Here is a 915,152-nt window from a genome sequence, read left to right on the forward strand (position 1 = left end):
GCGCGGACGCGACGCCGGCCTCATTGGAGTACGGTTCCAACGCGTAACTGGTAGCCGGGCCCATCACGAACGCCAACCCGGCGCAGGCGCTGGCGACCGGCAGCATATACGCCAGCCAGTGCGCTTGCGCCGCCGCGGGCAGCAGCATGACGCCCAGCAGCAGGCCCAAACAGCCCAGCCCCATCAACATGCCGCCGGTCGCCAGGCAAACCGGACGGCCGACCTTGTGGATGATGCGGTTGGCGAAGAAGCTGACCAGCATGATCCAGAAACCGTTGGCGCCGAACACCAGCGAGAATTGCAGCGGAGTCAGGCCGGCGGTGCCCATCAGCACGTTCGGTGCCAGAGAAACGTAGGTCAGCGCCATGCCCATCGCTCCAGAGTTCACCACTGCAAAGGAGAGAAAACGCCGTTCGCTGAGGATGCGCGCGTATTGGCGCACCGGCAGCCCCTTGACCGGCACGGTGTCGGCAGGGCGGGTTTCCGGCAGGCGCAGCGCGATGAGCACCAACACCAGCAACGCGTAGCCGACCAGGAACCAGAAGGGGGCACGCCAGCCGAAGGCTTCGGCGAGCAGGCCGCCGAGCAGCGGCGCCAGCGCCGGGATGATGTTCAGCGTGCCGTTGAGAAAGCCGAAAGCGCGGGCGGCGTCGTCGCCGTTCAGGCGATCGCGCACGCCGCTGAAGGCGACGACGGCGGTGCAGCAAACCGCCACGCCTTGCAGCAGACGCGAAGCGATGAAAACCGTTGGACTGGTGGCCAGCGCCGCCATCGCGGCGCCGATCATGTAGAGGATAATGCCGGCCAGTGCCACCGGCTTGCGGCCATAGTTATCCACCAGCGGGCCGGCGATAACCTGGCCGAGGCCGAGCACCAGAATAAACAGCGATATGGTGGATTGGATCAGCGCTTCGCTGCTGCCCAAACCGACGGCAATGGCGGGAATGGTCGGCAGATAAAGATCGATGCCTAATGGGCCGAGCAGCACCAGGCTGAGAAGCATAAACAGAAACTTTTGCATAACAGGAAAGGCACGTCCGAGTGACAAAGAGGGCTAGAGTAGAGACTCTGGCGGCAAATGAAAAGGGGCAAAGCGGGTCAGCGCTGCGCCCCTTGGCGGTAATAGAGCGCCGAGACGGTATCGGCCACATAACGGGCCTGGTGGCGAGCATCATCCAGCGCCCGATGCGGCATACCTTCGAACGGGCGGGCCTTTTTCGGGTTAAAGCCGTGGAGTTCCGCCAGCGTGATCACCGTGCGCACGTCCTGGGTATCCCAGAATTTCCACGGGCAGGGCATTTCCAACTGCTGGAAGGCGTGTTCGAGGATCGCGCAGTCGAACTCTTTGCCGTTGCCCCAGACTTTCACCGTGTCAGTGCTGTTCATATGGATGAAGCGGCTAAGGCTGCTCAGCACGCGCTTCAGGCTCTCGGTGCCGCCGAAGGCCTGTTTGCGCGCTTCATCGGACTGTTTCGCCCACCAGGCGACCGTGTCCAGGCTGATGGTACGGCCCGGTTGGTCTTTCTGGCAGCTGACGGCGGCTTCGAATTCGGCGCCCAGTTCCCCGGTTCGGGGATCGAAAAATACCGCCGCAACCACCAGAATGACGGCGCTGGGTTTTATATCCAGGGTTTCAATGTCTAACATCAGATGGTGCATCGGCGTTTCCGGTGGTGGGCGTAGTGGCTTAATGTTACTACAGAACGTGCGCCGATGCGGTCGATGCGCGCATGAAATCCTTTTAAAGCGCCTCATTCAGGTTATGATGCTCGGGATACTCTTGTCAGGTTGGTCGCTATCGGTGAGAACGCTTATCTTTATTCTGTGCATGGTCGGCTACTTGCTGTTGCTGGGCTACCTTAGCATGTTCGTCACGGACAAGATCTGTGAGAAGGCGGGTAACTACACTAAAATATGCCGCATCGTAGACATTTCCGAACCTCATATCCCTTAATAGCCCTCTGTTTATCCCAGATAGTCGGTGGTAATCAGCGGCGTCAGGATGGCCGCCAGCGCCGTTAGCGCCCCCCATTGCCGCCAGCCCAGCCGCGCCAGCCAGTCATGCCGCTGCGGTGGCGTGGCCAGTTGCCCGACGGCCACGGCGCCGGTAAGCAGCAGCGTCAGTATCAGCAGCACCAGGCCGCGGCTCACCAGCGTGAACTCGACATGCAGCACATTGGCGTAATACAGGCGCATCAGAATAAAATAGCTCAGCAAGATCCAGGCGAAAACGACGTTCTTCTTGAGCACCTGTTGCAGCATCAGCGCGAGGAACAGGCTGTGAAACAGCGACAGTAGTGGAGCCTCGATCGGATGCCGTACGCAGACGTTGTAGACCGCCATGTAAATGTTGAAAACCAGCAGGATATAGATCACATAAATATACCAGCCGTAGATGATTTTGAGCTTTTTCGGGTTCGGCGGCAGGGAGAGTGCGTCCGGTTTCATTAATGCCTCCTGATGATGCTATGCAAACGCTGTGGTTGAAGACGGCGCGGCGACATCGTAATTTAAAATCCACAGGGTATATATCACCCGCGCGCTAAATGACAATTAAACGCAGGATCGGCTTTATTTCCGCGTTAGCCTGGAACTCTTTTGCGTTCGCGGGGTCGATTGGCGTGCGAGCGCCTGGCGGTTTCTGCACCATAATGAAAAACGTAATGTATTGATATGAAAGATTATAAAAACTCTTCGGGCACAAAAATTTTGCTGCTGTTCAGCCTGGCATTTTACACGCTGTTGCCACCGTTACTGACGACGGCCGTGTTCAACCGTTTCAATCTTAACCCGTTCGCAATCGTTAAATTTTTTCACTTTAACCCGTTTTTGGCCGATCGGGGCATACCCGGTTATCAGACTTTCTTTTATTTGCTGATGCTATGGTTGGGGCTGAATGTTTTGCTCTGGCTGCTGGTGTGGGGGGCGGGGCGATGGTATCAGCGCTGGCGAGCGCCGCGCGGCTGATATTTTCCCAAAGGAGATAAGTTGCGTAGGGAAATGACTTTACATTCAATAATGAGACGTATTATCATTCGCGGCACCGGTGAGGGGAAAAGGGTTGTCTCCTTCTGTGCCCCCCGATCCGGTACGACATTGCTCACATTGCTTCCAATTTTCATGCCAGCCTTGCGCTGGCTTTTTTTATCCCACGCCAAAAACCCTGACGTCGGTGGTCAGTCTCTTTTCATTAGCATGACTGTTTAAAAACCCAAGCCCGCCGCGAGGTCTGTTGGGGGGATTAGAACAGCGAAAACAGCAACACGACCGGCAGACTCAGCGGCCAGGTTAACCCGATGGTCAGTGCGCTGATACAGCGAATTTTGACGGTGTCCCGGCTAACCAGGTAGGTGAAAACCATTGAAACTAACAGACCAATAAAATAACAGTATTGCGTTGCAACCCACAGCGACGACATGAAACCCGATCCCAGTTGTATTTTTACGCGCGAATTCTAGGAGCTTGGCGGGTGATAATCAATGACCAAAGGCCGTTTATTCATACCTTTATCCATAAGAATGCATAATTTATTTCTATAAAGAACGTAGGGTTATTAACGGCTTTCCGGTTATTACAAAAAGAAATCAACAACATAGTTACCGGTAACATTTTGCGTCGGGCAAGCCCTCTCTTTGGGTGGGCTGCGCCAGGTCAGAAAAAAGTCGACGAGGGATGCAGAAAGGGGATAGGACTATTATCCGTAAATATTATTGATGTATCTGTGGGCGGAAAGGTTAAGGCGAGATGGCGTCAGATTTCGCTTTCATTGGCGCTTTGGGGGCCGGTTTTAGCGCATCGTCCCGATGCGCTGCTTGCCAGTCGGGGAGGGGTATTTATTGCCGCCGCAGGTTTAATGAATGTTAAGACCGTAGACGAACAGCCACGAAAACAGCAGCGCCAGCAGGCATGCCATAAAAACGATGGAGATCATTTCCTTCACAACTTCATTCCTTTTCCCGGTGAGCTAAATTTACTTCTCTTTGTTTTTGCGCGAAATTTTAGATCGGTATGGGTAAAAATCCTAGTTTTAATCCCTTTTTTTCTCTGGCCTTACGGCGTAAGCCGCTTCGATAACGCCGTGGCGACGCCGGAGGATCGGGGCGGTTAACCCGTCGTAGCTATTGCTGAACGCCATGGGGCTGACTATATAAAATGGGGACTACGTGGCGTCGAAGGCAGCCAGGCACTTTCCTTAATCGGGGCTGTTCATCTGCCTGCGGTGCTTTACTATGAGGTGAAGGAGTCGGCAATGAGCACAAAACCCACTATCGTGCTGGTACACGGATTCTGGGGCGGCGCGGCGCACTGGAGTAAGGTCATCCTCGAGTTGTCGCGCAGGGGATATACGGCGATTCATGCGGTGGAAATGCCGTTGACATCGCTGGCTGAGGATGCTGAGCGCACGCGCAAGATGGTCGCACAGCAAGCGGGACCGGTATTGTTGGTGGGGCACTCTTACGGTGGTGCCGTGATCACGGCAATGGGCAACCAGCCTAACGTGGTCGGTCTGGTCTACATCGCCGCCTTTGCGCCGGATGTCGGCGAAAGCCCCGGCGGCATTACGCAAGCGCATCCTCCTGCGGCAGTCGCGAATCTGGCGCCGGACAGCGACGGCTATCTGTGGATCAAAGCCGACAAGTTTCACGAGAGTTTTTGCCAGGATCTTACCCCCGACGAGGCGCTGGTGATGGCGGTGGCGCAGAAGGCCCCGCTGGCCGATACCTTCGGTAACACCATCGGCGAACCGGCATGGAAACATAAACCGTCATGGTATCAACTTTCCAGCGACGATCGCATGATAGCGCCGGAGAATCAGCGGCGAATGGCGCAGCGGCTGCAGGCCAAGAAAATCATGGTGCTGAATGCCAGCCATGCCTCGCTGGTTTCCCATGCCGATGAGGTGGCGGGTTTGATTGACGAAGCGGCCGGTTTGAAATAAAGCAGGGGCAGGAAGGTTTGCCGGACTAAAGGGGGGCATTCTGCGACAGATTATCCCTTCGCTGCCTATTACGGCGGACTAAAGAGCCGGTGTAATAGGAGCGCATTAGGGATAAGCGCTGATATCGCTATCGATATTAATGATTAACAGCATCATTAACACCACGAGGGCGGCAATAGTCTGCCTTACGCATATCGCCTTAGCGCCCGTTAACGCCGATCATTTCTATTGCCGCACGATGCAACCGCTGAAAATAATCGTCGGGCTGTTTTTCTATCTCCTGGATAAGGCTGGCGAGCAGGTTCTGTTTGGTTATCGGCTTGTTGGCGGTCAGTACCAGCAGCACGTTTTTGCCGAGCAGGCAGCATATTTGCTTATGGTATTCATCAACATCGTGCTTGTTGAGGCCATAGAGGGTGTAGTCGATCATGATGTCTAACCTGCTGACAGGTAAATGCCCGCCGCAGCGGGCTGAGAAGCCATATAAAAATAAAGTGAGGCAAATTTCGCTTAGGAAGAGACTTAAGCGATGGAGTAACGATAACTGAATGGGAATATTCCTATCAAGCCGTGTGGGCGTAGCGGCGAATGTTTAGGAATAACCTCAGAAGAACAAATAATAGAGAGGACCGTTCTGGGGAATCTGACTTATTATTTGTGTTGCTATTGTTTAAAAATCAAACATACGTGATGTAAATATATAATGCGAAAAAGAAACAGCCGGAAAACGGCGTTTTCCGGCTGTGGTGACATTTACGCGATGTTATTCACACGGTCTGCTTGCGGAACAGTTCGCGGAATACCGGATAGATATCGTCCGGTTCGCGGATATGCTGCATGGCGAAGTTGTCGAATTTCGCCTGCAGATCCTCGTATTCACGCCACAGCGTTTGGTGAGCGCGGCGAGTGATTTCTATGTAGCTGTAATAACGTACCATCGGTAAGATCTTCTTCGCCAACAGCTCATGACACAGCGGTGAATCGTCGGCCCAGTTGTCGCCGTCCGACGCTTGCGCGGCGTAGATATTCCATTGCGCCGGGTCATAACGCTCTTCGACCACGTCATTCATTAACTTCAGCGCGCTGGAGACGATGGTGCCGCCGGTTTCCTGCGAATAGAAGAACTCCTGTTCGTCCACCTCTTTCGCTTGGGTGTGATGGCGAATATAGACTACCTCAACGTTTTTGTAGGTTCGGCTCAGGAACAAATAGAGCAGAATGTAAAAACGCTTGGCCATGTCTTTGGTCGCCTGGTCCATCGAGCCGGACACGTCCATCAGGCAGAACATCACCGCCTGGCTGGAGGGCTCCGGCCGGCGCTCATAGTTTTTGTAGCGCAGGTCGAAGGTATCGATAAAGGGTACGCTTTCGATTTTCTTGCGCAGTTCGGCAATTTCCTTGCGCAGCCGCTCCTCTTCCAGCAATTGCACGGGTTCGGTGTTTTCCAACTGGGTCAGCGCATCTTCCAGCTCGTGCAATGCGCGTCTTTTACCGGCGGTCATGGCGGTACGCCGCGCCAGCGAATTCTGCAGCGAACGCACGACGCTGATGTTGGCCGGCACGCCGTTGGCGGTATAGCCGGCGCGGTGGGTTTTGAACTCGGTCAACTGCTTGTATTGGTTCTTTTTCAGGTTGGGCAGGGCGAGATCCTCGAACAACAGATCGAGGTATTCGTCTTTGGAGATCTGGAAGACGAATTCATCCTGGCCTTCACCGTCCTGGCTGGCGTTGCCCTGGCCGCCGCCACCGCCTGCGCCGCCCTGAGGCCGCTCAACGCGATCGTTCTGCACGAAGTGGTCATTGCCTGGGTGAACGCGATGGCGAGTGCCGCCGCGCCCCTGATGAAACATCGGTTCGTTGATATCGTCAGTGGGGATGGAGACCGACTCCCCGCTGTCCACGTCGGTGACCGAACGCTTGTTAATGGCTTCGGCAATCGACTGTTTGATTTGCGACTTATAACGGCGCAAGAAGCGCTGGCGGTTCACCATGCTCTTGTTTTTGCCGTTCAGCCGTCGGTCAATGAAATAGGCCATACTTCCCCCAAACGACGTTGCCAACTCTTCATGTCCCGGCCGCGGCAGCGCAATAAGCCAGCCCCTCCGTGGGCTTCGCTGCAACGTCCATGACTGTGGACATGGCCCTGATAATGCCGCTTACCTGAGGCGTTATGAGGATTTTCTTACCCGCAGATACCATTCACACAGCAGGCGCACCTGCTTGCGGGTATAGCCTTTCTCCATCATGCGGTCGACGAAATCGTCGTGTTTTTTCTGCTCGTCCGTCGACGTTTTGGCGTTAAACGAGATGACCGGCAACAGCTCTTCGGTATTGGAGAACATTTTCTTCTCGATCACGGTACGGAGCTTCTCGTAGCTGGTCCAGTTCGGATTGCGGCCGTTGTTGTTGGCGCGGGCACGTAGCACGAAGTTCACGATTTCGTTACGGAAATCTTTCGGGTTGCTGATACCGGCCGGTTTCTCAATTTTCTCCAGTTCGGCGTTCAAAGACTCGCGGTCGAACAGCTGACCGGTGTCGGGATCGCGATACTCCTGATCCTGGATCCAGAAGTCCGCGTAGGTCACGTAACGGTCAAAAATGTTCTGTCCGTATTCCGAGTAGGATTCCAGATAGGCGGTCTGGATCTCTTTGCCGATAAACTCGGCGTATTTCGGGATCAGATAGCCTTTCAGGTGTTCCAGGTATTTCTCGGCCAAATCCTGCGGGAACTGTTCGCGTTCGATCTGCTGCTCCAGCACATAGAACAGGTGTACCGGGTTGGCCGCCACCTCGGCGTGATCGAAGTTGAATACCCGCGAGAGGATTTTAAAGGCGAAACGGGTGGAGAGGCCGTTCATGCCTTCGTCAACCCCGGCGTAGTCGCGGTACTCCTGATAGGACTTGGCTTTCGGATCGGTATCCTTGAGGCTTTCGCCGTCATACACGCGCATTTTCGAGTAAATGCTCGAGTTTTCCGGCTCTTTCAACCGCGACAGCACGCTAAACCGCGCCAGCGTTTCGAGGGTGCCCGGCGCGCAGGGCGCATGGGTCAGCTCGCTGTGATCCAGCAGCTTGTCGTAAATCTTGATCTCTTCCGACACGCGCAGGCAGTAAGGCACCTTGACGATGTACACGCGGTCGAGGAACGCTTCGTTGTTCTTGTTGTTGCGGAAGGTCACCCACTCGGATTCGTTGGAGTGCGCCAGAATAATGCCGCTGAACGGCAGGGCGGAGATGCCTTCGGTGCCGTTGTAGTTGCCTTCCTGGGTCGCGGTCAGCAGCGGATGCAGCACCTTGATCGGCGCTTTGAACATCTCGACGAACTCCATAATCCCCTGGTTGGCGCGGCACAGGGCGCCGGAGTAGCCGTAGGCGTCCGGATCGTTCTGCGCGTGGTTTTCCAGTTTGCGGATATCCACTTTACCGACCAGCGCCGAGATGTCCTGGTTGTTCTCATCGCCTGGTTCGGTTTTGGCGATGGCGATCTGCTCCAGGATGGAAGGGCGCACTTTCACGACTTTAAACTTGGTGATGTCGCCGCCGAACTCATGCAGGCGCTTCGCCGCCCACGGCGACATGATGGTGCCGAGATAGCGACTCGGGATGTTGAACTCTTTCTCCAGGATCGAGGCATCTTCCTGCGGGTTGAACAGGCACAGCGGATGATCGTTGACCGGGCTGCGCTCGCCGTTGGCGCTGAGGGTGTAGATGGGCACGCGCTGCATCAACGCCTTGAGACGTTCCGCCAGCGAGGATTTACCGCCGCCCACCGGGCCCAGCAGGTACAAGATCTGTTTCTTCTCTTCCAGGCCCTGCGCGGCGTGTTTCAGGTAAGAGACGATCTGTTCGATGGCCTCTTCCATGCCGTAGAATTCTTCGAAGGCCGGATAGCGTGCGATCACGCGGTTGGAGAACAGGCGCGACAGGCGTGACTCTAGCGCAGTGTCGACCATCACAGGTTCACCGATAGCCATCAGCAGACGTTCGGCCGCGTTGGCATAGGCACTGCGATCTTGCCGGCAAATGGTAAGAAATTCCTGCAGTGTGAACTCTTCGTCCTTGGCAGCCTCGTAGCGCTGGCGATAGTGGTCAAATATGTTCATGATGCCCGTCCTTTCGTTATTAGCACAGGTTAAAGAGAGCGTGTGATAGTGTTCTGGCCCCCGGAAGATGAGAATACGCCTGAGTACAGCAACCCGTATGCCAACTTGGTGCGCTTATTATCGCGAGTTGCGCTGTATGCCGCTGGGCCCAGGATAAATTCGCCTTCTGATTTAAGCTTAGTTTGCTTGCCGGAAAATTTCCTGCCGCAGAAAAAGCTTTTTTTAAGTCATATCAATGACTCAGTTATTACTGTGTAAGCCAAATGCCTTGTCTGGCGCGGCCTGCGGGATGAAACGTCATCGTTCCGCCATGATTAATTCATAATTCCGCTATAAGTTATTCGATCTTGGTCGTTTTCTATTGTAAAGATTAGGCGCGCAACTAAATTTTCACATAAACTATTGCGGCTATTAACCCTGTAATTTATGGAAAAAGAACCAGTGAAGATTTCAAAACTCAAAACGCTAGCAATTATCGCTTCCGCAATGGTTTGTGCGCAAAGTGCTCAGGCGGGAACCTGGTCACTTGGCGCTGCCGCGCTGGTTAGCCCGGACGCGTATCGCGGTTATCAGGACCGCGTTTATCCGGTGCCCGTCATCGACTATGAAGGTGACGACTTCTACTTCCGTACTCTGACCGCCGGTTACTACCTGTGGAAAGATCAAGAAAACCAGCTGAGCATCATGGGTTACTACACGCCATGGGGCTACCGTCCGGGCGACAGCGACGACGATCGCATGAAGCGCCTCGACAAGCGTCGCGGCACGCTGATGGCCGGCCTGGCCTATTCGCACAACGCCCAGTGGGGCACTATCCGTACCACTTTCACCGGCGACACGCTGAACAACAGCAACGGGCTGGTGGGCGATGTGGCTTATCTGTACAAGTTTGATCTGGACGCGCTGACGCTGGTCCCGGGCGTGGGCGTGATGTGGAACAGCAAGAACCAGAACAAATATTACTACGGCGTCAGCGCCAATGAATCGCGCCGCAGCGGCCTGGACAGCTACACCCCAGGTGATAGCTGGGCACCGTATCTTGAGCTGAGCGCCAATTACCAGATCAACAAAAGCTGGAATGCCTTCTTCGTCGGCCGCTATGTGAAGTTGTCGGATGAAGTGAAAGACAGCCCGATGGTGGATAAATCCTACACCGGTTTGTTGATGACGGGTGTGAGCTACACCTTCTAATCACGCATTGCACGATTATCGTGCGTGACGTGCATCAAAAAGGGGCGCTGGCGCCCCTTTTGCACATCTGCAGTGCGCTTTCGCGCACGGCTCCTCAGGCCTTCTTACGGCTGCGGAAGGTCACACCCAAACGGGCAGGTTGCTCGCCGGCGGCGACCAGCGGTTTGCTGACGCGCCCAGTCTCGATGCAGACCATGGTCTTGTAACCGTCGTTCGGCATATCCCCCATGCTGCAGGAAAGCTCCACGCCGGGGTTCCACGCGATGACGTCGCTCATATGATGGTGGTGAACCTCGATGGTGCGTGCGAGCGCCGAATCGCGGATCTGGCTGAAGGCTTCCGGGCGGGTATAGACGCGGTCAGTTTGGCCTATGAAGGTCACTTCGCCCGCCTGGCGCGCCTCTGCGCCGCCCGCCACCTTGTCGATATAAGGCTCGCCCAGGCCCGCCACGCTGACCCGATCGATATCGCCGACCTGGAAGTAGCTGTGCAGCGCCGCCGTGGCCTGATAATCGCCGTGCGATTCCAGTTCGATCTCGCACTCCGCACCCAGCTTGAAGCGGGCAATCAGCGTGAAGGCGTGCGGCCACAGTTTGCGGGTCTGCTCATTGTCTTTCAGCGTAAAGGTCAGGATGACGCCGTTGTCATCTTCATCGTGCGCCGTCAGGCTCCAGGGTTGGTTGCGGGCAAAACCGTGGGAGGGTTGCGCCACCGGGCCGAACCACGGCCAGCAGATTGGCACGCCGCCGCGGATGGCCTTGCCTTTGGCGAAGGGGGTATTGCTGCTGAGCCAAATCACCGGTTGCTCACCGCTGGGCTGCCAGGCCAGCAGATGGGCACCTTGCAGCGCGACGGCCGCGCGCACTTTCGGGTGCGACACCACAACCACGCCCAGCTCATCGAGTTGACGCTGGCTGATGTAAGGCGAAATCTGTTCGGAAACGGGCAGGGTGAAAATTTTCTCGTTCATTTCATGACCTATTGTTTGCCGGAGATACAAATAAAAAAGGGCGACAAAAATGTCGCCCTCATTATCAGCTTAACATCATGCCATTACTTGGAGATGTGAGCGATCAGATCCAGAACCTTGTTGGAATAACCGGTTTCGTTGTCGTACCAGGAAACCAGTTTCACGAAGTTGTCGTTCAGTGCGATACCGGCTTTGGCATCGAACACGGAAGTCAGCACTTCGCCGTTGAAATCGGTGGACACCACGTCGTCTTCAACGTAGCCCAGAACGCCTTTCATAGAACCTTCAGCGGCATCTTTGATGGCTTTCTTGATTTCTTCGTAGGTCGCCGCTTTTTCCAGACGCACGGTCAGGTCAACAACGGATACGTTTGGCGTCGGTACGCGGAATGCCATACCGGTCAGTTTGCCTTTCAGCTCTGGCAGAACAACGCCAACCGCTTTCGCTGCGCCGGTAGAAGAAGGGATGATGTTCTGGGATGCGCCGCGGCCGCCGCGCCAGTCTTTGTGGGACGGGCCATCAACGGTTTTCTGCGTGGCGGTGGTCGCGTGAACGGTGGTCATCAGGCCTTCAACGATACCGAAGTTGTCGTTGATGACTTTAGCCAGTGGCGCCAGGCAGTTGGTGGTGCAAGAGGCGTTGGACACGATGTCCTGGCCGGCATATTTATCAAAGTTGGCACCACGCACGAACATTGGGGTCGCATCTTTGGATGGGCCAGTCAGAACGACTTTTTTAGCGCCAGCGGTGATGTGTTTACGTGCGGTTTCGTCGGTCAGGAAGATACCGGTCGCTTCAGCAACCACGTCAACACCCACTTCGTTCCACTTCAGGTTAGCCGGGTCTTTCTCTGCGGTAACACGGATGGTTTTGCCGTTAACAACCAGATGGCCGTCTTTAACTTCTACCGTACCGTTGAAACGGCCGTGAGTAGAGTCATACTTCAGCATGTAGGCCATGTACTCCGCGTCCAACAGGTCGTTGATTGCAACGATCTCGATGTCAGAACGCTCTTGAGCAGCACGGAAAACAATGCGACCGATACGGCCAAAACCGTTGATACCTACTTTGATAGTCATATATTCCACCAGCTATTTGTTAGTGAATAAAAGGTTGGTTGTAAAATTACAAAAACCTTACCCAGCGTCAAGCGGAATCGTGTCAATTCTTGCGGCAAGTCAAACCGGAAGGGTGGTTTTGCACGCTTATTGCACAGTCCATTTGCGCTCGGCCTCATCCGTTATATGGGGACAAGCCGCCAAGTATAAAGTCAGCATACGCAAGATGTGTGATCGCTATCACATATCATCGTGACGTGGCCTTTATGGGCTACAGTTTAGGCCAAAAATCCCTGCAGCGGTGTTAATTTTTTGTTATTATTAATCATTGTTTTCGTTGACATTATCCACATTCAGAGATAAGCACAAATGGCTAAAGAGACAACCCCCGGTCATCCGGTCACGGAACTGAATGAAATCCAACGTTATGTGACGCAACAGCGCGGTACCGAAGCGCCGTTCAGCGGCAAATTGCTGCACAACAAACGCGAAGGCGTGTACCATTGCCTGTGCTGTAACCAGCCGCTGTTCTATTCCGAAACAAAATACGATTCCGGCTGCGGCTGGCCGAGCTTTTATGAGCCGGTTTCCGCCGATGCAATCCGTTATCTTGATGATAATTCACATAATATGCATCGTATTGAAATCCGCTGCGGCCACTGCGATGCGCACCTGGGGCATGTTTTCCCCGATGGCCCGCAGCCGACCGGCGACCGCTATTGTGTCAACTCCGCCTCGCTGAGTTTCACCGATGGCGAAAATGGCGACCAAACGGCCGGCTAAGTAGTAATTTAACCAACAAAATCGATTCAGCTAATTATTCATCCGTAAGCGAGAAGGGCTCTGATGGACGTGAAAGATCTGATTGCGGCGATGACGCCCGAGATATACCAGCGTTTGGTACAGGCGGTTGAGCTGGGCAAATGGCCGGACGGCGTGGCGCTGACGCCGGAGCAGAAAGAAAACAGCCTGCAGGCGGTGATGCTGTGGCAGTCGATGAACAACGTCGATCCGCAGCACATGAGCATCGGCACCGACGGGCAAATCGTGATGAAGAGCAAGCAAGAGCTGAAACAGCAGTTCGTTGCCGAGCCGCTGGCCAAACTCAAACCGCAGTAAGGCTGCCCTAAAGCGGGGCGATGTCGACATCGCCCCGTCGATTTACCGTTTTTCGCCCTTAATCCCCAGCGATTCCGCCAGTTGCTGTGCCAGCCGGTTGTTGTCGTCTGCGCCGTACTCCCAGAACATCGCCCCTCCCAATCCCTGGTTTTTGATGTACTCGGCTTTGAGAGCTACCGAACGCGGGTTCTCGTAGGAGATAGCGAACAGCGATTTGCCTTCGGCAGATTGCAGCGTCAGGTAAGGCACCTTGGCGTCGTCATCCCAGTGCTCGCGAAAACGATGCTGCGGATCGTTGAGCAATTTGCTGACGATATCGTGGTATTTAACGTAAGTGTCTTTGCTGAGATCCAGCCCCAGCGCGTTGAACAGGGCGGTTTCTCGCGTGCTGAAGTCAGGCTGCGTCACCGGATGCTTGGCGGCATCCGGTTTGTCCCAGTCGATGCCCGCCTCGGTCGCCCGTTTCGGTACCCGGCCGTAGAAACCGATACCCAGGTTCATCTGTGCCGGTTTCAGTCCGGCAGCCAGATAATTCTTTACCACGAAATCGGCGCTGTAGCGGTCGGCGGTCGCCACGGTTGGCCAACGCTTTGAATCGTACAGGTTGGCATTGAAGTACTGTGTGCCGTAAGCCATGTCGTAAGTCATCAGATTGATGTAGTCGAGGTAAGGGGCAATGCTTTTCACATCGACCCATTCTTGCGGGCTTTTGACGTTGGCCCCGACGGCGATGGTTAACAGCTTGCCTTGCCCCAGCGCCTGGTGAAGCTCTTTCAGCAGCAGGGTGAAGTTGTCGCGATCCGCCGGTTGGCTTTCCACCAGCCCCCAGGCGCCGTTCACCGGATATTCCCAGTCCAGATCGATGCCATCCAGCCGATACTTCGCGATCACCTGCAGCGCGGAGCGAATGAATATCGCCCGGTTTTCCTCGGTAGCGGCGGCGGCGGAGAAGCCCCGTGCGCCCCAGCCGCCGACCGACAGCAGTACTTTCAGCTCGGGGTTCTGTTTGCGCAGCACCGGCAGCCGTTGCAGATCGGCCGTGACTTTCGGCGACAGGTAGATCTGGTGGCGGCGAGCGGGGTCTTTCAGCGCCGCGTTGGTTTCGTCTTTCTCGCCGTTGTAGATCAGGCAGAACGAATAGTTGAGGTGGGTGATTTGCGTGACGTCCAGCTTGTCGATGTCGCCACCGGGGCCGGCGGTGACGTCTCCGCCGCCGTTGAAGTAGCCGACGGAGAGATAAGCCGCCTGGGCCGTGCCTGCGCCGGCCATAGCCAACTGCACCGCCGCCAGCAATGGCAGCAGTTTTCGGGTTATTTTCATGTCTGTCTCCTTGGGTCGGCAAGGCCGACCGTACCGCCATAGGCGGTTACAATAAAGCCGGGCTCAGCGGGCCCCGGATGCGTATAACCGATTGACGCCAAAAGCGTCGCAGCCATAACAGCAAAAGCGCCTGCCGGTCACAAGCCGTTGGGGAAGAAGAAGGGCGGTATTGTGAGCGGCGTCGATATTTTCGCCGCCGCGCAGAGAGGGCGCCGGTGGCGCCCTGGAGGATTTAGTTGGCGAGAAATTGTGACAGGGTAACCAGTTGCGCACCGGCGCGCGCCATGTCCTGCAGCGCCCGCTCGCTGTCGCCTGGCTGCAGATTCACGCCGCGGCAGCCGTCGACGATCACCTGCGTTGGATAGCCGGCAGCCAGCGCATCCAGCACGCTGAACTTCACGCAGTAGTCGGTCGCCAGGCCCATGATTGCCAGCCGCCGGACGCCCTGCGATTGCAGCCAGCCGTGCAGCTCGGTCTGCGCACGGTGGCCGTTATCGAAGAACGCGCTGTAGCTGTCGATGTCCGTCTCCTGCCCTTTGCGAAAAACGGCATTGATGTGTTGCCGCTGCAACTGGGGGTGAAAATCGGCGCCGTGGCTCCCTTGCACGCAGTGTACCGGCCACCATACCTGCGGCAGGCCTTCCAGCTCGCCGAGGGTACCGACCTGCGCATGAGAGTTCACCGCAAAGCTGCGGTGATTGGCGGGATGCCAGTCCTGGCTGGCCACGATCGGCTCGCCACGCGCCAAACAGGCGGCGATCGCCTGATTGGCAACCGGGATGACGGCGTCGCCCGCCGTGACCGCCAGCGCGCCGCCGGGGCAGAAATCGTTTTGCAGATCGATCAACAACAGGGCCGTTTTCATCGCCGCTCCAGAGTTCAGTAGGTTAACCGTTGATGCTCAGTTCGCCGCGCAGATCTTGCTGCATCAGGGCGCGGATTTGTTCCGGCGTCAGCGGCTGGCTCAGCAGGTAGTGCAGCTTGGTCAGGGCGGCTTCCACCGTCATGTCGAAACCACTGATCACCCCGGCGTGCGCCAATGCGTTGCCGGTGGCGTAGCCTTCCATATTGACGCGCCCGGAGATGCACTGCGTCAGGTTGACCACCACGATGCCGCGTTCGGAGGCCGCACGCAACTCGTCGATCAGCTCGGCTTTCTGCGGCGCATTACCGACGCCGTAGGAGCGCAGGATCAGCGCCTTGACCGGCTGCAGCAGGAAGTTACGCACCACCGCGCCGGAAATGCCCGGATAGATGGTGACCACGCCGATCGGCTGCGGCGTGATGTCGTGCACACGCAGCGCGCCGTTGCAAGCCGGGCTGTCGATGCCGTGCTGGCGGCGAATGTGGATGCCGGCTTCCAGCAGCGGCGGCAGATTCGGGGAGGCGAAGGCGTCGAAACCGTCGGCGTGCGCTTTGGTGGTGCGGTTGCCGCGGAATAGTTTGTTGTTGAAAAACAGGCTGACTTCGTTCACCGGATGGTTGGCCGCCAGATACAGCGCGTTGAGCAGGTTGGTCTGGCCATCGGAGCGCAGCTCCGCCAGCGGAATCTGCGAGCCTGTGACGATCACCGGTTTGGCCAGGTTTTCCAGCATGAAGGAAAGCGCTGACGCGGTGAACGCCATGGTGTCGGTGCCGTGCAGGATCACGAAGCCGTCGTAGCGATCGTAGTTCTGCTTGATGTCGTCGGCGATGTGCTGCCAGTCTTCCGGCGTCATGTCCGAAGAGTCAATCAGTGGCGCGTATTCGTGAATGGTGAAATCCGGCATTTCCGGGCGGTGGAATTCGGGCATCAGCGCCAGCTGGCGCTGCAGGTGGCCAGAAACCGGGATATAGCCGTGATCGGAACGCTGCATGCCGATGGTGCCGCCGGTGTAGGCGACGTAAATGGATTTCTTTTGCATGGTCATGATTTTAACAAAGATAAGATGGGCTGAATTATAGGGGCATAGCGGCAGAAAAAAAGCCCGGCGATGGCCGGGCTGCAGAATTATTTGTTAGCGGACTTCTCCGCAGGTCAGACAGATAGCATAACGGTTCTGCGGATCGTTCAGGTTATTGAACAAGCCCGGCTGCTCTTTCACCGCGTTGGCGACCGAAGCCAGCGGGGCGGGCAACATGGCCTGAATTGCCGCCGGCAACATGGCGTGAATGGACACGCCGAACTGGCTGAGCACCATATCGCTCAGGCTTGGGGTATCGACGAACCAGTCGAGCTGCCACTGCTGCAGCTTCGCCAGCTCGGCGGCTTTCTTCACCGCGTCGTCGAAATCGCCCAATTGATCGACCAGGCCGTTGGCCTTGGCGTCGCTGCCGAGCCAGACGTGGCCCTGGGCGATTTGGTCAACCTGTTGCGGGGTCATCTTGCGCGATTTGGCAACCAGATCGAGGAAGTTCTTATACCCGTTTTCGATATTCAGCTGCATCATCTGCGAGAACTCCTGCGGCAACGCCTTGGTGACCGCAATATCGGCCAGCGGCGAGGTCGCCACGCCGTCGGTGTGCACGCCCAGCGTATCCAGGGTTTTCTCGTAGGTATTGATGATGCCGAAAATGCCGATGGAACCGGTCAGGGTGCTCGGGCTGGCGATGATGTAGTCGGCCGGCGTTGAAACCCAGTAGCCGCCCGATGCGGCCATGCCGCCCATCGAGACCACCACCGGTTTGCCGGCGGCGCGCACGGCGGCCAGTTCGGAGCGGATCACTTCGGATGCGCTGACGCTGCCGCCCGGGCTGTTGACGCGGAACACCACGGCTTTGATGGCGGGATCCAGACGTGCCTGACGCAGCTCGGCGGCGGTGGTATCCCCCCCGACGTTACCCGGCGTCTGCGGGCCGTCCATGATGGCGCCGTTGGCGAAGACGACGGCGATCTTGCCGCCCTGGTTGGCGTCCGGCTTCGGCTGATAGTCGTAGATGCTGATGGCGTTGAAATCGTTCGCCTGTTTGTCCCAGCCGAAGGTCTTGACCAGCTGATTTTCGATCGCGGTGCGCGACGCCAGTTCGTCCACCAGCTTATTGTCCAACGCATAGCGAGCGGTGTCGCCACCGGCCGCCTGCAGGCCGCTCAGTACGCCGGCGGCGCCCGGGAACAGCTGCTGCGGTGTCAGTTGGCGGTTGGCCGCGACGGTCTCCAGGTAGTTCTGCCACAGACCGCCGATCCAACGGCTGTCCGCTTCGCGCGCCGCCGGGGACATATCGTCGCGGATCAGCGGTTCGACCGCCGATTTATAGGTGCCGACGCGGAAGATATTGGTGGTGACCTTGAGCATGTCCAGCAACGACTTGTAGTACAGGTTGTTGGTGGCGAAACCGTGCAGATCGACCGCGCCCTGCGGCGACAGGTAGACCTTGTTGGCGTAGCTGGCCAGATAGTATTGCGTCTGGTTGTAGCTGTCGCCGATGGCGAAGATCGGTTTGCCGCTGTCGCGGAACTCGCGCAGCGCTTTGCCGATGTAGCGCAGCGACGGCTGATCGGCGCCGGCGAAGTCATTCAGCTGCAACACCATGCCGGTAATGTTTTTGTCGTCTTTGGCCTTGCGGATGCTGTCCACCACGTCGAACAGCGAGTTTTCCTGCAGACGGCTGCTGGAGGCACCCAACAGCTCGCGGCCCCATTGCCGCACCCGGTTGTTTACCGAAGGCTGATCGACCACCACGCCGCTTAAATCGACCAGCAGCGCACCGCGCGCCGGGGCCGTCGAGGTGGAGGAACTTTGGAAGGACAGATAGATGCCGACCCCAACCAGGATCAGCAAGACCAGGAACAGGTTAAGGATCAGTTCCCTGATAAAATTCAGCAGACGCCATGTCCACCGGAAAATGCCGGCAATAATTTGCCACAATGTGCGCATGTGCTCTCCAACAAGAGTCGAGAATGTTCCGCTATCCTAATGAGCGGCCGGGTAAATGTCAGCTTTAAATCGTGGCACTCAGACGCTATCGCCGAGGCTGTAACTCGTCGTTTAGCTATGTTAACGTGGCCGGAATGAAAATTGTTATCAGGAGTTTACGATGGATGCTCTGGATCTTTTATTGAATCGCCGCTCGGCTTCGCGCCTGGCGGAACCGGCGCCGGCGGGGGAAGTACGCCAAAATATCATCAACGCGGGCCTGCGTGCGCCCGATCACGGCGCGCTGCAGCCGTGGCGTTTCGTGATGATCGAAAATCAGGGTCTTGAGCGCTTCAGCCAGCTGCTGCAGGCGGCGGCGAAGCAGGATCAACTGGACGAAGCGGCGATCGAAAAGGCCACTAAGGCGCCGTTCCGCGCACCGCTGATCATTACCGTCATCGCGCACTGCACTGAAGAAACCAAGGTGCCGCGCTGGGAGCAGGTGGTTTCTGCCGGCTGCGCGGTACAGGCAATGCAAATGGCGGCGTTGGCGCAGGGCTTTAACGGCATCTGGCGTACCGGCGCCTGGACCGAGCATGCGCTGGTGCGTGAAGCCTTCGGCTGCCGCGAGCAGGACGAGATCGTCGGCTTCCTTTATCTGGGGACGCCGCAGCTGAAGGCCGCCACCAAGGTGACGCCGCCGGACAACACGCCTTTCGTTAGCTATTTCTAAGTTTTTTCCAATGGGGCGCGGCGAAAATGCGCCAAACCCCGCAGAATTGCATGGTTTCTGAGCAGGCCGCTCGCTTATCGGCGGCCCGCTCTTATCAATCCCCTCGGCAAGCGCTACCCTATGTTATCTTGAGTGCCGTTACCGAAGGGAGTGGACTATGACATCGCCAGCGATCCGTTTAACCCAGTACAGCCATGGCGCTGGCTGCGGCTGCAAAATCTCACCGAAAGTTCTCGAAACCATCTTGCACAGCGAGCGGGAAAAGTTTGTCGATCCGCGCCTGCTGGTCGGCAATGAAACCCGCGACGACGCGGCGGTGTACGACATCGGCAACGGCGTCGGCATCATCAGCACCACCGACTTCTTCATGCCGATCGTCGACGATCCGTTCGATTTCGGCCGCATTGCGGCCGCCAACGCCATCAGCGACGTGTACGCCATGGGCGGTAAACCGATCATGGCGATCGCCATTCTCGGCTGGCCGATCGCCAAACTGCCGCCGGAAGTGGCGCAGCAGGTGATCGACGGTGGTCGTTTCGCCTGCCAGCAGGCGGGGATCGCGCTGGCCGGCGGCCATTCCATCGATGCGCCGGAACCTATTTTTGGCCTGGCGGTCACCGGCGTGGTCAATACCGAGCGGGTGAAGAAAAACAGCGCCGCGCAGGCCGGGGCGAAACTCTATCTGACCAAGCCGCTGGGCATCGGCGTGCTGACGACCGCCGAGAAGCAAAGCAAGCTGCGCCCTGAGCATCAGGGCCTGGCGACGGAAGTGATGTGCCGCCTGAACAAGCCGGGCGCCGACTTTGCCGAGGTGGCGGGCGTCACGGCGATGACCGATATCACCGGCTTTGGCCTGCTGGGCCACCTGAGCGAGGTGTGCCAGGGCTCCGGTCTGCAGGCGACGGTCTGGTTCGATCGGGTGCCGAAGCTGCCGGACGTCGAGGCGTATATTGCCGAAGGTTGTGTGCCGGGCGGCACCGGGCGCAACTTTGACAGCTATGGCCATCTGGTAGGCGAGATGAGCGGTTTGCAGCGCCAGCTGCTGTGCGATCCGCAAACCTCTGGCGGCTTGCTGTTGGCGGTAATGCCTGAGTCGGAGGCGCAGGTGCTGGCGATTGCCGGGCAGCACGGTATCACGCTCAACGCCATCGGGGAGCTGCATGTGGCATCGGCCGGTAAGCCGCTGATCGAGGTCGTGTAGTGTCCAACATGCAAGGAAGGCCGGACAGCGACGATTACCCACGCATTTTCCTGCAGGACGTGCCGCTGATTGACGTGCGCGCGCCGATCGAGTTTCAACAGGGCGCCTTCGCCCAGGCGTTGAACCTGCCGCTGATGGTCGACAGCGAACGCCAGGCGGTCGGCACCTGCTATAAGCAGCATGGGCAGCAAGCGGCGATCGCGCTCGGCCACAGCCTGGTGAACGGCAAGCTGCGCGAACAGCGCACCGCCGCCTGGCTGGCGGCCTGCGCAGAGCGGCCCGAAGGCTATATTTACTGCTTCCGCGGCGGGCTGCGCTCGCAGCTGGTGCAGCAATGGCTGCATGAGGCCGGCGTGGATTACCCGCGTATCATTGGCGGTTATAAGGCACTGCGCCATTATCTGCTCGGTGTACTAACGCAAAGCGCGGCATTGCCGATGGCCCTCGTGGGCGGCAATACCGGCAGCGGCAAGACGCTGCTGGTCAACGAACTGGCCGACGGCGTCGATCTGGAAGGCGCAGCGCGCCATCGCGGTTCATCTTTTGGCCGAACGCTGGCGGGACAGAGCTCGCAGATAGATTTTGAGAATCGTCTGGCTGTGTTATTGCTGAAAAAACAGCATGGTGGCAGCCGCCGTTGGGTGCTGGAAGACGAAGGGCGGATCATCGGTAGCAACAATCTGCCGTTGCCGTTGTTCAACGGCATGCAACAGGCGCCGGTGGCGGTGATCGACGATCCGTTCGATATTCGCCTGGCACGCCTGCAGGCCGAATATATCGACGGTATGCGCGAACAGTTCGAACAGGCCTATGGCGTGGAAGAAGGCTGGCGGCAGTACGACGACTATTTGCATCACGGCCTGTTCGCCATCCGCCGCCGTTTGGGCCTGGAGCGCTTCCAGCAGCTGACGCAGCGGTTGGAGGCGGCGCTGCGGGCGCAGCGCCTCAGCGGCCAGGGCGACGCGCACCGCGAATGGTTGGCGCCCCTGTTGCAGCAGTACTACGATCCGATGTATTGCTATCAGTTGGAAAAGAAAGCCCAACGGATCGTCTTCCGTGGAAACTATGCAGAAGTAAGAGAATTCTTGATGACGTTCAGCCAGAAAAACGGTGATTAATGCGACTGTTCATAGCCGAGAAACCGAGTTTGGCGCGCGCCATTGCCGACGTCTTGCCCAAGCCGCATCGCCGCGGCGACGGCTATATCGCCTGTGGCAACAACGACGTGGTGACCTGGTGCGTCGGCCACCTGTTGGAGCAGGCTCAGCCTGACGCCTATGACAGCCGCTATGCGCGCTGGTCGTTGGCAGATCTGCCGATCATCCCCGAAAAATGGCGCTTGCAGCCGCGGCCTTCGGTCAGCAAACAGCTCAACGCCATTAAAAAGCTGCTGCTCGAAGCCGATGAAGTGGTTCACGCCGGTGACCCGGATCGCGAAGGGCAACTGCTGGTGGATGAGGTGCTGGACTACCTGGATTTGACGGCGGAGAAGCGCCAGAACGTGCGCCGCTGTCTGATCAACGATCTCAACCCGCAGGCGGTGGAGCGTGCGGTCGAGCGCCTGCGCGACAACCGGGACTTTATCCCGTTGTGCGTGTCCGCGCTGGCGCGTTCGCGCGCCGACTGGCTGTACGGCATCAATATGACCCGTGCCTATACGCTGCTGGGCCGCAACGCCGGTTACGACGGCGTGCTGTCGGTGGGCAGGGTGCAGACGCCGGTGCTCGGATTGGTGGTGCGTCGCGACGAAGAGATCGAAAACTTCGTGCCAAAAGACTTCTTTGAGGTCAAGGCACACATCGTCACGCCGAAAGAAGAACGCTTTGTAGCGCTATGGCAACCCAGCGACTCCTGCGAACCTTATCAGGATGAAGAAGGGCGTTTGCTGCACCGGCCGTTGGCGGAGCACGTGGTCAAGCGCATCGAGGGCCAGCCGGCGCTGGTCACGTCCTATAACGATAAACGGGAATCAGATACCGCGCCGCTGCCGTTTTCGCTCTCCACGCTGCAAATCGAAGCGGCCCGGCGTTATAACCTCAGCGCCCAACAGGTGTTGGACGTTTGCCAGCGGCTGTACGAAACCCACAAATTGATTACCTATCCGCGTTCCGACTGTCGCTATCTGCCTGAAGAGCATTTTGCCGGCCGCCACGCGGTGCTGAACGCCATCAGTGTGCACCAGCCTGAACTGTACCCGCAGCCGGTGATCGACAGCGATCGCCGCAACCGCTGCTGGGACGATAAAAAGGTCGATGCGCACCATGCCATCATCCCCACCGCCCGCGCCGGCAAGATTAATCTGACGCAGGATGAACGGAACGTGTATGGGCTGGTGGCGCGCCAGTACCTGATGCAGTTTTGTCCGGATGCGGTGTTCCGCAAATGCGTGATCGAGCTGGATATCGCCGGCGGCAAATTCATCGCCAAGGCGCGTTTCCTGGCGGAGGCCGGTTGGCGTACGCTGCTGGGCAGCAAGGAACGCGACGAGGAAAATGAAGGCGCACCGTTGCCGGTGGTAGCTAAGGACGATGAGTTGCTGTGTGAGCGCGGTGAAGTGGTGGAGCGCCAGACGCAGCCCCCGCGGCCGTTTACTGACGCCAGCCTGTTGTCGGCCATGACCGGCATCGCGCGGTTCGTACAAGATAAAGCGTTAAAGAAAATCCTGCGAGCGACCGATGGTTTAGGAACGGAAGCGACGCGAGCGGGGATCATCGAATTGCTGTTCAAACGGGCGTTTCTGTACAAGAAGGGACGCTATATTCACTCCAGCGAAACCGGGCGCGCGTTGATTCACTCGCTGCCGGATCTAGCTGCGCGCCCTGATATGACGGCCAACTGGGAAGCCACGCTGACGCAAATCAGCGAGAAATCCTGCCGCTATCAGGATTTTATGCAGCCGTTGGTCGGCACGCTGCAAGAGCTGATTTATCAGGCCAAACAGAGCCGGGCGAGCATGGCGTTTCGTGGATTGCCGCCGCCGCCTTCCAGCGGAGGCAAAAAACGCAGGAAAAGCGCCGGCAAGGCGCAGGAGAAGAGTGAATGAAGCGTGGACTCAGTGGGGTATTGGCTGCCGCTGCCTTGATGTTTTCCAGCCTGGCAGCCGCCAATCGCGGCGATGTGGACGTGTTGTTACCGGTTTCGCCGGAGATTTGGGGCACGGCCAAAAGCGGCGTCAACCCGCCGCCGGCGCAGCCCTGCAACCGCTGTTGCGTCTACCAGAATCAAAACTATTCCGAGGGCGCGGTGCTTAAAGTGGAAGGGGAAGTGCTGCAGTGCGTGCGTGAGCCTAACACCATCGGCACCAACCCCTTGATTTGGGTGCGATTGAAGAAGTGACGATGTAACCTATCGCCGCGCTTAGCGCGCATCGCCTTGCGCGGCGATATAGTCCGCCAGCAGTGGAACGTCGGCGGGCGCCAGGGCGTATTCCTGCGCCTGTTGCGGCGTGACCCAGACCAGGGCCGAGTGACAATGCAGCTGCAATTCACCGGAGAACTCCGCGACTCGCCAGGCGTGCAGCCGGATGATGCGTTCGCCTTGCTGCCACTGATTGCTGCCCACATAGTCGCCAATACGGACGCAGATCCCCAACTCCTCATCCAACTCGCGCGCCAGCGCTTCTGGCTGGCTTTCGCCGGCTTCAACTTTGCCGCCGGGAAACTCCCACAGGCCGGCTTGATCGCTGCCTGCGCCGCGCTGAGCCAGCAAAATGCGGCCATTTTGTTCCAGAATAGCGGCTACCACGTCGATAATTTTCATTGGCTTCACAGAGTAAAACCCCGGCGAGCGCCGGGGCGATGGGGTTACAGCGTAAATTCCGCCCAGACCGGCGCATGGTCGGAAGGTTTCTCCATACCGCGGGTTTGGTAATCGATGCCGGTGGCGATGCAGCGCGAAGCCAGCGGGGTGCTGGCCAGCAGCAGATCGATACGCAGGCCGCGGTTGTCGTCGAACCCTTTGGAACGGTAGTCGAACCACGAGAATTCGTCGTTGCGCCCCGGGTTGGCGTGGCGATAGGTGTCCACCAGGCCCCAGTTCAGCAGGCGGTCCATCCATTCGCGCTCTTCCGGCAGGAAGGAACACTTGCCGGTGCGCAGCCAGCGTTTACGGCTGTCTTCGCCGATGCCAATGTCATAATCGCTCGGGCTGATGTTCATGTCCCCCATGATCAACACTGGGGATTCTGCCGACAGTTGTTGCTCCAGGTAGTTTTGCAGATCCTGATAAAAGCGCGTTTTAGCCGGGAATTTGATCGGATGGTCGCGGCTTTCACCTTGTGGGAAGTAGCCGTTGATCACCGTCAGCGTGCCCTGTGGCGTAGCCAGATCGGCCATGATGATGCGACGCTGCGCGTCTTCTTCATCGGTCGGGAAACCGCGGCGCACGGCCAGAGGCTCCGCTTTGGTCAGCAGCGCAACGCCGTAATGGCCTTTTTGCCCGTGATAGAACACGTGATAGCCGTGCTGGCTGACTTCTTCCAGCGGGAACATGTCGTCGTGAACTTTAGTTTCCTGCAGACCGATCACGTCGGGCTGGTGCTGTTCGATAATTGCCGCCAGCTGATGCGGACGCGCGCGCAGTCCATTGATATTAAAAGAGACAAACTTCATGAGCGGTGCCGTTTTCACGAGAAAAATGTGCTGTGATAGTAGCAGAGTTTGGCGGGGAATGTAACGCAGACAGCGGAGGGACCGCTGACTGCGCAGCGGGTTTATTTCGCCCAGCGGTCGTAATTTTTAGGTTGATAGTCGTCAAACTGTTGCAGCAGCGTTTGTGCCGATTCACTGATGTGCAGGGTACCGAGATAGTCGTGGCGCATAAAGCCCTGATCGGCGACGTGCTCGAGGAACTGGCTCAGCGGGCGGTAGAATCCGTTGACGTTCAGCAGGCCGACCGGTTTGTTGTGATAGCCGATCTGCCCCCAGGTCCAGATTTCAAACAGCTCTTCCAGCGTGCCGATGCCGCCGGGCAGGGCGATAAAACTGTCCGCCAGCGTCGCCATACGGGCTTTACGCGTATGCATGTCTGGCACCACTTCCAATTCAGTCAGGCCGCGATGCGCCGTTTCCGCTTCAACCAGGCGCTCGGGGATAATGCCGACAGCTTCACCGCCCGCTGCCAACACCGCGTCCGCCACGATCCCCATCAATCCTTTTTTGCCGCCGCCGTAGATTAAACGGCGCCCCTGTGCGGCCAGCAGCTGCCCCAGTTGACGAGCCTGCTCGGCATAAGCGGGATTGACGCCTTCGCTGGCACCACAAAAAACGCAAATATTGTTTCGCATCCACCTGTTCCTTACTGCACTAAAGAAGCCAGTGGTATAGCGAATTGTCGGCCGGAGTTCAAGTTACGGCTGGGAGTGAGGAAATAAAACATCGAGGTGAAAGCGGGGAATAAGGGGAGATACATTGAGTTTTATTGATACGAGAGCATTAGGGATGCGATGTGTTTTAAGGATGTACTTTAAGTGGGTTTGGGATTTTCTATAAAGAGAGGGTGGTGGGGGAAGGATGATTCGTCGCTGTGCGACTCACCCTGCGGGCCGCGCTGAAGCGCGTGGTCTCACTGCGTGAGACTCGAACCTTGTCGAAGCTTCTCATCCTCCCCAGTGCGGAGCAATATGGATGCGATGTGCTTTAAGTCGGTTTGGGATTTTCTATAAAGAGATGGTGGTGGGGGAAGGATTCGAACCTTCGAAGTCTGTGACGGCAGATTTACAGTCTGCTCCCTTTGGCCGCTCGGGAACCCCACCATGGTATTCATGGATTTACTGATTTTTTAAGGAATGGGCTAAATTCCTGTTGTGTGCTTCTAAGGATTACCGCGCTAAAGCGCGTTGTCTCGCTGCGCTCGGCTCGAACCTTGTCAAAGCTTCTCATCCTCCCCTCGGCGTTAAATGATATTTCAGCTTTCGCTTCAAGTTCATCAACAAAGAGAAGATGGTGGTGGGGGAAGGATTCGAACCTTCGAAGTCAGTGACGGCAGATTTACAGTCTGCTCCCTTTGGCCGCTCGGGAACCCCACCATATACATGGCTATTTAACTGGCCTAGCTTGCGAGAGCGCTGTCTCGGTAAGCGGGGCGCATCATACCAAATGAAGCGGATGTGTAAAGCATTGAAATGCAGAAAATGAATCGTTTGCCGTTTTTTTATTCTTGGCGGTGCATCCCTGAACGAAATGCACCGATTTATTGAGCGATTACAGAATAACGGTGCGGTTGCCGTAGACGAAGACGCGCTGCGCCAGCACCTGATACAGCGCGCGGCTGAGCACATTTTTCTCCACGTCGCGGCCGGCGCGCATCATATCCTCGGCGGAATAGGTGTGATCGACATGGATCACGTCCTGCATGATGATCGGGCCTTCGTCGAGATTGTCGTTAACGTAGTGGGCGGTGGCGCCGATGATTTTTACCCCGCGCTCGTAGGCCTGGTGATAAGGGCGCGCGCCGATAAACGCCGGCAGGAACGAATGGTGAATGTTGATCACCTGATTCGGATAATGTTGCACGAAGGCCGGGGTCAGCACGCGCATATATTTGGCCAGCACTACGTAATCCGGCTGATATTGATCGATCTTGGCCGTCATTTCGCGGTCATGCTGTTCACGCGTCAAGCCTTCGTGGCTCACCAGATGGAAAGGAATATCGAAACGCTCCACCAGCGATTGCAGCGTGTCGTGGTTGCCGATCACGGCGGCGATTTCAACGTCGAGGCCGCCATAGGCGCTTTTCATCAACAGATCGCCCAGGCAGTGGGCCTCTTTGGTGACCAGCACCACGATGCGACGGCGCCCGGTGCTGTGCAGCTCACGCAACGAACCTTCCGGCAGCGCGCTGTCCAGATCGGCCAGCAGCGTGTTGTCGTTGAAAATGCCTTCCAGCTCGGTGCGCATGAAGAAACGCCCGGTGCGGTGATCGACGAACTCATTATTCTGAACGATATTGAGTTCGTGCTTGTAACAGATGTTGGTGATCTTGGCGATCAGCCCTTTGGCGTCCGGGCAGATGGTGCGTAACACTTTTCGTTGTACATTTTGGTGTGGCATGGGTTTGAGGATCCTGTCTGATACTGAACGGCCTGTCTTCGCAGGCGTAAACGTGAAGCGCCGGCCGGCTAGCGCCCGCAGCACTTCTTGTATTTTTTCCCTGAGCCACAGGGACAAATCGCATTTCTGCCGGGCTGGGGTTTGGTGCCGTCGATATAATACCAACGTTGATCGCGACGAAGGAAGCGCGAGCGCTCATGCATCGCCTGCGGTTCGCCGCTTTCGCCATCGATAAAGCGGGCGATGAATTCGACGAAGCCTTCATCCGGCTCATGACCGGCTTTCTCTTCCACGATCGTCAGGCCCAGCCATTCGGTATTTTTAAAGCTGTCGACGATTGCATTGCGCCACGCTTCGGCGCCGCAGTCGGGGTGCCAGGTGGCGATCAGATAGTCGACGTTATGATTTACGTAGGCGGTGAAGCGTGAACGCATCAGCTGGCCGGGCGTCGGCGCCGGCTGATTGCCGCTGATAAAGGGGGCGCAGCACGCGTTATACGCCAGTCCGCTGCCGCATGGGCATGATTCGGGCAAAATAACTCCTGAGAACACGAGGCAGAAAATGAATTTAGCGCATATGTTACCTAACAATATTCGTCAGTGACAATCTACCCTGAAAGCAGTGAATACCTTTCACCGAGAGGATGGCGCTATGCGGCAAATCAAGATCGGACTGGCGCTGGGGGCGGGATCGGCCAAAGGCTGGGCGCACATCGGCGTGATCAATGCGTTAAAGAAACTGGGAATTGAGGTCGATATCGTTGCCGGCTGCTCTGTCGGCGCGTTGGTGGGCGCGGCGTTCGCCAGCCATCGCCTGCCGGCGATGGAGCAGTGGGTGCGGTCGTTCAGCTATTGGGACGTGATTCGTCTGATGGATTTTTCCTGGCAGCGCGGCGGCCTGTTGCGCGGAGAACGGGTGTTTAACGCTGTCGGACAGCTGTTGAAGATCAATGATATCGCCGAATGCGCGTTGAAGTTCGGCGCCGTGACGACCAATCTCAGCACCGGGCGCGAGCTGTGGCTGACCGAAGGCGATATTCATCAGGCGATACGCGCTTCCTGCAGCATGCCTGGCCTGTTGGCGCCGGTATGGGCCGACGGCTATTGGCTGGTGGATGGCGCGGTGGTCAATCCGGTGCCGGTGTCGCTCTGCCGCGCTATGGGCGCCGATATCGTCATCGCGGTCGATCTGCAGCATGACGCGCACCTGATGCAGCAGGATCTGTTCTCGATACGCATTGAGGAAGAAAACCCGGACGATGCGCCTGCCGCCACCTGGCGCGGGCGTTTGCGGGAGCGCATCGGCAGAATGCGGCAGCGCAAACCGGCGACGGCGCCGACGGCGATGGAGATCATGGGTACCTCGATTCAAATGCTGGAAAATCGCCTGAAGCGCAACCGCATGGCGAGCGATCCGCCGGATGTGTTGATCCAACCTTTTTGCCCGCAAATCTCGACGCTGGATTTCCACCGTGCCGATGAAGCGATCGAGGCAGGGTTACTGGCGGTGGAAAAACAACTGGATCGGTTGTTGCCGTTGATAAAAAATAGATAATTCTCGGTTCTCGGTTGGCAATGCGTGGTCAGTCTGTTTCAGACGAGCATAAGTGACCTTTTTGAGCCACTATTACACTATGGAAAGGGACGAGGCTCGGCTGATGGCATTACCACTTACTCACAAGCGCATCTTGATCGTTGAGGACGAACAGGTTTTTCGTTCAGTGCTGGTCGGTTATTTGGCCTCGCTGGGTGCTGAAACCGGCGAGGCGACCAACGGTTTAAAGGCGTTGAGTGCCGTCGACGACTTCAAGCCGGATCTCATCCTGTGCGATCTCGCGATGCCGGAAATGGGCGGTATCGAATTCGTTGAACACCTGCGTTTGCAGGGGATACAGATCCCGGTGCTGGTGATCTCGGCCACCGACAAAATGGCTGACATCGCCAAGGTGTTGCGCTTGGGTGTGCAGGATGTGCTGCTCAAGCCGCTGACCGATCTCAATCGCCTGCGTGAAGCGGTGCTGGCGTGCTTATACCCCAATATGTTCACCTCCCAGGCGATTGAAGAGGTTGAGCTGTTTCAGGATTGGGATGCGCTGAGCAAAAACCCTTCCGAAGCCGTCAAACTGCTTAAACAACTGCAACCGCCGGTACAGCAGACCATTGCGCATTGCCGGATCAACTATCGGCAGTTAACCACCGGTGAAAATCCCGGCCTGGTGCTGGATATTGCCGCGTTGTCAGAAAAAGACCTGGCATTCTATTGCCTGGACGTCACGCGCGCCGGCGATAATGGCGTATTGGCGGCATTGCTGTTGCGCGCATTATTTAATGGCTTGCTGCAAGACCATCTGGCTAATCAACAGCATCGCCTGCCGCAAATGTCGGCATTGTTAAAGCAGGTTAATCAATTATTGCGGCAGGGGAAATTAGACGGCCAATTCCCGCTGCTGTTGGGATATTACCACGCCGAAAATAAAAACCTGATCCTGGTGTCCGCCGGGCTGCATGCCAACGTCAATACCGGCGACAATCAAATTCAGCTGAGCAATGGCGTACCGCTGGGGACGCTGGGGGCTACCTACATGAATCAGATCAGCCAACGTTGCACCGCCTGGCAATGTCAGGTATGGGGCAGCGGGGGCCGATTGCGGCTGATGCTCAGCGCTGAATAACAGGCAGCGATCGGCGAGATCTTAAGCTATTCACTTATCTGCAATTAAACCGTTTATTTATTCTCCGGATTATCCGAACGGGTAATAGTCCTAAATGTTTTCGATTTGTGTTCTGGCTAATGCTCGGCGCGCATAAGCTGGTATACTCCGGAGGTTTTTTTATATCGAGCCCAGGCTCATAAAATGAGCGCTTTAGCTTTAAGAGAGGAAATAATGCCTGCTGTAAATCGCAAAGTCAGAAAAGCCGTGATCCCGGTTGCAGGCTTGGGTACGCGGATGTTACCGGCCACCAAAGCCATTCCAAAAGAAATGCTGCCGCTGGTTGATAAACCGCTGATCCAATACGTCGTCAATGAGTGTATTGCGGCAGGGATTAACGAGATTGTGCTGGTCACCCACTCCTCCAAAAACTCGATCGAAAACCATTTTGATACCAGTTTCGAACTGGAAGCGATGCTGGAAAAACGCGTCAAGCGCCAATTGCTGGATGAAGTGCAATCGATCTGCCCGAAAGGCGTTACCGTGATGCAAGTCCGTCAGGGGAATGCCAAAGGTTTGGGGCACGCTATTATGTGCGCCTATCCGATGGTGGGTGATGAGCCGGTTGCGGTGGTGCTTCCGGACGTGATACTCGACGAATACAGCGCCGATCCGAAAAAAGACAACCTGCGCGAAATGTTGCAGCGCTTCGAGACCACCGGCGTCAGCCAGATCATGGTTGAGCCCGTGCCGCATAAAGATGTCGGAAACTACGGCGTAGCCGATTGTAAAGGTGTCAAGCTGCAACCGGGCGAAAGCGCGCCGATGGTCAGCGTGGTCGAGAAGCCGTCGCCGGATAAAGCGCCTTCCAACCTGGCGATTGTCGGTCGTTACGTGCTGTCCGCCGATATTTGGCCGCTGTTGGCGAAAACGCCTCCAGGCGCCGGCGACGAAATTCAGCTGACTGACAGCATCGAAATGTTGATGCAGCAGGAAACGGTGGAAGCGTATCACCTGAAAGGCGTGAGCCATGACTGCGGTAACAAATTGGGTTACATGCAGGCATTTGTGGAATACGGCATGCGCCATGCCAGCCTGGGCAAAGAATTTTCTCAGTGGCTGCAACAGGTTGTTGCCGCTGACAAGAAATAATTGCGTGATGTTTCGTCTTAATTTGAAAAACTAGGATTTTCACATGAAAGTAACAGTTTTTGGTATTGGTTATGTGGGTCTGGTGCAGGCCGCCGTGCTGGCTGAAGTTGGCCATGACGTTATGTGCATTGACGTCGATGAGCGAAAAGTCGAAAACCTGAAAAAAGGCAATATCCCGATTTTTGAACCGGGTCTGACGCCGCTGGTGCAGCAAAACTATGAGGCCGGCCGTCTGCATTTCACTACCGATGCCAAAGCGGGCGTGGCGCACGGGAACATCCAGTTCATCGCCGTCGGTACGCCGCCGGATGAAGATGGTTCCGCCGACCTGAAATACGTCACTGCGGTTGCTCGCACCATCGCTGAGCACATGACCGATCGCAAAGTGGTGATCGACAAATCTACTGTGCCGGTCGGCACGGCGGACAAGGTGCGTCAGGTGATGGCGGATACGCTGGCGAAGCGCGGCAGCAACGTGCCGTTCGATGTGGTGTCCAACCCTGAATTCCTGAAGGAGGGCGCTGCGGTGGCTGACTGCATGCGCCCCGAGCGCATCGTGATCGGTACCGATAATAAAGAGGTGATCGAACCGATTCGCGAACTGTACGAGCCGTTTAACCGCAATCACGATCGTATGATCATGATGGATATCCGCAGCGCGGAGCTGACCAAATATGCCGCCAACTGCATGCTGGCGACCAAAATCAGCTTTATGAACGAAATGTCCAATCTGGCGGAAATGCTGGGCGCGGACATCGAGAAAGTGCGCCAGGGCATCGGTTCTGACTCACGCATCGGTTATCACTTCATCTACCCTGGCTGCGGCTACGGTGGTTCTTGCTTCCCGAAAGATGTCCAGGCCTTGATCCGCACGGCCGAGCAGATCGGTTATCAACCGAAGCTGTTGCAGGCGGTAGAGCAGGTCAACTATCAACAGAAAGACAAGCTGAACAGCTTTATCAAAGACTATTTCGGCAGCGATCTGAAGGGTAAAACCTTCGCGGTGTGGGGGCTGGCGTTCAAGCCGAATACCGATGACATGCGTGAAGCGTCCAGCCGCGTGCTGATGGAGCATCTGTGGGCTGCTGGCGCCACCGTTCAAGCCTACGATCCGGAAGCGATGAACGAAGTTCAGCGCATCTATGGTCAGCGTGACGACTTGAAGCTGATGGGAACCAAAGAAGCTGCGTTGCATGGCGCCGATGCTCTGGTGATCTGCACCGAATGGCAGAATTTCCGCGCGCCGGACTTCGACGTGATCAAGAGTGCGTTGAAACAGCCGGTGATCTTCGATGGACGTAACCTGTACGATCCGGAGCGTTTGGAAAATCGCGGCTTTACCTACTACGCGATTGGCCGCGGAGCCTCGATTAAACCGGTTATTTAAGGAGTGGGTATGAAATTCCTGGTTACAGGCGCCGCAGGGTTTATTGGTTATCACGTTGCAGAGCGTTTATTGGCTGCCGGGCATCAGGTTGTCGGCATCGATAACCTGAATGATTATTATGATGTGGGCCTGAAAATGGCTCGTCTGGACAGACTGACGGATAAGCCGGGATTCCGCTTTATCAAGCTGGATTTGGCTGACCGTGAAGGTATGGCGGCATTGTTTGCCGAGCAGCAGTTCCAGCGAGTCATTCATTTGGGTGCTCAAGCCGGCGTGCGTTATTCGCTGGTTAACCCGTTGGCTTATGCGGATGCCAACCTGATCGGCCATTTGAACGTTCTGGAAGGCTGCCGTCATAATAAGGTCGAGCATTTACTTTACGCTTCCTCCAGCTCTGTTTATGGCCTCAATCGCAAGCTGCCGTTTGCTACCGAAGATTCTGTCGATCACCCTGTGTCACTGTATGCGGCCACCAAAAAAGCCAATGAATTGATGTCACACAGCTACTCGCATTTATACGGTCTCCCGACGACGGGGCTACGCTTCTTTACCGTATATGGTCCTTGGGGGCGTCCGGATATGGCGCTGTTCAAGTTTACCAAGGCCATATTGGCGGGGGAGAGTATCGATGTATATAACCACGGTGAAATGCACCGTGACTTTACTTACATCGATGATATCGCCGAGGCGATTGTGCGGCTGCAGGCGGTTATTCCGCAGGCAGATCCGTCATGGACCGTTGAACAGGGATCGCCGGCGACCAGTTCCGCGCCGTATCATGTTTATAATATCGGCAATAGCGCTCCCGTTAAACTGATGGAATATATCACGGCGTTGGAGCAGGCTTTGGGGGTAACTGCCCGCAAGAATATGCTGCCGATGCAACCTGGCGACGTGATGGATACCAGCGCGGATACCGCAGAGCTTTATCGTGACATTGGTTTTAAGCCGGAAACCAGCGTTGAAGAGGGTGTGAAGCGCTTTGTTGATTGGTATAAGGCATTCTACCGGGTTCAATAATTGAACGAGGTATATGCGATAAAGGGGCCTTAGGGCCCTTTTTTTCGCTGGAACTTCATGCAAGGAGGAAAATGCGAATTAGGATATTTACTAAAAGGAAAGGGATGAGGCGGAGCACGGCTATAAGCTTTAAAATGAAAAGGCCCCCCGCAGGGAGCCTTTCAGATACGGGCTGAATCGCTATTACAGCAGGAAATCATCCAGAGATTTACCTTGCTCTTCGATAGCTTTCTTAATCACCGCAGGAGTACGGCCTTGGCCGGTCCAGGTTTTCAGCTCGCCGTTTTCGTCTTTATATTGGTATTTAGCAGGACGTGCTGCACGTTTTGCTTTACCGGCAGCCTTGTTGGCAGCCATGGTTTGCAGCAGTTCATTCGGATCGATACCGTCAGCAATCAGCATTTCGCGGTATTGCTGCAGTTTACGGGTGCGTTCTTCGATTTCTGCTTGAGCCTGGCTGTCTTCTTCGCGACGTTCGTTCACAACAACTTCCAGTTTCTCGAGCATTTCTTCCAGCGTTTCCAGCGTGCATTCTCTTGCCTGGGCGCGCAGAGTGCGGATGTTGTTCAAAATCTTTAATGCTTCGCTCATTGTCCTAGTCTCAAATTATATTGGTGGGGGGCGTCTCGATAATAATAGAGTGCTATTTTCTTTTCTGCAATAGCCAAATTGACTTGAATACTCAAATTTACCTTTTAAAAAACCGTTAATCGGATCTGTCCGACTAATATAGGAAGGGCTGTTAACTATTACCCTCGCTGCACTTAAGTCAAAATTTCAGCAGACATGCTTTAAAAGGCGCGCGTCGCAAGGCTTTCATCGATAAGTTATCGACGTAATTTATATCAATATTACAATGGGTTCTGTGGGCTTAATCACGTCATGGCAAGGCAGACATTGTAAACAATAGGGGTATATAGGTAAAGATTGCGTCAGTAAACGTCGGGGACAGCGAAGGTGATTAAATGCCCTGTGTTGGCCCCGTGTATAATAGACTAGCGCACCGCTGCGGCTGCGGCACCTGCCGCGGTGAAAGGGTGACTATGCATTAATGGGCAAATGATCGCGGTTAACCATTAGCAAGAATTAATAGTGATGACAGGCATACATTATCCTGTAAATAGCTGTAAAAAGAACGGGCCGACAGAACGATATGTTTCGCTTGAAAGCGCATTATTACCGCGAACGCAATATTCGTTCGCTTTGGGCTGAGCCGGGGGGGCGGCTTATGGTACACTTGCCGTCCTAATCAACATTTGAATATTTCTTATACCATCGGAGTTGCGGGGCCATGGCTCAACTTTATTTTTATTACTCTGCGATGAATGCCGGCAAGTCCACCGCGTTGCTACAGTCTTCATATAACTATCAAGAACGTGGTATGCGCACGCTGGTGTTCACCGCGGAGATCGATCACCGTTTTGGCGTGGGTAAAGTCAGCTCGCGCATCGGTTTATCCTCGCAGGCCCAGCTCTATAACAACGACTCGATGCTATACGCCATGATTCAGCAAGAGCATCAACAGCAGCCGGTGCATTGTGTGCTGCTGGATGAAAGCCAGTTCCTGACCAAGGCGCAGGTTGAGCAATTGTGCGATGTGGTGGACCAACTGGACATTCCCGTATTGTGCTACGGCCTGCGTACCGATTTTCTCGGTGAGTTGTTCATCGGCAGCCAATATTTGCTGGCCTGGGCCGATAAGCTGGTGGAATTGAAGACCATCTGTCACTGTGGGCGCAAAGCCAATATGGTGTTGCGGTTGGACGAGAATGGCAAAGCGATGCATGCCGGTGAGCAGGTGGTGATTGGCGGTAACGAGAGCTATGTCTCTGTCTGCCGCAAACATTATAAAGAGGCGATTCACTCCCTGGAGTAGGGGAGAAAACGCCGCCAAAGCCCGCTGGGGCGTTTTGGCGGCATGAGTCGAAATGCAGCGCCGCAGGCGCAATAAAAAACCCGCCGTTTGGCGGGTTTTTTTATCGGTTCACGGAACCGTTATTTCTTGGGCTTCTTTACCGCGGCTTTGGCGGCAACCGGAGCCGCCGCTTCCTCTTCGACCGCTTCGCTGAATTCGCGGCCGTAGAAGGTATCCAGCATGATTTGCTTCAGCTCGGCAATCAGCGGATAGCGCGGGTTGGCGCCGGTGCATTGGTCGTCGAACGCGTCTTCCGACAGCTTGTCGACTTTCGCCAGGAAGTCCGCTTCCTGCACACCCGCCTCACGGATGGAGGTTGGGATGCCCAACTCGGTTTTCAGCTCGTCCAGCCAGGCCAGCAGTTTCTCAATCTTCTGCGCAGTGCGGTCGCCCGGTGCGCTCAGGCCGAGGTGGTCGGCGATTTCAGCGTAGCGGCGGCGCGCCTGAGGGCGGTCGTACTGGCTGAAGGCCGTCTGCTTGGTCGGATTGTCGTTCGCGTTGTAGCGAATGACGTTGGAAATCAGCATCGCGTTGGCCAGGCCGTGCGGAATGTGGAACTCCGAACCCAGCTTGTGCGCCATGGAGTGACAAACCCCGAGGAAGGCGTTGGCGAAAGCGATACCGGCAATGGTGGCGGCGTTGTGCACGCGTTCACGGGCAACCGGATTTTTCGCGCCTTCTTTATAGCTGGCCGGCAGATACTCTTTCAACAGTTTCAGCGCCTGCAGCGCCTGGCCGTCGGAGTATTCGTTCGCCAGCACCGAGACGTAGGCTTCCAACGCGTGGGTGACCGCATCCAGACCGCCGAAGGCGCACAGGGATTTCGGCATGTTCATCACCAGGTTGGCATCGACAATTGCCATGTCCGGGGTCAGCGCATAGTCGGCCAGCGGGTATTTCTGTCCGGTGGTGTCGTCGGTTACGACGGCAAACGGCGTGACTTCCGAACCGGTGCCTGACGTGGTGGTGATGGCGATCATTTTCGCTTTCACGCCCATTTTCGGGAACTTGTAGATACGCTTGCGGATGTCCATGAAGCGCAGCGCCAGATCCTCGAAGTGGGTTTCAGGATGTTCGTACAGCACCCACATGATTTTCGCGGCGTCCATCGGCGAGCCGCCGCCCAGCGCGATGATGACGTCCGGTTTGAAGGAGTTCATCTGCTCTGCGCCCTTGCGCACGATGCTCAGCGTCGGGTCGGCTTCCACTTCGAAGAACACTTCGGTTTCGATGCCGTGAGACTTCAGAACCTTGGTGATCTGGTCGGCATAGCCGTTGTTGAACAGGAAACGGTCGGTCACGATGAAGGCGCGTTTCGCCCCGTCGGTCGCCACTTCTTCCAGCGCGATAGGCAGCGAACCCCGGCGGAAGTAGATCGATTTCGGAAGTTTATGCCACAACATGTTTTCTGCTCGCTTCGCTACAGTTTTCTTGTTGATCAGGTGTTTAGGTCCGACGTTTTCAGAGATGGAGTTACCACCCCAGGAGCCGCAACCCAGCGTCAGCGAAGGCGCGAGTTTGAAGTTATACAGGTCGCCGATACCGCCCTGAGAAGCCGGGGTGTTGATCAGGATACGAGCCGTTTTCATTTTATCGCCGAAGTAGGCGATGCGAGCCGTTTGGTTGTCCTGGTCGGTATACAGGCAGGAGGTGTGGCCGATACCGCCCATGGCGACCAGTTTTTCAGCTTTGGCGACGGCGTCTTCGAAGTCTTTGGCACGGTACATCGCCAGGGTAGGCGACAGTTTTTCATGGGCGAAAGGTTCGGACTCGTCGACCAGCTTCACTTCGCCGATCAGCACTTTGGTGTTGGCCGGCACTTTGATGCCTGCCATCTCGGCGATTTTCGGTGCGGATTGGCCGACGATGGCCGCGTTCAGGCCGCCGTTTTTCAGGATGATGTCCTGAACCGCTTTCAGTTCTTTACCCTGCAGCAGATAGCCGCCGTGGGAAGCGAAACGTTCGCGTACCGCATCATAGATAGCGTCAACGACGATGACCGACTGTTCGGAAGCGCAGATAACGCCGCTGTCGAAGGTTTTGGACATCAGGATAGAGGCGACCACGCGCTTGATGTCTGCGGTTTCGTCTACCACCACTGGCGTATTACCGGCACCGACGCCGATGGCCGGCTTGCCGGAGCTGTAGGCAGCCTTCACCATGCCCGGGCCACCGGTGGCCAGGATCAGGTTGATGTCCGGGTGGTGCATCAGCTGGTTGGACAGCTCGACGGTCGGTTGGTCGATCCAACCGATGATGTCTTTCGGCGCGCCGGCGGCGATAGCGGCCTGCAGCACGATATCGGCGGCTTTATTGGTGGCATTCTTCGCACGCGGGTGCGGCGAGAAGATGATGCCGTTACGGGTTTTCAGGCTGATCAGCGCTTTGAAGATCGCGGTAGAAGTTGGGTTGGTGGTAGGAACGATACCGCAAATCAGGCCGATAGGTTCGGCGATGGTGATGGTACCGAAGGTGTCATCTTCAGACAGGATGCCACAGGTTTTTTCGTCTTTATAGGCGTTGTAGATGTACTCGGAAGCGAAGTGGTTTTTGATCACTTTGTCTTCGACGATACCCATTCCGGATTCTTCCACGGCCATTTTGGCCAACGGGATACGGGCATCAGCAGCGGCGAGGGCGGCAGCGCGGAAGATTTTATCCACCTGCTCTTGAGTGAAGTTGGCATATTCGCGCTGGGCTTTTTTGACACGTGCGACAAGCTCGTTCAGTTCAGCGACATTCGTTACAGCCATAATGCTCTCCTGATAATGTTAAACTCTTTCAGTAAATAAGCCGTGCGAGCCACTAGTATAGTCGTAACGGGGATAAACGGTGATTCGAATACCGGGGCTTTCCCGCGTTATTTCTGCGCATGCTGCTGATTTGCTTAAAGAGCTTCACCCTACGCCAACCGGAGGGGCAGGCAGTGAGGAGAAAGGAACCGGCGATGCTGCTGCCGATTTTGTTCTACTCCCTGACTACGACTAAGAGCTTACCTACTGTTGGGTAGTTGATTTGTGATCTAAATCATGAAAACTGCAAGCTGACACCTTTCAGCTCGCTGGTGTTGGGAATTATTCTCGATAACTGTGAGCAAAGACTCTTTTTTCAACATAAAAAATCAAAAGGCCACACATCACTTTAACAAAGGACATTTGTTTTGTTGCATAACCTGCTGACAGTCAAAAATGCTGCTCTGGCCGGATGGATTACCCGCGGCAATTCCATTACATTAGCGCGCATAGGCAGCACACCTTTTATAGTACTTAACGCGGAGCCATCTGTGGGCCAATCTCTGTTGGATCTTTCCGGCTTTATCAAGTTCTTTGTCGGTCTGTTTGCGCTGGTCAACCCGGTGGGCATCTTGCCGGTGTTTATCAGCATGACCAGCTACCAGGCGGAAGCGGGGCGCAACAAAACCAACCTGACCGCCAACCTGTCGGTCGCCATCATTCTGTGGACGTCGCTATTTCTGGGCGAAGGGATCTTGCGGATGTTCGGCATCTCTATCGATTCGTTCCGCATCGCCGGCGGTATTTTGGTGGTGACCATCGCCATGTCGATGATCAGCGGCAAGCTGGGGGAAGACAAACAGAACAAACAGGAGAAATCGGAGAGCGCGATCCGCGAAAGCATCGGCGTGGTGCCGTTAGCGCTGCCGCTGATGGCGGGGCCGGGGGCGATCAGTTCTACCATCGTGTGGAGTTCACGTTATCACAACTGGCAAAGCCTGCTCGGCTTTACGGTGGCGATCGCCTTGTTCGCCTTTTGCTGCTGGCTGTTGTTCCGCGCCGCGCCGCTGTTGGTGCGTTTGCTTGGGCAGACCGGCATCAACGTGATCACCCGAATCATGGGCCTGTTGCTGATGGCGCTCGGGATCGAGTTTATCGTTACCGGCATTAAGGCGATATTCCCCGGCCTGTTGTAATACTCTTTGTTTAGCCGCGCACCTTTCGCGTTAGCGCGGCTAAAATTAATTTTAAAGTTTAAATTATTTATTGGTTCGCATTATTATAGTGCAGAGGATGAATAAAATTTATGCGGTTGCACTCTTATGTTGCATAAATCTCATGTTGCTGTGCAAAAAAAACGCTAAGCGTTATTTCAATCACTTTTCCTCCCCCATTTCCGCGCATTTTGTCCCCGTTCAACGGTAAAGCTGTTGTTAAATTAATCACATCATTCTGTGGGGCTTGTCTCACTTTCATCCAGGTGTTATTAGTGATTAACCGACTATAGGCAGGTGTTTGTTCTTTGAATGGCTGGATTGTTAACTGAATGTTTCTTTGTGCGGCGATGAGATTGCGCCGAGGGTTTCAAACGAAATGATTTCTGTTTTTTTATCTTTAAAATCAAAGTGATGATTTTGCTTTTCTGTGGCCCCGACCTCGGGGGACGGATCGGGCTTCGTGCGATAAAAGAGAATTGCTTAACATTTTCGTAAAATTTATTGGCTATGGAATTTGGCTTCTGCTAATTTCCGAGCAACTTTCCCGTGGTCAATTAACTGAAATGCGCCATAAAAACGGGAATGATTTTTGCTGGTATCCGTTTATTTAGAATTCTTATAAACACTTCACAAACTTCGATAAGCGGTGCTTGTCGGTGAAAAGGAGCCTCGATTATGCAGCAAACCCTGAAGCGTACTTCTTTGACCTTGTTGATTAGCGGCGCGCTGGGCGCCGGCGCCGTAAATAGCAGTTTGGCGGCAGAGGTTCCGGCCGGCGTCCAATTGGCGCAGCAGCAAAATATTGTGATCAACAACGGCAGTGAAGTGGCTTCATTGGATCCGCATAAGGTCGAGGGCGTACCGGAAAGCAATATCATTCTTAACCTGCTGGAAGGGCTGGTGAGCACCGACGCCAACGGGCATGTGGTGCCGGCGGCGGCGGCGAGCTGGGAAAACCAGAATTATCAGCAATGGACCTTCCACCTGCGTCCCGGCGCGGTGTGGAGCGACGGCAGCCCGGTGACCGCGCAAGATTTCGTCTACAGCTGGCAGCGTCTGGCCGATCCGAAAATCGCCTCGCCCTATGCCAGCTACCTGCAATACACCAAAGTTGAAAATATCGACGACATCCTGACCGGTAAGAAGCCTCCGCAGACCCTCGGCGTCAAGGCGCTGGACGACCAGACGCTGCAGGTGACGCTGAGCGAGCCGGTGCCGTATTTCATCAGCATGCTGAGCCACACGTCGCTCAAACCGGTGAAACGGGCGGTGGTGGAGAAATTCGGCGACAAATGGACGCTGCCCGCCAACTACGTCGGCAACGGGGCTTACCGCCTGAAAGAGTGGGTGGTGAACGAGCGCATCGTGCTGGAGCGCAGCCCAAGCTATTGGAACAACAAGCAGACGGTGATCAATCAGGCGACCTTCCTGCCGATTACCTCGGAAGTCAGCGACGTTAACCGCTTCCGCAGCGGCGAGATCGACATCACCAACAGCGCCATTCCGCCGTATCTGTACGTCAAGATGAAGCGTGAAATGCCTGAACAGCTGCACGTGAACCCTTATCTGTGCACCTTCTATTACGAGCTCAATAACAAACAGGCGCCGTTCACCGATCCGCGCGTGCGTACGGCGGTGAAGATGACGCTGGATCGCGACATCATCGCCAACAAGATCATGGGCCAGGGGCAGATCCCGGCCTACAGCTTCACGCCGACCTTCACGGAAGGCGCCAACTTCACGCAGCCGGCGTGGGCCGGCTGGAGCCAGGAACAGCGCAACGCCGAAGCCAGGAAGCTGCTGGCGGAAGCGGGCTACAGCGATGCCAAACCGCTGAAATTCTCGCTGCTGTACAACACCTCCGATCAAAACAAACAGCAGGCGATCGCCGCCGCGTCGATGTGGAAGAAGAACCTGGGCGCCGAGGTCACGTTGCGCAACCAGGAATGGAAAACGTCGCTGGAGAGCCGCCATCAGGGGCAATACGACGTGGCGCGCGCCACCTGGTGCGGGGATTACAACGAGCCCAGCGCGTTCCTGAACCTGGTCCTGTCCAACAGCAGCATCAATACCGTGTTCTATAAGAGCCCGGCGTTCGACGCCATCATGGCCGCCACGCTGAAGGCGCCGGATGAGGCCGCGCGCGCCGCTCTTTATCAGCAGGCGGAAGCGCAGCTGGACAAAGACTCCGCGTTGGTCCCGGTTTATTACCGCGTCAGCGCGCGGTTGATCAAGCCGACGGTGGGCGGGTTCACCGGCAAAGATCCGCTGGACTATACCGACGTTAAAAATCTTTACATTATCAAGCAGTAAAGGGGTATTCCTCACGCCGAGGCGCTGGGGAATATAGGGAAGGCCGGCCGCCGCATTCGTTCCGCGGCGGCGGGAAAACAGAGTCCGCTTACGGGCAACGCAGGTTCCACGAAGAGCCTGTGATAATAAAAAACTGGAGTCGATAAGTATGACCAACATCACGAAGAAAACGCTCATTGCCGCCGGCGTTATCGCCGCGCTGGGTATCACAGCAACCACCAGCGCTTTCGCCGCTGACGTCCCGGCGGGCGTGCAGCTGGCCGACAAGCAAGAAATCGTCAAAAACAACGGTTCCGAAGTGCAGTCGCTGGATCCGCACAAAATCGAGGGCGTGCCGGAAAACAACGTCACGCGCGATCTGATGGAAGGCCTGGCGAACAACAGCCCGGACGGTTCCATCGTGCCGGGCGTCGCGGAAAGCTGGGATAACAAGGATTTCAAAGTCTGGACCTTCCACCTGCGTAAAGACGCAAAATGGTCCAACGGCAAGCCGGTGACGGCACAAGATTTCGTCTACAGCTGGCAGCGCGTGGTGGATCCGAAAACCGCGTCGCCTTACGCCAGCTACCTGCAGTACGCCCATGTGGAAAACGTCGATGACATCATTGCCGGTAAAAAAGACAAGTCGACGCTGGGCGTGAAGGCTATCGACGACCACACCTTCCAGGTGACCCTGAGCGAGCCGGTGCCTTATCTGGTTGAAATGACCCCGCACTACGCCATGAAGCCGGTTTACAAAGACGCGGTGGAGAAGTTTGGCGAGAAATGGACGCTGCCGGCCAACTACGTCAGCAACGGCGCCTACAAACTGAAAGACTGGATTGTCAACGAGCGCATCGTACTGGAACGCAACCCGGAATATTGGGATAACGCCAAAACCATCATCAATAAAGTGACGTTCCTGCCTATTTCGTCGGAAGTGACCGACGTCAACCGCTACCGCACCGGTGAAATCGACATGACTTACAACAACATGCCGATCGAACTGTTCCAGAAGCTGAAAAAAGAGATCCCGAAAGAGGTGCATGTTGATCCTTACCTGTGCACCTATTACTACGAAATCAACAACCAGAAGGCGCCGTTCACCGATGCGCGCGTGCGTGAAGCGCTGAAGCTGGGCATGGACCGCGACATCATCGTCAACAAGGTGAAAAACCAGGGCGATCTGCCGGCCTACAGCTTTACGCCGCCATACACCGACGGCGCCAAGCTGACCCCGCCGGAGTGGTTTGGCTGGACGCAGGAAAAACGCAACGAAGTGGCGAAGAAACTGCTGGCGGAAGCCGGCTATGGCCCGGGTAAACCGCTGACCTTCTCCCTGCTGTACAACACTTCAGACCTGCACAAGAAGCTGGCGATCGCCGCCGCCTCCATCTGGAAGAAAAACCTGGGCGTGGACGTGAAGCTGGTGAACCAGGAGTGGAAAACCTTCCTGGATACCCGCCATCAGGGTACCTATGACGTGGCGCGCGCCGGCTGGTGCGCCGACTACAACGAGCCGAGCTCGTTCCTGAACATGATGCTGTCCGACAGCAGCAGTAACACCCCGCACTATAAGAGCGCCGAGTTCGACAAGCTGATGGCCAACGTGTTGACCGCGAAGAGCAAAGACGAGCGCGCCGATCTGTATCAGAAAGCGGAAGTTCAGCTGGATAAAGATTCCGCCATCGTTCCGCTGTATTACTACGTGAACGCCCGTTTGGTGAAACCTTACGTCGGTGGCTACACCGGCAAAGACCCGCTTGATAACGTGTACGACAAAAACCTGTACATCATCAAGCATTGATACGGTAAGAGCCGGCGGCGTAGGCCGCCGGCCCATGTTGAGAATAATAAGCCGTCATCAGGCTGTCGCACAGGGTTAGGGCAATGCTTAAATTTATACTTCGTCGCTTGTTGGAAGCGATCCCGACACTATTTATCCTTATCACCATCTCATTCTTCATGATGCGCCTGGCGCCCGGCAGTCCATTTACCGGGGAACGCGCATTGCCGCCGGAAGTTATGGCGAATATCGAAGCCAAATATCATTTGAACGACCCGATCTGGAAACAGTACGGTCATTATCTGGCGCAGCTTGCGCAGGGAGACTTCGGCCCGTCCTTTAAATACAAGGACTATTCGGTGAACGATCTGGTCGCCAGCTCTTTCCCGGTTTCCGCCAAACTCGGCCTGGCCGCGTTTCTGCTGGCGGTGGTGCTGGGGGTGAGCGCCGGCGTGATCGCCGCGCTGAATCAGAACACCAAATGGGACTACACGGTGATGGGGTTTGCCATGACCGGGGTGGTGATACCCAGTTTCGTGGTGGCGCCGCTGCTGGTGCTGATCTTCGCCATCACGCTGAAATGGCTGCCGGGCGGCGGCTGGAACGGCGGCGCGCCTAAGTTCATCATCCTGCCGATGGTGGCGCTGTCGCTGGCCTATATCGCCAGCATCGCCCGTATTACGCGTGGTTCGATGATTGAAGTGCTGCACTCCAACTTCATCCGCACCGCGCGCGCCAAAGGCTTGCCGATGCGTCGCATCATTTTCCGCCACGCGCTGAAGCCGGCGCTGCTGCCGGTGCTGTCCTACATGGGGCCGGCGTTCGTCGGTATCATCACTGGTTCGATGGTGATCGAAACCATCTACGGTCTGCCGGGGATCGGCCAGCTGTTCGTTAACGGCGCGCTGAACCGCGACTACTCCCTGGTGTTGAGCCTGACCATTCTGGTGGGCGCTCTGACCATTCTGTTCAACGCAATCGTCGATGTGCTGTATGCAGTCATCGATCCGAAAATCCGTTATTAATCTGGAGCACGCGAATGATGTTGACTAAAAAGAACAGCGAAGCTCTGGAACACTTCAGCGAGAAGCTGGAAGTGGAAGGACGCAGCCTGTGGCAAGACGCGCGCCGGCGCTTTATGCACAACCGTGCGGCGGTCAGCAGCCTGTTCATTCTGGTGTTGATCACGCTGTTTGTGGTGCTGGCGCCGATGCTGTCGCAGTTTGCCTACGACGATACCGACTGGGCGATGATGTCCGCCGCCCCAAGCCTGGAATCGGGGCACTATTTCGGCACCGACTCCTCCGGGCGCGATCTGCTGGTGCGCGTGGCGATCGGCGGGCGCATCTCGCTGATGGTCGGCGTGGCGGCGGCGCTGGTGGCGGTGGTGGTCGGCACGCTGTACGGCGCGATGTCCGGCTATCTGGGCGGCAAGATCGACTCGGTGATGATGCGTCTGCTGGAGATCCTCAACTCCTTCCCGTTCATGTTCTTCGTGATCCTGCTGGTGACCTTCTTCGGCCAGAATATCCTGTTGATCTTCGTGGCGATCGGCATGGTGTCGTGGCTGGATATGGCGCGTATCGTGCGCGGCCAAACCCTCGGTCTCAAGCGTAAGGAGTTCATCGAGGCCGCGCTGGTGTGCGGCGTCTCCACGCGCAATATCGTGCTGCGGCATATCGTGCCGAACGTGCTCGGCGTGGTGGTGGTGTACGCGTCGCTGCTGGTGCCGAGCATGATCCTGTTCGAATCCTTCCTCAGCTTCCTGGGGTTGGGCACGCAGGAGCCGCTCAGCAGCTGGGGCGCATTGCTCAGCGACGGCGCCAACTCAATGGAAGTTTCACCGTGGTTGCTGCTGTTCCCGGCGGGTTTCCTGGTTGTCACTCTGTTCTGTTTCAACTTTATCGGCGATGGCCTGCGTGACGCCCTCGACCCGAAAGATCGTTAAGGAGTGCAATCATGAGCACCATTGAACATCCTCAACTGCAAACCGGCGCCGGGGTCAAAACGTCGCCGCTGCTGGACGTGAAAGACCTGCGCGTCACGTTCTCCACCCCGGACGGCGACGTGACGGCGGTGAACGATCTGAACTTCGATCTGCGCGCCGGCGAAACGCTGGGCATCGTCGGTGAATCCGGTTCCGGTAAATCGCAGACCGCGTTCGCTCTGATGGGGCTGCTGGCCAGCAATGGCCGCATCGGCGGCTCGGCCAAATTCAACGGCCGCGAAATCCTCAATCTGCCGGAAAATCAGCTCAACAAGCTGCGGGCCGAAGAGATCTCGATGATCTTCCAGGACCCGATGACCTCGCTCAACCCTTATATGCGCGTTGGCGAACAACTGATGGAGGTGCTGATGCTGCATAAGAAAATGAGCAAAAGCGAAGCCTTCGAAGAGTCGGTACGCATGCTCGACGCGGTGAAAATGCCGGAAGCGCGCAAGCGCATGCGCATGTATCCGCACGAGTTTTCCGGCGGCATGCGCCAGCGCGTGATGATCGCCATGGCGCTGCTGTGCCGGCCGAAGCTGCTGATCGCCGACGAGCCGACCACCGCGCTGGACGTGACCGTCCAGGCGCAGATCATGACGCTGCTCAATGAGCTGAAGCGTGAGTTCAACACCGCCATTATCATGATCACCCACGACCTGGGCGTGGTGGCCGGCATCTGCAACAAGGTGCTGGTGATGTACGCCGGCCGCACCATGGAATACGGCAGCGCGCGCGAGGTGTTCTACCAGCCGAGCCATCCGTACTCTATCGGTCTGTTAAACGCGGTGCCACGTCTCGACGCCGAAGGCGAAGCGTTGCTGACCATTCCCGGCAATCCGCCGAACCTGCTGCGGTTGCCGAAAGGTTGCCCGTTCCAGCCGCGCTGCCCGTACGCCATGGAGCAGTGCGCGAGCGCTCCGCCGTTGGAGCAATTTGGGGAAGGGCGCCTGCGCGCCTGCTTTAAACCGGTGGAGGCGTTGGTATGACAGCGGTAACCGACAAGAAAGTGCTGCTCGAAGTGGCCGATCTGAAAGTGCACTTCGACATTCATGACGATAAACAGTGGTTCTGGCAGCCGCCGAAAACCCTGAAAGCGGTCGATGGCGTCACGCTGCGGCTGTTCGAGGGGGAAACCCTGGGCGTGGTCGGCGAATCCGGCTGCGGCAAATCCACCTTCGCGCGCGCCATCATCGGCCTGGTGAAGGCCACCAGCGGGCGCGTCGCCTGGCTGGGGAAAGATTTGCTGGGCATGAGCGACGCCGACTGGCGGAAAACCCGCAGCGATATCCAGATGATCTTCCAGGATCCGCTGGCGTCGCTCAACCCGCGCATGACCATCGGCGAGATCATCGCCGAGCCGCTGCGCACCTACTACCCGAAAATGCCGCGTCAGGAAGTGAAGGACAAGGTCAAGGCGATGATGCTGAAGGTCGGCCTGCTGCCTAACCTGATCAACCGCTACCCGCATGAGTTCTCCGGCGGCCAGTGCCAGCGTATCGGCATCGCGCGCGCCCTGATCCTCGAGCCGAAGCTGGTGATCTGCGACGAGCCGGTCTCCGCGCTGGACGTGTCGATTCAGGCGCAGGTGGTGAACCTGTTGCAGCAGCTGCAGCGTGAGATGGGGCTGTCATTAATCTTTATCGCCCACGATTTGGCGGTGGTGAAGCACATTTCCGATCGCGTGCTGGTGATGTACCTGGGCCATGCGGTGGAGCTGGGCACCTATGACGAGGTGTACCACAATCCGCAGCACCCTTACACCAAAGCGCTGATGTCGGCGGTGCCGATCCCGGATCCGGACAAGGAGAAGGAAAAGCAGATCCAGCTGTTGGAAGGGGAGCTGCCTTCGCCGATCAACCCGCCGACCGGCTGCGTGTTCCGCACCCGTTGCCCGATCGCCGGGCCGGAGTGCGCCAAGACGCGCCCGCTGCTGGAGGGCAGTTTCCGCCACGCAGTGTCCTGCCTGAAGGTCGATCCGCTGTAATCCGCCGCTAGCCGGCAACAAAAAGCCCCGCTGGATGAGCGGGGCTTTTTTTATCCGATATGCTATCGGCGAATCACTCTTTCCACAGAATATGGCACAGCTTGTGGTCTTTCTCGCGGCAGATCAGCACGCGGGCGAACACGTCGTTGATCGGCTCGCCGTCGCTGTCCGCCAGACCGATCACCACCTCGGCGAAGAAGTCCGGGTTCAGGTCGTAATCCACGTGCTCGCGCCAGTCTTCGGAGGGATCGTACAGTTCGGCGCCGCCGCGCTCTTCAAACTGCAGGTTGAACAGCAGAATATCCGCCGGATCCAGATTGTCGCCGGCCAATTCGAGGAAGATGTCGTAGGCCTGTTCCAGCGTTTCGTCTTCGGTAAGGCGGTTATTCAAATCCATAAAAAAATCCTGATAACAAATGATTTGGCGCTATTAAAGCACGCTCGCCGCGGCTTTTACAGCAGCGGGCTGAAAAAGTAGAACAGGCGCTCGACCAGGCGATGCCAGAACGGCCGCTTCAGCCACTCTTTGGCGTTCAGCAGCTGGGAACGGGCGATGTAATCTTCCTGCACGCAGGCCAAATCGCTGCCGAAGCCGTCATCATCGATCACCAGCGTGATCTCGAAATTCAGCCACAGGCTGCGCATATCCAGATTGACGGTGCCGACCAGGCTGAGCTGGCCGTCCACCAGCACGCTCTTGGTGTGCAGCAGTCCGCCTTCGAACTGATAGATCTTGACGCCGGCCTCCAGCAGCTCGGAGAAGAACGCGCGGCTGGCCCAGCGCACCATCATCGAATCGTTGTCGCGCGGCACGATGATGCTGACCTCGACGCCGCGCAGGGCGGCGGTGCAGATGGCGTGCAGCAGATCGTCGCTCGGCACGAAGTACGGCGTGGTCATGATCAGCTGCTCGCGCGCGGAATAAACCGCGGTCAGCAGCGCCTGGTGGATCATTTCCTCGGGGAAACCGGGGCCGGAGGCGATCACCTGAATGGTATGGCCGCTCTCCTGCTCGAACGGCATGATGTTGACGTCCGGCGGCGGCGGCAGAATGCGCTTGCCGGTTTCAATCTCCCAGTCGCAGGCATAGACGATGCCCATGGTGGTGGCCACCGGGCCTTCCATGCGCGCCATCAGATCGATCCATTGGCCGACGCCCGCATCCTGTTTGAAGTAGCGCGGATCGACCATGTTCATGCTGCCGGTATAGGCGATGTAGTTGTCGATCAGCACCACCTTGCGGTGCTGGCGCAGATCCATGCGGCGCAGGAACACGCGCAGCAGGTTGACCTTCAGCGCTTCGACCACTTCGATGCCGGCATTGCGCATCATCGCCGGGTAGGGGCTGCGGAAAAATTGCAGGCTGCCGGCGGAATCGAGCATCAGGCGGCAGTGTACGCCGCGCCGGGCGGCGGCCATCAGCGATTCGGCCACCTGATCGACCAGGCCGCCGGGCTGCCAGATATAGAACACCATTTCGATGTTGTGGCGTGCCAGCTCGATGTCGCGGATCAGCGCTTTCAGCGTGTCGTCGGTGGTGGTGAGCAGCTGCAGCTGGTTGCCCTTGACGCCGTCGATGCCCTGGCGGCGGTTGCAAAGCTGGAACAGCGGTTCGGCGACCTCACTGTACTCGGTGGCGAAGATGCGGCGGCTCTCTTTCAGCTCCTTCAGCCAACGGGCGGTCGACGGCCACATGGCCTTGGCGCGCTCGGCCCGGCGTTTGCCCAGATGCAGCTCGCCGAACGATAAATAGGCCACGATGCCGAACAGCGGCAGAATGTAGATAACCAGCAGCCAGGCCATGGCTGAGGGAACCGCACGGCGTTTCATCAAAATGCGCATCGTCACGCCGGCGATCAGCAGCCAGTAGCCGAACACCATGAGCCAACTGATTACGGTATAAAATGTTGTCATAAAGGCGAAAAATCCCGTTCGCAAACCACCAATGATGAGTGTACGCACAGATCGGGCAAGGCGAAACCTTTTATCGGCGCTTATGTTACATAAATATGATGAAGTTAAGGCACTTGCTGAAAATGAAAGGGCGGTTTTTTCCCGCACGGCGCCCGCTGTGCCGCCGATAACTGCGGCTTGGATCACGGGCGGAAAGGGCTATAATGCCCGCGGTTGGCATTAGACGAACGAGTGACGGAATTATGAGACGCAGTAGAAATGAAGTGGGTCGCTGGCGCATGTTGCGGCAGAGCCAACGACGCCGGCATCGCTGGCTGGAACGCCAGTCGTGCAGCAATCGCCATATTATCCGGGTGCGCCGCCGCCTGGACGATCAGCATCGGCGCGCGCTGCTGTTTGCGGTATCCTGCGAGTGGTAAAACGAAAACAGTCCCGTGAGGGACTGTTTTGTTATGGCGCCTGGGTTATTTGCCCAGATAGGCGTTGAGCATCCAGACCTGTTTTTCCTGCTCTTTGATGTAATCGCTCATCAGCGACGCGGTGCCTTCGTCACCGGCATCTGCCGCGACCGCGAGCAGCTCACGCTGCTGTTGCAGCAAGACTGAATACCCTTCCAACAGGCCGCGCAGCGTGCCTTTATCATCGGTCACATTGGTGTGTTCCTTGATGTCGGCGGTTTTCAGATAGTCGCTGAAAGCGTGGCGCGGCTGCGAGCCCAGCGTCAGAATGCGTTCCGCCAGCTCATCCACCTTGGTCAGCAGATCGTTATATGTCTCTTCGAATTTCGCGTGCAGTTCAAAGAACTGCGGGCCGGTAATATTCCAGTGATAGCCGCGCACATTCATATACAGCACCTGATAGTTCGCCAACAGCGCATTCAGCGCCTCGGCGAGTTTTGCCGATTGTTTACTGTCGAGGCCGATATGGGTTTTCGCTGCTTTCTTTGCCGTTGCCATAATAATCTTCTCCTGATTATTTGTTCCGATAGTAGACAGAATCAATTTCCATAGCTGTTACAGTAACCGGATTTATCGCAGGGTTAAACACGATAACAGGCATTATTGCCATCGCTCAAACCGATGACGATAAATCCGTCGAGCAAATTGCCGAATCAGTTTACGCAGGTTCCGCAGGCGAAAAAAGCCGCTTTTATCGGTTACTTGCGCAGCGCCAGTTTTACCGCGCCGGCGCCCAGCGCCATTAACAGCGCGGCGGCGATCAGCACCGTAATAAAGGCGCGATCAAAGGCCAAGCGCGCCAGCTGTGTCAGCTGCTGCGCGCGATCGGCCGCCAGCCCGGCCGCCAGCCGCAAAGCTTCGTCGATGCTGTCGTAGGCCAAATCGCTGACCGGCAACTCCGCCGGCAGCGCCAGGCTGTGGCTGTAAACCGCGGTCATCAACCCGCCGAGCAACGTCACGCCCAGCACGCCGCCCAGCTCGTAGGAGACGTCTTCGATAGATGCCGCCATGCCGGATTTCTCTTCCGGCGCGTTCAGCATGATGGCGGTGGAGGCGGCGGTGATCACGCCGCCGAGGCCAAAGCCCACCAGCGCCAGGCTGACCAATTGCGGCGCCATGCCGCTCTGGTACCACGCGGCAAGACCGGCGATGCCGAGGGTAGTCAGGACAAAGCCGCCGAGGATGATGCTGCGTTCGCCGTAGCGCGGCAACAGCAGGCCGGCTACGGGCCCCGCCAGCGCCGAGGCCAGCGGGATCGGCAAAATAAACAGCGCCGCCTGCAGCGGGCTGAGGCCGAGCACCAGCTGCAGGCGTTGGCTGAGCACCAGCTCGACGCCGATCAGCGCCACCATCGACAGCAACGCCACGCCGATGCCGCCCGCGAACAACCGGTTGCGGAACAGGGAGAAATCGATCATCGGGTGGGCGCTGCGCTGCTGACGACGCACGAACAGCACCAGGAACAACACGCCGATCGTGGCCGCCACGAGGAGGGCGATCGCATCAGGCGTTGGCTTGCTCAGCTCCTTCAGCGCATAGATAGCGCCGACCAGGCCAATCATGATCTGCACCGAGCCGACGATGTCCGAAGGGCGCGGGTTATCGCCACCGCAGCGCGGGATCAGTTTCCACGCCAGCGGCCAGACCAGCAGCACGACCGGCACATTGATCAGGAACACTGAACCCCACCAGAAATACTCCAGCAGCAGGCCGCCGACCACCGGGCCGATGGCCGCGCCGCCGGAGGCCACCGAGGCCCAGATGCCGATCGCCAGCGCGCGCTCGCGTTCGTCGGTAAAGACGTGGCGCACGATGGACAACGTGGCGGGCATCATCATCGCCGCGCCAACGGCGAGGAACACGCGGGCGGCGATCAGCCACTCGGCGGTGGGCGAGAACGCGGCGCACAGCGACGCGACGGCAAACACCGGTAGCCCGGCGAGAAACAGCCGTTTATGGCCGATGCGATCGCTCAGCATGCCGGCACCGGGCAGCAGGCCGGCCACCACCAGCGGATAGGCGTTGACGATCCAGAGTTTTTGCGAGGCGCTGGCGTCCAGCGCCTGGGTTAAGCGCGGCAGGGCGGTATATAACACCGTCATATCGATGACGATCAGGAACAGGGCGCTGGCGACCATCGTCAGGATCAACCAGCGGTTCTTGGCGTACATAATTCATATCCAGTTAACGTGGGCGGCGCGGAGGCGCCGCCATTCGGGTAAGCCACCGGCGACGCCGGGTGGTATACTGATGATAATATATATCCATACGTTCGTATTGAAAAGAAGGGTTTCTTAATGGGACGTCAACGCAGCATCGATCGCGACAAGGTTTTGGACACCGCCGAAGAGATCGTCGCCACCCAGGGTGCCGCCGGCTTGACCATCGACGCTGTCGCCAAAGCGATGGGGATCTCCAAGGGCGGGGTGCAGTATTGCTTCGGCAGCAAAGACGCGCTTATCGATGCCATGTTCGATCGCTGGGGCAGTGCCTACGAGGCGCTGTTCGCCGCTATCGCCGGCGACGATCCTTCGCCGCAGACCGCCGTGCGGGCGCATATGCTGGCCACCCACAGTTCGGATCAGACCGCCAGCGCCAAGGCCGCCGGGCTGATGGCGACGCTGATCCAAACGCCGGAGCATCTGGCGAGTACGCGCGAATGGTATCGCAGCCGCATCGCCGGTTTGGATTTGACGACGGAAGAAGGCAAGCGCGCGCGCCTGGCGTTTCTCGCCACCGAAGGCGCCTTTATGCTGCGTTACTTTGGTTTGATGGATATCAGCCAGGCGGAATGGGAAACGATGTTTACCGATATGCAGGCGTTGATTTTAACTGAGGGTGCCTATCGCACTGATAGCTAGCAAAGCCCGCAGTGAAAGGCGTATGTTTATCGAACAAGATATTCCCTCGAAGAACTTTTAAGCCAGCCACTCCGTGCTGGCTTTTTTTTGCAGGCAAGCGCCCAGGCAGGGCCCCCTGGAGCCAGGGGGCGGGGGGGTTATTTGCGGGCGTCCAACAGCGCTTGGGCGTTTTCTGCGGTAACGACGGTCCACGGAATGTAGTAATGCTTCTGCGTGCCACCCTCCCATTTCAGATCCTTGGCGTACTGCTTCCAGATGTCCGACTGTGGTTGATAGCTTTCACCTTTCACGGCGCGCAGCGCGACGTCAATGGAACCCTGCATCTGGCCTTTGGCATCTTGCAGAATAGAGACCATTTCACCGGCCTGTACCGCATGAATCGCGTCGGAAACGCCGTCAACGCCGGCAATTGCGAAGTCCTTCACATTCAGGCCGGCGCCTTTAATTGCCTCGATAGCGCCCAGCGCCATCTCGTCGTTTTGGCCAATCACGCCGTTGATTTTACCCCGGTGTTTCTGCAGCCAGTTTTCCATCAACGGCTGCGCTTCCGCGCGTGACCAGTTGGCCGTTTTGCGCTCAAGTACCGTGACCTGGCCGGCGCCGCACTCGGCAATCGCTTTATCGTTACCCTTGCCGCGCTGGATCTCGCCGCTGCCGCCTTTCGGGCCTTCGATAATCACTACGTTCACCTTCTGGTTCTTGCAGTCGAGTTTGTCCAGTACGGCTTTGGCTTCCAGATACCCCCCCAACTCGTCATTAGACACCACTTCAGACGTCATCGCGTCCGTGTTCAGGCGCGCGTTGGTGACCACCACCGGGATTTTGGCTTCGTTGGCATTAGTGACGATATCGATATTGGCTTCAAAATCCATAGGGTTGACGATAATGGCATCGGCGCGCGTTTGGATAGCGGTGGCGGCCTGATCGTTTTGCACCGATGCATCATAACGCCCATCGTAGAACGTCAGCACGGCTTCGCCGCTTTTCACCGCCGGGTGTTCCTTCCCGAACCTTTCCATCAATTGCACGAACTCGGCTTTGTTGCCGTACATCAATACCGCGATTTTAACCGGGGCGGCCTGAGCAGCCGACAGGCTGCCCAGCATCAGGGCAGAGGCAAACAACGCTATCTTGGTCTTATTCATGGTTTTCTCCTGGTAGAGTTGGGTCTGATGTTATTAATCGCGCTGTTGCTTACGCGAGGGGTCGAGCAAGACGGCAAGGACGATCAATGCGCCTTTGATAATTTGTTGGTAATACGATTGCACGCCGAGCAGATCGAGGCCGTTATTCATCACCCCGATAATCAGCACGCCGAAGAAGGTGCCGACCAGCGTACCGACGCCGCCGGCCATGCTGGTGCCGCCGATCACTACCGCCGCGATGGCGTCCAGCTCATACCCTGCGCCGGCGTTGGTCTGCGCCGAACCGGTGCGCGCCGTGAGGATCAGGCCGGCGATACCGGCCAGCGCGCCGCACAGCGTATACACCAGTATTTTGATGCGGGTCACGTTAATCCCCGAGGTGCGCGCGCTTTTCGGGTTGCCGCCGACGGCGTAGATGTAGCGCCCGAAGAGGGTTTTATTCAGCACGAGCCAGGCGAGGGCGAACAGCACGATGAAGATGATGACGGGCACAGGAACGCCGCCGACATAGCCATTGCCTAACCAGCGGAAATCGCTGTTCAATTGCGATACCGGATTGCCGTTGGTGGTCAACATGGTTAAACCGCGCGCCGCGGAGAGCATGCCCATGGTGACGATAAACGGCTGCAGCCGGTAGCGCGCCAACACGGTGCCGTTCACCAGGCCGCAAACGATGCCGATACCCAGCGCCACAATCAGCGGCGCCATGACGGCGGTCGCGGTGTCGCCGATAGCCAATCCGCTGTTGTTGGTGGCGAAGCGGGCGGCGACGATCCCGCTTAAGGCCAGCACCGAGCCCACGGAGAGATCGACACCGGCCGTAATGATGACAAAGGTCATGCCGATGGCCAGAATGCCGTTGATCGAGACTTGGCGCAGGACGATCAGGGTGTTTTCATTGCTGAGAAAATAGTTGCTGCTCCAGGCCCCCTGAGCGACCTGATATTCGCCAATCAGCGCCACGATCAGGCACAGTGCGAAAAAGGCGATGATAATGCCGTATTTGTGCATACGGCGCTTATTGCGGGTGAAAAATGAAATTCCTGGTGATAAGGAGTGGGCGCTGCTCATTTTTTTTCTCTCTCTGTTAAACCGCAAGTTTCATCAGTGCTGCCTGGGTCGCATCGGCTGCCGAAAGCTCGCCGGCCAACTGCCCGTCACGAAACACCAATATGCGATCGCTCATGCCGATAATTTCCGAAAGCTCGGAGGAAACCATAATGATCCCTTTGTTTTGCAGGGCGAACTCCGACATAAATCGATAGATCTCTTTCTTGGCCCCGACGTCGATACCGCGCGTCGGCTCGTCGAGCAGCAAAACCTCCGGATCCAGCAGCGCCCAACGGCCCAGCACGACCTTTTGCTGGTTGCCGCCGCTCAGGTTGCCCACGGGCTGTTCGCCATCGTGGGTTTTAACGTTGAAGCGCTGGATCATGTCGCGGGTTCGCGCCTGCTCCCGTTTCTCGCTGACAAACCCCATCCGGCTGATGGTGGCAAAAGAGGCGATATTGATGTTTTCACTGACGGAGCGGCACAGCACCAGAGCGGTTTCCTTGCGATCTTCCGTCACGTAGGCAATACCGCTGTCGATGGCCTTGCGCGGAGAATGGCGGTTCAGCGTCTTGTCGCCCACGCGGATCGTGCCGCTGTCGGCATGCTGAACGCCGAAGATAAGATCGAGAAACTCGCTGCGGCCCGATCCCACCAGCCCATAGATGCCCAGGATCTCACCGTGCTTCAGTTGCAGGCTGATATCTTTTATCTTGCTGCGCCAACACAGGTTGTTGATCTCCAGCAAGATCTCTTCGCCGGGCTGATTGAATTTGGCGAACTCGCTGTCGTACTCGCCGCCAATAATGTGTTCGATCAGCTGTTCACGAGTAATGTCGGCGATATAACCTTCATGGATATAGGCGCCGTCGCGGAAGATGGTGTAGCTGTCCGCGATTTGGAATATCTCTGACAAACGGTGGGAGACATAGATAATGCCTTTACCTTTCGCCGCCAGTTGCTGAAGCGTCTGAAAGATTTTTTGCGCATCCTCTTCGCCAATCGCCGAGGTGGGTTCATCCATGATGATGATGTCGGCATTGGCATGCGACAGCGCCTTGGCGATCTCGACCAGCTGTTGCTCGGCGACGCTCAGGTTGCGCATTTTTTCTCGTGCGTCGATCTTGAAATCAAGTTCTTTGAGCAGGCGGGTCGTGCGCTGGTTGAGCGTTGTGAAGTCGACGAATCCCAGGCGTCGCGGCTCACGGCCCAGCCAAATGTTTTCGGCCACCGTCAAATCCGGGATCGCGCTCAGTTCCTGCTGCACGATGGCGATGCCGGCATTGAGGGCTTCCCGAGGATGATGAAATTCGCAGCGTTGGCCATTGATAAAAATGTCGCCGCCATCGGGTTGAATAAAACCCATCAGAATGCTGAGAAAGGTGGATTTACCCGCGCCGTTGCCGCCGCACAGGGCATGAATGGATCCACGCCGCAGGCAAAACTCCGCATTCTTCAGCGCCACGACCGGGCCAAAGGCTTTCCTGACGCCGCTGACCTCCAGCAGATAGGCGGGCGCTGGCGTATGGGGATCTCGCGTCACAGTTGCACCTCCGGGTAGGTCTGCTGCAAGCGTTGCAGGTAACGTTGATAAAGCGTTTCGTATTGCGCCTGTCTGTCGGCGTTTGGCCGTGTGCGCGTGGCTTCATCCAGCGCAACAAAGCGTTGGCACAGTTCGGCCAGCAGCGCGCCGGCGTTCCGGCGCGGATCGTCGGCCAACATCGTCGCCCACATCGCCTGAACGGCGCCGCCCAGCGCGGCGGTCTCTTTGGCTTTCAGACAGACCACCGGGCACCCCATTACGTCCGCGACGATGTGTCGCCAGGCGGTGCTGCGGGCGCCGCCGCCGGTGAGGCGGATCTCGCGCGCTTCGATGCCCTGACGGCGAAACAGCTCGATGCCGTAGCGCAGGCCGTAGGTGGCGCTTTCGACCACCGCCAGGCAGAGATTGGCGCGGGTAAAGTTGTCGCTATCGAGGTTATGCAGGCTGGCGCGCGCGTGGGGCAATGGCGGAACGCGTTCGCCGTTGAAGAACGGCAGCATCTCAACACCGCCTGCGCCGGGCGAAGCCTGTGCCAATAAACCGTTAAAGCCGGCAAGGTCTTCGTCCAGCAGCGTTTGTACCGCAGTGGTGGCCGAGGTGACATTCATGGTGCAAATCAATGGCAGCCACCCGTTGGTGCTGGAGCAGAAGCCGGCAATCATGTCCGATTCCGCCGTGACGGGGGCGGCGGACCAGGCGAATAGCGTGCCGGAGGTGCCCAGGCTCAGGGTGAGGGTGCCGGCCTCGATGTTGCCGGAACCGATGGCCGCCATCATGTTGTCGCCGCCGCCGGTCGAGACCCGAACTGCCGGGCCGAGGCCGAGCTTCTCTGCGGCAGCGGGGCGCACCGTGCCGATGCAGCAGTCCGCGCTTTTGAGCGGCGGCAGGGCATGCCACAGGCGGCCGCTGTCGTCGATGAGATCGACGGCGGTTTTGCTCCAGCGACGGGTGCGCACATCGAACAACCCGGTGCCGGAAGCGTCGCCATACTCCGCTACGCGCTCCCCGGTCAGCCAGAAGTTCAAGTAGTCATGGGGCAACAACACGGTATGCAGTTGTGCCCACAACGCCGGATGGTGCGTCTTGAACCAAAGGATTTTTGACGCGGTATAACCGGTGGCGATCCGCAGGCCGAGTGTTTCCAGCGAGCCGTTGGCCCCGCCGAGCTGTTGCAGGAGCCGTTCGTTTTCCTCTGCGGTTTCGGTATCGCACCACAGCTTGACGCTGTGCAGCACGTTGCCGTCTGCGTCCAGCGGTACAAACCCATGTTGTTGGCCAGAGACCCCCAGAGCATGAATCTCCCGTGCATCAACGCCGGCGTTAGTCACGGCTTGGCGAAAAGCGATGACTAACGCCTCTATCCACCAGTCGGCCTCTTGTTCGCGCCGGCCATTGGCTTGGCTGATGAGGCGGTGAGGGGCATTGCCCTCACCGAGGATCACGCCCTGTGCGCTGTCGACAATCACGACTTTCGTGCCTTGCGTACCGCAGTCTATGCCAGCATAGAGCGCCATAGGATCACTCCATTTCCAGCATGATTTTGATGTCTGAGGCATGTCCCGCCGCCGCGCGCTCGAAGGCGGCTACACTGTCGGAGAACTTGTAGGTTTGGCTTATCAATGGCTGGACGCGCAACTTGCCGCTGCTCAACAGCCGCAGCGTGCGCGGGTACATGTTGGCGTAGCGGAAAATGGTCTTGAAGGTGATTTCCTTGGCCTGTGCGGCGACGATATCCAGCGGCGCAGCATCTATCGGCATGCCGACCAGCACGGCGGTCGCCCCTGGCGCCGCATGTTCGGCCAGCGTTGCAATAGCCGGTTTTGCGCCGCTGCATTCAAACACGACATCGGCGCCATTGCCGCTGGTGAGCGCAGCCACTTTCCCCGCCAGGTCGCCGGTTTTGATATTGACGGCGTGCAGCCCCTCGTAACTGGCCGCCACGGCGAGTTTTTCGTCGAACAGATCGCAAATAATGACGTCCGAGCAGCCGCCCGCCAGCGCCGCGAGGGCGGTGACCACGCCGATCGGCCCGGCGCCGATCACCAGCGCGATATCGCCGGGTTTGATCCCGGCTTTGGTGGCCGCTTGCATGCCGATAGCTAAGGGTTCCACCATGGCGCCTTCAGCGAAACTGACGTTGTCCGGCAATTTGAACGTGAAGGCGGCAGGGTGGATGACGGTTTCGCGCAGGCAGCCGTGCACCGGCGGCGTTGCCCAGAAGCGAACGGCCGGGTCAAGGTTATAAATACCGGCGCGCGTCTGCGTCGAGTTGAGATCGGGAATGCCGGGCTCCATGCAAACGCGATCGCCGATGCTGAGGTGAGTGACGTTTTTACCTGTCGCGAGCACCACCCCGGAGGCCTCATGGCCGAGCACCATCGGAGCATTAACCACGAACGGGCCAATGCGTCCATGCTGATAATAGTGAACATCACTGCCGCAGATGCCCACGGAATGAATTTTTATCTGCACATCATCGGGCCCCAGCGTTTCGGCAAGCTGGACGTCCTCGATAGCGATTTCCCCCGCTTTGGCCAACACTAATGCTTTCATATTGCCTCCTGGTGAATCATTTTTATGGTAACGGTATCATTTCAATGCGGCGATAGTGAGCTAAAGCGGGTGGTTAAACTGTGATCGATGTTGGAATTACTCGACTGGAGTTAATTTTGCTGGTGGGTTGTTATTCAATATAGGGATGAAGATCACAAAATCGGCGGGGCAATGACGGTTTTAATATCAGCATGCTGATATCGATACCGTTACTTTGCAGGGGAAGTGATGAAAAAACAACAAGGTGCCATAGCCGCTACGCTGGAATATTTGCGCGAGGCGGACATTGTTTTGACCGAAGAAGAACAGCAACGCATTGAAATTGCGACATTTGGCCTGGCCGACTATCCCGTCTCAGGGCTGCAGCTGCTGACCTATGTCAACTCACCTCGGTATTGTGCGAAAGAGTTGGTGCTGTTTCCGGGGCAAACCTGCCCGGAACATTTGCATCCTCCTTTCGCCGGCACGCCCGGCAAGCAAGAGACGTTCCGCTGCCGCTGGGGCGAGGTGTTTCTGTTTGTCGATGATGAAAACCTGACGCTTAATGACGCCGGCGGCGAACCGGTATGCCGAGTACCAGAGGGGGCGGAGCCTTGGTATACCTGCAATCGCTATATCCTCCTGCGGCCTGGCGAACAATACACCATCGCGCCCAATACCCGGCACTGGTTTCAGGCTGGAAAGCGCGGGGCGGTGGTGTCCGAGTTCTCTTCCGAGAGCCGTGATGAGTTGGATATCTTTACCGATCCCCGGATTAACCGCCTGGCAGGCGTAAACCATTAGCGCCACGATGAAAGTTCTGTCATGATGTTGTTAATGGTACAAAATGATACTCTAAGCTAAGGAGCTGCATTTGGCAGTGGGTCGAGGACGGAAAGCGACGCTGGCTAGCGTGGCCGCACAGGCAAACGTCAGTAAAATCACCGCGTCGCGGGCATTTTCACAGCCGGACAAGGTTCATCCGGAAACGCTGCGCCGTATTCGGGAGACCGCTGCCGAACTCGGTTATGTGGTCAATGCCGCGGCGCGTAACCTGCGTGCGAAAAGCAGCAGAACCATCGGCATCGTCAACCCTGATATGGCCAACCCGTTCTTTGGCGGCCTGACACGCTTGATGACGCTTGAAGCGCAAAAAATGGGGTATGACACCCTGGTGTTCGACTCCTATGAGTCTCAGGAAAGCGAAGACAGAATCATCGACAAACTGATTGGCTACAACGTCGATGCGATCATTCTCTCGGTTATCTCCAACGATCATCTGTACCAGCCTTCCTATCTAAAACGGTTGGAAACATTGAATATCCCGGTGGTACTGATCGATCGGGAGCTGGATAATCGCCACTGCAGCGGGGTGTACATCGATAACCTGGACTGCGGCCTCCAGGCGGGGCGCTGGCTGCTGGAACAGAAAGCGCAGCGGGTGGTGGTGGTATCCGGGCCGGAGAACTCCAACGTGGCACGGGACAGGGTCACAGGGCTGCAGGCGGCACTGCAAGGGAAAGTGGCGTCGCTTGAAGTGCTGTATGCCGATTTCTTTATGGATGTCGCCTGGCAAGAGACGAGCCGATGGCTGGCCAATAACCGCGCGCCGGACTTTTTCGTCGGCTGCAATAACCAGATCTCTCTGGGCATTATCAAGGCCTGCATCGAACATCGGCTGCCGTTGATGCAGGACGTAGCGCTGTTCAGCATCGATGAGGTTTCGCATGCCGAGATCTACGGTTTTCATTTCCCCTGCGTGTCGCACGATTTGCAAGAGATCGCCTGGCAAGCGTTGAATCTGGCGATCCGTCGTATTGCCGACCCCGAGATCAAACCGGGCAAGGTGGTGGTGCGGGGAAAACTCGTCGCGTAACGGCGCCGCCGTTCGCCTTATCCGTCATTTTTCAGCGCGTTGCACTATTTTTGGCTCATTCCGCCCGGCGGGACGGATGAGCAGCCACAAACCGCTTCCTGCCGTCGCCGCGCCTAGCAGCATGGGCCAGGAAAGGGGTTCATTGAACATTAACCCCGCCCAGCAGAAGGTGACGAAGGGACTGAGAAACAGCAGGCTCGTCACGCGCAGCGCAGAAGTGAGCCGTAGACACAACCAGTACAGACCGTAACCGGCCAGCGTCGCCAGTAGCGCGGTCCAAAGCACGCCGCACACAAACCCCGTCGTTACCGTTGGCAGCAGCGGGCCTTCATTGCCGGCCAGCGCGGCGAAAGCCAGCGCGGAAACCGCGCTTTGTATCCCCAGCGTGGCCGGCAAACTCATTACGTGCGCCCGCGGCAGCCGTTCCTGCCACAGCGTTGCCAGCGCGAGCGATAGCATCCCCGCCAGCGGCAACAGGTAACTCCACAATGGGGCGTCTCCCCATGAGATGGCGCTGCCGGTCGCCAGCGTTACCCCGCTAACCCCCAAGGTTAAACCGGACCAAACGCGACCATCGGGCAGGCGGCGTTGCAACAACATGCTCAGCAGTGCCGTGCCGAGAGGGAGCAAATCGGCGATGAGTGCGGCCAACCCGGCCGGCACGCCATATTCGATGCCTTTGCTGACGCCGGTCAGGTAACCGGTCATGGCGAGCAACCCAATCCCGGCGTGAACAGCTATCGTCAGCGGAGATGCGCGCCTGATGGCGCTCAGACTAAACGGCAGCAACGCGAACGTGACCACCACGCAGCGCCAAAACGCCACCAGCAACACCGGCGCGTAATCAGCGGCGAAGCGGATGCCGACGAAGCCGGAGCTCCAGGCCACGATCAGCAGGACCTCGGCCACAGCCAGCCAGAGGGCGGCTTTGCCGTGATGTTTGCCGCAGTGGGAAGAGGGGCGAAATGATGGCAGGGACATGATGGTCACCTCCTTTCCGCCCGATGGTAGTGTGTGGCTATAATTTAATAAATCGAATAATTTTCGTTCAGTTGTTTAATGGAGTTAAATCATGCGACCGACATTGGATATCGATCTCTTGCGCACTTTTCATGCCATTGCACGTTTGGGGCAATTTCGCGCGGCGGCGGCATTTGTCAATCGCAGCCCCGCCGCCGTGAGCGTGCATATCCAGCGCCTGGAACAGGTGGTGGGTGGGCGCCTGCTGGAGCGTGACAATCAGTCCGTGGTGCTGACGCCGCTGGGAAGCAAGCTGCTGGCCTCGACGCTCGGGCTGCTGAGCGCTCATGACGATATTCTGCGGGAACTGCAGGGCGCGCCGCTAAGCGGCCATATCAAATTGGGATTGCCTGATGAGTACGCCTCTCATGTGATACGTCATATTTTGCCGCGGTTTGCCGACAGTTTTCCCGCGGTGGAGTTGGAGGTCTCTACCGCTGCCAGTCAGGCGCTGGTGGAACAAATTGGTCGTAATCGGCTGCATCTCGCGCTGGTGGTTCAACCCTCGGGGAGACACTGTCAGACACCGGTCGCGGTGACAGTACCCGTGTGGGCCGGAGGCCGTTCGCTGGCGCTGCAGGCTAACCGGCCGCTGCCGCTGGCGTTGCATGCCGCCGACTGCCCTTATCGCGAAGCGATGCTCGAGGCGTTGACGTCGGCGGGGCGACAATGGCGGGTCATTTTAAGCAGTCCCTCGGCCAGCGTGGTGGCCTCTTGCGTAGAGGCGGGGCTAGCCGTCACGTTGCTCGATCGGGCACGACTCTCTGGTGCGATGCGGATACTCGAAGCGTTGCCACCGGTCGCGCCGTATGAGGTGCAACTGCTGCGATCTTTCGCCGCCGACGGCGAGCCCGCGACGGCGATGCTGGAGAAAGTCATCGGCGAGTATTTTAAGGGCGGTGAACACATCGTGCAGTAAACGCGGCCAAACCTATGTGGGCCGCTTCACATCCTGCAGCCCAAACAGCGTAGCCGCATTGCGAGCCAAAATAGCGTTCACGTCTTCCTCCGGCAAACCCGCGCGCCGGATGTAGTCCAGCGTGGTTTGAAACAGTTCGCCCGGTTGGAACGGGAAATCGGTGCCGAACAGCAGTTTCTTAATGGACGTCGCCTGGCAAGAGACGAGCCGTTGGCTGGCCAATAACCGCGCCCCGGACTTTTTCGTTGGCTGCAATAACCAGATCTCCCTGGGCATCATCAAGGCCTGTATCGAACATCGGCTGCCGTTGATGCAGGACGTGTCGCTGTTCAGCATCGATGAGGTTTCGCATGCCGAGATCTACGGTTTTCATTTCCCCTGCGTGTCACACGATTTGCAAGAGATCGCCTGGTAAGCGTTGAATCTGGCGATCCGCCGTATTGCCGATCCCGAGATCAAGCCGGGCAAGGTGGTGTTGCGGGGAAAACTCGCCGCGTAACGGCATCTCTGCTTTTGTATGGGGGATAAAAGGAGCAGAAGGAGGCGTTACATCCAATAGGCCGGTATGTTCGGTGGGCAATAGAACAACACTCCCGCTATTGATGCAGGGTTCATTCGTTCATAGAGTTATATGGCTGTATATAAATACAGTAACTCTGTGAGGATAATATGATGAATACCTGCCCTGATATCGCTACGTTACGAAACACTCTTCCTGGCGCAGTCGGCGAATTGATCGCCGTGACCGCATACTACGGCGATTGGAATGCCGGCAATCGTCAACCCATCGGCGGCGGTATCTTCGTCGCCAAAGCACAATCGACACCGATGGATGATGGCGGGATGTTCATCCGCCCCAACGCTGCTTGGTTGTGGGTGCGCGTCTTGGATGTTGCTGGCACGGTGTCGCCTTATATGTTCGGCGCGAAAGGTGACGGTATTTCAGAGGATGCCGCTGCCATTCAAGCCGCTCACGATTATGCCAGTTCGCAGGCTGTATCCAGCGGTTCACGCGTATTGAAAAACGGGAATCTGCAGTTCGGGAGCGGGCAATTTAAATGTACGGAAACGCTGAAGCTGGATTTGAAAACCGTCGATTACGATTTCTCCGGCGCCTTGCTGGATTTTAGCGCCATGACACAGGGCAACGCCACCGACCGTAAAGTCGCGATTCAATGGCAAAACAACGCCGGTTATACCCAGGGCAATCTCAGCGTGAAAAATTTGCGTATGATTGGCCCTGGCGCCAATTCATTTGTCGATGGCATGACGTTTTCTACTTCGCTCTCGGCTAGCTATGGCCGCAATTCGCTGACCTTTATCGGCGGTGGGATCGAAGGTTTTGCCTATGGCATAACCGGCACTACCGATTTCTACTTCCTGCGTATGTATGGCTTTAGTTTCAATCACTGCGACATTTGCTATTACTTCCCCGACAATACTTCCAATTCCGGTGAAGAGATGAATTTCCACAGCTGTATTTTCGCTCAGAGCAATTGCGGTGTGAAACTACAGGGGGGCTACAGCTATTTCTTAAACTGTTCCTTTGATTACATTTACGGTAAGAACGGGCCGCAAGCCTCCTCCAGCCATGTCGGAAAGTATATGCATATCGAGGGTGGGCAACATATTTTCCGCGATTGTCACGTTGAGGGCTATGGCCCACAAAATTACATCCTGAACATTCCGGATGCTAAACGGTGCAAGGTCAACATTATCGGCGGTCTGTTTACCTTCAAAGCCGGCGGTAGCCCAACGGCCTATCCGACAACCTCTAACCCATTCTATGTGGGTGATTTGGCGCGAGTGGTATTTGATAAAGTCAATATCGGTCAGATGCAACAAGGTGGTGACACCAACGTCAGTGGTTGGATTGATGGCACGGGTTCTGTCTCTTTGCGTAATACGCAATTGCCTATCGCCTGGCCTTATCTGTTAACTCAGGTGCGAACCGATACCGCTGTGCAGGACAATTGGCTGGATGGCACGACGTATAGCAACGGTAGCGACAAATGGACTGAGGAAGTTTGGGTTCTGCCGCCGGGAGGCGTTAATACGGTACGCAAATCTCGCTACGGGTGGGGTACGACTAACAGCACCAATTTCAGCCTTATCCGCCAGGCCGATTTCGTTTCATTGGGGCGCAACGCGGCGGCTGGTAATGGTGTGTTCCAGGCGGTGCTGGGAACCGTCAGCCTGAAAGGCTATGGCAGCGTTATTCACCATGTTCGCGCCAACACTTACGCGGGTGATGGGCAACGCTGCCAGGTCAAAATCCTATGGGCGAAACTGCGCGAATATGGTCCGCAACAAGACGTTGAACCCCAAATTCTCAAGCAGCAAACCGGTCACGTTTACACCTATCAATTTAGCGGCAATGAATCTGATCTGAAGAGCGTTATCATCCCAGGCCAAATGCAGGGCTATCCTACGCAGCCTCCCGCCTTCGAGCGAGCGCCAGACTGGGCTACGCACGCTTTCTTGCTTATTGACGTCACCGAAATGAAAAGCAACTTTGACCTGCGCATTACGGATGTTTACCTGCGACAGGTCTGACGCAGTTTCCCAACATTGACCGGTTCACGACATGTCGCACATCCCGTTATTACGAGGGGTGTGCGACATTGAGGACGCAGCGTTTTGCGCGGCTGTCGCTGGCCTGCGTGAAGCGCAACGTGAAAGAACCGCATAAAACCCACTTGGGCTAGCCGAAATCCGGGGCCGGAATGGGGTCTCCTGCCTGTTACTGAATGAGGACGGATCTTCAGTCCGCGCCCAGCCCAAACAGCGCAGCCGCATTGCGATCCAAAATGGCGTTCACATCTTCCTCCGGCAAACCCGCGCGCCGGATGTAGTCCACCGTGGTTTGAAACAGTTCGCCCGGTTGGAACGGGAAATCGGTGCCGAACAGCAGCCGCTCAGTGCCGAAAGTCGCTGCCGCCGCTTGCAACGCGGGCACCTGATCGTGGCCTACCGTGTCGTACCACATGCGCAGGGCGGCGCGGCTTGGGGGTTCCGGCGTATTCGGCGCCTCCCACGCGACGGTTTGGTCGAGGCGTTCCAGCGTCATCGGTAGCAGGCCGCCCAGATGCGGCACAATGATTTTCATCTCCGGAAAGCGTTGGGGGATGCCGTTGAGGATAAAGTGCATGGCGGCGACCGTGTCTTCGATCGGCGCGCCGATCGACCAGGTCAAGGCGTAATCGGCGATGAGCGGCGAGTGCGCGCCGCGGCCGGCGGGATGAATGGCCAACACGCTGTGGCGGCGATTGAGTTCCTGATAGAGCGGCTCAAACAGCGGGTTGGCGATAGACAGCCCGAGCACTGAGGTGGTGATGCAGGCGCCCAGCATATTGAGCTGGGTAAGGGCCCTTTCAAGCTCGCGTAACGCAGCGTCGATATGCGGCAGCGGCAAGGAAGCGATAGCCCGAAAGCGGGTGGGATAACGCGTTACCAGTTCCGCATATTCATCATTGATCCGGCGCGCGGCATCAACGGCCGCCTGTTCGTCTTCCAGATGCGGCGACAGCGGCGTCGCCGACAGGATTTGCATGTCGATACCGGCGCTGTCCAGCAGGGCGAAGCGCGCGTTGAGTTCACGCTCGCTGCGGCCGGCGCCCAATTGCCGATAGGCGGCGACTTCGTGCACGCCATGCGCTTGCAAAAGATCCAGATACTCTGTGCTCCACAGGTGAGCGTGTACGTCGAGTCGCATCGGTCGATCTCCGGAGTTCGCGGCGATGCCGCAGGTTCAGGAGAGTATAGGCGGGCGACGCGGCAGCCCCTGGCGGGAGGGCATTTTTTCTACCGACGGGTTAGGATGAGAGCACGCATTGATCCGGGAACGGCGCGCGGACGGGCGTTCCCGGTATTGGGCGGGCTGGAGATCAGAACACCTGTTTGAACGGTTTCACCGTCACGTCGGCGTAGACGCCGGCGGCGATATAAGGATCCTGCTGCGCCCAGGCCTGAGCTTCCGCCAGCGACTCGAATTCGGCGATCACCGTCGAACCGGTAAAGCCGGCCGCGCCGGGATCGTTGCTGTCGATGGCCGGGTTAGGGCCGGCGACCACCAGGCGGCCGGCGTCGCGCAGCGCCTGCAGACGCGCCAGGTGTGCCGGGCGCACCGCCAGACGGTTTTCCAGCGAGTGGGGGACGTCTTGCGCGTAGATCAGATAAAGCATGTTTCACCTTTAAAATCATGGCAATAAAACGGTGCTACCAAGGTAACGCAAAAGGCGCAGCAGGGGAACGGTGCGCGGCGAATTTCCCGGCGGATTGGCGCTTATGCCTTGAAGCCGCTACTTTTTATTCGTATAGTGCGGCGCGCTTAAACTGATATGCCATTGAGGTGAGGATATGACGGAACTGGTAAGGGAAAAACTCGATTTGCCGGCGGGCAAAAGTAAACTGCTGCTGCACTCTTGCTGCGCGCCGTGTTCCGGCGAGGTGATGGAAGCGATCCAGGCTTCCGGGATCGAGTACGCCATTTTCTTCTATAACCCCAACATTCACCCGCAAAAAGAGTATCTGCTGCGCAAGGAAGAGAACATCCGTTTCGCCGAGCAGCACGGGGTGCCGATCATTGATGCCGATTACGACACCGACAACTGGTTCGCCCGCGCCAAGGGGATGGAGAATGAACCGGAGCGCGGCATTCGTTGCACCATGTGTTTTGACATGCGTTTCGAGCGCACGGCGCTGTATGCGCATGAGCACGGTTACGACACTATCTCCAGCTCGCTGGGCATTTCGCGCTGGAAGAACATGCAGCAGATCACCGACTGCGGCATCCGGGCGGCGGAAAAATATCCCGATCTGGTGTACTGGGATTACAACTGGCGCAAGAAGGGTGGTTCGTCGCGCATGATAGAGATCAGCAAACGCGAACGTTTCTATCAGCAGGAATACTGCGGCTGCGTCTATTCGTTGCGCGACACCAACCTGCACCGCAAGGCACAAGGTCGGCCGCTGATTAAGCTGGGCGTGCTTTACTATGGCGATGAAGAATAACGCTTAATCACCGCAATCAACCCGCTACGGCGGGTTTTTTATTTTTTGACGCCCGGCCAAACGTTAATCAAGCGTGTCGTCCTGGCGATAAAAAAGCAACGGCCAGGTTAATATCCTTATGAGTTTGCTGGTTTTAGCCGCGCATACTGACGATTAAAGCGATAGTTTGCCTTTCGTTATTGAATATGATTGCTATTTGCATTTAAACTTGGCGAACCAGAGGAAACAGAATCATTATGCCGCTAAAAAAGATGTTCCTTAATCGCCGTATATCCGTGCCTTTCGTCTTGTCCGTAGGCCTGCACAGCGCCCTGGTGGCGGGATTGCTTTACGCTTCGGTAAAAGAAGTGGTGGAGTTGCCGAAGCCAGAGGACGCGCCGATCAGCGTCATGATGGTCAACACCGCCGCGATGGCCGAACCGCCGCCACCGGCGCCGGCCGAGCCGGAGCCGCCACAGGTCGAACCTGAGCCGGAGCCAGAACCGGAACCTATCGTGGAGCCGCCGCCGAAGGCGATCGTGAAGCCGGAGCCGGTCAAGCCGAAACCGAAACCTAAGCCGAAGCCAAAGGTCGAAAAACAGGTTAAACCGGAACCGAAGAAGGTTGAGCCGCGCGAGCCTTCGCCGTTCAACAATGATTCGCCGGCCAAACCGATCGATAAAGCGCCGGTGAAACAGGCGCCTGCCGCGCCGGTGCAGGGCAACTCGCGCGAGGTCGGGCCAAGGCCGATCAGCCGCGCCAATCCGCTCTATCCGCCGCGGGCCCAGGCTTTGCAGATCGAAGGCAACGTGCGGGTACAGTTCGATATCGACAGCGATGGGCGCGTCAGCAACGTGCGTATCTTGTCGGCCGAACCGCGCAACATGTTTGAGCGTGAAGTGAAGCAGGCGATGCGTAAATGGCGCTATGAGGCCAAAGAAGCGAAAGATCGTACCGTCACTATCCGCTTCAAGCTGAACGGCACGACCGAATTGAACTGAGTTTGGTCTCCACCAAAAAAAGGGTCGCCTCGGCGACCCTTTTTGCATTTGCGGCGTAGCGTCAGTTTATTCTTCGAAGCCGACACGGAAATTCATTTTGCCCTCAGGCAGCGCGCGCGAGTTGCCTTCCGCATCGACCGCCACATAGGTGAACACCGCTTCGGTCGCCCGGTAGCGCTGGCCGATCGGGGCGGAGGAGACTTTCTTGACCCACACTTCGATATTGATGGTGATCGAGCTGCGCCCGGTACGGATGCAGTGCGCATAGCAGCAAACCACATCGCCTACCGCCACCGGTTTCAGGAAGGTCATGCCGTCCACGCGCACGGTCACCACGCGCCCTTCGGCGATCTCTTTTGCCTGGATGGCGCCGCCGATATCCATTTGCGACATCAGCCAGCCGCCGAAGATATCACCGTTGGCATTGGTATCGGCCGGCATCGCCAGCGTGCGCAGCACCAGCTCGCCGCTGGGTAAAGGTCGTTGTTGTGTCATAGCAGTCTGCTTTTAAAAGGAGGGAATAACATCATACTGCCCGCGGCAAGCGCCGCAGGCATTAACAATTTTGTAACTATTTTTTCTGTTCTTCCGGCATGTGCCGGTAAATATAGATACCGCTGAGGAGGGTGAAGACCAATGTCAGTACCGTCAGGCCAAAGACTTTGAAATTGACCCAGACGCTTTGCGGCAGCCAGAAGGCGACATAGATGTTCGCCAGGCCGCAGGCCAGGAAGAAGACCGCCCAGGCGAGGTTGAGGTTGCTCCACACGTTGTCCGGCAGCGTCAGCTCTTTGCCCAGCATGCGCTGGACCAGCGGTTTTTTGAGCACCCACTGACTGATCAGCAGCGCCAGCGCGAACAGCGCGTAAATCACCGTGACCTTCCATTTGATGAACAAATCGTTGTGGAACACCAGCGTCAGGGTGCCGAACACCAGCACCATCAGGAAGGTGATCAGCGTCATCTTCTCGACCTTGCGGTATTTCACCCAGGTGAACACCAGTGCCAGCGCGGTGGCGACAATTAACGCGCCGGAAGCGACGTAAATGTCGTACAGCTTGTAAAAAGCGAAAAAGACAATTAACGGGAGGAAATCAAGAAACTGCTTCATAAATCAATCCATCATCTGTTCATCGGCCGACTATACCGGATTCGGCGAGCTCTGTGTACCGCCGGGCGTTGCCGATTATCGGCGTTTGGCCGGCGGATTTCTGCCGCGAAAGCAGGAATTTGCATAAACTTACGCGAGAAAGCGCGGGCGCATTGCCAGCGCGGGCCGCAGGCCGCATAGTAAGTATCATAATAACCAGATAATTTACCGCGGAAAACAGCATGCAGTGGAAATCTCTCCAGGCCCTGACGCCGGGTTTGACGCATTTATTGGGCTATCAACGCAGCTGGCTCAAGCCGGATATTCGCGCCGGCCTTTCCGTCGCCGCCGTCGCCTTGCCGGTGGCCATCGCCTACGCCGAACTGGCCGGGGTCAGCCCGGTGGTGGGGCTCTATTCCTGTATTTTTCCGATGGTGGCCTATGCGCTGTTCGGCTCGTCGCGCCAGCTGATCGTCGGGCCCGACGCCGCCACCTGTGCGGTGATCGCCGCGGTGGTGACGCCGCTGGCGGCGGGCAATATGGAGCGCCATTGGCAACTGACCATCATGATGACCGCGATGATGGGCGGCTGGTGCCTGCTGGCCAGCCGATTCAAGCTGGGGGCGCTGGCGGATCTGCTGTCGAGGCCGATCCTCAGCGGGCTGCTGAACGGGGTGGCGATCACCATTATCGTCGATCAGATCGGCAAGGTGTTGGGATTCACGGTGCGCCCGGCGCAGCTGATCGAGCGCATCTACGCGCTGCCCGGTAACCTGCTGCACAGCGACTGGCTGACGATGGCGGTGTCGTTGTTGACGCTGGTGACGCTGCTCGGATTTAAAAAATGGCGGCCTAACTGGCCGGCGCCACTGTTCGCCATCGTAATGGCGGCGTTCGTCACCTGGGCCGGCGGTCTGCAGCAGCATGGCGTGGTGACGGTGGGCGGTTTCAGCGGCGTGTTGCCGATCGTCCAGTGGCCGGACTTCCAGCCCGGTTTGCTGCGCGACATGGTGATCCCGGCGCTCAACCTGGCGGTGGTGAGCTTTGTCAGCATGATGCTCACCGCCCGCAGCTTCGCCGCCAAGAACGGTTATGAGGTGAACGCCGACGCCGAGTTTCGTGCGCTGGGGCTGGTGAATATCGTCTCCGCGCTGTCGCAAGGTTTCGCCATCAGCGGTGCGGATTCGCGCACTGCGGTGAATGACGCCAACGGCGGCAAGAGCCAGCTGGTGTCGGTCATCGCAGCCACAGTAATCGCCTTCGTCTTGCTGTTCCTGATGGCGCCGCTGCAGTTTATCCCGGTGGCAGGATTGGGCGTGGTGCTGATGTATGCGGCCTGGTCGCTGCTGGACATCCGTGGCATCTGGATCTTGCGCCGCCGCAACGCGCAGGCGTTCCGCCTGGCGCTGTTTACCTTCCTCAGCGTGCTGCTGGTGGGGGTGATCAGCGGCATCGGGCTGGCGGTGTTACTGGGGCTGATGCAGTTTCTGCGCACTGTCTTCCGGCCGACGGAACAGCTGCTGGGCGTCAACGACGAAGGCATGATCCATTCCATGGGCAACAACAATGGGGTGAAGGCGGTGCCTGGCGTCATGATGTATCGCTTCAATTCGCCGCTGACCTATTTCAACGTGGCGTACTTCAAACGCCGTATTCTCAATTTGGTCGACGGCACGCCGTTCCAGCCGCGCTGGGTGGTGGTGGATGCGGTAGCCAGTTTTACCCATGCCGATATCAGCGTGCTGGCGGCCATCGACGAACTGAAACGTGACTTGTTACAGCGTAACGTTAGGCTGGTGCTGGCGGGGCGCCGCACCGAGCTGACGCGTTGGTTCCGCATCAACCGCTTAGGACGCGACAAAGAGCTGATTTTGGTGCCGGACCTGTATCTGGCGCTGAAGCTGATTCAGAGTAAGGAGCAGGCGGAAGCCACCACGGCGGGGTAAACAAAAAAGGGGCGCGCCGAAGCGTGCCCCTTGGGTTTTGGTTGCGTCGGCGTTAGCCGCGCAACAGCATGTACAGGCGGAACAGGTAGATCAGCAGCAGGGCAGATACCAGGTTGCTCAACGCGGTCAACACCACGCTGGCGACGTTCGGCGTCAGCACCGACAGATGGCTCACCAAAAACAGCACCAGCAGTTTGGCCGCCAGCCACAGCATCATCGCCGGCACCAGCACGCGCGCATTGGCGAAGGCCAATTTGCTGCTCAGCTTGAGCGAAGCGAACACGCCTTTTTTGTCGACGGAGGCGATCACCGGCGCCAGCGCGAAGGCGATAGCCATCAGCACGCCCGGCACCACAAACAGCGTCAGGCCGAGCTGGATCAGCAGGGTGCAGATAAACAGCAGCAGCAACAGACGCGGCAGATCGGGCGCCGAGGCGCCGAGCGCGCGCAGGGCGCTGGTGCGGTCACCTTGCGACACCAGACGGATCAGCGTCAGCATCCCGCCGACCAGCAGCACGTTGCCGACCAGCGCGGAGAAGGTGGCGGCCGCCGACACTTTCAGCAACACCATCTGCTGTTCCGGCGTCATCTGCTGGATCACTTCTTGAATGCCCATGCCGGTAGACGAAGCGAAATCGCTGGTGGTGGCAGCGAGCGTCGCCAACTGTTCGGCATCGGGGCTGAAGGCCTGATTCAGCAGCACGGAGATAAACGCCGTCAACAGCGCCAGCATCAGGATGCTGGCCAGTTGGTTGCGTAAAAAGTTAAAACTGTCACGGTACAAAGCGTTGGCCGTGATAGGCATGCAGACTCCTTGGCGTCGGGAAAACAGAGATAAATCAGTGGGTGATTGTACCCTGTTCCACGCCGCTGTGGCACCCCGCGAATTGCACTACGCCTATTTCTTCAACGATCGTCGTCTCAGGCAGCGAGAGCGGCAGGGGCACCGGCAAGGGCGGCAGGCCGTAGCGTTCGCGAGCGCGATCGCAGGCTTCGTTGCGCAGGCCGTTTTCACCGGACTGATCGAACTCCCGGCACGGGCTGGGCCGATTGAGGTAGATCGAGCAGGACACGGCTTTGCCAATCTCGCCATCCAGCGCGTTGCAGCGGGGGGACTTGCTGTTGGTCCCCTGCATGCAGCGCAGGAACGGGGTTAAAGGCTCCGTCAGGGAAAGGGGGACGATGCCGCCGCCGTCTTCGGCTTCGGCCCAATAGAATGACACTCGAAAATAACCGCAGCATGCGCCGCAGCTGACACAGGGATTAAGGATTTCGCTCATCTTGATTGCCCACCGACTCCTCACGGCACCAACCAAAACCAACACGGAAAATGAAATTACCTCAGCCGCATTTTTCTCCGCAACCGAAATTTGAACATGTAGATAATTTGCAACAAAATCGATTTTTTGATGCAGATCAATCCTTGATTTATTAGGCGGTTAGGTAACCTTGTTTTTAGTAGGATTTTAAATTTTTACACATAAGATGTGATCTCGATGGGATCACAAATACCCGAAAGTAGGTATATTCCCCCTCGAGCGATTAACCACACAAATGGAATGGATAATGAAAAAGACAACTCTGATGGTATTGGCGACGATGATGGCGCCTATGTTGGCAAGTGCGCATCAGGCCGGTGATTTCCTGTTCCGCGCGGGAACTGCGACGGTGCGTCCAAATGCAGGTTCGGACAACGTGTTGGGGTTGGGGTCGCTGGATGCGAAAAACAACACCCAGCTCGGTCTGACCTTCGGTTACATGGTGACGGACAACATCGGCGTTGAGTTGTTGGCCGCAACGCCATTCCGCCATAAGGTTACGCTGGGCGGCACCGATCTGGCGACCGTTCACCAATTGCCGCCTACGCTGATGGCGCAATACTACTTCGGCGACAAGCAGGACAAACTGCGTCCTTACCTGGGCGTCGGCGTTAACTACACCACCTTCTTCGACGAGAAGTTCAACGATTACGGCAAAAGCGCCGGGTTGAGCGACCTCGATCTGAAAGACTCTTGGGGTGTGGCGGCGCAGGCTGGCCTGGATTACAACCTGGATGAGCACTGGATGCTGAACATGTCGGTGTGGTGGATGAACATCGAAACCAAAACTCGCTTCAACGATGCGAATGGCGGGCACCACAGCTTCGATACGCGTCTGGATCCGTGGGTGTTCATGTTCGGGGCGGGTTATCGCTTCTGATGAAGGCCGCAATCAGGGAGGCGTTGCGCCTCCCTGTGTCGGTATTATTTAATCTGCATTACGTTTTCAACCGATTTCACACCGGCCACGCCGCGTGTGACCTGCACCGCACGGTTAGCGTCATCGCTGGACGTCACGAAGCCGCTCAGCTGCACGCGACCTTTAAAGGTTTCCACGCTGATCTCGCGTGACTTGATGTTTTTATCCGCCAGCAGTGCCGATTTCACTTTGGTAGTGACCACCGTGTCATCGATATAACCGCCCGTTCCCTCAGATTTTGCCGTCGGCGCACAAGCGCTCACCGCGACCGCCACAACGGCTGCCATGCACAAGGCCGAAAGGGTTTTAAACAGCTTCATAAATTACTCTCCATGCAATGTTATGGTTGAAATTCGCTACGGTTTATCGCCGCAGCGAGCGCATTCCCCAAATCAAACGAAGAAATGCATAGCGAACAACGTTCATTGTGAGACAAGACCTGGGTTTGTTCAAATTTTTGCTGTAAATAAATGGAACAAACTTTGAGGGGAAACAAGCTGTTAAAGCGAGCGCCGGCAGGGCGCTCGCTAAAGAGGATCACACCCGGGTGGCGCGCTTCATATTGCTGACGAAGGCCGCCAGCCTGGTCAGCATCTCCGCCGGGTTGGCATGGTGCTGTTCGATGATTTTGACGATTGCCGAGCCGGAGATCGCGCCGGCGGCCCCGGCCTGCAGCGCGGCCTTCACCTGCTCGGGTTCGGAGATGCCGAAGCCCTGCAGCGGCGGCGCGGCGTGATACTCGCGCAGCTTGTTCACCAGGTGATGCAACGGCAGCTGCGCCCGGCTTTCTGTGCCGGTCACCCCGGCGCGCGACAGCAGGTAGGTGTAGCCGCGGCCGTGCGAGGCGATTTCACGCAGCAGATCGTCATCGGCGTTCGGCGGGCAGATGAAGATCGGTGCGATACCGTGGCGTGCGGCCGCGGCGCGGAACGGCGCAGACTCTTCAAACGGCACGTCGGCGACCAGCACCGAATCCACGCCCACTTCGGCGCAGCGTTGGTAAAACGCATCGATGCCTTTATGGAACACCAGGTTGGCGTACATCAGCAGGCCGATGGGAATGGTCGGGTGCTTCTGGCGGATGGCCGCCAGCATCTCGAAGCACTGGGTCGGCGTGACGCCGGCGGCGAAGGCGCGCAGCGTCGCGCTTTGGATGGTTGGGCCGTCCGCCAGCGGATCGGAGAAGGGGATACCCAGCTCCAGCGCATCCGCGCCGGCTTCGATCAGGGTGTCGATAATCTGCAGCGACAGCGCCGGATTAGGATCGCCCAGCGTCACGAACGGGACGAAGGCGCCTTCCTTGCTGCTTTCCAGACGCGTGAACAGTTGCTGATAACGTTCCATCAGATTTCTCCCCGTGCTTTCAAAATGTCGTGAACGGTAAATATGTCTTTGTCGCCGCGGCCGGACAGGTTGACCACCAGGATCTGCTCTTTCTGCGGCGTTTCACGGATCATTTTCAGCGCGTGCGCCAGGGCGTGCGAGGATTCCAGCGCCGGGATGATGCCTTCATGGCGCGACAGCGCCTTGAACGCTTCCAGCGCTTCGTCGTCGGTGATCGACACGTATTCGGCGCGGCCGGTGCTGTTCAGGTAGGCGTGCTGCGGCCCGACGGACGGGAAGTCCAGCCCGGCGGAAATTGAATAGGATTCTTCAATCTGGCCTTCGGCGGTCTGCATCATCGGCGCTTTCATGCCGAAGTAGATGCCGACGTGGCCGTGCTTCAGCGGCGCGCCGTGCTGGCCGGTTTCGATGCCCAGGCCGGCGGGTTCCACGCCGATAAGCCCAACGTCAGCGTCATCGATAAAGTCGGCGAACATACCGATGGCGTTGGAGCCGCCGCCGACGCAGGCGATGACCGCATCCGGCAGGCGGCCTTCGCGCTCCAGCATCTGCGCTTTGGTTTCTTCGCCGATCATGCGCTGGAATTCACGCACGATGGTGGGATACGGGTGCGGGCCGGCGGCGGTACCGAGCATATAGTGGGCGGTTTCATAGCTGCCTGACCAGTCGCGCAACGCTTCGTTGCAGGCGTCTTTCAGGGTGGCGGAGCCGCTGTGCACCGGGATCACTTCCGCGCCCATCAGCCGCATGCGGAATACGTTCGGCGACTGGCGCTCAACGTCTTTGGCGCCCATATAGATGCGGCACTTCAGGCCGAGCAGCGCGCAGGCCAGCGCCGACGCGACGCCGTGCTGGCCGGCGCCGGTTTCCGCGATGATCTCGGTTTTGCCCATGCGCTTGGCCAGCAACGCCTGGCCCAGCACCTGGTTGGTCTTGTGCGCGCCGCCGTGCAGCAGATCTTCGCGCTTCAGGTAGAGCTTGGTGTTGCTGCCGGCGGTGAGGTTTTTGCACAGCGTCAGCGCCGTCGGGCGGCCTGCGTAGTTCTTCAACAGATCGATAAATTCAGCCTGAAATGCCGGATCGCGCTGAGCGCTGACAAAGGCTTCTTCCAGTTGTTTCAGGGCCGGCATCAGAATTTGCGGCACATACTGGCCACCAAATTCGCCGAAGTAGGGGTTAAGCAGCGTCATGAGAGTTCCCGTTATTATCCGTTATTAATATAGAGCCGTATTCAGTAGGCGCGCAGGGTCTGGAAGACCGAGGCCAGGCGCGCGGGATCTTTGATGCCCGGTTCGCTTTCCACGCCGGAGTTGAAGTCCAGCCCGGCGCAGCCAAGCTTGGCCGCTTCGACGCAGTTGTCGGCGCGCAGGCCGCCCGCCAGCATCACGTTAGTCAGATCTTCGTCTTGCAACACCGACCAGTCGAAGCGTTGGCCGGTGCCGCCGGCACCGTTGTCGAGCAGATAACGGTCAACATGCTGCAGATCGCGCGCCGGCACCCGATCTTTCACGCTCAGCGCCTTCCAGATACGGCAGTCGGCCGGCAAGCGGGCGCGCAGGGCGCTGATATAGGCCTGGTCTTCCGCGCCGTGCAATTGCACCGCATGCAGCCCGAGGCGCTCAACGGTTAACGCCACGGTATCGACCTGGGCGTCGCAGAACACGCCGACGTATTTCAGCGGCGCGCCGGAGATCACTTCGCGGGCGCGGGTGATGTCCACATAGCGCGGCGAACGGCCGACGAAAATCAGCCCGCCGTAGATGGCGCCGGCCTGATAGGCGGCGGCGGCGTCTTGCGGACGGGTCAGACCGCACACTTTGTTGTCGCCCAGGACCACGCGGCGCACGGCGGCGCGCAGATCGGGTTCCGACATCAGTGCGCTGCCGATCAGGAAGCCGTTGGCGTAATGGCTCAGCTCGCGGATCTGCCCGTAGTTGTTGATGCCTGACTCGCTGATCACCGTCACGCCATGCGGCACGCGCGGCGCCAGCTGACGGGTGCGGTTCAGATCGATGCTCAAATCGCGCAGATCGCGGTTGTTGATGCCGACCACGCGCGCTTCCAGCGCGATCGCGCGCTGCAGCTCTTCTTCACTGATCACTTCGGTCAGTACGCCCATATTCAGGCTGTGGGCCACCGCGGCCAGTTGGCGGTACTGCTCGTCGGTCAACACCGACAGCATCAGCAGGATGGCATCGGCCTGATAGTAGCGCGCCAGGTAAATCTGATAGGGATCGATGATAAAGTCTTTGCACAACACCGGTTGGCTGACGGTTTTACTGACCAGCGGCAGGAAATCGAAGCTGCCCTGAAAGTATTTCTCGTCGGTCAGCACCGAGATCGCTGAAGCGAAATCTTTATACACCGTGGCGATCTCTACCGGATCAAAGTTCTCGCGAATCAGTCCCTTGGAAGGCGAGGCCTTCTTGCATTCGAGAATGAAAGCCGTCCGGGTGCCCTGCAGCGCGTGATAGAAGCTGCGTTCGCTCGGCGCGATGTCATTCTGAAAGCCGGCCAGGGGCTGTTGCTGTTGTCGCGCCGCGATCCATTGCGCTTTGTCGCGGACAATCTTGTGTAGCACGGTTTCCTGCATCATTTATCCTCTTGCCGCCAGTGCGATGACACGCTCATAGGCCTGCCCGCTGTTGATCATATCCAGTGCCTGCCGCGCATTTTGGCGCAGGTCTTCATGTCCGAATAACTTCAGAAGCAACGCGACGTTGGCCGCGACCGCCGCAGCGTGCGCCGGCTCGCCTTTACCTTGTAACAGCCGCGCCAAAATGTCACGGTTTTCTTCCGGCGTGCCGCCCAGCAAGGCTTCCAGCGGATAGGTTTCCAATCCGAAGGACTGCGGCGTGAGCTGGTAGCTGCTGATTTCGCCGTTGTTCAATTCCGCTACGTGCGTCGGGGCGTGGATCGCCACCTCGTCCATGCCGCCGCCGTGAACCACCGCCGCACGTTGATAACCCAGCACGCGCAGGGTTTCGGCAATCGGCAGCACCAGTTCCGGGCTGTAAACGCCGATCAGCGCCAGTGGCGGGCGCGCCGGGTTGATCAGCGGACCCAGCACGTTGAAAAGCGTGCGGGTTTTCAACTGCTGGCGCACCGGCATGGCGTGACGAAAACCGGTGTGGTACTGCGGCGCGAACAGGAAGCACACGCCGAGATCGTCCAGCGCCTTGCGCGCTTCTTCCGCCGGCAGATCCAGGCGGATACCGAACGCCGCCAGCAGATCCGACGAGCCGGAACGGCTGGAGACGCTGCGGTTGCCGTGTTTGGCGATCTTCGCACCGCAGGCCGCCGCCACAAAGGCGCTGGCGGTGGAAATATTGATGCTGTTGGTGCCGTCGCCGCCGGTGCCGACGATATCGGCGAACGGGTAGTCAGGGCGCGGGAACGGCTGAGCATCTTCCAACAGCGCTTTGGCGGCGCCGGCGATCTCTTCCGGGCGCTCGCCACGGACTTTCATGCTGATCAACGCCGCCGCCAGTTGGCTCGGCTCCAGTTCGCCGCGCACGATGGCGCTGAACAGCTGTTGGCTTTCCTGCTGGCTCATCGACTCGGCGCGGTACAGTTTCTCAAGAATAGGTTGCATCGTCGTGTTCCTTATATTACTTCGCCAGCGCCCAGGCGAGGGTCTGCTCAAGCAGGCGTGCGCCGTGGGTGGTCAGAATCGATTCCGGATGGAACTGGAAGCCGCACACGCGACGTTGGTCGTCGCGCACCGCCATCACCATCTCGCCGAAACGGGCGTTAACGGTGAGATCGGCCGGAATATTGCTGCCGACCAGCGAGTGGTAGCGCGCCACCGGCAGCGGGTTGGCCATGCCGGCGAACATGCCTTCGCCATCGTGAACGATCGCCGAGGCTTTGCCGTGCAGGATCTCGCCCGCCTGGCCGACCTGGCCGCCGTAGGCTTCGACGATCGCCTGGTGGCCGAGGCAGATGCCGATGATCGGCAGCCGGCCGCGCAGGCGCTGCAGCAGCTCCGGCATGCAGCCCGCTTCGGACGGCGTGCCGGGGCCGGGCGACAGCATCAGCACCGGCTGGGCCATGTGTTCCAAGCGTTCGATGATCACCTCGGCGGCGATCTGGTTACGGTAAATCACCACCTGGTGGCCGCTGGCGCGCAGCTGATCGACCAGGTTATAGGTAAAGGAGTCGACGTTGTCGAGCAGCAGGATATCGGCCATCAGAACACCTCCTTGGCATGGTGCGCAGTGGCGATGGCACGCAGCACGGCACGGGCTTTGTTGCGGGTTTCGTCGGCTTCCGCCTGCGGGACGGAATCCAGCACCACGCCGGCACCGGCCTGCACGGTGGCGATGCCGTCTTCAACGTAGGCGGAACGAATGACGATGCAGGTATCGAGATCGCCGGTGGCGGTGAAATAGCCTACTGCGCCGCCGTAGCTGCCGCGGCGCGCGCCTTCGGAGGCGGCGATTAGCTGCATAGCCCGCACTTTCGGCGCGCCGCTCAGAGTGCCCATGTTCATGCAGGCCTGGTAGGCGTGCAGCACGTCGAGATCGGCACGCAGCGTGCCCACCACCCGGGAAACCAGGTGCATGACGAACGAATAGCGGTCCACCTTGGTCAGATCGGCCACGTAGCGGCTGCCGGCCTGGCAGATGCGTGCCAGATCGTTGCGTGCCAGATCGACCAGCATCAGGTGCTCGGCCAGCTCTTTGTGATCGGTGCGCATTTCCAGCTCGATGCGGCTGTCGAGATCCAGATCCAGCGAACCGTCGGCACGGCGACCGCGCGGGCGAGTGCCGGCGATCGGGTAGATTTCGATTTGGCGATTGCCCGCGTCGTATTTCAGCGCGCTCTCCGGCGAAGCGCCGAACAGAGTGAAGTCATCATCCTGCATGAAGAACATGTACGGGCTGGGGTTGTTGTCTTTCAAGGTCTGGTAGGCCGCCAGCGGCGCCGGACACGGCAGGGAGAAGCGGCGCGACGGCACCACCTGGAAAATCTCGCCCTGGCGGATCGCTTCCTGCAGCCCGCTGACCACCGCGCCGTACTCTTCGTCGCTCTGGTTGCAGCTCAGCTGCATGTTTTCCAGCGTTTGGTGCGGGATCGGCTGTGGGGTTTGTTGCAATTCGGCCTGAAGTTGTTCCAGACGTTGCTGCAAACGCTGCGCTTCACTCGCTTGTTCACTGAAGACGCTGGCCTGCAGACGGGCCGTACCGCGTTGGTGATCAAGCACCAGCAGGGTTTCTGCCAGATAGAAGCAGAAGTCCGGGCAGCGTTGATCCTGGCGCAGCGCCGGCAGGTCTTCGAAACCGGCGACCAAATCGTAGGCGAACAGGCCGCCCAGCATCACGGCTTCGCGCTCGTCCGCCGGGGAGTCCACCAGGGTCAGCAGCGTGCGCAGTGCGTCGAACACCGACAGTGAACGCAGGCGGGCGTCTTCGTCCTGCACCGCGTCGATCGCCGGGAAGGTCAGCTCGCGGCCGTTGGGGCGTGCCTGATTGCGCACCTCAGGCGGCAGCGCTTCGTCCAGCAGCGGCAGCAGCGCCGCGCCGTTGGCGCTCAGCGCCTGCACGCTGACGGTGTGGCCCAGTGCGGTAATGCGCAGCGCGCTGTCGATCACCAGCAGGCTCTGCAGATTCTGTTTGCTGTTGATTTCCGCCGATTCCAGCAGCAGAGTGGCCGGACGGGCGCCGCACAGCTGGTGGAAAATGGTGGTGGGGTCGCCCCGGTAGCTGGCTTGCGCCTTCAGCAATGTCAGTTGTGGTTTGGTGTTCATCATCGGTGGTTCCAGTGAATTCTGTCCATAAAAAAGCCCGCATCAGGTGCGGGCTCAGGAAATCTGCATTGTCAGATGACAGCTATGCGCGATTACACCGCCCGCAAGAGGGAGGTACGCCACCAACCGTGAAGAGAAATGTAGTTGTTCATTTGCAGACTCTCTCTGTTAACGCTCATCCGACACGGCCGTTGCCGTGAACTTGTGTACTAGTTAACTGGTTCGCGAAGGCAAAGTCAACCCTCTTTTTGCACAATGTTTTAGCGGTCAGCGTGAATTCTATTCATCATCCACCTGGCGCCTGTGGCCAGGACAGAATAGATTTCCGTCCGGCCGCCGATAACGGGTATGATAGGAAACCAAGCCATTGCCGGATAGCCGTTTTGACAGACAGTAACTCCCCATCTACCGCTTTTACTCTGTACGATCTCCACAGCCACACGACCGCCTCCGACGGCTATCTGACGCCGACGCAGCTGGTGCTGCGGGCGGTCGAGATGCGCGTGGGCGTGCTGGCGATCACCGATCACGACACCACCGCAGGCTTGGCCGAGGCCGCCGCCGCCATTGCGGAGCAGGCGTTGCCGCTGCGGTTGGTCAACGGGGTGGAAATCTCAACGCTGTGGGAAAATCATGAAATTCATATCGTTGGCTTGGGCATGGACGTCGCGCACCCGGCGCTGGTGGCGCTATTGGCGGAACAAACCGAACGTCGCAATCGGCGGGCGCAGGAGATCGGCGTGCGCCTGGGTAAAGCGCGCATTCCCGACGCCTATGTCGGCGCCCAGCGGCTGGCGGGCGACGGCGCGGTAACCCGCGGCCATTTCGCCCGTTACCTGGTGGAGATTGGCGTAGCGGACAACATGGCGCAGGTGTTCAAGAAATACCTGGCCAAAGGCAAAACCGGCTACGTGCCGCCGCAGTGGTGTACAATAGAACAAGCCATTGATGCGATTCATCAATCGGGCGGCCAGGCGGTGGTAGCGCATCCCGGCCGTTACGATCTGACCGCGAAGTGGTTGAAACGTTTGCTGGCGCATTTCGCCGAACACGGCGGCGACGCCATGGAAGTGGCGCAGTGTCAGCAGGCACCGCATGAGCGCTCGCAATTGGCGAAATACGCCCAGGACTATCGCCTGTTGGCCTCGCAAGGTTCTGATTTTCATCAGCCTTGTTCGTGGATCGAACTGGGGCGCAAGCTGTGGCTACCGGGCGGCGTCGAGCCGGTGTGGCGCGATTGGTCGCAGCCGGGCCAGGCGGTCTGATTTTACGCGCGTGGCAACGCGCGCGAGCATCATTTAGGAGCAAGTCATGAGTCAGCTTTTTTATATTCATCCGGACAACCCGCAGCCGCGTTTGATTAACCAGGCGGTCGAGGTGCTGCGCAAGGGCGGGGTGATCGTTTATCCCACCGATTCCGGCTATGCGCTGGGTTGCATGCTGGAAGAGAAGGCGGCGATGGAGCGCATTTGCCGTATCCGTCAGTTGGACGGCAGCCACAATTTTACCCTGATGTGCCGCGATCTGTCCGAGTTGTCGACCTATGCGCACGTCGATAATACGGCGTTCCGCCTGATCAAAAACAATACGCCGGGCAACTACACCTTCATTCTGAAAGCGACCAAAGAAGTGCCGCGCCGCCTGATGAATGAAAAGCGCAAAACCATTGGCCTGCGCGTGCCGTCGAACCCGATCGCATTGGCGCTGCTGGAGGTGCTGAACGAGCCGATGATGTCCACCACCCTGATGCTGCCGGGCAATGATTTTGCCGAATCCGATCCGGAAGAGATCAACGATCACCTGGGCAAGGTGGTCGATCTGGTGATCCACGGCGGCTTCCTCGGCCAACAGCCGACTACGGTTATCGATCTGACCGAATCCTCGCCGGAAGTGGTGCGCGAAGGGGCGGGCGACGCGGCGCCTTTCCGCTGATGTCAAAGGTTGCCACCTTGCCCATTGTCTGAAAATCGGCTGAAGCGACGCTATTTCGCGTGAAAGCCGCTATTCTTGATTACTTCAGAATTGATAATGGGCAGGATGCGCAGCAATGATTAAACAGGTTTCTTTTTTAGCGGCCTTATTATTTTCCTCAATGGCAAATGCGGGGTTTTATTCGGGCAGCGGTTTGCTGGCCGAATCCGGTGGTTACGTAAAAAATAAAAGCGGTGAAGCCACCGTGGCCGAAGCGCTGAATGGCGGCATGTTCATGGGATACGTTGCCGGCGTATTCGATACCTATTCCATGCAGGGCAATCGCAATATCTGCCCGGCGGCCGGGATGAGCATCGGCGTAGCCGCCGACGCGGTGATGCAGTATTTGAACGAGCACCCTGAACAACTGCATTATTCCGCACCGTCGGTGATCATGCTGGCGTTAAGCGCCGCCTATCCCTGCGTGCGCCATTAAGTTCCCATTCCAATTAGTGCGCATTTTTTCATAAGGTGCGCTCGGGGCGCTTTCCGCACGAACTTCAATAGATCAATGCCTGCTGCGCTGTCACCTTATCCCCGTCGGTATTTCCCGAACGGGTCGGGGAGAGACGCGCAGGAGGTAATATGACCGCATTTCACAGTGCCAACATGATGCTCGACTATCAGGATATCGGCTCAGGGCCACTCACGCTGGTGTTGCTGCCCGGCTGGTGCGAACCGAAAACGGTATTCGAACCGTTTATCGCCTTGGCGGCCGAACGCTATCGGGTGATCAGCATCGACTGGCGTGGCCACGGCCTGTCGTCAAAAGCGGCGGAGATGTCGCTGGCGGCGGACGATTTGCTGGAAGATGTGCGTCAGCTACTGACGGCGCTGCGTTTGGATAACGTGGTCACCCTGTCGGTGGCGCACGCCAGCTGGCTGGCGGTGGCGTTGGCCGAAGCGTTGCCGCAGCGGGTGCGGGGCATGGTGTTTCTCGACTGGATCATGACGCAGCCGGAACCGGCGTTCTTTACGGCGGTGAGCCGCATGCAGCAGCCGCAGCAGTGGCTGGCGGCGCGCGATGCCTTGTTCGACTTCTGGCAGGGCGGCATCCGCCACGATCGGGTCAAACGCCATTTGGAGGTCGAGATGGCGCAGGAGGATTACCGGCTCTGGCGTGCCGCCGGCGTGGCCATCGAACAGGCCTACCGGCAATTCGGCTCGCCGCTGCAACGCCTGGCGGGCATGAGCGCGCCGCCGCCGTGCCGACATATCTACTCGTTGGATCGCCGCGACGACTATCTGCGGCAGCAGCAGGCATTTGCCGCCGAGCAGCCGTTTTTCTCCGTGGTGCGCCTAGGAGAGGCTCGCACTCACCTCGGCATTCTGGAACGGCCTGACGCGGTGCTGTGGGCGGTGGAGGATTTTTTGGCGCCGTGAACGCCGTCTGAAGGGGGCCACCGCCGATAAAGTGGGTTTCAACACCTTAGAAAGCCTGTATAATACGCGGTTCGATCCTGATAAACGTATTATGACCGTTGTGGCGCTTGGCCGCGGCGGTATCCCCCCGACGCCTGTGAAGGCGACATTAGAGGTTGCTCAATGAGCGAAAAGTTACAGAAAGTTTTAGCGCGCGCCGGGCATGGCTCGCGTCGTGAAATCGAAACCATGATTGAAGCCGGGCGCGTCAGCGTCGACGGCAAGGTCGCCAAGCTGGGCGATCGCGTTGAAGTGACGCCGGCGATGAAAATTCGTCTGGACGGTCATGTCCTGTCGATCAAAGAATCCGAAGAGGTGGTTTGCCGGGTGCTGGCTTACTACAAACCGGAAGGCGAGCTGTGTACCCGCAGCGATCCTGAAGGCCGCCCGACGGTGTTCGATCGTCTGCCGAAGCTGCGCGGTTCACGCTGGGTGGCGGTAGGGCGCCTGGACGTCAACACCTCCGGTCTGCTGCTGTTCACCACTGATGGCGAACTGGCCAACCGTCTGATGCACCCGAGCCGTGAAGTGGAGCGCGAGTACGCGGTACGCGTGTTTGGCCAGGTTGACGATGCGAAAGTGAAGCAGCTGAGCAAGGGCGTGCAGCTGGAAGACGGCCCGGCTGCCTTCCGCACCATTAGCTTCCAGGGCGGGGAAGGCCTCAACCAGTGGTACAACGTGACCCTGACCGAAGGCCGCAACCGTGAAGTACGTCGCCTGTGGGAAGCGGTGGGCGTGCAAGTGAGCCGCCTGATCCGCGTGCGCTACGGTGACATCGATCTGCCGAAAGGCCTGCCGCGCGGAGGCTGGGCCGAACTGGATCTGCCGGCGATCAACTACCTGCGCGAGCTGGTGGAACTGAAACCGGAAACGGTCAGCAAAATGCCGGTGGAGCGTGAGCGCCGCCGCGTGAAGGCCAACCAGATCCGCCGTGCGGTCAAGCGACACTCACAGGTGGCCGGCAGCGGCCGCCGCAGTGCGCCAGGCAGCAAGCCGGGTAAACCGGGCAAGCCAAGCAAACGCAGCTAATCTCTCATTCTGGCCCCGTTCGGGGCCAGAACTTTGTGTTACCAATCGATCCCCTGTTGTGCCTTCACGCCTGCATCGAACGCGTGTTTCACCGGCCGCATCTCCGTGACCGTATCCGCCAGTTCCAGCAGATCGCGATGGCAACCGCGCCCGGTCAGGATCACCGTTTGGTGCGCAGGGCGCCGCAGGAGCGCTTCCTTCAGCTCTTCCAGTTCCAGATAGCCGTAGGTCAGCATGTAGGTCACTTCGTCCAGCAGCACCAGATCCAGGCTGTTGTCGGCCAGCATGCGCTTGCCGTGCTGCCAGACCGCTTGGCAGGCGGCGGTATCGCCGGCCTTGTTCTGCGTCTCCCAGGTGAAGCCGGTGGCCATCACCTGAAATTCAACGCCATGTTGCTGCAGCAGATTTTTTTCGCCATTGGGCCACTCGCCCTTGATGAACTGGATCACCCCGGCGCGCATGCCGTGGCCAACCGCCCGGGTGACGGTGCCGAAGGCAGCGGTGGTTTTACCCTTGCCGTTGCCGGTAAACACCAGCAGCAGGCCGCGGGTGTCCTGCGCCGCGGCGATGCGCGCATCGACCTGTTCTTTCAAACGCTGCTGACGCTGTTGATGACGATCTTCCGCCATGAAACGCTCCTTATTATTCGGCCGCGCCGGGTTTACGATTCGGCTGCGCGTCGAAGCTCATGCCGGTTTTCCGGCGGCTGTCTTCGCCCATCAGATACAGGTACAGCGGCATGATATCGGCCGGAGTTTTCAGCTTGTTCTTGTCTTCGTGCGGGAAGGCGGATGCGCGCATTTTGGTGCGGGTGCCGCCAGGATTGATGCAGTTCACCCGCAGATTACGGTTTTTATACTCGTCGGCCAACACCTGCATCATGCCTTCGGTGGCGAATTTCGACACCGCATAGGCACCCCAGTCTGCGCGGCCGGTGCGCCCGACGCTGGAGCTGGTGAACACCAGCGAACCGGCGTGGGATTTCAGCAGCAGCGGCAGCAGCGCCTGAGTCAGCATAAAGGTAGCGTTGACGTTAACCTGCATCACCTCTTGCCACATGGTCATCGACAGGTCGGCCATCGGCGCGATGTCGCCGAGCAGGCCGGCGTTGTGCAGCACGCCGTCAAGGCGGGGGATCTGGCGCGCCAGATCGTCGGCTATCTGCCGGCATTGCTCCTGAGTGGCATGCAGTAAGTCCAGCGTCACTACCCGGGCCGGGGTGCCGCCCTGGACCGCGATCTCTTGTTGTACCGCCAGCAGTTTGCTCTCGGTGCGCCCCAGCAGCACCAACTGGGCACCGAAGCGCGCGTAGGTCAGCGCCGCTTCGCGGCCGATGCCGTCGCCGGCGCCGGTGACCAAAATAATACGTTGTTCGAGCAGATCTTGTTTGGGTTGGTAATGCACGATAAATCCTCGCCTGGGTGGCTGTTCTCCCGCAGATATCGGGGAGCAAGGGTGAAACGCGCGGCCGGGGAGGGAGCGAAGGCTCGACCGTCTGCGGGCCGCGCAGCGAATCCGTCTCATCATATTGATGAATAATGGGTGTTATATGCCTTAATCCGCGGGCATTTTCAATGCGTAGCAGGCTGAAATGGCATTCTTTTGTAACAAAAGCGCGGCAGCGGCGCCTTGGTTCGACCGTAAATCGTCCCCATAGTGATGCTCTGTGCGCAATGAATTTTCATTTAGCCGCGACAGCAGCCGCTGCGGTTGGCTAAAATGGAAATAAGCATACTAACAACCTGTAAATAAAGGCGGAATCTGTGGAGTTTATATCTGTTTATGGCCTGTTTCTGGCCAAGGTCGCCACGGTGGTGCTCGCCATCGCCGCGTTGGCCATCCTGGCGGTCAGTTTGGGGCAACGCAAGAGCCGCCAGAAAGGGGAGCTGCAGCTGACCGATCTCGGCGAACAGTATCGTGAGATGCAACGCGATATGCGCCTGGCGCGCATGGATGCCTCCGAACAGAAGGTTTGGCTGAAACAGTTCAAGAAGCAGACCAAATCGGATGACAAATTGAAGAAACAGCGCGCCAAGTCCGGCGCGGTGGAAGTGGCCAAGCCGTGTCTGTATGTGCTGGATTTCAAAGGCAGCATGGACGCGCACGAGGTAACCTCACTGCGCGAAGAAATCTCGGCGGTGTTGGCGGTGGCGTCGGCGCAGGATGAAGTCCTGCTGCGCCTGGAAAGCCCTGGCGGAGTGGTGCACGGCTACGGCCTGGCGGCTTCGCAGCTGGAGCGCCTGCGCAAAGGCGGCATTCGCCTGACGGTAGCGGTGGATAAAGTGGCGGCCAGCGGCGGCTACATGATGGCCTGCGTCGCGGATCGCATCGTGGCGGCGCCGTTCGCCATCATCGGCTCCATCGGCGTGGTGGCGCAGATCCCGAACTTCCACCGCCTGCTGAAAAAGAATGACATCGACGTAGAGTTGCACACCGCCGGGCAGTTCAAACGCACGCTGACGCTGTTCGGTGAAAACACCGAACAGGGGCGCGAGAAGTTCCGCGAAGATCTGAACGAAACCCACGAGCTGTTCAAGCGCTTTGTGCATGAGCAGCGCCCGTCGCTGGATATCGACAGCGTCGCCACCGGTGAACACTGGTTCGGTTCACAGGCGAAAGAGAAGGGCTTGATCGACGCCATCGGCACCAGCGATGACTTGCTGATCGCCGAGCTGGATAACCATGAAGTGATCGCCGTGCGCTATACGCGCCGCAAACGCTTGATGGATCGCTTCACCGGCAGCGCGGCGGAAAGCGTCGATCGCTTGCTGTTGCGCTGGTGGCAGCGTGGAGAAAAGCCGCTGCTGTAACGGCGGCGATAGCGTGAATCAACGGGGGCCAGGTGCCCCCGTTTTCTTTTCTCAATCGACCAGGTGGTATTTTTCCGAAAGCAGATGGGCCAAATGTTTAAACATATTAAATACCGCGGTGGTTTTGGCGGTGGGCAATCCGTCGGCATCCAAAAAGTATTCGCCGCGGAAAACTAAAACGCCGCTTTTTTGTTCAACATCAGTGGCGATCATGCCGTGCAGATAATCTTCGTGTTGGCGGATGATGTTATTTGCTTCCGCCAGCAGGGCCTCGCGGCCGATAGGGGCAGTATTCGTGTGCATTTATTAGACTCCAAACTAAAAACTCTGCGCATATTCTAACGCCGGTTCGCTTTTATCCGCAAACCGACTAAGGTTTATTTGCCGTCTGGATGGCCACGGGCGGCCGCCGGTTGGCGAAATCGGTCTTTCCGTGCTAATTAGGTTGCGTGACGCTTTTTATCAGGTACAGTGTGGGATTTTGCGGCGTCGGGTGGAAGGTTTTGTTTACGCCATGAATAAAACTCACACAGCCATACTTCTGGGGCATGAGTGAATAGCAGGCAGGATCAACAACTTGCGTTCAGGTTGAGCAGTTGGGCAACCAAAAGAAAAAAATCTGTTGATCTCTTGCCAGACTGCCGCAATATAAAAAAAGAGACACGAATTGCCGCGGCACGGCGAGATAAAAGACTTCTTTTTAGAAGAAATAAATTAGGTAAAGGTAAATATGGGTAAAGCTCTCGTAATAGTTGAGTCCCCGGCAAAAGCCAAAACTATTAATAAATATTTAGGAAGTGACTACGTGGTGAAGTCCAGCGTCGGTCATATCCGTGATTTGCCGACCAGTGGCTCAGCCAGCAAAAAGAGCGCTGACTCAACCGAAGACAAAGCCAAGAAAAAAGTTAAAAAAGATGAGAAGGCGGCGCTGGTAAATCGCATGGGCGTCGACCCTTACCACGGCTGGAAAGCGCATTATGAAATCTTGCCGGGTAAAGAAAAAGTGGTCGCCGAGTTAAAATCGTTGGCGGAAAACGCCGACCACATTTATCTCGCAACCGACCTTGACCGCGAAGGGGAAGCCATCGCCTGGCACCTGCGGGAAGTGATCGGTGGGGATGACAAACGCTTTAGCCGCGTGGTGTTTAACGAAATCACCAAAAACGCGATCCAACAGGCGTTCAAACAGCCGGGCGAGCTGAACATTGACCGCGTCAACGCGCAGCAGGCCCGCCGGTTCATGGACCGCGTGGTGGGCTATATGGTCTCGCCGCTGCTGTGGAAGAAAATCGCCCGCGGCCTGTCCGCTGGCCGCGTGCAGTCGGTGGCGGTGCGCCTGGTGGTTGAGCGCGAGCGCGACATCAAGGCCTTCGTGCCGGAAGAGTACTGGGAGCTGCATGCCGATCTGCTGGCGAAGGGTGAAACCGCGCTGCAGATGGAAGTGACCCACGCGCACGACAAACCGTTCAAGCCGGTCAATCGCGAGCAGACTCACGCCGCGGTCAAGCTGCTGGAAAAAGCCCGCTACACGGTGCTGGATCGCGAAGACAAACCGACCAGCAGCAAACCGGGCGCGCCTTTCATTACCTCCACGCTGCAACAGGCCGCCAGCACCCGCCTGAGCTTCGGCGTGAAGAAAACCATGATGATGGCGCAACGGCTGTATGAAGCCGGCCACATCACCTATATGCGTACCGATTCCACCAACCTGAGCCAGGATGCGCTCAACATGGTGCGTGGCTACATCGGCGACAACTTCGGCGCCAAATACCTGCCGAAGGCACCGAATCAGTACAGCAGCAAAGAGAATTCGCAGGAAGCGCACGAAGCGATCCGACCTTCGGACGTGAACGTGCTCGCCGAGCAGTTGAAAGACATGGAAGCGGACGCGCAGAAGCTGTATCAGCTGATCTGGCGCCAGTTCGTCGCCTGCCAGATGACGCCGGCGCAATACGATTCCACCACGCTGACGGTGAAAGCCGGCGATTATCAGCTGCGCGCCAAGGGCCGTACGCTGCGCTTTGACGGCTGGACCAAGGTGATGCCGGCGTTGCGCAAGGGCGATGAAGATCGCACCCTGCCATACGTCGAAATCGGCAGCGAGCTGGATCTGCAGAAACTGATCCCGAGCCAGCACTTCACCAAGCCGCCGGCGCGCTACAGCGAAGCCTCACTGGTGAAAGAGCTGGAAAAACGCGGCATCGGCCGCCCGTCCACCTACGCCTCCATCATCTCGACCATTCAGGATCGCGGTTATGTGCGGGTGGAAAGCCGCCGCTTCTATGCCGAGAAAATGGGCGAAATCGTCACCGATCGCCTGGAAGAAAACTTCCGCGAGCTGATGAACTATGACTTCACCGCGCGCATGGAAGACGGTCTCGATGAGGTCGCCAACAACCAGGCCGAGTGGAAAGCGGTGCTGGACGAGTTCTTTGTCGACTTCAGCGAGCAGCTGGAAACGGCGGAGAAGGATCCGGAAGAAGGCGGCATGCGGCCTAACCAAATGGTGATGACCAGCATCGACTGCCCGACCTGCGGCCGCAAGATGGGTATCCGTACTGCCAGCACCGGCGTGTTCCTCGGCTGTTCCGGCTACGCGCTGCCGCCGAAGGAGCGCTGCAAAACCACCATCAACCTGGTGCCGGAAGCGGAAGTGCTCAACATCCTCGAAGGCGACGACGCGGAAACCAACGCGCTGCGCGCCCGCCGCCGCTGCCAGAAATGCGGTACGGCGATGGACAGCTACCTGATCGACAACCAGCGTAAACTGCACGTTTGCGGTAACAACCCGGCGTGCGACGGCTATGAGATCGAAGAGGGCGAGTTCCGCCTGAAAGGCTACGATGGCCCGGTGGTGGAGTGCGACAAGTGCGGCTCGGAAATGCACCTGAAAATGGGGCGCTTCGGCAAGTACATGGGTTGCACCAACGAGAACTGCAAAAACACCCGCAAGATCCTGCGCAACGGCGATGTCGCGCCGCCGAAGGAAGATCCGGTGCCGTTGCCGGAGCTGCCGTGCGAGAAGTCCGACGCCTATTTCGTGCTGCGTGACGGTGCTGCCGGCGTGTTCCTGGCGGCCAACACCTTCCCTAAATCGCGCGAGACCCGTGCGCCGCTGGTGGAAGAGCTGGCTCGCTTCAAGGATCGCCTGCCGGAGAAGCTGCGCTATCTGGCCGATGCGCCGGTGGCGGATGCCGAAGGCAATAAAACGCTGGTGCGTTTCAGCCGTAAAACCAAACAGCAGTATGTCTCCTCTGAAAAAGACGGCAAGGCGACCGGTTGGTCTGCGTTTTACGTGGACGGCAAGTGGGTCGAAGGCAAGAAGTAAGGCCGCAGCCCTGCCTGCAAGATGAAAAACCAGCCCTGGCGGCTGGTTTTTTATTGGTGAAAAGCGGCAAACGGATCTATCCTTTGCTGTTTTTATCCCTCCGCTACCGTCGTTTCACGTTGATACCAATGCAAAATAATCGTTATCATAGTGTGACGCGGATCTATACTTGAAGCTGCAACGTGGTATAGTGGTTATATAAAAAGTTTTTTTATTATTAAAGCTTATTAACAACGGCGCTTTCTTCACCATCAGGGTAGAACACGGTGTTTATGGCTTGTGAGTTTCAGCATACCGGGGCGACACCGATATACCTGGCTGCGGGTAAGCCGCAGTGTTTAACCTAGGATGGTATAAGATATGAAATTGCAGCAGCTTCGTTACATTGTGGAAGTGGTTAACCACAACCTGAATGTCTCCTCGACGGCAGAAGGGCTCTATACCTCGCAACCCGGCATCAGTAAACAGGTGCGTATGCTCGAAGATGAGCTGGGCATCCAGATTTTCGCCCGCAGCGGCAAACACCTGACCCAGGTCACCCCGGCCGGCCAGGAAATCATTCGCATTGCGCGTGAAGTGTTGTCCAAAGTGGACGCCATCAAAGCCGTTGCCGGTGAACACACCTACCCGGACAAAGGCTCGCTGTACGTCGCCACCACGCATACGCAGGCTCGCTACGCCTTGCCCAACGTGATCAAGGGCTTTATCGAGCGTTACCCGCGTGTCTCGCTGCACATGCATCAGGGCTCGCCGACGCAGATCGCCGAAGCGGTCTCCAAGGGCACCGCCGATTTCGCCATCGCCACTGAAGCGCTGCATCTGTATGACGATCTCATCATGCTGCCGTGCTACCACTGGAACCGTGCGGTGGTGGTGAAGCCCGATCATCCTTTGGCGGGCAAAAGCAGCATCAGCATTGAAGAGCTGGCAGCTTATCCGATCGTCACTTACACCTTCGGCTTTACCGGCCGCTCGGAGCTGGACACCGCCTTCAATCGCGCCGGCCTCACGCCTCGCATCGTCTTTACCGCTACCGACGCCGACGTGATCAAAACCTACGTGCGTTTGGGATTGGGGGTGGGGGTGATCGCCAGCATGGCGGTGGATCCGGTGCAGGATCCGGATCTGGTGACGGTGGATGCGCGCGATATATTCACCTACAGCACCACCAAGATCGGTTTCCGCCGCAGCACCTTCCTGCGTAGCTACATGTACGACTTCATTCAGCGCTTCGCGCCGCACCTGACGCGCGACGTGGTCGACAGCGCGGTGGCGCTGCGCTCCAACGAAGAAATCGAGGCGATGTTCAAGGACATCAAGCTGCCGATTAAGTAACCGTTGACGATATCAAGTCAATCCCGGTTAGGTGCGTGCCTAACCGGTTTTTTTTTGCCCGGAAATCCGTGCCATCTTGTTTCTCAGGATCATCCTGAAAAGTCGCTGCCCTCTTTTCAACCCGTTAGCGTCTGAGTAGAGTGCAAACGTTCGGATCATTGAATAAGGAAATTCAACGTTATGCAGATATGCAGGCTTAACTACGCTGATTTATCAAGTGATGGCAAGATAGTGAAATTACGATGCTATGGGGTGGGGACATTCGACGTGTTATCGGGTATTGAGTATTACATTAACAACCCAAACTGTTCGGATCGTGAGAAAGCCGCCATTCCTCCCGGAACATACTGGATCGTCGACAGACCAAAGGGCAGTATTGCAAATCAAATTCGCTCTGAATTGGTTGACCTGTATCATCTCTACAAGAATCGCCATTCGAAACAGTTTTAGACTGCATCCACTCAACACAGATGGCACAGGTGTTTCTTGGGGATGTATTACTCTCTATCAGGCATCTGACTTTCAGATCCTTCGGGATGCGCTGCTAAGGCGTAGAAAAGTGAGAGTGCCTGGAGGTCAAGGGCTGATGGCGTACGGTCGTATAGATGTTCAAGGCGTGCCTGATTACAGTAAATGCGTGGTATCACGATGAAAAAAAGTCTCTGGATTGTTCTGTTCTCGTTGCTCATCCTTTTGTTGTTGCGCTACCTACCAGACGGAATTTTCGACACTTTCGTTTCCAACAACATAGAAATTAGCGGAGATGGTGAAATAGGGATGAATAATTTCGACTCGGTTGTCATTGCTATTAAATTGGGTGTTTCTGCCATCATTGCGGCGGTTGTACTCATAGTCTGTCGCCGCCTGGTGCGTAAACCCCGCTAAAGCCGCGGGATTTTCCCTGCCAAAACGCCGCCTCGTTGCGGCGTTTTTGTTGGCGCATTGCCTAACCCCTTGGCGGCGCTCGTACTTCCTTCCTGCTGATTGTTCCCGCCTATCGTTGTGATCAAATCGTGTTGTTATCAAAACGTTAACTTATCTTTGTGGTATCTTTAAACAAGACCTCACTGATTACCCTGTTTTAGTCACAATAAGAAATGGAGGAGCTATGTCGTCCGATCTTCGTGAAACGAGTCTGGATAAGCTGGTTGCGCTGAATAGCGAGTATTACTACTACAGCCTGCCGCTGGCGGCGAAGCAGCTGGGTGATATCGACCGGTTGCCGAAATCAATGAAAGTGCTGTTGGAAAACCTGCTGCGCCATGTGGATGGCGACACCGTGCAGGTTGACGACCTCAAGGCCATCGTCGCCTGGCTGCAAACCGGCCATGCTGACCGTGAGATCGCCTACCGTCCGGCGCGTGTGCTGATGCAGGATTTTACCGGCGTTCCAGCGGTGGTGGATCTGGCGGCGATGCGCGAAGCGGTACGGCGGCTGGGCGGCAACGTCGACCAGGTGAACCCGCTGTCGCCGGTGGATCTGGTGATTGACCACTCGGTTACCGTTGATGAATTTGGCGATGACAACGCCTTTGAAGACAACGTACGTATCGAAATGCAGCGCAACCACGAGCGCTACACCTTTCTGCGCTGGGGGCAGAAAGCCTTCAACCGCTTCCGCGTGGTGCCACCGGGCACCGGCATCTGTCACCAGGTTAACCTTGAATACCTTGGCCAAACGGTCTGGCACAGCGACGAAAGCGGCCGCCGCGTGGCTTATCCCGATACCCTGGTGGGCACCGATTCCCACACCACCATGATCAACGGTCTCGGCATCCTCGGCTGGGGCGTCGGCGGCATCGAAGCGGAAGCGGCTATGCTGGGCCAGCCGGTGTCGATGCTGATCCCGGACGTGGTCGGCTTCAAGCTGACCGGCAAGCTCCGCGAGGGGATTACCGCCACCGACCTGGTGCTGACCGTTACCCAAATGCTGCGCAAGCACGGCGTTGTCGGCAAGTTCGTCGAGTTTTACGGCGATGGGCTGGCCGATCTGCCGCTGGCGGACCGGGCAACCATCGCCAACATGTCGCCGGAGTTCGGCGCCACCTGTGGTTTCTTCCCGGTGGATGACGTTACGCTCGGCTATATGAAGCTTAGCGGCCGCAGCGCCGAACAAATCGCGCTGGTGGAAGCCTACGCCAAAGCGCAGGGCATGTGGCGTAACCCGGGTGATGAACCGGTCTTCACCAGCTCGCTGGCGCTGGACATGTCGACGGTGGAAGCCAGCCTCGCCGGGCCGAAACGCCCGCAGGATCGCGTTGCGCTGCCGAATGTGCCACAGGCGTTCAAGGCCGCCACCGAGCTGGATATCGGGGGGCACAAGGCCAATACCGACAGCAAAACCTTTACGCTGGACGGGCAGCAGCACGAACTGCGCGACGGCGCGGTGGTGATCGCGGCGATCACCTCCTGCACCAACACCTCCAACCCGAGCGTGATGATGGCGGCTGGCCTGCTGGCGAAAAACGCCGTCAAGAAAGGGCTGCGCAGCAAGCCCTGGGTAAAAACCTCGCTGGCGCCGGGATCCAAAGTGGTGACCGACTACTTCGACAGCGCCAAACTCACCGCCTATCTGGAAGAGCTGGGGTTCAACCTGGTGGGGTATGGCTGTACCACCTGCATCGGTAACTCCGGCCCGCTGCCGGACCCGATCGAGCAGGCGATCAAAGAGGGCGATCTGACCGTGGGCGCCGTGCTGTCGGGTAACCGCAACTTCGAAGGGCGCATCCACCCGCTGGTGAAAACCAACTGGTTGGCCTCGCCGCCGCTGGTGGTGGCTTATGCGCTGGCGGGCAGCATGAAGACTGACCTGACTAAAGAGCCGCTGGGCGAGGGCAACGACGGTCAGCCGGTCTATTTGAAGGACATCTGGCCGAGCAGCCAGGACATCGCTCGGGCGGTGGAAGAAGTGCGCACCGAGATGTTCCACAAGGAATACGGCGAAGTGTTCGACGGCGACGCCAACTGGCAGGCGATCCAGGTGACCGGTTCGGCAACCTATCAGTGGCAGGAGGATTCTACCTATATCCGCCATCCGCCGTTCTTCAGCACCATGAAGGTGAAGCCGGACCCGGTGCAGGACATCAAAGACGCGCGTATTCTGGCGATTCTGGCCGATTCGGTGACCACCGACCACATCTCGCCGGCGGGTAACATCAAGCGCGAAAGCCCGGCGGGGCGTTACCTGAGCGAGCACGGCGTGGCGCCGCAGGATTTCAACTCCTACGGCTCGCGCCGCGGCAACCACGAAGTGATGATGCGCGGCACCTTCGCCAATATCCGCATCCGCAACGAAATGGTGCCGGGCGTGGAAGGCGGCTATACCCGCCATATCCCGTCGCAGCAGCAGCTGTCTATCTACGACGCCGCCATGCAGTATCAGCAGGAAAAGGTGCCGCTGGCGGTGATCGCCGGTAAAGAGTATGGTTCCGGCTCCAGCCGCGACTGGGCGGCGAAAGGGCCGCGCCTGCTGGGCGTGCGTGTGGTGATTGCCGAGTCCTTCGAGCGTATCCACCGCTCCAACCTGATCGGCATGGGGATTTTGCCGCTGGAGTTCCCGCAAGGGGTGACGCGCAAAACCCTGGGGCTGACCGGGGATGAGCAGATCAGCGTCGGCGGCCTGCAGCAGCTGCAGCCGGGCCAGACGGTGCCGGTGCACATCACCTATGCCGACGGGCGCAAGGAAGTGATCGACACCCGTTGCCGTATCGATACCGGCAATGAACTGACCTACTACGAAAACGACGGCATCCTGCACTATGTGATCAGGAAAATGCTGTAATTAAGCAATAAAAAGGGCGCCGCAAGGCGCCCTGATTGTTTCCGCGGCGGCGATCACTTCTGGTCAAGCAAATGGCCCATTTTGGCGGCCTTGGTCGCCAGGTAGTGCTCGTTCTTCGGGTTGCGGCCGACGATCAGCGGCACGCGCTCGCTGATGTTGATGCCGGCTTCGGTCAGGATCTCGACCTTTTTCGGGTTGTTGGTCAGCAAACGCACCGCGTCGACGCCCAGCAGTTTGAACATGTCGGCGCACAGGGTGAAGTCGCGCTCGTCGGCGGCGAAGCCGAGCTGGTGGTTGGCTTCCACGGTGTCTGCGCCTTTATCCTGCAGGGCATAGGCGCGGATCTTGTTCAACAGGCCGATATTGCGGCCCTCCTGGCGATGATAAAGCAGGATGCCGCGGCCTTCTTCGGCGATTTGCTCCAGCGCGGCTTCCAGTTGAAAACCGCAGTCGCAGCGCAGGCTGAACAGGGCATCGCCGGTCAGACATTCGGAATGCACGCGCGCGAGCACCGGCGCTTCGCCGGAAATATCACCGAATACCAACGCCAGATGGTCATGCCCGGTCGCCAGTTCTTCGAATCCTACCATCAGGAAATCGCCCCAAGGTGTCGGCAGTTTAGCCTCTGCCACCCGTTTAAGCTGCATGTCACTCTCCACAAAAGCGTACGATTCAATCATTGTCGCGCATCCTAAGTCCGGTTCGGTAAATTGACCAAGACTAAAACGTGCTACGCCGATCTCTATTTCGTTAATTATCGGCTATTTTGCCACAACTTCTTGCCGGGCGGTGCTCAGCAAACCAGCAGATGGCGTTTTCCGGCCGCCTATTATTGCGATAGGTTGCCTATCTGTTTAATTTTTCGCGTGTTATCAAGATTACACTCTTGTTACACTGCAGCCTGATTCACGCAGAGGAAAACAGGAATGTATGAGATAGCAAAACGTACGGCGGGCGGCGCGCTGCTGTTGCTGTTGATGCCGCTGGTCGTCTGGGCATCCGGCTGGCACTGGCAGCCCGGCGGCAATGAGCCGCTGCTCAAAGCGCTGTACTGGGTGACCGAAACCGTGACCTCGCCGTGGGGCATTCTGACCAGCGCTATCCTCTGCGGTTGGTTTTTGTGGTGCCTGCGCTTTCGGCTGAAAGCGGCCATCGGTCTGGCGCTCCTGCTTTTCGCCGCGCTGGTGATCGGGCAGGGGGTCAAGTCGTTAATCAAGGATCGGGTGCAGGAACCGCGGCCGTTTGTGGTATGGCTGGAACAAACCCACGGCGTGGACGGCAAATACTTCTATTCGCTGCATCGCAAAGAGCGCAGTGCGCTGGTGCGCGAGCAACTGCAGGATCAGACGCTGGTGCCGAACTGGCTGCGCAAGCACTGGCAGTTTGAAACCGGCTTCGCTTTCCCATCGGGGCACACCATGTTCGCCGCCACCTGGGCGCTGTTGGGCGTAGGGCTGCTGTGGCCGCGCCGCCATTATAAAACCGTCGCGTTGCTGATGGTGTGGGCGACCGGCGTGATGGGCAGCCGCCTGCTGTTGGGCATGCACTGGCCGCGCGATCTGGCGATGGCTACGCTGATCAGCTGGCTGCTGGTGGTGGTCACCTGCTGGTTGGCGCAGCGCTGGTTCGGCCCGCTGACGCCGCCGCCGCAAGAGCAGCAGGAAATCGCGGCACGCAAGCCGGAGATATGATCGCTATGTGACTATGTCACAAAAAGGCGGCGTCGGATTGGCGCCGCATTAACCGCTTACATTTTCCCGCCATTGCAATCCGCCCGGTCGCCCCCATATCCTTATAAATTCGACGTTTTGAGAAGCTTTCTCATCAATTTGTTCGCTAAGGCCGTTTACTGCCGAATATGCCAGCAGATATGTGGTTTTATCGTGCCGCAGGGTTTCCCTGCCGCAACGGGAAATGCTAACTTAAGGGTTAGGGACGCCACGTTTTGGCATCGTTCATCCGATTCACTCGGCATCGCGGGAAAGAATGTGAAATATTTGCTGATTTTTTTGTTGGTTCTGGTGATCTTCGTGATTTCCGTCACCTTGGGTGCGCATAACGATCAGGTGGTCAATTTTAACTATCTGGTTGCGCAGGGCGATTATCGCGTATCGACCCTGTTGGCCACGCTGTTTGGCGCCGGTTTCGTTCTCGGTTGGATCATTTGCGGTCTGTTCTATCTGCGCACGCGCATTGCGCTGGGCCGCGCCGAGCGCAAGATCAAAAGGCTGGAGCTGCAGCTTGAGCAGCCCGCTGAACCGGCGGCTCAGCCCGTTGTCAGCAAGGAATAATCCTCTATGTTAGAACTGCTGTTTCTGTTGCTGCCCGTGGCTGCCGCGTACGGTTGGTACATGGGGCGCAGAAGCGCTCAGCAGGATAAACAGCAAGAAGCCAACCGCCTGTCGCGCGAATACGTGGCAGGGGTGAACTTTCTGCTTTCCAACCAGCAGGACAAGGCGGTCGATCTGTTCCTCGACATGTTGAAAGAGGACAGCAACACCGTAGAAGCCCACCTGACGCTGGGTAACCTGTTCCGTTCGCGCGGTGAAGTCGACCGCGCCATCCGCATCCATCAGGCCTTGATGGAAAGCGCCTCCCTGACCTTCGAACAGCGCCTGCTGGCGGTACAGCAGTTGGGCCGCGACTATATGGCGGCCGGGCTGTACGATCGCGCGGAAGACATGTTCAGCCAGTTGACTGACGAAGCGGATTTTCGCGTATCGGCGCTGCAGCAACTGCTGGTGATCCATCAGGCCACCAGCGATTGGCAAAAAGCGATCGACGTGGCGGAAAAATTGGTCAAGCTGGGTAAAGAGAAACAACGCGTCGAAATCGCACACTTCTATTGTGAACTGGCGCTGCAGGCGATGGGCAGCGACGATCTCGATCGGGCGATGAGCCTGCTCAAGCGGGCGGACGCAGCCGATAAACAGTGTGCGCGCGTATCCATCATGTTCGGGCGCATCTACATGGCGCAAAACGACTACGCCAAAGCGGCAGAGTCGCTGCAACGCGTACTGAGCCAGGATAAAGAGTTGGTCAGCGAAACGCTGCCGATGCTGCAGGAATGCTACACGCATCTGCCGGAACAACAGCACAACTGGGCTGAATTCCTGAAGCGCTGCGTGGAGGAGAATACCGGCGCCACCGCCGATCTGATGCTGGCCGAGATCATCGAGCAGCACGAAGGGCGCGACGTGGTACAGGTCTATATCAACCGCCAGCTGCAACGCCATCCGACCATGCGGGTGTTTTACCGGCTGATGGATTATCACCTGGCGGACGCGGAAGACGGCCGGGCGAAAGAGAGCCTGCTGCTGTTGCGCGATATGGTCGGCGAGCAAATTCGCACCAAACCGCGTTACCGCTGTCACAAATGCGGCTTCACCGCGCACTCACTCTATTGGCATTGCCCGTCGTGCCGCGCCTGGTCATCGGTCAAACCGATCCGTGGTCTGGACGGCCAATAACGCGGCGGCGCGACAAAACAAAACGGGGCGATTTATCGCCCCGTTTTTTATGTTCGTCTGTTCGTCGCTTACTTTTTCTTGCCGCCTTTGGCGCCGGTTTTCAACAGCTGGCGGAGTTTCTTCAGCTCTTTCTGGCTCAGCGGCTGTTCAATTTCTTCTTCGGTGCTTTGATTGTCGATCTCGCCGTGGTGCAGCTCATCCGCCTTTTTTGCCGGTTTTTCTGCTTTGGTGGCGGGCGCGCTGAAGCTGCTTTCCAGTCGCTGGCACACTTCCACGCTCAACGAAAATTCGTTTTCAGCGGCGGCGGCGCGGATTTTTTCCTTGAGTTCCAGAGGAATTTTAATGGTAAGTGTCGATATCTCGCTCATTTTGAAAGCCTTTCTGCAGGAAGATGCCTTCAAGCTAAGCCACTGGCGATCGGGTGTCTAGTGTGTAATAAAAATTTAATTTTTCTGTAACAAATGAGGGCGAGGCAAACGCGGGTTTTTTAGGCGAGAAACAGAGGCAGAGCCCGAGCGTGCGGGCCCTGTACCGGAAACATTATTTGTAGATGATCGCGGTGCCGCTCAGCATGTTGTTACCACCGGCGGAGATGATGCGGTAGCTACTGGCGCCCTGAGCGTCGGCTTTAGCGGCCAGCTTTTTCTCCAGGCTGCTGAGGGTGGTCGCGTGGCCTGCGGAAACGATGCCGGTGGCGGTCAGGTTATCGGCCTGCTGGCTGTTGATCGGTTCAGCGGCGAAAGTGGCGAAAGAGGTCAGTGCGATAGCGGCAGTGGTTGCAAAATATTTGATGGTTTTCATAGGTGACTCCAGTCTGTTTATTTAGGAAGGAAGCCATTCGCTTCCGATGGGTTGAATAATAAAGCATCTGCGCCGATTGAAAATCTGATAATGCTGAGCAAATCATTCAAAATATTTGATTAACAATTTACGCATCTTTACGGCGTTTTACGCTGCGTGGTTTATCGCTGACGCGCTTTCGTTGACGCGCCATGACAAAGGTGAGAGGTAACATGACGGAGCGCCGATGTGCGCTGCGGCTGGGATTTCTGGCCCCCGACAGGTAGAATGCGGCGGTCAGTTTCGCGGGTGAGTCCCTGATTATGTCTATTTTACAGAAGGTAGAAGAAATGAAGTCTGAAAATAACGCTAATAACAATGACTTAAAATCATCTCCACTCGTTGTGGCGTTAGATTACGCCGATAAGAACGCTGCGCTGGCGTTCGCCGACCGTATCGATCCGCAAGACTGCCGGCTGAAAGTGGGCAAAGAAATGTTCACGCTGTTTGGGCCGCAACTGGTGCGCGATCTGCATGGGCGCGGCTTCGACGTGTTTCTCGACCTGAAATTTCACGATATTCCCAATACCACGGCGCATGCGGTCGCGGCGGCGGCCGAGCTGGGCGTTTGGATGGTCAACGTCCACGCCAGCGGCGGCGCGCGCATGATGACCGCCGCTAAAGAAGCGCTGGCGTCATTCGGGGCGGATGCGCCGCTGCTGATCGCCGTAACCGTGCTCACCAGCATGGAAGCGGAAGACCTGCGCGGCATCGGCATTGAGGCCAGCCCGGCGGAACACGCCGAGCGGCTGGCGCGCCTGACCCGCGACTGTGGGCTGGACGGCGTGGTGTGTTCGGCACACGAAGCGCAGCGGCTGAAAGCGGCCTGCGGGCAGGCTTTCCAACTGGTTACGCCGGGGATCCGCCCAGAAGGCAGCGCGGCGGGCGATCAGCGCCGTATCATGACGCCGGTGCAGGCGCAGGCCGCCGGCGTGGACTATATGGTGATTGGGCGTCCGATCACCCAATCTGCCGATCCGGCCGCGACGCTGCGCGCGATCCGCGCCTCTTTGGCCTGAGGAACCGCCGATGAATGACGACAACAGCCGCCTGGTGTATTCCACGGACACCGGCCGTATCAAACAGGAAGAGGCTAAACCACAACGCGCCAAGGGCGACGGCATCGTGCGCATCCAGCGTCAGACCAGCGGCCGCAAGGGGAAGGGCGTATGCCTGATCGCCGGCGTCGATCTGGATGATGCTGCGCTCGACAAACTGGCGGCAGAGCTGAAAAAGAAATGCGGCTGCGGCGGTTCGGTGAAAGACGGGGTCATCGAGATCCAGGGCGATAAACGCGATCTGCTCAAGCAGCTGCTGGAAGCTAAAGGCATGAAGGTCAAACTGGCGGGTGGATGAGGTGAATCGCCATGCCGCGGTGCAATGCCGTGGCATGGCTTGAGGTTGTTGCTGCCGGGGGTTAGCCCGTTAACGGCAAAAGAACCATAGACTTAAAGTAAAACAGACCTGAAATCATCGTTATTCTGGTTAATACGTCAAAGCGCCGAAGCGCTTTTGCCAGCCTGTCGGCTGAGGTCTCTCGGTCAGGTTATTTGCCAACCTGGTGACCGATGATGCCCCCTACCGCAGCCCCACCCAGCGTGCCCAACGCGCTGCCGTCTGTCAGCACTGCGCCGCCGACTGCACCGGCGCCGGCACCGATAGCGGTGTTGCGATCGCGTTTGGACATGTTGGAACAAGCACTGAGTGAAAACGCCAGAGTCAGTGCCAGAGCCGCGGTGGCGAAACGTTTATTGATAATCATCATAATGACTTCTCCTTAGCATTGGCTATATGGAAGTGCCCTATAAGTATAGGCGTTAACCATAAATCAGGCCTGCTGTTGATTCCCATACAGTATCGATATAAAAAATGACATTTTTTGTTAACGGCCGAATAATTAGCAAGTTACGGCCCAAAAGTCGCCAAAACTGAGTATAGGTTTCTCGGGAGGGATAAACAGGTAAATAGTCTTAAAATCCTGCGGTGCAAGGGGAAAGACGCGCGGGGTAGCCCGCGCGGTGCGGTGGTGGTCTGCGCTATTCGTTGACCAACTCCACCTGAACGCCCTGGCGTTTCAGCTGATGCTGATACTCCAGCGCCAGACGCGAATCGGTGATCACCCGGCTGATCTGGCCCGGCTGCGCCAGCGGATTGGGCTGGATCTGGCCGAATTTGCTGGAGTCCGTCAGCACGATATTCTCCACGCCCTTGGCCAGCACCGCGCTGACCACGTCGGCGCGCATCATGTCGCGGCCGGTAAAGCCGGTTTCGGCCTGAAAGCCGTCAATGCCGATAAACGCCTTGTTGAAATGCACCTGCTGAATGCACAGCCGTGTAAGCGGGCCGACCACGGTCTCGCTTTTCTTCTGGTACATGCCGCCCAGCACAATCACATCACAATCGGTTTCTTTCAGCAGGTTGGCGATGTAGTGGCTGACGGTGATCAGCGTAATGCGCTTGCGTTCGGCGATGTAGCGCGCCAACAGGGCGTTGGCGCTGCCGCTCTCGATAAATATCGTCTCGCCGTCGTTGACCTGCGCGGCGGCGTATTGCGCCAGCCGTTGCTTGAGAGTGAAATTGGACATCATGCGGGCGTCGACGTCATCGCTTTCCAGCGCCACGGCGGAGCCATGTACCCGCTTCAGATAACTGCGCTTTTCCAGCAGGTTGAGATCCTGCCGGATGGTGACTTCCGAGACGCCCGAGGCACGCGCCAGCTCATTGACGCTGATCCGCCGGCGATCGTTAACCAACTGCAATATGGTCTGTTGTCGTAAATTCATATCGGCCTGATGATGCGGCCGCCAAGGCGCGGCCGCTAAGAGTCAAAGGTTTAAAGAGTATGTTCTGTGCGCGCAATAATATCATCCTGCGCTTCAGGGGATAATGCGGTAAAGAAGGCGGAATAGCCAGCTACGCGAACCACTAAATCACGATATTGGTCAGGGTGTTGCTTCGCCGCCAGCAGCGTTTCGCGCGACACGATGTTGTACTGCACATGCCAGCCGCGGTAGCTCTCGAAGAAGGTGCGCAACATCAGCATCAGCTTTTCCCGATCGCGCGGGTTGTCCAGCGTCGTCGGGTTCAGCTTTTGATTGAGCAGCACGCCGCCGAGGATCGCCTCGGTCGGCAACTTGGCGAGCGAATTGAACACCGCCGTCGGCCCCAGGTGATCGGTGCCGGACGCCGGGCTGGCGCCTTCCGCCAATGGCGCATGCGCCTTACGGCCATCCGGGGTGGCCAGGGTGGCAGCGCCGAAGGGCACGTTGGCCGAGATCGACGACGTGCCGGCGTAATAGCCGCCGCCGATCGGCCCGCGGCCGAAGCGGGTGTTGCGATATTGCTTCAGTTCCTCAATGTAGGTTTGGTAGGCGCGCACCAGAAGTCGATCGACGTCGTCCACGTCGTTGCCGTATTTGGGCGCGGCGTTGAGCAGCCGCTGGCGCAGCTGTTCGCCATCTAACCCGGCGAAGTCGTCGGCCAGCGCCGCCGCCAGCTGCTGCTGGCCGATTGTCCCTTGCTCGAACACCAGTTTGCGCACCGCCGCCAGGCTGTTGCCGAGGTTGGCGATGCCGACCTGCAGGCCGGAAACCCAGTCGTACTTGGCGCCGCCTTGCTTGATGCTTTTGCCGCGTTCGATGCAGTCATCCACCAGCGCGGAGCAGAGGATATCGTGGGCGTTCTCCTCCAGCACGCTGTCCACCACGCATTCGATCTCAATTGACTTGCGCGTGTAGTAACGGATTTGCCGATCCCATGCGGCCATTACCTGCTCGAAATCGGCGAAGTTTCCTTTGGACAGCGCCTGTTCCTGCGGCAGGAAAATCTGCCCGGAGGTGGCGTCGCGCCCCTGTTCCAGCGCCGCCAGCAGCACGCGGGCGAAGTTGATGAAGCTCATGCCGGTGCAGCGATAGCCCCATTTGCCGCCGACGGCGGTCTCTATGCAGCCGATGGCGGCATAGTCGTAGGCGTCCTGCGGCTCAACCCCCAGCTTGATGAACTCGGGAATGACGATTTCGTCGTTGTTGAACGCCGGCATGCCGAAGCCGCAGCGGATCACCTGCACGCAGGCGTCGAGGAAATCGGCGCTCATTCCGGCGTGGTAACGCACGCTGAGGTTGGGTTGGGTGGAGCGCAGGCGGCCGCAGGATTCGAGAATGGCGTAGGACAGCGGGTTGACCGCGTCGCACGGCCTGCCGTCGATCAGTTTTTGGCCGCCGATGGTGACGTTCTGGTACAGCGGGCTGCCGGCGGAGGCCTTGGAGTGTGAGCCGGAGCGGATCTTGTTGACCTCCAGCAGCTTCAGCCAGCAGCTGTGCAGCAGCTCGATGGCGTCTTCCCGCGCCAGGTTTTGCTCCAGCTCGACGTCGCGCCGATACCAGGGATAGAGATATTGGTCGAGGCGGCCGAAGGAAACCGAATGGCCGTTGGATTCGATCTGTAACGTCAGCTGGATGAAATAGCACAGCTGTAGCGCCTGCCAGAAGGTGTGCGGCGGGCGATGGGCGATCAGGTCGCAGTTGTCTGCGATAGCCAGCAGCTCGGTGCGCCGCCAGTCGCGGGGTTCGCGTTGCGCCATGTCGCGCGCCAGGCGAGCGAAGCGCAGGATGTGCTCGCTCAGCGCCGCCAGTACGATGTCGATGGCGTTGAGAAACTGCGCTTTGTGCAGATCTTCCCATTCGGTCAGGTGCAGGCGGCTGCGGCGCGCGTTCACCTTTTCACGCAGGCCGTCGAGGCCAAGCGCCAGCAGTAGCGGGAAGTTGACCGCCAGGTGGGCGTCGCCGGAGGTCATGTTGCCCTCGGCTTTGATGATGCCGGTGGCGAGCAGCGCCTTTTGTTCGTCGGTAAACATGCCGTAGCAGCGATCCTGCACCGTTTGGCCGCGCCACCAGGGGCAAAGACGGTGCAAAATCGCTTTGTTCTCTTCGCTGACCGAGAAGCCGGCGCCCGGCCGGTCGGCCAACTGGTCTATCTCATTTTCTATCCAGCCGACGGTGTATTCGGGGAAGATTGGCGCGGCGCGCAGCTCGCTGGCCTGGTTGCCGACGATCAGCTCATCGTTGGCGATCCAGATGCTGCGCTTCGCCAGGTGGTTGGACAGTGCCAGCGCACGGCGCACCGGCAGCGGCCGATCCTGATGCTGTTGATAGGCTTCGGTATAGTGCTGTGCGCGTTCGGTGCACACCGGCGGTTTGACGATGTGGATCAGCGCATTCTTATGCGCCTGAATACGGGCGCTGAGGGTGGTCAAATCCAATGTGGTCATGGCGTTATCCTCGCAAAATGGCGGTCAGGCCTTTGGCGCCAGCGTACGCTTCGGCGAAGGCCAGCAGATCGGGCGCGTCCAGCGGCGTGCTGGCGGCGCAGTAGGGCTCGCCGAGCAGGTGATACTTGTTGATGCCCAGCGTGTGGTATGGCAGAAAATGGATCTCCGATACGCCGATCTCGTCGGCGGCGAAGTCGACAATCGCGCGGACAGCGTGGCGATCGGCGTTGAAATCGGGGATCAGCGGCACGCGCACGGTCATTGGCACGCCGTGTGCCGCCAGCCGGCGGAAATTGTTCATCACTCGGCGGGCGGAGCCGCCGGTCCAGGTTTTGAAACGCGCTTCATCGGTGTGTTTGAGATCGGCCAACAGCAGATCCAGCCAGGGCAACGAAGGGGCGATGTAGCGCCAGGGAACGTGCAGACAGGATTCGACGGCGGTGTGGATGCCGGCTTCCCGGCCGCGCCGCAGCAGCTCCGCCGCGACTTCCGGCTGCATAAAGGGCTCGCCGCCGGACAGCGTTAAACCGCCGCCGCTGCGCAGGTAGAAAGGCTTATCCCGCATCACCTCGGCCATGATATCGTCGGGGTTGACCGCGCTGCCGCACAGGCTGAGCGCGCCGGTCGGGCAGGCGGCGGCCAGCGCCGCGTAGTCGTCTGCGCTGATGACGTCGCGCCGCAGCGTCAATGCTCCCTCGTCACGCCACAGACCTTGCGGGCAGCGCTCGGTGCACAGCGTACAGTCGCTCAGGCACAGGCGCTCGTCAAACAGCAGATCTGCGTGGCGCGAGCGGCTTTCCGGGTTCTGACACCAGCGGCAGCTCAGCGGGCACCCTTTTAGAAAGACCACGCTGCGGATGCCGGGGCCATCATGGGTCGAGTAGCGCTGCAGATTGAAGTACATGAGTCACCCGTTTGGCGTTGCTGAATCTTTCGCCATTAAAGATGTTTCGAATGAAAGTTGAATTGATTTTGATCAAAAGTTGGCGGGGTTTTTGCCCTATGATGATCAGAGTTTGAATCCGCCCACACAACATGACACAGGAGTCCGTGATGGAGCTTTATCTCGATACCGCCGATGTGACTGCGGTAAAACGCCTGGCGCGCATTCTGCCGCTGCACGGCGTCACCACCAACCCGAGCATCGTGGCGAAAGAAGGCAAGCCGATCTGGGAAGTGCTGCCCGCGCTGCGTGACGCCCTCGGCGGCACCGGCAAGCTGTTCGCGCAGGTGATGGCGACCGATGCCGAGCGCATGGTGGCGGAGGCGGCGCTGCTCAGCCAGCGCGTACCGGGGCTGGTGGTCAAGATCCCGGCGACCGCCGAAGGGCTGGCGGCGATCAAGAAGCTTAAAACGATGTCCATCCCGACGCTGGGCACGGCGGTATACGGCGCCGGGCAGGGGCTGCTGGCGGCCTTGGCCGGGGCGGAATATGTGGCGCCTTACGTTAATCGGGTAGACGCGCAGGGCGGCGACGGTATCGAAATGGTGCACGAGCTGCAGCAGTTGCTGAGCCTGCATGCGCCGTCGGCGCAGGTGCTGGCCGCCAGCTTCAAAACGCCGCGTCAGGCGCTGGAATGCCTGCTGGCGGGCTGCCAGGCCATCACGCTGCCGGTGGATGTGGCGGAGCAGTTCCTTGGCGCGCCGGCGGTGCAGGCTGCGGTCGAGAAGTTCGAGCAGGATTGGCAGGGAGCTTTCGGCTCCACGCTGCTGGGTTAAAGCCTGGCCAGTAAAAAGGGCGCCGCGGCGCCCTTGCTGGATGATCGAAACGCTAGCTGCGGCCGGTTTCTTCCCTAAGCGCGGCGCTGACCTCATGCGCCGTTGGGTGTTCGGCACGCAGCGCCCGACGGATCGCGAAGAAGGCGGCGATCAGCATGGTTACCGCCACCAGCATAAAGAACCCGCACAGCGCGGCGTTGATTTGGTTGCTGAACACGATGGTTTCCATGTCTTTCAGCGACTTGGCCGGCGCAATGATCGTGCCTTGCTCGATGCCGGTGGAGAATTTCTTCGCCTGCGCCAGGAAGCCGATGCTCGGTTTCTCGTGGAAGATTTTCTGCCAGCCGGCGGTCATGGAAGTCACGAACAGCCAGGCGGTCGGCAGGATCGTAACCCAGGCGTAACGCTGTTTTTTCATCTTGAACAGCACCACGGTGCCGAGGATCAGCGCCATCGACGCCAGCATCTGGTTGCCGATGCCGAACAGCGGCCACAGGGTATTGATGCCGCCGAGCGGATCGACCACGCCCTGATACACGAAGAAGCCCCAGCCGGCCACGGCCACCGTGGTACCCGCCAGATTGCCGAACCACGAACGGTTGTTGGCCAGCTGCGGCACCGCCACGCCCACCAGATCCTGAACCATAAAGCGGCAGGCGCGGGTGCCGGCGTCGACGGCGGTCAGGATGAACAGCGCTTCGAACAGAATGGCGAAGTGGTACCAGAAGGCCATCATCGCCCGGCTGTTGAACACCTCGCTGATGATGTGCGCCATGCCCACGGCGAATGTCGGGGCGCCGCCGGCGCGCGACAGGATGGAGTTCTCACCTACCTCTTTGGCTATCAGCGCCAGCGTTTCCGGCGTGACGATAAAGCCCCAACTATTGATGACCTGCGAAGCATTTTCCACCGTGGTGCCGATCAGCGCCGCCGGGGAGTTCATGGCGAAGTAAACGCCCGGATCCAACACCGAGGCGCAGATCAACGCCATGATGGCGACGAAAGACTCCATCAGCATGGCGCCGTAACCGATAAAGCGAATGTGGCTTTCACGTTCCACCAGCTTGGGCGTGGTGCCGCTGGAGACCAGCGCGTGGAAGCCGGAAATGGCGCCGCAGGCGATGGTGATGAACAGGAACGGGAACAGGGCGCCAGCGAACACCGGGCCGCTGCCGTCGATGAAGCGCGAGACCGCCGGCATTTTCATCTCCGGCATGGCGAAGACGATGCCGATGGCCAGGCCGATGATGACGCCGATTTTCATAAAGGTGGAAAGGTAGTCGCGCGGTGCCAGCAGCAGCCACACCGGCAGCACCGAAGCGACGAAGCCGTAGATCACCAGCACCCAGGTCAGGGTGGTGCCGTGCAACGTGAAGAACGGCCCCCAGTAGGGATCTTGTGCCACGTTGCCGCCGTAAATGATCGCCAGCAGCATCAGCACGAAGCCAATCACCGAAATTTCAGCGATCTTGCCCGGCCGGATAAAGCGCATGTAGATGCCCATGAACAGGGCGATCGGGATGGTGGCGGCGATGGTGAACAGCCCCCACGGGCTGTCGGCCAAGGCTTTTACCACCACCAGCGCCAGCGCCGACAGAATGATGATCATCACCCCCAGCGCGCCAAGCATGGTGATTACCCCGGCGAATGCGCCCAGTTCTTGCTTGGCCATTTCCCCTAGCGAACGCCCGTCGCGGCGCGTGGAGATGAACAGCACCAGGAAATCCTGCACCGCGCCGGCCAGCATGACGCCGACCAGGATCCAGATGGTCCCCGGCAGGAAACCCATCTGCGCGGCCAGAATCGGCCCCACCAGCGGCCCGGCACCGGCGATGGCGGCGAAGTGGTGGCCGAACAGCACCCATTTGTTGGTGGGCACGTAGTCCAGGCCGTCATTGTGGCGTTCTGCCGGGGTCAGACGGCGGTCGTCCAGTTCAAAGACCTTGTCGGCAATGAACCGGCTGTAGAAGCGGTAGGCGATGCTGTAGCAGGCGACGGCGGCGACCACCAGCCAGACGGCGTTGACGTGTTCGCCGCGGCTGAGCGCCAGCATGGCGAAGGCGAAGGCGCCGACCAACGCCACCAGCAGCCAGATAAGTCCTGACCTGATGTTTTTCATGAAACAACTCCTTGGCGTACAGAGGTAAAAATCGACGTTGTTATTAGGAATGACGTTTTAACAGTAGAAGTTTTGCCGCCGAACCGCGGCAGGTCGGATGAGAAATGTGAAGCAGGTGGGGTTTTAGTGTAAAAACAACGTGATGAAACCACGTTGGTGCAGGCTGTCGCCCACGCAATCCCCGGCAGTTATTCATTCTGCATTTTCACGCTGCGTACAGCGAATCATCGTCGTTTTTTATCTGGGTACGGTGTCTGGCGGATTATTATTTTATCTGTCGAGGCGTGCCGAAATAAAATCATCCATGCCGTGTTATACCTTTATTTTCACCCGCAGGTTTAATCATTCATCAAATAAATAATAAATCTACGAAAGGAATTTAATTATGATAAATAAAATCATCGAAGGGTATTTACCGCAGCTTACGGCCATTCGGCACGATATTCATCAACACCCTGAATTGGGTTTCGAAGAGTTTCGCACCAGCGATCTGGTGGCGGATTATCTGAGTTCGTGGGGCTATGAGGTGCACCGCGGATTGGCGGGAACCGGCGTGGTGGGCACGCTGCGGGTGGGTGACGGCGTTAAACGCCTCGGACTGCGCGCCGATATGGACGCCTTGCCGATCGAGGAGAACAACGGCAAGCCCTGGAGCAGCAGCGTGGCCAACCGCATGCACGCCTGCGGCCATGATGGTCACACCACCATGTTGCTCGGTGCCGCCCGTTACCTGGCGCAAACGCGCAACTTCAACGGCACGCTGCACCTGATTTTCCAACCGGCGGAAGAGATGCTGAACGGTGGTGCGCGCATGGTGGAACAGGGGCTGTTCGAGCGCTTCCCCTGCGACGCCATCTTTGCCATGCACAACATGCCGGGGATGCCGCTCGGCGAGTTCTTCTTCCAGCACGGCCCGTTTATGGCCTCGATGGATCAGTTCAACGTCCGGGTGCAGGGGCGCGGCGGCCACGGTGCCATCCCGCAGCTGACGGTCGATCCGGTGCTGGTGGCTTCGCATATCACCGTCGCGCTGCAGAGCATCGTTTCGCGCAATATCGATCCGCTGGAGGCGGCGGTGATCACCGTCGGTAGCATCAAGGCCGGTGAGGCGGCCAACGTGATCCCGGACAGCGCGGAGATGAAGCTCAGCGTGCGCTCGCTGGATCGCCAGGCGCGCGCCACTTTGCTGGCGCGCATTCCGGCGCTGATCGAGGCACAGGCGGCAAGCTTCGGTGCGCACGCGGTGGTGGAACACGTTAACGGCACGCCGGTGCTGGTCAACGACGAAGCGATGACCCGTTTCGCCCACTGCGTGGCGGAACAGCAGTTCGGCGCCGCGCGCGCGCACTACGGCGCCCGGCCGCTGATGGGCAGTGAAGATTTCGCCTTCATGCTCGATGCGCATCCGCAGGGCGGCTACCTGATCATCGGCAACGGCGATGGCGAAGGCAGCTGCATGGTGCATAACCCGGGATATGACTTTAACGACGGCTGCCTGGCGACCGGCAGCCAGTATTGGGGAGCGTTGGCGGAAGCGTATTTGAAATAAACTCGAAAATAATAACAGGGAAGGTAATGATGAGTGAAAATACGGCTGAAACTCAGGCGGAAATAATATCGGCCCCGAGAGCCGGTGGCAAAAAGGTTATATTCGCCGCCTCCTTCGGCAATGCGCTGGAGTTTTTCGATTTCGGTATTTATAACTTCTTCGTTATTTACATCAGCGTATTGTTCTTTCCGCCGTCCAGCGATCCGCATCTGGCGTTGCTGTTGGCGTTTGCCACGTTCGGCGTCAGCTTCTTCATGCGGCCGCTGGGCGGCATTCTGATTGGCGCCTATGCCGATCGCCATGGCCGCAAGCCGGCGATGATCCTGACGATTTCCTTGATGAGCCTGGGCACGGCGATGATCGGCTTTGCGCCGACCTACGCCAGCGCCGGCTATTGGGGAACCGTCACGCTGGTGGCGGCGCGCCTGATCCAGGGCGTGGCGGCGGGCGGCGAGGTGGGGGCATCGATGTCGTTGCTGGTGGAGTCGGCGCCGCCCAACCGGCGCGGCTTCTATTCCAGCTGGTCGCTGGCGACGCAGGGCATCGCCACCGTGGTTGGCGGCGTGACCGCGCTGGCGCTCAGCGCGGCTTTGCCGGTGCTTTCCGGCGAGCCGAACGCCATGGCCGAGTGGGGATGGCGGATTCCTTTCTTTATCGGCGTGGCGCTGGCGCCGCTCGGTTGCTGGCTACGTCTCGGGTTGGAAAGCGATCGGCCATCGGTGTCGCGGGCTCACGAGCCGCCTGTGCAGTTGCGTAAGCACTCGCGGGCGGTGGTGCTCGGCGTGATGTTGACCATCGGCGCCACCGTCGCCACTTACATCTCGATGTATTATCTCGGCACCTACGCGGTGAAATACTTGGGGATGGTGCAGGCCTACGGCTATGCCGCGATGCTGCTGGCGGGGCTCGTCACTTTCGGCGGCAGTCTGCTGGTCGGGCACTGGTGCGATCGTTACGGCCGTTTGCCGCTGATCCGTGGTTCGCGGATTGCGATTCTGATTGTGGCCCTGCCGGCATTTTGGTGGCTGAGCGCGATGCCGCACCCGGCGGTGCTGCTGCTGATTGTCGCGGTGCTGGTCGGGTTGACCACGCTCGGGTCGGTACCGACCATGCTGATGATTTCGGAGCTGTTCCCGCAGCGCATTCGCGCGCTGGGGTTTGCCTTGGTCTACAGCCTGGGGGTGGCGATCTTCGGCGGCTTCGCCCAGTACATTGCCTCCCAGTCGATCGCGCTGAGCGGCTCGCTGCTGGCGCCCGCCGTCTATCTGATGCTGGCGACACTGGCTTCATTGGCGGTGCTGCCCTTGCTGCGTGAAACCGGCGGCGAGCCGCTGCGCTAGCCGAAAAAAAACGCCGGCGGTTTTCACCGTCGGCGTTTTGCGTTGCTGCCGTTTCAGGCTGGCGTTCAGGCCGCCGGACGGGCGATCACGCTGCGGGTTTCCATGCGCACTTCGGCGATGGTGACCTGCAAGGTGTCGCTCTGGCGGTAAACCACTTCACCCTTGATCTGCACGGTGCCGGTTTCCTGGCTGCACTGCATCTCGTCGCGCACCGCGTGAATAAACGGTGCCGGGATGAAGGCGACCGCACCGTTGTCCAGCAGGCGCACGCGCAGGCCGCCGCGGGTCACGTCGATGATCTCGGCGTTGAAGCGGGTGTCAGTACCTGCCTTGTCCTGCAGGAAACGGGCGTACAGCCAGTCGCCGACGTCGCGTTCCGCCATGCGGTTCAGGCGGCGGCGTTCCGCCAGCTGCACCGTGACGTCATCCTGCGGTTTTTCTGCCGGCTGCTGGTTGATGATCGCCTTCAGCAGACGATGGTTGACCATGTCGCCGTATTTACGGATCGGCGATGTCCAGGTGGCGTAAGCCTCCAGCCCCAGACCGAAGTGTGGCCCAGGCGTAGTGCTGATCTCCGCGAAGGTCTGGAAGCGGCGGATGCGGCTGTCGAGGAACTGGGTCGGCTGCGCGTCCAGGTGGCGGCGCAGTTCGCAGAAACCGTCGAGGGTCAGCAGTTTGTCGGCTTCGGCTTCCACGCCGTTGGCCTGCAATACGGTGACCGCTTGCTCGACCAGCGCAGGATCGAAACCGGTGTGCACGTTGTACACGCCGAAGCCCAGGCGATCGCGCAGCACGATGGCGGCGCAGACGTTGGCGGCGATCATGCACTCTTCAACGATGCGGTTGGCGCTGCGGCGCTGCTCGGTAACAATCTCCAGCACGTCGCCTTTTTCACCCAGCACGAAGCGGTAGTCCGGGCGATCTTTGAACACCAGCGCATGCTGATGGCGCCAGGCGTTGCGCGCGTCGCAAACGCGTTTCAGCAGGGTGATTTGTTGCGCGATGGCATCGCTCGGCGGCTGCCAGCCGGCAATGCCTTCCAGCCAGTCGGAGACTTCGTCGTACACCAGCTTGGCTTTGGATTCGATCTCGGCGGCGAAGAACTGAATATCGTCGCCCAGCGCGCCGTCGGCGGCGATGGTTACGCGGCAAGCCAGCACCTGTCGGCGCTCGTTAGGGCGCAGCGAGCACAGGTTGTCCGACAGATCGCGCGGCAGCATCGGGATGTTGAAGCCCGGCAGGTAGTTAGTGAAGGCGCGCACGCGGGCGATATCGTCCAGCTTGCTGCCTTGCTCGACGTAGGCGGTCGGATCGGCGATGGCGATAGTCAACTGCAGCGAACCGTCACCGTTGTCGGTCACATACAGCGCATCGTCCATGTCTTCGGTGCTGGCGCTGTCGATGGTGACGAATTCGAGCGCGGTCAGGTCTTCACGCACCAGCCCAGCGGCCGGCTCGCTGAGAGCCTGCATCTCTGGCGCCTCTTTCTCCAGGTTGTGACGTGCGAGCGTCACCCACCACGGGGCGAAATGGTCTTCACCTTCAGTGATAAAGTGAGTCAGATCGGCGTTGAAGCCGCGATCGCCTTTCAGCGGATGACGGCGCATTTCCGCCACCGCCCAGTCACCGGCCTGGAAGTTGTGGGGCAATTCACGCACCGGGCGGCACGGAATCGCATCTTTCAGCAACGGATGATCGGGCACGATGGACAGACGGTCGTCGCGCTTTTGCACGCGGCCGACAAAGCGCGACAGAAACGGCTCGACCAGGGTTTCCGGCTCGGCGATTTCGCGCTCTTTCTCGGTGTGAAGGGTGGCGATAATGCGATCCCCGTGCATGACTTTCTTCATGTACGGCGGCGGAATGAAGTAACTTTTTTGACCGTCTACTTCAAGAAAGCCAAAGCCTTTCTCAGTCCCTTTCACGACGCCTTCAACGCGCGGGGTCTGAGAGTGAAGTTGCTGTTTAAGCTGCGCCAGCAGCGGGTTATCTTGAAACATATCGTCCAGTGAATGGGTTGTGAGTGGCAAGATTTGCGGCTGACAGTTTTACGCGAATCACCCGCTGCGAGCAAGCCTAACGTCACGGAACCCCGCGTTGCCGCGCGATTTTGCGCAAGAATGGTCAATCGGAGTGCTATCGAGGGAAAACCCCGGCGCGAAGGCCGGGGTGAGGGGCGGGAGACTATCAATCCTGCAGCGGCGTTGGCTGCAGGATTTCAATCCAGTAATCGTCCGGATCGCGAATGAACGCCACGTAGTTCATGCGGCCTTCATGCAGGCGCTTTTGGAAGGTGACGCCGAGGCGCTCAAACCGCTCGCAGGCGGCGCGCACGTCTGGCACCGTGACGCACAGGTGGCCAAAGCCGCGCGGCTCGCCGTTGCCGTTGTGGTAGTGGAAATCGGCCTGATTTTCGGTGCCGTGGTTATGGGTCAGCTCGAGAATGCCCGGCTGGCTCAGCGCCCAGCGTTTGCGCTCGTCGTCGTCCAGCGGGATCTGTTCACGCGGGCTGCGCGTCAGGTAGCAGATGGTAAACGCGGCTTCTTCGAACGTTTCCAGATAGACCGGGGTAAAGCCCAGCACGCGGGTGTAGAAATCCAGCGCTTTGGTCAGATCCTTCACGCGGATCATGGTGTGGTTGAACACGTAACCGTCGGTTACCGCGTCCGGTTGGGCCGCCACGCCGGGCAGCGTCAGTAGATCATTCAGTGGCATCAGAGATCCTCCTCAGGGTGTCAGCAGACTGTAGGTGAAATCGATGCTAATCTAAAGTGATTGTTTTTAACTAAAACACTAACTAAAAGTGAATGATAGATGAAGCTGAGCCAGCTGAAGTTTTTCTGCACCGTGGTGGAGCACAAAACCATCGCCGCGGCCGCGCGCGAGCTGCACTGCGTGCCTTCCAACGTCACGCTGCGGCTGCGCGAACTGGAGGAGTCGCTGGGCGGCGAGCTGTTTTTCCGCGACAAGAACCGGCTGTACGTCAATCCCAAAGGGCGGCTGTTCTATCAGCAGGCGCGCGACATTGTGGCGCAGGCGGAGCGCAGCAAGCAGCTGTTCGCCGGCGAGCATCAGCATGGGCTGCTGAACCTCGGGGCGCTGGATTTCTCGCTGGTCAGCCATTTGCCGGCGCGCATTGCCCGGCTGCGCCGTTTACAGCCTCATCTGCACATCAACGTGCTGAGCCGCGACTCGCTGGTGCTGGAACGCATGCTGATCGACAGCGATCTTGACCTGGCGATCACCGACGGCCCGATTGAACATCCGCTGCTGGCCAGCCAACAGGCATTCGATGAACGGCTGGTATTGCTGATGCCGGCCGATGCCGGGGAACCCGACGCCGCGACGCTGGCACCGCTGGAGTTTTACACCTTCAGTCGCGAATGTTCGTTTCGCCTGAAGGTGGATCACTGGTTGGCCTCGCGCGGGCTGAAACCGCGCATGACGCTGGAAATGGAGTCTTATGCCGCGATGGCGGCCTGCGTGCAGGCCGGTTGTGGCGTCGCCTGCGTCCCCGGTTCGTTGCTGCCGCTGATCTTGCCGGCACCGGGGCTGAAGGTGGTGGAAATGGGCGAGGAGGGGGTGAGCGACCTGTATTTCGTCTGGCGACGGCATCAGCTGTCGGACGAGCTGCAGACCATTCTGGCGATATTGGCGCGCCCGGCGTGAACCGGGCGCGCGTTTTCAGGCGATGCGCAGTGAAGGTTGCTGTTCGCTGCGGCGAATCACTACCGGGATCGATTTCGAGGTCGGGGTACCGGTACCGTCGCCGAAGCTGGCCAGCGGTACCAGCGGGTTGGTTTCCGGGTAGTAGGCCGCCAGGTTGCCACGCGGAATGTCGTAACTCACCAGCTTGAACCCATCCACTTTGCGCACCACGCCGTCGTTCCACAGGGTTTCTATCTCTACCCGTTCGCCATCCTGCAGGCCCAGCGCCGCCAGATCCTCAGGATGGATGAACAACACTTCACGCTGACCGTAAACGCCGCGGTAGCGGTCATCCAGACCATAGATGGTGGTGTTGTACTGATCGTGTGAGCGCAGCGTTTGCAGGGTGAACGGCGCTTTCTCGCTGCCCAGCTGCGGGAACAGGGTGGTCGGCAGCGCGGCGGCGCTGAACTCTGCCTTGCCGCTCGGCGTGGCGAAGCGCAGTTCGGCGGCGGCATTGCCGAGGTAGAAACCGCCGGGCTGGTCGCAGCGCCGGTTGAAATCTTCGAAGCCGGGAATGGTGGCGGCGATGTGATTGCGGATCAGCGAATAGTCGTCGGCCAATTCCAGCCAATCCAGCTGTTGGGTACCCAGCACAGCGTCGGCGATGCCGCAGACGATCGCCGTCTCCGAACGTTGGGTCTCCGCCAGCGGCTTGCCGATGCCTTCCGAGGCGTGCACCATGCTGAACGAATCCTCGACCGTAATGTACTGCGAGCCGCTGGCCTGCATGTCCAGTTCGGTGCGGCCGAGCGTCGGCAGGATCAGCGCATCTTTGCCGGTCACCAGGTGGCTGCGGTTAAGCTTGGTGCTGATATGCACCGTCAAATCGCAGTTGCGCAGGGCGCGGGCGGTGCGCTCGGTGTCCGGCGCCGCGGCGGCCAGGTTGCCGCCCAGCGCGATCAGCACTTTCACTTCGCCGCGCAGCATCGCTTCGATCGCTTCCACCGTGTTGTGGCCCAGCGCGCGGTTGGCGGTGAAGTTAAAGTGGCGTTCCAGGCTGTCGAGCAGCGCTTTGGGCGACTTCTCGTCGATCCCCATGGTGCGGTTACCCTGGACGTTGCTGTGGCCGCGTACCGGGCACAGGCCGGCGCCCGGTTTGCCCAACTGCCCGAACAGCAGCTGCAGGTTGGTGATTTCACGCACCGTCGCAATAGAGTGTTTATGCTGCGTCACGCCCATCGCCCAGGTGCAGATCACCCGTTCGGCGCCCTGATAGGTGGCCGCCGCCTGGCGCAGCTGCGCCTCGCTCAGGCCCGACTGCGCAGTAATGGTCTGCCACTCGGTGGCGTCTACCTGCGCCAGGTAAGCCTCTACGCCGACGCTGTGCCGTTCGATAAACGCCAGGTCGAACAGGGCGGGCTCGCCGGCGGCCAGGCGCTGACGGTGGGTTTCCAGCAGGGCTTTCACCATGCCGCGCACCGCCGCCATATCGCCGCCCAGATTCGGTTGGTAATAGGAAGAGCTGATCGGCGAGGATTTTGGCGTCAGCATCTGCACCGGATCCTGCGGATCGGCGAACCTTTCCAGCCCGCGCTCGCGCAGGGTGTTGAAGCTGACGATGCGCGCGCCGCGTCGAGCGGCGTTTTTCAGGCTGTGCAGCATGCGCGGGTGGTTGGTGCCGGGGTTTTGACCGAACACGAAGATGGCATCGGCCTTTTCGAAGTCATCGATGCGGATGGTGCCTTTGCCGACGCCGATGCTCTGTTTCAGCCCAACGCCGCTCGCCTCGTGACACATGTTGGAGCAGTCGGGGAAGTTGCTGGTGCCGAGCATGCGGCCGAACAGCTGATAAAGATACGACGCTTCGTTGCTGGCGCGGCCCGAGGTATACAGCTCGATCTGGTTCGGGTTGTCCATGCCGTTGATGTGTTTGGCGATCAGCGCCAGCGCATCCGGCCAATGGATGGGTTCATAGTGGTCGGTTTCGGCGTTGTAACGCATCGGGTGGGTGAGGCGCCCCTGATACTCGAGGAAATAGTCGCTCTGCTGCTGCAGGGTGCTGACGCTGTGGGCGGCGAAGAACTCCGGTTCCACGGCACTGCGCGTCGCTTCCCAACTGACCGCTTTGGCGCCGTTTTCGCAGAAGCTGAAGGTGCTGTGATTGTCGTCGCCCCAGGCGCAACCGGGGCAGTCGAAGCCGCGAGCCTTGTTGACGCGCATCAGGTTGCGCATGTTTTTTAGCGTTTGTTTACTGTCGAGGACAAAGCGGGTGGTGGCTTCAAGCGAACCCCAGCCGCCCGCCGGGCCGGTATAAGGCTTGATTGACGGTTTGAATTTCATGGTGACACTTCGCAGGTGGTTGTAGCTAAAAAGTAAACGCTTTTTTATGCGTCTTGCGTATTTATGTCACAAGTTTAGGGGCGCTGCGGGCTGGCGTCTAATCGAATGGGGCAATGGCGGCATAGAGCGCATCTATCGCCGGCGAGCGGTGCCGTAAACAAATGGTTGCATAAAGACACCCGCTGCAAAAGAGTAATGGTTTCGTCTGAAAGTGAATTCATGCAGTCTATCTCGCGGATTATATTGGAATTTTATTCAGCCTGCAGGCCTGAGGAACACAGCGTGAAGCGTTCAGTATCAGTGGTAATCGGCGGCATATTGCTGCCTTTAGCGGCGCAGGCGGTGGAAACGACGCCCAATTTTCCTACCATGACCCCGCCGGCGATAGACGCCGCCTCTTACGTTTTGATGGATTACACCACCGGCCAGGTGTTGGCCGGTGGCAATGCCGACGAACGGCGCAACCCGGCCAGCCTGACTAAACTCATGACCGGGTTGGTGATCGACCACGCGCTCGACCAGCACAAGATTGGCCTCGACGATGTCGTCACCGTGGGGAAAGACGCCTGGGCGCAGGGCAACCCGGTGTTCAAAGGATCTTCGTTGATGTTCCTGAAGCCAGGTGACAGGGTCACGGTGCGCGATCTCAGCCGCGGTATCATCATCGATTCCGGTAACGACGCCTGCGTAGCGATGGCGGATTATGTGGCGGGCAGCCAGGCCAACTTCGTCAAGCTGATGAACGAGAAGAGCGCGCAGCTGGGCCTGCAGAACACCCATTTCGAAACGGTACACGGGCTGGATGCGCCGGGGCAGTTCACCACCGCCGGCGATCTGGCGGTGATTGCGCGCGCCATCATCATGAGTGAACCGGCGGAATACCATATGTACAGCGAGAAGTCGTTGACCTGGAATGGTATCACGCAGCAGAACCGCAATGGCCTGCTGTGGGATAAGACGCTGCACGTCGATGGGCTGAAAACCGGGCACACCGCCTCGGCCGGCTTCAACATCATCGCCTCCGCCACCGAAGGGGATCGCCGCCTGATCGCCGTGGTGATGGGCGGCAAAAGTGCCAAAGGGCGTGAGGAGCAGGCGCGTAAGCTGTTGACTTGGGGGCTGCGCGACTTTACCACCGTACACCTGTTCAGCGCCGGCCAGAGCCTGGGGGAAGAGCCGGTCTGGTACGGCGAGGATCACCGGTTACCGGTCGGTAGCGCGCAAGAGCAGGCGCTTAGCCTGCCGAAAAACGAAGCGGACAAGCTGAAGGCGCAGTACGTGATCAATGCCGCGCGGCTGGAAGCGCCGATTGGCAAAGGGCAGACCGTTGGCGAGATCCGCATCAGCGACAATGGCCAGGTGGTGAAAACCCTGCCGCTGGTAGCGCTGCAGGCGGTGCCGCAGGGCGGCGTGTTCTCGCGCCTGGTGGATTACGTGAAGCTGAAGCTCTGACTCGCCGGGCGGGCGACGGCGCCCGGTGGTATACTGGTGCGAATGCCGATCATTGAGCCGCGCTATGGATATTAAACAACTGATTTATTTGTGTAATTTAGAACGAGAACGCCACTTCGGCCGGGCGGCGGAGGCCAGCTTTGTTAGCCAGCCGACGCTATCCATGCGATTGAAAAATCTGGAAAAAGAGCTGGGCGTATCGCTGATTAACCGCGGCAACCATTTCGGCGGTTTTACCGCCGAAGGCGAGCGGGTGCTGGCGTGGGCGCGTGAGATCGTCTCGGTTTACCAAGGGCTGAAGCTGGAGGTGGAGTCGCTCAAGCACGGCTTGCACGGCACGCTGCGCCTTGGCGTGGTGCCGCAGTGCAGTATTTCGGTATCGGAAATGCTCAAGGCGGTCAGCGAGCGTTACCCGCATCTCGATTACCGGCTGGCGGTGCTGAGCGCCGATCAGCTGCTGGAGGCGCTGACGGCGCATACCGTCGACATCGGCATCGGCTTTTTCGAGCTGTCGACCTTAAAGGAGCTGCATTTCCAATCGCAACCGCTGGTGGAAACCGGCGTCGAGCTGGTATTTCATCCGCAACACTTCCCGAAGCTGGTGGGCGATACGCCAATGCCGCTGGAAGCGGTGGCCGCTTTGCCGCTGTGCCTCGCCGAGCCGACGCGTTATTTTCGCCGCTATCTCGATCAACACTTCCGCGACGCCGGGTTGACGCTGCACACACGGCTGGAGACCGCCTCGATCTTCCAACTGCTGGAGGGGGTTTTCGTCGGCCTGGGCTGTGGGCTGTTCCCGCGCGGCCAGCTGCAATCGCCGCTGATGCCGGCGTTGCAGCGCCGTCCGGTAGCTATCGGCGCCATGCCGCGGCATGCAGCGGTAGTGGTCGATATGGCGGAGCGCGCCACGCCGTTGGCGCAAAAATTCTTTGACGCCGCCAGCGAGTGGCTACGTCGGCGAAATGAATAGAGACGTTTAAGTTTACCCGATGTTTCCGCAATGATTATGGCCCCGCGGGGCCATAATCATTCGTTGTCTAACGGCCGACGGAATAAGGTTAATTGCTGATGGTAATGGTCGGATCCCAATAGAAATAACCCAGTAATTTTTGATCGCCGCCGTTTGGCCGATAATAAAGGCCAAATTGGATGCAATAATTTTCCGTGCCGGTATTGCTGATGTCCGCCTGTATGAACCAATAGGTTTGGTTGGTGAAGGTGACGGGGAACACGGTATTTTGCGCCGGCATCATCGAACTGCGGGTGTACATTTTGAAGGTCGGGTTGGAAAAGACCTGGGTACCGCTGCCGAACTGCGGCAGCCCGTAGATCAGCACACTGGCGTCGAAATTGGCGGATTCTGAGGTGCCAGTCCAGCGAATGACGTCGCCGACATTGGCTTTAAAGTTCAGGTCTGCCGTGCCGGAGCCGCCGATCACCTGATCGGAGGTGACGACCATATAGGCGTATTGATGGCCAATACCTGTTGGGTTGCCGGAGTCCTGACTGGGGTTGTTATTCTCGAATGCTTCTATCAGGGCATCGGTATCGATGACGACAATCACGTTAACGATACTGTTGCTGGATTTAAGTTCTTGCACAGACATACGGTTACCTCACAATATTTTTTGCTGTGATGGAAAATAAAAAATAATGGGGTTGACGGCGAACGTTTATTTTTTGTGAATATTTTAAATGGGCAATCACAACGTCGCTATCGGCTTAATCATAGAAACGAAATAGCAAGGCGACCACTGTTGAAAAGTTAGAGGTGTTAATGTGTTTTCCTATTAATTAGCAGGGTTAAAACCTTGTTTTACTGCTTCTGCGATGAGAATGGTTACATAATTGAGCGATGGCGCAATCTGCCTATTGCGTTGTTTGCAGACATAATTTTGACGATCCGTTATTTTCGCAGGTGGCAGAATAAAATGAATCATAATTCTAATAAATTTTGATTTTTCGGATTTTTAGTTTACGGGTTCATCTTTTGGTGAAGTTTTTAGCCAAAATAGAAGAGGGTGAGTTAACGGCGAAGTTAACCGTTAACTCAGTGAGAGGTTACAGCGCCGGCAGTGTCGGTTCCGCATCGCCCAACGTTTGGCGCAGGCGATTTTCCCAGGCGTAGAGTGCAGCGGTAAGGATCACTTCCAGCGCCTGCGCCTGATTCAGGCCGCTGTTGAACAACGGCTGCACGCTCTGCGGGGTAAATTTCTCCGGTGCGCGCGTCAGCTCGGCGGCGGTGTGGATCACCGCGCGTTTGACGGCATCCTTGGTCAATGCCAGCCCCTGAGCCAGCCCGGTGAACAGCGCCTGGGCCAGCTCGTCGTCCTGTAGCTCTTGCGCCACCGTAGCCGCGCAGTAGCGGCTGCCGTTGATGCGCGAGACCACCAGGGTCGCCAGTGCTTTCAGGCGGCTCGATAACCCATACCCTTCGGCATTGATGCCGTTGAACACCCCGTTGCGCTCGCGCAGTGCGGCGGCATCGTGCGCCAGCAGCAGATAGTAAGATTCGGCGCGCGCCTGCGGGTGGCTCTGATCCAGCACGTCAAGCTGTTCGGCGGCGGCGGCTTCCGTGTCGATTGTCGGCAGACGCGCAGTCCAGCTCAACTCTTCGGCACTGAAAGCGACGCCATCGGCGTCTTCGACGTTCGGGAAACCGGGCACCACCACCGCCGGTCGGCCGGCCAACGCCGCGATGCCCGCCACCACGCGCGCTTGGTAGCTGACAAAACCGATGATTTGCGAAAAGGTGACGATATCCGCCGGGCTCAGCCCGACGTCGACTAGCTGTTGCAGCGCCTTGCGGCAAATCAGCGTGGGTTGGCTGGCAAGCTGGCGGGCATATTGGGTGATCTGGGCGAGACGGATATTGCTTTCCCGAGAGGCGTCCGGGCTGTGCAGCGGGGCGAGGCGGGCGGCGTAGTGGCTACAGAGGGACTGCACGCCCGTTACCTGAGCGACGGTCAGCGCGGTGCTGAGGCGATCGTAGGGTGACAATGTCACGTATCGTGACAGCGACACCTGGTCGGGAAACAGGGCGTGGTAACCGGTCAGCGAGGCGTTAAATACCCCGGCGCGGACGCCGAGCGCGCTGTTTAACGCTTCATCGGCGAAGGCGCCCAGCCCCAGCAGAAAACGATCGCGCAGGGTAGCCGCCTGCGGCTCCAGCGGGGCATCGCCACGCACGCTGCTTTGGGTTTCGTGATACCACTGGGCGTTATGTTGTCGACGGAGTCGTTCCATAGGGTCAATCCTTAATCATGATCAACAACCACCGCTGCGTGCGGCAGCGGCGGCTGGACAAAGAGGCAACATGCCCGCAAGCGGGGCGAAAGGCGGATTTAGCGCAGCTCATCGCAGTACAGCGCGTGGCCGTAAACAGAGAAACCGGCGGCCAGCGTGAGCAGAAACTGCGTGAGGCGGCGATGGCGAAGGCTGTTCATCAGTGCGATATCCTGTCGTATGAGAGGCTCAACGTAGGGGATATCCTCACCGATCGCCCAGGCGAGATAAAATAATGTTACGGACTAATCAATAACTGAAAGGAATAAAATATAAGGATATATAACAAGAATGTAATTTGTATGTGCGCTTTCTTGCTAAACGGCAGGCGTGTACGGCAATAAAAAACCCGCCGCAGCGGGTTTGTTGCAGGCCAGAACGTGGATCAAAAACGGCCGCCGTCGCGTCGCCAGGCGTCGGCGGTCAGCGCCTCACCGAAGTGGCTGGCGATAAGGCGCTTGGTCAATTCGTGCAGCGGCGCCGCCAATACCTCGGCGGTGCTGCCGCGTTCGACGATTTCCCCTTCGTGCATCACCAGCACCTGGTCGCTGATATGCTTCATCATGCCGAGGTGCTGAGTGACGTAGATATAGGAAATACCGTGTTTTTCCTGCAGCTCCAGCATCAGGTTGATGATTTGCGAGCGCATTGACATGTCCAGCGAGGCCAGCGCCTCATCGGCGACGATCACCTTCGGCTGCAGGATCAGCGCACGCGCCAGCGCGACGCGCTGTTTTTGCCCGGAAGCCAGCATGTGCGGATAGTAGTAGGCGTGATCCGGCAGCATGCCGACCTGACGCAGCGTCTGGTTGATGCGCTGCTCGCGCTCGGCGGGCTCCAGACTGGTGTTCAGCCGCAGCGGCGCGTCCAACAGTTGGCCGATGCGCTGGCGTGGGTTGAGCGAGGTGCTCGGATCCTGAAAAATCATGCGAATGCGCTGGCTGCGATAGCGATAATCGCCGAATTCCAGCGGATGATCGTCGATCAGCAGTTCGCCGGCGGTCGGTTCCACCATGCCGGAGAGCATCTTCGCCAGCGTGGATTTGCCGGAGCCGTTCTCGCCGATCACTGCCAGCGTCTGGCCTTCGCGCAGGGTAAAGCTGACCGACTTCACCGCCTCGACGTGCTGGCGGCGGAACAGCCCGGTGCGGTAGCGGTAGGTTTTGCTCAGGTTGCGCACTTCCAACAGCGTTTCCATGTTATTGCTCCTCCATGTTCAGCGGGAAGTGGCAGGCGAAGAAGTGGTTTTTGACCGGGCGCAGGCGCGGCGTTTCGATGCACTTCTTCTGCGCGTAAGGGCAGCGCGGCCCTAGGCGGCAACCGATCGGCAGGTGTTCCAACGAAGGAATGGCGCCCGGCAGCGTGTTCAACCGGCTCTTGTGCGGCAGCGAGCGGCCGAAGTCCGGCATGGCGCGGATCAGCGCCTGGGTGTAAGGGTGGTGCGGCGCCGCCAGCAGCTCTTCGCACTGGGCGCTTTCCACCGTTTGCCCGCAGTACAGTACGTTCACCCGGTCGGCCCATTTGCTCATCATCTGCAAATCGTGGCTGATCAGCAGGATGGTGGTGTTGTTGTTCTGATTGAGGCGCGCCAGCAGGCGGAAAATCTGCGCCTGGGTGGTCGGCTCCATGGCGTTGGTTGGTTCATCGGCGATCAGCAGGCGCGGTTGGTTGGCCAGCGCGATGGCGATCATCACCTTCTGGCACTCGCCCTCGGTCAACTCGTACGGGAAGCTGCCCATGATGTCGTCGTGATCCTTGATACCGACGCGGTGCAGCAGTTCGATGGCGCGGCGTTTGCGCCAGTTGAAGCGCTGCCACCAGCGGCCCTTGTAGGTCCAGCCCGGGATCGCCTGCGCCAGCTGGCGGCCGATGCTCTCGGAAGGATCGAGACAGGACTGCGGCTCCTGGAAAATCATCGAAACGTTGTGACCCACCAGCCTGCGCCGCTCGCGCGGGCTCAGTTGCAGCAGATCGATGTCGTCGAAGCGGAAACGGTCGGCGGTGACGCGCCAGTTGTCTTTGGTTACGCCGCAGATGGCTTTGGCGATCAGGCTCTTGCCGGAGCCCGATTCGCCCACCAGGCCGCGCACCTCGCCCTCGGTCAGCGTCATGCTGACGCGATCGACCGCCTTGACCGGCCCTTCGGCGGTCATAAATTCAATCGTCAGATTGCGGATATCGAGTAACGGCATTATTCCACCCCGGCATTGATTGCGCGGCGCATACCGTCGCCTAACAGGTTAACCAGCAGCACGCTGACGAGGATGGCCGCGCCGGGCAGCATCACCGTCCAGGGTGCGACGTACACCAGCTCGAGCGAATCGCCGAGCATCGCTCCCCATTCCGGCGAAGGCAGCTGCGCGCCGAGATCGAGAAAGCCGAGCGCGGCGATGTCCAAAATGGCCATCGACAGCGCGCGGGTGAACTCGGTCACCAGCACTGCGGCGATGTTCGGCATGACGGCGTACCACAGGATCTGCAGCGTGGAAGCGCCATCGAGCCGCGCCGCCACCACGTACTCTTTCTCCAGCTCGTCGTGCACCGCGCTGTAGATGGTGCGGACCATGCGCGGCAGCAAGGCGAGCCACACTGCCAGCATGGCGTGTTCAAGTTTGGGGCCGATAAACGCCACCACCACGATCGCCAGCAGCAGCGACGGAATGGACAGCAGGGTATCGAGGATGTGGTTGAGCACCGCCGAACGCAGCCCGTGAGTGACGCCGGCGAACACGCCGAGGATCACCCCGCAGAACGCTGCGGCCAGCGTCACCGCCAGCGCCGAGCCGAAGGTGGCGGCAGTGCCGGTCAACAGGCGGCTGAGGATGTCGCGCCCGAGATCGTCGGTGCCGAGAAAGAACGACACGTTGCCGTAGCGCGACCAGGACGGCGGCAGCAGCTGATAACCGAGGAACTGCTGATCCAGCGCGTAGGGCGCCAGCAGGCTGCCGAACAGCGACAGCAGCAGCAGGGCGATCACGCCGTAAAAACCGATCATCGCCAGCGCGTCGCCGTAGAAAATCCGCCAGGTGTAGCGCAGCGGGCTCGGCATCTTTTTCTCGCGGTATACGTTATCGAAGGGCATACCATTCCTTATGTTTCAGCGGGTTGGTTGCCGCACCCAGAATGTCGGCCAGGACGTTAATGGTAATCACCAGCGTGCCGACCACCATGACGCCGGCGGAGATCGCCGCATAATCCTGCTGGCGAATGGCGTTGATCAGCCACCGGCCGAGGCCCGGCCAGCTGAACACCACTTCGGTGATCATCGCCAGCGTGAGCATGGTGGAGAACTGCAGCCCCAGTTTGGGCACGATCGGCGGCAGCGCATTGTGCAACACGTGGCGGCGAATGATGGTGAAGCGCGACAGGCCGCGGGTGGCGGCGGCCTTGATGTAGTTTTGGCTCAGCACGTCGTCGGTGCTGATGCGCATCAGGCGCACCACTTCGGTGGTGGGCGCCACCGCCAGCGCGGCGATCGGCAGGATCATGTGGCGCAGGGCGCTGCCGATCATTTCGGCGCGGTATGGCGAGTCCGACAGCCAGGCGTCAATCAGCGCGAAACCGGTGATCGGCTTCACCTGATACAGCAGGTCGAAACGGCCGGAAACCGGCAGCCAGCCCAGGTGTAGCGAGAAGAACAGCATCAGCAGCAGCGCCAGCCAGAACACCGGCATCGAAAAGCCCAATAGCGCGAAGGTGCTGATGGCGGTGTCCTGCCATTTGCCGCGCAGCACGCCGGCTATGATGCCCAGCGGAATGCCGATAAACAGCGCCAGAGCAAAGGCCAGCAGGCACAGTTCCATGGTGGCCGGGAACACTTCGCGCAGCTGTTCGCTGATCGCCTGGCCGTTGATGCTGGAGACGCCGAAGTCCCAGTGCAGCAGGCTGACAAAGTAGAACTGATAGGCGTCCAGCAGGGCGGCGCCGTTCAGCGGCGCACGCGGCGTGAAATAGCTCAGGCTGAAGCTGACCAGCGTCAGGAAGAACAGCGTGATCAGCAGCAGCAGAATGCGGCGCAGGGTAAAGATAATCACTTATTCACCTCCGGCGCGGATTCACGGTACACCCCGGCGAACGAGGCGTTGCCGAACGGGCTCAGCACCAATCCCTTGATGTCGTAGCGGTAGGCCTGCAGCCGCAGGGAAGAGGCCAGCGGCAGCACCGGCAGTTGCTGCTCGAGGATCTTCTGCGCCTTGCGGTAGCTGTCGATGCGTTGAGATAGCTGCTGCGACAACAGTGCGTTCTGCAGCACCTCGTCGAAGCCCGGGTCACACCAGTGAGCATAGTTGGTTTGCGAACGGATTGCCGCGCAGCTCAGCAGCGGCCGGAAGAAGCTGTCCGGGTCGTTGCTGTCGGTGGCCCAGCCGGTCAGGGTCAGATCGTGGTTCATCTCCATCAGGCGCGCCTCCTGGAAGCGGCCCTCTACCGGCACGATGGTGACGTTGATGCCCACCTGGCCGAGATCGGCCTGGATCAGCTCGGCGGTCTTCAGCGGGCTCGGGTTGTAAGACTGCGAGGCGGTCGGCACCCACAGCTTCAGGTTCAGATGGCCGACGCCGGCCTGCCGCAGCATCTCGCGCGATTTGGCCGGATCGTACTCGGTGACGTGCGCGTCGTTGTCATAGGCCCAGGAGGCGCGCGGCAAGATCGAGGCGGCGGTTTCCGCCGTGCCGTAATAGATCGACTGCATCAACCGCTGGTTGTTGATCGCCAGAGAGATCGCCTGGCGCACGTTGAGGTTGTCGAGCGGCGGTTTGCGGGTGTTGAACGCCAGATAGGCGATGTTCATCCCCGGGCGCAGCGTCAGGCGCAGGCGCGGATCGTCGCGCAGGATAGACAGCTGGCTCGCCGCCGGATAGGCCAGCACGTCGCACTCGCCGGTCAGCAGCTTGGAGAGGCGACCGGTGCCGCCGGCGCCCAGATCGATCACCACCTGCGGCATGCGCGGCAGGCCTTTCCAGTAGGCGGCGTTGCGCGCCAGGCGAATATATTGCCCCGAGCGGTATTCGTTGAGCAGGAACGGGCCGCTGCCGACCGGCTCTCGGTCAATCAGCTCCTGATGGCCTTCGCGCGTCAGCGTGTCGGCGTATTCGGCGGACAGCACCGGCGCGTAATGCGTTGCCAGATGCCACAGGAACGAGGCGTCCGGCGACTGCAGGCGAATCTCCACCGTGTAGTCGTCGAGCTTTCTCACGCTCTGCACCGAATCGCCGAACTGCAGGCTGTCGAAATAGGGGTATTCGCCGCCGTTGACGTCGTGATACGGGTGTTTTTGGTCAAATACGCGCGCGAAGCTGAACACCACGTCGTCGGCGTTCATCTTGCGGGTGGGGGTGAACCAGGCGGTGGTCTGGAACGGTACGTCCTTGCGCAGATGGAAGCGGTAGGTGGCGCCGTTGTCCAACACTTCCCAGCTTTGCGCCAGCTCGGGGATCAGCCGGTAGGTGTAGGGGTCGACGTCCAGCAGGCGATCGTACAGCTGGGCGGCCAGGGTATCCACCGTCAGGCCGCTGCTGGCCATTTGCGGGTTGAAGGTATTCAGTATGCCGCTGACGCAATAGACAAAGCCGCTCTGGCGAATGTCCGGCAGCGGCGCCGCGGTGGGCGCGGGCGGTGTTGTTGCGGCCAGGGCGGAACTGGTAAAGCACAACGACACTATCCAAAGGGGTAAACCACGCATAGAGGCTCATGGGTTGATCAGCAATAGCGTTAGTGTATCGCACTCTGACCGACAGCCCAATCCATTGAACAAAATCGCTGAGTTTTCTGCGACTTGATTAATCAGGTCGCCCACGGCGTGAAAAAAATTTTATTTGATATGTTATAACATAACAAAATCATGTTACCGTTCCCCGGCAAAGTCACAATAACGCAAGGGGATGTATGAACGAAGTTGCACTTCCACCACGTCGTTCGCTGCCGGACGCTCAGGCATGGCGCGGCGAAATGAGTGATGTCGGGCTCGATTGGGTCGGGATGCAAGGGATCGCACTGCCGCTGGAGCTGGCCGGCAAGCCACTGATGGCCAAAGTCGACGCCGGCATCAACCTGCGCGCCGAAGCGGCGGGCGAACGCGGCATTCACATGTCGCGGCTGTATCTGGCGCTGGACGAATTGACGCAGGGCGAGCTGACGCCGCAGCGCATCGGCCGAACGCTGCAAGCCTTTCTGGATTCGCAGCCGGAACACAGCGATCGCGCCAGCCTGGCGATCAGCGGCGAGCTGCTGCTGTCGCGCCCGGCTTTGCTGTCGCCGCAGCGCGGCTGGAAGGCTTACCCGCTGCGCATCGAGGCGACCCTGACGAGCACGCTGACGCTGGCGTTGACCGTCGGCGTACCTTACTCCTCTACCTGCCCGAGTTCGGCGGCGCTCAGCCGTCAGTTGGCGCAGCAACAGTTTCAGTTTGATTTCGAACAGGCGGCGGAGCGGGTCAGCCAACGCCAGATGAGCGAGTGGCTGTTGGAGCAGGGAATGCCGGCCACCCCTCACAGCCAACGCAGCTGGGCCTGGGTCACCGTGACGCCCGAGAATGAACGGGCGTTCGAACCGGTGAAATTGATCGACCGCATCGAACACGCGCTGGGCACGCCGGTACAAACGCTGGTGAAACGCCGCGACGAGCAGGCCTTCGCGCTGGCCAACGGACAGAACCTGATGTTTTGCGAAGACGCGGCGCGCCGTCTGTATCGCATGCTGCGCAGCCAGTGCGATTATCGCGCCTTTTCACTGCGCGTCGAGCATCAGGAGAGCCTGCATGCCCACAATGCGGTGGCGGAGCTGAGCTGGCGGGGAGAAAATCATGCTGCGTAAAAATCCCAGCGGCCATCTGCCGCAGGTCTCGCCGCTGGCCTACATCGACCCTACCGCCATTATTTGCGGCCGGGTGATCGTCGAAGATTTCGTCTACGTCGGCCCTTATGCGGTGATCCGCGCCGACGAATTGAACGCCGCCGGCGACATGGAGCCGATTGTCATCGGCTCGCACTCCAATATTCAGGACGGCGTGGTGATCCACTCCAAGAGCGGGGCGGCGGTCACCATTGGCCGTTACAGTTCGATCGCCCACCGCGCCATCGTCCACGGCCCGTGTCGCATCGACGATCGGGTGTTTATCGGTTTCAACAGCGTGCTGTTCAACTGCTACATTCAGTCCGGCTGCGTGGTGCGTTACAACGCGGTGGTGGACGGCGTGACGCTGCCGGAAAATCGCTATATCCCCTCGACCGAGCGCGTAGGGCCGGACAGCGACCTGTCGCGCTATTCCCAGGTCGATCGCGGCGCGCTGCAGTTTTCGGAAGAAGTGGCCGCCACCAACGTCGAACTGGTGCGCGGTTACCAGGCATTACGCAATGAATTTTAATGAGGCTCCCATGAAACAACTTCCCGTGACCGTGCTTTCCGGCTTTCTCGGCGCCGGCAAAACCACGGTGCTGAACCACATCCTGAACAACCGGCAGGGCATGCGCGTGGCGGTGATCGTCAACGACATGAGCGAAGTCAACATCGACGCCGCATTGGTTGAAAATGCAGTGCATCTCGATCGCCAGGAAGAGAAGCTGGTTGAGATGAGCAACGGCTGCATTTGCTGCACGCTGCGCGAAGACCTGCTGGTTTCGGTGCGTGAACTGGCGCAGGACGGGCGTTTCGATTACCTGCTGATCGAGTCGAGCGGCATCTCCGAGCCGCTGCCGGTGGCGGAAACCTTTACCTTTGAGGACGAAAAGGGCGAAAGCCTGTCGCAGTTCGCCCGGCTGGATACCCTGGTGACGGTGGTCGACGGGGTGAATTTCATCCAGCAGTACCAGCAGGCACAAAGCCTGCAGGAGGCCGGCCAAAGCCTGGGCGAGGACGATCTGCGCAGCGTGGCGGATCTATTGATTGAGCAAATTGAATTCTGCGACGTGATCCTGGTCAGCAAGACCGATCTGTTGACGCCAGCCCAGCAGGGCGAAGTGATGGCGCTGCTGGCCAGCCTGAACCCCGATGCCCGCATAGTGCCGATCGCGCCGGGCAAACTGCCGCTGGAAGCGGTGCTGAATACCGGCAGCTTCAGCTTTGAAAAGGCGCAGCAGGCGCCCGGCTGGCTGAAAGAGCTGCGCGGCGAACACGTGCCGGAAACGGAAAACTACGGCATCAGCAGCTTCGTCTATCAGGCGCGGCGGCCGTTTGCGCCGGACAAATTTTACCGCGTGATTAACGGCGACTGGGGCGGCGGTAAGCTGCTGCGCTCGAAAGGCTTTTTCTGGCTGGCGACGCGGCCGCGGCAGGCCGGGCAGTGGAGCCAGGCCGGCGGCATCGCCCATTACGGTCTCGCGGGCACCTTTTGGCGCGCTATCCCGCAAGACAATTGGCCGCAGGATCCCGAAGCGCGGGCGCATATTCAGGAAAAATGGGTAGAGCCGTTCGGCGACATGCGACAGGAGCTGGTGTTTATCGGCCAGCATCTGCAGCAGGCGACGATCGCACGTTTGCTGGACGACTGCCTACTGAGCGACGATGAAATGGCCGCCGGCGTGGACTATTGGCTGGACATGGCAGACCCGTTCCCTGAGTGGTAATTGCGCAATCTTCGTGTGGAAATGAGAAAAATTCTCAACAAAGTGCTTTACAGACGATACTGATAACTATTATCATCGCCTGGCAGTTCACGGAAGGCCACAGTTTGCGGCTCTGATGTGGAAGGCACGACATTGCTCACATTGCTTCCAGTGTTTTTTAAGCCAGCTCGGGTGCTGGCTTTTTTTTTGCCTGTCTAAGACCGGAAATCTCGCTTGGCGAGCCGCCATGATCCACTTCTCTTCTCTTTGCGCCGCGTAACCTGGACGATCTCGACAGAAGTTCGGGGTTTCATGCATTCACAGTCACGTGACGGAATTTCATACTTCTTCTCATCGACGCGCTGGCTGCGTTTGGCCGGTCACTGTTAACCGTGAGGAGAATGCCTGTGATTACCCAACAAACCCCCATCAAGTCAGGATTTGGGTTCAAAACGACCGCCGACGAGGTGCTCGCAGGCCTGGATCTGTCAGGCTCGCAGGCCATCGTCACCGGTGGTCATTCAGGTCTCGGTCTGGAGACGACGCTGGCGCTGGCCGGTGCCGGCGCACGTGTCATCGTTGCTTGCCGGGCGCCGGCGGCAGCCAAAGAGGTGTTAGGACAGAGCGCCGGCGTCGAGATCGCCGAACTCGATCTCGCCGATTTGAACAGCGTGCGCCGCTTCGCCGCTGACTTTTCCGCATCGAGCCTACGGGCGGATATTGTCATCAACAACGCCGGAGTGATGGCATGCCTGGAGGCGCGGGTGGGGCAAGGTTGGGAAAGACAGTTCGCCACCAACCACCTCGGCCACTATGCGCTGACCAACTTGCTGTGGCCGGCCATTGCCGATGGAGGGCGGGTGGTCACCGTCTCCTCCGCCGGGCATCACCATTCGGCGATCCGTTGGGAAGATGTGCAGTTCGAACGCGGTTACGACAAGTGGCTGGCGTACGGTCAGTCGAAGACGGCGAATGCCCTGTTCGCCGTCAGGTTGGATCTTCTGGGCCGCTCGCGGGGGATCCGCGCATTTAGCCTTCACCCTGGCAGTATCGCCACGCCGCTGCAGCGGCACATATCGAGAGCAGAGATGATAGCCCTGGGCTGGATGGACGAAGACGGCAATCCGGCCGATCCCGACGCTCTTAAAACGCCTCAGCAGGGGGCCGCTACTCAGGTGTGGGCCGCCACTTCACCGCAATTGCAAGGTTTGGGGGGCCTTTACTGTGAGGATGGCGATATTGCCGGCATCGCCGCGCACGACAGCCAGGCGCTGGTCGGCGTGAAGGAATACGCGATCGACCCGGAACAGGCGCAGCGTTTGTGGGCGCTTTCGGCATCGCTGACCGGCATTGATGCTTTCGCCTGACCAGGCCGCTAATCGGATAAGGGGGCGACCATGATGTCGATGATGAAAGAAAAAAACTTGGCGATATCCAGCATGTTTTTCATGCTGGGGCTGTGTTTCGGTAGTTTGAGCTCAAGGATGGCGACGATCAAAGGAGGGCTTGCGTTGTCTGACGGCGTATTCGGCAGCGTACTGTTCGCCATGTCGGCCGGGGTGGTCTTGTCTCTGCCGATATCGGGATGGGCGATCGCCAAACTTGGCAGCAGGGTGGTCGGCGTCGCGGCCATTCTGATCAACGCCATGCTTTTGCTTCTGGTGCCCTTCGCCGCGACGGTCCCTCAACTGGCGGCATTGCTGTTTTTCTCCGGGTTCGCTTATAGCGCGGTCAATGTCTCGAACAATATGCAGGCCAGCATCGCCGAGGCGGTCAGCGGTAAAACCAGGTTGCCCTTTTTTCACGGCATATGGGGCGTGGCCGGGTTTGTCGGCGCAGGGATCGGGGCATTAATGATCGGCCGGGATGTCGCCTTGCCGCTGCACTTTGTGGGAATAGCGGCGGTGGCGTTGATATCCGCCTTGCTGTGCCGGCGTGCGTTGTTCGACAAACCGGAGCTGGAACAGACCGGGCGTGCTTTTGCCATTCCTGACCGATCGTTGTTCAACTATGGCCTGATCGTTTTCTGCTCGATGGCTTGTGAGGGCATCATGTACGACTGGAGCGTCGTTTATTTTCAGGATGTCGTCTCGGTCGATCGAAAATACATCGGACTGGGTTTTACGGTATTTATGGCTGCCATGACCATCGGCCGGCTCATGTTGAACCGGTTCGTTGATCGGATAGGAGTGAGAAGAACGTTGCAGTGGGGCGGGATGCTGGCGTTCATCGGCATGACGCTAACGACCTGGTTACCGGGGTTGGTGACATCGATAATCGGTTTTTTCCTGGTCGGCCTGGGCATTTGCGCCATAATTCCGCTGGTTGCGGGGGCGGCTGCAAGGTCTTCTTCCATGGCACCAAGCGCCGCCATCGCGGCGGTGCTGACCATCGGCTTTCTGGGCACGCTGATCGGGCCGCCGTTAATCGGGTTCTTATCCGAAACTTTCGGTCTGCGTTATGCCTTTCTGGTCTGCGTCGCGTTGTCGCTCGGCGTCATTTACCGGGCAGGAAAAATACCGCAGTGATCTTGCAAGAAGGTGATTCATCGGCGGGACATCCCCGCGCAGTGAAGTGACCGTCGGGAAAGACCGACATCTCCAGGCGGCCGTTCTCAGGCCACATCTCTCAACCTGGGGTTAATAGCTGACGGCCGGGAAAGACCGGCACCCCATCTTCACGTTGTTATTCCTCGTCCGCTTCGCCGTTTTGCAGCAGCGCATGCTTTTTCAGCATACCGCGCAGCTGGTGATAGGTGAGCCCCAGCAGCTGCGCCGCCTTGCGCTGATTGAACCGCCCCTGCTGCAGCGCTGCTTCGATTAATGCCTTCTCCTGCTCCAACTGCCAGTGTTTCAAATCCAGCGGCAGCGGCGGTAACGCGCCGGCGTCTTCAGGAACGGGCGCGACCGGCGCGGCCTCGCGTGGCGCAAACGGGTTGATGACGATCTCATCCAGCGGGCTGTCGCTGTCGCCGTGGCGATAGACGGAACGCTCCACCACGTTTTTCAGTTCACGCACGTTGCCCGGCCAGCCATACTCGAGCAACGTTTGCCTGGCGCGTTCGGTAAAGCCGGGAAACAGCGGCAGCGCCAGCTCGCGGCACATTTGAATGGCGAAATGCTCGGCCAACAGCATGATATCGGGCCGCCGTTGGCGCAGCGGCGGCAGTTGCACCACGTCGAACGCCAGCCGATCCAGCAGATCGGCGCGGAATTTGCCCGCCGCCGCCAGCGCCGGCAGATCGTCGTTGGTGGCGCACACCAGGCGAACATCCACCCGCAGTGGCTGACTGCCGCCCACGCGCTCCAACTGGCCGTATTCGATCACCCGCAGCAATTTCTCCTGCACCAGCATCGGCGCGGTCGCCAGCTCATCGAGGAACAGCGTACCGCCGTCGGCGCGCTCGAAACGCCCCAGATGGCGCTTTTGGGCGCCGGTAAAGGCGCCGGCCTCGTGGCCGAACAGTTCGGAGTCCAGCAGGTTTTCATTCAGCGCCGCGCAGTTAAGCGAGATGAACGGCCCTTGCCAGCGGTTGGAGAGGTAGTGCAGACGGTGCGCGATCAGCTCCTTGCCGGTGCCGCGCTCGCCGATCACCAGCACCGGCTTGTTCAGCTTGGCGACCTGGGAGACTTGCTCCAAGACTTCGACAAAGGCGTTTGCCTCGCCCAACAAATTCTCTGGCTGCTCGTTCATGATGAAATTCGCCAATGTTTGGTTAAAATAATCACTCTACAGCAAGCATGCAGAGAGTCAAAAAATAATATTCTTTACTTTTCAGTAATATAAAAGTTGGCACGGGTTTTGATTATATCTTTGGGCAAGCTGTACGACTTAACGCGGCGCTTCAGACGCCATCAGAACCAAGAGGAAGTGAATTATGGGTATTTTTTCTCGTTTTGCCGACATCGTGAACGCCAACATCAACACCCTGCTGGACAAGGCGGAAGATCCGCAGAAGCTGGTGCGCTTGATGATCCAAGAGATGGAAGACACGCTGGTTGAAGTTCGCTCTACGTCGGCGCGCGCGCTGGCGGAGAAAAAGCAGCTGCTGCGTCGCATCGAGCAGGGTGAAAACCAGGTAAGTGACTGGCAGGAAAAAGCCGAACTGGCGCTGCGCAAAGATAAAGAAGACTTGGCCCGTGCGGCGCTGATCGAAAAACAAAAGGTGGCCGATCTGATCGCCACGCTGACGCAGGAAGTGGCGACCGTGGAAGAAACGCTGGCGCGCATGAAGAGCGAAATCGGCGAGCTGGAAAACAAGCTGACCGAAACCCGCGCGCGGCAGCAGGCGCTGGCGCTGCGTCATCAGGCCGCGTCTTCTTCCCGTGACGTGCGCCGCCAGCTCGACAGCGGCAAGCTGGATGAGGCGATGGCGCGTTTCGAACAGTTCGAGCGCCGTATCGACCACATGGAAGCCGAAGCGGAAAGCATCAGCATCGGTAAAAAGAAGTCGCTGGACCAAGAGTTTGCCGAGCTGAAGGCCGACGACGCCATCAGTGAGCAACTGGCGGCGCTGAAGGCTAAGATGAACCGCTCCGAGTAAGGCGAACCGCGGCCACACGCGGAGGTGGCCGCCAATTCAGGACCCGATAAGAAGGAATAACAATGAGTGCTTTATTACTTGCCATTCCGCTGACAATTTTCGTGCTGTTTGTCGCGCCGATTTGGCTTTGGCTGCATTACAGCAATCGGCAACAGACCGGCATCCAGCTGAGTCAGCAAGAAATGCAGCGCCTGGCGCAGCTGGCGGAAGACGCCAAACGCATGCGTGAACGCATTCAGGCGCTGGAAGAGATCCTCGATGCGGAACACCCGAACTGGAGACAGTCCTGATGAGCACGACGCTGGGCAGTAAAAAGCTTTATCGCGTTCCCGAAGAAGGCATGGTGAAAGGCGTCTGCGCCGGTTTGGCCCACTATTTCGACGTGCCGGTACGCCTGATCCGCGTGATGGTGGTGCTGTCGCTGTTCTTCGGGCTGTTCTTCTTCACGCTGGTGGCCTATATCGCGCTGGTGTTCGTGTTGGACGAAGCGCCGGCCAGCCGCTTCGAAGGCGAGCATCAGAAGACGCCGCGCCAGCTGCTCGATCAGCTAGAGTATGAGCTGGGCAGCGGCGAGCAGCAGCTGCGTCAGGTCGAGCGCTACGTGACGTCCGATACCTTCGGCGTACAGAGCCGTTTCCGCAAGCTGTAACCCTTCTTGCGAGACCCGGCCTGGGCAGGCCGGGCATCTTCGCCGCCGTAATCCCGTGAATGTAACCTTAATCGTCTTGTGCCGGAGGGCATTGTCATGAATAAAATCGATGTCGCGAACACCGCCAGAACGGGTGGATTTAAACGAGGAGCGGCGGCAATGTTGAAGACATTGGCTAAAGTCATCATCATAGCGTTATTGAATTATGGCCCGGCGGGCGCCGCCGGCTGGCTGTTGAAGACCGTCGGCCGCAAACCGGTGCGCTTCGTGCTGGCACTGGTGCTGGAACCGCTGTTCCGTAAAGGCCTGAACAAGGCATTCGGGCGTTACGTCAAGGAGAGCAATGAAACGACTGCAAAATGAGTTAACCTCGCTGGTCAACCGCGGAATGGATCGCCATCTGCGCCTGGCGGTGACCGGCCTGAGCCGCAGCGGCAAAACCGCCTTTATCACCGCCTTCGTCAACCAACTGCTGCATGTGCACAGCGGCGCGCGCATGCCGCTGTTTTCACCGGTGCGCGAAGAGCGCCTGCTGGGCGTCAAACGCATCCCGCAGCGCGATCTCGGTATCCAGCGTTTCACCTATGACGAAGGGCTGGCGCAGTTGTACGGCACGCCGCCGGCCTGGCCGACGCCGACGCGCGGCGTCAGCGAAATCCGTCTGGCGCTGCGTTACCGTTCCAATGACTCGCTGCTGCGCCATTTCAAAGACACTTCCACGCTGTACCTGGAGATCGTCGATTATCCCGGTGAATGGTTGCTGGATCTGCCGATGCTCGAGCAGGATTACCTGGCCTGGTCGCGCCAGATGACCGGGCTGCTGCAGGGCGAACGCGCCGAATGGGCCAAGCCCTGGCTTGAGCTGTGCAAGGCCTGCGATCCGCTGGCCCCGGCCGATGAAAACCGCCTGGCGGCGATCGCCCAGGCTTACACCGATTATCTGCTGCGCTGTAAAAGCGAAGGGCTGCACTTCATTCAGCCGGGGCGTTTCGTGCTGCCGGGCGATATGGCCGGCGCGCCGGCGCTGCAGTTTTTCCCGTGGCCCGACGTGGCCGCGATCGGCGAATCGAAGCTGGCGCAGGCCGACAAACACAGCAACATCGGCATGTTGCGCGCTCGCTTCAACTACTACTGCCAGTCGATCGTCAAAAACTTCTACAAAGAACATTTCGTCCGTTTCGATCGGCAAATCGTGCTGGTCGACTGCCTGCAGCCGCTCAACAGCGGCCCGCAGGCATTCAACGACATGCGTCTGGCGCTGACCCAGCTGATGCAGAGCTTCCATTACGGCAAACGCACGCTGTTTCGCCGCTTGTTTTCGCCGACCATCGACAAACTGATGTTCGCCGCCACCAAGGCGGACCATATCACCGCCGATCAGCACGCCAATCTGGTGTCCTTGCTGCAACAGCTGGTACAGGAGGCGTGGCAAAACGCGGCGTTCGAGGGCATCAGCATGGATTGCGTCGGCCTGGCCTCGGTGCAGGCGACCGAGAGCGGCATCGTCGATCATGAGGGGCAACGCATTCCGGCGTTGAAGGGCAACCGCCTGAGCGACGGCGCACCGCTGACGGTGTTCCCCGGCGAAGTGCCCGCCCGCCTGCCGGGGCCGGCGTTCTGGCAGAGTCAGGGGTTCCACTTCGATGAGTTTCGTCCGCGCGCCATGAGCGTGGACAGCCCGTTGCCGCACATCCGTCTGGATGCGGTGATGGAGTTTTTACTGGGAGACAAATTGCGATGAGCGAGCCGATCAAACCGCGTATCGATTTTGACGAACCGCTGCAACCGCCGCAGGAACCGGCGTTGCGCGCCGGCGTCGCTTTCGATGCCGAGCAGGCGGAAAGCTTTTTCCCGGCGGCGCCGGAGCTGCAGCAGGAAGAGGAAGAAGGGCGCGCCGAAGGCATCATCAACGCCGCGCTGAAACCTAAACGCAGCCTGTGGCGCAAAATGGTCACCGCCGGCCTGGCGCTGTTCGGCGTCAGCGTGGTGGCGCAGGGCGTGCAGTGGGTGCATACCGCCTGGGTGCAGCAGGACTGGATCGCCATGGGCGGCGGCGTGGCCGGCGGCCTGATCGTGTTCGCCGGCGTCGGTTCGGTGGTCACCGAGTGGCGGCGTTTGTATCGGTTGCGCCAGCGCGCAGAAGAGCGCGACGTGGCGCGCGAGCTGTTGCACAGCCACGGGCTGGGGCAAGGGCGCGAATTCTGCGAGAAGCTGGCGCGCCAGGCCGGGCTGGATCAGGGGCATCCTGCGCTGCAGCGTTGGCAGGCCTCGTTGCATGAAACGCAAAACGATCGTGAAGTGGTGGAGCTGTACGCCAAACTGGTGCAGCCGGTGCTCGACAACCAGGCGCGGCGCGAAATCAGCCGCTCCGCCGCCGAATCGACGCTGATGATCGCCGTCAGCCCGTTGGCGCTGGTGGATATGGCGTTCATCGCCTGGCGCAACATCCGTTTGATCAACCGCATCGCCGCGCTGTACGGCATTGAACTGGGCTACTTCAGCCGCATTCGTCTGTTCCGACTGGTGCTGTTGAACATCGCTTTCGCCGGCGCCTCCGAGCTGGTGCGCGAAGTGGGCATGGACTGGATGTCGCAGGATCTGGCGGCGCGGCTGTCGGCGCGCGCGGCGCAGGGCATCGGCGCCGGGTTGTTGACCGCGAGGCTGGGCATCAAGGCGATGGAACTGTGCCGCCCGCTGCCGTGGCTGGAAGGGGAAAAGCCGAAGCTTGGCGATTTCCGCAGCCAGCTGATCGGCCAGTTGAAAGACACGCTGAAAAAGAGCGACGGCAAGGCCAAATAACCCCCACGACGGCGCTCTCAGGAGCGCCGTTTTCTCAACGGCGCCGACGCCGGACGTAATCGAGACTTGACGAAAGTCGATCCCCCTGTGAGTACGTGATAAATCTCTGCAAAATTAATTCTGGTTGTGATAACTCTCTGTTTGTAGGCTAAAATGACGCCGATGCTGTTATCCGCTTGCGTTTAAAATCAGCAACCACGGCAATAAATCGGAGTTCTGTCAACTTTTGCTGACAGACTGCTTCTACCGCCCGGTGCGAGGGAGTATCATCATCGTCAATGATCCCCGCACCTGCAGAGATAAGGCCAACACTGATGCGTTTGGAAGTATTTTGCGAAGACCGCCTCGGTCTCACTCGAGAATTACTCGATCTTTTGGTATCGCGCAGCATTGACTTGCGTGGCATCGAAATCGATCCCATCGGCCGCATTTACCTCAATTTCTCCCAGCTGGATTTCGATACTTTCCGCGCGCTGATGGCGGAGATCCGCCGCATCGCCGGCGTGACCGATGTGCGCACCGTCAGCTTTATGCCTTCCGAACGCGAGCATCGCGCGCTGCGTGCGCTGCTGGAATCGATGCCGGAACCGGTATTCTCTATCGATATGAAGGGCAAGGTCGAGCTGGCCAACCCGGCGGCGCAGGCGCTGTTCAGCCTGAACGAAGACAAGATCCGAAACCAGACCGCCGGGGCGCTGATCGGCGGCTATAACTTCAGCCGCTGGCTGGAGAGCGAGCATACGGCGCCGCATTCCGAGCGGGTGGTGATCCGCAGCCAGGACTTCCTGATGGACATCACGCCTATCTACCTGGAAGACGAACAGCAGCAGCCGGCCGCGGTCGGCGCGGTGGTGATGCTGAAGTCCACCGCGCGCATGGGCCGCCAGCTGCAAAATTTGTCGGTGAACGACGATACCGAATTCGACCACATCGTCGCGGTGAGCGCCAAGATGCGTCACGTGCTGGAGCAGGCGCGCAAGTTGGCGATGCTCGATGCGCCGCTGCTGATCGTCGGCGATACCGGTACCGGCAAGGATATTCTGGCCCGCGCCTGCCATTTGCGCAGCCCGCGCGGCAAACAGCCGTTCCTGGCGCTGAACTGCGCCGCACTGCCGGATGACGTGGTGGAGAGCGAACTGTTCGGCCATGCGCCGGGCGCTTATCCCAACGCGCTGGAAGGCAAAAAGGGCTTCTTCGAGCAGGCCAACGGCGGCTCGGTGCTGCTGGATGAGATCGGTGAAATGTCGCCGCGCATGCAGACCAAACTGCTGCGTTTCCTCAACGACGGCACCTTCCGCCGCGTTGGCGAAGAGCATGAGGTGCACGTCGACGTGCGCGTGATCTGCGCTACCCAGAAAAACCTCACCGAGCTGGTGCAGCGCGGCGAATTCCGCGAAGATCTCTATTATCGCCTCAACGTGCTGACCATCACCATCCCGCCATTGCGCGAGCGTCCGCAGGACATCATGCCGCTGACCGAGCTGTTCGTGGCGCGCTTCGCCGATGAACAGGGCGTGGCGCGGCCCAAGCTGGCGAACGATCTGGGCGGCTTCCTCAGCAAATATGGCTGGCCGGGCAACGTACGCCAACTGAAAAACGCCATCTACCGCGCGTTGACGCAAACCGAAGGCTACGAGCTGCGGCCGCAGGATATCGTATTGCCGGAGTTCGAGGTGGAGATGTCATTGGGCGACGAGGTGCTGGACGGTTCGCTGGACGACATCAGCAAGCGTTTCGAGCGCTCGGTGCTGACGCGCCTGTATCGCACCTATCCCAGCACCCGCAAGCTGGCGAAGCGACTGGGCGTTTCCCATACCGCCATCGCCAACAAGCTGCGCGAGTATGGCCTGAGCAGCCGTAAAGGCGGCGCTGAGGGCGAGGAATAAGAAAGGCGCCGTGCGGCGCCTTTTATGGGTATCCAAAGCCGGCGAACGCCGGCTTTGTTATTTCAGCGCAGCCAGCGCCGCGTCGTAGTCCGGCTCGGTGGTGATTTCGTTCACCAGCTCGCTGTACAGCACGTTATCCTGGCCATCCAGCACCACGACCGCACGTGCGGTCAGGCCTGCCAACGGGCCTTCGGCGATTTCGACGCCGTACGCCTGCTTGAATTCGGTGCCGCGCAGGGTGGACAGGGTAACCACGTTGCTCAGGCCTTCCGCGCCGCAGAAGCGAGACTGCGCGAACGGCAGATCGGCGGAGATGCACAGCACCACGGTGTTATCCAGGCCGCTGGCCAGCTGGTTGAATTTACGCACCGAAGTCGCGCAGACGCCGGTATCGATGCTAGGGAAGATGTTCAGGACTTTGCGTTTACCCGCGAAGCTGCTCAGCGCCACGTCTGACAGGTCTTTGGCAACCAGTGAGAAGGCCTTGGCCTGTTCGCCCTGCTGTGGCAGCTTGCCCGCTACGCTGACCGGATTGCCTTGAAAATGTACTGTCTGAGTCATTGCTAGATTCCTTTTACAGGTGTTTATACAAAGGGTATGAACCTGATGAAACGGTGCGCCGGTAACGGCATTTAACATCAGGTTCACACCCTGGCGCCAGTTTATGACAACCGGGGCGGATTGGATATCAAAGTTTGCTAAATAGTTGTATATATTAGGCTGTTCTATAAAACATCACCGGCGCATCAGCCTGGCTGAATGCGCAGTTTTCGCTCAGGAGCCGTTATGAGAGACATGCGTTTTTACCCGGAAGCCTGGCCGCTGCATACCGCCTTCGTGATTGCGCGCGGCAGCCGCACCGAAGCCCGGGTGGTGGTGGTCGAAATCGAACAGCAGGACGTGCGCGGCATCGGTGAATGCACGCCGTACCCGCGCTACGGCGAGAGCGAGGAATCGGTGATGGCACAGCTGGCAGAGATGGCGCCGGCGATCGCACAAGGCATGACCCGCGAACAGCTGCGGGTGCAGATGCCGGCGGGCGCCGCCCGCAACGCGCTGGATTCGGCGCTGTGGGATCTGGAGTGCCGCCTGCACGGGCAGAGCCTGTGGCAGCGCAGCGGCGTGACGGCCCCGGCGCATATCCGTATGGCGCAGACCGTCAGCATCGGCACGCCGGAAGCGATGGCCTTCGCCGCGCGTGAACTGGAGCAGCAGGGTGCCACGCTGCTGAAGATCAAACTCGACGATCACTATATCAGCGAACGATTGGTGGCGATCCGCGCTGCGGTGCCGCAGGCGACGCTGATTGTCGACGCCAATGAGTCCTGGCAGGCAGAAGGGCTGGCGGCGCGCTGTCAGTTGCTGGCCGATCTTGGCGTGGCGATGCTGGAGCAGCCGCTGCCGGCCGGTGACGACGCCGCGCTGGAGCACTTTATTCATCCACTGCCGATCTGCGCCGATGAGAGCTGCCACACCCGCGCCGATCTGCCGCGGTTGGCGCAGCGCTATCAGATGGTCAATATCAAACTGGACAAAACCGGCGGCTTGACCGAGGCGTTGGCGCTGGCGCAGGCCGCGCGCGAACAAGGATTCGCTATCATGCTCGGCTGCATGTTGTGCACGTCGCGGGCGATATCTGCCGCCTTGCCGCTGGCGCCGGCGGCCCGCTTCGTCGATCTGGACGGCCCAACCTGGCTGGCGCGGGACGTCGAACCGGGCCTGGCGTTCGAATGCGGGGCGATCGTCGATATCGCCCCGTAGGGATTAATTCGGGTAGGTCAGCAGCTCGGTCATCGCGTCGATGTAGCGCTCGCTGGCGGCATCGGCGGAGATCGGCGGGAATTCGGCGGTGATGCACGGCAGCGACAGATCCGCGCACCAGCTGCCGAACGAACCGGGCGTTTCATAACCGACGCTGGTCACCAGCGGCAGCTCGAACTTATGCGCCAGCCAAACGCCGAGTCGCGAGCTGGCGGGATCTTCGATGCAGGCCAGCGGCTCATGGAACGACACCACCCAGTGCGGCTTCAGGCGATGGATCAGGTGACACAGCGCCTGAGTTTCCGGTTCGGAACCGGGGCGCCCGCCGGTGGAAAGCTTGACGTCGCGCACCGGCGCCGCGCTGTTCCAGCGGTAGACGGTGTCGCCGGAGCGCCAGTTGGCGGCCGGGAAGTTGCGGTTCAGATCGACGCCGTTGGCATTGGCGCGCAGCCCCAGCTGGCAGCCGTCGGGGTTGACCGCCAGCACCACGTGGTGACGCAGTTGCTCGGGCGCAATGCTGCGCAGCGCGCAGGACAGGGTCACGATGGCGGCGCTCTCATCGCCGTGGGTGCCGGCGATGATAAGCCCAGTCTCCGGGCCGCTGACCGCCGCCGGGAAATAGAGCAGCGGCGCGCCCAGCAGCGAGCTGCCGTAATTCTCTCCTGCGACGGCCAACTGGCCACGTTCACTGCGCGGTCGATGTTCGGTCATGGTGTTGTCCCTGAGTAAAAGGCCGAGAGTCATTGTCATTTTATTCAGTGTATTACGCTTTGAGGCATCTTTCCCATCGCAATTGTGCGGCGTTTGCGCGATCTGTGACGCGGCGGCGGCGAAAACGCCAATTAAACCGCACCTGGCCTGACGCTGTTGTTATACTAACGGCAGTGCTAAGCCAATCACCCGCAAGAGGATTTAACATGCCAGTAGCCAGAATCATCGCCAGCTATAGCGAAAATGAAAATGATACCATCACGCTGCTGTGCGGCGTGGACGCTGAAAACCAGATCCGCCAGGGGGAGTGGTTCGGCGTGGTGAAAAACGACGACGGGCGCGGGGACGAATCGAACTATCCGTTCACCCTGCATATCGATTACCAGAAAGATGTCTTCTACCTTGATTACGGCTACGACGACGCCGACGCGCGTCAGCTGCAAAAAACCGATATTTCGGCCCGTCCGCTGGCTGAGAAAGGCTTTTTCACCGTGTTCGATGAAGAAGAGGGCGAAGAGTTCAGCTACCGCATCGACAGCATCCACCTGTACGACTGACGGTCGCTGCTGCAAACACCGCCCGTGCCGCCCTGCGCCGCACGGGTTTTTTTATCGCCTGAATCGCACTTTTTGCAACTTCTCGGCCGTGAGCGCTAGGCCGGACGGATCTTGTGCTATATGATAAAAAATTCAGATGGTTAACGGGGGAACATCATAATGACGGGAAGAAAAATGCAACGGGGTTTTCGTTTGGCGCTTTGCGCGGCGGCGATCGGCGCCTGTATGAGCAGCGCCATGGCGGCGCAGGTTCCCCCGGGCACCGCGCTGGCGGCCAAACAGGAAATCGTGCGCCACATTAAAGACGAACCGGCCTCGCTCGATCCGATCAAAGCGGTTGGCCTGCCGGAGGCCCAGCTGGCGCGCGATCTGTTCGAAGGGCTGGTCAATCAGGACGCCAACGGGAAAGTGATCCCCGGCGTCGCCACACGCTGGCAGACCAGCGACAACCAGACTTACATTTTCCATCTGCGCAAAGACGCGCGATGGTCAAACGGTGACCCTGTCACGGCGAAGGATTTCGTCTACAGCTGGCAGCGGCTGGTAGAGCCGAAAAATCTGTCGCCGTTCGCCTGGTTCGCACAGCTGGCGGGGATCCAGAACGCCGAACAGATCATCAGCGGCAAATTGCCGGCCGATCGCCTGGGCGTGTCGGCGCCGGACGACTACACGCTTAAAGTGCAGTTGGACAAACCGGTGCCTTACTTCGTCAGCCTGACGGCCAACTTCAGTCTGTTCCCGGTGAATAAGGCGGTGGTGGAAAAATACGGCAACGACTGGACCAAGGTCGGCAATCTGGTGGGCAACGGCGCGTTCAAACTGCAGGAGCGGGTGGTGAACGAGAAGCTGGTGCTGACGCCTAACGATCATTACTGGGATCATGCGCATACCGTGCTGACCAAAGTGACCTTCGTGCCGATCAACCAGGAATCCAACGCCACCAAGCGTTACCTGGCGGGTGACATCGACATCACCGAATCCTTCCCGAAAAACATGTATCAGAAGCTGCTGAAAGACATTCCGGGGCAGGTGTACACGCCGGACCAGCTCGGCACCTATTACTACGCGTTCAACACCCAGCGCGCGCCGACCAACGACGTGCGGGTGCGCCAGGCCTTGTCCTACGCCATCGATCGCAAGATTATCGCGGAAAAAGTGTTGGGCACCGGCGAAAAACCGGCCTATCACTTCACGCCCGACGTGACCGCCGGGTTCAAACCGGAGGCGAGTTTGCTGCAACAGCAATCGCAGGCGGAACTGGACGCGCAGGCCAAGGCGTTACTGCAGGCGGCCGGCTACGGCCCGAACAACCCGCTGAAGCTGACGCTGCTGTATAACACCTCGGAAAGCCACCAGAAGATCGCCATCGCCGTGGCCTCGATGTGGAAGAAGAAGCTCGGCATTGACGTCAAGCTGCAAAACCAGGAGTGGAAAACCTATATCGATAGCCGCAACACCGGCAATTTCGACGTGATCCGCGCCTCCTGGGTGGGTGACTATAACGAAGCGTCGACCTTCCTGTCGCTGCTGACCTCCACCCACAGCGGCAACATCGCCAAGTTCAAGAATGCGGATTACGACAAGCTGCTGGCGCAGGCGGGGCGGGAAACCAATCCCGCGGCGGTGACCGCCGATTACAACAAGATGGAGCAGATCATTGCCGATCAGGCGCCGATCGCGCCGATTTACCAGTACACCAACGGCCGCCTGATCAAACCGTGGGTAAAAGGCTACCCGATCACCAATCCGGAAGACGTGGCCTATAGCCAAACGATGTATATTATCAAACACTGATTGGGCTTATTTTCCGCCCCCGCGTAATGCGGGGGCTTTATTTTTTCGACGGTGCAACGAATAGGGTAATTAATTTCTCCACGCGATAAACCCCGTTTAATAATAAACAGGGTTGCCATCATCACATTATTTTCGCTATTTCAGAGAGTGGTTACGCTTATAGACAGTCCCGCATGGCATCCACTACCACCCGGCCGCTCATGTCGGTTTGGGTGATGCGATAGCTGGTGGGATAAGAGCGGCGAGTGCTGAAACGATCGTGGACGGAGACCTTGCCAATCTGCAGGCCGGCGGCGTTTTTCACCACAAACTCACTGATCTCTTCCTGGCCCTGGTTTTGCAAATGGATATTGCTGATTTTTTCCAGCGTGTCACTGGCGTTTATTTTTAAATGGTCGCGTAACATAACTACCTCCTCGTAGTGAGAAAAGTATATGCCCCTAAAATTTGCGCTGAAACAGCTTTGTGTTGATTTATTATTATCATTTTGAATTAAAATTGATAGCAATATGTTAAGTCATAATAATAACGGCATTGCCAGCGCTTTATCGGCGATATTGTCTGATTTATCGGCAAGGGTTTATTTCATTGCCGTTATTATTAGTCTGCATTAATGGGGAAAAGTGCCCGCCTGGCCGCCGGGGCGGGAAATACGCAGGCGACGTTGTGCCCGCAGCCGGGAACGATCGTTAACCGATGCGGCTTCTCCGGCGCCAGATAACGCCGATCGTAGTCGGCGTAGGCCAGGGCGCGTTGTAAACGGTAGGGGCCCTGCAGCTGGGCGGCGCAGGATTTGTCGAGTACTCGATAGTAGGCGCCCGGCGCGGTACCGGTATCCTCGGCGGCGGCCAGATAGGTGATATCGGCCGCCACATAGCGCAGGCGGGCCGCGTTTGCGGTGCGCTGCAGGTGAGCGGGAAGCGCTTCCAGCCCGTATTTCCATCGGTTGGCCTGTGGGCACTGGCCGGCGTTCACCGTTTGCCAGCGGAATCGACACGTTTTTTCACTGCTGCAGCGCTCCCCGTTGGTTGGCTGGGGGCGCAGATTATCAAAGTAGAGCCAGCTGCCGGGGTCGGCTACCACATAGCGCAGACGCACTCCGCCTGGCGGATGGGCAAAGCCGACATAATGCTGCACGAACTGGGCGCCGGCGGAAAAACCGGCCACGGTTATCGACTGCAGCGACGGCCAGCGCCGTTTCAGGTCGGCCAGCAGGCTATCCATGGCGTTGAACGAGCCGGTTTTGCCGTCATTATCCAAACCGCCTGCGATCCAGGAGCCGCAGCGCCACAGAGCGTCGCCGTCTTGCGGCTGGGGCAGACCGGCGGAATGGCAGTGGGCGGCGAGTTTTTCCGGCACCGGGAACAGCGGGGCGACCAGCAAGCCGTTGTCTCCCGCTCCCTGCGCGGCGTCGATCGCCGCTTGCAACGACTTGGCGGCGTCGCGTGGATGCCCGTGCATCACCACCAGTGCGGTGCGTGGCTGGGGGGATTGAGCGTGAGCGACAAAATAAGGCAGTGAACCCGCCGCCGTCGGCGCGTGATAGGGCGTGGCGAGACGCTCCAACAGCGGCTCTGCACGAACCGATTGGCTCAACAACAACAGAGCGGCCATTGCGATGCAGCGCAGGCGGCGCATCCTCGTCAGGTCCGGCGCAGCGCAGTGCGCATTTGTTTCAGAACCTCCCGGCATCGTTGTTCCTCACGCGCTCGTTGATAGTAGCGATAAAAGGCGCGTTCCGAGCTGAGGTTACCCGCGCGTGCCAACTGCCTGAAGGTCAGATATGTCAGGCTGAGCATAATGATAATAAATAATAAGCCAGGGAACAGCAGCTGCCAGCCGTTGGTTATGCGTGCATTAGGCAGATAGCTGAGTGAATAGGGCGTAATCAATACCCCTAACTGCTGGAGTCCCCATTGAGTCAAAGCGGGGAACAGCACCAGCAGCGTAACGAACACCAAATACAGCAAAAAGTAGCGGCAGGAAAGCAGGAAACGTTTGAAAGCGTTATTGGCGCTTGGCCGCAAAACGAAGCCTGCGGACGTGGCGCGCAAGATTTGCTGGCGGCCACCGGTGAAACGATAGCGTTCCAGCGCCGCTACGCTGTCCGGCAATGCCAGCAGCAGCTGCAGCGCAACAAGGCCGGCGCTGCTGTTGCCGATATAGTCGCGAAAGCGCAACAGGCGTATGGGAGCGCTTTGGGGCTTCTCGACGGATTCGAGCAGGTTTAGCAGCTTATCGTGGTTTTCCCGCCGAATGCGAAAAGGGGTTTTGACGACGGCGATAAACAGCGTAATGACGGTCGGTAAGACGATTTTCAAGATATCTGCGGCGCTGATTTGTAACATGCGAGTCTCCTCTCGGGCTGTCTTGCGTTCCTTGCGGCAGAAGTATAGACCACGCTTATAGGACAATGTGAAAACTGGCGTTACAGCTTGGCCTTTGATCTCCAAGGCGTTAACGCTAGACTCAGCAACATAAGCAAGACTGAGGGGATAAATGAATGGATGTGATTGAGGGGAGCGAGCTGCAGATCGCCGATGCGGTTTACGCTTATCAGCTGGACGGTAAGGGGGGCGTAACGCCGATCGAGCAGGATGACAAGATCACCTGCGACGCGCCGTGCTGGCTGCATCTTGATTACGCGCACCCGGCCAGCGCTGAATGGCTGAGTACCACGCCGCTGCTGCCGGACTCCGTGCGCGAAGCGCTCTCCGGCGAAAGCTCACGGCCGCGAGTCAGCCGCCAGGGCGAAGGTACGATGATCACCCTGCGCAGCATCAACTTCAACGCCAACTCACGGCCGGACCAGCTGGTCACCATCCGCGTATACATCACCGATAAACTGATTATTTCCACGCGGCACCGCAAGGTGTATTCCATCGATCAGGTGGTGAACGATCTGCAAAGCGGCGCCGGGCCGACCAACAGCGGCAGCTGGTTGGTGGAGATTTCCGATGCGTTGACCGATCACACCAGCGAATTTATCGAGGATCTGCACGACAAGATTATCGATCTGGAGGACGCCTTGCTGGAGCAGCAGGTGCCGGAGCGCGGCCAGCTGGCGTTGATCCGTAAACAGCTGATCGTGCTGCGCCGTTACATGGCGCCGCAGCGTGACGTCTTCGCACGGTTGGCCAGCGACCGCCTGCCGTGGATGAGCGATGACGATCGCCGCCGCATGCAGGACATCGCCGACCGTCTGGGGCGGGGATTAGACGATCTGGACGGCAGCATCGCGCGCACCGCCATCTTGTCCGACGAAATCACCACGGTGATGGCCGACGCGATGAACCGCCGCACTTACACCATGTCATTGTTGGCGATGGTATTTCTGCCGACCACCTTTCTGACCGGGTTGTTCGGGGTCAACCTTGGTGGTATTCCGGGCGGCGGTAATCCCCTCGGATTTGCGGCATTTTGCCTGATGCTGGTCGGGTTGGTGCTTGGCGTCGCCTGGTGGTTGAAGCGCAGCCGCTGGCTGTAGGCAAAAATGACGAAAACCCGGTTAACATTGAGCAATATCAACATTTAGCTGGGGGAAATGGGGCATGATCTCTCTCGCAGGTGAATGCAACGTCAAGCGATGGGCGTTGCGCTCCATAATTGTCTTACTTTCTTATTTTTGAATTACTGCATAGCACATTTGATTCGTACAATGCCGGTTTAATCACCGGCATTTTTTTATTCGGCTTCTACACTTCTTCAGGCCGCGCTTTCATCCCAGAAGCTGGCTTCAATCTTGTGCCCATCCAAATCCCGAACAAAGCAGCCGTAGTAAGCCTCACCGTAGTGCGGCCGCGAACCGGGCGCGCCTTCATCGACGGCGCCGGCCAGCAGCGCCTGACGATGGAATTCATCCACCTGTTGCTTGCTGGTGGCGAAAAAACCGACGTGCGTACCGTTGCCGGGCGAGGCCGGGCGGCCGTCGATCGGCACCTGCAGCCAAAACTCCGGGTAATCGCGGCCGTAACCGATGGCGCCGGGATGTTCCAACACGCGTCGGCAACCCAAGGCGGCCAGCGCACGATCGTAAAAGGCCGCGGCGGCCTCGAAATCGTTGGAGCCTAGCGAGACGTGGGACAGGCAGGGGGTAATATTCATTGCGCGCTCTCCAAGTGACTGTATAAATAAACAGTATAGGGTAAAAACGGCACCGCCCAGTAAATTTTGCGCAAACTGTGAACAGGATCGAGATCGTCGAGAAAGGGAAATGTCGCCGCTCGCAGGATGGCAAGCGGCGAGGGGGCTTATTTGATTTCCAGCACGTTCAACCGCTCCGGCGCAGGCAGCGCGTCGTCCGAGTCTTCCGGCTGCCAGCCGACCGGCTGCATCGGGATGTCTTCACGATCGAAGGCCAAATCGCCGCCGTCCACCACGGCGCTACCGTGGTGAATGCCTTTGAAATCGAACAGGTTGATATCGCTCAGGTGCGAAGGCACCACGTTTTGCATGGCGCTGAACATGGTTTCCAACCGGCCTGGGTAACGCTTGTCCCAGTCGCGCAGCATGTCGCCGATCACCTGGCGCTGCAGATTAGGCTGCGAGCCGCACAGGTTGCACGGAATGATCGGGAAGGCTTTGGCGATCGAGAAACGCTCGATGTCTTTCTCGCGGCAATAGGCCAGCGGACGAATGACTACGTGCTTGCCGTCGTCGCTCATCAGCTTGGGTGGCATGCCTTTCATCTTGCCGCCGTAGAACATGTTGAGGAACAGCGTCTGCAAAATGTCGTCGCGGTGGTGGCCCAGCGCGATCTTGGTGGCGCCCAGTTCGGTGGCGGTGCGGTACAGAATGCCGCGGCGCAGGCGCGAGCACAGTGAACAGGTGGTTTTGCCTTCCGGGATCTTGTCTTTGACGATGCTATAGGTGTTCTCTTCGACGATCTTGTACTCTACCCCCAGGCTTTCCAGGTAGGCGGGCAGAATATGCTCCGGGAAGCCGGGCTGTTTCTGATCGAGATTGACCGCGATCAGCGAGAAGTTGATCGGCGCACTCTGCTGCAGGTTGCGCAGGATCTCCAGCATCGTGTAGCTGTCTTTACCGCCGGACAGGCAGACCATGATGCGGTCGCCTTCTTCAATCATATTGAAATCGGCGATCGCTTCACCTACGTTGCGGCGCAGGCGCTTTTGCAATTTGTTCAGGTTGTACTGCTCTTTTTGGCTAACGGATTGCTTTTCTGACATTTAAATCGTGCTCATTCTCAATGGGGGGCACTAGGGGCATGGCGTTGTAGACCGCGAGTTTACCATTCAACCGGCCGATTTTGATCATTATTCATCATCCTGCCGCCACGCGCCCGACGCGAGGCCTGTATGGTACGGATTGCGCGCAGGAATGCCAGCAGGTTTTATTGCTGCGGCTTACGCCGGCGGTAAAAGAACAGGGCGCGAATCGCTCGCGCCCTGAAGGGGATTACTCAGTGGCGGATTTTTCCGCCTTGCCGGCCAGCAGGCTGAGGAAGTCGTATTTCTCCTTCAGCTCTTTCTCGGCGGCCTGATACAGCGCGCTGGCCACTTCCGGCTGCTGCGAGTTCAGGCGGCGGAAACGCTGTTCTTTCAGCAGCGTTTCCGTCAGGCTGCTGTTCGGCGGCCGTGAGTCCAGCGCCAATGCGGCCTTGCCCTCGGCGCTGCGGCGCGGATCGAAGCGGTACAGCGGCCAGAAGCCGGTGGCGGTCAGCTGTTTCATCTGATCGTGACTGAGCGCCAGATCGTAGCCGTGCTCTTCGCACGGGCTGTAGGCGATGATCAGCGACGGGCCCGGATAGGCTTCGGCCTCCTGAATCGCTTTCACCGTTTGGTTAAGCTGCGCCCCCAGCGAGATCTGCGCGACGTAGACATGGCCGTACATCATCATGCTGACGCCCAAATCCTTGCGTGCCTTGCGCTTGCCGTGTTCACCGAACTTGGTCACCGCGCCGAGCGGCGTGGCCTTCGACTGCTGGCCGCCGGTGTTGGAGTAGCACTGGGTGTCGAGCACCAGCACGTTGACGTTCTCCGTCAGGCTGAGCACGTGATCCAAACCGCCGAAGCCGATGTCGTAGGCCCAGCCGTCCCCGCCGATCAGCCAGATGGATTTATCCACCAGGTAGTCGGCGTCGGCCGCCAGCTGGCGTGCGTCTTCGCCTTCGAGACTTGCCAGCAGCGCGCGCAGTTCGGCGATCTGCTGACGGCGCGGCTCCGGCGCCACATCTTCCATCTGCAGGGCATTGACCAACTGCTCCGGCAACTGCGGTGCCAGCGAATTCAGCAGGCGCAGCACCCGCGCGCGATGTTGATCGACCGTCAGGCGGAAGCCCAGGCCAAATTCGGCGTTGTCTTCGAACAGCGAGTTGGCCCACGCCGGGCCGCGCCCTTCGGCGTTGGTGGTGTACGGCGTGGTCGGCAGATTGCCGCCGTAGATCGACGAACAGCCGGTGGCGTTGGCGATCAGCAAGCGGTCGCCATAGAGCTGGGTCAACAGCTTGATGTACGGCGTTTCACCGCAGCCGGAGCAGGCACCGGAGTACTCGAACAGCGGCGTGATCAGCTGCGAGGTGCGAATATCGATGCGCTCCAGCTGCGTCGGATCGATTTCCGGCAGCTGCAGGAAGAAGTCGTAGTTGTCTTTCTCCGCCGTCAGATTATCGAGGCGGGAAGCCATGTTGATGGCCTTGACCTCCGGGTTCTGGCGATCTTTCGCCGGGCAGACCTCGACGCACAGGTTACAGCCGGTGCAATCTTCCGGCGCTACCTGCAGCACGTATTTCTGGCCGCGCATATCGCGCGCTTTGACATCCAGTGACTGCAGGGAGGCGGGGGCGTGCTCCATCTCCGCCGGCTGAACTACCTTGGCGCGAATGGCGGAGTGCGGGCAGGCGGCGACGCAGTGGTTGCATTGGGTGCACAGGTCGGGCTGCCAGATCGGGATCTCTTCGGCGATGTTGCGCTTTTCCCATTGGGTGGTGCCCACCGGCCAGGTGCCGTCCGGCGGGAAGGCGGAAACCGGCAACGCATCGCCCAGCCCGGCCAGCATCGCGGCGGTAACGGTTTTGACGAAGTCCGGCGCGGCGTCCGAGACCACCGGCGGGCGCATCGGGCTGCTGGCGTCGATCGGCTGCAGCGGGATCTCGGTCAGCGCGGCCCGGGTGGCGCCCAGCGCCTGCCAGTTGCGTTCGACGATCTCCTGGCCCTTGCTGCTGTAGCTGCGGGCGATGGCGTCCTGCAGCTGTTGCAGCGCCACGTCGCTCGGCAGGATCTGCGTCAGGTGGAAAAACGCCATCTGCATGACGGTGTTGATACGCGCGCCGAGCCGGCATTCGCGCGCCAGCTTGGCGGCGTTGATGATATAGAAACGCGCCTGGCGTTGGTGCAACAGCGCCTGAACCTCCTGCGGCAGGCTTGACCAGACCTCGTCGGCGCCGTAAGGGGTATTGAGCAGGAAGGTGCCGCCGGGCTTCAGGCGTTCGACCATTTGGTACTTATCGATAAACTGCAGCTGGTGGCAGCCGACGAAGTCCGCGCGGCTGACCAGGTAAGCCGAATTGATCGGCTGCTCGCTGACGCGCAGGTGCGACACCGTCAGGCCGCCGGCCTTTTTGGAGTCGTAGACGAAATAGCCCTGGGCATACAGCGGCGTGGCGTTGCCGATGATCTTGATGTTGTTCTTGGTGGCCGAGACCGAGCCGTCGCTGCCCAAACCGTAGAACAGCGCTTCCAGCGAGGCGCGCTGCGGCAGGATTTCGTCGCTCAGCGGCAGCGAAAGCCCGGTGACATCATCGAAGATGCCGACGGTAAAGCGCGGGCGCGGCTGCGGCTGGGCCAGCTCACGGAACACCGCCAGCGCGCAGTCGGGGCCGAACTCTTTCGACGACAGGCCGTAACGGCCGCCGATCACCCGCGGCAGCGTGGCGCGTTCACCCCGGCTGTAGGCTTCCGCCAGCGCGGTCATCACGTCCAGATACAGCGGCTCGGCCAGCGCGCCCGGTTCTTTGGTGCGATCGAGCACCGCGACGCTGCGCACGCTGTCCGGCAGGGCGTCGAGCAGGTATTTGGCGGAGAACGGCCGGAACAGCCGGACTTTCAGCACGCCGACTTTCTCGCCGCGGGTCAGCAGGGTGTCGATCACCTCTTCGCAGGTGCCGGCGGCGGAACCCATCACCACCACCACGCGTTCGGCCTGCGGATGGCCGTAATAGTCGAACGGCCGATAGTGGCGGCCGGTGAGGGCGGCGAAGGCCGCCATGGCGTCGATCACGTGCTGGCCGGTGGCGTCATACCACGGGTTGGTGGCTTCACGCGACTGGAAATAAGTGTCCGGGTTGGCGGAAGTGCCGCGCACCACCGGATGATCCGGCGACAGCGCCCGGCTGCGGTGAGCGTCGATCGCCGCCTGCGGCAACATTTGCCGCAGCGTATCGTCGCTGAGCGGCACGATCTTGTTGATCTCGTGCGAGGTGCGGAAGCCGTCGAAGAAATGGATAAACGGCACGCGCGCGTTGAGGGTGGCGGTCTGCGAGATCAGCGCGAAGTCCTGCGCTTCCTGCACGCTGCCGGCGCACAGCATGGCGCAGCCGGTCTGGCGTACCGCCATCACGTCAGAATGGTCGCCGAAGATAGACAGCGCGTGCGTGGCCACGGTGCGCGCGGCGACGTGCAGCACGAACGGCGTCAGCTCGCCGGCCAGTTTGTACAGCGTCGGGATCATCAGCAGCAGACCCTGCGATGACGTGAACGAGGTCGACAGCGCGCCGGTTTGCAAGGCGCCGTGCACGGTGGCGATCGCGCCGCCTTCCGACTGCATTTCCACCACCCGCGGGATGTCGCCCCAGATGTTTTGCCGGCCATCGCCGGACCAGGCGTCCGCCTGCTCCGCCATGGTAGAACTTGGCGTGATAGGGTAGATGGCAATCACTTCGTTGGTGCGGTAGGCCACGGAAGCGACTGCGTTATTACCATCTGTAGTTATCATCGACATTACCTTTTCATTGCTCACAAAGCCGCGAAAGCGCACTTCCGCAGTAATGGGAAAAAGTCTAACAGAGGGTTTGAACGTGGCTTTATCGTGTTTGTGTGGCGAGTGATAAATCGCCAAGGGCGTATTTCCTCGCCGATTGGGGACCGGCGGCAATAAATTGTTTTCACCGTTTAAAGACAATTTATTTCCGGCGCGTCATAATTGCGCATCAGCAAACTGACAGAAGAAAACCATGAGCGCATTTATGTATTTGACGATGGCGATAGTCGCGGAAGTGATCGCCACCACCATGTTGAAAGCCTCCGAGGGCTTTACCCGCCTGTGGCCGTCGCTGCTGGTGGTGCTGGGCTACGGCGTGGCATTTTGGGGGCTGTCGATGGTGGTCAAGAGCATGCCGCTGGGCATCGTGTATGCGATTTGGTCGGGCATGGGGATTGTGCTGGTATCGATCGCCGCGGTATTCGTTTATCAGCAAAAATTGGATTGGCCGGCGATCGTCGGCATGGGATTAATTATTGCCGGCGTGCTGGTGATTAATTTACTGTCCAAAGCCTCGGTACACTGAGTGTTATTTTAATGTGAAAAAAGGCCGGCGTGACAGCAAGTCGCGCCGGTTGAAGAATTCAGCCATCATTCACTGAAAATAGTGGAATGCTAATTACTTAGCGCCGCCAGCATAGACGTAAATATCCTTCTCTCCGGTAGCAAAAAATGCGCCGTCTCACTCAAAGCACGCGAAGATAATGAATACCGATATCGCGAGAGAAACTTCCTCATCGGCAGCGGTGACGTTATCACTTTCTGCGTGCGGCCGGGGCCTGGCTGCGGGTGGCGCCGTCACGTTTGGCACCGCGCGCCGGTGCGGAAATATTCTGCAAACAAAATAAATGTTCGGCCGGTGCAAAAAAATGACAAATAATGGCTGGAATATATTTTCATTATTTATATATCGAGCTAGATTAAACAAGTTTGCATCAAAGATAGCGAAACGTGTCCGCCAAGTGACGCGCGTTATCAGCAATGGCGATTTTACACAGCGCAGTTCCGGGTTCAGGAGTGGAATAATGACGACATCAAAATGGCTGCTTGCCAGCGCCGTGCTGCTTTTAGCCGCGTGCAGCAGCAATAACGAAGAGCCAGTACAGCAGGGCAACAGTGCCAGAATCAATACGTTGCAGACCAGCGCCGGTTGCGCGGCGGTCGGCGGCGTCACCACCATCGCGCACAACCTGAACGGTGAAGCGCTGCGCATGTGCCAGATGCCGAACGGCAAGCAGTGCGAAGAACGCACGCTGGGCCTGGGCAGCTGCGCCGGGTAAGCCCGCGGCGCCAGGCCTGGCGTGCAGGATCAATACACCCAATCGCGCAGGGTATAGATAAGCGTGTGGCCGCTGCCGTTGAGCGTCAGTTGCTGGGCGTTTAGCGTTACTTCGGCGCCGTTTTCCAGCACGGTGCCGATCACCCGATCCCAGCGGTTGCGCTGTTCATCAGGGCACAGCCTGCGGGTCGTGGCCAGCGGTTTCACCGTCAGCACGCCGTCGCGTAATTGCCCCTGGCCGAAGAAGCGGTTGCACATCGCGCCGGAGACATGCAGGCTCTCGCCGAACTCCAGATTGAGCAGGCCGCCGCCCGCCGGTGACATCGCCGTTTCGCCATCCACGCTTTGCAACACGAAGTTGTGATGCAACAGATCGCCTGGCGTGACGGCCGTGTGTGGTTTCATGCTGCACCCCGCTAAGGCCAGCGCCGCAAGGGCGGCTACCGTGGTTTTTCTCATCGCGCGCTCTCAAATAAACAGGGCGCCGCAAGGGCGCCCCGAGGTTACGCTCAGGCGTTCAACTGGTTCGGGCAGGTTTCGCCGCGATCCAACTGGCTGATGTTCTGCAGCGTGGTTTGCGAAATGCTGGTCAGCGCCTCTTCGGTCAGGAAAGCCTGATGGCCGGTAAACAGCACGTTGTGGCAGGCCGAGAGGCGGCGGAACACGTCATCCTGAATCACGTCGTTCGACTTGTCTTCGAAGAACAGATCGCGTTCATTCTCGTAAACGTCCATCCCCAGCGCGCCGATTTTCTGCTGTTTCAGCGCATCGATGGCGGCGGTGGAGTCGATCAGCGCGCCGCGGCTGGTGTTGATCACCATCACGCCGTTTTTCATCATCGCGAAGGCGTCGGCATTCAGCAGATGGTGGTTTTCCGGCGTCAGCGGGCAATGCAGGGTGATCACGTCGGACTGCGCGTACAGCGTTTTCAGATCGACATATTCCGCGCCCAGTTCCAGCGCCTGTTCGCTCGGGAACGGATCGTAGGCCAGCAGCTTCATGCCGAAGCCTTTCAGAATGCGCATCGTCGCCACGCCGATTTTACCGGTGCCGATCACGCCGGCGGTGCGGTTGTGCATGTTAAAGCCGATCAGCCCTTCCAGCGAGAAGTTGGCGTCGCGCGTGCGTTGATAGGCGCGGTGAATACGGCGGTTCAGGCACATCATCATGCCTACCGCGTGTTCTGCCACAGCTTCCGGCGAGTAGGCCGGCACGCGCACCACCTTGATGCCCAGTTCTTGGGCGGCGTCCAGATCGACGTTATTAAAACCGGCGCAGCGCAAGGCGAGAATTTCGACGCCCAGCGCCGCCAGTTCTTCGAGCACTTCACGGCTGCCGTCGTCGTTGACGAAGAGGCACACCGCCTTGCAACCGGCGGCCGTTTTGGCGGTTTTTTTACTGAGTAAAAAGTCGAAGAATTCCAGCTCATAGCCAAACTGCTGATTCACCAGTTCGAGATATTTACGGTCATACTGTTTGGTACTGTATATCGCCAATTTCATCGTGGTTTCTCCACCGTGATTTTGTGATCAATTTAACAGATTTTAGTAAATTCGACAATTGGTTAGCAGTTTGTCCAGTGCGGGGTTTGTTCGATCAGACAGCGGAATGAAACCGGCCCGCATTGGGCCGGTTCACGCGATGTTAGCGAGCGATTTCCGTGTAATGATGCTCATCGTAGTCATGGGTCAAATACCCGTTGACGGCATCGTTAAAGGCGATCCAATGCGGTGTTTTCTGGTGCGCCGCAAGCGACGCCTTATCGTCCCAGTTTTCAATCAGCGCATAGCTGTTTTCATCGTTCTGGCATTGCCAAAGCTGATAAAAAGAGCAGCCGGTTTCTTTATTGGATTCCTGCACCATGGTGTTGAGCAGGCTGAGAAACGCGGGTCGCTTGGCCGGGTTGACCTGAAAAAAGACGTTAAGCGTGATCATGGTTTATTTCCTCGGTCGGGAATGAAACTGGATATCTCCAGGGGGCAGCATTGTGCTGACAGCGAGGATTTTACGGGCTTGATGACTGACTAAAAGTGAAATAAAGTTCGTGAGTTATTCACTTTTGGTGAAGGCTTGATATGTTTAAACGTGCCCAGTTAGCCACCTTTTGCATGGTGGTGGAGTCGGAGAGTCTGACGGCAGCGGCGGAGAGGCTGTTTTGCGTGCCCTCTAACGTGACCAAGAAATTAAAAGAGTTGGAAACGGCGTGTGGCGTTACGCTATTTGATCGTGAGCGCAATCGGTTGTCGCTTACGCCGGAAGGCCGAGCGCTTTACCAAAAGGCCAAGCGCTTTTTGGCTATCGAAGAGCGGGCGCGAGCGCAGCTTGAACAGGATCCGGTGCAGGGTGAACTGAAGCTTGGCGCGCTGGATATCGCCTTGAGCCATCATCTGCCGCAAAAGTTGGCGCATTACCGTGCGCAGAACCGCCGTGTTCAGTTGAGTGTGGTGCAGGGCTATTCGCTGGATCTGGAGTTTCAATTGCAAAAAGGGACGCTGGACGTGGTGTTTTCTGATGGGCCGATAGAACATCCGCAGTTGCAGAGCCGGCGTGCTTTTCAGGAGCGTTTGGTCTTCATTGGCGGGGCGTATCAGCCAGCGTTGTTGGCAAAAAGCGATCTCTATGTTTATTCGCGGCAATGCCACTATCGCCATCTGGTGGATGCCTGGTTGCAGAAGCAGCAACTCATCCCCGCCGCGCTGCTGGAGGTGGAATGCTACGACGTGATATTCGCCTGCGTCACCGCGGGGTTGGGGTATGCGTTTGTCCCTGAAAGCCTGGCGCGACAGCGAGAGGTTGCGTATATCGAGTGCGGGAATGAAATGCGCAGCGATATTTATGCTATCTGGCGTAAAGCGAGCGACAGCCACATAGTACAGGCTTTTATTGAGGCCGTGATTTGAAATTAGCGGCAAAAAAATCCCCACGGGGGTGTGGGGAATGGCTTCTCTAGTACACAGTTAGCTAGCAGCTGAACTTTTATTAGAATGGTTGCAAGACTATTAATCATCAACGGTAACGACAATAACAAAAGTCTGAAAACTGTCCTATTTATGTGATGTATATGTAACGAAAATCTACAACCCGCACACGTTTGCGCCAAAAAGGTGCAAATCGCTTCTGCGACCGCACTCAGCTTCACCCTATGTCAAATTCGTGCCATCATTATTGTCAATTCAGGCATAGACTTAATGGATGCCTAACTCAGGAACGAAGCAATCATTTAATGACCAGGCGATTGAAAGTATTCATAGGGACGGTGGCGGGCTGCGCAATTCTGGTGCTGGCGTTGTGGCAAACTTTGCCGCGCTGGCTGCCGGGGGTGTTATCGCATTGGTTGCCGGCGGGGAGCCGCCTGGAGTTGCAGGGTAAATTGCATTGGCATCAGGGCGGCCTGGCGCTGGCGGGGGCGCGTTTCACCGCGCAAGATTGCCTGCTGGCCAACGTCGGGCCGACGCGGCTGGCTTACCGCCAGGGCCGTTGGCAGCTGTCGAGCGATAAGGTCAGCGTCGATAGCGCCTGTTTGTCAAAACTGCCGAGCGGCGACGCCAACAGCGCGCCGCTGGCGCTCGATCAATTGCAGCGGCAACTGCCGTCGCTGGATCTCACCATTAATGATCTGACGCTCATTCCCTGGCAGCGCTATGCCGGCAAGCTGCAGCTTTCCTCCGGCCCTGACGGGCAACGCCTGCATTATCGGGGGCCGAATCTCAGCGCCGAGGCACAGCTGGATGAAAAACAGCAGCTGACGTTGCAGAGCCTGAGCGTCGTCCCACCCAACAGCGCGCAACCGCTGCACCTCGCCGGCAAGATAACTCTTCCGCTGGATTTGGCCAGCCTGCCGACGCAGGGCGCGCTGCAGGGGGAAATGCAGACCGCCTATCTGGAAAAACCGGTATTGCTGGACATGCGCTGGCAACAGCAGCAGGGCGTGTTGACGGTAAGCGAAAAAGGCGACGATCGGCCGCTGGCGGTGTTGCCGTGGGAAGTGACCCCGCAGCGGGTCAGCATCAAGCAGGGCGAGTGGCGTTGGCCATACAGCGGGCAGCCGTTGAACGGCGGCCTGAACATCGCGCTGCACGACTGGAGCAAAGGGTGGGATGAAACGGAGATCAGCGCGCGGCTGAACGTGATCACCGCCGGCCACAACGGCAAGGGCAATGCGGTGCTCACCCTCGGGCCGGGCAAGGTAGGGTTGACCGACAGCGATCTGCGCTTCCAACTGACCGGCCAGGCCAATCTGGCCGACTTCTCCACCACCGCGTCAATCCCGGGCGTGATCGGCGGCAGCATTCTTAATCCGACGCTGGTGCTTCAGCCAGGTTCGCTGCTCCGTCTGTGGGGCAAGGTGACGCCGGAAATGACGCTGGAAGAGGCGCGTTTGCCGCTGGCGGGCGTGAAGGTGACCGCCGCCGGCATCACCGGCCGCCTGCAGGCGATTTTGAGCGCCAGCGACAGTTATTGGGGGCGCTTCAAGCTGCACCTGGACGGCCAGGCGCAGGATTTCTGGCCGGACAAGGGCGACTGGCAGTGGCGTTACTGGGGCAACGGCCGGTTGCCGCCGCTGCAGGCTGCCTGGGACGTCGCCGGCAGCGGGCGCTGGCAGGACAGCGAGCTGGTGCTCGACAAGCTCTCCACCGGCTTCGACAAGTTGAAGTACGGTCTGGTGACGGTCGCCGCGCCGCGCCTGAGCCTCAACCAACCGCTGCGCTGGCAGCGTGATGAACAAAGCCCGCAGCTCAACGGCGAACTCCAGCTGGCGGCGGATAAGGTCAGCTTCAGCGACGGCGGCCATCTGCCGGCGCCGGTGCTGGCGCTGCAGCTGAGCGGCCGTTCGCCGGACAGTTTCCAGCTGCAGGGCAAACTGCAGGCGCAGCAGATCGGGCCGATCGCGCTGCGCGGCCGCTGGGACGGCGAACGCCTGCGCGGCGAAGCCTGGTGGCCGAAACAGTCGCTGAAGGTCTTCCAGCCGCTGCTGGCACCGGATCTCAATCTCACGCTGCGCGACGGCGAGTTTTACGCGCAGTCGGCGTTTTCCGCTGCCCGTGAACAAGGCTTCGAGGCCGGCGGCCACTGGGTGGTGAAAAACGGCGGCATGTGGCTGAAGGACGGCGAGATGAGCGGCCTGGACTTCATCCTGTCGTACCGGTTCAAGCAGCATCAGTGGCTGCTGGGTGCCAAACAGCCGGTGTCGCTGCGCATCAAGTCTTTCAGCAACCTGTTCGAGATGCAGAACATTTCCGCCGATCTGCAGGGCACCTATCCTTATAGCGAAAGGCAGCCGCTGACGTTGAGCAACGTCGGCGTGGACATGCTCAACGGGCATATCAGCCTGTCGGCGCTGCGGTTGCCGCAGCATGACGCTGCGGTGCTGAAACTGGACAAGGTCGATCTCAGCGCGCTGTTCACCGCCCTGAAACCGAAGCAGTTCGCCATGTCCGGCCGCGTCGACGGCGAGCTGCCGCTGTTCCTGAACCACCCCAAGTGGCTGGTGCAAAACGGCTGGATCGCCAATGCCGGCACGTTGACGCTGCGGCTGGACAAAGACATGGCCGACGCCATCGGCAGCAACAACCTGGCGACCGGCGCGGCGATCGACTGGCTGCGCTATATGGAAATCAATCGTTCGCACGCCCGGGTCGACCTCGACAACCTGGGTGAGCTGACGCTGAGCGCGCGCATCGACGGTATCAACCCGCAGAAGAGCGCTAAGCGTGAGGTGATCCTGAACTATCGCCATCAGGAAAACGTGTTTCAGCTGTGGCGCAGTTTGCGCTTCGGCGACAATTTACAGGAGTGGCTGGAGCAGGCCCTCTCACAACCTGGGGAGCAACAATGAAAATCATGAGTGTGTCGGCGCTGGCAGCGGTGCTGTGCGTTTCGCTGCTGAGCGGCTGCGTGCCGCGCATCGAGGTGGCGACGCCGAAGGATCCGATCACCATCAATATGAACGTCAAGATCGAGCATGAAATTCATATCAAGGTGGATAAGGACGTCGAAAACCTGCTGAAAACCCAAAGCGGTCTGTTCTAGGAGCCGACATGAAAAAACGTTATTTGTGGCTGGCCGGCGCCGCCTGGTTGTTCAGCAGCGTGGCGATGGCGCTGACGCTGGATGAGGCGAAGCAGCAAGGGCGGGTGGGCGAAACCCTGAGCGGCTACATCGCGCCGGTGAAGCAGGACGCGGAAACGCTGGCGCTGGTGAAGCGCATCAACGCCGGCCGCACCGAGAAGTATCAGGAAGTGGCGGACGGCAACCATATCGCCGTCGACGAAGTGGCGCGCATGGCCGGGCAGAAGCTGGTGACGCGCGCGCAGAGCGGCGAGTATGTGCGCGGCATCAACGGCCAGTGGCTGAAGAAATAAAAAAAGCGCGCCGTCTGGCGCGCCAAAAGATACGGATAGATGATTATTATGAGGGTAGTGCAGGTTTGACAGGACTTGCCTCTTGTCCGGCAGGGGCTTGGCGCCCCTGCGCAGAGTCTTAGGCAGCAACCACCTGAGACAGGGCCGCTTTCGCGTCTTCCTGTGCTTTGGTCGCCACTTCCGGGCCGTAGGCGATACCTTCCGCGAAGACGAACTCCACGTCGGTGATGCCGATGAAGCCCAGGAACAGACGCAGGTAAGGTTCTACCAGGTCGGTTGGGGTGCCTTTATGGATGCCGCCGCGGCTGGTCAGGATCACGGCGCGTTTGTTTTTAACCAGGCCTTCCGGACCGTTTTCGGTATAACGGAAGGTCACGCCGGCGCGGGCAACCAGGTCGAAATAGTTTTTCAGCTGGGTCGGGATGTTGAAGTTGTACATCGGTGCGGCAATCACGATGACGTCATTGGCCTGCAGCTCGGCGATCAGCTCGTCCGACAGGGCCAGCGCTTCTTGTTGACGTGGAGTCAACGGCGCATCGGAAGGACGCAGCGCGCCGACCAGTTCACCGTCCAGCACCGGAATTGGCTGCGCGGCCAGATCGCGCACGGTGATGGTGTCGCCGCTGTGGGCGTTGCTCCATTGCTCTACGAAGAAATCGGCCAGTTGGTTAGACTGAGAGTAGGTCGCCAGGATGCTTGATTTCAGAACCAATACGTTGCTCATCGATAATTCCTTACGTTGTGACAGTGACATCAGGACTCAGCGTCCCTTGCATGAACTACATGCTATTCACATTCCCCCCACAGTGATAGCGCAATATTTCGAGACCTTCGTTCGATTTTATTGAATGACATGGCGACGCTTTACTCGCGGAAGTAGGGGGAGAAAGCCGTTTGTGATAGGCTGTACGGCTAAAGCAAAAAAATCGCTAAAAAAACACCAAACCGTTGCCAAGCCTGGCCTTGGCGGCGAAGAAACAAGGAACACCGAACGTGAAATCTCCGCTCGAGGCACTGCCGGCCCAACTGGGTGAGCTGATGCTCCGCGATCAACAACGCCTGCGTCGTCGCCTGCAGGGCGCACGAAAAATCAAAAATCCCGATGCTCAGCTGGCGGTTGCCGCCGAAGTAGAAAGCGACATCGCGGCGGCGCGGCAAAAAGTGCAGGCGCGCGCCGCGTCTTGCCCGCGTATTACCTATCCGGAAAGCCTGCCGGTCAGCCAAAAAAAGCAGGACATTTTAAACGCCATTCGCGATCACCAGGTGGTGATCGTCGCCGGGGAGACCGGCTCGGGGAAAACCACCCAGCTGCCGAAGATCTGCCTGGAACTGGGGCGCGGGGTGAAAGGGCTGATCGGCCATACCCAACCGCGCCGCCTGGCGGCGCGCACCGTCGCCAACCGCATCGCCGACGAGCTGGAAACCCCGCTCGGCGGCAGCGTCGGCTACAAGGTGCGCTTCAACGATCAGGTGGGAGAAAATACCCTGGTCAAGCTGATGACCGACGGTATCTTGCTGGCCGAAATTCAGCAGGACCGCCTGCTGATGCAGTACGACACGCTGATCATCGATGAAGCGCACGAGCGCAGCCTCAACATCGACTTTATTCTCGGCTACCTGCGTGAACTGTTGCCGAAGCGCCCGGATCTCAAGGTGATCATCACCTCGGCGACCATCGATCCGCAGCGCTTCTCGCGCCATTTCAACAATGCGCCAATCATCGAGGTTTCCGGCCGCACTTACCCGGTAGAGGTGCGCTACCGCCCGGTGGTCGACGACGGCGACGATACCGATCGCGACCAGCTGCAGGCGATTTTCGATGCGGTGGACGAGCTTGGGCGCGAAGGACCGGGCGACATTCTGATCTTCATGAGCGGCGAGCGCGAGATCCGCGATACCGCCGACGCCCTGAACCGCCTCAATCTGCCGCACACCGAAGTGCTGCCGCTGTATGCACGCTTGTCGAACAGCGAGCAGAACCGGGTGTTCCAGTCGCACCACGGCCGGCGCATCGTGCTGGCCACCAACGTGGCGGAAACCTCGCTGACGGTGCCGGGCATCAAGTACGTTATCGATCCGGGCACCGCGCGCATCAGCCGCTACAGCTTCCGCACCAAGGTGCAGCGCCTGCCGATCGAACCGGTGTCGCAGGCCTCCGCCAACCAGCGTAAAGGGCGCTGCGGCCGCGTGTCGGAAGGGGTGTGCATCCGTCTGTACTCCGAGCAGGATTTCCTCTCGCGGCCGGCGTTTACCGATCCTGAAATTCTGCGCACCAACCTGGCGTCGGTTATTTTGCAGATGACCTCGCTGGGACTGGGCGATATCGCCGCGTTTCCGTTCGTCGAGGCGCCGGACAAGCGCAACATTCAGGATGGCGTGCGCCTGCTGGAAGAGCTGGGGGCGATCACCACCGCCGACAACGGCCATTACCAGCTGACGCCGCAGGGCCGCCAGCTGGCGCAGTTGCCGATCGACCCGCGTCTGGCGCGCATGGTGCTGGAAGCGCAGAAGAGCGGCAGCGTGCGCGAGGTGATGATCATCACCGCCGCGCTGTCGATTCAGGATCCGCGTGAGCGCCCGATGGACAAGCAGCAAGCCTCGGATGAGAAACACCGCCGCTTCGCCGACAAAAACTCGGACTTCCTGGCGTTCGTCAACCTGTGGGATTATCTGCAGGAGCAGCAAAAGGCGAACTCTTCCAGCCAGTTCCGCCGGCTGTGCCGCAACGATTTCCTCAACTACCTGCGCGTGCGTGAGTGGCAGGATATCTATACCCAGCTGCGCCAGGTGGTGAAAGAGCTGGGGCTGCCGATCAACAGCACGCCTTCCGACTACCGCAGCGTACACACCGCGCTGCTGACCGGTTTGCTGTCGCATATCGGCCAGAAGGATGCGGACAAACAGGAATTTACCGGCGCGCGCAACGCCCGTTTCTCCATCTTCCCCGGCTCTGGCCTGTTCAAGAAGCCGCCGAAGTGGACCATGGTGGCCGAACTGGTGGAAACCAGCCGCCTGTGGGGGCGCATCGCCGCACGTATCGAACCGGAATGGATCGAGCCGCTGGCTCAGCACCTGGTGAAACACAGCTACAGCGAGCCGCACTGGTCGAAGTCGCAGGGGGCGGTGATGGCCAGCGAAAAGGTCACGCTGTTCGGTCTGCCGATCGTCGCGGCGCGCCAGGTCAACTACGGCGCCATCGATCCGCTGCTGTGCCGCGAGCTGTTTATCCGCCATGCGCTGGTGGAGGGCGACTGGCAGACGCGCCACGCCTTCTTCCGCGAAAACCAAAAGCTGCGCGCCGAAGTGGAAGAGCTGGAGCATAAATCGCGCCGCCGCGACATTCTGGTGGACGACGAAACGCTGTTCGGCTTCTACGATCGCCGCATCCCCAACGACGTGGTTTCTGGCCGTCATTTCGACAGCTGGTGGAAGAGCGCCGCCAAACAGCAGCCCGACCTGCTGAACTTCGAAAAAGAGATGCTGATCAAAGACGGCGCCAACAAGATCAGCGCGCTCGACTACCCGAACTTCTGGCATCAGGGCAACCTCAAGCTGCGGCTGAGCTACCAGTTCGAACCGGGCACCGACGCCGACGGCGTGACGGTGCACATTCCGCTGCCGATCCTCAACCAGGTGGAGGAGCAGGGCTTCGAATGGCAGATCCCCGGCATCCGCCGCGAGCTGGTGATTGCGCTGATCAAGTCGCTGCCGAAGCCGGTGCGCCGCAACTTCGTGCCGGCGCCGAACTACGCAGAAGCGTTCCTTGGCCGCGTAACGGCGCTGGAATTGCCGCTGCTGGACGCGCTGGAGCGCGAGCTGCGACGCATGACCGGCGTGACCGTGTCACGTGATGGCTGGCAGTGGGATCAGGTGCCCGATCACCTGAAGATGACCTTCCGCGTAGTGGGCGAGAAAAACCAGACGCTGCGCGAAGGCAAAGACCTGGCGGCCTTGCGCCTGCAGCTGAAAGAGAAGGTGCAGGAGACGCTGTCGGCGGTGGCCGACGACGGGCTGGAGCAGAGCAACCTGCATGTCTGGAGCTTTGGCCAATTGCCGGCGTTTTACGAGCAGAAGCGCGGTGGCTATTCGATGAAGGCGTACCCGGCGCTGGTGGATGAAAAGGACAGCGTGGCGATCCGGCTGTTCGACAGCGAAAGCGAGCAGCAACAGGCGATGTGGCAGGGCACTCGCCGCCTGCTGTTGCTGAATATTCCTTCGCCGATCAAATACCTGCATGAAAAGCTGCCGAACAAGGCCAAGCTGGGGCTCTATTTCAACCCGTACGGCAAGGTGCTGGAGCTGATCGACGACTGCATTTCGTGTGGCATCGATAAGCTGATCGCCGAACACGGCGGCCCGGTCTGGCAAGAGGAAGGCTTTGCCCGCCTGCAGGAGCAGATCCGCGCCGAGCTGAACGACACGGTCGTCGAGGTGGCCAAGCAGGTTGAGCAGATCCTGACGGCGGTCTTCAACATCAACAAAAGACTGAAAGGCCGGGTGGACATGTCGTTGGCGCTGGCGCTGTCGGATATCAAGACCCAGCTCGGCGGGCTGGTTTACCGCGGCTTCGTGACCGGCAACGGCTGGAAACGCCTACCGGACACGTTGCGTTACCTGCAGGCGATCGAGCGCCGGTTGGAAAAACTGGCTATCGATCCGCACCGCGATCGCGCGCAGATGCTGCGGGTGGAGCAGGTGCAGCAGGCCTGGCAGCAGTGGCTGAACAAGCTGCCGCCGAAGCGACAGCAGGAGGAAGAGGTGAAAGCGGTGCGCTGGATGATCGAAGAGCTGCGCGTCAGCCTGTTCGCGCAGCAGCTGGGCACGCCTTACCCGATCTCCGACAAGCGCATTTTGCAAACTATCGAGCAGCTTTCGGGTTAAGCTCGGGCGCACCGGCCGGCAAGCGGCCGGCGCACCACAGGCTCAACAGGCCGCACAGCAGCAGCGTGGCGGCCAAATCCTGCCCGCGTGCCGCGATCGTCAGCCCTAGGCCGATCAGCAGATAGTACAACAGCCCGAATAACGCGCCGGCGGTGCCGAGTTGCTGCCGGTAGCGGCTCAGCGCCTGGCTCAGCACATTCGGAATAGCCAACCCGAACGCCAGCATCACCAGCGCGCAGGGAAGCAGCATCCACAGGCTGTGTTGCCACCAGAACAATGCCACGCCGCTGGCCACCGCCAGCAACCCGCCCAGCAGGATCTGACGTTTGGCGCTGACGCTGCGCGCCAGCAGGTGGCGGTTCAACAGCGCCCCCGCCAGGCTGCCTAAAGCCAGCATCACCCCCGAGTAGCCAAACTGCTGGCTGCTCAACCCCAGCCTTTCGAACATGAACGGCGCCAGGCTGAAGTAGCTGAACACCATGATATTGAAGCTGGCGACCAGCAGCGCCGAACACCAGATGTGCCGATCGCGCAGCATCGTCATCAGGGCAATACCCGGTGCGGCGGCCGTTGCGGTTTGCCGCTGCCGCGTTTCCGGCAATGTGCCGTAGCTCCACAGCAGCAGCGCCAGCGCCCAGACCGCCTGCGCGGTGAAAATCGCCGCGCTGCCGCCCCAGGCGACCAGCGCGCCGCCGGCAAACATTCCCAGCAGCGGGCTGATGGAGAGCGCGACGCCGACCAGCGCGAACATGCGCCCCAGCGCCGGGCCTTGATAGACATCACGCAGCATGGTTTGCGTGACGATTGAGCCGACCGCTGCGCCGAAGGCGATCAGCGCACGGGCGGCCAGCAACAGCGTGAAACTGCCGCTCAGTAGGGCGATGCCGGCGCCGGCGAGATAAAGCGCCAGGCCGGCCAGCATCGCCGGACGGCGGCCGAATCGATCGCAGAAGGCTCCCCAAAAGGCGACGCCGAGAGCGAAGGCGAAGAAATAGATGGATAACGTCTGCCCGGCCTGCGCGGCGCTGATGCCGAAATCGCTGCGGATGGCGGTGAGCGCCGGGCTGTACAGCGTTTCCAGGATCTGCGGCGTCATGATGGCGGTGACGAGCAGCGGTAAAGATAAGCGTTGCATGATGCACATTCTCCCTAAAAGTTAATGCGGCCAGTATAGGGAGCGGCGCTTTGTGCGATTACAATCATTAGGACAAAAAACAACGGATATAGGACAATTTGATGGCGCTGATTCAACAGCATCACCCGTTCGACCCGGATCGGCTGCCGGCCCCGGTGCTCGGCATTGCGGCTGAACTGGCGGAGCACGACTCCGGGCTGCATTGGCATCAGCGTTCGCAGCTGCTGTATGCGCCGCAGGGGTGCATGACGGTCACGCTGGCGCAGCAGTGGTTGATTCTGCCGCCGACGCGCAGCGTCTGGATACCGGGCGGCATTGCGCATCGGGTGCAACTGCGCGGCCGCGTCGCGTATCGCTCGCTGTATTTCGATCCGGCGCTGACGGCCGCCATGCCGCCACAGGCTGCGGCGCTGGCGGTGAACCCGCTGTTGGCGGCGATCGTCGAGCGCATCGCGCACTGGCCGCTGGACTATGCGTTGGCGCAGCCCCAGGCGCGCGATTTGCTGGCGGTGCTGATCAATGAGCTGAGCGAGGCGCAGCGCGAGAATACGCAGCTGCGGCTGCCGCAGGATAGGCGTCTTGCCGCCTGGCTGGCGACGCTGCCGGAGCGCGACGAATTGCCGGGGTTGGCGGCGTTGGCGCAGTGCTTGAATCTGCACGCCAAAACGTTGACGCGGCTGTTTGTGCGGGAAACCGGCCTGAGCTATCAGCAGTGGTGCCAGCAGTGGCGGCTAATGCGCGCGATCGAACTGCTGGCGACGTTGCCGTCGGTTAGCGCGGTGGCGCAGCGGTTGGGGTTTTCCAGCGACAGCGCATTTATCGCTTTTTTCCGCCAGTTCACCGGCACCACGCCACGGCGCTATATGCAAGGGGGCCGATAAAGCACAACGGCGCATAATGCGCCGTTGAGAGGGTTATTTGCCTGCCGCCAGGGCGTCCAGCGCTTCGCGGATGCCGGGCACCGCCAGGGCGCGGTTATCGGCGCGGTAGCGATCTTTCGCCGCCGGCGCCGAACTTTGGATGGCGATCAATTGCCAGCCGTCGGCGGTTTTCAACAGCAGCGGTGAGCCGCTGTCGCCGGGCAGGGTATCACATTGGTGCGACAGTACGCCTTGCTGGGCCCAGCCGGTGACCTTGCAGTTTTGGTGACTGTAGAGGTCATCCAGGTGGTCTTCCGGGTAACCCGCCTGAGTTATCAGCCGTTTGGCCTGTTTCAGGGCCTGGGTCAGCGCCTTGCTGTCGCCTTGCCACAGCGGCAACGGTGCGATCGGCAGCGGCTTTTTGTCTTTCAGACGGATCAGCGCAAAGTCATAAGCGGCCGCGGCGGGCGGGACGATCCAGCCATCACCGTCCGGCTTCAGCTTATTGCCCAGCTTGCTGTCGACCAGGGTCTCGATATTGCCGGTTTGATACTGCCAGGATTTATCGCCTGCCACGAAGCGCAGAGCGATGGCTTTATCCAGTTGTCCGGGCGGCGCCAGCACGCAGTGGCCGGCGGTCAACGCCAGGTGCGGGGAGATCAGCGTGGCGGTACACAGATTGCCGCTGGCGGTTTCGACCTGGCCGATGGCCTGCCACGGCTGGGCGGCGGTATCCGTGACCTTTATTCGTTCATCTTTGCCGAAAAACAGACGCGTTTGCTCGGCCTTGGACGGGCCGTCGGCGCGTGCCGCCTGAGCAGCGATGAGCGGGAGTGAGCACAGCAACAGTAAAACGGATATGCGCATAGATCTCTTGCCTGACAAATACGGATCATCCATAAACACACTGAATGCTAACTATAGACTGATTTAGCAGCCATGTGGATGGGCAATAACTGATTTTTCAATAATTTCCCGCCGTCAACGCGGCAGGCTACAGGTAAAAAAAGACGGCGATCAGTCCGCAAAGGATCAGGGCGGTCAGAACGATCTCAAACAGGTAGCGGCGCAGCATCAATGAGAATCCCCCGATGAAAAAACACCCGGCGAACCGGGTGTCGTAAACGTCAAGCCTGAAGCGGTGAGGGGACCCTCACGTCATTATGCTTTTTTGTGGCTGGCTTTTTTGTGGTGCTTTTTTGCCGCCTGGGCTTTTTGAGCCGGGGCTTTCTTAACGGCTTTTTTGTGATGCTTTTTGGCCGCCTGAGCTTTCTGAACCGGAGCTTTCTTGCCGTGGTGTTTCACCTGAGCTTTAGCCGGCGCAGCGGTGGCGGTGGTTGCGGTAGCCGCAGGTGCGGTGGTGGCCGCCTCGGCAGCGAAAGCCACGGAAGACAGACCCATTGCAGCGGCAACAACCAGAGCTAATACTTTTTTCATCGCAGAATCCTCAACATGACTTTTTGGGTATCAACCCCACTGCGGGGCCGTTGAGATGATAGTAGGCAAACGGCGCCCGGCTTTCCGTGAGTGATTGGTTTCGGCTTGTAACCTAATGTACAGGGCGGCGGCGGCAAGGGGGATTGCTGCTATAATGACCGCCAGGCGCGATAAAAGGGATTTAAAATGAACGAGATAACGATTCGTTGTGGCGTGACCGAACAGGGCGAGGTGCCGCTGGCCTATGAGGACTGGGGCGATGAGGCGCACCCGCCGCTGCTGCTCATCATGGGCATCGGTGCGCAGCTGTTGCTGTGGCCTGACGACTTCTGCCGCGCACTGGTGGCCAAGGGGTTTCGGGTGATCCGTTATGACAACCGCGACGTTGGCCTTTCCGGCAAAACGCAGGCGCAACGCACGCAGCCGTTGTGGCTGCTGATGCTGCGCGCCCAGCTCGGTTGGCAAACGCCGGTGCCTTATACCCTGGCGGACATGGCGGCGGACGCGGCGCATCTGCTCGATCACTTGCGCATCCCGCGGGCTCACGTACTGGGTGCTTCGATGGGGGGGATGATCGCCCAGGTGCTGGCCGCCGAATACCCGCAGCGCGTCGCCTCGTTATGCATCTTGTTCTCCAGCACCAATCAGCCGCTGTTGCCGCCGCCGGCACCTTCGCTGCTGTGGCTGTTGGTGCGCCGACCGGCGGCCGATTTGACGCTGCAGCAGCGCCACGAGGGGATGAAAACCTTCCTGCGCGCGCTCGGTACCCGATTTTACCCGCCGGAGGAGGCGGAACTGGATGCGTTGGTGCATCGGCTGTTGAAGCGGGGCGTGGATCCGGAAGGCATGCAGCGGCAACTTTCCGCGTTGCTCGGCAGCGGCGATCTGCGTCGCTACAGCCGGTGTATTGCCGCGCCGACGCTGGTCATTCACGGCGATCGCGATCGGCTGGTACGTAAGGCGGGGGGAGTCGCGATCGCCCGCACGGTCGTCAACGCCAAATTGCATATTATGCCGGGCATGGGGCATGACCTGCCTGCTCCGTTGAGGCCGCAGCTGGCGGCGATGGTCGCCCGTCATGCGCTGGGATGAGAGATCGGATCGCCGGCGTCTTTCACTATTTTAGTTACAACATACTAATGGTAAGTGACTACCCGACACTCTGCGGCCAAGGCGATGTCGGCACAGAACGTGCGTTATGAAGCATTATCCGGTCTTGCAGGCGGGAAAAGGGCGCGGCAGAGCCGCGCCAGGGGAGATTACAGGTAGCGGTTTTCCAAATGCTGACGGAAGTAGCGTGGGTTGAGCGCTTCGCCGGTCGCGTTGGCGATCAGCGTCTCGGTCGGGAAACGGCTGCCGTGGCGCCAGATGTTGTGCTGCAACCAGTGGAACAGCGGCTGCAGGTTGCCGGTGGCGATATCCTCGTTCAGCGAAGGCAACGCCTGACGCACGCTGTGGAACAGCTGCGCGGCGTACATCGCGCCGAGCGTATACGTCGGGAAGTAGCCGAAAGCGCCGTCGGTCCAGTGAATATCCTGCATGCAGCCGTTGCGGTAATTGCCGATGGTGTCGAGGCCGAGGTAAGCATGCATCTTCTCATTCCACAGCGCCGGAATGTCTTCCACTTCGACCTCGCCTTCGATCAGCGCTTTTTCAATCTCGTAGCGCAGGATGACGTGGGCAGGATAGCTCACCTCGTCGGCGTCGACGCGGATCAGGCCCGGTTTAACGCGCTGGTTGAGGCGAATGAAGTTGGTTTCTTCCAGCGCCGGCTGTTCACCAAACTGCGCAGTGACCAGCGGGCGCAAGATTTTCAGGAATTCATTGCCGCGCGCCAGCTGCATTTCGAACAGCAGGCTCTGCGATTCGTGGATGGCGGTGGAGCGGGCCAGGGCGACCGGCTGGCCGAGCAGATCGCGCGGTAGATTCTGCTCGTAGCGGGCGTGGCCGGTCTCGTGCACGATGCCGAGCAGCGCGGTCAAAAACTCTTTCTCGTTGTAGCGCGTGGTGATGCGCACATCTTCCGGCACGCCGCCGCAGAATGGGTGGGCGCTGACGTCGACGCGGCCGTTGTCGAAGTTGAAACCGAGCAGCTTCATCACGCTGAGGCTCAGCTGGCGCTGGGTGTCCACATTGAACGGCCCCTGAGGCGTCTGGCAAGCTTCATTGGCCTGTTTGGCCACCACGCGCTGCAGCAGATCCGGCAGCCAGGTTTTCAGATCGCCGAAGATGCGGTCGAGATCGCTGCTGCGCATGCCCGGTTCATACAGGTTGAGCAGGGCGTCGTAACGGCTAGTGCCGGCCGCCTGTGCGCGGATCTGCGCTTCTTCCCGACTCAGCTTAACCACCTCGCGCAGGTTCTCGGCGAAGCCGTCCCAGTCGTTGGCCGGGCGCTGGGCGCGCCAGGCGTGTTCGCAGCGCGCGCCGGCGAGCGACTTGGCTTCGACCAGCGACGCCGGCAACAGCACGGCGTCTTCATATTGGCGGCGCATTTCGCGCAGGTTGGCGCGATCGAGTTCGTCCAGCGTCTCTTGCTGCGCGCGATCCAACAGCGCGCCGGTGCTTTGTGCCGTTAAAATCTGGTGCTGCAGCACGCTCAGCTCGGCCAACGCTTCGGAGCGCGCCTTGCTGCCGCCCGGCGGCATCATGGTTTGCATGTCCCAACCGGCGATGGCGGACAGGTGGCCGAAACGCGACAGCCGGCTGAACAGGGCGCGCAGGTGATCGTAAGCAGACGTGTTGGAATGTGCAGATGTCATTATTATTCGGCTCCAATGAGAAGGTCCGGCGGCATTACGCCAGATCGGCTTTTAAACTGAATGTCGGCTTCACCGGCCAGCAGAAACGGAAGCTGGCGCCGCCGAGCGAACTGCCTTCGACGAACACCTGTCCCTGGTAGGCGACGGCGATGGAATGGACGATGGCCAGCCCCAACCCGCAGCCGCCGGTAGCGCGATCGCGGCTGGGGTCGAGACGGACGAAAGGTTCAAACACCCGTTCGCGTTCTTCCGGCGGAATACCCGGCCCGTCATCCTCGACCTGCAAGCAGGCGAGGTCGCCGTCAAACCACAGGCCAACGCGCAGGCGCTGTTCGGAATAGCGCAGCGCGTTGTTGACCAGGTTGTCGAGCACGCGCTCCATCAGGCGCAGATCGACGCCGCCAAAGTCGCCGACGTGCGGGATATCGAGCTGGATGTCGCGTTCCTGATGAATAAGACGGATATCATCGACCTTGTCCTCGAGCCACTTTGGCAGATCGATGGGTTCAATGTTTAACGCAACCTGCGGACGGTCCAGACGGGCATAGGTCAGCAGCTCGTCGATCAGTGACTCCAACTGGCCAATATCGCGGTTCAGCGCCTGCTGCTCGCTTTCGGACAGGTTATCGCTCATTTCGAGCCGGTAACGCAGGCGCACCAGCGGCGTGCGCAGTTCGTGCGCGATGCCGTCGATCAGCTGTTTCTTGCTGGCGATCAGGGTGTTGACGTTGTCGGCCATCTGGTTGAACGCCACGCCGAGCCGGCTCAGGCTGGAGGTGGGATCGAAGTGGGTGCGTTCATCCAGATGCCCGGCGCCGAGCCGCTGGGCGGCGTTTTCCAGCTTGAGCAGGTCTTGCCAGTGCGGCCGCATCCACAGAAACACCGGCAGCGCCAGCGACATGCCGATAAACACCAGTAACACCAGATCCAGCAGGCGCATCTGGTGCAGATAGAACAGATAAGGAATGGGACCGACCACCAACACGTAGTGGCTGCGTGGAATGCGCTGCATAAAGGTGTACTGATCGTCGAGGGCGATGATTTCCCCCAGCCGCAGCCGTTTTTTCAAATCCTCGCTCAGCTCCTGTTTGCCGAGCGGTTCGATATGCAGCTTGAACGACAGGTTGAGATCCAGCGTGGCGATGGTCTTGTTCCAGTCTTTCAGCGGGATTTCGCGCAGCTCGCTGCGCATCAGGTACAGCGAACTTTTCATCAGATCGTCCATCGACTGGCGGCCGGCGCGCTCGGCGGTCACCTTGTACACCAGGCCGACCAGCATCGCCATCACCAGAAAACAGACGAACAGCAGCAGGAAGAACTGGACGAAAAGTTTTCTCATTGTTGCACCGATGCCCAGGCGTTAGGGGCGAACAGATAGCCTTTATTGCGCACGGTCTTGATGCGGAACGGCTCCAACGCGTTGTCGTACAGCTTGCGACGCAGGCGGGAGATCGCCACGTCGATGCTGCGGTCCATGCCGTCATAGCTCACGCCGCGCAGGTTTTGCAGCAGCGCCTCGCGATCCATGATCTGCCCGGCGTGGGTCGCCAGCTCCCACAGCAGATCGAAATCCGAGGTGGACAGCGTGACAGTTTCTTCGCCCAGCGTGACCTGCCGGTTGACCGGATCGATGCACAATAGCCCGAAATGCAGCGCGTTGTGCTGGGTGAGCGGCTGAACCGACTCTTCTTTCGGCTGTTGGCTGTGTTGGCGCAGGTGTAAACGCAGGCGTGCCAGCAACACCGCCGGCGGCGTGGTTTTCAGGATATAGTCGTTGGCGCCCATCTCCAGCGACAGGATATGGTTCATGTCGCTGTCGAGCGAGGTGAGCAGCACGATCGGGCCGGGGAAGGTGGGGCGCAGATCGCGGCACAGCGTCATGCCGTCTTTGCCGGGCAGCATGATGTCCAGCAGCACCAAATCGGGTTGCTCGCGCTCGATGCGCGCTTGCGCGCTGTCGCCGCGCGGCTCGATCAGCACCTCGATGTCGTGTTTGCCCAGATAGGCGGCGATCAGCTTGCCGACTTCAGGATCGTCTTCCACAAAAACAATTTTATGCATATGCCCGTGTTTTAATAATAAAAGCGGATTTCAGCATAGCGCGGCCCGCAGGGATGCGCCATGCGGATCTTTGCCTCAGCGCAGCGGCCGCCCGCCGTCGACGCCGTGGGTGCGGCCGGTCACGTAGCGGCTCTCCAGCAGGTAGTTCACCAGATTCACCACTTCGCTCTCGCCCGGCGCGACCTTCATCAGCGACTTCGCCAGCGCCTGCTGGCGATAGGCTTCATCGTCGCCCGCATTGAAGATGATCAGCGCCGGCGCAATGGCGTTGACCTTGACCTCCGGCGCCAGCTTGCGGGCAAACGATCGGGTCATATTGTCCAGCGCGGCCTTGCTGGCGGCGTAGGCGATGTGTTTGTCGCTGCCTTTTTCCACCACGTAGTCGGTCAGATGGATGATATCGGCGCCGGCCTGGCCCTGGCCGGTCAGGCAGGATTCGAGCAGCTGATTGAGCAAATAGGGCGTGTAGACGTGAATTTGCAGCATCGCCGCCATCACCTGCTCCGGCGGGACCTCCGGCGACTCGGCCTGCCAGGCGCTGGCGTTATGGATCATCGCGCGCAGTTTGGGGGCCACCTGCCGCACCTGGTCGGCGAAACGGTAGATGCCTTCGTGCGTGGAAAAGTCGCCCTGAATGCAGCAGGCGCCCAAGGCTTTCAACTCGGCCATCGCCGGATATTCGCTGCGGTAGGCGATGATGACGGGAACGCCGCGTTCGAGAAACGCTCTGGCGAGCGCCAGCCCGATGCGCCGCGCGCCGCCGGTAATCAGCACCGGGGCAGAGTTGGGGTGTTCCATTGATTAAAGCTCCTGGACAGACTGGCAAACAATAGGGGAATTATGCCATCATACGGCGGAAAGTCGTTAAAGCTTCGCATGATTATCCATTTCTGGATGTAAGATCCCCAATGCATTTCAGGTTGCCGTCCGGCGGCGGCTTGAAAGACCACGGGTTAACACTGGCCATGAGAGGAATAAGGGGATGAACAGCAATCACCTTGCATCCATCGCGCGCAGTGAGAAAATCTGTTTCGACTACATGGATTTTCTGTCCGCATCGTGCAGGAAGCACTGGCGCTTTGTTGATGCTATTTATGGTGTGATGCCGATCTTCGGCATGGTGTTGAAATCGCGCGTGACCACGTCACAAACGCGCAAAGAGCAGTTGAAAGAGCTGGCGCTGCAGGTGGTGTCAACGCAGGTCAGCGATGAAACCAATATCGTGCGCCTGATTGACCTGGCGCAGCAGCAGGGTCTGACGGTGTTTGATATTCAGCTGCCCTATGCGCTGGAAGCGCAACAGCTGGCGGCCATTCAGAAAGAGTGCGCGGAAGGCATCGCGATTGCCCTGGTGGGTGAGCGTATGACCGTCACCATTCCCTCTAAAAGCTGACCGGGAATCAACCCGGCCGCCCGTTCATGGTTAGGCAATTGACCTCGCGCGATAGCCTAACCATGAACGTGATATTCCGCGCCACGTAGCGCTCGGCCTCTAAAGCCGGGTCCCGGCATTGGGGCCGGAACGCAGGGTATAAATGCTGTCTATATGAATCAGCACCGCGTATTTCGGCGGCTTCATTCCATTTTTTTCTGCAAATTCCAGCGCATCGTCAAACGGCTTGCCCGCCAGGAACAGTTCCGGGGTGCCGACGAAGCGGTAACCGTCCAGCGCCTCGCGATCGATGACCACGACGGCCATTTTCGATCCTTCCCTGATATTTTTCAGCGTCTGGCCACCGGTATTTTCGTTGTAAATCAGCGTACGGTCATCATAGAGGCGCAGAGAACGCTTGGGGCCGATATCGGGCACGCCGCTCGGGCTGCTGGTTGCCTGCACAGGCAGCTGTTTGGCCAGCATTTTCTTCATGTCGTCATTCAATTCATTCATTGACAGATTATCCCTCAGGTCGTGGTGTCGTTGTTAATGCACGGTGGCGGAATGGTTTGCCGCGGGTGCGCAGACGCTGGTTTCCGGCAGCCGGTGCTCGCGCAGCACCTGCAGCGTCTCTATTCGGAAACGCAGCAGGTGCCGTTCGGCGACCTGCTGCATCTGTTCGCACAGCGAGGTATCGTCCATCACCTGCTCGATGGCGAGCCGGGCCTGATGCACGTGCGGCTCAACGCCGCGCAGGGGCTTTTGCCGCAGGCGCAGATGGGTCATGTTGTTGAACGTGACGATCAGCGCGGCAAGGGCAGACTCGAAAATATTCAGTGCTTCAAATCTGGCGGCATAGTCCGCATTCAGCCAGGGTTTCTCGGCGAGGATCGCCTGAGCGACATCCAGCGCCTGCTGATAGTGCGTCATTGCCAGGCGATCGCGCCGCTGATTGAATTCCGTGTTGCCCTCGGCGATCAACGCTTCCCAAGCGGCAAACAAGGGTAATGCGTGCAGCAGTTTCTCAGCCATGAAATGCCTTCCATTTTCAGCCAGTCTTCATCCGCCGCCTGACGCTTTTCGCCAGGGGCACTCGCGTCTTACCGTTAATATTTAGATGATAATGATAATTAATTGCATTTAAGATCGCAAGCGTGGAAATTGACCGATCAACAACGGGGAGAGAGGTAAAAAAGAGGAAAGAGGGGAAGCGAAATGCGGCTGACGGGCAGCCACATTGGCAGGCGATGTTAGTGCAGCATAAACCAGCCGGCAGGCAGCGTGGCCACCAGCAGCAAGAAGATGCTGCTCTTTTCCAGGCGGTTGAGCAGATTGATATCCCGATGGCCGCGACGGGCATACATGAACACCAATAGCCCTGGCGCATACAGCAGCACTGACATCAGCAGGTGCATCAGCCCGGACGCGTACAACAGCCACAAACCATAGACGCAGGCACCGGTCGCGGCGAAGATCAGGCGCTTGTCGCGGCGGCGATAAGCCACCTTGAACAGAAACGCGCCGACCAGGAAGTAAGGCACCAGGATCATTTCTGAAGCGATGGTCAACAGCGAGTTGTAGTTGCTGCCGGTCAGCCAGATCAGCACCAGCGCCAGCTGCACCGCGATGTTGGTCAGCCACAGCGAAGAGGACGGGGCGTGATGGCGGTTCTGCTTGCCGAACACGCGCGGAAACGCGCCGTGCTGCGCGGCCAGCAGCGGCACTTCCGCCGCCATGATGGTCCAGCTCAGGTAGGCGCCGCACACGGAAATGATCAGGCCGGCGGCAATGATCACGTCCCCCCACGGGCCGATCAGTTCCACCATCAGTACCGCCATCGACGGGTTGCGCATGTCGGCCAGTTCGCTGCGCGGCACCACGCCCAGCGACAGCAGCGTGACCATCAGATACACCGCCAGCGCCGACAGCACCGCCAGCATGGTGGCGCGGCCTACGTCTTTCTTATTGCGGGCGCGGGCGGAAACCACCACGGCGCCTTCCACGCCGATAAACACCCACAGGGTGATCAGCATGGTGTCCTTGACCTGTTCCCACACCGGCTTGCCGAGGGCGATACCTTTGAAATCCAGCGTGAATACGTCCATTTTAAAGGCGATCGCCGCCAGAACGGCGAACATTCCCAATGGCAGCAGCTTGGCGAGGGTGGCCGCCAGATTGATGCTGGCGGCAGTTTGCACGCCGCGCAGCACCAGCGCATGCACGATCCACAGCAGGGCGGATTCGGCGATCAGCGCCTGCCAGGTATTGCCGTCACCGAGAATAACGTTGCCGCCGCGATCGGTGAAAATACTCAGCGCCGCGAACACGATCACCAGATACGAGACGTTGGCGATCACGGCGCACAGCCAGTAACCCCAGGCGGAGCAGAAGCCCATCAGCTCGCCGAACCCTTCTTTGGCGTAGGTGAAGATGCCACCGTCCAGATCCGGACGCAAACGCGTAAGCAACAGCATGGCGAACGCCAAAAACAGAATGCCGACGCCGGTGATCCCCCAACCCAGCAGCAGCGCGGCGGGGCTGGCGACCTGCGCCATGTTTTGCGGCAGACTGAACACGCCGGCGCCCAGCATTGAGCTGAGCACCAAAGCGGTTAGCGCGGTAAGACCGAGTTTTTTTTCCAATGACGGATCCTGAACGCAGAATAAACAACTGGAAGGGAACTGCTTGGCGGCAACAATGTATTAACAACCACTGCGCGAATAGACAATAGCCCTAAAAATTGGCGCAAATTCTACGGAGGGATGCTTAGAGATGCAATGATTGAATATGCGGAATTTACAAAAAACTATTCAACGAGTGGTGAAAAGAATGGCAATAAAAACGGGCAGCTCAAGGGCTGCCCGATGGTAAACCGAAAAGCGGGTTTTATTTGAACAGATCGGCGCTGACGGTCAGGTTGCCGCCGCTCTTGTTCTGCCATTGGCGAGTGACGTGATAGTACTTGGCGCCTTTCTCGGCCGCGCGTTTCGCCACTTCGGTGGACACGTCGGTCATACTGTTGAAGTGGCCGGTGAAGGTGACGGAATCGAACGGCACCATCTGCGCGGCGGTCACGTTGTTCACTTCCTGGATTTTGGTGCCGTTAGGCAGCGTGACGGTATAGCGCTGGCCGGTAGAGGACTGGGTTTCGAAGAAACGGCCCACTTCGCGGCTTGGCGAACCGGAAGACGCGACGCCAGGAATTTCGACTTTCGCTGCAGCGGCACCGCCGGCGGCCAGCGCGGCGCGGCCGGCGTCAGAATCGGCCGGAATGGCATCCGGGCTCTGCACGCGGCGTTTTGGCGCATCGGCCTTATAGATGTAGGCGGTAACGAACTGGTTGCCGCCGGAGTTGGCGTCAACCTGGCGCACGATGAAGAACGAGGCCGCGCCTTTTTTCTTCGCTTCTTTGGAGATGGCGTCGTTGATGTCCGGCTGGCTGCGGTAGAAACCGCTGACGCTCACGGTATCGTAAGGCTCCAGCAGATAGGCTTCCTCTTTAGGCAGTTCGTTCACGCCGTTAAATACGCGGTATTTTGGTGTTTTGCTCACTTCTGGCGCATCTTTATGATAAAGGTCTGCGGTGACGCGCCAGTTGCCGCCGTTGTTGCTGTTGTTGCTGTCCTGGATATAGAAGGAATCGGCACCCAGTTTGTCTGCACGGCGGGATACGGCGTCGACGGCTTCATTGATGGCATTGAAGCGGCCGGTAATCGTGATGCGATCAAACGGCTTCAGCGCCGCTGCTTTCTCAGGAGTTAACTCTTGCGCCGCATGAGCAGACAGCGCGGTGAGTGATAACAAGGCTGACGCGATGATCGTGGTCTTCAGCTTCATAAAAAATCCTTTCGCCTAGCGCATTAACGTTTATAACGTACTGAACTGTTTAAGTGTAATTCAGCCGTCGATTATTACATGTAATTCTGAAAACTGTCTCAGCATTTTATGTTATCCCGTGCGACAAATCGCCGACGGTGACGCGGGTCGCACGGATGGCGCCATCGTCATAAGTTTCCATAATAAAGGCTCTGGTGTCATTAATGTTAATTATTCACAAAATGATAACTTTTATGCTTCTTCGCCGCGCGTGGCCATAAATCGTTACGCCGGGCGTAAACCTCTTGTCACGCAGAATGTGCTGTTCTGTATGGATTTTTTCACGGTAAATTGCGATTTGTCATATCACGCGCGGCATTTTTATGTAAAAACAGAGCTGAATGCGTAAGCAATTATGGATCATCGACCTTATTTTCAGTAGGTTATAGTTGGCGTCTGAAATCAGTGTGGGCAAGTTAACCCCCTCGCTCGCCGGCGGCGTCATGCTATGGGCAGGAAAATAATAAACATCATCCAAGACAGGTGAGAAGGGAACATTATGCGTATTGGTGTACCAAGAGAGCGGTTGGCCAATGAAGCCCGGGTCGCAGCCACGCCGAAAACGGTGGAACAACTGCTGAAGCTGGGTTTTACCGTCGCGATTGAACGCGGGGCGGGCAAACTGGCCAGTTTTGAGGACGTCGCCTACGAAGCCGCAGGCGCGGCACTGGTCGACGAAAGCGAAGTGTGGCAGTCGGATTTGATCCTGAAAGTCAATGCGCCGCAAGACGACGAGATCGCCTTGATGCGCGAAGGCAGCACGCTGGTCAGCTTTATCTGGCCGGCGCAAAACCCCGAATTGATGGCCAAGCTGGCGGCGCGCAACGTCACCGCGCTGGCGATGGACTCGGTGCCGCGCATCTCGCGCGCCCAGTCGATGGATGCGCTGAGCTCGATGGCCAACATCGCCGGCTACCGCGCGATCGTCGAAGCGGCGCATGAGTTCGGCCGTTTCTTCACCGGCCAGATCACTGCCGCCGGCAAAGTGCCGCCGGCCAAGGTGATGATCATCGGGGCCGGCGTGGCCGGCCTTGCGGCGATCGGCGCGGCGGGCAGCCTCGGTGCCATCGTGCGCGCCTTCGATACCCGCCCGGAAGTGAAAGAGCAGGTGCAGAGCATGGGCGCGGAATTCCTCGAGCTGGATTTTGAAGAGGAAGCGGGCAGCGGCGACGGTTACGCCAAAGTGATGTCTGAAGCCTTTATCAAGGCCGAGATGGCGCTGTTCGCCGCGCAGGCGGCGGAGGTGGATATCATCGTCACCACCGCGCTGATCCCGGGTAAACCGGCGCCGAAACTGATCACCAAAGAGATGGTGGCATCGATGAAACCGGGCAGCGTGATCGTCGATCTGGCGGCGCAAACCGGCGGCAACTGCGAACTGACGGTGGCCGACACCATTAGCGTGACCGACAACGGCGTGAAAATCATCGGCTATACCGACCTGCCGAGCCGCTTGCCGACCCAATCTTCGCAGCTTTATGGCACCAACCTGGTCAACCTGCTGAAGCTGCTGTCGAAAGAGAAAAACGGCGAGATCGACATTGATTTCGACGATACGGTGATCCGCGGCGTTACCGTGGTGCGCAGCGGTGAAATCACCTGGCCGGCGCCGCCGATCCAGGTCTCCGCCCAGCCGAAAGCGGCACCCGCCGCCGCACCGGTCGCCAAACCTGAAGCCAAACCGACCTCGCCGTGGCTGAAGTACGGCCTGATGGCCCTGGCGATCCTGCTGTTCAGCTGGCTGGCGGATGCGGCGCCGAAAGAGTTCCTGTCGCACTTTACCGTGTTCGCGCTGGCCTGCGTGGTCGGTTACTACGTGGTCTGGAACGTCAGCCATGCGCTGCATACCCCGTTGATGTCGGTCACCAATGCGATCTCAGGGATTATCGTGGTCGGTGCGCTGTTGCAGATCGGCCATGGTGGCTGGGTGAGTTTCCTCTCCTTTATCGCCGTGCTGATCGCCAGCATCAATATTTTCGGTGGGTTCACCGTCACTCAGCGCATGCTGAAGATGTTCCGCAAGAACTAAGGGGTAACAAATGTCTGGAGGATTGGTTACAGCTGCATACATTGTTGCCGCTATTTTGTTTATTTTCAGCCTGGCGGGCCTGTCGCGCCATGAAACGTCGAAGCAGGGCAACCTGTTCGGCGTCGCCGGTATGGCGATCGCGCTGATCGCCACCATTCTGGGGCCGGATTCCGGCAACGTCGGCTGGATCATCATCGCCATGATCATCGGCGGCTCGATCGGCGTCTATCTGGCCAAGAAGGTCGAGATGACCGAAATGCCGGAACTGGTGGCGGTGCTGCACAGCTTCGTTGGCCTGGCCGCGGTGCTGGTCGGCTTCAACAGCTACCTGGATCACGGCGCACCGATGGAGCCGGTGATGGCGAATATCCATCTGACCGAAGTGTTCCTCGGCATCTTTATCGGTGCGGTGACCTTCACCGGCTCGATCGTCGCCTTCGGCAAGCTGCGCGGCATCATCTCTTCCAAGCCGCTGATGCTGCCGAACCGCCACAAGCTGAATCTGGCGGCGCTGGTGATCTCGTTCCTGCTGCTGGTGGCGTTCGTGCGTACCGACAGCGTGGGCTGGCAGGTGGTGACGCTGCTGCTGATGACGGCGATCGCACTGGCGTTCGGCTGGCATCTGGTGGCCTCGATCGGCGGCGCGGACATGCCGGTGGTGGTGTCGATGCTCAACTCCTATTCGGGGTGGGCGGCGGCCGCGGCGGGCTTCATGCTGAGCAACGATCTGCTGATCGTCACCGGCGCGCTGGTGGGCTCTTCGGGTGCGATCCTGTCTTACATCATGTGCAAGGCGATGAACCGCTCGTTTATCAGCGTGATCGCCGGCGGTTTCGGCAGTGACGGTTCGTCCACCGGCGACGCCGAAGAGATGGGCGAATACCGTGAAACCACGGCGGAAGAGGTGGCCGAGCAGCTGAAGAACTCCACCTCGGTGATCATCACCCCGGGTTACGGCATGGCGGTGGCGCAGGCGCAATATCCGGTGGCGGAAATCACCGAGAAACTGCGGGCGCGCGGCGTGAAGGTGCGTTTCGGCATTCACCCGGTCGCGGGGCGTTTGCCGGGCCACATGAACGTGCTGCTGGCGGAGGCGAAGGTGCCGTACGACGTGGTGCTGGAGATGGATGAAATCAACGAAGATTTCCCGGATACCGACACCGTGCTGGTGATTGGCGCCAACGACACGGTGAACCCGGCGGCACTGGAAGATCCGCGCAGCCCGATCGCCGGCATGCCGGTATTGGAAGTGTGGAAGGCGCAGAACGTGATCGCGTTTAAACGCTCGATGAACACCGGCTACGCCGGCGTGCAGAACCCGCTGTTCTTCAAGGAGAACACCCAGATGCTGTTCGGCGACGCCAAAGACAGCGTGGAAGCGATTCTGCGGGCATTGCAGAAGTAGTTGAGCAACCAAAAAAACGGGCCGCTTATTAGCGGCCCGTTTTTTTATGCGCGAGGGTTAATCTTCGTCGTCGTGCTCATCGTCTTCATCCGCCTCGATCGGGCAGTTGAAGTTCTCCGGCTTAATCACCAGCAGATCGCATTTCAGATGGTCGATCACATGTTCCGCGGTGTTGCCGATAAAGGCCGCCGAAATGCCGGTGCGGCCCAGGGTGCCCAGAACCACCACGCCGGCCTGCAGGTGTTCGGCCAGATCGGGGATCACCTCTTCCGGCAGGCCTTTTTCCACGTGGGTGAACTCTTCCTTAATGCAGAATTTCTGCCGCAGCGCCTTCATGGCGATCAGATGCTGGCCGCGGATGGCGTCGTTGTAGACGCTCGGATCGAAATCGGGTAGCTCGATGGCGATGTTGATCGGGGTGACAGGATAGGCGCCAACCAGGTGAACCTCGGTCTGGTTGACGTTTTCCGCCAGTTCGACGGTTTCTTGCACCAGTTTGATATTGAGCGGGTCGTGATAGGGTTCTTCGCTGGCCAGATTGACCGCCACCAGCGCTTTTCCGCCTTCCGGCCAGGGCTGGTCTTTTACCATCCACACCGGGCAAGGGCATTTGCGCAGCAGGTGCCAGTCGGTGGGGGTGAAGATCACCGATTCCAGCCGATCGTGCTGGTGCGCCATTTTCAGCAGCAGGTCATGCTGGCCTGAAAGCACTTCCTGAATGATGGCTTCGAAGGGGCGGTTATGCCAGACCACTTTGATTTCGATCGGCACGCCGTCGTTGAGATAGAAGCGGCACTGCTCGTTGATCCAGGCGGCGCGTTGGCTGATCACACCTTGCCGCATCGCCGTTCTTTCGTCCGGGGAGAGCAGGGTCGTCATTTCGTAAGAGAAGTCATAAATGGGCAGGAAGGCTTTGATGCGCCCGCCGTTCCGTTTCACCAGGTACACGGCGCGGCGCAATGCCGGCTGATCGTCCTGATTGGGGTCAATAGCCACCAGAAGATTCTGATACTTCGCCATAGGGCCTCCTTACAGCTGAAATCAACAGTCTGTTAATTTACAGAGTAACCCAACATTGAAAAACAGAACAACAACAGAAGCGTGCCGGATCAACAATTTCGGTGAAATGTTGATCCGGCAGGGGAATCAGGCGTTGACGGTCACGTTGATGCGTGGCGTACCGGCCAGCACCGACAGGGCGTCGGCGTTTTCGATGGTGATGTATTTGCCTTTCACGCTGAGGATTTCGCTTTTCTGGAAGCGGCCCAGCAGGCGGCTGATAGTTTCCACCGTCAGGCCGAGGTAGTTGCCGATGTCGCCGCGGGTCATGGTCAACCGGAACTCGCGCGGCGAGAAGCCACGCTCCGCAAAGCGGCGCGACAGGTTGTAAACGAACGCCGCCAGGCGCTCTTCGGCGTTTTTCTTCGACAGCAGCAGGATCATGTCCTGGTCGCCTTTGATCTCGCCGCTCATCAGCCGCATGATCTGCTGACGCAGATTAGGCATTTTGCCGGACAGGTCATCGAGGGTTTCGAACGGGATCTCGCACACCATCGAGGTTTCCAGCGCCTGAGCGAAGCTCGGGTGCTTCAGGCCGCCGATGGCGTCGAAGCCCACCAGATCGCCCGCCAGGTGGAAGCCGGTGATCTGCTCGTCGCCTTGCTCGGTGATGGTGTAGCTTTTGATGGTCCCGGAACGGATCGCGTACAGAGACTTCAGCTCGTCGCCGGCCTTGAACAGGGTCTGGCCTTTCTGGATGGGCTTTTTCCTCTCGATAATGTTGTCGAGCTGGTCCAGCTCGTGGGCATTAAGGGTGAAAGGAATGCACAGCTGGCTGATGCTGCAGTCCTGGCAATGGATCGCACAACCACCAGACTGGATACGACGAATCACGCGTTTTTCCGGGATCATAGATTACGCTCATTCAATAATTGATATGAGTCAATTTTAACATCTTTTGCTGCAGCTGATAAGGGTGGCATTAGCATGAATAGGGGTATTGTGTGCGAATTTTGCGCACACATGCCGCCGATTATTCTGTATCGGACTGAAGTTATGAGTATTATTTGTGACTTATGCGTTTTATTCACACAGGTTATTGATAGTGCCAAAGCGGGCACGAGCGCGGCGTAGAGCAACGTGCTTTATTAAGCAGCGCCAAACAATGGCGCTGGATGAGCTCATCGCCGCGGCTACAGCAAACTTTTCGGTAGGTAACCTTCGTGCTGCAGCAGCCACTGCTTGCGCTGTACGCCGCCAGCATAGCCGGTCAGCGCGCCCTGCGAACCGATCACCCGGTGGCAGGGCACCACGATGCTGATCGGATTTGAACCGTTGGCCATGCCGACTGCGCGCGAGGCGGTCGGACGACCGATGCGTTGCGCCAGTTGGCCGTAGGTCAGGATCTCGCCGCAGGGGATTTGGCGCAGCTGTTGCCACACGGTGCGTTGGAACTCGGTGCCGGCGGTCATCACCGGCAACCGATCGATAATGCCCAGTTCACCGGCGAAATAGCGTTGCATCGCGTCGGTCAGCCCGCTGGGATCGCGCTGCTCGCGCAGGGTGAAGCGATCGGCGCGGTAGTGGGTATTCAGCAGCTTCATCAGGCGCGCTTCGTGATCGGTCCAGTCAATCGCCCGCAGGCGCCCCTGTTCATCGGCAATCAGCACCAGTTCTCCCACCGGCGTGGCGGTACGATCAATCAAAAAAGTCTGCATCTGGATCACTCCTCGGTTTGGTGTGGCGATTATCGCATGAAAGCGGGGGAAGCGATGGCGGATTTCGGACATGCTGATGGGCAACCGCAGGGCTGCCCAAATAGCTGGCTCAGGGTAAGCCGGGGAGTCATTGCACGTTAAATTTATAAAATAAATTTATAAGTCATCAAGGCAAGTTGTGTCTTGTTTATTATTTCATCAGACATTAACGCTTTGGCGTCACTTATAGCTGATGGTCACGCGCTTTAAATGGGGATCGTTATTCACTATTTCGCTGGTGACGGCAGAGACTAATTCTTTTGGCATCGCTTTTAACGAAGAGGAAATATACCCATTCTGATATTCCGTCACTTTACCGAAGCAGTTGGAGATAAGCTGTTCATCCTGATGTGTGATGGTGCAGGCCGGGGTGGTAATGGCGCCGGTGAAGCGAACGACGCCGGAGGCGACCTGGCTGCCGGAAAGCGGTTTTGCTTGCAGAGCGAAGGGCAGAATGACCAATGCGCTTAATACAGCTAAGTAATGGTTCATACGCTGTTCCTCTTAGAGTGAAAAATACTGCCAATTAAAAAACAAGCACGCTTGTTTTCATCAAATAAGCTATTTCGCCTGGCGAAATAAAAACGAATGGGCAAAATTCCTACTGCCTGCATCCAATGAATTTGATAATAGGGAGGTAGGGTGAGCAAAACCATGATTTGGATCATAGTGAAGAGCGGTTAATGGTTTCCGGCATGGGCAGGGTAAAAGGCTGTGATCGCTCTCTCAGGAAAGCAGGGCATGGCGGGATGTTTTCGCCCCCGTGGTGCGGCCGCAGAAACCGGGGGCGAGAGCGGGCTTACAGCATGCCGCTGCTGCCGCAGATGCGGATCTTTTCCGCCACCACTTCTTTCATCGCCAGCTTGCCGGGGACGATGTATTTGCGCGGGTCGTTGGCATCCGGGTGCTGTGAAAAGTAGCTTTTCACCGCATCGGCGAAGGCGATTTTCAATTCGGTGGCGACGTTGACCTTGCAGACGCCGAGCGAGATCGCGCGCTTGACCATCGCTTCCGGAATGCCGGAGGCACCGTGCAGCACCAGGGGCACGTCCACCTGTTCGCGGATCAGCGCCAGGCGCTCGAAGTCCAGCTTCGGCTCGCCGTGATACAGGCCGTGGGCGGAACCGATCGCCACCGCCAGCGAATCGATGCCGGTGGCGGCGACGAACTCGCGTGCCGCCACCGGGTCGGTATAGAAGCTGTCCGCCGTATCGACGATCAGATCGTCTTCCTGCCCGCCCAGGCGGCCCAGTTCTGCCTCCACGCTGGCGCCATAGCGGTGGCACAGGGCCACTGCGGTGGCCACCTTGGCGATATTCTGCTCGAACGGCAGATGGGAACCGTCGATCATCACCGAGCGGATGCCGCTTTTCACCTTGTGCTCGATGTCGTCCAGCGCTTCGTGATGATCCAGATGCAGCGCCAGCGGCAGATCGTAGCGGTGCGCGGCCGATTGGCAAATGCCGATCAGGTAGTCGGTTCCGGCGTAGCTGAAGGTGCCGGGCGTGCCGGCCATGATCACCGGTGAGCGCAGCTCGGCGGCGGTTTCCGCCACCACCTGCACGGTTTCCAGATTGTGGACATTAAACGCCGGGACGGCGTAACCCTGGCGCTGCGCCTTGAGCAGCATTTCTCGGTTGGCTATCAGATACATGGGATCTCCTTACAGCTCTGGGGAAGGAAAACGGTAAATCGTCACGCCTTTCACCACCCGGTTGACCTCGCCGGTCGGGCAAGGGTTGTCCGGGGTCAACCCCAGCGCCAGCGAACTCTCGAAGGCCAGCATCTGGGTGAACAGCAGGTACGGGAACAGCAGCCAGATATCGTCAGCCGCGTCGTGCATATGCAGCAGGGCATCGGACAGGGGTTGGCGTTCGCCGGTCAAACCGACCAACTGCATCGCCAGCCCGTCGCGCTGCAGTTCGTTCCACAGATCGCGGTCATACTGGCGGGCATAGTCGCCGTGGGAGAACATCAGCACCACCAACGTCTGGCCGTCGACCATGAATTTCGGACCGTGGCGCAGGCCGAGCGGCGAGTCGTAGCGCGTAACGATGCGCCCGGCGGTCAGCTCCAGCATCTTGAGCGAGGCCTCTTCCGCCAGGCCGGTAAAGCAGCTGCCGCCGAGGGTGATATAGCGGCGGAAACCGCTGGCGGCCAGCGCCTTTACCTGTGGCTGCAGCGTTTCGCGCAGCGCGCGGCAGCGCTGCACCATGGCGTTTAACGGCGCCTGAGCGGCCTCGAGCGAAAGCGGGCCGAGCAGCAGCGCGACGCTCAGCATCATGCAGCTGAAGCTGGAGGTCATGGCGAAGCTCTGATCGTTGGAGCCTTGCGGCATCACCAGCGAACAGACGTTGTCGCGCCGATGCGCATACTGCGCCAGCTTGCTGTCCGGGTTGCAGACCAGCATCAGGTGGTAGCTTTCCGGCAGCAGTTGGTCGGCCAGCTCCACCGTCGCCACGCTTTCCGGGCTGTTGCCCGAGCGGGCGAAGGAGACCAGCAGCGTCGGCCGCTCAGGATCGAGATACTGCCGCGGGTTGGCGACAATATCGGTGGTGCCGTAGGCCGCCACGTCGCTGCCGGTTTGTTCGCGCAGCCAGGGTGCCAGGGCGCGGCCGGCGAACGCCGAGCTGCCGGCGCCGCACAGCACGATTTGCAGGCGCGGATTGGCCAGCAGCGGCGCCAGGAACGGCTGCCACTGCGCCTGTTGATCCTGCAATTGCCGGTGCAGCGCGGCCCACAGATCCGGCTGCTGCCAAATCTCTGCGGCGGTGTGCCAGGCGTTGCGCTGCTTCAGCCAATCCGCCTCGTAAGAGAAATACGCGTTCATGATGACAACTCCTTAAAAGCCTCGGTTAACGGTCGGCGATAATCACGTCGATCCCTAAATGGTGCAGCGCCTGCAGATAGTGTTCCGGAATGCGGCTGTCGGTGACCAGGCGGTGGATCTGGCCGATTTCGCGGATCATGCAAAAGCTGGTGCGGCCGAATTTGCTGGCGTCGGCGATGGCGATCACTTCGCGCGCCACCTCGCACATCACGCGGTTCAGCTGCGCTTCGCCCGGATCCGGCGTGGTGATGCCGCCCGCCAGATCGAAACCGTCGACGCCGAGAAACAGTTTGTCGAACCGGTATTGGCGCAGCTGCTGTTCGGCGGCGGGGCCGTACAGGGACCAGGCCTTGCGGCGCACGCTGCCGCCGACCACCATCAGATCGATCTGCTCGTTGTTGGCCAGCTCGAAGGCGATGTTCAGCGCGTTGGTCATCACCACCAGATCCTTTTTCCCCGCCAGCTGCGGCGCCATCTGGCTGGTGGTGGAGCCGGAGTCGAGGATGACGGCGTCGCCGTCTTCAATCAGCGCCGCTGCCGCGCAGGCGATGGCGTGTTTTACATCGCGATTGATGCGGCCCTTGTCCTGCAGCGGGCGATCGAAGGCGAACTGTTTGTTCAACATGGCGCCGCCGTAAGCGCGCACCGCGCAGCCGTGCTTTTCCAGCTGGCGCAGATCGCTGCGGATGGTGACGCTGGACACCGAAAACTGCTGGCTGAGCTGTTCCACGCGCACCGAGCCTTCGCGGCACAGCTGGTCGATAATTAATTCCCGGCGTTTTGCGGTATTGATCATTAACGCAGACTCCTGATTTACCTGTAGCCGTGCCCGACCGCGGCTTAATAAGCCGCAGCGATACCGACCGGAGCGCTTTCAGTTGTTCGTGGCGAATTACAGCAAACGAAACACTGAAATGCAATCGATTAATTTTAAAATATCTATATCTATCAGTTGGTTATATTTTATTTTGCTTTCGATTGAGCGGCAACCGAAAGCGGTGTCAACGCAAAGTGAAAACGGCAAATTCGTTATTTTTCAGTCGACAATTATCGCGTTGGCTTTATTCGGCCCTGCGGCGGCGAAAGCCGCAGCGATAATTCGGCAGTCGCCGGGCTTTCACTGTTTTTTTATGCCGCCGCCTGTAATAGCGCCGCGCCGCGCACGCCGCTGCTGTCACCGTGCACTGGCGGGAATACCGCTGCCGGTTCCACGCCCGGCAGCAGCCAGCGCCGCATCGCCGTCGGCAGCAGCCGATACAGCTCGCCGACGTTCGACAACCCACCGCCCAACACGAAGGCATCGACGTCCAGCAGCAGCTGCAAACCGGCCAGCGCGCTGGCCAGAATGTCGACGTAGACGGTCATCAGCCACTGTGCGAGCGGATCCCCCGCGCGGTAGCTGGCGACCAGCGCCGGCACGTCGGCGGCGGGATGGGCAACGTGGCGGCTCAGCGCCAGCAGCCCGCTGCCGGAGACGTAGCGTTCAAAGCAGCCGATCAGCCCGCAGTTGCAACCGAACAGCGGCAGATCGTAACGCTGCGCCAGCTGGGCCGAGATCGGCATATGGCCCCATTCGCCCGCCAGCCCGTTGCGCCCCTTGTGCAATTGCCGGTTCACCACCAGACCACCGCCGGCGCCGGTGCCGATGATGGCGCCGAACACCAGCGGCAGATGGGCGGTTTGCGGCGTGCTGGCTTCCGACAGCGCGAAACAGCGGCAGTCGTTCTCGATGGCGATCGGCCGCGCCAGCGCCTGCGTCAAATCATCCGCCAGGCAATGCCCGGTCAGGCAGGGCACGTTGACTGCCAGCTGGCGGCGGCTGACGGGATCGGTGATCCCCGGCAGGCCGATGCCGATGCTGCCGCGCGTATGCAGCTCGCGGTCCGCCTGCTCGACCAGCCCGGCGATGCAGGCCACGAACTCGCCATAATCGCCGGTTGGGGTGCGCACGCGCTGAAGCAGTACCTGATTGAGCCGGCGATCGTAAGCGGCCATTTCGATCTTGGTGCCGCCGATGTCGAAACCGTAACGCATCTCTCTCGTGCTCATGGTCAGGCTCCGTTCAGGGCGATCACCGCCGCTTCGCGGCGCGCGCGTTCGGCGGCGAACACCATCAGGTGGCTCTCCAGCGCTTCCGCCGGGCCGGCCAGCACCTGGCTCGGATCGTTGGCGCGAATGGCCGCGATAAAGTGCTGCATCAGGTAGTAGTCGCCGCCGCCGTGGCCGGCCATGGCGTGCAGATCCTGGCCGGCGTCGGTGTCGTAATGCGTTTCGCCGTCGTCGAGGAACGAGGTGATGCGGATATGGCGGCCATCGCCCTCCAGGCAGCCGCGGCTGCCGAAGATGCGGGTGTGGCGATCTTCGTGGCGGGTAAAGGCCGTCATGGTGAACGACGCGGTGCGGCCGCCGGCGAACTGCATGTTGACCACCTGATGATCGACCACGTTATTGTCGCAGCGGTAGACGCAGCGGCCGTAGGGCCCGTCGCGCAGCGCCGCCCGCAGCGTCGTCTGGTCGGGTTCCGGCGTCAGCACGCGCAGAAAGCCGGGCGTGGCCTTGTGGTCGTCGCCCAGATAGATGCGTTTGGCGGAATAGGGGCAGGACGCCTCCACTGCGCAATCCAGGCAGTTGTCCGCCGCGCCGGCCGGTTGGTTTTCCCGGCGGAAGTGGCGCAGGTTACCGAAGGAGCTGACCTGCTCGCAGGGCTGTTCCATCACGTAGCGGATCCAATCGATGTCGTGGCAGGATTTCTGCAACAGCATGAACGCGGCCTGCCGATCGTTGCGCCAGTTGCCTCGCACGAAGGAGTGCGCCTGATGCCAGTAGCCGACCGGCTCCAGGTGTTGCAGGCTGACGATGTCACCGATCGCGCCGTCGCGCAGCAACTGCTTGAGCTTTTGGGTATAGCGGGTGTAACGCAGCACGTGGCCGACCGAGAAGATCAGCTTTTGGCGCACCACCTCGGCGACGATGGCGCGGCACTCGTCGGCGTCCGGCGACAGCGGCTTTTCCAGCAGCATGGCGTAGCCCTGGCGGGCGAAGGCCAGCGCCGGTTCCAGGTGCATCTGATCCTGAGTGCAGATCAGCACCGCGTCGGCCAGCTTGCCGGCATCGGCGGCCTGGCGCCAGTCGGTGAAGACGTTTTCCGGCGCGATGGCGTGCTGCGCCACGAACGGCTCGCGGTAGGCGTCGCGCGGTTCCGCCACCGCCACCACCTGCATCAAATCGGGGTGCGCCAGCGCATAGCGCGAGTAGATTTCACCGCGCGCGCCGGCGCCGACCACCAGCACCCGCACCGGGCGCTGGGCAACGTTGTTGGGTTGTGTTGACGACATTGCTGATACTCCGCTGTTGTTATTTGAGGTTTTGGCCGCTGAGCTCGTCGAACAAATGCGCGCGCGTCAGATCGAATGCCAGATGAACGCTTTCGCCGAGGCGCGGCTCCCAGTCCGGCAGCGACGCCATGCGCAGTACGAAGCGCAGGTCGGCCAGCTCACAGTGCAGCAGTTCTTCGTTGCCCATGCGCTCGATGGTGACGATCTGCGCTGGGAAGCAATTGGCGCTGCCGGGCGCGCACAGCCGCAGGGACTCCGGCCGGATACCGAGGCACACCCGCGCATGCGGATAGTCCGCCAACTGCCGTTGCAGCGCGGGCGGCAGCTCGAGCGGGTGCTGCAGGCCGATGCGCAGCCGCACCGTTTGGCCGTCGCGCACGATCGCCAGATCGTGCAAATTCATCGACGGGCTGCCGATAAACTCGGCAACGAAACGGTTGGCGGGGTGGTGGTACAGGTTGATCGGTTTATCCACCTGCATGATGGCGCCGCGGTTCATCACGCAAATGCGATCGCCCATGGTCATCGCCTCGACCTGATCGTGGGTGACGTACACCATGGTGGCGGCGGCGCCTTCCTGCTTCAGCTGGTTGTGCAGTTCGATCAGCTGTACGCGCATCGACACCCGCAGCTTGGCGTCGAGGTTGGACAGCGGCTCATCGAACAGGAACACTTTGGGCTTGCGCACGATGGCGCGGCCGACCGCCACCCGCTGGCACTGGCCGCCGGAGAGCTGGCCCGGCTTGCGCTGCAGCAGGTTGGTGATCTCCAGTTTTTCCGCCGCGTCGCGCACCCGGCGGTCGATCTCGGCCTTGCTCTCTTTGCCGATCAGGCCGAACGCCATGTTCTTGTACACCGTCATGTGCGGGTACAGCGCATAGTTCTGGAACACCATGGCGACGCCGCGATCCTTCGGCATGCTGTCGTTGACGCAGCGATCGTGGATCAGGATCTGCCCCTCGCTGACGCTCTCCAGCCCGGCGATCATCCGCAGTAGGGTGGATTTGGCGCAGCCAGACGGGCCGACGAACACCATAAATTCCCCGTCCTCAATGTCCAGATTGACGCCGTGCAGCGCGTGGAAACCGTTGGGGTAGACTTTTTTAACGCTGTTTAACTGAATTCCGGCCATGTCGTTTACCTTGTCTGCGCGTTAGCCTTTCACCCCGGCGCTGGCGATGCCCTGGATGAAATAGCGTTGGAAAATAATGAACAGCATCAGCATCGGGATCACCGCCATCAGCGCCCCGGCCATCAGCAACGGGTATTCCACCCCGGCGCGGCTGGAGAGCGAGGCGAGGCCAACCGGCAGCGTCAGCTTCTCGGTGGTGGTATTGACGATCAGCGGCCACATCAGGTTGTTCCAGCTCCACAGGCCGTTGATGATGACGCAGGCGATAATGCCCGGCCGGATCAGCGGCAGCATGATGCGCCAGAAGATGGCGAAGTAGCTGTAGCCGTCGATCAAGGCCGCTTCTTCCATCTCCTTCGGCACCGCCAGAAAGAACTGGCGCAGCAGGAAGGTGGCGTAGACGCTGAAAATGCCCGGCAGCACCAACCCGGTGATGCTGTTGACCAGCCCCAGCTTCTGTACCACCAGGAATTGCGGGATCAGAAACGCCTGGCCGGGCACCATCAGGATCGACACGCACACCAGAAACACCGCGTCGCGGCCGCGAAAATGCAGGCGCGAGAAGCCATAGGCGGCCAGGGTGGCGATCGCCATCTGCAGGGTGACGGTGAAGAAGGTCGCCAGCAGCGAGTTGAGATAAAAACCGGCGAACGGAATTTCGTGCATCACCCGGCCGTAGGCCTGCAGGCTGGGGTGCGCCGGCAGCAGCGTCAGCGGGATCTGGATGCTTTCGGCCTGGGTTTTCAACGAGGTTACCAGCATCCAGATAAAGGGCACCACCGAGGCCAGCGCCGCCAGCCCCATAAACAGGTACACCAGCGTTTTCTTGCTTGCGTTCATGAGCAGCTCCTCAGCTGACTTTCAGGCGCTTGCCGATCGCCATTTGAATCAGGGTGATCACCAGCGTGACGGCGAACAGCACCACGGTGATGGCGGAGGCGTAGCCTTTTTCCTGCAGGTAAAACGCGTACTTGTAGAACAGGTTGGTGACGGTCATCACGTCGTTTTCCACCAGCGCGCGGTCGAACATCAGGAACACCACGTCGAAGATTTGCAGGATCTCGATAAAGCTCATCACCGACACGAAAAACAGCGTCGGTACCATCATCGGCAGCGTGATGCAGAAGAAGCGCCGCAGGGTGCCGATACCGTCGATATCCGCCGCCTCATACAGCTGGCGCGGAATGCTCTGCAGCCCGGCCAGCAAAATGATGATCTTCAGCGCCAGCGACGACCAGATGATGATGATGGACACGCTGATGCGCACCACGTCCGGATCGGACAGCCAAGCGACCGGCGCAATGTGCAGCAGGCCCAGCGCCTGGTTGATCAGGCCGAAATCCTTGTTGAACAGCCATTGCCACACCATGGCCACCGCCGCGGGCATGGTGACCGCCGGCAGGAACAGCAGGGTGCGCAGCAGGCCTTTGCCACGGATGTTCTGGTTGAGGCCGATCGCCAGCAGCAGCGACAGGCTCAGACTGATCGGTACGCACACCACCACGTAGAACAGGGTGTTGGCGGCGGCGGTGTAGAAGTCGTCGTCTTCGAACAGGTTGAGATAGTTATCGACGCTGATGCTGCTCCAGCGCATGAACTGGTTCAGATCGGTAAAGCTGTAAAAAATGTTCTGCAAAAAGGGGACCAGGTAAAACACCGTGACCCCTAACAGCAGCGGCAGGATCATCACCCAGCCCCAGAAGCGTTCGGCGCGTTCGAGCCGATTGAGCGCGGGGCGGGCGGTGCGCCGGGATGATTTCAGGGTGACCGTAGCCGTTTCTGCCAGCGACATGTTGCCATTCCTCACCTATCACTTTCAGCGTGGGTCCACCGCGGCGCACGCTCGGGGCAGCGCGCCGCAGCGGGGCGATTACTGCTCCATGACGCGCGCGATCTTCTTGACCGACTTGTCCATTTCCTGCTTGGCGTCCGCGCCCATAAAGATTTTCTTCAGGCTGGCGATCCACATGTTCTGCCATTTCGGCGTATTGGTGCCGGCGGTGGGGTAAGCCTGGGTCACTTCAAGGGTCTGGATGTAAGGCGAGACGTCGACTTTCTGGATCTGCTGCGCCCAGACCTTGGCCGCCGTCTTGTTGGCCGGGATCACCACCTTGGCCAGCTCCGCCTGCGAGGCTTCGCTGCTCATGAAGGCGATATATTTCCAGGCGGCCTGCTTGTGGGCGCTTTTGGCCGACATGGCGAAGGCCAGGCTGTGCGCTACGCCGGACTGCCGTTCGATTTTCGGCATCATCACCACGCCGATGTGATCGTTGATCAGCGGGTTGTTGGCGAACGGCGCCGCCAGCCAGGAACCGGCATAGACCATCGCGGCGCGGTTGGACTGGAAGATGTTCTCGGTTTTGACTTCGCTCATTTGCTGGGCGCTCGGCATCAGGCCGTCTTTCATCATGCCCTGCAGCTGCTGGTAGACCCAGATGGATTTGTCGTTGGCGATGTCGGTGGGCTGGCCGTCTTTCGGCACGATGTGATTGCCGTTTTGGAACAGCAGGTTCATGTAGCTGTCCTGGCCGTCGATGCTGAGATCCATCACCAGCGGGAAGGCGGCGCCTTTCAACCCGTTTTTTAGCGCGGTAGCCTTGCTTTTCAGATCGTCCCAGCGCCAGTCGCTGGTGGGGTAGCTGACGCCGGCCTGATCGAACAGTTTTTTGTTGTACCACACGGCGATGGAGTCGACGTCGCGCGGAATGGCCATCTGTTGGCCGTCGTACTGGTAGGCTTTCACCGAACTGGCGACCACGTCGTCCAGTTTAAGGCCGCTGTCCTTAATATAGGGCGCCAGCGGCTCCATAATGCCGTTTTTGGCGTATTGCACAAAATAAGGCATATTGATCCAGAATATATCCGGCGCCACGCCGCCGGCGGCAGCAGAATCCAATTTAACGAAATACTGCGCAGAGGGCGTTAATTCTATTTCTATTTTTATATCCGGGTTGGCCTGTTCAAAGCGTTTGGCGATTTCCTGTTCGGCAGGTAATTGGTTCCTGTCCCAAACGGCATAGCGCAATGTTATTTTATCTGCGGCGTGAAGCAGGGTGGGTAATAATAATGCGCTGGCAAGAATAGAGTGCGCCAGCAGGCGTCCGGTATTTTTTATCGGTGACATTGCTTTCCCCTCGGTGAGCGACGAATAACGTTTTTCGCAACGTAAATTCTTTCTATCCCTTAACTTTCAATGTGTCAATACACCCCCGAACGCCCAAAAATGGGGCGCTAATGTTTCATTGTTGTTAAAATCGAAAGGCTTTTACGGTCAAGTGAAAGGTGGGTTTATTCACATTTCGTTAACCTTTTGGTGGGTTTTCTCCCTGCTGCCGCGGCATTTAGCGGCCCTCGCAGGCATAGGAATAACTGATAACCCTTGCACCATAATGGGGATTAAAAACATTTTTATTGTGCAAGCATCAGCTTCTTTCATTTTTGTGATGCAAATAAACAAAAAAATCGGGTTGCGGCAGTCAAAGAAGGGCGTGGGAACGATTTTTATTACCGGCTATTGTCTGTGGCGATAAAAGGCGCTAGCCTGAATTTCACCGTGTTTATTCGTCCAAAATAAAGAGGGCAGAACATTATGCACCTGTCTCTGGTATTTACCCATTGCCTGGAGAAAGTATTTCACCGCCACAGCGTGCCATCTATTTCCGTGGAGGAACGGCTGAGCGGGTTAAATAACGAGGTGCTTTCCTGGCAGGCGGTGTACTGTTTGCAAACGCCGGGTAACGAAACCCGCCATGAGCTGTGTTATCAACTCGACGGGCCGCTGGCGGAGTATATCAGCGTGCGCCAGGTGCAATCGGTGCCGAGCGGGTTTCCCTGTTATCGCGAGACCGACGAGAATTACCTGACGACCGAGCCGGGCTTATTTCCCGATCCGCTGATACCGCTGCCGCAACGGCGTTTTTTCGCCGCCTGCCGCTATTATGGCAGCCTGTGGTTGACCCTGACGCCGCCGGCCGACGCGCAACTGGCCGGCGACTTTCCGTTGACCCTGCGGCTGCTGGATGCCCAGAGCGGCGAGGCGCTAGCCGAGGCCACGCTGACGCTGCATCTGGTGCCGGTGGCGTTGCCGCCGCAAACGCTGTTGCACACCGAGTGGTTGCACACCGACTGCCTGGCGGATTACTACCGTCTGGCGGTGTTCAGCCCGGATTACTGGCGCGCGGTGCGCCACTTTGTGCGCTGTGCGGTGCGGGCCGGGGTCAATATGCTGCTGACGCCGCTGTTTACGCCGCCGCTGGATACCGCCGTCGGCGGTGAGCGCACCACGGTGCAGCTGGTGAGGGTGACGCGATCGGCGCAGGGGTATGGCTTCGATTTCAGCCGCCTGGCGCAGTGGGTGGCGCTGGCGCAGGAAGAGGGCATCGAGCACTTCGAAATCGCGCCGCTGTTTACCCAATGGGGCGCGGCGCATGCGCCGAAGATCGAGGTGGAAGAGCAGGGTGAGCCACAACGGCTGTTCGGCTGGCATACCGATGCGCAGGGCGAAGCGTATCAGCGTTTTCTGCAGGCGCTGCTGCCGGCGTTGACCGCCTGGTTCCGCGAACGAGGGCTGGAACGGCAGGTGTGGTTCCATGTTTCCGATGAGCCGACGCTGGACAACCTGGCGGCCTACCGGTGCGCCGCCGCCGCGCTGCGGCCGTTGCTGGACGGCTTCCGCACCTTTGACGCGCTGTCGGATTTCGCTTTCTATCAGCAAGGCCTGGTGGAAACCCCGGTTGCCGCTACCGACCATATCGATCCCTTTATCGAACACCGGGTGCCCGGCCTGTGGGCCTATTACTGCTGCGTGCAGAAGACCGAGGTCGCCAACCGGTTCTTCGCCCAGCCTTCGGCGCGCAACCGCATATTGGGCGTGCAGCTGTATCTATATCGCATCGCCGGCTTTCTGCATTGGGGATTCAACTTCTATAACAGCGCCCATTCGCGCGAGCGTATCAATCCGTACGCGGTGACCGACAGCGGCCATGCGTTTCCCTCCGGCGATCCGTTCGTGGTCTATCCGGGCGAGGATCTGCAGCCGGTGGAGTCGCTGCGCCTGCGGGTGCTGCACCAGGGGCTGCAGGACATGCGCGCGCTGCAGCTGCTGGAGAGTTTGACCGACCGGGCGACGGTGGAGGCGCTGATCGAACGCGAGCTGGGCATGCGCATCACCTTCAGGCGTTATCCGCACCAGGCGGGGCCGCTGCTGCGTCTGCGCGAAACGGTGAACCGCCGCATCGAAGCGTTGCTGGCGCCGATGTGAGGGCAAGTGGGGGCGAAAATGCGTCTTTCGCTCCCAAATCGCCATTACTTTGCTATACCTGATAGTCGATGGATTCATTTTATTGTCATGTAACTGACACGTCAGAGTCACGGCTCTGGCTTAAGTTTGCAGCGACTACGTCAGGAGATAACGCGATGTTCAGCCTGGATTCTCTGTTGCAAGATGCATTTCCACACCGCAATACCCCTGCCTGGCAGCGCAGCCTGCTAAGAACCCTTCTCTTCGAAAAAGAATTCAAACAGTTCGCCGCCGACTATCCCCACCTGAAAGGGCTCGATCTGATCGAGCAGGTGGTGGACTACTTCAACCTCAGCTGCGAGCTGGTGGACGGCGATCTGGAAAACATTCCGAGCCAGGGGCCAGTGGTGCTCGTCGCCAATCACCCGATCGGCTCGCTCGACGGCCTGGTGCTGCTGCGTGCCGTCGCGGCGGTGCGTCCGGATGTGAAAGTGGTGGCCAGCCAACTGCTGACCTACATCGAACCGCTGCGCAACCTGTTCGTGCCGGTGGATAACGTCGCTTATAAAACCAGCCGCAAGCAGATTGAAGGCATGCAGCAGCAGTTGGACAATCAGGGCGCGCTGATCCTGTTCCCGGCCGGCGAAGTGTCGCGCATGAGCCCGAAGGGTATCCGCGACGGCCACTGGCATACCGGCTTTCTGCGCCTGGCCGCCAAGGCGCGCGCGCCGATCGTGCCAATCCACATCAGCGCGCGCAACAGCAACCTGTTCTACTTTACCTCGCTGGTTTACCGGCCGCTGTCGACGCTGCTGCTGGTGCGTGAAATGTTCCAGCAGCGGGGCGGACGCATCAAGATCCGCGTCGGCGGCCGTGTGCCGTTCGCCAGCTGGCACGACGGCCACACCAGCGCCAAGGATCTGGCGGAGCGTTTTCGCCGCCACGTGTATCGCCTGGGCCAGGGCAAACCGGGGCTGTTCGCCAGCGAGTCGCCGATCGCGCTGCCGGAAGAGCGTCTGGAGCTGAAAAAGGCGTTGGCGAACTGCGAACGGTTGGGGGTAACGCCGGACGGTAAAACCATCTACCTCTATCGCCGCCGCGACGAAGCGCGCACGCCGATCCTGCGCGAGCTGGGGCGTCTGCGCGAGATCGCCTTCCGCGCGGTAGGGGAAGGTTCCGGTCGCCGCCGCGATCTGGACAGCTACGACGACGACTATTATCACCTGGTGCTGTGGGATGAGGAGGAGCTGGAGATCGTCGGCGCCTATCGCTTTATCCCCACCGCCGAACAAATCGAACGCAAAGGGCTGGAAAGCATCTACAGCAACAGCCTGTTCCACTACGACCGCGATATGGAACCGATCCTGGCACAGGGCATCGAGCTGGGGCGCAGCTTCATTCAGCCGGCCTATTGGGGCAAGCGCGGGCTGGACTATTTGTGGCTGGGCATCGGCGCCTACCTGTCGAAATACCCGCAGTATCGCTATCTGTTCGGCCCGGTGTCGATCTCCGGCGGCATGCCGCTGGCGGCGCGCGATTTGCTGATCGCCTTCTATCGGCTCTATTTCTCGCCGGATCACGCGTTCGCGCAGTCGCGTCGGCCTTATCCGGCATCGCTGCCGCAGGTGCTGGCGCAGTTTGCCGGGGACAACTACCAGGAAGATCTGGTGCGGCTGAAGAGCCTGCTCAGCAACATCGGCTGCTCGATCCCGACGCTGTACAAGCAGTACACCGAATTGTGCGAGCCGGGCGGGGTGCAGTTTATCGACTTCGGCACCGATCCGGCGTTCAACAACTGCATCGACGGGTTGGTGCTGGTGGATACCACGCGGCTCAAGCCGTCGCGGTATCAGCGTTATATCGCGGTGCACCAGCCGCAGCCAGCCGAGACGGCATGACTACAGTCTGACTCATGCCTTTTTGATCTAAGCACGACCTTGGGGCCGGCGACGGGATAGCGCTACGATAAACGCTTTGCTTTCCACCGCCGGAGCCCGTCATGCCTCACTCGTTTATCCCGCCGTTATTGTCCGCCGATGAACCTTCTGCCGCTGCCGTTGAAATCCCGCGCGGCAAAGCGCCCTTTTTGCTGCTGTGCGATCACGCCGGCAAGGCGATACCGCAATCCCTCGGCGATCTCGGTTTGCCGCCGGGGGAGATCGAACGCCACATCGGCTGGGATATCGGCGCGCTGTGCGTGTCGCGCCATCTGAGCCGTCAGCTGGACGCCACGCTGATCCACCAGCGTTACTCACGGCTGGTGATCGACTGCAACCGGGCACCCGGCATTGCCAGCTCGATCCCGCATTTGTCCGAGCTGACGCCGATCCCCGGCAATATCGGTATCGACGCCGAGCACGCGCTTGCGCGCGAGCGCGAGGTGTTTTTGCCGTATCACCACGCCATCGACGATCATCTGGGGCAACGCCAACTGCGCGAACTGCCGACGGCGGTGATCGCCATGCACAGTTTTACGCCGGTGTTCAAAGGGGCATCGCGCCCCTGGCAGGTGGGGCTGCTGTTTAACCGCTACCCGGAATTTGCCCATCTGCTGGCCGAGTTGTTGCGCGAAGAGGGGGATTTGCAGGTGGGGATCAACGAACCCTATGCGATGACCGACGCCACTGACTACACGTTGCCGGTCCACGCAGAACGTCGCGGTTTGCCTTATGTCGGCATCGAAATCCGCCAGGATCTGATCGCCGACGAACGCGGGCAACAGGCGTGGGCGAAACGTTTCGCACGCCTGTTGCCGCAGGCTTGGCAGCGTTGGCAAATTTGACTTTAGGAATATTCCCAGAGATGATAACCGTAAGGAATACGTAATACGTCATTAGAAAAAAAGTCAGGAGAGACGTGTGGAGCACAGCGATAACGGACTGTTTATCAAACGGGAGCGTTTTGAAGTTCTGGCGATTCTGCGTGAAATTTGCAAACAACGCACGCCGCTGCGCGTAGAAAATCAGCAGCACCGGTTTCAAAGTCTGTTATTGAGCGTCGGGCCGGACAATATCGTGTTTAGCGGTGAGGAGGCGGAAAACGCCATCGACGGCGCCTGCACCATCGTGATTGAAAGCAACGACGCCAAAATCGAGTTTTCCGTCGGCCAGGCGGAACTGACCGAACATCAGGGCGTCCAGGCCTGCTCGACTCGGCTGCCGCAGGAGTTGGTCTACATCCAGCGCCGTCGCCAGTTCCGCATCACCACACCGCACTGGCGCCAATTCTTCTGTACCGGCGAATACCCGGACGGCACGCCTTATGAGCTGCGGATCCACGATCTGTCCGCCGGCGGCGTCGGTTTGCGTTTCGACGGCCCGCTGCCAGATTTCTTTCAGCCGGGTCTGCAGTTCAAGAAAGCGGAGTTGGATCTGGGCAGCTACGGCAGCTTCAAGGTCAACATGGAGCTGGTGGTGGTCAACGACGATCAGGAAACCGACGATAACGACCAGGTGGTGCACTTCTCGCGCCTGTCGTGCCGCTTCCTCAAGCTGGGGCTGGCGATGGAGCGCAAAATTCAGAGCGCGGTGTTCGCCTTCGAGCTGGATTTCAACAAAAAGAAAAAACGCTGATATTTATCAGGGGCGGCACGCTGCCCCTGACTCTCCACAGGCCTTACGGTTTTAACGCCCGCAGGCTGCCGATTTCTTCCCAACCGAAATGCGCCGCTTCGGCCAGCACGTCGCACACTTCGCCGCCGGCGGCGACCACGGCTGCGTCGAGCGCGGCGCCGTGCAGCAGATGGCTGACCAGCAAGGCGGCGAACAGATCGCCGGTGCCTTTGACCGCCGATTTCACCTTCGGATGGGTAAAGCACTGCGTTTCCTGCCGGGTGACCAGCATCAATCCCACCTCGTCTTCGTGCTGCGCGACGCCCGGCGCGCTGGTGACCAGCACCCATTCGGTGGTGTCGTTCAACAGCGCCTGCGCGGCGTGCTGCGTCTGCTCTTGGCTGCTCAGTTGCCGGCCGCACAGCTGTTCCAGTTCGAAGCCGTTCGGCGTCAGGCCGTTGGCCAGCCGCAGGAACGGCGAGCGATAGCAGCTGACGATGCGCTCATCCACGTAGATCCCTTCGCCGTAATCGCCCATCACCGGATCGATATAGATTTTTATTTGGGGATTGATCGAGCGCACCCGCTGCAGCCAGTTGGCCAGAATATGGCACTGCATCGCGTCGCCCAGGTAGCCGACAATCACCGCCCGGGTGCGCTTCATCACGCCACGGGCGATCAGATCGTCGAGAAAGCCGCCGAACCACTCGCCGGAGATGACGCCGCCGTGCGGCTTGCCGTAATAGGGCGGGCAGCCGAACAGTACGCTAGGCACCTGCAGCGCTTCCAGCCCCTTTTTCAACAGGGCGCGGTAGGCGATACCGTTGCCGACGCTGCCGTAGACCACCTGAGATTGAATGCTGATCACATCGATGGACGGTGATCGCAAGGGAGCAGTTTGTTGCATGAGTTACATCCTTGGTTCGTTATTATCCAGCCAGCGTGCGAAAACCTGCCGCGCGCGCTGTTCCAGCTGTGCGCCGTGGCGCGCCGCCTGTTCGCGCAGGCTCTGGGGCGCGACGTCGGCCAGTTCCAGCTCGCAGGCATGGCCAATCAGCCAGCGTTCGATATCGCGATGATCCGCCTCCAGATGGAACTGCAGGCCGAGCGCGAACCCCTGATAGTCAAAGGCCTGATGCGGGCAAACCGCCGTGCCGGCCAGGCAGTGGGCGCCCTCCGGGATCATGAACATATCGCCGTGCCAGTGCAGCACCGGCGTATCGGCCAGCGGCGCCAGCACCGAGTCGTCTTGTGCCGTGAGCGTGGTCAGCGGGGCGAAGCCGATCTCTTTGACGCCGAGCGAGATCACGTCGGCGCCCAGCGCCTGAGCGATCACCTGGGCGCCAAGACACACCCCGAGGGTCGGGCGCCGCTGCGCCAGGCGCTGTTTGACCAGCGCCAATTCATGGTCGAGAAAATCATAGCGCAGCGCGCCGGAAAAGTGCTGGGCGGCGCTGATCGGCCCGCCGAGCACCACCAACAGATCGGTCTCTTCATTATTGATAGCACGAATATCATCACGCCCGGCATCGTAATAGTCGATTTGATAGCCACGCAGCGAGAGCAGGGAACCGAGGATGCCCAGGTTTTCGAAATTGACGTGTCGAATAGCGACGGCTTTTTTCATTGTTTAACCTCGTGAGCGTGGGTGAACGGCGTCAGCGCCAGCGATTCGCCCAGTACGGTGATGCCTTGCGCGCCGCTCTGGTAGACGATGCGGCGTTCGCTGATCTGGCTGAGTTGCACCTGATACCCCTGCGCGGCCGGAAACAGCGCGCACGCCTGCTCCAGCTGATCGGCCGCCCAGGGCGTGAACATCTGCAGGCGGGCAAAGGCTTTTCCTGCATACTGAATGTCGAGCACGTAATGTTTATCCATGGAACCCCTTACTTTTGGCCGCGGAAACGGGTAATCTATTTTGAACTAGTACAAAAGGATTTATGTATGACTTCATTGTATGCAAAAGGCGGCGGCGCTGTCCAGATTGCCGAGCAGATCGCCGCACGCATCAAAGACGGCGCACTGCGGCCGGGCGAGCTGTTGCCGCCGGTACGCCAACTGGCGGCGGAGCTGGAGGTCAACCCGAATACCGTCGCCAGCGCTTATGCCCGATTGCGTGATGCCGGCCTGGTGGCGACGCGCGGGCGGGCGGGAACGGTGGTGCTGGAACCGCCGCTGGCGGCGGTGAGTGCGGCCTATGTGCCGCGTCAGGTGCCGGCGGGGATGTGCGATCTGGCCAGCGGCAACCTGGATGCCGCCCTGTTGCCGGCGTTGGCGCTGGGTGCGACGGAGGTGTTCCCGCAGCAAAACGGCTATGACATCAGCGGCGATCTGCCGGTATTGACCGGTCTGGGGCGTGAGTGGCTCGGCCGCCAGGGCGTTAGCCTGGGGGAACCGGCGGTGTTCTCCGGCGCGCTGGACGCGATGGAAAAGGCGCTGCGCTGCCATGTGCAGCCGGGCGCGGCGGTATGGGTGGAAGATCCCTGCTGGCCGCCGCTATTGACGCTGCTGCGCCACCTGCGTCTGCGGCCACTGCCGCTGGCGATGGATGAACAGGGGTGCCGGTTGCCGGAAAGCGGAGCGGCGGGCGCGGTGATCCTGACGCCGCGCGCCCACAATCCGACCGGCGCCTCGCTCTCTGCGCCGCGCGCGCAGCAGTGGCGGCGTTTTCTCAGCGAAAATCCGCAGTGTCTGGCGATCGTCGACGACTTCTGGGGGCCGCTGTCGCAGCAGCCGCTGCATCTGCCGTTCGACGGCGATGGCGGCCTGTACGTGCTGTCGCTGAGCAAGTTTCTCAGCCCGGATCTGCGCATCGCGCTGGCCTGCGGCAACCCGACGTTGCTGCAGGCGATGCGCGCCGATCAGTACATCAGCGAGCGCTGGGTCAGCCATATCTTGCAGCAGATTGCCGCCAGACTGTGGGGGCAGGCCTTGCAGGAAGGGCAGCTGCAGCGGGCGCAACAGGCGTATCAGGCCAGAAGGGATGAACTGGTGCGGCGGCTCAATGCGCTGAATCACACGGCGCTGGCGGTAGGTGAAGGGCTGCATCTGTGGTTGCCGGTGCGGTCGGAAACCGCCGCCACGCAGCTGATGGCGCAGCGGGGGTGGTTGGTGCAGGGCGGCGAGCCTTTCCGCCTGAAGGGCGATCCTGCGATCCGCGTCAGCCTGGCCAACGTGGTGCCGACGCAGCGGGCGTCGTTGGCGCAGGATCTGGCCGACGCCATGCGGATCCGCGCGGCGATCAACTAGGCCGGCGTCAGGTTCTCCTCCGCCAACTGTCGTAGTGAGGTTAACCGGGCGGTCGGTTCGGCGATCGGCGTGTCGATGATGAACTCGTCCACGCCGTACTGCAGCTGCAGCTGCGCCAGTTGCTGATGCACCTGCTGCGCGGTGCCGAGCAGGATATGGTTTTCTCGCGGCTCGATGCGGTAGTCGGTGGCGCCGGCCTGCTGCACGAAACTTTCCGCCTGCGCCAGGCTGCCGACGGTCACGCTCTGCTCACCGGCGACATGTACGCGGTATTGCTGTATATCCGCCGCCAGCGCCGCGGCCTGTTCCGCACTTGGCGCCACGATCGCCGCTACCGCCAGCAGCGCCTTGCGGCCACCGCTCAGTGCGGCATAGTGCGCCAGTGCCTCCCGGATATCTTGCGGATTGCCGTTCAGATGCGCGGCGAACACGAAGGCCCAGCCGGATTCGGCCGCCAGCGTCGCGCTCTCTTTGCTGGCGCCGAGCAGGAAGCGCTGGGCGGCATGCGGCGGCAGCGGCGTGGCGCTCAGGCCCGGTTCGGCGTCGTCGTTCAGATAGGCGGTCAGCTGCGACAGCTGCTGTGGAAAGGCCGGTTTGTGTTGCCGGTCATGGGCGGCCTGCAGCGCCTGGGTGGCGAGCGGCAGCCCGCCGGGCGCTTTGCCCACCCCGAGATCGACGCGCCCCGGCGCCAACGCCGCCAGCAGGTTAAAGTTTTCGGCCACCTTGTAGGCGCTGTAGTGTTGCAGCATCACGCCGCCGGAGCCGATGCGAATGCGCGACGTCTGGCCGAGCAGGTAGCCGATCAGCACTTCCGGCGACGGGCAGGCGAGCTGCGGCGTGTTGTGGTGCTCCGCCAGCCAGAAACGCCGATAGCCCCAGCGTTCCGCCTGCTGCGCCAGATGCAGCGTGCGCGCCAGCGCCTGCGCGGCGCTTTCCCCGTCGGCGATCGGACTCTTTTCCAATATGCTCAAGGCATAAGCCATTTTCCCGCTCCTTTCCTCATCAGATATGCCTGACAAATACCATGCGGACGGCGTGCGCCTTAATACTGATTGGCGATAGGATATTCCATTGATCCAAAACGAATTTGGATATGCGCAGAACGGTAAAGCGCCGCGATGTTATCCCTCGAGCCAGGCCTTCAGACGAATGGCGTCACGGTAGTGGCCGTAGCGCGGCTGCGCGCCGAGCAGGATCATCACCACCGGCTGCCCTTTGATGGTGGTGCGCATCACCAGGCAGTGGCCGGCCTCGTCGGTAAAGCCGGTTTTCTGCAGCTGAATTTTCCAGGCCGGATTGTTGATCAGGCCGTTGGAGCTGCGGTAGACCAGCTGGCCGCGGCCAGGGCGCACGATCTGCTGCTTGTCGGTGCTGAAGCGGCGAATCGACTGATAGCGATAGGCGTGATTGACCATCTTCAGCAGATCGTTGGCGGTCGCCACATTGCGCGGCGTCAGCCCGGTCGGATCGTAGAAGCGGCTGCGTTTCATGCCGATGGCGCGCGCTTTCTGGTTCATTTTCGCCACGAATGCTTTGCGCCCGCCGGGATAACTGCGGCTCAGCGCCGCAGCGGCGCGATTCTCCGAAGACATCAGGGCGATGTGCAGCATGTCGCGACGGCTGAGCACCGAGCCGATGGTCAGGCGCGAATGGGTTTTTTTCAGCAGATCGCGATCGGCGGCGGTGACTTTCAGCCTGCTACCCATCGGGCGTTTACTGTCCAGGGCGACCATGGCGGTCATCAGCTTGGTGAGCGAGGCAATCGGCAGCACGCGGTTTGGCTGCTTCTGATAGAGCGTCTTTCCGGTGCGTTGATTGACGACCAGCACCGATTTGGCATTCAGCACCAGCGGCGGTGCAGCGGCATGCACGGGCGCCAAAACGAACAGCAGGCTGAACAGGAGAGCGGCGCCGAAGCGCCGGGCAGGCAGACGGAGAAAAGCGTGAGATAAAAGCATAACGGCGGCAATAGTGACCCTAAGTGATTAAAAAATATCAAAAGAGTCTGCCCGGCAAATGTGAAGAAAATAGGGCGATAATCGCTCAAACTGTTACAACAATCCCTTTTGTCGCAGCGTGAAGCGGGTGGCCTCGTTCAGATCGTAGTCCGCGAGACGCTCGCGCGGCACCCAGGCGTAGTCGTCGAACTCGTCGTTGATCGTCACGTCGCGGTTGGCGGCCTGGCAGTCGAAAATCAGGTAAATCATGTAGATTTTCTCCCGGCTGCCGTCGGCGTAAGTTTTGATGCGCACGTCGTCGCGGAAGGTCCAGGGCGTGATGCTGTCGAGGATCAGCCCGGCGCCCAGCTCTTCGCGCACTTCGCGCCGCAGCGCCTGTTCTATTTGTTCACCCGGCTCGACGCCGCCGCCGGACAGCGCCCACTGGCCGGGAAACACGCCCTTGTGCGCCGCCATTTTGCACAGCAGGAAGGCGTTATCGTTTTCAATCAGCGGGCAGACAATGATGCGTTGGCGCATGGAGGACTCCGGTCAAAATGGAAAGCAACCACTTTAACATGGGGTTTGGCCCGTTAGCATGAGAGAAATCAACGCGTTGTATTTGCGCAGAGAAGCGGCAACCGCCTCTCTGCGCTAAGGTCAGTAGATTTCCGGCACCACCATGTTGTCCGGCACCGGGCTGCGGTGGTACTCCGGGCTGCGTTTGCGCTGCGGCAGCGTGATGACGTTGCCTTCAGCTTCCTCATAAGGCACCTGCTGCAGCAGGTGGGTGATGCAGTTCAAACGGGCCTTTTTCTTGTCGACGCCCTGAACCACCCACCAGGGCGCTTCGGCAATGTTAGTGCGCGCTAACATGATTTCTTTGGCCTCGGTGTAGTCTTCCCAGCGGCGGCGGCTTTCCAGATCCATCGGGCTGAGCTTCCACTGCTTGAGCGGATCGTGAATGCGGCTGAGGAAACGCAGCTCCTGCTCCTCATCGGTGATCGAAAACCAGTATTTGACGATTTGGATGCCGCTGCGCGTCAGCATTTTTTCGAATTCCGGCACGCTGCGGAAAAACTCCTCATACTCTTCGTCGTTGCAAAAGCCCATCACGCGCTCCACGCCGGCGCGGTTATACCAGCTGCGGTCAAACAGCACCATTTCGCCGGCGGCGGGCAGATGTGCGATATAACGCTGAAAATACCACTGGGTGCGTTCGCGATCGTTCGGTGCCGGCAGCGCCGCTACGCGGCAGGTGCGTGGGTTGAGGCGCTGGGTGATGCGCTTGATCACGCCACCTTTGCCGGCGGCATCGCGGCCTTCAAAGATGATCACCAGCCGGTGGCCGGTGCGCATCACCCAATCCTGCAGTTTCACCAGCTCGCCCTGCAGGCGCAGCAGCTCGCGGAAGTAATGCTTGCGCCAGGCCTTTTTCTGGTCGCTGTCCACTTCCGTCGCGTCGAAGCGCAGATCGTCCAGCTCCATTTCCAGCTCTTCGTCGTAGCTGTCGTAAAATTCTTGCAGCAGGCGCTGGTTGAAACCGTCATCGCGGTTGAATTCATGCATGGTCATCAGATTTTCTCCGTATCAGCCCGGTGTTAGAAATGGTTGAAGATCCAGTACAGCACCGCCGACAACAGCACCGAGGCCGGCAGCGTCAGCACCCAGGCCATCAGCAGATTGCGCAGAGTGGCCATCTGCAGGCCGGAGCGGTTGGCGGCCATGGTGCCGGCGATGCCGGACGACAGGACGTGCGTGGTCGAAACCGGCAAGCCGAAGGCATCGGCCGCGCCGATGGTGGTCATCGCCACCAGTTCGGCGCTGGCGCCCTGGGCGTAGGTCAGGTGCGATTTACCGATCTTTTCGCCCACCGTCACCACGATGCGGCGCCAGCCGACCATGGTGCCGAGCCCCAGCGCAATCGCCACCACCACCTTCACCCAGAAGGGAATGAAGCGGGTGGCGTTGTCGAGTTCGCCCTTCAGCGCGTCGAGGTTGCGCTGCGCGTCAGGATTGATCTGCAGCTGTTGCTCTGCCTTCAGGTGCTTGATGGTCTCGGACGCCAGATACATGTCGTTGCGGGTGTTTGACACCGCCTGCGCCGGGATCTTGTCGACCGATCCGTATTGGCGGATTTGATCGCCGATCGCGCCGGTCAGCTGCGCCAACGCCGGCACCACCTCCGGCGTCAGCTCGCTGGTGCGCACATAGCCGGTCAGGACCTCGCGCGGTGGCGTTTGGCCGCCGGCCGGGAACTGGCGCAACAGCTGGTTTTTGGTCACCTCCGCCAATGCCGCCACCCGGGGAATTTGCTCCGGCGGCATCGAACGGTTCAGGGCGTAGGCGATCGGCATGGTGCCCACCAGGATCAGCATGATAAGGCCCATGCCTTTCTGCCCGTCGTTGGAGCCGTGGGCGAAGGAAACGCCGGTGCAGGTGAGGATCAGCAGCCCGCGGATCCACAGCGGCGGCGGGGTATTGCCTTTAGGGGCGCTGTACAGCTGACGGTTCTTGACGAACAGCTTCAGCGCCAGCAGCAGCAGGCCGGCGAACACGAAGCCGATCACCGGCGACAGCAGCAGCGCGTAGCCCACCTTGATCGCCTGGCCCCAGTCCACGCCGCTGGTGCCGGTGCGGCCGTGGATCAGGGCGTTGGCGACGCCGACGCCGATAATCGAGCCGATCAGCGTATGCGACGACGAGGCGGGCAGCCCGAGCCACCAGGTGCCGAGGTTCCAGATGATGGCGGAGAACAGCAGGGCGTACACCATGGCGAAACCGTTGCCGGTGCCGGCCTGCAGGATCAGCTCGACCGGCAGCAGCGAAATGATGCCGAAGGCCACCACGCCGCTGGAGAGCAACACGCCGAGAAAGTTGAAGAAGCCGGACCACACCACGGCGACCATCGGCGAGAGCGAATGAGTGTAAATCACCGTCGCGACCGCATTGGCGGTGTCGTGGAAGCCGTTGACGAATTCAAAGCCCAGCGCGATCAATAGCGCCAGTCCCAATAATAAAAACGGAATGTAACTGGTATAGACGGCGCCGGCGTCGCTGACGTCGTTAAATAAGTTCACCCCGGCGAATGCGATCCCCAGAATTAATAAAAACACAAAAAAAAGAACAGTGAGTCGACTGTTCTTCTGGTGCAGTTTTGGCAGGCTGGAGGCGGCCGGCGTACTCGTTTGAACGGCGCTGTTATCGCTCATAATGACCTTCCCGAGATGTTTGAATGCGGTATCTTTCGCCTGAAAAGTATTCTGAATGAATGTGGCTTTTTTATGACGAAAATATTAATCATCGAGAAAGATGAAAAGAATTAACGCAGGCAATTAAAGATTGCTATAACAGCGGAGAATGTTGGGTTAACGGCGGTAAGCGAGATAACGCGTTATGGCGCAAATGTTAGCAGAAAAGATGCACAAGCTGGATTTTGATGATGAAGTGACCGGGCTGATCTACGGCCACGTGTTTCGTTCCGGTGAGCCGCCGGCGCGGCTGAACTCGCAGCAGGTCTGTCAGGCCTATCAGGCACTGCCGCCCGGCGACGGTTTTATCTGGCTGCACCTCAATCTCAACCACGCGGCGGCGGAGAAGTGGCTGAAAAACCATTTCGCCATTTCCGATTTTTTCTTTCACGAGATCCGCCACGGCTCCCACACCACACGCATCGAGCGCCAGGGCGACGATCTGTTCGCGGTGCTCAACGATGTGATCTTCCACCCTGAGGAGAGCAACCCGGAAACGGCGACGCTGTGGCTCTATTGCTGCCGCGGGCTGGTGGTGACCGTGCGTCACAAACCGGTGCGACTCATTGAACGGCTGCTCGGCCGCCTGACGGCGCTGCAGTTGGCCTCGTCCACCGAACTGCTGGCGCACCTGCTGGAAGAGCAGGAGGACGTGCTGGAGCAGGTGGTGCGGCAGGCCAACCAGTATGTCGATACCATTGAGGATCGCCTGTTGACCCGCCGCGTCAAACGCAACCGCGCCGAGTTGGGGCGCATGCGCCGCATGTTGCTGCGCTTTCAGCGCCTGCTGGCGCCGGAGCCGGCCGCGCTGTTTCGCCTGTTGAACCGCCCGCCAACCTGGCTGAGCCGTGAGGTGGTGCAGGATCTGCGGCAGTTTACCGAAGAGTTCACCGTGGTGTTGAACGATCTCGCCAGCCTGACCGAACGCATCCGGCTGCTGCAGGAGGAGCTGGGCGCCAAGCTGATGGAGCAGAATAACCGCACGCTCTATACGTTGACGGTGATCACCGTGCTGGCGCTGCCGATCAATATCGTCGCCGGTTTCTTCGGTATGAACGTGGGGGGGATCCCGCTGGCCAGCAATCACCACGGTTTTATCCTGCTGGTGTTGCTGGTCGGCAGTTTTACGCTGATCGCCGGTTATCTGGCGTTCAGGCGCAGGGACGAGACGTAATTACAGGCGGGCGCGGTACTCTTCTTCCAGCCGGGCATGGGTGCTCCAGAACGGCTGCGGCGCCCGATCGTGCAGGCGATCCAGCAGGATATCCAGATGGGTGTGCCAGCCGCCGGCGACGCTGAGCATCTCGTCGCGGTTGGCCAAGCGCCGGTGGGTGACCGTCAGCAGCACCGCGTTTCCCTGTTCCGTCAGTTCGAAGGTCACTTCGGAAGGGCGGCCCTGATCCTGCTCGGCCCAGGTAAAGCTCAGCAGACGCGGCGGGAACAGGCAGGTGATGTGGCCGCGGTTGCTGACGCAGCCGCCGTGCTGTTTGTACTTGGCCGGCGGTGGTTCATGCTCGCCCGCCAGATCGGAGTTGCGAAACTCCAGCTCCAGCGGCGCGCCGTTCTCCAGCTTCATGGCGCCGGCCGCCAGCCAGGTGGCGCGCTTGTCGGATTCGGTCAGGTAAGCCCACACCCGTTCGATGGGGCCGGGCAGCAAGCGCTGGATGCGCAGCGTGCCGGGTTCGATAATCATGCCGTAATCATTCATGGTTCACTCCTTGGGAGGAAGCTGTTCGGGCTGCAGCAGCGCCTGTTCGAGCGCATCCAGCCGTTCAGTCCAGAAATGTTCATAGGTTTGCAGCCAGTGCATGGCCTGCGCCATAGGCTCGGGTTCGAGCCGGCAGATATGGTTTCTTCCTTGCACGGTGCGTTGCACCAGGCCCGCATGTTCCAGTGCTTTCACGTGCTTGGAGGCGCCGGCGAACGACATCTGCAACGGCGCGGCCAGTTCGCCGATGCTGCGTTCACCGCCGGCCAGCGCGCGTAACATCGAGCGGCGGGTCGGGTCGGCCAGCGCATGAAAAATGGCGTCCAGCTGTGAGGAAGATAATTCAACCATATGGTTGAATATAGAACAGGTGGGCTAATATTCAACCGTTTTGTTGAATATTTTTTGCCCCGGCGAAAAACCGGGGCGAGGATCAGGCGCCGGTGTGCGCCAGCAGTGCGTTCAGCAAGACGTCGGCACCGGCGGCGGCCCAGTCGGGGGTAATGTCTTCCCGTTCGTTGTGGCTGATGCCGTCCACGCAGGGGATGAAAATCATGGCGGTCGGGGCGACGCGATTAAGATAACAGGCATCGTGGCCGGCGCCGGAAATCATGTCGCGATGGCGATAGCCCAATGCTTGCGCGGCGTAGCGTACGCTGTCGATGCAGCCCCGATCGAAAGCGACCGGGGGATATTGGAAGATGCGCTCGGCGCGAGCGGTCAGGCCGCCGTCGTTGATTTGGTTTACCGCCGCCAGCAGGCGCTGCTCCATCTGCTCCAGGGTAGTCTCCTCAGGGTGACGGAATTCGACGCTGAAAAAGACCCGGCCCGGCACCACGTTGCGTGAATTGGGGGTGATGTGCGCCATGCCCACCGTGGCGCGCGCATCGGGCGCAAAATCCCAGCCGATGCGGTTGACCGCCGTCACCAGCTCGGTGAAACCCAGCAGGGCGTCGCGGCGGCGATCCATCGGCGTGGTGCCGGCATGGGCGCTGAAGCCGACGACCTCCAGTTCGTACCAGCGCTGCCCTTGTGCGGCGGTCACGACGCCGATGTCGAGGTGTTCCGCTTCCAGAATCGGCCCCTGTTCGATGTGCAGCTCGAAGGCGGCGTGGATCGGCATACCGCCCACCGGATGCTCACCGGCGTAGCCGATGCGTTCCAGCGCCTCGCCGAGGCTGACGCCATGCTCGTCGCGGCGCGACAGGCCGTATTCCAGGTCGAAGACCCCGGCGAACACCCCGGAGGCGATCATCGCCGGCGCGAAGCGCGCGCCTTCTTCATTGGTCCAGTTGATCACTTCAATCGCGCGTTCGGTGACGATCTGCCGATCGTTAAGGCTGCGAATAACCTCCAACCCGGCCAGCACGCCGTAGATGCCGTCGAAACGGCCACCGCGGGGCTGCGAGTCGCCGTGAGAACCGGTAACCACCGGCGCCAGCTCGGGCCGCGAGCCTTCGCGGCGCAGGAACATGTTGCCCATCCGATCGACGCGCACGCTGCAACCGGCCTCCAGCACCCAGAGACGCAGCTGGTCGCGCGCCTGCCGGTCCTCTTCGCTGAGCGCCAGCCGGGTGACGCCGTTGTCGGCGATGGCGCCGAACTGCGCCATCACGTGCAGGCTTTGCCACAGGCGCTCGCCGTTGACCCGATACGTCATTGCTCTTCTCCCGGCGTTTTGGCGGTGTAGCGGAAATCGCAGCAGGGGGCGCCGGACATGATGGTTTGGCTGCGCTGCAGCTCGACCTCCGGGGCATAGCCGACGATAAACTGGCTGTCACGTGCGCAGGAGAGCAGGTGGCCGATTTCCCCCAGCCCCATCTCGTGATACATCTCGGCATAGCGGCAGCGGGTGACGTTATAGTCGAAGTGCTGTTCATCCTGGTTGATCACTTCGACGCGCAGCGCATCATCTTTTTCCCACAGGTACTGCAAGGCGGCGAAGCTGCGCAGATCCGCGCCGCCAGGCTCTTGCGCGGCGAAGCGTTTACCCGCCTCGATGGCGGCATTCTCGATGGCTTCGCCGATCACCGCCTGAGCGCGCACCTTGCCGATTTCACGCACCAGAATCTGGTAGATGGGTTTGATGATCTCCGCTTCGATCTTTCTGCGGGCCAAAATGCCCAATTCGTTGTTTGCACAGCTCATCGCCTTGCTCCTCTTGATTTATTGTGGTTTGGCGCCGCCCAACACGGTTTGCGGCTGCCATTTGCCGTCCACTACCCGGTACAGGGTGAAGCTCGGCTGTTGCAGGTTGCCCTGCGCATCGAAGGCAATGGCGCCGGTCACGCCCTGGTAATGTATGGTGCGCAGTGTTGGCAGGTAATCGGCCGGATTGGCCGAGCCGGCCTGTTCGATGGCGGCGATCAGCACCCGGGTGGCGTCGTAGGCGAAGGGCGCATGCAGTTCGATGTGGGTGTGGTAACGATCGCGGTAGGCTTGTTCAAACGCCTTGCCGCCCGGCATCTGTTCCAGCGGCAGCCCTGGCTCCAGCGCCACCACGCCTTCGCCTTCTCGCTGCGCCAGCGTCAGGAAGGTCTGGCTGACAAAGCCGCCGGCGCCCATCAGCTGCGCGTTCATGCCCAGCTGTTTCAGTTTGCGCGCCAGCGGCGCCGCCTGGGAGTCCACGCCGCCGAAGAAGATCAGATCGGCGTTTTTGCTGCGCACGGTGGTCAGCACGGCGCTGAAATCGACGGTCTTGTCGTCGACATACTCGCGGGTGACCGGCTGCACGCCCTGGGCCTGCAGCGATTTGATGAACTCGTCCGCCAGGCCCTGGCCGAAGGCGGTGCGATCGTCAATCACCGCGATGCGCTGGGCTTTCAGCGTTTTCACCGCATACTGCCCGGCATAGTTGCCGCCGTCGTCGTCGTGGCCCATCACGCGGAAGCTGGTGTCAAAGCCTTGCTGCGTGTAGCCGTGGCCGGTGGCGACCGGCGCCACCTGGGCGATGCCGGCGTCGTGGTAGATGCGCGCCGCCGGGATGCTGGTGCCGGTGTTCCAGTGGCCGACCACGCCGGCCACGCCTTCATCGACCAAACGCTGCGCGATGGCCACGGCGGTGCGCGGATCGGACTGATCGTCCTCGGACAGCAATTTGAAGGTGACCGGTTTGCCGTTCAGCGTCGGCTTTTGTGCGTTGGCGTCGGCGATCGCCAGCCGCGCGCCGTTTTCGAGATCTTTGCCGATGCGCGCGGAAGGGCCGGTCAGCGGCCCGGCCAGGCCGATCAGCACGGTGTCGTCCGCCAGCGCCGAGAGGCTCAGGATCATCGTCACGGCGGCCAGCGCCAACGGCTTGATGCGAAAGTTCTGCTGCATGTCATACTCCTGGTGCGGTTAAAGGTAACAACGGTTATTCACCCAAATAGATCTGTTTGATTTTTTCATCGTCCAGCATGTCGGCGGAGCGGCCGCTGTGGCTCAGGCTACCGCTGTCCAACACATAGGCGCGATCGGTAGACTCCAGCGCCAGGCGGGCGTTCTGCTCGACCAGCAATAGCGTGACGCCGTCACGGGCTAACTGTTTGATGACCGAAAAAATGGCCTCCACCACAATCGGCGCCAGTCCCATCGACGGTTCGTCCAATATCAACAGGCGCGGGCGGCTGAGCAGCGCGCGGCCCATCGCCACCATCTGCTGTTCGCCGCCCGAAAGCAGCCCGGCCGGTTGATGCAGGCGCTCGTTCAGGCGCGGGAAGGTGGCGCATATCCGTTCGAAATCGTGCCGCACCGCCGGTTTGTCACGGCGCGCATAGGCGCCCAGCTGCAGGTTTTCTCGTACCGTTAGGCGGGTAAAAATGCCGCGTCCTTCCGGCACCATCACCAGCCCTTGCTGCAGCAAGCGGTGCGGCGGCACGCCGCGAATCGAACGGCCGTCGAACAGGATGTCGCCCTCGAACGGCTGCAGCCCGGTCAGCGCCCGCAGGCTGGAGGTCTTGCCCGCGCCATTGGCGCCGATCAGCGTGACCTGTTCGCCGGCGTTGACCGTAAAATCGATGCCTTTGACCGCATGGATGCCGCCGTAAGACACGTTGAGTTGTTTAACGCTCAGCAGGGCTTCAGACATGCGCGCTGCCTCCCAGATAGGCCTGAATGACCGCCGGTTCACGCCGAACCTGCGCCGGTTCGCCTTCGGCGATCGCTTTGCCGTAATCCAGCACCGTCAGGCGATCGCACAGGCCCATCACCAGCTTGACGTCGTGTTCGATCAACAGCAGCGTTTTGCCGCTGTCGCGAATGCGCAGCAGCAGTTCGCGCAGCGCCACTTTTTCTCCGGCGTTCATGCCGGCCGCCGGTTCGTCCAGCGCCAGCAGCCGGGGCTCGGTCGCCAGCGCGCGGGCGATCTCCAGACGGCGCTGGTGGCCGTAGGCGAGATCGCCGGCGCGGTAATGGGCGAATTGGCCGATGCCGACATACTCCAGCAGCGCATGGGATTTATCGCGCACCGCCTGTTCCTCCTCCCTGGCGCGGCGATGGCGGGCGATCGCCGCCCACAGGCCGTTGCGGGTGCGTACGTGGCAGCCGACCATCACGTTTTCCAGCACGCTCATTTCGTTGAACAGCCGCAGGTTCTGGAAGGTGCGGGCGATGCCGGCCTGCGCCACTTTATCGATCGCCTGGGGCCTGTAGCGCTGGCCCGACAGGCGAAACTCGCCCTCGTCGGCACGGTACAGGCCGGTGATCAGATTGAAGCAGGTGGTTTTACCGGCGCCGTTCGGCCCGATCAGGCCGTAGATCTCCCCCTGGCGGATGCTCATGCTGACGTCATCCACCGCTGTCAGGCCGCCGAAGCGTTTGCTGACGTGGTGTAAAGCGAGCAAAGGCGTCATGCGGCGTTTCCTCTTAGGTGACGGGCCGGCCACAGGCCCGCCGGGCGATACAGCATCACCAGGATCAGCGCCAGGCCGTAAAACAGTTGGCGGATAATTTCCGGGTCGATCAGCACCTGGCCGAACAGCGCCTGCTGCAGCGGCCCCATGCTGCTGCGCAGCAGCTCCGGCAGGGCGACCAGCAGCAGCGCGCCCAAGATCACGCCGGGGATGTGCCCCATGCCGCCGAGCACCACCATCGCCAGCACGGCGATCGACTCTTGCAGGGTGAACGATTCCGGCGACACGAAGCCCTGAAACGCGGCGAACAGCGCGCCGGCCACGCCGCCGAAGGTGGCGCCGATGGCGAAGGCCAGCAGCTTGAAGTTGCGGGTATTGATGCCCATCGCCCGCGCGGCGTCCTCGTCTTCGCGGATCGCCGTCCACGCGCGGCCAATGCGTGAGTTTTGCAGCCGCAGGCTGATAAACAGGATCGCCAGCAGCAGCGCGGCGAACAGGTAGTAATAGAGGTACAGGCCGGAGAAGCGCACACCGAACCACTCATGCATGCCGGAAAACTTCAGGCCGAACAGGCTGACCGGGTCGATGCCGGAAATGCCTTTGGGGCCGTTGGTGAGGTTGAGCGGGCGATCGAGATTGCGCATCAAAATACGCACGATCTCGCCGAAACCGAGCGTGACGATCGCCAGATAGTCGCCGCGCAGCCGCAGCGTCGGCGCGCCGAGCAGAATGCCGCACGCCGCCGCCAGCAGCGCCGCCAGCGGGATCAGCCACAGCATCGACAGGTGCAGCCCGTCGGGGAACCCCTGCAGCAGCAGCGGGAACTGCTGCGTCAGATGCGGTGACGACAGCAGCGCGGCCAGATAGGCACCAACGGCGTAAAAAGCGATAAAGCCCATGTCCAGCAATCCGGTCATGCCTACCACGATGTTCAGCCCGAGCGCCAGCATCAGGTACAGCAGCGCGAAGTCGACGACGCGCACCCAGTAGTTGCCGCCGGCGGCGCCCGCTACCCAGGGTGCCAGCAGCAGGGCGAGAATGAACAGCGTGAGCCCCAGCCTGGCGCGCCGAGGCGTGGCCAGGGGAAGCGTGGAAGTTAAAACGGTCATTGTGATGTCCTTATGCGCGCGTGGCGATGCGTTCGCCCAACAGCCCGGAGGGGCGGAAGACCAGCACGGCGATCAGCACCAGAAACGCGAATACGTCCTGGTAGTTGCTGCCGAAGACGCCGCCGGTCAGCTCGCCGAGATAGCCGGTCCCCAGCGATTCGAACAGTCCCAGCAGCAATCCGCCGAGCATCGCGCCGCGCAGGTTGCCGATGCCGCCGAGCACGGCGGCAGTAAAGGCTTTGATGCCGGGCAAAAAGCCCATCGAGAAACCGGCGTTGCCGTAATTGCTGGCCATCATGATGCCGGCTACCGCCGCCAGCGCGCCGCCGAGCGCAAAAGTCAGAACGATGATGCGGTCAGGACTGATGCCCATCAGGCCGGCGACCTGCGGGTTTTCCGCCGTGGCGCGCATGGCGCGGCCGAAACGGCTGTGTTCGACCAGCAGCCAGAGGCCGGCCATGACCGCCACGGCCACCGTCAGCGTGACGATCGCGGTGCCGGTGATCACCGCCGGTGCATGTTCGGCGCTGCCTGCGGTCAGGGCGATGGGCGTCATCGGCAACAGCTGCGGAAACATCAGGGGATTGCGTGACCAGATCAGCATCGCCAGGGTTTGCAGCAGCAGCGAGACGCCGATGCCGCTGATCAGCGGGGCCAGGCGCGGCGCAGTGCGCAACCGGCGATAGGCCAGACGTTCGATCGCCATCGAGGTGATGGCGCAGACGGCCATGGCGAACAGGGCCGCCAGCAGCAGCGTGGCGTAGGGCGAAAGCGCGGGAAAATGATGCTGCAACGCGCCGATCGCCGACAGCGCGCTGAGCGCCCCGACCATCAGCACGTCGCCATGCGCGAAGTTGATGATGCGCAGGATGCCGTACACCATGGTGTAGCCGAGCGCGATCAGCGCATAGATGCTGCCGAGCATCAAACCGTTGACGGTCTGCTGTACCAGCGTATCCATAGGGAGAGTCCGGAGATAATGAGTCAGGAGGCTCACAGTAGAGAATTTAAAAAAATTGTAAAATACGGAAAAATACTTTCTTATACAAAAAACGAGTGATTTTAATGCTTTGATTTTTATGTATATTAAATAAAACCTTCTCCCTGACTTTCCATAAAACAATCGATATATGAAAAAAACAGAACAGTACGATGAGCCGTTGCCGATGTTGCCGAACGATCCGCCGCTGCGCGCCGTGCGGGCGTTCGAGGCCATCGCGCGCCTGGGCAGCATCAGCGCGGCGGCGAAGGAGCTGATGATTTCGCCTTCGGCGGTCAGCCATCAGCTGAAAACGCTGGAGGCATTCTTGCAGATGCCGTTGACCGAAAGGCAGGGGCGCCATCTGGTGCTGCGCGGCGAGGGGCGGGAATATTACCGCTCGATCCGGTCGGCGTTTAACGTGCTGCGCCAGGCGACCGAACACGTTCGCGAGCAGCCCGCGTCGCGGCAGGTCACCATCAGCCTGATCCCGCTGTTCGGCATGGGCTGGTTCATTCCGCGGCTGCGCGGCTTTCTGCGGGAAAATCCGGATATCGACATCAATGTGGTTTACGCCAACCACCGCAATTACCTGAGCGACGCCGCCGATCTGTCGATCCGCTTCGGGGTTGGGCAGTGGACCGGCTATCGCAGCGAAAAGCTGATGTCCGGCCAAATGGTGCCGGTGTGCAGCCGGGCATTCAGTAAACTGCACGGTTTGCTCGATACGCCGGATCAGCTGGCGGCGCTGCCGCTGCTGCATGACGAGGAGCGTAATACCTGGATGCAATGGTTTCAGCTGGCCGGCGTTAAACGCCCGCTGCGCAGCATCGGGCCGATGTTCGAAGACGGGTTGCTGACGCTGGCGGCGGTGCAGGCGGGATTGGGGTGTGCATTGATGCGCGAGCCGTTGATCGCCCAGAACCTTGAAAGCGGCGAGTTGATCAAAATGTTCGATCTGCCGATAGACGACGGTCGGGATTATTACCTGTGCGCTCGCCTGGATAGCGAACTGTCGCAGGAGGGTGAAAACCTGCGGCAATGGCTGCGGCGTGAGGCGGTGGCTCAGAACGCCGGGGCATAATCTACAACCAACGCGTCTTTCAGCACGTGACGGCTTTGCAGTAGAGTGCCGGTTCCTCTGTAGCGATAAGGTATGACGATGCTGTTTGATTTAAACCTGCAGGCGGCCGAACTGCCCGAGGCCTGGCGTTCTGCCGTGCTGGGCCGCGTCGGTGCGGCCAATATCAAAGTGCTGCGCATGGACGCGCGCAGCATTGCGGATGAAGTGCATGATTACAGCGAAGGGTTGCTGGTGATCAGCGGCCACCTGCGGCTGCAGGTGGCGGGGGAAGAGGTGGTGGTGCGGGCCGGTCAACTGTATCAGGCCGCGGCCGGCGTGCCGCACCGCGTGTTGCCGGGCAGCGAAGGCACGCTGGTGATTGTCGATCTGCCGGAGGATTAAGCGCCGCCCAAGGCCGTGAGCGCCACGTTCACCGCCGCCAATAGTCGCGCTTCAGTGACGCCGTCACGCGCCTGAATCGACAGGCCGTGCAGGAAGACGGCGAAAAAGTCCCCCATGCTATCGGCGTCGGTGCCGGCCGGCAGTTCGCCGGCTTGCACCGCCTGCCGCAGCCGTTCGACGATCTGCTGGGTGCGCTGCAACCGATGCTCAGCCAGCCAGGTTTTGAGCCCGTCGTTTTCTGCACTGACGCTGGCGGCGGAGGAGACCACCATGCAGCCCTGCGGCAGATCCGGCCGGCTGTAGAGCCGCACGGCGTCTTCCAGCAGGCGTTTGATCGCCGGGCGAATGCCGCTTTCCTGCGCGAAGGCGCGATCGGCGAAGCCGCCTTCCTCGGTTTCATAACTGGCTATCGCCTCGCGGAACAGCTGTTCTTTGGAACCGAACGCCTTGTAGATGCGTGCGGAAGCAATGCCCAATTCCGCCACCAGATCCGACATCGAGGTGCCTTCGTAACCCTGGCGCCAGAATAAGTTTCGCGCCTTCAATAGCGCCTGTTCGCGATCGAACTCGCGCGGTCTGCCTGCCATTCGCTGCTCCAATTTACCGGCCATTCAGCGACATAGGATCGCTTAAATCGGCGGGAATACCAATGTCTTTATAAATTTCGCTTGCGGTCATCGCACTTTGCTCCTATTGTTTGTCAATCGACAACTAATAGGAGTTTACGATGAAAACCCTCAAAGGTCCAAGCCTGCATCTTGCGCAGTTCAGCGATGAGAACGCGCCATTCAACAGCCTGCCCGCCATCGCCGAGTGGGCGGCGCAGACCGGCTTTAGCGCGCTGCAGATCCCGGCCTGGGATCGGCGTTTATTCGACGTGGCCACCGCCGCAGAAAGCCAAACCTACTGCGATGATTTGACCGGCATGTTGGCGGAACAGGGGTTGGTGGTCAGCGAATTGACCAGCCATATCTTCGGCCAGCTGATGGCGGTACACCCGGCTTACGATGCGCTGTTTGACAGCTTTGCGCCGCCGGCGCTGCAGGGCAATCCGCAGGCGCGCGGCGAGTGGGCGCGGCAGCAAATGCTGTTGGCGGTGAAGGCGTCGGCGCGGCTCGGGCTCAGCGAGCTGGGCACCTTTTCCGGTTCGCTGGCCTGGCCCTATCTGTTCCCGTTCCCGCAGCGCCCGGAAGGACTGATCGATACCGCGTTCGACGAGCTCGCCAAACGCTGGCTGCCGGTGCTCAACGCCTGCGACGAGCAGGGCATCAACCTGTGTTATGAAATTCACCCGAGCGAGGATCTGCACGACGGCGTGACGTTCGAGATGTTCCATGAGCGCGTCGGCCATCATCCGCGCTGCCGGGTGCTGTTCGATCCGAGCCATATGGTGCTGCAGCAGCTCAACTATCTGGAGTTTATCGATATCTATAAAGAGGTTATCGGCATGTTCCACGTCAAGGACGCCGAGTTCAATCCGACCGGTCGCCAGGGCATTTACGGCGGCTATCAATCCTGGATCGATCGCGCCGGCCGCTTCCGCTCGCTGGGTGACGGCCAGGTCGATTTCAACGGCATCTTTTCACGGCTGACGCAGTATGGCTATTCGGGGTGGGCGGCGCTGGAGTGGGAATGCTGCCTGAAAAACCCGCAGGACGGCGCGCGCGAAGGCGCAGCTTTCATTCGCGATCGCATTATCCGCGTCACCGACAAAGTGTTCGACGACTTCGCCGGCGCGCCGGTCAACCCACAACAGATCAATGCCTTGCTCGGCATTCGCTGAGCCTAATCCTTCAGGGAGTCACCCCATGCAATACCTACAGAACGAGGTCCCGTTGGCGGTTCTCGCGGCGGAACACGTCTATCTCCAGGTCAACGGCCGACGCATTCACTGCGTGGTGGCCGGTGAAGGGCGGCCGGTGCTGCTGATCCCCGGTTGGCCGCAAACCTGGTACACCTGGCGCCATGTGATGCAAGCACTGGCGGCGGCTGGTTTTCAGGCGATCGCCGTCGATCCGCCGGGCATCGGCGATTCTGACAAGCCCGCTGGCGGCTATGACACCGGCAGCATCGGTGCGACATTGCACGCGATGATGGCGCAATTGGGCCATGAACGTTACCAACTGGTTGGCCACGACATCGGCATGTGGATCGGATACGCCATGGCGAGCGATTTCCCGCAGGCGGTGGAGCGTCTGGTGCTGACGGAGGCGGTGATCCCCGGTCTGGCGCCGCCGCCGCCGATTTTCGTCGCGCCGGAGGAGAACATTTTCCTGTGGCATTTCATGTTCAATCAGCTGGCGGATTTGCCGGAGACCCTGACCCAGGGGCGTGAGCGGGAGTATCTTGGCTATATCTTCAACCGCTGGTCCTATCGGCGCGATCGGGTGGCGGCGGAGGTGTATATCGCGGCTTACTCAGCGCCTGGCGGCCTGCGCGCCGGGTTCGACTATTACCGGGCGATCCCGGAGACCGTGCGGCAGAACCGCCTGCGCGCCGCCAGGCCCCTGACGATGCCGGTGTTGACGGTGGGGGCCGAGCACGCCACCGGCGACGCGCCGCTGACGACGCTGCGGGGCAATGCGCACGATCTGCGGGGCGAAACGGTCGCCGGCTGCGGGCATTTCATTACCGAGGAGTGTCACGAGGCGTTTATCACACTGATTACGCCGTTCCTGGCAGGAGAGCCGCATGCCGCTCGATGAACGCATTGCCGCTTTTTTGACGGCATCGGCCGATGCGCCGCCCCCCGCGTCGCTGGCGGAAATGCGCGCGGCCACGGAAACCGGTTTACGCCAGCTGCAGGGCGAGGCGGAACCGAGCGGCGGCGTCAGAGACGTTACGGTGGTCGCCGCCGATGGGTATCGGATCGCGCTGCGCGCCTATCTCCCAGCGGGGGAAAACCGCGCCGCCGCGCAGCCGGCGATGCTGTTCGCCCACGGCGGCGGTTGGTGCCTCGGTTCGCTGGCGCTGTACGATCGGCCCTGTCAGGCGCTGGCCAACGCCACCGGCCGGGTGATCCTGTCGGTCGACTACCGTCTGGCGCCGGAATACCCGTTTCCGCAGCCGCTGGAAGATGTCTATCAGGCGCTCTGCTGGGTGGCGCAACAGGCGCCGCAGTTGGGGATCGACGCGCAGCGCCTGGCGGTGGGCGGCGACAGCGCCGGGGGCAATCTGGCGGCGGCGGTCGCGCTGCTGGCGCGGGATCGCGGCGGCCCGCACATCGAGCGCCAGCTGCTGCTGTACCCGGCGCTCAGCCGCGAGATGGCGACGACCAGTTATCGCGAGTTTGCCGAGGGGCACTTTCTGACGCGCGACGCGATGGTATTTTGTTGGCAGCAGTATCTGGCCCAGCGGCGCGATCCCGGCGCCGAACCGCTGCACGCCGCCACGTTGCGCGGGTTACCGCCGGCCACCATCCTGAGCTGCGAATATGATCCGCTGCGCGATGAGGCCGAGCAGTATGCGCAGCGGCTGCGCGAGGCGGGCGTGCCGGTGCGCTGCGAACGGTTGCCGGGCATGGTGCATGCCTGCATTCACATGCTGGGGCTGACCCCGGCGGCGCGGCGGCTGTTCGAACTGGCTCGCGAGTAAAAAAAAGCCCCGCACTGCGGGGCTTTTGGCTATTCATCCGACACGCGGTTAACGGCCGGCGACGGTGACGAAGCGGGTTTCCAGGTAGGATTCGATCGCTTCGCTGCCGCCTTCGGTGCCGTGACCGGAGTCTTTCACGCCGCCAAACGGCGTTTCCGGCAGGCCGAAACCGATGTGGTTGATGCTCAGCATGCCGCTCTCCACGTCGCGCCCCAGCGCATTGACGGTGGCGATGTTGCGGCTGTAAGCGTAGGCGGCCAGCCCGTACGGCAGGCGGTTGGCTTCGGCGATCGCCTCGTCATAGGTGGCGAACGGGCGCAGCAGGGCGACCGGGCCAAATGGTTCTTCCGACATGGCGCGGGCGCTCAGCGGTACGTCGCGCAGCACCGTCGGCTCGAAGAAGTTGCCTTTGCCAGCCACGCGCTTGCCGCCGGTGCAGGCTTTTGCCCCGTGGGCGACGGCATCCTGCACCAGCGCCTCGATATTGTCGACGCTGCGGCCCAGCACCATCGGCCCCATGGTCACGCCGTCTTCCAGCCCGTTGCCGAGTTTGAGCTCACGCACGGCGGCGGTGAATTTCTCCACGAAGGCTTCATAAACGCCTTGCTGGATCAGGAAGCGGGTCGGGGCGATACAGACCTGGCCGGCGTTGCGGAACTTGGACTGCGCCAGCTCTTTGGCCGCCGCGTCGAGATCGGCGTCGTCGAAGATCAGCACCGGGGCATGGCCGCCCAGCTCCATGGTGGCCTTTTTCATATGCTGGCCGGCCAGCGCCGCCAGATGCTTGCCCACGCGGGTAGAGCCGGTGAAGGAGATCTTGCGAATGGTCGGATGTGGGATCAGGTATTCCGAGATTTCCGCCGGGGTGCCGTACACCAGCGCGATCACCCCGGCCGGGATCCCAGCGTCGGCGAAGGCTTTGATCAGCTCAGCCGGCGAGGCCGGCGTTTCTTCCGGGCCTTTGACGATGATGGAACACCCCGCGGCCAGCGCGGCGGACAGCTTGCGCACGATCTGGTTGATCGGGAAGTTCCACGGTGTGAAGGCGGCCACCGGGCCGACCGGCAGTTTGAGGGTTTGCTGCTGCACGTCACGGGCGCGGGACGGAATGATCTGCCCGTAGGTGCGGGTGGCTTCGCCGGCGAACCAGTCGATGACGTCGGCGGCGTTGAGAATTTCGACTTTGGCCTGTGCCACCGGTTTGCCCTGTTCCTGCGTCATGACGGCGGCGATGGCGTTGGCGCGTTCGCGCAGCAGCGCCGCCGCTTTGCGCATCAGGTTGGCGCGCTGGTGCGCAGCGGTGTCGCGCCAGACGCTAAATCCGCGCTCGGTGGCGGCCAGCGCCAGATCGAGATCCTCTGCGGCGGCGTGCGCCACCTGACCGATTACTTCGTCGGTGGCGGGGTTGGTGACCGGCAAGGTTTTCCCGGCCAGTGCGTTGCGCCATTGTCCATCGATATACAGTTGAGTATCCGGATACATTGTTGCCTCTTGTTTGCGGAGTGTCAGGGGCCGATGAGCTTCGCGATGCGGCTCGCCTGAAAGGGACAGGGACCTTAACCCTACGCCGAATGGCGGCGATCGTCCAGGCGAGGGGCACGAAAGCGCCAGGGCGGCTACTCAACCGGCGATGTTTTGGCTATGCTGAGCAGATTGTCAGCACGGACGAGGAGGTCGGGTGCAAGGGGTACCACAACAGTTTCCGTTCGAGAAGGATTGCGCGCAGTTCCGGCATTTGTCGCATCTGCCGGGCGTCGAACTTTATCAGGCGCATATCGAACGCTATGCCTTCGAGCCGCATACCCACGACGCCTTCGCCATCGGCACCGTAGACACCGGGGCGGAGCGTTTCCGCTATCGCGGCACGCAGCACCTGGCGGCACCGGGCGCGCTGGTGCTGATGAACCCCGACGAGCTGCATACCGGCGAAGCCGAAACGCCGGGCGGCTGGTGTTATCGCATGCTCTATCTGGCGCCCGAGGCGCTGGAGCAGCTGTCCGGCGATCGGAGCCAGTGGTTCACCGATGCGGTGCGCCACGATCCGCGGGCGGCGCAGCGCCTGTCCGCCATTCTCGCCACGCTGTGGCAAACCGACGATCCGCTCACGCTCGACGGCCTGCTGTTGGAGGCGGTCGAGCTGCTGCACCCGCATATCCGCACCGGGCAGCGGGAAAAAGCCGAGGCGGCGCACCGTTTCGAGGTGGTGAAAAGCTACCTGCACGACAACTTCGCCGAGGCCGTGACCCTCAGTCAGCTGGCCGAGCTGGTGTCGCTCAGCCCGTACCATTTCCTGCGCAAGTTCAAGGCCGAATACCACGTTTCGCCGCAGCAGATGCTGATGGCGATCCGGCTGTCGCAGGCCAAACGCATGCTGGAGCGCGGCATGCCCGCCGCACAGGTGGCGGCGGCGGCGGGGCTGACCGATCAGGCGCACCTGACGCGCGCCTTCGCCAATCGTTACGGCGTCACGCCAGTGCGTTTCCAGAAACAGGTGAAATTGGGCTAAAACAGCAACCTGCTACAATAATTCCTTCCCGCGTTTTCGCTACTCTGCCGCTGTCTCGTCGGGCGGGTTGGCCGCACCGGCCGTTTGTTGGAGTCGTTATGTTCATTGGCGTTGTGTTTGCCCTGGCCGCCGGGCTGATGTGGGGATTGATCTTCGTCGGCCCGCTGCTGGTGCCGGATTATCCCGCCGCGCTGCAGTCCACCGGGCGCTATCTGGCCTTCGGGCTGATCACCTTGCCGCTGGCCTGGCTCGATCGCCGCCGCCTGCGCAAGCTGCGGCGCCAGGATTGGCTGGAGGCGCTCAAGCTGACGGCCATCGGTAACCTGCTGTACTACCTGTGCCTGGCCAGTGCCATTCAGCGTACCGGCGCACCGGTATCGACCATGATCATCGGCACCTTGCCGGTGGTGATCGCCCTCTGCGCCAATCTGTTTTACGGCCGGCACGACGGGCGGCTGGCCTGGGGCAAGCTGGCGCCGGCGCTGTTGCTGATCGTCTGCGGGTTAGCGTGCGTGAACGTCGCCGAGCTGCGCGGTAATGCGCTGCCGGTCGATGGCTGGCGCTATCTCAGTGGCCTCGGGTTGGCATTGTTGGCGGTGGTGTGCTGGACCTGGTTCCCGCTACGCAACTCGCGCTGGCTGCGGGAGAACCCGACGCAGCGGCCGGCCACCTGGGCTACGGCGCAGGGGCTGGTGACGCTGCCGCTGGCGCTGCTGGGCTATCTGGCGGTCTGCGGCCAATTGGCGCTGAGCGAACCGGCGTTCGCCTTGCCGTTCGGCCCGCGCCCTGAGGTGTTTATCCCGCTGATGCTGATCATCGGCGTGTTCTGCTCCTGGCTGGGGGCACTGTGTTGGAACGAAGCCAGCCAGCGCCTGCCGACGGTGTTGGTGGGGCCACTCATCGTGTTCGAAATTCTGGCGGGGTTGGCCTATACCTTTCTGCTGCGCCAGGCCTGGCCGCCGCTGCTGACGCTGGCCGGCATCGTCTGCCTGATCGCCGGCGTGGTGTACGCCATGCGCATCAAGCCGCAGCCGGTGGTGGTGGCGCTGGAGGACAAGCCGGGGTGACGCCCGCCGCGAAGGCGGGCGCGAGGGTTAACGCTTGCTGTGGTGAATGATCTCTTCGGCCACGTTGCGTGGCGCTTCGGCGTAGTGGCTGAATTCCATGGTATAGGTGGCGCGGCCCTGCGACATCGAGCGCAGGGTCGTCGAGTAGCCGAACATCTCGGACAGCGGCACCTTGGCGCGAATTTCCTTGCCGCCGCCGCCCGGTATCTCTTCCATACCCTGCACCAGACCGCGGCGTGAGGAGAGGTCGCCCATCACGTTGCCGGCGTAATCCTCCGGTGTTTCCACCTCCACCGACATGATCGGCTCAAGGATCACCGGATCCGCCAGGCGGCAGGCTTCCTTGAAGCCGAAGATCGCCGCCATGCGGAACGCCTGTTCCGACGAGTCGACATCATGGTAAGAACCGAAGGTCAGGTGCACCTTGACGTCTACCACCTGATAACCGGCCAGTACGCCGTTGTTCAGCGCCTCGAGCACGCCTTTTTTCACCGCCGGGATAAACTCGCCCGGAATGACGCCGCCCTTGATCTCATCGAAGAACTCGAAGCCTTTGCCGGGTTCGTTCGGTTCGACGGTCAGCACCACGTGGCCGTATTGCCCTTTACCGCCGGACTGGCGCACGAATTTGCCTTCCACGTCGGCCACCCGCTTGCGGATGGTTTCGCGGTACGACACCTGCGGCTTGCCGGTGGTGGTCTCCACACCGAACTCGCGGCGCATGCGATCGACGATGATCTCCAGGTGCAGCTCGCCCATGCCGTAGATGATGGTCTGGCCGGATTCTTCATCGGTGCGCACCCGGAACGACGGATCTTCCGAAGAGAGGCGCTGCAGCGCGATGCCCATTTTCTCCTGGTCGCCCTTGGTCTTCGGCTCGATCGCCTGGGCGATCACCGGCTCGGGGAAGGTCATGCGTTCCAGCGTGATGATGGCGCCGGGGTCGCACAGCGTATCGCCCGTGGTGACGTCCTTCAGACCGACGCAGGCGGCGATGTCGCCGGCGTGCAGCTCGTCGATGTCCTTACGATCGTTGGCGTGCATCTGCACGATGCGGCCGATGCGCTCCTTTTTGCCCTTGATCGGGTTGTAAACGCTGCTGCCTTTGGCCAGCACCCCGGAGTAGACGCGCACGAAGGTCAGCTGGCCGACGAAGGGGTCGGTCATCAGCTTGAACGCCAGCGCCGAGAATTTTTCGTTGTCGTCGGCTTTGCGGGTGATGATTTCATCATGTTCGCCGTGGCCCTCCATCGGCGGCACGTCGAGCGGCGAGGGCATCAGTTCGATCACCGCATCCAGCATGCGCTGCACGCCTTTGTTGCGGAACGCCGAGCCGCACAGCATCGGCTGGATTTCGCCGGCGACGGTGCGCACCCGCAGCCCGTGGACGATCTCCTCTTCGCTCAGCGGCACCTGGTTGAGGTATTTCTCCATCAGCTCTTCCGAGGCTTCGGCGGCGGCCTCAATCATGTTTTCGCGCCACTCCTGCGCCGAATCGCGCAGCTCGGCCGGGATCTCTTCGAAGCTGAAGCTCATGCCCTGCGAGGCCTCGTCCCACAGGATGGCCTTCATCCGCACCAGATCCACCACGCCGCTGAAGTGATCTTCGGCACCGATCGGAATAACGATCGGCACCGGATTGGCTTTCAGGCGCTCGATCATCATTTTGCGCACGCGGAAAAAGTCCGCGCCGATGCGGTCCATCTTGTTGACGAATGCCAGCCGCGGCACCTTGTATTTATTGGCCTGGCGCCAGACGGTTTCCGACTGCGGCTGCACGCCGCCCACCGAGTCATAGACCATCACGGCGCCGTCCAGCACGCGCATCGAACGCTCCACTTCAATGGTGAAATCGACGTGCCCGGGGGTGTCGATGATATTGATGCGGTGCTGCGGATAATTATGCTGCATGCCGTTCCAAAAGCAGGTGGTGGCCGCCGAGGTGATGGTGATGCCGCGCTCCTGTTCCTGCGCCATCCAGTCCATGGTCGCCGCGCCGTCATGCACTTCGCCCAGCTTGTGGCTGACCCCGGTGTAAAACAGAATCCGCTCGGTGGTGGTGGTCTTGCCGGCATCGATATGCGCGGAGATGCCGATATTGCGGTAACGTTCGATAGAGGTGGTGCGAGCCATAATCAACCTTTCTTAGCCGCGTGAAGGAGAGCGGCTTAAACAGCATGAATAATGGTGATAATCCTCATAGGGTTATCCGCCGGATCGCAGAGCCTCGCTCTGGTCACAAACTAATCGTAGTTGAAGGCGTTGGTTTTTTTTAGCGATGGCTGTGATAGATGAAAGTTTGCGCGCAGGGGAGAAAAGGGTGAAAAAAAAGGCCCGTAACGGGCCTATTGTCGAGCGGCGCCTTCGCCGCTTATTTGCGTCCCAGCAAGAAGCCGAAAACGATGCCGACCGCTGCCGCAACGGCCACGCCGGCCAGCGGGTTGGCTTCCACCTGGGTTCTTACGCTGTCCGCTGCGTCTCGGGCGGCATAGCTGGCCTGGGAGGCGTATTTGCGCGCCGCGCCGCGCACCTGATGCTCAGGCGAATCGACGGCTTTGCCGAACGCTTCTTCTACCGCGCCTGCGGCTTCATTGGTTTTGTCTTCCGCTTTACCAAACATGCTGCTCTCCTGTTCCTTGTGGGTTAACGAACCCTAAGCCTAGCAGGTGAACGGTAATTTTTGCAGCATTCTGTGCGTTATAAGAGCAATCCGAGCAGAGAAACGTCTTGCCGGGTGCGCGGTGACGGCTTCACCCGCGCGGCTTTTTGTGTTCTATTGGCTAGCGGTTTAACCGGGTATCGTTAACCTTTGACCGATTCGTTGAGTTGAAAGGACTCCCCATGTCAGTACTGCGTATTCTGGCGCTGCTCGCCGCAACCGTCGCCGCGTTGCCCGCCCAGGCCAAGCCTGTGCTCCACGGCGCGGCGGCCGAGAACGGCATTCGTTGGCAATCTTGTCTCAACAGCGGTTTTCAGCGCTGGTTCGATGAGCCGCCGCCGGCGGGGCTGCGCTGCGGTTACCTTGAGGCGCCGCTGGCCTACGCCACGCCGCCCGCTCATGCGGCGCAGGCGGGCGAACAGACCGTGCGTTTGGCACTGACCCTGCTGCCCGCCACCGGGCCGAAAAAGGGCAGCGTGGTGATGATCAGCGGCGGGCCGGGCCTGCCGGGCATCAATCCTTATTTGGGCAACGACGCCCACGTCGCCAGACTGCGAAAATCCTACGACATCATCGGTTACGACCCGCGCGGCGTCGGTCAGTCGACGCCGAAAATTTCTTGTCAGCTGGCCGAAGGCGACGAAACCCCGACGCCGGACGATAACGACGTGGCCGGCGCGGAGAATCAGACGCGCACCCTGATTGCCGCCTGCATCAAACAGACCGGCGCGGACGTGCTGCAACATATCGGCACCGACGAAGCGGTCAACGATCTGAACGCGATCCGCCACGCGCTGGGCGAACCGGGGCTGACGGCGGTGGCGTACTCTTACGGCACCAAGGTGGCGGCGCTGTATGCCGAGCGTTTTCCGAAGAAGACGCGCGCGCTGGTGCTCGACGGGGTGGTGGATCTGGCAGAGGACGATTTCACCCAGCGCATGAATCAGGAGCGAGGCTTTCAGCAAAGCTTCCTGCGCTTCGCTGCCTACTGCGGCAAAACCGACAGCTGCCAGCTGGGCGGCGGCGCCAATCAGGCGCTGCAGCGCTATCACGCTTTGCTGCGCAAGCTGCATGAGCAGCCGTTCGTTACCGCGGCGGGCTATGAAATCTCCGCCGACGACGTGCTGACGGTCACGCGTTCGCTGCTGCTGTGGCCGGAGCGCTGGCATGAGCTGGCGACCGTGCTGCGCCAGCTCGATGCCGGCATTGCCGGGCAACAGGTGTCCGATCTGATCGACGAAAGCTATTCGCCGGATGCCGATGACGCCCTGAACGTCATCACCTGCGCCGACGTCGCCAACCCGACGGCCGATCCGCAGCTGTTGCGCCGGCAGCGGCAGGAGATCAATACCGCCGCTTTGTATGCCCACTATCTGCCGTTGCACGAATACCCGCTGGAAATGTGCGATCTGTGGCCGTACCGCGGCAAAGATCGGCCGCACACGCCGGTGGCGTCCGCCGCGTTGCCGCCGCTGCTGTTCGTCGCGCAGCGCTACGATCCGACCACGCCGTACCGCAACGCGCAGGTGATGGCCGCCGCCTTTAAAAGCCCGCTGATCACCCGCGAACGCGACGGGCATACGCTGGCGCTGAACGGCATCGACAGCTGCGTTGACGAAAGCGTGGTGGATTATCTGCTGGCGCCGAAAAAGCCGCGCCACGACAGGATTTGCCGTTGAGGAGGTCGGGCGGAAGCCCGGCCTGACAGCCAACAGCCAAGTCGCCCCGCGTTTTAGAATTTCACCTCTTCCGCCAACGCCAGCGTCACGAATGGGCCCGACAGGGTCTGGTTATGGTGACGGATAATGGCTTCGGCGCTGAGCGCCTCCGTGTCCGAACAGCTATGAGCGTCGGCGGCCAGCACCATGTCAAATCCCAATTCCGCGCCGCGACGACACGCGGTGTCCACGCAGTATTGCGTTTTCATTCCCGAAATCACCAGCCGGCCGATGCCGGCGTGCTTTAGCCGTTCCGCCAGGCCAGTCTGGTAAAAACAGCTGGGGTGGGTTTTATCGATGAACCAGTCGGCACCCGCGGCGGTTTCCAGGCTGGGGTGAACCTGCCATAGCGGGCTGTTTGCGGCGATGGGGGAACCTGCCGGCCCTGTATGGCGGATAAACACCACGGCTGCATTTGCCAAGCGCGCGGTGCGTATTAACGCATTGGTCTTCGCCAGAAGTGTTTCGGCGGCGAACGGCGGATCGTTCGGCGAGGCAAACAGGCCGACCTGCATGTCGATAAGCAGCAGGGCGCTGCGCGGGGAGGGTTGTCATTGGGATTCTCCGTCATGAAATTGCCGGCAAGTACGGAGAAACAAAACCCCGTCCATGGCTGGCGGGGCTTAGGGATACATCGTTAGCTGATGCGCACCCGTGCAGCCCGCCATGGTGTGGCGGTTGCGGTGGTGGTAGCGAGGACGTGCACGAAGTGTTTCATCGCGTTGATAATGCGCGGTGGTGAGGGGGACGTCAAGAGGCTCCCCCCCAATGTCAGCCGGCGAAAATATGCGCCTGGCCCATCACGTTGAGATTGACCTGAGCGCCGGGCTGCAGGCCTTCGCGGCTGACGGTTTTGATCTCGATTTGCGCGCCGCCGGCGGCCATTTGCAGGTTGAGCGTAGAGACGAAGCCGGCGAAATCGATGCCGGTGATCACCGCCTGGCCGCGCTGCGCCGGATCGGACAAACCAATTTGAATCTGCTCCGGGCGCAGCATGATGCGCGCCGGGCCGCTGCGTTGCCGATCGTCGACGGCGATGCGCCCCAATGCGCAGTCGGCCCAGCCGTGCGCCAGTTCGGCGGTCAACACCAGCGTTTCGCCAAGGAAGCTGGCGGTCGGCTCATCGACCGGCCGCAGATAGAGATCTTGCGGCGCGCCCACCTGCGCCAGCCGGCCGCTGCGCATCACCGCCACCTGATCGGCGAACGACAGCGCTTCGCTCTGATCGTGGGTGACCAGAATCGACGCCACCTTGGCCTCCGTCAACAGTTCGGCGACCGCTTTGCGGGTGGCGGCGCGCAGGCCGGTATCCAGCGCCGAGAAGGGTTCGTCCAGCAGCATCAACCGGGGTTGCTGCGACAGGGCGCGCGCCAGCGCCACCCGCTGTTGCTGCCCGCCTGACAGCTCGTGCGGCCACAGCGCGGCCAGACGGCGATCCAGCGCCACCATCTCCATCAGCGCCTCGATGCGCCGCTGTTTCTCACGCTTGCTGCCTGTAAGGCCAAAACCGATGTTGCCGGCGACGGTAAAGTGCGGGAACAGCGCGCCATCCTGCGGGACGAAGCCGATGCCGCGCAGATGCGCCGGCACCCAGCCGCCACCGTTACCCATAGCTTGCCCCTGCAGCAGGATCTGGCCGCCGTCGGGGATTTCAAAGCCGGCGATGATGCGCAGCAGGGTGGTTTTGCCGGAGCCGGAAGGGCCGACGATCGCCGTGCGGCTGCCGGCGGCAACCTGCAGGTCGATGTGTTCCAGCACCCTGATGGCGTTATAAGATTTTTCGATACCGTGCAGTTCGAGCGTGCTCATAGTCCCGCCGTGCGTTTAGATTGAGAATAAAGAAGCCAGGTGAGCGGCAATGACAGCGCCACCATAATCAGCGCATAAGGCGCGGCGGCGACGTAGTCTATCTCGCTGGTCAACGCCCAAAATCCGGTGGCCAGCGTGCGGGTGCCGTTCGGCGCCAGCAACAGCGTGGCGGTCAGCTCATTGGCGATCGCCAGGAACACCAGCGCGGCGCCCGCCGCGGCACCCGGCGCCGCCAGCCGCAAGGTGGTGCTCCACAGCGCCTGCGCCGGCGATTTGCCGAGGCTGCGCGCCACGTTTTCCAATTCCACCGGCGCCTGCGCGATGCCGGCGCGCAGATTGATCAGCGCCCGCGGCATAAACATCAGCAGATACGCCAGCAGCAGGGTGATTTCGGTTTGGTAAATCGGCCGGAAGCTGTGAATGGTGATGGTTACCAGCGCCAGTGCCACCACGATGCCGGGCAGCGAGCTGGTCACGTAGTTACAGCCCTCCAGCACGCGGTACAGCCGGGCCGGATAGCGCACCGACAGCCAGGCCATCGGAATGGCGCACAGCGTGATCAGCAGCGCGCCGGCGGCGGACAGCGACAGCGTTTGCCACAGCGCAGGCCACAGTTCGGCGTTGCGCCACGCCTCCAATCCCCCCAGCCACAGCCAGCGGGCCAGGGTGATGAAAGGCACGCCCAGCGCCAGCGCGGTCAGCGAAATCGGCAGCAGCAGCGCCAGCGCGGCGAGCGGTAGTGAAAGGCGACGCGGCGTTTGGCTGCGGGCGCTGCCGGAACCGACGCGGGCATAGCGCGCGCGGCCGCGGCTGAGAGCCTCAAGCAGCAGTAACCCGAGGCAGCACAGCACCAATACGCCGGCCAGCATGTTGGCCGCCGGGCCGTTGAAGGTCGACTGGAACTGATCGAAGATCGCGGTGGTGAAGGTATCGAAACGGATCATGGCGTACAGGCCATACTCCGCCAGCAGGTGCAATGCGATCAGCAGGGAACCGCCCCAGACCGCCAGCTTCAGCTGCGGCAGCACCACGCGGAAAAACACCGCCGGTGGCCGGGAACCGAGCGAAGTAGCGACGTCTTCGATGCCGGGATCCAGACGGCGCAGCACGGCGGCGGCCGGCAGGTAAATGAACGGGAAATAGGCGAGCACCGAGATGAAGACGCCGGCGCTCAGGCCGTGCATCGACGGCACCAGGCTGATCCAGGCGTAGCTTTGCACAAAGGCCGGCACCGCCAGCGGCGCGGTGGCCAATACCGCCCAGAGACGGCGGCCCGGCAGCGTGGTGCGTTCGGTCAACCAGGCCAGGGCCACGCCCAGCACGGCGCAGATCGGCAGCGTCAGCACCACCAACAGCAGGGTGTTCAACAGCAGTTCCGCCACGCGCGGGCGGAAAACCAGAGCGTTGACCGTTTGCCAGCCGGTTTCAAACGCCACGCCGATAACGAATCCCAGCGGTAACAGCGCCAGCAGCGACAGCAGCACGGCGCTGGCCACCACGATCGCCCCCGGCTGCGGGTGACGGGGAAGAACAGAATAACGCCGCGCGGTCTGCGCGGCGTGGGTACTCAGGTTTGACATAACGATCAACAACTCTCGGTTTGCCGCAGGCCTTACAGCAGGCCGGCTTCGGTCATCAGTTCGACCACCTTTTTACTGTTCAGCTGCGCGGCGTCTACCTTCGGCGCGTCCAGATCTTTCAGCGGCACCAGTTTCGGGTTGGAGGCCGCGCCGACGCCGACGGCGTATTCGAAGGCATTGTTGGTGCGCAGGATCTCCTGGCCCTGTTTGCCGGTGATCCACTTGATGAACGCCTGCGCCTGCTGCTGATGCTTGCTGGAAGCCAGCACGCCGCCGCCGGAGATGCTGACGAACGCGCCCGGATCCTGATGTTTGAAGTAATACAGCTTGATGTTGTTGCTGTTTTCGCCGGTTTTAGCGCCGTCCACGAACGGGTAGTAGTGATAGATCACGCCGCTGTCGACCTGGCCGGCATTGACCGCTTTCATCACCGTGCTGTTGCCCTTATAGGCGGTGAAGTTGGTTTTCATCGCTTTCAGCCATTCCAGCGTCGCTTTCTCGCCTTTCAACGCCAGCAGCGCGCTGACGATAGCCTGGAAATCCGCGCCCGACGGCGAGGCGGCCCAGCGGCCTTTCCATTCCGGCTTGGCCAGATCCAGCAGCGACTTCGGCAGCTGCGCGTCGGTCAGTTTGGCCGGGTTGTAGACGAACACGGTAGAGCGGGCGGCGATGCCGGTCCAGCGGCCGTGGCTAGGGCGATACTGCGGTTCCACCTGGGCTAGCGTCGCGGCATCCAGCGGGGCGAACAGCTTGGCGTTATCCACCAACACCATCGCCGGGGAGTTTTCCGTCAGGAACACGTCGGCAGGCGAAGCGCTGCCTTCCTGCACCAGCTGATTACCCAATTCGCTGTCGCCGCCGTTGCGCAGCGTGACCTTGATGCCGGTATCTTTGGTAAACCCATCGACCCAGGATTTCACCAGGTTTTCATGTTGGGCGTTGTAAATGACGATGCCCTGGTCGGCGGAGGCCGCCTGAGCGCCGAAGGCCAGCATCATCGAGGAGGCGAGCAGGGCGACGGGGCCGAGAGATGAAATACGCAGCTTCATGCAGTTATCCTTTTTAGCGTTCGAATGAGGAAAACGAATATCGCCTGGCAAGCGCAAGCAGGCCGATTTTAGCCAAGAACATCAATAATGATAGTGAAAACGATTCGTATTAAATTATTTTTGACGATCGCTCACAAAGTGAATTGCCCTAAGGATAAGTTAAGTTTCGGCTGGAATAATCTGTATTGATTGCCTGAATAGAATTGGGACGTGTTATCTCACAGTGAGCGGCCAACCTGCCATCGCAGGCGGCCGCCCGTCAGGCTTGCTTCTTGTCACGCCGGCACGAACTCACCGTTGCCGACGCCGAAGAATTGCCCGTTGATGCTGCCCGCGTACTGCGGCGGATGAACCAAAGAGGCCAGCACCCGACCATTCTCCAGCAGCGTCAGGACGATCGAACCGGGGTTGATGGCCAATTGCAGGGTTAACGGCACGCCGATCAGATTTTCGGCATCGGGCACGGTGCCTTGTAGATAGATCGTCGGGATGTTGATGTTACCGCCTGAGCCAGTGCCGGTGGCCTGGCCGATAAAACGCACCGATGTACCGCTTGATGGGGCATTGGGACCAATATTGGCGAGCTGTGCGGAAATTTGCACGGTCTCCGCATGTGGCGCGCAGCCACACCCGCATCCACAGCCCTGGAAGCTGAAGTAGCCGCAGATATTTTGTTGGCACCCGCATCCACACAAGGATTGCGGATGCACTTGCTGGTTGAACGCCGGTTTCAATTGCGGATGTTGGTTGAGCAGCGCCTGTCGGCTCTGCACTTCCGCGCCATAGGCGTCACGTGATTGTTTATTCAATGCGTTAGCCTGTTCAGGCGTAATATCTTGCAATGAAGGCATAGGTAAACTCCTGTGATTTTTGCTGAGTCAGTCTGAAGTGCATATCACGCTGAATCCGGTTAGCCACCAGACAGGTAATTGCATCTGAATGGAAATAGTCATTGCCCTCGAAAGAAAAACGGTATGGCAAGCAGACCGTTGCATCTTATCCTCACGGCAAGCGTTTATATTTCCGGTTTTCTCTTTCGGTAATTATTTTTGATTCAATCATTCGCCAGTTATTGATTTTACAACCGGCAGTAGCTTCATGTGTATCTCGAAGCCATTTAAAGGTAGTTAGGTGTCATGGAGATATCAAGTGAGGTTTTTAATGTTATTTTTAAATTGAAATGCTACTGGTTTACCTTGCCCATTATTTTACCGTTAATCTTTTTCTGCAACCAATTAATTAATATGAGTTAATTGATTATTATATTTTATCCTGTTGATTTTTAGTGAATTATTTTTTGTGTATTATTTTTTAAATATTGTCAGTGTATTCATGGAGGTGACAGTTAAGTGTGGATTTACATTTGACTTACATCAGTTCCTTGTCAACGCTGTAATGGCAATTAAGCAGTTGCAATGTTGACATCTTGTTATCGATTGGCGTTCTTTTTCTTCAGTCTTTTCATATCGTTCTTCAGCGTCTCGTTCAGGTATTAATAACTCGGACTGTCAACGCGAATGACGAGCCATATTCAGTAAAAATCGTGAGAGAGGTGCCTATGTCTAATGGACCGTTTTATACCAATCCTATCGTGGTCATCGATGTAGCTAATGATTGCGTGCATGTGGAAATGGCGATCGATGGAGGATTATACGAAAACGTGTTTCCGCTGTCGGTAGCGGCTAATGAACCCTATCCGAAATTGCTGGTGAATCTGGCGATCCAGGCGCAGGCGAGCGGCAAATCCTTAATGGTATGGGGAGAACCCGGCCCAGAGCCGGTTAAAGGCCTGCCGTTGTTTGGTATCACGACCGTGAACATCAAGTAGAGGACGGCAACGCACATTGGGTTTGAAAGCGAAAAACGCGGTGAGGGATATTCCTTTGATAATGAAAGAAATTCAACACCGCTTTTGGTTATGACTCATAGCGATTAATGATTTAATTTATTCCACTGCCACATTGCATATTGAACGCGATAAAACACTTAACAGGGATATCGACGTGAAATATTCATTTAATGGCAAGAATTTGGCTGGTTTAATCCTCCTGGCTTTTAACGCGACGGTCGCACAGGCGGCCGATGTGCCGGCGGGCGCTAAACTGGCGGCGGTGCAAGAACTGGTGCGCGCCAACGGGTATGAACCGGCGACGCTGGATCCGAATCTGGCCGAGAGCAATGTGGAGTTCTACATCTTCAACGATCTGTTCGAAGGCCTGCTGCGCGTCGGGAAAGACGGCGAAGCGATCCCGGCGCTGGCGCAGAAATGGGAGCATCAGGGCAACGTCTGGACCTTCCATCTGCGGCCGCAGGCCAAATGGTCGAACGGCGATCCGGTGACCGCCGACGATTTCGTCTACAGCTGGCGGCGCCTCACCGATCCGAAAACCGCGTCGCCGTACGGCAGCTATCTGGCTTCGGCCTACGTGCTGAATGCCGCGGCGATCAACGCCGGCAGCAAGCCGCCGAGCGCGCTGGGCGTCAAGGCGCTGGACGCGCACACCCTGCAGGTGACGCTGTCGGAGCCTAACTCCTACCTGCTCAAGCAGCTGGTGCATTTCCCGGTCTTGCCGGTTAACCGTAAGGTGGTGGAGCAGTACGGCAAGAACTGGACTCAACCGGCGCATTTTGTCGGCAACGGTGCATTCCGCCTCAGCCAGTGGGTGGTGAACGAAAAGGTGGTGGTGGAGCGTAACCCGCAGTATTGGGACAACGCCAACACCGTGCTCAACAAGGTGACGTTTTTGCCGATACAGGGCTTCCCGGAAGTGGCGCGTTTTCGCGCCGGCGAGGTTGAGTTGGGGTATACCACGCCGCCGGAGCTGTATCAGCAGCTGAAAAAAACGCTCGGCGAGCAGCAGCTGGTGACCTATCCGCTGCTCTCTACCAGCTATTTCGCCTTCAACAACCGCCAGGCGCCGTTTAACGACCTGCGGGTGCGTCAGGCGCTGAATCTGGCGCTGGACAAAGAGATTATCGCCGGCAAGGTGCTGGGATATGGCCAACAGCCGGCCTGGACCTTTACCCCAACCGGCGCGGGAGGCTATAGCCTGCAGCCCGGCGCCGCAGCCGGCTGGACGCCGGAACAGCGGCACGCCCAGGCGAAACAACTGCTGGCGCAGGCCGGTTTCAACGCCGAAAATCCGCTGCGCTTTACCGTGCTGTACAGCAACGACGCCACCATCAAGAAGATCGTCATCGCCGCCGCCGCCATGTGGAAAAAGAACCTTGGGGTAGAGGCCAGCTTGCAAAGCCAGGAGCGTAAAGTGACGCTGGATAATATCAACCGCGGGCAGTATGGCGTGGCCTTTACCCGCTGGCTGGCGGATTACAACGATCCGTCTACTTTCCTGAACGTGTTCCGTTCCGACAGCAGCGAGAACAGCGCCAAATACCGTAACCCGGACTATGACCGCATTCTGCACCAGGCGACGGCGGCGCAGACGCCACAGCAGGTGCAGCAATATTTCCAGCAGGCCGAGGCGGTGCTGGCCGCCGATACGCCGGTGGCGCCGGTGTACTACGAGGCCAACGCCACGCTGGTCAAACCCTACGTGAAGGGGATCGATTTTACCCGTCAGGGCGCGCTATACGATAAAAATGTCTATATTCTTGAGCACTGAGAAATAAAAAAGCGGCTGATTTATATCAGCCGCTTTTATAGATTCGTGTTTAATAACATTATCCTAAATACTCCATAAACGACGGGCAATCTTTTCTTCCCGCTGAAGAAAACACCGCCTATACTGCGCCGGTAGTTTATATGCAGTATCTCGTTTGGCGAGGCTCCTATACAAACACAGGTTACTGATCTGACGACATCGAGAGATGCCCAAGGTTAAGACAGGCTTTATCGGATTAAGGTTCAGCCCAAAGTAACTTCCGAGCAACAATTCGGATACGTTGTATAGTGCTAAAACCTGGACGCGGAGATAGGCAGTCTGCACTCCCTCTGTGGTTACGCCCCTATGCGATTCGCTGTTGAAGTTCAAAACAGAAATAGGGACTGACAATGATCAAGTCACATCAACATTATTCTTCTCCGGCGCTGAGCGCGACTGAAACTCTCGACGAGACATCGGTCGCCGGCTATATGAACGCCGATTTTATTACTGTTCCCGCGACGATGACGGTCAATCATGCCCGGGAATATTTACTTTCACAGCTTAAAACGGACGAAATTCCCACCCGGGTATTTATTACCGCGGACGATTATCATCTGCGCGGCACGCTGTCGGTGAAAAAACTGCTGCAGTGCGACGAGCAGGATAAAGCGGTCGGCGTGATGATGGATCACAGCTATTTCCAGGTTTCACCCGACGACGATCGCAACGACGTGGCGCATCTGCTCGGCAAGGGCGGCCTGGACGTGGTGCCGGTCGTGGCGAACAACACGCTGGTCGGCGTACTGGGTGAGCGCGAGATTGCCCGGCTGGTCGAGGATGAAAATACCGAAGACGCGCAGCGCCAGGGCGCGAGCCTGCCGCTGGACAAGCCTTATCTGGAGACCAGCCCGTGGGCGCTGTGGCGTAAACGTTCGGTGTGGCTGCTGATGCTGTTCGTCGCCGAAGCCTATACCGGCAACGTGCTGAAGGCATTCGAAGAACAGCTCGAAGCGGCGATTGCGCTGGCGTTCTTCATCCCGCTGCTGATCGGCACCGGCGGCAACAGCGGCACCCAGATCACCTCGACGCTGGTGCGTGCCATGGCGCTGGGCGAGGTCAGCCTGCGCAATCTGGGCGCGGTGATCCGCAAAGAGGTCACGACCTCGCTGCTGATCGCCGTCACCATTGGCCTGGCGGCCTGGGTGCGCGCCTGGATCATGGGCGTCGGCATGGAGGTGACGTTGGTGGTCAGCCTGTCGCTGGTGGCGATCACCGTGTGGAGCGCCATTGTTTCGTCGATCATTCCAATGCTGCTGAAACGGCTCGGCATCGATCCGGCGGTGGTATCGGCGCCGTTTATCGCCACCTTTATCGACGGCACTGGCCTGATTATTTATTTCAAAATCGCCCAGCACGTTTTGGGGATTTAAACGGTTCCCGCTCTAAACAGGGCGGGAATGTGACAAAAAAGAGGAGGGCGTTAAAAAACCATGGATACCGACCAACCCCGATATTTAACGCAAGGGGCTTTTATCGATAACATTTAACCTGAGGGCAAAATAATGGGAAACATGACTATTTTTATGGGATTCCTGGCAATGATCAGCTCGCTGGGCCTGTTGGCAGCCTATATGAGCACCAAATGGGATGATTGATGAACGCTAAAGATCCGCCTAGATGCATCCTCCCCGTAGCCGCTATTTATTATGGGGAGGATTTAGTGGCGCGCTGAACGCGCGGCCTGATACGGGAGTTGATAATAATGACGATTCTTATTCTGGGATTGCTCTACGCCATTTTAATGATCTCGGTGGGCGTTAATGAGATTTATTTTTATTCCACCGGAAAATCCAATTTTCTTACTAGCCTCATGCTGACATTCTCTGGCAGTATGCTGCTGATCGCCTTTGTCTGGCAATTATCCGCTAAAGTAAAAAAATAAATCACCGTTCGAATGTGAGCAGCATCATGCAAAATGAAAAACAGGCCGTGGCCAGAAACTCGATGATTGCCAGCGGGTTGTTGGCTACGGGCAAGTTCGTCGCCGGCATTTTTACCGGCAGTATTGGCCTGATATCCGAAGGGATCCACTCTTTTACCGATTTTATCGCCACCAGCATCACCTGGCTGGCGGTGCGCATCAGCGATAAACCCGCCGATGACGATCACCACTTCGGCCACGGCAAGGTGGAAAACCTGGCGGCGCTGTTCGAGGTGCTGCTGTTGTTGGGCGCCGCCGGCTGGATTGTCTATGAGGCCGGCAGCAGCCTGCTCGGGCAACCGCATGAGATCGTCGCGGCGCCGGTGGTGATTGCGGTGCTGTTGATTTCCATCTGCGTCGATTTCTTCCGCGTGCGGGCGCTCAACCGCGTCGCCAAAGCGACCGACAGCGCGGCGCTGGAAGCGGATGCGTTGCATTTCTTCTCCGATATGCTTTCGTCCGGCGTGGTGCTGCTGGGTATGGTGTTTGTGCTGCTGGGCTTTGGCCGCGCGGACGCCATTGCCGCGCTGATCGTCGCCGGCTTTATCTTCGTCGCCGCGATCAAACTGGGTAAACGCTCCTTCGACTCGCTGATGGATGCCGCGCCCGCCGGGGCTACCGAGGCGATCCGCGCCACGCTGGCGCGTTTTCCGGCGGTGCTGGCCTGCGACAGCGTGCGCATTCGCAACGCCGGCGCGGTGCTGTTCGTCGAAATCACGGTGGCGGTGTGCCGCACCTTGCCCCTGGAACGCATCGACGCGCTGAAGCGAGAGATCGTCGAGCAACTGCGGGAGCTGTACGCCAGGGCGGAATTCACCGTCATCGCGGTGCCGCAGACCCGCAGCGATGAAGACATGGCGACGCGCATTCGGGCGATCGCCGCCAACCACGGCGCGCAGGTGCAGAATGTGACCTTGCAGCAGCTGCCGACGCGCATGGCGATCGGCATGGATTTGGCGGTGCCGGCCAACGCCAGCGTGGCGCAGGCGCATGACATCGCCACGGAGATAGAAGGGATCTTGCGCCAGGCGATCGGTGAAGACACCGAGATAGAGACGCACCTGGAACCGCAGACGCCGCATTGGCTGACCAGCGAGGATGTCGATGCGCCGGAGCTGGCCGATATTCGTCGCATCCTGCAGTCGGCGCTGGAGCAGGGGGAGAGCGTGCAAGACGTACACAACGTCCGCGCGCGCAAGAGCGACGGCGGCATCATCGTCAACTTCCACTGCCGGGTGTCGCCGGCGGTCACCATCGCCGCCGCGCACGATGCGGTCGATCGTGTCGAGCGCCGGCTGCGCTCGCTTTATCCTGCCATCACGCGCGCGATAGGGCACGTCGAGCCGATCAAACCCGGCATTTGAATCAGCTCGGCCAACTGCGGGTAGAGCGCCGCGTTGGCCAGCAGCAGCGGGTTGCCGCGCCGCAACCCGTCGTTGTGCATAAAGTCATTCGCCACGCCGCCGGCTTCGCGCGTCAGCACCCAGCCAGGCAGGCTGTCCCAGGCATTCATGTGCGGTTCGTAATAGCCCAGCAGCCGACCGGCGGCCACCTGGGCGGTCATCAACGCGCCGGAGCCGCTGCGCACAAACATCCCTCCCGCCTGCAGCAGGCGACAGAGAAAGCCGCTGAATTCCGCCGCTGAAGCGCGCGGTGAAATCCCGACGCCCATCACGCCATCCGCGACGCTGCGCCCGGCATGCACGCCGATCGGTTCCCCGTTGAGAAAGGCGCCGTGGCCGCGACAGGCGCGGAACATCTCGCGGTGGTTGGGATCGTAGACCACGCCGATCGTCGGCTCGCCGTCGATCACCACGCCTATCGAGATACACCAGGTATGCAATCCGTTCAGGAAGCAGGCGGTGCCGTCAATCGGATCGACGACCCAAACGCAGGCGGCGTTTTCGCCGGTGCTGCCGCTTTCCTCGCCGAGAACCCCGTCCTGAGGAAAGCGCCGGCTGATCATGCGGCGGATCAGCGCTTCGACGCGGCGATCGGCCTCGCTGACCACGTCCTGCAGCCCCTGTTTGAAGTCGACAGCCAGAGTTTGCCGCCGTTGATAAAAGCTGAAAGCGAGATCGGCGGCGGCGCGGGCGATCTCACGCGCAAAGCGGTAGCGCGCCTCGATGTCCCGTGGGGAAAGTGAAGTCATGGCAGGCTCGATAGCAAAGAACGAATCGGGTTACCCTGCCATAAAAGGATGAAGGTAATGTGTCGCTCAGCGCGGCGGGGATGAAAAACGCAGCTGTATCACGGCATCGGGGGCCGAAAGCGGTTCGGTCGTGGCCCCGGCCGGTATTACCGCGCGCCAAAATGCCAGCCCGCGCGGATTATCCGGGCTGACCGACAGCGACCAACTGCCGGGGTGCTGCGCGAACAAGGCGTGGGCGGCCCGTTGCCCCAGCCCGGTGCGCCGCCATTCGGGCTTGATGTAGAACTCCGCCATTTCGACGGTGGCGCTGTCCAGGCGCCGGACCAACGCGAAACCGGCCGTTTGCCGATCGCTCAAAATCAAATAGGGGTAGCGGCCGGCCTCGCGCCAGTAGAGTGGCAAATAGGGGTAATCGCCATCGGCGCCCAGCTCGTGAAGGCAATCGGACAGCATGACCGCCAGCAGCGGCCGCTGCGCGAGCGAGGCTTGCTCCAGGGAAAATGTCATGTTGCACTCCGTCAAAAAACAGGCCGCCGGAAGGCGGCCTGTCAAGGTTAGCCCAGATTCAACCGGGCGGTGATGTCGGCAATCTCGCGGCGCCAACGCGCCTGAAGCGCCGGTTTCTGGTGCTTCGGCTTGCGCGCCAGGTCGTCCTCCAGTTTGCTTTCGAGGGCAAACAGGGCGGTCAACAGCGCTTCTTCGCTTTCCGGTCGCTCATGTGGCGTCGGGGCGTTTGCGTTGGCCTTGCCCGTCGCCGGCAACGTCGGCGCTTCACCCGCCAGGCGCTGATACACTGGCGCCAGATCGTGCCACTCCTCCAGTTTTTGCTGGTCGATCAGCCAAAAGCGGTTGCAGCTCTGTTCGATCAGCATCCGGTCGTGGGTGACCAACATGACGGCGCCGGCGAACTGGCGCAGCGTTTCCGCCAGCTCTTCTTTGCCCGCCATGTCCAGGTGGTTGGTGGGTTCGTCCAGCAGCAACAACGAATGGTTGGCCAGCGTCAGGCCGACGAACAGCAACCGTGAACGCTCGCCGCCGCTCAGCGAACGGATCTGCTGATGGTGGCGCAGGTAAGGGAAACCGGCGCCTATCAGCGCCATTTTCCGCTGTTCCTCGGTTAGCGGCGCAAACTGCGCCAGCGCTTCGCTCAACGTGTCCTCATCGTGCAGCTGTTGCAGGCTCTGATCGTAATAGCCGATGCGCACGCGCGGATGGAAGATCGCCGGGCGTTCCGAGGGAAGCTGATACGCCTGCCACAGCAAGCGCAGCAGCGACGATTTGCCACAGCCGTTGCGCCCGACGATGGCAATGCGATCGCCGCTTTTGACGCGCAGATGTTCCAGGCTGAACAGCACCGGCGCATCCGGCGCCGGGCGCACGGCCCATTGCGGCAGCGCCAGCAGGCGATCGGCGTCCAGCGCCTCTCCCTGCAGCCGCAGCCGCCACGGGCTGCCGGCGGTCAGGGTGGTCTGTTCGTCTTTCAACCGATCGACGCGCTTTTCCATTTGCTTGGCTTTGCGCGCCAGATCTTCGTTGTCGTAGACCTTGCCCCAGGTCGCCAGGCGTTTGGCGCTTTTTTCCACCCGATCGATCTCTTTTTGCTCGGCCTGGTGACGGTGCTCGTCCGCAGCGTCCTGTTCCGCCAGCGCGACGCGCGCAGCGGAGCAGGGCAAGCGGAAGAACTGCAGCGTTTTGTCGCGCAGGATCCAGGTGCAGTTGGTCACCTGATCGAGCAAATAGCGATCGTGCGACACCAGCACGAAGCTGCCGTTCCAGCTACGCAAGAACTGCTCCAGCCACAGCAGCGTGGGCAGATCCAGGTGGTTGCTGGGCTCGTCGAGCAGCAGCAGATCGGGCTGGCGGATGAGCGCGCGCGCCAGCAGCAGGCGGGTGTGCTGGCCGCCGCTGAGGGTGCCGGCGGTCAACGTCCAGCTCACAGGTTCAAATCCCAGTTCGGCAAGCAGCGCTTCACAGCGCCAGCGTTCGCTGAGGTGTTGGCCCGCGGGCAACTGCGCCAGTACCGCATCCAGCAGGGTGCTGGCGTGCAGCTCAGGCGGCAGGTGTTGTTCGATGCGCGCCATCAGGCATTGGTGTGACAATGTCACCGTTCCGCTGTGGATGGGCAGGGCGCCGCTGAGCAATTGCAGCAGGGTGCTTTTGCCACAGCCGTTGTCGCCGATCAAACCGATGCGATCGCCTTTTTTCAGGCTGAAGGAAATCTCGCTCAGCAGGGTGCCGAACGCGTTGTCGTAACCGACAGATTGTGCAGACAGTAGTGTGCTCATTGCTTACTCAAGAGTTACAGGCATGACAATGCCTATCGTCAAACATCGCTGACGACAACCCGGTAAGCCGGAGGGAAGATCCTGGATTTTAGTAAGCTTCGCTCAAGCTGGGTTATCGCAGCACGATACCGGTAATGCTTGAGCGACGACGATTACCAAAGAAGTGTGAGTGAAAAAACAATTCACACGTCAGCATAGTCAGTCTCCTTTTATTGGTTGCAGGTTAATCGGTGGCAGGAGTATAGAGCGCTTTGCGCCGCGCCGCCAGTGTAAAAGCGCCTGAATAATCAGCAAGCTAAGTACGACGGGCGCGCGTGGCACACAATGGGAATAATTACTGTATTTCGGCCGACATTAAGCAGCTATTATAATTAGCGTTTATGGTTAAGCGACGGTTCATCCGCCGCCTGTTCGTCTGTCTATCAGATAATGATGCTGAGCACTGAATTTATGTTAAAGCCTCGCCCGTTCCTGCTGTTGTTGTTATTGCTGTTGGGTTTGCAATTGACGCCGCTCGCCGCCGTCGCCGCCACCCAGGATGATCCCGCTGCCGAAAGCGCGCCCGATCCCGCTACGCAGCTGAAAGCCGCGCAAAAGCAGTTGGACAGCATGAAGCAGCTGGTTTCCAAAGCGACCACCGATACCCAGCTCAGCAAATTGCGGCTGGCGACCGACGATCTGGTCGCCGGCATGGAAAAGCTCGCCACCGATCTGCAGCCCGAGCAGGACAAACTGAAAGCGCAGCTGGACGTCCTGGGGCCGGCCCCGGCGGCCGGCGCGCTGCCGGAAACCCCGGCGGTAGCCCAGCAGCGCAACGCGCTGAACAACAGCAAGAAACAGCTGGACGATGCGGTAAAACGCGCGCAGGCCATCAAGACCAGCGCTTTCGATCTGGGGCAACAGATCGGCGATCTGCGCCGGGTGGCGTTTAAAACCCAGTTGGCGCTGAATACCGGCAGCATTTTGGGCATCAAATTCTGGGCGCCGGTGCTGCAGCCGTCCGAGAATGACGTGCAGCGGTTGGATCAGTTCAACGCCGAGATGAAAGCGGCCTGGGATGCCAGTTGGCAGGAGGAGTGGCGTTACGGCACGCTGGCGCTGTTGGCGCTGGCGGTGATTGTCTGGTCCTGGGGGCGCTATTTCTCCGAGCGTTTCCTCGCCTGGGTCAGCATCCGTTTCCTGCCGGACGGTCGTCTGCGCCGCAGCTTTATGGCGCTCGTCACCGTGGTGGTGACGGTGATCACCACCTCTATTGCGCTGAACCTGCTGTATTACGTCTTTGTTCGCGTGCAGCCGCTGCCGGTGATGCTGGAAGACTTCGCCGAAGGCTTCAACCGTCTGGGGATTTTCTGCGCGCTGATCGCCGGGCTGGGGCGTGCGGCGCTGTCGCTGAATCGCCCGTCGTGGCGTTTGGCTTCGCTGGACAATGAGGTGGCCGCCGGGCTGCGTTACTTCTCGCCGCTGCTGGCCGGCCTGGCGATGGCGTTCGGCACCGTGGAGCTGATCAACAACGTCGTCAGCGCCTCATTGGCCACCACCATCTTCGGCAACGGCCTGGTGGCGGGGCTGATCGGCATGGTGTTGCTGGCGGCGCCGCTGCGCGGCCAGCGCATTCGTCGCCGGCTGGAACAGCAGGGCGCGCACCTGGAAAAACGCACGCTGGTCGGCGGGCTGGTGCACATCGTCACCCTGGTCTGTTCGGTGGTGATCCTGCTTTCTCTGCTCATCGGCTATATCGCTTTCGCCCGCTTCCTGACCTACCAGCTGATCTGGGTGGTGCTGGTGCTGATGGCGTTCTATTTTATGGTGCTGTTCGCCACCGATTTGTGCGCCGCGCTGTTTTCGCCGCAGACCGTCAGTGGCAAGATGCTGAAGAAAACGCTCAGCTTCAAGGATCGCCATCTGGAGCAGATGGCGATCATCACCACCGCGCTGGCCAAATGTTCGCTGCTGCTGTTGATGATCGTCGCGTTGTTCAACGGCTCATTCGGCAGCACCACGCCGGGCTCGCTGATGAAGAAAATCGTCTCCATCCTGACCGGTGAAGGGCTGCAGCGTTTCAACATCGTGCCAGGTAACCTGCTCAACGCCGTGATCTGCCTGGCGATCGGCATCTATATTTTGCGCGCGGTGCGGCGCTGGCTGGGTTCTGAACTGCTGCCGAAAACCATCTCGGACGTCGGCATCCGCGCCTCGCTGGTGACGCTGTTCAGCAATATCGGCTATGTGCTGGTGATTCTGATCACCCTGGCGGCGCTGGGCATCCAGTGGAGCAACCTGGCGTGGATCGTCAGCGCCCTGTCGGTCGGTATCGGTTTCGGTTTGCAGGAGATCGTGAAGAACTTTATTTCCGGCCTGATCCTGCTGACCGAACGCCCGGTGAAGGTAGGGGATATGATCGGCATCGGCGGCGTGGAAGGCGACGTGCGGCGCATCAACGTGCGCGCCACCGAAATCCAGCTCAGCGACCGTTCCACCATGATCGTACCGAACTCGCAGCTGATCTCGCAGAACGTGCGCAACGCCACCATGGGCAACGCGCAAGGGGTAGTGACCATCGCGCTGACGTTCCCGACCTCTATCGATCCGGAGCAGGTGCGCAATATCTTGCTCAGCGCCTATAACGACTACGAAACCATTCTGGAAACGCCGGCGCCTTACGTGCGCTTTAGCCAGCTGGGGCCGGACGGCATTATCCTGAGCGTGACCGGCTACGTGCCGAGCCCGCGCATGGTCGGCGCCACCAAGAGCGAACTGCTGTTCAATATCCTCAAGCTGCTGCGCGCGCAGGAAGTGAGCCTGTCCAGCCCGCAGGAAGTGGTGTTTATGAAACAGCAGGCGACGCGATATCAGGCCAACGAAGAGGAACACTCCTCCTAGTCCTTCCTAAGGCGGCGGGCCATTAAGCGAAGGCCCGCCGAACGCGGCTAGTACATCGACGGCTCCACCGATTGCGAGCAGTCGCTGTTGGCGCTGGATTTGGTGCAGGTATAAGGCTCATTCGGCGATGCCGACGGCGCATTCGACGGGCCGCCGCCACCGCCGATACACCCACTCAGCATCAGCATCAAAAACACGAGAAGTAGTTTCTTCATCTCACCGTCCTCCATAGCAATTCCTTCTTTAAGTATATGTCGGGAAAGCGAACGGCACCGCTCGCCGGTGCTATCTATACAGCGGTATCTGTAGTGTCCTGATATCTCCCGATGACTTACGTGATACAGCAGACCATAAGTCCGCGGGTGGAGTCGCACACAAGACGGATCACTTTGGTATACAACGGTTGTACCGTTCGCAATATGTGTGTAAATCTGCACATTCGGCTCCTGGCTGTCTCTCTGCTATCGCTCCGTGATTGTCCATTAATGCACCTAATGCACCTAATGCACCGCACAGGGTAGTACGCCATACTGGTGGAAAACGTTATGCGACCAGTAAAAGTTGGGCAATAGCGCCGAGAAGCCGATCGCCGTTGGTCTAAATACTCGGGACATCGCCGATCCGTAATGTCTTCTGAACAAGCTGGAGGATTGCAGGAGTTTGATGAAGAACGCCTATGAAAAAGCCATCGAGCCGAAACCCGATCTGACGATGGGTTTCTTGCTGATGAAGCAATTTACGCTGGCTTCGGTTGCCGGTCTGGTGGAATCTTTGCGCTTTGCAGCGGACGAATCCTTCTCCAGCCGGCAGATTTTTTGCCAGTGGGAGTGGATGACCTGCGACGATCGGCCGGTCACTGCCAGCTGTGGTTTGCCCGTATCACCGACGGCGAAGCTCGATTTCTCCAGAGACTGGGACTATTTCGTGGTCGCAGGCGGATTGCTCGAAGAGACTCGCAACCCGCCAGAATGGTTGTTACAGGCGCTGCGGGATCTGCACGCCCGCAATATTCCAATCATTACGCTGTGCAGCGGAGCGTTCGTTGCCGGTAACGCCGGGCTGCTGGATGATCATCACTGCGCGATCCACTTCACTACCCGCGACGAGTTTCGGCTTCGTTTTCCAAAAGCCATTCCGGTAATCGACAAAACCTATATTAAAGACGGCGGGATTATCTCCTGTCCGGGCGGCATGGCAATTGACCTGGCGGCCGATCTGATCCGTCAGCATTGCGGCCTGGTACGCTCGCAGAAGGTACTGAAGTATCTTCTGATGGACGCGCCACAACCTGCCGGAAAGGCGAAGCAGAAAGCCCCGCTTAATGCACCGGATGTGTACGAGAACGAACGGGTCAGTAAGGTAATTGAATTTATGAAACAGCACCTTGATTCACCGATCCCGCTCGCCGACGTGGCGGATTTTGCGGGTGTAACCTTTCGTCAGCTCAATCTGATATTCACCAAATGCACTGGCTATTCAGCAGCCGTTTACTGGCGCAGTATGCGGCTGGAGCAGGCGCGGAAGCTGATGGCCGATTCAAGTAACAGTATTAACGACATTGCCACCGCGACCGGATTTTCGGACGCGTCGCATCTCATTTCGTGGTTTCGTAAGCAATACGGTGAGACACCGAGTTCGTTCCGCAAGCGACGTAGGGAAGTGGAAAAGTTGGTGAAGGAGTAAAAAGGGCTGCAGTTATGCAGCCCCGGTGAATCAAAGAGAGTGCCGTTTCGGTATTACCCCCTGCATTGAAACCTTGTTACGCGGAGGTTCATCCTCTAACGAGGAGGCATCTTCCAGACTGCGTGCATTGGTTTCCGGTGCCATGAACCACGACACTATCAGACCAAAGAAAGTGATCGCTGCAGCGATATACATCGTCGGACCAATCCCAATATTCTGTAGAGAAAGCGGCACCAGCCAGGTACCCACCGCCGCGCCGATGCGCGACAGCGACGTCCCTACGCCTACGGCACCGGCGCGAATTTCAGTCGGGAAGATCTCATTGGGATAGACCAACTGCAGCACCTGCGCTCCTCCGATGAACAGCGCGTACAGACCGAACATCAGCAGGATCACCGCAGACGGCCCATCACGCAGAAAGCCTAGCAGCAACAGCGCAAGGCCTGACCACAGGAAACTGTGCAGCAGCAGCTTACGGCGTCCCAGGACATTAATCAGGCGAGTCGCGATGACGCAGCCCACCACGAACAGCAGGGTAATAGCAACCGACCCGTAGGATGCCCAGCCGCCTCTAAGGTGCAGCGCATCCAGCACCTTAGGGGCAAAGGCATAGACGGCAAATACCGGAATGACGGAGCAGGTCCAGAAAATCGCCACAAACGCCATGCGCTTGCCGTAACCGGAGTGGAGCAGGTTGGCAAAGGAGAGGTTTTTGCTTTCAGCCTGCACCGGTAAGTTATCCAGACCAAATTCAGGGCCGTAAACGCGGCGGATGATCGCCTCTGCCTCGGCATGGCGGCCTTTGCTTAACAGCCAGCGCGGGGATTCCGGGGTGCCCAGACGCACGATGAACAGCACCGCGCCAATGATGGCCGTACTCGCCAGCGTCAGGCGCCAGGCGTCAGGTCCACCAAAATTAAGAATGGCTTCGCCGGCCAGGTACGCCACGGCTGCGCCCGCGAACCAGAGGATGGTCAGCGTCGCGAGGCAGGGGCCACGGTTTTTCTTCGGCAGAAACTCCACCAGGAAAGCGGTCGCGACCGGGTATTCAATCCCGACGGCGACGCCATTCATAAAGCGCAGCGCAAACAGCACTTCACCGCTTTGCACCCAGTATTGCGCCAGAGAGCAGACGACAAACAGCGTCGGCCCAACGAAATAGAGTACGCGGCGGCCAAGACGGTCAGTCAGCGCACCGCCGATAAAACCACCGAAGAAGATACCGATCAGCGCCGAGGCGGCAATCAATCCTTCCCAGAATGCGTTCAGGCCGAGTGCTGGGGAGACTTTCATCATGGCGATGCCGATAATACTGAGCACGTAGCCATCGACAAAGGATCCACCTCCCGAACGCACGGTCAGCAACCGGTGAAAGCGGTTAAGGGGGACATCTTCTACAGAAATGGTATTTGACATGGTAACTCCTGTCTTTCCCCGATGTCGTCGGATTAACGACCTGCAACGGGTACACGAAACCATTGCCGCTAATCCGACGATCGCGGTTTAAATGTAGGTGAGTTAATATTGTTGAAGCGAACGTAATGAATATTTTTTCTGTTAATTTCGGTCGTTCATTATAAATACTCCTCCGGTGCAGGATGGTCGGGTAAGATGTTTTTATTGTTAGGGTCTTACTTACTTTCTTTTATTGCAGGTGAGGCTTTCGGCGCAGTGCTGCGGGTAGACCACCAGCAGAGCAGCGAGCCCAGACTCACCATGGCAGTGCCTTGCCAGAACGCGATGTTCAGGTGTGACTTCAACATAACCGCAGCCAGTACCGCCGAGATAATCGGGATAAAGTACGAAGCGGCCGCCAGCACTGTCACATTGCCGTGTAGAATGCCGACGTTCCAGGCGGCATAACCAAACCCCATGGCGATGGCGGCCAGCAATAAACTTATCCATGTATGCCAGGAGAGAATAAATTCTGGTTGCGGTGAAATGAGGTATTTCCCCCATAACGTTAGTGCGGTCAAAATAAAGAACAGGGTAATGCCGTTATTGCCATTGGCGATGATTTTGGTGACCACGCAATATATTGCCCAAATAATGGCACCACTAAATGCCAGGCCATAACTGAGCGGATTTTCCATTACGTTATGGGTCATCTCCGTGAAAGAGAAACCCCGTTCGCCTCCTAATACCCGGCAAATTCCGGCGACGGCTAAAATGACGCCTGGAATAATCAGCGGGCTGGTCTTTTGTCGGTTCACGATAACCGACAGTAATATGGTCATACTCGGCCAGAGATAGTTCACCATCCCGACCTCAATTGCCTGACGGCCGGAATGGGTGAAGCCCAGCGACAGCGACAGACAGAGTTCATAACAGACAAACAGGATGCTGCCGAGGATCAGATAGCTCGGTGGAAACAGCCGCAATTTCGGGAAGCCAACGGTGAATAACAGCAGGACTGCGCTACAGGTGTAGATCAGCGCCGCGCCGCCCACCGGGCCGAAACCTTCGCTCACGCTTTTGATCAACCCAACGATCGCGCTCCACAGCAGGATGGCTATCAGTCCGATGAGCGTCGCTTTTTTCTGGGGCATACCCTGTACCTCTGTTTACATTTTCATCACAAACGAAGCCGTTTGCTGTTAAATTCTGGTTAAATCCTGCCTTAAAGCTATGCCTCCGTTTTGGCGCTGTAAATATGCCTCAGGAGGCAAAAATTCCGGAATGTGATCGTTATCTGAAATCATGTAGAAAATTACTACGTCAAAAACTAAATTTTAACTAATTGATTTTTAAAAATTAAAAATTAAATTCGTGTAGAATTTTTCTATTCATTGGTATTTATGTTGTATTTTTAATGTATACAAAAAATATTCATTCATTGACCCCTTTCACATCCGTGTGCAAATTCTTAACAAACGCAGCCTGGCGGGCTGCTGAACAGACCATCACGGTCGTGAATTCCCTTGGAGGTTATCGTGTTGACATTTGAAGGTATCTACACCCCGGCAATTACCCCTTACGCGGCCGATGGCAGTATTGATTTCGCCCGCTTTGCGGATGTGCTGGAATCCCTGATTGAAGGTCGAGTTCACGGCATCATCATTGGCGGTTCAACCGGCGAATACTATGCCCAGAGCGCCGAAGAACGTAAGGCGCTGGCCGAGCATGCGCGTCAAGTCATTGGCAACCGTCTGCCGCTGATTGTTGGAACCGGGGCAATCCGCACCGAAGATGCGGTGGACTACGCGAAGCATGCCCGCGAGATTAAAGCCGACGCTATTCTGGTGACCTCGCCGCCGTACGCGCTGCCTACAGAGCAGGAAAACGCCCATCACGCGCTAACAGTGGATAAAGCCGCGCAGCTGCCGATCATGCTCTACAACTACCCAGGCCGTATGGGGATCACCATGGGTGAAACCTACTTCCACGAGGTAAGCCGCTCGTCCAACGTGGTCGCCATTAAAGAAAGCTCAGGCGATTTCAATAACCTGCATTTGCTGGCCTGTAAATTTCCGAACATTGCGCTTTCCTGCGGCTGGGACGATCAGGCGCTGGAGTTCTTTGCTTGGGGAGCACGCAGCTGGGTGTGCGCCGGTTCTAACTTTATTCCGCGTGAGCACGTGGCGCTGTATGAGGCTTGCGTGGTGGAAAAAGATTTCGCGAAAGGCCGAAAAATTATGGCCGCCATGATGCCGTTGATGAACTTCCTCGACGGCGGCAAGTTTGTGCAGTCCATCCGCTATGGCTGCGAGCTGAACGGCCTGACCTCGGGTCAGGTGCGTGCGCCGCTGCAAAGTCTGGACGAAGAAGAGAAAGTGCAGCTGAAAGCGGTGATTGCCGGGGTGAAACGCAACGTAGCTGCGGTCACGGCGGCGTAAGGGGGCAGGATGAAACAGCTTCAGACACTCAACGAAGTAACGCGCTTGGCGCATGAACTTACGCTTCCTGACAAGGCGTTTATCAATGGCCGTTTCGCCCCGGCGCATTCCGGTAAAACCCTGACGACGTACAACCCGGCGACCGGTGAAGCCATCGGAAATCTTGCATCCTGCGATGAATCCGACGTTAACGTGGCGGTGAGCGCGGCTCGCATAGCCTTTGAGGCCGGAAGTTGGAGTAAGTTGGCTCCGGGCGAACGCAAGGCGGTGCTGCTAAAACTGGCGGCGCTGATGGAACAGCAGCTCGCATCGCTGGCGGTGCTTGAAAGCCTCGACAGCGGCAAGCCGGTCAGCGAGTGTCTGGCAGTGGACGTACCGGAGACTATCCATGTGCTGAAGTGGCATGCGGAAGCCATCGACAAGCTTTACGATCACACGGCGCCGGCAGGCAATAATGCGATGGCGCTGATAGTACGTGAACCGATAGGCGTAGTGGGCTGCGTTCTGCCGTGGAACTTCCCGCTACTGATGCTCGCCTGGAAAATTGGCCCGGCGTTGGCGGCAGGGTGTTCGGTGGTGGTGAAACCGGCTGAACAGACTTCTCTGACGTCGCTGCGCGTGGCTGAACTGGCGTTTGAAGCGGGCGTTCCTGTGGGCGTGTTGAATATTGTGACCGGGACCGGAAAAGAAGTCGGCGAGCCGATTGGTTTGCATCCGGATGTTGATATGGTGAGCTTTACCGGGTCCACCGCGACCGGACGTCGCTTCCTGCACTATGCGGCGGAATCCAATCTCAAAAAGGTCGTGCTGGAGTGCGGTGGCAAAAACCCGGCGCTGGTGTTTAACGATGCCGACGATATCGCTGCGGTTGCCGGACATGTGCTTAACGGTGCGTTCTGGAACATGGGCGAGAACTGCTCCGCGACCTCGCGCCTGCTGGTGCAGGAAGAAGTGAAGGAGACGCTGTTGGCGGAGATGGCGAAGCAACTCGGCAGCTGGACGATGGGTAACCCGTTCGATCCGCGCAATCGGCTGGGTGCGATGATCTCTCCAGAGCACTTTAGTAAGGTGAGCCGTTATCTTGATATCGCGCGCCAGGAAGGGTTACCTATTCTGCACGGAGGTAACACGAAGCAGGGGGCTTACGTGCAGCCGACCATTATCGATGGCGTGACGCCGGAAAGCGCGCTGTTCCGGGAGGAGATCTTCGGCCCGGTGCTGTGCGTCACCACGTTTAAAACCGAAGCCGAGGCCATCGCGCTGGCCAACGACACCCCATACGGACTGGCGGCATCGGTTTATACCGGCAAGCTTAATCGCGCCATTCGCGTTTCTCGCGCTATTCGCGCCGGAACAGTGACGGTGAACTGCTTCGGAGAGGGGGACGCAACCACGCCGTTTGGCGGCTACAGGCAGTCCGGTTTTGGCGGTCGCGATAAATCAGTGTTTGCGCTTGACCAGTACACCGAGCTGAAGACCATCTGGGTTGATGTTGCTGAAGACGACGCCTGAAGCCGTGCTTAGCGGCCTGGAAGACAGAATTCATTTCTATTTCTGTCTTCTGGTGGCGGTGGGGCTGTCGAAGAAGCTGGGACGCATTACCGCTAACCGGCAAAAAAATGCCTTTATTATTAAATGGCTAAAGAATGCTCGGGAGATGGGATCTTTCCATCAACGCGCCGACAGTGAAATTGTCTGGCTGCGTGGGGAGATCCTGCGTCATTCGCCCGATCGGGATCCGGAACCGGTTCTGATGCTCATTTACCGGACAGCCAGTAAAATGCACAGAACGTGATCGCCGTTGCGGATAAATTTTGCCGTAGCTTACCTTTATCTGTAGGTTAAGCAGCATCATAGTTAAGTATCACGGGTCGATTTTCAGGAGGCGGTAATGAGAACGGGTAAGACAGCGCTGTACGAGGATCTCAAGCGGCTTATCTTAACGATGGAACTCGACCCGGATGCGCTGCTGGATGAAGCCAGTCTGACCGCTCAGTACGGCCTGTCACGGACACCGGTGCGCGAAGTGTTTCAGCGCCTGGCAGGTGAAGGGTATCTCGAGATCGTTGAAAAGCGTGGCGTCCGCGTGATCCCCATGAGCCATGCCACGCTGCGCAACTTCTTCCTCGTGGCACCGATGATTTATGCAGCCACCGGGCGCCTTGCAGCTCAGCACTACAAACCCGCGCAGTTGAAGGCGCTTAAAGAGACGCAAAAGCGCTTTCGCAAAGCGGTTCAGAGCCATGATGCCGAAGCGCTGGCTCTGGAGAACAACCGCTTTCACGAGATCATGGGGGAAATGGCGGCTAACCCCTATTTGCAACCGAGCCTCGGACGCTTGCTGATCGATCATTGCCGTATCGGTCACACGTTTTTCCGTCCACGTAATGATGACATGGAGCGGCGTTTACAGCTGGCTGCCGATCATCACGATGCATTTATCGTCGCGCTGGAAGCGCACGATGAGCAGGCGGTGGTGGATCTGGTGTTCGAACACTGGGAACTCTCTCGGGAAAACATGGAGATCTTTATTGCGCCGCAGGCGCTTAAGGCTGATGAGCGCATCCAGTCACCTGAATAACCTCACCTGATAACGTGCCTCCAGGCGTTCGCTGGGGGCCTATTTTCAAATCGTCGCACGCCCTGAGCGTTACTCGCGCGGGGCTTTGCCACGTCGTAATTAACCGGAATTTAACTATTTTTATACTTGTTGTATACGTGGGATATTCATCACGTATTCATTTTTCCGGCATGGATAACATGAGTCCATACCGCGCTTACTGACCTGCTAAGCGCAAAGAAAAATAACAGCGAACCGGAGTAAACAGCGTGCAAAAGATCACTTCTCTCCCTGCTGATGACGCCCTGCCAGGGTGGTATCACACCAGCCCATCACGCCCCCCACGGCCTGCTCACGTGGGGCAAAAACAGGCTCGCTGGGCTATTGTAGGGGCTGGGTTAACCGGGCTGGCAGCCGCCCGCCAGATGGCGATCCACTTTCCTGACGATGAAATTGTACTGATTGAAGCACAGGAAGTGGGCTATGGCCCCTCCGGACGCAATGCGGGTTTTGCTATTGATGTACCGCACGATATCGGCGCGAAGGATTACATCGGCGATGTCAGAACCGCCAGGCTTATCCTGCAGCTCAATACGCTGGGGCAGAACTATCTGCGTGCTATTGTGCAGGAGCACGGAATTGAGTGTCAGATGTCAGAATCCGGGAAATACCAAGCTGCGGTGGGCGAGCAGGGCGTAGCGATTCTTGAGGCCTACCGCCGTGGGCTAGAGAAGATTGGCCGCGAAACGCAGATGATAACGGGCGAGGATCTATCTGACCACATCGGCACCCGTTACTACAAACAGGCGCTTTATATTCCCGGCACGATCCTGCTGCAACCGTCGGCGTTGGTGAAAGGGCTGGCGAACAATCTGCCATCGAACGTGACGCTTTACGAGTATACGCCGATCACGGCTATTAATTATGGTGACAAAGTGACGCTGGTGCATGACAAAGGCAGCATCTCGGCGGATAAGTTGATTCTGGCGAACAACGCGTTTGCGTCACACTTTGGCTTCCTGCGCGGACGCCTGCTGCCGACCTTCCTATATGGCAGTCTGACCCGCCCGCTGACAGTCGACGAGCAGGCCCAACTAGGCGGCAAGCCGGTCTGGGGGGTTATCCCCGCGCATCCGTTTGGCAGCACCGTCCGGCGGACGGTGGATAACCGTATTCTGGTGCGCAACAGCTTCAGCTTCCATCCAGATGGCCACCCGCGCGAGCACCATCTTAGGCGCTTTATCGTTAACCACCGTAAATCCTTTGAGCGTCGCTTCCCGATGCTTAACCAGGTTGATTTCGCCTATTCCTGGAGTGGGGCGATTTGTCTGTCGGAGAATCATGAGGGTTTTTTCGGCCAGCTGGCACCCAACGTGTACGGCGCGCTGTGCTGTAACGGGTTGGGCATCACTCGCGGCACGGCCACCGGCAAACTGCTGGCGGATATGATTGCCGGTGAGAGCAATGAGTTGATCGACTTCCTTGTGGCGTCACCGGGCCCGAATAAAACCCCGCCAGAGCCTTTCCTCTCCGTTGGCGTTAATTCGGTACTGAAATGGGGACAATATAGAGCAGGCCTGGAGGTTTAGTCTTTCTCACCCGAACCATGATCATGACCAAGCCGATTTACAAAACCATTCATTTGAGACATTTCTCGGTTGGACCAGGGCTGCTGTTGCCGCCCTGGCAAACGTAAATTCTCGCCGATGTGATGCCGCCGCCTGCGCGTTGACGTGCGCTGTTCTATGCTGGAGGCGGGGCATTTTGACATCATCGGGAGGGCTTCATGAGCGAAAGCATCGTGGTCAGGCCGCTGGAAGCGCGGGATTACGCCGCCTGGCTGGCGCTGTGGCGAGGGTATAACGCATTTTACGGCCGTGAGGGAGCCACGGCGCTGCCGGACGAGGTGACGCAGACCACCTGGCGGCGTTTTTTCGACGCCTACGAACCGATGTTTGCGCTGGTCGCGGAGCATCAGGGTCAGGTGGTCGGGTTGACACACTATCTCCTGCACCGCAGTACCAGCCAGCTGCAGCCTAACTGTTATCTGCAGGATCTGTTCACTGCGGAGACGGTGCGCGGCAAAGGCGTAGCACGGGCGCTGATCGCGGCGGTCTACGAGCGTGCGCAGCAGCTGGGGTTGCCGCGCGTTTATTGGAATACCCACGAAACCAACCAGACCGCCATGCGGCTGTACGACAAGGTGGCGGAGCGCCCCGGTTTTGTGATGTACCGCAAGGCGCTTTGACGTGGGGTGAAAAAATCTCCGCTCATTGCCCAATCTTATTTTATTTTTTATGAAAAAGGCGGCGATTTTTGCCGGTAACAGGCCGGCTGGGGCGCGGAATGCTCAGAGTGGCGCGGCCGCTTCAGCAGTTTCTGCGCCAGACGAGTAACTGCTATCAATACATTGATACACAAATGTATTTTCCCTTAATGAATAAACAGGTGCTCGGGCCGCCAAAACTGGCAATAATAGGCGGGTCGGCCGCTTATCTTCTCCTCATCGTCGACGGTTGTGACACGAACAAATTGTCACCTTACGCAGCAGAAGTCTCTGGATCCAAGATGCAAACCACCTCGTTGTCCGATACCCGGAAAATCTGGCCCGCACTCACCGTCTTTTTATTGGTGTTCGCAGTTTGCCTGTTGGGCATCGTCAGCCGTCCCGTCGGATTTTTGGCGGTATTCTGGCCGGTCAACGCCGTATTGCTGGCGGTTCTGGTACGCCGTCCGCAGTGGGCCACGCGCGCCGGCTGGGGCATGGCGGTGCTGGGGTATCTGGCGGCGGATCTGTTGACCGGCAGTTCGCTGCAAAAAGCGTTGCTGCTGAACGCCGCCAATCTGACCGGCGTGGTGGTGGGGCATCTGCTGTTCATGCGGCTGTCGCCATCGGCGCGCACGCTGCAGCGTGGCGCCTCCAGCATGTACCTGTTCGGTATCTGCCTGGCTGCCGCCGCCGCGACCGGCGTGGTGGGCGCGGCGGCCTCGCAGTGGCTGTTCGGCAGGCCCTATTTGACCTCGCTGGCGCTGTGGTTCTCGTCCGAATTTACCAACTACGTCACGCTGATGCCGTTCATTCTGGCGTTTCCCGCCGATTGGCGGCATCGCCTGCGCGCGACCTGCGCCATGCTGATGCAGCGCAGCCAATGGCCGCATGCGGGGGGGAAACTGGCGGTGTTGGCGCTGCTGGCGCTGGCGGCGGTCTGCAGCGTGCTGATCGGCGGCCCCGGCGCAGTGATCTTTCCAATGCCGGTGCTGCTGTGGCTGGCGATGTCCTTTTCGCTGTTCAGCACCATGATCGCGGTGCTGGTTTATGTGCTGTGGTGCCATCTGGCGATCGATTTCGGGTTGCTTAGCACGACGCTCGACATGAAGGTGCTGCAGAACACGGTATCGATGCGCCTGGGCATCGCGCTGCTGGCGCTGGGGCCGATCGCCGTCGCCAGCATGAACTATGCGCGCAATGCGCTGCTGCGCACGCTGGAGCACGTGGCGAATCACGATGCGCTGACCCACGTGCTGACGCGCAATGCGTTTATGCAGCGCGGCGAGCGGGTGATTGATCAAAAGGGTGAGCTGGTGTGCGTCATGATGCTCGATATCGACTATTTCAAATCGATTAATGACCGTTTCGGCCACGACGGTGGCGATCAGGCGCTGATGGCCTTTACCCGCGCCATCGCCGCCGATCTGAGCGTCGATGACCTGTTCGGCCGCATGGGTGGGGAAGAGTTTGCCATCGTCTCGACGCTCGGCCAGCCGCAACAGGGGTTGCTGCTGGCTGAACGGCTGCGGCAACGCATTGAGACGGAATCGATCACCATGCCGGCCGGCCATCCGCTGCAGATCACCGTCAGCATCGGCATGGTGACCTGTCTGGGCGGTTCCGGCCACAGCCTGACCGACCTGCTCAAACTGGCGGATCTGGCGGTATACAAAGCGAAAAACGCCGGCCGTAACCGGGTTGCCACGCCGGAATCTTACCTGCCGAACGATCCTGACCGCTGAACTTCCGATCCGGGCCGCGCGCCTGCCGTCTAAACTGGTAGGGGAGCGCGGGCAACGTTGCCCGTGCTGAACCGACTGTCCTTAATCAGACAAGAGGATACCAGAATGAAATACGTAGACGGGTTTGTGGTGGCGGTGCCGGCCGCCAACAAGGAGGCTTATCACCGGCTGGCGGCTGCAGCGGCGCCGCTGTTCAAAGAGTTTGGCGCCACGCGCATCGTAGAGTGTTGGGGCGATGACGTGCCCGACGGCAAACTTACCGACTTTCGCGGCGCGGTGAAGGCGCAGGAGGGCGAAGTGGTGGTGTTCAGCTGGATAGAGTATCCCTCCAAGGCGGTTCGCGACGCCGCCAACGAGAAAATGATGAACGATCCGCGCATGAAGGCGCTGGGCGAGATGCCGTTTGACGGCAAACGCATGATCTTCGGCGGGTTCGCGCCGATCCTCGATGCGTAAAGGAGGCGCAGATGGCCAGAATTACGCAACATCTGTGGTTCGAAAAAGACATGGAAGCGGCGCTGAATTGCTATGTCGCGCTGATCCCCGGTTCGTCTGTGAACTGGTTTTCCGATCTGCCGGCGGATACGCCGAGCGGCCCGGCCGGCAGCGTGAAGCTGGCTTCCTTCACCCTGGGCGACCAGCGCTATGCGGCGATCGAAGCCGGACCGTTGGATCCGTTCAATCACAGCTTCTCCGTGATGGTGGAATGCGACGATCAGGCGGAGGTCGACCGGCTGTGGGACGCGTTGAGCGGGGGCGGTGAGGCGGAGCAGTGCGGCTGGCTGCGCGATCGTTGGGGGCTGTGCTGGCAGATCGTGCCGCGGCGCCTGACCGAGTTGATGAACGATCCCGACGCCGCCCGCGTGCGGCGGGTCACGGAAGCGATGCTGCTGATGGACAAAATCGACATCGCCGGCCTGGAAGCGGCGGCGCGGGGCTAGCGGAAAGAGAACGAGGAAGAGAAAGGATGCATCGAGAGCGGCACAGTATTGAACGCATCGGCTGGCTGCGGGCGGCGGTGCTCGGCGCCAACGACGGCATCGTCTCAACGGTCAGCCTGCTGCTGGGCGTGGCGGCGGCCAGCGCCTCGCATTCCGCGCTGATGATCGCCGGCGTCGCCGGGTGGGTGGCGGGCGCGATGTCGATGGCCACCGGCGAGTACGTGTCGGTGTCGTCGCAGGCGGACACCGAAAAGGCCGCGCTGGCGGAGGAACAGGCGGAGCTGCTCGAAGACTATCCGGGGGAGTTCCGCGAACTGACGTCTATCTACGTGCATCGCGGGCTGGACCCGGTGCTGGCCCGGCAGGTGGCGGAAAAGCTGATGGCGCATGATGCGCTGGAGGCCCACGCGCGCGACGAACTGGGCATTTCCGCCGCCACGCGCGCCCGGCCGCTGCAAGCCGCGTTGGCATCGGCCCTCAGTTTCTCTCTCGGCGCGCTGTTGCCGCTGCTGGTGGCGCTGTGGGTGCCGGTTGCCTGGACACGGCCGGCGCTGGTGGCATCGGCGCTGATGTCCCTCGGCATTCTCGGCGGCATCGCCGCGAAAACCGGCGGTGCGCCGATCTTGCCGGGCGTGGCGCGTATCCTGATCTGGAGCGCCCTGGCGATGGCGGTCTCCTCCGGCGTCGGCATGCTGTTTGGCGTCGCGGCCGGGTAGCGCCGTGTTTGCATTAATCTGGTACACCTCAAGCTCAGTATTTATCATTTGTCAGCCGCCGGCGTTCACGGCATGGTGACGGCAACGCCAAATCAGTCAGGGACTCTTATGCAAAAATCACAGATTCAACCGTGGATTGCGCAGCATCCGCTGTTGCAACGAATGGTCGCCCTCGAGCCGATCACCTGGTTCAATCCGCGTGCGACAACGCTGGCCGCAGGCTTGCCCCATGTTGGCCTGACCGCCGCCGACGTCGCCGAAGCGGAGCAGCGCCTGGTGCGCTTCGCGCCTTATCTCGCCGCGGCCTTCCCCGAAACCCAGCCCACTGGGGGGATCATCGAATCGGAGCTGGTGGCGATCCCCGCCATGCAGCAGGCGTTGGATCGGCGCTATGGGCAGACGTTGGGCGGGCGCCTGCTATTGAAAAAGGACAGCCATCTGCCGATCTCCGGCTCAATCAAGGCGCGCGGCGGCATCTACGAGGTGCTGACGCACGCGGAGACGCTGGCGCTGGAGGCGGGGCTGCTGCAGACCGGCGACGACTACGCCCGGCTGTTTTCCGACGAGTTTCGTCAGTTCTTCCGCCAGTACCGCATCGCCGTCGGCTCGACCGGCAACCTGGGGCTCTCGATCGGCATCATCAGCGCGCGGTTGGGGTTTGACGTCAGCGTGCACATGTCGGCGGATGCGCGGGCGTGGAAAAAGCAAAAGCTGCGCGATAACGGCGTAACGGTGGTGGAGTACGCCGAAGATTACGGCGTGGCGGTCGAGCAGGGGCGCAAACAGGCGGCGAACGATCCGCGCTGTTTCTTTATCGACGATGAAAACTCGCAAACCCTGTTCCTCGGCTACGCGGTGGCCGGCGGCCGCCTGAAGCGGCAGTTCGCCGAACAGGGCATCGTGGTGGACGCGCAGCATCCGCTGTTCGTGTATCTGCCGTGCGGCGTTGGCGGCGGGCCGGGCGGCGTGGCGTTTGGCCTCAAGCTGGCGTTCGGCGATCACGTTCACTGCATTTTCGCCGAGCCGACCCATTCGCCCTGCATGCTGCTCGGGGTTTACAGCGGGCTGCATGACGGCATTGCGGTGCAGGATCTTGGCATCGACAACCGCACCGCGGCGGATGGGCTGGCGGTGGGGCGCGCCTCCGGCTTTGTCGGCCGGGCGATGGAGCGCCTGCTAAGCGCGTTCTATACCCTGAGCGACGAAGAAATGTTTGCGCTGCTCGGGTTGTTGGACAGGCACGAGCATCTCCAACTGGAGCCGTCCGCGCTGGCTGGTATGGCCGGGCCGTGGCGTGTTGCAGCCCATGCGAAGGCGCTCAGCGAGCAAGGCATCAGCGCCGAGAGTCTGGCGCAGGCGACGCATCTGGTGTGGGCGACCGGTGGCGGCATGGTGCCGCCGGCGGAAATGGCGAAGTATCTCGCCGCCGGGCAGACGGCGGATTAAGGCGCAGTAAAAAGGGGCGAAAATCGCCCCTGATTGTCTGTCGTGCGGTTACAGCTGTTCGCCGTTGCTGGCGATCACCCGGCGATACCAGTCGAAGCTCTTCTTGCGCGAACGCTCGAGCGTGCCGGTGCCGTCATCATGCTTGTCGACGTAGATGAAGCCGTAGCGTTTGCTGTACTCGCCGGTGGTGAATGACACGCAGTCGATGCAGCCCCACGGCGTATAGCCGATCAGGTCTACGCCGTCTTCAATCACCGCTTTTTTCATCTCTTCGATATGGGCGCGCAGATAGTCGATGCGGTAGTCATCGTTGATCCGGCCGTCCGCTTCCACCTTGTCGAAGGCGCCGAAGCCGTTCTCCACGATAAACAGCGGCTTCTGGTAGCGTTCATACAGCACGTTCAGCGAATAGCGCAGCCCGACCGGATCGATCTGCCAGCCCCAGTCGGAGGCCTTGACGTGCGGGTTCGGCACGTTGCCCGGGAAGCCGAACATGCCGTCGCTGCCGTCCACCGCGTTAGCCTGCAGGGCGTTGCTCATGTAATAGCTGAAGCCGATGTAGTCGGTGCAGCCTTCGCGCAGGATCTGCGCGTCCTGTGGCTGCATCTCGATTTTCAGCCCTTTGCGTTCCCAATCGCGCAGCAGGTAGCTTGGGTAGTAGCCGCGCATCTGCACGTCGGTGTAGAGATAGCGTTGGTGCATCGCCTCGACGGCGTACATCACGTCGTCCGGCTTGCAGGAATACGGGTAGAACGGCACGCAGGCCAGCATGCAGCCGATCTTGAATTCCGGATTGATCTGATGACCGAGTTTGACCACCTGCGCGCTGGCGACGAACTGGTGGTGCAACACCTGGTACAGCGCCTGTTCCGGGTTGTCTTCCTGGGTGTAATCCACGCCGGAACAGCAGTAGCCGAACAGTGGATAACGGTAGTTGCTCTGGTTGTTGATCTCGTTGAAGGTCATCCAGTACTTCACTTTTTCGCGGTAGCGGCGCATCACCACCTCGCTAAAGCGCACGAAGAACTCCACCACCCGGCGATTTTTCCAGCCGCCGTAGGCTTTCACCAAATGGTAAGGCATTTCGAAGTGGGACAGGGTGATCACCGGCTGGATGCCGTATTTCAGCAGTTCGTCGAACAGATCGTCGTAAAACTGCAGGCCGGCCTCGTTCGGCGCCGCTTCGTCGCCGTTCGGGAAGATGCGCGTCCAGGCGATTGAGGTGCGGAAGCATTTGAAGCCCATCTCGGCGAACAGCGCCACGTCCTGCTTATAGCGGCCGTAGAAATCCACCGCTTCGTGGTTGGGGTAACGGTAGCCGTCGAGCACGCCGTCGGTCATCACGCGATCCACGCCGTGCGAGCCGCCGGACAGCACGTCGGCGATGCTGGGCCCTTTGCCGCCCCGATCCCAACCGCCTTCAACCTGGTGCGCGGCGACCGCGCCCCCCCACAGAAAATCCTTCGGCAACTGTTTCATCGTCAATGTCTCATCGGTTTATTTAATGAAGGGTAATAACGCTGCGTTGAGAATAGAGTAGCAAGACCGAAAGAAATGTCACGATATAACAAATCACCGTGAAAAGTGATTTGTCACAATAAAAAAACAGCCTGTTTTATTTTGCCGAATTAATATGCCCGAGCCGTTTACCGATGGTTTCAATAATGTAAAGTACGGGGATCTGCGTGGTGATATTGTGATGCCCGCCGATCAAATGCTGCGGAACGTGGTAGGAGAGGTTGAAGTCCGCCAGCCGCGCCAGCGAAGAGGTTTCGTTGTTGGTGATGCTGATGATCTTGCAGTGGTGCAGGCTGAACTGGCTGGCCAGCCGCAGGATCTCTTCGGTTTCGCCGGTGACCGACAGCATGATCGCCACCGCGTTTTTATACATGTCGCTGTTGACGGGATAATAAGGATCGTCGATGTGGGTGCTGAATTTCCCGACGTTGGAAAAGAAACGCGCGCCGTATTTCCCCAATGCGCCTGAGGTGCTGATACCGACGAAAATAATCCGCTCGGCGGCGGCGATATGGTGCACCGCCTGATCGATCAGCTGATTAAACTCTTCGTTGCTGACGCTTTTAAAAAAGCTGAGGATTTCGCCGATGCCGGAATCGACCGGCGGCGCGTCGGTTTGTTCCAGGTACAGCTTGAAACGGATGCGAAATTCCGAATAGCCATCACAGCCCATTTTCTTGCAAAACCGCAGCACGGTGGTGGTGGACACGCCGGCGGCCTCGGCCAGTTCGCGGATGGTCATGTACATCACTTGATTCTTGTGTTTGCTGACGTAGGTATAAACCATCAGCTCCAGGGCGTTGAGCTCAGCGATTGCTTTATGGGTAAACATGAGTCGGTCCGGCGGCTGAAAACGGGAAGCTTATCTGCGGGTTAACATAGCAAAATTCACCGCTGCTGGCACTGCCAGGCAAAAAGAAAAGCCGCACCAGTCAGGCGCGGCCCAGGGTTCACGACGAACAAATAAAGCAAAACGTTCCGGAAGACATGCCATGAAAACGCGTTTCATCACACCGGGTTAGCATAGGTCAGCGGATCCCGGCGGCAAAATGCCGGTTTCTGCTTTCTAAAGTTAAAGAACGGCAAAGCTATGGCGCCGCATCCCTGGCGCGTGAGCGCGCCAGCAGCGGCGGCACCAGTAGATACAGGGCGGCGGCCAGCGCCCACACCAGGCCGGGCCAGACATCGCGCGTGGCGGCATACAGCGCCGTCGCCACCAGCGGCCCCGCGACGCCGATCAGGCTGCCCATGCTGGCGAGCGTCCCTTGCAGCTCGCCCTGATGGTCGTCGTCCACCTTGTGCGCCATCAGCGCCTGCAGCGCGGGCAGCGCCATGCCGCCCGCGGCGAAGAACGGCAGCAGGGCGAACGGCGCCCAGCCGCGCGTGGCGACAGACAACAGCGCCAGGCCCACGGCGTCGGCCGCCAGGCCGATCAGCAGCGCTTTGCGCTCGCCGAGCCGCGCGACCAGCGGGCCGATGGCGAAGGCCTGCGACAGCGCGTGACAGGCGCCGTAGCCGGCCAGCGACAGGCCCGCCACCATCATGCTCCAGCCGAAACGATCCTGGCCGTATAAAATCCACAGCGTGGCCGGCGCCTGTGAAACCAGCGCCATGATCAGGTAAATGCCGGCGAGCGGCAGCAGGCCAGGCTTGCCGTGTAGCCGGCGCAATGACGAGAAGGGGTTAAGGCGAATTTTCTCGGCGGCGCGGGGGCGGGATTTACGCGATTCGGGCAGCAGGAAAAACGCCATCACCAGGTTGAGGGCGTTCATCACCGCCGCCGCCAGGAAGGGCGCATGCAGATGCCATTCGCCGAGCGAGCCGCCGAGCAGCGGGCCGACGATAAAGCCGATACCGAACACCGCGCCCACCAGGCCGAAACGCCGCGCGCGCTGGCCGGCAGGGGTAATATCGGTAACGTAAGCGGTGGCGACCGCCATGTTGGCGCCGGTAATGCCCGCCAGCAATCGCCCCAGATAGAGCCAGGCCAGCGTCGGCGCGAACGCCATCAGCAGGTAGTCGGCCGCCGCGCCGGCGAGCGAAATCAACAGCACCGGCCGCCGCCCGAAACGATCGCTCAGCGCGCCGAGGATCGGTGAAAACAGGAATTGCATCAAGGCGTAGGCCGCCAGCAGGGCGCCGTAATGCACGCTGCCGGCATCGAGACCACCCAGCGAGCGCAACAGCGCCGGCAGAATAGGCATGATCAGACCGATGCCCACCGCATCCAGCAACACCGTCAACAAAATAACCAGCATAGGTTTTTTCAAAATTGTGACTCTAACAGTGATAGAGTATTGAGTATTCCACAGTTACCCTATCAGTGATAGAGAGATGAGCGAAAAAAATACTGCGGCGCGTTTAACGCGTGAAACCGTCCTGCGCGGGGCGCTGGCGTTACTGGATGACATCGGCATCGATGCCCTGAGCACCCGCCGCCTGGCGCAACACCTGGGCGTGCAATCCCCCACGCTCTATTGGCACTTCAAAAACAAGGCCGAGCTGCTGAAGGCGATGGCGGAAACCATCATGTTGGATCACCGCGAAGAGGTGCCCGTCGACATCCCCTGGCAGGCCTGGGTGACCGCCAATGCAGTCAACTTCCGCCGCGCGTTGCTGGCTTACCGCGACGGGGCGCGCCTGCACGCCGGCACCCGGCCGCAGGAACCACAATTCGCCATCATCGAGGCCAAGGTGGCGCTGCTGTGCCGGGCGGGCTTTACGCCGGAACACGCCGTTAATCTGCTGTTCGCCGTCGGGCGTTTCGTGGTGGGTTGGGTGCTGGAAGAACAGCAAATGCAGCCCGATGATGCGCTGAACGAGGCCGATCGCCGGCGCTACCCGCTGCTGTGTGGAGGCTGGGCAAAGCTGCAGGAGAAGGGGGCAGACGCGTTGTTCGAAGCCGGCCTCCGGCTGTTGGTCGACGGTGCCGAGGCCGCGTTGACGAACGCCAATAATCACGGCGCGCAATCATAAAACCGGGCTTATCTATAGGAAATTTATAGAAAATACCCACTTTTCGTTAAAGCCATGGCGGCTACATTCCCTTAACATTATCAAGTCTTTTGATGATAATTATTAGCACGCTGCGCAATTATTCATCGCAGTGATGTTACGGATTAAATCCGTTTGCTTAAGGGATAGTTTCACCATGGAAATCAATGTTAACGGCCGGGTGGTTCCACTCGGCGATATCTCGCCCGAGACCCCGCTGCTGTACGTTTTACGCAACGATCTGCAATTGAATGGCCCCAAATACGGCTGCGGCCTGGGGGAGTGCGGCGCCTGCACGGTGCTGATCGACGGCGTCGCCGCACGCTCCTGCTCAATGCCGCTGTCCGCCGTAGGAAAAAAATCCGTCACCACCCTGGAAGGCCTGGGTACACCGGAGGCGCTGCATCCGGTTCAGCAGGGGTTTATTGATGAGCAGGCGGCGCAGTGCGGTTACTGCACCAACGGCATGATCATGACGCTGGTCGCGCTGTTCGAACGTGAGCCGGAGGCCGACGAACAAACCATCAAGAAAGAGCTGGCCTACAACCTGTGCCGCTGCGGCACGCATATCGAGATCCTGCATGCCGCCGAGCGCGCCCGCGATCTGCTGGCCGCGCGGAGGCAAGCATGAGCCGCCTCGAACTGACCCGTCGGCAGCTGTTGCAGGCCGGCGGTGTGGTGATGGTCAGCAGCCTGCTGCCTGCGCCGTTTAACGCCTTCGCCGCCGAGTCGGTTGCATCGCCTGCCGATCTGCCGCTGGATCGTGTGGACAGCTTTATCAGCCTCACCGCCGACGGCCGGGTGACGGCGTTCAACGGCCACGTCGATCTGGGCACCGGCATTCGCACCGCGCTGGCGCAGATCGTCGCCGATGAAATTTGCGTGCCGTTCGAGCAAGTCACGATGATCCTTGGCGATACGCAACGCACGCCGGATCAGGGGCCGACCATCGCCAGCGCCACCCTTCAGGTGACGTCGGTGCCGCTGCGACAGGCGGCGGCGCAGGTGCGAAACATGCTGACGGCGCTGGCGGCCAAAGCCTTCGAACTGCCGGCCGAACAGCTGACGGCGGCGGCGGGGCAGGTATTTGTGACCAGGAACCCAGGGCGATCGCTGCGCTATGCGCAGCTGGCGAGTGGGCAAAATCTGCACGTGATGCTGGATAAAAACGTGCCGCTGAACAGCGAACGGCAGAACCGCTATGTCGGCCGCGCCGTGCCCCGGGTCGATATTCCGGCCAAAGTGAGCGGTGAGCTGACCTACGTACACGACCTGCGCTTGCCCGGCATGCTGCATGGCCGGGTGGTGCGCCCGCCATACGTAGGCGCCGACAGCAGCGCGCCGTTGGGCGGCGGCCTGCTGTCGGTGGATGAAAGCTCGATCGCGCACCTGCCGGGCATCGTGAAACTGGTGGTGATCAACGATTTCATCGGCATCGTGGCCGAACGCGAGGAGCAGGCGATCGCCGCCATGCGCCGGCTGAAAACCACCTGGGAGCCCTGGGCCGGATTACCGGATCTGTCGCCGGAGGCGCTGCCCGCCGCGCTGGAGGCCAATCCGAAAACCGACCGCGTGCTGCGCGACGACGCGGGAACGGACGCCGCGCTGGCATTGCTGCATACCGAAGTGCAGGCCGACTATGTCTGGCCTTACCATCAGCACGCCTCGATCGGTCCTTCCTGCGCGGTGGCGGAGGTCAAAGACGGGCGGGCGCAGGTGTGGTCCGGCACGCAAAACCCGCACGATCTGCGCAAAGATATCGCCAGGCTGCTCGAATTGCCGCCTGGGCAGGTGCACATCACCCGCATGGAGGCTTCCGGCTGCTATGGCCGCAACTGCGCCGACGACGTCTCGGCGGACGCGGCGCTGCTGGCGCGGGCCACCGGGCGACCGGTGCGCGTGCAATTGATGCGCGAACAGGAATCCGGTTGGGAGCCGAAGGGTACCGGCCAGCTGATTCGGGTGCGCGGCGGCCTCGACGCGCAAAACCGGGTGGCGGCCTACGAGTTGAAAACCAGCTATCCCTCCAACAATGCCGTGACCTTGCCGCTGGTGTTGACCGGTAAGGTAGCCAATCGGGCCGACGTGCAGCAGATGGGCGATCGCACCGCCATTCCGCAATACGAATATCCGCACATGCGAGTGATCTGCCAGGACGCCGCGCCGATCGTGCGGGCTTCGTGGATGCGCGGCGTTTCGGCACTGCCCAACGTGTTCGCCCATGAGTCCTGGATCGACGAGCTGGCCTGGCGCGCCGGTGAGGATCCGATCGCGTTTCGTTTGCGCTATCTGAACGATCCGCGTGCGGTGGCCTTGATTGAAGCCCTGAAGCAGCAGGCAAACTGGTTAGATGGTCCGGCGCACCGGTCGCGCGCCGCCGGCGCCGAAGTGGTGAGCGGCCGCGGCTTCGCCTATGCGCGCTATTTCCACAGCAAGTTCCCCGGCTTCGGCGCCGCTTGGGCTGCCTGGGTGTGCGATCTCAGCGTCAATCGCCGCTCCGGGCAGATCACGCTCGATAAAATTTTCGTGGCGCATGACTGCGGCCGCATGATCAACCCGGCCGGGGTACGCCATCAGGTGCACGGCAACGTCATCCAGTCCGCCAGCCGGGTGCTGAAAGAGTTTGTAACCTTCAACGAGACGGGAGTGACGTCTTTGGACTGGGGCGGCTATCCGATCCTGCGTTTCGACGAACTGCCGCAGATCGATATCCAGCTGATCGATCGCCCGGAGGAAGCGCCGATGGGCGCCGGAGAATCCGCCTCGGTGCCGAGTGCGGCGGCGATCGGCAACGCGCTGTTTGACGCGCTCGGCGTGCGGCTGCGCGAGGTGCCGTTTACGCCGGCGCGGGTGCTTGCCGCACTGCGCGCTCAGGCCGGCCATTAACTCCCGTCACGAACAAGGACAGCAAAAATGAGTAAGATGAAAAAAATCGTCGGGTGGGGTGGCTTCACGGCGATCGCCGTGGTGGTGGCCGGCGTTGTCGCCAGCTGGCAACCGGAAATCACACCGCTCCCCGCCGATGCGACGCACCGTTTCAGCGAGACGCAGATCGCGCGCGGCAAAACGCTGGCCGATCTCGGCGACTGCGCGGTGTGCCACACCCGTTCGGGCGGCGAGCGCAACGCCGGCGGTTTGGCGATGGAGATCCCCTTCGGCACCATTTACACCACCAACATCACGCCGGACGTGGAAACCGGCATCGGCAGTTGGAGCTACGCGGCGTTTGAACGCGCCATGCGACACGGCGTCGATCGGCAGGGGCGCTACCTTTATCCGGCGTTTCCTTATACCGCCTTTACCCGCACGAGTGACGACGATCTGCAGGCGCTGTACGCCTACCTGATGTCGCAGCCGCCGATCAATTACCGGCCGCCGGCCACCGATCTGCATTTTCCGTTCAATATCCGCCAGGGCATCTTCGCCTGGAACCTGCTGTTCCTGACGCCGGGCGCGATGCAGGAAAACCCGGCTAAAAGCGCCGCCTGGAACCGCGGCGCTTATCTGGCCGAAGGGCTGGGGCACTGCAGCGCCTGCCACTCGCCGCGCAACGTGCTGTTCGGCGAGAAAACCGGTGGCGACCACCTGGCCGGCGGCGTGGCGGAAGGCTGGACGGCGCCGGCGTTGACCGGCCGCTCGCCTGCGCCGCTCGATTGGACGCAGCAGGATCTGGTCGATTTTATGCGTACCGGCTACTCGGCCAACCACGGCGTGGCCGCCGGCCCGATGGCGCCGGTGGTCGAAGAAGGGTTGTCCCGCTTGCCGCAGGCCGATCTGCAGGCGATCGCCGTCTATCTGCGCAGCTATCATCCTGAAACGGCGGCGGGCGCGACGGCGGCCACGTTGAACGCTCAGGCGGAACGCCAGGTGGAGCCCCTGAACTCGCAAGGCGCGCGGCTGTTTTCCGGCGCCTGCATGGCTTGCCATGCGCAGGAAAAAGGCGCGCAGATGGCGGGAGTGCGGCCTTCTCTGGCGCTGAACACCAACCTGTTTGCCGAGGTGCCGGACAACGCCATTCGCGTGGTGCTGGATGGCATACAGCGGCCGGCGAACGCCGAACTGGGCTATATGCCGGGCTTCCGCCATAACCTGGATGACGCGCAGATCGCCATCCTGCTCAACGACCTGCGGCAGCACTATGCCGGTCAGGCGCCGTGGCCCGATCTGGTGGCGCAGGTCGGCCGCTTGCGCGCCGAAACCGCGCAGAAATAGCCGCCGGGGCTGGACAGGCGCGCCGCGTTGGCGACAATAGGGCCTTTCACATGGACAGAGGCAGTAAAATGAATACGTTAGACGCAATCCGCCAGCGCCGCGCCACCAAGCAGTTCGATACGCAGCACGTGATGACGCTCGAAGAGAAAAAAGCGTTGCTGACTATCGCGCTGCAGGGCGCGCCCAGCGCATTTAACCTGCAGCACTGGCGCCCGTTGCTGATCGAAGATCGCGCCCAGCGTGAGAAAATTCGCGAGGCGGCGTGGGGGCAGGCGCAGGTGACCGACGCATCGATGCTGGTCGTGCTGTGCGGCGATCTGTCGAGCTGGGAGTCACAGGTAAAAAACGTTTGGGCCGAGGCGGCGGAGCCGGTTCAGCAGTTCATGATCCCGGCCGTCGATCAGTATTATCGCGGTAAGCCACAGGTGCAGCGCGACGAAGTGATGCGCAGCAGCGGCATCTTTGCCCAGACGCTGATGTTGGCAGCCAAGGCGCAGGGCTACGACTCTTGCCCGATGGACGGGTTTGATTTCGACGCCGTGGGTGAGATCATCAACAAACCGGCGCACTATCAGATCGCGCTGATGGTCGCCATCGGCAAGGCGGCGGGGCAACCTTATCCGCGCATCGGCAAACTGCCTTTCGACGAGGTGGTGAAAACCGACCGTTTCTGATCCGAGCGGTGAATGACAAAAGGGAAGGCTTGCGCCTTCCCTTATTTTTTGCGACGCACAGTTCGTTCCAGTAGCTGAAACGGATGCGCCGTTGCAGGCGGTGATGCCACATAGAAAACTCCTTCTACCCTACACGGTTTAAATAAATAGCACCGCGCCGGGCGCAAGACGAATGTCTTATTGTGCATAGCTTGCCCACCGGACGGGATTAACCGGTTTTATCAACCCGCCGGATGATCGGCGAGAGCCGCCAGCCGAAGTTCATGCCCGCTGCGGCGCCCAGGATTGCCAGCGTGCCCAGCAGCTGCAGCAGACTGAGGCGGTGGCCGAACACCGCCCAGTCCACCACGATCGCCACCGCCGGGTAGATGAACGACAGGGCGCCGACCAGGGCCGTGGGGATCTTCTGAATGGCGCCATACAGCAGTGTAGACATCAAGCCGGTATGCAGCAGGCCGAGGGTCGCCAGCAGCAGCCAGTCGAGGGGGGCCGCAGGCGGCGTGGCCAGGCCGGCGAACGGCGCCAGCGCCAGCGTGCCGACGGTCAGCTGAATCAACACGATCAGCTGCGGCGGCAGCGCGGCCAGTTGTTTGACGATCGCCGCCGCAATGGCGTACATCAGGGCCGCGCCGAGCGCCAGCGCCACGCCGAGCAGGTAGTCATCGCCGCCGCCGTTTTGCCGGCCGGTGACGATCAACACCATCCCCGTGAACGCCAGCAGAAGCCAGCCCAGCCGGTTAGCCGTCAGTTTTTCGCCAAACAGCAGCGCCCCCAGCGCCACCAACATGAACGGCTGAACGTGGTAGGTGACGGTGGCGACCGCGATCGAAGCATGCTTGTAGGCGGCAAACAGCAGCGTCCAGTTGAGCACCAGGGCGATCCCCCCGAGGATGGCGAAAGCCAGCTGGCGCCGGTTGATCGCGCCTTGCTTTAACTGACCGAGTGCGGCGCAGGTCGCCAGCATGGCCAGCGCGCCGAACGCGCAGCGCCAAAACACCACCGTCGCGGGCGGCTGCCCCAAAACGAGTACCGGCCACCCCACGGTGCCGGAAATGGTCATGGCGAGGATCATTTGCACTGCGCCGCGCGTTTTCGTTTTCATGTCGTTTCCCTCGTTGCCTGACCGGACTTGTGGTGAAGCGGTTTAATCATTAAAATGAACAATCGAACATTATGATGAACATGGATACGGGTGTTCGTCAAGCCGAACAAATGGATGGCATAACGAACATGAGTGACAATCGGATGCAGAACATCACGCCCATCGGCCTGCTGTCGGCGGCGATCCGCCGCGAACGGGAGCGGTTGAACCTGTCGGTGACCGAGCTGGCGAAGCGCGCGGGCATCGCCAAATCCACGCTGTCGCAGCTGGAAGCCGGCAGCGGCAATCCCAGCCTGGAAACGCTGTGGGCGCTGGCGATGGCGCTGGACGTGCCGGTCAGCCGGCTGATTTCACAGCCGAGCAGGCAGGTGCAAGTGATCCGCGCCCATGAAGGCACGCCGGCGCTGTCGGAGCAGGGCAACTACGCCGCCACGCTGCTGGCCACCTGCCCGCCGGGGGCGCAGCGCGACATTTACCGGCTGCGGGTGCAGCCCGGCGAAGCCAAACTTTCTCGGCCGCATCCCCCCGGCACCGTCGAGCATGTGATTATCAGCAGCGGGCGAGCACGCCTCGGGCCGGCGGACCAGCCGCTGGAGCTGAGCGCCGGCGATTACATCAGCTACTCCGCCGATCGCGAGCACGTTTTCGAGGCGCTTGAGCCGGAGACCACCGCCGTGATGCTGATAGAACAGGGTTAGCAGGGCGTTGAAGGTCCGTTTATTGAAAATGATTCTCAATTATATTAGTGTGCCCGCCTGTTTTGACGCCGGGACGGGCGCGTAGCCCGGCGTCGCCGTTTATTGCCCTTCAAGGACCGAAGATGAAAATCGCTATTCCTTCCCTGCTGTTACTCGCCGGTTTGACGGCAACGCACCCGGCCACCGTGTTGGCCGTTGCACCGCCCGCCGCGGCGGATCAGGGCCAGAACGACACGGCCAACAACGATTTCAGCTTCGTACGCTATCGCGCGGATTACCGCGTTAACGCCAACGCCACCAACGTGAAGACGGAAAGCTACGAAGTGCTGCTGAAGACTAAGGCGGCGGTCGAGAAATTCAGCCAGATCCGCCTGAGCTACAGCGAAAAAATGGAAACGCTGGAGGTGGTCGCCGCCTACACGCTGACCGCCGACGGCCAGCGCCACGACGTGGCGCCCGATCGCATCTATACCCAGGAAAGCTACTCCAGCGCCACGGCGCCGCTGTATGCCGACCGCAAAGTGCGCGTCATCGTGTTCTCCAACCTGGCGCCGGGATCGCGCGTGGTGTATGAGCTGCGCCGCACGCAAAACACCCCGTATTTCCCCGACTATTTCGGCCTGTGGGAGACGTTCAGCGTTTTCGATCAGTTCGACGACGCCGAAGTGACGCTACAGACGCCGGCCAAGCTGCCGATGCATATCTTCACGCGCGGCGTGGAAGGCGGGGACCAGCCGCAGATCCGCGACGGGCAGGCGCACTGGCGCTGGCATTATTCGCGCAGCGCGCCGATGAAATCACAAAACTGGGCGGCGGACAGCTGGACCTTCAGCCCGACCATCATGGCCAGCACCTACCGCGAGTGGCCGCAGTTGGCCAAGGCCTACCAGCTGAAGGCCGGCGCGGCGGCGAAGGTGACGCCGGGCATTCAGGCGCTGGCGGACAACATCACCGCCGGCATCAGCGATCGGCGCGAGCAGGCGGAAGCCCTCTATCGCTGGGTGGCGCAAAATATTCGCTACGTGGCGGTGTACCTGGGCAACGGTGGGCTGGAGCCGAATTCGGCGCAGAGTATTCTCGACAACCACTACGGCGACTGTAAGGACCACGTGGTGATCCTGGAGGCGCTGCTCGCCGCCAAAGGCATTGCAAGCTCGCCGGTGCTGATCGGCATGGACGAAGGCCCGATACTGCCTAAGGTGCCGCTGCTCAGCCGCTTTAACCACGCCATCACCTACGTGCCTGAATTCAAACTGTACCTGGACTCCACCAATCCGTGGGCGCGGTTCGGGCAGCTGCCGGAAGGCGACCTGGGGGCACCGGTGCTGCTGACGCGCGACGCCAAGCTGGCGCGCACGCCGGGCAGCGACGAGCAGCCGGTCAAGAGCGCGCTGAGCGTCGATTTCGTGTTCGACAAAGCGGGCAATCTGCACGGGCAAACCGAGCGTCGGCTGAGCGAAGTGGAAGAGATTGACCTGCGGGGCTACTTCTCGCAGATCAACCGGCAGAACCGGGCGCAGGCGGAAGCGTCGATCATGTCCGCCTCCGGCATCGACGGCAGCGGCGAGGTGGCAATGAACAGCGATCCGCTGGATCTCAAAAAACAGTTCGGTTACCGCTTTCGCTTCAAGGCGGATGACTACGTCGATTTCGGCGTGGTGGGCGGCATGACGCTGCCGAATCCGCCCGGCGGCAAATCGTTCCGCACGCTGTATACCACCACGCCGGCGCCGGACAACGAAACGCCGTTCTACTGCAGCGCGCAGCGCTACGACGAAACCTACCGTCTGCAGCTGCCGGCCAACGTGCCGATCATCGCCATTCCGCAAGACAAGCAGTTCCGCAATGCGGCGGGCGACTATCGCGTGGCGTGGCGGCGCGACGGGCAGCAGGTGATCGTCAATCATCGCCTGCAGGTGAACGCCATTCGCGGCAAGGAAGCGCTGTGCCAGGCGCAGGATTACCCGGCGTTCCGCGAGCTGTTCCAGCAGGTGCGGCGCGGTTTCCGCGGCCAGGTGGTGTACGGCGAATTGGCCACCGGCAAGTAAGCCGCTGCCCGTAGCTGGATAAAAAAATGGCCCCCAAACAGACAAGAGTTTGGGGGCCCGTAGCGTTCCCTCTAGGCGATACTGACCGCGCGCACCTCTTTGGATCTCAGCGTCACGCGGATCGGCACCGATTTGTACGAAGGCGTGCCGCTTTCCTCATCGATGTAATGCAACGGCACCAGCACGTTGGCCTCCGGATAGTAGGCGCCGACCGAACCGGCTGAAATGTTATAGGCGATCACCGTGATGCCCTCCAGGCGCTGAGTGCAGCCGGGCAGCGCCGTTTCCAGGTCCACCACGTCGCCATGCTCCAGCCCCAAACGTTGCAGATCGCTGTCATTCATGAACAAAACGTCGCGCCGGCCGAAAACCCCGCGGTAGCGATCATCCAGGGCATAGATGGTGGTATTGTACTGATCGTGGCTGCGCAGCGTAATCAGCCGCAGCGTGTCTTGGTCTGCGATAGTCTCGTCTTCATGCAGCCCGCTGAACACGGAAAACATCGCTTTGCCCGTCGGCGTCGGCCACCGGCGCTCGGTCGGCGGCAACGGCATGCGGAAACCGCCCGGCTGGCGGATGCGCACATTGTAATCGTCGAAGCCCGGAATGGTTTTTTCGATCAGATCGCGGATCACATCGTAATCTTCGATCAGCTCATCCCAGGGCACCTTACTGGCGGGCATCACCGCTTTGGCTATGCCGGCCACGATGGCGGGTTCCGAACGCAGCAGTTCCGACGCCGGTTTGAGTTTGCCGGACGAGGCATGCACCATCGACATCGAATCCTCCACCGTCACCGATTGGCGCCCGCCGGCCTGCATGTCCAGTTCGGTACGGCCCAGGCAGGGCAGAATGAGGGTTTCTTTTGCTACCAACAGATGGCTGCGGTTGAGTTTGGTGCCGATATGCACGCTTAATTCCAACGCTTTCATCGCCGGGAAACTTTGCTCGGGGTCCGGCAGTGCCACGGCGAAGTTGCCGCCCAGGCAGATCAACGCCTTCGAGGCGCCGTCGATCATCGCCTGCATGCATTTCACGGCATCATGCCCGTGGGCTTTGGGCGGCGTGAAGCCAAACACCGTTTCCAGTTTCGCCAAAAAATCGGCCGACGGTTTTTCAGTGATGCCGACGGTGCGGTTGCCCTGCACGTTGGAGTGACCGCGCAGCGGGCAGATGCCGGCGCCCGGTTTGCCTATGTTGCCGCGCAACAGCAGCAGATCGGCAATCAGGCGCACGTTGGCGGTGCCTTTATTGTGCTGCGTAATGCCCATGCCGTAGGTCACGATGGTGGCGTTGGATTTTGCGTAGGCGGCGGCAACCTGTTCCAGATCCCGGCGCGCCAGGCCGCTCTCCGCTTCGATAGCCTCCCAATGGGTGGCCGCCAGATCGGCGGCGAAAGCCGCAAATCCTTCCGTGTGCTCGGTAATGAAAGCGTGATCCATGGCATTGCCTTGTGTTTCATCCAGCTGCAGCAACGCCTTGGCGATGCCTTTCAGCGCCGCAGCGTCGCCGCCGGCTTTGACCTGATAGTAGGTTGAAGCGATGGGGGTCGAACTGTAGGTCGCCATTTCGATGACGTTTTGCGGATCGGTGAAACGTTCAAGCGCCCGCTCGCGCAGCGGGTTGAACACGATGATCGGCACCTTTTTGCGCGCCAGCTCATGCAGCGTGCCCATCATGCGCGGATGATTGGTGCCCGGATTGTGCCCGATGGAGATAACCAGCTCCGCGCTGTCAAAGTCATCCAGCGACACGGTGCCTTTGCCGATGCCGATCGACTGCGGCAGGCCTACGCTGGTCGGCTCATGGCACATATTGGAACAGTCGGGGAAGTTATTGCTGCCGAACTCCCGCGCAAACAGCTGGAACAGATAGGCCGCCTCATTAGACGCCCGGCCGGAGGTATAAAACTCCACCTGCTCCGGCGGCAGCGTCTGCAAGACGGCGGCGATGCGTTGAAACGCCTCGTCCCAGGCCAGCGGGCGCAGGGTGTCCGTCCCGGCGTCATAGAACAGGGGCGTGGTCAGGCGGCCATAATCCTCCAGCTCATAATCGGTCTTCTGTAGCAGCGACGTCACGGTGTTTTGCGCCAGGAATTCGGGCGTCACGCGCTTGCTGGTTGCTTCCCAGGTCACGGCTTTGGCGCCGTTTTCGCAGAACTGGAAGGTGGAGCGATGTTCTTTATCCGGCCATGCGCATCCCGGGCAATCAAAACCGTCGGGTTGATTGGTGCGCATCAGCGTCACCGGTGCTTCTAAGGTGTCCATTTGCGTGCGCACGGCGATGGCCGTCGCTTTCAGCGCGCCCCAACCGCCGGCGGGCCCATCGTAGGGATGAACCCCGGGTACTGCTCGTCTTTTCGCCATTGTTGATTGCCTCCGACACCGCTTACGATAACTGCAGGTGATTGGTTTACTGTGAATATTATTTTTATCGTCCAAGACGGAACGCAGACACCGTCGCCGTTAAACGCGGGCCTGTCGATTCAGTATAGATGAGTGAAAAATGGGGCCGCGGCAGTCAGTGCGGAGAGAGCGGCGGCCCGTTTAACCGGAGACGGGCCGCCGGGGCGTTACTTTTTCACCACCAGGCCCACGCCGCGGCCGCGCGGATCGGACGCGGTTTCCGGCGTGCGGCCATCGATGCGGATGGCCTGAATATCCCCCATGTTCCAACCCTGATCTTCGAGGGTGTAGCCCATGGCCTTCAGCTCGTCCGCCGGTTTGCCGGTCAGCGGCGCAAAGCTGTCATAGTAGAGGGTGTCCTTCGGCAACAGCTGATGGTGCACGCGCTGGGCGGCCACCGCCTGCGCCAGCGGCAGATGGTAATCGTAGAGGTTGTTGATCACCTGGAAGATCGACGTGAAGATGCGCGAGCCGCCCGGCGTGCCGATCACCAGGCTGACCTCGCCGTCGCGAGTGATGATGGTCGGGCTCATCGAGGAGAGCATGCGTTTGCCCGGCTCGATGGCGTTGGCGTCGCTGCCCACCACGCCGAAGGCATTGGCGACGCCGGGTTTGGCGCTGAAGTCGTCCATCTCGTCGTTAAGCAGGAAGCCGGCGCCTTTGACCACCACGCCGCTGCCGAAGTCCCAGTTGAGCGTATAGGTGTTGCTGACCGCGTTGCCGGCGGCATCGACGATCGAGAAATGGGTGGTTTGGTGGGTTTCCAGCCCCGGCCGCACCTGTTCGGTCGGTGAGATCGCCGTCGGGTTGATTTCGGCGGCGCGTTTTTTCAGGTAATCGGGAGCGATCAGCTGCGCTTCCGGCACGTGAGTGAAATCCGGGTCGCCGAGGTAGTCGGCGCGATCGGCGAACACGCGTTTTTCGATTTCCGCCAGCAGGTGGATATAGCGCGCCGAGTTCAGCGGCACGCCCTTGAAATCGGCGGCGCGATCTTCTTTTATCCCCAGCAGCTGCGCCAGCGCAATGCCGCCGGAGCTGGGCAGCGGGGCGGTATATACGGTGTTGCCGCGCCAGCTGATGCGCATCGGCTCACGCCATTTCACCCGATAGTCGGCCAAATCCGCCGCGCCAATCAGCCCGTTATCGCGCTGCATTTGCGCCACCAGCAGGCGCGCGGTTTCGCCGTGATAAAAATCGTCGGCGCCCGATTTGGCGATGCGCTCGAGGGTGGCGACCAGCTCCGGCTGTTTGAACACCGTACCGGGCTTCATGGTGCCGAAATAGTCGCCAAAGTTGGTTTTACCGGCGAACAGCTTGTTGGCGTCTTCACGGTACTGATACTGCTGATCCGCCACGGTGAAACCTTGCCGGGCGTAGCCGATCGCCGGCGTCAGCAGTTTGGCCCACGGCAGCTTGCCGAAGCGCTTGTGGGCTTCCCACAGCCCCAGCACGGTGCCCGGCACGCCGGCGGCGCGACTGCCCACCAGGCTGAGATTTTCGATCACTTCGCCTTTCTCGTTCAGGTATAGGGTTTTGCTGGCAGCCTTGGGTGCCACTTCGCGGTAGTCGAGGAAATAGGGTTTGCCGTCGACGTACAGCGTCATAAAGCCGCCGCCGCCGATATTGCCGGCTTCAGGGTAGGTGACCGCCAGGGTGAAGGCGGTGGCGACCGCCGCATCGACCGCGTTACCGCCGGCCTGCAGAATGTGCGCGGCGACTTTGGCGCCATACTGATCCGGAGCGGCGACCGCGCCGGCGGTCAGGTCGGCGGCAAAGGCGGCGGGAACGGTGCAGGCCAGGGCCACGCTCAGAGCTATCGTTTTCAATAAACCGGCAGACATAGACGATCCTTTTAGCGATTTTCAGTTATCAGGTGAATTCAACTAATTATTTTGAAACAGCAGGTTAGCGCGTTTTCTTTGGGCTGTTGCGGCGCTTTATTGAAGGTAGCAGCGGTCAGGCAGGGCCGCCTGACCAGAGTAGCGAAGCGTGACGTGGCGCGTTATGCGCCGGCGGGCAACGCCGACTGCAGCCATTGGCAGAAGTGCCGGGCGAGCGGGTTGTGTTCGCTGTCGCGGTGCAGCAGCCACGCCCAGTGGGCGCCGCGCACGCGTTGCTCGGTTAACGGTTGCAGCAGCCCAGCGTCGCGCGCGTGCTGCGCCAGCAGTTGGCTGACCAACGCGATGCCGAGGCCATTGCAGGCGGCGTCCAGCAGCAGACCGGGATCGGAGAAGTTCAGCCCGCTGTCGCGCTGGCCGACGTGCGCGCCGCCCGCCACCGTCCAGTGGCTCCAGTCCATCTCCCGTTCGCCATGCAGGGTTACGCGCTGCTCTGCCGCCAACGCCAGCAGGCTGGGGTGGCAGGCGGGATAGAGCCGGTCGGTGCAGAGCACGTTAAAGGTGCAGTCCGCCTGCGCGCTGAGATCGTCGCGGATCGCCAGATCGATACTGTCCGTCGCCATATTCGGCGGTTCAAAGCTGGTGAACAGCCACAGGTCGACTTGCGGATGCTGCCGATTGAAGTCGCCCAGCCGCGGCATTAGCCAGTGGCGGGCGAAAGCCGGGGTGGTGTTGACGATCAGCTGATTGGGTTTGCGGTACTGATCCAAACGGCGAATGCCAACGGCCAGCTGTTGCAGCATCACCTGCGCGGTGCTGAACAGATCGTGGCCGGCGTCGGTCAGCACCACGCTGCGGCCGGTGCGGAAGAACAACGGCTGCTCCAGAAATGCTTCGAGGCTGCGGATCTGCTGGCTGATGGCCGACTGGGTAAGGTGCAGTTCTTCGGCAGCCTGATGAAAACTGCCCAGGCGCGCCGCGGCTTCGAAACCGCGCAGCGCGCTCAAGGGGGGCCAGTGTTTTAACATTATCGATAAGCCTGTCTAATCAGATATCCACTAAATATATCGTTTGTCGCGGTGGCAGGGGAAGACTAGCATAAGATTCAACCGCATAAACGTGAATTATTCGGTTAACTTTTTGAATTATAAATGATTAAAAGAGGTCTTTAATGTCAACTCGCCGCGTGTTTATTAAACAGCTTTCCGCCGTCGCCGGAGTCGGTCTGACGGCTTCGTTGGGCATTCCGTTACGCGGTCACGCAGAAGCTACGCTTAATCCGGCCTGGCGGATGCCCGACGAAGGGGAACCGCAACAACGGGCGTTTCTCGCCTTTGGCGCGCAGCGGGCCATCTGGGGCGAATTCACGGCGGATGTGCAGGCGGCGCAGGGGCGTATCGCCCGCGCTATCGCCGAGTTTCAGCCGGTGACGGTATTTTGCCGCGAGCGCGAACGACAATTGGCCGAGGCCACCTGCGGCAGTCACAACGTCAGCTATGTCGTCACCGAGCTGGATGACATCTGGGTGCGCGACTTCGGCGCCAATTTCGTGGTCAACGGCGCCGGCGAACTCGGGGCGGTGGATTTCAACTTCAACGGCTGGGGCAATAAACAGCGGCATGCCAAGGATGCGCGCCTGGCGGCGTTTGCCGCCAATCGTTACGGTGCCGCTCAACTGCGCCGCAGCGCACTGACAGGCGAAGGCGGCGGTATCGAAGTGGATGGGCACGGCACCGGCATCATGACCGAAAGCAGCTGGGTGAATGCGAACCGTAATCCGGGCTGGAGCCGGGACCGGGTAGAGCAGGAGCTGAAAGCGATGCTCGGCTTGCGCAAAATTATCTGGCTGCCGGGCATTAAAGGCCGAGACATCACCGACGCCCACGTCGATTTTTACGCCCGCTTCGTGCGGCCGGGCGTAGTGGTGGCCAACCTGGACACCGATCCGGCCTCTTATGACCATGCGGTTACCCAGCAACATCTGGCGCTCCTCAAGGCGGCGACCGACGCCGACGGCCGCCGGCTGCAGGTGCATACGCTTTCGCCGCCGCTGGCGCCGCGCGACAGCCGATTCAGCCGCAACAACCCGGATTTTGCGGCGGGCTACATCAACTATTTCGTCATCAACGGCGCGGTGATCGCCCCGGAGTTTGGCGATCCGCAGGCGGACCGGGCGGCGCTTGAGCTGCTGACGGCGCTCTATCCGCAGCGCAAGGTGGTGCAGCTGGAGATCGACGCCATCGCGGCCGGCGGCGGCGGCATTCACTGCGCAACCAACCAACTGCCGGTGCATGGCAAGCCGGAACGGTGAATGTTCAAAAAATGCGCACGCGGTTGTTTGTCGCCATAGGGTGTGGTTGGCTGAGTGGAAACATAAGGAGGCCATAATGAACGACTCACCCTTGAGCATTCCCACCTGGTATCGCGATCCGCACGCAGAACAGGCCATGGCCGATGGCCATGCGCCTATTTGGCGCCATCTGATCGGTTTGGTGCCGGAAAATGAACTCTCCGGTGTCAGCGTGCTGGACTTTGGCTGTAATCAGGGCGGCTTTTTGCGTTTACTGCACCAAATTCGCCCATTCCAGCAGGCGGTTGGCGTCGATATCGCGCGCCAATCCGTCGATGAAGCCAACCGGCTAAAAGGGAACCTGCCGGTGGTTTATCAAACCGACACGCGGCTGTACGGGTGGGATAGCCACTTTGATATCGCCTTCAGCCATGAAGTCATCTACCTGATCGAAGACATTGCGCAACATGCCGCCGATATGCTGCGGGCGCTGAAGCCGGGCGGCGTTTACTATGCGGTGACCGGTTGCCACACCGGCAACCCGCTGTGGCCGCAGTGGCGCGAAAGGGTAGCTGAGCAGACGCATACCGTGGTGCAGGATCGCTCGCTGGCCGACTATGCGCGCATTTTCTCCGCCGCGGGGTTCCAGGTCTCTGCCCGCCGGTTGGGCTTTTCCGGCTTCGTGCCTTATGAGCCGGACGGCTGGATGCCGGATATCGCGGCGGCGATCGATTACTATTGGCGCACCAAAACGGTGTTCAGGTTGGTCAAACCATAAAATCCTACGCGGCGCTCGGTACGCCGCCGCTGACGAGATAAGATGGCGAAATTTATGATGGATTAGGATACGAAAACAATGGACTTTCGTTTGAACACCCGGTTATCCCTGCTTATGGGCTCGCTCTTGGCGCCCGCTATTGGGGCTAGTGCCGCTACGCTTACGCTCGATAATCAGGATCCGGCGGCGGTGTATCTCATTCAGGACGCGAAGCTGATTCAAGAACGTGAGGGGGTGAAAATCGCCGGGCAGTCATACCGTTATTTTGTGCTTCAGCTTGCCGACAATCTCCAGTATGAAGGTTATATCACCCGATGCGCCGACGACGATGCCGATAAATTGAATGAACAAGCGCGGCGACAATTAAACCGTTGTACCGAACAGGTGATCGACGACCTGGATCGGTTGATGGAAAAGACCGCCAACTTGGCATTCGACTACGGTGGCACGCAAAACGTTTATCGCGGCGAAGAACATTCAACGTCTTATTATTACTATTCGTTTGCCCGCGTGGCCCACTATTATCAGACCGAAGACGGACGTCATCCCCTGTATGGCCTGGTTTATCGTTGCAAGCAGCCGGCGAGCGATGCTCATCGGGAGCAAGAGCCTGCTACGACTGAAACGACGCAGCCGCCGGCTGAAGTGGAACGCTTTATTGCATTGGCTAAAAATCGCTGCGGCAATGTGCTGAAACCACGCTGAACGATATTGCTCCTCCGTTTCCCGCTTCGACAAGATTTTACTCAATCCTTACGCAACCCTTTCAGAAGCGCATTCCGGCATTCGATATATTGAGAATAGTCATTCTCAACAGGATCGTATTGCAATGCAGAGGAAAACGCTTTTGGTGCTGGGGCTGTCGCTGTTGCTGGCCGCCTGCGATGGGCAAAACGCCGGTGCGCCAGCCGGCGCGGGCGGTGAGCAGGAGGTCGGCGTGGTCACGCTGCGCGGCCAGTCAGTGACCCTGAGCAGCGAGTTGACCGGCCGGGTCAACGCCACCATGACTTCCGACGTGCGGCCACAGGTCGACGGCATCATCAAGCAGCGGCTGTTTACCGAAGGGGCCGAGGTCAAGGCCGGGCAGGTATTGTATCAAATCGACCCTGCCAGCTATCAGGCCAGCTACGATCAGGCCGCCGCCCAGCTGAAAAACGCCCAGGCCACGGTGCAATCCACCCGGCTCAAGTCGCAGCGCTATGCGGCGCTGGTGAAAGAGAACGGCGTTTCACAACAGGATGCGGACGATGCCAAAGCGGCCTATCTGGCGGCCGTGGCGTCGGTGGCCCAGTATCAGGCGGCGCTGGAGACGGCGCGCATCAACCTCGCCTATACCCAGGTGCGGGCGCCGATCGCCGGGCGTATCGGCATCTCGTCGGTGACGCCGGGTGCGCTGGTTACCGCCAGCCAAACCGATGCGCTGGCCACCATCCGCGCGCTCGATCCGATCTATGTCGATCTGACCCAGTCCAGCGCGCAGCTGCTTAAACTGCGGCGCCAGCAGGCGGCGTTACAGCGCGGCGCGGTCACGCCGGTCGCCATCAAACTGGAGGACGGTTCGCCTTATGCCCACGCCGGCAAGCTCGAGCTGACCGAGGTGGCGGTGGACGAAGCCACCGGTTCGGTCACGCTGCGCGCGGTGTTCCCCAACCCCGAACATGAGCTGCTGCCCGGCATGTATGTCCACGCCACGGTGGATAACGGCGTCGATCCCAAAGCGATTCTGGCGCCGCAGCAGGGCATAACCCGCAACGCCAAAGGGGAAGCCACCGCGTTGGTGGTGGACGAACAGAACAAAGTGGCGCAGCGCACCGTCAGCGCCGAACGGGTGGTGGGCAGTAATTGGCTGATCGGCAGCGGGCTGAACGAAGGCGATCGCCTGATCGTCGAAGGCACCAGCAAGGTCGCGATCGGCGCCGCGGTGAAGCCGGTTGAAGTCTCGGTCGACAAAACCCAACGCGAGGAGCAGTGATATGGCGCAGTTCTTTATCCGGCGGCCGGTATTCGCCTGGGTGATCGCCATCATCATCATGCTGTGCGGCCTGATGTCGATCAATTCGTTGCCCGTTTCGCAGTACCCGGACGTCTCACCGCCGCAGATTTCCATCTCCGCCACCTACCCGGGCGCAGACGCGGAAACGCTGGAAAACAGCGTCACGCAGGTGATTGAGCAACAGCTCACCGGCCTGGACGGCCTGCTGTATTTTTCTTCGACCAGCAGCTCCAGCGGCTCGGTCAGCATCAACGTCACCTTTGATCAGGGCACCGATCCGGATATCGCTCAGGTGCAGGTGCAAAACAAGGTGCAGCAGGCGGAAAGCCGTTTGCCGAGCGCGGTGACCGCGCAGGGCGTGACGGTCAAGAAATCCCAGAGCAGCTTCCTGCTGATCGTCGGGCTGTATGACGAAAGCGACAAGGCGACGATGGCCGATATTTCCGACTATCTGGTCAGTAACCTGCAGGATCCGCTGTCGCGCATCGAGGGCGTGGGGGACGTGCAGGTGTTCGGCTCGGAATACGCGATGCGTATCTGGCTGGATCCGACCAAGCTGGCAAGCTATGCGCTGATGCCTTCCGACGTGCAGACAGCGATCGAAGCGCAAAACACCCAGGTGTCCGCCGGCAAGATCGGCGATCTGCCGGCCGCCGCCGATCAGCAGCTGACCGCCACGGTAAAGGCGCAGTCGCGGCTGCAAACACCGGAACAGTTTCGCAATATCATCCTGAAAAGCGACAGCAGCGGCGCGCTGGTGCGGCTGGGCGACGTGGCGCGAATTGAGCTGGGCAACGAGGACTACTCCGCCAGCGCGCACCTCAACGGCCACCCGGCGGCGGGGATCGCGGTCAAGCTGGCGGCGGGCGCCAACGCGCTCAACACCGCCAAGCTGGTGAAGGCCAAGGTGGCGGAATACCAAAGCGCGATGCCACAGGGCTACAAGGTGGCCTACCCGAAAGACAGCACCGACTTTATCAACATTTCGATCGAGGAGGTGGTGAAAACGTTGTTCGAAGCGGTGGCGTTAGTGGTGGTGGTGATGTTCGTGTTTCTGCAAAACCTGCGCACCACGCTGATCCCGACCATCACCGTGCCGGTGGTGTTGCTGGGCACCTTCGGCGTGCTGGCGGCGTTCGGCTATTCAATCAATACCCTGACGCTGTTCGGCATGGTGTTGGCGATCGGGCTGTTGGTGGACGACGCCATCGTGGTGGTGGAAAACGTCGAACGCGTGATGCGTGAGGATAAGCTGCCGCCGCGCGAGGCGACGGAAAAATCGATGCGCGAAATCACCGGCGCGCTGGTCGGCATCGCGCTGGTGCTGTCGGCGGTGTTTCTGCCAATGGCGTTCTTCGGCGGCTCCACCGGGGTGATCTATCGCCAGTTTTCGATCACCGTCGTCTCCTCGATGGTGCTATCGGTGGTGCTGGCGTTGACGCTGGCGCCGGCATTGTGCGCCACGCTGCTAAAACCGGCGCACGACGCGCAGACCGACAAGGGCTTGCTGGGCAAATTCAACCGCGGCTATGACCGGCTGCAGGAGAAGTACGCCGACAAAGTCGGCGGGGTGATCCACCGGCCGACGCGCTATCTGCTGCTGTACGGCCTGCTGTTGATCGCCGCCGCCGTGATGTACCTGCGTTTGCCGACCGGCTTTCTGCCCAACGAGGATCAGGGCACGGTGATGGTGCAGTACACCTTGCCGGCCGGCGCCACCAACGCGCGCACCTCGGCGGTGAGCGAAGCGGTGACCGCCTATTTCCTCGACCAGGAAAAGGCCAACGTCAGCACCATTTTCACCATCAACGGTTTCGGCTTCAGCGGCAGCGGGCAAAACGCCGGCATGGCGTTCGTCAGCCTCAAAGACTGGAGCCAGCGCAGCGGCAGCGCGAACACCGCCGACGCCATCGCCAAACGCGCCATGGCGCACTTCGCCTCGCTGCGCGACGCCCAGGTCTTCTCCATGAGCCCACCGGCGATCGACGGTTTCGGCCAGTCCGACGGCTTCACCTTCGAGCTGCAGGCCAAAGGAGCGACCACGCGCGCCGAGCTGCAGGCGATGCGCGACCAGATCGTTGCCGACGCCGGCAACAACCCGGCGCTGCTGGCGGTGCGCGCCAACACCTTGCCGGACACCCCGCAGCTGCAGGTGGAGATCGACAACGGCAAGCTGCAGGCACTCGGCCTGAGCGCCGCCGACGTCAACAGCACCCTCAGCAGCGCGTTCGGCAGCACCTATATCAACGACTTTATCGATCGCAACCGGGTGAAAAAAGTCTATATGCAGGGCGATGTGCAGTACCGCGCCAAGCCGGAAGACCTCGAGCGTTGGTTTGTGCGCGGCACCAACGCGTCGGGCACCAGCAGCATGACGCCGTTCTCCGCCTTTGCGTCTTCGCACTGGATCTACGGGCCGGAAAACCTGTCGCGCTATAACGGGCTGTCGTCGTTCGAGATCACCGGGCAGGGCGCCGCCGGCGTCAGCTCAGGTACGGCGATGAGCGAGATGGAGAAGCTGGCGGCAACATTCTCCGCCGGCAGCAGCTATTCCTGGAGCGGGCTGTCCTATCAGGAGCGGCTGACCAGCGGCCAGGCGTCGTCGCTGTACGCCATTTCGCTGATCGTGGTGTTCCTGTGCCTGGCGGCACTGTATGAGAGTTGGTCGATTCCGTTTGCGGTGATGTTGGTGGTGCCGATGGGCGTGGTGGGTTCGCTGCTGGCGATCACCCTGCGCGGGCTGGAAAACGACATCTACTTCCAGGTGGCGCTGCTCACCATCATCGGCCTGTCGGCGAAGAACGCCATTCTGATCGTCGAGTTCGCCGAGGAGATGCACCAGCGGGGCGAAACGCTGATTGGCGCGGCGGTCCACGCGGCCCGCATGCGCCTGCGGCCGATCCTGATGACCTCGCTGGCGTTTACCGCCGGGGTGCTGCCGCTGGCGGTATCCAGCGGCGCCGGCGCCAACAGCCGCATCGCCATCGGCACCGGCATTATCGGCGGTACCATCACCGCCACCGTATTGGCCATCTTTTTCGTCCCGCTGTTTTATGTGTTGGTGCGCCGCATGTTTACCCGTCGGCCCGCCAACCCGCCGTCACAGGCAGGAGAATAACGTGTTGCAACGAGTCATGATGTTAACTTTACCGCTGCTGCTGACCGGCTGTCTGTCGCTGGATCCGCACTACCAGCGCCCGGCGCCGCCGGTGCCCGCCAACCTGCCGCAGGGCGAGGCCGGCGGCAACCAGGCGCTGAGCTACCCGGACGTCGCCTGGCGCGACTATGTCCAGGATGCCCGGCTGCGCCAGGTGGTGGCGCTGGGGCTGAACGGCAGCCGCGATCTGCGCGAGGCGATCGCCAATATCGCGTTGGCGCGCGCCCTGTATGGTGAGCAGCGCTCGGCGCTGTTCCCGACAATCAATGCCACCGCCGACGGCAGCCGCGGGCGGGCGCTGACCGGTAACGGCAACGCCACCGCGCTGAGCCAAAGCTACGAAGCCGCGGCCGGCGTCAGCGCATTCGAGTGGGATCTGTTCGGCAAAAACGCCAGCCTGTCGCGCGCTGCGTTCGAAACCTATTTGGCGAACTCGGAGGGGGCGAAAAGCACCCGTCTGACGCTGATCGCCGATATCGTCACCGACTGGGTGGCGGTGGCGGCCGAGCGCAGCAATCTGGCGGTGGCGCAGCAAACGATGGCGAGCGCCAAACGATCGCTGGACGTCACGCGTAACAATCAGCAGCACGGGATTGCGTCGCTGGTTGACGTGGCGTCGGCGGAAACCGTCTATCAGCAGGCGCGATCGGACGCCGCCAGCTACGCCACCAGCGCTGCACAGGCGAAAAACGCGCTGGATTTGGCGGTAGGGCAAAGCGTGCCGGAAAACCTGCTGCCGAGTGGCATCGAGGCGCTGGGCGGGATCATGCGCGATCTGCCGGCCGGCGTTTCTTCGCAAGTGTTGCTGAAGCGGCCGGACGTGCTGCAGGCCGAGCATAACCTGAAATCCGCCAACGCCGATATCGGCTCGGCGCGGGCGGCGTTCTTCCCGTCGATCAGCCTGACCGCCAGCGGCGGCGTGGGCAGCGGTGAACTCTCCTCGTTGTTCAGCCATGGAGCCGGCGTCTGGTCGTTCGCACCGAGCATCAGCCTGCCGATCTTCAGCGGCGGCTATAACACGGCTCAGCTCAACTACAGCCAGGCGCAGAAAGACCTGTATGTCGCCACCTATGAGAAAGCGGTGCAGACGGCATTTCAGGAAACCGCCGACGCGCTGGCGCGCAAAGCCACGCTGCAGGAACAGCTGGCGGCGCAAACCGGCTATGTGGCGGCGGCGCAGCAATACTATCGCCTGGCCGAGCTGCGTAACCGCCAAGGCGTGGACAGCTACCTGACGCTGCTGGACGCGCAGCGCACGCTGTACACGGCGCAACAGGCGCTGATCGCCGCGCAGCAGACTGCATACGACAATCAAGCCACTCTGTATAAAGTGTTGGGCGGCGGCGTTACCGCTGAGCGGCAGGGGGATGGCGTCATCGCCGACAAGACGACGCTCAGCCGCTAACCGTCGACCGCGCGCGCCAGGAGTGTGGCTACGCGCGGTTTTTTTATGGAAAGTGTAAAGAAACGGAAAACCCGGCCGGCGGTCAGAACTCGCCGCGGTGAGCAGAGTCAGACAGAGAACCGCATTCATCTTTTATACATACCGGCTCGAGGTCGTCATGGCAGAAGACATTCAGCAACAGGTCATCGCGCTTATCGCCGCCTTCAACGCATCAGGGCGGCTGAAGAAGGGCGTAGCCATCACCCCGGAAACCGAGATTAACACCGCGCTCAACCTGTCGTTCAGCGATTCCAATACGCTGATGCGCCGCTACTTCGATACCTTCGGCGTCGACAGCGGCAACTATAATCACGAACTGTATTTCCCGCCCCCGACCAACACCGGGCGCTGGTTTTCCCCCTCAGCCTGCAAAGAACACCCCCGGCCGCTGTGCGTGTCGATGCTGGTGCGTTCCGCGCGCGCCAAACGCTGGCTGTACGACATCCACTTCCTGATCGAGCAGCTCCGCTAGCGCCGCGTTACTGTTCCAACACCTCGGCGAACTTCGCCAGCCACTGCGGATGCGCCGGCCAGGCCGGGGCGGTGACCAGATTGCCGTCGACGTGCGCCTGATCGATGCCGATCTCCGCATAATGACCGCCGCCCAGCCGCACTTCCGGCGCGCAGGCCGGGTAGGCGCTGCAGGTGCGGCCTTTCAACACCCCGGCCGCCGCCAGCAGCTGCGGGCCGTGGCAAACGGCGGCGATCGGTTTTTTCGCGGCGTCAAACGCCTGCACCAGCGCGATCACGTCGGGGTTCAGGCGCAGGTATTCCGGCGCCCGGCCGCCGGGGATCAAGAGCGCATCGTAGTGCTCTTCTTTGGCGGCGGCGAAGTCGGCGTTCAGGGTGAAGCGGTGGCCGGGTTTCTCGCTGTAGGTCTGCGCCCCGTCAAAATCGTGGATTGCGGTCTGGATGTAATCGCCGACGGCTTTGCCGGGGCACACGGCGTCCACCCAATGACCGATCATCTGCAATGCCTGAAACGGCACCATGGTTTCGTAATCTTCGGCGTAGTCGCCGACCAGCATCAGGATCTTTTTCTTGCTCATGATCACAACTCCTGCGGGATAGGGATTGCCTAAGGTATAGCCCAGTGCCCCTGGGAATGCGAACCACAAAGCGCCTATCTATACTCGTGATACTGCGGCGCTTTTCTCGCCGCTCAACCCCAGGGAGGATCCCCGATGCTGAATCTGGCTACCTTGCTTGAAGAGAGTGCGCGCACCTGGCCGGAGCGGCCGGCGGTGATACAGGACGACAACCCGCTCAGCTATCGGGCGCTTAACGACATGGCCAATCGGGTGGCGAATTTGTTGGCTGCGCGCGGCGTGCGGCCCGGTGAACGGGTGGCGCTGGCCTGCCCGAACCGGCCGGAGTTTCCGGCTATCTATTACGGCATTCTCAAAAGCGGCGCGGTGGTGGTGCCGCTGAATATTCTGCTGAAAAGCGCAGAGTTCGACTATTACCTGACGGATTCGGCGGCGGTGGCGCTGTTTTGTTTTGAGGGCAGCAGCGGCCTGCCGCTGGGGGAGGAAGCGCTGCGGGCGGTGGCGAAGGCGGAGCAGTGCCGCGAGGTGTTTATCATCGGCGATCGGTTGCCGCTCGAGGGGGAGCGTTTCAGCGCGGCGATAGCCGAGCAGGCTACCGAATTCGCTTCGGCGACGACGCTCGAAAGCGACACCGCGGTGGTGCTGTATACCAGCGGCACCACCGGCCGCGCCAAAGGGGCGGAGTTGACCCACGCCAATCTGGTGCTCAACGCCTTGGGATCGGTGCGGCTGTTCGACGGTTCGGAGACGGCCCCCGATCGTCACCTGGTCACGCTGCCGCTGTTCCACACTTTTGGTTCGACTGTGCAGATGAACGCCGGGTTTGCCGCCGCCGCCACTCTGGTGCTGGTCGAGCGCTTCGACGCCGCACAGGCCATCGCGCTGATGCAACGGCACGGCATCACCTTTTTCGCCGGAGTGCCGACCATGTATTGGGCGCTGTTGAATGCGCTGGATGAACACACGGATATCGAACGCTTGCGCAGCACGCTGCGTATAGCGGTGTCCGGCGGCGCCAGCCTGCCGCTGCAGATCCTGGAGGATTTTTCGCGCCGCTTCGGCGTCAACATTCTCGAAGGATATGGGCTGTCGGAGACCAGCCCGGTCGCCACCTTTAACCATCCCCACCGCGTGACCAAACCCGGCTCCATCGGTCAACCGATCTGGGGCGTGGAGGTGCGCCTGCTAGACGCCACCGGGCAGCCGGTCGACGGCATCGATCAGGTCGGGGAGATCGCGGTGCGCGGTTACAACATCATGAAAGGTTACCTGAATCGCCCCGAAGCGACGGCGGAGGTGCTGGAAAACGGTTGGTTCCTCACCGGTGACCTGGCGCGCCGCGACGCCGACGGCTTCTATTTCATCGTCGATCGGGCCAAGGACATGATCATTCGCGGCGGGTTCAACGTCTATCCGCGCGAGATTGAAGAGGCGCTGATTCGCCATCCGGCGGTGTCGTTGGTGGCGGTGATCGGCGTTGAACACCCGTCGCTGGGCGAAGAGATCAAAGCGGTAGTGGTGTTGAAAGAGACGGAAGAGCCCATCGAGGAGGAAACGCTTATTGCCTGGAGCCGGGAGCGGCTGGCGGCGTACAAGTATCCGCGCATCGTCGAGTTCGTCGAGCATTTGCCGATGACCAGTACCGGTAAGGTGTTGAAGCGCTGTTTGCGCTGAGGAAAATCCGGCCTGCCGGGGCAGGCCGGGATACGGGCATCAACCTGGGTAGATGCCGCGCTCTTTACGTGCGGTCAGGATGCGCTCACAGGCCACGATGTAAGCGGCGGTACGCAGGCTGCACTCTTTTTCGGCCGCCTTGTTCCAGACGTGGACCATGGCGTCGGTCATGATTTTGTCCATACGCTCATTGATCTCGGACTCGCTCCAGAAGTAGCTCGCCATGTCCTGCACCCACTCGAAGTAACTGACCGTTACGCCGCCGGCATTACAGATAACGTCCGGGACCACGGTGATGTTACGGGAACGCAGAATGTCGTCTGCCTCTGGGAAGGTTGGGCCGTTGGCGCCTTCCAGCACCAGTTTGGCGCTGAGGATTTCAGCGCGCTGGCGGGTGATCTGGCCTTCCAGCGCAGCCGGGATCAGGATGTCCATGTCGACTGACCAGAACGCTTCGCTTTCGATCTCGCTGGCGCCCGGGAAGCCGGCGATCTGCTTGTGCTTGACCTGGTATTCGGTCAGCGCGGCCAGATCGATGCCATCGGCGTTGAACAGGGTGGCGGAGTGGTCCTGGATGGTGACGACGCGTGCGCCGACGCCAACGAACAGGCGAGCCGCTTCGCTGCCCACGTTACCGAAGCCTTGTACCGCCACTTTGGCGCCTTCGATTTGCACGCCCAGACGTTTGGCCACTTCGCTGCCGGTGACGAACACGCCGCGGCCGGTCGCTTTCTCACGGCCCAGGGAGCCGCCGAGGTGGATTGGCTTGCCGGTGACCACGCCGGTGATGGTGGTGCCGTGGTTCATGGAGTAGGTGTCCATCATCCAGGCCATCACTTTGGCGTTGGTGCCGACGTCCGGCGCAGGAATGTCTTTCTGTGGCCCGATGATGAAGCCGATTTCGCTGGTGTAGCGGCGGGTCAGTCGCTCCAGTTCACCTTCAGACAGTTTGAACGGGTCGACGCGGATGCCGCCCTTGGCGCCGCCGTACGGCAGGTTGACCGCGGCACACTTGATGGTCATCCAGGCGGACAGGGCCATCACTTCGTTCAGATCGACGTCAGGGTGGAAGCGGATGCCGCCTTTACCCGGCCCACGCGACAGGTTGTGCTGTACGCGGAAACCTTCGAAGTGGCGGATGGTGCCATCGTCCATCTGCAGCGGGATATCAACAATCAAAGCGCGCTTAGGGTGACGCAGCGTATCAACCCAGCGTGACAGCTCGCCGAGGTAAGGGGCGACGCGATCGATTTGTTGCAGATATGTAGCCCAAGCGGTGGTGCTGCTGTCTGAAGCGTAGGATAGCTTTTCCATAACCAACCTTTATATATTAGAGGTATTTATTTCGTTTAACCGTGGATTAGCAAGCGCATAACACTTTGCGACGCTAAATTTACCACTAATTATGCCGGTTGTTAGCCCCCCTCTCATCGGGCCAGCGGGCGGTTTTTCGCCGCCTGCAGGGCGATAAATGAATAGTTAATTACTTTTTGTCGGCGGTGAGCGAGCACATGCATAATTTATGCATATAAAGCGCATAAAAACCCTTTTTATCTATTTTTCAGAAGCTTGAATGTGATCAAAAAGTTTCATTTTATTTAACTGCCATGTTGACAATGGCATTTCCCCTCGCCAGAGTTAAATTAATGTTAAAACGGCTCCGGCGTCGTTTTTTTGTTGCACAAGGGAAAGTATAACCATTTGATATTGTAGTGTTTACCCACCACGCTCAGGCTTTGTACGCCAAACGTGGGCGCTACGCGGCTCACGAGAGCATTTTCTCGGCACCCATTATTATTACCTCCCTGTTACAACGGGGCGGGCAGCGTTCGGTCTCAATTTTATTGCCGGTTAGAGCGCCCACGGGCGTTTCACTCCTGCTGCAGCCGCACATCGGTTGCTTAATCGCCTTAATGACGGACAGGTAATACCATGAAAAAAAATCACTGCGATCGGCTGAACCCAGGTTCAGCCGAAGGGCCAAACTGTGCCCAAACCCTGCAGCGCGGGCTGAGCGCGCGCCATATTCAACTGATTTCGATCGGCGGCGCCATCGGCACCGGGCTGTTTATGGGCGCCGGGAAAACCCTCGCGCTGTCGGGCACCTCCATCGTACTGACTTACGCCATCGTCGGCTTTTTCATGTTCATGGTCATGAGGGCGATGGGGGAGCTGCTGCTCACGCGGCTCGATTATCGTTCGTTCGCCGATTTCGTCTCCGAATACCTGGGGCCGCGCGCCAGCTTTTTTCTCGGCTGGTCCTACTGGCTGAGCTGGGTCGTGACCTGCATTGCCGACGTGGTGGTGTGCGGCGGCTACGTGCAGTATTGGCTGCCTAACGTCTCGCCCTGGCTGCCGGCGCTGCTGACGCTGGGGTTCTTGTGTCTGTTCAACATGCTATCGGTCAAGATGTTCGGCGAAGCCGAATTCTGGTTCGCGATGATTAAGGTGGTGGCGATCGTCGCGCTGATTGCCACCGGCGCCTGGATGGTGTTCAGCGGCTGGACCTCGCCGGACGGCGTGACCGCTTCGCTGCATAACGTCACCGATCCCGCCATTTTCATGCCACACGGCATCTTCGGCTTCTTCGCCGGTTTCCAGATCGCCATTTTCTCCTGTACCGGCATCGAGCTGCTGGGCACGATGTCGGCGGAGACCAAAAACCCGGAGAAGGTGCTGCCAAAGGCGATCAACGCGATCCCGGCGCGCATCATCGTCTTCTACGTGTGCTCGATGCTGACCATTATCGCCGTCACCTCGTGGAGCCACATTTCACCGGACAGCAGTCCGTTCGTGATGCTGTTCGATCGGGCGGGGCTGCCGGCCGCCGCGGCGGTGATCAACTTTGTGGTGCTGACTTCGGCGATGTCCTCGGCCAACAGCGGGGTGTATTCCAGCACCCGCATGCTGTACAGCCTGTCGATGGAAAAGCACGCCCACGGCCAGTTCCGCATTCTGTCCCGCACCACGGCCATTCCGATCCGCAGCCTGCTGTTTTCCTGCTTCTGCATGGTGTCCGGCACCTTGCTGCTGGTGCTGGTGCCGAACGTCATGACGCTGTTCACCCTCGTCTCTACCGTGGCGGCGATCCTGGTGGTTTACAGCTGGGGCATGATATTGGTCGCCTACCTGGTATATCGCCAGAAACGGCCGGATCTGCACGCCGGTTCCCACTTCAAAATGCCGGGCGGGGTCGCGATGGCCTGGCTGACGCTGGCATTTTTCGCCTTTACGCTAGTGCTGATGGTGTTCGATCGCGATACGCTGATCGCGCTATGCAGCATGCCGCTGTGGTTTACCACGCTCGGCCTGATCTGGCGCTATCGGGTCCGTGACAGCGTGGCGCGCGAGAGCTACGTGTTTTATCGGCGTGGCGCCGAGGCGGAATAACCGGCGAAGGATGCGCAGTTGCCGCCGCTCGACTCGGCAAGCGGCGGCAACTGCGGTATGCTAAGCGGCTGAACCGCAAACCAAACCGGGCCATACGGAGACACCCCAGCGTGCCGAACTCTTCTTCTCAACTCGAACTTTTGCGATCGGTCGCCGACGGCATCGCCGCGCTGTTTTTCCCGAATGCAGAAGTGGTGATCCACGATCTGGCCACCAACAAGATTGCCTATCTGGCGAACAACCTGTCGAAGCGCAAACCGGGTGACGACGCCGGGCTGGAAGACGTCGAGCTCGCCGGCGGCGCCGGCGTGACCGGCCCCTATGAGAAGCTGAACTGGGACGGCAAAAAGATGCGCTCGGTGAGCATCGCCGCGCGCGACGAGCAGGGCAAGCCCAGCTATCTGCTGTGCATCAACCTGAGCACCGCGATGTTCGAGGACGCCCGCAACGCGCTGGACATGTTCCTGTCTGTCACGCGGCTGCAGCCACAGCCGCAAGCGCTGTTCAAAGATGACTGGCAGGAGAAGATCAATACCTTCCTGCACGATTGGCTGCGGCGCGAAAACGCCGCGCTCGGCGCGCTGAGCCGCGAACAGAAACGGCGGCTGGTCAGCGATCTCTATCATCAGGGGGCGTTCAAGGCCAAAAGCGCGGCGGATTACATCGCCAACGTGCTGTCGATGGGGCGCGCCACGGTGTACAAGCATTTGCGGGAATTGAAGCAGGAGTAAAGGCGGCGGGAAAGGCGGAAGAAATGGGCGGCGCTGGCCGCCCATTTTTGTTACCAGCGGTAGTTGACCGAAGCGATGATGCTGCGGCCGCTGCCGTAGAAGCAGGCGTACTCGCCGCTGCAGGATGAAACGTATTTCTTGTCCGTCAGGTTCTGCACGTTGAGCTGAAGCGCCGCACCGCGCAGCGCTGACGAGGCCTGGCCGAGGTCATATTTCACCATGGCGTCGTACAGCGTGTAGTGCGGCACGTCGTACTGGCCGGTGGCGTCGGCCGGCGCATCGCCGATGTAACGCACGCCGCTGCCGACGGTCAGGCCGTTCAGCCCGCCGCTCAGGAAGCTGTAGCTGCCCCAGGCGGATGCCGCGTGGCGCGGGATGCCCGCCGGGCTGTGGCCAATTTCGTCCGCCGAGTTGGAGTCTTTGGTGACTACGTCGGTGTAGGTATAGGCGGCGGTCAGCTTGATTTCCGGCGTTGGTTGGGCGTGCACTTCCGCCTCAATCCCTTTGGATTTCACCTCACCGATCTGCTCGTAGGCGGAGGTGAGACGGTTGTAAGACGCCACATTGCGCTGGGTAATGTCGAACCAGGAGAGGGTCAGCAGGGTGTTGCCGCCCGGGATCTGGTATTTCACGCCCACCTCGGTTTGTTTGCCGGTGGTCGGCTTGAGCGGATCGGCGCCCGGCGCGCTCGGGTACAGGTTAGGATCGAACGAGGTGCAGTAGCTGACGTACGGTGAAATGCCGTTGTCGAAGGCGTAAAGCAGGCCCGCGCGGCCGGTGAACTGGGCATCGTTGTAGGTCTGCTCTTTACCGCCGCTGGTGCGATCGCGGGTGTTGACCTGCGACCAGTCCTGACGGCCGGACAGCAGCAGGTTCCAGTTATTCCACTCCAACTGGTCCTGCAGATACACCCCGACCTGATTCAGCGTCTTCAAATCGCTGGAAGCCAGCGCCAGCGTGCTGCCATCGATGCTGGGGCGAACCGGGTTGGCCCAGTCGATCGGGTAATCGTTGCCGCGATCGCGATACATCTTCGAATCGATATGGCTGTAGCGGTAATCCAGCCCGCCCAGCACTGTGTGCTTCACCTCGCCGGTGTCGAACAGGCCCTTCAGCTGGTTATCCACGCCAAACTCGTTGGTCATCTGCGTTTCATGCTGCGCCATGCGGGTGACGGTGTGGTCGTTAACCTTCGAGTTTACGTTATAAACCAGATATTTATAGTCTTCATCACGGTGGGTGAAGCGCAGGTTCTGGGTAAACGACAGCGCATCGCTGAAGTTATGCTCGAGGCTGTAGCCGATCGACGCCTGCTCGCGCCGCGACTTGTTGAAGCTGGGTTCGCTGACGTTGAAGTCATAGGGCACATAGCCCGCGCTGGTCGGGAACAGCGTGCCGGCGCGCGGCAGGAAGTTGCGCGATCCGGCTTTCGGATCGTTCTGGTAGCTGGTCAGCAGCGTAAAGCTGGTGTCTTCGTTCGGCAGCCAGGTGAAGGCCGGGGCGATGGCCACCCGTTGCTGCTTGCTGTCTTTGACAAACTCATGTTCGGTTCTGGCGATGCCGTTCAGGCGGTAGAACAGGGTATTGTCGTCGTTGAGCTTGCCGCCGAAATCGAACGCCGTTTCCGCCAGATGGCGGTTGCCGGTGCTGAATTTGACTTCGTGAATGCTCTGGGCGGTAGGGCGTTTACTGGTCATCACCACCACGCCGCCGGGGCTGACCTGGCCGTACAGCACGCCGGCCGGGCCATGCACCATCTCCACGCGCTCCAGCAGCCAGGGATCGATCTGCCCGGCGCCGCCGTTTTGGCTCGAGAGGCCAAAGTGCAGGCCGTCGAGCAGCTTGGGCGCATAGCGGAAGCCGCGGCTGATCACTTCGTCATTGCGGTTGGAGTTGCCACGGTAGGTGGTGATCACCCCACTGGTGTAGTTCAGCGCGTCGGCGACCGACGCCGGCTCCTGGTCGTTCATCTGCTCGCGCGTGACCACCGAGATGGACTGCGGCGTTTTGCGCAGAGGGGCGGCGGTCTTGGTGCCGGCGGCGCTTTCTTTGGCGACGATCCCTTTGACCGGCGCGGTCACGCTGTTTTGCGCGTCGGCGGTCACCAAAATCGTCTCGTCCGCCGCGGCGGACGCGTGTTGCGCCAAGGGCAGTAAGGCCAGCGCCGATCCCAGCAACAGACGCTTGGCGGCCGTCGCCTCCGCATTTCCGTTTGCTATCCCTTTGTTTTTAATCTTCATTATCTCTCCTGCATACCTGCGTTGTGTGTCATGCCACCCTGATAAACCCCGAAATGCCGACAAGCGGTCTTCTCCCGTCGACGCGGAAACGCCGTGTGTGCACGACGGTAAAAATCCGACAAATAGTATTGAAAATGATAATGAGTATCAATACGATTGTCAGGTTTTGTAAAAATCACTCGTGTTATGTAAGGGGCGCTATGGAGTTTTTGCCGGAAAAGAGGCCAGAAAGCGGTCATGAGGGATTGGCGGCGCAATGGCTGCGTGAAGAGGCGGCAGGACAGCCTGCGTGGTGGCAGAAGGTGGCCTCACACGGCACGCCCATCGTCGAGCCGCACGATGACCGCCACGTCAAAATGACCTGGCTGTGGCGCGATCCCGCCGGCGATGAACGGCACTCGCCAATACGCCGCGTTTACGCCGATATCAACGGCATTACCGATCACCACAGCACGTCCCCCAGCAGCCTGACCAGGCTCCCCGGCACCGACGTTTGGTACGGCGCCGCCGTTATCGATCGCCGTTGGCGCGGCAGCTATAGCCTGATCCCTATTACCGATCGGGATCTTCCCCCCGTATTCAGCGACGACGAAACGTTGCGCGACCGCCAGCAGCGCGCCTGGTGGGTATCGCTGTTCCCATTGGCCATCGCCGATCCGCTGAATCGCGTATCGCTGGGGCCGTCTCATCGCCCGCGCCCGGTTTCCCTGGCGCAAGGGCCGGATGCCGACGATCAAAGCGCCTGGCAGGCCGCCGATCGGCCATGGGATGAGGCGCGGCTACAGCTTTTTCAGTGGCGCAGCGAACATCTGGATAACCAGCGGCGCGTCTGGCTGTATGCCAGCGGCGACGCGGCGGTGAAAGCGAATCGCCCGTTGGTGTTATTGCTCGACGGCCAAAACTGGATCGAAAGGCACGCGCTGTTGCCGGTGATCGAGCACGAAACGGCAAGAGGGCACCTGCCGCCCGCGTGCTGGCTGCTGATCGATGCGATCGACGGTGAACACCGGGAAAACGAGCTGCCCTGCAACGCCGCCTTCTGGCAAGCAATCATCGATGAGTTGCTGCCGCAGGCGCAGAAGCGCGAACCGTTCAGCGAGGAAGGGACGCGCACCGTTGTCGCCGGCCAGAGCTACGGCGGGCTGGCGGCGTTATATGCCGGTGTGCACTGGCCGGAACGCTTTGGCCACGTGTTGAGCCAGTCCGGCTCCTTCTGGTGGCCTACGGTGCAATTCGTTACCCAGTTCGAAAAACGCCACGAGCTGGAGGAAGGCTGGCTGATACGCCAGGTTCGGCAACGCAACGCGGCGTCGCCCACGCTCACCGTGATTCAGCAAGCCGGCGATCGAGAGGCGGACATCGAATTCGTTAATCGCCAAATGCATCAGGCGCTGACGGCGGCGGGGCACCGCGCCGAATACCGCGTGTTTTCCGGCGGGCACGATGCGCTCTGCTGGCGCGGCGGCCTGGTGGACGGCGTGCGCCAGCTGCTTTCCGCGATGAAATAACCCACACATTTTGACAGACAGGTAATGAAAATGACTCAGGAACAACAAAACCCGTTCGATGACGAAAGCCTCCGTTTCACCGTTTTGGTCAACGCGCAGCAGCAGTATTCGCTGTGGCCGCAGTTTGCCGACACGCCGCAGGGGTGGCGCGTGCTGATGGGGCCGGCGTCGCGCGGCGAATGCATCGACTACATCGAAACGCACTGGCAGGACATGCGGCCGGCGGCGCTGAAAGCGGCGGATGCGGCGCGTTAAGCGCCAGGCAGCCACATCGATACATTCCGTTTGAGGAAAAGGACAGACACCATGTCAGAAACGCTTTCTTTGCCGGATACTCAGGTCGAGTATCGGGATTATCCGCTGGTTGCAGCACAACCGGGGATCTGGATCGCCGACCAAATCGCGCTGCGCCGCAACGGCTTCGCCGTGGCGCACTACACCGAACTGCACGGCGCTATCGACCGCTCGGCGCTGGAGCGCGCCATCCGTCAGGGGCTGGCCGAAGCGGATACGGTTCAGGCGCGGTTCTTTGAGGCGCAGGACGGCCAGCCGGTGCAGCGTTTACCGTTGATAGCCGACCCTGCACGCGTGCAGGCGCCGGAGTGGTTCGATTTCAGCACGCAGCCGGACGCCGAACAGGCGGCGCTGGCGCTGATGAACGACGATCTGGCGCAGGATCTGCCGGCGGACGGCGAACGGCCGCTTTATCGCCATGCAGTGATCCGCGTCAGCGCCGAGCGCTGGTTCTGGTACCAGCGCTTTCATCATCTGACCCTGGACGGCTTCAGTTTCGAAGCCATCACCCGCCGGATCGCCGATATCTATCGCGCGCTGCGCCACGGGCTGTCGCCGGCGGCCTCGCCGTTTACCCCGTTCGGCAAGGTGGTGGAGGAGTTTCAGCAATGGCAAACGTCGACCGCACGTGAGCGGGCAGCCGAATTCTGGCGCCAGCATCTGCGCGATTTGCCGTCGCCGCTGTCATTATCGACGGAGAGTCGGGAGGTTGAACCGGGTGCCCGGCCGCTCAAACAGGCGCTGGTGCTGCCTGAATCGCTGTTTGACGAAGCGCTGCGCGATGATGCGCTGCAGTCGCTGCAACCGGCCGATATCGTCACGGCGGCGCTGGCGATGTATCTGGCGCGCATGAGCGGTGAAACCCGCTTCTCAGTCGGCTTTCCTTTCATGCGCCGGATGGGGTCGCAGGCGCTGGCGGCGGTCGGCCCGGTGGTCAACGTGCTGCCGCTGCTGCTGAACGTGACGCCGGCGATGTCGCTGGCGGACGTCTGCCAGGCCACCGTGGCGGAGATCAAGCAGGCGCGCCGCCATCAACGCTATGAGGCGGAGCAGATCAAACGCGATCTCGGCCTGGTCGGCGGCCATCAGGAACTGTATGGCCCGGTGGTCAACGTCAAGGTCTACCACAGCGCCTTGTCGTTCGACGGTCAGGCGGCCACCACCCATACGCTGGCGATGGGGCCGGTTGACGATCTGGAGTTTGAGATCGGTTTTCGAAGCGGCGTGCTGACGCTGTCTTTGGTCGCCAACCCGGCCAAATACTCGCCGCGCACCTTGCATCATCACGCGGAGCGCATCGGCCATTGGCTGCAGCAGCTGGCGCGGCAGCCGCGCCAGCCGAACGGCCAACTGGCGCTAATCAGCGATGGGGAACTCAGACAACTCGCGGCCTGGGGGCGCGGCGCCGAGCTGACGCCGCCGGCGGGCATGGTCTCGATTATGGATGCGTTCCAGTGCCAGGTCGAGCGCCAGCCCGAGGCGTTGGCGGTGGCCTGCGGCGACGTGCGCCTCAGCTACCGGCAGCTCTCCGAACGGGTGATGCAACTGGGGCGAGTGCTGATCGAAAACGGCATCGGCGCCGAAGACGTTGTCGCCATCGGCATTCCACGCTCGGTGGACACGCTGGTCGCGCTGCTCGGCGTGCTGGCCAGCGGCGCGGCCTATATGCCGCTCGATCTGGACTATCCGCGTGAACGTTTGGCGCTGATGTGCGACGACGCGCGGCCGGTAATGTTGCTGACCCACCGCGCCACGCGGGCCAACATGCCGGATCTGCCGCAGATATTGTGCCTGGACGACGCCCCGTGCCTGGCGCGCTGCGCGGCCGCCGAGGCCACGCCGATAACGGATGCCGAACGGCGTGTGCCGCTGAGCGAGGCGCATCTCGCCTACATGATTTACACCTCCGGCTCGACCGGCAAACCCAAGGGGGTCATGTCCACACACCGCGGGCTGCTGAACCTGTTCCTGTCGCACCAGGCTTCTCTGTTTGGCCCGGCGATCGAAAAATTCCAGGCTCGCCACGCGCGCCGCTTGCGCGCCGGCCATACCGCCTCGTTTTCTTTCGACTCCTCTTGGGAACCGCTGTTCTGCATGATGATGGGCAGCGAACTGGTTATCTTCGATGAGGAGCTGCGCCGCGACCCCTGGGCGCTGCTGGAACAAACCCAACAGACGCCGATCGATCTGCTGGACATCACGCCGTCGTTCTTCTCGCAACTGGTGGACTGCGGCCTGCTGAAAGGGCAGTTCCCGCTGCCGTCGTTCGTGATGATCGGCGGCGAGGCGGCGACGCCGACGCTGTGGAACCTGATGCAGCAGCATCCGGAAGTGGAGATCCACAACTATTACGGCCCGTCCGAATACACCGTCGATACCCTCGGCGCGCCGGTGACGGCCGCAGACCAGCCGGTGATCGGCCGTCCCCTCGCCAATACCTCAGTTTGGCTGCTCGACAGCCGCCTGCAGCCGGTGCCGATCGGCGCGGCGGGCGAACTGTACATTTCCGGCAAAGGCATCGCGCGCGGTTACCTGCGGCGCCCGGATCTGACGGCGGCGCGCTTTGTCGCCAACCCGTTCGCCGAAGGCGAGGTGATGTACCGCAGCGGCGATCTGATGCGCTGGAGCGCGGAGGGCCAGCTGGTGTTCATTGGCCGAACCGATCATCAAATTAAGGTGCGCGGCTTCCGCGTCGAGCTGGGTGAGGTGGAAAGCGCCTTGGCCGCCTTGCCGGACGTGGGGCGAGCGGTGGTGATCGCCGAGCCGATCGGCGCCACCTATCGCCTGATCGGCTACTGCTCGGTGCAGGATGACGCGCGCCGCGCCTCGCCGACGCTGCAAAACGAGCTGCTGGGGCAGCTGGCGCAGCGTCTGCCGGATTATATGGTACCGGCGATCCTGGTGGTGATGCCGGAGCTGCCGCTCAACGTCAACGGCAAGATTGACCGCCAGGCGCTGCCCAAACCGCAGGAGACGCTGGCGCAAAGCATTCGCGAACCGGCCACCGAGCAGGAAAGGCTGATTTGCCGCGCGATGGCCCACCTGTTGGGGATGGAGCGCGTTGGCGCCGACGACGATTTCTTCGCGCTCGGCGGCGACAGCATCTCGGCGATGGGGCTGGGCACCGCCCTGCGGCGCAACGGTTATCTGTTGCGGCCGCGCGAGATCTTCGCGCTGCACACCCCCGCGCGCATGGCGCAGGCGATGCAGCCGCTGGTCGTAGACTCTCAGACCCCACGCAGCGTGCGGCAAGGCCCGATCGACGGGCTGCCGATCCTGCACTGGTTTGCCGAGACGGGCGATATGCATCGCCGCTTCGCGCACGGCGTTTTCCTGCGCGTGCCTGCCGAGCTGCAACCGGAACAGCTGCGTGATGCGTTGGAACAGCTGCGCACGGCCCACCCGGCGCTGGGCGCCCGGATCCGCGATGGCCAGTTGGTGGCTGAAGAAGCCGCTAGCGCTGAGTTCATGCAGGTTCAGACCGTATCCAGCGAACTGGAGCCGGCGGCGGAACAGGCTTTCGATGCCGCACTCGAGCATCTCGATCCGGCGGCCGGCGCCATGATGCAGGCGATCTTGTTGCAGCGTGACGGGCAGAGCCTGGGGCTGGTGCTGGCGATCCACCACCTGGTGGTCGACGGCGTTTCCTGGCGCATCCTGCTCGAGGAGCTGCGGCAAGTGGCCGACAGCGCCATGCAGGGGCAGCCGATCACGCTGCCGCCGGAAGAAACCTCGCTCTATGAGTGGTCTGCGCGTTTACGCGCAGACGTGGAGCGCCGGGAAGCCGAGCTGCCGTTCTGGCGGCAAATGCTGGCGGACGGCGTGCCGCGTTTGGGCCGGCGCGCGCTGGAACCGCAGACCGATCGCATCGCCTCGGTGAACGAACGGCGCACGCTGCTCGACAGCCGGTTGACCGCCGCGCTGCTCGGCACATTGCCGCAGGGCTATCGCGCCCAGGTTGAAGAGATCATGCTGTGCGCGCTGGCTCAGGCCTGCCGCCGCCGTTTTCAGACCGCTTCGCTGCGTTTCTCTCTGGAGTCGCACGGCCGCGCCGAACTGGACGACGGCCTCGATCTGGCCCGCACCGTCGGCTGGCTGACGGCGGAGTACCCGCTGCGCATCGAACTGCATGACGCCGAGCACAATGAGGCCGTGCGCGCGGTGAAACGGGCGACGCGAGCGGTGGCCGATCGCGGCATCGGCTACGGCCAGCTGCGTTATCTGCATCCACAGCGCGACGACCTGGCGGCGCTGGCGCAGCGCAACGCCCCGGAGATTTTATTCAACTACCTCGGGCGCTTCAGCCAGGATGAAGGGCACTGGATGCCGCAGCGCAGCCAAACCCGCTTCCGCGACGCCTTCGCCGTGGCGCAGGATGCGCAGCAGGCGCTGTCTTACGGGCTGGAAGTGAACATCTTTGTCGAGGAACGGCGCGACGGCGCCTGCCTGGCGATTAACTGGAGCTGGCTGGAGGCGATTTTCAGCGAGAGCGACATAACGCAGCTGCACAGCGGCATTGAGCAAGCGGTGCGTTCACTGTGCGAATTTGCCGAACGGCATCCCGAACGCGCGGCGGCGACGTTGGTGGCGGCCGAGATCGCCCAGCCGGGCGTCGATGATGAGGCGGTGCGCGCCTGGGAGCGGGAGTGCGGGCCGTTAGCCGCGGCGCTGCCGCTGTTGCCGCTGCAACACGGCCTGCTGTTCCATGCGCAGACGGCGCAGCAGGGCGGCAGCTATAACTCGTTGACGCGCCTGAGCCTCTGCGGCGAACTGGACGCGCTTCAACTTCAGCAGGCGCTGGATGCGGTGATCCGCCGCCATCCGCAATTGGCCGCCCGATTCAACCGCGAGGGCGAACCGCTGCAGCTGATACCGCAGGAAAGCCAATGGCCGTTGGACAGCCACAGGCTGCCGCCGCTGGCCGAAGAACAGGAGGCACAGGCACTGCACCGGCTGGAGCAGCAGGAACTGCAGCGCGATCTGTTCAACCAGCCGGGCGCGATGCTGCATGCGCTGTGGGTCAAACACGGCGATAGCGAACGCTACACGCTGTTCCTTAACGCGCACCACCTGATCGTCGATGGTTGGTCGACGCCGGTGGTGCTCAACGATCTGATGCTGGCCCTGCGTGAAGGCGAACAGGCGTTGCCGCCGCTGCGTTCGAACTATGCCGATATCGTGCGCCGTCTGACCGCGCGGGATGCCGAAGCCTCGCGCCGCCTGTGGCGTGAGACGCTGCAGGATGTGCGCCCGACGTTACTGTTCGGTGACGCGCAGGACGATCGCGTGCATGAGCTGGAAATGACGCTGCCGCCGGCCGAGGAAAAGCGCTTGCTGACCCTGTGCCGCGAACGCGGGTTGACGCTCAATACCGTGATGCAGGGCATTTGGGCGCTGCAGCTGGCCAGCTGTTGCGGCCAGCAGGACGTGGTGTTCGGCTCGCCGGTGTCCGGCCGCTTTGGCCAGATAGAAGGGGTCGAGGAACACGTCGGCCTGTTCAGCAACACGTTGCCGGTGCGAGTTCGTCTGCAGCATGACCGTTCGTTGACGGAACAGCTGACCGACCTGCAGCACCGGCAGATTGCACTGCTGGAGCACGACGATTTGGGGTTGGGGGAAATTCAGCACCTGGCCGGGGCGGGCACGCTGTTCGATACGCTGTTGGTGGTGGAGAACTACCCGGACAACGACGCTCTGTTGGGCGGCGCAGGATCGCTGCGTTGCGACGCCATCCGCAACAAAGGCTATACCCACTATCCGCTGACGCTGCTGGTGCTGCCGGGCGAACGTCTGCGCCTGCTGATGGAGTACCGCGCCTCGGTGCCGCAACCTGAACGCTTCGCCGCGCGGCTGATGGCGCTGCTGCAACAGTGGATCGTCCAGCCGGATCTGCCGCTGCCGCGCTGGCAGTTGCAAACCCCGCAGGAGCAGGCGCTGATCGCGGCGGTCAACCGCACCGGGCAGGCGGTGGCGGACACCACCTTGCATCAGGCGATCGCCGATCAAGCGCGGCGCACACCGGAACGCATCGCGCTACAGGATGCCGGGCACAGCCTCAGCTACCGTGACATGCAGCGCCAGGCCGCGCTGCTGGCCGAGCGGCTGACGGTGGCCGGCATTCAGCCGGGGGACATTGTCGCGGTCGCGTTGCCGCGTTCCGTGCGCCTCAGCCTGGCGTTGACGGCGATTGTGCAGACCGGCGCCGCCTGGTTGCCGCTGGACACCGGCTACCCGGACGAACGTCTGGCCTACATGGTGGAGGACGCCAAGCCGCGGCTGATTATCACCGAAAGCGCGTTGGATGCCCGCTTCGCCGCGCTGGCGCCGACGCTGCTGTTCGATGCGCTGGACGAGAGCGGGCGCGAACCGGCAGCGCGCCAATCGGCGGGGAACGGCGATTATCCCGCCTACGTGCTGTATACCTCCGGCTCTACCGGGCGGCCGAAAGGCGTGGTGGTGAACCACCGGGCAATCGTCAACCGCCTGTTCTGGATGCAGCACGAGTATGCGCTCGATGCGCAGGACGTGGTATTGCAGAAAACGCCGTGCAGCTTCGACGTTTCCGTCTGGGAATTCTTCTGGCCGCTGATGGTTGGTGCGCGCCTGGTGATGGCGCCGCCGGAGGCGCACCGCGATCCGCAGGCGCTGACGACGTTGATCGACGACTATGGCGTGACCACGCTGCATTTCGTTCCGTCCATGTTGGCTATCTGGGTAGAGGCCTTGAACGAACGGGCGCCACAGCGCGCCGCCGCCAGCCTGAAACGCGTGTTCTGCAGCGGCGAAGCGCTGTCGTGTGAACTGGCTTCCCGCTATCAGGCGTTGGTTACCGCGCCGCTGCATAACCTGTATGGCCCAACGGAGGCGGCGGTCGATGTCACCTACCAACCGGCGTCCGGCGCGGCGTTGGCGGCGGTGAACGGCGCCGGCGTGCCGATCGGCAAACCGGTCTGGAACACCCAACTGAGCATTCTCGACGCCATGCTGCGGCCGGTGCCCGTCGGCTGCGCCGGCGATCTCTACCTGCGCGGCATTCAGCTGGCCGATGGCTATCTGCATCGGCCGGGGCTGACGGCGCAGCGGTTTGTCGCCGATCCCGCCGGCAACGGCGCGCGCATGTATCGCACCGGCGATATCGCCCGCTGGCTGGAAGACGGCAGCGTCGAGTATTTGGGGCGCAGCGACGATCAGCTGAAGATCCGCGGCCAGCGCATCGAGCTGGGCGAAATCGAGCAGGCGCTGCTGGCGCAGCCGGGGGTAGCGCAAGCGGCGGTGCACGCCATCGAACTGGGCGAGGGTGCGACGGGGCTTGGCGGCGCCGATATGCGCCAGCTGGTTGCCTGGCTGATCGCCCAACCGGGCGTGACGCTGGATACCGGCGTGCTGCATCAGGCGCTGGAGCAGCGTTTGCCTGCGCACATGATGCCGGTCAGCTATGTCATGACCGACCGTTTCCCGCTCAGCGCCAGCGGTAAGCTGGATCGCAAGGCGTTGCCACGGCCGCAGCGCCGCCATCAGAGCGGCCGCATGCCGGAGAGCGACAGCGAGCGCCTGCTGGCGGCGCTGTTTGGGGAACTGTTGGGGCGCGAGACGGTGTATGCCGACGACGACTTCTTCGCGCTGGGCGGCCATTCGCTGCTGGCGATGCGTCTGGCGGCGGAGCTGCGTCGGCGCGTCCCTCGGCCATTGAGCGTCGGGCAGATCATGTTCGCCCGCAGCCTGGAGAAGATGGCGCACCTGCTCGATGACGCGCAGGCGGCCAATTCGGCCGAGAGCCGCGGCGTCGGCGAGTGCCTGCAACTGCGGGCCGGCCAAGGCCCGGCGCTGTTCTGCCTGCATCCGGCTTCCGGTTTCGCCTGGCAGTATTCGGGGCTGAGCCGTTATCTGCCGGGGAGCTACCCCATCATCGGCCTGCAGTCGCCAAGACCGGATGGCGCTATCGCCACCTGCGAGGATATCGAGCAGATGGTCGATCGGCATCTCGCTAATCTGCGCCGCCTGCAGCCACAGGGGCCTTACTACCTGCTGGGCTATTCGCTCGGCGGCACGCTGGCGCACTCGATGGCCGCGCGCCTGCAGCAGCAGGGCGAAGAGGTGGCGTTCCTCGGCATGCTGGATACCTATCCGCCGGAAGGCCAGGATTGGACAGGCCCCAGCGAGGAGGACGCGCAGAAAGAGGTGGCGCAGGAGCAGGCCGAGTTTATGGCGGAAGATCATGGCGATCCGGCGCTGATGGCGGAGAAGGCGGCGATGTTCGACAGCATCGTCGCCAACTACCGCGACGCGGTTCGCATTCTGTCTCAGGCGCGCAGCCGGCGTTTCCACGGCACGGCGACGCTGTTTGTCGCCGACCAGACGCTGCCGCCGGAGATGGATATCGACGCCGTGTGGGCGCCGTATCTGGATGGGCTGATCTGCCATCACCAGCGCTGTGAACACGCGGACATTCTGTCGCCGGCTTCGCTGGAGACGCTTGGCCCGCTATTGCACGAGCTGCTGACGCGGCAATACGGGTTGGTATAACGCAACCGGGCCGGGGGCGTGCGTCCCGGCCCGTACTAAAACATGATATGCAGGACACTATGGCCAGACCTTCTTTTTTTCTTGATTTCAGTTTGCTGAGAAGCAATGCGCATTTCCGCGCGATTTTCTGCGCCCGCATGCTGTCGGTGTTTTCCCTCGGCATGTTGGCGGTGGGGGTGCCGATTCAGATCCAGGCGATGACAGGCTCCACGTTGCAGGTGGGCGTGGCGGTGGCACTGGACGGAGTGGGCATGTTTATCGGCCTGATGCTGGGCGGCGTGCTCGCCGATCGCTACGATCGCCGTAAGCTGATCTTGTTTGCGCGCGGCACCTGCGGGCTGGGCTTTGTCGCCCTGAGTCTGAACGCCTTCGCCCCGGCGCCGTCGCTGTGGGCGCTCTACCTGCTGGCGGCCTGGGACGGGTTCTTCGGGGCGCTGGGCATGACGGCGCTGATGGCGGTGATCCCACTGCTGGTCGGGCGTGAAAACCTGGCGGCGGCGGGGGCCTTGAGCATGGTGACGGTGCGCATCGGCGCGATCCTGGCGCCGGCGCTGGGCGGGATCATTATCGTGTTCGGCGGCGTGGGGCTGGCGTTCGCCGTGGCCGCCGCCGGAACGCTGGGCACCCTGGTCCCGCTGGTGCGCCTGCCGACGCTGTTACCGCAGCAGCAGGAGCCGGAACACCCGCTGCGCGCGCTCGCCAGCGGCTTCCAGTTTGTCTGGCGCAATAAGGTGGTGGGGTCGGTGGTGTTGCTGGGGATGCTGATGAGCATCGTCGGCGCCGTCAGGGTGCTGTTCCCGGCGCTGGCGCAGGACGCTTACCACGTCGGCGCGTCCTCTATCGGCCTGATGTATTCTGCGGTGCCGCTCGGCGCGATGCTGGGCGCGCTGACCAGCGGCTGGGTGGGGCGATACGCTCGTCCCGGCGTGCTGATCCTGGTCGCCGCCATCGTCGCGTTTACCGCTATCGCTTCGCTGGGGCTGTTCAGCCACCTGGCGCCGGCGCTGCTGGCGCTGGTCTGCTACGGCTACGCCAATGCCATCGCTTCGCTCCTGCAGTTCATGCTGATCCAGAGCAACACGCCGGATCATCTGCTGGGGCGGGTGAACAGCCTCGGCACCGCGCAGGACGTAACCGGTGATTCGATCGGCGCGCTGGGGCTCGGCGTACTGGGCAGGGTGTTTACTCCATTGATGAGCGTGCTGTCGTTTGGCGCATTCGCCGCCGCGCTCGGCGTGCTGGTGGCCTTCAGCGTGCGTACGCTGCGCCAGTGCCGGCCGGCGGACGCGCTGGTCGAGCACGATGAGCCCGCGCCGGCAACCTCAGCGGCGGCGGACAACTAACCCCTCATGGCACCGGCTGTTCCGGCCGGTGCTGTTCCCCCCAGTCGCACATCATGTCGATCACCGGGATCAGCGAACGCCCGCGCTCGGACAGGCTGTACTCCACCTTGGGCGGGATCTGCGGATACTCCTTTCTCACCACCAGGCGATCTTTTTCCAGCTCTTTGAGCGTCGAACTCAGCGTTTTGTACGAAATGGTGCCGATGCAGCGCTGCAGCTCGTTGAACCGCAATACCGGCTTATACAACGCCAGCCAGTAGAGAATAATCATTTTATATTTGCCGTTGATCACCGACAGCGTATAGCCATAGCCGGTGTCTTCGAGGCTGATGCCCGTTGGGCTGCAGTGGGATTCGGCGGTCATTGGGTACTTTCTCCAGAGTAAGTATGTGTCGCGAGTGTGCGTATTTTACATTGTTCCAGCATAACCTATGATGCGCCGGTAGACACCTGACTGGAGAAATCGATATGAAAACCTTGGTGGTGGTGACCCATCCCGATATGGCGAACTCGGTGGTCAACAAACGCTGGCTGGAGGAGCTGCGGCGCTATCCGGAGCGGTATACCGTGCACGAACTGCATCAGGCCTATCCGGATTGGCAGATCGACGTCGCTCAAGAGCAGCGGCTGATTGAAGCCCATGACAACATCGTGCTGCAGTTCCCGATTTTCTGGTTCAGCAGCCCGCCGCTGCTGAAAAAATGGCTGGACGACGTGCTCACCTACGGCTGGGCCTACGGTTCCCGCAGCGGCTACAAGATGCAAAACAAGAAGCTGGCGCTGGCGGTCACGGCGGGGGTGCGTGCAGAGGATTATGCGCGCGACGGGCGCTATCGTTACTCGCTGGAGGAAATCTTCCGGCCGTTTGAAGTCACCGCCGGCTACGTGCGGGCCGACTATGCCTCGTTCTTCGCCTTTTACGGCAAGGAGGCCGCTTCGGACGGGACGGTGGAGCCGCTGCAATCCCACGAATTGGATCGCAGCGCGCAAGGCTACCAGGCATTTCTCGCCGCCCTGAATTAACGGCACGCCCCGGATGCGCCAGGGCGTGCGCGTCCGGCTACTCGATATGAACGCCGAAACCGTTTTGCCCCGGCGCGAGATGCGCTTTCAGCGTCAGCTGCGGGATCAGATAGTCACCGGCGTTTTGCCGCCTGAAGCGGATTGGCTCGGCGTTCCACAGATTATCCAGCCGCTGCCCGAGCTGCTCGCGCAGGGCGGCAAAGCGTGCCTCATCGGTTTTGCCGGCGCGGTAGGTGACGAACGGCGGCAGCACCTCGAAGCCCGGGTAGTGCAGCATGCCGTGCTGGATCGGGAACAGGATATCGTCGATCGGCCCGTTGATGCCACGCGGGGCGTAATGGGACTCCCAGCCGCCGGCGGTGACGATCAGCATCGCCCGTTTGCCCGCCAGCGTCCCCTCGCCGTAACGGTCGCCCCAATGGGTGTCGGAATACTCACCCACGCCGTAGGCAAAACCATAGGCATACACACGCTCCACCCAGCCTTTGAGGATCGCCGGCATCGAGAACCACCACAGCGGAAACTGCAGCAGCACCGCATCCGCCCAGCGCAATTTTTGCTGCTCCCGTTCGATATCGGCGCTCTGCATGCCGTTGGCGAACGCACGCTTCGAATCCAGCGAAGGATCGAAACGAGCCGTTGCCGGGTCTTCCAGGCTGTCGCTGGCATCGAGCACCGCTTTCCACTTCATGGCGTACAGGTCTGACACCTGTACCTGATGGCCGGCCTGCATCAGGCGTTCAACGGCGAAATTTTTCAGTGAGCCGGTCAGCGACAGCGGCTCCGGGTGGGCGTAAACAATCAGCACATTCATAACAGCTCTCCTTGGTGTGAGAGCTGCAGAGTAGGGCGTTAGTCGGTATATTAGAAATGAATTACCGTTATCCCAGGTATAACTATGAATAATTTAAGGCGGCTGGATCTCAACCTGCTGGTGACGCTCGACGCGCTGCTGGCGGAGCATAACGTCACGCGCGCGGCGCAGCGGCTCAATTTCTCCCAGCCGGCGGTCAGCGTGCATCTTGCCAAACTGCGGGCGATCTTTGACGATCCGCTGCTGTTGCCCGGCCCGCGCGGCATGCGCCCGACCGCCAGAGCGGAACAGCTGCGGGAGCCTTTGCGCCAGGCATTGGCGGCGCTCGAGTTGGCGGTGACGCCGGCGACGCCGTTCGATCCCGCCGTGGCGAGTGATACCTGGCGCGTAGCCGCCTTCGACTACGGCGAATCCACCATCGTGCTGCCGGCGCTGAACGGGTTGCGCACGGCGGCGCCCGGCACCCGGCTGGCGGTGCTGGAGATCGCACCGGCGCGCCTCGCCAAACGGGCGGAGCAAGGAGAGATCGACCTGGCGTTTCATACCCGCGAAGGGGCGCCATCCGGCCTGCGGCAGCGCACGCTGTTTAGCGAACGCTATGTGCTGGTGGGCAGAATCGGCCACCCCAAACTGCATGCCAGGCTGACGCCGGCACAATTTTGCCAATTGGAGCAGGTCATGGTCTCGCCGGACGGCGGCGGGTTCTATGGCATGACCGACAGGGCGTTGGCGGACGTGGGGCTGACGCGGCGCGTAGTGCTTTCCGTGCCGCATTTTCTGTTCGTTATCTCGGTGCTGACGCAGTCCGATTTGGTGGCGATGCTGCCGGAACGGCTGGTGCGCAACCAGCCTTTATTGCAACAGCTTGAGCCGCCGCTGGCGGTGCCGGGCTTTGAAATGACCATGCTCTGGCACGAACGAACGCACCGGGATCCCGCTCACCGGTGGCTGCGCGAACATATCGTGCGTTCAGTGTGAGCGGGTTGGCGGGTTAAAGGGAGAAGCGTTTTTTGATTCTGTCGACCGGCGTGCCATCGCTGAGCGGCACCTGCGGCAAACGATCGTAATCGCGAAAGCCCATTTTGTGATAGTAGGCGAGGCCACCGACGTTATCCGCCCGAATGGTGGCGTTGATGTGCTTGAAACCGTGCGACTTCGCCGCCGCTAATGTGGCAGGGAACAGCGCACTGCCGACGCCAGGCACCTTCGGCGACAGGCGGGAGAAGGTGGCAATATCTGCGGTATCGGGCGGCAGGGCATCATCAGCGCTCAGCGACTGGAAGCCCACTAACAGCCCGTCCACCTCCGCGACCTGGCAGCTCAGCGCATTGCTGCCGCTGATGAACCATTCGCTGAATTCAGCGGGGGTGAGGGGCGTTTCTATCGCCGTCGTGCCGCCGGCGTCGATCACGTCATTCAATAACTGCGTCAGGGCTTCAGCGTCTGGCGGGGTTACCGTTCTGATCTTCATTGCGTTGCTCTCTCCTATGATGAATCGGCTGGAACCATCGAAAGAAGATAGACGCAGGCGTCCGATAATGAAATACCGGAACGTGCCGGACAAAAAACCGTGAAGGGAATTACATGAACAGGAAGCGGTCGGCCAGCGGAACGCCACGCTCAAGGCGCGGTGGCAACGCGTCGTCGCGATCGTCAGGCTGGGCAGCCTGCGGCGCGGCGTCTTCGGCTTTTTCAATCATCAGCTCGCCGAGCAGGGCCAGAAAACGAGTGAGCTTTTGCATATTCCCTCCGGATCGGTGATTACGTTGAGAGTGATAGTAATCGCCGCTCAACCGAATGGGAAAAACTTAAAACTCATATCCTAAGAACCGGATCGCATATCACCTGACCGGGCGACGGTTGCCCATCGCCCGGTGAACGGTTTAGAAGGTGACGTTAACCTTGGCCCACAGGGTGCGGCCCGGTTCATTCACCGCGCTGTTGGCCGAATACCCGAAGGCGCTGTTGCCCGCCAGGTTGAGGTGTTCGCTGTAGGTCTTGTTCAGGATGTTATCCAGACCGGCGCTCAGCTTGACGTTTTTATTCACCTTGTAGGCGGCGTTGGCGGAAAGCACGCCGAAGCCGGCGCTTTCGGCAAAGTCTTTGCCTACCACGTTGCCTTCGTTGATCGCCACGCGGTGTTGGCTGCTGACCAAACGCCACAGGCCGGTGCCGCTCCAGTCGCCGTACCCATAGGTGAGCCCCAGACGCGCCTCCAGCGGCGGGATCTGCGGCAGCGGCCGGCCGTCGCGGGTGTTTTTGCCCCAGGAGTAGGCCAGGCTGGCGTCGGTTTTCCAGTGCTCGCTCAGCTGGTAACCCATGCCCATTTCGCCGCCCATGATGTTGGCGTTGACGTTATCGGCCTGGCTGAGACGCGCGTTGTGCGGATCGTATTTGAACAGGATGAAATCATCGACGCGGCCCACGTAAGCGGAGACCCAGCCGTTGAAGCGCTTGCCGTTGTACTGCGCGCCGATGTCGAGCTGCGTGGTTTTCTCGCTCTTGACGCTGGAGAACGGATCCTTGCTGCCGTTCGGGCCGAGCTTCGGCGAGAACAGCTCCCAATAATCCGGGAAACGCTCGGTATAACCGACGCCGGCATACAGCATCAACGGCAGGTCGGCCAACGTATGCTCAAGACGCATAAAGCCGCTCGGCAGGGTGTCCGAACGCTCCCCGTCGCTGCCACTGCGGAAATTCTCCACCAGGGTGCGGTCGAGGCGCGCGCCGCCGATCAGTTTATCCTGTTCGCTGGTGGACCAGGTCAGTTCGCCGAAGGCGCCATAGCTGTTGAACTGGGCGTCTTTTTCCCAACTGCCGCGGCTCATGCTGCGGTGGGTGTTGGTTTGGGTATCCACACCGCTTTCAAGCTTCACGTCCTGCCACTGCCAGGTGCCCATCACGCGGCCGCCGACGGTGCGGCGATCGAGCTGCATCGTCATGCCGGAGGACATCATGTGCCCGCCGTGCCCGCCCATGCTCATACCGCCATGGCCACCCATGCCGCCGCTGCCCGGCGAACGCAGGGTGACGTTGTCCATCACGTGGTTGGCGTAGTTGTAGTAGACCTGCGCTTCCAGCTTATCCAACACCTCGCCGATGTTGGATTTTTCCACCCGCATGCCCAGGCTTTCGCGCTTGAACTGCGAACCGTCCATGCTGCGGCCGGCATAGCGCGCTTCGCCGTTGCCGCGGCCCATGGTCACTTCCAGCAGCGTGTCGTTGTCCGGCGTCCAGCCGAGCGCCAGATCGCCGTTCCACTTGTCCCAGCGCGACGGCACGCGCGTATTCGTTCCGTCCTGATAGTCGTTGGAGCGGGATTTGTTGGCCATCACCCGCAGGTAGCCTTGTTCGGCGCCGAGGCTGGCGTCGATATTCTCGTCCCAGCGGCCATTGGATCCGGTCAGCACGCTGGCGCTGCCCTTGATCCCCGGCTTGTCGAAGCGCGGGCGTTCACGCTCGAAACGCACCGTGCCCGCCGACGATCCCGGCCCCCACAGTACCGTCTGCGGCCCCTTGGTGATGGTCAACAGATCGAAGCTTTCCGGCGAGATGTAAGAGGTCGGCGCATCCATCCGCGCTGGGCAGGCGCCCAGCATTTCCGAACCGTCGGTGAGGATCTTCAACCGCGAACCGAACATGCCGCGGAACACTGGATCGCCGTTGGTACCGCCGTTGCGGATCTGCGAAAAGCCGGGGATGGTTTTCAGGTAGTCCGAACCGTCGCTGGCCGGTACCGGCTGGCGCGGGGTTTTCGGCGAGGTGACGATGGTCAGCGGAGAGTAGAGCGGCGCGGTGACGGTGATCACGTCGCCATCATTAACCTGTGCGTCGGTAGGGTGCTGATGCGCCTGCGCCGCGTGGCCGGCCAGCAGGAACAACGGCATGGCGGTGGTGATGGCGCGGGTAACGGCGTTCTTTTTATAAGTCGGTTTAAACATCATCTTTCCTTAAGCTAACTCTTTTCCGTTCTTGACCGAAGGATTATTCAGGCGTGGGGCGGCCTGGCGAAAATCACCATCGGAAAATACGGGGGTTAATTCCCTCAACGTGGAATAACCGGATTAATAATGACGTCTCGATGATTAACCGTTGGGCGAATTAATTCCGCCGGGTTGAAGCGAACAACGGCAATACAGAGAACGGCAATGGGCTTATTGTTAAATCAGAGGAAAGAGACGGGGGGCGCGCGCGGCTGTAATTCGGTGTGAACGACGTGGGCAAAGAGAGGAACGAGATAGTGAATCGGCGGCGGGTGCGAAGCCAGCGACTGGGACCAGAACAGCGGGGCGTGGCTCACGTCCAGCAGCGGTGCGTGCAGCAACAGCACGCAGTAGCCGCAGGCGCTGTCGTCCATCATCATCGCCATGTTGTGATGGCCGCCGCCGTGCTGCATCAGCGGCTGCGCGGTTTTTTCAGGCTCAGGCGGCGGCGAGTGCATCCCGTGATGCATCGGCATCTCCATGCCGCAATCCGCCATGACGGTCGTTCCAGCACTTCCGGCGCGTACATGCTCCAGGGATCGCGAGACCACCGGCGCAATGAACAACATCAGAATGGCAAACATCCCTAACCAGGCGGCGGCCCGATGTCGCGATGCAGAGCGCTGAATTAACGACACAATCAACCTAAAAAAGGGTTAACACAGGGTAGGGAATTGTACTGGTTTATGTCGAAATGTTAAAACCTTTTATTTCTGGTCAACGGTCTGTTGATGAATATATTATCGGATAAGCGCTTTAATTCTGACCAAAGGCTATTTTTTTTGCGCCAATCACGTGACGGGGACAATATTAATGACGGAAAAACTGGCGAGCACCATTATTCCGCTTTATGTCGAACATGCCGCCGCCTGGGAACGCCTCAGACCCACCACGCTGTTTGAACGGCCGTGGCTCGACCGCTTTTTGCAGCTCACCCCGGCCAATGCGCGGCTGCTGGATCTTGGCTGCGGCAATGGCGTGCCGATTGCCGCCTATTTTATCGAACAGGGGCATCGGGTCACCGGCATCGACGGTGCGCAGGCGATGATCGCGCGCTGCCGGCAGCGTTTTCCGCAGCAGGAATGGCGGCAAATGGATATGCGCCAGCTGGATTTAGCAGCGAAGTTCAACGGCCTGCTGGCCTGGGACAGCTTCTTTCATCTGGCGCGCAACGATCAGCGCCGGATGTTTCCGCTGTTCAGACGACATGCCGGGCCGCACGCCGTACTGATGTTCACCAGCGGCCCAGCCGACGGCGTGGCGATCGGCAGCTTCGAAGGACAGCCGCTGTTTCACGCCAGCCTGGCACCGGAGGAGTACAGACGTTTATTGCAGGAGAACGGCTTCCGCGTGGTTGACCATGTGGTGGAAGATCCCGCCTGCGGGGGAAGAACGGTCTGGTTGGCGCAGGGTGTTGAGTGACAATGTCACGGGCAGATCCCCCAAGAACCTGCCCGTTAACGTTATTTAGCGCTGACGCGCCAAACGGTGTTGCCTACGTCATCTGCAATCAGCAGGGCGCCGGCCTTGTCGACCGTTAATCCTACCGGTGCGCCATAGAGTTCCTTCTCGTCGTCGGAGACAAAGCCGGTGACCACCGCTTTGAGTTTGCCGACCGGTTTGCCTTGCTCAAACGCCACGTAGCTGACCCGGTAGCCGTTCAGCGGCGAGCGATCCCAGCTGCCGTGTTCGCTGACAAAGGCGCCGCCGCGATACTCGGCCGGCAGTGCGTTCGCGGTATAGAACAGCAGCCCCAGCGGCGCGACGTGCGAGCTGAGGGCGTAGTCCGGCTTGATGGCTTTCGCCACCCGATCCGGCCGAGCCGGTTGCACCCGCCGATCGACGTGCTGGCCGAAATAGCTGTAAGGCCAGCCGTAGAAGCCGCCGTCCTGCACAGAGGTCAGGTAGTCCGGCACCAGATCGGCGCCGATCTCGTCACGCTCGTTGACGATGGCCCACAGCTTGCCGCTGTGCGGTTCCCACTGCAGCCCGGTCGGATTGCGCAGGCCGCTGGCGAAGACACGGCTGGCGCCAGAGGCGGTGTCCACTTCCAGCACGGCGGCGCGCCGGTACTCTACGGCCAGGCCATTTTCGGTGATGTTGCTGTTGGAACCGACGCCGACATACAGCTTTTTACCGTCCGGGCTGGCCAGCAGGGCCTTGGTCCAGTGGTGGTTGATGGTGTCCGGCAAGTCGGCCAGCTCTTTACCCGGATCGCTGATGCGCGTTGCGCCGGGCTGATAGGCGTACTGCATGATGTTGCCGGTGTTGGCCACGTACAGGGTGTTGCCAATCAGCTGGACGCCGAATGGGGAATCGAGCCCCTCGAGGAAAACATGCTTTTCCCAGCGGCCGTCGGCGGTTGGGCGCAGCAGGGTGATGCGGTTACCGCCTTTGCCGCCTTTACCGGACTGGCCTTTCACCAGCCCGGCGATCAGCTGCTTGGGCGTGCTCACCGCCTCCGTGCCCGGCCCGTTGGCTTCCACCACCAGGACATCGCCGTTGGGCAGGGTAAGCAGCTGGCGCGGATGCAGCAAACCGTCCGCCACCTTGTCGATTTTTAAACCCTCGGCCACTTTCGGCATCTGGTTCTGTTGCCAGCCGACGCCCTTTGGCACCTGCATCGGCGGCATCAGGAAGTCTTGTGCCGCCGGCAACGCAGGATCCGGCCCCATTTGTTGTTCCGGCAAAATGACGGCGCTGTTATCGCAGCCGGCCAGCGCCAGCACGGCAGAAAGCGCAATCGCGGTGGATGATAGCTTCATGAAAACCTCCTTATTTTGCGCGGGCGCCCACGGCCAGCAGAATGTTGGCGAGGCTCAGCAGCGCGACTACGATCGCAGACAGCACCAAACCTTGCGGCACCACGGCATACGCATCCCGGCTATGCACGAAAGCGTTGATGATGGCGAGAACGATGGCGATCAGATTCAGCCAGAAATGGAGCTTGACCGGTGAACCCTGCAGCCGGCCGCTGCCGAACCACACCTGAACCAGGTTAATCAGCCGGGGAATAATGGCAAAAACCAGGCCGATGGCGATCAGCCAGCTGGCACCATTGACCCACTGAATATTCGCCGTGCAGGCATAGATGATGTCGAAAATCAGCGCTGCGGTGAAAAACCCATAAGGTATTGGGTTGAGCCATTCATAGACGGCCACCGCGACCGTTGAGGGCCTTGCTGTCGTTTGCGTGGTCATGCAGGTATCTCCATGAAAAATGATAGGTAAAAAAGGCGTAGGCCCCTTAAAGCTTTGTTCAGATTCACCGATTTGAACAATTTTGATTCTCATTTTTAGCATGCGATGTTAAAACCGAAACCCTCACTGCGGCATTATCAATGGCTTAGCAACGTCGGGAGGTAGGGCATGAGTATAGAGCGCGTTCAGCGATTTCTGGCCGAGCACGCACCGGAAACGGCGGTGACGGTGCTGGCAAAGAATACCGCCACGGTGGTGCTGTTGGTGATGGCGGGAACCGCCAGAATCGATAACAAGAAGTACAAACAATTCTTCGGCGTAAAGGCGCGCATGCTGCCGGCAGAGGAGGTGGAGGCGCTGACCGGCTATCCGCCCGGCGGCGTTTGCCCCTTTGCCGCACCGGCAGCGGTGAGAATTTACTGCGATCGCAGCCTGTGCAGCTACGGTGAAGTGCTTCCGGCAGGTGGCAGCGATAACTCAGGTGTGAGAATTGCGCCACAACGCCTGGCCAGCATTACCGGAGCAGAGTGGATTGACGTGACGGGGTAACGTTAAGTGACGATGTCACAATTGTATTATGTTAAATACAATGCGTTACCTCGTGGTTAATGTGCTGTTTTAACAGGAAAAATCACTAGCTCATCGGGTTATGACAAACCGCCTCGATATTGTGACCATCCGGGGCTATCACAAATGCCGCATAGTAGTGGGCATGGTAATTGGGCCGTAAACCAGGTGCGCCATTGTCTTTGCCCCCGGCATTTAGCGCGGCGTGGTAGAACGCATCGACCTGTTCACGGCTGCCTGCGGCAAATGCCAGGTGCAGATGCGCCGGCTTTTCATCGGTTTGAAACAGGCACAATGACACGTTACCCCGATCGGAACACAGCTCGACGCCATAGCCGGGCTCGCCTTCGGCAACGATCTTTACGCCCAGCGGCGCCAGCGCATTGAGGAAAAACGCTTTGCTAAGGGCAAAGTCGCTGACGCCAAATTTCACATGGTCAAACATGGGGAGACTCCAGCAGCGTGGAAGAATGTTCCCATTCAGTATAGCCAACGCCGCGGCGGGCGCCGAAAGCGATGAAAAAGGACGCCAATACGCATTTAACGTGCAAATACTGTCCGTTTATATGACGCATTTTGGAGAAATCTGCAGTGTCGAAGTAGCCACGTTTTATCAGATTTCACGTAGCGCGATCAAAAAAAGCAGGGGATTTCTGGCCAATACCGGCAGGTAGCCGCCTTAGAAAATCATGTCCGGTCATCATTACTGGAGCGGGAAATGGCAGAGCGCATACTGGCTGGTTAACGGAAATTCATCATATCGTCAGTACTGCAGTGCCTGCGCTGGTAGCCGAACCAGCGATTGATATTTTGCTGCAGGTTGAAAGTCTGGCGGCGTTGGATAGTGTGAATGACAAGATGCATGATATGAGATCTACGCCGCGCGGCGAGAACGGCATTACCGGCAGGCGTTACTGCAGCAAGCGCACAATGCATTTACTGCAGCAAGTGAACAGGCGATCAGGCAGTTGGCGTTCAGAGATTTCCTGCGCAAACATCATGGTGTTGCTCAGCACAATCAAACGCCAGGAGCCAGCAGGCAAAACCCGGCGGCTTATGGCCGGTTGAAAACGAATACTTAGCAGCATGAGCAGCATGAGCAGCATGAGCAGCCGGCGCCGGCATGGTTGGCCGCGGGAGAAACCCCATGATCAAGCCTGGACGGCAGAACCCACCTATCACTACCTAGGTGCGCATAATGTATATTATGTTAAATGAAACATGATAAATGCTAACCGCCATAGCGTGGAGATTTCCTAAGTACGTAACTCTCTGCTGCTTATCGGGGCTCTTCCATAGAACCCCTAACCTCTTCTATTCTTTAGTGGCTAAGGTATTCGTCAAATATATGCGAACCTAAAGTACGAATCACCGCTGAGCGTTCATCCAAAGAGGTATCCGCTTTTCTCACATAGATGCTGATGAATACAGGATCATGATTATTTGACCAGACCATCGAAGTTATCCCTCTGACACCATAATCACTTGCACCTGACCTATCGGCGATTTTCCATCCTTTAGGAAGAGACGCTCTAAGCATATTATCAGCGACTTTGTTATTGACCATCCATTCTTTCAATTGCGCTTTTGATGAATCACTGAGAACTTCGCCGGTCAAAATTTTCTTGATACTCTTGCTCATCGCATCAGGAGTCGTTGTATCTCGCAAATCATCCACGGGATTGACAGTCAATTCTGGCTCATATCGGTCAGAGCGAGTAACCGTATCTCCTATAGATCTCATAAATGCGGTCAGAGCCTCCGGTCCCCCACCGGAAAAAATAGCAAAATTAGCTGCTGTATTATCACTGTATTCATTGGCAGCTTTGCAAGCTTGCTCAAGCGTAAATGGCTTATTCATATAATCTTTAGCAACGGGTGAATAGGTCACAAGGTTTTTTTCAGTCACTACCATAGAATGATTTAATGAAAGCTTCTTTGCATCAACCTTTGCCAGAACATTGGCGCAAGCAATTGATTTAACCGTGCTATCTAAAGGGAAACGCTGGCTTCCATTTATAGAAATCGTTTTATCATCTGAAGATAGAATTGATAACCCTACCTTCCAGCCCTCTTTTTCGTACTGTTTAACTTGATCTTGTAAAGTCAAAGCAAAAGCAGAGGGTACAATAGGTATACTTAAAACCAATGTGGCAAATATTTTAAATCGCAAATTCATAGCAAACCTTTTATAATCAATGTTTATATAATGAAATTATTTCAGCATAAATATAAGATTTAATTTATGCAGGGCTTTATTTTTCCTCATGATTATATTTTATTTTTTATGGTTAACAAATGATGATAATTTTTAGTAGCCTATAGAAAAACTTATAGCGTGAGTTAAATGACTCCATTCGATCAGCTTTTTTAAACTCTGCTCAACCCTCTGCCGGCGTGCCTTGATGAAAGCGCATCTGCCAACCTGCCTTGGCTGTCAGAAGCCAAATCGATGAGCGTTCGGTGCAGCGAACGGCGTGGCCCTGCGCGTCACGCTGAAAACTTTTATACGTCAGCAACACGACGCCTTCACTGATTTGCGCCAGCTTAAAACCTTTGGCGAAAATCTGCGGATAATCCGTTTCCATCTCTAGCGCCGCAACGGTTTGGCATTTGTCATAACGCAGACCTGAGCGGCCAATCTCTTCGAAGTCTTCATGCAGCAATGCCGCGACACGCTTCGGATCGCAGCGTGTCGCGGGCTGGTGCAGTTCAACCTCAAGCGCCTGGACTTGGCGAAGCCACTCTGCAAAATGGGTCAAAATGCCCTCCTTTTGATCGCGCTACGTGAAATCTGGCAAACTTCGGCAGTCAATCTACATCTGAATGACACTCGTGAAACCTGACTATTCCCAGGATTCCTTCTCATAGGGTTTTTGCCAGTTTTTTTCCGTGACGGGCACCAGTTCCCCGTTGAACGTATAGGTACAACAACGGCACCTCACCGGCACATCTTCTGCGGTGAATGCCGGGTTCACTTTCTGCAGTATCCCGTGCTCATCTATGCATAGCCCGCTGTAATAGCTCGACTCACCACAGCAGACATAGCTCTGCCAGTTTTTACGGTGCAGTGCCACCAGGTAAAAAATAGGTGCTTTTTTATCCAACCGACTAACCGCTTCGCTGTGCACGTCACTCCAGGGTTGGCCCACTTTACTGAGCAAAAATTGAAATAGCGGCGTGTAATCCATGCCATGTTGTATCCGCCCATGCATGCTTTCACGCAGCGGCAACTGCTCATCGTCCGCCTGTTTGCTATGCCGTTCCCAGCGGTACTTGCCACCGCTGGCCATGGGGCCTCTGGATGTAACACTTTCTCTTCTATAGAGTTTTTTCTTTTTATCTCGATGTGTTCTCATCAAGTCTCAATAGTGACATTGTCACACAAAAAGAAATCCTTACGCCGGTTTCCCAGCCAAATGCGACCGCCGAACCCGCAACTCCCCGTGCCGCCAGGCACCATCTACCGTGGCGCGATTGTCGAGCAGGCGATTCAAGGCCTCCTCGACCAGCCGGTCGATACGTTGGTTGTAGCTGGTCAGCGCCCAATTGGCTGAGCCGGCCTCGTCGATATCGTCGAAGCCTACCACGGCCATCGCAGACGCCGGCGCCGTTTGCCTGAGCGCTTCGAGCGCCCCCAGCGCCAACACGTCGTTCTCGCAGAACAGCGCCTCAACCCGCTCGCTTTCCGGCGTTGCCTGCAGGTATTCGCTCATCAGCTGGAAACCACGTTGGCGATCGTAGTGGCCGGCGGTGAGCACCCGATCCAACTGAAAGCCGGCGGCCATCAGTTTGTCGCGGTAGCCTTCCATACGCAGCAAATGGCTACTTTGCGTGTCCGGCCCCTTCATGTAGCCAAAGCGCTGATAACCTTGTTCTATCAGCAACCCAGCAATCTCTTCGCCGGCGCGGTAGCCGTCGATATTGACCACATCGATATGTTCACTTTCCGTATTGCGGCATACCTGCACCAGCGGGATCTGATGCAGATCTTGCGCGATGGCCGCCCACTCTTGGGTTAATACCGTCGCCAGGAACAGAATGCCATCGACCTGCAGCTGATCGGCCATCGCCATCACCGCCCGGTAGTTTTCCCCGGCGGTGATGTTCAGCAGCAGCGCCATATAGCCGCGGGTTTGCAGCTGTTTGGTGACCATATCGAGCATCATCATCGAATGCGGGTTCTTCATCTCGTCGATGGCCACGCCGATGATGTGCGTGCGTTTTTGCGACAGGCTGCGCGCCAGCAGGTTTGGCCGATAGCCCAGCTCGGCCGCCGCCGCCAGTACGCTTTCACGCGCGTTGTCTGAGATCGACGCGCCGGGCGTAAAGGCGCGCGATACCGTCCATTTAGAGACGCCGGCCTTTTCGGCGACGTCGCTGGCGGTGGCTTTGTGGTGTTTCGTCATGGTTGCGTCGATCCCGGCTTCGGTGAAGTCACACTATACCCTGCTCGCTCAGATCCCCTAAGCGCCTGCCGGCATGCCTGCTGCAATTATGTCCCGTTTTTGCACCCGATTGCAATTTGTTATGCAACCGGGTGCAAAAAGTAAAGAGTTTGTGATCGTCCACGCTGTTTTCACCTTTCCCCAGTTGACCGAATTTTATCCATAGCCGACATTCACGGTGGCATTCAGAGACTCATCGCCGTCTTGTCTCTTGTTTTGCACCCGGTTGCAAATACACTGCTTTAACACAACACCTCTCATCTCGACAGGATACCGTAATGAAAAAAACCAGACTGCTGTTGATGTTAGCCTGCTCGCTGTTTGTCGTGACCGCCCAAGCCAAGACCTACCAGGTCGGCGTGGCGCTGGCCAACTTCGATCTCAATTTCGTCTCCATCCTGCGTAGCCAAATGGCACGTGAACTGGCTGCGCAGCAGCTGCAAGGCCAGTTTGTCGATGCCAAAGGCGATGTCGCCCTGCAGGTGCAGCAGGTGGACGATCTGATTAATCAGGGTGTGGACGCCATTATCCTCAACCCGGTTGATACACAAGGCGTCCAGCCGATGATAGTGGCCGCCCACCGCGCCGCGATCCCCCTGGTCTTCGTCAACCGCAAACCCGAAGTGCCACTGACCGGTGCGACGGCCTACGTCGGCTCCGACTCGGCGCTCAGCGGCCGCCTGCAGATGGAGGCCCTGGCGAAAAAAATGAATTATCGCGGCAACGTGGCGATCCTGATGGGCGCCCTCTCCAACGAAGAAACCCGCGAACGCACCCGTGCGGTGGAAGCGGTGATCGCCAAACATAAAGACCTGAAAGTGGTAGAGAAACAGACCGCCAAATGGCAGCGCAATGAAGCAGTCGACGTGGTTTCCGGCTGGTTGCTGAACGGCACGCCGATCGATGCGATCGCCGCCAACAACGATGAGATGGCCATCGGCGCGATCATGGCGCTGAAGCAGGCCAAAAAGAATGGCGTGCTGGTCGCCGGTATCGACGGCACGCCAGACGGCCTGCAATTTATCAAAAACGGCGACCTGGCGGTGACCATTTTCCAGGATGCCAAATCCCAGGCGCTCGGCGCGGTGCAAGTGACCCGAGCAATGTTGGATCACGCTAAAACTGAGCCTTACAACTGGGTGCCTTATGCCACCGTGATGCGAGAAAACTACCCGCAATTTGCACAGATGAACCAGAAATAAACCGTTGCCACTCTCTTTTTCAACCCATTTTGCACCCGAGTGCAAAGCCACAAGATCAGGAGTCAGCATGTTAAATGGTGAAAGAAGCATCCCTCGCCCGCTGCGTTGGGCGATGATCGGCGGCGGCCGCCTCAGCCAGGTGGGCTACAAGCACCGTTCCGGCGCGTTGCGCGACAACACCGCCTATCGGCTGGTTGCCGGCGCTTTTGATATCGACGCGGCGCGCGGACGCGAGTTTGGCGTCAATCTCGGCGTGCCCGCCGACCGCTGCTATGACAACTATCGACAACTGCTGGAGCAAGAAGCCAACCGTGAAGATGGCGTTGAGGTGGTGACCATTGCCACCCCCAACGGCACCCACTATGAAATCACGCGCGCCGCGCTGAGTGCCGGCCTGCATGTCATCTGCGAAAAGCCGCTGTTCTTCACCACGGCGGAGGCGAGAGAAATCAAGGCGCTGGCGGCGGAGAAAGGCCTGATCGTCGGCGTAACCTACGGCTTCTCCGGCCATCCTCTGCTGATGCAGATGCGCGCTATGATCGCAAACGGCGACATCGGCGAAATACGCATGGTCGAATTGCAATACACCCACGGCTTCAATGCCAACGAAAGTGCGGACACGTTCGAGGCGCAAAAGTGGCGCGTCGATCCGAAAATCGCCGGCCCCTCTTTTGTGCTGGGCGACATCTCCACCCACACCTTCTACATCTCGCAGCTGGTGATGCCCGATATGAAGATTGCCTCCCTGCTGTGCGATCGCCAGAGCTTTATTCCTTCACGCGCCCCGCTGGAAGACAACGCCATGGTGCTGATGCACTACGAAAACGGCGCCGTCGGCCGCATGTGGGCCTCCGCCGTCAACGCCGGCGCGATAGACAGCCAAAGCATCCGCGTGGTGGGCTCACGCGCCAGTCTGCAATGGAGCGATTCCACGCCCGGCGAATTGCGCTATGAGATCCAGGGGCGGCCCAACCAGATCCTGCACCACGGCATGCCCTATCTGGACGACAGCGCCCTGGCCGAAGAGCGGCTCGGTGCGCTGCATACCGAAGGCCTGGCCGAATCCTGGGCCAATATTTACCTCAAGTTCGCCATCGCCATCAGCGCCAGCCAGCGCGGCGATCGGCAGACACTGGCCGCGCTGATCTATCCGGATATCGACGCCGGATTGGAAGGTGTGCGCTGGATTGAAAACTGCGTTCGTTCCGCCGACAACGGCGCCACCTGGGTTAATTACCAATAAGGAAAGCACCATGAAACTTTCATTCTGTACCGATAGCCTGGGTCATTTACCCTTCGAGCAGATGCTGGATCGGCTGCTGGAGCTGGGGGTGCGCGGCGTGGAAATGACCACCGGCGGCTGGTCTCCGGCGCCCCATCTGGATATCGACGATCTGCTGGCCAACCCTGCCAAACGCCGGCAGCTGCAGCAGGCGCTGGCCAGCCGCGGCATGGAGATCGCCGCGCTCAACGTCTCCGGCAATCCGCTCGATCCCGGCGAACTGGGGCAACGCCATCAGCGCCAAACCGACAATACGCTGGAGCTGGCCGGGCTGCTGGGAGTGAAAAAGATCGTTATGATGAGTGGCCTGCCCCCGGCCAGCCCGCATGACACCATCCCCAACTGGATCACCTATACCGTCAGCTGGCCGCCGACGGTGAAAAACTGTCTGGACTATCAATGGAATGAAGTGGCGATCCCCTATTGGCAGGCGCTGGTCACCCGGGCGAAAGCGTGCGGCGTCGAGCGCTTTGCGCTGGAAAACTTCAGCGCCATGCTGGTGTGGAACCCGGAAACGCTGTTCCGGCTGCGCGAGGCCGTTGGCCCGATGGTGGGCTTGAACCTCGATCCCAGCCATTTGATTTGGATGGGCGCGGATCCCATCGCGGTGGCCCGCGCCCTCGGCCCCGCCATTCACCATGTGCACGGCAAAGACGTGCGCCTTGAGCGCGGCGTCGTCGAGGTTAATGGGCTGCTGGAAACCAAACCGATCGACGACGTGGCCGGCCGGGCCTGGAACTATGTCGCCGTCGGCTGTGGGCGGGACCTGCAGTGGTGGAAGGAATTCTTCTCGGTGGTGCGCATGATGGGCTACAACGACTGGGTGTCGCTCGAAATGGAAGACCTGACCATGTCGGTCGATGCCGGCATCGCCTCCTCCGTTCAGGCGTTGCAGCAGAGCATCAGCCAGTAAAGCCAGGCGCGGCGGCCACGGCCGCTGCGCAGACCCGTGCATTGCCAACAGCTTATAAACACCATACCGGCCGGGCGCCGACCGTAGCACTGGCGTGCCCCGCACCATGGCTCAGGCACAGCGTTCTCAGCCCGGCGGCGGCGCCGGAATACCAGGCGCCGCCGCGCATCAGAATGCGTTCACCGTAATTACGCAGGTAAACCTGATCGCCGTCCTCACACCGGTGATGAGGAACAATGCCAAGAATTTTCAACACATCCGGTAACGGTGCCCCGCTTGCCATGCGAATACGATCGAACGCATCGTCCATCAAGCCAGGCGGATATCCGTTATCCTGCGGGTCGCCGTTAAAATGCTGAATAGAGTCGGTAATAAGCGGCGCACCGGCATTGCCTGTATGAATGGGTGAGACTGCATCGAATTTAGCCGTCCCTCCACTGCCGGGCGACACCCATGCCCCCGTCGCCAGGTCGACCGCGCGCCAGCGTTCGTCTTCATCGTCGGTCATTGGCATCGCGGCGTCATTATCCGGCAAGAGCAGAATTTCCCCCGCGACCAATTTCAGCCCGTGCTGCCATTCCCACAAATTACCGCACAGATCGCCGATGCCGTACGGCGTACCGTCGTGATACCAGGCTCCCGGGCCGGATGCGGTAAAGGTTGTCGGATCGCCCTGTTCATCGCCCACGGCACCGCCGTCGCATCGTTTACCATACTGACGGCGATCGTGATGCGACCGGCCGCTCTCGGTATTGCCCAACTCCGGCCATCCTTGATGGCGGCACCAGAACATCAGCGCGGCCCATTCCGCGTTGGTGCCAATATGCCATCCGGCGCCGTTGCGCGCCACCGCCCGACGAAATGTGGCCAGATCGTGCCGGCTCGCCGGAGCCGTATCGGGTTGGCTGACCAGTTCTCCATCGACCAGAGTTCCCGGATAGCAGCCATAAAAAAAGGCGTCTTTAAGCTGGCCGTTGACGATAAAGGCAGGATGAACCGCCTCTCCTAACCCTGATGTGACCTCTTGCAGCGTAAAGCGAGAGATCACATGCATATAACTGGGTTGACCACTTGCGGTATACAGCACGGTGCGGTGCCCCTGTGACTCGGTTTCCACTTTGCTCCGCAAAGCGTCTTTTACGATGATCATGAATTTATACTCGTTAAACAGCCAAGGCCGGGAAGCGCAGGCTTCCCGGCCCATTGTTACGCCACCATGGCGGCGGATTTTATCGGTTGCAACAATTGCCCGACATCGCAATTGAGCAGTTGAGCACGCTGCAGCAACTCCTCAGTCTTGGCGCCAATCACGGAATGCACATAGGCATTGACCTGTTCCTGATTCATTTGGTTATACCGGTCGGTGAACGCCATTTCGATGCTGTCGCAGATCACCGCGCCGGCATTACTGACATAGTCCGGCAGATAATGGATGCCGCGCGCCAGCAGCCGCTGTTCTGCCTGCGGCGTACTGAACGGCGAATTGGCGCTGCTAATCACCCAACGCGTATTCAGTTGTTCAACGTTCTGCGCATTTAATATGTTGGACAAGGATGCAATGCACAGCACCTCGCTGGGTTGCGCCCAGAGTTCGTCTTCACTGACGCGGCGGACCCCAGGCGGGAACTGCGCCGCAGGATTGATGTCATACGCCGTCACTTCGCAACCGAACAGCAGGCTTTGTTTCGCCACTTCCGCCCCGACTTTACCCATGCCGTGAATAGCAATGCGGGCCCGCGGCAAATGATTGAGCCGCAGCGTCAACACCTTTTTCATCGAGCTCCAGACGCCGTAGCCCGTCGCCACCGACGTGTCGACTTGCGGGCTGTCCATGGCATTCAGGATCCATGGCGTAAACTGCCGCAAATAGTCCATCTCTCGATTGCCAGTATTGATATCGCATCCGGTAAACATGGTGCCGCCATAACGGTTGAGCAGGTCGCCGATCGCTTCAAGCACCGCCGGTTGCTCTTGGGGAGAACGCTTGCTGTTGACCACGATTTTTCCGCCGCTGAAACCGGTATTGTACAATCCATGCTTCAGCGACATGCGCTGCGCCAGCATGATCGCCTCTTCTTCCTGCTGCTTACGGGACGCATAGTTGCGCCAGCGGATCCCGCCATTGGCCGGCAGCAGCTTGATCTGCGACGAGTAAGCCAGGGTGAATGACGTTTCGTCGTCGATTACGATCGTTTCTACCTGATATTGGTTGTGCGTATTCAGCAATTCATTGTTAACTGACATAATTTGCCATCCTGTTTTAATGGGATTCTTGCTCGAATGCTCCAGCCTGGTCTAACTGTTGTTTTATGCCCCACGGCGTTGGCCGCTTAAGGAAATCGGCCATGCCTACCGACCGGCCAAACTCTTGTTCCAACAAGGCCATCAGCCGCAATGCCATCAGCGATTGCCCGCCGGCGTCAAAAAAGTCGCAGTGGTTGGAATCAGGGTTCACGCCGGTCACGTCGCCCCAAATGCGCCAGATGCGCGCCATCTGCGGATCGGGTTTATCCGCTGTCGTCGATGTTCGTCCGGCTTCCGGCCCCTGCATATCTCGCTCGCCCAACCACCATTGCGCCGGATCGAAGGGATACATTGGCAATGCAATGCGGGAAGGAGGCTGTTGCCACAGGCGGCGCCAGTTAACGTTGACGCTGGCACGCCAGATTTTTTGCAGCGCCTGGATCCACACGGCGGTTTCGCTCTGGGCTTCGTCGCGGCGAGGCAAGGTGCGCACCGCCGTTACGGTGCCGGCGGATTTTAGCTGCGCGACCAGCGCAGTGAGTGTCGATCCCGGCCCTACCTCTATGAAAAGCGTTTTTCCGCGCCGCGGTAGGTGTTGCAAGGCGCGGTGATAATCCACCGGTTCACGGGCATGGCGCGACCAATAGCGGGCATCGAGCGCTGCGGGAGCGACTTCGGTCGCCAGCAATGCGGAGACGTAGCGGACCCTCGACGTCGATTCACGCGGCGGCGGCGCAATGCTGGCCAGTTCATCAAGAATGGGATCCATCAACGCCGAGTGGAACGCGTGCGAAACGCTCAGCACCTTGCAACGTACTCCCCTGTCCCGCATCTGTCCTTCGCAGGCGCGAATCGCCTCCGCCGGGCCTGAAAGCACGCAGCCGTTCTCACTGTTTTCCGCCGCCAGAGACAGCCGATCGCCAAGCCAGGGTTGGGCTTGCTGAGCGCTCAGTTCTACCGCCAGCATCGCACCAGGCTGCAGCCCGGCCATCAGATGCCCGCGCCGGGCGGCGAACACCAACGCGTCTTGCGCCGAGAACACACCGGCAGCCCAGGCGGCGGCAATCTCACCCAAACTGTGCCCCACGACCCAATCCGGCTCGACGCCGTAATGTTTCAACAGTTCGGCCACGGCGATCTCGACGGCGATCAGGGCCGGCTGCGTCAAGGCCGTGTTGTTAATTGTTTCGGGGGCCGCCTGGCCGGTAAACAACGGGGAGAGATCCAGTGCAGCCTGTGTTTGCAATATCTGCAGCTTGTCATTCATCAGCGTTTTGAATATCGCATCCTGCGTCATCAGTTCGCTGGCCATACCGATAAACTGGCTTCCCTGGCCGGGAAATTGGAAAACTACCGACAAACGCCCTTTTCCCGTATCCACCATGCTTTCTTTCATGCTCAACACGCCCTGCTCGCCGATATGCAGAGTGCCGCGATAACGCAGCGACTTTCTTCCACTTTGTGCGCTCCAGGCCAGGCGTTCGTCGTTCTCGCCGCATGGCCGCTGTTGGTAACGTTTGACCAAGCGATGCCAGGCCTGCTCCGATTGCGCGCTGATCGGCACGACAGTCGCCAACGGCGCTATCGCCGCCCGCATTTGAGGCGTTTTCGGCGGCCTTGCCAGCACGACATGCGCATTGGTTCCGCCGATGCCGAAGGCGCTAACGCCGATGGCGTTGCGTGGATCGTCACGATCCCAACGTTGAGCGGAGCACAGAAACTCAAACGGGCTTTCCGCCAATGCCATTTCCGGATTCGGCGAGCCAAAGTTGATCTGCGGCGTGAGCCAACCGTGTTTGATTTGCAGCGCGGCCTTGATCAGTCCCGCCATGCCGGCGCAGGTTTCCAGGTGCCCGACGTTGGCCTTGACTGCACCGATGGCGCAGAAAGCCCGGTGCGTCGTCCGCTCGCGGAAAACGCCGTTCAGCGCCTCAAATTCGATGGGATCCCCGGCCAACGTTCCCGTGCCGTGCGCTTCGATGGCACGAAAATCTTCCGGTGCCAGGCGGGCATCGTCCATAGCTTGGCGCAGCAGGCGTTGCTGGCCGTGCAAACTGGTGGTGGTAAAACTGACTTTGCGCGCGCCGTCATTGTTCATCGCTACGCCTTTGATCACCGCAATGATGTCGTCGCCGGCCGCCTGTGCGTCAGACAGCCGTTTCAGCACGACAATGCCGACGCCGCTGCCGAACACCGTGCCGCTGGCATCTGCAGAAAACGGTCGACAGTGCCCATCGGTGGAAAACACCATGCCTTGCTGCGCGAAATATCCTTCATGTTGCGGGAGCCTGAGGGTACAAGCGCCGGCCATAGCCATATTGCAACGGCCACTGCGCAACGCTTGAACCGCTTCGTAAACCGCCACCAGCGAAGTGGCACAAGCGGCCTGTACATTACACACCGGCCCCCCGATGCCCAGGTGCCAGGCCACTCGGCTGGTGAGGTAATCTTTGTCGCTCGCGATTTGCCGTTCGAACGGCGAAGGGTTGAGTTTGTCGAGCAACGCAGAGCCCTGTGCCTGACGCAAATAATCGGAACTGCTACAGCCGGCAAACAAGCCCGTATCGTCAAGCTCACCCGGCGTTACCCCGGCGTTTTCCAGAGCGTGCCAGGCGCACTCTAAAAAGAGCCGTTGCTGGGGATCCATCAGCAGCGCTTCGCGCGCACTCAGGCCGAAGAATCCCGCGTCGAAGCGGGATATGTCGCCGGCCACCGGTGCCCGGTTCCACGGCCTTCACGCATTGCTGGAACTGGAATTCCACGCCGGCCTCGCTAGCCAGAGAGTAAAGCGACGTCAGGGTACCTTTAACGTCGATTACCCCGCCGTCTTGCTGCAAGAACCCTTCATAGTTGCTGTCCAGCCCGGTAAAACCGTAGCGCCGTTCGATTTCGCGCATCGTCAGACGTTCATAAGGCAACCTCATCTCATCCATCGACAGCATGGTTTGACGGATCTGCCCCTCATTGGTCCAGACATCCGCATCGCCGAACCACAGGCTGCCAATGCGGTGGATCAGTTTTCTGTCCGCCTGTTGTTCCAATTGCCGCCATAATTTGTCGGCTTCCAGGGTAAGGCGGAAGATTTCCAGTTCCGAATATTGCAAACGCCAATGGCGCTCCTCCCCGCTGGTACCCGCTAATTGCGTAAATAGCGCATATTGCTCCAGCACCAAAATTTTATGATCCTGATGTTCACGCGCATAATTCCACGCGGCGGCCAGCCCTATGGGGCCGGCACCGATAATAATGACATCCCAGTGTACTGACGTGCGCATACCTATCCCTCGCAATGGATATTGTGTGTGTTTAGTAGAATTATTTTTTAATCAAGCTTTTAATCTGATCCAACGGCAACAGAACGATCAGCGTCAGATATTTTTCTCGCGGAATATCCTGATAAAGCTGACGAACGCCGATTTTCCCCATGACATCCCCGCTAACGCCGGCGGCGAACAGCGATTGCCATTGTCCTGCCCAAATGGCGCTGGAGTTCCAAATGCCGGCGGTTTCGATCCGTCCCAGTGGCGTTTCAGCGGTTTCGTGATACCAGGAAATCACGCTGTCGTCAGGCAGTGACGCGATTTTCCACCCCTGGCCCTTCATCGTGCCGATATCATGCCCTTGCTGATCCACCAGCAGGTCAGTATGTGAATTGGCATCACCCACGTTAGGCGCATTATTCGTTTTCGCTTTGAAGGTAATATTGGCCATTTCTATAACGGAAAGGATCGTGACATTTTTATAGCCGTCTTTCGATGCCAGAACACGTTCAATTTCCGCAGTGTCTTTGCCGGAACTGATTAATTCGCGAACATAATCGCCAAGCGTAATCAACTCAGCCAATACATTATTATTGCCCTGTATAATTTCCATAAAACATTCCTTTCAAACGTTGTTAAACGGTTAATGCTTCAGATTGTTTAAACCACTCGCGCCCTTTTTCTCGGTCGATATCGGAACCCGCGTCGGCAAAGAGCGTGACAATGCGTTGATCTGCGCTCAACGTTTCAGCCAGCTTACAGGCCGTTTTCCAGTTGGCGGCGGAAGAGGCACCGATTTTGACACCGGTTAGTTGATGGAACTCATGCATCGCACTGAGTGCTTCCCGATAAGAAACCGGATTGAAAGGTGGCTCTTGCGGCATCAGCTTACTGATGAAAGGCTGACGGAAACCGAAACCCAGTCCACCGGCGCCGGCGAATTTCGGTTCTCCATTCGGGGCGGACAACGTACCGTAAGGCAGTTCGCGCGGCGTGCTGCCCCACACGATCAGCTGTGGGTTATCCTGACGTAGCGCCGCCGCGACGCCAGACAGTGTGCCACCAGTACCGACCGCGGAAACCCAACCATCGACACGCTCGCCGTTCAGCTGCCGCCGGATCTCTGCGCCCGTCGCATGCTGATGTACGGCGGTGTTAACCAGGTTGAGATGCTGGGATAACAGCGTCCAACTCCCATCTTCATGCGCAATCTGCTGGCTGCGCGCAATGACGCCGAGCAGGAACTGATTGCGATCGACCAAGGTAACGACGGCGTTGTCCCCCTTCAGCGTGTCGATCAACGGTTGCGGTGATGAATCCGGGATCACAACTTGCACCGCTATCCCGCACAGGTTGCCGAGCTTAGCCAGCGCTTTCGCCATATTGCCCCCCGAGGAATCGAGCAATTTTAATTCACCGGCGGCGAAATCGTGTTGATTGATAGCATCGCAAAACAGGCCGAACGCAGTGCGATCCTTCACCGAGCCAAACGGATTTTCAAACTCGAACTTGGCGTAAATCGACGCCTTCCCCTTTGGCGAGGGCACTTCAACCAGCGGGGTGTTGCCTAACGCCGCATAGAATTTTTTCAACTGGGGGAACAGAGTAAAGGCTTTCTCCGTATCCGGTGCGCTATCCTGTGGGTTAAACAGCTCAAAATTCATCAGAGGTTCCTTTAAAGCCATACGTTGACAAATAAGCCAGCGTTACTGAAGCAGCCGGCGGAGAAATGCAGCGGTATCCTGCATGAAATAAAAGTGATCGCCCGTCAGGAGTTGAACCTGGCTGCCGGGGAGTTCTTCTTTCCACTGCGACAGCGCGGAGCGGCTAACCAAAGGGTCGTTGTTGCCGCCCAAAATGCGCGGCTGCAGGCCGGGCAACGGTTCTGCGCTGAGTTCACCCAACAGCCGTAGGTCTTGCTGTATCAATCGGGTGACAAGCGGGCGAGTGAGCTCATCCAGCGTCAACGCGCCGCTGCTTTCACTGAATGCCAGGATGTGGTCCAACACTTCTTGCCGCTGGCTTTCCTGCCGGAGTAATTTCAGTTCTGACGGCGCGCGCTGGGCCGACAAAACGGTGTCGATGCGAAAGCGCGACGTTTGCAGCGCCGCGGCAACCTGCAGGGCAAGCAGCGAACCCATGCTGTGACCGAAAATCACCGCCGGCGCGATGCCCAGCGAGGCATGCAGCGCATCGACGCAGCGCGCAATGGCGTGCTGGGCCGTTTCCCAGGCCGGCGCGTCTTGCGCTTCTTCCCGGCCGGGATATTGCATGATGAACAGATCCACCTCGTCCGGCAGCAGCTCGCGCCAGTGCTGGTAGAACGCTACGCCGCCGCCGGCATGCGGAAAGACCACCAATTGTTTGGTGACCGGCGAACTGCGCGGGCGGCTGAGTCTCACCGCGCAGCCGAGAGAAGTGCGCAATTGCGTCATGAGTTCAACCCCGCCGTGTTTCTGACGGACGGCTCCTGGCGCAGCAAATCGCGCAGCGTCAGGCGATCTATCTTGCCGATGCCTTTCATGGGAATGGCGTCGATGACGATCAATTTTTCCGGTGCCTTGAACGCCGCCAGCCCTTCTTTCTCAAAGAAACGGCGCAATGCGCTGAGGGTCAGCGTGTCATCCGTACTGGTGACAAACAGACACGGCACCTCACCGTACAGATCGTCCGCCATGCCCACGCAAGCGGCTCGCACCACGGCAGGATGTTGTTCTGCCAGTTCTTCTATCTCGTTCGGACTGAATTTTTCTCCCCCACGGTTAATCGAATCGTTGACGCGCCCATCGATGAAAATATTGCCTGCGGCATCGACGTGCGCCAGATCGCCGGTGCGGTAGAAGCCGTCAGCGGTAAACGCGGCAAGGTTCGCCTGGGGATTTTGGTAGTATTCGGTGAGCGTATAAGGGCCACGGGTGATCAGTTCACCTGATTTACCCACGGGCAAAGAACAGCCATTTTCATCGACGATTAGTACTTCATCATAGGGGCTCAAAGGCCGGCCCTGAGAGCTGAACCGCACCGCATCGTCGTCGTCAACCGCGTTAAAACACAACAGCCCTTCGCTCATGCCATAACATTGCTGCAGGGTAATGCCGAGACTGCGGGACGAGGAGGCCGCCAGCTCTGGCGTCACTCTGGCCCCACCCACCTGGACATGCCACAACGTTGTCAGGTTGCGCGGCGTTTTTTGCTGCAGTTCGCTCCATTGCGACAGTAGAGCAGGCACCAGCGTGGTATGCGTTACGCCGCATCGCTCGATCACGTCCAACGCCGTTTCCGCCGAGGGCGCATCGGCGAGCGCCACAGCGCCGCCGCGAGAAAGCGTACCAAGTATGCCGGGACAATTGATGACGAATCCATGTGAAACCGGCATCGCAGCGAAATAGACCGACTGGCTGTCCAGAGCAAACACGTCACAGCCGCATTCAATCATATAGCTGTAACCGCCATTCTTGCGTGCGATCGCCTTGGGCAAACCGGTGGTGCCACTCGAAAGCAACATGACGGCGGTATCCGACGGGGTCATGATGACGGCGTGAAGTGGCGGCGAAGGCATCAGGGGTGAACAGAAATGTTGCAGGTTCAGGTAGCGAGTATCGTGCCCGGCGTCATCGTAATCTTCGACCAGTATCACATCGATATTGAGACCTTCCGTCAACAGCGTCTGCAGAGCGGCAAGTGGGTTATAGCGGCGGGAACCGCGCTGCAAGGCGAATACTTTCGGCGCGGTCAGATGCAGAATGTGCCTCAGCTCTTTCTCACGATAAGAAGGTAATATCGGCACCGGGATCGCGCCGAGCATCAACGAAGATAGCATGACGACAACCGCTTCACGGGTATTGCGCAATTGATACGCGATCCGATCGCCTTTCTGCACGCCTAATTGGCGCAATTTCAAGGCGGCTGAAGCGACCGCGCCGTTCAGCCAGTCGTAACTGTAAACCTCCCCGCGTTCAAAAAGCGCCGGGCGCTGTCCATGTTGTTGAAGGGCCTTTAATAAACGTTGATTGATTGAATCCCCAACACTAACCATAGCGACTCCATAATGAGTTAACTCACTGTTTGACTGTTATCTTTCTCAATCACAATTCGTTAAACAAACAGCTTTCGGCACCTCGGTCAGGCGGCGCCGTCACTTCTGTATTGGCTCACAATGAACAGCAAAATGGACTCAAAAACACTTCATTTTCTGGTCGCCATCAAACACTACGACCGACCGTCAGTCAATTACTTTGGGGTTAATTATTTGTATATCTTATGTTTCATACGGACCATTCTGTCGTAAATTTGTTTTTAAACATAAGGTTATAAAAAATGTCTTTTTCATAGTTGCTTATGATATTTCAGAAATAAGCTGATCTAATGAATAGTCTTGCCCTCCCCACAGCGAGGGCGCATCGACGCAGCGGGCCTTCAACAGAGCTTGCAACGCCACGGTTTCCGCCGAACTGAGCGCTAAATCCTGGCGCAGTTGCCAGCTGCCATCCGCCGCTTGCAGTACGTCTTCAGGTACGCCCACCTCCGCTAACAGCGCCAATAAATCATCCAGAGTCTTCATAATGTTATCCAATCGTTAAATGGTATTGATAATTATTCATATTGACCGTCAGTCGGTCAATGGGTATTTTAACGCTTGCCTGAGATGGCCAGGCTCCCGCCCCACAGCGAGACGCTTACTTGAAGAGGGATTATTTTTGAATAAATTCAACGGATTTCATTTGCGACACGCTTATCTTTGCCCGTTTTTTTTGGGCATGGTGCCTTGCCTGACTCTGGCGGCAGGCGAAGAGTCGATATGGGTGGTCGCTGACGGTTCGTCCTCGGGCAACGTTCCACAGGGCTACGCGGCCCAACAAGCGGAGGTGGCAACCAAAACCCGTTCACCGCTGGTCGACGTGCCGCAATTCGTCTCGGTGGTCAATCGACAGCAAATGGACGTGCAATCAGCCGATACGGTCAGCCAGGCGCTGCGCTACAGCGCCGGCGTTGCCGTAGAACGCTTCGGTGCATTTTCCAGCGGCGTGGACTTCGCCAGAATGCGCGGCTTTGAGGCGGACTACTATCTGGATGGTTTACGCGTCATCGGCAATACCGGCATTTGGGGGCCACAGATTGAAACCTGGGGGTTGCAAAGCGTCGAAGTCTTGCATGGCCCCTCCTCCTCGTTATACGGCCAGGGCGGTGCCGGAGGCGTAATCAATATGATTTCCCGACGGCCTTCCGCTACCGAGTCGAATCAGCTTAAATTGGATGTCGGCAACGACCGTACGCGTTCCCTCAGTCTCGATGCCACCGGCGCACTGACCGATGACGAACAGTGGTTGTATCGTTTCGATGGCCTGGCGGCCACGCGTGGCTCGCAGATAGAAGATACCCGGCAGAAGCGTCTCTATCTGGCACCTGCCATCACCTGGCAGCCCAACGAACGCATGCGTTGGACCGTGCTAACTCACTATCTGCGTGAACCCGAGTCGGGCTATTACAACACCCTGCCCGCCCAGGTTCTGGGGCTGTTGCCCAATGCGCGCGGCAAGATAGATACCGATAAAAATTACAGCGATCCGGCGCACGAGAACTCAAGCCGCACGCAATATGATGTGACCTCACTGTTTGAAGTGCAGTTGAACGATCGCTGGCGATTAAAACAAAACCTGCGCTATTCCCATGTAGACTCTGCGGTGCGGCGCGATTTTACCCGCGCCATCACGCCGGACAACCGCCTTTTGACGGCGGTCTACCAAGATTCCCCGAGTCAGGCGGACAGCCTTGTGATGGATAACCAGGCCGAGGTGAAATTCGCTACCGGCGCCATCGCCCACCAAGGGTTGGCCGGCATCGACTACCAGACCGGTAAACTGGATAAAGACTGGTGGGGATCGCAGACCGTGACGTTCGATCCCTGGTCCGGTCAGTACCGCCCTTCATTCGATCCTGTTGCGGTTTCACGCACGTCGACAACGCAACGTTTCCACCGCACCGGCTTATACGGGCAGGACGAAGCCAGCTGGCGCGGATGGCATTTGCTGTTGGGCGGCCGTCATGACTGGTCGCGTATGCGTACCGGTGACAATCTGGCCCATACCCAAACGCAAACCAATGACGCCGCCTGGAGCTATCGTGCCGGATTGAGCCACCCGTTCGACAGCGGCCTGGCGCCGTGGGCCAGCGTCTCTACCGCCTTCGATCCGCTGACCGGCACTGACGCTCAGGGCTCGCCGTTCAAACCCACCCATTCCACTCAGTATGAGATGGGTTTGAAACTGCAGCCGCCCGGCAGCGCAATGATGACCAGCCTGGCGGTTTACCAACTGACGCAGCGCGATGTGAACACCATCGATCCCCTCAATCCCAGCTATTACACCCAGACTGGCGAAGTACGTTCTCGCGGCGTGGAGCTGGAATCGCGTACGGCGCTGACCGATAGCCTTAACCTGATGCTGGCCTATGCCTGGGTCAACAACGTCGTGACTCAAGCCAACGATAACACCCAGGGGCGACACCCGGTCGGTGTTCCGGCGCAAACCGGCTCGATGTGGCTGGACTATCGCTTTACTAAAGGGCCGCTGCAGGGGCTGCTGATCGGCGGCGGCGCTCGCTACCTGGGGGCCAGTTGGGGAGATGGCGCCAACACATTCAAAGTGCCTGCCGTTTGGCTCGGCGATATGACCGTTCGCTATACGCCGGGTGCCTGGGATCCGCGCCTGTATAACCTCGAATTGGGGTTGACCATCAACAACCTGACCAACAAATCTTATGTCGCCAGTTGCACCAGCGCGCCTTACTGCAGCATCGGCATCGAACGCAGCGTCACCGGTTCGATAAGTTGGTATTTCTGATGCGCAGACGGCGTTTTCTGCAGGTGGCCACTTTGCTGGCGCTTTCCTCGCCGTTGCGATCTCTGCGCGCGCAGGCCGATACGCAGGCCGTGACCGATATCGTCGGGCGGACGGTGACCTTACGTTATCCCCTGCGGCGTATTTTCCTGGCGGAAGGCAATCTGTTTTATACCGTCGCGGCGCTTAATCCCCGCGCGCCGATGGAAAGATTGGTAGGCTGGCGAGACAATTTTCGCACCGCCGACCTGGATAGCTATCGGCTGTATCTGCGTCATTTTCCGGAGCTGGCGCAGTTGCCGACCTTTGCCGGAGTGCAGCAGATGCAATTCGATCTGGAAAGGCTGATCGCCTTGCGGCCCGAAGTCATGTTGCTCAATGCGAATACTCGCTCGGCGCTGGAAGCGAGCGGTTTGATGGCTAAGCTCACGGCGGCGAATATCCCCGTGGTATTTGTCGATATGAGCATCGGCCTGATGAACAACAGCGCCAGAAGCATCGCCATCATGGGCCAGCTGTTTGATAATCCACAAAGCGCAGACAGCTTGATTCGCTTCCGTCAGCGACATCTCGATACGATCCTCGATACGCTGGCGAAACGGGCTCCGCCGCGCCCACGCGTAATGATGGAGCGCGCCGCCGGGTTGTACGACGATTGTTGTCTGTCTTGGGGAAATGGCAACTACGGTGAAATGGTGAATATCGCAGGTGGATTCAACCTGGCCCAGAGGCATATCCACGGCGTTTACGGTTCACTAAGCCAGGAAACGGTGATCGCTTCCCGGCCCGATAAAATCGTCGTGACCGGCAGCAACTGGAGTCATTATTCACCTGGAGGTGACTGGGTCAACCTTGGCCCCGGCGCAGATTTGGCGCTGGCAAAAACGCAGTTGGAAAAATTGATGCGACGCCCGGCTTATCGCACCCTGGCCGCGGCAAAGAGCGGAAAAGCGTATGCCATCTGGCACCCGTTTTACGATCATCCCTTTAATTTCGTCGCTATCGAGCGACTGGCCACCTGGTTCCATCCGTCGCTGTTCGCCGGCGTCGATCCCGAAGTGACCTTTGCGGAGCTTTTCGCGCGTTTTCTTCCCATTCCGTATCAGCCCGGTTACTGGGTATCGCTCGATGCGGAGCCGTGAACGATCAGCGGCATCCCAGCAAACGCATGAACTCCTGCGCCAGCGCCGCCCCCAGTCCTTGGCGGTCGGCGTTGGGGTTGACCATGACGTCATCCACGGCGCCGTGCATGCCGTGATACATCAGGATGGCGGTCAAGTGCGGATTATTCAGACTCCAGGCGCCCGCCGCGGCGCCATCGTTTAAAATCGTCAGGATCTGTTCCAGCACGGCATCACGATCCTGATTGCCCCGGGTATGATAATGATGATCGTGATACAGCGCATCGTGCAATTCCATACCTTCAAAATAGGTCGCCACGCCGGCATCACACCAGGCTCTCAGGCGCGCCAACCAGTCATCTTGCGCACATTCATCGATAGCCAGCTGAATTTTCTCGATAAAGTGATTGGTGAACCGTATACGTAAAGCGGACAACATTTCGTTTTTGGACGGAAAATAGTGGTAGAACGTTCCTTTGGCGACGTTGGCGTCACGGACAATATCGCTGATGGTGGTCGCTTCAAATCCTTTTTCGATAAACAGCTTCTGCGCCGCATCCATCAATTCATCCAGGCGCACTTCTGCCGGTTTGGTTCGAGGCTGTGTTTCTTTCATCTTTTCTTTTGTCTTCATATCAACGTCCAGTGTGGATCCAGCGGCCATCGTAACCAATGTTGTTGCCATTGACCAGCCGACCTAGCGCAGTGAAATCAATATTCACACTCCATTGACCGACGGTCAGTCATAATATAAGGTGAGAATAGTTTTCACTATCACCTTCTCTCAATAAGGAGCCCCTTTATGTCCGGTATGCGCAGGATTTCGCTCGTTGCCGCCATCTGTCTGGGTACATTTATGGCGTCGCTCGATATCAGCATCGTCAATGTGGCGCTGCCCACGATGCTGGAATCACTGCAAACCGACATGTCGGGCTTGCAGTGGGTCGTTGACGCTTATGCCCTATGCCTCTCCGCGTTGATCCTTTCGTCCGGCCCGCTGGGCGACAGGTTTGGCCGTAAACGCATTTGGCTCTTCGGCGTCGCCCTGTTTACCGTTGGTTCGATCGTTTGCGCATTCGCGACCAACCTCGGCATGCTGCTGACCGGTCGCGTGATCCAGGGTATCGCCGGTGCAGCCGTCATCCCGGGTGCGCTGTCCCTGCTGACCCACGCGTTTCCGGAAGAACAGCTGCGGACCCGCGCGATCGGCATTTGGTCCTCGGTCAATGCGCTTTCGTTGGTGATCGGCCCGGTTTTGGGCGGCCTGCTGGTACACACCACCGGTTGGCCGGGCATTTTCTGGATCAACATTCCGGTCGGGATCGTCGCACTGGTATTGGGCGGTTGGGGATTGAGAGAGAGCTCGCATCCGGAACACGCTGCGCTCGATCCGCTAGGGCAAGGGCTGAGCATCTTGTGGCTCGGCGCGCTGACCTATGGGCTGATTGCCGCCGGCGAGTTCGGCTGGCACAGCGTGCAGTCGCGCCTTCCGCTGTACGCCGCCCTGGTGCTGTTTGCGCTGTTTCTATGGGTGGAAACCCGGGTCAAACGCCCCTTGCTGCAGCTGAGTCTGTTTCGTCACGCCGACTTTACCGGCTACAACTTCGCCTCTTTCGTGCTTGGCTTCTCCGCTTACAGCAGCGTCTTCTTCGTCTCGCTGTTTCTGCAACAGGCTCAGGGTTGGAGCCCCGCCGACACCGGTTGGCGCATGGCACCGGAGTTTCTCGCCATGGCGCTGGCCGCTTCGGGTTTTGGCCGCCTGTCCGCCAAACTGAGTGTGAACTCGCTGATGATCGCCGGCTATGGTCTGATGGGCATTGCCCTGCTGTTACTGACGCAGCTGCACGCCAGCTCGTCTTACCCCCTGATGGCGCTGTATTTGGCACTACTCGGCTTCGGCATGGGGTTGTCGATGCCGGCGACCAGCGCGCTGGTGATGCGCACCGTCGCGCCGCAGCGCTCTGGGATGGCATCGGCAACGATGAACGCGCTGCGACAAACCGGCATGACGCTGGGCATCGCGCTGCTGGGCACATTGATGAGCATGCAAGCGGTCACGACGTTGACAGCGGCGTTGCACACGCAGGGGGTGGAACAGGCCGCCGAAATCGCCCGGGTAGCGGTGATAGAGCAACAGCAGACGGCCGTGGACACGCTGGGCGCGAATCGCCTGCAAGATCTGACGCACAGCGCCTTCGCCGACGGTTTCGGGATCGCCATGTTTTGGGCCGGATTGCTCAGCATCGCGATGACCGTGTGGCTGCTGATCATGCTGCATCCGCGTTTCCGTCTGCATCCGCAGGCTGAAAACGCCCTGCTGAGCAAGTCCGCTGAACGACTGAACGAGGAATAAACATGACAAAATTATCGGTCGACCCGATCGAGGAATTGATCGCTTTCGCTTCACAGATAGATGCATGCATGGTTCCCCCCGCTGTCCTGGCATTCCAATGCAAACGACTGATGGATAATCTTGGCTGTCTCGCCGCAGGCTATGACCAAAGTGGCGTTGATGCGGCGCTCTCGCTGGCCAGACGCTGGAGCGGCAACGCCGAGGCCAGCATTATCGGCAGTGAAGAACGCCTCGCCGCGCCGCAGGCGGCGTTCGTCAACGCCGTGCGAGCTCGTGCGCTCGACTACTGCGACGTTCTCTCCCCCGGCTGGCATCCCAGCTCTTCGGATATTCCAGTCGCGCTGGCGGCGGCGGAGCTGTCGGGTGCTTCCGGATTGGATATGTTGGCGGCATTGGCCGTCGGCCAGGACTTCGCCCAACGCATCAACCTTGCCGCGCAGGCGAACGGCTTTTTCTACCGCGGATTCGACTCGAATATCCTTGGCCTGTTTTCAGGCGCAGCGATCGCCGCCCGCTTGCTGCGCCTGGATCAGCAAGCTTTCGCCGACGCCATCGGTCTGGCGTTCGATTTCGGCATCGGCACCTTCCAACACTATCAGGACAAGACGCTGGCGGTGCGCATCAGCCAGGGATTGGTGGCGCGCCATGCGCTGGAAGCCGTCTTGATGGCTCAGGCGGGGATAAGCGGCCCCAAACGCGTCCTGAGCGGCGAGAACGGTTTTTTCAATCTCTATGCGCCGGGCGAACCCGATCTGGGGATGCTGACCCACCAACTGGGCATTGCCTTTCTGGGGGAAGAAGCGACCTGCTTCAAGCTATACCCACATTGCAGCATTCTGCTGGCTTTGACAGAAACGCTCTTGAACGACGGGCCACACCGGCAATTGCCCGATCCCGAACGAGCGAAGATCACGCTGCACGCGTCACCGACCATGCGCATGGTGTGCGGTGCACCTTACGAGCCGCAGAAAACGGCCGAAATCGATGCGCAATTCAGCGCGCGTTACATCATCGCTAACGCGCTGCTGCGCGGCCAAGCCAGCGCTCTCGAATTCAGTGCGGCCTTCGCGACAGAACCTGCGGTCGTTGCGCTAGCGCAGCGTATCGAGGTCCATGAACAACACGGCTTCGAACGGTTTGACCGCTTCGAACTTCATATCACGCCCGAACAAGGCGATACGCTGCGGCTCGAAGCCGAGTTCGGCCGCGGCTGGCCGGAGAACCCGGCGGATATGCAGGATATTCGGGATAAATTTCTTCTCTGCTGTGAGCAGTCGCCGAATCATGGATTAAAGCATAACGCGCGACGGCTGATGGCCTGTATCGAGAATCTGGTCGAAGCGCCCTCGTTACAAGCCTTGTTGGCCGCAACTCAGGAGGGACGCTAGTCAGGCTTAGCAAGCGCAGATCGCCGGAGTTAACGCGGCGGGGTGCGCCCTGTCACTTCGGCGTGTAAATCTCTACGAGCGTGGCGATCACTTTCGCCACGTTTGGGTTATCGAGTGGCGGTGGCATTCGCCGGCCTTACAGCATCCACTCGATAGGCAGCCAGCCGGCCACGGTAAGAACGATGCGTTTTACCCAGCCGGCGCCGGGCTCCTGCTGATGCACCTCGGTATGGCCGTCTTCGAAGGCTTCGTTCCAGACCATTTTGCCCTCGGGCGTCAATACCGGCCGATAGGCGGCGTATTCCAGCGGGCCATCAAACAGTTGGCGGGTGTCGGCCGCCAGCGTCGGGCTGTCGATCAAGAAGCCCATTTCGCAGTTCAGGTGCGCCGAACGCGGATCGAAATTGAACGAACCGATAAATACCCGCTTATCGTCGATGGCGAAGGTTTTCGCGTGCAGCGCCGCGCCGGACAGCCCCAGCGGCTTGAGTTCCTTGCGCCCGGTCGGTTGACCGGCGCGCAGCTTCAGCTCGAACAGCTCGACGCCGGCCTGCAGCAGCTCACGCCGGTATTTGGCGTAGCCCGCATGTACCACCAGCACGTCGGTGGTGTTCATCGCGTTGGTCAGCACGCGAATGGATTTCCCCTGTTTGGCAAGCGATTCAAAGAAGCTCGCCCCTTCCCGGCCCGGCACGAAATAGGCGGAGACCAGATCCAGTTGTCGGCTGACGCCGCCGATGATCTTGCCGAGCTGCGTCACCATCAAACGATCGCGCGAAGCGTTGCCCAACCCTTTCGCCGGATCGTCGGCCACCAGCTCTACCTGGGTGAACTCCGGCTGCACGACGCCATCGCGAAAGCGCACCGCGCTGGTTTCCAGCTGCACCGCCAGTTTGCGAGCCCGATCGCTGCTTTCGGTGGCGGTGGCCTGCGCCAGGAAGGCGGAAAGATTGCCTTTGCCTCGGATAATCTGCTCAACGCCGAACACCGACGCGCTGTTCCAGTAGCGATCGAAGACCTCGGCCGTTTCTGCCACTACGCTGCCGACGCTCAGCACGTCGAGATCGAGGAAATAGTTTTCGTCGCCGACCTGGAAATACTCGTCGCCGATGTTGCGGCCGCCGATGATCGCCACGGCGCCGTCGACGATGTAAGACTTGTTATGCATGCGCCGATTCATGCGCATAAAGTCAAAGGCGTAGCCGGCCAGCTTCGGCGTGCGCACGGTCGATGGGTTGAACAGGCGGATCTCGACGTTTTCCTGGGCGTTCAGCGCCGCCAGGGTTTCGTCCATGGCGACGCCGTTATCGTCCAGCAACAGCCGCACGCGCACGCCGCGTTGGGCGGCGTCATACAGGGTTTTCAGCAGGATCTGCCCGGAGGTGTCGTTATGCCAGATGTAGTACTGGGCGTCGATCGACCTTTCCGCCATCCGCGCCAACGCCAGGCGGCTGGCGAACGCATCGTGTCCGCTAGCCAGCGGCACCACGCCGCTCAGGCCTGGGTGCGCCGCCATCAGTTCGGCGGCCCGTGCCGGCAATTGGGCGGCAGGATCCGCCGGCAACGCCGCCTGCGGCAGACGCTGGGAGATATCCGGCAAACGAAAGAGGACTCTTGCCGCAATAATGGCGATCGTCACGGCGAGAATCAGATACACGACAATTTTTATCACGGGAAGCGGCCTCGGAGGTTGACTGCTTTGCTTTATACGTCATTAGGTTGCTTCAATCTATAGGAGAAACGCGCTCTGCCATAAGGCTATAGCGTAAAGCGCGAAGGCGAAACGCCAAACAGTTTTTTGAACGCCACCGAATAGGCGCTGTGGCTCTCGTAACCGCTTTCGAAGGCGGCGTGGATGATCGAGTGGCCGGCCAGCAGCAGCGGAATGGACGACAGCAGCCGCAGGCGCTGTTTCCACTGGCCGAAGGTGATGCCGGTTTGTTGGCTGAAATGGCGTTGAAAGGTCTTTACGCTGATCGACAGTGAATCGGCCCAGGCCTCAATGCCGCGATCGTCGGCCGGCGTGATGACCAACTGCCGGCAAATCTCGGCCATTCTCGCCTCTGCCGGCCAGGGGAGATGCAACGCCAGCTGCGGCTGCAGGCTCAGCTCCTCGAGGAACAGCGCTCTGAGCAGCGCGTGCCGTTTGGTCTCCGCCCCTTCGGGCGCCAGCGTCGCCAACTGCGCGATCAGTTCTCGCAGCAGCGGTGAGACCTGCAATACGCCGTCGCGCAGCGGCAAACGCGCGGCGGTGATTTCGTCGACCAAAATCCCGTAAACGCAAATGTTGCTCTGCATAACGATCTGATGTTCTACCCCCGGCCGCAGCCAGACCGCGGTGGTGGGCGGCACGATCCAGCGCCCGCTGCTCGCCTCGACCGCCATAACGCCCTGCTGCGAATAGAGCAAATGGCAGCGTTTATGCGAGTGGTAAGGAATGACAAAGCCCGCCGGATAGTGTTTCACCAGCCCCGTCACCTCGAACGAGGAGTTTTCGTGGCTACTGAGGTCGATGCGTTTCGTTTCGGCGTTGTCGACTTCGAATCCCATGGTCGTTTGTCCCTTTTGATAACGCGAATGTCTTTTATTTGATAGAGAGGCCGCATGATCCTCCATATAGTGACGTTCTCGCAAGCCACACCAGGGGCCTTATGCGAAGAAACTCACTATTTACACCAAAATTTCATCGTTCTGCGTAAAACAAAGGCGATGACATTGCGCATGCGCTGCGCGATGGCGGCTCGTTGCGGGGGCGGCGTGGCCGAAAGTGATGGAAAGGGAAAGCGTGGTAGCATAAGTCAGGAGGTATACGCATCAATCAGCAGGTAGCTCAGCCTGGGGGCGGCTTAATGTTGCAGGGATAGGGAGAGCACCTAGGCTCTCCTCTATCCATTAGTGTTATCACCTCAACGGGCCAACTCGGCGCCGTCCAGTTCGGAAATCGCCAGACAAATCACTTCAGTAATGGCCTGTACCGTATAGGCGGTATTGGCAGGAATGATTAACATCTCATGGGGTTGCAACGTCTGATCGTCAACCTTCAGTTCACCGCTCAGCACCATCAGTTTCACCCACCCCGGATGAAAACGCGCCGGTTGGCGGCTGCCCGCATCCAACTTCAGCAACGCCGTATGGCCAGGCGTCTCCCGTTTCAAAATGTGAAAACGTACCCCATCGTAAGGCATGTTTTCGTAATGCAGTGACGCCAGTGTTCTCTTATGCATGGTAAGTGTCCTCGTGACCTGTGAGTAGCTGCTCCGCCTTCGGTCGCCGTAAAACGGTTGGCGGCTGTCCCTACCGAAAGCACAGGCTCGCAGCCTCTTGGCGAACGGATTAACTGTCGTACTTGCAGCGGCCCGACCGACCGCCGTTTCATGCCTAACCTGCCTCAGGCATGCTACTAAATATATAAGAGCCTCGCCGACGGCGCAAAAAACCGCTGCCAGGTTGAGCGTATATTCACTTCCCGTCGTCAAATCGCGCGGGGCGATAAGCGTGTGGAATGGCGGGATTGGCGCCATACAGCAGCTCGTCGCTGACCAGCCGGCCAAGCGTCGGCGCACACATCACCGCCGGATGCATCACCGCCACATAGAGCCGAGTAGCGCCCAGCGCTCCGATGATGGGATAACCGTCGCGCGGCCGGGGGCGCATCCCCACCGAACACGCCTGCAGTTGCAAAGGCGCCGCGCCTGGCAGGCGCCCTTCAATCGCCGATTGCGCATCGCTTTCCACCCGTTTGACATCGCCGTGTGCAGGGTGATCCTCCGCCGCCAGCAGATCGCCGTTTTGCGCATGGCGCACTTCAACGTCATCGCCCGCGATCAGCGTGTTCACCGCCTGCGTTGCCGCGTGATAGCGCAACAAAATGGCCGGCGACGCCTCGATCGGCAGCGTGAATCCGCTGCCGTCCAGCAGCGCGGAGATTCCCGTGCCGCAGGCGAGCACCACCCGTTCGGCGGCGATCGCGCCTTCCTCGGTAACGATGCCGGTTATCTGCCCCTCTTCACGCAAAAATCCGGTGACGATTCGCCCCAGGAGCAACTCCCCTCCCCACGCGCTCACGCACTCGAGCAACCGCTGTGTCACTTCTTGCGGATCGACGGCGCCGTCACGCGCCGCAAAATAGGCTTGGCTATCGGGCTGCCTGAGCTCCGGTTCCAGCGCGTTCATCTCGGCGGAGGGCAAAAGCCGATTGTCGGGGTTTTGCGTCGCCGGCGCCTGACCATAGCTGAGCGCGCCGGACCAATTCACCCAAAGAGCTGGGATCTCCTGCGCGAGGCGCCTCCAGTCGGCCACGATCTCGCGCCGCAGAAATTCGTCGGGAGCGCCCTCCGGCACGCCTTCGCTGATCCAGCCGAACGATCTGCCCGTGGCCCCCGCCGCAGGATACGCTTGCTCAACGACGATAACGTGCTGCCCCTGACGCGCCAGATGATAGGCGATCGATGCCCCGACAATCCCGGCGCCAACGATAACAATGCGTGATGTTGTTCCATTCATTTAATGATGCCCGTGCCTCATTTCAGGTATTGTCGCCAAAACAGCCCTGCCGCCAGACAGGCTACCCCACCGCCGCCGGCCAACACGGCATAAGACGCCCCCCAGCTCTGGGTGGTGTCCATCACGACGCCAAAGGATAAAGGAGCGAACGAACCAATGCCAAACCCCAGTAACGATCGCCAGCCCATCACGCTACCGAGCTGTTGCGGCGGCACATTGTCCGCCATCGCGGCCGACAGCACGCCGGAGTCGCCGAGAATAAAGAAACTGCCGATGCTGACGGCCAGCAGCGTCCAGCCCGGCCCCCAGTTCGCCGACCACCCCATCAGCAGCGATCCCAGCGCGCCGGCGGCGCCCATAAACATCAGCACCGATGCGCGATTGAAATAGTCGGAAACGGTGCCGACAATCAGCGTGGCAGCCATGCCGGCCAGGTGGATCACCGCCGCGACGATCAATCCGGCGCTCAGCGGATCCAGAGAGAAACCGCTCAATGCCTCGCTGACCAGGCTGGGCGCCCAGGCCCAGTTGCCGAGCAGCTCCCAGCTGTGGGCGATATACCCGATCAGCAACAGCAAGGTTGCATAGGTGATAGCATGGTTTTCACGTTTCGTCTGCCTCCCCAGCGTGCGCAGCTGCGGTTCCTGATAACCGATCAGGGCCAACGAACCCGCCAGCGCCCCCAGCAACGCGCCAGCTGCACACAGGAAAAACGCCACGCCGGCGCCCCATCGCATGGCGCTCCACCCGGCGATGAAAACCGACAGAAAATACCCCAACGAACTGGCCGCTAGCATCATGCCAATGGCGTAACCGCGCCGGGCCGGGCCGTTCATCCCCATCGCCAACAGCAGCGCCGGCGTATAGGCGCCCCCCTGCGTCAGGCCGACGAAGGCCATCAACACCAGCGCGCCGACATAAGAATGGGCAAACACGGCGAACAGCATCAGCGCAGCGGCGCCCAGCCAGGAAAACAGCAGATAAACCCGGCGCGCGCCCAATGAATCACACCACCAGGAGGCCACCAGCAGCGCCAAGGCGTTGGTCAGGCTGAACACCGTTTGCACCGTACCGGCGGAGGCGGCGTCGAGCAGCCACTCGCTTCTGATGGTCGGCAGTGCACCGGCGAACATCATGGTGCCCAGGCAGAGGCCGGCCCGGCTCACGCAAAGCAGAAAGAAAGCACGCATCTCAGCGCTGCCTCCCTGCCCATCGCGGGGTGAGGATGACTCGACTAACACGGGCGACAGACGGGGAAAATCGCTGCATGACACACTCGGCAAACCGGGAAAGATGCGTGATAATAGTGAGAAAAATCAACGGCTGACAAACGATCTTTCCTCGCTCATTTGGTTGAGCTAGACTCAACCTATGAAAAAAATTCACTCCCTGCCGCACCTGTCCGCTTTCGAAGCCGCCGCCCGCCTTGGCAGCTTCAGTGCCGCTGCGGATGAGCTGTTTCTCACCACCGGCGCGGTCAGCCGCCACATTCGCAGCCTGGAAGAACAGCTGGGGATCACACTGTTTTATCGCGGACACAAGTCCGTGCGGCTGACGCAGGCCGGCGAGAACTTTTCCCGCACCGCGTCCCGGGTGATAAGCGAACTGTATGCCGCGGAAAGTGCACTGAAAGCGAGCGCGGGCCGGCAGCGGCTGGTGGTGCACAGCCTGCCGACGTTCACCATGCACTGGCTGATGCCGAAGCTGGCGGCGTTCAATGAGATTCATCCGGAGGTCGCGATTGATATCACCACCAGCACAGGGGCCGTCGATCGCAATACGCCGTTTGATCTGGCGATTCGGCGCGATCCTGCGCACTTCTCCGGGCTGAAAGCGCTCCCTTTTCTGCAGGAAGAGAGCCTGTTGGTCTGCAGCCAGAGTTATTTGCGCGCCATGCCGGTCAGTGCGCCCGGCATGCTGGCTGGGCATACCGCCATCCGCATCCGCGCCCGTGAGGATTTATGGCACAGCTGGCTGAACACCTACCCGACGGCGCTGGACGCCTCGCCGCCGCCGCTCACGCTCGACCATACCTTTGCCGCCATTCAGGCGGCCGAGGACGGCCTGGGGCTGGCCGTCGTGCCTTACCTGTTCTGCGCCAAACATCTGTCGTCCGGCCGGCTGGTGTCGCCTTTCCCGGCGTTGACTATCCGAACCGGCGTTTACTCCCTGCTGTTGCGCGATCGGGACGATGAGGTCGTGAGAACATTCGCCGACTGGCTGCAGGCGTTCCAGGCTTAGGTCCCGATAGGGTTAGCCGTGGAGCGCCAGGCCTTTTATCGCCTTATCCACCGCTTTCTTCGGCCCGCGTAGAGCCAGACCGACCAAATCCAGATTGTCCGCATCTTCAGCGAGAAAAACCTGCCGGTTGGCTTCATCGTGCCCGGTCGCGAACATGGCGTGCACATAGGGGATCAGCGTCAATTCCCGCTCCAGCCCTTTACGATGCACATTTTGCAGGCTCGGTAAATCCGCGGCGAAAATCAGCATCGGCTGCCCGGAAATGCCGCCGTAGCGTCTGCCCTGCGCATCCACGTAACACTCGCCGATGATCTCCGGGGCCGCGGCGGCGATCCCCGTCGCCAGAAAAGCCACCACGTTCAGCCGCTGCCAGGCCTGCAGATCGTCACGCACGATAAACGCTATTTTAGTCTCAAACATCTTCCGCTCTACTCCGTTGTGCTGTTAAAAGCACATCATCGGAAATGGCAAATCAGCGGTATAGAACATTTGTGCACTGGCGTTGATAGGCCGCCGGTGATAAACGGTAGGCGCGCTGGAACCAGCGACCCAAATGGCTCTGATCGGCAAAGCCCACCTGCATGGCGACCTGCGCCGGTTCTTCCCCCTGCGCCAACAACAAGCGTGCGGCGCGCAACCTCAGCCGAACCAAATACGCATGCGGCGACTGACCGAAAGCCCGGGTGAATTGGCGAGTCAGGCGGAAACGGTCCAGTCCACACTGAAGCGCCAGGTCATCCAGACTGGGATTATCCGCCATATGTGCATGCAAATAGTCCCGTAAGCGGTTCATCTCAACCAAAGCGTCATCGTGTTGGGAAGCCGGCCTGACTCGGACATGCCGTGACAATAGCGTCAGCAGATGGTCCAGGCTTTGATCGCGCGCCAGTCGCCCCTCTCTATGGTGCAACGAGAAAAAGGCCTGTTGTATCGCAGCCGCCAGCATCGGATCGTCGGTCAACGTGCTGTGGAAGGCGCCTTCCAGCACGGAGGCGTCTCCCATTCCACGGCGGTGCATAGCGGCGGATACCCAATGCTGGGGCAGATAAAGCATGGCATAGGTAAACCCTTCGGCCTGCGGCGCATGGCCATCGTGCACCGCGCCCGGCTCGATCAGCATGGCGCGCCCCGGCCGGCTGGTATGCAATGAGCGGTGGCAATTGAAACGCTGCAAACCCTGCTGCGTGACGCCCACCAGCATTTCGTCATGATCGTGAGGATCGTAGGCATGCCCCTGAAAGTGGGCATTGACGCTCTCGATGCCGGTTTCGTCATCGCGTCGCAGTTCGAGCCAGTCTTTGTGTTGATGATTAGACGCCATACAATAAGTCCGGAGTTCTGCTCACAGGAAAAGAAAAACAACTTACCCGGAGACGGTCACCGCTGCACGCTCACAACTCGCAGATGGCGAAAGTGCCCTTTCCGGCCGATTTCGCCTGATACATCGCGCCGTCGGCGCGGGTCAACAGCATCTCCTCCGTCACATCGCCGCGTGGGGAAATGGCCGCGCCGATGCTGGCGGAAAGCCGCACCTTCTGCGGCCCGATCTGCGTAATTTTGGCCAGATGCGCCAACACGTTTTCGCAAAACTCGCTGACTTCGCGCCGCGGATCCGTCAACGGCCACAGGATCACCGTGAACTCGTCACCGGCCAAGCGCGAGACGCTGTGGCGCTCGCCGGCGCAGGCGCTGAGCAATGTGGCGAACGTCTTCAGGATCAGATCGCCGAACTCATGGCCATAGCTGTCGTTAAGAGCCTTGAAACCGTCGAGATCGATAAACAACAGCGCCATCTGCCGCTGATGGCAACAGGCCTGCAGCGTGCCCGACAACCGGCGTAGAAACGCGCGGCGATTGGTCAATCCGGTCAGCATGTCGTGGGTTGCGTCATATTCCAACCGCTGCTGCAGCCGCTTAAGCTCGGTGATGTCCATGGCGAGAATGTAAAAGCCCTGAGCTTCGCACGGCACCAGCGTGGTGTGGATCATCAGCAGCCCCTGCCGGGTCTGCAGCTCATTCTCAAAACTCACCATTTCGCCGGCGAGGGCCCGTTCGATCATCGGTTTTGCTATCCGATAAACGCTTTCTCCCATGAAATCGCGCACCGTCATTCCCCTGAGGCTGGACTCCTCCAGACCAAACCAGGTTTTGTAGGCGCTGTTGGCGAACAGGTAGCGTTCATTGCCGTCGATCTGGCTGATTAAGGCCGGCATGTTGTCGGTAATGGCGCGCAAACGCTCCTTCTCCGCACTGAGCTGATATTCGGCGAGCACCCGGGTTTCAATCTCTTCGTTGAGCTTTTTCACCACCACGTTCAGCTCCCGCGTGCGAATTTCGACGCGTTCCTCCAGCTCATGCTGCAACGCGAACAGATCGGCCTCGGCCGCCTTGCGCTCGCTGATATCGACGATAACCGAGATGAAATGGTCCGGTTTGCCGTTAGGCAAGCGATTGAGCGCCACCGTCAACTGCACCCAAACGATCGAGCCGTCGGCGCGGAAATAGCGTTTTTCCATCGAATAGGTGCTGATTTCATTTTTCAGCAGCTGCTGCAGCTTTTCCAGGTCGGTGTTGAGATCGAGCGGATAGGTAATGTCCTGGAAGGTGCGATCCATCAGCTCACGTTCGGAATAATGCAGCATTTCGCAAATGCGCGGATTTACCCGCAGCCAATACCCCTGCAGCGAAACCAGCGCCATCCCTACCGCCGCCTGGGCGAAGGTCTGTTCGAACAGGGCCTCCGTGCGCTGCAGGTCGGACTTCAGGTTTTCGGTATAGACGTGGCGTTCAATGCTTTGCAGGTACTCCTCCACCACGGCGGCGAAATCATGCAGATCGGCCAGTTGTTCCGGGGAAAACGGCTGCGGCTGGCTATCGATAATGCACAGCGTGCCGAGCGGCAACCCGTCGAGCGACAGCAGCGGCTGCCCGACGTAAAAGCCGATCCGCGGCCCGCCGATCACCAACGGATTATCGAAAAAGCGCGGGTCTTCGGCGGTATCGGGTACCACCAACGCTTCGCGTTGCAAGATGGCATGGCCGCAAAACGAGATATTGCGCGGCGTTTCCCGGGGATCCAGACCGTAGCGCGACAAAAACCATTGGCGATCCCGGTCGATCAGCGACACCAGCGCAATGGTCACGCCGAAGTATTTCGCCGCCAACCGCGTGATGCGATCCAGTTTTTCCACCGAGTTCGAATCCAGCACGTTCAGCGAATTCAATACCGACAGGCGTTCGGCTTCGTTTTCGGGGAAGCAGGGTTCGAGCATGTTGTCTCCCATTGTGGCACCCACGGATCCGGCAGTAAGTCCGTTCAGCGTTTCCGTCGGTTAGCGGCAAATATCCTTGTCCATCATAGACTCACTCAGTATCAATCCGATTGTGCATTCTCGCCAGCTTTGCCGGACGTTGCGTTTGCCACCGCGCTGCGCTACAGTCGTTCACAAGGTGATGGTGTTCCACCTTTCCCAACCGCCGCGTTCACTCGAACCGGATGATGACGCCTGATATACAACTTCGCTTTATTTTTAGGCAGGTATGTCAGGAGTCGCTATGAATGAAATCTCACGTCTTACCCCTTTTCCGACCCAGCCCGATCTCGCCGTGCGGGAAATGCCCCTGTACGTTTTCGGCCATAAAAATCCCGACAGCGACAGCATCTGCAGCGCACTGGTGGTCGCGGACTGGCTCAATCACCTCGGCAAACCGGCCGTGGCTTTCCGCCTTGGCGACCTGACGCCGGAAACCCGCTACATACTGGCCGCCGCCGGCGTGCAAGCGCCTGCGCTGCTGAAAGGCGATCTTCGTGACCGTAAAGTCTGGCTGGTCGATTTTACCGACGTCGAACAAGGGCCGGCCTCATTGCCCGACAGCGACGTGGTCGGCGTTATCGACCATCATCGGCTGGGCACGTTAGTCACCCGCAACCCGCCCGATGTCTGGGTGCGCGCCGTCGGCTGTTGCGCCACCGTGATCCTGCAGATCCTGACGGCAGAAAAGCCGATGCCACTTAACGCCGCGCAGGCCACGCTGCTGCTGTCGCAGATAGAAGTGCGGGCCATGCGCGACATCGATCCGCTGTTGCCCGCCCTGCAACAGGCGCTTGAACAAGCGAAGCAGGAAGCCGGGCTGGAGATGACCGCGCTGCTGGTCACCGATATCACCCGCCGCCGCTCCACTCTGTATTTCTCGTCAAACCGGGTGCTCGACATTCGTCAGGTATCGCTGCCCGATATGACGAGCCGGAAAAAAGAGGTTTTACCGTGGTTAACCCTCCAGATCGCTAACGCAGGGAGATAAGTCATGTCGCTCTATCAACATGCTTTACTGCTGGTGCAGGATGAACGCGACGGCCGGCGGCTGTTGCGCCATGCCGAACACCTCAATCAGCAGATGAATACGCACATTACCGTGGCGCACATCAGCGCCGACTATGCCGAGCTGGACTACCTCAGCGATTCGCTGACCAAAGATCGCCAGTCCAGCGAGGTGATCGCCGCCAAAGCCATGCTCAGCCGCCTGGTGGAAGACTGCTCAATCCCCTTGGAGGTGCGCGCAATCGTCAGCATCCATCGCTTCAAAGACGTTGAAGCCCTGATTGCCCGCGAAGGCATCGATCTGTTGCTACTCGGCCATCAGAACCGACCGTTTGGCGTCTTTGCCTCCTTCGGCTTCGAATTCATCAACCATTTGTCGATCGACGTGCTGATAAAGCACGTGCCTACTCCCTAGAATGAGGTGATCATCCATGAGCTATGAGATTGAAAACGTAACCGCCAGAGAGATCCTGGATTCGCGCGGCAACCCAACCGTCGAAGTCGACATGAGCGCGGGGGGCGTCGTGGCCCGGGCTTCGGTGCCTTCGGGAGCCAGCACCGGGTCGCGAGAGGCGGTGGAGCACCGCGACGGCGATCCGCACCGTTTCGGCGGCAAAGGCGTGCTGGAGGCGGTGCACAGCGTCAAAACGGCGATCAATGAGGCGCTGCGCGGGGTGGATGTGCGCCAACAAGCGGAGATTGACCGCCGGCTGATCGCGCTGGACGGCAGCGAGAACAAGAGCCGATTGGGGGCCAACGCCCTGCTCGGCGTTTCTCTGGCCGCCGCCCGCCTCGCGGCGCAATTGTCGCAACTGCCGCTGTATCGTTATCTGGGTGGCATCGGCGCCAACCTGTTGCCGGTGCCCTGCATGAATATCATCAACGGCGGCGTGCACGCCCGCTGGCAAGGAGCAGACTTTCAGGAGTTTATGATTGCCCCTCTGGGCGCGCCGTCGCTGCGCGAGGCCGTGCGCTGGGGCAGTGAAGTCTATCAGACGCTGCGCCAAATCCTGTTGGCGCAAGGCCTGTCGGTCGGCGTCGGCGACGAAGGCGGTTTCGCGCCGGCGGTCGCCTCAAACCGCCAGCCGCTGGAGCTGATCGTGCAGGCGATAGAGAAAGCCGGCTACCGGCCGGGAGAAGATATCGCGATCTGCATGGATCCGGCCTCGAGCGAATTCTACGCCGACGGCCAGTACCGCCTGCGCAGCGAGAACCTCGAGTTGGACGCAGCCCAGATGACGGCCTATTACCAGCGGCTGGTGCAGGACTTCCCCATCGTGCTGATTGAAGACGGCTTGGCCGAGGACGATTGGGCCGGCTGGCGTATTCTGAGCGACGCCCTGGGCGATCAGGTGGAGCTGGTCGGCGACGATCTGTTCGTCACCAACGTGAAATACATCCAGCGCGGGATTGATGAACGGTTGGCCAATGCGGCGCTGATCAAGCTGAACCAGATCGGCACGCTGAGCGAAACCTTCGCCGCCGTACAGCTCTGCCAGGCGAACGGCTGGGGCACCTTTATCTCACACCGCAGCGGCGAAACCGTCGACAGCTTTATCGCCGACATGACGGTCGCGATGCGAGCCGGCCATCTGAAAACCGGCGCGCCAAGCCGCGGCGAGCGCATCGAAAAATACAATCAGCTGATGCGCATCGAAGACCAATTGGGCGCCGCGGCGGTGTATGCCGGGCGTTCCGCCTTTAAACGCCGCTAAGCTTTGCCGGCCGGGCCGGCGATGCGTCGGCCTGTTTTTCGCCCTTGGCTTGGCACAGCCCGGCGACACCGGACTCCAATAAGGTCAGCCGGGTCGTCAACAAGGTTTCTCGTTGTTCATCCAGCGTGGCCATCATCAGCTCGATCTCCGCCAGCCGTTCATCGACGCCACGTATCAACCCATCCTGATAAGCGCTGCCCTGCAGCGCCAGCACGCGTTGGATCGCCTGCAGCGAAAACCCCAGATTTTGGCCGATTTGGATCAGGTGCAATCGCTCCAGCGCGCTATCGCCGTAGACCCGATAGCCGTTGACGCCGCGCACCGGTTTCGGCAGCAACCCCAACTGCTCGTAGTAGCGTATCGCTGAGGCAGCCACGCCGGCGCGCTGCGCCAATTCTCCGATCTTCATGCCCTATTGACCTTAAAGTTAACTTTAAACCTAGTATAGCGCCATTCCCCTTACGACAGGAGCGCAAAACCGATGTTTACCCCACTGACACTGCCCAACGGCAGCCGCCTGACCAACCGTCTGGCCAAGGCGGCGATGGAAGAAAATCTGGCCGGGCCGGGCCAACTGCCCGGCCCGGCGCTGTGGCGCTTATACCGCCATTGGGCCGAAGGCGGCGCCGGCTTGATCATCACCGGCAACGTGATGATCGACGGCCGCGCCATGACCGGCCCCGGCGGCGTGGTGCTGGAACAAGACACGCCGCTCGCCCCGTTCGAAACCTGGGCCAAGGCCGCACGCCAGGGCGGCGCGCAGGTGTGGATGCAGCTTAACCACCCGGGCCGGCAGGTGATGGCGAACATGGGCGGCAACGCATGGGCGCCCTCCGCCATCCCGCTGGCGATGGGCAAGCACAGCAAGCTGTTCGCCCAGCCGCAGGCGATGGATAAAACGCAGATCGCCGAGGTTATCGCGCGCTTCGCCGCCAGCGCGCACGCCGCCGAACAGGCCGGTTTTACCGGCGTGGAGATCCACGCGGCGCACGGCTACCTGATTTCCCAGTTTCTCTCGCCGCTGACCAACCAACGCAACGATCGTTGGGGCGGCGAGTTGGCGAACCGCGCCCGCCTGCTGCTGGAGGTGGTGCGTGCGGTGCGTGAGCGCGTCTCGCCAGGCTTTTGCGTGGCGGTCAAACTGAACTCCGCCGATTTTCAGCGCGGCGGTTTTTCATCGGACGATGCCCGCCAGGTGGTGCTGATGCTGAACGACCTGCCGGTCGATCTGATCGAACTGTCCGGCGGCAGCTACGAAAGCCCAGCGATGCAAGGTGAAACGGCGGACGGCCGCACCCTGGCGCGGGAAGCCTATTTTTTGTCCTTCGCCCGCGATCTTGCCGCAGTGGCCCGCATGCCGGTGATGACCACCGGCGGTATCGCCCGTCCTTCGGTGGCGCAGCGGGTGCTGGACAGCGGCGTCGCGGTCGCCGGCATCGCCACCGCCATGGCGGAAGTGCCCGATCTGCCGCGGCGCTGGCAAACCGGTGCGGCCCCCCATGCGCTGCCTGCCCCGGTTACCTGGCGCAGCAAAGCGATGGCGTCCCTCGCCCGCATGGCGTTGGTCAAGCGCCGAATGCGCGCGCTGAGTGACAATCGGCCGCGCAGCGTGCGCTACTCCCCGCTGTTCACGCTGATCGTCGATCAGTGGCGTACCCGCCGCATCCTGCAGCGCTACCACGCCTGGTTACGGCAACGTTAACGACAACGGCGCCGGCGAACCGGCCGGCGCTGCGTAAAAATCGCGCTTTTTTGATCGCGCTACGTGAAATCTGAAAGAAATCACCGATCTGGATGCTGCGCTTTTAACGGTTGGCCATTTATATTCATCACAAATTTTGTGTATATAAACGCTATAGGACTTAAGGTGGTGAATAGATAAAAATAAGCCGCTATTTCCTATTTATGTTATTAATCGGAAATTCACCTTATTAATAAGCGTATTAAAGCCGCCTGCTGGTTGGCGACGGAACGGATTTTTGTGCCATGTTAACGATATGTTGTTTTTTGCCGGCAAAACCAACGGTCAACAAATCAACAACATATTGATGAGCCTAAGAAAAAAGCAAACAATTCAAAACAAAATCGGCTATTGAGTCCCGGGCGAAAAAGCCATATATTGGTCGCGCTTTTCACAAGGCAGTTACTTTTCTAATTCATTAATTCAATCGGAGCGTGTTGAGACCTTCGGTTGTAGGAGAGATATGATGACGGATAAAGTCCGTATTGATACTTTAGTTGCAAACTCATTAAACGGAAACAATGAAACCTATTTGGCGCGCCAAGCCGAATTTGAGTCGAATGTTAGGAGTTATCCGCGCAAATTGCCGTTGGCAATTGCGAAAGCCCAGGGCGTTTGGATCACTGATGTTGAGAATAATCAATATCTTGATTGCCTGGCCGGGGCGGGAACGTTGGCTCTTGGACATAATCACCCCGACGTCCTGCAAAGCATCCAAAATGTCATTACCAGCGGCTTGCCGTTACATACCCTCGATCTCACGACCCCGTTAAAAGATCGTTTCTCCGATTACCTGCTCTCTCTGTTGCCGGGCGAAGGCAAAGCGTATTGCCTGCAGTTCTGCGGCCCGTCCGGCGCCGATGCGGTGGAAGCCGCGCTGAAGCTGGCGAAAAAGCACACCGGCCGTTCCGGCGTAATCAGCTTCTCCGGCGGTTATCACGGCATGACCCACGGCGCGCTGTCGGTCACCGGCAACCTGTCGCCGAAGGCGGCGATCAACGGCATGATGCCGGAAGTGCAGTTCATGCCTTATCCGCATGAATACCGCTGCCCGCTGGGCATCGGCGGTGAAGCCGGCGTCAAGGCGCTGACCTACTACTTCGACAACCTGATCAACGACGTGGAAAGCGGCGTGCGTAAACCGGCGGCGGTGATCCTGGAAGCCGTTCAGGGCGAAGGCGGCGTTAACCCGGCACCGGCCGAGTGGCTGCAGCGCATCCGTAAAGTGACGCAGGAACACGGCATTCTGCTGATCATCGACGAAGTTCAGGCCGGTTTCGCCCGTACGGGCAAACTGTTTGCTTTCGAACACGCAGGCATCGAGCCGGACATCATCGTGATGTCGAAAGCGGTCGGCGGCGGCTTGCCGCTCGCGGTACTGGGCATCAAGAAAGAGTTCGACGCCTGGGAACCGGGTCACCACACCGGCACCTTCCGCGGCAACCAGCTGGCGATGGCCACCGGCCTGACCACCCTGCAATACCTGAAAGAACACAAGGTCGCCGACAAAGTAGCCGCGCAGGGCGAATGGCTGAAAGGCAAACTGGCCGAGCTGCAGAAACGTTATCCGGTGATCGGTCACGTCCGCGGCCTGGGCCTGATGATCGGCATCGAGATCGTCAAGCCGAACGAAGCGCAGGATCACATGGGCTGCTACCCGGCCGATGGCGAACTGTCTGCGCTGCTGCAGAAAAAATGCTTCGAATCCGGTTTGATCCTGGAGCGCGGCGGGCGCAATGGCTGTGTGCTGCGTCTGCTGCCTTCCCTGTTGATCACCAATGATGAGCTGGGTATTTTCCTGGATAAATTTGAGCAGGCGCTGTTGGCCGCCGGCGTCAAGCCAGTCTGATTGGAGCGAATGACCGCGATGTCCAAGTTAAACCCGATTCTGGCTTCCTCGGCGCACAGCGCCGAGGCTTACCGCCAGGCGATCGCGCAGAGCAGTGAAGCCGTCGTGCAGTGGCTGCAACAGCCTGAAATGTATCAGGGCAAAAGCGTGGCCGAACTGCGCGAGCGCATCACGCTCGACTTCACCCCGCAAGGCCTGGGCAACCAGGCCGCGATCGAGCGCGCCATCGAGTACTTTTTGAAAGACAGCCTGTCGGTACACCACCCGCAGTGCGTGGCGCACCTGCACTGCCCGAGCCTGGTGATTAGCCAGGCCGCCGAAGTGCTGATCAACGCCACCAACCAGAGCATGGACTCCTGGGATCAAAGCCCGTCGGCTACGCTGATCGAAATGAAGCTGATCGAGTGGCTGCGCGCCCAGGTCGGTTACCAGCCCGGCGACGCCGGGGTGTTCACCAGCGGCGGCACCCAGAGCAACCTGATGGGGCTGATGCTGGCGCGCGATGCGTTCTTCGCGCGTCAGGGCCACTCCGTGCAGCAGGACGGCCTGGTAGGCGATCTGCGCAAGCTGAAGGTGTTCTGTTCTGAAAACGCCCATTTCTCGGTGCAGAAGAACATGGCGCTGATGGGCCTCGGCTATCAGTCCGTCACCCTGGTGAAAACCGATCGCTTCGCCCGCATGGACGTGAACGATCTGGCGGAAAAACTGGCGCAGGCCAAGGCCAACGGCGAGCAGGTGATGGCGATTGTCGCCACCGCCGGCACCACCGACGCCGGTGCCATTGACCCGCTGCGCGACATCGCGCGACTGGCGTCGGAGCAGCAGATTTGGGTGCACGTGGATGCGGCCTGGGGCGGCGCGCTGCTGCTTTCCGAGCAGTACCGCGACTACCTGGACGGCCTGGAACTGGTGGACTCCATTACCCTGGACTTCCACAAGCAGTTCTTCCAAACCATCAGCTGCGGCGCCTTCTTGCTGAAAGACGAGCGTCACTATGAGCTGATGCGTTATCAGGCGGCCTACCTGAACTCCGAGTTCGACGAAGCGCAAGGCGTGCCGAACCTGGTGTCCAAGTCGCTGCAGACCACCCGCCGCTTTGATGCGTTGAAGCTGTGGATGGGGCTGGAAGCGCTGGGGCAGAAGCAGTACGCCGAGATCATCGATCATGGCGTGACGCTGGCGCAGCAGGTGGCGCGTTACATCGCCGATCAGGAATCGCTGGAACTGGTGATGCAGCCGCAGCTGGCCAGCGTGCTGTTCCGCTACCGTCCGGCGCAGCTGGCGGCGAACGGCGACGCGGCCGTCGCGCTGTTCAACCAGCGCATCGGCGACGCCCTGCTGGAATCGGGCCGCGCCAACGTCGGCGTGACCGAGTTCGATGGCGTGACCTGCCTGAAGATGACGCTGCTGAACCCGATCGTGACGCTGGAAGACATCAAGCTGTTGCTGGCGCTGGTCGAGAAAACCGCACAGCAGCTGCCGTCGTAACGTCGTCCAGCCTGCCACTCAAGCCGATAACCTCCGTTATCGGCTTTTTTATTGATCCTCCATCGCAGGAGACGCAGCGTTTACGCTGATATACTGCAGCAAACACCTTCCCGCATTTCCAGCACAACAGGACACCCACGCATGACCGATCCGGATTTCAACCTGTTGATCGCACTCGACGCGCTGCTGACGGCGGGCAGCGTTGCCGGCGCCGCACGGCGTCTCGGTTTAAGCGCTTCGGCGATGAGCCGCACCCTCAGCCGGCTGCGCGCGGCCACCGGCGATCCTCTGCTGGTGCGCGCCGGCCGCCATATGGTGCTGACGCCCTATGCCGAAACGCTGCGCGAGCGGGCGCGGCACGCAGCGTTCGAAGCGCGCGCGGTGCTGCGCCCGGCGCAGGGGGCATTGGATCCCGCCGTGCTGGATCGGACTTTTACGCTGCGCGCTAATGACGGCTTCGTCGAAGCCTTCGGCCCGGCGCTGATCGCCGCTGCTGCCGAACAGGCGCCGCGTGTGCGACTGCGCTTTGCGCCCAAGCCGGAGAAAAGCGACCGCCCCCTGCGTGAAGGACTGGTCGATCTGGAGATTGGCGTGCTGGGTGACATGGGCCCGGAAATCCGCCTGCAGGCGCTGTTCCGCGATCGCTTCGTCGGCGTGATGAGAACCGCGCACCCGTTGGCGCAGCAGCCGGAGATCGGCGCCGCCGACTACGCCGCCTGCGGCCACGTGGTGGCCTCGCGCAGCGGGCGCATCCTCGGGCCGGTAGACGCCGCGCTGGCGGAGCTGGGGCTGACGCGCCAGATTGCCGCCGTGGTGCCGAGCTTTCCGGCCGCGCTGGCGGTGGCGCAGGCCTCGAACCTGCTGGCGCTGCTGCCCGCCTCCTTCCTGCATACTCAACCGGCGGGCGGCCCGCTGCGCGTCTTCGAGCTGCCGGTGAAAACGCCGCCCATTACCGTCTCGCAAATGTGGCACCCGCGCCTGGATGCCGAGGCGGATCACCGCTGGCTGCGGCAGCTGGTGTTGGGCGTTTGTCGTTAAAGAAAAACGGAGTGACATCGTCACTCCGTTCATAATCGTAAAGTAAACAGCGAAGGTTTAAATAGATAATGGGAATTTCAGGAGGAATAACCCTGAAACTCCACGGTCACTGCGCATTAGTTATCGCAATGGCCGCCCTTGGCAAGTTTTACCGCAGCTTTAGAGATAACACGTTTGCCTTCGTCCTCTGTCGATTGACTCAGACCGGCACCACCGACGAATACTCCCATCTTAATGTATTGTCTTACGAAGTAATTTTTCCCCGCTTCGGTATAGATGGAAAGATCGTTAGGAGAAAATTCAGATTCGGTAGAGATTTTATGCTGTTGTCCGCCGTCAACCTGGGTATAGAAAAACGTTTTATCCGCGGTCTCACCCACGCATTTGCCGTCAAGATAAACATCTTTCTTCAGCGCCTTGCCGACAAAACTGTCACGATAAATATAGAGGCCCGCTTTGTTTTCATCCAGCGCCGGGAAACTTTTGGCGTGCGCTGATTCTTGATCTGTTGCGAGGGGGATGCTTGCACACCCGCTTAACAATAATGCGCTCGCCAGTGAGGCGCAGAGGAGTAGTCTTTTGGTCATGAAAAATCCTTCGGTATAAAAATGAAGCAAGGAACAACGCTTAATACACTGTGAACATTTAATTATCACATTAAACATAACTAACAGTTATTATATTGATGGTGGATAAATTCATTTTCAAACAGTGAGTTAGGGGATAAATCGTGCCCAACAGACACGCGATGACGATATTGCCACAAATAAAATTTGATTCAAGAATCAATGTCTAAAATATTACAGAATCATCAACTTAATTGGCCTAATCAGCGCTGATTCGCACGTTTAAACTTCCTTGGCCACTGGCCGAAAATAATTTCGTTCAGGTTAATCTCCGTATGTCCACTGCATTCAGAATCTCCCCGCTGCGCGGGGGTTGTTCCCCCTCGCTCGATGGGAGAACATAGCGTTCACGATGCCTGACTCAGTGAAATGCCCATGACGCTTCCCCCCCTCTGGCCGGTGTTCGACGGCCATAACGACCTGCTGCTCAATCTGTGGCTGCAGCACGACGACGATCCGGCCGCCGCCTTCTATTCCCGCGTCACGCCGGGCCACCTCGATTTTTCCCGCATGCGGCGCGGCGGATTTTTCGGCGGACTGTTCGCGGTATTTATTCCCCCGGTCAGCTACATCGCCCAGATGCGCAACCAAACGCAGGACGAGGCGCAGGCCACCTTCGATCCGCTGGCGATCGCCGAACGGCAAATCGCCATCCTGCAACAGTTGGAGCAGGCTTCTCAGGGGCAGCTGCGCATCTGTCGCACCGCCACCGAGATAGAGCAGTGCCGCCTCAACCGACAAATCGCCGCGGTGCTGCATATTGAAGGCGCCGGCATGATCGATGCGGAGTTGACGCAGCTGGAGGCCTTCTACCGGCTTGGCGTGCGCAGCATCGGGCCATTCTGGAATCTGCCGAACGCCTTCGGCACCGGCGTTAGCGGGTCGTTCCCCGGCTCACCCGATACCGGCCCTGGCCTGACGCCGGCCGGCGAGGCGCTTATCCGCGCCTGCAACCGCCGCCGCATCATGATCGACGTCTCGCACATGAACGAAAAAACCTTCTGGCAAACCGCCGCGTTGAGCCGCGCGCCGCTGGTCGCTACACACTCCAACGCCCACGCCCTCTGCGCGCAGCCGCGCAACCTGACCGACGCACAGCTGGGAGCCATCGCCCAGAGCGGCGGGATGGTCGGCGTCAATTTCGGCACCGCCTTCCTGCGTGCGGACGGCAAACGTGACAGTGCAACAACCGGCTTAACAGAAATTGTTAAACACGTTGAGTATTTGATCGCTAAACTTGGTGAAGATCGCGTGGGATTTGGCTCTGATTTTGACGGGGTCAACGTACCGCAACCGTTGGCGGATGTCGGTGGCCTGCCGCTGCTGACGCAAGCGCTGGCACAGGCCGGGTTCGATAACCGGCTGCTGGAGAAGCTGACCTGGCGCAACTGGCTGAACGTGCTCGCCGCCACCTGGGGTGAATAACCCGGTTACGCTTTAAAGGTTGCGATCTCCGTCACATTTCGTCAACATTGGGCCAGCCTAATGCGAACGTTTCTCATTAGGCTCGACATATTACGATGCATGCTAAGGAGCACCGCTATGACTACCTGGACTAAACCTGAGTTTGTTGACCTGCGTCTGGGGCTGGAAGTGACGCTGTACATTTCCAACCGTTAATCGCCCGTCTGCCCGCCTTTCGCGCGGGCATTTCTTTCCCTCTCTTTCTGGTTTAGACATGCAGATAAAAGTTCTCGGCTCGGCGGCGGGCGGCGGCTTTCCCCAGTGGAATTGCAACTGCGACAACTGCCGGGGCGTTCGCGACCACAGCATCAGCGCCAAGCGCCGCACACAGTCTTCTATCGCCGTCAGCGACGACGGTAAAAACTGGGTGCTGTGCAACGTTTCCCCGGACATTTGCCATCAGTTGCTGGCCTCGCCCGAATTGAATAATCCCGAGGTGCTGCGCGGCACCGGCATCGGCGCGATCGTGCTGACCGACAGCCAGATCGATCACAGCGCGGGCTTGCTCAATTTGCGCGAAGGCTGCCCGCATCACGTCTGGTGCACGCCCGAAGTGCATGACGATCTCAGCACCGGCTTCCCGGTGTTTCCCATGCTCTCCCACTGGAACGGCGGGCTGATTCACCACCCGATAACGCCCGGCGAGCCGTTCCACACGGCGGTCTGCCCGACCGTGCGCTTTACCGCCATTCCGTTGCTCAGCAATGCGCCGCCCTATTCGCCGTACCGCGATCGCCCGTTGCCGGGCCATAACGTGGCGCTGTTTATCGAAGATATCGCACGCGGGGTCGGGCTGCTGTACGCGCCGGGCCTGGGTGAGCCGGACGAGGCGCTGCTGCCGTGGCTGCGCCGCGCAGACTGCCTGCTGATCGACGGCACGCTGTGGCGCGACAACGAGCTGGCCAATGCCGGCGTGGGCCGCAATACCGGCAAGGACATGGGGCATCTGGCGCTGGCGGAAGAACACGGGCTGGCGGCCCTGCTCGCCACTTTGCCCGCCAGGCGCAAAATCCTGATCCACATTAACAATACCAACCCTATCCTCAATGAAGACTCGGTAGAGCGGCAAAGCCTGACCGACGCCGGCATCGAGGTGAGCTGGGACGGCATGAATATCGAACTGTAGGGAACCGCCATGACGCAACCACTGCCCCTGACTCCGCCGGCATTTGAAGCGGCGCTGCGCGCCAAAGGCGCTTATTACCATATTCACCACCCGTACCACATCGCGATGCACAACGGCGAAGCGACCCGTGAGCAGATCCAGGGCTGGGTGGCCAATCGTTTCTACTATCAGACCAGCATTCCGATTAAGGATGCGGCGATCATGGCTAACTGCCCACAGCCGGAAACCCGCCGCAAATGGGTGCAGCGCGTCCTGGATCACGATGGCTACGGCGGCAGCGAAGGCGGCATCGAAGCCTGGTTGCGCCTGGGCGAAGCCGTCGGGCTGCAGCGCGACACCCTGCTCTCTGAAGCGTTGGTGCTGCCGGGAGTGCGCTTTGCGGTGGACGCCTACGTCAATTTCGCGCGCCGCGCCTGTTGGCAGGAAGCGGCCTGCAGCTCGCTGACCGAACTGTTCGCACCGCAAATCCACCAGTCGCGCCTCGACAGCTGGCCGCAGCACTATCCGTGGATCGACGCCGCCGGCTACGACTATTTTCGCAGCCGCCTCGGCCAGGCCAACCGCGATGTGGAACACGGCCTGGCGCTGGCGCTGGACTATTGCGACACCGTTGAAAAGCAGCAGCGCATGCTGGAGATCCTGCAGTTCAAGCTGGATATTCTGTGGAGCATGCTGGACGCCATGAGCATGGCCTATACCCTGAACCGCCCGCCTTACCACAGCGTGACCGCCGCGCGGGTATGGCACAACCAGAGGCTGGTGTAATGACGCTGAACCCTGAACACACCCCCGTCTTCCGCCGCGGCTACCGCCTGCAATGGGAGCAAGTGCAAAACAGCCACGTGATCCTCTACCCGGAAGGTATGGCCAAGCTGAACGACAGCGCCGCCGCCATCTTGCAGCTGGTCGACGGCCACACCACGCTGAACGGCATCATCGCGCAGCTGAACGCCCGCTTTCCCGGCGCCGAGGGGTTGGCGGATGACGTGCTGGAATTTTTCCAGCGCGCCTACGAACAAAAATGGGTGACCTTCCGTGACTGATGCACGCGCGCCGGCGGTGAACCCGCCGCTCTGGCTGCTGGCGGAGCTGACCTACCGCTGCCCGCTGCAGTGCCCCTATTGCTCCAACCCGCTCGATTTTGCCGCGCAGGAAAAAGAGCTGACCACCGCGCAGTGGATCGAGGTGTTTCGCCAGGCGCGGGCGATGGGCAGCGTGCAGCTCGGGTTTTCCGGCGGCGAGCCGTTGGTGCGTAAAGACCTGCCCGAGCTGATCGCCGCCGCGCGCGATCTCGGCTTTTACACCAACCTGATCACTTCCGGCATCGGCCTGACCGAGAAGAAGCTGCAGACCTTCGCCGACGCCGGGCTGGACCATATCCAGATCAGTTTTCAGGCCAGCGACGAAACGCTGAACGCCGCGCTGGCGGGATCCGCCAAGGCGTTTCAGCAGAAGCTGGCCATGGCCAAGGCGGTCAAGGCGCTCGGCTATCCGATGGTGCTCAACTTCGTGCTGCATCGCCATAATATCGGCCAGATCGACCGTATCATCGAACTGGCGATCCAGCTGGACGCCGACGACGTCGAGCTGGCGACCTGCCAGTTCTACGGTTGGGCGCACCTCAACCGTGAGGGCCTGCTGCCAACCCGCGAGCAGATCGCCGACGCGGAAGCGGTGGTGAAACGCTACCGCGAACGCATGGCCGCCGACGGCAAGCTGGCCAACCTGCTGTTCGTCACGCCGGATTACTACGAGGAGCGCCCCAAAGGCTGCATGGGCGGCTGGGGAGCGATCTTCATGAGCGTGACGCCGGAAGGCATGGCGTTACCCTGTCACAGCGCCCGTCAATTGCCGATCGCCTTCCCGTCGGTACTGGAGCATGATCTGCCGCATATTTGGTACCACTCGTTCGGCTTTAACCGTTATCGCGGCTATGACTGGATGCCGGAGCCCTGCCGTTCCTGCTCGGAGAAAGAGCAAGACTACGGCGGCTGCCGTTGTCAGGCGTTCATGCTGACCGGTAACGCCGACAACGCCGACCCGGTATGCGGCAAATCGCCGCACCACGGCACCATTCTGGCGGCGCGGGAAGCGGCGAACCGTTCGCAGATCGGTATCGATCAGCTGCGTTTTCGCAATCAAACCAACTCTCGTCTGATTTTCAAGGGTTGACGATGACGCTCACCGCCGCCTCGTGGCAGCTCGACAACGGTTTGGCCGTCAAGGCGATAAGCGATCCTGCCGTCGCCGCCGCCGCCGCGCTGGTGCGCATTGAGGCAGGCAGTTTTCAGGCGCCCGTCGCCTGGCCAGGCCTGGCGCACCTGCTGGAGCATATGTTGTTTCGCGGCAGTGCGAACTTCAGCGCGCAAGATGGCCTTATGGGCTGGGTACCGTCGGTGGGTGGCCGACTGAACGCCACCACCCAGGCTACGCAAACCGCGTTTTTCTTCGAGGTGAGCGCCGATCATTTGGCGCAGGGGCTGGCGCGCCTGAGCGATTTGCTCGCCGCCCCACAGCTGGCGGCCGAAGCGATCGCACAGGAGGTTGAGGTCATCGACGCCGAATACCGCCTGCTGCGCGCCGAGGTTGAAACCCGCTGCGAAGCCGCACAGCGGCAGATGTTTGGCGGCCTTGACGCAATGCATCGCTTTCATATCGGCAGCCGCGCCGCTTTCGGCAACGACATTTTCGCCTTGCATCAGGCGCTGCGGCAGTTTCACCAGCGCTATTTTCGCGCGCCTAATATGACGCTGTGGCTGCAAGGCCCGCAGTCGTTGGCGCAGCTGCATGCGCTGGCACAGCGTTGCGACAGCCGCTTGCCATCGGGCAACGCCGCCCCGCACGAAGCCTCACCGCCGCTGACCGCTGCGGAAGATTACACTCTGTCTCTTCCCGGCACGCCGCAGCTGAGGCTGGTGTTTGCCCTGCCGCGCTCCCATTCGCGCGGTTGGCTGCGGCGGCTGGAGCGCCTGCTGCTGGACGAAGCCCCCGGCGGATTGCTGGCCCGGCTGCGCGCTCAGGCGTGGTGCGACGCCGTTCGTCTCGATTATTCGCGCTGCAGTGAGAACAACGCGCTGCTGAGTTTTATCTTTACCGTCAATCACGGTTCCGCCGCTGAAGCTGCCCACATCGAAAGCGCGCTGCTGGCGTGGTTGCAGGCGCTGCAGATGCTGGCACCGGCTCAACTTGCGCATTACGAGCGGCTGGCAAATCGCGATTTCCACCGTTTGGCGCCGCTCGATCAGCTGCGCGCCAGAGCGTTTGGGTTACCGCCGGTGGAGCCGAACGACGATTGGCCACGGCATATTGCGGCGCTGATTAGCGCGCCGCGCCGTCGCCTGGCCGTGCGGCCCGATGGCAGCGGCGAACCCCGTGAAATTCAAGGGTTGCCGCTGGCGCTTAGCCCCTTCGCCGGCGCCGCGCTGACGTCTACACTGGAACCTTTCCGCTTTTTCTCCTTCTCGACGGCGCTGCCGAGCCCGACATTGCCTGCCGGCCTGGCGCCGCTGCGGCATCTGCTCCCCGACGAGGCGCAGCCGGTGCTGCTACTGCGGCCGACGCCGTCCAGCCCCTTCAGCGATGAACAGGCCTACGGCTTACAGGCGGCGCTGCGCCCCGGGGCGGCAGATCTGGCGCATCGGGAGGGGCATTTAAGCTTCGAACGCCACCAGGGCGTGTGGCTGCTGCAGCTGGCGGGCAGCCACGCGCTGCTTTGCCACGGGCTGAGCGTCGTAAACCGGGCGCTGGCGGTGTTGCCGCCGGCTATCCTCAACGAGGCGGCAAGAAACCTGCGCCATACGCAGCTGAAAGAACAAAACGATATCGCCATTCGCCGCCTGTTAGCCCAATTGCCGGCGGCGCTCAGCACGCCAACATCAGCAGCGGCACAATGGCATGCCACCTTGATCGGCGGCGATGGCGAGTTAAAACAGTCGCTGTCGCACCTGCTGTACGACTTCCCCTATTCCGTAGCCGCGCAGCCGCCGCGGCCGGCACATCAGCATCATCGCCCCGTCACGCTGACGGAAAGTGGCACCGAACACGCCTTGCTGCAGTTTTACCCGCTGCCGAACGACGAAGCCGAAGGCCGTTGGGCGCTGCGCGTGCTGGCCCAGCTTTACGCGCCGCGCTATTTTCAGCGGTTGCGCGTGGATCGCAACGTTGGCTACGTGGTCCAATGCGCCTTCCATCGCTGCGCCGATGCCGAAGGCCTGCTGTTCGCCCTGCAATCCCCGACGTTCAACGTTGAACAGCTGCAGCAGTTAACCGACGAATTCTTACTGCAGATGCGTCATGAACTGACGCACGTGGGCGCAAGCGAGCTGGCGCAAACGCAGCAGGCGCTGCGGCAAAGTTTGCAGCGCCTCAGCACCGAATCGTTGCAGCGTGCCCGAGAAATTGCCTTGGAAGATCGCGTGGCCATTGCTGACGCTGCGCCAGTCACGCTGACCCAACTGTCGCACTGGCAGCAGCGGCTTTTCCAGGGCGATGACATTTAAAGCTGCACTGCCCAGTTAGCCCGTCGTGAACAACACAATGGATAGGCGATACCGGTCAGTACCATGCTGATCACCCAGGAAATGTCTGCGCCCGGGATCAGATTGGCGTAAGGGCCGGAGAAGAACGCGTTCTCGACGAAAGGCACCTGCACCGCAATACCGCCGAAATAAACGCCGAGCGCGCGGGTGTTGAGCAGACCATAGCGCCCGCCGTCGGCGCTGAAAATGGCCGAGATGTCATAGCGTTGGCGGTTAAGCAGGTAAAAATCGATCAGGTTGATCATGCACCACGGGATCAGCACCGAGATCAAGGCAAAGATCAGGTTCAGGAACAGATGAACGAAGTTGGCCGAGGCAACCAGCGCCACCCACACCGAGCCCAGCAAAATCACTGCGGAGAACAGCGTACGTATGCGCGCATTAGGCATCCACTGCGGTAAGAAGGTCTGTGCGGCGGTAATCAACGAGAGCACCGCACCGTACAAATTCATCGAGTTATGGCAGATGATGTTGATCAGAAACAGCACCATCAGCACCGGACCCAACCCTCCCGTCGCCTGGCGCACTGCCTCCATGACATCGTCGCTGCCGGCGACCAGATTGACCGCCACCATGCCGAACACGAAGGCTAAAATGGTACCGCTGCAGGCGCCGAAGTAGGTATACAGGAAGGGTTTGGCAATGCCGACTTCCGCCGGCAGGTAACGCGAATAGTCTGACGTGTAGGGCGAGAAGCTGATTTGCCAGACGGCGCCGATGCAGAATGTGGCGAACCAACCGGCAATGCTGAACGATCCCCGCTGCCAAAAATCCGCCGGCAGCGGTTGAGAAAACATCAATACCAATCCGAGAATCAGCGCGCTGCCCATCACCCAGGCGCCGACTTTATTGATCTTGTGGATGAAACGGTAGCCCACCACCCCGATCAACGTCGCCAGCACCGCGCCAATCACCGTCGCAACACCTATGTTCAATGACGGAATAACGTTATGGATGACCTTGCCCGAAAGCGTGATGTTAGAAATAAAGAACCCCAGATAGATCACCGTGGCGAACACGATCACCAACAACGAACCATAGCGGCCGAACTGCGCCCGGCTTTGCACCATTTGCGGTATCCCGACCTGCGGCCCCTGGGCCGAGGTCAGCGCCAGAAAAATGCCGCCGAACAGGTGGCCGGCGATAATCGCACTCAGCGCCGAGAGAATATCGAGATGAAACGTCTGCGTGGAGATGGCCCCGGTCACGACCGCCAGCGGCGCAATGTTGGTGCAAAACCACAGGGTGAACAGGCTGCGGGCATGGCCGTGGCGCTCCCCGGCGGGAACAAAATCGATCGACTTGTCTTCAATAAACGCGGTCTGCTCTGGCTGAGAATTCATATATCCCCCGGTTAACCTGGATTCTTATTTTTTGCAGCCTGTAGGGTGCGAATACGCCGAAAAAAGCGTGCGTTTGCCCCGGCGACATTGCGGTCGCCTGTATCAACGCGATAAAAACAGGGCTGCCGGCGCGATCCGAGATCGCGCCTGATTGCGCTGAGTCAGCGCATGACGAAGGGATCGTCTATCGGATCGTCACTGGTACGCAGCCACACCGTCTTGCTGGTGGTGTACTCCAGCGCGGCGTCAATCCCGCCCTCGCGGCCAAATCCCGACTTGCCGTAACCGCCGAACGGCGCCAGCGGCGATACCGCTCGATAAGTATTCAGCCACACCACGCCCACCCGCAGGCGACGGGTCACCCGATGCGCGCGCGTCAGGTTCTGCGTGAAAATGCCGGCCGCCAGGCCATAGGCGGAATCATTGGCAAGCTGAATCGCCTCCGCTTCATCCCTGAAGGTCAACACCGACAATACCGGGCCGAACAGCTCTTGCTTCACGCACTCGGCGCCGGGTTGCACGCTGCAGTCGACGATCGTCGGCGGGTAGTAAAAGCCCGGTGAATCGATCGCCGCGTGGCCAATCACCAGTTTCGCCCCCTGCTCCAACGAGCGGCTGACGATAGCGGCGATCCGTTCTTGCTGCTGCCGGGTGCAAAGCGGCCCGAATTGGGTGTCTTGGCGATCCGGCGGCCCGATGCGGATACTGCGCACCTTCTCCGTCAGCCGGGCCAAAAACGCGTCTTTGATGCTTTCCGCCACCAGCAGGCGCGAACCGGCGACGCAGCTCTGGCCCGACGCGGCGAAAATGGCCGCCACCTGCGCATTCGCCGCGCTCGCCAGATCCGCGTCGTCGAAGACGATAAACGGCGATTTCCCGCCCAGCTCCAGCGAAGTACTGGCGAGGTTTTCCGCACTGCCGCGAACGATGTGCTTCGCGGTTTCCGCGCCGCCGGTAAAGGCGATGTGGTCTACCTGCGGATGCGCCGTCAGCACCGCGCCGCAGTCGGCGGCAAAGCCGGTGATCACATTGCATACGCCGCGTGGAAAACCGGCCTCGTCTATCAGTCTGGCGAACGCCAGCAGCGGCGCAGGCGCGGTTTCCGCTGCCTTGACCACCAGCGTGCAGCCGGCGGCGATCGCCGGGCCGATTTTCACCGCCGCAAGAAACAGCTGGCTGTTCCAGGGAACGATCGCTGCCACCACCCCGATCGGTTCGCGTCGCACCCAGGTTTCCATGTCGGGTTTGTCGATCGCCAGCACGCTGCCTTCCATCTTGTCGGCCAGGCCGGCGTAGTACCGGTAGTATTCCGCCACATAGGCGATCTGCGCCTGGGTTTCACGGATGATCTTGCCGGTATCCAGCGTCTCCAGCCGCGCCAGCTCGGGGGCATGCTGCTCCAGCAAGTCGGCCAGCCGCAACAACAGCTTGCCGCGCGCGCCGGCGGTCATGTCGCGCCATTCGGCCCCCTGAAATGCCCGGCGCGCCGCCGTAACGGCACGATCCACATCCTGGGCGCGGGCTTCCGCCACCTGCGCCCAGGGTTCGCCGGTCGCTGGATTGAGCGAGGCGAAGGTCGCCGAGCCGGCGTCAAACCGGCCGTCGATGTAGAGTTTGAACGATTCCATCAGCGCCTCCGTCAGTGAAATTCCGGCATCACGCAGCGAATAAACCGCTCCAGAGAGGCCTTTTTACGCGCAAAACTCATGCCGCTGTCGATCCACAACGCAAACTCGTCATAACCCAGCGCCTCATATTTTTTCAGCCGCGTAATGACCTCATTGGCGGTACCGATAGCCAGGTTATTGCGCATCATGTCGGCGGAGTAATAAGGATTGGCGGCGATCTCTTCATCGCTCAGCGGCTGAATCAGCCCTTGCCGCACCGGCCGCTGGTTCTTGAACCAAGCGCCGAAGTAGTGGTAGAAACGGTTGAGATCTTCCGCCGCCAGGCGGGCGTCCGCCTCGTCTTCCGCCACGTAGCCATGCTGCAACAGCATGATCTTCAGCGGCTGCTCGGCGGCGAAGCGTGCACGCGCCTCGTTGAAACAGGTCACCAGCCGCACGATCTCCTCTTCCCCCTGATGCAGCGGCGTAACCTGAACGTTGCAGCCGTTTTGCACCGCAAATTCGTGGCTGTTAGGATCGCGTGCCGCCACCCAAATCGGCGGATGCGGCTGCTGTTTCGGCAGCGGCGAGGAGGTGGTCGCCGGGAACGACCAGTATTCCCCCTGATGGGCATAGTCGCCCTGCCAGAGTTTTTTCACCGCCGGGATCAGCTCGCGCATGCGCTGCCCGGCATCCCAGGCGGTCAAACCGGGCATCAGCCGTTCGTATTCATAGGAATAGGCGCCACGCGCGATCCCCAGCTCCAGCCTGCCGCCGGTGATGATGTCGGTCATCGCCGCCTCGCCCGCCAGACGGATCGGGTGATTGAACGGCGCAATGATGGTGCCGGTGCCGAGCCGCACCCTGGAGGTGCGCCGGGCAATATCCGCCAGATTGATAAACGGATTCGGCGCGATGGTGAAATTCATGCCGTGGTGCTCACCGGTCCAGATGGCGTGCATGCCGCCACGATCGGCGATTTCACACAGTTCGATCATCTCCTGGTAGAGCTTTTCCTGCGGTTCGTCGGGTAACGTTCGTTCCATATGCACGAATAAAGACAGTTTCATCACACTCTCCCGTTCAGCCTCAACCGGCGAATTGCTTGATGGCACCGCTGTGCTCATCGCCATAATAGATACCGTAATTGCCCACGGCGTTTTCTTTGACGAACCGGCCCAGCATCGACCGCAGCGCCGGATCCTTGATCGGCAACCGCGCCAGCGTCGGCATGTCGAACCATTCCGCCGTGCTCAGCTGCGGCGTCAGGCTGCCGGCGTCGGTCGGCAGCGCGCACAGAAAAACGATGTGCTGTTGGTGTTTCTGCCGGTCGTCATAAACGGAATAGACGAAACCCGGATGGGCGTTGATGCCCAACTGCTGCAGTAAATCCCCCAACGTTTCGCTGACGCTGCGTTTCTCCACCGCGCTGGACGGCAGCTGATAGCCGCCGTCGCTTTGCCGCACCATCACGGCGTGCCCTTCAAACTCGATCAGCGCGCTCACTACCACCTGCGGCCCGCCAATCAGCGACTGCGCGTTTTGATAAGGCGTGAAATACGCGCCGCGGTAATACCCCAGACCGGCGGTGGCGTTGGACGCGAACCCTTCGACCTGGCCGATCAGAATGGCATGGTCGCCGGCGTCCACCACCTGATGCAGCGAGCAGTCGAACCATGCGGAACTGTTATCGATCAGCGGCACCCGTGATGCACTCCAGCGCCAATCGATCAGCGCAAAGCGGTCTTCGTTTTTTTGCGCAAAAATGGTTGAAGCCTCTTTTTGCTGTTCCGCCAGAATATTGATGGCGAAATGGCTGCACTGGGTAAAATGCGCCAGGTTCGCCGAACGTTTATCGATGCTCACCAACAGCAGCGCCGGATCCAGCGACACCGATGAAAACGAATTGGCGGTAAAGCCAATCGGCCGCCCCTGCGTGTCCACCGAGGTCACAATGGTGACGCCGGTCATAAAGGCGCCGAAAGCGTCGCGCAACTGCCTGCGTTTATCCGCGTCCATTTGCCGCTCCTAATAAAGTCAAAGGTTGCTCTGCGGTCAGAAAATCGAGCATCAGCGCGTTGACGCGTTGCGCATCAGTCAGACTGACCATGTGTTTGGCGTTCTCAATGATCACCGCGCGCCCGTTCGGTGCGGCCTGCGCCATTTGCCGTGCCATCTCTGGGCTGGAATTGGCGTCGTGCTCGCCGGTCAATACCAACACCGGGCAGCGGATAAGGTGCCAACGCTGGGCATACACCCGATCGCCGGTAGCAAACGCCTGATACGCGCGGGCGTAGCCCGTAACGTCCACCTGTTGCAACCAGCCGCCCACCTGCCGGCGCAGACGCTGTTCGGCGGGATCGGCGCCAAACCATCGGCTCAGCGGCGAGTCGAGCTGCGTCTGGCCGCTGGCCAACGCGCTGGCGCGTTGCGCGACCGCGGCGCTGGCCTTTGCTGAGCGCTGAAACACGCCGCTCATCACCACCGCGCGGTTGACCCGCTCCGGATAATCGATTGCCAAACCGGCGGTGATCAGTGCCCCCATCGAGTGCCCCGCCACCGCAACGCTCGGCGTATCCAGGGTGTTTAAGAAGGCCGCCAGCCAGCGCACGTAATCCTCCAGCGTCGCGGCGTGGGCGAAGCCTTCGCTTTCGCCGTGACCCGGCATATCGACGGCGATGACCCGAAAGCGCGCGCTAAGCGCATCGAGCTGGGGATACCAGGCCTCCGCGTTCATGCCTACGCCGTGGATCAACACCAGCGGCTCGCCACGCCCGGCCTCCAGATACCCTACCCGCAGAGCGGGTTCAGACAGCTGCCGGATTGTTCTGATCATGACCCAGCTCTTTCAGATCCAAATAACGGTTGCCGATACGGTGATGCGGCCGCCCCCCCAGCGCCGCGCCCAGTGCGATGACGATTTCATCGTCGAAAGGCGCGTCGTTGATGTTGAACTGGAATGTCAGGTAGTGCTCGCGGCTGCCTTCGTCGTTTTTCCCCATCATGGGGATCAGGATCGGCGCGTTGGCCGGCCCGCGGGTATTGTTGAACGCCAGATAGCTCTTGCCGTTGACCGCCGAGCGGTAGTGGTTGCCGAAATGCAGCGTGTGGATCAGCGCCGAAGCGTGTTCCAACTCGCCGCCCAGCCCCACCACCGCGCTTTTGCCGAAGGCTTCCACCCGCTCGCCGGAGCCAGCCTCTTTGAGGATCAAACCGGTCAGCAGCTCACCCAGCACCGGCGCCATTTCTCGAATCTTTGGCGCCAGATCCTCAACAAAGCCCTGCCCGGCCCAGGGGTTTTTAATTACCGCAGCCGCGGCGATCATCACCAGCGGTTTGGCCGCCGACTTGCCACCGTCGGCGTAGAGGGTTTCTGTCAAAACCAGGGTCTTGCGGATGTCTTGATGCATAAGGGACCTCGAAAAGTAAATCAAATGTTAATCAGATGTCGCGAGTCGAGGGTATAGCATCGGGCAGATTGGTATGTCAAAGTCTGGTATACCATAATACGGTATTCTTATTTTTATCTGGGATGGTAAAGAGGAATTGAAAATAATCGTTATTAATCAATATATTAAAAAACCAGCAAGGGCTTTGGTCGGGGGTAAAACGCCGGCCATGACCGCCTCCGCTCAGCGGCCGGTGCCCGTGCCAAACCCGTTGAGCCAGCGGGTATCAGCAACGAAAAGCGGTTTTTTTAGGCTATCTTTCGATTTTGTGAGCTGCTGCAACATTCGCCGTTTTGGCGATGCGGCGCGAAATCGGCCGCCGTTGCTTTGCGGGTTGGAAAGATGTTAATAGTACCGGGCAAACGGAAATACGCGTCGTTATCCGGATTAATGATGATCCACAAAAAATAGAGACAATTATGGTTCAGGCGTCATTGAAGATTGAGAATGCACCGGTCACCTTGCGCGAATTGGCATTGGCGAAAATTAGGCAGGCGATTATCTCAGGGTATTTTCAGGCCGGCGATCGTTTAGTGGAACGCAGCCTGTGTGAGGAGCTGGGCGTCAGCCGCAGCGTGGTGCGCGAGGTGATCCGTTATCTCGAAGCGGAGGGGCTCATTGAAACGCTCGGCAAGAAAGGGCCGATTGTCGCTATTCTGACCTGGGATATTGCCGAGCAGATTTATACCATTCGTCTGCTGCTTGAACAGGATGCCGCTCACGACTGCGCCTTGAAAGCCGGGCCGGAAGATAAAAAGAAACTGCATGAAAAATTAATTGCGATTAACCAGGCTTCGGCCGGGCAGGATGATATTCAGCGCGTTGAAGCGTCGCAGGCCTTTTATGAAACCATATTCCAGGTGGCTCATCACGCCATCGCCTGGGAAATCGTCCAACGGCTGAATAGCCGCATCAGCCGCCTGCGCGCCCTGACCCTGAAAACCCCGGAGCGTCAGCTGGCCGGTTTCGAGCGTATGACGCGGATCTATCACGCCATCGAACAAAACAATCCGGCGCAGGCCAGACAAGAAGTCATCGATCATCTGACCGAGGCCGCCGCGCTGGCCAAGCGCATTCTACAACAGGAGTCCTGAGATGCCCGCTTACTGGATTGCCCATGTCACCGTGAAAGATCCGCAGCAATATCAGCATTACATGGATTTGGCGCCCCAGGCGTTTCGCCAGTTCAACGCCCGTTTTCTCGCCCGCGGCGAACAGGCGCAAACGCTGGAAGGCCCGGCGTTTGTGAAACATGTGCTGATCGAATTCGACGACTACGCCACCGCGTTAGCCTGCTACCATTCGCCGGCCTATCAGTTGGCGAAACAACAGCGGCGCCACGTGGCGGAAGCCATGATTGCCATCGTCGACGGCTTGCCGACCGCCCCATAAAAGCCCCCACCGTTACGGCGGAGGCTGGGTGGCGTGAGGTGGAATAACCGCCGGGTCAGGCCGGCGTTTTCCGCTAGTTATTTCTCTTCAGGATCTTTCCCGTCTCGGCCCAGATTTGACTGCGGTAATGATCGTCTTCCTGAGAGAAGAAAAGTACGGTCAGCCCTTCCTTGTCTAACAATGCAATGCCATCGGGTGCAGGACGCCACGCCACTGGCTCTTGCGGCAAGACGTCGGGCGTGCAATCAGACAAAAATTTCAGGCTATAGCCGCCGACCGATTCCACACTCTCCGTGTTGAGCTGTACAACACAGGACTTTGATTTATCGCTGACCGTCCACTGCCCGGAGAGCGTTTCGGCGGAAGGTAAAACCAGACTGCTTGCCATAGAGGCTCCTGAAAACAAGAAAATTATTCCGACAAGAATAGATTTACACATAGCTGGCCCATGCAAAACGGTGGGCATCATCGCCCACCGTTGCCGTTTTACACGATAAAGTCAACAGCGACGTCAGCCTGCCCGACGATGTGCACCAGGAAGTCTGGATTTGCACCGCCATGGAGGTTTAAGGCCAGTTCGCTCAGATTGCTTTGGGTATCATAGGATACCAGCGCCTCACCGGCCTGCCCGCTGAAATGATCGACAAACTGAATAAAATCATTGCCTTTATCGCCTTGGTTGAAGAAGGACAGATCGATCTTGTCCTTGCCTGACTCAAAGTCCCAAATTGTATCAGGAGCCTGAACAGGCGAGTTATTCAGGTCAGAGAAGACAAAAATGTCGTTACCTTGCCCTCCCCACAATTGATCCTGGCCCGCTCCACCGTAAATAACGTCGTTGCCGGCGCCGCCTTTGAGCGTATTGTCTGCGTGATTTCCAACAATGACGTCATTACCTGCCCCCCCTATCGCGTTTTCGATGGTGACGCCGGCAGCGATGGAAACATTCCCTTTTAATCCACCGACGTCGGAGAAAGCGCCCTCGTTCAAATTGATACGTTGATTTTGGCTATACCCCGAGAAATCGAGGGTATCATTGCCACCTGCATCCCAAACAGACATCACCAGCTTGTCGTGGCTGTCCTTGAGCGTATAGAAGTCTCGGCCTGTATTTGAATTAAACCCGTAAACGGTGTCGCCGGTTCGGGTGGTCATGTTGGCGCCGTAAAGATGCTGGATGGCCGCGATATCATCAACCAGCGGTGCAGCGGCATAGTAATGGCCATGATCCGCGTTGGTAATGGATTCATTCCAGTAACTCATTACGCTAAACTGCCGGGTATCTTCGGCGTAAACTGCCTTGGTATAATTTGGGCTGCCTTGCCCCGCATTATAAGTGCCCGGGTGATCTAACCCGAGAGTATGGCCAACTTCATGGGTAATGGTTAAGCGGCCGTAATTACCTAGCTCAGGATGCAAATTTTCGGAGTGATTCTTAATGTTGTACCAACTTTGCCCATCAGAATTGTATCCTCTGTAATCATTGCCATTATATGAGTACGGTTTCAAAGCATACGCTTGTCCCGTCCCCTCATAATTCCCAAAGGTAATATTGGAGGGTTGACCTGAAGCCACTTCGACAAATTTGATGTTGGCAACATCGGCCCAGGATTGTAAAGACAGCTTCGCCTGTTCTTGTTGCTGTTGCGTGAACGCACTCAGCCCCGTATCGCGCTCCGGGGAGCGGTGGCCCAGGTTCAGTTCGTTATAATCCCAATCCGGGAAGGAATAGGTCACCGTTGCCTCTTTTCCCGTGACGTGAACGCCATTCCAGGTTTTATCGCCGCGCGCTATCTGCAACCCCGCCTCATTTATGTCATAAGACGGTTTGTTATTTATCGTCAGGCCATTCCCGCGCTCATGGTAGTGAATAAGATCGTTAACACTGTCCCAACCCGTTTCGTTTCCATTCATGGTATTACCCATAACTTTCTCCACAAAGTAGCTAGTATTAATATGACATCCGAAATGTCTCTTAGGGATAATCAAAATCCTGAGAATAGCGATAGCCCGATATGCCCCACTCTTTTTCCTATCCCTTTACACCCAGAGAGTAAATTTACTTTTAACTACCCGAGCCTCCTTACCCATGATTGAGAACTGATGCAACTGCATGAGATCGCGATATGTCCGTACAAAATGCGCGAAAGTAACAGGCCGCATTGATCCGGCAAGGGTGTGATTCCAGTGTCTGCGCGTTGAGGCTACGTTGAGATGCCGCTCAAGAGGTCTAATGACAACGGCCGTTCGGTGCATTGTCTCGTTGCCAGAGACCACATCAGGCAGGGTCTTGTGCTGTGAATCTGGCCTGTTATCCGAACGGTTACCCGGAGATAATTGCGTGAATGCATTTGCGCCACCATCCAGTTTTGCTAATGATTATCATTCGCGAGGCTATCTCACACGTAAGTAAAGTGTCAACATATGAAACAAAACATTTCTTGATTTGCATCATGATTTTTCCGCTAAGCCCCAGTGAACGGGCGCTGCAGAGTGCATAAAATGGCGTTTATCCCCGTCTGGAGTGCGGTTTTTGTCAGTATTGTCGCATAGGGCAGGCAGAATGCCGTTCGGGTGTACATGATGGCGACTGAACATTTAGCCATAGAGAAACATCAAGAATGATTAATTTTCACGGCAATAACACGGCGTGGTCCGATCACTTATTTTTCTCTGCAATATAAGGGATGCTTATAAATAACAGGAGTATTCCTAATGCGTTCACGCTGGATGTATTCCATGCTAGCGGGCCGATTTTTAGCCGCACCCGCTGGCTATTCCCATTTTCATTGGCAAGACTATATTGAAAGAAGCTCTGCTCTAGAGCGAGAATATGGGTAATTTTCCGAGGAAATACCGCATGACCCTGTTGCCCAAGCAGAGCAATAACAAAAATCCGATTGATCTCTATAGCGAAATCGTAGATGACTTGCCCGGCCTGATTTGCTTCGGCAACCGCCTTGGCGGTTACTTCAATAACCAGTGGCGCGACTATACCGGCGCCATCGCCGGTGAACACGGCGCCGCTGACTGGCTCGATGCCCTGCATCCCGACGATCGCGAGCGGCTGGCCGCGCAATGGCGCCAGGCGATCGTTGCCCTCTCTTCATTTGCCGGCGAGGCCCGCCTGCGCGATCGCAGCGGCGCCTACCGTTGGTTTATGCTGGCGTTTAACGCCCGTCAGGACGGCATGGCGCTGGAACCCAGCTGGTATCTCACGGCGACCGACATCCATCCGCAAATGCTGCAGCGCCAGCAAAACGTTCAGGCGCTCTCTATCCAGCAAGACATGCTGGACGCCAGCGTCGACTGCATCAAAGTGATCAATCACGATGGCACGCTGCGCCATATGAACCGCTCCGGCAGCCTGGCGCTCGGCCTTGATCCGGCGCAAAAAGAGTTTGGCATGCCCTGGCTGGGGCTACTGTCGCCCGAGATCCGTCGCCGCGGCAGTAAGGCGCTGCGCAGCGTCAGAGCGGGAAAGAATGCGCGCTTTACGGGATTGAGCGTGACGCCGCAGGGTAAAAAACAGCACTGGGACAACATTCTCACGCCGGTCAGCGATGAGCACGGCACCGTGGCCGAGATCTTGTGCGTCTCGCGCGACGTGACTTCGCAGCGCGTGATGGAGCAACGTCTGTTGCTCGCCAGCGAATATGACGAATTGACCGGCTTGCCCAACCGGCGCCTGTTCAAGAAAAAGCTGAAGCAAGAGATGAAGCGCGCCCTGCACGGCAATAAGTCACTGGGGCTGATGTTGCTGGATCTTGACCACTTCAAGCTGGTGAACGACACGCTGGGCCACGCGGCGGGCGATCATCTGCTGCGGGTCTTGGGTAAAAGGCTCAGCGCTTGCATGAATGCGCATTCGTTCGTCTCCCGCCTCGGCGGCGACGAGTTTGCCGTGGTGATCAGCGACGTCGAAAACGAGCAGGACATTTTCCGCATCGCCAACAAGTTTCTGCTGCAGCTGGAGACGCCGATCACCCACGGCGGCAAGACGCTGCATTGCGGCATGAGCATCGGCGGCGCCATCTACCCCAAAGACGCCCGCGATGCTTCAGAGCTGATGAAATGCGCCGATACCGCGCTGTATGAACTCAAAGACGGCGGCCGCGGCGGCGTCTACATGTTCGATCGCAAGATGATGGACAAGGCCCGCGCCCGCGCCAGCCAGCTCAACTACGCGCGCCAGATCGTGCGCGACAACTGCATCCGCCCGAGCTATCAACCGAAGGTCTGTCTGATCGACGGCAGCATCGTCGGCTTTGAAGCGCTGCTGCGCTGGCACTGCCCGATCAACGGCGTGCAGCTGCCGGCGACGGTAAGCGAGGCGTTCAACGACTACGAGCTGGCGACCAAGATCAGCGAAGCCATGCAGCTGAAAGTCTTCGCCGATATCGCCCGCTGGCGCGCGGCAGGCGTGGCGGTGCGGCCTATCTCGCTGAACGTGTCGCCGATCGAGTTTTTACGCGACAACTACGCCGAAACTTTCCTGCAGCGCCTGCTGAAGTTCCACATTCCCCACCACCTGATCGAACTGGAAGTGACCGAGCACGCGTTCAACAAGCACGGCTCGAAGTACGTGTTGCGCGCGTTGCAAATGCTTAAGGAGATGGGCATCCGCATCGCGCTGGACGATTTCGGCACCGGCCACTCCTCCTTCAGCCATATCATGGATTACCCGCTGGACTGCATTAAGCTGGACTGCGACTTCGTACAACGTATGAACACCGAACCGGCGATCCTGGCGATCGTGGAAAGCATCGGCATCCTCGGTCAAAAGCTGTCGATCGATATCATCGCCGAGGGCGTGGAAACCGAGCAGCAGCGGCAAACGCTGTGCGAAGCCGGTTTCCATATCGGCCAGGGTTTTCTGTTCAGCCGGGCGGTGGACTCCCAGCGGGTGCCCGAGCTGCTGCAAGCGGTGCCGCAATCTGTCGACGGCCGTTAAACACCCTGCCGTGCGCCGAACGGCGCCAGCTGCATACCGATAAGCGTCACCACGCAGATGAGTGCCCCGGCGTAGAAGGTGGAGGCGGAACCGAACAGCTCCCACAGGGTTCCAGCCCCGAGACTCGCCAGCAGCAGCGCCACGCCGCTGATCAGATTGAACATGCCAAACGCGGTGCCGCGCAGATGAGCCGGCGCGGTATGCGCCACCATCGCCGCCAATAGCCCCTGGGTCATGCCCATGTGCACTCCCCACAGCGCTACGCCAAACAGCACCCCGCCCCAATGATCGCTCAGCGCCAATACCAGGTCGGCGGCGATCAGCACCAGCAGCCCGGCTTTCAGCAATCCTTCATGCCTCATGCGATCGGACAGTTTTCCGAACGGATAGGCCGAGCAGGCGTAGACCAGATTCATGGCGACCATCACCAGCGGGATCAGCGCCAGCGGCGTGCCGCCCTGCTGCGCCTTCAATACCAGGAACGCTTCGCTGAAGCGCGCCAGCGTAAAGATCGCGCCGATGCTCACCACCCACCAATAGCTGCGCCCCAGCAGCCGCAGGTTGGCGCGGGTGATCGGGTTGGTGCGCTTGTGGGTTATCGCGGCTGCCGGCTCTTTCAGCCCGAAAAACAACAGCGCAATCGCCAGTGCCGCCGGGATCGCCGCCACCCAGAAGATGGCGCGAAAATCGTTGTGCCACAGCAGCATCAGGCCGACGGCCAGCAGCGGCCCTAAAAAGGCGCCGACGGTATCCAGCGACTGCCGCAGCCCGAAGGCCGCGCCGCGAATTTCCGGCGGCGTCACGTCGGCCACCAGGGCATCGCGCGGCGCCCCGCGGATGCCTTTGCCCACGCGATCCAGCAGGCGCGCGCTCATCACCATGCCGGACGACGATGCGATGGCGAAAAACGGCTTGCTGATGGCGCCCAGCCCGTAGCCCAGCAGCGCCAGCCCTTTGCGTTTGCCGAGGTAATCGCTGAGCACGCCGGAGAACACCTTGACGATCAACGCCGTCGCCTCTGCGAGCCCTTCGATCAGCCCGATGACGATCACGCTGGCACCGAGCGTCGTCGCCATAAACAGCGGCAACAGGCTATGGATCATTTCCGAGGAAACGTCCATCAGCAGGCTCACGCCACCCAATACCCACACGCCGCGCGGTATGCGGCCCAACGTAGCGAAACGCGACGACATGGTTCATCCCCGAAAGATTCAGCGCCGCCAGAGGCGCCTCATGATTTTTCCAAGATTGGTTAGTTGATTTTATTCGTTCACAGATCTGCAGCCTTTAGAGATAGTGCAACGACCGTGTGACACCCATAATAATGAAGGTAATTAACATAATGATAGATAGCAAAAAGATGATAGTGATGGCGGCGCTGCTGAGTTTTTCCGCCGCCGCCGCACCGGGCGTGGATCTCGTCGCCAACGAAACGCCTATCCACACGGTGAAGAGCGCCGAAGCCGTGGCCAAAATCCCTACCGGCTTCCGGTTCGTGGAACCCGGCACGCTGACGGTCGCCATTTCTCTGCTGGGCAGCGGCCCGCCATTCGGCCTGTACGCCCGCGACAATAAAACGGTGATCGGCAGCGAGGCGGACATCGCGCGCCTGGTGGCCGACGGTTTGGGGTTGAAACTCAAGCTGGTGCCCACCTCGTGGGAAGACTGGCCATTGGGGGTGGCCTCCGGCAAATATGACGCCGCGGTTTACAACATCACCGTGACCAACGAACGCAAGACCAAATTCGATTTCGCCACCTATCGGCAGGATACGCTGGGCTTCTACGTCAAGTCCGACAGCAAGATCACCCAGATCAAAACGGCGCCGGATATCGCCGGTAAAAAGATCATCGTCGATTCCGGCACTAATCAGGAAGCGGTGCTGCTGGCCTGGGACAAGGAGAACCGCGCCAAGGGATTAGCGCCGCTGCAGCCGGTGTACGTCACCGACAAGGCCGCCTCCACGTTGGCCATTCAATCTGGCCGCGCCGACGCCACCTTCGGGCCCAACGTCTCCGGCGCTTATCAGGCGCGGCTGACCGGCAAAACCCGGCTGGTAGGCATCGTGCCCGGCGGCTGGCCGAAGACCGCCAACATCGCCGTCACGCTGAAGAAAGGCAACGGTCTGGTGGACGCGGTGCAGGCTTCGCTCAACAGCGCCATCGCCAACGGCAGCTATCTGCAGGTGCTGGATCGCTGGGCGGAAAGCGACGAGAAGATCGCCCATTCGGAGATTAACCCGCCGGGACTGGGGGATTGAGAGAGCAACATGCCCCGTACTGCGGGGCTTTGATGAACCGCTCGATACTATGCCTGTCGAATATTCCCAGATAGCCCTCTATTTGTTTTGTTTGTCTTGCCTGCTACCTAAAACTTTTTCCTGTTAATCGCTACCGATCCTCCACCTTCCATTACCGTTAATTTTCAGACAGTTTTGTGCCAAAAACAACACAAATGATAATTATTATCAATTATTGAGTTCTGACCTAGCCGCATGTAGATTCCCACTTACTGTTTATTAATACAGTACTTTATTGCTAACATCTAAGGAATCAACATGAAGAAACACAGTTCAACTATCAATTATGATCCCTACCGTTACAACGGTGGCATAGCGCCTGAAGCGGGTCTGGTCTGGAGCGGTGAAAGTTGGGGATGGCCGACTACCGGCATCAGCATTGGTGGTGCGGAAGAAACTCTGGTTGTCTGGCCAACAGGTGACACATCACTTTCCGAAGAAACCAAAGAGCTGTTGGATAACGACATTTGCTTGGTCTGTGGTAAGAAAAACTGTCCCTATATCAAAACGGAAAAGTCATACCAATTGTTGCGCGATGCGATAAGAGCCGGTGATATGAAGACTGCAAAAAAAATCCACATGACCAAATTCGCGCAATTTAGCGGTATGAATCGAGCAAATTTCGCCGATGCGTTGAAAAAAAAGCGAGAAGCCCAAGAGAAAAGAGACAAAGAGTTTTTGTTATCTGCATCGGCTATCGTTGCCGACTCAGCCAAAGAAATCGCTCAGCATCTCGGCAAGCGCTATCAAGACTTCGCCAATGAGATCGCGAGCGATATTAAAAACTTCCAGGGCAAGAGAATACGCACCCTTGATGACGCAATGAAATCACTAGAAAAAGTGCTGGCTAATCCCAACATGAAGGTTAAACCTGCAGATAAAGAAGCGTTGCTCAATGCCTGGCGAAATATTAATGCCAATGACATGGCAAGCAAGCTGAGTAACGTTGGCAAGTTTTTCAAAGTGGCAGATGCAGCAATGAAAGTAGAGAAAATTCGGGAGAAAAACCTGGTAGGTTATGCCACGGGCGACTGGAAGCCCCTGTTGCTTGAAGTTGAATCCATGGCCATTAGTGGACTGGCTTCTGGTGTCGCGTTAGGGATATTGGCCACGACGCTCTCTTTATTTTCTTTGTCAGGATTAGTGCTGACAGCGCTCACCTTTGCCGGCATCATCGCGATTAGCCTGTTAAGTTCGCTCATCGACGAAAAGTTGGTGGATAAACTTAATCGCGAGCTCATTCCTTCGGCTTATTAAGCACATCAGGCGGCAATTGCCGCCTTTTTCTTTGGTTTCATTCCGCCGCTGCTTTCTGCCTCCCCAGCTTGCGGTACAGCGTGCTGCGCGAAACGCCGAGCGCCTTCGCCGCCCGGCTGAGATTGCCGCCCGCCCTGTCGATCGCCGCCTGCAGCTCTCCCAGGTCGGTATCGGCGTTCTCCTGGCGCGGCGCCAACACCGCGATGGACTGCGGCAGATCGTCCAGGGTAAGCACCGCATGATCGTCCGCCAATGCCAGCAGCACCTTGAGCGTACTCAACAGCTGCCGCACGTTTCCGGGCCATGGATACCGTGCCAGCATCGCCAGCGCCTCCGGCAGCAGGCGAATGTCGCGCCGCTCGCCGCCCAGCTCTCGCCACAGCTGCAAAATGAAAGCCTCCAGCTGCGCCCGCTCTCTGAGCGGCGGAATGCGCAGGCTGTATTCCTGTATGCGGTACAGCAAATCCTCGCGAAACGCCCCCGCCTGTACCTGCCGAGACAGATCGTGGTGCGTGGCGCAGACCAGCGCGAATTCGACCGGATAAGCGCTGCGGCTGCCGAGCGGCGTGACCGTTTTTTCCTGTAACACCCGCAGCAGGCGCGTCTGCAGGCCCGCCGGCATGTCACCGATTTCATCGAGGAACAGCACGCCGCCGTCCGCCTCGCGGATCTTGCCGATATACCCTTTCGGGTTGGCGCCGGTAAACGCCCCCGGCGCATAGCCAAACAGCTCGGACTCAATCAGCGGCTCAGGCAGCGCCGCGCAGTTGATCGCCACGAAGTTGCCGTTGCGCCAGCGGCTCTCTTGAAACAGGCGTCGGCTGAAGTGCTCTTTACCGCAGCCGGTTTCGCCGGTCACGCACAGCGAAAGGCCGGCATTGAGGATCCGCAGCGCTTTCTGATGCTGTTCGTCATGCCTTTCCGCCGGCGGTACCGAACGCAGGGCGCTGATGCGGCGCTGCGGCGCCTCGAGCAGCGAATAATAGTGCCGTTGATTGCCGGCCAGCGTCTGGTGCGGTGCGCCGGAAGGCTGTCGCAGCAGATCGGGGAACAGCTGGGCAAACTCAACCGAGCCGAATGCGGCCGGTGGGAGCTGGAACTCCAGCATCGCCAGCCGATTGGCGGCGACCAACACTTCGTCGTGAAACACCAGCAGCAGCTCCTGCGCGCTGCCCAGGCTACCGGCGTCGGCATGCAGGCGCAGCGTCCAGTGACGATCGGCGATCGCGCTCCTGACCCAGCGGTGTTCGATATGTCGCACCGCCTGCATGATCAGGTGCCGCGCATCGCGGTACGGCCGCTGCGCGGGTGCGGAAAGATCCAATATCCCGGCAATGCAGCCATCCGGCCGGTAGATCGGTGCGGCGGTGCAGTTCAATCCGGCATTTTGGTTGAGGTAATGCTGGTCGCCGCGCACTTCACAGAACGCGCCCAGCGCCAGCGCGGTGCCAATGGCGTTGGTGCCCCGCTCCGCTTCTCCCCACGGGTTGCCGGGCGCCAGCGCAAAGCGCGACGCCTTGTGCAGAAAGTCGGTGTTGCCGCGGGTTTCCAGCACCAGCCCATCGGCGTCGGCGATCACCACAATGGCCGGCTGGCGCGTAATTTTCGCACCCAGCTGCTCGATCAGCGGCTGTACCCGTTGCGGTACCCAGTCGTTGCGGCTGCGCAGCTCATCGAGCAACCCGGCTTTGATGAACGAGATATGCTGATCGGCGCGCGTCAGGCCGTAGCCCCGGCTGCGCTGCCAGGATTCCGCCAGCGGGTGGGTCAACAAACTGGCGCCCTCGGTGGGCAAGCGGTCGTCAGGCAACATGCGTTTCTCCCCCGTTCGCGAGTGTTGCAAATATGTATCACGAATGTGTATCAGGCGTTGCGACACGGGACACAAAAAACATCGACGGCGGTGGCTCCGCTCGATTCGCTAAGCTATACCCATTTTTAACGCTCTAATAAATAAAGTCTTTTAATGAGCACCCTCGCCCCTCGTTAATCTGGCACGCGCCGTGCTTCTCCGTGCTGCGGCGGTATGCCGCACTCACAGGCGCAGCCCAATAGCGCTGATTTTCATCTGCAGAGAGGTGCTTCACATGAAATATGTCCACCCCGGTTTGCCTGGCTCGCTGGTTTCGTTCCGCAAACGCTATGGCAACTACATTGGCGGCAAATTCGTCGAACCGGTATCCGGCAACTACTTCACCAACACCTCGCCGGTGACCGGCCAGCCGATCGCCGAATTCCCGCGTTCCGACGCCAAAGACATCGAGCTGGCACTCGACGCGGCGCACGTGGCGGCGGATGCCTGGGGCAAAACCAGCGTGCAGGAGCGTTCCAACGTGCTGTTGGCGATCGCCGATCGCATCGAGTCGCGGCTGGAGATGCTGGCGCTGACCGAAACCTGGGACAACGGCAAACCGATCCGCGAAACCCTGAATGCCGATCTGCCGCTGGCTGTCGACCATTTCCGTTACTTCGCCGGCTGCCTGCGCGCGCAGGAAGGCACCGCGGCGGAGATCGATCAGAACACCGTGGCCTACCACATCTATGAGCCGCTGGGCGTGGTCGGCCAGATCATTCCGTGGAACTTCCCGCTGCTGATGGCCGCCTGGAAACTGGCGCCGGCGCTGGCGGGCGGTAACTGCGTGGTGCTGAAACCGGCGGAACAGACTCCGCTCGGCATCAGCGTGCTGATGGAAGAGATCGGCGATCTGCTGCCGCCGGGCGTGCTCAACGTGGTGCAAGGCTTCGGCGCCGAGGCCGGCGAAGCGCTGGCGCGCAGCAAACGCATTGAGAAGATCGCGTTCACCGGCTCCACACCGGTCGGCCGCCATATCCTCGCCTGTGCGGCGGAGAACATCATCCCCAGCACCGTCGAGCTGGGCGGCAAATCGCCGAACATCTATTTTGAAGACATCATGCAGGCGGAGCCGGAGTTTATCGACAAGGCGGTTGAGGGGCTGGTGCTGGGCTTCTTCAATCAGGGCGAGGTCTGCACCTGCCCTTCACGCGCGTTGATCCAGGAATCCATCTATCCGCAGTTTATGGAGAAAGTACTGGCGCGCATCGCCGCCATCCGCCAGGGCGATCCCTTCGACACCGAGACCATGATCGGTGCCCAGGCGTCAAAACAGCAGTACGACAAGATCCTGTCCTACATCGACATCGCTAAAAACGAGGGAGGCAAAATCGTGGTGGGCGGCGAACCCGCCCAACGTGGCGACGAAGTGCAAAACGGTTTCTACCTGCAGCCGACGTTGATTACCGGCAACAACAGCATGCGCTTCTTCCGCGAGGAGATCTTCGGGCCGGTGATTGGCGTCACCACCTTCAAGGATGAGGCCGAAGCCTTGGCGCTGGCCAACGACACCGAGTTCGGGCTGGGTGCCGGGCTGTGGACCCGCGACATCAACCGCGCCTACCGCATGGGGCGTGCGATCAAGGCCGGGCGCGTGTGGACCAACTGTTACCACCTGTATCCGGCGCACGCCGCGTTCGGCGGGTACAAGAACTCCGGCATCGGGCGCGAAACCCACAAGGCGGCGCTGTCGCACTATCAACAGGTGAAAAACCTGCTGGTCAGCTACGACGCCAAACCGCTGGGCCTGTTCTGATTAGGGCGTAACAACAAGAAGGCCACCCGCGGGTGGCCTTTTTTAGCGATGCTTATTTCGCCATGCCGAGATCGATCACCATGCGACCGCGAATGGTGCCCGCCTTCATCTCGTCGAAGATGGCGTTGATATCGCCCAGTGGCCGTTTGGTCACTTTCGGCGTCACTTTTCCTTCGGCGGCGAACTGGAACGCCTCTTTCAGATCTTCACGCGTGCCCACCAGCGAGCCCACCACCTGAATGCCGTCCAGCACCAGGCGCGGAATGCTCAGATCCATGCTCTCCGGCGGCAGCCCCACGGCCACCACTTTACCGCCGGCGCGCACCGCATTCACCGCCGAGTTGAAGGCCGCTTTCGCCACCGCCGTCACCACCGCCGCGTGAGCGCCGCCGGTTTGCTGTTGAATGATCTCCTCCGCGTTTTGCGTTTTGGAGTTGATGGTCAGATCGGCGCCGATCTGTTTGGCGAACTCCAGCTGGCCGTCGTTGACGTCGATGGCGATCACTTTGGCGTTAAACACGTTCTTGGCGTACTGCAGCGCCAGGTTGCCCAGCCCGCCCAGGCCGTAGATGGCGATCCACTGCCCCGGCTTGATATCGGAAATCTTCACCGCCTTATAGGTGGTGACGCCGGCGCAGGTAATGCTGCTGGCGGCGAAAGAATCGAGCCCGTCCGGCACTTTCACCGCGTAGTCCGCCACCACGATGCACTCTTCCGCCATGCCGCCGTCAACGCTGTAGCCGGCGTTTTTCACCGAACGGCACAGGGTTTCGTTGCCGCTGACGCAGTATTCGCAATGGCCGCAACCCTGGTAAAACCAGGCGACGCTGGCGCGGTCACCCACTTTTAACGAGGTGACGCCCTCACCGACGGCGGAGACCACGCCGATGCCCTCATGCCCCAACGTAATGCCCGGCACCTCGCTGAAATCGCCGTTTTTCACGTGCAAATCGGTGTGGCACACCCCACAACACTCCATTTTCAATGCCGCCTCGCCGTGTTTCAGCGGGCGCAGCACTTTATCCTGAATGTCTACAGTATGGTTTTTCGTCACTACGGCAGCTTTCATGGTGTTTTCCTTAGCAGAATGGGAAGTACAGTTGTTAATGTAGTGACTGTATTCAGTGAGGGCAAGCGCCGCGTGTTTTGTGTAAAAACAAATAATTAAATATGAATCAGCATGATTATTTCATAAAAAACAATTAACAGACGGCGCGATCTCATTCGGATTGACCGCCGCCCCAGCGGCGGGGAACGATCGCGCCTCTCTGGCTTGATTCACCCCTTAAATCGATTCACGGGGATTTTCAGATAGTGTTGCCCATCGTCTTCGCAGTCAGGCAGAACGCCGCCGCGAATATTGACCTGCAGCGCCATCAGCATGAGTTCCGGGTGCGGCAGCGTGGCGTCCCGCTGTTTTCTTTGCGCAACGAACCGGGATTTATCCATGTTGACCACCCAGGGATTGTTCTCGCGCTGCTCTCTCACGGTGCTTTCCCAGCGGGCCTCACGCCCCGCCGGGCGGTAATCATGGCCGGTAAACAGGCGGGTATCCGCCGGCAGGCTCAAGATGCGCTGCAATGACTCCCACAAGGCTTCCGCATTGCCACCAGGAAAATCGGCCCTTGCGGTACCGCTGTCCGGCATGAAGAACGTATCGTGGATAAACGCCGCATCCGCAATGTAATATGTGACGGACGCCAGCGTATGCCCGGGAGACAGCAGGACTTCAGCGCGCAGGTTGCCGATAAAAAAGACGTCCCCATCCGCGAACAGCACATCCCAGACGGTATTGGCCGCAGGCAGGCCTTTTAAATTATAGATCTCTTCCCACAGCCCCTGAACGGCGGTAATTTTTTCACCGATGCCGGTGAAGGCGCCGGTTTTCTGCGCCAGCCAGGTGGCGGCCGAAAAATGATCGGCGTGCGGGTGCGTATCCAGCACCCAGGCCACTCCCCACCCCCGTTGATGGATAAAATTCAGGATATTCTTGGCCTGTTGATGCGAGACCGTGCCCGATCGGCGGTCAAAATCCAGCACCGGGTCAATAATCGCACAGCGGCGCGCCTCGGGATCGGCGACAACATACTGCAGGCTGCCGCTTTCCGGCTCATAAAACGCGTGAACTTCCGCAGTGGCCCGCACGGACCGATGCTTGCCATACCAGCTGAGCGCCTTATCGGCGTCCGCGCCGTAGTTGTCGCATTGGCGGCGAAACTGCGCTTCATCTATCTGACCTTCGCGCAGCGCATACAGCAGGGAAAGGCAGGCAGAGCGAGCCCCGCTCCTGCAGTGCGCCAGGGTCTTCCGGCCTTGCCGCAGCAGAAACTGGAAGCTGTAAACGGTCTCCCAGGTCAGCGTATCGAACGTGTAAGGGAGATAGACGTAACGCATTCCCCCTTGTTCAGCCAACGCTTTCTCTTGCTGATGGTCAAGATACTCCCCCGGCTCTTCGTCCGGCCGATTGTTGACGATAAGGCGGTAGCCCTGTTGAGACAGCGCCTTGAAATCACTCGCTTCAGGTGCGCCTGAAAAGGAGAGCTGAGGGTGGTAAGTGCGGATGCGCATGTTTTTTTCCTTCCGTTTCATAGGCTTTTAAATAACATATACAGGGCCAGCGCCAGGAGCATGACGGCATAGAGCACATTGATAATGTCCTCGCGTTTTTTCAGGCGCTCGGCGAGCGCCACCCCTACCACGCCCCCCAGAACGCCGCCGACGATGAGCCAGCACGTAATGGCGATCGACACCTTTCCGGACATGGCGTAGCTGGCGCTGGTCGATAGCCCCATGGCCGCCACGACCACCAGTGAAGTTGCCACCGCCTCAACCATCGAGAAGCGGAAAAACCAGACCAGCGCCGGCACAACCAAAAATCCGCCGCCAATGCCAAGAAAACCCGCCAGCCCCCCCAGAGCGAGGACGCCAGGCCATACGATGGCGGGATGAACGGCAGAATGGGAGGACGACAAGGGGGTGTCGGCAAGGTGATTTCTTTTTAGCGTCAATCCGGCGACAACCAGCATCAACAGGGAGAAAGGCAGGGTTAAGTAGTGTCCGTCCGTGATTTTTCCCATCTGAGATCCCGCCAGAGCGCCCATGACAGCGACCAGCGAAACGACAAGCCCGGTCTGCCACCTGACATTGCCTTTGGCAGCGTGCGCGGCCAGGTTGATCAGCGCGTTAATGGCCACCGACATGGCGCTGGTCCCTATAATCAAATGCGTATCCGGCACTTTCACCATATACAGCAATAATGGCACGCAGACGATTGACCCGCCGCTGCCGGTCAGGGCCAAGAGGAATCCCACAATTCCCCCGGTGACCACTAACAGCATCACGATATAAAAACTGAAATGGAAAAAATCCACTGCCTTAATCCCTTAATGATGCTCATGCCAATTATTAACGATCAGTTAACCGACAATGTCAAATAACTTATTTCTATTTGTTATTACATATAGCAAAATGGAATATATGATTTTTTATATAACCACAAGTTCTATGAATTCGCTTTTAATCTGGACGGCAACCCCCTACTTTCTTATGAAAGGAGGCCTGCATGAAATCAGAAAAAATAAACACCCAGAAAAGCGTCGTTGTTATTGGCGGCGGTTCATCCGGAATAGGTATCGCGGCAAGCATAAGGAAGCGAGTTAAAGACATTGATATAACGGTCGTGGAGCCTAACGACTGTCATTATTATCAACCGGCATGGACTCTGGTGGGCGGCGGGCTCTTTGATATCAATAAAACACGGCGCTCCATGCGCGCTGTCCTGCCCTCAGGAACCGCATGGGTACAGGATAGCGTTGTCAGGATTGAGCCCCGTCAGAAATACATCGAGACCCGCCAAGGTCAGAAAATAAACTATGATTTTCTTATTGTTGCGTGCGGCCTCGTTTTACGCTGGGATAAAATAGAGGGCCTTGAAGACACCCTGGGATTAAACGGCGTCACGTCTAATTATCGCTTTGATCTTGCCGAATATACCTGGAAACTGGTCCGGGAAATGAAAGGCGGCCAGGCGATATTTTCCCAACCAATGTTACCTATAAAGTGTGCCGGCGCACCGCAAAAAGCCTTGTATCTTTCATGCGACCACTGGCGCCGTCAAGGCATCCTGAATAATATTAACGTCAATTTTTGCCTTGCGGGCGCGGCGGTTTTCGGCATTCCGCAATTTGTCCCCCCGTTGAGCGAGTATTTGGAAAAATACCGTGCGCAGGTCAATTTCCATCATCATTTAATCCGTGTTGATGGCAAAAATCGGCGAGCGACATTTGCCGTAGAGACAAATGAAGAGGGAAAACGCGAGTTAACCCTGCCCTTCGATATGCTCCACGTGGTGCCGCCTCAATCGGCCCCGGCGTTTATTTCTCAGAGCGGGCTCGCTGAGGGATCAGGCTGGTGCGATGTGGATAAATTGACGCTGCAGCATAGGCATTGGCCGGATATTTTTGCGGTAGGCGACTGTTGCTCAACGCCAAACGCCAAAACCCTGGCGGCAGCCCGAAAGCAGGTGGTGGTGGTGGCGGAAAACGTCGCGGCGCTGATTCATGGCGCGCCTCTCACTGCCCATTATGATGGTTACGGTTCCTGTCCTTTGACGGTCGAGAAAGGCAAAGTTGTGCTGGCGGAGTTTGGCTATGACGGTAAATTGCTGCCCACGTTTCCCCTGCTCGACGCAACCCAGCCCAGCCGCCTGGCCTGGTGGTTGAAAGCCTGGTTTTTACCCCGGTTTTATTGGGCGGGCATGCTGCGTGGGGTTGAATGGTTTGCCGGCAGCAAGCGGCCGTGACGCACACTCGGCCCCCCTGGCCGCAGCAGACGCTTGACTATTTGGCGAGACAAAGCCACCATCGCTTGCAGGTCCCTCAGGCTGAGTGCAAGCCGTTACCACTACCGGTCGATCATCGATGAAAAATGCCCCCGCAGTGACGATCCACTACTGTTCACAATGCAACTGGCTGCTGCGCGCCGGCTGGATGGCGCAAGAGCTGCTGAACACCTTCGGCGACGATCTCGCCTCCGTCACCCTGATGCCGGGCACCGGCGGGGTCTATCAAATCAGCGTCGATGGCGTGATGATTTGGGATCGCAAGATTGACGGCGGCTTCCCCGATGCGGCGCAGCTAAAGCAGCGGCTGCGCGATCACAGCTTCCCCGATCGTTCTCTCGGCCACAGCGACGGTAAAAAAGCCAGGCACTGAAGGCCGTCAGCGCCCCGTCGGCGGCTGCGCGCCGATAATGCGCGGCATCGTTTCTTTCATCATTTCCATGAATTTACGTAAACGCGCAGGATAATAGCTGGCGTAGGGATACAGCAGGTAGATAGGCAGTGGCTCGGCTCGCCACAGGGGTAACAGCGTCTGCAAGGATCCTCGCGTCAATTCTTCTTTCACCACCCAAGACGACACGATCGCTACGCCCAGCCCTTCCAACGCCGCTTTGCGCGCCGCATAAAGGCTGTCGGTGCTCAACCTGGGCGCGATATCGAAACGCCGCTGTTCGCCGCTGGTCGCGTGGGTCAGGACGACCTCATTGCGATAAAAACTGTTTACCGCCAGCCACGGCAATGATGCCAAATCATCGAGATTGGCGATCGCCGGTCGTCCAGCCAACAGTGCGGGTGACGCCACCGTGCTACGCGGCACTTCCGCCAACAGTACCGCCACTACCGAAGGATCGGTCACCGCGCCCACATGAATGGCGCAGTCAACGCCTTCGGAAATGAAGTCGGGAGAGTGATCGTTGAGTGTCCACTCCACGCTGGTTTGGGGATAGCGGCGCAGATACTCCCCGAGCGGCCCGATCAGCTGATCCTGCCCAAAGGCGTGCGGAGCGCGCACGCGCAGTGCGCCGACCGGTTCGTCGCGCGCGCCGCGCAGCGTATCTTCCAGACTTTGCCATTGCGCGAGCAGGCCACGCGCTTGCTGATAGCAGCGTTCGCCATCATCGGTAAGATGGAGCGCATGCGTCGTCCGTTGGATCAACCTGGCGCCCAACAGCTGTTCCAACGCCCGCAGACGTCGGCTGATGGTCGGCTGCGAGGTGCCCAGCTGCTGCGCCGCCGCCGACAGGCTCCCGCTCTCGACAATACGCACCAGGGTTTGCAGCAGGTTTATACGGTCGCCGTTGGACAAATTAATTTTATTCATACGCATTACGTATAACAGTTTTACCCGCATCGGGTCTACCCACCGATAACATTCACGACAAAAATAGCCGCACATCCACCTTGCCAGGAATTATCGAATGAGCCTTTCACCCACCGGCGGTGCGCTTTCTGCCAAAACCGTTTTCCTGTTGGCCACCGGTGCCGGTCTTAGCGTCGCCTCTATTTACTACAGTCAGCCGATGTTGAGCGTCATGGGCGCCGACTTCCATGTCGGCGTTGGCGATACCGGATTCGTGCCGACCCTGACCCAATTGGGGTATGCCTTGGGTATTTTGTTGCTGGCGCCGCTCGGCGATCGCCACGATCGCCGCGGGATCATTCTGGTGAAGGGCGTGCTGCTGGCCATGATGCTGCTGTTGTGCAGCCTGGTTTCCTCTTTTTCGCTGCTGTTGCTCAGCAGCCTGACGCTCGGTCTGGCTGCCACCGTCGCGCAGGACATCATCCCCGCCGCTGCCGCTCTGGCTCCGGACGCCCGACGCGGTAAAATTGTCGGCACTGTGATGACCGGGTTGCTGGCCGGTATTTTGCTGTCGCGTGTGTTCAGCGGGCTGGTCGCCGATTATTTCGGCTGGCGCAGCGTTTATGCGCTAGCCGCGCTGGCTGTTTTACCGATCACGCTGGTGATATGGCGAGCTTTGCCGCGCTTTCAGCCACACAGCACGCTGAGCTACCCCGCCTTGCTGCGTTCGATGAGCCGGCTTTGGGCCGCCTACCCTGAATTGCGGCGCGCAGCGTTGTCCCAGGCTTTTTTGTCCGTCGCCTTCAGCGCCTTCTGGTCCACGCTCGCGGTGATGCTGGCCGATCGCTATCAGCTGGGCAGCGCAGTCGCCGGCGCGTTCGGCCTGGCCGGCGCAGCGGGTGCACTGGCTGCACCGTTGGCGGGTAGTTTGGCTGACCGACATGGCCCTGACGCCGTCACTAAAATCGGCGCTGCGCTGGTAACGGTTTCTTTCGCCCTGATGTTTTTATTGCCACTGCTACCGCAATCGGCACAATTGGGACTGATCGCGCTGAGCGCCATCGGGTTTGATCTCGGCATTCAGGCCACGCTGATCGCGCACCAGACCATTATTTACGGCCTCGATCCGGCTGCCCGCAGCCGCCTTAACGCCGTTTTGTTCACGTTGGTGTTCATCGGCATGGCCACCGGCGCCTTACTGGGCAGCCGCGTACTGGAACACCTGGGATGGCCGGGCGTAGTGGCGCTGACGACGGCCGCGGCGGGCGTTGCTTTGCTGATCCGCATGACGCGCCACTCTTTGCGTGCAACAGCCTGATCCGCGCCGTGATAGGCGCTCGGATAACGCAACCGGTTGATTTCGCCCGGGTCTCCTGCGTTATACTGAGCGCTCTTTTAGCCACGTAATTAATAAAATTTTATGATTGAACGCTTGCTCGAAAACACGATGTACGCCTCCCGTTGGCTGCTCGCACCGGTTTATGTCGGCCTTTCACTGGCCCTGGTCGCCCTGTCGATCAAGTTTTTTCAGGAGATCCTGCACGTCCTGCCCAACATTTTTTCTATCGCCGAAGCCGATCTGATCCTGACCCTGCTGTCGCTGGTCGACATGGCGCTGGTGGGCGGGCTGTTGGTCATGGTGATGTTCTCCGGGTATGAAAACTTCGTCTCGCAGCTGGATATCACCGAAGGGAAAGAAAAACTGAGCTGGCTGGGTAAAATGGACGCCACCTCGCTGAAAAACAAAGTCGCCGCCTCCATCGTCGCCATCTCTTCCATTCACCTGCTGCGGGTGTTTATGGACGCCAAGAACGTGCCGGACAACAAGCTGATGTGGTATGTGATCATCCATCTCACCTTCGTGCTGTCCGCTTTCGTGATGGGCTATCTGGATAAAGTGACCCGCTCCAAGCACTAAAACGCACTGCCACACCCGGTCGTCATGATCGGGTGCATCCCTCACGCCCCCTTCTTCGCCGTCGTTTTTCATCTGGCACATCTGATGATAATTTTATTATAATGTTATTACACTCATCATGGACTGAACGCCGGCCCTCGCACCGGTTTCGCCGCAGACAGGATCACGCTTTCCCATGCCATTGACTGGTCACCCCCTGCAATTCAACGATATTCAGGCGATTTTGCCTCATCGTTATCCCTGCCTGTTGGTCGATCGCGTGCTGCCCGCCGGCACCTGCATTGCCGAAGGGAGGCTGAGCGCCATCAAGAACATCACCGCCAATGAGCCGACGTTCTGGAACGGCCACGCACACTTCGCCGGTTTTCCCGGCGTGCTGTTGGTGGAAGCGCTGGCGCAAAGCACCGGTCTGTTGGCCCATTACTATCTCGGGGCGCTGAACGAGGGGGAGCATTACTATTTCGCGGCCATTCAGCGCGCGCGGTTTTATCGCGCCGCCCGCCCCGGCGACCAGGTGCTGATGGAGGTCGCCTTTGTGCGCCGCCGTGGGGCGATCGCCCGCTTTACCGGCCGCGCCAGCATCGACGGCCGGCGCATTTGCACCGCCGATTTCATGTGCGCCCGTAAATAGGCCGCTTGCCGAAGGAGCCCTGCGAATACCATGTCTCTGGTTGACAGCTTACTCAAAACCCTCGATTTCTCTCCGCGCGGCCAGGTGATCGCTCGCGAAACCGACGCCTGGGGCGAAATCATCGTTTCCGACCACAAGGACTATCGCACGCTACGGTTTGACGGCATCTGCGAACAGAGCAAGATGAGCCTCAGCAACCCCGCGCAGCCGATCCACAACTACATCAAAGCGATGCTGATGGCGGTGGCCTGGCAGCCGCCGGCCTCGGCGTTGATTTTGGGGTTGGGCGGCGGCAGCTTGCTGCGTGCGCTGCACGCACTCGATCCGGCGATGCGCCTCGACGTTGTCGAGCTGCGCGCTGCGGTGATCGCCGTCGCGCGCCGCTATTTTACGCTGCCGGCCACCGACACCATCAGCCTGCGCACCGCCGACGCTATGGACTTTGTGCGCCCGCCCGCCGAGACGCGTTACGATCTGATCTTCTCCGATCTCTATTCGGCGTTCGCCATGGATCCGCAGCAAGGCACCCAGACATTCCTGGAAAACTGCGCCGCGCGGCTGAATGACGGCGGTTGGCTGGTGCTGAATTATCACGATCTGCCCGACGAAAGCAGCCTGCTGTACCACAGCCTGCACCGGATATTCGGCACCGTATTGTTTTGCGTCGCCCCCAGCGGCAACGTGATCATTTACGCCACGCCGGGCAAGGTGACGTTGCCGCTGAGCGCGCTGCGCAACCTGGCCGCCGGTAGCGGCGAGCTGTTCAACTGCGAACTCGGCTACCTGTCGCGTAAAATAGAGCGGCTGCATTTCCGCTAAAGACGAGCGGCGACGCGGTCTGGCTGGCCGCTTCGCCCACGTGGTATTATCATTCAGTTATCATTCTCTGGAGGATCCTGATGGAAAAGAAAACGGCGCGGCTAACGGTGCTGATTGACCCGGACAAGAAGAAAGCCCTGGAAGAACTGTGCCTGCAGCAGGACGTCACCCCTTCCCAGGTGGTGCGCCAGCTGATCCGCGATTATCTGCACAAGCATCAGGTGGACTATCCCAGCCAACCGACTCACGCCAATCCGCGCGTCGAAAGCAATTGAACGGCGGCCTGTCCCGCCTACCGTGAAGCGCGCTTTGCCCCTGCGCGCGTCCCTAATCCGAATCCTCCGTTGCGGTCTGTCCATTCTGCAATATCGCTGCTACTGTTTCCGTTCATACTCTCTCTTCGGAAAGGAAGCGCCATGTTCAGCCATATTACCGTCGGCGTCAGCGATCTGGACGCCGCCGCCGCCTTCTACGACGCCATCCTGTTGCCGCTGGGATTACAGCGGCGAGAAGTGACGCCGGACGGCGGCCCCGCTGCCCGCTGCTGGGTGAGGCCGGGCCAAACGCTGCCGCGTTTCTACGCCTACCAACCCTTCGACAGGCAGCCCGCCAGCGCCGGCAACGGCAGCATGCTGGCCTTTCTCGCCGCCGATGAGCTGGAGGTCAAACGCGCCTACGCCGCTGGCCTGCTGGCGGGCGGCAGCAGTGAAGGCGAGCCCGGCGAACGCGCGCATTACGGCAAGGGTTATTTCGGCGCTTACCTGCGCGACCCCGACGGCAACAAGGTCCATGTGGTATACCGTGGAGATCTCGCCTGATGAAATGTTCGGTTTATATCGCCACCAGCGTGGACGGGTTCATCGCCGGTGCGGACGGCGACATCGACTGGTTGCTGCGCCCCGAGTACGCGGTTTCGTTACTTAACGGCCTGAGCTATGAGGCGTTTATCGCCGACATCGACGCGCTGGTGATGGGCCGCCATACCTATGAAAAAGTCCGCGCCTTTCCCGAGTGGCCCTATCGCGACCTGCCGGTGGTGGTACTGTCGACGCAGCCGCCCGCACAACAAGATACCGGGCACGTTCGCTGGATGACTGGCGAACCGATGGCCATCGTGACGCAGTTGGCCGATCAAGGCTGCCGTCACCTGTATATCGACGGTGGCCAGACCATCCAGCGCTTCCTGCAGGTCGGGTTGATCGACGAGCTGACGATTACCCGCGTGCCGCTGCTGCTGGGCGGCGGCATTCCCTTATTCGGCGCCGCTGGCCCGGAGCAGCGCCTGCGCCTGCTCGCCGTCACCCCCTCGGATAACGGGTTCGTGCAAGAACGCTACGCGGTTCAGCGCGCGTCGTAACGCAGCATCAGCCGGCGGCCGCCGAAGGCGATGAGCAACGCCGCCAGCGCCAACAGCGCCGCCACGCCGTAGGTCATCTGCATCCCGTAAGCCGCAGCCGCCGCCGCGGTGCCCGCCACCCGCAGCGAAGCCAGATAAAACAGCGCCCCCATCGCCGAAGCGCCGGTGATCGCCCCGAGATTGCGCGCCAGGTTCACCATGCCGGCGATAAGCCCACGTCGCTCGGGAAACAGATCCTTCATCAGCATGGTGTTGTTGGCCACCTGAAACAGCGCATAGCCGGCGGTCAGCAGCGCGATGGGGGCGACATAGCCGAGCACGCCCCAGCGGCTAAGCAACGACAACAACGCCGCCCCGGCGGCCACCGCCGCCAGCCCAAACTGGGCGATGCGCTGCGATCCAAAACGATCCACCAGATAACCGGCCGGAATGCCGGTCAGGATAGCCACCGCCGGCCCCGCCGACATCACCAGCCCGACCTGCGCGGCGCTAAGCCCCAGCGCGCGTGACAGGTAGAACGGGCCGACCACCAGCGTGGCGGTCATGACCGTCATCACCAGCGCGCTGGCCGCCAGCCCCGCCGTCAGGGCCGGATGGCGGAACATCGTCGGCGCCAACAGCGGCGATGCGGCGCGGCGTTCCACGCCGATGAACAGCCCCCCCGCCAACAGGGCCCCCAGCATCAACGCCAGGTTGAGCGCGCCGAAATTGCCGCGCCCAAGGGTCATCGCCAGCGAATAGCAGAGCAATGCGCCGCCCAGCAGCAGCGTACCGGCGCGATCGAACGGTTCCTGGCGCGCTGCCGGGCGAGCCCCCTCCGGCAAGTATCGCCAGGCGAGCCACAGCGCCAACAGGCCCAGCGGCAGATTGATCAGAAACATCGCCCGCCAGCCGAAACCGGCGATCAGCACGCCGCCCAACGACGGCCCCAACGCGGTACCCACTGCCGACATCGTGCCGAGCAGCCCCATCGCACGGCCGATTTTTTCCGTGCCCAGCGCTTCGCCCGCCAGCGCCATGGCAATCGACATCATGACCGCGCCCCCCAGCCCCTGCGCCAGGCGCGCCGCCAGCAGCAGCCAAAGCTGCGGGGCCAGCGCACAAGCCAGCGAAGCGGCGGTAAACAGCGCGATACCCGCCAGCAGAAGCCGGCGGCGATTAAGGCTGTCGCCCAAGCGGCCGATGCCGATGATGCAGGTGGTGACGGCCAGCAAATAACAGAGCAATACCCACTGTGCCGCCTGGAACGAAGCATGGAACGCGGTGGCGAGCGCCGGCAGCCCGACGTTGGCGATGCTGATACCGAGCGATGACAGTAGCATGCTCAGAGACAGTGCGGCCAATATGCCGCGGACGCCCTGCGGCGAAGGATGGGATAACATGATAAACACTCCTGACATAGACTGAGGGTTAGCCTATGCCAGGGGTTGGGATGGCGGAAGACGCACGGCATGCACTGTATCCATGCGTCTGACGCCTTATCTGACGCGAGCCGTTACCAGGCGGCGATCTCCGCCTCGGTGAGCGGCAGAGTTTGGGTGACGCCGGTTTCCGCCGCCAGGGTGGCCGCCTCCAGCACCGCCATCACTGCCAGCGCCTGCGGGGCGGTAACCGGATTGCTGCCGGCGCCGCGCAGCGCGTCGCGCACCTGGACGTAATACTGACGCTGATCGCCATCCGGCGTCGGCAGCGTGCGTACCGGCTCTGTGCCGATAAACAGGCTCATCGCGTCGTCGTCTTTGCCCCACTCCGCCGAACCCGGCGTCACGCCGGCCAGCAGTTGGCTCTCCTGCCCGTCGGCGCGCGCTTTGACCACGCTGCCTTTCTCGCCGTGCACGGTAAAGCGCGACACGCCGCCCGCCACCAGCATGCTGCCGTGCAGGATCACGCGGTGCGTCGGGTAGTTGAGCACCACGTGGGCCCAGTCGTTAATCTGCGCGTTGGGGCGCAGCGTGGCGATGTTGGCCTGCACGCTGTGCGGCAAGCCGAACAGCTGCAGCGCCTGATCGACCATGTGCGGCCCCAGATCGAACCACAGCCCGCTGCCCGGCAGGTTCTGCTCGCGCCAGCGCACCCGCACTTCAGGGCGGTAGCGATCGATGTGCGACTCAAAGTGCGTCACCTTGCCGATCAGCCCCTGTTCGATCACCTGCTTCACGCCCAGGTAGTCGCTGTCCCAACGGCGGTTCTGGAACACCGACAGCAGGCGTTCGTGTTTTTCCGCCGCCGCAATCAGCGTGCGCGCCTGCGCCAAATCCAGCGTAAACGGCTTATCCACCACCACGTGCTTACCCGCCTCCAACGCGGCCAGCGCCAGCGGCGCATGGGTGTCGTTCGGCGACGCGATCACCACCAAATCCACCTCCGGCCGGCGGATCGCCTCCAGCGGATCGGCGATCACCTGCGCGTGCGGCAGATCGGCATGCACCTTGGCGGCATCGCGCGAAGCCACCACGCTCAGTTCCAGCCCCGGCACCGCGTTAATCAGCGGCGCGTGAAACGCCTTGCCGACAAAGCCGTAGCCAATCAGCGCCACCTGCAACGGTCGAGCGGTATCGTTCATCAGTGTTCTCCTCTAGCGGTCGTCGGCGACGACACAAAGTTCAATCAATGACTGTTCGTCCAGGTTGTCCCACGGGCGATCGGTAAACAGACGTTGGATCTGCGCCAGATCCGCAACGTGATGCGGTTCGCAGCGGTCCAGTTTCATATGGTCAGCCACCAGCCAGCGCTCACCGCTGTTGGCCAGCATGGCGCGTTTGACCTCTGCATCGGCCTCTTCGCCGGCGCTCAGCCCCAGCTGCGCATGCACCGCACAGGCGCCCAGCAAGGCGATATCCGCGCGGTAGCGCTGCAGCAATGCCAGGGTGGCGCTGCCGGCGAACAGCCGCTGGCGCGCATCCCACTGGCCGCCAAGCAGAATCAGGTTGACCTCCGGCCTGTCGCTCAAGCACTGCGCGATATCCAGCGAAGCGGTGATCACCGTCGCCGGCCCGCGCAGCGCCTGCGCCACCGCCAGCAGCGTACTGCCCGCATCCAGCATCAGGGTGCTGCCGGGCGGGATCTGCGCGGCCACCGCGCGGCCGAGCCGCTGCTTGACCTGCGGCAACAGCGCCGCGCGCGCCTGGCGCGGCATATCGGACGGTTCGAGCGCGATCGCCCCGCCGTGATGTTTCTGCGCCAACCCTTGCCGCTCGAGATCGGCCAGATCGCGGCGCACGGTATCGACCGAAACGCCGATGGCGCCGGCCAATTCCGCCACCGCCGCCTGCCCGCGTTCGCTGAGCAAATCCAGTAAATGGCGCTGTCGTGCCGCTTTGTGCATGGGTTTATTCCGCAGTAAAAAGCATAAAACAGCAATATACAGCAGAAAACAGCATCAGAGAAGCCGCAATGATGCGCACCGGAGATCAAACATCTTTTCGCCTGCGGGACGATGATGAAGGCATAACGCATAACAATCCGGAGAAGTGATGAGCATCGATCTGACGTTTGAAGACCTGAGCGCACGCGCCATGCAATACAACGCCCGCGCTTCGGTGGAGGATTTTGACGCCTGCATGGCGGAATACACCGCGCTGGCCCGGCACGCCAGGGCGCAGACGCCCGGCATTTACGACCTGCGCTACGGCATGAGCGCCGCAGAGCGCCTCGATCTGTTCCCGGCCTGCACGCAGCCCGCCCCGCTGCTGATCTTTATTCATGGCGGCTACTGGCATTCGCAGCGCAAAGAGGAAGCCTGTTCGATGGCCGCCGCGTTTGCCCGTCGCGGCGTGGCGGTCGCCACGCTGGAATACACGCTGGCGCCGGAAGCGACGCTGGCGGAGATCGTGCACGAGGTGCGCAGCGCCGTCGCCTGGCTTTATCATCACGGGGCACCCTTCGGCATCGATCCGGCACGCATTTTCGTCAGCGGCAGTTCGGCCGGCGGCCACCTGTGCGGCATGCTGATCGCCGACGGCTGGCAGCCACGCTATCGCCTGCCGCCCGACGCGATCAAAGGCGCGCTGGCGCTGAGCGGCCTCTACGATTTGCGCCCGCTGTGCGATATCTACATCAACGACTGGCTGCACCTGACGCCCGAGCAGGCGCAAACCCTCAGCCCGCTGTTTTTACTGCCGGCGAAGGACCATGCGCCGCAGATATTGCTCGACGTCGGCCAGCGGGAAACCCAAGGGTTTAAAAACCAGACGCAGGCCTATTATGACGCCTGCCTGGCGCGTGGCCTCGACGTCCAACTGCTGGCCGATCGCCACTGCAATCACTTTACGTTGGTCAATGAACTGGCCGATGCGGAAAGCGCGATGTTTCGGCAGGTGATGGCGATGATTGACGCAACGCAAGCGTAGCCTGCCGTTGCAGCCATAGCCTGGCGGCGATCGCGATCGCCGCCAGTGCGGCAAACATGGCACCGCACAGCAGGCTGCCCTGTAGCCCCCAGGCGGCGATAAACCAACCGCCCACCAACGACCCCACCGCCACGCCCAGGTTGATAAAGGCGATATACAGCCCGGTGGCGAACGCCGGCGCCTGCGGCGCTTCGGAGGTCAGCCAAATCTGCGTCACGATCAAACCGCTGGTGTGCGCCGCCCCCCAATACAGACAAAGCGCCGTCATCGCGCCGATATTCGCGCTGCCGTAGCGATACAGCAGCGCATAGGCCGCCATCAAGGCTATCGGATGCAGCTGCACCGTCACCGCACGATGGCGGCTCAGCCATCTGCCGGCCAACAGGTTGCCCACGACGCCGCCCACACCGAACGCCACCAGAAGCAAGCCGATGACGCCGTCGCTGAGGCCGATTTCACGGCTGAGGTACTCGGCCGCGTAAGCATAGACGGCAAACATGGCGGCAAAGATCAGCACGCAGGTAGTGATATTCAACCACAGCGTGCCGCTGCGCAGGATTGCCAACTGTTTGCCGTAGCTGAGACGCTGCACGGCCGTATCAGGCAAGCGCCACAGCAATCCCAGCGCCGCCAGAAGGTTGACCAGCGCGCAAAACCGGAACGACGCCTCATAGCTGAACTGCCCGGCGATCCATTGCGTCAACGGTATCCCCAACACCATGCCCATGCTGGTGCCGACAAACGCATAAGCGGTTGCTTTGGTGGCCTGATGCGGCGGATAAAGCGCCGCGGCCGCCACCATCGCCAGTGAAAAGTAGATCGGATGAAACAACGCCGGCAAAATGCGCAGCAGCATGAGCATGGCGAAGCTGTCGGCCTGCGCGGCCAGCGCGCTGGCTACCGCAAACACGGTCAACGCGATCAACAGCATGCGTTTGCGATTGAACCGCGACGCCAGCAGCACCAACAGCGGCCCGAACAGCGCAATGGTCAGGGCGAAGACCCCGACCAGCCAGCCGGCCTGCGCCGTGGAGATGTCATAGCGCACGATGATCTGCGGTAAGATGCCCACCACGCCGAACTCGATGCAGTAAACGCCGAACAGCCCCAGCGCGATGAAGAAAATCGGTGGCATCAGGCCCATGACGGCACTCCCGTGGCGGCATAAACCGCCTGACAAATCTCGCCGACAAAGGTGCCGGACATCCCTTCCAGCGCCGTGTTGGTAAACGCCACCACGCTGAGCTGCCGGGCAGGATCGACGAACCACGAGTGGCCATAGGTGCCGCCCATTCGCCAACTGCCCACAGACTCCGGCGTTTGCGCAGCGACGGGATCTTTCAGCACGGTGATACCCAGGCCGAAGCCGCGCCCTGGCCAAAACGGCATCGGCAGATCGCCGATTTGGTTGGTGGTCAGCGCCGCCACCCAATCAGCCGGCAGCACCTGCCCGCCCCCCTGGCGCAACGTTTCCAGCAGGCGCAGGAAATCCTCGGCCGAACCGACCATGCCGGCGCCGCCGGAGGCGTACGCCTGCGGATCCAGCGCACGCGCCGGCGACAGATGAAAACCGGCGCTGCCGTCGATGAACGGTAAACGATCCGGCTGGCGCAGGCGGCGTGGCTCGCCGGGATGGTCAGCGTAAGCGGCCGCCAGGCGCGCGGCGTCCACCGCCCGGAAATCGGTATCCGTCATCGCCAGCGGCCCGGTCACCCATTTTTTGACCGCCTGCGCCAGCGGCAGGCCGCTCGCCCGTTCAATCACCGCGCCCAACACATCGGTGGCGATGGAATAACGCCACTCCGCGCCGGGCGATACCAGCAACGGCGCGGAGGCAATGCGCCGCACATTTTCCGGCAGGCTGAGCGCCGCCTCATCCATCCCGTCGGAGACGCCCAATCGGGCGTAGCATCCGCCTTCCGGCTGAAAAAAACGGTAGCTTAGCCCGGCGGTGTGGGTCATCAAATGCCAGAGCGTCATCAACGGTTGGGTGCCATCCGCCAGTCGCGGACGAAAATCCGGCAGCCAGCGGGTAACGGGATCGTCCAATTGCATGTCTCCTCTCGCCATCATCGCCAGCGCCGCCGTGGACACGATCGGTTTGGACACCGAAGCCAGCCGAAACAGCGTATTGCACGCCATCGGTTTGCCCGCTTCGCGATCTGCCATGCCCGCCGCGCGTCGATAAACGATCTCACCGCCCTGCGCCACCAAAACGACCGCGCCAACCAATCGTTTTTCGCGCAAGGCTTTCTCTATCACGCCGTCGATCGCGTTGGCGGAGGATCCGTATTCACTCATCTTTATTGCTCCAGGTAGTCAGCCCATGCTGTCGCCACCGAGCATAGAGCGTGGCGATTAATGGAAAAACAGGCTAGATTTCCTTTCATAGCGGACATTCACGTCCGTAATGGGGTAAGCAATGGATAATCTGTCTGGGGTGAGCGTCTTTGTGCAGGCCGCCGAGACGCTGAGTTTCGTTGAGGCCGGCCGCGTGCTCGGCATTTCCGCTTCCGCGGTGGGGAAAAGCATCGCCCGCCTGGAAAATCGGCTGGGTGCACGCCTGTTTCACCGCAGCACGCGCAGCATGACGTTGACCGCCGAAGGCCGGCTGTTTCTGCTCCGCTGCCAGCGTATTCTCGGGGAATTAGCGGCAGCGGAACGGGAAATCAGCGATACGCACAGCGCGCCGCGCGGCAAGCTGCGCGTCAGTTTGCCGCAGGTGGGCGGCCTGTTGAATCCGGTGCTGGCGGAATTTGTCCGGCGTTACCCGGAGATTGAGCTGGAAACCGATTTTTCCGACCGTCGGGTCGATGTCATCGAAGACGGCTTTGATGCCGTGGTTCGCGTCGGCGAGACCGAGGATTCACGGCTGATGAGCCGCCAGCTGGGCACGTTTCATCTGCAACTGGTGGCCTCGCCGGATTATTTGCGCCAGATGGGGATCCCGCATCAACCGGCGGAACTGCAAGGCCATGCCTGCCTGCTGTACAAATTTCCCTCGACCGGCAAAGTGGAACCCTGGCCGATCGCCGGATGGGAAAAGCTGCTCGCCGAGGGGATCAATGCCCGGCTGGTCTGCAACACCGTCGATACCCTGATTTACCTGGCGGAAAGCGGCCAAGGCATTGCCTGTTTGCCGGATTTTGCCGTGAAGCGCGCGCGGGAACAGGGGCGATTGCAAGCGATCTTGTCTGAGCATTGTCACCACAGCGGCAGCTTTAAAGTTCTGTGGCCTTCCAGCAAGCATCTGACGCCGAAACTCAGGGTGTTCATCGATACGCTGAGCGCCCGGCTTTTTCGGGATTAGAGGGGGATTTACGCCAGGGAACAAGGATGGGGCAGGAAAATGCGGGGGGAGCCGGAGGACGAGAGCCGCCCCCTGGCGTGCCATTAGCCGTTTTTGCGGCCGATAGCGGAAAAGACGTTGAACACTTCACCCAGGCCGTAAATCGCGCCGAGCAAGACGGCCACCATTACCGGCACCAGGACCACTACGGTGGCCAAGCTTTCAATCATTTCTAACATCGTTCTCTCCTGGTTTATAAGCACAGCGAATCTGTGCCGGAAGAAAAGGTTTCCGGCCAATCGGTTGAGTATCGTGGGGAGGCAGTCTAAAACGTGAGCTACATCACACTTGATGCGAGCTAATGTAACTTACACAATTACATTAACGCAATGCAAAAAATGCTCTGCGCGAGGCAGGGATTGGCGTGTTTTTTTATTGCGTATCCGCTTGATATTGCGGTGAACAAGGGACAAAAGGATAGCCTGCGCGCCGCTCGACCTGCCCGGCCATTTCGGCGATGCTGGTTTGCGCTAGGCTGGCTTCCAACGCGTGACCAACGCGCTCGAACTCTTGCTCCAGCACCGGGGTAATGGCGTGGCCGATATAGCACGCATCGTTAGGCCGGGCACGGTGCAGCATGAAATACGGTTGATCCTCTACCGCGCGATACACGTCCAGCAGCGAGATCGCTTCCGCCGGCCGCGCCAGCAGCGCCCCGCCACCTTGTCCCATCTGTGAATAGGTCAGCCCGGCCTCCGCCAGTGCGCCGAGGATGCGGCGCACCACCGTCGGGTTGGTGTTGACGCTGCGCGCGATATCTTCGGAACGCACCGTCTGGCCGCGACACAGCGTGATGTTGGTCAGAATGTGGATGGCAACGGCAAATCGCGTAGAGGTAGACACCTTGGCACCTGCTCAGAGTTTCGTTTATGTCGGATTAAAACATAAGGAAAGCGTATCAATTCCCGGTAATACACATAATGAGTAGGGATAATGAGAATGTCAACCTGCCCCCGCCCGATGCCCGCTGCGGCTCACGCTTCGGTACGGATCTCCGCCACTTTATCGGGATAAAATGCCAGATGATCCTTGATTGCCAGCACGGCGTTATAGGGCATTTCATAGCTCCAGGCCACATTGGCCCCCTGCTCGCCGTTCAACACGCAGGAGAAATAACTGCAGTCACCCTTATAAGGGCAGTAGCTGACGTGCTCGTTTTTCTGCAACAGCGCCCTATTCACGTCCTCACGCGGAAAGTAAAACACCGGCGGATAGGTGGCTTCCTGCAGGATGAGCGCGTTGCGGCTGTCGGCCAGGGTTTGCCCGGCGGCACGCACGACAACCCGCGCCGGATGACGGGTCAAGGTGATCGGGTGGTCCGGGCCGGGGATTTTCACCGGTTTGCCGGATGCGGAAACGAGATCGGACATGGCGGCCTCCAGAGTGTGCGCCCCGCCCCCCGCGAGGCGTCTTTCCAGTATAGACCCACGATTTTATCGGCGGCCGCACATTCGGCGAGCAATCGCTTTTCACCGCCGCAAAATTAAGAATTTTTACCTGTTCGATTTTCTTGCAGAGGAATACATTCATCCCAACTTCTACCGGCGGATTAATCGGATTATTTTTAATCCATTAATCAGTCAATTTACCAGGAACTCATTATGAATATTAAACGTGCCGCAGGTGTGTTGGTGGTGGTGATGGCAACGCTTTCCGTTACCGCATGTGGGCATATGTCCAATCGCGATCGCAACACGGCGATCGGCGCGGGCGTGGGCGCCGTCGGCGGCGCGGTACTGACCGACGGCAGCACGCTGGGCACCCTTGGCGGCGCAGCGCTCGGCGGCATTATCGGCCACCAGACCAGCCGTTAATCATCCCGTCAAAAATAATCTCTGCAGGCCGGCGTTTTTTTAACCCATAAACACCGGCCTGTTCTTTTATTTAACCGCAGAACTTTCTCTGGGCATGAAAAATAATAAATAACGTTAAGCGCAGCTTTATTATTCATTAATCTGCGTCAGGGTTATTTATTGCGCCGGCAGCCTGAAACGCGCCATCGCTTTTTCCAACCGTTCCGACTCGCTCTGCAACAGCTGCGAAGCCTCGGTCACCGCGTTCACCACCGTACCGGTTTGCCGCGCTACCTGATTCAGCGCCGAGATGCGCGCCGTCACGTCCTGAATGCTCTCCCCCTGATTGAGCGACGCCAGGGAAATTTCCCCCATCAGCGCACTGCATTTGTTCACCAGATCGATAATCTGGTGCAGGTTGCCCGTCAGCAGATCCACCGCCTGCGAACCTTGATCGATTTGCTGCAGCGAACGGTTGATCAACTGCTGAATATCGCGCGTCGAATGGCTGCTCTTTTGCGCCAGCAAACCCACTTCTTTAGCGACAATGGCAAAGCCGCGGCCATGAACGCCGGCGTGCGCCGCCTCGATCGCCGCATTCAGCGCCAGAATATTGGTCTGGAACGCCACGCTGTCGATCAGTGCGACGATGCCGCGCATTTCGGCCGATTGGTTGACGATCCCTTGCATCGAAACATTGACGGTTTCCATCATCTGCTCACCGGCGCCGGCGCACTGCCGGGCCTGTTCGGTTCGTTGGCTGGCCTGCTGCGCGTATTGGCCGTTTTCCTCCACCCGCGCCGCCAGCTGCTGCACGTGCTCGGTCGCCAACTGCAATTCGCCGTCCTGCTTCGCCGACTGCGCCGTCAACTGTCGATTGCCGTCCGCCAGCCGCCCGACGCCGTTCAGGATCCCACTCGCCGCATCGCGCACCTCGCTGACCAGGCGCTGCAGGCCGCCCTGCATGTGGCCCATGCTGGTCTGCAGCTGGCGCATCTCGCGGTTGCATGCCCGCTCGGGCGGCAGCGGCCGTGAAAGATCGCCGGCAGCCAGCACGTTGAGGTGTGCGATTGCCCGCTGCAGCGGTGCGATCACCCAGCGAGAAACACCGAACCATACCCCCACGGCGATCAGCGCCAGCGTGGCCAGCGCGCCGAGCGCAAAGGTCCTCGCCTGCTCCAGCGCCGCCAATTGCCGTACCTTGACGTCATCGCCACGCCGTTCGTTCAGCGCCTGGTAAGCGAGATACTTCTCGTTGAAATCCGCCTGAAATGCCTGGATCGGCACGGCGAAAAACGCATCGATGCTGTTGTCCTGTAACCCCTGCGCCTGCTCTTTCAGGCCGTCATAGAACAGGCGATAGCTGTCTTTCAGGGCGCCCGCCGCCTTGGGCGCCTCCGCGCTCAAATGCTCGAACTGGGTGAAGGCCTGCGCTGAAGCCTGCAACGCTGCCAACGACTCATCCAGCAGGCTGTGCCAACTGCCGTCGGAGCCGGTGGCTTTGTCCTGCAGGTAATAGATGCCCGCACGATTCAGACTGTCGCTGGCCGTCAGCAGAGACAGTCTGGCGCGATCCATCGTCGCCTGTTGGCGATGCAGCGCGTCGCCCGCCACCAGGTTAACCTTGGCGTCGCGCAGAATATTGGAAATAAATACGGTGGAAAACAATTGCAGCAGAGAAAATAGCGCGATAACGCAAATTACGCCGCTTAATAAGCCCATGCTCTGGCCGAAGCCAAACGCGCGCGGCAGCGCCGCCGCAGATTTTACCCTGCGGCCCAGTGTCAGTTTTATGTTCATGATTTTTAGTCAGTAATACCAGGATGACGCGAGTCTAACGGGCATTGATGACACTATTATTTCAGCCTGCTCTGTGTCGCCCCCGCCGACCAAAACAACCCAATAATCGGTATTGCCCGTCAACTCTCATTTTTATTTCTTGACTTGTTTAATACCGGATTTATAGTTTTCCCATTAAAAAAGAAACAAAGTTTCATATATTAACCGGCGCTAAATTTAATATATGAAACGCTCGATAAAATCGTCTCAAATATAAAACCGATGCGCGTAAACACCTTGTTCACAGGTGAAACTCGCTCGCCTTAATAAACAGTCTACTTTCTTCAGGGGCCAGGCATGCGCAAGATTACGCTTTGTTTTTTCCTTTTTTCACCAGTGAGTTATGCAACCGTCGCCGCATTGCCCAACGACGCTGCCGCCACCGCGGCGCCGGTAAAAAAAAGCCGTCCGGCATTTCCGCATATTCATTGGCAAAGCGAGGATAATAAAAAGAATATTGATATCGGCGGCGCACTGCGCGCCAATTATCGCTATGAAGACTGGCACAGCAGCAATTATCGGAATCCTCCGCATTTACGCTTTGACGCCTTTCGCATCGATACCGCCGGCCAGGTAAACGACGCATTTTTCGATAGCGGATTCTGGTTTCAGGATCGGCGCAAATACGCCATCGACCGCGCCTATGTCGGTTACCACCTGTCTGAGCGTTCCGCCGTGCAGCTCGGCGCGCCGTTCAAACCGTTCGGCCTGATGCCCTACCCGCAGTTCGGCTGGTCGTACGGCATTCCGTTTTACCTCGGCTTTGGCGTCAACACCGGACTGGGCGCCAAATACCAATACCAGCATGACGATTGGGCCTTCGACGCCGCCTACTACCCGCGCATGATGCCGACCGGCGTGCGTTATGCCCCCGACGTCGCCAGCTACGACGATCTGAAAAACACCAACTTTGCGTCGCAGCACCTGCAGCGCAACGAAAAACGCGATCAGGTAAACCTGCGGCTGACGCGCGCTTTCCATCAGGGCGGCTGGGCCAATGAGCTCGGCGGTTCGCTGGCGGCCTCGCGGCTCTATAACCAGGCGACCGGCGATAACGGCAGCTTCTGGGCGGCGGGTTTACATACGCTGGTGAATTACGATCCCTGGCATCTGTCCGGCCAGGTGATCCGCTACGGTTACGATGCCAAAGGCCCGGCTGGGGCCAACAATTCGGTGATCCTGATGGGGGGCAACGGCCTGACGCCGGCCTATCTGATCCCGTCGCAGGCCACCACCGCCGCCATCAACCTGGCGCGTGACGTCGACGTGCCCTGGGGACCGGTGAAAAAGCTGCGGTTCTACAACGACTACAGCGTGCTTTGGAAGGACCGGCACGGCGGATCCGACTCTAAAATGAACACGCTGGGGGTGCAGGTGTTCGCCATGCCGGTGATGCTGTGGGTAGATCTGACCTGGGCGCAAAATGCTAACCCGTGGGGCGGCGTGGAAAACGCCACCGGCTGGACCGGCACCCAGTCCTCCGGCAGCAATAAATGGTATTTTCGCACCAACGTGAACATCGGTTACTACTTCTGAGCGCGGCGGGATCTACACTGAAACATCGCCGCCAGCCGGGCATGGTCGACGCGCTGTTCGCCCACGACGCCGGGCTGGTGAACGCCGATCAGCAGGCGCTGAAGCGCCTGCTGGAATCGCGCTAATCCCCATCACCCCTTGACCGACGACACCACGTTAAGCGGCTGGGCGTCCGGCAGAATATTCATGTGCTCCAGCACCTGGGCCATGATCTTGCCGAACACCGGCCCGGCCACCGAACCGCCGAAGTGCTTGCCGGCTTTCGGGTTGTTGACCATCACCACCAGCGCCACCTGCGGATCGCTGGCCGGCGCCACGCCGGCGGTGTAGTTGATGTAGCCGCCGTCGTATTTGCCGCTCGGGCCCATTTTCTCGGCGGTACCGGTTTTGATCGCCAGCCGGTAGCCCGGCACCGCGGCGCTCACCCCGCTACCGCCCGGCAAGGCGTCGCTCTCCATCATATGCACCACGGACCGTACCGTATCCGCCGGCAGAATACGTTGCCCCATCACCGGCGGCGTCACCTTGGTGATCGACAGCGGCCGATAAATGCCGAAGGAACCGATAGCGGCGTACTCGCGCGCCATCTGCAGCGGCGTCACGCGCAGCCCATAGCCGAAGGAGAAGGTAGCGCGTTCGATATCGGCCCAGCGTTCGCGGTGCTGCGGCAGGTAGCCGCTGCTCTCGTTACCGATGCCAAGCTCGGTCGGCCGCCCCAGGCCAAAGCTGCGATAGACCGCCGGCAGCACCGTGGCCGGCAGCGCCAGCGCAATGTGCGATACTGCGATGTCGCTCGATTTTTGCAGCACGCCGGTGATGGTCAGCTTCGACCAGTGGCCGACGTCTTTGATCAGGTGACCGTTCACCCGATACGGCGTGGTGTCCAGCACCGTATCCGGCCGGATCAACTTATGCTCCAGCCCCACCATCACCACCACCGGTTTCACCGTCGAGCCCGGTTCGAAGCTGTCGCTGCTGCACACGTTGCGAATGTCTTTCGCCGGGGTGCTGCCATAGTTGTTCGGGTTGAACGACGGGTAGCTGGCCATGCCGAGGATCTCGCCGGTGTCGATCTTGACCAGTACCGCACAGCCGGAGTCGGCCTGGTTGGCCACCACGCCGTCGCGGATCTGCGCATAGAGCACGTACTGGATAAATTTGTCGATGCTGAGCGTCACGTTCGGCGGCGGCACCGGATCCACGCTTTTTAGCACGCCGATCACCGCGCCGCTGCCGTCCTTCTGATAGACCCGCAGGCCGTTTTTGCCCTGCAACAGCGGGTTGAAGCCCAGCTCGATGCCCTCCAGACCCTGATTGTCCTGGCCGACGATGCCGATCAGCCCGGCGGCGTCCTGGCCCATCGGATAAAAGCGGCTGAAATCCTGCTCGGTGCTGACGCCGGTCAGGTGCAGTTTGCTGATATAGGCGGCGTTGTCGTCCTCCACCTTGCGCGCCAGATAGACGAAACGCTTATGCGCGTTGCTTTGGATCAGATGCTGCACGTCCGCCAGCGGGATCTTCAGCACGTTGGCCATGCCCTGCCAGCGCTCGTTACCGGTGTCGGTCTGGGTATCGAGAATGTGTTTCGGATCCAGCACGATGTCTTTGGACGACACGCTGACCGCCAGCGCCTCGTCATTGCGATCGGTGATCATGGCGCGGTTGGTCGGCACCACCTGGGTGCGGATCGAGCGCTGGTCAGCCTGATCCGCCAGTTGCTGGTGTTCCAGCAGCTGCAGATAGCCGACCCTGAACGCCAACAGAAAAAAACAGACCAGCATGCCGGCGCAAATCCAGCCGAAACGAACTGTGGAATAGGTTTTACCGCTTTTTTTGGTCGATGGCGCCACTGTTGTGTTAACCCTGCGTTTTTATTCGGTTTATGGTGTTATTTCAGTCTACCTTGCCGGAAATGGTCAGGAGATTGCAGTTTGTAAGAAAGTAAAAACAAACCGCATCACCGTTGCACATCCGCACTGTCGTTTAACTGCGGTTTACTTTGCACCTGATCGCCGGGCTGCGGCGCGTTGGCCGGGTCAAAAATGTGGTCGAGGATCGCACGCGCGGTCGGCCCCGCCACCACGCCGTCGCCGCCGCCGTTTTCCAGGATCAGCGCCATCGCCACCCGGGGGGTTTTGTAAGGCGCGAACAGCGTATAGAAGATGTGATCGCGCAGCCGCACCGGGATCATTTTGGCGTTGTAGGTCTGGTTTTGCTTCAGGCTGAACACCTGCGAGGTGCCGGATTTGGCGGCAATCTGATACGGCGCGGTGTGGAACAGTTTGTAACCTGTGCCGTTCGGCAAGTTGGCCATGCCGTACATGCCGTTGCGCACGATGCCCCAATAAGGCGAGTGGGGATCGCCGATCTGCGCCGCTTGCGCAGGCGGCTGGTAGCGCGTCACCCGGTTGCCCTGCTGCAGCGAATACAGCAGATGCGGCGTTTTCACCTGGCCGTTATTGATCAGCGTGGTCAGCGCTTTCACCATCTGGATCGGCGTCGCCACCCAATATCCCTGGCCGATGCCTACCGAAACCGTATCCCCCTGATACCAGCCCTTTTTGTGCACCTTCAGCTTCCAGTCGCGGCTCGGCAGCACGCCGCGGTACTCTTCGTTCAGATCGATGCCGGTGGACTGGCCGTAGCCGAACTGGCTCAGCCAGTGGTGGATACGATCGATGCCCATTTCATATGCCACCTGATAAAAGAAGGTGTCGGCGGACTCCTCGATCGCTTTGGTGACGTTGAGCATGCCGTGGCCGGTTTTCAGCCAGTCGCGGTAGCGGCGCTCGGTGCCGGGCAGCGTCCAGGTCGGCGCGCCGAAAAAGGTGGTGGTGGGCGTGATCACGCCGGCGAACAGCGCCGAAACGGCCATGTAGGGCTTCACCGTCGACGCCGGCGGGTACAAGCCCTGAGTGACGCGGTTGATCAGCGGCAAATCCGGGTTGGTCAGCAGCGCCTTATAGGCCTGATAGCCGATGCCTTTGACGAAAGGATTGGGATCGTAGCTGGGGCTGGAGACCATCGCCAGGATGCCGCCGTCGCGCGGATCTTCGACCACCACCGCGGCGCGCTGCCCCTTCAGCACCGATTCGATGTACTGCTGCAACGGCAGATCCAGCGTCAGGTAGATGTTTTTGCCGGCCTTCGGCGGCTGCTCCTTCAGGAGGCGGATCACGCGCCCGTGGTTATCCACCTCCACCTCCTGATAGCCGGTGGTGCCGTGCAGTTCGGACTCGTAATAGGCCTCGATCCCCTGTTTGCCGATGTTGCGGTCGGCGGCGTAGTTCTCGCTCAGCCCCGCCTTGTCCAGGCGCTTGAGATCGCTGTCGTTGATCTTCGACACATAGCCCAGCACGTGCGCCAACTGGGCGCCGTAAGGATATTCACGCTGTTGATAGGTATCGATTGTTACCCCGTCGAAACGGTATTGATTGACGGCAAAGCGCGCCACCTCGGTGTCGCTCAGCCCGGTTTTCAGCGTTACCGGCTTGTAGCGGCTGTTGTGGTGCATGTCGTCGCGAAACGCGCTGATGTCTTCCGGCGTCAGGTCGACGATTGGCGTCAGCGCCTGTAGCAGCGCCGCCATGTCGGAGATTTTGCTGGGCGTGATCTCGATACGATACAGTGTCACGTTTCGCACCAGCGGAATGCCATTGCGATCGAAGATCAGCCCGCGGCTGGGGGCGATCGGCAGCATCTTGATGTCGTTCTGATTGGAGCGCGTCTGGTAAAAGCCGTGCTGGCGGATTTGCAACCGATAGAGGTTGACGATCAGCGCGCCAAAACAAACCACCACCAGCGCCAGCGCCACGCCTGCCCGGCGGATAAACAGCCTTTCTTCCGCAGAGTGGTCGCGAATCTTTTCTTTTAACAGGGCCATGCGGTGCCGTTACCTTTTGCGTCACATTTCCCCGCAAAATCAGGGGACTGAAAAGCCGGCAAGCATAGCGTTATCGGGCGCACCGCCCCATGAAAAGGTTGCTAATGAAATAGCATAACTGTTTCAGCATATTGGAATGTTACCGTCGGCGATTTTTTCACCGCAACCCCCATTGAGCCGCCGTTCGCCCCAATGCTACAATGTGATCTTAATCACACTATTCCCGATATTCCCCCGCATTTCCCTGTCGGCGCCCTGCCGGATGCGGCTTTTTGTTACATAGGATCGAGTTCGATGAGTACCATTGCCACCGGTTTAGTCATGATGCGCTGGGAGTTGCTGAGCGCCGTGATGATGTTCTTCGCCAGCCAGTTAAACGTCGTTTGCCGTAATACCAGCCGCAACGGCATGGCGTTCATGTTCAGCAGCCTGGGCCTGTTTACCGCCTGCTGGTTCGTGATGGGCCTGATGGGCATCCACCTGACCCTGGAAGCCTTCACCCAATTCTGGTCTTCGGCCTGGGATCGCTACGTGGACGTGGTCAGCACCATGCCGGTCGATTGGCCGATGCCGTAACCTCGCCGCGGGGCGGCCATACCGGCCGCCCCGTCGATTATTCCGTTTCCGTTGACGGCGCCGCCGCCAGCCGCGCCATCAACGCGCCCGCCTCAATCAACAGCGCCTGCTCGTGCTCACTTAGGCAGCTCTCCATCGCCGCCAGCAGCCACGCCTCGCGCCGGCTGCGGCTTTGCTGCAGCAGGCCCAGCCCGGCGGGCGTCAGGCGCACCCGCACCCGGCGTTTGTCTTCGGCATCCGGCGTGCGCACCAGCAGCCCATCGGCCTCCAGCTCACGCAACGCGGCCGCCAGGTTAGAGGAGCGCATGCGCTCCGACTCCGCCAGCAGCGACGGCGTCGCCTCGCCGCCGTGGCGATCGATAGCCCCCAACAGCATCAGCTGGGCCCAGGATTTTTCGTCGCTGCGCGACTCGCGCCGCATACGGCGCACCAGCGACATTAACTGCGTGCGCAGCAGCGTCACGTCTTCAGGGTGATCTTTTTTCATTGGCGTCAATCTAGCGTTCAGTTTATCCCTGCTTTCACACCGCCGGATCGCGCGGTGCCCTTCCTGGCTACCGCGCCGCTCTGGCTTAACCTAGTTACCTATGATAATATAGCTATTAATATATAGCAAAAAAGACACTGCATCGGCAGGGTTACGTTTGCTCACGCATTTGCCCCTCGCCGATTAATTTGCAGTGTTATTATTATTTTGCTTAGCAAATCCCTCCTTATTCAACGTGGTACGGTAAGCCGATGGAAGCGTGGAAAGTCAATCTGATCTCGGTCTGGCTCGGGTGTTTCTTCACCGGGCTGGCGATGAGCCAAATCCTCCCTTTTCTACCGCTGTACGTCGAACAGCTCGGCGTCAGCGATCCGCAATCCCTCAGCCTGTGGTCCGGGCTGGTGTTCAGCGGCACCTTTTTGGTCTCGGCGGTAGTCTCACCGCTGTGGGGCAGCCTGGCCGACCGCAAAGGTCGTAAGCTGATGCTGCTGCGCGCCTCGCTGGGCATGGCGATCGTCATCGCGCTGCAGGGGCTGGCCACCAACGTCTGGCAGCTGTTCGCGCTGCGCGCGCTGATGGGGCTGACATCCGGCTATATTCCCAACGCCATGGCGCTGGTCGCCTCGCAGGCGCCGCGCGATAAAAGCGGCTGGGCGCTGGGCACGCTCTCTACCGGGCAGATCTCCGGCGTGATCGCTGGGCCGCTCTTGGGCGGGCTGATGGCCGATCATCTGGGGCTGCGGGTGGTGTTTTTCGTCACCGCCGGGCTGATGTTCGTCAGCTTCCTGGTGACGCTGTTCCTGATTAAAGAACGGCGCATCACGGTGAAAAAAGCGGATCAGCTGAGCGGCAAGGCGGTGTTCCGTTCGCTGCCCTATCCAACACTGATCGTCACCCTGTTCGTTTGTACCCTGATGATCCAGCTGGCCAACTCGTCCATCAGCCCGATCCTGACGCTGTTCATCCGCGAGCTGTCCGGCGACGTCAGCAATATCGCCTTTGTCAGCGGCATGATCGCCGCCGTGCCCGGCATTGCGGCGCTGATCTCGGCACCGCGCCTCGGGCGGCTCGGCGATCGCATCGGCACCGCACGCATCCTGATCGCCGCGCTGCTGTTCACCACCGGCCTGTTCGCCGTGATGGCCTGGGTCAATACGCCGCTGCAGCTGGGCATTCTGCGCTTCCTGCTTGGCTTCGCCGACGGCGCACTGATGCCGGCGGTGCAGGCGCTGCTGCTGAAGTATTCCTCCGATCAGGTGACCGGGCGCATCTTCGGGTATAACCAATCCTTTATGTACTTGGGCAACGTGGTTGGCCCGCTGCTGGGTTCGGGCATTTCGGCGATGATGGGGTTCCGCTGGGTGTTCGCCGTGACGGCGGTGTTGGTGCTTTGCAATGCGCTGCAGCTGCGCCATCAGTTCAAAAAAGTGGAGAATCAACGCGCGGGATAACGGAAAATGCGGGGAAACGCCTCAAGCAGTGGTGGGACAATGACGCCCATCAACCGTGCCACCACTGCCAAAGGCGGCCGTAGCCTACTCGACGCGGCGGTCATTTAATATTTATGTAAGTAAATAAAGTGTTGCGGGCGTGTTGAGGGCCGCCGCAGCGGCCCTTGCGGATCAGAACATGGTATTGTCGTTGGCCGATTTTTCCGGCACATCCTGATTGACGTCCCAATGCTCGGTGATTTTCCCCTGATCGTTCACCCGATAAATATCCACGCTGGCGGTGCCGCGATCCTGCGGGTTATTTTGATATTTGACGTGAACGTAGACCAGATCGCCGTTGACCGCGCTGCGGTATATTTTGGCGCTGTACTGCGGATTGTCTTTAAAGGTCTGGCTGAAGAAATCCAGGAACGGCTTGATGCCATCGCCGACGAACGGGTTATGCTGCTTGTAGTTTTCCACAATCAGCCTCTGCGCCACGCCGATGTCGTGGCGGTTGAAGAAGCCCGCGTACAGATCTTCCACCACCTTCAGCTTCTGCTGGGCATGATGATAACCGCCTTTGCCGGTCGATTTGTAAGACGCCGCCTGATCCGTTGACAGCGCCGGGTAACTCGCCAGCAAGCCGCCGACGATCGCACAGGTGATCAATGCCTTTTTCATAACTGCTCCTTATTTTCCTGAGTGACCTACGATTTTCAGCTGCCCTTTCAGATGGGTGAAGCTGCCGTCCCTGGCGGCGATGTTGGTGTACACCTCGCCGCGCTCGAAGTCCTCGATATGCGTCACGTTGTCGCCGGACTGAGGTTCGTGCCAATAGACCATATAGACCTTCGGCCGAATCTCCACCGCAGTGTATTGCACGGTGTCGGTGATGCCCTGCGACGCCTCGCCGATGCCGGTGAAGGTCATGGTCTTGTCATCGGTAAAATCCAGCTTGAAGGCGAAATCGCCGAAGGTCACCTGCACCACTTTACCGACCGCAATGAACTGCCCGTGTTTTTCCGTCATCGTTGCCGCCTTACTGTTAGTCAGGGAGGGTTGCGCCGCCGTAGCGGCGGGCAATGCCAGGGGGAAAGTCAGGGCTATCGCCAGCGCGATGCCCGTTCGCTTCACTGTTTTCATCGTTCCTTCTCCTTTCCGTGGTTGAAAACGAGAATCATTATTATTTCTTAACGATTGGCAGAAACATAAGAATAATCTCTATTCCTATCAGGCACCTGGCGGCAAAAAAAGACAGGGGGAAATCGCCGTAAAATGCCATGGCAATAGCGCGTTCTGGCCCTTGGTTTTTACGCAATGAACGGAATTTCTGCTTTCAGGAAGGGAAACCACTCGGGGATTTGATGGGTCTATAGCGCAGATCGCTTTAAGCTAATGCGTATTTGTTCTTAAGCCGCCCACCGCCGGCAGGCGGCGGCGAACGGCGTGGCGTTTACCGCAGCCAGGGCGTATAGGTGACGCCGACCAGCAACCCTTCCGGGCTGAGCAAACGGGTAACACTCTGCCCCCACGGCTCTTCGCGATTGGCGACCAACAGCCGATAACCGCGATCGACCAGCCCCTGGGTGGCGGCCGCCATGTCGGCCACGTCGAACTCGATCCATGCCTGCGGCACCGCGAGATCCGCCGGCCAGCGATCGTCGCCAAAGCAGGACTGCGCCGCCTGCGCCAGCGGCCACAGGGCAAAATGCTTAACACCGTCCAGCGCGCCTTGCTCCGACAGCAGATAGGTTTCGTTGCCCGGCATCGGCTTGAGCGGCAGCCCTAGCGCCTCGACATAAAACGCCTTGCTCTCGTCGCTCTCACGCGTGACGGGCCCGAATCCGGCGACAAACAACACGCCCAGCCCGGCAAATTGTTGATCCATGCTGCTCTCCCTTCCGGTTAGCGCCCCTGCCGCACCTGCAGCGGAGCAAATCCATAGGCCACCTTGAAGCGGTTGCTGAAATGGCTGGCGGAGCTGAAGCCGCACGCCAGCGCGATCTCGGTGATCGGCTGTTGGCTGTGCCGCAGCAGCCGTTCCGCGCGTTGCAGCCGTGCGCGCATCACAAACTGGTGCGGCGCCAGCCCGGTGGCGTGCTTGAACATGCGAGCGAAATGGTATTCGCTCAACCCGGCCTGCGCCGCCAGATCCGCCAACAGCAAAGGCCGATCGAGGTGGTTTTCGATATATTCCCGCACCCGCCTGGCCACCGCAGGCGCCAGGCCGCCGCGCGCCTGCGGCAACTTCCACTGCAGCTGGCTGTAACGCTGGATCAGATGCGACATCAGCAGGTTAGACGCGCTGCTGAGCGCCAGCAGATTGGCGCTGTCTCGCCAGTCGCAGTTGAGCAAAAACTGGCGATACAGCAGCGTGATCTGCGGGTCTTCGCCGAAGCTGCGCGGCTCTACGTTGATCGCCGCCGGGCTGCGATCCCAGGTCTGCTCCGCCAGCTGCCGCAGATGCCCGTCGGTGCAATACAGATGCACGAACGACAGATCGCTGCGCACGTCCCAGGTGGAGGCGTATTGGCGCGGCATGATGCAGAACCGATCCGGCCCGCCGCCGTTGCGCCAGCCGCCCGGCACCTGCTGGTAGCACTCATAGCCGTCGGCGACGTACAGGCTCAGGGTATGGTGATCGGCGCTTTCCTGCGTGACGCGATCGTTGCAGTTTGACCAGGCGGCCAGCTCCACGCCGGTGCCCAGCAGCACGCTGCTGTGCAGCCGCGCCTTGTGCTCACGCAGTGTTTCAAACGCCTGATAGTTGGACATCGCCGGCCCCGTTGTTCGACATGCCGACAGTGTAAAGAGTGGCGCCGCCGCATACCAGCCGCCGCCCCGCGCTTTTGGCAAAAAAAGCGCAAGAATATGCAACTGGGCGCAAAGCGCTGCAAGCGCCGCCGCGTGCCAAAGCGGATACTGCGCTATCGGTTTTTTCGGAGTAACAAATAGAATGAATGCGCTGTTGTACTTCGCCGTGGTGCTGATTTGGGGCACCACCTGGATTGCGATCACCCTGCAACAGGAAGGGCCGGTGGCCATTCCCGTCTCGATCGCTTACCGCTTCGCCATTTCCGCCGCGGTGATGTTCGCCGTGCTGCTGCTAACGCGCCGCCTGCGCCGCCTCGCTCCGCGCGATCATCTGTTCTGCGTGCTGCAGGGCTGCTGCGTGTTCGGCTTTAACTTCTTCTGCTTCTACCACGCGGCGGCCTACATCAGCAGCGGACTGGAATCGGTGATCTTCTCGATGGCGGTACTGTTCAACGCCCTCAACAGCCTGCTGTTTTTCCGCCAGCGCCCCAGCCCCAACCTGCTGCCGGCGGCGCTGCTGGGGTTGACCGGCATCGTGGCGCTGTTTTGGCAAGATCTGGCCGCCACCCGCATGGCGCCGGAGCTGCTCAAAGGCATCGGCCTGAGCGCGCTCGGCACCTACGGCTTCTCGCTGGGCAACATGATCAGCACGCGCCATCAGCGCCGCGGGCTGGATATCTTTTCGACCAACACCTACGCCATGACCTACGGCGCGCTGTTGATGGCGCTGATCGCCTTGGCGCAGGGCGCCTCGTTCCAGATGGAATACAGCAGCCGCTATATCGGCTCCCTGCTGTACCTGGCAATTTTCGGATCGGTGATCGCCTTCGCCGCTTACTTCAGCCTGCTCGGCCGCATCGGCGCTGGCGCGGCGGCCTACAGCACCCTGTTGTTCCCGCTGGTGGCGCTGACCATCTCAACGATCTACGAAGGCTATCAGTGGCACTTCAACGCCGTGCTGGGCCTGTGCCTGATCCTGCTGGGCAACCTGGTGATGTTCACCAAGCCGGGGCTGAAATGGCGACGGGCAGGTATCTCAAAACAAAACTCAACCCTTTGAAGTCATTGGTGAATATCGTTATCATCAGGTTTTGTTGATAACGGATGATGGCCAATGCTCAGAAGTGATGATGTGACACCCCGCGCCTACAAACAGGTGGACGTGTTTACCCGTACGCCGCTGCAGGGCAACCCCGTGGCGGTGGTGCTGGAGGCCGAGGGGCTGAGCACCGCGCAAATGCTGGCATTGGCCCGTTGGACCAACCTTTCGGAAACCACCTTTGTGCTTAAACCGACGCACCCGGCGGCGGATTATAAGGTGCGCATTTTCACCACCGAAAAAGAGCTGCCCTTCGCCGGCCACCCGACGCTGGGCACCGCCCACGCCCTGCTGGAAGCCGGATTGACGCCTAAACGGCCTGGGACGGTGATGCAGGAATGCGGCGTCGGCCTGGTGGCGGTCAATATCCAGCCGGAAGGCACATTGGCGTTCGCCGCACCCGAAGTTGAGTTTCGCCCAATGGCGGCTGAGGAAACAGAACGGCTGATGGCCGCTTTACGGCCCGCGGTGATTGAAGGAGGCCCCCTGCCGGTGATTGCCGAGATGGGCATTCGCTGGCTGATGGTGCGCCTGCCGGACGCACAATCCTGCCTGGCGGTGACGCCGGATCAGGCCACGATTAAACGGCTGCAAACGGCTTGCGATGTGGATGGCGTGGTGATCTATGGCGCCTGCCCCACAACCGAACCGTCCGATTACGAAATGCGCGCGTTTATGGTGGAATGCGGCGCCTTGATTGAAGATCCGGTAACCGGCAGCGCCAACGCCTGCCTGGCGCGCTTATTGAAGGCCAACCGCTTTCCCGACGGCGGCCAGACCGCACAGGGCTACCAGGTGCGCCAGGGCACCCAACTGAATCGAGATGGCCGCGTGAGCGTGAGTTTTATTGACGGCGAACCCTGGATCGGCGGGCACTGCCGCACCCTGATTGATGGCACATTGGGTATTTAGTTTTTGGGGTAAGAAGATAGTGAGCATCTTTTGGGAACGTCAATTAGCAACGCTCAAAGCCTATGTTTAGCTGTTCTTCATTACATAGGTCAACAAACTGCTGAGAGACAATTATTCTTTCACAATAGATGCTATCCCTGGCAATAAAGAACTCCCTGTCACACTTGTAAGCAGGCACATCAATGAGCTTGCTTCCATCTTCAAGTTCTCTGAACGTCGAAGCTTCCTCATTAATAATTGGAAAATAATTATTCACTTTACACAGAAAAATCGTTTCAGTTACGTTTTCTACCGCGCACTCATAGAATGACATCTCAGACGAAACCTTACGTTCAAATACAGCCTTAGCCCTTTTTGAAAAAATTGGAATTCCGAGACTGGCAGGAAAATAGTCATGCAAATTAAAAATATCGCTACTCAAAACGCTTGGCACTTTCCCTTTTGGCAGTGAGTAGAATAGGAACTTACCATCACCTTCATTCCAAATAAAAAAGCTGGACAATCTTGATTTCGGATCGGGAAAGCAAATCAAGTTATCGCCAAATGTAAAGCTACTGAAAGTATAGAAGTTCATGTCACTCTCACTCAACCTAATTTAACGATGTTGCATTTTATTTTCTTTCTTGCCAAGCGCTCTTTAATTAGAGAAAAAATAGCATCCCAATCACCACCTCCCAATCCTGCACCAATCATAGGCAATTGTATACTAAGCCTTTCTTTTTATGCATAATCAGAAACCAGACTTAGACATTCTTTAAGTGCTTCATATGAAACATACTGAGCATTATCATCTTTACTTTTCTTTAGTCCATCCTGAGCCAACACATTTGCAACATATACCCGCTCATTTTCGTTCACACAGATGAACTGTACATTCCCAAGAAAAAAATCCTTTTTTTCAGAGAACCACTTTAAATATTCTTCCTTTACTGCTGGATAGCGTTTTGATAGAGGAACAACAAAGCCTTTTCCCCACTTACCCTTGTTATTCACAATATGAATGATCATTTTAGATTTTGACAAAGGAATAGATACATCACCATAGCTAAAACTGACATAATCATTCAAAACATCAGAGGTGATTGTCTTATTCCATTCACTTTCAAATTCAAGACTAGTTATCAACTTTGACTCAGAAAGATCAAGCTCACTTTTCTTACCATCATAAAGTAAAAAACCTATATCTTCGTGCCAATCTTCCAGAGATGAGGATGAATAATACAAATCATTTATTATAGTTATTTGTCTTGTTGCAACATTGCCATTAAACTCGGTATAGATCCTCCCTTCGCCAGAAATGAGTTCACATGTGCCTTTATAATAATTCTTATCGGACTCCACAGTTCTTTCCTCCTCCTACGACAGATGGAATAAGTTATTTATAACAGTCAATCACCATGTTACTTACAATAACCCTCTAATTTTCAATACCACTATCAAAAAACTCAAAGCTTCAATTAACTACTAGCATTCAATAATCTCGAAATCCTTTTAACTATGAAATAAGAAAACCGAAAAAATTATTTGATTCTAAAGACAATAGCCGCTCATCGTCACCTGCCTTATATTTTAAGAAAACCCCTGAGAACGGATCGTCACTATAATTTACTCCAACTATGCTAACCTCCTGCTCAGTTTTAAATGACTGGGAATAAATTGACATCATGGAAAACTTATCATCCTCATCCACCTCAAACCATGGAACGATGTTTTCAACTAAACGTGAATTAACAATCCCATCATTACCGATGTAAACCTCAAAAATAGCCTCACCTGATATAAAGTAAATCCTGTCATACATCGGGTGAAAAACCGGCGGCGTATCCGAAGCTATGTAGCCAGTGACAACTATATCACTCACCCCAAATTTAATTACATGCCCACTAAACTTACTCATATACTCCATAAGCTAACGCCAGAATGAAAAATCAGATATGAAAATTTCGTTTATTATCACCCCGGCAGGAATATAGTTTATCGCATCGGCGATCTCATCATATGGAGGTGGGAGGATAAACGAAACACCAAAGTCATCATTAATAATGATTGAACCATTGTATATTTTCTGTGATGTCGTCAGCTTGATTATATCTATTATTTTCATTCCTGGGAATATGATTCCATTGTAGCTTCCTTGATAATGAGCATTACATCCAAGTGACAAAATGACACCGTTTTTATCAGTTACGACGGTCAAGGTATTGTCGACTGTATATGACTTTCGCTCACTCCCGTCAGGTAGGAAGTAGCTTTTAATCTTAACGCTAAATCTGGAGTGCATTTCATTAATATATAATGAAATATTTCCATTTATAGCGACATTTCCCATGGAAACACCCGACACAATCCTAGCCTTAAAATCAATCATATTAGACACCGTAATATTAAATTATTTATCAATGTATACGGATGGATATTTCAAAATTATCAAACCTGCTCTTTTAGATACTTTTCATTCTAGACATTCTGAATCGACTGAGAATTGCAGACTCTAACAACATCACTTGTTTTGATCATTAAAAGCCAGTGTGTTTCTCTCAAGCTTGTGATCTTTTATATAACCACCCTCCCATTCAAAATAATCATTCGGTGCTGTACGAGGAAAACCCTTCTCAAAATATCTATCACCATGTGACATTACCATACCCCAATAATATTCATCCTCATGACCTAACATACAGGCCTCCATAAAACTCTTGGGTGGTGTTGTAAACATAGGTGTATTGTTAATTATGTAACTTGCTTCCTCTTCACTTTTTCTTCCATAAAAAACAATCACTCCATAAATAATATGGACCCAAGAATAAAAATTCATAATGACACTTTCATTTTTATTAGATTCATTCAAAAATATCAGCTTATCAATTAATCTATTATTTTCAAACATATTAATCATTACCCACCTAGATTATACACCGTGTCACTTACTTCCAATAACGCACTAATCCGATCAATGTAACACCAGAAAATATCCGCCGAACAGTCGCCGTTGTCACATCACTCCTGCGACAACCGACGGTGCTGCCACAGGAGGCTTATAAACTCTTCGAACTATGTGGTTAGTAAGAGAGAGTATTACCCTCCTATTAAGACACTTATCTTGGTTTAAATGGATGAAGACATTGTTTAAAGACCTCCCTCATAGTCTCGTCACTCATTTTACTTAAAGAATCATGTTGATATTTATTAATTTTGTTCATTACTGCAATCTCATTATCCGGGTTTTGTATGTCATAAAACTTTCGCTCAAACTCTCCAAGATAATCAATATCAATCAACTTATCAAAGAAACTATTGATTGCATAACTGCCAGCATACTCTAATGACTCAACATCATTACAAGAAAACTTAACATACATTATAAGTTTCTTCAGTGCACTAATTTCAGCCTGAGTAACAATCATTTTCTTTTTATTTTCATCCACCACAACTCCCCCTTGCCTTAATCTGATTAAAGGTTAATTTACTTCTCGTTTCATAATTCATTTTAGATACTATGGAATAAGGATTTCCACCAGAGTAAAGGACGTCTTTTAATTTCAGCCTTCCATTATGAATGTATTCAAGGGCGGATGACTGTTTTATGTTACTCATTTGCACAGGATCTGCTTTAAAGATAATGGCATAATCACCTCTTCCTACATGCTTAGGATCATTAATAAGAATGTCCCGCATGACATCGTTAGGTGACATAAGTATATCTGTTATATAAACCTTCCCCTTGGCGTTAGCCTCGAGAACTCCTGTTTTCATTATACTCTCAAAACCGCTTTTATCCGTATAATGTATAAAGACACTATCACCACTCAACCCCAGCGGATCCACCCACATCAGCGGGTTCGGCGCATACTGATAAAGGTTCAACCCGCCACGCAACCCTATCGGATCCTGCGTGGTGAAACGCCCCACCTCGGGTTCGTAGTAGCGGAACAGGTTGTAGTGCAGGCCGCTTTCGTCGTCCTGATATTGCCCGGCGTAGCGCAGCGGCTGCTGATATTGCGCGCCCTGCCGCTTCGCCGCGCCGGCCACCGTCTGGCCCTGCAGCTTGCCGAAGGTATCGTATTGCCCGGACCAGCACAGGTTGCCCGCCGCGTCGGTCACCTCCAGCGGTGCGCTGTTCAGATCGGTGTGATACCAGTAAATATCTGCCGAGCGGCTGTCGCCCGCCTGCTCCAGCGCCGCCAGCGGGCTCCACGGGCTGACCGGATCGTAGCTCCAGCTGCGGCGGCTGCCGTCTTCGCGCTGCTCCTGCAGCAAACGGTAACCCTGCCACAGGAAACGGGTCGTCTGTTCGGTTTTGCCCCTGTAGCGCACCGCCTTGCGGCTGCGGCGGCCCAGCGCATCGTAATGGTACTGCGCCTCGAACTCGCCCTGCGGGCCGCGGCCGTGCGCCTGCACCAGCCGGTTGTCGGCGTCGTAGCGGTAGTGCTGTTCGTACAGGCCGTTGCGCCGGCTGATCAGGTTGCCCCAGGCGTCGTAACGGTAAAACAGTTTTTGCCAGTGCGTCAGCCGGTTGTCGGCGATCGGCGCCAGCGGCAGGTGCGCGTCGATGTCGCTCTGCGGGCTGCGCTCGCCCAGCAGGTTATCCGCAAGATCGTACACCAGCCGCGCGCCCGGTTTGCCCTGATTAGGTTCGCGGTGTTGCAGCAGGCGGCCTTCAGCGTCGTAACCGTAGTGCACTTCGCCGCGCAGCGCGTCGCTCACCCCGGCGAGCTCGCCGCGGCCGGTATAGCGATAAGCGCGCCACAGCACGCCGTCTTCCGGCCGGGTCAGTTTGTCGTGGCCGAAGGCGCTGCTCTGCCAGCTGCGGCGGCCCATGGCGTCGTAACGCCGCTGCTGCTGCAGCGCGCCCTGGCTGCGGCCGGTTTCCCGGTGCAGGCGATCGCGGGTGAATTCGCTCACCACCTGCTGGTTGAATTTAATGGCGCTGGCGTGGCCGGAGCCGTAATACAGCCACTGCAGGCGATCGCCCTGCGGCAGCGTCAGCGCCTGCAGGTTGGCCAACGCATCCCACTGGTATTGCAGCTCGCCGTTCACGCCCTGCTCGCCGAGCAGCCGCCCGGCGGCGTCATAGCGCATCTGCACGCTGTCCGGCTCGATGCCCAGCGCCGCACCGCTCGCCGTCGGCAGGCGGTTCAGCTCGCGCAGCCGCCCCATGGCGTCGAAGCGGTAATGCCATTCCGCGCTGGCGTTGCCGCGCCAGACCAGTTGCCCGGCCTCGTCGAAGCGGAAGCGCTGTTCGCGCTGCGTCAGTTCACCCGCGCTGCCCGGCAGGCCGACCTCGCGGTGCTCCTCCAGCAGCCCGGCCGCGCCGTAGCGATAATAGTGGCGAGTGTCGTCCGGGCGCTCTTCGGCCAGCACGCGGCCCACCGCATCGTAGCTGAAGCGGTATTCGCCGCCGTTGCCGTTCTCCAGCCGCGTCAGCCAGCCCTGCGGGCTGTAGTGATAGCGCCGGGTGCGGTTAATGCGGTCGGTGATGCTGACCGGCAACCCCAGGGCGTTGTACTGCCAGCGGGTCAGGCTGCCCAGCGCGTCCTGATGTTCGGCCAGCTGGCCGTGCGCATTCCAGTTAAAGCGCTCTTCGCCGCCGTCCGGGTGGATCAGGGTGTGCAAGCGCCCGCCGTTATCCCACCGGTAGCGCGTCTGGTGGCCTTCGGCATCGGTCTGCGCCGTCAGTTGCCCCAGCGCATCGTAGGTATAAGCCGTCACGCTGCCGGAACAGTCGGTGTAGCGCGTCAGCTGGCCGCGGGCGTCCCACTCCAGCTTCACTTCCCCGCCCAGCGCGTCGATCACGCCGGCCGGCAGGCTCTCTTCGTCATCCGGATAGCGGTACAGCGTGGCGTGGCCCAGGGCATCGACATAGCGCGTCGGGCGCCCCAGCGTGTCCCAGTGCTGCGCTTCGCTGCTGCCGTCCGGGTACGCGACGGCGAACAGTCGGCCGCTGTTGCGCGAATATTGATAACGCGTCACGCGGCCGAGCGGATCGGTCTCCGACAGCAGGCGGCCGTAAGGATCCCATTCGCTCTGGCGCTGCGCGCCGCCGGGCAGCAGCACGCTGCACAGCTCGCCGCGTTGGTAGATAAAGCCGTAGCGGCGCTGGTCGAAATCGGTGTACTGCGCCACGTTGTCGTCGTCATCCAGCCGCCACTCCGCCCGCTTGCCGTCGCCGCGCACCGCGCTGCGGCGCCCGCCGGCGAAGTCATAGCCGAACTCCAGCGATTCTCCGGCACTGTTGCGGTAGGCCGTCACGCGCGGCACGCCGTCGATCTCTTGCCATTGGTATTCGTTCAGCAGCCCGGCGGCGTCCTGGTGGCTGATCATCAGACCGTCGCGCCAGCCGAAGCGGCGCGTTACCTCACCGGCGCGGTTGCTCACCGTCGTCAGTTGGCCCTGCTCATCGTAGCCGTAGCGCGCCAGCGTCCGTTCGCCTTCGGCGGTTTGCAGCGCCACTTCGCGCAGGCGGCCCTGCGCATAGCGGCACATCAGGCGCTGCCCGGCGCTGTCCACCAGTTCGCTCAGCAACCCTTCGTCGTCGTAAAACAGCGAGGTGGCGTTGCCGATGGCGTCGGTGATCATGCTGAGCCGACTCAGCTGGTCGCCCGCCAGCGGCGGGTAGTGGAAAATCTGTTCGCCGACGTCAAACAGCTGCCAGCTGCCGTCGTCGTTGTGCATCAGCCAGCATTTTTCGGCTTCGCAGTAGGTTTTGTGGCCGCGCGGCACCCTGGGGAAAGCGACGAAGTCGCCGGAAGGCGCGCGCCACACCAGGCCGTCCTGATACGGCTGCAGGCTGCTCTCCCAGAACAGGTTCCAGCCGCGGCCCAGTACGCTGTCGCCGGGGTTGCCGCTGCGCCAATAGCGCTGCCAGGCAACCGGCAGGCGCGAAGGCAGCACGAAATCGAGATCGTCTTCGCCGTCGAGGAATTTCTGGCCGCTGACGATATCCACCGGCCGGGCGATAATGCCGACGGCGGCAGTCGCGGTCATCAGGGTGCCGGCGCGACAGGCGATGCGCGCCAGCTTGTTGATGCCGGGCAGCTTGCCCAGCAGTTTGCCCAGCGCCCCCAGCTTGCCGGCGGCGCCGCCCACGCCGCCCACCAGGCCGGCGAACAGCAGCGTCAGATCAGAGACCTTGTACAGCCAATCCGGCACTTCAGGCTTGATCGGCAAGGTGGTGACGGTGCCGCCGCCGATAAACACGTTGGGCGAGCCTTCCATCACCTGCGCGTCGCAGTTGGTTTTGTCCCCCACGCGTGAGGCGGGTTGGCCGTTGATGCTGACCTTGTCGGAGCCCTGCGCCATCTGCATGCTCGGGCCGTCGTCGCTGCAGGCCACCTGGCTATTGGTGGCGAGCGCGGCGGGTTTGCCGTTGATGAAGACGTTGGGGGAGCCGGTGACGATATTGCCTTTGGGGGTCAGGCTACCGGCACCGGCGTCAGCAATGCCGTCGCGCGCCGCGGTGGCCGCCTCCCCGGTGAGATACCCCACCGCCAGGCTGGCGCCGATCAGCAGCACACCGACGCCGATACAGGAAGCCGCCAGGCCGGCGACGAACAGCGCACCCGCCGCCACCGCGCCTGCGGCGGCGATCAGGCCGCCGACAAGGGTGCCGGCAATCATGCCGGCCAGGGCATGGGAGTGCCCGATGGTATCGCCGACGCGGGCCGCTTCGGTCATCGTAAGGTCCTTTTACGTGAAGAGTTCATCGTTATGCCGCCCGGTAGCTGTTCAGCACCTGCAACAGCAGGGCGTCGTCTTGCGGCGTCAGCTTGCGCGCCATCGCCAGGGTGAACACCAGCACCCGGCCTTCCGCCAGCGCGAACACCGCCTGGTTTTGCCAGATGCGCTTGCCGTCGCGCAGGTAGCTGGCGCGCACCCATTCACCGGCGGTTAATCCATCGCCCAGCGTCGCCGGCTCGCGGCTTTTGAACGCCCAGCCTTTCAGCCCCTGCGCCAGCGCATCGAGCTGACGGGTGACGTAGCCTTCCAGGTTCTCCGCCGGCTGCAGCGCATCGCGGGAAATATTGATTGAGGGGGAAACATCATCGCCGGCCAACAGCACGTTGACGGTGCGATCGGCATAGCCTTCCGGCAAAGCGACGCTGCCTTCGCTGAAAGCGCAGCGGGATAAAGCGGACATGCGAGGATCCTTTTGCATAAATAATGCTTAAGCATCGCATAACTTAGCCTTGAAATAAAACCATCAGGCACCGCCAATGTTGCGCGGCGTGACCGCGTTCACTGTGTACAAGGCCGTGGCCGGAACCTTGCCCGGGATCGGGCCGTAACATTACAGAATTATCTGAAACCATCGGCGCGCCGACGCCCTGATTATGGCTATACTCGGCTATCGCCCTTTTCAGGAGATCAGGATGCTGAGATTCACCCGTAGCGCGCTGCTGTGCACCACGCTGGCCGCGTTCCCCGCCGCCGCCGAAACGCCGAAGTTCGGCCCGGAGCTGCAGGGTTTTCACTACCCTTACCCGTTACAGCAGTTCAGCTTCACCTCGCAGGGGCAGCCGTTAAAAATGGGCTATATGGACGTGCCGCCGGAAGGCACCGCCAATGGCCGCACCGCGCTGTTGCTGCACGGTAAAAACTTCTGCGCCGCCACCTGGCAGGACACCATCAAGGCACTGAGCAAGGCCGGCTACCGCGTCATCGCACCGGATCAAATCGGCTTTTGCTCCTCCACCAAACCGGCGCATTACCAGTACAGCTTCCAGCAGCTGGCGCAAAACACCCACGGCCTGTTGCAGAACCTGAAAATCAGCCGGACCATCGTCATCGGGCACTCCACCGGCGGCATGCTGGCCACGCGCTACAGCCTGATGTATCCGCAGGCAGTGGAGCAACTGGTCATGGTCAACCCGATCGGCCTCGAGGACTGGAAGGCCAAAGGCGTGCCGTGGCGCAGCGTCGATCAATGGTTCAAGCGCGAGCTGAACACCACCGCCGAGGGCATCCGCAACTATGAGCAGCGCACCTACTACGGCGGCCGCTGGAAGCCGGAGTACGATCGCTGGGTGGATATGCTGGCCGGGCTGAACAACGGGCCGGGCCATCGCCTGGTGGCGTGGAACTCGGCGCTGATCTACGACATGATCTTCACCCAGCCGGTGTATTACGAGTTCAAGGATCTGCAAACCCCCACCACGCTGATGATCGGCACCGCCGACACCACCGCCATCGGCAGCGATATCGCCCCGCCGGCGGTCAAGGCCAAAATCGGGCATTACGCGGAGCTGGGCAAACAGGCGGCGAAGCTGATCCCGCACGCCACGCTGATCGAGTTCGCCGGGCTGGGCCATGCGCCGCAAATGGAGGAGCCGGCGCGTTTCCATCAGGCACTGCTCAAGGCGCTGCAGCCCTGAGCGGCCGGTTGGCGCAGCCGCCGCGCGGCGGCTAAACTTTCAGCTAGCACTCAACGGCAGGAGACAGCCATGCGACAGATTATTGCCAGCGCCTTCGTCAGCCTCGACGGCGTGATGCAGGCGCCGGGCGGGCAGGACGAAGACCGCAGCGGCGGCTTTCGCTTCGGCGGCTGGACCGCGCCTTACTGGGATGACGCCATTGCGGAAACGATGAGCGATCTTTTCTCGACGCCGTTCGATCTGCTGCTGGGGCGGCGCACCTACGACATTTTCGCCGGCTACTGGCCGCAGATCACCGACGAGGCCGATCCGTTTTCCGCCGACATCGCCCGCGTGTTCAATCAGGCCACCAAGTACGTCGCCACCCACCACGGCGAGACGCTGGCGTGGGAAAACAGCCAGTGGCTGGGGCGGGACATCCTCGCCCGGCTGCGCGAGCTGAAGCGCACCCAAGGGCCGGTGCTGCTGGTGCAGGGCAGCAGCACGCTGATGCAACAGCTGCTGGCTAACGATCTGGTGGACGAACTGCGCCTGCTCACCTACCCGGTGCTGCTTGGCGGCGGCAAGCGGCTGTTCGATGACAACGCGGCGCCGGCGGCCTTCACGCTAGCCCATTCGGTGGTCTCGCCCGGCGGCGTGATCGTGGCCCACTACCGCCGCGCCGGCGCGGTGACGACCGGCTCCTTCGTGGCGGAAAGCGCGGCGGCGGCCCAGCCGTAAAAAAAGGGCCGTTCGGCCCTTTTCTCTTTCCCCTTCATCACCCTCAGGCAAACAGAATATCGCTCTGCTCCACCTGCCCGACCACATGGATCTTGAAGTCGGCGGCATAGCTGTTGCTCTGGGTGTTCATCAGCAGATCGGTGGTGCCGTTGAAGGCGTCGAAGTTGAGCTGGATCTCGCCTTTCTGGCCGCTGAAGGCGCTGCCGCTGTCGATAAAGCGCAGCTCGCTCAGGCTGTTGTTGAAGCGCAGGCCGGAGAGATCGATCTTGTCGATGCCGTGCTCGAAGTCTTCAATCACGTCGAACGCCGCCACCGTGGACTCTTTGGCATTGAGATAGACGAAATAGTCGGTGAAGTTGTTGGCATCTTTGCCGCCCCACAGATGATCCGCCCCCAGGCCGCCGTACAGGATGTCGGAACCGGCGTTGCCCGCCAGCAGGTTGTCCTGATCGTTGCCGATGATCACATCACGCCCGCTGCCGCCGATGGCGTTCTCGATGATCGCCCCGCGCGCGATGGCGACGTTCTGCGTGCCGCCGCCGACGCTGGAGAACGCCCCGTCGTTCAGGTTGATCATCTGCTGCTGGCTGTAGCCGGAGAAGTCCAGCGTGTCGTTGCCGCCGGCGTCCCACACCGCGAAGTTGACCGGTTTGCCGTTGTCCGCCGTGGCGGTCAGGAAATCGCGCCCGGTGTTGGAGTTGAAGCCGTACACCGTGTCGCCGGTGCGGGTGCTCATATTGGCGCCGTACAATTTTTGGATCGCGGCGATGTCATCCACCATCGGGCCATAGCCATACATCCCTTTGGTGTCGGCGCCGGTGTAACCGGCGTTGAAATAGCTCATGATCGAGTATTGCAACGAATCCTGATAGTAAGCCGCGTCGTTCTGGTAGCTCGGATTGCCCAACGAGGCATCATAAGATCCCGGGTGCGCCAGCCCCAGGGCATGCCCCAGCTCGTGGGTGAAGGTCTGGCTGCTGAAGTCGCCGCTAACCGGCACCTGATGGGTGGCGAAGTTTTTGTTGAACCACACCGTGCCGGCAAAGGCGTTATCGCTACCCGGTTTGGAACTCGGCGGGTAATAGGCGTACGCGTTGATGGCATTCGGGCCGCTGCCCTCAGCGGCGCTGCCGTCGGCGCGCTGGGTGAAATACGCGAAGGTGATGTCCGCGCGGTGGTTGATATCGGTGGATGCCGTTTCGGTAAAGGTCACGTTCGCCACGTCGGCCCACGCCTGCATCGATTTCAGCGCCTGTGCCTGCGCCGCCTGAGTCAGCGGTTGCAGCCCCTTGTCACCGTCACCGGTCTGGCCGATGCGGTTCAGTGCGCTCTGCGTCAGGAAGGAATAGGTCAGCGCCACCGGCTGGTGATACACCTGATCGCCGTTGTGCGTCAGGCCCGGCCGCGTCAGCTGATCGGCGGCGCGATCGAAGCTGAAGTTATCGCGGATTTTACCCAGGTTGTTGATGGCTGCCCCGCCGCGCTGGTTGCTGTACAGGTTGGCGTTGTCCAGCGTAAACAGCGCGCCGTAGCCCAATCCGTCATAGCGGCTGCCGGGCTGGTGATAGTAAAACTGATAGTTATGATCGTTGGGGGATGTGGCGGACAGGCTGGTGAACTCATCATCATCTTGCAAAATGTCGTTGTGGCGACTGCTCATTGCATTCTCCTTTTACACAGTAGGAACCCACTCGCTTTGTAAGACTATTCATCAGTCGTTCTAATCTAAGCCAAGGCTTAGGAATGACCAGTATAGTGACTCACCCCGGCGACGCGAGCCGGCGGCGCCGCGCATCATCGCGCCGGGCATTAAGACGGAAATAATCATAACGATTTGTATTAGCGCGGTATTAATGAGAAAGATAAGCGTATCGGCGGGCTAATGACTCGTCTTTTTGGACATGTTATCGCCGGTTAGATCAGAATAATCGAGGATTAAAAAACCTAATCCTTGCCTCATCATCCCGCAGGGAACATGCTAAGGTGTGAACGGACAGCCGAAAGGAGTGACCCGATGCCAATCCATTTTCTTATGCGCGCCTTGCGCCGCGCCAGCCTGACAGGAGTCGTTATGAGCGTATTGTGCAGCAGTGCCCTGGGCAGTTCACTGCCGTTGCTGGAACCCGCCGCGCTGAAGGGCGACTGGCTGCTCGCCGCCATCGGCGACGGTAAAGCCGTTTGCGAGGTGCAACTGAGCGACGAAGCGGTAGCCAACACCAACGCCTTCCGCTTCAGCGCCTCCGCCCAGTGCCTGCAGCCGCTGGCGCTGCAAACGTTGCCGGTCGCCTGGCGGCCGACGCCGGACGGCATGACGCTGACCGACGCCGAAGGCGGCATGGTGGCGTTTCTGGCCCTGACCGCGCCAAAGCGCTATGAGCTGATCGATCGCAACGGCCCTTCACGCTTTATGCTGATCCCGCGCTAATCCCTCAGGCGAACAGCAAGCCGAGCAGCGCGCCGCCCGCCAGCACCCACAGCGGATGGAGGCGCTTGCTCATGCTCAATCCCGTCGCCAGCGCCACGATCGCCGCCAGCCGCCAGCTGGGTGCGGAAGCCTCGGCGATCAAGATACCGCTGGCCGCCACCAACCCCACGGTCAGCGGCACCAGCCCGGCCTGCACGATGCGGCGCCACGGGCGATCCTTAAAGCGCCGCCAGGCGCCCATCACCAGCAGCGTGACGATGGAAGACGGCCCGAACTTGGCGACCGAAGACACCAACAGCCCCGCCCAGCCGGCCACATGCCAGCCGACCAGCGGCACGATCATCATGTTCGGCCCCGGCGCGGCCTGCGCCATGGCGAACAGCGCGCTGAACTCCTGGGCGCTCATCCATTGATGCACCTCCACCACCTGCCGCTGCATCTCCGGCAGAATGGTCATGCCGCCGCCAAACGCCAACAGAGAAAGCTCGGTGAAGATCAGCGCCAGCGCAATCAACACCCCACTCATGACGGCCACCGCCACATCAGCAGAATGCTCAGCGGCGCCAACACCAGCATGGTCGGCAGCAGCGGCAGGCGCAGCCAGGCGATGGCGATCAATGCCAGCGCGACGATCGCCAGCGCCGGCCATTTACCGCGCAGCGGCAGCAGCATCTTGATCCCGGTCGAGAGCAGCAGCCCGGCGGCGGCGGCGGCCAGCCCGGCGAACACATGCTGCACATGCGGATCGTTTTGGAAGCGGGCGTAGACCACGCCCAGCCCCACCACGATCGCCGTCGGCGCGCTGATGAGGCCCAGCAAGGCGCACAGCGCGCCGCGCAGCCCGCGAAATTCCATGCCCACCGCCACCGACAGGTTGATCACGTTGCCGCCGGGCAGAAACTGGCACAGCCCGAGCAGCTCGGTGAACTGTTCGCCGCTCAGCCAGCGCCGGCGCTCCACCAGCATGCTGCGCGCCAGCGGCAGCACGCCGCCGAAGCCAATCAGCCCCAGCCACAGAAAGCCCACAAACAGCTCCGCGTTGCCCGGCGCGGCCGCCGGGTGCGGTTTTAACGTATTGATATCTGACATGACATTGCCATTCCATATCGCTTTTTTTGATGTCTGGTATCATGCGCGCCGCCGTGCCATGATGTCTAATGCATTCCGGAACAACTAAAGATACCTTTGAGGTATGGCTATGATCGAACTGCGTCGCCTGCGGGCATTCGTCACCGTGGTGGAAGAAGGCAACATCACCCGCGCCGCCGAGCGGCTGTTTATCCAGCAGCCGCCGCTCACCCGCCTGCTGCAGGGGCTGGAAGATGAACTGGGCGTCACCTTGTTGCAGCGCCTGCCGCGCGGCGTGCGCGTTACCGAAGCAGGCGGCGTGCTGTTCGAAGAAGCCCGCGCCCTGCTGGCGCGCGCCGAACGCCTGCGCGAAGCGGTGCAGCGCGCCGCTCGCGGCGAACAGGGGCACATCGCCATCGGCTTCACCAGCTCCGCCGCGCTGCACCCGTTCGTGCCCAACCTGCTCCGCCGCTACCGCGACATCTTGCCGGGCATCACCACCCAGCTGGAAGAAGCCGGCAGCGGCGAACTGATGGAGGCGTTGCTGGAACAGCGCCTCGACGCCGCCTTCGTGCGCTCGCCGGCCAGCGGCATTCCCGGCCTGAGCGTGGAGCCGGTGCTCAGCGAACCGATGATCGTCGCCCTGCCGCTGGGCCACCGGCTGGCACAAGAAACGCAGCCGCCGCTGCCGCTGGCCGAACTGGCCCACGAGGCGTTTATTCTCTATCGCCGCCCAGCCGGCCAGGGGCTGTACGACGCCATCCTGGCCGCCTGCCACCGCGCCGGCTTCAGCCCGCGCATCGTGCAGGAAGCGCCGCGCCTGCCGGCCACCCTCAGCCTGGTCGGCGCCGGGCTGGGGCTGTCAGTGGTGCCCGGCTCAATGCGGCGGCTGGGCGGCGACGGCATCGTCTACCGCACCCTCGCCGAAGAAGCGCAGCTCAGCGCCCCGCTTTACCTGGCGCTGCGCCGCAGCCCGGCTTCGCCGATCGTTGAGCGCTTTCGCGAACTGGTCGCCGAAGCGGTTCAGGCCTCCGGCTGATCGGTGATGCGCGTCAGGTGGATCATCAAATACAGCAGCTCATCGTTCGACATCTCCATTTGCAGCAGATTCTTCACGTAATCGCGGATCAGTAGCGCGCCGCGATAGGCGTGCGGGTACTCGGCGGTCATCTGGGCAAACAGAAAATCGGCCTTCGAGGCCATCTGCTTGCCGTCAATCATGCGCTGGATAAAGAACTGCATATGCACCAAAAAGCGCGCATAGTTCAGCGAATCGGTGTCGATATTGATGCGAAAGTGATACTTGATGATATTGAAAACATCTTTCAGCATCTTCACCGCCAGCAACGTGTGCTCCATGTTTTGCACTTCGGTCTGGCCATTGACCAGATGAAAGGCGATATTGCCCGCTTCCTCTTCGGGCAGATGGATATTCAGCCGCTGGTTAATGTATGCCAAGGCCTGCAGCCCCACCGCAAACTCTCGCGGGTAGAAGCGCTTCACCTCGAACAGCAGGCGGTTTTGGATGGCAATGCCCTTGTGATGACGCTCAATAGCGAAACTGATGTGATCCGCCAGCGTAAAGAAAATCTGTTCATTAATGTTGCCGTTCAGTTGGCGGTTGGCCTCACTGAGGATCATCTGCACAATTTCGATGTGTTCCGTCGGGGCAGTTTCAATCAGCCGCAGGTAATCGCGCCCCTTTTGCCCCTCCTGCACCACATACACTTTCTCAATGGCGGCCGGGTTGATCTCGTCTCCGGTTTTGCTGTTAAAACCAATTCCCTTACCCATAGCGATAACCTCACGGTTATCGTCGTCCGCGGTTAACACCAGACTGTTGTTGAGAACCTTAATGACTTTCATCGTCTCGGCCGTCACCCTGCTTATTTGCCTAACCGGCCATTGGCGGCGATAAGCCGCCGATACCAGTCAAAACTGCGTTTTTTGATGCGCCGCAGATCCTTAAGATCCCCTTCTCCGCGGTTCACGTAGATAAATCCATAGCGCTTGGCGTAGCCCTGATGCGTACTGACGACGTCAATCGCCGCCCACGGGCAGTAACCGAGCAGCTCGACGCCGTCGTTGATCGCCAGTCGCATCTGTTCGACATGCTGCCGCATAAATTCAATGCGATAGTCGTCGTCGATGGTCTCATCCGCCCGTAATTCATCCGGCGCGCCAATGCCGTTCTCCGTGATGAGTATCGGCAGGTGATAACGTTCGAAGGTTTTGCGCAGCGTTAAGCGCAAGCCAACCGGATCGATCACCCATCCGTAGCGCGTCTTGCCGACAAACGGGTTTTCCGCCGCACGATAAACACCCGGTTCGCCGAGCATGATTTGCTGATCGCCGGCGCGTGCGCTCACGTCTGAACCGTCGCCGCGGCTGGCGGCGATCGTGGCGGTGGAATAGTAATTGATCGCCACGTAATCCGGCCGCGCCGCCAACAGCAGCGCCGCGTCCTCCGGCTCGCGGTCCGGCGCCCAGCCCCGATCCTCGAGGTAACGCCAGGCCAGGGCGTTGTAGCGGCCATGCACCGCCACATCGAGAAAGCTCCAACAGCGCAATGTCTCCCAGTTGTGGGCGGCAATGGCATCCAGCGGATGGCAGGTCTCCTGATACATCGACGTGGTATTGATCGCCGGGCCAATTTTCCCGCCGGGACAGCGCTGATGGCATAATGCCATGACTTTGGCCTGAGCGACCAACATATGATGACTCTGCTGATACAGCGTCCGCTTGTCAGGCAACGCGCCGCCTTTGGGCATGCCGATGGCGCCGGGGTGCAGGATCATGGTGTTCTGTTCATTGATGGTGAGCCAATACTTCACCCGATCGCCGAAGGCGTCGAACAACACGCCGGCGTAGGCGACAAAAGCGTCGATGGTGGCGCGATTGGACCAGCCGCCCTGCTGCTCCAGCACATAAGGCAGATCGAAATGGTACAGCGTCACCACTGGCTCGATGCCGTGCGCCAGCAATTCGTCGATCAATTGCCGGTAAAACGCCAGCCCCGGCGCATTGACTGCGCCGACGCCATCGGGCAATACGCGCGTCCAGGCAACCGAAAACCGGTAGGCCTTTAACCCCAGTTCAGCGAACAGCTTCACATCCTCGCGAAAGCGATGATAGTGATCGCTGGCCACCGTAAAATCCGCCGTGCCTGCGGGATGTTCCAGCATATCGACGATCGACGGGCTTTTGCCGTCTTCATTCCATGCGCCCTCCACCTGATAAGCGGAAGTCGACGCGCCCCAGAGAAACTCGGCGGGAAAATCGTGCAAGCGTTGATAAATCATGCCGGCTCCTTATTGGCCTTCAGCGCCATAATCGTCTCACCGGCATGAACGCCATGCGGCTTAGGTAACGCCTGAACCTGAAACGCTTCGCTGTTGACTACCAAGACCGGCGTCGTCAAATCGAAGCCTAATGCGGCGATCGCGTCGATGTCAAAACGCACCAGCTCGTCGCCGACCTTGACGCGATCGCCGACCTGCAGTTCGGAGTCAAAGTGTTGGCCCCCCAGGTTTACCGTGTCGATGCCGATATGCAACAACAGCTCCGCACCGTTGTCGCCCTTGATGCCTACCGCATGTTTTGACGGCAGGAAAGTCACGATCTCGCCGTCCAGCGGCGCGCGCAGCACACCTTCCGAGGGTATGATCGCCATGCCCTGGCCCAACAAGCCTTGGGAGAAGACGTCATCGTTGACCTGATCCAACGTCACGGCTTTGCCGGTCAGCGGGCTGAAAACCGGCGATACTTCGTCGGCCGCCGCCACCTGAGTCTCTTCGTTCGCCTCCTCGATCGGATCGTCGAAGCCAAGGATCCAGGTCAGGGCAAAGGTCACGACGATGGCAATGGCGCATGTGATCAGCGCATGCACGATATTCATCGGGTTCTCACCGATAAACGCCGGCAAAGCGGCCAGGCCAGGAGAAACGAAGGCATAGCGCACCAACCCGCTCAACCCGGCGTAAATGCCGGCGCAGCCGCCGCCGATCATCGCCGCGATCAACGGCTTGCGCAGTTTCAGCGTTACCCCGTACAGCGAGGGTTCAGTGATCCCCAACAGCGCGGTAAAACCGGCGGAGGACGCCAACTGGCGCAAATTCGTGTTCTTGGTGCGGAATGCCACACACAGCGTCGCCGCGCCTTGCGCAATATTGGATGCCAACATGCCCGGCCCGTTAATCATCTCAAAACCGTTCCTGGTCAATTGGCCGGTGGCGATCGGTGTCATCGCCCAGGCGGTGCCGGTGATCACCAAAAACGGCTGCAGCCCGCCCATCAACATCGGAATCAGCCAGCCGGCCTTGCCATCGACGATCGCCGCCCCGGCGGCCACCATGTCATTGAGGAAAATGCCGAACGGCCCGACCACCACCAACGCCAGCGGCGCGGTGACCAGCAGCACAATCATCGGTTTGGTGAAGAACTTGATCATCGTCGGCGAAACCTTCTCGGCAAACCGCTCGATATAAGACATCAGCCACACGGTAAAAATGATCGGCAACACCGAGCCGGCATAATCCGCCAGCCGCACCGGAATGCCGAGAAAATCAATCGCGGTGCCCGCCGCCAGCATCTGAGCCAGATTAGGGTGCAGCAAGGCGCCGGCAAGAGTCATCGCCAGGATGGGGTTGCACTCGAATTTTATCGCGGCGCCGTAAGCCAACAGCACCGGCAGGAAGAAAAAGGCCGCATCGGCGACGGTATCCAGTAATCGATAGGTCGTGCCGGCGGGATCTATCGCCCCGGCCAGCTTGAGGATCGCCAGCAGCGCCTTGATCATCCCCGCGCCGGTAATGGCCGGGATCACCGGGGTAAAGGTCGTGGAAATCACGCTGATAATCCGCGACACCACGCCGCCTTTCGGCTGCTGCTTTTGAGCGCCCGTTTGCGGCTGGCCAATCTCTTTTTGCAGCACGCGGAACGTTTGCTGCACGTTATTGCCGACCACGATCTGAAACTGGCCGCCGCGCACCACTACGCTGATGACGCCCGGCAGGGCTTCAATCGCCTTCGAATCCACTTTGCTGTCGTCGTTGAATTCCATGCGCAAACGGGTCGCGCAGTGCGTCAGCTTGCTGACGTTGCCTTTACCGCCGACCCGCGCCAGTATTTCTAAGCCAAGTTTTTGATAGTCCATCGTTTTCCCCGATAAAATGCAAAAAAAAAGACCAAAATGGAAATGCGCCTCGTCACAAGGAGAAGTGCATTCCTATTTTGGTCTTGCCTGCTTTAGCAGTAACACGCCGCAATAAAAATGGGTGTGCGATCTTTTCGACCGCGCTAAAAGTATCGCCATACTTACGAATACTCGGCAATAGCCACGCGTCAGTGTTGTGAAAGGCGTCACGATTTAGCGTAAATGCACTGCAATGTCGCCACTGCACACTTTTTGCGCCCGCCTATAGCGCAATCGGAGAAAAACGCCCAAAAATAATGTGTTTCATTGACGCTTCATTTATTTAATCGCAGAGAAAGATTAATTCATCGCCATGACTATATAGATTAACAATGAATAATCAAACCCGCTCTCACTTAGTAACAAACGCAAACAAATAAGCGCCTACCCAATAAATTCCAGCCGCTAGGATTTAAGGGTCACAGCCTATTCCCGCCGATGACAAAAATACCTCTCAAGGGTAATTACACCTTCCCTGTCGCCTGCCACTGCAGGCGCACGGTTTTATATTGGAGAAAATGCTATGCTATCGCGTCGTGATATATTGAAAGTCTCCGCCGTCAGCGCGGCCGCCGCCGGCATGATCGGCGGCATCGCTAAAAATGCCGCTGCCGACGACCACCGCAATATCGTGCCTCCCAGCAGCTACCAGCCGCCTGCCGATGCGCAGCATCTCTACAAATACAAATTCACCGACAGCAAAAAACGCAGCCTGCCCAGCGGCTGGGCGCGCGAGGCTACCGTCGAGCAATTTCCGATCTCCGAAGGCGTGGCGGGCGTCGACATGACGCTGGAGCCGGGCGGCGTGCGCGAACTGCACTGGCACGCCATCGCCGCCGAATGGGCATTTATGCTGGAAGGCCATGCGCGCATCACCATCCTCGATCCCGAAGGCAAATGCGAAGTGGCGGATTTCGGCCCCGGCGACGTGTGGTATTTCCCGAAAGGCTACGGCCATTCCATTCAGGCGCTGGCGGACGGCGCGCATTTCATTCTGGCATTCGATAACGGGCACTTCTCCGAATTCGGCACCTTCAGCATCACCGATTGGGTGGCGCATATGCCGAAAGAGGTATTGGAAAAAAGCGTCGACATGCCGGCGGCGGTATTTTCCAAGGCCAAACAGGGTGAGGCCTATATTGTCGGCGGCGCCGTCCCGCCCACCTTGCCATTACCGAAAAACGACGGCGGATTAAATAACGCTCCGTTGACCCACCGTTATGAATTAATGAAGCAAAAGCCGTTCTTTGAAAATGACGCCGGGAGCGTGCATTTGGTGTCATCGAAAGAATTTCCCATTTCCACCACCATGACCGGCATCATCGAGATCGTGAAACCCGGCGCGATCCGGGAATTGCACTGGCACCCCAATGCCAACGAATGGCAATACTATATTGCCGGCAAAGGCCGCATGACGGTGTTCAGTTCGCACGGCCACGCGCAGACGGAAGAGTACGCCCCTTCAGACGTCGGCTACGTGCCGCAGGGCTTCGGCCATTACATCGAGAACATCGGCGATGAAGATTTGAAGGTGCTGATCGTGATGGACAACGGCATTTATCAGGATATTTCATTGTCCGACTGGCTGGCGAAAACCCCGGCCTACCTGCTGGCGGATAACTTCAACAATCAGGTTGAGGACTGGCAGGATCGGCCGAAAGACAAGCGAGTCATGTCACGGCGCAGCCGCTGACGCCACGGCGAGGGAGAGACTCCCTCGCCCTCCGGCCTGCGCTTACAGCGTGGCGTTAAAGAACGGCACCAGCTTCTCCAGCGCCTGGGCTACCGGCTCCGGTTTGTCGTAGAGATCGTAATGCGACCAGCCTTCCACCACCACCAGCTCTTTGTGCTGCGATTTGGCGCGGCGCACGATCTCATAGCCGTCGCGCAACGCGCCGAACAGGCCGGGTTTGCTGCCGACAATCACCAACAGCGGCTGGGTCAGCAGCACTTCCGCCAGGTGGAACGCATCCCAGCCCACGGCTACCGCATTATGGGAATACAGCGTCTTGTTTACGCCGTTCGGCTTCTCGCCGCGCGCCGTCCGGTAGTATTCCGTCGCCTCGCGCAGATCGATATCGGCGCCGTCTTTTTGCGCCGCCTCAACGCTTGGGTACAGGCCTACGTCCACGCGCAACGCCGCGCCGCGCGCCTCTGCGGTGCGCTGCCGGGCAATATCCTCCAGAAAAGCCACAGGATCGCCATTGGCCAACACGCCTTCGCGCATTACCCGGCCATAGTTGGCGCCGGTGATGGTCGCCACCGCTTTGATGCGCCGCTCCGTCATCGAAGCGTTGATGGCGTAACCGCCGCCGCCGCAGATGCCGAGCACGCCGATACGCTGATCATCAACGTAATCCAGCGTCACCAGATAATCGGTCACGACGCGAAAATCTTCCACGCGCTGAGCGGGATCTTCAATAAAGCGCGGTTCGCCGCCGCTCTCGCCCTGGAAGCTGGCGTCGAACGCGATGACCACAAAGCCGGCTTTCGCCAGCGCCGCGCCATAGACGTTGCCCGAGGTCTGCTCTTTGCAGCTGCCGATCGGGTGGGCGCTGATGATCGCCGGGTACTTTTTCCGCTCGTCGAAATCCGGCGGGAAATGGATATCCGCCGCGATGTCCCAATACTGACGCTTGATTTTGACCGTTTTCATCATGAGTTCCTCACAGGGTTGCTGGCTCGGGAAACGCGCTCGGCATCGCTTCCGCTGGGATAACGCTTACTTTAGACACCGTATTGTTCTTTGAGAAGCACAGGGAATGGACTACAGTGTTAAGCTGTGGTTTACAATGCGGAGCATATCGATGGATCCTTCCCTGCTTCCCTCACTGGCGTGGTTCGCGCATATCGCGCAGCACCGCAGCTTTACCAAAGCGGCGGCCCAAATGGGCGTTTCCCGCGCCGCGCTGTCGCAAAACCTGAAGGCGCTGGAAAAACAGCTGAACGTCAAGTTGCTCCACCGCACTACCCGCGATATGTCGCTCACGGAGGAAGGACAACGCCTGCTCGAGGCCCTGGCCCCCGCCCTCAGCGCGATCGAACACGCCGTCGGCACGCTGGAAGAGAGCCGCCACGAGCCGGCGGGGCTGCTGCGGATAAACGCCTCGCGCACGGCCGCCAAGCACTTTATCGAACCGCATGTCGGCGAATTTCTGGCGCGCTATCCCAGATTGAAGCTTGAACTGGTGATGGACGACGGCATGGCCAGCATCATTTCCGAAGGCTACGACGCCGGCGTGCGGCTGGGTGAAAGCCTCGCCGAGCATATGGTGGCGATCCCCATCACCCCGCAGGTGGAACTGGTGGCGGTGGCCACGCCTCAGTACCTCAGCCGTAACGGCACGCCCGCCACGCCGGCGGATCTGGTCAACCACAACTGCATCGCTTTTCGCCACGCAACCAGCGGCGCCATTTATCAATGGGAGTTTTCCACTATCGAGCGGCACGCGCGCCATACCTTTTCCGTCGAGCCGCAAGGCAGCATGATCACCAACGACGACGACGGCATGATCCGCGCCGCGTTGCAACATGTCGGCATTATTCAGCACTTTGATTTCGCCGTGAAGGCGCTGGTGGAACGCGGTGAACTGGTGCGGATCCTGCAGCCCTGGTCGCAGCCGTTTCCCGGCTTCTACCTGTATATCCCCTCCCGTGAGCACATGTCTTCCAAGGTCAGGGCGCTGCTGGACTTTCTGGTCGAGAAGCGCGCAGGCTAAGCCGGTTTATCAGTTGAACATTACAGAGATTTTTTCAGGTAGGAGCGTGTTATTTCATTGCCGCAATCCAACTCGCCAATCATTTGAAAACCCTGTTTCAGGTAGAAATTGGGCGCCTGAAAGCTAAACGTGTCCACGGCGACGCTGACGCATCCCAACTGTCTGGCATGAGCCTCTGCGGCTTCCAGCAGACGGTGACCTAAACGCCGGCCGCGCTGCGCTTCATCAATCCAAAGATAATGGATGTAAAAAACTGCCCCGTAAGACTCTGCATAAAGTCCCGCGATTATTTTCTCATCGTCGTCTTTATAATAAACACCATACTCGTGAGCATTTAATCCCATGAACTTTGAATTAAATCTATCGAGCTGGCCCTCCAGAAAGGAGCGTGCATCATTGTCATAATGCAACGTTAAATTTTCATTTTCCACAACGTGTTCCGCATATATAAAATAAAAAAGGAGGATTGGTTAATGCTTTATGGCCCGGCTGAATTCGGCAAAACGCATCAATAATCAGACTGCACAGGGGAAACACTGTACTCAATATTCGCTAAACAAACAGCAAACACATCTATCGATTTGGATTCGCACGCCTGCGGTTCGTTAAATCCTACCTGATATCTTCCCCCCTTCTTCAATGCTCATTCAGAGGCCTCCGGAAAGGCCTCTTATACACTTATACACTTATACACTCAGACGTTGTCGATAGAGACGAATTACGCCAACGACAGCAGCTTCGCGAGCAGCAACTCCGACATATTAAGCTCGGTGCTTAATACCACATGGCAGTTGGCATCGGGCTGCGGCGGATAGTTCCTATATCGTCCCCGCATATCGCACAGAGTTTGCCCGCGGCCTGGCCCGTCAGAATCATCGATCGTCACCTTCACGTTAGGTGCAAGGCAGGCGCCGATGCCCTGCACCGCCAACACCGCAGCCACCGGATCGTGCAGCGCGCAGGCTTTGCGGCCGTAGGTATTGATATAAAACTGGATATACCGCTCCAGCATTTGCCCTATCGCCTGCGCAAACCGGCTCTCGGCCGACAGCAGTTTGAGCCGATCCGCCTCTTCAAAAGTATGCGACATGGTGACATCAAGCGGCACCATCACGATATTCTTCATCGCCTTAAACACCATGGTCGCCGCCTCCGGATCGCAGGCAATATTCGCCTCCGCAACGGGCGTTCGGTTGCCGGGCGCCAGTGCCGCACCGCCCATGATCGTCAGCGTGCCGATAAGCTCCCCTAACGCGGGCTCAAGCTGCAAGGCTTTGGCGATGTTGGTCAGCGGGCCGGTCGCCAAGATGTCCAGCTCCCCCGGGTGCGCTCTGGCCAGCTCAACCAACAGGTCGGGGGCCGACAGCGGCGCCAGCTTGGCGTGTGAGGCTTCCAGCGCGATGTCGCCGATGCCGTTGTCACCGTGTATATGCTGCACATCGCAAAGATACGCCTGGCGCAGGTAATCCCGTTCCCCCACGGCGACGGGGATCTCGGGAAAACCGGCCAGGCGGGCAAGCTCCAGCGTATTTCTGGCTCCGGCATCGGCGGCGACGTTGCCGCAAACCGTGCCGATCGCCAGAATATCCACCTTGTCGCTTTCTGCGAGCAAATAGCCCAGCGCCATCGCATCATCGATGCCGGTATCGCAATCAAAATATAATTTTATTTTCTTCTCGCTCACCGCTTGTCTCCATTTTCTGTATTAAGAGAAGCAACCCAAGGAGCCATTTTCTTTCGATACTCCGTTTTTGCCTCGTCGCCGGCGAAACTGGCGGCAAAAGCATTCAGGGCCACATCGACGATATCCTGGGTGGAAAATGCAAATTCGCTCTGACAGATCAGATATTCATCCACCAACGTGGTGTGCAATAAGACCGGGTCGTCGGTATTGATGGTCGCGATGACCCCGGCATCCCGCAGCCGGCGCAGCGGATGCTCCGCGTAGCCGGGATAGACGCCCAGTTTGATGTTCGAGGTCAGGCATACGCCGATGGGGATACGCCGTTCAGCCAACAGTTCCACGACGGCCGGGTCGTCTATCGCCCGAACGCCGTGATCGATGCGGTCGGCCCCCAGCAGCAAGATGGCGTCGCGCACGCCCTCTGCGCCGCTCGACTCCCCGGCATGCACGGTTCGCTTCAACCCGGCCCTGCCCGCCTGGGCGAAAGCCTGCGCGAAACGCGCACCGCTGCCTTTGGTGACGGCCTCATTGCCATCGACGGACAGCGCGACCACTCTGGGGTGCCGCAGCGCGGTTAAAAAATCCACCAGCTCACTCGCCTCGGCGGCGGTTTGCCGGCGGAGCAAACTGACGCACAGCCCAACGGACGCCAATCCATCTTCTTCGGCCGCGCGCAAACCGGCGTCAATCGCGTCGATCATGTCACCGAGCCTGCCGCGCCACGCTTTCCAATGGGTCGGGTTGAAAATCAGATCGGCGTACAGCCCGCCATCCCGCGACAGCCGTTGTGCATAGGAGTAGCTTAACTGCGCCAGGCGTTCACGGCTGCTCACCAGGCTGCAGGACCAATCGAGGAAATCGAGAAAGTCGGCAAGCCCGTTAAAATTCAGCAGCTCGTCCTGCTTTCTGGGCATCGGTATCCCCGAGGATAACGCCCAGGCCGAGAGCTGTTCCGGCTCAAAGCAGCCCTCCAGATGCACATGCACTTCCGCCTTCGGCAGGGAAACCATCTGCGCTCGAGAGAGCGTGGTTTGGTTTACATTCCATTCCATAAAATGGCTCCCAAGGGTTATTTATGCAGGCCAACGAGCACGTTTTCGCGCACCGTGAGTGACGGCATGGGTGCGAAGGCCTCGTTGAAGGGGGAGTGAATGCGGTAAAAAACGCGGTGAGACGAGGAATGATCTAGGGTAAGCATCACAATATGTTAATCCTGTAATGAGTCAGACGGCAGGCCATCCAAAAATTCATCAACAGGTCAGTAACCTATGCATGCGGCAACCGGTGAAGGCGGACACACCTCTCATCACCGAAGCCGACACGGCATCACCCCATCCTCACTGCAACGCCCGATTTCCGTGGGCGCCGGCAATCATCGATGGGGCCGTTCTCTTACCTGAACCTATGTAAAACATGGCGTGTTAAAGCAGAGTCGCCGGGCAGCCGCTGTTATGCGCGGTAATCGCCAGCAATCAGCGCCAAAACACGCCGCCAAGCTTATGGAAGCCAGGGGGGCTTGTAAAGCCCTTCCCAACGCCGGGAACGTCAGGCCTTTCTCAGCAACAGCGCCCACAGCGCCAGCACGGCAAAGGCGATGTATATCGCCATAAAAAGGACAATGGCGGCGAACAAGGCGCTCACTACCCCTATTTTATCCGCCAGCCAACCTGCGGCCGGCGGCATGATATTGAACAAATAGACGATAAAGTAAAACTTCGACACCGCGTTCCACCCTGGCGCCGCAAGAGAGAGCTTATTGACCAGGATGGCACCGCCCACAAAAACCGCGCCGTACGAGAAGCCGGACAGCGCCAGACTCACCGCCGCGCTGGCCACAGAACTGCTTTCGAGCGCCATGGTCATCATCACCATGGAGAAAACCTGCGCAATCAGCCCTAACACCAAAGAAAACTCAGGCTTCAGAAAACGCGGGATCGTGAACTGCACCACGCCGGCCACCAGTAAATAACCGGTGGCGATATAGCCAAAGCCCGCGGGTGACTGAAGCCCGAAGACCTGGATCGCGGCCGTCGGCCCCAACGACAGGATCAGCGCGGCGTATGACCAGGAGATAAACACGCACAGCGCAAGCAGATAGAACAGCGGTTGGCTAAAACCGGCGCCCTTTTCTGCCGTTTTCGTGTCCGCAACGCCGAGGGTAGGCAATCCCTTCTTCGGCCAAAGCAGGACGATGGCGATCGCGGAGAGGAAAACCAACGCGGCGATGGTCACCGCCGGCGAAGTGAGCGGGTAAAACGCCAACTGGGCGTAAACGCTGCTGATCACCGGGCCCAGCGCCAGGCCGGTCACCAAAGCCAGGCTGCCCAACAGCGCGGCGCGTTTGGCGCTGTCGCCGCGGCTGACGTTGATCAACAAGATGTTGATGATGGCCGTGGCCGTACCGGCCCCTAAACCGGAAATAAACCTGAACAGGCACAGCGCCTGCAAAGAACGAGCAAAGGAAAAACACAGCGTTGGCACCACCACCACCATCAGCGACACCACCACCAGCAACCGGGCATTTTTATCGGTGATGGTGAGCCTGCGTGATAAAAACAAGGACAGCAATACGCCAAACCCGTAGGAAGAGAAAATGAAGGTCAGGTCAATATTGCTCAGATCAAGGGTTTCTTGATAGAGGGGATATAACGGCGTGGGGGAGCCGCTGTTCAACAAGATAAAAAATAAAGCGATCGTCAACGCCGCCAATAGGCTCACCTGGCTGCGGTTTGTCTGGTCAGAAGTCATTATGCCACCATCATGGAAAATACCGATCGTAGCACCCGGCCGGATCGCGAACTTTCGCGTTCGCACTTTTTTTCTTATCGTTCGGACAGGACGGCGGGTTAGCCTGTACACCGGCTGGCGCCTCACCCATAATGCGTTCATCTCGCCGCACTGTCGGGATCGTGCATAACGCTGGCGCAATAGCGACTATGCTCAACAGTAAACGCATCAAACAAGCAGGTAATAATGGATCCGTTATCCGATATTGTTTCCAGGCTAAAAATCAGCAGTCAGAAAATTGTGACGTTTGACATGAGCGCCAATACCAAAGCGCTGTTTCCCGACTATTCCGGGATGAAAATTTATATCGCCAAGCGCGGATCTTTTTTCATTAAACTGGCGGGCGACGCCAATAGTTACCCGATTGAACAAGGCGATGTGCTGATCTTATCCAGCGGACGCGAATTCAGCATTTTTGATAACCCTAACGCGCCGGCCATCGATATAACAAAAATTCACGTGATGAAAGACCGCTCCTCCTGCTTCAGCAACGGCGGGTGCGATTTCTCCTTTGTGGGTTGCCGCTTCGTATTTCAGATCAACGATACCTTCCGCTTTATTACCAGCCTGCCCGAACCCATCGTGATCAAAACGCAGCGGGAGGAGAACGCCGGCATCAAGGATTTCCTGAGCCGCCTCTCGTCGGAGATAGAAAATCCCGGCCCGGGCAGCGAGCTCATCACCGAGCATCTGCTGCAGATCATTTTGACGCAGGCGCTGCGCATGCTGCTCTCTTCCGGCGCGCTCGGCCGCGGCGAGGGTTGGTTTTACGCGATGGCGGACAAACATATCGGCCTGGCGCTGACCCGCATACACGACCAGCCGGGCAGGAAATGGCGCCTGGACGAGCTCGCCGGCATGGCCGGCATGTCGCGCACCGCCTTCACTACCCGCTTCAGAAAGCTGGCCGGCTACAGCGTCAACGAATACATTCGCATCTGGCGTTTTAGCCTGGCCATCGAGCGAATGGTCGCCAATAAAGAAAAAATATCCCAGATCGCCTTTGACCTGGGATATGAATCGGAAAGCGCCTTCAGCACCGCGTTCAAGAAAAGCATGGGCGCGTCGCCAAGGAGTTATATCGGCAGCCACATTTCCTGACGCGGCCAACGGCGGCACGTCCCTGTGCCGATCTTATCCTTATTCTGCAAACCAGGCCGCGGGCAGATCCGTCTGCAGCGTGATGGTTTTTATCTGCGTGTAGGCATTAAGCGTTTCCTTGCAGAACTCGCGGCCGATCCCGCTATTCTTGTAACCGCCGAACGCGGTGCCATCGGTAATGTTCGAGTAGCGGTTGATCCAAACGGACCCGGCTTCCAGCCGGTCTGCGGTCGCCAGGGCGTTTTTCAGGCTGCGGGTGTAGATCCCCGACGCCAGCCCATATTCGCTGTCGTTAGCCTGGGCGATCATCTCGTCGTAGTCTGACCATTTGATCAACGTCAGCACCGGCCCGAAAATTTCTTCCTGGCAAATGCGCATGCCATTTTCCGCAGCAAAGATCGTCGGCTCAATGAAGTAGCCGTGCTCACAGCCGGCGACGGCGCGGCGTTTGCCGCCGGTCAGCAGGGTAGCGCCCTCCTCGAGGCCGGTCCGAATATAAGCCAGCACCCGCTCGCCCTGCTTCTCAGAAACCAGGCAGCTGACCCGGGATTGCTCGGCCAGCGGTGAACCGACGCGCACCCGTTCGAAAGCCGTCACCAGTTTGGCGCTGAAACAGTCGTAAATGTCCGCGTGCACGAACAGCCGGGTGCCCGCCAGGCAGGACTGGCCGTTATTGTGGATGGCGGCAAAGGTCACGTTGTCCACCACCGCATCCATGTCCTCGATGTCCGGGAACACAATATTGGGGCTTTTCCCGCCCAGCTCCAGCGTGACGGGCACCAACCGCTCCGCGGCGGCTTTGGCCACCCGCTTGCCCACCTCCGTGCTGCCGGTGAACGAAAGTTTGCGCACCTTGCGGTTGCCGGTCAGCGCCGCCCCCGCCACGCTACCCAGCCCGGTAATGATATTGACGACGCCGGCAGGGAAAATGTTGGCGATCATCTTGCCCAGCTCCAGCGTGGAGAGCGAGGCGTTTTCATCGGCCTTCAGCACCACCGTGTTGCCGGTCACCAGCGCCGGCGCCAGCTTGAACGCTGCCATGATCGCCGGCGCATTCCAGGGGATAATCTGCCCACAGACGCCGAGCGGCTCGCGTTTTGCCAGGCTGTAGCCGTCCGCGATGCTTCTGCCGCTGTCTTCGTGCCCCATGACAACCGCGGCGAAATAGCGATAGTGTCTGACCGCCGTTTGATAATCGCGGCGCACTTCGCTGATACAGCGGCCCACATCCCGCGCGTCGATTTGCGCCATTCTTTCCAGATCGCTTTCCAGCACATCCGCCAACTGCGCCACCAGGCGGGCGCGGGCCTGCTGCCCTAATGCCTTCCAGGCGGGGAAAGCCGCTTCCGCCGCCAACACGGCCCGCTCGACGTCCCGTTCGTTGCAGTAGTGCAAATCCGCCAGGCGCTCCCCGGTCGAGGGGGAAATAACGGGATGAATGTCCGTGCCATCCAGCTCGAATACGCCGTTAATCAGTGGCCCGTAGGCTTTATCTAATGTCATTTCTGTTCCATTCTTCGCTAAATTAATGCAAACCACCGCCGACGATCAGGCTCTCGCCGGTCACCCAACCCGCCTCGTCCGAGGCGAGATAGGCCACGGCCGGGGCGATATCCTCCGGTGTGCCGATGCGCCCCAGCGGGGTGATGGATTCAATGTGCGTTTTAAAATCGGTATCGAAAAAGCCGCTGTCATGCACGCCTTCCGTGATGACCAAGCCAGGATTGACCGCATTGACCCGGATCTTGCGCCCGCCAAGCTCGTTGGCCAGCGTCTTGGTGATCGAATCCACCGCGGCTTTGGAAGCGGTATAAACCAGCGAATTGGCCGGCGTAAACGAGGTCACGCTGGAGCTGATATTGACGATGCTGCCGCCCGATTCAGGCATGGCGGCGACCGCCGCCTTGCAGCAATAAATCAGCCCTTTGACATTTAAATTGAAGTGCCTTTCATATTCCGCGTCGCTGAATGCTTCCAGGCTATTGGTGGCATAAACCCCGGCGTTATTGACCAACACGTCCAGGCGACCATACTGCTCGACAATGTTTTGCATCAGGCCATTGACTTCGGCCTCAATGCCGACATTGGCCTGCAGCGGAAAAGCGACGCCGCCCTGCTCATTGATCTCTTTAACCAACCGGTTAGCATCTTCACGCCCGCGGGAATAGTTAATGAAAACCACGGCGCCTTCGGCCGCCAGGCGTTTAGCAATGGCGGCGCCAATGCCCTTTGAACTGCCCGTCACCAGGGCAACTTTATTTTCAAAGCGTTTCATTCGTCATTCTCCTCAGTGTCTGTGAAACTCGGGAGAAGATTACGGTAAATGCTCGCCGTGCAGCATAGCGGGGCGAACATAAAACCTTATCGAACGAACAACTTCGCCCAAAAGAGAAGTGACACTTTTAGAGTAAACGCGCTGCCAAAATGGCGCAGGCTAATAACAGAATGACGCTACCGAAGCATTTATTGATATAAATCCCGATGACCGGACGCCGTTTTATCCTCAGCGCGATCTTTCCCGCCAGAAATACCAGGGGAATTTCAATCAGAAACATGATGACGATGAGTTCAATGCCTAATATCAGCATCTGCATTCCCGGCCTGCCCGCCTCCACCCGAATAAACTGCGGAATAAACGCCAGCATGAAAATAATGGCCTTGGGGTTAAGCAGATTGGTCAGGAATCCTTGCGAATAGAGCCTTTTGCGGCTTTTGCGCTCGCCGTGGCTTTCCAGGCCAATCGCATTTGCCTGGGTAAAAATGCCCAACCCGACCCACATGATGTACAGCGCGCCGCCGATAACGAAAAGCTGATACAGCAGCGGCGAAGAGGCGATCAGCGCCGTGACGCCGACAATCGCAAAACAGATATGGCATATCACCCCGGTCACCGCCCCCAATACGGTAATCAGCCCCGCTTTCGTTCCCTGGCTGACGGCGTTGGACAGTGCGCAAAGCATATCGGCGCCGGGAATAAGCGTTAAGACGGCGGCCGAAAGGGCAAATAAACCCAGCGTGGATAATTCGATGACCATGATTTTCTCGCGTCGTAAATAGGCGTATTGTCGGCCCCCGTAAGTCGGCGAGATAGAACGATATTGCTCACAGGCAGCGATCGCGATAGCCGCGCGGCGTCACGCCGTAACTCGACTTGAACGCCCTGCCCAGGTGCGACTGATCGGCGAACCCGCAGGCGACGGCAATTTCCGCGATGTCGCCGCCCCGGGATAGCAAGGCCTTCGCCTGCTGCAGCCTCAGCTGCCGCTGATAGCGGCTCGGCGACAAGCCGAATGTTGCCGAGAACTGGCGGCAAAGGTGATACCTGGACAGACCGGCGGCCTGCGCCAGCCTCTCCAGACGCACTTCCCGCGCCGGGTTATCGTGCAGATACTCTTTCGCCCTGCGCAAGCCCGGCGCGATGCCGGCGCCTGCCAATGACGCGCGCCGCGGGGAGCACACCGCCAACAGATCCGCCACACAGTGGCTCCAGACCACCTCCCGGTCGAAACGGCTGGATTGCGCCGCGGTCAATACCGTCGCGGCCTCACACAACCGGGTGGCGAAAGGCGCATGGTCGATGCGCTTCCCCTTCACTGCCGGCGGCAGAGGCATCTCCATGTTTTCCGCCGCGTCCAGCAGCATCTCGTGGCTGGGATAAAACATGAAATAATGGCATCCTTCTTCACCCAGCACCGTCCCGGCATGCATCTGCCCCGGCGCGATGAGGCTGACTTGCCCACGGCTGACGATACCGTCGGCATCGCCTTTAGCGCTGTTGTTATTGGCGCCGCGCAGGACAACGCCAATCGACCAGGTATCATGCCAATGCACGTCAAACCGATGGTCTGAAAAGTCCGCGACGAGCAGTTCAAGCCCGCCCAATGCGTCAAAACGATGCATAAATGCCGAATTGCCCATCCTCTTTTACCCGATTGCCGGTTATCCACAGCGGCCAAAATAACACACAACGTACGGCGTGAAAGCCCTGCGCTCTGCACGGAAGCGGCTTTCTGAACGTCAGAAAAAAGGGGCCGCCTGGCCCCTTCACATTGTTTATTTGCCTTCTTGCCTTGCTCTCATGCCGATTAATGAGGACTCATCGCGCCATAGTTCAACGGCTGCCAGTCGTAACCTTTCCCCTGTTTATTGATGTAGCCAAGGCCCGGGAAGGACAAATGCGCCCCTGCGACCAGCGCCCTTTGCTGCGCGAGGTCATCGAACAGCCGCTTGCGCTGCGCAACGGCGGCGGGGACGTCGATATCATAGGCGATGGCGACATTCGGATCGGGAAACTGCACGGAGGCGACGTGGATTATATCCCCCAGAATCACCATCTTTTTCCCTTTGCTTTCGACGGCGAACACGCTGTGCCCTGGCGTGTGCCCACGCGTATCGACAGCCGAAATGCCCGGGGTGAGCGCCTGATTGCCTTCGAACGTTTTCAGTTTCCCCGCCGTGACGTAAGGCTGCAGTGAGGCGATGGCGGCATCGAAGAAACGTTTATCTTTCTCTTCCGCCTGCCGCTTTTTCTCTTCGCTCAGCCAAAAGGCGACTTCGTCTTTTTCCACCCAGACGGTGGCGTTCGGGAAGGCGAGACGCTTGTCCGCCATCAACCCGCCCACATGATCGGGATGCAGGTGCGTTAAATAAATCTCATCCACCTGCTCCGCCTGATAGCCGGAAGCGTTCAGGTTTTTCATCATTTTTCCCAGCGTTTCGCCATGCAGCGCGCCGGTGCCGGCATCGACCAGAACCAGCTTGTTTCCGGTATTGATCAGGTAGGCGTTCACCGAGGTCGGCAACGGCAGCGACAGGTTGTTGGCCGCCATCGCCTTTTCAAGCTGCTGCGGCCGGGTGTTGATCAAGATTTTATCGGCGGGCATCGGGCTGATGCCGTCAGACAGGGCCGTCACTTCCACATCGCCCAGCATGATCCGGTAAAACCCGGGATTGTCTATTGCAGAAAAAGGCGCCGCGGCCATTGCAGCGGCAGAAAAAGCGGCGAAAAAGGTGCCAATAAGCAAATTGCGACGCATACGCATAGAAAACCTCGTAACGGTAAGAAAATACGGCTAAAAATTCCGGGAATGCCCCTGGCGATTTAAAACTCCTGCACGGTCGGCCTGATGACAATCTCACTCACGTCCACGTCCGAAGGCTGCTCGATCGCATAGGCGATGGCGCGCGCGATGGCATCGGCGGAAATTGCCTGGCTCTGGTAGAGTTCGCCAACGGCCTGCAAACTTTCCGCGTGCGAACTGCCTTGTTTCAGTTCGGTGTCGATCAGGCCGGGGGCGATCGTCGTGGTTCGGATCTTCCCGCCGACTTCGTGACGCAAACCTTCGGCGATCGCGCTGACCGCGAATTTCGTGCCGCTATAGACCGTGCCGCCGGGGCTGAACACCTTCTTGCCGGCAATGGAGGAAATGGTGATGTAATGACCGAATTGCTGCTTTTCGAACAGCGGCAAGGTTGCCGCGATGCCGTACAGTACGCCTTTCACATTGATATCGATCATCCGTTCCCATTCATCGACCTTCACGGCACTCAGCGGTGCGATCGCCATCAGCCCCGCGTTGTTGACCAAGACATCAATCTTGCCAAACTGCCTGACGGCCTGGGCGATCATCGCTTCGACCTCCTGACGCTTCGTCACATCCGCCTGCAGCGCCAACGCGGTGCCGCCGTCGCCAACGATTTTCCGAACCAGTGCGTCAAGACGATCTTTCCTGCGCGCCGCCACCACCACCGTTGCCCCCTGCGCGGCCAGATGTATTGCGGTCGCCTCGCCCAGCCCGCTGCTGGCGCCGGTAATCACCACCACTTTGCCTGAAATACGGTTCATCTCTCGTTCCTTTTGTTAGGGTCAGTGCGAATACTTTACCCACCGTTTTCGCCCGGTAAATGGAAGTGTTATGCTTTGAGAATTCCATTTTTTGGAACAAAGAGGTCAACGTGCAAAACAGACAAGAAGCCTTGCGCATTTTCTGCGCCGCCGCCGAGGAGATGAACTTTAAACACACGGCGACCAGGCTCGGCATTTCCCCGCAAAAAGTCACCCGAGCCATCAAAGAGCTCGAGTCGGTGCTCGGTGAGCAGCTGTTCCACCGCAATACCCGCAGCGTGAGAATCACGGATTTCGGCCTCGGCTTTCTTGAGCAGGCTAAAGCGGCGATGGATCAGTTGAACAGGCTGTTTCAGCCGCAGGGGAAAGCGGCGGAAGATCTCGGCGGCGTGGTGCGCATTACGGCGCCGCATACCTATGGCAGCGAGGTCGTCATGCCGATACTGGCGGAATTCGCGCGCCAGTATCCCGCGATCACGATCGAGTTCCACCTGTCGAATATCCACAGCGATCTCGTCGAAGAAAGAATTGATATCGGCATTCGCATCGGTTTTCTGCACGACCAAACCTGCATCGTTCGCCAACCCAGAACCATGCCTTTCCATCTGGTTGCTTCGCCGGCGTTGCTTGATCGCCTGCCGCCGCCGGAGCAGGTAGACCAGCTTGCCCATCTGCCGATTGTCGCGCTGGTGAACCGCAAAACCGGGCGCTACTGGCCCTGGGAGTTTAGCCAAAAACGTTATTTCTACCCGAAGTCCGCCGCCTTCGTCACCGATACGCCCGATATAGAGCGTAAAGCGGTGCTCGCCGGTTTAGGCTTTGGCCAACTGGCCGGGTATTTGGTTGAAAAACACCTCGCCGCGGGTGAGCTGGTGGCCGTTCTGCCGGGCGACGCTCCGCCGCCCTGGCCGGTCAACCTCTATCATACGCATCAGCATGCCTGCCCGGCGCGCGTGCGCGTAGTCTTTGACTATCTTTTCAATCAATTAAGCCAGGGCGATTAACCGCGGCTCACCTACAGGCCCCAAGCGGCTTAAATAATCATTTTGCAGGCGAAATAGATCAGTACGGCGGCCATGGTGATATTTACCGCTCTAAAGTGCCTCAGATAAGCTTTTTTGAGAAACGCCCCTGCGACCGCCCAGGTCAGCGTGCCCAAACACGCTATCAATGCAGTGACCAGGCATGCCCCTAAAATGAACAACAGGCCGCTACCGACCGGAATGATAAAAGCGGAAATGGCCGTTATGGTGAACAGTATGATTTTTGCATTGATAACCTGAAGAACAAAACCGCTGAGGAAACCATAACCACCTTCACGTTGTTCCTCGTCAAAACGGCTGCTGGTGGCAATTTTATATGCAAGCCAGACCAGATAAATAAAACCCAGCCCTCTTAAATAAACGACAGCCGCCGGAAAGGTGAGCAAGATCCAAGAGGTCAATGTACCCGTGACCAACATGGTCACGCCCATTCCGGCGCCTATTCCCAATAAAAAGGGGACACTGCGCCTAAGACCGAGCGCCATGACCGATGCCAACGCAACGATATTGTTGGGGCCAGGCGTGAAGGCAGTTGCAAAACTGTATGAAACCAAATCAATCATATTCCCTGTCATACCCGCCTCTTTGCGTTCGGTTAATGTCTTTATCGCACGTGCATAAATGCGCACAACGTTCACGATGAGAAAAACAGAAAGCGAGAGGGAGAGATAGAATGAAATTGCGCCTTCACGCGCGACGTCGATCGTTCTATGCAGAAGGAAGAAGCTGATTTACCTTGCTTTATAAAAAAAAGCGGCGATATCCGCGATATCGCCGCCTTTACCCTGCACGCCACCGTGGCGGCCGCGATGCGCTACTGCTTGCGTTGCTCCGCCACCTGTTTGGCGGTGACGTTGCCCTGCTTATCGCCGAAGTGGCCGACCACGAAGTTGGCGACCGCCGCCACTTCCTCGTCGGAATAGGCGCTGCCGAACGCCGGCATCATTTCATGCCGATCGCCGATGCTGATGCTCGTCCCCTTCAGAATGGCCTGCACCACGCTGCGCCCCTGCGGATCGTTCACCGCCGTACTGCCCACCAGCGACGCGTACTCGCTCTGGCGGCCCGGCCCGTTCCACTGGTGGCATCCGCTGCAGTCGTTGGCAAATACCCGGCGCCCGAGCGAACTGTCTTGCCCGCCCGGCAGGATCGGCGTGGAAGCCCCCGCGCCCTTCGGCTGCAGGTTCACCGCCGCCGCGCCGTCGCCGGCGATCGGTTCGATATCGCGCAGGTATTTCACCAGTGCCAGATTATCTTCCGGCGTCAGGAACTGCAGGCTGTTTTCCACCGCTTCCGCCATCGGGCCGGCGGCGCTGCTGCGCCCCGGCGCATGGCCGGTGGCCAGATATTGCGACAGCTGCTGGTCGCTCCAGCCGCCGATGCCGGTCTGTTTGTCCGGCGTGATGTTGGCGGCGAACCAGCCCTGCACCACTTCACCGCTCAGGTGCTTGCTCTGGTTGAGGCCGAACCCCAGATTGCGCGGCGTATGGCACTCGCCGCAGTGGCCCAGCGCCGTCGCCAGATAGGCGCCGCGGTTCCACTGCTCATCCTTGTTGAGATCCGGCGCAAAGCGCTGCTCATGGAAGAACGCCAGGTTCCAGAATTTCATGCCCCAGCGCTGGTTGAACGGGAACGACAGGTCGTTTTGCGGGTTGGTCTGTTTCACCGGCGGCAGGCTGAACAGATAATCCTTGATCGCCAGCACGTCGTCGCGGCTTAGTTCGGTGTACGAGGTATAAGGCATCGCCGGATACAGGTTGCCCTGCGGACCGATGCCCTCACGCACCGCGCGCACGAACTGATCGTCGCTCCAGTTGCCGATGCCGGTCTCCTTGTCGGCGGTGATGTTGGTGCCGTAAATGGTGCCGAACGGCAATTTGAAGGCGAAGCCGCCCGCATAAGGCGTGCCGCCCGGTGCGGTGTGGCACGCCACGCAGTCGGCAGCGCGCGCCAGGTACTCGCCGCGTGCCAGTTTATCGGTCATGCCGGCCGGCGCCCCGGCGATCGGCGCCGCAGGCTCCGCGCCGGTGGGCCGTAGCAGCGTGTACAGCGCGTATCCTCCCGCCAACACCACCACGGCGATAATCAGCCATAACAGCCCTTTCAAGGCGTTGCTCATCGCATCTCTCCCTAACCCAACGCCTTGGCGGCCTGGTGGATGGCGGCGCGAATGCGCACATAGGTGGAGCAGCGGCAGACGTTGCCGCCCATCGCCGCGTCGATGTCCGCATCGCTCGGGTTCTTGCTTTGCACCAGCAGCGCGCTGGCGCTCATGATCTGGCCGGACTGGCAGTAGCCACACTGCACCACGTCCAGATCAAGCCAGGCTTCCTGCACCGCCTTGCCTTCCGGCGTGGCGCCCACGGCTTCGATGGTGGTGATTTTTTTGCCGACGGCGGCCGAAACCGGCGTCATGCACGATCGCACCGGCACACCGTCCAGATGCACGGTACAGGCGCCGCACATGGCGATGCCGCAGCCGAACTTGGTGCCGGTCAGGCCGGCTTCGTCACGCAAGAACCACAGCAGCGGCATGTGCGGATCGCCCTCGAAGGTCAGCGGCTGCTCGTTTACGGTTAATTGAATCATCAGGTTCTCTCCTTGTCAGACGCCGGGTTCGCAGTGGGATTATGCAGCGGCAGGCTCAGCGAGGTGCGCGGCCGCCCGAGCAGCGCCAGCGCGTTGCCGACCGCCGGGGCGATGGTCGGCACCCCCAGCTCGCCCACGCCGGTCGGTTTCTCGCTCGAGGGCACGATGATCACCTCGATCTCCGGCATCTCATCGATGCGCAGCGGGCGGAAGTTATTGAAGTTGGACTGTTCGACCACGCCGTCTTTCAGCGTGATATTGCCGTACAGCGCCAGGCTCAGGCCGTAGCCGATACCACCCTCGATCTGCGCGCGGATCACGTCGGGGTTCACCGCCACGCCGCAGTCCACCGCGCACCACACCTTGTGCACTTTCGGGATGCCGCCTTCGCCGATCGACACCTCGGCCACCTGCGCCACATAGGTATCGAAGGCCTTGGCGACGCCCACGCCGCGCGCGCGCCCGTCCACCACTTTCGCACCCTGCCAGTCAGCGGCTTTCGCTACCGCGCGCAGCACGCCCGCCGCGCGCGGCGCATCGCCCATCAGCGCCAGCCGCCCTTCGACCGGATCCTGGTCGGTTTCCTGCAACAGCTGATCGATAAAGCTCTCCACCGCGTGGCCGGTGTGGGTACTGGCGACCGACCGCAGCGAGGTGGTCGGCACCTTGCCGGGCACGATATGCGCATCGCAGCGGAAGGCTTCGAAGGTGTATGACACCTCGCTGGCGCCCTCGACCATCATCTGATCGAGGCCGTTGACCACCAGCGCATCCATCGCGCTGTGGCGCGTCCAGGAGTGGCCGACCACGGTATCGGTCCAGCCCACCACCTTGCCGCCGCGAATGGCGCCGCGCAGGCGGTGCAGGATCATCGGGCGATACCAGCCGTTGCGGATGTCGTCCTCGCGTGTCCATACCACCTTCACGCCGTGGCCAGGGCCGATGCCCTTGGCCGCCGCCGCCATGTCGGCCGCCAGATCCGGCCCCAGCGTCGGGTTGCCTAAATCGATGCGCCGGCCGAAGCTGCCGCCCGCCAGAATGGTTTCAATCTGCACCTTGTCCGGCGGCAACTCGAACAGATCGCACAGCTGCTTGTGATCGAGCGTTTGGATTTGGCAGCCGTAGCGCGCCTTGACGCTCTCGCCGTCCCAGAACAAATAGCCGTCCAGTGGCTCCATCGGCGCGTGCGCGACGTACGGGAAGGTGTATTCGGCCTCGATCACCTTGTCGGCCTTGTCGAACACCTCGTCCGGCTTACCGAGACTCTTCGCCACCACGCCGGTTTTCTGCGCCACCTGGCGGAATTCGGCGTAGATCTCCTCGGTGTTGCGCCGTTCGGCCTGCGCGTCGTCCCACGTCACCTTCAACCGTTCCCGCCCCTGGATCGCCGCCCAGGTGTTTTTGGCGTAAACCGCCACGCCGGTGGCGACCTGCTTCACCGCCACCACGCCCGGTACTGCCAGCGCCCGCTCGGCGTCGAAGGTCGCCACCTTGCCGCCGAAGCGCGGCGGCTTCTTGATGGTGACGGTCAACATGCCCGGCTCGTGGATATCCTGCGAGAACTGCGCGCTGCCGTTGGTTTTCGCCAATGAATCGACGCGGTGCAGGCCGCGCGTTTTGCCGATCAGGGTGAAATTGGCCGGATCCTTCAACGTCAGGCTGGCGGGATCGGGCGGCGGCAGCGTGGCGGCCAGCGCGGCAAATTCGCCGAAGCCCGCTTCGCGCCCGCTGGCGGCATGGCGGATCTTGCCCGCCTGCACGGTAATTTCCTGCGCCGAGGTTTTCCAACTCTGCGCGGCGGCCTGTACCAGCAGCGCGCGCGCCATGGCGCCCATGCGCCGCATTTGCTCATAGGCATTGGCCACCGAGCTGGAACCGCCGGTGCCCTGGAATCCGAAGGTCAGGTTTTTGTAGATATTGGTGTCCACCGGCGCGGCGACGACCCGTACCTGCGCCCAGTCGGCATCGAGCTCTTCGGCGACCAGCGTCGCCATGCCGGTATAGACCCCCTGGCCTACCTCGGTGTGTTTACTGATCACGGTGACGACGCCGTCGGCGCCAATCTGAACGAAGGCGTTGGCGTCAAACGCCGCCGCGCCAGAGGTGGCCGGGGCAGCCGAACGCGCCAGCGCACCGGTGGACGGCAGATAGGCGCCGATCACCAACGCCCCGGCGCCGACGATAAACCGCCGCCGCGAAAGCGGAACTTGGGATATGCTCATTGCTCATGACTCCAAAAAAGCCGAAGGCGTCACTGCCTTCGGCGAAACAAATCTTGTTATGGAATGGCTTGTCGCGCCCGTCAGGTGATATAGCGCAACAGAGCAATAATTAGCGTAGCCTATTATTCAGTAGGCTTAATGTTGAAGAGGGATTTTCTATTGGAGAATCGTGCGGTGCACCGGCGGGGCTGCTATCGGCGCGCCGTCTGGCCATAAAACTGATCGACGCCGTGCACGGCTTCTGGCCCGTCGAGCAACAATGCGTTGCATTACCTTCAGGTTTACGTTCCCGGCCTTGGAATAGGATATACTCCCGGCCAAAATACATCGTCACCATTTGGTTAATTTTGGATGTTTTTCATGCAGCAACCCGCCATATCGAAAAAAAATCATGATATTGAAGTATTGAGAACCGTCGCGATCGTTTTCGTCATTCTGGCGCATGTCGCGGGGATACTCAGCCCGGATTCGCGCTACTGGCGAATTCTGGACTATGCACGCTTCGGCAGCGGCGTCGATCTCTTCTTTTGCGTATCGGGCTTTATTATCACTTCGTCAATTTTGTCAACGGTGCCAAAAGACAAAAGCCTCAGTGCTTTTGTCAATTTTACCGTGCCATTCTGGAAAAAACGTTTTTGGCGACTCATGCCTTCGGCTATTTTCTGGATCGTTATCGTTCTGCTGCTGGCCGCTATTTGGGGCGGGAAAGGTCAGATTATTCCCTTTGAGAGCATGTCCTCCTCGGCGTTGCATGCCCTTACTCAAACACAGAACTTTTACTTTATCGAGTGTCGGCCGGCGGGCACCTGCGGCGAACTTGGCATTTACTGGAGTTTGTCATTAGAGAATCAGTTTTATCTGCTCTTACCCCTACTCGCTTTCTTCTTGACTGACAGGAAGCTTGCGATCTTTTTCTTTATCGTTTTCATCACCCAAGTTTTCTTGCCGAGAACATTGAACGCGGCAACGCCAGTCATGTGGCCGTTACGAACGGATGCGGTCGCACTGGGCGTCATTATTGCCATCTTTGCACATAACACCCCCTCGTCACGCCCCTGCCCCAGACTGCTTGAGAGCAAAACCTTCTGCGCCGGGGCTTTCATGATCGCATTGCTCTTACTGGCGTTGCTTTCCAGCCCTCAACCGCTCCTCAGTTTTTCGGTCGGTATCACCGCCATGGTTTCCGGCTTTTTAGTGTTACTCGCCAGCTATAACTGCGGTTGCTTTTCAAGCTATCCCGCCGTCCGCGTGTTTTGCGATTACATCGGGTCCCGATCGTACTCTATCTATTTAACCCATGTGGTCGCGCTGGCCCTAACCAAAATCCTCTTTTTTTCCGCCGCCACCCGCTACGACGGCCTGCATACCGCCCTGTACCTGACGTTTTTCTTGACCGCAACGCTGCTGATGTCGGAATTCAATTACAGAATCATTGAAATGCCGTTAAGAGCGCTTGGCAGGAAGAGTAAGCCGAAAAAAACGGTGGCACCTTTCGTTTAGCGCACACCGAGCGTCAGGCGGTGCCGCCCGCCGCCAGCCGATCGAGCAGCGGGCCCAGCGCGGTGCGCGCATGCTGCTGGAAGCCGCTGACGCCTTCAGCACTCAGCAACGCATCCAGCACCGCGTATTCGGTGGCGTCCGCCGCCGCCGCAAACAGCGGCTCCAGCCTTTCGTCCGGCAGCGTGGCTCCCAGCAATCGGGTGGAAAACGCCAGCGCGATATCACCGGAGCCGTGCCCCCAATGGCTACCCACCCGCCCCAGGCCCGCACCCGCTCGGCGGGCGATGCGGTTCAGCTGGCGACTGTCCAGCGCCCGATCGCAGGCGATGATGATAATGACCGAGCCGGCATCCACCTGCGGCGGCGGATCCGCCAACAGCTTGCCCAGCGCCGGGCCAACGCGCACGCCGCTCAGCGTCAGCGAGTCGAGGGTGCCGAAGTTGGCCAGCACCAGCACGCCGAGCATGGTGCCTAATCCCGGGCAATAGCGCGAGGTGGTGCCGATGCCGCCCTTCAGGCCGAAGCTGCTCATGCCACGCCCGGCGCCGACGCTGCCGCGCGCAAAGCGGGTGGAATGGTTATCCAGCGCGCTGAAGACGTGCTCCTCGCGCACCGCCATCGCCTGAATATCGTTGAGGTAGCCGTCGTTGCACTCCAGCACCAGCGGATTGATGGTGGCGCTGCCGCGGCCGATCTGCGGGTAGCGCAGGCAGCTGCGCCGCACCATGGCGTTGAACAGCGTGCCGACGGCGAAGGTGTTGCTCAGCAGAATAGGCGTCTGCAACTCCCCCAGCTCATTCAATTGCACCAATCCCAGCGGCTTGGCGAAGCCGTTGAGCACCGCGCTGCCGCACGGCAGCGGCTGGTTGAACAGATCGCCCGGCGGCACGATAGCGGTGACGCCGGTCTGGCATTCGCCGTCGGCCAAGGTGTGATGCCCGACGCTGACGCCCGGCACGTCGCACAGGCTATCGGTCGGGCCGGCCGGATAGCGCGCGCCCGGCAGGCGGCGATGACGCCGCCAATAGCTCAGCAGATTGTCGAGGCTTTGTTGTTCAAACGCCTGGCTGTCTGTCATGGTTCCCTCATCCGCCGTTAGCCCATCAGAAAACCAGAATATCGCGCAATGTAAGCGCCCAGTAAATTGAAAACCGGAGCGGGCAGCAAAAATAGCCTTGCCTCATCGCCGTTCAGACCAACTCACAGGGCATCGAAGACGCCCTGCTGCGTTATCAGGATGCGGGTGAAAGATCTGGTGCTGAAGGTGCGCAAACGCTGCGACGTGACGCACGGCAAAGACATGGCCCCCAAAACTGGTATCTCGCCGGCATGTGGAGACCATTTTAGGCGTCCCGCAGGCCTGAGCCTTATTGGGTTTTTAGGGGGCAAAACAGGGTAAACGGCCGGTGCCGCTGGTGATATCTCCCCTTATCCAAAATGTATTACCCGATCTGCCGACGCAATGGTCGTTTCACGGTGGGCAATGATCACCTTCGTGATATTGAGTCTCTTGATGGCCTGATTCACCACAGCTTCGCTCTCCTTATCCAGTGCGCTGGTGGCCTCATCCAGGAACAAAATCGCCGGCTTCTTGTAAATCGCCCGGGCAATGAACAGGCGTTGCTTCTGCCCGCCGGACAATCCTTCCCCCAACTCGCCGATCGGGGTTTCATACCCCATCGGCATACGCATGAGCACGTCGTGCAGATAGCTGGCACGGGCACAGGCTTCCATCCAGGCGTCGTCCACCTCGTCCACGAACCCGCAGATATTTTCCCGGATCGAGCCGGAGAACAGCTTGTCGTCCTGCATCACACAGGCGATCATCTTGTGGTAGTTATTGATGCCAAGCTGCCGGATATCGACGCCGTTCACCTCAACCCGCCCTGAGTCCGGGGGAAACAACCCGCACAGCACCTTCATCAATGTGGTCTTGCCGGCGCCGGACGGCCCCACGATGGCCACGCTCTCGCCCGGCGCAACATTGATGTCCAAGGCAGCGAAGACCGCCGGTGACTGCCTGTCGTAACGATAGCTCAGGGCATGGGTCGTCAATCCCAAAGGTTGCAGGCCGGCCGCGTAGGGAAGGTCTGGTTTACGGTTTTCTCGTGGGTGCAAGGCGATATCGGCAATGCGCTCGTTATGCAAGCTCATCATGCGCAGCTGCAGCAAAAATTCCGTCAGCGACCCGATGCATTCGGAGAACTGCCCGCGAAAGGCGCCGAACGCCACGAACATGCCGAGGGTCATCTGGTTATCGATCACCAGACTGGCTCCCAGCCAAAGAATAACGACCTGATCGCAGGCGGCAATGAAGGTGTTGATCCCACCAAACAGCATGTCCATGCGGGTGACCCGGATACCGGTATTGATGGTGTCGATTTCAAGGTTGAGCCAATGGGCAATACGACGTTCCGCCATGCCCTGCATCTTGACGGTGGCGATACCGTACAGCGTCTCCATAAAATACGAGCCGGCACGGGCCTCCCTGACCAGCGCTTCTTCGGACAGTTGGCGATAATAGCCGTAGGTCAGCAGCCGCATCAGCACGTAGAGCGCGGTGAACGCAATCACCACCCAGGTCAACCAGCCGCCATACAGCACCATCATCACCAGCACGCCGATCACCATGATGCCGTCCATGATGGCGCCGACAATGCTCGTGGTGAAGGTGCTGCGCAACGTATCCAGCGAGCCGAAGCGTGACTGAATGTCACCCAGTTTGCGTCGTTCAAAGTAGCCCAGCGGCAGGCGCAACAGGTGGGTAAACAGACCGGATTGCCACTGCACGTTGATGAGCGTCGACATGACCAGTCCGGACCAGGCGCGCACCATGCCGACAGCTGCCCGTAACAGGATGAACAGCATCAGACCAACGCAGATGAGCGTCAGTAACCCGCGATCCCCGGCGGGAATAGCGTGATCCATCACCAGCTGCGTGCCGATGGGCATCACCAGGTTGATGGTTTCGAACACCAGAGACAGGCAAAAGATTTTGCCGAGCGCCCCCTTAAGACCGTGTACGCTGCCAATCAGCGTGCGCAGGTGAATACGGTGGCGGACGCTGTCGGCGGTGAAGGCGCTGCCGGGCCAGGCCTCAAGCGCCACGCCGGTGAAACTGTGCGACAGTTCCGTCAGGCTGACGGCCCGGCGCCCGCGCGCCGGATCATGCAGCACCGCGCGGTGACCTTTGATACTGACCAGCACCACGAAATGGTTGAACTCCCAGTGCAAAATACAGGGGAGTTTCAGCGCGCTGAGCTCGCCAATATCAAGTGATAGAGGGCGAGTGGCCAGTCCCAGCTGTTCGGCTATACCGGTTAACCCGGTCAGCGTGGCGCCGCGGGTCGACAGGCTGAACTGCCGGCGCAGCGCGATCAGGTCGACGTTTTTACCGTAGTAACCGCAGATCATCGCCAGGCAGGCCAGCCCGCATTCTGACGACTCGGTCTGGTGCACCATTGGAACCCGGTGGCGCAGCCGCAGGTCCAGCTGGCTGATCCGCTGTTTGAATGTGGGCTTACTCATTGACCGGCCCCGTCGCGCTGTGTTTCATGTCGTAGAATGGTGACAACATCCACTGATAAATCTTCCTTTTTTCCAGAAACAGGGTGCTTTGCGCTTTCATGCCGTTTTCCAGGCTCAGACGTTTACCGTCATAGGCAATGGATTGTTTTTCCGGAATGACGATCACCTTGTAGTACGGCACGGCGGCGGTCAGCGCCGCTTTGGGCGCCCCCTGGTAGGTCAGCATTTCCTGCGGCGAGGCCGGGGCTTTGGAGATGACGGCTACCGTACCGGCAAACTGCCCGAATTTCTCCGCCGGAAAGGCGTCATAACGCACATTGACTTTGTCACCGGCGGCGATGTAGGGGATGGCGTCGTTGGGCACCCATAGCACCAGGGCGTAGTGATCGATATTGTGGGGGATCACTTGCAGCAGACTGTCACCGACGTTGACCATCTGGCCAACCGTGACGCTCAGCGAATCGATGCGGCCATCGGCCAGCGCGCGAACGATGATCGCCCCGCCGGCATCAATGTTGAGCCGCTCCTTCTGCAGCTCGTGGCGCTGCAGCTCCATCTGGTAAATCTGGTTGTCGAAGTTAGCGGCCTGGATATGGATCTGGCTTTCCAGCGCGGAGATCTGCAGCGCATTCTGTTCGTTCTGGCCGGACAGGCCCAGCAGGTTGTTCTGCTGCTGGTAATACAGCGCCACCTGGTTGGTGAGCTGATCCTTAGTGATCAACCCCTTGGTTTGATAGTGCCGGTAATTCTCCATATTTTCCTTCATGATGCGTATCCCTTCCTGGGCGCGTTTGAGGATGTCGGTTGAACGGGTGAACGCGGCGATATATTGCGCCTTTTGTTTTTCCAGCATGGTAAGCGTGGCCTGCTTGCTGCTTTCCAGTCGGCTGATGATTTGCGCAATGCGCGCCAGCTGGCCATCAATATTCCGTTGCTGGTTATCGCTGACTACACCGCTGCGGGTGCTTTTGCTGACGTCAATCTGGTAAATGGGCGCTCCGGCGGCGATCACCTGCCCTTCGGTGACGAATTGTTTAACCACCACGCCTTGGACGGCGGAATAGACGTTGGCGGCCCGGGGATAGGTGCTGATCTCGCCGGTCACGTTGACCCGCCGGGTATAGGTGCCGGCGATTGCGAAGGTGAGAAAAGCAATGAGAAAAAACAGGCAGAGCCCTGCCGTGAGCCAAAAGGGAATGCCGGGTAACAGGAGGGCCCGACCACGCCATTTCATTTTCTGATTATCGATCGCTTCCTGGCGAAACATGATCAGCGTCCCTTATTGAAAGCTAATATTCAAATTCACAGGCCATTGCATTGATCATAAAACAAGCAGAACGTCAGTTAATCTGCATTTCAAGCCATTCTTTTTTATTTGCGCCACGTGGAATAAGCACCATCAGGGGTATCTATGGTGTGTTGAAACAATGCAATTCCAAAATCAGGATTTTGCATATATTCCGCAATGCTGGATGGCTCAATCAGACACCCAATATTAAAGACCTCATAAGTCAATCCCAATAAAACCTCAACAATTAAACCCGGCCCGGTTAAGACCGAGGTAACACAATAGTCCCTTGTGATTAATTCGGTTCTCCATGGTAAGATCCTGGTCAGATAACACCTTGATCCATCATCAGCATAACAGTCAAATATGCAATTGTTTTTTTCTAAAAAACGGTATCTTTTTTTCATTGCTCTGAGGATGATCCTTACCGTCTTTGATTTTTGGTGAGAAGATATGAAATTGTTAAAATAAACACCTTTAAATCTTCTGAGCGATCCTAGCGCCAACAAATTTTTATGAACGTAGGTTTCACCCAATGGCAATATCATATCCATAGAAAAATCATAGAGATCCAGTTCGATAAGCCTTTTTATTTCTTCAAATCCAACAGTGTCTAATCCTAACTCATTCTCATCGAAGTTAATCACGTCTTCAGACAACACCCCTTCTGAATTTATCTTTTTTAAAAGACAGATAGTCTTAAACAATAGAAACGAGTCACTCTCGACAATACCCTCTTTTTCTATATATTTATTTGATTGACAATATATATTGTCAATGTATGGGAGCGTATCAACATCTATATAAGTGCCACCATACTGATAGATGATTAAAAGCCTGACAATGTCACTCGCACTGGCAATGTTATGCCTTAGTATAATCTCATAATAATAATACTTCATAAAATCATCGAAATCATTGCAAAAAAGCTCCGTTATACACTTTTTTATAAAACCTCTGTTGCCAAACCATGAGTCTTCAATCGCTTTTGGCGGTCTCTGATAAGGGATTTTACTCTTGATTAGGAATTGAATAACGAGCTCATCAAAAGAAATACCTGTCTTTATTTTTGGGTATATATATTTAAAGGCGCTATTTTTTATTTTTAATTCAGCCTTGATTTTATTTTTAATTTTTTTAACGTTGACGAACTCGCGTATAGCATTGTTTAGTAAATGGCACAGTGAAGAGTCTTGGTCACACCAAAAGAATATCTGCTTATCTTTGTTCGTTTTTTTCCATATGTCAATATAATGAGTATTTACATCATTTAAGTCACCAATCCATATAAAGTGCAGGATATTTGGAACGGATGATTTTTCTATCTTTGATAAATCGATACCCAATGCCTGATGGCTCATTTAAATTACCACGAAAATATAGTATGGGAAACTTGAATGATTAAATACTGGATCATGGCTTAGCTCAAAAAATAGACTATCGCCATAGCAATAACACAAATAGAACAGAACCATAAATCACCGGAAAAATTTCTCAATGAGTCCAAGTAGTCATTGCTGTTCTTATTTAGTTTGTTAATGGCATCGTTTTCGTCCTGAGCGTCTACTTCAACATGATGCTTTCTGAACCCCTTCCGCTTCATGTCTTTAATTATTTCTCGTGTAACCACTTCCTTTCTCAGCACCCTTGATTCATCGCTCTTTATAAAAACAACATATCTATTCATCATATACCCCATAAAAGCACAGAATGTTACTTCTGTGCTAGGATTACCTCTGCTAATTAGCGCTTGGTTCCAAACTCTCTGGTCTCTCTCGGTCCAGTGCCATTGCCACCGTAACCATTTCCTGCAGCCATTGAATTACCATTCCCCCAGAAACCGCTAGCGCCGGAACCGCTGCCATACGGGCTATTTTTTGACAAAAATGACTGAAGCCCACGATCGCTGCCGTTATTTCCACCGCGATTTGAAGAGCCAGACCCTCCGTTATCAGACGATCTTTTTCCACTCCCATCTCGATCCTGCCATCCACCCGACACCGCATCGAATTGGCTGCTTAAAATTTCCTTCATCAATATTCTCCTATAGATTCACCGGGGTTACCCCGTTTTAAACGGGTTGTAGTTGAAAAAGTAAAATACACTAATAACAATCTATAACCACTCTGTATTTCATAAACAAACCAATAAGCAAAGTGTATTTTAAATATCGAAAGCAATCATATTAGAATAAAACCCAGAATAATATACCGAACCTAATTACACATAAATGCTATCGATTTAATTAATTGAACGCCAAACAATCTCAACGCCCAAGATTAATAACCCAATAAAGAAAAGGCGACGAAAAATCAGCGGGCTGCTGTGACGACGTACGATACCGCCCAGCCACATGCCGCCCAGCGCCGGCAGCAGCGCCAGCAGCGAACCGCCGAGCAGCGCGCCGGGCAGCGCTTGATGCCAGGCTAGTCCGGCGGCCAGCGCCAGCGTCGAGACGGTGAACGACAGCCCCAGCGCCTGCACCAGATCGTCACGCGCCAGGCCCAAGGCATTCAGATAGGGCACCGCCGGTATGACGAATACGCCGGTGGCGCCGGTCAGCGCACCGGTCACCAGGCCGCACAGCGGCCCCAGCCAAGGCTCCGCCGTGGCGGAAACGCGCCAATCGAAACGGGTGAATCCCAACAGCGCATAGCCGATCAGGCAAACGCCCAGCGCCAGCGGCGCCAGGCGGCCGTCGGTGGCGGTGAGCGCGCCGGCGCTCAGCAACGTGCCCAGCGTGACGCACAGCATCATCGGCCAGAGCCGGCGGCACAGCGGCCCCAGCCGCGGCCCGCACAGCAACTGCCACAGATTGGTGACCAGCGAAGGCAACAGCAGCAGCGCGGCGGCCTGTCCCGGCGGCATCATCAGGCTGAGCAGCCCCATCGACACCGTCGGCAAGCCCAGGCCGATCGCTCCCTTGACCGTGCCGGCCAGCGTAAAAATGCCCGTCAGGGCGATAATCTCGAGTAACGTCAGCGGCATACGTCTATCCTTATGGCAATCAACGGCCCGATTGTGGCCGGCGGCACGGCGCGGCACAATGCGGCAATGGCAGAGCCTGCCTGCGGCAAAAACAGAGGAAGAACGCATGCATTTTGACTTTATCGATCTGCGACTGTTGGCGGCGGTGCTCGAGACCGGCAGCATCACCGCCGGCGCCGAGCGCGTCGGGCTGTCGCTCGCCGCCGCCAGCGCACGCATGCGCGGGCTGGAGCAACAGGCCGGCGTGGCGTTGCTGACGCGCAATCCGCGCGGCGTCCAGGCGACGCCGGCCGGTGAGCGCCTGTTACAACACGCGCGCGTGCTGCTGCAGCAGCGCGACCGGCTGCGCGGTGACATGGCCGAGTTTGCGCCGGGCCAGCGCAGCCAGCTGCGCATCGTCGCCAATACCGTCGCCGCCGACGCCTTTTTGCCGGAGCTGTTGGCGGATTTTCTGGTGCTGCACCCGCACACTGACATCGCACTGGAGGAGCTGCCCAGCCCGGCCATCGCGCAGGCGATCGCCGAACGGGCGGCGGATATCGGCATCGTGGCGGATCACGCCGATCTGCGCGGGCTGGCAAGCTACCCCTTCCGGCAGGATCGTCTGGTGCTGGCGCTGCCGCCGGGGCATGCGCTCAGCGGCCGCCGCCCACTCAGCTTTGCGGATGCCCTGCCTTTTGATTTCATCGGCCTGCCGGAACAGAGCGCGCTGCAACAGCATCTGGAGCAGCTGGCGATACGCAGCGGCGGCCCGATGCGGCTACGGGCGCGCGCCGCTAATTTCGACGCCATCTGCCGCATGGTGCTGCGCGGCGCCGGGCTGGCGGTGGTGCCGGAAGAGAGCGCCCAACGCCATCCGGAGATCCGGCATGGCGCTCTGCCGCTCACGGACGACTGGGCGACCCGGAACCTGTCGATTGTGGTACGTGAACGGGCGCAGCTGCCGCTGCCGGCGCAGCGGCTGGTGGCATTCCTGCGCCAGGGGGGCGACGGTCTTACAGGTGATCGTTGAACCAGGCGATCTGACGCCCGATGATGCCGGCGAAATGCGGGCCGGCGTACATGTCATAGTGCTTCGCATTCTGCTCGACATGCAGCGCCTTCTTCGCGCTGCCTACTGCCTCATACAGCGCGATGCCCTGCTCCGGCGGATTGACGGTATCGCCGCCCGCCACCACCACCAGCGCCGGGCATGTGACTTGCGCCGCATTGTCCCGCGGCTGATAGCGCAGCGTTTCGCGCACGGTCAGGAACGGGATCTTGATGTCCATCGCCGGGTAACGCGCCTTGTTCTCCTCGAAGAACGCCTTCGACTCGTCATCGCTCAACACCCGGGTGACGGCGACAAACATCTCTTTGCCGGTGGCCTGCTTCTTCTCCGCCATTTTGTCCAGCGTGGCGATGAACGCCTGTTTTTCGTCGGCGGCCATTTTCCCCGTCACGATGGTTTCCCCGTCGGCGAAAGCCAACTGGCTAACGACGCACTTGATGGCCGGATCGGCCGCGGCAGCGCCGAACACGTGGCAGCCGCCAAACGACGTGCCCCACAGGCCGATGCGCTCGCTGTCGATCTGCGGCTGCGTTTGCACCCACCGGCTCACCGCCAGGATATCCTCAATCTGCAGCGCCGGTACCAGCCGCCCGCGTTCACCCTCGCTGGCGCCGAAGCCGCGATAGTCAAACGTCACCGCCGCAAAACCGGCGTTGACGAAGGCCTCGGCAAAGGCCGGCAGCAACAGCTCCTGAATGCCGCAGAAGCCGTGACACAGAATAATCGCCGGAACCTTGGCCGGGTTCTCAGGTAAACGAACTGTTACGGCCAGGCCGCTTTCCATTTTGTGCGTGGTTAATGCCATGTTAACATCCTGTTTTTTATAGGTAAGGTAAAAATCAGGCTCACATTAATCCCCGAATGAACGTCGCCAGTCAATAACCCAATGTAACAATTTACAATGTTAATGATTCCCCGGCTCCGCGCGCAGCCGCGCCACCTGTGCCTCCACGTCGCGCCAGGCCGGTTTGTCGCCGGCATAGCGTTGGCGCAGATAATTCACCAGCGCCGTCACCTGCCGATCGGAAAAACTGTCCTTAAAGCCCGGCATAAACCCCAATTCAGCGGTGGCCGGTTGGGGGATCCCTTGCAGGATCACCTTGATCAGGTTATCGGGGCGATCGCTGAAGATATTGGTGTTATTGGCCAGATCCGGGCTGACGCCGAACAGCTGCGGCCCCCCGGCGGCGGCGCTGTGGCAGGCCTGGCAAGCGCCCTGAAACAGCCGCTCGCCGGCCAGTTGCCCCGTCGCCGGCAAGGCGCGGGCCGCCAACTGCGCCTGCGGTTCCACATTCAGCGTCGCCTTGGTGCTCAGCGACATCACATAGTTGGCCATCGCCCGCAAATCACTCTCCGGCAACGTCGCCAGTTCACTGACCACCGGCCCCATCGGCCCGGCCGCCACGCCGTGCTCGGCGGAATGCCCGCTGCGGAAGTACTGAAACAGCTGTTCCTCGGTCCAGGGTTTGTCCGCATTGGCCAATTGATTCAGCGCCGGTGCTTCCCATCCGTCCACCATCCCCCCCGCCAGGAAAGCCGCGCCGCCCTTTTCCGCCCCCAGCAGATTGCGCGGCGAATGGCAGGCGGCGCAGTGGCCGAGCCCGTTGACCAGATAAGCGCCGCGGTTCCATTGCGCGCTTTGTTGCGGATCGGGTTGATATTCTCCCTGGCGCAGAAACAGCGCGTTCCAGCCGGCCATCAGCGGCCGCAGGTTAAACGGGAAGCGCATCTGATTGGCCGGATTGCTCTGGCGCACCGCCGGTTGCGACATCAGATAAGCGTACAGCGCCTGCATGTCACCGTCGGTCATCTTGCTGAATGCGGTGTAAGGAAATGCCGGATACAGATGACGGCCGTCGCGGGCGATGCCCTGGCGCATCGCCCGATCGAACGCGGTAAACGACCAGTTGCCGATGCCGGTTGCCACGTCCGGGGTAATGTTGGTGCTGTAGAGCGTGCCGAACGGCGTCGCCATCGCCAGCCCGCCGGCGTTGGTCGCCCCTTCCGACGCGGTATGGCAAACCGCGCAGTCTCCGGCGGCGGCCAACTGGCGGCCGCGCTCCAGGGTGGCGGCCGACCAGGTGCCGGCGCCGGGCGTCGCCACCGGCGCGATCTCCGTCCGCCACGGCAAGGCGCTGCCCGCGATGCCCAGCACCGCGCCGAACAGCCCCGCCGCACCGCCGAACCACCATTTGCCGCGCTTCTTTTTCTTGGGCGGTGCGGCCTGCCGCTCGGCGTCCGGTCCGTTCAGCGCCTCTCGCAGCTTATCCGAGGTGATCGGCAGCTCGCGAAAACGAATGCCGGTGGCGTCGAACACCGCGTTGGCGATGGCCGCCGCGCTGGGTACCGACGCCGACTCCCCGGCGCCCAGCGGCGGATCGTAAGGGCGCGGCATCATCACCACGTCCACTTCCGGCACCTCCGGGAAGGTCAGGATCGGGTAAGCCCCCCATTCTTTGGCGGAGACCGTCGATTCCTCAAAGGTCACGCGCTCTTTCAACACCCGGCTGGTCGATTGCAACACGTTGCCGTGAATTTGGTGGCGCACGCCGTCCGGGTTGACCATCATGCCTGCGTCGTGTCCGACCACGATGCGCGTCACCGCCACTTCGCCGCTGGCTTTGTCGATCGCCACGTCGGCCACCCAGGCGGCCCAGGCCGCGCCAAAGCCGGGAAACTTGCTGTGGATGTAACGGGCGTAGGCAAAGCCGCGCCCGCGCAGCACGCCGTCTTCCGCCGGGGTTTGCATCGGTTCGGTATGCGGCGTCCAGCCGGCGCGCTCTGCGGTGCTGCGCATCAGCTCACTGGCGCGTTCGTCATGGATATAGCGCAACCGGTATTCCAGCGGATCGACGCCGGCGGCGTGGGCCAGCTCATCGATATAAGATTCGTGGGCGAAGGTGTTCGGCAAGGCGGAAACGCCGCGCATCCAGGAGGCGCGCACGATCGGCGCCATGTCTTCGATGCTAACACGCAGCGCCGGATACTCATAAGGCGGCACCGAGGTGCGGTCGCCCATTTCATAGGCCACCGGCAGCGGCTCGACCCGGCCGGTCAGCAGCAGCGCCAGCGTCGGCGCGCCGTTGGAAGGATAATAGGTGCGAAAATCGTAGGCGACCGGGTGCCCGGCGGCGTCCAGCCCGCCGTCCACCTCCATCAGCTGTGCCGTGCCCTTCGGTTCCCACACATGTTCTTGTTCGCGGGTCAGCTGCACCCGCACCGGCCTGCCCACGGCGCGCGACAGCAGCGCCGCGTCGGCGCAGACGTCATCGGCGCAATTGCGGCCATAGCAACCGGCCGCCTCCATGCGAACGATCTCGATCTGCGCTTCCGGGTATTCCAGCAGCCAGGCCAGATCGGCGCGCAGCAGGTGCGGGTTCTGGCTGCCTGACCAGACCTGCAGGCGCTCCGGCCGGTAGTCCGCCAGCGCGCAGGAAGGGCCAATCGAGGCATGCAGCTGATACGGCCACAGGTAGCTACGGGTGAAACGCCGGTCGGCCGCCGCCAGCGCAGCGTCCACATCGCCGGTATCGTGCACCACCCGGGTCGAATGCGGGTTGTCGCGCAGCGCCTGCGCCACGTCGGTCATCTGCGGCAAATTACGCCGCCAGTCTTTCCAACTGACCTGCAGCGCCTGCGCCGCCTTGATCGCCTGCTCTTCGCGCTCGGCGACAATGCCGATGAAATCGCCAATCACCACCAGTTTGACGATGCCGGGAATATGCGCGATCGAGGTTTCGTCCACCGCCAGCAGGCTGGTGCCGACAAATTCGCCGCTGTCGTAACCGGCATAGGGCGGCCGCACCACCCGACCGTGCAGCATGTTTGGCAGGCGCATATCGTGTACGTAGGTGGTTTCGCCGGTCGCCTTGGCCGGAATATCGACGCGCGCGGCGCTGGTGCCCACCAGGCGATATTCTGCCTGCGGTTTCAGCGGTGCGTCGCCGGAAATCGACAGCTCGACATGACCGCCGGCCACCAGCTCGGCGTAGCTGAGCGCCTGCCCCTGCGGGCTGCGGATCACGCCCTCCTCCAGCGTCAGCTGTTCCACCGGTGCATCGAAGCGCTGCGCCGCCTGGCGCAACAGCCAACGGCGTGCTTCGGCGGCGGCGTTGCGCAGCGGCACGGCGGAGATCTGCAGCGTGGCGCTGGCGATGGTCGCGCCCTGATTCGGCGCGCGCTCAGTATCGCCCAACACCATTTGCACCTGATCCATGCGCAGGTACAGCTCTTCGGCGACAATCTGGCCGAGCGCGGTGCGCACGCCGGTGCCGAGATCGACATGGCCGTTAAAGGCATAGATTTCGCCGCTGCCGCACAGGGCGATAAACAGCCCTTGCTCCTTGGGCTTCAGCATCGGAACTTGCCCTTTGGGCACCGGCCCCGACGGCGGTTGCACGCTGTCGACGATCAGCAGCACACCGTCGCGCTGCAACAATTCGGCCTGGCTCGGCGATGAGGGACGGGAATCAGTCATGGGCGTGGGCGTCCTCATCGCGGCAGAGAATGATGGCGCGCTGAACCGCACGCAGGATTTCGAGATGGGTGCCGCAGCGGCACAGGTTACCGGACAGCGCCTGACGGATCTCCGCCTCGCTTGGGGCGGGATTGCGATCCAACAGGGCTTTGGTGGTCATGATCATGCCATTGAGGCAGTAGCCGCATTGCGCCGCCTGCTCTTCGATAAAGGCACGCTGCACCGGATGCAGGCGCTGGCGATCGCCAAGGCCTTCCAGGGTCACGATCGCCCGGCCGGACACGCCGAGCGCCGGGATCACGCAGGAGCGCGCCGCCACGCCGTCGATCAACACGGTACAGGCACCGCATTCGCCCAGGCCGCAGCCGTATTTCGGGCCGTTGAGCGCCAGATCGTTGCGCAGTACCAGCAAGAGCGGCGTATCCGCCATCACCTGCGCATGAAGCTGTTCGCCGTTCACCGACAGCATCAGCGGATGCTCCGTCAGCCTGGTGTTCGCGCCTTCCCTGGGCGACTGCACTTCAGATATCGCCATTGTTCGCGTCTCCGCCTGCACGTGATGGTCTTATGGGCTGGCCTCTCGCCACCGACCACCAGGCAACCGACGTTGCGCGGGCGAATCAGCCGGTGGGCGGATCTTCCAGCATTTTATTCAGCAGGAATATCAGCGCTATCCGTTCGGCCGGGTTGAGCGTTCCGAACGTCAGCTCCGTGATTTTCGCCGCCTGCGGTACCGTTTCCGTCAGCAGCACGGCGCCGGCGTCGGTCAGGCCGACCACCACCTTGCGCCGATCGACCGGATCCGGCGTCACGGTGATCAGATCGCGCGCCTTCAGCCGCTCGACGATGCCGCGTATGGTGGCCTGATCCACCGCCGTCACCTGCACCAGCTCGGTCAGCGAGCTCGGCCCCATATCGCGCACCGCGCACAGGGTGATGAACTGCACCGCCGTCAGCTGCGAATCGCCGACGTTTTGCTGGAAAATCGCCAGGTGGCGCTGATAAACCTTGCGCAGCAGGTGCCCGACTTGCTCGGTAAAATGATAATTTTCGGGTTGGCCGCTCACGGCTGACGGGTATTCGGGGGGCGTCATTGCGTTACTCTCACCATCTATGGAATCCACGAGAATAGTACAAACCCCCGCCGTTGGCAGCAACGATTACGCCCGGCGCACGCGCGAGGCCTCCGGCGCCACCACTTCCCCGTCCGCCACCACCGTTTGCCCGTCGAGGCGGATATCGCAGCGGCGCAGCGCGATATCCATATGGCAAGGCGTTTTGCGCGTGCCGCCCACTTCGGTATTCGGCCCGGTGGAGAACAGGAAGTTGCCGTAAAACGCGCGCGCGTCCATGCACATGCCGTCGTTCTTGTCGTGCAGGCCCATCGCCGTCCACTGGGCGCGCGGCTGCAGGCCCCAGCCGATGTGCGAGATGCCGTACACCTCCGGATCGTCAAAGTATTTCATGTATTCGCGCAGGTATTCCGCCTCGAAGCCGCCGTGAATGCGGGTGACGAACCCTTGTTCGATCTCCAGCGTGATGCGTTCGCGCGCATAGCTTTTGAACGGCAGCAAGATATCGCCGACCTCCAGCACCAGCACCCCTTCCGCCTGCTCCTCATTCGGCCAGGTGAACAGGAAGCCGCTCGGCCAGTGATCCCAGCGCCCCGGTTCATCGGCATAGCCGTACTCGGTCACCGTCGGGTATTGCCCGAGCGGCGCGCGGAAATCACTGCCGGCGCTGGAGGTCACCTGCATCAGCTTCGCCTGCTCCAGCACGGCGGCGGCGGCCAGCACCCGCGCCTTGTCCTCCGCGTTGGGCAACATGCGTGCCAGTACCTCCGGCGGCTCCACCGCCAGCAGGATGCGGGTGCCGGTTTTCAGGATCTGCTCCTGCTCCGGTGAATGCAGCAGCATCATGGTATCGACGATCAGGTCGGCGGCCTCCAGCGCACGCTGCGCCGCCAGGTTGCCGGTCAGCGCGGTGTCGCCGCAATAGGCGGTCATGTCGTTGCCCATCGCCCGCGGATGGTTGAACGCCGGCAGCTCAACGGCATACACCCTGGCGCCCAGCCGCAGCGCCGCGTCGGTCGCGGCACGCACCGTGCGCGCATCGGAATAATGGCTTTTCAAAATCGCCACGCTCTGCGAAGCATCGACCTTCGACAGCGTAAGCACCTGCTCGAACAGCTGTACCAACTGGGTTTCATTGACCGCCATGGCCTGTCTCCTGTCTCGTCAAGGGTGTCCGACGCCCGCAAGGCGGCGGTTATTTCTCAAGCAATTTAAAGTGAATACACTCGTTTTTATCTAAGTCAAAAAAGCAAAGGAAAGCAAGCCGCGAATATCCATCATAAGAAAGTCCTATTTCATCCCTCTGCAATCCTGTGATTAACATGAGCTTAACAGTAATGCGCCGTCAATTAGCGTGAGCAAGATCTGATTTAACACTTTTGCAACTTTGCGTTATCTAGTGCATACACTATAAATCGATCGTCCAGCCACGCGTTGGGCCTACGCTGAAAAAAGCCAACAGACAGGGGAAACATGATGAGCAAACAACCACGCATCGCCGTCGTCGGCGCCGGGCTGGGGGGCGCCGCCGCCGCCGGGCTGCTGCAAAAAGCCGGCTTTACCGTCGATCTGTATGAACAGAGCCCGGCGTTCTCACGCCTCGGCGCCGGCATTCACATGGGGCCGAACGTACTGAAGATTTTCCGCCGTCTCGGTATTGAGCAGCGGTTGGAGCAGATGGCGTCTCATCCCGATTTTTGGTTCAGCCGCGACGCCGAAAGCGGCGACTACCTGTCGCGCATCGAACTGGGCGCTTTCGCCCGCCGGGAGTACGGCGCCGCCTATGTGACGGTGCACCGCGGCGATTTGCAGGCGTTGCAGCTCTCCGCGCTGCAGCCCGGCACCCTGCACTTCGGCAAATGCCTGAGCAAGATTGAAGATCGCGGTGACGAGGTGGTGCTGAACTTCGTCGACGGCACCTCGGCCCACGCCGACATCGTGATCGGCGCCGACGGCATCAACTCGCGCATCCGCGAACATCTGCTGGGGGCGGAAGCGCCGACCTACAGCGGCTGGGTGGCCCATCGCGCGCTGATCCGCGGCGAGAAGCTGGCAAAATACAATCTGACGTTCGAAGACTGCGTGAAGTGGTGGTCGGCGGATCGCCATCTGATGGTCTATTACACCACCCAGCGGCGCGACGAGTATTACTACGTCAGCGGCGTGCCGCACCCGGCCTGGGATTTCCAGGGCAGCTTCATCGACAGCAGCCGCGAAGAGATGTTCGAGACCTTTGCCGGCTACCACCCGATCGTGCAGGCGCTGATCGAATCCAGCGAGCAGGTCACCAAATGGCCATTGCTGAACCGCAAACCGCTGCCGCTGTGGAGCGAAGGCCGCCTGGTGCTGCTCGGCGACGCCTGCCACCCGATGAAACCGCACATGGCGCAGGGCGCGGCGATGGCGATCGAAGACGCCGCCATGCTGACCCGCTGCCTGCAGGAAACCGGCCTCGGTGACTACCGTACCGCCTTCCAGCTGTATGAAGCCAACCGCAAGGAGCGCGCATCCAGGGTGCAGGCGGTGTCCAACGCCAACACCTTCCTGCGCACCCAGGAAGATCCGGCCTGGGTCTACAGCTATGACCTGTACGCGCAAGCGCTGAAATCGGAGAACGCCGCATGAGCACCTTCCTCTACGGCGCCCACGTTCACGCCAACGGCATTCGCCAACACTATCTGCGCTACGGCGGCCGCGGCCCGGCGCTGCTCCTGATCCCCGGCATCACCAGCCCGGCGATCACCTGGGGCTTCGTCGCCGAGCGGCTGGGGGAAAAATACGACGTCTACGTGCTCGACGTACGCGGCCGTGGTTTGTCGTCCAGCGGCCCGGAACTGGCTTATGACGCAGAGACCTGCGCACAGGACGTCAACGCCTTCGCCGCCGCGCTGAATCTGGACAGTTACGCCCTGCTCGGCCATTCGATGGGTGCCCGCTTCGCCCTGCGCGCCACCGTTTTGCGGCCCGCCGGCGTGCGGCGGCTGGTGCTGGTCGATCCGCCGGTTTCCGGCCCCGGCCGCCGCGCCTATCCCGGCCAATGGCCATGGTACGCCGACTCGATCCGGCAGTCGCTGCCGGGCATGAGCGCCGAGCAGATGCGCGCCTTCTGCCCGACCTGGAGCGAAGAGCAGCGCCGGCTGCGCGCCGAGTGGTTGCACACCTGCTATGAGCCGGCGATCCAACGCGCCTACGACGATTTTCATCAGGTGGACAGCCACCGCGACTACCCGCTGCTGACCCTGCCGACGCTGCTGATCGCCGCGGGCAAAGGCGGCGTCATTCAGCCCGAAGACCGGGCGGAGATCCGCGCGCTGCAGCCGGAGATCGCCATCGTCGAGGTCGAGAACGCCGGACACATGATCCCGTGGGACGATTTCGACGGCTTCTTCCGCGCCCTGGGCGATTTTCTGGATTAACTGAGGAACACCGACATGAGCAACCACTACCGCATCGGCCAGATCGTGCCCAGCTCCAACACCACAATGGAAACCGAGATCCCTGCGATGCTGGGCGCGCGCCAGCTGATACGTCCGGAGCGTTTCACCTTTCACTCCAGCCGCATGCGCATGAAACACGTCAATAAAGAAGAGCTGGCGGCGATGGACGCCGAGTCCGATCGCTGCGCGCTGGAGCTCTCCGACGCGCGGGTCGACGTGCTCGGCTACGCCTGCCTGGTGGCCATCATGGCGATGGGGCTGGGCTACCACCGCGAATCGCAGGCCAGGCTGGCGCAGGTGACGAAAGACAATCAGGCCGCCGCGCCGGTTATCAGCAGCGCCGGCGCGCTGGTCAACGGCCTGAAAGTGATCGGCGCCAAACGCATCGCGCTGGTGGCGCCCTATATGAAACCGCTGACCCAGCTGGTGGTGGACTACATCCAGCACGAAGGCATTGAGGTCAAGGTATGGCGCGCGCTGGAGATCCCGGACAACCTCGACGTCGGCCGGCACGATCCGGCCAGGCTGCCGGGGATCGTCGCCGAGATGGATTTACGCGAGGTCGACGCTATCGTGCTGTCCGCCTGCGTGCAGATGCCTTCGCTGCCGGCCGTTCCGACGGTGGAGGCCCAAACCGGCAAACCGGTGATCACCGCCGCTATCGCCACCACTTACGCGATGCTGACCGCGCTGGAGCTGGAGCCGATCGTCCCCGGCGCCGGCGCCCTGCTGTCCGGCGCCTATTGAGGAGGCAGAATGAACGACACCCTCAGCGACAACTATCGCGGCGTCTGGGGCCAGCGCCTCGGCTTCGGCCGGCGCCCGGCGCTGCTGGCGATCGACTTTATGCAGGCCTACACCACCGAAGGCGCACCGCTGTTCGCGCCGGGCGTGGTGAGCGCGGTCGAGGAAAGCCGCGAACTGCTGGCCTGTGCGCGCCGCACGGGAATTCCGGTGATCCATACCCACATCCGCTATCATGCAGGGCATTTTGCCGATGGCGGCCTGTGGGTCAAGAAAGCGCCGGTAATGAAGGACATGGTGGCGGGCAACCCGCTGGCGGCGTTCTGCCCGCCGGTGGCGCCGCTGGCCGATGAGGTGGTGCTGAGCAAGCAATACGCCAGCGCCTTCTTCGGCACCGCGCTGGCGCCGCTGCTGGTGGCGCAAGGGATCGACACGCTGCTGATGATCGGCTGCTCCACCAGCGGCTGTATCCGTGCCAGCGCGGTGGACGCGGTGCAACACGGCTTTCGCGCCATGGTGGTGCGCGAGTGCGTCGGCGATCGTCACCCCGGCCCGCACGAAGCCAACCTGTTCGACATCGACAGCAAATACGGCGACGTGGTGCACAAACGGGAGGCGCTCGACTACCTGAACCGGTTATGAGTCAACGATTCACCTGCAACGACAATAACGAAGGCGCAGACAGCGCCTCACGCGACCGCCCGAAACAGGGCGGCGCCCATGCAACGCAAACACAACAGGCGCCTCCTGCGGAGGCCAACACGCACCACCTGGAGACAACATCATGGCCATTGTCGACACCCCGCTGGCGGGGAAGGCGGACGCAGAATCGCTGCTGCTGTACCGCAAAATCACCTGGAAACTGATCCCGTTTCTTTGCCTGTGTTACCTGGCGGCCTACCTCGATCGCATCAACGTCGGGCTGGCCAAGCTGCAAATGGCCGACGCGCTGCAGCTGAGCGAAGCGGCCTTCGGCCTGGGCGCCGGGCTGTTCTTCGTCGGCTATATTCTGTTCGAGGTGCCGAGCAACCTGATCCTGCAGCGCGTCGGCGCCAAGATGTGGATCGCCCGCATCATGATCACCTGGGGGCTGCTGTCCACCGCCACCATGTTCGTCACCACGCCGACCCAGTTCTACGTCATCCGCTTTCTGCTCGGCGTGGCGGAGGCCGGTTTTCTGCCCGGCGTGCTCTTTTACCTGACGCTGTGGTTCCCGACCTATCGCCGCGGCCGCATCATCGCGCTGTTCATGATCGGCCTGCCGCTGTCCAGCGTGATCGGCGGGCCGCTCTCCGGCTGGATCATGGGCCATTTCGACATGCGCCACGGGCTGCACGGCTGGCAGTGGCTGTTTTTGCTGGAGGGCATTCCCAGCGTGCTGTTGGGCGTGCTGACCTTCTGGCTGTTGCCTAATACCTACCAGCAGGCCAAGTGGCTGACGCCCGAGGAGAAACAACGCATCGCCGACGATTTGGCGCGCGACGACGCCGAGGCCGATCACGGCAAGCACAGCTTCCGCGACGGCTTCTTCAATCTGAAAGTGTGGATGCTCGGCGGCATTGACTTCGCCATTCTGCTCAGCGCCTACGCCATGGGCTTTTGGATGCCGACCTTCATCAAAACCGCCGGCGTCACCGATATCACCACCATCGGCTACCTGACGGCGATCCCCAGCGTCGCCGCCCTGCTCGGCATGCTGCTGATAGGCAGCAGTTCCGACCGGCTGCGCGAACGGCGCTGGCATATCATCGTGCCGTTTATCGTCGGTGCGCTGGCGATGGCCGGCAGCACCTTCTTCACCCACAATGCGCTGGCCACGGTGCTGCTGTTCTCCATCGCCCAGGCGGCGATCATCGGCGCGGTGCCGGTGTTCTTCAGCCTGCCGGCTACCTTCCTGCGCGGCACGGCGGCGGCGACCGGCTTCGCGCTGGCCTGTTCGCTGGCCAACATCGCCGGGCTGGTGAGCAATTCGCTGATGGGGCTGGCGCTGGATCTGACCGGCAAGAGCGGCGGCGCGCTCTGGGCCTTCGCCGGCTGCCTGCTGCTCAGCTCGCTGCTGGTGGTGGCCCTGCCGGCCAAGGTGGTGAACCGCTGAATGTCGGCCAAGCCGAAAAAGACCAAGGGCGCATAACGCGCCCTTTTGTTTACTTACCGGGAATGGCCGAACTTACTCGTCCTTCAGCCCGCGGTTGATCAGCATCGGCTCGATGCTCGGCGCTTTGCCGCGCCAGTCGATGTACAGCTTCTCCAGATCCTGACTGTTGCCGCGCGACAGGATCATGTCGCGGAAGCGCTGGCCGTTTTCGGCGGTCAGGCCACCGTGTTCGGTGAACCACTGGAAGGCGTCGTCCGCCAGCATTTCCGTCCACAGATAGGCGTAGTAGCCCGCGGCGTAGCCGTTACCCCAGATGTGCTGGAAATAGCTGGAACGGTAGCGCGGCGGCACGTAGCTGAGATCGACCTTGTCTTTTTGCAGCGACTCAGCCTCGAACTTGTCCACGTCCTGCTGCGGCTGATCGGCGGTCAGCATGTGCCAGTGCATGTCCAGCAGCGCGGCGGACAACAGCTCGGTCATGCTGTAGCCCTTGTTGAACTTGTCGGCCTTCTTGATCTTGTCGACCAGTTCCTGCGGCATCGCCTCACCGGTCTGGTAGTGCTTGGCGAAGTGGCTGAACACTTTCGGATCGCTGACCCAGTGCTCGTTGAACTGCGACGGGAACTCGACGAAGTCGCGCGCGGTGTTGGTGCCCGACAGGCTCGGGTATTCCTGATCGGCGAACATGCCGTGCAGCGCATGGCCGAACTCGTGGAACAGGGTGATTACGTCGTCATACGACAGCAGCGCCGGCTGACCCGGCGCCGGTTTGGTGAAGTTGGCGACGTTGTAAATCACCGGCTTGGTGCCGTTGAGCTTCGACTGATCGACGAAGTTGCTCATCCAGGCGCCGCCGCCCTTGTTGTCGCGCTTGAAGTAGTCGATGTAGAACAGCGCCAGCGATTTGCCGTCCTTGTCGAACACTTCATACACCTTGACGTCCGCCTGGTAGACCGGGATGTCCTTGCGCTCTTTGAAGCTGATGCCGTACAGCAGGTTGGCGGCGTAGAACACGCCGTTGTTCAGCACGTTGTTCAGCTCGAAGTAAGGCTTGATCTGCGACTCGTCCAGATCGTACTTGGCCTTGCGCACCTGTTCGGCGTAGAACTGCCAGTCCCAGGCCTGCACCTTGAAGTCGCCTTTCTGCTGGTCGATCACCGCCTGAATGTCTTTGGCTTCACGCTCGGCGCGCGCGGTGGCCGCCGGCACGATATTGCGCATAAAGCTCAGCGCGGCATCCGGCGTCTTGGCCATCTGGTTTTGCAGTTTCCAGGCGGCGTAGTTCGGGTAGCCCAGCAGTTTGGCCTGCTCGGCGCGCACCTTGGCCAGACGGGAGATGGTTTGGCGGGTATCGTTGCCGTCGCCCTTCTCCGCACGCGTCCAGGAGGCGTCGAACAGCGCTTGGCGGGTGTCGCGATCTTTCAGGCTCTGCAGCAACGGCTGTTGCGTGGTGTTTTGCAGCACCAGCAGCCACTGTTTCTCCAGCTTGCGTTCGGCGGCCGCCTGGGCCGCCGCAGCCAGCTCACCTTCCGACAGGCCGTCCAGCTTCGCCGGGTCGGTTATCGCCAGCGCGCCGTTTTTGCTCGCCGCCAGCAGTTTGTTGGTGAACTGGGTGCTCAGCGTCGCCGCTTCCTGGTTCAGCGCCTTCAGCTTGGCCTTGTCGGCGTCCGACAGGTTGGCACCCGCCAGCTCGAAGTTCTTGTAGGTCACTTCCACCAACCGGCGCGATTCCGGATCCAGCTTCAGCGCATCGCGATCCTGATAAATGGCCTTGATGCGCGCGAACAGCTTGCCGTTGAGCATGATGTCGTCGTTCAATGCCGCCAGCGTCGGCGAGGTTTCTTCATCCAGCTTCTGCAGCGCATCGCTGGTGTTGGCCGAGGTCATGGCGCCGAACACGTTCATCACCCGCGTCAGCAGCGAACCGGCCTGCTCCAGCGCCACCAAGGTATTTTTGAAGTTGGGCTTGGCCGGGTTGTTGGCGATCTTCTCCACCTCTTCCCGCTTTTGCTTGATGCCCGCTTCGATCGCCGGCGCGTAGTCGCTTTCCTTGATCAGGTTGAACGGCGGCGCCTGGAACGGCAGACGGCTTTGATAGAAGAACGGATTCTGAGTCTTTTGCTTGTCGTGCTGATTGGCTTCACCGGTCACGGTAGCCTCCTTCGCCTGGCCGCTGGGCAGCGCGCTATGGTCGGCGTGAGGTTGGGTTTCTGCTGCCTGTGCCTGCGAGCCCAGCGCCATGCCGATCGCCAGCACCAATGTGGATAAACGCATCAAATCGAAACTCCTCCATGTTCACGGAATAAGGTCTCGGGGAATCGCTCCCTCTGAATCACCTCCTAGCTTAGGTGCAGTTGGCAGTTTGAGCAAAAACAAGTGATTAGAAGTTAGCCGCCTCGCCGGCCGCAGCCAGAAACGTCGGTGACATCTTTATTTTTTTCATTTCCAGCACATAGTCACCAAATGTAATCATTTTATGATTAATTAATTCAATGCCATGATAAATAAAGAAGAATCATAAAATACCCTGTTGACTTATCCGGTTACCCAATGTAACTTGATGTAAATTTTGATTAATGGAGCTAATCAAATTGCAGCTTATAACGGAAATAGTTCTTATTGTCATTTTCATCCTCATTATCAGTGCGATTTATAAAAACGCGAAGAAAAAAGGCTTGCGCACGTACCATATCGTCATGCTGTTCTTGATATTCCCCCTTGCCGTATTTTTAGACTATTGCCTGCAGCGCCAGGCGATCCTTTTGGATACGGCGGCCCTTAAAATCACGGCAATGTATGGTTTGCCGATGGCGGTTATTTTTTCGCTTGTGTTATCCATTACCTCTCGCAAGAAGGAGCTTAAATGAGAGCCTTAACGGAAGTTGAGTTGTCATGTATTAACGGATCTGACGGCAATGATTCTTATAATCCGACTTCGCTTATTGTCGGCAGCCTGAGCACAATAGCGAAATTGCCCACCCCCGTATCATTAGCCGTGGGCGTGGGCACGGAAATCGCTATTCAGGCCGCACCGCACATGCCGGTTAACGTTGCTATTCCACAGGTTCCCATGGGCCCAACATGGAATGGCAGTGGCGGTGGTCGCCCTTCACCGTCGTCGTCACTTTCAACACCGGATTCTTCAAATTAAAAAACGCGGCCTTATTACCCCTTGTATAATAAGGCCGGTATTTAACTTGCCCTGCACCCATAAAAATAACGATTTAAAAAATGAAAAACCTCGCCATGCTTCACGAAAGCTTGATTCCTTTCGTCGCAAAAAAGACAGGTTCTCAATTACTCTGGCACAACGGATTAAACCCTGCAGAGCAGAGCGAACTGAAAAATGAGACCAGCTATCTCATCGAAGAAAATAATCGTCATGCTATTTTTGATGACGGCACGCCGCTCTTAAACGATGAAAAAGTCTTTTTCGCCGAACGTTATGGCGGCGGGGCTATTTCGCGCAACGGCGGCGGCGCACGCTGTGGCTTTGATGGGCGATGGCAGGTTAAAGGCATCGGAGCCAATGCGTTAGTCGGTCAAGGGGCGAAGCATGTCGATGGCGAGTTGACAATGACCGGCGCAGTATTGGAGGCATTATGGGGAAACGTCATGGCCAAACTGCTGCCTTACGGCGCCGTGCCCAATAAGGCGATCTTGCTGACCGACAACCCCATCGCCACCCTCTCTCCTGCATCGGCGGGAGGCGTCCATAACCGCAAGGCGTTGCTGGTGCGCGAACCCGTCGTGCGCCCTGCACATTTTTGCCGCGCGCCCTACTATCATCCTCATGATGCGATGCAAAGGCAGCCTTCGGATATTGAGCGGACCAAAAAGCTCATTGTCGCCGCACCGACCTTTCTGCCTCGTCCCTCTGAGTTTGACGCTGCGCGCTGGTTGGCGTTGCCGCAGGAAGAACGAGCCTTCTACGGGCTCTGCGAGCTTGCACGGCGCCTTGCGACGCAGATAGCTTACTGCCGTACCCGCCATTTGGTGATGATGACCTCACCCTCCAATTGCGATATGGCCGGCAGGCTGCTGGACTTTCATGGTGTTCGCAGTGTTTTTCCCGCAGAACGTCGCGATCCCGGCCGCAGCTACATTCAGCACAACAAACTCAACGAAGACGCCCCTTTGTTGCTGAGAGGCGTGCAAGATCTCGCTTTTTATTTAGCCAAGCATCAATTTGGCCCGGCATTTCTCGCGGCAGCGCACCAAGGCATCGGCGCGGCCTTTAATATGGCCTACACGCGAGCCTGCCTGCTGGATAATCTCGGTATGGCGGGTTTTGACTCTGCATTTTTACAACGCCTGCCTCTCACCGCCGACTGGTTCGCCTTAGGCGAACGCTTGCAAAAAATGTTCGATTTGGCTCCCGGCATCTTTAGCCGTCGACAAGGTCTGGGCCAGGGGAATGCTCATCCGGCGATTGCCCTGTTACATCGGCTCATCGACTCGCCCGTCAGGGTTTCCGCCGAACAACAGGGTACGACAGCGGAAGAGAGATTTTCTCTGGCATTCCAGCGGTTATACGCGAAGTACCTTCAGGAAACATCAGCGGATCAAACCGCCGCCCGATTACAACAGGCGATGAAGCAGACCGTCACCAGAAGGTTGGGCTCCCGCGCGTTCATGCGCCGTGAAGTGATTTTTCAAGAAATTGCCGGCTGGCGCGGTGAATTCAGCGAGATCAGCGAACAGTTGCAAATCTATCTGGATCGTTTCGAGCGTCAGGCGATCAACGTATTACAATAATAACGCTGAGGATATTTCGTGAGTTTTATCAAAGAAAACCAGCAGGGTAAAAGTAAGTTCAGTCAATACGAGAGCCTGGGCTTCGCCGTTAGCTGTATGTTGATGAATAAAAATTACAGTTTGTACCATATAAAAACGTTGCAGCTATGGACTCAGGAAGCGATTAATCAAAATCAATTCAAAATATTATTCGATCATTTGGATAATCCGTTAGGATATATAACCTGGGCCTACCTGAGAGATGAGACGCTGGGTCGATTTATTAACGATCCGCAGTTTCTTCTGCATAACTCAGAATGGGATGAGGGCGGCACGCTGTGTATTTTAGACTTTTGCTGCAAGCCTGGCAGCGCGCATTTATGTTTGGAACACCTTAAAACAGTTCACCCAATCGCAGAACGTCGCACGGTTGTATGGCGTTCCCGCCGAGCGGGCAAACTGATGACGGTAAAAAAATAAAGAAAAATAAACATCAGGGATGAGCCGATGAGCAAGCATCAACTATTGGATTCACAGACGGGATTTTACTATGGCACCAAAATCGGCGATGACAAATCGAGCTATAATATCGCGGAATATGTCGAAATAAATCACACTCTCGATATCGCAAGAATGAAACGTGCCATTCATCGCGTCATCAGCCAAACGCCGACGTTGCACGTTTTGTTTGATGAAGATAACGGCACGCCTTATCAATATCCCGTCACCGCCAACATCTCAGTGGAATGGGTAGATCTTTCACAGCACGCCAACGATATGGCCACCGCTATCGAATTAATGGAAGCGGATGCTAAGCGCCCCTTCTCGTTGAACGCTGCGCCGTTATTCAGACAAAAAATCATCAGACTGGGTGAGCAACGCTTTCTGTGGTATTTCTGCAGCCACCATCTGCTGCTTGATGGTTACGGCACTTATTTGCTGATCCATCAAGTGGCGCAGGCCTACCGAGGCCAAACGCAGCAACCGCAAGACGTACCTGCGATCGATGCCTTGCTCAGGGCTGAATCTGAGTACAAACAGTCAGCCGCCTATCAAGCGGACCGACATTTTTGGCAAACGGCCAGCGCCTCACTACCAGACCCGATGACATTAGCCTGCGCCAATATTCCTTCGGGACAGGCGATCCGCCATGTGACGTCGTTGCCCTATCCTGCCGAGCGCCTTGCGCTGCAAACCGGGCACCCTTCTTGGCTGGCGCGCACTTTCGTGGCAGTGATGGCATATTTGTACTTGTGTACCGGCGAGAAACAGCAAACGATCGGCGTCCCAATGATGGCGCGAACAGACTCCCTGACGAGGCAGGCGCTGACTTGCAAGACCAACGTTGTTCCCTTGACTCTCGATATTGAGGACACAGCCTCATGCCGACAGTTGGCGCAAACCATTGAACACATGCTCAGGCAACTCAAAAAACATCAAGCATTCCGTTACGAAGAGATAAAAAGTCTGCGGAGCGTCACCAGCCGCTCGCCGCTGTTCAACATCGTGGTCAATATCATTCCCTTTGAAGCGGCAGCCTCATTTTCTTCCGCGCAGCGCAGCGAAATCCGTAATTTACGCTCAGGAGGCGCGCAGGATCTGGTCTTCAACATGCGTCCCGATCTCGATAACCAAACGCTTCGGCTGGAGATCGATGCCGACTCAGGGCTTTACGATGCGGCCAGCCTGGTGCGGCACAGCCAGGGGATACAGACCTTGTGCGCCTTGCTGTACGACAACCCGGAAAATCTTTCCGTCGCGGCATTGCGACAACGTTTCCCGCTCTCGCTGCAGGGTAAAGCAGCCAACGACAACGTGGTCGATATAATGCAACGTATCGATCGTGCCGTCGTTCAAGCGCCGCAACGCACGGCGATCCTCACGCCCACACACGCTTCGTTGTCGCTAAGAGCGCTGTCTTATGCCGTTTTGCAGCAACAGTGGCGTGCGCTGGCCGATGCCCTCGCCCCCGCCCGTGCCGCGAACACCGTGCTGTTGCTCGACTTGCCGCAAGGGCCGGAAGCCATCATCTGCATGCTTGCTGCGCTGCAGTTGAAAATGCCGTTCGTCAACCTGAATGCCAAAGGGGATGGCGCGGCTCATCGTCAGCGACTTGAACAATTTAGCGACGCTATCCTGATTACCGATCGCACACTTCCCTCCTTTCATTCCGAACCTGACGCATTGGCGCATTGGCGCGCATCGACACTCGATATGCCGGCGGATTTCGCGCACTTCACCGTGTTTCGCCGGCAAACAGCGACTGAGGCGCCGGCGTTCCCGGTCGGAACCGGCTATATCATGTTTACCTCTGGCTCGACGGGAATGCCTAAAGGCGTGATAGGCGCCCGACATGCTCTCAGCGTTTTTGTCGATGCGGCGATAACATGCTATGGCATTCAACCGCACGAACGCGTGTTGCAATTTGCGCCCTTGCATTTCGATGCGTGCATTGAAGAAATTTTCATGACGCTGGGTGCCGGCGCCCACCTGTGTATCGCCCCCGAGGCCGTCAAGCACAGCTTTGCCGCGTTCTTCACATTCTGCGCCGATCATCAAATCAGCCTGTTGGATCTGCCGACCGCCTACTTTAATGAGATGCTGTTCGCCTCCGGCGGTGAACAGACGCTGCCGCCGGCCGTCACTACCGTTATCATCGGCGGCGAAAGCCTTTCACCGCGATCCAAAGAACGCTGGTTCGCGCACTATCCCAAAGGCAGAAAGTTATTCAACTCCTACGGCCCAACCGAGACAACCGTGGTGGCGACGGCCGCGGAAATCAAAAACGATGGCACCGCCGTGACGATAGGCGCACCGCTGGACGGTATATACACGGCGATCGTCGGCGAGGATCTCAGGCTGTTGCCGCTCGGCTGCAGCGGCGAATTACTGATAGCCGGAGCGACCGTCGGCCTGGGGTATTTGCATCAGCCAACGCTGAGCGCGGAAAAGTTCGTCACCCTTGAGGTTAACGGCCATCCCATGCCCGCCTTTCGTACCGGCGATATCGCCTGCCAGCGCCAGGATGGGCAGTTGCTGTTCCTTGGCCGCAAAATTCGTGAAGCGAAAATCGCCGGGCAACGCGTCAATATGGGTGAGATAGAAAGCTGTCTGGCCCGGTTGCCCGCAATTGTCGAAATTGCCGTACTGGCCAAAAGCGGCGACGCGGGAACGGAACTGTATGCGCATTATCACAGCCGGCAGCCGATCAGCGAGGCAATGCGCCGCACGCTGTACGGCGAACTGCCCAGTGCACATATTCCTCAGCGCTTCGTGCATCATCCAACGCCGCTGGTCAAACTGGCTAACGGCAAGATTGATTATCGCACCCTGGAAAGACAATCCCGGATGCCTGAACCCGCACGGGAATTGCGTTCGACGACATTCAACACCCTGGTGCATGAGGTTTGGCTGGCGACGCTGGGGAGTGACGATGGCGACTTCTTCACGCTCGGCGGTGAGTCGCTGCAGGCCATAAAAATCATTAACGCGCTTAACGCCCACTGTCGGTTGGATCTGAACCTGAGCGACATTTTTGAACATCCGAGACTCACCGATTTCTGCCGACACCTAACGCAGCTGGCCCATGCACGCTATGGCCTGGATCCGCAGCATCTGAACATCCGATGCGCTATCGGCCGCCGCCTGTCAACCGAGGCGCCGGCCAGCAGCCGGCTGTTTATTCAATCACCCGAAGGCGCAGATGAACGGCTTTTGTTGGCCGCCCTCGCCGACAAACACGGTGTGGACATTCTGTCACCGCAGGCGTTGCCATTGCATGCTGAATGGCCGCTGAACGCGGCCATATTCAACGTACCGAACGAAGCCACGCAATATGCCAGTTGGCTTGATGCGCTTTCGGCCCTGCTTCACGCCCTGCCCGGCCGAGTTAACTACATGATCTTTATGCATGATACGGTCGGCGGCGCCAGACTCACGCAAGGCCTGCTGCGCGATTTTCGGCATGAGCGACTGCTGTTGCTGCATAAAGCCGATTCGCGCCGCCAAGCTGTCGACGCCGGCGTTACTGAGTTGATAGCCTTTTCCGCGCGGCTTGGCTATTTCCCGCACATCCGGTTCGATACGGCCAATGAGCGATTGAACGGCTGCGTACTGAGGATCTTCGGTTTCGATGATGGCGAGAATTTCGATCATCGCGCCGCCTTCACAATGGCACAGCGGAGAAACCCGGGAGTGCAGTTGTGTAGCTTGTCGCATTGGCTGAATTTGATTTCCGCCCACAGCGACAAACGCCCGAATAAAAGCGGTCGAACAGGGAACGCTATCGACGTCAACATGGAAGGAGTGCACTGATGAGCGTCATCGGCCTGATCAATCTGATGGAAATGGCGAAACAGGGAGCCACATTCGGCGAGCTGTCGCCTCGACGCCAAGCCATCGAGCATGTCGACGCCGCCGCACTCAGTGCGGTGCAGGAAGACATCACCGCATTTTTATCTGTTTGTACGCCAGATAATGCAGAGCGAGACACCGGGGAGAAGCCTTGTTACACCGTCAATCACTACGCGGGGCAATACCTGTGGCTGTATGAAAACTTCACCAAGAACAGCCCGCTGTATAACATTCCGATCGCCAAAGAGATCCTGGGGCCCTTTGAACCCACGCGTTTACTCACCGCGCTGAAAAAACTGCTCAAGCGGCACGGTGCGCTTTGCGGCAGCTATCGGCTAGACGGGGAAACCATCACCGTTGACATCGTGCATCCTGATGAAACCATTTTCGAACACAGCCTCGAGGACATCAGCGGGCTGAATAGTGAGGAGCAGCAAAAAAGTATGCTGGCGGCGCTTAACGCCCAGTGCACGATTCCGTTTGATCTCGGTGCCGAGTATCCCCTGCGCTGCCGGATCTTGAGAAAGAGCGCGCAGCACCACTATCTGTTCTTGACCTTTCACCATTGCGTGGTCGACGGCTGGACGGCCAATTTGCTGGTGGATGAACTGAGCCGTGGCTATCACGTGCACAAAGAGCATGGTCATTATGACAACGGCCAGGCATTTTTCCGCTATCTTGAAGACCCTTTCCTCGCCGTCGCCAATGTCGATGACAGCATGGCGTTTTGGCGCGATGAACTGGATGGTGCGCCGGAAAAACACGCGCTTGAATACGATATCGCCATCACCGCGGCAGGCAAAACACAGAATATCGTCAGAACATCGCTGACGAACGAACTGCAGTCGGCCCTGGCCCAGTTAGCCAAACATAACGGTACGACGCTGTTTACGCTGTTGCACTCCGCCTTCGCGTTACTGATTGCCAGAGAATCTGCAACGGAGCGTGTAGTCATCGGTAGCCCGATCGCCAACAGGAACGAGCCGACGTTAAACGACGCCGTGGGCAGCTTCGTCAACACGATCGCCCACCAATTCATCATCACTGGCGACGACAGTTTCACCACGCTGCTGCAAAAGAACGCAAATAAAATTGCGCGCGCTTTCAAACATCAAGGGTTGCCATTCTCTTACCTGGTTGAACAACTCAAGCCCACGCGCGGCAAGTTTCACCCCATTTTTCAAATCATGTTCGTCTGCCAACATCGCAAAAGCAATGAGCTGAATATTGGCGGTGCGCAGGTTAACACCCTGCCGAGACGCTATGCGCCGCCCAAGTTTGATCTGGTTCTGGAAGTGATTTCCAGCGTGGAGGGCATTCAGTTGGAATGGCAATACAACGCCAAGCTATTTACGCCGGAGCGCATTAACGGATTGGCGCAAGCTTACGCATTACTGCTGCAGCAAATTGCCTGCGATCCCTCGCGGGCCGTCGGCCACTATTCGCTGGCGTCAATGGCCGATAACCGGCAATTGCGTCAGCTCTCCGTCGGACAGGCGATGCCCGCATCCTTGCGGCAACCTCTTTCCGATCGGCTGTTACACACTGCTCTCCAGCAGGCGGATCGCCCGGCGTTGTACGAGGGCGATAGCGTGTGGCATTACGATCGGCTGTTGCGGCACGCCGGCCTCGTGGCGCATTGGCTGATCGCCCATACCGCCCCAGGCGCGCTCATCGCCATCGATCTTCCACGTGGCGCTCATCAGGCTATTGCGGCGCTCGGCGTGATCCTCGCCGGACGTGCCTACTTGCCGTTGGCCGAAGGATTGCCGGATGCCCGCGCAGCGGCCATTATGCGGATATCAGGTTGCGCCTGGGTTTTGAGCAACCAGGCTCACCATCACGCCCGCTATCCGCAGACTATCCGCGTTCAGGATCTGGAGGCGCTGTTTTCCCCTCATGTCCTAGACACAGCGCCCTTCCCGCCAGGCGAAGCGGAAGCGCTCGCCTATGTCATTTATACGTCGGGGACGACCGGTACGCCAAAAGGTGTAGCTATGGAACAGGGGGCCGTCACCAATACCTTGCTGACCATGAACCGACTGTTTAACGTTTCTCATCGTGACAACGTATTGGCACTCGCCGATCTGGCCTTCGATTTATCGGTCTATGACCTGTTCGGCAGTTGGCTAGCCGGTGCATCAGTAACGGTGCTATCGCCGCACGAAGCGAAAGAGCCGTCAGCATGGCTAAATGCGATACGCCAGCGGCAAATCAGCATCTGGAACTCGGTTCCCGCCATCTTGCAAATGTTGGTGCAATATTGCGCACAAGAAAACATCCTGTCGCTGCCTCAACTGCGGCATATTTGGCTGAGCGGCGATCGCATCTCTCCACAGCTGATCGCCGAGGCACATCGGCTTTGCCCCAACGCCACCATCACCAGCCTTGGCGGTGCCACTGAAGGGGCAATATGGTCAATTTATCATCCGGTCACACGAGATACGCACTACAGAAACGCCATCCCCTATGGAACCGCATTGCCAAATCAGAGCATGTGGGTGTTGAATGAAAAACTCGAGCCGTGCGGTTTCGGCGTTACCGGCGACATTTATATCGGTGGCGTTGGCGTTGCCCGCGAGTATTGGCGCGATAGCCAAACCACCGCCGGCAGCTTTGTGCTTTTCCCAACCACCGGAGAACGCATATACCGCACCGGCGATCGCGGCCGTTGGCATCGCAGCGGTTACATCGAGTTTCTCGGCCGCGAAGACCAACAGGTGAAACTGCAGGGTTTTCGCGTCGAATTGGGTGACGTCGAATTCGCGCTCAAAAGCAGCGAACTGGTCGCTGAAGCGTGTGTCGTCTGTCGCGATGAAACCGGGAACGGCACACCGCATCTGGAAGCCTACATCACATTGACCGAGGCGGGGAAAGCCAGCGTCCAGGCAGAGCAAAGAATACGCGAGCAGGTTACGGCCGCATTGCCCGCGTATATGGCGCCATCCCGCTATCACCTCATTGAACGTTTCCCGCTTTCACGCAACGGCAAATTGGATCGCACCTTGCTCTCGCCAGGCACCGAACGGAGTCAGGCCAGCGAGGTTGCACCCGCCGCGTCCGCGGAACTCATGCTACTACGAGAGCTGTTGGCGGATACGTTAGGCTGTACTCCAGACAAGATCGACCCACATGCCAGCTTCTTCAGCAATGGCGGCAGCTCGCTTTCTGGCATCACGTTCTTGGGCAACATCAAGCGCGCCCTTAATGTGGAATTAACCCTGGCGGAAATCCTCGGCTACTCACAGCTCGATAAACTTGCCGAGCGTCTGCGCGAGAATGCGCCCCTGCCGTTATCGATGCTGTCCGGCTCAGCCGCTCGCCCCTCTCTGCCCACCTTGTATTTGGTGCATGGCGCCGGCGGCCAGGTTCATCAATATGCAAAGTGGACAAAACAGCTTTGCGCCTGCGCCAACATCATCACCATCGCCAGCCCGGGGTTGGCCGCACCCGGTGCCGACGACACACTCACCCTGCAGCGATTGGCCGCCTCCCATTTGGCGGCCATACCGCGTGCCAAACGCGGCACGGCCGTTATCGCCGGCTGGTCATTGGGCGGCCAATTAGCTGTCCATATGGCGGCGCAGGCCACGGAACAAGGCGCGCCCTTTGCGCATGCGTTGGTTGTCGACAGCGGTTTGCCCGCCCAGCGGACCGCCGTGAAGCGACGTTTCAGCGTGGCGCAAAGTTACCTCAGTCTGTTCGACTCTCTCGGTATTGCGCGCCATTTGTGTCGGCATCAAGAAACGAATGCGATAGACAGCTTCGCCGACGAGATAAAAATGCACTATGCGCTGAATCAGAGCGTGCTTGAGGAGAAGATCACGCTGGAACATGCCGAAACCTTCTGTTGGGCGCTGAAAAAATCGTTCGAACTGACGAATAACGCCGGCCCCCTGCCGCAGATAGCGATACCGCTGACGCTTTGGCTTAGCCAGCAACGTCAGCGTAAACACCCCCAGCTTGCACAACGCTGGGAGATGCAATCCTCGCATGGCGTTCAACTCAGTTATTGTGCAGAAACGCATTACAGCATTTTAAACAACGCTCAACTTCTTCGAGCGCTGACGCAATTGCTGCGCGCGTTATCAACATCATTGGAATAACGCGAGAAGATACCTCCTATCAATCAAACCTATCGAGGCAATGATGAAATTACCAAGCAGTTGGATTTTTTTGTTCTGCTTTTACTACACATTTATGGATATTTTTTATTCGTTATTTTTTTCCGAAGACAGGAGGTTTACCAGCACAATCATTCAATCCTTTATCTTTTCAACCTTGCTAGTGGCATTTTTCTGGTATCGGAAAACTGCAAAAACCAAAAACCAATAATATAAGGAAGTCATTATGAGAGAGCTTACACTGAATGAAGTGAACTTTATCGCGGCAGCTGGGGATTTCAGCTATGCGGAATTGGGCGGGGCCGTCGCTGCCGGCGCGGTTGGTGGCGCGATGACCGGCGCCATGGCTGGCGGCGTCGGTGCCGGCCCAGGCGCTGTTGCCGGTGCCGTTATCGGTGGTGCCGCCTATACCGCTGGCAAAATGGTGGAATCCATGTTGGGTGGCAATAAACAAACATCGACGAACAATCCTGCCGACAGTAACTAATGTAGGAAGATTCGTATCCATCATATGAAAAAATCATTCATTGTATTGTTCGCCATTTTAATCGGGCTTGTTGTTGGCACGACTGCGGATTATTTCAGCCTCAATCGTTTCTTGAAATATGCTCTTATCGCCTTTGCCGTTATCGCCACGCATAAATTGCTCAATAGCGATCGCGGGCAACGCTCAGCATGATCAACGTGGCTTATTTTAAAATTTAATTACTAAGGAGCAAGTATGCGCAATCTTACCTCTGAAGAATGTTCAATCATTTCCGGTGCAGGAGTTCGCAGCGGTACATTGACGGTTTCCGCAGAAACTGTCGGCGCAGCGATCGGCGGCGGAATCGGCTCTATCGGCGGCGTGGCGGGCGGCGTTGTCGGCACCATTGTCGGCGGTGCTGTCGGTAACTATGTCACCGGCGATCGTGCCCCCGGCTCAGTTGGCCCATCAGGCATTCCCTGGGGCGGGAGCAACGGCGGCGGTACCATGTGGGGGAACAACAACAATACCGATTCGAACTGATCGGGGCCCTGCAAGCCTCGCGGTTGACCTCAGCGGTTAACATTGGCTTCAGCGCCTAAAGCGTCACTTCATGCCAGGGTTATCATTGTGATAACCCTTTTTTCATGGGCTCACCACCGGGTGAGCTGTGCGGTTGACGTAGCGAAAATATCGGGGTGAAGAGGCCAGGTAAAGCGAAGCTGACGTTACCCGAGTCGAATGACTCTATCCGCAGAGGCAATCGTCGACGGACGGTGCGCAATAATCACGCGGGTAATGTTCAGTTGTGAAATAGCGCGGTTAATATGGGTTTCATTATCTAGATCCAGGTGGCTGGTCGCTTCGTCCATAAACAGAATGCTGGGGCGACGATAGAGCGCACGGGCTATCAATAAGCGCTGTTTCTGCCCGCCAGAAAGGCTTCCCCCCAGTTCGCCGATCAATGTTTCATAGCCCATCGGCATGTTTTGAATATCATCATGCATATTGCAACGCCGTGCGCACGCCTCAATACGCTTCAGATCCATTTCGGCATCAAATCCTGAAATATTTTCAGCGATAGACCCCGCCAGCAGCTTGTCATCCTGCAACACGCAAGCGATGCATTGGCGATAATTATTAACGCCAATGTTGCTGATATCCATACCGTCGACCAGCACGGCCCCTTCATCCGGCGACAGCAGCCCACACATTAACTTCATCAACGTGGTTTTACCCGCGCCGGAGGGACCGACAATCGCCACGCTTTCTCCCGCGGCAATGCTGAGATTCAAATCCGCGATAATGGGTTTCGCCAAGCGATCATACTGGTAGCGCAGATTCCGCACCTGAAGCTCCGCGGCGTTGCCTTTTGTGAAGAGCTGGCGCGCGGGCATTTGCGATTCCGGTGACGAAAGCACAATGTCCGCCACCCTTTCATTATGCAAACTCAACATTCGCAGCTGAAGCATCATGTCGATCAGGCTGCTGGCACGCTCCGAAAACTGCCCGCGGTAGGCGTTAAACGCGATAAACATGCCGATCGTCATTTGATTGTCTATGACCAATGCTGCGCCGAGCCAAAGGATGATCACCTGATCGCAAGTGGCGATAAACGCCCCCAGGCCGCCAAACATCATGTTTAATTTGGTCAGCTTGATACCGGCATTGATCGTTTCTACGTTTAGATTCAGCCAATACTGCGAACGGGTTTCAGATAACCCCAACGCCTTTAACGTACTGACGCTATACAACGTTTCCATGAAATGAGACCCGGCTCGCGCCCCTTTCACCAACTGCTCTTCCGACAGCTGCCGATAATATTGATAGGTCGACAGCCTGAGAATAACGTATATCGCCGTAAAGCCGAGCACCACCCAAACCAACCAGCCGCCATAGAGCAGCATCATGATAAATACGCCTACGGACATGATGCCATCAATAATACTGCTGACGATGCTGGTAGTGAAAGTCGCTCTTATCGTATCCAATGAGCCGAAGCGGGATTGAATATCACCCAACTTGCGCTTCTCAAAGAAGGAAAGCGGCAATTTCATCAGATGATCGAATACTCCCGCCTTCCATTGCACGTCTATCAACGCGCCCATGACGATAGAGATCCACGAGCGCAACATGGATACGCCGGTACGGAATAAAATAAAGAACAGCAACCCTATGCATATCAGCGCTAAAAGATCATGATCGCCGGCCAGAATCACATGGTCCATGACCAACTGCGTACCGACGGGCAACAGCAGATTAACCGCTTCAATCACGATCGACAGACAGAAGATCTTTAGCAAGGCCCCTTTGAGGCCGCGCACATTGCTCATCAGCTTGCGAAAACGCAATCTGCTTTGCTGTTTGATCGGCTGAAATTCACTGTCTGGCCATAGCTCAAGCGCTACGCCGGTAAAATGCCGCGACAGTTCATGCAACCCCAGCACTTTACGGCCAAAGGCAGGATCATGGATCACCGCCCGCCCTCGGCTGACACTGACAAGCACCACGAAATGCTTCATGTCCCAATGCAGAATACAGGGCATTTTCAATGCCTTAAGCTCATCGATATTCAGCGATAACGCTCTGGATTGCAGTTTCAGTGCGCTCGCGATGTCAATCAGCGCGGACAGCGTCGCCCCGCGCGAAGAAAAGCCGTAGCGGCTGCGCAAATTAAACAGATCGATTTGCAAGCCATGGTAATGGCATACCATCGCCAGACTGGCGAGCCCACATTCCGAGGCTTCCGTTTGCAGGATCTGCGGCACTTTGCGGCGCAGCGACAAATTGAGTTTGCCCTTTAGCGCGTCGAAATAAGATTCAGTCATTGATTGGCCCCATCAGGCTGTTTTTCATATCGTAGAAAGGCGAGAACATCCATTGATATAAAGGCCTTTTTTCCAGAAACAGCGTGGATTGAGCCCGCATGCCGTTAGTGAGCTGCAACGCCTTGCCCTGATAACTGATATGCGTTTCATCCAGGGAAACGGTGACCTTGTAATAAGATGCCGTTTGCGCGTTGGGCTGATGCACGGGAGAACTGCTGTAAGTTGACATTTCTTGCATGGAGGCCGGCACATAAGCGATGCTTTCTATCCTGCCGGGAAACTGGCCAAACTTCTCATAGGGGAAAGCGTCATAACGAATGTTAATGGCGTCCCCCGCTGACACATACGGCACACTGGCGTTCGGCAACCATAAAACTAGCTGATAAATCGCGCCATTACGTGGAATAATCTGTACCAGACTGTCACCACTATTGACCATCTGACCCGGGGTAACGCTGAGAGATTCAATGCGGCCATCGCTCGGGGCGTTCACGATCAATGCGCCGCTGGCATCGGCTTCCGCTAACTGCCGTTGCAAATCATTACGCTGAAACTGGTACTGTGAAATTTGATTATCGAAATCTGCCGCGCGCGTAACGATGTCGCTTTCCAAATTCGTAATTTGCAACGATTCCTGAATGTGTTGGCTATGCAGGTTTTGGAACAGACTTTGTTGTTGATAAAACGAATAGGTTTGTCCGCTAAGCTGATCTTTGGTAATCAGACCGCGCTGCTGATATTCCTTATAGGAACGCATGTTGTCCTGAGCAAATGCCACCCCTTCTCGTGCGTTATCCAACAGCTGTTTGGACTGCATGTGCGCCAATTCATACTGTTTTTTTTGCGCGCGTAGATTTTCCAGCGTCATGCGCTTGTTGTCTTGCAACTTAAGGATGATGCTGTCGACGTGTTTTAACTGGTTTTCCAGCGCCAGGCGCGTATTGGCGCTCACTTTCCCGTTATCCGTCACCCGGCTGACATCAATCTGATAAAGACGCTGACCTTTTTTAACCACGTCGCCCACTTCGACGAAGCGTTCCGAGATAAAACCCTGCTGGGGTGCAAACACATTGACTGAGCGGGGGAAGGTGGTGATTTCACCATAAACATTAATGCGGCGCGTATAATGACTGAATATAAGAAAAGAGAGGAAAACAAGAATAAATAAAAACGACAAAAGACCAAAGCACCAGGCGGGCAAGCCGTTTATTAATAAGGCCTTACCCGCCCATTTCGCCCGCTGATGATCCGTGGCTTCCTGTCGAAACAAATCACGCATGAAATCCCTTTCCAGAAATAAAGCTCAAGCCAATCCTGGCTCGTAAAATGCGGAAGTACACTGAAAAAACAGCAACAGTGACTAAAACAAGCCCGTTGCTTTTTAAGCAGTGATATCGTAAAGATAATTATTCTCATTATGATATAGAGCACCCCAAAGAAATGCAATGTTTTTTACGCACTTATCCAGCAACATGGCTGTATATCACTAGGTATATTCATAAAAAACCAATAAAGAGCCTCCTAACCAAATAGCCGTATTCATACTACATCGCGTCATGTTCAATAAATAATCATGCCCCGCCCTTCCATTGTCTGCTTTTCATCCACAGCGTGTGCAGCAATAACGCTATCAAGGCTTCCACTTCCTTATCGTTAAAATTGTCGCCACGCGGTGTCGGCGTATTCCAATATGCCTTTGCGCCAACACCGCGAATGAAATCAGTCTGACTCCGCCGCCTGATAAACCACCTTGCCGTCCACATAGGTGCGGTAAATATTGCGATCGTCCCCCAGCGTCATCAGCACGAACCCTTGCTCCGCCGGCGTGGCGCTGTTGGCGTAGCGTAACTGCTGCAGCGGCGTGACCGCCGGATCGAGCACCACGAAATCCGCCTCTTTGCCGACGTTGAAGTTGCCGATTTTGTCGTCCAGCGACAGCGCGCGGGCGCCGCCCAGGGTGGCGTGGTAGAACGCTTCTACGGCGGAGAGCCGGTAATGCTGCAGCTGGCCGACTTTGTACGCCTCGCCCAGCGTGCGCAGCATATTGAAGGTGGTGCCGGCCCCCACGTCGGTGCCGATGCCAAGCTTCACCCGCTTGCGCCAGGCCTGCTGCAGGTCGAACAGCCCGCTGCCGAGGAACAGGTTGGAGGTGGGGCAAAACGCGATCGCCGAGCGGGTCTCGCACAGGCAGTCCCACTCCTGATCCTCCAGATGCAGGCAGTGAGCGAACACGCTTTTTCCGCCGGTCATGCCGTAACGGTGGTAAACGTCCAGATAGCTTTGGCTCTGCGGGAACAGTGATTTTACCCAGGCCACTTCCTGCGGATTCTCGCTCAGGTGCGTTTGCAGCCAAACATCGGGGAATTCTTCGCGCAGCCGCTGCACCTGCGCCAGCAACGCCGGCGTACTGGTGGGCGCAAAGCGCGGCGTAATGGCGTAACCGAGGCGGCCTTTGCCGTGCCAGCGTTCGATCAGCGCACGCGTCTGGCGGTAACTCTGCTCCGGCGTTTCCAGCAGCGCCTGCGGCGCATGGCGATCCATCATCACCTTACCGGCGATCAGGCGCATGTTCAGCGCTTGCGCCTGGCTGAACAGCGCATCGACCGACTGCGGATGCACGCTGCCGAACACCAGCGCGGTGGTGGTGCCGTTGCTCAGCAACTCCCGCAGAAAGAAGGCCGACATCTCGTCGGCGTGCTGCTCGCAGCCATAACGGCTTTCGGTCGGGAAGGTGTAATTGTTTAACCAGCCCAACAATTGGTCGCCATAGGCGCCAATCATTTCGGTTTGCGGGTAGTGGATATGGGTATCGATAAACCCCGGCACGATCGGTTTGTCGCGATACTCCGTGACCGCGAAACCCGGCGGCAATAGCGCCTCACCCTGCTGCCAGCTACCGAACCAGACGATGGTGCCCTCGTTGAGCAGCAACAAACCGTCGGGAATGTGCCGCAGGCGTTCGTCGAGCTGTTGCGGTTCCTCCACGCAGGCGGTGATGTCAAAAAAATTGCCACGAATAGCCGTGGTGAATTGCAGTGCCATTATTTTCTTCCTTGTGACGACCGGCCAAGCTCACCCGCGTAATCATCTGCGCCGATGAAGCAATGCCTTTTGTTACCCCAAATTAAAGACCGGGTTAAGCATAGCAAGCCGTGTGCCAACAGCCGGTGATAAAATATATTTTCATGTAAAAACAGAGTGATATTAATTAAACAAAGAAAACCAGCCGATGAAAAAGAATAAACCGTGCGGCGGCCTTCAACGGCAGGCTAATAGCAACCGTTTGCTTGCCGGAATAACACCGTGCCGCAGCACCTTTACAGGGCAAACGAATATCTTTACAGCCACCCGGTTTATTTCAGCGCCACACCTGGGTGCCGCATTCCGGCCTGAGGGCAACGGCGAAACTTGAAACGATAACCATTCTCAATTATCATCCGCGCATCTTTTTGACCAGCAATGCGAAAACCATGTCCGCCACCGCTTCCGCCCCGCACGCCGCGCTGTCGCGCCTTTACGCCACCCATCATGCCTGGTTGCAGGGATGGCTGCGCAGGCGGCTGGGCTGCGCTTTCGACGCGGACGATGTGGCGCAGGACACCTTCATGCGCCTGCTGAAAAGCGACGCTGCGGCGACCCTGCGCGAGCCGAAAGATTTTCTGGTCACCGTCGCCAAGCGGGTGATGGTCGACCTGTTCCGCCGCAGAACGCTGGAGCGCGCCTATCAGGAGATGCTGGCGCTGATCCCGGAAGGCTATGCGCCGTCGCCGGAGCAGCGCCAGAGCCTGCTGGAAAGCCTGCAGCAGATCGACGCCATGCTCGACGGCCTGGGGCCAAAGGCGAAACAGGCCTTCCTGCTGTCGCAGCTCGAAGGCCTGGGCTATGCGGACATCGCCGTGCGCCTCGGCGTGTCGGTCAGCTCGGTTAAAAAATACATGGCCAAGGCCACCGAGCATTGCCTGCTGTTCAGCCTGGAAAACGACGTTTTCTCATGAGCAACGCCATCACCCCCGAGCAGCGCCAGGCGCTGAAGATGGCCGCACACTGGTATGCCCTGCTGTGCGATGAGCACGTCACCGACCGCCAGCGCCAACAGTGGCAAGCCTGGCATCAGCAGCATGACGATCACCGCTGGGCCTGGCAGCGCGTCGAAGCGTTGCAGAGCCAGCTGCAGGGCGTGCCGGGCAAGTTCAGCTACCGCGCGCTCGATCGCGCCGGCCGCCAATCGGCGATCGATCGCCGCACCCTGCTGAAAAGCCTGCTGCTGTTGCTCGGCGTGGGCGGCGGCAGCTTCCTTTACCAGTCGCCACTCGGTCGGGAGCTGCGCGCCGACTACCGCACCGCCACCGGCGAGATCAAACCCATTGTGTTAAGCGACGGTACCCAGCTGGTGCTGAACACCGCCAGCGCGGTGGATGTGCATTACGACGATCGCCAACGGCTGATCCGCTTGCACGCCGGGGAGATCAGCCTGGTTACCGGACGCGACCCCCGGCCGCTGTGGGTGCAAAGCCCACAGGGGGCGATGCACGCGCTCGGCACCCGTTTTTTGGTGCGTGAGAGCGGCGGCGAGACGCGCCTGACGGTGCTGGAGCATGCGGTCGAAGCGCAGCTGGCGCAGGACGCGCAGCAAACGCGCCGGGTGGAGGCCGGAGAACAGATAAGCTTCAGCGCCACGGCCTTCAGCGACAAACAACCGGCTGCGGCGGAGGACGGCTGGCTGCGCGGCGTGCTGAGCGTCAGCCAGTGGCGGCTGGACCGGGTGATCGCCGAACTGGCGCGCTACCGGCGCGGCCATCTGAGCTGCGATCCGGCCGTCGCCGCCCTGCGCGTCAGCGGCAGTTTCCCGCTCAACGATACCGATCGCGCCCTCGCCCTGCTCAGCCAGACACTGCCGGTGCGCCTGCAGAGCTTTACCCGCTATTGGCTGCAAATCGTTCCCGCCTGAATCTTTTTAAATGAAAATGATAAAAAATCGCATTCTTGATTGTCCCTTTTGCTTTGCTCATCCGACTCCCAGGAAAACACTGCAGCAATAAATAAAAAATGATTCAGGAGAAGGTATGAACAACGCTTGGGGAAAGGGAGCGCCGGCTTCGCTTTGGGGAAAACGGGCCACGCCGCTGGCCGTGGCCATTGGCCTGGCCTTCGCCGCACCGCTGACGGCGAGCGCCGCCAGCGCCGCTGCAACCTATCACATTCCGGCCGGTGAGCTGGACGGCGCGCTGAACGCGTTCGCCGCGCGCGCCGGCATCGCGCTCTCGGTGGACGGCACGCTGACCGCCGGCAAACGTTCGCCGGGCCTGAACGGCAGCTACGGCGTCGATGACGGCCTGAACGCCCTGCTGGCCGGCAGCGGCCTGCAGGCTAAAGCGCTCGGTAACAACGGTTACACGCTGGCCAAACTGCCGCAGCCGCAGAAGGAAGAAGACATCACCGTGGTCGGTGACTGGCTGGCGGAAGGCCGTCAGGTAGACGTGTTCGAACATCCCGGCGCGCGTGACGTGGTACGCCGCGAAGAATTCGCCAAAACCGGCACCACCACCGTGCGCGAAGCGTTGAACCGCGTGCCGGGCGTGGTGGCGCCGGAGAACAACGGCACCGGCAGCCATGACATGGCGCTTAACTTCGGCATTCGCGGCCTCAACCCGCGCCTCGCCAGCCGCTCCACCGTGCTGATGGACGGCATCCCGGTGCCCTTCGCCCCTTACGGCCAGCCGCAGCTGTCGCTGGCGCCGGTCTCGCTCGGCAATATGGATGCGATTGACGTGGTGCGCGGCGGCGGCGCGGTGCGCTACGGGCCGCAGAGCGTCGGCGGCGTCGTCAACTTCGTCACTCGCGCCATCCCGAAAACCTTCGGCATGGAAGCCGGCATGCAGGGGCAGCTCAGCCCGACCTCACGCCAGGATCACCCGAAAGGCACCGGCAACCTGATGATCGGCGGCACCGCCGACAACGGCTTCGGCGCGGCGCTGCTCTACTCCGGCACCCGCGGCAGCGACTGGCGCGAACACAGCACGACCAAGATCGACGACGTGATGCTAAAAAGCCGTTACGCCCCGAACGAGGTGCACACCTTCAACAGCCTGCTGCAATACTACGAAGGCGAAGCGGACATGCCGGGCGGCCTGAGCCGGGCGGACTACAACGCCAACCCGTTCCAGTCGACGCGCCCGTACGACAAGTTCTGGGGTCGGCGCCAGCTGGCGAACTTCGGCTACCAATATCAGCCGGATCAGCAGCACAAGTTCGACGTGCAGAGCTTCTACACCTACACCCTGCGCAGCGGCTATCTGGATCAGGGCAAAAACCTGACGCTGTCGCCGCGCGAATACTGGGTGCGCGGCGTGGAACCGCGCTACAGCCAGAGCTTCCGCTGGGGCGAGTCGGCGCATGAGGTCGGCGTCGGTTACCGCTACGTCAGCGAATCCACCCACGAGCTGCGCTACACCAGCAAGGCCAGCACCGGTCAGCTGCCGTCCACCGCCAGCCCGTACGATCGCGATACCCAGTCCGGCACCGAGGCGCACGCCTTCTATATCGACGATCGCATCGACATCGGCGACTGGACCATCACGCCGGGCATGCGCTACGAGTACATCAAGTCGTATCAGAACAACTACATCAAGAACAACCGCCTTGACGTCAGCTATAACGCGCCGCTGCCGGCATTGAACGTGATGTATCACCTGAACGAATACTGGAACCTGTACGCCAACACCGAAGGCTCCTTCGGCACCGTGCAGTACAGCCAGATGGGCAAAGCGGTCGACAGCGGCAAGATTGAACCCGAGAAGGCGCGCACCTGGGAGCTGGGCACCCGCTACGCCGGCGATGCGCTGACCGGCGAGATCGGGCTGTTCCTGATCAACTTCAACAACCAGTACGATTCCAACCAGGTGACCGACAGCGTGACCGCGCGCGGCAAAACCCGCCACGCCGGGCTGGAAGGCAGCCTGCGTTACGATCTGTCGCAGCTGACGCCGAAACTGGACGACCTGACCGCCTACGCCAGCTACGCCTACGTCAACGCCACCATCCGCGAAGACGGCGGCTACAAGGGCAATCAGGTGCCGTTCTCACCGAAGCATAAAGGCACGCTGGGGCTGGACTATACGCCAGGCAACTGGGCGTTTAATCTTAACGGCGAGTTCCAATCCAGCCAGTTCGCTGACAACGCCAACACCGTGGCGGAAAGCGCCGACGGCAGCACCGGCCGCATTCCCGGCTATATGCTGTGGGGCGTGCGCGCCGCCTATGATTTCGGCCCGGAAATGGCCGGCCTGAATCTGGGCGTCGGGGTGAAAAACCTGTTCAACCACGAGTATTTCACCCGCGCCTATGACGACAATAACAAAGGTCTGTACATCGGCCAGCCGCGCACGATCTATCTGCAAGGTTCGGTGAAGTTCTGACCCTCGGCGGCGGGCGCGGCTCATCGTGCCCGCCGCCTTTCCCATCAACGTGACGATGTCACATAAGCTCCTCCCTCCACGCCCCCGCAGCGGCGAGAAATAAGTCGCTTCTGCCGCCAATACGCGTAATATCGACGATCCGCCCCAATTTATGGGCGCGGATTTTTTGCCGTTATGGCCTGAAAAGCGAGGAATTAAAATGAATCACAATGACCTTTCTCAGTGCCGCGTTGACACCGACCGTTTGTTGATTGCCCCCTTTACCGCAGCAGACGCCGACGATGTTTACCAGGCGATCACCCCCACCCTGACGCGCTTTATGGCCTTTGAGCCGGAGGCGTCGCCGGAAGATTTCGCCAACGTCTGGCAAGGCTGGCTGCCGCTGATGCGCGAAGGTGAAGAAGTGATCTTCGTCGCCCGCCGGCGCGAAGACCGCCTGTTCGTCGGCGTCGGCGGCGCACACAACCTGCGCAGCCACACTCCGGAGCTGGGTATCTGGGTCAAAGAGAGCCTGCATGGCCAGGGTTACGGGCGCGAAATCGTGCAGGGCATCGCGCGCTGGGTCAGCGAGCGCTTTCAGCCTCAGCACCTTATCTACCCGGTGGCCGAGCAGAATGCCGCCAGCCGTCGCCTCATCGAGTCGTTGGGCGGCGTGCTGGCCGGGCGTTGCGAACGCGTCAAGTATGACGCCGTGGTGTACCACCTGCCGCCTCAGCGCTAATCAGCATCGGGCCGCCGGCCCGGTGTGACCTTTTTTGCTTTCCGCCGTGATAACCGCTGCCACTGCCTGCGGGTTTGTGCTAATGATAGAGGTATGTAGGGTAAAAACAGTTGAGGAACAGCAACATGATTATTTTTGTTACCGGCGCCACCTCCGGTTTCGGCGAGGCGATCGCACGCCGTTTTATCCGTGAAGGCCACCAGGTGATCGCCGCCGGGCGCCGCCTTGAGCGTCTCGAAGAGCTGCAGGAAGAACTCGGCCAAGCGCTGCATATCGTGCGGCTCGACGTGCGCAACCGCGCCGCCATTCAGCAGGCGATCGAAGCACTGCCGGCCGAGCTGCGCCAGATCGACGTGCTGGTGAACAACGCCGGGCTGGCGCTGGGGCTGGAGCCGGCACACAAGGCCAACGCCGATGACTGGGAAACCATGATCGACACCAACGCCAAGGGGCTGGTGAACATGACGCGCGCGCTGCTGCCGGCCATGGTCGAACGCAACGTCGGCCATGTGATCAACATCGGTTCCACCGCCGCCAACTGGCCTTACGCCGGCGGCAACGTGTACGGCGCCACCAAGGCGTTCGTTAAACAGTTCAGCCTGGGCCTGCGCGCCGATCTGCACGGCACGCGCATCCGCGTGACCGATATCGAGCCGGGCCTGGTGGGCGGCACCGAATTCTCCAACGTGCGTTTCAAGGGCGATGACGGCAAGGTCAACAAAACCTACGAAGGCGCCGACGCGCTGACGCCGGAAGACATCGCCGAGTCGGTGTTCTGGGTCGCAACGTTGCCGGCGCGCGTCAACATCAACACGCTGGAAATGATGCCGGTCAGCCAGTCCTTCGCCGGGCTGAATATCCACCGAGGCGCCTGATCTCCGACGGCGGGAGGCGACTCCCGCCCTGTTTCCTCAGGCCGCGCGCCAGCCGGAAACGATGATCAGCATGCCCACCAGCGCCACCCCGGCGCCCACCCAGTCCAGCGCAGACAGCTTCACCCCATCCACCACCCGCAGCCATAGCAGCGCCGTCGCCACATACACGCCGCCATAGGCCGCGTAGACCCGCCCGCTGGCCGCCGGATGCAGCGTCAACAGCCAGACAAACAGCATCAGGCTTAATGCCGCCGGCAGCAGCAGCCAGGTGCTGCCCTGCTTCTTGAGCCATAGGTAAGGCAGGAAACAGCCGATAATTTCGGCGAGCGCGGTGGCGAAAAACAACAGCGTGGTTTTTAACATCGGTCGCAGTTTTCTCTCGATAAAGTAAACGAATCGGCGCTTGGCTGGTGAATTCCAGGAGCGCGGTGGTATATTTATTACCACGCCTGCGGGCGAGGTAACGCCAGTGCCGCCATCATCAGGCGCACTCACTCATAAGGATGAAACGATGAAAACATTTTCGACCCAACGACTGCTGCGCGGGATGCTGCCGGTCGCCATGCTGGCCGTCATGGGCGCCTGGCAGGCGCCGGCGCTGGCAGCCACCTGCACTCAGGGCAGCACCTGCGTCACCGTCGATGGTAAAGGCAGCGGTGCGATGAGCACCGAAGAAGCGCGCCAGAGCAAAGAGCAGTGGAATGATACCAAATCCCTGCGCCACAAGGTTAACACTCGCGTCGAGAAAGAGTTCGACAAGGCCGATCGCGCGGCGGATGACGAAGACCGCTGCAACGACAGCAACAACGTCAACGCGTACTGGGAGCCGGACACCCGTAAATGCCTGGATCGCCAGACCGGGCGTCGGATTAATCCTTAATCCGCCTGCGGCGGGCGGGCAAGCGTGAAACCCGGCCGCCGTTGCTGCTATCCTGTTACAGGAAGTCCATTGTCTAAAAGGATGACGTGATGAAAAAAACGCTGATATTAACCGCTGTATTGCTGGCCGGCGCGCCGTTGGCGGCCCTGGCCTCCTGCGAAAGCGTGAAAGCGGACATTTCGCAAAAAATCGTCAATAACGGCGTTCCGGAGTCCGGCTTCAAACTGGAGATCGTGCCTAACGATCAGGCCGATCAAGCGGGCGGCCAAGTGGTCGGCCACTGCGAAAACGACACCCAGAAGATCGTCTATACCCGCCTGAACAACGGCGACGATCGCGGTGACGCGGCGCAGACCGGCACCAGCCAGGATACCTCCAACTCGCAGTAAGCCACATCGGCTACCCAGGGCGCGCAACAGCCGCGCCCTTTTCTTTTATGCCTGTTCCGCCTCTTCCTCTTCGCCCTGCGGCCGGCAACGCGCCGGGATCAGCATCGCCGCCGCCAGCGCCAGCAACGACACCAACGCCGACACCAGGAACACCCAATGCAGCGAGGCCGCTACGTGCTGGGTCAGCTGCGACAACGCTTCGCTCCCCATGCTCTGCCGCACCGCCGGCTCCATCAGCCGCTGCACCGGATCGTCAATCTCCGGCAAACGCCACTGCAGGTTGAGGTTCAGCGTGGCGCCCAGAATGGCGGTGCCGATGGCCGACCCCACCATGCGGGTAAATACCGTACAGGCGGTGGCGATGCCACGAATGCTGTAATGCGCCGCGTTCTGCACCGACACTAAAAACGTGGTGTTGCACAGCCCCATGCCGGCGCCGACCATAAACGCCGCCACCCGGCCCCACAGCAGGCCGCCGTTCGGCTGCAGCATCAGCAGGATCAGGCCGCCGGCCACCAACAGCAGCGCCCCCAGCAGCGCCGTCGCGCGATACGAGGTCATCAGCATCAAACGGCCGCTCAGCGTGCTGGCCAGCGGCCAACCGATCGACATCAGCGCCAGCGTGGTGCCCGCCTCCAGCGGCGAGCCGCCCATTACGCCCTGAATGAAGGTCGGCAGGAAGGCACTGATGCCCATCATCGCCGCGCCGATCACCAACCCGCCGATGTTACCGGCGACGATCACCCGGCTCTGCCACAGCGCCAGCGGGAACAGCGGTTCGACCGCGCGCCGCTCCTGACGTATCAGCAGCGCCAGCGACGCCGCCGCCAGCGCGAGCAACGGCGCCACCCACCATCCCAGGCTTTCCATCTGCAACAGCGCCAGCAGCAGCGCCGAAACGAATAGCGTCAGCCAGGCGGTGCCCGCCAGATCCAGCGCGTGCCGCCGCAGCTGCTGATGGGCCGGCAGATAGCGCCAGAGGAAGAACATCGCCAGCAGGCCGATCGGCAGGTTGACCCAGAACACCAGCGCCCAAGGCAGATGCTGCACGATAAACGCGCCCAGCAGCGGGCCGATAATCGCCGACACGCCCCATACGCTCGACAGATACCCCATCACCTTCGGCCGCTCGGTGGCGCTGTAGATATCGCCGATGATGGTGGAAGCGATCGGCATGATGGCGCCGGCGCCCAGCCCCTGCAATAAACGGAAGCCGATCAGCCAATACATGTCGGGGGCGAAGCCGCACAGCACCGATCCCAGCAGGAACAGCGTGGCACCGAAGAAGAACACCCGCTTGCGGCCGTAGAGATCCGCCAACCGGCCGTAGATGGGGATGGTGATCGCCTGCGCCAGCAAATAGACCGCGAACACCCACCCCAGCAGCGAGAAGCCGCCGAGATCGCCGATGATGGTCGGCATGGCGGTAGCGACGATGGTGGCTTCGATCGCCGACATGAACATCGCCAGCATGCAGGCGATCAGGATCAGCGGGCGGTGGGCAATGGGTGCGGGTGAAACGTTATTTGTCATGGCGTTATGCAGGCTTCCTGGCGTTTTTATTTTCCCTGAGTATATCAGCAAGCGCCTGCGCCAAGTCTATCCGCCCTCACATCCTGCTTTTGCCGGCGGCGAATCGCACCATTTGGACTGATTGTTACGGCGTAACGTTTTGCTGCGGATTTTTTTCACTTTCCGCGCATCCCAGCGCTGACGCGGGCTGAGGCGTGAATACGGGCAAACTCAATCAGCTGATTTTGTTCATAAAACTTGGCATGGCCAACGACGGGGTGCTATACCTTTCCTAGCCGGGGTCATTGGGCTTCGTGCTTTCTCTAGTTTAAATATCAGTATCTTATGCTGATTAACTCACGTATTGAGCCTACGTTCAGCACGCTGTGCCGAACGCACCCTTCGCTCAATGTCGCTAACCTCATGCGAAACGCCCGTTTTGTACCGCCACGCCCGCCGGGCAGTGGGTAACAATCAGAGCGGAATGCGCCGCCTATCGGCCGCTCCGCGCAACGGAGGACGCAACATCATGCACAAGTCAGCGCCATACCGGCGCCTGCTCCTCGGGAGCCTGCTGTTTATCGCCGTCATCGCGCTGCTGGTTTACGGCATCGGTTGGGAAACCCTCAAGTCGCGCCGGGAAGATTTGATTTACCTCGGCCAGCAGCACATGTTCCTGGTGGTGTGCTCCATGCTGCTGTCGCTGCTGGTCGGCATTCCCAGCGGCATCCTGCTGAGCCGCCCCTTCGCCCGCCGCTGGGCGGAGCACGTGATGCAGATCTTTAACGTCGGCAACACCCTGCCGCCGCTGGCGGTGCTGGCGCTGGCGATGGTGATCATCGGCATCGGCGATCGGCCGGCGGTGGTGGCGCTGTTCCTCGCCTCGCTGCTGCCCATCGTGCGCAATACCTATGCCGGCCTGCGTTCGGTGCCGCCGGCGCTGGTCGAGGCCGCCAACGGTATTGGCATGACCGCCGGGCAGCGGCTGCGCCAGGTTGAGCTGCCCAACGCGCTGCCGGTGATCTTCGCCGGGGTGCGCATCGCGATGGCGATCAACGTCGGCACCGCGCCGCTGGCGTTTTTGATCGGCGCCAGCAGCTACGGCGAACTGATTTTCCCCGGCATCTACCTGAACGACTTCCCGACGCTGATCCTCGGCGCCGCCGCCACCGCGCTGATCGCCCTGCTGCTCGATCTGGCGCTGGCCGGTCTCGGCCGCCGGCTCAGCCCGCACACCGCATCCTGATGGGAGAAACGCGATGACTCGATGGTTACAACACCTCCGCCACGCGCTGCTGTTCTCCTTGCTGATGACCGGCGCGGCCGCCTGGGCCGCCCCGCTGACGCTGGCGAGCAAGAACTTTACCGAACAGCGCATTCTGTCGGCGATCACCGTGCAATACCTGCGGGCCAAAGGTTTTCAGGTCGAACCCAAGACCAATCTGGCCACGGTGATCACCCGCAACGCCATGATCAACAAACAGATCGACATGACCTGGGAATACACCGGCACCTCGCTGATCATCTTTAACCACATCAATAAGCGCATGACGCCGCAGGAAACTTACGACACGGTGAAAAAGCTCGACGCCAAACTCGGTCTGGTGTGGCTGCAGCCGGCGGACATGAACAACACCTACGCCTTCGCCATGCAGCGCCAGCGCGCGGAAAAAGAGCAGATTCGCACGATGTCGCAGCTGGTGGCCAAAGTGGAACAGGTGCGTAAAACCGACCCGAAACACAACTGGCTGCTGGGGCTGGATCTGGAGTTTGCCGGCCGCTCGGACGGCCTGAAGCCGATGCAGGCGCTGTACGACATGCCGCTCGATCGCCCGCAAATCCGCCAAATGGACCCCGGCCTGGTTTACAACGCCATCCGCGACGGCTTCGTCGATGCCGGACTGGTGTACACCACCGACGGCCGGGTGAAAGGCTTCGATCTGCAGGTGCTCGAAGACGACAAGGGCTATTTCCCGAGCTATGCGGTCACGCCGGTAGTGCGCGCCGACGTGTTGCAAAACACGCCGGGGCTGGAAGAGGCGCTGAACACGCTGTCGAAACAGTTCAACAATCAGGTGATCACCGAGCTTAACGCCAAGGTGGATATCGACTACCAGACGCCGCAGCAGGTCGCCGACGCGTTCCTCAAGCAGCGCGGCCTGATTAAGGGAGACATGTGATGAATACTGTGCTTTACGCTTGGCAAAACTGGGCCTACATCGCCGGATTGACGCTGGAACACCTGCTGCTGGTCGGCGTCGCCGTCGGCCTGGCGATCCTGATCGGCGTACCGCTCGGCGTGCTGATCGTCCGCCACAAATGGCTGGCGACGCCGGTGTTGAGCCTGGCCACGCTGGTGCTGACCGTGCCCTCCATCGCCCTGTTCGGGCTGATGATCCCGCTGTTTTCCTTAATCGGCCACGGCATCGGCTACGTGCCGGCGATCACCGCGGTGTTCCTCTACTCGCTGCTGCCGATCGTGCGCAACACCCACACCGCGCTCGACAACCTGCCCGGCGGGCTGCGCGAAGCCGGCCGCGGCATCGGTATGACGTTCTGGCAACGCCTGCGCTGGGTAGAGATCCCGGTGGCGCTGCCGGTCATTTTCGGCGGCATTCGCACCGCCGTGGTGATGAATATCGGCGTGATGGCGATCGCCGCAGTGATCGGCGCCGGCGGCCTCGGCCTGCTGCTGCTCAACGGCATCAGCAGCAGCGACATCCGCCAGTTGATTACCGGCGCCGTGATGATCAGCCTGCTGGCGATCGTCCTCGATTGGTTATTGCACCGCTTGCAAATTGCGCTAACGCCCAAGGGGATCCGCTCATGATTAAATTGGAAAATCTGACCAAACAGTTCATGCAGAAGAACGGTACGCCGTTCAACGCCGTCGACAACATCAATCTGGACGTGCCGGAAGGCGAAATCTGCGTGCTGCTCGGCCCTTCCGGCTGCGGCAAAACCACCACGCTCAAGATGATCAACCGCCTGATCGAACCCACCGGCGGCACCATTCTGATCAACGGTGAAGACACCCGCGCGCTGGATACCGTCAGCCTGCGCCGCAAAATCGGCTACGTCATCCAGCAGATCGGTCTGTTCCCCAACATGACCATCGAGGAAAACATCACCGTGGTGCCGCGCATGCTGGGCTGGGACAAAAAACGCTGCCACGATCGCGCCGAGGAGCTGATGAGCATGGTGGCGCTGGATCCCAAGCGCTTTTTGCACCGCTACCCGAAAGAGATGTCCGGCGGGCAGCAGCAGCGCATCGGCGTGATCCGTGCGCTGGCGGCCGATCCACCGGTGCTGCTGATGGATGAACCCTTCGGCGCGGTGGATCCGATCAACCGCGAAACCATCCAGAACGAGTTTCTCGACATGCAGCGCCAGTTGAAAAAGACCGTGATGCTGGTGAGCCACGACATCGATGAAGCGCTGAAGCTCGGCGATCGCATCGCAGTGTTCCGTCAGGGCAAAATCGTACAGAACGCCAGCGCCGATGAGCTGCTGGCGCGGCCGGCGAACGACTTCGTTGCCTCCTTTGTCGGCCAGGACCGTACGCTAAAGCGCCTGCTGCTGGTGCAGGCCGGCGACGTAGCCGATCAGCAGGAAACGGTGACGGTGCGGCGGGAGACGCCGCTAGTGGAGGCGTTCGGGCTGATGGACGATATCGACGCCCGCTCGGTGACGGTGGTGGACGCCGACGGCAAGCCGCTGGGGTACGTCAAACGCCGCGAGGCGCGCGGCGCGCCGGGCGTCTGCGCCGACAGCCTGCACCGTTTCCGCGTCACCGCGCGGGCAGAGGAGAACCTGCGCGTGGTGCTGTCGAAGCTGTACGAGCACAACACCTCCTGGATGCCGATCGTCGATGAAGACGGCCGCTACAGCGGCGAAATCTCGCAGGATTACATCGCCGACTACCTCAGCTCCGGCCGCACGCGCCGGGTGCTGACGCCGCAATAACTCACCCCGGGGCGCTCACCGCCCCGCCCACGCCGCAGTTTGCTAAAGATTCACTGGTCATCGGCCGGAGCGCCAAGCACAATGCGCTGATGACCCTTTGATTTTTCTCACGACGCCGCCCACGCATGAAAAGATTGGTCCACCTGCACCACTATCGCGCCCTGTTGCGCAGCCTGTTTATCGCCGTGTTCATCGGCGTCGCCGCCGCTCTGGCGGTGTGGCTGTTCCACCGTTCGATGATTGGCCTCGAGTGGCTGCTGCTCGGCAATGCCGACGGCAGCCTGGTGGCCGCCGCCGCCGCGCTGCCCGGCTGGCGGCGCGCCCTCACTCCGGCACTGGGCGGCCTGGCGGCGGGCCTGCTGCTGTATATTCACCAGCGCTACCGCCACCAGCGCCCGGCGGCGCCTACCGACTATATGGAAGCGATCGAGACCGGCAACGGCAAGCTGGACACCGGTGCCAGCCTGGTGAAGTGCCTGGCGTCGCTGCTGGTGGTGTCGAGCGGCAGCGCCATCGGCCGCGAAGGCGCGATGATCCTGCTGGCGGCGCTGGTAGGCTCGCTGTTTGCCCAGCGCTTTACGCACGAGAAAGAATGGAAACTGTGGGTGGCCTGCGCCGCCGCCGCCGGGATGGCCAGCGCCTATCATGCGCCGCTGGCGGGCAGCCTGTTTATCGCCGAGATCCTGTTCGGCACCCTGATGCTGGCCTCGCTCGGCCCGGTGGTGATCGCCGCGGTCAGCGCCCTGCTGATGACCAACCTGCTCAACGGCGGCCAGGCGCCGCTCTATCTGGTGACGCCGCTCGCGGCCCCCTTGCCGACGCAATACCTGCTGATGGCGCTGGTCGGCGTGGTGGCCGGCGCCGGCGGGCCGCTGTTTTTATGGCTGATGACCGCCACCGGCCACGCCTTCCGCTCGCTGCGGTTGAAGCCGCCGTTGCAGCTGGCGCTGGGCGGCCTGATCGTCGGGCTGCTTTCGCTGCTGTTCCCGCAGGTATGGGGCAATGGTTACAGCGTGGTGCAGGCGCTGCTGATCGCGCCGCCGGGGGTGCTGTTGCTGGGGGCTATCCTGGTGTGCAAACTGTTGGCGATCCTCGCCAGCAGCGGGTCGGGCGCGCCGGGCGGGGTCTTCACCCCGACGCTGTTCGTCGGCGCCGCGCTCGGTTCGATCATCGGTCAGCTGTTTGGCCTGTGGCCGGGCATGGATACGGCGGTGCCGCTGCTGCTGGCGCTGACCGGCATGGCGACCCTGCTGGCCGCCACCACCCATGCGCCGATCATGGCGGCGTTGATGGTGTTTGAAATGACCGGCGAATACGCGCTGCTGCCCGGCATTCTGCTCTCGTGCGTGATCGCCACCACCGTGTCGCGCGGCCTGCGGCCAGTGTCGGTGTATCACTCGGCGCCGCCGCCCAAACGCGAGGCTTAGAACTCGCCCTGCTGCAGGATTTTCCTGAACTGCGGGCACTGCAGGTGCTCGGGTTCAGGGCAATCGACCATGTGGCGCAGCCCGTCGCGTACCTGCATCAGGCGCTGGATATGGCGATCCAGCTCATCCGCCCGCGCCGCCAGCAGCCCGCGATCGAGCGCTATCTTGCCCCGTTCGTCAAACAAGGCGCTCATCTCGTCCAGCGTAAAACCGGCCAGGCGCGCCAGCGCGATCAGCCGCAGTTGGTCAAGCACGCCGGCGGCGTATTGGCGACGCAAACCGTGGCGGCCTATCGACGCGATCAGCCCTTTCGTCTCGTAATGCCGCAGCGCGGAAGGCGCGATCCCGCTCAGGCGCGCCACCGTGCCAATATCCAGTTCTTTTGCCATTGACTTGAAGCCGACTTTAAGTTGCACACTGTGCGCACATTATCACGTCACTGAGCCAAGGACACCCCTATGACCCCCGATCTGTTAGTGCACATCCTGTTAACCGGCGCCGGCGCCACCCTCTGCATGGATCTGTGGGCGCTGCTGCTGAAGCGGCGCTTCGGCATCCCTTCTCTCGATTATGCGCTGGTGGGCCGTTGGTTTCTCGGCATGTTCGACGGCCGCTGGTTTCACGCCACCATCGTTACGGCGCCGCCGCGCCGGGGAGAGAGAGAAATCGGCTGGATATTGCATTACGCCATCGGCATCGCGTTTGCCTTTATCCCGATCGGTTTGGCGGGCATCGGGTGGTATGCGGCGCCGGAGCCGTTCATCGCGCTGTTGAGCGGCTGGCTGAGCCTGGCGGCGCCGTTTCTGGTGATGCAGCCCGCGCTGGGCTTTGGCGTGGCGGCGGCGAAAACCGCCCACCCGCGAAGAGCGCGGCTCCTCAGCCTGCTCACCCACACGGTGTATGGGCTGGGCCTGCTGATCGTCGCCCGATTGTTGGCGACGCTGTGCGCCTGAGCGGGCTTACAGCAGCGTGGAAATATCGAGGTAGTGCGCCAGTTCGCGCTGCTCCGCGCGCGGCAGGTACGGAATTTCACCCAGCAGCGGCGCGGGAATGCGCTGCTGCAGCGCCGCGATGGTTTCAGCATAGTGCGCCAACCCCGGGTTGATGCGGTTGGCCACCCAGCCCAACAGCGGCAGGCCGTCGTTGATGATCGACTGTGCGGTCAGCAGCGCGTGGCTGACGCAGCCCAGCTTGATGCCCACCACCAGCACCACCGGCAGCTGTTCCTGCACCACCCACTCAGCGTAAGGCCGCAGATCGTTCATCAGCACCCGCCAACCGCCGCTGCCTTCCACCACCACCGTGTCGGCTTTGGCGGACAGATCCCGCAGACCGCTGCTCATCACGCCATAGTTGATGTCCTCGGTCGCATGCGCGTGAAACACCTCATCCAGGCAGGTGATGGGATTGATCTCCTCGTAGGACAGCGGCAGGGTTGAAGATGCCTGCAACACCAAAGCGTCTTTATTGCGGATGCCCTCGCTGGTTTCCTGGCAGCGTGCGGCGATCGGCTTGTAGCCGGCCACCGAACGGCCCTCGGCAGCCAGCGCCTGCATCAACCCGCGGGAAACCACGGTTTTACCGACGTCGGTATCCGTGCCTGTCACAAATAAACGCTTCAACATGAATAAAATGCCCCAGAATGCCCCGTTAACAATATGTCGCCGCATCGGCGGCGAAGAAGTCTTTCGGAAAAATTCTAGGGGATGCTGCCACGTAGGGGCTTGAGGTAGCTCAATCTTTTGCAGGATTAATAAGAAGTTCTGATGTTAGCCTTGCAGCAGCTGCACCAGCAATGAACCGTTGTACAGCGCCTCTTTCACCAGCGCCGCACCGGGCATGGTGCCCTGATTGAAGAACTGCGTGGATTCGACCTTGACCTGCTCGCTGTAGGCCGGCAGCGCCTGCTGGCGAATGCAGGAGGCGATGGCCGGATGCAGGATCTCCGCCGCACGGTTGAGCGGCGAGCCGACCAGGATCTTCTCCGGATTGAACAGGTTGACCATGATAGCCAGAATGCGCCCCACGCTGTGGCCGACGCCGAGAATGATGTCCCGCGCCAGCTGATCGCCTGCCAGCGCGGCATCGCACAGCGATTCAACGGTCAGCGGCGCGCCGTGCAGGCTGGAGCTCATCGAGCCGCTCAGTCGCTGCTGGGCGATCTCCAGCATGTTTTCGATGCTGGCCACGGTTTCGAGACAGCCGTGGTTGCCGCAATAGCAGCGTTTACCGTAAGGATCGACCTGGGTGTGGCCGATTTCCACCACGCTGTGGCTCCCGGCGTGCAGCACATGGCCGCCGGTGATCACCCCGGCGCCGACGTTGTGGTCGATCACCACCTGAATGACGTTCTGGCTGCCGCGCGAGGCGCCGTACAGCGCTTCAGCCATGGTCCAGGCGCTGATGTCGTGCTGCAGGTAAACCGGCAGGCCGGTGCGGGTTTCCAATGCCGGGCCAAGCGGCATCTCCAGCACGTCGTAAAACGGCATGCGGTGCACCACGCCGGACTGCACGTCGATCATGCCCGGCAGCGTGATGGCGATCGCCGTCAGCCGCTCCAACTTGCTTTGGTGACGGATAAAGAACTGATCGACTTCGGTCAGGATGCGTTTCAGCAGCGGTTCAGGGTGTTCGGCCGCCAGCGGCAGCAGCTCCTCCACTACCAGTTTGCTGCTGAGATCGCGCAGCGCCAGCGTGATGCTGCCGCGGCTGATGCGGGCGGACAGGTAGTGCCAGGCCTCGGTGTCCAGCACCAGCCCCACCGCCGGGCGGCCCCGGCTGCCGATTTCCTGGTACTCGGTTTCCTTGACCAGATGGGCTTCCAGCAGTTCGCGCACGATCTTGGTGATGCTGGCGGGCGCCAGCTGCGCGCGTTTTGACAGTTCGATGCGCGAAATCGGGCCCAGTTGATCGATTAGCCGATAAACCGCCCCCGCATTGGTCTGCTTGATTTGATCGATATGCCCAGGCTGCCCAACCGCAATCACAAACCTGCTCCTACTATTTTTCGCGCTTCTAAATAAAGACTAGGGGTTATGGTGGGGCTTTTGTCATACAGCGTCAACTATTTGATTCGTTATGTGATTTGCTGCACAAATTCCTCGCGATTTCAGCGTGAATTGATTTTTATTTGCCCAAGCTCAACGTCATTTCAGCATCAACGCCATCAGCGCCTGCGCGGCGGCGGTCAGCGGCCGGCGGCGGTGATGCACCAGCCACACTTCGGTGGTGGCGTCCGGCTCCGCCAGCGGCAAATAGCGCACGCCGTCCACCCGCACCCGGGCGAAAGAAGCCGGCAAAATCGACACCCCCAACCCGGCGGAAACCAGCCCGATGATGGTCATCGCTTCCCCCACTTCCTGGGTGATATACGGGGTAATGCCGGCCTTGCCGAGCAGCAGCAGAATTTCGTCGTACAGCGCGGTGCCCACTTCACGCGAGAAGAACACGAACGGCTCCTGTGCCAGGTGTTGAAACCGCAGCGCGCCGCCGGGCGTTTCCGCCAGCAGATGCCCTTCCGGCACCACCGCCACCAGCGGTTCACGCAGCAGAAGCTGAAAGTGGAGCGCCTCCGGCAGCCGCGTGTTGCGCATCACCCCCAGATCCAACTCACCGTTCAGCAACGGCTCGATCTGCTGTTTGGTGTTGATTTCGCGCATTTTGATATGCACCTGCGGGGAGTGCTGACGAAAGGCGCGCAGGCTGCGCGACACCACGCCGATAAAGGGCGCGGAAGAGGTAAAGCCGATGGTCATTTCCCCCAACTCACCGCGATCCAGACGCGCTGCCTTTTCCGCCGCGCGCCCGACCTGATCGAGCACCTGGTAGGCTTCTTTGAGGAACATCTCCCCGGCCTGGGTCAAACTGACGTTGCGGTTGTTACGCGCCAGCAGCCGCGCGCCAACCATCTCTTCCAGCGCCTGGATTTGCTGGCTGAGCGGCGGCTGGGAGATCCGCAACCGTTCGGCGGCGCGGCCAAAATGCAGCTCTTCCGCCACGGCGATAAAGTAACGCAGGTGTCTCAATTCGATATTCATATTTAAAACGTCTTAATTTGAATTATTAATATATTAGACAAAAAATTCGCCGCTCCCTATCATTTTGTTATCTGTAAAATGTCTGTTTATCTCCCCGAAGTTCGGTAAGGAAACGCTGTGACAACCCCTGTGCGTTCTACGGCCGCGATGCCGTCGACGCTGGCCGCCAACGATGACGCGGCCGCTGCGCCAAAAGTAAAACGCTCCACCCTCAACAACAAACTCCCCTATATCGAACGCGGCACGCCGCAGTTTATGCGCGTGACGCTGGCGCTGTTTTCCGCCGGGCTGGCGACCTTCGCGCTGCTCTACTGCGTGCAGCCGATCCTGCCGGTGCTGTCGCAAGATTTTGGCGTCTCGCCGGCGGAAAGCAGCCTGTCGCTTTCGGTCTCCACCGGCCTGCTGGCGATCGGCCTGATGTTCACCGGGCCGCTGTCCGACGCCATTGGCCGCAAGTCGGTGATGGTAGTGGCGCTGCTGCTGGCGGCGGTCTGCACGCTGATCTGCGCCTTTATGACCAGCTGGCACGGCATTTTGCTGATGCGCGCGCTGATCGGCCTGTCGCTGAGCGGCGTGGCGGCGGTCGGCATGACCTACCTCAGCGAAGAGATCCACCCCAGCTTCGTCGCCTTCTCGATGGGGCTGTACATCAGCGGCAACTCGATCGGCGGCATGAGCGGCCGCCTGGTGACCGGGGTGTTGACCGACTTCTTCTCCTGGCGCGTATCGCTCGGAGTCATCGGCCTGTTCGCCCTTGCCGCCGCCTGCATGTTCTGGCGCATCCTGCCCGCTTCGCAGCATTTTCGCGCCAGTTCGCTGCGCCCGCGCACCTTGCTGATCAACTTCAAGCTGCATTGGCACGATAAGGGCCTGCCGCTGCTGTTCGCGGAAGGTTTCCTGCTGATGGGCAGCTTCGTCACCCTGTTCAACTACATCGGCTATCGCCTGCTGGCGGATCCTTACCACCTGAGCCAGGCGATTGTCGGCCTGCTGTCGGTGGTATACCTCACCGGCTCCTACAGCTCGCCCAAGGCCGGCGCGCTCACCTCGCGCTTCGGGCGCGGCCCGGTGCTACTGGCCTCGATCGTGATTATGCTGATCGGGATTCTGATTACCGCGCTGCCGCAGGTGCCGGCGATCTTTATCGGCATGATGCTGTTCACCGCCGGTTTCTTCGCCGCTCACTCGGTGGCCAGCAGCTGGATCGGCCGTCGCGCGCGCCGCGCCAAAGGCCAGGCGTCGTCGCTGTATCTGTTTTGTTATTACGTCGGATCCAGCGTGGCCGGCACCCTCGGCGGCGTGTTCTGGCACAGCTTCGGCTGGAATGGCGTGGCGGCGTTCATCAGTCTGATGCTGCTGCTGGCGCTGCTGGTGGTGCATTACCTGAAACGCCTGCCGGAAGCGGCCCGCCTCTGAAAAGAAAAAGCCGCGGTGGTTTGCCGCGGCTCGTCATGTCAGTGCCTGTGATTATTGGCCGGTTTTCCAGCGGGTGCGCAGGTACTCCACCGCCTTGTCCGTTTGCGGCTCAGTCAGATAACGCTGCCGGAACAGGATGGTTCCCCCCATCCCCGGCAGGCTCTCGTTAAGATCCAGCTGCCTCTTCAGCTCGGGGACGCCGCCATCGACGGTCCAGGCCGGCTCGCTGGCCGCAGGCGTGCCCACTTTATACAGCGCCACCCCGGCATAGAGCCGGACTGATGTGCCCTTCACCACCTCGGCCCACCAGTTGGCCAGCACGTCGTAGCGGACAATTTCACGATCAAAAGGCCAATACAGCTGCGGCGCGATATAATCGAGCAGCCCCAGTTTGACCCACTGGCGCGTATCGGCATAGGCCGTATCGTACGATGGGGCCCCTGCCCGCGTCGCCGAGCCGGCAGGATCGTCCGCCTTGTTTCGCCAGACGCCCGTCGGGCTGACGCCAAACGCAACCGCGGGCTTCAACGCTCGGATGGTGGCTGAAACCTGTTTTATCAATTGCAGCGTGTTGTCCCTGCGCCAGGCGGCTTTGTCGGCAAATCCTTTTCCGTATGCGCGAAACGTTCGTTCATCATCCAGCGGCGATTGCGGCGTTTCGTAATAGAAATAATCGTCAAACTGAATGCCGTCGACCTCATAATTTTTGACAATTTCAGTCACCACGCTGGTGATCCAGTTGCGCACGTCGGGCAGACCGGGGTCGAGCACGAAGCGCTCGTTGGCGGTGCGTATCCAGTCGGGATGCAGCGCATAGACGCTGGCCGGCGGCGACTGCAGCGTATGATTGAGTGCGTCAATCGTTTGCTGTCGGGTATTCATGGAAACCCGATAAGGGTTCAGCCAGGCATGCACTTTGATGCCGCGCCGGTGCGCTTCTTTCAGCATAAAGGCCAGCGGATCGTACCCCGGATCCTGGCCCACGGTGCCGGTCAAGACTTCTGACCAGGGCAAGATGCTTGAGCGCCACAGGGCCGTGCCGTCCGGTTTAACCTGAAAATACACCGCGTTAATCCCGGTTTTCACCATCTCGTCCAGCGCGTCCGCCAGCCCCCGTTTCTGCAGGCGAACCCGCTCTTGCGCGGTTTCCGCTTTCAGGGAGGCCGCCGGCGGCCAGTCCAGGCCAATGACCGTGGCCAGCCAGATGCCCCGCATCGGTGTTATCGGCGGTGTCGGTTGCGGGGGCTTCTCCGGTTCGGGTGGCTTGGCGCATCCGCTCACGCCCAACATTGCGGCCATCAACAGCCATCCGCCTAATTTTGTTACGCCTGTCGGCATTCTGGTTCTCCTTCCGTGAGTGACGGTTATCCCATGTCGTTTCGTGCAGAGCAAGAAACTGCCCGCTTTCTCAACGCTATCAAGCTATCGGCGTCGCCCTGTTCAGACGACGCCGGTGTCCTTACCCCATTACCAGCTCAGCCCAGTTCCGCGCGGGAACGCCACCTTGCCCGTATTGGTTTCTACATCGTAGTCATGCCAGGTGTTGACCGGCAATTTGCCCTGCGGTTTGATTTTACCCGTCAGCACCTGTGCCAAAGAGACCATCGAAGGGCCACGCCACACGCCGCTGTCATACCCGTAGTAGGAATAGGTGGCGACGGCCGCCTCCACGTCTGCGGCATAGTTCACGATATCGTAAGGTGCGCGCAGTGAGAGGTGAATCCGTTTTTTCCCCTGCTCGGCGGCGTATTTCAACCAGCCCGGATAAGGGCTGCTGTCATTACCCGCCCCGGTTGCGGAGGTAACGACCCCATCCTGTTCAGCCGGCGTAAAACGGGTTGAGAGGGTTCCGAGCAGGAACACGTCGCAGCCGGCAATATGTTCCCTGACCTGGGCGTCGCTCAGCTCCGTTTCCTTCGCGGCAACGACGTTCTGATACCCCTCCTGCGCCATCACGCGCGCAATGCCGTTGGCCTGCTCGCCCCATGGGGTCAGAATAAAGTAGCGCAGCGCCTTGTCCTTTAACGGCAACAGGCTGTGGCGATCGATCACCACGGTAATGGAACGATCGGCGATACGTTTTTCCAGCTTATGCGCTGACGACGCAACGTCGCTGGAACAGGGTTTCTCGCTATGGCCCATCAGGCTATGGCGTAATTTCAGGCACAAAATTCGCTCGACCGAGGCATCGATATCAGCCTCGCTGAGATGCCCCGTTTTCACCCTGTCTGCAAGGTAGCGGATCAGATCCGGCAGCAGGCTCGCCTGGGCCGGCGAGGCGATGCTGACAGGCATCAGGGCAATATCCACCCCGGCAGCAAAGACGTTTTCAGCCGCCGCTTGCTGGCTGAAATGCTCGGCAATCGCGCCCATATCCAGCGCATCTGAAATCGTTACGCCGGCATACCCCAACTCATTGCGCAGGAGCTGGGTCTGAATTTCATGCGACATGGTGGCCGGCACCGTGATTTTTTCACCGCTGCGGGTATCGATCTGGCGGTTATCCAGTGCCGGATACTGAATATGCGCGGTCATCACCATGTCCGGCGCCGCGCAGCGATCGATGGCCTGCTTGTAAGGGGCGATGTCGATGGCAAAGGCCTCTTCCCGCGTGCGATCGACGCGCGGCAAACCGGTATGCGAGTCGGTGGAGGTGCTGCCGTGGCCGGGGAAGTGTTTATACGCGGTGATCAGCCCTTGGTGTTTCATGCCCGCCACCATTTTCTCTGCCAGACGGGAAACGGTGTTCTTATCATCGCTGAAGGCGCGAACGTTAATCACCGGGTTGAACGGGTTGGTGTTGACATCAACGACCGGGGCAAAGTTGGTATTGATATGCAACGCGCGCATATCCTGAGCCATCAGCTTGCCCTGTTCAACGGCGAGCTGTTCATCCGCGCCCCCTTCAATCGCCGCCGCCAGCGCCATATTGCCGGGGAATGAGGCATAGTCGCCGCGCGGCAGCCGGAAAACGTTACCGCCCTCGTTGTCCGTGCCAATAAACAAACGAATGCCCGCGTGGGTTTTCATCGCGGCATACCAGGCCGTCAACGTGTTGATCTGCTGCTTGTCTTTAAGATTATTGGCGAACAGGATCACCCCACCCACGTGGTTATCGGCGATCAGCTTGCCAATGGCTTCATCGGGGACGGTCATATCCTGATTGCTGCTACCGTTCCGATCCCAGTAGCGAAAATCCAGCATGATTTTTTGCCCGATCTTCTCTTCCAGCGTCATGTTTTTGACTTTCTGTTTCATATCCACAGTGAACCTCCGTTTAAAGCACCCGTTAATGACAGAAGAAAAGATAACCCCAAGGGCTCATAGCGTCCTGCCATTCTGTTTGTTCCAGCGTTTGGACAACGGCAAACGAAAAATTGACGAAACAAAAAGCTAACGGTCAGAAAAAATCCATCAATGAATCAAAACACTACGCATACCGGGTGTATTACGTGCCCTGGCGTAGAGGCCGCTATGGCGCATTTTCCGCTGGTAAGCCGGGTGGCCAGTGAAGCTGCCTACGGCGCAGGGGCCGATGTTGCCCCCTGTCCGCTACTCCTCTATAGTATGTTGTAACTAAAATAGGAGCGTGCGATGAGCAGATACGATGTGATTGGCCGGATGAACGCCTGCTTTACCGAGCTGGAGCAGGCGCTCGGCGCGCTGCAGCAGCAGATCGCCCCGCTGCGGTTGCTGGCGGCGCGGGTGTTCAGCCTGCCGGAGGTTGAAAAAGGCCAGGAACATCAGGCCATCTCACATATCGCGGTCGAACAGCATGTGGGGCAAGCGGCGCGCGATCTGGCGCTGGAGCATTATCAGCGGCTGTTCATCCACCATAACCGGCAGAATGTCAGCAGCAAGGCCGCCGTGCGCCTGCCCGGCGTCCTCTGTCTGGCGGTGGAGCAGCCGGAGTATCAGGCGCTGCAAACGCAGTTGGCGCTGATCAACCGCCTGAAGGGCGAACTGGAACAGATTATCACCGTCGATTCCGGCCTGGCGCCGGAGCAGCGTTTCGAGTTCGTGCACACCCATCTGCACGGGCTGATTACCCTCAGCGCCTATCGCACCCTCACCGCCCTGACCAATCCCGACTCCGTGCGCTTCGGCTGGGCCAACAAGCACATCATCAAAAACGTCAAGCGGGACGACATCCTGGCGCAGCTGGAGAAAAGCCTGAAAGCCGGCCGCGCGGTACCGCCGCACAGCCGTGAACAGTGGGCTGCCCTGGTCAGCCGCGAGATAGACGACGTCAGCCGCCTGCCGCAGCACGCGACGCTGAAAATCAAGCGGCCGGTCAAAGTGCAGCCGATCGCCCGGGTGTGGTATCAGCAGCAGCAAAAACAGGTGCAACACCCCTGCCCGCTGCCGCTGATCGCCCTGTGTCAGGTTGAAAACGGCGCAGCGGTGCCGAAGATCGGCGAACTGCTCAACTACGACGTCGACGCGGTGAAACACCGCTACAAACCCGACGCCCGGCCGCTGCGGCTGCTGGTGCCGCGTCTGCATCTGTATACCGACGACGCTACTCGCTGAGGGCATACACCCGCAGGCGATGGCCGTCCGGATCTCGCGCCACGAAGGTGTAACCGAACTCCATCTCGGTCGGCGTTTGCTCAATCGGCAACCCGAGTTCGCGCCACTGGTTATAGCGCGCTTCGACCTCTTGCGGATCCTGGCACAAAAAGCCCAGTTCACCGCCGCCACCGGTCAACGTGGCAGCGGGTTTTACCCCCTGTTTGGCCCACATTCCCAGCTTGAAGCCGTTGTTGAGCACGAACAGGGCGAAGCCAGGGGAAAGCTCTACCGGCGCCTGTCCCAGTAAACGTTGATAAAAGGCGGCGCTGTTCAGCGGGTTGTCGACGTAAAGCAGGGTCATGCTGGGAAGGGTCATCGGTCTGTCCTCTGGGTGATGGGAACCGGCCGGTTCCCGATAGGCACAGACTAAGGGGTGCGACTGACAGTTTATGGCAGCAACGTGCCGCTATTGCTCCGCAATGCCCTCACTGAGGCGCCACTCTTTCAGCAACCGCCGCCGGCCGCGCGGATAGCGCTGTTCCAAAGGCGTAGCAGCCTGAATGCGATCGAGGCGAAAATGGCGAAACGCCTGGCGCAGCTCACACCAGGCGACCAGCATCTGGAACTGCTCGAAAAAACCCAGCGCAAAGGGCCACAGCAGGCGTTCGCTGTGCTGCCCCGCCAGATCGAGATAGTCGATATGCAGCTTGCGCTCGCGGCGGATGGTGTCACGGATCAGCACCCGCATCGCATCCGCCACCGGCGGCGCCTGAACCGGCGCTATCAATAGCGTGTTGGCCTCCAGCGCCTCCCGCAGCGCCGGCGGCAGCACGTCGGCGATCTTGGCCAGCGCCTGGCCCGCCGCGCTCGCCAGCTGGCTGTCGCCGCGGCGGCTGACCCAACGCATCCCCAGCACCAGCGCTTCTGTTTCCGCCTGCGAGAACATCAGCGGCGGCAGCATAAAGCCGGGCCGCAGCACATAGCCGACACCCGCCTCGCCGACGATCTCCGCCCCCTGCTGCTGCAGCGTAGCGATATCGCGGTACAGCGTGCGCATGCTGATGCCCAGCGTTTGCGCCAGCGCATGGCCCGCCACCGGATAACGGTGGCTGCGCAGCAGCTGCATCAGATCGAGTAAACGTTGCGCGCGCGACATCTTGATTTCTCCATAAAAAAGGGGCTTACCTCAGTAAGCCCCCGGTTGCCTCACAGATCAATCATTTCTGCATGCTGCCGACCATCGCTTCCGGCCGCACCCACTCGTCGAACTGCGCGTCGGTCAGGTAGCCGAGCTTCAGCGCCGCAGCTTTCAGCGTCAACCCTTCCTTGTGCGCTTTCTTGGCGATTTCCGCCGCCTTGTCGTAGCCGATATGGGTGTTGAGCGCCGTCACCAGCATCAGCGATTCGTTCAGCAGCTGGGTGATGCGATCGCGGTTCGGTTCGATGCCCACCGCGCAGTGCTCGTTGAAGCCCTGCATGCCGTCGGCCAGCAGGCGAATCGACTGCAGGTAGTTGTGGATCACCATCGGGCGGAATACGTTCAGCTCAAAGTTGCCGGAAGCACCGCCGATGTTCGCCGCCACGTCGTTGCCCAGCACCTGGGCGCACAGCATGGTCATCGCCTCGCACTGGGTCGGGTTGACTTTGCCCGGCATGATGGAGCTGCCCGGTTCGTTCTCCGGGATCGAAATCTCGCCGATGCCGCAGCGTGGGCCGGACGCCAGCCAGCGCACGTCGTTGGCGATCTTCATCAGCGAAGCCGCCAGCCCTTTCAGCGCGCCATGCCCCTGCACCAGCGCGTCGCAGGTCGCCAGCGCTTCGAACTTGTTCGGAGCCGTGACGAAGGGCTGATGGGTCAACTCCGCCAGCGCTTTAGCAACGCGCACCGCGTACTCCGGATGGGTGTTCAGCCCGGTGCCGACCGCCGTGCCGCCCAGCGCCAGCTCGGCGATGTGCGGGATACTGTCCTCGATGTGTTTCAGATTGTGCGCCAACATCGCCGCCCAACCGGAGATCTCCTGCCCCAGGGTCAGCGGCGTGGCGTCCTGCAGATGGGTGCGGCCGATTTTGACGATGTCACGGTAAGCTTCGGCCTTGTCGCTCAGCGTCTTGTGCAGCACTTTCAGCTCGGGGATCAGGTGTTCGCGCAGCGCAATCACCGCCGCCACATGCATCGCGGTGGGAAACACATCGTTGGAGCTCTGGCTTTTATTGACGTCGTCGTTCGGGTGCACCTTGCGCTCTTCACCGCGCACGCCACCCAGCAACTCGCTGGCGCGGTTGGCCAACACTTCGTTCATGTTCATGTTGGTCTGGGTGCCGGAACCGGTTTGCCAGATCGACAGCGGAAACTGGTCGGCATGGCTGTCCGCCAGCACTTCATCGGCGGCGTTGATGATGGCGGCGCCCCGTTCGGCCGGCAGCAGCCCCAGATCCACGTTCACCTGCGCGGCGGCGCGCTTGGTCAACGCCAGCGCGTGGATCAGCGCGGTCGGCATCTTTTCGGAGGAAATGCGGAAATGCGCCAAAGAACGCTGGGTTTGCGCGCCCCACAGCTTGTCGGCCGGTACTTCGATGGGGCCCATAGAGTCTTTTTCGATACGAACGCCTGCCATCATTATCTCCTTAGCATAATTCCTAAAATTGTAGGGTTAGGCCGACGCGCTACCCCTCGTCGGCATGCACTCCCAGTATAGTGACATAATAACTATTCGCATTAAGAGAGTTATCTCACAGCACGTTTCATCTCTTTTACCCATTAACGACGCGGTTATTTTCCGCCGGTTAATCCGTGGCGAAATAAACGGCCGGGAATGAGCCTAGAGAATAAAAACGTGGGTAGCATTAACGCGGATGACGCAAATTAAAATTATTGATGCGCTGTGCCTGTAAATGATTGAGTTCATCGATACGTTGTTGCTGCAGATGATTGATCTCGTCGTAGGCGTCCTGCCGTTCATTATGCCGATAGGCCCCGGTCGCCACCGCGCCGGCGGTGAGTGCCAACGGATGCGCCACAGGCGCGATCGCAGCGGGAGCCGCGACCGGCGCGGGTGCAACGACGATCGGCACCGGCGCGATCACCACGGTGCGCGGCGCGGCGTAGGGATAGGTGACAATCACCGCCGCCTGGGCTGCGCCGGTGCAAAGCCCCAACAGCAACAACAGTTTTTTCATGCAACAGACCTCTTGTTTCGTTAAATCGACTCGTTAGCCGTTACGATAAAGGGGTCTGGCGCGCAGGTTTAAGCTCGGCGTGTGATCGCCCGGCGCAGTGCAAAAATAATAATAAGGGAATGACTCAGACGGTAAAAAATAAATTCAGCCGACATATTTTGACATGCTGGAAAATAAATAATGATGCAGGATAAACGGGCTATCGGCAATAATCCCGCGGTTCCAAAGAATAATCGATCGGCGGGTTTTCCGGGCCACCTTGAGGCCCGCGCGCCAATTGAGGCGCCGATCGTTATCACGCTATACTTTGGCCCCGTTGCCGGGCGCGGCGTTATCCGGCGTTATGTTGATCGCGCCCATGATTTTTCCTGCCGACGCGGGGGTATGATGGTTGTCGGCACAGATTCAATTAACCGTATAAAATCAGTAAATTATTGTCACCCGGTACGACAATGACGCTAAGGATGTTTATCGACATGCAAAAAATGACCAACGCGGTACAAAATTACGCCTGGGGCAGCCACGATGCGCTGACCCGCCTTTACGGCATCGCCAACCCGGATAATCAGCCGATGGCCGAACTGTGGATGGGCGCCCATCCCAAGAGCCCTTCCCGCGTGCCGGGCGCCGACGGCGAACTGCGTTCGCTGCGCGATCTGATCGATGAAGACCAGCCAAAACAGCTGGGTGCCAACGTCGCAAGCCGCTTTGGCGAGTTGCCGTTCCTGTTTAAAGTACTCTGCGCCGATCAGCCATTGTCGATCCAGGTCCACCCGAGCAAAGCGGCGGCCGAGATCGGCTTCGCAAAAGAGAATGCCGCCGGCATTCCGCTGAGCGCCGCCGAACGCAACTATAAAGATCCCAACCACAAGCCCGAGCTGGTGTTCGCCCTGACGCCGTTCCTGGCGATGAACGGCTTTCGCGAACTGGCCGATATCGTTTCCCTGCTGCAGCCGATTGCCGGCGCACACCACGACATCGCCGCCTTCCTGCAACAGCCGGACACCGCGCATCTCGCTACCCTGTTCGCCAGCCTGTTGACGATGAGCGGCGAACAAAAGTCGCTGGCGCTCGGCGTGCTGAAAGCCGCGCTCAACAACCAGCAGGGGGAACCCTGGGATACCGTGCGCTTTATCGCCGGCTTTTATCCGGACGACAGCGGCCTGTTCTCACCGCTGCTGCTGAACGTGGTGCAGCTCGCGCCGGGCGAAGCGATGTTCCTGTATGCCGAAACGCCGCACGCCTACCTGAAAGGGGTGGCGCTGGAGGTGATGGCCAACTCGGATAACGTGCTGCGCGCGGGCCTGACGCCGAAATTCATCGACGTGCCTGAACTGCTGGCTAATCTGCAGTTCCGCCCGCAGCCGGCTTCCGGCCTGCTGACCCAGCCGGAGCAACGCGGCAACGCGCTGTTCTTCCCGATCCCGGTGGAGGATTTCGCCTTCTCGCTGCACGATTTGACCGCCGCACCACAGGCGCTGGCACAGCGGAGCGCCGCCATCGTGTTCTGCGTCACCGGCGAAGCGACGCTGGAAAAATCCGGGCAACGCCTGACGCTCAAACCGGGCGAATCCTGCTTTATCGGGGCTTTCGAATCCCCGGTCAACGTCAGCGGCAGCGGCCGCATCGCCAGGGTTTATAACCAGCTGGCCTAACCGTTGATAAATTTCAGCAAATTGCTTGCTGAAAGCGAGAGCTACCCCCACAATTAAACGCCTGCGGGCGTTTTTTGTCGGCCCCTATTTGCCCCTCCCGCGCAACGGAGGGTGATAAGAAAAAAGGATGAAACAGAGCTATGAAAAAATCGTTAGTCGCTGTCAGCGTCATTGTGGTTCTTGGCGCAGCATGGACCGGGGCATCCTGGTACACCGGGAAACTGATCGAGCAGCACATGGGCGAAGTCGTCGACAACGCCAACGGCCAGCTGAAAGCCTACCTGCCGAAAGCCGGCGTCAAGCTGAGCTATGAAAATTACCAGCGCGGCCTGTTCAGCAGTAAAGTGCGTTATGTGCTGCGTTCCGACGGCACGGATACCAGTGAAAACGCGGCGCTGAAAGCCGGTGAAGAAGTGGCGTTCCTGGAAACCATCGATCACGGCCCGTTCCCCTTCGCCCAGCTGAAAAAATTCAATCTGCTGCCGAGCATGGCGTCGGTGCATACCGAGCTGGAAAATACCCCGGCGGTGAAGGGCCTGTTTGACACCACCAAAGGCAAATCGCTGTTTACCGCCGATTCGCGCATCTCTTACAGCGGGGACACTTCGTCCGCCATCGACATCATCCCGCTGGACTACCAAAAAGATAAGTCTTCGCTGAAATTCAGCGGCGCCACCATTAACGCCGACGTGTCCAGCGATCTGAAAAAATTCGTGCTGGACGCCAATAGCGACAATATCGTGTTCGCCAGCCCGAACGAATTCGGTCAAAACGAGCAGATCACCTTCCAGGGCTTCAACCTGAAAGGCAACAGCAACGAGAGCAAGTTCGGCGTGAAGCTCGGCGATCAGACGATGATGCTGAAGCAGTTCAAACTGACGATCGACGGTAAAGATACCGTGGCGTTGGACGGTTTCAACCTGGTGAGCAAGTTCGGCGAGCAAGGCAGCAGCAACATCGGCGGCCAGATCGACTACACCATGGACGCGCTCAAGGTGCAGGGCAACGACTTCGGCGCCGGCAAGCTGGCGCTGAAAATCGACAACGTCGACGGCAAAGCGCTGAAAGACTTCGCCGACAGCTACAACCGCCAGACCATGGCGCTGCTGCAACAGGGCGAGAACCTGGATCCGGCCGTGTATGAGCAGCAAAACGCCGAACTGCTGCAAAAGAACCTGCCGCTGCTGCTGAAAGGCAACCCGAGCCTCAGCATCGCACCGCTGAGCTGGAAAAACAGCAAGGGCGAGAGCACCTTCACGCTGGATCTGGCGCTGACCGATCCGAGCAAGGCCGCTTCCCCGGCACAATCGCCGGATCAGCTGATCGCCCAGGCGGTTAAAAAGCTGGATATCAATCTGACCATTCCGGAAGCGATGGCCACCGAAGTGACCGCGAAAACCGCGCTGTTGCAGGGTTACAATGAGGAAGACGCGCAGAAACTGGCGCAGCAGCAAGTACAGGGCCTGGCGGCCATGGGCCAGATGTTCAAGCTGACCACCCAGAAAGACGGCGTGATCGCGAGCACGTTCCACTATGCCGACAATCAGGTTGATCTCAACGGCAACAAAATGTCGCTGCAGGAGTTCATCGGTCAGTTCGCCATGCTGGGCGCCCCGGCGGAAGACGCTGAACCGGCGCAGGAAGCGGAACCCGCTCCGGCACCGGCGCAGTAATCGCCTGAAAGTCTGATCAAGGGCCCCTGCGGGGCCCTTTTTATTTACCCATTTCCGCGGCGTAAACCGCATCGCGGATCTGCTGCGGATAGCGGCCGCACATGCCTTCAAACGCGGTGTTGGTCAGTATCACCACGCTCAGCTGCGCCTGTGGATCAAAGAACCAGCTGTGGCCGTAAACCCCACCCCAGGTCAGCGTGCCGGCCTGCTGCGGCGTCTGCGCCGCTTCTGCGTCCACCAGCAGCGCCCCGCCAAAACCGAATCCCCAGCCTGGCCCTTGCGTTTGCGCCTGCGCGCCCACGTGCGGGCTGCGCAGCAACGCCACCGTGTCCGGCTGCAAAATGCCCTGCCCGCCGCTGCGTAATGCCTCCACCAGCTTCAGCACGTCGTCGGCATCGCCGACCATGCCCGCGCCGCCAGAAGGATAGGCCCCGGCGTTGAGCGCCCGCATCGGTGAAAACAGCACTTCGCCCCCCGCCATCTCCTCCGGTAGCGCCACCCGCAGGCCTTCATGCATGCGCTGCGGCCCCTGCGGGGTGTTGTAATACGGTGTCGCCAGGTTCGCGGCGTCCGTCGCATGGAACGCGGTATTGCCGAGCCCCAGCGGCTGCGCCACCCATTCGACAAACAGCTGCGGCAGCGGCATGCCCGTCACCCGTTCCAGCACCGCGCCAAGCACGTCGATCGCCAGCGAATAGTTGAAGCGTTCCCCCGGTGCCGACAGCAACGGCGCCTGCGCCAACAGCCGCAGGTTTTGCTCCAGCGTCAGCGTCGACAGCTCCACGCCGTCCTGGATCCCCAGCTGATGATAAACGCCTGCCGGCGGTTGGTTCAGCCGATAGTCCAGCCCCGCGGTATGGCTCAGCAAATGACAAATCTTGATCGCCGGACGCCGGCCGTCGGCGAGCGCCGGGGTAAACCACGGCAGCCAGTCGCTGACCGCGTCGTCCAGGCTCAGCTTGCCCTGTTCTATCAGGCGCAGCGCCGCCAGCGTGGTATAGGGTTTGGAGACCGACGACAGCCGGAACTGCGTTTCTCGCCGCATCGGCCGCCGCGCTTCGCGATCGGCATAGCCGGCCGCCCCGGCGTAGCAAATCTCGCCCTGCCGCGCCACCAGCACTACGCTGCCCACGATGCGCCCTTCGGCCATCGCCTGTTGATCGATCGCCGTGATCCGTTCTGTTAACGCCCGTTGTTCTGCCGACATGATTTTTATCTCTCTGATGGAAAGTAAAATCAGTCTAAAAGGTTCGTCATAAATTAAAATAAGGCATAATTTAATGAATCATTAAGCACAGGTTATAGATAGATGAGTTCACTCCTGCAGCTGTTGCCCTATTTCGAAGCCGTCGCACGCCTGGGCAACTTTACCCGCGCGGCCAGCCAACTGGGCGTCACGCCGCCGGCGGTGTCGCAAAACATTCAGGCGCTGGAGAATCAGCTGGGAGTGCGGTTATTTCACCGCACCAGCCGCTCGGTGCGCCTCAGCGACGAAGGCCGGTTGTTCTATCAGAAGGTATCGCCGGCGATGAGCCAGATCGACGTGGCGGCGGACGACGTGCGCACCCTGGGCGCACAGCCGGCAGGCCTGCTGCGCATCACGCTGCCGCAGTTGGCCGCTTCGCTACTGGTAATGCCGCACCTGGCGGCGTTTCAGCGGCGCTATCCCGAGGTGCAGCTGGAACTGTTTACCGAAGACCGCTTTTCCGATCTGGTGCTGGGCAGTTTTGATGCCGGCATTCGCATGCACGCCATGCTGCAAAAAGACATGATCGCCGTGCCGATCGACAACGGCCAGCGCCGGGTGCTGGTCGCCTCACCCGACTATCTGGCGCGCTGCGGCGTACCGGCCACGCCGGACGATCTGCCTGCTCACCACTGCCTGCGCTACCGTTTCCCCGGCAGCGGCAAACTTGAACCCTGGTATTTTAGCCTGGGCGACGATGAACGCGCGCTGGATGTTAGCGGCAGTTTGATTTTTAACGAAGATCGGCTGATCAAAGATGCGGCGTTGGCAGGCCTGGGTATCGCACAGCGTTTTCAGGGCACGGTGTTGCAGGCGCTGGCACAGGGGCAACTGGTGGAAGTGCTGCCGGGTTACGCCAGCGAAGCGTCGGGGTTTTTCATCTACTTTCCCGCCGGCAGGCATCTGCCGCTCAAGCTGCGCGCCTTTATCGATTTCATGCGCGAGCAACGTGAACGGCAGCATCGGTGGTAGGGGCACCTCGCCGGGCGCCCCTGACCGTCAGCGCTTCTCCAGCGCCTGGATGATGTGGTAAGCCGCCTCGACGCGATCGTCGTTCGGGAACCACTTATTGGCCAGCATCACCACGGCAATATTTTTCGCCGGGATAAATACCGCATAGGTGGAGAAACCGCCCGTGGAGCCGGTTTTGTTATACCAACCGGCGCGCAATTCCGGCTGCGGCGGCGTGATGGCGGTGGCCGGCGTGCCGTTCATGATCATCCCGGCATTGTTGCCTTCAATCAAACGCGACAGTTTCACCGGATAGGGGTAGTTCTCCCACATCAGATCCTGCGTGAACGCACCCGCCTTGTAATAACCGACGTGCGTCGCGGCCAGCGCGTCGCGCCACGGCTGCGCCACCTTCACCTGCTGCAGGTTGGCGTCCAGATAGCGAATCAGATCGCGGGCGTTGGACTTGATGCCATAAGACTCGGCGTCCAGCGGGCCGGGATTGACCCGCACCGGTTTATCGTCCTTGCTGTAACCCTGCGCATAGTTGGCCATCTGCGCCGCCGGCACCTGAACGTAGGTGTGGCTCATGCCCAACGCCGGCAGCATCCCCTGTTCCATCGCCTGGATAAACGGCTGGTCGAGGCTCTTGGCGGCGATCATGCCCAACATGCCGATGCCGAGGTTGGAATAGACGCGGTAGCTGCCCACCGGGTGTTTCGGCTGCCAGGCCCGGTAGTACGCCATCAGCTGGGCGTTGTCGGTCACGTCGTCCGGCACGAACAGCGGCAGGCCGGAGGTATGCGTCGCCAGATTCAGCAGGCTGACGCCGTCGAAGGCGCTGCCGCGCAGCTCGGGCAGGTAGCGGCTGGCCGGGTCTTTAAACGACAGCTTGCCCTGCTGCTGCGCATAGACCGCCAGCGTCGCGGTGAAGGTTTTGCTCAGCGAGCCCACTTCGAACAGCGTCTGCTCGGTGATCGGTTTGCCGGTCTGCTTCGAGGCGACGCCGTACGGGTAAATCTGCTGTTTGCCGTCGACCGACACGGCGATCGCCATGCCCGGCACGCCGTATTTTTTCATCAGCGGCTGAATAACGGCGTCGATATCCTGCTGCTGCGCGGCCTGTGCGGTCGGCAGGATCAGTACGGCGATCAGCGCGGCCGCCAGGCGGTTCATTTTTGTCATGATAGAAGCTCTTAGGTTGCAGGGCATCGGCCGCGGCCAAAAGTTTTTGTTGGCGTTATACACGGCGCTTTCCCTGATTGATGATGTCATTCCTTTACGGCTGCCACGACTCTCTCAGCAGCCGCGCCAAATATCGGATTTTGCCGCCGGGTTGACAAGCGATAATAATTTCAGCCAGCATAAAGAAAAACTTATGGCTATCGACAATGCGCAATCGACTTCCCCTCAACGCCCTGCGGGCGTTCGAATCCTCCGCTCGCCACCTGAACTTCACCCGCGCCGGTCTGGAGCTGCGCGTCACCCAGGCCGCCGTCAGCCAACAGGTGCGCATGCTGGAAGAACAGCTGGGCATTCAGCTGTTCCGCCGCCTGCCGCGCGGGCTGGATCTAACCGAAGAGGGCCAGGCGCTGCTGCCGGTGTTGAGCGACGCCTTCGACCGCATTGAGGCGGTGCTGCAACAGTTCGAAGGCGGGCATTTCCACGAGGTGCTGACGGTGGCGGTGGTCGGCACCTTCGCCGTCGGCTGGCTGATGCCGCGGCTGGCGGCGTTCCGCACGGCGCACTCGTTTATCGATCTGCGGGTGCTGACCCACAACAACCTGGTTAATCTGTCGGCCGACGGCATGGATTTCGCCATCCGCTTCGGCGAGGGGCTCTGGCCCGCCACCTGCAATATCAAGCTGTTCGACGCGCCGCTGACGGTGCTCTGCCCGCCGTCGGTCGCCGCGCGTCTGCGCACGCCGCAGGATCTGCAGCACGAGCAGCTGATGCGCACCTACCGCAAGGATGAATGGGAGCGCTGGTTCACCGCGGCGCAGGTGACGCCGTGGCGGATCAACGGCCCGGTGTTCGACTCGTCGAGGCTGATGGTGGAAGGCGCGATCCAGTGCGACGGCGTAGCGCTGGCGCCGGTCAGCATGTTCCGCCGCGAACTGGCCGCCGGCGCGCTGCAGCGGCCGTTCGCCGCCGAGGCCGCGCTCGGCGCCTATTGGCTGACCCATTTGAAATCGCGGGATCTGACGCCGGCGATGAAGACCTTTATCGGTTGGATCCGCCGGGAGGCGGAAGAGGAACAGCAGCAGGGTTAGGCGGAGCCGCGCCGGATCAGCGTCGGGGGCAGAATGACGTTCTGCGCCGGCAGGTCAGCGTCACCGATGCGCTGCAGCAGGCGCGCGGCGGCGCTGCGCCCCACTTCCCGCGCCGAACTGGAGACGAAGGTCAGCGGTGGCTCGGTCAGTTCGGCCTCCGGCACGTCGCCGAAGCCGATCAGCGCCACCTGCCGCCCGTAGTAGGCGTCTACCCCGTCCGAACCGATGCTGCGGCCGCTGCGCGCCAGGCCAAAATAGGCGCCGAGCGCCACCGACGCCTTGTGGCAGACGATGGCGGTAATGTTCGGGTAATGGCGCAGCAGTTGCTCCGCCGCTTCCGCCGCCTCGCGCTGCCGGCAATCGCACTCGACGATCCATTCGCTGCGAAACGGCAGGCCGTACTGCACCAGCGTGGCGCAAAAGCCGCCCAGCCGCTCGGCGCGCGTCAATGAATCGCTCTGGCCGCCGAGGTAGGCGATTTGGCTGTGGCCCCGCTTGATCAAAAATTCGGTGGCCAGCTTGGCGGCCTGCATGTTGTCCGGCCGTACCACGTCCACGCCATCGAGACCGCTGGAGCGCGCCACGCAGACCAGCGGTACGCCCTGCTCGGCCGCCTTCTCCTTCAGGCCCACCGCCGCGCGAATGCCGCCCGCCAGCACGATGCCGTCGACGCCCTGCGCCAGCAGCGCGTCAAACGCCCGCTGCAAGCCCTGGCCATCGCGCCCGCTCTGCGTCAAAAACAGCAGCTTGTCGTGCGCCTCCAGCGCTTCGCTCAGCCCGGCGGTCATTTCGGCATAGAAGGGTTCGCAGATGTCGCGCAGAATAAGGCCAATCACCCCGGACTCCCCGCCGCGCAGCGTCGCCGCCTGGCGATTACGCACGTAACCCAGCTGCTCTATCGCCTGATTGACCTTCTCGACGGTGGTCGGCGAAATGCGCCCCTTGCCGCTCAACACCAGGGAAACCGTGGTGACCGACACGCCAGCCTGCTGCGCCACATCGGTGATGGTGATTTTTTTGATGCTCATAGTCTCTGCGAACCCGTTCCTGGGCAACCCGCGCCGTAATGATCAAGGGTATACCGAATCCGTTAGCTCAGTAAAACGTTTTACTGCCTGCCGCATTGTCGCCAAAAACCGGGCGGCAGATTTGTGATTGGCGGCGCATTTTTGCTAGGTAAAACGTTTTATCTTCTTTTTACCTAATCAGAAGTCCCCTTTTTGCTCGTCTTTTCGCCAGGAGAAGTCGGTTATGTCAGCAGCCAACAAACCAAAAATCACCCTCTGGGAGTTCTTCCAGAGCCTGGGCAAAACGTTCATGTTGCCCGTCGCCTTGCTCTCTTTCTGCGGTATCATGCTGGGGATCGGCAGCTCGCTGAGCAGCCGCGACGTGATCACCCTGATGCCGTTTATCGGCCATCCGATCTTCCAGCTGATTTTTACCTGGATGAGCAAGGTAGGCTCCTTCGCCTTCAGCTTCCTGCCGGTGATGTTCGCCATCGCCATTCCGCTGGGCATGGCGCGCGAAAACAAGGGCGTTGCCGCCTTCTCCGGCTTCGTCGGCTTCGCCGTGCTGAATCTGGGTACCAATTTCTACCTGACCGCCGCCGGCGTGCTGCCCACCAGCGATCCGCTGGTGCTGAAAGCCAACAACATCCAGAACATTCTCGGTATTCAGTCGATCGATACCGGCATCCTCGGCGCGGTGATCGTCGGCATCATCGTTTATCGCCTGCATGAACGCTTCCACACCATCCGCCTGCCGGACGCGCTGGCGTTCTTCGGCGGCACGCGCTTCGTACCGATCGTCACCACCGTGGTGCTGGGCCTGTGCGGCCTGGTGATCCCGCTGATCTGGCCGTGGTTCGCCGCCGGCATCACCGGCTTGGGCTGGGTGATCAACAGCGCCGGCGCCTTTGGCCCGATGCTGTTCGGCACCGGCGAACGCTTGCTGCTGCCGTTTGGCCTGCAGCACATTCTGGTGGCGCTGATCCGCTTTACCGAGGCGGGCGGCACCATGGAAGTGTGCGGCCACAGCGTCAGCGGCGCCCTGACCATCTTCCAGGCGCAGCTCTCCTGCCCGACCACCACCGGCTTCGCCGAAAGCGCCACTCGCTTCCTGTCGCAGGGTAAAATGCCGGCGTTCCTCGGCGGGCTGCCGGGCGCGGCGCTGGCGATGTACCACTGCGCCAAACCGGAGAACCGCCATAAAATCAAAGGACTGTTGATTTCCGGCGTGGTGGCCTGCGTGGTCGGCGGCACCACCGAGCCGATCGAGTTCCTGTTCCTGTTCGTCGCGCCGTTCCTCTACCTGATCCACGCGCTGCTCACCGGGTTGGGCTTTACCGTGATGGCGCTGCTGGGCGTGACCATCGGCAACACCGACGGCAACATCATCGACTTCGTGGTGTTCGGCATTCTGCACGGCACCGCCACCAAGTGGTATCTGGTGCCGGTGGTGGCCGCCGTCTGGTTTGTCGGCTATTACGCCATTTTCCGCTTCGCCATCCAGCGCTTTAACATCAAAACGCCGGGCCGCGAAAGCGACAGCGCCGTCAGCCAGAGCGCGCCGGCCGGCGCGGTGGGCAAATCCGGCTACAATGTGCCGGCGATTCTGGCGGCGCTCGGCGGCCCGGACAACATTATCACGCTGGACAACTGCATCACCCGCCTGCGCCTGTCGGTCAACGACATGAGCCGGGTGGACGACGCGGTGCTGAAGGCCAATCGCGCCATCGGCGTAGTGCATCTCAACGACCATAATTTGCAGGTGGTGATCGGCCCGCAGGTGCAATCGGTGAAGGATGAATTAGACTCACTGATAGCCACGGCGCAACCTGCCGCGGCGCTGCAGGGAGCCACCCATGTTTGATTTCTCCACCCCGATCGACCGCCACGGCACCTGGTGCACCCAGTGGGACTATATCGCCGATCGCTTCGGCAGCGCCGATCTGCTGCCGTTCACCATCTCCGATATGGATTTCGCCACTGCGCCGTGCATTCTCGAGGCGTTGCAGCGGCGCCTGCAGCACGGCGTGCTGGGCTACAGCCGCTGGCAGCATGAGGATTTTCTCGGCGCGCTGCGCCACTGGTATCAGCAACGTTTCAACACCGCTATCGACACCGCAACGGCGGTGTACGGCCCTTCCGTTATCTACATGGCGGCGCAGCTGATCCGCCAATGGTCCGTACCGGGCGACTATGTGGTGACCCATACCCCGGCCTACGACGCCTTCTACAAGGTGATCCTCGCCAACCAACGCCAGCTGTTGGCCTGCCCGCTGCACAAAGCCGGCGACGACTGGCGCTGCGACATGGCGCACCTTGAGGCGTTGCTGGCGCGGCCGCAAACCAAGATCCTGCTGCTGTGCAGCCCGCATAACCCCACCGGCAAAGTGTGGCGCCGCGACGAGCTGCAGCAGATGGCCGAACTGTGCGAGCGCCACGACGTGCGCGTCATCAGCGATGAGATCCACATGGACATGGTCTGGGGGGAACGCCGCCATACGCCGTGGAGCCAGGTGGCGACCGGCGCCTGGGCCCTGTTGACCTCCGGCTCCAAGAGTTTCAACATTCCGGCGCTGACCGGTGCCTACGGCTTCATCAGCGACGATGCCAGCCGCGAAGCCTACTTCCAGCAGCTCAAAGCCCGCGACGGCCTCTCCTCGCCGGCGGTGCTGGCGGTGGCCGCGCACGTGGCCGCCTATCGCCACGGCGAACCCTGGTTGGATTCCCTGCGCGACTACCTGCAGGATAATCTGACCTACGTCGCCGAGCGGTTGGAACAAGCGTTTCCGGCGCTGGGCTGGCGCCCGCCGCAGGCCACTTACCTGGCCTGGATCGATCTGCGGCCGCTGGCCGTAGACGATCGGGCGCTGCAGCAGGTGCTGATCGAGCGCGAAAAGGTGGCGATCATGCCGGGCTTTACCTACGGCGAGGAAGGCCGCGGGTTCCTGCGCCTCAACGTCGGTTGCCCACGCAGCAAGCTGGAGGCCGGCATGGACAAACTGATCGCCGGATTGCGGTTGGTGCTGGGCGACCAATAGCGCGAGGGGGCGAGCCTCTGCCCGCCCCGCGATTACCCCTGAACAGGCGGGATCGCCTCCAGGCAGCGATAGACCGTCAGGCCCCATTCGTTGGCCAGCCGCACGTCGTTATCGGCCCCCGCAGACGCCCCTTCGATGCGATACACTGCCTGACACTGCGCAATCAACCGGTGGGCCACCGGGTAGAGAAACACCTCGCTCACCGCATCGCCAACCTGAGTGGAACCCGCCGCCGCCGCCAAAGGCAGCGCCAGCCACTCGCCGATCACCGGCACGTGCCCCCGTTGGTAAACCGCCAGCGCCGCCCGTTCCAGGCGCGCCAGATTGGCGGCGATACGCTGCGGATCGCCATCGGTGCCGCTGCGATAGGGGCCGGCGATCAGGATTTGTTGGGCTTTCATCGTTCTTCCTCCAAGATCCGGTTCAAGGCGACAAACTGCAGCAGCATGATGGTCTTGGCGTCAACGATCGTCCCCTGGCGAACCGCCTGCAGGGCTTGCGCCAGCGGCAGCTCGAGCACCTCCAGATCTTCCCCCTCCGCCGCCACTCCGCCGCCCTCGTTGATGCGGTCGCCCGCCTGATATTCACCGACGAAAAAGTGCAGCTTCTCGGTGACCGAGCCGGGACTCATATAGGCTTCGAACACCTTCTCCACGTTCTGCACGAAATAGCCGGTTTCCTCTTCCGCTTCGGCGCGGATGCGCGCCTCCGGCGACGCGTTGTCCAGCAAGCCGGCGGCGGCCTCAATCAACATGCCGTCATGGCCGTTGACGAACACCGGAAAGCGGAACTGGCGCGTCAGGACCACCGTTTGCGCCTGCCGGTTGAACAGCAAAATTACCGCGCCGTCGCCACGATCGTAAGTCTCACGGCTCTGTCGCTGCCAAACGCCGTCGCGCCGCAAAAAGTCAAAGGTGGTTTTTTTCAGCAGGTACCAGTCATCGGACAACACCCGGGTTTCGACAATGCGAATCCTGTCTTTGGTGGCTATCATCGGTTTACTCCGCCTTAGGAAGGAAATTGATACTATCGTGCAATTTCGTGTATGATCAAGATATTTCGTGCAAGGCAAATTTGAGAGGAAAATGGCCATGTTGACCAGCCAGCGCAAGAAAATCATCCTGGAAAAACTGGCCCAGGACGGCCAGGTGTTGGCCAAGCAGCTCAGCGAAATGTTTGGGTTGTCGGAAGATACTGTCCGGCGCGATCTGCGCGAACTGGACGCCGAGGGGTTGCTGCAGCGGGTACATGGCGGCGCCCTGCCGGTTTCCTCTGCCATTGCCAGCTTCGCCGAGCGCAATCAGTTGGAATCCGGCGCCAAACGCGCGATCGCCAAAGCCGCAGCGGCGATGATCGCCCCCGGCCAGGTAGCGATCATCGACGGTGGCACCACCTCTGCAGAACTGGTCAGGCAGCTGCCGCCCAATCTGAATGCCACTATCGTCACCCACAGCCCCAGCGTCGCCGTGGGCCTGGTCGATCACCCCACGGTGGAGGTGATCCTGATCGGCGGCCGGCTGTACAAACATTCGATCGTCAGCGTTGGCGCCGCCGCGGTGGAAGCGATGTCGCATATTCGCGCCGATATCTATTTTATGGGCGTGACCGGCGTGCACCCCACTGCGGGGCTGAGCACCGGCGATCTGGAAGAGGCCTACATCAAGCGGGCGCTCGCGGCCCGTGCAGCGGAAACCGTGGTGCTGGCTTCAGCCGCCAAGCTTAACGCCGCCTCGCAGTATGCGATCGGTGACATTACGCTGGCGCATACCATCATCGTTGAACGCGCCACCGACGATGCGCTGCTTGCGCCGTTGCAGCAGGCGGGCGTCAGCGTGTTGAAAGCCTGATTCATGACGATAATGCGGTACACCTCGCATTATTTGTGATTTAAGTCACTTTTTTATGCAACGAGATGGCAAGTTTCATTCATTTGTTTTTATACTGTTCTGCACTTTACCTACGATAAATTAGCGAGTGCCCAGCATGATCGATCCCCGCCTACCGCTTACCGACATTCACCGCCATCTCGACGGCAATATCCGCGCGCAGACCATTCTCGACCTCGGTCGTCAGTTCAACCTCGCCCTGCCGGCCAATGATTTGGAGAGCCTGCGCCCGCACGTGCAGATCACCCACGCCGAACCGGATCTGGTCAGCTTCCTGCAGAAACTGGACTGGGGCGTAGCGGTGCTGGGCGATTTGGACGCCTGCCGCCGGGTGGCTTACGAAAACGTCGAAGACGCCGCCAACGCCGGTCTGCACTACGCCGAACTGCGTTTTTCCCCTTACTACATGGCGATGAAGCATCAGCTGCCGGTCGCCGGCGTGGTGGAAGCGGTGATCGACGGGATCCGTTCGGGCTGCCGCGATCGCGACATCGACATTCGCCTGATCGGCATCATGAGCCGTACCTTTGGCGAGGCCGCCTGCCTGCAGGAATTGGAAGGGTTGCTGGCGCACCGCGACGGCATTACCGCGCTGGATTTGGCGGGCGATGAGCTGGGCTTCCCCGGCAGCCTGTTCCTCAACCACTTCAACCGCGCACGCGATGCCGGTCTGCGCATCACCGTGCACGCGGGCGAAGCCGCCGGCCCGGAAAGCATCTGGCAGGCGATCCGCGAGCTGGGCGCCGAGCGTATCGGCCACGGAGTGAAAGCGGTCGAAGATCCGGCGCTGATGGACTTCCTGGCGGAACACGGCATCGGCATCGAGTCCTGCCTGACCTCCAACATCCAGACCAGCACCGTGCCGTCACTGGCGCAGCATCCGCTGGCCACCTTCCTGCGCCACGGCGTACTGGCATCGATCAACACCGACGATCCGGCGGTTCAGGGCATCGAGATCGAGCACGAATATCGCGTCGCCGCGCCGCAGGCCGGGCTGACGCCGGAGGAAATCCGCACCGCGCAGGAAAACGGCCTGAAGCTGGCTTTCCTCAGCGAACAGGAAAAACAGGCACTGCGCGCCAAAGTTCAGGGCTAAGTCTCCCCAAGGCGCCAAACGGCGCCTTCTTCTCATCCCCCCGTTTTCTTCCGCCTGCTCGTCTTTATCGCTGTTTTCACCCATAGCTCTGCTGCAAGAGAGGAATTCCGTATGTCTGACAAACTACGCCGCATCGTGCTGACCGGCGGCCCGGGTTCGGGCAAAAGCACGCTCATTGACGTTCTTCATCGCCGTGGTTACCCGCATTCGCAGGAGGCGGGCCGGGCGATTATTCAGGACCAGATGAGTATTGGGGGCAACGCGCTGCCGTGGGGCGATCGCCAGGCTTTCGCCGAGCGGATGCTCGATTGGGAACTGCGTTCATGGCGGGAGGCGATGGGCGAAACATGTTGGTTCTTCGATCGCGGCTTGCCGGATATCGCCGGTTACCTGACGCTGTGCGGGTTGCCGATCCCCGCCCCCTTAGCGGCGGCGATCGACGCTTTTCGCTATGCCGATACCGTGTTCATCGCCCCACCCTGGCAAGCGATCTACGCGCAGGACAGCGAGAGAAAACAGTCTTTCGCCGAAGCCGAGCAGACCTACCAAGCGATGCTGGCCGTCTACCGCCGATCGGGCTATCGGCTGCAGGAACTGCCGCGCGCCTCACCCGACGAGCGCGCCGACTTTCTGCTCGACGCACTGAGCTGCGGTTAGCGGCCTATTTAGCCACCAGCGCCTCCGCCTCGGCCCGCTGTTTGGCGGTTTTACGCGCATAGCGCTGCGCCAGCACCGCGCATACCATCAGCTGCACCTGGTGGAAAATCATCAGCGGCAGCACCATGGCGCCCACCGCCGCGGCTGGGAACAGCACGTTGGCCATCGGGATGCCGTTCGCCAGACTCTTTTTCGAGCCGCAGAAAACGATGGTGATCTCATCGGCGGTGTTGAAGCCCAGCCAGCGCGCCGCGTAGGTGTTGATCACCAGCACCACCGTCAGCAGCACCAGCGACATCACCAGGATGGTCAGCAGCGACCAGCCGTCGATGCGATGCCAAATGCCTTCCACCACCGCCGCGCTGAACGCGGTATACACCACCAGCAAGATCGACGAACGGTCGGTCAGGTTGATCAGTTTGCGATGGCGGTCGATCCACTTGCCGATCAGTGGCCGCGCCAGGTGGCCGACCACAAATGGCACCATCAATTGCAGAATGATCGAACCGATGGCGTGCAGCACGTCGGTATTGCCGCCCTGGGTATGCATCAACGCGCCCACCAGCAGCGGCGACAGGAACACGCCAAGAATGCTCGACGCCGAGGCGCTGCAGATCGCCGCCGCCACGTTGCCGCCCGCCGCCGAGGTAAAGGCGATGGCCGATTGCACCGTGGCCGGCAGCGCGCACAGATAGAGGAAACCGAGATAGACCGTCGGCGTCATGATGCCCGGCACCAGCAGGTTCATCGCCAGGCCGAGCAGCGGGAACAGCGCAAAGGTGCTGAGGAACACCAGCAGATGCAGCTTCCAGTGGCTCATGCCGGCGACGATCGCCTCGCGCGACAGCTTGGCGCCGTGCATAAAGAACAGCAGCGCGATGGCGGCGGTGGTCAGGTGCTCAAAGAAGGTTTTCCAGATGCCTTCGCAGGGGAACAGCGAGGCGACGATCACCACCAAAATCAGGACCAGCAAAAATTTATCAATGCGCAAACGCTGCAACCAGGACATGAAACGGATTTCCTTGCACGTAAAGTCGTAAAAAGGCCCGACGTGGCGCCGGGCACAGAAAAATGAACGGGATCAGACCACCGACAGCGCCTGCTGCAGCCGGGCCGATTCCAGCCCCAGTTCGATCAATGCCATTACCGCGATGGCGTCGGCGGCCGGCACTGGGTTTTCGCCTAAGCCGGCGATGGCGTCGCGCACCGCGGCGTAATAAGCCGGGTAATTGCCGGGAATATTGAGCAGCGGTTGCTCCGCCAGCAGATCGCCACGTGACAGCGTCACCACGCCGTCGCGCATGTCATAACCCCAGTCGGCCTGAGGCAGACGCTCACCGGCCTTCAGCCGGTCTTCCTGCGGGTCCAGGCCGTATTTAATATAGCTGCCGCGGGTGCCGTGCACCACGTAGCGCGGGCTCTCTGCCGCGACCAGCATGCTGGCGTGCAGTACCACGCGGCGATCGCCATAGCTCAGCAGCGCGTGGAAATAATCCACCGCTTGCGCCCCCGGCCGCAGTTCCCCCAGATCGACGAACAGGCGGTCGGGCTTGCCGAAGAGTTGCAGCGCCTGATCGAGCAAATGCGGCCCCAAATCGAACCAGATACCGCTGCCGACGCCGCCTTGTTCGCGCCAGCGCTGGCGCACCTGCGGCCGGTAGCGATCGAAATGCGACTCGAAATAGACCACCTCGCCCAGCGCGCCCTCATTCAGCAGCGCTTTCAGGGTAAGGAAGTCACTGTCCCAGCGGCGGTTGTGGAATACCGACAGCAGCAAACCGTTCTGCTGCGCCTGCTGTTGCAGCGCCTGCGCTTGTGACAATGTCACGGTAAACGGTTTATCCACCACCACGTGTTTGCCCGCAGCCAGCGCCTGCTGCGCCAGCGGGAAATGGGTATCGTTGGGGGTAGGAATCACGATCAGATCGAGGGTCGGATCGGCGAACAGCGCCTGCGCATCGCCCACCACCGCCATCGACGGCCAGTCGGCGTGCACTTTGCCGGCATCGCTGCTGGCGACGGCGGCCAACTCCAGCCCCGGCGTACCGGCGATCAGCGGCGCATGAAAGGTTTTGCCGGCGTAGCCGTAACCGACCAGCCCGACACGAATTTTCTCAGCCATGGGATTTCCTCTTGCAGGCTCACGACAGACCCTTTCGATTTGACACCATGCGGCCGGATGGAACAAGAAGTAAATGAGATGTTAACTTGAAGCGGGCTCGATACGGCGTCGAGTGACTAAACGTGCTGCCACGCACCGCGATGCCGAGCTATCCGGTTGATAGAGATGACGAAGCCGGTATTACCCGCTAAGCTATGCCGCCTGTGATCCCCGTTTCAATCAGGAAGCCTTTATGTCTCAAGCTGAATACTCTCGTATCGGCGGTTGGTTGCTGGCCCCGCTGGCCTATCTGATCGTCACCTTGCTCAGCGCCAGTTTGATGCTGCTCCTGTACGCCATGGCGATCTTTATGCCCGAGTCGCGCGACTACCTGCTGACCAACGCCCAGGCGTTTACCCTGCAATGGTATTTTTCGGTGCTGACCACGCTCTTGATGTGGTGCTTTACCCTGTGGCTGGTGCTTTTGTTTTGCCGGCGGTCGCTGCGCTTCCCCAAGCTGTTCTTGCTGTGGCTGTTGATCACGGTGGTCCTGGCGGTGAAAGCCTTTGCCTTCGCGCCGGTGCCGGATGAAGTGGCGGTGCGCAGCCTTGGCTGGCCGCTGCTGATGGCGGCGCTGCTGGTGCCTTACATCAAGCGCTCGCAGCGGGTCAAAGGCACCTTTACCGAACGTTAAAAGCGATTGCAGCACGTTTTATCGGGTGATTTGTGTAAATTTTCGCCAAAAAAGGCAATACCCCTGCGATTCATATGTTGTCGTCCGGCCGCCGATTCCCGATAATAGGCGGCTTTTATTTTTTTAGGCATCGCAATGACCGAATACCTGCTCCTGTTTGTCGGCACCGTACTGGTGAACAACTTCGTTCTGGTGAAGTTTCTTGGCCTGTGCCCGTTCCTCGGCGTTTCCAAGAAGCTGGAAAGCGCCATCGGCATGGGAATGGCCACTACCTTCGTCATGACGCTGGCCTCCGTCAGCGCCTGGGTGATCAACACCTTTATTCTGGTTCCGTTGGATCTGGTGTATCTGCGCACGCTCTCCTTCATTCTGGTGATCGCCGTCGTCGTGCAGTTCACCGAGATGGTGGTGCGCAAAACCAGCCCGGCGCTCTACCGCCTGCTGGGGATCTTCCTGCCGCTGATCACCACCAACTGCGCGGTGCTTGGCGTGGCGTTGCTTAACGTCAACCTCGGCTACAACTTCCTGCAGTCCGCCGTTTACGGCTTCAGCGCCGCCGCCGGTTTCTCGCTGGTCATGGTGCTGTTCGCCGCCATTCGCGAACGTCTGGCGGTCGCCGACGTGCCGGCGCCGTTCCGCGGCTCCTCGATCGCGCTGATCACCGCCGGGCTGATGTCGCTGGCCTTTATGGGCTTTACCGGGCTGGTGAAATTCTAATGACTGCGTTGTGGATAGCTATCGCGGCTTTAAGCGCGCTCGGACTGCTGTTCGGACTGGTGCTGGGCTACGCCGCGCGCCGTTTTGAGGTGGAAGAGGATCCGGTTGCCGAGCAGGTCGATGCGATCCTGCCGCAGAGCCAGTGCGGCCAGTGCGGCTACCCCGGTTGCCGCCCCTACGCCGAGGCGGTGGCCAACGGCGAGATGATCAACAAATGCGCGCCGGGCGGCGAACAGGTGATGCTGAAGCTGGCGGAGCTGCTCAACGTCGAGCCCCAGCCGCTGGGCAGCGAAGCCGCCGCCGAGCCGGAGCGTAAAGTGGCCTATATCGACGAGGCCAACTGCATCGGCTGCACCAAGTGCATTCAGGCCTGCCCGGTGGACGCCATCGTCGGCGCCACCCGCGCCATGCACACCGTCATCACCGACCTCTGCACCGGCTGCGATCTGTGCGTCGCCCCTTGCCCTACCGACTGTATTGAAATGAGACCGGTCGCCACCACCACCGCCAACTGGAAGTGGGACATGAAGACGATCCCGGTGCAAGTGATCCACGTGGAGCAACATGCTTAATCTGTTCGCCGCCTTTAAAAAAGACCGGATCTGGGATTTCGACGGCGGGATCCATCCACCGGAAATGAAAACGCAGTCCAGCGGTGCGCCGCTGCGTGTCGCTCCCCTGCCCAAGACCTTTATCATTCCGCTGCAGCAGCATCTGGGGCCGGAAGGCGAGCTGTGCGTCAACGCCGGCGATCGGGTGTTGAAAGGCCAGCCGCTGACCGTCGGCCGTGGCCGCACCGTGCCGGTACACGCCCCGACCTCGGGCACCGTCAGCGCCATCACGCCGCACATCACCGCTCACCCTTCCGGGCTGACGGAGCTGTGCGTGATTATCGAGGCGGACGGGGAAGACCGCGGGTGCGAGCGCGATCCGGTGGCGGACTACCGCCAAGCGCCCGCCGCGGAGCTGGTTCAACGTATTCATCAGGCCGGCATCGCCGGTCTGGGCGGCGCCGGTTTCCCGACCGCCAGCAAGCTGCAGGGCGGCATGAGCGGCGTGGAAACGCTGATCCTCAACGCCGCCGAGTGCGAGCCTTACATCACCGCCGACGATCGCCTGATGCAGGAACATGCCGACCAGATCATTGAAGGCACGCAGATCCTGCAACACATTCTGCAACCCAAGGTCACGCTGATCGGCATCGAAGACAACAAACCGGAAGCGATCGCGGCGCTGAAACAGGCGCTGCGCGGCCAGTCCGGCATTGGGCTGCGCGTTATTCCCACCAAATACCCCTCCGGCGGCGCCAAGCAGCTGACCAAGATCCTGACCGGCAAGGAAGTGCCGCACGGCAAGCACTCCTCTGCTATCGGCGTATTGATGCAAAACGTCGGCACCGCCTTCGCCATCAAACGAGCGATCGTCGACGGCGAACCGCTGATTGAGCGCGTGGTGACCCTGACCGGCGAGGCGATCGAGCGCCCGGGCAACCTGTGGGCGCGCATCGGCACACCGGTGCAGCACCTGCTAGACTTCGCCGGTTTCCGCCCGCAGGCGCAGCAGATGGTGGTCATGGGCGGCCCGCTGATGGGCTTCACCCTGCCCGCGCTGAATGTGCCGATCGTCAAGATCAGCAACTGCATTCTGGCGCCGACGGTCGATGAAATGTCGCCGCAGGAACCGGAGCAGTCCTGCATCCGCTGCGGCCTGTGCGTAGACGCTTGCCCTGCCGGGCTGCTGCCGCAGCAGCTGTACTGGTTCAGCCGCGGACAAGAGCACGACAAGGCGCGCAACCATAACCTGTTTGACTGCATCGAATGCGGCGCCTGCGCGTTCGTTTGCCCCAGCAACATCCCGCTGGTGCAGTACTACCGTCAGGAAAAGGCCGAGATCAAGGCTATCGATCTGGAGGCGGCGCGCACCGCCGAGGCCAAGGCGCGTTACGAAGCCAAGCTGGCGCGCCTGGAGCGCGAGAAGCTGGCGCGCGAAGAGCGGCATAAAAAGGCCGCCGTCAAACTGACCGACGACGATCAGGGCGCTGTTCAGGCCGCGCTGGCGCGCGTGCGCAGCAAAAATGCCGAAGCGGCGGTCACGCCGGTCAACGGCCAGCAGCCGGATAACAGCGAGATGATCGCCGCCCGCGAAGCGCGTAAAGCGCAGGCGCGCGAACGCCGAGCCCAGTTGGCGGCCGAGGCGGAAACAGAGGCATCATCGGCAACTTCTGGCGACGACGCGCGCAAAGCCGCCGTGGCCGCGGCGCTGGCCCGCGTAAAAGCGCGCAAGGAAGCGCCGGCCGCAGACAGCACGGCTCCGGCAGCAGCAGAGAACGATCCACGTAAGGCCGCGGTCGCTGCCGCCCTGGCGCGTGTAAAGGCCAAGAAAGCGGCGCAGCAGGCGGACGCCCCTGCACCAGTGGAAACGGCACCGGCAACCGCCGAGGAAGATCCGCGCAAGGCCGCGGTCGCTGCCGCTCTGGCGCGTGTCAAAGCCAAGAAAGCGGCGCAGCAGGCGGATGCCCCTGCACCGGCGGAAACGGCGCCGGCAACCGCCGAGGAAGATCCGCGCAAGGCCGCGGTCGCTGCCGCCCTGGCGCGTGTAAAGGCCAAGAAAGCGGCGCAGCAGGCGGACGCTCCTGCTCCAGCGGAAACGACGCCGGCAACCGCCGAGGAAGACCCGCGCAAGGCGGCGGTGGCAGCAGCTATCGCCCGCGCCAAAGCCAAAAAAGCGGCGCAGCAGGCGGATGCCCCTGCACCGGCGGAAACGGCGCCGGCAACCGCCGAGGAAGACCCGCGCAAGGCGGCGGTGGCGGCGGCTATCGCCCGCGCCAAAGCCAAAAAAGCCGCCAGGGAATCGCTGGCGGCGGAAACGGAAGACAAATGATGACAACGGCGCCTGGCTGTCGCCAGGCGCCGTTTAATCGATAGAAATCAGGTAGGTGTAATCCACTTCAATCTGGCGCAGTTTGGATTCCGGATTCCACTCTTTGGTTTGAATGATCTCCATTTCCATACTGCCGCGCACCTCATCCTTCAGCCCTGGCATCACATGTGACATCAGGTAGCCGAAAAACTGCAAACACTCTTTCGCCGAACCCTTGTGGTTGATAGAGATAAACTCGCGGCTCGGCAGATGGAAGGTGTCTATCTGATGGTTGGAAAGAATATCTTTTTTGTGTTCAGGATCGACCGCCATCACCAGCGTGGATGAGAGCTCGTCGCCCTCCCCGACATGGGGAGAGTAGATGCTGTAAATGCGCCGACAGTCGACGTGCAGCCCCTTGAAGAAGTCGTTGAAAATCTCGTCCTTCATCGCCATGCAGGAAGAGTACTCCAGCTCCTGCTCAGAGGCGAAATCCAGCCGGCGCGTGAAGCCGACCAACTGCATCTCGGGCAGCGTCAGCCGCTTCACTTCCGGGTAATAACCGGCGCCGTAGCTGGCTTCAAAGTTAAAGCGCGGCATCAGGTTTTTCACGTCCCAGTGCTCCATCGAGCGGTAGCGATTGGGCGTGGTGCCGAAGCGCTGCTTGAACATGCGGGTAAAGGTCTGCTGAGAGTCGAAGCCCAGCTCATCGGAAATGTCGATGATGGAGCGACGAGTAATGCGCAGCGCCACCGCGGCGCGCGTCAGGATACGCGAACGGATATAGGTGGCGAGTTGAATGCCGGTAATACGCTTGAATTTACGCTGCAGATGCCACTTGGAATAGCCCGAAATACGCGCGACTTCATCCAGGTTTGGCCGTTTCTCCAGATGTATCTCCACCCACTCAATTAGCTCTTCAATAAAAAAAATGTCTTCATTTGTCATTATTATGGATTCACTGACTCAATAATGTTCGCGATAGTAACCTACACGGATTATGTGAAAGTTGTTATTTTGTGCTGAAATCTGGAGAAAAATGATATCTCATTCAGACGCTTACCCCATTTCCTGCGGTCGATGGCGGCACAAGTTCCACTGACAATTCCTCACGTTAGCCCATTTCCCGGCCAAAAAAAAATCAAATCGCGCTGCCCCGATCGCCGGATGTGCGGAAAGCCGAATACCCCTATCATTAAGGCGTATTACCCTCGCATCGAATCAGGTAGAATGCTCGGCTATCATTTTTGCCGCGCCTTTAGAACGGCGCATCGAAACTGCCGCAGGCGCGGCGCAGAAGGTATCGTTACTTTATGAAGTTCAGGCCGGTATCACCCACAGCCGCCAAAGGCTTACACATCGCCAGCTCGCCTTTCACCCACAACCAGCAAAGCACCAGCCGCATCATGCTGTGGGTCATGTTGGCGTGCATTCCCGGCATCGCGGCGCAGATTTGGTTCTTCGGCTACGGCGTATTGATTCAGGTGGCGCTGGCGGCGATCGTCGCGCTGGCGGCGGAAGGCGCGGTCCTCAAGCTGCGCAAGCTGCCGGTGCGCAGCCGGCTGGCGGATAACTCCGCCCTGCTGACCGCGCTGTTGCTCGGCATCAGCCTGCCGCCGCTGGCACCCTGGTGGATGATCGTCATCGGCACCTTCTTCGCCATCGTCATCGCCAAGCAGCTGTACGGCGGCCTCGGGCAGAACCCGTTCAACCCGGCGATGGTCGGTTACGTGGTGCTGCTGATCTCCTTCCCGGTACAGATGACCAGCTGGCTGCCGCCGGATGAGTTGCGCGCCACCGCGCTGCCTCTCCACGACACGCTGCTGGCCATTTTCAGCGGCCATACCTCGCAAGGCGCGACGCTGCACGAACTGCAGATGGGCGTGGACGGCATCAGCCAGGCCACGCCGCTCGACGGTTTCAAAACCGGCCTGCGCAGCGGCCACAGCGTGGAACAGGTGCTGCAGCAGCCGCTGTTCGGTGGCGCCCTGGCCGGCATCGGCTGGCAGTGGGTCAACCTCGGCTTCCTGGCCGGCGGCCTGTTTATGCTGGCGCGCCGTCTGATCCATTGGCAGATCCCTTTCAGCATGTTGGCCGCTATCGCCTTCTGTTCCGGCCTGGCCTGGTGGCTCGATCCGGCGCATCAGGCGTCGCCGCTGATCCACCTGTTCTCCGGCGCCAGCATGCTGGGCGCGTTTTTTATCGCTACCGATCCGGTCAGCGCGTCCACTACGCCGAAAGGCCGTTTGATCTACGGCGCGCTGATCGGCGTGCTGGTGTGGCTGATCCGCGTCTATGGCGGTTACCCTGACGGCGTGGCCTTCGCCGTGCTGCTCGCCAACATTACCGTCCCGTTAATCGACCACTACACGCAGCCGCGCGTGTACGGCCATCGCTAAGGAGCCGCCATGCTGAATTCCATGAGAAAGCACGGCACCACGCTGGCGGTATTCGCGGCGGTCACCACCGGTCTGACTGCCGTCGTCTATACCCTGACGAAAAGCACCATCGCCCATCAGGCGGCGCTGCAGCAAAAAGCGCTGCTCGATCAGGTGGTACCGCCGGAAAACTACGACAACATCATGCAGAACGAATGCTTCCTGGTCAGCGATCCGGCGCTGGGAGACGATGCGCCGCACCGCTTGTACCTGGCGCGCAAAGACGGGCAACCGACCGCCGCCGCGCTGGAAACCACCGCGCCGGACGGCTACTCCGGCGCCATCAAGCTGCTGGTCGGCGCCGATTTCAACGGCACGGTGCTCGGCACCCGGGTGATTGAACACCACGAAACCCCGGGGCTGGGGGACAAAATCGAACTGCGCATTTCCGACTGGATTTCCTTCTTCAGCGGCAAGAAAATCGAAGGCCCGGACGATAAGCGCTGGGCGGTGAAGAAAGACGGCGGCATGTTCGACCAGTTCACCGGTGCCACCATCACCCCGCGGGCGGTGGTCAATGCGGTGCGCCGCACGGCGTTGTATATGGAAACGCTGCCGCCTAAACTTGAAAGCTTACCTGCGTGTGGAGCCAGCGAATGAGTGAAGCCAAAGAATTGATCGTCCAGGGGCTGTGGAAAAACAACTCCGCCCTGGTGCAGCTGTTGGGCATGTGTCCGCTGCTGGCGGTGACCTCCACCGTCACCAACGCACTCGGCCTGGGGCTGGCCACCACCCTGGTGCTGACGCTGACCAACGCCTCCATCTCCGCGGTGCGCCGCTGGGTGCCGAGCGAGGTGCGCATTCCTATCTACGTGATGATCATCGCCGCGGTGGTGAGCATCGTGCAGATGCTGATCAACGCCTATGCCTTCGGCCTGTATCAGTCGCTCGGCATCTTTATTCCGTTGATCGTGACCAACTGCATCGTGGTGGGCCGCGCCGAAGCGGTGGCCGCCAAGAAGCCGGTCGGCCTCTCGGCGCTGGACGGCATGGCCATCGGCCTCGGCGCTACCGGCGTGATGGTGACGCTGGGCTCGATGCGCGAACTGTTGGGCAACGGCACGCTGTTCGACGGCGCCGATCAGCTGCTGGGCGGCTGGGCCAAGTCGCTGCGCATCGAAGTGGTGCATTTCGACAGCCCGTTCCTGCTGGCAATGCTGCCGCCGGGCGCCTTTATCGGCCTGGGGCTGCTGCTGGCGGTCAAATATCTGATCGACGAAAAAATGAAGGTGCGCAAAGCGCGCGCCGTGGCGGTGGAACCGCTGCTGGAACAAGGACGTGCTGAGAAGGCCTGATGAACAAGCAGAAGCGACTGGAAATTCTGACCCGGCTGCGCGACAACAACCCGCACCCGACCACCGAGCTGGTGTACACCACGCCGTTTGAGCTGCTGATTGCGGTGCTGCTGTCTGCACAGGCCACCGACGTGAGCGTCAACAAGGCGACCGCCAAGCTTTATCCGGTCGCCAACACCCCCGCCGCCATGCTGGCGCTGGGGGTTGATGGCGTCAAGGAGTACATCAAGACCATCGGCCTGTTCAACAGCAAGGCCGAAAACGTGATCAAAACCTGCCGCATGCTGCTGGAGCTGCACGGCGGCGACGTGCCGGAAGACCGTGCCGCGCTGGAAGCGCTGCCGGGCGTCGGCCGCAAGACCGCCAACGTGGTGCTCAACACCGCCTTCGGCTGGGCGACCATCGCCGTCGACACCCACATCTTTCGGGTGTGCAACCGCACCCACTTCGCGCCGGGCAAGAACGTCGATCAGGTGGAAGAGAAACTGTTGAAGGTGGTCCCCGCCGAATTCAAGGTCGATTGCCACCACTGGCTGATCCTGCACGGGCGCTACACCTGCATCGCGCGCAAACCGCGCTGTGGCTCCTGCATTATCGAAGACCTGTGCGAGTATAAAGAAAAGGTTTATCCGGAATCCTGAGTTTGTGGGGTTCGGCAAACCGTACCCCACCGCGCCCTTTCCCCCGCCAACGCCTCTTTTTTATCGGAAATGTGATATCGCGCAGCAGTAACCCCGGCGTTATCGCGGTTTTCAGTGAAAAACGCAGCGCCGTGTTATTTTCAAGCGAAAAATTAGTCGAAAATTGCGGTGAACGTCACGCTTTCGAGATCACAAGGCGTTCACAAATGCCAGCCCCGTTTTCCTAAATTTCTATAATTTTACAAAACGCGCCATATACACAACATTCCAACGGATTAATAACCGTACATACACTGATGCGCTAAAAAATAGCAATTCAGCAGAATATATACCTGTTTAAAATCCGTATAGCTTTTAATCAAAACAAAAAATCGGCAAACCATTAAAACCCGAAAGTTAATACTGCATAACATTTGCAACATCGCGGCATAATCCTGTGGGCGTTAAATGTAACCGAATATGACAAACTGCTTGCCACGTTGACAAAGATAGTGAACATTAACCGCCGTCCCCATCCTATAACAACGCAAAAGGATGCCGTTCCGCATCAACTTTTGTACTTTCCCGTCCTCCAAAGACGGGCTGCGAAAAAACAGAGGTACCAGTGTCAACAGCAAACAACCAACACCCGGAGAGCGTGAGCCTTAACGCGTTCAAACAACCGAAAGCATTCTATCTGATCTTCTCGATCGAACTGTGGGAGCGTTTCGGCTATTACGGCCTGCAGGGCATCATGGCGGTTTATCTGGTCAAGATGCTCGGCATGAGCGAAGCCGACTCCATCACCCTGTTCTCTTCCTTCAGCGCGCTGGTATATGGCTTCGTGGCCATCGGCGGCTGGCTGGGCGATAAAGTGCTGGGCGCCAAACGCGTGATCGTGCTCGGCGCACTGGTGCTGGCCGCCGGTTACGCCATGGTGGCCTACTCCGGCCACGACATCTTCTGGGTCTACATGGGCATGGCGACCATCGCCGTGGGTAGCGGCCTGTTCAAGGCTAACCCGTCCTCCCTGCTGTCCACCTGCTATGAGAAAGACGATCCGCGTCTCGACGGCGCCTTCACCATGTACTACATGTCGGTGAACATCGGTTCCTTCTTCTCCATGCTGGCCACCCCGTGGCTGGCGGCGAAATACGGCTGGAGCGTGGCGTTCTCCCTGAGCGTGGTCGGCATGCTGATCACTCTGGTCAACTTTATGATGTGCCGCAAATGGGTGAAGGAAAACGGTTCCAAGCCTGACTTCAAGCCGCTGCATCTGCCGAAACTGCTGATGGTGCTGGTCGGCGTCGTGGCGCTGATCGCCGTGTCCAGCTGGCTGCTGCACAACCAAGTGATCGCGCGCTGGGCGCTGGCCCTGGTTTCCGCCGGCATCGTATTGGTGTTTGCCAAAGAAACCTTCGCCCTACACGGCGCTGCACGCCGCAAGATGATCGTCGCCTTCCTGCTGATGCTGGAAGCGGTGGTGTTCTTCGTGCTGTACAGCCAGATGCCAACCTCACTGAACTTCTTCGCTATCCATAACGTGGAACACAGCATCTTTGGCGTCGCCTTCGAGCCGGAGCAGTATCAGGCGCTGAATCCATTCTGGATCATGCTCGCCAGCCCGATTTTGGCCGCGCTGTATAACAAAATGGGCGATCGCCTGCCGATGCCGCACAAGTTCGCTTTCGGCATGATCCTGTGTTCCTGCGCCTTCCTGGTGCTGCCATGGGGCGCCAGCTTCGCCAACGAACAGGGCATCGTGTCGGTCAACTGGCTGATCCTGAGCTACGCGCTGCAGAGCATCGGCGAGCTGATGATTTCCGGCCTGGGGCTGGCGATGGTGGCGCAGCTGGTGCCGCAGCGTCTGATGGGCTTCATCATGGGTTCCTGGTTCCTGACCACCGCCGCCGCCGCGCTGATCGCCGGTAAGGTTGCCGGTCTGACCGCCGTCCCAAGCGACATCAACGACGCGCACGCTTCGCTGGCCATCTACAGCCATGTGTTTATGCAGATCGGCATCGTCACCGCCGTCATCGCTATCCTGATGATGCTGACCGCGCCGAAACTGTACCGCATGACGCTGGACACCACCGAAGACGCCAATCAGAAAGCGCAGGAAGCCACCGCGGCTCGCTGATCGCCGGCAAATTGAGCGTAAATAAAAACACCGGGGTTAACGCCCCGGTGTTTTTTTATGCCTGCAAGAAAAAGGCTTACGCTGGCTTGGATTTGCCGCTCAGGTTGGCCCACATGAATTCGCTTACCAGCGCGCTGTGGAATGCCGCCTGTTGCTTGTCGGCGGCGGCGCTGTGCCCGCCTTCGGTATTTTCATAGAAATAGGCCTGCTGATACCCCATCGCCTGCATGCGCGCGGCCATTTTGCGGGCGTGGGCCGGGTTGACCCGATCGTCGCTGGTCGCGGTATAGAACAGCACTGGCGGATAGGCCGTCTGCGCCTGAATGTTGTGGTACGGCGAGAAGGTCTTGATGTAGGCCCACTCCTCCGGCTTGCTCGGGTCACCGTATTCGGCGATCCACGACGCGCCAGCGGAAAGCTGGGTATAGCGCTGCATGTCCAGCAGCGGCACTTCGCAAACGATGCAGCCGAACAGCTGCGGATACAGCGTCAGCATATTGCCCACCAACAGGCCGCCGTTGCTGCCACCGCGCGCGCCCAAATGCGGCGCCGAGGTCACCTTGCGCGCGATAAGATCTTTGGCCACGGCGGCGAAATCCTCGTAGGCGCGATGGCGATTCTGCTTGAGCGCCGCCTGGTGCCAGGCCGGGCCGTATTCGCCGCCGCCGCGGATGTTGGCCACCACATACACCCCGCCGCGCTCCAGCCAGGCCGGCGCCTTGCCGCCGAGATAGCCCGGCAGCAGCGGCACTTCAAACCCGCCGTAGCCATACAGCAGCGTCGGCGTGCTGCCGTCCAGCTTGAGATCTTTGGCGGCAATCTGGAAATACGGCACGCGGGTGCCGTCCTTGGAGCGCGCAAAATGCTGGCTCACCTGGTAGCCTGACGCATCAAAATCCTGCGGCGCCTGTTTCAGCAACGTCGCCTCACCGTCGTCGAGGTTGCCCATGTACAGCGAGGTCGGCTGCAGGAACCCGCTGACAGTCAGGAAATAAGCGTTGCTCTCTTCGTCGATGCCGCCGGCGGAAATGGTGCTGATGGCGCCGGGCTTGCCCAGCGGGCGACGTTGCCAGCTGCCACCCTGCGGTGTCAGCACTTCGAGCCGGTTGACCACGTTATCCATGATGCTGAGGATCAGATGATCGCGGGTGCCGCTGTAGCCGCTCAGCGCCTGCTCCGCCGTCGGGGTAAACAGCAGCTGCAGCTCGCGCTTGCCCGCCAGATAGTCATCGAAGTTGGCCGCCAGCAGCGCGCCGGACGGATAACGCTTGCCGCCCACGTCCCAGTCGCTGCTCGGTTTGATCAGCAGCCATTCCCGATGCGTATCCAGCTCGGCGTCGGCCGGGATGTCGATTTTTTTCTGCCGGCCGTCCTGCATCAGCAGGAAATAGTCGCGGCGATAGAAATCCAGGCTACGGCCGACGAAATCGCGCTCAAAGCCCGGCGTGCGATCGTGATAGGCGAAGACCGCCATGTCATCGGGCTGCGCTTCGTACAGCGTTTCAGCGGCGCTCAGCGGCGTGCCGCGCCGCCAGCGTTTGGCGATGCGCGCATAGCCGGACTGGGTCATCGAGCCGGGGCCGAAATCGGTGGCGATGAACAGCGTGTCCCGATCAACCCAGGAGATCCGGCTTTTTGCCACCGGCACGTTGAAGCCGTCTTTGACGAAGCGTTTGGCCACCAGATCGAATTCGCGGATTTCGGTGGCGTCACCGCCGTCCGGCGACAGCTGCATCAGGCAATAGCGGTATTCCGGCGCCAGCGGCTGCGAGCCCTGATAGACCCAATCCTTGCCCTCCGCCTTGCCCAACGCGTCGATATCCAGCACCGTTTCCCAGGCCGGTTTGGCCTTGCGGTACTCGTCCAGCGTGGTGCGCCGTAGCAGGCCGCGCGGGTTGGCCTGATCCTGCCAGAAATTGTAATAGTACTCGCCGCGTTTGCTCACCCACGGGATCTGGGTGTCTTTATTGAGGATATCCAGGACTTCGCGCTCAATGCGCTGAAAGTCTTCGCCCTGGCCGAAACGCGCCACGGTGCGCTGATTTTCCTGCTGCACCCATTGCAGCGCTTTTTTACCCTGCAGCTCTTCCAGCCACAGGAATCCATCGCCGGCGGCCGCGCCGCCTTCCGCCGCCATCGCCAGGCGGATACTGTTGGGTAATGAAGTCATCGCGAATACGGCTCCTGCGGTTTGTGCACTGAGTTTAATAAACTGACGTCGATTGGTGACCGGCAAAATCAAGCTCCTTTTGAGTCGGCTGCAACGCCGCCCCGTCGTGGGCGACAGCCTGTGAAATAAGAGTCATTTTCAACAAGGTAGGCGTTTGGCGGCGCGGAGTCAAAGCCCACGGCCGCCGCGTTGAGTCAGGATTGAGGATAGTGGATCAGATCGTGAATACGCACCGTTTGTGAACTGGCGTTGCGGTAAGCATGCGGCCGATCGGCCTGAAAGCGCATCGCCTCGCCGGCGGCCAGGCTGTGCCATTCGCCGTCTATCGCCAACTCCAACCGGCCGCTGATCACGATGACATGCTCGATCACGCCCGGCTCATGGGGCGACGACTCGCTGAGCGCGCCCGGCGCAAGATCGATGACGAACATATCGAAACCCAACTGGCGATCGTAGGGAAACAGCGGCACCACGCGCATATCGGCGTTGTCCTGATCGTACACCGGCAGATCGCCGTAGCGGTGCAGCGTCGCCTGCTGCTGCGCGGGGGAGGCTTCGAGAAAAGCGGAGAACGCCACGTTGAAACCGGTGGCGATCTTCCACAGCGTCGCCACCGTCGGGCTGGATTCGCCGCGTTCGATCTGCCCGAGCATCGCCTTGCTGACGCCGGTGTATTCCGCCGCCTGCGTCAGGCTCCAACCGCGCTGTGCGCGCAGCGTGCGAAGGGTGTGTGCCAAATGGCCGGCAAGTTCCTGCATCCAGTTCTCCTCTGCGTGTCGAGCCCAATTATACCCGCTTGTGCGCTATAGCGCACGGTGCTATGCTGATTTCTCAACGTGCGTTATAACGCACAACCACCGATTGGAGCTTCTCATGCGCCCAGCCCTCTCCCTGCGCCATCTGACCCTGCCCGCCGTCATGGCCGGCTTTGTCGCCGTTCTGGTGGGTTACACCAGCTCTGCCGCAATCATTTTCCAGGCCGCCGCCGCCGCGGGTGCCACGCCGGCGCAGATCGGCGGTTGGCTGAGCGCGCTGGGGATCGCGATGGGCGTCACCTCGCTGGGATTGTCGCTTTACTATCGCACGCCGATCCTCACCGCCTGGTCGACGCCCGGCGCGGCGTTGCTGGTCACCAGCCTGCCCGGCACGCCGATCAACGAGGCGATCGGCGTGTTTATCTTCGCTTCCGCTCTGATCCTGCTGTGCGGCATCACCGGGCTGTTCGCCCGCCTGATGGACTACATTCCGCAGACGATTTCCGCCGCGATGCTGGCGGGGATCCTGCTGCGTTTCGGTCTGGACGCCTTCGCTTCGCTGCAGCTCAATTTCCCTCTTAGCGCCGGCATGGCGCTGGCCTATCTGCTCAGCCGCCGTTATCAACCGCGCTACGCCATCGTGCTGACGCTGGCGGCCGGGCTGGCGATCGCCGCGCTGCAGGGCAATATCCAGCTGACACAGCATGCGCCGGCGTTCGCCATGCCGGAATTTATCGCGCCGCACTTCAGTTGGCCGACACTGCTGGGCATCGGCGTACCCTTCTTCGTGGTGACCATGGCTTCGCAGAACGCCCCCGGCATCGCCACGCTGCAGGCGGCGGGCTACCGCGTGCCTACGTCACCGCTGATCGCCTGGACGGCGCTGACCGCGTTGCTGCTGGCGCCGTTCGGCGGCTTCTCGGTGTGCATCGCCGCGATCACCGCCGCCATCTGCATGGGGCCGGACGTGCATCCCGATCCGCAGCGGCGCTATATGGGCGCGGTGGCCGCCGGCGGTTTCTACCTGCTGGCCGGGCTGTTCGGCGGCGCCATCGGCCTGCTGTTCAGCGCGTTGCCGGTCGCCCTGATCCATACCATCGCCGGGCTGGCGCTGCTCGGCACCCTCGGCGGCAGCCTGCAGCGCGCGCTGCATGATGAGAAACAGCGCGACGCAGCGCTGATCGCCTTCCTCATCACCGCCTCCGGCGTCACGTTACTGGGCATCGGTTCGGCCTTCTGGGGCATTGTCGGCGGTGCCATCGCCCATCTGCTGCTGTCGCTGCCGCGGCGAGGAACGGCAGCATAAAATGCCAAACGCACGCCGCGCATTGACAAGCTCGGCGGCGACGCCTTCACTTTCTCTGTCGTCTGAATGTCAATTCACATAATAAGTGACATCGTCACCAAGGAAGCCTATGACTGAGAAAGCCGCGCTGTTAGCTCAGCGCTTGATACGCAATGTCGAACGGGTAGATAAGCAACACGATCGGCGGCCGCCGCTGTATGACAGCGTCGGCGCTCGCCTCGGCACCGGCACCGCCGCCGACAAGCTGGGCGCCTCCTTCGATTGCGTGGCGCCGGGCATGCGTTCCTGCCCCTATCATTTTCACTACGCTCAGGAGGAAATGTTCATCATTCTGGAAGGCAGCGGTACGCTGCGGGTGGCCGGAGAAATGCTGCCGATCGTCAGCGGGGATGTCATCTTCATTCCGCCGGGCCCGGAATATCCGCACCAGATCATCAACACCTCCGATGCGCCGCTGAAGTACCTGTCCGTCAGCACGCGCGAGCAACCTGAGCTGGTGATGTATCCGGATTCCGGCAAATACCAGGCGATGGCGCGCAGCACAGACGGTGAGCAGGTACGCTACCTGCAGCGCCCTTCAACCTCGCTCGATTACTGGCAGGATGAACCCTGAATCGCCGTCCGGCAGCGGGAGATCCAATGCGCGCGCCGCCAGCTCGGCCACGCGGAAGTCGATATCCGCCGCCTGCCCGTCTTCCATAAACCAGGCGGCGGAGAGCCCCGACCAGGCCAGGATCCATTGCAGCAAGCGCCGGCGCTCCAGCCCGGCCAAGCGACAGACCTGTTCCACGCGCCGCTGGAAAATGGCCGGATCGGTGGCGATGCCGTAGTTGGGATTACAGAAGATATTGGCGTAATCGAAACCCCGTTCGCCGTACAAGCGTTTGGGATCGATCGCCAGCCAGCCGCGTTCGCCGAAGTCCAGCACGTTGTCATGGTGGATATCGCCGTGCAGCACACTCTCTTCTCGCGGGCTGCTCAGCAGCTCCGCTGCCGTCGTGGCGCTGAGACGCAGCATGCCGCCATGCGCCTGCGCCGCCGGCCACAGCGAGCTGAACCACTCCTGCAGCGGGATCAGCTCGGGCAACGGTTCCGCTCGCGGCGCATGCAAGGCGGCGATCGCCCGACAGAGGATCTGCGTGGCCTGTTCATCGTCGCCGTCTCGCACCAGCTGCGCCAACGAGCCTTCACCCTGCGCGCGTTCCAGCAGGATGCCGTCGTCGTGCCACGCCAGCACCTGCGCGGCGCCTTCCCCGCGCCACCAGCACATCAGCTGGCCGCCGAAGCGCTCTTCCTGCTCGCGGGCGATCTTCAGCATGGCCGCCTCGCCCCGGTAACGCACCGGCATCAGCAGACTGCTGTGGGTTTCGAAGGCTTTGCCGTCCTGTTCCAGTTGCCAGCGTTGCAGGTAGGGAGTAAAAAGCGGGTTCATCGTCTCATGCGTCCTTGTGGCCGATCTGCGCCGCACTGTCACATTCGCGTGAGAGACGACGTATAAAATAAAGAGGGATGATACTCTCAAATATCATCGGTGTGCGGCGTCTGGCCGCCGTTTCCCCAGTATCCTAACCAAGTTTGTCGATTTTATTAACCGGTCTTGCGCGGGGTTTGATCATGACATCATTAAAACGCACGAATTATCCGCAGTTGCCTACGCCGGGCGGCCCCTATGTACATGCGGTGCGCCACGGCGATCGCCTGTACGTGTCGGGATTGACGGCCTTCGCCACCGACGCGCAAGGCTTGAGCGCGCCGGAACAGACGCAGGAGATCCTCGAACAGCTGGCGACCATCGCTGCCAGCGAAGGCGTAAATCTCAAGGCATTGATTAAAATCAGCGTGTTCCTGACCGACATCGCCGATCTGGCGGGCGTGCGCCCGGTGCTGTTTGACTATTTCGATGGCGCGCTGCCGGCCTGTTCATTGGTGGCGGTCAGCGCGTTGTTCTCACCGCAGGTGTGCGTAGAGATAGAGGCGGTGATGGCGTTGCAATAATGCGCGGCTAGAGCGCACCCTCATCCGGCACGCAGGGGCCGATCTTGAACCAGGCTTTGGCGATCCGCCCCTGTTCCACTTCGTAGATGGCGATGACATCCATTTTGCCGCGCCCCTGCGGGAAGTTGCGCGTCACCACTTCCTGATCGACCACCATGTTCCCCACCGCCATGCGTTTTATCCGTTCGCCATACAGACTCGGCTCCTGGAAACGCACCAGATGCCGTTCGCGGATCGCCGCCTTGCCGCTGGCCAGCAGCGTGTCGGGATGCTCGAAATACTGCGCGTCGTCCGCCCAGCAGGCCATAAAAGCGTCGATGTCGCGGGCGTTATAGGCGTCAAGCTGTTGTTGAACCACATCCTGCGGGCGTGCCGTTCTATCGTTCATCACATCCTCCTGCCGAAGTTAACCGCCGCATGTATCGAACCCATCACGTTAACCGCCCAGTGCTGCAGCTTGATGACACGGCGAATATTGAATAAAAACCCAAAAATAGCGAATAAATAACCTACCACGCCCAATGGACAATTCAAGCACCCGCGCACAAATTTTCTGCGCCGCGCCAGGGGCGGGGAAAACCGCATGACGCCGCGCGTTAATCTTTGCGACGGTGAGGGAAATTCTGCTAATTTAGCGTGAACAGCCTGATGATAACGAAACGCTATGCAGCAAAAATCGGTGTTGGACGAAGCCAGACAGTTAAAGCGACTCAATGCCGCCACGCGGCGTCAATCCCATATGTATAAATGGATCGCGCTGATTGCGGCGCTGGATGCGCTGCTGGTGTTTTGGTATGACCGGGATATGCGCAACGTCACCTTCTCGGGAGCGGTTGCGCTGGTGTGCGGCTATCTGTGGATCCGCGATCGCAACAAGGCTCGGGGTTACCGGCGCGAGTTCGACCGCAAATTCGGCAAGCGCAGCGGCGATTAAGGCTGCATTGCTTCCAGCACTTTAGCGCTGTCGACGATCTGCACGAACTTCACGATTTTGCCGGCGCGCAGCGTATAAATATGCGCAAAAGAGGCGCTGAAGGATTTGCCGGTGGCCCGGTAGGTGCCGTGATAAAAACCTTGCGCGATCACATTGTCGCCGGCGTCGTAAAAGTGATCGACGTCGGCGCGGTAACCTTGCCATTCGCTACCCAGGCGCTGATGCACGTTCTTGATGATGTTCTCCGGGCCGATATAGGTACCGGCGTAAGGGAAACCGGCGGCCTCGGTCCACTCGGCATCGGGGGCCAGCGCCGCCAGCAGATTACGGCCGTTTTCTTCGGAACTGCCTTCATAGGTTGCGCGCACTATCTCAAGAGGGGTTGGCATGACTCTTCTCCAATGGCTGATGAGGATATTCCGGCCATCTCCGCGGACACAGGCTCTCACCAAGCGGAGACGGCGGAATGCGGCTATTCTAGGTTGCTTGTTTCGCTGCAAAAACCGCAGTTATGACAATAGTGGGTTGCACTTTAGTAAACAATAGCCGTTTTTCTGTCATTCTCCCGGCATCCGACGCGGCTATGCTGATTGACCGATTTCCCCAACAGGAGCTGAACGTGTCTTTACCCTCACTGACGCAAGAGCTGTTACAACCTTTCTCCCCCTACCAGGCGCTGGCGCAAACGCTGCTGCCGCTTACCCTCGAGTCGGACGACGGTTCGCATGACGTCGCACATCTGCACCGGGTCTGGAAGAACTGCCGTCGGATCAGCAAGCTGGAAGGCGGCGACCGTCGCATTCTCTGTGCGGCGGTGCTGCTGCACGACGCCGTCGCGGTGGAAAAAAACTCACCCCAGCGCCATCTGGCCTCGCGCATGGCGGCGGAGCAGGCCACGCTGACGCTGACCCGGCTGGAATGGGCGCCGGCAGATATCGCGGCGGTGGCTCACGCCATCGAAGCGCACAGTTTTTCCGCCGGCATCCCCCCGCAAACGCTGGAAGCGAAGATCCTGCAGGATGCCGATCGCCTCGACGCCATCGGCCTCATCGGCGTGGCGCGCTGCTTCTATATCGGCGGCCGCATGCGCAGCGCGCTGTATGATGCCGCCGACCCGCGGGCCGAACATCGTCAATATGACGACAAGCGTTTCAGCCTGGACCACTTCGAAACCAAGCTGTTCAAACTGCAAGACGGCTTCCAGACCGCCGCCGGGCGACACATGGCCGAGCTGCGCACCGAACGCATGCGGCGCTTTGTCGACGATCTGCTGGAAGAGGTGTAACGTGGGCTTAGCGGGCATTTTCGTTATGCCCGTAACATTTTCGGTCACATAACACCGTTAAACTGAAAGCCAACTTCACCGAACGGGCGGCACAGATGAAAAAGTTGACGTTGAAAGAGATGACGGAAAGCGAACAGCGGGAAGTGAAAACCGAACTGGACAAGGCGCGCAAAAGCCATGGCAGGCCGCTGACCAACGCCGAACAGCACAAGGTCAAGGATGAAGTGGTGGCGCGCATCATGGCCGCCAGAGCGAAGCTCGCCAAGGCGGAGCGTGCAGAACGCAAGGCCAACCGCTACCGGCCGAGCGGCGACACCTTCAGCTGGTCCGCCACCATCGGCTCCCGCCCGCCGCGCTGAGCCGGCCAAACCCTCCCCGCCGCTGCGGGGATTTTTATTTATTAGCCAAACTCATCCCCGCTGACGAATCATGAATAACAATGTTATCAATCTGTTGTAAATTGACAGCCTGATGAAGACTATTCATTATCACCCCACTTCCCCTTTTCACGAGACCGCCATGGCCTACCCACGCAACGCTGACATGCTGATGATACCTGCGTTGCCCGTTGGCGGTTTGGCGGCGGTTAAATCGAAGAAACAGACGCTCATTTGACCGGGGCGAGCTGTCCCGCCAGATGAGCTGACTGGATGGCACGCAACGCCCCGCCTTCAATTTTCTCATCTGGCTTCTCTGTCGGTCACACAGAAGGAATATTTTATGGCCTCATTTTCGGGTATTTGGGTGGCGATGGTTACCCCTTTCAATCAGGATGCCGTCGATCTGCCGGCGGTGAAACGCCTGGCGCGGCACCTGCTCGACGCCGGCATCGAGGGTCTGGTGGTCTGCGGCTCCACCGGTGAAGCCGCCGCGCTGAGCAAAGAAGAACAGCTGGCGGTGCTCGACGCCGTGCTGGACGTGGCGCCCGCCCATCAGGTGGTGATGGGCCTGTCCGGCAATAACATGGCCGCCACGCTGCAGATGCAGCAGGCCATTCAGCTGCGCGACATCGCCGGCGTACTGATCCCGGCGCCTTACTACATCCGCCCTTCGCAATGCGGCCTGATCGACTATTTCACCCAGTTGGCCGACGCCTCAACCGTCCCGGTTATCCTGTACAACATTCCGCAGCGCACCGGCATCGCCATGGAACTGGCCACGCTGCGCCGGCTGGCACGCCACCCGCGCATCACCGCCATCAAGGACTGCGGCGGCAACCCTGACGCCACCATGGCGCTGATCGCCGACGGCGAAATCGATGTGATGACCGGGGAAGACAATCTGATCCTCACCACGCTGTGTCTCGGCGGCACCGGCGCCATCTCCGCCGCCGCGCATGTTCACCCGGAACGTTTCGTCCAGTTGACGCAGCAGGTCACCGCCGGCGATCTGGCCGCGGCGCGCAGCAACTTCTACGAGCTGCTGCCGATGATCCACCAGATGTTCAGCTTCCCCAATCCGGCGCCGGTCAAGACGGTGCTGGCCCAGCAGGGGCTGATCGCCAACGAGCTGCGCTCGCCGATGCAGGTGGCGCCGCAGGCGCTGCAACAGCAGATCGCCGCAACGCTGGCGCAGCTGCAGCCCGCCGAGGCGATCATCGGTTAAATATGTTAGCTAAGCCGCTGTAATTTTGGCGCTATGGGACTACGATGAGAGGTTAAGCATGCCCGTCATTCGTCATCAACAAGGAGCTTCCGATGAAACTGTTCTATAAAACCGGCGCCTGTTCGCTGTCCCCGCATATCGTGCTGCGTGAGGCAGGGCTGGATTTTACGGCGGAGAAGGTCGACCTGGCGCAGAAGAAAACCGAGAGCGGCGCCGATTACCTCGCTATCAACCCCAAAGGACAGGTACCGGCGCTGCTGCTGGATGACGGCAGCCTGCTGACCGAGGGCGTGGCGATCGTGCAATACCTGGCGGACCGCGTGCCGGATCGCAACCTGATCCCGGCGGCAGGCACCCTGTCGCGCTACCACGCGATCGAATGGCTGAACTACATCGCCACCGAGCTGCACAAAGGGTTCAGCCCGCTGTTCAACCCGAAAACGCCGGAAGAATACAAAACCATCGCGCGTGCCAAGCTGGAGCAGCAGTTCAGCTATCTGGATTCGGTGCTGGCGAAGCAGCACTTCCTGTTGGGAAGCCGTTTCAGCGTGGCCGACGCCTACCTGTTCACCGTGTTGCGTTGGGCGTTCGCTTTGCAGTTTGACGTGCGCAAGCACGCCCATCTGGCGGCCTGGTTCGATCGCGTTGCGGCTCGCCCGGCGGTGGATGCGGCGCTGAACGCCGAGGGATTGAAGTAAACATCGGGCCCCGGCGGCTGTCGCCGGGGCCGAATGCCACTTACAGTTTAACCGCTTTGAACTCGCTGCGCGGCTGCACGATCCGATCCTGTGCCGCCACCACCTGCAGTTCGTACTCGCCCATCTCCTGCGTGGTCAGCATCACCTCATACACGGCGGCGGTGACGTGCTCCAGCGCTTTATCCAGCGCCTCGCCCTTCAGCAGATCCACCAGCAGCAGACCGCTGGTCAAATCGCCGACGCCGACCGGCTGACGCGCGCCGAAATCCACCAGCGGCCGGCTGATGTGCCAGGCCTCGTCCGCCGTCACCAGCAGCATTTCGAAACAGTCGGCGTGATAGCCGGCGCGGGCCAGGTGCTTGACCAGCACCAGCCGCGGCCCTTTGGCGATCAGCGCTCGGGCGGCCTGCACCGCATCGGCCACGTCGGCGACGGCCATCTGGCTCAGCATCTCCAACTCCAGCAGGTTCGGCGCCATCATATCGCTGCACGGCAGCGCCTGGCGGCAGTGAAACTCGGCCACGCCCGGTGCCACGATGCAGCCCTTTTCCGGATGCCCCATCACCGGATCGCAGAAATACCAGGCATTCGGGTTCGCCTGCTTAACCTGGCGCACGATCTCCAAAATATGGTCGCCCTGCTCCGGCGAACCGATATAGCCACTCAACACCGCATCACAGCGTTTCAGCTGATCGATATTGGCGATGCCCTGCGCGATCTCGGTCAGGTGGCTGGCCGGCATGACGCAGCCGGTCCACTGGCCGTATTGCGTATGGTTGGAGAACTGCACCGTGTTCAGCGGCCAGACGTTGACGCCCATGCGGCGCATGGGAAACTCCGCCGCACTGTTGCCGGCGTGACCAAACACCACGTGCGACTGGATAGAAAGAATGTTTTTCATCGGAACAACTGACCTCGCCATGCCGTGTGCATCAGCCCGCGGCGAAATGATAATGGGTGCACAACGCGAAAACGTCATGCCGGCGCTGTTAAAAACAAGAAATGAGAGGAATTTTTATGCTTTCGACGGCGGCATATTGTAGCGAAAGCCGTCCTGCAGAAAAAGCAAAGATCGCCCGCTATCGGCACTTGGCGTCACGTTCGCCACAATGACTTTTCATCGGGCATGTTGAATTTAGGGGATTTTGGTCTGTACTTGTGTAGCTATATTTCTTTGATCATACCTTTGGGGAAAATGAACATGCTGGACTTACAAAAAGACGTTGCCCTGCTTTTTTACGCGACGCTAGGAAAAAAAGCCGATGATAACGCCTTAACTTACTATGCTACCCAACTGCAGAAAGGAGTGTGTACGCTGGATGAGTTAGCCAATATCTTTATCAACTCACCTGATGGTCACCGCCGATACGACGGCCTTAGTACCGATGCCCAACTCATATATCTCTATCAAAATATCAGCGGCACCGCCCCATCTCAAGCCACATTGATGACATTGACCACTCAGGTTAATGAGGGGAAATCGTTAGGACAGATAGCCCAAGAGCTCGCGACAAATATCAGATCCCATTCCGGCGCTCAGAGCGACAGCCTACAGCAGCAATATGCAGAACATATCATCAACACCACGCTTTATAACGGTTCTACACTGTTTGATACGCATTCGTCAGCAGCCGCCGATGTGCAAGGCATTTACTACCTCCTCGGCAGCACCATCAATGCAACCGCCGTCAATTATTGGAGCGGCGCCCTCGCAAATGGCAGCCTCACTGCAGCTCGTCTCGCTACTTATATCGCCACGGAAAAGCATGATACGAAATCGTTGAACAATGAGGATTTTGTAAAAAAAATCTATTTTGAAGCTTTTGGCACTCAGGCTGACACGAGCAGCATTCAATACTATGTCACCGGTTTGAACAACCATTCGGAAACTCGCGGTGATGTCATCATGCGCCTTATCGAAAACATCCGCAGCGATACGCTTCATGCACATGCCAAACAGAATTTCCTTACCGCAACGCATGTCTATGCACCTGGCGAATTGCCCGACTCCCGCTACGTGGAAACGGTAATGTCCATGTATCTGACGATCGCTAACACAACCGCGACCGCCTCCGCTATCGATACCTACAGCAAATACCTTGCCAGCGGAAAATCGGCGGGCGCGCTGCTGAAGATGCTCGCCACATCACCTTTATTCAGCGACGCCGGCAATTATGAAAAAATCTTTGCGACGCTATACCACGAGACGCTCAGCGAATCTATGTCGCGGGCTCTGCTGCTCAAGGCCGGCAACGACCACTATGTGGCCAGCGCGCTGGTTTTAGATGCCTTCCGCAACGGTGAGTATCCTATCGACAGTAACAATGCCCCCAACCCGACGTTAGTCGCAAACTATCTCGCCACTATCGCCTCAACATTGGGTTATAAAACAACGGCTGAGCTCAATATCGCCGCTGATGGCACCTTGACGGGGACGGTGAATACCGGCAGCGAACATGTTTTAAGCAACGCCGAGCTAGCCGTTCTGGTTAACGTATCCCTCAACGTCGATGCGCCGATTGGCGTCAATTTTGATCATTCCCCCCATCTTCGTGAAGTGGTATTGCAGGGAGGAATGCCAACCAACGACGTCACTTTGTCCACCCTGAAAAACAAGTCATTCGCTTTACGCGTGAATCTGGACGATAAGCCCTGGTTCCAGAGCCAGGACAAAATCGTGTTTGGCGCAGAGAAAGACACCGTGGTTATTACGGACAGTTATCATATTGCCACCGGCAAACTCCATATCGATTTTGGCGATGGCGGTGCTAACCTGGTCTGGGGCGGCAACGGCCTCAATAATGGCACCAACAAAGTCAGCGCCAGCTTCACTGCTCAAAACGGCGTTGCTGCCGACGGCACACTCTCTGCCAATCTAATTGTGAAGAATATTTTGCTGACAACCGCCGCCGACGGCAGTATCAGCGGCCAAATACAGAGCAATGTCAATCAATTCCTCTACTTCCCCCTGCTCGAGCTCGCTGGGTACCGAGGAACCGGGGATATTTATCTGGATGGGAAATGGGTAGCCACCGAGGGCGCAAACGTCTTCGACTACGGCGTCATTTATCAAGCAGCCAGCGTTCACAATGCACAGTACACCGCCACTAACCTGCAACAGGATTCGCATGCGCAGAAGAGCCCCGACAATCAACGTTGGACCGGTGTCGATGGTTTCACCCTCTCCGGCTTTGCTGATAACGTGCGCGTCATCAACCTTTCCCTGGATCACTTGCCCTACCTATCCGTGACAGGCAATGCGGGAGCCCAAAGCAAATTAAGCCTCGAAATGGCTCCCGACACGGCCGCTGCGACTGACTATGTACGCTGGGGGGTGAATATTGGCAATGCGGCAATTGAGAATATCAATGCCGGTACGCTCAACTTTGTCAGCCACTTCGCCGGCCAACAACCGCATGAAGAACTGCGGTTATATTCCAGCGGCTCTCAGTTAAATACCGTGTCGCTGTCAGGTGCCGACAGTCATCTCTCGATGATTTACCTTAGCGGAGTCAGCAAACTCAATGTCACCGTACAAGCGGATTTCGGCGATAGCCTCAACAACATTGTCATTGAACCCATTATCGATCCGTTAGGCGAAGGTATTCCCCGCATTGAGGTTAATCTGACTATGGAGAAAGGCGGCAGTGGCGGAGGTGAATTCTACAAGCTGCTTTCCTCGCTCAGTAATCACAGCGTATTCGACGGCATTATCAGCTCACTCGCGGGTAACCAAATCAACATTGGGTACACCAATAGCCAGACGCTGAATGTTATGGGCAATACCACGCTCAATGATTTGAAAATGGCACGAGAGTCTATACACGACACTAAAATCAATTTTGCACATAGCTCCATCGACAGCATGGTCACTATCAATGCGCTTTCGTCGACCGATACCATCACAGCAGGTAACGCCGGCCAGCAATGGGTGTTTAACTCTGGGAAAACGGGCAACATCGCCGTATACGGAAGCGTAACCAAAATGGCCGATCTGAATACGCTCTTCGGTTCTCTATCGGTTGGCGGGAATACTCAGGCGCACGATGTCTTTGCACAGGCGCTGGCTAAAGTCACTTCCGGCAGCAGCGACGGGCAACTACAAGAGGTGGGAGTGATAAAATTGGGTACCAACGCCTACGTGATTGTCGATAGCAATCATAACCAGAAGTTCGACAATCAAGACATCATTTTCTCATTGGGAAATAAGGACGTTTACGACATAGCGGCTAACTTGCACTATCAGGCACCCGCCATAACGGTAAACGGCAACGCGCACGCGATTGCGGCGTCAGAGGCCCTGTTCTAAGCTCTTGCTTTGCTGAAATAACAAAAGCCCAGAGGTTATTACCTCCGGGCTTTTTATTTTATACCCCTCGCTATCGCGCGGAAATTACTGCCAATCCACCAGGCAGTAATGTTTCTTGCCGCGGCGCAGCAGCGTGTAGCGGCCGAACAGACGGTCTGAATCGCGGAAGCGGTATTCGGCATCGGACTGTTTCTCGCCGTTGATGGTCACCGCGTTGGAACCGATCATGGTGCGCGCCTGGCCGCGTGACGGCACCAGCTCGGCATTCACCAGCGCCTGCTGCAGGTCGGCGTCGCGGTCCAGTTTGATGGTCGGCATGCCGTCCTGCGCCAGCTGGGCGAAGTCCGCTTCGGTCATGTCGTGCAGCGCGCCGGAGAACAGGCTCTGGGTGATGCGCTTGGCGGCCGCCAGGCCTTCCGCACCGTGCACCATGCCGGTCACTTCTTCCGCCAGCACGTACTGGGCGCGTGGCGCCTTGCCGCTGTTCTTGTCTTCTTCTTCCAGCGCGTTGATGTCTTCCAGGCTCATGAAAGTGAAGAACTTCAGGAAACGGTAGACGTCGGCATCGGCGGTGTTGATCCAGAACTGGTAGAACTTGTACGGGCTGGTTTTTTCCGGCGCCAGCCAGACCGCGCCGCCCTCGGTTTTACCGAATTTGGTGCCGTCTGCTTTGGTGATCAACGGCACGGTCAGGCCGAACACCTGCTTCTGGTGCTGACGACGCGTCAGATCGATACCCGAGGTGATGTTGCCCCACTGATCGGAACCACCGATCTGCAGCTCCACCTGGTGGCGGTTGTACAGCTCGGAGAAATCGTAGCCCTGCAGCAGGTTATAGGAGAACTCGGTGAAGGAGATACCGGAGTCGTCGCGGTTCAGGCGCTGCTTGACCGCTTCCTTGTTGATCATCTGGTTGACGGAGAAGTGCTTGCCGATGTCACGCAGGAAGGTCAGCACGTTCATGCCGCCGAACCAGTCGTAGTTGTTGGCCGCGATGGCGCTGTTGCTGCCGCAGTCGAAATCGAGGAACGGAGAAACCTGCTTGCGGATCTTCTCGACCCACTCGTTCACCGTATCGGTGGTGTTCAGCTTGCGCTCCGCCGCTTTGAAGCTCGGATCGCCGATGAGGCCAGTGGCGCCGCCCACCAGTGCCACCGGCTTGTGGCCGGCCAGCTGGAAGCGCTTCAGGCACAACAGAGGAACCAGATGGCCCAAATGCAAGCTGTCAGCGGTCGGATCGAAACCGCAATACAGTGCAATTGGCCCTTGCGCCAGTCGCTCCGCTAACGCTTCCTCATCCGTAACCTGGGCAACGAGGCCCCGCTCTTGCAGTTGTTTAATCAAGTTGCTGCTTGCCATCAATGACTCCATGTATAAACGAATGCACCTTTGCCGGTACACGGCCTTTCGCCCAGTGGCGAAATAAAAATTCAGGGTAGCGCATAGAATAAAGCGCCGGCGGCGTCAGCACCAGCGCTTAGAGGGGATTTTCCGTCTTCAGGGTGCCAGTCGGTCAATTTTCCAGTCATTCCCGTCCCGCTGATACAGGAAACGGTCATGCAGGCGATGGGCGCCGCCCTGCCAGAACTCGACGGAGTCGAATTTCACGCGGAATCCGCCCCAGAAACTCGGCAACGGCACCTCGCCCTGCTGGAACTTCTGCTTCAGCTCGAGGAATTTGCTTTCCAGCACGCCACGTGCGGAAATGCGCGACGATTGCTGCGATACCCAGGCGCCGATCTGGCTGTCTTTCGGGCGACTGTTGAAATACTTCAGCACGTCGAGGGTCGACAGACGCTCCACCTGGCCAAGGAAAATCACCTGACGATCGAGCATGTGCCAGGGGAACAGCAGGCTGATATGCGGGTTGTGCGCCAGCTGCTGCGCCTTACGGCTGCCGAGGTTGGTGTAGAACACCAGCCCCTGCTCATCGAAATGCTTCAGCAGCACGATGCGTTGATAAGGCTGGCCGTGTTCGTCGACGGTCGCGACGCACATGGCGGTGGGATCGGCCAGGCGCGCGTCGCAGGCCTGTTTCAACCAACGCTCGAACAGTTCGAGCGGATTGGCGGTCAGATCGTTGCGGCGCAGGCCGCCTCGGGTGTATTCACGGCGCAGGTCCGCAACATCAAACTCATTCTTTTCAATCATCTGGGTTATCGACCAACTGAAAAATCCGTCGTTACATTCTGCGCCTGCGGCGTCAGGAACTCAATCGCTCCGACGCCGCCGCCGACCTTCACTCCGTCAACACGCAGTCGCTCATGACTACCTTGCCGTTGCGCTCAAGATAGGCGTTACGGTCTTTCGACCAAAAAGTGTATTTGCCGTCGCTGTATTTGGCACCGGTCAGCGCCAGCACCTGCTTAAGATGCAGCTGCTCGCCATCCATCAGCAGGCTGACTTCGCTCGCCTTGCCGTCGAGCGCCACCGTCAGCGGCGTAGTGCCGCACTGGTAGTGCATCGTCTGGCTGCTTTGAGGCAGGATGTAGCTGCAGCCGGACAGCGCCAGCGCGCCGGCGACGAAAATGACTTTTTTCATGCTGTTGCTCCTTAGAAAAATCCTTCACAGGCTATCCTAACAGAGCTAACGGCCCCCCAATGGCAAAACCGGATAAATCCCACCCAGCACCGTTTCACGGCTGGCGCCGGTCACTGAAGGCAGATTGCCGGGCTGGCCGGACAAGGTGCGAAACGCCAGCCAGGCGAACGCCAGCGCCTCCATATCGTCGCCGCTGACGCCGAAATCGTCGGTCAGACCGACCTCCGTACCCGGCAGCAACGCAGACAGGCGCGCCATCAGCAGCGTGTTGCGCGCTCCGCCGCCGCACACCAACAGACGCTCGCACCCACCGGCCAGCAGCACCTGTTCGCTGATGCTGACGGCGGTCAGCTCCGTGAGCGTGGCCTGCACGTCGACCGGCGCCATCGCCGGCAATCCGGCCAGCTGCCGCTCCAGCCAGGCGATATTGAAATACTCGCGGCCGGTGCTTTTCGGCGCCGGCAGCGCGAAGTATGGATCCGCCAGCATCTGCTGCAACAGCGGTAAACAAACCCGCCCCTGCATGGCCCAGCCGCCGTCCTGATCATAAGGTTGCGCGCGGTGGCGCCACACCCAGGCGTCCATCAGCATGTTGCCCGGCCCGGTATCGAAACCGCGCACCGGCGTACCGGGCAACAGCAGAGAAAGGTTGGCGATACCGCCGACGTTCAGCACCATGCGCCGCTCGACGGGATGCCCCAGCAGCGCCTGATGAAACGCCGGCACCAGCGGAGCGCCCTGCCCGCCGTAGGCCATGTCGCGCCGGCGGAAATCGCCGACGGTGGTGATATTGGTCAACGCGGCGATGCGGTTGTTATCGCCGAGCTGCATCGAGAAACGCGCGTCGCCTTCCGGCTCGTGCCACACCGTCTGGCCGTGGCAACCGATGGCGGTGATCTGTTCGGCGTCGATACCGGTTTGCTTCAGCAGGCCGAGTACCGCCTCGCCGAACAACGTGCCCAACTGCGCGTCCAACCGGCCGACGGCGGCCAGCGTGGTTTGCTGCCCCTGGCACATGCCCAGGATCTCTTTTTTCAACGTCATCGGCATCGGATGGCTATAGCTGGCCTGCTGCGCCACCATGCGATCGTCGATCGCGGCCAATACCACATCGATTCCGTCCAGACTGGTGCCGGACATGACACCTATATAGCGGCCTGACTTCATAGCAACATCCTCTAACCCGCGCGGTAAGCAAAATTTATCCTGACAAATAAACCAGAATTGCCGGATTAACGCCATGAATTATGATGCTTTTTTTACGCTCCGTGAGCCAGATGCCCCCTTGGCGCCGCTGTGGCACGGGTGATGTGTTAAACCGTGCCATAACAGGCGACGGAATGTCGCCAAGGCTGTCATAAAGGTAAACCGCGGTTTATTATTGGTTGAACAGAGAAAAGTTAAGCTGCATACAGCGATGAAGCATGGCGGTGCGTCAACTTTCAGCCATACTTTGTCTATCATTTTCACTGAATCTTGCCTGGAGAGCATTGCCAGGTTATGGACTACTACCATCAGGAGTTTTATATGATCAAGCGTCTTCTCGTCGTTGCCGTCGCCGCCGTTACGCTGGCTGGCTGTGCCAATGAATCCATGTCCGGCGATGTCTACTCGTCCTCGCAGGCCAAGCAGGTGCAAACCGTCACCTACGGGACGCTGGTTTCCGTGCGTCCGGTTAAAATTCAGGGCGGCGAAGGCTCCAACGCCATGGGGATGATCGGCGGCGCGGTGATTGGCGGGCTGTTGGGCAACACCGTTGGCGGCGGCACCGGCCGTACGCTGGCTACCGCGGCGGGCGCTATCGCCGGCGGCGCGGCGGGCAACAGCATCGGTGAAGTAGCTGGCCGTACCTCCGGCTACGAGCTGGAGATCAAAACCGACCAGAAAGAGAACATCGTGGTGGTACAGAAAGCGGGCGACACCAAGTTCAGCCCAGGCCAGCGCGTGCGCATGGCGCGCATGGGCGACACCATCACCGTCTCTCCGCTGTAAGCCAGTCGGCGACAAACGGCAAACCGGAGGCAATCGCCTCCGGTTTTATTTCTGATGCTGTGAAACTGTAATCGTAGAAAAATAAGAATATTATTATTTGTTCTGCAGTTCGGTGATATTTTGTTCTAACTTGCCAATCAGCCCTACCAACAGATGCACTTCATCGGCGGTAATGCCGCTTAAAATCTCACTGCGTGTAGACGTGATCACACTGTCCACTTCCCTGATGATCGGATCGGCCGCGTCGGTCAGCTTGATGCGCTTCGCGCGGCGATCGTTGGCACAGGTGTGGCGCGTGATCAGCCCTTTCTCCTCCAGTTGGTCCAGCGTACGAACCAGTGACGGCTGCTCGATACCGATCGCTTTGGCCAGCTGGATTTGCGACTGCTCCGGCGGCAAACGATTGATATTGTGCAAAGTGACCCAGTGCGTTTGGGTCAGCTCCAACGGCTTGAGCCGATGATCGATGAGCGCGCGCCAAACACGAACTAATCGTGCTAAATCTGAACCTAATGTTGACTCCACTTCCCCCTCCTTATAATTAGCATGCTAACATTACCTCCCAGAGTTTAGACTATTTTGGGTAACTCACATTAAAAACACAAATGTATATAATGTATATTGTGGAAATAGCCACTATTTTTAGCCGCTATTGTTTAATCGTTATGCAAATATTCAACATATTCACCCTTAGGGATTGTTAATGTGAATACATCATGGTTACACACCTCATCCCCCTTGCCCGATTTGGTCCTGGGGGCATCGCTTTATTTTCCACCTATATTTAAAGCTTTTTTACTAGGACTGGTCTTATGGCTGCTGATTCATCAGGTGCTGAGGGACTGGATGTATTCCGGTGAAATCTGGCATCCCATGTTGATGGACCTGTCCATTTTCGTTCTGACCGTCAGCGGTTCCTTATGGATTTTAGCGAGTTGGTAACCCATGCAGCGTAAAACATTAAAATACTTCTCTACGGTGATCGTCTGCGCCATTGCCGTCTGCGCCGGTTGGTGGCTCTGGAATTATTATATGCAATCCCCATGGACCCGTGATGGAAAAGTGCGCGCCGAACTCGTCAATATCACCCCTGAAGTCTCTGGAAGATTAGAGAAAATAAGCGCGAATGACAATCAGTTCGTACCTGCGGGAAGTCTGATTTTTACCCTCGACCCGGTGCCCTACCAGATTGCGCTGGACAATGCCGAGGCCGCAGTGGCAAAAGCGCAATCCGATCTGGCCAAAGCGGACCACGAGGCCGCCCGCCGTCGAGGTTTGCCGCGTAACGTTATTTCCGCTGAAGATTTGGACGCGTCGAATTTAGCCGCTCAGGCAATGAAGGCCGCCTATAAAGCCGCCCAGGCCAACCTGGAACAGGCCAAATGGAATTTGAGCAAAACCAAAATTTATGCGCCAACCGACGGTTATATCACCAACCTGCAAGCGCGAGTCGGAAACTACGCCAACGCCGGTACGCCCCTGGTGGCGTTGGTGGATGTGCATTCGTTTTATGTGCTCGGTTATTTCGAAGAAACCAAGCTGAAGCATATAAAAGAAGGCAATAAAGCGGACATCGTTTTATATAACGGCAACACGCCGCTGCAAGGGGAAGTAGAGAGCATCGGCCGCGCCATTTACGATCAGAGCGTCGACAGCAGCAACGATCTATTAATGGACGTTAAGCCTAATGTTCCCTGGGTGCGTTTGGCTCAGCGCGTGCCGGTACGGATAAAATTGCTCAACGTGCCCGCCGATTTGACGCTGGTCGCCGGCACCACCTGCACCATTTCGATTCATCAGCGGAACTAAAGTGTGAACCTGCCTTTTCTGGAGTGGAGCCGCACCCCCTGGGGTAAGGCGACCGGCGGCCAATGGCGCTATGCGCTGCGCAACTCGCTGGCGATGTGTCTCGCGCTATGGGTGGCGTTCGTGCTCGAGCTCGACGAACCCTATTGGGCGCTCACCTCCGCGGCGGTGGTGAGCTTCCCCACCATCGGCGGCGTGATCAGCAAAAGCATCGGCCGCATCTTCGGCAGCCTGATGGGTGCCGCCGCGTCGGTGGCAATCGCCGGCCACTGCCTGAACGATCCCTGGCTGTTTACGCTGTTCATCGCCGCCTGGATCGGGCTGTGTACCTATATCTCCAACCATTACCAAAACAACGTCTCTTACGCATTCGCGCTGGCGGGCTATACCGCCGCCATCATCGCCTTCGGCACGGTCAACGTCACCGATACCCAGCAGATCTTCGACATCGCGCAGGCGCGGGTTTGCGAAGTGATCACCGGCATTCTGTGCGGCGGATTGATGATGATGATTCTGCCCAGCACCTCGGACGGCGAAGCCCTGCTGACCTCGCTGCGGCGTATGCAGCTACGCCTGCTGGAGCACGCCGCCATGCTGTGGCAGCCGGAGATCACCGCGCAGATGCGCACCTCGCACGAGGGGGTCATCGGCCAGATCCTGACCATGAACCTGCTACGCATTCAGGCATTCTGGAGCCACTACCGGCTGCGGCGGCAAAACAACCTGCTCAACTACCTGCTGCACCAGCAGCTGCGCATTACCAGCGTCATTTCCAGCCTGCGCCGCATGCTGCTGAACTGGCCGGATCGCCCCGCCAATCTGATGCCGGTGCTGACACAACTGCTGGACGAGCTGCGCGATCCCGCCACCGATAAATACCGTTTGGCGCGCCTGCTCCAGCAGATCGTGCCGCAAGATGCTGCGGACTACCGCCATCGCGCCTTCTGGCTGCGGCTGCGCGATTTCTGCTGGCTTTACCTGCGCTGCAACCGCTGGCTGCTGCGATTGGAAAACGCCACGGCGGTCAGCGATCTCCAGCCGCCGCGCGTCACCTCGCTGGCGCGCCATACCGACAGCTACGAAGCCGCTTATAACGGCCTGCGCACCTTTTTATGCATCGTGATCGGCTGCGCCTACTGGATCAACACGCAGTGGGACGCCGGCAGCGCGGCACTGACGCTCACCGCCATCAGCTGCGTGCTCTACTCCTCCACGCCTTCGCCGATCAACAGCGTCAGCACCTTGCTCAAGGCGGTGCTGCTGCTCTCGGTCGCCTGCTTTGTGGTGAAATTCGGTTTGATGATCCAGATTGACGACTTCTGGGTGTTCTGCGCCTTCCTGTTCCCTATCCTGGTGACCATGCAAATGCTCAAGCTGCAGAATCCGCCTTATGCCGCGCTCTGGGGGCAGCTGATCGTCTTTATGGGATCGTTCCTGACCGTCAGCAATCCGCCGAGCTATGACTACCAGTCCTTCATCAATGACAACATCGGTAAAATCGTCGGCGTACTTCTGGCCGGGTTGGCGTTTCAGATCCTGCGCCCCAGTTCGGACAAGCGCAAAAGCCGCCGCATTATCCGCGCGCTGCGGCGCGATTTTATCGATCAACTGAGCAAACGGCCGCAGCAGAGCGAAAGCCAGTTCGAATCGCTGATCTATCATCGCATCAGCCAGCTCAATCAGAGTCAGGATCAGGAGGCCCGCACCTGGCTGCTGCGCTGGGGCGTGGTGCTGCTCAACTGCAGCCATATCGTCTGGCAGCTGCGCGACTGGCAGACCCGTTCCGATCCGCTGTCGGCGGTGCGCGACGTCTGTATCCACTGCCTGCGCGGCATCATGACGGAGAAAGGCGTGCAGCACAGTTCGCTGGACGCCACGCTGCAGGAGCTGTTGCGCATGAGCAACGCGTTGGCGCACCACCCGGAACAGGCGGCGCGCGATCTGGCCGGCCTGATCTGGCGGCTCTACTGCTCGCTGCAGCAGTTGCAGCAGGCGATGGGCCAGCCCGCCGCCGTACCGGCCGTTAGCGGCGGATGATCACTTGATCACCCCGCAGGCGAAACGCTCACCGCCGCCGCCAAGCGGCTGTGGATGATCCGAATGGTTATCGCCGCCGGCGTGCACCATCAGCGCCTTGCCCTCAATGTCGCTGATTTTTTTCAGCCGCGGCGCCAGCACCGGATAGTTTGCCATGCCGTCGGCGGCCACATAGATGGCCGGCAAATCGCCCAGGTGCCCGTCGGCATACGGCCCGAGGTGTTTCCCGGTCTTTTGCGGATCAAAATGCCCGCCGGCCGCCAGCGCCGCCACCGCTTTGCCGTCCTTCATGCCCGGTTCACAGCTGCCTTTCTCATGCACGTGGAAACCGTGTACCCCGGCCGGTAACGCTTTCAGGCTCGGCGTGAACAGCAGGCCGTAGGGCGTTTCGCTGATGACCACTTTGCCGATATCCTGACCGATCCCCTGCCCGGTCACCAGGTGCATCTCAACGTCGGTTGTCGCCGCCTGAGCCGCGCCACACGCCATCAGGCCGAGCGCTGCATACCAATAACGTTTCATCAATCAGTCTCCTTAATGACTATGTTGAGTTTTCAGTATAGAAGCCCCAACAGCGGCGCTGTTAGTCAACGCACAATCTCGTCAATTTGATTCGCATTATTAATACTTGGTGCTAATAATAATTTTACCGATGTTGGTCCTCTGACCAGCTGTCGTTCGGCTAACGTTGTTTCCCTGTTTCCACCGCCGACGCATGAGAGTTCACTTCCAGGCCAGGCGGCATACGTCATAAGGAACTGATATGGGCATCTTTAGCTATAAGGATCTGGACGAAAATGCGTCGAAGGCGCTGTTTTCCGACGCCTTGGCCATCTCTACCTACGCTTACCACAATATCGATAACGGCTTCGATGAGGGCTATCACCAGACCGGTTTCGGACTGGGCCTGCCGCTGACGCTGGTCACCGCGCTGATCGGCAGCACTCAGTCGCAGGGCGGCCTGCCCGGCATTCCCTGGAACCCCGATTCCGAACAGGCCGCGCAAGAGGCAGTGAATAACGCCGGCTGGTCGGTGATCAGCGCCGCGCAGCTGGGTTACGCCGGCAAAACCGATGCGCGCGGCACCTACTACGGCGAGACCGCCGGTTACACCACCGCTCAGGCCGAGGTGCTGGGCAAATATGACAGCGAAGGCAATCTCACCGCCATTGGCATCTCATTTCGCGGCACCAGCGGCCCGCGCGAGTTGTTGATCGGCGATACCATCGGCGATGTGATTAACGATCTGCTGGCCGGTTTCGGGCCAAAAGGCTACGCCGACGGCTATACGCTTAAAGCCTTCGGCAATCTGCTGGGCGACGTGGCGAAGTTCGCGCATGCGCACGGGCTGAGCGGCGAGGACGTGGTGGTCAGCGGCCATAGCCTCGGCGGGCTGGCGGTCAACAGCATGGCGGCGCAGAGCGACGCCAATTGGGGGGGCTTCTACGCGCAGTCCAACTATGTCGCCTTCGCCTCGCCGACCCAGTACGAAGCCGGCGGCAAGGTGATCAACATCGGCTACGAGAACGATCCGGTGTTCCGCGCGCTCGACGGCACCACGCTGACCGGGGCGTCGTTAGGCGTACACGATGCGCCCCATACCTCCGCCACCAACAATATCGTCAACTTCAACGACCACTACGCATCGGACGCCTGGAACCTGCTGCCGTTTTCCATTCTCAACATTCCGACCTGGCTGTCGCACCTGCCGTTCTTCTATCAGGACGGTCTGATGCGGGTGCTGAACTCCGAGTTTTATTCGCTGACCGACAAAGACTCGACCCTCATCGTCTCCAACCTGTCGAACGTGACACGCGGCAATACCTGGGTGGAAGACCTGAACCGCAACGCGGAAACGCACAGCGGGCCGACGTTTATCATCGGCAGCGACGGCAATGACCTGATCAAGGGTGGTAAAGGCAACGACTATCTCGAGGGCCGCGACGGCGACGATATCTTCCGCGACACAGGCGGCTATAACCTGATCGCCGGCGGCAAAGGGCACAATATCTTCGATACCCAACAGGCGTTGAAAAACACCGAGGTCGCCTACGACGGCAGCACGCTTTACCTGCGCGACGCCAAGGGTGGCATTACGCTGGCGGACGACATTGCTACCCTGCGCAGCAAAGAAACCTCCTGGCTTATCTTCAACAAAGAGGTGGACCATCAGGTGACCGCCGCCGGATTGAAATCGGACTCTGGCCTCAAAGCTTATGCCGCCGCCACCGCCGGCGGCGACGGCGATGACGCCCTGCAGGCCCGTAGCCACGACGCCTGGCTGTTCGGCAACGCCGGCAACGACACGCTGATCGGCCATGCCGGCGGCAACCTGACCTTCGTCGGCGGCAGCGGCGATGACATCCTGAAGGGCGTCGGCAACGGCAATACCTTCCTGTTCAGCGGTGACTTTGGCCGCGATCAGCTGTATGGCTTCAACGCCACCGATAAGCTGGTGTTTATCGGCACCGAAGGCGCCAGCGGGAATATCCGCGACTACGCCACGCAGCAAAACGACGATCTGGTGCTGGCCTTCGGCCACAGCCAGGTCACGCTGATCGGCGTCTCGCTCGAACACTTCAGCACCGATCAGGTGGTGTTGGCCTAAAGATCGGCGTAAAAAAAGCCGGGCGCTTTCGCCGCCCGGCTTTCCTCTTTTCTGCTCCGCCTTAAGGCACGTCATACCCCAGCGCCGCCTTGCGAATGCGGAACCACTGCTGGCGAGTCAGCCCCAGTTTCTGCGCCTTCAGCGCCGAACGCACCCGCTCAATCTTGCCGGAGCCGATAATCGGCAGCGGCGACGACGGCAGGCGCATCACCCAGGCGTACACCACCTGCTCGATGGTCTCGGCGCCGATCTCTTGCGCCACCCGCTGCAGCTCGTCGCGCAGCGGCTGGAACTCGGCATCGTTGAACAGACGCCCGCCGCCCAGGCAGGACCAGGCCATCGGCTTGATGCGCAGTTGCTGGCACTGATCGAGCGTGCCGTCGAGAATGGCCGGTTGATGAATCGGCGAGATCTCCACCTGGTTGGTCGCCAGCGAGAACGGCAGACGCGACTGAAGCAGCTGGAATTGCGCAGGCGTAAAGTTGGAAACGCCGAAATGGCGCACCTTACCGCTTTTATGCAGCGCGACGAAGGCTTCGGCCACGTCGTCAGCGTCCATCAACGGATCCGGCCGGTGAATCAGCAGCAGATCGAGGTAGTCGGTATGCAGATGGCGCAGCGACTGTTCCGCACTCTGCACGATATGATCGCGGTCGGTGATGTAATGCCCGATCGGGTTGCCGGGCTTGGCGGTGGTGGCGATGCCGCATTTGCTCACCAGCTCCAGCGACTGGCGCAGCGCCGGCTTCAGACGCAGCGCGTCACCGAACGCCTGTTCGCAGGCATAGCCGCCGTAGATATCCGCGTGGTCGGCGGTGGTGACGCCCAGTTCGACATGCTGTTCGATGAACGTCAGCAGCTGCTGCGGCGACATGCCCCATTCCATCAACCGCCAGTAACCGCAAATCATGCGGGAAAATTCAGGCCCCTGCGGCGCGAGACGAATACGTTCTACCATTGCGAAAACCTCATGACATTAGTTGTCAGCCAGCATACACAAGCCGGTGAGGCACAGGGAAGCGGTAAGCCACACGAACGTGCGGCAGATCAGGAAAGGTTAAAACAGCGACGGCTGTTCCGGCAGCGGCTCGTCGGGCGCTTTATTGGCGCGTTGCAGGCGCAGGAAACGTTGACGGCACAGGCGCAGCACCTCGCGCTTCTGCGCGTCGCTCATGCTCATCCAGCCGAAGCGCTCCTCGCGGCTGCGCAGGCAGCCACGGCAGAATCCGCGATCGTCGGCCTGGCAAATGCCGCGACACGGGCTGGGGATGTCGAAAAATTCAAGCTGCTGCGCCACGGGGCCTCCTGCGTTCTCTTGCTAATTGAAGACGCCATCGCCGCCGCTGGCAAGTCCCTTTTCGCCATTGCGGCGAAAATAGTCGCGCAAATAGCGCAGCGCCTGGCGACTTTTCTCCGGCACGTTGCGCTCGAGCGTCAGCGCGTGCAGCCGCAGCGCCGCCGGCCGCCACTCTGGCAACAGCAGCAACAGCTCGCCGCGCTGCAGCTCGTCGCCAATTTCATACAGCGGCTGAATGGAAATGCCCAGCCCGGCGCGGGTAAAGGCGCGCATCACGTTCATGCTCTCGCTGACGATCTGCCCTTCCGCCAGCCGCAGCTTAACCTGCTGACCGGACTGGTGCAGCAAGTCCAGATGGGACCCGCTGTAGCCACTGGAGATCCAGCGGTGCTGCACCAAATCCTGCGGTTTTTCCGGCACCCCATGCTGGCTGAGATAACGCGGCGCGGCGCACAGCACCATCGGCCACGCCGTCAGCGGGTGCGCGATCATATTGGCGTCCGCCAGCTGCCGGTTGGCCCGCAGCGCAATGTCGACCCGCTGCTCTATCATATCGACGATGCGATCGTCCGCCAGCACCCGCAGCGTCAGCTTGGGGTGCGCCTGCAACAGCGGTGCCAGCGCCTCCGCAAGCGATCGGCCGCCGATGCCGACCGGGGTGGCGATGCGCAGCTCGCCCACCAGCGTATCCCGCAGCTCCGCCAACCGCTGCTCCGCCTGCTGTGCCTGCTGCAGCATCGCCTCGCAGCCGGGGTAAAACGCCGCCCCCGCCTCGGTCAGCGCCAGACGGCGGGTGGAACGGTGCAGCAGCGGCACCCCGAGCGCCTTCTCCAGCGAACGCATGTGCTGGCTGACCGCCGACGGCGTCATGCCCAGCCGCCGCGCCGCGCCGGCCAACGACCCCTCCGCCACCACGGTGGCGAACACCGCCATTCGATTGAGTTTATCCACAATTATGAAGTTTTACTTAATCAAGAAAGCATGAATATGGCACTAATCACGGCTATTGTTAAGGACTAGAGTAGATCCCACGCAGCAGGCACATCGGCCTGCATGACGAGACTGACCCATTCCTGAAGGAGCATACAGATGAAAGTAGCCATTATTGGAGCAACCGGTTTTGTTGGCCGCCGCGTGGTGGATGAAGCGCTGGCTCGCGGCATTCAGGTGACGGCGATCGCCCGCCAGAAAAAAGATTTGCCGGAGCACGCCAATCTGACCGTCGCACTGGGCGACGTTGCCGATACCGCCTGGCTGGCGGGGCAATTGCGCGGTCAGGATGCGGTGATCAGCGCCTACAACCCCGGCTGGGGCGAAGACAACCTGTATGAGAAAACCACCCGCGGCGCCCAACAGATCCTCACCGCAGTCGAACAGGCCGGCGTCAAGCGCCTGCTGGTGGTCGGCGGCGCCGGCAGCCTGGAAGTGGCGCCGGGCGTTGAACTGGTGGATACGCCGCAGTTCCCGGACAATATCCGCCCCGGCGCGCAGGCGGTGCGCGATCTGCGCAACACACTGCGCAACGAATCGGCGCTCGACTGGACCTATCTCTCGCCGGCTGCCCTGCTGGAGCCGGGCAAACGCACCGGCCAGTTCCGCCTCGGCACCACACAACTGCTGATGAACGGCGAAGCGCCGGCCAGCATTTCGGTGGAAGACCTGGCGGTCGCCATCGTTGATGAGATTGAAAAACCTCAATTTATTCGCGCGCAATTCACCGCTGCCTACTAAACCGTCCCACCGCCAGGCCGCCCGGCCTGGCGGTTTTCGCGTATTCTCCGCCGCCAGTATTCTGAATTTCTAAGGTTTTCTTAAGTTTCATCCGGTAGATTTCACGACATTATCTACTTTCAGGATCCCGATTTGGCAATGTGGTTACGTCAACGCTTACAGTGCAACAGCCTCGGTTTTACCCTCGCCACCGCCCTGTTCTTCACTCTGTTTCAGAACGCGTTATTCCTGCATCGCGCCTGGTCGTATATCACCTTCGATAGCGTCCACAGCGTGATTTTCGCCGCCAGCATGCCGGTGGTGATCTTCTGTGCGCTGAATATCATCTTCAGCGTGTTGACTGTGCCCTACCTGCGCAAGCCGCTGATCATCTTTTTCTTGCTCGGCAGCGCCGCAGCCAACTATTTCATGTTCAGCTATGGTGTAGTGATCGACGGCAACATGATGCAAAACGCCTTCGAGACCAATCCTCAGGAAGCGACGGCGCTGCTGACGCCGCGTATGGGATTATGGCTGGCACTGCTTGGCATTCTGCCGGCGGTGGCGGTCTGCTTCACCCAAATTCGCCAGACTCGCCCCTGGTGGTACATGGTCGGACTGCGCGCCGCCAACGTCATGCTGTCGTTGGTGGTGATCCTGATCGTCGCCGCGCTGTTTTACAAAGACTACGCTTCGCTGATCCGCAACAATAAAAGCGTGGTGAAGATGTTGACGCCTTCCAACTTCGTGGCCGGCACCATCAAGTTTACCGAACAGCGTTATTTCACCCGCAATCTGCCGTTGGTAAAAATCGGTGAGGACGCGCGCAAAGGGCCGCTGATCGCCGGGCAGGCCAAGAAAACGCTGGTGATCCTGGTGGTAGGCGAAACCGCCCGCGCCGAAAACTTCTCCCTCGGGGGCTATGAACGCGAAACCAACCCGCGCCTGAAGCAGAATGACGTGGTCTACTTCAAGAACGCCAGCTCTTGCGGCACCGAAACGGCGATCTCCGTGCCCTGCATGTTCTCCAACATGCCGCGCAAGGAGTACGACGCGACTCAGGCAACGCATCAGGAAGGCGTGCTCGACGTGCTGGCGCATGCCGGCGTCAGCGTGCTGTGGCGCGATAACGACGGCGGCTGCAAAGGCGCCTGCGACCGGGTACCGCACATCGATATGACCAAGCTGAAACTGCCGCAGGACTGTGACGGCGAGGTTTGTATGGATAACGTGCTGCTGTACAAGCTGAACGACTATATCAATAGCCTGAAAGACGACGGCGTGATCGTGCTGCACCAGATGGGTAGCCACGGTCCGGCTTACTACCGCCGCAGCACCCCGGCGTTCCAGGCGTTTTCGCCGACCTGCAACAGCAATCAGATCCAGGATTGCAGCCATGAACAGCTGGTGAACACCTACGACAACTCCATCCTGTATACTGACGCGATGCTCGATGCCACTATCAAGCTGCTGCGGCAGTATGACGACCGGTTCAATACCGCGCTGGTCTATTTGTCCGATCACGGCGAATCGCTGGGGGAAAACGGCATGTATCTGCACGGCACGCCTTATGTCTTCGCGCCAAGTCAACAAACGCACGTGCCTTTCCTGATGTGGATGTCGGCCGACTATCAGCGCAACTTCGGCGTCGATCGCCAGTGCCTGAATACGCTGGCGGAAAAGGACGACGTGTCGCAGGACAACCTGTTCCACACCCTGCTGGGTATGCTGAACGTGCAGAGCCGCGAATATCAATCCCAGCTGGATATCCTGCAGCGTTGTCGCAACGCGGCGTAAGCGCTTAACTTCCGCGTGCCGCTGGGGCACAATAATTTGTAGACCACCGGCGTTTTGTGCGCCGGTTTTTTTATTCCCATTGACCTAGACCAATCGGTCTATTATGCTCGGCACCATGATGACTAAATCAACGCATTGCAACGTGGACACACGTGAACATCTGCTCGCTACCGGCGAAACCCTCAGCCTGCGCCTGGGCTTTACCGGCATGGGGCTGAGCGAACTGCTGGCCACTGCGGGCGTGCCGAAAGGCTCGTTCTACCACTATTTTCGCTCGAAGGAAGTCTTCGGCGAAGCGATGCTGCAACGCTATTTCGCCCATTATGATGCAGAAATGCAGGCGCTATTTGCCGACAGACGCGGCGATGCCCGCCACCAGCTGCTCGGCTATTACGCTCAGGCCATCAGCTACCACTGCCGCAGCGAATGCCACAACGCCTGCCTGGCGGTGAAGCTTTCCGCCGAGGTGAGCGATCTGTCGGAACCGATGCGCCATGCGCTGGAAACGGGCACCGCTCGCGTGATCGGCCACCTGCAGGAGGCCATCGAGCGCGGTATCGCCGAGGGCTCGCTGTCGGTGGCCATGAGCCCCGCGGCGACCGCAGAAACGCTGTATTCACTGTGGCTCGGTGCCTCGCTGCGCGCCAAGATACGTCACTCGTTGGCACCGCTGACCAGCGCGCTGGAAAGCATCGAGTTGCTGCTGCGCCCGCCGCAACCGTAACGGTAACAATTTCTTTTTATTGAAAAATGCAGTTCGTGGTTTTTTATCGCCCATTACTAGACGACCGGTCTATTAAATACAGGATGCACTATGAAGACTGAAAAATTGCTCTCTCCGCTGAAGGTTGGCGCCATCACCCTGCCCAACCGCGTGTTTATGGCTCCGCTGACGCGTCTGCGTAGCATCGAGCCGGGCGACATTCCTACGCCGCTGATGGCGGAATATTACGCACAGCGCGCCGGCGCCGGCCTGATTGTGACCGAAGCGACCCAGGTTTCCTTCCAGGCGAAAGGCTACGCCGGCGCACCGGGGTTGCATACCCCGGAGCAGATCGCCGCATGGAAAAACATCACGCAGGCAGTGCATGATAAAAACGGCCATATCGCCGTACAGCTGTGGCACGTAGGCCGCATCTCCCACGCCAGTCTGCAGCCGGGCGGGCAAGCACCGGTCGCGCCTTCGGCAATCAACGCCGAAACTCGTACCACCGTGCGTGATGAAACCGGCGCCTGGGTGCGCGTACCGACCTCCACGCCGCGTGCACTCGAAACCAGCGAGATCCCGGGCATCGTCAACGATTTCCGCCAGGCGACCGCCAACGCACGGGAAGCCGGCTTCGACTTCATCGAACTGCATGCGGCCCACGGCTATCTGCTGCACCAGTTCATGTCACCCGCTTCCAACCAGCGTACCGATCAATACGGTGGCAGCATTGAGAACCGCACCCGCCTGACGCTGGAAGTGGTCGACGCCACCATCGCCGAATGGGGTTCCGAGCACATCGGTATTCGTATCTCGCCGCTGGGGCCATTCAATGGGCTGGACAACGGTGAAGATCAGGAAGAAGCGGCGCTGTATCTGGTGGAAGAGTTGAATAAGCGCAACATCGCCTACTTGCACATCTCCGAACCGGACTGGGCCGGCGGCAAACCGTATTCCGACGCCTTCCGCGACTCGGTACGCGCCCACTTTAAAGGGGTGATCGTCGGCGCCGGCGCCTACACCGCCGAAAAAGCCGAAGCGTTGATCGAAAAAGGCTTCATCGACGCGGTGGCCTTCGGCCGCAGCTACATCGCCAACCCGGATCTGGTCGAGCGCTTCCGCCAGCATGCGCCGCTGAACGAGCCTAAGCCGGAAAGCTTCTACGGCGGCGGCGCCGAAGGCTATACCGACTATCCGTTTCTGGCGAAGTAACCCGTTCTGACCCCAACGGCCATGCGACTGCCTGGCCGTTTTTTTATGCGCCGCGCACAAAAAGGCCCGCACAAGGCGGGCCGGGGTTCCCTGGTGTTGGTCTCTATTGCCGTTCGATTTTTACACGATTGCCGCTGGAATAGATAATTGATTGTGCAGATCAATTACTCTGTATCGATCGGTACGCTCGATCAATATTTAGACACCACCGTCGCGATTTCGGCAAGTGACATTGTCACACACTCGTCACGTTGAATTCCCTTGCGGGACAAGGCTATACTCGCTTGTGCTTCAATCCACCCGCCGTCTGCCACGGCACAGTCAATTCAGAGGAATTATGCGCTTACTCCATACCATGATCCGCGTCGGTGACCTGCAACGCGCCATCGACTTCTACACCAAGGTATTAGGCATGCGCCTGCTGCGCACCAGCGAAAACCCAGAGTACAAATACTCGCTGGCTTTCGTCGGCTATACGGAAGAGAGCGAAGGCGCGGTTATCGAACTGACCTATAACTGGGGCACCGACAGCTACGACATGGGCACCGCCTTTGGCCACCTGGCGCTGGGCGTGGACGACGTTGCCGCCACCTGCGACAGCATCCGCCGCGCAGGCGGCAAGGTCACCCGCGAAGCCGGCCCGGTGAAAGGCGGCACCACGGTCATCGCCTTCGTCGAAGATCCGGACGGCTACAAAATCGAGCTGATCGAAAACAAACACGCCGGTCAGGGCCTCGGCCACTAAGCCTCCCCTTCAGGGCGCGCTGCGCCCTGCTGATTCTCCGCGCGATAGCGCCTGCAACCGGGCGCAAAATTTGCCATAATGCGCGCTGCATTCGATGAAGATAAGAAACTGATGGCCGAAAAAAGTGATCTTAACGCCCTGAGTGGTCGTTTTCGTGGGTTTTATCCCGTAGTAATAGATGTTGAAACCGCCGGCTTCAACGCCAATACCGATGCGTTGCTGGAGATCGCCGCCGTCACGCTGAAAATGGATGAAGATGGCTGGCTGCAGCGGGACGAGACCCTGCACTTCCACGTGGAGCCTTTCGAGGGCGCCAACCTGCAGCCGGAAGCGCTGGCGTTTAACGGCATCGATCCGCACAATCCGCTGCGCGGCGCGGTCAGCGAATATGACGCGCTGCACGCCATTTTCAAAGCGGTGCGCAAAGGGCTCAAGGATCGCGGTTGCAACCGGGCCATTATCGTGGCGCACAACGCCAACTTCGATCACAGCTTCCTGATGGCCGCAGCCGAACGCGCCGGCCTGAAGCGCAACCCGTTCCATCCGTTCGCCACCTTCGACACCGCCGCGCTGAGCGGCCTGGTGCTGGGCCAAACGGTGTTGGCGAAAGCCTGTATCGCCGCCGGCATGCCGTTCGACAGCAGCCAGGCGCACTCTGCGCTGTACGACACCGAGCAAACCGCCCTGCTGTTTTGCGAGCTGGTTAACCGCTGGAAACGTCTCGGCGGCTGGCCGCTGCCCGTCGCCGATCTCGCCGAGTAAACCAACAAAAAAGGCGGCCCAGTTTGCACTGGCGCCGCCCGTTACGCGATAACCGCAAGCCTGTCGATTAAGACTGCTGGTCTTCCTGCGCTTTATACTTTTCTGCCGTTTCTTTGATCAGCTGCTGCAGTTCGCCGCGCTGATACATCTCGATGATGATATCGCAACCGCCGACCAGCTCACCGTCTACCCACAGCTGCGGGAACGTCGGCCAGTTGGCGTATTTTGGCAGCTCGGCGCGAATGTCCGGGTTTTGCAGAATGTCCACGTAGGCGAAACGTTCGCCGCAGGCGGACAGCGCTTGCACAGCCTGTGCGGAGAAGCCGCAGCTCGGCAGCTTTGGCGAACCTTTCATGTACAGCAGAATCGGGTTTTCAGCGATCTGGTGCTGAATTTTTTCAAGTGTCGTCGTCATTTATTGCTTCCTCAAGCCACATTTCATGGCTACAACATGCATCACGCGGGCTATTGTAGCGGCTGGAACAGTCGCAAGAAAACGCCATCTTTTGCAAGGATATTCGCCCGCTACCGATCGCGTTTCACCGGCCACGTCATTCCGGTCAAAACATACGTTGAGAATAACATTTTTAATCCGACCATTTCACTAATATATTGCTTGGCGATGACGACGGGGATTAATTATATCCACAGCCACCCAGCGGTGCTTTTTTATACACCAACGGACTGATTTTGAACCAAAAAAAATGTCATTAACGTTTTCTCACAATATGGATTATTATTTATGAGTTCTTCGCTGTTTTATATGGCGAAATTCGGGAATACTGTAACTCTTTCGATATCCGCTTCGGGGCCAAGGTTGGTGACGTCGACATGCGTTTAATTCTTACGCTCTTTGCGCTGCTGTTTACGCAGCTCTTCTTCAATTTGGCGCACGCTGCGCCACAGGCGCGTGTTGCCGCCGAGCAGCGTAAAAGCCATGCTAATGAAGCGCGGCCCGATGACCGCAGAAAAAAGAAAGCGGACAAAGCCGCTAAAAAAGCCAAAGTGACGGCCCCTGCGAAAAAAACCAAGACCGCCAAGGCGAAAAGCGAGAAAAGCGCGAAAAAGATCGTCAGCGCCAAACCCAAGGCCAAAGCACAGAAAACCGCCAAGATTAAAGTCACCCCGCCGAAAAAGGGCTATAAAAAAGGCTATGGTCGCCATCGCGAAGCCGGTATGGCCACCGCCAAACTGGCGCGTGATGAAAAGCCGTTAAAACTCAGCCCGGCGCACAAAAAACGCTACCAGCATGCCAAGCAGACCGCGATGGCCAAGCTGATGGATCAGATGGGCAAGCCTTATCGCTGGGGCGGCAGTTCGCCGCGCACCGGTTTCGACTGCAGCGGCCTTATCTATTACGCCTATAAAGACGTGGTGAAAATCAAAATGCCGCGCACCGCCAACGAAATGTATCACCTGCGCGACGCGGCGCCGATCAAGAAAAGCGAACTGGAAAGCGGCGATCTGGTGTTCTTCCGCATCAACAACCGCGGCGTGGCGGACCATGTTGGCGTCTACCTGGGCAACGGCAAATTCATCCAGTCGCCGCGCACCGGCGAAGAGATCCGCATCAGCCAGCTCGACAATGACTATTGGCAGAACCACTACATCGGCGCACGCCGCGTAGTGACGCCGAAAACCATTCGTTAATGCCCTGCTCTGCGCGGTTGCGGCCTGGGTCGCAACCGCCTGTTCAAGCTCTCGCCCATCGCACCACCCCACGCGCATTTCTCGCTTTTCTTCCTGTTTTTTATGATGAAAATTGTTAAGATTGAAAGACCACAATAAAAAACGGCCCATATGACTCTCGCCCCGGCGGGAAGCGAATGGCGCTGTAAAGGAGGAAGCAATGTCGTTTGAATTACCTGCATTACCGTATGAGAAAAACGCGCTCGAGCCGCACATCTCCGCCGAGACCCTGGAATACCACTACGGCAAACACCACAACACCTACGTGGTTAACCTGAACAACCTGGTGAAAGGCAGCGAATTCGAGGGCAAATCGCTCGAAGAGATCATCAAGACCTCTGACGGCGGCGTCTTCAACAACGCCGCGCAGGTGTGGAACCACACCTTCTACTGGCACTGCCTGTCGCCACAGGGCGGCGGTGAACCGCAGGGCGAACTGGCGGCGGCGATCGTCAAATCCTTCGGCTCCTTCGCTGCGTTCAAAGAGCAGTTCACCGATGCCGCAGTGAAAAACTTCGGCGCCGGCTGGACCTGGCTGGTGAAAAAACCGGACGGCGCGCTGGCGATCGTCAACACCTCCAACGCGGCCACCCCGCTGACCGGTGAAGACAAACCGCTGCTGACCGTTGACGTGTGGGAACACGCGTATTACATCGATTACCGCAATGCGCGTCCAAAATACCTGGAAAACTTCTGGGCGTTGGTCAACTGGACCTTCGCCGCGGAAAACCTGGCGTAAGCGCAGGTTCTGAGGTGATGAGGCGCAGCCAGGCTGCGCCTTTTTTATAACCGGGGGTAAATCAGTTCAACGCGGCAACGAAGCTGAAAGCGATAATGACCGCCAACGCGCAGACGGTGGTAAACAGCGACATCTTCAATTCGGTATCCATGACAACTCCTTTAAAATGGGCTTTCCTAAGGATAAAAGGCGCACAATTAGTACGTCAAATCATTTTCCCACAGTTCGCCGATAAAATCTTGTTATCATTTCCCGGTTTATAATCTCGATTACCTCTTCCACTTTTGTTCAATATGCGACAAAATTCGCAGTTCACAACTGCGTACCGGCATCCATGCCCCTCCTGACTAAGCGCTGAAGACTTCAACACACTAAAAACTCAGTTTTCGCTTCTCTGGAGAAGGATCTACGTAGGCAAACGATTAACATCACACTTACATGCTGTAAACATGTGAGTTCAGGAGTCATTCCTTACATGGCAACGATTAAAGATGTGGCCAAACGCGCGGGCGTTTCCACCACCACCGTTTCGCACGTCATCAATAAGACTCGTTTCGTCGCCGAAGAGACCAAAGCGGCCGTGTGGGCCGCCATCAAAGAGCTGCACTACTCGCCGAGCGCCGTGGCGCGCAGCCTGAAAGTCAATCACACCAAGTCGATCGGCCTGCTGGCCACCTCGAGCGAAGCGCCCTACTTTGCCGAAGTGATCGAGGCGGTGGAAAACAGCTGCTACAGCAAGGGCTACACCCTGATCCTGTGCAACTCGCACAACAATCTGGACAAGCAGCGCGCCTACCTGGCGATGCTGGCGCAAAAGCGCGTCGACGGCCTGCTGGTCATGTGCTCCGAGTACCCCGATCAGCTGCTGGGCATGCTGGAAGACTACCGTAATATCCCGATGGTGGTGATGGACTGGGGCGCCGCGCGCGGCGACTTCACCGATACCATCATCGATAACGCGTTCGAAGGCGGCTATCTGGCCGGCCGTTATCTGATCGAGCGCGGCCACCGCGATATCGGCGCCATTCCGGGCCAGCTGTCGCGCAACACCGGCGGCGGCCGTCATCAGGGCTTTATGAAGGCGCTGCAGGAAGCGCATATCGACATTCGCGAAGAGTGGATCGTCCAGGGTGACTTCGAGCCGGAGTCCGGCTACAAGGCGATGCACCAAATCCTGTCGCAAAAACAGCGGCCGACCGCGGTATTCTGCGGCGGCGACATCATGGCGATGGGCGCCATCTGCGCGGCCGACGAGCTGGGGCTGCGGGTGCCACAGGATATTTCCGTGATCGGCTATGACAACGTGCGCAACGCCCGCTACTTCACCCCGGCGCTGACCACCATTCACCAGCCTAAAGAACGCCTGGGCGAAATGGCCTTCACCATGCTGCTGGATCGCATTATCAGCAAGCGCGAAGAGTCGCAGGTGATCGAAGTGCATCCGAAGCTGATCGAACGCCGCTCGGTCGCCGACGGCCCGTTCATCGACTACCGCCGCTAATCCCTCGCGCCGGAAGCCTGCGCGGCTTCCGGTTCCACCTCGCTCAGCCATTCCTGATTCAGCGTTTCCCCATCGCCAAGATACGCCAGCAGCCAGCTCATCGCCGGTGACGGTTTATCCTGCTGCCAGGTCAGGCAGCAAGGGCTGGCGGGAAACGGCTGCTGCAACTGCAACGCCGTCAGCTCACCGCGCTGCACCCGCGGCAGCGCCCGATGTGCCGGCATCATGCCGACGCACAGCCCGGCGCACAAACAGTCGAGCGCCGAAGTCCAGTCCGGCACCACCAGCCGTCGCTGGTTATCCAGCGTCCAGGTGACGCGCTTGGGCAGATTGCGCGAGGTGTCCTCCAGGCAAAGCGAAGGGTATGGCCGCAGCTGATCGTCATTCAGCGGCCCCGTCAACTGCGCCAGCGGATGTTGCGGGCTGGCCACGCACAGCCAGTTCATATAACCCATGTCGCGAAAGGCGAAGCCGCCGCCGACCGGCACCGCACGGGTGGCGCCGATCGCCATGTCCGCTCTGCCGTCCACCAAGGCATCCCACACGCCGTTGAACACCTCGGGTTGCAGCATCAATTCGACGTCGGGGAAATGACGGTAGAAATCCAGCACCAGTTGGCGGCTGCGCTGCGGTTTGACGATGATGTCGACCGCGATATTCAGCTGGCCGCGCCACCCGTTAGCCACCTGCTGACAGTGGCGGCGAGTGTCGAGCATTTTTTTGATAACAACTCGCGCATCCTTGATAAACAACGCGCCGGCCGGCGTCAACTCCACGTCGCGGTGACGCCGCTCAAACAGCGGCACCGCCAGCCATTGCTCCAGCTGCCGTACGGTATAGCTCACCGCCGACGGCACCCGGTGCAGCTCCTGCGCCGCCGCGCTGAAACTGCCGGTACGCGCCACTGCGTCGACCACTTCAAGAGAATATTCAGACCACATCGCTTTGCCTTCAATTTTTTTAACAGCACTTTGCAAATATTACCGTTTCACAAGCAGAGATCCAGCCGGATACACTGGCCGGCGCTAAAAACCTGCGACACTAAAATATTAACGAGAAATACCATGCGAAATTCCTTTGGCTTTATGTTCTACCTCGCCGGCCTGAGCATGCTGGGTTATCTGGCGACCGATATGTACCTCCCCGCCTTCGGCGCCATGCGGGAGGAACTGCAAATTTCCGCCGGCGCGGTGAGCGCCAGCCTGAGCATCTTCCTGGCCGGCTTCGCCTTCGCGCAGCTGCTGTGGGGGCCGCTCTCCGACCGCCTGGGCCGCAAACCGGTATTATTGATCGGCCTGACGCTGTTCGCCCTCGGCTGCCTGGGCATGCTGTGGGTAGAGAACGCCGTGCAGCTCTGGATCCTGCGCTTTATTCAGGCCGTCGGCGTCTGTTCCGCCGCCGCCATCTGGCAAGCGCTGGTGGTCGACCGCTATCGCGAAGGCCAGGCCAACCGCGTATTCGCCACCATCATGCCGCTGGTCGCGCTGTCGCCGGCGCTGGCGCCGCTGCTGGGCGCCTGGCTGTTGAACCACGCCAGCTGGCGCGCGATCTTCGCCGTGCTGCTGGCCATCACCGTACTGCTGCTGCTACCGACGCTGATGCTCAAAGAGCGCGCCAAAACGCAGCCCACCGCCGAGGCGCCAAAAAACGGCGTCAGCTTCTGGCGACTGTTGAAATCCCCGGTGTTCAGCGGCAACGTCGCCATGTATGCCGCCTGCTCGGCAGGCTTCTTCGCCTGGCTGACCGGCTCGCCGTTCATCCTCGGTGATATGGGCTATGGCCCGAGCGACATCGGTCTGAGCTATGTGCCGCAGACGCTGGCTTTCCTGCTGGGGGGCTATGGCTGCCGTGCCGCGCTCAAGCGCATCAATGGCAAAACCCTGCTGCCGTGGCTGCTGGTAGCTTATGGTGTCAGCATGGTGGCGCTGTATCTGGTGGCGACCCTGACCGCACCGACGCTCACCACGCTGCTGATCCCGTTCTGCGTGATGGCGCTGGTCAACGGCGCCGGCTACCCGATCATGGTGGCGAATGCGCTGATGCCGTTCCCGGAAAGCAGTGGCAAGGCCGCCGCGCTGCAAAATACGCTGCAGCTGGGGCTGTGCTTTGTGGCGAGCATGCTGGTGTCGGCGTTCATTGCCCAGCCGCTGTTGGCGACGGTGACGGTAATGGTATCGACGGTGATCCTGGCCGCGCTGGGGTATTTCCTGCAGCGGGGAAAAGCGGCTGACGCGCAGCAAAAAGCGCAGCGGGAACATGCTAACTCAGCGTCATAATTACCAAGTTTAATAATCACTTAAAGAATATGTGTGCCGAGTGCGATTTACAGTTGAGTCAACGCCTCGGCACGCCTATACTCAAAAACAACCTTGTAAAGTAACACCTTATAATCTCTATATCTCAATTAGCACTTGTGTACGCGCTTTGCGTCACACTCTTTTTTTAAGGATGCGTTTATCCCGCGCCGTTCGCGCCGGGTCGTTTCTTTAAATTTCCTCTGTTCATAGTCGGATATCAGACGCCGCGGGCCTATTTTCCGCCGGTAAACGTATGCACCCGCAGAAATTGTCTAAGCTGTTTCCTAACGGGTCATCAGTCAGAAGAAGGTGATGGAGAAGCTATGAGTTCATCGTGTATAGAAGATCTGAGCATCCAGGACAATCAGTGGTACCGTATCGCGCACGAAATGCTCGGTCTGGCCGGCATTGAAATCAACGGATCGCGCCCTTTCGATATTCAGGTTAAAAACCCCGATTTCTTTAAACGCGTCCTGCAGCAAGGGTCGCTGGGCCTGGGCGAAAGCTACATGGACGGTTGGTGGGAGTGCGAACGGCTGGATATGTTCTTCCAGCGCGTGGTCAGCGCCGGGCTGGAGAAGAAACTCCCCCACCACCTGAAAGATACCCTGCGTATCGCCGCCGCGCGCCTGACCAACCTGCAATCGAAAAAGCGCGCCTGGATCGTCGGCAAAGAACATTACGATCTCGGCAACGATCTGTTTACCCTGATGCTCGATCCTTACATGCAATATTCCTGCGGCTACTGGAAAGACGCCACCACGCTGGAGGAAGCGCAGGAAGCGAAGCTGCGGATGATCTGCGAAAAACTGCAGCTGCAGCCAGGTATGCGCCTGCTGGACATCGGCTGCGGCTGGGGCGGTCTTTCCGCCTATGCGGCGAAGCATTACGGCGTGTCAGTGGTCGGCGTAACCATTTCTGCCGAACAGCAGAAGCTGGCTCAGGCGCGCTGCGCCGGGCTGGATGTGCAGATCCTGCTGCAGGATTACCGCGATCTGCATCAGCAGTTCGATCGCATCGTCTCGGTCGGCATGTTCGAGCACGTCGGGCCGAAAAACTACCGCACCTATTTCAACGTGGTAGAGCGCAATCTGGCGCCGCACGGCCTGTTCCTGCTGCACACTATCGGCTCCAACAAAACCGACATGAACGTCGATCCGTGGATCAACAAGTACATTTTCCCGAACGGCTGTCTGCCTTCAGTGAGCCATATCGCCGAAGCCAGCGAAGGCCATTTCGTGATGGAAGACTGGCACAACATCGGTGCCGACTACGATCGCACGCTGATGGCCTGGTTCGAACGCTTCAAGCAGGCGTGGCCGCAGCTTGCCCCGCGCTATTCCGAACGCTTCGAGCGGATGTTCAGCTACTACCTGAATGCCTGCGCCGGCGCGTTCCGGGCGCGCGATCTGCAGCTGTGGCAGGTGGTGTTCAGCCCGAAAGGCGTTGAAGGCGGCATCCGCGTCGCCCGTTGAATGCTTTCCCGATAAAAAAGCCCCGGCAACATCATCGTCGGGGCTTTTTTTTGCTCTTTCGGACCCTGCGGGTTAACCGCAATAAACGCGAATGATTTTATCGTTGCTATCGCCAAGGAAGTTCAGACGGCGCAGGTTGAAATCCATGGTGACGGCAGAGTTGTACGGAATAGCGCGCACCTTGGCGTCGATCCGCACGCCTTCCAGCGAGGTCATCGGCTTACCGACGAAGTTTTGATACTGCGAAGCACCGCAGGTATCGTCCGCATCGGCCATTTGCGCGCCGGCGCCCTGCTCAGGTGAGCTGCTGCAGGCGCTCAGCGCCAGCAACGCGGTTAACAACAACGTTTTCCCATAAAACTTCACGCGTTTCTCCTCTCTGCTTATGATTCGATACCGGCGGCAACGCCAGAATCGCTGTCAGTCTTTATGCGCCGGCGCCATCGCCGCCGCCAGCGTCGCCGCCAGCGTCGCTTCCCGGTTGGCCAGCACGCGCTCGACGGTGTCCACCACCGCCTGCGTTTGCGGATCGATTTCGATGTTCACCTTATCACCCAGGCGTTTCTGACCCAGCGTGGTGCGATCCAGCGTTTCCGGGATCAGGTGCACGCAGAAACGGTTATTCACCACTTCGCCGATGGTCAGGCTAATGCCGTCGATGCCGATGAAACCTTTGTGCAGCACATATTTCATCAATTCCGCATTCGGCATGCGCAGCCAGACCTGGCGATTATTTTCCGAGGTATAAATCTTGGCCACTTCCGCCGTGCAGATAATATGGCCGGACATCAAATGGCCGCCAATTTCGTCATTGAACTTTGCCGCGCGCTCGATATTGACGATGTCGCCGAGCGCCAGGTCGCCGAGGTTGGTCAGGCGCAACGTTTCCTTGATCAAATCGAAGCTGACACGGTTGCCTTCCACCGCGGTCACGGTCAGGCAGCAGCCGTTATGGGCCACCGACGCGCCCAGCTCCAGCCCCGGCAACAGCTCGGCAGGCATCTCGATCACGTGGGTGCGGAAATTGGGTTTCTCATCAATGGCGACCAGCGGCGCGGTGCCTTGTACGATACCGGTGAACATATGTGCCTCTTCTTGCTAAATAGGTTAAAACGCTCCCGGCAGTTTGCCCCAGTTGGCGCTGAAAACCAAATCCGCGTAGGCAAAAAACGCGGGCCTGCGCATTTAATAACTATTTATCTGCGGCGTTTGCTTAACGACGCCGAGCAGGTACAATCTTTTTGACAAAATTCCGCTATTTTAATTGTTGTCCTCTCGCGACAGCCCTCCCTCCCACATATATAAATAGAAAAGGTGTATGCGTGCAGAAGTACTTAATTGAAGCGCGTAGTTTATTGGCTCTCGCTATCCCGGTCATCATCGCGCAAATATCGCAAACCGCCATGGGCGTGGTGGATACCATCATGGCCGGCGCCTATAGCGCCACCGACATGGCGGCGGTTGCGGTCGGCACCTCCATCTGGCTGCCAGCCATCCTGTTCGGCCACGGCCTGCTGCTGGCGCTGACCCCGGTTATCGCTCAGCTTAACGGCGCCGGGCGACGCGATCGCATCGGTCATCAGGTGCGTCAGGGTTTTTGGCTGGCTTCCGGCGTGTCCGTGCTGCTGATCGTGGTGTTGTATAACTGCAAGTTCGTCATCGATATGATGCACAACATCGATACGCAGCTGGCAGATAAAGCCGTCGGCTATCTGCACGCCATCATGTGGGGCGCGCCGGGTTACCTGTTCTTCCAGGTGATGCGCAACCAGTGCGAGGGGCTGTCCAAAACCAAGCCCGGCATGGTGATCGGCTTCCTCGGCCTGCTGGTGAATATTCCGATCAACTACATCTTCATCTACGGCAAGTTCGGCATGCCGGAGCTGGGCGGCGTCGGCTGCGGCGTCGCCACCGGCAGCGTCTACTGGATCATGTTCCTGATGATGCGCTGGTACGTGAAGCGTGCGCCCTCGCAGCGCGACATCAAACGCCAGGCAGGCGATCTCGGCGGCCCGGACTGGGCGGCGCTGAAGCGCCTGATCGGCATCGGCATGCCGGTGGCGCTGGCGCTGTTCTTCGAAGTCACCCTGTTCGCCGTGGTGGCGCTGCTGGTTTCGCCGCTCGGGATCGTTGCGGTCGCCGGCCACCAGATCGCGCTTAACTTCAGCGCGCTGATGTTCGTGCTGCCGCTGTCGCTGGGCGTCGGCGCCACCATCCGCGTCGGTTACCGTCTGGGGGAAGGTTCGGTCGAAGGCGCGCGCGTCGCCGCCTACTCCGCCATCGGCGTCGGCGTCACCATGGCCGTCTGCACCGCGCTGTTTACCGCCACCTTGCGCGAACCGATCGCCCTGCTGTACAACGACAGCCCGGCAGTGGTGGCGATGGCCTCGCAGCTGATGCTGTTGGCGGCGCTGTACCAGATTTCGGATTCGGTCCAGGTGATCGGCAGCGGCGTGCTGCGTGGTTATAAAGATACCCGCGCGATCTTCTTCATCACCTTTATCGCTTATTGGGTGTTGGGCCTGCCGAGCGGCTATCTGCTGGCGTTAACCGACGTGGTGGTGCCGGCGATGGGGCCGAGCGGTTTCTGGATCGGCTTTATCATCGGCCTGACCTTCGCCGCCATCATGATGGCGCTGCGCATGCGTTGGCTGCAGAAACAGCCGACCGCCGTCATCCTGCAGCGATCCACGCGCTGAGCCCACGCCCGGCCGGTTTCCTCCCCGGCCGGGCCGCGGTTTGCGGAAAAAAACGCCGGACTGCGCACAACCTCAGCAATCGCGTGAAATACCGAATAAAATTGCGCTTTTCCCCTTGCCAGCACGCGGGTAGCTCGTTAATATTCGTCCCCGCTGTCAGCCATGACAGACAGGAAAAGATGCGTCCGTAGCTCAGTTGGTTAGAGCACCACCTTGACATGGTGGGGGTCGGTGGTTCGAGTCCACTCGGACGCACCAAATTCCTGAAGCAGTACAGTGCGTCCGTAGCTCAGTTGGTTAGAGCACCACCTTGACATGGTGGGGGTCGGTGGTTCGAGTCCACTCGGACGCACCAAATTTCAGAAGCAGCCCAGTGCGTCCGTAGCTCAGTTGGTTAGAGCACCACCTTGACATGGTGGGGGTCGGTGGTTCGAGTCCACTCGGACGCACCATATTGCTGATTCACCTCACCTTGTCGCGTTATACTTCCCGTTGTATCGTCTCTGCCGACCGCCCGATTATGATGCCGTTCGCGCCGTGCTACCGCCACCAACCATCAGGAACGCCACATGACCAGCTTTACCGCCAAAACCGCCTTTTTACCGCTCGGCAATGGCCCTGCCCGCCGTGAAGGCGTGATGAGCGACGGTTCACCGGCGGCGGAAGTGCGTTTCGAGACCGGCGACTTCGGCCAACTGCAAAAACTCCCACACGCATTGCAAACCCGGGTGATCTCCGGTGAATTCGAGTTTACCCTCGGCGGCGACACCCGGGTGGTACGGGCCGGCGAGAGCCTGATATTGCCGGCCAACGTCGCCAGCGGTTGCTTCTGCCTGAGCGCCGGCGTGCTGCTGGAAATCCCCCAAACACGCTAACCCATAGGTACAAAAAGGTTATTTGCGCAACAAGCAACCCACAACGCGTTGCATTTGCGCCACATTTAGCCCCGTTTTGCTATATCCGCCGCACCGCCGCGGTTTTTTATTTTGTTTCCCGCCGCTTAGCCTTTATAATGCGCAACGTCTATCAGTTGAATGGTTTCAGCCCTTGATCTGCGAAAACGCAATAACAACACGATGTGATCTTACCCCGTTGCGCAGCATCCCCGCGCCCCCGCGCGGGCTGAATTTTTCCGCCCCGCTTCAACTGTCGTCACCTATCCTTAATTATGTTTTTCACCGCCAGGCACGACCCAAATTCCCAACCGGCGTAAGCCGCGCCGGTCAAATTCGTTTTTTTATCCATCACAACTTATAGAAAACTCCGCCATGAAAAAGACCAAAATTGTTTGTACCATCGGTCCAAAAACCGAATCGGAAGAAATGCTGACCAACCTGCTCAATGCAGGCATGAACGTGATGCGTCTCAACTTCTCTCACGGCGACTATGAAGAGCACGGCAACCGCATCAAGAACATGCGCGCCGTGATGGCGAAAACCGGTATCAACGCCGGCATCCTGCTGGATACCAAAGGCCCGGAAATTCGCACCATGAAACTGGAAGGCGGTAAAGACGCCTCGCTGGTCGCCGGCCAAACCTTCACTTTCACCACCGACCAGAGCGTGATCGGCAACAGCGATCGCGTAGCGGTCACCTACGCCGGCTTCGCCGCCGACCTGAAGATCGGCAACACCGTGCTGGTTGACGACGGCCTGATCGGCATGGAAGTCACCAATGTGACCGAAAACGAAGTCATTTGTAAGGTGCTGAACAACGGCGACCTGGGCGAGAACAAGGGCGTCAACCTGCCGGGCGTTTCCATCCAGTTGCCTGCGCTGGCCGAAAAAGACAAACGCGACCTGATCTTCGGTTGCGAACAAGGCGTCGACTTCGTGGCGGCGTCCTTCATCCGTAAACGCTCTGACGTGCTGGAGATCCGCGAACACCTGAAAGCCCACGGCGGCGAGCAGATCCAGATCATCTCCAAGATCGAAAACCAGGAAGGCCTGAACAACTTCGACGAGATCCTCGAAGCGTCCGACGGCATCATGGTTGCCCGTGGCGACTTGGGCGTCGAGATCCCGGTCGAAGAAGTGATCTTTGCCCAGAAGATGATGATTGAGAAATGCAACCGCGCGCGTAAAGTGGTGATCACCGCCACCCAGATGCTCGACTCCATGATCAAGAACCCGCGCCCTACCCGCGCGGAAGCCGGCGACGTCGCCAACGCCATCCTGGACGGCACCGATGCCGTCATGCTGTCCGGCGAAAGCGCCAAGGGCAAATACCCGCTGGAAGCCGTCAACATCATGGCGACCATCTGCGAGCGTACCGATCGCGTGATGCCAAGCCGCATCGACGCTCTGAACGATCGTCGCAAGCTGCGCATCACCGAAGCAGTATGCCGCGGCGCGGTTGAAACCGCCGAGAAACTGGACGCGCCGCTGATCGTGGTCGCCACCAGCGGCGGCAAGTCGGCGAAATCCGTGCGTAAATACTTCCCGAACGCGGTGATCCTGGCGCTGACCACCAATGAGACTACCGCGCATCAGCTGGTGCTGAGCAAGGGCGTCATCCCACAGATGGTCAAGGAAATCGCCTCTACCGACGACTTCTACCGCATCGGTAAAGAAGCCGCGCTGGCCAGCGGCCTGGCGCAGAAAGGCGACGTCGTGGTGATGGTTTCCGGCGCGCTGGTGCCGAGCGGCACCACCAACACGGCCTCGGTACACGTGCTGTAATATAAAACGTGACATAATTGCCTTGATCAAAACGCCGCTTTGCGGCGTTTTTTTTATCGGCAGTAAACTATTTTTCTCAAAACGCAACCGCGATCCGCTCATTATTTAGCTAATAAAGAATCGGAGTAGTCCCATGGAAGCCGGCTGTTTTCCCTCGTTTTTTTAACTAATTTGTAAAACCAGATGCAAGTTTGAGCGAACGATCAAAATAAAGCACCTCAACACTAAAAAATTATTCTCTTTCGAAAAAAGTTTGTGTAATACTTGTAACGCTACATGGAGATTAACTCAATCTAGAGGGTGTTATAATGAATCGTACTAAACTGGTACTGGGCGCGGTAATCCTGGGTTCCACTCTGCTGGCTGGCTGCTCTAGCAACGCTAAAATCGATCAACTGTCTTCTGACGTTCAGACTCTGAACGCTAAAGTTGATCAGCTGAGCAACGACGTGAACGCAATGCGTTCTGACGTTCAAGCTGCTAAAGACGACGCAGCACGCGCTAACCAGCGTCTGGACAACCAAGCTCACGCTTACAAAAAGTAAGATAGCTTTGGTTATTGAAAACGGCGCACAGTGTGCGCCGTTTTTTTTGCCTGCTCATCAGCCCTGGGGCTCTCCTTCGGCAGATAAAAAAAGAGGCTCAGCACGCTGAACCCCTCTTCGACCGCTCAATCCTGCAAACTCAGTTCACGGAACTGATTGGCGCTGCCTTGAATGGGCTCTTATTCGTCGCAGGCGCCGCTACAGGCGTCAAACTCACCGCCGACGGGCTCTCCCCTACATTGACCAGTACCGGCATGCCAGAACGGCGTACAACCGCGCTATCGAACACGGCGCGATCGGTCTGACCATCCGCAGCAAAGGCTTTCTCCGCTTTAGACAACGCGATCGGCATGGTCTGCGGATCGTCGCTTTCCACCCGCGACAGTGGCTGGTGTACTTCCACATAGCGTTTGCCGTCCGGCTCAACCGAAATCTTCACCGGATCGTTGATCACCTGCACCCGCGTACCGCGCGGCACCATATTGAACAGCGCTTCAATGTCCGTCGGACGCAGACGAATACAGCCGGAGCTGACGCGCATGCCGATACCGAAGTTGGCGTTGGTGCCGTGGATCAGGTATTCACCGCGCCCCATCGCCAGACGCAGGGCGAACAACCCCATAGGGTTCTCAGGGCCGGCCGGCACTACCGCAGGCAGCGTCACGCCCTGGGACTGATAGCGTTTGCGGATGTTGGCGGTAGGCGTCCAGGTCGGGTTGGGGATCTTCTGGCTGACAGAGGTCACCTCCAGCGGCGTGTGCATCCCGGTCTGGCCGATACCGATCGGATAGACGATCACTTTATTCTCGCCTTTCGGGTAGTAGTAAAGGCGCAGCTCGGCCAGGTTGACGACGATCCCTTCACGCTTGGTGTCGGGCAGCAGCATTTGGGTCGGAATGGTCAGCACCGTACCCGGCTTGGGCAGGAACGGGTCGGTGCCGGGGTTGGCTTCCAACATGCCCAGCAGGCCAATCTTGTAGTCGGCGGCGATCGCCTCCAGCGGACGGCCGTCGTTTGGCACGGTATAAGTGGTGTTTTCACCGATCAGACGGCTGTCCGGCGGCGGCAGCGGGTATTCGGTCGCACTGGCGGCCTGCGTGCCGGCCAATACAGTGGCGAAGACCATGCCCATTAAACTCAACGCACGTTTCATTATCATCCCTATATTTTTTATGACGGTTCGCCCCCAAGGCTAACGAGCGCCTGGCGGTGGGTAAATCAGACAATACCTGATTAATACTAGCAATGCTGGTATCAAAGGCAATAAGTCCTCTAAAAATCAACACGTTATAACGTAATCGTTGCCGCTGATTGTCAACGAAACGTCAACAGGTAAGCTGCTGAAATATCACTGAATAGAGGGCGTTGTCCGGGGGAAAACTGCGGATTGTAAAGACTCATTGACAAAGCGGAGGTATCAATGAGCCTTGAGGATGCGGGCGTTATGGGTCAGGCCAGCTGCGCCGCTTTGCTGCGAATGGCGCGGATCATCGCCTCCAACCCCTGTGAGCGTGAAGGCGTCAGGTGCTGGCTGAGCGCCAGCTCGGCGAAAAACGGCCGCACGTCGAGCTCGACAATCTGCTGCGGCGTCAATTGGCGATACAGAATAAACACCACCGCCAGCAGCCCTTTGACGATCGCCGCGTCGCTGTCGCCGTGAAACTCGACCTGCCCCTGCTCATCGCGGCGCATCACGATCCACACCTGGCTCTGACAGCCGGAGATCAGGTTGCCGGCCTGCCGCTCGGCCTCTTCCAGCGGCGGCAATTTGGCGCCGAGTTCAATCACGTACAGGTATTTCTCCTCCCAGTTCAAACAGCGGGAGAAATTACGCACCAATTTATCTTTGTCCGGCAAATTCGCCATGGGGATCCTTTTGTACCGCCGGGGACGCGCCCCGGCCTAGCCTAATAGCTGATGAATGCGTTGCAGCCCGGCCACCAGCCGGTCCACCTCTTCGCGGGTATTATATAACGCCAGCGAAGCGCGGCACATGCTCGGCACCTGATAAAACGCCATCAGCGGCATGGCGCAGTGATGGCCGGTGCGAATGGCGATGCCGTACTGATCGAGGAAGCTGCCGACGTCATAGGCATGGTGTTCACCTAGATTGAAGGCGATCACCCCGGCGCGATGGGCCGGGCCATAGACTTTCAGCGTCGGCACCTGGCTGAGCGCCTTCAGCGCGTAGTGCATCAGCGACTGTTCATAATCGTGGATCGCATTCAGGCCCAGGGCTTCGACGTAATCGAACGCCGCCCCCAGCCCCATGATGCCGGCGGTGTTCGGCGAACCGGCCTCAAAGCGCCACGGCGGATCGGCAAAGGTGGTGCCCGCCGTCAGGCTGACCTGGCGGATCATCGAGCCGCCCCCTTCCCACGGCGGCATCTGCTGCAGCAGCGCCTGACGGCCATACAGCATGCCGATGCCGGAAGGGCCGTACAGCTTGTGGCCGGAAAACACGTAAAAATCGCAGTCCAGCGCCTGGACATCGACGCGCTGGTGCATCACCGCCTGCGCGCCGTCCACCAGCACCGTCAAATCCGGCGCCAGGGCTCTGGCGCGGGCGATGATGTCACGCACCGGGTTGACGGTGCCCAGCACGTTGGAGACCTCGGTCAGCGCCAGCAGTTTACAGGACGAGTCGACCAGCTCCGGCAGCAGCGCCAGATCCAGCGTACCGTCCGGCTGCAGCGGCCACACCCGCAGCTGCAGCCCGCGCTCCTGCGCCAGCATCTGCCACGGCACGATGTTGGCGTGGTGCTCCATCTCGGTGATGAGAATCGCATCGCCCGGCTGCAGCAGGTGGCGGCCAAAGCTGTTGGCCACCAGATTGATGCCTTCGGTGGTGCCCTTGACGAACACCATCTCTTCCGCCGAGGCGGCGTTGATAAAGCGCGCCGCCTGTTCCCGCACCGCTTCCATCTGCTGAGTCGCTTCGGCGCTCAGGGTGTGAATGCCGCGATGCACCGCCGCATAACCGTGGCGGTAGAACGCCAGCTCGCGGTCGATCACCGCCTGCGGTTTCTGCGCGCTGGCGGCGCTGTCGAGATAGGCCAGCGGTTGGCCGTTCACCTCACGCGCCAGCAGCGGGAAATCGCCGCGCACGCGTTCAATCGGATAACTCATGCAGCCTCCCCCGGCAGGCGCTGGGCGATGCGCGCCAGCACCCGTTCCCGGATGGTGTCATTGGCGATGCCTTCGGTCAGCTCGGCGGCGAAGGCAAAGATGATCATCTGCTGCGCCGCGTGTTTGTCGATGCCGCGCGACTGCAGATAGAACAGCTGCTCTTCATCGATGCGCCCCACGGTGGCGCCGTGGCTGCATTTGACGTCGTCGGCGTAGATCTCCAGCTGCGGCTTGGTATCCACTTCCGCCACCTTACCCAACAGCAGGTTGTGGTTGGTCATCTGGCCGTCGGTTTTGATCGCGTGCTTGGCCACTTTGATCATGCCGTTGAACACCGCCTTGCCGCGATCGCTGACCACGGTTTTATGCAGCTGGCGGCTTTCGCAATAGCCTTTGTTATGCTCCAGATAGGTGCGGGTATCACAGATCTCTTTGCCCACCGGCAGCACCAGGCTGTTGATCACCAGATTTGCGCCTTCGCCGTTCAGCTGTGCGCTGGTGTTGTGCCGCGTCAGGCCGGCGCCCAGCAGGAAGCTGTCGCTTTTCACCCGCGCGTCGCGGCCGATAACCAGATCGTTGTGGGCAAAGTGGTAGCTTGGCTGGCTCTCAAACGCCAGCTTGCAGTGCAACAGCCCGGCGTTGTCCGCCACGTTGGCGGTCAGGCGCGCGCCGGTGAAGTGCGCGGCCTCTCCCAGGCTGACATAGTGTTCGATCACTTCCGCCTCGGCCCCGCGCCCGATCTCCAGATGATGGCGGTGATGCACGGTGTTCACTTCCCCGGTGGCACCGCGTCCGCTGCTAATATGCAGCAGGTACAGCGGGCGTGCAGGAGCTTTGCCGGCCGGCAAGCGAATCAGGCTGGTTTCCTGCGCCAGGCTTTCGGTCAGGTGCAGGAAAACCTCCGGCTGGATCGGCTCCGGCAGCGCCTGCGGCATGCCGTAGGCGGTCAAATCGAACTGGTAGTCGCCCAGATCGCCATCGCTCAGCGCGGCGCTGTAGCGGCCGTCGATAAACACCAGCCGGCAGGCATCAATGCCAAGCGCCAGCGCCTCGAGCTGTTCTGCGCTCACCAATGCGGGCTGCGGCTCGAGGAACTGCTGCTCCAGCAGGCTCTCCAGCGGCGTGTATTTCCAGTTCTCATGCTTGCGCGTCGGCCAGCCGAGGCGCAGCGCCTGCTGCCAGTGGGCCAGCGCATGCGGCGAACGCTCGCCGCCGCGGCCTTCGAACAGGCGATACAGCTGCTGCAGCGCGTTTGAATTACTGTTGGTCGGTAAGCCAGCCATAGCCCTGCTCCTCCAACTGTTTCACCAGCGAGAAATCGCCGGATTTGACGATGCGCCCCTGGGACAGCACGTGTACATAATCCGGTTTGATGTAGTCCAGAATGCGCTGATAGTGGGTCACGATGATAAAGGCGCGCTTGCCGTCCCGCAGCGAGTTGACGCCGTTGGCGACGATCTTGAGCGCGTCGATGTCCAGGCCCGAATCGGTTTCATCGAGAATGCACAGATCCGGCTCCAGCGCCGCCATCTGCAGAATGTCGTTGCGTTTTTTCTCGCCGCCGGAGAAGCCGACGTTGACCGAACGGGTCAGCAGATCGGCCGGCATATCCAGCAGCGCGATTTTCTCTTCGATGAAATCGGCGAAGTCAAAGCGATCCAGCGGCTCCTGCTCGCGGTATTTACGCACCGCGTTGACCGACGTCTGCAGGAAGAAGTGGTTGCTGACGCCGGGGATCTCCACCGGGTACTGGAAGGCCAGGAACACGCCTTCACCGGCGCGATCTTCCGGATCCAGCTCCAGCAGATCCTTGCCCTTGAAGGTAACTTCCCCTTCGGTCACTTCGTACTCTTCACGCCCGGCCAGCGTGGCGGACAGCGTGCTCTTACCCGAGCCGTTCGGCCCCATGATGGCGTGCACTTCGCCCGGTTTGATCTCCAGATCCAATCCCTTGAGGATCTCGTTGCCTTCCACGCTGACTTTCAAATTCTTGATGCTTAACATGCTGTGTCCTCAGATAGCGCCGGCGGCGCTAAAAATGCGGCGATTAACCCACGCTGTGTTCCAGGCTGATGGCCAGAAGTTTCTGCGCCTCGACGGCGAACTCCAGCGGCAGCTCGGAGAAAACGTCCTTGCAGAAACCGTTGACGATCATCGAAATGGCGTCATCCTCGCTGATGCCGCGCTGCAGGCAGTAGAACAGCTGGTCATCGCCGATCTTCGAGGTGGTGGCTTCGTGCTCCAGCTGAGCGCTGTTGTTGCGCGCTTCAACGTAAGGGAACGTGTGGGCACCGCTGTCCGGCCCGATCAGCATCGAGTCGCACTGGGTAAAGTTACGGGCGTTTTCCGCCCCCGGCAGGATTTTCACCAGGCCGCGATAAGTGTTCTCGCTGTGGCCGGCGGAGATGCCTTTGGCGATGATGGTCGACTTGGTGTTTTTGCCGATGTGGATCATCTTGGTGCCGGTGTCCGCCTGTTGATGGCCGCTGGTCAGCGCCACCGAGAAGAATTCGCCGATCGAATTGTCGCCCTGCAGGATCACGCTTGGGTATTTCCAGGTAATGGCCGAGCCGGTTTCCGACTGGGTCCAGGACATTTTCGAGCCGGCGCCTTCGCACAGCGCGCGCTTGGTGACGAAGTTGAGGATGCCGCCCTTGCTCTCGCCGCCGGAGAACCAGTTCTGCACCGTCGAGTATTTCACTTCGGCGTCTTTATGCAGGATCACTTCCACCACCGCCGCGTGCAGCTGGTAGCTGTCGCGCACCGGGGCGGAGCAGCCTTCGATGTAGCTGACATAGCTGCCTTCGTCGGCGATCAGGATGGTGCGTTCGAACTGGCCGGTTTTCGCGGCGTTGATGCGGAAATAGGTCGACAGCTCCATCGGGCAGCGCACGCCTTTCGGCACATAGACGAAGGTGCCGTCGGAGGCCACCGCGGCGTTCAGCGCGGCGAAGAAGTTATCGTTGGAGGGCACCACGCGCCCCAGGTACTGACGCACCAGATCCGGGTATTCCTGGATCGCTTCGCCGAACGAGCAGAAGATCACCCCGCTTTCCGCCAGTTTTTCACGGTAAGTGGTAGCGACCGAGACCGAGTCGAAGATGGCGTCCACCGCCACCTCGCTGCCCTCGCGCACCGGCACGCCGAGCTGATTGAACGCCAGCTCCACTTCGCTGGTCAGGTAATCTTTTTCCGTCGCCGCGCCCGGTTGCTGCTCGGCGCCGGGTTGCGAACCGCAGGCGTCGTCGCAGCTGCCGCAGGACGGCGCCGAATAGTAACTGTAGTCCTGGTAGTTCAGGCGATCATAATTGGCCTTCAGCCAGTGCGGCTCTTCCATCTGCAGCCAGGCGCGGTAGGCCTCAAGGCGGAATTCCAGCATCCACTCGGGTTCGTTGCGCTTGGCCGAGATGGCGCGCACCACCTCTTCGTTGATGCCTTTGGCCAACTCATCGGTTGCCAGCTGGGTGAAGAAACCTTCTTTGTAGCGACCTTCGCTGACCCAAGCCTGCACTTCATTAGGCATTTCTACATTGCTTCGTGTCATGTTGATTGCATCGCTCAAACGCCAAAGCTCTCGCCGCACCCGCAGGCATGCTGAGCTTTAGGATTGTTGAATTTGAATATCTGATTCAGCCCTTCGCGGACGTAATCTACCGTGGTGCCATCGATGAACGGCATGGCTTTCAGCGGCACATAGAGTTTGGCGCCGTCGCGCTCAAACAGCAGATCGTCATCGGCGGGTTCGCGGGTCAGATCCAGCACATAGGCAAAGCCGGCGCAGCCGGATTGTTTCACCCCTAGCTGCAGCCCTTTCACCTGCGGATCCTGCTGCATCAGTTTCGTTATTTGTCGTACGGCGCTGTCGCTGAGCGAAATGCCTTGCCAGACATTTTCATCCAGAGAAAAAGTGCCGACATTTTCCGTTTGCATAGGGTCTACCTCACACTCGTGTTTGGCCACAGCCAATCTGGGTTGCTTATATGTTAGTGATAACGATTATCACTTCAACCGTTTGTTTTGCGGGGGTATCCGCCGCGAGCGCGGTTTTTCGCTGCGGCGCGCGGCAAGCCAACGGGACACCCGTGGCGGCTTGCGGCGTCAGGCGGCAAGGTGTGCATGCTATCCCTATGAATTCGTTATCTATCCTGCATCACCGTACCGCACTCCCCGGTGGCCCGTCAGCGTTACAGCGCTGCGGTGCGTTGCCGATCTAAACATTCATAGAAAATACCTATTTCTGCATTCTGTCTGTCGTAAATGTGCGTTTATCGCATTTCGCGGCGCAACGCGCGCGCGCGCCTTCAGATTAAAGTTTAGTCGCTCAGGATTAAGTTGGGTCGTCGGCGGCCTTTTACACCCCGCGCGATGAAAAAACGCCACGCCGGGGATTGATCGGCAACGCGGCAGTTTATATGATAATGATTATCATTCAATTGTAATTTGAGCGCGAAGCCAATGACTCTTTCGATCAACGCATGGTTGCTGGGCAAGATTGATGACTACAAATTCAGCGTGCGCGACGCCACGGTGGACTTTTACATGGCCGAAGCGGCGCTGCGGCGCCCGGAATGCAATATCGACCACCTGAAGCGGTACAACAGCGTCAGCCTCACCATGGCCAATCTGTGCCTGGAAAACGGCGACGACGACAGCTATCTGCACGCGCTCAGCAAGCTGCATAACCGGCTGATCGTCGAAATCAACAACCCGCAGCGCTGCCAGCTGTTTCGGGTGCAAAGCTACCACTTCGCCCGCCACACGCTGACGCTGATCTGCCAAAAATATGCAATGGAAGGCACCTGGGAGAAGGCGAACGCGTTTCAGAAGGACTTCGTCAAACGCGTGCCGTTTCAGCTGTAAAGCGAAAGGCTCCGCAGGCCGATCGCCTGCGGAAACCGGCGGGAATCAGTCGATGACCGCCGTGGTCAGACGCGAGGTGCAGCACAACCGATCGCGCGCGTCGAAGATCTCGATTTGCCACACCTGATGGCGACGGCCGACGTGCAGTGCGCGACACACCCCGCGCACCTGGCCATCGAATACCGCGCGCAGGTGGTTGGCGTTGATCTCCAGCCCCACCACTTTCTGCTCGCCTTCGCTGCACAGGTAACCGGCCATCGATCCCATCGATTCCGCCAGCACCACCGACGCCCCGCCGTGCAACAGCCCGAACGGCTGCCGGGTGCGGCCGTCGACCGGCATGGTGGCCTCGAGGAAATCCTCGCCCAGTTGGGTAAACTCGATGCCCACATGGCTGACCATGCAGCCGTCGCCAGCGCGGTTCAGCTGCTCCAGCGATGTTTCACGTTTCCACAATTTCACTCAATCATCTCCAGAAGTGCCTGTAATGGGTGACGCACGCCATTGCCCTCGATGCGTTTCACCTGGCTGCGGCAGGAATAACCGGTCGCCAGGCAGCGCTGCCGCGGCAAACGCTGCAGCGTCGGATGCCATGATAGCTCATAAATGCCGAGCGAGTTTTGCAGGTTCTTGGCTTCATGCCCGTAAGTGCCCGCCATGCCGCAGCAGCCAACGCTGACGTTCTCCAGTTTGGCGCCGAAGCGGGCGAAGATCGCCGCCCACTGTTGACCGCTGGCCGGCAGCGCGGTGGTTTCGGTGCAGTGACCGAACAGATACCACGGCTCGCCGGTCGCCGGCTGTTCGGCGCGATCCGCGATCCGCTGTTGCAACCATTCATGCACCAGCTGCACCTGAAAATCGCCGCGTTCGGCGCCGAGGATCTCGCGGTATTCGTCGCGGTAGCACAGCACCAACGCCGGATCGACGCCCACCAGCGGCATATCGAGCTGCGCCACGCGGTTGAGAAAATCGGCGGTTTTGCGCGCGGTGCGGGCGAACCGCGTCAGGAAACCTTTCACATGCTGCGCCTTGCCGTTTGGCGAGAACGGCAGCAGCACCGGTTTATAGCCAAGCTTCTCCACCAGCCGGACAAAGTCCGCCACCACTTTGGCGTCGTAATAGCTGGTAAACGGATCCTGGACGATCAGCACGTGCTCTGCGCGCTGCTCGGCGCTAAGCCCTTCCAACTGCTCCAGCGTCAGCGTGGTCGCGCGGTGGCCGGACAGTTGCTGGCGCAGCGTCGGGCTGGACAGCAGCGGCAGATCGACCATGCCGATGGCGTTGCGGCTCATCTCCCGCAGCCACGGCTGGCGGAAGAAGAAGTTGAATACCTTCGGCGCGCGGGCCATCAACGGGGTATAGCTCTCTACGCCGGCGACCATGTAGTCGCTCACCGGGCGCAAATAGCGAGTGTGGTAGAGCTGCAGGAAGCGCGAACGGAATCCCGGCACGTCAATCTTGATCGGGCACTGGGTGGAGCAGGCCTTACAGGCCAGGCAGCCGGACATCGCCTCTTTCACTTCGTGCGAGAAGTCGTACTCGCCCTTGCCGGCATGCCAGCTGTTGCGGGTCTTTTCGATCAGGCCGCGCAAGCTGAGGCGCTGCTGCGGCAACTGTTTTTCCAGCGCCAAAGGATCGACGCCCTGCTCGGCCAACAGACGCAGCCACTCGCGCACCAGCGTCGCCCGCCCTTTCGGTGAATGAATGCGGTTGCCGCTGATTTTCATCGACGGGCACATCGGGCTGCGCACGTCGAAGTTGAAGCACAGGCCGTTGCCGTTACACTCCAGCGCGCCGCGGAACGAGGTGCGCACCTCGACCGGGATCTGGCGATCGAAGGTGCCGCGTTTGACTGCGTCCACCTGCATCATCGGCGCATCCACCGCCAGCGGCGAACAGATCTTGCCCGGATTCAGGCGGTTATCCGGATCGAACGCCGCCTTGATGCGGCACAGCTCCTCATACAGCGTTTCCCCGAAGAATTCAGGGCTGTATTGCGCGCGGAAACCCTTGCCGTGTTCACCCCACAGCAGGCCGCCGTATTTGGCGGTCAGCGCCACCACCTGATCGGAGATCTGCTTCATCAGCACCTCCTGCTGCGGGTCGCACATGTCGAGCGCCGGGCGCACGTGCAGCACCCCGGCGTCGACGTGGCCGAACATGCCGTAGCTCAGGTTGTGATCGTCGAGCAGTTGACGGAATTCAACGATATAGTCCGCCAGGTGTTGCGGCGGCACGCAGGTGTCCTCGGCGAACGGAATCGGCTTGGCGCGCCCTTTGGCGTTGCCCAGCAGCCCAACCGCCTTCTTGCGCATGTTGTAAATACGCTCGATGCCCACCAGATCGCCGCAGATTTGGTAACCGATCACGCCGCCCTGCCGCTGCGCGATCAATTCGTCCAGCCGTTGACACAGGGTTTCCATCTGGCCGTCGATCAGCACCCGATCGTCGCCGGCGAACTCGACGATGTTCAGCCCGAGCATCTCTTTATCCGGCACGTCGGCGATCAGTTCGTTCACCGAGTGCCAAACGATGTCTTCACGCGCCAGGTTCAGCACCTTGGAATCGATGGTTTCCACCGACAGCGCCTTGGCTTCGACCATAAAGGGCGCATTGCGCAGCGCCGAGTCGAAGGAGTCGTATTTCACGTTGACCAGGCGGCGCACTTTCGGCAGCGGCGTGATGTCCAGCCGCGCTTCGGTAATAAACGCCAGCGTGCCTTCGGCGCCGGTCAGGATGCGCGTCAAATCGAAGGTTTGCAGATCGTCGCTCAGCACGTGGCGCAGATCGTAACCGGTGAGGAAGCGGTTGAGCTTGGGGAATTTCTCCAGGATCAGCGCGCGCTGCTCGCGGCAGCGGTTCAGCACCGTGCGGTAGATGCGCCCTTCGACGGTCTCTTCCAGAGCAATCGTTTCCGCCAGCGCCGTCGGCATGGCGCGGGTATCGATCATCTCACCGCCCAGCAGCACCGCCCGCAGGCCCAACACGTGATCGGAGGTTTTGCCGTACACCAGCGAGCCCTGGCCGGAGGCGTCGGTGTTGATCATGCCGCCCAGCGTGGCACGGTTGCTGGTGGACAGTTCCGGCGAGAAGAAGTAGCCGAACGGCCGCAGGTATTGATTCAGCTGATCCTTGATCACCCCGGCTTCGACTTTTACCCAGCCTTGTTCGACGTTGATCTCCAGAATGCGGTTCATATGTCGCGACATATCGACCACGATACCGGTATTGAGCGACTGGCCGTTGGTGCCGGTGCCGCCGCCGCGCGGGCTGAAGGTCAGCGTATTGAATCGCTCTTCCCCGGCCAGACGGGCGATCAGCGCCACGTCGGCGGTGGAACGGGGGAACACCACCGCATCGGGCAACAACTGATAAATGCTGTTGTCGGTGGCCATCGTCAGCCGGTCGGCATAGCTGGTGGCGGTATCGCCGTTGAATCCGTTTTGCTTCAGTGCTTCCAAAAAGTCGAGCACCCGTTGAACGAGGCCGGGCGCCTGAGAAATCTGTGGGATCATTCGCTTTTTTGACCCTGTCCGTCTATTTTTTATGCGCTGATGTACGCTGAATCGGGCCTTTAATTCAGACCCACCCTATTTTTTAGTGATACTAAAAACTAACATACTCGTTTAGTGAAGGCATTCACATTATTACCGCCCCGCGAGCGCCGCCACAGGCGGCCGACCGGCGGTGATAAACCGACCGACAGGCACCCGATTCGCCGGTGCCAGGGATTTAATTGACCAGGATGAGAAGCCACTGATGCCACTCCCGCAATCGCGTTACGACTTACCGCGAATTATTTTCGGCGTGCTGTTTATCGCCATCATGATCGTCGCCTGTTTTTGGGTGATCCAACCGTTTATTCTCGGCTTCGCCTGGGCGGGCATGGTGGTGATCGCCACTTGGCCGCTGCTGCTCAAACTGCAAAAACTGCTGTGGGGCCGCCGCTCGCTGGCGGTGTTGGTCATGACCCTGCTGCTGATCCTGCTGTTCATTCTGCCGATTTCCCTGCTGATCAGCAGCGTGGTGGATAACAGCGCGCCGCTGATCGCCTGGGCCAGTTCGCCAGGCAAGCTGCATATTCCCGATCTCGCCTGGCTACAGTCCGTGCCGATGATCGGTGACAGGCTCTATACCAGCTACCACACGCTGGTTAACGCCGGCGGCGCCGCACTGCTGGCGAAGGTGCAACCGTACTTCGGCCAGACCGCCACCTGGTTCGTGGCGCAGGCGGCGCATATCGGCCGTCTGCTGCTGCACTGCGCGCTGATGCTGCTGTTCAGCGCCTTGTTGTATGCGCGCGGCGAGCAGGTGGCGCTGGGTATCCGTCACTTTGCGGTGCGCCTCGGCTCCAAACGCGGCGATGCGGCGGTGCTGCTGGGCGGCCAGGCGATCCGCGCCGTCGCGCTGGGCGTGGTGGTGACGGCGTTGGTGCAGTCGGTGCTGGGCGGCATCGGTCTGGCGGTGAGCGGCATTCCGGCCGCCACTCTGCTGACGATGCTGATCTTTATCTGCTGCGTGGCGCAATTGGGGCCGCTGTTGGTGCTGGTGCCGGCTATCATCTGGCTGTACTGGCACGGCGACACCACCTGGGGCACAGTGCTGCTGGTCTGGAGCTGCGTGGTAGCCACGCTGGATAACGTGCTGCGCCCGGTGCTGATCCGCATGGGCGCCGATCTGCCGCTGCTGCTGATCCTGTCCGGCGTTATCGGCGGTTTGCTGGCCTTCGGCATGATTGGCCTGTTCATCGGCCCGGTGGTATTGGCGGTATCTTATCGCCTGCTGACCGCCTGGATGGATGAAGCGCCGGAGCCGACCACCGCGCCGGAGCAAGTCATCGAAGATCTGGAAAAACGCTGATTCCCCTCTTCCGCCCGCACCGCCGGGCGGAACATTTCACTCCGGTCATTATTCCTACCTCATTCGAGTAATATCTCCGCCAAATATAATGCCGCCATATATTGATTACGGTACAGCGAATGAAAGGTGCAATGTAAATCCCTGTTTGTTGCAAACGGCAAAAAGAGATAACTCCCGCAAATAAAATGTGATGCCGCTATCGATTAGGATGATTCTTAATGACTAGTCGCGTTCAAAAATCTAGTATTATGGCCATCTATTGCTTCAAATCACTGATTTTAAAGCAACCTTTCTGAACAATGTAATGCCATACATGTGAATTGCTGTGTGTAGTCTTTGCCCATCTCCTACGGTGGGCTTTTTTTTATTCTTTTTTCGCCGAATTGATTATTTTACGCGCCGTTATTTACATTCAGAAATAAAAAGGCCGCAGCGTTAACTGCGGCCCGACGTTAATGCCTCAGCGAGGACGAGACATTATTTCTTTTTCGACAAATTGATCCAGGTCTGCACCACGGTGTCCGGATTGAGCGACAGGCTGTCGATGCCCTGCTCCATCAGCCACTCGGCGAAGTCTTCGTGGTCGGATGGGCCCTGGCCGCAGATGCCGACGTATTTGCCGTGGCGCTTGGCCGCCTGAATCGCCATCGACAGCAGCGCTTTCACCGCCTCGTTGCGTTCGTCGAACAGCTCCGACACCACGCCGGAATCGCGATCCAGCCCCAATGCCAGCTGGGTCATGTCGTTGGAACCGATGGAGAAGCCGTCGAAGTGCTCGAGGAACTGATCCGCCAACAGCGCATTGGACGGGATCTCGCACATCATGATCACTTTCAGCCCGTTTTCGCCGCGCTTCAGCCCCTGACGCGCCAGCTCGGCCACCACCGCTTCCGCCTGCGCCACGGTGCGCACGAACGGCACCATGATTTCGACGTTGGTCAGCCCCATTTCGTTACGCACGCGTTTCACCGCCTCGCACTCCAGCGCGAAGCAATCGCGGAAGCTGTCGGCCACGTAACGGCCGGCGCCGCGGAAGCCCAGCATCGGGTTCTCTTCGTGCGGTTCATACTTGTCACCGCCCACCAGGTTGGCGTACTCGTTGGATTTAAAGTCGGACAGGCGCACGATCACGCGCTTCGGCCAGAAGGCGGCGCCCAGTGTCGCGATGCCCTCGGTCAGACGGCCGACGTAGAACTCGACCGGGTGATCGTAACCCTGCATCAACGCGCGAATTTCGTTTTGCAGCGCCGGCGTCTGCTGGTCGAACTCAAGCAGCGCGCGCGGGTGCACGCCGATCATGCGGTTAATGATAAATTCCAGCCGCGCCAGGCCCACGCCTTCGTTCGGCAAGCGTGCGAAGTCGAAGGCGCGATCCGGGTTGCCGACATTCATCATGATCTTCAGCGGCAGATCCGGCAGCTCGGTCACTTCGGAGCTCTGCACGCTGAAGTCCAGCATATCGCTGTAAACGAAGCCGGTATCGCCTTCCGCGCAGGAGACGGTGACTTTCTGGCCATCTTTCAGCACGTCGGTGGCGTGGCCGCAGCCCACCACCGCCGGAATGCCCAGCTCACGGGCAATGATCGCCGCGTGACAGGTGCGCCCGCCGCGGTTGGTGACGATCGCGGCGGCTTTCTTCATGATCGGTTCCCAATCCGGGTCGGTCATGTCGGTCACCAGCACGTCGCCCGGCAGGATGCGATCCATTTCGCTGATGTCGTGGATCACTTTCACCGGACCGGCGCCGATACGGTGGCCGATGGCGCGGCCTTCCACCAGCACCGGGCTGGTGCCGTTCAGCTGGTAGCGCTCCATGGTCTGCTCGTTGGAGCGCACGGTTTCCGGGCGCGCCTGCACGATCAGCAGCTTGCCGGTATGGCCGTCTTTCGCCCACTCGATATCCATCGGGCGACCGTAATGTTTTTCGATCAGGATCGCCTGCTGCGCCAGCGCCTGCACTTCGTCATCCGTCAGCGAGAAACGGCTGCGCTGCGCTTCCGGCACGTCTTCGATGCGCACCTGCTTGCCGTGATCCTGCGACGGTGCGTACACCATGCGGATCTTTTTCGAGCCCAGGTTACGGCGCACGATCGCCGGCTTGCCGTTTTGCAGCGTCGGTTTGTGCACGTAGAACTCATCCGGGTTCACCGCGCCCTGCACCACCATTTCACCCAGGCCGAAGGCGGAGGTGATGAATACCACCTGATCAAAGCCGGACTCGGTGTCGATGGTGAACATCACGCCCGAGGAGGCCAGATCGGAGCGCACCATGCGCTGTACGCCCGCCGACAGCGCCACGCCGCGGTGGTCGTAACCCTGGTGCACCCGATAAGAGATGGCGCGGTCGTTAAACAACGACGCGAACACGTGCTTGATCGCCACCATCACGGCATCGATGCCCTGCACATTGAGGAAGGTTTCCTGCTGGCCGGCAAAGGACGCGTCCGGCATGTCTTCCGCCGTGGCGGAGGAGCGCACCGCAAAAGAGGCTTCCGGTTCGCCGTCGGCGAGCTGTTGGTAAGCCTGATGAATTTCACGTTCGAACTCGGCGTGGAACGGCGTGTCGATCACCCATTGGCGGATCTGAGCGCCGGCCTTGGCCAGTTGTGCAACGTCGTCAACGTCGGTCTGATCCAGTAGCTGATAGATGCGCTGGTTAACACCGCTTTGTTCGAGGAAATCATTAAACGCCTGTGCGGTGGTGGCAAAACCGTTTGGCACGGCCACGCCCAAATCGGAAAGATTGGTGATCATTTCACCGAGGGAGGCGTTTTTGCCGCCGACACGGTCAACGTCGTGCATGCCAAGCTGGTTGTACCAAAGCACATTACGCAAGTCTGGGCCATTGTTGGACATCGAGACAATCCTTATTGCTATCAGTAGGGTAAAGACGGATTTAATTCGCTTGCTTTACGGCGCCGCTAACACGGAACCGAATCAGACTAGCACACTGATCTGGGGAAAATGGAAAGGTGAATCGATCAACCCACTGAAGAAAGTGGTTTTTAAGAGAATGTCCTAACCGGCTGATTTGCATGGGAACCGTTCCCAATCGCACGAAAAGCTTAGTTCTCAACAAATTACGTTCTTTTTAAACTTCTGTTTCAATGACCACGCAAACGCTACCGTTTTTGGTGAAAATAGCGGCAAGTTTGCGTTTCGGTTCGAAAAGCGTCGCTGCGCCACGATTTTTATCGCCGGCAAAACGCGCTTTTCTTCACGCGCCGCCGCAACGCACTTTACCGCCTCGCCGTCACAATTTTTCCCCTCGCCCCTTTACCGACGGATCGTCCGCGGCCCATGATATTGACAGTGATGACAGCAGGAACACCGTTTTCAGGTAAGGAGCCTCGGGTGGAAAGAAGCGTTTTTTATATTTCGGATGGTACGGCGATCACCGCCGAAGTGTTGGGGCACGCGGTGCTGTCGCAGTTCCCGGTCACGGCGACCACGTACACCTTGCCATTTGTCGAAACCGAGGCGCGCGCTCGCGCAGTACGCCAACAAATCGATGATATCTATAATGAAACCGGCGTGCGTCCGCTGGTGTTTTACTCCATCATCTCGCCGGAAGTGCGCGATGTGATCGTGCAGAGCCAGGGCTTCTGTCAGGATATCGTGCAGGCGCTGGTCGGCCCGCTGCAGGGTGAGCTGGAAGTGGAGCCGACGCCGGTGCCGAACCGTACCCACGGTCTGACCGCCAGCAACCTCGGCAAGTACGACGCGCGCATTGCCGCCATCGACTATACCCTGGCGCATGACGACGGCATTTCACTGCGCAACCTCGATCAGGCGCAGGTGATCCTGCTCGGCGTGTCGCGCTGCGGCAAAACCCCCACCAGCCTTTATTTGGCGATGCAGTTTGGCATCCGCGCCGCCAACTACCCGTTTATCGCCGACGATATGGACAATTTGCACCTGCCGGCCTCGCTGAAACCGTTTCAGCATAAATTATTCGGCCTGACCATCGATCCGGAGCGCCTGGCGGCGATCCGCGAAGAACGGCGTGAAAACAGCCGTTACGCTTCACTGCGCCAGTGCCGCATGGAGATCGCCGAGGTTGAGGCGCTGTTCCGCAAAAATCAGATCCGCTACCTTAATACCACCAACTATTCGGTCGAAGAAATCTCCACCAAAATCCTCGACATCCTCGGCATGAGCCGCCGCATGTTCTGATCTTTTCCTCTCTTTTCCTCGCGGGGCCGCCGTGCCCCGCCGCCTGCCGTTTATTTCAGCAACAGCTGATTTTTTTGTGCTTTTTTTCGCGGCTTTGATCAACAGAACACAATCTCTACGGTTGAATTCAGCGCTTTTTGCGTTATTGTGATCGCCATCACTTCCCGGCACTCCTGCCGCAGAGAAGAACAGTTTCCAGGGAACAACATGTACAAAACAGATGAACTGCGGACCGCGCGCATCGACAGCCTCGTCACGCCGCAAGCGTTGGCGGACACGCTGCCGATCTCGGCGGCCATCGCCGATAACGTGACGGCGTCACGTAAACGCATTGAAAAAATTCTCACCGGTGAAGACCGCCGCCTGCTGGTGGTGATCGGCCCTTGCTCCATCCACGATCTCGACGCCGCCGTCGATTACGCCGGCCGGCTGAACGCCCTGCGCGAACGCTACCAGGATCGCCTGGAGATCGTGATGCGCACCTATTTCGAAAAACCGCGTACCGTCGTCGGCTGGAAAGGCCTGATCTCCGATCCAGCGTTGGACGGCACCTTCCAGGTCAACCGCGGCATCGAAATGGCGCGCCGCCTGCTGCTGGAAGTGAACCAGCTCGGCCTGCCGACCGCCACCGAATTCCTGGACATGGTGGTCGGCCAATACATCGCCGATCTGATCAGCTGGGGCGCCATCGGCGCGCGCACCACCGAAAGCCAGATCCACCGTGAAATGGCCTCGGCGCTGTCCTGCCCGGTCGGATTCAAAAACGGCACCGACGGCAACACCCGCATCGCCATCGACGCCATTCGCGCGGCGCGCGCCGGGCACATGTTCCTGTCTCCGGACAAACATGGCCAGATGACCATCTACCAGACCAGCGGCAACCCGTACGGCCACATCATCATGCGCGGCGGCAAAACGCCGAACTACCACGCCAGCGACATCGCCGCCGCTTGCGACAGCCTGCGCGAGTTCGATCTGCCGGAGCACCTGGTGATCGACTTCAGCCACGGCAACTGCCAGAAGATGCACCGCCGACAGCTGGAAGTGGCCGACAACGTCTGCCAACAGATCCGCGCCGGCTCCGCCGCCATCACCGGCGTGATGGCGGAAAGCTTCCTGGTGGAAGGCACGCAGAAAATCGTCGCCGGCCAGCCGCTGACCTATGGCCAGTCGATCACCGATCCTTGCCTGAGTTGGTCCGACAGTGAGCAGCTGCTGGCGATGCTGGCGGATGCGGTCGATAGCCGTTTCTGACGCACTAGAGGCCGGGGCCACGTCCCGGCTTTATCCCTCCCGCCCCGCTCATCTATACTGATTGCAACGTTTTAACACCCGCCGAAACGCACCTGGAGCCCCGGCATGATTCACTCTCTGTTATCCATTCCCTGCGTCACGCTGCAGGGCGAGCAAAAAACGCTGGGCGATTTCCCAGCGCGCGCTTATCTGGTGGTCAACACCGCCAGCAAGTGCGGCTTTACCCCGCAGTACCGCGGACTGGAAAATTTGTGGCAATACTATCGCGAACGCGGCCTGGTGGTGCTCGGCTTCCCCTGCAACCAGTTCGGTTCTCAGGAGCCGGGCAGCCCGCTGGAGATCGCCAACTTTTGCAGCCTCAACTACGGCGTCAGTTTCCCGCTGTTCAGCAAGATAGACGTTAATGGCCCTGGCGCACACCCGCTATTCAATGAGCTGAAACACCTGGCACCCGGCATTCTGGGCAGCCGCCGCATCAAATGGAATTTCACCAAGTTCCTGCTCACCGCCGACGGCCAGCGCGTCACGCGCTTTGCGCCGATCACCAAACCCGAACGTCTGTTTGACCGCATCGAAACCCTGCTGAAGTAACGCCCCTTTTTTACGGGCCGAGTGCGCTCGGCCCGCCGCCGGATGTCCGTTCGACAAAAAGGTTCCATCGGTAAGAAAATTTTCCTTGATGTAACCTTTCCTTCACATGATAATGATTCTCAGTTTGATATTAATTACCATTTAATGGTCTGTTTTATAAGCACAATGATGATGGATACTGCCAACACGCCTACCCCCGCCGCCGCGGCCCCGACCGAGCACAGCGCAAACGCGCCGCCCAGCTACGACAGCGCACAGCTGCTCGGCGCCGACGGCATCGCGTTCATTACCCATCAGGGCCAGCGCTATCAGCTGCGGCAGACCAAAGCCGGGAAATTGATCCTGACCAAATAAACACAGAACCCTCAAACGCCAGCCACCCCGATCTTTTGATCCAGGCAGCCAGCAAATCTATTGATATGTTTTATTACATACGGAGAGTTGCACCATGCCTCTGACATTTTCCACCCGGCTGCGTTTTTCCGCTTTGAGTCTGGCGATTGCCTGCGCTCTGCCTACGGTGGCCTTGGCACAAAACACCAGCACAACATCCTCTTCCAACGCGGCGCCGGCTAAAAAAGCCAAAGCCGCCGACGAGACCATGACCGTGGTCGCCACCGGCAACCAGCGCAGCAGCTTTGAAGCGCCGATGATGGTCACGGTCATCGAAGGCAACTCGCCGGAAAGCCAAACTGCAGGCACCGCCGCCGATATGCTGCGCCGCGTGCCGGGCATTACCGTCACGGGTTCCGGGCGCAGCAATGGGCAGGATCTCATGATGCGCGGTTACGACCGACGCGGCGTGCTGACGCTGGTCGACGGCATCCGCCAGGGGACCGATACCGGCCATATTAACGGCACATTTTTGGATCCTGCGTTAGTGAAACGCATTGAAGTCGTGCGCGGCCCCTCCGCGTTGCTGTACGGGAGCGGCGCGTTGGGTGGTGTAGTGTCTTATGAGACCGTCGATGCCGCCGATCTGCTGCTGCCGGGCCACGATCGCGGGTTCCGCGTCTACGGCACCGCCGGCAGCGGCGATCACAGCCTGGGCATGGGCGCCAGCGCCTATGGCAAGACCGATAACCTCGACGGCCTGCTGTCTTTCGGCACCCGCGACGTCGGCAATCTGCGTCAGGGCAACGGCTTCGATGCGCCAAACGACGAAACCATCAGCAACGTGCTGGCCAAAGGCACCTGGAAAATCGACGACAATCAGTCGCTGAGTGGCAATCTTCGTTACTACAATAACAACGCGCAGGAGCCGAAAAACCCGCAAACGCCAGCCAGCTCCAGTGGAAACTTAATGACCGATCGTTCGACGATTCAACGCGACGCGGCACTGAGTTACAAACTGAAACCAGCCGGCCAAGATTGGCTGGATGCGGAAGCGAAAGTGTATTATTCAGACGTGAAAATTAACGCTCACGCCAATGGCAGTGAAGATGAAGCACGCAAACAAACCACGAAAGGCGCCAAACTCGAAAACCGAACGCGCCTGTTTGCGGATACTTTCGCCTCGCACCTGCTGACCTACGGCACCGAGGCCTACAAACAGGAACAAACACCGGGCGGCGCTACCGAAAGTTTCCCACAAGCAAAAATCAATTTCGCTTCAGGCTGGCTGCAGGATGAAATCACGCTGCGCGATCTGCCTGTCACTCTGCTCGCCGGCACCCGGTATGACAATTACAAAGGCTCAAGCGACGGCTATGCCGATGTGGATGCGGACAAATGGTCCTCTCGCGGTGCGGTCAGTATTACGCCTACCGACTGGCTGATGCTGTTCGGCTCCTATTCTCAGGCGTTCCGCGCGCCGACGATGGGTGAGATGTACAACGACGCCAAGCACTTCTCAATTCCAATGGGACCAACCACCATCACCAACTATTGGGTGCCTAACCCGAATTTGAAACCGGAAACCAACGAAACCCAAGAGTACGGGTTTGGTCTGCGTTTCGATGATTTGATGCTGGCCGATGATAGCCTGCAGTTCAAAGCCAGCTATTTCGATACCAAAGCCAAGGACTACATCACCACCGATGTCACGATGGAACTGGGTCGCGGTCCGCGGGGTCCTTATTGCATCAGTTGCACCACATTCTCGACCAATATCGATCGCGCCAAAATCTGGGGATGGGACGCTACGCTCAGCTATAAAACACCATGGTTCGGCTGGGATTTGGCTTATAACCGTACCCGTGGCAAAAATGAAACGACCGGTGACTGGTTAAGCAGCATCAATCCAGACACCGTCACCAGCTCGCTGGACGTGCCACTGGGCGAAACCGGTCTGTCTGCCGGCTGGGTCGCCACCTTTACCGAACGCGCGACGCGCGTAGAGACCGGCACTGCCGAACAAGCCGGCTATGGCGTCAACGACTTCTATCTGAGCTACAAGGGCCGCGATCGGCTGCAGGGCATGACCACCACCGTGGTGCTGGGCAACGCCTTCGACAAAGAATATTACTCGCCGCAGGGCGTCCCGCAGGATGGCCGCAACGCCAAACTGCTGGTCAGCTACCAGTGGTAATCATTTGACTATCTGGCGGACAACCCGGTTGTCCGCCGTTCGCATTACAGCGCAGGAGAATCCCGCATGAGCAATACCCTATACGAACGCTACCAACAGGCTAAAATCGATCACCCCGGCAAATACGCCCGCGATCTGGCGGCGATCCTCGGCGTCAGCGAAGCGGAGCTGACGCACGCCCGCGTCGGCCACGACACTCGCCGCCTGCAGGCCGACGCGCGCACCCTGCTGACCCAGCTTGAGCAGGTCGGCGTCACCAAGTCCATCACCCGCAACAGCTATGCGGTGCATGAGCAGATGGGCCGCTACCGCAACCAGCACCTCAACGGCCACGCCGGGCTGATCCTCAACCCGCGCGAGCTGGATCTGCGCCTGTTCCTCAACCACTGGACCAGCGTTTTCGCCATGAGCGAAACCAACAAGCGCGGCGTGCGCCACAGCATCCAGTTCTTCGACCAACAGGGCGATGCGCTGCACAAGGTCTACACCACCGAAGAAACCGATCTGCCGGCCTGGATGGCACTGGTGGAGCGCCACCTGAGCGAAGAAAACCCGGCGCTGGCGCTGCAGCCCGCCGAGGCGAGCACCGCGGATGAAACGACGCAGGATCATGCCAAAATCGACGGTGAGTGGCGCGCGATGACCGACGTTCACCAGTTCTTCCAGCTGCTGAGCCGCAACAAGCTGACCCGCCAGCAGGCGTTCCGCGCCGTCGGCGACGATCTGGCCTACCAGGTGGACAACAGCGCGCTGTCACAGCTGCTGGAAGCGGCGCAGCAGCAGCAAAACGAGATCATGATCTTCGTCGGCAACCGCGGTTGCGTGCAGATCTTCACCGGCCAGATCGAACGTTTGATGCCGCAGGAAGGCTGGATCAACGTGTTCAACCGTCGCTTCACGCTGCACCTGATCGAAGACGCCATCGCCGAAAGCTGGATCACCCGCAAACCGACCAAGGACGGCATCGTCACCAGCCTGGAGCTGTTCGCCGCCGACGGCACGCAGATCGCGCAGCTGTATGGCCAGCGTACCGAAGGCCAGCCGGAACAAACCCAGTGGCGCGAGCAGGTTGCCGCGCTCGCCGCCAAGGACATCGCCGCATGAAATCTTCCTTGATCCGCCGCCTGGCGTTGATGATGTCGCTGGCGCTGCCGCTCACCGCGGCGGCGGCGCAGCGCATCGTCTCGATCGGCGGCGACGTGACGGAAATCGCCTTCGCGCTCGGCGCCGGCGACGAGGTGATCGCCCGCGACAGCACCAGTCTGCATCCGGAAGCGGTGAAAAAGCTGCCGGACGTCGGCTATATGCGCCAGCTGAATGCCGAAGGCATTTTGGCGCTGAAGCCGACGCTGGTGCTGACGACCGAGCTGGCACAACCGGCGCTGGTGCTCAAACAGCTGGCGGACAGCGGCGTCAAAGTGGTCAGCGTGCCGGGTGACACCACCCTGCAGGCGGTGCCGCAGAAAATCGCTACGATCGCCGCCGCGTTGCAACGCGTTGAGCAAGGCAAACAGCTGAGCGAACGCTATCAACAACAGCTGGCGGCGGTCGATACCTCCCCGCTGCCGGTCAAGGTGTTGTTCGTGATGAGCCACGGCGGCATTACGCCGATGGCCGCCGGCCAACACACCGCCGCCGACGCAGTGATCGCCGCCGCCGGCCTGAAAAACGCCATGCAGGGCTTTGACCGCTACCGCCCGCTGTCGCAGGAAGGCGTCATCGCCAGCGCGCCGGATCTGTTGCTGGTCACCACCGACGGCGTACGCACCCTCGGCGGCGAACAGCAGCTGTGGACGCTGCCGGGCCTGGCGTTGACGCCGGCGGGCAAGCAGCGCCGCGTGCTGATCGTCGATGACATGGCGCTGCTGGGCTTCGGTCTGGAAACGCCGGCGGCGCTGGCCAAACTGCGCCACGCGGCGGAGCAAAAGTAATGCGCTGTCGCACCTCGCCTCAGTTGGCCATCATCGGTCTGCTGGTGCTGCTGACGCTGCTGGCGCTGGTCGCCGCCAATCTGGGCGCGCTGACGCTGTCGTTTCGCACCCTGTGGCGCGAACCTTTCAGCGACGCCGCCTGGCACATCTGGTTGAACATCCGCCTGCCGCGCGTGCTGCTGGCGGTGGTGATCGGCTGCGCGCTGGCGGTGTCCGGCGCCGTGATGCAGGGGCTGTTCCGCAACCCGCTGGCGGATCCGAGCCTGCTGGGCATCAGCAGCGGCGGCGCGCTGTTTGTCGCGCTGTTCATCGTGATGCCGCTGGCGTTGCCGGTGACGATCGCGCTGTACGGCCATATGCTGGCGGCGTTCCTCGGCAGCCTGCTGGTGTCGCTATTGATCTACGGCATCAGCCGCAGCGGGCACGGCAATCTGTCGCGGCTGCTGCTGGCGGGCATCGCCATCAACGCCCTGTGCATGGCGGCCATCGGCGTGCTCTCCTACGTCAGCAGCGATCAACAGCTGCGCCAGTTCTCGCTGTGGATGATGGGCAGCCTCAGTCAGTCGCAGTGGCCGACGCTGGCGGTTTCCGCCTCGCTGATCCTGCCTGCGGCGCTGCTGACGCTGCTGCAGGCGCGCCGGCTGAACCTGTTGCAGCTGGGGGACGAAGAGGCCCACTACCTCGGGGTTAACGTCCAGCGCGCCAAACTGCAGCTGCTGTTGCTGAGTGCCCTGCTGATCGGTGCGGCGGTAGCGATGAGTGGCGTGATCGGCTTCGTCGGTCTGGTGGTGCCACATCTGGTGCGCATGCGTCTCGGCGGCGATCACCGCTGGCTGCTGCCCTGCTCCGCGCTGGGCGGCGCCTGCCTGTTGCTGGTCAGCGATACGCTGGCGCGCACGCTGGTGGCGCCGGCCGAAATGCCGGTGGGGTTGATGACCAGCCTGATCGGCGGTCCCTATTTCTTGTGGCTGGTGATGCGCCAGCGGGAGCGAGCCGGTGGATAACGCCGCCTGCCTGACAGCCCGGGAGCTGCGTTACAGCCTCGGTACGCGCCGGTTGATCAACGACGTTTCGCTCAGCCTTGCCGGCGGTGAAATGGTGGCGATTATCGGCCCTAACGGCGCCGGAAAATCGACGCTGCTGCGATTGCTGACCGGCTATTTAACGCCGGACTGCGGCGAATGTCGGCTGCTGGACCGCCCGCTGGAACACTGGGCGCCGCAGCAGTTGGCCAAAGTCCGGGCCGTGATGCGTCAATACAGCGATCTGGCGTTTCCTTTCAGCGTGGAAGAAGTGGTCAGCATGGGGCGATCGCCGCACGGCAAACGCGACGAGCATCAGGCAATCCAACAGGTGATGGCGCAAACCGACTGCCTGGCGCTGGCGCAGCGCGACTACCGCCAACTGTCCGGCGGCGAACAGCAGCGGGTGCAGCTGGCGCGGGTGTTGGCGCAGCTGTGGCAACCGCAACCGTCTCCCGCCTGGCTGTTCCTCGATGAACCGACCTCGGCGCTGGATCTGTATCACCAGCAGCATACCCTGCGCCTGCTGCGCTCGCTGACGCGCCAACAGCCGCTGGGCGTCTGCTGCGTGTTGCACGACCTCAATCTGGCCGCGCTGTACGCCGATAGGATCCTGCTGCTGCATCAGGGGCGCCTGGTGGCGAGCGGCACGCCGCAGGACGTGTTGCAAACGGAGATCCTCACCCGCTGGTATCAGGCCGATCTCGGCGTGGTGCATCATCCCGAAGTGTCGCTGCCGCAGGTCTACCTGCGGCAATAACGTCAAGGGCGCCATTAAGCGCCCTTTTTTCATCTCAGCTGGAGCAGGAAATCTCCAGATGTTTGCCCCAGTCCGGCGGCAGCGCGGCGAGATCGTCATACTCCGGCGCCTCGTCGAACGGCCGCAGCAGGGCCTGATGCAACCGCTGCAAACGGCCCACGTCGTCTTTCTCCGCGTCCTCAATCGCCTGCTGCGCCAGATAGTTGCGCAGGATCAGCCGCGGGTTCACCGCCTTCATCGCCCGTTGCCGCTCCGCATCGCTCACCTGCTCCTGCTGCAAACGCTGACGATACTGCTGATACCAGGCGTCGAACGCCGCGCGGTCGATAAACTCGTCGCGCAGCGGCGACTGCGCCTGTTGCTGTTCGGTTTCGCTCAACAGGCGGAACGTGCGGGTATAGTCCCGCCCTTCCTGCGCCATCAGGCTCAACAGACCGGTGAGCACGTCATTATCCTGCGCCGTCGGCGTGAAGAAGCCGAGTTTGGCGCGCATCTGTTCGCCGTAGGCGCGCATCAGCGCCGGCTCATACGCCGCCAGCGCCTGCTGCAGCTGTTCGGTGGTCATCAGCCCAGACAGGGTTTGTGCCAGGCGATGCAGGTTCCACAGCGCCACCGCCGGCTGATTGTCAAAGGCGTAACGCCCCTGATGGTCGGAGTGGTTGCAGATATAGCCGGGCTGGTAGTCGTCAAGGAAGCCATAAGGGCCGTAATCGATGGTCACACCGAGAATCGACATGTTGTCGGTGTTCATCACGCCGTGGGCGAAACCGACGGTTTGCCAATGAGCGATCAGGCGCGCCGTGCGTTCGACCACGTCGGTAAACCACAACAGGTAGCGCTCGGTCTGATCCTGCAGTTGCGGCCAGTGACGGGCGATGACGAAATCCGCCAGCTGCCGCACCTGCTCCGGCTGTTTACGGTAATAAAAGTGTTCGAAGTGGCCGAAGCGCACATGGCTTTCCGCCACCCGCATCAGCATGGCGCCGCGCTCCGGCTGCTCGCGATATACCGGTTGTTGGCTAGTGACGATGGTCAACGCTCGGGTGGTGGGGATCCCCAGATGGTGCAGCGCCTCGGAGGCCAGAAACTCGCGGATCACCGAACGCAGCACCGCGCGGCCATCCCCCATGCGTGAATATGGCGTCAGCCCGGCGCCCTTCAGGTGCCAATCGCGGTGGCTGCCATCCGCCATGACCTGTTCGCCCAGTAAAATGCCGCGGCCATCGCCCAGTTGCCCTGCCCACACGCCAAACTGATGGCCACTGTACACTTGTGCCAACGGCTGCATGCCCGGCAGCAGCGTTTCTCCCGCCCAAATCGGGGTCTTATCCTCGGTAAACCAGCTTTCGTCCAGCCCCAGTTCGCGCGCCAGCGGCTCGCTGTGGTACAGCAGGCGCGCATCCTTGAGCGGCGTCGGGTTCAAGGCGGTGTAGAAACCGGGTAATTGTTGGTAGTAAGCGTTATCGAATTGCGGCATAGGCCCTCCGTTTCAGCGTAGTGTAGAGCGTGCACGGGCGGATTAACACCGAAGGAATGCAGGGAGAACGCATCCGCCTGTCGTCAGGACGGATGCAGGGAGTTTGGCGTTTCCGCCTGGCGGTAGAAACGCGGTTTAACGTCGGCTGACAAACGCAGTTATCAGCATAAAACGATGGCGAATAACGGCGACGGAATCACGGTAACCTCACCCCGCGCATTATTTACCTCATTGTGTGTAGTTTTTTATATCACTTCTTAATTATTGAACTCGCTGGGCATCGTCAGCAAAGCTTGCAGATTATCCACACCAACGCTGGGCCATAAAAAACCTTGCAGGCCTAAAACACCGGCGTATCTGAGTTTATTAAAGTACTCTTTTTTCTCTATTCCTCCGACGATCACGCCTTTACATAACAGGTTGATATTCTTTAACAACGAGTCTATGACCACGTCATACCCCTGATGGGTAAACAGCTGCCAGTAAAAACGCTTGTCTATCTTTACGTAGTCAAACAAACCATCGTACAGCGCGGTCAACGTAGCCTTACCGGAACCGAAATCATCGAGCCACAGCGTAAACATTTCGCTTAATCGCCGCACGCTCGGGTTGTTCTTCCCGGCCGAAAGATTCGGAAAACTCTCACTCATTTCAAATGCAATAAAAGGATATTGCCCGATCCGTTGGCACAACGCCGAATCGGAAAGAATAAGCTCAACGATGGTTTCTTCGATATTGATGGTCAACTGCACGTTGTTACCGGTAAACCAAGCCGCATGCTGCTCCGCAAGTTTCAATTGCTCATTAAATAACTCAATCCTTTGTTCAGGCGTCAATAAATTAATCCCAATTTCGGCCGGCATGGCCAAATCACCATCGAGACTGTTGAAACGGCTCAACATTTCCACCGCCAGCAGCCCGCCCTCCATTGAGTAAACAGGTTGAAAAACATAGCTACTAATAAAGTCAGCTTCGAGTTGGATGTTCATTTTAATGCCACAGGATGAATGGCTAGCGTATCATCGTATATCAATATATTTTATCGATCAATCCCTCTGGGATTAATCGGAAATATCAATGTAAATACCCATGAAATATCATTTAATTGATAGATTAAAGCTATACGACAATCGTGAAAGGCGCAAAGAAAAGCAGCCTGACTTATGCCATAGCGGCCGCCAAACGCGTTATGTGAAAAGGTATTTGGCTTAAGTGGAATGGATTGGCCGCTAAATTTGACTTATCTCCTTTGTTTTATTTAAGAAAAATCTTAAATAAAGTAAAATAATCTTTCCTTCTTAACGCCGATTTTTCCCGCCGTTAACGACGACTGATTAAATTTAATAACGCATCAATTCCGCCCGTTATTCTCGGCATTGAAAACGTAAAAAAGTGCCCATCTTGATTTTCAGAAAATCTGCGCTACGCCCCTGCTAAACGCCGATTTCAGTGATAAAAAAAGGGATGAGCACGCTCATCCCTTCATCACCAGGCCTCCGCTAACGGATCGTTTCGCTCAGCCATTGCCGCAACTCGGCTAATTCGGCCGCCTGCTGAGGATACTCTTCCATCAGTCGGTCACAGCAGGCGGCGACGGGCTCACTGCGGTACGCGCAGCCCACCAGCATGTCCGCCAACCGCTGCAGCGGAGCGGGATTAAGGCTGTCGGTGAACACCTGCGCGCGAACAATCACCCCCTTCTCCACATCGAAGAACAGGTCTACGCCGCCCCAGACGAAACGCTCGTTAAGCAAGTGGCTGAACGCCGGCGCCTTGCCAAAATTCCATTCCCAACTGCTCTGTTTGGCAAACTGCGCGGCAAAATCGGGCAGATCGGGGAACACGTCCGGCGAAATGATCTCCGGCTCAGCCGTCTCGCCATAGTGGGCGAAGAAGGCCTGCACGATGGCATCGCATACCTGTTCATGGCTGATGCCTGGCAAAAACTCCGCCAGATTGGCGACGCGCGAACGCACTGAGGTAATCCCCTTGGCCTGCAGCTTTTTGGGATCCGGATTGAGGTAGTCCGCCAACCGTTCCAGATCGGCGTTCAGCAGCAGCGTGCCGTGATGGAAGCCGCGATCCTGCGTTTCTCGATAGGCCGAACCGGATATTTTGCGCGGCCCGTCGGCGGTTTCCATCACCAGATCGTTGCGCCCCGACGCGCCGGCCGTCACGCCCAGCTGGCGCAGCGCCTGCAGAATGATGTCGGTCGAGACGCTTTTGTCGTAACCCGGTTTGCCGGCCATAAAGGTGAAGCAGGTATTGCCCAGGTCGTGAAATACCGCCCCGCCGCCGCTGCTGCGCCGCGCCAGCCGAATGCCGTCCTGCTCCATGCGCCGGGTATTGCACTCTTTCCAGGGGTTCTGCGACTGGCCAATCACCACCGTTTCGGCATTGCGCCACAGGAAGAGAATTTTTTGCGTGGTCATTTCGCGGAAGATGCACTCTTCCACCGCCAGGTTGAACCAGGGATCGTAGGAGTCGGAGATCAGTAAACGCAGGCTGTTCATGGCAGGCACCGTTCAAAACACGAGATGCCGCCATGATACACCAAATCAACGGGTTAAGGCTAAATGCGTCGCGCCTGCCAGTACACCCGCTTCCAATAGACGTTATCGAGCGAGGAGCGGATCACCCCGCGGCTGGTCGACGCGTGGATAAATTGGTCGTTGGTGTCGTAAATGCCGACGTGCAGGCCGTTCTCACCGCCGCCGGTTTTGAAAAACACCAGATCGCCCGGCATCAGCTCATCGCGCGATACCTTGGTGCCCAGTGAGGTTTGTTCTTCGGTCGAACGCGGCAGTTGCATGTCGAAGCGATCGCGGAACGTGCGGTAAACAAAGCCGGAGCAATCTACACCGCCGCGATCCAGGCCGCCGTAACGGTATGGCGTGCCGTACCACTGGCGCAGTTGTTCATTGAGTTGGGCCACCACCACGATAGAATCCGCCAGGCGGCCGCTGGGCGGCGGCGCATGGCTGCTGCAACCGGCGAGGATCAAACTGGCTAATAAAAACCACACACGCATCCGCATAATATCCCTTCATTGAACACGTTGCCGCATTATGCCATCCGGTACACCACCACACCGCCTGCGAGGCAAAGCCGGCACCACGTAAGGAGAGCGCTATTTGGCGTTAATTTATCTCCCGCACGGGGAAAAAGGCAAGCGCCATGAGGGAGATAATAGCAGGATCGCCGGTTTTGACCCTATTCCGGCGATTTTGTCTCGGATTTGCTGTTAATCAGCCACACGCCGAACAGAATAAACAGCGTGCCCAACGTTTTCAGCAGCGTAGCGGACTCGTTAAACCACGGCAGGATCACCGCCGCCAGATAGACCAGCGCGTAGCTGACGCTCAGCAGAGGATAAGCGCGGTTTAAAGGCAGGTGGCGCAGCGCAAAGAACCAACACAGCATCGACAGCGCATAGCCAAAGATGCCGCCGCCCACCGCCAGCAGCGGTAGCCAGTCATTGCCGATCAACGCCAACGAGACATCGGCGAACGACATCAGCGGGATCTGCACCATGCCCCACTTCATCAGCAACTGCGCCAGCGTCACCAACAGGACGCTGGCGGCGCCCCAGGCATAGCCCTTCATGAATGCACGCTCATCAGCAGGATCCCCAGCATAATCGACGCCACGCCGCACCAGTGGCGAGCGGTCGTCGGCTCATGAAACAGCCAGCGCGCCGCCAGCGTCACCATCACGAAGTTCAGGCTGAGCATCGGGTAAGCCAGGCTGAGCGGCAGGCGTTGCAGCACATTGAGCCACACCGCCATGCCCAGCCCCAGCAGCAGCACCGCCAGCGCCAGCCAGCGCAGCGTCTGTTTCAGCCGCGCCTCGTCCGCCCGTTCCCAACAGTGCGCCGCCTGTTTCTGGCACAGCTGCCCACCACAGGTGAGCAGGCTGACCACTATCACCAACAGAAAACCGATCATGGTTGCTGTTTATACCACATCAGCACCAGGCGGTTCATGCGATCCACCTTGTCTGCGGCAGGCAGTTCCTGCGGCAGCGCTTCGCCACGGGACAGCTGCAGCACCAGCGACACGTTCCCCTGCTTGCGTGCCTGCGCCAGCCACTGCGGGAAGTCGGCGTCGCTGATCAGGTGGCCCTTGGCGTCCGGATACTCCAGACCATAGGCCACCTCGCCTTTCTGGCTGTACATCAGCACGTCGCTGCGCTTCAGCTCCCAGGCCAGGCCGGCCGCGAGCCCGACGCTGTCGCTCAACACATAGCGGCTGTCGCTCAGTTCGGCCATCGTGGCGCGGGCGAAGTTTTGCGGCAGCTTGGAATCGGTCACCTGTTGCGGGATGGCGTAACCGATCACCAGGCACAGCAGCACCGGACAAGCCGCCGCCCAGCGCCATTGGCGGCCGTTATCGCGCACGGAAACCAGTGCGAACAGCAGCCAGCCGCCGAAGGCGATCAGGCCGAGCACCACCTTCGGCCACTCCTGCGGAGTAAACAGATGCGCTTTCGGCAGCAGACCGGAGCTCAACACCACCAGCGCTACGATACCGATCCCCCCGAACAGGCCGTTCAGCCAGGCGTTGGCCTTGAACAGCCGAGCGCGCAGCGTGGCCGCGTAATCTTCCGCATAGGCGGTCATCAGCAGCGCCAACGGCGCCATGCACGGCAGAATGTAAGTCGGTAGCTTGCCTTTGGCGATGCTGAAGAAGATCAGCGGCATCAGCGCCCAGCTCAGCAGGAAGAACAGCTCCGGGCGCTGCACGCGTTCGCGCCAACCTTTAAGCAGCGCACCGGGCAGCAGCGCCAGCCACGGCAGCACCGCCGCCAGCAGGACCGGCAGGTAATACCAGAACGGTTCCTTGTGCTGGGCATTATCTTCGGCGAAACGCTGAATATGCTCGACCCAGAAGAAATAATTCCAGAAGTCGGGTTCTCGTTGCGCGATCGCCAGCGCCCACGGCAGGCTGAGCAGCGTAGCGGTCACGATCGCCACCGGGCCATAGCACAGCAGCTCCTTGATGCGGCGTTGCTGAATGACGATCGGGATCACCGCGATCACCGGCACCGCCAGCGCCAGGAAGCCCTTGGTCATAAAGCCCATGCCGCAGGCCAGGCCCAGCAGCGCGTAGGCGCCCAGCTTGCCTTTGACCGAGGTGGCTTTCAGCGTCAGGTAGTAGCTGACCATCGCCGCCGCCAGCCACAGCGAGATCATCGGATCCAGCACGCTGTAGGTGCCGATGCTGAACACCAGCACCATCGACAGGAATATCAGCGCCGCCAGGCTGGCGCGGCGCGCATTGCGCCACATCAGCATCGCCAGCGCAAACACCAGCAGTGCGGTCATGCCGGTGCTGAACACCGAGCCGAAGCGCACCGCAAAGTTGTTTTCGCCGAACAGCCACTGGCTGATGTTATTGAACCAGTAACCCGCCACCGGCTTTTCGAAGTAGCGCAGCCCCAGCAGGTGCGGCACAACCCAATCGCCGCGCTGCAGCATTTCACGGCTGATCTCGGCATAACGCGTCTCATCCGGCTGCCACAGCAGGCGGCCGTTAAGCGGGATCAGGTAAACCAGAGCAAAAAAAACGGCCAGCAGAATGGCCCAGGATCCTTTTAGCGCCTTCATGTAACGTCCTTCACATCGGTTTGACAGCCCAGCCAACCTTCGCGGCCGGGGAAAGGAGCGCGCTTGATGCGGCCCAACGGCAGTGACGCCAAATCTTGCGGTAACAGCGCGCTCAGCGGACAGAATTCGATGCCCTGCCGCTGTGCGCGTTGCAATAACTGTTCGAACATCGCCGCCTGCGACATGCCTTCCACTTCGGTGTGAATGGTGTACACCGGCACGCCGCGATCGTTCTCGATGGCGCGCAGAATGTAGTCGTTGAAGTCGGCCATACTGACTTCGCTACCAATCACTTCGTCGAAGGTCGGCAACGTCACCGGGATCTGCACCGTGCCGTGACGCCCGTCGCTCAGCACCGGACGGAACGGATGGGTGCCGCGGCAATCGCTGTTGTAATGGAAGCCGAAGCGTTGCTTGACCTCCAGCACGCGCGTATCGGCACGCCAGCCCGCCACGGCGGAGCATTTCACCGGCTGGCCGGTGCTGGCGCTCAGGGCGTCGACGCCCAGCTGTACCTGTTCGGTCAGCTGGGCGTCGCTCCACTTGCCGACCTTGGCCTGCCACCCCTGGTGATCCCAGGCGTGCAGCCCGACTTCATGGCCGGCTTCGGCGGTGCGCTTCATCAGCGGCCCCAACGCCCGTGAAATATTGCGCCCCGGCCAGGCGGTGCCGGCCAGCAGAATATCCAGGCCGTACAGCGAAGCGGCGTTCGAACGCAGCATTTTCCACAGAAATTTCGGACGCAAAAGGCGCCAAAGATGGCGCCCCATGTTGTCCGGTCCCACGCTGAAGAAGAAGCTGGCCTGAATGTCGTACTTTTCGAACAGCTCCAGCAACTGCGGCACCCCTTCACGGGTGCCGCTGAAGGTATCTACATCAACCCGCAGACCGACTTTCTTCATGCACCGTTCCCTTCCTGAACGGTAGTGCGCAGGAAGTAGTCCAGCGTATCGGCGACGGTTTGCTTCATCTCGATGGTCGGCTGCCAGCCCAGCAGGCGATGAGCGTTCTTGATGCTCGGCGTGCGGTGCTCAACGTCCTGGTAACCTTTACCGTAGTAGCTGCTGCTCTCCACGTCCTTGAAACCGGCAAACGGCGGGAAGCGGTCGCGCAACGGGTGGTGGTTGAAGCTTTCCAGCAGCATTTCCGCCAGCTCGCGAATGCTCGCTTCGTTGGTCGGGTTGCCGATGTTGACGATCTGGCCATCGCACAGGCCGTCGCGGTTCTCGATGATGCGGAACAGCGCTTCGATGCCGTCGTTGATGTCGGTGAAGCAACGTTTCTGCGCGCCGCCGTCCATCAGTTTGATCGGTGAACCCTCCACCAGGTTGAGGATCAGCTGGGTGATGGCACGGGAAGAGCCGATACGCGCAGCGTCCAGGTTATCCAGGCGCGGCCCCATCCAGTTGAACGGACGGAACAGCGTGAACTTCAGGCCTTCTTTGGCGCCGTAAGCCCAGATCACCCGATCCAGCAGCTGTTTGGAGACCGAGTAGATCCAGCGCTGTTTGTTGATTGGCCCGACGATCAGGCGCGAATGGTCTTCGTCGAACTCTTTGTCGTCGCACATGCCGTACACTTCGGAAGTGGACGGGAAGATGATGCGCTTGTTGTATTTCACGCAGTCGCGAACGATCTTCAGGTTCTCTTCGAAGTCCAGCTCGAACACGCGCAGCGGGTTACGGGTGTATTCGATCGGCGTCGCGATCGCCACCAGCGGCAGCACCACATCGCATTTCTTGATGTGATACTCGATCCACTCGGAGTGGATGCTGATGTCACCTTCCACGAAGTGGAAACGCGGGTTATCGAGGAAGCGGCTGATGGCGTCGGAACCAATATCCAGGCCGTAGATGTCGTAGCGATCGTCGCGCAGCAGGCGTTCGGTCAGGTGGTTGCCGATGAAGCCGTTGACCCCGAGGATCAGCACGCGGGTGCGGCGCTTCATCACGGCATTCGGCTTGGCGGCCAGACGCACGTCGGTGACGATGCCCATTTCCTGCGCCAAGCGGCTGCCCTGCACGTACAGGCCGCTGTCGTTCTGACCGGCAACGATCTCCAGCGCGCCTTCGCCGCAGGCGATAACCAGCGGCGAGGTGCTCAGTACGGTGCCCGGCTGCTTATCGTGTTGGGTATCCAGCACGCGAGAGCGCCAGACGATCAGCTTGCGCTGGCCGAGGTAGCTGAAGGCACCCGGGTACGGCTCGGTGACGGCGCGCACCAGGTTGTTGATCTCTTTGGCGGATTTGTGCCACAGGATCTCGCCGTCCGCCGGGGTGCGGCGACCGAAGTAGCTGGCCTGAGACTCATCTTGCTTGGTGAAGGTGGCGGTGCCGTTCTTCAGCTTCGGCAGTTGCTCTTTCAACACGACCTGCGCGGCTTCCAGCACTTTTTTGTGCAGCGTCAGCGCGGTGTCGTTGTCTGCGATGGTCACTTTCTGCTGACCCACGATGTCGCCGGCGTCCGGGCGTTTCACCATCTTGTGCAGCGTGGCGCCGGTTTCGGTTTCGCCGTTCACCAGCGCCCAGTTCACCGGGGCGCGGCCACGGTAGTGCGGCAGCAGCGAACCGTGCAGGTTGAAACCGCCCTGCGGCGCCAGCGACAAGATCTCGTCGCTCAGCATGTGACGGTAGTAGAACGAGAAGATCACGTCCGGCTGCAGTGCGCGGATGCGGTCAACCCACAGCGGGTGATTTACGTCTTCCGGCGCATAGACCGGCAGATCCAATTCGGCGCCCAAACGGGCCACGGAGGAGAAGAAGTTGTTCTCACCAGGGTCGTCGGTGTGCGTGAATACGGCCTGCACGTCATAACCCGCCTCAGTCAGCGCTTTCAGACCTGCGCAGCCAATATCATGGTAAGCAAATACAATAGCTTTCATCATTCTTCTTCCTGAGTATTGTGGTCCTGCTGTGCACCGACCACTTTCTGAACAAAATAGCGAGGACGCGCACGCACGTCGGTATAGATGCGGCCGATGTATTCACCCAGCAGCCCCATGCCGACAAACTGGGCGCCGATAAAGGTGAACAGGACGGCAAAAAGGGTGAACACGCCGCCGGCGGCCCATTCAGGGCCGAGCAGCAGACGTAGCGCAATCAGCACCAGTGCCAGCACAAACCCGGACAGCGCCACGATGCTGCCGACCACGCTGAGCAAACGCAGCGGCGTGGTGGTCAGGCAGGTGATCAAGTCGTACATCAGGTTGATCAGCTTCATCAGGCTGTACTTGGAGTCGCCAAACTCGCGCTCGGCGTGACGCACGTCGATCTCAGTCGTGCGACGGGCGAAGGTGTTCGCCAGAATCGGGATAAAGGTGCTGCGCTCATGACAGTGCAGCATCGCTTCAACGATATGACGGCGGTAGGCGCGCAGCATGCAGCCGTAGTCCCCCATCGACTTGCCGGTGGCGCGTTGAATCATCATGTTGATCACGCGCGAGGCACTTTTGCGGAACCAGGAATCCTGACGGTTGGCGCGCACGGTGCCCACCACGTCATAACCCTCTTCCGCGACGCTGACCAACCGTGGGATCTCCTCCGGCGGGTTCTGCAGATCGGCGTCCAGCGTAATCACCAGATCGCCGGTCACCTGATTGAAACCGGCCATAATGGCCGAATGCTGGCCATAGTTGCGGTTCAGCAAGACGGCGATCACGTGGCTGCCCGGCTTTTCCGCCGCCGCGGTCAGCATGTCGGCGGAGTTGTCGCTGCTGCCATCGTCGACGAGGATGATTTCATAAGGTTGAGATAACTGCTTACAGGCGGCAGTAGTCCGCTCCAGCAACGCCGGCAGGCTTTCCTGCTCGTTGTATACCGGGATAACTACCGACACTTTTTTAATCGGTTCAACGCGAGACACGTAAAGACTCCACAACAGAAGACAAGGCATTGACCACGCGATCCACGTCGGCGTCGGTCATGTCAGGGAATAGCGGTAAGGTGCACAGCCGCGCCGAGTTCCATTCGGTATTCGGCAAAGAAAGCTGCGGATAACGCTCACGATAGAATTTCTGGGTGTGCGCGGCGCGGAAATGCAACCCGGTGCCGACGCCAACTTCTTTCAGGCGCTCCATCAGCTGGTCGCGATCGATGCCGCAACGCTCAGGATCGACACGGACCATAAACAGGTGCCAGGCGTGGTCATGCGGGTAATCCGGCACGCCCAACGGTTGGAACGGCGAGCCTTCCAACGCGTTCAGGTAGCGCTGTGCCAGTACCTTACGGCGCGCGTTCAGCTCAGCGAAGCGCGACAGCTGCACCACGGCGATCGCAGCGTGAATGTCGGACAGGTTGTACTTGTAACCCGGCTCCACCACTTCAGCCTGCGGTTTGCGGCCAAGCTGCTGGCGATCGAAGGCATCGACGGCCAGGCCGTGGAACTTCAGGCAACGCAGGCGATCCGCCAGCGCATCGTCGTCGGTGGCGATCAGGCCGCCTTCGGCGCAGGTCACGTTTTTAATCGCATGGAAAGAGAAAATCGCCGTGCCGCGTGCGCCGACCCATTCGCCGTTGTAGCGCGTGCCGACCGCGTGGGCGGCGTCTTCGATCAAAGGCAGACCATGGCTTTCGGCCACGGCGCGCAGCGCATCCATCTGCAGGGGAGCACCGGCGTAATGCACCGGAACAATCGCTTTGGTATTCGGGGTGATGGCAGCCTCGACATCGGCGGCGCTGACCATCAGCGTATCACGGTCAACGTCGATCATCACCGGCGTGGCGCCCAGCAGCTCGATCATGTTGAGGGTGGAGACCCAGGTTTGCGAAGGGGTGATGACTTCATCGCCGGGGCCGATGCCGAGCGCCATCAACGTGATGTGCATGCCCGCGGTGGCGGAACTGACGGCGATGGCGTGCTTGCAGCCGAAGGTGGAACAGAAGTCACTTTCCAGTTGCTGGTTTTGCGGCCCGGTGGTGATCCAACCGGAGCGCAACACTTTCTCTACCGCGGCGATTTCTTCATCGCCGATGGCCGGACGAGAGAAAGGCAAAAATTGATCCATAGTTAACCCCAAACGTATCGAGCTGCTTTTGATGACACTGTAAATCCCTTTCGTTTAACGAATATTAAACGCCAGAGAAGAATCATTTCCGTAGATTAACTAACAATGTAAGGCGGCAAGCTTAACTAAACCTTAAGACGAGACTTGTCATCAGTAGGAGAACTGATAGGTAGGCGCCGTCATCATTAATTTAAATTTATTATTAAAATCAAATAGTTATATTTATTAATAATTATTTACTTATTTTATTTTTTCCGAATCAAGCGTAGCACGCCATTAACGTTTTTCAAGAAAATCCACGAGAAAATGAGAGGCAGCACAATAATAGCCGATGATTACCCGGCTATTTATATTCACTACGTTTAGTTTTCGTTTACATTTATGCCGTCAGAGCGAATTAAGCCGTGCGGGTCATGATCCAACGCTGGTTCCCCACCCATTGCAGGTGGAAATCCACTTCATAGATCTGCGACAACAGCGCGGGCGCCATCACCTCACGGGTGATGCCCTGCGCGACCAGCTGCCCAGCATGCAGCAACCAAACCCGATCGGCCTGCTGCAGGGTATGATTCAGATCGTGCGCGCACACCAGCGCGCTACGTCCACTTTGGCAGAATTCCCGCAGCAGGCGATCCAGCGCGACCTTTTGCGCCACGTCCAGGCTATTGGTCGGTTCATCCAGCAACAACAATCGGCTGTGCGGATTGACGCTGGGCCACACCTGCAGCAATACCGCCGCCAGCCGTACCCGTTGCCATTCTCCACCGGAGAGCTGCGTCAGCATGCGTGACAGCTTATCCACCAGCTTCAACCGCTGGCACAAATAGAGGATGGCGTGCTCCACCTCGGTTTGCGCCGCTGCCGCAGGCCGGTGCAACGCCAAATACTGAAACACCGGCATCAGCGACACCGGCGGCTGTTGCTGACTGAGATAACCGCGGCGGCGCGACAGCTCGCTCCCCGGATAATCGGCCAACGCGCGCCCGTCCAGGCGAACCTCGCCCAGCCCCGGCAGCATGCCCGCCGCCCGCGCCAGCAAGGTACTCTTCCCTGCGCCATTTGGGCCGATCAGGTGAACCTGCAACCCGCCGTCAATCTGTGCCGAAAAAGGCGCCAAGCGCCCCGCCACCCCAACCTCAACGAGTTGCAGCATCCGTATTAACCTGCCAGCGCTTGTTTCACCGCCGCCACCAGCGCCGGATCCTCTGGCGTGGTGTCAGGCGAGAAGCGCTGGATCACCGTACCGTCGCGCGCGACAAGGAATTTCTCGAAGTTCCACAGAATATCGCCGGGGTGCTTCGGTGCGCGCCCTTTGCTGGTCATCCGCGCCAGGAACTCGCTGCCTTCCGGTGCGACAGCTTCCGGCTGTGCGGCAATCAACGCCTGATACAGCGGATGACGGTGCTCGCCGTTCACCTCAATCTTGGCGAACATCGGGAATTGCACGCCGAAGGTGCCGCGGCAAAACGCCAGGATCTCTTCGTTGCTGCCCGGCTCCTGGCCCAGAAACTCATTGGACGGGAACCCCAGAACTTCCAGCCCACGTTCGCGATAGGTTTCGTACAGCGCTTCCAGCCCTTCGTACTGCTTGGTCAGGCCGCACTCCGAGGCCACGTTGACCACCAGCAGCACCTTGCCCTGATAGGCGCCCAGCGTGGTCGGCTGATTTTCAATGGTTTGTAACGGCAGGTTGTCGATTGGCTTGCTCATCGGTTGTCATCCTTTGGTTTTTTAATCGCAGGTGAATGAAGAAAACTACCTTACGCCTTTTGTCCGGGTCAGTAACCAGATAAATAGCGGCGCCCCCAGCGTGGCGGTCACCACGCCGATCGGCAGCTCGGCCGCCAGCAGCGCAACGCGGGCGATCACATCGGCCACCAGCAACACCGCGGCCCCCGCCAGCGCGCAGGCCGGCAGCAGATAGCGCTGGTCGGTCAGGCCGGTGAGCCGCAAAATATGCGGGATCACCAGCCCGACGAAGCCGATCACCCCGGCGAGCGCCACGCTGACACCGACCAGCCAGCCGACCGCCAGCACCAGCAGATTGCGCCACAGATGCAGCGACAGCCCAAGCTGGCGCGCCTGCACTTCGCCCAGCGCCATCAGGTTGAGCGCCCGCCCCTGGCCACACAGCCACAGCAGCACCGGCAGCAGCGCCAGCACCAGCCATTTTTGGCGCCAGTCGACGCCGCCGAAACCGCCCATCATCCAGTACATCAGCTGCCGCAAATCGAGACTGGTGCTGAAATAGACCGCCCAGGTCATCAGCGCGCTGCACACGATGCCCAGCGCCACGCCGACCAGCAACAGTCGCGCATTGGTCAGGCGTCGCCGGCGAGCAAAGCCCAGCAACAAGAAGGTCATCGCCAGCGCACCGGCTATCGCGGCGGCGCTCATCAGCGCCACCGGCAACAAACCGTGCCCCAACAGCACCGTCAGCACCAGCGCAACGCCGGCGCCGTTAGCGACGCCCAGCAGCCCGGGCTCCGCCAGCGGGTTTTCAAACAGCGCCTGCATCACCGCGCCCGCCACCGCCAGGGCGGCGCCGACCAGCATTACCGCCAGCGCGCGCGGCAAACGCAGTTGCCAAACGAACAGTTGCGCCCGATCGCTGAACCACTCTGACGGCCATATCCATTGATCGCCGGCGCAAAGGCTGAACAGCAACGCCACAACCACGCCCAGCGCCAACAGACTGAGCTGGCGTTTATCGCGATAGCGTTGATGTTGCAACAGTAAGGTGAAGGTACGGCTGGTTGGCATGGCGCGGCGATTCCCTGCCGGCCGCTGTCGTGGCCGGATAATTGACGTTTGAGTCGAATATTAGGGGGTTAACGCCGCAAGGGGAAGCCTTGCGTGGATGATGGCGCAGGAAAGCAGCGGCTGGCCTTACCCGTCATCGCAACGGTGATGGCAAAACCAGCCGCCGATAAACTCGGGAATTAACGATGCGGGCCAGTGTTGCCCGGTGGATAAGGCTGGCCGCGGCCGTCATCACAGCGATCAGGGCCACCACGATCGTCATGACGGCGGTCGCGATTATCGCGATCGCCGTGGAACGGATTGCCGCTGCGTTCCGGCTCGCGATGCTCATAGCCTCGCGGCGGCGAAGGTTGCCAGCGTCCGCCGTCCCAGTACAAACCGCGCGCATTGCGCTCACCCAGACCGCGGCCCTGGTGCGCATGCCACCACTGCGGTGGACGCCAGTCGTAGCCATCCCAGTAGTAGCCGCGACGGTCCTGATCCCCCAAATGCAGAGAAACGCCCGGCACGTTGATATCGACGGACACATCAGCCTGCGCCGCCAGCGGCAGCAACAGCGGAAAACACACCAGCAACAGGATCTTTTTCATTTTACCTTCTCACTCTATTTTTCTTGCTGCAGTGGTTATATCAGCGTGCTTATTTAACGACTATCTCGTCGATGCCTATTTTCAGATCGTTTTCGACGGCCTTACACAATCCCTACACTGTTTGTCGCCGCCTTTAATTATCATAACCACTGACAAGGTTTAACGAATAACTGACGTCTCTCAAGCCGCATGACAATTATAATTAAATGGATTCCCACCGGAGGGTAATAAGATGATTAAACGTATAGGTATGTTGCTGGCCGTTGTGGCCCTGACCTCAAGCCTCAGCGCCTGCTGCTGGGGCCCGCACTGGGGCGGCGGCCACCGCGGCGACGGCCCAGGCCATTATTATGGCCGTTATTGAAATGACAAATAAGGCCACCCACCAAATAAGATAAGATATAAGAATATTCCGCAAATGAGATTAAATAAATTTACGCCGTAGTGCTTTAATGAGTAATTTTAATTCTCATATTGCCCACTAGGAATAAACTGAATTTTCCAAAAAAAAGAAAAAGGCCGCGCAAGCGGCCTTTTTTGATGTCACGTCACTCACCCTTTCGGGCTGGCGTTTTCTACCCGGCTTTTCAGCTTCTGCCCCGGACGGAAGGTCACCACGCGGCGCGCCGTAATCGGAATGTCTTCGCCGGTCTTCGGGTTACGCCCCGGACGTTGGTTCTTGTCACGCAGATCAAAGTTGCCAAAACCCGACAGTTTTACCTGTTCGCCATTCTCAAGGGCCCGACGGACCTCTTCAAAGAACAGTTCCACCAGGTCTTTGGCGTCCCGTTTGCTAAGCCCAAGCTTCTCAAACAGGTGTTCTGACATTTCAGCTTTAGTAAGCGCCATAGGTTCAATCCCTCAAGGATGCTTGGAATCGCTGTTTTAGAGCCTCTACGCATTTTGCAACGGTAGCGGCTATCTCCTCTTCTTCCAGTGTACGAGCGGTATCCTGCAATACCAGACTGATAGCCAGGCTCTTGTCACCTTCTGCCACGCCCTTGCCACGGTACACGTCAAACAAGTTTACGCCAACTACCTGATTTGCGCCAACTTTCTTACACTCGGCCAAAATATCTTCTGCGGGGACGTTTTCAGCCACCACAACGGCGATATCACGGCGGTTTGCCGGGAAGCGCGAAATCTCCCGCGCCTGAGGCACGGCGCGGCTCGCAAGCTTGTTCCACTCCAGTTCAAACACCACAGTGCGGCCGTTAAGATCCAGTTTACGTTCAAGTTCCGGGTGAACCACACCGATGAAACCTACGCGTTCGCCATGCAAATAAATCGCCGCACTTTGCCCTGGATGCAGGGCCGGATTGGCTTCCGCCCGGAACTGAATTTCGGATAATTTACCGGTCAGCTCGAGGACCGACTCCAGATCCCCTTTTAAATCATAGAAGTCGACAGGCTTGCGCGCCAGATCCCAATGCTCATCGTGCGTATGGCCGGCGATCACGCCTGCCAGCATGACGTCCTGACGAATACCCAGATCTGCCGCACTATCAGGCACAAAGCGCAAGCCGCTTTCGAACAGGCGCAGACGCGTCTGCTGACGGTTCTGGTTATACACCACCGCAGACAGCAAACCGGTCCACAGCGACAAACGCATCGCCGACATTTCGACCGAAATCGGGCTCGGCAGAATCAGCGCTTCTTCATTCGGGTGCAGCAGTGCCTGCACTTTCGGATCGACGAAGCTGTAAGTGATCGCTTCCTGATAACCGTGATCGACCAGCATGGTCTTCACGCGTTTCAGCGTCAGATCGGCTTCGCGATGCTGGGTCATCACCAGATCGGCACGAACCGGCACATCCGGGATATTGTCGTAGCCGTAAACGCGCGCCACTTCTTCCACCAGGTCCTCTTCGATCTCCATATCGAAACGCCAGCTCGGCGCGACCGCTTGCCAGTTGTCGCCCTGTTCGGTCACCTGGCAGCCCAGGCGGCGCAGAATGTCGCTAACCTGCTCGCTCGGCACCACGTGGCCGATCAGGCGATCCAGCTTCTCGCGGCGCAGCGTGATGGTAGCGCGCTTCGGCAGTTCGTTTTCATGGGTCACGTCAATAATCGGGCCGGCCTGACCGCCGCAGATATCGAGCAACAGACGCGTGGCGCGCTCCATCGCTTTGTACTGCAACGCCGGATCGACGCCGCGCTCATAGCGATGAGAAGCATCGGTGTGCAGGCCGTGACGGCGTGCGCGGCCGGTGATAGACAGCGGGCTGAAGAAGGCGCACTCCAGCAGCACGTCCTGAGTTTCCCCGTTGACGCCGGAATGCTCGCCGCCGAAGATACCGCCCATCGCCAATGCTTTTTGATGATCGGCGATCACTAAGGTGTCGGCGCTCAGTTTGGCTTCGTTGCCGTCCAGCAGCGTCAGGGTTTCCCCTTCTTCCGCCATACGTACCACGATGCCGCCGTCGATGCGGCTCAGATCGAAGGCGTGCATCGGCTGGCCAAGTTCCAACAGCACATAGTTGGTGACGTCTACCACGGCATCGATAGAACGGATACCGCAACGACGCAGTTTTTCACGCATCCACAGCGGGCTTGGTGCCTTGACGTCGATGCCTTTCACCACGCGGCCCAGATAACGCGGGCACGCCTGCGGCGCGTCAACGCGGATCGGCAGCGTGGCGTCGATGGTGGCGGCCACCGGGCTCATGTCCGGCTCGGTCAGCGCAACCTGGTTCAGTACGCCCACGTCTCGCGCAACGCCGATGATGCCCAGGCAGTCGGCGCGGTTCGGCGTGACGCTGATCTCGATGGTGTTGTCGTTCAGTTTCAGATAGTCGCGGATGTCGGTGCCGATCGGCGCATCCAGCGGCAGCTCAATGATACCGTCATGATCGTCGGAAATGCCCAGCTCGGAGAACGAGCACAGCATGCCTTCCGAAGGTTCGCCGCGTAGCTTGGCGGCCTTGATTTTGAAATCGCCTGGCAGCACCGCGCCCACGGTGGCGACCGCCACTTTCAGGCCGGTACGGCAGTTTGGCGCGCCACAGACGATGTCGAGCAGGCGTTCGCCGCCTACGTTAACCTTGGTGACGCGCAGTTTGTCGGCGTTCGGGTGCTGGCCGCACTCGACCACCTCGCCCACGACGACGCCGTTAAACGCGCCGGCAACCGGATCCACGCCGTCCACTTCCAGACCAGCCATGGTGATTTGATCGGATAATGCTTCGCTGCTGATGGCCGGGTTTACCCACTCGCGCAACCAGAGTTCACTGAATTTCATGTGATATTCCCGCCTTACTTAAACTGTTTGAGGAAACGCAGATCGTTTTCGAAGAATGCGCGCAGGTCAGTGACGCCGTAACGCAGCATCGTCAGGCGCTCCATGCCCATACCGAAGGCGAAGCCGGAGTAAACTTCCGGATCGATGCCCACGTTGCGCAGCACGTTCGGATGCACCATGCCGCAGCCCAGCACTTCCAGCCACTTGCCGTTCTTGCCCATCACGTCCACTTCAGCGGACGGCTCGGTGAACGGGAAGTAGGACGGACGGAAACGAACCTGCAGGTCTTCTTCAAAGAAGTTGTTCAGGAAATCGTGCAGCGTGCCCTTCAGGTTGGTGAAGCTGATGTCTTTATCGACGATCAACCCTTCCATCTGGTGGAACATCGGGGTGTGAGTCTGATCGTAGTCGTTACGATAAACACGGCCCGGCGCAATGATGCGGATCGGCGGCTGCTGGTTCTTCATGGTGCGGATCTGCACGCCGGAAGTCTGGGTGCGCAGCAGGCGCGTGGCGTCGAACCAGAAAGTATCGTGGTCGGCGCGCGCCGGGTGATGCCCTGGAATGTTCAGCGCGTCGAAGTTATGGTAATCGTCTTCAATCTCCGGGCCGGTGGCAACGGAGAAGCCCAACTCGCCGAAGAAGGTTTCGATACGGTCGATGGTGCGGGTCACCGGGTGCAGGCCGCCGTTCTCCATGCGACGGCCCGGCAGGGACACGTCGATGGTTTCAGCCGCCAGGCGCGCGTTCAGCGCAGCGCTTTCCAGCGCGTTCTTACGCGCGTTCAGGGCGTCTTGCACCTCTTGCTTGGCCTGGTTGATCACCGCGCCGGCCGCCGGACGGTCTTCCGCCGGTACGTCACGCAGAGACTGCATCTGCAAGGTGAAATGACCTTTCTTGCCAAAATATTCGACGCGCACCAAATCTAACGCGGCAACATCCTGGGCATCTTCTACGGCTGCCTTGGCATTGGCAACCAGCTCTGCGAGATGTGGCATTGCTTTCCTCTTCCTCTGGCCGGGATGGCCCTAAGTAATTGTTATCTATTATTCGAACACGCCTTTGAGCAATCTTCAAAGACTTTTCAATGCGTTGTCGGCCAGGTGACTCACCTGCGCGGCACAGGGCCGGCTGAGCGTCTGCCACCCTCGCCGCAGAATGCGCAAGGCGAGACGATGGCCAAAAACAAAAAAGCCTCCACGAGGGAGGCTTAGGCGCTACTTTTCGTTTCTTTTCTTACGCGCAAAGCCTCCTGATATCAGGCGCTAAAGTAAAAAAAGAAACGAAAAATAGCTGCGTGCATGATTGCGGTACCTTGTCGATGATTGTCCACCAGTGATATAGCGGCGGGCAATGAAAGTCAATATTTGTCGCTGAAAACAAAGATTAAAAGAGGGAGCAAGCTCCCTCTTCTACTGACTTACGCCAGAGCTGCTTTCGCTTTCTCAACCAGTGCGCCGAAGGCCACTTTGTCGAAGACTGCGATGTCAGCCAGGATCTTACGGTCAATTTCGATCGACGCTTTTTTCAAGCCGTTGATGAACTTGCTGTAAGACAGACCGTTCTGACGAGCAGCTGCGTTGATACGTGCAATCCACAGCTGACGGAACTGACGCTTACGTTGACGACGGTCACGGTAAGCGTACTGGCCTGCTTTGATTACTGCCTGGAAGGCAACACGATATACGCGCGAACGGGCACCGTAGTAGCCTTTCGCCTGCTTCATAATTTTCTTGTGACGTGCGCGTGCAATTACACCACGTTTTACGCGAGCCATATGCTCTCTCCTAAAGTCTTATTCTAAATTCAAAAAAAAATGGCTTATGCGTACGGCAGGCACGCGGTAACCAGGACCAGATCGTTTTTAGACACCATGCCTTTCGGACGCAGGTGACGTTTACGCTTGGTTGCTTTTTTGGTCAGAATATGACGCAGGTTGGCATGTTTACGCTTAAAACCACCGCTGCCGGTTTTTTTGAAGCGCTTGGCTGCACCACGTACAGTTTTAATCTTTGGCATTTTAATTAAATCCACTTCGCATTGTTAAACAACGAATCAGTTGGGCGAATAAAACCCACACAGCGCAAGCGCCGCGCGGGTTCCATTACTTGTAAGCCTTACTGTTTCTTCTTAGGAGCGAGCACCATAATCATCTGGCGGCCTTCGATCTTCGTAGGGAAGGACTCGACCACTGCCAGATCCATATCTTCACACAGGTCTTTACGGACGCGGTTAAGCACTTCCATACCGATCTGCTGGTGCGCCATCTCACGCCCGCGGAAACGCAGGGTGATTTTGGCTTTATCGCCATCTTCCAGAAAGCGAATCAGGTTGCGTAGTTTGACCTGATAGTCGCCATCATCGGTGCCAGGACGGAATTTGATTTCCTTAACCTGGATAACTTTTTGCTTCTTCTTCTGTTCTTTCGTCGACTTGCTCTTCTCGTAGAGGAATTTGCCGTAATCCATGATTCGGCAAACTGGCGGTTCGGCATTTGGGCTGATTTCTACTAAATCAACGCCCGCTTCCTCAGCTTTTTCAAGAGCTTCATTCAGACTGACAATACCAATCTGCTCGCCATCGACGCCGGTTAGGCGAACTTCTTGCGCGCGAATTTCTCTGTTAATGCGATTAGGACGCGCCGGTTGAACTCGTTTTCCGCCTTTAATACTTTATTCCTCCAGTTGATGAAGACTACGGCTGCGAATCTCTTTCAGCAGCTTGTCTACGACTTCGTTTACGTCCAGGCTTCCCAGGTCTTTGCCACGGCGGGTACGAACGGCAACTTTGCCTGCTTCGACCTCTTTGTCGCCGCACACCAACATGTAAGGGACTCGACGTAAAGTATGTTCGCGAATTTTAAAGCCAATCTTCTCATTTCTCAAGTCCGCTTTCACGCGAATGCCTGCATCCTGCAGTTTTTTGGTCAATTGCTGGACATAATCGGACTGGCTGTCGGTGATATTCATCACCACCACCTGCACCGGAGCGATCCAGGTCGGGTAGAACCCGGCGTATTCTTCGGTAAGGATACCGATGAAACGTTCCATGGAGCCCAAAATGGCGCGGTGAATCATTACCGGCACGACGCGATCGTTGTTTTCGCCAACATACGAAGCGCCCAAACGGCCCGGCAAGAAGAAATCGAGCTGCACGGTACCACATTGCCATGCGCGATCCAAACAATCATGCAGGGTAAATTCAATTTTCGGTCCGTAGAAGGCGCCCTCACCCGGCTGATATTCAAACGGAATGCCGTTCTCGGTCAGCGCGGCGGCCAGGTCTTCTTCCGCACGGGTCCACATGTCGTCGGTGCCGATGCGCTTTTCCGGACGAGTCGACAGCTTGACGGCAATCTTGTCGAAACCGAAAGTGCCGTACACGTCATACACCATGCGGATGCATTCGTTCACTTCGGCGCGCACCTGCTCTTCGGTACAGAAGATGTGGGCGTCATCTTGCGTGAAGCCGCGCACGCGCATCAGGCCATGCAGGGAACCCGATGGCTCGTTGCGGTGGCAGCTGCCGAATTCGCCCATGCGCAGCGGCAAATCGCGGTACGACTTCAGGCCCTGGTTGAAGATCTGCACATGGCCCGGGCAGTTCATCGGCTTGATGCAGTATTCGCGGTTTTCCGACGCGGTGGTGAACATGGCGTCTTTGTAATTTTCCCAGTGGCCGGTTTTTTCCCACAGCACGCGGTCCATCATGAACGGACCTTTCACTTCCTGGTACTGATACTCTTTGAGCTTCATGCGCACGAAGGCTTCCAGCTCGCGGAAGATAGTCCAACCGTCGTTGTGCCAGAACACCATGCCCGGCGCTTCTTCCTGCATGTGATACAGGTCGAGCTGTTTGCCGATCTTGCGGTGATCGCGCTTGGCCGCTTCTTCCAGACGTTGCAGGTAGGCGTTCAACTGCTTCTTGTCTGCCCAGGCGGTACCGTAGATACGCTGCAGCATTTTGTTTTTGCTGTCGCCGCGCCAGTAAGCGCCGGAAGTTTTCTGCAGCTTGAAATGGTGGCAGAAACGCATGTTCGGCACGTGCGGACCGCGGCACATGTCGACGTATTCTTCGTGGTGATACAGGCCAGGACGATCGTCATGGCTGATGTTCTCATCCAGGATCGCCACTTTGTAGATTTCGCCGCGCTCAGCGAAGGTGTCGCGGGCTTCTTGCCAGCTGACCTTCTTCTTGATGACGTCGTAATCCTTATCGGCCAACTCGTGCATCCGCTTTTCCAGCAGATCCAGGTCTTCCTGCGTCAGGGTGCGGTCGATATCCACGTCATAATAGAAACCGTTGTCGATCACCGGACCGATCGCCATTTTGGTATCCGGCCACAGCTGCTTGATCGCATGACCCAGCAGGTGAGCGCAGGAGTGGCGCATGATTTCCAGACCGTCTTCATCTTTGATGGTGATGATGGCCAGCTGCGCATCCGATTCGATCAGATCGCCGGCATCAACCAGCTCGCCGTTGACGCGGCCGGCGATACAGGCTTTCGCCAGGCCAGGGCCGATATCGCGCGCGACATCCATCGGGGAAACGGGGTGGTCGAAATGACGCTGACTACCGTCAGGAAGAGTAATAACAGGCATTAATAATTCCTTATCTACAGTGGTGACCCACACGACAGATCACATGCAGTACGAAAATTGGATTTTGGGTTTGGTCAGCCAGGTTTCAGATCTCGCCCACAATTGCCAGATTGAAACCTCACTGGGTATACAGAATGGAACGCATACCTTCTCAGCCGCATTCGGCTAAGCGAATAGTATCACTAAAATTGTTCCGGATAAATAAAGTGCCGCCGCCCTCACACTTTCGCCTCATTCGGCGCAAAAACGGTTTTCATGTAGCTGAGGGTGGCCAGCAGGCACAGGCCGTAGCCCAGCAATTCGCAGCCTTCTTCCACCATGTTTTTCACTACCCGGTTATAGCCGTCCAACATCAGCGTTTGCCACAACGCGCTCATGCCGAACAGGCGTGAAAACACCAGAATGCACAGCAGGCCCGCGCACATCATGCCGTAGCCGGGATGCGTCACGAAATCGGCCAGGCCGCGCACCGTCCCCGCAATGTGCCTGGCGGCATGCCACAGGCAGGCCAAGGCGACCGCCAGCGCGAACCACACCCAGGCGCCGTGCCACAGCGCATCGAAGGCGAAGTCCATCTCGCGGATCAACATGCAGAGAAAGAAGCCACCGACCAGCATCCAGGCGGAGCGGCGTTCGGCCTGTCGCCAGGCCGCGGCGAAAAAACCGCCGGCGATGGCGAGCAGCAACAGTTCCTGCGCCGCTTCGGTCAGCGAGGTTTCATGCACAAAATTATGCAGCCAGTGTACGTCGATAAACACCAGGCCGACCAAAGCCGCCAAAAAAGCGCCGTAGAACAGAAAGGCAACGGCCTTCCCCAGCAAAATATGCAGTTCTTGTTTCATAATCACACTCATTATTATTTACAGCGCATCTATGTTATCCACCTGTTCTCAGGGATCGTGGCAATTGATGCCTAATACCGTATACAGCGATAAAGGTGGTCATTAATCACGCCGCAAACAATAAAAACCCCGGCACATGGCCGGGGGGAAGCGCCAGTCTTTCCTGGCTGTCATTTCATCACCGTCAGTATTTCAGGCTCTCATCCCTCTATCATCGAGACGCGCAAACGAGCCTGGAAATTACGCCTGCGGAGATGATACGGTTACACGCCGGGCGTTGGTGTTAACGCCCCACAAGCCTGCCAATGCACTGACCACTGCGCCAATCAACAATGCAAAGAATGACCACAGGGCAGCCCGAGACAATTCGTCCGCAGCCGCGGCAGCCTGTTCGCGCGCCTTCTGTTTCAGCTCAGCATACTCCTGTTTTGCCTGATTGATTTTTGCTTCGGCTTCATCCAAACGCTGATTAACCAGCTGCGCAGTTTTATTTTTGGCGTCGACCAAATTCTTCACAGTCTGGTCTACTTCCTGCGGCGTCATATTGGTATTTTCAACCAGCGCTTTTTTCAGTGTGTCTTGATCCACATCTTGCGAGATGGCCTCACCATGTTTTTTAAGCTTGTCGACCAGTTGCTTAATAATTGCATCGCTATTGTCAGGCTGAAGTGCCAGGGCTTTTACTGCGTCTGCCAAATCAGTCTTGGCCGCATTCAACTGTTGCTGCATGAATTCAGGCTGCAATGACGGAATACCACTTCTTTTAAGCGCCGTAACCACATCACCATGCAGCTGTTCAGGTTCCAACGTGGTGTCTATACCCAACTTGTCAAACACCTTGCCACCCACGTCCGCTAACCCGGTTGCCCCTTTGCCAATCGCTGAACCGGCACCGGAGAGCAAGCTGCCAGAGGTCGAAGCGATAGCACCCAGCGCATTGCCGGTGGCCTTCACTGCAGACCCGACCAGCATCCCGCCCAGCACCGCCGCCACAATCAGTGACGTAGCCCATACCAGGAAGCCATGAATAAGGCCGTCATTAGCAGCCAAACGTCCGGCAATAAAAGCGCCGGCAGCCAAGCTAATAATGATTGAAACAGCGGACCAAATCACTACGGTGGTACCGGCTCCATTGATTGGATCGTCTGACGTCGGATCCACGATGGAAAATCCAAGGCTGGTGCCCAACGTCGACAGCAACAGTGAAACAGCCAATACGGTGATAACACCACCAATGACGCTGCCCCAGGAGATTTTTTTCGCCGCTACCCATTCTTTTGCCACTTCCATAGTAAAACTCCTTTTAAGCTTTTCGATTATAAAGAAATGCCACAAAGCCTTACCAGTATAGAAGTGTTTAATCTCTTAAGCGGTTAAATGGTAGAAACAGTTAAAAATAATTAATCATAATTGCAGCACGGGCGTGCCTACTCTCGGCGACAACACGCTGACAGAGCGTCTTGGCATCACTATCCTTACGTTATTCACGGGTGAACAGGTCTTGAGCTCATAATATGAACCGGTTACTCGCAGTCCTCGTCGTGCTATGCGCGGTATTAGCGACGCTGTATGGGCGGGTGCATTTTGGCGCGCGTTCAGTGCCGCGGGCGATTGCAGTCAATGAAGCGCCGCTGGGGTGTGAGGATGAACCGGAGCTCGCCGGCGAGTGCAACGGCGAAGATGAAACGCCGGCCGACGGTTAATTAACCTTACGAGCTATCCCCATTGCCGCCAGGCACGCGGCAGGCTAGGCTGTTCAGCTCATGGGCCGCCGCGTGGCGGCTTGAACGTTGCACAGGGAGTTTTTTATGACGGGTATTTTGCAGTTATTCCAGGCCATCGGACTGGGTTTGGTGCTGCTGTTGCCGCTGGCCAACCCGCTGACCACGGTGGCGTTGCTGCTTGGGTTGTCCGGCAATATGACGCGCGAAGAGCGCAACCAGCAGTCGCTGATGGCCTCGGTTTATGTGTTCTGCATCATGACGGTGGCGTTTTACGCCGGGCAGGTGGTGATGAACACCTTCGGCATTTCGATCCCCGGCCTGCGCATCGCCGGCGGCCTGATCGTCGCCTTCATCGGTTTCCGCATGTTGTTCCCTCAGCAGAGCCCTGAAGAGGCGCCGGAGGTGGAGAGCAAGTCGCACGAGCTGCGGCACAAGACGTCGGCCAACATTGCCTTCGTGCCGCTGGCCATGCCGAGCACAGCCGGGCCGGGCACCATCGCAATGATCATCAGCTCGGCGTCGAGCGTCAAGGCGAACTCTCTGGGTTTTGAACCCTGGGTACTGGCGGTGGCACCGGTCGCCATCTTCCTGACGGTCGCAGTGATCCTGTGGGGCTGCCTGCTCAGTTCCGGCGCTATCATGCGGTTGGTGGGGAAAAGCGGCATCGAGGCGATCTCGCGCCTGATGGGCTTCCTGCTGGTGTGCATGGGCGTGCAGTTCATCATCAACGGCGTACTGGAGATCATCTCCACCTATACGCCGGCCGCCGCCTAAAGATCAAAAACGGGCGCGTCGTCGCGCCCGTTGCCGTTATTTCCCCGTCGGCGCCTGCGCGCCCAAAATGCCCTTGCCTTCCGGCACTTCGGTAAAACGGCTGAGGATCTCGCTGTAGGTCCTGGCCGGATCCAGATCCGGGAACTGTGCCGGATAGATAAACTTCGCCAGATACTCCAGCCCGACAATGTTGTACGGATGGTTGTAGAAGTTATGGTAGATGCCGTAGAAGCGCCCTTCTTTCACCGCCGACACCTGCGCGAAGCCCGGACGCTGTTTCATGCGGTTGAAAGCCTCATCCACCTGCTGCTGCGTGACACCATAGCCAAACGGCACCGCGGCGTTGGTCTTGCTGGCCCACTGCGAGCCGGAAACGATGTAGGCATCCGGTTTCATGGCGATCACTTTTTCCAGCGCCACGTCGCCGGTCGCGCCCGGTAACAGCGCAGAGCCGATGTTGCGCGCGCCGACCGCCTCTACCAGAGCCCCCCAACCGACGTGAGCATGGGTGAAGCAGCAAGATTCCAGCCCGTTCAGGCCGGCCTTGGCTTCGAAGAATACCAGCGGCTTGGGTTCCACCGCCTGCGTCTTGGCCAGAATGGCCTGATAGTGCTGCTGATAATAATCGGTATATTGTTTGGCTTCACTTTCGCGGTTGAGGGTTTCCCCCAGCAGCGTCACGCTTTTCGGCGTGTTTTCCACCGGCTTGAGCATGGTGTCGATAAACAGCACCGGCACGTTCAACGCCTTCAACTTATCCAGCACGCCGGTTTGGCTCAGGGAAGGTTTGGAGCGCAGCTGGGCGATCATCAGATCGGGCCGCTTGGCGATCACGCTCTCCAGATTCACTTCACCTTTGTCGCTAAAGCCCATATCGATGATATTTTTCGCCGCCGGCCATTTGCTCTGCAAGATAGTCCAGGTCGCCGCGTCACTTTTCTTCAGCAGGTTGTTCCAGGCCACCAGCCGGCCGAACGGGTTGGCACGATCGAGCAGCGCCAGCGTGAGAATGTCGCGCCCGTCCTGCACCACGATGCGTTTCGGTTCTTGCTGGAGGGTGAGCGTCTGGCCGGAGGTGTCGGTCAGGGTCAACGGATAGGTGGTGGCCATCGCCGGAGAGGCTAACACGACGGCGCAAACCAGCGCCGGCAAAGTGATTCGACGGTGCACGAAAGACTCCTTAGTCATGAACACAATCAGGAAATACTAATGAGAATGGCTTGCATTATCAAAGATAACGCCCAGCAACCCGGCGATTAATTGCAAAGGGATGTGTAGAGAGAGGTTGAGAGGCGCGCCGGAGGCGGCGCGCCCAAGGGATCATACCAGGCCGTAGATCAGCGCCGACAGCGCAATCAGGCCCATCACCAGCACGAAGACGTTGCTCGCCGCGCGGTATTTACGCATCGCCGGTACCGCGCGCACCGCGTACATCGGCAGAATGAACAGGATGGCGGCAATCAGCGGGCCGCTGATGGTTTCGATGATGTGCAGCGCGCTGGGGTTCCACACCGTTGCCGCCCAGGTGAGCAGGAACAGCGCCACCGCCGAAATGCGGTGCGTCATACGCGAACTGAGCGGTTTGCCGACCGCGCGCGTGACGCCGTCGATCAGGCTGGTCGCCCCTTCCGTTACCCCCAGCGAGGTGCCGAGATAGGATTTAGCCATTGCCAGCATCGCCATCACCGGGCCGAGATAGGCAATCAGCGGGTTGGAAAACTTGTTGGCCAGGGTGGTCAGCACCGTGATGTTCTGATCTTTCGCCTGCTGCATGTCTTCATGGGACAGGCTCAGCACGCAGCTGAACACGAAAAACAGCACGGTGACGCAGATCAGCACATAGCTGTAGCGCATAATGCGCGCGCAGCGGCGTTCCGCCTTATCGCCATACAGGCTCTTCTGGGTCGAGGCGAAGGAAGAGATGATCGGCGCATGGCTGAAGGAGAACACCATCACCGGCACCGCCAGCCACAGCGAATGCCACAGCCCCGGCGTGTCGAAGCGAGTGGCGGCCAGGCCATGAACGAAGTTGGCGGTATTCCAGCTCGGCATCAGGTACAGCGAAATGCCCATCAGGAACACCAGCAGCGGGAACACCAGCATGCCCATCGCCGCCACGATGCTGTCTTTGCCGCGCAGCAGCACCAGATTCAGTACCACCACCACCGCCAGGCTCAGCCAGATGCGCGGCAGCGGCGCCACGTGGAACTGGTGGATCAGGAAGCTGTCCAGCGCGTTGGTGATCGAAATGCTGTACACCAGCACGATCGGGAAGAACGCCATCAGATACAGCATCATGATGATTTTGCCGGCCAGCACGCCGAAGTGTTCCACCACCACATCGTGAATATTGCCGTCGCGGCTGGAGCCGGAAAGCACGAAGCGGCTGAGCGCACGGTGCGGCAAATAGGTCAGCGGAAAAGCGAACAGCGCCATCAACAGCAGCACCAGCGGGCCGTTCAAACCGGCGTTGATCGGTAAGAACAGCGTGCCGGCGCCCACCGCGGTGGCATAGAGACCGAACATCCAGACGGTGTCGGTTTTGTTCCATTTGGCAGGCTGAGCGGCCGTCAGCGTGCCTGAATCGGGAGAAATCGTACTCATGAGACAGTCTACCTTAATCTGCGGCGCCAACGATTGCGCCTAACGGGATATCCTTCTCCGCGAACTTTTTAATAGTAATCAGTGAATTAAAGCGATATTTCATACTTACGCCTGATGGAAGGACGGCAAAGGATAATGAAAAATACCCTGCGGGTCTATGTTTTATCGGCCGAACGGACGATTTGCGAACAGGAAATGCTGAAAAAACCGGCACAGGCAGGAAAAACTAAGGGCCCCTTGCGGAGCCCTTAAGCGATTTACTTCTTCGCGTCCGGATGATCCGGCACCTCGGCGCTGCCCATCTCCTTCTCGTCACGGATCATCGAGCGGTCTTTACGCACGTCGGCCACGTCGGAGGCGCTCACCGGTTTGGCGCTGTTGCCCCAGCTGGTGCGGATGAAGTTCACCACGTCCGCCACCTGCTGATCGTTCAGACGCCAGCCAAACGGCGGCATGGTGATGTTGGACACCGCCCCCTGCACCGCCGGCGTAGTGTTGCCGGTCAGCACGATGTGGATCAGCGAGGTCGCGTCCTCGGTCTGCACCACCGGGTTGCCCTTCAGCGACGGGAAGGCGCGCTTGTAGCCCACGCCGTCGGTGCGGTGGCAGGCCGCGCAGTTATCGACATACAGCGCCGCGCCGGGCTTGCTGTCGTCGCCGCGCCACAGATCCTTGGCCACGCTGTCTTCGACCGGAGCCGCCTGCTGCTTGCCGTCTTTCGGCGGCAGCGATTTCAGGTAGCGTGCGATGGCGGTCAGATCGTCGTCGCTCAGGTATTGCAGGCTGTGCTCCACCACGTCGCTCATGCCGCCAAACACGATCGCCTTATCGTTACGGCCGGTTTTCAGGAACTCGGTCAGCTCGGCTTCGCTCCAGCTGCCCAGGCCATCCTTGCGGTCGCTGCGCAGGCTGGAAGCCACCCAGCCGTCGATCGGCGCGTTGCTGCCGGACAGGTAATCGTCGCTTTCGCTGTTGCTCAGCGCTTTTTCCTGCATGGTGATGCTGCGCGGGGTATGGCAGGCACCGCAGTGGCCCAGGCCTTCCACCAGATAACGGCCGCGCTCAATCACCGGATCGGCCTTGGCGTCAGCCACGAAGTCCGCCGGCGACGGTGCGAACATGCCGCGCCAGATGCTCAGCGGCCAGCGCATCGACAGCGGCCACGGGATATCGGAATCCTTGTTGGCCTGCTCCACCGGCTGCACGCCGTGCATGAAATAGGCATACATGGCGCGCATGTCGTCTTCTTTCACCAGCGCGAACGACGGATACGGCATCGCCGGGTACAGGGTGCTGCCGTTTTTGGCTACGCCCTTACGCACCGCGTTGTCGAAATCCTCGAAGCTGTAATCGCCGATGCCGGTTTTCTTGTCCGGCGTGATGTTGGTGGAGTAGATGGTGCCAATCGGCGTCTCCATCGCCAGACCGCCGGCGAAGGTTTTGCCGCTCTTGCCGTCGGTGTGGCAGGCCACGCAGTCGCCGGCGCGCGCCAGGTATTCACCGCGCTTGATAAGCTCGCTGCTGACGGTGGCGTCCTGCGCCCAAACGGAAAAACTCACTGCACTGAGAACCAGTGCCGGTACAAATGCTTTCATCGTTCGCCGTCCTTATGCCTGCACCAATGGGCCTGGGTTTTTCAGATACTGCTCGCGAATAGCGCGGGCAGACCAATAAGCCAATGCCGCCACGGTGCCGGTCGGGTTGTAGCCCAGCCCCTGCGGGAAGGCCGATGCACCGATCGAGAACACGTTGTGCACGTCCCAGCTCTGCAGATAGCGGTTGACCGCACTGGTCTTCGGATCTTCCCCCATTACCGCGCCGCCGTTCATGTGGGTGGTCTGGTAACTGGTGGTGTCGAAGTGGCTGTTGGCGTTTTTCGGGCTGCCGGCGATCAGTTTCGGGTTCATCGCCTTGGCGATCGGTGCCATCTTGTCGTACATGAACTGCGCCATCTTGATGTCGTTCTCCTGCCAGTCGAACGTCATGCGCAGCAGCGGCTGACCAAAGACGTTCTTGTAGTTGGGATCGAGATCCAGATAGTTGTTGCGGTACGACTGGTGCGCGCCGTGAGCGTCCATCGAAACGTGGTGGGTGTAAGCATCCGCCACCGCCGCTTTCCACTTGCTGCCCCAGGCCGGGGTGCCCGGCGGGGTCGGCAGGCCGGAGATCGGCTTGGTGCCCGCCTGGTTGACCCAGAACGGCGAACCGCCGACGAAGCCTTCTTTGGCGTGGTCGAAGTTATCGGCGTTGAAGTCGTCTACGCCCACGCCGTTGCCGCCGGCGCCGATGAACGGGTTGGTGAACACGTCTTTATCGAAGAACGCCTTGATGGTGGTCATGTTCTGGTAGGCGAAGTTGCGCCCGACCACGCCTTCGCCGGTCACCGGATCGTAAGGCTTGCCGATGCCGGACAGCAGCATCAGGTGCACGTTGTGGAACTGGAACGCGCCCAGGATCACCAGATCGGCCGGCTGTTCAATCTCGCGGCCCTGCGCATCGACGTAGTTCACGCCGGTAGCGCGGGACTTGTCGTCGGTCAGATTGACCTTCAGCACGTTGGCGTTGGTGCGCAGCTCGAAGCGTTTCTCCATGCGCAGCGCCGGCAAGATGTTGACGTTCGGCGAAGCTTTGGAATACATGTAGCAGGCGTAGCCGCTGCAGAAACCGCAGAAGTTGCACGGGCCCATCTGCGCGCCGTACGGGTTGGTGTAAGAGTCCGAGGTGTTGGCGGACGGCAGGTTGTAAGGGTGATAACCCACCTCCAGCGCCGCTTTCTCGAACAACTGGGCGGAGTAGGTATTTTTCTGCGCCGGCAGCGGGAAGTCGCTGGAGCGATCCGCCGCAAAGCGGTTGCCGCCCTTCTGCGCCACTTTCTGCCCTTTGATGGTCCAGGCGGTGCCGGAGGTGCCGAACACTTTCTCCGCTTTGTCGAAGAACGGTTCCAGCTCGTCGTAGGTCACGCCGAAGTCCTGGATGGTCATGTCCTTCGGAATGAAGTTTTTGCCGTAGCGCTCTTCATAGTGGCTGCGCATGCGCAGTTCGATCGGATCGACGCGGAAATGCACGCCCGACCAGTGCAGGCCGGCGCCGCCGACGCCGGTGCCCGGCAGGAACGCCGCCAGCTGGCGGTAAGGCACCGCGGTCTGGCTGCTGTTATGCCGAATGGTGACGGTGCTTTTCGACAGATCCTGGAACAGCTTGCGGCGGATGTTATAGGTCAGCTCGTCGATCACCTGCGGATAAGACCCGTCCGGATAGGTGTCGCGCATCGGGCCACGCTCCAGCGCCACCACGTTGAGGCCGGCCTCGGTCAGCTCTTTGGCCATGATCGCGCCCACCCAGCCGAAGCCGACGATCACCGCGTCTACTTTTTTCATTACCGTTGCCATGGTTAGCCCCTCTCCCCACGAATCGAGACCGGCGGGAAGGGATAACGCTCCCCTCGCTCAACCCAGTCCATAAAATCGGCGCGCGCGCCCGGAAAATTAATCAGCTTCCAGCCCACCATGTCTTTGTTGCCGCCATGGATAGGATCACTGAAGAAACCTTCGCGGGTGTTTTGCAGCAGATAGGAGAAGAACAGTTTCGACGGCAGCTGCTGGAACTCCGCCTCGCCGGACTCGAACTTTTGCAGCATGGCGTCTTGCTGCGCGCCATCCAGTTCGGCGAAGGGCTTGCCGGCGGTTTTCTTGCTGTAGGCATCGGCGTCACTGATGCCGAGGTTGTAGATTTGCTTGGGCACCAGCGGCAACTGATAGCCCATCTCTTTCGGCACATCGGGGTTGAACGGCCCCTGCATGTACCAGATGGAGCCGGTGGCGTACGGGGTATTCATCTGACGATCGATAAACTCCGGCACGCCGGCTTCCAGTGCGCCGGGGCCGCGTTCGTCGGCCGGGATCAGGCGCGCGACAGCGGCCTTGATGAAGGCCCACTCTTCCGGGGTGAAAAAGGTCGGTTGATAATCGTTCTGCGTTGAGGTGTTCGAGGCCGCGACCGCCGGTGTCGGTGCCGTCAGCGCGCCAACGCCGCTGCCACCAATTACCGCCGCAGGAATTAAGGTCATCGATTTCAACAAGAAATCGCGCCGCGAATTGTTGGTTTTATGATTCGACATGTCACATTCCATCCAAAGATAGTCACAACTATTTAACCGCAACCTTGCGATCGATACGGGTTTTTAAAATAATTTGTTACTTATTTGTATATTTATTGAAGGTCACAATGCGTTCAAACGCAAAAATGTTACCGGTAACTTATTGAATGAACGTAAAGATTTATCCGCTAACGTAAATTTAACTTTTCGTGCGGTTTTTCCGATAAGCGGTGAGGAAATAACGAAAAATGAGAAGTAGGTCGCGCACTGGAACGGCGCCGGAAACAAAATCGGCCGCGTTCAGCGGCCGATTCGACAAGGAAGAGGGTTACTGCGACATCGCCTGGTAGGCGGTGGTCACCTTCCACAAATAGCGCGGCGCCTGCGGCGCCGGGTGCTTTTTCTGGATGTGCTGATAAAACTCGTCCGGGCTCATCTGATTGATGCGATTCACCGCCACGCGCTTGTCCGAGGAGAAGGTGCGCAACATGGCGCCCGCCCCGTTCACGTACGAAACGATGGTGGCGTAACGCAGGGTCTGTGGGTTGTTGATCCCGGCTAGCTGCTGGCTTTGAAGAATATTGATATAGGCCGTTCCCAGATCAATATTGACCGCCGGATCCTTCAGCTCACGCGAGCTGGGTTGCCCGTTTCGTCCTTTCATGCGATAGGCGTCGCGGCCGGCGGTAGAAGCCTTAAGCTGCATCAATCCCACTGCGTTCGAGGTGCTGACCACGTTCGGGTTAAACCCGGACTCCACCTGAATAATCGCTTTAATCAGCGTTTCGTCAACGCCGTAGTTGCTGGCGGCCTGACGAATGTAATCGTTATAAGCAACCGGGGTGCCTGTGCGGTTTACCGGTGCCTGCGGAGGGGGTTTTAACCAACCGCCGCGCGTTGTGCCACTGCCTGAAATATTGCTTGCCGTTTGCGGGTCTTTGGCGCACCCCGACAAAAGCAAAATTGCCGTAAGGCAACCTATTTTTGTTTTCACAGAATCCCTCACTCCTTTCAATGAGTTGCGTAGCATATACAACTTGTAAGGACACCTGCAGTAATTTTTTGGGCTAATCTCAAGGTATCCATATACCAAGAGGTGATTTATGAGTCAATCTGCAACAAACTGCTTTGTGGTGACTTTTCGCTATCAGGAAGAAGGATTAACCGACCTGGCGAAGCTGACCGGGCAATTGACGCGCGAAGGTTTTGTCACGTCGGTGACAGACGAAAATGGCGTTCACCATGAGCTCGGCAGCAACAGTTTTGCGTTCATAACCGTTCTGGATCAAGAGGATGTACAGCGCCTGGCGCAGGGATTCGGGCAGTTGGCATTGGGAAAACAGCCGGAGGTGACGATATGCGCCTGTGAGGACTACCTTCAGCGGTTACATACTGATACATAAAATGCTATAACTCCCCGGACGGTATTATTTTTTCAGTTGGAGAAATACCCCGCCGGCGGTGGGCAAGTGACGCTTGACTTCGCTTCAATTGATATTGATAATCATTTTCATTTGAACCAGGAGACGTCATCATGCCATTGATAAGTTGTGCTTTTCGTCGCAGTCGTCCTTCCCGCGCTGCCGCACTGTTACGCCCTTTCACGCTCGCCTGTCTGCTGCTCGGCGCCGCCTTGGTCAGCCAAAACGCGCTGGCGGAAAAAAAGCTGCGCGTGGTGACGACCTTTACCATCATTCAGGACATTGCCCAGAACGTGGCGGGTGATGCCGCCGTGGTGGAATCCATCACCAAGCCGGGCGCCGAGATCCACGACTATCAACCGACTCCGCGCGACATCGTCAAAGCGCAGCACGCCGACCTGATCCTGTGGAACGGCATGAACCTGGAACGTTGGTTCCAGCGCTTCTTCGAGAACATCAAACAGGTGCCGGCGGCGGTCGTGACCGAAGGCATCACCCCGCTGCCGATCCGCGAAGGGCCGTATAACGGCAACCCGAACCCGCATGCCTGGATGTCGCCAAGCAACGCGCTGGTGTACATCGAGAACATTCGCAAAGCGCTGGTGGAGCACGATCCGGCCCATGCGGAAACTTATAACCGCAACGCCAAAGCCTACGCAGAGAAAATCGGCGCGCTGGACGCCCCGCTGCGCGAACGCCTGGCGCGCATTCCGGCCGCACAGCGTTGGCTGGTGACCAGCGAAGGCGCCTTCAGCTACCTGGCGCAGGACTATCAGCTGAAAGAGGTTTATCTGTGGCCGATCAACGCCGATGAGCAAGGTTCGCCGCAGCAGGTGCGCCGGGTGATCGACGCGGTGCGCGCCCACCATATTCCGGTGGTGTTCAGCGAGAGCACCATTTCCGACAAGCCGGCCAAGCAGGTGGCGAAAGAAACCGGCGCCAAATACGGCGGCGTGCTGTACGTGGATTCGCTGTCCACCCGCGACGGCCCGGTGCCGACCTATATCGACCTGCTTAACACCACCGTGCAAACCATCGCCAAAGGATTCGATCAATGACCCATGAACCGTTTGTCCGCCCTGAATTGAACGTGGACGACGTCACCGTGACCTACAACAACGGACACACTGCCATTCACAACGCCAGCTTTACCCTGGGCGGCGGTTCGATCTGCGCGCTGGTCGGCGTCAACGGCAGCGGTAAATCAACGTTGTTCAAAAGCATCATGGGCCTGGTCAGGCCCACCGCCGGCCGGGTGTCGCTCAGCGACAAACCGGTGGCGGACGCGCTGAAAAAGAACCTGATCGCGTACGTGCCACAGACCGAAGACGTCGATTGGAACTTCCCGGTGCTGGTGGAAGACGTGGTGATGATGGGCCGCTACGGCAAGATGAATTTCCTGCGCATTCCTTCGCGCGAGGATCGGTTGCGGGTCGACAAGGCGCTGGAACGCGTCGGCCTGAGCGAGCTGCGCAGCCGGCAGATCGGCGAGCTGTCCGGTGGCCAGAAGAAGCGCGTGTTCCTGGCGCGTGCGCTGGCGCAACAGGGCACCGTGCTGCTGCTGGATGAACCGTTCACCGGCGTGGATGTGAAAACTGAGAATGCCATTATCGAGCTGCTGCGCGCATTGCGCGACGAGGGGCATTTGATTCTGGTCTCCACCCACAACCTCGGCAGCGTGCCGGAGTTTTGCGATCGGGTGATCCTCATCAATCGCACAGTGCTGGCCGCCGGCCCGACCGAGACCACCTTCACCCAGAGCAACCTGGAGCAGGCATTCGGCGGCGTGCTGCGCCATATTAACCTCTCCGGTCCGGATCTGCACGACGACAACGATCCGCGCACCGTTACGGTGTTGACCGACGATGAGCGCCCGGCGGTGTTCTACGGCCATACCAAGAGCGATCCGCCAGCCAACAGCCAGGCCAGGGAGAAACAATCCTGATGCTGGACCTTCTGCTGCAACCTTTCAGTTACAACTATATGGTGAAGGCCATCTGGGTCAGCGCCATCGTCGGCGCCGCCTGCGCGTTCCTGTCCGCCTACCTGATGTTGAAAGGGTGGTCGCTGATGGGCGATGCGCTGTCGCACTCGGTGGTGCCCGGCGTGGCCGGCGCCTACGCCCTCGGCCTACCCTACGCCGCCGGCGCCTTCTTCACCGGTATGCTGGCGGCGCTGGCGATGACGCTGGTGCGCCATATCACCCGGCTGCGCGAAGACGCCATCATCGGCTTTATCTTCTCCACCTTCTTCGCCGTCGGCCTGCTGATCGTGTCGCTCAACCCCACCTCGGTCAACGTACAGTCGATCATCTTCGGCAATATCCTCGGCATCGCCGACGAAGACGTGCTGCAGGTGGAAATCATCATCGGCGTTTCGCTGCTGATCCTGTGCCTGGTATGGAAAGATCTGCTGGCGGTGTTCTTCGACGAAAGCCACGCAGTGTCGATCGGCCTGTCGCCGCTGCGGCTTAAGATCCTGTTCTTCACCCTGCTCAGCGCCTGCACCGTCGCCGCGCTGCAAACCGTCGGCGCCATTCTGGTGATCGCCATGGTGATCACCCCGGGCGCCACCGCCTACCTGCTGACCGACCGTTTCAGCCGGCTGGTGATCATCGCCATCATCATCGGCGCGTTGACCAGCGGCGTCGGCGCCTACCTGAGCTTCTTCCTCGACGGCGCCACCGGGGGCGTGATCGTCACCCTGCAAACGCTGGTGTTCCTGGCGGCGTTCTTCTTCGCGCCGAAACACGGCCTGCTGGCGGCAAAACGTCGCGTAGCACAGTCACAAACCGGAGGCCGCTGATGGACACGCTCTACCAACTGCTCAGCGAACCCTTCGCCTACCCGTTCATGCAGCGGGCGATCGTCGCCGCCATCGTCACCGGCGTAGTGTGCGCCGTGCTCTCCTGTTATCTGGTGCTCAAAGGGTGGTCGCTGATGGGCGACGCCATCTCGCACGCGGTGCTGCCCGGCATCGTGGTGGCGTTCGTGGTCGGCATCCCGCTGGCGATCGGCGCGTTCCTCTCCGGCATCTTTTGCGCGGTAGCCACCGGCTACCTGAAAGAGAACAGCCGGGTAAAAGAAGACACGGTGATGGGCATCGTCTTTTCCGGCATGTTCGCCTTCGGCCTGGTGCTGTTCTCGCGCATCGACACCGACCAGCACCTGAGCCACATTCTGTTCGGCAACATGCTGGGCATTACCGACGGCGAGCTGAAGCAAACCCTGCTGATCGCCGGCATCACCCTGGCGGTGGTGCTGCTCAAGCGCAAAGACTTCATGCTGTACTGCTTCGATCCGCATCATGCGCGGGTGATTGGCCTGCCGGTCAAGCTGCTGCACTACGGGCTGCTGTGCCTGCTGGCGATGACCATCGTCGCCTCGCTGCAGGCCGTGGGGGTGATCCTGGTGATCGCTATGCTGATCGCCCCTGGCATCATCGCCTTTATGCTGTGCCGCCGCTTCGATCGCATGCTGATGGTGGCGACGGTGGTGTCGGTGTTCTCTTGCGTGCTCGGCACCCTGATCAGTTTCCACATCGACGGCGCCACCGGGCCCTGCATCGTCATTGTGCAAGCCGTGCTGTTCGTTATCGCTTTGTTGTACAGTAAATTGCGTCCGTTACAGCGTAACCAAACCGCCCTGAGCGGCAGTTAAGCGCCCCTCTGATGCGGCGGTGATCACCGCCGCATCCTGTTTCCCCTGCTCGCTTATCCGTTGTCATCAAGTTGCAACCGGTATTGCGCTTAAATTAATCAATAGGGTATATACTTTGAGCTGGCGAGGCGCTGAAAAAATCGCCACCTTTGACGCCGGCTGTGCGCCGCGTCGTGTTTTCACCACGGGAAAGACGCTAACCTAATGAATTATCAGGCAGCACAGAGGGGGAAATACCATGTGGCAAGCCGTTAGCCGTCTGTTAAGTGAACATCTTGGCAGCGCAGAGATACGCGAAAGGATTGAACTGCCCGGGGGCGACATTCACCCGGCGTGGCGCGTGAGTTACGGTGACAACGAAGTGTTCGTGAAATGCGACGCCCGTGAACAACTGCCGATATTCACCGCCGAGGCCGATCAGCTGGCGTTGCTGGCGCGCAGCAAAAGCGTGCGGGTGCCGGAAGTGTACGGCGTCGGCAGCGATCGCGACTACAGCTTCCTGCTGCTGGAGTATCAGCAGCTGAAACCCCTCGACGCCCACGGCGCCTACTGCCTGGGCCAGCAGCTGGCGCACCTGCACCAGTGGAGCGAGCAACCGCAGTTCGGTCTCGACTTCGACAGCGATCTGACCACCACCCCGCAACCCAATGCCTGGCAGCGCCGCTGGTCGGAATTCTTCGCTGAGCAGCGCATCGGCTGGCAGCTGCAGCTGGCGGCGGAGAAAGGCATGACCTTCGGTGACATCGACGACATCGTCGATCGGGTGTATCTGCGCTTGCAGCACCACCAGCCGCAGCCTTCCCTGCTGCACGGCAACCTGTGGCCGGGCAACTGCGCGATGACCGCCCACGGGCCGATTCTGTTCGACCCGGCCAGTTACTGGGGCGACCGAGAGTGCGATTTGGCGATGCTGCCGCTGTATCCGGAACTGCCGCCGCAGATCTACGACGGCTATCAGAGCGTGTGGCCGCTGGGTGCCGGGTTTATCGAGCGCCAGCCGCTGTATCAGCTGTACTACCTGCTCAACCGCAGCAACCTGTTCGGCGGCCAGCATCTGGTGGCTGCGCAACGCGCGGTGGAAGCGCTGTTGCAACCCGAGGCGTCGTAACGTTCCGGGGCGCCGCTCGGCGCCCCGTTCATGGCTCAGGCCGCGCCGGCCAATTGCCCCAACAGGCGGATCACGAACCAGGCGATCACCGCAATCACGATCGGCAGGATATACAGCGGGAAATACTGCAGGAAGATGGTGTGGTGTGGCAGCGTGATGCGCGCCTCCAGCTGCTGGCGCGTGTGTCCTTCGCTGCCCTTGGCCTGCTCCAGGATCATCTGGTCTTCCAACCCTTCGCGGATGAACTTGACCTGGCGCGACATGCGCGCGCCGGAAGCCTGCAGCGCCAGCCCGACGAAGATCAGTATGTAGATGATGATGAACATCAGATTGGCGCCGCTGAACAGGCTTTTATCCACATCAGGCACCGGCGAGTTGTACCAGAAAAGATTCAGGAACGGCGTATTGAAACGCACCATGTCCACCATCACATGGACAAAATCCAGCATCACCGCGTTGATGCCCTTGGTTTTTTCACTGTGTTGATAGACAAAGCCCAGCACGGAAATCAGCGTCGACAGCAACGCCGGAATAAAAACTACCCATCCCAGAATGCGTTTCAAAATGGCGATACGCCCGGCCTGTTGATACGTCATGTGTTCCCCTTGTTAGCGACGTAACCGAATCGGCTAAGTCTACCTGCAGTTGGCGAAACTCGCCCACCGTTTTCTTCATTCCCGCTGTGCTACAAGCTTAGCCGAATTCGCCGAAATCAACTGCTTAACGACGTTCGCGCACTATCATTGAAGAGATAACGTTATCCGTTAAGTCAGAGGCCGTCATGATTCGACTGATTATCTTATTGCTGGGCGCGCAGGCGCTGCACGGCCAGCGCCGCCTGCTGGTGCTGTTCGGTTGGCTGTGGATAGCCGCAGGGGCGCTGATGCTGTTCGACATCCTGCAGGATGGCCGGTCCGTACTGGCGCTGGATGCGCTGGCGATCATCCTGGCGCTGGAGGGGCTGGTGGCGATATCCGCCGCGCTGGTGATCGGCTCTTCGGCCAGCCGGCCGGTGCTGCTTAAGGGGCTGGGCTTCGTGTTTATGGCCTTTTTAATGTTGGACGTGCCCGCAGACGATAACATCGTCGCCACCGTGGTGTTTGGCAGCGCGCTGCTGCTCGACGGCGCCGTGCGCATCGCCTCCTCTACGGTGATTCAACACAGCCGATGGAAAACCGTGGCGCTGGCGGGCGGCGGCGAGATCCTGCTTTCGTTGATGATTTTTGTCGGCTGGCCGGCGCCGCATCGGATGACGGTGCCCTTTTGCCTCGGTGTAATGATGGTGCTTTCCGGCTGGGCTTTATTGCGTATCGCCCGGAGACTGACAAGCTTTTCTCTGAATCAGCACCCAACCCGGCAGCCTCCGCACCCGGCGGATGAGGCTGCGCCGCTCACGGTGTATGTCTGGACACCGATTGGTGCGGCTAAAGATCCGCGTCGGCGTTACATCGTCGACCGATACATCGCGGCGGTCGACGACGGTGGCAATATCTCCACCGGTCATGCCGCCCTGGCGCTTGCGCCGGATGTGTATATCAGTCACTACCCCCTCAACGACATCAGCCATTCCGTTCAGGATTTCCGCCAGTTGTTGCATGCCGGCGAACAGAACAACGTCGACGGACGTTTCCTGCCCGACCTGTCGGGCGAGATCGCCGCCTGGTGCCCCCCGGACAAGAAAATTCAGTTCTATCGCTATAACCCGGTGGCGCTGCGCGCATTCTGGTTGCGGTATCGGCAGGACGCAACTTACAACCTGACCCGGCGCAACTGTTCCACCACGGTCATCGGCGCGCTCGACAGTGCGCTGGAGGGCGTGCTGGGCGATAAACATCTGTGGCGCCGTTTTCTGTTACTGGTGCTGGATCCCAACCTGTGGATGCTGGCGGTACTGCGCAGCCGTGGCGAAAGCATGACCTGGACGCCGGGGTTGGTACTGGACTATGCGCGCATGTTGCAACAGGTCACCGAGCGTCAACACCAACGCTGGTGGCTAAAGTTGCGCGAGATGTGGAATATCCTTCGCTTTGGCAAAAGCCAAACGCGCAGGCAAAGATTTTAGTCTCGCCACCGGCGATGATAGAGTATCGGGCACATTCACCCGCGCCGGCAGGAGTTAACCGTTAATGGCTTATTCGCAACGCATTGAAACCGCAATTTTTGATATGGACGGCTTGTTGATCGATTCGGAACCGCTGTGGCTGCAGGCCGAGCTGGATATCTTCGGCGCGTTGGGTCTGGATCTGTCCGATCGCCACAAACTGCCGGACACCCTGGGGCTGCGCATCGATCTGGTGGTGAAGATGTGGTACCAGGCGATGCCATGGCAAGGGGTTTCGCTCGATGAGGTGTCGGCGCGGATTATCGAGCGCGCCATCGAGCTGGTGCACGAGACACGCCCGCTGCTGCCGGGCGTCCGCCAGGCGCTGGAGCTATGCCGCGAGCAGGGGCTGAATATCGGCCTCGCCTCCGCCTCGCCGCTGCACATGCAACAGCAGGTGCTGAAGATGTTCGATCTTGAGGGCTACTTCGATCAGCTGGTTTCCGCCGAATACCTGCCGTACAGCAAACCGCACCCGGAGGTCTACCTGATCGCCGCCGAACGGCTGGGCAGCGATCCGCTGCGCTGCATCACGCTGGAAGACTCCTTTAACGGCATGATCGCCACCAAGGCCGCGCGCATGCGTTCCATCGTGATCCCGGCCGCCGAATACCGCCACGATCCGCGCTGGGCGTTGGCGGACCACCAGTTGGAGACCCTGGAACAGCTCACCCCCGCCCATTTTGCCTGACCTGCGGCGTCGGCCACCGGCGCCCTGGCTTTACGGCTCTACGGCATAAAAGGGATCCGCGCTGCAAAACAAACGAAACAGCGTTTCATTATTATTGAATTGGCATGCTGTTGTTATTATGCTGGGCGGCAGAGAAAGCGACGGCCCGCGTAGCGTTGTCACTGCCACGCAGCGCTCTTCGCGGCCGCCGCTTCCTCCCGCCGCCGCACACTGAAAACCGCCTTCGTTTCTCTCCGTTCTGCACCGCCTATCGCCCGCTTTTTATTCTCACCCGTCGAAATCGATGATTTGTTACGCATTGCCGTAACAAGCCGTTGTAAAACCGGGGAAAATAAACAATTGGTTACAGGGTAACTGCTTCCACTACTGGGAATTTTCCCATATACTGGATAAATTAACAGTTTACCAGCCGGAATCGCAACAGCATGACCGCGGAAGGACACCTTATATTCTCTGTCGCTTGCGCGATCTTCGCCAAGAAGGCGGAAGTGACGCCAGAGCTGGCTACCGGCGACTGGTGGCACATCATACCCGCCGCGCTGCTGACCTCACTGCTGCCGGATATCGATCACCCCAAATCGGTGTTGGGTCAGCGTCTGCGCTGGATTGCCCTGCCCATCGCCCGCGCCTTCGGCCACCGCGGTTTCACCCACAGCCTGCTGGCGATCGCCGGCGGCATGGCGCTGTTCCAGCTGGACGTGCCGCGCAGCTGGCCGATCCCGGCCGACGCGCTGCACGCCATGATCATCGGTTACTTCAGCCATCTGCTGGCCGATATGCTCACTCCCGCCGGCGTTCCGCTGCTGTGGCCATGCCGCTGGCGTTTTCGCCTGCCGCTGCTCAACTCGCAAAAAGGCAATCAGCTCGAGCGCGTGCTGTGTCTGTGCCTGGTGGCGTTTGCCATCTGTTGGCAAGGTGATTTCACCCTGCCGGTGCAATCCTATGTCGAGCAAATCAGAAATATCAGACTCTGATCACAAAAACCCGCTCAACCCATCACCTCCATGTATATAAAACGAACAAAAACACACAAAAAGCTATATCAAATTCCATTTGGATATAAGTAGGCCACTCGGCAAACTGTTACGATATTTACATCGCGACATACGTGATGCGTAGTCGTTTTTATAAGAAAGATTATTGGAGACATTGGGGATGAATCTTCCGCTCGTGATTAACGTGCTGGTGTTTGTCGCGCTCCTGTTGCTGTTGGCGCAAACCCGCCACAAGCAATGGAGCCTGGCGAAAAAAGTGCTGGTCGGCCTGGTGGTCGGCGTGGTGTTCGGCCTGGGCCTGCAGCTGGTGTACGGCGCCGACAACCCGGTACTGAAAGAATCCATCAGCTGGTTCAACATCGTCGGCAACGGCTATGTGCAACTGCTGCAAATGATCGTCATGCCGCTGGTGTTCGCCTCGATCCTGAGCGCGGTGGCCAAGCTGCACAACGCCTCTTCTCTGGGCAAAATCAGCGTCCTGACTATCGGTACGCTGCTGTTCACCACGCTGATCTCGGCGCTGGTGGGCGTGCTGGTCACCAACCTGTTCGGCCTGACCGCCGAAGGCCTGGTGCAGGGCGCGCAGGAAAGCGCGCGCCTGACGGCGATCCAGACCAACTACGTGGGTAAACTGGCCGACCTGACCGTGCCGCAGATGGTGCTGTCGTTCATTCCGAAAAACCCGTTCGCCGATCTGACCGGGGCCAGCCCGACGTCTATCATTAGCGTGGTGATTTTCGCCACCTTCCTCGGCGTGGCGTCGCTGCAGCTGCTGAAAGACGACAAGCCGAAAGGCGAGCGCGTGCTGGTGGCTATCGACACCCTGCAGGCCTGGGTGATGAAGCTGGTGCGCCTGGTCATGAAACTGACGCCGTACGGCGTGCTGGCGCTGATGACCAAAGTGGTCGCCGGTTCCAACATTCACGACATCGTCAAACTCGGCAGCTTCGTGGTGGCCTCATACATCGGTCTGGCCATCATGTTCGTGGTGCACGCTGTGCTGCTGGCCTTCACCGGCGTTAACCCGATGAAGTTCTTCCGCAAGGTGTGGCCGGTGATCACCTTCGCCTTCACCAGCCGCTCGAGCGCCGCCAGCATTCCATTAAACGTGGAAGCGCAGACCCGCCGCCTGGGCGTGCCGGAATCCATCGCCAGCTTCTCGGCGTCGTTCGGCGCCACCATCGGCCAGAACGGCTGTGCGGGCCTCTACCCGGCGATGCTGGCGGTGATGGTTGCGCCGACCGTCGGCATCAACCCGCTGGATCCGGTGTGGATCGCCACCCTGGTCGGCATCGTCACCATCAGCTCCGCCGGCGTGGCGGGCGTGGGCGGCGGCGCCACTTTCGCCGCGCTGATCGTGCTGCCGGCGATGGGCCTGCCGGTGACGCTGGTCGCCTTGCTGATTTCGGTCGAACCGCTGATCGACATGGGCCGTACCGCGCTGAACGTCAACGGCTCCATGGCGGCGGGCACCATCACCAGCCAGCTGATGAAACAAACCGACAAAGCCGTGATGGACAGCGAAGACGAAGTCGAATTGGCTCACCGTTAACGCCGTCTCAAAACGAAAAACCGGGGATTATCCCCGGTTTTTTTATGCCCCGTGTTCGGTCGTTACGGCCGCTCGCCGTTCGCCAGCCGCCGGTTGATGTCGGCAATCACGCCCGGCAAGTGCGCCAGCGTGTCTATCACATAGTGCGCGCCCGCCGCGTACAGTTTATCGGTGGCCGCCGTGCGGCGCTGCTCGATCTCTGCCGCCGCCATCCGGCGATACTCCTGCCAGGTCGCGCCGAACTCGTTGCCGGACAGCGCCAATCCGACGCTCCACATTCCGGCGTTCAGCCCTTCATGAATGCCCGGCACCGCGTCATCCACCTTCACGCAGTGCGCCACCGCATCGATGCCCAGCGCGATCGCATTCTGCAGTGCCATCCACGGCCCTGGCCGCCCGCCGGCCGCGAGATCGTCAGTGGCAACCCAGTAATCCGGCGCGTAGCCGCGCTGCGCGGCGGCGGGCACCAGCACCTCCATCACCGCACGCGGATAACCGGAGCAGGAGCCGATTTTAATGCCCTGTTCGCGCAGCCCGGCAATCACCTGCGGCACGCCCTCGATGGGATCGGCGAAGTCGATCACTTTGGCGATTTGCAGCGGCATAAACGCCTGATACAGCGCGTCGATGTCCTGATGGCTCATAGAGCGGCCCAGCTTCTGCCGCCAGCGCGCGTCGACCGCCGGCAGCTTGCCCAGCGCCTCGATGTGCTGCCATTTGCCCAGCCCCATCGGAATACGCGCTTCCGCCAGGCTGATGTCGATATCGAAGGTTTGCTTGAACGCCTCGACAAAAATCTGCGTTGGCGCAAAGGAACCGAAGTCCACCGTGGTGCCGGCCCAGTCGAGGATCACTGCGTTGATCTGTTTCATGGTCAATCCTTATTGATTCCAGTACATCGCCTGCCCGACGGCCGCCAGCAAACGTTCGATATCTTGCGGGTAAATTTCCCCGATGTTGCCGATACGGAAGCAATCGCTCTGCGACACTTTGCCGGGATAGATCACAAACCCTTGCTGCTTCAGGCGCTGATAAAATTCGGCGAAGCGATAAGTGTCGGCCTTAGGCGAATAGAACGCGGTGATGATCGGCGAATGCAACGCCTCATCGAGCAGAGTCTCAAAGCCCAGGTCGCGCATGCCCGCCACCAGCCGCCGCTGATTGGTTTGATATCGATGGTGGCGCGCGGCAATGCCGCCCTCTTGTTCCAGCTCTTTCAGCGCCTGCGCAAAGGCCAACACGGTGTGGGTCGGCGACGTGAAACGCCATTTGCCGGCCTGGTCTTCCATACAGCGCCACTGGGCATACAGATCCAGCGACAGCGAGCGTGAACGGCCGGCGCATTTCTCCAGCTCGCTGCGGCGGGCGATGACGAAAGCGAAGCCCGGCACGCCCTGAATGCATTTGTTGGCGGAGCTGATCAGAAAATCGATGCCCAGCGCGCCCACATCCAGCGGGATGCCGCCGAAGCTGCTCATGGCATCGACGATAAAGGTCTTGCCGTTGCGCGCCGCCAGGCCGGCGACCTTCTGCAGCGGGTTGAGCATGCCGGTGGTGGTTTCGCAGTGCACCATGGCGATATGGCTGATACGCGCATCGCTTTTCAGCACCGCCTCCATCGCCGCCACGTCCGGCTCATTCACCTCGCCGCAATCGAAAGCGTGGTGGTCGATATCCATCAGCCGCGCCATTTCGATCATCCGCGCCCCGTAGGCGCCGTTGTTGACGATCAGCAGCTTATCCTGTGGGCCGATGACCGTGCCCAGCACGCCTTCCACCGCAAAACTGCCGCTGCCCTGCAGCAGCACCGAGGTGTAGCCGGCGGACGGCGTCGCCAGCGCCACCAACCGTTGGCGGATGCTCTGCACCACGCCCAGGTTGTAATCTTCATCCCAGGTGCAGCTGTCGAACAGCATCGCCTGTTTTACCGTTTTCGACGTGGTCAACGGGCCGGGGGTCAACAGCAGGTAGTTACGATCGGACATGTTATTCACCTATTTGGTCTATACCAGATTACAGGCATTGTGGCGGCAAATTCCTTCCCCGGTCAAACGACAAAGCGCGGTGAAACAAAAAATTCATCTGGCTATGTATAATAAGCGCGTGCCGGAATGTCGGGCCGATGCCATAGCGAGATGAAATGAAAGAACATCAGGGCGATATGCCCCACTACCTGCAGATCAAGGATCAGCTTCAGGCGCGCATCACCCGCGGCGCGCTGCAGGCGGGCGACAAGCTGCCTTCGGAGCGCGAGCTGTGCGCCATCTTCTCCACCACCCGCGTCACCATTCGCGAGAGCCTGGCGCAGCTGGAGGCCACCGGCGCCATCTACCGCGCCGATCGCCGCGGCTGGTTCGTCACGCCGGAACGGCTGTGGCTGGATCCGACGCAGAACACCAACTTCCACCGCCTCTGCCAGGAGCAGGGCCGCACGCCGCGCACCGCGCTGCTGTCCGGCGAAAAAACCACGGTGCCGCTCGACGTGATGCAGCCGCTGGCGCTCGAACCGTTCGATCAGGTGTATCTGCTACGCCGCGTGCGCTACGCCGACGGCCGCGCTATCTGCTATTGCGAAAACCACTGCCTGCCGCAGCGGGTGCCGGAACTGCTCAGCCACGATCTCAACGGCAGCCTGACCGAGGTCTATCAACAGCATTACGCGTTGATTTACAGCAACATGCATCTGTCGTTCTATCCGACGGCCCTGCCTTACCGCGCCGCCAACGCGCTCGGCGCCATGGTCGGCCTGCCCACCTTGTTGCTGCGCCGGTTGAATTACGATCAGCACGGCCGCATTCTCGATTTCGATATCGAATACTGGCGCCACGACAGCCTGCGCATCGAAGTCGATACGCTTTAACCCCCAGCATGACGGGGCTGCACCTGCCGCCCCCTTTTCTCTCCCACGCCCAATCCTCGTTGCCGGCAAATATATTTTGCCGCTTTCATTTGTTTGTCATATTCGCCGATTAGCTTGACCGCATATCTGGTGTATACCAGTTTCGCATTAACCCGCAACAGTGAGGCTGAAGCTATGAAACTTTCTCGTCTGGTCGTGATGACTGCCATCGCACTCGGCGCCGCGCCGGCCTGGGCCGCCGACGCGGTGGTGACCGTCTACTCCGCCGATGGGCTGCACGACGGCGATCACAGCTGGTATCAAACCCAGTTCGACGCCTTCACTCAGGCAACCGGCATCAAGGTGCAGTACGTCGAAGGCGGTTCCGGCGCCATCGTCGAGCGGCTGTCGAAAGAGCGCAGCAACCCGCAGGCCGACGTACTGGTGACGCTGCCGCCGTTCATCCAGCGCGCCGCCGCGGAAAAACTGCTGCAGGATTTCACCCCGCAGGATGCGGCGCAGATCGCCGACGCCCAGCCGCAGTTCGTGCCGCTGGTGAACAACTACCTGAGCTTCATCTATAACGCCAAGCTGTTGCCGCAGGCGCCCGCCAGCTATCAACAGCTGCTGGACGCGCAGTTCCGCAACAAGCTGCAGTACTCCACGCCGGGCCAGGCGGGTGACGGCACCGCAGTGATGCTGCAGGCGTTTCACAGCTTCGGCAGCAAAGACGCCGGTTTCGACTACCTCGGCAAGCTGCAAAGCAACAACGTCGGCCCTTCGGCCTCCACCGGCAAGCTGACCGCGCTGGTCAATAAAGGCGAGCTGCTGGTAGCCAACGGCGATCTGCAGATGAACCTGGCGCAGATGCGCAGCAACCCGAACGTGAAGGTGTTCTGGCCGGCCGGGCCGGACGGCAAGCGCAGCACGCTGGTGCTGCCTTACTATGTCGGCCTGGTGCAAGGCGCGCCGCAAAGCGCCAACGGCAAAAAGCTGATCGACTTCCTGTTGAGCAAAGAAGCGCAGAGCAGCGTCAGCGCCATTTCCTACGGCATGCCGGTGCGTAAGGACGTCACCCCGACCGACGATAACTTCACGCAGTCGCAGGCGGCGCTGAAAGGCGTGGGCATCTGGGCGCCGGACTGGAATCAGGTGGTGAGCAGCCTGTCCGCCGATATCTCCCGCTGGCACCAGGTGACCGAATGACGCTGACGATGCCTTCTACCCTCTCTTCCCGCGCCGAGGCGCGGGATAGCAGCCAGGACATCGCCGGGCCGTCGGGCATTCAGCTCGACCGCGTCAGCGTGGCGTACCGCGGCACCGAGGTGCTGAAACCCCTGACGCTCACCATCGCCCCCGGCGAAGTGCTGGCGCTGATCGGCCCCTCCGGTTCGGGCAAAACCACCGTGCTGCGGGCGATCGCCGGCTTCGTGCAGCCCTCCGCCGGGCGTATTGCCATCGGTGACGTCGATGTCACCGACGTGCCGCCTTATGAGCGCGGTCTGGGCATGGTGGTACAGAACTACGCGCTGTTTCCGCATATGCGCGTCGAAGACAATGTGGCGTTCGGCCTGCGCGCGCAGGGCAAGCCGCGCGGCCTCACCGCCGAACGCGTCGACGAGGCGTTGGCCATCGTCGGCATGTCCGCCTACGCCAAGCGCTATCCCAGCCAGCTCTCCGGTGGCCAACAGCAGCGCGTGGCGATCGCCCGCGCCATCGCGGTGCGCCCCAAAGTCTTGCTGCTGGATGAACCGCTGTCGGCGCTGGACGCGCAAATTCGCCACAGCATGGTGGAGGAGATCGCCCGCCTGCACCGCGAGCTGCCTGACCTGACCATCCTGTACGTCACCCACGATCAGGGCGAAGCGCTGACGCTGGCGGACAAGATTGGCATCATGCGCGACGGCCACCTGATCGCCCACGGCGAGACCCGCGCGCTGTACCATCATCCCACGAACCGCTTCGCCGCCGAGTTCCTCGGCCGCGCCAACCTGCTGCCGGCCACCGCGCTGGAGACCACTACCGGGCAAGGCATGACCACCGTCAGCTGCGCCGGCAAAGTGATCGGCTGCTTTACCTATGGCGCACAACGCGGTTTCGACAAACTGCTGTGTATTCGGCCGCAGCATATCGCGCTCGATGCCGACGCCCAGCGCAGCAACTGCCTCATCGGCACACTGCGCGATATTCACTGGCAGGGGGAATTGACGCACCTGCAGTTCGACGCGCAAGGCCATCCGCTGCGCGTGGTCACCACCCATCGCAACCGGATGCCGCAAATTGGCGAGCGCGTGCCGCTCTATTTCGCCCCCGATGACGCGGTACTGATCGAGGACTGACATGACTGACTCTACGTTTATTCGCCCAGCTCAGCGGCTGCGCTTGCCGCGCCGCCTGTGGATCCTGCTGCCGCTGCTGGTGCTGGCGACGCTGTTTTTCTATCCGCTGGCGCTGATCGTCAAACAGGCGTTTACCGACGATCAGGGGCTGTTCAGCGCCGCCGCGCTGCAACAGGTGTTCGAATCCCGACGCTTTGTCGGCGCCCTGCTCAACACGCTGCAGATTGCGCTGCTGGCGACGCTGGGTTGCCTGGTGCTCGGCACCCTGCTGTCCCTGCTGCTGGTGTTCACGCTGTTCCCCGGCAGCCGCCTGATCGCCCGGGTGATCGATACCTTTATCGCCATGCCGACCTTCCTGATCACGCTGGCCTTCACCTTTATCTACGGCTCCGCCGGCCTGCTGAACGGTACGCTGATGGCGGCCTTCGGTTTTACTCTGCCGCCGGTGGACTTTCTTTACTCCATCTGGGGCGTGATCCTGGCGGAAATCACCGTGTTTACGCCGCTGGTGATGCGCCCGCTGATGGCGGCGCTCTCGCAGATCGATCGCAGCCAGCTCGAAGCCGCCAGCATCCTCGGCGCCCGGCCGGGGCGCGTGGTGCGCCAGGTGATTTTGCCCGCCGCGCTGCCGGCCTTGCTGGCCGGCGGCAGCCTGTGTTTGCTGTTGACCACCAATGAATTCGGCATCGTGCTGTTTATCGGCGCCAAGGGGGTCGCCACGCTGCCGATGATGGTCTACGCCAAAGCGATTCTGGAATCGGATTACGCCGTCGCCTGCACGATCGCCGTCGTGAATATCGCGCTGTCGCTCGGGCTGTTCTCCCTTTACCGCTACGCCGCGGCGCGCGCCGGGCAGAGGAACTGACGATGTTGATTTGGTCTCGCACCGGCCGCACCCTGACCTGCACGCTGGCGGTCACGCTGTTCGCCCTGTTCTTCTGCCTGCCGTTGGCGGTGATCCTGATGTCCAGCCTGAGCGAACAGTGGAACGGCGTGCTGCCGAGCGGCTTCACCCTCAGCCATTTCCGTCAGGCCTTCAGCGGCGCCTCCTGGGACGCGCTGGTCGCCAGCCTGGCTATCGGTTTCAGCGCCAGCCTGTTCGCGTTATTGTGCGGTACCTGGGCGGCGCTGGCGCTGCGCCACTATCAGGGGCGCGGCCAACGGCTACTGAGCACGCTGTTTTTCATTCCCAGCGCGGTGCCTTCGGTCTCTATCGGTCTGGGGATGCTGGTGGCGTTCAGCCAGGGGACGCTGCAGATGAACGGCACCTTCCTGATCGTGCCCGTCGCCCACTTCGTGCTGATTTCTGCCTTCACCTTCGGCAACGTGATGGCCGGGCTGACCCGGCTGCCTGGCGATTACGAAAACGTCGCCGCCAGCCTGGGCGCTTCGCCGTTGTTTCGCCTGCGTCACGTCACCCTGCCGATGATCGCTCCCTATATGATCTCCGCCTTCGCTCTCAGCCTGTCGCTGTCAATGGGTGAACTGGGTGCGACCATGATGATCTACCCACCGAGCTGGGCGACGCTGCCGGTCACTATCTTCAGCCTGACCGATCGCGGCAGCATCGCCAACGGCGCGACGCTGACCATGATCCTGGTGGCGGCCACGTTGCTGCTGATGTTAGTGCTGGAGCGGATTGCGCAGCGGCTGACGCCGGGCGCAAAATAGCAAAAAGGCGCTGCCATGGCAGCGCCTTGTTCATCGAAGCGAAGGGTCAGAACGGGTAGTCGTGATAGCCCTGCTGTTCACTGATGCGCCGGGCGGCGACGTGCAGCAGCGCCACATACTCCTCCCGCGCCGCTTCGGAAAAGCGCAGCGTCGGGAAAGAAATGCTCAGCCCGGCGATCGCCACCCCGAACCGATCGAACACCGGCACCGCGATGCAGCGGATCCCCACTTCCTGTTCCTCGGCATCTTCGCCGTATCCCTGCTCACGCACCCGCTCCAGCACCGGCAGCAGTTCGGCGGCGCTGGTCAGGGTATGCTCGGTGCTGCGGGTAAATTCAATCTGCGACAGGATCTGCGCCACCTCATCCCGATCGCGCCAGGCCAGCAGCACTTTACCGATGGCGGTGCTGTGCAGCGGATTACGGCGACCGATACGCGAATACATGCGCAGGTTGTACATCGCGTCGATCTTGTGGATATAGACGATACCGTCCTCGTCCAAGGCGCCGAGGTGGATGGTTTCGCGGGTGCGGTTCGACAGCTCGCGCATCTGCACGTCAGCGCTGCGGATCAGATCGACGTTCTGCAGCGATTTGGCGCCCAGCTCGAACAGCTTGAGCGTCAGCGCGTATTTTTCCGTCTCGCCTTCCTGCGAGACGTAGCCCAGCGCTTTCATGGTCTGCAAAAAGCGGTAAACGGTGCTTTTGGACATCATCACCCGCTGGGACAGTTCGGTAATGCCAATTTCGCGCTCATCGCCGAGCGCCTGCAAAATGCCGAACACTTTCATCACGGATGAGACAGCATCCGGTTGCTTGTCTGAATCTGCGTTAGCCATGGTGAATACCCTACTTAACGGTTTTGTTTCAGGAAATTTAAACAAGGGTTTCAGTATAATCGGAACAGATCGCGGCGCGCAACGCGGCCGAACGCTAAGCGATTGAAGCCAAATGGATAACCACAGCTCCGCTCACCGCCGTTTACAATTAAGCGGACAAGAGGCATGCAATCACGGGCAAATATGATTAGCATGATAATACTCCCCCTGAATAAATACCGCTGAGACCCACATGCGTCCTTGTTCCGACGGCCTCCCCGTCCCGCAACGCTATGGGGCGATCCTCGCCATCGCCCTTGGCATTACCGTATCCGTGCTCGATGGCGCGATAGCCAACGTGGCGCTGCCCACCATCGCGCGCGATCTCAACGCCAGCCCGGCCAGCTCCATTTGGGTGGTTAACGCCTATCAGTTGGCGATCACCGTGTCTCTGCTGTCGCTGGCGTCGCTCGGCGATCTGATCGGCTATCGCCGCATCTATCAGGCCGGGCTGCTGGTGTTCAGCATCACCTCGCTGTTCTGCGCCCTGTCCGACTCGCTGCTCACGCTGACCATCGCCCGCGTGCTGCAAGGCTTTGGCGCCGCCGCCATCATGAGCGTCAACACCGCGCTGATCCGCATCATCTACCCGCAGCGTTTTCTCGGCCGCGGCATGGGCATCAACTCGCTGATCGTCGCTTGCTCCTCAGCGGCCGGGCCAACGGTGGCGGCGGCGATCCTGTCGGTCGCATCCTGGCAATGGCTGTTCGCCATCAACCTGCCGATCGGTATCGTCGCACTGCTGCTGGGGATGAAATTCCTGCCGGCCAACGGCCAAAAAAGCGATAACCGCCGTTTCGATCCCACCAGCGCCGTGCTGAACGCGTTGACTTTCGGCCTGCTGATCACCGCCATCAGCGGCTTCGCTCAGGGCCAGAGCCTGACGCTGATCTTCAGCGAGATCGCCGCGCTGCTGGCGATTGGCGCGGTGTTCGTGCGCCGCCAGCTGCGTCAGGAATTTCCGCTGCTGCCGGTCGACCTGCTGCGTATCCCCATTTTCGCCCTGTCGATGGGCACCTCAATCTGCTCGTTCGCCGCGCAAATGCTGGCGATGGTGTCGCTACCGTTTTTCCTGCAAAGCGCATTGGGCCGCGACGAAGTGGCGACCGGGCTGCTGTTGACGCCGTGGCCGCTGGCGATCGTGGTGATGGCGCCGATCGCCGGCCGGCTGGTGGAACGCGTGCACGCCGGCCTGCTGGGCTGCATTGGGCTGGCGGTGTTCGCGCTCGGGCTGTTCTCGCTGGCGCTGCTGCCTGCAGATCCGTCAAATGGGGACATCATCTGGCGCATGGTGCTGTGCGGCGCCGGTTTCGGCCTGTTCCAGTCGCCCAACAATCACACCATCATCTCCGCCGCGCCACGCAACCGCAGCGGCGGCGCCAGCGGCATGCTGGGTACCGCCCGCCTGTTGGGGCAAACCTCGGGGGCCGCGCTGGTGGCGCTGATGTTCAACCTGTTCCCCACCTCCGGCACCCACGCTTCGCTGATCCTGGCCGGCGTGTTCGCCACCCTGGCGGCGGCGGTCAGCAGCCTGCGCATCACCCAATCGACGTCGCAAACGGCGCAGCCGAGCCGCGAGGTGAAATAGCGGCCATAGAAACAGCCGAAACCCCATCGATTCTAAAGCCGGCGGTTCCAGCAATGCGGCCGGCCTGAATCACGCTGCGCCAGGTGTGATACGCTTGGCGTCAGTCGCCGCTCCTCAAAGGGCTGCGGCCTTGTTGCAAACACGGTAAATAGGCATCGTCATCCGGATACCAGCCAACAATGTGTTGGCCGTCGTTATCCTCCCCCTCAAAGGCCTTCAGCAGGTATGAAGCGAACATGCGCGTGATCGGTTCAGCGGACTGCGCGCTGTCGATTCGACAGTCGCAGCGCGTCTCTCCGTCAACCTGAACGAAGTTCTGCAATGAGGCGATACATCGCGCGTCGAGATCGCCATGTACATGGATAAATTCCCCCGTTTCTACCAGGGTGAGCACGGCCAGACTTCCCCCCACCACAAACGCGCCGTCGTTTCCAGAGCTGCAATAGGCATGGCGTATGCGGGCATCGTCACGCACGAGCAGCTCGCCCAAACAAATCAGCGTATCCGACTGCAGCCGCCCCAGCACAATGATGCCGCCATCCTCCCGCTGGGGTGACACCGCCATGCACCCCTCTACGATCAAATTTCCCTCTACGACCAGATAATCGTAATCGTGCCTATCGTCCTCGTCTGGGAAAAACGATGGGAGGTGCAGGTCGCCTGAATGCCAGCGTATAGCTGGCTGTTCAGAATCGTAACCATTCCGGTTTAACAACGCCGCAGACGCATCGGCGACGCCGCCCGCCAATATGGTAAGGCGCGCCAGCGCCTCATCACAGCCGAGCAAGGGAAGAACGTTGATTTTCATAGGGCCTCAGGGACAGACGTTATGGTGCCAAAGCATATAGCATGAGCTTCCCAAACCAAGCAAGCGAAGGCGTCAGGCATGGTCGCCTGCAGCGGCTAGCGTACCGAGAGAGGCGGAAAGGCCGTATTCAAATCGCGAAATCTAACGATTGAATCAGCAACCTCCTCCTGAACAAGCGATTTCGTCATGCCGTAAAAAAACCCCGGCGAGCCGGGGTTTTTCATTTCATTCAGCCGATTACTTCAGGTACTGGCCGGAACGCAGCGCTTCGATGCGCTTATCGAGCGGCGGGTGCGACATGAACAGCTCGCTGAACGACTTGGATTTACCGTTGATGCAGAACGCCATCATGCTGCCCGCTTCCTGCGGTTCATAGCTGGTTTTCAGGCGCTGCAAGGCGGCGATCATCTTCTCGCGGCCCACCAGTTTGGCGGAACCGGCGTCGGCGTAGAACTCGCGGTGACGCGAGAACCACATGGTGATGATGCTTGCCAGGATGCCGAACACCAGTTCCAGTACCATCGACACCGCAAAGTAAATCATCGGGTTGCCGTTGCCTTCCCCTTCGCCGTCGCGGTTGCCCAGGAAGCCGGCGGCCACCTGCGCGATCAGGCGCGAAATGAAGATGACAAAGGTGTTCACGATGCCCTGAATCAGAGTCATGGTCACCATATCGCCGTTGGCGACGTGGCTGATTTCGTGCGCGATGACCGCTTCCGCTTCGTCGCGGCTCATGCTCTGCAGCAGGCCGGTGCTGACGGCGACCAGCGAGGCGTCGCGGCGTGCGCCGGTGGCGAAGGCGTTGATGTCCGGCGCGTGGTAGATAGCGACCTGCGGCATGGCGATGCCCGCCTGCTGCGACTGACGGCGCACCGTTTCCAGCAGCCAGTTTTCGGTTTCGTTACGCGGCTGTTCAATCACTTCTCCGCCGACGGAGCGCAGCGCCATCCACTTGGACATCAGCAACGACACGAAAGCGCCGCCGAAGCCGAACAGACCGGCCATGATCATCAGGCCCTGAACGCTACTGGATTGGATTCCTGTCAGGCTGAGCACCAGCCCGAAAACCAACATCACCGCCAGGTTGGTGAGCAGGAACAGAGCTATACGCATCATAAAATGTTTACTTCCTCATAAATGTTAACAAAACGCTGTCTAAGATACCCTAGATCGTATGGGCATTCGTCACAGTTTCAAGAGTCGCGCGTCATTAACCTACTAAAAATACGAAACTTTACAAAAACGACGCGCGACCGGGATTTGGCAAATTGTAAACGATTGTTGCGCAAGGCGGAGGGGTTTTTTACCCTAAATTTGTCAGGCGCTGCATAAGCCCACATCCCCTCACCCAGCAGAGAAGCCGGCCTTCGCATCGCCATAAAAAAACGCACCCTCGGGTGCGTTTTTCATTCTGCCGGACGCGGCCTTATTTGGCCGGCGTTGGCTGCTGAGCGGGCTGATCTTTTTCCAGATGAGCCAGGTCCAGCGCGATATGCACGGTTTCATCCAGGTACGGATCCGGCTCCTGGTAATCCTTCGGCAGATCGTCGAGCGATTTCAGCGGCTTCTTGCCCGCGCGTTCCAGGCGCTCGTTGATGCGTTTCAGACGGGTCGCATCATCATCGTGGTTCTCTTTCTCACGCACTGCCAGATTGAGGGACACGATGTTGCGTTTATCCTTCAGCGCCTTGTAATGCGCGATATCCTGCGCGATGTACTGGAACTCCGGATTCTGCGCGATGCGTTGCTGGTGATCTTTCAGCAGCTCCGGCTCGAACGGCGCCATATCGCCGGTCTTGCTGTAGGTCGCCGCATTGATGCTGTCCCACGGCATGGCGTTGTCTTCAAACGCTTCGCCGGTTTCCGCCGGATCGACGCCGGTCGGCATCAGAATGTCCGGGGTCACCCCTTTGCGCTGAGTGCTGCCGCCGTTGACGCGGTAGAACTTCTGAATGGTGTACTGCACCGACCCCAGCGCCGGCCACTCAGGGCGCAGCATCTGGTCGTAGATGCGGTTCAGCGAACGGTACTGCTGCACGGTGCCTTTACCGAAGGTCGGTTCGCCGACGATCAGCGCGCGACCGTAATCCTGCATCGCCGCCGCGAAGATCTCGGAGGCGGAGGCGCTGAAGCGATCGACCAGCACTACCAGCGGGCCTTTGTAGTAGGTCACGCCATCGGTGTCGGCGTCTTCACGTACTTTGCCGTTGTTGTCGCGCACCTGCACCACCGGGCCGCTCGGAATGAACAGGCCGGACAGCGACACCGCTTCGGTCAGCGCGCCGCCGCCGTTGGTGCGCAGATCGATGATCACGCTCTTGACGTTCTGCTTCGCCATCTTCTGCAGCTGCACTTTCACGTCATCGGTCAGACCGACGTAGAAGCCGGGGATATCGAACACCGCCACCTTCTCTTTGCCGACGGTCTTGATGGTCATTTTCACCGCGCGGTCTTCCAGGCGGATGCGTTCGCGGGTCAGGGTGACCACACGGGTTTTGGTACCCTTGCCGGCCGGCAGGATCTCCAGGCGCACCTTGCTGCCTTTCGGCCCTTTGATCAACGACACCACGTCGTCCAGGCGCCAGCCGATCACGTCCACCATCGGTTTGCCGGCCTGACCGACGCCGACGATGCGATCGCCCACGGTGATCGCCTTGCTCTTCGCCGCCGGGCCGCCCGGCACCATCGAGTTGATCAGGGTGTAGTCGTCATCCATCTGCAGCACTGCGCCGATGCCTTCCAGCGACAGGCTCATCTCGGTGTTGAACTGCTCGGTGTTGCGCGGAGACAGGTAGTTGGTATGCGGGTCGATTTCATGCGCAAAGGCATTCATCGCCAGCTGGAAGACGTCTTCGCTGTTGCTTTGCGTCAGACGCTTGATGGCGAACTGATAGCGCTTGGTCAGCGTGTCGCGGATTTCTTTGTCGGTCTTGCCGGTCAGCTTGAGGTTCAGCTCGTCATAGGTGACTTTCGCATCCCACAGGCTATCCAGCTCGGCCTTGTCTTTCGGCCACGGCGCTTTGCTGCGGTCGAGATCGATAGTGCCGTTGCCGGTGAAGTTCATCGGCTTGTCCAGCAACGACAACGCATAGGTGTAACGCTCAAAGCGGCGTTTCTGCGCCAGATTGAACAGCGCGTAGAAGGTGTCCAGCTTGCCGGTTTTCAGCTCTTCGCCAACCTGATTGCGTTTGCCGGCGAACTGCGCCACGTCGGAGGCCAGCAACACGTTATGGTTGTAGTCCAGCATGTTCAGGTAGCGATCGAAGATCTTGCCTGAGAACTCCGCGTCGAGGGCGAACTGGCGGTAATGAGAGCGAGTGAAGCGCGAGGTGACGCGCTCACTCACCGTAGCGTGCTGGGGTTCCTGTTGCAGTTGGGGCAGTTGACCGATGCGAATGTTGGCTGTTTCCGCGCCGTAACTGACACCCGCCCACAGCAGCCCTGCAATCGCTGTTAATCTGACGAATTTGTTCATGCCTGGGTTGGCCTCCGTATCAGAACTGCAAGTGTTCTGCGCGCACAATCATCGCCAGACCGGAAGAGAGCTGCACACGTACGCCATCTTTAGCGATTTCGAGTACGGTAGCATCCATCGCGCTCTTGCCTGCTCTGACTTTGATTTCCTGGCCAATTTGCAGTTTAGAGATATCCGTGACTGGCGCATAACGCGGCTGGCTTTCCTCTTTTGCTTCACGAGGTTGGCGAGCGGGCTGTGGGCGAGTTTGTGGGCGCGGCTTGCGGTTTTCCGGCGCGGCTCCGCCTTCGCGGCGTGCAGCAGGCTTTTTACCGGCTGGGCGCGGACGGCGCGGAGCGGCATCGGCGGATTCGCCGGCGGCTTCACGTTTTTTGGCGTTTTGTTCGGCACGCTGTGCCTGAACGCGCGCTTTGGCTTCTTCAAGCTGCTGGCGAGCATGATCGACATGCTGCTGCTCCAGTTCACCGCACGGATTGCCGTCCAGATCGACGCGCTGCGCGCCAACCTTGACGCCGTACAGGTAACGCCAGCTTGAGGTGTACAGGCGCAGGGCAGAACGCAATTGCGTTTTGCTGAGATTCTCTTCCCCCTGCACGCGCTCTACCAAATCCTGAAAAATACCGATTTTCAGCGGACGAGCTTCGCCTTCGGCGCTAAAGCAGAGCGGAAAACGCTCGGCAAGAAAAGCAATGACTTCTTTACTAGAGTTCAACTTAGGTTGATTTTCCATGAAATTTCCTGATTACAACGGTATTGCCAACAAGCCACAGGCATGAACAGGCGTCATTATAATGACGCCATCGGTAATTGCCACGTTAACCGTCGATCAACTTGCCGCCACAGTCACATATTTCGCACTGTCGCACTGTTCCAGTTGCTCACAAAGCCCCGCCACCACTGCTTTCAGGCCCGCTTCGTCCTGTTCGTCGAAGCGTTGATAAACCGTGCTGTCGATATCCAAAACGCCGATCGCTCGGCCGCCAACCGCCAGCGGCAGCACGATTTCCGCGTTGCTGGCCGCATCGCAGGCGATGTGACCCGGGAACGCATGCACGTCGCCGACGCGCTGCACGCGATTTTCCGCCACCGCCGTGCCGCACACGCCCTTGCCCACCGGGATGCGCACGCAGGCGATCTTGCCCTGGAACGGCCCCAGCACCAGCTGGTCGCCCTCCATCAGATAGAAACCGACCCAGTTGACGTCATCCAGACGCTCGTTGATCAACGCGCTGGCGTTGGACAGCGCCGCGATAAAGTTGGTCTCCCCGCCGAGCAACGCGCTCAGGTCACGTTTTAATTCCGCGTAGAATTGTTCTTTTGTCATGTGATAACCATTGAAACAGTGAAGATGGCCAGAAGCCCAAAGCTTAGGCCCTATAAAATAAGCATTAAATGCGTATAGCCACAAGGTTAATCATCTGTTGCTTCACAAAACCCTGTCGCTCGGGGTATGTTTGCCGCTCAGAATCCCGGTTTACCTCGTTTTACCGTCCGGCGCCCGATCGCCAGTGACGCGGCCGGTTTATTTTTCAGCTACGCTGACAGTTCCGGCGGGCTCAAGGGCAGCGACTTGTCAAAGATGAAAATACACGCGATCACCGCCCCCCTTTCCAAAGCGCGCCACCAGCGCTGCTGCGAATGCGACCTGCTGTTCGTGCTGCCGCCGCTCAGCGGCAACCAGGCTGCCTATTGCCCGCGTTGCAACGCCAAGGTGGTGAACGGCCGCGACTGGTCGATGACGCGCCTGACCGCCATGGCGATCGCCATGCTGCTGCTGATGCCGTTCGCTTTCACCGAACCGCTGATCAGCATCCGCCTGCTCGGCACGCGCATCGACGCCAGTTTGCTGGAAGGTATCTGGCAGATGAGCCGTCAGGGCGACCCGCTCACCGCCAGCATGGTGGCGTTCTGCACCCTCGGCGCCCCGCTGACGCTGGCGCTGTCGCTGCTCTACCTGCGCTTCGGCCACGCGCTCGGCATGAACCTGCGCCCGGTGCTGCTGATGCTGGAACGGCTGAAAGAGTGGGTGATGCTGGACATCTATCTGATCGGCATGGCGGTGGCGGCGATCAAGGTGCAGGATTACGCCGATATCCAGGCGGGCAGCGCGCTGATCGCCTACCTGTCGCTCACCCTGCTCAGCATCCTGACGCTGATCCATGTCAATCTGGAGCAGCTGTGGGAGCGTTACTATCCACAGGAGCAGCCGGAAGGCCCGCCGGCGGCGTTGCATATTTGCCTGTCCTGTCACTATACCGGCTATCCCGACGCGCGCGGCCGCTGCCCGCGCTGCCACGTGCCGATGTGCCACCGCCAGCCTTACAGCCTGCAGAAAACCTGGGCGGCACTGATCGCGGCGATGATCCTGCTGATACCGGCCAACCTGCTGCCGATTTCCATCATTTACGCCAACGGCGTGCGCCTCGAAGACACCATCTTCTCCGGCGTGGTCTCGCTGGCCACCTCCGGCAACGTGCCGATCGCCGCCATCGTGTTCATCGCCAGCGTGCTGGTGCCCTTTACCAAGGTGATCGTGCTGATCACGCTGCTGTTCAGCATTCACTTTAAAACCTCGCACAGCCTGAAGACGCGCATTCGTCTGCTGCGCCTGGTCACCTGGATCGGCCGCTGGTCGATGCTGGATCTGTTCGTTATCGCCTTGATGATGTCGCTGGTAAACCGCGACCAGCTGTTATCTTTTACTATGGGACCGGCCGCGTTTTACTTTGGCTCGGCGGTCATTTTGACTATTCTTGCCGTTGAGTGGCTGGATAGCCGATTGATTTGGGATGCACATGCAACAGGAAACGCCGACTACACCGACTGAAGCGCGGGTCAAGAACAAGCGCCGCATTTCACCGTTCTGGTTACTGCCGTTCATCGCCCTGCTGATCGCCGGGTGGCTGGTCTATAACAATTTCCAGGAGCGCGGCACCACCGTCACCATTGATTTCCAATCGGCGGCGGGTATCGTCGCCGGCCGCACGCCGGTGCGCTACCAGGGCGTTGAGGTCGGCACGGTGCAGAAGATCAGCCTGAGCAAAGATCTGCGCAGCATCGTGGTGGAAGCCAGCATCAAAAGCGATCTGGAAGACTCGCTGCGCGAAGGCACCCAGTTCTGGCTGGTGACGCCCAAGGCCTCGCTGGCCGGGGTCTCCGGGCTCGATGCGCTGGTCGGCGGCAACTATATCGGCATGATGCCCGGCAGCGGCAAAGCGCAAACCCACTTCACCGCGCTTGATACCCAGCCGAAATACCGCCTGAACACTGGCGAACTGATGATTCACCTGCACGCTGACGACCTGGGCTCGCTCAACAGCGGCTCACTGGTCTACTACCGTAAAATCCCGGTCGGCAAGGTGTACGACTACACCATCAGCGAAGGCAACAAGGGCGTGACCATCGACGTGCTGATCGATCGCCGCTTCGCCAACCTGGTGAAGAGCAACAGCCGCTTCTGGAACGTCTCCGGCTTCAAGGGCGACTTCAGCCTGTCCGGCGCGACGGTTCAGATGGAGAGCCTGGCGGCGCTGGTCAACGGCGCCATCGCCTTCGATTCGCCGGCCGATGGCCAGCAGGCCAAGGGCGATCAGAGCTATGCTCTGTACCCCGATCTGGCCCACAGCCAGCGCGGCGTCAATATCCTGCTGGATCTGCCGAGCGGCAACAGCCTGAGTGAAAACCGCACGCCGCTGATGTACCAGGGGCTGCAGGTCGGCACCCTGACCAAGCTGACGTTGCAGCAGGACAGCAAAGTGGTCGGTGAACTGACCATCGATCCTTCGGTGGTCGATCTGATGCGCAGCGGCACCCGTATCGTGATGCGCAGCCCGCGCATCAGCCTCAACGACGCCAAACTCAGCCAACTGCTGACCGGCACCACGCTGGAGTTGATTCCGGGCGAAGGCGAGCCGCAGCAGCGCTTCAACGTGCTGGACAGCAGTGAAACGCTGTTACAACAGCCGGGCGTGCTGACCGTCACGCTGAATGCGCCGCAAAGCTACGGCATCGACGTCGGGCAACCGCTGGTGGTGCACGGCGTGAAAGTCGGCCAGATCCTGAGCCGCACCCTGACCGCCGGCGGCGTAGTGTTCACCGCCGCCATCGACGCCCAATATCGCGGCCTGCTGCACAAAGACAGCAAATTCGTGGTCAACAGCCGCCTCGACGTCAAGCTGGGCATCGACGGCATGGAAGTGCTCGGCGCCAGCGCCCAGGAGTGGGTCGACGGCGGTGTGCGCATTATTCCCGGCAGCAAGGGGGAGCCGGGCGGCCAATACCCGCTGTACGCCAACAGCGAAAAAGCCGAGGAAGGCATCGTCGGCAATGCCCCGGCCACCACCCTGACCCTCAGCGCCACCAGCCTGCCGGACGTGCAGGCCGGCTCGGTGGTGCTGTACCGCAAATTCCAGGTGGGCGAGATCGTCAATGTCCGGCCGAAAGCCAACGAGTTTGAGGTGGACGTCTACATCAGCCCGGAATACCGCAAGCTGCTGACGCGCGAAAGCATCTTCTGGGCCGAAGGCGGCGCCAAGGTGCAGCTCAACGGCAGCGGGCTGACGGTGCAGGCTTCGCCGCTTAACCGCGCGCTGAAAGGCGCCATCAGCTTCGACAACCTGCAGGGCGTGACGCTGAACAAAGGCGCCAACCGCGTGCTGTACGCCAGCGAAACCGCCGCTCGCGCGGTGGGCAGCCAAATCACGCTGAAAACCTACGACGCCAGCAAGCTGTCGGCGGGCATGCCGCTGCGCTACCTCGGCATCGACGTCGGTCAGGTGGAGTCGCTGCAGCTGGCGCCGGAACGCAACGAAGTGTTGGCCAAAGCGGTGCTGTATCCGGAATACGTGCAGACCTTCGCGCGCCTGGGCAGCCGCTTCTCGATCGTTTCGCCGGAGATCTCCGCCGCCGGTGTCAGCAACCTCGATACCCTGCTCCAGCCTTATATCAACGTGGAGCCGGGGCGCGGGCGCGAACTGCGCACCTTCGAGTTGCAGCAGGCCAGCATCACCGACTCGCGCTATCTCGACGGCCTGAGCGTAGTGCTCGACGCCGCCGAAACCGGCTCGCTGCAGATCGGCACGCCGGTGCTGTTCCGCGGTGTGGAGGTCGGCACCATCACCGGTTTCTACCTTGGCGCCATGTCCGACCGGGTGCACGTCGCGCTGCGCATCAGCAAGAAGTATCAGCATCTGGTACGCAATAACAGCGTGTTCTGGCTGGCTTCGGGGTACAACCTGCAGTTCGGCCTGACCGGCGGCGTGATCAAGAGCGGCACCTTCCAGCAGTTCATCCGCGGCGGTATCGCCTTCGCCACGCCGCCGACCATTCCGCTGGCGCCGAAAGCGACGCCGAACAAACACTTCCTGCTGAATCCGGAAGAGCCAAAGGACTGGAAAACCTGGGGCACCGCCATTCCGCGCGATTAAATTTCGCATTTTCCTCAGGGCCCGGCATTGCCGGGCCCTGTTTTTTTCCGCTTTGTGATAAACTCTCGCCCTTGTCTTTATTGCACCCTGAGAGTTCGCCCCGTGGCCAAATCCACCGCCGTTTTTCTGCCCCCCGCTTTCCTTGACGCCACCCGCGCCATCATGCCCGCCGAGCTGGCGATGGACGATTTTATCGCCGCTTGCCAGCGCCCGCTGCGCCGCAGCCTGCGCGTCAACACGCTGAAAATCAGCGTCGCCGACTTCCTGGCGCTGGTGCAGGGTTACGACTGGCGACTGGAGCCTATTCCCTGGTGCGCGGAAGGGTTCTGGATCGAGCGCGACGATGAAGAGCTGCGATTAGGCAGCGCCGCCGAACACCTGAGCGGTCTGTTCTACATTCAGGAGGCCAGTTCGATGCTGCCGGTCAGTGCGCTGTTCGCGGGCAACGCAGCGCCGACTCGGGTGCTGGACGTGGCGGCGGCGCCGGGCTCCAAAACCACCCAGATCGCCGCGTTGATGGGCAATCAGGGCGGCATTGTCGCCAACGAATACTCCGCCAGCCGGGTGAAAGTGCTGCACGCCAATATCAGCCGCTGCGGCGTGAAAAATACCGCGTTGACCCACTTCGACGGCCGGGTGTTCGGCGCCGCGCTGCCGGAGAGCTTCGACGCCATTCTGCTCGACGCCCCCTGCTCCGGCGAAGGCGTGGTACGCAAGGATCCGGACGCCATGAACAACTGGTCACCGGACAGCGTCGCCGAGATCGCCGCCACCCAGCGCGAGCTGATCGACAGCGCGTTTCATGCGCTGGCACCGGGCGGCGTGATGGTTTATTCCACCTGCACGCTCAATGCGCAGGAAAATCAGCAGGTGGTGCATTGGCTGCTGGATACCTATGGCGACGCGGTCAGCGTCGAGCCGCTGGCAGAGCTGTTCCCCGGCGCCGACAAGGCGTTGACCGCCGAAGGCTTTCTGCACGTCTTCCCACAGATTTACGACAGTGAAGGGTTTTTCGTCGCCCGCCTGCGCAAACAGCACGCCGTAGCGCCGTTGGCGAAGCCGACCTATAAAGTCGGGAAGTTCCCGTTCAGCCCGCTGTCGGGCAAAGAGGCGGCGCTGGTCGCCCAAGCCGCCGCCGCATCCGGCTTAACCTGGGGCGATGACAGCCGGCTGTGGGAGCGCGACAAGGAGATTTGGCTGTTTCCGGCCGAGCTGGAGCCACTGTTCGGCAAGGTGCGCTTCTCACGTATCGGCCTCAAGCTGGCGGAACGTTTCCCAAAAGGTTTCCGCTGGCAGCACGAGGCAGCGATCGCCCTCGCGGGTACCGGCGGCAAACCGCATTTCGAGCTGGACGCCGCGCTGGCGCAGGAGTGGTATCACGGCCGCGATCTCTACCCGGAGCAGCCGCCGGCCGGCGATGAATGCATCGTCACCTACCAGGGCCAGCCGCTGGGCATCGCCAAGCGCATCGGCAGCCGCATCAAGAACAACCTGCCGCGCGAGCTGGTGCGCGATGGCGCGCTGGACTTCCACCTGTAAACAATATCGCGCCGGGGAATGACGCTCCCCGGCGATAAAATAACGCTAATAATATTCCCATCGCCGTTCGTTATTATTCTAATCATTTCACTTTATCGGTATACCTCGCCTACAAGCCCCGTCAGCCGTGGGGTGAGAATAAAAAGTTTCTCGCTTTCATCAAGACAATTCCCGATTCTTATTCTATTAATTAAAGTGCAGCTAAATGAATACGTTCAACCCACCTCTGGGTGGTGTCTTTGCGGGCTTTCTCTCATACGGCAAGGAATATAAGATGAAAAAAACTCTGATGGCATTGACCTCGGTAGCAACCCTGCTGTGCGCCAACGGCGCGGCTAACGCAGCAGGCACCATTCAAGGCACGTTAGGCGTGACGCTAACCATCGGCGCCGGTTGCGTCGTGGGGGGCGGCAACAGCAGCGGTTCCGTCAACGACTTCGGCTCCATCAGCTTCGGCACTTACTCTTCACTGGCCAACATTATCGACGCCAGCGCCACCGGCGCAGGGGGGGCCGGTACGCTGTCATTGACCTGCACCACCGGCACAGACTACACGGTGGCGCTGGACAACGGGCTCCACGTCACTTCAGGCACCCAACGCCGCATGGCCAGCACGGCAGGCGCATTCATCAGCTATAACCTTTACCAGGATGCCGCGCGCACCACCTCCTGGGGCAGTGGTGCCAACGCGCTGACCGGCACCGGCACCGGCGCCGCCGTTCCGCTGATCGTGTATGGCCGCGTACCGGCGGCCGGTTCCACCCCGGCGGCGGACACCTATAACGATACCGTCACGATGACGGTCACCTGGTAACGGTGCGGCGCGCGCTTTGCTGCTGCGGATTATGGGCGTGCAGCCTGTTGGCGCAGGCCGACAGCAAAACGGCGACCCTTGGCGTCAGCGCGACCTTGCTCAGCGCCTGTGAAGCCGGCAGCAGCTCAGGCGGCAACGTCAGCTTCGGCACGCTGAATTTCGGCACGCTGTATTTTCTCAGCACCGCAACCAGCGCCGCCGGGCAGCAAAACGCCGGCGCCATTCGGGTGAAATGCACCAACGGCACCAGCTACAGCGTTCTGCTTGGCGGCGGGCAAAGCGGCAATACCGCTGCCCGCTACCTGCAAAGCGCGGCCGGCCAACGGGTGAATTACAACCTGTACACCAACGCCGCCCACAGCACCATTTGGGATAATCTGACGGGCGTGTCACAAACCGCCAACGGTTCGGACAACTGGCTGCCGGTCTATGGCATGATTCCGGCGCAGTCCACGCCCCCGACAGGCAGCTACACCGATACGGTACAGGTCACGATCAATTGGTAATGACGATGCGCGCTCCAATTTGCGGTTTGCTGTTCTGCCTGCCGCTTTCCCCGGCCCAAAGCGATACCGGCGTCAACGACTTGACCAAAAGCCAGCCGTTCACCGTCAATGCAACCGTGGTAAAAGGCTGCGTATTGGGCAGCGGCGTCAGTGACGTGACCACCTTCGGCACCCTGAACTTCGGCCAACTGTCCTCGCTGAGCAACGCAGTCAGCGTCGTCTCCAGCAGCGGCGCCGGTTCGGTGCTGTTTCGCTGCAACCCGGGGCTGAGCGTTACGCTGGCCTTCGGCGTCGGCAATCATGTGACCGGATCTATCGCCGGCGGCAGAAAATTACAGAACGCCGTCACGTCGGAAACGCTGCTGTATCAACTTTATCAAGACAGCAACTACGCCACCCTTTGGGGAGATGGCGCCAACGGCGGCGCGGCGCAGACCGTCGCCGCCACCGGCAGCACGCAAGAAATCAAGGTTTACGCCCGTCTGTTTTCGACCAGTACCCTGCCCACCAGTGGCGTTTACAGCGATACGGTCTTGTTGACGGTCACTTATTAAGTTTTTTGCAATAAGGATTGAGTTATGCGCATACCCTTCCGTCTGCCGTTAACGGCAGCCCTGCTCCTGGCAAGCCAGCAGCACGCCCTGGCCGCGGCTTCCATTCTTATCTGGCCAATCGATCCGGTGATTGAAGATCAACAGCAGGCCACCGCGCTGTGGCTGGAAAATCGCGACAGCAAACCGGTCTATATGCAAATTCGCGTGTTGGGTTGGCAGCAAACCGCCGGCAAAGACGATTACAGCAACCAAAGCGACGTGATCGCCAGCCCGCCGGTGGCGTCGATCGCGCCAGGCAAACGCCAGCTGATACGCCTGATCAAACAGTCGGCCCCACCGGCGGGACAGGAGCGCGCCTACCGCATTTTGGTCGATGAAGTGCCGGTGAAAGAACAATCATCGGATGCCGCCCCCGGCGGTGCGGAGATGGGGCTGAAATTCCAGATGCGCTACTCGGTGCCGCTGTTCGTCAGCGGCAAGGGCATTTGGACCAAGCAGGACAGCGAAAAACCGCGCGATTACGCGACCGCCAGCCAACCCCGGCTCAGCTATCGTCTACAGCAGCAAAGCAGCGAACGCTGGCTGGAGGTGCGAAATCAAGGCGCAGTGCATGCCCGTATTTCGAAAGTGACGCTGCAAGGCCGCAGCCTGAATCCCGGCCTGATGGGATACGTGCTGCCCGGTTCGCAGATGCGCTTCGCCTTGCCGCCCGCCGGCGGTTTCAGCAGCGGCAAGCTGATGGCCACGGTCAATGACAACAAACAGCCCGTAGCCATTCCGTCTTATTGAGGCCCAGGTGCAGCCGACAGGGAGGCTATCGACGCGGCGCTTGAGCCTTAAGCCGCTGGCGTTTGCCATGCTGAGCATGGCGGCCGGCGGCTGGCTGCCGTTTGCGCTCGGCGACGATCTGCCGCCGCCCCCCCGCGCCGTCAGCATGCCGGACACCACGCTGTATCTGGAGCCGGTCGTCAACGGGCGCCAAACCGGCAACGTCGTGCCCGTCAACTACCGCGGCGGCCATTACTACATGACGCCCCAGCAACTGCTCGACGCCGGGCTGCCGGTAGCGGATAAACAGGCGAAAGAAATCGCCGTCGATCGGCTGGAGAAGGTGGATGTCAGCTACAGCGGCGAGAGCCAGCAGTTGCTGATCAACGTGCCCAACGACTGGTTGCCGCAGCAAACCATCGGTGCCCATTCACCGTTGCAGCGCTTGCCGGCGCAAAGCAGCCTGGGTTTGCTGTTCAACTACGACATCTATGCCAGCCAAAGCAACGGCAATGGCCGGCCGGGCTACCTGTCGGCGTGGAGCGAGCAGCGGCTGTTCGACGGATTCGGCGTCATCGCCAACACCGGCATCTACCGCAGCGGGTTTAACGGCGGGCCAAACGACGATGGCGGCCGCTATATTCGGTACGACAGCTATTGGCGTTTCAACGATGACCAGCGGATGCTGAGTGTGATCGCCGGTGACCTTACCACCGGCTCGCTCCCCTGGAGCAGCGCCGTGCGCATCGGCGGCTTGCAATTGGCGCGCAATTTCGCGGTGCGCCCGGATCTTATCACCTACCCGCTGCCGCAGTTTTCCGGCCAGGCGGCATTGCCCAGCAGCGTCGATTTATACATCAACAGCTATAAAAACAGCACCACCAACATCAATCCCGGGCCATTCACCCTCAACAGCGTGCCCTACATTAACGGCGCGGGTCAGGCCACCGTCGTCACCACTGACGCCCTCGGCCGCCAGGTCAGCACCACGGTACCGTTCTACGTGGCCAGCAACCTGCTGCAGACTGGCATGAGCGATTTCAGCATTTCCACCGGCTTGCTGCGGCGCAACTACGGCTTGAATTCTGCCGATTACGGGCAATGGGTAGGCAGCGCCAGCTTACGTTACGGCGTCACTGATTGGTTAACCCTGGAAGGACGCGCCGAAGGCGCAGCCGAATTGGCAGTCGGCGGCGGCGGCGCCGACATTCGCGTCGGGCAATGGGGGGTTCTCAACGCGTCCTACAGCGTCAGCCAGGCGGGCGACGAGGCGTTTAACGGCGGCCGGCCGATACAATCCCCCACTTATTACGACCCGCTGACCGGCAGACCGTTGCAACAGCCGGATCCCCAGCCCGTCTATCGCTACACCGGCAATCACGGCGATCAGAGCAGTTTTGGCTACACCTACAGCAACCAACGTTTCAGCCTCAACGCGCAACGCATTCTGCGCAGCGCCGATTTTGGCGACATTTCCGTGTATAAAAGCGACTACCGTCTGAGCCGTCGTACCGATCAGTTAACCGGCAGCGTCAGCCTGGGCCGGCTCGGCAGCCTCGGCGCCGGTTATTTTGACGTTCGCGACGCCATCGCCCAACGAACCCGCCTGGTGAACCTGTCCTACAGTGTGTCGCTTTGGCGCAACAGCAGCCTGTACGCCTCGCTGAACCGGGAAATCGGCAGCAGCGGTTACAGCGCCCAACTGCAGCTCTCCATTCCGTTCGACAGTTGGGGCACCGCCAGCCTCAGTGCCGCGCGCGACAGCAACAACCGCTGGAGCGAACGCGTCAGCTACAGCCGCGCCGCGCCGACCGATGGCGGTTTCGGCTGGAATCTGGCCTACGCCAACAACCCGAGCGGCGGCGATTACCGCCAGGCGGATCTGACCTGGCGCACCCGCAGGCTCGAAGCTCGAGCGGGCATATACGGCACCCGCGATGAGACCAACCACTGGGGAGAAATCAGCGGTTCGCTGGTGGCGATGAACGGCGGCGTGTACGCCACCAACACCATCAACGACGCCTTTGCGCTGGTGTCCACGCAAGGATACGCCGACATTCCGGTGAGCTATGAGAACCAGCTGATCGGCAAGACCGATGCCCAGGGCTATTTGCTGGTGCCGACCGTCACCTCTTACTACCATGCGAAATTCCAGATTGATCCGCTCAGCCTGCCCGCCGACGTCGCGCTGCCGACGGTGGAGAAAACCGTCGCCATTCGCGATCACAGCGGTTTTCTGGTTGAGTTCCCTATTCAACCCATCTCCGCCGCCGACGTCGAACTGGTTGACGAGCAAGGCAAACCGTTGGCCAACGGCAGCCAGGTGGCGGTGGTTGGCGGCAATCAACAGAGCTATGTGGGTTGGGATGGCATGACCTATATCGACCCGGTGCAACAACACAATCGCCTGAGCGTGATCCCGGCCGACGGCGGCCCGCCGTGCCAGGCGGAATTCAGCCTGGCTAAGCCTCAGGGCATCCAGCGCGTCGGCCCGGTTGTCTGCCGCTAATTCAACGACGGAGAGTCATTATGTTTCGGGGATTGAAAGCCTTATTGTTAACCCTCTTGCTGCTGATCTGTCAGCGCGCATTCGCCGACTGCGCCACCACCAACGGCACCGTCACCTTACCGGGGAGCAGCTCTTTCGTGGTCTACAACGGGCAGATTAACGCCCAGGGCACTGCCGGTCTCAACTGCACCGGCCTCGGGCTCAGTTTGCTCACGCAAAACACCGTTACGGTCAAGATCGCCTCCACCACCAACAATATGGCGGTCGCCAACACCGACGGTTCCGGCGATAAAATCGCTTACCTGATCTACCCCGACGCCAACTACCAATATCCCTACAGCATCGGCCAAACCATCGACTACAGCTCGCTGAACCTGCTGTCGCTGATCCTGATTTCCTCCAACGTCAACTTTCCGCTGTATATCAAAACCACCGCCGGCGCCAACGTGCGCGCAGGCACCTATACCGACAACATCAACCTGATCTGGAACTACCATATCTGTGGCCTGGGTCTGATCGGGCTGTGCATCTGGTGGGACGGTGTCAACCAGGCCAGCACCGTCACTGTCACCGTGGCGATCACCAAAGACTGCCTGATCGGCACCGCCCCCAACGTCAACTTTGGCAGCATGGCGTTGGTCGGGCAGTTCAATCCTGTCAATCAGAGCATCACCCTGACCTGCACCAAAACCGAGGGATACAACACCTATTTCACCAACGGCAATAACCCCGTCACCGGGTGGCGGCGGATGAAAAGCGGCACCAGCAATTTCATGCAGTACCAGATTTACTTGCCTAATACGACGACCGTTTGGGATAGCACCAACAAACAGAGCGGCGCCGGCACCGGGCTGGCGCAAAGCATCCCGTATAAGGCGGCGGTCAATGCGGCGCAGACGGAAGTGGCGGTCGGCAGCTATCAAGACAACCTCAGTTTTGTGGTGGAGTACTAGGCGTTGTGTTTTGTCGCCGTGGAAATTGTTTCCAAAATGTAATTTTTATGTGGCATTTTTTGCTCATTTGGCTATGCTCATACCGATGACCTTACTGGTCCAACCTCCTACCACACCATTGAGCAAGGAGTTCCCATGAGCAAAACCGTCGTAAAAATTGGCAGCTTCGAGGTCGATGACGCGCATCTTCACGCCGGCGCCGATCGTGCCGGCACCCTGAGCATTCCCTGCAAGTCCGATCCGGATCTGTGCATGCAGCTGGACGGCTGGGATGAACACACCAGTATTCCGGCGATCCTCGACGGCAAGCAGTCGCTGCTGTACAAGCAGCACTACGACCGGCAGTCGGACGCCTGGGTGATGCGGCTGGCATGAAAATGCAACAGAACTGCTGACGACGCGCTGTTTTCATCGGAAACAGCGCGTTTTTTTATGCGATGGCGATACCGCGGCCGGCAAAGAAAGGGGCGAAGCGGCTGAGCGGCAACTGTACCCGTTCGCGCGTCGCCGGGCTGTCGCCCGAAGGGTTGTGGAAGGTCACGCTGTGCGCATCGGCGGCGGTGATCAGCACCAGATGCCCACCCCGCTGCGGCGGCAGGCTCTCGGGCCGGCGAATGGAGGGATGCACCGAGGCGATAAAGTAGCGGTATTCGCTGAGCAGCGCCGGCACGTCAGCGGCCTCCAGCCTCACCTTCACCTCCGCTTGCAGCGCAAACTGTTCGCGCACGTACTCGACAAACGGCGCGTAAATCAGCCCTTTGATTCGCTCCCCCTCGCGCACATAGGCGCCGTAAGGCAGGCTGCGCCGCGCCAGCTCCAGCAGCGGCGGCGCTTCGCCGTCGCGGTGGCTCAGCACCATTTTCAGGCAGGCCATGCCGCACACGTGGTTGGCCCACTCAGCGTACTCCGCCCGATCGCGGGCGCCGCTGCGCGCCCAATTCTCGTCTTGCGCCAGCGTCGCGCGGCCGGCGATCAGATCGGCGGCCAGCTCCGGGCTTGCCCACTGGCATTCGTAGGGAACGGCGCGCATCCGTTTAGAACTTGTCGACGACGTTGAAATTCATCAGCACCAGCGTCATGTCCGGCGAAAACAGGTCATACTCTTCGAAGAAGCGCTGCAGCTCTTTGCGCCAATGCGCCAGCGAACGATCGCCTTCGCCTTCGGCAAAGGCGTGCGCTTCATCGACCTGATCGTAAGTTTTCATTTCCACCGCGGTCAGTTCAACCGCGCAGACCGGTTCACCTTTACCGTCCACCACCAGGAACAGATCGCCGGCCTGCGGGATCCCTTCGCCGTCCAGGTTGGAACAGGTGGCCGTTTTGGTGCCATTGAGGATCAATTGCACCACTTCATCGGCCTGCTGCTCGGTATCGCCGAACGCCCAGCGCTCAAGGTGTTCGTATTTCTGTGGAATTGCCGTCGCCATGATTATACCTTTAGGAAAAATGCATCAATGCAGACAGGATAGTACAACGTATTGCCGGCCGTCTGCATCCGTCGCAAGCGCGACTGCGCGTTTGGCCACCGCCGCCTTTACGCGTTTTTACCGTTCTTCGCTGTGCCGGCCGCGCTGCCGGGCGCATACTGTGGACATTATTCACCCAATGGCAACCGCCAGGCGGCAACATGCGGCAAAACGACATCGATGCTGACGATACCTTCAGCGATTTACTCAACGGCGTTGCCCTGGTGACGCTTTTCCTCATCGCCCTCGTCGGCGGGTGGTACTTCAGTTAAGGGGGCAACGTGGCAACAAAACGCATGGGCAACAAACTCAGTAAAATGGTGGTGGTGCTGCTGCTGATCTGCCTGGCGTTGCTGCTGTTGCGTTGGGCGGCGATCGCCTTCGGTTAATCTCGCGAAACGACGCCGGCCAAGCGCCGGCGCCCTGTTCACCGCCGCCGCGGCGCGGTCGGCTCCAACAACTCCCGCAAATAGGCCAAACGCGCCTCCCCCTGCGGTAACCAGCGGCGGCACAGCCAATGCTGCGTTTCACCCGTGCGGCTCAGGCGGTAGTACTCCGCCAAGGTTTCGACCCAGTTCATGATGTTTTCTCCTGCTTTTCGACACTGCAAGTATTGAGCGTAAAAACCAGAAGAAATACTGATGGCTTGTTTTTTATGCTTCCTGTTTTAGGCAGCCGGTAGCGAAGCCGCAGTTCAGCTGCTACATTGGGCAAAAATCAACCAGCCGAGGTAGGCCATGACGTTCTCGGAACAGGAGATTAAACCCGTATGGGATGAGGTCGCACGCCTGATCGGCGACGGCGTGATGCAGCTGCGCCATCGTGGCGAAGCACTGTCGGTGGAAACGCTGGAAAAACATCTGGCGCGGCAGTTGGCGGACAGCAACGATATCGAACGGCGCATCCTGCTCGGCGCCGCCATCAACATGCTGAAAGGCGGAAAATGAATCGCCAACCGAAAAGGTTGGCGATCCGACAGAAGCCCGAGGTATGCAAGCCCGGCCTTCTGCGCGCTACTATGTCACGCTAATATGACGTAATTAATAGGAATTGTCGGGTTTTTACCCCAAACGCCCTATTTTTGTTGCCTGCATTACGCCAGCGCGAAATCGCCGGCATCCAGCGGCTGCCCCACCACTTTCACCAGAAAATCGCTGCCGCCAAAGGCGCCGCCCAGATTGATCGCCACGTCGCTCACGTGATTTTGCGCGTCATAGCTCAGCATCGCTTCACCCGCCTTGCCGCTGAACTGATCGACGAAGCGAATGCCGTCGGCGCTGCCGGTGTTGAACAGCGTCAGATCAATCTTGTCTTCACCGCGCACGAAGTCGCGGATCCAATCCGGCGCCGCCGCCGTCGACTCATCCGCCGCGAAATAGACGAAGGTGTCCTTGCCGGCGCCGCCCCACAGCTGATCCGCCCCTTTACCACCGTACAGCACATCATCGCCCGCGCCGCCCTTGAGCACGTTATCGGCGGCGTTGCCCACCAGCACATCGTTGCCCGATCCGCCGATGGCGTTTTCAATCGTCACGCCCGCGGCGATAGACACGTTGCCTTTCAGGCCGCCAACGTCCGAGAACGCTTTTTCATTCAGGTTGATGCGCTGATTCTGGCTGAAGCCGGAGAAGTCGAAGGTGTCGTTACCGCCGGCATCCCAGGCGGTGAAGACAATCTTGTCCTGCGCGCCGGTGGCGGTGAGGAAGTCGCGATCGGTATTGGAATTGAAACCGTAGATCGTATCGCCGGTGCGGGTATTCATGTTGGCGCCGTAGAAGTGCTGGATCGCCGTGATGTCGTTGAGCAGCGGCCCGGAAGAGTAAGCGCCTTTAAAGTCCTGCCCGGTGTTGCTTTCGCTGAAATAGCTCATCACGCTGTGGGCGCGGCTGTCCTCGAAATAGGTCGCATCCTTGCCGTAGGTGATGCTGACGCCCGGCGCGGCGTTATAGTCGCCCGGATGCTGCAGCCCCAGCGCATGGCCGATTTCATGGGTGAAGGTCTGGCGACCGTACTCTTTCTCATGGATCTGGTTGTTGACGAAGGTGTGGTTCTTGGCGTTATACCAGGTTTGCCCGGCAACCGAAGGCGAGGTGTCCGGGTTATACGCAAAAGCATAGGAGCCGCGCGAGCTGTAGTCGAACAGGCCGAATTTGATATTGGCGGCGGCGGTGTTGCTGGTTTCGGTAAAGGTGATATTGGCCACGTCGGACCATGACTGTAACGACAGTTTGGCCTGCTCGCGCTGTTCGGCGTTAAAGCTGCTGAAGCCGCTGATGCCCATGCTCGACATGTTGCTCGGCGCCTGTTCCCAGAAGCTGAAGGTCAGGGAGACCGGCGTGTCGGTCACACCCTTGTCGTGCCAACTGCGATCGCCGCGCACCAGCTCCAGGCCGGCGTTTTCGAACGTTTTCGACGGGTGAAGCACGGTAATGGTGTCGTCTTCATTGGGTTTATAAGCGCCCAGCAGGGCTAATACGCCTTCGGCCTTAACGGAAGCATTGCTTGATGACATAACCTTATCTCCATATTCGTCAATTCAATCGGGGGGATGCCCCAACTGGCGGATTGCCTGAACGGCAGCGGCCCGGTGTTGAATCAATACGGGGATATCGGTAATGCGGTGGCGCCTTCCCTCGGCACTCTGAATGAGAACGATAATCCCTTAAGAGAAAAGAATAGACACATTTTCGCCGAGTACAGAATTTTCTTAGATAAAGTACGACTATGCATTTGCGCCATACGAATGATTTTCAAGGTAATCATCAGCATTATCACGATAAGCGGAAAAAACGCATAAAAAAACCGGGGCAATCCAACCCCGGCTATCCATAAGAAATTCTGGACTCAGACTAACCAACCGAGCAGCAGCGTCGCGCCGATGACCGTGGATGCGCCGCCGATGCGCGTGGCAATTTGGGCGAACGGCATCAGCCCCATGCGGTTCGACGCCGACAGGATCGCCACGTCACCGGTGCCGCCCAGGCCACTGTGACAACAGGTGACGATCGCCGCTTCCACCGGGAACATCTTCAGGTAAGGCGCAATCAGGAAACTGACCAGCCCCATCGACAGCACAACCGAGCCGCAGACCACCACATAACCGACCGAAAACACCGCCACCACGCTTTCCAGCGGCACGTACAGCATGCCCAGACCGATCATCAGCGGCCACACCAGCGCGGTGGAGACGAACTTGTAGAAACTGTGCGCGCCGGTTTCCATCGAGGCCGGGATCACCCGGCAGTACTTGCACAGCACCGCAAACAGGATCATCAGCACCGGGCCGGGAATATGCACGATGTGTTCGAACAGGCCGCCGACGATAAAGAAGGCGCAGATCACCAGCAGCCCGCCGCCCATCAGTTGGAAATCGACGTTGCCGCTTTGCTCCTTGATGGCGAACATCGCGTTCTCCTGCGCCGAGCGGATCAGCATGCCGTCGCCGCTCAGCGCCTTGCGCTGCATGCCGATGCGCGCCAGCACCCCGGCGGTCACGATGGCGAAGATATTGCCCAGCACCGCCGCCGGCGCCAGTTGCGCGACGTAGACGTCCGGCGTCGCTCCCAGGATCGCCGAATAGGCCAGCGACAGCGGTAAAATCCCCTCGCCGATGCCGCCGCCGATAATCGGCACGATGATGAAGAAGAAGGTGTGATAGAAGGTAAAACCGAACAGCTTGCCCACCAGCAGCCCGGTGATCACCGCCGTCACCGTACCGACCACCAAGGGCACGAACATGCGAATCATCCCCTGGATCAGGATCACCCGGTTCATGCCGAGAATGCTGCCGACCACCAGACTGGCGATGACGAAATACAACAGGTTGGCGTCTTTCATCAGCAAATGAACCGTGCCCATGACGTTGGGCTGGAAGACATTGAAATAGACCAGCACCGACGGCACCATCAAACACAGAATGGCCGGCCCGCCGATATCGCGCAGCACGGGAATGCTTTTTCCCAACTGCGCCAGCGCGAAGCCCAGCGTCATTATCACCGCCAGGCCGCCGATCATATTCTTCGGCAGGAAGTTGGCATAGGCGGAAATCGCCACGATCGCGCAAATCGTGATAAACAACGCGATCGGCACCGCACCGATATCTATTTGACGAAGTTGATTAATTAATCCTGAGGATTCGGACGATGCCGTATTTTTATCACAGGCCAGTTCTGCATTTATCTGTTTCATTATTCACCCTGCTGACAAGCGTACAGTACGGTTAGATTCACCTGGCGCAACAACCTTGCCATAGCCAAGCAAAAACAAATGATTACGAAAAATCCTATTGTGGATTTCGCTTTTTCTAATAAGAAATAAAACAGTAGACAGCCCTGACAATATGATAAAAAATAAAAATGCAAAACTAAATTACACCGGCGTAATTCAATATTGTGAGCCTCCGCCAAGGTTAGTTTTAATTAATTATCGTCAGCATTTTGTAATTAAAGTAATCGGGTTTAAATTCGCTGCTATGCTATAGGAGGGCGAAAAAGCCCCCTGTTTTATTAATAAAGAACCGGAAACGCATTAGCTGAATCCGGTCAGCTTGATCCGAACCTTAATCCTGCGCGCGGCACCGCACGGGAAAGAGGCATAATATGACTCATAAGGAAGTAGAATATGTCTTCACGCGCTGTTACCCCACAAACTCTCGCTCGCTACGGCATCCATCAGGCCGCCGATATCGTCTATAACCCCAGCTATGAATTGCTGTTCGCCGAAGAGACCCGCGCCGACCTGCCGCCGCTGGAACGCGGCACCCTCACCCAACTGGGCGCGGTCAACGTCGCGACCGGTGAATTCACCGGCCGTTCGCCGAAGGACAAATACATCGTGCGCGACGACACCACGCGCGATACCGTCTGGTGGTCGGACAACGGCACCGGCAAAAACGACAACCAGCCGCTCTCCCCGGAAGTCTGGCAGCATCTGAAAACGTTGGTGGGCAACCAGCTCTCCGGCAAACGTCTGTTCGTGGTGGACGCGTTCTGCGGCGCCAACGCCGACACGCGCCTGAAAGTGCGCTTCATCACCGAGGTGGCCTGGCAGGCGCACTTCGTGAAAAACATGTTTATTCGCCCGAGCGACGCCGAGCTGGCGGACTTTGAGCCGGACTTCGTGGTAATGAACGGCGCCAAATGCACCAACCCGGACTGGCAGCAGCAAGGCCTGAACTCGGAGAACTTCGTCGCCTTCAACCTGACGGAACGCATGCAGCTGATCGGCGGCACCTGGTACGGCGGCGAGATGAAGAAAGGCCTGTTCTCGGTCATGAACTATCTGCTGCCGCTGAAGGGCATCGCCTCGATGCACTGCTCGGCCAACGTCGGCGAGCAAGGCGACGTGGCGGTGTTCTTCGGCCTGTCCGGCACCGGCAAAACCACCCTCTCCACCGATCCGAAGCGCCAGCTGATCGGCGATGACGAGCACGGCTGGGACGACGATGGCGTGTTCAACTTCGAAGGCGGCTGCTACGCCAAGACCATCAAGCTGTCGCCGCAGGCGGAGCCGGAAATCTATCAGGCAATCCGCCGCGATGCGCTGCTGGAAAACGTCACCGTGCTGGCCGACGGCAGCATCGACTTCGACGACGCCAGCAAAACCGAGAACACCCGCGTCTCCTACCCGATTTATCACATCGAGAACATCGTCAAACCGGTGTCCAAAGCCGGCCATGCGCGCAAGATCATCTTCCTGACCGCCGATGCCTTCGGCGTACTGCCGCCGGTATCGCGCCTGACGCCTGAGCAGACCCAGTACCACTTCCTGTCCGGCTTCACCGCCAAGCTGGCCGGCACCGAGCGCGACATCACCGCGCCGACGCCGACCTTCTCCGCCTGCTTCGGCGCCGCGTTCCTGACGCTGCATCCGACGCAGTACGCCGAAGTGCTGGTGAAACGCATGGAGGCCGCCGGCGCCCAGGCTTACCTGGTCAACACCGGCTGGAACGGCAGCGGCAAACGTATTTCGATCAAGGATACGCGCGGCATTATCGATGCCATTCTGAATGGCGACATTGAGCAGGCCGAGACCTTCACGCTGCCAATCTTCGGGCTAGACGTGCCGACCGCCCTGCCGGGCGTCGATCCGTCGATTCTCGATCCGCGCAAAACTTACGCCGACGAATCGCTGTGGCAGGAGAAGGCGCAGGATCTGGCGCAGCGCTTTATCGATAACTTCGCCAAATATACCGTCACCCCGGCGGGTGAAAAACTGGTGAACGCCGGGCCTAAACTGTAAAACAATCAGGGCGCCGCGGCGCCCTTCATACCTGTCTGCAAGGGCCGAACCCTCGGCCCTTGCCTCACGCCGCCGACGGCACGAAAACGCCGCGAAAGCGCATGTTGCCAGAAGCGAGCCGCTCATAAGCCTCCGTGGCTTGATCCAGCGTGAAAGTCTCGACCATCGGCTTCACTTTGCCTTTCGCCGCCAGGTTCAGCACTTCACTCAGGTATTGCTGCCCGCCATGGGTGGAGCCGATCACCCGCTGACGCATCATATGGAACGGCACACCTTCGGAAGAGATCGCGAACGGTTTGCTGAAATCCAGCCCGCACAGCACGACGCGACCATCGACCCGCAAGCCACTCATCGCCTCCTGTGCGGAGTCGAAGTCATTGGTGGTCACCAGCAGGATGTCCGCGCCGCCGCTCTCCCGCAGCGCCTGGCCGGAAACGAAGATGCGATCGGCGCCCAGTTGCTTCGCCAGCGCATGTTTGTCCGGTGAATGGGTGATCGCCACCGTGTCGAAACCACAGGCTTTGGAGAGCTGCAACGCGACATGTCCCAGCCCGCCGATGCCCAACACCGCGACCGTTTCATGCGGTTGTGGCGCAGCATCACGCAGCCCGCTCCAGGTGGTATAGCCTGCGCACATCATCGGTGCGGCATCGATGTAGGACAACCCATCCGGCAATAACACCGTGCCTTCGGCGGCGATGGCGATATATTCGGCGTGACCGCCCTGGGCAGAAAAACCGGTGGTACGCGGTGCCGGGCAGTTCATCGCCGTTTGCCCGGTCAGCGGCCGGCTCTCGCGGCAATACGGGCAACGGCCGCAGGACGATTGTACCCAGGTGGTGCCGACGCGATCGCCAATCTGCCGCGTATGCACGCCGGCGCCCACCTCAACCACTTCCCCTACCACTTCATGACCGGGCGTTTGCGGGTAAATATCGCCGCCATATCCTTGCGTCGCCCATACGTCGGTATAGCACATGCCCGAGGCGTGCACTTTGACCAGAACCTGACCCGGCTCCGCACGGGGCATCGGCACCAGCTTAACTTCCCAGGGCCGGTTGGCGCCGGTCATAACCACCGCTTTCATCTTCTTTTCCATCATTAACGCCTCGCTGCATTGTGGCGCCCGGCGATTGCCCGGCGTCTCCTCATGAGCGTAAGGCAGGCTCTACGCCACAACAATGCAGGCAAACCTCACTGTAGAGATGAATACGGCTCACTAATAGGCGCAGCCAAAAGCAGAACGCGCACGCATCAGGACTGCGCCGCGCGCAAATACCCGATCAACGCCTTCAGCGCGCCCGAAACGTGGCGATGGCCGGAGTAGTAGAGGCACAATCCCGGATAAGCCGGACACCATGCGTCCAGCGCACGCTCCAGGCGCCCGTCGTGCAGCGCTTCAAGCGCCAAATGTTCAGGCACGAAAGCAATACCGATACCGTCAATGGCGGCGTCCACCATCAGAGGCTGATCGGTCAGCGTGAGCGAGCCGGTCACGCCGATCGACTCGCTCACGCCATCGCGTTCGAATTCCCAGCGGTAAATCGTGCCGCTGTCGAAGCGAAAGCGGATGCAGTTATGGTGCAGCAGATCCTGTGGCGTTGCCGGGCGGCCGCGGGCAGCAAAATAGCCAGGCGCGGCAATGACGATGAAACGCACAGGCGGGCTGACGCGCATCGCGATCATGTCCTGCGGCACGGCTTCCGCCAGCCGGATGCCGGCATCAAACCCCTCGGCAACGATATCGCTCAGCTTCCCGTCGCAGACGATGTCCAGATGGATATGGGGGTGTTCGCGCAGGAAACCGGCCAGCAACGGACGCAACACCAGCCTGACCGCGCCTTCGCTGGCATTGATGCGCACCGTGCCGCTGGGCGTGGCGCGCCATTCATCCACTTCGTGCAACGCTTGCGAAATGGACGACAGCGCCGGACGCAACTGTTCCGCCAGGCGCTCACCTGCTTCGGTCGGCGCCACGCTCCGCGTGGTGCGGTTGAGCAGCCTGACGCCGAGCCGTCGCTCCAGAGCCTTTATCGAGTGGCTGACCGCCGACGGCGTCACTTCCAGTTCCACCGCCGCCGCGTGAAAGCTGCGATGGGTGGCGACGGCCAGAAAAACGGTCAAGGCGAACAGATCGCCCTGTTTGAACGGGTAAGCAGCATTCATGGGGGCATCGCAAAATAGTGACATAAATTGAACAATCAACATGCCACAGATGAATGCGGCTCACAATGCGGCGCAATCCACGTTTTCCCCGCGCAGCAAACCCGGCATGACCAGCGCCACCGCCGCCGCGATGCGCTCGTCGATCGCGCTGCCCGGCGGCAACAGCCCCAGCGTCATCTGCCGCAGCGGTTCGGCGATGGTCATCGCCAACAAGAGATCGCTGGTTTGCGCCCAGTCTCGCTCACGCAGCCACCCGCACTGCCGCTGGCGCTGCAGCCAGTCCGCCACCGTCGCCCGGCCGCGCTGAATGCCGTTGCGCTGATAGCTGTCCAGCAGCCCCTCGCGCCCCGGAAACTCGCTTTGCAGCAGCCGAAACATGCCCACCGCTTCGGCGCTCAGTACCTGCTGCGCGATGGCCTTCAGCCCTTTTTCCAACAGTGGCGCCACCGCCGCCCGCTGCCTGGCATCCTGGGCGAAGGCCGGCTGAAACGCCTCGGTCCAGCCGCTTACCGCCTGCGCTACCAGCTCATCGCGGTTGGCGGCAAAGCGATACAGGGTTTTTTTAGCCACCCCGGCGCGTTTCGCCACCGCATCCACCGTTACTGCGGCATAGCCGCCGTCGAGCAGCAGCGCCAACGTCGCCTGGACCAGCGCCGCGCGCAGCGCCGTTTCCGGCGTGGCCGGCCGGCCGCGCGCGCGCAGCGGTTCTTCATTCGGGTTCGCCATATTTATTCCTCACAAGCGTTGACAGACTCAGCATAGCGGCATAGCCTTATTTTGGAAACGAAATTCGTTTCCAAAATTAAACAGGAACCCATTATGACACATCCTTCCCTGCTGGCGTCGTGGGGCGTCAACGATATCAACGAGTTGCTCAGACCAGAACCGCTACGGCTGGAGATGGGGCTGAGCCGCAGCGCCGACGGCCTGCTGACCGTGGCGGTTCGTACCGATCTGCACGGCTGCAAAGGGCGCATGCTGGACTGGTGGTTCACCTTCTTCGAGACGACTCAGCACATCAACTGGTGGCACCCGCACGATCACGTCGAACACCGTGGCTGGGATCGCCACTGGAAAAAGGGGGAAAGCTACATCGGCGCCAGCATCGAAGCGGTCGAATGGCTGGCGGAGCTGCCGCCGGTCGCGGCGCGCCTCAAGTTTCACGCCGCCGAGGACTTCTTCGCGCCGCAGCCGCTGCGCCAGGCGCGCGACGCGCAGGCGCTCTCCGCCGCCGTTTGCGCGCGCATCGGCTTCGGCGACCAGGTGGCGCTGGATGACAACGGCGATCCCTGCGACGGCGAGATGCTGCACCTGGTGCGCGACACGCCCTATGGTTGCGTGCTACGCAGTCGCTTCCTGCTGGGTAAAGCCTGCGCCAACGCCCACGACGAGCTGCCAGATGACATCGGCTTTAACCTGATGCGCCACTGCTACAACGAGTTCAGCTATCTGGCGCAGTTCCTGCCGTCGCTGTACTACACCGAAAACGGTCGCGAACCTGCGCCGTTGCTCTGGTAAGCCGCCAGCGGGGCCTGTTATTTTTTCGCGATGCCGCTATAGTGATTTTCATCGCCATTCCCGCGTTTATGACGGAGAACTCATGGAAAACCCCTGCTATAGCGGCGGCTGCCTGTGCGGGCATATTCGCTTTCAGGCACGCGGCCTGCCTGGCAATCCGCACAGCTGTTCCTGCGATTTTTGCCGCCGCCACTCCGGCGCACCGACGCTCTGCTGGGTCGAATTTCCGCGTCAGGCCGTCGAGTGGAACGGCCTGGGCGGCATACCGGCCCTGTACCGCTCATCGCCCTATTCCAGCCGCGCCTTTTGTCCGCGCTGCGGCAGCACGCTGGGGGCGATCGACGACGAACCGACGGTGGCGCTGGCCACCGGCAGCTTCGATCGCGCCGACCTGCCGGAGCTGCGCCCGACCTCACATGCGTTCGCCGATGTTTGCCCCGAATGGTGGCGTATCGACGGCATGCGCTGAGCGCCTCACAGTTCCCGCTGAAATCAATTGATTGTTTTGTCGTATAAATTTAGAACTGACGGACAATAATTCAAAAGTATGGGAACGGGGATGAATCAACAGACTCTCGACGCGCGCCGCTCGCGTCAGGCGTTGCTGGCCGGCTCGGTTGGCAACTTTATCGAATGGTATGAGTTCGGGGTGTACGGGTTCTTGGCCACCGTTATCGCCGCCAATTTTTTCACGCTGCAGGGTGAAAACGAAATCACCAGCCTGATCCTCACCTACGCCGCCTTCGCGCTGGCGTTTTTCTGTCGTCCGATCGGTGCGGTGATCTTCGGCCGCATCGGCGATCGCATCGGCCGTCGCCCGACGCTGATTGCGGTTCTGCTATTGATGACGCTGGCCACCGCGCTGATCGGCGTTATGCCGACCTATGCCTCGATCGGCGTCGCCGCCCCGCTGCTGCTGACGCTGCTGCGCATGTTTCAGGGGCTGTTCGCCGGCGGCGAATTCGGCGGCGCCGTGTCGCTGATGACCGAGTTCGCTCCGAAGGGCAAGCGCGGGCTGTTCGGCGCCTGGCAATCGCTGACCGTCGCGCTCGGCCTGCTGGCCGGGGCTGGACTGGTGGCGCTGCTGGCCGCGCTGCTGAGCGCGCAGCAACTGCATGACTGGGGCTGGCGCATTCCCTTCCTGCTGGCGCTGCCGATGGGCGCCGTGGCGCTGTGGTTGCGGCTCAAGCTCGAGGAAACGCCCACGTTTACCCAGGCGCAGCGCGTCGCGGAGCACAGCGCCATACCGCAGGAGGCGAGATTGAGCGGCGTGGCGAAAACCATTCTGATCGGCATCGGCCGCATGATGGGCTGGTCGGCCGCCGGCTATACCTTCCTGGTGGTGATGCCTTCCTATTTGCAAACCTCATTGCACGCCACCTTCCAGCAGGCGCTGGTGGCGACGGTGTTGGCCAACGTCGGCTTCGCCCTGACCATTCTGCCGGCGGGCATCATCAGCGACAAACTGGGGCGTAAAACGGTGATGCTGACGGCGGTGGCGGCGGTGATCCTGTTCACCTTCCCACTGCTGCACCTGTTGCAGGATGCGCAGAGTTCACTGTGGGCCAAAGGGCTGGCGGTCATGATCGCCGGTGCCGTGGTCGGCCTGCTGGCCGGCCCCGGCCCGGCGATGCTGGCGGAGATGTTCCCGACCCGGGTGCGCTATACCGGCTTGGGGCTGGCTTATTCGCTGTCCAATGCGGTATTTTCCGGCTCGGCCGGGCTGATTATCACCGGCCTCATCAAACAGACCGGTAATATCGACATTCCCGCCTATTACGTGGTCGCCACCTCGGTGGTCAGCCTGTTTGCGCTGATGACGCTGCGCCGCGACGACCATCTGCGCTCGCTGAACGAACGTTAATCCTCCGGGGGCGCATCGCCCCCCTGCCAACGCGTGACTTTGATCACAAGGCACAAATGTTAACGTTAACTTTTGTGATTAACATCGCACGCGTGATATCTGCTAGCTTCACCCCCTCGCGAGTTAACGTTAACAATAGAACTAACTTCACTCACCGGGGCCCTACCCATGAACCGCGAAACTAAAAAATATTACGTGCTGCTCAGCGGCCTGCTGTTCTTCTTTTTCTTCACCTGGTCTTCCAGCTTTTCACTGATCTCGCTGTGGCTGAATCAGAAAATCGGCCTGAAAGGCGCCGAGACTGGCCTGATCTTCTCCGCTATCTCGTTGGTAGCGCTGTGCGCCCAGCCGCTGTACGGGTTTATTCAGGACAAACTTGGGCTGCGCAAGCACCTGCTGCAGTTTCTCGGCGTGATGCTGCTGCTGACCGGCCCGTTCTTTATCTACGTTTACGCCCCGCTGCTGGCGAGCAGCCTGCCGCTCGGTGCGCTGGTCGGCGGCGTATTTATCGGCGCCACCTTCTTCGCCGGCATCGGCGCGCTGGAATCTTATACCGAGCGAGTCAGCCGCATCAGCGGTTTCGAATTCGGCCGCGCCCGCATGTGGGGATCGCTCGGCTGGGCCAGCGCCACCTTTTTGGCCGGTTTTATCTTCAATATCGATCCGAACATCAATTTCTGGCTGGCCTCCGCCGCCGCCGTGGTATTCCTGTTGCTGCTCAGTCAGGTGCGCGAGCTGAAGCCGAACGCCATGGCCGGCCTGGCGTTCGGCAAACCGGAAAATCTGCGGCTGCAGGACGCGCTGGCGCTGCTGCGTATGCCAGGCTTCTGGGCGCTGGTGGTGTTTGTGCTCGGTATCAGCGTGTACAACGTGTTCGATCAGCAATTTTCGGTCTACTTCGCCTCGCAGTTCGCTTCTCGCGAACAGGGCAACGAGATGTACGGCTTCCTCAACTCGCTGCAGGTCTTCCTCGAAGCCGGCGGCATGTTCCTGGCACCGCTGCTGGTGAACCGCATCGGCGCCAAACAGGGGTTGCTGCTGGCCGGTGGCGTGATGGCGCTGCGCATGTTCGGCTCAGGCTTGGTCAGCGGCGCATTGATGATCTCCGCCATGAAACTGCTGCACGCCGTAGAGTTGCCGATCCTGCTGATCGCTATCTTCAAATACATCGCCAGCCGCTTCGACAGTCGCCTCTCCTCAACGCTTTACCTGGTGGGCTTTCAGTTCATCACCCAGGTGATGGCCAGCTTCCTGTCGCCGCTGGCGGGCTACGGTTATGACCGCATCGGCTTTGCCGACACCTATCTGCTGATGGGGTGCGCGGTCGCCGCCACGACGCTTGTCTCCTGTTTCCTGCTGCGCGGCGAACGTTCCGCCAGCGCAACCCCCTTTCAATCCGCCATTAAATCAAGTGAGTCTGTCCAATGAACACTGCCTTAGCTCGAGCCGACCATGCGGTCGAAGCCCTGCGCGCAGAGCGCCGAGACGATTACTACCCGCTGTTCCATCTCGCGCCGCCCGCCGGCTGGATCAACGATCCCAACGGCCTGATCTGTATTGACGGCGTCTATCATGCCTTCTTCCAGCATCACCCCTACAGCGAGCACTGGGGCCCCATGCACTGGGGACACGCGACCAGCCGCGATCTGATCCGCTGGCAGCACCAGCCCATCGCCCTGGCGCCCGATGCGCCCTATGACAAAGACGGTTGCTTTTCCGGCTGCGCCGTGGATGACAACGGCGTGCTGACGCTGATTTACACCGGCCACGTGTGGCTGGGCGAGCCCGGCGACGACAGCCAGGTGCGGGAAGTGCAATGTCTGGCCACCAGCGAAGACGGCATACGCTTCGTCAAGCACGGGCCGGTGCTGGCCGCGCCGGACGGCATTCAGCATTTCCGCGATCCGAAAGTCTGGCGCGAGAACGGCGAATGGTGGCTGGTGGTCGGTGCCAAAGAAAACGGCCTGGGCCAGGTGCGCCTGTACCGTTCTGCAGATCTGCGCGCCTGGCGCTTCGATCGGGTGCTGGCCGGCGCGCAGGCGGCGCATCAAGGGTATATGTGGGAATGCCCGGATTTCTTCCCGCTGGGGGAACAACACCTGTTGTTGTTCTCACCGCAGGGGCTGGCGGCACAGGGCTACCGCTACCGCAATCGCTTCCAGAGCGGCTATCTGCTCGGCCACTGGCGGCCTGACAGCGACTTTAGGGTGACCCAACCCTTCTGTGAGCTGGATGCCGGCCACGATTTCTATGCGCCGCAGACCTTCACCGCCGCCGACGGCCGTCGGCTGCTGTTTGCCTGGATGGATATGTGGGAATCCCCAATGCCCAGCAAAGCGCACCGCTGGGCCGGCGCCCTCACCCTGCCGCGTGAGCTGACGCTGGCCGCCGACGGCAGCGTCCGCATGAACCCGGCGCGTGAACTGACGGCGCTGCGCCGAGAATCGCACACCTTTTTGGCACAGACGCTGACCAATCAGCATCTGCCGCTGGCGGACGACGTGCAGGAACTCACCCTGACGTTGAGACCGGCCGACAACGACGCCGAGCGCTACGGGCTGGCCATCGGGAGTGCGGCGCGGCTGTTCGTCGACAATCAGGCGCACAGGCTGGTGCTGGAACGTTTTCATGACACCCCCGCCCTGTGCACCTGCCGCAGCGTGCCGCTGCCAGAAGGTGACAGCCTGTCGCTACGGATCTTCATTGATCGCTCATCGCTGGAGATCTTCGTCAATCAGGGGCAGGCCTGCCTGACCAGCCGAATTTATCCGACGGCGGGCGATCGCCGCCTCAGTCTGTTCGCCGAAGGCGGCCGGGCACAGTTTGAGCCCATCATGGGATGGCAGTTGGCAAGCCTCTGGGGATAATGGGCATGAGCACCGGGCGCGCAGCGACGCACCCGGTGCGCTTACAGCGAACCACGCTCCAACAGCGGGCAAGGCACTTTCACCGTCTCACGCTGCTCCCGCTGCTCAATCACATGCAGCGCCGCAAGGCGGCCCAGCTCGTAATGCGGCAACTGCACCGTCGTCAATGCCGGCAGGAACAGCTCACCGGTGCCGACCATATTGTCGTAACCCAGCACCGCCACCTGTTGCGGTATCCGCCATCCTTGCGCCAGCAAGACCTGATACACCAGAAAGGCTATCCGATCGTTTCCGCACACCACGACATCGCAATCACGCCGTCCTGCAGAGAAATGCCGCTCCAGCAGCGCGACGCAGTCGCGATAGCTTTGATCGCCGCCGCTCAGATCGAGATGATACTGCCGCAGTTGTTCAACATCGCGCCCCGCTTCGCGCCAGGCGCGTTCCAGACCGCGACGGCGCAGGCCCGCCGCCAGCGTATCCGCCGGTAAATGAATGCACAGTGGCGCGCGATAGCCTTTGGCGATCAGCGTGCGCGTGGCGTCATACTGCCCTTGCTCGTCATCAGGAATGTAGCTGGCGATCGAATGTGCCGGACTGACGCAGTTGGCCAGCACCAGCTTTTTGTCCAGCAGTTTGGCCGGCAATGTCACCTTGCGCAGCCCCATCGTGGTGAAGATCACCCCATCCGGACGATGCGCCAGCAGCAGATCGACGGTCTGTTCGGCGTTGTCGTCGGCGAACAGGTTGACGACGAAGCTGTTCCAGCCTCGCTCGCGCGCGGTTTTCTCAATCGACAGGATCATTTCCACCGAGAACGGCGTCGTGGCAGTGTCCAGTGCCAGCACGCCGAGCGTCTGCACGCGATTTCCGTCACCGCGAATACGCCGCGCCGACAGATCCGGCACGTAGTCCAACTGGTCGATAGCCTGTTTGACGCGGCGGTAGGTTTCCGGCCGCAGCTTGCCGGGTTCATTGATGGCGCGGGACACCGTCATCAACGAGACTCCGGCAAGTTTTGCGACGTCTTTCAGCGAAGCCATGCGCCCTTCTTTATGATTAATGGGGAAAAGTGAATAATCCCATAACCGGGCGCAGGACTCTACTCTGCATTAGCAGGCTGTGATGTTCGCCCACAGGAGAGCGCCGTCGGCCGTCAGCGGTGCCACTTCGCCGCCCGCCGCCTGCGCCGCCCACCAGACGCCCTCGCGCGCCTGCAGTTCGCCGCCCTCCGGCAGCGACCAAACTCCGCTCAGCACATACAGCACGCCTGCCCGATTGGGCGGCAGGGTGACGGGCACCGTGCTGCGCCGCACCTCGGCCGCCTGCCGGCCGCGGCGCGTCATGATATTGAAATCCTGACTGGCGCCGCCCAGCAGCGTCGCTTCCAGCGCCACGTCGCCGGAAAAGGCGAACGGTTCCCCGACGCGAGCCAATTGATGGTCGATATGCCCGGCGCTGAACAGCCGCACGCCGTCGCCTTCCAGCAGCGTGATCGAACGATCGATGCCCGCAAAGGCGGAAAACGGCCCGTCCTGCGCGATGGTGGCGATGCTGGCGCGCCAGTCAAAATCCTGCGCGCCCGGCGGCCAGCTGACGATTTCACGGGTTTCCCCACCGCCGTTGCGCCACGGGCTGACCGGCAGCGCGGCGAAGTCAAAACGGGTCAGGCTCATTACGCCTCCTGCTGGAAGGTTTTCAGCACCTGCAGGAACTCGGCGCTGCTCTGCTGCTGCAGCGCGTGCCGCCCCTGCTCAATCACCTGCCGCCCGCCGACGAACACGTCGCGAATTTGCTCTTTGCCGCCGGCGAACAGCCAGCGGTTGAGGATCGAGGCGTCCGGCGCCGCCGCCAGATACGGGTCGTCGCCGTCCAGCACCAGCCAGTCGGCGCGATAGCCGCTCTGCAACCGGCCGATCGGCGCGCCACACGCCTGCGCACCGCCCTGCAGCGCCTGCAGGTACAGCACATCGCCCACCGCCGACTGTTCCGGCGTCGTCAGACGGTTGCGGCGCTGATCGCGCAGCCGCTGGCCGTATTCGAACCAGCGCAGCTCTTCCACCACGTTGAGCGAAACGTGGCTATCGGAACCGATGCCCCAGCGCCCCTGCTGCTGCAGGTAAGCGTCGCCGGGGAAAATGCCGTCGCCGAGGTTGGCTTCGGTGGTCAGGCACAGGCCGGCCACCGCGCGGCTGCGCGCCAGCGCTTCCAGCTCATCGCGATCCAGGTGGGTGGCATGCACCAGACACCAGCGCTGATCGACCGGCAGATGGTCATACAGCCAGGCCACCGGGCGCTGCCCGCTCCACGCCAGGCAGTCGTTCACCTCTTTTTGCTGCTCGGCGATATGAATATGCACCGGCAAGGTACGATCCGACGCGGCCAAAATCTGCTGCATCTGGCCCAGCTCCACCGCACGCAGCGAATGGAAGCACAGCCCCTGATTCTGCAACGGACGATCCGCCAACTGGTGGGCAATCACCTGCTGCTGGTGCAGATAGCTTTCGGTATCCTGGATAAAACGCTTCTGCCCCGGCTGTGCCGGCTGTGCGCCGAAACCGGCGTAGCTGTACAGCACCGGCAGCATCGTCATACCGATGCCTGCCTGATGCGCGGCCTCGCTGAGGCGGCCGGTCATTTCACCGCGATCGGCGTAAGGTTTGCCGTCGGTGTCGTGATGCAGGTAATGGAATTCGGCCACCTGGGTGTATCCGCCCTTGAGCATTTCGATATACAGTTGACGGGCGACCACCTCCACCTGCTCCGGCGTCAGACGCTGCACCAGGCGGTACATCAGATCGCGCCAAGTCCAGAAGCTGTCCTGCGGGTTGCCCGCCACTTCCGCCAGCCCGGCCATCGCGCGCTGGAAAGCGTGGGAATGCAGGTTCGGCATGCCCGGCACCGCGTCGCCGTGCAGCCGGATGCAGCCTTGCGGTTCAGCGTCGGCGGTAACTTGAGTCAGATAACCTTGCGCATCGACGTCCAGCCGGACGTTATGCGCCCAGCCCTCAGGGAGCAAAGCGCGTGGGGCAAAATAAGCAGGCATGGCAGTATTCCACTGTTGGTGTAACGGCGAATGAGGCGCGGCGATGGCGCGCATTCAGGAATTTTTGGCGGTCGCCGGCAAGTTTCTGGCGCGACGGCCACTAGTTGTATATACATATACATACGCCGACATCAACAGTAAACTGGTGTTATTATTTTTTTATTTGACGAGGTTAACGTCGTGGCTGAACAACAGACCGTGTTAAAACTGGCGGCTGCAATGAGCGATGCCCCCGCCCCGATCTACCAACGGGTCAAACAGGCGATCGTGAATCAAATTCGTGCGGGGCACTGGCAACCGCACCAGCGCGTGCCCTCCGAAAGTGAACTGGTGGCGGAACTGGGCGTCAGCCGCATGACCATCAACCGCGCACTGCGCGAGCTGACCAGCGAAGGTTTTTTGATTCGCATGCAGGGCGTCGGCACCTTCGTCGCCGAAGCCAAAGCGCATACCGCGCTGCTGGAAGTGCACAATATCGCCGATGAGATCGCCGCGCGCGGTCATCGCCACAGCAGCAAGATCCTCGAGCTGAAGGCCCGCCCGGCCAGCGAGGAAGAGGCGACGGCGCTGGGCATTCACCCCGGCCAACGGCTGTTCTACTCGCAGATCGTGCATTACGAAAACGACGTGCCGGTGCAGGTGGAAGACCGCTGCGTCAACCCGCTGGTGGCACCGGATTACCTGAAGCAGGATTTCGATCGCGTCACGCCATACACCTATCTGACGCAGGCTGCGCCGCTGACCGCCGGCGAACACATCGTCGAAGCGGTGATCCCCACTCGGCGCGAGCGCGAGCTGCTGCAGCTGGAAGACCACGAACCCGGTCTGCTGATCCATCGCCGCACCTGGTCCGGCAAAACCGTGGTGACCTCGGCCCGGCTGCTGTACCCCGGCAGCCGTTATCAACTGTTCGGCCGCTTCACCAGCGAAGTCTGATCCCCGGCGGGCGCGCCCTGCGCCCGCATCTCCGCTGTCGATCACATCCTGATAACAAAATCTCTCCCGCCTCTTGTGACATCCCGGTGAATGCGTTAGGTTGTTTTTAATTGTATATACAACCATGTGGGAGCTGCGGCTCCGGCGGAGGAAAGCAATGACGTCTGAGATTCACTGTGACAGCCTGTGGCACGGCGCCGATATCGTCACCATGCGCGACGGCAACTATCACACCCTGACCGACGGCGCGATCGCCGTGCGCGACGGCAAGATCGTCTGGATTGGCGAACATGCGGCGCTGCCGCCCGGCCTGATCGCGGACGAAACGGTGAAATTCGACGGCGGCATCATCACCCCCGGCTTTGTTGACTGCCACACGCACCTGGTGTTTGGCGGCAACCGCAGCGGCGAGTTCGAACAGCGTCTGAACGGCGTGAGCTACGCCGACATCGCCGCGCAGGGCGGCGGCATCATTTCCACCGTGAAAGCCACCCGCGAGGCCGACGAAGCGCTGCTGCTGGAGCAGGCGCTGTTCCGCCTGCGGCCGCTGCTGGCGGAAGGCGTCACCTGCGTGGAGATCAAATCCGGTTACGGCCTCAGCCCGGAGAGCGAACTGAAGATGCTGCGGGTGGCGCGCAAGTTGGGCGAGCTGCTGCCGGTCGAGGTGAAAACCACCTGTCTGGCGGCCCATGCGCTGCCGCCGGAATACGCCAACCGCGCCGACGACTACATCAATCTGGTCTGCGATACCATCATCCCGCAGGCGGCCGCCGCCGGCCTGGCGGATGCGGTTGACGCCTTCTGCGAACATCTGGCGTTCTCACCGGCGCAGGTGGAGCGAGTCTTCGCCGCCGCCGAAGCCGCCGGTTTGCCGGTCAAGCTGCACGCCGAGCAACTCTCCGCCCTCGGCGGCAGCACGCTGGCGGCGCGACATCACGCGCTTTCCGCCGACCATCTCGAATACGCCACCGAGCAAGATGCCCGCGCCATGGGCGACGCCGACACCGTTGCGGTGCTGCTACCCGGCGCCTATTACCTGCTGCGCGAAACCCAGTGCCCGCCGGTGGAGCTGTTCCGCAAGCACCGCGTGGCGATGGCGATCGCCAGCGACGCCAACCCCGGCACCTCGCCGGCGCTGTCGCTGCGCCTGATGATCAACATGGCCTGCACGCTGTTCCGCCTGACGCCGGAAGAAGCGTTGGCGGGCGTTACCACCCACGCCGCCAAAGCGCTGGGGCTGCAACACAGCCACGGCACGCTGGAAACCGGCAAGGTGGCGGACTTCGTTCACTGGCCGCTGTCGCGGCCGGCGGAACTGGCTTATTGGTTGGGCGGTCAGCTGCCCTGTACGGTGATTTTCCGAGGAGAAGTACGTCAATGACCATTCGCGATCCTTTTAGCTTCCAGAGCGGCAGCCTGCCGCTGCTGATCAGCATCCCACACGCCGGCACGCAACTGACGCCGGCGGTCGAGGCCGGGCTGACCGACGACGCCCGCCCGCTGCCCGATACCGACTGGCACATTCCGCAGCTGTACGACTTCGCACGGGCGATGGGTGCCAGCGTGCTGGTCGGCAACTATTCGCGCTTCGTCATCGATCTGAACCGCCCGGCGGACGACAAGCCGCTGTACACCACCGCCACCACCGGCCTGTATCCCGACGTGCTGTTCGACGGCCGTCCAAGCTTCCTGCCGGGCAAAGCGCCGACGGACGCAGAACGCGCCGGCTATCTGCAGCAAATTTGGCAACCTTATCATCAGCAGCTGCAGGACGAGCTGGCGCGCCTCAAAGTGCGGCACGGCTATGCGCTGCTGTTCGACGCGCACTCCATCGCCTCGGTGATCCCGCGGCTGTTCGATGGCCAACTGCCGGATCTCAATCTCGGCACCAACGGCGGCGAAAGCTGCGCCCAGGCGCTGAGCGATCGGCTGGTCGCCTGTTGCGAGCAGCAACAGCAGTACACCCACGTGCTGAACGGCCGCTTCAAGGGCGGTTACATCACCCGCGCCTACGGGCAACCACAGCAGCAACAGCATGCGATCCAGCTTGAGCTGGCGCAGATGAACTACATGTCCGAACAGTATCCTTACGCGTTCGAACCGCAGCGCGCCGCCTCGCTGCAGCGACTGCTCAAGCAGATGATTGAAGGCCTGTTGGACGGCGCCGCCAGACTCAACTGATCCCCTCTGCAGGCGCCGCCCGGCGCCTGTTTCTCTCCCTGCCTTTAACCGCAACGTCAGCCGCAATCTGCGCGCTATATCAAAGTTTCGTGTGATTCCTCACTGACTGGTCTAAACAGCGCACAAAACAGCGGCCGACGAAAAACGCACTGCGCCACAATCAGCCGAAAAGCCCGCGCTCATCGTCAGCGCCGGGCGGCGTGTGGCCGAGCTGGCCCGTTTCGAACCATCACTCTGGAGGCCCTATGTCTGTAACACCGTTAAACTGGCGCGCTGCCGGTGCCCTCGCCGAACAATTGCTGGCCGGCTGGCAACAGCGTGGCGAACCCGGCGGCGCCATCACCCTGTTTGACGCCGAACAACTCCGCGCCACCGCCTGCGCCGGCCTGGCCGATCTGGCGCAGAATACCCCCTTCACCGCCGACAGCGTGGTGCGCTACGCCTCCGTGACCAAACATATCTTCGCCGCGCTGGCGCTGAACGCCACCGGCCGCGCCATTCAACTCGATCAGCGCCTGGGCGAACTGCTGCCCGCCCTGCAGCCTGCGCTGGCGGACGTCACCGTCGGCCAGGCGCTGGACATGACCGGCGGCCTGCCCGACGTGCGCGAGACGCTCGGTTTGCTCGGCATCTCGCTGCACGCCGTCAGCGAGGCGCAGCCGGTGATGCAGTTTATCGAAGGGCTGGAGAAGTTGAACTACGAAGCCGGCAGCGAGATCGCCTACAGCAATACCGGTTATCGGCTGCTGGAGGCCGCGCTGCACGGCAAAGGGTATGATTTCGACCAACTGGTGCAACGGCACATCGCCCGGCCGCTGCAGGTGCAGATGCAAGCGCCGGAAAGCTGGTTCGACGTGGTGCCGGGGTTGGTGCCGGGTTACTGGCGTGCGCCGCAGGGCTGGCAACACGCCAGCGCCGGCCTGCACCTTTCCGCCTCCGGCAGCCTGACCGGCAGCCTTCACGCCCTCACCCGCTGGCTGCAAACGCTGCTGGCCGACGAGGGCCCCGGCCAGGGCGTGCTGGCGCAACTCGGCGCCCCGCGCCGCCTCAATCAGGGCCAGCTCAGCGCTTATGGCCTGGGTCTGGCGCAAACCCCGCTGGGCCACCACCGCTTGCTCGGGCACGGCGGTTCCCACGCCGGTTACAAAACCTATTTCCTGCTGGCGCCCGATCGCCAGGTCGGCGTCGCGCTGGTGGCCAACCGCGAAGACTGCGACAGTTTCGGTATGGCTTTGCAGGTGATGGCGGCGCTGCTGGGCGAACCCCTGCCACAGCGCAGTGCGGCGATCCCAGACGGCCTTTACGCCACGCTAGCAGAGCCACACTGGCTGGAGGTCAAAGACGGTAACCTGGCTTATCTGGGCAGCGGTGAACCGCTGTATCAGGGCGAGGACGGCTACGCGGTGTCGCTGTCCGCCCATATGCCGATCAAATTGAAGTGGACCGGCGAAGCGGTCGAGGGCGAAGTCGGGCATGTGGCGCGCCGTTTTCTGCCGGTCGCGGCCAACGGCGACTGCCTGAAGCATGTGCAGGGGCTGTGGTATCACCCGCACTATCGCACCGCCTTTGAAATTCGCGGCAATCGGGTGCATATCGGCGTCGGCCCGGCGGCGCAGACCGGGACGCTCAGCCCGCTCGGCCAGGGCCGCATGCTGGTGGAGTGCCAGGACGGCCCGTGGTTAAAACGCTTTTGCCTCTATTTCCGCGGTTACAACGTGGATCTCATCGCCAACCGCAGCCGGATGCTGACCTTCCGCCGCAGCACCGTCGGCCGCGACTGACGCTCAGCCTGCGCTGCCGGTTTTGACAGCCAGCAGCGCATCCGCCAGCCGCCGTTTGTCGGCGGCGCTGAGATTCACCTGATCCACGGACGCCATAAACGCCGCCCGATCCGCCTCGCCAAGTGGGCCGGCACGCAGCCGCTCCGCCAGACGTTGCAATATCTGACTGCTCAACCGCGCAATCTGCGGGCGCACCTGCGCCAACGGGCGAGGCTGCCAACCGGTTTCCGGGCTCGCCAGCCAGTCAGCGCGATAGCGATACTGAATCGCCTTGGCGGCGTCCATCTGCGCGGCGATAAAAGGCCGCACTGACGCCGGCTCCAACCCCAAACGCCCCGCCTCCGCCTGCGCGCTGGCCAACACCTTCGCCTCCTGCGCCAGGTCTTCGATCGGCAAATGCTGCTGCGCCTTGTAACCGGCAACGTCTTTCATCAACGACAGCCGTTGGCTCACCAGTTCGCCGATGGCGGCGGCGCCGTCGGCCAACGCAGGAAAACTGGTCAAACAGCAGGCTATCAATAACGCCCTGAACATGGCGCCTCCCTTATGATGCAGTGAAAACGTAAGGCCCAAAGTTCACCACGTCCGCCCCGCGCTGGCAAATAAAAAGGCCCCGCCGCAGCGAGGCCCGATAACGCTCGACAAACCTTAGTCGAAAACGCCGTTGATGACGGAAGCAACAATTGCGGTGCTGAGCGCGACCAGCACCAGATCGTCGCCGGCGATACGCCACTCATAACCCGGGTACTGCGGCAGATCACGCAGCATCGAGTAAGGCACCACTTTTTTGGCGATGCCCGGTGGCAACGGCTTACCGCGCGCCAGATTCTTGGCGATGCCCGGTGGCAGCGAGCTGTAGCCGGTCAGGCCGTAGTTGCGCGCCAGCGAACGGGCGCGGTCGCGCGCGAGGCTGACGGAAACCAGATTATCGCCGTCTCTATAGCCGCCTTTATCTTTATTGCCGTTGTTGCCGTTGTTGCCATGGTTACCGCTATTACCGTGATTGCCGCTGTTGCCATGGCCATTACCGTTGCCGCCCTTATCGGCCAGAGCCGGAGCGGATGACAACCCCAGCGACGCGATCAGCGCCAACACCGTGAGGGTCGTACGACGTTTGTTCATGTTGTGTATTCCTGCGTGGGTGACGCTATTGACTATAGCGGGCCTTTTCCGGACAAAGTATAAGGAAAACTCCGAGATAACGGCGCGGTTTGACGGCAGACGCGCCAAAATCTTGTTTTAACGCAAAACGCCTCGAAAATGCCGATACTTACCTCAGATTTTTCTTGAAGAAAAATAAGCCTTACGCTAGCGTGGGAAGGTAACAAAAAAGAGTTAGCATGCTCTTTTTCGTCGCACCTCAAATCTTATTCTTATCATCCATAATGATAATAGCGAACACTTCCCGCCTCTCCGTGCGGGATTCTTTTTCCCGCCGCCGTCGCCCCAATCTGGTGCTTTATGTTGAGATTTAGTTGCCGATAATTTACATTCGCTGTCTGAGAAACCTCAACCTCCCGCGGTGGCCAGGCTGGCAACGGGTGGGCGTTCAGGAGCAAAAGACGTGCAAATGACCCTCATGGAATACATCACTCGACACTTTAACGGCGATCTTCATCGGTACGCGCAGTCGGAAGGCGTCAGCCGTGAACAAATCATTAGTTGGATAAATAATGAATGTCACGTGATCAAAGGCAGGCTGTTTATGCCGGTGAAGCATCTCCCGGTCGAACAAGCCCAGTGATGACGAAAAAAAACCCCGCCAGGCGGGGTTTTCTGTTTCTGATAACACGGAAAATCAGAAGTTATAGCCGACCACGAGGTAATAACCCCAACCGGTAGACTTGATCGGGCCCTGCGGGGTGCCGATATCCGCGCCATCCTGCCACTGGCCGCCGTTATGGAAATAACGCGCCACGAAAGAATAGTGCCAGTGATCGTAGTTCAGCGCCAAAATATGGCTGGAGGCGATCGAGTTGCCGGTGCGCACCTGTTTGCCGGTGCCGTCAACCCAATGGCTGTCCTTGCCCAGATCGGAACCGAAGTCAAAGTTGGTGAAGCCGATGTAGCTCAGGTTGCCACCCCACACCTGGGTCAATGGCACGAAGTATTTCACCTTGAAGCGGTAACCGTCCCAGCTGTTCTCGTTGGCAGCCTGGTAGTTTTCCCACTGGTATTTGGCATAGATGTTCATCGACAGGCTCATCGGCAGGCCGGTGTCGATATCGGTGCCCAGACCCATGTACCAGGTGTTTTGACGGCCGTCGGCGTTGTGGCCCAGATCATAGATGTAGTTGTTGGCGAAGTACCACTCTTTGAACGGCCCGAAGCTCAGATCGGTGCCGGTCAGTTTGTCGATGGAGAAGCGCGGTTCAATCTCCATAAACAGCGGGGAACCTTTGTCCCAGATGCCGCGATCCGGGGTGTTGCCCACGCCGAAGAACTTCGGCACGTCAACGTAACCGTAGAAATCGAACCAGTCTTTCTTGGCGAAGGCTTCGTATTCGAGATACACGTCGTTATTCAGCTGCGGCCCGAAGCGAGTGTGGTAGCTGCCCACCACGTTGACGCTCTGGTGCCACCAGTCGGAGACATATTGACTGTCTTTGCTATCAGCCATTGATGATGCACTGTAAGACGCTGCGAGCAGTACACCTGCTGCGAGAGCTATTTTTTTCATTTTATTACCACATGCTTAAAGGGCCATTTCCTGCCCGTTTAGAAAAGATGACAATGAGTCTGCCGACACCTGGCGTTGTCTTCACACAGAAACTCGGATGACGCGCGCATTATAGAAACCACTGACTGTAAGAATCTGTGATCCAGTTACGCATTTCGCGAATAGGTAATCGATTGCGTTCACATTTGTCAAATTATGTTTCATTCAAATTCACATTCGCTGTGATTTTTGTCATGCACATCGATTTTTAGCGCAGTTTTTGAGCCCACTGTCATCAAGGCGTCACCTGCTCGCCATCGTGTTGTGGAAAAGAAAAAGCCGACGCATAAACGTCGGCCTTCATCAAAATCAGCAGAAAATACGCACAGCGAAATCAGTTCACCGCCGGCACTGCCTTGGCGATGTTTTCCTGGCGGAACGCCACCTCTTCACCGTTTTTGACCTCCCAGCTGGCGACCGGAATGTCGGTCTTGGGCGCCGCCGCAACGACCGAACCATAAATCAGCTTGTCGTCGCGGCGCAAAATATAAACGTCGAGCTGATATTCATGCCGCAGATTCGCCGTGGTCAGGCGCACGGTATCGCCGCGCTCATAGTGATGCACGTCGATTTCGGGTTGTTGAATAAATTGAATGTCGCTTCTCATCGTCGTCGTTCCTTCAGGCAACATGGCTAGTTAAATTCTAGTTCAACATTGCGCCGACGGCGGATAATTTCCGTTAATTTCCGCGAGTTGCCCGCCAGCAGATCAACGAGCCGAGGGTAACCATCGCCACGCCCTGCCAGAAATTGGCGGTCAGCGAGGTGTGCAAGACCAGCGCGGCGAACACCGCAGACAGCACCGGAGTGAAATAAGAGACGGTCGCCAGCAGCGTCATATTGCCGTGCAGAATGCCGACGTTCCAGGCGGCATACCCTGCCCCCATCGCCACCCCGGCGCACAGCAGCGTCACGGTCACGCCGGCGCTGAACTGCATGCCGCTTTCCGCGCTGAAGGCATATTTAAGCCATAGCGCCAGCGCGGTCAGCACGATGAACAGCACCACACCGTTGCTGCCCTGGGCGATCCTCTTGGTCAGGTTGCAGTACAGCGCCCAGATCACCGCGCCGCTGAAGGCCAGCCCGTAGCTGAGCGGATTGCTGCGCACGTTGGCCAGCATCTGCGCCGGTGACCAGCCGCCCTCACCGCTCATGATCCAGCCGATGCCGAACAGCGACAGCAGCAGCCCCGGCAGCAGCCACCATTTGGCCTTTTGGCCGTTGAGCGCCAGCGCCATCAGCACGGTGAAACAGGGCCACAAGTAGTTGATCATGCCCACTTCTATCGCCTGCAGGCGGGTGTTGGCGTAGCCGAGCGACAGCGACAGGCAGATCTCGTAGCTGACGAACAGCAGGCTGCCGACGATGAGATAAGGCCGCGGAAAGCTGCGCCATTTCGGCACGCCGAGCGCCACCAGCAAAAACACCGCGCTGACGCTGTAGATCATCGCCGCGCCGCCGATGGGCCCCAGCCCTTCGCTGACGCTGCGGATCAGGCCGACGACGCTGCTCCACAGCAAAATGGCCAACAAACCGAACAGCGTGGCGCGGGTACGCGAGGGCAAAGCGGGCATAAGGCGGGTCCAATGGGTTATTTTTTATCAGGTTTTTCACTCTACTGCCGCACGCGCCAAAAAGAAAGGCGGGAAACTCCCGCCTGTGAATTTATTGCTGCGGCTGCCGCTCGAACTGCGGCGGCGGCTGGCGAAAACGCCGGGTCAGCCAGGCCAAATAGCCAAAGCCCAGCATCGCCCAGATAAGCCCCATGGTCAACGAGCTCTTCTCCAGGTTCAGCCACAGCACCCCCACCGTCAGCGCCCCCACCAGCGGCAGGAGCAGGAAGTTGAAGCGATCCTTCCAGCTTTTGTTGCGACCTTCGCGAATGAAGAAGTGGCTGATCACCGACAGGTTGACGAAGGTAAAGGCCACCAACGCGCCGAAGTTGATCAGCGCCGTGGCGGTCACCAGATCGAACGACAGCGCAGACAGTGCCACCAGCCCGACCATCAGCACGTTGAGCGCCGGCGTGCGCCATTTGGGGTGGATGTAGCCGAAGAATTTCTCCGGGAACACGTTGTCGCGCCCCATCACGTACAGCAGGCGCGACACGCTGGCGTGCGACGCCAGGCCGGAGGCCAGCGTGTTGATGAAGGTCACGCACAGGAAGATCGACTGGAACAGCTTGCCGCCGACGTACAGCGCGATCTCCGGCAGCGCGGCGTCGGGCTGGTGGAAGCGTTGAATGGACGGGAAAAACAGCTGAATGAAGAACGACACGCTGATAAAGATCACCCCGCCGTACAGCGCGGTCAGGAAGATGGCGCGCGGGATCACCTTGGCGGCATCGGGCGTCTCTTCGCACAGCGTAGTCACCGCGTCAAAACCGAGGAACGAAAAACACAGGATAGTCGCGCCGGTAATGATCGGCAGCAGGTGCGCATTCTCGCTGAGGAACGGCCGCAGGCTCCACACCGTGCCCATCCCCTCGCCGTTGTGCAGGCCGCGCACCACCAGATAGATGAACACCAGAATGATCGCCACCTGCGCCAATACGAACAGGGTATTGAAGTTGGCCACCAAATTGACGCTTTTCAGGTTGATGGCGGTGATCAGGATAACGAAGCCCACCACCCACACCCAGGGCGGCACTTCCGGGAACAGCGCGGTCAGGTAAATCTTCGCCAGCAGCGTGTTGATCATCGGCAGGAACAGATAATCGAGCAGCGATGACCACCCCACCAGAAAACCGACGTGCGGGTTAATCGCCTTCTGCGCATAGGTGTAGGCGGAGCCGGCGGTAGGAAACTGGCGCACCAGTTTGCCGTAGCTGATGGCAGTGAACAGCACGCCGGCCAGCGCCAACAGATAGGAGGTCGGCACATGGCCGTCGGTGAGACCGGAGACGATGCCGAAGGTATCGAACACCGTCATCGGCGTCAGATAGGCCAGGCCCATCATCACCACCTGCCACAGCTTGAGGGATTTGCGCAGCTGCGGTTTGCCCGCAGGGCCGCCGTCGATGGCTTTAATCGTCATGGCATTTCCCCTCTTGGTCCTCTGCTGTCAACCGTGCAACGTCATCCAGAGAGGCCGCGGGGAAACTGCTGCTCAGGCGGCGGGAAAAACGGGTTGGGAACACTGTCGGGCGGCCGGCGACCGGCCCGTAGGCACTGCGGCACAGGCAAACGTCTGCGCAGGGGAATGACTGAGTCATGGTTATTTCCTCGTCGGCGTCCTGTACGCCGTGATAGAAGAAATTCAGTACCGCAGCGCGCAGCCTCACCGGCCACAGGAGAGCCGATGAAATGCGCCGGACGCGCGCGGTCGTCGCAGGGTGAGCGGGATCAGGCGTTTTTCAGCATCCACTCGATTTCGGTTTCGGTGATCAGGCGCTCGAACTGCACCAGCTCATCGGTTTTGCAGGCCAGATAGACGTGGCTGAAGCGTTCGCCCAGCAATGCATTGAGCACCGGCTGATGTTCGAACTCGTACAGCGCGTCGCTCTGGCGGATCGGGAACGGCAGCCCGTCCTGCTCCAGCCCGTTGCCGGTCACCGGCTCAGGCAGCGGCAGCGCGGTTTCCAGGCCGTAGACGATACCGGCCAGAATGGTCGCCATCACCAGATAAGGGTTGGCGTCGGCGCCCGCCACACGGTACTCCACGCGGTGGTTGTCGCGATCGCCGCAGGGAATGCGCAGCGCCACGGTGCGGTTGTTATGCCCCCAGGAGGCCTGGGTCGGCACATACATGCCGGGCTGGAAGCGGCGGTAGGCGTTGACGTTCGGCGCCAGCAGCGCCATCGAAGACGGCATCAGGGCGATCATGCCCGCCAGCGCCTGTTTCAGCAGCGCCGAGTCTTCGCCGTCGTCGTCGGCGAACACGTTGTTGCCCTGCGCGTTCAGCATGCTGATGTGCACGTGCATGCCGCTGCCGGCATGCTCCTCATACGGCTTGGCCATAAAGGTCGCCTGCATGTTGTGGTTCTCGGCCACCATGCGCACCAGCCGCTTCAGCGCCAGCGCGTGATCGCAGGCCTGCAGCACGTCGTCGGTATGGTGCAGGTTGACCTCGAACTGCCCCGGCGACGCCTCCGCCACCGCGCCGTCCGCCGGAATGCCCTGCAAACGCGCCAGTTCGTCGATCTCACTCAGCACGTCGGCGAAATGGTTCAGGTTATCGACGGAATACACCTGGCTTTGGGTGTTGCGCTCTTGCGTGCCCGGCGCGCACGGCGGCTGCAGATAGCCCTCCGCGTCGCGTTGACGATCGATGAGATAGAACTCCAACTCTACCGCTACCACGGGGGAAAGCCCGCGCTGACGCAAACGCTGCCACACTCGGTTCAGCACATTGCGCGGTTCAACGTCAAAGGGAGTGCCATCTTCATCCAGCATGGTGAGCAGCACCTGCGCAATATATTGCGGGTCCGCCGCCGACGGTGTCAGCGTGCCCGGCACCGGCACGCATACGTGATCCGGCTCACCCAGCTCCTGCCCCAACCCGGCCTCTTCGACGACGTTGCCGAGAATATCCATCGCAAATACCGACGCCGGGAAGTAACACCCCTTCTCCAGCTTATTCAGGCCGCCGACCGGGATGCGTTTGCCGCGGAAGCTGCCGTTCAGATCGGTCAACAGTACGTCGACATGTTGGGTTAACGGATAACGTTCCAGGTACTTCTTCACTTCGCGCTGAAACGCGCTACTTCGTCTCTCTTCACTGTGCTGAACAAAGTTTTCCACTTCTACGATGTTGGTCTGCATGGTTCACCCGCCGTTTGTGTTTTGCTGTCGTCGATGTTTATTGACCGTATTGTTCAATATAATGCCCACAAATGAAACGTAGATGAAACAAATTTGTTTTGCAAGTGTTACTTTTGGTTTGAATATTGCCCAATCGACTGCTAGATTTATAGAATATTGAACGAAATCGGCGGTGGAGAAGCTTATCGTTCATAATTTCGAACGTACCAAGGGGATAGCATGGACAATATATTTAACAGACCAGTCATCGGCGTCGTCATGTGCAGGTATAGGTTAAACGGGCACCTCACACAGACCTTGCAAGAAAAGTACCTGAATGCCGTTATCACCGCCGGCGGCTTGCCGATCGCCCTGCCGCACGCGCTGGCGGAGCCGGAAATGCTGGCGGAACTGCTGCCGCGCCTCGACGGCATTATGCTGCCGGGCAGCCCCAGTAATGTGCAGCCGCACCTTTATGGTGAAAACGGCGATGAGCCTGACGCCGATCCTGGCCGAGACGCGTTGAGCCTGGCGCTGATCCGCCAGGCGTTCGACAGGCGCATTCCCCTTTTCGCCATTTGCCGCGGCATGCAGGAGATGGTGGTCGCCACCCAAGGCACCCTGCATCGCCGCCTGTACGAACTGCCCGAGCTGCTGGAGCATCGTGAAGATCACGATCTGCCGCTGGAACAGCAATACGCCCCCGCCCACGAAGTCATCGTTCAGGAAGGGGGGCTGCTTTCGCAACTGATACCGGATTGCAACAGATTCTGGGTGAACTCGCTGCACGGCCAGGGCGCCAAAACCCTGGGCGCGAGCGTTCGCATCGAGGCGCACGCCGCCGACGGGCTGGTGGAGGCGATCAGCGTGCGCGATCAGCCCTTCGCGCTCGGCGTGCAGTGGCACCCGGAGTGGAACAGCGATGAGTACGCCCTATCGCGCCTGTTGTTTGATGGTTTCATCACCGCCTGTCGGAACTATCAAAAGGAAAAACGCCCATGAGCGACGTCAGCTTGGCACCGGGAAAACGTCTGTCGCAGATCCGTCAACAATTGGGGTTGTCGCAGCGCCGGGTCGCCGAACTGTCTGGGTTAACCCACAGCGCCATCAGCACTATCGAGCAGGACAAGGTCAGCCCGGCCATCAGCACGCTGCAAAAGCTGCTGACGGTGTACGGTCTGTCGCTGTCGGCGTTTTTCGCCGAGCCGGAAAAACCGGCTGAGCCGCAGATCGTGATAGACAGCGACGACCTGATCGAAATCGGCAGCCAGGGCGTTTCGATGAAGCTTATCCACAACGGCGACCCGAACCGCACGCTGGCGATGATGATCGAGACTTACGAACCGGGCACCACCACCGGCGAGCGCATCAAGCATCAGGGGGAAGAGATCGGCACGCTGCTGGAGGGTGAAGTGGTGCTGCAGGTCAACGGCCAGAGCTATCACCTGCTGGCCGGGCAGAGCTACGCCATCAATACCGGCATCCCCCACAGTTTCAGCAACACGTCGGCGCGCATTTGCCGGATTATCAGCGCCCATACGCCGACGACATTCTGATCAACGGAGCCAGGCATGAACTTTCACCATTTGCAGTATTGGCAACAACGGGCGCAGGCCCTGAAGATTGAGCACCAGCTGTTTATCGACGGCCGCTACCAGCCGGCCGCCGCGGGGAAACGTTTCGCCGTGGAGGATCCCGCCGGCCGCCGTGAGCTGGCGCAGGTCGCGCGCGGCGAAACCGCCGACATCGATCGGGCGGTCAGCGCGGCACGCGCCGCCTTTGAGCGCGGCGACTGGGCACAGGCCGCCCCGACGCAGCGCAAAGCCACGCTGCTGCGCTTCGCCGATCTGATGGAACAGCATCACGAAGAGCTGGCACTGCTGGAAACGCTGGACACCGGCAAACCGATTCGCCACAGCCTGCGCGATGACGTGCCGGGCGCCATCCGCTGCATCCGCTGGTACGCCGAAGCGATCGATAAGGTCTACGGCGAAATCGCCCCCACCGGCCGCGAGGCGCTGGCGCTGATCGAGCGCGAACCGATCGGCGTGGTCGGCGCCATCGTGCCCTGGAACTTCCCGCTGCTGCTGGCCTGCTGGAAGCTCGGCCCGGCGCTGGCCGCCGGCAACAGCGTGGTGCTCAAACCCTCCGAAAAATCGCCGCTGAGCGCCATCCTGCTCGGCAAACTGGCGCAGCAGGCCGGGCTACCGGACGGCGTGCTGAACGTGGTGCCCGGCTATGGCCACGACGCCGGCAAGGCGCTGGCGCTGCACCGCGACGTCGACGCCCTCACCTTTACCGGCTCCACGCTGGTGGCGAAACAGCTGATGATTTACGCCGGCGAATCGAACATGAAACGCGTCTGGCTGGAGGCCGGCGGCAAGAGCGCCAACATCGTCTTCGCCGATTGCCCGGATCTGGATCAGGCCGCCCGCAGCGCCGCCGCCGGCATCTTCTATAATCAGGGGCAGGTGTGCATCGCCGGCACTCGCCTGCTGGTCGAAGCGAGCATTGAGCAAGCGTTCCTGCAGGCGCTGCGCAAACACGCGGCGGCCTTCGTTCCCGGCGATCCGCTCGATCCCGACACGGTGATGGGCACGCTGATCGACAGCGGCCACTGCGAAAAAGTGGCCGGCTATATCGATCGGGGGCTGAGCCAGGGCGCCGCACTGTTCCTCGACGGGCGCGACCATCCGCAGGGCGACCACGCCGGCTATCTGGGGCCGACCATCCTCACCCAGGTGAACAACGCCATGAGCGTGGCGCGCGATGAAATCTTCGGCCCGGTGCTGGCGGTGACCACCTTCGACAACGAGCAACAGGCGCTGCAGCTGGCCAACGACAGCGAATACGGCCTCGGCGCCGCGGTCTGGACCCGCGATTTGGCCCGCGCGCACCGCATGGCGCGCCAACTGAAAGCCGGCACGGTGTTCGTCAACAACTACAACGATGGCGACATGACCGTACCCTTCGGCGGCTACAAGCAGAGCGGCAACGGCCGCGACAAATCGCTGCACGCGCTGGACAAGTTCACCGAATTGAAAACCACCTGGATCTCGCTGGAATAAGGGCTTATCTCATGACTGAACACGTAAAAAGCTACTATGCGGCCACGGCCAACGCACATCAGCCCTATCCGCAACTGAACGAATCGATCGAGTGCGACGTCTGCGTGATCGGCGGCGGCTATACCGGCCTCTCCTCCGCGCTGTTCCTGGTGGAAGCCGGCTATAACGTGGTGGTGCTGGAAGCGGCGCGCATCGGTTTCGGCGCCAGCGGCCGCAACGGCGGCCAGTTGGTCAACTCATACAGCCGCGACATCGATGTGATTGAAGAGCGCTACGGCGCGGAAAGCGCCCGCCTGCTCGGCAGCATGATGTTTGAAGGCGCGGAGATCATCCGCAGCCGCATCAGCCGCTACGCCATCGACTGCGACTACCGCCCCGGCGGCATCTTCGCCGCGCTGAACAACAAGCAGTTCCATGCGCTGATCGAGCAAAAGCGCAACTGGGAGCGCTACGGCAATACCCAACTCGAGCTGCTCGATGCAGATCGGGTGCGCCAGGAAGTCGCCAGCGATCGCTACGTCGGCGCGCTGCTCGATCACAGCGGCGGCCACATCCATCCGCTCAACCTGGCGCTGGGCGAGGCCGAGGCGATTCGCCTGCAGGGCGGGCGCATCTTCGAACAATCGGCGGTGACGAACATCCACCACGGCGAACCAGCGCTCATCAGCACCGCCAACGGCCAAGTGAAGGCGCGTTTCGTCATCGTCGCCGGTAACGCCTATCTGGGCGACAAGCTGGAACCGCGGTTGGCCAAGCGCAGCATGCCGTGCGGCACCCAGGTGGTGACCACCGAACCGCTGGCGCCGGAGATCGCGCAGGCGCTGATCCCGCAGAACTACTGCGTGGAAGACTGTAACTACCTGCTGGATTACTACCGCATCACTGCCGATCATCGTCTGTTGTACGGCGGCGGCGTGGTGTACGGCGCGCGCGATCCGGACGACATCGACAACCTGATCCGGCCGAAGCTGCTGAAGACCTTCCCGCAGCTGAAAGGGGTGCGTATCGACTATCGCTGGACCGGCAACTTCCTGCTGACGCTGTCGCGCATGCCGCAGTTCGGCCGGCTGGAGAATAACGTGTACTACATGCAGGGCTACAGCGGCCACGGTGTGACCTGCACCCATCTGGCGGGCAAGCTGATCGCCGAGCTGATGCGCGGCGACGCCGAACGCTTCGACGCCTTCGCCAAACTGCCGCACCTGCCGTTCTTCGGCGGGCGCAATTTGCAGATCCCGTTCACCGCCATCGGCGCGGCCTACTACACGCTGCGCGACCGTATCGGCGTCTAAAACAGCAGGCCCGGTCATCATGGCCGGGCCTGTGCGTTAACGCTTAGACGATCTTCGGTTGGCCGTCCGAGGCGGTCGCCCCGCCGTCGACCGGAATGTTGGCGCCATTGATAAAGCTGGCGTCGTCGCTGGCCAGAAACGCCATCACCGCCGCCACTTCTTCCGGCTCCGCCGCACGCCCCAGCGCGATGCGCTCATTGAACTTGTCGCGGATTTCCTGTGGCCAACCGTTGGTCATGTTGGTTTTCACCAGGCTCGGGCAGACCGAGTTGATGCGCACGCCGTCACCGCCGTGGTCCAGCGCCATGGCGCGCGTCAGGTTGACCACCGCGCCTTTCGCCGCGCAGTAATAGGCCGCGCCCCAGTCACCGCCCAGACCGGACACCGACGCGGTATTGACGATGCAGCCCTTGGTCTTCAGCAGGTGCGGCAAGGCGAATTTGGAACAGAACACCACGCCGTCGATATCGACCCCAGCGATGCGGCGCCAGTCGTCGACGCTGGTTTCCAGCACGCTGCCCGCCACGTGTACGCCGGCGTTGTTCAGCAGGACGTCGATGCGGCCCAGTTTTTCCGCCACCTCGTTCATCATTTTTTCAACCGCGACGTGATCGGACACGTCGATATGTACCGCCATCGCCCGGCCCTTCGGCAGCGAAGCGGCAACCTTATCTACCGCCTCTTTGGCCCAGTCGGCCAGCACCACGATGGCGCCCTCGGCGGAGAAACGCCGTGCCGCCGCTTCCCCCATGCCGTTGCCCGCACCGGTGATAACCACGACTTTATTGTCAAAACGCATGAGACCTCCTCCATGTGAACGTATTTATATAAGTCATACAAATCTCATTGCCCCGAGGATAAGACGCCCCACCCCTGAGAGCCAGTCAAAACGTGCGGTTTATTAACCAAAAGGAGGTATGTCAGTGATTTCAATGCGCTGGATTAACCTTTATCGGATTTTGGCCAACATACTGATGGATAAAATAAAATTACGGAGAGTCACTATTTGTCAGGCGGATTGTCAGTGGGCGAGACTATTGCAGGTGTGCGGTTATGGCCACACAGAGATAAACGATGTGAATGAAAAACGGCAGCCGCCCGCAGGCGGCCGCAACTATTTTTTCTCGATGGGGACAACCAGCAGATCGACGTTCAGTTCGTTGATCGCCTGACGCGCCGAAGAGATCAGTCGGCTCCAGACATCATGATGGTGGCCGAAGATCACCAGGTCGAACCCTTTTTCCTTCGCCACCCGATTCAGTTCTTCCGTCAACGCGCCGCGGCTGACGATCACCTCTTCGACCGGATAGGACGACTGCCCTTTGATCGCATTGAGCATATTCTTCACCCGCTCCGAAAAGGTGCGATCGGTGTAGTTGTAATCGCCCACGCCCAGATCGACGTAATAACCGGCGCGATGAATGTCGATATAGATCAGGGAAAGTTTGGCATTGAGCGCAGCGGCCAGCCTGGCGCCCTTGCCCAGCAGGAACTCGGCGTCTTCGCTGAGATCCGTGGCGACAACAATATGCCGGTAAGCCATGATGGCGGCCCTCCTCGTCAGATCCGTAAACAGGATGGCGCTCCTTGCCGCATGTTTCTTATGCACCTTAAGTTTAGCCCAGCGCCGGTTCACTCGCCTGCCGCACCGTCGTTCCATCCGTGGAACGATGCATCCCGACTGCACGGTCTACCGGATTTTTCTCCCCTCCCTACACTGTAGGCAAGTGCTGAGTTTCAGCCTTATCAATCAAAGAAGATACCCACTGACCTCACGACGAGAAAAGGAAAACACCATGACCACTCCAGCCAACTTCAACGGCCAGCGTCCTGTTATTGATGCCAATGACGCGGTCATGCTCCTGATCGACCACCAGAGCGGCCTGTTCCAAACCGTCGCCGATATGCCGATGACTGAACTGCGCGCCCGCGCCGCCGCCCTGGCCAGCATCGCCACCCTCAGCAAACTGCCGGTGATCACCACCGCCTCGGTGCCGCAGGGCCCGAACGGCCCGCTGATCCCGGATATTCACCAAAATGCGCCGCACGCGCAATATGTCGCCCGCAAAGGGGAGATCAACGCCTGGGACAACCCGGACTTCGTGGCGGCGGTCAAAGCCACCGGCCGCAAAACCTTGATCATCGCCGGCACCATCACCAGCGTCTGCATGGCCTTCCCGTCCATCAGCGCGGTGGCCGAAGGCTATAAAGTGTTCGCGGTGATCGACGCCTCCGGCACCTACTCGAAAATGGCGCAGGAAATCACCCTGGCACGCGTGGTGCAGGCCGGCGTGGTACCGATCGACACCGCCGGCGTGGCCTCGGAGCTGCAGGGCAGCTGGAATCGCGCCGACGCTCAGCAGTGGGCCGAGGTTTACACCAAAATCTTCCCGGCCTATCAGTTGCTGATCGAGAGCTACCTCAAAGCGCAGGACGTGGTGAAAAACAACGAACGGCTGGACTCGCAGCGTTAAGATCGTGGGCATAAAAAACCCCGGCCAAGGCCGGGGCTATTAATCGCGTGCCGGTGACTTTCCCGGCTGTCATGTTATGGCGTAAGCGTCCATCCAACACTCCAACATTACGCAGCCTAAGCGCGACTTTTTCACAACAGAAAAATAGACTGAAACGCGGCGTTATTAATTCTGCGGCAATCTGTTTTTCTGTTGCCAATAATAATTAATTATTGGAACGTCATCGAGGAATCGAACCCCAGTCCGCCAACGGATAATTTCGCTGCCGCTCTTCCTGCTGAGCTAATGACGTATTGGTAAAGACTCCGGGCGAACCCGGAGTTTATTCAGGCTGAGGACGTTATTTCTTAACTGCTCCGGCTTAAACCCTCATCGCTGTCGTAAGAAATCGTACCTCGGCCGAAAATTATAACGCGACCACGTTGCCGGCAGAAGGGCCCTTCATGCCATTTTCGATAGTGAACTCAACCTGTTGGCCTTCGTCCAGCGTTTTGAAATCGTTGCTCTGGATAGCAGAGAAATGTACGAACACGTCTTTGCTGCCGTCTGCCGGGGTGATAAAGCCGAAGCCTTTACCTGCATCAAACCATTTTACCAAACCTGTCATTTTAGTAGACATAGAGATATTTCCTTTATATTTTTGCGACGCCATAGGGCGATAGAGGTCTGTTTTTATTGGAAACTTATGGGGCACTAGAGAAGAAAATTCGCGGAAGAAGAGGTATCTGAGGGATATCGCTAATACTGAGAACTGCTTTACTAAAACTGCTTTCATAAGGTCTGTACTACAAACCGATGACCCTATTTACACACGACTGAGTTATTTAAGCAAGCAATATTTAAATTATATTCATATGGCTCATAAATTTATTATCGCAAAAGGCCGCTGACGCCTGTCGCTACGGGCAGGTAAAAAAAGGTCTCGCCCTGCTGGATCACATCGGCGATTCATTATAAAACTAAGACTACCCCGTTTCTTACAGGCCGTTAACCGATGATCGATATGCCAGCCGTGCTCGCCGTTTTCACCGTCTATATCGTCGGCGTGGTGATCCCCGGCCCCAATTTTGTCGCCGTCGCCCACAAAGCCGTTTCCGCGCGCCGCAGCGAGGCTTTCGCTCTGGTGGCGGGCATTGTATTGGTCAACCTGTTCTGGGCGAGCAGCGCCCTCCTCGGCATCGGGATAATTTTCGCCTTGTTCCCCTGGTTGGCGCTAGCGGTAAAAGTGGCCGGCGCCGGCTATTTACTGTGGTTCGGCTATCGGCTTATCGCCCAGGCGGCGCCTTCTTCCGGCCCCTCCACGGTGACCGGGAAAAGCGGTTTTCGCGTCGCTTTTCTGCAGGGCATCGCCACCAACATCGCCAATCCCAAATCCATTGCGTTTTACGCCGCCGTCTTCTCATCAGCGGCGCCCGCCCATGTTTCTACGCCGACCTTCCTCGCCATGCTGTTGGAAGTCGCGGCGATAGCCAGCTTGTGGTACGGGCTGGTGGCGCTGGTGTTGTCGCACGCCCCTGTCGCCGGCGCCTACCGCCGCAGCAAGGCTTGGATCGATCGCGCCTGCGGCACGTTGATTATCGTACTGGGGCTGCGGCAGCTGCTCAGCCGATGATCGCGATCCCCAGCCGCTCCAACAGCTGCGCGGCCTGGTGGCTGTCCATTTTAACGCCCTGCAGATCGGTGGTACGTAAATCCAACTCGCCCAGTTCCGCGTTGCTCAGATCGCACTGGGTGACGTCGGCGGCACGCCAGTCGAAACCGGAGAATTCGCCGCCGGACAGATCCGAGCCGCTGAAGCTGGCGCCAAGCACCTGTGCGCCGTGCCAGCGGTTTTCCCACAGCTCGCATTTCTCCAGCACCACCTTGGCGAAGTTGGCATAGCTCAGGTTGCTTTTGGTGATATAGGCGCTGCAAAACCAGGTGCGGCTGGTGATCATGTTCATAAAACTGGCGCCGCGAAAATCGGCGCCCTGCGCGCGACATTCGCGGATTTCGATGCCCAACGCGTTGGCATGACGAAAATCGGCCATCGATAAATCACAGCTTTTAAAACTCGCGTCTTTCAGTATCGCACGGCTGAAATTGCCGCCCTGTCGGCTGTCGCGATCGTAAAACTGGCAGCCGATAAACTCGGTGCCGGTCAGATCGGCGCCCGAAAAATCACACAGCATAAAGCTGCCGTTTTCAATCTTCTCGCCGGTAAAGCGGTTACGGTCTATCTTTTCACCCTTCAACATCAGACTCATCGCAGCGCACCTGTTTATTTATACAGTCAGTGCGGCATTTAATCCTATTCCGGCAGGGTTGGCAACCGTCGCCGATCGGCGGGCCTCCGTTCTAACGCCACCTTGACGATGCTGAATGTCCTGACGCTCTCCGCCTGAGCGACGTCGGCAAACAAGCGGGGGTAACGGGAGTTGACCACCCACACCTCGCCATCGCGCAGCGCGGCGCCGGTCGGCCCATCCAATCCCGGCGGCGTGGCGACCGCGGCGACATGGGCGCTGGCCCAGCCGTCGGCCGAGGCGAGCAGCGTCACGTCGCCGGACATGCTCCCTTTTTCACCCGGAAAAGACTGTACGATTACCAATTCGTTGGCGTTTTTGAGCCGCAGCCCGTCCGGCCCTTTCAGCCGCTGCGGCAGCCTGATTTCACTTATCGCAGGTGCGTTATCCAGCGTCACCTTCCACAGCAGCCCGCGGGTGTAGTCCGACGCAATCAGGTAGCCATCCGGGTGAGACACGATGCCGTTGAGATAAGGCTGCGTGCCCTGCGCAGCGGCGGGGGCGTCGGCCGGCATCAAACGCGCTGAGCGCACCAGAATCGACACCTGGCGCGTTGCCCGGTCGATCTTGTAAATCTGCGGCTGGAAGCTGTCGGTCACATAGATATTGCCCTTTGCGTCGAGCGCCAGATCGTTGGCCAACGTCGGACCACGGCTTAACGACGAAAGATCGTACGTCTGCTGCAGCGCGCCGGTATCGAGACTGAACTCCAGCACCTGCGCCACGCGATTGCGCGTGCCGGTGGCCGAGTAGAGGGACACGCCCACGTCTTCGTTGCACACCAGCACCCGGTTGCGCTCGGCGTCCACCAGCATGCCGGAGGTAGTGATGAGCCCCTTACCGGTGGAAAACCGCCGATAGCGGCCATCCGGGTAGACCAGGCCAAGCTGCCCACCGCGCAGGGAGGAGACCAGGAACGCACCGGCGCGTGCATTCCAGGCGATGCCCTCAGGGTAAGCGCCGGCGGCATCCGGCGAGAATTCGATGCGCTGCGTGGCCTGCGCCTGCATGACGCCGCTGAGAAACAGCGCGACGCCGGCCAACGGGGTGACGCGTCGGCGCCACGGCAATAAGAAAGAAAAGAGGCTGAAACGGAACATGTGCATGACCCTGATGAGGACTCGGATCGCTAGAGTAGGATCGCGCCGCTCACGGCACCAGCCGGGAAAAAGGCAATGCGCCACTAAAAAAATCGCAGTAATCAGCGCAAAAAAACCGCCCGATGCGGGCGGTTGAGGTGACGGCGAACCGTTACTTCAGGGCTTCCTGAATGGCGTCGGCCATCGGGCCGATGTGCTTTTCCGCCGCCTTCAACTGGAAATCTACGCCGTTGCCGTCGTTGGTATCCGACAGCGTGGCCTTGATCAATTCCAGCGCCGCCTGCACCGCCACCAGCCGTTTGTGCTGTTCGTCCGTGACCGGGTCGGCGCCCATATTGGCCGGATAGTAATGTTCTAACATCGCGATCTCCTTTTGATGACGTTAACCTCTAACCTACCAGAAAACCGCGCATTTACTAAGGAAACCAGGCCCTGCGCGGCCGAGTGGCGATAAATTGCACTATACTGGGCAAACACTTTCCCCTGTAACAGGATCATCGCCATGTCATTCCAGGGAAGCTGCCACTGCGGCGCCGTCACCTTCTCCGTGGACGCCGAACTGCCCGCCGACGCCCTCAGCTGCAACTGTTCGATCTGCCGCCGCAAAGGGCTGTTGCTGTCTTTCTTCCCCATCAGCGCATTCACGCTCAACAGCGGCCAGGACCAGCTCAGCACCTACACCTTCAATCACCACAAGATCCGCCATCAGTTCTGCCGAGTCTGCGGTGCCCAGCCCTTCGCCTACGGCACTGCGCCGGACGGCGCCGCGATGTGCGCCGTCAACCTGCGCTGCGTGCCTGACATTGCGCTGGATGCGTTGCAGATCCACAGTTACGACGGCGCCAGCGTCTGAGATCCCGCGTTTTCAGCGGTAGACGGAGAATTTCTTGGTCAGCGGCTTAAGCTGTTCGGCGTCGCCGTAGAGCGCCACCGCCACGAAATCCAGCTGTTCGTAAGGGGTGTTGGCGGTGTCGGCGATCTGCTGTTCGGCGGAGTGCGACAGCATGGTGGTGGTGAAGAAGTTGGACAACACGCCCTCGTCCTTGCACTTCAGAATCAGGTTGCTGAGCTGGCTGCTGTTCTTGGCCTGCAGGATCACGATCGGATAGTGGCTCATATTGGCGCTGACGCCGTCGAGGCTGCTCGGATAGTGGTGAAACTCGCGCTGCTCGATCAGATCGGTGATGCCCGCCGTCAGATGACAGGAGGCGTTAAACAGCGTGGCCGGTTCGTGATTGCGGTTGAGGATGATATAAAATTTTTTCTCGTTGTCGCTGTACATGCTCTTCTCCTTGAATAGGCAGCCAGTTTTACCCAACCTGCGCACGGTTTCAAGGCGCGATAAGGGGCCGCGTCCGGCCCCCGTGATCACGCTGCCGAATCAGGCGGCGCCTTCACCCGGACCGAGCGGCTGCGCCACCTGATGCAGCACGGTGATGTTCTGCAAAAGCGTGCCGCCGTCGATCGGTTTCATCTGGCCGTCGCGATCTTTATAGTGCGTCGGCTTGGCGCCGTGGAAAAACAGCCCGGCGTTGACCTGCACGCCCAGATAGCCTGCGCTGGCCGGCAGGCGCTGCACGTCGGTCCAGGGGGTGGAAACCGGCACGTACTGAAAGCCTTCGCTCGTCTTGGCGTACAGCGGGCGCAGCAGCGTGACAAAGGCCATCATCGGCGACAGCGCGTCTTTAAAGATCTGCACCGGCCGATCGACCGTCATCAGGAAACCCTGCGGCTGCTCCTCAACCGTGTCGAGGCTCAGGCTGCTGCTGATATCATCACCCCGGCCGCCATAGCTCCATTCAATGGCCGGCGCCCCACTCTCGTTCATCATCGCTGACATACACTGCTCCTTATAAAATGAATTCAACACGCCTGCTGCGTGCCGGAACAGTAAACCGCCGCGGGGGACCCGCGTCCACGCCGGGCGGCACGCTGGCAAACCAAACAACGAAGGCGCGCAATCAATAAAGCTCGAAATGAATAATTTCTCCGCGTGATAGCGCAGCATTTGAACGACCTCAGCCGTTGCAAGAGCACATAGTGATGGCGTTACCGCCACTGGAGAGTGTTATGACCGCGATTAAACCGGACGCCATCGACCGCGTTCTTCCCGCCACCACGCCCTGGTTTGCCGTCGTCAACGTGTTGTTCGCCGGCATCGCCGCGGCGCTGCACGTGGGTAAGGCCACCATCGCGCTGCCTGCGCTGCAGGCCGAGTTCGGCCGTTCGCTTGAGGCGCTGAGCTGGGTCATCTCGGCCTTTCCTTTCGTCGGGGTGTTCGGCGGTATCGCCGCCGGGCTGTTGGTGCGCCGCTGGGGCGACCGGCGCCTGCTGGCAGTAGGGTTACTGATCATCAGCGCCGCCAGCTTCACCGGCGCCACGCTGCACGACTTCAGCGGATTGGTCGTCAGCCGCTTTGTCGAAGGCCTCGGCTTCGTGATCGTGGTGGTCGCCTCGCCGGCGGTGCTGAACCGCATCGTCGCCCCGGCGCAGCGCAGCCTGGTGTTCGGCATCTGGAGCACCTTCATGCCGGCGGGCATCGCCATTTCACTGTTTTTCGGCCCCCATCTCGCCGACTGGCAACAAAATTGGCAGGCCGGTGCGGCGTTGACGCTGTTGGCCGCCGTGCTGCTGCCGCTGACCACGTCCCGCCGTGCCGCCGAGGCGCACGTTCCGCCGTTACACCTGCGGCAAGCGCTGGGCGCGATGCTGCGGGCGCGCCGACCGCTGTTGCTGGCGTTGATGTTCACCACTTACAACCTGCAGTTTTTCTCGGTGATGACCTTCCTGCCGATCTTCCTGATGCAACGCATCGGCCTGTCGCTGGCGGCCGCCGGCGGCATCAGCGCGGCGGCGGTGGCGGCGAACATCATCGGCAACCTCGCCGCCGGGCTCTTGCTGTCGCGCGGTCTGCGGGCCGGTAGCCTGCTCGCGGCCACCAGCCTGATCATAGGCATCTTCGGCATCGGCATTTTCCTGCCGATGACGCCCAACGGCCTGCTGATCCCCTTGTGTTTCCTGTTCTGCGCCATCGCCGGCATGCTGCCCGCCACCATTCTGGCCGCCACGCCGGCGGCGACGCCGGAACCGACGCTGCTGCCGCTGAGCCTGGGGCTGGTGATGCAGGGGAACTATCTCGGTCAGGTGATCGGCCCGGTCGCGCTGAGCGCCATCGTGGCTGCGGCCGGTTGGGCGGCCCCGGCCTGGCTGGTGCTGGCGGCGGCCCTGTTGGGGGCGCTGTTGGCGCTGGCTTTTCTCAACCGGCGGCATAATGCGGGGTGATAAGCAGAAAGGTCGTTCTGTTTGTTATAAGCGGTGCTGAATTTTCCCTGGTGCAGGTGCCTGCCTATCGCGAAGGATATGGCCAGTGATGATCAAGGCCCGATAATGACAAGGCGCCGGTGGCCGCGAAATACACCAGCAGGCCGGCAAAGGCGATCAGTAGCGTTTTCTCGATGACGCCGAGTCGTTTGTGTTCAGTCATTTGCATACTCCTTCGTGATATCGGGCGAACGGCCGCCCTCATCAACACTAGGAAAGCCTGGCGCAGGCGGCAAGCGTGGCTCACAAAATGAAACATAATCGATAAATTTTGTTAATTATTTAGCCCTCTTTCTTTTCTCATGTCGCCGCCTCCGCCTGTTCACCGTGCAACGCCCGCCTTGCCCTTAATAACCCTATGGAATACGCCACTAAAAATCCCCTACCGGTTAAGCAAAGGTGATGATAGTGTTGTTTTCATTCAGTTCATTTATGCTGAAAATTCATCTTTTGAGGGACGACTATGATGTCTAAAGGCATTTCCAAGGGATTCTTTATTCTGATCCTGTTCATCGTTACCGCCGCCTTTCTCGACGTGCTGGGGCCTTACTACTCCTCGGTGCTGTGGGCGATTATTCTGGCGGTGATTTTCCATCCGGTGAAAAAGAAGCTGAAGCAGTACGTCGGCGAACGCAACGGCGTGGTGTCGCTGCTGACGGTGGCGCTGATTTGCCTGATCGTGTTCACGCCGTTGGCGATCATCGCCTCGTCGCTGGCGATGGAATTCAACGTGATCTACACCAAGCTGCAGGCCAACAACAGCCAGTTGCCGACCATGCTGGCGGACTTTATGCGTCACCTGCCCGGCTGGGCGCAGCGCTTCCTGGCGGAACATAACCTCAACAGCGCCGCCGAGATCCAAAAGCAGCTTTCCGAGGTGGCGCTCAAGGGCGGGCAATACCTGGCGGGCAGCGTCTTCCTGATCGGCAAGGGCACCTTCAACTTCGTCGTCGGCTTCGGCGTAATGCTCTACCTGCTGTTCTTCCTGCTGAAAGACGGCCCCTACCTGGTGAACCTGGCGCTCGAAGCGCTGCCGCTCTCCCAGCACGTGAAGCACCACCTGTTCGTGAAGTTCGCCGCCGTCTCCCGCGCCACCGTCAAGGGCACGGTGGTGGTCGCCGTGGTGCAAGGCGCGCTCGGCGGGCTGGCGTTTTACTTTACCGGCATCGACGGCAGCCTGCTGTGGGGCGCGCTGATGGCGTTCCTGTCGATCATCCCGGCCGTGGGCTCCGCCATCATCTGGGTGCCGGCGGTGATCTACTTCTTCGCCACCGGCATGCTGTGGAAAGCCATTTTCCTGGTGGTGTTCTTCGTGGTGGTGATCGGCCTGGTGGACAACATCCTGCGCCCGCTGCTGGTGGGCAAAGACACCAAAATGCCGGACTACCTGATCCTGATTTCCACCCTGGGCGGCATGGAGATCTACGGCATCAACGGCTTCGTCATCGGCCCCTTGATCGCCGCGCTGTTCATCGCCTGCTGGAACATTCTGTCCGGCCGCGACAGCGAGGAGAACATCGAAGAGATCGACGAAGCGTTTATCGAGGAAGGCAAGAACCATCCCGACGCGGTGGAGTAAACCTCCCGCAGCGAATCACGCAGGGGCCCAATTGGGCCCCTTTTTTTGTCTGTGGTATCCTTGCCCGGCTCACAAGGAAGAACGGGTTTCGTTATGCTTATTTTTTACGCCACGCTGGCTATCGCTTTCACTCTGCTGTGTCTGCTAGCCTTTATCTATTGCGCTTACCAGCTGTCGAAGCACGGCGACGTCAAGTTTTTGGCCTCGCTTTCGGTACTGATCTTCGCGCTGCTGGCCTTCTATGCCGCTTACGGCTACGTCAGCACCTGGCTGCAACAGCAGGCGGTCGATGTCCGGCTGTATTAGCGCGATGGGATGAAAAAGACCTGCTCCGGGTCGCCGTCATCGAGATTGTCAATTTGGCCGCTGGCGACAAACCCGGCGTTCAACAGCAGCCGCTGCATCGGCAGGTTGGAGCGATTGGTGGAGGTGAACAGCTTCGGGTGTCGGCAATGGGATTTCAATGCCGCAATCAGCGCCAGCCCGACGCCCCGGCGGCGATAGCGCTCGCCGACCATCAGCATCTCGATAAAGCCGCAGCCGAAGAAGTGATAGTGCAGCACGCCGTAGCCCATCACCACGCCCCGTTCTTCGGCAAGATAACAGATGCTCTGCCCGCACCAGGTGCGGATCTGCGCCGCGCGCTGCGGCTCACGCAAGGCAACGCTGTCGAGGGCGATCAGGGCTGCGGCATCGGTTTCAGTGGCAAGACGAACAGGCATGTTTACCCCCTCATGCTTATGGGTGACGGCGGCACCGCTTCAACGAAACGGCAACCGAAGCGGGATAACTTTTACATCCCCGCCGAATTTTGTAATCCTATTATAGAGTTACTAAAACACACGCCAAGGAAGGAAAGCATTTCCCGATGAGAATACCGCAAATCTCCGCCGCCCTGCTGTTTACCCTGCTGCTGGCGGGCTGCCAGTTCCACAAAACCGTATTCCCGCCGCCGTATCTCGGCACCCCACAAGAGATCAGCACCTACGAAGTGAAAGGGCTGACCTTCGTCACCACCGTCACCTTCAGCGGCCTTTTCGCCGAAGACCTGGTGCGCGAATACGCACAGAAACATCACTATCGCTACTATGTGGTAACGATGCGCAGCAACGGTTTTAAAGATCGGGCCGAGCGCGTGAGCGCGATGATGTATCGGTAGGCATTGGCAACATATGCCGTGAAAGAATGCCGAAAAATCCAGGTTCAGCGCAGGAAAACGCGATATGGAACATGGTAAAGCCGCAAAGTCAGGGCTGCATGAAAGTGCGGCCTCTGACTTCTGTTTAACCCAGTTACCGCCCTTTACCTTCTACTGTCACTACGGGCGAAATTCCAACGTGATAATTTGGAACGCATTATGGACCTCTGGCGTTGGCGGCTTAAGCAGACGCGCATCGGCAACCGCCTTCATGGCGGCACGGCAAAGATCCGGATCGCCACCTTCAGTTCGAACACCGACTGGCATGCCGTCCGGCGCCAGCGTGATACGCAATGTACAGCGTTGGCCTGAGTAAGTGGCGGCGTCTTTTAAATGGCGTTGAATCTCAGCTTGCACCTGGGTCATGTAATGTAATTTTTCTTTTCCCGGCGCAGACGTCTTTGGGTCACCAAGGTTGGCGAAAAGATCATCGACCTCTTTATTCGCCGGATCGTTTTGGCTGGAGGTAGTACTCTTGGCACACCCCGTTAACGTCAGCGCGGTCATCGCCGCCAATAGTATGGCAATGCCGGTTTTGTAGCCTGAATGCGTTATTTTCATATCCCTGTCCTTATGGATGATTATCAGCCGAATCAACGTTGTATTCGAAAAGATCCCCGGTGAATACTTATACAGAATTAACGCCAAACCACCAGAGACATTGTTAGTATCAAGCATCGGCATGCGGAGTATCGTGGGCCGATGATGACATGAAGCCATAGCGCCCTCACCAGGCAGTACGCCTGCGTACCCTGACCTATCGATAACCTTCGATCAATCACCCCATCAATAAATTAAGAAACTCTTAATTTTTTATCGCATTAAAAGCGTTTCAACGCTAACAATCTGGAGATTCTGCCTATAATTACTTTCCTGCTATTAAATTCATTTAAGTAACCAGGATGGTGAGTATGAAAAATAAACGACTCTTTGCCGCGCTTCTTACTGCGACTACGGTGATGTTCATAGCGGGCTGCGCTTCCAATCAGGCGATCAAAACAACGGATGGCAAGACCATTGTCACCGACGGCAAGCCTCAGGTCGATAAAGATACCGGGTTAGTCTCCTATCGAAATGCAGAAACGGGCAAAACGGAACAGATCAATCGAGACCAGATTGCAAACATGAGTGAGTTGGATAACTAAAAGGAGCTACAAATGAAAAAAACGCTTGTTCTTCCCGCGATCGCCCTGGTTGCCATCGCCGCACTGTCAGGCTGCACACGCACCAGCTACGCCATCCATACCCACGACGGTCGAACGCTCATCAGTGACGGCAAGCCGAAAGAAACCGCTGCCGGGTTGATCGGTTATACCGACGCCAATGGCGTTAAACAGCAAATCAACAAGACGGAAGTCAAAGAGGTTTCAGAGATCCCTCATTAAGGTTCCGATAACCTTAGCCAGCTAAAATCAAGGGGGCCAATGGCTCCCTTTCTACTCAAAAAACCGGCGTACTTGCCTGCATTTAACGATAACGTCGATAAACACCTGACATTTAGCGCCAACGTTCTCAGGTTTGCCATACGGATCTCTCCTTTCCCTGCATCAAGCAGCTATAATCCAAAAAGTGGAGTTTTTTGATAATGATAAGGAGGGAGTATGTATAAAACTATCTTGGTTCCCGTGGATATTACCGAGCCGGAATTAACACAGCAGGTCATCCCGCATGTCAACGCGCTCGCCAGGCTCGAAGACTCCCACGTCCATTTCCTGGCGGTGATCCCATCGCGCGCCACCTACGCCGCTTTCGGCTTTGCCGCCACAGCGGCGATAGAAACCAAAGACGAAACCATTGCGCTAGCGACCGAGGGGCTGGCAAAAGCGGCAAAAGAATTCAGCGTGCCTGAAGATAGAGTGACCACGCACGTTGCCGTCGGCGATCCTAAAGATCAGATCCTGGAACTCGCTGATGCGCTTAACGCGGAGATTATTGTGATGGGTTCCAACCGCCCTTCTGCGATCACTTATCTCCTCGGCTCCAATGCCACCGCCGTCGTCCGCCACGCCAATTGCCCGGTGCTGGTCGTGCGTGAATCGGCTAACGCCGCTCGGTGAGCCTGTCCGATACCTCACTCATATTTGAACAATAAAAAAACGGGAGCCCTAAGGCTCCCGTTCTCATTCAAACGCCAAACACCCTTACATGTGTTTAACGATAGCGTCGCCAAACTCTGAACATTTCAGCAGCTTAGCGCCTTCCATCAGGCGTTCGAAGTCATAGGTCACGGTCTTGGCAGCGATGGCGCCTTCCATGCCTTTAACGATCAGGTCAGCCGCTTCGAACCAGCCCATGTGACGCAGCATCATCTCTGCGGACAGAATGATGGAACCTGGGTTCACTTTGTCCTGGCCGGCGTACTTCGGCGCGGTGCCGTGTGTCGCTTCGAACAGCGCGCAGTCGGAGCCGATGTTGGCGCCCGGCGCGATGCCGATACCGCCTACCTGGGCCGCCAGGGCGTCGGAGATGTAGTCGCCATTCAGGTTCATACAGGCGATCACGTCGTATTCCGCCGGGCGCAGCAGGATCTGCTGCAGGAAGGCGTCGGCGATCACGTCTTTAACCACGATCTCTTTGCCGGTGTTCGGGTTCTTGATCTTCAGCCATGGGCCGCCGTCGATCAGCTCGCCGCCGAACTCTTCACGCGCCAGCTCATAGCCCCAATCCTTGAAGGCACCTTCGGTGAACTTCATGATGTTGCCTTTGTGAACCAGGGTCACGGAGTCACGGTCGTTGGTGATGGCGTATTCGATCGCCGCACGCACCAGACGCTTGGTCCCTTCTTCGGAGCATGGCTTCACGCCGATACCGCACTGCTCTGGGAAGCGGATTTTCTTCACGCCCATTTCGTCGCGCAGGAATTTGATCACTTTGTCCGCTTCGGCGGAGCCGGCTTTCCACTCGATGCCGGCGTAGATGTCTTCGGCGTTTTCGCGGAAGATCACCATGTCGGTCAGCTCAGGCTGTTTCACCGGGCTTGGGGTGCCCTGGTAGTAACGCACCGGGCGCAGGCACACGTACAGGTCCAGCTGCTGGCGCAGGGCCACGTTCAGAGAACGGATGCCGCCGCCGACCGGGGTGGTCAGGGGGCCTTTGATGGCGACGCGGTAGTCGCGGATCAGGTCCAGAGTTTCGTCCGGCAGCCACACGTCTTTACCGTAAACGTGGGTAGATTTTTCGCCGGTGTAGATTTCCATCCAGGAGATTTTACGTTCGCCGTGGTAAGCCTTTTTAACGGCTGCATCAACCACGTGGATCATGGCAGGAGTCACGTCAACGCCAATGCCGTCGCCTTCGATGAACGGGATGATCGGGTTATGAGGAACAACCAGTTTACCCTGGGCGTCAACCGTGATTTTTCTACCTTCTGCCGGAACAACTACTTTGCTTTCCATCAACCTCTCCTTCAAGCGCAATTTTGTTAATGCTTTGTAAGATGCGTGTAGATACTACTTGAATATTCGGTCCGCGCCAATCCGAAACGGATTCGGTTATAATGCGCTTATCATCCGTAATCTCAACTGTTATGAAAAAATTCTCTGTTAGAAATCACAACGTTAAACGATTCAGCAAGCCGAATGCCGCCAAACCCGCCGCGCCGAAAGGGCCGCGCCGAATTGTGTTATTCAACAAGCCCTTCGACGTGTTGCCGCAGTTCACCGACGAAGCCGGCCGCGCCACGCTGAAAGAGTACATCCCCTTCCCCGACGTTTACGCCGCCGGGCGCCTGGATCGCGACAGCGAGGGGCTGCTGGTGCTGACCAACGACGGCCAGCTGCAGGCGCAGCTCACCCAGCCGGGCAAGCGCACCGGCAAAATCTATTATGTGCAGGTCGAGGGCGCGCCGCAGGAGAGCGATCTGGCGCCATTGCGCAGCGGCGTCACGCTGAAAGACGGCCCCACGCTGCCTGCCGGGGTGGAGTTGGTGGCCGAGCCGCAGTGGCTGTGGCCGCGCAATCCGCCGATCCGCGAACGTAAATCCATTCCCACCCGCTGGCTGAAAATCACCCTGTATGAAGGGCGAAACCGCCAGGTGCGTCGCATGACGGCGCATATCGGGTTCCCTACCCTGCGCCTGATTCGCTACAGTATGGGTAATCTTTCGCTGGGTTCACTGCAACCCGGTGAATGGAAAATCATCGATTCCCTGTAGACCGATAACTGATGGAGGCGCTATGAAGAACACACTGACCGCGCTGCTGTTCACCGCACTGGCGGCCCCGCTCGCCGCCCAGGCCGCCAGCTTCGACTGCGCCAAGGCGGCAAGCCGCGATGAGCGCGCCATCTGCGCCAACCGCACGCTGAACGATCTGGACGTGCAAATGGCCACAAAATACCAATTCCTGCGCGGCCTGTTCGCCATGGGCGCGCGCGGCGCGATGCAGGACAGCCAACAGGACTGGCTGACAAAACGCCAGCGGTGCGGCGGGGATACCGCCTGCCTGCTGCAAAGCTACCGCACCCGCATCGCCGAGCTGGACGACATCTACCGGCGCATCGACAAACCGCTGTAAGGAGAGCGCATGTTCAAACCGCACGTCACCGTGGCCTGCGTGGTGCACGCCGCCGACAAATTTTTAATTGTCGAAGAGACCATCAACGGCAAAGCGCTGTGGAACCAGCCGGCCGGCCATCTGGAGGCCGACGAGACGCTGGTGCAGGCCGCCGAGCGCGAGCTGTGGGAAGAGACCGGCATCCGCGCCACGCCGCAGGCGTTCCTGCGCCTGCACCAGTGGATCGCGCCGGATCGCACGCCGTTCCTGCGTTTTTGCTTCGTTATCGAGTTGGAACAGCCGCTGCCGACCGAGCCGCAGGACAGCGACATCGATCGCTGCCTGTGGCTGAGCGCCGACGAGATTTTGCAGGCGCCCAACCTGCGTTCCGCGCTGGTGGCGGAGAGCATTCGCAGCTACCAGCAGCCGGAGCGCTACCCGCTATCGCTGGTCGGCAGCTTCGCCTGGCCGTTTTAAGGGCGCCGGGCAGCACAAGATGAACAGTGCGCCGGCGCGGCCAACGTGGTAAAATCCTGCGCTTGTTTTTATCAGCACGGTTCGTGTTCAAGTTCGTGAGATCCCCATGTCAGACAACAGCCAGAAAAAAGTAATCGTCGGTATGTCCGGCGGCGTCGACTCTTCCGTTACCGCCTATCTGTTACAGCAACAGGGCTATCAGGTCGCTGGGCTGTTCATGAAGAACTGGGAAGAAGACGACGACGAAGAGTACTGCTCCGCCGCGACCGATCTGGCCGACGCGCAAGCGGTCTGCGACAAGCTGGGCATCGAACTGCACACGGTGAACTTTGCGGCGGAATACTGGGACAACGTGTTTGAGCTGTTCCTGGAAGAGTACAAGGCCGGTCGCACGCCGAACCCGGACATCCTGTGCAATAAAGAGATCAAATTCAAAGCCTTCCTGGAGTTCGCTGCCGAAGATCTGGGGGCCGATTTTATCGCCACCGGCCACTACGTGCGCCGCCAGGACGTGGACGGCAAGAGTCGCCTGCTGCGCGGCGTCGACGGCAACAAAGATCAGAGCTACTTCCTCTACACCCTGAGCCACGAGCAGGTGGCGCAGAGCCTGTTCCCGGTCGGGGAGCTGGAGAAGCCGGAGGTGCGCCGCATCGCCGAGCAGCTGGAGCTGGTCACCGCCAAGAAGAAAGACTCCACCGGCATCTGTTTTATCGGCGAGCGCAAGTTCCGCGACTTCCTCGGCCGCTACCTGCCGGCGCAGCCGGGCCCGATCGTCAGCGTTGACGGCCAGACCGTCGGCGAACACCAGGGCCTGATGTATCACACCCTGGGTCAGCGCAAAGGGCTGGGCATCGGCGGCATGAAAGACAGCAGCGAAGATCCGTGGTACGTGGTCGATAAAGACGTGGCCAACAACGTGCTGGTCGTCGCGCAGGGGCACGATCACCCGCGCCTGATGTCCGTCGGCCTTATCGCGCAGCAGTTGCACTGGGTGGATCGCCTGCCGCTGAACGGCCCGTTCCGGTGCACGGTGAAGACCCGCTATCGCCAGCAAGACATCCCTTGCACCGTGACCCCGCTCGACGACGAACGTATCGAAGTGCGTTTCGACGAGCCGGTCTCTGCCGTCACCCCCGGCCAGTCGGCGGTGTTCTATCAGGGCGAAATCTGCCTCGGTGGCGGCATCATCGAACAGCGCCTGGCGTAATTCGCCTGCCACCCAAGAAAAACGCTGCGTTTATCGCAGCGTTTTTTTTATTCAAAATTCCACCTGCGCACCCAGTTCAATGACGCGATTCGGCGGGATTTCGAACAGGTCCGGCGCGCGCAGCGCATTGCGCTGCAACAGTTGGAACACCTTGCCGCGCACGCGCAGATACCAGGGCCGCTTGCCCAGCACCAGCGTATCGCGCGACATGAAGAACGAGGTCTCGTTCATGGTGAAGCTCATCCCTTCCAGGCCGCAGCGGTAAAGGATGTCCGTCACGTTGGGCGTCTCACGCCAGCCATAGCTCGCCACCACCCGCCAAAAGCTCGCCGACAGTTGTTCGATCGCCACCCGCTGCACGTTGTGCACGTACGGCATGTCGGTGGTGACGATGGTCAGCAACACCACGCGCTCATGCAACACCTTGTTGTGCTTCAGGTTGTGCAGCAGCACCAGCGGCACCGCGTGCGGCGTGCGCTCCATAAATACCGCGGTGCCCGGCACCCGCTTCGGCGGCGCCTTCTCCAGCGACTCGATCAGCGCGCTCAGCCCTTCCTGATTGTCGCGCAGCCGGCGGATCAGGCGCGAACGCTCGGTCTTCCAGGTCAACATGATCAGCAGAATGGTCAGCCCAAGCGCCACCGGCAGCCAGCCGCCGGTCGCCAGCTTGATCAGGTTGGCGCCGAACAGCGGTACGTCGATGCACAGCATGACAACCAGCATCAGTCCGCCCAGCGCGCGCGGCCAGCCCCAGTTTTTGACCGCCACGATGCTCAGCAAAATCGACGACAGCAGCATGGTGCCGGTCACCACGATGCCGTAAGCCGAGGCCAGGTTACTGGAATGTTTGAAACTGATAATCACGATCAGCACCGCCGCGAACAGCAGCCAGTTCACTACCGGAATGTAGATCTGCCCGGACTCCTGATCGGAGGTATAGATGATGCGCATCGGCGGCAGGTAGCCCAGCCGCACCGCCTGCCGCGTCAGCGAGAACACGCCCGAGATCACCGCCTGCGAGGCGATCACCGTCGCCAGCGTGGCGATCACCAGCAGCGGGATCAGCGCCCAGGTCGGCGCCAGCAGGAAGAACGGGTTGTTGATCGCCGCCGGATTGGCCAGCAGCAGCGCCCCCTGGCCGAAATAGTTCAGCACCAGCGCCGGCGCCACCAGCGTAAACCACGCCAGACGGATCGGTTTTTTACCGAAGTGGCCCATATCGGCGTACAACGCTTCGGCGCCGGTGACCGACAGTACCACCATGCCCAGCGCAAAAAACGACACTGCCTTGTATTCGAAGAAGAAATTCACCGCCCAGTAAGGGTTCAGCGCCCGCAGCACGCCGGGATGATGCAGAATCCCGCCGATACCCAGCAGCGCGAGCGTCAGAAACCAGATAACCATCGCCGGGGCGAACAGTTTACCGACGCTGCCGGTGCCGCGTTTTTGGATCGCAAACAGCGCGGTCAGCACCAACAGCGACAGCGGTACGATAAAGCTGTCCAGCTCTGGGGCGATAATCTGCAGCCCCTCGATGGCCGAGAGCACCGAAATGGCCGGGGTGATCACCCCGTCGCCGTAAAAGAAGCTGCCACCCACCAGCCCGATCAGTACCGCCGCCGGCACCCAGCGCGCATCCAGCTTGCGGATCGCCAGCGACATCAGCGTCAGGATCCCTCCCTCGCCGTCGTTGTCGGCACGCATCACAAAACAAATGTACTTAATGGACACCACCAGCGTCAGCAACCAGAAAATCAGCGACAAAAAGCCGTAAATCGAGGCCGGCGTCAGAGTGATGCCTTCCTCCGCCGTCAGGCATTCGCGCAGGGTATACAGCGGGCTGGTGCCAATATCGCCGTACACTACGCCGATGGCCGCCAGCGTCACCGTCGGCAGCGGCTGCTTGTTTTTTACGTGCATATTAAGATCTTTATTTGAGGGCTCACGTTGGCAGTATAGATGCAGCCGCCGCACTTTATTTGCCGCCGCAACAATAAGTTCGCGTCGCCACGCCGGCGATTTTCGCCGCCTATTTGCACAGTTCTGCGCCGCACGGCGCCTCCGCCTCGTCACGGGCGTATTAGACGCTGGGTTTACCCTCGATTTTGTGGCATGATCCGCGGCATTCGTTGTCATCGTTGTTACAGCCACGCCCGTTCGTTAACGTTCGCGGCCGCCGCCGTTACCCCTGCGATACACACAACCTTATGCAGTAAGCCATGTACCGTTCACAGCGTTTACAGGAGTAATCGTGGCGAAGAATTATTATGACATCACGCTGGCCATGGCGGGTATCAGCCAGGCGGCGCGTTTGGTTCAGCAGTTGGCCCATGAAGGGCAATGCCACCGCGAAGCCTTTCAGACCTCGCTGAAAAGCCTGCTGCAGATGGATCCGCCTTCCACGTTGGCGGTGTTCGGCGGTGAAGAACGCAACTTGCTGGTCGGCCTCGAAACCCTGATGGGCGTGCTTAACGCCAACAACAAAGGGCCGGGCGCGGAACTGACCCGCTACACCATCAGCCTGATGGTGCTGGAGCGCAAGCTCAACGCCAACAAACAGGCGATGAACACGCTCGGTGAACGCCTCAGCCAGCTCGAACGCCAGCTGGCGCACTTCGATCTTGAGTCGGACACCATCATCAGCGCGCTGGCCGGCATTTACGTCGACGTGGTCAGTCCGCTCGGGCCGCGCATCCAGGTGACCGGCTCGCCGGCTATCTTGCAGAATCCGCAGGTGCAGGCCAAGGTTCGCGCCACGCTGTTGGCCGGCATTCGCGCCGCCGTGCTGTGGCAACAGGTCGGCGGCAGCCGTCTGCAGTTAATGTTTTCCCGTAATCGTCTGTTCAAACAGGCGCAAAATATCGTTGCTCATTGTTAATCGATCCCAGGAGTTGCTACCGATGGAATTATCCTCACTGACCGCCGTTTCCCCCGTTGATGGACGCTACGGTGATAAAGTCAGCGCACTGCGCCCCATTTTCAGCGAATACGGTCTGCTGAAATTCCGCGTACAGGTTGAAGTACGTTGGCTGCAAAAACTGGCGGCCTGCGCAGAAATCAAGGAAGTTCCCGCTTTTGACGCCGACGCAAACGCTTTCCTCGACAAAATCGTCGCGGAATTCAATGAAGAAGACGCTCAGCGCATCAAAACCATCGAGCGCACCACCAACCACGATGTGAAAGCGGTCGAGTATTTCCTGAAGGAAAAAGTGGCGGCGGTGCCTGCGCTGCACGCGGTGTCCGAGTTCATCCACTTTGCCTGCACCTCCGAAGACATCAACAACCTGTCGCACGCGCTGATGCTGCAAAGCGCCCGTCAGGACGTGGTATTGCCTTACTGGCGCAAGATCATCGACGCGCTGAAAGGGCTGGCGCTGGAATACCGCGATATTCCGCTGCTGTCGCGCACCCACGGCCAACCGGCGACCCCGTCGACCGTCGGCAAAGAGTTCGCCAACGTGGCTTACCGCATGGAGCGCCAGTACCGCCAGCTGGAGCGCGTGGAGATCATGGGTAAAATCAACGGTGCGGTCGGCAACTACAACGCCCACATCGTCGCTTACCCGGAGGTGGACTGGCACCAGTTCAGCGAAGCGTTCGTGACCTCGCTCGGCATCACCTGGAACCCGTACACTACCCAGATCGAGCCGCATGACTACATCGCCGAGCTGTTCGACTGCGTAGCGCGTTTCAACACCATCCTGATCGACTTCGACCGCGACATCTGGGGCTACATCGCCCTGAACCACTTCAAGCAGAAGACCATCGCCGGTGAGATCGGTTCTTCCACCATGCCGCACAAGGTCAACCCGATCGACTTCGAAAACTCCGAAGGCAACCTGGGCCTGGCCAACGCCGTGCTGGGCCACCTGGCGGGCAAACTGCCGGTGTCCCGCTGGCAGCGCGACCTGACCGATTCCACCGTGCTGCGTAACCTGGGCGTAGGCCTGGGCTACGCGCTGATCGCCTATCAGGCCACCCTGAAAGGCATCAGCAAGCTGGAAGTGAACCAGGCGCACCTGCTGGACGAACTGGATCACAACTGGGAAGTGCTGGCCGAGCCGATCCAGACCGTGATGCGCCGATACGGCATCGAGAAGCCTTACGAGAAGCTGAAAGAGCTGACCCGCGGCAAGCGCGTGGACGCCGCCGGCATGCAGGCATTCATCGATGGCCTGGCGCTGCCGGAAGAAGAGAAAACCCGTCTGAAGGCGATGACCCCGGCCAACTACATCGGCCGCGCCACCACCATGGTCGACGAGCTGAAGTAAGCGCTTTAGTCTGACAACGACAAGGCGGCCCTCGGGCCGCCTTTTTGCTTATCATTCACCGCGCAACACCTGCAGTCGGGCTATCTGCCGCCCCTGCGCATCGAAGTTGTCCGCGCTCAGCCAGCGCGCCAGCGCCTGCCGCACCGCCGGCCAGCGATCGGCGGTGATGGCGAACCAGTCGGTATCCCGGCTGCGCCCCTTGACGATCACCGCAAAGCGGAAGTTACCCTCGTAGCGAAAACCGAAGCGCAGCGCGGCCTGGCGGGACGGCGCGTTATGGCTGTCGCACTTCCACTCGCAGCGGCGGTAGCCCAGCGTGTCGAAGGCATAGCGCAGCAGCAGTGCGATGGCTTCGGTGGCGCTGGAGCGCTGTTTCATCAACGGCGACCAGCTGACGTGGCCGATCTCCAGCACGCCGTTGGCCTCGTCGATGCGCATCAGCGCCACCGTGCCCACCGGCGCGTCGCTGGCGGCGTCGAACACCGTCAGATTGACCAGCGCCGGGTTGGCCTGCAGCGTCTCCAGATGTTGCAACATCGCCGCCGGCGTATCGGGCCGTTCGATAGACAGATAGGTCCAGTCGCGGCCGTCCGGCGCCAGTTGAAACGCCTCGAACAGCGCGGCGTAATCCCGCTGCGGCTCGAGCGGCGCCAACGAGCAGAAACGCCCGCCGAGCGTCGCGCCGCCCGGGCGGCGAGCCGGCTGCCAATCCGGCATCGGTTCCCCGACCGGCTGACCATAACGATTCATTGCCATAAACGCCCTCCTGCGATTAACGGGAATAAACGATAAACGAGCTTCTTCTGCCGATTTTGTCGTACAGCGAGCGCGCCGGCGCGTTGTACTCCTGGGTCATCCAGTAGACCCGATCGCTGCCGCGCGTCTCTGCCAATCGGTACGCCTGTTCGAACAGCTTTTCCGACACCTTGTGGCCGCGCGCCTGCGGCGACACATAGAGATCTTCGATATAACAATAGCCGACCGCGCTCCAGGTGGACGGGTGGAACACCAGGTTCATCAGCCCCAGCAGCCGTCCCTCGGCATCCTCCGCCACCAGCCCGTACACCTGTTCATCCTGCCCCAGGCGTTCGAAGGTGCGATCGGTCACCTGCGGCGCCACGTCGGCGCGGTAAAAATCGAGATAGCCCTGCCACAGCGCCAGCCATTGCGCTTTGTCGTCGCCATTGATTCTGCGGATAGTCACTTCAGGGTTGGATGGGTTCATAGCGCCTCACGGAGTAAGATATTATTTCCATTAGGGAAATAATCGGATAGCGGCAGAATACACCGCGCAGCGGCGGCGCAATACGGACCAATTCAAAACGCAGAGCAGACCAATTTTAACCGTCGCTTGCCGCCGGCAGCGCGCTGAACACCTGCGCCAACGCAGTGATAAAGCGCACGATCTCATCCGGCGTATAGGCCGAGAAGCCGAGCACCAACGCCCCGCGCTGCGGCGTACCGGTGTAGAAGTCCGCCAGGCCGTACAGCCGTATCCCCCGTTCGGCCGCCGCCACCACCAGCCGCCGCTCCGTTGCCGCATCCGCCAACGGGCAAACCAGCTGCAGCCCGCCCTGCGGCAACGCCGGACGCGTCCAGGCTGCCAGGTGACGATGCACCGCGTCGTACAACGCGTCCAGCCGCGCCTTGTACAACGTGCGCATATTGCGCAGATGCTCAGCGTAGCCGCCCTCGTGCAGGAAATGGAACAGCGTCATCTGCGCCAGCGCCGACGTGTAGCCGTCCTGAAACTGCCTGGCGGCGACCAACGGCCGCACCAGCTGCGGCGGCGCAATCATGAAGCCGATGCGCAGCCCCGGAAACAGCGTCTTGCTGAAGGTGCCGATGTACAGCGTACGCCCACCGCCGTCCAACCCCTGCAGCGCCGCCTTGGTTTGCCGGTCGTAGTTGAACTCGGCGTCGTAGTCGTCTTCGATGATCCAGGCTCGTTGCCGCTGCGCCCACTGCAGCAACGCCAGCCGCCGATCGAGACTCAGCGAATACCCCAGCGGATAGTGATGGGACGGCGTGATGTAAACGCCTCGTCCGCCGCCCGAGGCCTGCATCAATTGCCCGACATCCAGCCCCTGTTCGTCGATGCCGATCGGCCGCGCCTGCAGACCCGCCGACTGCACCAGTTTTTTCGCCCCCTGATAACCCGGTTCTTCGACGAACACCGCATCGCCGGGATCGAACAGCACCTGCGTACACAGCGCCAACGCCTGCTGAGAGCTGGTCACCACGATCACCTGTTCCGCCGTCGCCTTGACGCCCCGCTCCCGCTGCATCCCCTGACACGCCGCAGAGCGTGTTCCCTTTTATCGCGTGGGTGACAGGACGTTCACCCGCACAGTCACAGGAGTTCGCCATGCGAGTACTGGTTGTTGAAGATAATGGTTTGCTGCGCCACCACCTTTCCGTTCAGATGCGCGAGATGGGCCATCAGGTCGACGCGGCCGAAGACGCCAAGGAAGCCGATTACTTCCTGCAGGAACACGCGCCGGATATCGCCATCGTCGATCTCGGCCTGCCGGGTGAAGACGGCCTGAGCCTGATCCGCCGCTGGCGCGCGCACCAGACCAAGCTGCCGATCCTGGTGCTGACCGCCCGCGAAAGCTGGCAGGACAAAGTGGCGGTGCTGGAAGCCGGCGCCGACGACTATGTCACCAAGCCGTTCCACCTGGAAGAAGTGATCGCCCGCATGCAGGCGCTGATGCGCCGCAACAGCGGCCTGGCTTCGCAGGTGATCGTGCTGCCGCCGTTCCAGATCGATCTGTCGCGCCGCGAACTGAGCGTTAACGATCGGCAAATCAAGCTGACCGCTTTTGAATACACCATCATCGAAACCCTGATCCGCAACGCCGGCAAGGTGGTGAGCAAGGATTCGTTGATGCTGCAGCTTTACCCGGACGCCGAACTGCGTGAAAGCCATACCATCGACGTGCTGATGGGCCGCTTGCGTAAAAAAGTGCAGGCGGAATACCCCCATGAAGTGATTACCACGGTACGTGGCCAGGGCTACCGTTTTGACGCGAAGTGAACATGATGTTCAACAAGAATAAAAAACCGTTTTCGCTACGTGCACGTTTCCTGATGGCGACCGCCGGGGTGATCCTGGCGCTGTCGCTCTCTTACGGTTTGGTGGCGGTCGTCGGCTACATCGTCAGCTTCGACAAGACCGCCTTCCGCCTGCTGCGCGGCGAGAGCAACCTGTTCTTCAGCCTGGCGCAGTGGAAAGACAACAAGCTCACCATTGCCATTCCCCCCGATATCGATCTCAACTTCCCCACGCTGGTGTTTATCTATGACGATAAAGGCAACCTGCTGTGGAGCCAGCGCAAAGTGCCGGAGCTGGAGAAGCTGATCAACAAGGAATGGCTGGAAGAGGCCGGCTTTTACGAAATTGATACCGATACCCGCATCAGTAGCGAAGTGCTGGGGGACAACCCCAAAGCGCAGGATCAGCTGAAGAATTATGACGATACCGATCAGAACGCGCTGACTCACTCGGTGGCGGTCAACACCTATGCCGCCACGCCTCGCCTGCCGGCGCTGACCATCGTGGTGGTCGACAGCATTCCGCAGGAGCTGCAGCGATCCGACGTGGTGTGGGAGTGGTTCAGCTACGTGCTGTTGGCCAACCTGCTGCTGGTGGTGCCGCTGCTGTGGCTGGCGGCCTACTGGAGCCTGCGGCCGATCAAGGCGCTGGTCAATCAGGTGGGCGAGCTGGAGAACGGCGAGCGCGATCAGCTGGATGAGAACCCGCCCAGCGAGCTGCGCGGGCTGGTGCGCAATCTGAACATTCTGGTGCGCAACGAACGCCAGCGCTACACCAAGTATCGCACCACGCTGTCGGATCTGACCCACAGCCTGAAAACGCCGCTGGCGGTGCTGCAAAGCACCCTGCGCTCGCTGCGCAGCGGCAAACAGACCACCATCGAAGAAGCCGAGCCGATCATGCTGGATCAGATCGGCCGCATCTCGCAGCAGATCGGTTACTACCTGCACCGGGCCAGCATCAACTCCGGCCAGACGGTGTTGACGCGCGAGATCCACTCGGTGCCGGCGCTGCTCGACAGCCTGGTGGTGGCACTGAACAAGGTTTACCAGCGCAAAGGGGTGGCGATCACGCTGGACATCTCGCCGGAAGTGACCTTTATGGGCGAGAAGAACGACTTTATGGAAGTGATGGGCAACGTCTTGGAAAACGCCTGCAAATACTGCCTGGAGTTCGTGGAAATCACCTCGCTGCACTCCGAGAAAAACCTCACCATCGTCATCGACGACGACGGCCCGGGGATCCCGGAAAGCAAGCGCCAGTTGATCTTCCAGCGCGGCCAGCGGGTGGATACCCTGCGCCCTGGCCAGGGCCTCGGCCTGTCGGTGGCAGCAGAGATCATCGAGCAGTACGACGGCGAAATCGTCATCAGCGACAGCCCGCTCGGCGGCGCGCGCATGCAGGTGACCTTTGCCCGTCAGCACGACACCCACCACAACGAGTAAATTATGCCTCTTCGGCCCCGATCCACGGGGCCAAACTTCCGTTATAATCGCACTCAGGCTCACTCCTCTCTCCTGGAATAGAACATGGATTATCAATTAGACCTGGACTGGAACGATTTTTTGCAGCGTTATTGGCAAAAGCGTCCGGTGATTCTCAAGCGCGGCTTCAAAAACTTTATCGATCCGATCTCCCCGGATGAGCTGGCCGGGCTGGCGATGGAAAATGAAGTGGACAGCCGCCTGGTCAGCCACCAGGACGGCCGTTGGCAGGTTGCGCACGGCCCCTTCGAGAGCTTCGATCACCTGAGCGAAAACAACTGGTCGCTGCTGGTGCAGGCGGTGGACCACTGGCATGAGCCTTCCGCGGCGCTGATGCGCCCATTCCGCCAACTGCCGGACTGGCGGATGGATGACCTGATGATCTCCTTCTCGGTACCGGGCGGCGGCGTCGGCCCGCACCTCGATCAGTACGACGTGTTCATCATTCAGGGTACCGGCCGCCGCCGCTGGCGCGTCGGGGAAAAAACGCCGCTGAAACAACACTGCCCGCATCCGGATCTGCTGCAGGTAGAGCCGTTCGACGCCATCATCGACGAAGAGATGGAGCCGGGCGACATTCTCTACATTCCGCCGGGCTTCCCGCACGAAGGTTACGCGCTGGAAAACGCGCTCAATTATTCGGTGGGCTTCCGCGCACCGAACGGCCGCGAGCTGGTGAGCGGCTTTGCCGATTACGTGCTGGCGCGCGAGCTGGGCAGCAAGCGCTACGGCGATCCGGACGTTAAACTGCGCGAACACCCGGCGGAGATCCTGCCGCAGGAAGTGGACGCCTTACGGCAGATGATGCTGGATCTGGTGCAACAGCCGGAACACTTCCAGCACTGGTTCGGCGAGTTTATCTCCCAGTCGCGCCACGAACTGGATCTGGCGCCGCCGGAACCGCCGTATCAGGCCGGGGAAATCTACGAGCTGCTGCAACAGGGTGAAGCGCTGCAGCGCCTGGGCGGGTTGCGCGTGCTGCGCGTCGGCGATCGCTGCTTCGTCAACGGCGAGCTGATCGACACCGACCAGCTGCAGGCCGCAGACGCCCTGTGCCAAAACTTCAGCGTCGACGCCGCCCTGCTCGGCGACGCGGTAGACGACCCGTCGTTCCTGGCGCTGCTGACCGCGCTGGTCAACAGCGGGTATTGGTACTTTAACGACTGAGTTCTCGGGACCGTGGCTCCTGTTGAACATATATAACGGCCCGCTTATGCGGGCCTTTTCTTTGGGGTGTAAAAAGTTGGCAACACTTCGACACATGGAAACAAAATATTAATAGTTGTGAAACTGAAACGAAATAATATTGAACTACCTTTTTTATACATTAACGAAATTTCATGGACGATGAAAAATGGAAAATTACGTAATACAAGGAAAGGTCATTAAATTACTACGTATGGACTACCCCAAAGTTAATCATTTTCATACGGATATACGCTTACTTTTAGACAGAACACAAATATTGATTCAGAATACATCCTTTGAATACAGGCAATTACTGGAAAATGCAAACCAGGTAATTGAGGATAAAAGGATCCAACCATTACAGCATCGCTTAAGCGCCTATGTGGATCTCGACATATTTCCCAGCAAAAACTCAACAAGCCAGAACGAAGCCATCTTCTATCATCAGTTTTACCCCACGCTTTCCGACATCGTTAACAATAATCTATCATTTATCCAATTCATTGAAAAAATAGGAAGTGAAATAACGAGACGGTCGATCCCCGTTAGAAAAGCAAATATAAGAACTGTCCCCGATAAGGATGGAAGCTACACTGAATTCATTGATATTTCACTATTAAGCGAATCACTCTCCAACCTGCGAGAGTACGCAAAGGGAAATAGCGATGAAAACAAATTACTTCATGCTATCATTTTCGCAGTCATGTTTATGCATATCCACCCTCTGCAAGATGGGAATGGACGCGCCGCCAGAATCCTTTTTAATCTCATGCTACAAATAAAGCCGCTTAGCTACCTCCCTCTTACTGAGCTTTGTCATTTTGCACGAAGTGGTTATGTACTTAGCTTACGCGAAGCCTTTTTATTTTCCGAATGGGACAACATTATTAAGTTTTATTGTAATTGCATCCACCTGCTTTACGGTTCTGCAACGAGTGAGTTAACTAGCATGCAGTAAACATTGCATGCTACTTAGCTAATTTAATGACAATGGAGTATATATGTTAACTGAAAAAGACATTCTGTTAATCAAGACAACCACCATGACCGATACTCAGGTCGATAAAATCAGTACGCAGCGATAGCTGAGCTTGGCATGAAATAGAATTTGTTTATCAAATGATTTTCAAGAGTATGGTGTGGGCCCGCATCATACTGTAAAGAAGATTAAAGGTAAGAAGATGGAAAAAATACTATTTTTATTGAAATATTTCAACAAGTCATCAAGTTACACAGTAAAACGTCAATTTTACACTTTGATTTTAATCTCGGTGATCGCCACATTTTTATTTTCTGTGCAACCGGTAATTATGGCTTACCTAATCAATGCCATTGAGGAAAAAGAATTCAGTTTATCTCTTTCCATCATTACCCTTGCTATCAGTTATATCGCCATTATGAGCATGCGAAAGCTCTCTTCAGCATTAAATTTCATATTAATCACATCGCTACGTAATAATGTCGTGATCAACATGACTGATAATTATTTTAAAAGCCTTTTCAATTTGAAAGAAGTAAATAGCCATGAAAACACGGGAGATATCACCCAACGTTTAAATCAGGCTATAGATGAATTGACAATTTTACTGAGAAATATCTCACACAACCTACTCCCCCCTCTATTCCAGCTAGGATTCAGCATTACAATTATTTTATTATCCGGAGACTACCTCGTATCATCACTATTCTTAATTTATTTTACCCTTTACCTTCACACTAAGAAAAAATTCAACAAAAAAATCTCTGAACTTTACTCTGACTTTTACTCTACCTCGGTAAAAAAATACAGCATCATCACTGACAGCGTTAAGAACATGGAGGCTGCCAGAGTTTGCAATACATATGATTTTTTATTTAACAGGTACAAAACACTCCTTAACAAGATTGAAGATAAACATGAGGCATTACTCAAAACAGATTTCAAACTCTTACTTATTGAAGCATTACTAAGTATCTTTTTCTTCGGCTCATCGTTTTTACTTTCTCTTTATTTGGTTATAAGCAAGGGGATTACCTTAGGTCACTTTGTCATGATAGCCTCTTACATCATGTTATTGGCGACTCCCTTAGAGAACATCGGCTCCATGTATACGGCGATGCAAAAGTCCACAGCATCTTTATATACATTTATTACATCAATCAAGCCGCCGACAACTCAAAACTCTCACACCGCCGATTTACAAGACACGGCAGTTTCGATCACGCTAAGAGATGTGCAATATTCATATGATAAAAACGGGAAATATGCCATTAAAAATATGAACATTGAATTCTCGCGCGCTGGCTTTTTCACTTTAACGGGACCTAGCGGAGCAGGAAAAAGCACGTTAGCAAAATTGATTTCAGGCGAACTGGAACCTGATGCGGGAAGGATATATTTAAACAGCAGTGAAATAAATGCACTCTCAATTAAACAGCGCGCTGAAATAATTTTCCACGTCGCTCAAAATGACTATATATTTATGGACACACTCCGATTTAACCTGAAAATTGCGTGCCCAGATGCCTCTGATGAAAAACTCCTTATGGCTTTGAAACACGCACAACTCAATGACCTTCCACTTAATAATTCAACCTCGTTATTGGATCTCAGAATTGGCGACAATGGCATGACATTATCCGGAGGGCAGCGCCAGCGATTATCTTTGGCTCGACTGTTTTTACGTCACCCTAAAATTATCATTTTGGATGAAGTGACTTCATCTCTTGATATCATTAATGAAAGAGAGGTACTGGGAAACATCAAAGCCGCTTATCCATCTTCTATCGTGATTAATATCAGCCATCGACGTTCCACCTTCGATTACTCAGATGAAATCATCGTGCTGGATCAACAAGGCATTGCAGATAGGGGGGAGCTGTCCTCATTGGCTGATAGAAACATCTATATTCAATCCATTCTGCATAAAAATACATTGGACGCCGCTGTCTGAAAGAATCAATACCAACACCCCGACAGCATCAGTAGCGTAACCAGGCTCGTCATCCAATGTACCAATCATAAAGTTTTTATCCCTGTGCGCGGTAATCCGCCAGTTCCCCCGCCGCCATGCCCGCCTGCTCCGCCGCCAAGCCAATCTGCTGCCAGGTAGTGGCATCGATCGGGATGCCCTGCTCCAGCCGCGCCGCGCGGTTGGCGTCTTCCCACTCTCCCGGGACGGCGATCGGCTGTTCGCCGCTCGGCGGCGACGCCTTCACCCAACCGATAAACGCTTCGGCCTCGGCCTGCATTTGCGGGGCGTCGAACGCCTGAGGATCGAGGATCAGGGTCGTCATGCAATTGAAGATGGCGTCGCTGTCGGCTTTCAACGTGGCGTCGTGGGTGGTGCGGCCGCCGGAGAGCGCGCCGCCGAGGATCTCGCACATCGCCGCCAGCGCATAGCCTTTGTGCAAGCCGAACGGCAGCAGCGAACCGAACGGCGCTTCATGCATCACCTTCGGTTCGGCAGTTGGCTGCCCGTGTTCGTCGATCAGATAGCCCGGCGCCACCGACAGCCCTTTGTTATAGGCCACCCGGGTTTTGCCGAAGGCGATACCGCTGGTGGCAAAATCCAACAGCAGCGGCGTGCGGCCCGGCCGCGGGAAAATGGCGCAGAACGGGTTGGTGCCGAAGCGACGATCGCTGCCGCCGAACGGCGCCACCATCGGATCGCCCACCACATTGACGAAGTGAATCGAAATGAAACCGGCGCGGGCGCACTGTTCCGCCCAATGGCCGATGCGGCCGATATGGTGCGCGTTGTGCAGCGCCACCGCCGCCAGGCCCAGCTTGCCGGCGCGTTCAATGCCCAGCGCCATCGCTTCGCTGGCCACCACCTGACCGAAGCCGCGTGCGCCGTCGAGCGTCAGCACTGCGCCGGCGTCGCGCACCACCTCGGCATGCTGATTGAGCTGCAATTGCCCCTGCGCCAACGACGCCATATAGCTGGGGATCATGCCGACGCCGTGCGAGTCGTGCCCGGCCAGATTGGCCTGCACCAGATGATCGGCCACCAGCTCGGCTTCACGCGCCGTGCTGCCGGCCTGGCGCCAAATCGCCTGAACGAACTGCGCCAAATGCGGGCTGGCGATACGGTATTCGGTGCTCATCATGCGGTCCTTATGCGTGGGGAATAGGCTTCCACACTATGAGCAACGCCTTGTTACGGCAAGCGATTATGCCGATCGCAAGCGTCCTGTTTACCGCGCCCGCTCGGCGGCCAGCGCTGCGATGCGCATGATCACCGCCACCGCTTGCTCCATGCCTTCCAGGGTCACGAACTCGTGCTTGCCGTGGTAGTTGTAGCCGCCGGTGAACAGGTTCGGGCACGGCAGGCCGCGGAACGACAGCTGGGCGCCGTCGGTGCCACCACGGATCGGCTTCATCACCGGTTCGATGTCGCAATCGCGCATCGCCTGCTGCGCCAGCGCGATCACGTGCGGGTGCTCCGCCACCTGTTCGCGCATGTTGTAATAACTGTCTTCGATGCTCACTTCGATATAACAATCGCGCGGCAAGCCTTTGCCGACCTCGCGGGCGATGTCCACCATCTTGCGCTTGCGCGCCTCAAACCCCTCGCGCTCGAAGTCGCGCAGGATATAGTGCATTTCGGCGCGCTCTACGCTGCCCTTGATGCTGCTGAGGTGATAAAAGCCCTGGTAGCCTTCGGTGGTCTCCGGCGTTTCATCCGCCGGCAGCGCCTGATGAATGCGGGTGGCCAACGACAGCGCGTTGACCATCACGCCCTTGGCGCTGCCGGGGTGCACGCTGTTGCCGAGGATTTTGATCGTCACCGAGGCGGCGTTGAAGTTCTCGCACTCCAACTCGCCGACGCCGCCGCCGTCCACGGTGTAAGCCCATTCGGCGTTGAAGGCCGCCACGTCGAACAGCTGCGCCCCCTTGCCCACCTCCTCGTCCGGGGTGAAGGCGACGCGGATGTCGCCGTGCGGGATTTTGCGCGCGCGCAGGCGCACCATGGCGGTGAGGATCTCGGCGATGCCAGCCTTGTCGTCGGCGCCCAGCAGCGTTTTGCCGTCGGTGGTGATCAGGGTCTGCCCCAGCATCTGGTGCAGGATCGGGAACATCACCGGCGACAGCACTTCATCGCCGATGCCGAGCGCGATGTCGCCGCCGCGATAGTTCTCGACGATCTGCGGATTGACGTTTTTGCCGCTGAAATCCGGCGAGGTATCCAGATGGGCGATGAAACCGACCGCCGGCACCGGCCAGGCGACGTTACCCGGCCAGGTGCCCATCACGCAGCCGTGTTCGCTGAGCGACACCCGCTCGAAGCCGAGCGCGATCATTTCCTGCTGCAACGCGCGCGCCAGCTTCAACTGCCCGTCGGTGCTCGGCACATGCTTTACGTTCGCTTTGGACTGGGTGTCGAAAGAGACGTAGTTGAAAAAGCGGTCAAGTAATTTGTCCATGGTAGCGGCCCCTCAGAATATCGCGTTTCATTATGCGGAACCGATCAGGATCAAATATTGCGTCAGGTCATTTTTAACCAGAATTCGCCAATATCATTAATCTTTGTGATGATTTCTGAGGGAAATAACGCTGTCATCACAGGGTCATTTGTCGCTATCATGATGAAAAACGCGGCATCTGGGCCGGATCGGCTTTCAATTCCGGCATTCAGCGTCTATCATGCGCGCTCGAAAAATTTCCATTGGCGTAACTGGTTTGAGCTTCATTTGATCAGCGGGCATCCCGCAAGCTCCGGCAGTCTTTTCCAGTTGCGGTTCTATCTGCATTAGCCCACGGGATAGAGTAATACGATAAATGACTGAGACATCCTCTCCGACTCCCCTTGTTGAACTGCATGCCCTGAGCAAAGCGTTCGATGGCAAAACCATCATTGCCGATCTCGAACTGGCGATTAACCACGGCGAATTCCTCACCATTCTCGGCCCCTCCGGCTGTGGCAAAACCACGGTGCTGCGCCTGATCGCTGGTCTTGAAGACGCCGATTTGGGCCGCATCGTGCTCGACGGCCAGGACATCACCGCCATTCCGGCCGAACATCGCCACGTCAACACCGTGTTTCAGAGCTATGCCCTGTTTCCGCACATGTCGGTGTTCGACAACGTCGCCTTCGGCCTGCGCATGCAAAAGGTGCCGGCGGCGGAACTGACGCCGCGCGTCGAAGAGGCGCTGCGCATGGTGCAACTGGATGCGTTCGCCCAGCGGCGGCCGGGCCAGCTCTCCGGCGGCCAACAGCAACGCGTGGCCATCGCCCGCGCCGTGGTTAACAAGCCGAAGGTGCTGCTGCTGGACGAATCGCTCTCGGCGCTGGACTACAAGCTGCGCAAACAGATGCAGAACGAGCTGAAGGCGCTGCAGCGCAAGCTGGGCATCACCTTCGTGTTCGTCACCCACGATCAGGAAGAAGCGCTGACCATGTCGGATCGCATCGTGGTGATGCGCGAAGGCCGCATCGAGCAGGACGGCACGCCGCGTGAGATCTACGAAGAGCCGAAGAACCTGTTCGTCGCCAGCTTCATCGGCGAGATCAACATTTTCGACGCGGTGGTCTTGCAGCGCCTCGATCCGCAGCGGGTGCGCGCCAACGTCGAGGGCCGCGAGTGCGACATCTATGCCGATCTGCCGGTAGAGCCGGGCCAAAAGCTGAAGGTGCTGCTGCGCCCGGAGGATCTGCGGGTGGAAGAAGTGAACGACAGCGCGCAGCACGACGGGCTGATCGGCTACGTGCGCGAGCGCAACTACAAAGGCATGACGCTGGAGTCGGTGGTTGAGCTGGAGAGCGGCAAAACGGTGATGGTCAGCGAGTTCTTCAATGAAGACGATCCGGACGTCGACCACTCGCTCAACCAGAAGATGGCGGTGACCTGGGTTGAAAGCTGGGAGGTGGTGCTGGCCGATGAAGAAATCGCGTAAAGTCTTCCAGAATGTGGTGATCGTCGGCGTCGTCGCCTGGCTGTTGCTGTTCGTGTTCATGCCGAACCTGATGATCATCGCCACCAGCTTCCTGACCCGCGACGACGCCAACCTGGTGCAGATGGTGTTCACGCTGGACAACTACCGGCGCTTGTTCGACCCCTTGTACGCCCAGGTGCTGCTGCACTCGCTGAACATGGCGCTGATCGCCACCCTGTGCTGCCTGGCGATCGGCTATCCGTTCGCCTTTATCCTGGCGCGGTTGCCGCAGAAGGTGCGGCCGCTGCTGCTGTTTCTGCTGATCGTGCCCTTCTGGACCAACTCGCTGATCCGCATCTACGGCCTGAAGCTGTTTCTCAGCACCCGCGGCTATCTCAACGACGCGCTGCTGTGGATCGGCGTCATCGACAAGCCGCTGCGCATCATGTACACCTCGGAAGCGGTGATCCTCGGCCTGGTGTATATCCTGCTGCCGTTTATGGTGATGCCGCTCTACTCCAGCATCGAAAAGCTCGATAAGTCCTGCCTGGAGGCGGCGCGCGATCTCGGCGCCAGCAAGCTGCAGACCTTTATCCGCATCATCGTGCCGCTGACCATGCCGGGCATTATCGCCGGCTGCCTGCTGGTGGTGCTGCCGGCGATGGGGCTGTTCTTCGTCGCCGATCTGATGGGCGGCGCCAAGAATCTGCTGATCGGCAACGTGATTAAAAGCCAGTTCCTCAATATCCGCGACTGGCCATTCGGCGCGGCTACCAGCATCTGCCTGACGCTGGTGATGGGGCTGTTGCTGCTGGTCTATTACCGGGCCGCCCGTCTGTTGAACAAGAAGGAGGATCTGGCATGATCGGACGTCTGCTGCGCGGCGGCTTTATGACGCTGGTATACGCCTATCTGTATATCCCGATCGTCATCCTGATCGTCAACTCCTTCAACGCCTCGCGTTTCGGTATCAGTTGGCAAGGAGCCACCACCAAGTGGTACAGCACGCTGCTCAACAACGACAGCCTGCTGCAGGCCGCCGGCCATTCGCTGACCATGGCGGTGCTCTCCGCCACCTTCGCCACGCTGATCGGCTCGCTGACCGCGGTGGCGCTGTACCGCTACCGCTTCCGCGGCAAGCCGTTCGTCGGCGGCATGCTGTTCGTGGTGATGATGTCGCCGGACATCGTGATGGCCATCTCGCTGCTGGTGCTGTTCATGCTGCTGGGCATTTCGCTCGGCTTCTGGTCGCTGCTGTTCTCGCACATCACCTTTTGCCTGCCGTTCGTGGTAGTGACCGTCTACGCGCGCCTGAAAGGGTTCGACGTGAAGATGCTGGAAGCCGCGCGCGATCTCGGCGCAAGCGAGTTCACCATTCTGCGCAAGATCATTTTGCCGCTGGCGATGCCGGCGGTGGCGGCCGGCTGGCTGTTGAGCTTCACCCTGTCGATGGACGACGTGGTCGTCTCCTCCTTCGTCACCGGGCCGAGCTACGAGATTTTGCCGCTGAAGATCTATTCGATGGTGAAAGTCGGCGTCTCGCCGGAGGTCAACGCGCTAGCCACCATTTTGCTGCTGCTGTCGCTGGTGCTGGTGATCGCCAGCCAGTGGGTGATGCGCGATCGCTCGCCCAAGGCCGAATAACCCTTCCCGCCGGGCGCTGTGGCGCCCGGTTGTGATCCCCTTCACAACCGGCACCGGTTGTCATCCACTGACCATCGGTGCCTATTTCCGCCCCGCCGATTGCAGCGGCGAAAACTTCCCCCTATAACTGAACCCAGGCAAGGTGCCTTATTTTTTTCTCGCTTCCAGGGAGTTTATTCAGCAACGTCGTCATCCATTAAAATATAAAAAGGAACTGCCATGAAAGGTATTATCGATAATATCTTAAGCAAGCTGCAGCTTTTCTCCAAAGCCATGATGGGGCCGATATTTTTCCTGCCGGTAATCGGTCTGATTCTGGCGCTCAGTTCTATTCTCACCAATGCCACATTAATCAATGAACATTCTGCCATCTTCACTATCGGTAAAATGATCGGCGATACCTTCTGGCCGTTATTCGGTAATCTCGGGCTGATTTTCTGCATCGGCATTACCTACGGCCTGGCCAAAGACAAAAAAAGCGAAGCGGCGCTGGTCGCGGTGATGTGCTTTATCATGTTCCTCGGCGCCAATTCGTCTTATCTGCAGCTCAGCGGCCACGTCGCGACCAAGATCAACGGCGAATATTACGGCACCGGGCAGACGGAACTGCTGGGCTTTACCGTGGTGGATATGGGCATTTTCCTCGGTCTTATCCTCGGCGTCACCCTCGCCTGGGTGCACAACCGCCTGTGCAACGTCGAACTCAACGGCGTGTTTTCGGTCTATGGCGGCGCCAAGCTGGTGCTGATCGCCATGACGCCGATCATCATGCTGTACGCCGTCGCCTTCAGCTACCTGTGGCCGGCCATCTCGCAGGGCCTGATCGCGCTGACCGGCTTTATGAAAAGCTCCGGCTCGCTCGGGGTATTCGTCTACGGTTTCTTCGAGAAATTCCTCATCCCCACCGGGCTACACCACTTTATCTGGTCGCCGTTCCAGCTCACCAGCATCGGCGGTTCAATCGTGCAGGACGGCCAGACCGTCTCCGGCTCGCAGGCGATTTTCCTGGCCTATATGCGCGACCCGAGCATCTCGCCGCTGATGAACGAGGCGCTGCGCTTCTCGCAGCAAGGGATGGTAACCATCTTCGGCCTGCCGGGCGCGGCATTGGCTTTCTATCACACCGCCAAACCGGAAAAGAAAATGCTGGCCAAGGCGATTCTGATCCCGGCCATCACCACTTCGATCCTGGTCGGTATCACCGAGCCTATCGAGTTCACCTTCCTGTTTATCTCTCCGCTGCTGTGGGTGATCCACGCCGTGTTGACCGCGCTGTCGCAGGTGGCCTGCAATCTGTTCCAGGTACGCCCTTGGGGCGCCAGCGGGCTGGTCGAGTTCCTGGCCTACAACCTGCCGCTGCCGGTCTCCCTCACCCGCTGGCCGCTGTATGTGGTCATTGGCCTGGTGCAGTTCGCGGTGTATTACCTGGTGTTTAAAACGCTGGTGCTGAAGCTCAATCTGAAGACGCCGGGCCGCGAAGATGATCAGGACGTCAAACTCTACTCCAAACAGGATTACCGGAACCGCAAAAATACCCCGGACGAGCCGAGCGGCATCATTATTCGCGCGCTGGGCGGCAAGGAAAACATTATTTCCGTCGATAACTGCTTTACCCGGCTGCGGGTGGAATTAAAGGATATGGCGCGGGTGGATGAGGCCGCGTTGAAAAGCACCGGCGCCAAAGGCGTGGTGAAGAATCGCCGTGAAGTCCAGGTAATTTACGGCGTCACGGTCGGCAAGGTCAAAAATCAGGTAGAGAAATATTTAGCGGCACTCTAACGCTTTATTAATGGGAGATATCGAATGAAATTAACCGTTCTCGGCGGCGGCGGCGTACGTTCCCCGTTCCTCGCCAAATCCATTGCCTATAACGCCCATCGCATCGGCATTACCGAAGTGGTGTTTATGGATACCGATGAGCGCCATCTGGCGATCTACGGCGCCCTCGCGCAGGGCGTGTTCCAGCGCATTCGCGACGACATTGCTTTCAGCCTCAGCAGCGATCCGCGCCAGGCACTGCAAGGCGCCGACTACATCATCACCACCCTGCGCATTGGCGGCGAGGAAGGCCGCATCCATGACGAGCGCATCGCGCTCAATCACCAGTTGCTCGGGCAAGAAACCACCGGCGCCGGCGGCTTCGCCATGGCGATGCGTTCGATTCCGGCGATCCTCGATTATTGCCGCCTGATCGAGCAGCTTTCCTCGCCGGACGCGGTCTTGTTCAACTTCACCAATCCTTCCGGCATGGTGACCGAGGCGATCATCAAATCCGGCTTCCAGCGCCGGGTCTACGGTATCTGCGACGCCCCCAGCGAGTTCATTCGCGAACTGGCCGAGCTGCTGGGCTGCCGCGAAGACCAACTGAGCGTCGATTGCTTCGGCCTCAACCATCTTTCCTGGTTCCGCAATGCGCGCGTCAACGGTGAGCCGGTCACGGAACGGTTGCTGGCGGATCCGCGCTTGTATCGCGAAACCTGCATGAAATACTTCTCGCCGGAGCTGGTGGCGCTGTCGGACAACCTGATGCTCAACGAGTATCTCTACTATTACTACTACCGTGAGCAGGCGATCGCCGCCATCGTCGAGGGCGGCGAGACCCGCGGCGAACAAATCGCGGCAATCAATCGCCAAATGCTGTCGGCGTTGGGCGAGCTGGACATCCCCCGTCAGTTGGAACACGCCTTCTCTGTCTACTTCAGCCATTACCTGCAGCGCGAAAACTCCTACATGCAGCGCGAGTCCAACCAGGGCAAGGTGAAAACGCGTGAGATGCTGACGCTGCAACAGTTTATCGAACAGCCGGACAGCGGCGGCTATGCCGGGGTAGCGATCGACATTCTGGAGGCGGTCAACAGCGGCCGGCAAAAACGCGTGGTGGTATCGATGCAAAACCGCGACACGCTCGATTTTCTGCACCCGGAAGACGTGATCGAAATCAGCTGCGAATTGAGCAGCGCTGGCATTCAGCCGGTCAAAATGCGCGATATTCCCGACACCCAGAAAAACCTGATTTCGCAGGTGAAAGAGTACGAACGGCTGGCGGTGGCGGCGATCCTGACCGGCAACCGCCAACTGGCCATCAAGGCGCTGATGGTACACCCGCTGGTCAACTCCTACTCGCTGGCGAAAACGCTGGTGGAGGAGTACCTGCAGGCCCACCGTCAGTATGCCGTGCACTGGCGCTAAGCGATGCGGCGCGGCCGTCAGCGGCCGCGTCGTTCAAACCAGGCGGTGATCACATTCTCGAATCCCAACAGACAGTGGCCGAAAAACGGGTTGGGATAGTAGATATCGTGATCGTATTTTTGCCGGTCCTCAAACAGAAAGGTCATGTCGGCCTGCTGCGCCAGCGGGCTGTCGCCGTCGCCGCAGAAAGCCGCCAGCAGAATGCGGTTACGCTTCACCGCCTCGCCCCAGCTCAGCGCCGAGCCGCTGTTGCCCGACTTTGAAATCACGATCACCATATCGAAGCGAAAGCGCGTCTCACGGTCAAGAATGTCGAAATCCGGCCACAGCGACAGGTAACTGTCTACGCCCAGCGTCATAAACTTGTTGTACATATACTGCGCCACCAGCTGCGAAAAACCGCTGCCGTGGATCAGGATTTTGCCGCTGTCGAGCAGATCGAGAAACTGCGCCTGCTGGGCCGGCGGTGCCGCCGACGTCACGCGTTCCGCCTGGTAGGCCGGCGCCATCGTCAGGTTAAATTTGATGAAATAGACCAGTTCGAGATAGCCGCGAAAGCCCAGCTTTTTGGCCAGCCGCACCAGCGTTGAGGGGGAACTGTAGCAGCGTGTGGACACCGCGCGGATGCCGTCGTCGATGCAGGCGTCCGGATTGTCGAGAATGCAGTGCAAAATCGTCAGATCCGTCTTGCTGAGCTCCGCCTGGCTGAAGACCTGTTTGAAATTCATCGCCGCCCTCGTTTATTCGCCAAAATTATTGTTTCGCACGCGCTTCACCGCCTGTCCAGCGCGAGACAATCAAATTGTGATGCACTTTAAGCCGCCAAACCCCTTGATTTGCCAGCGGGATAACCGCCTTTACCCACCTCACCCCGGCCCCTATAATGGCCCCTTTCTGGGGTATGGCGCGGCCGCCAAACGGTTTGCCCATACGGGTTCGGCTCACTACTGCTGAAGGATACGCTGCATGAAAAAGTGGTCACATCTGCTCGCAGCCGGGATGATGGCGCTGAGTTTCTGCTCTGCAAACGCCTCTGACGGCAAGACACTGTACTTCTATAACTGGACTGAATACGTCCCGCCGGGGCTGCTGGAGCAGTTCACCAAGGAAACCGGCATCAAGGTGATCTACTCCACCTATGAATCCAACGAAAGCATGTACGCCAAGCTGAAGACCTACAAAGACGGCGCGTACGATCTGGTGGTGCCTTCCACTTACTTCATCGCCAAGATGAGCAAGGAAGGCATGCTGCAAAAAATCGACAAGAGCAAGCTCAGCCACTTCAAGGATCTCGATCCTACCCTGCTGAACAAGCCGTTCGATCCTAACAACGACTATTCCATTCCTTACATCTGGGGCGCTACCGCCATCGGCGTCAACAGCGACGCGCAGGATCCCTCTACCGTTACCGCCTGGGCCGATCTGTGGCAGCCGCAGTACAAAGGCCGCCTGCTGCTGACCGACGACGCGCGCGAAGTGTTCCAGATGGCGCTGCTCAAGCTGGGCTATTCCGGCAACACCACCGACCCGAAAGAGATCGAAGCCGCCTATCACGAACTGCAGAAATTGATGCCGAACGTGCTGGCCTTCAACTCCGACAACCCGGGCAACCCGTTTATGGAAGGGGAAGTCAACGTCGGTATGGTGTGGAACGGTTCGGCCTTCGTGGCGCGCCAGGCCGGCACGCCGCTGGAGATCGTTTGGCCGAAGGAAGGCGGGATCTTCTGGATGGACAGCCTGGCCATTCCGGCCAACGCGCGCAACGTCGAGGGGGCGCTGAAGCTGATAGACTTCCTGCTACGGCCGGAAATCGCAGTGCAGGTGGCGGAAACCATCGGTTACCCGACGCCGAACCTGGCGGCGAAGAAGCTGCTGTCGCCAGAGATCGCCAACGATAAATCACTCTACCCGGATAAGGCGGTGATTGAGCACGGCGAGTGGCAAAACGACGTCGGCGACGCCAGCACGCTGTACGAAAGCTACTTCCAAAAGCTGAAAGCCGGGCGCTAACACGCCCCGCCATCCCATCAGGGCGCGCAGTGCGCCCTGATGCCTTTCTCAGGGCCTGTCGGCCCGCGCCACCTTGCCCACCAGGAACTTGTGCACAAAACGCGGTACCACTTCGCTGGCAAGACCGTAGTGTTTCTCGTCGAACTGGCTCTCTACCTGGCTCGGTTCCAGGTTCAGTTCCATGGCGTAGGCGCCGCCCAGCCGCGCCTCATGCACGAAGCCGGCCGCCGGATAGACGTGGCCGGAGGTGCCGATGGCGACGAAGAAATCGGCCTTGCTCAGCGCCTGGTAAATGTCGTCCATGCCCAGCGGCATCTCGCCGAACCACACCACGTGTGGCCGCAGCGGCGCCGGGAACTGGCAGCAGTGGCAACGGTCGTCAACGCTGAGATCGCCGGGCCATTCGAACACCTGGCCCGACTGGGTGCAGCGCACCTTCAGCAATTCGCCGTGCATGTGCAGCACCCGCTTGCTGCCGGCGCGCTCATGCAGGTTATCGATGTTTTGCGTGACCAACAGGAAGTTGTCCCCCAGCCACTCTTCCAGGTCCGCCAGCGCACGGTGCGCGGCGTTCGGGGCGATCTCTTCCGTCTGCAGCTGGCGGCGGCGTTCGTTGTAAAACGCCTGCACCAGCGCCGGATCGCGCTGAAAACCTTCCGGCGTGGCGACGTCCTCCACCCGGTGCTCTTCCCATAGCCCATCCGCGGCGCGGAAGGTGCGAATGCCCGACTCGGCCGAAATGCCGGCCCCGGTCAACACCACCACAAACGGCTTTTTCAGCTCGGCCGCCGCCATGGTGTCACGGTGAAAAATGCGTGAACGAAAGCGCTGATGCAGCACATGCTTACTCTTGCGAAACTGACACAGCCGATGGCGAGTGTGCATTAACTCTCTCCTTACTTTTCCCTGTTGACCAAATTGAGGAACGCTGCGCCGCGCACGCCGCCGGCGTCGCCATAGCGCGCCTTCTCGATGCGCGGCAGCCGGGCCACCCGCAGCAGGTGCGCCGGCAGCCGCTGCGGCAACGCCTGGTAAATGGCGTCGAAGTTCGACAGCCCGCCGCCGATCACCACCAGGTGCGGATCCAGCACCGTCAGCAGGTTGCCCAGGCAGATCGCCAGCACGTCCATAAAGCGGTCGACGTGGGCCACCGCCTGCGGCTCACCCGCCTGATAATGCGCAATGATCTCGGTGGCAGGCAAGTGCCGGCCATAGAAATGGGCGTACATCCATTCGAAACCGCGGCCCGATATGTAATTTTCAATGCAACCCTGATGGCCGCACCCGCAGGCAACGCGAGGCACATCACGCCCCAGCACCTCGAGCGCGTCCACCGGCAGGCGCAAATGGCCGAACTCGCCGGCGATATAGTTGCGTCCAGGCACCGTCTTGCCGTCGACGATCAGCCCGCCGCCAACGCCGGTGCCGAGGATGATGCCCAGCACCGTCGGGTAGCGGCGAAACTCGTCGTCCCAGGCCTCCGACAGCGCAAAGCAGTTGGCGTCGTTATCGACCCGCACCTCGCGCCCGATCAGCGCCGCCAGATCGCGCGGCAGCGGTCGCCCCATCGCCGCCGGCACGTTGGCGGTAAACAGCGTGCCGTCATCATCGTTGGGCAGGCCTGGGATGCCGATGCCGACGCTGCCGCGCCGGCCGCAAAACGCATCCGCCTCAAGGGTCAGATCGCACAGCGTGGCCAGCAGTTGCCGGTAATCCTCACGCGGCGTCGGCACCCGCTTTTGCCAAATGCGCTGCAGGCGGTCGTCGAATACCCCCAGCTCAATCTTGGTGCCGCCCATATCGAAACCGTAGTACATAACCCATCCCCAGGCTAAAAAAACGGGGCGGCATCGCTGCCTCCCCGTGGGTTTTATTGTCCGCTCAGCACCCGCGCCGGATCGATGCGGCTGGCACGCCTGGCCGGATACCAACTGGCCAACAGGCTCAGCACGATGGCGGTCGCCAACACGATCAGCACATCCAGCCAGTGCAGCTCGGAAGGCAGGAAATCGATGAAGTAGATATCGCCCGACAGGAAGGAGTGGCCGACCAGTTTCTCGATGCCCCGGATGATGTTGGTCAGCTGCAGCGAGGCGATCACCCCGATCACCACGCCGCTCAGGCTGCCCAGCAGCCCGGCCAGCAGCCCATACCAGATGAAGATGGCGCGGATAAAGCCGTCTTTGGCGCCCAGGGTGCGTAGCACCGCAATGTCGGCGCTTTTGTCTTTCACCGCCATCACCAGCGTGGAGACAATGTTGAAGCAGGCTACGCCGATCACCAGCACCATCGCCAGATACATGATGGCGCGGATCATCTGGATGTCGCGGTACATATAGCCGTATTTGCCGATCCAGCTCTTGATGTAAATGTAGGCGTTGGTCACTTCGCCGGCGTCGCGCACCAGTTTGTTGGCGGCGAACACGTCGTTCATCTTCAGCGCGATGCCCGTGACGCTGTCACCCATGTCGAGATACTGCTGCGCGTCGGCCAGTGGCACCAGCGCCAGGCTGTGATCGAGCTGGCCACTGAGCTGCAAAATGCCGGTCACGTGCAGACGAATGCGCTTTGGCTGCAGCAGCTTCATTTCCGGGTCGCTGTTGGGGATCATCACCGTCACGTAGGCGCCCTGCTTGACGCCCAGCGCGTCGGCCACGCCCCTGCCGAGGATCACCTGCTGCTCGCCGGGCTTGAAGTTGGCCCAGGCGTCGCCCTGCACATACTGCGGCAGCGCGCTCAGCCGGCTTTCCTGCTGCGGATCAACGCCCTTGACTTCCACCGCGCGCAACTGTGCGCCGTTCTCCATCAGGCCGGTAAAGTTGATGTACGGCGCGGCGGCCACAATGCCCGGCACCTTTTCCACCCGCTGCAGAATCGACGGCCAGCCGCTGAACGGCTGATTGACCGGTTCGAGTTCGCCGTGCGGCACCACCGCCAGAATGCGGTTCTTCAGCTCGCGCTCAAAGCCGTTCATCGCGCTCAGGCCGACGATCAGCACCGCTACCCCCAGCGCAATGCCAATGGTGGAGATGACCGAGATCAGCGACACCATGCCGCCGCGTTTACGGCCGCGGCTGAAACGCAGGGCCGTCAGGAAGGACAGTGAGGCTCCCGCCATTACTCGGCCCCCATCAGGGTCAGCTGCGCCTGCAGGTGGCCGTCGGCCATTTCCAACTGGCGGCTCAGACGCTTGGCCAGCTGCAGATCGTGCGTCACCACCAGGAAAGCGGTGCCCTGACGCACGTTCAGCTCGCCCAGCAGATCGAAGATGCTGTCCGCGGTGCGTTTGTCCAGGTTACCGGTCGGTTCGTCCGCCAGCACCAGCGCCGGATTGTTAACCAGCGCACGCGCGATCGCCACGCGCTGACGCTCGCCGCCGGAGAGCTCTGACGGGCGGTGTTTGCTGCGTTTTTCCAGCCCGACCGCCGCCAGCATCTCCCGCGCCTTCTCCTGCGCCTGCGCCGGCTTGGCGCCGCCGATCAGCAGCGGCATGGCGGCGTTTTCCAGCGCGGTGAAGTCCGGCAGCAGATGGTGGAACTGATAGATGAAGCCCAGTTGGCGGTTGCGCAGCTCGGCCTTGGCCGCCGAAGACATGGCGTTCAGCGATTCGCCCTTGAAAATCACCTCGCCGGAGGTCGGTGAGTCCAGCCCGCCCAGCAGGTGCAACAGGGTGCTCTTGCCGGAACCCGAGCTGCCGACGATCGCCATCATCTCGCCCTGCTGCATGGCAAAGCTGACGTTGCGCAGCACGTCGGTGTGCAGATTGCCTTCCTGATAGGTCTTGCACAGGTTGTCACACTGCAGCAAAAGATGGTTACTCATAACGTAAAGCCTCAGCGGGTTGTACGGCGGCAGCGCGCCATGAAGGATAAAGCGTGGACAACAGGGAAACCGCCATCGCCACCACGGCGATGATCGTCACCTGCAGCGGATCGACCGCCACCGGCAGCGAAGCGCCGTCGATCAAGGCGCCGAGGATCGGCATCAGGTTATTCAGGTTGGTGGCCAGCAGCACGCCGAGCAGCGTGCCAAGCAGCGAACCGATGATGCCGGCGCTGGCGCCCTGCACCATAAACACCGACATGATCTGGCGGCGAGTCAGCCCCTGGGTCTGCAGAATGGCGACTTCACCCTGCTTTTCCATCACCAGCAGGCCGAGCGAGGTAATGATGTTAAACGCCGCCACCGCCACGATCAGGCTGAGCAGCAGCCCCATCATGTTCTTCTCCATGCGCACAGCCTGGAACAGCTCGCCCTTGCGATCGCGCCAGTCCTTCCAGACCGTGCCCGCCGGCAACGGCTGTTGGCTGAGGGTATCGACCGTCAGCGGCTGTTGCAGGAACAGTCGCCAGCCGGTGATGTTACCTGCCGGGTAGCGCATCAGGCGCGAAGCGTCCTGTTGGTTGACCAGCAGCTGATAGCCGTCCACCTCGCTGTTGGCGTGGAAGGTGCCGATGAGGGTGAACAGACGCTGGCTGGGAATGCGGCCCATCGGCGTGAACTGGCTGGCGCTTGGCACCATCACGCGCAGCGAATCGCCGCGCTTGACGCCGAGTTGCCCCGCCAGCTGTTCACCGATGATGATGTTGTACTGGCCCGGCTGCAGCTGTTGCTGCTTGACGTTGACCAGGTACGGGGTCAGCGGATCGGCTTCGTCGGGATTGACGCCGAGCATCACCCCGACCGCTACGCTGCGGGCGCTTTGCAGCACCACGTCACCGGTGGTCAGCGGCGCGACGCGCGTGACGCCCTGCAGCTTCTGCACCTCGGAGGCCGGCAGCTGCTGCGGGTTGACCGATCCTTGCGGACTGGTGACCAACGCCTGCGGCATCAGGCCGAGGATGTTGTTCTCCAGATCCTTTTCGAATCCGTTCATCACCGACAGCACGGTGACCAACGCCATCACCCCCAGCGTAATGCCGATGGTGGAAAGCCAGGAAACAAACCGTCCGAAGCGGTCTGAGGCTCGCCCGCGCATGTAGCGCAGGCCAATGAATAACGCGACAGGTTGATACATGAAATCCGTTTGATAGCCGTGGCTTAAGCAAAGTGATCATGGATAATAAAGGCTCTCCCTCGTTTAGGGAACACCCGACGGCCTTTTATTGCGTGGCGCAGAGGAGCGCGACGGCGGCAGATTAGCGCAATATTGACCCGCCGCCGTAAAAAATCGACGGCGTCAACCGGTTAAATAACCGGCAAAAAAGCGATGGGCAGCGCTTTTTGCTGTGTCAGTTTGCCGGCTGCTGGGCTACTATAAACAGCATAAAGGCGCAGGGTTATCCGTGCCGGGACGCCCTCTAACACATTGATTAAAGATACCTGAATGAGCACTTCCGATAACCGTAACCGTTCTTCATCCCCCCGTTATTCTCTGCCCGATCGCGCGGGCGATCTGCGCCAGCTGGGGCAACTGACCGGCGCGGCCTGCGCCGTGGAGTGCGCCGAGATCGTCGAACGCCACCCAGGCCCGGTGATGCTGATCGCGCCGGACATGCAAAACGCCCTGCGGCTGCGCGACGAGATCCAGCAGTTCACCGACCAGATGGTGACCACGCTGTCCGACTGGGAAACCCTGCCGTACGACAGCTTCTCGCCGCATCAGGAAATCATCTCGGATCGTTTGTCGAGCCTGTATCACCTGCCGACCATGGCGCGCGGCGTGATCATTTTGCCGGTCAACACCCTGATGCAGCGCGTCTGCCCGCATGAGTTCCTGCACGGCCACGCGCTGGTGATGAAGAAAGGCCAGCGCCTGTCGCGCGACAAGCTGCGCGCGCAGCTGGAACAGGCCGGCTACCGCAGCGTCGATCAGGTGATGGAGCACGGCGAATTCGCCACCCGCGGTGCGTTGCTCGATCTTTACCCGATGGGCAGCGATGAGCCTTACCGCATCGACTTCTTCGATGACGAAATCGACAGCCTGCGCATCTTCGACGTCGATAGCCAGCGCACGCTGAGCGAAGTCGAGGCCATCAATCTGTTGCCGGCCCACGAGTTCCCCACCGACAAGAACGCCATCGAGCTGTTCCGCAGCCAGTGGCGCGAGCAGTTTGAGGTGCGTCGCGACGCCGAGCACATCTATCAGCAGGTCAGCAAAAGCGCCTGGCCGGCCGGCATCGAATACTGGCAGCCGCTGTTCTTCAGCCAACCGCTGCCGTCGCTGTTCAGCTACCTGCCGGCCAACACGCTGATCGTCAATACCGGCGATCTGGAGGGCGCCGCCGAGCGCTTCTGGCAGGACGTCAATCAGCGTTATGAAAGCCGCCGCGTCGATCCGATGCGCCCGCTGCTGGCGCCGGACACGCTGTGGCTGCGCGTCGACGCGCTGTTCGGCGAGCTGAAGGCCTGGCCGCGCATCGCGCTGAAAACCGATGAGCTGCCGGCCAAGACCGGCAATACCAATCTGGATTACCATACCCTGCCCGATTTGGCGGTGCAGGCGCAGCATAAATCCCCGCTGGATAATCTGCGGCGCTTTATCGAAGGCTTCGACGGCAGCGTGATTTTCTCCGTCGAGAGCGAGGGGCGGCGTGAAACGCTGCAGGATCTGCTCGGCCGCATCAAGCTGGCGCCGACGCTGATTCAGCGCCTCGATCAGGCGGAAACGGCGGGCCGTTACATGATGGTCGGCGCCGCTGAACACGGCTTCCTCGACGGCCTGCGCCAGCGGGCGCTGATCTGCGAAAGCGATCTGCTCGGCGAACGCGTCAGCCGCCGCCGGCAGGACAACCGGCGCACCATCAATACCGATACCCTGATCCGCAACCTGGCGGAACTGCATCCCGGCCAGCCGGTGGTGCACCTGGAGCACGGCGTCGGCCGCTACGTCGGCCTGACCACGCTGGAGGCCGGCGGCATCAAGGCCGAGTACCTGATCCTCTCCTACGCCGGTGAGGACAAGCTGTACGTACCGGTTTCTTCGCTGCATCTGATCAGCCGTTACGCCGGCGGCGCAGACGAAAACGCTCCTTTGCACAAACTGGGCGGCGACGCCTGGACGCGTGCACGGCAGAAAGCGGCCGAGCGGGTGCGCGACGTGGCGGCCGAGCTGCTGGATATCTACGCCCAGCGCGCCGCCAAGGCCGGTTTCGCCTTCAAACACAACCGCGAACAGTATCAGCTGTTCTGCCAGAGCTTCCCGTTCGAAACCACGCCGGATCAGGAACAGGCGATCAACGCGGTGCTGAGCGACATGTGCCAGCCGTTGGCGATGGATCGCCTGGTGTGCGGCGACGTCGGCTTCGGCAAAACCGAAGTGGCGATGCGCGCCGCCTTCCTGGCGGTGGAAAACGGCAAGCAGGTAGCGGTGCTGGTGCCGACCACCCTGCTGGCACAGCAGCACTTCGACAACTTCCGCGATCGCTTCGCCACCTGGCCGATCCGCATCGAGATGATGTCGCGCTTCCGCAGCGCCAAAGAGCAGCAGCAGGTGCTGGACGACGCGGCCGAAGGCAAGGTGGATATCATCATCGGCACCCACAAGCTGTTGCAGAGCGATCTGCGCTGGAAAGACCTGGGGCTGCTGATCGTCGATGAAGAACACCGCTTCGGCGTGCGCCATAAAGAACGCATCAAGGCGATGCGCGCCGACGTCGATATCCTGACGCTGACCGCCACGCCTATCCCGCGGACCCTGAACATGGCGATGAGCGGCATGCGCGATCTGTCGATCATCGCCACCCCGCCGGCACGCCGCCTGGCGGTGAAAACCTTCGTGCGCGAATACGACAGCCTGGTGGTGCGCGAAGCGATCCTGCGCGAAGTGTTGCGCGGCGGCCAGGTTTACTACCTCTATAACGACGTGGAAAACATCGAGAAAGCGGCGCAGCGCCTGGCTGAGTTGGTGCCGGAAGCGCGCATCGCCATCGGCCACGGCCAGATGCGCGAACGCGATCTGGAACGGGTGATGAACGATTTCCACCACCAGCGCTTCAACGTGCTGGTGTGCACCACCATCATCGAGACCGGCATCGATATCCCCAGCGCCAACACCATCATCATCGAGCGCGCCGATCGCTTCGGCCTGGCGCAGCTGCACCAGTTGCGCGGCCGCGTCGGGCGTTCGCACCACCAGGCTTACGCCTATCTGCTGACGCCGAACCCGAAAGCCATGGGCACCGACGCTCATAAACGGCTCGAAGCCATCGCATCGCTGGAAGATCTCGGCGCCGGTTTCGCGCTGGCGACCCACGATCTCGAGATCCGCGGCGCCGGCGAACTGCTGGGCGAAGACCAGAGCGGCCAGATGACCACCGTCGGTTTCTCGCTCTACATGGAGCTGTTGGAAAGCGCCGTCGATGCGTTGAAAAACGGCCGCGAACCGTCGCTGGAAGATCTCACCAGCAGCCAGACCGAGGTGGAACTGCGCATGCCGGCGCTGCTGCCGGAAGATTTCATTCCCGACGTCAATACCCGTCTTTCGCTGTACAAGCGCATCGCCAGCGCGAAGAACGACGGCGAGCTGGATGAGCTGAAGGTCGAGCTGATCGACCGCTTCGGCCAGTTGCCGGACGCGGCGCGCAACCTGTTGCAGTGCGCGGCGCTGCGCCTGCATGCGCAGAAGCTGGGCATCAAACGCATCGAGAGCAACGAGCGCGGCGGCTTTATCGAGTTCGGCGACAACAACCGCGTCGACCCCGGCTATCTGATCGGCCTGTTGCAGGGCAATCCTCAGGTTTACCGTCTGGACGGCCCGAGCAAGCTGAAGTTCACGCTCGATCTGGCCGATCGCCAGAAACGCCTGACGTTCACCGAGGAGCTGCTGAACGCCTTCCGCGAACACACGCTGGCGGCCTGAGTCAACGCCTCTCGCCTTTACGGCGGGGGGCGGATTATTCGCGCGTGAAACCGGCACCCAGCGGCGCCAGCTGCATTACGCGGCTGGTCACCACCCGGTTTTTGCCGCTGCGCTTCGCCTCATACAACGCTTCGTCGGTCATGGCGATCGCCTTGTCCAGCGTCATGCCGGGCAGATACAGCGATACGCCGATGGACAGCGTGATGTGTGCTTCATCGTGGGCGTTCAGCAAGAACGTCGAACTCGCCACCGCGCTGCGAATACGCTCCGCCACCCCGCCGATGACCTGCGGATCGTAGCTGGCGGTGATCACCATAAACTCCTCGCCGCCGTAACGCCCGACAAAGTCCTCGTTGCGCACGCTGTTTTGCAACAGCCGGCCGACGCTGGCCAGCAGCACGTCGCCGGCCGGATGGCCGTAGGTGTCGTTGATCTTTTTGAAGTCATCCAAATCGAGGATCATCAGCCCGCAGGGGCGGCGTTCGGCGCGCTGCAGCATCAGGTGATAATCGACGCTGGCGCGGTTGTTGATATGGGTCAGGCTGTCGGTGGTGGCGCGTGCGCGCATCGCGAAATAGGCGTAGATATGGCGTTCTTTGAAATTCAGCGCATGGTAGCAAATCGCCAGGCAGAGCGCGGAAACCGCCTGGTACAGCAACACGTCCAGCCACAGCCCGCTCATGTCCACCAGCAGCCACACCACCGCAATGCGATACAGCGCGATAGCGCCGATCGTCAGATAAAACACCCAGTGGGATTTCTTCAGCCACACCCGCGACAGCAGCAGCGGCACCAGGATTGAGGCGATAAACAGGTTATCGACGGTGAAACCGCCGGTCAGCGCCATGGCGAACAAAAAGCTCACCAGCCCGCTGACGCCGCCGCCAAAGAACGTCACCAGGATCATCGGGATCATCGCAAAGCTGTAGTGCACCTTATCGGTCAGCTCCAGCCGGTCCTGGCTTAGATAGAGCACCGCCACCCCGGCCAACAGGCCGAATACGACGCGCTTCCACAGCGCAGAACGGTAGGAGAACGGCGCGTTTTTACTGAGAACGAAATAGCTTACCGACAGCGTGGCGTAGGTGATGCAGGCGTCGCTGTAAATGGCGGGAATGGACGCAATGTAGGTCATAAATAGTCAGCGCGCTCCTCGGGATCGCCAGGGGTTGATGTGCAGACGTTGAATAACGTATCCCTGTCGTCTCCGCTTCGGCGGCGGCTATTTTACACAGTCTATTAATAGAGTAGCAGTTCTATCTTATCGCCAAGCCGTCTATCTCACGATGCGCGCTTCAGGCTACTCTGTGCTTTGTGTTATCGGGGGAGAACCGCATGAATATCGACGATGAACTGCAGGCGCTCAGCGAACAGGAAGCGACGCTGGCTTTTACCCATTTTGACGCCGCCACCGCCTGGGAGCTGGGCGCGGCGCTGAAAACCGCCGCCGAGCGGCGCGGCCTGAGCATCGCCATCGAGATCCAACTGGCCGGGCAAACGCTGTTTTATTACGCCATGCCGGGCGCCACGCCGGACATTGCCGACTGGGTGCGGCGCAAGCGCAATCTGGTGAACCATTTTCACAAAAGCTCTTACGCCATCGGCCTGCGCCTGCAGCAGCGACAAACGTCGCTGGAGGAACGCTACGGGCTGAGCGTGCGCGACTATTCGGTGCACGGCGGCGCCTTCCCGCTCACCCTAACCGGCCTCGGCTGCGTCGGTAGCATCAGCATTTCCGGTGCGCCGCAGAAGGACGATCACCAGCTGCTGGTGAGTACTTTAGCGAATTTTCTCGGCTTATCCCTGCCCGAACTCCACTAGCCGTTGAAACCTCGACTATTCCTTTCCTTTTCAGCCGCAGAATCTGCGGCTGACTTATCTGTTATCGGTATTTAGCGCCAAACAAAAGGGCGACTCTCTGATTTCCTGCGCCAAATTGACACAGGTCTGGTAATCCGCTGAACAAAAGGCGTATGGTATCTGTCACGTGACAAGACGGACCTCATCGGGCCCGCCATTCCTTTCACTTTTGAAGATTTGGTACGCACCGTAGATGAAAACGCATGAAATAAACAAAATTCGCCCCTTCAGCGCGCTGATAGACGCCTGCTGGCGGGAACCTTATAGCCTGGCGCGGTTGCTGAAAGACGCTATCGCCGGGGTGACGGTCGGTATTATCGCCATCCCGCTGGCGATGGCGCTGGCGATCGCCAGCGGCGTGCCGCCGCAGTACGGCCTGTACACCGCCGCCATCGCCGGCATCGTCATCGCCGTCAGCGGCGGCTCGCGCTACAGCGTCTCCGGCCCCACCGCCGCCTTCGTGGTGATCCTGTATCCGGTTTCGCAGCAGTTCGGCCTGGCCGGCCTGCTGGTCGCCACGCTGATTTCCGGGGTGTTTCTGCTGCTGATGGGGCTGGCGCGCTTTGGCCGGCTGATCGAGTACATTCCGCTGCCGGTGACGCTCGGCTTTACCTCCGGCATCGCCATCACCATCGCCACCATGCAGATCAAGGATTTCTTCGGCCTGCAGCTGGCGCACACGCCGGAAAATTACGTTGGCAAGCTGTACGCCCTGCTGCAGGCGCTGCCGACGCTGGATTTCGGCGATACCCTGATCGGCGCGGTGACGCTCTTGATCCTGATCTTCTGGCCCAAGCTCGGCCTGCGGGTGCCTGGCCACCTGCCGGCGCTGCTGGCGGGCACCGCGCTGATGGGGCTGCTGGCGCTGTTTGACCACCCGGTGGCAACCATCGGCTCGCGCTTCAGCTACCTGCTGGCCGATGGCAGCAGCGGCCAGGGCATTCCGCCGATCCTGCCACAGCTGCTGCTGCCCTGGGATCTGCCGGGCGGCGGCGGGCAGCCGTTCACCCTGAGCTGGCAAACCGTTTCCGCCCTGCTGCCGGCGGCGTTTTCGATGGCGATGCTCGGCGCGATCGAATCGCTGCTGTGCGCCGTGGTGCTCGACGGCATGACCGGCAAGAAGCACAACTCGAACAGCGAACTGCTCGGCCAAGGTGCGGGCAACATCATCGCGCCGTTCTTCGGCGGCATTACCGCCACCGCCGCGATTGCCCGTTCGGCGGCCAACGTGCGCGCCGGCGCCACCTCGCCGGTGTCCGCCATCATCCACGCGCTGCTGGTGCTGTTGGCGCTGCTGGTCTTGGCGCCGTGGCTCTCTTACCTGCCGCTGGCGGCGATGGCGGCGCTGCTGCTGATGGTCGCCTGGAACATGAGCGAGGCGCACAAGGTAATTTACCTGCTGCGCCGGGCGCCGAAGGACGACATTCTGGTGCTGCTGCTGTGCATGTCGCTGACGGTGCTGTTCGATATGGTGATCGCCATTACCGTGGGTATCGTGCTGGCATCGCTGCTGTTTATGCGCCGCATCGCCCGCATGACGCGGCTGAGTGAGCTGAGCGCCGACGGCGGCCGCTTGGTGCTGCGGGTGAACGGCCCGCTGTTCTTCGCCGCCGCCGAGCGCATCTTTACCGAACTGTTGGCGCGCAGCGAAAGTTATCGCACGATCGTGCTGCAGTGGGATGCGGTGCCGGTGCTCGACGCCGGCGGCCTGAGCGCACTGCGGCGCTTTATCGACGTGCTGCCGGCGGACAAGAAATTGGTGATCACCGACGTGCCGTTCCAGCCGCTGAAAACCCTGGCGCGCGCGCGGGTGCAGCCGATCGAGGGCCGCTTGCAGTTCTTCCCGACGCTGCCGGAAGCGCTGGCGGCCACCGGCACCTAAACGTCAAAAAGCCCGACGAGTCGGGCTTTTTTTTATGGCGATGAGCGCTTAGTTGCTGGTATCCAGCTCCGGGAAGCTCTTCACCAGGTCATCGATGGCTTTCATCTGCGCCAGGAACGGCTCCAGCTTGTCCAACGGCAGCGCGGACGGGCCGTCGCACTTGGCGTTTTTCGGATCCGGGTGCGCTTCGAGGAACAGGCCGGCCAGGCCAACCGCCATACCGGCGCGCGCCAGCTCGGCCACCTGAGCGCGGCGGCCGCCGGACGCGGCGCCGAACGGATCGCGTGTCTGCAGCGCGTGGGTCACGTCGAAGATCACCGGATGGCCGCCGGTCACGTTTTTCATCACGTTGATGCCCAGCATGTCGACCACCAGGTTGTCATAGCCAAAGTTGCTGCCGCGATCGCACAGGATCACCTGGTCGTTGCCGCCCTCTTTGAACTTGTCGACGATGTTGCCCATCTGCCCCGGGCTGACGAACTGCGGCTTCTTGACGTTGATCACCGCGCCGGTTTTCGCCATCGCTTCCACCAGATCGGTCTGGCGCGCCAGGAAGGCCGGCAGCTGGATCACGTCAACCACTTCGGAAACCGGCTGCGCCTGCGCCGCTTCATGCACGTCGGTGATGATTTTCACGCCGAAGGTTTTTTTCAGCTCTTCGAAGATCTTCATCCCTTCTTCCAGGCCCGGACCGCGGTACGAGTGGATGGAAGAACGGTTGGCCTTGTCGAAAGAGGCTTTGAATACGTAAGGGATGCCCAGTTTTTGCGTCACGGTGACGTAGTGTTCGCAGATGCTCATCGCCAGATCGCGCGATTCCAGCACGTTCATACCGCCAAACAGCACAAACGGCAGATCGTTTGCTACGTCGATATCGCCAATGCTAACCACTTTCTGTTTCATGCTTTCGCCTTTGTTAAGGTTGTAACCGTCGCCTTGAAAACTGCACGGAGTCATTGAATTAATGCAGTGTCACCTGTTTCGGCTCAATCGAGTGGATCTGTACTTTGATCACTTCGCTGACCGGGTCTTCAGGACACTGCTCGACAAAATAGTTGAGGTCGGAAATCGCGATATGGTTGCACTCCAGCTGGGCGTAAATCAGCCCGCGGTCGCGGATCTCGTACGGGTCTTCCGGATCGAAGCACAGCACCGTTTCGCTGGTGCGCAGCGCCATTTCCAGCTGTTTTTCTTCCATCAGGGCGGCCTTCAGCGTATCGAGCATCTTGCGCACCACCATGATGTTCTCCGACTCATCGAGATCGTCGTCTTCCAGCTCGGCGCCCAGCCCCAGATTGCCCTTGATCCACACTTCCAGCTGGTGTTCGCTCAGAGTTTCGCCGTTCAGCGGGTTGATCAGCCACAGCTCTTCGTCCAGCCAGTCGGCGCGCAGGATCAGCTGAGTGGGGAAAATCACCGGCAACAGCGGCAGATCCAGCGCGTTGGCGATGTGCAGGAAAATGGTGCCCAGCGAGACCGGCGTGCCCTGCCGCCCTTCCAGCACCTTGTCCAGCCAGATGGCGTCCGACAGGCGGTAAACGCCGCTGGCGCCGCCGAATCCCCAGGTCTTGTAGAACAGCTCGATGAGCGCATCCAGTTGCTGCTCCTGAGTGATATCGACCGGCACCGCCGCGCGCGCTTCGTCTACCAGCTGTTGCAGCTTGCGCTCCACGTCGGCAGCGGGAAAATCGCGCCGCACCGACTGCGACACCAGGATCACCCCTTCGCTCAGCGGCGAGGCGTTAAATTCAAAATCAGCAATGCTACTCATAGGTATCCCATCAGAAACGGTATTTTCGTCGTGGCAAGTTTAATTATCAGATACAGACAGCCCAACGCCAGCACGAACGCCACGGTTCGCAGCCGCTGACTTTTGGTCTTCTTGCCCAATGCGACGTAGCCAAGCAGGATATAGATAATAACGCCAAACAGCTTCTCGGTCAGCCATGAGTCCATACCCAGCAGCGGATAAAACCCGAACGTCACCACCAGCGCGATGCCGCTGACGAACAGCAGCGTGTCGTTCAGGTGCGGCGCGACCTTGACCCAGCGGCGGCCCATGATCGGCGAGCGGCGCCACTGCCAGTAGAAACGCAGCACAAACAAGGTAATACTGATGGCGACCGTCAGCAAATGGAAATGTTTCAACGCGGTGTATGCAGTCATGATGCTCCCTTAAATGGCCCGGGCGTCGTTATTATGAGGGGCGCTTATCCCGGCCATTGGCCGAGCGTCACGCGGTCGTTGTCGCCGTAATCACGGTGGGTGGCGACAGCGGAAAATCCGGCGGCCTGCAGCAACGCGCGCACGCTCTCGCCCTGCTGCCAGCCATGTTCCAACAGCAGCCAACCCTGGGGCTGCAAATGGTGCGGCGCCTGGCGCACGATGGCGGCCAGATCCGCCAGCCCATGATCGGCGGCGACCAGCGCGCTGCCCGGCTCGAAGCGCACGTCACCCTGCGACAAATGCGGATCGGCGGCGTCGATATAGGGCGGATTGCTGGCGATCAGCGCGAAGCGTTGCCCCGCCACCGGCGCAAACCAGCTGCCCTGTAAAAATCGGACGTTGTCGATATTCAGCTTGCGCGCATTGTGCTGCGCCAGCGCGACCGCCTCCGGCTGCACATCGACGCCGATCGCTGAACAATCCGGGCGCTCGCTGGCCAGCGCCAGCGCGATGGCGCCGGTGCCGGTGCCGAGGTCGAGGAAGTGGCAGGGTTGCGGCGGCAGACGCGCCAGCGCCAGTTCCACCAGGCATTCGGTATCCGGGCGTGGGATTAGCGTTGCGGGCGAGACCGACAGCGGCAGCGACCAAAACTCGCGCTCACCCACCAGATAGGCCACCGGCTCACCGCGTTCGCGGCGCGCCAGCAGCGTCTCCAGCTGCTGTTGCTGCGGCGGCGTCAGCAGGGTTTCCCCGAACGCCATCAGGAAGGTTCTGGCCTTGCCGGTCACGAAACCCAACAGGATTTCCGCGTCGCGCCGGGCGCTGTCGCTGTGGGTCAAACGCGCGGCGGCGGCTTTCAGCCAGTGTTGATAGTCCATCACTCTTGCTCGGCGGACAGCGCAGCCAGCTGATCGGCCTGATACTCCTGCACGATCGGCTGGATCAGCATGTCCAGTTTGCCTTCCATCACCTCGTCCAGGCGGTAGAGCGTCAGGTTGATGCGGTGGTCGGTCACCCGCCCCTGCGGGAAGTTGTAGGTGCGGTTACGGTCAGAACGATCGCCGCTGCCCAGCAGGTTGCGGCGAGTGGACGCCTCGGCCTGCTGGCGTTTGGCCATCTCGGCGGCGCGAATGCGCGCGCCCAGCACCGACATCGCCTTGGCTTTGTTTTTGTGCTGTGAACGTTCGTCCTGGCACTCCACCACGATGCCGGTCGGCAGGTGGGTGATGCGGATCGCCGAGTCGGTGGTGTTAACGTGCTGGCCGCCGGCGCCGGAGGAGCGGAAGGTGTCGATTTTCAGATCGCCCGGGTTGATGTCCGGCAGCTCGGCTTCCGGCACTTCCGGCATCACCGCCACGGTGCAGGCGGAGGTGTGGATGCGCCCCTGGGATTCGGTTTCCGGCACGCGCTGCACGCGGTGGCCGCCGGATTCAAACTTCAGCTGACCGTATACACCGTCGCCGGAGACTTTGGCGATCACTTCTTTAAAGCCGCCGTGCTCGCCTTCGTTGGCGCTCATCACCTCGACCCGCCAGCGGCGGCTTTCCGCATAGCGGCTGTACATGCGGAACAGATCGCCGGCGAAGATCGCCGCCTCATCGCCGCCGGTGCCGGCGCGCACTTCGAGGAAGCAGCTGCGCTCATCGTCCGGATCTTTCGGCAGCAGCAACACCTGCAGCTGCTGCTCCAGTTCTTCGCTGGCCGCCCGCGCCTGTTTCAGCTCGTCCTGCGCCATCTCGCGCATTTCCGGATCGTCCAGCATCATTTCCGCCGTCTCCAGATCCTCCTGCACCTGACGCCATTCCAGGAAGCAGCGGCTGACGTCGGTCAGCTGCGCGTATTCTCGCGACAGCGCGCGGAACCGGTCTTGGTCGGCGATGACGCCGGCATCGCCGAGCAGCGCCTGCACTTCTTCATGGCGCTCTTGTAACGCTTCCAGTTTGGCAACAATAGAAGGCTTCATGCGTGGTAATAAACCCTGTTAATAGAGAAAACTAATGCTGATCCAGCCCGAGGCTGTCGCGTAATAACTGCAACCGCTCCACGTCGCCGTCGCCGGCGGCCTGCTGGAGGGATTTGGTGGGGGCATGAATAAGACGGTTGGTCAGTTTATGGGCCAGCTCGTGAATAACCTGCTCCACGTTGGCGCCCTGCGCGATAGCGGCCAGCGCTTTGGCCTCCATCTCTGCGCGAATTTGGTCGGCCTGCGAACGGTAGTCGCGGATGGTTTCCACCGCGCCCTGCGAGCGCAACCAGGCCATGAAGTTGGTGCTTTCCTGCTGCACGATCGACTCCGCCTGCACCGCCGCCGCTTTGCGCTGCGCCAGGTTGCTTTGAATGATGGCGTGCAGATCGTCCACGCTGTACAGATAGGCGTTGGCCAGTTTGCCGACCTCCGGCTCGATGTCGCGCGGTACGGCGATATCCACCAGCAGCATCGGCTGGTTGCGGCGCGCCTTCAGCGCACGCTCCACCATCCCCTTGCCGATGATCGGCAGCGGGCTGGCGGTGGAGCTGATGATGATGTCGGCGTCCGCCAGGCGTTCGTCGATCTCCGGCAGGGTGATCACTTCCGCGCCGACCTCGTCCGCCAGCAGCTGTGCGCGCTCGCGGGTGCGGTTGGCGATGATCATGTGCCGCACTTTGTGTTCGCGCAGGTGACGCGCCACCAGCTCGATGGTTTCACCGGCGCCCACCAGCAAGACGTTGAGATCGGCCAGCGATTCGAAGATCTGGCGCGCCAGGGTACAGGCGGCGAAGGCCACGGAGACCGCGCTGGCGCCGATGTCGGTTTCGGTACGCACACGCTTGGCGACGGAGAAGGATTTCTGGAACAGCCGCTCCAGCTCGCCGGACAGCGACTGGCCGCGTTGAGACTCGGCGAAGGCCTTTTTCACCTGGCCGAGGATCTGCGGTTCACCCAGTACCAGTGAATCCAACCCGCTGGCCACGCGCATCAGATGGCTGACCGCGTCGTTGCCCTGATGCCAGTAAAGGCTTTTCTTCACCTCTTCCGGGCGCAGGTTGTGGTAGGCGCACAGCCAGGCGACCAGTTGTTCGTGCATGTGTTCCTGCTGCTCTACGCTGAGGTACAGCTCGGTGCGGTTGCAGGTGGACAACACGACGCCGCCCTGCACCAACGGTTGTTGGAGCAAGCTGGTCAACGCCTCATCGATGGACTCTGGCGAGAAGGTCACCCTTTCACGCAGAGAAACCGGAGCGGTTTTGTGATTTATACCTAACGCCAGCAGGGTCATTGCTTCGAGTAATACTTATCTTGGTACGGGTTCTCGTTGAACGGCATTCTACTTGATGCGCGGGATCAATAAAAGTAACAACCGCATCTTCCGTTCAATCGTTGCCATCAATGAAATCAATCAATGAAAATCAATAAATTCATAACGTTGTCAGAATAGCGAACGCTTTACGTTCGCTGATCGTCTGGGGACGCCGCGCGAATTGCAGACAGAACGGCACGTCATAGCCAAATTATGAACTAAAAACTCCGCTGTGCGGGATTAAAAATACGTTCGACAGGGCGACAGTCGAGCCCCCAGCACAGCGGCCCGACGCACGTCGTGGATTACTCAGTTCTCCTGACCATTCGCAACCCGATGATTTTGTTATACACGCGCTTCGAGAAGCTGATGGAAAAATCATCTACCGGCACCACAAACCGCGCGAGCAGCAAAGTGGCGGCGATCGCGATAGCCGAAACGCTCAGCATACTGGCGACGGACGCCGTCGCAAAGCCTTGGGTCAAATAGATCGTCAAAATGATCACGGGAATGTGGATGATATAAATGGGGAACGAGAGCTTACCCAAATAAACCAACCCCTTATTTTCCAACATCCGACTAAGAGAATGGCTGGTCAACACGCCGTAGACAATAAATATGCCTGAGAGAAAATTGAGGAACATATACGAACGATAGCCAAGGAATTTGGTTACCCAACTATAGCTTACGCTATCGTTGTGGACGCCGGCAAAATACAACCCAATGATAAGGAGCACAAGACCAACGTAATTATTCTTATAGGTAATATTAAAGGCCGAGTAAACAAATCCAAAGAAGAAACATATCATCCCTAATGCAATGGGGATACTAAAAGGTACTATAGCCAATGATGCCAGCAGGAACAGAGACAATGATTGCCACTTGCTTCTTTTGTAAACGATGCAGGCCATATAGATGAATAATGAGCCAATTAACTCAATTTTCATCGTCCAAAGCACGGGGTTATATATATCCATCCCAAACGGAACCACCGATGAAAGATCCCAGAGCACCATAGGTAAATGCACCAATCAAAGAGGGGTCACTGATGAGGAAAGGATCGAGCCATGCCGACACACCGGGAAACTCTCGCGTCCCCTCAGAGATAAACAACAAAACCAGAAGCATCAATAAACAAGAAAACGTAGCCGGAATGGCCAGCCTGAAATATCGCGTAAAGGAAGTTATCAAATAATATTCATCACTTTTCTTTTCGATACTTCGCGACAGCACGATTCCGCTCATGACAAAGAAAACGAACACCGCCGAACTGCCAGAATAAAAGAAACCAAAAAAAGAATCATGCAAGTATTTTTGAACAGGATAAGCGTCAGGAATCGCCCCACCAGAAAAATTATGCAGATATATAAAATAAATCAATGATAAATGGGAAAGTACAACCGCCAGACTGGCAATTCCCCTGACAGAATCAAGACATTTAAGCTTTGCGGCCTTCTGGCTGGGTAATGTATTCACAAAAGAGTCTCTATGATGCACTAAAGGTTTAAAATGGTAGCATTTTTTTAGTATTTTGCAATCAGTTACCCATTCACACACCCTGTTAAAAAGGTGAGATTTCTAACGGCCCCCACCCACCTTTTCTGTCATTTTCTGCTTTAGAAAGACGACGTTAGTAAGAGATAGGTAAATACTGCCTTCTTCTGCAGTCTGCTCGCATCACGATGCATACTCGCCAGTTATCAACGCTATATGAAATTTCAGAATATCCCCAATACCCCGCGAGCCAATGCCCATGTCTCAGATATCGTTCGGAAATAGCTCAATATATGCAGCATTGTGAAAGTTAAACTGCGGGTCTGGCGTTATCCTAACAACATTACGTATCCTTACTAGTCTTAGTAGACATTGACGCGCCGCCGCCGCCCCGTTAGCGTGAGCGCTGAATCCGGGTTTCGTCGCGCATGCCCGCAAGGACAAAAGGACAAGAGAAAGTTATGCCAATACGCAAAGTTAGTTTGCTCCGTCTGATCCCGCTGGCCAGCCTGGTGCTGGCCGCCTGTACCACCACCAAGCCGACCGGCCCGGCCACCAGCCCGACCTCACCGCAGTGGCGCGCCCATGAGCAGGCGGTGCAGCAGCTCAGCACCTATCAGACCCGCGGCTCCTTCGCCTACTTGTCTGATCAGAAAAAAGTCTACGCCCGCTTCTTCTGGCAGCAGTTCTCGCCGGAGCGCTACCGTCTGCTGTTGACCAACCCGCTGGGCAGCACGGAAATGGATCTCAACGTGCAGAAAAACGTGGTGCAGTTGACCGACAACCAGGGAAAACGCTACGTCAGCGACAATCCGGAAGAGATGATCCGCAAACTGACCGGCATGGCGATCCCGCTGAACAACCTGCGCCAATGGATGCTCGGCCTGCCGGGCGAAGCCAGCGATTTTGCGTTGGATGACCGATATCGCCTGAGCAAGCTGACCTACCAGCAAGGCGGACAGACCTGGAAAGTGGATTACCAGGGCTACAGCAACGAGGTGCAGCCGACGCTGCCGAACCGCCTGGAGCTGCAGCAGGGCGACCAGCGCATCAAGCTGAAAATGGACAACTGGACGCTCAAATGATCCGCCAGTGGCCCTCCCCCGCGAAACTCAACCTGTTTCTGTACATCACCGGCCGTCGTGAAGACGGCTATCACCTGCTGCAGACGCTGTTCCAGTTTTTGGACTACGGCGACACCCTGACCATTGACCCGCGCCAGGACGACCGCATTCATCTGCTGACGCCGGTCGACGGCGTGCCGGACGAGCAGAACCTGATCGTGCGCGCCGCCCGCTTGCTGCAGCGCTATTGCGATGTACGCGGCCTGCAGACCGCACCGCGCGGCGCCGACATCAGCATCGACAAGCGCCTGCCGATGGGCGGCGGCTTGGGCGGTGGCTCCTCCAACGCCGCCACCGTGCTGGTGGCGCTCAACGAACTGTGGCGCTGCGGTCTTGGCGACGACCAACTGGCCGAGCTGGGGCTCAGCCTCGGCGCCGACGTGCCGGTGTTCGTGCGCGGCCACGCCGCCTTCGCCGAAGGCATCGGCGAGCGCCTGCAGCCGGCCGAGCCGCAGGAAAAGTGGTATCTGGTGGCGCATCCCGGCGTCGGCATCCCAACGCCGGTTATCTTCGGCGACCCCGAGTTGAAAAGAGACACCCCGGTTCGCTCCTTAAGTGAGCTGTTGCAGGCACCGTACGCAAATGATTGCGAACCGATCGCAAGAAAACGTTTTCGCGAGGTTGAACAGCTTCTTTCATGGCTGTTAGAATACGCCCCGTCACGCCTGACTGGCACAGGTGCTTGTGTGTTTGCTGAATTCGACACAGAAATCGCCGCCCGTCAGGTGTTAAATCAAGCCCCGGAGTGGTTGTGTGGTTTTGTAGCGCGCGGCGTTAACGTCTCCCCACTACATCGCATTCGTTCCGGGCGGTTTGAGTCGTAGCTCAACGTTTCGCTGCGCAGGGTCATGCACACCTGGCCCTGTTATCCCTGCGCTGCCTGCGGTCTCAATTTTAGTTTTACATACCCGTATGTATATTGCGCCGGCGTCGCCGACTGCCCCTTGGCGATGCCGTATGACAATATCTTCTCTGGACGCAAGCCTGAGGTTCTTCTCGTGCCTGATATGAAGCTTTTTGCTGGTAACGCCACCCCGGAACTAGCACAACGTATTGCCAACCGTTTGTACACCAGCCTTGGTGACGCCGCTGTAGGTCGTTTTAGCGACGGCGAAGTGAGCGTGCAAATCAACGAAAATGTACGCGGCGGTGATATTTTCATCATCCAGTCCACCTGTGCTCCGACCAACGACAACCTGATGGAACTGGTTGTGATGGTCGACGCCCTGCGTCGCGCCTCCGCAGGTCGTATTACCGCCGTTATCCCTTACTTCGGCTATGCCCGCCAGGATCGCCGTGTGCGTTCCGCGCGTGTGCCGATCACCGCCAAGGTGGTTGCCGATTTCCTCTCCAGCGTAGGGGTTGACCGCGTTCTGACGGTGGATCTGCATGCTGAGCAGATTCAAGGCTTCTTCGACGTACCGGTAGACAACGTGTTCGGCAGCCCGATCCTGCTGGAAGACATGCTGCAGCAGAACCTGGAAAACCCGATCGTGGTTTCCCCGGACATCGGCGGCGTAGTGCGTGCCCGCGCCATCGCCAAACTGCTGAACGACACCGACATGGCCATCATCGACAAACGCCGCCCGCGCGCGAACGTTTCTCAGGTGATGCACATCATCGGTGACGTGGCAGGCCGCGACTGCGTGCTGGTCGACGACATGATCGACACCGGCGGTACCTTGTGTAAAGCGGCTGAAGCGTTGAAAGAACGCGGTGCCAAGCGCGTATTCGCCTACGCGACGCACCCGATCTTCTCCGGCAACGCCGTGGACAACATCAAGAACTCGGTGATTGATGAAGTGATCGTCTGCGACACCATTCCGCTGTCGCCGGAAATCAAGGCACTGAAAAACGTTCGCACTCTGACCCTGTCCGGCATGCTGGCTGAAGCCATCCGCCGCATCAGCAACGAAGAGTCGATCTCTGCGATGTTCGAGCATTGATTCGTCGTCTTTCCGGTGCGGCGCCCACCATGCCGGAAAGATAGCGAGCCCGACAGCAGAAAAAGAAAAACCCGTTGGTGCGTGAGCAACAACGGGTTTTCTACTCGTAGTCCAACATGACCTCAAACCTTAATGCACGGCAGATATTCCCTTGCCCTGCTCCCGCTTCCCTTCTGATTTTTTAATCAATGCGACGAACGATGTTGGTCGTTGCGGCACCGTTTATCAAAGTGTTTTACCCACCAGTAGCGATCCGCCACCTGCTCGCGGCCGCCGATACGCGCGCCCACCAGCCACAACAGCGCGCCGACGAAGATACTCATGATGGCGCCGTGGGCGAAAAATTGCGGTAAATTGAACTGGGATACTTCAGCAATAATGGAGTATCCGACGCCGCCGATCATCACGACCAACCCCAGCCCCATAAAAAAGTTGCCCATTCTGTCCGCGCTTCTACGTTTCATATGCCACCTCCATGATTGCCATGTGCCAACCGGGATAACGCTGCAACTTGTTAACCCACTTTGATAAGTTAAGTATAGTCCTTGTTGCGGCAAGGGGATTGCGGAGGCGATCACAAATGGTAAAGAATTATTGACACTTCTTAACACGCCGCTGAAAATTAGCGGACAAATTGAATTATTCAGCTAATGAATCATTCGTCTTTCTTACCGAGGGCGACGGCGGAGATCGGGTTTTGTCATTCGCCGCCCCGGCAGGTAAACTAACGCCCTTTCCATTACCCTGATCATAGCGAATCTCCCAGTGAGCAGTATTAAATTGATAGTCGGCCTGGCCAACCCGGGCGCGGAATACGCCCAGACGCGCCACAACGCCGGCGCCTGGTACGTCGATCTGCTGGCCCAGCGCCACAATCAGCAGTTGAAAGAAGAGAGCAAGTTCTTCGGCTATACCGCCCGTTTGAACCTCGCGGGCAACGACGTGCGCCTGCTGGTGCCGACCACCTTCATGAACCTGAGCGGCAAAGCGGTGCTGGCGATGGCCAACTTCTACCGCATCGAACCGAACGAGATCCTGGTGGCGCACGACGAGCTGGATCTGCCGCCCGGCGTGGCCAAAATCAAGCTCGGCGGCGGCAACGGCGGCCACAACGGCCTGAAAGACATCCAGAACAAGTTCGGCAACAACCCGAACTTCTACCGCCTGCGCATCGGCATCGGCCATCCGGGTGACAAGAACAAGGTAGTGGGCTTCGTGCTCGGCAAACCGCCGGTCAGCGAGCAGAAGATGATTGACGAAGCGATCGACGAGTCGCTGCGCTGCACCGAGATGCTGATGAAGGACGGGCTGGAAAAAACCGTTCAGCGCCTGCACAGCTTCAAGGCGCAGGCCTGAACCTTGCCGCAGCGGGCGCCCTGCCCGCTGCCTGCTTCTAGCCGCGCGGGTTGAAGGTCTCCTCGCTCACGCGGCGGTCATCGGCGGCGAACCCCTCTTCCGCCACGTAATATTGCGGATCGTCCAGCTCATGGCTGCAGAACGGCCCGGCGCGCTTAAGTAAACGCACGCAGTCACCGCTCAGGTGGCGCAGGCGAATGCTTTTTCCCGCCGCCAGGTAACGCGCCGTCAGCTTATCGATCGCCTCTACGCCGCTGGAATCCATCACCCGGGTGCCGGCAAAATCCAGCACCACGTTCTGCGGATCGCTCTGCGGGTCGAACAGCTCGGCGAAAGCGGCGGCAGAGCCGAAGAACAGCGGGCCATCGAGCCGATACACCGCCACGTCGCTCGTTACCTGACGCTGACGCACGCGGATGCGCGCCTGCTGCCAAGCGAACACCAGCGCCGAGATAATCACCCCGCTGATCACCGCCACCGCCAGATCGGTAAAGATGGTGATCAGCGTGACGGCGACCATCACCAGCGCGTCCGCCTTCGGCATACGGCGCAAACGGCGCAGCGAACTCCACTCGAAGGTGTTGTAACACACCACCAGCATCACCCCGGCCAGCGCCGCCACCGGCAGCAGGCCGATATAGCGCGACAGGCTGACCACAAACAGAATCAGCAGGATGGCGCCCACCGTGCCGGAGAGGCGCCCGCGCCCGCCCGAGGTGAAGTTGATGATCGACTGGCCGATCATCGCGCAGCCGGCGAAGCAGCCGAACAGGCCGCATACCGCGTTACCGGCGCCCTGCGCGATGCTCTCGCGGTTGCCGTTCCCCTTCTTGCCGCCCATTTCATCCAGCACCGTCATGGTCAGCAGCGATTCAATCAAACCGACCAGGGCGATCACCACCGCATAGGGCAGCACCACCCGCACCATCTCCAGGGTAAACGGCGCCGTCGGCAGGCTGAAGTGCGGCAGCGCGCCGGAAATGTCCGCTAGATCGCCCACCCGCAGCGTGTGCAGATTGAGACCGATCGCCAACGCCGAAACCACCAGCAGCGCCGCCAGCGAAGACGGAATGGCTTTGGTCAGGCGCGGGAACAGCACCACCACCGCAATCGCCAGCGCCACCAGGCCGTACATCAGCGGCCCCTGCCCGGCGATCATCTTCAATTGCGCCAGCATGATGACGATCGCCAGACCATTGACGAAGCCGTGGATCGCCGGCAGCGGCACCAGACGAATGAACTTGCCCAACCGAAAGGCGCCGATCAGGATTTGGATCCCCCCGGCAAACAGCGTGGCCCACAGCACGTAGCCCATGCCGTACTGCGCCGCCAGGCTCATCAGCACCACCACAATGGAGCCGGCGGCGCCGGAAACCATGCCCGGCTTGCCGCCGAACAGCGCCGTGACCAGGCCGATAATAAACGCGGTATGCAAACCGACGATCGGCGAAAGACCGGCGACCAGCGAAAAGCCGACCGCCTCGGGGATCATCGAAACCGCCACCACAAAGCCCGCCAGGACTTCATTTTTAACGTCCGCGATCCTGACGTTACTCAGGTTAAACATGCATTATTCACTTATGACAGATGACATCATCTCCCCGCGTAGCGGGTATGGGGTACCGCAAGGCGCGGCAGACTGCAGGCGGGTACAGCTCAGGGTGGCGTAGGCAAGAAATACATCCGGTGCGGTTCCTGTCGGTTGAACGGAACAGCCAGTATGGGTAAATGTGATCCAAATCTCAATCAAAAACCGGTCGCCGGCGCAGCGCTCGCCCCGGCCAAACAAGTCTGATCGAGATAAACGCCCATTACGTGTATAATGGCGGCATTATTTTGCCCTTTATGCAGTCGATTAAATCTAACCGGCTGATAGTTAAGATATTTAAGGTGATTACAACATGGGATTCAAATGCGGTATCGTCGGCCTGCCCAACGTAGGCAAATCCACCCTGTTCAACGCGTTGACCAAAGCGGGCATTGAAGCAGCCAACTTCCCGTTCTGCACCATTGAACCGAACACCGGTGTGGTGCCGATGCCCGATCCGCGTCTGGATAAGCTGGCCGAGATCGTCAAGCCGCAGCGCATTCTGCCAACCACCATGGAATTCGTCGACATCGCCGGCCTGGTGAAAGGCGCGTCCAAGGGTGAAGGCCTGGGCAACCAGTTCCTGACCAACATCCGCGAAACCGAAGCCATCGGCCACGTGGTGCGCTGCTTCGAGAACGACAACATCATTCACGTCAACAACAAGGTCGATCCGGCCGAAGACATCGACGTGATCAACACCGAGCTGGCGCTGTCTGACCTGGACACCTGCGAGCGCGCTATCCACCGCGTGCAGAAGAAAGCCAAAGGCGGCGACAAAGACGCCAAAGCCGAGCTGGCGGCGCTGGAGAAATGCCTGCCGCACCTGGAAAACGCCGGCATGCTGCGCGCGCTGGATCTGAGCGACGAAGACAAAGCGGCGATCAAATACCTGAGCTTCCTGACCCTGAAGCCGACCATGTACATCGCCAACGTCAACGAAGACGGCTTCGAGAACAACCCGTACCTGGACACCGTGCGTAAAATCGCCGACGCCGAAGGCTCCGTGGTGGTTGCCGTATGCGCCGCCGTGGAATCCGACATCGCCGAGCTGGAAGACGAAGATCGCGACGAGTTCATGGCCGAACTGGGCCTGGAAGAGCCGGGCCTGAACCGCGTGATCCGCGCCGGTTATGAACTGCTGAACCTGCAGACCTACTTCACCGCCGGCGTGAAAGAAGTGCGCGCCTGGACCATCCCGGTCGGCGCCACCGCCCCGCAGGCGGCCGGCAAGATCCACACCGACTTCGAGAAAGGCTTTATCCGCGCGCAAACCATCGCCTTCGACGACTTCATCACCTACAAGGGTGAACAAGGCGCCAAAGAAGCCGGTAAAATGCGTTCCGAAGGTAAAGATTACATCGTCAAAGACGGCGACGTGATGAACTTCTTGTTCAACGTCTAATCCCTTCCCCGCAGCGTTTCTCTCAGCTGCCGGAAACGTAAAAATCCACGCTTCGGCGTGGATTTTTTATTTTCGGGAGGGAACGTGCCAGCGCTTAAAGCAATGCGGCATCATCCCAGCAGAAACCTTTATTTATTTAACCGCGGGAAAAGCGCGAGACCGTTATTCCGATTGAGGTTTACTTTCTGCGCATCGGTCAGGTTTGTCTCGGCGTCGAGAATATGATTAAACTTAGCGGCGACGGGCTCAGGCGCATAAGGATAATCGCTGCCGAACAGAATATTATTATGATTCGCAAACGCCAGTAGGCTGGAGAATGCATTAGGGCCGGAAGACAATGCGGTATCAAAATAAAAGCGCTTAAATTTACCGTCCAATTCCTGAGCTGACGGCCCATTTGGATTAAGTGACTCTGCCAGCAATGTAAAACGCAAAACGGCATAAGGCAAGAAACCGCCGGCATGCGAAAGAATAATTTTCACGTTAGGATAATTATCCATAACGCCGTTCAACACCATATGGACGGCATTGCGTGTAGTATCAAACGGATAATCAACCAAGGGACCAGGAACGCCATCCAGCAAATCCATGATGGGATGACCAGGGTGAATGAAAACAACGGCAGAGCGTTGGTTAAGCGCCGCCCAAAGCGGAGCCCACTTTTTATCACCTAAATAGACCCCTTCATAATTGGTTAATAACACCACGCCATCGGCTTTCAGCACATCCAGTGCATACTCAACTTCACGCACCGCCCCCTCAACGTCCGGCAACGGCACGGTCGCAAAGTGACCAAACCGCGTGGGGTATTTCGCCACCAGATCTGCCGTATATTCATTGACTTTCCTGGCCATATCGCGGCGAGCCTGACCTTCCCAGCCAACCACGCTTGGCGCGGTTAACGATAGGACGCTGGTCGCTATTTGCTGTTTGTCCATATAGCGAAGATGGTCGTCCGCCGTCCATTTTGGCAAGGTCCAGCCGGACGGATCGCCGCCGTGGTTCGGCAGCGCGCTGCCCCAAAAGGGCGGGACCAGGTGAGTATGAACGTCGATTCTGGCTAATGAATTCATTTAGCGCCTCCACTATGCATATATTTTATCGTTGAAATAGATAGCAACACGCTGAGTGTTGTTGACTAGCCCGCATTTCAGAAATAACCTACACTTTAACGTGAGCTCTATTAGAGGGTATTTTCATGGAAACCATATATCCAATTCATTTTTTTGAACGACTGATACAGGAATCTAATCCATGAATTTTCGCCATATCCAGGCATTCCTGGCCCTCGTTGAAGAAAAACATTTTGGCAAAGCGGCCAAGCGCATTCATATTACGCAGTCGGCTTTCAGCATGCAGATAAAAGCGCTGGAAGAAGAGATTGGTGCACCACTCTTTATTCGCAACAACCGTAATGTCGAACTCACTGAGGTGGGAGAGGTATTTTTAAAAAACGCGCCGGATATTTATGAGAAAATAAAAATTACGCTTGACGAAACCAAAGCGGCGGCGAAAGGTGAGAATGGCAATGTGCGCATCGGATTTGTCGGCAATGCTGTGGCGGCAGGATTAGTCACCGCCGATATTCATCGATTTAAAGCAGAGCACCCCGGCGTTAACTTCCGCGCCAAAGAGCTGTCATACTGGAAACAAATCGATGAGATCGTCAACGGAAATATCGACGTCAGCTACTGCCCCAATCTGGATCTCAATATCCCACCGGAGCTCGGCTTTATACCCATAAAAAAATTTGACTGGGTCGTCGTGATTCAGGAAGACTCCGATCTGGCGAAAAAAGAGGCCTTGAAAAAGGAAGACCTCTCTGGGCGAGACTTTATCATCTACTCGGAAAACAGCGGAGACGATGGCCAGCTTCGTATCCTGAACGCCATTATTGAAGAAGACATCAAGGTAGCCTATCGGTTAGACAGCACATTAAGCGTGCTCGGCATGGTGGCCTCCGGCCTTGGCATCGCCATCGTTCCCTCTTCGCTATCCTCAATCAAACTGCCCAACATCACCTACAGGCCGATCCCCGCCGTCGATAACGCAACTGAGGTTTTTTTCATCTATCGTAAGGATGAAAAATCCGCCATCGTTAATGCATTCATATCAGATGTACAACACAGCCTATGATGCCTGCCGGGTTACCTTCGCAGCCCCCACGCGGTGATGCCGGTTTTGTTTAAGCGAAGATAAAAAACCGGCGCTCATCGTCGCTTTTAAGCATCGGGCATTCCGTCAGCGCCGCTACCCCTCCCACACCGAAGGCCGGTTCTCGCTGCGCCATTTCTCCCCCGCCGCCGTCCCCGGCACCGGGGGCTTCAAGCCTTCGATAGTCCACAGCGAGAACGGCGTTTCGTCCACGTGCAGCTCCCAGCGCAGCCCGCGCGCGGCGAGGTAGGGTTGCAGGATGCGGGTGCAGGCCGCCAGGAATTGCTGCTGCTCCGCGTCGTTGTCCATGGCGCGGGCGATATGGTCGATGGTCACCCGCACGAAGTCATCGGCCGGTTCGCCGCCGAGATACGCCGCGCCGGGTGGCAGCGCGTGGAAGAAGACGTTGACGTAGAAGCGCGGTAAAAAGTCTTGGTACAGGGCGGTGACCTTCTGCGCAAGCGCGCGTTTATCGGCGGCGCTGAAGGCCGGTTCAGGGTGGTAAATCTGCCACAGTGGCATCGCGTTCTCTCCTCGGTAAAGCTGCGGGGTATCGACAATCGTTCTGGCCGGCAGCCGGTGTCAAACAAAACTCTAATAATAAGAGTAATAACTCCAATCATTGAAGTGATCAAGCCGAGGCGATAAAATTATCGGCAATCAGACGGAAAGCAGAGGTAAGGCAACGTGAAAGCAAAAGGGTTTGAGGGCATGACGTGTTCGGTGGCCCACGTGCTGTCGGCATTGGGCGATCGCTGGGGTGCGATCCTCATGCGCGATCTGTTGCTGGGGCTCTCGCGCTATGACGATCTGCGCCAGTCGACCGGCATCACCAACAATACGTTGGCCGATCGGCTCAGAGCGCTGGAAGGCAACGGCCTTATCGAAAAACGGCAATACCAGACGCGCCCCGATCGCTACGAGTATCTGCCGACGGAGAAGGGAAAAGATCTCGGTCTGCTGGTGATGGCGATGATTCAGATTGGCGACAAATGGAACCTGTCCGAGCTGGCCGGGCCGCCGCTGCGCGTGGTTGACCGCGCGACCGGCCACCCCGCCACCCTGCGCGTGATCGATGCCGTGACCGGCGAACCGCTGCCGCCGCAAAACCTGGCGCTGGCCGCCGGGCCCGGCGCCGATGAGATCACGCGATGGCGGCTGGCCGTCGGCAAAACCCGCTAACGGCGCACTACAACAGCGCAATCATCTTCAGCAGTTCGACCCGATTGCGGATGCCGAACTTTTTGCCGGCGTTATTGAGGTGCGAATAAACGGTTTTCGGGTGCAGGTTAAGCCGCCGCGCGGTCAAGCGGATATCTTCGGTGCGGGCGGTTTCACACAGCACCGCCGCCTCGCCAGGCGTGATCGCCGCCGCCCGATGCCGGTTCACCACGTGCCGTTCACCTTCCTCCTCACGGTAGACCAGCGCCGCGCAGGTTTCCCGCACCACCTGCAGCGCTTCCCGTTTGTGCAAAATCGCATCCGGCTGCGCCGCAGCGATAAACGCCAGGATCAGCGGTGAAGTCTTATCGACGAAGAACAGTATCCGGACGTCTTTATATTCAGCGCGGCAAAGGTCAATAAACCTCAAATAGGTTTCGAACCGATAAATTTCATGGGGAAAATCCATGATAATTAAATCAGGCGCCGGGCTTATATTTTTAACGATGTTAATATTGGGCGAAGATAAGGTTATCACCCCACCTCCCAATAATGTTTTCATGCCCAACCGGCACAGCGGTGAACCGTCGATATAAATCACTCTCACTTTAATTCTCCTTATCAGCATGAAAGCATGCTTCCACACCTCAGGCGGCTTGTCGCTGCTCTTTTTTGGGGTAATTTGCCTGCAAAGCACACCAATATAAAACATATTGATAACATGTTTTTTAAATAATCGCACATCCGTCAGCACGTTGATTAATACGCAAAAAAGGCATGAATGTTTCAAATTATTTCAATCACAAAATCTGGCAACCCAATAAAATCGCAACGTAATGATATAGATCTATTTTCTATTTTGTATGATATAAGCACAAATGAAAATAAATGTAACAGCAGGCCTTCTCGTCTTATTGCCTTATTCAAAACACCTATAGGGAAAATTCTTAGTTTGTTAGGATGAAAATCCATGTTTGCCGAGGCGTTTAAAAAACAATTGCGCAACATGATTAACCCACAACCGCACGTCAGTAATTTATTACTGTCAGGAAAGCTTTTCTCTAAAGTAAATTAAAGGGCATTTCACATGAATGTTAAATTAGTCGCATTATCCATGCTGGCTCTCTCCGGCGCCTGTGCGGCCGCTTCGTCCAATACGGTGCAATTTAAAGGCGAAGTCAGCACGCAAACCTGCTCGGTGAATATTAACGGTAACCAATCCAATCCGGTCGTTCTGCTGCCAACCGTCGCCGCCAGCAAACTCGCCACTAAAGGCGCCACCGCCGGTGACACCACGTTTACCGTTAACGTCACGGGCTGTACGGCCGCAACCAGCGATACGGCGATCAAAACCGTGCTGGCGGGCAACAACCCGACCACCAACGGCAACCTGGGCAATGCGGGCGATGCGGCCAAGGTGTCCATTCAACTGCTGGACAGCGACGCCACCACGCCGTTGTCATTCGCCAGCGGTTCGACCGTCACCACGTCGGCGATGACGCTGGCGAAAGACGCCACCTCCACCTCGCAGAACCTGGTGGCCCGCTACTACGCGGAAGACACCGGCGTGGCGGCCGGTTCGGTGATCGCCACCGCACAGTTCGCCATTAGCTACAAATAAGCCGGCGTCAGGCGCCATACCTGTTGATGCCAGCGCCGCCCTTCGCCGGGCGGCGCTGAATGACTCGCTCCCTTTATCGGTTCACGTTTATGCCGCAGATAACCCGCACCGCCCGTCGATGGGCCGCCCTGTCGCTTTGCCTGATGAGTTTTGCCGCTACCCACGCGTCGGCCAGCGTGACGCTGCTCGGCAACCGCGTGATCTACCCCGCCGAGGCGCGGGAAAAAACGCTGCAGTTCACCAACGACGACGGCACCCCGGCGCTGATGCAGATCTGGCTCGACATCAATAACCCCAAATCCACGCCGCAAAACGCCGATGCGCCCTTTGTCGCCTCGCCGCAAATCTTCCGCATGAATCCGCACAGCGGGCAAATGGTGCGACTGTCGTTCGTCGGCCAGCCGCTGCCGCGCGATCGCGAATCGCTGTTCTACCTCAACTTCCTGCAGGTGCCCGCCGTGCGCCAGACGGACAGCGACAAGAACAAACTGCTGCTGGTGGTCACCAATCGGCTGAAGGTGTTCTATCGCCCCGCCGGGCTGGCCGGCGACGCCAACCACGTCATCGATCGGCTCAGCCTGCGCCAGGCCGGCAACGCGCTGCGCGTCGACAACCCGACCGGCTACTACGTCAACGTCAGCCAAGCCGCGATCCTGAGCGGCGCGAAGCGCATCGCCATCCCGCAGGCGGACCTGATCCCGCCGTTTTCACAGGCCAGTTGGCCGGTGAACGGGGAGGTGCGGCAGGTCGCACTGCGCGTCATCAATGACTATGGGGTGGAAATCACACGCACCCTGAACGTCGCACGCTGACACCAGACAGGGAGATTTTCATGTTCGATGTCCGCAAGGCGACGCCGCTGCCCGCATGCTGGTGTTGCGCGCTGCTGGCGCTGCCGCTGGGCTGCGCCGCCGCCGACGGCTATACCTTCGATCCCGCACTGCTGCGCGGCAGCGTGCTGAGCAACAGCGCCCTGAGCCAGTTCAACCAGCAGGACGCCGTCGCTCCCGGCAGCTATCAGATCGATCTGTACCTCAACGGCCAGTTTCTCGAGCGCGACCAAATTCGCTTCGTGCGCGCAGGCAAGCAGGTGCTGCCCTGTTTCGATCGGCCGCAGCTGACGCGCTTCGGGCTGAAAAATCCGCCGGCGGCCGCCGAAGCGGAATGCCTGCTGCCCGGTCGGGATCTCAAGGACATCGCGGTGAACGCCGATATTTCGCGGCTGCGGCTGGATCTCAGCATTCCGCAGGCACTGTTGAACGGCCAGCCGCGCGGCAGCGTCAATCCCGCCAGCCTGGACAGCGGCGAATCGATGGCCTTCGTCAATTACAACCTCAACCAGTACCACGTCAGCTACCGACAGGGGCAAACTCGCGATCTCGACTCGACCTACGCCAACCTGAACGGCGGGTTCAACCTCGGGCTATGGCGCTACCGCCAGCAGTCCAGCTACCGCTACGATCGGGAGTTCGGCGGCCACCTGGACACCAGCCGCCGCTACGTGCAGCGCGCGATCTTGCCCTGGCGCAGCGAAATGCTGTTGGGCGAAGGTTTTACCGACGGGCACTTCTTCTCCGGCCTGGGCTTTCGCGGCATTCAGCTCAGTTCGGACGACCGCATGCTGCCGGATTCCCAGCGCGGCTATGCGCCGGTGGTGCGCGGCGTGGCAAAAAGCAACGCGCGCGTGACGGTGCTGCAGGGCAAAAGCACGCTGTATGAAACCACCGTCGCGCCGGGGCCGTTCGCCATCAACGATCTGTACGCCACCAACTACGCCGGCGATCTCACCGTGGTGGTGACGGAAGCCGACGGCAGCGTCAGCACCTTCACCGTGCCGTTCGCCGCGGTGCCGGAATCCATCCGCCCCGGCCAGTCGCGCTACTCCGCGATCGTCGGCCGTTCCCGCTACGTCGGCGACAACGATCTGTTCAGCGAAGTGACCTGGCAGCACGGCCTGACCAACGCCCTGACCTTCAACCTCGGCAACCAACTGGCGGACGGCTACCAGGCGATGATGCTGGGCGGGGTGTACAGCAGCTGGCTGGGCGCCTTCGGCATGGATACCACCTATTCCCACGCCAGCCTGCCGGACGGCGGCGCCTCCGGCTGGATGCTGCACCTCTCTTACAGCCGAACCTTCAGCCCGACGGATACCACGCTATCCATCGCCGGCTACCGCTACTCTACCGAGGGCTTTCGCGATCTCAGCGACGTGCTCGGCGTGCGGCGCGCCGCCGTCACCGGCCAAAACTGGCAGTCCGACTCCTACCGCCAGCGTTCGCGTTTCGAAGTCGCCGTCAATCAGGGGATGGGGGCGTTCGGCAGCCTGACGATGTCCGGCTCGACTCAGGACTACCGCGATCAGCGCGGCCGGGACAATCAGCTCCAGCTGGGCTGGGGGAAAACCTTCGGCAACGGCGTGGCGCTTAACCTCTCCGTCACCCGTACCCGCAGCCTGGGCTACAGCAACGGCGACTACCGCGGCTACGGGCCGCTGGATAATGTCTACAGCGCGCCGCTGGCGCAGAACACGCAGACCGTCACCGCCCTGTCGCTGAGCTTCCCGCTCGGCCGTTCGTCATCCGCCCCCAGCGTCTCGCTGCTGGCCAACCACAGCCAGGGCCAGGGGGGCAACTATCAGGCTGCGCTGTCGGGCAGCGTCGGCGACGAACAGCCGGTCAGCTACGGCCTGAACTTCACCACCGACGACGATCGCCAACAAAGTATCTGGGGCGGCAACCTGCAAACCCGTCTGCCTTACGCCAACGTCACCGGCTCGTTCTCCACCGCGCGCCAGTACCGACAAGGCTCCCTGTCGCTGCAGGGCGCCGTGGTGGCGCACCGCGGCGGCGTGACATTAGGGCCGTATGTCGGCGATACCTTCGCCCTGATCGAAGCGCCCGGCGCCAGCGGCGCACGGGTGATGGACGGCCAGGGCGCGCGCGTCGATCGTTTCGGCTACGCCCTGGCGCCGTCGCTGGTGCCCTATCACTACAACACCGTCGCGCTGAACCCCGAGGGCATGAACGACAAAGCGGAACTGGAAGATGGCCAGCGGCGCGTCGCTCCTTATGCCGGCGCTACGGTGCGTCTGCACTTCAACACCGTGCGCGGCCAGGCGCTGCTGATCACCGCGCAGCGGCCCGATAACGCGCCGATCCCGATGGGCGCCAACGTGTTGGACAACGCAGGCAACAGCGTAGGCATGGTCGGCCAGGCCAATCAGGTGTATCTGCGCAGCGACCGGAATGCCGGTGCGCTGACGCTGAACTGGGGCGACGCCCCCGGCCAGCAGTGCACGTTGCATTACCGCCTGCCCGCCGGGGAAGACGGCCCGATTCAACGGCTCAGCGCCCCGTGCCGCTAGCCCGTTCACACTTATTCTCAGGAGAGACGATGAAACGCATTGCTTACCCGATCGCCGCCCTGGCGCTGCTCGCCCTGTCGCTGTTCGGTGCGCCCGCCGCGCTGGCCCAATGCACCCGGGTCGCCCCCTGGATCGATTCCGGTTGCGATCCCTGCGGGGTGGGCACGGCGCTGGGCCGGGTTAACCTGACCAGCACTTACCTGCAGCCCGTCGGCACGCCGCTGGGCACCAGCGTGTTCGATCTTACGTCCGGCACGCGCTATCCCGATCCCAACAAGGTGTTGTATGAATGCGACGCCGGCGACGCGGGGCAGATCTATGAAGTCTTCGCCACCAACGGCGACGATCGCGTCGGTGGCTATTACGATCTGGGCGCCCAGGACGGTAACCCCAACTACTACGCCACCTACTTCCCCTACGTCGGCATCCGCCTGACCCATCTGGATTCCGGCAAGGTTTTTACCCGCTACTGGCAGTCGGCGCCGATTACCCGCTACGCCACCGTCGGCAGCAAAATTCAGATCCGGGTGAAAGACTTCAGCGCCATCCGTGCCGATTTGATCCGCATCAGCTCGCTGCCGGGCGCGGGTGCCAGCAACTACTGCGGCTACAGCGCCGGCAACCCGCTGGTGGGCATGGCCTCGACCACCGGCAATTCGAACTATACCTGCACGCAGCCGAACGGCTATGTCACCTTTCAGGGGCCCGGCATCGCCTCGGATCCTATCGGCAGCGACTCCGCCACCAACTACGCCACCTGGGGCACCGGGCGCTGGAACGCGATGGGCATGGGCACCGCACCGATCTCCTCATTGACCTATACCGCCACCTGCGTGGCGCGCAACGTCACGCCGCTGGTGATCCTGCCGACCATATCCGTCAGCCAGTTGACCGCCGGGCAAACCTCACAGGCGCAGTTCACCCTCAATATCGAATGCGACAACGCCGCCGTGTCCGGCGTCAGCAGCAACAATACCGCCCTCGGCCTGCAGGTGCCGTATGAAAGCTACGTCGCGGCGCAGCAGCTCGGGCTGGTCAGCGCCAACGGCGGCGTGAGCTACCTGCTCTCCAGCGGCTACGGCACCGACAGCAGCGTCGCTACCGGCGTGGGCATCGCACTCGCCAACGCCGGCAACGGCGCACCGATGAATTTCGTTGGCTGGGCGCGCTGCAGCGCCGGGCAATGCCCGCAAGGTAATGACGCCGGCTGGTACCCGGTGCTCAATGGCGCCAGCGGCGGCGGCAGCACCGCGGCAGGGTTTACCCACTACACCACCCAGCTCACCGCCACGCTCGCCCGGCTGCCCGGGCAAACCGTCACCGCCGGCAAAGTGGACGCCAGGGCCTACGTCTGGGTTAAGGTGCAATGATGAGAAAGAAATATCTGACGATGGGATGCGCCCTGCTGCTGGCGCTGGCGACCATGGGCGCGCAGGCGGGCATCATCGCCTCCGCCACCCGGGTGATTTTCCGCGAGGGCGACACGGAAAAAACCCTGATGCTGCTCAACACCAACGGCTATCCGATCGTGGCGCAAACCTGGGTCGATAACGGCGACGTCAACGCCGCCCCCGAGCTGTCGCGCGCGCCGTTTGTCACCCTGCCCAGCGTATTCGCCCTGCCGCCTTCGGCGCTGAAAGGGCTGCGGATCCTGTTTGCCGGCGCGGCCCTGCCCACCGACAGGGAGTCGGTGTTCTGGCTTAACCTGTATGAGATCCCGCCCAACCGGCCGACCACGCCGCCGCTGGCGTCGCGCGTGACGTTGGCGATGAACACGCAGATGAAAATCTTCTACCGCCCCAAAGCGCTGACGGGGAAAGCCGAAAACGCAGCCGAGGCCGTCTCGTTCACGCTGCAACAATCACCGGGCGGCTATCTGCTGCGCTGTCACAACCGGTCGGCGTTTTATCTCTCCTTCGCCCGCATCGCCGTGCATACCGACAGGCGTGATTACCCGGTGCGGCAAGAAAGCGACATGATGACCGCGCCGTTCAGCATGCGGGATTATCACCTCGACGGCGTTACGGCGCCGACACTCCCTTCACAGGTCACCGTTCAGGCCACCCTCATCAACGACCAGGGCCAACAGATCGTCAAGTCATACACAGCAAACCCATAACGATAAAAAGCAGCACATTTTTTTTAAGTACAGGAAATAGGGAAAATGAGTCTAAGCAGATTCCAGCTACAGTTTCACCTGGAGAAACAGGCCAACATCATCAGGCAGTCACCGGCGTTTCACGCCGCCATCGTCAAACACGGGGAGCTATTGAAAGAGACCTACAAGAAACATCCGCTGTTTTACAAAATCATCTTCAGGAACAGCCGGTTCATCATTTGTTCCACCATCCTGTCCATTTACTACCACCAGCCCGCCGCCGGGCTGAAAGACATCAAAGCCTTTTTTAAAGGAAAGAACATGATCAGCGAGAACTCCCTGGACTCCTTTCTGTTCTTTCTGCGGGTCGGCCGTCGGCTGGAGGTCAAACCCTGCGAACATGACAAACGCCAGCTGCGCTATAAGCCTACGCCGCACGCGCTGGCGGAAACCCAGGCGCTGATCGCCTCCATGGCACTGCCCTATCAGGCGCTGGCGCCACAGATGCCCATCTCGACGCTGCTGGCGGCGCCCGACTTTCTGCCCACCTTTTTCGCCGCCTACGGCCAGTTGATGCTCAAGGAGATCTACCTGATCGATCTGGTGCCGCAATCCGGGCTGTTTATCAGCAAGGACGCCGGCCACATGGTGCTGCTGATGCTGCATATCGAAAGCATCCGGCAGGACTCCCCCTTTCTGCTGCTCTCCTCGGCGAAAATCGCCAAGTCGTGCTCCGTCTCACGCGCGCACGTCAATCGCATTCTGCAGGCGGCGGAAAAATCGGGCCTGCTGACCACCACCAATAACGTGGTGATCGAACTCAACAGCTCGTTCTTTATCATGGCAGAGCGCTATTTCAGCCTCTATTTCGCGATGGTCGAATTCGGGCTTGAATGGGTTTGGCACACGCCGCAGGCCGCCGAGCCCCGCTGAGCCGATTTACCGCTCCCGCAGCACCTTATCGATCAGCCCCCAGGCCGCCGCTTCGTCGGCGGTCATGAAGCGATCGCGATCCAGCGCCTGCTCCACCGCCTCATCACTCAGGCCGCAATGTTGAGCGTAAAGCCGAATCACTCGCTCTTTGGTGCGCTTCATCTCTTCGGCGTGGATCAAGATGTCGGAGGCCTGCCCCTGAAAGCCGCCCAGCGGCTGGTGCACGTGCAGGCTGGCGTTGGGCAGCGCCATGCGGTGCCCCGGTTCGCCGGCCATCAGCAGAAACGAACCCATCGAACGCGCGGTGCCCATGCACAGGGTATGCACCGGCGCACGGATGTACTGCATGGTGTCGTAAATCGCCAGCCCGCTGCTGATCACTCCGCCCGGCGAGTTGATGTACAGGTGGATCGGTTTTTCCGGGTTTTCCGCCTCCAGAAACAGCAGTTGGGCGCACAGCATTTCGGCCACGTCGTCATTGACTTCGCCGTTGAGGAACACGATCCGATCGCGCAGCAGACGCGAATAAATATCAAAGGAACGTTCTCCCCGGCTGGTCTACTCCACCACCATTGGGACGAGCATCATCTTCTCACGCATCGGTGAACTCCTGGGTTGGCAACAAAGGGAAGTGTGTTTAACGCATCAGGCGGCGCGCATCACCGTCGTCGGGCCGTCGTTGGCGGCATCAAGCTGGTGAATAATACGCAGCAGGCTGCCGCCGCCGGCATCCGGCACGATCTGCAGCGTCACGACGCTTTCGAGAAATGGCGGCTGGTCGTCGCGCAGGCGATAGCTCACCGCCTCGCCCGGCGTAGTGGCCAGCGGATCGGCCTGCGCCAGGTCGCACGTCGGCAGCCACTGCTCGCGCAGCGCGGGAATGCTGAGCGCCCGCCACACTTTTTCCGGCGGCGCATCGAGCGCATACTCCAATACCAGCCGATCGTGCGGCGGCGGCTCAGCCCGTTTGTTCATTGATCCATGTCCTTTAGCAAGGTTTGCAGCGCGTCGATGCGCGCCGGCCACCAGGTGCGGTACTTCGCCAGCCACTGGGCAATCTGCGCCAACCCGTCCGGGTCGACCTGATAATTGACGCAGCGCCCCTGCTTCGCCTCGCGTATCAGCCCGGCATTGCGCAGCACCGCCAGGTGTTGCGACATTGCCGACTGGCTGATGGGCAACCCTTCGCGCAGCGCGCTGGCGTTCATGCTGCCGGCGGCGAGTTTGTCGAAGATGGTGCGGCGGGTCGGATCGGCCAACGCTTTGAAGATGTCATTTTCGTTCATATAAACACATTAGTATTCACTTATGTATTATGCAAACGCCGGGGCAGGAATTTTTTCCGCGAAGCGAGACTCCGCGCCGGTGCGCGGAGCCGATAGAGGAGAGATTACAGCGGCTTATTGCAAGCGGGCGTGGCCAGCGCGGGTTGCCCGGCCGGCGCCCCTTCCTGCGCCTCCAGCGCGAGACGCGCCAGCGGCATATCTTCGTGGTAGCGCGCCTCGGCGTTCAGGCTCTTCGAGTAGCGGTTGTACTTCCACCAGGCGTAACCCAGGAACACCACCAGCCCGCCGACGTTATAGAACACGATGGTCATGATGCTGGCGCCGGTCGGGAACGTCGAGGCGAAGAAACCGACGGTGAAGATGGCGATCAGCACGCTGACGATGGCGATGCCCTGCAGGCGCGAGCCCATTTTGAAATCGCGCGCCACCCGGTCGTACTTCAGCCGCAGATTCAGGTAGGCCAACATGATGAACAGCGGCGGCAGCATCGAGGCGGCGGCGGTCATGTTGATCAGCGTGTTCATCAAGTCCTGCACGCTGCTGGAACCCAACGTCGGGATCAGCATCAGCGGGATAACGATGAAAAACTGGATCCAGGCGGCGCGCGTCGGCACGCCGTGCCGGTTCAGGCGAATGGTTTTCTCGCCGAAAATGCCCTTCGGGATTTCGGTGAAGAAAATCTTCACCGGCGCCGCCGTCCACATCAGCAGCGAACCGAACATGGCGGTGAAGGAGACGATGCCGACGAAGCGGTTCATCAGCACCGTCGGCAGGCCGAAGTGCGCCGACAGGCCTTCGAACACCTGTACCGTACCGCCGGTAAAGTGCAGATCGGTGCGGTGCACGAAGACGTTAATCAGCAGCGAAGACACCGAATACAGCACGCCGATGAACAGCCCGGAAACGATGATCACCTTCACGAAGGCGCGGCTGCCGCCTTTCACATCGTTCACGTACACCGCCACAGATTCCGCCCCGCCCGCCGCCTGGAAGATCCAGGCGGTAATGCCGAGGAACGCCCAGTTGAAGTTCGGCGTCATCGCCTGCACGTTGATCGGGTCGGCCGGCTCAATGCCGCCCAGCACCGCCGCGCCCGCCAGAACGATGTAGGAAAACGTCAGCAGCAGCATCAGCGACGAGGTCACCGAGGTCATCGGGCCCAACAGTTTCGCGCCGCTGTTGGAGATGTAGGTCGAGAAGGCGAACAGGAAGATGCTGATGATCGCCGTGGTCAGCGGCGTAAACACGTAGTCATAGCCTAAAAACGCGTAAGAGGCGTAGGCGATGACGCGCGGCAATAGCGCGGTGAAGAAGAACAGGTTTACGAACCAATAGGTGTAGGCGGTGATAAACGCCCAACGCCCGCCGAGCGCGCTTTTCACCCAGGCATAGACGCCGGCCTCGGAATTGCGGTTGAGCGAGACGAACTCGGCGATGATCAGGCAAAAGGGAATGAAGTAAATGATCGTCGCCACCAGGAACACCGGCGACGAGGCGACCCCGAGCTGAATATTGTTGTTAATCACGTTGTTGAAACTGAACACTGCCGCAAACGTCATCGACAGCAGGCCAAACTTGCCGATGGTGTTTCTGTTCGACGCAGCCATAGAGATTCTCCGAATGGTGTAGGGGACTTCGGTTTGTTGTGATCGGCGAGCGCGCTATTTATTGACGAAATAGCTGTCTTCCACCGTCACTTTTAAAATGACTTTTTTTACCTTGCCGCTTTCTGTGAAGCGGTGAGCCTGGTGGTTTTCGAAGATCACCACGTTGCCCTTGCCGACCCGGCGCTTCTCGCCTTCGCCGCTGAAAAACTCGCGATCGGTTTCGTCCTGATAGGGCGCCACCGTCGTCAGCGCCCGTTTGTCGGCGACCTCGACGCTCTCTTCCCCCTCGAGGTAATAGTGCACGTCGAAGTAACGGCGGTTGCCCTCCAGCCAGCCGTGCTGGCGGCCGGCGCCGACGCTCAGCCGATACGTCAGCGAGTCGCCGATCGAATGGCACACGTTTGGGCTGATGCGATCGACATTGGCGATCGCCTCCATACAGCGCAGCCACTTCTTGCCGCTGCGATAAATGCGCTGGAACTCCGCCAGGGATTCGAGAATGATCATGCGTTTTCCTCCGCAGACTGCGGGTGATGGTGAGCGGGCGCGAAGTCATAACCGGCGAGCGCGGCGCCCTGCGTTTGCCGCCCGTCGAACGGCACTAGCGTGAAGCCGTAGCTGAACGGCGCCAGATAGACCCGGTGGGTATCCAGCACTTCGGAGCCCCAGGAGTTGGAGCCGAGACCGAGGATCTGGTCGTCCAGGTTCAGCGTCAGGCAGTCGCTCGGCTCCAGCTCGTTGATGTGTTGGGCCTGGTGCAGCATCTCAGCGCTGTAAGGCCACAGGCTGAAATTGATCGGCCGCCGCGGCTGGATGAAGATCCCCTTGCCCGCCGCGTCCTGCAGGCTCAGCCAGCGCACGTCCTGCCGGTTGCCGTTGTCCTGCGGGAACGGATAGTGTTCGAACAGCGCGTCGGCGCGCTGCCGGTAGTGGCCGATGAGGTTGGCCCGGCAGCTGTCACGGTAGTTCTCGCCCGGTCCGCGGCCGTAGTATTCCACCTGCTCGAAGCGGCGACTGATGCCGAAATCGAGACCGATTTTCGGGATAATCTGCCGGAAATCGCCGTAAGGCTCACCGGACAGATCCAGGCTGACGTGGCCCTGCGGGGAGATGCACCAGCGGTAGGTGCAGCACATGCCAAAGTCGAACACCGGCGGCGCGATCAGGCTGTGCACCTCGAGCAGCAGATCTTCGCCCTGCCATTGCCGGCTGAGGCGGCGGAAGTGCTGCTGCATGATGGGGAAATGTTGCGGCAGCCAAATCCCTTCATATTCCTGTTTATGGTTATCGATCACCGGTTTGAAGAAGGTGATGCGCGGCGCTCGTCCCACCACGTCTTCACCGTCTACCCGCCACGACTGCAGTTCGCCGCTCAGCAGCGAGAACGCCAGCTGGAACCGGCCGCCGCTGACGATCAGCTGATGGTTTTCCTCGCGGCATTGCAGCGCCGGCGCATCGGCCAACGGTGGAGCCGGTCGCCGCGTCGCCGCCTGGCGCAGATGCTGATAATGCCCCAACCGCTGGTCGCTCTCGCTGTAGCGGGTGGCGCTGTCCTTATGCACCGCCACGTCGATCAGCGTTTCCCCCGGCCCCAGCGCCAACACCGGCAGATGCATGTCCTCGCTCTCGCCCGGCTGCAGATGCGGCAGCTTGAATTCGTAACTTGCCACCTGGCGGCCGTCGGTCTTGACGCTGACCTTCAGCGTGATGTCCGCCAGCGAGCTGAACCAATAGCGGTTTTTCACCCGCAGCACGTCACCCGCGCCCTCTTCCGCCGTCACCTCCACCGGGCACAGCACCTGCTGGTATTCCCGCAGGCCGGGACCGGGGCGTTGGTCCGGGTAGATCAGGCCGTCCATACAGAAGTTGTAGTTGTTCGGGTAGTCGCCGTAATCACCGCCGTACTGGTAGCGTTCGCGCCCCTGCGCGTCGTGGCTCAGCAGGCCGTGATCGCACCACTCCCAGATGTAGTGCCCCTGCAAACTGGCGTGACGGTTGAACACCGACTGGTATTCGAACAGCCCGCCGGGGCCATTGCCCATCGCGTGGGCGTATTCGCACAGGATGCGCGGTTTGGGGTGCGGGTATTCGCCGAAGGCGTTCATCATCGCCACCCGGGAATACATGGTGCTGATCACGTCGGTCACTTCGGCGTCGCGATCTTCTTCATAGTGGATCAGACGGGTCGGATCGAGCGCCTTGCAGCGCCGGGCCATGGCACGAATGTTGCAGCCGTAGCCGGACTCGTTACCCAGCGACCAGATGATGATCGACGGGTGGTTTTTCTGCGCCGCCACGTGGCGCTCGATGCGCTCGACGTAGGCCTGCTCCCAGCGCGGATCGTCGGTGATGCGGCTTAGATCGCCGACGTTGGCGAAGCCGTGGCTCTCCAGATCGGTCTCCGCCATCACGAACAGACCATAGATATCACACAGCTCGTAAAAGCGCGGGTCGTTGGGGTAATGGGCGGTGCGCACCGAGTTGATGTTGTGCTGCTTCATCAGCACGATGTCTCGCTCCACCCGTGCCATATCGACGGCGCGCCCTTTGCGGTGATCGTGATCGTGGCGGTTGACGCCGTGCAGTTTGAGGTAGCGCCCATTGACGTACATCAGCCCGTCACGTACCGCGATCTCGCGGAACCCTACCCGCTGCGGCACCACGCCCAGCAGATTGCCGGCGCCGTCATACAGGCTGAGCAGCAGCTGATACAGATAGGGATTTTCCGCATTCCACTGCTGCGGACGGCTGACCGGCAGTTCGAAACGGCAGCTCAGCGCCTGCTCGATGCGCAGATCGTCGCGCCACTGCTCCGCTACGCAGCGATCGCCGTCGAACAGCTGCGCCTGCAGGCGGCAGCCTTCGGCGGCCTGCACACCGAGATGGCGCAGCTCGGCGTCGATCGCCAACTGCGCGTCGCAGTAGCGTTCATCGAAGGTGGTGACCAGCGTCAGGTCGTGAATGTGGGTAGCGCGCTGGCCGATCAGGTAGACGTCGCGAAAGATGCCGGCCATCCACCACATGTCCTGATCTTCGATGTAGGTGGAATCGGCCCACTGCATCACCCGCACCGACAGCAGGTTCTCGCCCTGCCGCACATAGGGGCTGATGTCGAACTCGGCGCACAGTCGGCTGCCCTTGCTGAAGCCGACATAGTTGCCGTTAACGTACACCTCGAAGTAGGTTTCCACGCCATCGAATTTGATCAGCACCTGCTGATCTTGCCAACCGGCGTCGAGCGTAAAGTGGCGCTGATAGGCGCCGGTGGGGTTATTGGTCGGCACGTAGGGCACGTCGATCGGGAACGGGAAGCCCTCGTCGGTGTACTGCAGGTGGCCGTGCCCTTCCAACTGCCACATGCCCGGCACCGCCATATCGCCCCAGTCGTTCATCGGCTCCCGGTAAAACGCCGCCGGCACCTGCGCCGGGTGCTCGAAGAAGCGAAAACGCCAGCGGCCGCTCAGCAGCTGGAAGCGCCGGCTGGCGTTGCGATCGAAGCTCAGCGCCTGCCCGGCGTCCGCGTAGCTGAAGAAGCTCGCGCGCGGCGCCAACCGGTGCTCCGACTGTTTTTCAATATTTTCCCAATTATTCACGTCACGTCTCCCGACACCTGTGCAATGCGGAAACGATAGTAAATATTTAGTAAAAACTACAGTTGATATTTACCAAATGACGACAGGATCACAATAAATCTCAAATGCCTTTTTTTATCATGACGTTAATTTTGGGCGCCAACGCAACGCCCCGCCGAGGCGGGGGCCGGTCAGGCGACGGTGGTGTCGCGTAGCTGCAGCGAGCTGGGAACGAAGATCGACAGCGGGACGGCGCGCTCATCGCGCAGCCGCTCCACCAGCAGGTTGACGGCCTGTGCGCCCATGGTTTCCGAAGGGATGCGCACCGTGGACAAGGCGGGGAAAATAAAGCGGGCGGTGGGAATGTCGTTGACGCTGATCAGCGCGATCTGCCCCGGCACCTGAATGCCGTGTTCGTGCAGCGCGCGCAGCACGCCGATCGCGATCGAATCGGTCGCCACCAGCAGCGCCGGCGGATAGCCATTCTTGCTCTGCAACATCGCTTTGGCGCACTGGTAGCCCGACTGGCTGCTGAAATCGCCGTGGTAAATATCCTGCGCTCGCACCACGTTTTGCTGCCGGCCATACTCGACGAACGCCTGTTCGCGCTGGTCGATACCGGCCGGATCGTCGCGGCCGCCGATAAAGCCGATGCGCTGATAGCCGCGGCCGATGAAGTAGTCGATCACCTTGCGGCTGATCTTGTACAGGTCGACATTGACGCAGTCGAACCGCTCATCCTCCACCACGCCGTCGATGAATACGACCGGCGTTTCCTGCTGCCTGAGCTGCTCATACAGCGCGGGCTGTGGCCGGCCGATCACCAGCAGGCCGTCGGCCGCCGGCAGCGCCTTGTCGCCGTTGAAGTCGTAGCCGGCGCTCAGCGCCACGCCCAGCTTTTCGCACTGCGTTTCGATGCCGTAGCGCATCGCCAGGTAATAGGGATCGTTGATCTCCACGCCCTGCGTGTAGGTAAACAGCGCGGCGAAATGCAGGCGTTGCCCGCTTTGCCGTTTGGAAGGCGCGACCTTGTATTCGAGGCGCTCCGCCGCTTCCAGGATCTTCTGGCGGGTTTGCGCTTTCACGCTCAGGGTGGGGTCGTCATTCAACACGCGCGAAACGGTGGCGACGGACACATTAGCGGCTTCAGCAATTTCCTTCAGTGTGGCCATAGAGTCCCAATGCACAGACGAAAAACGGTAGCTTAAACGGATAGCGCCGCGGCGTACAGCGCCGCCCGCCTCCTCTCCTTGCCAGATCGGGCCAGAGCACGCTCATGCCAGCCGTTGCCGGGCACCTGCAGCGAAAGATACCCATTTCGCCCGCTGTGATCAAGTTAACGCTTTACTGATTTAAGCGTATTTTTTACTAAATATTTTACTAATATACCTGCCGTTTACCGCCCATAAGGGCGGACTTTTTCTCTTCTCCCAGGGAGCCGGGAGCGACCTCGCGTGAGCCGCCGCTCGGCTGACGTGCCGAACCATCCAACATCAGGCCTATGCCCCATGAAACTACTAAGCCATCACGCCCTGTTGCCCTTGCTGCTGCTCGTTAGCGCACCCGCCTGGGCGGCTCAAGAACCGGTTACCCCGGCGGAGCGCAATCAGCTCCCTCCGCCGCCGCTACCCGATAGCGCCGCGACCGCCCTGCGTTTTTACGGCGAGCTCGGCATCGGCGGCAGCGTCTATTTGAACGGCGAACATCAGCATCAATACAGCGACGGCACCTATATCGAAGGTGGCCTGGAGATCAAGCGGGGCCACTGGTTCGGGCTGATTTACGGCGAAGGCTGGACCGTGCAGGCGGACAGCCAGGGCCACGCCTGGACGCCGGACCACGGCTGGGGCGGCTTCGAGGGTGGGTTGAACCGCTTTTACGGCGGTTACCGCACCGACGACGGCACCGAGATGATGCTCAGCGTGCGCAACGATTCGTCGCTCGACGATTTGCAATGGTGGGGTGACTTCACGCCGGAGTATGGCTACGTGATCCCCAATACCCGCGATCTCAGCTACGCCGCCAAGCTGCAAAACCTGACCGGGCGCTTTCGCTACAGCGTGACGGCGGCGCCGGAAAGCCGCATCGACGAGAGCAAGGCGCTGCTGCACTTCGGTAAATACGACCGCTATTCCGACAAGTATACCTATCGGGCGATGGTCAACGGCTACACCCAGTACGACCTGCAGGACAATCTGACGCTGCTGACCGGCCTGGAAGTGACCGACGGCCTGGGGCAGCTGTTTCTGCTGGGGCTGCGCGGCCAGCACCTGGCCGGCCGCGTCTGGCACCACACCGGCAAAGGCGACAACGGCGGCCATCCCGGCAGCGAGTCGGGCCTGATGCTCAGCGCGATGACGGAAACCGCCAAAGGGCTGTATCTCTCCACCGCCTACAGCTACGCCCGCCACCGGTTTGATAACGCGGCGGATACCGCCACCTCATACGCCCAGTTCGGCGTCTGGTACGAATACGCCGGCGGCAAACTGGCCACCGCGCTGGACAGCAAATTCTTCATGCGCAACGACAGCACCGATGCCAGCAACTCGGTGTTTCTGATGCAATATTTCTATTGGTAACCGTTGAGGCTTCTACGATGAACATGACTCCCCTGACCCCGCTGGCCACTGCCCTCATCCTCGCGTTAGCGCTGACGGGCTGTGCGCCGAAAACGCCCGACGCCGACGCCCCGTTGGCCGAGCGCTATAAAAACGTCATCGACCGCCACGGCGCGCCGCACTTTATGCTCGATTACGATTTCGACGATCACCAGCGCTTCAATCCGTTCTTCGATCTCGGCGCCTGGCACGGTCACCTGTTGCCGGGCGGCCCGGAGGGCATGGGCGGTTTCCCCGGCCCGGCGCTGCTGACCGAAGAGTACATCAACTTTATGGCCAACAATTTCGATCGGCTCAGCGTCTATCGAAACGGTAAACCGGTGCATTTCACCATGACGGCCTACAGCCTGCCCGGCGCCCTGGTGCAGCGGCTCAGCGCGCCGGGCGTGACCGTCAACCTGACGCTGCGCTTCGCCGCTGCGCGCACCTCGCTGCTGGAAACCCAAATCCTGACCGACACGCCGCTGGATCTGGTGTGGGACGGTGAATTGCTGGAGCGCTACGCGGCCAAAGAGCAAAAACCGCAGCCGCCGGCGACCCTCGAGCAGGCGTTTCCGGACTACACGCGCCGCATTGTGCCGACCGCTGACGGCCTGCGCGTCACCTTCGGCAAGGTGCGCGCGCCGTCGCAGCTGATGACCTCGGGCCAGTCCGAGTATCAGATCCACAAATCGCTGCCGCAGCGTACCACGGTCGACGGCCACCGCTTCCGCGCCACGGCGCGCATCACCGGTTCCACCACCCTGTACACCACCTACTCGCACCTGCTCACCGCCGAAGAGGCGCAGCGCGAACAGCGCGCTATCGCCGATATCCTCGCTCACCCGCAGCGCTATATGGCCGCGTCGGCCCAGCGTTGGGAACGCTATCTCGCCACTGGGCTCAGCAACCCGCACGCCACGCCGGAACAAACCCGCGTGGCGGTCAAAGCGATGGAAACGCTGAACGGCAACTGGCGCGGCGCAGCCGGGGCGATGAAGTTCGACTCGGTCACCCCGTCGGTGACCGGGCGCTGGTTCTCCGGCAACCAAACCTGGCCGTGGGACACCTGGAAGCAGGCCTACGCCATGGCGCACTTCAACCCGGACGTGGCCAAGGACAACATTCGCGCAGTATTCGCCTTCCAGATCCGGCCGGGCGACACCCTGCGCCCGTGGGACGCCGGTTTTCTGCCCGACCTTATCGCCTACAACCCCAGCCCGGAGCGCGGCGGCGACGGCGGCAACTGGAACGAGCGCAACACCAAGCCGAGCCTGGCGGCCTGGGCGGTGATGGAAGTGTATCGCGTCACCGGCGATAAGGGCTGGCTGGCGGAGATGTACCCGAAGCTGGTGGCCTACCATGACTGGTGGCTGCGCAACCGCGATCACAACGGCAACGGCGTGCCAGAGTACGGCGCCACTCGCGACAAAGCGCACAATACCCCCGACGGGCGCATGTTGTTTACCGTCAAGCGCGGGCAGCGCGAGCAAACGCTGGCCGGCCTCGACAATTACGATCGCATCGTGCGAGAGGGGCAGTACGACAGCATCGAGATCCCGGCACAGACCGCCGCCTCCTGGGAGTCGGGCCGCGACGATGCGGCGGTATTCGGCTTTATCGATCCGGATCAATTGGCGCGCTACGTGGCGCAGGGCGGCAAACGCGAAGATTGGCAGGTGAAATTCGCCGAAAACCGCGCGCAGGATGGCACGCTGCTCGGCTACTCGCTGCTGCAGGAATCGGTGGATCAGGCCAGCTATATGTACAGCGACAACCGCTATCTGGCGGAGATGGCCGATATTCTCGGCCGCGGCGCCGAGGCCGCCGCCTTCCGCGCCAAAGCCGACCGGCTGGCGGCCTACATCAACACCTGCATGTTCGACAAGCAGAGCGGTTTCTTCTATGACATCCGCATCGAAAGCCGGCCGTTGGCCAACGGCTGCGCCGGCAAACCGATCGTCGAACGCGGCAAAGGGCCGGAAGGCTGGTCGCCGCTGTTCAACGGCGCCGCCAGCCAGCCGCACGCCGATGCGGTGGTCAGGGTGATGAAGGATCCGCGTGAGTTCAATACCTACGTGCCGCTCGGCACCGCGGCGCTGACCAACCCGGCGTTCGGCGCGGACATCTACTGGCGCGGCCGCGTGTGGGTCGATCAGCTGTATTTCGGCCTCAAGGGCATGGAGCGCTACGGCTATCGCGACGACGCGGTGGCAATGGCGCAGGCCTTCTTCCGCCACGCCGACGGCTTGGTCGCCGACGGGCCGATCCGCGAGAACTACAACCCGCTCACCGGCAAGCAGCAAGGCGCGCCGAACTTCTCCTGGAGCGCGGCGCACCTGTACATGTTGTATAACGACTTCTTCACGCAATAAGCCGCTGCGGCCACCGCCATCGTTGCCCGGCGGTGGCCCGCGTTTATGAGCGGATCGGGATCACCAGTACGTCGATATTGAGCTGGTTGATGGCATTGCGGGTGGAAGAAAACAGGTTGCTCCACAGATCGTGGTGATGGCCGAACACCAGCAGATCGATGTTCTTATCCACGACTGCCGTGCGCAGTTCGTCAACGAAGCCGCCGCGTCCGATAATCACTTCCGCGATCGGGTAATTGACGTTTTGCGTGGTGGGCTCCAGCTCTTTGCGGATCTTCTCTTCGAACGGCACGCCGTTATCGCTGCGCTCCGAAAAGCCGATCGCCGCGTGGTAGGTGTCGTAGTGAACGTCCACATAGATCAGCGAGAGTTTGGCCTGCAGCGCCTCCGCCAGCAGCGCCCCCTTTTCGACCAGCCGTTTGCCGTCATCGCTCAGATCGGTGGCGATGACAATATGGTGGTAACACATAGCGCCTCCTGTCATGGACTCGGTAGAGCCGAGGCTCCGATATCACGCCGGGGTCATATCGTTATGGTTAATTTTAGTTCAGAAATGGCGCGTATGACGGATGGCGACGCGGTGGGAAAGCCCCGTTACCGGGGCTGAAGGCAAAAAATTACTTCTCGCGCTGCGCCTCAAACCAGACGTTGCACAGCGACAGGATCAGCGTGTTGGCGTCTTTCACCAGCACGTTATCGCCGGGCACCCCATCGGTGCCCTGATCGGTGATGCCTTTGATGGCGGTATCCGCGTGCTGAATGGCCACGCGTTCGACCGACGGCGTGCTGATGCCCAGCATCGGGAAATCGATGTAGGAGCTGCTGCCGGAATTGTCCTCGACAAACTCCTGCGCTTCTACGGTGCTGACGGTGGCCCCTTCGCTTTTCAGCGCCGTGCCGTTCCAGCTGAACGCATCCGCTTTGTAGCTGATTTTGCCGCCGATCAGGCTCTGCGCCTGCTGTTGATCCCAGCAGCCGGTGGTCTGGGTCGGCACAATTTTACTGACGCGCCAGTTGCCCAGCAGCTGTTTGGGGATCGGCCCGGTATCGCTCTCCGCCGCCCGAACCTGAGTCGCCGAGACGCAGGCCAACACCACCAGCGGCAGCAGCGCCTTGCTCCAAGTGTTCAATCGCATTGTCTTTTCCTTCGTTTCAGTACCCAGTCTGCCCTCACGGGCCAACGGCTATCATAATAAGCCCGCCGATTCGCCGTCAAAACAATCCGCACCGCGCCAGGCGGCGGCCGCTCATAGCTAATCGCTATGAGTCATAGTGAATCAGTATTTTGTTTTAGCCCAGCGATTACCTACAGTCACTGCCACTATTCTGCCCGCCAAAATTAGCAGGCAATGTTGACAAGGACCCTGGGAAAATGACATTTACGCTGAAAAACCTCACCCTGGCGCTGGCCGCCGCCGGCACGCTGCTGCTGACCGCCTGCGGCCCAGCCACACAGGACGATCACCACATCAAGGTCGGCATCAGCGCCGGCATCGATCAGTCGCTGTGGGCGGTGGTGCAAAAGGTCGCCAAGCAGAAATACGATCTGGACGTGGAGGTGGTGACATTCAACGACTACGTGCTGCCGAACGAAGCGCTGAACAACGGCGATCTGGACATCAACGCCTTCCAGCACAAGCCGTATCTGGACAAGCAGATGCAGGAGCGCGGCTACAAACTGGCGGCGGTGGGCAACACCTTCGTCTACCCGATCGCCGGCTATTCGAAGAAGATAACCGCACTCAGCCAGTTGCCGGACGGCGCGCAGGTGGCGGTGCCGAACGATCCGACCAACCTGGGCCGCTCGCTGCTGCTGTTGCAAAAACAGGGGCTGATCACCCTGAAAGACGGCGTCGGCCTGCTGCCGACCGCGCTGGACATCGTCGGCAACCCGAAAAAGCTGAAGATCGTCGAGATTGAAGCGCCGCAGCTGCCGCGCGCGCTGGACGACCAACAGGTGACGCTGGCGATCATCAACACCAACTATTCCAGCCAGATCGGCCTGTCGCCGGCCAAGGACGGGCTGTTTGTCGAAGACAAAAACTCGCCGTACGTCAATATATTCGCCAGCCGCATCGACAACAAAGACAGCGAGAAAGTGAAGGATCTGGTCAAGGCCTATCAGACCGACGAAGTGGCGGCCAGCGCCGCCGACATCTACAAGGGCGACGCCGTTAAAGGCTGGTAACCCTCCCCCGCATGCCCGTGGCGCCCGGCCACGGGCCATGCCAACTTTAACCGCGCTGGATGGACACGCCGCCGTCCACCAACATCGCGGTGCCGGTGACGAATGAGGAAGCGTCAGACGCCAGATACAGCGCCGCCTGCGCGATCTCCTCCGGCGTCGCCAGCCGCTTCAGCGCGTGCAGATCGGCCACCTGCGCCAACGCCTCCGGGGTATTGCTCATCTGCCGGCCCATCGCCGTATCGGTACCGCCCGGCAGCAGCGCGTTCACCCGAATGCCGCGCCCGCCGAACTCCACCGCCAGCGCCTGCGTCAGGCCGATCAGCCCCGATTTGCCGGCCGCATAGGCCGCCGTGCCGGGAAACGCCGCGGTGTGGCCGACGAAGGTGGAGGTGAAAATCACCGAGCCCGCGCCGCGCGCCAGCATGGCGGGGATTTGATATTTGGCGCCGTAGTAGGCGCTGGAAAGGTTGGTTTCCAACACGTCGCGCCACGCTGAGGCACTCAACGCCAGCGACGGCCCCAGCGGCCCCAGCGTGCCGGCGTTGTTGAAGGCGATATCCAGCCCGCCGAACTCATCGACCGCCGTCGCCGTCAGCCGTTCGGCGAAGGCTTCGTCACGGACGTCGCCCGCCACCGCAAGCGCCCGGCCGCCCTCGCGCCGAATGTCATCCACCAGTTCGGCCAACAGCGGCTCGCGCCGCGCGCCCAACACCAGCGCTGCGCCCTGGCGAGCGAACAGCAGCGCCGCCGCCCTGCCGATCCCCGAACTGGCGCCGCCGATCACCGCCACCTTGCCGTTTAATGCGTTCATCGCTCATCCTCACGTGTTTTAAAGATCCTCAGTGTGAGGCAAGATTCGGCGCCGCGCTGGCCGCAAACGGACATGTAACTGACGCCAATAAGAAAGGCGCTGCAAGCAGCGCCCCGGCAACGCGAATCTGGCGGTGAACTCACGGCCTGGCCGCATACTTCTGCATCGTGGCCGGCGTCACCAGCTCGAACGGGATCCAGTAATACGGCTCGAGCTTTTCACCGTTGATCATGCGCTGCGCCACATCGACCGAGGCTTTGCCCTGCCCGACCGCGTCCTGGAACACCGTGACCTGCATCTTGCCGGAGGCCAACGCCTTGAGGCCGTCCGGCGTAGCGTCGATGCCGCCGATCAGCACTTTCTTGTCCGCCTTGCCCGCTTGCTGCAGCGCCATGATTGCGCCGATCGCCATCTCGTCGTTGTTGGCGGCGACGATGTCGATCGCTTCGCCGTTGGTCAGCCAGTTCATCATCAGATCCATGCCTTCACTGCGTGAATAGTTGGCGCTCTGCTTCTGCACCACCTTCATTTTCGGGTACTTGCTCACCACCTGCTCCACGTCTTTGGTGCGCTGCAGCGCGCCGGCGTCGGTCAGGTTGCCGATCATCACCGCCACATTGCCCTGATAGCCGGCCAGCCGCGCCAGCTCTTCCATCTGCAGCGTGCCGGATTCCCGCTCGTCGGAGCCGACGAACACCACGCCCTGCGGCAGGTTGGCGTCGCCCGGCGTGCGGTTCACGTACACCAGCGGCACGCCGGCGGCCTGCACCATTTTGGTCATCACCGGCGTGCTGGCCGAGTTGACCGGATCGACGATAATCGCGTCCACCCCGGCGCTGATAAAGCTCTGCACCTGATCGGTTTGGCGGCCGACGTCGCCGCGCGCGTCCTCGAACTGCACGGTGATGCCGCGCGCCTTGGCCTCCTTGTCGATCGCCTGGCGGATGATGGTGAGGAAGTTCTGGTCAAAATAGGCCATCGACACGCCGATGGTTTGCGCCCATGCCGGGGTAGAAGCGAACAGCGCCACCGCCAGCCACAGCCCTTTCAGGTAATTCATGATGTGTCCCCCGGTAAAAAAACGCCGCCGGCCAACCCTGGCGCCGGCGGCAATTCACGGCAATCAGTGTTTTTTGCGGTTGCGCCGCATGTCGATCGACACGGCGGCGACGATAATCACGCCTTTGATGATGTCCTGAATGTAAGAATCGACGCCGATAAAGGTGAAGCCGCTTTTGATCAGGCCGAGGATCACCGCGCCGATCAGCGTGCCGGTGATGCGCCCGACGCCGCCCATCAGGCTGCTGCCGCCGATCACCGCCGCGGCGATGGCGTCCAGCTCGTACGACATCCCCATGCTCGACTGGCCGCTGCTGACGCGCGCCGCCAGCACCACGCCCGCCAACCCCGCCAGGCCGCCGGCGATGGTGTAAACCGTCACCAGGTACTTATTGACGTTGATGCCGGAAACCCGCGCCGAGGTCATGTTGCCGCCGATGGCGTAGATGTATTTGCCGTAGCGCGTGTGCTTAAGCGCGATATGGAAGATCACCGCAATCACCAGGAAGATGATCACCGGCATCGCGCCCTGGCCGATTGACGTGAAGCCGTCCGACAGGAAACTGACCGGGTTACCCTTGGTGTAGTACTGCGCCAGACCACGCGCCGACACCATCATCCCCAGCGTGGCGATAAACGGTGGAATGCCGGTGCGGGTGATCAGGAAGCCGTTGATAAAGCCGCAGACAATGCCCACCCCGATCCCCGCGCCGATCGGGATCGCCGCCGGCAGATCGAGCAGCCCCGGGTACATCGGCGAGATGCTGTCCGAGGTCTGCGCCAGGCTGGCCGCCACCACCGCGGTCAGCGCAATCAGCGAGCCGGAGGAGAGATCGATGCCGGTGGTGATGATCACCTGGGTGACGCCCACCGCGATGATGCCGATGATCGCCACCTGCAGCACGATCAGCAGCAGGCGGTTCGGGTTCAGCAGAAACGACTGATCGCGCATGTACCAGCCGAGGATTTCGAAGATCAGCGCGATGCCAATCATCACGATGAAGATGCCGGTATCCTTCGGCATTTTGCCGCTCAGCCCGGAGAACAGCGTTCCCTTGCCCGTTGAATCGGCGGAGAGCGGCTTCTCAATCTTTACATTACTCATGATGTTCACCCTTCGTTATTCTGAGGCCAGCGCCAGGATCTTCTCCTGGTCCGCGTCGTCTTTGTCCAAAATGCCGGTGATGCGGCCGCCGTGCATCACCATCACCCGATCGCTCATGCCGAGGATCTCCGGCAGCTCGGAGGAGACCAGAATGATGGCAACGCCGCGGTTGGCCAGCTCGCTGATCAGGCGGTAGATTTCCGCTTTCGCCCCCACGTCGATGCCCCGCGTCGGTTCATCGAGGATCAGGATTTTCGGCTGCGCCAGCAGCCAGCGCGCGATCAGCACCTTCTGCTGGTTGCCGCCGCTGAGGTTATTGATGATCTGATCCATGGTCGGCGTTTTGATGTTGAGCTTTTTAATCTGATCCATGCAGTCTTTAGCCATCTGCACGTGGCTGACGAAACCGTTCTTGCCGATGTATTCCGACAGGTTGACGATGCTCATGTTCTCGACCACCGACAGCACCAGAAACAGGCCGGATTTCTTGCGGTCTTCGGTGAGAAACGCCAGCCCGCTCTCGATCGCCTTCGCCGGGGAATCCACCTTCACCGCCTGGCCTTCGATAAAGATCTCGCCGCCGTCCGCCGGGTGCATGCCGAACAGGCTTTCCATCACTTCACTGCGCCCGGCGCCCACCAGCCCGGCGACGCCGAGGATCTCACCGCGCTTGACGCTGAACGACACGTCATGGAACCAGCCGCTGCGGCGCAGCCCCGCCACCCGCAGCACTTCCTCGCCGATATTGTTGTTGAATTTGGGGAACATCTGCGTCAGTTCGCGCCCCACCATCATGGTGATCAGCGACTGCTTGGTCAGGTTTTCGGTTTTGTCGCAGGCGATGAAGGTGCCGTCGCGGAAGATACTCACTTCGTCGGTGATGGCGAAGATCTCGTCCATCTTGTGGCTGATATAGATGATGCCTTTGCCCTGCTCGCGCAGTTCGCGAATGATGGCGAACAGATGCACCACTTCGCCTTCGGTCAGCGCCGAGGTCGGTTCGTCCATGATCAACACGTCGGCGTTGTAGGATACCGCCTTGGCGATCTCCACCATCTGTTGGTTGGCGATGCTCAGTTCGCCCACCAGCGTGTCCGGCTGCAGTTTGATGTTCAGCCGCGCCAGCAGTGCGCGGGTCTGTTCGTTCAGCTGTTCGTGGTTGACAAACCCCAGCCGCGCCGGCTCACGCCCCAGCCAGATGTTTTCCGCCACCGTCATGTCGGGCACCAGGTTCAGCTCCTGGTGGATCATGGAAATGCCCGAATGCAGCGCCTGCAGCGTATCGCTGAAGGTGACCGGCCGCCCTTTGATTTTGATCGAGCCTTCGTCCGGGTGGTAGATGCCGATCAGGCATTTCATCAGCGTCGATTTGCCCGCGCCGTTTTCTCCCATCAGCGCGTGCACGCTGCCGGGTTTGATTTTAATCGAGACCTTATCCAGCGCTTTGACGCCGGGGAACTGCTTGCTGATGCCTTCGGCCTCAAGAACATAAGGGTACATACCGCTTACCTCCGCACTGACCCACGTTTTCCGCCGCGCTCGCCCCACACCGGCGCCCGCGGCGGGCTTCAAGGCTTATTTCTTGTTTTTATCGGCGAATTGCTGGTAATTGGCCTGGGTGATCAACTGGTAAGGGATCAGCACGTTGCTTTCCACTTTCTCGCCTTTCACCAGTTGAACGGCGGTCTGCACCGCGCCTTCGCCCTGGCCTTTGGCGTCCTGGAACACGCTCAGCGCCAGATCGCCCTTCTTGATGAACTCCAGCGCGTCCGGCGTGCCGTCAACGCCGGCCACCAGCACGCCGGATTTCTTGGCTTGCTTCAGCGCCAAAATAGCGCCGATGGCCATTTCGTCGTTGTTGGAGGCGATAGCGTCGATCTGCTGGCCGGACAAAATCCAGTCGGTGGTGACGTCCACCGCCTCTTTGCGGAAGAACTTGGCGGTTTGCTTGTCGACTATTTTGATGCCGGGGTAGTTGGCCGCCACCTCTTCCACGCCGCGGGTGCGATCGCGCGTGGCTTCGCTCGACAGCTCGCCCAACAGGATCATCACGTTGCCCTTGCCGTTCATCAGCTTGGCCAGCGCCTCCATCTGCAGCTTGCCGGCCAGCTTGGAGTCGGAGCCGACATAGGCCATGCCGGCCGGCAGCGCCACCTCCGGCTTACGGTTGACGAACACCAGCGGGATCTTGGCCTTCTCGGCCAGCTTGATCATTGGCTTGACGCCCTGGGTATCCACCGGGTTGAGGATGATGGCGTCGACGCCCTGGCTGACGAAGTTTTCGATTTGTTGAATTTGCTGCGCGATGTCGCCCTTGGCGTCTTCGAACTGGCCGCTGACGTTGCCGTCGGCCTTCATTTTGTTTTGCATCGACTGGCGCAGAATGGTGAGGAAGTTGTCATCGAAGTAAGCCATGGAAACGCCGATCTTGATGTCTTTCGCCAACACGCTGGCCGGCAGCATACACATCAGTACCGAGGCGGCGATCAGTTTCTTCAGCTTCATGTTCGTTACCCTTTAATCGTTAGAATGAAGAGGTCTGTTGGTTGACAGCTAATGAAAAATATTTTTTACATTCAAACAACATTACGGTCGGTGTTATCCCTTTGATACGGCGAATTTACCGTGTAATCGCCGTATTAAGGCCGTAGACAAAATGGTGATCGATATCTCAAAACAGATTAAAAACAACCAATTGAAATAAACCCCTGGCACAGCAAACGGCGTCTTTACCGTTTTATTAAATGTTTATTTCATAATTTAGATTATTGAAACTTTTTAACCCAAACAAGCGAAACATGCATTTTGGAATGGCTTATTAACAAAAACATGACACGGATCTAACAAATGAAATGAAAGCCGCCGGCAAGCGTCTCCCTTTCGTGCGCCGGCAAAAACTGCGAGCGGCCACGCAGTTTGCGGTTTCCGCGTTTCCCGACCATCCTTACTCGGCAATAATGGACATATCCCTATCTCAGGAGGACCTGACATGCAGCTCAGCAGTAAGGTGCGGATGAACCGCCTGTTCAACAACGGCAAGTGCCTGGATGTGGCGATCGATCACGGCATCGCCAACGAACCGGATTTCTTAATCGGTCTGGAAGATATCGAACGGGTGATGGGCAACCTGATCGCCGCGCGCCCCGACGCCATTCAGGTCAACTACGGCCAGGCGGATCTGCTGCAGCGCGCGCCGCAGCGCGAAAAGCCGGCGCTGGTGATGCGTACCGACGTCGGCAACGCCTATAACGCCGCGCGCCACCGCGAAATGTGGGCGGTGCTGCACAACTCGGAGGCGCCGATCCTCGCGGCGCTGCAAATGGACGCCGCCGCGGTGGTGGTCAATTTGTATATGATCCCGGATGAGCCCGGCATTTTCCGCCAGTGCGTGGAGAACATCGGCCGCCTGCGCCACGCCTGCGATCGCTACGCCATGCCGCTGATGATCGAACCGCTGGTGATGGCGCCGGCCGGCCAGGGCGCCGCCTACGGTTCGCTGGGTGACGTGGAGAAGATCGTGCCGCTGGTGCGGCTGGCGCGCGAACTGGGTGCCGACATCATCAAGGCCGATCCAACCGAGCGGGTGGAAGATTTTCATCGCGTGGTGGAAGCGGCGCGCTGCCCGACGCTGGTGCGCGGCGGCGGCAAGGGGGAGCTGGGCCCGGTGCTGGAGAAATCCGCCGCGCTGATGGCGCAGGGCGCCTCCGGCATGGTCTACGGCCGCAACGTCTATCAACACAGCAATCCGTCGCAGGTGGTGCGCGCGTTGATGGCAATCATCCATCAAGGCGCCAGCGGCCAGCAGGCGCTGGAGATCTACCATCAGCAGTGACCCGCTTTTTGTAACTAAAATAACCCCCTGCTCCCCCGGCAGCATGCTATAACCTGCTGCCGGTAACTGCAGCTTGCCTCATTCCTCGCTAGAATACGCCGTGATATCGCCATTCGGAGAACCGCCATGCCAAAACAACGGGTGCCGCTCAAGCTGAGCACCTCCATCACGCTGATGGTGTCCGCCATCATCGCTTCGGTGCTGCTGGTGGTGTTCGCGCTGTTTTTCGTGCAGATGAGCCGCGAGGGGCAAGATCAGCTGCAGCAGAAAGCCATCGCCGTCGCCAATACGCTGGCACTCTCCAGCACCGTGGTCGACGGCCTGCAGCGGCGCGACCAAAGCGGCGCCATTCAGCGCTTCGCCGAGCAGGTGCGCCATCAAAACGAGCTGCTGTTCGTGGTGGTGGTGGATATGCAGGGCATCCGCTATTCGCACCCCAAACCCTGGCTGATCGGCAAACATTTTATCGGCGACGATCTGGCCCCCGCGCTGCAAGGCACCGTCAACAGCGCCATCAACCGCGGCACGCTGGCCCCGGCGCTGCGGGTGTTCGTGCCGGTGTATGACGCGCAGAAACAGCAAATCGGCGTGGTGGCGCTCGGCATCGCGCTGGACACCGTGCAGCGAGTGGTGGCGGAGAGCCGCTGGATCATCTATTGGACCATCGCCTTCGCCGCGCTGGTTGGCAGCCTGGGTACCTTCTTCCTGGTCTCTGCGCTCAAACGCATCATGCTGGGTTTCGAGCCTTACGAAATCTCCAACCTGTTCGAACAGCGCAACGCCATGCTGCAATCGATTAAAGAAGGTGTGATCGCGGTCGATAATGAATCCCGCATCACCATCGTCAACGACGAGGCCAAGCGCCTGCTGCGCCAGAGTGGCCCGGTGGAAAACCTGCTGCTGGAAGCCGCCAGCAAGCATTGGCCGGCGCAGCTGCATCTGGCGGAGGTGCTGGCCAGCGGCGAACCGCTGCGCGATCGGCAGATCAGCTTCAACGGCAGCGAACTGCTGACCAATACCGTGCCGGTGATCGTCAACGGCCAGGTGACCGGTGCCATCGCCACCTTCCGCGACAAGACCGAGGTCAGCCGCCTGCTGCAGCGCCTGAGCGGCATGGCGCACTACGCTGACGCGCTGCGGGTGCAGTCACACGAATTTATGAACAAGCTGCACGTGATACTCGGCATGCTGCATATGAAGGCCTACCAGCAGTTGGAAAACTACATCATCAACACCGCCAGCAACTACCAGGAAGAGATCGGTGCGCTGCTGCGCAAGATCCACTCGCCGGAAGTGGCGGGCTTCTTCATCGGCAAGATCAGTCGCGCCCACGAAGCCGGCATCGAGCTGACCATCGAGGAAAACAGCCTGCTGCCGGAAACCGACGATGCGGAAACTACGCACGTGCTGATCAGCGTGCTCGGCAACCTGATCGAAAACGCCATCGACGCCATCGACGGCGTTGAGGGCCACGAGATCGGCCTGAGCTTCCATCACCACGACGATCAATTACACTGTATCGTCAGCGACGACGGCCCCGGCATCGATCCGGCGGTCGGCACGCGCATCTTCGAACACGGATTTTCCACCAAGGGGACGGGACGCGGTATCGGCCTGGCGCTGATCCGCAGCCATCTGGAGAAACTGGGCGGCAGCATCGATTTCGAATCCGAACCGGGCGAGCTGACCCAATTTTTCGTGCACCTTCCCTATCAGGCCAAGAGCAGAGCCCATGATTAACGTACTGATTGTCGACGACGACCCGATGGTGGCGGAGCTGAACAAATACTACCTGAGCCAGGTCGGCGGTTTTCACTGCCAGGCGACGGTCGCCAGCCTGAGCCAGGCGCGCGCCCTGCTGGCCGATGCCAGCGTCAGCATCGATCTGGTGTTGCTGGATATCTACATGCAGCAGGAGAACGGGCTGGATCTGCTGCCCGGCCTGCGCGAACTCGGCGAGAAAACCGATGTGATCATCATCTCCTCCGCCAGCGATGTGAACACGGTGCAAAAGGCGCTGCACTACGGCGTGGTGGATTATCTGATCAAACCGTTCCAGTTCAGCCGCTTCAAGGAGGCGCTGAGCCACTACCGGCAGCAGTCGCAGCTCTTGGCGCAGCGCGAGTTTTCGCAGGCCGACGTCGACAGCCTGCTGCGCCGCCAGCCCGGCGGCCAGGAGAGCAAGAAGCTGCCGAAGGGGCTGACCAGCATCACCCTGAGCACGGTGTGCGAGTGGATCGAACAGCAGCATGACAGCGAATTCTCCACCGACAACCTGGCCAACGCCATCGGCATTTCGCGGGTGTCCTGCCGCAAGTACCTCATTTATCTGGCGGAGAGCGGCATTCTCGGCACCCGTATTCTGTACGGCGCCACCGGCCGCCCGGTCTATCTGTATCAGCTGAAACCGGACGCGATCGCCATGCTGAAGGAGCATTGTCGCCCGGCCTAAACGACGCCGGGCGCTGATGGCGCCCGGACGGTTAATGTCAGAAGTTGTGCATGTAACACTTCGCCTCGGGATGAGGATCTTTCGAGTGTCTCCGTAGGCAACGCTGCTTTTTCTGCTTCTGCTCCAGGTTCCGCTGCTGCCGCTCGGCGGTCTCTGCCGCCTCGCGCTGCTGTTCCCGTGCAATCGCCTGCTCGTTGGCCAGCGTCAGGTTATCGACATTCCACACCTTGTGGCGCAATGCGTCGCGCTTTTGCTGATACTCCTCGGTGACCTTGCTGTCCTTGGGCGCCGCCGCATGGTATTCCAAATCCACCCGCGCCTGCGTGAAGCTGGCGCAACACAAGGCCACGCCGGCCAACACTATCCTTTTCATCAATGACTCCTTTTACATCGTTTTACTCTGTGCGCACGCCGGCTCAGCAACCGTTCGGCGATGCCGCCGGCTTTTCCTCTGAACGGGGCGCGCGCTGCCCGCCGGTGACGGGCGCTTTACCGGGCTCGATACCACACTCCGCCAGCCGCGCCAGCTCTTCCGCATCGCGCTCTGTCGGCGGCACTTCCTCGCTCATTTCCTGCCGCAGATCCTGCACCAGCGCTTTCAGCCGCTTTTGAAACAGCACCGGCGACATGCCTTCACATTGCCTGTCGTAGCGCGCTGCGCCGGCGCTTTGGCTCAGCGGCAGCAACAGCAAGAGAAAGATCGCGGCCATGTCCTTCGCCATGGGCAACTCCTTTGATTACACCGAAATAAACCGGCGGTTCCCTATAAGGAAAACGAATTATCTGCTAACACAATGAATAGTCAGGCCACGGCAGAATAACGCAGGAAAGGTAAACCCTCCGACAATATCGGCATAATGCGCGCATTAATTTGGCTGAATATATTTAGCGGCTTAACGATCGAATATTTTCGACCCATCGAAGGTGCCGCCAATGCCGACATTTCCTTCGTGCAATACCGAGGAGGCGGATTCACCCGCCATGATACGTTGCCGCTGCTCCCGCGTGGCAGGCTGCGGCTGAGACCAGTCTGGGGACGTCGACGTCGGCTGAATCGCGCTGCAAGCGCTCAACAACAATAACGATACCGGGGCCCAATAACGCCATGTCATCGCTTTCTCCTTAAAGGAAATAAAATACCCGCAGCCGGCGGTAAAGGTAAATAAAAAAATGACTTTCTTTAGTTTAATAACCGCCGTTATTTCAACGCCGCCCGCCGATGTTAATCACTTGGTTAACCTATTAACCTGAAATAAACATTTTCACTTAGCCATCCGATAATTCGCAGGCAATAAAAAAGGCCGGGCTAACCCGACCTTGTTTGACCGCTCGACGCACTTAGACCAGCTCGATCACATCGAAGTTGGCTTCGCCGCTCAGATCGGCGTCGTAGTCAACGCCCTGCAGACCAAAGCCGAACAGGCGCAGGAATTCCGCCTTGTAGCCCTGGTAATCGGTCAGTTCGTTGATGTTGTTGTCGTTCAGCTGCTGCCAGATTTCACGGCAGGTTTCCTGCACGGCGTCGCGCAGTTCCCAATCATCCAGACGCAGACGATGTTTCTCGTCGGTGTCCGGCGCCGCACCGCTGTACAGCTTGGTGGCGAACAGACGCTGGATCTGCTCGATGCAGCCTTCGTGAATGCCCTGCTCCTTCATGATCTTGAACACGATGGAGATATACAGCGGCATCACCGGAATAGCGGAGGAAGCCTGAGTCACCACCGACTTCAGCACCGCAACGTAAGCCGCGCCGCCTTTGGCCTGCAGCTTCTGGTTGATGACGTGCGCCGCGCGATCCAGATCTTCTTTCGCCTTACCCAGCGTACCGTGCCAGTAGATTGGCCAGGTCAGATCGGTACCGATGTAGGAGTAAGCGACAGACTGCGCGTTATCCGCCAGCACGCCCGCTTCGTCCAGCGCGTCCATCCACAGCTGCCAGTCCTGGCCGCCCATCACCTTCACGGTGTCGGCGATTTCTTGCTCGTTGGCCGGCTCGACCACGGCTTCAACCAGCACGTCTTTGTTGGTGTCCAACGCGACGGATTTGTACGGCTCGCCGATCGGCTTCAGTGCGGAACGCACCACTTCGCCGGTTTCCGGCATCTTACGCACCGGCGAAGCCAGCGAGTAAACCACCAGGTCAACCTGACCCAAGTCTTTTTTGATCAGATCGATCACGGTCTGACGGCACTCGTTGGAGAATGCGTCGCCGTTGATGCTTTTCGCGTACAGGCCTTCTTCTTTAGCTGCCTTGTCGAAACCGGCGGAGTTGTACCAACCGGCGGAACCGGTTTTGCCTTCGCTGCCAGGCTTCTCGAAAAATACGCCGATGGTGGCCGCACCGCTGCCGAAAGCGGCATTGATGCGCGAGGCCAGACCGTAACCGGTAGATGCACCAATGACCAGCACCTTTTTAGGCCCGTTTTTCAGTTCGCCGCGCGACTTAACGTAGGCGATTTGCTCACGGACGTTGGCTTCACAGCCTGCCGGGTGAGCGGTGGTGCAGATAAAACCACGAATTTTAGGTTTGATAATCATAGTAATTTTTTCTTGGTAGCTAAAAACCGAAGGACAATATACCTGATTTTCTCGATATACTTAAGAAAGTGCGAAAACAAGCGCAGTGAACAGACCAGTCGGGGCCGCGCCCCCGCGCCAGTGAAGGAGCCGTACCGGGTGAATGCCATTCCAAAAATACATGCCGATGAGGCCGAGATTTCCCTCCTCCATGTCCGAGCTATGCTCGCCGAACAATTCCCGGCTTGGGCGGCGTTGCCCATCGAACTCGTCACCACCGGCGGTACCGACAACGTGATGCTGCGGCTAGGCGACGAGCTGTTCATTCGCCTGCCGCGTACCACCTCGGCGGCCGAAGCGCTGGCTCGCGAGAACCGCTACCCCGCGTTGCTGGCGCCTCATCTGCCAGTGACGATTTCCGCGCCCTTGGCCCAGGGTAAGCCGAACGGCCGCTATCCTTTCGCCTGGAGCATCGGCCGCTGGATCACCGGCCGCACGCCCACCTGCGGCGAGTGCAGCCCGCTGCTGGCGACGCAATTGGGTGAGTTCGTGCGCGCACTCCACGCCATCCCAACCGCAGACTATGAAATCACCGCCTATCGCGGCGGCCCGGTCAGCGCCAGAGACGCCCTCACGCGCGAATCTATTGCCCAGTGCGCCCCTCACCTCGACGCTGCCGCCCTACTGCAAGCATGGGACAGCGTGAGCCAGGTGAGTGAAAACACCGGCGGCGCATGCTGGCTGCACACGGACATTCAACCCGGCAATCTGCTGATCGACAACGGTGAGCTGGCTGCGGTGATTGACTGGGGCGGCATCGCCATCGGCGATCCTGCGGTCGATATGATAGTTGCCTGGAATCTGATGGGAACGGAAGCCCGCGAGCATTTCCGCCAGGCGGTGAAAGTGGACGATGAGATCTGGCGGCGCGGCCGCGCCTGGGCGCTGTCGATTGGCGTTATCGCTTACGCCTACTATGTCGATAAGGAGCCTTCACTCACGCGCACATCACGCTACCAGCTGGAGCAGGTCGCGGCGGAGATGGGATTGACGCTATAAAACAGCAGGCCGGGCGCACTTCGCCCGGCCTGATAATCATTACGCCTTGTTCTTTTCCAGCTGCTCAATCAGCGTATAACGCAGCGATGAGGCATCGGCCGGCACGTTCTCCACCGGGGTAACAAGCACTTTCAGCCGATACTGATAACCCGGTTCGAAGGTGAAACCCTCGATGCCGGTATAGAACAACTCCCACGGCTGCTGCGCGGAGCGGCGCACCTGCATGCACTTCATCGGGCCGACGCCCACGCAGTCCACCAGCGCGCTATTCACCAGCAACACTTCCGTTTGGCCGCCTTTCTCGTTCGCGGGCTGATTCATCGAGGTTCCCTCCTGGCTGCAGCCGGCCAGCGCGGCCAACGCAACAAATAACAACGCTTTAATTTTCAATGTACTGCACCAATAGTCATGTAGGTCAGACGATCCTAACAAATTGGCCGGGTGAATTGAACCTTGCTGCGCGCCGCAGAAAGGCCATTCGTTGCAAAGGCCCGGGTGGCTCACGTTACCCTCTCGTCGAGAACATCATTCACCATCACTCTCATAAGCCTGAAAAATACCCTTAAATAAATTCCCTGTTCTTATCCGAACCGGTAATTACCCCCACTGTTTTTTCTGTTAAAAACAGCTGGCTTGCGCAAGTTTTACGCCATTTAACCGTATCGATAAAGAGGGAATTTTATGCAAGAGATCGAGGCCAAATACTTCCACCTGATCGCCGGCGCCGGTAACTTTGCCGACAACCGCGGTAGCAGCGGACGCGTCAATAACAACGGCGGCAACAAGAACGGGGGCGGTAAATCGTCGGACGGCAATATGTACCAGAAACACACCTCCCCGGACTGCATTAACGGCATCATCACCGGCTCACTAGGGGGGCTTGGCGGTCTGGCGCTGGGCGCGCTCAACGGCGGCTGTTTCAAAGAGGCCAGCAAAGGTGGCGGCAACGTCGGCATGGGGCAAGGCGGCAACAAGAGCAACTGCAATAACAATAGCAACAAGGGTGGCAACACCTGCTCTCGCTAAGCGGTTTTAATTAATCAAAGCACCGGCTGAGTCTTTCCGTTCAGTCGGCGCTTTCAGCATTTCGGTGATAACAATGTTTAAACTGTTCCGTACCTTGTGCCTGCTACTCGGCTTTTGGATCGCCACCCTGCTGCTCAGCGGCGCCGGGGTTTCTTTTACCCACGGCTACGCCGCGCCTAAAAACCTGTCGCATTTCGTCATCTCGCTGGTGGTGGTCGGCGCCATCCTGCTGTGGACCCATAAATTGCTGCGGTTCTTTTTTGCCGAGAAATTTGAGAAGAAGCCGCGTTAAGCCGTGTTCTCACTTTGGTCTTCGCCCGCAATGATAAAACCGGCATCACGAATCGCCGCCTTCACCTGCCTGGCGTCCATCACCGCCGTTTTCACATAGCCAAAAAAGGCCACCCGCACGCCGGGCAAATGGATTGGCGTCGCCAGTTGGGCACTGAGTTCGAGATTGCGCTGCGCCATCAGCTCGGCACGCGCCTGCCAAAACGCGGCGGGATCGGAAGGGGTTTCAGTGGCGTTTTCGAACAGAGACGCCAATTCGCTTAGCGCCTCCCACTCCGCCAACAGGGCGGCAACCACTTCGGGGTTGGCCATCTGCCCCCAGTCAGAGGGTAAAACCCCCTCACGCCACGCCTCGAGATAGCCGGGCAGCGCCCTCTTCAACCGACTCAACCGATCGTTCAAAACAGGTTTCCTTTTACAACGCCTAATACCTTGATATTCCCCATAATGCCACTTTCGTTTAACCGGTGATGGGAGCAATGACCGGAGCTTATCAGCGCCATAAATGACGTAATGACTTTTGGTGCGGCGAAATTAGCGATATGTGCGGGTGGGGGGGAGATCGGGTTGGGATGTAATCGCCAGATCAAAAGTGGGATTTTCGCTCTGGCGGCCACGTTGGCCAAGCATTGAAACATCTTCCCACGTCCGTTATGTTACAGCCATAAAAATTCCGAGGGATGAAAGTGAATAACACAGAGATAGTGGAACGGATAGTAAAAGTCATTGTCTCCCCAGAAACAGTTGTGGGGCTGCTTGACGGCGCAATGTCTGTGCCTGTCGATTTTGGCTATCTAGCTCTGGGCATTTTTGACACAAGCAATCGTCGCAAGATGGAAGACGAACGCATTCGCATGATGCGGGCAATGAAATCCGGTTTATTGAACTATCATCAAGTTATCAGAACGACTAAAATCATCATCGATGCATTCACTGCGCACATCCCACAAGAGACGCAAGACAAAATATTTAGGGCCGCAGGTTCCGCATCCGTCGGCAGAATGCTGACCACCTCCCTGATTTCATCGAGAATAGTGAATAGCGTCATATCAGCAGGCGGTGCGGCCATGATTACTCGAGGTGCAGGCGTAGCTACAAGCTTCACGCTGATGGCTGGCGGAATGATAGAACGAAGCATATACAAATCAATCGGCCTCGAACGTATGCATAGTGCGGTTTACTACAAGCTTAGAAGTGCCGGAAATTTGGACTTTATATACTTTTTAGTTCAACCCTATGTTGATCCATTCATAGAAGCTTTGGCTGTACGTAAAAACCAAGGTGATGCAGAGTTTAATAGATTGCTGCAAAACATTGAGGAAAAAATGAAATGAGAAAAGACAGCATCCATATCCGCATACTCTCTTTTTTCTTTGAATTTTTCTATCAGTTAATCGGGGGAATTGGGTTTCTATTGTGTATCTATTTTTTCTTTAGCTTCGATACGATAACTCAGCGCGTCGTTGCCATTTTATCGACAATAGCAATATTTTGTATCATTTGTTGGCTCGGCGACAGCCTCATCAAAAAGCTACGAGGTTATTGATATTATCAGGCCGACGAGTGCCGGTCACGATTCATCAATAAGCCTTCCATGCAGAGAACATCAGCGGCTCGCCGAATGCATAGCGCCGATGTTCAATCGTTGAGTTGTAAGGCATATACACCTGGAGGCACGTACCAACATCACCTCCGGTCAAAACACCTTAGCGTATCTACCACAGCCTCTGGGGAGTTTAGGACTAACGTGGCGTTGCTAGTTGCGTTCTGGAAGTATTCATCATGTTCGATTATTGCGTTTAAATCCGTGCCTGCTGGTAGGGTCTTATCAGCAACAGGCACCGCATCTGTCGCCCAGTCGCTGCTGAATGCGTACAGAACGCCGTCAATTATGACTGGGCCGTCGGCTTTCCCTCGCGCAGCTCTTCCATGTGAGCAACCCACACGTCCGCCGGGCAGTTCGCCGGTGTCACGATGCAAACTTTGCCGTAACTGAGTCCGGCCAGCTCGACATTCACCTCGGTTTTATTCGTGCTCATGTCGATGCCGGTCAGCTGCGCGGCGTTCTTCACGTTCGGTGCAACCTGACCCAATTTTTTATTAGCCAGCGCCAACTGCGTAGATTTATACAACAGCTCCGCCAGGTGACCGGCGTTGAACGAAACCAACAGCGCGGCGTTATTGCGCAGTTCTTGCACGCGTGCTTTTACATCCGGCCGGCTCATCAGGATTGAGGCTTGCGATTCGGCATTCGTCGGCGCGTATCCTGCGCAAATCGCGGCCTCTTTCTGCGGCATGCCCTGCGCAATGTTCTGCGCAAATTGTTCATGCTGTGGTTTTAAAAGGCTTGGTCTTTCTTTGCCCTTCCCCTCCTCATCGCCACCAGCAGCTGAAACGCCGGGCGTAACGGGCGCGGGATTTTCGGGAATTTGCGCATTTTGTTCTTTCCCTTGCGCAGGGATTTTTATGTGCCGGCGTGCGGTGGCGTAATTGTAGCCGTTAGCCTCACACCATTCTTTCGGGGAGATTTTGGTTATGGCGTATTCGGCGAGGAACAGCTTTTGAATGGCTCCCCAATCCTGTTTTGCCATAACGTTCTCCGTGAATAAAAAAAACCACGGGCAACCATGATCTGAGTGATCGGTGGGTGTCGCCTGTGGCTTTGCTTGCGCATTACGCAGCACCTGGATAGATGCTCTGTGATGGGTAATAAAAAACCCGCCGAGGCGGGTTTAAAATACGAATCTTTTCTTATATATCGCGTCTATTTTATCTATAAATAACGATTTATCGCATCTACCTTGAGTGTATTCGTTATACATTAAGTATGTTTCGCGCCATAACTGCCCAATTTCTGTTTCACTTAAAAGATCTTCTGTAGCAGCCCAGCATTCCGAACATTTTTGCATCCCGTCCTCAATGCTCTGAAAGTTTATAGCGTAATCTTTACATTGATTAAATTTTTCCGGTTCCATACCTATCTGCATGGTTACCCTTGAATCATATAGCAACCTACGTCCTGTCATAAGCATTTCTAAATCAATAGTATCTGGGAGCCAAACAAGAATATGGCGAAGCTGAATCACTGATGCTTTGAAATCTTTTTTGACCTTTAATTTTTCTTGTTGCTTCCATACATTCAATGCAAAACCTGCTAGTACGAATGTTAGAAAGGACAAGAGCACCGAAGTCCAAGCTGCAATCATGCTCCAATACGCCCAATTTGCGGAGTCTTGTGCAGCCAGCATCGACTCATAAGAAATTAAATCAGCGTCCATTTTCACCTCACGATTTTGACGAGGTGATTTTAGTTACCGTCTCTCCGGCTGTCACACCGTTTCTTCTACCACGGCTGATGTTTCCGCTATGACCGCCCCCTAGCTCGCGGGGTATTAACCGTTTTTGATTTCTCCCACCCGCTCGCCATGAGGAGCCCGGGTCGTGGCTAAGACAGGAGAACGGCGACGGCTCGGCGCTTTGGGTGCACTATTCTTTTTTGCGGCGCAGCAGCTGGCGCACGAAGATGATCACCAGCATCAGGCCAAATACCGTTCCCCAGTTAATTGGCACGATGGACGCCCAGCCGGCGGATGACGCCAACAGATTCCACGCAGCCAGCATACCCCAGGAGAACAGCAGGCCCAGACCGATCACAATGGCAATGGCGCCGCCGCCCACCAGCAGGACAGCCAGCACGTCAGTATCATTTTTTTTCACTCGTCTTCTCCAGTAAGCCGGCCCGCCAGGCATTCAGCGTGGCAATTCTGCCGGCACAAATTTTCAGTGAGGTTTGTAGTGCCAGCGTATAGCTGACGGAGTCGCCCCATGTGTCGCCGGCCATCTGTGGCTGCTCACATAGAGTGAATACGGATTCAGGGGGAAGGAGGATTAACGGCGCCGGGGGCTGTGCCTGTGGACGGGCGCAAGAGCTCAAGCACAGCGGCAGGCAGAGGCTGACCAGCGCAGGGATCGTTTTTAATCGCTTCACGGTATTTCCTCTGGGCGGTGTCGTGCTGCTAGCGTTGTTGCTGCGCCGCCATCAGCGCGCGGTTTTGCGCATCTTGCGTCTGCAGCGTGGCTATCAGCCCGGCCTGCTGCGCCAGCGTCTTCCCCAGTTCTTCGGCCTGCTGGCGTGCCAGCGTCAACCGGTGCGACAACAGCGAGCTGTAACTGCCAAGGCAGATAGCCACCAGCAACAGAAGCACCTGACTCCCGCCGGCGATCTTGCTTATCCAGCCATTCATGATTGGCCCCAGGTGCAGACGGTGTTCTCGACTTCACGCCGGGTGATCAGCCCTTTCCACTCTTTGCCGCCGGCATACCTCCAGCGCTTCAGTTCACCGCACGCACCGGCCGAGTCGCCAGCATTCAATTCTTTCAGCATCGTGGAGCCGATAAAGGCATACGGCCCGACGTTGTACGAGAACGAATAAATAGCGGCGCGCTGGGTTTCAGTGATTTTCACTTTGATAGCCGGATCAACGATGCGAGCAAATTTTCGCAGTTCGGCTTTTAGGAGCGCGTCGCTGTATCGCTTGCCAGGAATAATATCGGTGCCGATAACTACACTTAACACGTTGCAACAGTTTTTTGCGTACGCGTTAATTTTTTTGTATGCTCTTATCTATCCATATGAGAACACTAAAAAAATAATTATCAGGTTAATTATTATGACTGAAAAGAATTATAAGGTTGAGTTTTTCCAATTATCGTTAACGCCAAATAGAGAAATCGACAGTTTCGAAACACTCTTTGACCTCTTAGAAAATGATGATGATACTCAAACCGCCCTGAATCAAGGTGGATACACGAGGGAAATCTGGGGATTAAGAAACAAAAGAAATCCTCGTGCAATTTATGGTCAGTTCAGGAAATTCAGAACTACAGACATACCAGAGATAGGAAAAGTTGGGGGGCAATCTCAAGAGATAGAGTTAGATGATAACGAAGGATTGATAGAAAGAAACTTTTTTGCCTACTATGTCGAAAATGACATCGTTGCTTGGCACAAAAACAGCCACTCTAGCAGTATTAATCAGTTCGCAGGATTTCTTAGCGCTATTACCGACTGCAAAATATCGGCCGCCCCAATATTACAAGCTGATGCAATCGGGCGGTTGATGAGTGGAGATGTGACATTGAAGAAAATTGAGTTCACACTTCCCAGGCCAACCAATCCAGATTTATACCCGGCAGATAACTACGGTCGTGGTATGATCGATCTTATGAATGGGGTTGATGCTGACAGTTTAAAGGTAACAATGGGTGTAGACCTGCGTCGAGCAGATACCGAAGGGAAAATGAGCAATCGCTTAAAAGATACACTTCGAGCCTTGGTTCAGTCTGGAGCGACGACAGCAAGGGCTTATGTTTTTGATGAAGGTATTGAACATCCTATAGACCTTATAGCTGATCGCGTATTCTCCATACAACAAATCGAAACTGATACTCATTTCCCGCCCGCCATAACCATGTATAATCTGCTAGATACGGCGAAGGCTGAATGCCAGGAGGGAATAGATGACTACTTTGGTGAGATGGGACGCGCTCTCGATTAGGTCAATTGTAAGCGCCATTGCTGTGTACTTTTTTTGGAAGTTTGATGCTCAAATAAAACCCGAAACTGCGATAAGCGCATCAGGAGTAATTGTGGGGTTGGCTGGCACGCTTCTAGGCTTCCTGATTACCTCTATTTCACTTTTGACTGCACTTATAGATAAAAAGCTAATCGCAAATATGATTAAGACAGGCCACTATAGCAGATTAATATCCGACACGGTGCTAACCTGTTTGTTTTTAATAATTGTAATTATTATAAGTATCGTAACCTTACTATCTCATGGGAAGCTGGTATTTTGTTTCTTCTCAAGTGCATTGTTTTTCACATGTTTGAGCTTTCTGTACTTGATAGAGGCCGGGCGGCGTTTTTCAGTAATACTTATCGGATTGCGATAACCCTTACCATTACATGCAGCTTGGTAAGGGTTGATTAATTCAGCTATTCAATGTGTGCCCCCCAATATAGCCAGACACCCTCCGATAACATCTTCAACTGTCTGCATTTCCTTCCTAATAGTTCCATCTGAGCACTTACGCTTCCTGGCAATCTTTCGTAAAGATATTCCATAAACATGGTGCGCAATCACTAGATCGTACTCTTCAGCCTGGCCACACATCCATCAATTACCAACCCGTCATCATCGCAGCAAGACAACTTACCATTGGGCGAATGAGGTAGTAGCCCATTAAAGCCTGCAGCGATTGGCGAATAATCAATGCTACTACTTTCTCGCGCCCAGACGCCCCAACGAGACAGCACTTCGTACATATCCAATTAGCACTGGCATACGCAAAAACAGCCCGGATGGCTATCTTCACCCGGATGGGTTAACGAAAAAATTTGTCGCCACGCGGAAAGCATCAGGTTTGGAATTTCAGGAAAGCCCGCCGACGTTCCACGAGATCCGAAGCCTGTCCGGCCGCCTGTACGAAAAGCAGAGCGACAAGGCATTTGCTCAAAAGCTGCTGGGGCATACAACCGAAATGATGACGCTGAAATATCTCAAAACGAGGGGGAAAGAGTACGTGATGCTGTAAAAGACCGAATATCAAAATTCGGACATATTTCGGACATTTTCGGACAAACGAAAATAAATCCTTTAAAATCAATCACACAAAAAAAGACCGAATACGATTCCTATATTCGGTCTAGGGAAATGGCTCTTGGGAGAGAGCCGTGCGCTAAAAGTTGGCATTTAATGCAGGGCTTGTTCAGCCGTGCACTTTAAGAGTAGCCTACCGCGCCAGTTTTGCCAGCCGCCCGGCGGCCGCGTGATAGTTTCGTGACGAAATAACTATGCGGCAAATGCGCATCAATCCGCGCGCGTTGGGCAAGGCGTTGGCAAACAAGCGGTTAGTCAGCGCACAGCTTCTCGGCGCGTTCAATGAACGGCGCCAGGCTCATTTTTTTCCCCGGTTCGGCAGGGTCGTCCAGCAGGAGCACCTCCAGCGGCTGCGCACGCTGATGGCCCTTCTTCACCTGTTGCTCCGCCGCGTCGTTGAGCGGGTATTGCATCAGGGTGCTGTTGTTGAGCACGAACAGCGCGCCGCCGCTGCGGCACTGCAGCGTCACTTCTTCCTTGGTGAACGCCCACTGTTTGCCGTACTCCAGTTTGGTGATGTTCACCAGTTTGTCTGCCGCCAGCGCGCCGGTCGCGGTTGCCAGCAGCGTAATGCCGAGTAATACCGATTTCATGTATTGGCCTTAAGGTTGCTATTCGCGTCAATTTTCTCGCAGCTTACCCGGTTGCGGCAAGCTGAAATGTCATACCGGCGCATAGGTTGCAAATAAACTGACCAGCAGCAGCACTGCCATCCCCAACCCGACTTCGAGCCAGCAGGCCAGCACCACGCCGCGCTGCGCCAGCGCCGGCACGCGGCTCATCGCCGGCACGATGGCGTAGCGATTGGCCAGCGCCACCATCACCATCAGCACCACCAGCGCGGCTTTGATCAGCAGCAGGCGTTGATAAGGCGAACTGAGGTTGAGCGGCCAACCGCCGAGAATGATCAGGCTGTTGACGATGCCGGTGACGATCACCGCCGCCACCGCCAGGTGCCCCCAGCGCGAGAAACGGATCAGCGTGGTGATGGCGTCGCTACGCCACTGCGGCGGCTGCAGGTAGCGCAGGCAGACCAGCAGCGGCGCCTGGCAGCCGAACCAGTAGCCGGCGGCCAGCAGGTGCACCGCATGGTTGGCGCGGTGCAGCGCGCCCAGCGCGCCTTCGTGCATCGCCGCGTGGCCGATAAACGCCAGGCTCACCAGCAGCAGCGCCGAACACAGCGCCAACGCCTGCGCGCGCGGCCGTTCCGGCAGCAGCAGGCTCAGGATCGCCAGCAGCGACAGGCCCAGATGCCAGCGCCACACTTCGCCAAAGGTGGTGCCGAGCACCGCCCACCAGACCTCCAGCCGCCAGGCGTCTTCCCAACCGTCGCCCATTTGCCCGGCCTGAATGGCCAGCAGCGCCACGGCGGAAAGCCCGGCAATCCAGGTGCCGGCAAGCAGCAGCGGGCGCACATCGCGGGAGAGGATCGGGGAGAGGCGCCGCGGTGACAATAAGGCGGTGAACAGGCTGATGCCGAACATCAGCATCACCGCCGCAAAGTGCACCAAGCGACACAGAACGAACAGGGTCGCCAGACTCACGATCAGTTTACGGTGAAGCTGTACTGGCCTTTGGTTTTATGCCCGTCGACCGACACCACATGCCAGCTGACGTTGTATTTGCCCGCGCTCAGCTCGCCTTCGATCGGCACGTTGACCTGGGTGTTGTTGTTCGGATCGAGCTGCAGCTTGCCGGTTTTCACCACGGCGTTGTCCGAGCCGGTGATTTTCACGCCGCTGAAGTTCGGCTCGATGCCTTCGGAGAAGCTGAGGGTCAGCGCTTTCGGCGCCGGGCTGACGCTGGCGTCGGCCTTCGGCGTTTCCACTTTCAGATGGGCGTGCGCCAGCGCTTGCTGCGAAGACAGGCCGACGAACAGGACGAAAACGGTGGAAAGCAGGCGACAGGAGGAACGAATTTTACCGATCACAGTGGTATCCCTTAACAGTAAAAGAGGGTCATAAGGGTTAAGGCCACAGCCAAGGCGATGTATCAGCGGCCCCAACCCACCGCAAATGATTGCGCCACGGGTAACAGAAAAAACGGGTCGTATCGGCTAACCCGCTGTTTTGACTCTACCATCCCTGTAGCGTATCGCGGTAAATCATAACGACCACGCTGCGGCAAGTCGAGCGCATCACTGGCATTTTGCGATCCGGCAGCACGTATCGCCGCATAACCGCGATAAACGCAGGGTAAAAAAAACCGCGCGTCAGGCTCGCCCGCGCGCGGTTTTTCGGTGTTCTGTTGCAGATTAAGCCTGGCCGTTGCCGCCCTGGCCCATCGCGCCCATTTTCTTCAGATCTTTGTCGATGAAGAACAGGCCTTTGCCGCTGGTGCCCACCAGCGCCAGCTTATCCAGCACGGATTTGAACAGTTTCTCTTCTTCGTGCTGCTCCGCCACGTACCACTGCAGGAAGTTAAAGGTGGAATAATCGTGTGCGGTCATGGCGGCGTGCGCCAGTTCGTTGATCTGACGGGTGATCAGCTGTTCGTGTTCGTAGGTTTGCTGGAACACGTCCGCCAGCGATTCGAACGCCACCGGCGGCGCGGCGATGCTGCCCAACAGCGGCAAAGAGCCGGTGTCGCTCAGGTAGTCGAACAGACGTTGCATATGCTGCATCTCTTCCTGAGAGTGCTCTTTAAGAAATGCGGCGGCGCCTTCAAAGCCTTTATCGCTGCACCATGCGCTCATCTGCAGGTACAGGTTGGCGGAGTAGAACTCCAGATTCAGTTGCTCATTCAGCTTTTGAGTCATTTCTTGCGTCAGCATAATGATTCCTTTTATTTTGCAGGTCATGAATTTAATTTCCGCGCATTATGCCCTGCTGCCGTAAAAATAAAAACACCTTATTTACACTCAAAACACATTTATTATAAATCATTTAAATATCATTAAGTTAAAATATTAAATCCGCGTTGAGAATTAACATGATAATTATTTCCATCTTTTATTTAAATCAAAAAGCGAATCATTCTTATTTAAAAGAATAAATAGATTGCATTACTCCTGGGTAAATATCGCCCGCGACGGCGGCGCAACGGGCTTGCCAAGCGCCGCCGGGTGGATTACCTTCTGCGCAGGTTCAATGCGGCAAAGTAAGGAGCATAAGGTGGTTTACAATCTGGCCGAGTTGTCCAAAGAAGAAATGGACAGGGTGAACGTGGATCTCGCCGCCTCAGGCGTGGCGTACAAAGAGCGCTACAACATGCCGGTGATCCCGGAAGTGGTGGAGCGCGAGCAGCCGGAGCCGCTGCGCGACTATTTTCGCGAGCGCGTGGCCCACTACCGCGCGGAATCCCACAGGTTTTCGCGCCTGCCGTACGAGCCGAAGGTCAAGTAATAAAAAACCCGCCGTAACGGCGGGTTTTTTACGTCACTTGCCGGCGAACCGGTCGGTGGCGATCATCAGCTGGTGCAAAATGCCCGGCTCGTCATACGAGTGCCCCGCCCCTTCCACAATATGCAATTCCGCTTCCGGCCAGGCTTTGGCCAGATCCCAGGCGTTCTGCACCTGGCAGGCCATGTCATAGCGGCCGTGGACGATCACCGCCGGAATATGGCGGATCAGCGGCACATTGTGCAGCAGCTGGTCGTCGCTCTCCAGGAAGCCCAGATGGGTGAAGTAGTGGTTTTCAATGCGGGCGAACGCCAGCGCGAAATCATCCTCGCCGAACGAAGCGGATTCGCGGCTCGGCAACAGCGTCACCGTCTCCCCTTCCCACACGCTCCACAGCTTGGCCGCTTCGAGCTGCACCTGCGGATCGGCCGAGGTCAGCCGCTGCCGGTAGGCGGCGATCACGTCTTTACGTTCGTCATCCGACAGAATGGACAGCACGCGCGCCCATTTGTCCGGGAAGAAGCGTGAAGCGCCATCCTGGTAATACCAATGCAGTTCCTGTTTGCGCAGGGTGAAAATGCCGCGCAACACCATTTCACTGACGCGCTCCGGGTGGGTCTGCGCATAGGCGAGCGCCAGCGTTGATCCCCAGGAGCCGCCGAACACCAGCCATTGGTCGACGCCGGCCATTTCGCGCAGCCGCTCGATATCGGCCACCAAATGCCAGGTAGTGTTGTTGTCCAGACTGGCGTGCGGACGGGAGCGGCCACAGCCGCGCTGATCGAACAGCAGCACCTTGTAGCGTTCCGGATCGAACAGCTGACGATGATGCGGGGAGATGCCGCCGCCCGGTCCGCCGTGAATGAAGACCGCCGGTTTACCGTTCGGGTTGCCGCTCAGCTCCCAGTAGATCCGGTGGCCATCCCCAGTGTCCAGCCAACCGCTGTCGTATGCCGCTAACGGCGGGTACAAACCTCGTAATTGTTCCATGGCGCTTTCCGTCTCTCTGTGAGTCATGCTTTCATCAAAGCGGAAGCCGCCCGGCAGGTCAACGGTAAAACCCGAAAACTCGAACGCGCGCCGAGAACTCGGCGCGCGTTTGCTCAAAATCGCAACGACCTGCCTGCAAAATGCCCACAGGCACGATCGGTTGAGGGGCGAGATCGCCCCCCGGCAGGACTCAATTAGCCACCTTTGCGCATATGCGGCTCGCGCATCTCCTGTGCGGTTTTCGCTTCGATGCTCAGCTCTGCCGTCGGGCGCAGCAGCAGCCGCGCCAGCCCGATAGGTTCGCCGGTTTCCCGGCAGTAGCCGTACTCGCCGTTCTGCAATCGCGCCAGCGCCGCATCGATTTTCGGCAACAGGCGGCTTTCGCGATCCAACTGGCGGAACAGCAGGCGCAGATCCTCTTCGCGTGCCGCCTTGTCGGCTTCATCGCCCGTCGCTTCACCACCGTCGATCTCTTTTTTCAGCTCATCGATGTGCAGCAACAGTTTTTGCCGCTCATCCTGCAGCAGCTGACGGAAAAACGCCCGTTGAATCGAGTTCATATAATCAGAATCCGGCATGGCCAGCAGTTGCTGCGTATCCGGTAACGTCATGACTGTCATTGCGCTCTCCCAATATCAAAAGTGTAATATTATAACATAATATTAATTTTTAGCACCTGGTCATCAAAAAACAAAATTTCACGCACAAACAGCCAGTTAACCTAAACCTGCACTTTGCCGCTTGCATCCTCTTGGCTTTAGGCGGTTAATGGCTGAGCAAGCCACCCAATCATAGGTAACGAGAGGCCATCATGAGTAAGGGAATGGATAGCAAAAAGAATGCGAAGAAGAAGCCGTTGAAAACCCCAGCTGAGAAACGTGCGGAGAAACGCGCCAAAAAAGCGCATCCGTCTGGTGAGTAAGCGTCCTTCCATCCGTCATTAAACCCGCCAAGGCGGGTTTTTTATTGCCAGCAGCAAGGTGCGGTTGGCACGGCCGTCTGTGCCGGTTAAGCTGAGGCCTGACGGCAACGCGGAGGAAAACATGACGTTACGCGTAATAGATACCGAGACCTGTGGGCTGGACGGCGGCGTGGTGGAAGTGGCCTCCCTCGATCTGCTCGACGGTCAGTTAACCAACCCGATGAGCGATCTGGTCAGCCCGGATCGCCCCATCAGCCTCGACGCGATGGCGATTCATCACATCACCGAACAGATGGTGGAAGGCAAACCGCGCATCGCGGTGGCGATCGGCCGCTATCAGGGCAGCCCTTACTATGTGGCGCACAACGCCGCTTTCGATCGCGGCGTGCTGCCGGAGATGAACGGCGCCTGGATCTGTACCCTCAAGCTGGCGCGCACGCTGTATCCGGACATCAAGTACGGCAACCAATATCTGCGCTACGCGCTGAACCTGGACGTGCAGCTACCGGCAGACGCCACGCTATACCCGCACCGCGCGCTGTATGACTGCTACGTCACCGCCGCGCTGCTGCAACGCATCATCAAGGATTCGGGCTGGACGCCGGAGCAAATGGTGCAGATCACCGAACAACCGGTGCTGCTGAAGAAGTTCAAATTCGGCAAATATCGCGGGCAGGAGATCGATCGCATCGCCCAGGAAGATCCCGGCTATCTGCGCTGGATGCTGAAATCCATCGACGATCTGAGCCCGGACATGAAACACACGCTGAAATACTATCTGATTGGCTAACACGGCGGGCAGCACAGGCCGCCCGCCGTTCGCCGTTACTCCGCCAGCGCCAGAATGAAGGCGTACTCCAGCGCAATATCTTCATAGGCCTTGAAGCGCCCGGACTTGCCACCGTGGCCGGCATCCATGTCGGTATACAGCAGCAGCTGCCGATCGTCGGTTTTCAGCTCGCGCAGTTTGGCCACCCACTTGGCCGGCTCCCAATACTGCACCTGCGAATCGTGCAGGCCGGTTGTCACCAGCAGATGCGGGTATGCCTGTGCCTTTACCTGATCGTACGGGCTGTACTGCTTGATGTAGTCGTAATAAGCCTGTTCGTTCGGGTTGCCCCACTCGTCGTATTCGCCGGTGGTCAGCGGGATCGACTCGTCCAACATGGTGGTCACCACGTCGACGAACGGCACCTGCGCCACCACGCCGTGGAACAGCTGCGGCGCCTGGTTGATCACCGCCCCCATCAGCAGGCCGCCGGCGCTGCCGCCCATGGCGAACACCCGCTTGCCGTCGCCGTATCCCTGGGCGACCAGCGTTTCGGTCACGTCGATAAAATCGTTGAAGGTGTTCTGCTTGTTGAACAGCTTGCCGTCTTCATACCACAGCTGCCCCAACTCGCCGCCGCCGCGAATGTGCGCCAGCACGAACACGAAACCGCGATCGAGCAGGCTCAGGCGGCTGGCGCTGAACGCCGGATCCATGCTGCTGCCGTAGGAGCCGTAGCCGTACACCATCAGCGGGTTGGCGCCACGCTGGAAGCTGTCCTGGCGATACACCAGCGAGACCGGCACCTCGACGCCGTCGCGCGCCTTCACCCACACTCGCTCGCTGCGGTAGTTTTCCGGCGTGAAGTTCTTCACTTCCTGCTGTTTGAGCATCGTCCGCTCGCCGCTGTCCATGTTCAGCTCGTACAGCGTAGTCGGGGTGGTCATCGACGAATAGCCGTAGCGCAGCAGCGCGGTCTCCGGATCCGGGTTATACGCCAGCCAGGTGGTGTAAGTCGGATCGTCGAAGGCGATGCGCTTCTCTTCGCCAGTCTGCCAGTGGATCTGGCGCAGCAGCGTCAGCCCGGCGCTGCGCTCCTCCACCACCAGCCAGTCGCGGAACAGGCTGAAGCCCTCCAGCATCACGTCGGCGCGCGGGGCGATCAGCGTCTGCCACTGCGCTTCGTCCGCCTGTTCGCTTTGGTACAGGCCGAAGTTCTTGCCGTCCTTGTTGGAGCGGATGTAGAAATGCTGGTGATAATGATCGATGGCGTACTCGTGATCCTTGCGGCGCGGCACGAACAGCTGCGGCTTGGCGTCCGCACGATCGGCGTCCAGCAGCAGGATCTCCGAGGTGGTGGTGCTGCTAAGGTGGATCAGGATAAAGCGCTCGGAGGTGGTCTTCTCCAGCCCGACGTAGAAGGTATCGTCCCGCTCTTCATAAATCAGCTCGTCCTGCTGCGGATCGCTGCCCACCACGTGGCGATAGACCTGATACGGCAACAGCGTCTTGGCGTGCTTGCGCACGTAGTAGATCGTCGAGGAGTCGTTGGCCCACTCGAAGCTGCCGGAGGTGTTCTCCAGCACTTCGTTCGCCCAGCTGCCGTCGGCCAGGTTCTTGAAGCGAATGTCATACTGGCGGCGCGACAGGAAATCCTCCGCCACCCCCAGCAGCTGGTTGTCGGGGCTGACGTCCAGCCCGCCCAGGGTGTAAAACTCGTGGTTCTCGGCGCGCTGGTTGCCGTCGATAAGCACCTCCCAGTGCTCGCTCTCGGCCTGCGGCTGGCGCACGGAAATCGCGTATTCGTTGCCCGGCTCATAACGCGTCTGATAGCGATAGCCGTGGCGCACGTAAGGCACCGAATGTTCCTGCTGCGGAATGCGCGCCACCATCTCTTCGTACAGGGTCTCGCGCAGCGCCTGCTGCGGTTTCAGCATCGCATCGGTGTAGGCGTTTTCCGCCTGCAGGTAGTCCAGCACCTGGCGGTCTGCGCGCTCGTCGTCGCGCAGCCAGTAGTAGTCATCCACGCGCGTGTCGCCGTGGATGGTGATGGGATAAGGGCGTTTTTCCGCTTTCGGTGGGGTCATCATTGCTAAATCATCCGCTTACATAGATTGCGGCAAGAGTGACACGATTCCCCCCGGCTTGCCAAGCGGCGCTATGCCAGCTCGCGCTTTTTCTCGTTGACGTCGCTCTCGATGCCCTGCTTGACGTCCGCCGGGATCTTCAGCGCCTGCGCCAGCGCATCGAGGTAGCCGCGCTCCATAAAGTGGTCGACGTCGATCACCAGGCAGCTCAGATAGTAAACCTCCAGCGCCTCGTCTTCGTTTTGCACGCTGCGGGCGATCAGCTCCGGGTTGAGCGGCTGATCGAGCGCTTCCTGCACCCAACCCTGCGCCTCCTCCCCCACCTGCAGCTGCGCCAGGCTGTGATCAATGGCACGCTGCTCGTCGGCATCGATATGGCCGTCGCTCTTGGCGGCGAACACCAGCGCCTGCACCAGGCGTTTGGCGCGCAGATCCACCGGCGTGGTTTGCAAACCGAACTGCGGTTCGCCCTGGTGGGTCTCTTTCACCCGCTGCTTGTACTTGTTCCACAGCACCGCGCCCACCGCCGCGCTGCCGCCGACGATCAGCGCATTCTTGCCGAACTTGCCCACCAGCTTGCGCGAGGATTTGTTGGCTAACAGCACGCCGACCAGGCCGCCCAGCGCCGTGGGCGCCAGCAGCTTACCGATGCCTTCCGCCCCGCCCATCGCGCCGGCCTTCTGCCCGATCAACGTTTGAATCTGCTGCATCCAGTTACTTTTCATCATCTACCCCTTGCGTGAAAAAGCGCGGCGCGCAGGCGCGGCCGAACCGACGGTAAACCGCCAGATTAGGGGATCTTTTGTCAATTTACGTCTGGGGGATGCAAACCTGTGTTTAGCGGGCCGGGCGGCCCGCCGGGATGGCTGCGGCGTTACGCTTCTTCGTCGCCCGCTTCGTCGTCCTGCTCGTACTCCGCCAGCTCGTCGCGCATCGCCTGGATGGCGTCGCGGGTCATCAGCGCCAACGTGCGGTAAAAACCGGTGGTGGCGTGCGCTTCCACTTTGCCGAGGAAGCGGCCGCACCACGGCAGCAGGAACTCGTCGAACAGGGCGATCTGCGCCTGCGCTTCATCTTCCTGCGACTGATCTTCCAGCCAAGACGCCGCCAGCAGTAGCTGGCCGAAATGGTCGGCCGGCGCCTCCGCCAGCGGCATGCCGCGCTGCTGCAGGAAGGTGCGCACTTCCGCTTCGTTTGCGCCTTCGACGTAGTCGGAGCGGAACGGCGACACGCTGCATTCGCTGCCGACGAACATCGCGTTGAAGTCGGTCGCCAACTGGTTGACGTCGCAGCCCTGCTGCAGGCGCTTCAGCAGGTCATCCTGCTCCAGCGGCCAGTGCTGCTGCAGCTTCCCCTCTTTGATCAGCGCGAACAGCGGCACCAGCAGCGGATCCTGCGGCTGACGGTAGAACAGCGTACCCAGCACGCGGCAAACAATGGAAAACTCATTCATGATAATGCCTTATACAATACGGAAAATTTTGCCGGGACGATGTCACAAATCGGCCAATTCCGCAATCGCCGGCTTGCCGCGCCGTTCGAGAAAGTCCAGCAACCGGCGCGGGCTGACGTTGAGAATGCGCTCTTGCGGGAAGCCCACCTCTTCGATGATGCGTTCGCAGTGCTCAAAGTTACCCAGCGAAAAGGCGACGTGCGAATCCGAGCCCAGCGCCAGCCAGCCGCCGGCATCGCGCACCGCGGCGGCGATCGCCCGGCAGTTGGCCTCACTGCCCTTGCGCGAATGGGTGAACGACGAGTTATTCAGCTCCAGCGCCACCTCGTATTTGGCCGCCGCCGCCGCGACGGCGGGAATGTCGATCGGGTAGCGCGGGTTGCCAGGGTGGCTGATGATATGCACGTCCCCCTGCGCCATCGCGGCGATCATCGCTTCAGTATTGGACGCTTTATCCTGCGGCGCAAACACCGGCTCATGGAAACCGGCGATGATCACGTCGGTGGCGGTCAACATCGGGCCGGTGCAGTCGATGTCGCCCTGCAGGTTTTTGATGTTGGCTTCGATGCCGCGCAAAATGCCCACGCCGTTCACCCGGCGCGGCCACACGTGCATGTTCATAAAGTGCCAGTAGTGCGGCGCATCGGCCATGTCCGGGCCGTGATCGGTGATGGCGAACAGCTTGATGCCCTTCTGCTGGGCTTCGGCGATGTAATCGTGCAGCGTGCTGTAAGCGTGGGTGCTGGCGACGGTGTGCATATGCAAATCAACGGGGTACATTGTTTCTCCTTCCAGAGGGCCCGCCCGCAAAGGTACGGGCAGGCGCGATGACGGTGTCAGCTTATCAGTTACCGAACGGCGGCTGAAGGATCAGTATCCCCGTTGCCTGTCGACCACGCCGGCCGGGGCATGCCCCGCCTCCAGCGCGCGGATGTTGGCGGCGATCTGATCCATCGCCTGCTGCGGCAACGTGATGGCAGCAATATGCGGGGTAATGGTGACACGCGGATGACGCCAGAACGGGTGATCCTGCGGCAGCGGCTCGCGGGCGAACACGTCCAGCGTGGCAGCGGCCAGCTGCCCCTGCTCGAGCGCCGCCAACAGATCGGCCTCCACCAGATGCGCGCCGCGCGCGATGTTGATGAGATAGGCGCCCGTGCTCAACTGCGCGAACAGCTCGCGGTTGAGGATGCCGACGGTCTCCGGCGTATTGGGCAGCAGGTTGATCACCAATTTGACGCCGTCGAGGAAGGCCGCGCGCTGCGCCTCCCCGGCGAAGCTTTGCACGCCATCGATCTGTTTGGCGCTGCGGCTCCAGCAGCGCACGCTGAAGCCAAACTCGGTCAGTTTGCGCGCCACGCTCTGGCCCAGCACGCCGGCGCCGAGGATGCCGATGGTGAAATCATCCAGCGAGTGCGGATCGAGCGGCTGCCACTCCTGCCGCTGCTGCAGCGCCTGATACTCGTCGAAACGACGGAAATAGCGCAGCACATAGCTCAGCGCATATTCCTGCATCTGCTGCGCCATGCCGGTATCCTCCAGCCGCAGCAGCGGTACGCCGGCGGGCAGCGTGCCGGGGTGCTTTCGCTCCTGATCGAGGATCGCGTCAACGCCGGCGCCGAGGGCGAACACCGCTTTCAGATCGCGACGATTGGCCAGCATTTCGTGCGGCGGGCGCCACACCAGCGCATAATCGGCCGGCCGCTCGTCGCCGCGCTGCCACTCGCGGATCTCGGCCTGCGGCAGGCGTTGCTTGATGCCTGCCAGCCATTCCTGGGCGTTGAACAAGGGGTGGTAATAAATGATGTTCATACTGCGGGGCTCCCGTTTGTTTTTATTGGTTTTCCTCCAGCCTTCCGCGATTCGCCGCCGGATGCAAGCGTTAAAGCCCAAAATAAAAACAGCCCCGACCAGTGGGGCTGTTGTGCATACTCATCAATCAGGCGGCAGACGGGGCGTCGCGCCGGATAAGGCGCCGCAGCAGCGGAATGAGAATCAGCATCGCCACGCTGACGCCCGTCGCCCCCCAGCCCAGCGCGCTGAAGATTTCGCTGTAGCCGGGGTTGGTTTGCAGCGGCGTGCTGCCGCTGTTTTCCGGCATCAGGCCGGAGACGTAGCCCGCCAGCACCGAGGCGACGCCGGTCACCATCATCCAGCAGCCCATCATCACGCCCTGATAGCGCGGTGGCGCCAGTTTGCCGATCATGGCGTAACCGATCGGCGAGATCATCAATTCACCGACGCTTTGCAACACATAGCTGATAACGATCCATTTGAATGCCACCAGCCCGTCGCCGCCCGCCATGCTGATACCCAGCGGCAGCACCAGCATGCCGAGCCCGATGCAGAACAGCGACCCGGAGAACTGCAGCGGAATGTCGATGTTGCAACCGCGAGCGCGCAGGCGGTTGAACCACCAGGCCAGCAGCGGGCCGCCCACCACGATCACCAGCGTGTTGATGTTCTGGATCCACTGCGGCGCCACCTGAATGCCGTAAACGTTCAGGTTGATGTTGTGCTCGGAGAACAGCATCAGCCCCATCGGCGCCAGCTGGTACAGCGCCCAAAACACCAGCGAGCCCAGCGCCAGAATCAGATAGGCCGCCATTCTGCGGCGCTCATCGCGTGGATGGTGGCGCAGCGTCACCACGCACAGCATCAGGAAGATCAGCGCACCGAGCACGATCACGAAGTGGCCGCTGAACTCGGCGTGGGTCAGCATCACGCGGATGATCGGCACCAGTGCCACCAGTACCGCCAGCCCGACCAGCATGCGCCAACGGTATTGGCTGCGGCTGGCGTCGTGCAGCGGGGTATTGAGATCCGCCAGAATGCGCCAGCGGCAGACGGCGACGATGATCGCCGCGGCGTTACCCAGCGTAGCGAACAGGAACAGCGCGCGGTAGTTTTCCGTCAGTTGGAAATAACCGGCGACGGTAAAGCCGACGAAGAACCCGAGGTTCATGCCGGCATAGTTCCACAGGAACGCCGATTCGCGCCGGTCATCATCCCGCTTGAAACGCTGGGTGAGCATCATATTGATGCAGGTGACGTTAAGGCCGCTGCCGGTCAGGAACATCGCCAGCCCCCAGTACAGCCCCCACACGCCCGCGACGGCAATCAGCGCGCAGCCGATCACCTGCAGCACCATGCCGAGCACGAACAGATTGCGGTTACTGAGGAATCGGCCGCCGAGGTAGCCGCCGAACATGTGCAGGCCATAGTTGAAGGCGCCGAATACGCCCATCATGGCGTTGGCGCTGCTTTCGTTGAAGCCCAGCCGCTTGGTGGCGTACAGCACCAGCGTAGAGTAAAGCACGGCGAAGCCGAGCGTGGCGAAGATCTGGATGAAGAACAGCGCCCCCGCACCGGGGGGAATGGCATGGCGCGCTTGCGGCGCCGGCATGGCATCTGAAGGAGTCAAAACGAACCTCTACTGCATTATTATGTAATGAGTCTGTCCCTGTCTGCGATATCGCCGGCCTGTCACCCGGCAATCTGCGCGGCGTCGTGATATTCCTTGCCAAAAACGCCGCGCCGACATGATTCCATTTAGCGACACATCTGACTAATAATCCAGTATTAATGCATATAACAGCAAACAACCCAATCTCATTGGCGATATATTGAGCTACCTGTACAGAAAAAGGTCAAACAATCGTCTTTCATGGATTCTGGCCACTGCCTGCCCTGCCCGCTGGCGACCACGAGTGGAAATATCGTTCGGTAAATCAGCAAATTGCTGCAAGTTTGGCTAAACAGTCATGAGAATGAAATAAGAGGGTTGACGCTGAGATCAGATTCTCCTACATTAGCGCCCGTCGACAGCGCAAAGCGTTTTCGACAACAAAAACGGTGAGGTGTCTGAGTGGCTGAAGGAGCACGCCTGGAAAGTGTGTATACGCGAAAGTGTATCGAGGGTTCGAACCCCTCTCTCACCGCCAAATTCAAAGAGAAAGCCTGGATTCGCGTCCAGGCTTTTTTTTTGCATGGTGTACCGCCGAGAGGGGCGAGAAGCCTCGACAGGGTTCGACAAAACGCCTGCGTTTTGGACCGCCAACGGCGGCCCGCAGGGTGAGCGCAGCGAATCAACCCCTCTCTCACCGCCAAATTCAAAGAGAAAGCCTGGATTCGCGTCCAGGCTTTTTTTTTGCATGATGCACCGCCGAGAGGGATGCGCATCCCTCCCTCTGCGATCGCGACTCCCATTTCCGCCGGTTATCCACGAACCTTACCCCTGATTTTCTCGCCCTTTCATGGCTTCAGCCCTGCCGTTCGCCGCAGTTTTCAGCAAAGTGCGCACGGCTTGAGCGGACGAACAAAAACACAGAAATTATTCTTGACCGGATCGGCCCCACTCCCTATAGTAGCGCCCCGTTGCAGCGATGATTTCGCAACAAAAAATATGGTGAGGTGTCCGAGTGGCTGAAGGAGCACGCCTGGAAAGTGTGTATACGCGAAAGTGTATCGAGGGTTCGAATCCCTCCCTCACCGCCATATTCTAACGAGAAAGCCTGAGCGAAAGTTCAGGCTTTTTTGTATGCATAGCGCACCGACCGGGAGGGTGAGAATCCTCGACAGGGTTCGACAAAACGCCCGCGTTTTGGACCGCCAACGGCGGCCCGCAGGGTGAGCGCAGCGAATCTATCCCTCCCTCACCGCCATATTCTAACGAGAAAGCCTGAGCGAAAGTTCAGGCTTTTTTGTATGCATAGCGCACTGACCGGGAGGGTGAAAACCCTCGACAGGGTTCGACAAAACGCCCGCGTTTTGGACCGCCAACGGCGGCCCGCAGGGTGAGCGCAGCGAATCTATCCCTCCCTCACCGCCATATTCTACGAAGAAGCCTGAACTCACGTTCAGGCTTTTTTGTATGCATAGCGCACTGACCGGGAGGGTGAGAACCCTCGACAGGGTTCGACAAAACGCCCGCGTTTTGGACCGCCAACGGCGGCCCGCAGGGTGAGCGCAGCGAATCTATCCCTCGTTCCACATAGACAAAAAAGCCCGAACGCAAATTCAGGCTTTTTTATCCCCACTCGCCAACCGCTCAGTGGTGCGTGCGCCCCATAGACGCCGGCTGCGCCAACGCGCGGCGCCAGTCGCCCGGCGTTTGGCCGAACTGGCGCTTGAAGCTGCGGTTGAACGACTGCTGTGAGTCGAAGCCAAGCGAAATCGCCACGCTGACGATAGGCTCGCCGCTGTTGGCCAAGCGCTCCGCCGATACTTTCAGTTTTTGCATGCGGATATACTCCCCTAGCGCGTAGCCGGTCTGGCGTTTGAACATGCGCTGCAGATGCCATTTGGAATAGCCCGCGCGGTCCGCCACGGTGTTGATATCCAGTTTCTCTTCCAGATTGTTGTCGATCCACGCCTTCAAATCGGTAATAAAGCCCGTCGTGTTCATGCTGATGCTCCCATCATTCGGCAGGGTCACCCTCTGCCCGATGCACATACGTTGCAACAGTTTCGCTTTAAATGCAATTTTTATTATTGCATTTACCAGAAAGCCGCCACTATACTCCACCCAATTAATGTAACCGATATTGATACATTAATGTGACACCAATGTGTTTCAAAACCTAACGCTGCGCCGCTGCACGACGCAGCCGCCCCCTCACCGCACGCCGGCGCGGGGGCGAATCCCGGAGAACAGGGCCGGGTATGGGGCCTGACCGCGCTTACTTATCGGAATAAAAATAATGGCAAATCAACCAAACTCATCGTTCAACGCCGGCGGCCGCACGCGCGCCGTCGCTCTGGGCCAGCGGCTCTCCGGGGTGGCGCTGTTGGCCGCCCTGCTCGCCGGATGCGACAACAGCGTCGCGCACAACGCCCCGCCACCGCCGCCGGTGGTCAGTGCCGCCAGCGTGGTGGTCAAGCCGATCAGCCAGTGGGATGCGTTCAACGGCCGGGTCGAAGCGGTGCAAAGCGTGCAACTGCGCCCACGGGTCTCCGGCTACATCGAGCGGGTCAACTACACCGAAGGTGACGAGGTGAAAAAAGGCCAGGTGCTGTTCACCATCGACGATCGCACCTACCGCGCCGCACGCGAACAGGCGCAGGCGGAACTGGTGCGGGCTCGCAACCAGGCCGCCCTGGCGCGCAGCGAATCCTCGCGCACCGAGAAACTGATCGGCACTCAGGCCATCTCTCAGGAAGTCTGGGAGCAGCGTCGGTCATCCGCCGCGCAGGCGCAAAGCAACGTGCTGGCGGCGCAGGCCCAGCTCGATATGGCGCAGCTGAATCTCGACTTTACCCGCGTTATCGCGCCGATTGACGGGCGCGCCAGCCGCGCGATGATCACCGCCGGCAACCTGGTCACCGCCGGCGACAGCGCCAGCGTGCTGACGACGCTGGTATCGCTCGACAAGGTCTATGTCTATTTCGACGTGGATGAAGCCACCTTCCTGCGCTATCAGCAGCAGGGCCGGCACGACGCGCGCCTACCGGTGAAGGTCGGCCTGGTAGGCGAAGAAGGCACCCCGCATCAGGGGCTGGTGGATTTCACCGATAACCAGCTGAACGCCGGGACCGGCACCATCCGCATGCGCGCCCTGCTCGACAACCGCGATCGCCGCTTCACACCGGGGCTGTTCGCCCGGGTACAGATGCCCGGCAGCGCCGAGTTCAACGCCATGCTGATCGACGATAAAGCGGTGATGACCGATCAGAACCGCAAGTTCGTTTACATCGTCGATAAAGACGGCAAGGCGCAGCGCCGCGACATCGACGTGGGCCGCATGGCCGAAGGATTGCGCATCGTGCAGAAAGGGTTGGCAAACGGCGATCGGGTGATCGTTGACGGCATGCAGAAAGTGTTTATGCCGGGCATGCCGGTCGACGCGAAAGCCGTCGCCATGAATCCTATCGCCTCCGCACTTAACTAAGCTCCCAGCAGAGACTTCTGACCCATGGACTTTTCCCGCTTTTTCATCGACCGACCGATCTTTGCCGCGGTGCTGTCGATCCTGATTTTTGTCGCCGGGGTGATAGCCATCCCGCTGCTGCCGATCAGCGAGTACCCGGACGTGGTGCCGCCCAGCGTGCAGGTGCGCGCAGAATACCCGGGCGCCAACCCGAAAGAGATCGCTGAAACGGTGGCCACGCCGCTGGAAGAAGCGATCAACGGCGTTGAAAACATGATGTACATGAAATCGGTCGCCGGTTCCGACGGCGTGCTGGTGACCACCGTCACCTTCCGCCCGGGCACCGATCCCGATCAGGCGCAGGTGCAGGTGCAAAACCGCGTGGCGCAGGCCGAAGCGCGCCTGCCGGAAGACGTGCGTCGCCAGGGCATCACCACCCAGAAGCAGTCCCCGGCGCTGACGCTGGTGGTGCATCTGGTGTCGCCTTCCGGCAAGTACGATTCGCTGTATCTACGCAATTACGCCACCCTGAAGGTCAAGGATGAGCTGGCCCGCCTGCCGGGCGTCGGCCAGGTGCAGATCTTCGGCGCCGGTGAGTATGCGATGCGCATCTGGCTTGATCCGAACAAGGTCGCCGCGCGCGGGCTGACCGCCTCCGACGTGGTGAGCGCCATGCAGGAGCAGAACGTGCAGGTCTCCGCCGGCCAGCTCGGCGCCGAGCCGATGCCGACACGCAGCGACTATCTGCTGTCGATCAACGCCCAGGGCCGCCTGCAAACCGAAGAAGAATTCGGCAACATCATCCTCAAGAGCGGCGACAACGGCGAGATCGTGCGGCTGCGCGATGTGGCGCGCATCGAAATGGGCTCCGGCAGCTACGCGCTGCGCGCCCAGCTCAATAACAAGGATGCGGTCGGTATCGGTATCTTCCAGTCGCCGGGCGCCAACGCCATCGAGCTGTCGGACGCGGTGCGCGGCAAGATGGCCGAACTGGCGACCCGCTTCCCGGACGGCATGAGCTGGAAATCGCCTTACGATCCGACGGTGTTCGTGCGCGATTCGATCCGCGCGGTGGTGGATACCCTGCTGGAAGCGGTGATCCTGGTGGTGCTGGTGGTCATTCTGTTCCTGCAAACCTGGCGCGCCTCGATCATTCCGCTGTTGGCGGTCCCGATCTCCGTGGTCGGCACCTTTGCCGCGCTGTATCTGCTGGGCTTCTCGCTCAATACCCTCAGCCTGTTCGGGCTGGTGCTGGCGATCGGCATCGTGGTGGATGACGCCATCGTGGTGGTGGAAAACGTCGAGCGTAATATCGAAGAGGGGCTGTCGCCGCTGGCGGCGGCGCACCAGGCGATGCGCGAGGTCTCCGGCCCGATCATCGCCATCGCCGTGGTGCTGTGCGCGGTGTTCGTACCGATGGCGTTCCTCTCCGGCGTTACCGGCCAGTTCTACAAGCAGTTCGCCGTCACCATCGCCATCTCGACGGTGATCTCCGCCATCAACTCGCTGACCCTGTCGCCGGCGCTGGCGGCGCGCTTGCTCAAACCGCACGGCGCGCCGAAAGATCTGCCGTCGCGCCTGATCGACCGATTGTTCGGCTGGCTGTTCCGGCCGTTCAACCGTTTCTTCGCCAGCGGTTCGCACCGCTACCAGCGCGGCGTATCCCGCGTGCTGGGCCGGCGCGGCGCGGTGTTCGTCGTCTATCTGCTGCTGCTGGCCGCCGCCGGGGTGATGTTCAAGACCGTGCCCGGCGGCTTTATCCCGACGCAGGACAAGCTGTACCTGATCGGCGGCGTGAAAATGCCGGAAGGCGCCTCGCTGGAACGCACCGATGCGGTGATCCGCAAGATGAGCGCCATCGGCCTGAGCGTGGACGGTGTCACCGATGCGGTGGCCTTCCCCGGCCTGAACGCGCTGCAGTTCACCAATACGCCGAATACCGGCACAGTGTTCTTCGCGCTGGAGTCGTTGAGTACCCGTACCCGCACCGCGGCGCAGATCAACGCCGAAATCAACGCGCGCATCTCACAGATTCAGGAAGGTTTCGCCTTCTCAATCATGCCGCCGCCGATCCTCGGCATCGGCCAGGGCTCCGGCTATTCGCTGTACGTGCAGGATCGCGCCGGGCTGGGCTACGGCGCGCTGCAGACAGCGATCAACACGATGTCCGGCGCCATTATGCAAACGCCGGGGATGGGCTTCCCGATCTCCTCGTATCAGGCCAACGTGCCGCAGCTGGACGCCAAAATCGATCGCGACAAGGCCAAGGCGCAGGGGGTGCCGCTCAATGCGCTGTTCAGCACGCTGCAGACCTACCTCGGTTCGTCTTACATCAACGACTTCAACCGCTACGGCCGCACCTGGAAGGTGATGGCGCAGGCCGACGGCCAGTTCCGCGACAGCGTGGAGGACATCGCCAACCTGCGCACCCGCAACGACAAAGGCGAAATGGTGCCGATCGGCAGCATGGTCAGCATCGGCACCACCTACGGCCCGGATCCGGTGATCCGCTATAACGGCTTCCCGGCGGCGGATCTGATCGGCGACGCCGATCCGCGCGTACTCTCCTCTACCCAGGCGATGGGCGCGCTGACGCAGATGGCCGGCAAGCTGCTGCCGAACGGCATGAACATCCAGTGGACCGATCTGAGCTACCAGCAATCGACCCAAGGCAACGCCGCGCTGGTGGTGTTCCCGGTGGCGGTGTTGCTGGCGTTCCTCGCGTTGGCGGCGCTGTATGAGAGCTGGACGCTGCCGCTGGCGGTGATCCTGATCGTGCCGATGACCATGCTGTCGGCGCTGTTCGGCGTGTGGCTCACCGGCGGCGACAACAATGTGTTCGTGCAGGTCGGGCTGGTCGTTCTGATGGGGCTGGCCTGCAAGAACGCCATTCTGATCGTCGAGTTCGCCCGCGAGCTGGAAATGCAGGGCAAAGGCATCGTCGAGGCGGCGCTGGAGGCCTGTCGCCTGCGGTTGCGGCCGATCGTGATGACCTCCATCGCCTTCATCGCCGGCACCATCCCGCTGATCCTCGGCCACGGCGCCGGCGCCGAAGTGCGTGGCGTCACCGGCATCACGGTGTTCTCCGGCATGTTGGGGGTCACCCTGTTCGGGCTGTTCCTGACGCCGGTGTTCTACGTCACCCTGCGGCGCCTGGTGGCGCGCAAAGCACAGCCACAGACCGTCTGAACGCGGCGTTAAAATGCAAAAAGGTCGGGCATTGCCCGACCTTTTTTTATGCATGCGAACCGCGATTATTTGTCGGCGGTTTCAGCCTCTTGCGCGGCGGCGTACTCCGCGCAGGCGCGCTTGTCGCCCCGCTCCAGTTCGGCCAGCGAATCGGCCACGGTGTGGCGCGCCAGCACCGCAAGCGAAGCCTGCTCGGCCTCGTTCACCACCGATTTGAAATACCAGCAGGCGTTGGCGCTCACCAGGCAACGGGCCGGTACTTCAGGGCGGGAAGCCCAGATGCGCTTATCGTCGATCACCGCCAGATAGATGTCCCGCAGGGTGATCTCTTCCGCCGGGCGGCCGAGATGGATAGAGCCGTTTCGGCCCAGGGTGGAAACGATGATGCCGTCTTTGGTCAGCGGGACCATCAGTTTGCGGATAAAACTGGGGTTGGCTTCCAGAGCGGCGGCGAGGGTGGCGCTTGTCGAACGCATGCCCTGCTTCTCAGCTACGGCGACGCTAAGGACCATTTGCAACGCTGTCGGAAAGCGAAAATCTAACATGTCGTTATCTCTGCGAGACGAAATACTCGGGTTTGGCCGGTGTGGCGATTGGCACCGAACACACCGCTTAATTGCACAATAATATAACAAACGCGGGGGCTTTTTTGAAGTTTTGCCCAGTGATATCGCACGCAGACATTAGAACAATCGCAAATTTTTGGCAGGCAGAAAACAGAAACCCGCGTCAATGTTAACGCCGCTCGCTTAACCGGGTTAAACGATCAGAACTAACACTGCCCGCGGGCTTAATTCGAATGTGGCGATCAGGCTCTGTTCAGCACCAGTTGCCCGTTTTTATCCAACGGGATTTGCGTGCCCGGATCGTGATCCATGCGGATCTTGCCCTGCTGATTACCGATCTTGTAAGTCACGTCATAACCCAGCATTTTCTGGGACTTGTCGTAGACCGTTTTGCAACGCTGCTGAACGCTGGTGCTGACGTCGTTGTTCTGCATCGCCCCTTGCACCTGGTTGCCGGCATAGCCACCGCCCAGCGCGCCGACCACGGTCGCCACGTCGCGCCCCCGACCGCCACCGAACTGGTGGCCGATCACGCCGCCCGCCACTGCGCCCAGCACAGAACCGGCGATGCGGTTTTCATCCTGCACCGGCGCACGGTGCGTAACGGTGACGTTGCGGCATTCCTGACGCGGCGTTTTGATGGTTTCTTTAATCGGCGTTGCGGCGAGCACCTGCGCGTACTGCGGACCGGCAGAAAAAACGTCCAGGCTGGCTACTGCTGCAATCCCCAGAGCGGCAGCGACACCAATTCCAACACCGGCTAACATTGACTTGTTCACAGGAAACCTCCTGAAAGTGTTACCACGCATTTTTTCCGGGGTCTGTGACCGGCTGGCACCGCGCTTATTATTTTGCGCATGGGCGGCTTGCGGTATCCCGGTTTACGGCGTGCGCGACGCGCCGTCTGTAAACGAGGTAAAGTCTGCACAATGATCTGAGGACCCGCAATAAGACAAGGGGACCAAAAATGCGGGAAAACGGCCGTTTTCCCGTTGTTTAGGAGGAATCTTAAGAATTTTACCCATGTCGACGACAGCTTATGCTGAAGAATCAAGCAACCGCCGCCGTTCGCCTCGCGCCGCCCAAAAAAAACCCGCGCGGGCGAACCGGCGCGGGTTGATCGACAAAGGCAGGATCAGTGCATTTTCAGACGCGGGCGGATCACCCGGTTGATGCCGCCCACCAGCATCATCAGGCCGGTTTTGATATAGCCGTGCAACGCCACTTGGTGCATGCGGTACAGCGAGATGTAAACGAAACGCGCGATGCGCCCTTCCACCATCATCGAGCCGCGCATCAGGTTGCCCATCAGACTGCCGACGGTGCTGAAGCGCGACAGCGACACCAGCGAGCCGTGGTCTTTATACACGTATGGCTTCAGCGTCTGGCCGTTCATCAGCGCCAGAATATTGGTGGCGCAGCGCGAAGCCATCTGGTGCGCCGACTGGGCGCGCGGCGGCACGAAACCGCCCCCCTCTTTCGGGCAAGAGGCGCAGTCGCCGATGGCGAAGATGTTCGGATCGCGCGTGGTCTGCAGCGTCGGCTCCACCACCAACTGGTTGATGCGGTTGGTTTCCAGGCCGCCGATGTCTTTCATGAAGTCCGGCGCCTTAATGCCGGCCGCCCACACCATCAGATCGGCGTCGATAAACTCGCCGCCCTTGGTGTTCAGGCCTTTGGCGTCCGCGCTGGTCACCATGGTGTTGGTCAGCACGCGCACGCCCAATTTGATCAGTTCCTGGTGCGCAGCGGCGGAAATGCGCGGCGGCAGCGCCGGCAGAATGCGCTCGCCGGCTTCCACCAGCGTCACGTTGAGCGCGCTGTTGTCCAGGCCTTCGAAACCGTAGCTGTGCAGCTGCTTGACCGCGTTGTGCAGTTCGGCGGACAGCTCAACGCCGGTGGCGCCGCCGCCGACGATAGCGATGTTGACCCGCTCTTTTTGCCCCGGCTGCGCCGAGAACTTCAGGAACAGGTTGAGCATTTCGTTGTGGAAACGACGTGCCTGATGTGGGTTATCCAGGAAGATGCAGTGCTCTTTCACGCCCGGCGTACCGAAATCGTTCGAGGTGCTGCCCAGCGCCATCACCAGGATGTCGTACGGCAATTCGCGCGCCGGCACCAACTCGCCGCCCTGCTCGTCGCAGATCTGCGCCAGCTGCAGCGTTTGCGTCTCGCGGTTGATGTTGGTCAACGACCCCAGCTGGAAGCTGAAATGGTGGTTGCGCGCGTGCGCCAGGTAGCTGAGCGCATCCACGCCGTCATCGAGGGAACCGGTTGCCACTTCGTGCAACAGCGGTTTCCACAAATGGCTGTGGTTGCGATCCACCAGCGTGATCTCCGCTTTGTTCTTGCGGCCAAGTTTATGGCCCAGGCTGGTCGCCAGCTCCAGACCACCGGCGCCGCCGCCAACAATAACGATTTTCTTCTTTGGCGTTGTCAAAATAACCCCCTAAATGTGAACCATTTGTTATTCCAGGGTAAATAAATAATATCCTTAGAATACATAGGGTTCGCTTAAAATAAATCGGCTCTCTAAGGCCAGAATAACATGCGAGGTTATTTGGTCATACCAAAATTGACGTACATCAATTTTTTTTGGTTAAAGGCTGGACGAGGGGATTTTTTGGGGATTGCGATTCAAATAGTTAGCGCTGAGTCACAGTTTTAAATTTTGCCGATTGCCACACGGAATCTTGCTTTGACGCACAAAAAAGCCGCACTTTCCGTCGGTGAAAAACGGGGAGCGCGGCTCGCGGCAGCGTTATGAAACTGTTAACCCAGTGCCTTGAACGCCTTGATCCGCTGCAGATGCGGAGAGATGTTTTTGAACTTGTGCGTCTGCTGTTCATCCCACACGATTTCGTAGTAGTGATGCAGCAATTCGGCGCTGCGCCGGTTATCCAGCACCTCGTCGTGCCGCGACAGCACCACCAGACAGCGATCGCGATTTTTCTCGCGGAAATCCTCCACGCACTTGGTGGCAATATCGCGGTACTCTTCCGGCCGGTCTATCTTGCCGTGCATGTGCTCTTCCGGGTACAGATTGGGATTGAACATCGCCTGGCGAATGCCGCACAGAAAGCCGATGCGCTCCGCCCAGAAACCGCCGAGGCCGACCCCGCAGATCAACGGATGCGCATCGCCGCCCTGCTGCACCGCCTTGTCCACCTCTTTCAACAGATGCTGCATGTCGTGACGCGGATGCAGCGTGCTGTAGCTGATGAAGCGCACGTCCGGATCGATAAACTGCAGCTGTAACACCTTTTCATGATTGCCGGGACTGGTGGAATCGAAGCCGTGCAAATAGATAATCATGTGGATCCTCGCAACAAGCCAAGGGCCGCGGGCGCGGCCCTCATCATTTCCGCTCTGCGCCGCGATGCGGCGCCTGGATTCACCCTTGCGAACGCTGCTTGTGCTCCTCCCAGCGTTCGCTCAGCGCGCTGAGCGCCTTGTGCGCCTGCTGCCAGCGCTCGGAGTCGCGCAGTTCCTGACGGGTGAACTGACCGCGATGATATAACCGCTTCACCTTCTCTGCTTTGACCGGGGACAGGTTATCCAGCACGCTGACCGCACCTTCGCGGTGGTTGCACACCAGGATCATGTCGCAACCGGCATCCAGCGCCGCCTGGCCGCGCTCGGCGTAGCTGCCCATGATCGCGGCGCCTTCCATCGACAGATCGTCGGAGAAAATCACGCCGTCGAAGCCCAGCTCCTGACGCAGGATCTGCTGCAGCCAGTATGGCGAGCCGCTGGCCGGACGCGGGTCCGCTTCAGTATAGATGACATGGGCCGGCATGACGGCGTCCAACAGCTGGCGGTTGATCAGCTCGCGGAAGATCGCCATGTCGTGCTCACGGATCTGCGCCAGCGGCCGCGGATCGCGCGGGGTTTCCTTGTGCGAATCGGCGCTGACGGCGCCGTGCCCCGGGAAGTGTTTGCCGGTGGTTTTCATGCCGGCGCTGTGCATGCCGAGGATAAAGCGTTCCGCCATCGCCAGCGCCTGCTGCGGATCGCTGTGGAACGAACGTTCGCCGATCGCCGCGCTGCCGTGGCCGATATCCAGCACCGGCGCAAAGCTGATGTCGATATCCTGCGCGATCATCTCCGCCGCCATCAGCCAGCCGGCCTCCTGCGCCAGACGGCCACCTTCCTGCGCATCGTGCAACGCGGCAAACGACTGCGCCGCCGGTAAACGGGTGAAGCCCTCGCGGAAGCGCTGTACGCGCCCGCCCTCCTGATCTACCGCCACCACCAGCCGATCGTGCGATTCGGCGCGGATCTGGCGCACCAGCTCACGCAACTGCTCCGCATCGTGGAAGTTGCGGGTGAACAGGATCAATCCGCCAACCAGCGGGTGTTTCAATATTTCGCGTTCTTCTGCATCCAGCTCGTAGCCGGCGACATCTAGCATTACTGGGCCCACGGGCACCTCACTTCATTATTGTTCGTTCAGAATTCGGATGATGATAAACAAAGTCGCCGGCGCACCGCCGCGCCCCAGCGCAAAAATTCGGCGTCGCCGCTCTGCTGCCAGCGCACTTCAAACCACAGCAGCATCAGATAATCCACCCACGGCAGCCAGCGGCGCACCTGCGCCTGCAGCCGGGCGACGTCGTGATAGCCCTGGCGCGCGTAGTGCTGCAAAAAGCGCTGCTGTTGGGCGGCCGACCAACCGTTGGCGCGAAACAGCGCGGCGATATCCAGCGCCACGTCGCCGTCGGCGGCATATTCCCAGTCGATCAGCCGCAGCCCCGCGCCGGTGGCGAGCAGATTGCCCGGATGAATGTCCATGTGCAGCGGCGCCAGGCGCAGCGGCCGTGGCAAGGCGCTGCGTAAAAAATGACGCTGCAGGCGCAGCCAGTCAGGGGTTAAACGCCGCCTATCCAGTTGCTGCCAGTAGCGGAGGAACTGCCGTCGCAGATCCAGTCGGTAACCGCTGAGCGGCCGCCGATGCAGTTCCGCCGCCATCGCCGCCAGCTCGCCGCGCTGATTCAGCGCCGCAAACTCGGTATCTGTGACGACGTCACCTTCGAGCCACTCGAGGATAAGCCACTGATTATTCTGTGCGAAAACCCGTGGCCCCAGCCCTGGCGCGCAGCGGCGCAGGACCCGCGCTTCCCGCTGGCGGCTCACGCCCAGCGCACGCTTTTCCGCACTGTGCTGCCGCGCCAACAGCGTGATGCCCGCGCCGTCGATGCGCCAGCTCTCGCCGGTCAGCCCCTGCACCGGGCTAAAATGACAACCGGCGGTATTCACCGCCGGCAGTCTGGTTTCCATCAATCGTCGCAGCGCGGCCTCAGCGTTTAACGGCGCCATTGCCCGACCAGACGATCTCGCCGGTTTGCACCAGCATCAGCTGCATATCCAACGCCGGCGACTTCACGTCGCCGCTGACGTCGCTGTACAGCACGTACTGCGCGCCGACGATGCGCGCCAGGCCAATCGCCTTGCTGCGCGAACCGAAGCTGTCATCCGCCGACAGGCCCAGCGTTTGTCTGGCGCTGGTCAGCTTCGCTTCCGGCACCACGCTGAAGGTGGAATTCGACGCCAGCGCCTTATACAGCGCCGCGGTGGCTTTGCCCATCTGCAGCGAACCATTGGTGTTGTTCTTGACGCTGTCCAGCAGCAGCACGCTGCCGGCCGTGACGCCATCGGCCTTCAGCATCTGCCCCACCAGCGGCTGAACGCTGCCCAGCCAGTCAAGCTGCTGGATTTTCGGCGGCTGCGGCACCGGCTCGGTGGTTGGCGGCTGTGGCTGCTCGACCGGCGTCGTCGGTTGATCCGGCTCGACGGTGACGGGCGGCAGCGGCTGATCCGGCTCAGGCGGACGCGACAGACAGCCGCTCAGGGTTAATGCGGCCAGCGCCACTAAGACGTACTTTTTCATGCTTTTTCTCCAAACCTGGCAAGCGCTTACAGGTACAGATACAGACGCGCGCTTTTGGCGTCCAGGTTGCCGTTAATCGAGTAGATTTTGGCGTCCGAGTCGGGCGCCACGACGATCTCGCGCGGTTTCTCGAAGGGACGAATATCCAGCCCCTGCGCGTCGTACCAATAGAAACGATAATGTACGGTGACCGGCGTCGGCTGGCTGTTATTGAGCACCGAGGTCGCCATCACCCGCCCGGAGGCGTTCGAAATCGAGGGCGTATCGGCCAAAATGCCGGCGGTCAGCACCGAAGGATCCATCACCACCGTCTGCCCTTGGTTGACCGCGATGCCGGGCGGTGAACTGCATCCCATCAGCAACGCGGCGGGCAGCGCCAACGCCATCAGACCACGCAGAGTTTTTTTACCGCGCATGATTTCCTCGCTTAACGTGACAACAGCGGCCCCAGCGAGCGGCCACCGACCAGGTGCATATGAATATGATAGACCTCCTGACCGGCGTGGCGGTTGCAGTTGACGATCAGGCGATAGCCGTCTTCGGCGATGCCTTCCTGTTCGGCGATCTTCGCCGCGGCGGTGATCATGCGGCCCAGCGCGGCTTCGTGCTCCACGGTCACATCGTTGACGGTTGGGATCAGCACGTTGGGAACGATCAGCACATGGGTGGGTGCCTGAGGGGAGATGTCACGGAAAGCGGTGACCAGTTCATCCTGATAAACCACATCAGCAGGGATTTCGCGGCGGATAATTTTACTGAAAATCGTTTCTTCGGCCATCTGGCGTTCCTTGTTTTACACAATTAGCTGTACGCAGTATGAGTGACAAATTCTACTGCTTTCAACCTGATTGCGCACTTTCCGCGTCGAGTGCTGCAGATTCGCGCAGGCCGGCGCCCCGTTTGTGCATCTTTTCACTTTGGTTATTCACTATTGTTGCTTTACTTGCCCTGTGCCGCCGCCAATAGTAACCCCATGATTAACAAAGAGTAGAGGGTGTTATGCCACTGAGGATTTCGGCGCTGTACGCGCTGTTGCTGAGCGCTGCCGTTCAGGCGGCCACGGCGGGCGGTATCGATCTGCGGGCTAACCAAGAGCCGATACGCGCAGAGCCGAACCCGGCCGCTATCGCACTGATTCCGGCGAATTTTCACTTTGCCGTGCCCGGCAAGCTGACGGTGGCGGTGGCGTTCGAGAATTCTCCGCCGCTAGCGCTGTTCGCCGAGGACAATAAAACGCTGATCGGCAGCGATCCGGACATCGCCCGCCTGGTGGCCGACAGCCTCGGGCTGGCGCTGAATCTGGTGCCTACCTCCTGGGAGGATTGGCCGCTGGGCATCAGCGCCGGCAAATACGATGCGGCGATCTTCAACATCGCCGTCACCAAGCAGCGCAAGACCAAATTCGACTTCGCGACCTATCGGGTGGACACGCTGGGCTTTTACGTCAAATCCACCAGCCACATCACCTCGATCAACCGGCCGCAGGACGTCGCCGGGCTGCGGATCATCGTCGGATCCGGCACCAATCAGGAAAACATACTGCTGGGATGGGATAAGCAAAACCGCGCCGCCGGGCTGCCGCCGGTACAGCCGATCTACGTGACCGACGACGCCGCCACCAACCTGAGCATTCAGTCCGGGCGCGCCGACGCGTTCTTCGGCCCCCACTCCATCGGCGCCTACAAGGCGGCGCTGACCGGCAAAACCAAAATGGTCGGCATCGGCCCCAACGTGGCCTACGTGGCGGTTACCAGCAAGAAAGACAATGGGCTGGTGAACGCCATCAACGCCGCCATCAACGGCGTCATCGTCAGCGGCGAATACGCGCAGGTGCTGGAGCGCTGGGGCGAAGGCGATGAAAAGGTCGAGCGTTCCGCCATCAACCCGCCGGGCATCGGCGACTAGCCGCCGATCAGCTGCGGCGCGTGCCGGCGCATCCACTCGGCCAGCGAGTCGAGCGTCGGCCGCAGCGATTTGCCGAGTGCGGTGACCTGGTACTCCACCCGCGGCGGCACTTCGGGAAATACCTGCCGCGTCACCAGGCCGCGCAGCTCGAACAGCCGCAGCTGGCGCGTCAGCTCTTTTTGCGCAATGGGCGCCACCGCCCGCTGCAGCTCACTGAATCGCACAGGGCCGTCGATCACGATCAGCCGGTACAGGATCGGTATCGCCCATTTGCCCGACACCAGATTGACGAAGTCCACCATCGGGCAGGATTCGCCCGCCGCCGGCAACGCCGCCAAATTATTTTCCGCCGCTAATGGCGCTTGTGCCGTCATTTCATCCCACCTCGCCCTTTAGTATCCAAAAGGTGCCTACTATGCAAAAGGAACTATAGCGCAAATAATGCCGCAACTAACGCTAAAGAGGAATCGGTTATGTCACGACTGCAAGGCAAATACGCATTGATTACCGGCGGTACCAGCGGCATCGGGTTGGAAACCGCCCGCCAGTTCATCGCCGAGGGCGCGACGGTGGCGATCACCGGGCGTAGCCAAAGCGCCCTGGACTCGGCGGGCCAGGCATTGGCGGGCAAGGCACTGTTGCTGCTGAGCGACGCCGGCGATATCCCGCAGCAGCGCGAACTGGCGCAGCGGCTGGGGCAACGGTGGCCGCGGCTGGACGTGCTGTACATCAACGCCGGCGACGTAACGCATCGCCCGCTGCAGGAGTGGGATGAGCAGAGCTATCAGCGGCTGATGGACATCAACCTGAAGGGGCCATTTTTTCTGATCCAGGCGTTGCTGCCGCTGCTGGCCAACCCGTCTTCGGTGATCCTGTGCGGTTCGGTCAGCGCCCATATCGGCCTGCCGCAGAGCAGCGCCTACGCCGCCAGCAAAGCCGGCTTGCTATCGCTGGCCAGAACGCTGTCCGGCGAGCTGCATGCGCGCGGCATTCGCCTTAACGGCCTCAGCCCCGGCCCGACCGAAACCCCGGCATTGGGAAAACTGGGGTTGGCGGAAGCGGATGAGCAGATATTGCGTGACGATATCCGCGCGCTGGTGCCGATCGGCCGCATGGGCAGCGCGCTGGAACTGGCCAAAGCGGCGGTGTTTCTGGCGGCGGACGAATCGGCGTTTATGGTCGGCGCCGAGCTGCAGATGGACGGCGGCGTGGGGAATTTATAATTTAGCGACGCGGCCGCGCCCCGCGCGGCCCATAAGATCACCCCAGCCCAGGGATATCGACGCCGAAGGTCTGCAACAGCAGCACCACGTTGAGCAGTACGATCACCACCGTGCCGACCACCGCCGCCAGGCTGGTCCAGCGGCCGTTGGCGAACTCGCCCATGATGTCGCGGCGACGGGTGAACATCACCAGCGCGATCATCGGCGCCGGCAGCGCAAGGCTCAGCACCACCTGGCTGTAGACCAGTGCGTCGGTGGCGTTGACGCCCATCGCCACCACGATAAACGCCGGCACCATGGTCACCAGGCGGCGCACCCACACTGGAATGCGGAAACCGACGAAGCCCTGCATGATCATTTGCCCAGCCATGGTGCCCACCACCGAGCTGGAAATGCCGGAGGCGATCAGCGACGCGAGGAAGATGCCGGCGGCCGCCGCACCGAACAGCGGCGTCAGCGTATGGTAGGCGGTGCCAATTTCGGCCACGTCGCTGTTACCCGCGTGGAAAGCGCTCGAGGCCATGATGACCATCGCGATATTCACCAGCCCGGCGAGCGCCAGCGCGATCACCACCTCAATATTGGAGAAACGCAGCAGCTTGCGCCGCTCGCCGTTGTCGCTCGCCGGGCTGCGGTGCTGGGTCAGCCCCGAGTGCAGGAAAATGGCGTGCGGCATCACGGTGGCACCGATAATGCCGACGGCGATGGTCAGCGCCTGCGCATCCGGCAGTTGCGGCGTCACCATGCCGATCCCGGCCGCCTGCCAATCCACCGGCACAATGAACATCTCTACCAGGTAGCACAGCGCGATGATGCCCACCAGACCACCGATCATCAGCTCGACCGGGCGGAAACTTTTTTTTCCACCATCAACAGCGCATAGGTGATCACCGCCGTCACCCCCATCCCCGCCAGCAGCGGCATGTGGAACAGCAGCGCCAGCGCGATCGCCCCGCCAAGAAACTCCGCCAGATCGGTGGCCATCGCCGCCACTTCGCTGAGCAGCCACATGCCGATCACCACCGGCCGTGAAAACTGGTCGCGGCACATCTCCGCCAGATTGCGGTTGGTGACGATGCCCAGCTTGGCCGACAGCGCCTGAAACAGCATGGCGATCAGGTTGGCCATCACCACCACCCACAGCAGGCTGTAGCCGTATTTCGCCCCGGCCTGAATGTTGGTGGCAAAGTTGCCGGGATCCATATAGGCAATAGAGGCAATCACCGCCGGGCCGGCAAACAGCAGCGGCGTAAAGGCACCGCGCTTGCGTCCGGCAAGGGCGGCGCCAATCGCAATGTTGGTCCGTTCGGTTAACGATGGAGTGGTTGCCGCATCACGCATGAAGTACCCTCAATCTTTTACTGGTTATTTTTCCACCTATCATGCTGACAATGTAGCATCGGCTACACTTTATGCAACAGGCGAAATTCATTGGCTTTGTGTAAAGATATTTCTAACTACCACAATGCGTGGCATCGAATTGATAATGTGTGCTATTTGGACTAACTTAGGGCAACCCTCCCCGCATTGCCGGGAGATGCCATTTTTATGCTTACAGGACGCCCCACGCTATGGTTACCCGCGCGCCAGATAACGCCGACCGCCACGCCCAGACCGACATGCCGGACGAGGCTGAGCACGCCCTGCGTTTTAGCCGCGCCCGCGAAGCGCAGTCCAATGCGCTGATCGAAGATTACGTTGAGCTGATCGCCGATTTGCTGCAAAGCACCCGCGAAGCCAGAACCACCGACATCGCACGCCGCTTCGGTGTGTCTCACCCGACGGCGATCAAAAATATCGCGCGGCTGAAAAGCGCTGGACTGGTGGAATCGCGCCCTTATCGCGGGGTGTTTTTAACCGAGGAAGGCGAGCAGCTGGCGCAGAAGGTGCGCCGCCGTCACCGCATCGTGGTCGATCTGTTGATGTGCCTCGGGGTGCCGAGCGAAACTGCCGAGCTGGACAGCGAAGGGATTGAACACCATATCTCGGACGAAACGCTGGCGGTGTTCGAGCATTACCTGCAGCAACACGCCAAACCCTGACTCCCGGAGCGCCGATGCGCTACGCCGTGCGGCACATCCATGATCTGCGCCTGGTGGTTTTCGCCGAAGCCGGGCCGCTGTTGAAAGACGAAAACGACGTCAGCCTGTTTATCGCGCCCGCCTTTGAGCACAATGCCGGGATGATTGCCCTTCCCATCAACCGCCTCGACGCCGCCTTCTTCCAGCTCAGAAGCGGCATTGCCGGCGCCGTATTGCAGACATTCATCAACTACCGCCTGCGCGTGGCGCTGCTGGGCGATGTCTCCCCCTGGCTGACGCAAAGCAACACGCTGCAAGACTTTGTGCGTGAAGCCAATCGCGGCGAACAGGTCTGGTTCCTCCCTTCTCTCGCCGAACTCGAACAGCGGCTTGGTGCCTGATAGAAAAGGTTCATCGCGCTTTACCGGGAAGTGCTGCTTTGATTTTCAGGAAGAAGTAAGCGTTATCCCGAAAACCATGGGCCATTCGCTTCACCACTTTTATCTTATTGTTCATCCCTTCCAGTATGCGGATATGATCACTCTTCCTCATTTTGATATTTCAAGGAGATGTAGTTGCATGCAAAACCACAGCTCCCAAGGCATTACTCCTTTTCTGAACAAAAATCACCCTGTCAGATTCATAGTTACCACCGGGGTAACATATCCTGATATTGGTCCCTAAATCGGGATCATCAACATCTGCACCAGAACAGCTTTTGTAACTTCCTGATGCGTAAGAATAGTGGACCGTATAACTGGACGTTTCGCCTGGCACCAGATACGTAATTGTGATTATTGGAATCAAAAAAATAAATAACAAAGAAACGCAAGCGCCACCATAAAACTTTAGATAATCAATGTACTTATTGCTTTTAACAGCACCTTTATTTATAAAATACAATGAAATAAATAGGGACAACACCATCGCAGAAACAATCATGCAGCGACTCGTTGAAACACGGAGAAAAGTGATTTGATAAATTTCTCGCTTCCATACGATGAATAGAAAAACAACAATTAGAAATGATATGGTCGCAGCGAAGAGAAACGGATAGGAATACTTTTTCACTCGAAGAATCCTTCTTACAAAATCCTTGTTATAGGTATAGACATTAGACCTATGTTGTTGGGACTACACGTCAACGCAACAGTCTTAAGTCGGTTTAACGGCGAAGTCCCGCGCAGTTTTGCACAATAATTCGATCTCATCCATTACAGACCTGCTCTGGTGCGGGTTCGTTCTACTTTGGACCTTGCAAAAAAAGGGAGGCTTTCGCCTCCCTTGGTAACTCCCCTGCCTGAATCAGTGATTACGGATGTATTCGTCCATATCGGTTTTCAGGTTGTCGGACTTGGTGCCGAAGATGGCCTGCACGCCGGAGCCCGCGACGACTACGCCGGCTGCGCCCAGTTTCTTCAGGCCCGCCTGGTCAACTTTGGACACGTCGGCCACACTGACGCGCAGACGGGTGATGCAAGCATCCAGGTTAGTGATGTTTTCTTTACCGCCGAAGGCCTGAACCAGCGCCGCGGACATTTCGGAACCGCCCTGCGCAGTCTGCTCGGCAGCGGTGTCTTCACGGCCCGGGGTTTTCAGATCCAGCTTGGCGATCAGCACGCGGAAGATGGTGTAGTACACCAGACCGTAGATGATGCCGACGATTGGGAACAGCCAGATTTTGCTGCTGTTGCCGCTCAGTACGATAAAGTCGATCAGGCCGTGCGAGAAGCTGGTGCCGTCACGCATGCCCAACAGGATGCAGATTGGGAACGCCAGACCGGCCAGGATAGCGTGGATCACGTACAGGATCGGCGCGACGAACATGAAGGAGAACTCGATCGGCTCGGTGATACCGGTCAGGAACGAGGTCAGCGCGGCGGAGATCATGATGCCGCCGACTTTCGCGCGGTTTTCCGGCTTGGCCGAGTGCCAGATAGCGATGGCCGCAGCAGGCAGACCGTACATTTTGAACAGGAAGCCGCCGGACAGTTTGCCCGCGGTTGGGTCACCCGCCATGTAGCGAGGGATGTCGCCGTGGAATACCTGGCCCGCCGCGTTGGTGAATTCACCAATTTGCATTTGGAACGGTACGTTCCAGATGTGGTGCAGACCGAACGGCACCAGAGCACGCTCAACCACGCCGTAAATGCCGAAGGCCACGACCGGGTTCTGATAAGCCGCCCACTGCGAGAAGGTCTGGATAGCCGTACCGATCGGCGGCCAGATGAAGGACAGCACTACGCCAAGAACGATCGCCGCCAGACCGGAAATGATCGGCACGAAACGCTTACCGGCAAAGAAGCCCAGGTATTCCGGCAGTTGAATGCGGAAGAAGCGGTTGAACATATAGGCCGCGATGGCACCGGAGATAATCCCCCCGAGCACACCGGTATCCGCCAGGTGTTTGGCCGCAATCTCTTCAGCCGGCAGGTGCAGCACCAGCGGCGCAACCACCGCCATGGTTTTCACCATGATGCCGTAGGCCACCACCGCCGCCAGCGCGGAAACGCCGTCGTTGTTGGTAAAGCCCAGAGCGACGCCGATGGCGAAAATCAGCGGCATGTTGGCGAAGACTGAACCGCCCGCTTCCGCCATCACGTGGGAGACTACCGCAGGTAGCCAGCTAAAGTTGGCGGAGCCGACGCCCAGCAGGATACCTGCGATAGGCAACACGGACACCGGCAGCATGAGCGATTTACCTACTTTTTGCAGGTTTGCAAATGCGTTCTTGAACATAGTTGAGTGTGCTCCTGAGTAATAATGCTTTGCTACTTCTTGTCGCGATGATTCGCGCTGCAAGGGGGGGAGAAAAACCCCTGCAATTCAGGGTGTCTGAGCACCCCTTGAATTTATTACGCAGAGTAAAATAAATAGCCTGCGCAATGTTTGATGACAATCACGTTTCGATGATCGAGCCGCGGTAACTTTGCATAAACCGGCTGTTTTTTGGCAAAACAGGCCAAAAAACACGCATCAATCCCCTGAAACGGGAGGAAACCTTACCCGTTTCAGTGATTAATTACGAGCTTAAAAAAAATTACGCAGACAATGACCTACAGCTATAGCCTAGGTCAAAGATCACAGATCGAGGTGAAATAAGCGTGAAAAGTTGGCGGTGGTGGCTTCGGCCAGTTGTTCCAGGCTCACGCCCTTCAATACCGCCATGTATTCAGCCACATCGCGCACATAGGCGGGTTGGTTTTCTTTGCCGCGATGCGGCACCGGCGCCAGATAAGGCGAGTCGGTTTCCACCAGAATGCGATCCAGCGGCACATAGCGGGCCACCTCACGCAGCTGTTCGGCGTTGCGGAAGGTCACGATGCCTGAGAAGGAGATGTAGAAGCCCAGATCCAGCAGAGCTTCGGCCGTGGCCAGATCTTCAGTGAAGCAGTGAAGTACGCCGCCGCAGTCCTGTGCCTTCTCTTCACGCAGGATCGCCAGCGTGTCCGCGCGCGCATCACGAGTGTGGACGATCACCGGCTTGTTCAGATCCCGGCCGATGCGGATATGTTCGCGGAAAGAGTCCTGCTGCAGCTCAAGGTTATCTTTCTGGTAGAAGTAATCGAGCCCGGTTTCCCCCAGCGCTACCACCTGCTCCGCCGCCGCCAGGCGGCGCAGCTCGGCGTACTCATACCCCTCTTCCAGATTGAGCGGATGCACCCCGCAGGAGAAGGCCACGTCGTTGCGCTCGCCGATCAGCTCGGTCATGGAACGGTAGCCCGGCAACGTGGTGGCGACCGCCAGTACATAGCCGACGTCGCGCGCTTTGGCTTTGGCCAGCGCATCGTCCACATTCTGGTGCAGAGTTTGATAATCCAGACTGTCAAGGTGGCAATGAGAATCGACTAACAACATAATTTTTAACTCTTTTACTTTACAGCGAATGAAGTTGGGAATAGCCGGCGGCGCCAAGCATCTGTTCCCAGCGAAGTAACTGTTCGGTCAGCAGCAGCTCGCGATTGACGCCCACTACGCTGAGCAGCTGATGGCGGCAGTTCAGCCACTGCTGCACAATCTGCTGCAGCGAGACGCTGCTCAGCAGGCTGGCCAGCTGATGCACCAGCGGCTGCTGATCCTGATTCAATACATAGTGATGCGCACCCTGCTGCCACTTCATCGCGTCCACCAGCAGCGCGCACAGCCAGTGCAGGCGCTCGGCGACGTCTTCATGGTTCAACACCGGCAACAGCGACAGCATATCGCGCTGCGGCAGCGCGGCGCTCAACGCAGCGCACAGGGCGCTGCGCTGTTGCCACTGCTGCGGCTGCAACAGCTGTTCGGCGGCCAGCGGCGCGCCGTCGTGCAGGCGCAGCGCCGTGAGGCGGTCCGTCTGAGATCCGGCCGCCTGCCTGCCCAGCCACTGCAGGCTGAGCTGCTCATCCGGGCTCGCCAAATGCCAGTACAGGCAGCGGCTGCGCAGCGTCGCCATCAGCCGCGACGGCTCACGGCAACCCAGCAGAAAATAGGTTTTCTCCGGCGGCTCTTCCAGCGTTTTAAGCAGCGCGTTGGCCGCCGCTTCGGTCAGCTGTTCCGCCTGCGGCAGCCAAATCACTTTGGCGCCGCCCTGCTGCGCGTGGGCGTACAGCGTTTCAATCACCTGACGGATCGGCTCAATGCCCAGGCTGCTCTTGCCCTTTTCCGGCGCCAGCACGTGATAATCCGGGTGGTTGCCCGCCAGCATCAGCCGGCAGCTGTGGCACTCGCCGCAGCTTTTTTCACCGTTGCGCTGCTGGCAGATCAACCAGCGGCTCAGGCCGTAGGCCAGCGCGTCGTCACCGTTGCCTGCCGCCGCGTGCAGCAGCAGCGCATGATGGCCGCGGCCGTCGGCGTACTGCCCAATCAGCTGGCGATAAGGGCCGTTCAACCACGGGTACCAGTTCATTATGCGCCTTCCTGCTGCCGCAGCCAGTGGCCGACGCAGTCGCGGATCGCCGCGGTCACCTGCTCCAGCGGCTGGGCGGCGTCGACGGTGACGATGGTTTCATCCTGCGCCGCCAGCTCGAGATAGCGAGCGCGGGTGCGCTCGAAGAACGGCAGCGCCTCCTGTTCGATGCGATCCAGCTGACCGCGCGCCTGTGCGCGTTGTAAGCCGACCAGCGGCGGCAGATCGAGATAGACCGTCAAATCCGGGTGGAAATCCCCCAGCACGGTGTCGCGCAGCGAGCTCATCAACTGCGGATCCACACCGCGACCGCCGCCCTGGTAAGCCTGTGAAGAGAGATCGTGGCGATCGCCCACCACCCAGGCGCCGCGCGCCAGAGCAGGTTTGATCACGGTTTCCACCAGCTGCACGCGCGCGGCGTACAGCATCAATACTTCGGCCTTGATGGTCGGCAATTCGCCGTCGATGCCGCGCTTGAACAGATCGCGCAGCTTCTCCGCCAGCGGCGTGCCGCCCGGCTCGCGGGTGAAGACGATGTCGCTGACGCCGTGTTCACGCAGCACATTGACCACCGTGTCGCGCGCGGTAGTTTTACCCGCGCCTTCCAGCCCTTCGATAACAACGAATTTACTTTTCATTCTTTTCCTTTAACGCCTGACGGTACACGCGCACCGCCTGGTTATGGCTCGCCAGATTGGTGGTGAAGGTATGCCCACCCTTGCCGTCGGCGACAAAATAGAGATATGGCGTTTTGGCCGGATTGGCGGCCGCCTGCAGCGAGGCCTCACCCGGCATGGCGATCGGCGTTGGCGGCAGGCCGGCGATCACATAGGTGTTGTAAGGCGTCGGCGTCTCCAGATCCTTGCGCGTGATGTTGCCATTATAGCTTTCGCCCATGCCGTAGATCACCGTCGGATCGGTCTGCAGGCGCATGCCGATGCGCAAACGGTTGACGAACACCGACGCCACCTTGCTGCGCTCTTCCGGCACCGCAGTCTCTTTCTCGACGATCGAGGCCATGGTCAGCAGCTCTTCCGGCGTTTTATACGGCAGGCTGGTGTCACGGCCGGCCCAGGCGGCCTGCAGCGCTTTGTTCATGCGCACGTGTGCGCGTTTGAGCAGCGCGATGTCGCTCATGCCGGCGGTATACTGATAGGTATCCGGGTACAAATGCCCTTCCGGCGTTTCTCCCGCAGGAATACCAAGCGCAGCGGCAATCTCCGCTTCGCTCTTGCCCGCCAGGGTATGCTTCAGGTATTTGGACTGCTGCAGCACCTGCTGCCAGTCACGCAGGCGTGAGCCCTCGATAAAGCGTGCAGTGAACTGTGCCTCTTTGCCGCTGGCCAACAGTTTCAGCATCTGGCGCACCGTCATGCCCGGCGTGAACCGGTAGGTACCGGCTTTAAACTCCGCCAACTCCGGCTCCAGTTTCAGCAACCACTGGAACCAGCGCCCGTTGCGCACCAGTTTATCGCGTACCAATAGCCCTTCCAGCGCCACCCGGCCGGTGCCGGCCGGCAGCTTGAAGATGGTTTCTTGCTGGATAGCCAGCGGCGTATCGGCAAAGCGTTCGATCTTCTGGTAGCCCCAAAACAGCAGTGCCAATACCAGAACAACAATAACAGACAGGACCTTCAGCTTTCTTTTCTTCATCAATCAGCCATGGTTAACAGTGTGGACGCAAAAAATCATACAGCTGGCGCGAATGATAACGCCATGATTGCGCAGCATTTACCGGCAGCAGCGGCATCAGCGCATTGCTCACCAGGACTTCGTCGGCATCGGCCAGCGTCGCCAACGGTTCACTGACGCAGTGCAGACGGTATTCCGAGCCCGCCAGCAGCGCGATCACCCGCCGCCGCATCAGGCCCGCGACGCCCGCCTGGCTCAGATCCGGGGTAAATACCGCTTTTCCCTTACGCCAGAACAAATTAGCCGCACAGCATTCCACCAGCATACCGGCAGTGTCAAGCACCAGCGCCTCGTCTGCGGCCGTCTGGTCAAGATGCGCGCGGATCAGCACCTGCTCCAGACGGTTCAAATGCTTCAACCCCGCCAGCAACGGATTGCGCGCCAGCGCCACCGGGCTGAGCGCAAGCGAGATGCCCTGCTCGCGCCACTGCAAATAGTGCGCAGGGTAACTGCTGCGGGCAACGATACGCGTCGGGTTTTCGCACCCCGCCGGGCTGTAGCCCCGTCCGCCGCTGCCGCGCGTCAGTATCGCTTTGACCACACCGAGCGGAATTGATTCGGCCGCCTGTGCCATCTCCCGCTCGAAAGCCAGCCAATCGGTGGCGGGCAGCATCAGCCGCTGCGCCGCTTGCTGCAGCCGCTCCAAATGCCAGGGCAGCAGCTCGATTTTGCCATCGATAACCCGGGCGGTAGTAAAGCATCCATCGCCGAACTGCAGGCCGCGATCGCTTGGCGCCAGTGCATCGTGGCGTTGTCCGTTAATCCAGTACATGCTTCCTCCTGTTGCCGGGTGATTTCATTACGCTCGCAGAATAGCAGGCGGCGAGACGATACGCAGCCCCGCCGGCGGCCAAACGACGGGCGTAAAAAAGCCCGGTTAAAAAACCGGGCTTTTCGTCAGCTATCCACAGCGCGAGTTACACTCGGCGGAAGATCAGCGAGCCGTTGGTGCCGCCGAAGCCGAAGGAGTTACACAGGGTGAACTCCATATCACTCACCTGGCGCGCTTCGTGAGGCACGAAGTCCAGATCGCAACCTTCATCCGGGTTATCCAGGTTGATGGTTGGCGGTACCGCCTGATCGCGCAGCGCCAGCACGGTGAAGATAGACTCGATCGCGCCTGCCGCACCCAACAGGTGGCCGGTCATCGATTTGGTAGAGCTCACCAGCACACGCTGGGCATCGGCACCGAAGACGGATTTCACCGCCTGCGCTTCCGCCTGGTCGCCCGCCGGCGTAGAAGTGCCGTGCGCATTGATGTAGCCGATTTGTGACGGGGTCACACCGGCGTCAAGCAGGGCATTTTCCATCGCCAGCGCAGCGCCTGCGCCATTTTCCGGTGGCGACGTCATGTGATAAGCATCGCTGCTCATCCCAAAGCCCACCACTTCGGCATAGATTTTCGCGCCGCGTTTTTTCGCGTGCTCGTACTCTTCCAGCACCATCATGCCGGCGCCGTCACCCAGCACGAAGCCGTCGCGGTCTTTATCCCACGGACGGCTCGCCGCCTGCGGGTTGTCATTACGGGTGGACAGGGCGCGCGCTGCGCCAAAGCCGCCGACGCCCAATGGGGTGCTGGCTTTCTCTGCCCCACCGGCCAGCATCACGTCAGCATCATTGTAAGCAATGATACGTGCCGCATGGCCGATGTTGTGCACACCTGAAGTACAGGCGGTGGCGATGGAAATGCTTGGGCCACGCATGCCGTACATGATTGTCAGGTGGCCTGCAATCATATTCACGATGGTGGATGGCACGAAGAACGGACTGATTTTCCGTGGGCCACCGTTGACCAGTGAACTGTGGTTTTCTTCGATCAAACCCAGGCCGCCGATGCCGGAACCGATCGCGGCTCCAATGCGGCTGGCGTTAGCCTCGGTGATGTCCAGACCTGCATCCTGCATGGCTTGCATGCCGGCAGCGATACCGTACTGGATAAAGGCATCCATCTTGCGCGCATCTTTGCGAGAGATGAAATCCTCAGAATTAAAATTCTTTACCAGGCCAGCAAACTTGGTCGCATAGGCAGTGGTATCGAAATGGTCGATCAGGCTGATGCCACTCTGACCGGCAAGAAGAGCGTTCCACGTGGACTCTACCGTATTGCCGACAGGAGACAACATGCCCAGTCCGGTCACAACTACTCGACGCTTAGACACGTTTGTCCTCCAGGGAGGGAAAAATATGACACTAGGGATAGAAAAAACTTAGGCGGTCGAACGACCGCCTAGATATGTTCTCTTACTGCTGGCTAGCGTTGATGAAATCAATAGCTGCCTGAACAGTAGTGATCTTCTCAGCTTCTTCGTCTGGAATCTCGGTGTCGAATTCTTCTTCCAGTGCCATTACCAGCTCAACGGTGTCAAGAGAATCAGCGCCCAGATCTTCAACGAAAGAAGCGTTGTTCAAAACTTCTTCCTGTTTAACACCCAGTTGCTCAACAATGATTTTCTTAACGCGTTCTTCGATAGTGCTCATACTCTTAAATTTCCTATCAAAACTCGCTTTCGCGATGGTTTTCGTAGTGTATAAAATGCTGAAAAAGATGCAACTAAATCCCGGCTGGTCAAACCACGATTTTACGCTATTTTGCGGTTTTTGCCTCAAATAACGCAAATGGTTTTCACATTTTTTAAATCATGTACATGCCGCCATTGACATGTAACGTTTCACCGGTGATATAGCCGGCCTCATCAGAGGCCAAAAATGCAACAGCGCTGGCGATTTCTTTAGCATCGCCCAGCCGGTTGGCTGGAACTGATGACAAAATGCCTGCGCGTTGATCATCTGTCAACGCCCGTGTCATGTCCGTCTCAATAAAGCCAGGTGCCACGACGTTGACCGTAATGCCACGCGAAGCAACTTCACGTGCCAAAGATTTGCTAAAACCAATCAGACCGGCTTTAGCCGCCGCGTAGTTCGCCTGCCCTGCGTTCCCCATGGTACCGACAACGGAACCGATGGTGATGATACGGCCAAACCGCTTTTTCATCATAGCGCGCATTACCGCTTTTGACAGGCGGAATACGGAAGTCAGATTGGTGTCGAGGATATCCTCCCACTCGTCATCCTTCATACGCATCAGCAGGTTATCACGCGTGATGCCGGCATTATTCACTAAAATGTCGATTTCGCCAAATTCGGCGCGAATCGATGCCAGCACGCTGTCGATAGATTGCGCATCAACAACGTTCAACATAAACCCTTTGCCGTTTGCGCCCAGGTAGCTGCTGATCGCTTCAGCGCCGCTCTCGCTGGTCGCGGTGCCGATCACTTTGGCGCCGCGTGCCACAAACGTTTCTGCAATAGCTCGGCCAATACCACGGCTCGCGCCGGTGACCAGAACGATTTTACCTTCGAAGCTCATCATTTTCCTCTTTATTGTTCAAGCGCCGCCGACAGGCTGGCGGTGTCGTTCACCGCCGCAGCCGTCAGGGTGTCAACAATACGTTTAGTCAGGCCGGTCAGCACTTTGCCCGGCCCCACTTCCAGCAGCGACGTCACTCCCTGTGCTGCGATAAATTCTACGCTCTCGGTCCAACGTACCGGGCTGTACAGCTGACGCACCAGCGCGCTGCGGATCGCTTCCGGATCGTTTTCAGTGCGCACGTCGACGTTATTCACCACCGGCACCTGCGGCGCGTTGAAGGTGATGTCCTGCAGCGCCACGGCCAGTTTGTCGGCGGCCGGCTTCATCAGTGCGCAGTGCGAAGGCACGCTCACCGGCAGCGGCAGCGCACGTTTGGCGCCGGCGGCTTTGCAGGCGGCGCCTGCGCGCTCAACCGCTTCTTTGTTGCCGGCGATGACCACCTGGCCCGGCGAGTTGAAGTTGACCGGAGAAACCACCTGCCCTTGCGCAGACTCTTCACACGCCTTGGCGATTGCGTCGTTGTCCAGACCGATGATGGCGTACATCGCGCCGGTGCCTTCCGGCACCGCTTCCTGCATCAGCTTGCCGCGCAGCTCGACCAGACGGATCGCCGCCTTGAAGTCCAGCACGCCGGCACAGACCAGCGCCGAGTATTCGCCCAGGCTGTGGCCCGCCATCAGCGCAGGCGCTTTACCGCCCTGCTGCTGCCAAACGCGGAAAATCGCCACCGAGGCGGCCAGCAGAGCCGGTTGGGTCTGCCAGGTTTTGTTCAGTTCTTCCGCCGGGCCTTGCTGCACCAGTTGCCACAGGTCGTAACCCAGGGCGGAAGAGGCTTCGCCGAAGGTTTCTTCGACGATCGGGAACTGTGCGGCCAACTCGGCCAGCATGCCAACGGTCTGCGACCCCTGGCCCGGGAAAACAAAAGCAAATTGCGTCATTTTTTCTTCCTGTCCAAATCAGAAACGAACCAGCGCCGAGCCCCAGGTAAAGCCGCCGCCGAAGGCCTCCAGCAGCACCAGTTGGCCACGCTGAATTCGCCCGTCGCGCACGGCTTCGTCCAGTGCGGAAGGCACCGAGGCGGCAGAGGTGTTGCCGTGACGATCGAGCGTCACCACCACTTTGTCCATTCCCATGCCCAGTTTTTTCGCCGTTGCGCTGATGATGCGCAGGTTGGCCTGGTGCGGTACCAGCCAATCCAGCTCGCTGCGGTCCATGTTGTTGGCCTGCAACGTCTCGTCGACGATGCGCGCCAGCTCTGTAACCGCAACCTTGAAGACTTCGTTGCCCGCCATGGTGACATAGGCCGGCTTGTCTTGATTCTGACGATCCTTGTACGGCAGCGTCAGCAGGTTGCCGTAGCTGCCGTCGGCATGCAGATGGGTAGACAGAATGCCCGGCGCTTCAGAAGCCCCCAGCACCACCGCCCCTGCGCCATCGCCAAACAGAATGATGGTGCCGCGATCTTCAGGATCCAGCGTGCGCGACAAGACGTCCGCGCCGATAACCAACGCATGTTTGACCGCGCCGTTTTTCACGTACTGATCGGCCACGCTGAGCGCGTAAGTGAAGCCGGCGCAGGCCGCAGCCAGATCGAACGCCGCACAGTCTTTGATGCCCAGCATTTGCTGCACCAGGCACGCCGCGCTCGGGAACGCGTGAGTGGTCGTGGTGGTCGCCACGACGATCAGCCCAATGTCTTCTTTAGCCACACCTGCCATTTCCAGCGCTTTCTCAGCGGCCTGGAAGCTCATCGTCGCAACGGTTTCATCCGCAGCGGCGATGCGACGTTCGCGGATACCGGTACGCGTGACGATCCACTCGTCAGAGGTATCCACCATTTTTTCCAAATCAGCATTGGTGCGCACTTGTACGGGCAAATAACTCCCCGTACCGAGAATCTTTGTATACATGTACGATCAGTCACTCTTAGGTAATACAGCCTCAAGGCGCGCAGCAATCCTTTCCGGGACTTGCCGCTGCACCGCCTGCACAGCCTGTTCGATTGCGACTGCAAACGCGTGAGGGTTCGCAGCGCCGTGGCTCTTGACTACGGTGCTGCGCAATCCTAACAGACATGCGCCATTATACTGGTCGGGGTTCAGGTGGCCGAACCGCTTAACCACCCGTTTTTGCAACCAACGGCCCAACAATTTCAGCCACCACGCTTGCTTGTTTCCGTCGCCGGACGATTTCAGCAGCGATAAGAACACCCTGACCACCCCTTCCATGGTTTTCAGGGTGACGTTGCCCACGAAGCCATCGCAAACCAACACGTCGGTCTTGCCGGTGAGCAGTTCGTTTCCTTCCAGGTAACCAATATAGTTGATTGCCGGAGTATTTTTTAGCACAGCGGCCGCTTCGCGGATATTATCCAGGCCTTTGGTCTCTTCTTCGCCAATATTCAGCAGCGCCACCCGCGGTTGCGCAATGCCGATCACCTCTTCCGCCATCACCGCACCCATCACGGCAAACTGCACCAGCATGGTGCTGTCGCACTCAACGTTGGCGCCCAGATCCAGCACCACGGTTTTACTGCGTTGCTGATTCGGGATCGCCGTCATCAGCGCCGGGCGTTCGATGCCTTCCAGCGGCTTGACCAACAGCTTCGCCAATCCCATCAGCGCACCGGTATTGCCGGCGCTGACGCAGCCCTGTGCATTTCCACTGCTGAGCTGCTCGAGCGCAATGCGCATCGACGTGCCGCGGCTGGCGCGTATCGCTTGTGAAGGTTTGGCGTCGCCGGCGATCACGGACTCGGCGGGCACGACTTGCAAACGCTCCAGAAGAACCGGATCGGCGTGGGCAAGCAAAGGGGAGATGACGTCGGGATTGCCGACCAGCAGGAGATGAAGCTGTAAATTAGAGGCCAGTGCCTGCAACGAAGCAGGCACTGTGACGCAGGGACCGAAGTCCCCGCCCATTGCATCTAACGCCAGGGTTAGACGAGTCAAGGTATCGCTACTTAGCCGATAACCTTGCGACCGCGGTAGAAACCGTCGGCAGTGATGTGGTGACGACGGTGAGTTTCACCAGATACTTTGTCTACAGACAGAGTAGTCGTGGTCAGAGCATCGTGAGAACGACGCATGCCACGCTTGGAACGGGTTGGTTTATTCTGTTGTACGGCCATGGACCTTACTCCTCAATTACTTACGCTTTAAACTGGCTAATACGGCAAACGGATTCGGTTTCTCCGCCTCGGGAGGCAGTTGGCCGAATACCATGTCCGCTTCGGACACTTCACAGTGTTCAGATTCATGTACCGGAACGACAGGCAGTGAAAGAATAATTTCGTCTTCAATCATTGCCAACAGATCGACTTCGCCAAACTCGTCAACTTCGATCGGTTCGTACGCTTCCGGTAATGCCTCAGCCTGCTCATCATTGACGACCGGGCTAAAACAATATGTTGTGTGAACCTGATGTTCGAACGGGACTCCACAGCGTTGGCACATCAACGTTACCGTGACGTCCGCATGCCCTGTTATCACCGCGAGGCGCTGATTGTCGATATTGAACGACAACGACACCTCGACATCACTGTCCACACTGACCACGGAGTCGGCAACACGAGTAACCTGCTCAGGCGCATAGACACCAGCATAGTCCAGGCGTTTCTGAGCGGTACGTACCGCATCAATGGTCAAGGGTAATTTTACCTTTTGCATAGGGCGCGCATATTAACTTTGTAACGACATAGAGTCAAAGAAAAAGGCCGTAAAACGGCTCCTTTCACCAATATTCGCTTCCACAGCGGCCGACAGTTTAAAATGCCGTACCCATTTACGCTACGGTTTGCGAAAAAAATTATGCAGAGATTGCTTTTAGCTTCCACCTCCCCCTATCGAAAAATGCTGCTGGAGAAGCTGCAGCTGCCCTTCGACTGCGCCGCACCCGAGGTGGATGAAACCCCACTGCCGGGCGAAACCGCCGAAGCGCTGGTGCTGCGCCTGGCGGCGGCGAAGGCTCAGGCGCTGGCCCTCGCCTATCCCGAACATCTGATCATCGGCTCCGATCAGGTCTGCGTGATCGATGGCAACATCACCGGCAAGCCCCATACCGAGGAGAACGCCCGGGCGCAGCTGCGCCAGGCCAGCGGCCAAGCCGTGACTTTCTATACCGGCCTGGCGCTGTACAACGGGCGCAGCAAGCAACTGCAGGCCCTGTGCGAGCCGTTCCACGTGCATTTTCGCGCGCTGAGCGAAGCGGAGATCGCTGCCTATATTCGTCTGGAGCAGCCGCTGAACTGCGCAGGCAGTTTCAAGAGCGAGGGATTGGGGATCGCGCTGTTCGACAGGCTGGAAGGCCGGGACCCGAACGCCCTGATCGGCCTGCCGTTGATCGCGCTGTTGGAGATGTTGCGGGCTGAAGGCATCAACCCGCTGGTCTGACGCGGATTACTTGGACGCTTGCCGGCGCAGCATCTGCAGGCAGTGACGCAGCTCTTCGTCCATCGGCGCTTCGATGCGCATCGTTTCGCCAGTGGACGGATGCTCGAAGCGCAGCGCCGCGGCGTGCAGGAACAGCCGCTTCAGGCCGGTACCCGCCAGTTGGCGATCGAACTCACGGTCGCCATAGCGATCGTCAAAGGCGATCGGGTGCCCGGCATGCAGAGTGTGCACGCGGATCTGGTGAGTACGCCCGGTGATCGGGCTAGCCTTCACCAGAGTGGCGAATTCGTAACGCTCTTCCACCTTGAAGCGGGTTTCCGAAGGCTTGCCTTCGCTGCTGACGCGCACGATGCGTTCGCCGCTTTGCAGAATGTTTTTCAGCAGCGGCGCCTGTACGGCCTTGCAGTGGGACTGCCACTGGCCGCGCACCAGCGCCAGATAATCCTTCTGCATGCCTTTCAGCCGCAGCTGTTCATGCAGCGAGCGCAGCGCGGAACGCTTCTTGGCCACCAACAGCACGCCGGAGGTATCGCGATCCAGACGGTGCACCAGCTCGAGGAAACGGGCTTCCGGGCGCAGCGCGCGCAGCCCTTCGATCACACCGAAGCTCAGGCCGCTGCCGCCGTGCACCGCGGTGCCGGAAGGCTTGTTGAGGATCAGCAGGTGGTCGTCTTCATAGAGGATGCAGTCCGCCAGTGCGGCTACCTTATCCAGCTTGGCCGACACCGGCGTCTCTTCACGCTCGGCCACGCGCACCGGCGGCACGCGTACCACGTCGCCGGCCGCCAATTTGTATTCGGCCTTGATGCGTCCTTTATTGACCCGCACCTCGCCTTTGCGCACGATGCGGTAAATCATGCTCTTCGGCACGCCTTTCAGGCGAGCGAGCAGAAAGTTGTCGATTCTCTGACCGGCTTCGTCGTCGGAAATCGTGATGAATTGTACTGCTGGATTGTTCGTTTTCATGGTGCGGGATTCTAAATAGAGCGCGTGAATAGCGCCACATCTTTTTCTGTGCTTAACTGTCTCTCTGACGGCGGGCGAAACCCCAGCGAACAATAAGGCAGCAAGCCGATTTGAACGTTTGCGATTTCTTCCGCAGTTAAGGAAAAGTCACCTTGCTATAACGGCATCAGCAGTGGAATAATGCAGTTACTTTCCGCGTTGATTCTCGTTAAACAGGGAAAACGGTGGAATTATAAAATTTGTCTGATCGCGCAAAAACGCAGCAATGGCGTAAGACGTAATGCGAAATCAAACAATTAGCGGGCTGCGGGTTGCAGCTTGGCCGGCAAATGGAATCAGATCTGTCGACGTAAATCAGAGGCTATTCCCCTAGTAAAAGTGCTGTCTTTCACAAAGAAAAGCAGGCTTACCGAGATAATGCGCCCCTATGCAGGCGACAACCGTGAGGTTGACGGCTTTGCGAGAAGACACGGGGCTTTCGGTTTAACTCCGGCCATGAGGTTATTTTGCCCGCAGCTTTGTCGATAATGTAAAAATAACGAGTAAGTTAAGATGAAAAGAATGTTGATTAACGCAACTCAGCAGGAAGAGTTGCGTGTTGCCCTCGTAGATGGACAGCGGCTGTATGATTTGGATATCGAAAGTCCGGGTCATGAGCAGAAAAAAGCGAATATTTACAAAGGCAAAATCACCCGCATTGAACCAAGTCTTGAAGCAGCGTTCGTGGACTACGGCGCAGAACGACATGGTTTCCTCCCCCTTAAAGAAATCGCCCGCGAATACTTCCCTAGCAATTACTCTTCCCATGGCCGCCCAAACATCAAAGATGTGCTGCGCGAAGGCCAGGAAGTCATCGTTCAGGTAGACAAAGAAGAACGTGGCAACAAAGGCGCCGCCTTGACCACCTTCATCAGTCTCGCGGGCAGCTATCTGGTGCTGATGCCGAACAACCCGCGTGCAGGCGGTATTTCTCGCCGCATCGAGGGCGACGATCGCACCGAGCTGAAAGAAGCGCTCTCCTCGTTGCAACTGCCGGACGGCATGGGCCTGATCGTTCGCACCGCGGGCGTAGGCAAATCCGCCGACGCGCTGCAGTGGGATCTCTCCTTCCGCCTCAAGCACTGGGAAGCGATTAAAAAAGCCGCCGAGGGCCGCTCTGCGCCGTTCCTGATCCACCAGGAAAGCAACGTTATCGTGCGCGCCTTCCGCGATTACCTGCGCCCGGACATCGGCGAAATCCTGATCGACAACCCGAAAATTCTCGATCTGGCCAAAGAGCACATCGCTGCGCTGGGCCGCCCGGATTTCAGCAGCAAAATCAAACTGTACAGCGGTGAAATCCCTCTGTTCAGCCACTACCAGATCGAATCGCAGATCGAATCCGCCTTCCAGCGCGAAGTGCGTCTGCCGTCCGGCGGCTCGATCGTCATCGACAGTACAGAAGCGCTGACCGCCATCGACATCAACTCCGCCCGCGCAACCCGCGGCGGCGACATCGAAGAGACGGCGTTCAACACCAACCTGGAAGCGGCGGACGAGATCGCTCGCCAGCTGCGCCTGCGTGACCTTGGCGGCCTGATCGTCATCGACTTCATCGACATGACGCCGGTTCGCCACCAGCGCGAAGTGGAAAACCGCCTGCGCGACGCCGTGCGCCAGGACCGCGCGCGCATCCAGATCGGCCGCATTTCCCGTTTCGGTCTGCTGGAAATGTCCCGTCAGCGCCTCAGCCCGTCGCTGGGCGAGTCCAGCCACCACGTGTGCCCTCGCTGTAACGGCACCGGCACCATCCGCGACAACGAATCGCTGGCGCTGTCCATCCTGCGCCTGATCGAAGAAGAAGCGCTGAAGGAAAACACCAAAGAAGTTCACGCTATCGTGCCGGTTCAGGTCGCTTCGTACCTGCTGAACGAAAAGCGCGAATCCGTCAGCGCGATCGAAAAACGCCAGGGCGGCGTGAAAGCCGTCATCGTGCCGAACGATCAGATGCAAACCCCGCACTACTCGGTGCTGCGCGTGCGCAAGGGAGAGGAAACCTCTACCCTCAGCTACCTGCTGCCGAAGCTGCATGAAGAAGACATGGAGCGCCCGCTGGAAGATGCGCCGATGGAGCGCAAACGTCCAGAGCAACCGGCCCTGGCTTCCTTCTCACTGTCCGCCGATGCGCCGCCGCCGGCTGAAGAACCCGTCGCCGTGGCCAAGCCTGCCGCTACCGCCGCCAAGGCTCAAGCCGCAGCGCCGGTCGCCACCAAGCCGGGCTTCCTGGGCCGCCTGTTCGGGGGGCTGAAGAGCCTGTTCGCCGGTGAAGAACAACCTGCCGTCGAAGAAGCCAAACCGGCCGAAACGCCGAAGGCGGAAGGCAACGGTGAAAACCGTCGTCAGGATCGTCGCGGTCAGCGCCGTCAAGGCACCGGCCGTAAAGAGCGCGGTGAGCGTGGCGATCGTCCGGAACGCGGCGAGCGTAAAGAGCGCGGTGAAGGCCGTGACAATCGCGAGCGCGACAACCGTGAACCGCGTGAGAACCGCGAAGGCCGTGAATCGCGTGAATCCCGCGATGAGCAGCGCCGCAACCGCCGCAACCAGCAGCAGAACGCACCGGTAGCGGAGGAAACCGCCTCGGAAGAAAGCGCTAAAGCGCCGCGCGAAGATCAGCAGCAGCGTCGTGAGCAACGTGCTGAACGCCAGCGTCGTCGTCAGGAAGAGAAGCGCCAGGCTCAGCAGGAAGTGAAAGCGCTGGAAAGCGTTGAAGCGGTCGAGAGCACCGACGAAGAGCAGGAAGAACGCCAGCAGCAGAATATGCAGCGCCGTCAGCGCCGCCCTCTGTCGCAGAAAGTGCGTATCCTGTCTGCGGAAGAAGAACTGCAGCGTGCAGCGGAAGAGCTGTTGGCGCCGAAAGCGCCGGTCGCGAAAGCCGCCGACGCGCAGTCGACCGCCGACGACAGCGTCAAGCTGCTGCCGGAAACCGTTGCCGCTCAGCCGGAAGACGATGCCCAGGGCGAAAACCGCGGCAATGGTGAAGGCATGCCGCGTCGCTCCCGTCGTTCACCGCGTCACCTGCGCGTCAGCGGCCAGCGCCGCCGCCGTTACCGTGATGAGCGTTACCCGCTGCAATCCCCAATGCCACTGGCGGGCGCGTTCGCTTCGCCGGAAATGGCGTCGGGCAAAGTCTGGGTAAGCTACCCGGTTGCTCAGGTTGAAGAAGCCGAAGTGCAGGCCGAAGTCGTAGAAGTAGAACAGGCAGCGGCACCGGTTGTCGCCGCAGCGGTTGAACAGCACAACGTTGCCGTGGAAGAAACTCAGGCTGCGGCCAGCGTCAACGAGTCGGCACCAGAAGCCGCCGTTGAAACTGCTGCCGTTACCGTATCGGAAGAAGCTGCAGCCGTAGCGCCTGTCGTTGCTACCCCGGCCGAGGAAACCCCGGCGCCGGTGGAAGCCGCTCCGGCACCTGCCGCAGTTGAAGAACCGAAAGCGGAAGAGACTGCCCCGGCAGTGGAAGCCGAGCCGGTAGCTGAAATCGTTGCGGCAGAGCCTGTGGTTGAAGCCAAGCTGGTGGAAGAAGAGCCTGTGGTCGAAACTGCACCGGTAGAAGCCACGCCAGTGGTAGAAGCCGCACCTACGCCAGCCGCCGTGGAAGCCGCTCCGGTGGAAAAAGCCCCGGAGCCAACTGCCGCCGAGCCTGCACCTGCGGTTGTTCAACAGCCCGCTCCGGTGAAAGCCGTACAGGACGTGCTGTACAAACACATCGCCACTGCGCCGATGACCAAAGCGCCTGCGCCGGCCTACGAGCCGGAAGAACGCAAGCACAGCGACTGGCAGCGCCCTTCCTTCAATTTTGAAGGCAAAGGTTCAGCCGGCGGTCACTCGGCAGCGAGCCAGGCCACCGCGCCGGCCACCAAGCCGCAGCCGGTTAACGAATAAGTTAATCTGCAACCCTAAAAAAAACCCGCCATCGGCGGGTTTTTTCTTGCCTGTAAAATGCTCAGGCGATCTTCTTCAGTTTCTTGATGTCCAAAACATCCAACTTGCCGTCAAGCCGGCTGACGAACTGCTGAAAATGCGCCGTCTCATTATGCTTATCCAGCGCTTCGCTGCTGGCCCAACGCTCAAAAAACACGAAAACGCCCGGCTTTTCCAGATCGCGATGCAAGTCATATTGCAGGTTGCCCAACTCCTGGCGGCTCGGCTCGATAATGTCGTGCACCGCTTCGCTGACGACGGCTTCAAATCCCGCTTTCGCTTGCAGGGTGGCGATAACGCGTACTTCCATTGCTTTCTCCCTTTCCACTTGATGACAGTCGACGGTATTGGCGTCGGCATCGTTGAAATCCCTGTTACTATGCGCCCGCTGCCCTACTGATTTCAACTTGTCGCCAACAAACAGATGCATCTCAGGCACTTTCCGCTTATCCTTACACCCCGGCGTGAATAAACCCATTATTCGCTTTTCATTAGACGTATTTGACCGCCGGAGCCTAGCTAGATGACCGCACAACCTCAAGTTCTGAAAATCCGCCGCCCAGACGACTGGCATATTCACCTGCGTGACGATGAGATGCTGAAAACCGTGGTGCCCTATACCAGCCAGGTATTTGGCCGGGCGATCGTGATGCCGAACCTGGTTCCGCCCGTAACGACCGTGGCCGCCGCGCGCGCCTACCGCGATCGCATTCTGGCGGCGGTCCCGCAGGGCCACAACTTCACTCCACTGATGACCTGCTACCTGACCAACTCCCTGGCGGCCAGTGAACTGATCAACGGCTTCGAGCAAGGGGTGTTTACCGCCGCCAAGCTGTATCCAGCCAACGCCACCACCAACTCCAGCCACGGCGTCAGCGACGTGACCGGCATTTACCCGCTGTTCGAACAGATGCAAAAAATCGGCATGCCTTTGCTGATCCACGGCGAAGTGACCGATCCTGCCGTCGATATCTTCGACCGCGAGGCGCGCTTTATCGAACAGGTCATGGAGCCTATCCGCCGCCGGTTCCCGGAGCTTAAGATCGTCTTCGAGCACATCACCACCAAAGAAGCGGCGCAATATGTGCAGGCAGGCAATCGTTTCCTCGGTGCCACCATCACGCCACAGCACCTGATGTTCAACCGCAACCACATGCTGGTGGGCGGCATTCGCCCACACCTGTTCTGCCTGCCGATCCTCAAGCGCAATGTCCACCAGGAAGCGCTGCGTCAGGCGGTCGCCAGCGGCTCGGACCGTTTCTTCCTCGGTACCGACTCTGCCCCGCATCTCAAGCACCGCAAAGAGTCCAGCTGTGGCTGCGCCGGCTGCTTCAACGCGCCGAATGCCATCCCGGCTTACGCTGCCGTGTTCGAACAGCTCGGCGCGTTGGAGCACTTTGAAGCCTTCTGCTC

858 protein-coding genes, 7 tRNA genes, 4 other RNA genes, 12 pseudogenes, 2 riboswitches and 2 other annotated features (2 of these 885 only partly in view) are annotated in these 915,152 nt (G+C 59.6%); of the genes and pseudogenes, 412 read left to right on the forward strand and 469 right to left on the reverse strand.

The genetic code is table 11. The features are described from left to right. The 3 genes from ACYF6X_RS06515 to ACYF6X_RS06525 form a co-directional block, all read right to left on the reverse strand. Positions 1-1,021, reverse strand: partial view of a multidrug effflux MFS transporter gene (locus ACYF6X_RS06515; RefSeq protein ID WP_063990133.1) — the 5' portion only. The gene continues 173 nt to the left of window position 1, outside the view; 1,021 of the gene's 1,194 nt are visible here — the first part of the coding sequence; the start codon lies at positions 1,019-1,021; its stop codon lies off the left edge, out of view. Between the two features lie 77 nt (positions 1,022-1,098). Beyond that, on the reverse strand, positions 1,099-1,659 hold the full coding sequence (locus ACYF6X_RS06520) for a 3'-5' exonuclease (protein WP_063990132.1): 561 nt from the start codon (positions 1,657-1,659) through the stop codon (positions 1,099-1,101). Positions 1,660-1,965: 306 nt separating this feature from the next. After that, entirely contained in the window at positions 1,966-2,448 is a 483-nt protein-coding gene (locus ACYF6X_RS06525; protein ID WP_063990130.1) for a hypothetical protein, read from the reverse strand. A 225-nt stretch (positions 2,449-2,673) separates the two neighbouring features. On the opposite strand from ACYF6X_RS06525, the gene ACYF6X_RS06530 reads away from it, so the two are divergent. Next, positions 2,674-2,967 (forward strand): hypothetical protein, encoded by a 294-nt coding sequence (locus ACYF6X_RS06530; protein ID WP_130018095.1) that lies wholly within the window; start codon positions 2,674-2,676, stop codon positions 2,965-2,967. Positions 2,968-3,241: 274 nt separating this feature from the next. On the opposite strand, the gene ACYF6X_RS06535 is transcribed toward ACYF6X_RS06530, so the two are convergent. Next, positions 3,242-3,418, reverse strand: a complete 177-nt coding sequence (locus tag ACYF6X_RS06535) for a GhoT/OrtT family toxin (protein WP_025159799.1) — start codon at positions 3,416-3,418, stop codon at positions 3,242-3,244. 303 nt (positions 3,419-3,721) lie between these two features. On the opposite strand from ACYF6X_RS06535, the gene ACYF6X_RS06540 reads away from it, so the two are divergent. Both ACYF6X_RS06540 and ACYF6X_RS06545 read left to right on the forward strand, forming a co-directional pair. Then, positions 3,722-4,108: a hypothetical protein gene (locus ACYF6X_RS06540; RefSeq protein ID WP_130018094.1), complete on the forward strand. Its 387-nt coding sequence runs from the start codon at positions 3,722-3,724 to the stop codon at positions 4,106-4,108. 141 nt (positions 4,109-4,249) lie between these two features. After that, entirely contained in the window at positions 4,250-4,939 is a 690-nt protein-coding gene (locus tag ACYF6X_RS06545) for an alpha/beta hydrolase (RefSeq protein WP_033634814.1), read from the forward strand. Between the two features lie 199 nt (positions 4,940-5,138). On the opposite strand, the gene ACYF6X_RS06550 is transcribed toward ACYF6X_RS06545, so the two are convergent. From ACYF6X_RS06550 to yeaG, 3 genes are all read right to left on the reverse strand, one after another. Then, positions 5,139-5,369 carry a hypothetical protein gene (locus ACYF6X_RS06550; RefSeq protein WP_004932237.1) on the reverse strand — a complete coding sequence of 77 codons (231 nt, stop codon included), beginning with the start codon at positions 5,367-5,369 and terminating at the stop codon, positions 5,139-5,141. 337 nt (positions 5,370-5,706) lie between these two features. Next, entirely contained in the window at positions 5,707-6,975 is a 1,269-nt protein-coding gene (locus ACYF6X_RS06555) for a YeaH/YhbH family protein (protein WP_004932234.1), read from the reverse strand. A gap of 132 nt (positions 6,976-7,107) precedes the next feature. Further along, positions 7,108-9,042 carry a protein kinase YeaG gene (yeaG, locus tag ACYF6X_RS06560; RefSeq protein ID WP_025303096.1) on the reverse strand — a complete coding sequence of 645 codons (1,935 nt, stop codon included), beginning with the start codon at positions 9,040-9,042 and terminating at the stop codon, positions 7,108-7,110. Between the two features lie 426 nt (positions 9,043-9,468). Between yeaG and ACYF6X_RS06565 the strand changes: the two genes are divergently transcribed. After that, a complete protein-coding gene (locus tag ACYF6X_RS06565; RefSeq protein WP_063990128.1) occupies positions 9,469-10,233 on the forward strand; it encodes a MipA/OmpV family protein in 765 nt (254 codons plus the stop codon). Between the two features lie 94 nt (positions 10,234-10,327). Here ACYF6X_RS06565 and ACYF6X_RS06570 read toward each other — a convergent pair whose 3' ends face one another. After that, on the reverse strand, positions 10,328-11,203 hold the full coding sequence (locus ACYF6X_RS06570; RefSeq protein ID WP_063990127.1) for a D-hexose-6-phosphate mutarotase: 876 nt from the start codon (positions 11,201-11,203) through the stop codon (positions 10,328-10,330). Between the two features lie 83 nt (positions 11,204-11,286). Continuing rightward, positions 11,287-12,282 carry a glyceraldehyde-3-phosphate dehydrogenase gene (gene gapA, locus ACYF6X_RS06575; protein ID WP_004932222.1) on the reverse strand — a complete coding sequence of 332 codons (996 nt, stop codon included), beginning with the start codon at positions 12,280-12,282 and terminating at the stop codon, positions 11,287-11,289. Between the two features lie 348 nt (positions 12,283-12,630). Here gapA and msrB point away from each other — a divergent pair, with 348 nt between their 5' ends. Continuing rightward, complete coding sequence (gene msrB / locus ACYF6X_RS06580; protein WP_063990126.1) at positions 12,631-13,044, forward strand: peptide-methionine (R)-S-oxide reductase MsrB; 414 nt, start codon at positions 12,631-12,633, stop codon at positions 13,042-13,044. 63 nt (positions 13,045-13,107) lie between these two features. After that, positions 13,108-13,380: a YeaC family protein gene (locus ACYF6X_RS06585; RefSeq protein ID WP_033634809.1), complete on the forward strand. Its 273-nt coding sequence runs from the start codon at positions 13,108-13,110 to the stop codon at positions 13,378-13,380. A gap of 42 nt (positions 13,381-13,422) precedes the next feature. On the opposite strand, the gene chiD is transcribed toward ACYF6X_RS06585, so the two are convergent. The 4 genes from chiD to sppA all read right to left on the reverse strand — a co-directional run bounded on the left by chiD (position 13,423) and on the right by sppA (position 18,554). After that, complete coding sequence (gene chiD, locus ACYF6X_RS06590; protein WP_406879975.1) at positions 13,423-14,700, reverse strand: chitinase ChiD; 1,278 nt, start codon at positions 14,698-14,700, stop codon at positions 13,423-13,425. Between the two features lie 232 nt (positions 14,701-14,932). Next, entirely contained in the window at positions 14,933-15,565 is a 633-nt protein-coding gene (gene pncA, locus ACYF6X_RS06595) for a bifunctional nicotinamidase/pyrazinamidase (RefSeq protein WP_130018092.1), read from the reverse strand. 22 nt (positions 15,566-15,587) lie between these two features. Beyond that, positions 15,588-16,604: an asparaginase gene (gene ansA, locus ACYF6X_RS06600; RefSeq protein WP_047730911.1), complete on the reverse strand. Its 1,017-nt coding sequence runs from the start codon at positions 16,602-16,604 to the stop codon at positions 15,588-15,590. Between the two features lie 93 nt (positions 16,605-16,697). Then, the gene (gene sppA, locus ACYF6X_RS06605; protein ID WP_103101069.1) at positions 16,698-18,554 is read right to left on the reverse strand and encodes a signal peptide peptidase SppA; all 1,857 of its coding nucleotides are present in this window, start codon (positions 18,552-18,554) and stop codon (positions 16,698-16,700) included. Between the two features lie 160 nt (positions 18,555-18,714). Between sppA and ACYF6X_RS06610 the strand changes: the two genes are divergently transcribed. The 5 genes from ACYF6X_RS06610 to ACYF6X_RS06630 all read left to right on the forward strand — a co-directional run bounded on the left by ACYF6X_RS06610 (position 18,715) and on the right by ACYF6X_RS06630 (position 23,803). Then, positions 18,715-19,266: an NAD(P)H nitroreductase gene (locus tag ACYF6X_RS06610; protein ID WP_130018091.1), complete on the forward strand. Its 552-nt coding sequence runs from the start codon at positions 18,715-18,717 to the stop codon at positions 19,264-19,266. Positions 19,267-19,423: 157 nt separating this feature from the next. Further along, positions 19,424-20,467 carry a selenide, water dikinase SelD gene (selD, locus tag ACYF6X_RS06615; protein WP_130018090.1) on the forward strand — a complete coding sequence of 348 codons (1,044 nt, stop codon included), beginning with the start codon at positions 19,424-19,426 and terminating at the stop codon, positions 20,465-20,467. Between the two features lie 8 nt (positions 20,468-20,475). Beyond that, positions 20,476-21,585, forward strand: a complete 1,110-nt coding sequence (gene mnmH / locus ACYF6X_RS06620) for a tRNA 2-selenouridine(34) synthase MnmH (protein ID WP_063990121.1) — start codon at positions 20,476-20,478, stop codon at positions 21,583-21,585. After that, positions 21,585-23,510 carry a DNA topoisomerase III gene (locus tag ACYF6X_RS06625; protein WP_043142985.1) on the forward strand — a complete coding sequence of 642 codons (1,926 nt, stop codon included), beginning with the start codon at positions 21,585-21,587 and terminating at the stop codon, positions 23,508-23,510. Before mnmH ends, ACYF6X_RS06625 begins: the two co-directional genes overlap by 1 nt. Next, entirely contained in the window at positions 23,507-23,803 is a 297-nt protein-coding gene (locus tag ACYF6X_RS06630; protein WP_130018089.1) for a YnjH family protein, read from the forward strand. The genes ACYF6X_RS06625 and ACYF6X_RS06630 overlap by 4 nt, the downstream gene beginning before the upstream one ends. A 21-nt stretch (positions 23,804-23,824) precedes the next feature. On the opposite strand, the gene ACYF6X_RS06635 is transcribed toward ACYF6X_RS06630, so the two are convergent. The 8 genes from ACYF6X_RS06635 to ACYF6X_RS06670 all read right to left on the reverse strand — a co-directional run bounded on the left by ACYF6X_RS06635 (position 23,825) and on the right by ACYF6X_RS06670 (position 28,049). Continuing rightward, positions 23,825-24,226, reverse strand: a complete 402-nt coding sequence (locus ACYF6X_RS06635) for a pyrimidine (deoxy)nucleoside triphosphate diphosphatase (RefSeq protein ID WP_063990118.1) — start codon at positions 24,224-24,226, stop codon at positions 23,825-23,827. A gap of 44 nt (positions 24,227-24,270) precedes the next feature. Continuing rightward, positions 24,271-25,077 (reverse strand): exodeoxyribonuclease III, encoded by an 807-nt coding sequence (gene xthA, locus ACYF6X_RS06640; protein WP_033634797.1) that lies wholly within the window; start codon positions 25,075-25,077, stop codon positions 24,271-24,273. Between the two features lie 101 nt (positions 25,078-25,178). Next, the gene (locus ACYF6X_RS06645) at positions 25,179-25,751 is read right to left on the reverse strand and encodes an LOG family protein (protein WP_130018088.1); all 573 of its coding nucleotides are present in this window, start codon (positions 25,749-25,751) and stop codon (positions 25,179-25,181) included. Between the two features lie 210 nt (positions 25,752-25,961). Further along, positions 25,962-26,088, reverse strand: a non-coding RNA gene (locus ACYF6X_RS06650) — RtT sRNA. A 46-nt stretch (positions 26,089-26,134) separates the two neighbouring features. Next, a tRNA-Tyr gene (locus ACYF6X_RS06655) sits at positions 26,135-26,219 on the reverse strand. 188 nt (positions 26,220-26,407) lie between these two features. Further along, positions 26,408-26,492, reverse strand: a tRNA-Tyr gene (locus tag ACYF6X_RS06660). Positions 26,493-26,667: 175 nt separating this feature from the next. Further along, entirely contained in the window at positions 26,668-27,516 is an 849-nt protein-coding gene (gene purU, locus ACYF6X_RS06665) for a formyltetrahydrofolate deformylase (RefSeq protein ID WP_016927485.1), read from the reverse strand. Between the two features lie 68 nt (positions 27,517-27,584). Then, positions 27,585-28,049 (reverse strand): YchJ family protein, encoded by a 465-nt coding sequence (locus ACYF6X_RS06670; protein ID WP_063990115.1) that lies wholly within the window; start codon positions 28,047-28,049, stop codon positions 27,585-27,587. Between the two features lie 118 nt (positions 28,050-28,167). Here ACYF6X_RS06670 and rssA point away from each other — a divergent pair, with 118 nt between their 5' ends. From rssA to ACYF6X_RS06695, 5 genes are all read left to right on the forward strand, one after another. After that, positions 28,168-29,070 (forward strand): patatin-like phospholipase RssA, encoded by a 903-nt coding sequence (gene rssA / locus ACYF6X_RS06675; protein ID WP_063990114.1) that lies wholly within the window; start codon positions 28,168-28,170, stop codon positions 29,068-29,070. Positions 29,071-29,173: 103 nt separating this feature from the next. After that, on the forward strand, positions 29,174-30,187 hold the full coding sequence (rssB, locus tag ACYF6X_RS06680) for a two-component system response regulator RssB (RefSeq protein WP_130018086.1): 1,014 nt from the start codon (positions 29,174-29,176) through the stop codon (positions 30,185-30,187). 213 nt (positions 30,188-30,400) lie between these two features. Then, entirely contained in the window at positions 30,401-31,318 is a 918-nt protein-coding gene (galU, locus tag ACYF6X_RS06685; RefSeq protein WP_060423820.1) for a UTP--glucose-1-phosphate uridylyltransferase GalU, read from the forward strand. A 43-nt stretch (positions 31,319-31,361) separates the two neighbouring features. Then, positions 31,362-32,705 (forward strand): UDP-glucose dehydrogenase family protein, encoded by a 1,344-nt coding sequence (locus tag ACYF6X_RS06690; RefSeq protein WP_130018085.1) that lies wholly within the window; start codon positions 31,362-31,364, stop codon positions 32,703-32,705. A gap of 9 nt (positions 32,706-32,714) precedes the next feature. Beyond that, a complete protein-coding gene (locus ACYF6X_RS06695) occupies positions 32,715-33,725 on the forward strand; it encodes an NAD-dependent epimerase (protein ID WP_107226313.1) in 1,011 nt (336 codons plus the stop codon). A gap of 183 nt (positions 33,726-33,908) precedes the next feature. Here ACYF6X_RS06695 and hns read toward each other — a convergent pair whose 3' ends face one another. Further along, on the reverse strand, positions 33,909-34,316 hold the full coding sequence (hns, locus tag ACYF6X_RS06700; RefSeq protein ID WP_004932170.1) for a histone-like nucleoid-structuring protein H-NS: 408 nt from the start codon (positions 34,314-34,316) through the stop codon (positions 33,909-33,911). A 700-nt stretch (positions 34,317-35,016) separates the two neighbouring features. Between hns and ACYF6X_RS06705 the strand changes: the two genes are divergently transcribed. Further along, entirely contained in the window at positions 35,017-35,601 is a 585-nt protein-coding gene (locus ACYF6X_RS06705; protein ID WP_063918455.1) for a thymidine kinase, read from the forward strand. A gap of 119 nt (positions 35,602-35,720) precedes the next feature. Here ACYF6X_RS06705 and adhE read toward each other — a convergent pair whose 3' ends face one another. Then, positions 35,721-38,393, reverse strand: coding sequence for a bifunctional acetaldehyde-CoA/alcohol dehydrogenase (gene adhE, locus ACYF6X_RS06710; RefSeq protein WP_130018084.1), 2,673 nt, complete (start codon positions 38,391-38,393; stop codon positions 35,721-35,723). 530 nt (positions 38,394-38,923) lie between these two features. Here adhE and ACYF6X_RS06715 point away from each other — a divergent pair. The 7 genes from ACYF6X_RS06715 to oppF all read left to right on the forward strand — a co-directional run bounded on the left by ACYF6X_RS06715 (position 38,924) and on the right by oppF (position 47,641). Next, positions 38,924-39,568, forward strand: a complete 645-nt coding sequence (locus ACYF6X_RS06715) for a YchE family NAAT transporter (protein ID WP_015378089.1) — start codon at positions 38,924-38,926, stop codon at positions 39,566-39,568. A gap of 696 nt (positions 39,569-40,264) precedes the next feature. Continuing rightward, a complete protein-coding gene (locus ACYF6X_RS06720) occupies positions 40,265-41,902 on the forward strand; it encodes an ABC transporter substrate-binding protein (protein WP_130018083.1) in 1,638 nt (545 codons plus the stop codon). Between the two features lie 148 nt (positions 41,903-42,050). Beyond that, positions 42,051-43,688 (forward strand): oligopeptide ABC transporter substrate-binding protein OppA, encoded by a 1,638-nt coding sequence (oppA, locus tag ACYF6X_RS06725; RefSeq protein ID WP_025303074.1) that lies wholly within the window; start codon positions 42,051-42,053, stop codon positions 43,686-43,688. A gap of 83 nt (positions 43,689-43,771) precedes the next feature. Then, a complete protein-coding gene (oppB, locus tag ACYF6X_RS06730) occupies positions 43,772-44,692 on the forward strand; it encodes an oligopeptide ABC transporter permease OppB (protein WP_004932150.1) in 921 nt (306 codons plus the stop codon). A 14-nt stretch (positions 44,693-44,706) separates the two neighbouring features. Beyond that, positions 44,707-45,615, forward strand: a complete 909-nt coding sequence (oppC, locus tag ACYF6X_RS06735; RefSeq protein WP_063990107.1) for an oligopeptide ABC transporter permease OppC — start codon at positions 44,707-44,709, stop codon at positions 45,613-45,615. Positions 45,616-45,626: 11 nt separating this feature from the next. After that, the gene (gene oppD, locus ACYF6X_RS06740; RefSeq protein WP_033634782.1) at positions 45,627-46,643 is read left to right on the forward strand and encodes an ABC transporter ATP-binding protein; all 1,017 of its coding nucleotides are present in this window, start codon (positions 45,627-45,629) and stop codon (positions 46,641-46,643) included. Beyond that, a complete protein-coding gene (gene oppF / locus ACYF6X_RS06745; protein ID WP_025303071.1) occupies positions 46,640-47,641 on the forward strand; it encodes a murein tripeptide/oligopeptide ABC transporter ATP binding protein OppF in 1,002 nt (333 codons plus the stop codon). The genes oppD and oppF overlap by 4 nt, the downstream gene beginning before the upstream one ends. A 73-nt stretch (positions 47,642-47,714) precedes the next feature. Here the strand turns inward: oppF and ACYF6X_RS06750 are convergent, their stop codons facing one another. Together ACYF6X_RS06750 and cls are read right to left on the reverse strand one after the other, a co-directional pair. Next, positions 47,715-48,038, reverse strand: coding sequence for an HI1450 family dsDNA-mimic protein (locus ACYF6X_RS06750; protein WP_063990106.1), 324 nt, complete (start codon positions 48,036-48,038; stop codon positions 47,715-47,717). Between the two features lie 56 nt (positions 48,039-48,094). Next, a complete protein-coding gene (cls, locus tag ACYF6X_RS06755) occupies positions 48,095-49,555 on the reverse strand; it encodes a cardiolipin synthase (RefSeq protein WP_038877257.1) in 1,461 nt (486 codons plus the stop codon). A gap of 242 nt (positions 49,556-49,797) precedes the next feature. Here cls and ACYF6X_RS06760 point away from each other — a divergent pair, with 242 nt between their 5' ends. Next, complete coding sequence (locus ACYF6X_RS06760; RefSeq protein WP_025159792.1) at positions 49,798-49,974, forward strand: YciY family protein; 177 nt, start codon at positions 49,798-49,800, stop codon at positions 49,972-49,974. A 45-nt stretch (positions 49,975-50,019) separates the two neighbouring features. Here the strand turns inward: ACYF6X_RS06760 and ACYF6X_RS06765 are convergent, their stop codons facing one another. Together ACYF6X_RS06765 and smfY are read right to left on the reverse strand one after the other, a co-directional pair. Beyond that, on the reverse strand, positions 50,020-50,511 hold the full coding sequence (locus ACYF6X_RS06765) for a Dps family protein (RefSeq protein WP_063990105.1): 492 nt from the start codon (positions 50,509-50,511) through the stop codon (positions 50,020-50,022). A 200-nt stretch (positions 50,512-50,711) separates the two neighbouring features. Beyond that, positions 50,712-52,184 carry a multidrug efflux MFS transporter SmfY gene (gene smfY, locus ACYF6X_RS06770; RefSeq protein ID WP_063990104.1) on the reverse strand — a complete coding sequence of 491 codons (1,473 nt, stop codon included), beginning with the start codon at positions 52,182-52,184 and terminating at the stop codon, positions 50,712-50,714. Positions 52,185-52,310: 126 nt separating this feature from the next. Here smfY and ACYF6X_RS06775 point away from each other — a divergent pair, with 126 nt between their 5' ends. Continuing rightward, complete coding sequence (locus tag ACYF6X_RS06775) at positions 52,311-52,874, forward strand: TetR/AcrR family transcriptional regulator (protein ID WP_063990103.1); 564 nt, start codon at positions 52,311-52,313, stop codon at positions 52,872-52,874. 137 nt (positions 52,875-53,011) lie between these two features. On the opposite strand, the gene ACYF6X_RS06780 is transcribed toward ACYF6X_RS06775, so the two are convergent. The 5 genes from ACYF6X_RS06780 to ACYF6X_RS06800 form a co-directional block, all read right to left on the reverse strand. After that, a complete protein-coding gene (locus tag ACYF6X_RS06780) occupies positions 53,012-54,019 on the reverse strand; it encodes a substrate-binding domain-containing protein (protein WP_063990102.1) in 1,008 nt (335 codons plus the stop codon). A gap of 33 nt (positions 54,020-54,052) precedes the next feature. Continuing rightward, positions 54,053-55,030, reverse strand: a complete 978-nt coding sequence (locus ACYF6X_RS06785) for an ABC transporter permease (RefSeq protein WP_016927501.1) — start codon at positions 55,028-55,030, stop codon at positions 54,053-54,055. A 76-nt stretch (positions 55,031-55,106) separates the two neighbouring features. Beyond that, the gene (locus tag ACYF6X_RS06790; protein WP_460925348.1) at positions 55,107-56,612 is read right to left on the reverse strand and encodes a sugar ABC transporter ATP-binding protein; all 1,506 of its coding nucleotides are present in this window, start codon (positions 56,610-56,612) and stop codon (positions 55,107-55,109) included. Then, positions 56,609-58,126 (reverse strand): xylulokinase, encoded by a 1,518-nt coding sequence (gene xylB, locus ACYF6X_RS06795; protein ID WP_063990100.1) that lies wholly within the window; start codon positions 58,124-58,126, stop codon positions 56,609-56,611. The genes ACYF6X_RS06790 and xylB overlap by 4 nt, the downstream gene beginning before the upstream one ends. 4 nt (positions 58,127-58,130) lie before the next feature. Continuing rightward, positions 58,131-59,165, reverse strand: coding sequence for an NAD(P)-dependent alcohol dehydrogenase (locus ACYF6X_RS06800; RefSeq protein ID WP_130018081.1), 1,035 nt, complete (start codon positions 59,163-59,165; stop codon positions 58,131-58,133). 228 nt (positions 59,166-59,393) lie between these two features. Between ACYF6X_RS06800 and ACYF6X_RS06805 the strand changes: the two genes are divergently transcribed. Both ACYF6X_RS06805 and ACYF6X_RS06810 read left to right on the forward strand, forming a co-directional pair. Then, on the forward strand, positions 59,394-59,948 hold the full coding sequence (locus ACYF6X_RS06805) for a D-lyxose/D-mannose family sugar isomerase (RefSeq protein WP_063990098.1): 555 nt from the start codon (positions 59,394-59,396) through the stop codon (positions 59,946-59,948). Between the two features lie 70 nt (positions 59,949-60,018). Further along, the gene (locus ACYF6X_RS06810; protein WP_063990097.1) at positions 60,019-61,020 is read left to right on the forward strand and encodes a LacI family DNA-binding transcriptional regulator; all 1,002 of its coding nucleotides are present in this window, start codon (positions 60,019-60,021) and stop codon (positions 61,018-61,020) included. 24 nt (positions 61,021-61,044) lie between these two features. On the opposite strand, the gene ACYF6X_RS06815 is transcribed toward ACYF6X_RS06810, so the two are convergent. Beyond that, positions 61,045-62,001, reverse strand: a complete 957-nt coding sequence (locus ACYF6X_RS06815) for a DMT family transporter (RefSeq protein ID WP_063990096.1) — start codon at positions 61,999-62,001, stop codon at positions 61,045-61,047. Between the two features lie 91 nt (positions 62,002-62,092). Here ACYF6X_RS06815 and ACYF6X_RS06820 point away from each other — a divergent pair, with 91 nt between their 5' ends. Next, positions 62,093-62,959, forward strand: a complete 867-nt coding sequence (locus ACYF6X_RS06820; RefSeq protein ID WP_130018080.1) for a LysR substrate-binding domain-containing protein — start codon at positions 62,093-62,095, stop codon at positions 62,957-62,959. A gap of 12 nt (positions 62,960-62,971) precedes the next feature. On the opposite strand, the gene ACYF6X_RS06825 is transcribed toward ACYF6X_RS06820, so the two are convergent. Continuing rightward, positions 62,972-63,238 (reverse strand): amidohydrolase family protein, encoded by a 267-nt coding sequence (locus ACYF6X_RS06825; RefSeq protein ID WP_074181217.1) that lies wholly within the window; start codon positions 63,236-63,238, stop codon positions 62,972-62,974. On the opposite strand from ACYF6X_RS06825, the pseudogene ACYF6X_RS06830 reads away from it, so the two are divergent. Beyond that, positions 63,129-63,458: pseudogene (locus ACYF6X_RS06830) on the forward strand (substrate-binding domain-containing protein); the annotation flags it as partial. The gene ACYF6X_RS06825 and the pseudogene ACYF6X_RS06830 sit on opposite strands and share 110 nt — an antisense overlap. 170 nt (positions 63,459-63,628) lie before the next feature. Further along, positions 63,629-65,515 carry a hypothetical protein gene (locus ACYF6X_RS06835; RefSeq protein WP_080473401.1) on the forward strand — a complete coding sequence of 629 codons (1,887 nt, stop codon included), beginning with the start codon at positions 63,629-63,631 and terminating at the stop codon, positions 65,513-65,515. Between the two features lie 208 nt (positions 65,516-65,723). Here the strand turns inward: ACYF6X_RS06835 and ACYF6X_RS06840 are convergent, their stop codons facing one another. Beyond that, positions 65,724-66,674: an amidohydrolase family protein gene (locus ACYF6X_RS06840; protein ID WP_130018079.1), complete on the reverse strand. Its 951-nt coding sequence runs from the start codon at positions 66,672-66,674 to the stop codon at positions 65,724-65,726. A gap of 172 nt (positions 66,675-66,846) precedes the next feature. After that, complete coding sequence (locus ACYF6X_RS06845) at positions 66,847-67,143, reverse strand: YciI family protein (RefSeq protein ID WP_063990055.1); 297 nt, start codon at positions 67,141-67,143, stop codon at positions 66,847-66,849. A gap of 175 nt (positions 67,144-67,318) precedes the next feature. Here ACYF6X_RS06845 and ACYF6X_RS06850 point away from each other — a divergent pair, with 175 nt between their 5' ends. Further along, a complete protein-coding gene (locus ACYF6X_RS06850; RefSeq protein WP_025303057.1) occupies positions 67,319-67,972 on the forward strand; it encodes an epoxyqueuosine reductase QueH in 654 nt (217 codons plus the stop codon). A gap of 236 nt (positions 67,973-68,208) precedes the next feature. Then, complete coding sequence (gene tonB, locus ACYF6X_RS06855; protein ID WP_016927510.1) at positions 68,209-68,952, forward strand: TonB system transport protein TonB; 744 nt, start codon at positions 68,209-68,211, stop codon at positions 68,950-68,952. Positions 68,953-69,018: 66 nt separating this feature from the next. On the opposite strand, the gene yciA is transcribed toward tonB, so the two are convergent. Together yciA and ACYF6X_RS06865 are read right to left on the reverse strand one after the other, a co-directional pair. After that, positions 69,019-69,447 carry an acyl-CoA thioester hydrolase YciA gene (gene yciA / locus ACYF6X_RS06860; RefSeq protein WP_004932085.1) on the reverse strand — a complete coding sequence of 143 codons (429 nt, stop codon included), beginning with the start codon at positions 69,445-69,447 and terminating at the stop codon, positions 69,019-69,021. Positions 69,448-69,523: 76 nt separating this feature from the next. After that, positions 69,524-70,063, reverse strand: a complete 540-nt coding sequence (locus ACYF6X_RS06865; RefSeq protein ID WP_063990054.1) for a septation protein A — start codon at positions 70,061-70,063, stop codon at positions 69,524-69,526. 221 nt (positions 70,064-70,284) lie between these two features. On the opposite strand from ACYF6X_RS06865, the gene ACYF6X_RS06870 reads away from it, so the two are divergent. After that, positions 70,285-71,988 carry a SulP family inorganic anion transporter gene (locus ACYF6X_RS06870; protein WP_130018078.1) on the forward strand — a complete coding sequence of 568 codons (1,704 nt, stop codon included), beginning with the start codon at positions 70,285-70,287 and terminating at the stop codon, positions 71,986-71,988. A gap of 52 nt (positions 71,989-72,040) precedes the next feature. On the opposite strand, the gene ACYF6X_RS06875 is transcribed toward ACYF6X_RS06870, so the two are convergent. Together ACYF6X_RS06875 and ACYF6X_RS06880 are read right to left on the reverse strand one after the other, a co-directional pair. Continuing rightward, on the reverse strand, positions 72,041-72,793 hold the full coding sequence (locus tag ACYF6X_RS06875; protein ID WP_130018077.1) for a YciC family protein: 753 nt from the start codon (positions 72,791-72,793) through the stop codon (positions 72,041-72,043). A gap of 34 nt (positions 72,794-72,827) precedes the next feature. Next, positions 72,828-73,268 carry a YkgJ family cysteine cluster protein gene (locus tag ACYF6X_RS06880; protein ID WP_063990051.1) on the reverse strand — a complete coding sequence of 147 codons (441 nt, stop codon included), beginning with the start codon at positions 73,266-73,268 and terminating at the stop codon, positions 72,828-72,830. A gap of 286 nt (positions 73,269-73,554) precedes the next feature. On the opposite strand from ACYF6X_RS06880, the gene ompW reads away from it, so the two are divergent. Beyond that, entirely contained in the window at positions 73,555-74,187 is a 633-nt protein-coding gene (gene ompW / locus ACYF6X_RS06885; protein ID WP_016927514.1) for an outer membrane protein OmpW, read from the forward strand. Between the two features lie 44 nt (positions 74,188-74,231). Here ompW and ACYF6X_RS06890 read toward each other — a convergent pair whose 3' ends face one another. From ACYF6X_RS06890 to ACYF6X_RS06915, 6 genes and pseudogenes are all read right to left on the reverse strand, one after another. After that, positions 74,232-74,546, reverse strand: coding sequence for a BON domain-containing protein (locus ACYF6X_RS06890; RefSeq protein ID WP_025303053.1), 315 nt, complete (start codon positions 74,544-74,546; stop codon positions 74,232-74,234). Between the two features lie 217 nt (positions 74,547-74,763). Next, positions 74,764-75,570 (reverse strand): tryptophan synthase subunit alpha, encoded by an 807-nt coding sequence (trpA, locus tag ACYF6X_RS06895; protein WP_130018076.1) that lies wholly within the window; start codon positions 75,568-75,570, stop codon positions 74,764-74,766. After that, entirely contained in the window at positions 75,570-76,760 is a 1,191-nt protein-coding gene (gene trpB, locus ACYF6X_RS06900) for a tryptophan synthase subunit beta (protein ID WP_060439813.1), read from the reverse strand. Before trpB ends, trpA begins: the two co-directional genes overlap by 1 nt. A gap of 41 nt (positions 76,761-76,801) precedes the next feature. Then, positions 76,802-78,163 carry a bifunctional indole-3-glycerol-phosphate synthase TrpC/phosphoribosylanthranilate isomerase TrpF gene (trpCF, locus tag ACYF6X_RS06905; RefSeq protein ID WP_172837481.1) on the reverse strand — a complete coding sequence of 454 codons (1,362 nt, stop codon included), beginning with the start codon at positions 78,161-78,163 and terminating at the stop codon, positions 76,802-76,804. Between the two features lie 3 nt (positions 78,164-78,166). Further along, positions 78,167-79,763: pseudogene (trpD, locus tag ACYF6X_RS06910) on the reverse strand (bifunctional anthranilate synthase glutamate amidotransferase component TrpG/anthranilate phosphoribosyltransferase TrpD). After that, positions 79,763-81,325 carry an anthranilate synthase component 1 gene (locus ACYF6X_RS06915; protein ID WP_130018075.1) on the reverse strand — a complete coding sequence of 521 codons (1,563 nt, stop codon included), beginning with the start codon at positions 81,323-81,325 and terminating at the stop codon, positions 79,763-79,765. Before ACYF6X_RS06915 ends, trpD begins: the two are co-directional and overlap by 1 nt. A gap of 24 nt (positions 81,326-81,349) precedes the next feature. Continuing rightward, positions 81,350-81,453, reverse strand: a sequence feature (Trp leader region). 252 nt (positions 81,454-81,705) lie between these two features. On the opposite strand from ACYF6X_RS06915, the gene rnm reads away from it, so the two are divergent. The 5 genes from rnm (at position 81,706) to rluB (ending at position 85,744) form a co-directional block, all read left to right on the forward strand. Then, the gene (gene rnm, locus ACYF6X_RS06920) at positions 81,706-82,587 is read left to right on the forward strand and encodes an RNase RNM (RefSeq protein WP_063990045.1); all 882 of its coding nucleotides are present in this window, start codon (positions 81,706-81,708) and stop codon (positions 82,585-82,587) included. Between the two features lie 46 nt (positions 82,588-82,633). Continuing rightward, on the forward strand, positions 82,634-83,254 hold the full coding sequence (locus ACYF6X_RS06925; protein WP_063990044.1) for an L-threonylcarbamoyladenylate synthase: 621 nt from the start codon (positions 82,634-82,636) through the stop codon (positions 83,252-83,254). A gap of 115 nt (positions 83,255-83,369) precedes the next feature. Next, positions 83,370-83,729, forward strand: a complete 360-nt coding sequence (locus ACYF6X_RS06930; RefSeq protein ID WP_046898939.1) for a Rap1a/Tai family immunity protein — start codon at positions 83,370-83,372, stop codon at positions 83,727-83,729. Between the two features lie 149 nt (positions 83,730-83,878). After that, entirely contained in the window at positions 83,879-84,676 is a 798-nt protein-coding gene (locus ACYF6X_RS06935) for an alpha/beta fold hydrolase (protein WP_063990043.1), read from the forward strand. Between the two features lie 162 nt (positions 84,677-84,838). Next, positions 84,839-85,744, forward strand: coding sequence for a 23S rRNA pseudouridine(2605) synthase RluB (gene rluB / locus ACYF6X_RS06940; RefSeq protein ID WP_025303042.1), 906 nt, complete (start codon positions 84,839-84,841; stop codon positions 85,742-85,744). 38 nt (positions 85,745-85,782) lie between these two features. Here rluB and cobO read toward each other — a convergent pair whose 3' ends face one another. After that, positions 85,783-86,373 (reverse strand): cob(I)yrinic acid a,c-diamide adenosyltransferase, encoded by a 591-nt coding sequence (gene cobO / locus ACYF6X_RS06945; RefSeq protein WP_130017372.1) that lies wholly within the window; start codon positions 86,371-86,373, stop codon positions 85,783-85,785. 13 nt (positions 86,374-86,386) lie between these two features. Then, on the reverse strand, positions 86,387-87,148 hold the full coding sequence (locus ACYF6X_RS06950) for a YciK family oxidoreductase (RefSeq protein ID WP_130017373.1): 762 nt from the start codon (positions 87,146-87,148) through the stop codon (positions 86,387-86,389). A 359-nt stretch (positions 87,149-87,507) separates the two neighbouring features. Between ACYF6X_RS06950 and sohB the strand changes: the two genes are divergently transcribed. Beyond that, on the forward strand, positions 87,508-88,554 hold the full coding sequence (gene sohB / locus ACYF6X_RS06955) for a protease SohB (RefSeq protein ID WP_130017374.1): 1,047 nt from the start codon (positions 87,508-87,510) through the stop codon (positions 88,552-88,554). A 51-nt stretch (positions 88,555-88,605) separates the two neighbouring features. On the opposite strand, the gene ACYF6X_RS06960 is transcribed toward sohB, so the two are convergent. Continuing rightward, the gene (locus ACYF6X_RS06960; RefSeq protein ID WP_063990040.1) at positions 88,606-88,857 is read right to left on the reverse strand and encodes a YciN family protein; all 252 of its coding nucleotides are present in this window, start codon (positions 88,855-88,857) and stop codon (positions 88,606-88,608) included. Positions 88,858-89,284: 427 nt separating this feature from the next. Here ACYF6X_RS06960 and topA point away from each other — a divergent pair, with 427 nt between their 5' ends. The 5 genes and pseudogenes from topA to acnA all read left to right on the forward strand — a co-directional run bounded on the left by topA (position 89,285) and on the right by acnA (position 96,998). Next, positions 89,285-91,882 carry a type I DNA topoisomerase gene (gene topA / locus ACYF6X_RS06965; protein WP_130017375.1) on the forward strand — a complete coding sequence of 866 codons (2,598 nt, stop codon included), beginning with the start codon at positions 89,285-89,287 and terminating at the stop codon, positions 91,880-91,882. A 360-nt stretch (positions 91,883-92,242) separates the two neighbouring features. Next, positions 92,243-93,217 (forward strand): HTH-type transcriptional regulator CysB, encoded by a 975-nt coding sequence (cysB, locus tag ACYF6X_RS06970; protein ID WP_004930690.1) that lies wholly within the window; start codon positions 92,243-92,245, stop codon positions 93,215-93,217. Between the two features lie 180 nt (positions 93,218-93,397). After that, positions 93,398-93,869: pseudogene (locus ACYF6X_RS06975) on the forward strand (DUF2778 domain-containing protein). After that, a complete protein-coding gene (locus ACYF6X_RS06980; RefSeq protein ID WP_130017376.1) occupies positions 93,866-94,102 on the forward strand; it encodes a hypothetical protein in 237 nt (78 codons plus the stop codon). Before ACYF6X_RS06975 ends, ACYF6X_RS06980 begins: the two are co-directional and overlap by 4 nt. Positions 94,103-94,325: 223 nt before the next feature. Beyond that, positions 94,326-96,998, forward strand: a complete 2,673-nt coding sequence (acnA, locus tag ACYF6X_RS06985) for an aconitate hydratase AcnA (protein ID WP_063990037.1) — start codon at positions 94,326-94,328, stop codon at positions 96,996-96,998. Between the two features lie 53 nt (positions 96,999-97,051). Here the strand turns inward: acnA and ribA are convergent, their stop codons facing one another. Further along, positions 97,052-97,645: a GTP cyclohydrolase II gene (gene ribA, locus ACYF6X_RS06990; RefSeq protein WP_019452695.1), complete on the reverse strand. Its 594-nt coding sequence runs from the start codon at positions 97,643-97,645 to the stop codon at positions 97,052-97,054. Between the two features lie 279 nt (positions 97,646-97,924). Between ribA and pgpB the strand changes: the two genes are divergently transcribed. The 3 genes from pgpB to lapB all read left to right on the forward strand — a co-directional run bounded on the left by pgpB (position 97,925) and on the right by lapB (position 100,468). Next, on the forward strand, positions 97,925-98,689 hold the full coding sequence (pgpB, locus tag ACYF6X_RS06995) for a phosphatidylglycerophosphatase B (RefSeq protein WP_063990036.1): 765 nt from the start codon (positions 97,925-97,927) through the stop codon (positions 98,687-98,689). 297 nt (positions 98,690-98,986) lie between these two features. Further along, positions 98,987-99,289: a LapA family protein gene (locus tag ACYF6X_RS07000; RefSeq protein ID WP_004930650.1), complete on the forward strand. Its 303-nt coding sequence runs from the start codon at positions 98,987-98,989 to the stop codon at positions 99,287-99,289. 6 nt (positions 99,290-99,295) lie between these two features. After that, entirely contained in the window at positions 99,296-100,468 is a 1,173-nt protein-coding gene (gene lapB, locus ACYF6X_RS07005) for a lipopolysaccharide assembly protein LapB (protein WP_025303023.1), read from the forward strand. A 68-nt stretch (positions 100,469-100,536) separates the two neighbouring features. On the opposite strand, the gene ACYF6X_RS07010 is transcribed toward lapB, so the two are convergent. Next, entirely contained in the window at positions 100,537-100,836 is a 300-nt protein-coding gene (locus tag ACYF6X_RS07010) for an Arc family DNA-binding protein (protein ID WP_015378033.1), read from the reverse strand. A 172-nt stretch (positions 100,837-101,008) separates the two neighbouring features. Next, positions 101,009-101,269: a multiple stress resistance protein BhsA gene (bhsA, locus tag ACYF6X_RS07015; protein ID WP_130017377.1), complete on the reverse strand. Its 261-nt coding sequence runs from the start codon at positions 101,267-101,269 to the stop codon at positions 101,009-101,011. Between the two features lie 329 nt (positions 101,270-101,598). Here bhsA and pyrF point away from each other — a divergent pair, with 329 nt between their 5' ends. Together pyrF and yciH are read left to right on the forward strand one after the other, a co-directional pair. Further along, positions 101,599-102,327 carry an orotidine-5'-phosphate decarboxylase gene (pyrF, locus tag ACYF6X_RS07020; RefSeq protein ID WP_063990356.1) on the forward strand — a complete coding sequence of 243 codons (729 nt, stop codon included), beginning with the start codon at positions 101,599-101,601 and terminating at the stop codon, positions 102,325-102,327. A gap of 10 nt (positions 102,328-102,337) precedes the next feature. After that, complete coding sequence (gene yciH / locus ACYF6X_RS07025) at positions 102,338-102,664, forward strand: stress response translation initiation inhibitor YciH (RefSeq protein WP_063990035.1); 327 nt, start codon at positions 102,338-102,340, stop codon at positions 102,662-102,664. A 190-nt stretch (positions 102,665-102,854) separates the two neighbouring features. Here yciH and osmB (ACYF6X_RS07030) read toward each other — a convergent pair whose 3' ends face one another. From osmB (ACYF6X_RS07030) to ACYF6X_RS07045, 4 genes are all read right to left on the reverse strand, one after another. After that, entirely contained in the window at positions 102,855-103,073 is a 219-nt protein-coding gene (gene osmB, locus ACYF6X_RS07030) for an osmotically-inducible lipoprotein OsmB (protein ID WP_004945176.1), read from the reverse strand. A 271-nt stretch (positions 103,074-103,344) separates the two neighbouring features. Next, positions 103,345-104,091: a DeoR/GlpR family DNA-binding transcription regulator gene (locus tag ACYF6X_RS07035; RefSeq protein ID WP_004930631.1), complete on the reverse strand. Its 747-nt coding sequence runs from the start codon at positions 104,089-104,091 to the stop codon at positions 103,345-103,347. A gap of 50 nt (positions 104,092-104,141) precedes the next feature. Beyond that, a complete protein-coding gene (locus ACYF6X_RS07040) occupies positions 104,142-106,574 on the reverse strand; it encodes a formate C-acetyltransferase/glycerol dehydratase family glycyl radical enzyme (RefSeq protein WP_130017378.1) in 2,433 nt (810 codons plus the stop codon). 4 nt (positions 106,575-106,578) lie between these two features. Next, the gene (locus tag ACYF6X_RS07045) at positions 106,579-107,478 is read right to left on the reverse strand and encodes a glycyl-radical enzyme activating protein (RefSeq protein WP_130017379.1); all 900 of its coding nucleotides are present in this window, start codon (positions 107,476-107,478) and stop codon (positions 106,579-106,581) included. 149 nt (positions 107,479-107,627) lie between these two features. On the opposite strand from ACYF6X_RS07045, the gene fsa reads away from it, so the two are divergent. Continuing rightward, positions 107,628-108,293 (forward strand): fructose-6-phosphate aldolase, encoded by a 666-nt coding sequence (gene fsa / locus ACYF6X_RS07050; protein ID WP_063990032.1) that lies wholly within the window; start codon positions 107,628-107,630, stop codon positions 108,291-108,293. Positions 108,294-108,345: 52 nt separating this feature from the next. Here fsa and ACYF6X_RS07055 read toward each other — a convergent pair whose 3' ends face one another. Further along, positions 108,346-110,412, reverse strand: a complete 2,067-nt coding sequence (locus ACYF6X_RS07055) for a carbon starvation CstA family protein (RefSeq protein WP_048234130.1) — start codon at positions 110,410-110,412, stop codon at positions 108,346-108,348. A 385-nt stretch (positions 110,413-110,797) separates the two neighbouring features. On the opposite strand from ACYF6X_RS07055, the gene ACYF6X_RS07060 reads away from it, so the two are divergent. Together ACYF6X_RS07060 and ACYF6X_RS07065 are read left to right on the forward strand one after the other, a co-directional pair. Then, entirely contained in the window at positions 110,798-111,961 is a 1,164-nt protein-coding gene (locus tag ACYF6X_RS07060) for a M20 aminoacylase family protein (RefSeq protein WP_107226299.1), read from the forward strand. 29 nt (positions 111,962-111,990) lie between these two features. Further along, complete coding sequence (locus ACYF6X_RS07065; RefSeq protein WP_130017380.1) at positions 111,991-113,301, forward strand: MFS transporter; 1,311 nt, start codon at positions 111,991-111,993, stop codon at positions 113,299-113,301. Positions 113,302-113,366: 65 nt separating this feature from the next. Here ACYF6X_RS07065 and ACYF6X_RS07070 read toward each other — a convergent pair whose 3' ends face one another. Beyond that, a complete protein-coding gene (locus tag ACYF6X_RS07070) occupies positions 113,367-115,301 on the reverse strand; it encodes an exoribonuclease II (protein ID WP_460925369.1) in 1,935 nt (644 codons plus the stop codon). 187 nt (positions 115,302-115,488) lie between these two features. Then, the gene (gene gloA / locus ACYF6X_RS07075; RefSeq protein ID WP_063990028.1) at positions 115,489-116,016 is read right to left on the reverse strand and encodes a lactoylglutathione lyase; all 528 of its coding nucleotides are present in this window, start codon (positions 116,014-116,016) and stop codon (positions 115,489-115,491) included. A gap of 99 nt (positions 116,017-116,115) precedes the next feature. Between gloA (ACYF6X_RS07075) and ACYF6X_RS07080 the strand changes: the two genes are divergently transcribed. Further along, positions 116,116-116,970: a LysR family transcriptional regulator gene (locus tag ACYF6X_RS07080; RefSeq protein ID WP_063990027.1), complete on the forward strand. Its 855-nt coding sequence runs from the start codon at positions 116,116-116,118 to the stop codon at positions 116,968-116,970. 15 nt (positions 116,971-116,985) lie between these two features. On the opposite strand, the gene ACYF6X_RS07085 is transcribed toward ACYF6X_RS07080, so the two are convergent. After that, positions 116,986-119,292 carry an FdhF/YdeP family oxidoreductase gene (locus ACYF6X_RS07085; RefSeq protein WP_130017381.1) on the reverse strand — a complete coding sequence of 769 codons (2,307 nt, stop codon included), beginning with the start codon at positions 119,290-119,292 and terminating at the stop codon, positions 116,986-116,988. Positions 119,293-119,574: 282 nt separating this feature from the next. On the opposite strand from ACYF6X_RS07085, the gene dacD reads away from it, so the two are divergent. Next, positions 119,575-120,744 carry a serine-type D-Ala-D-Ala carboxypeptidase DacD gene (gene dacD / locus ACYF6X_RS07090; RefSeq protein ID WP_130017382.1) on the forward strand — a complete coding sequence of 390 codons (1,170 nt, stop codon included), beginning with the start codon at positions 119,575-119,577 and terminating at the stop codon, positions 120,742-120,744. 64 nt (positions 120,745-120,808) lie between these two features. Continuing rightward, positions 120,809-121,714, forward strand: coding sequence for a LysR family transcriptional regulator (locus ACYF6X_RS07095; protein ID WP_107226293.1), 906 nt, complete (start codon positions 120,809-120,811; stop codon positions 121,712-121,714). 88 nt (positions 121,715-121,802) lie between these two features. On the opposite strand, the gene ACYF6X_RS07100 is transcribed toward ACYF6X_RS07095, so the two are convergent. After that, the gene (locus ACYF6X_RS07100) at positions 121,803-122,351 is read right to left on the reverse strand and encodes an inclusion body family protein (protein WP_130017384.1); all 549 of its coding nucleotides are present in this window, start codon (positions 122,349-122,351) and stop codon (positions 121,803-121,805) included. A 454-nt stretch (positions 122,352-122,805) separates the two neighbouring features. Continuing rightward, positions 122,806-123,990 (reverse strand): CMD domain-containing protein, encoded by a 1,185-nt coding sequence (locus ACYF6X_RS07105; protein WP_130017385.1) that lies wholly within the window; start codon positions 123,988-123,990, stop codon positions 122,806-122,808. Between the two features lie 17 nt (positions 123,991-124,007). Here ACYF6X_RS07105 and ACYF6X_RS07110 point away from each other — a divergent pair, with 17 nt between their 5' ends. Then, entirely contained in the window at positions 124,008-124,265 is a 258-nt protein-coding gene (locus tag ACYF6X_RS07110) for a hypothetical protein (RefSeq protein ID WP_063990022.1), read from the forward strand. A 149-nt stretch (positions 124,266-124,414) separates the two neighbouring features. Here ACYF6X_RS07110 and sapF read toward each other — a convergent pair whose 3' ends face one another. From sapF to sapA, 5 genes are read right to left on the reverse strand one after another with little or no spacing between them, the layout of a single operon-like run. After that, positions 124,415-125,227: a putrescine export ABC transporter ATP-binding protein SapF gene (sapF, locus tag ACYF6X_RS07115; RefSeq protein ID WP_033648455.1), complete on the reverse strand. Its 813-nt coding sequence runs from the start codon at positions 125,225-125,227 to the stop codon at positions 124,415-124,417. Between the two features lies 1 nt (position 125,228). Then, positions 125,229-126,221: a putrescine export ABC transporter ATP-binding protein SapD gene (sapD, locus tag ACYF6X_RS07120; RefSeq protein WP_019452674.1), complete on the reverse strand. Its 993-nt coding sequence runs from the start codon at positions 126,219-126,221 to the stop codon at positions 125,229-125,231. Beyond that, positions 126,221-127,111, reverse strand: coding sequence for a putrescine export ABC transporter permease SapC (sapC, locus tag ACYF6X_RS07125; protein ID WP_004930580.1), 891 nt, complete (start codon positions 127,109-127,111; stop codon positions 126,221-126,223). The genes sapD and sapC overlap by 1 nt, the downstream gene beginning before the upstream one ends. Continuing rightward, the gene (gene sapB, locus ACYF6X_RS07130; protein WP_004930575.1) at positions 127,098-128,063 is read right to left on the reverse strand and encodes a putrescine export ABC transporter permease SapB; all 966 of its coding nucleotides are present in this window, start codon (positions 128,061-128,063) and stop codon (positions 127,098-127,100) included. Before sapB ends, sapC begins: the two co-directional genes overlap by 14 nt. Next, complete coding sequence (sapA, locus tag ACYF6X_RS07135; protein WP_406879969.1) at positions 128,060-129,709, reverse strand: ABC transporter substrate-binding protein SapA; 1,650 nt, start codon at positions 129,707-129,709, stop codon at positions 128,060-128,062. The genes sapB and sapA overlap by 4 nt, the downstream gene beginning before the upstream one ends. A gap of 203 nt (positions 129,710-129,912) precedes the next feature. Here sapA and folE2 point away from each other — a divergent pair, with 203 nt between their 5' ends. From folE2 to ACYF6X_RS07160, 5 genes are all read left to right on the forward strand, one after another. After that, a complete protein-coding gene (folE2, locus tag ACYF6X_RS07140; protein WP_130017387.1) occupies positions 129,913-130,839 on the forward strand; it encodes a GTP cyclohydrolase FolE2 in 927 nt (308 codons plus the stop codon). Then, entirely contained in the window at positions 130,829-131,389 is a 561-nt protein-coding gene (locus ACYF6X_RS07145) for a gamma carbonic anhydrase family protein (protein ID WP_063990019.1), read from the forward strand. Before folE2 ends, ACYF6X_RS07145 begins: the two co-directional genes overlap by 11 nt. A 10-nt stretch (positions 131,390-131,399) precedes the next feature. After that, on the forward strand, positions 131,400-132,587 hold the full coding sequence (zigA, locus tag ACYF6X_RS07150) for a zinc metallochaperone GTPase ZigA (RefSeq protein ID WP_107226290.1): 1,188 nt from the start codon (positions 131,400-131,402) through the stop codon (positions 132,585-132,587). A gap of 380 nt (positions 132,588-132,967) precedes the next feature. After that, positions 132,968-133,933: an SDR family NAD(P)-dependent oxidoreductase gene (locus ACYF6X_RS07155; RefSeq protein ID WP_242512523.1), complete on the forward strand. Its 966-nt coding sequence runs from the start codon at positions 132,968-132,970 to the stop codon at positions 133,931-133,933. 30 nt (positions 133,934-133,963) lie between these two features. After that, positions 133,964-135,094 (forward strand): MFS transporter, encoded by a 1,131-nt coding sequence (locus ACYF6X_RS07160; protein ID WP_107226289.1) that lies wholly within the window; start codon positions 133,964-133,966, stop codon positions 135,092-135,094. A 157-nt stretch (positions 135,095-135,251) separates the two neighbouring features. On the opposite strand, the gene pspF is transcribed toward ACYF6X_RS07160, so the two are convergent. Further along, complete coding sequence (gene pspF, locus ACYF6X_RS07165; protein WP_063990015.1) at positions 135,252-136,259, reverse strand: phage shock protein operon transcriptional activator; 1,008 nt, start codon at positions 136,257-136,259, stop codon at positions 135,252-135,254. A gap of 184 nt (positions 136,260-136,443) precedes the next feature. On the opposite strand from pspF, the gene pspA reads away from it, so the two are divergent. The 7 genes from pspA (at position 136,444) to tyrR (ending at position 142,443) form a co-directional block, all read left to right on the forward strand. Beyond that, positions 136,444-137,109 (forward strand): phage shock protein PspA, encoded by a 666-nt coding sequence (gene pspA, locus ACYF6X_RS07170; RefSeq protein ID WP_025303000.1) that lies wholly within the window; start codon positions 136,444-136,446, stop codon positions 137,107-137,109. A 62-nt stretch (positions 137,110-137,171) separates the two neighbouring features. After that, on the forward strand, positions 137,172-137,399 hold the full coding sequence (gene pspB, locus ACYF6X_RS07175) for an envelope stress response membrane protein PspB (protein ID WP_004930553.1): 228 nt from the start codon (positions 137,172-137,174) through the stop codon (positions 137,397-137,399). Then, a complete protein-coding gene (pspC, locus tag ACYF6X_RS07180) occupies positions 137,399-137,758 on the forward strand; it encodes an envelope stress response membrane protein PspC (RefSeq protein WP_004930552.1) in 360 nt (119 codons plus the stop codon). Before pspB ends, pspC begins: the two co-directional genes overlap by 1 nt. A 96-nt stretch (positions 137,759-137,854) precedes the next feature. Continuing rightward, the gene (pspD, locus tag ACYF6X_RS07185; RefSeq protein ID WP_031299672.1) at positions 137,855-138,121 is read left to right on the forward strand and encodes a phage shock protein PspD; all 267 of its coding nucleotides are present in this window, start codon (positions 137,855-137,857) and stop codon (positions 138,119-138,121) included. Then, positions 138,102-139,499 (forward strand): YcjX family GTP-binding protein, encoded by a 1,398-nt coding sequence (locus ACYF6X_RS07190; protein WP_130017389.1) that lies wholly within the window; start codon positions 138,102-138,104, stop codon positions 139,497-139,499. The genes pspD and ACYF6X_RS07190 overlap by 20 nt, the downstream gene beginning before the upstream one ends. After that, positions 139,496-140,557 carry a YcjF family protein gene (locus tag ACYF6X_RS07195; RefSeq protein ID WP_004930545.1) on the forward strand — a complete coding sequence of 354 codons (1,062 nt, stop codon included), beginning with the start codon at positions 139,496-139,498 and terminating at the stop codon, positions 140,555-140,557. Before ACYF6X_RS07190 ends, ACYF6X_RS07195 begins: the two co-directional genes overlap by 4 nt. Before the next feature lie 314 nt (positions 140,558-140,871). Next, positions 140,872-142,443: a transcriptional regulator TyrR gene (gene tyrR / locus ACYF6X_RS07200; RefSeq protein WP_063990012.1), complete on the forward strand. Its 1,572-nt coding sequence runs from the start codon at positions 140,872-140,874 to the stop codon at positions 142,441-142,443. Positions 142,444-142,500: 57 nt separating this feature from the next. On the opposite strand, the gene tpx is transcribed toward tyrR, so the two are convergent. Next, positions 142,501-143,004, reverse strand: coding sequence for a thiol peroxidase (gene tpx, locus ACYF6X_RS07205; RefSeq protein WP_063990011.1), 504 nt, complete (start codon positions 143,002-143,004; stop codon positions 142,501-142,503). Between the two features lie 225 nt (positions 143,005-143,229). Between tpx and ycjG the strand changes: the two genes are divergently transcribed. Next, positions 143,230-144,204 carry an L-Ala-D/L-Glu epimerase gene (gene ycjG, locus ACYF6X_RS07210; RefSeq protein ID WP_063990010.1) on the forward strand — a complete coding sequence of 325 codons (975 nt, stop codon included), beginning with the start codon at positions 143,230-143,232 and terminating at the stop codon, positions 144,202-144,204. Positions 144,205-144,207: 3 nt separating this feature from the next. On the opposite strand, the gene mpaA is transcribed toward ycjG, so the two are convergent. Then, a complete protein-coding gene (mpaA, locus tag ACYF6X_RS07215; protein ID WP_063990009.1) occupies positions 144,208-144,915 on the reverse strand; it encodes a murein tripeptide amidase MpaA in 708 nt (235 codons plus the stop codon). Positions 144,916-145,121: 206 nt separating this feature from the next. Here mpaA and ACYF6X_RS07220 point away from each other — a divergent pair, with 206 nt between their 5' ends. Beyond that, positions 145,122-145,472, forward strand: a complete 351-nt coding sequence (locus ACYF6X_RS07220; RefSeq protein ID WP_063990008.1) for a hypothetical protein — start codon at positions 145,122-145,124, stop codon at positions 145,470-145,472. A gap of 159 nt (positions 145,473-145,631) precedes the next feature. Next, positions 145,632-147,266, forward strand: coding sequence for a peptide ABC transporter substrate-binding protein (locus ACYF6X_RS07225; protein ID WP_060439841.1), 1,635 nt, complete (start codon positions 145,632-145,634; stop codon positions 147,264-147,266). Positions 147,267-147,423: 157 nt separating this feature from the next. Here ACYF6X_RS07225 and ACYF6X_RS07230 read toward each other — a convergent pair whose 3' ends face one another. From ACYF6X_RS07230 to ACYF6X_RS07240, 3 genes are all read right to left on the reverse strand, one after another. Then, positions 147,424-147,672, reverse strand: coding sequence for a hypothetical protein (locus tag ACYF6X_RS07230; protein WP_004930507.1), 249 nt, complete (start codon positions 147,670-147,672; stop codon positions 147,424-147,426). Positions 147,673-147,866: 194 nt separating this feature from the next. Further along, complete coding sequence (locus ACYF6X_RS07235; RefSeq protein WP_107226285.1) at positions 147,867-148,958, reverse strand: hypothetical protein; 1,092 nt, start codon at positions 148,956-148,958, stop codon at positions 147,867-147,869. Next, on the reverse strand, positions 148,910-149,614 hold the full coding sequence (locus ACYF6X_RS07240; RefSeq protein ID WP_107226284.1) for a hypothetical protein: 705 nt from the start codon (positions 149,612-149,614) through the stop codon (positions 148,910-148,912). The genes ACYF6X_RS07235 and ACYF6X_RS07240 overlap by 49 nt, the downstream gene beginning before the upstream one ends. A gap of 155 nt (positions 149,615-149,769) precedes the next feature. On the opposite strand from ACYF6X_RS07240, the gene zntB reads away from it, so the two are divergent. Next, positions 149,770-150,753 (forward strand): zinc transporter ZntB, encoded by a 984-nt coding sequence (zntB, locus tag ACYF6X_RS07245; protein ID WP_107226283.1) that lies wholly within the window; start codon positions 149,770-149,772, stop codon positions 150,751-150,753. A gap of 218 nt (positions 150,754-150,971) precedes the next feature. Here the strand turns inward: zntB and ACYF6X_RS07250 are convergent, their stop codons facing one another. The 3 genes from ACYF6X_RS07250 to nifJ form a co-directional block, all read right to left on the reverse strand. Next, positions 150,972-151,370, reverse strand: a complete 399-nt coding sequence (locus ACYF6X_RS07250) for a VOC family protein (RefSeq protein ID WP_004930496.1) — start codon at positions 151,368-151,370, stop codon at positions 150,972-150,974. Positions 151,371-151,516: 146 nt separating this feature from the next. Then, positions 151,517-152,455: a tRNA 2-thiocytidine(32) synthetase TtcA gene (ttcA, locus tag ACYF6X_RS07255; protein WP_107226282.1), complete on the reverse strand. Its 939-nt coding sequence runs from the start codon at positions 152,453-152,455 to the stop codon at positions 151,517-151,519. A gap of 229 nt (positions 152,456-152,684) precedes the next feature. Continuing rightward, complete coding sequence (gene nifJ, locus ACYF6X_RS07260; RefSeq protein ID WP_130017390.1) at positions 152,685-156,218, reverse strand: pyruvate:ferredoxin (flavodoxin) oxidoreductase; 3,534 nt, start codon at positions 156,216-156,218, stop codon at positions 152,685-152,687. A gap of 238 nt (positions 156,219-156,456) precedes the next feature. Between nifJ and ssmE the strand changes: the two genes are divergently transcribed. Both ssmE and ACYF6X_RS07270 read left to right on the forward strand, forming a co-directional pair. Then, entirely contained in the window at positions 156,457-156,789 is a 333-nt protein-coding gene (ssmE, locus tag ACYF6X_RS07265; RefSeq protein WP_025302985.1) for a multidrug efflux SMR transporter SsmE, read from the forward strand. A gap of 499 nt (positions 156,790-157,288) precedes the next feature. Beyond that, complete coding sequence (locus tag ACYF6X_RS07270) at positions 157,289-157,543, forward strand: DUF333 domain-containing protein (protein WP_015377999.1); 255 nt, start codon at positions 157,289-157,291, stop codon at positions 157,541-157,543. A gap of 29 nt (positions 157,544-157,572) precedes the next feature. Here the strand turns inward: ACYF6X_RS07270 and hslJ are convergent, their stop codons facing one another. From hslJ to ACYF6X_RS07285, 3 genes are all read right to left on the reverse strand, one after another. Continuing rightward, on the reverse strand, positions 157,573-158,001 hold the full coding sequence (gene hslJ / locus ACYF6X_RS07275; protein WP_063990002.1) for a heat shock protein HslJ: 429 nt from the start codon (positions 157,999-158,001) through the stop codon (positions 157,573-157,575). Positions 158,002-158,051: 50 nt separating this feature from the next. Next, positions 158,052-159,044, reverse strand: a complete 993-nt coding sequence (locus ACYF6X_RS07280) for a 2-hydroxyacid dehydrogenase (protein ID WP_063990001.1) — start codon at positions 159,042-159,044, stop codon at positions 158,052-158,054. A 142-nt stretch (positions 159,045-159,186) separates the two neighbouring features. After that, complete coding sequence (locus ACYF6X_RS07285) at positions 159,187-159,477, reverse strand: putative quinol monooxygenase (protein WP_063990000.1); 291 nt, start codon at positions 159,475-159,477, stop codon at positions 159,187-159,189. 140 nt (positions 159,478-159,617) lie between these two features. On the opposite strand from ACYF6X_RS07285, the gene ACYF6X_RS07290 reads away from it, so the two are divergent. From ACYF6X_RS07290 to ACYF6X_RS07310, 5 genes are all read left to right on the forward strand, one after another. Beyond that, the gene (locus ACYF6X_RS07290; RefSeq protein WP_130017392.1) at positions 159,618-160,442 is read left to right on the forward strand and encodes a LysR family transcriptional regulator; all 825 of its coding nucleotides are present in this window, start codon (positions 159,618-159,620) and stop codon (positions 160,440-160,442) included. A 323-nt stretch (positions 160,443-160,765) separates the two neighbouring features. Beyond that, the gene (locus ACYF6X_RS07295; RefSeq protein ID WP_130017393.1) at positions 160,766-163,378 is read left to right on the forward strand and encodes a YdbH family protein; all 2,613 of its coding nucleotides are present in this window, start codon (positions 160,766-160,768) and stop codon (positions 163,376-163,378) included. Beyond that, positions 163,375-163,572, forward strand: a complete 198-nt coding sequence (locus ACYF6X_RS07300; protein WP_004930472.1) for a YnbE family lipoprotein — start codon at positions 163,375-163,377, stop codon at positions 163,570-163,572. The genes ACYF6X_RS07295 and ACYF6X_RS07300 overlap by 4 nt, the downstream gene beginning before the upstream one ends. Positions 163,573-163,580: 8 nt before the next feature. Then, positions 163,581-163,904 (forward strand): YdbL family probable chaperone protein, encoded by a 324-nt coding sequence (locus ACYF6X_RS07305; RefSeq protein WP_063989997.1) that lies wholly within the window; start codon positions 163,581-163,583, stop codon positions 163,902-163,904. Next, on the forward strand, positions 163,889-164,026 hold the full coding sequence (locus tag ACYF6X_RS07310) for a hypothetical protein (protein ID WP_107226278.1): 138 nt from the start codon (positions 163,889-163,891) through the stop codon (positions 164,024-164,026). The genes ACYF6X_RS07305 and ACYF6X_RS07310 overlap by 16 nt, the downstream gene beginning before the upstream one ends. On the opposite strand, the gene azoR is transcribed toward ACYF6X_RS07310, so the two are convergent. Continuing rightward, the gene (azoR, locus tag ACYF6X_RS07315) at positions 164,023-164,628 is read right to left on the reverse strand and encodes an FMN-dependent NADH-azoreductase (RefSeq protein ID WP_015377994.1); all 606 of its coding nucleotides are present in this window, start codon (positions 164,626-164,628) and stop codon (positions 164,023-164,025) included. The two genes, ACYF6X_RS07310 and azoR, sit on opposite strands and share 4 nt — an antisense overlap. A 269-nt stretch (positions 164,629-164,897) precedes the next feature. Between azoR and hrpA the strand changes: the two genes are divergently transcribed. Then, on the forward strand, positions 164,898-168,785 hold the full coding sequence (gene hrpA, locus ACYF6X_RS07320) for an ATP-dependent RNA helicase HrpA (protein ID WP_130017394.1): 3,888 nt from the start codon (positions 164,898-164,900) through the stop codon (positions 168,783-168,785). Here hrpA and ACYF6X_RS07325 read toward each other — a convergent pair. Then, on the reverse strand, positions 168,763-169,920 hold the full coding sequence (locus tag ACYF6X_RS07325) for an MFS transporter (protein WP_063990354.1): 1,158 nt from the start codon (positions 169,918-169,920) through the stop codon (positions 168,763-168,765). The two genes, hrpA and ACYF6X_RS07325, sit on opposite strands and share 23 nt — an antisense overlap. Before the next feature lie 101 nt (positions 169,921-170,021). Between ACYF6X_RS07325 and ACYF6X_RS07330 the strand changes: the two genes are divergently transcribed. Next, a complete protein-coding gene (locus ACYF6X_RS07330) occupies positions 170,022-170,801 on the forward strand; it encodes an AraC family transcriptional regulator (RefSeq protein ID WP_107226276.1) in 780 nt (259 codons plus the stop codon). Between the two features lie 33 nt (positions 170,802-170,834). Here the strand turns inward: ACYF6X_RS07330 and ACYF6X_RS07335 are convergent, their stop codons facing one another. The 3 genes from ACYF6X_RS07335 to asr all read right to left on the reverse strand — a co-directional run bounded on the left by ACYF6X_RS07335 (position 170,835) and on the right by asr (position 172,217). Continuing rightward, positions 170,835-171,647, reverse strand: coding sequence for a trypsin-like serine peptidase (locus ACYF6X_RS07335; protein ID WP_063989995.1), 813 nt, complete (start codon positions 171,645-171,647; stop codon positions 170,835-170,837). A 127-nt stretch (positions 171,648-171,774) separates the two neighbouring features. Then, complete coding sequence (gene ydgU / locus ACYF6X_RS07340) at positions 171,775-171,855, reverse strand: small membrane protein YdgU (RefSeq protein WP_455677416.1); 81 nt, start codon at positions 171,853-171,855, stop codon at positions 171,775-171,777. A gap of 86 nt (positions 171,856-171,941) precedes the next feature. Continuing rightward, the gene (asr, locus tag ACYF6X_RS07345) at positions 171,942-172,217 is read right to left on the reverse strand and encodes an acid resistance repetitive basic protein Asr (RefSeq protein ID WP_063989994.1); all 276 of its coding nucleotides are present in this window, start codon (positions 172,215-172,217) and stop codon (positions 171,942-171,944) included. 186 nt (positions 172,218-172,403) lie between these two features. Between asr and ACYF6X_RS07350 the strand changes: the two genes are divergently transcribed. Then, the gene (locus ACYF6X_RS07350; RefSeq protein WP_130017395.1) at positions 172,404-173,309 is read left to right on the forward strand and encodes an alpha/beta fold hydrolase; all 906 of its coding nucleotides are present in this window, start codon (positions 172,404-172,406) and stop codon (positions 173,307-173,309) included. Positions 173,310-173,476: 167 nt separating this feature from the next. On the opposite strand, the gene ACYF6X_RS07355 is transcribed toward ACYF6X_RS07350, so the two are convergent. The 4 genes from ACYF6X_RS07355 to folM form a co-directional block, all read right to left on the reverse strand. After that, the gene (locus ACYF6X_RS07355; protein WP_130017396.1) at positions 173,477-174,976 is read right to left on the reverse strand and encodes a carboxypeptidase M32; all 1,500 of its coding nucleotides are present in this window, start codon (positions 174,974-174,976) and stop codon (positions 173,477-173,479) included. 34 nt (positions 174,977-175,010) lie between these two features. Then, on the reverse strand, positions 175,011-176,315 hold the full coding sequence (gene rstB / locus ACYF6X_RS07360) for a two-component system sensor histidine kinase RstB (protein WP_019452643.1): 1,305 nt from the start codon (positions 176,313-176,315) through the stop codon (positions 175,011-175,013). Then, on the reverse strand, positions 176,312-177,037 hold the full coding sequence (rstA, locus tag ACYF6X_RS07365; RefSeq protein ID WP_049198289.1) for a two-component system response regulator RstA: 726 nt from the start codon (positions 177,035-177,037) through the stop codon (positions 176,312-176,314). Before rstA ends, rstB begins: the two co-directional genes overlap by 4 nt. Before the next feature lie 75 nt (positions 177,038-177,112). Further along, on the reverse strand, positions 177,113-177,835 hold the full coding sequence (folM, locus tag ACYF6X_RS07370; RefSeq protein WP_063989991.1) for a dihydromonapterin reductase: 723 nt from the start codon (positions 177,833-177,835) through the stop codon (positions 177,113-177,115). A 184-nt stretch (positions 177,836-178,019) separates the two neighbouring features. Here folM and ACYF6X_RS07375 point away from each other — a divergent pair, with 184 nt between their 5' ends. Further along, on the forward strand, positions 178,020-178,430 hold the full coding sequence (locus ACYF6X_RS07375) for a hypothetical protein (RefSeq protein ID WP_033634653.1): 411 nt from the start codon (positions 178,020-178,022) through the stop codon (positions 178,428-178,430). A 99-nt stretch (positions 178,431-178,529) separates the two neighbouring features. Here the strand turns inward: ACYF6X_RS07375 and ACYF6X_RS07380 are convergent, their stop codons facing one another. The 4 genes from ACYF6X_RS07380 to ydgH form a co-directional block, all read right to left on the reverse strand. Next, positions 178,530-178,925, reverse strand: a complete 396-nt coding sequence (locus ACYF6X_RS07380; protein ID WP_130017397.1) for a pyridoxamine 5'-phosphate oxidase family protein — start codon at positions 178,923-178,925, stop codon at positions 178,530-178,532. Between the two features lie 33 nt (positions 178,926-178,958). Beyond that, complete coding sequence (locus ACYF6X_RS07385; protein ID WP_130017398.1) at positions 178,959-179,444, reverse strand: hypothetical protein; 486 nt, start codon at positions 179,442-179,444, stop codon at positions 178,959-178,961. A 218-nt stretch (positions 179,445-179,662) separates the two neighbouring features. Beyond that, positions 179,663-181,054, reverse strand: a complete 1,392-nt coding sequence (locus ACYF6X_RS07390; protein WP_063989989.1) for an amino acid permease — start codon at positions 181,052-181,054, stop codon at positions 179,663-179,665. 244 nt (positions 181,055-181,298) lie between these two features. Beyond that, entirely contained in the window at positions 181,299-182,249 is a 951-nt protein-coding gene (gene ydgH / locus ACYF6X_RS07395; RefSeq protein WP_004938291.1) for a DUF1471 family protein YdgH, read from the reverse strand. 538 nt (positions 182,250-182,787) lie between these two features. On the opposite strand from ydgH, the gene pntA reads away from it, so the two are divergent. Together pntA and pntB are read left to right on the forward strand one after the other, a co-directional pair. Continuing rightward, positions 182,788-184,317, forward strand: a complete 1,530-nt coding sequence (gene pntA, locus ACYF6X_RS07400) for a Re/Si-specific NAD(P)(+) transhydrogenase subunit alpha (protein WP_130017399.1) — start codon at positions 182,788-182,790, stop codon at positions 184,315-184,317. Between the two features lie 10 nt (positions 184,318-184,327). After that, positions 184,328-185,722, forward strand: a complete 1,395-nt coding sequence (gene pntB / locus ACYF6X_RS07405; RefSeq protein ID WP_049198296.1) for a Re/Si-specific NAD(P)(+) transhydrogenase subunit beta — start codon at positions 184,328-184,330, stop codon at positions 185,720-185,722. Between the two features lie 57 nt (positions 185,723-185,779). Here the strand turns inward: pntB and uspE are convergent, their stop codons facing one another. The 13 genes from uspE to ACYF6X_RS07470 form a co-directional block, all read right to left on the reverse strand. Continuing rightward, positions 185,780-186,742, reverse strand: a complete 963-nt coding sequence (uspE, locus tag ACYF6X_RS07410; RefSeq protein WP_063989987.1) for a universal stress protein UspE — start codon at positions 186,740-186,742, stop codon at positions 185,780-185,782. 126 nt (positions 186,743-186,868) lie between these two features. Next, a complete protein-coding gene (locus ACYF6X_RS07415) occupies positions 186,869-187,633 on the reverse strand; it encodes an FNR family transcription factor (RefSeq protein WP_004938278.1) in 765 nt (254 codons plus the stop codon). Positions 187,634-187,914: 281 nt separating this feature from the next. Then, positions 187,915-188,439 carry a methylated-DNA--[protein]-cysteine S-methyltransferase gene (gene ogt, locus ACYF6X_RS07420; RefSeq protein WP_063989986.1) on the reverse strand — a complete coding sequence of 175 codons (525 nt, stop codon included), beginning with the start codon at positions 188,437-188,439 and terminating at the stop codon, positions 187,915-187,917. Between the two features lie 219 nt (positions 188,440-188,658). Continuing rightward, on the reverse strand, positions 188,659-188,970 hold the full coding sequence (locus ACYF6X_RS07425; protein ID WP_130017400.1) for a hypothetical protein: 312 nt from the start codon (positions 188,968-188,970) through the stop codon (positions 188,659-188,661). Between the two features lie 307 nt (positions 188,971-189,277). Then, entirely contained in the window at positions 189,278-190,132 is an 855-nt protein-coding gene (locus ACYF6X_RS07430; RefSeq protein ID WP_130017401.1) for a tagatose bisphosphate family class II aldolase, read from the reverse strand. Positions 190,133-190,141: 9 nt separating this feature from the next. Then, positions 190,142-191,308, reverse strand: coding sequence for an SIS domain-containing protein (locus tag ACYF6X_RS07435; RefSeq protein ID WP_130017402.1), 1,167 nt, complete (start codon positions 191,306-191,308; stop codon positions 190,142-190,144). A gap of 25 nt (positions 191,309-191,333) precedes the next feature. Continuing rightward, entirely contained in the window at positions 191,334-192,104 is a 771-nt protein-coding gene (agaR, locus tag ACYF6X_RS07440) for a transcriptional repressor AgaR (RefSeq protein ID WP_038880262.1), read from the reverse strand. A gap of 332 nt (positions 192,105-192,436) precedes the next feature. Further along, positions 192,437-193,342 carry an ROK family protein gene (locus ACYF6X_RS07445; RefSeq protein WP_063989982.1) on the reverse strand — a complete coding sequence of 302 codons (906 nt, stop codon included), beginning with the start codon at positions 193,340-193,342 and terminating at the stop codon, positions 192,437-192,439. A gap of 17 nt (positions 193,343-193,359) precedes the next feature. After that, positions 193,360-194,643 (reverse strand): Gfo/Idh/MocA family protein, encoded by a 1,284-nt coding sequence (locus ACYF6X_RS07450; RefSeq protein ID WP_107226266.1) that lies wholly within the window; start codon positions 194,641-194,643, stop codon positions 193,360-193,362. 19 nt (positions 194,644-194,662) lie between these two features. Then, a complete protein-coding gene (locus tag ACYF6X_RS07455; RefSeq protein WP_060439858.1) occupies positions 194,663-195,775 on the reverse strand; it encodes an ABC transporter ATP-binding protein in 1,113 nt (370 codons plus the stop codon). A gap of 21 nt (positions 195,776-195,796) precedes the next feature. Continuing rightward, entirely contained in the window at positions 195,797-196,615 is an 819-nt protein-coding gene (locus ACYF6X_RS07460) for a carbohydrate ABC transporter permease (protein ID WP_004938251.1), read from the reverse strand. A 10-nt stretch (positions 196,616-196,625) separates the two neighbouring features. After that, positions 196,626-197,567 (reverse strand): carbohydrate ABC transporter permease, encoded by a 942-nt coding sequence (locus tag ACYF6X_RS07465; RefSeq protein WP_063989980.1) that lies wholly within the window; start codon positions 197,565-197,567, stop codon positions 196,626-196,628. Positions 197,568-197,645: 78 nt separating this feature from the next. Continuing rightward, positions 197,646-198,899: an ABC transporter substrate-binding protein gene (locus ACYF6X_RS07470; protein WP_130017403.1), complete on the reverse strand. Its 1,254-nt coding sequence runs from the start codon at positions 198,897-198,899 to the stop codon at positions 197,646-197,648. Positions 198,900-199,364: 465 nt separating this feature from the next. On the opposite strand from ACYF6X_RS07470, the gene ACYF6X_RS07475 reads away from it, so the two are divergent. The 4 genes from ACYF6X_RS07475 to ACYF6X_RS07490 all read left to right on the forward strand — a co-directional run bounded on the left by ACYF6X_RS07475 (position 199,365) and on the right by ACYF6X_RS07490 (position 204,586). Continuing rightward, entirely contained in the window at positions 199,365-201,035 is a 1,671-nt protein-coding gene (locus tag ACYF6X_RS07475; RefSeq protein ID WP_130017404.1) for a DUF4091 domain-containing protein, read from the forward strand. Positions 201,036-201,190: 155 nt separating this feature from the next. Next, a complete protein-coding gene (gene olsF / locus ACYF6X_RS07480) occupies positions 201,191-202,912 on the forward strand; it encodes an ornithine lipid synthase OlsF (RefSeq protein WP_025302952.1) in 1,722 nt (573 codons plus the stop codon). 101 nt (positions 202,913-203,013) lie between these two features. Beyond that, complete coding sequence (locus ACYF6X_RS07485; protein WP_063989977.1) at positions 203,014-203,796, forward strand: N-formylglutamate amidohydrolase; 783 nt, start codon at positions 203,014-203,016, stop codon at positions 203,794-203,796. Positions 203,797-203,872: 76 nt separating this feature from the next. Continuing rightward, complete coding sequence (locus tag ACYF6X_RS07490) at positions 203,873-204,586, forward strand: flagellar brake protein (RefSeq protein ID WP_025302950.1); 714 nt, start codon at positions 203,873-203,875, stop codon at positions 204,584-204,586. Between the two features lie 43 nt (positions 204,587-204,629). Here ACYF6X_RS07490 and pdxY (ACYF6X_RS07495) read toward each other — a convergent pair whose 3' ends face one another. From pdxY (ACYF6X_RS07495) to ACYF6X_RS07505, 3 genes are read right to left on the reverse strand one after another with little or no spacing between them, the layout of a single operon-like run. After that, positions 204,630-205,472 (reverse strand): pyridoxal kinase, encoded by an 843-nt coding sequence (pdxY, locus tag ACYF6X_RS07495; RefSeq protein ID WP_063989976.1) that lies wholly within the window; start codon positions 205,470-205,472, stop codon positions 204,630-204,632. Between the two features lie 3 nt (positions 205,473-205,475). Next, entirely contained in the window at positions 205,476-206,192 is a 717-nt protein-coding gene (locus ACYF6X_RS07500) for a glutamine amidotransferase (protein WP_130017405.1), read from the reverse strand. Continuing rightward, positions 206,189-206,443, reverse strand: coding sequence for a hypothetical protein (locus ACYF6X_RS07505; RefSeq protein WP_063989974.1), 255 nt, complete (start codon positions 206,441-206,443; stop codon positions 206,189-206,191). The genes ACYF6X_RS07500 and ACYF6X_RS07505 overlap by 4 nt, the downstream gene beginning before the upstream one ends. A 66-nt stretch (positions 206,444-206,509) precedes the next feature. On the opposite strand from ACYF6X_RS07505, the gene ACYF6X_RS07510 reads away from it, so the two are divergent. Next, entirely contained in the window at positions 206,510-207,814 is a 1,305-nt protein-coding gene (locus ACYF6X_RS07510) for an aminotransferase class I/II-fold pyridoxal phosphate-dependent enzyme (protein ID WP_130017406.1), read from the forward strand. On the opposite strand, the gene ACYF6X_RS07515 is transcribed toward ACYF6X_RS07510, so the two are convergent. The 5 genes from ACYF6X_RS07515 to ACYF6X_RS07535 form a co-directional block, all read right to left on the reverse strand. Beyond that, positions 207,811-208,797 carry an MsnO8 family LLM class oxidoreductase gene (locus tag ACYF6X_RS07515; protein ID WP_049212286.1) on the reverse strand — a complete coding sequence of 329 codons (987 nt, stop codon included), beginning with the start codon at positions 208,795-208,797 and terminating at the stop codon, positions 207,811-207,813. The two genes, ACYF6X_RS07510 and ACYF6X_RS07515, sit on opposite strands and share 4 nt — an antisense overlap. A gap of 138 nt (positions 208,798-208,935) precedes the next feature. Further along, complete coding sequence (gene pbpG, locus ACYF6X_RS07520) at positions 208,936-209,772, reverse strand: D-alanyl-D-alanine endopeptidase (protein WP_063989972.1); 837 nt, start codon at positions 209,770-209,772, stop codon at positions 208,936-208,938. Positions 209,773-209,865: 93 nt separating this feature from the next. Next, positions 209,866-210,291: a nucleoside triphosphatase NudI gene (gene nudI, locus ACYF6X_RS07525; protein ID WP_130017407.1), complete on the reverse strand. Its 426-nt coding sequence runs from the start codon at positions 210,289-210,291 to the stop codon at positions 209,866-209,868. A gap of 120 nt (positions 210,292-210,411) precedes the next feature. Continuing rightward, on the reverse strand, positions 210,412-211,326 hold the full coding sequence (gene ppk2, locus ACYF6X_RS07530) for a polyphosphate kinase 2 (protein ID WP_063989970.1): 915 nt from the start codon (positions 211,324-211,326) through the stop codon (positions 210,412-210,414). A gap of 26 nt (positions 211,327-211,352) precedes the next feature. Further along, a complete protein-coding gene (locus tag ACYF6X_RS07535) occupies positions 211,353-212,963 on the reverse strand; it encodes an inorganic phosphate transporter (protein WP_130017408.1) in 1,611 nt (536 codons plus the stop codon). A gap of 184 nt (positions 212,964-213,147) precedes the next feature. Between ACYF6X_RS07535 and ACYF6X_RS07540 the strand changes: the two genes are divergently transcribed. Then, positions 213,148-214,176 (forward strand): transporter, encoded by a 1,029-nt coding sequence (locus tag ACYF6X_RS07540; RefSeq protein WP_130017409.1) that lies wholly within the window; start codon positions 213,148-213,150, stop codon positions 214,174-214,176. Here the strand turns inward: ACYF6X_RS07540 and ACYF6X_RS07545 are convergent, their stop codons facing one another. From ACYF6X_RS07545 to ACYF6X_RS07585, 9 genes are all read right to left on the reverse strand, one after another. Next, positions 214,177-214,710, reverse strand: a complete 534-nt coding sequence (locus ACYF6X_RS07545) for an SRPBCC family protein (RefSeq protein WP_015377962.1) — start codon at positions 214,708-214,710, stop codon at positions 214,177-214,179. 3 nt (positions 214,711-214,713) lie between these two features. Next, positions 214,714-215,061 (reverse strand): ArsR/SmtB family transcription factor, encoded by a 348-nt coding sequence (locus tag ACYF6X_RS07550; protein ID WP_004938187.1) that lies wholly within the window; start codon positions 215,059-215,061, stop codon positions 214,714-214,716. Positions 215,062-215,143: 82 nt separating this feature from the next. After that, complete coding sequence (locus ACYF6X_RS07555) at positions 215,144-216,370, reverse strand: Zn-dependent hydrolase (RefSeq protein WP_130017410.1); 1,227 nt, start codon at positions 216,368-216,370, stop codon at positions 215,144-215,146. Continuing rightward, positions 216,367-216,858 carry an L-2-amino-thiazoline-4-carboxylic acid hydrolase gene (locus ACYF6X_RS07560; RefSeq protein ID WP_107226254.1) on the reverse strand — a complete coding sequence of 164 codons (492 nt, stop codon included), beginning with the start codon at positions 216,856-216,858 and terminating at the stop codon, positions 216,367-216,369. Before ACYF6X_RS07560 ends, ACYF6X_RS07555 begins: the two co-directional genes overlap by 4 nt. Positions 216,859-216,876: 18 nt before the next feature. Continuing rightward, a complete protein-coding gene (locus ACYF6X_RS07565) occupies positions 216,877-217,980 on the reverse strand; it encodes a branched-chain amino acid ABC transporter substrate-binding protein (RefSeq protein WP_406880020.1) in 1,104 nt (367 codons plus the stop codon). A gap of 82 nt (positions 217,981-218,062) precedes the next feature. Beyond that, positions 218,063-218,776: an ABC transporter ATP-binding protein gene (locus tag ACYF6X_RS07570; RefSeq protein WP_130017412.1), complete on the reverse strand. Its 714-nt coding sequence runs from the start codon at positions 218,774-218,776 to the stop codon at positions 218,063-218,065. Next, positions 218,769-219,539 (reverse strand): ABC transporter ATP-binding protein, encoded by a 771-nt coding sequence (locus ACYF6X_RS07575; RefSeq protein WP_063989962.1) that lies wholly within the window; start codon positions 219,537-219,539, stop codon positions 218,769-218,771. The genes ACYF6X_RS07570 and ACYF6X_RS07575 overlap by 8 nt, the downstream gene beginning before the upstream one ends. Further along, the gene (locus tag ACYF6X_RS07580; protein ID WP_130017413.1) at positions 219,536-220,648 is read right to left on the reverse strand and encodes an ABC transporter permease subunit; all 1,113 of its coding nucleotides are present in this window, start codon (positions 220,646-220,648) and stop codon (positions 219,536-219,538) included. Before ACYF6X_RS07580 ends, ACYF6X_RS07575 begins: the two co-directional genes overlap by 4 nt. A 10-nt stretch (positions 220,649-220,658) precedes the next feature. Then, the gene (locus tag ACYF6X_RS07585) at positions 220,659-221,609 is read right to left on the reverse strand and encodes a branched-chain amino acid ABC transporter permease (protein ID WP_130017414.1); all 951 of its coding nucleotides are present in this window, start codon (positions 221,607-221,609) and stop codon (positions 220,659-220,661) included. A gap of 169 nt (positions 221,610-221,778) precedes the next feature. Here ACYF6X_RS07585 and ACYF6X_RS07590 point away from each other — a divergent pair, with 169 nt between their 5' ends. Both ACYF6X_RS07590 and ACYF6X_RS07595 read left to right on the forward strand, forming a co-directional pair. Further along, complete coding sequence (locus tag ACYF6X_RS07590; RefSeq protein ID WP_130017415.1) at positions 221,779-222,711, forward strand: LysR substrate-binding domain-containing protein; 933 nt, start codon at positions 221,779-221,781, stop codon at positions 222,709-222,711. 78 nt (positions 222,712-222,789) lie between these two features. Continuing rightward, positions 222,790-223,092: a cupin domain-containing protein gene (locus ACYF6X_RS07595; protein ID WP_063989958.1), complete on the forward strand. Its 303-nt coding sequence runs from the start codon at positions 222,790-222,792 to the stop codon at positions 223,090-223,092. Here the strand turns inward: ACYF6X_RS07595 and ACYF6X_RS07600 are convergent. Then, complete coding sequence (locus tag ACYF6X_RS07600) at positions 223,089-223,679, reverse strand: TetR/AcrR family transcriptional regulator (RefSeq protein WP_063989957.1); 591 nt, start codon at positions 223,677-223,679, stop codon at positions 223,089-223,091. The genes ACYF6X_RS07595 and ACYF6X_RS07600 overlap by 4 nt on opposite strands. 140 nt (positions 223,680-223,819) lie before the next feature. On the opposite strand from ACYF6X_RS07600, the gene ACYF6X_RS07605 reads away from it, so the two are divergent. The 3 genes from ACYF6X_RS07605 to ACYF6X_RS07615 are packed head-to-tail and all read left to right on the forward strand — an operon-like array spanning position 223,820 to position 226,686. Further along, positions 223,820-224,875 carry a sugar phosphate isomerase/epimerase family protein gene (locus ACYF6X_RS07605; RefSeq protein ID WP_130017416.1) on the forward strand — a complete coding sequence of 352 codons (1,056 nt, stop codon included), beginning with the start codon at positions 223,820-223,822 and terminating at the stop codon, positions 224,873-224,875. A gap of 25 nt (positions 224,876-224,900) precedes the next feature. Further along, positions 224,901-225,797 carry an alpha/beta fold hydrolase gene (locus ACYF6X_RS07610; protein WP_130017417.1) on the forward strand — a complete coding sequence of 299 codons (897 nt, stop codon included), beginning with the start codon at positions 224,901-224,903 and terminating at the stop codon, positions 225,795-225,797. Continuing rightward, complete coding sequence (locus ACYF6X_RS07615; protein WP_033653098.1) at positions 225,784-226,686, forward strand: alpha/beta hydrolase; 903 nt, start codon at positions 225,784-225,786, stop codon at positions 226,684-226,686. Before ACYF6X_RS07610 ends, ACYF6X_RS07615 begins: the two co-directional genes overlap by 14 nt. A gap of 48 nt (positions 226,687-226,734) precedes the next feature. On the opposite strand, the gene ACYF6X_RS07620 is transcribed toward ACYF6X_RS07615, so the two are convergent. Then, the gene (locus tag ACYF6X_RS07620; RefSeq protein ID WP_063989954.1) at positions 226,735-228,168 is read right to left on the reverse strand and encodes an NAD-dependent succinate-semialdehyde dehydrogenase; all 1,434 of its coding nucleotides are present in this window, start codon (positions 228,166-228,168) and stop codon (positions 226,735-226,737) included. 196 nt (positions 228,169-228,364) lie between these two features. On the opposite strand from ACYF6X_RS07620, the gene ACYF6X_RS07625 reads away from it, so the two are divergent. Together ACYF6X_RS07625 and ACYF6X_RS07630 are read left to right on the forward strand one after the other, a co-directional pair. Next, entirely contained in the window at positions 228,365-229,192 is an 828-nt protein-coding gene (locus ACYF6X_RS07625; protein ID WP_063989953.1) for an AraC family transcriptional regulator, read from the forward strand. Between the two features lie 98 nt (positions 229,193-229,290). Then, complete coding sequence (locus tag ACYF6X_RS07630) at positions 229,291-230,259, forward strand: DMT family transporter (protein ID WP_063989952.1); 969 nt, start codon at positions 229,291-229,293, stop codon at positions 230,257-230,259. A gap of 27 nt (positions 230,260-230,286) precedes the next feature. Here ACYF6X_RS07630 and fusA read toward each other — a convergent pair whose 3' ends face one another. Together fusA and ACYF6X_RS07640 are read right to left on the reverse strand one after the other, a co-directional pair. Next, complete coding sequence (gene fusA / locus ACYF6X_RS07635; protein WP_130017418.1) at positions 230,287-232,392, reverse strand: elongation factor G; 2,106 nt, start codon at positions 232,390-232,392, stop codon at positions 230,287-230,289. A gap of 238 nt (positions 232,393-232,630) precedes the next feature. Beyond that, positions 232,631-232,879, reverse strand: a complete 249-nt coding sequence (locus tag ACYF6X_RS07640; protein WP_107226246.1) for a glycine zipper domain-containing protein — start codon at positions 232,877-232,879, stop codon at positions 232,631-232,633. 221 nt (positions 232,880-233,100) lie between these two features. On the opposite strand from ACYF6X_RS07640, the gene ACYF6X_RS07645 reads away from it, so the two are divergent. Beyond that, entirely contained in the window at positions 233,101-234,597 is a 1,497-nt protein-coding gene (locus ACYF6X_RS07645) for an alpha/beta hydrolase (RefSeq protein WP_130017419.1), read from the forward strand. A gap of 53 nt (positions 234,598-234,650) precedes the next feature. Here ACYF6X_RS07645 and ACYF6X_RS07650 read toward each other — a convergent pair whose 3' ends face one another. The 5 genes from ACYF6X_RS07650 to ACYF6X_RS07670 all read right to left on the reverse strand — a co-directional run bounded on the left by ACYF6X_RS07650 (position 234,651) and on the right by ACYF6X_RS07670 (position 239,925). After that, positions 234,651-235,151, reverse strand: coding sequence for a cysteine hydrolase family protein (locus ACYF6X_RS07650; RefSeq protein WP_130017420.1), 501 nt, complete (start codon positions 235,149-235,151; stop codon positions 234,651-234,653). A 256-nt stretch (positions 235,152-235,407) separates the two neighbouring features. After that, on the reverse strand, positions 235,408-236,445 hold the full coding sequence (locus ACYF6X_RS07655) for an ABC transporter ATP-binding protein (RefSeq protein WP_130017421.1): 1,038 nt from the start codon (positions 236,443-236,445) through the stop codon (positions 235,408-235,410). Next, entirely contained in the window at positions 236,442-238,025 is a 1,584-nt protein-coding gene (locus ACYF6X_RS07660; RefSeq protein ID WP_130017422.1) for an ABC transporter permease, read from the reverse strand. The genes ACYF6X_RS07655 and ACYF6X_RS07660 overlap by 4 nt, the downstream gene beginning before the upstream one ends. A gap of 32 nt (positions 238,026-238,057) precedes the next feature. Beyond that, positions 238,058-239,074, reverse strand: a complete 1,017-nt coding sequence (locus ACYF6X_RS07665) for an iron ABC transporter substrate-binding protein (protein ID WP_063989938.1) — start codon at positions 239,072-239,074, stop codon at positions 238,058-238,060. A 275-nt stretch (positions 239,075-239,349) separates the two neighbouring features. Then, a complete protein-coding gene (locus ACYF6X_RS07670) occupies positions 239,350-239,925 on the reverse strand; it encodes a hypothetical protein (RefSeq protein ID WP_130017423.1) in 576 nt (191 codons plus the stop codon). 707 nt (positions 239,926-240,632) lie between these two features. Here ACYF6X_RS07670 and ACYF6X_RS07675 point away from each other — a divergent pair. The 6 genes from ACYF6X_RS07675 (at position 240,633) to ACYF6X_RS07700 (ending at position 246,024) form a co-directional block, all read left to right on the forward strand. Continuing rightward, the gene (locus ACYF6X_RS07675) at positions 240,633-240,902 is read left to right on the forward strand and encodes a hypothetical protein (RefSeq protein ID WP_033643162.1); all 270 of its coding nucleotides are present in this window, start codon (positions 240,633-240,635) and stop codon (positions 240,900-240,902) included. A gap of 175 nt (positions 240,903-241,077) precedes the next feature. Then, positions 241,078-242,697, forward strand: a complete 1,620-nt coding sequence (locus ACYF6X_RS07680; protein WP_063989936.1) for an ABC transporter substrate-binding protein — start codon at positions 241,078-241,080, stop codon at positions 242,695-242,697. 142 nt (positions 242,698-242,839) lie between these two features. Continuing rightward, positions 242,840-243,013, forward strand: a riboswitch (M-box (ykoK) riboswitch). A gap of 73 nt (positions 243,014-243,086) precedes the next feature. Further along, entirely contained in the window at positions 243,087-244,109 is a 1,023-nt protein-coding gene (locus tag ACYF6X_RS07685; protein WP_063989935.1) for a magnesium transporter, read from the forward strand. Positions 244,110-244,277: 168 nt separating this feature from the next. Next, complete coding sequence (gene mgtS / locus ACYF6X_RS07690; protein ID WP_374930557.1) at positions 244,278-244,334, forward strand: protein MgtS; 57 nt, start codon at positions 244,278-244,280, stop codon at positions 244,332-244,334. 107 nt (positions 244,335-244,441) lie between these two features. Further along, the gene (locus ACYF6X_RS07695) at positions 244,442-244,621 is read left to right on the forward strand and encodes a hypothetical protein (RefSeq protein ID WP_025302915.1); all 180 of its coding nucleotides are present in this window, start codon (positions 244,442-244,444) and stop codon (positions 244,619-244,621) included. A 26-nt stretch (positions 244,622-244,647) separates the two neighbouring features. Then, complete coding sequence (locus tag ACYF6X_RS07700) at positions 244,648-246,024, forward strand: cation diffusion facilitator family transporter (RefSeq protein ID WP_107226240.1); 1,377 nt, start codon at positions 244,648-244,650, stop codon at positions 246,022-246,024. Here ACYF6X_RS07700 and ACYF6X_RS07705 read toward each other — a convergent pair. The 3 genes from ACYF6X_RS07705 to ACYF6X_RS07715 all read right to left on the reverse strand — a co-directional run bounded on the left by ACYF6X_RS07705 (position 245,967) and on the right by ACYF6X_RS07715 (position 249,097). Further along, the gene (locus tag ACYF6X_RS07705; protein WP_130017303.1) at positions 245,967-246,812 is read right to left on the reverse strand and encodes an inositol monophosphatase family protein; all 846 of its coding nucleotides are present in this window, start codon (positions 246,810-246,812) and stop codon (positions 245,967-245,969) included. The two genes, ACYF6X_RS07700 and ACYF6X_RS07705, sit on opposite strands and share 58 nt — an antisense overlap. Positions 246,813-246,878: 66 nt before the next feature. Beyond that, complete coding sequence (locus tag ACYF6X_RS07710; RefSeq protein ID WP_130017304.1) at positions 246,879-247,319, reverse strand: GNAT family N-acetyltransferase; 441 nt, start codon at positions 247,317-247,319, stop codon at positions 246,879-246,881. A gap of 47 nt (positions 247,320-247,366) precedes the next feature. Continuing rightward, a complete protein-coding gene (locus ACYF6X_RS07715) occupies positions 247,367-249,097 on the reverse strand; it encodes an ABC-F family ATP-binding cassette domain-containing protein (protein ID WP_130017305.1) in 1,731 nt (576 codons plus the stop codon). A 450-nt stretch (positions 249,098-249,547) separates the two neighbouring features. On the opposite strand from ACYF6X_RS07715, the gene ACYF6X_RS07720 reads away from it, so the two are divergent. Further along, a complete protein-coding gene (locus tag ACYF6X_RS07720) occupies positions 249,548-251,977 on the forward strand; it encodes a DUF3772 domain-containing protein (protein WP_207221073.1) in 2,430 nt (809 codons plus the stop codon). A 47-nt stretch (positions 251,978-252,024) separates the two neighbouring features. Here the strand turns inward: ACYF6X_RS07720 and ACYF6X_RS07725 are convergent, their stop codons facing one another. Continuing rightward, a complete protein-coding gene (locus ACYF6X_RS07725; RefSeq protein WP_233221854.1) occupies positions 252,025-252,192 on the reverse strand; it encodes a hypothetical protein in 168 nt (55 codons plus the stop codon). 448 nt (positions 252,193-252,640) lie between these two features. On the opposite strand from ACYF6X_RS07725, the gene ACYF6X_RS07730 reads away from it, so the two are divergent. Then, a complete protein-coding gene (locus ACYF6X_RS07730; protein WP_130017307.1) occupies positions 252,641-253,660 on the forward strand; it encodes a GlxA family transcriptional regulator in 1,020 nt (339 codons plus the stop codon). A gap of 30 nt (positions 253,661-253,690) precedes the next feature. Here the strand turns inward: ACYF6X_RS07730 and ACYF6X_RS07735 are convergent, their stop codons facing one another. Both ACYF6X_RS07735 and yddG (ACYF6X_RS07740) read right to left on the reverse strand, forming a co-directional pair. Then, entirely contained in the window at positions 253,691-255,076 is a 1,386-nt protein-coding gene (locus ACYF6X_RS07735) for an MFS transporter (protein ID WP_130017308.1), read from the reverse strand. Positions 255,077-255,291: 215 nt separating this feature from the next. Continuing rightward, positions 255,292-256,209: an aromatic amino acid DMT transporter YddG gene (yddG, locus tag ACYF6X_RS07740; RefSeq protein ID WP_130017309.1), complete on the reverse strand. Its 918-nt coding sequence runs from the start codon at positions 256,207-256,209 to the stop codon at positions 255,292-255,294. A gap of 384 nt (positions 256,210-256,593) precedes the next feature. Between yddG (ACYF6X_RS07740) and ACYF6X_RS07745 the strand changes: the two genes are divergently transcribed. The 11 genes from ACYF6X_RS07745 (at position 256,594) to ACYF6X_RS07795 (ending at position 267,170) form a co-directional block, all read left to right on the forward strand. Continuing rightward, complete coding sequence (locus ACYF6X_RS07745) at positions 256,594-257,496, forward strand: dihydrodipicolinate synthase family protein (RefSeq protein WP_207221074.1); 903 nt, start codon at positions 256,594-256,596, stop codon at positions 257,494-257,496. Positions 257,497-257,505: 9 nt separating this feature from the next. Then, positions 257,506-259,008, forward strand: a complete 1,503-nt coding sequence (locus tag ACYF6X_RS07750; protein WP_130017310.1) for an aldehyde dehydrogenase — start codon at positions 257,506-257,508, stop codon at positions 259,006-259,008. Beyond that, positions 258,986-259,291 (forward strand): hypothetical protein, encoded by a 306-nt coding sequence (locus ACYF6X_RS07755; RefSeq protein WP_165384359.1) that lies wholly within the window; start codon positions 258,986-258,988, stop codon positions 259,289-259,291. The genes ACYF6X_RS07750 and ACYF6X_RS07755 overlap by 23 nt, the downstream gene beginning before the upstream one ends. A gap of 96 nt (positions 259,292-259,387) precedes the next feature. Then, complete coding sequence (locus ACYF6X_RS07760; RefSeq protein ID WP_130017311.1) at positions 259,388-260,077, forward strand: GntR family transcriptional regulator; 690 nt, start codon at positions 259,388-259,390, stop codon at positions 260,075-260,077. Between the two features lie 248 nt (positions 260,078-260,325). Then, on the forward strand, positions 260,326-261,645 hold the full coding sequence (locus ACYF6X_RS07765) for an NAD(P)/FAD-dependent oxidoreductase (RefSeq protein ID WP_130017312.1): 1,320 nt from the start codon (positions 260,326-260,328) through the stop codon (positions 261,643-261,645). A 197-nt stretch (positions 261,646-261,842) separates the two neighbouring features. Beyond that, positions 261,843-262,304 carry a GNAT family N-acetyltransferase gene (locus tag ACYF6X_RS07770; RefSeq protein ID WP_126179781.1) on the forward strand — a complete coding sequence of 154 codons (462 nt, stop codon included), beginning with the start codon at positions 261,843-261,845 and terminating at the stop codon, positions 262,302-262,304. A 320-nt stretch (positions 262,305-262,624) separates the two neighbouring features. Continuing rightward, positions 262,625-264,067 (forward strand): GGDEF domain-containing protein, encoded by a 1,443-nt coding sequence (locus tag ACYF6X_RS07775; RefSeq protein WP_063989927.1) that lies wholly within the window; start codon positions 262,625-262,627, stop codon positions 264,065-264,067. A 105-nt stretch (positions 264,068-264,172) separates the two neighbouring features. After that, positions 264,173-264,523 (forward strand): DUF1428 domain-containing protein, encoded by a 351-nt coding sequence (locus tag ACYF6X_RS07780; protein WP_004938082.1) that lies wholly within the window; start codon positions 264,173-264,175, stop codon positions 264,521-264,523. A gap of 11 nt (positions 264,524-264,534) precedes the next feature. Beyond that, positions 264,535-265,008 carry a VOC family protein gene (locus ACYF6X_RS07785; RefSeq protein ID WP_130017313.1) on the forward strand — a complete coding sequence of 158 codons (474 nt, stop codon included), beginning with the start codon at positions 264,535-264,537 and terminating at the stop codon, positions 265,006-265,008. 26 nt (positions 265,009-265,034) lie between these two features. After that, positions 265,035-265,724: a VIT1/CCC1 transporter family protein gene (locus ACYF6X_RS07790; protein WP_107226234.1), complete on the forward strand. Its 690-nt coding sequence runs from the start codon at positions 265,035-265,037 to the stop codon at positions 265,722-265,724. 108 nt (positions 265,725-265,832) lie between these two features. Further along, positions 265,833-267,170 (forward strand): D-serine ammonia-lyase, encoded by a 1,338-nt coding sequence (locus ACYF6X_RS07795; protein WP_130017314.1) that lies wholly within the window; start codon positions 265,833-265,835, stop codon positions 267,168-267,170. Between the two features lie 48 nt (positions 267,171-267,218). Here ACYF6X_RS07795 and ACYF6X_RS07800 read toward each other — a convergent pair whose 3' ends face one another. The 3 genes from ACYF6X_RS07800 to tet(41) all read right to left on the reverse strand — a co-directional run bounded on the left by ACYF6X_RS07800 (position 267,219) and on the right by tet(41) (position 270,958). After that, positions 267,219-268,655 (reverse strand): 6-phospho-beta-glucosidase, encoded by a 1,437-nt coding sequence (locus ACYF6X_RS07800; RefSeq protein WP_130017315.1) that lies wholly within the window; start codon positions 268,653-268,655, stop codon positions 267,219-267,221. Between the two features lie 130 nt (positions 268,656-268,785). After that, the gene (locus tag ACYF6X_RS07805; RefSeq protein WP_063989923.1) at positions 268,786-269,520 is read right to left on the reverse strand and encodes a MurR/RpiR family transcriptional regulator; all 735 of its coding nucleotides are present in this window, start codon (positions 269,518-269,520) and stop codon (positions 268,786-268,788) included. A 256-nt stretch (positions 269,521-269,776) separates the two neighbouring features. After that, on the reverse strand, positions 269,777-270,958 hold the full coding sequence (tet(41), locus tag ACYF6X_RS07810) for a tetracycline efflux MFS transporter Tet(41) (protein WP_063989922.1): 1,182 nt from the start codon (positions 270,956-270,958) through the stop codon (positions 269,777-269,779). Between the two features lie 64 nt (positions 270,959-271,022). Here tet(41) and tetR point away from each other — a divergent pair, with 64 nt between their 5' ends. From tetR to ACYF6X_RS07835, 5 genes are all read left to right on the forward strand, one after another. Then, positions 271,023-271,664: a tetracycline resistance transcriptional repressor TetR gene (gene tetR / locus ACYF6X_RS07815; RefSeq protein ID WP_063989921.1), complete on the forward strand. Its 642-nt coding sequence runs from the start codon at positions 271,023-271,025 to the stop codon at positions 271,662-271,664. 175 nt (positions 271,665-271,839) lie between these two features. Beyond that, positions 271,840-272,313, forward strand: a complete 474-nt coding sequence (locus ACYF6X_RS07820) for a (2Fe-2S)-binding protein (RefSeq protein WP_063989920.1) — start codon at positions 271,840-271,842, stop codon at positions 272,311-272,313. Further along, positions 272,310-274,568, forward strand: a complete 2,259-nt coding sequence (locus tag ACYF6X_RS07825; protein ID WP_130017316.1) for a xanthine dehydrogenase family protein molybdopterin-binding subunit — start codon at positions 272,310-272,312, stop codon at positions 274,566-274,568. The genes ACYF6X_RS07820 and ACYF6X_RS07825 overlap by 4 nt, the downstream gene beginning before the upstream one ends. 27 nt (positions 274,569-274,595) lie before the next feature. Beyond that, positions 274,596-275,894, forward strand: a complete 1,299-nt coding sequence (locus ACYF6X_RS07830) for a c-type cytochrome (protein ID WP_130017317.1) — start codon at positions 274,596-274,598, stop codon at positions 275,892-275,894. Positions 275,895-275,962: 68 nt separating this feature from the next. Then, positions 275,963-276,568: a nitroreductase family protein gene (locus ACYF6X_RS07835; RefSeq protein ID WP_049196903.1), complete on the forward strand. Its 606-nt coding sequence runs from the start codon at positions 275,963-275,965 to the stop codon at positions 276,566-276,568. A 208-nt stretch (positions 276,569-276,776) separates the two neighbouring features. Here ACYF6X_RS07835 and ACYF6X_RS07840 read toward each other — a convergent pair whose 3' ends face one another. Continuing rightward, complete coding sequence (locus ACYF6X_RS07840) at positions 276,777-277,670, reverse strand: DMT family transporter (RefSeq protein ID WP_130017318.1); 894 nt, start codon at positions 277,668-277,670, stop codon at positions 276,777-276,779. 128 nt (positions 277,671-277,798) lie between these two features. Between ACYF6X_RS07840 and ACYF6X_RS07845 the strand changes: the two genes are divergently transcribed. Together ACYF6X_RS07845 and ACYF6X_RS07850 are read left to right on the forward strand one after the other, a co-directional pair. Beyond that, complete coding sequence (locus ACYF6X_RS07845; protein ID WP_038871559.1) at positions 277,799-278,368, forward strand: helix-turn-helix domain-containing protein; 570 nt, start codon at positions 277,799-277,801, stop codon at positions 278,366-278,368. Between the two features lie 122 nt (positions 278,369-278,490). Continuing rightward, complete coding sequence (locus tag ACYF6X_RS07850) at positions 278,491-280,416, forward strand: DUF3857 domain-containing protein (protein ID WP_130017319.1); 1,926 nt, start codon at positions 278,491-278,493, stop codon at positions 280,414-280,416. Positions 280,417-280,487: 71 nt separating this feature from the next. Here the strand turns inward: ACYF6X_RS07850 and ACYF6X_RS07855 are convergent, their stop codons facing one another. The 3 genes from ACYF6X_RS07855 to ACYF6X_RS07865 form a co-directional block, all read right to left on the reverse strand. Further along, complete coding sequence (locus ACYF6X_RS07855; RefSeq protein WP_130017320.1) at positions 280,488-282,782, reverse strand: FdhF/YdeP family oxidoreductase; 2,295 nt, start codon at positions 282,780-282,782, stop codon at positions 280,488-280,490. A 206-nt stretch (positions 282,783-282,988) separates the two neighbouring features. Next, complete coding sequence (ggt, locus tag ACYF6X_RS07860; RefSeq protein WP_130017321.1) at positions 282,989-284,662, reverse strand: gamma-glutamyltransferase; 1,674 nt, start codon at positions 284,660-284,662, stop codon at positions 282,989-282,991. Between the two features lie 161 nt (positions 284,663-284,823). Then, the gene (locus ACYF6X_RS07865; protein ID WP_063989913.1) at positions 284,824-285,687 is read right to left on the reverse strand and encodes a LysR substrate-binding domain-containing protein; all 864 of its coding nucleotides are present in this window, start codon (positions 285,685-285,687) and stop codon (positions 284,824-284,826) included. Positions 285,688-285,830: 143 nt separating this feature from the next. Between ACYF6X_RS07865 and ACYF6X_RS07870 the strand changes: the two genes are divergently transcribed. From ACYF6X_RS07870 to ACYF6X_RS07900, 7 genes are all read left to right on the forward strand, one after another. After that, positions 285,831-286,970 carry an agmatine deiminase family protein gene (locus ACYF6X_RS07870; protein WP_130017322.1) on the forward strand — a complete coding sequence of 380 codons (1,140 nt, stop codon included), beginning with the start codon at positions 285,831-285,833 and terminating at the stop codon, positions 286,968-286,970. Positions 286,971-287,046: 76 nt separating this feature from the next. Further along, positions 287,047-287,727: a class I SAM-dependent methyltransferase gene (locus ACYF6X_RS07875; RefSeq protein WP_130017323.1), complete on the forward strand. Its 681-nt coding sequence runs from the start codon at positions 287,047-287,049 to the stop codon at positions 287,725-287,727. A 78-nt stretch (positions 287,728-287,805) separates the two neighbouring features. Then, entirely contained in the window at positions 287,806-288,432 is a 627-nt protein-coding gene (locus ACYF6X_RS07880; protein ID WP_130017324.1) for a hypothetical protein, read from the forward strand. 124 nt (positions 288,433-288,556) lie between these two features. Next, positions 288,557-289,699, forward strand: a complete 1,143-nt coding sequence (locus ACYF6X_RS07885; protein WP_130017325.1) for an efflux RND transporter periplasmic adaptor subunit — start codon at positions 288,557-288,559, stop codon at positions 289,697-289,699. Between the two features lies 1 nt (position 289,700). Next, the gene (locus ACYF6X_RS07890) at positions 289,701-292,838 is read left to right on the forward strand and encodes an efflux RND transporter permease subunit (protein ID WP_130017326.1); all 3,138 of its coding nucleotides are present in this window, start codon (positions 289,701-289,703) and stop codon (positions 292,836-292,838) included. Position 292,839: 1 nt separating this feature from the next. Continuing rightward, entirely contained in the window at positions 292,840-294,282 is a 1,443-nt protein-coding gene (locus tag ACYF6X_RS07895) for an efflux transporter outer membrane subunit (RefSeq protein WP_130017327.1), read from the forward strand. Between the two features lie 157 nt (positions 294,283-294,439). Further along, a complete protein-coding gene (locus ACYF6X_RS07900; RefSeq protein ID WP_406879959.1) occupies positions 294,440-294,793 on the forward strand; it encodes a DUF1493 family protein in 354 nt (117 codons plus the stop codon). A 7-nt stretch (positions 294,794-294,800) separates the two neighbouring features. Here ACYF6X_RS07900 and ACYF6X_RS07905 read toward each other — a convergent pair whose 3' ends face one another. Continuing rightward, positions 294,801-295,370, reverse strand: a complete 570-nt coding sequence (locus ACYF6X_RS07905) for a DJ-1/PfpI family protein (protein WP_004937978.1) — start codon at positions 295,368-295,370, stop codon at positions 294,801-294,803. A gap of 135 nt (positions 295,371-295,505) precedes the next feature. Between ACYF6X_RS07905 and ACYF6X_RS07910 the strand changes: the two genes are divergently transcribed. Beyond that, entirely contained in the window at positions 295,506-297,044 is a 1,539-nt protein-coding gene (locus ACYF6X_RS07910) for a long-chain-fatty-acid--CoA ligase (protein WP_130017328.1), read from the forward strand. 39 nt (positions 297,045-297,083) lie between these two features. Here ACYF6X_RS07910 and ACYF6X_RS07915 read toward each other — a convergent pair whose 3' ends face one another. Continuing rightward, the gene (locus ACYF6X_RS07915) at positions 297,084-298,358 is read right to left on the reverse strand and encodes a Glu/Leu/Phe/Val family dehydrogenase (protein WP_063989903.1); all 1,275 of its coding nucleotides are present in this window, start codon (positions 298,356-298,358) and stop codon (positions 297,084-297,086) included. A 618-nt stretch (positions 298,359-298,976) separates the two neighbouring features. Between ACYF6X_RS07915 and ACYF6X_RS07920 the strand changes: the two genes are divergently transcribed. Further along, the gene (locus ACYF6X_RS07920) at positions 298,977-300,434 is read left to right on the forward strand and encodes an amino acid permease (protein WP_063989902.1); all 1,458 of its coding nucleotides are present in this window, start codon (positions 298,977-298,979) and stop codon (positions 300,432-300,434) included. A 110-nt stretch (positions 300,435-300,544) separates the two neighbouring features. Continuing rightward, positions 300,545-301,165, forward strand: a complete 621-nt coding sequence (locus ACYF6X_RS07925; RefSeq protein ID WP_130017329.1) for a helix-turn-helix transcriptional regulator — start codon at positions 300,545-300,547, stop codon at positions 301,163-301,165. Between the two features lie 50 nt (positions 301,166-301,215). On the opposite strand, the gene ACYF6X_RS07930 is transcribed toward ACYF6X_RS07925, so the two are convergent. Continuing rightward, complete coding sequence (locus ACYF6X_RS07930; RefSeq protein ID WP_130017330.1) at positions 301,216-303,405, reverse strand: TonB-dependent siderophore receptor; 2,190 nt, start codon at positions 303,403-303,405, stop codon at positions 301,216-301,218. A gap of 200 nt (positions 303,406-303,605) precedes the next feature. On the opposite strand from ACYF6X_RS07930, the gene fes reads away from it, so the two are divergent. From fes to entS, 4 genes are read left to right on the forward strand one after another with little or no spacing between them, the layout of a single operon-like run. Further along, complete coding sequence (gene fes, locus ACYF6X_RS07935; RefSeq protein WP_242512515.1) at positions 303,606-304,913, forward strand: enterochelin esterase; 1,308 nt, start codon at positions 303,606-303,608, stop codon at positions 304,911-304,913. Positions 304,914-304,943: 30 nt separating this feature from the next. Next, entirely contained in the window at positions 304,944-305,168 is a 225-nt protein-coding gene (locus ACYF6X_RS07940; protein WP_049199691.1) for an MbtH family protein, read from the forward strand. Between the two features lie 51 nt (positions 305,169-305,219). Next, entirely contained in the window at positions 305,220-313,730 is an 8,511-nt protein-coding gene (locus ACYF6X_RS07945; RefSeq protein WP_130017331.1) for a non-ribosomal peptide synthetase, read from the forward strand. A gap of 59 nt (positions 313,731-313,789) precedes the next feature. After that, positions 313,790-315,073, forward strand: coding sequence for an enterobactin transporter EntS (gene entS, locus ACYF6X_RS07950; protein WP_063989897.1), 1,284 nt, complete (start codon positions 313,790-313,792; stop codon positions 315,071-315,073). Positions 315,074-315,077: 4 nt separating this feature from the next. Here entS and ACYF6X_RS07955 read toward each other — a convergent pair whose 3' ends face one another. Next, positions 315,078-315,437 carry a winged helix-turn-helix transcriptional regulator gene (locus ACYF6X_RS07955; protein WP_063989896.1) on the reverse strand — a complete coding sequence of 120 codons (360 nt, stop codon included), beginning with the start codon at positions 315,435-315,437 and terminating at the stop codon, positions 315,078-315,080. 104 nt (positions 315,438-315,541) lie between these two features. Here ACYF6X_RS07955 and ACYF6X_RS07960 point away from each other — a divergent pair, with 104 nt between their 5' ends. Further along, positions 315,542-316,096 carry an NAD(P)H-dependent oxidoreductase gene (locus ACYF6X_RS07960; protein ID WP_049199666.1) on the forward strand — a complete coding sequence of 185 codons (555 nt, stop codon included), beginning with the start codon at positions 315,542-315,544 and terminating at the stop codon, positions 316,094-316,096. A 37-nt stretch (positions 316,097-316,133) separates the two neighbouring features. Here ACYF6X_RS07960 and ACYF6X_RS07965 read toward each other — a convergent pair whose 3' ends face one another. Continuing rightward, the gene (locus tag ACYF6X_RS07965; protein ID WP_130017332.1) at positions 316,134-316,910 is read right to left on the reverse strand and encodes an NAD(P)H-dependent oxidoreductase; all 777 of its coding nucleotides are present in this window, start codon (positions 316,908-316,910) and stop codon (positions 316,134-316,136) included. An 84-nt stretch (positions 316,911-316,994) separates the two neighbouring features. Here ACYF6X_RS07965 and ACYF6X_RS07970 point away from each other — a divergent pair, with 84 nt between their 5' ends. Then, entirely contained in the window at positions 316,995-317,888 is an 894-nt protein-coding gene (locus tag ACYF6X_RS07970; protein ID WP_130017333.1) for a LysR family transcriptional regulator, read from the forward strand. Between the two features lie 13 nt (positions 317,889-317,901). Here ACYF6X_RS07970 and ACYF6X_RS07975 read toward each other — a convergent pair whose 3' ends face one another. From ACYF6X_RS07975 to ACYF6X_RS07990, 4 genes are all read right to left on the reverse strand, one after another. Beyond that, positions 317,902-318,381: a GNAT family N-acetyltransferase gene (locus ACYF6X_RS07975; protein ID WP_130017334.1), complete on the reverse strand. Its 480-nt coding sequence runs from the start codon at positions 318,379-318,381 to the stop codon at positions 317,902-317,904. A 109-nt stretch (positions 318,382-318,490) separates the two neighbouring features. Continuing rightward, positions 318,491-318,652 (reverse strand): hypothetical protein, encoded by a 162-nt coding sequence (locus ACYF6X_RS07980; protein WP_162838235.1) that lies wholly within the window; start codon positions 318,650-318,652, stop codon positions 318,491-318,493. A 141-nt stretch (positions 318,653-318,793) separates the two neighbouring features. After that, complete coding sequence (locus ACYF6X_RS07985) at positions 318,794-320,851, reverse strand: TonB-dependent copper receptor (protein ID WP_130017335.1); 2,058 nt, start codon at positions 320,849-320,851, stop codon at positions 318,794-318,796. A gap of 224 nt (positions 320,852-321,075) precedes the next feature. Beyond that, on the reverse strand, positions 321,076-321,477 hold the full coding sequence (locus ACYF6X_RS07990) for a DUF2946 domain-containing protein (RefSeq protein WP_074181206.1): 402 nt from the start codon (positions 321,475-321,477) through the stop codon (positions 321,076-321,078). Positions 321,478-321,706: 229 nt separating this feature from the next. Here ACYF6X_RS07990 and ACYF6X_RS07995 point away from each other — a divergent pair, with 229 nt between their 5' ends. Next, complete coding sequence (locus ACYF6X_RS07995) at positions 321,707-322,315, forward strand: class I SAM-dependent DNA methyltransferase (RefSeq protein WP_130017336.1); 609 nt, start codon at positions 321,707-321,709, stop codon at positions 322,313-322,315. Between the two features lie 41 nt (positions 322,316-322,356). Here ACYF6X_RS07995 and ACYF6X_RS08000 read toward each other — a convergent pair whose 3' ends face one another. Together ACYF6X_RS08000 and ACYF6X_RS08005 are read right to left on the reverse strand one after the other, a co-directional pair. Further along, positions 322,357-323,658 carry a PQQ-dependent sugar dehydrogenase gene (locus ACYF6X_RS08000; protein ID WP_130017337.1) on the reverse strand — a complete coding sequence of 434 codons (1,302 nt, stop codon included), beginning with the start codon at positions 323,656-323,658 and terminating at the stop codon, positions 322,357-322,359. A 10-nt stretch (positions 323,659-323,668) separates the two neighbouring features. Next, positions 323,669-324,094: a DUF2231 domain-containing protein gene (locus ACYF6X_RS08005; RefSeq protein WP_063989887.1), complete on the reverse strand. Its 426-nt coding sequence runs from the start codon at positions 324,092-324,094 to the stop codon at positions 323,669-323,671. Between the two features lie 168 nt (positions 324,095-324,262). Here ACYF6X_RS08005 and ACYF6X_RS08010 point away from each other — a divergent pair, with 168 nt between their 5' ends. Beyond that, complete coding sequence (locus tag ACYF6X_RS08010; RefSeq protein ID WP_130017338.1) at positions 324,263-324,643, forward strand: YbaK/EbsC family protein; 381 nt, start codon at positions 324,263-324,265, stop codon at positions 324,641-324,643. An 85-nt stretch (positions 324,644-324,728) separates the two neighbouring features. Here the strand turns inward: ACYF6X_RS08010 and ACYF6X_RS08015 are convergent, their stop codons facing one another. Continuing rightward, on the reverse strand, positions 324,729-325,106 hold the full coding sequence (locus tag ACYF6X_RS08015) for a VOC family protein (RefSeq protein WP_063989886.1): 378 nt from the start codon (positions 325,104-325,106) through the stop codon (positions 324,729-324,731). Between the two features lie 329 nt (positions 325,107-325,435). On the opposite strand from ACYF6X_RS08015, the gene ACYF6X_RS08020 reads away from it, so the two are divergent. After that, complete coding sequence (locus tag ACYF6X_RS08020) at positions 325,436-325,729, forward strand: GrpB family protein (RefSeq protein WP_242512522.1); 294 nt, start codon at positions 325,436-325,438, stop codon at positions 325,727-325,729. 253 nt (positions 325,730-325,982) lie between these two features. Here ACYF6X_RS08020 and bla read toward each other — a convergent pair whose 3' ends face one another. From bla to ACYF6X_RS08040, 4 genes are all read right to left on the reverse strand, one after another. Next, the gene (gene bla, locus ACYF6X_RS08025) at positions 325,983-326,840 is read right to left on the reverse strand and encodes a class A beta-lactamase (protein ID WP_130017339.1); all 858 of its coding nucleotides are present in this window, start codon (positions 326,838-326,840) and stop codon (positions 325,983-325,985) included. A 202-nt stretch (positions 326,841-327,042) separates the two neighbouring features. Next, complete coding sequence (locus ACYF6X_RS08030) at positions 327,043-327,423, reverse strand: nuclear transport factor 2 family protein (protein WP_197815905.1); 381 nt, start codon at positions 327,421-327,423, stop codon at positions 327,043-327,045. Positions 327,424-327,507: 84 nt separating this feature from the next. Further along, positions 327,508-328,020, reverse strand: coding sequence for a hypothetical protein (locus tag ACYF6X_RS08035; protein ID WP_130018316.1), 513 nt, complete (start codon positions 328,018-328,020; stop codon positions 327,508-327,510). 39 nt (positions 328,021-328,059) lie between these two features. After that, complete coding sequence (locus ACYF6X_RS08040) at positions 328,060-329,070, reverse strand: LacI family DNA-binding transcriptional regulator (RefSeq protein ID WP_197815904.1); 1,011 nt, start codon at positions 329,068-329,070, stop codon at positions 328,060-328,062. 317 nt (positions 329,071-329,387) lie between these two features. On the opposite strand from ACYF6X_RS08040, the gene ACYF6X_RS08045 reads away from it, so the two are divergent. The 3 genes from ACYF6X_RS08045 to ACYF6X_RS08055 all read left to right on the forward strand — a co-directional run bounded on the left by ACYF6X_RS08045 (position 329,388) and on the right by ACYF6X_RS08055 (position 332,506). Next, on the forward strand, positions 329,388-330,311 hold the full coding sequence (locus ACYF6X_RS08045) for a substrate-binding domain-containing protein (protein WP_197815902.1): 924 nt from the start codon (positions 329,388-329,390) through the stop codon (positions 330,309-330,311). Between the two features lie 67 nt (positions 330,312-330,378). Beyond that, a complete protein-coding gene (locus ACYF6X_RS08050) occupies positions 330,379-331,554 on the forward strand; it encodes a Gfo/Idh/MocA family protein (protein ID WP_130018315.1) in 1,176 nt (391 codons plus the stop codon). A 10-nt stretch (positions 331,555-331,564) separates the two neighbouring features. Then, positions 331,565-332,506, forward strand: a complete 942-nt coding sequence (locus ACYF6X_RS08055) for a sugar phosphate isomerase/epimerase family protein (RefSeq protein WP_063989884.1) — start codon at positions 331,565-331,567, stop codon at positions 332,504-332,506. 52 nt (positions 332,507-332,558) lie between these two features. Here the strand turns inward: ACYF6X_RS08055 and ACYF6X_RS08060 are convergent, their stop codons facing one another. The 9 genes from ACYF6X_RS08060 to ACYF6X_RS08100 all read right to left on the reverse strand — a co-directional run bounded on the left by ACYF6X_RS08060 (position 332,559) and on the right by ACYF6X_RS08100 (position 342,571). Then, entirely contained in the window at positions 332,559-333,656 is a 1,098-nt protein-coding gene (locus tag ACYF6X_RS08060; RefSeq protein WP_063990349.1) for a hypothetical protein, read from the reverse strand. A gap of 56 nt (positions 333,657-333,712) precedes the next feature. Further along, positions 333,713-334,750, reverse strand: coding sequence for a Glu/Leu/Phe/Val dehydrogenase dimerization domain-containing protein (locus tag ACYF6X_RS08065; RefSeq protein ID WP_063989883.1), 1,038 nt, complete (start codon positions 334,748-334,750; stop codon positions 333,713-333,715). A gap of 16 nt (positions 334,751-334,766) precedes the next feature. Then, complete coding sequence (locus tag ACYF6X_RS08070; protein ID WP_406880019.1) at positions 334,767-337,397, reverse strand: type I polyketide synthase; 2,631 nt, start codon at positions 337,395-337,397, stop codon at positions 334,767-334,769. Further along, positions 337,324-338,025: an FAD-dependent oxidoreductase gene (locus ACYF6X_RS08075; protein ID WP_460925441.1), complete on the reverse strand. Its 702-nt coding sequence runs from the start codon at positions 338,023-338,025 to the stop codon at positions 337,324-337,326. Before ACYF6X_RS08075 ends, ACYF6X_RS08070 begins: the two co-directional genes overlap by 74 nt. Positions 338,026-338,065: 40 nt before the next feature. After that, positions 338,066-338,623 (reverse strand): allene oxide cyclase barrel-like domain-containing protein, encoded by a 558-nt coding sequence (locus ACYF6X_RS08080; RefSeq protein ID WP_063989880.1) that lies wholly within the window; start codon positions 338,621-338,623, stop codon positions 338,066-338,068. 22 nt (positions 338,624-338,645) lie between these two features. After that, the gene (locus ACYF6X_RS08085; RefSeq protein ID WP_130018311.1) at positions 338,646-339,674 is read right to left on the reverse strand and encodes a pyridoxal-phosphate dependent enzyme; all 1,029 of its coding nucleotides are present in this window, start codon (positions 339,672-339,674) and stop codon (positions 338,646-338,648) included. 42 nt (positions 339,675-339,716) lie between these two features. Beyond that, a complete protein-coding gene (locus ACYF6X_RS08090) occupies positions 339,717-340,445 on the reverse strand; it encodes a thioesterase II family protein (RefSeq protein ID WP_130018310.1) in 729 nt (242 codons plus the stop codon). Next, positions 340,442-342,046: an AMP-binding protein gene (locus ACYF6X_RS08095; protein ID WP_130018309.1), complete on the reverse strand. Its 1,605-nt coding sequence runs from the start codon at positions 342,044-342,046 to the stop codon at positions 340,442-340,444. Before ACYF6X_RS08095 ends, ACYF6X_RS08090 begins: the two co-directional genes overlap by 4 nt. A gap of 300 nt (positions 342,047-342,346) precedes the next feature. Next, positions 342,347-342,571, reverse strand: coding sequence for a hypothetical protein (locus tag ACYF6X_RS08100; protein WP_063989876.1), 225 nt, complete (start codon positions 342,569-342,571; stop codon positions 342,347-342,349). A 136-nt stretch (positions 342,572-342,707) separates the two neighbouring features. On the opposite strand from ACYF6X_RS08100, the gene ACYF6X_RS08105 reads away from it, so the two are divergent. Together ACYF6X_RS08105 and ACYF6X_RS08110 are read left to right on the forward strand one after the other, a co-directional pair. Further along, entirely contained in the window at positions 342,708-344,849 is a 2,142-nt protein-coding gene (locus tag ACYF6X_RS08105) for a TonB-dependent siderophore receptor (protein WP_197815891.1), read from the forward strand. A 23-nt stretch (positions 344,850-344,872) separates the two neighbouring features. After that, positions 344,873-345,988, forward strand: coding sequence for an ABC transporter substrate-binding protein (locus tag ACYF6X_RS08110; protein WP_254623418.1), 1,116 nt, complete (start codon positions 344,873-344,875; stop codon positions 345,986-345,988). A 4-nt stretch (positions 345,989-345,992) separates the two neighbouring features. Here ACYF6X_RS08110 and ACYF6X_RS08115 read toward each other — a convergent pair whose 3' ends face one another. Further along, positions 345,993-346,652, reverse strand: coding sequence for a TetR/AcrR family transcriptional regulator (locus ACYF6X_RS08115; RefSeq protein WP_233221850.1), 660 nt, complete (start codon positions 346,650-346,652; stop codon positions 345,993-345,995). 117 nt (positions 346,653-346,769) lie between these two features. Here ACYF6X_RS08115 and ACYF6X_RS08120 point away from each other — a divergent pair, with 117 nt between their 5' ends. Continuing rightward, positions 346,770-348,320, forward strand: coding sequence for an MFS transporter (locus tag ACYF6X_RS08120; protein WP_130018307.1), 1,551 nt, complete (start codon positions 346,770-346,772; stop codon positions 348,318-348,320). Positions 348,321-348,322: 2 nt separating this feature from the next. After that, entirely contained in the window at positions 348,323-349,708 is a 1,386-nt protein-coding gene (locus ACYF6X_RS08125; protein ID WP_130018306.1) for an MmgE/PrpD family protein, read from the forward strand. Positions 349,709-349,844: 136 nt separating this feature from the next. Here ACYF6X_RS08125 and ACYF6X_RS08130 read toward each other — a convergent pair whose 3' ends face one another. The 5 genes from ACYF6X_RS08130 to ACYF6X_RS08150 all read right to left on the reverse strand — a co-directional run bounded on the left by ACYF6X_RS08130 (position 349,845) and on the right by ACYF6X_RS08150 (position 355,401). Beyond that, the gene (locus ACYF6X_RS08130; RefSeq protein WP_130018305.1) at positions 349,845-351,380 is read right to left on the reverse strand and encodes a phospholipase D family protein; all 1,536 of its coding nucleotides are present in this window, start codon (positions 351,378-351,380) and stop codon (positions 349,845-349,847) included. An 86-nt stretch (positions 351,381-351,466) separates the two neighbouring features. After that, positions 351,467-352,258, reverse strand: a complete 792-nt coding sequence (locus ACYF6X_RS08135; RefSeq protein WP_063989869.1) for an AraC family transcriptional regulator — start codon at positions 352,256-352,258, stop codon at positions 351,467-351,469. A 356-nt stretch (positions 352,259-352,614) separates the two neighbouring features. Then, on the reverse strand, positions 352,615-352,932 hold the full coding sequence (locus tag ACYF6X_RS08140) for a cupin domain-containing protein (RefSeq protein WP_038871643.1): 318 nt from the start codon (positions 352,930-352,932) through the stop codon (positions 352,615-352,617). Between the two features lie 235 nt (positions 352,933-353,167). After that, the gene (locus ACYF6X_RS08145; protein WP_308316746.1) at positions 353,168-354,211 is read right to left on the reverse strand and encodes an NAD(P)/FAD-dependent oxidoreductase; all 1,044 of its coding nucleotides are present in this window, start codon (positions 354,209-354,211) and stop codon (positions 353,168-353,170) included. A 17-nt stretch (positions 354,212-354,228) separates the two neighbouring features. Further along, positions 354,229-355,401: an MFS transporter gene (locus tag ACYF6X_RS08150; RefSeq protein WP_242512564.1), complete on the reverse strand. Its 1,173-nt coding sequence runs from the start codon at positions 355,399-355,401 to the stop codon at positions 354,229-354,231. 181 nt (positions 355,402-355,582) lie between these two features. On the opposite strand from ACYF6X_RS08150, the gene ACYF6X_RS08155 reads away from it, so the two are divergent. Then, positions 355,583-356,452, forward strand: a complete 870-nt coding sequence (locus ACYF6X_RS08155; RefSeq protein ID WP_130018303.1) for a LysR substrate-binding domain-containing protein — start codon at positions 355,583-355,585, stop codon at positions 356,450-356,452. Positions 356,453-356,464: 12 nt separating this feature from the next. Here the strand turns inward: ACYF6X_RS08155 and ACYF6X_RS08160 are convergent, their stop codons facing one another. The 3 genes from ACYF6X_RS08160 to ACYF6X_RS08170 form a co-directional block, all read right to left on the reverse strand. Continuing rightward, entirely contained in the window at positions 356,465-356,872 is a 408-nt protein-coding gene (locus tag ACYF6X_RS08160) for a DUF2000 domain-containing protein (RefSeq protein ID WP_063989866.1), read from the reverse strand. A 52-nt stretch (positions 356,873-356,924) separates the two neighbouring features. After that, on the reverse strand, positions 356,925-357,773 hold the full coding sequence (locus ACYF6X_RS08165; RefSeq protein ID WP_130018302.1) for an AraC family transcriptional regulator: 849 nt from the start codon (positions 357,771-357,773) through the stop codon (positions 356,925-356,927). A 70-nt stretch (positions 357,774-357,843) separates the two neighbouring features. Beyond that, complete coding sequence (locus ACYF6X_RS08170; protein WP_130018301.1) at positions 357,844-359,724, reverse strand: diguanylate cyclase domain-containing protein; 1,881 nt, start codon at positions 359,722-359,724, stop codon at positions 357,844-357,846. Positions 359,725-359,892: 168 nt separating this feature from the next. Then, positions 359,893-359,968, forward strand: a riboswitch (Fluoride riboswitch). A 39-nt stretch (positions 359,969-360,007) separates the two neighbouring features. Here ACYF6X_RS08170 and ACYF6X_RS08175 point away from each other — a divergent pair. From ACYF6X_RS08175 to eno, 3 genes are read left to right on the forward strand one after another with little or no spacing between them, the layout of a single operon-like run. After that, positions 360,008-360,754, forward strand: coding sequence for a DHH family phosphoesterase (locus ACYF6X_RS08175; RefSeq protein ID WP_130018300.1), 747 nt, complete (start codon positions 360,008-360,010; stop codon positions 360,752-360,754). A gap of 3 nt (positions 360,755-360,757) precedes the next feature. Further along, positions 360,758-361,186, forward strand: a complete 429-nt coding sequence (locus ACYF6X_RS08180) for an adenine nucleotide alpha hydrolase family protein (protein WP_130018299.1) — start codon at positions 360,758-360,760, stop codon at positions 361,184-361,186. A 16-nt stretch (positions 361,187-361,202) separates the two neighbouring features. Beyond that, positions 361,203-362,486: a phosphopyruvate hydratase gene (gene eno / locus ACYF6X_RS08185; RefSeq protein WP_130018298.1), complete on the forward strand. Its 1,284-nt coding sequence runs from the start codon at positions 361,203-361,205 to the stop codon at positions 362,484-362,486. On the opposite strand, the gene ACYF6X_RS08190 is transcribed toward eno, so the two are convergent. Continuing rightward, positions 362,473-362,895 (reverse strand): MerR family transcriptional regulator, encoded by a 423-nt coding sequence (locus ACYF6X_RS08190; protein ID WP_063989861.1) that lies wholly within the window; start codon positions 362,893-362,895, stop codon positions 362,473-362,475. The genes eno and ACYF6X_RS08190 overlap by 14 nt on opposite strands. A 72-nt stretch (positions 362,896-362,967) precedes the next feature. Between ACYF6X_RS08190 and ACYF6X_RS08195 the strand changes: the two genes are divergently transcribed. The 4 genes from ACYF6X_RS08195 to ACYF6X_RS08210 all read left to right on the forward strand — a co-directional run bounded on the left by ACYF6X_RS08195 (position 362,968) and on the right by ACYF6X_RS08210 (position 368,602). Beyond that, complete coding sequence (locus tag ACYF6X_RS08195; RefSeq protein ID WP_063989860.1) at positions 362,968-364,188, forward strand: NADH:flavin oxidoreductase/NADH oxidase family protein; 1,221 nt, start codon at positions 362,968-362,970, stop codon at positions 364,186-364,188. Between the two features lie 505 nt (positions 364,189-364,693). After that, the gene (locus ACYF6X_RS08200) at positions 364,694-366,076 is read left to right on the forward strand and encodes a diaminobutyrate--2-oxoglutarate transaminase (protein WP_071845411.1); all 1,383 of its coding nucleotides are present in this window, start codon (positions 364,694-364,696) and stop codon (positions 366,074-366,076) included. 18 nt (positions 366,077-366,094) lie between these two features. Continuing rightward, positions 366,095-367,564, forward strand: a complete 1,470-nt coding sequence (locus tag ACYF6X_RS08205) for a pyridoxal phosphate-dependent decarboxylase family protein (protein ID WP_130018297.1) — start codon at positions 366,095-366,097, stop codon at positions 367,562-367,564. 141 nt (positions 367,565-367,705) lie between these two features. Next, entirely contained in the window at positions 367,706-368,602 is an 897-nt protein-coding gene (locus ACYF6X_RS08210) for a LysR family transcriptional regulator (protein ID WP_107226183.1), read from the forward strand. Positions 368,603-368,718: 116 nt separating this feature from the next. Here ACYF6X_RS08210 and ACYF6X_RS08215 read toward each other — a convergent pair whose 3' ends face one another. Further along, entirely contained in the window at positions 368,719-369,189 is a 471-nt protein-coding gene (locus ACYF6X_RS08215) for a DUF2846 domain-containing protein (protein ID WP_033653174.1), read from the reverse strand. Positions 369,190-369,603: 414 nt separating this feature from the next. Here ACYF6X_RS08215 and ACYF6X_RS08220 point away from each other — a divergent pair, with 414 nt between their 5' ends. From ACYF6X_RS08220 to pqqF, 7 genes are all read left to right on the forward strand, one after another. Further along, on the forward strand, positions 369,604-370,653 hold the full coding sequence (locus ACYF6X_RS08220) for a dipeptidase (RefSeq protein ID WP_130018296.1): 1,050 nt from the start codon (positions 369,604-369,606) through the stop codon (positions 370,651-370,653). A 117-nt stretch (positions 370,654-370,770) separates the two neighbouring features. Then, complete coding sequence (gene pqqA / locus ACYF6X_RS08225; protein ID WP_004937827.1) at positions 370,771-370,848, forward strand: pyrroloquinoline quinone precursor peptide PqqA; 78 nt, start codon at positions 370,771-370,773, stop codon at positions 370,846-370,848. Positions 370,849-370,906: 58 nt separating this feature from the next. Next, positions 370,907-371,818, forward strand: a complete 912-nt coding sequence (pqqB, locus tag ACYF6X_RS08230) for a pyrroloquinoline quinone biosynthesis protein PqqB (RefSeq protein WP_130018295.1) — start codon at positions 370,907-370,909, stop codon at positions 371,816-371,818. Between the two features lie 9 nt (positions 371,819-371,827). Beyond that, positions 371,828-372,583, forward strand: coding sequence for a pyrroloquinoline-quinone synthase PqqC (gene pqqC, locus ACYF6X_RS08235; RefSeq protein ID WP_107226180.1), 756 nt, complete (start codon positions 371,828-371,830; stop codon positions 372,581-372,583). Continuing rightward, a complete protein-coding gene (gene pqqD, locus ACYF6X_RS08240) occupies positions 372,583-372,861 on the forward strand; it encodes a pyrroloquinoline quinone biosynthesis peptide chaperone PqqD (protein WP_016927749.1) in 279 nt (92 codons plus the stop codon). The genes pqqC and pqqD overlap by 1 nt, the downstream gene beginning before the upstream one ends. Further along, entirely contained in the window at positions 372,854-373,990 is a 1,137-nt protein-coding gene (pqqE, locus tag ACYF6X_RS08245; RefSeq protein WP_130018294.1) for a pyrroloquinoline quinone biosynthesis protein PqqE, read from the forward strand. Before pqqD ends, pqqE begins: the two co-directional genes overlap by 8 nt. 2 nt (positions 373,991-373,992) lie before the next feature. Continuing rightward, positions 373,993-376,317 (forward strand): pyrroloquinoline quinone biosynthesis protein PqqF, encoded by a 2,325-nt coding sequence (gene pqqF / locus ACYF6X_RS08250; protein ID WP_130018293.1) that lies wholly within the window; start codon positions 373,993-373,995, stop codon positions 376,315-376,317. On the opposite strand, the gene ACYF6X_RS08255 is transcribed toward pqqF, so the two are convergent. The 6 genes from ACYF6X_RS08255 to ACYF6X_RS08280 all read right to left on the reverse strand — a co-directional run bounded on the left by ACYF6X_RS08255 (position 376,314) and on the right by ACYF6X_RS08280 (position 382,716). Continuing rightward, positions 376,314-377,699, reverse strand: coding sequence for a purine-cytosine permease family protein (locus ACYF6X_RS08255; RefSeq protein ID WP_130018292.1), 1,386 nt, complete (start codon positions 377,697-377,699; stop codon positions 376,314-376,316). The genes pqqF and ACYF6X_RS08255 overlap by 4 nt on opposite strands. Positions 377,700-377,860: 161 nt before the next feature. Continuing rightward, a complete protein-coding gene (locus ACYF6X_RS08260) occupies positions 377,861-379,327 on the reverse strand; it encodes an aldehyde dehydrogenase (protein ID WP_130018291.1) in 1,467 nt (488 codons plus the stop codon). Positions 379,328-379,338: 11 nt separating this feature from the next. Continuing rightward, positions 379,339-380,376: an LLM class flavin-dependent oxidoreductase gene (locus tag ACYF6X_RS08265; RefSeq protein ID WP_130018290.1), complete on the reverse strand. Its 1,038-nt coding sequence runs from the start codon at positions 380,374-380,376 to the stop codon at positions 379,339-379,341. A gap of 19 nt (positions 380,377-380,395) precedes the next feature. After that, positions 380,396-381,325: a flavin reductase family protein gene (locus tag ACYF6X_RS08270; RefSeq protein WP_063989853.1), complete on the reverse strand. Its 930-nt coding sequence runs from the start codon at positions 381,323-381,325 to the stop codon at positions 380,396-380,398. After that, positions 381,312-382,142: an alpha/beta fold hydrolase gene (locus ACYF6X_RS08275; RefSeq protein WP_063989852.1), complete on the reverse strand. Its 831-nt coding sequence runs from the start codon at positions 382,140-382,142 to the stop codon at positions 381,312-381,314. Before ACYF6X_RS08275 ends, ACYF6X_RS08270 begins: the two co-directional genes overlap by 14 nt. After that, the gene (locus ACYF6X_RS08280; RefSeq protein ID WP_063989851.1) at positions 382,114-382,716 is read right to left on the reverse strand and encodes an amino acid synthesis family protein; all 603 of its coding nucleotides are present in this window, start codon (positions 382,714-382,716) and stop codon (positions 382,114-382,116) included. Before ACYF6X_RS08280 ends, ACYF6X_RS08275 begins: the two co-directional genes overlap by 29 nt. A gap of 338 nt (positions 382,717-383,054) precedes the next feature. On the opposite strand from ACYF6X_RS08280, the gene ACYF6X_RS08285 reads away from it, so the two are divergent. Together ACYF6X_RS08285 and ACYF6X_RS08290 are read left to right on the forward strand one after the other, a co-directional pair. Further along, the gene (locus tag ACYF6X_RS08285; RefSeq protein ID WP_233221847.1) at positions 383,055-383,849 is read left to right on the forward strand and encodes a GntR family transcriptional regulator; all 795 of its coding nucleotides are present in this window, start codon (positions 383,055-383,057) and stop codon (positions 383,847-383,849) included. Position 383,850: 1 nt separating this feature from the next. Next, entirely contained in the window at positions 383,851-384,147 is a 297-nt protein-coding gene (locus ACYF6X_RS08290; RefSeq protein WP_063989849.1) for a DUF1330 domain-containing protein, read from the forward strand. Positions 384,148-384,220: 73 nt separating this feature from the next. Here ACYF6X_RS08290 and ACYF6X_RS08295 read toward each other — a convergent pair whose 3' ends face one another. Beyond that, the gene (locus ACYF6X_RS08295) at positions 384,221-384,535 is read right to left on the reverse strand and encodes an AprI/Inh family metalloprotease inhibitor (RefSeq protein WP_063989848.1); all 315 of its coding nucleotides are present in this window, start codon (positions 384,533-384,535) and stop codon (positions 384,221-384,223) included. A gap of 98 nt (positions 384,536-384,633) precedes the next feature. Then, on the reverse strand, positions 384,634-386,073 hold the full coding sequence (locus tag ACYF6X_RS08300) for a serralysin family metalloprotease (protein WP_130018289.1): 1,440 nt from the start codon (positions 386,071-386,073) through the stop codon (positions 384,634-384,636). 934 nt (positions 386,074-387,007) lie between these two features. Between ACYF6X_RS08300 and ACYF6X_RS08305 the strand changes: the two genes are divergently transcribed. Next, entirely contained in the window at positions 387,008-389,101 is a 2,094-nt protein-coding gene (locus ACYF6X_RS08305; protein WP_130018288.1) for a putative bifunctional diguanylate cyclase/phosphodiesterase, read from the forward strand. On the opposite strand, the gene ACYF6X_RS08310 is transcribed toward ACYF6X_RS08305, so the two are convergent. Then, positions 389,098-390,294, reverse strand: a complete 1,197-nt coding sequence (locus ACYF6X_RS08310) for an MFS transporter (protein ID WP_107226172.1) — start codon at positions 390,292-390,294, stop codon at positions 389,098-389,100. The two genes, ACYF6X_RS08305 and ACYF6X_RS08310, sit on opposite strands and share 4 nt — an antisense overlap. A 149-nt stretch (positions 390,295-390,443) precedes the next feature. Here ACYF6X_RS08310 and ACYF6X_RS08315 point away from each other — a divergent pair, with 149 nt between their 5' ends. Together ACYF6X_RS08315 and ACYF6X_RS08320 are read left to right on the forward strand one after the other, a co-directional pair. Beyond that, positions 390,444-391,361, forward strand: a complete 918-nt coding sequence (locus ACYF6X_RS08315; RefSeq protein ID WP_130018287.1) for an ABC transporter substrate-binding protein — start codon at positions 390,444-390,446, stop codon at positions 391,359-391,361. A 297-nt stretch (positions 391,362-391,658) separates the two neighbouring features. Beyond that, positions 391,659-392,657, forward strand: a complete 999-nt coding sequence (locus tag ACYF6X_RS08320; RefSeq protein ID WP_130018286.1) for a colicin-like pore-forming protein — start codon at positions 391,659-391,661, stop codon at positions 392,655-392,657. Positions 392,658-392,694: 37 nt separating this feature from the next. Here ACYF6X_RS08320 and ACYF6X_RS08325 read toward each other — a convergent pair whose 3' ends face one another. Continuing rightward, on the reverse strand, positions 392,695-394,470 hold the full coding sequence (locus ACYF6X_RS08325) for a sigma-54-dependent Fis family transcriptional regulator (protein WP_130018285.1): 1,776 nt from the start codon (positions 394,468-394,470) through the stop codon (positions 392,695-392,697). Between the two features lie 274 nt (positions 394,471-394,744). Here ACYF6X_RS08325 and exaC point away from each other — a divergent pair, with 274 nt between their 5' ends. After that, positions 394,745-396,265, forward strand: a complete 1,521-nt coding sequence (gene exaC, locus ACYF6X_RS08330) for an acetaldehyde dehydrogenase ExaC (protein WP_130018284.1) — start codon at positions 394,745-394,747, stop codon at positions 396,263-396,265. Between the two features lie 52 nt (positions 396,266-396,317). Here exaC and adhP read toward each other — a convergent pair whose 3' ends face one another. The 3 genes from adhP to ACYF6X_RS08345 form a co-directional block, all read right to left on the reverse strand. Then, a complete protein-coding gene (gene adhP / locus ACYF6X_RS08335; RefSeq protein WP_130018283.1) occupies positions 396,318-397,334 on the reverse strand; it encodes an alcohol dehydrogenase AdhP in 1,017 nt (338 codons plus the stop codon). A 209-nt stretch (positions 397,335-397,543) separates the two neighbouring features. Next, positions 397,544-398,833, reverse strand: coding sequence for a bifunctional sulfur transferase/dioxygenase Blh (gene blh, locus ACYF6X_RS08340; RefSeq protein WP_130018282.1), 1,290 nt, complete (start codon positions 398,831-398,833; stop codon positions 397,544-397,546). A 17-nt stretch (positions 398,834-398,850) separates the two neighbouring features. Beyond that, positions 398,851-399,636, reverse strand: a complete 786-nt coding sequence (locus ACYF6X_RS08345; protein WP_080473392.1) for a sulfite exporter TauE/SafE family protein — start codon at positions 399,634-399,636, stop codon at positions 398,851-398,853. Between the two features lie 191 nt (positions 399,637-399,827). Between ACYF6X_RS08345 and ACYF6X_RS08350 the strand changes: the two genes are divergently transcribed. Further along, positions 399,828-401,066, forward strand: coding sequence for an NAD(P)/FAD-dependent oxidoreductase (locus tag ACYF6X_RS08350; protein ID WP_130018281.1), 1,239 nt, complete (start codon positions 399,828-399,830; stop codon positions 401,064-401,066). 118 nt (positions 401,067-401,184) lie between these two features. Continuing rightward, a complete protein-coding gene (locus ACYF6X_RS08355) occupies positions 401,185-401,478 on the forward strand; it encodes an Rdx family protein (RefSeq protein WP_004928553.1) in 294 nt (97 codons plus the stop codon). Positions 401,479-401,484: 6 nt separating this feature from the next. On the opposite strand, the gene ACYF6X_RS08360 is transcribed toward ACYF6X_RS08355, so the two are convergent. Next, positions 401,485-402,426: a LysR family transcriptional regulator gene (locus tag ACYF6X_RS08360; protein ID WP_063989839.1), complete on the reverse strand. Its 942-nt coding sequence runs from the start codon at positions 402,424-402,426 to the stop codon at positions 401,485-401,487. A 97-nt stretch (positions 402,427-402,523) separates the two neighbouring features. On the opposite strand from ACYF6X_RS08360, the gene ACYF6X_RS08365 reads away from it, so the two are divergent. From ACYF6X_RS08365 to ACYF6X_RS08395, 7 genes are all read left to right on the forward strand, one after another. Next, entirely contained in the window at positions 402,524-403,723 is a 1,200-nt protein-coding gene (locus tag ACYF6X_RS08365; RefSeq protein ID WP_130018280.1) for an MFS transporter, read from the forward strand. Positions 403,724-403,828: 105 nt separating this feature from the next. Further along, positions 403,829-404,323, forward strand: a complete 495-nt coding sequence (locus ACYF6X_RS08370; protein ID WP_033648490.1) for a TIGR00645 family protein — start codon at positions 403,829-403,831, stop codon at positions 404,321-404,323. A gap of 175 nt (positions 404,324-404,498) precedes the next feature. After that, positions 404,499-404,954: a 3-hydroxyacyl-ACP dehydratase FabZ gene (gene fabZ, locus ACYF6X_RS08375; RefSeq protein ID WP_033648284.1), complete on the forward strand. Its 456-nt coding sequence runs from the start codon at positions 404,499-404,501 to the stop codon at positions 404,952-404,954. A 30-nt stretch (positions 404,955-404,984) separates the two neighbouring features. Then, a complete protein-coding gene (locus ACYF6X_RS08380) occupies positions 404,985-405,773 on the forward strand; it encodes a spermidine synthase (RefSeq protein WP_063989836.1) in 789 nt (262 codons plus the stop codon). Between the two features lie 80 nt (positions 405,774-405,853). Further along, complete coding sequence (locus tag ACYF6X_RS08385) at positions 405,854-406,048, forward strand: ribbon-helix-helix protein, CopG family (protein WP_004928567.1); 195 nt, start codon at positions 405,854-405,856, stop codon at positions 406,046-406,048. A gap of 141 nt (positions 406,049-406,189) precedes the next feature. Continuing rightward, positions 406,190-406,591 (forward strand): VOC family protein, encoded by a 402-nt coding sequence (locus ACYF6X_RS08390; RefSeq protein WP_063989835.1) that lies wholly within the window; start codon positions 406,190-406,192, stop codon positions 406,589-406,591. Then, on the forward strand, positions 406,591-407,130 hold the full coding sequence (locus ACYF6X_RS08395) for a dihydrofolate reductase family protein (RefSeq protein WP_207221090.1): 540 nt from the start codon (positions 406,591-406,593) through the stop codon (positions 407,128-407,130). Before ACYF6X_RS08390 ends, ACYF6X_RS08395 begins: the two co-directional genes overlap by 1 nt. On the opposite strand, the gene ACYF6X_RS08400 is transcribed toward ACYF6X_RS08395, so the two are convergent. From ACYF6X_RS08400 to ACYF6X_RS08410, 3 genes are all read right to left on the reverse strand, one after another. Then, complete coding sequence (locus tag ACYF6X_RS08400; protein ID WP_130018278.1) at positions 407,115-408,512, reverse strand: MFS transporter; 1,398 nt, start codon at positions 408,510-408,512, stop codon at positions 407,115-407,117. The two genes, ACYF6X_RS08395 and ACYF6X_RS08400, sit on opposite strands and share 16 nt — an antisense overlap. A gap of 113 nt (positions 408,513-408,625) precedes the next feature. After that, positions 408,626-409,693: an oxidoreductase gene (locus tag ACYF6X_RS08405; RefSeq protein ID WP_063989832.1), complete on the reverse strand. Its 1,068-nt coding sequence runs from the start codon at positions 409,691-409,693 to the stop codon at positions 408,626-408,628. 12 nt (positions 409,694-409,705) lie between these two features. Next, positions 409,706-410,455 (reverse strand): DeoR/GlpR family DNA-binding transcription regulator, encoded by a 750-nt coding sequence (locus ACYF6X_RS08410; RefSeq protein WP_107226163.1) that lies wholly within the window; start codon positions 410,453-410,455, stop codon positions 409,706-409,708. Between the two features lie 148 nt (positions 410,456-410,603). On the opposite strand from ACYF6X_RS08410, the gene ACYF6X_RS08415 reads away from it, so the two are divergent. Then, positions 410,604-411,479, forward strand: coding sequence for an alpha/beta hydrolase (locus ACYF6X_RS08415; protein WP_130018277.1), 876 nt, complete (start codon positions 410,604-410,606; stop codon positions 411,477-411,479). On the opposite strand, the gene ACYF6X_RS08420 is transcribed toward ACYF6X_RS08415, so the two are convergent. Then, positions 411,406-412,623 (reverse strand): MFS transporter, encoded by a 1,218-nt coding sequence (locus tag ACYF6X_RS08420; protein ID WP_130018276.1) that lies wholly within the window; start codon positions 412,621-412,623, stop codon positions 411,406-411,408. The genes ACYF6X_RS08415 and ACYF6X_RS08420 overlap by 74 nt on opposite strands. Continuing rightward, positions 412,614-413,780 carry a serine hydrolase domain-containing protein gene (locus ACYF6X_RS08425; protein WP_130018275.1) on the reverse strand — a complete coding sequence of 389 codons (1,167 nt, stop codon included), beginning with the start codon at positions 413,778-413,780 and terminating at the stop codon, positions 412,614-412,616. The genes ACYF6X_RS08420 and ACYF6X_RS08425 overlap by 10 nt, the downstream gene beginning before the upstream one ends. A gap of 121 nt (positions 413,781-413,901) precedes the next feature. Here ACYF6X_RS08425 and ACYF6X_RS08430 point away from each other — a divergent pair, with 121 nt between their 5' ends. Next, positions 413,902-414,789: a LysR family transcriptional regulator gene (locus ACYF6X_RS08430; protein WP_063989827.1), complete on the forward strand. Its 888-nt coding sequence runs from the start codon at positions 413,902-413,904 to the stop codon at positions 414,787-414,789. An 83-nt stretch (positions 414,790-414,872) separates the two neighbouring features. Here ACYF6X_RS08430 and ACYF6X_RS08435 read toward each other — a convergent pair whose 3' ends face one another. The 3 genes from ACYF6X_RS08435 to ACYF6X_RS08445 all read right to left on the reverse strand — a co-directional run bounded on the left by ACYF6X_RS08435 (position 414,873) and on the right by ACYF6X_RS08445 (position 416,198). After that, complete coding sequence (locus ACYF6X_RS08435; protein WP_033643027.1) at positions 414,873-415,007, reverse strand: AcrZ family multidrug efflux pump-associated protein; 135 nt, start codon at positions 415,005-415,007, stop codon at positions 414,873-414,875. A gap of 193 nt (positions 415,008-415,200) precedes the next feature. After that, complete coding sequence (locus ACYF6X_RS08440; RefSeq protein WP_063989826.1) at positions 415,201-415,671, reverse strand: Rrf2 family transcriptional regulator; 471 nt, start codon at positions 415,669-415,671, stop codon at positions 415,201-415,203. Positions 415,672-415,802: 131 nt separating this feature from the next. After that, the gene (locus tag ACYF6X_RS08445) at positions 415,803-416,198 is read right to left on the reverse strand and encodes a DUF427 domain-containing protein (protein ID WP_063989825.1); all 396 of its coding nucleotides are present in this window, start codon (positions 416,196-416,198) and stop codon (positions 415,803-415,805) included. Positions 416,199-416,429: 231 nt separating this feature from the next. On the opposite strand from ACYF6X_RS08445, the gene osmB (ACYF6X_RS08450) reads away from it, so the two are divergent. Continuing rightward, a complete protein-coding gene (osmB, locus tag ACYF6X_RS08450; protein ID WP_004940700.1) occupies positions 416,430-416,642 on the forward strand; it encodes an osmotically-inducible lipoprotein OsmB in 213 nt (70 codons plus the stop codon). Positions 416,643-416,798: 156 nt separating this feature from the next. Here the strand turns inward: osmB (ACYF6X_RS08450) and ACYF6X_RS08455 are convergent, their stop codons facing one another. Beyond that, positions 416,799-418,343, reverse strand: a complete 1,545-nt coding sequence (locus ACYF6X_RS08455) for a methyl-accepting chemotaxis protein (RefSeq protein ID WP_130018317.1) — start codon at positions 418,341-418,343, stop codon at positions 416,799-416,801. 414 nt (positions 418,344-418,757) lie between these two features. Between ACYF6X_RS08455 and ACYF6X_RS08460 the strand changes: the two genes are divergently transcribed. Then, entirely contained in the window at positions 418,758-419,996 is a 1,239-nt protein-coding gene (locus ACYF6X_RS08460; RefSeq protein WP_130018274.1) for a hypothetical protein, read from the forward strand. Continuing rightward, positions 419,954-420,121, forward strand: coding sequence for a hypothetical protein (locus ACYF6X_RS08465; protein ID WP_242512563.1), 168 nt, complete (start codon positions 419,954-419,956; stop codon positions 420,119-420,121). The genes ACYF6X_RS08460 and ACYF6X_RS08465 overlap by 43 nt, the downstream gene beginning before the upstream one ends. A 6-nt stretch (positions 420,122-420,127) precedes the next feature. Here the strand turns inward: ACYF6X_RS08465 and ACYF6X_RS08470 are convergent, their stop codons facing one another. Then, entirely contained in the window at positions 420,128-421,846 is a 1,719-nt protein-coding gene (locus ACYF6X_RS08470; RefSeq protein ID WP_130018273.1) for a penicillin-binding transpeptidase domain-containing protein, read from the reverse strand. 107 nt (positions 421,847-421,953) lie between these two features. Further along, positions 421,954-423,879 (reverse strand): penicillin-binding protein 2, encoded by a 1,926-nt coding sequence (gene mrdA / locus ACYF6X_RS08475; RefSeq protein WP_107226158.1) that lies wholly within the window; start codon positions 423,877-423,879, stop codon positions 421,954-421,956. Between the two features lie 294 nt (positions 423,880-424,173). On the opposite strand from mrdA, the gene ACYF6X_RS08480 reads away from it, so the two are divergent. Then, positions 424,174-424,455: a YjcB family protein gene (locus tag ACYF6X_RS08480; protein ID WP_130018272.1), complete on the forward strand. Its 282-nt coding sequence runs from the start codon at positions 424,174-424,176 to the stop codon at positions 424,453-424,455. Positions 424,456-424,492: 37 nt separating this feature from the next. Here ACYF6X_RS08480 and ACYF6X_RS08485 read toward each other — a convergent pair whose 3' ends face one another. Then, positions 424,493-424,942, reverse strand: coding sequence for a MarR family winged helix-turn-helix transcriptional regulator (locus ACYF6X_RS08485; protein ID WP_130018271.1), 450 nt, complete (start codon positions 424,940-424,942; stop codon positions 424,493-424,495). Between the two features lie 251 nt (positions 424,943-425,193). Between ACYF6X_RS08485 and ACYF6X_RS08490 the strand changes: the two genes are divergently transcribed. Then, entirely contained in the window at positions 425,194-426,393 is a 1,200-nt protein-coding gene (locus tag ACYF6X_RS08490; RefSeq protein WP_063989820.1) for a multidrug efflux MFS transporter, read from the forward strand. A gap of 171 nt (positions 426,394-426,564) precedes the next feature. Here ACYF6X_RS08490 and ACYF6X_RS08495 read toward each other — a convergent pair whose 3' ends face one another. The 4 genes from ACYF6X_RS08495 to ACYF6X_RS08510 form a co-directional block, all read right to left on the reverse strand. After that, a complete protein-coding gene (locus tag ACYF6X_RS08495) occupies positions 426,565-427,056 on the reverse strand; it encodes a nuclear transport factor 2 family protein (protein WP_060419002.1) in 492 nt (163 codons plus the stop codon). A gap of 9 nt (positions 427,057-427,065) precedes the next feature. Then, positions 427,066-427,518 carry a MoaF-related domain-containing protein gene (locus ACYF6X_RS08500; RefSeq protein ID WP_242512562.1) on the reverse strand — a complete coding sequence of 151 codons (453 nt, stop codon included), beginning with the start codon at positions 427,516-427,518 and terminating at the stop codon, positions 427,066-427,068. 310 nt (positions 427,519-427,828) lie between these two features. Continuing rightward, a complete protein-coding gene (locus ACYF6X_RS08505; RefSeq protein WP_107226154.1) occupies positions 427,829-428,263 on the reverse strand; it encodes a VOC family protein in 435 nt (144 codons plus the stop codon). 17 nt (positions 428,264-428,280) lie between these two features. Beyond that, positions 428,281-429,150, reverse strand: a complete 870-nt coding sequence (locus ACYF6X_RS08510; protein ID WP_130018270.1) for a helix-turn-helix domain-containing protein — start codon at positions 429,148-429,150, stop codon at positions 428,281-428,283. A gap of 181 nt (positions 429,151-429,331) precedes the next feature. On the opposite strand from ACYF6X_RS08510, the gene ACYF6X_RS08515 reads away from it, so the two are divergent. Next, positions 429,332-430,249 carry a DMT family transporter gene (locus ACYF6X_RS08515; RefSeq protein ID WP_063989817.1) on the forward strand — a complete coding sequence of 306 codons (918 nt, stop codon included), beginning with the start codon at positions 429,332-429,334 and terminating at the stop codon, positions 430,247-430,249. Positions 430,250-430,303: 54 nt separating this feature from the next. After that, entirely contained in the window at positions 430,304-431,200 is an 897-nt protein-coding gene (locus tag ACYF6X_RS08520; protein WP_130018269.1) for a PhzF family phenazine biosynthesis protein, read from the forward strand. Between the two features lie 43 nt (positions 431,201-431,243). Here the strand turns inward: ACYF6X_RS08520 and ACYF6X_RS08525 are convergent, their stop codons facing one another. From ACYF6X_RS08525 to ACYF6X_RS08560, 8 genes are all read right to left on the reverse strand, one after another. Continuing rightward, the gene (locus ACYF6X_RS08525) at positions 431,244-431,774 is read right to left on the reverse strand and encodes a hypothetical protein (RefSeq protein WP_130018268.1); all 531 of its coding nucleotides are present in this window, start codon (positions 431,772-431,774) and stop codon (positions 431,244-431,246) included. Positions 431,775-431,920: 146 nt separating this feature from the next. Further along, the gene (locus ACYF6X_RS08530; RefSeq protein WP_406879957.1) at positions 431,921-432,541 is read right to left on the reverse strand and encodes a macro domain-containing protein; all 621 of its coding nucleotides are present in this window, start codon (positions 432,539-432,541) and stop codon (positions 431,921-431,923) included. A gap of 154 nt (positions 432,542-432,695) precedes the next feature. Next, positions 432,696-433,097: a hypothetical protein gene (locus tag ACYF6X_RS08535; RefSeq protein ID WP_230202050.1), complete on the reverse strand. Its 402-nt coding sequence runs from the start codon at positions 433,095-433,097 to the stop codon at positions 432,696-432,698. Between the two features lie 12 nt (positions 433,098-433,109). After that, positions 433,110-433,568 carry a hypothetical protein gene (locus tag ACYF6X_RS08540; protein WP_130018267.1) on the reverse strand — a complete coding sequence of 153 codons (459 nt, stop codon included), beginning with the start codon at positions 433,566-433,568 and terminating at the stop codon, positions 433,110-433,112. A 132-nt stretch (positions 433,569-433,700) separates the two neighbouring features. After that, positions 433,701-434,096: a hypothetical protein gene (locus tag ACYF6X_RS08545; protein ID WP_130018266.1), complete on the reverse strand. Its 396-nt coding sequence runs from the start codon at positions 434,094-434,096 to the stop codon at positions 433,701-433,703. A gap of 199 nt (positions 434,097-434,295) precedes the next feature. Beyond that, positions 434,296-434,625 carry a hypothetical protein gene (locus ACYF6X_RS08550; protein ID WP_242512561.1) on the reverse strand — a complete coding sequence of 110 codons (330 nt, stop codon included), beginning with the start codon at positions 434,623-434,625 and terminating at the stop codon, positions 434,296-434,298. Next, on the reverse strand, positions 434,618-438,874 hold the full coding sequence (locus ACYF6X_RS08555) for an RHS repeat-associated core domain-containing protein (protein WP_460925479.1): 4,257 nt from the start codon (positions 438,872-438,874) through the stop codon (positions 434,618-434,620). Before ACYF6X_RS08555 ends, ACYF6X_RS08550 begins: the two co-directional genes overlap by 8 nt. 31 nt (positions 438,875-438,905) lie before the next feature. Further along, a complete protein-coding gene (locus ACYF6X_RS08560) occupies positions 438,906-439,337 on the reverse strand; it encodes a DcrB-related protein (RefSeq protein ID WP_107226812.1) in 432 nt (143 codons plus the stop codon). Positions 439,338-439,569: 232 nt separating this feature from the next. Between ACYF6X_RS08560 and ACYF6X_RS08565 the strand changes: the two genes are divergently transcribed. Together ACYF6X_RS08565 and ACYF6X_RS08570 are read left to right on the forward strand one after the other, a co-directional pair. After that, complete coding sequence (locus tag ACYF6X_RS08565) at positions 439,570-440,571, forward strand: alpha/beta fold hydrolase (protein WP_130018353.1); 1,002 nt, start codon at positions 439,570-439,572, stop codon at positions 440,569-440,571. 69 nt (positions 440,572-440,640) lie between these two features. Continuing rightward, the gene (locus ACYF6X_RS08570; RefSeq protein WP_130018354.1) at positions 440,641-441,291 is read left to right on the forward strand and encodes a dihydrofolate reductase family protein; all 651 of its coding nucleotides are present in this window, start codon (positions 440,641-440,643) and stop codon (positions 441,289-441,291) included. Between the two features lie 43 nt (positions 441,292-441,334). Here the strand turns inward: ACYF6X_RS08570 and ACYF6X_RS08575 are convergent, their stop codons facing one another. After that, on the reverse strand, positions 441,335-442,951 hold the full coding sequence (locus tag ACYF6X_RS08575) for a serralysin family metalloprotease (protein WP_130018355.1): 1,617 nt from the start codon (positions 442,949-442,951) through the stop codon (positions 441,335-441,337). Between the two features lie 411 nt (positions 442,952-443,362). Here ACYF6X_RS08575 and ACYF6X_RS08580 point away from each other — a divergent pair, with 411 nt between their 5' ends. Continuing rightward, a complete protein-coding gene (locus tag ACYF6X_RS08580) occupies positions 443,363-443,716 on the forward strand; it encodes an AprI/Inh family metalloprotease inhibitor (RefSeq protein ID WP_130018356.1) in 354 nt (117 codons plus the stop codon). A 4-nt stretch (positions 443,717-443,720) separates the two neighbouring features. On the opposite strand, the gene ACYF6X_RS08585 is transcribed toward ACYF6X_RS08580, so the two are convergent. Then, positions 443,721-444,242, reverse strand: coding sequence for a chromate transporter (locus tag ACYF6X_RS08585; RefSeq protein WP_033634482.1), 522 nt, complete (start codon positions 444,240-444,242; stop codon positions 443,721-443,723). Continuing rightward, entirely contained in the window at positions 444,239-444,805 is a 567-nt protein-coding gene (locus tag ACYF6X_RS08590) for a chromate transporter (RefSeq protein ID WP_033634481.1), read from the reverse strand. Before ACYF6X_RS08590 ends, ACYF6X_RS08585 begins: the two co-directional genes overlap by 4 nt. Positions 444,806-444,908: 103 nt before the next feature. Here ACYF6X_RS08590 and ACYF6X_RS08595 point away from each other — a divergent pair, with 103 nt between their 5' ends. Beyond that, a complete protein-coding gene (locus ACYF6X_RS08595) occupies positions 444,909-445,823 on the forward strand; it encodes a LysR family transcriptional regulator (protein ID WP_130018357.1) in 915 nt (304 codons plus the stop codon). On the opposite strand, the gene licT is transcribed toward ACYF6X_RS08595, so the two are convergent. Genes licT through ACYF6X_RS08610 form a run of 3 tightly spaced genes read right to left on the reverse strand, consistent with a single transcriptional unit; the run spans position 445,808 to position 449,939 of the window. Further along, positions 445,808-446,650, reverse strand: coding sequence for a BglG family transcription antiterminator LicT (gene licT, locus ACYF6X_RS08600; protein WP_033634478.1), 843 nt, complete (start codon positions 446,648-446,650; stop codon positions 445,808-445,810). The genes ACYF6X_RS08595 and licT overlap by 16 nt on opposite strands. A gap of 20 nt (positions 446,651-446,670) precedes the next feature. After that, a complete protein-coding gene (locus ACYF6X_RS08605; RefSeq protein ID WP_063989809.1) occupies positions 446,671-448,086 on the reverse strand; it encodes a glycoside hydrolase family 1 protein in 1,416 nt (471 codons plus the stop codon). Continuing rightward, positions 448,083-449,939 carry a beta-glucoside-specific PTS transporter subunit IIABC gene (locus tag ACYF6X_RS08610; RefSeq protein ID WP_130018358.1) on the reverse strand — a complete coding sequence of 619 codons (1,857 nt, stop codon included), beginning with the start codon at positions 449,937-449,939 and terminating at the stop codon, positions 448,083-448,085. Before ACYF6X_RS08610 ends, ACYF6X_RS08605 begins: the two co-directional genes overlap by 4 nt. Before the next feature lie 562 nt (positions 449,940-450,501). Between ACYF6X_RS08610 and ACYF6X_RS08615 the strand changes: the two genes are divergently transcribed. Beyond that, complete coding sequence (locus tag ACYF6X_RS08615; protein WP_107226818.1) at positions 450,502-451,671, forward strand: cupin domain-containing protein; 1,170 nt, start codon at positions 450,502-450,504, stop codon at positions 451,669-451,671. A 42-nt stretch (positions 451,672-451,713) separates the two neighbouring features. Here the strand turns inward: ACYF6X_RS08615 and ACYF6X_RS08620 are convergent, their stop codons facing one another. Beyond that, positions 451,714-452,634: an alpha/beta hydrolase gene (locus ACYF6X_RS08620; protein WP_107226819.1), complete on the reverse strand. Its 921-nt coding sequence runs from the start codon at positions 452,632-452,634 to the stop codon at positions 451,714-451,716. Positions 452,635-452,785: 151 nt separating this feature from the next. On the opposite strand from ACYF6X_RS08620, the gene ACYF6X_RS08625 reads away from it, so the two are divergent. Next, on the forward strand, positions 452,786-453,697 hold the full coding sequence (locus ACYF6X_RS08625) for a LysR family transcriptional regulator (RefSeq protein ID WP_130018359.1): 912 nt from the start codon (positions 452,786-452,788) through the stop codon (positions 453,695-453,697). Between the two features lie 20 nt (positions 453,698-453,717). Here the strand turns inward: ACYF6X_RS08625 and ACYF6X_RS08630 are convergent, their stop codons facing one another. The 4 genes from ACYF6X_RS08630 to ACYF6X_RS08645 form a co-directional block, all read right to left on the reverse strand. Then, positions 453,718-454,128 carry a GNAT family N-acetyltransferase gene (locus ACYF6X_RS08630; RefSeq protein ID WP_063989805.1) on the reverse strand — a complete coding sequence of 137 codons (411 nt, stop codon included), beginning with the start codon at positions 454,126-454,128 and terminating at the stop codon, positions 453,718-453,720. 287 nt (positions 454,129-454,415) lie between these two features. Further along, on the reverse strand, positions 454,416-455,381 hold the full coding sequence (locus tag ACYF6X_RS08635; protein ID WP_130018360.1) for a nucleoside hydrolase: 966 nt from the start codon (positions 455,379-455,381) through the stop codon (positions 454,416-454,418). Next, entirely contained in the window at positions 455,378-456,433 is a 1,056-nt protein-coding gene (add, locus tag ACYF6X_RS08640; RefSeq protein WP_130018361.1) for an adenosine deaminase, read from the reverse strand. The genes ACYF6X_RS08635 and add (ACYF6X_RS08640) overlap by 4 nt, the downstream gene beginning before the upstream one ends. Positions 456,434-456,926: 493 nt before the next feature. Then, entirely contained in the window at positions 456,927-458,309 is a 1,383-nt protein-coding gene (locus tag ACYF6X_RS08645) for an MFS transporter (protein WP_130018362.1), read from the reverse strand. A gap of 99 nt (positions 458,310-458,408) precedes the next feature. On the opposite strand from ACYF6X_RS08645, the gene ACYF6X_RS08650 reads away from it, so the two are divergent. Next, on the forward strand, positions 458,409-459,269 hold the full coding sequence (locus ACYF6X_RS08650) for an AraC family transcriptional regulator (RefSeq protein ID WP_242512570.1): 861 nt from the start codon (positions 458,409-458,411) through the stop codon (positions 459,267-459,269). A 39-nt stretch (positions 459,270-459,308) separates the two neighbouring features. On the opposite strand, the gene ACYF6X_RS08655 is transcribed toward ACYF6X_RS08650, so the two are convergent. The 6 genes from ACYF6X_RS08655 to ACYF6X_RS08680 all read right to left on the reverse strand — a co-directional run bounded on the left by ACYF6X_RS08655 (position 459,309) and on the right by ACYF6X_RS08680 (position 465,114). After that, positions 459,309-460,772 carry an aldehyde dehydrogenase family protein gene (locus tag ACYF6X_RS08655; protein ID WP_063989801.1) on the reverse strand — a complete coding sequence of 488 codons (1,464 nt, stop codon included), beginning with the start codon at positions 460,770-460,772 and terminating at the stop codon, positions 459,309-459,311. A 22-nt stretch (positions 460,773-460,794) separates the two neighbouring features. After that, the gene (locus ACYF6X_RS08660) at positions 460,795-461,544 is read right to left on the reverse strand and encodes an SDR family NAD(P)-dependent oxidoreductase (RefSeq protein ID WP_033634470.1); all 750 of its coding nucleotides are present in this window, start codon (positions 461,542-461,544) and stop codon (positions 460,795-460,797) included. A gap of 127 nt (positions 461,545-461,671) precedes the next feature. Next, positions 461,672-462,304, reverse strand: coding sequence for a LysE family translocator (locus ACYF6X_RS08665; protein WP_043147436.1), 633 nt, complete (start codon positions 462,302-462,304; stop codon positions 461,672-461,674). A 67-nt stretch (positions 462,305-462,371) separates the two neighbouring features. Continuing rightward, entirely contained in the window at positions 462,372-463,187 is an 816-nt protein-coding gene (locus ACYF6X_RS08670; protein WP_165384393.1) for an AraC family transcriptional regulator, read from the reverse strand. Positions 463,188-463,354: 167 nt separating this feature from the next. After that, positions 463,355-464,200: an MBL fold metallo-hydrolase gene (locus ACYF6X_RS08675; protein ID WP_254623409.1), complete on the reverse strand. Its 846-nt coding sequence runs from the start codon at positions 464,198-464,200 to the stop codon at positions 463,355-463,357. 170 nt (positions 464,201-464,370) lie between these two features. Continuing rightward, positions 464,371-465,114 (reverse strand): SDR family oxidoreductase, encoded by a 744-nt coding sequence (locus ACYF6X_RS08680; protein ID WP_130018363.1) that lies wholly within the window; start codon positions 465,112-465,114, stop codon positions 464,371-464,373. A gap of 110 nt (positions 465,115-465,224) precedes the next feature. On the opposite strand from ACYF6X_RS08680, the gene ACYF6X_RS08685 reads away from it, so the two are divergent. Continuing rightward, positions 465,225-466,118: a LysR family transcriptional regulator gene (locus tag ACYF6X_RS08685; protein ID WP_039567103.1), complete on the forward strand. Its 894-nt coding sequence runs from the start codon at positions 465,225-465,227 to the stop codon at positions 466,116-466,118. A gap of 29 nt (positions 466,119-466,147) precedes the next feature. Here the strand turns inward: ACYF6X_RS08685 and ACYF6X_RS08690 are convergent, their stop codons facing one another. From ACYF6X_RS08690 to ACYF6X_RS08705, 4 genes are all read right to left on the reverse strand, one after another. Further along, positions 466,148-466,732, reverse strand: coding sequence for a LysE family transporter (locus tag ACYF6X_RS08690; protein WP_130018364.1), 585 nt, complete (start codon positions 466,730-466,732; stop codon positions 466,148-466,150). Between the two features lie 239 nt (positions 466,733-466,971). Then, a complete protein-coding gene (locus tag ACYF6X_RS08695; protein WP_130018365.1) occupies positions 466,972-468,276 on the reverse strand; it encodes a cytochrome c in 1,305 nt (434 codons plus the stop codon). A gap of 11 nt (positions 468,277-468,287) precedes the next feature. Beyond that, positions 468,288-468,746, reverse strand: a complete 459-nt coding sequence (locus tag ACYF6X_RS08700; RefSeq protein WP_130018366.1) for a (2Fe-2S)-binding protein — start codon at positions 468,744-468,746, stop codon at positions 468,288-468,290. Beyond that, entirely contained in the window at positions 468,746-470,968 is a 2,223-nt protein-coding gene (locus ACYF6X_RS08705; RefSeq protein ID WP_063989793.1) for a xanthine dehydrogenase family protein molybdopterin-binding subunit, read from the reverse strand. Before ACYF6X_RS08705 ends, ACYF6X_RS08700 begins: the two co-directional genes overlap by 1 nt. A gap of 360 nt (positions 470,969-471,328) precedes the next feature. On the opposite strand from ACYF6X_RS08705, the gene ACYF6X_RS08710 reads away from it, so the two are divergent. Continuing rightward, positions 471,329-472,468: an acyltransferase family protein gene (locus ACYF6X_RS08710; protein WP_165384395.1), complete on the forward strand. Its 1,140-nt coding sequence runs from the start codon at positions 471,329-471,331 to the stop codon at positions 472,466-472,468. Between the two features lie 13 nt (positions 472,469-472,481). Here the strand turns inward: ACYF6X_RS08710 and ACYF6X_RS08715 are convergent, their stop codons facing one another. Continuing rightward, positions 472,482-473,546 carry a P1 family peptidase gene (locus ACYF6X_RS08715; RefSeq protein WP_149560093.1) on the reverse strand — a complete coding sequence of 355 codons (1,065 nt, stop codon included), beginning with the start codon at positions 473,544-473,546 and terminating at the stop codon, positions 472,482-472,484. A gap of 110 nt (positions 473,547-473,656) precedes the next feature. Between ACYF6X_RS08715 and ACYF6X_RS08720 the strand changes: the two are divergent. Continuing rightward, positions 473,657-473,774, forward strand: a pseudogene (locus tag ACYF6X_RS08720) (FAD-dependent urate hydroxylase HpxO); the annotation flags it as partial. Between the two features lie 122 nt (positions 473,775-473,896). Here ACYF6X_RS08720 and ACYF6X_RS08725 read toward each other — a convergent pair. From ACYF6X_RS08725 to ACYF6X_RS08745, 5 genes are all read right to left on the reverse strand, one after another. Further along, the gene (locus tag ACYF6X_RS08725) at positions 473,897-475,996 is read right to left on the reverse strand and encodes a peptidase domain-containing ABC transporter (protein WP_130018783.1); all 2,100 of its coding nucleotides are present in this window, start codon (positions 475,994-475,996) and stop codon (positions 473,897-473,899) included. Beyond that, complete coding sequence (locus ACYF6X_RS08730; RefSeq protein ID WP_063989789.1) at positions 475,989-477,263, reverse strand: HlyD family secretion protein; 1,275 nt, start codon at positions 477,261-477,263, stop codon at positions 475,989-475,991. The genes ACYF6X_RS08725 and ACYF6X_RS08730 overlap by 8 nt, the downstream gene beginning before the upstream one ends. 104 nt (positions 477,264-477,367) lie before the next feature. Continuing rightward, the gene (locus ACYF6X_RS08735; protein WP_406880148.1) at positions 477,368-478,645 is read right to left on the reverse strand and encodes a TcdA/TcdB catalytic glycosyltransferase domain-containing protein; all 1,278 of its coding nucleotides are present in this window, start codon (positions 478,643-478,645) and stop codon (positions 477,368-477,370) included. A gap of 382 nt (positions 478,646-479,027) precedes the next feature. Further along, positions 479,028-479,318 carry a hypothetical protein gene (locus ACYF6X_RS08740; RefSeq protein WP_165384383.1) on the reverse strand — a complete coding sequence of 97 codons (291 nt, stop codon included), beginning with the start codon at positions 479,316-479,318 and terminating at the stop codon, positions 479,028-479,030. Between the two features lie 207 nt (positions 479,319-479,525). After that, the gene (locus ACYF6X_RS08745; protein WP_130018037.1) at positions 479,526-480,272 is read right to left on the reverse strand and encodes a sulfite exporter TauE/SafE family protein; all 747 of its coding nucleotides are present in this window, start codon (positions 480,270-480,272) and stop codon (positions 479,526-479,528) included. 106 nt (positions 480,273-480,378) lie between these two features. Here ACYF6X_RS08745 and ACYF6X_RS08750 point away from each other — a divergent pair, with 106 nt between their 5' ends. Next, positions 480,379-481,284 carry a LysR family transcriptional regulator gene (locus tag ACYF6X_RS08750; protein WP_130018036.1) on the forward strand — a complete coding sequence of 302 codons (906 nt, stop codon included), beginning with the start codon at positions 480,379-480,381 and terminating at the stop codon, positions 481,282-481,284. Here the strand turns inward: ACYF6X_RS08750 and uilS are convergent. The 5 genes from uilS to ACYF6X_RS08775 all read right to left on the reverse strand — a co-directional run bounded on the left by uilS (position 481,268) and on the right by ACYF6X_RS08775 (position 488,019). After that, complete coding sequence (gene uilS / locus ACYF6X_RS08755) at positions 481,268-482,128, reverse strand: UilS family quorum-quenching N-acyl-homoserine lactonase (protein ID WP_130018035.1); 861 nt, start codon at positions 482,126-482,128, stop codon at positions 481,268-481,270. The genes ACYF6X_RS08750 and uilS overlap by 17 nt on opposite strands. 99 nt (positions 482,129-482,227) lie before the next feature. Then, positions 482,228-485,800: a molybdopterin cofactor-binding domain-containing protein gene (locus ACYF6X_RS08760; RefSeq protein ID WP_406880147.1), complete on the reverse strand. Its 3,573-nt coding sequence runs from the start codon at positions 485,798-485,800 to the stop codon at positions 482,228-482,230. Continuing rightward, a complete protein-coding gene (locus tag ACYF6X_RS08765) occupies positions 485,793-486,335 on the reverse strand; it encodes a (2Fe-2S)-binding protein (RefSeq protein WP_130018033.1) in 543 nt (180 codons plus the stop codon). Before ACYF6X_RS08765 ends, ACYF6X_RS08760 begins: the two co-directional genes overlap by 8 nt. Positions 486,336-486,420: 85 nt before the next feature. After that, entirely contained in the window at positions 486,421-486,894 is a 474-nt protein-coding gene (locus tag ACYF6X_RS08770) for a MarR family winged helix-turn-helix transcriptional regulator (protein WP_033634451.1), read from the reverse strand. Positions 486,895-486,960: 66 nt separating this feature from the next. Continuing rightward, the gene (locus ACYF6X_RS08775) at positions 486,961-488,019 is read right to left on the reverse strand and encodes a 2,5-dihydroxypyridine 5,6-dioxygenase (RefSeq protein WP_049240135.1); all 1,059 of its coding nucleotides are present in this window, start codon (positions 488,017-488,019) and stop codon (positions 486,961-486,963) included. Between the two features lie 327 nt (positions 488,020-488,346). Here ACYF6X_RS08775 and ACYF6X_RS08780 point away from each other — a divergent pair, with 327 nt between their 5' ends. The 5 genes from ACYF6X_RS08780 (at position 488,347) to ACYF6X_RS08800 (ending at position 493,149) form a co-directional block, all read left to right on the forward strand. Next, positions 488,347-489,498 carry an FAD-dependent monooxygenase gene (locus ACYF6X_RS08780; RefSeq protein ID WP_130018032.1) on the forward strand — a complete coding sequence of 384 codons (1,152 nt, stop codon included), beginning with the start codon at positions 488,347-488,349 and terminating at the stop codon, positions 489,496-489,498. Further along, positions 489,495-490,289 (forward strand): alpha/beta fold hydrolase, encoded by a 795-nt coding sequence (locus tag ACYF6X_RS08785; protein WP_130018031.1) that lies wholly within the window; start codon positions 489,495-489,497, stop codon positions 490,287-490,289. Before ACYF6X_RS08780 ends, ACYF6X_RS08785 begins: the two co-directional genes overlap by 4 nt. A gap of 15 nt (positions 490,290-490,304) precedes the next feature. Further along, positions 490,305-491,057: a maleate cis-trans isomerase family protein gene (locus tag ACYF6X_RS08790; protein WP_016927838.1), complete on the forward strand. Its 753-nt coding sequence runs from the start codon at positions 490,305-490,307 to the stop codon at positions 491,055-491,057. 9 nt (positions 491,058-491,066) lie between these two features. After that, entirely contained in the window at positions 491,067-491,696 is a 630-nt protein-coding gene (locus ACYF6X_RS08795) for an N-carbamoylsarcosine amidohydrolase (protein WP_055312376.1), read from the forward strand. Between the two features lie 142 nt (positions 491,697-491,838). Continuing rightward, entirely contained in the window at positions 491,839-493,149 is a 1,311-nt protein-coding gene (locus ACYF6X_RS08800; protein ID WP_004938595.1) for an MFS transporter, read from the forward strand. Between the two features lie 72 nt (positions 493,150-493,221). Here ACYF6X_RS08800 and dcp read toward each other — a convergent pair whose 3' ends face one another. Continuing rightward, a complete protein-coding gene (gene dcp / locus ACYF6X_RS08805; protein WP_130018030.1) occupies positions 493,222-495,423 on the reverse strand; it encodes a peptidyl-dipeptidase Dcp in 2,202 nt (733 codons plus the stop codon). 317 nt (positions 495,424-495,740) lie between these two features. On the opposite strand from dcp, the gene ACYF6X_RS08810 reads away from it, so the two are divergent. From ACYF6X_RS08810 to ACYF6X_RS08850, 9 genes are all read left to right on the forward strand, one after another. After that, the gene (locus tag ACYF6X_RS08810) at positions 495,741-496,016 is read left to right on the forward strand and encodes a hypothetical protein (RefSeq protein ID WP_130018029.1); all 276 of its coding nucleotides are present in this window, start codon (positions 495,741-495,743) and stop codon (positions 496,014-496,016) included. Next, on the forward strand, positions 496,013-496,300 hold the full coding sequence (locus ACYF6X_RS08815) for an E492 group microcin (RefSeq protein WP_125460888.1): 288 nt from the start codon (positions 496,013-496,015) through the stop codon (positions 496,298-496,300). The genes ACYF6X_RS08810 and ACYF6X_RS08815 overlap by 4 nt, the downstream gene beginning before the upstream one ends. An 80-nt stretch (positions 496,301-496,380) precedes the next feature. Then, a complete protein-coding gene (locus ACYF6X_RS08820; RefSeq protein WP_130018028.1) occupies positions 496,381-497,907 on the forward strand; it encodes a hypothetical protein in 1,527 nt (508 codons plus the stop codon). 18 nt (positions 497,908-497,925) lie between these two features. Then, entirely contained in the window at positions 497,926-498,366 is a 441-nt protein-coding gene (locus ACYF6X_RS08825; RefSeq protein ID WP_130018027.1) for a toxin-activating lysine-acyltransferase, read from the forward strand. Between the two features lie 27 nt (positions 498,367-498,393). Continuing rightward, complete coding sequence (locus tag ACYF6X_RS08830) at positions 498,394-502,200, forward strand: AMP-binding protein (RefSeq protein ID WP_130018026.1); 3,807 nt, start codon at positions 498,394-498,396, stop codon at positions 502,198-502,200. Then, positions 502,200-506,345, forward strand: coding sequence for a non-ribosomal peptide synthetase (locus ACYF6X_RS08835; RefSeq protein ID WP_130018025.1), 4,146 nt, complete (start codon positions 502,200-502,202; stop codon positions 506,343-506,345). The genes ACYF6X_RS08830 and ACYF6X_RS08835 overlap by 1 nt, the downstream gene beginning before the upstream one ends. A gap of 244 nt (positions 506,346-506,589) precedes the next feature. Continuing rightward, positions 506,590-506,850 carry a hypothetical protein gene (locus ACYF6X_RS08840; protein ID WP_049196799.1) on the forward strand — a complete coding sequence of 87 codons (261 nt, stop codon included), beginning with the start codon at positions 506,590-506,592 and terminating at the stop codon, positions 506,848-506,850. A 24-nt stretch (positions 506,851-506,874) separates the two neighbouring features. Continuing rightward, positions 506,875-507,042 (forward strand): hypothetical protein, encoded by a 168-nt coding sequence (locus ACYF6X_RS08845; protein WP_154805963.1) that lies wholly within the window; start codon positions 506,875-506,877, stop codon positions 507,040-507,042. A gap of 42 nt (positions 507,043-507,084) precedes the next feature. Next, a complete protein-coding gene (locus ACYF6X_RS08850) occupies positions 507,085-507,372 on the forward strand; it encodes a hypothetical protein (protein ID WP_130018024.1) in 288 nt (95 codons plus the stop codon). Positions 507,373-507,557: 185 nt separating this feature from the next. On the opposite strand, the gene ACYF6X_RS08855 is transcribed toward ACYF6X_RS08850, so the two are convergent. The 3 genes from ACYF6X_RS08855 to guaD all read right to left on the reverse strand — a co-directional run bounded on the left by ACYF6X_RS08855 (position 507,558) and on the right by guaD (position 512,699). Continuing rightward, the gene (locus tag ACYF6X_RS08855) at positions 507,558-509,657 is read right to left on the reverse strand and encodes a peptidase domain-containing ABC transporter (protein ID WP_107226834.1); all 2,100 of its coding nucleotides are present in this window, start codon (positions 509,655-509,657) and stop codon (positions 507,558-507,560) included. After that, positions 509,650-510,936 carry an HlyD family secretion protein gene (locus ACYF6X_RS08860; RefSeq protein ID WP_033648236.1) on the reverse strand — a complete coding sequence of 429 codons (1,287 nt, stop codon included), beginning with the start codon at positions 510,934-510,936 and terminating at the stop codon, positions 509,650-509,652. The genes ACYF6X_RS08855 and ACYF6X_RS08860 overlap by 8 nt, the downstream gene beginning before the upstream one ends. Positions 510,937-511,376: 440 nt before the next feature. Continuing rightward, complete coding sequence (gene guaD, locus ACYF6X_RS08865; protein ID WP_063989773.1) at positions 511,377-512,699, reverse strand: guanine deaminase; 1,323 nt, start codon at positions 512,697-512,699, stop codon at positions 511,377-511,379. Between the two features lie 428 nt (positions 512,700-513,127). On the opposite strand from guaD, the gene fecI reads away from it, so the two are divergent. From fecI to ydfG, 5 genes are all read left to right on the forward strand, one after another. Continuing rightward, positions 513,128-513,652 carry a ferric citrate uptake sigma factor FecI gene (gene fecI, locus ACYF6X_RS08870; protein ID WP_130018023.1) on the forward strand — a complete coding sequence of 175 codons (525 nt, stop codon included), beginning with the start codon at positions 513,128-513,130 and terminating at the stop codon, positions 513,650-513,652. After that, complete coding sequence (gene fecR, locus ACYF6X_RS08875) at positions 513,649-514,605, forward strand: ferric citrate uptake sigma factor regulator FecR (protein WP_063989771.1); 957 nt, start codon at positions 513,649-513,651, stop codon at positions 514,603-514,605. The genes fecI and fecR overlap by 4 nt, the downstream gene beginning before the upstream one ends. Before the next feature lie 115 nt (positions 514,606-514,720). Continuing rightward, positions 514,721-517,072, forward strand: coding sequence for a TonB-dependent Fe(3+) dicitrate receptor FecA (gene fecA, locus ACYF6X_RS08880; RefSeq protein WP_130018022.1), 2,352 nt, complete (start codon positions 514,721-514,723; stop codon positions 517,070-517,072). 199 nt (positions 517,073-517,271) lie between these two features. Further along, complete coding sequence (locus ACYF6X_RS08885; RefSeq protein ID WP_063989769.1) at positions 517,272-517,793, forward strand: GNAT family N-acetyltransferase; 522 nt, start codon at positions 517,272-517,274, stop codon at positions 517,791-517,793. A gap of 125 nt (positions 517,794-517,918) precedes the next feature. After that, positions 517,919-518,668, forward strand: a complete 750-nt coding sequence (gene ydfG / locus ACYF6X_RS08890) for a bifunctional NADP-dependent 3-hydroxy acid dehydrogenase/3-hydroxypropionate dehydrogenase YdfG (RefSeq protein ID WP_016927858.1) — start codon at positions 517,919-517,921, stop codon at positions 518,666-518,668. Positions 518,669-518,704: 36 nt separating this feature from the next. Here the strand turns inward: ydfG and ACYF6X_RS08895 are convergent, their stop codons facing one another. Then, positions 518,705-519,031 carry a YnfA family protein gene (locus tag ACYF6X_RS08895; RefSeq protein WP_107226837.1) on the reverse strand — a complete coding sequence of 109 codons (327 nt, stop codon included), beginning with the start codon at positions 519,029-519,031 and terminating at the stop codon, positions 518,705-518,707. Between the two features lie 148 nt (positions 519,032-519,179). On the opposite strand from ACYF6X_RS08895, the gene ACYF6X_RS08900 reads away from it, so the two are divergent. Together ACYF6X_RS08900 and ACYF6X_RS08905 are read left to right on the forward strand one after the other, a co-directional pair. After that, positions 519,180-519,548 (forward strand): DUF1283 family protein, encoded by a 369-nt coding sequence (locus ACYF6X_RS08900; RefSeq protein WP_004938560.1) that lies wholly within the window; start codon positions 519,180-519,182, stop codon positions 519,546-519,548. 89 nt (positions 519,549-519,637) lie between these two features. Then, positions 519,638-519,937 (forward strand): DUF1161 domain-containing protein, encoded by a 300-nt coding sequence (locus tag ACYF6X_RS08905; RefSeq protein WP_063989767.1) that lies wholly within the window; start codon positions 519,638-519,640, stop codon positions 519,935-519,937. A 45-nt stretch (positions 519,938-519,982) separates the two neighbouring features. On the opposite strand, the gene ACYF6X_RS08910 is transcribed toward ACYF6X_RS08905, so the two are convergent. Next, positions 519,983-521,470, reverse strand: coding sequence for an MDR family MFS transporter (locus tag ACYF6X_RS08910; RefSeq protein WP_406880145.1), 1,488 nt, complete (start codon positions 521,468-521,470; stop codon positions 519,983-519,985). A gap of 508 nt (positions 521,471-521,978) precedes the next feature. Between ACYF6X_RS08910 and ACYF6X_RS08915 the strand changes: the two genes are divergently transcribed. The 5 genes from ACYF6X_RS08915 (at position 521,979) to clcB (ending at position 526,842) form a co-directional block, all read left to right on the forward strand. Continuing rightward, positions 521,979-522,695, forward strand: coding sequence for an ABC transporter permease (locus tag ACYF6X_RS08915; protein WP_004938551.1), 717 nt, complete (start codon positions 521,979-521,981; stop codon positions 522,693-522,695). Positions 522,696-522,759: 64 nt separating this feature from the next. Next, positions 522,760-523,629 carry a glycine betaine ABC transporter substrate-binding protein gene (locus tag ACYF6X_RS08920; protein WP_406880149.1) on the forward strand — a complete coding sequence of 290 codons (870 nt, stop codon included), beginning with the start codon at positions 522,760-522,762 and terminating at the stop codon, positions 523,627-523,629. Beyond that, positions 523,629-524,279, forward strand: coding sequence for an osmoprotectant ABC transporter permease OsmW (gene osmW, locus ACYF6X_RS08925; RefSeq protein ID WP_049199194.1), 651 nt, complete (start codon positions 523,629-523,631; stop codon positions 524,277-524,279). Before ACYF6X_RS08920 ends, osmW begins: the two co-directional genes overlap by 1 nt. Beyond that, on the forward strand, positions 524,276-525,415 hold the full coding sequence (gene osmV / locus ACYF6X_RS08930) for an osmoprotectant ABC transporter ATP-binding protein OsmV (protein WP_130018019.1): 1,140 nt from the start codon (positions 524,276-524,278) through the stop codon (positions 525,413-525,415). Before osmW ends, osmV begins: the two co-directional genes overlap by 4 nt. Before the next feature lie 125 nt (positions 525,416-525,540). Further along, on the forward strand, positions 525,541-526,842 hold the full coding sequence (clcB, locus tag ACYF6X_RS08935) for a voltage-gated ClC-type chloride channel ClcB (RefSeq protein ID WP_038873948.1): 1,302 nt from the start codon (positions 525,541-525,543) through the stop codon (positions 526,840-526,842). Here the strand turns inward: clcB and ACYF6X_RS08940 are convergent. After that, positions 526,839-527,231: a helix-turn-helix domain-containing protein gene (locus ACYF6X_RS08940; RefSeq protein WP_130018018.1), complete on the reverse strand. Its 393-nt coding sequence runs from the start codon at positions 527,229-527,231 to the stop codon at positions 526,839-526,841. The two genes, clcB and ACYF6X_RS08940, sit on opposite strands and share 4 nt — an antisense overlap. Before the next feature lie 69 nt (positions 527,232-527,300). Between ACYF6X_RS08940 and ACYF6X_RS08945 the strand changes: the two genes are divergently transcribed. Next, entirely contained in the window at positions 527,301-527,795 is a 495-nt protein-coding gene (locus tag ACYF6X_RS08945; RefSeq protein ID WP_130018017.1) for a DUF2938 family protein, read from the forward strand. A gap of 6 nt (positions 527,796-527,801) precedes the next feature. On the opposite strand, the gene bioD is transcribed toward ACYF6X_RS08945, so the two are convergent. From bioD to ACYF6X_RS08960, 3 genes are all read right to left on the reverse strand, one after another. After that, entirely contained in the window at positions 527,802-528,467 is a 666-nt protein-coding gene (bioD, locus tag ACYF6X_RS08950) for a dethiobiotin synthase (protein WP_049199186.1), read from the reverse strand. A gap of 144 nt (positions 528,468-528,611) precedes the next feature. After that, on the reverse strand, positions 528,612-529,829 hold the full coding sequence (gene mlc / locus ACYF6X_RS08955) for a sugar metabolism global transcriptional regulator Mlc (RefSeq protein WP_033648222.1): 1,218 nt from the start codon (positions 529,827-529,829) through the stop codon (positions 528,612-528,614). Positions 529,830-529,988: 159 nt separating this feature from the next. After that, the gene (locus tag ACYF6X_RS08960) at positions 529,989-530,879 is read right to left on the reverse strand and encodes a LysR substrate-binding domain-containing protein (RefSeq protein WP_063989761.1); all 891 of its coding nucleotides are present in this window, start codon (positions 530,877-530,879) and stop codon (positions 529,989-529,991) included. Positions 530,880-531,026: 147 nt separating this feature from the next. Between ACYF6X_RS08960 and ACYF6X_RS08965 the strand changes: the two genes are divergently transcribed. Further along, a complete protein-coding gene (locus ACYF6X_RS08965; RefSeq protein WP_172837479.1) occupies positions 531,027-532,295 on the forward strand; it encodes an MFS transporter in 1,269 nt (422 codons plus the stop codon). Between the two features lie 51 nt (positions 532,296-532,346). Here the strand turns inward: ACYF6X_RS08965 and ACYF6X_RS08970 are convergent, their stop codons facing one another. Both ACYF6X_RS08970 and ACYF6X_RS08975 read right to left on the reverse strand, forming a co-directional pair. Then, a complete protein-coding gene (locus ACYF6X_RS08970) occupies positions 532,347-533,594 on the reverse strand; it encodes a glycoside hydrolase family 10 protein (RefSeq protein ID WP_423827555.1) in 1,248 nt (415 codons plus the stop codon). A 168-nt stretch (positions 533,595-533,762) separates the two neighbouring features. Further along, positions 533,763-535,553 (reverse strand): glycoside hydrolase family 3 protein, encoded by a 1,791-nt coding sequence (locus ACYF6X_RS08975; RefSeq protein WP_242512553.1) that lies wholly within the window; start codon positions 535,551-535,553, stop codon positions 533,763-533,765. A gap of 336 nt (positions 535,554-535,889) precedes the next feature. Here ACYF6X_RS08975 and tus point away from each other — a divergent pair, with 336 nt between their 5' ends. After that, positions 535,890-536,828 (forward strand): DNA replication terminus site-binding protein, encoded by a 939-nt coding sequence (gene tus / locus ACYF6X_RS08980; RefSeq protein ID WP_130018014.1) that lies wholly within the window; start codon positions 535,890-535,892, stop codon positions 536,826-536,828. Here the strand turns inward: tus and ACYF6X_RS08985 are convergent. From ACYF6X_RS08985 to ACYF6X_RS09000, 4 genes are all read right to left on the reverse strand, one after another. Further along, positions 536,818-537,186 carry a VOC family protein gene (locus ACYF6X_RS08985; protein WP_028128189.1) on the reverse strand — a complete coding sequence of 123 codons (369 nt, stop codon included), beginning with the start codon at positions 537,184-537,186 and terminating at the stop codon, positions 536,818-536,820. The two genes, tus and ACYF6X_RS08985, sit on opposite strands and share 11 nt — an antisense overlap. 90 nt (positions 537,187-537,276) lie before the next feature. Beyond that, positions 537,277-537,966: a helix-turn-helix transcriptional regulator gene (locus ACYF6X_RS08990; protein WP_130018013.1), complete on the reverse strand. Its 690-nt coding sequence runs from the start codon at positions 537,964-537,966 to the stop codon at positions 537,277-537,279. Positions 537,967-538,027: 61 nt separating this feature from the next. Then, complete coding sequence (fumC, locus tag ACYF6X_RS08995; protein WP_460925513.1) at positions 538,028-539,425, reverse strand: class II fumarate hydratase; 1,398 nt, start codon at positions 539,423-539,425, stop codon at positions 538,028-538,030. Positions 539,426-539,654: 229 nt separating this feature from the next. Beyond that, a complete protein-coding gene (locus tag ACYF6X_RS09000; protein ID WP_063989755.1) occupies positions 539,655-539,987 on the reverse strand; it encodes a hypothetical protein in 333 nt (110 codons plus the stop codon). 180 nt (positions 539,988-540,167) lie between these two features. Between ACYF6X_RS09000 and ACYF6X_RS09005 the strand changes: the two genes are divergently transcribed. From ACYF6X_RS09005 to ACYF6X_RS09015, 3 genes are all read left to right on the forward strand, one after another. Continuing rightward, a complete protein-coding gene (locus ACYF6X_RS09005; protein ID WP_130018012.1) occupies positions 540,168-540,443 on the forward strand; it encodes a hypothetical protein in 276 nt (91 codons plus the stop codon). A 20-nt stretch (positions 540,444-540,463) separates the two neighbouring features. Then, the gene (manA, locus tag ACYF6X_RS09010) at positions 540,464-541,642 is read left to right on the forward strand and encodes a mannose-6-phosphate isomerase (protein ID WP_063990340.1); all 1,179 of its coding nucleotides are present in this window, start codon (positions 540,464-540,466) and stop codon (positions 541,640-541,642) included. A gap of 140 nt (positions 541,643-541,782) precedes the next feature. Further along, positions 541,783-543,315, forward strand: a complete 1,533-nt coding sequence (locus ACYF6X_RS09015) for a YdgA family protein (protein ID WP_130018011.1) — start codon at positions 541,783-541,785, stop codon at positions 543,313-543,315. Between the two features lie 40 nt (positions 543,316-543,355). Here ACYF6X_RS09015 and ACYF6X_RS09020 read toward each other — a convergent pair whose 3' ends face one another. Further along, on the reverse strand, positions 543,356-544,522 hold the full coding sequence (locus tag ACYF6X_RS09020; RefSeq protein WP_130018010.1) for a serine hydrolase domain-containing protein: 1,167 nt from the start codon (positions 544,520-544,522) through the stop codon (positions 543,356-543,358). 102 nt (positions 544,523-544,624) lie between these two features. Here ACYF6X_RS09020 and ACYF6X_RS09025 point away from each other — a divergent pair, with 102 nt between their 5' ends. After that, entirely contained in the window at positions 544,625-545,533 is a 909-nt protein-coding gene (locus tag ACYF6X_RS09025; protein WP_130018009.1) for a LysR family transcriptional regulator, read from the forward strand. A 27-nt stretch (positions 545,534-545,560) separates the two neighbouring features. Here the strand turns inward: ACYF6X_RS09025 and blaSRT are convergent, their stop codons facing one another. Then, positions 545,561-546,697, reverse strand: a complete 1,137-nt coding sequence (blaSRT, locus tag ACYF6X_RS09030) for an SRT/SST family class C beta-lactamase (protein WP_130018008.1) — start codon at positions 546,695-546,697, stop codon at positions 545,561-545,563. Positions 546,698-546,903: 206 nt separating this feature from the next. Here blaSRT and ACYF6X_RS09035 point away from each other — a divergent pair, with 206 nt between their 5' ends. Continuing rightward, the gene (locus ACYF6X_RS09035; RefSeq protein WP_130018007.1) at positions 546,904-547,785 is read left to right on the forward strand and encodes a LysR family transcriptional regulator; all 882 of its coding nucleotides are present in this window, start codon (positions 546,904-546,906) and stop codon (positions 547,783-547,785) included. On the opposite strand, the gene ACYF6X_RS09040 is transcribed toward ACYF6X_RS09035, so the two are convergent. Next, complete coding sequence (locus ACYF6X_RS09040) at positions 547,782-548,813, reverse strand: Mal regulon transcriptional regulator MalI (protein ID WP_107226847.1); 1,032 nt, start codon at positions 548,811-548,813, stop codon at positions 547,782-547,784. The two genes, ACYF6X_RS09035 and ACYF6X_RS09040, sit on opposite strands and share 4 nt — an antisense overlap. A 223-nt stretch (positions 548,814-549,036) precedes the next feature. Between ACYF6X_RS09040 and malX the strand changes: the two genes are divergently transcribed. Both malX and ACYF6X_RS09050 read left to right on the forward strand, forming a co-directional pair. Beyond that, a complete protein-coding gene (malX, locus tag ACYF6X_RS09045; RefSeq protein WP_063989747.1) occupies positions 549,037-550,656 on the forward strand; it encodes a maltose/glucose-specific PTS transporter subunit IIBC in 1,620 nt (539 codons plus the stop codon). After that, entirely contained in the window at positions 550,649-551,830 is a 1,182-nt protein-coding gene (locus ACYF6X_RS09050; protein ID WP_107226848.1) for a MalY/PatB family protein, read from the forward strand. Before malX ends, ACYF6X_RS09050 begins: the two co-directional genes overlap by 8 nt. A gap of 32 nt (positions 551,831-551,862) precedes the next feature. Here ACYF6X_RS09050 and ACYF6X_RS09055 read toward each other — a convergent pair whose 3' ends face one another. Together ACYF6X_RS09055 and ACYF6X_RS09060 are read right to left on the reverse strand one after the other, a co-directional pair. Continuing rightward, positions 551,863-552,231 carry an NUDIX hydrolase gene (locus tag ACYF6X_RS09055; RefSeq protein WP_130018006.1) on the reverse strand — a complete coding sequence of 123 codons (369 nt, stop codon included), beginning with the start codon at positions 552,229-552,231 and terminating at the stop codon, positions 551,863-551,865. After that, positions 552,228-552,824 (reverse strand): NUDIX domain-containing protein, encoded by a 597-nt coding sequence (locus ACYF6X_RS09060; RefSeq protein ID WP_063989744.1) that lies wholly within the window; start codon positions 552,822-552,824, stop codon positions 552,228-552,230. The genes ACYF6X_RS09055 and ACYF6X_RS09060 overlap by 4 nt, the downstream gene beginning before the upstream one ends. Before the next feature lie 97 nt (positions 552,825-552,921). Here ACYF6X_RS09060 and ACYF6X_RS09065 point away from each other — a divergent pair, with 97 nt between their 5' ends. From ACYF6X_RS09065 to ACYF6X_RS09075, 3 genes are all read left to right on the forward strand, one after another. Beyond that, entirely contained in the window at positions 552,922-553,677 is a 756-nt protein-coding gene (locus ACYF6X_RS09065) for a DeoR/GlpR family DNA-binding transcription regulator (RefSeq protein WP_063989743.1), read from the forward strand. 136 nt (positions 553,678-553,813) lie between these two features. Next, positions 553,814-554,812, forward strand: coding sequence for an adenosine deaminase (add, locus tag ACYF6X_RS09070; protein WP_019455941.1), 999 nt, complete (start codon positions 553,814-553,816; stop codon positions 554,810-554,812). Positions 554,813-554,923: 111 nt separating this feature from the next. After that, positions 554,924-555,469, forward strand: coding sequence for an AAA family ATPase (locus ACYF6X_RS09075; RefSeq protein ID WP_130018005.1), 546 nt, complete (start codon positions 554,924-554,926; stop codon positions 555,467-555,469). 4 nt (positions 555,470-555,473) lie between these two features. Here the strand turns inward: ACYF6X_RS09075 and ACYF6X_RS09080 are convergent, their stop codons facing one another. Beyond that, on the reverse strand, positions 555,474-556,478 hold the full coding sequence (locus ACYF6X_RS09080) for a bile acid:sodium symporter family protein (RefSeq protein WP_130018004.1): 1,005 nt from the start codon (positions 556,476-556,478) through the stop codon (positions 555,474-555,476). Positions 556,479-556,550: 72 nt separating this feature from the next. Then, on the reverse strand, positions 556,551-557,591 hold the full coding sequence (locus tag ACYF6X_RS09085; RefSeq protein ID WP_130018003.1) for an oxidoreductase: 1,041 nt from the start codon (positions 557,589-557,591) through the stop codon (positions 556,551-556,553). A 232-nt stretch (positions 557,592-557,823) separates the two neighbouring features. Between ACYF6X_RS09085 and ACYF6X_RS09090 the strand changes: the two genes are divergently transcribed. The 4 genes from ACYF6X_RS09090 (at position 557,824) to rsxC (ending at position 561,861) form a co-directional block, all read left to right on the forward strand. Continuing rightward, complete coding sequence (locus ACYF6X_RS09090) at positions 557,824-558,264, forward strand: DUF2569 domain-containing protein (protein WP_130018002.1); 441 nt, start codon at positions 557,824-557,826, stop codon at positions 558,262-558,264. A gap of 135 nt (positions 558,265-558,399) precedes the next feature. Further along, positions 558,400-558,981 (forward strand): electron transport complex subunit RsxA, encoded by a 582-nt coding sequence (gene rsxA / locus ACYF6X_RS09095; RefSeq protein WP_004938443.1) that lies wholly within the window; start codon positions 558,400-558,402, stop codon positions 558,979-558,981. Continuing rightward, entirely contained in the window at positions 558,981-559,553 is a 573-nt protein-coding gene (gene rsxB / locus ACYF6X_RS09100; RefSeq protein WP_004938428.1) for an electron transport complex subunit RsxB, read from the forward strand. The genes rsxA and rsxB overlap by 1 nt, the downstream gene beginning before the upstream one ends. Beyond that, entirely contained in the window at positions 559,546-561,861 is a 2,316-nt protein-coding gene (rsxC, locus tag ACYF6X_RS09105; protein WP_130018001.1) for an electron transport complex subunit RsxC, read from the forward strand. The genes rsxB and rsxC overlap by 8 nt, the downstream gene beginning before the upstream one ends. 33 nt (positions 561,862-561,894) lie before the next feature. Here rsxC and ACYF6X_RS09110 read toward each other — a convergent pair whose 3' ends face one another. Beyond that, positions 561,895-562,788 carry a helix-turn-helix domain-containing protein gene (locus ACYF6X_RS09110; protein WP_107226855.1) on the reverse strand — a complete coding sequence of 298 codons (894 nt, stop codon included), beginning with the start codon at positions 562,786-562,788 and terminating at the stop codon, positions 561,895-561,897. Positions 562,789-563,153: 365 nt separating this feature from the next. Here ACYF6X_RS09110 and rsxD point away from each other — a divergent pair, with 365 nt between their 5' ends. From rsxD to dtpA, 5 genes are all read left to right on the forward strand, one after another. Continuing rightward, entirely contained in the window at positions 563,154-564,239 is a 1,086-nt protein-coding gene (rsxD, locus tag ACYF6X_RS09115) for an electron transport complex subunit RsxD (protein ID WP_063989736.1), read from the forward strand. 9 nt (positions 564,240-564,248) lie between these two features. Further along, a complete protein-coding gene (gene rsxG, locus ACYF6X_RS09120) occupies positions 564,249-564,878 on the forward strand; it encodes an electron transport complex subunit RsxG (RefSeq protein WP_107226857.1) in 630 nt (209 codons plus the stop codon). Further along, positions 564,875-565,573: an electron transport complex subunit E gene (locus ACYF6X_RS09125; protein WP_130018000.1), complete on the forward strand. Its 699-nt coding sequence runs from the start codon at positions 564,875-564,877 to the stop codon at positions 565,571-565,573. Before rsxG ends, ACYF6X_RS09125 begins: the two co-directional genes overlap by 4 nt. After that, complete coding sequence (gene nth, locus ACYF6X_RS09130; protein WP_063989734.1) at positions 565,573-566,214, forward strand: endonuclease III; 642 nt, start codon at positions 565,573-565,575, stop codon at positions 566,212-566,214. Before ACYF6X_RS09125 ends, nth begins: the two co-directional genes overlap by 1 nt. A 604-nt stretch (positions 566,215-566,818) precedes the next feature. Continuing rightward, positions 566,819-568,333 carry a dipeptide/tripeptide permease DtpA gene (gene dtpA / locus ACYF6X_RS09135; RefSeq protein WP_063989733.1) on the forward strand — a complete coding sequence of 505 codons (1,515 nt, stop codon included), beginning with the start codon at positions 566,819-566,821 and terminating at the stop codon, positions 568,331-568,333. A gap of 76 nt (positions 568,334-568,409) precedes the next feature. Here dtpA and ACYF6X_RS09140 read toward each other — a convergent pair whose 3' ends face one another. Both ACYF6X_RS09140 and ACYF6X_RS09145 read right to left on the reverse strand, forming a co-directional pair. Then, positions 568,410-570,503 carry a prolyl oligopeptidase family serine peptidase gene (locus ACYF6X_RS09140; RefSeq protein WP_130017999.1) on the reverse strand — a complete coding sequence of 698 codons (2,094 nt, stop codon included), beginning with the start codon at positions 570,501-570,503 and terminating at the stop codon, positions 568,410-568,412. Positions 570,504-570,697: 194 nt separating this feature from the next. Further along, positions 570,698-571,261, reverse strand: coding sequence for a helix-turn-helix domain-containing protein (locus ACYF6X_RS09145; RefSeq protein WP_033638405.1), 564 nt, complete (start codon positions 571,259-571,261; stop codon positions 570,698-570,700). Between the two features lie 115 nt (positions 571,262-571,376). Between ACYF6X_RS09145 and ACYF6X_RS09150 the strand changes: the two genes are divergently transcribed. Both ACYF6X_RS09150 and ACYF6X_RS09155 read left to right on the forward strand, forming a co-directional pair. Further along, positions 571,377-572,564: a benzoate/H(+) symporter BenE family transporter gene (locus tag ACYF6X_RS09150; protein WP_130017998.1), complete on the forward strand. Its 1,188-nt coding sequence runs from the start codon at positions 571,377-571,379 to the stop codon at positions 572,562-572,564. A gap of 109 nt (positions 572,565-572,673) precedes the next feature. Beyond that, positions 572,674-573,177, forward strand: coding sequence for a cupin domain-containing protein (locus ACYF6X_RS09155; protein WP_130017997.1), 504 nt, complete (start codon positions 572,674-572,676; stop codon positions 573,175-573,177). On the opposite strand, the gene ACYF6X_RS09160 is transcribed toward ACYF6X_RS09155, so the two are convergent. Next, a complete protein-coding gene (locus ACYF6X_RS09160) occupies positions 573,142-573,996 on the reverse strand; it encodes an aminoglycoside phosphotransferase family protein (protein WP_063989730.1) in 855 nt (284 codons plus the stop codon). The two genes, ACYF6X_RS09155 and ACYF6X_RS09160, sit on opposite strands and share 36 nt — an antisense overlap. A 182-nt stretch (positions 573,997-574,178) precedes the next feature. On the opposite strand from ACYF6X_RS09160, the gene ACYF6X_RS09165 reads away from it, so the two are divergent. Beyond that, positions 574,179-574,559: a RidA family protein gene (locus ACYF6X_RS09165; protein ID WP_038874872.1), complete on the forward strand. Its 381-nt coding sequence runs from the start codon at positions 574,179-574,181 to the stop codon at positions 574,557-574,559. Positions 574,560-574,566: 7 nt separating this feature from the next. Here ACYF6X_RS09165 and ACYF6X_RS09170 read toward each other — a convergent pair whose 3' ends face one another. Next, complete coding sequence (locus tag ACYF6X_RS09170; protein ID WP_063989729.1) at positions 574,567-574,947, reverse strand: nuclear transport factor 2 family protein; 381 nt, start codon at positions 574,945-574,947, stop codon at positions 574,567-574,569. 276 nt (positions 574,948-575,223) lie between these two features. Between ACYF6X_RS09170 and ACYF6X_RS09175 the strand changes: the two genes are divergently transcribed. Continuing rightward, positions 575,224-575,493, forward strand: coding sequence for a hypothetical protein (locus ACYF6X_RS09175; protein WP_130017996.1), 270 nt, complete (start codon positions 575,224-575,226; stop codon positions 575,491-575,493). On the opposite strand, the gene ACYF6X_RS09180 is transcribed toward ACYF6X_RS09175, so the two are convergent. After that, positions 575,490-575,882: a nuclear transport factor 2 family protein gene (locus tag ACYF6X_RS09180; protein ID WP_004938379.1), complete on the reverse strand. Its 393-nt coding sequence runs from the start codon at positions 575,880-575,882 to the stop codon at positions 575,490-575,492. The two genes, ACYF6X_RS09175 and ACYF6X_RS09180, sit on opposite strands and share 4 nt — an antisense overlap. Before the next feature lie 194 nt (positions 575,883-576,076). Here ACYF6X_RS09180 and ACYF6X_RS09185 point away from each other — a divergent pair, with 194 nt between their 5' ends. The 4 genes from ACYF6X_RS09185 (at position 576,077) to gstA (ending at position 579,081) form a co-directional block, all read left to right on the forward strand. After that, entirely contained in the window at positions 576,077-576,778 is a 702-nt protein-coding gene (locus ACYF6X_RS09185) for an HD domain-containing protein (protein ID WP_063989728.1), read from the forward strand. 95 nt (positions 576,779-576,873) lie between these two features. Beyond that, on the forward strand, positions 576,874-577,137 hold the full coding sequence (locus tag ACYF6X_RS09190) for a YjbD family protein (protein WP_004938373.1): 264 nt from the start codon (positions 576,874-576,876) through the stop codon (positions 577,135-577,137). Positions 577,138-577,498: 361 nt separating this feature from the next. Further along, the gene (gene dapA / locus ACYF6X_RS09195; protein ID WP_130017995.1) at positions 577,499-578,383 is read left to right on the forward strand and encodes a 4-hydroxy-tetrahydrodipicolinate synthase; all 885 of its coding nucleotides are present in this window, start codon (positions 577,499-577,501) and stop codon (positions 578,381-578,383) included. Positions 578,384-578,475: 92 nt separating this feature from the next. Further along, positions 578,476-579,081: a glutathione transferase GstA gene (gene gstA, locus ACYF6X_RS09200; protein ID WP_130017994.1), complete on the forward strand. Its 606-nt coding sequence runs from the start codon at positions 578,476-578,478 to the stop codon at positions 579,079-579,081. Positions 579,082-579,121: 40 nt separating this feature from the next. Here gstA and pdxY (ACYF6X_RS09205) read toward each other — a convergent pair whose 3' ends face one another. Continuing rightward, positions 579,122-579,982, reverse strand: coding sequence for a pyridoxal kinase PdxY (gene pdxY, locus ACYF6X_RS09205; RefSeq protein ID WP_049201956.1), 861 nt, complete (start codon positions 579,980-579,982; stop codon positions 579,122-579,124). Positions 579,983-580,282: 300 nt separating this feature from the next. Here pdxY (ACYF6X_RS09205) and ACYF6X_RS09210 point away from each other — a divergent pair, with 300 nt between their 5' ends. After that, positions 580,283-583,390 carry a DUF4214 domain-containing protein gene (locus ACYF6X_RS09210; RefSeq protein WP_242512552.1) on the forward strand — a complete coding sequence of 1,036 codons (3,108 nt, stop codon included), beginning with the start codon at positions 580,283-580,285 and terminating at the stop codon, positions 583,388-583,390. Between the two features lie 84 nt (positions 583,391-583,474). Here ACYF6X_RS09210 and tyrS read toward each other — a convergent pair whose 3' ends face one another. The 4 genes from tyrS to anmK form a co-directional block, all read right to left on the reverse strand. Further along, positions 583,475-584,749 carry a tyrosine--tRNA ligase gene (gene tyrS, locus ACYF6X_RS09215; protein ID WP_130017993.1) on the reverse strand — a complete coding sequence of 425 codons (1,275 nt, stop codon included), beginning with the start codon at positions 584,747-584,749 and terminating at the stop codon, positions 583,475-583,477. 138 nt (positions 584,750-584,887) lie between these two features. Then, positions 584,888-585,541 (reverse strand): pyridoxamine 5'-phosphate oxidase, encoded by a 654-nt coding sequence (pdxH, locus tag ACYF6X_RS09220; RefSeq protein WP_049201958.1) that lies wholly within the window; start codon positions 585,539-585,541, stop codon positions 584,888-584,890. Between the two features lie 88 nt (positions 585,542-585,629). Continuing rightward, positions 585,630-585,932 carry an MliC family protein gene (locus ACYF6X_RS09225; RefSeq protein ID WP_004931294.1) on the reverse strand — a complete coding sequence of 101 codons (303 nt, stop codon included), beginning with the start codon at positions 585,930-585,932 and terminating at the stop codon, positions 585,630-585,632. A 45-nt stretch (positions 585,933-585,977) separates the two neighbouring features. Next, positions 585,978-587,099 (reverse strand): anhydro-N-acetylmuramic acid kinase, encoded by a 1,122-nt coding sequence (anmK, locus tag ACYF6X_RS09230; protein ID WP_063989726.1) that lies wholly within the window; start codon positions 587,097-587,099, stop codon positions 585,978-585,980. Between the two features lie 360 nt (positions 587,100-587,459). Between anmK and ACYF6X_RS09235 the strand changes: the two genes are divergently transcribed. Next, positions 587,460-587,924, forward strand: coding sequence for an outer membrane lipoprotein (locus ACYF6X_RS09235; protein WP_028128178.1), 465 nt, complete (start codon positions 587,460-587,462; stop codon positions 587,922-587,924). 93 nt (positions 587,925-588,017) lie between these two features. Here the strand turns inward: ACYF6X_RS09235 and slyA are convergent, their stop codons facing one another. Next, on the reverse strand, positions 588,018-588,449 hold the full coding sequence (gene slyA, locus ACYF6X_RS09240) for a transcriptional regulator SlyA (protein WP_038874827.1): 432 nt from the start codon (positions 588,447-588,449) through the stop codon (positions 588,018-588,020). A gap of 180 nt (positions 588,450-588,629) precedes the next feature. Between slyA and ACYF6X_RS09245 the strand changes: the two genes are divergently transcribed. The 3 genes from ACYF6X_RS09245 to ACYF6X_RS09255 are packed head-to-tail and all read left to right on the forward strand — an operon-like array spanning position 588,630 to position 591,767. Then, on the forward strand, positions 588,630-588,866 hold the full coding sequence (locus ACYF6X_RS09245) for a DUF1656 domain-containing protein (protein ID WP_074181202.1): 237 nt from the start codon (positions 588,630-588,632) through the stop codon (positions 588,864-588,866). Between the two features lie 3 nt (positions 588,867-588,869). Next, a complete protein-coding gene (locus ACYF6X_RS09250) occupies positions 588,870-589,733 on the forward strand; it encodes an efflux RND transporter periplasmic adaptor subunit (protein ID WP_130017992.1) in 864 nt (287 codons plus the stop codon). A gap of 3 nt (positions 589,734-589,736) precedes the next feature. Beyond that, entirely contained in the window at positions 589,737-591,767 is a 2,031-nt protein-coding gene (locus ACYF6X_RS09255; protein ID WP_130017991.1) for an FUSC family protein, read from the forward strand. Here the strand turns inward: ACYF6X_RS09255 and sodC are convergent, their stop codons facing one another. After that, the gene (gene sodC / locus ACYF6X_RS09260) at positions 591,768-592,289 is read right to left on the reverse strand and encodes a superoxide dismutase family protein (protein ID WP_063989723.1); all 522 of its coding nucleotides are present in this window, start codon (positions 592,287-592,289) and stop codon (positions 591,768-591,770) included. Between the two features lie 241 nt (positions 592,290-592,530). Here sodC and ACYF6X_RS09265 point away from each other — a divergent pair, with 241 nt between their 5' ends. Then, positions 592,531-594,375 carry a polyurethane esterase gene (locus ACYF6X_RS09265; RefSeq protein WP_130017990.1) on the forward strand — a complete coding sequence of 615 codons (1,845 nt, stop codon included), beginning with the start codon at positions 592,531-592,533 and terminating at the stop codon, positions 594,373-594,375. A 61-nt stretch (positions 594,376-594,436) separates the two neighbouring features. Here ACYF6X_RS09265 and ACYF6X_RS09270 read toward each other — a convergent pair whose 3' ends face one another. The 3 genes from ACYF6X_RS09270 to ACYF6X_RS09280 form a co-directional block, all read right to left on the reverse strand. Then, positions 594,437-595,333 (reverse strand): aldo/keto reductase, encoded by an 897-nt coding sequence (locus tag ACYF6X_RS09270; RefSeq protein WP_063989721.1) that lies wholly within the window; start codon positions 595,331-595,333, stop codon positions 594,437-594,439. Between the two features lie 99 nt (positions 595,334-595,432). Continuing rightward, positions 595,433-595,672 carry a DUF1289 domain-containing protein gene (locus tag ACYF6X_RS09275; protein WP_019455980.1) on the reverse strand — a complete coding sequence of 80 codons (240 nt, stop codon included), beginning with the start codon at positions 595,670-595,672 and terminating at the stop codon, positions 595,433-595,435. Positions 595,673-595,693: 21 nt separating this feature from the next. Beyond that, on the reverse strand, positions 595,694-596,623 hold the full coding sequence (locus ACYF6X_RS09280) for a LysR substrate-binding domain-containing protein (protein WP_197816717.1): 930 nt from the start codon (positions 596,621-596,623) through the stop codon (positions 595,694-595,696). 138 nt (positions 596,624-596,761) lie between these two features. Between ACYF6X_RS09280 and ACYF6X_RS09285 the strand changes: the two genes are divergently transcribed. The 6 genes from ACYF6X_RS09285 (at position 596,762) to rnt (ending at position 602,604) form a co-directional block, all read left to right on the forward strand. Continuing rightward, positions 596,762-597,403 (forward strand): NAD(P)-dependent oxidoreductase, encoded by a 642-nt coding sequence (locus ACYF6X_RS09285; RefSeq protein ID WP_063989719.1) that lies wholly within the window; start codon positions 596,762-596,764, stop codon positions 597,401-597,403. Positions 597,404-597,541: 138 nt separating this feature from the next. Next, positions 597,542-599,179, forward strand: coding sequence for a phosphoethanolamine transferase EptA (gene eptA, locus ACYF6X_RS09290; RefSeq protein ID WP_130017989.1), 1,638 nt, complete (start codon positions 597,542-597,544; stop codon positions 599,177-599,179). A gap of 103 nt (positions 599,180-599,282) precedes the next feature. Beyond that, the gene (locus ACYF6X_RS09295) at positions 599,283-599,903 is read left to right on the forward strand and encodes a TetR/AcrR family transcriptional regulator (protein WP_063989717.1); all 621 of its coding nucleotides are present in this window, start codon (positions 599,283-599,285) and stop codon (positions 599,901-599,903) included. A gap of 90 nt (positions 599,904-599,993) precedes the next feature. Beyond that, a complete protein-coding gene (gene nemA, locus ACYF6X_RS09300; RefSeq protein WP_063989716.1) occupies positions 599,994-601,097 on the forward strand; it encodes an alkene reductase in 1,104 nt (367 codons plus the stop codon). Positions 601,098-601,434: 337 nt separating this feature from the next. After that, complete coding sequence (gene gloA, locus ACYF6X_RS09305; protein WP_004931325.1) at positions 601,435-601,842, forward strand: lactoylglutathione lyase; 408 nt, start codon at positions 601,435-601,437, stop codon at positions 601,840-601,842. 78 nt (positions 601,843-601,920) lie between these two features. Beyond that, on the forward strand, positions 601,921-602,604 hold the full coding sequence (gene rnt, locus ACYF6X_RS09310; protein ID WP_063989715.1) for a ribonuclease T: 684 nt from the start codon (positions 601,921-601,923) through the stop codon (positions 602,602-602,604). 67 nt (positions 602,605-602,671) lie between these two features. On the opposite strand, the gene ACYF6X_RS09315 is transcribed toward rnt, so the two are convergent. Beyond that, complete coding sequence (locus ACYF6X_RS09315; RefSeq protein WP_004931329.1) at positions 602,672-603,019, reverse strand: Grx4 family monothiol glutaredoxin; 348 nt, start codon at positions 603,017-603,019, stop codon at positions 602,672-602,674. Positions 603,020-603,435: 416 nt separating this feature from the next. Here ACYF6X_RS09315 and ACYF6X_RS09320 point away from each other — a divergent pair, with 416 nt between their 5' ends. Both ACYF6X_RS09320 and sodB read left to right on the forward strand, forming a co-directional pair. Then, positions 603,436-604,254: a C40 family peptidase gene (locus ACYF6X_RS09320; protein ID WP_130017988.1), complete on the forward strand. Its 819-nt coding sequence runs from the start codon at positions 603,436-603,438 to the stop codon at positions 604,252-604,254. 199 nt (positions 604,255-604,453) lie between these two features. Next, positions 604,454-605,032: a superoxide dismutase [Fe] gene (gene sodB, locus ACYF6X_RS09325; RefSeq protein WP_063989714.1), complete on the forward strand. Its 579-nt coding sequence runs from the start codon at positions 604,454-604,456 to the stop codon at positions 605,030-605,032. A gap of 61 nt (positions 605,033-605,093) precedes the next feature. On the opposite strand, the gene cydH is transcribed toward sodB, so the two are convergent. Continuing rightward, on the reverse strand, positions 605,094-605,183 hold the full coding sequence (gene cydH / locus ACYF6X_RS09330) for a cytochrome bd-I oxidase subunit CydH (RefSeq protein WP_019455989.1): 90 nt from the start codon (positions 605,181-605,183) through the stop codon (positions 605,094-605,096). 324 nt (positions 605,184-605,507) lie between these two features. Between cydH and purR the strand changes: the two genes are divergently transcribed. Next, positions 605,508-606,533, forward strand: a complete 1,026-nt coding sequence (gene purR, locus ACYF6X_RS09335; RefSeq protein WP_033638375.1) for an HTH-type transcriptional repressor PurR — start codon at positions 605,508-605,510, stop codon at positions 606,531-606,533. On the opposite strand, the gene punR is transcribed toward purR, so the two are convergent. Then, a complete protein-coding gene (gene punR, locus ACYF6X_RS09340; RefSeq protein WP_063989713.1) occupies positions 606,530-607,474 on the reverse strand; it encodes a DNA-binding transcriptional activator PunR in 945 nt (314 codons plus the stop codon). The genes purR and punR overlap by 4 nt on opposite strands. Before the next feature lie 123 nt (positions 607,475-607,597). On the opposite strand from punR, the gene punC reads away from it, so the two are divergent. Both punC and cfa read left to right on the forward strand, forming a co-directional pair. Continuing rightward, complete coding sequence (gene punC, locus ACYF6X_RS09345; protein WP_107226869.1) at positions 607,598-608,809, forward strand: purine nucleoside transporter PunC; 1,212 nt, start codon at positions 607,598-607,600, stop codon at positions 608,807-608,809. Positions 608,810-609,153: 344 nt separating this feature from the next. Beyond that, positions 609,154-610,305, forward strand: a complete 1,152-nt coding sequence (gene cfa, locus ACYF6X_RS09350) for a cyclopropane fatty acyl phospholipid synthase (RefSeq protein ID WP_038874787.1) — start codon at positions 609,154-609,156, stop codon at positions 610,303-610,305. A gap of 72 nt (positions 610,306-610,377) precedes the next feature. On the opposite strand, the gene ACYF6X_RS09355 is transcribed toward cfa, so the two are convergent. Together ACYF6X_RS09355 and ACYF6X_RS09360 are read right to left on the reverse strand one after the other, a co-directional pair. Continuing rightward, positions 610,378-610,671: an I78 family peptidase inhibitor gene (locus ACYF6X_RS09355; protein WP_038874785.1), complete on the reverse strand. Its 294-nt coding sequence runs from the start codon at positions 610,669-610,671 to the stop codon at positions 610,378-610,380. A 54-nt stretch (positions 610,672-610,725) separates the two neighbouring features. Next, entirely contained in the window at positions 610,726-611,388 is a 663-nt protein-coding gene (locus ACYF6X_RS09360; protein ID WP_130017987.1) for a riboflavin synthase subunit alpha, read from the reverse strand. Between the two features lie 239 nt (positions 611,389-611,627). On the opposite strand from ACYF6X_RS09360, the gene ACYF6X_RS09365 reads away from it, so the two are divergent. From ACYF6X_RS09365 to ACYF6X_RS09395, 7 genes are all read left to right on the forward strand, one after another. Beyond that, entirely contained in the window at positions 611,628-613,004 is a 1,377-nt protein-coding gene (locus ACYF6X_RS09365; RefSeq protein WP_130017986.1) for an MATE family efflux transporter, read from the forward strand. A gap of 181 nt (positions 613,005-613,185) precedes the next feature. After that, positions 613,186-613,262 (forward strand) — tRNA-Val (locus ACYF6X_RS09370). A gap of 20 nt (positions 613,263-613,282) precedes the next feature. Next, positions 613,283-613,359 (forward strand) — tRNA-Val (locus tag ACYF6X_RS09375). A 20-nt stretch (positions 613,360-613,379) separates the two neighbouring features. Beyond that, positions 613,380-613,456, forward strand: a tRNA-Val gene (locus tag ACYF6X_RS09380). Positions 613,457-613,573: 117 nt separating this feature from the next. Then, complete coding sequence (locus tag ACYF6X_RS09385) at positions 613,574-613,879, forward strand: cupin domain-containing protein (RefSeq protein WP_063989709.1); 306 nt, start codon at positions 613,574-613,576, stop codon at positions 613,877-613,879. A gap of 393 nt (positions 613,880-614,272) precedes the next feature. Continuing rightward, positions 614,273-615,685 (forward strand): pyruvate kinase PykF, encoded by a 1,413-nt coding sequence (gene pykF / locus ACYF6X_RS09390; protein WP_063989708.1) that lies wholly within the window; start codon positions 614,273-614,275, stop codon positions 615,683-615,685. A gap of 308 nt (positions 615,686-615,993) precedes the next feature. Then, positions 615,994-616,230, forward strand: a complete 237-nt coding sequence (locus ACYF6X_RS09395) for a major outer membrane lipoprotein (RefSeq protein WP_004931354.1) — start codon at positions 615,994-615,996, stop codon at positions 616,228-616,230. 139 nt (positions 616,231-616,369) lie between these two features. On the opposite strand, the gene ACYF6X_RS09400 is transcribed toward ACYF6X_RS09395, so the two are convergent. The 7 genes from ACYF6X_RS09400 to sufA all read right to left on the reverse strand — a co-directional run bounded on the left by ACYF6X_RS09400 (position 616,370) and on the right by sufA (position 623,289). Continuing rightward, positions 616,370-617,383 (reverse strand): L,D-transpeptidase family protein, encoded by a 1,014-nt coding sequence (locus ACYF6X_RS09400; RefSeq protein ID WP_063989707.1) that lies wholly within the window; start codon positions 617,381-617,383, stop codon positions 616,370-616,372. Positions 617,384-617,679: 296 nt separating this feature from the next. Next, complete coding sequence (gene sufE, locus ACYF6X_RS09405; RefSeq protein WP_107226871.1) at positions 617,680-618,096, reverse strand: cysteine desulfuration protein SufE; 417 nt, start codon at positions 618,094-618,096, stop codon at positions 617,680-617,682. Positions 618,097-618,132: 36 nt separating this feature from the next. Then, a complete protein-coding gene (sufS, locus tag ACYF6X_RS09410) occupies positions 618,133-619,359 on the reverse strand; it encodes a cysteine desulfurase SufS (RefSeq protein WP_107226872.1) in 1,227 nt (408 codons plus the stop codon). Beyond that, positions 619,356-620,642: a Fe-S cluster assembly protein SufD gene (sufD, locus tag ACYF6X_RS09415; RefSeq protein ID WP_130017985.1), complete on the reverse strand. Its 1,287-nt coding sequence runs from the start codon at positions 620,640-620,642 to the stop codon at positions 619,356-619,358. Before sufD ends, sufS begins: the two co-directional genes overlap by 4 nt. Continuing rightward, the gene (gene sufC / locus ACYF6X_RS09420; protein ID WP_004931365.1) at positions 620,617-621,363 is read right to left on the reverse strand and encodes a Fe-S cluster assembly ATPase SufC; all 747 of its coding nucleotides are present in this window, start codon (positions 621,361-621,363) and stop codon (positions 620,617-620,619) included. The genes sufD and sufC overlap by 26 nt, the downstream gene beginning before the upstream one ends. A 43-nt stretch (positions 621,364-621,406) precedes the next feature. Then, positions 621,407-622,903 carry a Fe-S cluster assembly protein SufB gene (gene sufB, locus ACYF6X_RS09425; protein ID WP_033638360.1) on the reverse strand — a complete coding sequence of 499 codons (1,497 nt, stop codon included), beginning with the start codon at positions 622,901-622,903 and terminating at the stop codon, positions 621,407-621,409. A gap of 14 nt (positions 622,904-622,917) precedes the next feature. Continuing rightward, positions 622,918-623,289: a Fe-S cluster assembly scaffold SufA gene (gene sufA / locus ACYF6X_RS09430; protein WP_004931368.1), complete on the reverse strand. Its 372-nt coding sequence runs from the start codon at positions 623,287-623,289 to the stop codon at positions 622,918-622,920. Positions 623,290-623,814: 525 nt separating this feature from the next. On the opposite strand from sufA, the gene ACYF6X_RS09435 reads away from it, so the two are divergent. Then, positions 623,815-624,219, forward strand: coding sequence for a hypothetical protein (locus ACYF6X_RS09435; RefSeq protein WP_004931369.1), 405 nt, complete (start codon positions 623,815-623,817; stop codon positions 624,217-624,219). A 45-nt stretch (positions 624,220-624,264) separates the two neighbouring features. Here ACYF6X_RS09435 and menI read toward each other — a convergent pair whose 3' ends face one another. After that, a complete protein-coding gene (menI, locus tag ACYF6X_RS09440; RefSeq protein WP_016927938.1) occupies positions 624,265-624,681 on the reverse strand; it encodes a 1,4-dihydroxy-2-naphthoyl-CoA hydrolase in 417 nt (138 codons plus the stop codon). Continuing rightward, positions 624,678-627,734, reverse strand: a complete 3,057-nt coding sequence (gene ydiJ / locus ACYF6X_RS09445) for a D-2-hydroxyglutarate dehydrogenase YdiJ (RefSeq protein WP_107226874.1) — start codon at positions 627,732-627,734, stop codon at positions 624,678-624,680. The genes menI and ydiJ overlap by 4 nt, the downstream gene beginning before the upstream one ends. Before the next feature lie 244 nt (positions 627,735-627,978). On the opposite strand from ydiJ, the gene ydiK reads away from it, so the two are divergent. After that, positions 627,979-629,079, forward strand: coding sequence for an AI-2E family transporter YdiK (gene ydiK, locus ACYF6X_RS09450; RefSeq protein ID WP_025302642.1), 1,101 nt, complete (start codon positions 627,979-627,981; stop codon positions 629,077-629,079). A gap of 258 nt (positions 629,080-629,337) precedes the next feature. Next, positions 629,338-629,447: antisense sRNA RprA (rprA, locus tag ACYF6X_RS09455), an RNA gene on the forward strand. Between the two features lie 109 nt (positions 629,448-629,556). On the opposite strand, the gene ppsA is transcribed toward rprA, so the two are convergent. After that, complete coding sequence (gene ppsA, locus ACYF6X_RS09460) at positions 629,557-631,935, reverse strand: phosphoenolpyruvate synthase (protein ID WP_107226875.1); 2,379 nt, start codon at positions 631,933-631,935, stop codon at positions 629,557-629,559. Between the two features lie 459 nt (positions 631,936-632,394). Between ppsA and ppsR the strand changes: the two genes are divergently transcribed. The 9 genes from ppsR (at position 632,395) to ACYF6X_RS09505 (ending at position 641,343) form a co-directional block, all read left to right on the forward strand. After that, positions 632,395-633,255 (forward strand): posphoenolpyruvate synthetase regulatory kinase/phosphorylase PpsR, encoded by an 861-nt coding sequence (ppsR, locus tag ACYF6X_RS09465; protein WP_049239973.1) that lies wholly within the window; start codon positions 632,395-632,397, stop codon positions 633,253-633,255. Between the two features lie 207 nt (positions 633,256-633,462). Beyond that, complete coding sequence (locus tag ACYF6X_RS09470; RefSeq protein ID WP_063989701.1) at positions 633,463-634,509, forward strand: 3-deoxy-7-phosphoheptulonate synthase; 1,047 nt, start codon at positions 633,463-633,465, stop codon at positions 634,507-634,509. Between the two features lie 105 nt (positions 634,510-634,614). Continuing rightward, positions 634,615-635,100 (forward strand): glutathione peroxidase, encoded by a 486-nt coding sequence (locus tag ACYF6X_RS09475; RefSeq protein ID WP_063989700.1) that lies wholly within the window; start codon positions 634,615-634,617, stop codon positions 635,098-635,100. Positions 635,101-635,271: 171 nt separating this feature from the next. Further along, complete coding sequence (gene hemP, locus ACYF6X_RS09480) at positions 635,272-635,454, forward strand: hemin uptake protein HemP (protein ID WP_016927944.1); 183 nt, start codon at positions 635,272-635,274, stop codon at positions 635,452-635,454. Positions 635,455-635,548: 94 nt separating this feature from the next. Continuing rightward, positions 635,549-637,630: a TonB-dependent hemoglobin/transferrin/lactoferrin family receptor gene (locus ACYF6X_RS09485; RefSeq protein WP_063989699.1), complete on the forward strand. Its 2,082-nt coding sequence runs from the start codon at positions 635,549-635,551 to the stop codon at positions 637,628-637,630. Between the two features lie 66 nt (positions 637,631-637,696). After that, positions 637,697-638,734, forward strand: a complete 1,038-nt coding sequence (locus ACYF6X_RS09490) for a hemin-degrading factor (RefSeq protein WP_130017984.1) — start codon at positions 637,697-637,699, stop codon at positions 638,732-638,734. Beyond that, on the forward strand, positions 638,731-639,561 hold the full coding sequence (locus tag ACYF6X_RS09495) for a heme/hemin ABC transporter substrate-binding protein (protein ID WP_060429961.1): 831 nt from the start codon (positions 638,731-638,733) through the stop codon (positions 639,559-639,561). Before ACYF6X_RS09490 ends, ACYF6X_RS09495 begins: the two co-directional genes overlap by 4 nt. Further along, a complete protein-coding gene (locus ACYF6X_RS09500) occupies positions 639,561-640,565 on the forward strand; it encodes a FecCD family ABC transporter permease (RefSeq protein ID WP_033638351.1) in 1,005 nt (334 codons plus the stop codon). The genes ACYF6X_RS09495 and ACYF6X_RS09500 overlap by 1 nt, the downstream gene beginning before the upstream one ends. Further along, positions 640,558-641,343, forward strand: a complete 786-nt coding sequence (locus ACYF6X_RS09505) for a heme ABC transporter ATP-binding protein (protein ID WP_063989697.1) — start codon at positions 640,558-640,560, stop codon at positions 641,341-641,343. The genes ACYF6X_RS09500 and ACYF6X_RS09505 overlap by 8 nt, the downstream gene beginning before the upstream one ends. A 34-nt stretch (positions 641,344-641,377) precedes the next feature. Here ACYF6X_RS09505 and ACYF6X_RS09510 read toward each other — a convergent pair whose 3' ends face one another. From ACYF6X_RS09510 to ACYF6X_RS09580, 15 genes are all read right to left on the reverse strand, one after another. Next, complete coding sequence (locus ACYF6X_RS09510; protein WP_130017983.1) at positions 641,378-642,820, reverse strand: protein adenylyltransferase SelO; 1,443 nt, start codon at positions 642,818-642,820, stop codon at positions 641,378-641,380. Positions 642,821-643,077: 257 nt separating this feature from the next. Beyond that, positions 643,078-643,809, reverse strand: coding sequence for an EAL domain-containing protein (locus tag ACYF6X_RS09515; RefSeq protein ID WP_063989695.1), 732 nt, complete (start codon positions 643,807-643,809; stop codon positions 643,078-643,080). A gap of 510 nt (positions 643,810-644,319) precedes the next feature. Beyond that, positions 644,320-645,333: a lipoate--protein ligase A gene (locus tag ACYF6X_RS09520; RefSeq protein WP_130017982.1), complete on the reverse strand. Its 1,014-nt coding sequence runs from the start codon at positions 645,331-645,333 to the stop codon at positions 644,320-644,322. A 59-nt stretch (positions 645,334-645,392) separates the two neighbouring features. Further along, a complete protein-coding gene (locus ACYF6X_RS09525) occupies positions 645,393-645,857 on the reverse strand; it encodes an NlpC/P60 family protein (protein ID WP_016927954.1) in 465 nt (154 codons plus the stop codon). 176 nt (positions 645,858-646,033) lie between these two features. Beyond that, the gene (arnF, locus tag ACYF6X_RS09530) at positions 646,034-646,426 is read right to left on the reverse strand and encodes a 4-amino-4-deoxy-L-arabinose-phosphoundecaprenol flippase subunit ArnF (protein ID WP_130017981.1); all 393 of its coding nucleotides are present in this window, start codon (positions 646,424-646,426) and stop codon (positions 646,034-646,036) included. Then, complete coding sequence (gene arnE, locus ACYF6X_RS09535) at positions 646,423-646,767, reverse strand: 4-amino-4-deoxy-L-arabinose-phosphoundecaprenol flippase subunit ArnE (RefSeq protein WP_033642887.1); 345 nt, start codon at positions 646,765-646,767, stop codon at positions 646,423-646,425. Before arnE ends, arnF begins: the two co-directional genes overlap by 4 nt. Continuing rightward, the gene (gene arnT / locus ACYF6X_RS09540; protein ID WP_130017980.1) at positions 646,764-648,428 is read right to left on the reverse strand and encodes a lipid IV(A) 4-amino-4-deoxy-L-arabinosyltransferase; all 1,665 of its coding nucleotides are present in this window, start codon (positions 648,426-648,428) and stop codon (positions 646,764-646,766) included. The genes arnE and arnT overlap by 4 nt, the downstream gene beginning before the upstream one ends. After that, positions 648,425-649,330, reverse strand: a complete 906-nt coding sequence (gene arnD, locus ACYF6X_RS09545) for a 4-deoxy-4-formamido-L-arabinose-phosphoundecaprenol deformylase (protein ID WP_130017979.1) — start codon at positions 649,328-649,330, stop codon at positions 648,425-648,427. The genes arnT and arnD overlap by 4 nt, the downstream gene beginning before the upstream one ends. Next, entirely contained in the window at positions 649,327-651,309 is a 1,983-nt protein-coding gene (gene arnA, locus ACYF6X_RS09550; RefSeq protein ID WP_130018045.1) for a bifunctional UDP-4-amino-4-deoxy-L-arabinose formyltransferase/UDP-glucuronic acid oxidase ArnA, read from the reverse strand. The genes arnD and arnA overlap by 4 nt, the downstream gene beginning before the upstream one ends. Continuing rightward, the gene (gene arnC / locus ACYF6X_RS09555) at positions 651,309-652,289 is read right to left on the reverse strand and encodes an undecaprenyl-phosphate 4-deoxy-4-formamido-L-arabinose transferase (protein ID WP_063989690.1); all 981 of its coding nucleotides are present in this window, start codon (positions 652,287-652,289) and stop codon (positions 651,309-651,311) included. Before arnC ends, arnA begins: the two co-directional genes overlap by 1 nt. After that, a complete protein-coding gene (arnB, locus tag ACYF6X_RS09560; RefSeq protein WP_130017978.1) occupies positions 652,276-653,430 on the reverse strand; it encodes a UDP-4-amino-4-deoxy-L-arabinose aminotransferase in 1,155 nt (384 codons plus the stop codon). The genes arnC and arnB overlap by 14 nt, the downstream gene beginning before the upstream one ends. A gap of 397 nt (positions 653,431-653,827) precedes the next feature. Then, entirely contained in the window at positions 653,828-654,583 is a 756-nt protein-coding gene (gene btuD, locus ACYF6X_RS09565) for a vitamin B12 ABC transporter ATP-binding protein BtuD (RefSeq protein ID WP_063989688.1), read from the reverse strand. A 5-nt stretch (positions 654,584-654,588) separates the two neighbouring features. Continuing rightward, complete coding sequence (locus tag ACYF6X_RS09570) at positions 654,589-655,140, reverse strand: glutathione peroxidase (protein ID WP_063989687.1); 552 nt, start codon at positions 655,138-655,140, stop codon at positions 654,589-654,591. Positions 655,141-655,185: 45 nt separating this feature from the next. Beyond that, positions 655,186-656,193 carry a vitamin B12 ABC transporter permease BtuC gene (gene btuC, locus ACYF6X_RS09575; protein ID WP_130017977.1) on the reverse strand — a complete coding sequence of 336 codons (1,008 nt, stop codon included), beginning with the start codon at positions 656,191-656,193 and terminating at the stop codon, positions 655,186-655,188. A 179-nt stretch (positions 656,194-656,372) separates the two neighbouring features. Further along, the gene (locus ACYF6X_RS09580; RefSeq protein ID WP_130017976.1) at positions 656,373-656,783 is read right to left on the reverse strand and encodes a DUF2502 domain-containing protein; all 411 of its coding nucleotides are present in this window, start codon (positions 656,781-656,783) and stop codon (positions 656,373-656,375) included. Between the two features lie 232 nt (positions 656,784-657,015). Between ACYF6X_RS09580 and ACYF6X_RS09585 the strand changes: the two genes are divergently transcribed. Then, positions 657,016-657,147: a hypothetical protein gene (locus ACYF6X_RS09585; protein ID WP_255413738.1), complete on the forward strand. Its 132-nt coding sequence runs from the start codon at positions 657,016-657,018 to the stop codon at positions 657,145-657,147. Between the two features lie 188 nt (positions 657,148-657,335). On the opposite strand, the gene ihfA is transcribed toward ACYF6X_RS09585, so the two are convergent. The 10 genes from ihfA to ACYF6X_RS09635 all read right to left on the reverse strand — a co-directional run bounded on the left by ihfA (position 657,336) and on the right by ACYF6X_RS09635 (position 666,757). Continuing rightward, on the reverse strand, positions 657,336-657,632 hold the full coding sequence (gene ihfA, locus ACYF6X_RS09590; RefSeq protein ID WP_004931414.1) for an integration host factor subunit alpha: 297 nt from the start codon (positions 657,630-657,632) through the stop codon (positions 657,336-657,338). Positions 657,633-657,636: 4 nt separating this feature from the next. After that, entirely contained in the window at positions 657,637-660,024 is a 2,388-nt protein-coding gene (pheT, locus tag ACYF6X_RS09595) for a phenylalanine--tRNA ligase subunit beta (RefSeq protein ID WP_130017975.1), read from the reverse strand. A 14-nt stretch (positions 660,025-660,038) separates the two neighbouring features. Beyond that, positions 660,039-661,022: a phenylalanine--tRNA ligase subunit alpha gene (gene pheS, locus ACYF6X_RS09600; protein WP_004931416.1), complete on the reverse strand. Its 984-nt coding sequence runs from the start codon at positions 661,020-661,022 to the stop codon at positions 660,039-660,041. Between the two features lie 186 nt (positions 661,023-661,208). After that, positions 661,209-661,331, reverse strand: a sequence feature (Phe leader region). After that, the gene (pheM, locus tag ACYF6X_RS09605; protein ID WP_121626058.1) at positions 661,283-661,327 is read right to left on the reverse strand and encodes a pheST operon leader peptide PheM; all 45 of its coding nucleotides are present in this window, start codon (positions 661,325-661,327) and stop codon (positions 661,283-661,285) included. (Overlaps the previous feature by 45 nt.) A 113-nt stretch (positions 661,332-661,444) precedes the next feature. Beyond that, positions 661,445-661,801 carry a 50S ribosomal protein L20 gene (rplT, locus tag ACYF6X_RS09610; RefSeq protein ID WP_004931417.1) on the reverse strand — a complete coding sequence of 119 codons (357 nt, stop codon included), beginning with the start codon at positions 661,799-661,801 and terminating at the stop codon, positions 661,445-661,447. 44 nt (positions 661,802-661,845) lie between these two features. Beyond that, entirely contained in the window at positions 661,846-662,043 is a 198-nt protein-coding gene (gene rpmI, locus ACYF6X_RS09615) for a 50S ribosomal protein L35 (protein ID WP_004931418.1), read from the reverse strand. 98 nt (positions 662,044-662,141) lie between these two features. Next, positions 662,142-662,693, reverse strand: a complete 552-nt coding sequence (gene infC, locus ACYF6X_RS09620; protein ID WP_048233542.1) for a translation initiation factor IF-3 — start codon at positions 662,691-662,693, stop codon at positions 662,142-662,144. Between the two features lie 3 nt (positions 662,694-662,696). After that, the gene (gene thrS / locus ACYF6X_RS09625; protein WP_025159696.1) at positions 662,697-664,625 is read right to left on the reverse strand and encodes a threonine--tRNA ligase; all 1,929 of its coding nucleotides are present in this window, start codon (positions 664,623-664,625) and stop codon (positions 662,697-662,699) included. Between the two features lie 218 nt (positions 664,626-664,843). Continuing rightward, entirely contained in the window at positions 664,844-665,467 is a 624-nt protein-coding gene (locus ACYF6X_RS09630; RefSeq protein ID WP_107226886.1) for a hypothetical protein, read from the reverse strand. A 240-nt stretch (positions 665,468-665,707) separates the two neighbouring features. Continuing rightward, the gene (locus ACYF6X_RS09635; RefSeq protein ID WP_130017974.1) at positions 665,708-666,757 is read right to left on the reverse strand and encodes an AAA family ATPase; all 1,050 of its coding nucleotides are present in this window, start codon (positions 666,755-666,757) and stop codon (positions 665,708-665,710) included. A gap of 224 nt (positions 666,758-666,981) precedes the next feature. On the opposite strand from ACYF6X_RS09635, the gene ACYF6X_RS09640 reads away from it, so the two are divergent. Both ACYF6X_RS09640 and ACYF6X_RS09645 read left to right on the forward strand, forming a co-directional pair. Then, positions 666,982-667,170 carry a hypothetical protein gene (locus tag ACYF6X_RS09640; RefSeq protein WP_063989682.1) on the forward strand — a complete coding sequence of 63 codons (189 nt, stop codon included), beginning with the start codon at positions 666,982-666,984 and terminating at the stop codon, positions 667,168-667,170. Positions 667,171-667,275: 105 nt separating this feature from the next. Continuing rightward, complete coding sequence (locus ACYF6X_RS09645) at positions 667,276-667,965, forward strand: MarC family NAAT transporter (RefSeq protein ID WP_063989681.1); 690 nt, start codon at positions 667,276-667,278, stop codon at positions 667,963-667,965. A gap of 36 nt (positions 667,966-668,001) precedes the next feature. Here ACYF6X_RS09645 and ACYF6X_RS09650 read toward each other — a convergent pair whose 3' ends face one another. The 6 genes from ACYF6X_RS09650 to ACYF6X_RS09675 all read right to left on the reverse strand — a co-directional run bounded on the left by ACYF6X_RS09650 (position 668,002) and on the right by ACYF6X_RS09675 (position 675,659). Next, positions 668,002-669,135 (reverse strand): ABC transporter substrate-binding protein, encoded by a 1,134-nt coding sequence (locus tag ACYF6X_RS09650; RefSeq protein ID WP_130017973.1) that lies wholly within the window; start codon positions 669,133-669,135, stop codon positions 668,002-668,004. 150 nt (positions 669,136-669,285) lie between these two features. Then, positions 669,286-670,569, reverse strand: coding sequence for an SLC5/6 family protein (locus tag ACYF6X_RS09655; RefSeq protein ID WP_063989679.1), 1,284 nt, complete (start codon positions 670,567-670,569; stop codon positions 669,286-669,288). A 257-nt stretch (positions 670,570-670,826) separates the two neighbouring features. Continuing rightward, the gene (locus ACYF6X_RS09660; protein ID WP_043143369.1) at positions 670,827-672,164 is read right to left on the reverse strand and encodes a c-type cytochrome; all 1,338 of its coding nucleotides are present in this window, start codon (positions 672,162-672,164) and stop codon (positions 670,827-670,829) included. A gap of 12 nt (positions 672,165-672,176) precedes the next feature. Continuing rightward, entirely contained in the window at positions 672,177-673,958 is a 1,782-nt protein-coding gene (locus tag ACYF6X_RS09665) for a GMC family oxidoreductase (protein ID WP_025302609.1), read from the reverse strand. 2 nt (positions 673,959-673,960) lie between these two features. After that, positions 673,961-674,686, reverse strand: a complete 726-nt coding sequence (locus ACYF6X_RS09670) for a gluconate 2-dehydrogenase subunit 3 family protein (RefSeq protein ID WP_049198584.1) — start codon at positions 674,684-674,686, stop codon at positions 673,961-673,963. A gap of 307 nt (positions 674,687-674,993) precedes the next feature. Continuing rightward, positions 674,994-675,659, reverse strand: a complete 666-nt coding sequence (locus ACYF6X_RS09675; protein ID WP_025302607.1) for a transglycosylase SLT domain-containing protein — start codon at positions 675,657-675,659, stop codon at positions 674,994-674,996. Positions 675,660-675,768: 109 nt separating this feature from the next. On the opposite strand from ACYF6X_RS09675, the gene ghoS reads away from it, so the two are divergent. The 6 genes from ghoS to ACYF6X_RS09705 all read left to right on the forward strand — a co-directional run bounded on the left by ghoS (position 675,769) and on the right by ACYF6X_RS09705 (position 680,853). After that, on the forward strand, positions 675,769-676,068 hold the full coding sequence (gene ghoS, locus ACYF6X_RS09680) for a type V toxin-antitoxin system endoribonuclease antitoxin GhoS (RefSeq protein ID WP_063989677.1): 300 nt from the start codon (positions 675,769-675,771) through the stop codon (positions 676,066-676,068). 131 nt (positions 676,069-676,199) lie between these two features. Further along, entirely contained in the window at positions 676,200-677,144 is a 945-nt protein-coding gene (locus ACYF6X_RS09685; RefSeq protein ID WP_063989676.1) for a metal ABC transporter substrate-binding protein, read from the forward strand. Next, positions 677,141-678,031 carry a manganese/iron ABC transporter ATP-binding protein gene (locus tag ACYF6X_RS09690; RefSeq protein ID WP_063989675.1) on the forward strand — a complete coding sequence of 297 codons (891 nt, stop codon included), beginning with the start codon at positions 677,141-677,143 and terminating at the stop codon, positions 678,029-678,031. Before ACYF6X_RS09685 ends, ACYF6X_RS09690 begins: the two co-directional genes overlap by 4 nt. Then, complete coding sequence (gene yfeC / locus ACYF6X_RS09695; protein WP_063989674.1) at positions 678,031-678,891, forward strand: iron/manganese ABC transporter permease subunit YfeC; 861 nt, start codon at positions 678,031-678,033, stop codon at positions 678,889-678,891. The genes ACYF6X_RS09690 and yfeC overlap by 1 nt, the downstream gene beginning before the upstream one ends. Further along, positions 678,891-679,745, forward strand: coding sequence for a metal ABC transporter permease (locus tag ACYF6X_RS09700; RefSeq protein ID WP_063989673.1), 855 nt, complete (start codon positions 678,891-678,893; stop codon positions 679,743-679,745). The genes yfeC and ACYF6X_RS09700 overlap by 1 nt, the downstream gene beginning before the upstream one ends. A 238-nt stretch (positions 679,746-679,983) precedes the next feature. Next, positions 679,984-680,853 (forward strand): fructosamine kinase family protein, encoded by an 870-nt coding sequence (locus ACYF6X_RS09705; RefSeq protein WP_004931452.1) that lies wholly within the window; start codon positions 679,984-679,986, stop codon positions 680,851-680,853. A gap of 35 nt (positions 680,854-680,888) precedes the next feature. Here ACYF6X_RS09705 and ACYF6X_RS09710 read toward each other — a convergent pair whose 3' ends face one another. Beyond that, positions 680,889-681,449 carry a YniB family protein gene (locus ACYF6X_RS09710; protein WP_063989672.1) on the reverse strand — a complete coding sequence of 187 codons (561 nt, stop codon included), beginning with the start codon at positions 681,447-681,449 and terminating at the stop codon, positions 680,889-680,891. Positions 681,450-681,634: 185 nt separating this feature from the next. On the opposite strand from ACYF6X_RS09710, the gene ACYF6X_RS09715 reads away from it, so the two are divergent. From ACYF6X_RS09715 to ACYF6X_RS09730, 4 genes are all read left to right on the forward strand, one after another. Beyond that, a complete protein-coding gene (locus tag ACYF6X_RS09715; protein WP_107226891.1) occupies positions 681,635-682,915 on the forward strand; it encodes an HdeD family acid-resistance protein in 1,281 nt (426 codons plus the stop codon). Positions 682,916-682,979: 64 nt separating this feature from the next. Further along, positions 682,980-683,645 (forward strand): hexitol phosphatase HxpB, encoded by a 666-nt coding sequence (gene hxpB, locus ACYF6X_RS09720; RefSeq protein WP_049198577.1) that lies wholly within the window; start codon positions 682,980-682,982, stop codon positions 683,643-683,645. A gap of 425 nt (positions 683,646-684,070) precedes the next feature. Beyond that, on the forward strand, positions 684,071-684,619 hold the full coding sequence (locus ACYF6X_RS09725; protein WP_004931456.1) for a metal-dependent hydrolase: 549 nt from the start codon (positions 684,071-684,073) through the stop codon (positions 684,617-684,619). A 181-nt stretch (positions 684,620-684,800) separates the two neighbouring features. Next, entirely contained in the window at positions 684,801-686,192 is a 1,392-nt protein-coding gene (locus ACYF6X_RS09730; protein ID WP_063989670.1) for an L-cystine transporter, read from the forward strand. A 62-nt stretch (positions 686,193-686,254) separates the two neighbouring features. Here ACYF6X_RS09730 and phnX read toward each other — a convergent pair whose 3' ends face one another. Next, positions 686,255-687,064 (reverse strand): phosphonoacetaldehyde hydrolase, encoded by an 810-nt coding sequence (gene phnX / locus ACYF6X_RS09735; RefSeq protein ID WP_130017972.1) that lies wholly within the window; start codon positions 687,062-687,064, stop codon positions 686,255-686,257. 9 nt (positions 687,065-687,073) lie between these two features. Further along, positions 687,074-688,177, reverse strand: a complete 1,104-nt coding sequence (gene phnW, locus ACYF6X_RS09740; RefSeq protein ID WP_130017971.1) for a 2-aminoethylphosphonate--pyruvate transaminase — start codon at positions 688,175-688,177, stop codon at positions 687,074-687,076. 155 nt (positions 688,178-688,332) lie between these two features. Between phnW and phnR the strand changes: the two genes are divergently transcribed. The 5 genes from phnR (at position 688,333) to ACYF6X_RS09765 (ending at position 693,041) form a co-directional block, all read left to right on the forward strand. Next, on the forward strand, positions 688,333-689,052 hold the full coding sequence (gene phnR / locus ACYF6X_RS09745; RefSeq protein WP_130017970.1) for a phosphonate utilization transcriptional regulator PhnR: 720 nt from the start codon (positions 688,333-688,335) through the stop codon (positions 689,050-689,052). Positions 689,053-689,226: 174 nt separating this feature from the next. Beyond that, on the forward strand, positions 689,227-690,237 hold the full coding sequence (locus ACYF6X_RS09750; protein ID WP_130017969.1) for a 2-aminoethylphosphonate ABC transporter substrate-binding protein: 1,011 nt from the start codon (positions 689,227-689,229) through the stop codon (positions 690,235-690,237). Positions 690,238-690,245: 8 nt separating this feature from the next. Next, complete coding sequence (phnT, locus tag ACYF6X_RS09755; protein WP_242512555.1) at positions 690,246-691,370, forward strand: 2-aminoethylphosphonate ABC transport system ATP-binding subunit PhnT; 1,125 nt, start codon at positions 690,246-690,248, stop codon at positions 691,368-691,370. A 1-nt stretch (position 691,371) separates the two neighbouring features. Beyond that, positions 691,372-692,235, forward strand: coding sequence for a 2-aminoethylphosphonate ABC transporter permease subunit (gene phnU, locus ACYF6X_RS09760; RefSeq protein ID WP_130017967.1), 864 nt, complete (start codon positions 691,372-691,374; stop codon positions 692,233-692,235). Between the two features lie 2 nt (positions 692,236-692,237). Continuing rightward, positions 692,238-693,041: an ABC transporter permease gene (locus tag ACYF6X_RS09765; protein WP_063989665.1), complete on the forward strand. Its 804-nt coding sequence runs from the start codon at positions 692,238-692,240 to the stop codon at positions 693,039-693,041. Positions 693,042-693,087: 46 nt separating this feature from the next. Here ACYF6X_RS09765 and kdgR read toward each other — a convergent pair whose 3' ends face one another. Then, positions 693,088-693,879, reverse strand: coding sequence for a DNA-binding transcriptional regulator KdgR (gene kdgR / locus ACYF6X_RS09770; protein ID WP_107226897.1), 792 nt, complete (start codon positions 693,877-693,879; stop codon positions 693,088-693,090). 232 nt (positions 693,880-694,111) lie between these two features. Between kdgR and ACYF6X_RS09775 the strand changes: the two genes are divergently transcribed. Further along, a complete protein-coding gene (locus ACYF6X_RS09775) occupies positions 694,112-695,506 on the forward strand; it encodes an MFS transporter (RefSeq protein ID WP_063989663.1) in 1,395 nt (464 codons plus the stop codon). Positions 695,507-695,606: 100 nt separating this feature from the next. On the opposite strand, the gene ACYF6X_RS09780 is transcribed toward ACYF6X_RS09775, so the two are convergent. The 5 genes from ACYF6X_RS09780 to ACYF6X_RS09800 form a co-directional block, all read right to left on the reverse strand. Further along, positions 695,607-696,314 (reverse strand): hypothetical protein, encoded by a 708-nt coding sequence (locus ACYF6X_RS09780; RefSeq protein ID WP_130017966.1) that lies wholly within the window; start codon positions 696,312-696,314, stop codon positions 695,607-695,609. 237 nt (positions 696,315-696,551) lie between these two features. Then, entirely contained in the window at positions 696,552-697,430 is an 879-nt protein-coding gene (gene htpX, locus ACYF6X_RS09785; RefSeq protein ID WP_033638291.1) for a protease HtpX, read from the reverse strand. A 310-nt stretch (positions 697,431-697,740) separates the two neighbouring features. Then, positions 697,741-699,789, reverse strand: a complete 2,049-nt coding sequence (gene prc / locus ACYF6X_RS09790) for a carboxy terminal-processing peptidase (protein WP_033642845.1) — start codon at positions 699,787-699,789, stop codon at positions 697,741-697,743. Positions 699,790-699,808: 19 nt separating this feature from the next. Then, positions 699,809-700,519, reverse strand: a complete 711-nt coding sequence (gene proQ / locus ACYF6X_RS09795) for an RNA chaperone ProQ (RefSeq protein ID WP_063989661.1) — start codon at positions 700,517-700,519, stop codon at positions 699,809-699,811. Positions 700,520-700,615: 96 nt separating this feature from the next. After that, positions 700,616-701,113, reverse strand: coding sequence for a GAF domain-containing protein (locus tag ACYF6X_RS09800; RefSeq protein ID WP_019454877.1), 498 nt, complete (start codon positions 701,111-701,113; stop codon positions 700,616-700,618). A gap of 255 nt (positions 701,114-701,368) precedes the next feature. Between ACYF6X_RS09800 and yebS the strand changes: the two genes are divergently transcribed. The 10 genes from yebS (at position 701,369) to ACYF6X_RS09850 (ending at position 713,233) form a co-directional block, all read left to right on the forward strand. Continuing rightward, positions 701,369-702,616: a membrane integrity lipid transport subunit YebS gene (yebS, locus tag ACYF6X_RS09805; protein WP_063990337.1), complete on the forward strand. Its 1,248-nt coding sequence runs from the start codon at positions 701,369-701,371 to the stop codon at positions 702,614-702,616. Next, positions 702,585-705,215, forward strand: a complete 2,631-nt coding sequence (locus ACYF6X_RS09810) for a PqiB family protein (protein WP_063989660.1) — start codon at positions 702,585-702,587, stop codon at positions 705,213-705,215. Before yebS ends, ACYF6X_RS09810 begins: the two co-directional genes overlap by 32 nt. 102 nt (positions 705,216-705,317) lie before the next feature. Continuing rightward, positions 705,318-706,754 (forward strand): 16S rRNA (cytosine(1407)-C(5))-methyltransferase RsmF, encoded by a 1,437-nt coding sequence (gene rsmF, locus ACYF6X_RS09815; protein ID WP_130017965.1) that lies wholly within the window; start codon positions 705,318-705,320, stop codon positions 706,752-706,754. A gap of 274 nt (positions 706,755-707,028) precedes the next feature. Then, positions 707,029-707,568: a Csu type fimbrial protein gene (locus ACYF6X_RS09820; protein WP_063989658.1), complete on the forward strand. Its 540-nt coding sequence runs from the start codon at positions 707,029-707,031 to the stop codon at positions 707,566-707,568. Positions 707,569-707,570: 2 nt separating this feature from the next. After that, positions 707,571-708,074, forward strand: a complete 504-nt coding sequence (locus tag ACYF6X_RS09825) for a Csu type fimbrial protein (RefSeq protein WP_130017964.1) — start codon at positions 707,571-707,573, stop codon at positions 708,072-708,074. A 5-nt stretch (positions 708,075-708,079) separates the two neighbouring features. Continuing rightward, on the forward strand, positions 708,080-708,628 hold the full coding sequence (locus tag ACYF6X_RS09830) for a Csu type fimbrial protein (RefSeq protein ID WP_165384381.1): 549 nt from the start codon (positions 708,080-708,082) through the stop codon (positions 708,626-708,628). A gap of 24 nt (positions 708,629-708,652) precedes the next feature. Beyond that, positions 708,653-709,417 carry a fimbrial biogenesis chaperone gene (locus tag ACYF6X_RS09835; protein WP_107226900.1) on the forward strand — a complete coding sequence of 255 codons (765 nt, stop codon included), beginning with the start codon at positions 708,653-708,655 and terminating at the stop codon, positions 709,415-709,417. A 67-nt stretch (positions 709,418-709,484) separates the two neighbouring features. Continuing rightward, on the forward strand, positions 709,485-711,905 hold the full coding sequence (locus ACYF6X_RS09840; RefSeq protein ID WP_207221085.1) for a fimbria/pilus outer membrane usher protein: 2,421 nt from the start codon (positions 709,485-709,487) through the stop codon (positions 711,903-711,905). Between the two features lie 20 nt (positions 711,906-711,925). Then, a complete protein-coding gene (locus tag ACYF6X_RS09845) occupies positions 711,926-712,858 on the forward strand; it encodes a Csu type fimbrial protein (protein ID WP_130017963.1) in 933 nt (310 codons plus the stop codon). 135 nt (positions 712,859-712,993) lie between these two features. Next, on the forward strand, positions 712,994-713,233 hold the full coding sequence (locus tag ACYF6X_RS09850) for a DUF1480 family protein (RefSeq protein WP_063989654.1): 240 nt from the start codon (positions 712,994-712,996) through the stop codon (positions 713,231-713,233). A 55-nt stretch (positions 713,234-713,288) separates the two neighbouring features. On the opposite strand, the gene ACYF6X_RS09855 is transcribed toward ACYF6X_RS09850, so the two are convergent. Then, a complete protein-coding gene (locus ACYF6X_RS09855) occupies positions 713,289-713,888 on the reverse strand; it encodes a hypothetical protein (protein WP_130017962.1) in 600 nt (199 codons plus the stop codon). A gap of 4 nt (positions 713,889-713,892) precedes the next feature. Next, on the reverse strand, positions 713,893-714,285 hold the full coding sequence (locus ACYF6X_RS09860; protein WP_049295454.1) for an ASCH domain-containing protein: 393 nt from the start codon (positions 714,283-714,285) through the stop codon (positions 713,893-713,895). A gap of 335 nt (positions 714,286-714,620) precedes the next feature. Between ACYF6X_RS09860 and yniD the strand changes: the two genes are divergently transcribed. Then, positions 714,621-714,713, forward strand: coding sequence for a small membrane protein YniD (yniD, locus tag ACYF6X_RS09865; protein WP_016928013.1), 93 nt, complete (start codon positions 714,621-714,623; stop codon positions 714,711-714,713). 38 nt (positions 714,714-714,751) lie between these two features. Here yniD and ACYF6X_RS09870 read toward each other — a convergent pair whose 3' ends face one another. Next, a complete protein-coding gene (locus ACYF6X_RS09870) occupies positions 714,752-714,904 on the reverse strand; it encodes a hypothetical protein (RefSeq protein ID WP_164070495.1) in 153 nt (50 codons plus the stop codon). Between the two features lie 157 nt (positions 714,905-715,061). On the opposite strand from ACYF6X_RS09870, the gene ACYF6X_RS09875 reads away from it, so the two are divergent. Beyond that, positions 715,062-715,271, forward strand: a complete 210-nt coding sequence (locus ACYF6X_RS09875; RefSeq protein ID WP_004931526.1) for a hypothetical protein — start codon at positions 715,062-715,064, stop codon at positions 715,269-715,271. 146 nt (positions 715,272-715,417) lie between these two features. Here ACYF6X_RS09875 and ACYF6X_RS09880 read toward each other — a convergent pair whose 3' ends face one another. Next, entirely contained in the window at positions 715,418-716,836 is a 1,419-nt protein-coding gene (locus ACYF6X_RS09880) for a serralysin family metalloprotease (protein WP_130017961.1), read from the reverse strand. Positions 716,837-717,168: 332 nt separating this feature from the next. Beyond that, a complete protein-coding gene (locus tag ACYF6X_RS09885) occupies positions 717,169-718,512 on the reverse strand; it encodes a 2-hydroxycarboxylate transporter family protein (protein WP_038877686.1) in 1,344 nt (447 codons plus the stop codon). A 432-nt stretch (positions 718,513-718,944) separates the two neighbouring features. Between ACYF6X_RS09885 and pckA the strand changes: the two genes are divergently transcribed. Continuing rightward, complete coding sequence (pckA, locus tag ACYF6X_RS09890; RefSeq protein ID WP_130017960.1) at positions 718,945-720,564, forward strand: phosphoenolpyruvate carboxykinase (ATP); 1,620 nt, start codon at positions 718,945-718,947, stop codon at positions 720,562-720,564. 64 nt (positions 720,565-720,628) lie between these two features. Here pckA and ACYF6X_RS09895 read toward each other — a convergent pair whose 3' ends face one another. From ACYF6X_RS09895 to ACYF6X_RS09905, 3 genes are all read right to left on the reverse strand, one after another. After that, positions 720,629-721,651, reverse strand: coding sequence for an alcohol dehydrogenase catalytic domain-containing protein (locus ACYF6X_RS09895; RefSeq protein WP_107226999.1), 1,023 nt, complete (start codon positions 721,649-721,651; stop codon positions 720,629-720,631). Positions 721,652-721,818: 167 nt separating this feature from the next. After that, positions 721,819-722,730: a LysR family transcriptional regulator gene (locus ACYF6X_RS09900; RefSeq protein ID WP_130017959.1), complete on the reverse strand. Its 912-nt coding sequence runs from the start codon at positions 722,728-722,730 to the stop codon at positions 721,819-721,821. A gap of 60 nt (positions 722,731-722,790) precedes the next feature. Beyond that, complete coding sequence (locus ACYF6X_RS09905) at positions 722,791-723,456, reverse strand: TetR/AcrR family transcriptional regulator (RefSeq protein ID WP_130017958.1); 666 nt, start codon at positions 723,454-723,456, stop codon at positions 722,791-722,793. Positions 723,457-723,549: 93 nt separating this feature from the next. Between ACYF6X_RS09905 and ACYF6X_RS09910 the strand changes: the two genes are divergently transcribed. The 5 genes from ACYF6X_RS09910 to ACYF6X_RS09930 all read left to right on the forward strand — a co-directional run bounded on the left by ACYF6X_RS09910 (position 723,550) and on the right by ACYF6X_RS09930 (position 728,979). Then, positions 723,550-724,248, forward strand: coding sequence for a DAPG hydrolase family protein (locus ACYF6X_RS09910; RefSeq protein WP_130017957.1), 699 nt, complete (start codon positions 723,550-723,552; stop codon positions 724,246-724,248). A gap of 82 nt (positions 724,249-724,330) precedes the next feature. Then, entirely contained in the window at positions 724,331-724,717 is a 387-nt protein-coding gene (locus ACYF6X_RS09915; RefSeq protein ID WP_063989645.1) for a GFA family protein, read from the forward strand. Positions 724,718-724,807: 90 nt separating this feature from the next. Next, a complete protein-coding gene (locus tag ACYF6X_RS09920; RefSeq protein WP_063989644.1) occupies positions 724,808-726,112 on the forward strand; it encodes an MFS transporter in 1,305 nt (434 codons plus the stop codon). 168 nt (positions 726,113-726,280) lie between these two features. Next, positions 726,281-727,540: an MFS transporter gene (locus ACYF6X_RS09925; RefSeq protein ID WP_055312294.1), complete on the forward strand. Its 1,260-nt coding sequence runs from the start codon at positions 726,281-726,283 to the stop codon at positions 727,538-727,540. Then, on the forward strand, positions 727,537-728,979 hold the full coding sequence (locus ACYF6X_RS09930) for a glycoside hydrolase family 32 protein (RefSeq protein ID WP_130017956.1): 1,443 nt from the start codon (positions 727,537-727,539) through the stop codon (positions 728,977-728,979). Before ACYF6X_RS09925 ends, ACYF6X_RS09930 begins: the two co-directional genes overlap by 4 nt. 41 nt (positions 728,980-729,020) lie before the next feature. On the opposite strand, the gene ACYF6X_RS09935 is transcribed toward ACYF6X_RS09930, so the two are convergent. From ACYF6X_RS09935 to ACYF6X_RS09945, 3 genes are all read right to left on the reverse strand, one after another. Next, entirely contained in the window at positions 729,021-730,022 is a 1,002-nt protein-coding gene (locus ACYF6X_RS09935) for a LacI family DNA-binding transcriptional regulator (protein ID WP_130017955.1), read from the reverse strand. Positions 730,023-730,091: 69 nt separating this feature from the next. Beyond that, complete coding sequence (locus tag ACYF6X_RS09940; RefSeq protein ID WP_130017954.1) at positions 730,092-730,655, reverse strand: HutD/Ves family protein; 564 nt, start codon at positions 730,653-730,655, stop codon at positions 730,092-730,094. Further along, a complete protein-coding gene (locus ACYF6X_RS09945) occupies positions 730,655-732,025 on the reverse strand; it encodes a formimidoylglutamate deiminase (RefSeq protein ID WP_130017953.1) in 1,371 nt (456 codons plus the stop codon). The genes ACYF6X_RS09940 and ACYF6X_RS09945 overlap by 1 nt, the downstream gene beginning before the upstream one ends. Positions 732,026-732,205: 180 nt before the next feature. Here ACYF6X_RS09945 and hutC point away from each other — a divergent pair, with 180 nt between their 5' ends. The 4 genes from hutC to ACYF6X_RS09965 all read left to right on the forward strand — a co-directional run bounded on the left by hutC (position 732,206) and on the right by ACYF6X_RS09965 (position 736,923). Beyond that, positions 732,206-732,961: a histidine utilization repressor gene (hutC, locus tag ACYF6X_RS09950; protein ID WP_460925584.1), complete on the forward strand. Its 756-nt coding sequence runs from the start codon at positions 732,206-732,208 to the stop codon at positions 732,959-732,961. A 157-nt stretch (positions 732,962-733,118) separates the two neighbouring features. Then, entirely contained in the window at positions 733,119-734,342 is a 1,224-nt protein-coding gene (gene hutI, locus ACYF6X_RS09955) for an imidazolonepropionase (protein WP_130017952.1), read from the forward strand. Then, positions 734,339-735,142, forward strand: a complete 804-nt coding sequence (hutG, locus tag ACYF6X_RS09960) for an N-formylglutamate deformylase (RefSeq protein WP_130017951.1) — start codon at positions 734,339-734,341, stop codon at positions 735,140-735,142. Before hutI ends, hutG begins: the two co-directional genes overlap by 4 nt. Positions 735,143-735,387: 245 nt before the next feature. Further along, complete coding sequence (locus ACYF6X_RS09965; RefSeq protein ID WP_107226911.1) at positions 735,388-736,923, forward strand: serine hydrolase domain-containing protein; 1,536 nt, start codon at positions 735,388-735,390, stop codon at positions 736,921-736,923. Between the two features lie 3 nt (positions 736,924-736,926). Here the strand turns inward: ACYF6X_RS09965 and ACYF6X_RS09970 are convergent, their stop codons facing one another. Beyond that, positions 736,927-737,457, reverse strand: coding sequence for a chorismate mutase (locus tag ACYF6X_RS09970; protein WP_107226912.1), 531 nt, complete (start codon positions 737,455-737,457; stop codon positions 736,927-736,929). 114 nt (positions 737,458-737,571) lie between these two features. Beyond that, positions 737,572-738,045 carry an anti-virulence regulator CigR family protein gene (locus tag ACYF6X_RS09975; protein ID WP_130017950.1) on the reverse strand — a complete coding sequence of 158 codons (474 nt, stop codon included), beginning with the start codon at positions 738,043-738,045 and terminating at the stop codon, positions 737,572-737,574. Between the two features lie 442 nt (positions 738,046-738,487). Between ACYF6X_RS09975 and ACYF6X_RS09980 the strand changes: the two genes are divergently transcribed. Further along, positions 738,488-738,667 carry a hypothetical protein gene (locus ACYF6X_RS09980; protein ID WP_025160261.1) on the forward strand — a complete coding sequence of 60 codons (180 nt, stop codon included), beginning with the start codon at positions 738,488-738,490 and terminating at the stop codon, positions 738,665-738,667. A gap of 54 nt (positions 738,668-738,721) precedes the next feature. On the opposite strand, the gene ACYF6X_RS09985 is transcribed toward ACYF6X_RS09980, so the two are convergent. The 5 genes from ACYF6X_RS09985 to ACYF6X_RS10005 all read right to left on the reverse strand — a co-directional run bounded on the left by ACYF6X_RS09985 (position 738,722) and on the right by ACYF6X_RS10005 (position 744,405). Beyond that, the gene (locus tag ACYF6X_RS09985) at positions 738,722-739,603 is read right to left on the reverse strand and encodes a nucleoside-specific channel-forming protein Tsx (RefSeq protein ID WP_049272741.1); all 882 of its coding nucleotides are present in this window, start codon (positions 739,601-739,603) and stop codon (positions 738,722-738,724) included. A 373-nt stretch (positions 739,604-739,976) separates the two neighbouring features. Continuing rightward, entirely contained in the window at positions 739,977-740,249 is a 273-nt protein-coding gene (locus tag ACYF6X_RS09990; protein WP_004941292.1) for a hypothetical protein, read from the reverse strand. A 73-nt stretch (positions 740,250-740,322) separates the two neighbouring features. Beyond that, the gene (yddG, locus tag ACYF6X_RS09995) at positions 740,323-741,216 is read right to left on the reverse strand and encodes an aromatic amino acid DMT transporter YddG (protein ID WP_130017949.1); all 894 of its coding nucleotides are present in this window, start codon (positions 741,214-741,216) and stop codon (positions 740,323-740,325) included. Between the two features lie 91 nt (positions 741,217-741,307). Continuing rightward, positions 741,308-742,678 carry an APC family permease gene (locus ACYF6X_RS10000; protein ID WP_130017948.1) on the reverse strand — a complete coding sequence of 457 codons (1,371 nt, stop codon included), beginning with the start codon at positions 742,676-742,678 and terminating at the stop codon, positions 741,308-741,310. Between the two features lie 308 nt (positions 742,679-742,986). Next, positions 742,987-744,405 (reverse strand): glutamine synthetase family protein, encoded by a 1,419-nt coding sequence (locus ACYF6X_RS10005; protein ID WP_025302553.1) that lies wholly within the window; start codon positions 744,403-744,405, stop codon positions 742,987-742,989. Between the two features lie 219 nt (positions 744,406-744,624). On the opposite strand from ACYF6X_RS10005, the gene puuD reads away from it, so the two are divergent. The 4 genes from puuD to ACYF6X_RS10025 are packed head-to-tail and all read left to right on the forward strand — an operon-like array spanning position 744,625 to position 748,744. Then, a complete protein-coding gene (gene puuD / locus ACYF6X_RS10010) occupies positions 744,625-745,386 on the forward strand; it encodes a gamma-glutamyl-gamma-aminobutyrate hydrolase (protein WP_039566470.1) in 762 nt (253 codons plus the stop codon). After that, on the forward strand, positions 745,383-745,940 hold the full coding sequence (gene puuR, locus ACYF6X_RS10015; protein ID WP_016928041.1) for an HTH-type transcriptional regulator PuuR: 558 nt from the start codon (positions 745,383-745,385) through the stop codon (positions 745,938-745,940). Before puuD ends, puuR begins: the two co-directional genes overlap by 4 nt. A gap of 15 nt (positions 745,941-745,955) precedes the next feature. Continuing rightward, on the forward strand, positions 745,956-747,452 hold the full coding sequence (puuC, locus tag ACYF6X_RS10020) for an aldehyde dehydrogenase PuuC (RefSeq protein WP_130017946.1): 1,497 nt from the start codon (positions 745,956-745,958) through the stop codon (positions 747,450-747,452). Between the two features lie 11 nt (positions 747,453-747,463). Then, the gene (locus ACYF6X_RS10025) at positions 747,464-748,744 is read left to right on the forward strand and encodes an NAD(P)/FAD-dependent oxidoreductase (RefSeq protein ID WP_063989629.1); all 1,281 of its coding nucleotides are present in this window, start codon (positions 747,464-747,466) and stop codon (positions 748,742-748,744) included. 43 nt (positions 748,745-748,787) lie between these two features. Here ACYF6X_RS10025 and budC read toward each other — a convergent pair whose 3' ends face one another. Then, positions 748,788-749,543, reverse strand: a complete 756-nt coding sequence (gene budC, locus ACYF6X_RS10030; protein ID WP_025302549.1) for a meso-2,3-butanediol dehydrogenase — start codon at positions 749,541-749,543, stop codon at positions 748,788-748,790. Between the two features lie 315 nt (positions 749,544-749,858). Beyond that, the gene (locus ACYF6X_RS10035; protein ID WP_063989628.1) at positions 749,859-750,287 is read right to left on the reverse strand and encodes a universal stress protein; all 429 of its coding nucleotides are present in this window, start codon (positions 750,285-750,287) and stop codon (positions 749,859-749,861) included. Positions 750,288-750,540: 253 nt separating this feature from the next. Between ACYF6X_RS10035 and ACYF6X_RS10040 the strand changes: the two genes are divergently transcribed. Further along, positions 750,541-751,218 (forward strand): isochorismatase family protein, encoded by a 678-nt coding sequence (locus ACYF6X_RS10040; RefSeq protein ID WP_460925593.1) that lies wholly within the window; start codon positions 750,541-750,543, stop codon positions 751,216-751,218. 213 nt (positions 751,219-751,431) lie between these two features. Here the strand turns inward: ACYF6X_RS10040 and ACYF6X_RS10045 are convergent. Next, positions 751,432-751,510 (reverse strand): annotated as a pseudogene (locus ACYF6X_RS10045). Positions 751,511-751,624: 114 nt separating this feature from the next. After that, positions 751,625-751,837, reverse strand: coding sequence for a transcription antiterminator/RNA stability regulator CspE (cspE, locus tag ACYF6X_RS10050; RefSeq protein ID WP_033638238.1), 213 nt, complete (start codon positions 751,835-751,837; stop codon positions 751,625-751,627). Between the two features lie 375 nt (positions 751,838-752,212). Between cspE and ACYF6X_RS10055 the strand changes: the two genes are divergently transcribed. Next, complete coding sequence (locus ACYF6X_RS10055; protein WP_063989627.1) at positions 752,213-752,830, forward strand: LysE family translocator; 618 nt, start codon at positions 752,213-752,215, stop codon at positions 752,828-752,830. Here ACYF6X_RS10055 and ACYF6X_RS10060 read toward each other — a convergent pair. The 3 genes from ACYF6X_RS10060 to ACYF6X_RS10070 form a co-directional block, all read right to left on the reverse strand. Next, positions 752,820-753,464, reverse strand: a complete 645-nt coding sequence (locus ACYF6X_RS10060; protein ID WP_063989626.1) for a Qnr family pentapeptide repeat protein — start codon at positions 753,462-753,464, stop codon at positions 752,820-752,822. The genes ACYF6X_RS10055 and ACYF6X_RS10060 overlap by 11 nt on opposite strands. A gap of 44 nt (positions 753,465-753,508) precedes the next feature. Beyond that, positions 753,509-754,603 (reverse strand): SMP-30/gluconolactonase/LRE family protein, encoded by a 1,095-nt coding sequence (locus ACYF6X_RS10065; protein ID WP_406880129.1) that lies wholly within the window; start codon positions 754,601-754,603, stop codon positions 753,509-753,511. Between the two features lie 151 nt (positions 754,604-754,754). Continuing rightward, the gene (locus ACYF6X_RS10070; RefSeq protein ID WP_063989625.1) at positions 754,755-754,964 is read right to left on the reverse strand and encodes a hypothetical protein; all 210 of its coding nucleotides are present in this window, start codon (positions 754,962-754,964) and stop codon (positions 754,755-754,757) included. Positions 754,965-755,105: 141 nt separating this feature from the next. Between ACYF6X_RS10070 and ACYF6X_RS10075 the strand changes: the two genes are divergently transcribed. Beyond that, positions 755,106-755,456 carry a GFA family protein gene (locus ACYF6X_RS10075; RefSeq protein ID WP_107226917.1) on the forward strand — a complete coding sequence of 117 codons (351 nt, stop codon included), beginning with the start codon at positions 755,106-755,108 and terminating at the stop codon, positions 755,454-755,456. Positions 755,457-755,468: 12 nt separating this feature from the next. Here the strand turns inward: ACYF6X_RS10075 and ACYF6X_RS10080 are convergent, their stop codons facing one another. Together ACYF6X_RS10080 and ACYF6X_RS10085 are read right to left on the reverse strand one after the other, a co-directional pair. Next, positions 755,469-755,885 carry a DUF2000 domain-containing protein gene (locus ACYF6X_RS10080; protein ID WP_130017943.1) on the reverse strand — a complete coding sequence of 139 codons (417 nt, stop codon included), beginning with the start codon at positions 755,883-755,885 and terminating at the stop codon, positions 755,469-755,471. Positions 755,886-755,984: 99 nt separating this feature from the next. Next, the gene (locus ACYF6X_RS10085; RefSeq protein ID WP_063989622.1) at positions 755,985-756,443 is read right to left on the reverse strand and encodes a hypothetical protein; all 459 of its coding nucleotides are present in this window, start codon (positions 756,441-756,443) and stop codon (positions 755,985-755,987) included. Positions 756,444-756,673: 230 nt separating this feature from the next. Here ACYF6X_RS10085 and ACYF6X_RS10090 point away from each other — a divergent pair, with 230 nt between their 5' ends. Beyond that, complete coding sequence (locus ACYF6X_RS10090) at positions 756,674-757,885, forward strand: MFS transporter (RefSeq protein WP_130017941.1); 1,212 nt, start codon at positions 756,674-756,676, stop codon at positions 757,883-757,885. Between the two features lie 64 nt (positions 757,886-757,949). On the opposite strand, the gene ACYF6X_RS10095 is transcribed toward ACYF6X_RS10090, so the two are convergent. After that, positions 757,950-758,087 (reverse strand): hypothetical protein, encoded by a 138-nt coding sequence (locus ACYF6X_RS10095; RefSeq protein ID WP_162837928.1) that lies wholly within the window; start codon positions 758,085-758,087, stop codon positions 757,950-757,952. A 300-nt stretch (positions 758,088-758,387) separates the two neighbouring features. Here ACYF6X_RS10095 and ACYF6X_RS10100 point away from each other — a divergent pair, with 300 nt between their 5' ends. Together ACYF6X_RS10100 and ACYF6X_RS10105 are read left to right on the forward strand one after the other, a co-directional pair. Continuing rightward, entirely contained in the window at positions 758,388-759,503 is a 1,116-nt protein-coding gene (locus ACYF6X_RS10100; RefSeq protein ID WP_063989620.1) for an AI-2E family transporter, read from the forward strand. Positions 759,504-759,596: 93 nt separating this feature from the next. Continuing rightward, positions 759,597-759,809 carry a hypothetical protein gene (locus tag ACYF6X_RS10105; protein ID WP_063989619.1) on the forward strand — a complete coding sequence of 71 codons (213 nt, stop codon included), beginning with the start codon at positions 759,597-759,599 and terminating at the stop codon, positions 759,807-759,809. Here ACYF6X_RS10105 and ACYF6X_RS10110 read toward each other — a convergent pair. Further along, on the reverse strand, positions 759,806-760,225 hold the full coding sequence (locus ACYF6X_RS10110) for a GNAT family N-acetyltransferase (protein WP_063989618.1): 420 nt from the start codon (positions 760,223-760,225) through the stop codon (positions 759,806-759,808). The two genes, ACYF6X_RS10105 and ACYF6X_RS10110, sit on opposite strands and share 4 nt — an antisense overlap. A gap of 146 nt (positions 760,226-760,371) precedes the next feature. Here ACYF6X_RS10110 and ACYF6X_RS10115 point away from each other — a divergent pair, with 146 nt between their 5' ends. Then, positions 760,372-760,662: a hypothetical protein gene (locus ACYF6X_RS10115; protein ID WP_063989617.1), complete on the forward strand. Its 291-nt coding sequence runs from the start codon at positions 760,372-760,374 to the stop codon at positions 760,660-760,662. A gap of 159 nt (positions 760,663-760,821) precedes the next feature. Here ACYF6X_RS10115 and tolA read toward each other — a convergent pair whose 3' ends face one another. Continuing rightward, a complete protein-coding gene (tolA, locus tag ACYF6X_RS10120) occupies positions 760,822-761,385 on the reverse strand; it encodes a cell envelope integrity protein TolA (protein ID WP_242512547.1) in 564 nt (187 codons plus the stop codon). Positions 761,386-761,612: 227 nt separating this feature from the next. On the opposite strand from tolA, the gene ACYF6X_RS10125 reads away from it, so the two are divergent. From ACYF6X_RS10125 to uspF, 3 genes are all read left to right on the forward strand, one after another. Beyond that, entirely contained in the window at positions 761,613-761,846 is a 234-nt protein-coding gene (locus tag ACYF6X_RS10125; protein WP_063989616.1) for a YgdI/YgdR family lipoprotein, read from the forward strand. A 12-nt stretch (positions 761,847-761,858) separates the two neighbouring features. Continuing rightward, positions 761,859-762,086, forward strand: a complete 228-nt coding sequence (locus ACYF6X_RS10130) for a YgdI/YgdR family lipoprotein (protein ID WP_038877767.1) — start codon at positions 761,859-761,861, stop codon at positions 762,084-762,086. A 216-nt stretch (positions 762,087-762,302) separates the two neighbouring features. Further along, positions 762,303-762,758: a universal stress protein UspF gene (uspF, locus tag ACYF6X_RS10135; protein WP_049202743.1), complete on the forward strand. Its 456-nt coding sequence runs from the start codon at positions 762,303-762,305 to the stop codon at positions 762,756-762,758. An 84-nt stretch (positions 762,759-762,842) separates the two neighbouring features. On the opposite strand, the gene icd is transcribed toward uspF, so the two are convergent. Beyond that, positions 762,843-764,096 carry an NADP-dependent isocitrate dehydrogenase gene (gene icd / locus ACYF6X_RS10140; RefSeq protein WP_130017940.1) on the reverse strand — a complete coding sequence of 418 codons (1,254 nt, stop codon included), beginning with the start codon at positions 764,094-764,096 and terminating at the stop codon, positions 762,843-762,845. Between the two features lie 131 nt (positions 764,097-764,227). On the opposite strand from icd, the gene rluE reads away from it, so the two are divergent. From rluE to mnmA, 4 genes are all read left to right on the forward strand, one after another. Continuing rightward, positions 764,228-764,854 (forward strand): 23S rRNA pseudouridine(2457) synthase RluE, encoded by a 627-nt coding sequence (gene rluE, locus ACYF6X_RS10145; RefSeq protein ID WP_130017939.1) that lies wholly within the window; start codon positions 764,228-764,230, stop codon positions 764,852-764,854. A gap of 22 nt (positions 764,855-764,876) precedes the next feature. Further along, positions 764,877-765,215 carry a lysozyme inhibitor LprI family protein gene (locus ACYF6X_RS10150; RefSeq protein ID WP_107226921.1) on the forward strand — a complete coding sequence of 113 codons (339 nt, stop codon included), beginning with the start codon at positions 764,877-764,879 and terminating at the stop codon, positions 765,213-765,215. A gap of 9 nt (positions 765,216-765,224) precedes the next feature. After that, positions 765,225-765,671, forward strand: coding sequence for an NUDIX hydrolase (locus ACYF6X_RS10155; RefSeq protein WP_130017938.1), 447 nt, complete (start codon positions 765,225-765,227; stop codon positions 765,669-765,671). A 106-nt stretch (positions 765,672-765,777) separates the two neighbouring features. Further along, the gene (mnmA, locus tag ACYF6X_RS10160) at positions 765,778-766,878 is read left to right on the forward strand and encodes a tRNA 2-thiouridine(34) synthase MnmA (RefSeq protein ID WP_130017937.1); all 1,101 of its coding nucleotides are present in this window, start codon (positions 765,778-765,780) and stop codon (positions 766,876-766,878) included. Positions 766,879-766,929: 51 nt separating this feature from the next. Here the strand turns inward: mnmA and kup are convergent, their stop codons facing one another. Further along, positions 766,930-768,798: a low affinity potassium transporter Kup gene (gene kup, locus ACYF6X_RS10165; protein ID WP_063989611.1), complete on the reverse strand. Its 1,869-nt coding sequence runs from the start codon at positions 768,796-768,798 to the stop codon at positions 766,930-766,932. Positions 768,799-769,129: 331 nt separating this feature from the next. On the opposite strand from kup, the gene hflD reads away from it, so the two are divergent. Together hflD and purB are read left to right on the forward strand one after the other, a co-directional pair. Continuing rightward, the gene (gene hflD, locus ACYF6X_RS10170) at positions 769,130-769,756 is read left to right on the forward strand and encodes a high frequency lysogenization protein HflD (protein WP_063989610.1); all 627 of its coding nucleotides are present in this window, start codon (positions 769,130-769,132) and stop codon (positions 769,754-769,756) included. A gap of 22 nt (positions 769,757-769,778) precedes the next feature. Continuing rightward, entirely contained in the window at positions 769,779-771,149 is a 1,371-nt protein-coding gene (gene purB, locus ACYF6X_RS10175; RefSeq protein WP_033638215.1) for an adenylosuccinate lyase, read from the forward strand. A 51-nt stretch (positions 771,150-771,200) separates the two neighbouring features. On the opposite strand, the gene ACYF6X_RS10180 is transcribed toward purB, so the two are convergent. The 3 genes and pseudogenes from ACYF6X_RS10180 to ACYF6X_RS10190 all read right to left on the reverse strand — a co-directional run. After that, the gene (locus tag ACYF6X_RS10180) at positions 771,201-771,905 is read right to left on the reverse strand and encodes a GNAT family N-acetyltransferase (RefSeq protein WP_049273793.1); all 705 of its coding nucleotides are present in this window, start codon (positions 771,903-771,905) and stop codon (positions 771,201-771,203) included. Between the two features lie 16 nt (positions 771,906-771,921). Then, complete coding sequence (locus tag ACYF6X_RS10185; RefSeq protein WP_063989607.1) at positions 771,922-772,374, reverse strand: GNAT family N-acetyltransferase; 453 nt, start codon at positions 772,372-772,374, stop codon at positions 771,922-771,924. A gap of 115 nt (positions 772,375-772,489) precedes the next feature. Beyond that, positions 772,490-773,437 (reverse strand): annotated as a pseudogene (locus tag ACYF6X_RS10190) (aminotransferase-like domain-containing protein); the annotation flags it as partial. Between the two features lie 80 nt (positions 773,438-773,517). On the opposite strand from ACYF6X_RS10190, the gene phoP reads away from it, so the two are divergent. The 5 genes from phoP to ACYF6X_RS10215 all read left to right on the forward strand — a co-directional run bounded on the left by phoP (position 773,518) and on the right by ACYF6X_RS10215 (position 779,812). Beyond that, the gene (phoP, locus tag ACYF6X_RS10195) at positions 773,518-774,189 is read left to right on the forward strand and encodes a two-component system response regulator PhoP (RefSeq protein WP_025302513.1); all 672 of its coding nucleotides are present in this window, start codon (positions 773,518-773,520) and stop codon (positions 774,187-774,189) included. A gap of 5 nt (positions 774,190-774,194) precedes the next feature. Then, positions 774,195-775,652, forward strand: a complete 1,458-nt coding sequence (phoQ, locus tag ACYF6X_RS10200) for a two-component system sensor histidine kinase PhoQ (protein ID WP_063990334.1) — start codon at positions 774,195-774,197, stop codon at positions 775,650-775,652. 84 nt (positions 775,653-775,736) lie between these two features. Continuing rightward, a complete protein-coding gene (locus tag ACYF6X_RS10205) occupies positions 775,737-776,858 on the forward strand; it encodes a ribosomal protein uL16 3-hydroxylase (protein ID WP_033638200.1) in 1,122 nt (373 codons plus the stop codon). 187 nt (positions 776,859-777,045) lie between these two features. After that, positions 777,046-777,837 carry a Fic family protein gene (locus ACYF6X_RS10210; protein WP_130017933.1) on the forward strand — a complete coding sequence of 264 codons (792 nt, stop codon included), beginning with the start codon at positions 777,046-777,048 and terminating at the stop codon, positions 777,835-777,837. Positions 777,838-778,018: 181 nt separating this feature from the next. Next, the gene (locus ACYF6X_RS10215) at positions 778,019-779,812 is read left to right on the forward strand and encodes an ATP-binding cassette domain-containing protein (protein ID WP_242512546.1); all 1,794 of its coding nucleotides are present in this window, start codon (positions 778,019-778,021) and stop codon (positions 779,810-779,812) included. 76 nt (positions 779,813-779,888) lie between these two features. Here the strand turns inward: ACYF6X_RS10215 and ACYF6X_RS10220 are convergent, their stop codons facing one another. Together ACYF6X_RS10220 and pepT are read right to left on the reverse strand one after the other, a co-directional pair. Beyond that, the gene (locus ACYF6X_RS10220) at positions 779,889-780,968 is read right to left on the reverse strand and encodes a malate/lactate/ureidoglycolate dehydrogenase (protein ID WP_130018041.1); all 1,080 of its coding nucleotides are present in this window, start codon (positions 780,966-780,968) and stop codon (positions 779,889-779,891) included. Positions 780,969-781,058: 90 nt separating this feature from the next. Continuing rightward, the gene (pepT, locus tag ACYF6X_RS10225) at positions 781,059-782,288 is read right to left on the reverse strand and encodes a peptidase T (RefSeq protein ID WP_063989602.1); all 1,230 of its coding nucleotides are present in this window, start codon (positions 782,286-782,288) and stop codon (positions 781,059-781,061) included. A gap of 57 nt (positions 782,289-782,345) precedes the next feature. On the opposite strand from pepT, the gene ACYF6X_RS10230 reads away from it, so the two are divergent. The 6 genes from ACYF6X_RS10230 (at position 782,346) to ACYF6X_RS10255 (ending at position 788,571) form a co-directional block, all read left to right on the forward strand. Further along, positions 782,346-782,618 (forward strand): hypothetical protein, encoded by a 273-nt coding sequence (locus ACYF6X_RS10230; RefSeq protein ID WP_127146169.1) that lies wholly within the window; start codon positions 782,346-782,348, stop codon positions 782,616-782,618. 25 nt (positions 782,619-782,643) lie between these two features. Further along, the gene (gene potA / locus ACYF6X_RS10235; RefSeq protein ID WP_107226928.1) at positions 782,644-783,759 is read left to right on the forward strand and encodes a spermidine/putrescine ABC transporter ATP-binding protein PotA; all 1,116 of its coding nucleotides are present in this window, start codon (positions 782,644-782,646) and stop codon (positions 783,757-783,759) included. After that, complete coding sequence (potB, locus tag ACYF6X_RS10240; protein WP_063989600.1) at positions 783,743-784,603, forward strand: spermidine/putrescine ABC transporter permease PotB; 861 nt, start codon at positions 783,743-783,745, stop codon at positions 784,601-784,603. Before potA ends, potB begins: the two co-directional genes overlap by 17 nt. Further along, entirely contained in the window at positions 784,600-785,382 is a 783-nt protein-coding gene (gene potC / locus ACYF6X_RS10245; protein ID WP_047727722.1) for a spermidine/putrescine ABC transporter permease PotC, read from the forward strand. Before potB ends, potC begins: the two co-directional genes overlap by 4 nt. A 219-nt stretch (positions 785,383-785,601) precedes the next feature. Further along, the gene (locus ACYF6X_RS10250; protein WP_130017932.1) at positions 785,602-787,161 is read left to right on the forward strand and encodes a PTS transporter subunit EIIC; all 1,560 of its coding nucleotides are present in this window, start codon (positions 785,602-785,604) and stop codon (positions 787,159-787,161) included. A 24-nt stretch (positions 787,162-787,185) separates the two neighbouring features. Then, complete coding sequence (locus tag ACYF6X_RS10255) at positions 787,186-788,571, forward strand: family 4 glycosyl hydrolase (RefSeq protein ID WP_063989598.1); 1,386 nt, start codon at positions 787,186-787,188, stop codon at positions 788,569-788,571. 17 nt (positions 788,572-788,588) lie between these two features. On the opposite strand, the gene ACYF6X_RS10260 is transcribed toward ACYF6X_RS10255, so the two are convergent. Further along, positions 788,589-789,299 carry a MurR/RpiR family transcriptional regulator gene (locus ACYF6X_RS10260; protein WP_063989597.1) on the reverse strand — a complete coding sequence of 237 codons (711 nt, stop codon included), beginning with the start codon at positions 789,297-789,299 and terminating at the stop codon, positions 788,589-788,591. Positions 789,300-789,537: 238 nt separating this feature from the next. Between ACYF6X_RS10260 and potD the strand changes: the two genes are divergently transcribed. Continuing rightward, positions 789,538-790,581 (forward strand): spermidine/putrescine ABC transporter substrate-binding protein PotD, encoded by a 1,044-nt coding sequence (gene potD, locus ACYF6X_RS10265; protein WP_033633291.1) that lies wholly within the window; start codon positions 789,538-789,540, stop codon positions 790,579-790,581. Between the two features lie 48 nt (positions 790,582-790,629). Here potD and cobB read toward each other — a convergent pair whose 3' ends face one another. Genes cobB through lolC form a run of 5 tightly spaced genes read right to left on the reverse strand, consistent with a single transcriptional unit; the run spans position 790,630 to position 795,598 of the window. Further along, positions 790,630-791,466, reverse strand: a complete 837-nt coding sequence (cobB, locus tag ACYF6X_RS10270; RefSeq protein WP_015377583.1) for a Sir2 family NAD+-dependent deacetylase — start codon at positions 791,464-791,466, stop codon at positions 790,630-790,632. A gap of 11 nt (positions 791,467-791,477) precedes the next feature. Continuing rightward, on the reverse strand, positions 791,478-792,398 hold the full coding sequence (gene nagK, locus ACYF6X_RS10275; RefSeq protein WP_063989595.1) for an N-acetylglucosamine kinase: 921 nt from the start codon (positions 792,396-792,398) through the stop codon (positions 791,478-791,480). Between the two features lie 53 nt (positions 792,399-792,451). Further along, positions 792,452-793,699: a lipoprotein-releasing ABC transporter permease subunit LolE gene (gene lolE, locus ACYF6X_RS10280; protein WP_063989594.1), complete on the reverse strand. Its 1,248-nt coding sequence runs from the start codon at positions 793,697-793,699 to the stop codon at positions 792,452-792,454. After that, complete coding sequence (gene lolD / locus ACYF6X_RS10285) at positions 793,699-794,403, reverse strand: lipoprotein-releasing ABC transporter ATP-binding protein LolD (protein WP_004941120.1); 705 nt, start codon at positions 794,401-794,403, stop codon at positions 793,699-793,701. Before lolD ends, lolE begins: the two co-directional genes overlap by 1 nt. Next, a complete protein-coding gene (lolC, locus tag ACYF6X_RS10290; protein WP_130017931.1) occupies positions 794,396-795,598 on the reverse strand; it encodes a lipoprotein-releasing ABC transporter permease subunit LolC in 1,203 nt (400 codons plus the stop codon). Before lolC ends, lolD begins: the two co-directional genes overlap by 8 nt. A 309-nt stretch (positions 795,599-795,907) precedes the next feature. Here lolC and mfd point away from each other — a divergent pair, with 309 nt between their 5' ends. Next, complete coding sequence (mfd, locus tag ACYF6X_RS10295; protein WP_130017930.1) at positions 795,908-799,381, forward strand: transcription-repair coupling factor; 3,474 nt, start codon at positions 795,908-795,910, stop codon at positions 799,379-799,381. A 34-nt stretch (positions 799,382-799,415) separates the two neighbouring features. Here mfd and ACYF6X_RS10300 read toward each other — a convergent pair whose 3' ends face one another. Beyond that, complete coding sequence (locus ACYF6X_RS10300) at positions 799,416-800,516, reverse strand: GGDEF domain-containing protein (protein WP_130017929.1); 1,101 nt, start codon at positions 800,514-800,516, stop codon at positions 799,416-799,418. 200 nt (positions 800,517-800,716) lie between these two features. On the opposite strand from ACYF6X_RS10300, the gene ACYF6X_RS10305 reads away from it, so the two are divergent. Further along, positions 800,717-801,202 carry a heme-degrading domain-containing protein gene (locus tag ACYF6X_RS10305; protein ID WP_063989590.1) on the forward strand — a complete coding sequence of 162 codons (486 nt, stop codon included), beginning with the start codon at positions 800,717-800,719 and terminating at the stop codon, positions 801,200-801,202. Between the two features lie 232 nt (positions 801,203-801,434). Beyond that, entirely contained in the window at positions 801,435-803,123 is a 1,689-nt protein-coding gene (gene dauA, locus ACYF6X_RS10310; RefSeq protein WP_130017928.1) for a C4-dicarboxylic acid transporter DauA, read from the forward strand. A gap of 48 nt (positions 803,124-803,171) precedes the next feature. Here dauA and kdsA read toward each other — a convergent pair whose 3' ends face one another. From kdsA to ACYF6X_RS10350, 8 genes are all read right to left on the reverse strand, one after another. After that, positions 803,172-804,026: a 3-deoxy-8-phosphooctulonate synthase gene (kdsA, locus tag ACYF6X_RS10315; protein ID WP_038872048.1), complete on the reverse strand. Its 855-nt coding sequence runs from the start codon at positions 804,024-804,026 to the stop codon at positions 803,172-803,174. 58 nt (positions 804,027-804,084) lie between these two features. Continuing rightward, positions 804,085-804,894: an invasion regulator SirB1 gene (gene sirB1 / locus ACYF6X_RS10320; protein ID WP_060424985.1), complete on the reverse strand. Its 810-nt coding sequence runs from the start codon at positions 804,892-804,894 to the stop codon at positions 804,085-804,087. After that, entirely contained in the window at positions 804,891-805,292 is a 402-nt protein-coding gene (locus tag ACYF6X_RS10325; RefSeq protein WP_170913124.1) for a SirB2 family protein, read from the reverse strand. The genes sirB1 and ACYF6X_RS10325 overlap by 4 nt, the downstream gene beginning before the upstream one ends. A 41-nt stretch (positions 805,293-805,333) precedes the next feature. Further along, positions 805,334-806,167, reverse strand: coding sequence for a peptide chain release factor N(5)-glutamine methyltransferase (gene prmC, locus ACYF6X_RS10330; protein WP_107226936.1), 834 nt, complete (start codon positions 806,165-806,167; stop codon positions 805,334-805,336). After that, positions 806,167-807,252, reverse strand: coding sequence for a peptide chain release factor 1 (gene prfA, locus ACYF6X_RS10335; protein WP_063989587.1), 1,086 nt, complete (start codon positions 807,250-807,252; stop codon positions 806,167-806,169). Before prfA ends, prmC begins: the two co-directional genes overlap by 1 nt. Before the next feature lie 31 nt (positions 807,253-807,283). Next, complete coding sequence (gene hemA / locus ACYF6X_RS10340; protein ID WP_033638164.1) at positions 807,284-808,546, reverse strand: glutamyl-tRNA reductase; 1,263 nt, start codon at positions 808,544-808,546, stop codon at positions 807,284-807,286. Positions 808,547-808,872: 326 nt separating this feature from the next. Then, on the reverse strand, positions 808,873-809,583 hold the full coding sequence (locus tag ACYF6X_RS10345; protein ID WP_406880127.1) for an acyltransferase family protein: 711 nt from the start codon (positions 809,581-809,583) through the stop codon (positions 808,873-808,875). After that, positions 809,531-810,043: an acyltransferase family protein gene (locus tag ACYF6X_RS10350; RefSeq protein ID WP_165384380.1), complete on the reverse strand. Its 513-nt coding sequence runs from the start codon at positions 810,041-810,043 to the stop codon at positions 809,531-809,533. Before ACYF6X_RS10350 ends, ACYF6X_RS10345 begins: the two co-directional genes overlap by 53 nt. Before the next feature lie 479 nt (positions 810,044-810,522). Between ACYF6X_RS10350 and lolB the strand changes: the two genes are divergently transcribed. From lolB to prs, 3 genes are all read left to right on the forward strand, one after another. Continuing rightward, positions 810,523-811,146, forward strand: coding sequence for a lipoprotein insertase outer membrane protein LolB (gene lolB / locus ACYF6X_RS10355; RefSeq protein WP_063989586.1), 624 nt, complete (start codon positions 810,523-810,525; stop codon positions 811,144-811,146). Beyond that, entirely contained in the window at positions 811,143-812,009 is an 867-nt protein-coding gene (ispE, locus tag ACYF6X_RS10360; protein ID WP_063989585.1) for a 4-(cytidine 5'-diphospho)-2-C-methyl-D-erythritol kinase, read from the forward strand. Before lolB ends, ispE begins: the two co-directional genes overlap by 4 nt. Before the next feature lie 174 nt (positions 812,010-812,183). Further along, complete coding sequence (gene prs, locus ACYF6X_RS10365) at positions 812,184-813,131, forward strand: ribose-phosphate diphosphokinase (protein WP_004941061.1); 948 nt, start codon at positions 812,184-812,186, stop codon at positions 813,129-813,131. 185 nt (positions 813,132-813,316) lie between these two features. Here the strand turns inward: prs and ychH are convergent, their stop codons facing one another. Next, positions 813,317-813,595, reverse strand: coding sequence for a stress-induced protein YchH (ychH, locus tag ACYF6X_RS10370; protein WP_025302491.1), 279 nt, complete (start codon positions 813,593-813,595; stop codon positions 813,317-813,319). Positions 813,596-813,896: 301 nt separating this feature from the next. Here ychH and pth point away from each other — a divergent pair, with 301 nt between their 5' ends. Next, positions 813,897-814,487 carry an aminoacyl-tRNA hydrolase gene (pth, locus tag ACYF6X_RS10375; protein WP_063989584.1) on the forward strand — a complete coding sequence of 197 codons (591 nt, stop codon included), beginning with the start codon at positions 813,897-813,899 and terminating at the stop codon, positions 814,485-814,487. 37 nt (positions 814,488-814,524) lie between these two features. Here the strand turns inward: pth and ACYF6X_RS10380 are convergent, their stop codons facing one another. Further along, positions 814,525-816,054: a SulP family inorganic anion transporter gene (locus ACYF6X_RS10380; RefSeq protein WP_107226939.1), complete on the reverse strand. Its 1,530-nt coding sequence runs from the start codon at positions 816,052-816,054 to the stop codon at positions 814,525-814,527. A gap of 334 nt (positions 816,055-816,388) precedes the next feature. Here ACYF6X_RS10380 and ychF point away from each other — a divergent pair, with 334 nt between their 5' ends. After that, a complete protein-coding gene (gene ychF / locus ACYF6X_RS10385; protein ID WP_049211448.1) occupies positions 816,389-817,480 on the forward strand; it encodes a redox-regulated ATPase YchF in 1,092 nt (363 codons plus the stop codon). A 128-nt stretch (positions 817,481-817,608) separates the two neighbouring features. Here the strand turns inward: ychF and ACYF6X_RS10390 are convergent, their stop codons facing one another. Continuing rightward, a complete protein-coding gene (locus ACYF6X_RS10390) occupies positions 817,609-818,553 on the reverse strand; it encodes an amidohydrolase family protein (RefSeq protein WP_130017925.1) in 945 nt (314 codons plus the stop codon). 181 nt (positions 818,554-818,734) lie between these two features. Here ACYF6X_RS10390 and ACYF6X_RS10395 point away from each other — a divergent pair, with 181 nt between their 5' ends. Beyond that, positions 818,735-819,616 carry a LysR family transcriptional regulator gene (locus tag ACYF6X_RS10395; protein WP_130017924.1) on the forward strand — a complete coding sequence of 294 codons (882 nt, stop codon included), beginning with the start codon at positions 818,735-818,737 and terminating at the stop codon, positions 819,614-819,616. Between the two features lie 114 nt (positions 819,617-819,730). Here the strand turns inward: ACYF6X_RS10395 and ACYF6X_RS10400 are convergent, their stop codons facing one another. Continuing rightward, positions 819,731-820,156: a tautomerase family protein gene (locus ACYF6X_RS10400; protein WP_107226940.1), complete on the reverse strand. Its 426-nt coding sequence runs from the start codon at positions 820,154-820,156 to the stop codon at positions 819,731-819,733. Positions 820,157-820,345: 189 nt separating this feature from the next. On the opposite strand from ACYF6X_RS10400, the gene ACYF6X_RS10405 reads away from it, so the two are divergent. Continuing rightward, on the forward strand, positions 820,346-820,816 hold the full coding sequence (locus ACYF6X_RS10405; RefSeq protein ID WP_242512545.1) for a winged helix-turn-helix transcriptional regulator: 471 nt from the start codon (positions 820,346-820,348) through the stop codon (positions 820,814-820,816). Between the two features lie 7 nt (positions 820,817-820,823). Here ACYF6X_RS10405 and ACYF6X_RS10410 read toward each other — a convergent pair whose 3' ends face one another. Next, positions 820,824-821,549, reverse strand: a complete 726-nt coding sequence (locus tag ACYF6X_RS10410) for a helix-turn-helix transcriptional regulator (protein ID WP_242512544.1) — start codon at positions 821,547-821,549, stop codon at positions 820,824-820,826. 333 nt (positions 821,550-821,882) lie between these two features. On the opposite strand from ACYF6X_RS10410, the gene ACYF6X_RS10415 reads away from it, so the two are divergent. From ACYF6X_RS10415 to ACYF6X_RS10440, 6 genes are read left to right on the forward strand one after another with little or no spacing between them, the layout of a single operon-like run. Further along, positions 821,883-822,416, forward strand: coding sequence for a fimbrial protein (locus tag ACYF6X_RS10415; RefSeq protein ID WP_063989578.1), 534 nt, complete (start codon positions 821,883-821,885; stop codon positions 822,414-822,416). A 59-nt stretch (positions 822,417-822,475) separates the two neighbouring features. After that, on the forward strand, positions 822,476-823,228 hold the full coding sequence (locus tag ACYF6X_RS10420; protein ID WP_242512543.1) for a fimbrial biogenesis chaperone: 753 nt from the start codon (positions 822,476-822,478) through the stop codon (positions 823,226-823,228). A 20-nt stretch (positions 823,229-823,248) separates the two neighbouring features. Continuing rightward, a complete protein-coding gene (locus ACYF6X_RS10425; RefSeq protein WP_130017922.1) occupies positions 823,249-825,783 on the forward strand; it encodes a fimbria/pilus outer membrane usher protein in 2,535 nt (844 codons plus the stop codon). A gap of 29 nt (positions 825,784-825,812) precedes the next feature. Continuing rightward, positions 825,813-827,153 carry a fimbrial protein gene (locus ACYF6X_RS10430; RefSeq protein WP_063989575.1) on the forward strand — a complete coding sequence of 447 codons (1,341 nt, stop codon included), beginning with the start codon at positions 825,813-825,815 and terminating at the stop codon, positions 827,151-827,153. Continuing rightward, a complete protein-coding gene (locus ACYF6X_RS10435; protein ID WP_063989574.1) occupies positions 827,153-827,902 on the forward strand; it encodes a fimbrial biogenesis chaperone in 750 nt (249 codons plus the stop codon). Before ACYF6X_RS10430 ends, ACYF6X_RS10435 begins: the two co-directional genes overlap by 1 nt. Before the next feature lie 45 nt (positions 827,903-827,947). Beyond that, positions 827,948-828,814: a hypothetical protein gene (locus tag ACYF6X_RS10440; protein ID WP_130017921.1), complete on the forward strand. Its 867-nt coding sequence runs from the start codon at positions 827,948-827,950 to the stop codon at positions 828,812-828,814. 6 nt (positions 828,815-828,820) lie between these two features. Here ACYF6X_RS10440 and ACYF6X_RS10445 read toward each other — a convergent pair whose 3' ends face one another. From ACYF6X_RS10445 to ebgR, 7 genes are all read right to left on the reverse strand, one after another. Then, positions 828,821-829,345, reverse strand: a complete 525-nt coding sequence (locus ACYF6X_RS10445; RefSeq protein WP_460925784.1) for an ATP-dependent Clp protease proteolytic subunit — start codon at positions 829,343-829,345, stop codon at positions 828,821-828,823. Positions 829,346-829,459: 114 nt separating this feature from the next. After that, positions 829,460-829,789: an SRPBCC family protein gene (locus ACYF6X_RS10450; protein WP_063989571.1), complete on the reverse strand. Its 330-nt coding sequence runs from the start codon at positions 829,787-829,789 to the stop codon at positions 829,460-829,462. After that, a complete protein-coding gene (locus ACYF6X_RS10455; RefSeq protein WP_063989570.1) occupies positions 829,786-830,100 on the reverse strand; it encodes an ArsR/SmtB family transcription factor in 315 nt (104 codons plus the stop codon). Before ACYF6X_RS10455 ends, ACYF6X_RS10450 begins: the two co-directional genes overlap by 4 nt. 104 nt (positions 830,101-830,204) lie before the next feature. Further along, positions 830,205-831,707 carry an amino acid permease gene (locus ACYF6X_RS10460; protein ID WP_063989569.1) on the reverse strand — a complete coding sequence of 501 codons (1,503 nt, stop codon included), beginning with the start codon at positions 831,705-831,707 and terminating at the stop codon, positions 830,205-830,207. Positions 831,708-831,761: 54 nt separating this feature from the next. Next, the gene (locus tag ACYF6X_RS10465) at positions 831,762-832,214 is read right to left on the reverse strand and encodes a beta-galactosidase subunit beta (protein ID WP_063989568.1); all 453 of its coding nucleotides are present in this window, start codon (positions 832,212-832,214) and stop codon (positions 831,762-831,764) included. After that, positions 832,211-835,300 carry a beta-galactosidase subunit alpha gene (ebgA, locus tag ACYF6X_RS10470; protein ID WP_130017920.1) on the reverse strand — a complete coding sequence of 1,030 codons (3,090 nt, stop codon included), beginning with the start codon at positions 835,298-835,300 and terminating at the stop codon, positions 832,211-832,213. Before ebgA ends, ACYF6X_RS10465 begins: the two co-directional genes overlap by 4 nt. 170 nt (positions 835,301-835,470) lie before the next feature. Then, positions 835,471-836,451: a transcriptional regulator EbgR gene (gene ebgR / locus ACYF6X_RS10475; RefSeq protein ID WP_063989566.1), complete on the reverse strand. Its 981-nt coding sequence runs from the start codon at positions 836,449-836,451 to the stop codon at positions 835,471-835,473. A gap of 336 nt (positions 836,452-836,787) precedes the next feature. Between ebgR and ygjJ the strand changes: the two genes are divergently transcribed. Next, a complete protein-coding gene (ygjJ, locus tag ACYF6X_RS10480) occupies positions 836,788-837,858 on the forward strand; it encodes a protein YgjJ (protein WP_130017919.1) in 1,071 nt (356 codons plus the stop codon). Between the two features lie 17 nt (positions 837,859-837,875). After that, positions 837,876-840,251: an alpha-glucosidase gene (ygjK, locus tag ACYF6X_RS10485; protein WP_130017918.1), complete on the forward strand. Its 2,376-nt coding sequence runs from the start codon at positions 837,876-837,878 to the stop codon at positions 840,249-840,251. A 43-nt stretch (positions 840,252-840,294) separates the two neighbouring features. On the opposite strand, the gene ACYF6X_RS10490 is transcribed toward ygjK, so the two are convergent. Further along, positions 840,295-840,720 (reverse strand): universal stress protein, encoded by a 426-nt coding sequence (locus tag ACYF6X_RS10490; protein WP_049204172.1) that lies wholly within the window; start codon positions 840,718-840,720, stop codon positions 840,295-840,297. Positions 840,721-840,868: 148 nt separating this feature from the next. Continuing rightward, a complete protein-coding gene (locus ACYF6X_RS10495; RefSeq protein WP_049202527.1) occupies positions 840,869-841,387 on the reverse strand; it encodes a hypothetical protein in 519 nt (172 codons plus the stop codon). A gap of 236 nt (positions 841,388-841,623) precedes the next feature. Between ACYF6X_RS10495 and metQ the strand changes: the two genes are divergently transcribed. After that, positions 841,624-842,439 (forward strand): methionine ABC transporter substrate-binding lipoprotein MetQ, encoded by an 816-nt coding sequence (gene metQ / locus ACYF6X_RS10500; protein ID WP_063989564.1) that lies wholly within the window; start codon positions 841,624-841,626, stop codon positions 842,437-842,439. A 46-nt stretch (positions 842,440-842,485) separates the two neighbouring features. Here metQ and ACYF6X_RS10505 read toward each other — a convergent pair whose 3' ends face one another. The 5 genes from ACYF6X_RS10505 to ACYF6X_RS10525 all read right to left on the reverse strand — a co-directional run bounded on the left by ACYF6X_RS10505 (position 842,486) and on the right by ACYF6X_RS10525 (position 847,919). Further along, positions 842,486-843,250 (reverse strand): SDR family oxidoreductase, encoded by a 765-nt coding sequence (locus ACYF6X_RS10505; protein WP_130017917.1) that lies wholly within the window; start codon positions 843,248-843,250, stop codon positions 842,486-842,488. A gap of 139 nt (positions 843,251-843,389) precedes the next feature. Continuing rightward, positions 843,390-844,310, reverse strand: coding sequence for a sugar ABC transporter substrate-binding protein (locus tag ACYF6X_RS10510; RefSeq protein WP_130017916.1), 921 nt, complete (start codon positions 844,308-844,310; stop codon positions 843,390-843,392). Positions 844,311-844,373: 63 nt separating this feature from the next. Beyond that, on the reverse strand, positions 844,374-845,414 hold the full coding sequence (locus tag ACYF6X_RS10515; RefSeq protein WP_025160279.1) for an ABC transporter permease: 1,041 nt from the start codon (positions 845,412-845,414) through the stop codon (positions 844,374-844,376). Positions 845,415-845,429: 15 nt separating this feature from the next. Further along, on the reverse strand, positions 845,430-846,914 hold the full coding sequence (locus ACYF6X_RS10520; RefSeq protein WP_130017915.1) for a sugar ABC transporter ATP-binding protein: 1,485 nt from the start codon (positions 846,912-846,914) through the stop codon (positions 845,430-845,432). Between the two features lie 75 nt (positions 846,915-846,989). Continuing rightward, positions 846,990-847,919 (reverse strand): sugar ABC transporter substrate-binding protein, encoded by a 930-nt coding sequence (locus ACYF6X_RS10525; RefSeq protein ID WP_063989560.1) that lies wholly within the window; start codon positions 847,917-847,919, stop codon positions 846,990-846,992. A gap of 484 nt (positions 847,920-848,403) precedes the next feature. On the opposite strand from ACYF6X_RS10525, the gene ACYF6X_RS10530 reads away from it, so the two are divergent. From ACYF6X_RS10530 to dcuR, 3 genes are all read left to right on the forward strand, one after another. Next, entirely contained in the window at positions 848,404-849,246 is an 843-nt protein-coding gene (locus tag ACYF6X_RS10530; RefSeq protein ID WP_130017914.1) for a class I fructose-bisphosphate aldolase, read from the forward strand. Between the two features lie 126 nt (positions 849,247-849,372). Next, positions 849,373-850,986, forward strand: a complete 1,614-nt coding sequence (locus tag ACYF6X_RS10535) for a sensor histidine kinase (RefSeq protein ID WP_063989559.1) — start codon at positions 849,373-849,375, stop codon at positions 850,984-850,986. Next, positions 850,979-851,698 carry a two-component system response regulator DcuR gene (dcuR, locus tag ACYF6X_RS10540; protein WP_063989558.1) on the forward strand — a complete coding sequence of 240 codons (720 nt, stop codon included), beginning with the start codon at positions 850,979-850,981 and terminating at the stop codon, positions 851,696-851,698. The genes ACYF6X_RS10535 and dcuR overlap by 8 nt, the downstream gene beginning before the upstream one ends. Positions 851,699-851,735: 37 nt before the next feature. On the opposite strand, the gene ACYF6X_RS10545 is transcribed toward dcuR, so the two are convergent. The 3 genes from ACYF6X_RS10545 to fabV all read right to left on the reverse strand — a co-directional run bounded on the left by ACYF6X_RS10545 (position 851,736) and on the right by fabV (position 854,236). Continuing rightward, positions 851,736-852,071, reverse strand: a complete 336-nt coding sequence (locus ACYF6X_RS10545; protein WP_130017913.1) for a hypothetical protein — start codon at positions 852,069-852,071, stop codon at positions 851,736-851,738. Between the two features lie 43 nt (positions 852,072-852,114). Further along, entirely contained in the window at positions 852,115-852,420 is a 306-nt protein-coding gene (locus ACYF6X_RS10550) for a hypothetical protein (protein WP_130017912.1), read from the reverse strand. A 616-nt stretch (positions 852,421-853,036) separates the two neighbouring features. After that, positions 853,037-854,236, reverse strand: a complete 1,200-nt coding sequence (fabV, locus tag ACYF6X_RS10555; RefSeq protein WP_063989555.1) for an enoyl-ACP reductase FabV — start codon at positions 854,234-854,236, stop codon at positions 853,037-853,039. A gap of 201 nt (positions 854,237-854,437) precedes the next feature. On the opposite strand from fabV, the gene ACYF6X_RS10560 reads away from it, so the two are divergent. Beyond that, positions 854,438-855,274: an aminoglycoside phosphotransferase family protein gene (locus ACYF6X_RS10560; protein WP_242512542.1), complete on the forward strand. Its 837-nt coding sequence runs from the start codon at positions 854,438-854,440 to the stop codon at positions 855,272-855,274. A 39-nt stretch (positions 855,275-855,313) separates the two neighbouring features. Here the strand turns inward: ACYF6X_RS10560 and ACYF6X_RS10565 are convergent, their stop codons facing one another. Then, a complete protein-coding gene (locus ACYF6X_RS10565) occupies positions 855,314-855,664 on the reverse strand; it encodes a DUF4377 domain-containing protein (RefSeq protein ID WP_025302454.1) in 351 nt (116 codons plus the stop codon). A gap of 291 nt (positions 855,665-855,955) precedes the next feature. Here ACYF6X_RS10565 and ACYF6X_RS10570 point away from each other — a divergent pair, with 291 nt between their 5' ends. Then, a complete protein-coding gene (locus tag ACYF6X_RS10570; RefSeq protein ID WP_070914786.1) occupies positions 855,956-856,300 on the forward strand; it encodes a hypothetical protein in 345 nt (114 codons plus the stop codon). 73 nt (positions 856,301-856,373) lie between these two features. Then, positions 856,374-856,592, forward strand: coding sequence for a hypothetical protein (locus ACYF6X_RS10575; RefSeq protein ID WP_130017910.1), 219 nt, complete (start codon positions 856,374-856,376; stop codon positions 856,590-856,592). Here ACYF6X_RS10575 and ACYF6X_RS10580 read toward each other — a convergent pair. Further along, entirely contained in the window at positions 856,589-856,993 is a 405-nt protein-coding gene (locus tag ACYF6X_RS10580; protein WP_130017909.1) for a hypothetical protein, read from the reverse strand. The two genes, ACYF6X_RS10575 and ACYF6X_RS10580, sit on opposite strands and share 4 nt — an antisense overlap. A gap of 278 nt (positions 856,994-857,271) precedes the next feature. Between ACYF6X_RS10580 and ACYF6X_RS10585 the strand changes: the two genes are divergently transcribed. Next, complete coding sequence (locus ACYF6X_RS10585; RefSeq protein ID WP_197816638.1) at positions 857,272-857,925, forward strand: hypothetical protein; 654 nt, start codon at positions 857,272-857,274, stop codon at positions 857,923-857,925. Positions 857,926-858,480: 555 nt separating this feature from the next. Here ACYF6X_RS10585 and ACYF6X_RS10590 read toward each other — a convergent pair. From ACYF6X_RS10590 to ACYF6X_RS10615, 6 genes and pseudogenes are all read right to left on the reverse strand, one after another. Then, positions 858,481-859,182: a terminase small subunit gene (locus ACYF6X_RS10590; RefSeq protein WP_130017907.1), complete on the reverse strand. Its 702-nt coding sequence runs from the start codon at positions 859,180-859,182 to the stop codon at positions 858,481-858,483. Positions 859,183-859,323: 141 nt separating this feature from the next. Beyond that, a complete protein-coding gene (locus tag ACYF6X_RS10595; RefSeq protein ID WP_130017906.1) occupies positions 859,324-859,869 on the reverse strand; it encodes a hypothetical protein in 546 nt (181 codons plus the stop codon). A 208-nt stretch (positions 859,870-860,077) separates the two neighbouring features. Continuing rightward, positions 860,078-860,308 (reverse strand): hypothetical protein, encoded by a 231-nt coding sequence (locus tag ACYF6X_RS10600; RefSeq protein ID WP_015377505.1) that lies wholly within the window; start codon positions 860,306-860,308, stop codon positions 860,078-860,080. Further along, positions 860,295-860,579: an Rz1-like lysis system protein LysC gene (lysC, locus tag ACYF6X_RS10605; protein ID WP_165384379.1), complete on the reverse strand. Its 285-nt coding sequence runs from the start codon at positions 860,577-860,579 to the stop codon at positions 860,295-860,297. The genes ACYF6X_RS10600 and lysC overlap by 14 nt, the downstream gene beginning before the upstream one ends. Continuing rightward, positions 860,464-860,835, reverse strand: a pseudogene (locus ACYF6X_RS10610) (hypothetical protein). The gene lysC and the pseudogene ACYF6X_RS10610 overlap by 116 nt, the downstream one beginning before the upstream one ends. Continuing rightward, positions 860,832-861,149 (reverse strand): annotated as a pseudogene (locus ACYF6X_RS10615) (lysozyme); the annotation flags it as partial. The pseudogenes ACYF6X_RS10610 and ACYF6X_RS10615, both read right to left, overlap by 4 nt. 112 nt (positions 861,150-861,261) lie before the next feature. On the opposite strand from ACYF6X_RS10615, the gene ACYF6X_RS10620 reads away from it, so the two are divergent. Beyond that, on the forward strand, positions 861,262-862,149 hold the full coding sequence (locus ACYF6X_RS10620) for a DUF6731 family protein (RefSeq protein WP_130017904.1): 888 nt from the start codon (positions 861,262-861,264) through the stop codon (positions 862,147-862,149). A 444-nt stretch (positions 862,150-862,593) separates the two neighbouring features. Here ACYF6X_RS10620 and ACYF6X_RS10625 read toward each other — a convergent pair. Then, positions 862,594-862,919: pseudogene (locus ACYF6X_RS10625) on the reverse strand (antiterminator Q family protein). On the opposite strand from ACYF6X_RS10625, the pseudogene ACYF6X_RS10630 reads away from it, so the two are divergent. Beyond that, positions 862,919-863,188, forward strand: a pseudogene (locus tag ACYF6X_RS10630) (tyrosine-type recombinase/integrase); the annotation flags it as partial. The pseudogenes ACYF6X_RS10625 and ACYF6X_RS10630 overlap by 1 nt on opposite strands. A 316-nt stretch (positions 863,189-863,504) precedes the next feature. Here the strand turns inward: ACYF6X_RS10630 and ACYF6X_RS10635 are convergent. The 4 genes from ACYF6X_RS10635 to ftnA all read right to left on the reverse strand — a co-directional run bounded on the left by ACYF6X_RS10635 (position 863,505) and on the right by ftnA (position 866,026). Next, positions 863,505-863,846, reverse strand: coding sequence for a YebY family protein (locus ACYF6X_RS10635; protein WP_025302452.1), 342 nt, complete (start codon positions 863,844-863,846; stop codon positions 863,505-863,507). A 69-nt stretch (positions 863,847-863,915) separates the two neighbouring features. Next, positions 863,916-864,797 (reverse strand): copper homeostasis membrane protein CopD, encoded by an 882-nt coding sequence (copD, locus tag ACYF6X_RS10640; RefSeq protein WP_130017903.1) that lies wholly within the window; start codon positions 864,795-864,797, stop codon positions 863,916-863,918. Positions 864,798-864,799: 2 nt separating this feature from the next. Next, on the reverse strand, positions 864,800-865,183 hold the full coding sequence (gene copC / locus ACYF6X_RS10645) for a copper homeostasis periplasmic binding protein CopC (protein WP_130017902.1): 384 nt from the start codon (positions 865,181-865,183) through the stop codon (positions 864,800-864,802). A gap of 324 nt (positions 865,184-865,507) precedes the next feature. Beyond that, positions 865,508-866,026, reverse strand: coding sequence for a non-heme ferritin (ftnA, locus tag ACYF6X_RS10650; protein WP_025302449.1), 519 nt, complete (start codon positions 866,024-866,026; stop codon positions 865,508-865,510). A 340-nt stretch (positions 866,027-866,366) separates the two neighbouring features. On the opposite strand from ftnA, the gene ACYF6X_RS10655 reads away from it, so the two are divergent. Continuing rightward, positions 866,367-866,597, forward strand: coding sequence for a DNA polymerase III subunit theta (locus ACYF6X_RS10655; protein ID WP_063989545.1), 231 nt, complete (start codon positions 866,367-866,369; stop codon positions 866,595-866,597). A 33-nt stretch (positions 866,598-866,630) separates the two neighbouring features. On the opposite strand, the gene pip is transcribed toward ACYF6X_RS10655, so the two are convergent. Next, the gene (gene pip, locus ACYF6X_RS10660) at positions 866,631-867,584 is read right to left on the reverse strand and encodes a prolyl aminopeptidase (RefSeq protein WP_063990329.1); all 954 of its coding nucleotides are present in this window, start codon (positions 867,582-867,584) and stop codon (positions 866,631-866,633) included. A 194-nt stretch (positions 867,585-867,778) separates the two neighbouring features. Further along, entirely contained in the window at positions 867,779-868,204 is a 426-nt protein-coding gene (gene dksA / locus ACYF6X_RS10665) for an RNA polymerase-binding protein DksA (RefSeq protein ID WP_107226957.1), read from the reverse strand. A 423-nt stretch (positions 868,205-868,627) separates the two neighbouring features. On the opposite strand from dksA, the gene exoX reads away from it, so the two are divergent. After that, positions 868,628-869,296 carry an exodeoxyribonuclease X gene (gene exoX / locus ACYF6X_RS10670; RefSeq protein WP_004928833.1) on the forward strand — a complete coding sequence of 223 codons (669 nt, stop codon included), beginning with the start codon at positions 868,628-868,630 and terminating at the stop codon, positions 869,294-869,296. Positions 869,297-869,331: 35 nt separating this feature from the next. On the opposite strand, the gene ACYF6X_RS10675 is transcribed toward exoX, so the two are convergent. The 6 genes from ACYF6X_RS10675 to ACYF6X_RS10700 all read right to left on the reverse strand — a co-directional run bounded on the left by ACYF6X_RS10675 (position 869,332) and on the right by ACYF6X_RS10700 (position 876,221). Continuing rightward, positions 869,332-871,365: a S9 family peptidase gene (locus ACYF6X_RS10675; protein ID WP_130017901.1), complete on the reverse strand. Its 2,034-nt coding sequence runs from the start codon at positions 871,363-871,365 to the stop codon at positions 869,332-869,334. A 68-nt stretch (positions 871,366-871,433) separates the two neighbouring features. Further along, positions 871,434-872,087, reverse strand: a complete 654-nt coding sequence (locus ACYF6X_RS10680; RefSeq protein ID WP_038875883.1) for a tellurite resistance TerB family protein — start codon at positions 872,085-872,087, stop codon at positions 871,434-871,436. A 149-nt stretch (positions 872,088-872,236) separates the two neighbouring features. Next, a complete protein-coding gene (locus ACYF6X_RS10685) occupies positions 872,237-872,815 on the reverse strand; it encodes a TorD/DmsD family molecular chaperone (RefSeq protein WP_063989542.1) in 579 nt (192 codons plus the stop codon). 42 nt (positions 872,816-872,857) lie between these two features. Further along, a complete protein-coding gene (locus ACYF6X_RS10690; RefSeq protein ID WP_004928821.1) occupies positions 872,858-873,595 on the reverse strand; it encodes a phosphatase in 738 nt (245 codons plus the stop codon). Between the two features lie 90 nt (positions 873,596-873,685). Next, a complete protein-coding gene (gene ghrA / locus ACYF6X_RS10695) occupies positions 873,686-874,627 on the reverse strand; it encodes a glyoxylate/hydroxypyruvate reductase GhrA (RefSeq protein ID WP_060419491.1) in 942 nt (313 codons plus the stop codon). A 127-nt stretch (positions 874,628-874,754) separates the two neighbouring features. After that, the gene (locus ACYF6X_RS10700) at positions 874,755-876,221 is read right to left on the reverse strand and encodes a peptide MFS transporter (protein ID WP_130018039.1); all 1,467 of its coding nucleotides are present in this window, start codon (positions 876,219-876,221) and stop codon (positions 874,755-874,757) included. A gap of 448 nt (positions 876,222-876,669) precedes the next feature. Here ACYF6X_RS10700 and ACYF6X_RS10705 point away from each other — a divergent pair. The 4 genes from ACYF6X_RS10705 to ACYF6X_RS10720 all read left to right on the forward strand — a co-directional run bounded on the left by ACYF6X_RS10705 (position 876,670) and on the right by ACYF6X_RS10720 (position 877,646). Beyond that, positions 876,670-876,759, forward strand: a tRNA-Ser gene (locus ACYF6X_RS10705). A gap of 463 nt (positions 876,760-877,222) precedes the next feature. After that, positions 877,223-877,312 (forward strand) — tRNA-Ser (locus ACYF6X_RS10710). 47 nt (positions 877,313-877,359) lie between these two features. After that, a non-coding RNA gene (locus ACYF6X_RS10715) (RtT sRNA) lies at positions 877,360-877,479 on the forward strand. A 47-nt stretch (positions 877,480-877,526) separates the two neighbouring features. Continuing rightward, positions 877,527-877,646, forward strand: a non-coding RNA gene (locus ACYF6X_RS10720) — RtT sRNA. A 219-nt stretch (positions 877,647-877,865) separates the two neighbouring features. On the opposite strand, the gene ACYF6X_RS10725 is transcribed toward ACYF6X_RS10720, so the two are convergent. Beyond that, positions 877,866-878,222 (reverse strand): helix-turn-helix domain-containing protein, encoded by a 357-nt coding sequence (locus ACYF6X_RS10725; RefSeq protein ID WP_004928813.1) that lies wholly within the window; start codon positions 878,220-878,222, stop codon positions 877,866-877,868. 295 nt (positions 878,223-878,517) lie between these two features. Between ACYF6X_RS10725 and sdeA the strand changes: the two genes are divergently transcribed. Together sdeA and sdeB are read left to right on the forward strand one after the other, a co-directional pair. After that, positions 878,518-879,705: a multidrug efflux RND transporter periplasmic adaptor subunit SdeA gene (sdeA, locus tag ACYF6X_RS10730; RefSeq protein ID WP_130018743.1), complete on the forward strand. Its 1,188-nt coding sequence runs from the start codon at positions 878,518-878,520 to the stop codon at positions 879,703-879,705. A 24-nt stretch (positions 879,706-879,729) separates the two neighbouring features. Beyond that, the gene (gene sdeB / locus ACYF6X_RS10735) at positions 879,730-882,873 is read left to right on the forward strand and encodes a multidrug efflux RND transporter permease subunit SdeB (protein ID WP_130018742.1); all 3,144 of its coding nucleotides are present in this window, start codon (positions 879,730-879,732) and stop codon (positions 882,871-882,873) included. A 65-nt stretch (positions 882,874-882,938) separates the two neighbouring features. Here the strand turns inward: sdeB and ACYF6X_RS10740 are convergent, their stop codons facing one another. The 9 genes from ACYF6X_RS10740 to hinT form a co-directional block, all read right to left on the reverse strand. After that, positions 882,939-883,418, reverse strand: a complete 480-nt coding sequence (locus ACYF6X_RS10740; RefSeq protein ID WP_025302433.1) for an RrF2 family transcriptional regulator — start codon at positions 883,416-883,418, stop codon at positions 882,939-882,941. Between the two features lie 263 nt (positions 883,419-883,681). Then, positions 883,682-884,218 (reverse strand): glycine zipper 2TM domain-containing protein, encoded by a 537-nt coding sequence (locus tag ACYF6X_RS10745; protein ID WP_167325016.1) that lies wholly within the window; start codon positions 884,216-884,218, stop codon positions 883,682-883,684. A gap of 356 nt (positions 884,219-884,574) precedes the next feature. Beyond that, complete coding sequence (locus tag ACYF6X_RS10750; protein WP_004928794.1) at positions 884,575-885,879, reverse strand: NAD(P)/FAD-dependent oxidoreductase; 1,305 nt, start codon at positions 885,877-885,879, stop codon at positions 884,575-884,577. A gap of 332 nt (positions 885,880-886,211) precedes the next feature. Further along, complete coding sequence (gene ycfP / locus ACYF6X_RS10755; protein WP_033638056.1) at positions 886,212-886,754, reverse strand: alpha/beta hydrolase YcfP; 543 nt, start codon at positions 886,752-886,754, stop codon at positions 886,212-886,214. A gap of 79 nt (positions 886,755-886,833) precedes the next feature. Continuing rightward, positions 886,834-887,853, reverse strand: coding sequence for a beta-N-acetylhexosaminidase (gene nagZ, locus ACYF6X_RS10760; protein WP_049207136.1), 1,020 nt, complete (start codon positions 887,851-887,853; stop codon positions 886,834-886,836). A gap of 38 nt (positions 887,854-887,891) precedes the next feature. Continuing rightward, the gene (thiK, locus tag ACYF6X_RS10765) at positions 887,892-888,758 is read right to left on the reverse strand and encodes a thiamine kinase (RefSeq protein ID WP_130018741.1); all 867 of its coding nucleotides are present in this window, start codon (positions 888,756-888,758) and stop codon (positions 887,892-887,894) included. Continuing rightward, positions 888,739-889,329: a penicillin-binding protein activator LpoB gene (gene lpoB / locus ACYF6X_RS10770; RefSeq protein ID WP_130018740.1), complete on the reverse strand. Its 591-nt coding sequence runs from the start codon at positions 889,327-889,329 to the stop codon at positions 888,739-888,741. Before lpoB ends, thiK begins: the two co-directional genes overlap by 20 nt. Before the next feature lie 26 nt (positions 889,330-889,355). Continuing rightward, complete coding sequence (locus tag ACYF6X_RS10775; protein WP_015377465.1) at positions 889,356-889,745, reverse strand: YcfL family protein; 390 nt, start codon at positions 889,743-889,745, stop codon at positions 889,356-889,358. 11 nt (positions 889,746-889,756) lie between these two features. After that, on the reverse strand, positions 889,757-890,107 hold the full coding sequence (gene hinT, locus ACYF6X_RS10780) for a purine nucleoside phosphoramidase (protein WP_004928776.1): 351 nt from the start codon (positions 890,105-890,107) through the stop codon (positions 889,757-889,759). A gap of 221 nt (positions 890,108-890,328) precedes the next feature. Here hinT and ACYF6X_RS10785 point away from each other — a divergent pair, with 221 nt between their 5' ends. Then, positions 890,329-891,234, forward strand: coding sequence for a transporter substrate-binding domain-containing protein (locus ACYF6X_RS10785; RefSeq protein WP_130018739.1), 906 nt, complete (start codon positions 890,329-890,331; stop codon positions 891,232-891,234). Here ACYF6X_RS10785 and ACYF6X_RS10790 read toward each other — a convergent pair. Then, a complete protein-coding gene (locus ACYF6X_RS10790; protein ID WP_074181196.1) occupies positions 891,231-891,608 on the reverse strand; it encodes a winged helix-turn-helix transcriptional regulator in 378 nt (125 codons plus the stop codon). The two genes, ACYF6X_RS10785 and ACYF6X_RS10790, sit on opposite strands and share 4 nt — an antisense overlap. Before the next feature lie 99 nt (positions 891,609-891,707). Here ACYF6X_RS10790 and ACYF6X_RS10795 point away from each other — a divergent pair, with 99 nt between their 5' ends. Further along, on the forward strand, positions 891,708-892,457 hold the full coding sequence (locus ACYF6X_RS10795; protein ID WP_130018738.1) for an SDR family oxidoreductase: 750 nt from the start codon (positions 891,708-891,710) through the stop codon (positions 892,455-892,457). Between the two features lie 37 nt (positions 892,458-892,494). On the opposite strand, the pseudogene ACYF6X_RS10800 reads toward ACYF6X_RS10795, so the two are convergent. Next, positions 892,495-893,798 (reverse strand): annotated as a pseudogene (locus ACYF6X_RS10800) (Nramp family divalent metal transporter). Positions 893,799-894,028: 230 nt separating this feature from the next. Here ACYF6X_RS10800 and mntR point away from each other — a divergent pair. Then, complete coding sequence (gene mntR, locus ACYF6X_RS10805; RefSeq protein ID WP_004928761.1) at positions 894,029-894,499, forward strand: manganese-binding transcriptional regulator MntR; 471 nt, start codon at positions 894,029-894,031, stop codon at positions 894,497-894,499. Positions 894,500-894,513: 14 nt separating this feature from the next. Further along, positions 894,514-894,879 (forward strand): DUF4180 domain-containing protein, encoded by a 366-nt coding sequence (locus ACYF6X_RS10810; protein ID WP_130018737.1) that lies wholly within the window; start codon positions 894,514-894,516, stop codon positions 894,877-894,879. Positions 894,880-894,889: 10 nt separating this feature from the next. On the opposite strand, the pseudogene ACYF6X_RS10815 reads toward ACYF6X_RS10810, so the two are convergent. The 16 genes and pseudogenes from ACYF6X_RS10815 to yceD form a co-directional block, all read right to left on the reverse strand. Then, positions 894,890-895,015 (reverse strand): annotated as a pseudogene (locus tag ACYF6X_RS10815) (transposase); the annotation flags it as partial. Between the two features lie 24 nt (positions 895,016-895,039). Beyond that, positions 895,040-895,549: a hypothetical protein gene (locus tag ACYF6X_RS10820; protein WP_107226966.1), complete on the reverse strand. Its 510-nt coding sequence runs from the start codon at positions 895,547-895,549 to the stop codon at positions 895,040-895,042. 234 nt (positions 895,550-895,783) lie between these two features. Beyond that, entirely contained in the window at positions 895,784-897,217 is a 1,434-nt protein-coding gene (ptsG, locus tag ACYF6X_RS10825) for a PTS glucose transporter subunit IIBC (protein ID WP_019455831.1), read from the reverse strand. A gap of 342 nt (positions 897,218-897,559) precedes the next feature. Continuing rightward, positions 897,560-898,336 (reverse strand): metal-dependent hydrolase, encoded by a 777-nt coding sequence (locus ACYF6X_RS10830; RefSeq protein WP_107226967.1) that lies wholly within the window; start codon positions 898,334-898,336, stop codon positions 897,560-897,562. 19 nt (positions 898,337-898,355) lie between these two features. Next, a complete protein-coding gene (holB, locus tag ACYF6X_RS10835; protein ID WP_063989529.1) occupies positions 898,356-899,363 on the reverse strand; it encodes a DNA polymerase III subunit delta' in 1,008 nt (335 codons plus the stop codon). Then, entirely contained in the window at positions 899,363-900,001 is a 639-nt protein-coding gene (gene tmk / locus ACYF6X_RS10840; protein ID WP_063989528.1) for a dTMP kinase, read from the reverse strand. The genes holB and tmk overlap by 1 nt, the downstream gene beginning before the upstream one ends. Continuing rightward, positions 899,991-901,016 (reverse strand): endolytic transglycosylase MltG, encoded by a 1,026-nt coding sequence (gene mltG / locus ACYF6X_RS10845; RefSeq protein WP_049295380.1) that lies wholly within the window; start codon positions 901,014-901,016, stop codon positions 899,991-899,993. The genes tmk and mltG overlap by 11 nt, the downstream gene beginning before the upstream one ends. 13 nt (positions 901,017-901,029) lie before the next feature. Further along, positions 901,030-901,827, reverse strand: coding sequence for an aminodeoxychorismate lyase (gene pabC / locus ACYF6X_RS10850; protein WP_063989527.1), 798 nt, complete (start codon positions 901,825-901,827; stop codon positions 901,030-901,032). A gap of 145 nt (positions 901,828-901,972) precedes the next feature. Further along, complete coding sequence (fabF, locus tag ACYF6X_RS10855) at positions 901,973-903,214, reverse strand: beta-ketoacyl-ACP synthase II (protein WP_025302412.1); 1,242 nt, start codon at positions 903,212-903,214, stop codon at positions 901,973-901,975. Positions 903,215-903,296: 82 nt separating this feature from the next. Beyond that, positions 903,297-903,533, reverse strand: a complete 237-nt coding sequence (acpP, locus tag ACYF6X_RS10860) for an acyl carrier protein (protein ID WP_004719003.1) — start codon at positions 903,531-903,533, stop codon at positions 903,297-903,299. A gap of 154 nt (positions 903,534-903,687) precedes the next feature. Then, positions 903,688-904,422, reverse strand: a complete 735-nt coding sequence (gene fabG / locus ACYF6X_RS10865) for a 3-oxoacyl-ACP reductase FabG (RefSeq protein WP_016928193.1) — start codon at positions 904,420-904,422, stop codon at positions 903,688-903,690. Positions 904,423-904,433: 11 nt separating this feature from the next. Beyond that, positions 904,434-905,363 (reverse strand): ACP S-malonyltransferase, encoded by a 930-nt coding sequence (gene fabD / locus ACYF6X_RS10870; protein ID WP_015377451.1) that lies wholly within the window; start codon positions 905,361-905,363, stop codon positions 904,434-904,436. Positions 905,364-905,381: 18 nt separating this feature from the next. Further along, positions 905,382-906,335: a beta-ketoacyl-ACP synthase III gene (locus ACYF6X_RS10875; protein ID WP_025302411.1), complete on the reverse strand. Its 954-nt coding sequence runs from the start codon at positions 906,333-906,335 to the stop codon at positions 905,382-905,384. A 6-nt stretch (positions 906,336-906,341) separates the two neighbouring features. After that, positions 906,342-907,376: a phosphate acyltransferase PlsX gene (gene plsX / locus ACYF6X_RS10880; protein WP_071845251.1), complete on the reverse strand. Its 1,035-nt coding sequence runs from the start codon at positions 907,374-907,376 to the stop codon at positions 906,342-906,344. 11 nt (positions 907,377-907,387) lie between these two features. After that, positions 907,388-907,555 (reverse strand): 50S ribosomal protein L32, encoded by a 168-nt coding sequence (rpmF, locus tag ACYF6X_RS10885; protein ID WP_004927778.1) that lies wholly within the window; start codon positions 907,553-907,555, stop codon positions 907,388-907,390. A 16-nt stretch (positions 907,556-907,571) separates the two neighbouring features. Further along, positions 907,572-908,093, reverse strand: coding sequence for a 23S rRNA accumulation protein YceD (yceD, locus tag ACYF6X_RS10890; RefSeq protein WP_004927780.1), 522 nt, complete (start codon positions 908,091-908,093; stop codon positions 907,572-907,574). Positions 908,094-908,234: 141 nt separating this feature from the next. Between yceD and ACYF6X_RS10895 the strand changes: the two genes are divergently transcribed. Beyond that, the gene (locus ACYF6X_RS10895; protein WP_107227004.1) at positions 908,235-908,816 is read left to right on the forward strand and encodes a Maf family protein; all 582 of its coding nucleotides are present in this window, start codon (positions 908,235-908,237) and stop codon (positions 908,814-908,816) included. A 6-nt stretch (positions 908,817-908,822) separates the two neighbouring features. On the opposite strand, the gene rluC is transcribed toward ACYF6X_RS10895, so the two are convergent. Further along, positions 908,823-909,782, reverse strand: coding sequence for a 23S rRNA pseudouridine(955/2504/2580) synthase RluC (gene rluC, locus ACYF6X_RS10900; RefSeq protein ID WP_063989525.1), 960 nt, complete (start codon positions 909,780-909,782; stop codon positions 908,823-908,825). Between the two features lie 552 nt (positions 909,783-910,334). Between rluC and rne the strand changes: the two genes are divergently transcribed. Continuing rightward, positions 910,335-913,700: a ribonuclease E gene (gene rne / locus ACYF6X_RS10905; RefSeq protein WP_130018735.1), complete on the forward strand. Its 3,366-nt coding sequence runs from the start codon at positions 910,335-910,337 to the stop codon at positions 913,698-913,700. Positions 913,701-913,761: 61 nt separating this feature from the next. On the opposite strand, the gene ACYF6X_RS10910 is transcribed toward rne, so the two are convergent. Beyond that, positions 913,762-914,049: a putative quinol monooxygenase gene (locus ACYF6X_RS10910; protein ID WP_063989523.1), complete on the reverse strand. Its 288-nt coding sequence runs from the start codon at positions 914,047-914,049 to the stop codon at positions 913,762-913,764. A 213-nt stretch (positions 914,050-914,262) separates the two neighbouring features. Between ACYF6X_RS10910 and pyrC the strand changes: the two genes are divergently transcribed. Beyond that, positions 914,263-915,152 carry the 5' portion of a dihydroorotase gene (gene pyrC / locus ACYF6X_RS10915; RefSeq protein WP_130018734.1) on the forward strand. It continues 157 nt past the right edge of the window, so the window shows 890 of its 1,047 coding nt (coding positions 1-890); the start codon lies at positions 914,263-914,265; the stop codon falls past the right edge of the window.

Source organism: Serratia sp. ID 25-353 (assembly GCF_054792795.1).

Coding starts and splice junctions, on each gene's coding strand:
- ACYF6X_RS06520 (WP_063990132.1), bottom strand. CDS start 1,659: ATGCACCATCTGATGTTAGACATTGAAACCCTGGATATAAAACCCAGC.
- ACYF6X_RS06525 (WP_063990130.1), bottom strand. CDS start 2,448: ATGAAACCGGACGCACTCTCCCTGCCGCCGAACCCGAAAAAGCTCAAA.
- ACYF6X_RS06530 (WP_130018095.1), top strand. CDS start 2,674: ATGAAAGATTATAAAAACTCTTCGGGCACAAAAATTTTGCTGCTGTTC.
- ACYF6X_RS06535 (WP_025159799.1), bottom strand. CDS start 3,418: ATGTCGTCGCTGTGGGTTGCAACGCAATACTGTTATTTTATTGGTCTG.
- ACYF6X_RS06545 (WP_033634814.1), top strand. CDS start 4,250: ATGAGCACAAAACCCACTATCGTGCTGGTACACGGATTCTGGGGCGGC.
- ACYF6X_RS06550 (WP_004932237.1), bottom strand. CDS start 5,369: ATGATCGACTACACCCTCTATGGCCTCAACAAGCACGATGTTGATGAA.
- ACYF6X_RS06555 (WP_004932234.1), bottom strand. CDS start 6,975: ATGGCCTATTTCATTGACCGACGGCTGAACGGCAAAAACAAGAGCATG.
- yeaG (WP_025303096.1), bottom strand. CDS start 9,042: ATGAACATATTTGACCACTATCGCCAGCGCTACGAGGCTGCCAAGGAC.
- ACYF6X_RS06565 (WP_063990128.1), top strand. CDS start 9,469: ATGGAAAAAGAACCAGTGAAGATTTCAAAACTCAAAACGCTAGCAATT.
- ACYF6X_RS06570 (WP_063990127.1), bottom strand. CDS start 11,203: ATGAACGAGAAAATTTTCACCCTGCCCGTTTCCGAACAGATTTCGCCT.
- gapA (WP_004932222.1), bottom strand. CDS start 12,282: ATGACTATCAAAGTAGGTATCAACGGTTTTGGCCGTATCGGTCGCATT.
- msrB (WP_063990126.1), top strand. CDS start 12,631: ATGGCTAAAGAGACAACCCCCGGTCATCCGGTCACGGAACTGAATGAA.
- ACYF6X_RS06585 (WP_033634809.1), top strand. CDS start 13,108: ATGGACGTGAAAGATCTGATTGCGGCGATGACGCCCGAGATATACCAG.
- chiD (WP_406879975.1), bottom strand. CDS start 14,700: ATGAAAATAACCCGAAAACTGCTGCCATTGCTGGCGGCGGTGCAGTTG.
- pncA (WP_130018092.1), bottom strand. CDS start 15,565: ATGAAAACGGCCCTGTTGTTGATCGATCTGCAAAACGATTTCTGCCCC.
- ansA (WP_047730911.1), bottom strand. CDS start 16,604: ATGCAAAAGAAATCCATTTACGTCGCCTACACCGGCGGCACCATCGGC.
- sppA (WP_103101069.1), bottom strand. CDS start 18,554: ATGCGCACATTGTGGCAAATTATTGCCGGCATTTTCCGGTGGACATGG.
- ACYF6X_RS06610 (WP_130018091.1), top strand. CDS start 18,715: ATGGATGCTCTGGATCTTTTATTGAATCGCCGCTCGGCTTCGCGCCTG.
- selD (WP_130018090.1), top strand. CDS start 19,424: ATGACATCGCCAGCGATCCGTTTAACCCAGTACAGCCATGGCGCTGGC.
- mnmH (WP_063990121.1), top strand. CDS start 20,476: ATGCAAGGAAGGCCGGACAGCGACGATTACCCACGCATTTTCCTGCAG.
- ACYF6X_RS06625 (WP_043142985.1), top strand. CDS start 21,585: ATGCGACTGTTCATAGCCGAGAAACCGAGTTTGGCGCGCGCCATTGCC.
- ACYF6X_RS06630 (WP_130018089.1), top strand. CDS start 23,507: ATGAAGCGTGGACTCAGTGGGGTATTGGCTGCCGCTGCCTTGATGTTT.
- ACYF6X_RS06635 (WP_063990118.1), bottom strand. CDS start 24,226: ATGAAAATTATCGACGTGGTAGCCGCTATTCTGGAACAAAATGGCCGC.
- xthA (WP_033634797.1), bottom strand. CDS start 25,077: ATGAAGTTTGTCTCTTTTAATATCAATGGACTGCGCGCGCGTCCGCAT.
- ACYF6X_RS06645 (WP_130018088.1), bottom strand. CDS start 25,751: ATGCGAAACAATATTTGCGTTTTTTGTGGTGCCAGCGAAGGCGTCAAT.
- purU (WP_016927485.1), bottom strand. CDS start 27,516: ATGCCACACCAAAATGTACAACGAAAAGTGTTACGCACCATCTGCCCG.
- rssA (WP_063990114.1), top strand. CDS start 28,168: ATGCGGCAAATCAAGATCGGACTGGCGCTGGGGGCGGGATCGGCCAAA.
- rssB (WP_130018086.1), top strand. CDS start 29,174: ATGGCATTACCACTTACTCACAAGCGCATCTTGATCGTTGAGGACGAA.
- galU (WP_060423820.1), top strand. CDS start 30,401: ATGCCTGCTGTAAATCGCAAAGTCAGAAAAGCCGTGATCCCGGTTGCA.
- ACYF6X_RS06690 (WP_130018085.1), top strand. CDS start 31,362: ATGAAAGTAACAGTTTTTGGTATTGGTTATGTGGGTCTGGTGCAGGCC.
- ACYF6X_RS06695 (WP_107226313.1), top strand. CDS start 32,715: ATGAAATTCCTGGTTACAGGCGCCGCAGGGTTTATTGGTTATCACGTT.
- hns (WP_004932170.1), bottom strand. CDS start 34,316: ATGAGCGAAGCATTAAAGATTTTGAACAACATCCGCACTCTGCGCGCC.
- ACYF6X_RS06705 (WP_063918455.1), top strand. CDS start 35,017: ATGGCTCAACTTTATTTTTATTACTCTGCGATGAATGCCGGCAAGTCC.
- adhE (WP_130018084.1), bottom strand. CDS start 38,393: ATGGCTGTAACGAATGTCGCTGAACTGAACGAGCTTGTCGCACGTGTC.
- ACYF6X_RS06720 (WP_130018083.1), top strand. CDS start 40,265: ATGCAGCAAACCCTGAAGCGTACTTCTTTGACCTTGTTGATTAGCGGC.
- oppA (WP_025303074.1), top strand. CDS start 42,051: ATGACCAACATCACGAAGAAAACGCTCATTGCCGCCGGCGTTATCGCC.
- oppB (WP_004932150.1), top strand. CDS start 43,772: ATGCTTAAATTTATACTTCGTCGCTTGTTGGAAGCGATCCCGACACTA.
- oppC (WP_063990107.1), top strand. CDS start 44,707: ATGATGTTGACTAAAAAGAACAGCGAAGCTCTGGAACACTTCAGCGAG.
- oppD (WP_033634782.1), top strand. CDS start 45,627: ATGAGCACCATTGAACATCCTCAACTGCAAACCGGCGCCGGGGTCAAA.
- oppF (WP_025303071.1), top strand. CDS start 46,640: ATGACAGCGGTAACCGACAAGAAAGTGCTGCTCGAAGTGGCCGATCTG.
- ACYF6X_RS06750 (WP_063990106.1), bottom strand. CDS start 48,038: ATGGATTTGAATAACCGCCTTACCGAAGACGAAACGCTGGAACAGGCC.
- cls (WP_038877257.1), bottom strand. CDS start 49,555: ATGACAACATTTTATACCGTAATCAGTTGGCTCATGGTGTTCGGCTAC.
- ACYF6X_RS06760 (WP_025159792.1), top strand. CDS start 49,798: ATGAGACGCAGTAGAAATGAAGTGGGTCGCTGGCGCATGTTGCGGCAG.
- ACYF6X_RS06765 (WP_063990105.1), bottom strand. CDS start 50,511: ATGGCAACGGCAAAGAAAGCAGCGAAAACCCATATCGGCCTCGACAGT.
- smfY (WP_063990104.1), bottom strand. CDS start 52,184: ATGTACGCCAAGAACCGCTGGTTGATCCTGACGATGGTCGCCAGCGCC.
- ACYF6X_RS06775 (WP_063990103.1), top strand. CDS start 52,311: ATGGGACGTCAACGCAGCATCGATCGCGACAAGGTTTTGGACACCGCC.
- ACYF6X_RS06780 (WP_063990102.1), bottom strand. CDS start 54,019: ATGAATAAGACCAAGATAGCGTTGTTTGCCTCTGCCCTGATGCTGGGC.
- ACYF6X_RS06785 (WP_016927501.1), bottom strand. CDS start 55,030: ATGCACAAATACGGCATTATCATCGCCTTTTTCGCACTGTGCCTGATC.
- xylB (WP_063990100.1), bottom strand. CDS start 58,126: ATGGCGCTCTATGCTGGCATAGACTGCGGTACGCAAGGCACGAAAGTC.
- ACYF6X_RS06800 (WP_130018081.1), bottom strand. CDS start 59,165: ATGAAAGCATTAGTGTTGGCCAAAGCGGGGGAAATCGCTATCGAGGAC.
- ACYF6X_RS06805 (WP_063990098.1), top strand. CDS start 59,394: ATGAAAAAACAACAAGGTGCCATAGCCGCTACGCTGGAATATTTGCGC.
- ACYF6X_RS06815 (WP_063990096.1), bottom strand. CDS start 62,001: ATGTCCCTGCCATCATTTCGCCCCTCTTCCCACTGCGGCAAACATCAC.
- ACYF6X_RS06820 (WP_130018080.1), top strand. CDS start 62,093: ATGCGACCGACATTGGATATCGATCTCTTGCGCACTTTTCATGCCATT.
- ACYF6X_RS06825 (WP_074181217.1), bottom strand. CDS start 63,238: ATGATGCCCAGGGAGATCTGGTTATTGCAGCCAACGAAAAAGTCCGGG.
- ACYF6X_RS06835 (WP_080473401.1), top strand. CDS start 63,629: ATGATGAATACCTGCCCTGATATCGCTACGTTACGAAACACTCTTCCT.
- ACYF6X_RS06840 (WP_130018079.1), bottom strand. CDS start 66,674: ATGCGACTCGACGTACACGCTCACCTGTGGAGCACAGAGTATCTGGAT.
- ACYF6X_RS06845 (WP_063990055.1), bottom strand. CDS start 67,143: ATGCTTTATCTGATCTACGCGCAAGACGTCCCCCACTCGCTGGAAAAC.
- ACYF6X_RS06850 (WP_025303057.1), top strand. CDS start 67,319: ATGACGGAACTGGTAAGGGAAAAACTCGATTTGCCGGCGGGCAAAAGT.
- tonB (WP_016927510.1), top strand. CDS start 68,209: ATGCCGCTAAAAAAGATGTTCCTTAATCGCCGTATATCCGTGCCTTTC.
- yciA (WP_004932085.1), bottom strand. CDS start 69,447: ATGACACAACAACGACCTTTACCCAGCGGCGAGCTGGTGCTGCGCACG.
- ACYF6X_RS06865 (WP_063990054.1), bottom strand. CDS start 70,063: ATGAAGCAGTTTCTTGATTTCCTCCCGTTAATTGTCTTTTTCGCTTTT.
- ACYF6X_RS06870 (WP_130018078.1), top strand. CDS start 70,285: ATGCAGTGGAAATCTCTCCAGGCCCTGACGCCGGGTTTGACGCATTTA.
- ACYF6X_RS06875 (WP_130018077.1), bottom strand. CDS start 72,793: ATGCCTATCACGGCCAACGCTTTGTACCGTGACAGTTTTAACTTTTTA.
- ACYF6X_RS06880 (WP_063990051.1), bottom strand. CDS start 73,268: ATGAGCGAAATCCTTAATCCCTGTGTCAGCTGCGGCGCATGCTGCGGT.
- ompW (WP_016927514.1), top strand. CDS start 73,555: ATGAAAAAGACAACTCTGATGGTATTGGCGACGATGATGGCGCCTATG.
- ACYF6X_RS06890 (WP_025303053.1), bottom strand. CDS start 74,546: ATGAAGCTGTTTAAAACCCTTTCGGCCTTGTGCATGGCAGCCGTTGTG.
- trpA (WP_130018076.1), bottom strand. CDS start 75,570: ATGGAACGTTATCAGCAACTGTTCACGCGTCTGGAAAGCAGCAAGGAA.
- trpB (WP_060439813.1), bottom strand. CDS start 76,760: ATGACGCTGCTTAACCCCTACTTCGGCGAATTTGGTGGCCAGTATGTG.
- trpCF (WP_172837481.1), bottom strand. CDS start 78,163: ATGCAGGAAACCGTGCTACACAAGATTGTCCGCGACAAAGCGCAATGG.
- ACYF6X_RS06915 (WP_130018075.1), bottom strand. CDS start 81,325: ATGATGAACACCAAACCACAACTGACATTGCTGAAGGCGCAAGCCAGC.
- ACYF6X_RS06925 (WP_063990044.1), top strand. CDS start 82,634: ATGAGTCAGCTTTTTTATATTCATCCGGACAACCCGCAGCCGCGTTTG.
- ACYF6X_RS06930 (WP_046898939.1), top strand. CDS start 83,370: ATGATTAAACAGGTTTCTTTTTTAGCGGCCTTATTATTTTCCTCAATG.
- ACYF6X_RS06935 (WP_063990043.1), top strand. CDS start 83,879: ATGACCGCATTTCACAGTGCCAACATGATGCTCGACTATCAGGATATC.
- rluB (WP_025303042.1), top strand. CDS start 84,839: ATGAGCGAAAAGTTACAGAAAGTTTTAGCGCGCGCCGGGCATGGCTCG.
- cobO (WP_130017372.1), bottom strand. CDS start 86,373: ATGGCGGAAGATCGTCATCAACAGCGTCAGCAGCGTTTGAAAGAACAG.
- ACYF6X_RS06960 (WP_063990040.1), bottom strand. CDS start 88,857: ATGCACACGAATACTGCCCCTATCGGCCGCGAGGCCCTGCTGGCGGAA.
- topA (WP_130017375.1), top strand. CDS start 89,285: ATGGGTAAAGCTCTCGTAATAGTTGAGTCCCCGGCAAAAGCCAAAACT.
- cysB (WP_004930690.1), top strand. CDS start 92,243: ATGAAATTGCAGCAGCTTCGTTACATTGTGGAAGTGGTTAACCACAAC.
- ACYF6X_RS06980 (WP_130017376.1), top strand. CDS start 93,866: ATGAAAAAAAGTCTCTGGATTGTTCTGTTCTCGTTGCTCATCCTTTTG.
- acnA (WP_063990037.1), top strand. CDS start 94,326: ATGTCGTCCGATCTTCGTGAAACGAGTCTGGATAAGCTGGTTGCGCTG.
- ribA (WP_019452695.1), bottom strand. CDS start 97,645: ATGCAGCTTAAACGGGTGGCAGAGGCTAAACTGCCGACACCTTGGGGC.
- pgpB (WP_063990036.1), top strand. CDS start 97,925: ATGTATGAGATAGCAAAACGTACGGCGGGCGGCGCGCTGCTGTTGCTG.
- lapB (WP_025303023.1), top strand. CDS start 99,296: ATGTTAGAACTGCTGTTTCTGTTGCTGCCCGTGGCTGCCGCGTACGGT.
- ACYF6X_RS07010 (WP_015378033.1), bottom strand. CDS start 100,836: ATGAGCGAGATATCGACACTTACCATTAAAATTCCTCTGGAACTCAAG.
- bhsA (WP_130017377.1), bottom strand. CDS start 101,269: ATGAAAACCATCAAATATTTTGCAACCACTGCCGCTATCGCACTGACC.
- pyrF (WP_063990356.1), top strand. CDS start 101,599: ATGAAGTCTGAAAATAACGCTAATAACAATGACTTAAAATCATCTCCA.
- yciH (WP_063990035.1), top strand. CDS start 102,338: ATGAATGACGACAACAGCCGCCTGGTGTATTCCACGGACACCGGCCGT.
- osmB (WP_004945176.1), bottom strand. CDS start 103,073: ATGATGATTATCAATAAACGTTTCGCCACCGCGGCTCTGGCACTGACT.
- ACYF6X_RS07035 (WP_004930631.1), bottom strand. CDS start 104,091: ATGAATTTACGACAACAGACCATATTGCAGTTGGTTAACGATCGCCGG.
- ACYF6X_RS07040 (WP_130017378.1), bottom strand. CDS start 106,574: ATGACCACATTGGATTTGACCACCCTCAGCGCCCGTATTCAGGCGCAT.
- ACYF6X_RS07045 (WP_130017379.1), bottom strand. CDS start 107,478: ATGTACTTCAATCTGCAGCGCTACTCGACCCATGATGGCCCCGGCATC.
- fsa (WP_063990032.1), top strand. CDS start 107,628: ATGGAGCTTTATCTCGATACCGCCGATGTGACTGCGGTAAAACGCCTG.
- ACYF6X_RS07055 (WP_048234130.1), bottom strand. CDS start 110,412: ATGAAAAACATCAGGTCAGGACTTATCTGGCTGCTGGTGGCGTTGGTC.
- ACYF6X_RS07060 (WP_107226299.1), top strand. CDS start 110,798: ATGATAAATAAAATCATCGAAGGGTATTTACCGCAGCTTACGGCCATT.
- ACYF6X_RS07065 (WP_130017380.1), top strand. CDS start 111,991: ATGAGTGAAAATACGGCTGAAACTCAGGCGGAAATAATATCGGCCCCG.
- ACYF6X_RS07070 (WP_460925369.1), bottom strand. CDS start 115,301: ATGTTTCAAGATAACCCGCTGCTGGCGCAGCTTAAACAGCAACTTCAC.
- gloA (WP_063990028.1), bottom strand. CDS start 116,016: ATGCCACTGAATGATCTACTGACGCTGCCCGGCGTGGCGGCCCAACCG.
- ACYF6X_RS07080 (WP_063990027.1), top strand. CDS start 116,116: ATGAAGCTGAGCCAGCTGAAGTTTTTCTGCACCGTGGTGGAGCACAAA.
- ACYF6X_RS07085 (WP_130017381.1), bottom strand. CDS start 119,292: ATGAAATTCAAACCGTCAATCAAGCCTTATACCGGCCCGGCGGGCGGC.
- ACYF6X_RS07095 (WP_107226293.1), top strand. CDS start 120,809: ATGGATATTAAACAACTGATTTATTTGTGTAATTTAGAACGAGAACGC.
- ACYF6X_RS07100 (WP_130017384.1), bottom strand. CDS start 122,351: ATGTCTGTGCAAGAACTTAAATCCAGCAACAGTATCGTTAACGTGATT.
- ACYF6X_RS07105 (WP_130017385.1), bottom strand. CDS start 123,990: ATGGAACGACTCCGTCGACAACATAACGCCCAGTGGTATCACGAAACC.
- ACYF6X_RS07110 (WP_063990022.1), top strand. CDS start 124,008: ATGATCAACAACCACCGCTGCGTGCGGCAGCGGCGGCTGGACAAAGAG.
- sapF (WP_033648455.1), bottom strand. CDS start 125,227: ATGGAAACGCTGTTGGAAGTGCGCAACCTGAGCAAAACCTACCGCTAC.
- sapD (WP_019452674.1), bottom strand. CDS start 126,221: ATGCCGTTACTCGATATCCGCAATCTGACGATTGAATTTATGACCGCC.
- sapC (WP_004930580.1), bottom strand. CDS start 127,111: ATGCCCTTCGATAACGTATACCGCGAGAAAAAGATGCCGAGCCCGCTG.
- sapA (WP_406879969.1), bottom strand. CDS start 129,709: ATGCGTGGTTTACCCCTTTGGATAGTGTCGTTGTGCTTTACCAGTTCC.
- folE2 (WP_130017387.1), top strand. CDS start 129,913: ATGAACGAAGTTGCACTTCCACCACGTCGTTCGCTGCCGGACGCTCAG.
- ACYF6X_RS07145 (WP_063990019.1), top strand. CDS start 130,829: ATGCTGCGTAAAAATCCCAGCGGCCATCTGCCGCAGGTCTCGCCGCTG.
- zigA (WP_107226290.1), top strand. CDS start 131,400: ATGAAACAACTTCCCGTGACCGTGCTTTCCGGCTTTCTCGGCGCCGGC.
- ACYF6X_RS07155 (WP_242512523.1), top strand. CDS start 132,968: ATGCCTGTGATTACCCAACAAACCCCCATCAAGTCAGGATTTGGGTTC.
- ACYF6X_RS07160 (WP_107226289.1), top strand. CDS start 133,964: ATGATGTCGATGATGAAAGAAAAAAACTTGGCGATATCCAGCATGTTT.
- pspF (WP_063990015.1), bottom strand. CDS start 136,259: ATGAACGAGCAGCCAGAGAATTTGTTGGGCGAGGCAAACGCCTTTGTC.
- pspA (WP_025303000.1), top strand. CDS start 136,444: ATGGGTATTTTTTCTCGTTTTGCCGACATCGTGAACGCCAACATCAAC.
- pspB (WP_004930553.1), top strand. CDS start 137,172: ATGAGTGCTTTATTACTTGCCATTCCGCTGACAATTTTCGTGCTGTTT.
- pspC (WP_004930552.1), top strand. CDS start 137,399: ATGAGCACGACGCTGGGCAGTAAAAAGCTTTATCGCGTTCCCGAAGAA.
- pspD (WP_031299672.1), top strand. CDS start 137,855: ATGAATAAAATCGATGTCGCGAACACCGCCAGAACGGGTGGATTTAAA.
- ACYF6X_RS07190 (WP_130017389.1), top strand. CDS start 138,102: ATGAAACGACTGCAAAATGAGTTAACCTCGCTGGTCAACCGCGGAATG.
- ACYF6X_RS07195 (WP_004930545.1), top strand. CDS start 139,496: ATGAGCGAGCCGATCAAACCGCGTATCGATTTTGACGAACCGCTGCAA.
- tyrR (WP_063990012.1), top strand. CDS start 140,872: ATGCGTTTGGAAGTATTTTGCGAAGACCGCCTCGGTCTCACTCGAGAA.
- tpx (WP_063990011.1), bottom strand. CDS start 143,004: ATGACTCAGACAGTACATTTTCAAGGCAATCCGGTCAGCGTAGCGGGC.
- ycjG (WP_063990010.1), top strand. CDS start 143,230: ATGAGAGACATGCGTTTTTACCCGGAAGCCTGGCCGCTGCATACCGCC.
- mpaA (WP_063990009.1), bottom strand. CDS start 144,915: ATGACCGAACATCGACCGCGCAGTGAACGTGGCCAGTTGGCCGTCGCA.
- ACYF6X_RS07220 (WP_063990008.1), top strand. CDS start 145,122: ATGCCAGTAGCCAGAATCATCGCCAGCTATAGCGAAAATGAAAATGAT.
- ACYF6X_RS07225 (WP_060439841.1), top strand. CDS start 145,632: ATGACGGGAAGAAAAATGCAACGGGGTTTTCGTTTGGCGCTTTGCGCG.
- ACYF6X_RS07230 (WP_004930507.1), bottom strand. CDS start 147,672: ATGTTACGCGACCATTTAAAAATAAACGCCAGTGACACGCTGGAAAAA.
- ACYF6X_RS07235 (WP_107226285.1), bottom strand. CDS start 148,958: ATGCCGGGAGGTTCTGAAACAAATGCGCACTGCGCTGCGCCGGACCTG.
- ACYF6X_RS07240 (WP_107226284.1), bottom strand. CDS start 149,614: ATGTTACAAATCAGCGCCGCAGATATCTTGAAAATCGTCTTACCGACC.
- zntB (WP_107226283.1), top strand. CDS start 149,770: ATGGATGTGATTGAGGGGAGCGAGCTGCAGATCGCCGATGCGGTTTAC.
- ACYF6X_RS07250 (WP_004930496.1), bottom strand. CDS start 151,370: ATGAATATTACCCCCTGCCTGTCCCACGTCTCGCTAGGCTCCAACGAT.
- ttcA (WP_107226282.1), bottom strand. CDS start 152,455: ATGTCAGAAAAGCAATCCGTTAGCCAAAAAGAGCAGTACAACCTGAAC.
- nifJ (WP_130017390.1), bottom strand. CDS start 156,218: ATGATAACTACAGATGGTAATAACGCAGTCGCTTCCGTGGCCTACCGC.
- ssmE (WP_025302985.1), top strand. CDS start 156,457: ATGAGCGCATTTATGTATTTGACGATGGCGATAGTCGCGGAAGTGATC.
- ACYF6X_RS07270 (WP_015377999.1), top strand. CDS start 157,289: ATGACGACATCAAAATGGCTGCTTGCCAGCGCCGTGCTGCTTTTAGCC.
- hslJ (WP_063990002.1), bottom strand. CDS start 158,001: ATGAGAAAAACCACGGTAGCCGCCCTTGCGGCGCTGGCCTTAGCGGGG.
- ACYF6X_RS07280 (WP_063990001.1), bottom strand. CDS start 159,044: ATGAAATTGGCGATATACAGTACCAAACAGTATGACCGTAAATATCTC.
- ACYF6X_RS07285 (WP_063990000.1), bottom strand. CDS start 159,477: ATGATCACGCTTAACGTCTTTTTTCAGGTCAACCCGGCCAAGCGACCC.
- ACYF6X_RS07290 (WP_130017392.1), top strand. CDS start 159,618: ATGTTTAAACGTGCCCAGTTAGCCACCTTTTGCATGGTGGTGGAGTCG.
- ACYF6X_RS07295 (WP_130017393.1), top strand. CDS start 160,766: ATGACCAGGCGATTGAAAGTATTCATAGGGACGGTGGCGGGCTGCGCA.
- ACYF6X_RS07300 (WP_004930472.1), top strand. CDS start 163,375: ATGAAAATCATGAGTGTGTCGGCGCTGGCAGCGGTGCTGTGCGTTTCG.
- ACYF6X_RS07305 (WP_063989997.1), top strand. CDS start 163,581: ATGAAAAAACGTTATTTGTGGCTGGCCGGCGCCGCCTGGTTGTTCAGC.
- azoR (WP_015377994.1), bottom strand. CDS start 164,628: ATGAGCAACGTATTGGTTCTGAAATCAAGCATCCTGGCGACCTACTCT.
- ACYF6X_RS07325 (WP_063990354.1), bottom strand. CDS start 169,920: ATGCAACGCTTATCTTTACCGCTGCTCGTCACCGCCATCATGACGCCG.
- ACYF6X_RS07330 (WP_107226276.1), top strand. CDS start 170,022: ATGGCGCTGATTCAACAGCATCACCCGTTCGACCCGGATCGGCTGCCG.
- ACYF6X_RS07335 (WP_063989995.1), bottom strand. CDS start 171,647: ATGCGCATATCCGTTTTACTGTTGCTGTGCTCACTCCCGCTCATCGCT.
- ydgU (WP_455677416.1), bottom strand. CDS start 171,855: ATGCTGCGCCGCTACCTGTTTGAGATCGTTCTGACCGCCCTGATCCTT.
- asr (WP_063989994.1), bottom strand. CDS start 172,217: ATGAAAAAAGTATTAGCTCTGGTTGTTGCCGCTGCAATGGGTCTGTCT.
- ACYF6X_RS07350 (WP_130017395.1), top strand. CDS start 172,404: ATGAACGAGATAACGATTCGTTGTGGCGTGACCGAACAGGGCGAGGTG.
- ACYF6X_RS07355 (WP_130017396.1), bottom strand. CDS start 174,976: ATGACATCTGCACATTCCAACACGTCTGCTTACGATCACCTGCGCGCC.
- rstB (WP_019452643.1), bottom strand. CDS start 176,315: ATGAGAAAACTTTTCGTCCAGTTCTTCCTGCTGCTGTTCGTCTGTTTT.
- rstA (WP_049198289.1), bottom strand. CDS start 177,037: ATGCATAAAATTGTTTTTGTGGAAGACGATCCTGAAGTCGGCAAGCTG.
- folM (WP_063989991.1), bottom strand. CDS start 177,835: ATGGAACACCCCAACTCTGCCCCGGTGCTGATTACCGGCGGCGCGCGG.
- ACYF6X_RS07375 (WP_033634653.1), top strand. CDS start 178,020: ATGAACAGCAATCACCTTGCATCCATCGCGCGCAGTGAGAAAATCTGT.
- ACYF6X_RS07380 (WP_130017397.1), bottom strand. CDS start 178,925: ATGAATGAATTGAATGACGACATGAAGAAAATGCTGGCCAAACAGCTG.
- ACYF6X_RS07385 (WP_130017398.1), bottom strand. CDS start 179,444: ATGGCTGAGAAACTGCTGCACGCATTACCCTTGTTTGCCGCTTGGGAA.
- ydgH (WP_004938291.1), bottom strand. CDS start 182,249: ATGAAGCTGAAGACCACGATCATCGCGTCAGCCTTGTTATCACTCACC.
- pntA (WP_130017399.1), top strand. CDS start 182,788: ATGCGTATTGGTGTACCAAGAGAGCGGTTGGCCAATGAAGCCCGGGTC.
- pntB (WP_049198296.1), top strand. CDS start 184,328: ATGTCTGGAGGATTGGTTACAGCTGCATACATTGTTGCCGCTATTTTG.
- uspE (WP_063989987.1), bottom strand. CDS start 186,742: ATGGCGAAGTATCAGAATCTTCTGGTGGCTATTGACCCCAATCAGGAC.
- ACYF6X_RS07415 (WP_004938278.1), bottom strand. CDS start 187,633: ATGATCCCGGAAAAACGCGTGATTCGTCGTATCCAGTCTGGTGGTTGT.
- ogt (WP_063989986.1), bottom strand. CDS start 188,439: ATGCAGACTTTTTTGATTGATCGTACCGCCACGCCGGTGGGAGAACTG.
- ACYF6X_RS07425 (WP_130017400.1), bottom strand. CDS start 188,970: ATGAACCATTACTTAGCTGTATTAAGCGCATTGGTCATTCTGCCCTTC.
- ACYF6X_RS07430 (WP_130017401.1), bottom strand. CDS start 190,132: ATGTATCTGATAGCCAACCGAGAAATGCTGCTCAAGGCGCAGCGCCAG.
- ACYF6X_RS07435 (WP_130017402.1), bottom strand. CDS start 191,308: ATGAACGCGTATTTCTCTTACGAGGCGGATTGGCTGAAGCAGCGCAAC.
- agaR (WP_038880262.1), bottom strand. CDS start 192,104: ATGATCAATACCGCAAAACGCCGGGAATTAATTATCGACCAGCTGTGC.
- ACYF6X_RS07445 (WP_063989982.1), bottom strand. CDS start 193,342: ATGCGTTACGGTTTCGACATCGGCGGCACCAAGATCGAAATGGCCGCT.
- ACYF6X_RS07450 (WP_107226266.1), bottom strand. CDS start 194,643: ATGTCGTCAACACAACCCAACAACGTTGCCCAGCGCCCGGTGCGGGTG.
- ACYF6X_RS07455 (WP_060439858.1), bottom strand. CDS start 195,775: ATGGCCGGAATTCAGTTAAACAGCGTTAAAAAAGTCTACCCCAACGGT.
- ACYF6X_RS07460 (WP_004938251.1), bottom strand. CDS start 196,615: ATGAACGCAAGCAAGAAAACGCTGGTGTACCTGTTTATGGGGCTGGCG.
- ACYF6X_RS07465 (WP_063989980.1), bottom strand. CDS start 197,567: ATGTCGCTGGCAGAAACGGCTACGGTCACCCTGAAATCATCCCGGCGC.
- ACYF6X_RS07470 (WP_130017403.1), bottom strand. CDS start 198,899: ATGTCACCGATAAAAAATACCGGACGCCTGCTGGCGCACTCTATTCTT.
- ACYF6X_RS07475 (WP_130017404.1), top strand. CDS start 199,365: ATGCACCTGTCTCTGGTATTTACCCATTGCCTGGAGAAAGTATTTCAC.
- olsF (WP_025302952.1), top strand. CDS start 201,191: ATGTTCAGCCTGGATTCTCTGTTGCAAGATGCATTTCCACACCGCAAT.
- ACYF6X_RS07485 (WP_063989977.1), top strand. CDS start 203,014: ATGCCTCACTCGTTTATCCCGCCGTTATTGTCCGCCGATGAACCTTCT.
- pdxY (WP_063989976.1), bottom strand. CDS start 205,472: ATGCAACAAACTGCTCCCTTGCGATCACCGTCCATCGATGTGATCAGC.
- ACYF6X_RS07500 (WP_130017405.1), bottom strand. CDS start 206,192: ATGAAAAAAGCCGTCGCTATTCGACACGTCAATTTCGAAAACCTGGGC.
- ACYF6X_RS07505 (WP_063989974.1), bottom strand. CDS start 206,443: ATGGATAAACATTACGTGCTCGACATTCAGTATGCAGGAAAAGCCTTT.
- ACYF6X_RS07510 (WP_130017406.1), top strand. CDS start 206,510: ATGACTTCATTGTATGCAAAAGGCGGCGGCGCTGTCCAGATTGCCGAG.
- ACYF6X_RS07515 (WP_049212286.1), bottom strand. CDS start 208,797: ATGGCTTATGCCTTGAGCATATTGGAAAAGAGTCCGATCGCCGACGGG.
- pbpG (WP_063989972.1), bottom strand. CDS start 209,772: ATGCTTTTATCTCACGCTTTTCTCCGTCTGCCTGCCCGGCGCTTCGGC.
- nudI (WP_130017407.1), bottom strand. CDS start 210,291: ATGCGCCAACGCATCATTGTCTGCCCGCTGATTGAAAACGATAACGCC.
- ppk2 (WP_063989970.1), bottom strand. CDS start 211,326: ATGACCATGCATGAATTCAACCGCGATGACGGTTTCAACCAGCGCCTG.
- ACYF6X_RS07535 (WP_130017408.1), bottom strand. CDS start 212,963: ATGAGCGATAACAGCGCCGTTCAAACGAGTACGCCGGCCGCCTCCAGC.
- ACYF6X_RS07540 (WP_130017409.1), top strand. CDS start 213,148: ATGGCGCAAATGTTAGCAGAAAAGATGCACAAGCTGGATTTTGATGAT.
- ACYF6X_RS07545 (WP_015377962.1), bottom strand. CDS start 214,710: ATGAATGATTACGGCATGATTATCGAACCCGGCACGCTGCGCATCCAG.
- ACYF6X_RS07550 (WP_004938187.1), bottom strand. CDS start 215,061: ATGGTTGAATTATCTTCCTCACAGCTGGACGCCATTTTTCATGCGCTG.
- ACYF6X_RS07555 (WP_130017410.1), bottom strand. CDS start 216,370: ATGACGTATCGGGTCAACGGCGAGCGCCTGTGGCAAAGCCTGCACGTG.
- ACYF6X_RS07560 (WP_107226254.1), bottom strand. CDS start 216,858: ATGAGCTGTGCAAACAACGAATTGGGCATTTTGGCCCGCAGAAAGATC.
- ACYF6X_RS07565 (WP_406880020.1), bottom strand. CDS start 217,980: ATGATCCTGAGCCTCTCGGCGCTGGCGGACGACACCGTGCTGATCGGC.
- ACYF6X_RS07570 (WP_130017412.1), bottom strand. CDS start 218,776: ATGTCTGAAGCCCTGCTGAGCGTTAAACAACTCAACGTGTCTTACGGC.
- ACYF6X_RS07575 (WP_063989962.1), bottom strand. CDS start 219,539: ATGACGCCTTTGCTCGCTTTACACCACGTCAGCAAACGCTTCGGCGGC.
- ACYF6X_RS07580 (WP_130017413.1), bottom strand. CDS start 220,648: ATGACCGTTTTAACTTCCACGCTTCCCCTGGCCACGCCTCGGCGCGCC.
- ACYF6X_RS07585 (WP_130017414.1), bottom strand. CDS start 221,609: ATGGATACGCTGGTACAGCAGACCGTCAACGGTTTGATGCTCGGCAGC.
- ACYF6X_RS07590 (WP_130017415.1), top strand. CDS start 221,779: ATGAAAAAAACAGAACAGTACGATGAGCCGTTGCCGATGTTGCCGAAC.
- ACYF6X_RS07595 (WP_063989958.1), top strand. CDS start 222,790: ATGCTGTTTGATTTAAACCTGCAGGCGGCCGAACTGCCCGAGGCCTGG.
- ACYF6X_RS07600 (WP_063989957.1), bottom strand. CDS start 223,679: ATGGCAGGCAGACCGCGCGAGTTCGATCGCGAACAGGCGCTATTGAAG.
- ACYF6X_RS07605 (WP_130017416.1), top strand. CDS start 223,820: ATGAAAACCCTCAAAGGTCCAAGCCTGCATCTTGCGCAGTTCAGCGAT.
- ACYF6X_RS07610 (WP_130017417.1), top strand. CDS start 224,901: ATGCAATACCTACAGAACGAGGTCCCGTTGGCGGTTCTCGCGGCGGAA.
- ACYF6X_RS07615 (WP_033653098.1), top strand. CDS start 225,784: ATGCCGCTCGATGAACGCATTGCCGCTTTTTTGACGGCATCGGCCGAT.
- ACYF6X_RS07620 (WP_063989954.1), bottom strand. CDS start 228,168: ATGTATCCGGATACTCAACTGTATATCGATGGACAATGGCGCAACGCA.
- ACYF6X_RS07630 (WP_063989952.1), top strand. CDS start 229,291: ATGTTCATTGGCGTTGTGTTTGCCCTGGCCGCCGGGCTGATGTGGGGA.
- fusA (WP_130017418.1), bottom strand. CDS start 232,392: ATGGCTCGCACCACCTCTATCGAACGTTACCGCAATATCGGCATCTCC.
- ACYF6X_RS07640 (WP_107226246.1), bottom strand. CDS start 232,879: ATGTTTGGTAAAGCGGAAGACAAAACCAATGAAGCCGCAGGCGCGGTA.
- ACYF6X_RS07645 (WP_130017419.1), top strand. CDS start 233,101: ATGTCAGTACTGCGTATTCTGGCGCTGCTCGCCGCAACCGTCGCCGCG.
- ACYF6X_RS07650 (WP_130017420.1), bottom strand. CDS start 235,151: ATGCAGGTCGGCCTGTTTGCCTCGCCGAACGATCCGCCGTTCGCCGCC.
- ACYF6X_RS07655 (WP_130017421.1), bottom strand. CDS start 236,445: ATGAGCACGCTCGAACTGCACGGTATCGAAAAATCTTATAACGCCATC.
- ACYF6X_RS07660 (WP_130017422.1), bottom strand. CDS start 238,025: ATGTCAAACCTGAGTACCCACGCCGCGCAGACCGCGCGGCGTTATTCT.
- ACYF6X_RS07665 (WP_063989938.1), bottom strand. CDS start 239,074: ATGAAGCTGCGTATTTCATCTCTCGGCCCCGTCGCCCTGCTCGCCTCC.
- ACYF6X_RS07670 (WP_130017423.1), bottom strand. CDS start 239,925: ATGCCTTCATTGCAAGATATTACGCCTGAACAGGCTAACGCATTGAAT.
- ACYF6X_RS07675 (WP_033643162.1), top strand. CDS start 240,633: ATGTCTAATGGACCGTTTTATACCAATCCTATCGTGGTCATCGATGTA.
- ACYF6X_RS07685 (WP_063989935.1), top strand. CDS start 243,087: ATGATCAAGTCACATCAACATTATTCTTCTCCGGCGCTGAGCGCGACT.
- ACYF6X_RS07695 (WP_025302915.1), top strand. CDS start 244,442: ATGACGATTCTTATTCTGGGATTGCTCTACGCCATTTTAATGATCTCG.
- ACYF6X_RS07700 (WP_107226240.1), top strand. CDS start 244,648: ATGCAAAATGAAAAACAGGCCGTGGCCAGAAACTCGATGATTGCCAGC.
- ACYF6X_RS07705 (WP_130017303.1), bottom strand. CDS start 246,812: ATGACTTCACTTTCCCCACGGGACATCGAGGCGCGCTACCGCTTTGCG.
- ACYF6X_RS07710 (WP_130017304.1), bottom strand. CDS start 247,319: ATGACATTTTCCCTGGAGCAAGCCTCGCTCGCGCAGCGGCCGCTGCTG.
- ACYF6X_RS07715 (WP_130017305.1), bottom strand. CDS start 249,097: ATGAGCACACTACTGTCTGCACAATCTGTCGGTTACGACAACGCGTTC.
- ACYF6X_RS07720 (WP_207221073.1), top strand. CDS start 249,548: ATGTTAAAGCCTCGCCCGTTCCTGCTGTTGTTGTTATTGCTGTTGGGT.
- ACYF6X_RS07725 (WP_233221854.1), bottom strand. CDS start 252,192: ATGAAGAAACTACTTCTCGTGTTTTTGATGCTGATGCTGAGTGGGTGT.
- ACYF6X_RS07730 (WP_130017307.1), top strand. CDS start 252,641: ATGAAGAACGCCTATGAAAAAGCCATCGAGCCGAAACCCGATCTGACG.
- ACYF6X_RS07735 (WP_130017308.1), bottom strand. CDS start 255,076: ATGTCAAATACCATTTCTGTAGAAGATGTCCCCCTTAACCGCTTTCAC.
- yddG (WP_130017309.1), bottom strand. CDS start 256,209: ATGCCCCAGAAAAAAGCGACGCTCATCGGACTGATAGCCATCCTGCTG.
- ACYF6X_RS07750 (WP_130017310.1), top strand. CDS start 257,506: ATGAAACAGCTTCAGACACTCAACGAAGTAACGCGCTTGGCGCATGAA.
- ACYF6X_RS07755 (WP_165384359.1), top strand. CDS start 258,986: ATGTTGCTGAAGACGACGCCTGAAGCCGTGCTTAGCGGCCTGGAAGAC.
- ACYF6X_RS07760 (WP_130017311.1), top strand. CDS start 259,388: ATGAGAACGGGTAAGACAGCGCTGTACGAGGATCTCAAGCGGCTTATC.
- ACYF6X_RS07770 (WP_126179781.1), top strand. CDS start 261,843: ATGAGCGAAAGCATCGTGGTCAGGCCGCTGGAAGCGCGGGATTACGCC.
- ACYF6X_RS07775 (WP_063989927.1), top strand. CDS start 262,625: ATGCAAACCACCTCGTTGTCCGATACCCGGAAAATCTGGCCCGCACTC.
- ACYF6X_RS07780 (WP_004938082.1), top strand. CDS start 264,173: ATGAAATACGTAGACGGGTTTGTGGTGGCGGTGCCGGCCGCCAACAAG.
- ACYF6X_RS07785 (WP_130017313.1), top strand. CDS start 264,535: ATGGCCAGAATTACGCAACATCTGTGGTTCGAAAAAGACATGGAAGCG.
- ACYF6X_RS07790 (WP_107226234.1), top strand. CDS start 265,035: ATGCATCGAGAGCGGCACAGTATTGAACGCATCGGCTGGCTGCGGGCG.
- ACYF6X_RS07795 (WP_130017314.1), top strand. CDS start 265,833: ATGCAAAAATCACAGATTCAACCGTGGATTGCGCAGCATCCGCTGTTG.
- ACYF6X_RS07805 (WP_063989923.1), bottom strand. CDS start 269,520: ATGTTTACCCATAAAGCAATCGCTGAGCTCAACGCCCTGGAGCTGATG.
- tetR (WP_063989921.1), top strand. CDS start 271,023: ATGAGCGAAAAAAATACTGCGGCGCGTTTAACGCGTGAAACCGTCCTG.
- ACYF6X_RS07820 (WP_063989920.1), top strand. CDS start 271,840: ATGGAAATCAATGTTAACGGCCGGGTGGTTCCACTCGGCGATATCTCG.
- ACYF6X_RS07825 (WP_130017316.1), top strand. CDS start 272,310: ATGAGCCGCCTCGAACTGACCCGTCGGCAGCTGTTGCAGGCCGGCGGT.
- ACYF6X_RS07830 (WP_130017317.1), top strand. CDS start 274,596: ATGAGTAAGATGAAAAAAATCGTCGGGTGGGGTGGCTTCACGGCGATC.
- ACYF6X_RS07835 (WP_049196903.1), top strand. CDS start 275,963: ATGAATACGTTAGACGCAATCCGCCAGCGCCGCGCCACCAAGCAGTTC.
- ACYF6X_RS07840 (WP_130017318.1), bottom strand. CDS start 277,670: ATGAAAACGAAAACGCGCGGCGCAGTGCAAATGATCCTCGCCATGACC.
- ACYF6X_RS07845 (WP_038871559.1), top strand. CDS start 277,799: ATGAGTGACAATCGGATGCAGAACATCACGCCCATCGGCCTGCTGTCG.
- ACYF6X_RS07850 (WP_130017319.1), top strand. CDS start 278,491: ATGAAAATCGCTATTCCTTCCCTGCTGTTACTCGCCGGTTTGACGGCA.
- ACYF6X_RS07855 (WP_130017320.1), bottom strand. CDS start 282,782: ATGGCGAAAAGACGAGCAGTACCCGGGGTTCATCCCTACGATGGGCCC.
- ggt (WP_130017321.1), bottom strand. CDS start 284,662: ATGTCTGCCGGTTTATTGAAAACGATAGCTCTGAGCGTGGCCCTGGCC.
- ACYF6X_RS07865 (WP_063989913.1), bottom strand. CDS start 285,687: ATGTTAAAACACTGGCCCCCCTTGAGCGCGCTGCGCGGTTTCGAAGCC.
- ACYF6X_RS07870 (WP_130017322.1), top strand. CDS start 285,831: ATGTCAACTCGCCGCGTGTTTATTAAACAGCTTTCCGCCGTCGCCGGA.
- ACYF6X_RS07875 (WP_130017323.1), top strand. CDS start 287,047: ATGAACGACTCACCCTTGAGCATTCCCACCTGGTATCGCGATCCGCAC.
- ACYF6X_RS07880 (WP_130017324.1), top strand. CDS start 287,806: ATGGACTTTCGTTTGAACACCCGGTTATCCCTGCTTATGGGCTCGCTC.
- ACYF6X_RS07885 (WP_130017325.1), top strand. CDS start 288,557: ATGCAGAGGAAAACGCTTTTGGTGCTGGGGCTGTCGCTGTTGCTGGCC.
- ACYF6X_RS07890 (WP_130017326.1), top strand. CDS start 289,701: ATGGCGCAGTTCTTTATCCGGCGGCCGGTATTCGCCTGGGTGATCGCC.
- ACYF6X_RS07900 (WP_406879959.1), top strand. CDS start 294,440: ATGGCAGAAGACATTCAGCAACAGGTCATCGCGCTTATCGCCGCCTTC.
- ACYF6X_RS07905 (WP_004937978.1), bottom strand. CDS start 295,370: ATGAGCAAGAAAAAGATCCTGATGCTGGTCGGCGACTACGCCGAAGAT.
- ACYF6X_RS07910 (WP_130017328.1), top strand. CDS start 295,506: ATGCTGAATCTGGCTACCTTGCTTGAAGAGAGTGCGCGCACCTGGCCG.
- ACYF6X_RS07915 (WP_063989903.1), bottom strand. CDS start 298,358: ATGGAAAAGCTATCCTACGCTTCAGACAGCAGCACCACCGCTTGGGCT.
- ACYF6X_RS07920 (WP_063989902.1), top strand. CDS start 298,977: ATGAAAAAAAATCACTGCGATCGGCTGAACCCAGGTTCAGCCGAAGGG.
- ACYF6X_RS07930 (WP_130017330.1), bottom strand. CDS start 303,405: ATGAAGATTAAAAACAAAGGGATAGCAAACGGAAATGCGGAGGCGACG.
- fes (WP_242512515.1), top strand. CDS start 303,606: ATGGAGTTTTTGCCGGAAAAGAGGCCAGAAAGCGGTCATGAGGGATTG.
- ACYF6X_RS07940 (WP_049199691.1), top strand. CDS start 304,944: ATGACTCAGGAACAACAAAACCCGTTCGATGACGAAAGCCTCCGTTTC.
- ACYF6X_RS07945 (WP_130017331.1), top strand. CDS start 305,220: ATGTCAGAAACGCTTTCTTTGCCGGATACTCAGGTCGAGTATCGGGAT.
- entS (WP_063989897.1), top strand. CDS start 313,790: ATGGCCAGACCTTCTTTTTTTCTTGATTTCAGTTTGCTGAGAAGCAAT.
- ACYF6X_RS07955 (WP_063989896.1), bottom strand. CDS start 315,437: ATGACCGCCGAATCCCACTGCAGCCCAACGGGCATCAGCCTCGAAGAC.
- ACYF6X_RS07960 (WP_049199666.1), top strand. CDS start 315,542: ATGAAAACCTTGGTGGTGGTGACCCATCCCGATATGGCGAACTCGGTG.
- ACYF6X_RS07965 (WP_130017332.1), bottom strand. CDS start 316,910: ATGAATGTGCTGATTGTTTACGCCCACCCGGAGCCGCTGTCGCTGACC.
- ACYF6X_RS07970 (WP_130017333.1), top strand. CDS start 316,995: ATGAATAATTTAAGGCGGCTGGATCTCAACCTGCTGGTGACGCTCGAC.
- ACYF6X_RS07975 (WP_130017334.1), bottom strand. CDS start 318,381: ATGAAGATCAGAACGGTAACCCCGCCAGACGCTGAAGCCCTGACGCAG.
- ACYF6X_RS07980 (WP_162838235.1), bottom strand. CDS start 318,652: ATGCAAAAGCTCACTCGTTTTCTGGCCCTGCTCGGCGAGCTGATGATT.
- ACYF6X_RS07985 (WP_130017335.1), bottom strand. CDS start 320,851: ATGTTTAAACCGACTTATAAAAAGAACGCCGTTACCCGCGCCATCACC.
- ACYF6X_RS07990 (WP_074181206.1), bottom strand. CDS start 321,477: ATGTTTGCCATTCTGATGTTGTTCATTGCGCCGGTGGTCTCGCGATCC.
- ACYF6X_RS07995 (WP_130017336.1), top strand. CDS start 321,707: ATGACGGAAAAACTGGCGAGCACCATTATTCCGCTTTATGTCGAACAT.
- ACYF6X_RS08000 (WP_130017337.1), bottom strand. CDS start 323,658: ATGAAGCTATCATCCACCGCGATTGCGCTTTCTGCCGTGCTGGCGCTG.
- ACYF6X_RS08005 (WP_063989887.1), bottom strand. CDS start 324,094: ATGACCACGCAAACGACAGCAAGGCCCTCAACGGTCGCGGTGGCCGTC.
- ACYF6X_RS08010 (WP_130017338.1), top strand. CDS start 324,263: ATGAGTATAGAGCGCGTTCAGCGATTTCTGGCCGAGCACGCACCGGAA.
- ACYF6X_RS08015 (WP_063989886.1), bottom strand. CDS start 325,106: ATGTTTGACCATGTGAAATTTGGCGTCAGCGACTTTGCCCTTAGCAAA.
- bla (WP_130017339.1), bottom strand. CDS start 326,840: ATGAATTTGCGATTTAAAATATTTGCCACATTGGTTTTAAGTATACCT.
- ACYF6X_RS08035 (WP_130018316.1), bottom strand. CDS start 328,020: ATGAGAACACATCGAGATAAAAAGAAAAAACTCTATAGAAGAGAAAGT.
- ACYF6X_RS08040 (WP_197815904.1), bottom strand. CDS start 329,070: ATGACGAAACACCACAAAGCCACCGCCAGCGACGTCGCCGAAAAGGCC.
- ACYF6X_RS08045 (WP_197815902.1), top strand. CDS start 329,388: ATGAAAAAAACCAGACTGCTGTTGATGTTAGCCTGCTCGCTGTTTGTC.
- ACYF6X_RS08050 (WP_130018315.1), top strand. CDS start 330,379: ATGTTAAATGGTGAAAGAAGCATCCCTCGCCCGCTGCGTTGGGCGATG.
- ACYF6X_RS08055 (WP_063989884.1), top strand. CDS start 331,565: ATGAAACTTTCATTCTGTACCGATAGCCTGGGTCATTTACCCTTCGAG.
- ACYF6X_RS08060 (WP_063990349.1), bottom strand. CDS start 333,656: ATGATCATCGTAAAAGACGCTTTGCGGAGCAAAGTGGAAACCGAGTCA.
- ACYF6X_RS08065 (WP_063989883.1), bottom strand. CDS start 334,750: ATGTCAGTTAACAATGAATTGCTGAATACGCACAACCAATATCAGGTA.
- ACYF6X_RS08070 (WP_406880019.1), bottom strand. CDS start 337,397: ATGGATCCCCAGCAACGGCTCTTTTTAGAGTGCGCCTGGCACGCTCTG.
- ACYF6X_RS08075 (WP_460925441.1), bottom strand. CDS start 338,025: ATGCGCACGTCAGTACACTGGGATGTCATTATTATCGGTGCCGGCCCC.
- ACYF6X_RS08080 (WP_063989880.1), bottom strand. CDS start 338,623: ATGGAAATTATACAGGGCAATAATAATGTATTGGCTGAGTTGATTACG.
- ACYF6X_RS08085 (WP_130018311.1), bottom strand. CDS start 339,674: ATGAATTTTGAGCTGTTTAACCCACAGGATAGCGCACCGGATACGGAG.
- ACYF6X_RS08090 (WP_130018310.1), bottom strand. CDS start 340,445: ATGACGCAATTGCGCACTTCTCTCGGCTGCGCGGTGAGACTCAGCCGC.
- ACYF6X_RS08095 (WP_130018309.1), bottom strand. CDS start 342,046: ATGGTTAGTGTTGGGGATTCAATCAATCAACGTTTATTAAAGGCCCTT.
- ACYF6X_RS08100 (WP_063989876.1), bottom strand. CDS start 342,571: ATGAAGACTCTGGATGATTTATTGGCGCTGTTAGCGGAGGTGGGCGTA.
- ACYF6X_RS08115 (WP_233221850.1), bottom strand. CDS start 346,652: ATGGCAACAACATTGGTTACGATGGCCGCTGGATCCACACTGGACGTT.
- ACYF6X_RS08120 (WP_130018307.1), top strand. CDS start 346,770: ATGTCCGGTATGCGCAGGATTTCGCTCGTTGCCGCCATCTGTCTGGGT.
- ACYF6X_RS08125 (WP_130018306.1), top strand. CDS start 348,323: ATGACAAAATTATCGGTCGACCCGATCGAGGAATTGATCGCTTTCGCT.
- ACYF6X_RS08135 (WP_063989869.1), bottom strand. CDS start 352,258: ATGGGATTCGAAGTCGACAACGCCGAAACGAAACGCATCGACCTCAGT.
- ACYF6X_RS08140 (WP_038871643.1), bottom strand. CDS start 352,932: ATGCATAAGAGAACACTGGCGTCACTGCATTACGAAAACATGCCTTAC.
- ACYF6X_RS08145 (WP_308316746.1), bottom strand. CDS start 354,211: ATGAATGGAACAACATCACGCATTGTTATCGTTGGCGCCGGGATTGTC.
- ACYF6X_RS08150 (WP_242512564.1), bottom strand. CDS start 355,401: ATGCGTGCTTTCTTTCTGCTTTGCGTGAGCCGGGCCGGCCTCTGCCTG.
- ACYF6X_RS08155 (WP_130018303.1), top strand. CDS start 355,583: ATGAAAAAAATTCACTCCCTGCCGCACCTGTCCGCTTTCGAAGCCGCC.
- ACYF6X_RS08160 (WP_063989866.1), bottom strand. CDS start 356,872: ATGTTTGAGACTAAAATAGCGTTTATCGTGCGTGACGATCTGCAGGCC.
- ACYF6X_RS08165 (WP_130018302.1), bottom strand. CDS start 357,773: ATGGCGTCTAATCATCAACACAAAGACTGGCTCGAACTGCGACGCGAT.
- ACYF6X_RS08170 (WP_130018301.1), bottom strand. CDS start 359,724: ATGCTCGAACCCTGCTTCCCCGAAAACGAAGCCGAACGCCTGTCGGTA.
- ACYF6X_RS08175 (WP_130018300.1), top strand. CDS start 360,008: ATGAATGAAATCTCACGTCTTACCCCTTTTCCGACCCAGCCCGATCTC.
- ACYF6X_RS08180 (WP_130018299.1), top strand. CDS start 360,758: ATGTCGCTCTATCAACATGCTTTACTGCTGGTGCAGGATGAACGCGAC.
- eno (WP_130018298.1), top strand. CDS start 361,203: ATGAGCTATGAGATTGAAAACGTAACCGCCAGAGAGATCCTGGATTCG.
- ACYF6X_RS08190 (WP_063989861.1), bottom strand. CDS start 362,895: ATGAAGATCGGAGAATTGGCGCAGCGCGCCGGCGTGGCTGCCTCAGCG.
- ACYF6X_RS08195 (WP_063989860.1), top strand. CDS start 362,968: ATGTTTACCCCACTGACACTGCCCAACGGCAGCCGCCTGACCAACCGT.
- ACYF6X_RS08200 (WP_071845411.1), top strand. CDS start 364,694: ATGACGGATAAAGTCCGTATTGATACTTTAGTTGCAAACTCATTAAAC.
- ACYF6X_RS08205 (WP_130018297.1), top strand. CDS start 366,095: ATGTCCAAGTTAAACCCGATTCTGGCTTCCTCGGCGCACAGCGCCGAG.
- ACYF6X_RS08210 (WP_107226183.1), top strand. CDS start 367,706: ATGACCGATCCGGATTTCAACCTGTTGATCGCACTCGACGCGCTGCTG.
- ACYF6X_RS08215 (WP_033653174.1), bottom strand. CDS start 369,189: ATGACCAAAAGACTACTCCTCTGCGCCTCACTGGCGAGCGCATTATTG.
- ACYF6X_RS08220 (WP_130018296.1), top strand. CDS start 369,604: ATGACGCTTCCCCCCCTCTGGCCGGTGTTCGACGGCCATAACGACCTG.
- pqqA (WP_004937827.1), top strand. CDS start 370,771: ATGACTACCTGGACTAAACCTGAGTTTGTTGACCTGCGTCTGGGGCTG.
- pqqB (WP_130018295.1), top strand. CDS start 370,907: ATGCAGATAAAAGTTCTCGGCTCGGCGGCGGGCGGCGGCTTTCCCCAG.
- pqqC (WP_107226180.1), top strand. CDS start 371,828: ATGACGCAACCACTGCCCCTGACTCCGCCGGCATTTGAAGCGGCGCTG.
- pqqD (WP_016927749.1), top strand. CDS start 372,583: ATGACGCTGAACCCTGAACACACCCCCGTCTTCCGCCGCGGCTACCGC.
- pqqF (WP_130018293.1), top strand. CDS start 373,993: ATGACGCTCACCGCCGCCTCGTGGCAGCTCGACAACGGTTTGGCCGTC.
- ACYF6X_RS08255 (WP_130018292.1), bottom strand. CDS start 377,699: ATGAATTCTCAGCCAGAGCAGACCGCGTTTATTGAAGACAAGTCGATC.
- ACYF6X_RS08260 (WP_130018291.1), bottom strand. CDS start 379,327: ATGGAATCGTTCAAACTCTACATCGACGGCCGGTTTGACGCCGGCTCG.
- ACYF6X_RS08265 (WP_130018290.1), bottom strand. CDS start 380,376: ATGAAACTGTCTTTATTCGTGCATATGGAACGAACGTTACCCGACGAA.
- ACYF6X_RS08270 (WP_063989853.1), bottom strand. CDS start 381,325: ATGGACGCGGATAAACGCAGGCAGTTGCGCGACGCTTTCGGCGCCTTT.
- ACYF6X_RS08275 (WP_063989852.1), bottom strand. CDS start 382,142: ATGATCAGAACAATCCGGCAGCTGTCTGAACCCGCTCTGCGGGTAGGG.
- ACYF6X_RS08280 (WP_063989851.1), bottom strand. CDS start 382,716: ATGCATCAAGACATCCGCAAGACCCTGGTTTTGACAGAAACCCTCTAC.
- ACYF6X_RS08285 (WP_233221847.1), top strand. CDS start 383,055: ATGCGGCGCGAAATCGGCCGCCGTTGCTTTGCGGGTTGGAAAGATGTT.
- ACYF6X_RS08290 (WP_063989849.1), top strand. CDS start 383,851: ATGCCCGCTTACTGGATTGCCCATGTCACCGTGAAAGATCCGCAGCAA.
- ACYF6X_RS08295 (WP_063989848.1), bottom strand. CDS start 384,535: ATGGCAAGCAGTCTGGTTTTACCTTCCGCCGAAACGCTCTCCGGGCAG.
- ACYF6X_RS08300 (WP_130018289.1), bottom strand. CDS start 386,073: ATGGGTAATACCATGAATGGAAACGAAACGGGTTGGGACAGTGTTAAC.
- ACYF6X_RS08305 (WP_130018288.1), top strand. CDS start 387,008: ATGACCCTGTTGCCCAAGCAGAGCAATAACAAAAATCCGATTGATCTC.
- ACYF6X_RS08310 (WP_107226172.1), bottom strand. CDS start 390,294: ATGTCGTCGCGTTTCGCTACGTTGGGCCGCATACCGCGCGGCGTGTGG.
- ACYF6X_RS08315 (WP_130018287.1), top strand. CDS start 390,444: ATGATAGATAGCAAAAAGATGATAGTGATGGCGGCGCTGCTGAGTTTT.
- ACYF6X_RS08320 (WP_130018286.1), top strand. CDS start 391,659: ATGAAGAAACACAGTTCAACTATCAATTATGATCCCTACCGTTACAAC.
- ACYF6X_RS08325 (WP_130018285.1), bottom strand. CDS start 394,470: ATGTTGCCTGACGACCGCTTGCCCACCGAGGGCGCCAGTTTGTTGACC.
- exaC (WP_130018284.1), top strand. CDS start 394,745: ATGAAATATGTCCACCCCGGTTTGCCTGGCTCGCTGGTTTCGTTCCGC.
- adhP (WP_130018283.1), bottom strand. CDS start 397,334: ATGAAAGCTGCCGTAGTGACGAAAAACCATACTGTAGACATTCAGGAT.
- blh (WP_130018282.1), bottom strand. CDS start 398,833: ATGCGCATCCGCACTTACCACCCTCAGCTCTCCTTTTCAGGCGCACCT.
- ACYF6X_RS08350 (WP_130018281.1), top strand. CDS start 399,828: ATGAAATCAGAAAAAATAAACACCCAGAAAAGCGTCGTTGTTATTGGC.
- ACYF6X_RS08355 (WP_004928553.1), top strand. CDS start 401,185: ATGAAAAATGCCCCCGCAGTGACGATCCACTACTGTTCACAATGCAAC.
- ACYF6X_RS08360 (WP_063989839.1), bottom strand. CDS start 402,426: ATGAATAAAATTAATTTGTCCAACGGCGACCGTATAAACCTGCTGCAA.
- ACYF6X_RS08365 (WP_130018280.1), top strand. CDS start 402,524: ATGAGCCTTTCACCCACCGGCGGTGCGCTTTCTGCCAAAACCGTTTTC.
- fabZ (WP_033648284.1), top strand. CDS start 404,499: ATGCCATTGACTGGTCACCCCCTGCAATTCAACGATATTCAGGCGATT.
- ACYF6X_RS08380 (WP_063989836.1), top strand. CDS start 404,985: ATGTCTCTGGTTGACAGCTTACTCAAAACCCTCGATTTCTCTCCGCGC.
- ACYF6X_RS08385 (WP_004928567.1), top strand. CDS start 405,854: ATGGAAAAGAAAACGGCGCGGCTAACGGTGCTGATTGACCCGGACAAG.
- ACYF6X_RS08390 (WP_063989835.1), top strand. CDS start 406,190: ATGTTCAGCCATATTACCGTCGGCGTCAGCGATCTGGACGCCGCCGCC.
- ACYF6X_RS08395 (WP_207221090.1), top strand. CDS start 406,591: ATGAAATGTTCGGTTTATATCGCCACCAGCGTGGACGGGTTCATCGCC.
- ACYF6X_RS08400 (WP_130018278.1), bottom strand. CDS start 408,512: ATGTTATCCCATCCTTCGCCGCAGGGCGTCCGCGGCATATTGGCCGCA.
- ACYF6X_RS08405 (WP_063989832.1), bottom strand. CDS start 409,693: ATGAACGATACCGCTCGACCGTTGCAGGTGGCGCTGATTGGCTACGGC.
- ACYF6X_RS08410 (WP_107226163.1), bottom strand. CDS start 410,455: ATGCACAAAGCGGCACGACAGCGCCATTTACTGGATTTGCTCAGCGAA.
- ACYF6X_RS08415 (WP_130018277.1), top strand. CDS start 410,604: ATGAGCATCGATCTGACGTTTGAAGACCTGAGCGCACGCGCCATGCAA.
- ACYF6X_RS08420 (WP_130018276.1), bottom strand. CDS start 412,623: ATGGGCCTGATGCCACCGATTTTCTTCATCGCGCTGGGGCTGTTCGGC.
- ACYF6X_RS08425 (WP_130018275.1), bottom strand. CDS start 413,780: ATGAGTGAATACGGATCCTCCGCCAACGCGATCGACGGCGTGATAGAG.
- ACYF6X_RS08430 (WP_063989827.1), top strand. CDS start 413,902: ATGGATAATCTGTCTGGGGTGAGCGTCTTTGTGCAGGCCGCCGAGACG.
- ACYF6X_RS08435 (WP_033643027.1), bottom strand. CDS start 415,007: ATGTTAGAAATGATTGAAAGCTTGGCCACCGTAGTGGTCCTGGTGCCG.
- ACYF6X_RS08445 (WP_063989825.1), bottom strand. CDS start 416,198: ATGTCCGATCTCGTTTCCGCATCCGGCAAACCGGTGAAAATCCCCGGC.
- osmB (WP_004940700.1), top strand. CDS start 416,430: ATGAATATTAAACGTGCCGCAGGTGTGTTGGTGGTGGTGATGGCAACG.
- ACYF6X_RS08455 (WP_130018317.1), bottom strand. CDS start 418,343: ATGGGCTTATTAAGCGGCGTAATTTGCGTTATCGCGCTATTTTCTCTG.
- ACYF6X_RS08460 (WP_130018274.1), top strand. CDS start 418,758: ATGCGCAAGATTACGCTTTGTTTTTTCCTTTTTTCACCAGTGAGTTAT.
- ACYF6X_RS08465 (WP_242512563.1), top strand. CDS start 419,954: ATGGTATTTTCGCACCAACGTGAACATCGGTTACTACTTCTGAGCGCG.
- mrdA (WP_107226158.1), bottom strand. CDS start 423,879: ATGGCCCTGTTAAAAGAAAAGATTCGCGACCACTCTGCGGAAGAAAGG.
- ACYF6X_RS08480 (WP_130018272.1), top strand. CDS start 424,174: ATGAGTACCATTGCCACCGGTTTAGTCATGATGCGCTGGGAGTTGCTG.
- ACYF6X_RS08485 (WP_130018271.1), bottom strand. CDS start 424,942: ATGAAAAAAGATCACCCTGAAGACGTGACGCTGCTGCGCACGCAGTTA.
- ACYF6X_RS08490 (WP_063989820.1), top strand. CDS start 425,194: ATGGAAGCGTGGAAAGTCAATCTGATCTCGGTCTGGCTCGGGTGTTTC.
- ACYF6X_RS08495 (WP_060419002.1), bottom strand. CDS start 427,056: ATGAAAAAGGCATTGATCACCTGTGCGATCGTCGGCGGCTTGCTGGCG.
- ACYF6X_RS08500 (WP_242512562.1), bottom strand. CDS start 427,518: ATGAAAACAGTGAAGCGAACGGGCATCGCGCTGGCGATAGCCCTGACT.
- ACYF6X_RS08505 (WP_107226154.1), bottom strand. CDS start 428,263: ATGGATCAACAATTTGCCGGGCTGGGCGTGTTGTTTGTCGCCGGATTC.
- ACYF6X_RS08510 (WP_130018270.1), bottom strand. CDS start 429,150: ATGTCCAACTATCAGGCGTTTGAAACACTGCGTGAGCACAAGGCGCGG.
- ACYF6X_RS08515 (WP_063989817.1), top strand. CDS start 429,332: ATGAATGCGCTGTTGTACTTCGCCGTGGTGCTGATTTGGGGCACCACC.
- ACYF6X_RS08520 (WP_130018269.1), top strand. CDS start 430,304: ATGCTCAGAAGTGATGATGTGACACCCCGCGCCTACAAACAGGTGGAC.
- ACYF6X_RS08525 (WP_130018268.1), bottom strand. CDS start 431,774: ATGAACTTCTATACTTTCAGTAGCTTTACATTTGGCGATAACTTGATT.
- ACYF6X_RS08535 (WP_230202050.1), bottom strand. CDS start 433,097: ATGAGTAAGTTTAGTGGGCATGTAATTAAATTTGGGGTGAGTGATATA.
- ACYF6X_RS08540 (WP_130018267.1), bottom strand. CDS start 433,568: ATGATTGATTTTAAGGCTAGGATTGTGTCGGGTGTTTCCATGGGAAAT.
- ACYF6X_RS08545 (WP_130018266.1), bottom strand. CDS start 434,096: ATGATTAATATGTTTGAAAATAATAGATTAATTGATAAGCTGATATTT.
- ACYF6X_RS08555 (WP_460925479.1), bottom strand. CDS start 438,874: ATGACCGAAGCGGCCCGCGTCGGCGATACCATCGGGCACTCCCATGCC.
- ACYF6X_RS08560 (WP_107226812.1), bottom strand. CDS start 439,337: ATGTCCGCTTTATCCCGCTGCGCTTTCAGCGAAGGCAGCGTCGCTTTG.
- ACYF6X_RS08565 (WP_130018353.1), top strand. CDS start 439,570: ATGCTGAGATTCACCCGTAGCGCGCTGCTGTGCACCACGCTGGCCGCG.
- ACYF6X_RS08570 (WP_130018354.1), top strand. CDS start 440,641: ATGCGACAGATTATTGCCAGCGCCTTCGTCAGCCTCGACGGCGTGATG.
- ACYF6X_RS08575 (WP_130018355.1), bottom strand. CDS start 442,951: ATGAGCAGTCGCCACAACGACATTTTGCAAGATGATGATGAGTTCACC.
- ACYF6X_RS08580 (WP_130018356.1), top strand. CDS start 443,363: ATGAGCGTATTGTGCAGCAGTGCCCTGGGCAGTTCACTGCCGTTGCTG.
- ACYF6X_RS08585 (WP_033634482.1), bottom strand. CDS start 444,242: ATGAGTGGGGTGTTGATTGCGCTGGCGCTGATCTTCACCGAGCTTTCT.
- ACYF6X_RS08590 (WP_033634481.1), bottom strand. CDS start 444,805: ATGTCAGATATCAATACGTTAAAACCGCACCCGGCGGCCGCGCCGGGC.
- ACYF6X_RS08595 (WP_130018357.1), top strand. CDS start 444,909: ATGGCTATGATCGAACTGCGTCGCCTGCGGGCATTCGTCACCGTGGTG.
- licT (WP_033634478.1), bottom strand. CDS start 446,650: ATGAAAGTCATTAAGGTTCTCAACAACAGTCTGGTGTTAACCGCGGAC.
- ACYF6X_RS08605 (WP_063989809.1), bottom strand. CDS start 448,086: ATGATTTATCAACGCTTGCACGATTTTCCCGCCGAGTTTCTCTGGGGC.
- ACYF6X_RS08610 (WP_130018358.1), bottom strand. CDS start 449,939: ATGGACTATCAAAAACTTGGCTTAGAAATACTGGCGCGGGTCGGCGGT.
- ACYF6X_RS08615 (WP_107226818.1), top strand. CDS start 450,502: ATGCTATCGCGTCGTGATATATTGAAAGTCTCCGCCGTCAGCGCGGCC.
- ACYF6X_RS08620 (WP_107226819.1), bottom strand. CDS start 452,634: ATGAAAACGGTCAAAATCAAGCGTCAGTATTGGGACATCGCGGCGGAT.
- ACYF6X_RS08625 (WP_130018359.1), top strand. CDS start 452,786: ATGGATCCTTCCCTGCTTCCCTCACTGGCGTGGTTCGCGCATATCGCG.
- add (WP_130018361.1), bottom strand. CDS start 456,433: ATGGAATGGAATGTAAACCAAACCACGCTCTCTCGAGCGCAGATGGTT.
- ACYF6X_RS08655 (WP_063989801.1), bottom strand. CDS start 460,772: ATGACATTAGATAAAGCCTACGGGCCACTGATTAACGGCGTATTCGAG.
- ACYF6X_RS08660 (WP_033634470.1), bottom strand. CDS start 461,544: ATGAAACGCTTTGAAAATAAAGTTGCCCTGGTGACGGGCAGTTCAAAG.
- ACYF6X_RS08665 (WP_043147436.1), bottom strand. CDS start 462,304: ATGGTCATCGAATTATCCACGCTGGGTTTATTTGCCCTTTCGGCCGCC.
- ACYF6X_RS08670 (WP_165384393.1), bottom strand. CDS start 463,187: ATGGGCAATTCGGCATTTATGCATCGTTTTGACGCATTGGGCGGGCTT.
- ACYF6X_RS08675 (WP_254623409.1), bottom strand. CDS start 464,200: ATGCTGGGCGATGTGGAAGTGACGGCCCTGTCTGACGGCATCAGCCCG.
- ACYF6X_RS08680 (WP_130018363.1), bottom strand. CDS start 465,114: ATGAACCGTATTTCAGGCAAAGTGGTGGTGATTACCGGCGCCAGCAGC.
- ACYF6X_RS08690 (WP_130018364.1), bottom strand. CDS start 466,732: ATGACAGGGAATATGATTGATTTGGTTTCATACAGTTTTGCAACTGCC.
- ACYF6X_RS08695 (WP_130018365.1), bottom strand. CDS start 468,276: ATGAGCAACGCCTTGAAAGGGCTGTTATGGCTGATTATCGCCGTGGTG.
- ACYF6X_RS08700 (WP_130018366.1), bottom strand. CDS start 468,746: ATGATTCAATTAACCGTAAACGAGCAGCCGCTGACCTTCGAGGGCGAT.
- ACYF6X_RS08705 (WP_063989793.1), bottom strand. CDS start 470,968: ATGAGCATATCCCAAGTTCCGCTTTCGCGGCGGCGGTTTATCGTCGGC.
- ACYF6X_RS08710 (WP_165384395.1), top strand. CDS start 471,329: ATGCAGCAACCCGCCATATCGAAAAAAAATCATGATATTGAAGTATTG.
- ACYF6X_RS08715 (WP_149560093.1), bottom strand. CDS start 473,546: ATGACAGACAGCCAGGCGTTTGAACAACAAAGCCTCGACAATCTGCTG.
- ACYF6X_RS08725 (WP_130018783.1), bottom strand. CDS start 475,996: ATGAGTAAGCCCACATTCAAACAGCGGATCAGCCAGCTGGACCTGCGG.
- ACYF6X_RS08730 (WP_063989789.1), bottom strand. CDS start 477,263: ATGTTTCGCCAGGAAGCGATCGATAATCAGAAAATGAAATGGCGTGGT.
- ACYF6X_RS08735 (WP_406880148.1), bottom strand. CDS start 478,645: ATGAGCCATCAGGCATTGGGTATCGATTTATCAAAGATAGAAAAATCA.
- ACYF6X_RS08740 (WP_165384383.1), bottom strand. CDS start 479,318: ATGAAGGAAATTTTAAGCAGCCAATTCGATGCGGTGTCGGGTGGATGG.
- ACYF6X_RS08745 (WP_130018037.1), bottom strand. CDS start 480,272: ATGCCGCTGACGTTACTCGAGATTATCGCCCTGACGGGCATTTTTACG.
- ACYF6X_RS08750 (WP_130018036.1), top strand. CDS start 480,379: ATGCATTTTGACTTTATCGATCTGCGACTGTTGGCGGCGGTGCTCGAG.
- uilS (WP_130018035.1), bottom strand. CDS start 482,128: ATGGCATTAACCACGCACAAAATGGAAAGCGGCCTGGCCGTAACAGTT.
- ACYF6X_RS08760 (WP_406880147.1), bottom strand. CDS start 485,800: ATGACTGATTCCCGTCCCTCATCGCCGAGCCAGGCCGAATTGTTGCAG.
- ACYF6X_RS08765 (WP_130018033.1), bottom strand. CDS start 486,335: ATGGCGATATCTGAAGTGCAGTCGCCCAGGGAAGGCGCGAACACCAGG.
- ACYF6X_RS08770 (WP_033634451.1), bottom strand. CDS start 486,894: ATGACGCCCCCCGAATACCCGTCAGCCGTGAGCGGCCAACCCGAAAAT.
- ACYF6X_RS08775 (WP_049240135.1), bottom strand. CDS start 488,019: ATGGCGGTCAATGAAACCCAGTTGGTACAGCTGTTCGAGCAGGTGCTT.
- ACYF6X_RS08780 (WP_130018032.1), top strand. CDS start 488,347: ATGATGAGCAAACAACCACGCATCGCCGTCGTCGGCGCCGGGCTGGGG.
- ACYF6X_RS08785 (WP_130018031.1), top strand. CDS start 489,495: ATGAGCACCTTCCTCTACGGCGCCCACGTTCACGCCAACGGCATTCGC.
- ACYF6X_RS08790 (WP_016927838.1), top strand. CDS start 490,305: ATGAGCAACCACTACCGCATCGGCCAGATCGTGCCCAGCTCCAACACC.
- ACYF6X_RS08795 (WP_055312376.1), top strand. CDS start 491,067: ATGAACGACACCCTCAGCGACAACTATCGCGGCGTCTGGGGCCAGCGC.
- ACYF6X_RS08800 (WP_004938595.1), top strand. CDS start 491,839: ATGGCCATTGTCGACACCCCGCTGGCGGGGAAGGCGGACGCAGAATCG.
- dcp (WP_130018030.1), bottom strand. CDS start 495,423: ATGCGTTTATCCACATTGGTGCTGGCGATCGGCATGGCGCTGGGCTCG.
- ACYF6X_RS08815 (WP_125460888.1), top strand. CDS start 496,013: ATGAGAGCCTTAACGGAAGTTGAGTTGTCATGTATTAACGGATCTGAC.
- ACYF6X_RS08820 (WP_130018028.1), top strand. CDS start 496,381: ATGAAAAACCTCGCCATGCTTCACGAAAGCTTGATTCCTTTCGTCGCA.
- ACYF6X_RS08830 (WP_130018026.1), top strand. CDS start 498,394: ATGAGCAAGCATCAACTATTGGATTCACAGACGGGATTTTACTATGGC.
- ACYF6X_RS08835 (WP_130018025.1), top strand. CDS start 502,200: ATGAGCGTCATCGGCCTGATCAATCTGATGGAAATGGCGAAACAGGGA.
- ACYF6X_RS08840 (WP_049196799.1), top strand. CDS start 506,590: ATGAGAGAGCTTACACTGAATGAAGTGAACTTTATCGCGGCAGCTGGG.
- ACYF6X_RS08845 (WP_154805963.1), top strand. CDS start 506,875: ATGAAAAAATCATTCATTGTATTGTTCGCCATTTTAATCGGGCTTGTT.
- ACYF6X_RS08850 (WP_130018024.1), top strand. CDS start 507,085: ATGCGCAATCTTACCTCTGAAGAATGTTCAATCATTTCCGGTGCAGGA.
- ACYF6X_RS08855 (WP_107226834.1), bottom strand. CDS start 509,657: ATGACTGAATCTTATTTCGACGCGCTAAAGGGCAAACTCAATTTGTCG.
- ACYF6X_RS08860 (WP_033648236.1), bottom strand. CDS start 510,936: ATGCGTGATTTGTTTCGACAGGAAGCCACGGATCATCAGCGGGCGAAA.
- guaD (WP_063989773.1), bottom strand. CDS start 512,699: ATGGCACTGCAATTCACCACGGCTATTCGTGGCAATTTTTTTGACATC.
- fecI (WP_130018023.1), top strand. CDS start 513,128: ATGTCCGCCACCGCTTCCGCCCCGCACGCCGCGCTGTCGCGCCTTTAC.
- fecR (WP_063989771.1), top strand. CDS start 513,649: ATGAGCAACGCCATCACCCCCGAGCAGCGCCAGGCGCTGAAGATGGCC.
- fecA (WP_130018022.1), top strand. CDS start 514,721: ATGAACAACGCTTGGGGAAAGGGAGCGCCGGCTTCGCTTTGGGGAAAA.
- ACYF6X_RS08885 (WP_063989769.1), top strand. CDS start 517,272: ATGAATCACAATGACCTTTCTCAGTGCCGCGTTGACACCGACCGTTTG.
- ydfG (WP_016927858.1), top strand. CDS start 517,919: ATGATTATTTTTGTTACCGGCGCCACCTCCGGTTTCGGCGAGGCGATC.
- ACYF6X_RS08895 (WP_107226837.1), bottom strand. CDS start 519,031: ATGTTAAAAACCACGCTGTTGTTTTTCGCCACCGCGCTCGCCGAAATT.
- ACYF6X_RS08900 (WP_004938560.1), top strand. CDS start 519,180: ATGAAAACATTTTCGACCCAACGACTGCTGCGCGGGATGCTGCCGGTC.
- ACYF6X_RS08905 (WP_063989767.1), top strand. CDS start 519,638: ATGAAAAAAACGCTGATATTAACCGCTGTATTGCTGGCCGGCGCGCCG.
- ACYF6X_RS08910 (WP_406880145.1), bottom strand. CDS start 521,470: ATGACAAATAACGTTTCACCCGCACCCATTGCCCACCGCCCGCTGATC.
- ACYF6X_RS08915 (WP_004938551.1), top strand. CDS start 521,979: ATGCACAAGTCAGCGCCATACCGGCGCCTGCTCCTCGGGAGCCTGCTG.
- ACYF6X_RS08920 (WP_406880149.1), top strand. CDS start 522,760: ATGACCGGCGCGGCCGCCTGGGCCGCCCCGCTGACGCTGGCGAGCAAG.
- osmW (WP_049199194.1), top strand. CDS start 523,629: ATGAATACTGTGCTTTACGCTTGGCAAAACTGGGCCTACATCGCCGGA.
- osmV (WP_130018019.1), top strand. CDS start 524,276: ATGATTAAATTGGAAAATCTGACCAAACAGTTCATGCAGAAGAACGGT.
- clcB (WP_038873948.1), top strand. CDS start 525,541: ATGAAAAGATTGGTCCACCTGCACCACTATCGCGCCCTGTTGCGCAGC.
- ACYF6X_RS08940 (WP_130018018.1), bottom strand. CDS start 527,231: ATGGCAAAAGAACTGGATATTGGCACGGTGGCGCGCCTGAGCGGGATC.
- ACYF6X_RS08945 (WP_130018017.1), top strand. CDS start 527,301: ATGACCCCCGATCTGTTAGTGCACATCCTGTTAACCGGCGCCGGCGCC.
- bioD (WP_049199186.1), bottom strand. CDS start 528,467: ATGTTGAAGCGTTTATTTGTGACAGGCACGGATACCGACGTCGGTAAA.
- ACYF6X_RS08960 (WP_063989761.1), bottom strand. CDS start 530,879: ATGAATATCGAATTGAGACACCTGCGTTACTTTATCGCCGTGGCGGAA.
- ACYF6X_RS08965 (WP_172837479.1), top strand. CDS start 531,027: ATGCCGTCGACGCTGGCCGCCAACGATGACGCGGCCGCTGCGCCAAAA.
- ACYF6X_RS08970 (WP_423827555.1), bottom strand. CDS start 533,594: ATGGCCGCAATGTTGGGCGTGAGCGGATGCGCCAAGCCACCCGAACCG.
- ACYF6X_RS08975 (WP_242512553.1), bottom strand. CDS start 535,553: ATGAAACAGAAAGTCAAAAACATGACGCTGGAAGAGAAGATCGGGCAA.
- tus (WP_130018014.1), top strand. CDS start 535,890: ATGAGCAGATACGATGTGATTGGCCGGATGAACGCCTGCTTTACCGAG.
- ACYF6X_RS08985 (WP_028128189.1), bottom strand. CDS start 537,186: ATGACCCTTCCCAGCATGACCCTGCTTTACGTCGACAACCCGCTGAAC.
- ACYF6X_RS08990 (WP_130018013.1), bottom strand. CDS start 537,966: ATGTCGCGCGCGCAACGTTTACTCGATCTGATGCAGCTGCTGCGCAGC.
- fumC (WP_460925513.1), bottom strand. CDS start 539,425: ATGGCAGGCGTTCGTATCGAAAAAGACTCTATGGGCCCCATCGAAGTA.
- ACYF6X_RS09000 (WP_063989755.1), bottom strand. CDS start 539,987: ATGAAAAAACTGTTGTTGCTGTTGGGGCTTTGCACCGGCGCAGCCCAG.
- ACYF6X_RS09005 (WP_130018012.1), top strand. CDS start 540,168: ATGATGCAGGATAAACGGGCTATCGGCAATAATCCCGCGGTTCCAAAG.
- manA (WP_063990340.1), top strand. CDS start 540,464: ATGCAAAAAATGACCAACGCGGTACAAAATTACGCCTGGGGCAGCCAC.
- ACYF6X_RS09015 (WP_130018011.1), top strand. CDS start 541,783: ATGAAAAAATCGTTAGTCGCTGTCAGCGTCATTGTGGTTCTTGGCGCA.
- ACYF6X_RS09020 (WP_130018010.1), bottom strand. CDS start 544,522: ATGTCGGCAGAACAACGGGCGTTAACAGAACGGATCACGGCGATCGAT.
- ACYF6X_RS09025 (WP_130018009.1), top strand. CDS start 544,625: ATGAGTTCACTCCTGCAGCTGTTGCCCTATTTCGAAGCCGTCGCACGC.
- blaSRT (WP_130018008.1), bottom strand. CDS start 546,697: ATGACAAAAATGAACCGCCTGGCGGCCGCGCTGATCGCCGTACTGATC.
- ACYF6X_RS09035 (WP_130018007.1), top strand. CDS start 546,904: ATGCGCAATCGACTTCCCCTCAACGCCCTGCGGGCGTTCGAATCCTCC.
- ACYF6X_RS09040 (WP_107226847.1), bottom strand. CDS start 548,813: ATGAGCATCAAAAAAATCACCATCACCGATGTGGCGCAGCAGGCTGGC.
- malX (WP_063989747.1), top strand. CDS start 549,037: ATGTCAGCAGCCAACAAACCAAAAATCACCCTCTGGGAGTTCTTCCAG.
- ACYF6X_RS09050 (WP_107226848.1), top strand. CDS start 550,649: ATGTTTGATTTCTCCACCCCGATCGACCGCCACGGCACCTGGTGCACC.
- ACYF6X_RS09055 (WP_130018006.1), bottom strand. CDS start 552,231: ATGAAAGCCCAACAAATCCTGATCGCCGGCCCCTATCGCAGCGGCACC.
- ACYF6X_RS09060 (WP_063989744.1), bottom strand. CDS start 552,824: ATGATAGCCACCAAAGACAGGATTCGCATTGTCGAAACCCGGGTGTTG.
- ACYF6X_RS09065 (WP_063989743.1), top strand. CDS start 552,922: ATGTTGACCAGCCAGCGCAAGAAAATCATCCTGGAAAAACTGGCCCAG.
- add (WP_019455941.1), top strand. CDS start 553,814: ATGATCGATCCCCGCCTACCGCTTACCGACATTCACCGCCATCTCGAC.
- ACYF6X_RS09075 (WP_130018005.1), top strand. CDS start 554,924: ATGTCTGACAAACTACGCCGCATCGTGCTGACCGGCGGCCCGGGTTCG.
- ACYF6X_RS09080 (WP_130018004.1), bottom strand. CDS start 556,478: ATGTCCTGGTTGCAGCGTTTGCGCATTGATAAATTTTTGCTGGTCCTG.
- ACYF6X_RS09085 (WP_130018003.1), bottom strand. CDS start 557,591: ATGGCTGAGAAAATTCGTGTCGGGCTGGTCGGTTACGGCTACGCCGGC.
- ACYF6X_RS09090 (WP_130018002.1), top strand. CDS start 557,824: ATGTCTCAAGCTGAATACTCTCGTATCGGCGGTTGGTTGCTGGCCCCG.
- rsxA (WP_004938443.1), top strand. CDS start 558,400: ATGACCGAATACCTGCTCCTGTTTGTCGGCACCGTACTGGTGAACAAC.
- rsxB (WP_004938428.1), top strand. CDS start 558,981: ATGACTGCGTTGTGGATAGCTATCGCGGCTTTAAGCGCGCTCGGACTG.
- rsxC (WP_130018001.1), top strand. CDS start 559,546: ATGCTTAATCTGTTCGCCGCCTTTAAAAAAGACCGGATCTGGGATTTC.
- ACYF6X_RS09110 (WP_107226855.1), bottom strand. CDS start 562,788: ATGACAAATGAAGACATTTTTTTTATTGAAGAGCTAATTGAGTGGGTG.
- rsxD (WP_063989736.1), top strand. CDS start 563,154: ATGAAGTTCAGGCCGGTATCACCCACAGCCGCCAAAGGCTTACACATC.
- rsxG (WP_107226857.1), top strand. CDS start 564,249: ATGCTGAATTCCATGAGAAAGCACGGCACCACGCTGGCGGTATTCGCG.
- ACYF6X_RS09125 (WP_130018000.1), top strand. CDS start 564,875: ATGAGTGAAGCCAAAGAATTGATCGTCCAGGGGCTGTGGAAAAACAAC.
- nth (WP_063989734.1), top strand. CDS start 565,573: ATGAACAAGCAGAAGCGACTGGAAATTCTGACCCGGCTGCGCGACAAC.
- ACYF6X_RS09140 (WP_130017999.1), bottom strand. CDS start 570,503: ATGACTTCATTACCCAACAGTATCCGCCTGGCGATGGCGGCGGAAGGC.
- ACYF6X_RS09145 (WP_033638405.1), bottom strand. CDS start 571,261: ATGCAGGAACTTGCCGGCCATTTGGCACACACCCTTCGCACGCTGCGC.
- ACYF6X_RS09150 (WP_130017998.1), top strand. CDS start 571,377: ATGCGCCCAGCCCTCTCCCTGCGCCATCTGACCCTGCCCGCCGTCATG.
- ACYF6X_RS09155 (WP_130017997.1), top strand. CDS start 572,674: ATGACTGAGAAAGCCGCGCTGTTAGCTCAGCGCTTGATACGCAATGTC.
- ACYF6X_RS09160 (WP_063989730.1), bottom strand. CDS start 573,996: ATGAACCCGCTTTTTACTCCCTACCTGCAACGCTGGCAACTGGAACAG.
- ACYF6X_RS09165 (WP_038874872.1), top strand. CDS start 574,179: ATGACATCATTAAAACGCACGAATTATCCGCAGTTGCCTACGCCGGGC.
- ACYF6X_RS09170 (WP_063989729.1), bottom strand. CDS start 574,947: ATGAACGATAGAACGGCACGCCCGCAGGATGTGGTTCAACAACAGCTT.
- ACYF6X_RS09175 (WP_130017996.1), top strand. CDS start 575,224: ATGCAGCAAAAATCGGTGTTGGACGAAGCCAGACAGTTAAAGCGACTC.
- ACYF6X_RS09180 (WP_004938379.1), bottom strand. CDS start 575,882: ATGCCAACCCCTCTTGAGATAGTGCGCGCAACCTATGAAGGCAGTTCC.
- ACYF6X_RS09185 (WP_063989728.1), top strand. CDS start 576,077: ATGCTGATTGACCGATTTCCCCAACAGGAGCTGAACGTGTCTTTACCC.
- ACYF6X_RS09190 (WP_004938373.1), top strand. CDS start 576,874: ATGAAAAAGTTGACGTTGAAAGAGATGACGGAAAGCGAACAGCGGGAA.
- dapA (WP_130017995.1), top strand. CDS start 577,499: ATGGCCTCATTTTCGGGTATTTGGGTGGCGATGGTTACCCCTTTCAAT.
- gstA (WP_130017994.1), top strand. CDS start 578,476: ATGAAACTGTTCTATAAAACCGGCGCCTGTTCGCTGTCCCCGCATATC.
- pdxY (WP_049201956.1), bottom strand. CDS start 579,982: ATGAAAAACATTCTTTCTATCCAGTCGCACGTGGTGTTTGGTCACGCC.
- ACYF6X_RS09210 (WP_242512552.1), top strand. CDS start 580,283: ATGCTGGACTTACAAAAAGACGTTGCCCTGCTTTTTTACGCGACGCTA.
- tyrS (WP_130017993.1), bottom strand. CDS start 584,749: ATGGCAAGCAGCAACTTGATTAAACAACTGCAAGAGCGGGGCCTCGTT.
- pdxH (WP_049201958.1), bottom strand. CDS start 585,541: ATGATTGAAAAGAATGAGTTTGATGTTGCGGACCTGCGCCGTGAATAC.
- ACYF6X_RS09225 (WP_004931294.1), bottom strand. CDS start 585,932: ATGAAAAAAGTCATTTTCGTCGCCGGCGCGCTGGCGCTGTCCGGCTGC.
- anmK (WP_063989726.1), bottom strand. CDS start 587,099: ATGAAGTCAGGCCGCTATATAGGTGTCATGTCCGGCACCAGTCTGGAC.
- ACYF6X_RS09235 (WP_028128178.1), top strand. CDS start 587,460: ATGATCAAGCGTCTTCTCGTCGTTGCCGTCGCCGCCGTTACGCTGGCT.
- ACYF6X_RS09250 (WP_130017992.1), top strand. CDS start 588,870: ATGCAGCGTAAAACATTAAAATACTTCTCTACGGTGATCGTCTGCGCC.
- sodC (WP_063989723.1), bottom strand. CDS start 592,289: ATGAAACGTTATTGGTATGCAGCGCTCGGCCTGATGGCGTGTGGCGCG.
- ACYF6X_RS09265 (WP_130017990.1), top strand. CDS start 592,531: ATGGGCATCTTTAGCTATAAGGATCTGGACGAAAATGCGTCGAAGGCG.
- ACYF6X_RS09270 (WP_063989721.1), bottom strand. CDS start 595,333: ATGGTAGAACGTATTCGTCTCGCGCCGCAGGGGCCTGAATTTTCCCGC.
- ACYF6X_RS09285 (WP_063989719.1), top strand. CDS start 596,762: ATGAAAGTAGCCATTATTGGAGCAACCGGTTTTGTTGGCCGCCGCGTG.
- eptA (WP_130017989.1), top strand. CDS start 597,542: ATGTGGTTACGTCAACGCTTACAGTGCAACAGCCTCGGTTTTACCCTC.
- ACYF6X_RS09295 (WP_063989717.1), top strand. CDS start 599,283: ATGCTCGGCACCATGATGACTAAATCAACGCATTGCAACGTGGACACA.
- nemA (WP_063989716.1), top strand. CDS start 599,994: ATGAAGACTGAAAAATTGCTCTCTCCGCTGAAGGTTGGCGCCATCACC.
- gloA (WP_004931325.1), top strand. CDS start 601,435: ATGCGCTTACTCCATACCATGATCCGCGTCGGTGACCTGCAACGCGCC.
- rnt (WP_063989715.1), top strand. CDS start 601,921: ATGCGCGCTGCATTCGATGAAGATAAGAAACTGATGGCCGAAAAAAGT.
- ACYF6X_RS09315 (WP_004931329.1), bottom strand. CDS start 603,019: ATGACGACGACACTTGAAAAAATTCAGCACCAGATCGCTGAAAACCCG.
- ACYF6X_RS09320 (WP_130017988.1), top strand. CDS start 603,436: ATGCGTTTAATTCTTACGCTCTTTGCGCTGCTGTTTACGCAGCTCTTC.
- sodB (WP_063989714.1), top strand. CDS start 604,454: ATGTCGTTTGAATTACCTGCATTACCGTATGAGAAAAACGCGCTCGAG.
- cydH (WP_019455989.1), bottom strand. CDS start 605,183: ATGGATACCGAATTGAAGATGTCGCTGTTTACCACCGTCTGCGCGTTG.
- purR (WP_033638375.1), top strand. CDS start 605,508: ATGGCAACGATTAAAGATGTGGCCAAACGCGCGGGCGTTTCCACCACC.
- punR (WP_063989713.1), bottom strand. CDS start 607,474: ATGTGGTCTGAATATTCTCTTGAAGTGGTCGACGCAGTGGCGCGTACC.
- punC (WP_107226869.1), top strand. CDS start 607,598: ATGCGAAATTCCTTTGGCTTTATGTTCTACCTCGCCGGCCTGAGCATG.
- cfa (WP_038874787.1), top strand. CDS start 609,154: ATGAGTTCATCGTGTATAGAAGATCTGAGCATCCAGGACAATCAGTGG.
- ACYF6X_RS09360 (WP_130017987.1), bottom strand. CDS start 611,388: ATGTTCACCGGTATCGTACAAGGCACCGCGCCGCTGGTCGCCATTGAT.
- ACYF6X_RS09385 (WP_063989709.1), top strand. CDS start 613,574: ATGACCAGCTTTACCGCCAAAACCGCCTTTTTACCGCTCGGCAATGGC.
- pykF (WP_063989708.1), top strand. CDS start 614,273: ATGAAAAAGACCAAAATTGTTTGTACCATCGGTCCAAAAACCGAATCG.
- ACYF6X_RS09395 (WP_004931354.1), top strand. CDS start 615,994: ATGAATCGTACTAAACTGGTACTGGGCGCGGTAATCCTGGGTTCCACT.
- ACYF6X_RS09400 (WP_063989707.1), bottom strand. CDS start 617,383: ATGAAACGTGCGTTGAGTTTAATGGGCATGGTCTTCGCCACTGTATTG.
- sufE (WP_107226871.1), bottom strand. CDS start 618,096: ATGGCGAATTTGCCGGACAAAGATAAATTGGTGCGTAATTTCTCCCGC.
- sufS (WP_107226872.1), bottom strand. CDS start 619,359: ATGAGTTATCCGATTGAACGCGTGCGCGGCGATTTCCCGCTGCTGGCG.
- sufD (WP_130017985.1), bottom strand. CDS start 620,642: ATGGCTGGCTTACCGACCAACAGTAATTCAAACGCGCTGCAGCAGCTG.
- sufC (WP_004931365.1), bottom strand. CDS start 621,363: ATGTTAAGCATCAAGAATTTGAAAGTCAGCGTGGAAGGCAACGAGATC.
- sufB (WP_033638360.1), bottom strand. CDS start 622,903: ATGACACGAAGCAATGTAGAAATGCCTAATGAAGTGCAGGCTTGGGTC.
- sufA (WP_004931368.1), bottom strand. CDS start 623,289: ATGCAAACGGAAAATGTCGGCACTTTTTCTCTGGATGAAAATGTCTGG.
- ACYF6X_RS09435 (WP_004931369.1), top strand. CDS start 623,815: ATGACTCTTTCGATCAACGCATGGTTGCTGGGCAAGATTGATGACTAC.
- ydiJ (WP_107226874.1), bottom strand. CDS start 627,734: ATGATCCCACAGATTTCTCAGGCGCCCGGCCTCGTTCAACGGGTGCTC.
- ydiK (WP_025302642.1), top strand. CDS start 627,979: ATGCCACTCCCGCAATCGCGTTACGACTTACCGCGAATTATTTTCGGC.
- ppsA (WP_107226875.1), bottom strand. CDS start 631,935: ATGTCCAACAATGGCCCAGACTTGCGTAATGTGCTTTGGTACAACCAG.
- ppsR (WP_049239973.1), top strand. CDS start 632,395: ATGACAGCAGGAACACCGTTTTCAGGTAAGGAGCCTCGGGTGGAAAGA.
- ACYF6X_RS09470 (WP_063989701.1), top strand. CDS start 633,463: ATGTACAAAACAGATGAACTGCGGACCGCGCGCATCGACAGCCTCGTC.
- ACYF6X_RS09475 (WP_063989700.1), top strand. CDS start 634,615: ATGATTCACTCTCTGTTATCCATTCCCTGCGTCACGCTGCAGGGCGAG.
- hemP (WP_016927944.1), top strand. CDS start 635,272: ATGGATACTGCCAACACGCCTACCCCCGCCGCCGCGGCCCCGACCGAG.
- ACYF6X_RS09485 (WP_063989699.1), top strand. CDS start 635,549: ATGCCTCTGACATTTTCCACCCGGCTGCGTTTTTCCGCTTTGAGTCTG.
- ACYF6X_RS09490 (WP_130017984.1), top strand. CDS start 637,697: ATGAGCAATACCCTATACGAACGCTACCAACAGGCTAAAATCGATCAC.
- ACYF6X_RS09495 (WP_060429961.1), top strand. CDS start 638,731: ATGAAATCTTCCTTGATCCGCCGCCTGGCGTTGATGATGTCGCTGGCG.
- ACYF6X_RS09500 (WP_033638351.1), top strand. CDS start 639,561: ATGCGCTGTCGCACCTCGCCTCAGTTGGCCATCATCGGTCTGCTGGTG.
- ACYF6X_RS09510 (WP_130017983.1), bottom strand. CDS start 642,820: ATGCCGCAATTCGATAACGCTTACTACCAACAATTACCCGGTTTCTAC.
- ACYF6X_RS09515 (WP_063989695.1), bottom strand. CDS start 643,809: ATGAACATCCAACTCGAAGCTGACTTTATTAGTAGCTATGTTTTTCAA.
- ACYF6X_RS09520 (WP_130017982.1), bottom strand. CDS start 645,333: ATGAACAGCCTGCGTTTACTGATCTCCGACTCCTACGATCCCTGGTTC.
- ACYF6X_RS09525 (WP_016927954.1), bottom strand. CDS start 645,857: ATGCGGATGCGTGTGTGGTTTTTATTAGCCAGTTTGATCCTCGCCGGT.
- arnF (WP_130017981.1), bottom strand. CDS start 646,426: ATGAAGGGCTATGCCTGGGGCGCCGCCAGCGTCCTGTTGGTGACGCTG.
- arnE (WP_033642887.1), bottom strand. CDS start 646,767: ATGATCGGTTTTCTGTTGGTGATAGTGGTCAGCCTGCTCACCTGTGGT.
- arnT (WP_130017980.1), bottom strand. CDS start 648,428: ATGAAGGCGCTAAAAGGATCCTGGGCCATTCTGCTGGCCGTTTTTTTT.
- arnD (WP_130017979.1), bottom strand. CDS start 649,330: ATGAAGAAAGTCGGTCTGCGGGTTGATGTAGATACCTTCAGCGGCACC.
- arnA (WP_130018045.1), bottom strand. CDS start 651,309: ATGAAAGCTATTGTATTTGCTTACCATGATATTGGCTGCGCAGGTCTG.
- arnB (WP_130017978.1), bottom strand. CDS start 653,430: ATGGATCAATTTTTGCCTTTCTCTCGTCCGGCCATCGGCGATGAAGAA.
- btuD (WP_063989688.1), bottom strand. CDS start 654,583: ATGCTGCAACTCGTTGAGGTTGGGGTGGCGGGGCGCTTGGCGCCTTTT.
- ACYF6X_RS09570 (WP_063989687.1), bottom strand. CDS start 655,140: ATGAGCAAGCCAATCGACAACCTGCCGTTACAAACCATTGAAAATCAG.
- btuC (WP_130017977.1), bottom strand. CDS start 656,193: ATGCCAACCAGCCGTACCTTCACCTTACTGTTGCAACATCAACGCTAT.
- ACYF6X_RS09580 (WP_130017976.1), bottom strand. CDS start 656,783: ATGAAAAAGATCCTGTTGCTGGTGTGTTTTCCGCTGTTGCTGCCGCTG.
- ACYF6X_RS09585 (WP_255413738.1), top strand. CDS start 657,016: ATGATTAAACGTATAGGTATGTTGCTGGCCGTTGTGGCCCTGACCTCA.
- ihfA (WP_004931414.1), bottom strand. CDS start 657,632: ATGGCGCTTACTAAAGCTGAAATGTCAGAACACCTGTTTGAGAAGCTT.
- pheT (WP_130017975.1), bottom strand. CDS start 660,024: ATGAAATTCAGTGAACTCTGGTTGCGCGAGTGGGTAAACCCGGCCATC.
- pheS (WP_004931416.1), bottom strand. CDS start 661,022: ATGCCACATCTCGCAGAGCTGGTTGCCAATGCCAAGGCAGCCGTAGAA.
- rplT (WP_004931417.1), bottom strand. CDS start 661,801: ATGGCTCGCGTAAAACGTGGTGTAATTGCACGCGCACGTCACAAGAAA.
- rpmI (WP_004931418.1), bottom strand. CDS start 662,043: ATGCCAAAGATTAAAACTGTACGTGGTGCAGCCAAGCGCTTCAAAAAA.
- thrS (WP_025159696.1), bottom strand. CDS start 664,625: ATGCCTGTTATTACTCTTCCTGACGGTAGTCAGCGTCATTTCGACCAC.
- ACYF6X_RS09630 (WP_107226886.1), bottom strand. CDS start 665,467: ATGAAACAAGAACTGCATATTTTGCTGGGGAAGGCCGTTGCCTTTCTG.
- ACYF6X_RS09635 (WP_130017974.1), bottom strand. CDS start 666,757: ATGGAAGTGGCAAAAGAATGGGTAGCGGCGAAAAAAATCTCCTGGGGC.
- ACYF6X_RS09640 (WP_063989682.1), top strand. CDS start 666,982: ATGAACCGGTTACTCGCAGTCCTCGTCGTGCTATGCGCGGTATTAGCG.
- ACYF6X_RS09645 (WP_063989681.1), top strand. CDS start 667,276: ATGACGGGTATTTTGCAGTTATTCCAGGCCATCGGACTGGGTTTGGTG.
- ACYF6X_RS09655 (WP_063989679.1), bottom strand. CDS start 670,569: ATGAGTACGATTTCTCCCGATTCAGGCACGCTGACGGCCGCTCAGCCT.
- ACYF6X_RS09660 (WP_043143369.1), bottom strand. CDS start 672,164: ATGAAAGCATTTGTACCGGCACTGGTTCTCAGTGCAGTGAGTTTTTCC.
- ACYF6X_RS09665 (WP_025302609.1), bottom strand. CDS start 673,958: ATGGCAACGGTAATGAAAAAAGTAGACGCGGTGATCGTCGGCTTCGGC.
- ACYF6X_RS09670 (WP_049198584.1), bottom strand. CDS start 674,686: ATGTCGAATCATAAAACCAACAATTCGCGGCGCGATTTCTTGTTGAAA.
- ghoS (WP_063989677.1), top strand. CDS start 675,769: ATGAGTCAATCTGCAACAAACTGCTTTGTGGTGACTTTTCGCTATCAG.
- ACYF6X_RS09685 (WP_063989676.1), top strand. CDS start 676,200: ATGCCATTGATAAGTTGTGCTTTTCGTCGCAGTCGTCCTTCCCGCGCT.
- ACYF6X_RS09690 (WP_063989675.1), top strand. CDS start 677,141: ATGACCCATGAACCGTTTGTCCGCCCTGAATTGAACGTGGACGACGTC.
- yfeC (WP_063989674.1), top strand. CDS start 678,031: ATGCTGGACCTTCTGCTGCAACCTTTCAGTTACAACTATATGGTGAAG.
- ACYF6X_RS09700 (WP_063989673.1), top strand. CDS start 678,891: ATGGACACGCTCTACCAACTGCTCAGCGAACCCTTCGCCTACCCGTTC.
- ACYF6X_RS09705 (WP_004931452.1), top strand. CDS start 679,984: ATGTGGCAAGCCGTTAGCCGTCTGTTAAGTGAACATCTTGGCAGCGCA.
- ACYF6X_RS09710 (WP_063989672.1), bottom strand. CDS start 681,449: ATGACGTATCAACAGGCCGGGCGTATCGCCATTTTGAAACGCATTCTG.
- ACYF6X_RS09715 (WP_107226891.1), top strand. CDS start 681,635: ATGATTCGACTGATTATCTTATTGCTGGGCGCGCAGGCGCTGCACGGC.
- hxpB (WP_049198577.1), top strand. CDS start 682,980: ATGGCTTATTCGCAACGCATTGAAACCGCAATTTTTGATATGGACGGC.
- ACYF6X_RS09725 (WP_004931456.1), top strand. CDS start 684,071: ATGACCGCGGAAGGACACCTTATATTCTCTGTCGCTTGCGCGATCTTC.
- ACYF6X_RS09730 (WP_063989670.1), top strand. CDS start 684,801: ATGAATCTTCCGCTCGTGATTAACGTGCTGGTGTTTGTCGCGCTCCTG.
- phnX (WP_130017972.1), bottom strand. CDS start 687,064: ATGAAACAGATCAACGCAGTGATCCTCGACTGGGCCGGCACCACGGTG.
- phnW (WP_130017971.1), bottom strand. CDS start 688,177: ATGTCCGATCGTAACTACCTGCTGTTGACCCCCGGCCCGTTGACCACG.
- phnR (WP_130017970.1), top strand. CDS start 688,333: ATGAAAGAACATCAGGGCGATATGCCCCACTACCTGCAGATCAAGGAT.
- ACYF6X_RS09750 (WP_130017969.1), top strand. CDS start 689,227: ATGAAACTTTCTCGTCTGGTCGTGATGACTGCCATCGCACTCGGCGCC.
- phnT (WP_242512555.1), top strand. CDS start 690,246: ATGCCTTCTACCCTCTCTTCCCGCGCCGAGGCGCGGGATAGCAGCCAG.
- phnU (WP_130017967.1), top strand. CDS start 691,372: ATGACTGACTCTACGTTTATTCGCCCAGCTCAGCGGCTGCGCTTGCCG.
- ACYF6X_RS09765 (WP_063989665.1), top strand. CDS start 692,238: ATGTTGATTTGGTCTCGCACCGGCCGCACCCTGACCTGCACGCTGGCG.
- kdgR (WP_107226897.1), bottom strand. CDS start 693,879: ATGGCTAACGCAGATTCAGACAAGCAACCGGATGCTGTCTCATCCGTG.
- ACYF6X_RS09775 (WP_063989663.1), top strand. CDS start 694,112: ATGCGTCCTTGTTCCGACGGCCTCCCCGTCCCGCAACGCTATGGGGCG.
- ACYF6X_RS09780 (WP_130017966.1), bottom strand. CDS start 696,314: ATGAAAATCAACGTTCTTCCCTTGCTCGGCTGTGATGAGGCGCTGGCG.
- htpX (WP_033638291.1), bottom strand. CDS start 697,430: ATGATGCGTATAGCTCTGTTCCTGCTCACCAACCTGGCGGTGATGTTG.
- prc (WP_033642845.1), bottom strand. CDS start 699,789: ATGAACAAATTCGTCAGATTAACAGCGATTGCAGGGCTGCTGTGGGCG.
- proQ (WP_063989661.1), bottom strand. CDS start 700,519: ATGGAAAATCAACCTAAGTTGAACTCTAGTAAAGAAGTCATTGCTTTT.
- ACYF6X_RS09800 (WP_019454877.1), bottom strand. CDS start 701,113: ATGACAAAAGAACAATTCTACGCGGAATTAAAACGTGACCTGAGCGCG.
- yebS (WP_063990337.1), top strand. CDS start 701,369: ATGAAAATACACGCGATCACCGCCCCCCTTTCCAAAGCGCGCCACCAG.
- ACYF6X_RS09810 (WP_063989660.1), top strand. CDS start 702,585: ATGCAACAGGAAACGCCGACTACACCGACTGAAGCGCGGGTCAAGAAC.
- ACYF6X_RS09820 (WP_063989658.1), top strand. CDS start 707,029: ATGAAAAAAACTCTGATGGCATTGACCTCGGTAGCAACCCTGCTGTGC.
- ACYF6X_RS09830 (WP_165384381.1), top strand. CDS start 708,080: ATGCGCGCTCCAATTTGCGGTTTGCTGTTCTGCCTGCCGCTTTCCCCG.
- ACYF6X_RS09835 (WP_107226900.1), top strand. CDS start 708,653: ATGCGCATACCCTTCCGTCTGCCGTTAACGGCAGCCCTGCTCCTGGCA.
- ACYF6X_RS09840 (WP_207221085.1), top strand. CDS start 709,485: ATGCTGAGCATGGCGGCCGGCGGCTGGCTGCCGTTTGCGCTCGGCGAC.
- ACYF6X_RS09845 (WP_130017963.1), top strand. CDS start 711,926: ATGTTTCGGGGATTGAAAGCCTTATTGTTAACCCTCTTGCTGCTGATC.
- ACYF6X_RS09850 (WP_063989654.1), top strand. CDS start 712,994: ATGAGCAAAACCGTCGTAAAAATTGGCAGCTTCGAGGTCGATGACGCG.
- ACYF6X_RS09855 (WP_130017962.1), bottom strand. CDS start 713,888: ATGCGCGCCGTTCCCTACGAATGCCAGTGGGCAAGCCCGGAGCTGGCC.
- ACYF6X_RS09860 (WP_049295454.1), bottom strand. CDS start 714,285: ATGGCGACGGCAATTCCACAGAAATACGAACACCTTGAGCGCTGGGCG.
- yniD (WP_016928013.1), top strand. CDS start 714,621: ATGGGCAACAAACTCAGTAAAATGGTGGTGGTGCTGCTGCTGATCTGC.
- ACYF6X_RS09870 (WP_164070495.1), bottom strand. CDS start 714,904: ATGAACTGGGTCGAAACCTTGGCGGAGTACTACCGCCTGAGCCGCACG.
- ACYF6X_RS09875 (WP_004931526.1), top strand. CDS start 715,062: ATGACGTTCTCGGAACAGGAGATTAAACCCGTATGGGATGAGGTCGCA.
- ACYF6X_RS09880 (WP_130017961.1), bottom strand. CDS start 716,836: ATGTCATCAAGCAATGCTTCCGTTAAGGCCGAAGGCGTATTAGCCCTG.
- ACYF6X_RS09885 (WP_038877686.1), bottom strand. CDS start 718,512: ATGAAACAGATAAATGCAGAACTGGCCTGTGATAAAAATACGGCATCG.
- pckA (WP_130017960.1), top strand. CDS start 718,945: ATGTCTTCACGCGCTGTTACCCCACAAACTCTCGCTCGCTACGGCATC.
- ACYF6X_RS09895 (WP_107226999.1), bottom strand. CDS start 721,651: ATGAAAGCGGTGGTTATGACCGGCGCCAACCGGCCCTGGGAAGTTAAG.
- ACYF6X_RS09900 (WP_130017959.1), bottom strand. CDS start 722,730: ATGAATGCTGCTTACCCGTTCAAACAGGGCGATCTGTTCGCCTTGACC.
- ACYF6X_RS09905 (WP_130017958.1), bottom strand. CDS start 723,456: ATGGCGAACCCGAATGAAGAACCGCTGCGCGCGCGCGGCCGGCCGGCC.
- ACYF6X_RS09910 (WP_130017957.1), top strand. CDS start 723,550: ATGACACATCCTTCCCTGCTGGCGTCGTGGGGCGTCAACGATATCAAC.
- ACYF6X_RS09915 (WP_063989645.1), top strand. CDS start 724,331: ATGGAAAACCCCTGCTATAGCGGCGGCTGCCTGTGCGGGCATATTCGC.
- ACYF6X_RS09920 (WP_063989644.1), top strand. CDS start 724,808: ATGAATCAACAGACTCTCGACGCGCGCCGCTCGCGTCAGGCGTTGCTG.
- ACYF6X_RS09925 (WP_055312294.1), top strand. CDS start 726,281: ATGAACCGCGAAACTAAAAAATATTACGTGCTGCTCAGCGGCCTGCTG.
- ACYF6X_RS09930 (WP_130017956.1), top strand. CDS start 727,537: ATGAACACTGCCTTAGCTCGAGCCGACCATGCGGTCGAAGCCCTGCGC.
- ACYF6X_RS09935 (WP_130017955.1), bottom strand. CDS start 730,022: ATGGCTTCGCTGAAAGACGTCGCAAAACTTGCCGGAGTCTCGTTGATG.
- ACYF6X_RS09940 (WP_130017954.1), bottom strand. CDS start 730,655: ATGAGCCTGACCCGTTTTGACTTCGCCGCGCTGCCGGTCAGCCCGTGG.
- ACYF6X_RS09945 (WP_130017953.1), bottom strand. CDS start 732,025: ATGCCTGCTTATTTTGCCCCACGCGCTTTGCTCCCTGAGGGCTGGGCG.
- hutI (WP_130017952.1), top strand. CDS start 733,119: ATGACGTCTGAGATTCACTGTGACAGCCTGTGGCACGGCGCCGATATC.
- hutG (WP_130017951.1), top strand. CDS start 734,339: ATGACCATTCGCGATCCTTTTAGCTTCCAGAGCGGCAGCCTGCCGCTG.
- ACYF6X_RS09965 (WP_107226911.1), top strand. CDS start 735,388: ATGTCTGTAACACCGTTAAACTGGCGCGCTGCCGGTGCCCTCGCCGAA.
- ACYF6X_RS09970 (WP_107226912.1), bottom strand. CDS start 737,457: ATGTTCAGGGCGTTATTGATAGCCTGCTGTTTGACCAGTTTTCCTGCG.
- ACYF6X_RS09975 (WP_130017950.1), bottom strand. CDS start 738,045: ATGAACAAACGTCGTACGACCCTCACGGTGTTGGCGCTGATCGCGTCG.
- ACYF6X_RS09985 (WP_049272741.1), bottom strand. CDS start 739,603: ATGAAAAAAATAGCTCTCGCAGCAGGTGTACTGCTCGCAGCGTCTTAC.
- ACYF6X_RS09990 (WP_004941292.1), bottom strand. CDS start 740,249: ATGAGAAGCGACATTCAATTTATTCAACAACCCGAAATCGACGTGCAT.
- yddG (WP_130017949.1), bottom strand. CDS start 741,216: ATGCCCGCTTTGCCCTCGCGTACCCGCGCCACGCTGTTCGGTTTGTTG.
- ACYF6X_RS10000 (WP_130017948.1), bottom strand. CDS start 742,678: ATGACGATTAAAGCCATCGACGGCGGCCCTGCGGGCAAACCGCAGCTG.
- ACYF6X_RS10005 (WP_025302553.1), bottom strand. CDS start 744,405: ATGCAGACCAACATCGTAGAAGTGGAAAACTTTGTTCAGCACAGTGAA.
- puuD (WP_039566470.1), top strand. CDS start 744,625: ATGGACAATATATTTAACAGACCAGTCATCGGCGTCGTCATGTGCAGG.
- puuR (WP_016928041.1), top strand. CDS start 745,383: ATGAGCGACGTCAGCTTGGCACCGGGAAAACGTCTGTCGCAGATCCGT.
- puuC (WP_130017946.1), top strand. CDS start 745,956: ATGAACTTTCACCATTTGCAGTATTGGCAACAACGGGCGCAGGCCCTG.
- ACYF6X_RS10025 (WP_063989629.1), top strand. CDS start 747,464: ATGACTGAACACGTAAAAAGCTACTATGCGGCCACGGCCAACGCACAT.
- budC (WP_025302549.1), bottom strand. CDS start 749,543: ATGCGTTTTGACAATAAAGTCGTGGTTATCACCGGTGCGGGCAACGGC.
- ACYF6X_RS10035 (WP_063989628.1), bottom strand. CDS start 750,287: ATGGCTTACCGGCATATTGTTGTCGCCACGGATCTCAGCGAAGACGCC.
- ACYF6X_RS10040 (WP_460925593.1), top strand. CDS start 750,541: ATGACCACTCCAGCCAACTTCAACGGCCAGCGTCCTGTTATTGATGCC.
- cspE (WP_033638238.1), bottom strand. CDS start 751,837: ATGTCTACTAAAATGACAGGTTTGGTAAAATGGTTTGATGCAGGTAAA.
- ACYF6X_RS10055 (WP_063989627.1), top strand. CDS start 752,213: ATGATCGATATGCCAGCCGTGCTCGCCGTTTTCACCGTCTATATCGTC.
- ACYF6X_RS10060 (WP_063989626.1), bottom strand. CDS start 753,464: ATGAGTCTGATGTTGAAGGGTGAAAAGATAGACCGTAACCGCTTTACC.
- ACYF6X_RS10065 (WP_406880129.1), bottom strand. CDS start 754,603: ATGTTCCGTTTCAGCCTCTTTTCTTTCTTATTGCCGTGGCGCCGACGC.
- ACYF6X_RS10070 (WP_063989625.1), bottom strand. CDS start 754,964: ATGTTAGAACATTACTATCCGGCCAATATGGGCGCCGACCCGGTCACG.
- ACYF6X_RS10075 (WP_107226917.1), top strand. CDS start 755,106: ATGTCATTCCAGGGAAGCTGCCACTGCGGCGCCGTCACCTTCTCCGTG.
- ACYF6X_RS10080 (WP_130017943.1), bottom strand. CDS start 755,885: ATGTACAGCGACAACGAGAAAAAATTTTATATCATCCTCAACCGCAAT.
- ACYF6X_RS10085 (WP_063989622.1), bottom strand. CDS start 756,443: ATGTCAGCGATGATGAACGAGAGTGGGGCGCCGGCCATTGAATGGAGC.
- ACYF6X_RS10090 (WP_130017941.1), top strand. CDS start 756,674: ATGACCGCGATTAAACCGGACGCCATCGACCGCGTTCTTCCCGCCACC.
- ACYF6X_RS10095 (WP_162837928.1), bottom strand. CDS start 758,087: ATGACTGAACACAAACGACTCGGCGTCATCGAGAAAACGCTACTGATC.
- ACYF6X_RS10100 (WP_063989620.1), top strand. CDS start 758,388: ATGATGTCTAAAGGCATTTCCAAGGGATTCTTTATTCTGATCCTGTTC.
- ACYF6X_RS10105 (WP_063989619.1), top strand. CDS start 759,597: ATGCTTATTTTTTACGCCACGCTGGCTATCGCTTTCACTCTGCTGTGT.
- ACYF6X_RS10110 (WP_063989618.1), bottom strand. CDS start 760,225: ATGCCTGTTCGTCTTGCCACTGAAACCGATGCCGCAGCCCTGATCGCC.
- ACYF6X_RS10115 (WP_063989617.1), top strand. CDS start 760,372: ATGAGAATACCGCAAATCTCCGCCGCCCTGCTGTTTACCCTGCTGCTG.
- tolA (WP_242512547.1), bottom strand. CDS start 761,385: ATGCCGATGCTTGATACTAACAATGTCTCTGGTGGTTTGGCGTTAATT.
- ACYF6X_RS10125 (WP_063989616.1), top strand. CDS start 761,613: ATGAAAAATAAACGACTCTTTGCCGCGCTTCTTACTGCGACTACGGTG.
- ACYF6X_RS10130 (WP_038877767.1), top strand. CDS start 761,859: ATGAAAAAAACGCTTGTTCTTCCCGCGATCGCCCTGGTTGCCATCGCC.
- uspF (WP_049202743.1), top strand. CDS start 762,303: ATGTATAAAACTATCTTGGTTCCCGTGGATATTACCGAGCCGGAATTA.
- icd (WP_130017940.1), bottom strand. CDS start 764,096: ATGGAAAGCAAAGTAGTTGTTCCGGCAGAAGGTAGAAAAATCACGGTT.
- rluE (WP_130017939.1), top strand. CDS start 764,228: ATGAAAAAATTCTCTGTTAGAAATCACAACGTTAAACGATTCAGCAAG.
- ACYF6X_RS10150 (WP_107226921.1), top strand. CDS start 764,877: ATGAAGAACACACTGACCGCGCTGCTGTTCACCGCACTGGCGGCCCCG.
- ACYF6X_RS10155 (WP_130017938.1), top strand. CDS start 765,225: ATGTTCAAACCGCACGTCACCGTGGCCTGCGTGGTGCACGCCGCCGAC.
- mnmA (WP_130017937.1), top strand. CDS start 765,778: ATGTCAGACAACAGCCAGAAAAAAGTAATCGTCGGTATGTCCGGCGGC.
- kup (WP_063989611.1), bottom strand. CDS start 768,798: ATGCACGTAAAAAACAAGCAGCCGCTGCCGACGGTGACGCTGGCGGCC.
- purB (WP_033638215.1), top strand. CDS start 769,779: ATGGAATTATCCTCACTGACCGCCGTTTCCCCCGTTGATGGACGCTAC.
- ACYF6X_RS10180 (WP_049273793.1), bottom strand. CDS start 771,905: ATGGCAATGAATCGTTATGGTCAGCCGGTCGGGGAACCGATGCCGGAT.
- ACYF6X_RS10185 (WP_063989607.1), bottom strand. CDS start 772,374: ATGAACCCATCCAACCCTGAAGTGACTATCCGCAGAATCAATGGCGAC.
- phoP (WP_025302513.1), top strand. CDS start 773,518: ATGCGAGTACTGGTTGTTGAAGATAATGGTTTGCTGCGCCACCACCTT.
- phoQ (WP_063990334.1), top strand. CDS start 774,195: ATGTTCAACAAGAATAAAAAACCGTTTTCGCTACGTGCACGTTTCCTG.
- ACYF6X_RS10205 (WP_033638200.1), top strand. CDS start 775,737: ATGGATTATCAATTAGACCTGGACTGGAACGATTTTTTGCAGCGTTAT.
- ACYF6X_RS10210 (WP_130017933.1), top strand. CDS start 777,046: ATGGAAAATTACGTAATACAAGGAAAGGTCATTAAATTACTACGTATG.
- ACYF6X_RS10220 (WP_130018041.1), bottom strand. CDS start 780,968: ATGAGCACCGAATACCGTATCGCCAGCCCGCATTTGGCGCAGTTCGTT.
- pepT (WP_063989602.1), bottom strand. CDS start 782,288: ATGGACAAATTACTTGACCGCTTTTTCAACTACGTCTCTTTCGACACC.
- potA (WP_107226928.1), top strand. CDS start 782,644: ATGACTGAGACATCCTCTCCGACTCCCCTTGTTGAACTGCATGCCCTG.
- potB (WP_063989600.1), top strand. CDS start 783,743: ATGAAGAAATCGCGTAAAGTCTTCCAGAATGTGGTGATCGTCGGCGTC.
- potC (WP_047727722.1), top strand. CDS start 784,600: ATGATCGGACGTCTGCTGCGCGGCGGCTTTATGACGCTGGTATACGCC.
- ACYF6X_RS10250 (WP_130017932.1), top strand. CDS start 785,602: ATGAAAGGTATTATCGATAATATCTTAAGCAAGCTGCAGCTTTTCTCC.
- ACYF6X_RS10255 (WP_063989598.1), top strand. CDS start 787,186: ATGAAATTAACCGTTCTCGGCGGCGGCGGCGTACGTTCCCCGTTCCTC.
- ACYF6X_RS10260 (WP_063989597.1), bottom strand. CDS start 789,299: ATGAATTTCAAACAGGTCTTCAGCCAGGCGGAGCTCAGCAAGACGGAT.
- potD (WP_033633291.1), top strand. CDS start 789,538: ATGAAAAAGTGGTCACATCTGCTCGCAGCCGGGATGATGGCGCTGAGT.
- cobB (WP_015377583.1), bottom strand. CDS start 791,466: ATGCACACTCGCCATCGGCTGTGTCAGTTTCGCAAGAGTAAGCATGTG.
- nagK (WP_063989595.1), bottom strand. CDS start 792,398: ATGTACTACGGTTTCGATATGGGCGGCACCAAGATTGAGCTGGGGGTA.
- lolE (WP_063989594.1), bottom strand. CDS start 793,699: ATGGCGGGAGCCTCACTGTCCTTCCTGACGGCCCTGCGTTTCAGCCGC.
- lolD (WP_004941120.1), bottom strand. CDS start 794,403: ATGAGTAACCATCTTTTGCTGCAGTGTGACAACCTGTGCAAGACCTAT.
- lolC (WP_130017931.1), bottom strand. CDS start 795,598: ATGTATCAACCTGTCGCGTTATTCATTGGCCTGCGCTACATGCGCGGG.
- mfd (WP_130017930.1), top strand. CDS start 795,908: ATGAGCACTTCCGATAACCGTAACCGTTCTTCATCCCCCCGTTATTCT.
- ACYF6X_RS10300 (WP_130017929.1), bottom strand. CDS start 800,516: ATGACCTACATTGCGTCCATTCCCGCCATTTACAGCGACGCCTGCATC.
- ACYF6X_RS10305 (WP_063989590.1), top strand. CDS start 800,717: ATGAATATCGACGATGAACTGCAGGCGCTCAGCGAACAGGAAGCGACG.
- dauA (WP_130017928.1), top strand. CDS start 801,435: ATGAAAACGCATGAAATAAACAAAATTCGCCCCTTCAGCGCGCTGATA.
- kdsA (WP_038872048.1), bottom strand. CDS start 804,026: ATGAAACAGAAAGTGGTTAGCATTGGCGATATCGACGTAGCAAACGAT.
- sirB1 (WP_060424985.1), bottom strand. CDS start 804,894: ATGAGTAGCATTGCTGATTTTGAATTTAACGCCTCGCCGCTGAGCGAA.
- prmC (WP_107226936.1), bottom strand. CDS start 806,167: ATGGACTATCAACACTGGCTGAAAGCCGCCGCCGCGCGTTTGACCCAC.
- prfA (WP_063989587.1), bottom strand. CDS start 807,252: ATGAAGCCTTCTATTGTTGCCAAACTGGAAGCGTTACAAGAGCGCCAT.
- hemA (WP_033638164.1), bottom strand. CDS start 808,546: ATGACCCTGCTGGCGTTAGGTATAAATCACAAAACCGCTCCGGTTTCT.
- ACYF6X_RS10345 (WP_406880127.1), bottom strand. CDS start 809,583: ATGGTGCTCTGGGATCTTTCATCGGTGGTTCCGTTTGGGATGGATATA.
- lolB (WP_063989586.1), top strand. CDS start 810,523: ATGCCAATACGCAAAGTTAGTTTGCTCCGTCTGATCCCGCTGGCCAGC.
- ispE (WP_063989585.1), top strand. CDS start 811,143: ATGATCCGCCAGTGGCCCTCCCCCGCGAAACTCAACCTGTTTCTGTAC.
- ychH (WP_025302491.1), bottom strand. CDS start 813,595: ATGAAACGTAGAAGCGCGGACAGAATGGGCAACTTTTTTATGGGGCTG.
- ACYF6X_RS10380 (WP_107226939.1), bottom strand. CDS start 816,054: ATGTTTAACCTGAGTAACGTCAGGATCGCGGACGTTAAAAATGAAGTC.
- ychF (WP_049211448.1), top strand. CDS start 816,389: ATGGGATTCAAATGCGGTATCGTCGGCCTGCCCAACGTAGGCAAATCC.
- ACYF6X_RS10390 (WP_130017925.1), bottom strand. CDS start 818,553: ATGAATTCATTAGCCAGAATCGACGTTCATACTCACCTGGTCCCGCCC.
- ACYF6X_RS10395 (WP_130017924.1), top strand. CDS start 818,735: ATGAATTTTCGCCATATCCAGGCATTCCTGGCCCTCGTTGAAGAAAAA.
- ACYF6X_RS10400 (WP_107226940.1), bottom strand. CDS start 820,156: ATGCCACTGTGGCAGATTTACCACCCTGAACCGGCCTTCAGCGCCGCC.
- ACYF6X_RS10405 (WP_242512545.1), top strand. CDS start 820,346: ATGACGTGTTCGGTGGCCCACGTGCTGTCGGCATTGGGCGATCGCTGG.
- ACYF6X_RS10415 (WP_063989578.1), top strand. CDS start 821,883: ATGAATGTTAAATTAGTCGCATTATCCATGCTGGCTCTCTCCGGCGCC.
- ACYF6X_RS10420 (WP_242512543.1), top strand. CDS start 822,476: ATGACTCGCTCCCTTTATCGGTTCACGTTTATGCCGCAGATAACCCGC.
- ACYF6X_RS10425 (WP_130017922.1), top strand. CDS start 823,249: ATGTTCGATGTCCGCAAGGCGACGCCGCTGCCCGCATGCTGGTGTTGC.
- ACYF6X_RS10430 (WP_063989575.1), top strand. CDS start 825,813: ATGAAACGCATTGCTTACCCGATCGCCGCCCTGGCGCTGCTCGCCCTG.
- ACYF6X_RS10435 (WP_063989574.1), top strand. CDS start 827,153: ATGAGAAAGAAATATCTGACGATGGGATGCGCCCTGCTGCTGGCGCTG.
- ACYF6X_RS10440 (WP_130017921.1), top strand. CDS start 827,948: ATGAGTCTAAGCAGATTCCAGCTACAGTTTCACCTGGAGAAACAGGCC.
- ACYF6X_RS10450 (WP_063989571.1), bottom strand. CDS start 829,789: ATGAACAAACGGGCTGAGCCGCCGCCGCACGATCGGCTGGTATTGGAG.
- ACYF6X_RS10455 (WP_063989570.1), bottom strand. CDS start 830,100: ATGAACGAAAATGACATCTTCAAAGCGTTGGCCGATCCGACCCGCCGC.
- ACYF6X_RS10460 (WP_063989569.1), bottom strand. CDS start 831,707: ATGGCTGCGTCGAACAGAAACACCATCGGCAAGTTTGGCCTGCTGTCG.
- ACYF6X_RS10465 (WP_063989568.1), bottom strand. CDS start 832,214: ATGATCATTCTCGAATCCCTGGCGGAGTTCCAGCGCATTTATCGCAGC.
- ebgR (WP_063989566.1), bottom strand. CDS start 836,451: ATGGCCACACTGAAGGAAATTGCTGAAGCCGCTAATGTGTCCGTCGCC.
- ygjJ (WP_130017919.1), top strand. CDS start 836,788: ATGAAACTACTAAGCCATCACGCCCTGTTGCCCTTGCTGCTGCTCGTT.
- ygjK (WP_130017918.1), top strand. CDS start 837,876: ATGAACATGACTCCCCTGACCCCGCTGGCCACTGCCCTCATCCTCGCG.
- ACYF6X_RS10490 (WP_049204172.1), bottom strand. CDS start 840,720: ATGTGTTACCACCATATTGTCATCGCCACCGATCTGAGCGATGACGGC.
- ACYF6X_RS10495 (WP_049202527.1), bottom strand. CDS start 841,387: ATGCGATTGAACACTTGGAGCAAGGCGCTGCTGCCGCTGGTGGTGTTG.
- metQ (WP_063989564.1), top strand. CDS start 841,624: ATGACATTTACGCTGAAAAACCTCACCCTGGCGCTGGCCGCCGCCGGC.
- ACYF6X_RS10505 (WP_130017917.1), bottom strand. CDS start 843,250: ATGAACGCATTAAACGGCAAGGTGGCGGTGATCGGCGGCGCCAGTTCG.
- ACYF6X_RS10510 (WP_130017916.1), bottom strand. CDS start 844,310: ATGAATTACCTGAAAGGGCTGTGGCTGGCGGTGGCGCTGTTCGCTTCT.
- ACYF6X_RS10515 (WP_025160279.1), bottom strand. CDS start 845,414: ATGAGTAATGTAAAGATTGAGAAGCCGCTCTCCGCCGATTCAACGGGC.
- ACYF6X_RS10520 (WP_130017915.1), bottom strand. CDS start 846,914: ATGTACCCTTATGTTCTTGAGGCCGAAGGCATCAGCAAGCAGTTCCCC.
- ACYF6X_RS10525 (WP_063989560.1), bottom strand. CDS start 847,919: ATGAAGCTGAAGAAACTGATCGCCGCCTCGGTACTGATGTGTATGCTG.
- ACYF6X_RS10530 (WP_130017914.1), top strand. CDS start 848,404: ATGCAGCTCAGCAGTAAGGTGCGGATGAACCGCCTGTTCAACAACGGC.
- ACYF6X_RS10535 (WP_063989559.1), top strand. CDS start 849,373: ATGCCAAAACAACGGGTGCCGCTCAAGCTGAGCACCTCCATCACGCTG.
- dcuR (WP_063989558.1), top strand. CDS start 850,979: ATGATTAACGTACTGATTGTCGACGACGACCCGATGGTGGCGGAGCTG.
- ACYF6X_RS10545 (WP_130017913.1), bottom strand. CDS start 852,071: ATGAAAAGGATAGTGTTGGCCGGCGTGGCCTTGTGTTGCGCCAGCTTC.
- ACYF6X_RS10550 (WP_130017912.1), bottom strand. CDS start 852,420: ATGGCGAAGGACATGGCCGCGATCTTTCTCTTGCTGTTGCTGCCGCTG.
- fabV (WP_063989555.1), bottom strand. CDS start 854,236: ATGATTATCAAACCTAAAATTCGTGGTTTTATCTGCACCACCGCTCAC.
- ACYF6X_RS10560 (WP_242512542.1), top strand. CDS start 854,438: ATGCTCGCCGAACAATTCCCGGCTTGGGCGGCGTTGCCCATCGAACTC.
- ACYF6X_RS10570 (WP_070914786.1), top strand. CDS start 855,956: ATGCAAGAGATCGAGGCCAAATACTTCCACCTGATCGCCGGCGCCGGT.
- ACYF6X_RS10575 (WP_130017910.1), top strand. CDS start 856,374: ATGTTTAAACTGTTCCGTACCTTGTGCCTGCTACTCGGCTTTTGGATC.
- ACYF6X_RS10585 (WP_197816638.1), top strand. CDS start 857,272: ATGAAAGTGAATAACACAGAGATAGTGGAACGGATAGTAAAAGTCATT.
- ACYF6X_RS10590 (WP_130017907.1), bottom strand. CDS start 859,182: ATGGCAAAACAGGATTGGGGAGCCATTCAAAAGCTGTTCCTCGCCGAA.
- ACYF6X_RS10595 (WP_130017906.1), bottom strand. CDS start 859,869: ATGGACGCTGATTTAATTTCTTATGAGTCGATGCTGGCTGCACAAGAC.
- ACYF6X_RS10620 (WP_130017904.1), top strand. CDS start 861,262: ATGACTGAAAAGAATTATAAGGTTGAGTTTTTCCAATTATCGTTAACG.
- ACYF6X_RS10635 (WP_025302452.1), bottom strand. CDS start 863,846: ATGAAATCGGTATTACTCGGCATTACGCTGCTGGCAACCGCGACCGGC.
- ftnA (WP_025302449.1), bottom strand. CDS start 866,026: ATGCTGACGCAAGAAATGACTCAAAAGCTGAATGAGCAACTGAATCTG.
- pip (WP_063990329.1), bottom strand. CDS start 867,584: ATGGAACAATTACGAGGTTTGTACCCGCCGTTAGCGGCATACGACAGC.
- dksA (WP_107226957.1), bottom strand. CDS start 868,204: ATGACAGTCATGACGTTACCGGATACGCAGCAACTGCTGGCCATGCCG.
- exoX (WP_004928833.1), top strand. CDS start 868,628: ATGACGTTACGCGTAATAGATACCGAGACCTGTGGGCTGGACGGCGGC.
- ACYF6X_RS10675 (WP_130017901.1), bottom strand. CDS start 871,365: ATGATGACCCCACCGAAAGCGGAAAAACGCCCTTATCCCATCACCATC.
- ACYF6X_RS10680 (WP_038875883.1), bottom strand. CDS start 872,087: ATGAAAAGTAACTGGATGCAGCAGATTCAAACGTTGATCGGGCAGAAG.
- ACYF6X_RS10685 (WP_063989542.1), bottom strand. CDS start 872,815: ATGAATGAGTTTTCCATTGTTTGCCGCGTGCTGGGTACGCTGTTCTAC.
- ACYF6X_RS10690 (WP_004928821.1), bottom strand. CDS start 873,595: ATGTACCCCGTTGATTTGCATATGCACACCGTCGCCAGCACCCACGCT.
- ghrA (WP_060419491.1), bottom strand. CDS start 874,627: ATGAACATCATTTATTACCACCCCTTGTTCAACGCCCAGGAATGGCTG.
- ACYF6X_RS10700 (WP_130018039.1), bottom strand. CDS start 876,221: ATGCCGGCGCCGCAAGCGCGCCATGCCATTCCCCCCGGTGCGGGGGCG.
- ACYF6X_RS10725 (WP_004928813.1), bottom strand. CDS start 878,222: ATGAACACGACGGGCTTTATTACCGATTTGAAGGCGTGGATCGACAAC.
- sdeA (WP_130018743.1), top strand. CDS start 878,518: ATGGCAAATCAACCAAACTCATCGTTCAACGCCGGCGGCCGCACGCGC.
- sdeB (WP_130018742.1), top strand. CDS start 879,730: ATGGACTTTTCCCGCTTTTTCATCGACCGACCGATCTTTGCCGCGGTG.
- ACYF6X_RS10740 (WP_025302433.1), bottom strand. CDS start 883,418: ATGTTAGATTTTCGCTTTCCGACAGCGTTGCAAATGGTCCTTAGCGTC.
- ycfP (WP_033638056.1), bottom strand. CDS start 886,754: ATGATTATCTATTTGCACGGCTTCGATTCCACCAGTCCCGGCAATCAT.
- nagZ (WP_049207136.1), bottom strand. CDS start 887,853: ATGCTAGATGTCGCCGGCTACGAGCTGGATGCAGAAGAACGCGAAATA.
- thiK (WP_130018741.1), bottom strand. CDS start 888,758: ATGGCGCCGTTAAACGCTGAGGCCGCGCTGCGACGATTGATGGAAACC.
- lpoB (WP_130018740.1), bottom strand. CDS start 889,329: ATGAAAAAGTACGTCTTAGTGGCGCTGGCCGCATTAACCCTGAGCGGC.
- ACYF6X_RS10775 (WP_015377465.1), bottom strand. CDS start 889,745: ATGCGCGGTAAAAAAACTCTGCGTGGTCTGATGGCGTTGGCGCTGCCC.
- hinT (WP_004928776.1), bottom strand. CDS start 890,107: ATGGCCGAAGAAACGATTTTCAGTAAAATTATCCGCCGCGAAATCCCT.
- ACYF6X_RS10785 (WP_130018739.1), top strand. CDS start 890,329: ATGCCACTGAGGATTTCGGCGCTGTACGCGCTGTTGCTGAGCGCTGCC.
- ACYF6X_RS10790 (WP_074181196.1), bottom strand. CDS start 891,608: ATGACGGCACAAGCGCCATTAGCGGCGGAAAATAATTTGGCGGCGTTG.
- ACYF6X_RS10795 (WP_130018738.1), top strand. CDS start 891,708: ATGTCACGACTGCAAGGCAAATACGCATTGATTACCGGCGGTACCAGC.
- mntR (WP_004928761.1), top strand. CDS start 894,029: ATGGTTACCCGCGCGCCAGATAACGCCGACCGCCACGCCCAGACCGAC.
- ACYF6X_RS10810 (WP_130018737.1), top strand. CDS start 894,514: ATGCGCTACGCCGTGCGGCACATCCATGATCTGCGCCTGGTGGTTTTC.
- ptsG (WP_019455831.1), bottom strand. CDS start 897,217: ATGTTCAAGAACGCATTTGCAAACCTGCAAAAAGTAGGTAAATCGCTC.
- ACYF6X_RS10830 (WP_107226967.1), bottom strand. CDS start 898,336: ATGTTGTTAGTCGATTCTCATTGCCACCTTGACAGTCTGGATTATCAA.
- holB (WP_063989529.1), bottom strand. CDS start 899,363: ATGAACTGGTACCCGTGGTTGAACGGCCCTTATCGCCAGCTGATTGGG.
- tmk (WP_063989528.1), bottom strand. CDS start 900,001: ATGAAAAGTAAATTCGTTGTTATCGAAGGGCTGGAAGGCGCGGGTAAA.
- mltG (WP_049295380.1), bottom strand. CDS start 901,016: ATGAAGAAAAGAAAGCTGAAGGTCCTGTCTGTTATTGTTGTTCTGGTA.
- pabC (WP_063989527.1), bottom strand. CDS start 901,827: ATGTACTGGATTAACGGACAACGCCACGATGCACTGGCGCCAAGCGAT.
- acpP (WP_004719003.1), bottom strand. CDS start 903,533: ATGAGCACTATCGAAGAACGCGTTAAGAAAATCATTGTTGAGCAACTG.
- fabG (WP_016928193.1), bottom strand. CDS start 904,422: ATGAGCTTCGAAGGTAAAATCGTTCTGGTCACCGGCGCGAGCCGTGGT.
- fabD (WP_015377451.1), bottom strand. CDS start 905,363: ATGACGCAATTTGCTTTTGTTTTCCCGGGCCAGGGGTCGCAGACCGTT.
- ACYF6X_RS10875 (WP_025302411.1), bottom strand. CDS start 906,335: ATGTATACAAAGATTCTCGGTACGGGGAGTTATTTGCCCGTACAAGTG.
- rpmF (WP_004927778.1), bottom strand. CDS start 907,555: ATGGCCGTACAACAGAATAAACCAACCCGTTCCAAGCGTGGCATGCGT.
- yceD (WP_004927780.1), bottom strand. CDS start 908,093: ATGCAAAAGGTAAAATTACCCTTGACCATTGATGCGGTACGTACCGCT.
- ACYF6X_RS10895 (WP_107227004.1), top strand. CDS start 908,235: ATGCAGAGATTGCTTTTAGCTTCCACCTCCCCCTATCGAAAAATGCTG.
- rluC (WP_063989525.1), bottom strand. CDS start 909,782: ATGAAAACGAACAATCCAGCAGTACAATTCATCACGATTTCCGACGAC.
- rne (WP_130018735.1), top strand. CDS start 910,335: ATGAAAAGAATGTTGATTAACGCAACTCAGCAGGAAGAGTTGCGTGTT.
- ACYF6X_RS10910 (WP_063989523.1), bottom strand. CDS start 914,049: ATGGAAGTACGCGTTATCGCCACCCTGCAAGCGAAAGCGGGATTTGAA.